An 865,056-nucleotide genomic window follows, 5' to 3' on the forward strand; every position below is an offset into this window, starting at 1 on the left:
CACGGCCGGCCGCTGCCGGTCCCAGGGCAGCACCAGCTCGTCCGGCAGATCCGCCAGACCCTCGCTCCAGTACCGGATCTGCTTGGAGATCAGCGAGTTCGGATCGTCCTCGGAACCGAGCACCTCGCGCTGCCACAGCGCGTAGTCCGCGTACTGCACCGGCAGTTCGGCCCACGCCGGGGCCTCCCAGGAGGTGCGGGCGGCGTAGGCGACCATGACGTCGCGGGCCAGCGGGCCCATGGACCAGCCGTCGGCGGAGATATGGTGCACCACCATGCCGAGCACGTACTCGGTCTCGCTGATCTCGAACAGCCGGGCGTGCAGCGGCACCTCGCCGGTGACGTCGAAGGCCATGGTGGCCAGCTCGATCAGGTGCTCGATGAGGTTGGCCTCGGTGACCGGCACCGGGGTCAGATCGGGCACGATCTGCGCGGCGTCCTGAACCCGCTGCACCGGTCCGTTCGGGGTCTCCGGGAAGACGGTGCGCAGCGACTCGTGCCGGTCGATGACATCGATGACGGCGACCTGCAGGGCCGCGATATCGAGCTCGCCGGACAGCCGGATGGCGACCGGGATGTTGTTGACCGCCGAGGCGGTGTCGAACCGGTTGAGGAACCACATGCGCTGCTGCGCAAGGGAAAGCGGGATATCGGCCGGACGCTCGCGGGCCACCAGCGCCTTGCGGCCGCCGTCGCCGACATGCGATTCCACCCGCGCGGCCAGCGCCGCCACGGTGGCGGCCTCGAACAGCATGCGCACCGGGACGCGGGTGTCCAGGGCGGTGCCGAGGCGGGTGGCGACCTGGGTGGCGATGAGCGAGTTGCCGCCGAGCTCGAAGAAGTCGTCGTCCACGCCGACGCGCGCGATGCCGAGCACCTCGCCGAAGATCTGGGCGACGATCTCCTCGATCGGCGTTGTCGGGGCGCGGAACTCGCGCACCTCGAAGCGCGGCGCGGGCAGCGCCTTGCGGTCCAGCTTGCCGGAGGCGTTGAGCGGGAAGGCATCCAGCACCACGAAGGCCGAGGGCACCATGTACGCGGGCAGCGTGCGGTGCAGCCAGGTCTTGACGCTGTCGAGGTCGACCGGGCCGCCGGTCACCAGGTAGGCGACCAGCTGATCGCCGGCGACGGTGTCCATGACCAGCACGACCGCCTGGCTGACCGCGGGGTGGTCGAGCAGGGCGGTCTCGATCTCGCCGAGCTCGATGCGCTGGCCGCGGAACTTCACCTGGAAGTCGGTGCGGCCGATGTACTCCACGACGCCGGGCTCGGTCTGGCTCCAGCGCACCAGGTCACCGGTGCGGTAGAGGCGGGAGCCGGGCGCGCCGAAGGGGTTGGCGACGAAGCGTTCCGCGCTCAGATCGGGGCGGCCGTAGTAGCCGCGCGCGACCTGCGCGCCGCCCAGGTACAGCTCACCCGGGACGCCGGCGGGCACCGGGCGCAGGCCGCCGTCGAGGACGTAGGTCTGCGCGTTCCACACCGGCCGGCCGATGGGCACCGAGGTGACGACCGGCTTGTCGATGGGCGCGTAGGTGGCGTGCACGGTGAACTCGGTCGGGCCGTACAGGTTGTGCACGGCCGCGGTGGAGAACTTCCGGAAGGCGGTCACGGTGGCGGGCGGCAGCGCCTCACCGGCGACCAGAACCGAACGCAGCGACAGGCATTCGGCCGCCGAGGCGCTGGAGGCGAAGACCGACAGCATGGACGGCACGAACGAGGTCATGGTGACCCGGTGCCGGCCGATGACCTCGGACAGGTACAGGGGATCGCGGTGACCGTCGGGGGCGGCGATGACCATCTGCGCGCCGACGGCGAGGGTGCCGAACAGCTCCCACACCGACACATCGAAGGTGACCGGCGTCTTCTGCAGGATCACATCGGTGTCGTCGATGCCGTATTCGGCGGTGATCCAGGCGATCTGGTTGAGCACCGCCGAATGCCGGATGGCCACGCCCTTGGGGCGGCCGGTGGAGCCGGAGGTGTAGAGCACGTAGGCGGCGTTCTCCGGGCGCAGCTCGCCCAGCCGCTCGGCCGGGGTGATGCGGGCGTCGTCGAACTCGGTCAGGTCCAGCCGATCCAGGTGCAGGACCGGGCAATCCGCGCTCTCCACGGCATCGTCGGTGGTGGTGAGCAGCACCACCGGCTTGGAGCTGGCCAGCACGTAATCGGTGCGCTCGGCCGGGTGATCGGGATCGACCGGCACATAGCCGCCGCCCGCCGCCAGAGTGGCGTAGATGGCGACCAGCATGTCCACCGAGCGGCGAATGCCGACCGCCACCAGCGATTCCGGGCCGACGCCCTCGGCGATGAGCTTGCGCGCCAGGCGGTTCACCCGGCTGGAGAACTCGGCATAGCTGAGTTCGGCGGCGGGGCCGAACATGCCGCCGCTGCGCTCGCCCGGATCGAAGATCAGCGCGGTGGCGTTCGGGCGGATGCGGACCTGCTCCTCGAACAGGTCCAGCACCGACACCGCCGCGGGCAGCGTGCGCGCGGTCTGGTTCCACTCGGTCAGGACGGTGGCGCGCTCGCCCTCGTCCAGGATGTCGATATCGCGCACCACCGTTTCCGGTGCGGCGACGGCGGTTTCGAGCACGCGCAGGTAGCGCCGGCCGAATTCGGTGACGGTGCGGGCGTCGAACAGATCGGTGGCGTAGGACAGCACCACCGACAGACCGTTGGCCTCGCCGTTGATGCCGCGCTGCTCGGTCAGCGTCCACTGCAGGTCGAACTTGGCGATGTCGACCTCGAGCTCGTCCGCGGAGACGGTGAGGTCGGGCAGCTCCATGGAGCCGTGCGACATCTCCTGGAACGACAGCATGACCTGGAACAGCGGATGCCGCGCCTGCGAACGGGTCGGGTTGAGCACCTCCACGAGGCGCTCGAAGGGCACGTCGGTATTGGCGAAGGCCGCCAGATCGGTTTCCCGGGTGCGGGACAGGAAGTCGGTGAAGCGTTCGGCCCCATCCACTTCCGAGCGCAGCACCAGGGTGTTGACGAACATGCCGATCAGATCGTCGAGGGCCTGCTCACCGCGTCCGGCGACCGGGGTGCCGATGGCGATATCGGTGGTGCCCGAGAGCCGGGCCAGCAGCACCGCGAGCGCGGAGTGCATGACCATGAACAGCGAAACGCCCTGGGCCCGCGCGAGTCCGGCGAGCTGCGTGTGCAGTTCGGCCGGAATGTCGAAGGTGACGCGGTTGCCGCGGAAGCTCTGCACCGGCGGGCGCGGGCGATCGGCGGGCAGGTCCAGCTGATCCGGCAGGCCCGCCAGCGCGGCACGCCAGTAAGCGATCTGGCGCGCGGCCATGGAGCCGGCATCGGATTCCGAGCCCAGCAGTTCGCGCTGCCAGATGCTGAAGTCCTGGTACTGCACCGGCAGCGGGGCCCAGCCGGGCTGCTCACCCGCCACCCGCGCCAGGTAGGCGGCGGTCATATCGCGCGAGAGCGGGCCGAACGAGAAGCCGTCCGCGGCGATGTGGTGCACCACGAACGCGACGGCGTAGTCGACGATGTCGCCGTCGGCCGCGCCGACCTGGAACACCCGCACGCGAATGGGCAGCTCGCGCGTGACATCGAAACCGCGCGAGGCGAATTCGGCCAGGGCCTGGTGCAGCCCGGCCTCGTCGATGGCGACGAGCTCGATGCCGAGGTCGACCTCGTCCATGGGCAGCACGCGCTGGAAGCCGCCGTCCCCGGACTCCGGGAAGACGGTGCGCAGCGATTCCTGCCGCGCCACCACATCGGTGAGCGCGAGCTGCAGCGCCTCGATGTCCACGCGCCCGCGCAACCGCACCACGAAGGGCAGGTTGTAGGTCGGGACGCTGGGATCGAACTGATTGAGGAACCACATGCGCTGCTGGGCCAGCGATAGCGGCACCCGGTCCGGGCGCTCCTGCGCGACCAGCGGCGGCCGCGAAACGTCGGACGGCCCGGCGGATTCCACGCGCGCGGCCAGGCCCGCCACGGTCGGCGTCTCGAACAGCGCGCGCACACCCAGGCGGGTGCCGAACGCGGCCGAGATGCGCGCCACCACCTGGGTGGCGACCAGCGAGTTGCCGCCCAGGTCGAAGAAGTTGTCGTCGATGCCGACCCGCTCGTGGCCGAGCACATCGGCGAACACGCCCGCCACGATCTCCTCGGCGGCGGTGCGCGGTGCGCGGTAACCGGCGGCGTCCGCGCTGAACACCGGCTCGGGCAGGGCCTTGCGGTCCAGCTTGCCGGAGGTGTTGAGCGGGAACGCGTCCAGCACCATGATCGAGGCCGGGACCATGTAGGACGGCAGCTTCTCGGCCACGAACCGGGTCAGCTCCGCCGGGTCCACGGTGTGACCGGGCGCGGGCACCACGTAGGCGACCAGCTGCTGGCCGGTGGCGGTGTCCATGACCAGCACCGCGGCCTGGCTGACGGCCGGATGCGCGAGCAGATCGGTCTCGATCTCGCCGAGCTCGATGCGCTGGCCGCGGAACTTCACCTGGAAGTCGGTGCGGCCGATGTATTCCAGCGCGCCGTTCTCCATCCAGCGCACCAGGTCGCCGGTGCGGTACATGCGTTCGCCGGTGCTGGAGAACGGATTCGCGACGAAGCGGTCCGAGGTCAGGTCCGGGCGGCCCTTGTAGCCGCGCGCCAGCTGCCGTCCGCCCAGGTACAGCTCGCCGAACGCGCCGACGGCGGCCGGGCGCAGGCGCGAATCCAGAACGTAGACTTCGACATTCCACTCGGGCACGCCGATCGGCACGTGGGTGGTGTCGGCGGCGGTGTTCTCCCAGTAGGTCACCGAGACCGCGGCCTCGGTGGGGCCGTACAGGTTGTGCAGTCCCGCACCGGTAATGGCGCGGAAGCCTGCGCCGGTCTCGGGCGGCAGCGCCTCACCGATCACGAAAACGTGCTTCAGCGTGGCGCATTGCGCAGCGGAAGCATGCGCCACGAAGACCGTCAGCATGGACGGCACGAAGTCGGTGACGGTGACGCCGTGGCGGTGGATCATGTCCGCCACGTAGAGCGGATCGCGATGCCCGTCCGGGGTGGCCACGATCAGCTTGGCGCCCACCATGAGCGGCAGGAAGTAACCCCACAGCGAGACGTCGAAGGTCTGCGCCGTTTTCTGCAGGTACACATCGTCGGCGGTGAGCTGGTACTCGTCCAGCATCCACAGCTCTTGGTTGACGATGGCGTGGTGGGTGACCGCGACGCCCTTGGGGCGGCCGGTGGAACCCGAGGTGTAGATGACGTAGGCGGTGTTGTCCGGGCGCAGCGGGGCGATGCGGTCGGCATCGGTGAGCGGTTCGGCGGAGTACTCCGACACGTCGAGGGTGTCGATCTCCAAGCGCCGCACGGACTCCGGGAGTTCCAGCTGGTCGCGCGCGGTGGTGAGCACGCAGACCGGGGCCGCGGATTCCAGGATGTAGGCGGTGCGATCGGCCGGGTGATCCGGGTCGATGGGCACGTACGCGCCACCGGCGCGCAGCACCGCGTGCATGCCGATCACCAGCTCGAGGGACCGCCGCATACCCAGGGCCACAAGCGATTCCGGGCCCACGCCATCGGCGACGAGGTGCCGCGCCAGGCGGTTCACCCGGGCGCCGAACTCGGCGTAGGTGAGCTGCTCGCCCTCGAACTCCAGGGCGATATTGTCCGGCGTCAGCGGGATCTGCGCGTCCAGCAGTTCCGGCAGCGTGGTGGTCGGCACCTCGTGGCCCGACTCGTTCCACTCCAGCAGGGTGCGGGTGCGCTCGGCCGCGGTGGTGATGGGCAGCCCCCACACGGGCTGACCCTCCCCCGCCGCCAGGAAGCGGTCGAAGAACTCCAGGAACCGGGCGTGGTGCTGCCGGGTCTCGTCCTCGGAGTACAGGTTCGGGTTGGTCTCGAAATCGATGTGATTCCGGGTGCCCTTGACCGACTGGTAGAAGTTGACGCCCAGGTCCTCGATGGAACCGGTCGACAGGACGCTGTACTCACCGGTTATGTCGCCGAGCACGACCTCGTTGTGGAACAGCATGATGTTGACCCACGGGCCGAAGAACTCCCGGGTCACCACGCCCTCGCCGGCGGAATCGCGGCGAATGTCCTCGTGGCGGTAGCGCTGGTGGCGCAGTGCGCCGGACACCTCGACCGCCACCTGCTTGAGCAGCTCGGTGACCGTGGTCTCGGGGCCGACGTGCAGGCGCAGCGGCACGATATTCGACACCGCACCGCCGGAGCGCCGCATGATGGCGGTGGTGCGCGCGGTCACCGGCAGGCTGAGAATGACGTCCGCGGAGCCGGTCCACTGCGCCAGGTAGGCGGCGAAACCGGCGATGAGCAGCGCCGCGGGCGACGAATCATGGCGGGCCACAGCCTCGTCCAGCAGGCTGGTCTGATCCTGACTGAGGGCGGCGGTGGCCACCCGGTTGACCGCGGCGGGCGGGGCGGAGCGGCCCGCGAGGCTGGTGCCGTCCTCGAGACCGGCGATGCGCTCGGCCCAGTGCTCCTTGTCGGCGGCGAATCGGGTGCTGTCGCGGTACGCGAATTCCTGCTCGACCAGCGTCTTCAGATCGGTCAGCTTGTGCGGCGCGGGTTCCTCGCCGCGCACGGAGGCGGTGTACAGCTCGGCGACGCGCTGCATATAGGTGACCGCGCCGAAACCGTCCAGCACGATGTGGTGGATGCGCGCGTACCAGTAGTAATGGCCGTCACCCAGCCGCAGCATGCAGGTCTTGATGAGACGGTCCGCGGTGAGGTTCAGCGGCGCGGAGTAGTCCGCGCGCATCCACTCGTGCGCCGCGGCGACCGGATCGGCGGCCTCGCTGAGATCGACGTGGTAGATGGTGCGGTCCAGCGTGGGATCGACCATCTGCATGGGCTCGCCGTCGCGTTCCACAATGCGCAGGAAGCCGGAGCCGAACTCCTCCGACCCCCGCACCATGGCCTGTTCGAGCAGCGGAATGTCCAGCTCACCGCGCAGCTCCACGAACTGGGCGATATTGATCGGCACCTGCGGGTCGACGTGCTGGGCGTACCAGATGCCGAGCTGCGCAGGCGACAGCGGGAAAAGCGCGCCCGAATCCGGTGCGATTTCGCTGCCAGCTTCGCCGTTGCCGCCGAAATCCAGCCGGTCCAACACTAACCTCGCTTCCGGAACACCACGCAGAGCGCTCCCCGCCGAAAAACCCGAACAGGACGCCACCGCTGCTTCAGCGTGGCGTCCGTGGTTCGGGAGTCACTTCACGTAATTTGTTGTTCTTGAGATCCTCTGGGGTACCGCCCAGCCGCGCGATCTTGTTACATGGGCGTGGTCACGCCCAGCGGCACGGAGCGAGCCGTTCTCGGAACCTTGTGGATGCACACCCGCTCCAATCTACCGCCAGGTTCGGCTCCGCAAACAGAAAGGGCCATAGCCCTTTGCTATCACCGCATTTCGCCCTTTCAGCGAGTGATGTGGGTCCTGTCACGGGCGGGGTCGTACAGATGTGATTGCGCACAATCCACCGATTTCGCCAGCGCCCGGCCGACCAGGATGACGGCGGCTTGCCGCAGGTCAGCGGCCTCGACCCGGTCCGCGATATCGGCGAGAGTGCCGCGCAGGACCCGTTGTTCGGGCTGACTGGCGCGATAGACCACGACAACCGGACAATCTTCGCCATATTCGGCAATCAGCTCGTCCGCGAGTGTCCGGATTCGAGTGATGGCCAGATGCAATGCCAGGGTGGCCCGGGTGCGGGCGAAGTTGCCCAGCGCCTCCGATTCCGGCATGGCCGTCGATCGCGCCTGTGTGCGGGTGAGCACCACCGACTGCACCAGCTCGGGAACCGTCAGCTCCGCGCCGACCAGCGCCGCGGCCGCCGCATAGGCTGGCACGCCGGGCGTCACATCCCAGGGAATCCTCGCGGCATCGAGCCTGCGGGTCTGCTCCGAGAGCGCTGAATATATGGAGGGATCACCCGAGCACAGCCGCGCCACGTCCGCGCCCGCGGCGTGCGCCCGCGCGCAGTGCGCGATGATCTGGTCGAGGTCCAGGCCCTGGGTGTCGATGAGCTCGGCCTCCGGCGCGCAGTGGCCGAGCACCTCCGGATCCAGATAGGTCCCCGCGTACAGGCACACCGGGGAGTTCCGCAGCAGCTCGACCGCGCGCACGGTCAGCAGATCCGCCGCTCCCGGCCCGGCCCCGATGAAGTGCACTGTCATGGGGCCGAGTCTGTCATGCGGTTCCGCCCGGACCGTCAGCCAGTGACGTCGAAGTGCGCGATCACCTTCGTCGGCTTCAGCCGCACCGCCAGCTCGCCCGGGACCCCGTTGCGCTTGCCGAATTCTTCGGCCCGGTCCGCGCCCATATAGCGGCCGCCGATGAGGGTGGCCGTGCGCACCAGCTCATCGGGGTCCTCGGAGACCTCGGCCACCCCTTGCACCTGCACGTAGGCATAGGGCGGCGCTTCCAGGTCCACGCACAGACTCAACCGCGGATCCTGCGCGATCCGTCTGCCCTTGGCGGAGGTCTTGCCGGTATTGAAGACCAGGTCGTCCCCATCGACGATGAACCAGACCGGGGTCACCAGCGGCCGGCCGTCGGCGGCGATCAGCGCCAACTTGCCGGTACGCGTGCCTTCGGACAGGAACTCCCGCACCCGCGGATCGGACAGTGAGAACATACCCCTCAACCTACGGTCGCCGACGCCCCGAGACCGTGCACCACACCGCGCAGGCTCACAATCGCATCATCGCGGGATCCAGCGGAGATCGCCTTCGGCCGCACCATCATTGCGGGTTGCACAGGTGAATTCCATTGCAGGCAGTAATAGCCGGTGGCCTTAAACGTGATCTTGCCTATTTCACGGCGTGACTGTGGGAGGCATCGGCGATGATTCGTCGGATTTATGTCTACATGTGTTCACAGGGGAGACTCTTGAAGAAGTTCATGGGTAAGGCCGTTGTCGCGGTCGCGGCGATGGGTCTTGCGGCCGGATCGGTGATCGGGGCGGGTTCGGCGAATGCCGCAGGGCTGTACGGCGCCATCGCGTTCAGCGATCGGAGCTGGACCTACGGTTCCAGTGTCAATGCACCCAGCCACGAGGCGTCGGTCGACGAGGCCGTGGCCAACTGCGCTTGGGACGGCGCCACCGACTGCACCGTCATGGTCGCCTGGGCGAACGGTTGCGGCGCCCTTGTCTACAGCGATGCGAACGACGGCATGTACCGGGCCGCCGCCGGCACCGGCCCAGACCGCGCCACCGCGCTCCGCAATGCCTACGCCAGGCTCGCCGAGCACTTCCCGCTGGCAACGCTGGCCAACACCGGTTCCGCGGGGCTGTCCCAGACCGGCGTCAGCGAAGTGGTCTGCACAGCCAACGCGCGGTAGCACCGAATTCCGGGCCCTCAGATCGCGCCGCGTTCTCGGGCCCGGGCCACGGCGGAGGTGCGGGATTTGACGCCCAGTATCGACTGCGTGCCCTGGCGAACCGACCGCACGTCAATGTGATCCAACAGTGCCGGTGAGATCGCCATCGAGTGGGACATGATGGCGGGAAGTCGGCGGGAATCCTTACGCCATGTCCCACTATTGGTTTCAGTGGCCACCGGGCAGGCGGCGGTGCCCGGTGCGCACTTCGGACGCCAAATCCTCATAGCCGATGGCCAATTCGGCCAGCCGCTCCCATACCGTCGTCAATTCCCGGCCGGAGGCGTCGGCCAACGCCGAGAACGCGTGGGCGGTCAGCTGTGCCAGCCGGTCGATGACCGCTCCGAGGGTTTCGGTGTGCACCCGGGCCGCGCCGTGCGAGGGCGGTAGTTGCGCGGTGACCCAGCGGTCGATCTCGTGCATCAAATCCATGCGGAGTAGCTCGAGTTCGGCCAGCTGTTCCGGGGCCGCTGCCAATCGGCGCTCATGGACCTCGGCCAGGTGATTGGCCGCCCGCAATAGTGGATGGCCCGGAAAGCCGGTTCCCCGGCAGGCCCGGAGGACTTCGTTTTTCGATGGCAGCGTGTCCCTCATCGCGACTACTCCTGTACCACGAACTGCGAATTCCGAGGAGATTAGCCAGCGCAGATGACGAGAACGTGTATTGCGGAGCAACAATCTGCGTGTTATCCACAATTCAATTGGCGCGCAGGTATTTCGGATCAGGCCGTTGCGCCGCCGTCCACGACCAGATCGTGACCCACCACGAAGCTCGATTCGGGCGAGGCCAGCCAGAGAACGGTGGCGGCGACTTCGGACGGAGAACTAACTCGACCGGCCGGTACGGTAGTGGCGACCCGAGCATCGCGATCGGCCCGGGTTTCCCCCGGGCGGAAAGACATCGGGGTATCACTGGCGCCGGGGCTGACGGCATTGATGCGAATGCCGTCGGCAATGTGGTCGCGGGCGGCGGTCTGGGTCAAAACGCTCACCGCGGCTTTGGACGCGGCATAGGCGGACAGCCCCGGGCGGCGTTCTCGTCCAAATCGGCCACCGGAGCGGCCTTTCCGAAAACGCCCGCGCTGTTGAAGGCGATATGCAGGCCGCCGTGGCGGCGCACCACCTCGGCGACCATATTCGCCGCCTGTGCGCTGTCGGTGACATCGGCTGTGAGCCAATCGATCCGGCCCGCCGGGGCATGGATCTTCGCGGCCGCCTCGGCGAGCTGTTCGGCGGTGCGGCCGGCCAGCACGACCGTGGCCCCCGCATCGGCGAAGGCTTGTGCGGTGGCGCCGGCGATCGCGCCGGCGCCTCCGGTGATCAGGACGACCTTGTCGTCGAAATGTGCGCTCATGGCGGTGATCAATGCCGCGAGCGCGCCGCGCTATTCCATCAGTCCAGTGAAGAACGACTGGATATCGGCGGTATGGGCCGCGGGCAGCTCCATGGCGACGAAATGATTGCCGGTATTGCCCTCGGGCCAGTGCGCGATGCGATTGCCGCGCTCGGCCAGGCGGCGCATGAGGGGCGAGCCGCCACCGTAAACACCCACGGGCACGAGCTTCTGGTCCGCGGGCCACACGAACCCGCCGTCGCCGAGACCGTTGTACATGGGCCACGAGGAGCTGGCGGCGGTATTGGTGAACCAGTAGAGGGAGATATTGGTCAGCAGGTGGTCGCGCTCGACCGCGTCTTCCAGATGTTCTGCCAGCGGCGAGAATTCATTGAACTTATGCACCAGCCAGGACAGCAGCCCGACCGGTGAATCGGTCCAGCCGTGCGCGAAAGTCTGTGCGGCCGAGGACAACAGCACATGATGGTTCACGCCCGTCTGCCATTTCTGCATGAGCTCCCATTCCGCCAGCTCCGCGGGCGTCATGGTGGGCACATCGGCGGCCGAGGGCATGCCGAGGCCGCCGTCGATGTGGACGCCGACAATGCGGGCCGGGCAGGCCAGCGCCATCTCCTGCACCACATAGGCCCCCAGATCGCCGCCCTGGACGCCGTAGCGGGCATAGCCGAGCCGGGACATGAGCTCGATCCACATCCGCGCCACATCACCGGTCGTGAAACCGAGCTCGCGCGGGCCCTCGGAGAACGCGAATCCGGGCACCGACGGGATCACCACATGGAACGCCTGCGCCGACTCCAGCCCGTGCGCCCGCGGATCGGTCAGCAGCGGAATGGATTTGCTGAACTCCACGAAGGTGTTCGGCCAGCCGTGGGTGAGGATCAGCGGCAGCGCGTCCGGCTCGGGCGAGCGCACATGCAGGAAATGCACATCCAGGCCGTCGATCTCGGTCACGAACTGCGGAAACTCATTGAGCGCCGCTTCCTGTGCCCGCCAATCGAATTCGGTGCGCCAGTACTCGGCCAGCTCGCGCAGGTAGCCCACCGGAACGCCCTGGCTCCAGTCCTCGCCCGGCAGCGCCGCCGCCCACCGGGCCCGGCCCAGGCGATCGTTCAGATCGTCGATATCGGCCTGCGGTACGTCGATGCGGAAGGGGCGAATCGCTTGGAATGTCATATGGGCTACGTTAGGAACCAAGTAGGACTGTTCTGGTCCTAATTGGAAAGGAGCCTTTCGGTATGACCGACACACCGGCACGACTCCTGCGCCTGCTGTCCTTGCTGCAAACCCCGCGCGAATGGCCCGGCCGCGAACTCGCCGACCGCCTGGGCGTCACCGACCGCACCGTCCGCCGCGATATCGACCGCCTGCGCGAACTCGGCTACCCGGTAGAAGCCACGCTCGGTGCCACGGGCGGCTACCGTCTGGTCGCCGGCGCCGCCATGCCGCCCCTGCTCGTCGACGACGACGAGGCCGTGGCCATAGCCGTCGGCCTGCGCGCGGCGGCGGGCTCCGCGATCTCGGGCATCGAGGAAGCCTCGGTGCGCGCGCTCGCCAAGCTGGAGCAGGTGCTGCCCACCAAGCTGCGCCGCCGCGTCCGCGTGCTGGGCGCGGCCACGGTGAGCTACAGCGCGCGGGACGCGGCGGTCGATCCCGAGATTCTCACCACCCTGGCCGCGGCCATCACCAACAAGGAACGCGTCCGCTTCGCCTACCTCTCCGCCTCCGGCACCGAATCCCGCCGCAATACCGAACCTCTCGGCGTCGTCCCGCTCCGCCACCGGTGGTACCTCGTGGCCTTCGATCTCGACCGCGACGACTGGCGCATCTTCCGGGTGGACCGAATCGAGCGCCCCCACCCCACCGGAGCCCGCTTCACCCCCCGTCCCCTCCCCGCCGCCGACCCCGCCGCCTATGTGGCGGGCGAGCGAACCGACTGGGGAGCCCCAACCCTGCACTACCGCATCACCATTCGGGCTCCCATCGATCAGATCGCCGGCCGGCTCGGCGAGGATCCGAGTGATCTCACCGCCGTCGACGACCGCACCTGCCTGCTGGAATCCACTCGGGAGGACTCCCCGGCCTGGCTGGCCCACCGCCTCCTCGAACTCGGATACGACTTCGAAATCGACAGTCCCCCAGAACTGATCACCGAACTGCGCGCCATTCACACTCGCCTCGAGCACCTCCTCACGGGTTAGCATCCGACTGGCTCACAAGAGCCGACGTCTCGGTGTGACTGCCGGATTCGGGTTCGACGGTTCGATGGGGGTGGGTATGCGGCAAGTGCTGTTCGCGGCGATGATCGCCTTGGCGGTGTCGATCACGGTGACGCCGGTATTGATCATGATCTTCGCCAGGAAGCGGTTCGGGCAGGAGATCCGGGTCGACGGGCCGGCGAGCCATCTGGCCAAGCGCGGGACGCCGACCATGGGCGGGATCGCGATCCTGATCGGGATGTGGGCCGGATATCTGGGCTCGCACCTGTTCGACGAGTCGGCGGGGATCTCGGTCTCGGGTCTGCTGGTGCTCGGGCTGGCCACGGCGCTGGGGGCGGTCGGGTTCACCGATGACTTCATCAAGATCCGCAAGCGGCGCAATCTGGGGCTCACCGCGGTGGGCAAATACATCGGGCAGCTGTCCGCCGCACTGGTTTTCGCGGTGCTGGTGCTGCGGTTCCCGGATTCGCGCGGGCGGACTCCGGGCAGCCGTCATCTATCGGATATGCGCGATATGACAATGGTGACGTTCAGCGTGCTCGCGTTCGTGGCCCTGGTGTGCCTGCTGGTGGTGGCCTGGTCCAATGCCGTGAACATCACCGACGGGCTGGACGGGCTGACGGCCGGATCGATGGGGATGGCGCTGGGGGCGTACACGCTGATCACCTTCTGGCAGTTCACCAAGGCGTGCGGGACCAAGCCCAGCGCGGGGTGCTACGACGTGCGCGATCCGCTGGATCTGGCCATAGTGTGCGCGGCGGGGGCGGCCGCGTGCATCGGATTCCTGTGGTGGAACGCGGCTCCGGCGAAGATCATCATGGGCGATACCGGGTCGCTGGCGCTGGGCGGGCTGCTGGCCGGGCTGTCCGTCACCACCCGCACCGAACTGCTCATGGTGGTCATCGGCGGGCTGTTCGTCGCCGAGATCCTCTCGGTGGTGCTGCAAGTGGCCGTCTACCGCACCACGCACAACCGCCTGTTCCGGATGGCCCCGTTCCATCATCATTTCGAGCTCGCCGGGTGGGCGGAAACCACGGTGGTGATCCGATTCTGGGTGCTGGCCGGGATCACCGCCGCCCTGGGGCTGCTGCTGTTCTACGGGGAGTACCTGGTCGCCTGAATTCAGGCGCTGGCGGCCAGTGCCGGGGTCTCCCGGGTGAGGATGCCGTCGACCATGCGGTACACCGAATCCATCTGGTGCAGATGGGATCTGTCGTGGGTGACCAGCAGGGTGGCGGCGTGGTGCTCGCGCACGATGTCGATGATCAACTCGATGATGGCCGCGCCGCGCTCCTGATCCAGGGCGCTGGTCGGCTCATCGATGACCAGCAGCGAAGGGTCGTTCATGAGCGCTCGCGCGATATTGACCCGCTGCCGCTGACCGCCCGACAGCTGGGCGGGCTGCTTGTGCTCCTGACCGGACAGGCCGACCGCCGAGAGCAGATCGCGTGCGCGGGAACGGGCTTCGCGACGCCGCGCGGGGGAGACGAACCAAGTCCGGCCCAGATGAACCATCGCCTCGAGCTGTTCCACAGCCGTCAGCGCGGGAATGAGATTGGACTGCTGGAACACGATCCCGATGTGGTCGCGCCGCAACGCCGTGGCCGCTTTCCGGCTCAGTCCCGTCAGATCGAGGACCCCGGAGGCGGTTTCGAGCTCGATGCGCCCCGAATCCGGCCGGATGAGCGTGGATACCGCGGCCAGCAGCGTGGATTTGCCGGAGCCGGACGGTCCGGTAATGGCCGCGATCTCACCGCCGCGCACCCGCAGCCCCACCTCGTTCAGCGCCGTGATGCGCTCGGCCCCATCGGGAAAGGTGAGGGTGAGGCCGGTGACGTCGAGCTGGTTGGTCATGGCGAAACTCCTGGGAGACATGGTGATCAGCGCGCCTGGTTGAGCGCGGTGAGCGGATCGGTGGTGGCGAGGAAGCGCAGCGCGAAGGCCGCGCCGAGCAGGCCGAGCAGGATCAGGGCGGCGGCCGGAACCAGGGTGGTCACGGCGCTGAGGACGAAAGGCACACTGTCGCCGAGGAATACACCGGCCACCGCGGTCGCGCCGACCCCGATTCCGACCCCGGCCAGCAGCACCACCAGCGCCTGGCTCAGTGCGTCCCGCACCAGTGAGCCGGTGGTCGCGCCGAGTGCCTTCAGGGTCGCGATATCGGGCTGCCGCTGCACCGTCCACACCGTGAAGAAGGCGCCGATCACCAGCGCCGAAATGGCGAACAGCATGACCGTCATGAGGGTGAGCGACCCGTTCTCGGCCTGATAGGAGGCCATGGCCGAGAGCGAGCCCGCGGTGCTGGTCGTGGTGGTGTGCGCCGCGGCGTTCACGGCCGCGAGATCGTCCACACCGGAGACGGCGAGAATGGTGGCGGCCCCCGAACGCGGGTTCAGCGCTTGCCAATCCGAAAGCGTCATCCACACCACCGGTGTGTGCGCGTACCAGTCGTCGCCGGTCACGCCCTGCACGGTGAAGTTCCCGGAACCGAGCGCGACCGTGTCACCGGCCGCGGCACCGAGCTCCTGCGCGGCGGCGCTGCTCAAGACGACCGAGCCGGATTCGGTAGCCGTGCGATTGCCGAAGGGTGTCCCGCTGACCCCGAACAGCGCGACCTGAGTGGCCGAGCCGCCGTCGTGCGTGGCCCGGGTCCGGCTGATGCCGATGGGGTCCACGGTGCCGCCGGTCTGCTGCCAGGCCCGCACCTGGTCGATGCCCAGCGTGGACGCGTCGAAGGACGGCTCCGATCCGGTATCGGCGAACACCACGGTGTCGGTCCGCAGCGACTGGATCGCCGAGATGCTCTGGTGCGCGAGCCCGGCGGTGAGGCCGCTGAGAAAGGTCACCAGCAGCGCGACCAGGGTCACCACCAGGGTGATGAGCAGGAAACGGCCGCGCGCGGCCCGCAGATCTCGGAGTGCGACGAACATGACTCCACTCTGTCGTTGATCTTCCCGGGCTCCATCGCGCCGCGGAACCATTCGCACACCAGCCAACGGACGGTCGGCGTTTCCTACTTTCGATGGATGCCGCTGGAATAGCCGGGCATAAGCTGGTCGGCGTGCACCGCTCGCCGCTCACCCCTGTCTTCTCCGCCCTGCAGTTGGGGCTGCACGCGCTGGTGACGGCGCTGACGGTGGTCGTGGCCGTGCGGGCGATCGTCTCCGCGGAGCGCCCGGCCGCGATCGTGGTGCTGGCGGGGGTCTTCCTCGGCGTCTACTTCCTGGGCGCTCGCTTCCGGCGGAATCTGACCGCGGCCCGGGTGTGGCTGCTCGTCCTCACCGCGCTGTGGCTGGGCCTGGTGGCCTTCGTCCCGGACGCGGTCTATCTGGTCTTCGGGCTGTTCTTCCTCTATCTCCATCTGCTGCCGCGCTACTGGGGTCTGCTGGCGGTCACCGTCGCGACGGCGGTGTCGGTGGCGGGCTTCGCGGCGCATCGCGGCTGGTCCCTGGGCGCGGTCATCGGGCCGGTGCTGGGCGCGCTGGTGGCCGTGGCCATCGGCCTCGGCTATGAGGCGCTGTTCCGGGAGGCCGGCGAACGCCAGCGCCTCATCGACGAATTGCTCGCCACCCGGAACACGCTCGCCGAACAGGAACGCACCGCGGGCAAACTGGCCGAGCGCGAGCGCTTGGCCCAGGAGATCCACGACACGGTCGCCCAGGGCCTGAGCAGCATTCAACTGCTGCTGCACGCGGTGGAGCGCGCCGCCCCGGATCACCCCGCCCTGAGTCAGATTCGGCTGGCCCGCGAGACCGCCGCCGACTCCCTCGTCGAAACCCGCCATGTCATCGCGGAACTCACCCCCGCCCCGCTGGACGGGCACTCCCTGAGCGAGGCGCTCAAGCGCGTCGCCCGCCGCGCCGCCGCGCCCGGCCTGGACGCCCAGGTGCTCGTCGAGGGCGATCCGCAGCGCCTGCCCATGCCGATCGAGGCCGCGCTGGTGCGCATCACCCAGGGCGCGGTCTCGAATGTGGTGCGCCACGCCAAGGCCGAGCGCATGCGCATCACCCTCACCTACGCCGACGACGCCGTCCACCTGGACGTGGTCGACGACGGCGTCGGCATCGATCCGGTCGTGCTGGCCCGGAACCCTTCCGGCAGTTTCGGTCTCAACGCCATGCGCAACCGGGTGGAGCAGCAGGGCGGCATCATGAACGTGGAATCCGAACCCGGCCACACCGCCGTCACCGTCTCGTTCCCCTTGGAGGACCAGGAATGATTCGCATCCTGCTCGCCGACGATCACGCCATCGTCCGCGCCGGACTGCGCGCCCTCCTGGATTCCGGTGTGGCCGAAAGCGATTCCGCCGCCGATATCGAGGTCATCGGCGAGGCCGCCACCGCCGAGGACGCCATAGCCTACTGCTCCACCACCCCGGTCGACCTGGTCCTCATGGATCTGCGCTTCGGCCCGGGCAAGTCCGGCGCGGACGCCACCTCCGCCCTGCGCGCCCTGCCCGACCCGCCCAATGTGCTGGTAGTCACCAACTACGACACCGACGCCGACATCCTCGGCGCCATCGAGGCCGGTGCGGTCGGCTACATCCTCAAGGACACCCCGCCCGCCGACCTCCTGGCCGCCGTGCGCTCGGCGGCCGAGGGCGAAAGCGTCCTCTCCCCCGCCATCGCCTCCAAACTCATGACCCGAGTCCGCAAACCCGACACCACCCTCAGCCCCCGCGAAATCGAAGTCCTCCGCCTGGTAGCCGACGGCCACTCCAACCGCGAGATCGGCAAACGCCTCTTCCTCAGCGAAACCACCGTGAAGTCCCATCTCGTTCACATCTATTCGAAACTCGGCGTCAAATCCCGCACTTCAGCAGTAGCCCGAGCCCGCGAACGCGGCGCCATCTGACCAACCAAAGGGGTTGCCCCAGTTGGTCACGCGATCACCGGGAACTGGTGGCGGCCTTCGTCGAGAGGGATCCGCCACCAATTCCCGGTCGACGGTGTTTCAAATGACTGGGTTATCGAGAGCGCTGCGCCGAGTACCATTCGAGGAGTTCGGGGGCGTCGACCGCGGTCGGCGCCACGACCTTCGACGCCTCCGCACCCTGGAAGATCTTCTTGATCGGGACTTCCAGTTTCTTGCCGGTGCGGGTGTGCGGAATACCCGGCGCTTCGATGATTTCATCCGGCACGTGCCGGGGCGAGACCTCGGTGCGAATGGTGGCGTTGATGCGGGTCTTCAGCTCCTCGGTGAGTTCCGCTCCCGGGCTGAGAACCACGAACAACGGCATCCAGTACCCGCCGTCGGGTTGTTCCGCACCGATGACCAAGGCCTCCGCGACTTCCGGCAGCCGCTCCACGGCTTGGTAGATATCGGCGCTGCCCATGCGAATGCCGTGGCGGTTCAGGGTGGAATCCGAGCGGCCGTGCACGATGATGCTGCCGTGCTCGGTCAGGGTGATCCAGTCGCCGTGCCGCCATACGCCGGGGAACATGTCGAAGTAGGCGTCGTGATAGCGGGAGCCGTCCGGATCGTTCCAGAAGCGCACCGGCATGGAGGGCATGGGCTTGGTGATGACCAGCTCGCCGACCTCGCCGCGGACCGGATGGCCCTGCTCGTCCCAGGCGTCGAGAGCGACGCCGAGGTAGGGGGCGGAGAGTTCGCCCGGCCAGACCGGCACGGTGCGGACGCCGCCGATGAAGGCGGAGACCACATCGGTGCCGCCGCTGATGGAGGCCACCGGAATGTGCTCGCCGACATTGTCGCGCAACCAGAGTGAGGATGACGGCGGCAGCGCGGACCCGGTGATCCCGACCAGCCGGACGGCCGAGAGGTCGTGGTCGGCGCGCGGCACCGAACCTGCCTTGGCACAGGCCAGGACGTATCCGGGGCTGGTGCCGACGACCGTCGCGCCGACGCGCGCGGCAATCGACCACAGGGCGTCGGTGGCGGGCGCCGAGGGGCTGCCGTCGTAGCAGACGACGGTGGCGCCGACCAGCAGCCCGGCGATCTGAAAGTTCCACATCATCCAGCTGGGGCTGGTGTACCAGAAGAAGGTGTCGCTCGGCCCGATATCCGATTGCAGAGCAACGGCTTTCAGGTGCTCGAGCAGTACGCCGCCGTGGCCGTGCACGATGCCCTTGGGCTTGCCGGTGGTGCCGGAGGAGTACAGCACCCACAGCGGATGATCGAAATCCACCTGTGCGGAATCGATGTCGGTGACGTCGAGGTCGGGACGCAGATCATCCCAGGACGAGACATTCGGCAGCGTTCCTCCGAAGCGCGACACCAGCACCGTGGCACGCAATGTCGGCAGCCCGGCCCGCAGCGCCTCGATATCGGCGGTCTTGTCGTGCACCTTCCCGCCGAAGCGGTAGCCGTCGGCGGCGACGAGCACCGTCGGCTCCAGCTGTCCGAGCCGGTCGAGCGCCGCCTGGGCGGAATAGTCCTGGCCGCAGGCGCTCCAGATGGCGCCCAGGCTCGCGGTGGCGAGGAAGGCGATCACGGCCTGCGGAATATTGGGCAGATATCCGGCGACGCGGTCGCCCGGCCCGACGCCCAGCTCCCGCAGCCGGTTGGCGAAAGCCACAGTGCTGCCGAGCAATTCGGCCCAGGACAGTTCACCGACGGTACCGTCCTCGTCGACGGCGACAAGGGCCGGTCGATCCGTGCGCGCCTGCCGCGCGACCTGGTCGACGTAATTCAGCCGAGCACCCGGAAACCACTGTGCTCCAGGCATTTCCGCCTTGGCCAATACCTGGTCCGGCCGCTCGCCGAGATCGAAGTAGTCCCACACCGCGCCCCAGAACCCGGCGAGGTCGTCGACCGACCACCGCCACAGCGCCTGATAATCCGGCAGGGACTCCCCGGTCCGCTTCTCGACGAACCGGGCAAAGCTGGTGACATCCGCCTCGACAATGTCGAGATCGGTCGGCGTCCACTGTGGTTCCAACGCGCTACCTCCTACGATGCCGGACTGCCGGCGCGCTGCGCCCGCGCCACGATCCGCTCGGCATGCCGGATGACCGGCATATCCACCATCCTGCCCTCGAAGGTGAACACGCCCGGCTGATTCGGCACCTCCGCCAGCAGCCGGCGCGCCCAGTCGACCTCCTCGGCGGCGGGCGCGTAGGCGCGGCGGATGACCGGAATCTGGCTGGGATGAATGGCGACCTTGGCGTCGAAGCCGATGGCGACCGCATCCTCGGATTCGGCGGCCAGCCCGTCGAGATCCGGAATATTCAGATACACCGAATCGAGCGCGAACTTGCCATATGCCTTGGCGGCCAGCAGGGATTGCGAGCGCACGTGCCGCGCCACATCCCGATAGCCGCCGTCGGCGTGCCGGCTGGAATTGCCGCCGAGCGCCGCCACCAGATCCTCCGCGCCCCACATGACGCCGATGGCATTGCGCACCATGACCGCGCGCCCCACCGCCATGGCGCCCAGCGGGGATTCCACGAGCGCGATCACCTCGTAGTCGGACAGGCGCGTGATCTGCTCGGCGGATTCGCATTTCGGCAGCATGATGCGCCGATATTCGGTGCGCACCAGGGCATCCACATCGAGCATGTGGTCGAGGGTGCCCGCGGCATTGATGCGCACCACGGTGCGTTCGGGATCCAGCGGATTGGCGATCAACGCCTCGCGGGCCGCGGCCTTGTCCGCCTCGGCGACTCCGTCCTCCAGATCGATGATCACCACATCGGCTGCCGCGAGGGCTTTTCCATAGCGTTCGGGGCGATCGGCGGGGCAGAACAACCAGGCGGGTCCGGGCATTTCCCAGCTCATGAAGGCTGCTTCCTGACGAGGGTTTTGCGAACGGCGGTGGCGACGATATCGCCATGCTGATTGCGTCCGGTATGCGCGAAGGACACGATGCCCTCGCCCGGACGGCTCTTGGATTCCCGCAGTTCCGTCACCACGGTTTCGGCGTACAGGGTGTCGCCGTGGAAAAGCGGTTTGGGGAAGGCGATTTCGGAGAAGCCGAGATTGGCGACGATGGTGCCCTGGGTCAGCTGCGCCACCGACAACCCGACCAGCGTGGAGAGCGTGAACATGGAATTCACCAGCCGTGCGTGGAACGGCGGCAGCGCGTCGGCGAACGCGGCATCCAGATGCAGCGCCTGGGTATTCATGGTCAGCGTCGTGAACAGCACATTGTCGGCCTCGGTAATGGTGCGGCCGGGTCGGTGCTCGTACACCACGCCGGTTTCGAATTCCTCGAACCAGAGGCCGCGCTGTACGACTCGGCGCGGGCTGTCGTCGGTCACAGCCCGAGCTCCCGCCCGATCAGCATCAACTGCACCTCCGTGGTGCCCTCACCGATTTCCAGGATCTTGCTGTCGCGATAGTGCCGCGCCACAGCATATTCGTTCATGAAGCCGTAGCCGCCGAAAATCTGGGTGGCGTCGCGGGCATTGTCCATGGCGGCCTCGGAAGCGACGAGTTTCGCGATGGCGGCCTGTTTCTTGAACGGTTTTCCGGTGAGCATGAGCGCGGCCGCGTCGTAGTAGGCGGCGCGGGCGGCGTGCGCGCGGGCCTCCATGCGCGCGATCTTGAAGGCAATGGCCTGATTGCTGCCGATGGGACGGCCGAAGGCCTCGCGCTCCTTGGCGTACCGCACGCTCTCGTCCACGCAGCCCTGCGCCGCGCCGACCGACAGCGCCGCGATGGCGATCCGGCCCTCGTCGAGAATGCGCAGGAAATTGGCGTAGCCGCGGCCGCGTTCGCCAAGCAGGTTCTCCGCGGGCACCCGCACATCGGTGAAGCTGAGCGGATGGGTGTCGGAGGCGTTCCAGCCGACCTTGTTGTAGGCGGGCTCGGCCACGAATCCCGGGGTGTCGGTGGGCACCAGGATGGTGGAGATCTCCTTCTTGCCATCCGTGGTCCCGGTGACGGCGGTGACGGTCACCAGGCGGGTGATATCGGTGCCGGAGTTGGTGATGAACTGCTTGGAGCCGTTGATGATCCAGCTGTCGCCGTCCAGCACGGCGGTGGTGCGGGTGCCGCCCGCGTCACTGCCCGCGCCCGGTTCGGTGAGCCCGAAGGCGGCCAGCGCCCGGCCGCTGGTCAGCTGCGGCAGCCACTCCTGCTTCTGCTTGTCGTCGCCGAACCGGTAGATCGGCATGGCGCCCAGCGAGACTCCGGCCTCGAGGGTGATGGCCACGCTCTGATCGACCTTGCCGAGCTCCTCGAGAGCCAGGCACAGCGCGAAATAGTCGCCGCCCATCCCGCCGAACTCCTCCGGGAACGGCAGGCCGAACAGCCCCATATCCGCCATGCCCTTGACCACCTCGTACGGGAAGGTGTGCTCGGCATCGTGCTTGGCGGCCACGGGAGCCACCACCTGATTGGCGAAATCCCGCACGGTGAGCGCGAGTTCGCGGTACTCATCCGGAAGTGTCCCGGTGGAGAGGAAGTCGGTCATCACATATCCCTGATCTGATCGGCGGTAGCTGAGGCGGGTGTATCGCCCCCGCGTCGAGTTGGTTCGGTGTCGGCGGGCTGAGCGGCGTCGGGCTCGGCAGTGTCGAGCTCAGCGGCGGCAGGCGTCTCGGCCGCACCCGGTGCGGGGTCGGTGATCACGCGGGCGAGCACCTGGTCCAGGCGCACCTGCGTACCGGGCGTGACGAGCAGCTCGACTCGACCGGCGACAGGGGCGGTCAGGGTGTGTTCCATCTTCATGGCCTCCACCACGACGATCGGTGCGCCCGCGGCCACATGAGCGCCGGACTCCACCGGGAGCGCGATGACCGAACCCGGCATGGGGCTGGTGATTTCGGCATCGCCGGAGTGATCGGCGGCGGTGCGCACATCGGCCTCGGCGACCTCGCGCAGCAGGGCGATCCCGGTGGCGTCGGCGATCCAGACCTGTCCGTCGTGCTGGGCAATGCGGAAGCGAGTGCGCACGCCGTCGACGGTCAGCGTCAGCTCACCACCACCCGTCATCCCGGCATGCTTTTGGCCGGGATCTCCTAAGCCGCTGTGGATTCCGGCCAAAGGCGCGCCGGAATGACGAGAAGAACCTTCGGCCGGGCTCTCCGTCCGAGTCACGCCGAATTGCGCCGTGAGCGTGTGCTTCTCGCCCGACTCCAGCCAGGCTTCGGCACGTGCGGGGGTGCCGGTGAGATAAACATGCTCGGTGCGGTCACCACCGTGCAGTCGCAAGACGGTCGGGGCCGGAGCGCCTATCCGCCAGCCGGTTGGTACCGCCCAGAGGTCTGTCGGCTCCACCGGCCAGCGCCGCAGCCACAGATAGGCTGCGGCGGCGAGGAATTGAGTATCCCGGATCGGCTCCGCCTCGAAATCGCGCACTCGGCGATCGAGCAGGCCGGTGTCCAGATTTCCGGCGCGGACGTCCGAATCCGCGAGCAGGAACCGCAGGAAGTCGGTATTGGTGCGCAGGCCGAGGATCTGCGTATCCCGCAGTGCTCCATCGAGTTTGGCGATGGCGGCAGCGCGGTCGGGCGCGTGGGCGATAACCTTGGACAGCATCGGGTCGTAGTCACTGCCGACGACGGTTCCGGCCCGGAGACCGGAATCGACTCGGACGCCGGGGCCTTCCGGCTCCGACAGCGCCAGCACGGTGCCGCCGGTGGGCAGGAAGTCGCGGCTCGGGTCCTCGGCGTAGACGCGGGCTTCGATGGCGTGGCCGGTGAGGCGGATGTCGTCCTGGCTCACCGACAGCTTCTGCCCGGCGGCAATGCGCACCTGGCATTCCACCAGGTCCACGCCGGTGACGAGCTCGGTCACCGGATGCTCGACCTGCAGGCGGGTGTTCATCTCCATGAAGAAGAACTCGTCGGGTCTATCGGCGGAGACGATGAATTCGACGGTGCCCGCGCCCATGTAGTCCACGCTGCGCGCGGTATTGCAGGCGGCCGCGCCGATCTCGGCGCGGGTCCTGGCATCCAGCAAGGGGGACGGGGCTTCCTCGATCACCTTCTGGTGGCGGCGCTGCAGACTGCATTCACGCTCGCCCAGATGCAGCACCTGGCCGAAGCCGTCGGCGAGGATCTGCACCTCGATGTGCCGGGGGCGGCTGACGAATCGCTCCAGGAACAGGGTGTCGTCGCCGAAGGCGGCGGCCGCCTCGCGGCGGGCGCTGACCAGGGCGTCCGGCAGCAGCGCCGGATCGTCCACCCGCCGCATGCCCTTGCCGCCGCCACCGGCCGATGGCTTCACCAGCACCGGATAGCCGATTTCCGTTGCGGCCTCGATGAGTTCGGCATCGGTCAGGCCCGGCCGCGCGATGCCGGGCACCACCGGCACGCCGTAGGCGGAAACCGCGTTCTTGGCGGCGATCTTGTCGCCCATGATCTCGATGGCCCGCGCGGGCGGGCCCAGGAAGACGATGCCCGCCTCGTCCAGCGCCGCCGCGAAGGCCGAATTCTCCGAGAGGAAGCCGTATCCCGGGTGTACGGCCTGCGCTCCGGAGCGGACGGCGGCGTCGACCACCTTGGCGATGTCCAGGTAGGACTCCCGTGCGGGGGCGGGACCCAGCCGCACGGCGGTATCGGCCTCGTGCACGTGCCGGGCATCGGCGTCCGCGTCGCTGTAGACCGCGACAGAGCGAATTCCCATGGCGCGCAGGGTGCGGATGACGCGCACCGCGATCTCGCCGCGATTGGCGACGAGCACGGTGTCGAAGGCAATGGGGTGCGCTTTGTTCATCATGGTGATCACATCCGGAAGACGCCGTAGGAGACGGGTTCGAGCGGCGCCTGCGCGCACGCCGAAAGCGCCAGGCCGACAACTGTTCTGGTATCGGCCGGATCGATGACGCCATCGTCCCAGAGCCGCGCGGTGGAGTAGTACGGATTGCCCTGCGCCTCGTACTGCTCGCGAATCGGGGCCTTGAACGCCTCCTGATCCGCCTCCGACCACGGTTGGCCATTGCCGTCCAGCTGATCGCCGCGCACGGTGGCCAGCACCGAGGCGGCCTGTTCGCCGCCCATGACGGAGATGCGGGCATTGGGCCACATCCACAGGAAGCGCGGCGAATACGCGCGCCCGCACATGGAGTAGTTGCCCGCGCCGTAGGAGCCGCCGATGACCACGGTCAGCTTCGGCACCCGCGCGCAGGCCACCGCGGTGACCATCTTCGCGCCGTGCTTGGCGATACCGCCGGCCTCGTAGTCGCGGCCCACCATGAACCCGGTGATGTTCTGCAGGAACAGCAGCGGAACCTTGCGCTTGTCGCACAGTTCGATGAAATGCGCGCCCTTCATGGCGGATTCGGCGAACAGCACGCCATTGTTGGCCACGATGCCCACCGGATGGCCGTGGATGTGCGCGAAGCCGGTGACCAGGGTGCGCCCGTATTCGGCCTTGAATTCCTGGAATTCGCCGCCGTCGACCATGCGGGTGATGACCTCGCGCACGTCGTAGGGCGTGCGCAGATCCACCGGCACCACGTCGTAGAGCTCGTCCTGCGGCGCGATCGGATCGACGGTGGGCCGCACCTCCCACGGCGTCGGCGTCCGCGGCCCCAGCGTGGCCACGATATTGCGCACGATGCGCAGCGCGTCCTGATCGCTCTCGGCCAGATGATCGGTGACACCGGAAGTGCGCGAATGCAAGTCGCCGCCGCCCAGCTCCTCGGCGGTGACCACCTCGCCGGTGGCGGCCTTCACCAGCGGCGGGCCGCCCAGGAAGATGGTGCCCTGATTGCGCACGATCACGGTCTCGTCGCTCATGGCGGGCACGTACGCGCCGCCCGCGGTGCACGACCCCATGACCGCGGAGATCTGCGCGATGCCCTTGGCGCTCAGATTCGCCTGGTTGTAGAAGATCCGCCCGAAGTGCTCGCGATCCGGGAAGACCTCGTCCTGCTTGGGCAGGAACGCGCCGCCGGAGTCCACCAGGTAGATGCACGGCAGATTGTTCTGCAGGGCCACTTCCTGCGCCCGCAGATGCTTCTTCACCGTCATCGGGTAGTAGGTGCCGCCCTTGACCGTGGCGTCATTGGCGACGATCACGCATTCGCGCCCGGACACCCGCCCGACCCCGCCGATGACCCCGGCCCCGGGGCACTCGTCCCCGTACATCCCATTGGCCGCCAGCGGCGACAGCTCCAGGAACGGCGAGCCCGGATCGAGCAGCCGATCCACCCGCTGCCGCGGCAGCAGCTTGCCCCGCGCCACATGCCGCTCCCGGGCCTTCTCCGGCCCACCCAGCGCACTGGCCGCCAGCCGCTCGCGCAGCTCCTCGACCAGCGCCAGATGTGCCTCCCGATTCCCGGTACGCACGTCCCCAGTCAGCGTCATCGCGCCATCCTGCCCGCTCGGTTAATCACCAATAACTGGAAAATAAGATAATCTTCACTAACTGAGTTGTCCAGGACCGGCGAAAGGAGCCACGGTGAGCAGCACCGATACCGTCACGCTCACGCGCCGCGAGCAGCTCAAGGCGCAACGTCGGCAGCAGCTGCTGGACGCCGGAGCCCGGCTCATCGCCGATCGCGGCTTCCTGGGCATGCGCCTGGACGATCTGGGCGCGGCGGCGGGCATCAGCGGCCCGGCCGTCTACCGCCACTTCCCCAATAAGGAAGCCCTGCTGGTCGAGTTGCTGGTCGGCATCAGTCAGCGACTGCTCGACGGCGGCAAGGCCGTGGCCGCGCGGGCCGCCACCCCCGCCCAGGCCCTCACCGATCTGGTCGACTTCCACCTCGACTTCGCCCTCGGCGAGCCCGAGCTCATTCGCATCCAGGATCGCGACCTGGAGAACCTGCCGGAGTCGGCCCGCCGCCAGGTGCGCCGCACCCAACGCCAGTACGTCGAGGTCTGGGTCGCCGTCCTGCGCGAACTCCATCCGGACCTGCCCGAGCCGACGGCCCGGGTCCAGGCGCACGCCACCTTCGGCCTGATCAACTCGACCCCGCACAGCGCCCCGGCCGCAACCGCGACCCGCGCCCGCCCGGTCCTACGGCGCATGGCGCTGGCGGCGCTCGGCGGCTAGATGCCTTTGAGTTCGCGCTCCGCGGTATTGAGGACCAGATGAACCCCTCCGACGATGATCGGCCGGAAGATGAGGGTACTGAGCCCGGACAGGATCGGCGTGGCCATCTCGAAGTCGGCGAACCAGCGCACGCGGGTGCCGCCGGGCACCTCGTCGAAGGAGATGCACCCGTCCTGATGCCGTAGCGGCGGAACCGATTTCAGCAATCGGTAGCGCATCAGCCGGGGCGGATCGTATTCGATGATCTCTTCGGTCAGGCGCAGCAGCGGGGTGACGATCAGGCGCACGGCCCCGGCCCCGTGCCCGGTGGTGTCGCCGGGGCGGACCAGGGTCACGCGGCGGACGAAGGGCACCCGCTGATAGTTGGTCGCATCGGTCAGCCAGTCGAATACATCGGAGCGGGGGGCCGCGATGGTGCGCTCAATATCGACCGTGCGCATGCCGGCTCCGTTCTGGTCTGGCTCGAACCTCCGGGAAGCCTACGAGATCGGGAAGCGGTCGGCGCGGGAACGACGCGGATCAAATAAGGGGCTTGTGCTTGCGGATGCGGCGGCGTACGTCGCGCATCATGACGTGGGTGGGCGCGAAGCGCAGGAACTTGGGGATGAAGCGATTGACGAAACCCACGAAGAGGAAAAGGTTTTCGAAGCGGCGCTGATCGGTGGCGGTCCAGGCGATGCCCATCTGCTCGCGGAAGTGCGGTGCGAGGAAACCGGCGGTGAGGAAGCGGAGCAGGCCGCCGAAGACGGCGCGCAGATACCAGTGGATCATGCGCAGGTGCAGCAGATCGTCGACGTAGGCATGGACCTTGTCGTCGAGGACGGCCTGTTCGCAGGCGAGGTTCCAGTAGACGTCGAACTCGGCGCGGGTGGCGGGCCACATGTCTTCCGGCACTTGCAGAGTCGTGCCGAGAGTCGATGAGGTCCGGTAGAACTCCTCGGCCTGTTCGGGACTCATCCTGCCGTGCAGCATCTGGTACGAGTCCTCGAAGCCGATGAACAGGCAGGCCGACACCCACAGTTGGAGATTGCGGTCGAAGGCGTTGTATTTCACCGCGGCGCCGGGCTCCGAACGCACTTGGCGGTGCGCCACATTCACCGCTTCCCGGAATTCGGCCTTCTCCTCCGGACTGCCGAGCAGGGCGACCGCGAGATAGGAAGCCGTGGTGCGCAAGCGTTTCCACGGATGCACCAGCAGCGCCCCGGATTCCACCTTGCTGTCGGCCACACCGTGCCCGACGCCGGGCCGGGCCATCTGCATGGCCACATTGGCGGCCGCGCCGGCGAACTGCCAGAAGTCCATGGCGTCCTGCACCCGCGGCGGGCGCTTGGTCTGCGAGCGATGGATGGCCGGAATGCGGATGCGGGTCCGCTCGGTGGTCAGGGGGACCGATTCGAAGGGCTGGGCCGCTGCTGAGGTCATCGCCGTCCTTTCCGAACACTGCGGAATGGTGCATAACTTAGAACCACAGCAGATCCAGGTCAATGCCTAAAACGAGTTTTCCGAAAGTCCTTTCCATATGAAGAATGCTGGGTAACATACCCGACCATGCTGCAACGGCTTGACCGCATCCTGAGCTATGAGATGAAGGTGTCGGAGTTCCTCGGCACGCTCATCCTCATCGGCATCCCCTACGGCCTGGTGGGCCTCATCTGGACGCTCACGCACACCTCGCACCTGAAGCAGACGAACGGCCTGGACGTGATCATCTCGTTCCTGGGCTCCATCGTCTGCTGGCCGGTGCTCACCTTCTCGAATGTGTGCATGACGTAATGATGGTTCTGGTCCGGCTCATCGACCTCCTCGTCATGGGGGTGAAGGTGCTCGGTGGGCGTACGCGGGTGAATCCGGTGTTCCGGTTCGGGCTGTGGGTGGCGGTGCTGAGCACCCTCGCCGCCGGTGTCGCGGTGGCGGGCTTCCTGCTCGTGCTGTTGCAGCAGTATCTCGACGACATGGCGTAAGGGGGCACGCCTTGACCACTACCGAATCCGCGCGAACGCGCAGCGCGCCGCCGGCGCCCGAGCACGGTGAGCTCGACCGGATCATCGAGAGCCTCACCCGGCTGTGGAAGCGGCATCCGCAGCAGTCATTGGAGACCCTGGGGCGGCAGGTCCTGCTGGGCCGGGAAGCGGTGCGGCAGTTGGTCGCCGCCCTGGCGCGCCGCCGCTTTCCGTATCAGGAGTTCATCAAGCAGTGCGCGTTCATGACCAGCGTGTCGGCGGCGCCGACGGTGCTGGTGGCCATTCCCATTGCCGTGGTGGTGTCGATTCAAGTGGGCGCGCTGGTGAATCAGGTCGGCGCGACCACGTTCATCGGCGCGGTGGCCGGGCTGGGCATCATTCGCCAGGGCGCCCCGCTGGTGACCTCGCTGATGATCGCCGGGGCGGTGGGGTCGGCCATCTGCGCCGATCTGGGCTCGCGCACCATTCGCGAGGAGATCGACGCCATGATGGTGATGGGCGTGGATCCGGTGCGGCGGCTGGTGGCCCCGCGGCTGCTGGCGGCGGTGCTGGTGAGCATGTTGCTGTGCGGGTTCATCGTCTTCGTCGGCTTCGCGACGGCCTACATGTTCAATGTGTACGCGCAGTCGGGGACGCCCGGATCGTTCATCGGGTCCTTCGCCTCCTTCGCGGTGGCCAATGACCTGGTCATCGCGCTCGTCAAGGCGGCGGTCTTCGGCGCGCTGACCGCCGTCATCGCCTGCGATATCGGATTGCACGCGCACGGCGGGCCCGGCGGGGTCGCCAATGCGGTGAACTCCGCGGTGGTCAGCTCGGCGCTGATGCTGTTCGCCACCAACATCATTCTCACCCAGGTGTACAACACCTTGTTCCCGACGAAGGTGATCTGAGGTGGGCAGTACCTACACTCCCCCGGCGCTGCGGCCGATCAAGCTGGCGGGCAATGCCATTGCCGCGCCGTATCAGGCCAATCAACGGCTGGGGCATCAGGCGATCACGTTCGTTCAGGCGCTCATCGCGATTCCGTTCGTGGTCAAGCACTATCGCAAAGAGGTGCTGCGGCTGACCGCCGATATCGGCTGGGGCAATGGTTCGCTCATTGTGGGCGGCGGGAGCATCGGCGTGGTCATCGTGCTGTGCGGGTTCGCCGGCATCACCGTGGGCATGGAGTCGTTCACGGCCTTGAACCTGCTCACCATGGGGCCGCTGACCGGGGCCATCTCCGGCTTCGCCACCACGCGCGAGCTCGCGCCGATCATCGCCACCCTGGCCTTCGCCATCCAGTCCGGCTGCCGGTTCACCGCGCAGCTGGGTTCCATGCGCATTTCGGAGGAGATCGACGCACTGGAATCCATTGCCATCCGGCCGCTTCCGTATCTGGTGAGCACGCGGATGATCGCGGCGACGGTGACCATCGTCCCGCTGTACAGCGTGGGGCTGGCGGTCGCGTATCTGACGACCAAACTGTCGGTGCTGGTGCTGGGCGGGACCACGGCGGGCACCTACGACCACTACTTCTTCCAGTTCCTGCTGGGACCCGACGTGTTCTGGTCGCTGCTGAAAGTCGTTGTGTTCGTCATGCTCTCGGCCTTCATCCAGTGCTACTACGGCTATGTGGCCACCGGCGGACCGGAGGGCGTCGGGGTGGCGGCCGGGCGGGCCATCAAGATGGTCATCGTCGTCATGGTCTTCGCCAATCTGTTTCTGACCCTTGCGATCTGGGGCATCGACCCCGGATTCCGGATTTCGGGGTAGGCGCCCATGCTGCTGGATCCGAGTGGCCGTGGACCGACGGCCCGGCACCTGTCCCTCGCGGGCCTGGCCATGCTGACGGCCGTCGCGCTGCTGCTGTATCTGCTGGCCCTGCGCTACACGGGGCGTTTCGAGGACAAGGTGGGTGTCGTCGCGGAGCTGACCAGCACCGGAGACGGGCTGCCCGGCCGCGCGGATGTGAAGTTCCGCGGCATGGTGGTCGGCCGCGTCGAAACCGTGGAGGTCGTGGCCAAGGGTGAGCGGCAGCGGGCCGAGATCGCCCTGAAACCGGCGGTGGCGGGGATGATTCCGGCGACCGTGGCGGCCCGCGTGATTCCGAACAATATCTTCGGCGTGACCGCCGTCGAACTGGTCGATACCGAGCCCGGCCAGCGCGCGCTGCGTGCCGGGGATGTCATTCCCGAGGACACCAGCGCCGCGACGGTGCAGTTGCAGACCACGCTCAATGTTCTGCGCAATGTGCTGAACAATATTCAGCCGGAGAAGCTGGGCCGGGTGCTCGGCACGCTGGCGGCGGCACTGGATCCGCAGTCTCGTGTCCCCGGTTCCACCATCGAGCGTCTCGACACCTGGCTGACCGAGGTGCACGCCATTCCCGGCATCGGTGATCTGCTCGGTGATCTCGGACAGGCGGCCACCGCGCTGAGCCGGTCCGCGCCCGAGCTGGTCGGCATGCTGTCGCGGTCGGTGACCACCGCGCGCACGCTGACCGAGCAGCGGGCGAATCTCATTGCCCTGCTCACCACCGGCGGTACGGCCGTGGACGCGGTGAACTCACTGTTCGCCCGCAATCCCGATTCCGGGAAGTTCCTGGTGGCCGGGCTGGACGAGCTGTTCGGCAGCCTCGCCAAGGATCCGCAGGCCATCCCCTACGCCGTCGCCAATCTCAATACCGCGCTGCAGCGGCTGGGCGGCGTGTTCAGCTTCGGCCCGGGCCGGCAGATGGTGTGGAAGATGGATGTGTCCTTCACGCCGTTCCAGCAGTACACGGCCGCGGACTGCCCGCGCTACGGCGAGCTGGCCGGGCCGCGCTGTGGCGGGCCGACGGTGCCGGATGCCGCACCGCCGCAGGAGTATCCGGCTTCGCTCCTGCCGCAGTGGCTGGGGGCTGCCGGTCCCGCGCCGGTGCAGCGGCCGCAGGCGAACGCTCCGATCATTCCGGGGCTGCCGAATCTGCCTGCGATTCCCGGACTTCCGGCGATTCCGGGGATCACCGCCCCGGCCTCGTACACCGGGACCGGCCCAGCCACCGCGCAACCCGCGGGGCTGCGTGGCGCCGAGGCGATTGCCGCGGTGGTCGGCGGTAGGCCGAATATGGCCCAGGTGCTGCTGCTCGGCCCCGTCCTGACCGGCGGCTATCTCACGGAGGCCACGGCATGAAATCGGCGAAATCCCTGGCGGGGTTCAGTCTCTTCGCGGTCATCGCGATCGTGCTGACCTACACCATCTGGTCCACGCTGCAACGCTCGGTACCCGGTGGCACGCACAGTTATTCGGCGGTCTTCTCCGATGTGCTCGGCCTGCGCATCGGTGATGACGTGCGCATGGCCGGGGTCCGGGTGGGGCGGGTCGACAAGATCGACTTCACCGGCGACTACCGGGCCCGGGTCGACTTCCGGATCGAGGACGACCAGCATCCGACCACCTCCACCAAAGCCCTGGTGCGGTATCAGAATCTGATCGGGCAGCGCTATATCGCGCTCATGCCGGGTGAGGCGGCGGGGCAGCCGCTCGCGCCCGGGGATCAGATCCCCCTGGAGCGCACCGAACCGTCCTTCGATGTCTCGGCGCTGCTGTCGGGCTTCGAGCCGCTGTTCAGCGTGCTGCAACCGGATCAGGTGAACTCGTTGTCCGAGACGCTCGTCCAGGCCCTGCAAGGCAATGGCGTCTCGCTGAGTTCGCTCGTCACCCAGGCCGCGCAGCTGGCGGCGACCTTCGGCCAGCGCGATCAGATCCTCGGCGATGTGATCGCCAACCTCAGCAGCGTCATCGCCGGGCTGTCGAACCGCAGTGGTGAGCTGGAAACCCTGATCACCCAGGCGCGTTCGCTCACCGAGGCGCTGTACTCGCAAGGCGAGGCACTGAAGACCTCGGTGGATCGGGTGGCCACGGCGACGGATTCGCTGGTGAACATCATCGCCACCGTGAAACCCGGTGTGGCCCAGGCCCAGAACGATGCCACCAGCGGTATCGCGCTGCTGCTGCTCAACGGCGCGTCGCTGGACCGGGCCGCCGTGGAACTGCCCGACATCCTGAATGCCCTGGCGCGCTTCACGTCCTACGGCACCTACGGCAATGCCTACATCTGCCGACTGGATGTCTCGCTGTGGGGCGTACTGCTGCCGCCCGGGCTCTTCTCCCAGGTCGGCGGACCGGCCCAATCGGAGGTGTGCCGATGAATCGGTATTTGCGGCTCGGCTTGCTGGCGGCCGGATTCGTGGTGCTGCTGCTGGTCGGCTCGACGGCCTTCAAACAAGCGCAGGTGGGCGACAAGACGATTCACGCCGAGTTCGCCCAAGCCGCGGGCTTGCGGCCGGGTGCGACGGTCGATGTCTCCGGTATCGAGGTCGGCACCGTCTCGGCGGTGAAGCTCGACGGTGACAAGGTCCTGGTGGATTTCAAGGTCCGTCGAGACCTGCGGTTGGGCTCGAATGCCCGTGCCGCCATCAAGATGTCGACCATCCTGGGCCGCCTGCACGTGGATCTGGTTCCCGGCAGCGGCGAGGCGCCGGCCGGGGATCGCATCACGATCGAGAACACCACCGTGCCCTACAACCTGGGCAAGGTCATTCAGGATCCCGAGTACAAGTCCTCCTTCGAGCACTTCGAGCGCATCGACCCGGTGAAGCTGCGCCAGGCCCTCGATACCGTCAACCAGCAGATGGGCGAGTCCCCCGAGCTGGCCGTGCAGGCGCTCGACAGCGTCGGCGCGCTGGCCAAGGTCATCAATGACCGCCGCGACGAGGTCGACACCCTGCTGAAGGGCATGGATGTGGTGGCGCAGCTGGCGGCCGACAACCAGAACAGCGTGCTGCTCCTGCTGACCCGCGGCGAGGCCATCGGCACCGCCGTGCGGCAGCGCCAGACCCTGCTGCGCAGCCTGCTCGACAATGTGGCCGCGCTGTCGCGGCTGCTGCAGGAGATGGGCCTGGAGAACAACGGGCAGCTGGGGCCGCTGATCGGCGATCTCAACACCATGTCCGAGGGCCTGGAGAAGAACAAGCAGAACCTCGACCGGCTCTACGAGATCATGCCGGTCGCCCTGCGGCAGTTCAACAATGTGGTCGGCAACGGGCCGTACGGCGAGGTGTACGCCCCGTGGCTGTTCCCGGACAACTGGCTGTGCTTCGCGCAGGCCATTCAGGGGTGTCAGTGATGAGGGCATGGACGAGACCGCGGGCGCTGCCGAAGCTGGCCGCGGTGTGCTGCGCGGCGGCGCTGGGATCGGGCTGCGGGGTGCTGCCGGACAGCGTGAGCTCACTGCCCGGGCAGTACCTCGGCGACCGGATGCGGGTCAGCGCCGACTTCGAGAACGTGGCCGGGCTGTACGCGGGCAATGAGGTCGCGGTACTGGGTGTTCCGATCGGATCCGTCGAATCCGTCACGCCCAAGGGCAGTTACGTCGAAGTCGTCATGTCGCTGGATCGCGATGTGAAGATTCCGGCCGATGCCATGGCGGCGCTGGTCAATCCACAGCTCATTACCAACCGCCATGTGGAATTGGCTCCCGCCTACACCGGCGACGGCCCCACCCTCGCCGATGGCGCGCATATTCCGTTGCCGCGCACCAGGGTTCCCGTCGAGCTCGACCGGATTCTGGCCAACTTCGATCAGCTCGGAGCGGCGCTGAAGGGTGACGATGAAACCGGCCCGATGGCGAGCCGCGTGCTGTTCCCGCTCCTGAACGGCAATGGCGACCGGCTCCGCGAGACCCTCGACGCGCTCTCCTCGGCCTTCGAGGTCACCTTCGCCAATAAGGACCAGATCGCCAATACGATCATCAAGCTCAATGAGATCACCCAGATCATCGCGTCCAATGATCAGACCGTCCGCGACTTCAGCGGCCGCCTCACCGAACTGGTGAGCCTCATGGGCGAACAGGCGCCCGGTCTGCAAGCCGTGCTGGCGCAACTCGACGACTTCGTTACCAATACCGCCACTCTCGTCGGCGAGAACAAGGATCAGCTGGCCGGGGCCCTGGCGCGCTTCGTGACCATTACCGAGCAGATGCGGCGCAATGCCCGCGGTCTCACCGAGATCGTGGATATCGCCCCGCTCATGTTCCAGAACCTGGCCAATGCCACCAGCACCGAACACCAGGCGCTGCGATTGCACGGCCTGCTGGACAAATCGGCGCTCGACAGCGAGGCGCTGTCGATTTTCTGCGAGCGTGTGATGATGCGCCTGGACGGCTGCCGGACCGGCAAGATCCAGGACTTCGGGCCGGATTTCGGGCTCACGGCCGCACTGCTCGGGATTGCGAGTATCGAATGAGCCGGGGAATTCGAGCCATTGCCGCCGTGCTCACCGCTGCAGCGCTCACCGGCGCGAGCGGTTGTGCGGTGACGGTCAGCAATGTGCCCATGCCCGAGCCGGGAATCGGCGGGCCGGGCTACACCATTCACGTCGCTTTCCGGGACGCGCTCAATCTCCCCGATCGCGCGCACGTGAAGATCGGCGGCACCGATATCGGCGTGGTCACCGATATCAGCACCACGAACTTCATCGCCGATGTGGAAATGCTGATTCGCGAGGACATTCGGCTGCCGCAGGGCACCACCGCGGAACTGCGGCAGGGCACTCCGCTCGGCGACATGTTCGTGGCCATGACACTGCCGTCCACGGCGGAGGCGGGCGAGCCGCTGCGGGACGGCGACACCATCGGGACCGACCGGACCTCGGCCGGGGCCTCGGTGGAACAGCTCATGATGTCGATTTCGCTCTTGCTCAATGGCGGCGGCATCAATCAGGCGGCGCGCATCACCACCGAGATGAACTCCATGTTCGCCGGGAAGGCGCCGCAGCTGCGACATCTGATCACCGAGATGACCAGTGTCATCACCGCATTGAATCAGCGCACCGGGGATATCGACAGCGTGCTCGGCGGCCTGGATGTGCTCGCCGGGGAACTCGCGCGGCGCAAGGCCGAACTGGGTACCGCCGCCGACACCTTCCCGCAGTTGATCGGACTGTTCACCGAGAACAACCAGCAGATCGTGGACCTGCTCACCAAGGTCTCGACCACCATGTCCGCGCTCGGCGATTTCAGCGACACCACCGGAACCGAATTCGTCAGCCTGTTCACCAGCATTCAGGCTCTGATGTCGGGCTTCTCGCAGATGGGCGGCAACCTCGCGGGGACCCTCGACGGCTTGCACAATCTCTACCCGTCACTCATGGCCAGCTTCGACGGCCCGGCGCTGGCGGTCGCCGCGACGGTGTCGTATCTGAGCATCGGCGCGCTCACCGATCCCTCGGGCAGCCGCTGGCCGGAACTCGGCGATGCCGGGCTGTTCATCGGCAGCCTGACGCAGGTGCTGGAGAAGGTCTTCGGGCGGCTCACCAGTCCCCCGCAACAGCCGGGCGCCCTTCCCGGAGTGACGCCGGAGCAGGACGGTGCGCGATGAATTCCCCGTTGTGGCAGTGGATCGTGCGGCGGCGCATCGGGATCGCCAATATCGGCCTGGTCGTCGTGCTCATCATCGGCAGCGGCTATATCGGCGGCTATGTGCTGCGGTTCAATCCGCTGCCGCACACCATGACCGTCACCGTCGAGCTCGCTTCCTCGGGCGGGCTGGCGGCGGGCAATGACGTCACCTTCCGCGGCAGCCGGGTGGGCCGGGTCATCGAGGTCCGGGTGTCCGGGGACGGCGTCGCCGCCATTGCCGAGATCGAGGATTCGGCGCGAATCCCGGTGGGCGGCACGGTCGCCGTGGGCCGGCTGTCGGCGGCCGGTGAGCAGTATCTCGACTTCCGGCCCGACTCCGATACCGGACCGTACCTGCGCGACGGCACGGTCGTGGAGCGCGCGCGCACCAGCGTGCCGGTCACCATTCAGTCGGTGTTCGCGAATATGAGCGACTTCATCGGCGGTATGAACCCGGACCGGCTGACCGTCATCATCGACGAGCTGGACAAGGCCCTGGCCGGCGGTCCGGATCGGCTGCGCAACATGATCTCCGGTATCAGCCGCGCCATGGCCGGGCTCACCGATCTGCTGCCGCAGACCCGGCAGCTGATCGAGAACCTCGAGGTCATCGCCGAGACCACCTCGCACGCGCAGCCGGATCTGGGCACGCTCACCGCCGCGGGCAGCGCGCTGTTCCGCCAATTCGCCGCGGCCGACCAGGAATTGCGCGATCTGCTGCAACGGGGCCCGGGGCAACTGGCCGCCCTGGGCGGATTCCTCGCCGAGACCGAGGATCCCATGACCAATCTGGTGACGAACTTCGTGGCCATCACCCGGGCGGCGAAGCTGCGGGCGCCGGCCATCGCGGCGTTGTTCCCGGCGCTGCGGGTGGGCTCGGAATCGCTCGGGGTGCCCGCGCACGATGGGGCGTATCACACGCTGGTCGATCCCTGGCCGCGCCCGACCTGCGAATACGACACCATCCCGGTCGTTCCCACGCAGGCCGTCGTGGATACCAGGGTGCGGCTCTACAACTACTGCGTCACCACCGATCCGGCATTGCAGATTCGCGGGTCGGCCAATGCGCCGCGGCCCGATGTGCCGGACAACGGCGCGACCGCGCCGCCCGGCGTGACCGGTGACGAACTCTCCCAGCCCATACCCCGATAGGAGCGAGCAGATGAGTGAGATCGACCTGAACAAGGACGCGCCTGTCGAGGACGAGGCCGAAACGACAGTGCCCGAACCAGCGGAGCCCGAACCAGCGGAGCCCGAAACGGCACAGCCCGAATCGGAACCCGAATCCATCGGCCCGAAGCACCGTTTCACGCTGCCCGCGCTCGGGGCGCGCGGCACGATCGCGCTGCGCGCCGCCGCGGCGCTGGTGGTCGGCGCGGCCGTCGGCTCGAGCGTGTTCCTCTTCGTGCAGAACAACGACAAGCAGGAACTTCTCGACGCCCGCGAGGCCGCCCGCACCGCCGCCTGCGAGTACGCCCCGAAGCTCGCCACCTACGACGCCAAGAATCTCGACGCCTACTTCACCGGCGTCCTCGCGGGCGCGACCGGCGACTGGCAGCAGCAGTTCGATTCCACCAGCAAGGATCTGCGCGAGGTCCTCACCCAGGGCGAGGTGGTCTCCACCGCCACCGACGTGCAATGCGCCATCCGCACCGGCGACAAGGACTCCGCCGAAGCCATTGTGGTGATCGGCCAGACCATCACCAGTCTGGGCACCCAGAACAAGCCCGCCCCCGGTCAGCTCTCGATGGTCATGCGGCTGGAGCGTTCCGGTGACCGCTGGCTGGTGAACAAGGTCAACTCCCCGCTCGCCCGGCAGACGCAGCCGTGACCCCTCGCCCTCAACCCGGCAGGGACGCAAAAGACCTGGTGACTACCATTGCTGATATGACCGTCGAGCCGCAGCGGGTGATCCGGCGCCGCCCGAAGAACCGGCGCGCCCAGATTGCCGCCACCTCCGCGGCTGCCTTCGGCTCGCTCGGCTATCACGGGGTGAGCATGGAAGACATTGCCGCTCGTCTCGGAATCTCCTCGGCCGCACTGTATCGGCACTATCCGAGCAAGTACGCGCTGTTCCGCGAGGAGCTGCTCCGGCTGGGGCAGCTGACCGTGGACGCGGCCGTTCCGCCGGACGCCGCCGAGGGGCTCACGCCGCGGCAGCGGCTGGACAGCGTGCTGGACAAGATGATCAGCGAGACCATCGCCAATCGCGCCACCGTCACGCTGGTGCGCTGGGAGCGGCGCTATCTCGACGACACCGATCGGCAGACCCTCGAGGACCAGTTCGCCGCGGCGCTGGCCACGCTGCGGCAGCTCATCAAGGATGTGCGGCCGGAGCTGGACGGGCACGATCGCGCGGTGCGGGCGGTGGCGCTGCTCAGCGTGATCAGCAGCGTGGGCGACCATCACGCCGCGCTGCCGGTGAAAACGCTGACCGCGCTGCTGCATTCGGCCTGCCGGTCGGTGATCGACACCGAACTGCCGCCGCCCGGGACCGAGGCCCGGCAGCCGCGCGCCGTCGAGATCCCGCAGTCGTTCAAACACGAACTGCTGCTGAAGAAGGCCGTGGAACTGTTCCACGAGCGCGGCTATCCCAATGTGAGCGTGGAGGACATCGCCGCCGCGGCGGATCTGTCGGCGGCCTCGGCGGTGTACCGGTACTACCGCAGCAAGGGCGATCTGCTCGCGGCGGCCTTCCGGCGGGCGGCGGATCGGGTGTCGGGGGCGATCGGCCCGGCGGTGGCCTCCTCGTCGAGTCCCGCCGAAGCCTTGACCAAGCTCATCGACCTCTATGTCGCCGGCTCGTTCGCCGAACGGGAACTGACTTTCGTCTATTACGCGGAATTCGGGCACGTGGCGCCGGAGGAACGCACCATGCTGCGCAATGTGCAGCGGCTCATCGTGGCCGAATGGGTGCGATTGCTGGTGGCGGTGCGGCCGGAGCTGTCCGAGGGTGAGGCGCGGATTCTGGTGCACGCCGCCTTCGGGCTGGTGGTGGATCTGGGCCGGGTATTCGGCGACGATCCGCGCATCTGCCCGCAGGAGCGGGTTATTCGATTGATGGAGGTCACCCTCTTCGGCGCCGGGGCCGGTCGCTGACCGGCACGGTTATCAGGCGACGGCGAATGAGACCACGGGCGTGAAGGGCGCGTAATCGCGGACGTGCCCGCTCTCCCATTCCCACAGCGAAATCGGATCCACCGAGACGCCGCTCTGCAGAATGAGTCGCCAGCCGGCGTCCTCGCGCTGCCAGATGTCGCCGTCCCGATCCCAATACAGGCCAGCGGATAGCGGTTCGATCGTGTCACTCCGGCTCATGCTGTTCCTCTCCAGTAATAGCGATCTGCGAGGGGACGAACTGTTTCGGGCGATTTATGCGATTCCTTGGAGCAAATATATTTGCCGAACATTCGCGAATGCAGGAAGCGGAGGGCGCGAGTCGAATTCGGGGCCGCCTATACGACAAGACGGCGCGGGCCGCTCAGGTGGCCCGCACCGTCTTGCTCGAGTGCGTATCAGGTTGTGCCGCAGTTAATTCCGCGGTCAGGCAGGCTGGTTCGCGATATCGACGAGCCAGTTGTGCAACCAGGTCGTGGCCGTGGTGCCATTGGCGTCGACCACATAGCGGGGATAGGACTGATGCGCGCCGGAGGTGATGAACTCCTGCACCTGCCGCGCCCACTGCTCGCTCGCCGGATCGTCCGGCGGCGCCGCCAGGATGGCATTGATGCCCGGGAAGAGGGCTTCGGCCATGATCGACTGCACGGTCAGCACATAGCTGCCGATCTGCAGGGGATCGGGCGCGGAGAGCTGGGTGAAGAATCCGGCAAAGCGCCCGGCGAGATCGTCATTGGGCACTGAACAGTACAAATCGCCCTCCGCGCAGAAGGTTCGCACCTTCGGGCTCAGGAAGCCGAACCCGCCGACGCGCGGCCCGCCCGCGCCCGCGCCCGGCACCGGCGGGCCGACCAGCGCATCGGTGCGCGAGCGCCGCGGATCCGCCAGCAGCCCGACCGCGGCCACCCGGTCCGGCGGCACCACGCCGAGTCCGGTGCCGATCTCGGCGGCCACGTCACCGGCCGCGTCCGCGCCCTGGCTGTAGCCGATCAGCGCGAAACGCGTCGCCGGACAGCGGCCGGCCATGGCGCTGATCATGCCGCGCAGATTGGTGATGGCCTCCCGCTTGGAATAGCCGTAGACCTCGCCCTCCCACGGCAGGGCAGTGGCCGGATAGCTGACGTAATCGGTGCGCACCGAGCCCGGTAGCCCGCGGGTCACCAGGGCGAGCATGCCCTGGCTCTTCTCCTCGCGCGAGGTCTCCCAGGTGCCGGGGACGGCGATGACGTTCAGATCCGCGCAATTATCGGGCGCCGCCTCGGCCCGTGGTGTGCCGGTGGTCGAAAGCATCCCCACCGCAACTGCCACGGCCGCCGTGGCGACCGAGACCGTCTTTCCGAATGACCGTGCCGTTCGAAATAACAAGCCCTCACTCCTTGCCAGGTCGGTTCAAACCGCAGCGAATGTTCGGCAATCCACGCGTGCCCGTCTGAAAATACCAAGCAACTAGCCAGTTCAGTATCGGTCTGCGAATCGGTTTGTGCTCGGACGCGCGCCGGGAGTGTTTGCTATTCGGTTTCCGTACCAATCGAGCTATCGCGACAAATCAGGCAAAGAGTGCGGCCGACGGGTCTCAGCGCGGCTCGGGGCGGGGTGCGGGCTGGAACAGCTCGACGACATTGCCGGAGGGATCCTGCAACAGGATCTGTTGCCCGCCAGGGCCGCTGACAATGTCATTGCGGAAGCCGACACCGGCGGCCCGGAGCCGGGCGACCTCGGCGGCCAGGTCGTCGACAATGAGCTGAATGCGATTCCAGCCGCCGGGCTCGGGGACCGCGCCGTCGGGCATGGGGCGGGCGCCGGAGCTGGCGGGGCCGGACAGCAGCAGTTGCAACGGGCCGCGCGCCACCGCGGCGACGGCCGGGGAGAAATCGAACTCGACGGTGAAGCCGAGATGGGTGGTGTAGAAGTCGACGGCCGTCGGCACATCGTCGATGAAATAGCGGACGTTGGCGAGTGCGGTGGGTGTCGTGGCGGTCATGACGATCTCCGATCCGAGGGGTTATGGCGGAAGGAACCCGATACGGGTGTCGAGTTCCCGTGCGACGCGCCGGAATTCCGGATAGGTCGCACGATTGGTCGTGCCGGCGTCGGACGGATTGGGCAGGCTCCAGTGCGCGGTGACGGCGGATCCGTGGTCGCGCGGGACTTCGCGGATCTTGTCGCACAGGGTGATCACGTAGTCGAACCGACGACCCGCCAGCGCCTCGAGGGATTGCGGCGGACGGGGTTCGAGATCGATGCCGTAGTCCGTGCGCAGGACCCGTACCGCATTCGGATGCACCTGCGCCGCAGGGTGACTGCCCGCGCTCGTGACGTCGATGTCACCGGCGCGGTGCCGGAGCAGGGCCTCGGCCATGGGCGAGCGGGCGCTGTTGCCGGTGCACAGGAACAGCACCGAGCTGCCGGAGGGCCAGTGGCGTTCCACGGGCCGCAGGGCCGGGTGCAGGGCGGTGGCCGCCGCGCCGAAAGCCGTTGCACAGCTCGCCAAGTCGAGGTGGTAGTAGCTGTCGCGCCCGTCGAAGCTGCTGCGGCGGGCGATGACCAGCCCGGCCGTGCGCAGCAGCCGCAGGTGGTAGGAGATCAGGTTCTGCGGCTCATCGAGGGCGGAGACCAGTTCCCCGACCCGGCGATCACCGGCGGCCAGTTCGGTCATCAGCGCCCAGCGCAGCGGGTGCGACGCCATGCGCATCAGCAAGGGGACCGGTGATCCGTCCAATGCCTTCACCCTTCCCAGAATACATCAAAATAGTTTGATACGTCTGAATTCGATGTAGTTCGGAAGTTCCTCAAGCTAAACGAATTTGTATCAACTTACTGCTGTTTACTTCGATGAAACTGCAGATATGACACAAGAATAATCATTAACATAGCTGCCAGTTGGAAGACCGGCGGGAGACTCTCATGGGGCCACAATCGCGACGACAATTCATCCGGACCGCAGCCAGGGCAGGGGGTATCGCGGCGGCGCTGACGCTCGCGCCGACCGGCGGGCGGGCCGCCGCGCAGCCCGGGCGCAGCGTGGCGGTGTTCGGGGCCGGACCGGCCGGGCTGACCGCCGCGCACGAGCTCGCCGAAAGGGGGTTCTCCGTCACGGTTTTCGAGAAGCTGGGCGACTTCGGCGGCAAGACGCGCAGCATCTACGCACCGGATGGGCTACCCGGTGAGCACGGGTTCCGGAGCTTCTTCGGCTTCTACCACAATCTGCCGGATACGCTGCGGCGCATACCATTTCCCGGCAATCCGCACGGGGTGTGGGACAACCTGGTGCGGTTGAACGCGGCCATGATCGCCGGGATGGACCGGCACAATCTCACGGTCCCGCTGCCGTTCCCTTTGCCGTTCAGCCAGTTCCCGATGACGCCCAAGGGTTTCATCGATTCGGTGGCATCGGTGTTCGAGACCTTGTTCCGGCTGCCATTGCACGAGGCGGTATTCGCGGCCGAACGCCTGGCGGTGTACGTATCCAGTTGCACCGAACGCAAACTCGGCCAATGGGAGCGCATGACCTGGACCGACTTCGCGCGCTTGGACGTGTCCTCCCCCGAGTACAACCGCTTCCTCGGTGACGGGTTCATTCGCGAGCTGGTGGCCACCAAGTCCGTCAATTGCAGTGCGCATTCGATCGGACTGGTCGGCGAGGAATACGTGTGGTCGCTGCTGAACCTCAACAATGACAGCGACAACAAGGGCAATGACCGAGTCCTCAATGGCCCCACCAGCGAAACCTGGATCAACCCGTGGATCGACTACCTGCGCTCCATCGGCGTCACCTTCCACCAGGGCTACCAGCTCACCGGCTTCACCACCGACGGCGCGCACATCACCTCGGCCACCGTCACCGACGCCGGCGGTTCCCGCCACGCCGTCGAATCCGACTACTACCTCTCCGCCATCCCCCTCGACAAGATCCCGCCCATCCTGTCCGAGGACCTGACCGCCGCCGATCCCACCCTGGACCGCATCCGAAACCTCCAGTCCGCCTGGATGGTCGGCATCCAATTCTTCCTCCGCAAGCGCGTGGACCTGGCCAACGGCCACGTCGGCTACAACGACGCCCCCTGGGGCCTGACCTCCATCAGCGAAGCGCAATTCTGGCACCGCTCCGTCTCCAGCTACGGCGACGGCAGCGTCCGAGAAGTCCTGTCCGCCATCATCTCCGAGTGGGAAGAACCCGGAACCTTCAACGGCAGACCCGCCGCCAAGTGCACCCCCGAGGAAATCGCCCTCGAGACCTGGTCCCAGATCAAGGCCCACGTCAACGACGACGGCGAAACCCAGCTGACCGACGACCTACTCCACTCCTGGCTCCTGGACCCCGCCCTCACCGGCGCGGGCACCCCCGACATCGCCTACGAAGACGCCATCTTCATCCAGAACCCCGGCTCCTGGTACGACCGCCCCGAAGCCTGGACCGCCATCGACAACCTCTTCCTGGCCGGCGACTGGATCAAAACCCAAATGAACGTGGCTTGCATGGAAGGCGCCAACGAAGGTGGGAGGCAAGCAGCCAATGCCATCCTGCACGCCTCCGGTTCCCCCCACCCCCAAGCTCAGATAACCCCCCGCTTCACCATGCCCCTGTGGGAGCCCCTGAAACTGATAGACCGCGAACTCTACAAAGCGGGCCAGCCCAACATGTTCGACATAATCGACCGCCGCTACCCCCTCCGCTGAGCCCTAGTCGCAACTGCTGCTCGAGCTGCTCGAACCACTGTCGCTGGAGCTCGAACTCGAGCTGGAACTGCTGCTGCCGCTGTCACAGGAGCCCCAGCTCGAACTGCTGCCGCTGTCGTAACCCGAATCGCTGTAGTAGTAGCCGGAACCCCCATACGACCCGTCGTACTGCGGTGCATAGCCCCCACCGCTGCTGTCGTAAGAACCGTTCCACTGCCGTTGCGGCGACCTTCCGGATCCGCGATAGGGTCCCGGCGGCCTCGGCGGTCGCCGGGACGAACTGGTTAGCGCCGCAACCAGCAGTGCAACGAACAGTGGACAACCGACGCTGAAAGCCACTGCGATAAGGAACATCTCCATGCCGGATTATTGCCGTATCACCCCGGTCCGGCGCGACCGAATTTTGTGACAGATAGCCAAGGTTTCCAACAGGTACCCAGCAGACGGCATCTCCCCCAACGGCTCACGAATCCACCACAGATGCGCCGCCCGCTCATCCGCAGGAGTCGGCAGCCGCACCTCTGTCCCAGGCTTGGCAATCAGAATCGACCGCTGCGCCATGAATTCCTGAGTATCGGCGGCGATTTCATGCGGCTGGATCAAAAAGGTCCACAGCCCCGAGTCATGGGCAATGGTCGGCGCGAACACATACATGTGCTGAAGATGCCTGTGCGCCTCGGTGCCGATCTCATCGAGCACAGTGATCGCACCGGCACTGCTCCCCGCCCACAACCAGATTCGATCAGCGTCGAACCAGGTTCTGAGCCCTGCGGCCCGGTAGGCATCCGAGCGGGCCCGGTTCTCATCAGGGTTGATCGTGAGGCTCATTCGTCCTCCTCCGGCTAGTGGTTGAGTGCGCCCGGCGGGCACATTCCGGGCGCACCACCAGCACACACCGGAACTCCCGCTCCGGACCTGCAATCTGGGAGGCCGAAATGATTGGTTCAAACTGCCTGCACACGTCCCACTTTCGGCGCACACTCGTTCCCGGAAAGGTCTTCAACCACGTCCCGGGATGGATTCCATGTCCGAGATCGAGAGCAGCACTCTGCCCCGCCGGCAGTTGGGCCGGTACCTGCGAGAAGCCCGCGAGGCGGCGAACCTAACCCTGGACGAGGCCGCGAAGCTGATGGAGTGGGGCAAGAGCACACTCGGCCGACTGGAAAAGGGCCAGACCGAACGTGTCCGCGTCCGCGAGATAGAGGACCTGTGCGAGCTCTACAGCGTCGACGACGACAGGACCGCAGTCCTGAAAGGGCTGGCTCAACAGGCATCGGTCCGATCGTGGTGGCACGCCTACGGCGATCTGATTCCGGCCAACTTCAATCTGTACGTGGGACTGGAAGCTTCGGCCCGGAATCTGACGATCTATCAGCCCTTGATCATTCCGGGCCTGTTGCAGACCGCTGATTACGCGCGCACCCTGGACCGGACCTACTTCGCCGCCGACACCGATTCCGAGTTGGATCGCCGAATCGAAATGCGAATGAAGCGGCAGGCGATCCTGTCGCGCGCACGCAAGCCTGCCGATGCCGCGATCGTCCTGCACGAGGCAGCAATCCGGACCCGCATCGGCCCACGCCGGGTCATGGCAGGCCAACTGCGTCACTTGGCCGACCTCAGCACAAGAGACAACGTCGAGATCCGAATACTGCCGTACCACGCCGGATGCCCGCTGGGTATGCCATTGCCGCCGTTCGTCATCCTCGATTTCGCCACCGACGCACTGGGCCGCCCCGCCGAACCAACCGTGATCTTCGCCGAAGGTTTCACCGGCGGCATGTATCTCGAACGGCAAACCGATGTCGACAAACACCGCAACGCCTTCACGACAATCCGACAGGCGGCACTGGACCTCGAGCCCAGCCGAGCCGTACTCCGTGAGCTAGCAAGGGAGATCGAAAGTGAACGCTGATCTGAGCAACGCACGGTGGTTCAAGTCGAGCCGCAGCTCAGGCGGACAGGAATGCGTCGAAGTGGCCTTCGTCCCCGGCGCGGTGGGCGTGCGGGACAGCAAGGACCCGACCGGTCCGGCGCTGGTGTTCGAGCCCGCGGCGTGGGATGACTTCACTGCGGGGTTGAGGGTCGGACGGTTCGATGGGGTTGGCGGCTAGGACCACTGGGCCGCTGAATGGTGCATCTGCGGCTGTGATGCCGCGGGCATTGCGGTTTCCGGTCTGCGGCCGGCTGCGAGTGCGCCGCCCGTCAGGACCAGACCACCGACGAAGAGGGCGGCGCCGATCAACACGACATTGCTGATGAGTTCGCCTGTGCGCTCTCGGACCGGCAGGGTGTCCTCACCGGGGGTAGATCTGGACCCGTCCCATCTGCCCCAGGTGCATTCTTCCATCGTGGGGATGTCCTTATCCGCCTGGCACATCCAACCTAGAGTCATCGCCGTTCGTGCGGAATCGTCACGCAAGTCCTTCTGAGCCATGAAGCCGAGGCACATCATCACTGCCCCGGCGATGGCGACGACCAGACCGAATATTCCTGCGGTGATTCTCATTTCCCGACCCCTCCTGACAACCAAGTACACGGCCGCAGCCGGACAGTGGTTCGGCTGCCTAACGAACCTAGCGCACGTCTCCGTGTTCGGCGGCGTAGCTTTCCAGGCGGTTGGCCAGGTCGTGGGGGTGGCTGAGGGCTACGCAGTGGCAGCCTGGGATTTCGTCGGGGGTGATGCCCAGGCGTTCGGGGACCAGGCGGCGGAAGAAGTCGGGTGGGAAGAAGCGGTCGTCTTGGGCCAGGACGAATTTGGTGGGGACGTGGGGCCAGGCGTCGAGTGGCCATGGGGAGTTGTAGGCGGTGGTGGATTCTTCGCGTTCCTTGCTGATCGCCTCTTCGGCGAGGGGGCGGGGGACGCCGTTGTAGAAGCTGATGAAGGGGTCGTCGTTGCCGGTCAGGCCGCCGTCGAGGTCGGCTTGTTTCTGGACGGCCTCGGCGTAGCCGGTGTTGGTCCACCAGTCCGCGGCGGTTTCGCCTGGTAGCGGAATCATGGCGGCTACCAGGACCAGGACGCGGACCGGGAGGCGGTCGGCTGCCAAGGCGGCGGTGAAGCCGCCGTAGGACTGGCCTACCAGGACCAGGTCTTCGCGGTCGCCGACCGCTTTGATCACCGTGTCCGCGTAGTCGTTCAGGCTCGCGGAGTTGTCTTCGCTGGGCAGGTCGGGGGCGATGGTCTCGTGGCCGCGGGCTCGGAGTTCGGCCTCGACCAGGTGCCAGTACCAGCCGACATCGCCGCCACCGTGGATCAATACGAATGTGGTCACGCGTATCCCCTTCCGCCGCCGGATCCCGGCCTGGGATCGAGATTAGGCGACGGGCCGCCAGGAGGGGAACGGTTCTGGCGGCCCGCCGCCTTCAGGAGCCCGCGGTGGGCGGGAAGGTGAACGAGGAGCCGGTGAGCAACATTTCGGCCAGGCGGCCGAGCAGGTTGTCGATGGCGCTGCCGCTGTCCATGGCGGGTCCTCAGGGGGTGGTGGGCGTGCCGGGGGTGACGGAAATGCCGGAGCCCGAACCGATCAGGTGGGCGATGGCCTGCAGGAGGCTGGTGAAGCCGGCGCTGCCGAGATCCATGTCTCGAGTCCTTTCAGAGCTGCCGTCGGGACCGATCAGGCGGCGTTCGGGTTGTAGTTGATGCTGGAGCCGGCGCTGAGGAAGTTCAGCACGGTGGTGAGGATGGCTCCGATGTCTACGCCTTCCATGGGGTTTCCTTTCTGGGTGGTTCGCGGAAAGACTGTGGTCCGCGGGGCTATTCGGCTTCGGCCATGGCGTCGATGAGCGATTTCGGGCGCATATCGGTCCAGTGCGATTCGACGTAGTCGAGGCAGTCGCGGCGCAGGGCGGGACCGTACGCGATGGTCCAGCCGCCGGGGATGGCGGCGAAAACAGGCCACAGGGAGTGCTGAGCCTCGTCATTGACCAGCACATAGAACTGAGCGTCTTCGTCGTCGAAGGGGTTGCTCATCGGATTACCTTTCTCAAAGTCCGCAGCCAATCCTGACGGAACCAAACTGTGAACAAGAGGCTTTTCACAATATTGATGACCTTGAATTTTCAGCTGCCCGCGCTGAGAACGCGGGCGATCTGAGCCAGGGCTGCAGGGGAGGTCATGCGCCAGTGCGTGACCGGCACGGCATGGTTGTGCAGCACGCCGTCGATGGCGTCGGTCCAGCCCGCGACATTCACCGTGCAGCTCGGATCGTCCAGGGCGGCGGTGAAGTACACCAGGTCGCCCTTGAACCGGCGGGGCCGGTACGAACCGATGAGCGCCAGTGAGCGCACACCGCTGTCGGTCATGCGCGCCAGCCGCTCCGGGCCGATATCGGCCGCCGCACCCAGCAAGCCGCCGAACAGTTCCGTCAGCGGAATATCCACGGGCTCGGTGGTATCCACGTGCAGCGCGCTGTCCAGCACGGCCAGAGTCGCCACCTGCTGCCCCTGCTCCTGCAACTGCACCGCCACGGCATGCGCCAGCACACCGCCCAGTGACCAGCCGAGCAGGTGATACGGCCCCTCCGGCTGGACCGCGCGAATCTCGTCGACATAGCGCCGCGCCCACTCCTCGATCGAATCCGGCTGTGCCGCCTCCGATCCGAGCGCCGGTGATTGCAGACCGTAGATCGGGCGATCGTCGTCCAGATGGGCCGCCAGTCCGGCGAAGGACCAGGAGATGCCGCCCGCCGGATGAATACAGAACAGCGGCGCTCCGGTCCCGGAGGGTCGCAGCGGCAACAGCACATCGAACGCACGATCCGCATCGATGCCCGCCGCGGCGTCCAGCCGCGCCGCCAGCCCGCCGGGCGTGGGCGCGGTGAACAACACCAGTACCGGAACCCGTCGCTCCAGAGCAGCACCGAGCGCCGCCGCCAACCGCACCGCGAGCAGCGAGTTGCCGCCCAGCTCGAAGAAGTTGTCGTCCAGCCCGATTCGATCCAACTCCAGGACCTCGGCGAAGACCGTGCACACGGTCCGCTCCAGTTCGGTAGCGGGAGCGCGGAATTCACGCGGCGCGAAAGCCGGTTCGGGCAGCGCCCGGCGATCCAGCTTGCCGTTGGCATTCAAGGGCAGCGCGTCCAGCACCACGAACGCCTCGGGCACCAGATACGACGGCAGCGTGGCCGCCAGCCGTGACGCCACCTGCGCCGCATCGATATTCGCACCGACCAGGTAGGCCACCAGCCGATCCCCGGCGGGTCCGGACTTGGCCAGCACCGCGGCCTGAGCGATCTCCGGCAACGCCAGCAGCGCCGTCTCGATCTCCCCCAGCTCGATCCGGAATCCGCGAATCTTCACCTGGAAGTCGGTGCGGCCCCGATGTTCCAGCTCCCCGCCCGCGGTCCACGCGACCAGGTCCCCGGTGCGATACATCCGCTCCCCCGGCTCGAACGGATTGGCCACGAACCGCTCCGCGGTCAGATCCGCCCGCCCGAAATAGCCACGAGCCAACTGCGCACCGGCTAGATACAGCTCCCCGGCCACCCCGACCGGCACCGGCCGCAACCGCGCGTCGAGCACATAGACCCGGCTGTTCCACTCCGGCACACCAATGGGCACCGTGACCCGATCGGCCGCACCCACCCGATGCGAGGTGATCGACACCGCCGCCTCGGTCGGCCCGTACAGGTTGAACAACCCGACCTCGGGGTAGGCCGTCCGGAACCGCTGCGCCAGCGCACCCGGCAACGCCTCACCAATGGCCAGCACCCGCCGCAGCGACCGCAACGGACGTTCCTGCCCGGCGGCGGTGAGCAGCGCATCGAGCATGGACGGCACCGCATGCAGCGTCGTCACCTGCTCCCGAGCCACCAGCTCGTTCAGATACCCCGCATCCCGATGCCCCTCGGCCGCGGCAATCAGCAGCCGCCCGCCACAGGCCGCCGCCGACCAGAACTCCCACACGGACAGATCGAACGTGGCAACAGTCTTGAGCAACACCGCATCGGCAGGCCCGAGCCCGAATTCCGCTGCCTTCCAGAGCAACTGATTCACCACCGCACCATGCGACACCGCCACGCCCTTGGGCCGCCCGGTCGAACCGGACGTGAAGACGACATACGCGGTATTGGCGGCCGTCAGCTCCCGCACCCGTTCCCCGGCGGAAACCGCCGCAGCCGAGTAGCCCGACAGGTCGAGCTCATCGATGCGTACCACCGCTCCCGGCATTTCGGCTCCGGTCACCCCGGCCGGCCCGACCCCGCTCCTTCCGGCTCGCCCGGCCTCGGCCATTCCGGCTTGCCCGGCCCCGCTCATTCCGGCGTGGGTTTGGCCGGAATCCACCCTGGTGACGACATCACCGGCGGCGTGTGGATCCCGGCCGACAAGCGCGCCGGGATGACCAGGGGATTCGCCCCGACGGTGGACTGGTTCGGCCCCGAAGCCATCGCGGGCCGTGGTGAGCACGCATGCGGGAGCGGCTGTCTCCAGGATGTACCGGGTGCGCTCGGCGGGTTGGTCGGGATCGACCGGCACGTAGATTCCACCGGCGACCGACACCGCGTACATGGCCACCACCAGGTCCACCGATCGCCGCAGCGCGAGCGCGACGCGAGTTTCGGGCCCTACGCCGAGTGAAATCAGGTGGCGTGCCAGCCTGTTCACCCGTTCGGCCAGCTCGGCATAGGTCAACTCGACCCGGCCCTCGGAACTGTCACCGATCAACGCCGGTGCCTGCGGGGCGGTGGCGATGGTCCGTTCGAGCAGCGAGGCCAGCGTTGCCGATTCGTCGATGGTGTGGCGGGTGTCGTTCCAGCTCACCAGGATTCGCTTGCGTTCGGCCGGAGTGAGCAGATCCAGGTCGCCCACCGGGGCGGTGGGTTGGGCGAGCACGGCGGCGAGCAGGCGCTGGAATCGGGCTGCGAATCCGGCGACGGTGGACTCGTCGAACAGGGCGGTCGCATAGGTGATGCTCGCCGCCAGTCCGGCGGGTGTGCCGTCGGGGTGGTAGCGGTCCGCGAGCACCAGGTGCAGGTCGAATTGCGAGATGGTGGTGTCGTATTCGCCCGCCGTGATGTGCAGGCCGTCGAGGGTGAAGGCCGCGCCGGACATATTGTTGAACGAGAAGCCGATCTGGAACAGCGGGTGCCGTGCGGTCGAGCGCATCGGGTTGAGCACCTCGACCAGGCGCTCGAACGGAACGTCGGCGTGCGAGAAGGCGGCCAGGTCGCCGGTTCGCACCTGCTGCAGCAGGGTGGTGAAGGCGGCGGCCGGATCGATCTCGGTGCGCAGCACCAGCGTATTGACGAACATGCCGACCAGGTCGTCGAGCATATCGTCGCCGCGACCGGCGACCGGGGTGCCCACCGCGATATCGGTGGTGCCGGACAGCCGGGACAGCAGCAGCGCGAAGGCGGTGTGCAGCACCATGAACAGCGTCGCGCCACTGTCGCGCCCGAGTTCGGCCAGCCGGGCGTGCAGCTCGGCGTCGATGGTGAACTCCAGCTCGCGGCCCACCGTGGACACCACCGCGGGACGCGGGCGGTCGGCGGGCAGCGTCAGCTGATCGGGCAGTCCGGCCAGGGTTTCGGTCCAGTACCGCAACTGCGCCGCCAGCAGCGAGGACGGCTCGTGTTCGGAGCCGAGCCGTTCCCGTTGCCACACCGCGTAATCCGCGTACTGCACCGGCAGCGGCGTCCAGCCGGGCGCCGTGCCGGCACGACGGGCGGCATAGGCGGTCATCATGTCGCGGGCCAGCGGTGTCAGCGATGATCCGTCGGCGGCGATGTGGTGCAGGACGACCACGAGTACCTGTTCCCCGTCCGCGCCGATCGGTGCGTAGAGGCGGGCGCGCAATGGGACAGCGGCGGTGACGTCGAAACCTTCCGCGACGAAATCGGTGACCGCCGAGCGCAATTCGTCCTCCGCTACCGGGAGCGGGTGCAATGGCGGCAGGGTCGCGGCGGGCAGGATCACCTGAACCGGTCCGGATTCGGTGAGCGGATACACCGTGCGCAGCACCTCGTGCCGATCCACCACATCCGCGATGGCGGCGTTCAGCGCCTCGAGATCGAGCGCACCGGACAATCGCAGCACCAGCGGAATATTGTAGGCCGCCGATTCACCGTCGAACCGGTTCAGGAACCACATCCGCTGCTGCGCCGGCGATAGCGGTGCGGGCCCGGTCTCGGTGCGGCGCACCAGCATCGGCCCCCGGACCGCGTCCCCGGAATCGACGACGGCGGCCAGGGCGGCGACGGTCGGATGCTCGAAGACGGTGCGCATGGCGACCTCAGCGCCCAGCCGCGCCGTCAGCCGCGCGGACAGTTTCGCCGCACTCAGCGAATTGCCGCCGCGAGCGAAGAAGTCATCGTCCACGCCGATCTCGCCGACCGCCAGACCGAGGGTCTCGGCGACGACGGCCGCGACCGTCCGTTCGGCCACGGTGACCGGCGCACGGAACTCCGCCGCCCGGAACACCGGCTCCGGCAGCGCCTTCCGATCCAGCTTGGCCGTCGGCGTGAGCGGCACCGCGTCGATCACCATGATGGCGGCGGGCACCATATAGGCGATGAGCGAGCGGCTCGCGTGGGCGCGCAGTTCCTCGATGTCGATGGTGCGCCCGGCGGCGGGCAGGACATACGACACCAGCGACAGATCACCGGAGGGCCCGGTATGGCCGATGGTGACGGCGAATTCCACGGCTTCGTGCGCGGCGAGCACCGCGTCGATCTCACCGAGTTCGATGCGCAGCCCGCGCAGTTTCACTTGATCATCGGATCGGCCCAGGTACTCCAGCACCGGATAGCCGATCCCGCCGACGGTGCGGGTCACCCAGCGCACCAGATCGCCGGTGCGGTAGAGCCGCCCACCGGGCTCCCCGTACGGATCGGCGACGAAGCGGTCGGCGCTCAGCGCGGGCCGCCCGTGATAGCCGCGCGCCAATCCCGGTCCGCGCAGGTACATCTCACCGACCACGCCATCCGGAACCGGCCGCAGCAGCGCATCCAGCACCACCGCCGACAGTCCGGGCGCGAGCCCGCCCAGCACCACGCCGTCACCGGGACGCAGCGCCGCGCTCATATGGGTGGTGATGGTGACCTCGGTAGGCCCGTAGGAGTTGTACAACTCCCGGCCGCTCCCCCAGCGCTCCACCAGATCGGGGCCGAATCCCTCACCGCCGACCGACAGATGACGCAGCCCGCGCAGCTTGTCCGGATCCAGGGTTTGCAGCACCGACGGCGTGATCAGCGCGTGCGTGACCCGCTCGGCCGCGATGAGCTCGCTCATCTCCGCACCGCCGAACACGTCCGCGGGCGCGATGACGAGCGCCGCGCCGGCGGGCAGCGCCATCAGCAGTTCCATCAGCGAGGCGTCGAAACTGGGCGAGGCCCGGTGCAGCACCCGATCGGACGACCCGGTGGGGCACTGCTGTTCGTGAATCGCCGCCACGCCACTGAGCCCCGCATGCGTGACCACCACGCCCTTGGGGCGGCCGGTGGAGCCGGAGGTGTACATCATCCAGGCCGCATTGCCGAGCCGCGCCGGGCGCGCCAGTTCGCCTGCGGTAACGGGTGCGCCGCTGGTGCGGTCCAGGACCGCGCCGGTGCCCGGGGCATCCAGCACGATCCATTCCGTCTGCGCCGGCAGCCTTTCCGCCACGGCGGCGACGGTGAGCCCGACCCGCGCCCCGGAGTCGTTCAGCATGTAGGCGATGCGCTCCGCCGGATAGGTGGGGTCCACCGGCAGGAAGGCCGCACCCGTCTTGGCCACCGCCCACAGCGCCACCATGGAGTCGATCGAGCGTGGAACGGCGACGGCGGCGAAATCCTCCGCCCCCAGCCCGCGCTCGATGAGCAGTCGCGCGAGCCGCGAGGACCGCTCGTCCAGCTCCCGATAGCTGAGGCTGCGGCCCCGGTACACCAGCGCGGTGCCGTGCGGATTCGCCGCCACGGCCGCGGCCATGATCTCGGCCAGGGTGCGCGCGGGCAAGGCGCGCGGCCCCCGCCGGGCCAGCAGGGCGGACCGTTCGGTGGGCGCCAGCACCTCGATGGCGCCGATCCGGATTTCCGGATTCTCGGTGACCGCGCCGAGCACCCGGCCGAAGCGGCGCAGCAGCTCGGCGACCGTGCACTCGTCGTACAGGTCGGTGGCGTAGGTGATCTCCACCGGCAGATGCCCGTCCGCGTCGAGTTCCTCGCCGATGGTGAAGGTCAGATCGAATTTCGCGGTGGTCTCGTCGAATTCGACATCCTCCAGCACCAGTCCGGGCACCCCGTGGGTACCGCGGGTCAGGTTCAGATAGCTCAGCGTCACGGTGAAGACCGGATGCCGGGTCCGGGTGGGCTCGATGCCGAGTTCGTTCACGATCCGCTCGAAGGGCACCGTGGCGTGCGCGAAGGCCGCCAGGTCCACCTCGCGGGTCTCGGCGAGCAGCTCGGCGAAGCTGCGTTCCAGACCGGGCCGGGTGCGCAACGCCAGGGTATTGACGAACATGCCGACCAGGTCGTCCAGGGCGCTGGCCGCTCGGGCGGCGGTGGGCGTGCCGATGGCGATATCGTCGGTGCCGGACATGCGCGCCAGCAGCACCGCCAGCGCCGCATGACAGACCATGAATGGTGTGGCGTTGTGCCGCTTGGCAATCGACCGCACCCGCGCGCCGACGCCGCCGCCGATCCGGCCGCGCACCACCGCGCCGCGGCGCGAGGATACGGCCGGACGCGGACGGTCGGCCGGCAGCGGCAGTTCGTCGGGAAGTCCGGCCAGGGTCGCCCGCCAGTACGCAAGCTCCTCGGCGGCAACCGCATCCAGCACCCGGTGCTGCCACACTGTGTAGTCGGCGTACTGCACCGGCAAGGGTGACCAAGCCGGTGGCGCGCCCTGGCACCGCGCCAGATAGGCGGTGATGAGATCGCGCACCAGCGGATCCACGGAGAAGCCGTCGCCCGCGATGTGGTGCAGCACCACCACCAGCACATGACTGCCGCCGGACTCGCGCAGCAGCACCGCCCGCACCGGGACCTCGGTGGTGACATCAAAACCGGCGGAGACGATCTCGGCGATGCGCCCCATCACTCGTGCGGCGCCCACCGTTTCCAGCTCGAGCCGCATGGCGGTGTGCGGCGGCAGGATCACCTGATGGCCGTCGCCGTCCCCATCGAGGGGGTACACGGTGCGCAGCGCCTCGTGGCGCACGACCACATCGGCGAAAGCCGCCCGCATGGCGTGCTCGTCGAGGTCGCCCAGAATGCGCACCGCCGCGGGCAGGTTGTAGGCGGGCGATTCCGGATCGAGGCGATTCACCAGCCACATGGGCTGCTGCAGCGGCGACAGCGGAATCCGTTGCGGGCGCGGACCGGTGGTGAGGGCGGGCAGCGCCTCGGCGGGCCGCTCGGCATCCAGGCGGGCGGCGAGCGCGCACACCACCGAGGTCTCGAACAGGGTGCGCACCGGAATGCGATGGCCCAGGCGCTCGTTCAGCCGGGCCAGGACCCGGGTGGCATTGAGCGAATTGCCGCCGAGGTCGAAGAAGTCGTCCGCGGCCCCGACTCGCGCCAGGCCCAGGACCTCGGCGAAGGCGGCGGCCACGGTGTGCTCGGTGGCGGTGCCGGGTGCGCGATAGGCGACCTGGTCGAACACCGGATCGGGCAGCGCCGCGCGATCCAGCTTGCCGGAGGCATTGAGCGGGAAGGCTTCCAGCACCACGAAGGCGGACGGGACCATATAGGACGGCAGGGCCGCGGCGGCCGCCGCACGCACCTCCGCTTCCGCGATCGGCGCCCCGGGCAGCGCGGTCAGATAGCCGACCAGGTGCTCACCGGCCGGGGTCACCACCACCCGGGCGGCGACCTGTGCGACCCCCGGCGCCGCGCCCAGCGCGGCCTCGATTTCGCCGAGTTCCACCCGCTGACCGCGGAACTTCACCTGGAAGTCGGTGCGGCCCAGGTACACCAGTTCCGCGTGCTCGCCGGTGTCGTCCCAGCGCACCAGGTCACCGGTGCGGTACATGCGATCCCCGGGCGCGCCGAAGGGGTCGGCGACGAAGCGGTCGGCGCTGATGTCCGGTCGGCCGTGATAGCCGCGGGCCAGTTGCGCGCCGGCCAGGTACAGCTCCCCCGCAACCCCGGGCAGCACCGGCCGCAGGCGCGAATCCAGCACGTAGACACGGCTGTTCCACTCCGGGCGGCCGATGGGCATGACGGTGCGCGCAACCTCGCCGGTGACATCGCGGTAGGTGATCGACACCGCCGCCTCGGTGGGTCCGTACAGGTTGTGCAGCCGCGCGGCGCTCACCGCGCCGAAGGCCCGCACGGTGTCCGCGGGCAGGGCTTCACCGATGACGAACACCTGCCGCAGTGAGGCCAGCGCGGTCCGCAGTTCGGCGGGATCCGCGTGACCGGCGAACACGCCCAGCATGGACGGTACGAAATCGGTGACGGTGACGCCGGTTTCGGCGATCACGCGGGTCAGATACGCCGGATCGCGGTGGCCGTCCGGGGTGGCCACCACCAGCGTCGCGCCCACCCGCAAGGGCAGGAACCAGCCCCACAGTGAGACGTCGAAGGTGGTGGCGGTCTTCTGGAGATACACATCGGCCGCGGTGAGCCGGTACTCGTGGCCCATCCAGTTCATCTGATTGACGATGGCGGCGTGAGACACGCTGACACCCTTGGGTTTTCCGGTCGACCCCGAGGTGAAGAGGACATATGCCGGATGCCGCGGGCGCAGCGGGGCGCGCCGCTCGGCGGCGGTGACGGCGACGATGGAGTAGCCGTCGAGCGCCACCGTGTCCACCTCGACGATCGGACCCCGGTAGCCGAGATCGGCCCGATCCGCGGCGGTGGTCAGCAGGGCCGCCGGGCGTGCGGTGTCGAGGATGTGGGCAATGCGCCGCACCGGATGATCCGGGTCGATCGGCACATACGCGCCGCCCGCCTCCAGGACGGCGTAGATGGCGATCACGAGATCCACCGAGCGCCGGATCGACAGGGCCACCAGTGATTCCGGTCCGATTCCCGTCGCGATGAGATGGCGGGCCAGCTGGTTGACGCGGCGGTGCAACTCGGCATAAGTCAGCTCCGCGGCGGGCTGGTCACCATCCGGTGCGTAACGCAGGGCCACCCGGTCGGGAGTGGCCGCGACCTGCGCCCGGAAGGCGTCGAGCAGGAGCTCCCCGGGGTCCGAGGCACAGCCGGAATCGTTCCATTCGCGCAGTACGCGTTCGCGCTCGCCGCGCTCGAACAGGTCGATATCGCCGACGAGCCGCCCGGGAGCGGCGGTCACCGCCGTCAAGAGGCGCTCGAACCGGCGGGCCAGGGCCGCAATGGTCTCCGCATCGAACAGATCGGTGGCATAGGTGAAGGCCAGGGCATCGTCCGTGACGGTCAGCTGCAGATCGAACCTGCTTGTCTGATAGTCGAATTCGCATTCGCGCACGCTGACGCCGGGCAGCTCGAGGCCGATCGGGTCGAGGTTCTGGAAGAACAGCGCCACCTGGAACAGCGGGTGCCGGGCCGGTGAGCGCGGCGGATCGAGCACCTCCACCAGGCGCTCGAACGGGACATCCGCATGCGCGAAGGCATCCAGATCGGTATCGCGCACCCGGGCCAGCAGCTCCGCGAACGATTCGCCCGGCCGCACCGCGGTGCGCAGCACCAGGGTGTTGACGAACATGCCGATCAGATCGTCCAGCGCGGCCTCGCCGCGGCCGGCGACGGGCGCGCCCACCGCAATGTCCTCGGTGCCGGACAGGCGGGCCAGCAGCACCGCCAGGGCCGCGTGCACCACCATGAACGGCGTGGCGTCCGACGCCGCGGCGAGGACGGCGACCGCCTCCCGCAGCGACGCGTCGAAGGGCGCCGTGACGACGGCCGCACGGTGTGAGGCCGCCAGCGGGCGGGGCCGGTCGGCGGGCAGGTCGAGTTGGGCGGGCAGCCCCTGCAAGGTCGTCCGCCAGTACGTCAGCTGCCGCGCCGCCAGGGATTCCGGATCGTCCTCGGCGCCGAGCAGCTCGCACTGCCACAGCGCGTAGTCGGCGTACTGCACCGGTAGCGGCACCCACCGCGGTGCGCCGCCGCCCGCCCGGGCCGCGTACGCGACGCCGAGATCGCGGGCCAGCGGCGTCAGCGAGAAGCCATCGGCGGCAATGTGATGCACGACCAGGACGAGCACCTGTTCATCGGCCGAGACCGCGGCGAGGCCGATCCGCAGCGGCACCGCCGCGGTCACGTCGAATGGTGTGCCCGCGAACGCGGCCAGCGCGGCGGGCAGATCCGTGCCGTCCAGCCGGGTCACCGCCGGTGCGCTGCCGGGCGGCAGAATGCGCTGGTAGCCGATGCCGTCGACATCCGGGTAGACGGTACGCAGCGACTCGTGCCGATCGGTGACGTCCTGCAAGGCCGCCGTCAGCGCGACGGAATCCACGGCGCCGACGAGGCGCAGGGCGACGGGGATGTTGTTGACCGTCTCCTGCGGGTCGAACCGATTCAGGAACCACATGCGCTGCTGTGCCGGAGACAGCGGAAGCAGTTCCGCCGCACCGGCGTCCGCGGGCCGGGCCAGCAGAACGGGCCGCTCGCCGGTACCGGCGAGGTGCGCCACCCGGGCGGCCAGACCGGCCACCGTCGGCGCCTCGAAGAGCAGTCGCACCGGTATATCGGCCGCCAGCGCCGCGCCCAGGCGAGCCACCAGGCGGGTGCCGGACAGCGAATTGCCGCCGAGCGCGAAGAAGTCGTCCTCCGCGCCGACCCGGTCCCGGCCGAGCAGTTCGGCGACGATCGCGGCAATGACGCGTTCGGTCGCGGTCGCCGGGGCGCGGTAGGCGACAGTCCGGAATTCCGGTTCCGGCAGCGCCCTTCGATCCAGTTTGCCGGAGGCATTGAGCGGGAAGGCGTCCAGGACCACGAAGGCCGCCGGAATCATGTACGACGGCAGCGTCGCGGCCAGTCGTTCCCGGACGGCGTCGACGTCCACCGCGGACTCGGCCGCGAGCAGGTAGGCGACCAGCTGATCGCCCAACTGGTCGTGAGGGCGCATCACCACCACGGCCTGTGCGATGGATTCCAGTGTGGTGAGCGCGGATTCGATCTCACCCAGCTCGATGCGCAGACCGCGCAACTTGACCTGGAAGTCGGTGCGGCCCAGGTATTCCAATTCGCCCGTACCGGCCCACTTCACGAGGTCACCGGTGCGGTACATGCGCGCACCCGGCTCGAACGGATTGGCCACGAACCGATCCGCGGACAGCCCGGGCCGGGTCAGGTAGCCCCGGGCAAGCTGATCACCGGCCAGGTAGAGCTCACCCGCGATACCCGGAGCGACCGGTCGCAGTCTCGAATCCAGCACGTAGACACGGGTATTCCACACCGGCCTGCCGATGGGCACCGACACGGTGTCGGTATAGGCGACCTCGTGATAGGTGACGTCGACCGCGGCTTCGGTGGGTCCGTACAGATTGTGCAGCCGGGCCCCGGTCAGCTCGCGCGTCCGCTGCGCGGTGGACGCGGGCAATGCCTCACCCGAGGCGAAGAGTTGCCGCAGGCGCATCCCCCCGCCGCGCACGGAAGTGGTTGTCTCCTCCAGGGCGCCGACGAATGCCGCCAGCATGGCGGGCACGAAGTGCGCGGTGGTGACGCCCTGCTCGCCGATGACCCGAACCAGGTACGCCGGATCGCGGTGCCCGTCGGGCCGGGCCACCACCAGCCGGGCCCCGGTGAGCAACGGCCAGAAGAACTCCCACACCGAGACGTCGAAGGTGGCCGGGGTCTTCTGCAGGACCACGTCCGCCGCGGTCAGGCGATACTCGGATTGCATCCACACCAGGCGGTTCACAATGGCCGCGTGGCTGACCGCCACACCCTTCGGGCGCCCCGTCGAACCGGAGGTGAAGATGACGTAGGCGGTGTTGTCGTGTCGCAAGGGCCGCCGCCGCTCGGCATCGGTCAGCGGTTCGCCGGGCCACCAGCCGGACAGGTCCAGCAGATCGATGCGCACCTGCGCGATATCGATCGGCAGGTCCATCCCCGACGTCAGCACGGCCACCGGATCGGCGGTGGCGAGAATGTATTCCAGGCGTTCGGCGGGCTGATCCGGATCCAGCGGCACATACGCCCCGCCCGCCGCGAGCACCGCGTACATGCCGACGACCAGGTCGATGGAACGCCGCATACCCAGGGCCACCAGCGATTCCGGGCCCACACCGTGCGCGAGCAGATGGCGCGCCAACCGGTTCACCCGCGCGGCGAGTTCGCCGTAGGTCAGGCTGGCGCCCTCGAAAGTCAGCGCCGTGCGGTGCGCGGATCGCAGCGCCTGCGCTTCGAACAGCGAGATGAGCGTCGGCGCACCGCCGTCCAGGCGCAGATCGGCCGCGGTGTCGTTCCAGTTCCGCAGCACCAGTTCGCGTTCGGCGGGATCGAGCAGGTCGATATCGCCCACCGGAATGGCGGGATCGGCCAGGGCGGCGGCCACGATGCGGCGGAATCGCGCGGCGAATCCGGCGATGGTGCCGACGTCGAACAGGTCGGTGGCATAGCGCAGTACACCGTGCAGGGCGGTGCGGCCCGCCGCGTCGGCGACCTCGGTGAACGCCAGCGACAGATCGAATTGCGCGGTGGTGTTCTCGATCGGATAGCCGGAGACCTCCAGGCCGGGCAACCGCAGCGTCGTATCGTCCCGGTGCTCGAAGGTGAGCAGCGCCTGCACGATGGGTGAATGCGCTTGGGAGCGCATCGGATCGAGCTCCTCGACCAGCCGCTCGAACGGCAGCTCGGCGTGCGCGAAGGCGCGTACGTCGGTTTCCCGCACGGTGCCGAGCAGGCTCGCGAACCGGGTGTCTCCGGTGACCGGCGTGCGCAGCACCAGGGTGTTGACGAACATGCCGACCAGATTGTCGAGGGCCTGTTCGGAGCGGCCCGCGATGGGCGTGCCGATGGCGATATCGGCGCTGCCGGTCAACCGCGCCAGCAGCGTGGCGTAGGCGGCGTGCACCACCATGAAGGTCGAGACCCCGTGCCGCCGCGCCAATTCCTCGATGGCGGCGGTCGTCTCGGCATCGATGCCGAACTGGTAGGCGGCGCCGCGACCGGACGCCACCGCTGGGCGGGGCCGATCGGCGGGTAGCTCCAGCAACGGGGGCAAGCCGGCCAGCTCGGTGCGCCAGTGCGAGATCTGCTCGGACAGAATCGAATCCGGGTCATCGGCGCTGCCGAGCACCGCGTGCTGCCACAGCGTGAAGTCGGCGTACTGCACCGGAAGCGGAGTCCATGCGGGCGCCGCACCTGCCGTGCGGGCCGCGTACGCGAATACCAGATCGCGTGCCAGCGGCGTGGTCGAAACACCGTCGGCCGCAATGTGATGGGTGACCACGACCAGCACGTGCTCACGGTCGGAGCCGATGCGCCGCAGGAGTTGCACCCGGATCGGCAATTCGGTGCGCAGGTCGAAGCCGCGACCGGCGACCTCGGCCACCGCGGCGGCCATATCGCCGGTTTCCACCGGATTCAGCGCGGGCATGGCGAGTTCCGCCGCCGGGACGACGACCTGCCTGGGACCGTCCGCGTCCTCGGGAAACACCGTGCGCAGCGATTCGTGGCGGACGATGACATCGGCGACGGCGGCCCGGAGCGCGGCCACGTCCAGCTCACCGGTGAGGCGGATGGCCGCCGGAATGTTGTAGACCGCGGATTCCGGCTCCAGCCGGTTGAGCACCCACATCCGGTTCTGCGCCAGCGACAGCGGGATTCGCTCCGGGCGAGGCCCGGCCGCCAGCCTCGGCCCGCTGCCCGCTCCCCGGGTGACGCGGGCGGCAAGAGCGGCAATGGTCGGGGCCTCGAAGATCTCCCGCACACCGATATCACTGCCGAGGGCGGCATTGGCGCGGGCGATCAAGCGCATGGCGAGCAGGGAGTTGCCGCCGCGCGCGAAGAAGTCGTCGTCCGCGCCCATGGGTGCGCCGCCGAGCAGATCGCCGGCGAGGGCGGCCAGCACGGCCTCCGCGCCTTCCTTCGGAGCGCGGAAAGCGACTGCGGAGGCGGTGAATTCGACTGCGGGCAGGGCTGTGCGGTCGAGCTTGCCGACGCTGGTGAGCGGCATCGCGTCCAGCACCACCAGATGGGCGGGCACCATATAGCCGGGCAACTGGGCGCGCGCATGGTCGAGCACGGCGTCCGCCGACAGGCCCGCACCGCTGACATAGCCGACCAGGCAATCGGCGCCGCCACTGTCCTTCGCGGCGAGCACCGCCGCATGGGCGACGCCCTCGGCGGACAGCAGCGCCGCCTCGATCTCGCCGAGTTCGATGCGCTGACCGCGCAGCTTCACCTGGAAGTCGTTGCGGCCCAGATATACCAGCGCGCCATCCCGGTTCCACCGCACCAGATCGCCGGTGCGGTACATGCGGGATCCGGGCACCCCGAACGGGTCGGATACGAAGCGTTCCGCCGTGAGCCCGCCCCGGCCCTGATAGCCGCGCGCCAGCTGAGCGCCCGCCAGGTACAGCTCGCCGGTGACGCCGGTCGGCACCGGCCGCAGCCGGGCATCCAGGACGTAGGCGCGGGTATTCCAGTTGGGCCGGCCGATGGCCACCTCGTATTCCGGGTCCGCATCGGAGAATTCGTGGTAGATGGTGGAAATCGCGGCCTCGGTCGGGCCGTACGCATTGTGCACCGCGCCGCCGACGTGCGCGCGCAGCGTGGTCAGCAGTTCGGCCGACAGCGCTTCGCCGCCGGTGTGCAGGTGCCGGAACGAGGCCAGCGCATCACCGTGGCCCTCCGCGATCAGCGCGGCCAGCACCGACGGCACATGCTCGGCGATGGTGACGCCGCAGTCCCGCATCAGCCCCGCCAGATAGTCCAGGTCCCGATGCCCGTCCGGCCGCGGGATCACCAGCGGCGCGCCGACCAGCGCGGGCAGGAAGCACTCCCACACCGATACGTCGAAGGTCAAGGGCGCGCGCTGCATGATCCGGTCGTCCCGGGTGACCCCGTAGCGGTGCTCGAGCCAGCGCAATTGGTTCATGATGGCGCGATGGCTGGTGGCGACACCCTTGGGCAGACCGGTGGAGCCCGAGGTGAACAGCACATACGCGAGGTTGTCCGGCCGCAGCACACCCCGCCGGTCGGCATCGGTGAGCGGCGCGGGCGACAGTGCGGACAGCTCGAGCGCGGCCACCTCCAGCACACGCACGCCATCCAGCGCGGGCAGTGTGGCACCGCCGACGGCCAGCGCCAGGGTGGCCTGCGATGCGGCGAGCACATGGGCGATCCGGTCGGCCGGGTGCTCCGGGTCAATGGGCAGATACGCCGCACCCGCCTGCACGATGGCGAACAGCGCGGTCACCGTGTCGAACGACCGCTGGGCGGTGACGCCGACAACGGTGTCCGGACCGACGCCCTCCGAAACCAGATGCCGGGCAAGACGATTCGCACGATCGGCGAGCTCGGCATAGGTGCGGGTAGCCCCGTCGAGGGCGAGCGCGACGGTCTCCGGGTCCGTCGCGGCTCGCCGATCGAGCAGATCGGCCAAGGTCTCGCGCGGCAACGCCCGCGCGGTGGCATTGCGGTCGGAGAGCAGTTCCCCGCGCTCGGCCACCGACATGATCTCCACCTCGCCCGCGGTGACGCGCGGATCGGCGAGCAGTGCGCGCAGCACCCGTTCGAAGGCGGCGAGGAAACCCGCCACGGTCTCCGAATCGAACAGGTCGCGGGCATAGACCAGATGGACCTCCATGCCCGCGGGCGCCCCCGCGGCGTCGGTGGTCTCCGACAGCGTCCAGTCCAGATCGAACTGGGTAGCGCCGACCTCCACCTCCAGCGCCTCGATGGCGAGCCGCTGCAACCGGATCTCCGGCCGTTCGTGGTTCTGCAGGGTCAGCGTCACTTGGCACAACGGTGCATGCGCCTGCGAGCGCACCGGATTCAGGGCGTCGACGAGCGTTTCGAAGGGCACCAGGGCGTGCTCGAAGGCCGCCAGATCGGTCTCTCGCACCGTGGCGAGCAGTTCACCGAGGGTGGCATCCGGCGAAACGGCGGTGCGCAGCACCAGCGTATTGACGAACATGCCGACCAGGTCGTCCAGCGCCTCGTCACCCCGTCCCGCCACCGGCGCGCCGATGACGATATCCGCCGCCCCCGACAGCCGGGACAGCACTACAGCCAGCGCCGTATGCAGCACCATGAACGGCGTCACCCGCTGCTCGGCCGCGAATGCACCGATAGCGGCGTGCAATTCGGCATCCAGGCGACCGCGCACCAGCCCGCCGCGATTCCCGGCCACCGCCGGCCTCGGCCGATCACCCGGCAGCGCGAGCACCTCGGGCACACCATCCAGGCGGCGCGTCCAGTACCGCAGCTGTCCCGCGAGCACCGAATCGTGGTCATCCGCGCTGCCGAGCGCGGCCCGCTGCCAGAGCGCGAAATCCGCGTACTGCACCGGCAGGGGCGTAGGACTCGGCGCGACTCCGGCGCAACGGGCCACATAGGCGTGCGCGAGGTCCCGGGTCAGCGGCGCGAACGACCACCCGTCGGCGGCGATGTGATGCACCACGAACAGCAGGACATGGGTATTCGGTTCATCCACAACGCGCAACAACTTCGCGCGGAACGGCACCTCGGCCGTGACGTCGAAGACGGTGTGCGCCAGCGCCTCCGCCCGCTCACCCAAATCCGCCGCGGAAACCCCCTCCGCCGCGAGCTCCACCAGCCGGGTACCCGCGGGCAGAACCAGCTGCGTAGGCGCGCCATCGCGCTCCGGATACAGCGTGCGCAGCGTTTCGTGACGGGCGATCACATCGGCGATGGCGGCCTCCAGCGCCTCCACATTGAGCGAACCGGTGAGCCGCAGTGCGAACGGAATGTTGTACCCGTCCCGCCCATCGAACCGATTCAGGAACCACATGCGCTGCTGGGCAATGGACAGCGGAATCTCCGCCCCCCTCTCCTGCACGGTCAACGGCGGAAGCACAGGGGAAACCGCACTGTCCGCCAACTGGATACGCAACGCCAGCCCGCGCACCGTGGAGTCCTCGAAAACAGCGCGCAGCGGCACCGCCGCACCGGTGGCCTTGCTCAGCCGCGCCGCCAGCTGCGTGGCGATGAGAGAGTTCCCGCCCAGCGCGAAGAAGTCGTCGTCGATCCCGATCCGATCCACGCCCAGCAGCGCGGAGAAGACATCGGCAACCAGAGTCTCACCGGACCCCACAGGCGCCCGGAACTCCGACCGCACCGGCGCGGGAGCAGGCAGCGCCCGGCGATCCAGCTTCCCGGAGGCATTGAGCGGGAACGCATCCAGCACCAGATAGGCCGACGGCACCATATATCCCGGCAGCCGCCGAGCCAGCGCCGCACGCACCTCCGCAACCACAACCTCGGCACCATTCGCCGGGATGAGATAGGCAACCAGCGCATCACCCGTGCCGTGATCGTCACGCACGAGCACAACGGCCCGAGCCACCGAATCCAGTGCAATGAGCGCGGATTCGATCTCACCCAGCTCGATCCGCAGACCGCGCAACTTCACCTGGAAATCGGTACGACCCAGGTACACGATCGAACCATCAGCAGCCCGCCGCACCAGGTCACCGGTGCGATACATCCGCTCGGACGTCCCGAACGGATTGGCCACGAACCGATCCGCGGTCAGATCCGCGCGGCCCACGTACCCACGCGCCAGCTGATCACCCGCCAGATACAGCTCACCCGCCACACCCTGCGGCACCGGGTGCAGACGCGAATCCAGCACGTACGCCTGGGCGTTCCACACCGGCAGACCGATGGGCACCGCGCCCTGCACATCCTCCGCGACCGGCGCGAACGTGGCGTGCACGGTGAATTCGGTGGGGCCGTACAGGTTGTGCAGCTTCGCCGGGCTGATACGCCGGAACGCCCACACCGCATCCGAGGTCAATGCCTCACCGGCCACCAATAGTGCCCGCAACGACACCAACTGCGCCGGCTCGGCAGCCTGGGCGAATACCGACAGCATGGACGGCACGAACGAGGTGATCGTGACCCGCTCAGCCGCAATCACATCCGCCAAATACCGCGGATCCCGATGCCCGTCCGCCGCTGCCACGACCATCCGACCACCGGTCGCCAACGGCCCGAACAACTCCCACACCGACACATCGAAGGTCTGCGGCGTCTTGAACAGCACCACATCGCCGGCATCGATGCCGTATTCGGTGGTGATCCAGCGGATCTGGTTCACGACCGCCGAGTGCGGCACCGCCACACCCTTCGGGCGACCGGTCGAACCGGACGTGAAGATCACATAGGCCGCGTTGGACGGCCGCAGCGGAGCGATCCGCTCGGCATCGCTGACCGGAACAGCCTGGTACTCCGACAGATCCAGCTCATCGACAACCAGCGTCACCACACCTGCGGCGGCCGAACCACCGCCGGTGGTGGTGAAGCCGTGACTCGCCGCGTTGGAACCGTCGCCCACGGTGGGCGAAGCTCCGCCGACGCGAATCGCAATGTCGCCCGCAGAATCGGAGCCATCGTCCGCAATGGTCCGGCCGTCACCCGGGGCAGTCGAGGGATCCCCGGTCGTGGTCGAGACGTCGCATCGGGCGGCAGCGCCCGCGCGCGCAATGGCGAAGCTGTCCTGCGTGGTGGTGAGTACGCAGACCGGGGCTGCGGTCGCGAGCACGTCGGCGATGCGTTCCGCGGGCTGGTCGAGGTCCAGGGGCACGTAGGCGCCACCGGCCTCGAGCACCGCGTAGGCGGCGGCGACGAAGTCGAGTGAGCGGCGCATGCCGAGGGCGACACGGGTTTCCGAGCCCACGCCGGCTGCGATGAGGCGGCGGGCCAGGCGGTGCACGCGGGAGGCGAACTCGGCGTAGGTCAGGACCTCGCGGGCCGCATCCTTGGGGACGTTCCCCATGGTGAGGGCGGGGGCGTCCGGAATGACCAGGGCGGGGGCGTCCGGAGTTCGGGCGGACTGGGCGAGGAACAGATCGACCAGTGTGTGTTCGGTGACCGGGTGGGTGGTGTCGTTCCACGTCCGCAGGGCGAGGTCTCGTTCAGCGGGATCGAGGAGGTCGATGTCGCCTACTCGTGCGGACGGGTTGGCGGCCGCCGCTCGCAGGATGCGCTGGAAGCGGGCGGTGAAGGCGGCTGCGGTGGCTGCGTCGAAGAGTTCGGTCGCGTAGCGGAGGCTCGCGGTCAGGTGGTCGCCCGCTGCTTCGGTGATCACCAGTTGCAGGTCGAATTTGGCTGTTGGGTCGGGTATTTCGATCGGGGTGACGGTGAGGCCCGGTAGCCGTAGTTCGGCGTCGGCATCGGGCGCTTCGCCGAAGCTGAGCATGACCTGGAAAAGGGGGTGCGCGCCGGTGGAGCGGTCCACCGCGAGTGCGTCGACGAGGCGCTCGAAGGGCAGTTCGGCATTCGCGAAGGCAGCCAGGTCGATATCGCGGACCTGGGCGAGGAGGTCGGTGAAGGAGGTGTTGCCGTCTACCTCGGTGCGTAGCACCAAGGTGTTGACGAACATGCCGATGAGAGGGTCGAGTTCGCGTTCGCCGCGGCCGCCGACCGGTGTGCCGATGGCGATGTCGGTGATGTTCGCCAAACGGGACAGGGTGGCGGCGAAGGCGGCGTGGACCACCATGAACAAGGTGGCGTTGCTTGCTGCCGCCAGGTCACGCAGGCCGGTGAGGACCTCGGTCGAGACGGTGAAGTCGACTGTGGCGCCGGTGTTCTGCGGATCTGCGGGGCGGGGGCGGTCGGTGGGGAGCGGTAGTTGGGCGGGGAGGCCGGTGAGGGTGTCGCGCCAGAATTCGAGTTGCTGGTGGGCTAGGTCGCCGGGGGTGGTTTCGGAGCCCAGGAGGGTGCGCTGCCAGAGGCTGTAGTCGGCGTATTGGATGGTCAGGGGGGACCAGTCGGGGGCGTGGCCGGTGTGGCGGGCGGTGTAGGCGCGCATGAGGTCGGCGACGAGGGGCGGCATGGACAGGGCGTCGCCGGCTATGTGGTGCAGGACCAGGACCAGGACGTACTCGTCGGCGTTCAGGGGGGCGTCGGGGCCGCGGTCCAATACCAGGAGCGCTATGCGAGAGGGGAGTTCGCGGGTCACGTCCATGGGAGCGGACACGATGGCGGTGACGGCCGTGATGACCTCGGATTCCGGGACCTGGACGCGGTTCAGGCTCAGGCCGACATCGGTGGCGTCGAGGGTTTTCTGGTACGGGCCGAATTCGGTGTCGGGGTAGTAGGTGCGCAGGGATTCGTGGCGGGCCAGCAGGTCGAGGACGGCCTGTTGCAGGGCGGTGAGGTCGAGGCGGCCGGACAGGCGCAGCACGACCGGGAGATGGTAGCGACCGGGGGCGTCCTGCTCGCTTTCCAGGCGGTTGAGGAACCATAGTCGCTGCTGCGCGGGCGAGAGCGGCACCCTGGCGGGCCGCTGCTGCGGTGTCGGTGCGGGACGTGTGGCAGTGCCCTTGAATTCGGCTACGGCGGCGGCGAAGGCTTCGACGGATCCGGCGTCGAAGAGCAGGCGGACCGGAATGCGTACGCCCAGTTCGGCTCCGGTGCGCGCGGTGACCTGGGTGGCGGAGAGCGAGCTGCCGCCGAGGGCGAAGAAGTCGTCGTCGAGGCCGATGCGCGGCAGGCCCAGCACTTCGCCGAAGATACGGGCGACCAGGCGTTGGGCGGCGTCGACGGGTGCGCGGAAGCGCTTGGCCGCCAGAACCGGTGCGGGCAGGGCCTTGCGGTCCAGCTTGCCGCTGGCGCCCAGGGGGAACTCGGTGAGTTCCACGATCGCGGTGGGCACCATATAGGGCGGCAGCAGCCGGGCCGCGCGGGCCGTGAGCGCCTCGATATCGAGATCGCCTCCGGGCGTGCGGATCACATAGCCGGCGAGATAGTCGCCGGTTTCGGCGGTGACCACCCGGACCGCGGCCTGCGCGACCTCCGGCGCGGTCAGCAGCGCCGTCTCGATATCGGCCAGTTCGATGCGCTGGCCCCGGAACTTGATCTGGAAGTCGAGCCGGTCCAGATAGACGAGTTCACCGTCGGCGGTCCACTTCACCAGGTCGCCGGTGCGGTACATGCGCGCTCCCGGCCGCCCGAACGGGTTGGCCACGAAGCGATCCGCGGTGAGGTCGACGCGGCCGTGATAGCCGCGCGCCAGCTGCACGCCTGCCAGATACAGCTCGCCGGGCACCCCGATGGGCACCGGGTGCAGCCGCGAATCCAGCACGTAGACCTGGGTGTTCCACTCCGGCTCGCCCATGGGCACCGCCGTGGTCTCGTCGCCCGCCTCGCGATAGGTGACCGTGACGGCCGCCTCGGTGGGCCCGTACAGATTGTGCAGCCCCGCATCGCACACCGCGCGGAAGGCCGCGGCCGTCTCGGCCGGGAAGGCTTCACCTGCCACGAAAACCTGGCGCAGCGAATCCAATTCGCCCGGCTGCGCGTGAGTGGCGAAGACCGCGAGCATGGACGGCACGAAATCGGTGAGCGTGACACCGTGCCGGGCCACGGTTTCGGCGAGATAGCGGGCGTCTCGGTGCCCGTCCGGATCGGCCAGCACCAGGGTGCCCCCGGCCCGCCATGGCAGAAAGTAGCCCCACAGCGAGACGTCGAAAGTCGTGACTGTCTTCTGCAGGTACACATCTCGCACGCCGATCCCGTATTCGGCCTGCATCCACGCCATTTGGTTGGCGATGGCGCGATGGCTGACGGCAACGCCCTTGGGCCTGCCGGTCGAGCCGGAGGTGAACAGCACGTAGGCGGGATGGTCCGGGTGCAGGGCGGCGAGCCGCTCGCGGTCGGTGATCTTGCGTTCGGAGTATTCGGCGAGCTCGAGCAGGTCCAGCAGGTACAGCGGCAGCCGCGAGTCCTCCGGCAGCGTGAAACCGTCGGCGGCGGTGGTGAGCACCAGTTCCGGGCGCGCGGTATCGAGAATATGGCCGATGCGCTCGGCCGGATGCGCGGGATCCACGGGCACATACGCGCCACCGGCCCGCAGGACGGCGTACATGGCGACCACCAGCTCCACCGAACGCGTCATGGCCAGCACGACCAGTGATTCCGGGCCCACACCGGAGTCGATGAGTGCGCGGGCCACGCGATTGATGCGCGCATCCAGCTCGGCGTAGGTGAACTCGTCCGTGCCCGAGATCAGGGCGCGCGCCTTGGGGGTGCGCTGGGCCTGGGCGTCGAAACCGGCGTGCAGGAACGCATCCGGCACCTTGTGACCGGTCGCGTTCCAGGAATCGACGACGTAGTCGAGTTCCCCGGCGTCCAGCAGTTCGATATCGCCGACCGGGCGATCGGCGGCGGCGGTGGCGGCGGTCAGCAGGCGAGTGAACTTGGCGGCGAACTCGTCCACCGTGGCGGCGTCGAACAGTTCGGTGGCGTAGGTGAATTCGGCGCGATATCCACCGGCGCGCTCGGAGATGGTGAGCTGTAGATCGAATTTGGCGAAGCCCGGATCGAAATCGACCGGCTCCACCTCGACTCCCGGCAGCTCCGGCAGGGTGACGCCGAGGTTCTGCATGAACAGCGCCACCTGGAACAGTGGATGCCGATTGCGGGCGCGGACCGGATTGAGCACCTCGACCAGGCGCTCGAACGGCACCTCACGATGGGCGAAGGCCCGCAGATCGCGCTCCCGCACCGCGGAAACCAGCTCGGCGAAGGACAATTCGCCGCGCACCTCGGTGCGCAGCACCAGGGTGTTGACGAACATGCCGATGAGATCGTCCAGAGCCCGTTCACCGCGACCCGCCACCGCGGTGCCGATGGCGACGTCGGTGGTGCCGGACAACCGCGCCAGCAAGGCCGCGAGCGCGGCGTGCAGCACCATGAACGGTGTCGCTCTGCACCGCGCGGCAAGTTGGTCGATCGCGGCGCGCAGTGCCGGATCGATATCGAATTCGACAGTGGCCCCGCGATATCCGGACACCGCCGGCCGGGGTCGGTCGGCGGGCACCTCCAGCTGCGCGGGCAGCCCGTCGAGTTCGGCGGTCCAGAAGGCGAGCTCGCGGGCGGCCAGGGCCTCCGGATCGGATTCCGCGCCGAGCCGCTCCCGCTGCCACAGGGTGTAGTCGGCGTACTGGACATGCAGTGCCGCCCATCCGGGCCGCTCCCCCGCCCGGCGGGCCGTGTATGCCGTGGCCAGGTCGCGCACCAGCGGATTCATGGAGACGCCGTCGGCGGCGATGTGATGCACCACCAGCACCAGCGTGTGGTCATCGGGGTCTGTGCGGAACAGCCGGATGCGGAGCGGAATCTGTTCGGCGATATCGAAACCCTGACCGGCCAGCGCCTCGATGGCGGGACGCACAGCGGTCCCGGCGATATCGACCGGATCCAGATCGAGCTCGACAGCGGCGCGCACGACCTGCACCGGCCCGTCCGGAGTCTGCGGATAGCAGGTGCGCAGCACCTCGTGCCGAGCCGTCAGATCACCGATCGCGGCGGCCAGCGCGGCGACGTCGAGCTCCCCGCGCAGCCGGAGCGCGACGGCCACATTGTCCACCGCCGCCGCATCGAATCCGGCCGCGGCGGACTCGGATTCGGTGTGGGCCAGGCGGTTGAGGAACCACATGCGCTGCTGGGCGGGCGACAGCGGCAACCGCTCCGGCCGGGGCTGCGCTCGCAGGGCGGGTACCGAGCCGGTGGTTTCCGCGAGCGCGGCCAGCGCCGCCGCGGTCGGCCGATCGAAGAAGTCGCGCACGTCGACGGTGATCCGCAGGGCCTCGACCACCCGGGCGATCGCACGGGTCGCAATGAGCGAATTGCCGCCCAAGGCGAAGAAATCGTCGTCCGCGCCGACCCGCTCCACCCCGAGCAGATCGGCGAAAACCGCCGCCACCGCGCGCTCGGCAGTGCTTTCGGGTTCCCGGTAGGCGGTCGCGCTCTCGGCGAATTCCGGCTCCGGCAGGGCCTTGCGATCCAGCTTGCCATTGGGGTTCAACGGCATTTCGGCCAGCGGCACCAGCAGTGACGGCACCATGTACTCGGGCAACCGCTCCCGCGCCGTCGCGAGCACGGCGGCGGCGTCCAGCTCGCCGGCGGGCGCCACATAGCCCACCAGGTGATCACCGGCGGGACCGTGCCACAGCAGCACCGCGGCCTGCGCGACCCGATCGTGGCGCAGCAGCGCCGCCTCCACCTCGCCCAGCTCGATCCGCAATCCCCGCAGCTTGACCTGGAAATCACTGCGCCCCAGGTATTCCAGCTCGGCCGGACCGCCATCGACCCCCGGCGTCCAGCGCACCAGGTCACCCGTGCGATACATCCGATCACCGGGCGCGCCTTCGGGATTGGCGACGAATCGCTCCGCCGTGAGCGCCGCGCGCGCCACATACCCGCGCGCCAATTGCACACCCGCCAGATACAGCTCACCGACCACGCCCACCGGCACCGGCCGCAGATGCTCGTCCAGCACCAGCAGTTCGGTATCGTCCGCGGCCGCGCCGATCGGCACCTGATCGGTATCGGCGCCGGTGACCTCGTGCGCGGTCACGTCGACCGCGGCCTCGGTGGGGCCGTACAGATTGTGCAGCGTCGCACCGCTCACATCGCGGAAGGCCGCCGCGGTGGCGGCGGGCAGCGCCTCACCGGAGGCGAACACCACGCGCAGCGCGTCCGGCACGCCGTCGCGCGCTGCGGCCACGAAGACCGCCAGCATGGACGGCACGAAATGCGCGACGGTAATGCCGTACTCGCTCATGGCGCGCAGCAGGTACGCCGGATCGCGATGGCCTTCCGGCTCGGCGATCACCAGCCGCGCGCCGACCTGCAAGGGCCAGAAGAACTCCCACACCGAGACATCGAAGGTGAACGGGGTCTTCTGCAGGACGGCATCATCCTCGTGCAGCCGGTACATGCGCTGCCGCCAGCGCAGATTCGCCACAATGGCGCGGTGCGAGACCGCGACGCCCTTGGGACGGCCGGTGGAGCCCGAGGTGAAGATGACGTAGGCGATATTGTCCGATAACGGTTGCGGCGCATAGAGATCCGCAGGCGTCGCGAGCCCGTCGCCGGAACTTTCGGAAACCGGTGCGGCAGACTCGAACTCGTCGATGCGCAGGACCGGCACCGCGGCATCGAATTCCGGCTGATCGGCGGTGGTGGTGAGCACCAGCGCCGGGGCGGCCACCGACAGCACATAGGACAACCGCTCGGCCGGATGATCCGGATCCAGCGGCACGTACGCGCCGCCCGCCTTGAGGATGGCGTACATGCCGACCAGCAATTCGACCGATCGCCGAACGGCCAGGCCCACCAGCACATCCGGGCCCACACCCGAGGACGCCAGCCGGCGCGCCAGCCGATCCGCCCGGGCGTCCAACTCGGCATAGGTCAGGCTCTCGTCACGGAACTGCACCGCCACCGCGTCCGGGGTGCGGCGCACCTGCTCCTCGAACAGCGTGGCCAGCGTCTCCACCGGCGCCAGCCGCGGGGTCAGCACCCCGGCCGCCGCCCCGACGGCATCGTCGAGCAGTTCCGCCAGCACCCGCGCCAGCGCGCCCTCCTCCCCCTCCATGAGCGCGGGCAGCGCACCCGACACCACCACTTGAACGAGCGCCTCGGGTTCCAGCGCACCGCCCATGGCCTCGGTCAGCACCTCCAGCTCCGTGGCGAGCGCCGCGTAGCACACGGCGGCGTCCGCGTGCCGCACCGCAATGCGCTCCGGTTCCAGCGCCGCCACCGTTTCGATCAAGAGCGGCAGATCCGCGATTCCATACGCGCTGCGTAGCGCCGCATTGTTTCCGTACCTGCCGAGGGCGACCGACTCCGCATTGGACATCAGAGGGCTCCTTCCGATTCGAGATCAGATCGAAGGACCACCGCCTGCGCCTCGCCGGACAGCGTGCGCAGGACTTCGGACAGGCCGCCCGCACCCAGGGCGGCCAGAATGCCGGGCACCAAACCGGCCAATGCGACATTCACCAGTGCTTCCGGTTTCGCCGCCGCGCCCATGGCCCGGGCAACGGTGGCGATCTTGGTGGCGAGATCGCGGTAACTGACGATGTGATCGCCGTGCCGGACGGCGATCGCATCGGGGGTGAGCTCCGCCGCGGCGGCAATGAGCGCCGGGAGCTCGGCCGGGGCGGCGTCGGCGGCGCCACCGGTCGCGGACCGTGCCGGGCCGGACTGCTCGGCCGCGGTACGAATATCGATGGCGCGCACCGTGATCGCCGGATCGGCGGCCACCGTCTCGAGCACCCGCACCAGTCGCTCCGCACAGCGGCGCACGGTGGCGGCGTCGAAAATATCGGTGGCATAGTCGAATTGCATGCGCAATCCGGTGACGCGCCCGTTTTCGCCGTACTGCTCGACGGCGGTGAGCTGCAGATCGAACTTGGCCTCGGCCGGCCGAGGCTCCAGCACCTCGACCGCGAGACCGGGCAGCGCGATCCTGCCGCCCGGCATGTTCTGGTAGGTGAACAGCACCTGGAACAGCGGTGTGTGCGCGCTGGACCGGGGACGGCCGGAATCGGATAGCACGGCCTCCACCACGCGCTCGAACGGCACGTCGGCGTGCGCGAACGCGGTCAGATCGCGGTCACGGACCTGCCGCAGCAGGTCGTGGAACGGTGCCCGTGCGTCGATATCCGTGCGCAGCACCACCGTGTTCACGAACATGCCGATCATGTCGTCCAGCGCCCGATCACCGCGACCGGCGACCGGGGTGCCGACGGCGATGTCGTACAGGCCCGACAGCTTCGAGAGCAGGACGGCGAAACCGGCGTGCAGCAGACCGAACAGCGTGGTCTCGTGCGCGCGGGCCACCGCGACCAGGCTCGCGGTGAGCTCGACGCCGATCTCGAAATCGACTGTCGCACCGCGCATATCCCGCCGTGCCGGGCGTGGACGATCAGTGGGCAGCGGCAAGTGCTCAGGGACACCGGCCAATTCGGTGGTCCAGAACGCCAGCTGCCGAGACAGCAGACTCTGCGAATCGCCGTCGTCGCCCAGCACGTGCCGCTGCCAGTCGCTGTAATCGGCGTACTGAATCGGCAGCGGCGCCCAGGCGGGCGCGGCGCCGCGCACTCGGCTGGTGTAGGCGTGTACCAGGTCCCGCGTCATGGGTCCGACCGAGTAACCGTCCGCCGCGATGTGGTGCAGGACCACGACCAGCACATGCGCCTCGGCACCATCGGCCAGCAGCCGCACCCGCACCGGCGGCTCGGCGGTGACATCGAATCCGGCGGAGACGATGTCGGCGATCCGCTGCTCGATATCCCGGCCGTCGTCCGGGACCGGCGTGAGATCGAGCCGGAGTTCGCTCACCGGAAGCACCTGCTGCACCGGCTCGTCGTTCACTTCCGGGAATCGGGTCCGCAGAATGTCGTGGCGGCCCAGCACATCCAGCAATGCGGCGTGCAAAGCGCCCCGGTCCAGCGCGCCCGTCAGGCGAATCGCGGCGGGCACGTTATAGGCCGCCGAATCCGGATGCAACCGGTTGACCACCCACATCCGCTGCTGCGCCAGCGACAGCGTCGCGGGCCCGGTTGCCTTGCGGCGCACCGGAGCCGGGCGCGCATCCCGCGCATCGGTGTCGGCCAACCGTTCGGCCAGCCCCGCCACGGTCGGCGCTTCGAAGACAGCCGCCACCGGCACGTGCACGCCCAGATCCGCGCCCAGCCGGGCGACAAGCCTCGTCGCCATGAGCGAATTGCCGCCCAGGGCGAAGAAGTCGGAATCCAACCCCGGAGCATCGGCCAATTCGGCGACTTCGGCGAACGCCGCCGCCACGAGCCGCTCCAGCCGCGTTACCGGTTCCCGGTGCATCGCTGCGGCAAACACAGGCTCGGGCAGCCGCGGGCGATCTACCTTGCCATTGGCATTGAGCGGCAACGCATCCAGCACCACGATGACAGCCGGAACCATGTACTGCGGCAGACCCGCGACCAGCGCAGCGCGCAATTCCGCGGCGACCTCGTCGTAGCGCTCCGGTTCGGCGTCCGGCACCACCGCATAGGCGACCAGCCGAGTGCCCGCAGCGCCGGTGCGAGCCACGGCGACGGCCGCCGTCACACCCTCCTGCCGGCGCAGCACGGTCTCGATCTCACCGAGCTCGATGCGATGCCCACCGACCTTCACCTGGAAGTCGGCGCGCTCCAGGTATTCCAGGCTGCCGTCCGCGCGCCAGCGCACGATATCGCCGGTGCGATACATGCGGCCGTCGCCTTCCGCTCCGGCGGTGTAGAAGGGATCGGCGACAAACCTTTCGGCGGTGCGGACCGGATGGGCATGGTACCCACGGGCCAACTGCGCGCCGGAAAGGTACAGCTCGCCAGGAACACCCACCGGTACCGGTTGCAAGCGAGCATCGAGGACGTAACACCGACTGTTCCACGCGGGGGTGCCGATCGCCACCGTATGCGCGGGCGGTTGCCGCACCTCGTATGCGGTAATGGACACCGCGGCCTCGGTCGGCCCGTACAGATTGAAAAGCCTTGCCGTGGAACCACTCCCAGACGGATGCTCATCGAGAAACTCCGTCGCGGTGGCGGCGGGCAGCGCCTCACCGATGGTCAGCACCGCCCGCACCGAGGCGGGCAGCGGCCCTGCGGTCAGCAACATGCCGAGCAGCGAGGGAACCGGCTGCAGCACCGTGACGCCGTACGCGCTCATGAGCTCGCGCAGCCGGTCCGGATCACGCTCGTCACCGGGCGCGGTGATCACCAGCCCGCCGCCGGTAACCAGCGACGACCAGAACTCCCACACCGACAGATCGAAGGTAGCGGGCGTCTTGAGCAGCGCCCGATCCGCCGGACCCAGCCCGAACGTGGTCCGCAGCCAATGCAATTGGTTGACGATGGCGGAATGCGGAACCGCGACGCCCTTCGGCGTACCGGTCGATCCCGAGGTGAAGATGACGTAAGCCGGATGAGCCGCCCGCAAGGGGCGCACCCGCTCGCCATCGGCGATCGGCGCACCCGAATACCCCGTCAGGTCGAGCTCGTCGACCCGCAACACCTCCCCCGCCGTGGCCTCGAACCCGTCTCGGCTCGTGGTCAGCACGCAGACCGGCGCGGCCGTCTCGAGCACGTACGCAATCCGGTCGGCGGGATGATCCGGATCGATCGGCACATACGCCCCACCGGCCTTGACCACCGCGTACATCGCAACAACCAGCTCGACGGACCGCCGCATGGCCAGCGCCACGGTCCGCTCCGGTCCGACTCCGCCCGCAATGAGATGCCGCGCCAGCCGGTTCACCCGGGCATCGAATTCGGCGTAGGTCAAAACCTCGCCGCGCGCCGCTTCGTCGCCCCCGCGGCTGCGCACCGCTTCGTCACCTCGGCGGCCGCTCGCCCCTGCGTCATCCCGGCGGCGGGTCACCCCTTCGTCATCCCGGCGTGCTTGTGGCCGGGATCCACCGTGAGATTCCGGCCGAGAGCCCGCCGGAATGACGAGGGCAGAGCCATCCGAGCCGACGAGATCGGGGCCGTCCGGTATGACGAGGGCGGCGGCAGCCGGTGTGCTCGCGACCTGGGCGTCCACCAGGTCCGCGAGGGTATGGCCGGGGACCGGGTGGGTGGTGTCGTTCCACTCGAGCAGCACCCGGTGTCGCAACTCCCGGCCCAGCAGATCGATTGCGCCGATCCGGATCTCCGGTTCGGCGGCAATGGCTTCCAGCACGCGTCGCAGCGCGTCGGCGAACCGGGTCGCGGTCGCGGCGGTGAACAGGTCGGTGGCGTAGCGGAGGGTGAGGTCGACGCCGGTGGGGGCTCCGGTGTCGGCGTAGTGGTCGACCGCGAACAGGTGCAGGTCGAATTGGGCTGTGTCGTTGTCGAATTCGATGTCGGAGATGTCCAGGCCGGGCAGGCGCAGTGTGGCGCGCTCGTGGTTCTGGAAGGAGAGGCCGACCTGGAACAGCGGGTGGCGGGCGGTGGAGCGCGCCGGGTTGAGGACCTCGACCAGGCGTTCGAACGGGACGTCGGCGTGGGCGAAGGCGGCGATATCGGCGGTGCGGACACGGTCGAGCAGGTTCGTGAACGGTTCGGCGGGGTCGATGCCGGTGCGGAGCACCAGTGTGTTGACGAACATGCCGATGAGGTCGTCGAGGGCGGCTTCGCCGCGGCCTGCTATCGGGGTGCCGACTGCGATATCGGCGCTACCCGAGAGGCGGGCCAGCAGTGCCGCGAAGGCCGCGTGCACCACCATGAACAGCGTTGCGCCCTGGCGACGGCCGACCTCCGCAAGACGGGCGTGCAGTTCCGCGTCGATCGAGAAGTCGACGTGGGTGCCGCGCAGGCTCTGCCGGGCGGGGCGCGGGTAGTCGGAGGGTAGGTCCAGCTGTTCCGGCAGCCCGGCGAGGGTCTTTCGCCAGTACGCAATCTGCTGTGCGGCAACGGATTCGGCATCGTCTTCGGAACCCAGCAATGTTCGCTGCCAGAGGGCGTAGTCCGCGTACTGCGCCGTCAGCGGCGACCAGAACGGCGCTACGCCCGCCAGCCGTGCGCCGTAGGCGTGCACCAGATCGCGGATGAAGGGCACGATCGAGGATCCGTCCGCCGAAATATGGTGCAGCGCACCGGCGAAGACGTGCTCGATCGACTCGGCGTCGGCGATGCGGAACAGTCGCAGCCGCACCGGAACCTCGGTGGTGACATCGAAACCGGCGCCGACCAGATCCAGCATCCGCTGTGGCAGTTCGGCTTCGGTGATATCCACCGGGGACAGCGGCTGCACGGCCTGCCCGGCGGGCAGGATCACCTGCGCCGGGCCGTCGGCCGTCTCTGGGTAGACGGTGCGCAGGGTCTCGTGTCGTTCGATCACATCCGCGACCGCGGCCCGCAAAGCCTCCACATCCAGCGCACCGGAGGCCGAGCGAAGCCGCAGTGCGAGGGGAATGGTGTACGCGGTGGAGGTGCGGTCGAAGCGGTTGAGGAACCACATGCGTTGCTGGGCAGGCGAGAGCGGCAGCCGGTCGGGACGCTCACCTGCGACCAACGGCGTGCGCGCCGCGGTCTCCGCGCCGTTTCCGATGCGCGCCGCGAGCTCACTCACCCGGGAGGATTCGAACAGCACCCGCACCCCGACGGTGGCGCCGAGCACCCCGCCGATCCGGGCGACCGCCTTGGCCGCCAGCAGCGAACTGCCGCCGAGGGCGAAGAAGTCGTCGTCCGAGCCGACCCGGTCCAAGCCGAGCAGTTCCGCGAAGACGCCCGCCACGATCTCCTCGGCCAAGGTGGCGGGCCGCCGGTAGACGGCGGTTTCGAACACCGGGTCCGGAAGTGCCGCGCGATCGAGCTTTCCATTGACGGTCAAAGGGATTCGGTCCAGCGGCACGAGCGCGGCGGGCACCATGTGCTCGGGCAGCCGCCGCGCCACCGCCTGCCGCAGCGCGGCGGTCTCGACATCGTCCGCGGCCACGACGTAGCCGACGATCCGGTCCTCGTCCACGGCCGCGTCCCGGCGCACCGCGACCGCGGCCTGCCGTACGCCCGGCTGCTCCAGCAGCGCCTGCTCGATCTCACCGAGTTCCACCCGGAAACCGCGCAGGTTCACCTGCTGATCGGCGCGGCCGAGGTATTCCAGCTCGCCGTCCGCGGTCCAGCGCGCCAGATCACCCGAGCGGTAGGCCCGCGATCCGGCCGGGCCGTACGGGTCGGCCACGAAGCGACCCGCCGACAGTGCGGGGCGAGCGAAGTAGCCGCGCGCCAATTGCCCGCCGGAGACATAGATTTCGCCGGGGACCCCGACCGGCACCGGCCGCAGCCGGGAATCCAGCAGTCGCAGGGTCAGGCCCGCGAGCGCACCGCCGATGGCGCTGGCCGAGCCGTCCGCCGGCCCGACGAGCCGGTACGACGCGTGCACCGTGGTCTCGGTGATGCCGTACATGTTCACCAGCACCGGGCGTTCCGGACGCCGGGCGAACCAGCCGCGCAACCGATTCGGCTCCAGCGCCTCACCGCCGAAAACGACGAACCGCAGCGCCAGCTCCGGCTCCGAATCCGCGACGGCGGTAATGAGCTGATAGAACGCCGACGGGGTCTGATTCAGCACCGTAACCCGCTCGGCGGCCAGCAATTCCAGGAACTGCTGCGGTGACCGCGAGGTGAAGTAGTCGACCACCACGATGCGCCCGCCGTACAGCAGCGCGCCCCACAACTCCCACACCGAGAAGTCGAAGGCATAGGAGTGGAACAGCGTCCACACATCCGACGGGCCGAAGCCGAATTCGCGGTGCGTATTGTCCAGCAGCCGAATCACATTGCCGTGCGGCACCATGACGCCCTTCGGGCGGCCGGTGGACCCGGAGGTGTAGATGACATACGCGGTGTGCTCCGGCCGCAGCGCGCTGCGCCGATCGGAATCGGTGATCGGGGCGCAGGAAAAGCCGGACAGCTCAGCGATATCCAGATCGATGATCGGTCCGCCGAACCAGCCCGCGGGCAGCTGCGCGGCGGCGCTGGTGACGGCGCACACCGGGCGCGCATCGTCCAGTACGTATTCGATGCGGTCGGCCGGGTAGTTCGGATCGATCGGCAGGTAGCCGCTCCCGGACTTGAGCACCGCCAGCAGCGCCACCACCACATCGGCGGTCCGCGGCAGCGCCACGCACACCAGCGCCTCCGGTCCCGCGCCGGCCGCGATGAGGCGGCGCGCCAGCCGGTTGGAACGGGCATCGAGCTCCGCGTAGGTCAGGGTGGTCTCCCCCGCCCGGACCGCCACGGCGTCCGGATCGATGCGGGCGGCAGCCGCGAAACGCGCTGTGATGGTGACGTTTTCGGCGATATCCACACCGCCGGACGGCCACTCGTAGAGCCCGCGCCGCTGCTCCTCCGCGCTCAGCAGCTGAATATCGCCGACCGCGACCGTGCGGTCGGCGGCCACCGCCGCCAGCACCTGCTCGAACCGCCGCGCCAGCACCGCAATGCTGCCCGCATCGAAAAGATCCCGGGCATAGGTGATTTCGATATCCATGCCACCGGCGCGGCCATCCGCGCCGACGGTCTCGGTGACGGTGAACTGCAGATCGAACGTGGCCACGCCCGCATCGATCTGCTCCGGCCGAATCCGCAGGCCGGGCAGTTCGAGGGCGGGCAGCGGGAAATTCTGGAAGGTCAGGGCCACCTGGAACAGCGGATGCCGATGCTGCGATCGCGCCGGGGCGAGCACCTCCACCAACCGCTCGAACGGCGCCTCCGCATGCGACAGCGCGGCGATATCGTCCTCCCGCACCGCGTCCAGGACGGTGTCGAAACCGGCCCGCGGATCCACCTCGGTGCGCAGCACCAGGGTGTTCACGAACATGCCGACCAGATCGTCGAGGGCCCGCTCACCACGCCCGGCGACCGGAGTGCCGATGGCGATATCGGTCTTGCCCGACAGGCGGGACAACAGCACCGCGAGCGCCGCATGGACCGTGCTGAACAGGGTGGTGTCCTGTTTACGCGCCAGCTCGGCGAGTTCGCCGTGCAGGTCGGAGTCCACCGCGAGCCGATGGGTGCCGCCGCGATGCGAGGACACCGCCGGGCGCGGGCGATCGGCGGGCAGGTCCAACTGCTCGGGCAGACCGGCCAGCCGGTCCCGCCAGTACGCCAGCTGACGGTGCGCCACCGCCTCCGGATCGTCGTCCGCGCCCAGGATTTCGGCCTGCCACAGCGTGTAATCGGCGTACTGCACGGGCAGCGGCTCCCAGTCCGGTGCCCGACCGGCGTGCCGGGCTGTATAGGCGGTCATCAGATCGCGAGCCAGCGGGCCGAGCGAATAGCCGTCGGCGCCGATGTGATGCAGCACCAGGACCAGCGCGTGCTCGGTCGGCGAGACCGTGAAAAGTGCCGCCCGCAGCGGTGTCTCGACGGTCAGGTCGAAGGCTTCGCCCGCGGCGGCGGCCAGCCGTGCGGGCAGGTCCGAGGCCGCGATCGGCTCGGCCGTCAGCGCCGGAACATGCTCGGCAGCAGGAAGAATCACCTGTTCCGGTCCGTCCGGACCATCCGGATGGACGGTGCGCAACGTCTCGTGCCGCGCCACCAGATCCGCCAGCGCCGCCCGCAGCGCCACCTCGTCCAGATTCCCGGAGAAGCGGATGACCAGCGGAATATTGTCGGCGGCCGCACCGGGCCCGGCGTTGTCCTCCGTGGCCCAGTATCGGTTGAGGAACCATATGCGCCGCTGCGCCGGAGCCAGCGGAATCCGTTGCGGGCGTGGATTCGTGGCCCGCAGCGGCACTCGCCCGCCCGCACCCGTCAGCGCGTGCGCGAAAGCCGCCAGCGCCGCTACGGTGCGGGCCTCGAAGAGGGCGCGCACCGGTAGGTCACAGTCGAGGGCCGCTCCGAGGCGCGCGGCCGCGCGGGCCGCCAGCAGCGAACTGCCGCCGAGTGCGAAGAAGTCGTCATCCAGCCCCACGCGCGAGACGCCGAGGAGTTCGGCGTACACCTCGGCCACCGCGATCTCGGCCGCGGTGCCGGGCGCTCGATAGGCCACCGTCTCGAAGACGGGTGCGGGCAGCGCCGCCCGATCGAGTTTGCCATTGACGGTCAAGGGGATTCGCTCGACCAGCACCATCGCGGCGGGCACCATGTGCTCCGGCAATCGGCCGGTCAGGGCCTGCCGCAGCGCCGCGGTATCGGGTGCGGCGTCCGGTTCCGCCGGAACCACGTACCCGACTATCCGGTCCTCGTCCACTCGATCGTCGCGCCGCACCACCACCGCGGCCTCCCGCACGGCGGGCTCCGCCAGCAGCGCCGCCTCGATCTCGCCGAGTTCGATGCGGAATCCGCGCAGGTTCACCTGCTGATCGGCGCGGCCCAGATATTCCAGCTCGCCGCCCGCGGTCCAGCGCGCCAGATCGCCGGAACGATAGGCGAGCGATCCGGCGGGCCCGTGCGGATCGGCCACGAACCGGCTCGCCGACAAGGCCGGACGCGCGAGATAGCCGCGCGCGAGCTGACCACCGGAGACATAGATCTCGCCGGGCACGCCGACCGGAACCGGCCGCAGCCGCGCATCCAGCACGCGCACGGTCAGACCCGGCAGCGGGCCGCCGATGACACTGGCCGCGCCCGTGCCGGGCGTAATGCTCCGATACGACACGTGCACCGTGGTCTCGGTGATGCCGTACATGTTCACCAGCGCCGGAGCCTGCGGATGCCGGGCGAACCAGCCGCGCAACCGCTGCGGTTCGAGCGCCTCCCCGCCGAAGATCACGTACCGCAGCGCGAGCTCGCCGTCCTCCTCGGCATCGGCGGCGATGAGCTGATAGAAGGCCGATGGCGTCTGATTGAGCACGGTCACCCGCTCGGCCGCGAGCAGTTCCCGGAACTGCCGTGGAGAGCGCGAGGTCAAGTAGTCGACCACCACCACGCGGCCGCCGTACAGCAGCGCGCCCCACAACTCCCACACCGAGAAGTCGAAGGCATAGGAGTGGAACAGCGTCCACACATCCGAGGCGCCGAAACCGAAGTGCTCGTGCGTATTGTCCAGCAGCCGGATCACATTGCGGTGCGGGATGACCACGCCCTTGGGGCGGCCGGTCGAACCGGAGGTGTAGATGACATAGGCGGTATGCGCCGGATCGAGCGGCGTCCCCCGGTCCCGATCGGTGATCGGTCCGTCCGGATATCCCCCCAGATCCACGGTGTCCAGATCGATGACGGTCCCGTCGAACCACCCCGCGGGCAACTGTGCCGCGGCATTGGTAATGGCGCACACCGGGCGCGCGTCGCCGAGGACGTACTCGATCCGGTCCGCCGGATAGTTCGGATCGATGGGCAGATATCCGCCACCGGCCTGCACGACCGCCAGCAAGGCGACCACCAGTTCGGCGGAGCGCGGAAGTGCCACGGCCACCAGCGATTCCGGGCCGACCCCGACCGCGATGAGTCGGCGGGCCAGCCGGTTGGCGCGCGCGCCGAGCTCGGCGTAGGTCAGCGTGACATCCCCCGCGCGCACCGCGATCGCCTGTGGATCGATCCCCGCGGCCCTAGCGAAACGCGCTGCGACAGTTGTGTTCTCGGCAATGTCGGCGCCGGTGACCGGCCACTCGTGCAGTACCCGCCGCCGCTCCCCGGCGGTGAGCACCTCGATATCGTCGACGGCGATCGCCGGGTCGGCCGTCACGGCCCGCAACACCCGCTCGAACCGCTCCGCCAGCATCGCAATGGTCTCGGCATCGAAAAGATCGGTGGCATAGGTGAATACCGCGTCGAGCGCGGCGGTATCCCCCGCCGCGCCGGGGCGCTCACGCACCGACAGCTGCAGATCGAACTTCGCCGTGTGAGTATCGATATCCAGTCGCGATACCGCCAGGCCATCCAGCTCGAGCTCGGCCTGCGCCGTGTTCTGGAAGTCCAGCACCACCTGGAACAACGGATGCAGTCCGGGCGACCGCACCGGCGCCAGCGCCTCCACCAGCCGCTCGAACGGCACATCCGCCTGCGCGAACGCCCGTAGATCCGCCTCCCGCACCGCCGCCACCAGGGCGGCGAACGACCGTCGCGGCATTACCCCGGTGCGCAGCACGAGGGTGTTCACGAACATCCCGACCAGCCCGTCGAGGGCCTGCTCCCCCCGGCCCGCGACCGGCGTTCCGATCGAAATATCATGCTGCCCCGAGAGTTTCGCGAGCAGGGCGGCGAAGGCGGCGTGCACCACCATGAACAGCGAGGCCTGGTTGCGCTCCGCGAGCTCCAGCAGACCCCGGTGCAGCGACGCGTCGAGGGTGAAGCCGTGGACCGCGCCCCGCCCGGACACGGAAGCCGGCCGCGGCCGATCCGCCGGCAAGGGCAATTCCGGTGCCAGTCCGGCCAATTCGTCGCGCCAGAACCCGAGCTGGCGGGAAAGCAGCGACTCTGGATCCTCAGCACTGCCCAGCAACTCCCGCTGCCACAGCGTGTAATCCGTGTACTGCACCGGCAGCGGCTCCCACCGCGGGGCGGCCCCGGCCCGGCGCGCCGCGTACGCGTTCATGAGATCCCGGGTCAGCGGCGCGATGGACCAGCCGTCCGCCGCGATGTGATGCACCGCGAAGACCAGGACGTGCTCCTCGCCGCTACGGTCGTCCGCGGCCGCCACGCGCAGCAGGGCCAGCCGCAGCGGCACCTCCTCGCTCACCGCGAAGGGCCGTGCGGCAAGAGCTCGAATGCGCTCATCGAGCGCGTCCGCGCCGATGTCCTCCGGGATCAGATCGAGCCCGGCCGCGGCGACCGGCAGGACGCGCTGGTAGCCGATGCCGTCCACGGCCGGGTACACGGTGCGCAGCGCCTCGTGCCGCTGCACCACATCGGTGAACGCGGCGGCCAGGGCGGCATGGTCGAGCGGACCGGTGAGCCGGATGGCTGCCACCAGATTGTCCGCCACCGAGGCGCTGTCGAAACGATTGAGGAACCACATGCGCTGCTGCGCGTAGGACAGCGGCACCGGATCCGGTCGCCGGTCCGCCCGCACCCGGGCCACCAGCGGTTTGCGGTACTCGGCCGCACCGCGCCGCAGGCGATCGGCCAGTCCGGCCACCGTCGGATATTCGAAGAGGGCGCGCACCGGCACCTCGGCTGCCAGGACGTCCGCGAGCCGCGCCGAGATCTGCGTCGCCACCAGGGAATTGCCGCCCAGGGCGAAGAAGTCGTCGTCGAGGCCGACCCGGCCCACGCCGAGCACCTCCGCGAAGACCCGTGCGACCGCGCGCTCGGCGCGCGTGGCCGGGGCGCGGAAGGCGCGGGCGCGCAATTCCGGTTCGGGCAAGGCCTTGCGGTCCAGCTTGCCGGAGGCGGTGAGGGGCATACGCTCCAGGCGCACGTAGGCGGTGGGCGCCATGTACGACGGGAGGGCCGCGCGCACCCGGTCGCCGAGGACGTCGGTGAGCTCCGCCTCGGGCAGATCGGTGACGACGTAGGCGACCAGGAGTTCACCGCTGTGGTGCTTGTGCACGGTCACGGCGGCGGCGCGCACATCGGCCGCGGCGGTCAGCGCGGCCTCGATATCGCCGAGTTCGATGCGCTGACCGCGCAGTTTCACCTGGAAGTCACTGCGGCCCAGGTATTCCAGCACGCCGCCGCGGGTGCGACGCACCAGATCACCGGTGCGATACATGCGCGAACCATCCGGTCCGTACGGATTCGCGACAAAGCGCTCGGCGGAGAGATCAGCGCGGCCGTGATAGCCGCGCGCCAGCTGCACGCCGGACAGATACAGCTCGCCGATCACGGTGTCGGGCACCGGCTGTAGCCGCTCGTCCAGCACGAACACCTGATTGCCCGCGACCGGGCGGCCGATCGGCACCGGGCCGATGCCATCCGGATCGACCGGTGCATGGGTGGCGTGCACGGTGAATTCCGTGGGCCCGTACAAATTGTGCAATTCGGCCGCGCTCACCGTCGCGAACGCGGCGGCGGCCTCGCTCGTCATGGCCTCACCGGCAACGAGCACCGTGCGCAGCGAAGCGAGTTCGTCCGCACGCGCCGCGCCGGCGAACACCGTCAGCATGGACGGGACGAACGAGGTCATGGTCACCCCGTACAGCGCAATGGTCTCCGCCAGATAGGCGGTATCGCGGTGTCCGTCGTGCTCGGCCACCACCAGGCGGCCGCCGCGGCACAGCGGGGCGAACAGCTCCCAGACCGAGACGTCGAAGGTGGCGGGCGTCTTGAACAGCACCACCTCGTCGCGATCGATCCCGTATTCGGCGGCAATCCAGTCGATCTGGTTGGCGACCGAACAATGGCGCACCGCAACGCCTTTGGGGCGTCCGGTGGATCCGGACGTGAAGATCACGTAGGCCAGCGCGTCCGGATGCAGCGGGCCGCCGCGTTCGTCGTCGGCGACCGGATCGGCGGCAAAGCCGGACAGTTCGGCGGTATCCACCGCGACCACGCGAATGCGCTCGCCGTCGCCGTCCGCGTCCGCCTGCCAGCCGTCGGCCGAGGTGGTCAAAATGCATACCGGCTGGGCGGTTTCAATAACGTGCCGGAGCCGGGCGGCGGGCTGATCCGGATCGACCGGGACATACGCCCCGCCCGCGGTGAGCGTCGCATACGCCGCGAGGACGAACTCCGTCGACCGGCGCATACCCAGCACCACCAGGGTGTCCGGGCCGACCCCGAGCGAAACGAGCAGCCGCGCAAGCCGGTTGACGTGCGCGGACATCTCCCCGTAGGTGAGCAGCCAGGGGCCGTCGATCATGGCCACCGCGCCGGGCGCGCGCCGCACCTGCTCCTCGAAGGCGGAGACCACGGTGCGCGCAGCCGTCGTGCGCCCCGCGAGTGCCGGAGCCACCGGGAGCGCCGGAGCCGCACCGGATTCCAGGACCCGGCGGCGCTCGCCGGCGGTCAGCAGCGGCAGTTCGGCAACCGGGGTTTGCGGGGCGGTGACGACGGCGTCGAGCAAACGCACGAACCAGGCGGCGTACTCGGCGATGGTGGCGCGGGAGAACAGATCCAGTGCGAAGCTGAACTCCGCCTGGATCCCCGCCGGTGCCGGACCTTCCCCGGGACCGGCACCGGCGAAGCTTTCGGTGACCGCGACCGAGAGGTCGAACTTGGTCACTCCGGTGTCCAGCGTACCTGCCGTGGCAAGCAATCCGGGCAGTTCGACACCGATATTCCCCGCGCCGGTAAAGGCGAGCATGACCTGGAACACCGGGTGACGGGCCTGTGACCGGGCCGGATTCAGTACTTCGACGAGTTGCTCGAACGGTGCGTCGGCATGTGCGAAGGCAGCGAGGTCGGCCTCCCGTACCTGTGCCAGCAACCGGCTGAACGGCGCCCGCGCATCGACCCGGGTGCGCAGCGGCAGCGTATTGACGAACATACCGATCAGTTCGTCCAATTCGCGCACACCCCGGCCGCCCACCGGCGTCCCGATCACCACATCAGCGGAACCCGACAATCGCGACAGCAGCACCGCCAATACCGCATGCACCAGCATGAATGTCGAAACACCTTGCGCCCGTGCGGTATCCGCTATCCGCGCATGCAATTCCGCAGAAATCTGGAGCGTGTGCACCCCGCCGCGCCCACTGGCCACCGGCGGCCGCGGCCGATCCGCCGGCAGATCGATCTGCTCCGGCGCCCCGAACAGCGCATCGGTCCAGAACTCCAGCTGCCGCGCCAGCAATGACTCCGGATCCTCCGCCGCCCCCAGTCTCTCCCGTTGCCACAGCGCATAATCCGCATACTGCACCGGCAACCCCGCCCACCCCGGCTCCCGCCCATCCCGCCGCGCCCCGTACGCCTTCCCCAGATCCCGCGCCAGCACCGGCAGCGATAGCCCGTCCGCCGCTATGTGATGCAACACAACCGCCAGCGCATACTCGTCATCGCCGAGCTGAAACAGCCTGGCGCGGAACGGAATCTCGGTCTCCAGATCGAACCCCGCCGCCGCGAACTCCCGCAGCTCGCCCTCCAGCGCCGCAGCCATCAGCGCGGCAGTGCCGTCCGCCACCCGCGCGGCGGAATCATCCCGCACGGCGGACGAGTCAGCGACGCAGTGGAAGGATGTCGGCAGTACGGACGCCGGTGGCTCGCTGCCGCTCAGCAATGTCGCTGCGGCGCTGAGCGATTCCACCGGACCGAGCGGGGAAACCTCGTCCGGGCGCAGAATGCGCTGGCGGGCGGTGCCGTCGGCGGACTGCGGGAAGACGGTGCGCAGCACCTCGTGGCGGGCGAGCACGTCCGTCAGGGCGGCGCGGAGCGCGTCGACTTCGAGTGCGCCGCGCAGGCGCAGCACGAACGGCATGTTGTAGCCGGCGCTGGAGCGTTCGAAGCGGTTCAGGAACCAGATGCGCTGCTGAGCCGGTGAGAGCGGCAGCACCTCCGGACGCGGCCGGATCTCCAGGGCCGGGCCGGTTCCGGCGTCCTCGTCGAGAAGGCGATCGCCGATGGACGCGGCCAGTTCGGCCACCGTGGTGGCGGCGAACAGCTCCCGCACACCGAGGCGGCAGCCCAGTTCCGCGCCGAGCCGGGCCGCGACCTGGGTGGCGATGAGGCTGTTGCCGCCCAGGGCGAAGAAGTCGTCGTCGAGGCCGATCCCATCGCGCTGCAGCACCTCGCCGAAGATGCGCGCCACGGCCCGCTCGACCACCGACTCCGGCTCCCGGTATTCCACCGCCACGCGCTGCGGCGCGGGCAACGCGGACCGATCCAGCTTGCCGGAAGCATTGAGCGGCAAGGCTTCCAGCAGGACATACGCCGACGGCACCATATAGGCGGGCAGCGCGGCGGCGGCCGCGGACCGCAGCCGGGCCGCGTCCAGCACAGCGGCCGTCGAATCCGGTATCGCGGTGTCTTGCGCTGCGGCGGCCTCGGCGGCGCGCGCGGTACCGTCCGGCACGGCGGGCACGACGTAGGCGACCAACTGGTCCTCGCGCACCACCACGACGGTCCGGCGCACGCCCTCGACCGCGCTCAGCACCGCCTCGATCTCGCCGAGTTCGATTCGCAGACCGCGAAGTTTCACCTGGAAGTCGGTGCGGTCGAGGTAGAGCAGTTCGCCTGTCGCGCTCCAGCAGACCAGGTCGCCGGTGCGGTACATCGTCGCACCCGGACGCCCGTGGCCCTCGGCGCCGGCGAACGGGTCGGCGACGAAGCGCTCCGCCGTCAGCGACGGGCGCGCCACATAGCCCCGGGCGAGCTGAACCCCCGACAGATACAGCTCACCCGGGGTCCCTATGGGAACCGGCCGCAGACGTGAATCGAGCACGTACAGCCGGGTGTTGGACACCGGTGCGCCGATCGGCACAGCCGCGATATCCAAGTCGGTGACCTCGTGGAAGGTGACGTCGACCGCCGCCTCCGTAGGACCGTACAGATTGTGCAGGGCGGCGCGGGTCAGCGCCCGCAACCGCTGCGCGGTGGCCGCGGGCAGCACCTCACCCGAGGCGAAGACCATCCGCAAAGCCATAGTTTCCATGGCTTTCGCGGCGGCGAGCTCATCGGCGAAGATCGACAGCATGGACGGTACGAAATGAGCGACCGTCACACCCGCGCGCGCCATGAGGTCCGCCAGGTACACAGGGTCGCGATGGCCCTCCGGCGTGGCCAGCACCAGCCGCGCCCCGACCTGCAAGGGCCAGAAGAACTCCCACACCGAGACGTCGAACGTGGACGGAGTCTTCTGCAGCACGACATCGTCCGAGGTCAGCCGGTATTCCTCCTGCATCCACCGCAGCCGGTTCACAATGGCCGCGTGGCTGACGGCCACACCCTTCGGCCGGCCGGTCGAACCGGACGTGAAGATCACGTACGCGGTATTCGCCGGGCGCAGCGGAGCGATCCGCTCGGCATCCCCGACCGGCGCCCCCGAGTAGCCCGACAAATCGAGCTCATCGACACACAGCACCGCACGATGCGAATCGGCCTCGAAAAGACCACGGGTGGTCAGCACGCAGACCGGGCGCGCGGTCGCCGTGATGTGCGCGGTGCGCTCGGCCGGATGATCGGGATCCAGCGGCACATACGCCGCCCCGGCGGCCTGCACCGCATAGATCGCCACCACCAGCTCGGGCGATCTCGGCAGATGCAGCGCGACCAGGTCCTCCGGCCCGATGCCGAGCGAAATCAGGTGGCGGGCAAGCCGATTCACGCGCTCGGACAGCTCCGCATAGGTGAATTCACACCCGCTGTCCGGGCTGCACAGCGCCGCCCGCTCCGGGGTGCGCACCGCCTGCTCGGCGAACATCGACACCAGCGTTCCGGCGCCGAGCTCCCGCCGGGTGTCGTTCCAGATCCGCAGGCTCACCTCGCGTTCCAGCTCGGTGGTGGCCCGCACCCCGGCCAGCGGCGTGCCCGGATCGGCCGCGAGCAACCGATCCAGAAAACCCACGAAACGGGCGTGGTGCCGGGCGATATCGTCGCCGCCGTACAGATTCGGATTGGCCTCCAGTTCGAGCACCACCTGCTCGGGGCCCGCGTAATACAGCTGCAGGCTCAGGTCTTCGACCGGCCCGGTGGTGAGCACGTGATAGCGGGCCTGCGCATCGGCCAGCGGCAGGCTGAGATCGAACAGCATGATGTTGACCAGCGGGCCGAACAGGGCCCGCCGGGTCTGCTGTCCGGCGCGATCGGCGTCGCGGCGAATGTCCTCGTGCCGGTAGCGCTGATGCCGCAGCGCGGCGGACAGTTCGGCGCCGGTCGCGGCCAGCAGCTCACCCCAGGTGAGGTCCGCGCCCACCGCGATGCGCAGCGGCACGATATTGGAGAGCATGCCCGCCGAGCGCCGCGTCAGCGCATCCGTGCGCGCGGTCACCGGCAGGCTGAGTACCACCTCGTCGCGATCGGTGAGCCGGGCCAGGTAACCGGCGAATGCCGCCAGCACCACCGTCGCCACCTTCGAATTCCCCTCGGCGGCAACCGCTTTCAATCGGTCCAGCAGTCGCTGCGGCAGCTGCCGCCCGAACCGCAGATTGGCCGGCGCGGCCCCGGCGACCCGCCGCACCAGGCTGGTGGCCTCCAGTCCGCGCACCCGCTCGGCCCAGTATTCGCGATCCTCGGCGAAGCGCGCGCTGTCGCGATACTCCCGCTCGGCCGCCACCAGTTCCCGCATGCTCCCGGGCGTGATGCCCGAAGGCGGCGTGCCGCGCATCCACGCGTTGTAGAGCTCGGCAATGCGCATGGTGTTGGTGAGCGCACCATAGCCGTCCAGCATCAGATGGTGGGTGCGCAGGTACCAGAACCAGCGCCGCTCGCCGACCCGCAGCACCGCGCCCGCGAAATGACGATCCCGCAGCAGGTCCACCGGCGCGGTGTAGTCGGCGCGCATCCAGTCCTGTGCGGCGGCAACCGGATCGGCGGCCGCGCGCAGATCGATCAGCGGAATCCGGACCGGCTGAGCCAGGTCCAGGAGCTGCCGCGGCCGGCCGTCGCATTCCACCAGCCGCATCTGCACGGCCTCGAATTCGCACAGCGCGTCCAGGTGCGCCCGCTCCAGCACCTCCGGGTCGAGGTCGCCGCGCACGTCCAGATACTGCGCGACATTGATGGGCACCTCCGGTTCCAGCAGCTGGGCGTACCAGAGCCCCAGCTGGGCCGGTGTGAGCGGCAACGCTCCATCGGTATCATGGTGCGGCCGTTGATCTTTCGCCCGGTCACCCACGCCGCCCGGTCCCATCCCACCCAACTCCGTACCTCGCACCAGAGCCTCCCTAGAACTCGCGAAATGCTTTGTGGCCGAACGCTTCAGGGCACGGCGAAATAGACCTGGGGTACCGCTTGCCACGGCCGCCAGGTCGCGGAATACCGCACCGCCCTGGGTGATTCGACGAAGGCGCGAGCGTCCGCACCGACGCCGCGCGTGATCCGACTACTGCTGGAACCGGCCGGTTTTGTTCGGTGTAAACCGACCGGGATGCGGGTGCCTCCGGGTCATCCGCATCGAGGATGTCCTGCTGTGGTTCGCCTCCAACTCGACCGACGAACGCGGCTGCCGGGCCGCGCTGTCACTTGCATTACATGGATGCCCTCCATGTATCGCGAAGACTAGGCGGTCGGTGAATAAAACGGAACTTTTTCCCAAAAAAAAGCTGGACGAGCGTCTAGTTGGTTGCCCGGCGAGGCCACGAATGTGGGTGCAACCACATGGGTGAATGGCGGTGTGACCGACCGCACTTTCGGATGCGAAGACTATGAGTCGAAACGTTGCATCTGCGTTGCATCGGCGCCCATCCGCCGATCCAGCACGCGGATCTTGGCTTCTATCTGCGCGTACAGCGGCGAATCCCGATCCACCGCAGCGCGATACACCGCCCAGGCGGCGGCATCGTCACGCCCTTCGGCGCCCGCGGTCCAGCGGCTGAGGACCGCCGCGTCACCCGAGCGCAACACCGCGGTGCGCAGCCGCACGCGCAATTCATCGCGAATGTCTATAACTCCAGGCGCGGTCGAGCGCGGCAGCGCCGGGCCGGTATAAAGCCGGACGGCGGCATGGACGTCCCCGGAATCGAGCGCCGCGCGCAGCGCCTCGACGTCCGTGGCGATCGGGACGCGCAGCCGATAGGGGCGCGAACCGAAGACATTCGACCCCACCACCGACCGCAATCGCGACATGGCCGCGCGGATGGTGGCATTGTCCAGATCGGCGTCATCGAGCAGCAGCGCCAGGTGATCGGCGGACAGCCCCTCCGGATGCTCGGCCAGCAGCAGCAGAATCTCGGCATGCCGCTGCGACAAGGGAACTCGCTCCCCGGCCACCGTCAATTGCGGCTGCCCCAGCCCGAGCACCTCCAGTCCGAGGCGCTCCGGCGCCGGCGCGTCGGCGCCCGCGCGGCGATCCTGCCCGGAGCGCACGGCGGCCAGCAGCAGATCCATCTCGGCCGCGGTGGCCGCGGCCTTCACCAGGGCCAGAATCTCCGGGCGCGCCACCCGCACCCCGCCCGCGATCATGAGCACGCCGGCCAGGCGACCGTCCGGATCATGAACGGGCGCAGCGGCTCCCGTGATCTGATGCATGCGATGCAGGAAATGCTCCGGCCCGTGGATCCAGGCCGCGCGGCCGGTGCGCACCACCAGGCCGACGGCATTGGTGCCGATCCGGCGCTCGCTCAGGTCGTTTCCCTCGCGCAGGCCCGCCGCCGCGACCGCCTGCACCCGATCCGCCGTGCCGTGCACCGAGAGCACCCGGCCGAACTGATCGGCCACCACCACGATGAGCCCGGTACTGGTGGCGTCCTGCAGCAGCAACTTGTCGACCAGCGGCATGACCGAGGCGATGGGATGGGCGTCGCGATAGCGCTCGAGGTCGGCGCCGCGCAGGCCGCGGCCGTCGCCGTCGTCCAGGGGATCGACGCCGCCGCGCAGGCTGCGCAGCCACGATTCCAGGACCATGGGACGCAGCAAACCGGGCAGCTGACCTAGTTGTTCGCCGCCCACACTGAGGTATCCGTGGGCTTGTGCGGCATAGGCCTCCAGCGCGCCGAGCTGGGCGCCGGACTCGGCGCCATGCTGCGGAGGGCTCCCACCTGCGATGTTGCTGACCATTTGCCTTTCTTTCCGACCCAAAGAGTACCGGCGGGAAAGCAATCGATAGGGCGAAGCCGATCGTTTGTCCGGCAGGTCACATGGCGACGGCCACTCACCAAAATGTGAGCTAGGCAGCACTTTGTTAAACACGGCTTAGTCAGTTGGCTCGCGGGTATACGAGAGGGGTTGGGAGACGCGCCGATTCGCGGGCAAGTATCTCTCGGCGCGGCGGCAGCGTCCATCTCAGCGCGGGGCAGCGTCCACCTCAGTGCGGCGGCAGGGTCGGCCGGAGCGCATCGGCGCTGCGCGCCCGGGCCGCACCCCGCCACAGACCGGCGCCGTAGGCGATATCGTCGAGCCGCTTGCAGGCCACGTACCGGGCCGGATCCAGACTGCCCGCCTCACGGTGAATGAACCAGTCCGCCAAGCCATCCGCCACCGCCACGGTCAGCGCGATATGCCGAATCCGGCGCGAGCACAGCATGCCCAGCAGCGTCACCGGCCAGTAGTCGCGGCACAGCGCCGAGGCCAATCTCCAGACGCCGCCGGTGAAACCGCGCGCCATATAGATCGCCGCGACCCGGGTCGGATTGTCGAGCTCGGCGAAGACCCGGCGTAGCCGGAACAAGGTGGCGACCAGCGTCAGCGCCCCGCCGAACAACCCCCAGCGGGTGAGCGTGCCCAGCAGCAGCGCCGTCACCGCCGTCCAGATCGGGATCGACAGCGGCGCCGCCATTCCGGCATGCCGCTGCCCCAGCGGCGCCACCCCGGTGCCGTGGGTCATCTTGTGCGCGAACCACTTTCGCAGGGTAACCGGATTGCTGTGCGCCACCCGGGCGGCCGGCTCGTAGCGCAGCCGCCAGCCGGCGCGGTCCAGCCGCCAGCACAGATCGATATCCCCGCCCGCCGCCATGGATTCGTCGAACCCGCCCTCGGCCAGCAACGCGAGCCGGCGCACCAGCAGCGCGGTGCTCGGCACATACGGCACCGGCCCGTGCGCCTGCACGGCCGACTCGCGCCGCCCCCGATGCAGCGAACCCCGAGTGTGCTCATAGCGGGCCAGCAGGGTGGAATCCGGATCCGCGGCCAGGATGCGCGGGGCCACCAGCGCCACCTTGGGATCGCTGAAATGGCCCAGCATGACCTCCAGCCAGCCGGTGCGCGGCACCACGTCCGGATCCAGGAAGGCCACGAATTCGGTTGCGGCGGCGCGCAGTCCGAAATTGCGGGCGGCCGCCGGGCCGTGCCGTCGATCGCGGCGCAGCACCGTCACCCGGCAGCGGGTGCCGCGCGAGGCCGGGACCCGCACCGGGCGATCGGAGCCGTCGTCGACCACGATCACGGTATGGCCGCGCAGGGCCGCGAGCAGCCGGCTCAGGCCCGCGCCGTCATTGTGCACCGGCACGATCACGGTGACGTCCTCGACCGCGGGCAGCAGCCGCGGCCGCGGATTCGCGACACCGGAATCGAGCAGTCGTCTGGCAACCCGAGCCGACGTAGGGCCGGTCACTTCGAGGTATCCGTCACCGATCATGGCCGCAGCTTCCGGCGCGAGTCGGAGCAACCGGGTCGGCGAACCGCCGACCAGGAACCGTCCACCGGAATAAGTGCGCACCCTGGGATCGATTCGCACCCCGAAACCATCGGGAAGTCGATCATGGCGCATTCCTGGAATGCTAGGGCAGCACACATCCAGCAATCATGATTGGCGCGCCGCCCGCTGCACGGATAACGGGACAAGCCGGGACGGTCCACCCGACCGGAACCCGCACCGCACCCGGCGCTCTAGACTGCTGGAGGAAAATCAGCAGTTGAACAGGCATGAGACGAATTTCCGCGGCACGCCCCCGGACAACCGCGATGCCTATCGAGCTGCGTCCACGGCGCTGCGCTCAGCAGCGCCGTGCCTATCAACGAGTGGCCGAGGTGGTATGGGAGTCGGGCGTATGCAGACAAGCGGGGGCGGCAACACCCTCTCGGAAGCAGAAATCGTCGAGGCCGCCCTGCGGGTGGTCCGCCAGGACGGCGTGGAGAAACTGTCCATGCGCCGGCTGTCTCGCGAACTCGGCGTTTCCCCGATGGCCCCCTATTACTACGTCGCGGACAAACGCGAGCTACTCGACCTCGTCGCCACCGCCGCGCTCACCGGAGTGCGCAAGCCGCCGGATGATTCCGGCCCGTGGCAAATGCGGCTGCGCGACCTCATCGATCAGATCGACGAGAAATTGCGCAAGCACCCGGGTCTCGGCGATGTACTCATCGAGCAGATGCTGGGCAAACAGCTCGATCTCATCGCGGCGGTGATGGAAATCCTGTTCGACGCCGGATTCAACGAACGCAATGTGCTCGCGGCGTATGCGACCATCCACACCTACCTGTTCGGCCGCTCCAAGGTGAATCCACGCGATCGCACCGGGCTGCACGATCGGGCGCTGCCCGAGGCGGTGGAGCGGGCCACCAAGCATATGGCGGACCTGCGCGGGAAATACTCCTACGACTTCTCCATGGACGTGCTGGTGGCCGGCTTGGAGGCCCAGCTTGTCCGGCAGCGCGACGGACACGTATAGTGAAACTAGAACACGTTCTAGTTTCGGTTCGAGAGGACACTATGACCACCGTCGACGTACCGCACAGCTCGCGATCGGCCGTGCTGCGGGTCTCCGCGGTCATCAACGAGACGGCCGACTCCTGCTCGCTGGTATTCGACGTCCCCGAGGACCTGCGCGAGCGCTTCACCTACCAGCCGGGCCAGTTCCTGACCCTGCGCATCCCCAGCGAGCTCACCGGGTCCGTGGCGCGCTGCTACTCGCTGGCCAGCTCGCCGCACACCGACGACAAGCCCAAGGTCACCGTCAAGCGCACCGCCGACGGGTACGCGTCGAACTGGGTGTGCGACAACGTGACCGCGGGCCACGAGCTCGAGGTGCTGCCGCCCTCGGGCGTCTTCACGCCCAAGAACCTGGACGAGGATCTGCTGCTGTTCGCGGCCGGCAGCGGCATCACGCCCGTCATGTCGATCCTGAAATCCGCGCTGGCGCGCGGCAATGGGCGCATCGTGCTGGTGTACGCCAATCGCGATCACGACAATGTGATTTTCGCGCGCGAGCTCCGCGAACTGGCCGACAAGCATCCGCAGCGGCTGGTGGTGATCCATTGGCTCGAACATCTGCAGGGGTTGCCCACCGCCGATTCGCTGGCCGCTCTCACCGCGCCGTATACCGCGTACGAGGCATTCATGTGCGGGCCCAAGCCGTTCATGGATCGCGTGCACGACGCCCTCGCGCAACTCGGCGTGCCGCGCAATCGCACCCACGCCGAGGTCTTCAATTCGCTGTCCGGCGATCCGTTCGCCGATGTCGCGCCCGCGGAAATCAGCGAGGAGGAAGCCGCCGACGCCGCGACCGTCGAAGTCGAACTCGACGGCGAAACCCATGAATTGAACTGGCCGCGCAAGCAGACGCTGGTCGACATCATGCTGGCCAAGGGCATCGACGTGCCCTACTCCTGCCTCGAAGGCGAATGCGGTTCGTGCGCCTGCACCGTGGTCGAGGGCACCGTGGAAATGGAGAACGCCGAAATCCTGGATCCCGAGGACATCGCCAACGGCTACATCCTCGGCTGCCAGGCGCGGCCGGTCACCGACCACCTCAAGATTCAGTTCTGAATCCACAGCGAGAACAAGAGGCCGCCGCGTCAGTAGACGCGGCGGCCTCACTCGTGCGGGGGTTCAGGGGCTCGGCCCCGAGCGGCGATCGGTTTCAGGGCGTGCCCTCGAGAACCGATCCGGGGTTTCAGGGGCTTGCCCCTGAGAGCCACGCGAGTTGCTAGTAGGCCCCGTAGACGTTGTCGATCGAGCCGTAGCGCTGTGCCGCGTAATTGCAGGCTGCGGTGATATTCGCGACCGGGTCGTAGACATCCCACGACGTACCTTCCACGTGATAGGCGTGGAAGGTGGGATCGATGGTCTGGAGCAATCCCTTGGACGGGATGCCCGCCGCGGCATTCGAGTCGTAGAGATTGATGGCCTGGGGGTTGCCGCCGGACTCGCGCATGATGTTGCGGTGAATGCCCTCGTAGCTCCCGGGAATTCCGCGCTTGCCCATGATGTAGAGCGATTCCTTGATCCAGCCGTCGAGATCATTGGTGAACACCGGCGGCAGCAGTTCGGAGAACGGCGCGGGCAGCGTCTGCACGAAACCCCGGGCCTGATCCTGCTGCGGCTCGGGCAGCGTCCGCACCAGGTCACCGGCCTGCTGCTGAACCTGCTGGGCGGGCTGCTGGAACTCCGGCGGCACACCCGCGATCGGCTCGCCGGCGGCGGCCTGACCGGTGGCGCAGAGCGCCAGGGCCAGGGAGGAAAGGCACAGGGGGAACAGTTTTTTCAAAGGCATAGCGATGGGGGCACAGCGCTATCCACGGCGAACGCCATTCCGGCGCACGCCGTTACGCTGTATGGGTTGTGATCGGCATTGGGGGAGAACGGGATTCGGGCACACAATCCGCGGGATCACCATTCCGGCCTGTCGACGGCTGATCACAGAATGGTTGCGCTAAGTTAACGTAAACTGAACTAGAGATGAACAATCAGTGCCGATGATCGGCAGGCAAATCCTCAGACAAGATCATCTGGCCATGACCGGGCGATTCTCCGCGCGAATCGAAGTTCCCGGCAATCGCTGAGCAGTGCGTCACAGCCCGATTGCCTCACCGTTGCGCGCGATAGTGCGCCCGCTGCTCCGGCGTCAGATGCTCGGTGGCGTAGCCGAGCGCCGTGCGGCCCATCGCGGCGGCGTGCGCGTCCAGGAAACCGGTCAGGATCGCGGCATCCACCCGCTTGCCGATCTCCCGCAGCATCCAGCCCACCGCCTTCTGGATCAGATCCCGCCGATCCACCAGCAGCCGCTCGCACAACTCCAGGGTGGTCGCCGGATCGCCGGCCTTGATGAAGGCGAAGGTGGTCAGCAGGGCCACCCGCCGCTCCCACAGCGACGCCCGCGCGGCCAGCTCGAACAGCGGATCGCGCGGGCGATCCAGATACCACGGCCCGAGCACGAACTCGGCCGAGGCGTCCACCAGATCCCAGTTGTTCACCCGCCCGCGCCGCACGGCCGCCAGATACAGCTCCACGATCCGCCGCTGCAGCTCCACATCCGCACCGCGCTTGCGCGAGGCCTTCGCCATCCGGTCGTTGAGCAGCACCAGCCCGGCCAGCCGATGCTCGTGCACCTCGCTGTCGAGCAGCTCGTCGATCTCCGGAAGCGCGATCCCCGCGAACGCTTTGGCGACCTTGCGGGCCTGCGGCACCCGCACGCCGATGAAGACGTCGCCCTCGCCGTACTCCCCCGGGCCGGTCTTGAAGAACCGCTGCAGATGAATCGCATCCGCGGCATCGGCCACCTTCGCCAGTTCCGCGCGCACCGCGGCCGCCGTCAGCTCGGACTCGCCCATCACCACTCCCGCCTCGCTCGGTCCCCGCCTCATGATCGGGCACCGGACCGACACGAATCAGGACCCACGCCGAATCGTCCGGTACGCCACGATTGATCCATGACCGAGAGCACGGCGGCCGCACCCTTCCGCATGACGATCGAGGGCGTCTTCACCATCACCGGGCGCGGCACAGTCGTCGCCGGAACGGTCGAGCAGGGCGCGGTGAGCGTCGGGGACGATGTCGAGATCATCGGGGCGGCGGACGTCCTGCTCACCCGGATCCGCGCCATCGACTTCGTCCGCTGTCCGCGCACCGATGCGCAGGCGCGGCCGAATACGCTCGGACTCTTGCTCGAGGGCGTGCACAAGGATCACATCGCGGTGGGCGATATTGTCGCCGCCCCGAATTCGGCCGACGGGCCCACCGGCGCGCGCTGAACCTCGTTTTCGATCAAGCGGTTTCAGCCGCGGCCTGTAACAGCACCTCGCCGAACTTGCGCATCTCCGCCGGACCGCCGTACCACGCGGCGATCAGATCCACTGCGGCCGAACGGGTGCGGCGGGCGGCACGAGCCAGTTCGGAGACCGTGATCTCCCCGGCCTCGGCCTTGAGCGCCGCCACATCGAGATCATGGCTGGTGACCAGCAGCCGCATGATCTGGTGCAGATCGATGGACGGGGTATCCGGCCGCGAGACGGGCTGGGCCGGTTCGGGTTCCGGTGCGGCGCGACGCCGGCCCGGCGCGGGTTCCGCGACGGCGCGGCGCGGCGCGGGCTCGCTGTCCAGGGCGGCGCGGCGCGGACCCGGCTCCGATTCCGCGAAGCGCGCGGCCGGCTCCGGTTCGGGATGGCGCGGGGCCGGTTCCGGCTCCGGGAGGCCGCGACGGGCGGGCGGCTCGCTCTCCTGGAAGGCGGGACGCGGCTCGCTGTCCAGCGGCGAACGCCACGGCGCCGGTTCGGGTTCGAGCACCGCGCGCCGCGGGGCCGGCTCACTCTCCGACAGAGCTCGGCGCGGCAGCGATTCGGGCTCGCCCAGCGGGCGCGACGCCGGCTCCGGGTCGGCGGTGTGCCGGGTGATCGGGGAGGACCACTGCACCGCCTGCTCGGCATGATCGATGCCATTGCGGCCGATGGTGGCGTGCGATCCGGTGTCGATGCCGGTCAGTGCACCGTTCTGGGAGCTGCCCGAAGCGAAGAGGTCCGGGTTGGTCAGACGCGGCTGACGCGCGTTCAGGGGCTCCCCGAGTTTGGCGGTGTATTCGGCATCCATGGGCGACATTCTTACCCTGCCCGGGAATCCGCGGCGACTCGGCCCGGTGAAAGCCATTACCAAGCAATGGTATTGGGGGATTTACACGGAATAGCAGCAAATTCCGGTCAACCGAGCTGCGTCATTCCGGCGGCCACCACCTGGGCCACGTTCAGGATTTCCTCGGCGGTCGGGAGGGTGAGGCCGTCGAGGGTGTGCAACCGGTCGGTGCTGGCAATGGCGAACATGGCCGAAACCCAGGCGGCGGCGCAGGCGCGCAGCGTACCGGGCCGCACCGGGGCCGGAGCGCTGGCCTGCAGTACCCGGGCGGTCACGTCCAGCAGCTGATCACGCATGTGGCGCAGTTGTTTCCGCACATCGGGATGAGTGTCGGCCTCGCGCCACATGATGACGCGCAGCACCGAGGAGTGATGATCACGAATATTGAGGGCGGCATCCAGGTTGATCAGGCTCCGCACCGGATCACCGGGGGCCACGACCGAGGCGATGTCGTCGATGGGATTGCGCGGGACGCGTTCGGCCATGAGCGCCGACAGAATGGCGTCCTTGGTGGGGAAATAGTAGAAGACCAGGCCCTTGGGGACGCCGGCCGCCGCCGCCAGGGCGGCGGTCGGAGTCGCATCGAATCCCTGTGCCGCGAACAGGTTCTCCGCGGCGTCCAGGATGAGCTGGCGGGCGTCGCCGTCAACCTTCTTGCTGCGGCGGCGCCCCGCTCCGGGTCGACGCATCTGCATGGGCGCTGAGTTCTCAGTGATGCGTCGCAGTATGCATCCGAGCCGACACGGCCGGCAATGCGGCGACCGCGACGACCACGGTCAGCACGCCCACGATCCACGCGGTCCACGAAGCACCGCTGTAGGCATCGAAATTCATCACCCACGGGGAGATGAACAACAGCACGCCGAGTGCGGCCATGGCGTAATCGGCGGTGGCGCTGACCATCTTCATGAGCTGGGCCAGGCCGGTGAGTGCGATGAGCACGCCGAGTACGACGAGAGTCCACGTGGCGCGATTGTTCGTGTCGACGAACAGGGGCGACAACGCGGCGATGGCGCCGAGTACGACGGCAACCATGTCCTGTGCGCGGCTCTCGGTGAACATGTAAGCCTCCTTAAGGCCGAAGGTATGTCCTACCACCCGGTATATTCCTGATTGACCGCCCGATCAATAAATGTCCGGCTACGATTCAGCGGCAGCTCGGGTGTGGTGCGGGACACATCGGCGTGGGCGCGATTCAACAGATATGGTTTGGCCTATGTCGGAGTCGGTAGAACACGTTCTAATAGTTGGTGCGGGGCTGGCGGGACTGCGCACCGCCGAGGAACTGCGCCGCGCAGGCTACGAGGGTGAACTGACGCTCATCGGGGACGAGGATCGCGCGCCCTACGACCGGCCGCCGCTGTCCAAACAGTTCGTGCGCGGCGAGACCGACGACACCACGCTGCGGCCCGCCGAATTCTTCGCCGAGCAACGCATCGGGCTGCGGCTCGGCGCGGCGGCCACCGGGGTCGACACCACCGCCCGGCGGGTCACCCTGAGCGATGGCAGCGAGGTCGGCTACGACCAGCTGGTCATTGCCACCGGTTTGCGGCCGCGCCGCATTCCCGGATTCCCGGAGGCGCGGGGCGTGCACGTGCTGCGCTCGCACGCCGACGCCGTCCGCCTGCGCGCGGCGCTCGGCGTCGCCCGGCGCGCCGTCGTCGTCGGCGCGGGCTTCATCGGCTGCGAACTCGCCGCGAGCTTCCGGGCCCGCGGCCTCGACGTGGCGCTCGTCGAACCCCAGCCCACTCCCCTGGCCGCCGCACTGGGCGCGGACATCGGGGCGCTGGTGGCCCGGCTGCACCTCGACGAAGGCGTCGACCTCCGGTGCGGCACCGGCGTCGAGGCGCTGCTGACCGAGAACGACACCGTGCGCGGAGTGCGCCTGAGCGATGGCGCCGACCTCGAAACCGACCTGGTGGTTATCGGCGTCGGCTCGATCCCCGTCACCGACTGGCTCGCCGGCTCCGGCATCCCGCTCGCCGCCCCCGCCGACGGCGGCGGCGTCCGCACCGACGAGACCGGCCGCACCTCGATCCCCGGCGTCTGGGCCGTGGGCGACGTCGCCGCCTGGCTGCTCGGCACCGGCCGTAACAAGCGCGTCGAGCACTGGACCAACGCCGGCGAACAGGCTCAACTGCTGGCCGCCGCCCTGCTCGGCACCGAACCCCCCGCCGCCGCCCAGGTCCCGTACGTCTGGAGCGACCAGTACGACCTGAAGATCCAGGTCCTCGGCACCCCGTCCCTCGCCGACGAGGTCCAGATCGTCGAGGACAAGGGCCGCAAGTTCCTCGCCCACTGCTACCGCGCCGGCGCCCTGGTCGCCGTGGTCGGTGCGGGCATGACCGGCAAGGTCATGAAGATGCGCGCCCAACTCGCCGGGGCGCGCGCCACGGTCTGAACCGGGTCGTGGCCCGCCCCGGTCAGCGGCCTGTTCCGGCCGGTAGGGCGACCACGGTTCGCGATTCCGGGCGGGGGTTCATTACCGTTGCGGGTGTGATCGTCGCGCTCATTGATTCCGGCCTGGGGATGCTGCCCACCGGGGCGTGGTTGCGGAAGCTGCGGCCCGATATCGATCTGCTGCTGCAAATGGATCCCGAGGGCGCGCCCTGGGGCCCCAAGCCCGAGCAGTGGGTGGTGGACCGCGTGCTCGACACCGCCCGCACCTCGCTGCGCGAGGGCGCGGAAGTCATTGTGCTGCCCTGCAATACGGCCAGCGTCACGGCCCTCGAGCACGTCCGCGCCGAAGTGGGCCCCGGGGTCCCCGTAATCGGCACCGTGCCCGCCATCAAACCCGCCGCGGCCGCCTGCCGGAAGGTGGCCGTCTGGGCGACGGCCGCCACCACCGCCAGCGCCTACCAGGCCGATCTCATCGCCCGCTTCGGCGGCGACGCCGAGGTCACCGGAGTGGCCTGCCACGGCCTGGCCGACGCCATCGACCGCGGCGACCTCCCGGCCATCACCGAGGCCATTGCCAGTGCCGCCGCCCGCACCCCCGCGGGCACCGAAGGGATAGTCCTGGGCTGCACCCACTACCCCCTGGTCCTCGACGCCATCCTCGCCGCGCTCCCCCAGGGCGTCCGCATCTTCGACAGCGCCGAAGCCGTTGCGGGACAGACCCTCCGGCGCATGGACGCGCTCGGCCGCCCCACCGCGGGCACCGGCGCCGTCCGCGTCCTCACCAGCGGGCGACCGGGTGAACTCCCGCCCGCCGCAGCCGCATTCGATTCCGGCCGGCTCCTGGGAGCGGTGCCCGCATCGGTTTGACCCGTCCGCGTGCGGGCAGGTCTCCTGCATGACCGAAGAGGAACAAAGGATTCACGCGGAATCCGCGAAACAAGATGAGCGGCCGATCATTCCCGAGCCGGAGGTCGAGGACAAACATCGGCGGCGCGCCGCGGAAATCGCGGAGTCCTACAACGAGGAACGGCCCGCGACAGTCATGCCGGGAACCGACGGCATGGTCTCGGGCACCGTGGTCGCCGACTGGGTCGACGAGGACGGGAATCCGATCGGCGACAAGGACGAGACCTAGAAACGCAAACGGCGCCGCTCCTTTCGGAGCGACGCCGTCCGTCAGCGATTCAGAGAATCACTTGATGATCTTGGTGACGCGACCGGCACCGACGGTGCGGCCACCCTCACGGATCGCGAAACGCAGGCCCTCGTCCATGGCGACCGGCTGGATGAGCTTGACGCTCATCTCGGTGTTGTCGCCCGGCATGACCATCTCGGTGCCCTCGGGGAGGGTCACGACGCCGGTCACGTCCGTGGTGCGGAAGTAGAACTGCGGGCGGTAGTTGTTGAAGAACGGGGTGTGGCGGCCGCCCTCGTCCTTCGACAGGATGTACGCCTGGCCCTCGAACTCGGTGTGCGGGGTGGTGGTGCCCGGCTTGATGACGACCTGGCCGCGCTCCACGTCCTCGCGCTTGATGCCACGGACCAGCAGACCGACGTTGTCGCCCGCCTGACCGAAGTCGAGCAGCTTGCGGAACATCTCGATGCCGGTGATGGTGGTCTTGGTGGTCTTCTCGCGGATGCCGACGATCTCGACTTCCTCGTTCACGTTGATCTGACCACGCTCGATACGACCGGTGACGACGGTGCCACGACCGGTGATCGTGAAGACGTCCTCGATCGGCATCAGGAACGGCTTGTCGGTCTCACGGACCGGGTCCGGGATCGACTCGTCGACGGCGTTCATCAGGTCGAGAACGGACTGCGCCCACTTCTCGTCACCCTCGAGGGCCTTCAGGCCGGACACGCGCACGACCGGGGCGTCCTCGTCGAACTCCTGCGAAGCCAGCAGCTCGCGGACCTCCATCTCGACGAGCTCGAGGATTTCCTCGTCGTCGACCATGTCGGCCTTGTTCAGGGCGACCAGGATGTAGGGCACGCCGACCTGGCGGGCGAGCAGCACGTGCTCACGGGTCTGCGGCATCGGGCCGTCGGTGGCGGCCACGACCAGGATCGCGCCGTCCATCTGGGCGGCACCGGTGATCATGTTCTTGATGTAGTCCGCGTGACCCGGGGCGTCGACGTGCGCGTAGTGGCGCTTCTCGGTCTGGTACTCGACGTGGGAGATGTTGATCGTGATACCACGAGCCTTCTCCTCCGGCGCCTTGTCGATCTGGTCGAACGCGAAGGCCGCGTTCAGGTCCGGGTACTTGTCAGCCAGCACCTTGGTGATCGCCGCGGTCAGCGTGGTCTTGCCGTGGTCGACGTGACCGATGGTGCCGATGTTGACGTGGGGCTTCGTCCGCTCGAACTTCGCCTTCGCCACTGTTGTCCTCCTGGACTAGTTAGTGCGTGCTTTTTTGCAGCAGTGCGATTTTTACTTACAGGGGGTCGTGCAGACTCCCGGCCGGGGGCAGGGTGTGAACCTGCCCCCGAGTAGTGGAACTACTCTCCGGTCGCCTTGGCGATGATCTCCTTCGACACGTTGGCCGGAACCTCCGCGTACGAATCGAACACCATGGAGTAGTTGGCCCGGCCCTGGGTCTTCGACCGCAGGTCACCGATGTAGCCGAACATCTCCGAGAGCGGAACCAGCGCCTTGACGACACGGGCACCACTGCGTTCCTCCATGGCCTGGATCTGGCCACGGCGGGAGTTCAGGTCGCCGATCACGTCGCCCATGTAGTCCTCGGGCGTGATGACCTCGACAGCCATGAGCGGCTCGAGGATCACCGGACCGGCCTTACGGGCCGCTTCCTTCAGGGCCATCGCGCCGGCGATCTTGAACGCCATTTCCGAGGAGTCGACCTCGTGGTAGGCGCCGTCGAGCAGCGAAGCCTTCAGGTTGACCAGCGGGTAGCCAGCAAGAACACCGTACTGCATGGCGTCCTGGATACCGGCGTCCACCGACGGGATGTACTCGCGCGGAACGCGGCCACCGGTGACCTTGTTCTCGAACTCGTAGGTCGCGCCGTCCTCGCCGGTGAAGGGCTCCAGACCGATGATGACGCGGGCGAACTGGCCCGAACCACCGGTCTGCTTCTTGTGGGTGTACTCGAGCTTCTCGACCGGCTTGGTGATGGTCTCGCGGTAGGCCACCTGCGGCTTGCCGACGTTGGCCTCGACCTTGAACTCGCGCTTCATGCGGTCGACCAGGATGTCGAGGTGCAGCTCGCCCATGCCGCCGATGACGGTCTGGCCGGTCTCCTCGTCCAGCTTCACCGAGAAGGTCGGATCCTCTTCGGCCAGCTTCTGGATCGCGGTGCCCAGCTTCTCCTGGTCGGACTTGGTCTTGGGCTCGATCGAGACCTGGATGACCGGATCCGGGAAGGTCATGGACTCCAGCACGACCTGGTTCTGCGGATCGCAGAGGGTGTCGCCGGTGGTGGTGTCCTTCAGGCCGATGACCGCGTAGATGTGGCCGGCCTGCACCTCGGAAACCGGGTTCTCCTTGTTGGAGTGCATCTGGAACAGCTTGCCCAGACGCTCCTTCTTGCCCTTGGTCGAGTTGATGACCTGAGCGCCGGAGTCGACCTTGCCGGAGTACACACGGACGTAGGTCAGCTTGCCGAAGAACGGGTGCGCCGCGATCTTGAACGCCAGGGCCGCGAACGGCTCGTTGACATCCGGGTTGCGGTGGATGACTTCGTCTTCCTTGCCCGGCACGTGGCCATCGGCGCCACCGTCGTCCAGCGGGGACGGCAGGTAGTCGATGACGGCGTCGAGCATGGGCTGCACGCCCTTGTTCTTGAACGCCGAACCACACAGGATCGGGTACAGCTCGGAGTTGACGGTCATCTTGCGGATGGCGCCCTTGATCTCCTCGATCGAGAGCTCCTCACCGCCGAAGAACTTCTCCAGCAGCGCCTCATCGGACTCGGCGACGGTCTCCAGCAGCTCCTGCCGGTAGATCTCGGCCTGGTCCTTCAGCTCCTCCGGGATCTCGATGACCTCGTAGGACTCACCGAGCTTGGTCTCGCCACGCCACACCTTGGCGTTGTTCTCGACCAGGTCGACGATGCCCTCGAAGGTGTCCTCGGCGCCGATCGGCAGCTGGATGACCAGCGGCTTCGCGCCCAGACGATCCTTGATGGTCTGCACGGTGAAGTAGAAGTCCGCGCCCAGCTTGTCCATCTTGTTGACGAAGCAGATGCGCGGCACGTCGTACTTGTCGGCCTGGCGCCACACCTGCTCGGACTGGGGCTCGACACCTTCCTTGCCGTCGAACACCGCGACGGCGCCATCGAGCACGCGCAGCGAGCGCTCCACCTCGACGGTGAAGTCGACGTGCCCGGGGGTGTCGATGATGTTGATCTGGTTGTCTTTCCAGAAGGTGGTGGTCGCGGCAGACGTGATCGTGATGCCGCGCTCCTGCTCCTGCTCCATCCAGTCCATGGTGGCGGCGCCATCGTGGACTTCACCGATCTTGTAAGTGATACCGGTGTAGAAGAGGATGCGTTCGGTGGTGGTCGTCTTACCGGCATCGATGTGGGCCATGATGCCGATGTTGCGGACCTTGTTGAGGTCGGTGAGCACGTCCTGTGCCACGGAAATCTTCCCCGCTCGTAGCTAGTTGGGATCTTCGGGAACGACCCTGGCTTCTCCAGCGGTCATCACTGTGTCAACGCCCGGTGCGGCAGGTGGGTGCCTGTCCGCACCGGACTGTGACTCGTCTCCCGGCACATCCGAACGGGGGTGCCGGGCGACCAATCACCAGCGGTAGTGCGCGAACGCCCGGTTCGACTCGGCCATCTTGTGGGTGTCCTCGCGACGCTTCACCGAAGCGCCCAGGCCGTTGCTGGCGTCCAGCAGCTCGTTCGCCAGACGCTCGACCATGGTCTTCTCACGACGCTGGCGGGAGAAGTTCACCAGCCAGCGCAGCGCGAGGGTGTTGGCGCGGCCGGGGCGAACCTCGACCGGCACCTGGTAGGTGGCGCCACCGACACGGCGGGGCTTGACCTCGAGGGAGGGCTTGACGTTGTCCAGCGCGCGCTTCAGCGTGACGACCGGATCGGTGCCGGTCTTCTCGCGAGCCTGCTCGAGGGCGCCGTAGACGATGCGCTCGGCGGTGGACTTCTTGCCGTCCAGCAGGATCTTGTTGACCAGCTGCGTCACCAGGGGCGAGCCGTAGACCGGGTCATTGATCAGGGGACGCTTGGGAGCGGGGCCCTTGCGCGGCATTAGCTCTTCTCCTTCTTGGCGCCGTAGCGGCTGCGGGCCTGCTTGCGGTTCTTGACACCCTGGGTGTCGAGGGAACCGCGGATGATCTTGTAACGCACACCCGGGAGGTCCTTCACACGACCGCCGCGGACGAGCACCATCGAGTGCTCCTGCAGGTTGTGACCCTCACCGGGGATGTAGGCCGTGACCTCGACCGCGCTGGTCAGGCGAACACGCGCGACCTTACGCAGCGCGGAGTTCGGCTTCTTCGGGGTCGTGGTGTACACGCGGGTGCACACGCCACGACGCTGCGGGCTCCCCTTGAGGGCCGCAGTCTTGGTCTTCGCGACCTTGTCGCGGCGACCCTTGCGGACCAGCTGGTTGATGGTTGGCATAGACCGGCTTTCCTTTTAGTAACCAGGTGTCTGGAACTTCATGTCTTTGTCATTCGAGCTTTCCGCCCAGTTCTCGTGGCATTTCCTTGCCACGAGGTCGGGCGTGTCGTGCTCAGCGCGTAGCCCGGAATCCGGGCACGCTGGAACGGTCAGCCGCTCTCGCTGGCCTACGTACTGCGCACAAACCTGCCCGCATGCTTCCGGGCACAGCGGTCCACGATACCCGGACCTTTTTCGGGGGGCAAAAAGGGGTCCCTCGAGCGCGGCTGGTAGAGGGGCTATCGGGCCAGGTTCAAGGTCAGCTCGACCAGCTTCCCGGCGGCCGCGCACGGGTCGCCGTGCGAGGAGCCGGAACGGTAATTCACCCACCAGCCAACGATTCCCGCGTCCGCGGCCGGTGCGAACACACCGCACGAATCGGCGTCGTTGGGGCGGCGCACCTCCAGTGAGCGCCGGCCTTGCACGTTTATGTCATTGGTCACATAGCCGAGCCGATCGTTATTGGTCTTCTCGTTGGCGAGCGAACCCTCCTCGTACCAACTGAGGGTCGCCATGCCGCTGCCGGCGGTGCCGCCCTCCAGATCCCACATGCACACCGCGCCGTTGAACGACGGGCTCACATAGGTGCCCTCGCCGACCACCTTGCCGATGTCCTCGAGCGAGACCACCTCGCACTCGCGCAGCAGCTTGTCGAAGTTGGTGTTGATGCGGCCGCCGCCGTCGGAGGTGGTGCCGCCGGCGGGCAGGGCGGTGCCGTCGACGGTCTTGCCGCAGCCGCCCAGCGCGGCCGTGACGGCCAGCACGGCGAGCACGACGGCGCTCTTTCGCATATCGCGCATCCCCCTCATCCGAGCCGCTGCACGGTCAGCTCGGCCATCTTGCGGGTGCGATCGCACGGATTGCCGAGATTGTCGCCGCCGAAGATGCCGTAGGACATGGACCACTCGAAGAAGTCGTCGTCGAGCTGGACGGCCAGATCGCACACCCGGTTGGACGGGTCCAGGGCCTGGAAGCCGGTGCGGCCGCCCACCTCGATGGTCTCCGGATCGCGGCCGACGCTGGCCACCCAGGCCTTCTCGCGATCGATGGGACTGCCCCGGTAGGAGGCGAAAGTGACGCTCGCCCCGCCGATTCCGCCGCCCTGCCAGTTGCAGCCGACCGAATTCTTGAACACCGCGCTCACGGTGCCGAGTCCGCCGATATCGCGTACCTCGTCGTCGGTGAGGTGACCGCATTCGCCGACGAACGGGCCCAGGGTCGCCACTTTCGGTGGCGGCCGCAGGCCCGGTGTGTCCCCCGAATCGTCCGTTCCCCCACACGCCGACAGCAGCAGCGCGAGGATCGACCCCGTGACAATCGCCGACGTCATCCGCATGCCGCCGAGCCTAGTGGATTTGCCGCATGCGGCTGGGGATGAGAGGCGGGGGCTAGGCCCCCGAATCCCCCTTGGGCTGGGATGAGAGGCGGAGGCTAGGCCCCCGAACCCCTTCAGGGCTGAGCCCCATCCCTTGCTCAGAGGTTTCCGCGCGCCTCCTGCTCGCGCTCGATGGCCTGGAACAGGGCCTTGAAGTTGCCCTTGCCGAAGCCGAGGGAGCCGTGGCGTTCGATGAGTTCGAAGAACACCGTGGGGCGATCGGTGATGGGCTTGCAGAAGATCTGCAGGAGATAGCCGTCCTCGTCGCGGTCGACCAGGATGCCGCGGCTCTGCAGTTCCTCCACCGGGACGCGGACGTGGCCGATGCGGGCGCGCAGTTCCGGATCCTCGTAGTAGGAGTCCGGGGTGTCGAGGAATTCGATGCCCTCCCGGCGCAGCACGTCCACCGCCGTGAGGATGTCGCCGGTCGCCAGGGCGATGTGCTGCACGCCCGGGCCCTGATAGAACTCCAGGTACTCGTCGATCTGCGAGCGCTTGCGGCTGGGGGCCGGCTCGTTGAGCGGGAACTTGACGCGGTGGTTGCCGCTGGCCACCACCTTGCTCATGAGGGCGGAGTACTCGGTGGCGATATCGTCGCCGACGAATTCGGCCATGTTCTCGAAACCCATGACGCGGCGGTAGAACTCGACCCATTCGTCCATCTGGCCCAGTTCCACATTGCCGACCACGTGGTCGATGGCCTGGAAGATGCGCTTGGGGGCGCCCTCGCGCGGGGTGAAGGCGGACTTGCGGGCGACGAAACCGGGCAGATAGGGGCCGTCGTAGCGGGAGCGGTCGACCAGGGTGTGCCGGGTCTCGCCGTAGGTGGCGATGGCGGCGGTGCGGACGGTGCCGAATTCGTCTGTCACATCATGGGGTTCGACCAGGACGGTGGCGCCGTGGGTGCGGGCCCATTCGATGCAGCGGTCCACGTCGGGCACCTCGAGGGCGATGTCGGTGACGCCGTCGCCGTGCCGATCGTGGTGCGCGACAAGCGGACTCGCCGGGTCCACCGCGCCGCACACCACGAAACGGGCCCCGCCGCTGCGCAATACGTACGCCTTGTGATCTCGATTGCCGGTCTCGGGACCGGAGTACGCCTCCAGGCGCATGCCGAAGGCGGATTCCAGGAAGTGGGCGGTCTGCACTGCATTGCCGACTGCCCAGACCAGGGCATCCCAGCCGATGACGGGGAAGGGGTCGGCGGTCTCGTCGTGATCGACGAGGCCGATCAGCCGTCGTAGTTCCTCGTTTTCCGGCAGGTCGATCGGCTGCCGGACCACGGTGTCATCGCTTCTCGAGCCGGTGATCTCGATACTCATGGATCCAGGAAATCGCCGCGGCAGGCATTGGGCAATATCGCCGAAATTCGTTAGACATCCTGGTGAATTACGCCACCTTATGCCCCGGAGTGCTGGACAATTTGAATAGAACAGAGCACCGCCGAGCGGAGGTACAGCCGTGGCCCGCACGCCCGCCAAACTGGATGAACTCGATCTAGCGATCCTGACCGCCATGCACGAGTTCCAGAAGGCCGGAATCCTGGAGTTGTCCCGGCGCACCCGGGTCGCCCGGGCGACCGTGCAATCGCGGATCGCGCGCATGGAGGAGGCGGGGGTCATCGCCTCCTATGATCCTCAGATCGATGTGACCGCAGCGGGATTCGATGTGGAAGCCTTCGTGACGCTGGAGATCTCCCAGGGTGCGCTGGAGGCGGTGGCCGCCGATCTGGAGGGCATCCCCGGCGTGCTCGAGGCGTATGCGACCACCGGTTCGGGCGACGTGCTGTGCCGGATCGGGGCCGATTCGCACGCGGGGCTGCAGACCGTGCTGCTCAGCATCGACCGCAGCGCCTCGGTGGTGCGGTCGCACAGCGTCATCGTGCTGTCCACCGTGGTGCCGCGCCGCACGCTGCCGCTGCTGCGCACGCTCACGCCCTCGGGGTCCAGCAAAGCTCCGGCGTACCGCAACGCGCACTGAGCCCGCCGGGCCGCGGGCGCGCCGGATCAGGGTCGCAGATCGGCGTCGGGATCCAGGATTTCGACGCTCGGCGTGCGGTCCGGCTCCAGGAAGCCGAGCAGGGCATGGGCTTCGGCCTCCACCGCCGCGCGGTCGGACCGGGTCCAGGCCGTGCGCGGGCTGATGCGCAGCCGCGCGGTGTCGCCCTTCGGGAAGACCTTGTAGACGCCGGAGAGATAGCCGTCGACCAGGATGGCCGAGACCTGGTTCGCGAAGGCGCGCAAGGGCGGCGCCGCGCCGTCGGCGATGATGCGGGAGCGGTCCTGGTGCGACAGCAGGGCATTGTCGTACCAGCCCAGCAGGCGCACCGGCGCCGGCTGATCCGGGTCGGCGAGTTCGGCGTCGGCGGCGTCGTAGAGGGTGCGGCCGCGGTCGTCGGTATAGGTGCGGACGCGGTCGCCGAGGCGGTCCACGGCGGGCTTCATGCCGGTCAGCTTGGACCAGGTCTGCATGTCCATGGTGGTGGCCGGGCCGAAAGCGCGCAGGTAGCGCAACAGCAGCTCTTCGAGGGGATAGTCCGGGTCCAGGGGTGCGCCGAGCCAGGGTTCGACGCGCGACCAGACCGGGCGGCTGCTGTCGCCCCAGCGGCCGCGGGGCGGGGTCTGCAGGACCGGCAGCTGGTAGAGCCAGGTTTGCAGGACCGCGCCCGGGTCGCGGTCGGGGTAGAGCGCGGCGGCGTGGGCGCGCAGTTCGGCCGCGGGGGTGGGGGTGTCGCCGAGGACCTTCTCGCCGTTGGCGCGCACCTCCTCCGGATCCAGGCCGACCATGGCGCCGTAGTTGAATCCCTTACGGAAGGGGACCTTTTCGAGCTCCGGCTGGATGTGCGGGGCGATGCGCAGCGCATCGGGCGGGGTGACCAGGTGAATGGTGCCGCGCATCAAGGTGATTCGCACCAGCGAGCGGTCGTCGAGTCCGGCGGAGACGGTCTCGGGATCGAAATCCGCGAGACGGCTCCACGCGGCGACGAACGGCGGCAGCATGTCCTGCGCCTGCAGGCCGATCAGGTGCTCGCACAGTTGCGGCACGGTGAGCGCGCAACGTTCCAGCAAGTGCTGCCGGGCGAGCAGGGTCCGGTTCAGGACCCGGTTGGACAGCTTCACGATTCACCCACCTCCGGGATCGGGCGCTCAGCGGAGGGTGACCACGACCTTGCCGGTGGCGGTGCGCTTGTCCAGCGCGGAGACGGCCTCGGCGGTGTGCGCGAGGGTGTAGAGGACGGGCTCCGGCGGGACGATCTTGCCGTCGGCGAGCAGCGGGGCCACCTCGGCCCACTGTTCCTGCAGGTAGCCGGGATGGGTCATGGCCCATTCGCCCCAGGCGGCGCCGATCACCTCGACGTTCTTGAGCAGCAGGCGATTGACCTTGACGGTGGGGATCTCGCCGGCGGTGAAGCCGACCACGAGCAGCCGCCCGCCCGAGGCCAGCGAGCGGATGCTGTCGGTGAAGCGGTCGCCGCCGACCGGATCGAGGACGATATCCACCCCGCGCCCGCCGGTGATCTCCTTGACCGCGTCCAGCCAGCCGTCGGTCAGCACCACATCGGTGGCCCCATTGGCCCGGGCGACCTCGGCCTTCTCCTCGGTGCTCACCACGGCGATCACCCGGGCCGCGCCCAGCGCCTGCGCCAGCCGCAGCGTGGAGGTGCCGATACCGCCGGCGGCGCCGTGCACCAGCACGGTCTCCCCCGGCGCCAGCCGGCCGCGCTCGGTCAGGCAGAAGTGCACGGTCAGATCGTTGAACAGCACGCCCGCACCGGATTCCAGCGAGACATTGTCGGGCAGCTTGAACACCATTTCGGCGGGCGTCACGGCGACGTCGGCGACCGCATTGCCGAGCAGGGTCAGCGCCACCACCCGGTCGCCCGCGCGCACGTGCGCGCCCTCGGGCGCCTCGCGCACGATGCCCGCGATCTCGCATCCGACGATGTAGGGCAGCTGCGGTTTCATCTGGTAGAGCCCGCGCGTCATGAGCACGTCGGGGAAGGCGATCCCGGCCGCGTGCACATCGATGACGACCCCGCCCGGATATCCGGCGGGCTCCGGCACATCGAGCACCTCGATGGCCTCGGGCCCTTCCAGCTTGCTCACAACCGCTGCACGCACACCAATACTCCGATCAATCCACAAATGGATACCAAGCGAACGTAACCGATCACCGGGTCACTGGCCAGCACTGATCAGGGAGGGCCCAACTCTCGGGGCTCTCAGGGGCTTCGCCCCCGAACCCCCAAAAGCAGAGTCGCTGCGCTCTCAGGGGCTTCGCCCCCGAACCCCCAAAAGCAGAGTCGCTGCGCTCTCAGGGGCTTCGCCCCCGAACCCCCAGAAACAGATCGCTGCGCTCTCGGGGGCTTCGCCCCCGAACCCCAACCCGGCCGTCGCGCGCGCTCAGCGGTAGGCGTACTCGATCATGGGTTCGTCGGCGAGGACATTGCCGCCCTTGGTGATGGTGAGGGCGGCGGCGGTGATGCGGTACTGGGTGCCGTCGGTGGGGTTGGTGACGGTGAAACCGCCGGTGCCGTCCGGAATCGGATCGTCGAGTTCTATGCCCGCGCCGTCGCTGATGCGGATGCCCTTGTAGTAGTAGCGGCCGACGCCGGTGCGGCAGACCACGATGCGGGAGGCGGAGCTGCGGCCGATGGCCATGGCCGGGTTGTCGGCGTTGCAGCGGGCGCCGGCGGCGCCGATGAAACCCTGTGCGTCCGTGCCGGTTACGGATCCGGTCAGCGGGGGCAGGGTGGTGACCGGGGGTGCGGTGGTCGCGGCGGTGGCGTTGGGGGTGGTGCGCGGCCCCGTGGTGATCGTCGGCTGGACGGTGATGGGCGAGGTGGTGCCGCCCGCATCGCCGCCGCCGGTCTCGTTGCCGGACACCAGAACCCAGCCGAGGACGGCGGCCAGCAAGACGACGACGCCGAGCAGCCCGCCGATCAGCAGGCCCACCGGGCCGCGGTCGCGCTGCGGCGGCAAGGGCAGTGGGGCGGAAGGGTGTTCGCGCCGCGGGCCACCGATATGGGTCGGCTGTGATTGCGAGTAGCCGGCCGCGCGGGGGTGCGGGGGCGGGGTGAAGTCGACGGGGCCGGAGGGATGTTCGGGGCGGGGCGGGCGGTCACCGGCCGGAAAACGCTGGGAAACCGGTGGATACACCACGGTCGGCGGGGCGGGCGGCACGGTGGTGCGGGTCTGCTCCCCGTGCTCGGCGCGCATGAGGGCGGCGCGCGCGGAGCGGGCCAGCTGGCCGGCGGAGGCGTAGCGACGCTGCGGATCCTTGGCCATGCCCACGGCCACCACCTGGTCGAGGGTGTGCGGGACGCCGGGCCGGGCGCTGGGGCGCGGCGGCGGGGTCATCATGTGGGCGCGGATGGTGGCCAGGTTGCTGTCGGTCCGGAACGGGACCTCGCCGGTGAGGCATTCGTAGAGCACGCAGGCCAGGGCGTAGATATCGGCGGAGGCGGAGGCGCCGGCGCTGTGCTCGAAACGTTCGGGAGCCATATAGGCGAACGAGCCGATGGCGCTGCCGGTGGAGGTCAGCTGCGCGTCCGAGGCGGTGTGCGCAATGCCGAAATCGACCAGGTAGGCGAACAATTCGCCGGTCAGCAGGATATTGGCGGGCTTGATATCGCGGTGCACCAGCCCGCTCTCGTGCGCGGCGTCCAGGGCGGCGGCGATCTGCTCCACCACGGTGACCGCGTGCGCGGGCGGCAGCGGGCCCTCGTCGTGCAGGTAGGCCTTGAGGTCGCGGCCCCGGACCAGGCGCATATCGATGAACAGGACGCCGTCCACCTCGCCCCAGTCGTGCACCGGGATGACGTGCGGCTCCTGCAGCCGTGCGGCGGTGCGGGATTCGCGGCGGAAGCGCTCCACATAGGCGGGTGAGCGGGCCAGTTCGACATCGAGCAGCTTCACCGCCACCACGCGGTCGCGGACGGTGTCGTAGGCCTCGTACACCTCGCCCATGCCGCCGACCCCGATCAGGCGGCGCAATTCGTATTGACCGAACCGCGTTCCGGCTCTCGCCCCTGCGGTCACTGGTGTCGCCTCCCCTGCGATGGTTTACATACCGAAAGGCTACGGGCCTGCGCGCACGACTGTCATGCCCCCGGAAGAAACTGCGTCGGTTCGGTAACGAGGAGAGGCGGGGCCGAGACATGTAGAGGCGGCGTCAACCATAAGTAGAGGTGACTCGACGCGAGTGCGTGACGTACGCACCGTAAAGTCATGTCACAGCAAGCACCGCACGAAACGCGGCACACCGTGCAGCGCGAGGAGCACCAGTGTCAGTCGATCAGCCACTCGCCCCGCTTCCCCAGGAGGGCATGGGCTTCGCTGCCGCGTGGCCCGTCCGGGCTGGCGATGTGGACCCCTACCACCGGCTGCGCTTCGACGCGATAGCCCGCTATTTGCAGGATATCGCCTGGGAGGAAATGCATTCCGGATTCTTCCACCGCACCGATCCCGCGTGGATCGTGCGCCGCACCGTGGTGGACGTGGTGCGGCCCATCCACTGGCCCGATCGGGTGGAGCTGCGGCGCTGGTGTTCGGCCATGTCCACGCGGTGGACGAATATGCGGGTGCGGATCACCAGTGAGAACGGCGGCCTGATCGAGACCGAGGGATTCTGGATCAATATCAACGAATCCACCAATATGCCGACCCGGATCAGCGATGAGGGGCTGGCCGAACTGGCCCGCACCACCGATGAGCACCGGCTGCGCTGGCGGCCCTGGCTGACCGACCACACGCCGCCGGAGAACGACACCGATCTGCCGTTTCCGGTGCGCGCCACCGATATCGACCAGTACAACCACGTCAACAATGCGGCCTACTGGCAGGCGGTGGAGCAGTACCTGGTGGATTATCCGAAGCTGGTGGCCGGACCGCACCGGGCGGTCATCGAGTACATCGCGCCGGTGTGGGCGCGCCAGCACATCAGCGTGCGCAGCCGCTACGAGCCGGGCGACCGGACCGGGCATCCCGCGCTGCGCCTGTGGTTCGTGGTCGGCGGCATCACCACCACGGCGGTGCGAATCGGCCCGCTGCCCGGCTGAACGGGCCCCGGCCGGACCGATCGAATTCGCCTGTTCCACCGACATTCCCGGCGAATATGACGTTCGCTGAAGATTTGCCTGGCAGACTCGACAGCGGGCCGATCACCAGGCGGTGATCGAGAACAGGAGATCGCCGGAATGAGACTCGCGCACCTCACCCTGATCGCGGCAACACCCGTGCTCATCGCCGGGCTGGTCGCCTGCGGCAATTCCTCGGATTCGGCCGGCAGCACGACCACCTCGGCCGCGCGCAGCTCCGCGCCCGTGACCGGCACCGGCGCCCCGGCGCCGGTGAGCACCAGCGCCCCGGCGCCCGCGCCGCCGCCCACCACCGCGCCACCCGTACCGCCGGCGCCGACCACCACCGCACCGCCACCTCCGCCGCCGACGACCACGCCCGCGCCGGAACCGATCGCGGACGTCAACTGCGGTCCGGTCACCGATGCCGGCGGCGGCACCCGCACCGTCATCGCGGTGGGCACACCGACCGGGCGGGTCGGATGCACCGAAGCCATCAATGTCGCAACGGAATACGTGCAGACCATCAGCGATACCGATGTGGCCACCATCGACGGGTGGTCGTGCAATGCGCAGCCCGATGCCGCGGTGCCGTCCATGTGCGCCAAGGACGGCCTGCTCATCAACCTGCTCGCCAACTGACCCGCGACGCGAAGCGGCCCCATCCGAATCCGGATGGGGCCGCTCGCTGTGACGCCGGCTCAGCCCTTGGCGGCCTTGAGCAGGTCCTCCAGGCTGGTGAACTTCACGCGCGGGCGGCCCGCGGCCTTGCCCGCGGTGCGCTCGGCCTGATCGATGGCCTTCCAGCCCTCGCGGCCGACCATCTCCGGCTGCCGCTCGGCGAGCAGGGCCTCCAGTGCCGCGCGATTGCCTTGCGGGGCAGTCAGCCTGCCCTGTACGAAGTCCTCGACGAGCTGGTCCACGGTCTCCTGCGAGTCGACCCGATTGGAGCCGATCACACCGCGCGGCCCGCGCTTGATCCAGCCCGAGACGTACACGCCCGGCACCGGAGCGCCCTCGGCGTCGACGACCCGGCCCTTGGCATTGGGGATGACGCCCCGATTCTCGTCGAACGGGATTCCGGCGAGCGCTTCGCCGCGATAGCCGATGGAACGCAGCACCAGCGAGGTCTCCAGCGTGCCGGTGCGGTCGGAGGCGCGGGCCACGCTGCGGCCGTTCTCCTCGACGAGCTCGTTGTGCACGTACTCGATGGCCTCCACCTTGCCGTCGCCGGTGAGCGCGGTCGGGGATACCAGGTAGCGGAAGACGATTCGCTTGTTGCCCGGGGTCGGGGTGGCGGCCGCGTACTCCTGTGCGAGGGTGTACTTGAGCCGCAGCGACGGCTCGATCTCGGGATCGTCGAGCTCGGCCCGGCTCGCCGGATCCAGTTCCAGCTCGGCGGGATCGATGATCACGTCCACGCCCTTCAGGTACGCCAGCGCCAGGAATTCCGGCGAGCTGTAGGCGGCCTGCAGCGGGCCGCGACGACCCAGCACCACGACCTCCCGGATATTGCTGGCGCGCAGCGCGTCCAGGGCGTGATCGGCGATATCGGTCTTGGCCAGCTCATCGGGATCGACGGTGAGCACGCGGGCCACGTCCAGGGCCACATTGCCGTTGCCGACGATGACGGCGCGCTCGCCGGAGAGGTCGAAGTGCCGGTCGGCGAAGTCCGGATGCCCGTTGTACCAGGCCACGAACTCGGTGGCGGACCAGCTGCCGGGCAGATCCGCACCGGGCACGTCGAGCTTGCGGTCGGTGGCGGCGCCGTGCGCGTAGAGCACCGCGTGGTGGTGAGCCAGCAGTTCCTCGTGCGAGATGTGCGTGCCGACCTCCACATTGAGCCGGTACTGCAGGGCCTCGCGCCGGAAGGCCGATTCGAACAGGCCCGCCACCGATTTGGTGCCCGGGTGGTCGGGGGCGACACCGGCGCGGACCAGGCCGTACGGGGTGGGCAGCCGGTCGAACAGCTCCACCTCCACATCGGCGCGGCGCAGCAGTTCCTCGGCCGCGTAGCAGGCGGCCGGGCCGGCGCCGACGATGGCGACGCGCAGGGTGCCCAGTTCCTTGGGCGCGCGGCTGGGCGCGACCAGCGGCTCGAAGTTGGATTCCAGCGGGTGGCGCTCGAAGTACTGCGCGTTGATGTCACGGAATCTCGCCAGGGACGCGGTCAGGTCGTCCTCGGAGAAGATGGCGTCCACCGGGCAGGCATCGACGCAGGCACCGCAGTCGATGCAGGTGTCCGGATCGATGTAGAGCATTTCGGTGGTCGCGAACTCCGGTTGCTCCGGGGTGGGACGAATGCAATCGACCGGACATTCGGGTACGCAGCTGGCGTCGTTGCAACAACGCTGCGTGATCACATAGGCCATATCTCGCAGATCCTCGAAACAGTCGCGTGGTGCTCACTCCGCTCGGGCATGAGTCGGGTGATTAGAACACGTTCTAATTTAGCGGTAGTCCCGCACTGGTGGTACTGCGGCGCCCCGCCCTCTTCAAGTGTGCCTCGAGTGTGAGGCCGGTCTCCTGTCGGCATCGATGTGACGCTTACCGTAATACCTATGGTGCGGACCCTCATCTTGATGCGGCACGGCAAATCCGGCTACCCGGAAGGCGTGGCGGACCATAACAGGCCGCTGGCGCCGCGCGGACAGCGCGAGGCCGGGCTGGCCGGCGACTGGCTGCGCGAGACCCAGCCGCGGATCGACGCCGTGCTCTGCTCCACCGCGACACGCACCCGCGAAACGCTCGCGGCCACCGGCATCACCGCACCGGCGACCTTCGAGAAGGGCATCTACGAGGCGTCGCCGCACACCCTCATCGAACTGGTCCAGCTCACCGATCCGGCCGTGGCGACGCTGCTGGTGATCGGCCACTCCCCCGGAATGCCGTGGACGGCATGGGAACTGGCGAGCAACCGCGGTTCCACGGCGGCCGAGGAGCTCAGCCGCAAATTCCCCACCTCGGCGCTGGCGGTGCTCGAATTCGACCGGCCGTGGGCCGACGCCGATCCGGGCACGGGCGACCTGGTGCGGTTCCACGTCCCGCGCTGAGCTACCTCAGCACCCGCCATGCGAGCACGCCGCCGCCCAGCAGGAGCAGCAGCAGGGCCCAGCCGAAACCGGCGACCGCCCACACGACCCCGAACACCACGAGAATCGGCAGCGCGGCGATGGCGGCGATGACCGGATTCTCCCTGACGGTCTCGAGTGCCGAGCGAGCCCGGACCCGATCGATGTCTTTTCCTGGCATGAACACCAGAGTAGGCGCGAAATGTGGATCCGAACCGGGCATTCCGGTCGGTGTCGAGTGGCAGGCTGGGGCGATGGACTGGAAAATCGAGCTCGTCGCCATCCCCGTCACCGATGTGGACCGTGCCAAGGATTTCTACACCAAGATCGGCTTCAATGCCGATCACGACCATTCCCCCAGCGCTGATGTCCGTTTCGTCCAGCTGACCCCGCCGGGTTCCGGCTGTTCCATCTGTATCGGCACCGGCATCACCCAGGCCGCCCCCGGCAGCGTGGAGGGCATGCAGATGGTCGTCGCCAGCGCCGAACAGGCCTACCAGCAGCTGGTCGCCGCCGGTGTCGACGCCACCCCGGTCAAGGACGAGGGCTGGGGCCTGTTCACCTACTTCTCCGACCCGGACGGCAACAAATGGGCCGTCCAGGAGCTGCCCGAGCACTTCTGAGCCCCGCGCACAACCGAAAACCGGCAGCTTCCGCCGTGGCGGCAGAATAAGTCTTGCTTGGAGTGCACTCCAGGTGGCTAGCGTCATTGCTGTTCCACGGAAAGGGCGAGATCGGTGAACGCACCAGTGCAGCGAGGGGCGGAGTACGAGCGGCCGCGGTATTCGATCGGGGAGGTCTCCGATCGGTGCGGGCTGACCCGCGACACGCTGCGCTGGTACGAGCGCATCGGGTTGATGGACTACGTCGGCCGGGATCATTCCGGGCAGCGGCGGTTCAGCGATCGGGATCTGGATTGGCTGGCGCTGATCGGGAAACTGCGCCGGACCGGCATGTCGGTGGCCGACATGGTGGTCTACGCGGAACTGGTCCGGGCCGGCGACCACACCTTCCCGCAGCGGCTGGAGATGTTCCGCAAGACCCGCGCCGAGGTGCTCGCCCAGATCGAGGAACTGCAGGAAACCGTGGCCGTACTCGACTGCAAGATCGCCAATTACGAGGGCAATCCGGCGGTGGATTGGCGGACCGTGGTGAAAAGACGTGTCGGCGAAGGGATTTAGACATGACGACCACGCAGGCCCTGCCCACCACCGCACTCGGCGCGGACGGCACCCGGGTCGGTGTGCAGGGTTTCGGGGCAATGGGGATCAGCGAGTTCTACGGGGCCAGCGATCTCGCCGAATGCCGGGCCACCCTGGACAAGGCGCTCGAACTGGGCGTCACGCTCTTCGACACCTCGGATATGTACGGCAGCGGGCACAATGAGGAATTCGTCGGCGAATTCGTCCGCGCCAACCGCGAGAACGTGGTGCTGGCAACGAAATTCGGGCTGGTGCGCAAGGCGGATGATCCGCGCTACCGGGGCATCGACAACTCGCCGGAGTACATCCGCCGCGCGGTCGACGCCAGTCTGCGGCGGCTCGGCATCGATGTCATCGACCTGTACTACATGCACCGCAAACAGGACGGCGTGCCGGTCGAGGAGACCGTCGGCGTCATGGCGGAACTGGTGGAGCAGGGCAAGGTCCGGCAGCTCGGACTGTCCGAGGTGACGGGCGCGGAGCTGCGGGCGGCGCACGCCGTGCACCCGATCGCGGCGGTGCAGTCGGAGTGGTCGCTGTTCTCCCGCGATGTGGAGCGCACCGCCGTCCCGGCGGCCGCGGACCTCGGCATCACCTTCGTGCCGTACTCCCCGCTCGGCCGCGGCTTCCTCACCGGAACCATCACCGTCGACAGCGTGCCGGCGGAAGGCGATGTGCGCCGGGGCTTTCCACGCCTGAGCGGTGAGAACGCCGTCCGCAACCTCGAGCTGCTGGCGCCGCTGCGCGCCATTGCCGAGGCGCGCGGCATCACCCTCGCCCAGGTCGCGCTGGCCTGGGTGCACGCCCGCGCCGGGGTGCACGGCCTGTCGGTGGCGCCGATTCCGGGCACCCGCAGCCGCACCCGGCTCGCGGAGAATGTCGCGGCGGCGACCGTGACCCTCACCGGCGACGAGCTCGCCGCCTTGGAGCCGATCGCCGCGCAGGTGAGCGGCGACCGCTACGTCGATATGAACTTCACCCAGGCCGGGCGCGAATAACGCTGGGCGCGAACGACAGCCCGCCGCAACGAAGCTAACCGGCCAGACTGATGGTGTGGCCGGTGTGCTCGGCCTTCGCCCGCAGGTAGCGCAGGTTGTCGGGCGTGGAATGCACTCCGGTGGGCACGATATCGCGCACGGTCAGGCCGAGCCCGGTCAGCTGGCGCGGCTTGTCCGGATTGTTGGTGAGCAGATCCAGCTCGGAAACGCCCAGGGCCGTGAGCATTTGGGCGGCCGCGGTGTAATCGCGGGCGTCCTCCGGCAGGCCCAGGGCGGTATTGGCCTGGTAGGTGTCCAGGCCGGAGTCCTGCAGTGCGTACGCGTCGAGCTTGTTGTAGAGCCCGATATCGCGGCCCTCCTGACGCAGGTAGAGCAGGATGCCGCCGACCTCGGCAATGCGCTCCACGGACTCGCGCAGCTGCGGGCCGCAGTCGCAGCGGGCGGAGCCGAAGACATCGCCGGTCAGGCATTCGGAGTGCAGCCGGACCAGCGGCGTCTCGCCGGGATCGCCGAGGATCAGGGCGAGGTGTTCACGGCCGTCGGCCAAGCCGTCGAAGGTGACCGCCTCGGCGGTGGTCGCGTAACCGTCGGCGAAGGTCAACGGGATCTGCACGCGGGTGCGCACACTCGCGTCGGCAGAAGAGAGGCTCATGGCTGCTCCGAATCGCAGGGAACCGTACTGATCAACACCGAACCAGGGGGTGCGAGCGGTTATTCCCCCGCGGCGCTGTGACCGGCGTCCCGGCGCGGGCGACTCAGGCCACCCGGAAGGTGCGGCGATACGAATTCGGCGAGGTGCCCAGGACCGCGCGCATGTGCTGGCGCAGCGAATTGCCGGTGCCGAAGCCGGAACGGTGTGCCACCAGGTCGATGCTCAGATCGGAGTTCTCCAGCAGATCGCGGGCGCGTTCCAGGCGCTGCGCGGTCAGCCAGCGGCCGGGGGTGGTGCCGACCTCGTCGCGGAAGCGCCGGGTGAAGGTGCGCACGCTCACCCGAGCGTGAGATGCCATGTCCTCCAAGGTGATCGGTTCCTCGAGGCGATCGAGCACCCAGGCCCGGGTGGGAGCGGTCGAGGCGGTGGAGGGCGCGGGGACGGGGCGTTCGATGAACTGCGCCTGACCGCCGTCGCGCCAGGGCGGGACCACCATACGGCGGGCGGCCCGATTGGCGACGGCCGTACCGTGATCGCGGCGCACCAGATAGAGACACAGATCCACGCCCGCCGCGACGCCGGCGGCGGTGAGCACGTCACCGCTGTCGACGAACAGGACATCCTCGTCCAGGCGCACGCGGGGATAGGCCCGGCGGAATTCCTCGGATCGCATCCAATGCGTGGTGGCCGGCAGACCGTCGAGCAGCCCCGCGGCGGCCAGCACATAGCTGCCGGTGCAGAAGGACACCAGGCGCGTGCCCGGCCGGATGCGGGCGAAGGCCGCGGCGAGGGGCGCGGGCAGCGGCCCGCCGGTCCGCAGGTCGCCGAGGTCCTCGACGGGCGGCACGATCACCGTGTCCGCGGTGGCCAGAATGTCCGGGCCGTGGTCGACGGCCAGCAGGATCCCGTCGTGGGTGCGCACCGGCCGCCCGTCGATGCTGCATACCTCGACCTCGTAGAGCGGGTCGTGCTCGTCGTCGGCGAATCCGAAAACCCGCTGCGGAATGCCGAGTTCGAAGACGGGGGAGGTTTCGAGCGCGAGCACGACGACGCGATGCGGCAGGACGGACATGGCCAGATCCTGTCATATGTTGTCCAAATGGTCAGTACCGGCGGGGTGCTCCGGACGGCAATCTGGTCTCCGCTCGCCCGATCGGGGCGATCAGCGGAGAAAGGAACCCACTGTGACCAGCGGAGAAACCATGCGCGCCATTGTCGTTCGGGAATGGGGCGGGCCGGAGGCGCTGACCCTCGCCGAGATCGATCGGCCCGAACCGGGTTTCGGCGAAATCCTGGTGCGGGTGCACGCGGCGGGTGTGAATCCGGTGGACTGGAAGACGCGCGCCAGCGGGCAGCTCATCGGCTGGGGCGAGATTCCGATCGTGGGCTGGGACGTCTCCGGCACCGTCGCCGCCGTCGGCCCGGGCGTCACCGTGTTCCGGCCCGGTGACGAGGTGTTCGGGATGCCGCGCTTCCCGCAGCAGGCGGGCGGTTACGCCGAGTACGTAGTCGCGCCGGCGCGGCACTTCGCGGCCAAGCCCGGGCGGATCGATCACGTGCGGGCGGCCGCGCTGCCGCTGGCGGCGCTCACCGCCTGGCAGGGCTTGATCGACACCGCGGGCCTGCGGCCCGGGCAGCGCGTGCTGATTCACGCCGCGGCGGGCGGCGTCGGGCATCTCGCGGTGCAGATCGCCAAGGCGCACGGGGCCCATGTGATCGGCACAGCGCGCGCCGAGAAGCACGATTTCCTGCGCAGCCTCGGCGCGGATGAGGTGATCGATTACAGCGCAGTCGATTTCGCCGCGGCCGTGGACGAGGTCGATGTGGTGCTGGACGCCTTCGGGGGCGATTACGGCACGCGCTCACTGCCGTTGGTGCGCCGCGGCGGCCATCTGGTGTCGCTGCCGGGTCCCGATGACGTGCCCGATGCCGAGGCGGCGGCGGCGCGGGGCGTGCACATCGGCTGGACGGTCGTCGAAGTCGATTCGGCGGGCCTGCGCGCCATCGCGGATCTGGTCGACAACGACAAGTTGCGGGTCGAGATCGACACCGTGCTGCCGCTGGCCGAGGCGGCGCAGGCGCACGCCTACGGTGAGACCGGCCGCGCCCGCGGGAAAATCGTATTGCAGGTCGTTTAGCAGCCGTTCCGCCCCGCTGTTCGCAATCCGGAGGGCACAGTTCGTTTTCTCGGCTTACGATGCCTCCACTATGCAGTCGACCGTAATGCACGACCGGATCTGGTTGGACAAGCAGACGCCCGAGGTCTTCCACGCGCTCAACAATGTCGCGCTGGCGGTACGCACTGCCGCCGCCGCGGTCGATTTGGGGCGGGCGGTGATGGAACTGGTGAATGTGCGCGTATCCCAGCTGAATGGCTGCGCCTTCTGCCTGGACGTGCACCACCGGGCCGCGCTCGATGCCGGAGTCACATCGCAGCAACTGGCCGTGCTGGCTGCGTGGCGGCGCAGCCCGAACCTGTATTCCGAACAGGAACAGGCGGCGCTGATCCTGGCCGAAGCCGTCACCGCGCTTCCCGATGAGGGAATCCTCGAGCATGAGTATGCTGCTGCGCGGCAACACTTGTCGGATGACCAGATGTCTGTCCTCATCTGGGCCGCGACCACGATCGGCGCGTTCAATCGCGTGTCGATTATGAGCAAACATCCGGTGCGGGTGCGGAAGGAGAATTGAACCATGAGCGAACAGGCCGTGGCGGCCGCCGTCGTTCGCAACGACGCGCAACACCGATACGAGGTGTGGTACGGAAACTCGCTCGCCGGCTTCGCCGAATATCGCGAGCGCGATGACGACGACACCGTGTTCGTCCATACCGAGGTGGACAATGCCTTCGGTGGAAAAGGGCTCGGTTCCCTGCTCGCCCACGACGCGATTACCGATGTGATCGCCCGCGGGCGCGCCATCGTGCCGCGCTGCCCGTTCATCAAGAGCTGGTTGGACAAGCATCCCGAATTCGACGAGCACGTCGTCGGCAAGGGCATCAAGCGGTGAGCGAGCGAACAGACGACACAGCGCGCGTCGCGCATGCCGGAGCCGCGCGCGGCGAGGCGCAGGCATGAGCGACCTGGAGCTGAAGCCGGAGGAGTCGCTGTGCGAGTCCTCCGGCCGGCCCGGGCCGCGCGCGGTGTTCTTCCCGTCCCGCGAGGTGCCGCTGGGCGGGGTGCGCGGAGTGACCGTGCACCGGTCGCTGCCGCAGCGGGATCTGCCCACGGTGGGCGCGTGGTGCTTCCTGGACGACTTCGGCTCCGGGTCTCCCGCCAAACCCGAAGGGCACGATATCGATCCGCATCCGCACATCGGATTGCAGACCGTCACATGGCCTTTGGACGGCCGCATCCGGCACCGCGACAGCGTCGGCTCGGATGTGGAGATCTGGCCCGGCCAGCTCAACATTATGACCTCCGGGCGTGGTATCGCGCATTCGGAGTACCGGGTCGAAGGGCACCAGTCCGGGCGCGGCCTGCAGCTGTGGATCGCACTGCCCGGTGAAAGCCGGGAGGTGGCACCGCATTTCGAGCAGCACCGGGATCTGCCCGCCTTCGAACTGCCCGGGCTGCACGGCACCGTACTCATCGGCGAACTCGCCGGAGCCAAGTCACCGGCCACCGCCTACACCCCCATTGTCGGCGCCGATCTGCGTCTCGAAGCCGGTGCGGCGGTATCGATTCCGCTGAACCCGGAGTTCGAGCACGCGCTGCTGGTCATCGACGGCGCGATCACCGCCGACGGCACCGCTGCCGAGCCCGAGTCCCTGCTCTACCTGGGCAGCGACCGGCCCGAGATCCATCTCACCAGCGCCGAGGGCGCGCACGTGCTGTTCCTGGGCGGCGAGCCGTTCGGCGAGGATCTGGTGATGTGGTGGAACTTCGTGGCCCGCAGCCACGAGGAGATCGAGGCGGCCCGCGATGCTTGGGAGAACCACGATCTCGATCGGTTCCCGGATATCGCCGGGCACACCCCCGAGCAGCGCATTCCCGCGCCGCCCTTGCCCGGCCTGCACCTGAAGCCGCGCAAGCGGCGCTGCTGAGCGCCGAAACCGCCGAACGGCCCCGGATCCATGGATCCGGGGCCGTTCGCGCTCACTGTGACGACAGCGATTGGGTGCCGATGACGCGCAGCAGGTCGAGCTTTTCCTGGGTGTCGGTGCCGGGCTTCGGGTAGTAGACCAGCAGATGGCGGGTGGCGCTCGCGGTGAGCAGCGGCTCGCAGATCAGTTCCAGCAGACCGACTTCCGGATGGAGCACGCGCTTGTGCAGTCCGGTGCGGTCGCCGACCTCGTGCCGCTGCCAGAGTTCGTCGAATTCCGGGCTGGCGGACCGCAATCGGGCGACGAGCTCGGTGATATCGGCATCGCCGGCGCGGCGGGCGGCGGTGGCGCGCAGGTCGGACACGTGCTTGTGGGCGAGCAGTTCCCGGTCGGATTCCGGGAAGCGCAGGCGCCCTTCGGGTCTGGTGAACCAGAGCCAGGGGATACAGCGGTCCAGGCCGCGGGCGTGGGTGAAATCGCCGGACAGCAGGATGTGCATGCGGTTCTGCACCAGCACCTCGCCCATATCGGAGATGACGCAGGCGGGGGTGTCGTCGAGTTTGGCCAGCACGTGCAGGATGCCGGGCCCGACATGGGTGTCGCCGTGGGCGGGCGGCTGCTGGCCGCTCAGGTGATAGAGGTGATCGCGTTCGGTGTCGGTCAGGCGCAGGGTGCGGGCCAGGGCGGCCAGCACCTGGGCCGACGGACGCGGCCCGCGGGCTTGCTCCAGGCGGGTGTAGTAGTCGGTCGACATGCCGGCGAGCATGGCCACCTCGTCGCGGCGCAGGCCCGGCGTGCGGCGGCGCAGCCCGGGCGGCAGGCCCACGGCGGCCGGTTGCAGGGCTTCGCGGCGGCGGCGTAGGAAGTCGGCTAGTTCGTCGCGGTTCACCGTTCCACTGTCCCGCAGCGTGGGCCCGCGATCCAGGGATTGGCGCTCCCCCGATAGGCCGTACCTGCTATTTCCCGCTGCGACGGCGCAGGGTGAATGCCATGACCAACTCCCTCACCACCGTCGCGCTCGGCACGACCGGGCCCGCGGTATCCCGTATCGGCCTCGGCGCGATGGGCATGTCCGGCATGTACGGCGACAGCGACGACGCCGTCTCGATCGCCACCGTGCACACCGCGCTCGACTCCGGGGCGACCCTGATCGACACCGGGGACTTCTACGGCACGGGCCACAACGAATGGCTGCTGCGACGGGCGCTGGCCCAGCGCGAGCGCGAGGATTACCAGCTCAGCGTGAAGTTCGGGGCGCTGCGCGGACCCGACAACAGCTTCGGCGGCGTGGACACCCGGCCGGAGGCGGTGCGCAACTTCCTCGCCTATTCGCTGCAGCGGCTCGGCGTGGACCACATCGACATCTACCGGCCCGCCCGGCTGGACCCCACGGTGCCGATCGAGGAGACCGTCGGCGCGATCGCCGAGATGGTGAAGGCCGGGTACGTGCGGCACATCGGGCTCTCCGAGGTCGGCGCGGAGACGCTGCGGCGGGCCGCCGCCGTGCATCCGATCGCCGATCTGCAGATCGAGTACTCGCTCATCTCCCGCGGTATCGAGGCCGAGATACTGCCCGCCGCACGGGAACTCGGTATCGGCATCACGGCCTACGGCGTGCTGTCGCGGGGTCTGCTGAGCGATTCGCTGCGCACCGGGGAGCCCTTGGCCGCCAACGACTTCCGCGCCCACAGCCCGCGCTTCCAGGGCGAGAACCTCACCGCCAACCTGCGTCTCGTCGACGCGCTCGCCGAGATCGCGGCCCGGCACGGGGTCAGCGTGGCGCAGCTGGCCATTGCCTGGGCGCTGTCACGGGGCGAGGACATCGTGCCGGTCATCGGCGCGCGACGTCCCGAACGCTGGACCGAAGCCGTTGGCGCACTGGATATCCGGCTCACCGAGGCGGAACTGGCCGCCATCGAGGCCGCCGCGCCCGCGGACCGGGTCGCCGGTGAGCGCTACGCCACCGAGCAGATGGCGATGCTCGACAGCGAGCGCTGAAATACCGCAGCCGGAAACGCGACGGCCCGAGGCACATCCCCATGCCTCGGGCCGCCCGGCTGTCCGGGCTACTTCCGACGGGGGCGGATCACGGCGGTGAAGGCGGCGGCCGCGACGGCCTTTCCGGTGTTGTCGGTAATGCGCACCGGCACCGCGAGTTCGATCTCGGCGCGGGACTCGATATCCGCACGCGTCTTGGCGATAGTCTCCGCCGTCAGCTCGGAGGTGGCCAGGAACGGCCCGTTCTCCCCCTTGGCGCGGGCCAGGTATTCGATCCTGCCGTCGCGGGCCACGATGAAGGTCTCGCCCATGAGGTCCACGATGCCGGAGATGGACGCGCCCATGGCGGCGGTCTCGGCGAGGCCGAAGAGCACCGCGGCGTGCAGGTCGCCATTGTGGTTGAGGTGCTCGGGCTTCGGGGCGATGTTCACCAGATTGCGGCCGCTGGCGAACTCCACCGCCTCGATGCCGGTGTACTGGATGAAGCCCAGCTTCTTGAAGCCGGCCATCACCAGATCACCCATGGTGGCGCTGTCCATCGCATCTCCTGTAACCGATAAATTGAAACGTGTTCTAAATTTCATACCGGCTGTGGGAGGGCTTTGTCCATGGTCAGCCGGAGACCGGCGCCGCCAGGCCGAGCGTCTCCGCGGTGCGGGTCATGGTGTAGCGCGCGAATTTGGGATCGGCGGACAGCGGGCGGCCGAAGGTCGGGATGAGCTCGCGCAGGATCGTCGTCCAGTAGTGCCAGCGGTGCGGGAAACTGCGTTCCAGCAGATCCAGCAGAATGGCCGGGGCGGTGGAAGCGCCGGGCGAGGCCCCGAGCACCGCCGCGATCGAACCATCCTGCGCGGTAATGACTTCGGTGCCGAATTGCAGCGCGCCCCGGCCGGTAGCCGGATCACGTTTGACGATCTGGGCGCGCTGCCCGGCGGTGATCATGGTCCAGTCGTCGAGGCTCGCGGTCGGCGCGAATTCGCGCAGGGTGGCCAGCTTCTTGTTGCGCGTGGCGGCCACCTGGGAGACCAGCAGCCAGAGGAGGTCGAGATTGTCCTTCATCATTCCGGCGAGCGGGCCCAGGTTGTGCGGGCGCAGCGAGGCCGGGGCATCGAGCAGCGAACCGTTCTTCAGGAATCGGGGATCGATACCGGCGTACGGGCCGAAGAGCACGGACCGCTTGCCGTCGACGATACGAGTATCCAAGTGCGGCATGGACATCGGCGGCGCGCCCACTGGGGCCTTGCCGTAGACCTTGGCATTGTGGCGTTCCACCACCTCCGGGGCGTCGCAACGCAGGAACCGCCCGCTGACCGGCAGCAGCCCGTAGCCGCGCGCCTCCGGAATCCCCGCCTTCTGCAACAACTTCAGCGCCCAGCCGCCGGTGCCCGCGAAGACGAAACGCGCATCCATCTTGTAGGTGAAGCGATCCCGATCGGTCCAATGATGGACCTTCAACAGCCAGGAGCCGTCATTGTTCTTGCGCATCCCCCACACCTCGTTGCGGCGATGCACCGCGACGCCGGATCGTTCGAGGTAGTGGATCATCTGATCGGTCAGCGTCCCGAAATCGATATCGCTGCCGGTGATGTCGTGCGTGGCGGCAATGGGCTCGCCGCCCGTGCGCTCCTCGGTCAGCAGCGGCGCCCAGTCCCCGATCCGCTCGACCTTGTCGCTGAACCGCATGGACGCGAACAAGGGGTGCGCGGACAGGGTTTCGTGCCGCTTGCGCAGGAAGTTCACATCCTCCGCGCCCTGTACGAAGGTCATATGCGGCACCGGATTGATGAAAGACTCCGGCTTGCGCAGGATTCCGGCCTCCACCAGCGTCGCCCACAGCTGCCGGCTCAACTGGAACTGCTCATTGACGGTGATCGCCTTCGCGATATCGATGGACCCGTCCGGCTTTTCCGGGGTGTAGTTGAGCTCACACAATCCGGCATGCCCGGTCCCCGCGTTGTGCCAGGCCGCCGAAGCCTCCTGCGCCACATCGGGCAGTCGTTCGAACACCGCGATCGACCAGGTCGGTTCGAGATGCCGGAGCAGAATCCCGAGCGTGGCACTCATAATCCCGCCGCCGACCAGCGCCACATCATAGGGACGCGCGGTCGGCTGCGTCTTGGTCGTCATGGTTCTTCAGACCCCCGTAGGACTCGTACAGCGTAGGGGCACGCTAACAGGATCCAGATACCCACGCCGCCCCGCCGATACACCGCGGGTCAGGCGAAGGCGAGGACGGCCAGGCCGAGCAGGGAGCCGCCGAAGACCAGGGTGTTGCGGGCGGTCTGCAGGGTCCAGGTCCAGTTGGGGAAGCCGGATTCGGCGACCTTGATCAGGGTGGGGACGTCGATGCGGGCGAGTTCCGGATCGTTCTTGCGGGCGAAGGCAGCGGTCACCGACTGCACGGCGGTGAGGTTGCTGTAGACGATCACGCAGTTGGCCAGGAACAGGGCGGCGAGCACGACCCAGTTGACCGGGCGCATCCAGTCGAAGCCGGCGAGGTTCAGGCCCGCCATGACGACCAGCAGGGTGGCGATGCCGCCGGGGGCCCACCACTCGTGGCCGCTGGCGTCGAAGCGCATGCCGTTCTCGCGCAGGGCGGTGGTGCGCACGCCCTGGCGGGCCAGTTCGCCCTCGGCCTTGGCCATCGCGGCGGCGCCGTAGCGGTTGCGGACGATCGGCATGCTCACGAAAGCGGCGGCGGCGACGAGCTGGACGGTGGCGACGATGGCGTTCATTGCGATCTCTTCTCTGCTGCGGACCGGGCTTCCCGGTCCGTCTTGAACTTTGTGCAAGTACCGTAACCGATGACTTGAACTTAGTACAAGACATTTCTTGAACTTTGTGAAAGCGCCTGGTGGGGGCCTAGGGTGGGGGCATGGCACGGGATACGCTGACCAAGGAACAGATCGTCCGCACCGCCATCGAACTGCTCGATGCGGAGGGGCTGGACGGGCTCAATATGCGCAGCCTGGGCAAGCGGCTCGACGCGGCCGCCACCGCCATGTACTGGCATGTGAAGAACAAGGACAATCTGGTCCGGCTGGCCACCGACGAGGTCTGGGGGGAGATCGAACTACCGGAGGTCGACTTCCTGGAATGGCGCACCGCCGCCGAAGCCGTCGCCCACGGCATGTACGGGATGATCATGCGGCACCCGTGGATCGTGCAGGCCATGTCCGGCTATCTGCTCTACGGCCCCAACAAATCCCGGCACGACGACCTGATGCTGAACCTCTTCGAGCGCGCCGGATTCACCGAGGACGAGGCCGATCAGGCGGCGGCGAGCGTATTCATGTTCGTGCTCGGCAATTCCGTCGGCGCGGCGGCCACCATCTCGCTCAACCGCAAGCTGAACCGCGACGGCGGCAATGCCGAAGCGCGCATGACCGAGGCCATGGCCGAGGCCACCGATCTCGCCATGGGGTTCCCGCGCCTGCGCACGCGCATCGAACGCGCGGCCGCGACGAAGTACAACGCCGCGCCCGACAGCAGCTTCGAATTCGGGCTGACGCTCCTGCTGGACGGACTGAGCGATCGGATCGAGGAGCGGAAATCGGTGTAGCGCAGTCTGGTTCGCGCTACTTCTTGCGGGCGCGATAGGCCGCGACGGCGTTGCGGTTACCGCAGGCGGTGCTGCAATAGCGGCGAGAACGGTTGCGGGACAAGTCCAGAACAATGCCCTCACAGGAACTGTCCGCACAGATGGACAGGCGGCTGAGCTCGTCGGCGCGAATCAAATCGATCATCGCCATGGCGGTTTCGACGGCGATGCGGACATCCAGCGGGGCTTCCGGCGGGACCGCGTGAATGTGGTAGTCGAGATCGTCGTGGCGCACCAGCCGCGGCACCGCGCGATGGCCGGCCAGGATGTCGTTCACCAACACGACCGCGGTATCCCGGTCGGCGGTGAGCAGTCGGCGCATGGGGGCGCGCTGGGCGCGCACGGCGGCCAGCTCCGCGGCATCGCCGGTACGGGCGCCGGTATAGCCGTGCCGGACGAAAAAGTCTTTCAGCTGGCCGGTTTCGGTCATGGTGTCCGGATCCTCGGCCGAGTTCACCAGCTCCACCGCGGCGGCCAGCGCCGCACCGGTGTCATGGGTAAAAGACATGTTGACATATTACACCCGGCGGCCTTAGCGTCATTAGTCATGACGACGATGACTCATGACACGCCAGTTCGGAACCACCTTCGAGCCGGGCTGCTCTTCGCCCTGCTGTCGGCGTCGTCGTTCGGACTGTCCGGTCCGCTGGCGCGCGGGCTCATGAACGCGGGCTGGAGTCCGGCGGCCGTGGTCACCGTGCGCGTCCTGCTCGGCGGCCTGGTGCTGCTGCCGATCGCCCTGTACCAGCTGCACGGCAACTGGAATCTGCTGCGCCGCAACGCATCCCTGCTGCTCGGCTACGGCCTGCTCGCGGTCGCGGGCGCCCAGCTCGCCTATTTCAACGCCGTCGCGCACATGGACGTCGGCGTCGCGCTGCTCGTCGAATACACCGCGCCCGTCGCGGTCATCGTCTGGTTGTGGCTGCGCCACCAGCAGCGGCCCGGCCGGGTCACCGTGCTCGGCGCGCTCATCGCCGTCGTCGGCCTGATCCTGGTGCTGGACCTCATCTCCGGCGTCGATACCAGCTGGATCGGCATCGCCTGGTCGCTGGGCGCCATGGTCGGGGCCTCCGCGTACTTCATCCTCTCCGCTCGCGGCGATACCGAGGTGCCCGGATCGGTGCTGGCCACCAGCGGTCTGCTCATCGGCGGCCTGGCCATCCTGATCGCCGGCCTGGCCGGGGTCGTGCCCATGCGCACCGCCACGGCGGAGGTCAGCTTCCAGGGCTTCACCACCCCCTGGTGGGCTCCGGTTATCGCGCTCGGCGTGGTGACGGCCTCGCTGTCCTACATGACCGGCATCGCCGGTGCGCGGCGACTCGGCTCCCGCCTGGCCTCCTTCGTCGCACTCACCGAGGTGCTGGCCGCCATCGTCTTCGCCTGGGCCCTGCTCGGCCAGACCCCCCGGCCCATCCAACTGCTCGGCGGCGCACTGATTCTCATCGGCGTCGTGGTCGTGAAGCTCGGCGAGCCCGCCGAAACCACCACCGCGACAGCGGAAGCCGCACCGATCAGCGACCCTGCCGCCGCGTGACCTGCGGCCGGTCCGCCCCGACCCGGGGTGGACCGGCCGTCTCGTGCGGGCCACCAGCGCTATCCGGCCGCTACCTCCGGGTGCGCATATGCGCCGCGCGACTTTCGATCTCCTTCCGATACGGGTACCTTCATCGGCAAACCACGGGTCCGCAGGCCCGCAACGGGAGAGAAACCAGCATGGGATTCACCAAAACGATTGCGCCCGCGCTCCTTTGCGTGATGGCCGCGGTCACCGCAGGCACCGCGACCGCCGCGCCCGCCCCGGAACAACCGGCCCTGAAGGTCGAGGGCACCGATCACGCAATCGCCTACCAGGTGGCGCTGACCGAGGACAAGCGCGCCGCCGTCAGCACGCTGCAGGCGGGCCGCTTCCTCGCCACCTGGGACGGCGAAGCGGTGCTCGTCACCGACGACGCCGGTCTCGAAGTCGCCACGCTGCCTTTGAAATACGAGGTAGCCGGCAAGACTCTCGACCTGGCCCCGGTCATCGAGGACGGCGGTCGCCGTCTCACCCTGACTCCCGCCAACCAGTCCGAGACCCCGCTGCGCGACATCAACGCCCAGCAGCAGTTCTTCGACGTCGTCCAGGCCAACCTGCCCGGCGTCCTCACCGGCGCGGCCATCGGCGGCGCCATCGGCTTCGTCCTCGGCTTCCCCGCGGGCCTGTTCGTCCTGGACTTCATCACCATCCCGATCACCACCACCGTGGGCGCGATCATCGGCGCGTTCGTGGGCCTCCAGCAGTCCGGCGGCCAGCCCGCCGTGGACGCCGCCCTCACCTACGCCGAATCCCTCGTCCCCGGCGCGGCCAACACCATCCGCCCGGCCTTCGAAGCCCTCCCGGAACCCCAGCCGCGCTAGCGCACGAACCCCAGCGAGTCGATCGCCATGGCGTTGTCGGAGTAATACCAATTCCCGTTCATCGCCATGGCGAGCTCGAACTGCAGCACATGCCCACTCCCCGGGCCGGAATAGATCTCCCACAACGTATTCGGCAGCCCGGTCACCAGACTCACGCTGCCATCCGACCAGTCGAACCGGCCCGACGTGTGCACCACATCGCCGCGCCAAGGCAATTCGGCATAGAACCGCCCCGAGACGATGCCGGGCAGCAGCGGACTGGAACACTCCCACACCTCGGCCGTCCGCCGAATACTCTGCCCCGCACTCCCGGTCCCCGGCACCCGCTCCGCGGTCATCACGCCACCGCGAAAGCACCCGCCGAGGTCATCATCCTCCACCGGAGCCGCACTCCCCACGCCAGCTGCCGCCACCGCCAGCAACACGCCACCGAGCGTGGCCACCGAGCCGAAGCGCTGTGTCGACACTTGAACCCCCTATAGAGGAATCACCAAGTTACTTCGGGCGATTCGATATCGACGGCAAAAGGCCGATCGACCTTCACCCGGGTCCGATGGACGCCGGTCGGCGCGTAACCACCTTCGGGAAGCAGCTCGAACGTGTAGACAACGATCGCGTCGTCCTCGTTCTCCACACGCCAGAAGCACTTGATCCCGGCCTCGGAATACTGCAATGGGCGCAGCTTCCGATCCTTCGTCCGAGTTCCCTGCGACACCACTTCGACGGCGAGATGAACATCCGCAGGTTCGAATACCAGGCTTTGAGAATGCACCGCGTCCCGCGAAACCACTAGCACGTCGGGCTCCGGCACGCTGGACCCGAGATTGATGCCCTGCTCCGTCGCGATCACGAACTCATGCGGCGCGATGGCGCGTAGCGAGTGCTTGAGAATATCGATGACCTCGTTGTGCCAGTGCGTGGCGGGCGCCATCATCATGACTTCACCGTCCAGCAGCTCGAAGCGGCCATCGACCACTTCTATCAGACGCGGAAGGTCCTCGGCGGTGAATCCACCTGACGGCGGTACCGGCAGCGACACCAACCGACTCCGGATCGGCTCATTGATGTGCTGGGCGGCAGTCATATCAGCAGGTTACTCCGGACCAAACGCATTCGGCCCCCGCTCCGTTCAGGAGCGGGGGCCGAGTGTTCGTTCTTGCCTAACTAGGGCTTAGCGGTAGTCGCTGAAGCCGTAGTCGTCCAGCGGCACGGCGGCGCCGGTGGTGGTGCCGAAGCCGTCCGGGGTGTAGTAGGTGTCGTCGTAGGACGGCACCGCGTACGCGGCCTGGCGGGCTTCCTCGGTGGGCTGGACCTGGATGTTGCGGTAGCGGTTGATACCGGTACCGGCCGGGATCAGCTTGCCGATGATCACGTTCTCCTTCAGGCCGATCAGCTTGTCGGAGCGGCAGTTGATCGCGGCGTCCGTGAGCACGCGGGTGGTCTCCTGGAAGGAGGCCGCCGACAGCCACGAATCGGTCGCGAGCGACGCCTTGGTGATACCCATGAGGACCGGGCGACCCGAGGCCGGCTCGCCGCCCTCGGACACCACGCGACGGTTCGAGCCCTCGAACTCGGCGCGCTCCACCAGCGAACCCGGGAGGAACTCGGTCGCACCCGAATCGATGATGGTGACGCGGCGCAGCATCTGGCGGACGATCACCTCGATGTGCTTGTCGTGGATGGACACACCCTGCGAGCGGTACACCTCCTGGACCTCGTGGACCAGGTGGATCTGCACCTGACGCGGGCCCATGACGCGCAGCACCTCGTGCGGATCGGCGGAGCCCTCCAGCAGCTGCTGGCCGACATCCACGTGATCGCCGTCGGCGAGCAGGCGCTCGGAACCGTCCTCGTGCTTGAACACCCGCAGACGCTGACGCTTCGACAGCTTGTCGTACACGACCTCGTCCGATCCGTCGTCCGGAATGATCGTGATCTTGTAGAAGCGGTCGTCGTCTTCCAGGCGCACCCGGCCCGACACCTCGGCAATGGGGGCCTTGCCCTTGGGCACACGAGCCTCGAAGAGCTCCTGCACGCGGGGCAGACCACCCGTGATGTCGTCACCGGCGACACCACCCTGGTGGAAGGTACGCATGGTCAGCTGGGTACCGGGCTCACCGATGGACTGCGCGGCGACGATACCGACGGCCTCGCCGATGTCGACCAGCTTGCCGGTCGCCATGGAGCGGCCGTAGCAGGTGGCGCAGACGCCGGTGCCGGTGGTGCAGGTCAGCACGGAGCGGACCTTCACCTCGGTGATGCCGGCCTCGAGCAGCGCCTCCAGGGCGGGATCGCCCAGGTCGTGGCCCTTCTCGACCACCACGTTGCCGTTGGCGTCGACCGCGTCGGCGGCCAAAGTCCGGGCGTAGGTGGAGGTTTCGACGTGCGCATCACGAATGATGGTGCCGTCGGCCAGCTTCTCCGCGATCGGGACGACAATGCCGCGCTCGGTGCCACAGTCGGTCTCGCGCACGATGACGTCCTGCGACACGTCCACCAGACGACGGGTCAGGTAACCCGAGTCGGCGGTGCGAAGCGCGGTGTCGGCCAGACCCTTTCGCGCACCGTGGGTGTTGATGAAGTACTCCAGCACCGTCAGGCCCTCACGGAAGGAGGACTTGATCGGCCGCGGGATGAACTCACCCTTCGGGTTGGTGACCAGACCCTTCATACCGGCGAGGGTACGAGTCTGGGTGAAGTTACCGGTCGCGCCCGAGTCGACGATCGTGATGATCGGGTTGTCGGCCGGGTAGTGCGCGCGCAGCGCCTTACCGACCTCTTCGGTCGCTTCCTGCCAGATCTTGACCAGGGCGTTGTTGCGCTCCTGGTGATCGAGCGCACCACGCTGGTACTTCTTCTCGATCTGATCCGACTGCGCCTCGTAGCGCTCCATGATCTCCGCCTTCTCCGGCGGAACGAGCACGTCCGACATGGAGACGGTGACGCCGGAACGGGTGGCCCAGTAGAAGCCCGCGTCCTTCAGCTTGTCGACGGTCTGCGCCACCACGATCATCGGGTAGCGCTCGGCGAGATCGTTGATGATCGCGGCCTGGCGCTTCTTCGGCATCGGCTCGTCGATGAACGCGTAGTCACCGGGGAGCAGATCGTTGAAGAGCACGCGACCCAGCGTGGTCTTGGTGGTCCACGCATCGCCGCGCTGCCAGCCGTTCGGGAACAGCTCGGCCTCGACGTCCTTGGGCGGGCGCTGATCGGTCAGGCGGACCTTGATCAGCGAACGCACGGTGAGCTCACCGCGGTCCACGGCCATCTGCGCCTCGGCGGGCGAGGAGTAGACGCCGAACTCGGCCTCGTCCTTGGTGGCGGCCCGGTACTCGCCCTTGGCGCCCTCTTCCAGGCGGGTCAGGTAGTAGAGACCGGTCACCATGTCCAGACGCGGCATGGCGAGCGGGCGGCCCGACGCCGGCGACAGGATGTTGTTCGAGGACAGCATGAGGATGCGGGCCTCGGCCTGCGCCTCCGCCGACAGCGGCAGGTGCACGGCCATCTGGTCACCGTCGAAGTCGGCGTTGAACGCCTCACAGACGAGCGGGTGCAGCTGGATGGCCTTGCCCTCGACCAGCAGCGGCTCGAAGGCCTGGATACCCAGGCGGTGCAGGGTGGGCGCACGGTTCAGCAGCACCGGGTGCTCGGCGATGACCTCTTCGAGGACATCCCACACCTGGGGACGCTGCCGCTCCACCATCCGCTTGGCGGACTTGATGTTCTGCGCGTGGTTCAGATCCACCAGGCGCTTCATGACGAACGGCTTGAACAGCTCGAGCGCCATCAGCTTGGGCAGACCGCACTGGTGCAGCTTCAGCTGCGGGCCGACCACGATGACCGAACGGCCGGAGTAGTCGACGCGCTTGCCGAGCAGGTTCTGACGGAAACGACCCTGCTTGCCCTTGAGCAGATCCGACAGCGACTTGAGCGGACGGTTACCGGGACCGGTGACCGGCCGGCCACGACGGCCGTTGTCGAACAGCGCGTCCACCGACTCCTGCAGCATGCGCTTCTCGTTGTTCACGATGATCTCGGGGGCGCCGAGATCGATGAGGCGCTTCAGGCGGTTGTTGCGGTTGATGACGCGGCGGTACAGGTCGTTCAGGTCGGAGGTCGCGAAGCGGCCACCGTCCAGCTGCACCATCGGGCGCAGCTCCGGCGGGATCACCGGCACGGCGTCGAGAACCATGCCCATCGGCGAGTTGCCGTTGGTCTGGAACGCGGCGACGACCTTCAGGCGCTTGAGGGCGCGCAGCTTCTTCTGGCCCTTGCCCGTGCGAATGGTCTCGCGCAGGTTCTCGGCCTCGGCCTCGATGTCGAAGTTCTCCATGAGCTTCTGGATGGCTTCGGCACCCATGGCGCCGGTGAAGTACTCGCCGTAGCGGTCCTGCAGCTCGCGGTAGAGCACCTCGTCGACGATGAGCTGCTTGACCGACAGCTTGGTGAAGGTGGTCCAGATCTCGTCGAGACGATCCAGCTCGCGCTGGGCGCGGTCGCGCAGCTGGCGCATTTCGCGCTCGCCGCCGTCCTTGACCTTGCGGCGCACGTCGGACTTGGCGCCCTCGGCCTCCAGCTCGGCCAGATCGGCTTCCAGCTTCTGGGCGCGCGCCTCCAGGTCGGCGTCGCGCTGGTCGGCGACCTGCTTCTTCTCGACCTCCATCTCGGCCTCGAGAGTGGAGAGCTCGTTGTGGCGCAGCTCCTCGTCGACGCCCACGATCACGTAGGCGGCGAAGTAGATGATCTTTTCCAGATCCTTGGGAGCCAGGTCGAGCAGGTAGCCCAGGCGCGACGGCACGCCCTTGAAGTACCAGATGTGGGTGACCGGCGCGGCCAGCTCGATGTGGCCCATCCGCTCACGGCGCACCTTGGCGCGGGTCACCTCGACGCCACAGCGCTCACAGATGATGCCCTTGAAGCGGACGCGCTTGTACTTACCGCAGTAGCACTCCCAGTCCCGGGTGGGACCGAAGATCTTCTCGCAGAAGAGGCCGTCCTTCTCCGGCTTCAGCGTGCGGTAGTTGATGGTCTCCGGCTTCTTGACCTCACCGAAAGACCAGTTGCGGATGTCTTCAGCGGTGGCCAGGCCGATCCGGAGTTCATCGAAGAAGTTGACGTCTAGCACGTAACTTCCTTTCCCCTGTTCGGGTTGAGTATGAGCAAAAGTTCGCTAAATCCGTTGCCCGGGAACACTTTTCGAATGCCGGAAAGTGTTCCCGGACCGATCGCTCTTACTGCGCCAGGTCGTCGACCGTCGCAGCCTCGTTGCGGGACAGGTTGATACCCAGGTTCGCCGCAGCACGCTCGAGGTCTTCGTCGTCGCCGTCGCGCATCTCGATGGCCGCGCCGTCCGAGGACAGCACCTCCACGTTGAGGCACAGCGACTGAAGCTCCTTCAAGAGCACCTTGAACGACTCCGGAATACCCGGCTCCGGAATGTTCTCGCCCTTGACGATGGCCTCGTAGACCTTCACGCGGCCGACCACGTCATCGGACTTGATGGTGAGCAGTTCCTGCAGCGTGTAGGCCGCGCCATAGGCCTGCATGGCCCAACATTCCATTTCACCGAAGCGCTGACCACCGAACTGCGCCTTACCACCCAGCGGCTGCTGCGTGATCATGGAGTACGGGCCGGTCGAACGCGCGTGGATCTTGTCGTCGACCAGGTGGTGCAGCTTCAGGATGTACATGTAGCCCACGGCCACCGGGTACGGGAACGGCTCGCCGGAGCGGCCGTCGAGCAGCACCGCCTTGCCGTCGTCGTTGATCATCCGCTCGCCGTCGCGGTTCGGCAGGGTGGAACCCAGCAGACCGGTCAGCTCGTCCTCACGCGCACCGTCGAACACCGGGGTGGCGATATTGGTGTCGGCTTCCTGGCCGAGCATCTCCTCGGGGAGGTTCTTGGCCCAGTCCGGAGCGCCCTCGACCTGCCAGCCGGTCTTGGCGATGTAACCCAGGTGGGTTTCCAGCACCTGGCCGATGTTCATACGACGCGGCACACCGTGGGTGTTGAGGATGATGTCGACCGGGGTGCCGTCGGGCATGAACGGCATGTCCTCGACGGGGAGGATCTTGCCGATGACGCCCTTGTTGCCGTGGCGACCGGCGAGCTTGTCGCCGTCCTGGATCTTGCGCTTCTGGGCCACGTACACGCGGACCAGCTCGTTGACGCCCGGGGGCAGATCGTCGTCGTCGTCGCGCGAGAACACGCGCACGCCGATGACCTTGCCGGACTCACCGTGGGGCACCTTCAGGGAGGTGTCGCGGACCTCGCGGGCCTTCTCACCGAAGATCGCGCGCAGCAGGCGCTCCTCGGGGGTCAGCTCGGTCTCGCCCTTCGGGGTGACCTTGCCGACCAGGATGTCGCCGTCACGGACCTCGGCGCCGATGCGCACGATGCCGCGCTCGTCGAGGTCGGCGAGGACCTCGTCGGAGACGTTCGGGATATCCCGGGTGATCTCCTCGGCACCGAGCTTGGTGTCGCGGGCGTCGATCTCGTGCTCCTCGATGTGGATCGAGGTGAGCACATCCTCTTCCACGAGGCGCTGCGACAGGATGATCGCGTCCTCGTAGTTGTGACCCTCCCACGGCATGATCGCCACGAGCAGGTTCTTACCGAGCGCCATTTCACCGTTCTCGGTGCAGGGGCCGTCGGCGAGCACGTGCCCGGCCTCCACCCGCATGCCCTCGTCCACGATCGGACGCTGGTTGGCGCAGGTGCCCTGGTTGGAGCGCTCGAACTTGCGCAGGCGGTACGAGCGGCGGGTGCCGTCGTCGTGCATGACGGTGATGAAGTCGGCCGAAACCTCTTCCACCACACCGGCCTTCTGGTTCACGACCACGTCACCGGCGTCGACGGCGGCGCGCAGCTCCATACCGGTGCCGACCAGCGGCGACTCGGAACGGATCAGCGGCACGGCCTGACGCTGCATGTTCGCGCCCATGAGGGCACGGTTGGCGTCGTCGTGCTCGAGGAACGGGATCATGGCGGTCGCCACCGACACCATCTGGCGCGGCGAGACGTCCATGTAGGTCACCTCGGTCGGGGCGACGTACTCCATCTCCTCGTTGCCGCGGCGCGCGAGGACCTTCTCCTCGAGGAAGTTGCCGTCGCGGTCGACCGGCGAGTTCGCCTGGGCGCGGACCTCGCGGTCCTCCTCGTCGGCGGTGAGGTACTTGACCTCATCGGTGACGCGGCCGTTCTCGACCTTGCGGTACGGGGTCTCGATGAAACCGAACGGGTTGACCCGCGCGTACACCGAGAGCGAGCCGATCAGGCCGATGTTCGGGCCTTCCGGGGTCTCGATCGGGCACATGCGGCCGTAGTGCGAGGGGTGGACGTCGCGGACTTCCAGGCCGGCGCGCTCACGGGACAGACCGCCCGGGCCCAGCGCCGACAGGCGGCGCTTGTGGGTCAGACCCGAGAGCGGGTTGTTCTGGTCCATGAACTGCGACAGCTGCGAGGTTCCGAAGAACTCCTTGATCGCGGCCACCACCGGGCGAATGTTGATCAGGGTCTGCGGCGTGATGGCCTCGACGTCCTGAGTGGTCATGCGCTCGCGGACGACGCGCTCCATACGGGACAGGCCGACCCGGATCTGGTTCTGGATCAGCTCGCCCACGGTGCGCAGACGACGGTTGCCGAAGTGGTCGATGTCATCGACCTCGACCGGCACCTCGGCCCCGCCCGGAGCGGTCATCAGGCGATCGCCCTGGTGCAGACGGACCAGGTACTCGATCGTCGAGACGATGTCTTCCTTGGTCAGCACCGAACCGGTGACCGGCTTGTCGAGGTTCAGGCCCAGCTTCTTATTGACCTTGTAGCGGCCGACGCGGGCCAGGTCGTAGCGCTTCTCCTTGAAGAACAGGTTCTCCAGCAGGGTCTGCGCGGACTCCTTGGTCGGCGGCTCGCCCGGACGCAGCTTGCGGTAGATGTCCAGCAGCGCCTCGTCCTGACCCGGAGTGCTGTCCTTCTCCAGGGTGGACATCATGATCTCGGAGAAGCCGAAGCGCTCGGTGATCTCCTCGGCGGTCATGCCCAGCGCCTTCAGCAGCACGGTGACCGGCTGGCGGCGCTTGCGGTCGATGCGCACGCCGACGGTGTCGCGCTTGTCGACGTCGAACTCCAGCCACGCGCCGCGGGACGGGATGACGCGCACGGAGTGCAGCGTCTTCTCGGTGGACTTGTCGATCGACTCGTCGAAGTACACGCCCGGCGAACGGACCAGCTGCGAGACGACGACGCGCTCGGTGCCGTTGATGATGAACGTGCCCTTGTCGGTCATCATCGGGAAATCGCCCATGAAGACCGTCTGAGACTTGATCTCACCGGTGTTGTTGTTGATGAACTCCGCGGTGACGAACAACGGCGCCGCGTAGGTCATGTCCTTGTCCTTGCACTCCTCGATGGAGGCCTTGACCTCTTCGAAGCGCGGGTCGGAGAAGGACAGGGACATGGAGCCGGAGAAGTCCTCGATCGGCGAGAGTTCCTCGAGCACCTCCTCGAGACCGCCGACCGGGTTGACGTCGCCGCGCGCCGTGGCGCGCTCCCGCCAATCCGATGCGCCGACGAGCCATGCGAATGATTCGGTTTGTAGATCGAGAAGGCCCGGAACCTCGAGAGGCTCACGAATCTTCGCGAAAGACACCCGCTTCGGGGCTCCGGGAATACCGGCCTTGGTCTGGGTGGAGACTGCCAAGATGCGTCCTTCCAGCACCTCACGCGCGTCGCGTGGTGGTCCGCGACCGTCGCTTGTCTGCTACGAATTCCGCTGGTTACGACCCGAACGAAACCCGAACAGCAAACAGCGGAAGTAACACCGGAAGGTGGAACTTTCGTCGATGCGATCAAGGTATGGACAGGAGGCAGCCAGCGCAACGTCCAAAACTACACCCAAACCTACGGGGGTGTCAAAGTACCACCCGCGGTGATCCCCGGAGGGCTAACGCGCCGAAGCGTGTCCGTGACGATGTCCACACCGTTCACAACGGTGATCCGAACCGTCTCGTGACGACGTCCGCGCCGTGGGCCGACCGGTCCCCGGCGTCCGCTGGCTGCGATGTGCCGGGCCTCGTCGGCGTCTGTTTCCCCTGTGACAGCCGCCGCTGTTGTGAATAGCGTGACGGCTCCGGCCAAACTCGTCAAGTGGCGGAGCGAGTTGACAATTGCGAGTTCCCCTGCCCCGCTACAAGATCACTTGTCGGCGATCTCCGAGGCCAGCCAGGCGCCGTCGCGCTTCTCCATGCGCAGCACGATCGGCCCCGAGGCCAGGGGCTGCGGGTTGCCGTCCTTGACCGCCTCGATATTGAGGTTCACCAGCAGTTCGGCGTGATCGCCGGTCAGCAGCGTCACACCGATGGGGTCGGCGGTGGCCTTGGTATCGGTCTGCGTCTGCTTGATCGCGTCGATGCCGGTGTCGAGGGTCTTGTCGGCATTGAACTCGTCGAGCATCTTGCCGGTCATGACCTTGCGGGCGCTGTCGCGGAAGCTGTCGATGTCCTTGGCGCTGTAGCCGTAGATGGTGGTGAGGGCGTGCTGGGCGGCGGCCTTCACCTCGTCGGTGGCGCCATTGTCGACATAGGCCAGATTGCTGTCGTCGGCGCCCGGGCGCAGGAAGCCGACCACGGCGACGAGCGCGAGGACGAGCGCCGCGCCGCCGCAGAGGGCGGCGGTGCGCCAGTTCCGCGCCGGGCCGCCCGGCTCGGGCTTCGGCTTCCGGTCGGTGACCTTTTTCATCCGGGCGGCCATGGCGGCACGGCCGGATTTCGGCGCGTGCCCCGCCGACGCGGCGGGCCGCTCGGCGGCCTGGACGTCGGCGGCGGTGACGCGGTTGCCGGTACTGCGCTGGGCGGCCGGGCGGCGCTTCGAGGTGACCCGGTTGACGGGGCGTTTGTTGGCCATGGTCACTCCCTGCTAGTTGCCCGGCGCGGGGGTCGGTGCGGTGGTCGGCGCCGGTGCGGGCGCCTCGGTGGCGGGCTGCTGCTGCAGGGCCGCGCCGCCGGAGTCGAGCTGGATGGGCTCGCCGAGGTTCTGCGCCTTCTCGGCCTTCCAGGTGTCGCCGACCTTGACCATGTCCAGGGACCAGGACTGCAGGAAGGTGGCGGGCTGGCCGCCGGGCCAGCTGCGGGTGATCTTCAGGACCACGAAGGCCCCGGCATGGTCGAGCTCGCTGTTCAAGGAGGTCAGCGAGGAGCCCTCGACGGTCGCCGACATACGCGTCTTGGCCTCGGTGACCTGCTGTTTCAGCGAATCGAGGTCCTTGGTCTGCTCATCGTGCAGCTGCCCGGTGGTGGACGAGATCATGGTCTTCAGGGAGCCGTCGACATCGTCCGGATCGAACGACATGAGGTTCACCGCCGCCTGCTGGGCATCGCTGAGGGCGGCCTCGCGGGCCTGGGCGCGCGGCCGGTCGTGCAGCAGCCCGTCCACGATCCAGGTGCCGCCGAACCAGGCGGCGGCCACCGCCGCGATGGCCAGCAGGCCGATCGCGGCCACGGTCACGGGATTGCGCGAACCGCCTGCCGAATCGGACGGGCGAGCGGGCTCGGCGACGGTGGGTTCCGTCGTTCTCTCGAGCTTCGCGCCCTGTTCGCTGTCCTTTTGCTGGCTCACGCCGCCACCATACTTTCCGCCCGGTGCGACGTGCCCTCGGCTCGGTACGTCACCGCTTCGGGGTGACGCCCATGAGCGTGGCCAGTTGGGTCGCCACCGGGTTCAGGTTGAGTTTGTCCGGGTCGTACTTCGGCTTGTCGTCCCACGGCTGCGGCACGCTGGGATCGGCCAGCTCGGCCCGCTCACCGCCGCGCACCGCGGTCTCGCTGCCTTGCGGGACAAGGCATTTCGCATTGGTGTTGAACGGAAAGTCGTCGCGGGAGTCGTCGAAGTTCGGGTTCTGGGCCTTCTGTTCGGCCAGGATCTGCTGGGTGCCTTCGTAACCCACGGTGCAGGCCGGCGGATTGTTGGTCTCCAGGACCAGGCCGAAGTGGGTGGTGCCGTCGCCGGGGGCGGTGGCCGAGGCGCCGATGGACAGCAGCGGCAGCATCTGCAGCACCGGGCCCAGGGCGTAGAACTTGGGTGAGATGGCGATCAGCAGGGTGCGCAGATTGGTCAGATCCGTGGTCAGCGCCGGGCCGCTCTCGGCCAGCAGCCGGCGGATCTGATCGCCGGAATCGGTGCCCGTGCCGATCAGGCGGCGGATATCGGGATCATTGGAACGCAGTTGCGCGGCAAGCTGATCCAGGCCGTCGGAGAACTGCCGGATGGCCGGGGACTGCTCCTCCTGGGTCTGCAGCACGGTCCGGGCCTGCCGGATCAGATCCAAGGTCTGCGGCAGGTTCTCGACGCCGGTCTGGCTGAACTTGTTGAGCGAGTCCACCAGGATCTGCAGATCGTCGCCCTTGCCGTCGAAGGCCTTGCCGAGCTCGGTGATGGTGGTCGACAACGCCACCAGATCGGTGGTGCTGGCGAAGTGGTCGACGCTGCCCAGCAGGGTCTCCACCCGGATGGGCAGCTGCGCGCCCACGATGACCGAGCCGTCCTTCAGGTACGGCGCCCCGGAGCTGGTGGGCTGCAGATCCACGTACTGCTCGCCGATGGCGGAGCGGTTGGCCACCACGGCCTGCGCGCTCAGCGGGATCTTCGGCTTGCCGGAATCCATTTCGAGGGTGACGACCACCCCGTCGGGGGTGATGTCCAGATCGCCGACCCGGCCGACCGGGACGCCGCGATAGGTGACCTCGGCGCCCTTGGACAGATTGCCGGTCTCCGGCATCTGCAGCGTCACCCGGTAGAGGCCGAAGCCGAGCATATTGTCCAGCCGCACGTACTTGGCGCCGACGAAGGCGACGCCGAGCACGGCGATGAGCCCGAAGGCGATCAGCTGATAGCGCACCAGTTTCGTCATCGCGGACCACCCACTCCCAGCTGCTCGAGAATCGTCCCCAGCGGATCGGTGGGACCGGGCTGCCCGGCCGGGCGCACCACGGTCGGCGGCAGCGGCAGCAGCGAGATGGTGGGCCAGCCGCCGCGCGGACCGTTGCCGTTGTAGTACGGGTTGGACGGATCCACGTTCACCTGCCGGCCGTTCGGCGGGAGGTATACCGGATCCGGTTTGCCCACGCCGAGATTCGACAGCAGGGTGCCGATCTCCAGGTCCACCGACAGCCAGGTGTTGACCTGACCGCCGAACGCGGACTTGATGGCCTCGTCCGGGAACGGATAGGTGGGGATGAGCGGGAACGCGGTGACCAGGTCACCGGCGGAGCTGCCGAGTTCCTGCAGCGTCGGGCGCAGCGAGGACAGGTCGGTGATGAGGTCGTCCTTGGACTTGTCCAGGATGTCGAATCCGGCCTGGCCCACCCGATCCAGCTGGGCCAGCAGCTGAATCAGCTGCGGCCGTTGTTCATTGAGGATCTGGATGCCCTGCGGCAGCTCGTCGAGGATCTTGGAGATCTGCTCGGTCTGAGTGCCCACGCGCGAGCTCAGCGTGGCCAGCCCGTCCAGGGCGCGGGTGATGTCGTCGACCTGCTGATTGAGCCCGTCGATGAGGGTGTTGGCCTGCTCCAGCAGGGAGCGCACCTTGCCCTCGCGGCCCTCCAGGGTCTTGTTCAGCTCCACCACGATGGGCTGCAGCTGCGCCACGCCGCCGCCATTGAGCAGCAGCGAGAGGGCGCCCAGCACCTGCTCCACCTCGGTGGCGGTGCGGGTGTTCTGGACCGGGATGGTGGCCCCGTCCTTCAGCTTGGCCGTCTCGGGATCATTGGCGGGCGCGGACAATTCGATGAACTTCTCGCCGAGCAGATTGGACTGGCGCACCTCGGCCCGGGCATTGGCGGGCAGGTTGACGTCGTTCTTCACGACGGTCTTCACGCTGGCCGTCCACCCGTCCGGGGCGAGCTCGATCTTGTCGACCCGCCCGACCGCGACGCCGTCCACCTTCACCGTCGACTGCGGTACCAGGTCCAGCACATCGGAGAAGTGGATGTCGATGTGCAGCGGATTCGAGCCCACATCCGCGCCGCCGGGCAGCGGAATGCTGGACACGCCGCCGCAGCCGGAGGCCAGCAGCGTCACCGCGCCGAGCGAAACGGCGGTCAGGGCAAGTCTTTTCGGGGCGAGGCGGGTCACCGCTGGCCACCTCCCTCGGACGGCGGCAGCGCATCGGACTCATTGCCCGGCACGGTGCCCGGAACCACATTGCGCTGTTCGTTGTCCCCGCTGAGGATGCCGAACGGGAGGATCAGCGTCGGCGTCTTCACGCCCGCGGTGAGCTGGTCGGTAATGATCTTGCAGTGGTCCAGGATGGGCTGCATCTGCCGCGTGATGGCATCGAACTTCGGATCGCCCGGCCGCAGTTTGCCCAGGTCCAGCATCTTGCACAGCACGCCGAACGGGTCCTGCAGATCGGTGAAGTTGGGCCGCATATCGAGGGTGCCGGTCTCACCGTTGTGCACATTGATGAGATTGCTCAGCGCGGTCGGAATGAGCGGCAGCGCGGTGGCCAGATCATCGCGCTGATCGGCGAGGGTCTGGGTGAGCTTGGTCAGCGCTTCGGCATTGGACTGCACCAGTTCCCGGTTGTCGTCGATGAACCGGGCCACATCGCCCAGGGCGATGGACAGCAGATTCAAAGCGTCGCCGAGGTTCTGGCGCTCACTGGCGAGGAACCCGGTCAGCGAGGCCAGCTGGGTATTGAAAGTCCGTACCTGCGCGTCGTTCTCGCCGAGCATCTGCACGAACTCCTGCAGATTCTTCACGGTGTCGAAGATGTCGGTGCGCGAATCTGACAGTGCGGCAGCGGCCTTCGACAGCTGGGTGAAGCTGTTGGCGAGCGCCTCGCCGTTGCCGGAGAGGTTCTGCGCGGTCGTGCGCACCAGTTCGTTCACCGCGCCGTCCTTGTTGGCGCCATTGGGGCCCAACGCATCCGACAGTTCGGTGATGCTCTTGTAGAGCCGGTCCACCTCGACCGGGGTCGCGGTGCGGTCCTTGGGGATGGTGGCATTGCGCCCCATCTTGGGCCCGTCCTTGTAGGCGGGGGCCAGCTGGATGTACCGGTCCGAGACGACCGACGGCGTGATCTGCGCGGCCTTGGCATCGGCGGGGACATCGAACTTACGATCCACCGACATGACGACCTTGACCTGCTCGCCCTCCGGGGTGACCGAGTCGACCTTGCCGACCGGCACGCCGAGGATGCGCACATCCGAGCCCTCGTAAATGCCCACGGAGCGATCGAAATACGCGGTGATGGTGGTGGTGTTGAGCTTGTCCCAGCCCCACCAGCCGACCGCGGCCAGCAGCACCGCCAGGGCCGCCACGCCCGCGATGAGCTTGCTCTTGGGACTGGCCGCCTGCAGGGCGGTGAGCGGATTCTTCGCCATGGCTAGCCTCCCATCTTCCGGATCGGCTCACGGTCGCCCGGAATCTCGGGCAGCGCCGGCGGGATCAGATTGGTGATCACCGCGTCGAACCAGCGGCCGGTGCCCAGCACGTTCGCGTACAGCCCGTAGAACGGCGCGGCGAGGGTCAGGGTCTTGGAGATATTGGCCTGGTTGGCATTGAGCAGATCGATGGAGGCATTGAGGTTGGTCAGCGCGGGACCGATCTGCTCCTCGTTGTCGTGCACCAGCGCGGTCAGTTCCGCCGCAACGGTTTTCGCGCCGGAGAGCAGCTGCCCGATGGCCTGCTGCCGCACGTTCAGCTCGGCGAGCAACTGGCCGCCATTGGCGAGCAGCCGCTCGAATTCGGCATTGCGGTCGGCCAGCACCCGGGTGGTCTGCTTGGTGGCGGCGAACAGCGTCTTGAGCTGATCGTCGCGCTTGGCCAGCGACTCCGACAGGCGGGCCACGCCGTCGATGGAACCGCGGATCTCCGGCGGGGTGGCCGAGAACGCCTCGGAGAGCACCTTCATGCTCTGCGCCAGCTGCGCGGTGTCGGTCTGCTCGATATCGGCGGCGGCATCGCTGAAGGCGTCCACCACGTCGTAGGGAGATACGGTGCGCGACAGCGGAATCGGATCGCTGGGATCGGCCGGGCCGGAGCCCTTGGGGTCCAGCGCCAGGTACTTCTGCCCGAGCAGCGTCTTGATCTGGATGGACGCGGAGGTCTCGTTGCCGATCCAGGCGTCCTGGGTGCGGAAGTCCACCAGCACCTTGTCACCGTCGAGGCGCACGTCCTGCACCGAGCCGACCTTCACGCCGGCGATGCGGACCTCATTGCCCTTCTTCAGGCCCGCGGCCTCGGAGAATTCGGCGGTGTACTTGGTGCCGGCGCCGATGATGGGCAGCTTGTCCAGGCTGAAGGCGGACATGGTCACCAGCAGCACCATGATCAGGCCCAGTCCGCCCATGAACGCCGGACTGCGCTTGCCGAGCACGGCACGGTCGTCCATCAGCGGCCTCCCTTCCCATGGCAGCGCGGGGCCGGGTTCGTATAGATCGGCTGGTTGATGGTCGGCATATGTTCCAGTGCGGCGGGCATGTTCAGCTGCTGGGCGTCCTGGAGACCGGGCCCGGCGACTATGTCGATACCGCACAGATAGAACTGGAACCAGGAGCCGTAACTCGCGGCGCGGCCCAGCTTCTCCATCTTGATGGGCAGATTGGCCAGGCCCTGGTTGACCTCGTCGGAACGCTCGTTGAGGGTGCCGGTGAGCTGGTTCAGCCCCGCGATGGCGCCCTGCAGATTCGGCCGCACCGGGACCAGCAGATCCGCGGTGGCGTCGGCCAGATTGCCCAGTGAGCTGATGGCCGAGCCGATGGTGCCGCGTTCGGCGTTGAGCCCGGTGATCAGCGCCTCGGTATTGACGATGAGCTGATCCAGTTGCCCGTCATGGGAATTCACCGCGGCCAGCACCTTGTTCAGGTTCTCCACCACAGCGCCGATCACCGCGTCCTTGTCGGCGATCTTATTGGTGAGGGCGGCGGTATTGGCCACCAGATCCCGGATGGTCCCGGCCTCGCCCTGGAAGACCTGGATGATCTCGTAGGACAGCTTGTTCACGTCATCGGGCGTGAGGGTCTGGAACAGCGGGCGGAAACCATTGAACAGCTCGGTCAGATTGAGCGCGGGCCTGGTGCGATCCAGCCCGATGGTGCCGTTCTTGTTGAGCTTGCGGCCCTGCTCCCCCGCACCCTGTTCCAGCGCGATGTAGCGCTGCCCCACCAGGTTCCGGTACTTGATGGTCGCGGTGGTGGAGGCGGGCAGCCAATCCCGGTCCGAGACTTCGAATTCCACATTCGCCAGGCGCTTGTCCACAATGGACACCTTGGTCACCTTGCCCACCCGCACGCCCGCGATGCGCACCTCGTCGCCCGGGTTCAGTGACGTCACATCGGTGAAGCGGGCATTGAACTTGGTGCCGCCACCGCCGTAGTTGGCAATGGTGAGCGCCAGCATGCCGGTGGCGAAGACGGTCACCGCGATGAAGATCGCGAGCTTGGTAATGGTCGGCCCGAGGCCGCGCAGCAGATCCTTCATCGGATGGTCACCTCACTCCCGCGGAAGGCCGGCGCCGAGATGCGAGAGATCCAGCCCGGCACCTGATCCGGCGAAACACCCTGCGCGGCGGCGCCGATGGCGTTCAGCGTCTGCTGTTCCCGCGGGGATCCCACGGTGGTCGGCGTGAACGGCCCGAACACCTTGTACTGCGGCTCCGGCACGATGCCGATGGCCTGATCGCCCGGGGTGCGGCTGGGCGGCTGATAGGAGCCGTCATTGGCCGAGCCATTGGTGTACTGGCCCGGATCCACGCCCAGCGGATACTCCGGAATGCACATGGGCCCGCGCGGATCGAACCAGCGCGGCTCGTCCTGATTGGGCACGTAGCGACCGCGCGGATTCACGATCTCGACGGTCACGCGCGAGCCCGGCATATCGGTGCCGATGCCGAAGATCTCGTCGATGCGCGGCTTCATCTGCGCGAAGTTGGCCAGCGCGCAGGAGTATCCCGGCGAGTACTTGGCCAGGGCCTCCAGCGCGGGCCGCGAATCGGCGGCCACATCGATGATGTTGTCGCGATTGGCCGCCAGGAAGTCGGCCAGATCCGAGGAGCTCGGAGTGAGCACCGCCATGAGGGTGTCGATATCCCAGCGCTTCTGCACGACGGTGGCATTGAGGGTGCGCAGATTGTTCAACGCGTCCACCAGCTGCGGCGCGGCATCGGCATAGGTGTCGGCCACCGCGGCGAAGCTGCGCAGATCCTCTTGCAGCGTGGGCAGTTCGGCATTCACCTGGGTGAAAATGGTGTCGAGCCGGTCGATGGTGTGGCCCAGCTCCTCGCCCTGGCCCTGCAGCGCCTGCGATACCGCGCCCAGCGTGGAGGCCAGGTACTGCGGCGGCACCGCCTGCAACAGCGGCAGGATGTGATCGAGCAGCTGGCTCACCTCGACGGCATCGCCGCTGGTGTCCTGGTGCAGGGTCATGCCCGCGGTAATGTGCTGCGCGCTCGGATCGGCCGGCCACACCAATTCGATGTAGCGCTCGCCGAACAGCGTCTTGGGCAGCAGCCGCGCGGAGACATTGGCCGGAATCTTGTCGGCCATATCGGGATTCAGCGCCAGTTGCAGCGTGACGTCCTTGCCGTTGAATTCGCTGCTGCGCACCTCGCCGACCGTCACGCCGCGGACCTTCACATCGGCATTGCGGGTCAGGGCATTGCCGACGGTATCGGTGATCAGGTCCACCTTCACCGTCTGCACGAACTGCTTGTTGTAGATGGCCACGGTGGTCCACAGGAACAGCGCCACCACCACGAAGAACAGCACGCCGAGGGTGCGCGAACGCAGCTTCTCGGTGGAGCGCCAGAACTGCACGCGCTTGGGGTTGCTCATCCGGCCACCCGCACCGTCGTGGTCGTGCCCCAAATCGCCAGGGACAGGAAGAAATCCAGAATATTGATGAGCACGATGGCGGCGCGCACCGCCCGGCCGACCGCCACGCCCACGCCCGCCGGACCGCCGGTGGCATTGAAGCCGTAGTAGCAGTGCACCAGGATGATGACGAAGGCGAAGACGAGCACTTTTATGAACGAATATATGACGTCTTCGGGTGGCAGGAAGAGACTGAAATAGTGGTCGTAGGAACCACTGGATTGGCCATTGAAATAGATGCTGATCAGCCGTGACGCGATGTACGTGCCGAGCAGGCCGACAATGTAGAGCGGAATGACCGCCAGGAATCCGGCGATCACGCGCGTGGTCACCAGGAACGGCACGCCCGGCACCGCCATGACCTCGAGCGCGTCGATCTCCTCCGAGATCCGCATGGCGCCCAGCTGCGCGGTGAAACCGCAGCCCACCGTCGCCGAAAGCGCCAGCGCCGCAACCAGGGGCGCGAGTTCACGGGTATTGATGTAGCCGGTCAGGAAGCCGGTGAGCACACCGGAACCCAGCGCGTCGAGGGCCTTGAAGCCCTGCAGGCCCACGACCACGCCGACCGAGGCCGACATGAACACGATGACGCCGATGGTGCCGCCGATGACCGCCAGCGCGCCCGAGCCGAAGGTCACCTCGGCCAGCAGCCGCATGACCTCCTTGCGATAGTGCACCGCGGTCTTCGGAATCCACGCGATGGCCCGCGTGTAGAACGACATCTGGTCCCCGGCCCGGTCGACCAGGTTCACCGGAGCCTTGAGCACACCGGTCACCCGGCGCGCCCCCCGGCTGAAAGCGGTGGTGCGCTGTGAAACAACCATGGGATCACGCGCCCTTGGCGGGGACGACCTGAAGGTAGATCAGGGTGAGGATCAGGTTCAGGAAGAACAGCACCAGGAAGGTGATCACCACGGATTGATTCACGGCGTCGCCTACTCCTTTCGGTCCCCCTTTTGGATGCAGTCCCTTGTAGGCGGCGATGACGCCCGCCACGAGTCCGAAGATCAGCGCCTTGATCTCACCGATCCAGAGGTCCGGGAGCTGGGCCAGCGCGGAGAACGAGGCCAGGTACGCGCCCGGCGTACCGCCCTGCAGCCCGACATTGAAGCCGTAGCCGCCGACAATGCCGACCACCGAGACCAGGCCGTTGAGCAGCAGGGCGACCAGCATCATGCCCAGCACGCGCGGCACCACCAGGCGGTGGATGGGATCGATGCCCAGCACCTCCATGGCATCGATCTCCTCGCGAATGGTGCGCGAGCCGAGATCGGCGGCGACGGCCGAGCCGGCCGCCCCGGCGATGATCAGCGCGGTCACCACCGGGGCGGCTTGCTGCACGGTTGCCAGCACACTGGTGGCGCCGGTGAATGCCTCCGCGCCCAGCTGCTTGATGAGCGAGCCGGTCTGCAGCGCCACCACCGCGCCGAACGGGATTGCCACCAGCGCCGCAGGAAGGATCGAGACACTCGCGATGAACCACGACTGCTCGAGGAACTCCCGCCACTGGAACGGCCGGCGGAACGTCTTGCGCATGACATCCAAGAGCAGCGCGAAGATGTTGCCGGCCTGGGCAAGACCCGACTCGACCGGGGTGCGCAGTCGCGTCAGGGTTTGGTTCACCCGGCGTATGTTACCCGTTAGTCAGGTTCTGTCGAACCGTAGTGTCGAACGAGCCCTGATAGGCGGGAAGGACCTGCGTGTCGGCATCGCCATTGGACTCCAGCGATTCCCGGATGGCCTCCTGCGCGGCCGGGGGCAGGGTGTGCAGGATCTGGCGCACCCGCTCGCGGCGGCGGTGCACCGCCTGCCGCACCGGCATACCCGGCTGGGCCTTCATCTGCGGGATGATGCCCTCGACCTCCTCGGCGCCGCCCGCGTGGTGACCGGCGTCGAACATGGCCTGCTCGCGGGCCATCTGCGACTCGTCCTTCTCCTCGGACATGCCGATCGGGCCGATCATGCGGCCGTTGAGGAACTGCTTGACCACCGGCTCGTCGGAGGTGAGCAGCACCTCGCGGGGGCCGAACATGACCAGATTGCGGCGGAACAGCATGCCGATGTTGTCCGGCACGGTGCGGGCCAGGTTGATGTTGTGCGTGACGATCAGAATCGTGGCGTCGATCTGGGCGTTGATATCGATCAGCAGCTGCGACAGATAGGTGGTGCGCACCGGATCCAGACCGGAGTCCGGCTCGTCGACGAGAATGATCTGCGGATCCAGCACCAGGGCGCGGGCCAGGCCCGCGCGCTTGCGCATACCGCCGGAGATCTCACCCGGGAGCTTGCCCTCCGCGCCCAGCAGACCGGTCAGCTCGAGCTTCTCCATGACGATCTTCTTGATCTCGGATTCGCTCTTCTTGGTGTGCTCGCGCAACGGGAAGGCCACATTGTCGAACAGGTTCATCGACCCGAACAGCGCGCCGTCCTGGAACAAGACGCCGAACAGTTTGCGGATCTCGTAGAGCTCCTTGTTGGAGCAGGTCGTGATATCGGTGCCATCGATGTAGATGGAGCCGCGCTCGGGGCGCAGCAGACCGATCAGCGACTTCAGAAAGACGGACTTACCGGTACCGGAGGGGCCGAGCAACGCACTGACTTCCCCCGGCGGCAGCGTCAGAGTGACATCCTGCCAAATTCGTTGCGAACCGAACGACTTGGTGATGCCCTCGGTCCTGACCTCGACGCCCACGCCAACCTCCACAATTTCTCCGACGAGCGCACTACGGTGGCTTCCCCGCGCGGTGGGGCGCATCACAGTAGGTTCGGCCACTGTATCGCATGCCGTCCGTCTCGGACACCGGGACCTGACTGACGAGTAAACAAATCACGGCGCAATCACGGTTCGCGACATGCGAAAAGGGCGGCCCCCACACGGGGACCGCCCTTTTCTGAAGCGGTGCGGAGTTACCGCGACCAAACCTCCGTCAATTACTTGACGGTGATCTTGGCGCCGGCCTCTTCCAGCTTGGCCTTGGCGGCGTCGGCGGCATCCTTGGCGACCTTCTCCAGGATCGGCTTCGGGGCGCCCTCGACCAGGTCCTTGGCTTCCTTCAGGCCCAGGCCGGAGACGATCTCGCGGACGACCTTGATGACCTGGATCTTCTTGTCACCGGCCGACTCGAGGATGACGTCGAACTCGTCCTGCTCGGACTCGGCCTCGGCAGCGGCGGCCGGGCCGGCAGCGGCGGCGACGGCGACCGGAGCGGCAGCGGTGACCTCGAACTTCTCCTCGAACGCCTTCAGGAACTCCGAGAGCTCCAGCAGGGTCATGTTGCCGATTTCCTCGAGCAGCTGCTCAACGTTGGCCATTGTGTTTCCTTTCGGGTGGGGTCATCTCCGCGGGGCGGCGATGAAATGCTTTGTGTTGGTGACTAATTCGTCGTCGCAAGGACTCGGAAGCACCGGCGAGCCGATTAAGCGGCTTCTTCGCCGCGCTTCTTCTCCTCGAGGGCCACGAGCAGGCGAGCGGCCTTGGTCGCCGGGGCGGCGAACAGACCGGCAGCCTTGGACAGGTTGCCCTTCATGGCGCCGGCCAGCTTGGCCAGCAGGACCTCGCGGGACTCCAGGTCGGCGATCCGCTCAACTTCGGACACGGACAGCGCGACGCCGTCCATGTAGCCGCCCTTGATGATCAGCGCCTTGTTGTCCTTGGCGAAAGCCTTGAGCGCCTTCGCGGCGTCGACCGGCTCACCCTTGATGAAGGTGATGGCGGTCGGACCGACGAACAAGTCATCCAGGCCTTCCACGCCGGCCTCTGCGGCAGCGCGCTTGACCAGGGTGTTCTTGGCGACGGAGTAGGTGGCGTTCGCGCCCAGGGCACGACGCAGCTCGGTGATCTTGCCGACCGACAGGCCACGGTATTCCGTGACAACGGTGGCCGTCGCGGTCGCGAACTGCTCCTTGATCTCCGCAACCGCGGTGACCTTTTCAGGCTTTGCCATACTTCGCCTCCTCTCTGGATGGTCGGTGTGTATATGAACTACCGACTTCCCGGTGGAGGCCCGGAGACAAAGCAAACGCCCCGGACGCAGAGTGGTCCCGGGGCGTGAAAGAAACAACGGCGAACAGCTGCTCGCAATATTGTTTCCCAACCTCGGCTCTCCCTGCGTGGGCCGCCGGCAATGTTGCCGGACCTTCGACTGCCCTGAGGCAGCAACCAACGGTCTTCGGTAGAACGATTGGGGTGATCACCGAACGGGTCGATGACCGTCGTCCACTATAGCGGACCCGCATCTATCTGCCAAAACGGGTCGCGACCACATCCCGGCAAGACAGTAAAACTATGGTGTTTCAGATTATTCGATTCCCGATAGAGTTCGCCCATGCTCACCAAAGCCTTTGCCACCGTGGCGGTTTCAGCCGCCTTCATCGGCCTGGCCGCCGCACCCGCCCAGGCCGCACCCGCTACCGTGCACCCCGTGGCCGATTCCGGATCGGCGTCCGGCTCCGCCGACGTGCTCCTCTTCCCCATCGGGGTGCTCAAGATCCTGATCTGCGGCATCTGGGGCGGCACGGAACCCGACCCGCGCCCGCTGTGCAACGGCACCGGAAGCTGGTGGGGCGGCGTCAATTGAGCCTGCGATCCGGATACGTGAAAGGCCGGTACGGAATTCCGTACCGGCCTTTCACGTATGTGCGTTGCTACGCAAGCCCTTCGGAGGACTCAGTCCTCTTCGGCGAAGTTGCGGGTGCGGTTCGGATCCACCGGGATGCCCGGTCCGGTGTTCGTGGAGAACGTCACCTTCTTGACGTAGCGGCCCTTCGCGGTGGAGGGCTTGACGCGCAGGATCTCGTCGAGGGCGGCGCCGTAGTTCTCGGCCAGCTTCTTCTCGTCGAAGGAAGCCTTGCCGATGACGAAGTGCAGGTTGGCCTGCTTGTCGACACGGAAGTTGATCTTGCCGCCCTTGATGTCGTTGACGGCCTTGGTCACATCGGGGGTGACGGTGCCGGTCTTCGGGTTCGGCATCAGGCCGCGCGGGCCCAGCACGCGCGCGATACGACCGACCTTGGCCATCTGATCCGGCGTGGCGATGGCGGCGTCGAACTCCAGCCAGCCGCCCTGGATGCGCTCGATCAGGTCCTCGGCGCCCACGGCGTCCGCACCGGCGGCCTCGGCCTCGGCGGCCTTGTCGCCGACGGCGAACACGATGACGCGGGCGGTCTTACCGGTGCCGTGCGGCAGGTTGACGGTGCCGCGGACCATCTGGTCGGCCTTGCGGGGATCGACACCCAGACGGACGGCGACCTCGACGGTGGCGTCGGTCTTGGTGGTGGCGGTCTCCTTCGCCAGCCGCGCGGCGGCCAGCGGAGCGTAGAGCGCGGAGCGGTCGACCTTGGCGGCCGCCTCGAGATAAGCCTTGCTTCGTTTTGCCATGTTTCTCTGTCCTTGTCTAAGTCAGAAGTGGTGCGGGACAGGCGGTCCCTTCCACGTGAGCTCTGTATCTATTTGCGGCGATCGCGGGCCCTACGTGGTTACGCAGGCTGCCGCCTCCGGGCCTGACGCGCCCGCCGCAGGAGCTCTACTCCGCGATGGTGATACCCATCGAGCGGGCGGTACCAGCGATGATCTTCGCGGCGGCGTCGATATCGTTGGCGTTGAGGTCTTCCTGCTTGGTCTTGGCGATCTCGCGGATCTGATCCATGGTGACCTGGGCGACCTTGTTGCGGTGCGGCTCGGCGGAGCCCTTCTGCACACCGGCGGCCTTCAGCAGCAGACGCGCGGCGGGCGGCGTCTTCAGCTTGAAGTCGAACGAGCGGTCTTCGTAGACCGTGATCTCGACCGGGATGACGTTGCCGCGCTGCGACTCGGTCGCGGCGTTGTACGCCTTGCAGAACTCCATGATGTTCACGCCGTGCTGACCCAGCGCCGGACCGACGGGCGGTGCGGGGTTGGCCTGGCCGGCCTGGATCTGGAGCTTGATAAGCCCAGAGACCTTCTTCTTCTTCGGGGGCATCTTTCTTCCTTGGTTAGGTTCCTTGCGGAATACCCGCAAGCCTTATCCGGGACATGCGCCCCCGCATGTTTGACGACAGTCAAGCTAAGCGCAGGCGCAACCCGGCAAGTGTAGTCGCAGGTCGATCGGAGGCCCAAAGCGCCCCCGAATCCAACTAGATCTTGGCGACCTGGGTGAAGGCCAGTTCGACCGGAGTCTCGCGGCCGAAGATCGAGACCAGCACCTTGAGCTTCTGCTGCTCGGCATTGACCTCGGAGATGCTGGCGGGCAGCGTCGCGAACGGGCCGTCCATGACGGTGACCGACTCGCCGACCTCGAAGTCGACCTCGATGGTGGGCTTCACGACCGGGGTCTCACCCGCGGTCTCGGCGCCGGTGGCGGCAGCGGCGGCGGCCGGGGCGGCCTTCTTCTGCTGCGCGGCCGGAACCAGGAACTTCACCACGTCGTCGATGGACAGCGGCGAGGGCCGCGAGGTGGCGCCGACGAAACCGGTGACGCCGGGGGTATTGCGCACCGCGCCCCAGGACTCGTCGTTGAGGTCCATGCGGACCAGGATGTAGCCCGGCAGCACCTTGCGGTTGACGTTCTTGCGCTGGCCGTTCTTGATCTCGGTGACCTCTTCGGTCGGCACCTCGACCTGGAAGATGTAGTCCTCGAGACCGAGGTTCTGCACGCGGGTCTCGAGATTGGTCTTCACCTTGTTCTCGTAGCCGGCGTAGGAGTGGATGACGTACCAGTCGCCGGGGGCGCGCCGCAGCGCGGCCTTCATCTCGGCAACGGGATCGGCGGGCTCGGCGTCGACCGGCGCGGCGGGCGCCGCGTCTTCGGCGTCAGCGGACCCAGCGGCGGCTTCCTCGTCGGCCGGCGCGGGGTCCACGGCGTCCTCGACGTCGATGATGGTCTCGTCCACCACGTCGTCGACCGGGAATTCCTCGGTTGTGCCGTTCTCCGGGGTGCTCACTGGGGCACTCGCTTCCTTGTCGTCACGTAATCCTCTGCGCGCCGGGGCTCTCACACCCGGCGGATGGTCCGGCCCCCGCCTCTGCTCGGGGTCCGGTTACCCGGCGCCGACGGTCCGCTAGCCGAAGAGCCAGTTGACACCCTTGATCAGTGCCACGTCCAAACCGCTGATGAACGCAACCATGAAGACCACGAACACCAGAACAACGGTCGTATAGGTGACCATCTGCTTGCGGTTGGGCCAGATCACCTTGCGAAGTTCGGAAATGACTTCCTTCAGGAACTTCACCAGGCGCTTGAACGGATTGCCCGTTCCGCCGCGACCGGCCTTGCCGGACTGCTTTGCCTTGGCCGGCACCGAGGGGCGATCGATCGTCGCGACACCGTTCGCAGACGACGACGCGGTACGCGATCGCCGGGCGGAACGCTTGCCGCTCGGACGAGCCACCGCGGCGGTGTCTTCGCCATCTTCGTGGCGAGGGTCCCGCTCGTCGCTCACGTCGATCCTCTCTCGTCGCTGGCATTCAGGGCAGGGGCGACAGGACTTGAACCTGCAACCTGCGGTTTTGGAGACCGCTGCTCTGCCAATTGAGCTACGCCCCTTCGGCTGAACATTGGGTCGCCCAGCCACCATTATCTATTCATTTGTACATGCCGGGTATTCACAAAGCACGCGCGCCGCTCCTCGGAGCAGCGCGCAGCGGCTGGTGACCCCAGATTCCCGAGTGTACGTTACCCCGATCGGCAATCGCCAATCGGGGCCGGGTGCTCGCTCAGGCCAGTTGCACGGTCGCGGTGGCGCGGCCGAAGATCTTGCGGCCCTCCGATTTCGCCACGATGGCGACCACCGCGGTGCGGGTTTCCGGATCCACCGACTTGACCTTGCCGGTGTACTCGATCTCCGCCGGACGCTCGGCGGGCACGTACACCGGGCTGGTGAATCGGACGTTGTACTCCTTGACCGCGCCCGGATCGCCGAGCCACGAGGTGACGAAACCGCCGCCCAGGCCCATGGTGAGCATGCCGTGCGCGACCACGTTCTCCAGGCCGGCCAGCTTCACCACATCGTCGCTCCAGTGGATCGGGTTGGCATCGCCGGAGACGCCGGCGTAGTTCACCAGATCACCGCGGGTGAGGCGCACCACGCGCGCGGGCAGTTCGTCGCCGGCGGTCACGTCCTCGAAGCGGATGGCGTGCTTGCTCGGCTTCACCTCGCCGCGCGCGGTCACCTCGATCGGCTGCGGCGGCTCCGGAATGGTCAGCGGCAGGCTGGGCGCGTGGTGTTCGACCCGCTCGTCCGGGCCGATGCCGTGCATGAGCACCTTGCGCACGGTCTCGTCGATATTGGGATCGATATCACCGCCGCTGCGGCCGATGAGGGTGGTGTAGGTGGTGAGCACCAGTTCGTCGTTCTGCGCGACGACGTCGTTCTTGGTGACGATGATGTCGCCGCCGAAGGCCTGCCGGAAGGAGTGCAGGTAGACGATGCAGGAGAGCTGATCGCCGGCCTTGATGGGCCGGTGGAATTCCAGGATCTGATCGGTCTGCATGATCTGGCTCAGGTCGTAACCCGTGACGATCTGCTCGAAGAGCTTGCGCTGGGCCAGAATTCCGACCAGGGAGATGAAGGTGAGCGGCGCCACCAGGCCGTCGTGCCCGTACTCCCGGGCGACGTCCTCGTCCCAGTGCACCGGGTGGTAGTCCTGCACGGCGCGGGCGTACTCGCGCACCTTCTCGCGGCCGACCTCGTAGTAGTCGTCCACGCGGTAGTGATGGCCGACCATGGCGGCGGCGTGCGCGGCCGGATCGAAAGCCTCGACGGTTTCGGCCTTCTCGGCCTCGGTGTTGATCGTCACGGTAGGAAGTTTCCTATCTGACCCGCATCCGGGCCGGCGGAGCGCTGACCAAACCGCTATATACACCAAGTGCCGGACCGGGGCCACTGTCCCCTTGTCTGGGGGACGGAGCAGCTTGCCGATCCGGCACTTCTTCCACGCGGTAGATCGCGCGGGGTTAAGTTAGCGAGATTCGCGGTGCGCCCGGTGGGTACCGCAGTTCGGGCAGAACTTCTTGAGCTCCAGCCGATCCGGGTCGTTACGCCGGTTCTTCTTGGTGATGTAGTTGCGGTGCTTGCACTGCTCGCAGGCCAAGGTGATCTTTGGCCGGATATCAGTGGACTTCGCGGCCACGATTTGCCTTCTTTCCGGTCAACCTGATGGTTAATCAGTATGGGGTAGCGATGGCCGGACTTGAACCGGCGACACAACGATTATGAGTCGTTTGCTCTACCGACTGAGCTACACCGCCATATGTGCGCTGTATTGCGGTGGCGGCTTCCCGGTCATCTCCTGGAGTTGCCAAGTCGGTCACCACCGGCAATCCGGCGAGCCCCCTAACGGAATCGAACCGTTGACCTTTTCCTTACCATGGAAACGCTCTGCCGACTGAGCTAAGGGGGCGTGTCTGCATTGCTCCGGGCTTTGCACCGGGGCGCTGAAGACTTGAACGAGGTTACACAACATCGGACCCAAGCTCCAAACCGGGTGGTCAGGGGCGTTTTTGAGGGGTAGATCAACCGGGCGCCCCGGGGGCTCGCCCGCGAGGTTCGCCCGCAGCGTGCCCGGCGCACGATCGCGGCGTGCCCGGAAACGACAGAACCCCCGCGAACATGAGTCCGCGGGGGTTCGTCAGGGAGTGGCAGATGTAGGATTCGAACCTACGTAGGCTTGCGCCGACAGATTTACAGTCTGCTCCCATTGGCCGCTCGGGCAATCTGCCGTGCACCTCAATCGGTGCGGTGAGCAGAATACCCCGAACCCCCGTCCGGAATGCAAACCGGCTGGATACCGCCATGGCAGACCGGCTAGCGTCGACGGTTGAAAACCAGATCTTTCCCTCTCGCGGACAGGAGCAGAGTGTGGCCGATTCATCGTTCGATGTCGTCAGCAAGGTCGACCGGCAGGAGGTCGACAACGCGCTGAATCAGGCCGGCAAGGAGCTCAGCCAGCGCTACGACTTCCGCGGGACGGGCGCGAGCATCGAATGGTCGGGCGAGGAGAAGATCATCATCAGCGCCGAGTCCGAGGATCGGGTGAAGGCGGCGCTGGAGGTGTTCAAGGAGAAGCTGATTCGCCGCGACATCTCGCTCAAGGCGTTCGAGGCCGGGGACCCGCAGGCCTCCGGAAAGGTGTACAAAATCACAGGCGAGCTCGTGCAGGGCATCTCCTCCGAGAACGCCAAGAAGATCGCCAAGAAGATCCGTGACGAGGGCCCCAAGAGCGTCAAGGCGCAGATCCAGGGCGAGGAGCTGCGCGTCAGCTCCAAGAGCCGTGACGACCTCCAGGCGGTCATCTCGCTGCTCAAGAACAGCGACTTCGACATCGCCCTGCAATTCGTGAACTACCGCTGACAGCAGGGGGTTTCGTGGGGGCTACGCCCCCACACCCCCGGGGAGAAGGGTGGGGGGTACCCCCAAACCCCCAGCGGGGGCTACGCCCCCACACTCCCAGCAACGAGTAGGGGCGGGCCAGCGAGGCCACGCCCCACCTATACAACGAGAAGGGCCGGGGCCAACGCCCCACCCACGCAACAAGAAGGGGCCTCACCCACACAACAGGGGCCCCACCCACACAACAAGAAGGGGCCGGGGCCAACGCCCCGGCCCCTTCTTTGTGGCCGTGATACCCGGTCAGTATTCGCGGGGGGCTCCGGACTGGCGGGGGCCGCCGGCCATCGCTTCCAGGCGGGCGATGCGATCCGCCATGGGCGGGTGGGTGGAGAACCAGCGGGCCATCTTGTCGCCGGCCCGGAAGGGGTTGGCGATCATCAGGTGGGACTGGGCCGTCAGCTGGGGTTCGGGGGGCAGGGGGGCGGCCTGGACGCCGCGTTCGAGTTTGCGCAGGGCCGAGGCCAGGGCGAGGGGGTCGCCGGTGAGGGCGGCGCCGTCTTCGTCGGCCTGGTATTCGCGGGAGCGGGAGACGGCCAGTTTGATGAGCGAGGCGGCTATCGGGCCGAGGAGCGAGACCAGCAGGACGCCAATGATATTCGGGCCTTCGCCATTGCGGCCGCCGAAGGCGCTGGCGAAGAAGGCGAGGTTGGCCAGGCCGGAGATGACCGCGGCGAGGGCGCCGGCGACCGAGGAGATCAGGATGTCGCGGTTGTAGACGTGGGACAGCTCGTGGCCCAGCACCGCGCGTAGCTCGCGCTCATCGAGGATCTGCAGGATGCCGGTGGTGCAGCAGACCGCGGCGTGGCGGGGATTGCGGCCGGTGGCGAAGGCATTGGGGGCATTGGTGGGGCTGATGTAGAGCCGCGGCATGGGCTGGCGGGCGGCCGTGGCCAGCTCGCGCACGATCCGGTACATGACCGGCGCCTCCAGCTCCGACACCGGCTGGGCGTGCATGGCCTTCAGGGCCAGTTTGTCGCTGTTGAAGTACGCGTAGGCGTTCATGCCCACGGCGAGCAGTATCGACAGAATGAGGATCGTCGGATTGCGGAACAGCGCTCCGGCAATGACGATCAGCGCCGACATTCCGACCAATAGCCCGAAGGTCTTCAGTCCGTTGGCATACCCGTGCCCGTGCACTCCTCCGCCTCTCCGCGACTTCAGCGCCCGGCTGAGAGCCGTAGCCAGTCCCATTCGCGTGGTCCCGTCGGGCGCGTTCTGAATTCTGGACGTACCCGGTGAGTTACCCGGACCTTACGAAATCAGTTGTCCAGTTGGCATGATCCCGCTACTGCGGCACGCTCTATCAGTTGCGTTACACCAGGTCAACGTAGGGGCGGGGGTGGAAGTTCCCGGCTACCCGACCCGCTCGATGGTGTAGCGGACCAGCCGCTCCAGGGCCTCGTTGGCCGGACCGGCTGGGAGCGCGGAGAGCTCGGCGTGTGCGATATCGGCGTAGCCCTGGAGTTTTTCCTTGGCCAGGACCATGCCGCGGGAGTGCGAGAGCAGTTCGAGGGCCTCGGCGACCTCGTCGTCGGATTCCAGCGGGTGGGCCAGCAGCTTGCGCAGGCGGTCGCCCTCGGCGCCCTCGTCGCGCAGGGCGTAGAGGACGGGCAGGGTGTGCACGCCCTCGCGGAGGTCGGTGCCGGGCGTCTTGCCGGACTGCTCGGAGACCGAGGAGATGTCGATGATGTCGTCGGAGATCTGGAAGGCGGTGCCGACGGCGTCGCCGAGGCGGGCCAGCCGTTCCACGTGCTCGGGGCCCGCGCCGGAGAAGGTGCCGCCGAAACGGCCGGCGGCGGCGATCAGCGAACCGGTCTTCTCCCACACCACGCGCAGGTAGTGCTCGACCGGATCCTGGGACTGTTTGGCGCCGATGGTCTCGCGCATCTGGCCGGTGACCAGCTCGGCGAAGGTTTCGGCGATGATCCGCACCGCGTCCGGGCCGAGGGTGGAGACCAGGCGGGAGGCGTGCGCGAACAGGTAGTCGCCGGCCAGGATGGCGACGCTGTTGCCCCAGCGCGAGTTCACGCTGGGCGCGCCGCGGCGCATGGAGGCCTCGTCCATGACGTCGTCGTGGTACAGGGTGGCCAGGTGCACCAGCTCCACCACGGTGCCGGCGGTGACCAGGTCCGGGCTGGTGGGCTCCGGGCCGAGCTGGCCGGTCAGGATGGTGAACAGCGGGCGGAAGCGCTTACCGCCGGCCTTGGCGAGATGCAGCGCCGCCTCCTGGAGGAACTCCTCGCCGTCGGACAGCTCCTTGATCAGCAGGTCCTCGACTTCGTCGAGGCCCTTGCGCACGGTCGCCGCGAGCTCGGGATCGCCCAGATCCACCCCCGCCACCACGGTGCTCTCATCGCTCACAGCCGATGCGCTCATTTCATCTCCCAGTGCCGCGTCCGACCCCACGCCAAAGAACCTATCGTGTGGACACTTATCCCCCTATGGACACCACCGTAGTGCGATCAAAGGAACACCGCTCGCCGCGCCGCGGGCGCCGTGGTGGCCGATCCGATACTGCGTCGATCGTGATGTGCTGCAAGTATTGACGCCATGGGTTCACCGGATACCGCGCCCGAGCAGGGGCCAACGTCGGATGTGCTGCCCGCGCACGCGGATGTGCTGGTGGTCGGGGCGGGACCGGCCGGGTCGGCCGCGGCGGCCTGGGCCGCCCGCGCCGGACGTGACGTATTGCTCACCGATGCGGCGGTATTTCCGCGCGACAAGACCTGTGGCGACGGGCTCACTCCGCGCGCCACGGCCGAACTCGAGCATCTGGGACTCGGCGACTGGCTGCGCGCCCACACCGTGAATCGCGGGCTGCGCATGGCGGGCTTCGGCCGGGAGGCGCTGCTGCCGTGGCCGGGCGGGTCCTTCCCGGCGTACGGAAGTGCCGTTCCGCGAACCGAACTCGACGACAAGCTGCGCGAGACCGCGGTGAAGTCGGGCGCGCGCATGGTGGACGGGGCCAAGGTCGTGGAGGTGGCGCGCGACGGTGACCGCGTCACCGGGGTGAGCATCAAGACCGATGCGGGTCTGCGGGCCGTGTCGTGCAAGACGCTGATCGTCGCCGACGGCGTGCGCTCGCCGGTCGGAAAGCTGTTGGGGCGCACCTGGCATCGGCAGTACGCGTACGGGACGGCGGCGCGGGCCTACATCAAGTCCGCGCGCAGCGACGATCCGTGGATCACCTCGCATCTGGAATTGCGGGACGCCGGCGGTGAATTGATTCCGGGTTACGGCTGGGTTTTCCCGCTGGGCAATGGCGAGGTCAATATCGGCGTCGGCTCGCTGGCCACCGAGCGGCGGCCCTCGCACATCGCATTGAAACCGCTGATCCAGCACTATATTTCGCTGCGCCGGGAGGAGTGGGGTTTCGAGGGCGAGGCGCGGGCGGTGGCGTCGGCGCTGCTGCCGATGGGCGGTGCGGTCTCGAATGTGGCCGGGCGCAACTGGGCCCTGGTGGGCGATGCCGCCGGCTGCGTGAACCCGCTGAACGGCGAGGGCATCGACTACGGCCTGGAGGGCGGGCACATGCTCGCCGGGATCCTGGACGAACCCGATCTGCGCCGGATCTGGCCGGACATGCTGCGCGCCCGCTACGGCCGCACCTATTCGGTGGCGCGGCGGCTGGCCGCGCTGGCCACCCATCCGCGCACGGTGCCGCTGGGCGGGCCGCCGGTCATGCGGTCGAAGCTGTTGCAGCGCACGGCGGTTCGCGTCATGGGCAATCTGGTGACCGATGAGGACGTGGATCTGACCGCCAAGCTGTGGCGGGGCGCGGGGCGCGCCTCCATGCGATTCGACAAGCTCGAACCGTTCGCATGAACACCCGGCCGGTTCCCGAGGACCTGCTGCCTCACTTGCGGCGGGCCCGGGATCTGGCCGATCGGAATTACGCCGAACCCCTCGATCTGGATGCGCTGGCCGCGGCGGCGGGGGTGTCGAAGTATCACTTCCTGCGGTGTTTCGCCGCGACCTACGGCAAGACGCCGGCGGTCTATCTGGCGGAGCGGCGCATCGAGCGGGCGCAGGATCTGCTGCGCGCCACCAATGTCACCGTCACCGAGGCGTGCATGCTGGTCGGCTACAGCAGTCTCGGCTCGTTCAGCCGCAAGTTCACCGAGCTGGTCGGCATGTCGCCGTCGGAGTACCAGGCCAAGTTCGCCGCCGAGGGCGTGCCGCACATTCCCGGCTGTTTCGTCTTCATGCACGGCCTGTCCGACCGGAAACTTCCGGACTGAGCAATTTCGGAGAAGCCCGGCGGGGTGGTCCGTCAATAGCCTGATGGCATGACCATCATCAGCAATGTTTCCCTCGTAACCGTGTACGTGCAGGACCAGACCGCCGCCAAACAGTGGTACATCGACAAGCTGGGCTTCGTGGAGACCACCGATGTGACCATGGGCGACAGCGGTTTCCGCTGGGTCACCGTGGCGCATCCGGATCATCCGGAGCTGGAGGTGACGCTCATGGTGCCCGGACCGCCGCTGGACGAGCACATGGCCGAGGCCATTCGCCGCTCGCTGGCCAATGGCACGCACGGCGGGCTGGGGCTGCGCACCGCCGACTGTCAGAAGGCGTTCGAGGAGCTCAGCGCCAAGGGCGTGGAATTCGTGCAGCCGCCGTCGGAGCGGCCGTACGGCGTGGAAGCCGTGTGCCGGGACAATTCCGGGAACTGGCTGGTGCTGGTCGAGCCGCGGGCATTCGATCCGAGCTCGATGCAGTGATACGCCCGTTCGCGGCCCGAGGCCGCGAACGGGGAGATTCGGAGAGGGGCAGCACGACCCGTGGATGCGCGGGGAACGCACCCACGGGTCCGGGCTGTTGTCAGGCCTTCTGCGCGGCGAACCAAGCCTCGACGGACTTGCGCTCGCTGTTCATCACGCGCTCGAGCAGGTTCTCCACCAGCGGCTCGATCGCGCCGCCGACCAGCGGGACCTTCACGGTCACGGTGCCGGCGGCCTCGATCTCGGAACCCTCGGCGGTGGGCCGCAATTCGAAGGTGCCCGCCATTTCGGTGGTGATGCCCTTGGATGCCCCGCTGAAGCCGCCCTTGGCGATCTCGCCCTCGAGCGGGCCCCAGGTGTCGGTGCGCTCGAGCACGAGATCGCTCTTGAGCACCTTCTTCACCAGGCCGGGAATCTTGTCTTCGGGAGCCTTTTCGGTCATATGGATGCGGATGGTGCCGGGCCCGTCCGGATGGGAGAGGTCCAGGGTCGCGGTGGCCGCGTCGGCGAAACGCGCCTGCCACATCTCGTCGTTGGTCAGTGCCCGGTGAAGCTCTTCTACCGGGACGCTGTACTGCACGGTGAAGCTGAATTTACGGGACATGGCGGCAACCGTAGCCCAGTCATGGAATAGCCTGGTGAAGTGTCGGAAACTAGCCAGTCTGTCAAGCGCGAAACGCGTTTGCGGCGCGCCAGAATCGCCGTGGTGATCACCGCGTCGGCGGTGAGCGTGCTGGCGCTGCTGCTGGTGCTGGCGGCCTGGCGCAACGACCATCTGATCAGCTCGAATATGGGGACGACCAGCGCGGAAGTGCTCTCGGCGGGACGACTCCGGTCGGCGATCATCTATGTGACCCCGGATGGCGAGACGCACAATCCGCGCGTCGGTGTGCTGTACCCGACCGAGCTCACCGTCGGGGAACGCATCAATGTCGAATACGACCGCAGCGATCCGGATCTGGTGCGCGTGGCCGGGCGCGATGCCCGGGTGGCGGTCATCCCGGCGCTGTCGGTGATCGTGGTCGCCTGGGCGCTGGCGGTGCCGCTGCTGTGGCTGCTCGGACTGCCCCCGGCGCAGTGGTTCGGCGCGGCGCGGCGGCGTGTGGCCGAATCGGCCCAGACACGCTCGTTGCGCGGCCGCGTCGACAGCTAGGGTGCGATTGTGGCGAAAAATGAGCGGCAGGAGTCTTTTCGGGCTTCGCTGGAGAAGCAACCGCACGAGGTTGCGTCCATGTTCGACGGGGTCGCGAAGCGGTACGACATCACCAATACGGTGATCTCGGGCGGGCAGGACATCTACTGGCGGAAGGCGACCCGCAAGGCGCTGGGCCTGCGGCCCGGGGAGCGGGTGCTGGATCTGGCTGCCGGGACCGGTGTTTCGACCGTCGAGTTCGGCAAGTCGGGCGCGTGGGTGGTGGCCACCGACTTCTCCAAGGGCATGCTCGCCGCGGGGCAGTGGCGGCAGGTGCCGATGGTGGCCGGGGACGCCATGGCGCTGCCGTTCGCCGACGAATCCTTCGACGCGGTGACCATCAACTACGGGCTGCGCAATGTGGCCGATCCGGATCTGGCGCTGCGCGAGATGCTGCGTGTCACCAAACCGGGCGGGCGGCTGGTGGTCGCGGAGTTCTCCACGCCGACCTTCGGGCCGTTCCGGACGGTGTACATGGAATACCTGATGAAGGCGCTGCCGAAGGTGGCGCGGGCGGTCTCCTCGAATCCGGACGCCTACGTGTATCTGGCCGAATCCATTCGGGCGTGGCCGACGCAGCCGCAGCTGGCGCTGCGGATCGCCGATGCCGGATGGTCGTCGGTGAAATGGCGCAACCTCTCCGGAGGGGCCGTCGCCCTGCACCGCGGGTACAAACTCGGCTGATCCGGAGCGGGCAGTGCTGTGTTGCGATTCACAGTATCGTCCCTGCATATAGGGGTTCGAGGGCGAAGCGCCTGAGAGTTCCGGGCGCTGTTTCCTCCCTCACACGCGGAAAATCCGGCTGTGAGGTGGAATGTCATCTGCCGATAACTTTCGGTAAATCGCCCGCAATCGGCGATGGCGAAGATCGGTGTCATGCCGGATTCGACCACTCCCCCGACGAGCACTCGGACGCAGTGCTCGTACTGCGGGGTGGGCTGCGGCATCACGGTGCGGACCACGGCCGATGCGACAGGCACGCCGGTCATCGCCAAGGTCAGCGGCGACAAGCTGCACCCGGTGAACGCCGGGCGGCTGTGCACCAAGGGCGCGACGCATGCGGATCTGATGCGGGCGCCGGGGCGGATGGAATCGGCGTACCGGCGGCCCGAACGCGGACAGCCGCCCGTGCCCGTGCCGGTCGATCAGGCCGTCGCCGAGGCCGCCGAGCGGCTGCGCGCGATCCTCGATACCCACGGTCCGGATGCCATCGCGCTGTACGTCTCCGGGCAGATGTCGATCGAGGCCCAGTACCTGGCAACCAAACTGGCCAAGGGCTATCTGCGGACCGTGCACATCGAGGCCAATTCGCGGCTGTGCATGGCCAGTGCCGCCACCGGCTACAAGCAGTCGCTGGGGGCCGACGGCCCGCCCGGCTCCTATGACGATCTCGACCACGCCGATCTGTTCTTCGTCATCGGCGCGAATATGGCCGACTGCCATCCGATCCTGTTCCTGCGCATGGCGGACCGGCTCAAAGCGGGCGCGAAGCTCATCGTGGTGGATCCGCGACGCACCGATACCGCGGCGCGCGCCGACCTGTTCCTGCAGCTGAAGCCGGGCACCGATCTCGCGCTGCTGAACGGGCTGCTGCACCTGCTGGTCGAGAACGGCGCGATCGACAAGGACTTCATCGCCGAGCACACCGACGGCTGGGACGCCATGCCGGAGTTCCTGGCGGACTACACGCCCGAACTGGTCGCCCAGCTCACCGGGCTGGCCGAGGCCGATATCCGCACCGCCGCCCAGTGGATCGGCGAGGCGGGCGAGTGGATGTCGCTGTGGACCATGGGCGTCAACCAGTCCACGCACGGCACCTGGGCCACCAATGCCATTGTCAACCTGCATCTCGCGACCGGGGCCATCTGCCGCACCGGCAGCGGGCCGCTCTCGCTCACCGGGCAGCCCAATGCCATGGGCGGACGCGAAATGGGTTATATGGGACCGGGATTGCCCGGCCAGCGCACCGTACTGTCCGAGACGGATCGGGCCTTCGTGGAGACGGCGTGGGGGCTGGAGCCCGGCGCCATTCGCTCCGAAGCCGGGCCCGGCACCATCGAGATGTTCCGCGGGCTCGCCGACGGCGCCATCAAGGCCTGCTGGGTCATCTGCTCCAATCCCGTTGCCTCGGTGGCCAATCGCAAGACCGTGATCGCCGGGCTGGAGGCCGCCGAGCTGGTCATCGCCCAGGACGTCTACACCGACACCGCCACCAATGCCTACGCCGACCTGCTGCTGCCCGCCACGCTGTGGGCCGAAACCGATGCGGTGATGGTGAATTCGGAGCGCACCCTGACCCTGCTTCCCCGGTCGGTGCCCCCGCTCGGCGACGCGCGCCCCGACTGGCTGCTCATCGCCCAGATCGCGACGGCCATGGGCTTCACCGGTTTCGACTACACCTCGAGTGAGCAGATCTTCGAGGAGATCCGCGGCTTCGCCAATCCGGCCACCGGCTACGACCTGCGCGGCATCAGCTACGACGCGCTCCGCGCGGGTCCCATGCAGTGGCCGTGCCCCGATCCGGCCCAGCGCCGCAACCCGATTCGCTATCGCAACGACGGCATCAGCCAGCACCTCCACACCGACGACACCGGCCACACCCCTCGCCTGGCCTTCGCCACCCCCACCCGCCGCGCCGTCTTCTGGCCCCGCCCGCATCTGCTCCCCGCCGAGATGCCCGACGACGACCACCCGTTCGTGCTCAATACCGGCCGCCTGCAACACCAGTGGCACACCATGACCAAGACCGGGAAGGTGGACAAGCTGAACAAGCTCAATGCCGAGCCCTTCCTGGAAATCCACCCCGACGACGCCGCGAAACTCGACGTCCGCGCAGGCGACCACCTCGAAATCGCCTCCCGCCGAGGCCGAGCCGTCCTCCCCGCTCTCATCAGCGACCGCGTCCTCCCCGGCAACTGCTTCGCCCCCTTCCACTGGAACGACGAACAGGGCGAATACCTCACCATCAACGCCGTCACCAATGACGCCGTCGACCCCGCCTCCCTCCAGCCCGAGTTCAAAGCCTGCGCCGTGCGACTACGCAAGGTAGCCGTCGTCTCCTCCGCCGATTCGGAACTCCCGATCGGCCGGACCGCGCAGTTCAGCGGCGCGCCGAGCGACCGAGCCGTGCCACTGGGCGAGGACATGAACGCCGGCGGCGGAGGACCGGGCGGCGGCGGAACCGGTGCGAGACCGACGGGGCCGCATCCGCTCGCGGTCATGCTCGGCCTCGACAGTGCGACCGCGCCGATGCTCAGCGAGGTCGAAAGCATCTATCTCGGCGGCTATCTGGCGGCGTTGCACACGCTTCCGGTGACCGGCGTGCCGGTATTGCCGGAGACCGCCCCGCTGTCGCGCGGCAGCCGCATGTGGATCGACGGCCTCCTCGCGGGCATGTACTCCCGCGGACAGCAGGCGGGACCGACGGCCGACTCGGACGGCATCCAGCCCGGCCGCGGCGAAAGCGACGCGGGCGCTCCGGCAGGTGCCGTGGGCGGCCCTGCCACTACGCGAACGGTGACTGTCCTCTGGGCTTCTCAGACCGGCACGGCTGAGGAGTTGGCGGCTGCCGTCGCGACCCGGCTCGCGGACCACGAGTTCGCGCCGCGCCTGCTGGATATGGACTCCGCCGAACTGACCGACCTCACCGGCGACGTGCTGGTCATCAGCAGCACCTTCGGGGACGGCGGTCCGCCCGACAACGGCGCGGACTTCTGGGAACGCCTCAGCGACAGCGCGATCCGCTTCCCCGGCCTGCGCTACGCCGTGTTCGCCCTCGGCGACTCCTCCTACGACGACTTCTGCGCCCACGGCCGCAAACTCGACGAACTGCTCACCAAGCGCGGAGCGACACGGCTGCTCCCTCGGGTCGACAGCGAACCCGATCACGAACCGCTCTCCGAGCAATGGCTCGACGATGTGACAGCGGCACTGACCATCCGTGATCCCGGCGCGCCGGCGGCCGAGATCCAGGCCGACAACCCATCCGCGAATGACGGATGGAGCGGCGCCGCGTCCTACCCGGGCAACCTCGGCCCCGAGCCCGGCGTCGGCTCGGGAAATGGTGTGGCCATTGGCCAAGGCGTGGCACCACGTGCCGGTACAACTGCGGAAGTCGGCGGGGCGCACACCGGCAGCGCGTCTCTCGGCAGCGGCATCGGGCAGAGCCGCGGCACAGCACCAGGAGTTGGAGCGACTCCGCGCATGAGCGCGGTTCAGGGGAGAGAGACCGCGCCCCGTGGAGTCGACTCCGGCATCGACGGCGGGCGCGACGCTGGAACGAGCCCGAGTCCGAGAAACGGTGCGGTCCTCGGGTATGGCGCGCCGTTCACTATGGACACGGGCATGGGTGGGGCGTCCGGCACCGGTACGGCTGCGGGTATGAGTGCGCCCGCGGGGATTGGCGGTGGCGGCCGTGCGAGCGCGGGGATGTCTCCGGTGCGGGGTGGGATGTCGCGGAACACGAGTGGGCGGGCTGGGGTTTCGACGCTGGCTCCGACGCCGTTCACGCGGAACTCGCCATTGCCGGCGAAGCTGGTGACGAATGATCTGCTGTCGCGGCCGGGGTGCGGGAAAGAGGTGCGGCAGTTCGGGTTCGCGTTGCCGGATCTAGAGGTGAGTTACGAGGTGGGGGATTCGCTGGGGATTCGGCCGGCCAATTGTGAAGCGCTGGTGGCGGAATGGCTGGAGGTCACCGGGCTGGATGGCGGCCGCATCATCGATGTGGATGATGCGGAGTTGACGCTCGGTGAGGCGCTGCGGACGCGGTACGACATCACCAAGGTGAGCGGTGATCTGCTGTCGTTCGTGAGCGAGCGGAATGGGAGTCCGCGGCTGGCGAAACTACTGCGTCGGGACAACCGCAATGAGCTGGACGGATATTTGTGGGATCGGCAGGCCGTGGACGTGCTGCGGGATTTCCCGGTGCACGCGGATCTCGTCGAATGGCTGGGGACGCTGAAAAAGCTGCAGCCGCGGCAGTATTCGATTTCGTCGAGTCCGCTGGTGAGCCCGCACGAAGTGCAATTGACGGTCAGCGTGGTGCGGTACGGGGATCCGGCGGGCATCGGGTCGGCGGCGCGGCGCGGGGGCGTGTGCTCGACATTCCTGGCGGATCGGGCGGTGGCCGATGTGCCGATCTATGTGCAGCGGGCGCCGCATTTCCGGCCGCCGCTGGATCCGAACGCGCCGATGATCATGGTGGGGCCGGGAACGGGAATCGCGCCGTTCCGCGGGTTCCTGCAGGAGCGGCGGGCACTGGGCTGCAAGGGACGGAACTGGCTGGTCTTCGGTGATCAGCATGCCAAGGACAATTTCTACTACCGGGCCGAGCTGGAGGACATGTTCCGCTCCGGGTTCCTGACCCGGCTGGACCTGGCGTTCTCGCGGGATCAGCGGGAGCGGATCTATGTGCAGCACCGCATGATCGAGCACGGCGCGGAACTGTGGGCCTGGTTGCAGGAAGGCGGGCATTTCTACGTGTGCGGCGATGCCGCCCGCATGGCCAAGGATGTGGACGACACGCTGCTGAAGATCGCCCGGATTCACGGCAAGTTGAGCGAAGACGGCGCGCTGGCCTTCAAGAAGCAGCTGGTCGCCGAAAAGCGGTACGTACGCGACGTGTACTGAACCGAGCGGCTTTCGAAGGCCGTGCGCGCTCGCCATCTAGACGACCGGCGGGTTGAGCCGGGTGAAATCCGGTAGCCGGTAGTACGGGTAGTAGGGGTACGGCGGCGTGACCGCGCTCGCCTTGTCCAGCCGGGCGATCTGCTCGGCGTCGAGATTCCAGCCGATGGCCCCGAGGTTCTGGCGCAGCTGGTCCTCATTGCGGGCGCCGATGATCACCGTCGCCACCGTCGGCCGGTTGAGCAGCCAGTTCAAGGCGATCTGCGGCACCGTGCGCCCGGTTTCGGCGGCGATGTCGTCGAGCACGTCCACCACGTCGTAGAGCAGCTCGTCGTCGACCGGCGGCCCGGCCTCGGCGGTCTTGTGCAGCCGGCTGCCTTCCGGAAGCGGCTGCCCGCGCCGGATCTTGCCGGTGAGCCGCCCCCAGCCGAGCGGGCTCCACACCACCGCGCCGACGCCCTGATCGAGGCCGAGCGGCATGAGCTCCCATTCGTAGTCGCGGCCCACCAGCGAGTAGTAGACCTGGTGTGCGACATAGCGCGGGAAGTTGTGCCGGTCCGCTGCCGCAAGCGATTTCATGAGCTGCCAGCCCGCGAAGTTGGAGGCCCCGATATAGCGGATCTTGCCCGCCCGCACCAGATCATCCAACGCCGCAAGGGTTTCCTCGACCGGCGTGCCCGCGTCGAAGGCGTGCAGCTGGAACAGGTCGATGCGGTCGGTGCCGAGTCGGCGCAGCGACGCCTCGACCGCGGTGATCAGCCGGGCCCGCCCGGAACCGGCGTCATGGGGGCCGGGACCGGTCGGCAGCGCCGCCTTGGTGGAGATGAGCAGCTGATCGCGCCGGCCCCGAATCGCCTCGCCCAGTACCTCTTCCGAGGCGCCGTCGGAGTAGACGTCGGCGGTGTCGAACATGGTGACGCCCGCATCCAGGCTGATGTCCACCATGCGCCGGGCCTGTTGGGCATCGGTGTCGCCCCAGGCGCTGAACAGTTCGCCGCGCCCACCGAAGGTGCCGGCGCCGAAGCTCAGGGCGGGAACCATCAGACCGGATGCGCCGAGTCGGCGGTACTCCATTGCTAACTCCTAACGGGACTACAGTTTCGTTAACACGACAGACGATACACTGCCGATGCGACAAATGGAACTGGAGGCCCGTTATGGAGCAGGACGCCGCACAACCCGGCTCGATTCGCCCAGGTGGGCGCACCGCACGCGTCCGCGAGGCGGTACTGCGCGCGGCGGGCGATCTGCTCGCCGAACGCGGTTTCGCCACCCTCGATCTGGCCGAGGTGGCCGCCCGCGCCGAGGTCGGCAAGACCACCGTCTACCGCCGCTGGCGCACCCCCGCCGGACTGGTCGCGGATCTGCTGGTGGAGATGGCGGAAACCTCACTGCCGCACAGCGATACCGGTTCACTGCTGGGCGATCTGCGGGCCAATGCCGAACTGGTCGCCAAGACGCTCACCGACCCCCGCCAGGGTCGCCTCTTCCGCGCCGTCATCGCCGCCGCCACCACCGACGACGGCACCGCCGCCGCCCTGCACCGCTTCTACGACATCCGCCTCACCGAATGGTCGCCGGTAATCGAGGCAGCCATCGCGCGGGGCGAGGTCCCGCCCGGCACCGATGCGCGGGCGGTCCTGTCGGCGGTCTCGGCCCCCCTCTACTACCGGCTGCTGGCCAGCGGCGACCCCATCGACGCGGCGGCGGTCACCGCCGCCGCGACGGCCGCCGCCCACGCCGCGCGGGCGGGCGTGTTCACCCGCGGCTGAGGTTCAGACGTGATTGGCGCTCCAGGCCGGATCACGGCCGGTGAGGCCGAGGACCTTGTCGAGGGTGGGCGCATTGTCGGGCACCGGGACGACCGGGCCGAAGAGTCCGGGAGTGCCCTCGACGGGCGTGTCCCGCAACATTTCGAGCAGTATGGCGAGATCGTCGCTGTCGGGCAGATAGGGCTGGGAGGTGGCGCGCGCCAGATCCCAGGCGTGCACGACCAATTCGTTGAGGGCGACGGTGGCCATCTCGGGTGCGGGCAGCAGCACGCCGCCGGCCTCGGTGTCGCCGGTCCAGGCGTCGGGTGCGCGCCAGGCTTCGACCAGCGATTTGAGCTGGGCCGGAATGCGATTGCGCCAATCGCCGAACTCCGGGGCGAGCGCGCCGGGCGGCTGGGACCGCCCGACCATTTCCTTGGTGGCCGCCTGCCGGAAGGCTTCGGTGAGGCCGATGACATGAAGGAGGAGATCGCGCACGGAGGTGTCGGCGCAGGGAGTGGGGTCGTCGAGTTGGGTATCGGAGATGCCGGCAACGACGCCTTCCATGGCGGTCGCGGCGGATTCCAGGTCGAAAGCCTGTTGGTTCATCGGTCCTCCCGAAGGCAGCAGAGGTCGCCAGGACAGCGGCCTGCTCACCCCTAGGGACTACCCCATCCGCCGGAATTCATCGCACACTCGCGGATGTAAGTGCACCGACCGGTCGACACCGACTCGTTAGCAGCGAAAACCGCTGGTGACGAGGAGAATTGGAAGATGAAGGGTGATCGGGTGGAGATCGTGGTCGATATGGGCGACGGCTCCCGCAACTATGACGTAACCGCTACCAGGGCCGGCCGGCGCGTGGATGTGCGCATCGCGCGCGGCGTGGTGGAGGTCAGCGAGGTGACCAGAACCGGAACCGCCGTGCGCACCGCGCGTTTCATGGCCGGGCGGGTGCTGGCGCTGGTGGAGCATCCCGCGGACCAGGGTCCGCTGCCCGGCGAGTGATCGCGGCGCGGTTGCGGCCTCGGCGATCACGGCGCATGCTCGACAGTGCCCCCACTCCAGCACATGCATGCCGACCCGGCGGAGAGGAGCTTCCGATGAATGATCCGGCCATCGATGCGGTACCCGAAGCCGACTATGTCGAGCAGAACATTCCGGCCTATCCCGATGACGGCGAGGACGACTCCGTGACGGCGGACGGCGAGAGCACCGGGGTGCCGCCCGGCGACAACGGCTGGACGGCCGACGAGGGCGACCTCGTCGAGCAGTCGATTCCGGTTCCCCTGGACGACGACTACGACGAGGCCGCCGACAGCGGGTACTGACCGCAACTCTCGGGCTCTCAAGGGCTTCGCCCCCGAACCCCCAGCCGCTCAGCGGCTTCGCCCTCGCCCCCGACGCGGAGTCGGAGGTCAGCCGGAGATGCCCGCGCGCACGGTCGCGTGCAGTTCTCGCAGGCTCGAGCGTTCGGTCGCGACCTCGAGCACGCGGATGCCGTGCGCGCTCGCAGCGAGTTCCGCCGCCAGCTCGGCGGGGTCGACCTGGCGGTGCGGCACCCGGTAGGCGGCGCACAGGGCGGCCAGGTCCATACCGTGCGGGGTGCCGAAGACGCGCTCGAAGACGCCCGCGTACTGCGGATCGCCCTGTTCCAGGAGTTCGAAGATGCCGCCGCCGTCGTCATTGGCGACCACGATGGTGAGGTCCTCCGGCCGCGGTTCACCTGGGCCGATGAGCAGTCCGGACGCATCGTGCAGGAAGGTCAGATCGCCCATGAGCGCGACCGTGCGGCCCGAATGCGTCAGCGCGGCACCGACCGCCGCCGAGACCGTGCCGTCGATCCCGGCCACGCCGCGATTGGACAGCACCCGGATGCCGGGCCGCGGATGCGAGACCAGCGCGGCGTCGCGGACCGGGTTCGAGGCGCCCAGCAGCAGCTGATCGCCGTCGTGCAGCGCGTCCATGACCACGGCGGCCACGTGCAGCCCGGTGGGCTTGGGATGCCCGGCCAGTTCGGCGCGCACCACGCTCATGGCCTTCTCGTTCAGGTCCCGGGCCAGTTCCAGCCATTCCGGGCGCGGCGCGCCGGTGGTGACCGCGCGGGTGCCGGTGCCCACCACATTGCCGGACACATCGGGCCAGCGCGGGCCGGTGGTCAGCGCGTACACGGTGACCTCGGGATCGGCGAGCACCTTCGCCACCTGCCGGTGCAGGGTGGGGCGGCCGGTGATGATGGCCTGCTTGGGCCGCAGCAGCGGCAGCGCGAGGGGGTGCAGGGCCGGACCGTGCATGGGCGCGGTGGGCTCGGCCACGGTGGGCAGGGCCGCGAGTTCCGGGCGGTGTCCCGCGCCGTGGCCGGAGATGACCACGGTGTCGGGGGTGAGGTCGATATCGAGGGGGACGTCCAGGGTGGCGTATTGCGTTGCCGTCCACGGGCGGTCGTCACAGCGGCCGGGCGGCAGCAGATCGCCGGCGAGGGCGTCCGGGGTGAGCGGTTCGCGCAGCGGGATGTCGAAGTGCACGGGTCCGGCATTGCCGGAGCGGGTGCCGCGGGCGGCGGCCAGCACCCGGCACACCGCCGAGCGCCACACGCTGTTCTGCTGGCCGTAGAGGCGGTCGCCCTCCTGTTCGGCCAGGCCCAGGCTGATGGTGGCGCGGGTCTGGGTGCCGAACAGGCCGAACTGCTCCACCGTCTGGTTGGCGCCGGTGCCCAGCATCTCGTAGGGCCGGTTGGCGCTGAGCACGATGAGCGGCAGGCGTGCGTAGTTGGCTTCGAGCACGGCCGGGCCGAGATTGGCCACGGCGGTGCCGGAGGTCATGACCACGGGCACCGGGCGGCGGCTGGCGGCGGCCAGGCCGATGGCGAGGAATCCCGCGGTGCGCTCGTCGATGCGCATGTGCAGGCGAATCCGCCCGGCAGCATCGGCGGCCTGCAATGCGAAGGCCAGCGGCGCATTTCGCGAACCGGGGCACAGGACCACATCTCGCACTCCACCGCGCGCGAGTTCGTCGACGACGACGTGCGCCTGTGCTGTCGAAGGATTCACACCCCCAGCCTCTCAGACAGTGGGATTTCGCGCTGCGTCACCCCGCTCACACCTGTTCTTGTATAGTTAGGGTTTGCTAACCTAAGCCCATGGCGAAGCGCACGAAATATGTCAAGCCCGAGCATCGGGAAGTCCTCAGCGTCGAAGTGCTGGCGAGCAAGAAGCTCAGCCCCAACTTCGTCCGCGTCACCCTCGGTGGCGACGGGCTCGCGGGCTTCACCGCCATGGGCTTCGACCAGTGGTTCCGGCTCTTCCTGCCGGGCCGCGACGGCGAACTGCGCCTGCCCACCTCCACCAGCAGCCTGGGCTGGTACGCCCAGTACCTGATGATGGGCAAGGACCACCGCCCCGTCGCGCGCAACTACACCGTGCGCGACTACCGTGCTGCCGGTTTCGGGGAGTTCGGCAGCACCGCTGAGCTCGATATCGACTTCTTCGTGCACGAGGGCGACAGCCCGGCCGGCACCTGGGCGAGCAATGCCACTCCCGGCGACAAGGCGGGGCTGCTCGACGAGGGCATCACCTACCAGGCGCCCGAGCACACCGATTTCGCCTTGCTGGTGGGCGATGAGAGCGCACTGCCTGCCATCGCCGGGATCCTGCGCTCGGCCTCGCGCGGCCTGAAGGGCGCGGCCTTCATCGAGATCTCGCACGCCGACGACGCCCAGAAACTGGACGAACCCGAAGGGGTCACGGTGAATTGGCTGGTGCGCACGGATCCGCACGGACCGGTCGGCGCCATCGCCGCCGATGCGGTGCGCCGGGCGGAGCTGCCGGCCCAGGGCATCTACGCCTGGGTGTCGGGCGAGCAGCAGCTGGCCTCGGGCGTGCGACGGCATCTCACGCAGGATCGGGGAATCCCCAAGGGGGACATCACGTTCACGGGCTACTGGCGTGTCGGCCGGGCCGCGGGCTGAGATCGGGGAGAAATTCTGCGGCGCAATTAGAAACATCCGCGATCCGGAAGTGATCGCGGGGCAAACGGATTCGCGGCCCGCTTCGCCGAACTGACGAAGCGGGCCGCAAACCGGTCGGTTGAATTAACCGGCGTGCTTCTGCACCAGGGCGCCGACGCGCGGAAGGGCCTCGGCGACATGCTTCTTGGCCGAGGAGCGCATGGAGTTGTAGACCTTGGTCAGCGCGGGACGCGAGGACGCGGCGGCGCGCTCGTCGGTGACCGCGAGCAGGGCCTCGGCGACCTCGTCCTGCTTGGCGACCAGCAGGTCGGCGAACGAGCCCGCGCCGGAAGCGGTGTACTCGGCCCAGAACGGCTCGAGCTGCGCGACGAACTTCGGCATGAAGGACGCCAGCGCATCGCCGACGATGGTCGGGCTGACCTTCTTGACCGCGGCGTATCCGCCCTTCACGGCGAGCCCCGACGCGCCGCCCTTGTCCGACACCTCCGCATCCAGAACCTCCTGGGCGTCGGCCAGGAAGGCCGGACGCTTGGCGTCGTCGAGCAGGGATTCAGACAGTGCTGCAACCACTTTCAGGTTCCTCCGGATCGTTTTTCGATGAACGAGCGCACGCAACTATACGCATCGTGGTCCCCGCACACACGATGCCGATGCGCAGTTGCTGACTAGCAGCAAACAGCACTGTAAGGCCTCCGCAATCGATTGGCAGCGTTTCAGATTCGCGACCGCCGGGTAACCCTTTGCTCCGATGCCCCGCCCCGGCAACGTTCCTGCGATCGCACGGCAACACATTCCGGCTGCGGGTGGAGCGCGAAATCACTGTGCGATCCATGGTGGCGAGTCCCCCGCACACGGCTCCGACCATTATGTTCGGACTCGTGACCTTCAATCCGGATTTGTGGAAAGCCGTGCCCGGCTTCGAGGACCTGACCGATATCACCTACCACCGCCACCTCACCCAGGGCACCGTCCGCATCGCCTTCGACCGCCCCGAAGTACGCAACGCCTTCCGCCCCCACACCGTCGACGAGCTCTACCGCACCCTCGACCACGCCCGCATGACCTCCGATGTCGGCGCCGTCCTGCTCACCGGCAACGGCCCCTCTCCCAAAGACGGCGGCTGGGCCTTCTGCTCCGGCGGCGACCAACGCATCCGCGGCCGCTCCGGCTACCAATACGCCACCGGCGACACCGCCGACACCGTCGACCCCGCCCGCGCCGGCCGCCTGCACATCCTCGAAGTCCAACGCCTCATCCGCTTCATGCCCAAAGTCGTCATCGCCCTGGTCAACGGCTGGGCCGCCGGCGGCGGCCACAGCCTGCACGTCACCTGCGACCTCACCCTCGCCTCCCGCGAACACGCCCGCTTCAAACAAACCGACGCCGACGTCGGCAGCTTCGACGCCGGCTACGGCAGCGCCTACCTGGCCAAAATGGTCGGCCAGAAATACGCCCGCGAGATCTTCTTCCTCGGCCGCCCCTACACCGCCGAAGAAATGCATCAGATGGGCGCGGTCAACGCCGTCATCGACCACGACCACCTCGAAGACGCCGCCCTGGAATGGACCGCCGAAATCCTCGGCAAATCCCCCCAAGCCATCCGCATGCTCAAATACGCCTTCAACCTCACCGACGACGGCCTCGTCGGCCAGCAACTCTTCGCCGGCGAAGCCACCCGCCTGGCCTACATGACCGACGAAGCCGTCGAAGGCCGCGACGCCTTCCTGCAAAAACGCGACCCCGACTGGAAGCCCTACCCCTGGTACTTCTGATTCCCGGATCTTCCGAGCGTTCCCGCCCCGCCCCCGGGGCGGGGCCTGGGAAGCTCACTGCATGGAGATACTGAGCAGTCGGCTGATCCTGCGCCCCTCCGACTACCAGCGCACGCTGGCGTTCTACCGGGACACGCTGGGCCTGGCCATCGCCCGCGAATACCCGGGCGGCACGGTGTTCTTCGCCGGCCAGTCCCTCCTCGAGGTCGCCGGGCACGGCCGCAACGACGACGCCCCGCCCGGCTTCGCAGGCGCGATCTGGCTACAGGTCCGCGACTGCTCCGACGCCGCCGCCGAACTCACCGTCCGCGGCGTCCGGATCGACCGCGCCCCGAAACAAGAGCCGTGGGGCCTCATCGAAATGTGGGTCCACGATCCCGACGGCGTCCCGATCGTGTTCGTCGAAATCCCACCCGACCATCCCCTGCGCCGCGACAACCGCCCGCCGCAAAGCTGAAGCCGGGCACAGCCTGCGGGCCCGGGAAAGCCGGGCAGCGCCTGCAGGTCCGACAAGCTGGACAGCGCCTGCAGGCGGGACGCTAGGCCGCACCTGCGGATCAGACAAGCCCAGCAGCGCCTGCGGACCCGACGAGCCCAGCAGCGCCTGCGGACCCGACGAGCCCAGCAGCGCCTGCGGACCCGACGAGCCCAGCAGCGCCTGCGGACCCGACGAGCCCAGCAGCGCCTGCGGACCCGACAAGTCCGGCAGCGCCTGCGGGTTCGACAAGCCCGGCAGCGCCTGCGGGTTCGACAAGCCCGGCAGCGCCTGCGGGTTCGACAAGCCCGGCAGCGCCTGCGGACCCGACAAGTCCGGCAGCGCCTGCGGGTTCGACAAGCCCGGCGGCAACCGGGAGACCTGGCGGCAACCGGGGTTCGGGAAGCCGGGCCGCATCCGGGGGTTCGGGGGGCGAAGCCCCCGGGAATCTCCCGGGGGTTCGGGGGCGAAGCCCCTGAGAGTCCCGAGAGTTGGCATTAGCACGCCGGTAACTGTGAACTGGATCGGGGGAGGTGGTTAACAGCTCGTAAAGGGCATATCGCACACTGAACGTCGTGTCTGCCGAACTGCTCGTTCTGCTGATCGTTGTTCTCACGGCCTTGGCGTTCGACTTCACCAACGGATTCCACGACACCGCGAACGCGATGGCCACCTCGATCGCGACCGGTGCGTTGCCTCCGCGTACCGCCGTACTCCTCTCCGGCGCGCTGAATCTCATCGGCGCCTTCCTCAGCGTCGCCGTCGCCGCGACGGTCGCCGAGGGCATCGTGGACCTGTCGGAGGTGAGCGGCCGAGCCCTGCTCGACATCGTCTTCGCGGGCCTGGTCGGCGGCATCCTGTGGAATCTGTTCACCTGGCTGCTGGGTTTGCCGTCGAGTTCCTCGCACGCCCTGTTCGGCGGTCTCATCGGCGCCACCATCGCGGCGCTGGGCTGGAGCGGCGTGGTGTGGGTGTCCGGCAACAAGGGCGTGCTCGGCAAGATCATCATCCCGGCGCTGCTGGCCCCGGTGGTGGCCGCGCTGGTCGCCTCCATCGCCTCCTGGCTGGTCTACCGGATCACCCAGGGCAGCAATGAGCGGACCGTGGAACGCGGCTTCCGCTGGGGGCAGATCGGTTCCGCCTCACTGGTCTCGCTGGCGCACGGCACCAATGACGCGCAGAAGACCATGGGCATCATCTTCCTGGCGCTCATCGCGCACGGTTCGGTGAACGCCAGCGATCCGCTGCCGCTGTGGGTGATCGTGTCCTGTGCGGTGGCCATTGCCGCGGGCACCTGCCTGGGCGGCTGGCGCATCATCCGCACGCTGGGCAAGGGCCTGGTGGACATCGCGCCGCCGCAGGGCTTCGCGGCCGAATCCACCAGTGCGGCGATCATTCTCACCTCGGCGCATTTCGGCCTGCCGCTGTCCACCACGCAGACCGTGACCGGCTCCATCCTCGGCTCCGGCCTGGGCCGCCCGGGCGCGGAGGTGCGCTGGGGCGTGCTGGGCCGCATGGTGGTGGCCTGGGTGCTGACCCTGCCGCTGGCCGGTGTGGTGGGCGCGATCTGCTGGGCCATCCTGCACGGCATCGGCGATACCGCGGGCACGCTGGTGGTGTTCGCGCTGCTGATCGGCATGGCCGCGCTGATCTGGATGCGGTCCCGCCGCAAGCCCGTGAACTCCAGCAATGTCAACGACGACTGGCAGGGCGCCCCGCCGGTCGACGCCAGCCGGTGAACGGCGGAAGGCACAGGCCATGAACACGTTTCTGAACACGTTCTCCGATCTGTGGCAGGTCACCGTGGCCGCGCTGGTGTTCGGCGCGGGCCTGCCCATGGTGTTCGCGGTGGGCATCCGCTACCGCGCACAGATCGACGACGGCGCGACCGGCACCGCCAGATATGTGGCGACCGCCGTCTCCGCGCTCTGCTTCGCCGTGGTGATGATCGCCGTAGTGGTCGGTGTGCTGTTCATCGCACGCGGTTTCCTGGCTTCCCGCCTCGGCATACATGTGCTCGGCGCGTGACGCCGCCGGACCGAAAGGCACGCTCGTGAGCAACCCCGAACAGCCCGGAACGCCGCTCGAACCCGATTCGCAGCCGCGCACCAATCTGCTGCAGAAGGTGCTGGCCTGGCTGAAAGCCGGATATCCGCAGGGCATTCCGCAGTCGGACTATGTGGCCCTGCTGGCCGTCCTGCATCGCCGGCTCACCGATTACGAGGTGCAGATCGTGGTCGAGGATCTGATCCACGATCATCGCGCCACCGCCGAGATCGCCCGCACCGATATCGCGCGCGAGGACATCGAGGCCGCCATTGCCCGAGTTGCCAAGGAGCAACCGGGCGAGGACGATATCGCACGGGTGGCCTCCCGGCTGGCAGCCGGCGGTTGGCCGCTGGCGACACCGACGTCCGACTGACCGACCGACCCATCGACCGGGCGTCGACCTTCCCAGGTGCGCCGCCACCCCTCGACATGACACGATCGCGAACGTGAGCAATACCCTCCGCATACTCCCCATGCCCACCGGCGCATCGGTGGGCGAAGTATTGCCGCATCTCCGGGAAGCCTTGGAGGGCAACGGCCCCGCCTGGCTACCCGTCCCCACCGCCGACCGCCGCGAGGCGCAGCGACTCGGCTCCAGCCTGCGCCCCGGCGAGGAGATCGACGAGGACGTGGCCCTGGTGGTCACCACCTCCGGCACCACCGGAACGCCCAAGGGCGCCATGCTCACCGCGGCCAACCTGCGCGCCAGCGGCGACGCCACTCACGAACGGCTGGGCGGTCCCGGCCAGTGGCTGCTGGCCCTGCCGACCCATCACATCGCGGGCATCCAGGTCCTGCTGCGCAGCATTCTGGCGGGCACCGAACCGGCCGTGGTGGATGTGTCGGACGGCTTTCTGCCGGAGGCGCTCGCGGGTGCGATCTCCGGTATGCGCGGCGAACGCCGGTACACCGCAATGGTGCCGACCCAGCTCATCAAGGCCCTCGACGAACCCGTCGCCACCGCGGCGCTGGCCTCGCTCGACGCGGTGCTGGTCGGCGGCGCGGCCACGCCCGCGCCGGTGCTGGAGCGCGCCCGCGCGGCGGGCATCACCGTCTTCCGCACCTACGGCATGAGCGAGACCTGCGGCGGCTGCGTCTACGAGGGAGTGCCGTTGACGGGTGCGAAGGTTCGCATCGAGGACGGCCGCGTGCTGCTCGGCGGCGACATGATCGCCAAGGGTTACCGCAATATGCCCGATCACCCCGCCTTCGCCGAACCCGGCTGGTTCCGCACCGAGGACGCCGGATTCGTGGAGAACGGCGTGCTCACCGTGACCGGACGCCTCGACGAGGCCATCATGACGGGCGGCCTGCTGGTCATTCCGCAGGTGGTGGAGGCCGTGCTCAGCACGCACCCGGCCATCGCCGAATGCGTGGTGCTCGGCCTGCCCGACGACCGCCTCGGCCAGCGCGTGGTCACCGCCATCGTGCCCGCGCCGGGAGCCACCCCGCCCACCCTGGACGAGCTGCGCGCACACGTCATCGCCGAACTCGACGCCATCGCCGCCCCGCGCGAACTGGCTGTGCTGGACGAGATCCCGCTGCGCGGCCCGGGCAAGCCGGACCGCAACAAGCTGCGGCAGCATCTGCTGGTCGACACCTCGCGCTGAGCCGCCGCGCAGGCCACCGCGCGCTCGTGGCCGCAACCACGCCATTCCGGCCGACCCTGTGCGGAATGACAGGGTTCGTTACGCCGCCACGATGGCCGGTGGCGCGAATATCGAGTGCAGCAGACCGGTGGCCGACGGCGGCAACGCGGCTGCCGGCTGCGGCGGCACCGATGGCGAAAGCGGTGGTGGCACAACCGGCCCGGGCTGTGGTGTGACCGCGGGCTCGGGTCGGGCGACCGCCACGGGCTCCGGTTGCGGCAGCGCCGGGGCGAGGGCGCCGGCCATCGACCGCAGGGATTCGCCCGCCTCGGCGAGCAGCGTGCCGACCTGGTTCGCGACGAGGGGTTGCACCGCATCGGGAATCGGGTTGCGGGCCACATCGCCCTGCAGTCGCAGCGTGTTGTAGGCGTTCACGCCGGACATGATGCCGACCGGGACGCCGAGCGCGAGGCTGCCGACGGTGCCGCCGATACTGCCGAGAATCGCGGCGCCCGTGAGGCATCCGGCCACGCCGCCGCCCGCGGCGCCCGCCAGCGCGGCCGACAGCTCGCCGCCCAGCGCGCCGCCGATGGCGCCCAGGATACAGCCGACGGCGAGGCCGGAGATGCCGCCGAGCAGCGCTCCGACGCTGACCGCCAGGCCGAACTGGGTGGCCACGGCGCTGTAGGCATCATTGATGTCCTTCTGCCGCTGCACCGGATCCTGTTGCACGCGGGGTTGACCCGGCTGGCTCGGCTGATCGGACGGCGGCGCGGGATCGTCGATATCGCGCACCGCGATCGGGACGCCGGCCGGGGCCTTGCAGACCGGATCCGGCAGATCGGCCGCCTGTTGGAACGTCTTCTCCTGCCAGTCCGGCGAGTTCTTCGGCGGCAGCTGGGAAATGGGCACGGTGCCCAGCGGGCAGGGCACGGCGGCATTGGGCCACAGCGCCATCGGTGAGCCGAGGGTGAGGGTATTGCCCATCACGTATCGGCCCTGATTGTCGAGGACCTGGAAGTTGTTGAGCGGCACCACCCGTCGTTCGCCGCCCGGGCCGGGTTGCAGCGGGTCGGGCCCGGTGCCGGGCGCCTGCACGACCAGGCTGCCGATGGGCGTGGTCAGGTAGGCGGACATATCGGTGAGGTCGCCGGTGTAGACGACGCCCTGCATGACGCCGACGGTCACGCGCGACAGCCCTTCCCGCAGCGCCTGCTCGTGCGGTGTCAGATCCTGCAGCTGTTCCGGATTCGGCGGCTGCACCTCGCGGCCGAAGGGCACATGGTGCAGGGTGCGGCGGTCCTCGCCGAGGATGAGCTCGCCGGTGCGGCGATCACGCAGCTGATAATGGTTGTTGCCGATCAGGCTCACCTCGACGTCCGGGCCGTAGATGGTGGACAGGTGGCGGTAGGCATTGCTGCGCAGATAGATAGTGGGGACCAGCTCCATATCGTCCTCGCCGCACAGCGGATCGCGTGGCGGAATCGGGCCGAGCGGGTCGTCGGCGTCCGGGAGCGGCGGGCAGCTGAGCAGTGCGGGTTCGGGCTCGTCGGAGCCCAGCACCACGGGCGGGCCGGGATCCGGGGTCTGGACATCCAGCGGCGTCGCGTAGGCGGTGACCGCGGTGGTGAGCGCGGTCGCGGCGGCGATGAGGACGGTCGCGGTGACAGAGGCGATTCTCAACGGAACCTCGCAATCCAAAACGCAACGGGCGATAGCGGACGGTGCGAACTGAGGGATTTCCGGAGCGCGATCTCGGGGTCAGGCTAGCAATCCGGCGGCGGAATCGGTCGCAGGCCACCGCCGTGGCGCGTGGCATCGACCCTGGTCAGGGCGCTTGCGCGGGCGTGCAACAGTGGTGCAAGGGGCGTGCAAGATCCAGAGCGCACAGTTCTCGGCATGACTTCTTACAACCCTGCTGAGCCCCTGGCCATCGAGGCGGACGGGCTGGTCAAGGTCTTCGGGGAGCAGCGGGCTGTCGACGGCGTCAGCCTCGCGGTGCCGCGGGGGGCCGTGTACGGCGTGCTCGGACCCAATGGCGCCGGCAAGACCACCACCATCCGCATGCTCGCCACGCTGCTGCGCCCCGACGGCGGCAGCGCCCGCATCTTCGGCCGCGACGTGGTCGCCGAGCCGACCGCGGTGCGCTCGCTGATCGGCGTGACCGGGCAGTACGCCTCGGTCGACGAGAAGCTCTCGGCCACCGAGAACCTGATCATCTTCTCGCGCCTGCTGGGCCTGTCCAAGGCCGATGCCCGGCGCAAGGCGGCCGAGCTCCTGGAGGAGTTCGGCCTGGCCGAGGCCGCCGACAAGGCCCTGGAGAACTTCTCCGGCGGTATGCGGCGGCGGCTGGATCTGGCCGCCAGCCTCATCGCGCACCCGCCGCTGCTGTTCCTGGACGAGCCCACCACCGGTCTGGATCCGCGCACCCGCGCCCAGATGTGGGAGACCATCCGGAGACTGGTGGGGGAGGGTTCGACGGTGCTGCTCACCACGCAATATCTGGACGAGGCCGATCAGCTGGCGGACCGGATCGCGGTCATCGATCACGGCAGGGTCATCGCCGACGGCACCTCCGACGAACTGAAGGGTTCGGTCGGGCTGTCGGCCCTGCAGCTGACCCTCGCCGATCGGGCGCGCATCGAGGAGGCGCGAACCCTGGTGGGCGAGTACCTGTCCCGCGCCGAGGGCAAGGTCGTCGAGGCGAGCATCAGCCCCGAGGCCGGCCGCATCACCGCTCCCCTGCCCGATCCGTCCATCACCACCGACATCCTGATCCGGTTGCGCGAGCACGATATCCGGGTCGACGAGATCAATGTCGCCAAGCCCAGCCTGGACGAGGTGTTCTTCGCCCTGACCGGCCACGGCGCGGACGACGAGAACGACAACACCGAAAGGAGCGCGGCATGACCACGACTGTCACCGCACCCGCGGCGGGGCGTCATGCGGCCGCCGCACCGATTCCCCAGGTCTCCAATCACATTCCGCTGCGCCAGACCGTCGCCAACTCGTTGACGATGGCCTATCGCGGCCTGCTGAAGATCAAGCACAATCCGGAACAGCTGTTCGACGTCACCATTCAGCCGATCCTGTTCACGGCCCTGTTCGCCTATATCTTCGGCGGCGCCATCGGCGGCAGCGTGCAGAACTATCTGCCGGTGCTCATCCCGGGCATTCTGGTGCAGACGGTGGTGCTCACCTCGATCGTCACCGGCACCCAGCTGCGCGAAGATATGGACAAGGGCGTCTTCGACCGCTTCAAATCCCTTCCCATCGCCCGTATTTCGGCACTGGCGGGAGCGCTCGTCGCCGATATGGTGCGCTACGCCATCGCGACCGTGCTGACCGTGATCGTCGGCCTCGCCATCGGCTACCGCCCCGAGGGCGGCGCGCTCGGCGTGCTGGCCGCCGGTCTGGTGGTCGTGGTGTGCTCCTTCGCCGTCAGCTGGATCTGGGCGCTGGTCGGCGTGACCGGCAAGAGCGCCGCCGGCGTGCAGGGCATCTCCATGATGGTGATGTTCCCGCTGACCTTCATGTCCGGCGCCTTCGCACTGGTGTCCACCATGCCGGGCTGGATGCAGGCGATCAATCACGTGAACCCGGTGTACTACATGGTCAATGCCTGCCGGGCGCTCATGAACGGCGTCGGCGTCACCGCCGACCTGGGCTGGTCGCTGATCGGCTCGGTCGTGGTGATCGCGATCTTCGCACCGCTCACGGTGCGGGCCTATATGCGCCGCGCCTGATCCCGCACGAGAATCGAGTCTGACCCGAAAAACGAAGCCCGCCCACCGAAACGGTGGGCGGGCTTCGTTTGCACGGACGATCCTCAGTACGTGGCGTTCATCGGTGGCGGTCAGCGCGTGGCATGGAATTCGCGGAGCAGCTCCATGATTCGTTCGGCTGCTGCCCGGCGGCCGAACGACGCGGCCGCATCCAGCGTCTCGGCGATGGCATCCGCCCCCACCGCGGGACTGTGCAGGTCGAGATGCCGTTGCAGGCGCATGGACGGATAGTCCTGGCGGGCGAACGCTCTCGGCGCGAGTGCCAGCAGTTCCAGTCCGAACTCGCGATCACCGCCGGTGGCCAGCAGGTACGAGCCGATCACGCAACCCACGCCGCCGATCTGCGGGAGATCCCAGAGCAGGACCAATCGGCGCATCGCGAGATCGACCAGCTCGCACACCAATTCGGAAACGGTATCCGCCCGGCCGTACAGCACGTGCGCACCGACGGCCGCCGCGGCCAGCATGATGTCCCCGGGGCCGGGGGCGACCGCCCCGTACGGCCAGCCCAGCAGCACCAGCGCGCTACGGTACCGGCGCAGGCCGACCTCGATATCGCCTTCGGCCAGTTCGATTTCCGCCAGTCCCGCCACCACCGCGGCCCGCCGGTGATGGGGTTCGGCGACCGAATAGTCCCGCGACGGTTCGATTCCGACCACGCCCATCGCGGGTTCGAGTTCGCGGCGCGCCTGCGCGGGCTCGCCCATTCCGGTCAGCGACAAGGCCAGCAGGCTGCGGAACTCGACGCTCTCCTCATAGGCTCGCAGCGTCAGCATCGTCTCGGCCGCGCGCCGGTAGTAGCCGACCGATTCAGCGTAGCGGGCCGACTGCCCGTACATGCTGCCCAGGTGCTGGCTCACCATGGCCGTGCCCCAGATGTCCTCCGCGATACCGGCTTCCAGCGCGTGCCGGGCGTCGCGGATGGATCCGTACACGTCACCCGCGTTCTCCCGCATATTGGCACGCAACAGCAGGGCCGCCACCCGGGTGTGCTGGTCGTCGGAGCGAGCTCCTTCCCCGAGCTTCCAGGCCGCCTGCCGGCCGCCGGCGGGGATGGGCAGGATCGCCAGCTCACCGAGGTACCGGAAGACCGGTAGTAGTGGCGCGTCAGAGCGCAGCAGCCGCCGGATCCGCGCACGCACGGCGGCAACGCCGCGGGTGCCCTCTTCCTCCATGTAGATCATGTGCAGGCCGAGGACCAGTTGACCGAACATCCACAGCTGCGCCTGCTCCCGGGTGGGCATGCTCCGGGGTAAGGGCACCGTCAGCAGGCGCGGTCCCCAGCTGATCAATTCCAGGTGTGCGCCGCGCATCACCCACAGGGCGGCCAGCACCGGGAAGACAGTGTGCACGGTGCCGGTATCGCGCCGGTCCAGGGCGTAGCGCAGCACCGCGACCAGATTGTCCATCTCCTCGCCGGTGGACAGAATGGCCGGCAGTTGTTCATCGGTCGGATATCGCCGGGCAGCGTCGAGTGCGAAGCTGTTGGCCCAGGCCGTCATCCGGTCCATCACCAGTTGTGCCTCGCCGGTGTGCGCGAGCTGTTCCTCACCGAATTCGCGCACCGTCTCCAGCATGCGGTAGCGCACGCCCTCACCCGCGTCGGTATCGACTTCCAGCACGGTCAACAGCGACTGCCCCACCAGGCCGTCCACCGCCGTCGCCACATCGCTGTCGGTGAAAGGTGTTGCGCTGTCGCCGCTCGCAACCGCTTCGGCCGCGGCGGCGGTGAACCCGGCGGGGAACCGGCACAAGCGGCGCAAGGCCACCCGCTGCTGTTCGTCGAGGAGATTCCAGCTCCATTCGATCACCGCGTGCAGGGTGCGATGCCGTTGCGGCGAACTGCGATCCCCGCTGCGCAACAAGGCGAACCGATGCTCGAGCCTGGTCTCGATCTCCTCCACGCTCATGGTCCGCACACGCGCCGCCGCCAATTCGATGGCCAGCGGCAGCCCGTCCAGGGTGTGACACAGCCGCGCCACCACGTCCGGATCCAGCCGCACCGAGGGTCGCACCGCGCGCGCCCGCGCCGCGAACAACTCGGTGGCGGGCGATCCAGCCGGATCAATGGTCAACGGCGGCAACGGATAAACGGCCTCCGCCGTGATCTCCAACGGCGCCCGGCTGGTGGTCAGCACGGTCAGCTGATCGGTGACCCCCACCAGATCCGCGACCACCTCCGCCACCGCCTCGATCACATGCTCACAGTTGTCCAGAATCAATAGCATCGGGCGCGAGGCCAGCACATCCCGCAACCGCCGCCGCGAATCGATCGCCCCGACCGGTCGCAGCACATTCGCATCCCGCCCCAGATCGCCGATCCCGAGCGTCACCCCGATGGCCGCCTCCACCTCACCCCGCGACCGCTCACCCCCACCCGGATCCGCCCGCACCGACGCCAACTCGACCAGCGCCACCGACTTCTCCCGCGCCAGCCTCGCCCCCAGTTCATTGGCCACGCGCGTCTTCCCGGTCCCGCCCGGCCCGAGCACGGTCGTCACCCGCGAATTCCGCAGCAACTCCTCCAGCGCATCCAGATCCCCCTCCCGCCCCAGCAGCGGATTCGGCGCCGCCCGCAACCCCACCGCCCACGCCGCCCCCTCGGCCGCCGATTGCGCCGTCCGCTCCGGCTCTCCCGAATAGCTCTGGGCCGCAGGATAGCTCCGATCCACGGCACCGACAGCCCACGCGCCGGTCCGGGACGCGCCCGCCGCGGACCCCGAATCACGTTCGCCTGGCAAGTGATTCGCCCCGGCCGCATCGACTTGCCCCGCCGCATAACCCGAGACGCGACCGGCCATCCCGGCTGCGGGCTCGCCGGATCCGGCCGCGTCGCCCGAACCGTACGAGTGGCCGACCTCCGCCCCACCGCCCGGGTAGGCCGAAGCGCCCCGGCCCGCCGGCCGGTCGATACCGGCCCGGGGGCCCGCCCCCGCCGCGGCGGGCGGTCCGGCGGTGTGCGGTGTGGCTCCCGGTGCTGTCGAATGCCCTTGTCCTGCCGGGTTGCTCGCGCTGATCGGAGTGCCCGGACCGGTTCGGGGGCGCGGCCGGGCGCCCGGCAGTGGCTCGCCGCGCAGGATGGCGGTATTCAGGGCGACGAGAGCGGGGCCCGGATCCGCGCCGAGCTGCTCCGAGAGGCGGGCGCGCAGGTGTGCGAATACTTCCAGGGCCTCGTTCGTGCGACCGGAGGCGGCGAGTACGCGCATGAGGGTGGCGTGGGCGGGCTCGTCCAGGGGGTTGGCGGCCACCGCGCGGCGGGCCAGGTCGAGGGCTCCGGGGAGGTCGCCGCAGGCTTCGCGGACGTTCAGTTCCAGAGCGTGCAGGGCGCGGCGGCGCGTTGCCGCGAGCCGGGTCAGTTCCTCGGCGACCGGACCCGGAGGCAGGTCGGCGGCCGGATCGCCGCGCCAGAGGGCATGGGCGGCGGCGATCAGGGCCAAGCAGGTGTCGTGGTCACCGGCGGTGTCGGCCTGGCGCGCGCCCTGTTCCAGTTGCTCGGCCAAGGTCACGTCGACCTGTTCCGGGGCGAGCTGCAGCCGGTAGCCTGCCGGGCCGATTTCCAGGGCGCCGTCCGGGAGCAGCGAGCGCAGCCGGGAGACCTGGGTGTGCAGGGCGTTCATCGGGGCGCGGGGCGGGTCCTCGCCCCAGATGTCGTCGATGAGGACCTGGGCGCTGCGGCTGCGGCCCGGATGGGTGGCGAGGGCGGCGAGCAGGAGGCGCGAGCGGGTTCCGGGTACGGGAGTGAGCGCGCCGTCGCGGCGCAGGGCGATCTCGCCGAGGAGGCCCACGAGGACCGGATCGCCAGCGGCGAGGCGGGCGCTACCGCTGCTGGAGCTGCCTGTTCGCGAATACATTCCTCGCCAATCGTAGGTGAGCGGTGCGAGCACTGCCGGATTCGCCGGTTCCGGCGGCCCGGTCGCATACGCTTTGTGCATGGCCGAATTCGACATCCACCGGGAAACGGTCATCAAGGCCGAACCGGAGCAGGTCCAAGCCCTCATCGACGACTTCCACCAGTGGCGGAAGTGGTCGCCGTGGGAGGACACGGACCCGAATATGGAGCGCGTCTACAGTGGGGCCGATCGGGGCATCGGCGCACGTTATTTTTGGAGCGGCAACCGCAAGGCCGGGCGCGGCGATATGGAGATCACCTCCGCCACGCACGACGCCATCGGGATCAAACTGCATTTCGAGAAGCCGTGGCGGGCCACCAACCAGGTCACCTTCGAGTTCCGACCGGATGCCGGCGGGACCGAGGTCACCTGGCGCATGACCGGGCAGCAGACCGGTGCCCAGGCCCTGTTCGGCAAGCTCGTTCCCATGGACAGGCTGGTGGGCAAGGACTTCGAGAAGGGCCTGGCGCAATTGAAGGCCGCCGCGGAATCCTGAGCCGGTGATCACGTCGGGGCGGGGCGCGGCTCCTGAGCGTGCCCCCGCACCGAACCGCGCACTAGGCTGCCGTCATGGCTACAGCTGCACAGTGGATCGAGGGCGCTCGGCCGCGCACACTTCCGAATGCGATCGCCCCGGTCCTGGTGGGGACGGGGGCGGCCGCATCGATCGATGGCGCGGTCTGGTGGAAAGCGGTGCTGTGCCTGCTGCTTTCGCTGTCCCTCATCATCGGCGTGAACTACGCCAACGACTACTCCGACGGTATTCGCGGCACCGATGACGAGCGGGTCGGCCCGCTGCGCCTGGTCGGTTCCAAACTGGCCAGTCCGGCCGCGGTGCGCAATGCCGCCATCGGCTGCCTGGCGCTGGGCGCGGTGATCGGGCTGGTGCTGACCGCCACCTCCGCCTGGTGGCTGCTGCTGGTGGGCGCGGCCTGCCTGGCCGGGGCCTGGTTCTACACCGGCGGCCGGAACCCGTACGGGTACAGCGGTTTCGGCGAGATCGCGGTATTCGTGTTCTTCGGCTTGGTGGCGGTGCTGGGCACCCAGTACGTGCAGGCCGGGACGGTCGATTGGGCGGGCCTGGTGTGCGCCGTTGCGGTCGGTTCGTTCTCCAGTGCGGTGCTGGTCACCAACAACCTGCGCGATATCCCGACCGACAGCGTGACCGGCAAGACGACCCTGGCCGTGCGCCTCGGCGACAGCCGCACGCGCACACTGCATCTGGCGCTGATCATGATCCCGTACGTGGCCACGCTGACCCTGGCGGCCCGCACCCCGTGGGCGCTGGCCGGGCTGGTGGCGCTGCCGCTCGCCGTCAAGGCGAACGAGCCGGTGCGCACCGGCAAGAACGGGCCTGGTCTGATTCCCGCCCTCGCCGGTACGGGCCTGGCGCTGCTGGTGTGGTCGATCGCCACGGGGGCAGCGCTCGCATTGGGCTGACGCCCGGTATGTGGGGGCTGAGCCCCCACACCCCCTTAGGCCTTCTCCGGAACGAGCACTCCCAGCACCCAGTTCACGATGGAGATGATGATGCCGCCGAACACGGCCGCCCAGAATCCGTCCACGTGCAACTGGTAGCTGGTGGTCTCGGTGATCACCGAGGTCAGCCACAGCATCAGGGCGTTGATCACCAGCAGGAACAGGCCGAGGGTGAGGATCACCAGCGGCAGTGAGAGCAGTTGCACGAGCGGCTTCACCAGGGCGTTGACAATGGTGAAGATCACCGCCGCGACCGCGATCACGATGATCTTGCCGGTGGTGCTGTCCTGATCCTCGGGAGCGACGATGGAGATCCCGTCGACCCATTCGGACGCCAGCCAGATGGCCACACCGGTGATGAGCAGACGAAGTATGAGCGTCATGAGCTCGATCGTAGGGTGAGATCAGGTTCGCGGCCGGGCAGCACACGCCCCGATCCGGCTCAGGCCGCGCGATCGAGATGCTTCCCGACCGCTGCGCGCAGGCCCTGCACCGCGGTCTCGTCGCCGAGCAGATTCCGGGTGACCGGATTCGGGGCGCGCAGGATGGCGAGCACGATGTGCCCGGCCTCGATGCGGTCGTCCTTGCGGGCGAGCGCCTCGCGCAGCGACAGCTCCAGGATCTTCTTGGCGTCCCGGGTGAACGGGATGTGCCCGAAGTTCATCCCCTTGCCGCCGCGGAAGAAGCCGCGCCGCGGTTCGCCGGCCGGGACGGCGCGGTCGAGGGCGTCCTCGCCGAAGGTGGCTTCCAGGCTTTCCCGCACGGCGTCCAGGTCGATGCCGATGGAGCGCAGCGCCTCCGCGTCCTCCTGCCCGAGAGGTTCGCCGGTCCGCTTGCGCGCCAGCGCTTCCCGCATGCCCGCGGCCGTGAGCCCGTGCTCGCCCAGCAGTGCCGTCAAGCCCGTGTCGGGCGCGGCCAGCACGCCCAGCAGCACGTGTTCGACGTCGATGGACGGCGCGCGCAGTTCGCGGGCCTCCTCCTGCGCGCCCACCACGGCGAATTTGGCTGCCTTGTCGAATCGTTCGAACATCAGCGGATACCGCCCTTCCGGTTGTACTTCTGGTGGACCGCCTGCCTGCTGACCTCGAGCGCGTCCGCGATGGCCTGCCAGGACCAGCCCTGTTGCCGGGCATTGGTGACCTGAATGGCCTCGAGCCGCTCGAGCAGCCGGCGTAGCGCCAGGACCGCGCGCAGTCCGACCTGCGGGTCGGGGCTGCCCGCGGCGGCCGCCAGAGTCGTTGCTTCACTCATGCATGTCAATTTACGTTGACATTCGGAGTGCGTCAACGAAAATTGACACGATCGGAAGGATGTTCGCCGTCGGCGGAAGGATCAGCCCAGGGGCACGAAGGGCGCGTAATCGCGGACGTGGCCATCGGCCCAGTCCCACAGCGTGTCCGGGTCGACCGGGACGCCGCCCTGCAACCGCAGCCGCCACCCGCCGGGTTCCTTCTCCCAGATATCCCCGTCGCGATCCCGGTACAGCCCGCAGGCCGCAGGCTCCCACGGGTTCGCGATCTCGCCCCGCTGCGTCCGCCGGGCCACGCCGCCGCCCGCGGGAATCACCCAGGGCCCCACCGTGACACTGACACCGACGACCGATCGCGGATGCTGACCCAACTCGACTCCTGATTCGTTGTTGTTTCAAACTATTGGAGCAGAACGAGTTACCGCGCACCTCCTCGTCGCACGACCGTGCGTGGGTCGGTGGGCAACCGCGCTTGTACTTAACAGCCATACAGGTAAGGTCACCCTAATAATGGATGGAGTTCCCACGTTCGGCGAGTACATTCGCCAGCGCCGCACGACCGCCAACCTCACCCGCCCGCAGCTCGCATGGCTCGCCAACCTCTCCGTCCCATACCTGACGAAGATCGAGGGCGGCGCGACCCCCTCCCGGCGCGTCATCGAATCCCTGAGCGACGCACTGAAACTGCAGCCCGCCGAATTCGAGTACGCGCTCATCCTGGCCGAGGGCCCGGCGCCGCGGGTCGAACTCGATCACCCCACCGCCGCCGACCTCGAGTACCTGGAACTGCTGAACCCCAAGCCGGCGACCTACGTCTCCGCACTGCTGGACATCCTGGCGGTCAATGCCTCTTTCATGGAGGTCTTCCCGCAACTGGATCCGGGCGTCAACGCCCTCGAGTGGATCTTCCTCAACCCGATCGCCCGCACGGTCCTGCTCGACTGGACCGGCGAGGCGAGCGTGGCCGTGAGCTGGTTCCGGCTCCAGATCGCGCGCACCGGCAAGCAGGAGCGGGCGCGGGAGATCATCGACGCCTGTCTGGTGAGTCCGGAATTCCGGGCGGCCTGGCAGAGCGATTCCGTGGCCTCCAGCCGGGACAACCCCACCGCGCTGGTGCGCGATCCGAAGACGCTGGCCATCCGGGAGCTGCGAGTGAACAACTGGCGTGCCTCGGGATTGCAGTCCTGGTCGCTGTATCTCGCCACGAGCGTCGATCAGCCGACGGCGATAACGCGCCCGGTGGTGCGGGAACGGCCCGCCATGTCAAGCCCCGTAAACACATCGGGAGATGCGCGCCGACGGCCGCGCAGCAACGCGGCGGCGGATGATCCGACGCCGACGAAACCACTTCAGCAAATTGATGGCAAACAATTGGGTGGGTGATCGATAGTTCTCACCCCATCGCCACGCCGTGCGGAAACTAGCCCGACCAAGTACCGGTAGCGATGAATTCGGCAATGATCGACTCGGGTTCCGCCAGGCTCAGCCCCTGACCGGCAACCCATTCGTCATTGAAATAGGTTCCGGCATAACGGTCCCCGCCGTCGCACAGCATGGTCACCACACTGCCCGTGCGACCCTCCGCAATCATGTCGGCAATCAGGGCAAATGCTCCCCACAGGTTGGTGCCGGTGGACCCGCCGACCCGGCGGCCCAGCACCCGCGAGGCATGCCGCGCGGCCGCGATGGAGGCGGCGTCGGGCACCTCGAGCATGCAGTCGACCACCTGGCCGACGAACGAGGGCTCCACCCGCGGGCGGCCGATTCCCTCGATCCGCGAAGGCATTCCGGTCTGATAGCCGGCATCGGCGAGCTCGTAACCGCCGTAGAAGGCCGAATTCTCCGGATCCACCACGGCCAGCCGGGTGGCGTGCCGCTTGTAGCGGATATAGCGGCCGATAGTGGCGCTGGTACCGCCCGTACCAGCGCCGACGACAATCCACTCCGGCACCGGATGGGTTTCCAAAGCCAGCTGCTGGAAGATGGATTCGGCGATATTGTTGTTGCCCCGCCAGTCGGTGGCCCGCTCGGCGTGGGTGAACTGGTCCATATAGTGGCCGCCGCATTCGGCCGCCAAACGCGCTGCCTCCGTATAGATGTCCGGCGCCTTGTCGACCAGATGACAGCGCCCGCCCTGCGCCTCGATGAGCGCGAGCTTCTCCGGGGAGGTCTTGGCCGGTACGACGGCCACGAAGTCCAGGCCCAGCAGTTTCGCGAAGTAGGCCTCGCTGATGGCGGTGGAACCGGACGAAGCCTCCACCACGGTGGTGCCTTCCGTGACCCAGCCGTTACAGATCGCGTACAGGAACAGTGATCTCGCCAGGCGGTGCTTGAGACTGCCTGTGATGTGGGTGGATTCGTCCTTGAGATAGAGCTGGATGCCCCACTCGTCGGGCAGCGGGTAGCGCAACAGGTGGGTATCGGCGCTGCGCTGGGTGTCGGCGTCGATCAGCCGGACCGCATTGTCGACCCAGTCGCGCGGAGTGGAGCGATCGCAGCGCTTCACGCGTCACCGCCCTGCAGACGTTTCCGCAGTTCCTCGCGGTCCGCGCGGCGCTTGGCGTCGACCACGGCGATGTCCTTGTTCACCTGCGTACGAAGCTTTTTGAACAGCACCAGCGACAGCGGCATGGCGATGAGCAGCGCGAACAGCAGCGCCACAATGAGCGGAACGGCCACGTTCACCGCTGCGGCCACGCCCATGATGACGGCCGCGATGACGGCGACCAAGGCGAGCCGGGCCAGGGTGTAGAGGGCCATATCGCGGGCCAGGCGGCGGCCCGCACCTTCGGGCCGGGGTGCGTCACTCACGCCGACAGCCTAGGTGACGGCGATTCGGGCATTCCCCGCACCCTCTCCGGAAAAGTCGCTGAATGTTCGCTACAGCGGCTGTTTTAGTGACGGTAAACACAGTACGGATATCCGTTTTGTCTATTACTTCCTCTTTACCAAATCGAGACTGTTCGAACACCAGGGGGTAGCAGTGCAACGATGTCGCTACTGATGAGGGATCTGTCGATACGGAAAGGTTTGCGAATGACTGCGTTCACCGCGGCGAGCCGCGTAATGGGTTCCGTCAACGGCCAGGACACCCTGCTCACCCCCGGCCAGGTGGCAGCCCTGTTCCATGTTGATCCGAAGACCGTGACCCGCTGGGCACACGCAGGACGCCTCGGCTCCCTGCGTACTCCGGGCGGGCACCGCCGATTCCGCGAATCCGAAGTCATGCAGTTGCTCAAGTCCCTCACCACCGAGGCGACCCGCGTGTAACCCCCATTTCAAGTTCTACGGTGCCGCGGGTACGGACACGGATTACCCTCGTTGGCAGGAGGTGAGCGACGTGACGTACCTGTTGGCACTCATCGCGATCGTGGCAGTCGCGGTGCTGTGCTGGAAGGCTTTCGGACCTCAGCGACCGACCGGCAGCGGGTCAGCATCCCCCCGCCGGAACCGCGTTATCGGTCCCGAGGACGATCCGGATTTCCTGCGCAAGCTCTCTCGTGAGCATCGCGACGGCGAATCCAGCCAGAACTGAATCGCTCGCCTACCGGCGGCAGATGTGAGACGTCCCCCTTACCCGCTCGACCGCGGGTGCAGGGGGACGTTCTCGTTTAAGAAACCGACCGGACTGGTTTTTCCAGGCGCATACTGAGATCGCCCATACGCGCGACCGAAAGGTACAGCTCGATGGAAAAGCCGAATCTCTCCCAGGACGCCCGCCGCAAGCAGGGCCATCAGCACGCCGCCGCCCGTCGCGACGACCGCCGCGAAACCGAAGCCGCCCGCCTCGCCTCCGGCACCGGCCCGCCACCGGACCCGGAAATCGAACCCATGCAGGCGCGAGTGGCCCAGGACAATGCCACCGACAACCGGAAGTGGGATCGCTCGCGCGCGACCCTGGAGACCCGGGAGGCGATCAAACTGGCCAATGCGGATCTCGGCATCGATCCGCTCTGAGCCCCTCCGGCTCCGACCCGAATCCCCGCGGACATGGGCCCGCGGGGATTCTTGTGCGGGCCGTCAGCGGATTCGGGTCGAGACCGATTCGTACCCGCCGCCGCCCCGCTCCCCCGGCGACCTTCCAGGTGCCGACCAGCCAGCCGCCGCGCAGATTCGAACCATATGCGGCATACCAGACATGGCTGAAGCGATCCACCATGCCAGTTCACCCCAGAAGGGGCTGGGCACGCTGTTACCGGTGCGGCATGTTGGCGATCCGCGCTTACGACGAGGACCCCGCTGACGATGAGCTGGGTGGCAAGGCCGATGACCGAACAGGAGGGGTTGCGTTGCGCTACAAGCCGACGGCATTGGGGTATCTGAACGTTGATGTGTCCGGGATTGGCCGGCTCTGGGACGAGAGCCGGATTCGGGAGCTTGCCGAGCGGCTCGGGTATGACTTCGCCGGGATGGTCGTCTTCGATCCGAAGGCGTTACGGCCGCCGTTGGCCAAGCTCAAGGCGTTAGCGACCAGGCTCGATGCGGAGGCGGTGATCGTGCCCGGGCCGGAGCATTTCGAAGGAGGGCAGGTGCCCGCGTCGTTGGTCGAGCAGCTCGAGGTGATCACGGTCGGTCCGGAACTGAGGTATGCCCGGCGGGTAATGCCGTTGTCCGGTGACAGCTTTCAGGTGTAGCGTGCGAATCGTGCAGCGCGCTCATGTCACTACGACGCCGGACGACGTCCCGGCGCGCTGAACTGTGTTCTGATCGAAGCCCCGGGCGAGTGCCCGGGGCTTTTTCGCGTGGTCACTCGCCCTCGTTTGGGAGGAGAGACTCGTGTACGACCATCGGAAGCTGGGGCGAGAGCTCGGGTTGTTCGATACCGATCCGCTGATCGGTGCGGGATTGCCGTATTGGCTGCCGGATGGGGCCGCGGTGCGGCACAGCTTGGAGGAGTACATCCGGACCGCGGAACGGCGGGCGGGGTATCGGCATGTGTATTCGCCGGTGCTGGGGAAACGGGAGCTGTACGAGATCTCCGGGCATTGGGGGCACTACCGGGATGACATGTATCCACCGATGGAGGTGGGGGCGGAGCAGGTGGTGTTGCGGCCCAGCCTGTGTCCGCATCATGCGGTGATGTATCGGTCTCGATCGCACAGTTATCGGGAGCTGCCGCTGCGGATGGCCGAGTTGGGAGCCATGTATCGGTCTGAATTGTCCGGGGCGCTGGGTGGTTTGACCCGGGTGCGGTGCATTCAGCTCAATGATGCGCACATCTTCTGCACCCCTGATCAGGTGGGTGACGAGGTGGCCGGGGCGCTGGCGATGATCGGTTCCGCGCACAGGGCGCTGGGTATCGAGGGAGCGCGGTACCGGCTTTCCTTGCCGGGGCCCGATGGGAAATATGTTGCGGCGCCGGAGATGTGGCAGCGGGCCGGCAAGTTGCTGAGCGAGGCGCTCGATCGTGCCGGGGTCGTCTACGAGGCGGTCGAGGGCGAGGCGGCCTTCTACGGGCCCAAGATCGATGTGCAGGTGCGCGATCATGCGGGCCGGGAATCCACCCTGTCCACCGTGCAGGTCGACTTCCATCAACCCGAGCAGTTCGATCTGCATTATGTCGGCGCCGACGGCGGGAAGCATCGTCCGGTCATGGTGCACCGCGCCATTATCGGCAGCGTCGAGCGGGCCGTCGCCCACCTGATCGAGCAGCACGGCGGGGCATTTCCCGCCTGGCTGGCGCCGGTTCAGGTGTCGGTGCTGCCGGTATCCGAGGCCGAGGACGCTGCCGCCGCCGAGCTGCGGGACCGGTGTCTCGCCGCGGATCTCCGGGTGCAGGTGATCGGAGCGGAGGAGGGCAGCCTCGGTGCGCGGGTCCGGTCCGCGCGCCTGGTGCCGTACCAGTTCGTCATAGGCCCGGCCGAGAGCGTGAACGGGGATGTGGCGGTGCGATTGCGGGACGGGCGGCGATTGCCCGCCCAACCTGCCGATCACGCGATCGCTCGGATCCGGGCGCTGATCGACGGTCACGAGACCCGATTGTGGACCGACTGACACCGCATCTCGACGGCGGCGGGAGCAGCCGCCGCCAGCGGACCGACTCGAATCTCATTCGGGCGAAAGAAGATTCGCTTCCACTCTGCGCAGCAGCCGCAGCAGTTCCGTGCGCTGCCGTTCGGAGAGCCCGCGGGTGGTGGCCTCCTCCAGCTCGCCCCAGAGCTGCTCCACGCGGGGACGCAGCCGCGCGCCGTCCGGGGTCAGCGACACGATCATGGCCCGGCGGTCGTTCGGGGCCGGGGTGCGGGTGATCAAGCCGTCGCGCTCGAGGGTCTTCACCTTGGCCGTGATGGTGGAGGGGTCGAGGCCGAGCGCCTTGCCGAGCTCGGCCTGCGATTGACCGTCCCGATCCCACAGCGCCATCAGCAGCAGCTCGGGTCCGGGCGTGAGCCCCTCCCCGCGCAACAGCCCGGCTGCGGTGGTCATGTGCGCTTTCGCGACGCGGGCGATCATATGACTGATCGGCCCGTGCTCCGCCGAGGTCGACGGCAGATCGGACGCGGCCACCGGGCTCCTTCCCTGTGCACATACTTGGCGGGCCAAATATTACCGGCCCCGATCCGCCCCCGGGGAATGCCGACGGGGGCAGCCCGGTTTGGGTAGTTGGCATACCAAGTAATACTCTTGGCACACCAACCAAATCGGAGGAATCATGTCCCAGTCCGAGATCGAAGCCCTGTTCGGCCCGCTCACCGTGGGTACGCTGGACCTGCCGAACCGCCTGGTCATGGCGCCCATGACCCGCAGCCGCGCCTATGGCGGGCTGGTCGGCGAACTCACCGCGGAGTACTACGCCCAGCGCGCCGGGGCGGGCCTGATCGTCACCGAAGGCATCCAGCCGAGCGTGCTCGGCCAGGGGTACATCCAGACCCCGGGCCTGCACGATGCCGAGCAGGTGGCGGCCTGGCGCAAGGTCACCGACGCGGTGCACGCGGCCGGCGGGCGGATCTTCGCTCAGCTCATGCACACCGGCCGGGTCGGCCATCCGGTGCTGTACCCGAATGGCGAACTGCCGCTGGCCCCTTCGCCACTCGCCACGGGAGGGAGCATGTTCACGCCGGAAGGCATGCTGGAGCACCCGGTTCCGCGTGAAATGACCCGCGACGAGATCGCCGAGGTGATCCGCGAGCATGTCGATGCGGCGCGCAATGCCATCGACGCGGGCTTCGACGGCGTCGAAATGCACGGCGCCAATGGCTATCTCATCCACCAGTTCCTGGCCGACGGCAGCAATGTGCGCACCGACGAATACGGCGGGCCGATCGGCAACCGCATCCGGTTCGCCGTGGAGATCGTCTCCGCCGTCGCGGACGCCATCGGCGCGGAGCGCACGGGCGTGCGCATCTCACCCGCGGTCACCTTCAATGGCATTACCGAAAGCGATTCGGCGGAACTGTATCCCGCGCTGCTGCGCGCTCTCGCACCGCTGCCGCTCGCCTATGTGCACGTCATGGAAATGGGCACCCGCGACCTGACCCGCCTCGTCCGCGCCGCCTGGCCGGGCATCCTGATCCTCAACCCGCACCCGGTCGACCCGAACGCTCCGGCCACGCCCGAACTCGGCGCACAGGACCTCGATTCCGGTATTGCCGACGCGATCTCGCTCGGCTCCTACTGGCTGGCCAATCCGGACTTGCCGGCCCGCATCCGAGCCGGCGGCCCCTACAACGCCGCGGATCGCGCCACCTTCTACGGCGGCGACGAGCACGGCTACACCGATTACCCGACGCTGACCGAAGCGCCGGCCTGATCAGGCCGCGGCGATCGCCTCGATCTCGACCAGCCAATCGCTCACCAGCGTCTGGGCGACGATCGTCGTGGTCGGAATGACGCGGCCGTTCAGCGCGGCCACCCGCGCCTTCATATTGGTCTCGGCATAGGCGGGATCACGCAGGTACGCGGTGGTCCGGACGATATTGTCGACGGTCATATCCGCCGCGGCGAGAATACGGCGGATATTCGACCAGATCAGATCGAGCTGTTCTTCCAGCGTCGCACCGGGCTTGCCGTCGTGGTCGAGCCCCATGGTGCCCGAGATGAACAGCAGTCGTTCGGCGCCGCGCACCTCGTGCGCATGGATGTAGTCATCGGTGGCGGGGTAGATCCCGTCGGCGGGGTTGCGTGGCACGAGCTCCATCCCTCCGATCCTGCCACCCCTTGAAGAACCTTGGGCAGGAAAGCGTTTCGATGACTACGCCGGATCCGGCAGCCGCATCGCCGCGAGCCTGCCCGGATCCGCCACGATCTCGATGGCGGCGATCCGGTCATCGGCGACCCGGAAAGCCATGACGGACAACGGAGTTCCGTCCGCGCGCCAGGAGATGTGCCCGGGCAGGCCATTGGCGAGCACGGCCTGATGCCGCGCGACCACACCGGCGAACAACTTCGCACCGGCGGCCACCTCGGTAGCGCCGATGGTGACGACCACGCCGCCGGGGGTATCGACGGTCAACCGCACGTTCGGGTCGAGCACGCGCAACAGCGCCGCGAAGTCGCCTTCGGACACTGCCGCGCGAAATGCCTGAAGCACTTCTCGCTGCTCATGCCCGGCGACTGGCTGCCGCTCGGTCGACTGCACCTTCCGGCGAGCCCGGCTGGCGATCATTTTGGCGGCGTCGGCGGATTTCCCGAGGATCTGCCCGATCTCGTGAAACGGCACCGCGAACATATCGTGCAGCACGAAGGCCAGCCGCTCGCTGGGCCCGAGTGAATCCAGCACGACGAGCAAGGCGAATCCAACCGAATCAGCCAGCGCCGCGTACTCTTCCGGCTCCGGTTCGTCATCGATCAGCACGAGCGCCAGCCGATCGTCACCGTAGGACTGTTCCGGCCGAATCTGCCGCGACCGCAACACATCCACGCTGATCCGCCCGACCACCGTCGTCAGCCACCCCGCCAGATTCTGGATGGCGCCCGCGTCCTGCCGGGCCAGTCGCATCCACGCCTCCTGAACGACGTCCTCGGCGTCGGCATGCGATCCGAGCACGCGATAGGCGATCGCCCGCAACCGATCCCGCTCGCCCTCGAACTCCGCGGCAACAAGCTCCGCCGCGCCGCGCTCGACACTAGCCACGACGCCGCTCCCGCAACGAGATCCGATTCCCATCCGGATCCACCGCCTCGATCCGCACCCCGAATGGATAGTCCTCCGGTTCGCCCTGTTCGAAAGTCACGCCCCGCTCCCGGAATTCCTCGACATCCTTCCGCAGATCCTCCGACTCCAGAATGACCGGCCCCGGCGCCAACCCGGGGCCCACGCCGATCGGCTGCCCGGCCCCCGGAGCATGCGCCCAGAGAATGATCTCCACGGGTCCGCCCACAACACCCACGGTCAGAAACCGCCCGTCCGGCCCCGGATAGTCGATCCGCTTCTCCAGTCCCAGCCCTTCGGTATAGAACTTCAGCGCCCGGTCCTGATCGGTCACATAGATCGTCACGTACATAACGTCGGTCAACATCGCCTTCTCCACTCCAAGTGCCGGTCCGACGACCGCAACCCGGCCGTCATCCCTACGACGAGCAGCCGCCCGAGAAGGTAACGAATGCGACCTGTCCCACCCCACGCTGACCACTCGACATTCCCGCGCGTGCCGACCCCCCGCGATTTGAAACATCACCGACCGGGCTGGACGCTGGTCGAGAACCGCCCGGCGCCGCTGGTGCTCGGCCCGGTCTCCACCCTGATCACCATCGGGACGTTCGTGTTGTTTCTGGTGTGGCAGGAAGATTCGCCGGAGAACCGCCGCTAGGTGAGGCCGACCCGTACTCCCACGGGCTCGACTCAGTGGTGAGTTCCGTGGTCGGCACGGATGTGGCCGAGGCGGCGCGCACCTAGCGTTATGAGCATGGAAATCAACGCGAACATCAGCACCGACATCAACATTCAGCTCGAGGTGGCTGATCCCCAGGCCGCCGCCGCGATCTACGATGCCGCGTTCGGACTGGGTGACCGGCTCGGGTTCCGGGCCTCGCAGGCGCCGACGACCGGATTCCGTGGATACATCCTGTCGCTGGTGGTATCGCAGCCTTCGACCGTCGACAGCCTCGTCGGCACCGCGGTCGACGCCGGGTTCACCGTCCTGAAGCCCGCGAAGAAGAGCCTGTGGGGTTACAGCGCGGTGGTGCAGGCGCCGGAGGGGACGATCTGGAAGATCGCCACTTCGAAGAAGAAGGACGTGGGCCCGTTCACCCGGGAGATCGACGACCTGGTGTTGCTGATGGGCGTGGCGGATGTGAAGGCCAGCAAGCAGTTCTATGCCGATCGCGGCTTGACCGCGTCGAAGAGCTTCGGCGGCAAGTACGCCGAGTTCGCGAACCCGGGGTCGCCGGTCACCTTGGCGCTGTACCCCCGCAAGGCTGCCGCCAAGGAGGCGGGGGTCTCTCAGGAAGGCAGCGGCTCGCACCGCATAGTCATGGGCAGCGGCATCGGTTCGTTCACCGATCCGGACGGATTCGTTTGGCAGGCAACGGCCTGAGCTTTCAGTCGGCAGACCAACAGGAGGCAGGTCATGAAGTTCCGAACCCACGTCGAGCCACCCGAGCCCATGCGGGGCCTGGAAGTCCCGCCCGAGGTGGTGGCGGCACTCGGCGAGGGCGCGCGCCCGCCGGTGACGATCACGATCAACGGTCATTCCTGGAAGAGCCGGGTCGCCCTCATGCGCGGCCGTTATCTGCTCGGTCTCAGCAACGCCAACCGGCAGGCCGCCGGCGTCGCGATCGGCGACGAGGTCGAAGTCGAGCTCGAGCTCGACACCCAGCCCCGCGTCATCGTCGAGCCCCCGGACTTCGCCCGAGCCCTGGACGCGGACCCCGCCGCCCGCGCCGCCTACGACAACCTGTCCTACAGCCGCAAACGCGAACACGTACACGCCATCGAAAGCGCGAAGCGCCCCGACACCCGCCAACGGCGCATCGAGAAGGCCATCGCCGCCCTGCACAACTGAAACGACGTCGACCGGGAACTGGTGGCGGCAAAGCCCGAGAAGGCCCCGCCACCAGTTCCCGGTCGACGATGTTTCACATCAAGATGCGGTCGGCGGGCTGGGGTCAGCCGATCGGTGGTGCGAGGTATTCCAGCGCATAGCCCTCCCCGGAGGGGGTGACGCGGGCGATGCCGGGCGAATCGAGGTGGGCCCCGGCGACGAAGTGATGTCGCCGGGTGAGTTGTTCGAGGAGTGCCGATCGCGCGGCGCGGGCCTGGGACTGATTGCCGTCGAGCTCCCAGGACACGTTCGGCTGATCGAATTGGAGCGTGGGGACGTGCACGGTGTCGCCCCACACGAGAAGGTGACCGCCGCCGCTGCTGATGTTGTAGACGGTGTGGCCGGGCGTGTGGCCCGGTGTCGGGACCGCGGTGGCCCAGTCGTTGATCGCGATCTGCTCCGACACGGGGACGACCCGGTCGCGGATCGGCTCGAGCCGACCGGTGAACACCGAGGTGTCGCCCGCGCCGATCCACACGCGCTCGAGTCCGGTGAACGCCTCCGAACCGTCGGGCGCGATCAGGCCGCTCACGTGGTCTTCGTGGTTGTGGGTGATGGCGACATCGGTGATCCGCGCGGGGTCGATACCCGCTTCGTCGAGTGCGTCGTAGATCAATCCCATGGTGGGGTCGTGCCAATTGTCGGACGCGCCGGTGTCGATGAGAACCGACCGCGTGCCGTCGGTGACGAAGAAGGCGTTGACCGACAGCCGCAAGTTGCCGCCGGCCAGCGGCACGGCGGCCGGCAGCACATCGAGCGTGCACCCGTCCTCGTCGCGGAGCCGCGTCGGCGGCATGTCGATGTACCCGTCGCGCAACGAAATCACTTGTAGTTCACCGAATTCGAACGCGGCATGGTGCCGGCCACTCGAGATCAAGCGCATGAAAACTCCATCGGGTCGAGCGCTTATTGCATGTCTTCGATAGTAGAGTCTGTCTTCTTTAGTAGAACCCTACACTGTGGGCGGCGAGGTATCCATCGATCGAGGAGCACGGTGACCGAGCGGGACGAAACAGCGGGCGAACCACAGCACGGAGACGACCTGGCCGGCGCGTTCGGCGCCAATGTGCGGCGACGCCGCGAAGAGGCGGGGATGACGCTGGAGCAGCTGTCCACCCGGTCGTCGGTCAGCCGGGCGATGCTGTCCAAGGTCGAACGCGGTGAGAAGAGCCCGACCATCGGCGTCGCTTCCAAGATCGCCCACGCCCTCGACGCGTCGCTCTCGGACCTGATCGGCGGGGCAGCCGCAGCCGCCTCCGGCGTGGCCGTTGTCATGCGCAAGAACGATCGCCCCGTTTTTCGTGATCCGGAAACCGGATTCGAACGGCACATGGTGTCGGCGGCCCCGGGCGTGGGAGGAGGCGAGATGGTTGCCCACTACCTCCCCGCGCAGGTCACCACCGGACTGCTGCCCGCGTATCCACCGGGTACGGAGAAACAACTCGTGGTGCTCGACGGCGCCCTCACCGTCTTGATCGGCGGCGCCAGCGAGACCCTGAACACCGGCGACTCGCTGTTCTTCCAGGCCGATGTGGACCACGGCTTCGCCAACCGAACGAATGCTCCCTGCGAATACATCATGGTCATCTCGCGCAGAATCTGATCGGCCCCGATCCGAATCTTCGCGGGCGGCGATGAATCTCGAGACCGCGCTCCGTCCTATCCGGTGAACGCGCTACCAACCCGGCGCGACCGACCAGAAGGACCCGACATGACCACCGCGAACCCCACCGCCAACTTCTCCACCGACCTCACCCACCGCCCCGGCAAGACCCGCAACCGGGTGCTGTGGACCCTGCAGATCGTGCTCGGCCTGTTCTTCATCATCGCCTCCGGCGGGCCCAAGCTCGTCATCCCGAACATGCTGATGGACAACGCCCCCGAGAATCTCACCATCCCGCTCGGGCTGCTCGTCTTCATCGGCGTGGTGGAGGTCGCCGGCGGTATCGGCCTGATGGTGCCGCGACTGAGCGCCCTGGCTGCGGCGGGGCTGTCGGTGCTGACCGTGCTCGCCGCGGGGACGCAGGCCTTCATCGCCGACAAGCCGTCGATGGCGATCTTCCCGCTGGTGCTGGCCGCGATCTTCGGCTGGATCGCCTACGAGCGGCGCGCCACCGTCACCGATCTGCGGAACTCGCTGTCGCGGTGACAGATCCATCCGAACGACCGGTGATCGGTGGCCTGGCCCACCGGTCGCCGGTAACGCGTGTCTCGATCGCCTGTCGGGTTGGCGGGCGATCGAGGCACGCGGGCAGGGGGTGTCAGTTGAGGCCCGCGTAGCTGTGCAACCCGCTCACCACGATGTTGATGATGAAGAGGTTGAAGAGCATTGCCACGAAGCCGGCGATATTGATCCAGGCGGCCTTGGTGTCGCGCCAGCCGGAGGTGGCGCGGGCGTGGAGGTAGGCGGCGTAGAGGACCCAGGCGATGAAGGAGACGGTTTCCTTGGGGTCCCAGCCCCAGAAGCGGCCCCAGGCGGCTTCGGCCCAGATGGCGCCGAGGATGACGCCGGCGCCGAAGAGGGGGAAGCCGATGATGGTGGTGCGGTAGGCCAGGCGGTCCAGGGTTTGGGCGTCGGGGAGGCGGCGAGCCAGGTTGCCGAGGAAGTTCGCGGATTCGGAGCCGGCGGGCTGGCGGAGACGGTAGAGGAACAGCATGCTGGCCACGCCGGAGACCAGGAAGACGCCGCTGCCCACCGAGACGATGGTGACGTGGACGGGGAGCCAGAAGGACTTCAGGGCGGGGACCACCGGGGCGGCGTCCGCGTACAGGACCGTGCCGGCCAGGAACATCAGGATCAGGACCGGGACCAGCAGGAAGGCCCACATGCCGCGGTAGCGCTGGTCACGGAGCAGGACGAGGCCGAGGACCACCGCGGCCGCGCAGGCCATGGAAACGAACTCGTACATGTTGCCGAGCGGGAAGCGGTGGGTTGCGAAGCCGCGCAGGACGATCGAGACGAGGTGCAGGCCCGCGGCGACGAAGAGGGTCGAGAAGGCCATATTGCCCAGGCGCTCGGGGAACGGGCGCCGGGGGCGGGCGGCGACCTTGCCGGGGGCGGCGGCATCGGTCGACGGAGCGGGACCGCCGCCGGCCGTGACCAGCTCGCGCTCGTTCACGGTGCGGGTGGCGAATTGCCAGATCAGCATGATGGTGACCAGTGCGTACACCACCATGGCCGACTTGAAGGCGAGATCGCTGTAGGCGGCGATGGTCTCGTCGATCGGCATTACTTCTCTCCCGGGTTCTCGGTCAGCAGCCGCTCACGCAAACGGTCGAACTCGCCGCCCCAACCCGCCTGGTCGGTGCGGGCCAGTCCGCCCATTTCTACTACGGTACGTCGTTTTCCTTCGGCGGCAACCTCGGGGTCCGGGTAGGCGCGCAGCCAGATGCGGCGGCGCTTCACCAGCAGCGACACCAGCAGGCCGGCCATCATGGTGAGGGCGCTGATCAGGACCCATTGCTGTGCCGGATCGTGGGAGACCTGGAGGTTGACGAATTCCTCGGCGCCGTCGAAGGTCACCTTGGTGCCATCGGAGAGGGTCGCGGATTCGCCGGGCTTCAGATTGACGCGCTGTTCCTTCACGAGCCGCCCCTGCTTGATCATCTCCTGATCGAGGGAGAACAGCGACTGCGCGCGACCGGTGTCGAGACCGGTGTCGCCGACATAGATGTCCACGGCCACCGCCGGATCGGTCATGGACGGGAACGCCGAGGTGAGCAGCGAACCGTGCAGCAGCGCGGTCGGCGCGAACAGGCCCTGGATGGCGATCTGATGCTTGCGGCGCTCGTCCTCGTTCGGATACATGCCGCCCGGCGGATCGATGCGCAGCACACCCGAGGACAGGAAGGTGGTGGCGTCGTCGGGCCGCCACTGGATGGCCTCGGTGCGGGTCTGCCCATCGGGGAAGGTCACTGTGAACTTCGGCGCGAAACCGTGGCCCTGCAAGTAGATCCGGTCACCGGCGACGCGCAGCGGATGATTCACCTTGATGGTGGTGTCCCGCCAGGTGCCCGACGCCAGATCCTCGCCCGACTGATACGAGATGTCGGAGGTGAACATCTCGGCCTGGCCATTGGGCAGATAGTCGGCCTTGAAGTTCTCGACCCGCACACACAATGGCGTCAGCCCGGTGCCATCGTTCACATTGCCCGCGCGGAAGGAGTCGAAGACGGCGGGCGAGGTCGTGCAGAATCCGGGACCGTCATTGGCGATCACGACCACATTGCCCTCGTAGCCGAACAGCTTGCCCGCGGCCACGGCGGCCAGCAGGCCGACCAGCGCCAGGTGGAAGACCAGGTTGCCGGCCTCGCGGGTGTAGCCCTTCTCGGCGGACAGCGTCACCTCGCCGTCGCGAGTTCCCTTGTGCACCACCGTCCGCCAGCCGCGCAATTCCTTGCGGGCCCGCTCGATGACCTCCTCCGCGCTCTCCGCGTCCGCGCCCGAATAGTGGTGCGGCAGCCGGGAGAGGTTGCGCGGCGCCTTCACCGGCGGCGTGCGCAGCGCCTTGTAGTGGTCGTAGCAGCGCGGCAGGATGCAGCCCACCAGCGAGACGAACAGCAGCACGTAGACGGCGGTGAACCAGAAGCTGGAGAACACGTCGAACAGCTCGAAGCGATCCATCCACGGGCCCAAAGTCGGCCGGTTGCGGATGTATTCGTCGACCTTCGACTGATTCAGGCTGCGCTGCGGCAGCAGCGCGCCCGGGATGGCCGCCAGCGCCAGCAGGAACAACAGCATGAGCGCGGTGCGCATGCTGGTGAGCCCCCGCCAGGTATTGCGCAGCACGGCGAAGACCTTGCGCGGCAGCGACTGACGCGGCGGGCGGGCGGGGGCGGCGGGGATTTCGGTGGTCACGGTCATCAGATCGGGAGGGTCACATTCGAGACGAAGGCGTCGCGGACCCAGGAGACGAACTGGTCCCACGCTCCGGTCACCAGGGCGAAGCCGACGGCCACCAGCAGGATGCCGCCGACCACCTGAATGGTGCGGGAATTGCGGCGCAGCCAGCCGACGCCGCGCAGCGCGGTCGCCGAACCGAAGGCCAGGATGACGAACGGCAGGCCCAGGCCGAGGCAGTAGGCCACGATGAGAGCGACACCGCGCGCGGCGGTGGTGCCCTCGGTGCCCGCGGACACCGCCATCACGCCGGAGAGGGTCGGGCCGAGGCAGGGCGTCCAGCCGAGCGCGAACACCGCGCCCAGCAGCGGCGCGCCGATGAGGCCGCTCAGCCGCTTGGGCTCCATGCGGGTATCCCGCTGCAAGGCCGGGATCAAGCCGATGAAGGCCAGGCCCATGATGATGGTGACGATGCCGCCGACCCGTTGCAGCAGTTCACGATTGACGTTCAGCACCTGGATGGCGCCGAACACGGTGGCCGAAGCCAGGGTGAACACGACGGTGAACCCGGCGACGAACAATCCGGCCGCGCCCGCGACACGCAGACGGCCCCGGTTCTTCTCGATCACGGTGGTGCGCTGAGCCTCGGCCACCGTCACCGGCGGCGCCTCCGCGCCCACGACACCCGCCAGATACGACAGGTATCCGGGCACCAGCGGCACCACACACGGCGAGGCGAACGACACCAGCCCCGCCAGCACGCACGCGCCGAGCGCGAGCAGCAGCGGCCCGGTGGCGGCGGTCTGCTGGAACGACTCCCCTACGCCCGCAAGCACTGTCACGTCGTTCACGGCTGCTCCAGGACCAGCTTGTCGAGGGTCGGCTTCAGGTCCTCGGCGAGCAGTGCGCGCAGGAAGACCGCCGCCACCCGATGCTGCTTGTCGAGCACGATGGTGGTGGGAATGACGCTGGTGGGGAACTTCCCGCCGAGCGCGAGCAGGGTGCGCATGGACGGGTCGTAGATGGAGGGGTAGCCGACCTTGTTGTCGGTGACGAAATCCTGCGCCTTGTCCTGCTGGTTGTCCCGGACGTTGATGCCCAGGAAGGCCACGCCCTTGTCCCGGTACGCCTCGTAGACCTCTTCCAGCGCAGGCGCTTCCGCACGGCATGGCCCGCACCACTGGCCCCACAGATTGAGGACGACGATCCTGCCGGGGAAGTCCTCGACCGAGGTGGTCTTGCCCGCGGTCATCAGATCCGGGCCGGACAGCTTCCCGATGGTCCCGCGCGACTCCGGCGGATCGTAGGAGATGTCGGTCTTGCCGCCCGGAGACACGAAATCGAAGGTCCCGCCCTGCGCCACCGCGTCCTTGCCCGCGGTCGTGCACCCGGCGAGCGCCGCCGCCAGGCAGACGCTCGCCAGCAGTGCCGAAACCGTGCGCCGGATCCGCGATTCGCGCGATACGGGAGCACCGGGCCGGGACGCGGTCGCTCTCATGCTCCGTGCACCGTGGGGTCCGAAGCGCCTGCCGGTTCCGAGTACACGATGTCGATCAACGTATCGCCCTGGTAGACAAGGGAAGTCAGCGACGCTAGCGAGCACTGCCGCGCCCGCGGGTCGTGCCACAGCCGCTGCCCCTGCAGGAAGCGCCGCAGCGTCCACACCGGCAGCTGGTGCGAGACCAGCACGGCCTCGCGCCCCGCGGCCTCCACCCGGGCCTTGTTGACCGCGGCCAGCATGCGATGCGCGATCTGCAGGTACGGCTCACCCCAGGACGGGGTGAACGGATCGCGCAGCTTCCACCAGTGCCGGGGCTTGCGCAGCGCGCCGTCGCCCACCGAAACCCGCAGCCCCTCGAAGGTATTGCCGGCCTCGATGAGATTGTCATCGGTCCGGATCAGCACACCGTGCTGCAGCGCAATGGGTTCCGCGGTTTCCTGCGCCCGCTGCAGGGGCGAGGCCACCACCAGCGCGATATCGTGATCGGCCAGCGAACGCGAAACCGCCTGCGCCTGCGCCCGGCCCGTCACCGACAGCTGGAATCCAGGCAGCCGCCCGTACAGGATCCCCTTGGGATTGTGCACTTCACCGTGCCGCATGACGTGCACGATGGTCTCGACATCGTCGGCCACGGTCCCGGGCAGCAGCACACCGCTGGTCGCGAGTGCGGCATCGCCCGCATCCTCCGCGGATGCGGCGGCCGACCCGTCCACCGCCGCAGCGGAATCGGCTTCCGCCGACTCATCCTGCGCGGATCCGGCGTCCTCCGCCGCAGAGCGCTCGATCTCGACCGCCACGGTCCGCCAGGCGTCCGCCACAGGCTCCTCAGCGTCGACGACCACGGACTCCACAGCCTCGACTGCCACAGGCGCCTCGGCCTCGACGGCCGCAGACTGCTCAACGTCGACGGCCGCAGACTGCTCAACGTCGACGGCCGCGGACTGCCCAGCCTCGACGGCCGCGGGCTGCTCGGCCGCATCGGCAGCAGGCTGCTCGGCATCCGCCACAGGCAGCTCGGTGGCGACCACCGCTCGCTGCTCGGCCTCGTCCGCCGCAGACTCGGCCTCGTCCACCACAAGCCGCTCGGCGACGGCCACCGCGCCCTGCGCCGCAGCGGCGGCCTCAGCCGTTTCCGGCTGGCGGTCGTCCACCGAATCCGCGGCAGCGGAACCGCTTTCGCTGGGCGCAACGGTCGCTGATTCCACCTTGGTAGCCGATTCGTCTGCGGCGGAGCCGGTTTCGGCTGTATCCGAGACGGCGATCAGCTCACCGGTTTCGGCGAGTTCCTCTTCGGCCTGGCGGATCGATTCCAGGAGGCGGACGGCTTCGGCGGGCGAGATGGCGGCCGGGTTCGGTGCGGGGTGACCGTGGTCGGGCTGAGTGGAGCTCACGCGGCGGATCCTTCGGGGGTGGCGGCCGCCGCGGCGCGCGCGGCGGCGGGGAGGGCGGCGGCGATGCGATCGAAAGCGTCCTCGTCGAGTGCCGCGGAGACGAACCATGCCTCGAAGGCGCTGGGCGGGGCGTAGACGCCGTGCTCCAGCAGCGCGTGGAAGAAGGCCGGGAAACGCCAGGTTTCACTGGCCTTGGCGGCGGCATAGTCGGTGACGGGGTTCTCGGCGAAGAACACGCTCACCATATTGCCTGCGAATTGCACCTGGTGCGGGACGCCTTCGGCGGTCAGCGCCGCGGTGAACAGCGCGCCGAGGCGTTCGGCATTGCGATCCAGGGCCGCGTACACCGAGGCGTCGGCGGCGCGCAGCGTGGCCAGGCCCGCGGCGACGGCCACCGGATTCCCGGACAGGGTGCCCGCCTGATACACCGGGCCGATGGGCGCCAGGTGGTTCATGACGTCGGCCCGCCCGCCGAACGCCGCGGCGGGCAGGCCGCCGCTCATGACCTTGCCGAAGGTGTAGAGGTCCCCGGCCACGCCGTCGAGCCCGTACCAGCCCGCGGCGCTGACCCGGAATCCGGTCATGACCTCGTCCATGATGAGCAGCGCGCCATTGTCGCGGGTGAGCTGTCGCAGCCCCTGGTTGAACCCGGGCAGCGTGCCCTCCGGCGGCAGCGGCGCGACCGCGCCCATATTGCCGGCGGCGGCCTCGGTGATGACGCACGCGATCTGCCCCGGATTGGCGGCGAAGGCGGCGGCCACGGCCTCGAGGTCGTTGTACGGCAGCACGATGGTGTCGCCCGCCTGCGCGCCGGTCACGCCGGGCGAGGTCGGCAGGCCGAGGGTCGCCACACCGGAGCCGGCGTCGGCGAGCAGCGCGTCCACGTGCCCGTGGTAGCAGCCGCTGAACTTGATGATCTTGGAGCGTCCGGTGAAGCCGCGCGCCAGCCGGACCGCGCTCATGGTGGCCTCGGTACCCGAGTTCACCAGGCGCACCCGCTCCACGGGTGCGACCCGCGCCGCGATGGCCTCGGCGAGTTCGATCTCCGCCTCGGTCGGCGCGCCGAAGGACAGCCCGCCGGTGGCGGCGCGCTGCACGGCCTCGACGACCGCCGGATGCGCGTGCCCGAGAATCATCGGGCCCCACGAGCACACCAGGTCCACGTAGTCGTTGCCGTCGGCATCGGTGAGCGTGCACCCCTGCGCGGACGCGATGAACCGCGGCGTGCCGCCCACGGAATTGAAGGCTCGCACGGGTGAATTCACGCCACCCGGAATGACCGCCGCGGCACGTTCGAAGAGTTGGGCTGAGACCGGCACCGACGCCTGGGTCACACGCGGAGAAGAAGCCACGGACCCCAGTCTCTCAGCCGCCCGAACCCCCGTCGACGACAGGGTGTAGTCGAGGTGGGGCACCCCACAGCGAAACCGGTCATTCTCGCACCTCGTGCGCGGCCACGCGCCCGCGCGCACGAAGGTGGCTGCCGGGATTCGCGCCCGCGCCCCGGCCCACCCGCGCGCTGCTTTCACACACCCGCGCTGCCACCCGCGCACGGGTGCGGCCGCCGGGATGCGCGGCCGGGCCGCCGCACCGCGCTCGACTGCCGCGCGCGCTTCCCGCGGCCGGGGAGGCAACACGCCGGAACTCATTGCCGCGACATTGGTCGCTAAATGATTGCTGGTGCGTAATCTCGGCGCAGAAGGCGGCAACGGACGGACAGTGGGAGGGACGGAATGCGGGTGGCAGGGTTCGGCGTGGGGATGTGCGCGGTGGCGGCGGGGATCGCCGGCGCGATAACGGCGGGGGCGGGAGAGGCGGCGGCGGGTGTGCCGATTCCGCAGTTCGATCAGGGACGGATCGGGGTGCACCTGTCGCACGAGGAAACCGCGGCCATTGCGAGCGGGCCGATTCCGGCGCTGGTGAGCATGGTTGTGCCATTGAATCGGATGGGGGCGGGGCTGCATCCGGAGACGCAGATCTACAAGGACGAGAACGGCGGGGTGCACGCCTCGCTGCGGCAGGTGGTGATGGAGGCGGCGACCCATCCGGATGGCAGCGTCGTCGTCTTCTTCAATTTCCCGGGCACCCGCGGCGGGCGAGTGCTGGATGTTTACCAGAACTGGCGCTGACCGCTCAGGACAGTGGTAGTCCCAGGCAGAAGACGGCCCACCCGGTCGAGAGCAGGCAATTCAACTGCGGCGGGAGCAGATCCAGCCAGGAGAGTGCTTGCTTCATGCACCCATTGTCCCGCGCCCGGAGTGCGGGGTCCGCGAATCAGCGGCCCCGGTGCAACGCGCGGGCGATCAGATCGATGAACACCAGCCCGGCCACCGTCACCAGAATGGCGGCCCCGGCCAGCCAGGGCCCGGAATAACGGGTGGCGGTGAATCCGGGCGACTCCCCCACGGGCGCGAACCATCCGGTGTGAACCCCATTGCGCCAGCACCACACCGCGGCGCCCGCCAGCAATGCGGCGAGCACGAATTCGGCGAGCACGGCGAGCCATCGCATCACCGCGCCTCCTTCTCCTCGTCACCGCTGAGCCGTTCCAGGGCCGCGGTCAGTTCGGCCCGCAGCGTCCGGTGGTCGCGCGCCCAGGCCTGGACGAGACCGCCGTCGCGCAGCTTCAGTCCGATGCCCTTGCGCCGCCGCGGGACTCCGCTGAGTTCGCCCAGCGCACGCGCCGATTCCCAGTCCTCATCATCCCAGGACTCCTCGTCGACTTCCGGGAGCACCTCGGCGATGTTGCGCAATGGCAGCACTTCGGTGCCCTCGCGCAGCGTGTCGGCGGTGAGTTCGACGCTGATGTGCCGCTTTCCGGCAATGACCTGCAGCCAGACGAAGCCGGCCAGCAAGGCGGCGCAGAAGACGAGCCCGAACCAGTGCACATCGCCGCCGCGAATCAGCTCCAGCACGAGAATGAACCCGCACAGCGCGGGACCGTAGGCGATGGTCCGCCAGCGGGCCCCGGGCTCGGAGAACAGCACCGCCGGAGCGGATCCGCCCGCATCGGCGGCAGCGGCCGCACTCATAGGCCGGACGCAAAGCTCATGGGGCTCAGCCGACGAGACCCGGAATCAGCAGCACGGCGAGGGTGAGCAGTCCGAACAGAATCAGCAGACCGAGCACCAGCACATCGCGCCGCAGGCTGTGCGGCTGCTGGATCACCACTCGCATCGTTGCCTCCGCTCCACCGGAGCCGAACCGCCCATGACACAACGCATGGGGTACGGCTTCCGGTTCCCGAAATCCCTGTGACAGCCCTCACCTTACCCGGTAGTACGCCCGTAACAAACTCAGGAGTACTCATTGCGCTCCGGGGCGGAAGAACGGCTCGGATTCCTTTCGGTAGCACAGGAATACGGCCCCGCCGGCCAGCACCGCCTGCACGATACCCGCACCGCCCGCGATCAATGCCGCCGGTCCCGCGGTGGCGCCGGATCCGAACAGCGTGCCGATCGCGCCCAGCCCCAGGAAGATGGCCAGACCGGTGAGCAGCGTTCGCGCCCACTGCTTTCCACGCCCCAGCTGATAGACGATGGCGACCCCGGCCCCGAGCAGCACCAGCCAGAACAGAGCGACCAGGCCGAACACCACCAGCACCCACAGCTCCACCTGCTCGAGGGTGATCTCCGGCTGTTTGGCGTGCAGATCCTCGAACTGCCGCTGCGCCAGCTCCTTCCGCTGCCCGAGCTGCGCCAGCATGGACGAGATCACCTGCACCACACCGACCGCCAGCGCCGCGTACCAGAGCTGCGCGGCGGTGCGCACGTCCTGCGGGACCGGCCGCGCGCCCGCCGGTGGAACCATCGAATTCACGATCGGCGTTGCTCGCTCACGCCAGCCAGTGCGCGGCTTCGGTGGCCCAGTAGGTGAGCACGAAATCCGCGCCCGCCCGCCGGATGCCCAGCAGCGACTCCAGCACGGCGGCACGGCGATCGATCCAGCCGTTCTGCGCCGCGGCGGTGATCATCGCGTACTCACCGGAGATCTGATAGGCGGCCACCGGCACCGGCGACCGATCCGCCACCTCGCGCAGGATGTCCAGATACGCCATGGCCGGTTTCACCATGACGATGTCGGCGCCCTCGGCCAGATCCAGTTCCAGCTCGCGCAGGGCCTCGCGGCGATTGGCCGCATCCTGCTGATACGTGCGCCGATCGCCCTGCAGCGACGAGGCCACCGCCTCGCGGAAGGGGCCGTAGAACGCCGAGGCGTACTTGGCGGCGTAGGCGAGGATCCCGGTGTCGGCGTATCCGGCCGCGTCCAGCCCCGCGCGGATGGCGCCGACCTGACCGTCCATCATGCCGCTGGTGCCGAGCAGATCGGCCCCGGTCGCGGCCTGCGCCAGCGCCATATCCACATAGCGCTGCAGGGTCGCGTCATTGTCGACGGCGCCCTCGGCGTTCAGCACGCCGCAGTGCCCGTGCGAGGTGAACTCGTCCAGACAGGTGTCGGCCATGACCACCGTCGATCCGCCGACCTCGCTGACCAGCGCGCGCAGCCCGCGGTTGAGGATCCCCTCCGGATCCGAGGCCTGGCTCCCGTCCGGGTCCTTGTCCTCCGGCCGCGGCACGCCGAACAGCATGAGCCCGCCGACCCCGGCCGTCACGGCCGCCACGGCCGCCTTGCGCAGCGAATCCATCGAATGCTGGAAAACGCCGGGCATCGAGGAGATCTCACGCGGTTCGTCGAGCCCGTCGGCGACGAACATGGGAAGTACCAAGTGCCGCGGCTCCAGCGAGGTCTCGGCAACCAGCCGACGCATGGCAGGAGTGCGGCGCAACCGCCGTGGGCGGTCCATTCCGGTCATGTTCGCATGATATGCCCGCGCCGAACGGCCGGTGCGTGGGGTTCGCCACCACCCGCGCACACGGGGCCGGGCCGTGGCCGGCGACCCGGATGCAACCCCAGCAGGGCCGCCCCGAGCGGGGTGAGGTTGTGATGCACGCTGTTTCGCACCCGGATGCTGGCCACCAGCCCGGCTGCGCGCAACACGGCGGCATGTTCGCTGGCGGTGGCGGGTGAGACGCCGAGCCGCTGGGCCACCAGGCTGGTGCTGCCGCCGTCGGCGATCGCCTCCAGGACGGCGGCGCGGGTGCGGCCCAGGAGAGCGGACAGGTCGCGGCTGAGCATGGTCGGCACGGGCACTCCTCTCTTTCGGAGACCGGCCGCGTCGTACACCCCTCCGGTACGACGAGGCCGGTCGCAGTGATGAACCGGTCCGGGCCGTGAAAGGTTGGGTGCGAATCCCATTGCTCCGCGCGCGGCGGCGTCGCTCCGTGCGACGCAGCGGTTTCGCCCACCACCGAAAAGGGTGGACGCGGCGGGTGCGATCGGTGAGGCTGCGACCATCAGCCGAGTGAAACGAGGGGGTACGGCCATGAGGAGTGAGGGGGCGGCGCTGCGCGACGCGGCATTCGAGGCGCTGCTGGGTGAGGTGCTGCACGAGTGTGCCCGCGATCCGTTGTTGCTGGTCGAGGCGGTGGAAGCCGGGAACGCTCTGCTCCGGATCGCGCGGGTGCCGTCGCCGGCGCCGCCGGGGCTGCGGTCGATCGATGCCGCCGCCGTCCCGCAGCGGGACACCTTCGACGAAATACTGGTGGAGGCCTTCGAATCCGGCAGTGAACGCCTGATGGGGTGGACGACCAAACAGGTCGGTGATCGCGGCGATGCGGAGGACATTCTGCAGACCGCGCTCATGCGCATCTATGCCCGGCATCCGGATATCTCCGACGTCGAGGAAATGCGCAGCTATCTGTGGGCGACCGTCAAGAATCTGGTTCGCGATTCCTGGCGGCGCGCGGCCGCGGACCGGGATCGCCTGGACCCGGACGGCGACGAGCGCATAGCCGAACTCGCCGAGCGGGCCGAACTGCCCTTCGACGATCTGATCACCCTGCGGCACTTGCTGATCGCGGCGCTCGACCAGCTGCCGCGGCGCGAGCGCGAGGCGGTCGTGCTGCGCACCTACGAGGGCAATACCTATGCGGAGACGGCCGAGATCATGGGTTTGTCCTCGGGCACGGTGAAGGCGTACGTGCACAGTGCGTTGGCGAAGGTGCGGGCCGGGCTGAACGAGGTCGCATGATCACCGGCACGGGCGGCCCCGATCGGCTCCGGGCGGCAGCAGTTCGTATTCGGCGGCGGTGAATTCGCGATCGCTGATGGCGCACAGGCGCGCCAGTATGTTCTCGCGATCCAGATTCAAGGTGAACAAGCCGTTTCCGGTGATCACCAGGCCGGTGACGCCGACTCGCGCCACCCAGGCCCGCAGATCGGAGCCCGGCAGTTTGCCGCTCACCAGGGTGCCGCGTCCGGCGTCCATGATCTGGATCTTGCCGTTCGCGTGGCCGACCACCACCAGTCCGCTCGGGGTGCGTTCGATCAGCGAAGCCCAGGGAATGGGGACCGGGGCGGGCACGATTTCACCGGTTGCCGTATTCCAGAGCTCGACGCGGCGCTTGGCGGTCCAGATGTAGACGTAGGGAATGTCGAGGGTTTTGAAGGCGGCGTCGATCCAGCCCGTGGTGCCGCCGGACATGCGCCGGATCGGGCGCGCCGCCGCGCTGTCCCACACCGTGATCTCGCGCGGGCTGAAGATGGCGAGATCGTCAGGGGCGGTGCCGTTCTGCCAGGCCCAGGCTTGTTCGACGACGACGGCGAACTCGTCGCGGTCGCGCCAGACCTGTTGCGGCGCACCGCCGGCCTGCCCGGTGCCCGCGTGCCAGCGGGTCACGTATCCGGCGTGCAGGACGGCGACCAGATCGTCGCGCAGCGCCGTCACGGACACATTGGGGAGCGGGACCGTCGAATCCCGGTACTCCTGCGGCAGCGGCAGCGGAATCCGGGTGACGAGGCGCAGCTCCGGAATCGAATACACCAGCAGCTCATGGGAATCCAGACCGGCGACCACATAGCGGTCGTCGGCGGTGATGGTCATCTCCGAGACGCTCGCCTCCGGCGGTATCGGCAACTGCACGGTGGCGGGCGGCCCCACTCGCGGATGGACCTCGCGCACCTCCAGCCGCCCGGCGCCGGAATAGTATTCGGCCACATAACGGCTGTCCGCACTCCACGTGAGCAGGGTCGGCGGCCCGCCGAATCCGGCGCGCGGATCCAGTTCGGCCGCGGACGCGTGCCGGGTGAGATCGTCCGCGCCGATGACGAAGAGTTCCGGACCCGACGTGCCCGGCCGCACGATCCAGGCGGGCTTACCGGTGGACTGGTAGCGCGCCTGTACCGCATAACGCTGCCGAGTAATGGTGTCCACCAAGTGGATCAGCTGGAACAGCGTGCTCTCGGGGGCATAGGAGACGATCACGTAGCGGCCCGTCTCGTCGCGGTCGACCGTCGCCCCGGCGGGCGCGGAAACGCAGGCCGCGCCCGCTCCCCACGATGTCGGCCCGGACGGTCCGCGGATCACCACATCGCCGAGTTGCCCGTCCGGACAGTTCACTATGACGCCGCGCGCGTCGTCGCCGGGTCCGAGTTCGACGACTTTACCGGTGGCCGAGCGCAATTGGTACCGCTGCGCGCCGCGCTCGTCCACGGTCAGCATCCAGGTCTCGCCGGTCTCCGAATCGACGTGCAGCGGAAGCAGATCCGCCGGTGCGCTCGCCGTATACCCGGCGATCCGCGCGGGCGGGTCCGCCTTGGTGTCGAAGGTCTCGACCGTATCCGGATCACCCTGATCGGTCACCGGCCGGTGCCGATGCCCGACCGGCCGCGGCGATCGGTGCGCATCGTACGAGACGACCAGGTACACACCATCATCGGAGAACTTCACCGCGATCGCGGTCGGCACCCCGGGCTCCTCGTCCTGGCGCACGACCACCGGACCCTCCCGGCGTGCCACATTCCACAGCTGAATCCCGCCCCGGCTGTTCACCGTCGCCAGCTCGGCCCCGTCGCCGCTCAGCTCCAGCGACACCACATCCCGCGCCGGCAGCCGCCACGGCTGGTCACCGCCGTCGAGCAGCCCGGGCCACACCGTCACCGTGCCGTCGATATCGCCGGTCGCCACCACCGATGCGGTGTCGTCGGCGGCCACCAGCCGCACATCCCGGCCCAGTCCGGTCCGCACCGAGACCGCCGAGGCCATCCGGATCTGCTGGGTGAACAGCGCCGATTCGACGGTGTGATCGTCGGGTGCGAGCCGGGCGGCCGCCTGCGCGAATTGCAGCGCCAGGGCCGGCTGCGAATCCGCCAGCTGCAGTGACTGTTCCGCGAGCGCGATGCCCGCGAGCGCACGCAACGCCGCACCGCGCTGAGCGCCGGTGCGATAGGCCAGTACCGCCGTGCTCGCGGCGACCAGGGTCACCACGGTGAGCACGGCGGTGATCACCCGCCAGCGCCGCACCTCGCGCCGCCGGACGCGGATTCCGGTGGAAATGTAGTCGCGCAAGGGATCCGGGATATCGTCCGGCCGCCGGGCCAGCCACTCCTCGGCATCGGAGAGCGCGCCGCCGCGCAGCAGGCCGCCGTCGTCGCGGTCCCGCGCCACCCAGGTGCGGCGCGCACGCTCGGCGCGCCGCTGCCAATCCAGGAAATCGCGGTCGGCTTCCAGCCATTCGCGCAGTCGCGGCCAGTTGTCGATGAGCGACTGGTGCGCCAGCTCCACCAGGTCGGCGTCATCGGTGCCGCGGCCGGTGACCACCAGTCGCTCACGCGCCAAACGGCCTGCGACAGGCCGTAATTCGGGTTGGTCCCGCATGGACACCGGCACCCGGACGAAGCCGTCGCCGCGCGGCGCGGCCAGCGCGGTCAGCAATCGGCGCACGGCCGGAGCGCCATCGGCATCGGTGAACTGCCCGTACACCCGCTCCGCGCGGCGCGCGATGGATCCCGCCGCGCGCCCCACCCGCTCGTAGTCGGTGAGCGTGAGCCGCCCGCCCTCGCGTAGCTCCCACAATTCGGTGAGCACCGATTCCAGCAGCGGCAGGCCGCCTGGTTCGCCGGCGGTGTCGTCGACCAGGCGTTCCACCAGGTCATCGTCGATATCCACACCGGGCGCGTGGGTGGCCGGGCCCCGGATAGCCTGGCGCAGCTGCTCGCGGCCCATGGGCGGCAGGCCGATGGCGGCGCGGTCCAGCGCGTGCCCGAGGTCATCCCCGGACAGTGCCTCCATCACCTCCCAGCGCAGCGTGAGCAGCACCCGGACCGCCGGATCCTCGGCGCGTTTCAGCAAGTCCCGGAAGCGATTCCGCGCTCGCTCCGGTTCGGCGGCCACCAGCTCCTCGAATTGGTCGGCCACCAGCACCACCTTCTCCCCCGGCGGCAGTTCCGGTGCGGCCCAGCCGGTGTCGGCGCTCAGATATTCGACGCGCACCCCGGCGGCCCGCAGCCGCGGCGCCACACCCGCCATCACCAGCGAGGATTTCCCGACGCCCGAGCGGCCGACCACCGCCACCAGCGGCAGATCGCGCAGCGCGTCCACTACCCGCGTGACCTCCGCGGCGCGGCCGTAGAACAGGTGGGAGTCGTTCTCCCCGAACGGTTCCAGCCCGCGATAGGGATTGGGCAGCAGCGCCGGATCCAGGCCGAGCACCTCGTTGACCGGAATCATGAAAGCGGTGCGGGTCAGTCGCCGCCGGTCCACGGCGACGGCCATGCCGACCACCGCCTCACTGCCCGCATCCCAGACCGGCGATCCGCTGAAGCCGCCGGTGATCGGCTGGCTACCGCTCGCGCCGTGCAACTGCATCCAGCCGATGCCCTGCGGCGCACGGAATTCGCCCCAGACCCAGACGCCGTCGGCCAATTCACTGGGAAAACCGACAGTTCGGAACTCTCTGCCCCACGGCCGATCGGCCCGCCACAGCGGCGGCGGCGCGACCTCCCCGAGCGCCTCGCCGTCCATCTCCAGCACCGCGATATCGCCGCGCCCGTCCGGCCGCACCGGTTCCCACCGATGCACACGCGCGGTGATCCGCGGCGCGCCCGGCAGCAGCGGAAAGTCCACCGCCACGTGCGCCGTCCGCACGTCCGCGCCCGCCTCCACGGCCGCCGCCACCACATGCGCACAGGTCGCGATGTGTCCGGGCCCGATCACGAATCCGGTTCCGACCGTCTCCCCCGACCGATCCATCACCCGGGCCACCGCGGCGCTCAATCGCCCAGCGCCGGGAAACACCCCAGACATACCGGACAGAATCTCAACTCCCGCGACAGCGCGCAGCGGAACCTCTCGAAAGTGATTGTGAGCAGCGGATTTTGTCGGTGGTCGCCGGTACAATCGAAGATGTGTTCGATGGGCTCGCATCGATATCGGAGTGATGGGAGCCCTGGTGACGACAGGAGGATTGGTCGTGCTCGCAGCCGTAGCAAATATTTCCGATCGAGCGGCAGCCGTGCCCAAGAAGGGGGACCTGATCGATCACGCGTGGCGGCCGCTGGCCAAGCAGCCACTGCCCGCGGGCCGGCCGCGGACCTGGTACATCGCGCACAACCGGCGACTCAAGGCCATGCGCCTGGCCATCGCCCTGCTCGATGCCGGCGCCTTCAGCCCGGACCAGGCCAGCAATGAAAAGATCCGCGACACCGCCGATTTCATCGGCGTGCACTGGCCTTCGGACGCCACCTGCCGCATGGTCCGCCGCATGATGGCGGCCCAGCGCTGAGCCGCGCCCGGCGGCCCGCGGAGGCGGATGCGTGAGGGGCACATGCACCTCGGCGGCTCCCGCCAGGGCGAAAACAGGCCGTGCCCCGCACCTTCGGGTGCGGGGCACGGTCGCGTCGGCTGTCGCGGCCTCGGCCGGAGTTGTCGCAGCCGGAACGAATCCGGCGTCAGCGGCTGCGGCGGCTCTTCTTGCGCGGCGGCGGCAGCAGGCCCTCGGCGCGCAGGTGGGCGGCATGCTCGGCCAGCGCCTCGACGAGCGGGCCGACCTGCGCGACCTCGGGCTGCACATCCACGCGCAGGCCGAATTCGATTGCCGTCTCGGCGGTCTTGGGGCCGATGCACGCCACAATCGTGCGGGCATGCGGCTTGCCGGCAATGCCGACCAGATTGCGCACGGTGGAGGACGAGGTGAACAGCACCGCGTCGAACCCACCGGTCTTGATCATCTCGCGGGTCTCCGCCGGCGGCGGCGAGGCCCGCACGGTGCGGTACGCGGTGACATCGTCGATCTCCCAGCCGCGGTCGCGCAGACCTTCGGCGAGGGTCTCGGTGGCGATGTCCGCGCGCGGCAGCAGCACCCGGTTGACCGGATCGAAAACATCGTCGTAGGGCGGGAAGTCGGCCAGCAGGCCCTCGGAGGACTGCTCACCGCTGGGCACCAGCTCCGGATTGATGCCGAAGGAGCGCACCTTCTCCGCGGTCGCCTCACCCACGCACGCGATCTTCACACCGCTGAAAGCGCGGGCGTCCAGGCCGAATTCGCCGAACTTCTCCCACACCGCGCGCACGGCATTGGTGGAGGTGAACACGACCCACTGGTAGCGGCCGTCGACCAGGCCCTTGACCGCGCGCTCCATCTGCGCGGGGCTGCGCGGCGGCTCCACCGCGATGGTCGGCACCTCCATCGGAATGGCGCCGTGCATGACGAGCTTCTCGCTCATCTCGCCGGCCTGCTCCTTGGTGCGCGGCACCAGGACCGTCCAGCCGTAGAGGGCGCGGGACTCCCACCACGAGGTCTTGGAGCGCTTCTCCACCTCCTTGCCGACGGTGACCACGAGCGGGCCGACCATTTCGGAGGCGGCATTGTTGAGCGTCGCCAGGGTGGCGTCGATGGTGCGCTGCTGGCGGGTGGTGCCGCGCACGGTGACCGCGACCGGAGTCTGCGGGGCCATGCCGTGCTCCACCAGCGCGCTGGCGGTCTCGGCCAGATGGCCGGAGGTGGCGTGCAGCACCAGCGGGCCGGGGGCGGCGGCGACGGCGGCCCAGTCGACCTCGCCGCGCACATCCACCTCGGTGTGGCTGGAGCCCAGTTCGATACCGGCGTAGGCCGGCACCGTGGTGCCCGCCGACAGACCCGGCAGCACCTCGAACATCATGTGCGAGCGGGTGACCGCATTGACCTCCGCGATAACCGAGTCCGTGGTCAGCGGGTCGCCGGAGACCAGGCGCACCACATCGCTGCCATTGCGGGCCTCGGTGATCAGGGTTTTCGCGACCTCGGCCGGATCACCCAGGGCCGGACGGACATCGACGGGACGCTCGCCGTCGGGGCCCGGCTCCACCGCGGTGCCGATCAGGGCGAGCACGCCCTTGTCGACATCGGGATCGGTGAACGCCAGCGTCGCCCGGCCGAGCACCTCGCGGGCCCGCACGGTGAGGAGCGCCGGATCACCCGGTCCGGACCCCACGAAAAGGATCCGACCGGGGTGCTTCTTCGCGGAGCTGCGGCTCATCGGTGATTCTCCATTGGGCTGGGATTGCTGCTGGTCTCGGTGTGCTCTCCGGTGTCCGTGACCCCTGATGACGGGTCTTCCTCTGTGACACTGAGCAAGTCGCGCGCCCCCAGCTCCAAGAGCTCGCGCGCCAATGCGCGGCCCAGCTCCTCGGCATGCTCGAGCGAGCCGACCGCACTGGCCCGGATCACATCCGAGCCGTCGATCGCCGCCGCGCAACCGCGCAGCGACAACTCCTCCACCACCCGGCCGTCATCATCGAGCGATTCGACGACCTCGGCCAGCGCACCGATCGGCGCGGTGCAGCCGGCCTCCAGTTCGGCCAGCAGCGCCCGCTCCGCGGTGATCGCGGCACGGCTGCCGGCATCGTCGAGAGCGGACAGGATGGTCACGAGTTCGGTATCCACGCTGCGGCATTCCACCGCCAGCGCGCCCTGCGAGGGAGCGGGCAGCATCTGCACCGGCTCCAGCGCCTCGGTCACCGCGTCCAGGCGATCGATGCGGGCCAGCCCGGCGCGGGCCACCACCACGGCATCGAGTTCGCCCTTGGCGACCTTGGAAAGTCTGGTGTCGAGATTGCCGCGCAGCGGGACGATTTCGACGCCGAGGCCGAGGGCCTTCAACTGCGCGGAACGGCGCGGGGCGGAGGTGCCGATGCGCGAACCCGGCGGGAGCTCACCGAGCACCAGGCCGTCGCGGGCCACCAGCGCGTCGCGCGGATCCTGCCGCGGCGGAATGGCGGCGATGGTGAAGCGCTCGTCCTGCGCGGTCGGCAGATCCTTGTAGGAGTGCACGGCGATATCGACATTGCCCGCGGCCAGCTCATCGCGCAGGGCGGCGGTGAACACGCCCACGCCGATCTTCTGCACCGGATCCATGGACTGGTCGCCGGCGGTCTTCACGATCACCAGCTCGGCCTGCTGGCCGTGGGCGATCAGCGCGTCGCGCACATGCCCGGCCTGGGTGAGAGCCAGCAGTGAGCCGCGGGTGCCGATCCGCCAGGGGGCGTCAGTCGTTCCGCGCACTCTCGTCGTCTCCAGCTGTTCGTCGTGCACCATCGCTCCGGTCATGCGGTCGGCCCCTCATCCCCTGGGTGGGCGGCGGTGAAATCGTCGGCCAGGTCCCTGGCGATCTCCATCGGAGCGGCAACCGCCTGCGCCGCACCCGGTTTCAGCTCGAAAAGCTCCCGCAGCGCCTCGGCGTAGCTGTCGCCGCCGGGCGTCGAGGCCAGCTGTTTGACCCGCACCGTCGGCGCGTGCAGCAGCTTGTCCACCACCCGGCGCACCGTCTTGGCGACCTCGTCGCGCTGACCCGCGTCCAGGCCCGGTAGTCGGGAATCCAGGCGCAGCATTTCCGCCTCGACCACATCGGCGGCCATCTGCCGCAGCGCCGCCACGGTCGGCGTCACCTCGGCCATGCGCTGTCCGGCAAGGTATTTGGCGAGTTCGTCGGCGACGATGGTGCGCGCGGCGGCGGTGTCGTCGGCGGCCGCGCCGGCCGACGGATCGCGCTGCAGCGTCTCCATGTCGATGACGGTGACCCCGGGCAGCCCGGCCACCGCATGATCCACATCGCGGGGCAGGCCCAGATCGCAGATGACCAGCTGGCGGCTCGCGCCCGGAGTGGCCAGCGCGCGATGCACATCGGCGATGCTCACCACGGTGCCGACCGCGCCGGTACAGGTGACCACGACCTCGGCGGCCGCCATGGCCTCCACCAGCTGATCCATGGCCATGGCCTCGGCCGCCACCCCGTGCATGGCGGTGGCCGTATTGGCCAGGCGCTGTGCGCGTTCCAGCGTCCGGTTCACCACGATGATGCGCTCGACCCCGGCCCGCGCCAGCTGCGCCACCGCGAGACCACCCATGGCGCCCGCGCCCAGCACCAGTGCGGTGCGCCCGGCCAGCGGGCCCAGCACCAGCTGCGCCCGATCCAGCGCCACGGATACGACCGAGGCGCCCGCGCGGTCGATGCCGGTCTCCGAATGCACCCGCTTGCCGACCCGCAGCGAATGCTGGGCAAGCTCGTGCAGCGTGCGACCGGAGGCCTGCTGCGAATCCGAGGCGGCGTAGGCGGCGCGAATCTGGCTCAGCACCTGCTGCTCGCCGACGACCATGGAATCCAGGCCCGACGCCACCGCGAAGAGGTGCTCGGCGGCGGCCTCGGCGTAGCGGACGTAGGCGTGCTTGGTGAGCTCGGGCAGCGGCAGCCCGGAATGCTTGGTCAGCAGTTCGCTGATCTCACCCAGCGCGGGGTGGAAGGCGTCGACCACGGCGTAGATCTCGACGCGGTTGCAGGTGGAGACGATCATCGCCTCGGACACGTGGCTGGAGGCCAGCATCTTCTCGGTCAGCTTCGGGCGGTCGTGCTCGGTGATGGCGACCTTCTCCAGCACCGCGACGGGCGCGCTGCGATGCGAGATCCCGACGAGAAGCACACTCATGGCTGGACCACCGCTCCCTTGCTGGTTGTCTCCGGGTGAAACGCGATCACACCCACGGGATCACCCGAGGCCGCCGCGTTCATCTCCTCCGCGGCTTCCGCACTGCGGGCCCGCTCGAAGGACAGCAACTGCATCTCCACGGCCAGATCCACCCGCCGCACCTCGACGTGCGCCGGCGCGTCCAATGCGACCGGGGAGAAACTCAGAATGTGGTGCACACCCGCGGCGACCAGGCGATCGCAGACGCCCTGCGCGGCCGCGTCCGGGGTGGTGATGACCGCGATGGTCGGCTCCAGCGCCGCCACCGCACCTGGCAATTCGGCTACGTCGCGCACCAGCAGCCCGCCCACCGAGGTGCCGATAATGTCGGGATCGTTGTCGAACAGGCCGACCATGGCGAAACCGCGGCGGCGGAAACCGCCGTAGCCGACCAACGCGCGGCCCAGGTTTCCGGCTCCGACCAGCACCACCCGGTGCCCTTCGGACAGGCCGAGCACGTCCTCGATGCGGTCGCGCAGCTTGATGACGTCATAGCCGACGCCGCGAACTCCATTGGGCCCGAGGAAGGAAAGATCCTTGCGCAACTTGGCGGAACCGACACCCGCCGCGACAGCCAGTTCCTCACTCGATACGATGGCTACACCGTCGTCGGCGAGTACGGCGAGGACGCGGAGATAGGTGGCCAATCGGGCCACCGTGGCCTGCGGGATGTCCTTCTGCAGAGCCCTGCCGGAGACGCCACTCGGCGGCGTCTCATGCTGCTCTGTCACGTCGCTTGCGCTCCTCGTCCGGCCGGGTAGGTGTCCGGGTTCTTTTCTCGACCCGACGCCGGGAGACCGTCGCGGGGCGGTCCTGCAGGCGAGGTCGAGTCAGGTTCAGGGGGTCGCTTCCGCTGCCCGAGAAGGCGGGTTGCGTGCCACCACCGTAACCGCTTGTGAACCCATGCACAAAGTCGGTGAATTCAGTCACTTTGCAGCGGGCTCCGGCGCCAGCCTCATTCAACCCTTTGCGGGCTTAACCCGCTACGCAACGCGCCGGTAACTCCCCCGAGGGGGAAGGGAGCAGATTCTTGGGGGCTACGCCCCCAAACCCCGGGAGAAAGAAGAGATATTGGGGGCACGGCCCCCAAACCCCCGGCTGGGGCGGAGCCCCCCAAACCTCACGGGGCGGCGCCCCCGCCAGGCCGAGGGGTCGGCCCCGATCCTCTTCACCCTGGCAGGCCGGAGGCTTGGCCCCGATCCTCCTCACCCCGGCAGGCCGGAGGCTTGGCCCCGATCCTCCTCACCCCGGCAGGCCGGAGGCTTGGCCCCGGCTCGCCCCCGGAGGGTAAGGGGTTTGGGGGCTTAGCCCCCGCTCCCTCTTTCACCTCGCCAAATCGGCGCGCAATCGGGGTTCGTCGACGTCGAAATAGCTGTGTTCGCGGCCGTCCAGCAGGACCACCGGGAGGCGGTCGCCGTATTCGGCGCGGAGGGCGGGGTTGGTGGCGGCGGCTTCGTCCACGTCCAGGGTGGCGACCTCGATACCGAATTCGGCGCAGATCGGGCGCAATTGGTCGAGGGCTGTGGTGCAGAGCCCGCAACCGTTGCGGGTCAGCAGGGTCACCTGGTGTGTGGCTTCGCTCATAACCGACATTTAACTCCCCGTTATGTCGATCGCCGTCTACGTTCCGGCCACCGACGGGCGTTACTGTTGAGGATGCCGGTGCATGCACCAACCGGATTGGACTCGGGCTACTGAATGTGTCGGCCAAGAACAGGCGGAGGTACTGGTGCCGGAACGATCGAAAGAGGCGAGGACGGGTTTGATCGCGGGCCGATTCGGTGAATTCGCGCCCCGGTGGGCGGAGGGTCTGCAGGACCAGTTCACCCGGATCACTCGCAGTCCGTTCGGTCCGAGCGAGGAAGAGGTCCGCGCCAATCTGGCCGGTGAGGCCAGCGCCGACGCCGCCCTCGCCCTGCACGATGTCGAACTCGCGCTGCACGAGCACGACGAGCCCCCGGTCCCGCGCGATCTCACCGCGGCCGCGTTCTTCGACGTGGACAACACCATGGTGCAGGGCGCGTCCATCGTGCACTTCGCCCGCGGCCTGGCCGCCCGCAAATACTTCAAGACCTCCGACCTGGTCGACGTCGCCTGGAAGCAGGTGAAATTCCGGGTCACCGGCAAGGAGAGCCGCGCCGATATGGCCAGCGGCAAGGAAAAGGCGCTGTCCTTCATCGCCGGCCGCTCCACCGCCGAACTCGCCGCCCTCGGCGAGGAGATCTACGACGAGATCATCGCCGACAAGATCTGGCCCGGCACCCGCGCCCTGGCGCAGATGCATCTCGATGCCGGACAACAGGTTTGGCTGGTCACCGCCACCCCCGTCGAACTGGCCCAGGTCATCGCCAAACGACTAGGCCTCACCGGCGCGCTCGGCACGGTCGCCGAAAGCCGCGACGGCGTCTTCACCGGCCGCCTCGTCGGCGACATCCTGCACGGCCTCGGCAAGGCGCACGCCGTCCGCACCCTCGCCATCCGCGAGGGCCTGAACCTCAAGCGCTGCACCGCATACTCCGACAGCCACAACGACGTCCCCATGCTCTCCCTGGTCGGCACCGCCGTGGCCATCAACCCCGACGCCGACCTCCGCGAGGTCGCCAAGAACCGCGGCTGGGAAATCCGCGACTTCCGCACCGGCCGCAAGGCCGCGAAAGTCGGCGTACCCACCGCCCTGGCCCTCGGCGCCGCCGGAGGCGCGGCCGCCGCCGTCCTCTCCCGAAAACGGGACGCCAAAGCAAGCTGAAACAAGAAGAGGGTTCGGGGGCCACGCCCCCGAACCCCCGACAGACTTGGGGCGAGACACCCGACCGGGTTGAGCCGAAACACCCGACCGGGTTGAGCCGAAACACCCGACCAGGTTGGGCGAAGCACCCGACCGGGTTGAGCTGAAGCACCCGATCGGGTTGAGCCGAAGCACCCGACCAGGTTGGGCGAAGCACCCGACCGGGTTGAGCTGAAGCACCCGATCGGGTTTGGGCGAGGCGCCCGACGGGGTTGGGCGAAGCGCCCGACGGGGTTTGGGGCGGAGCGCCCGACGGGGTTTGGGGCGGAGCCCCAATAGGGGGGTCTGGGGGCTTAGCCCCCATTCCCCTCCTCACCTAGCCGGTGAATGGATTTCGGCGCTTGGTCAGGTTCTTGTAGAGCGTCCCCTGAATGGTTTCCCGGACCTGGTCGGTGATTTCGAACAATGTCATCGGATCGTCGGCGGCCTCGGGTTCGTACCCGCCGGTGGAGATGGGCTCACCGAATTCGATGTACCACTTGGACGGCAGCGGAATCGCGCCGAGCGGACCCAGATGCGGGAACATCGGCGTCACCGGGAAATACGGGATACCGAGCAGTCGCGCCAGCGGCTTGAGATCGGCCAGCTTCGGGTAGATCTCCTCCGAGCCCACGATCGAGCAGGGAATGATCGGCACCCCGGTCCGCACCGCCGCCGACACGAACCCGCCGCGCCCGAACCGCTGCAGCTTGTAGCGATCACCGAACGGTTTGCCGATGCCCTTGTACCCCTCGGGGAACACACCCGCGACTTCCCCTGCGCGCAACAGCCTTTCGGCATCCGCCGGGCAGGCCAGGGTATGCCCGGCCTTGCGCGCCAGTCCGCCGACGATCGGCATCTCGAACAGCAGATCGGCGGCCAGCAGGCGCAGCGCGCGCTGCTTGGGATGCCGATCGTGCACCGCGAGCTGCAGCATGAGCCCGTCCAGCGGCACCGTCCCGGCATGATTGGACACGATCAGCGCCCCGCCCACTTCCGGAATGTTCTCGATTCCGGAGACCTGCACCCGGAACCACAGCTCCGACAGCGGCCGCAGCATCGGCAGAATCACCGATTCCAGAAGATGCTCGTCCAACCCGAATTCATCGACCTGGTAATCACCGGTGATCCGGCGGCGCGCGAAATCCGCGGTGCGGCCGACCCCCTCGGCCAGCGTGCCGCGAATGAGTTCGCCCAGCGATTTGGGCCGCCGCTCTTCGGCGTCGGCGAGCCGATCGGTCAGCGAGGTCACCGGCGTCAGCGCTTGTTCGCCGGGCCAGACGCGCGCCGGGCGGTGCCGCGCCTCGAAATCCACGTCGTGAAGACGAATCACCTTCGCTACATCACTCATTGGTGTGCTCCCGTCCCGGCCCCGAGCAGGCCGAGAAGTCTGTTCTCTGCGGCGTCGATCCAGCGGGGATCGATCACGGGCCGCAACGCTGCGCCCCCTATGAAATCGTCGAAGGCCTGCACCGTGGTCCAGCGCGGCTGAAATCCGAGTTCGGTGCGCATCCGGGTGGTGTCCAGACCGCAGCCGAAATGGAAGTAATCGATTTGTTCGGCGGTGAACTCCCGCATCACCGGGCCCATGAGTGTGCGCCCGGCGGTGCGGAAAATCGAGTACGGGACCGGTAATTCGATCCGGCCGGCCCGCCGGATGGCCTGCGACAACGCCATGGCGCCGTCACCGGCCACGTTGAAGGTACCGCCCGGTGCGCCCAGGGCGGCGTGGGTGAGCACGGCGATGGCGTCCTCTTCGTGCAGCAGCTGCATCCGCGGATCCCGGCCCAGGATGGTGGGGGTCACCGGCGAACGGAAATACTGCACACCGCGATTCGCCAGCTGCGGCCCCACGATCGGCGGGAAACGCAGAATCGCCGTGGAGATATCGGGCCGCCGCCGCGCCAGGCCGCGGACGAAGCCCTCCACCTCGATCATGTCCCGCGCGAACCAGCCGCGCGGCGGGGTGCGCGCGCTCATCTCCTCGGTGAATTTCACCGGATCCTTGGCACTGCACCCGTAGACGGCGGACGAGGACCGCACCACCACCCGGCGCACGCTGGAAGCCTTGCGGCACACCGCGAACAGCTGCATGGCACCGAGCACGTTCATATCCTTCATGGCGGCTCGGCCACCGCCGGACGGCGGGCGCGACAGCGCCGCGGGATGCACCACCGTGTCCACCTGATGCCCATCGATCACCTTGCGGATCAACGGATTTCGAATATCGGCGCGCACGAATTCGGCGCGGCCCATGCGGCGCAGCAGCTCGCGGCTGGGCTGTTTGGCGTCCACGGCGATGACCGTCTCGATGGCAGGATCGGCCGCCAGCCGGGCCACCACATTGCCGCCGAAGAACCGGCTCGCACCGGTCACCATCACAACCTTGGGCGCCTGCCCGTCCCGAGTGCCCGAACCCACCGCACCGGATGCCAACTCGCAGCCCCCATTTCTGTTATTCCCGCGCTCCAAGGGTAACCGCGTCGATGGGGCTCACCGAAGAGTATTAACCAGGATCTAACGATGAGTTCGGTCACCCGCAAAAAAGCGAAAGCCCGTCACCGAGGTGACGGGCTTCCAGCTACCGCTGTGCTTACTTGCCGAGTTTACGACGCTGAACACGCGTGCGGCGAAGCAGCTTGCGATGCTTCTTCTTCGACATGCGCTTGCGGCGCTTCTTGATCACAGAACCCATAGGGTTGTTCCTCGCGTTCTACTCGGGTCATCCCCGCGTCCGCGGGGTGCACACTTCCGACCCTGCACAGTCCTTACCCGATACGGGCCGATATGGACCCGACGGCACCACCGGCACGTACAGGATGCCGGTCCATGTTACCGGGCCACTATCCGGCGAACGAAACGGGTCTGGACTGGGCCACCTGGCCCTGTCGTCTCACCCCGCGTCGAAGTAGGACGTCTCCAGGTAGTCGTGCACCGCCTTGGCGTGCACCCGGAAGGAACGCCCCACCCGCACCGCGGGCAGCTCTCCCGAATGCACCAGCCGGTACACCGTCATTTTGGATACCCGCATCAGATTTGCCACTTCGGCGACGGTGAGGAACTGCGTTCCTCCGCCTATGACAGATCCTGCGGTGATTGGGCTGTTTCCGGACCTCGCTTGGCTGTTTCCAGACATCATTGCGCCACTGACCTCCGGCACGTCCGCGCCGCCGGCTTCCCCACCGGCGGAACAGACACGCACGTGCTCCTTGAAGCTTAGCGGGACCAGTGGGATTGCTGCGACGGGTGTGAGAAATCAGCCTTTGCTGTGGGCGAGTCGGCCTCGGCAGCAAACTAGCAACCGAGCGGTACGCCGCCGTCCGCATAGCCGCTGGCAGCGCGACCGCCGTACCGAATAACGTTAGTCCGCGGCAGCGCCCTGTTCGGCGGAACGGCGTTTTGCGGCATTGAGGGCCTCGTGGAAGGCCGAGCGCACCGCGCCCCGCTCGAGTTCACGCAAGGCGGCGGCGGTGGTGCCGGCGGGCGAGGTGACCGCCGCGCGCAATTCCACGGCGGACTGGCCGGACTCCTCGAGCAGCGCGGCCGAGCCGAGCATGGTCTGCACGACCAGCTGGGTGGCCACATCGCGGGTCAGGCCCAGGCCCACCGACGCGTCGATCATGGCCTCGACGACCAGGAAGAAGTACGCCGGGCCGGAACCGGACACCGCGGTCACCGCGTCCATCTGCGATTCGCTGACGGTCACCACCTTGCCGACCGACTCCAGCACCTCGGTCACCAGCGCCAGCTGCTCCGGGCGGGTGTAGCGGCCGGGGGCGATGGCGCTCATGCCCTGGCCGACCAGCATCGGGGTATTGGGCATGACCCGCACCACCGGGAAGCCGGCGGGCAGTTTGGCCTCGAACCGGGTGGTGGGCACGCCCGCCGCCAGCGACATGAGCACCGCCTCGCGCTCCTGTTCGCCGATTTCGGCCTTCTGCAATTCGGTGAGCACGCCGTCCACATCGTGCGGTTTCACCGCGATCACGATGAGATCGGCGCCGATCGCGGCATCGGCGATTTCATCGGCGACCCGAATCCCGAATCGCTCCGCCAGCAATTCCGCGCGCGCCTTCATCGGCTCCACCGCGACCAAATCCTTGCTGGCCCGCCCGGATTCGAGCAGCCCCGCGATCAACGCCTCGCCGATCCGGCCGCCGCCGATCACCGCAATCCTCGTCATAGGCTTCTAGGCTAGTCCGCGCGCGCCGGGGAACTCGCACGGGATTGCACCACACTCATCGATGGTCCGGCCACGTGCGGCCGCTCCGGGAATGCGCCGCGATCACCACGATCACCAATGCCGCCAGCCCGCCCGCGAACACCAGCACCGCCGAGGGCGAACCGCGGTCCACGATGACGCCGCCGGTGAGCGCGCCGAGGGAGAAGGTGGCCTGGAAGGACGCCGTGAACAGCACCGCCGCCGCTTCGGGCGTCTCGGGTGCGGCCTTGACGAACCACGTCTGCGTCGCGACCGGGACCGCGCCGTAGCCGATTCCCCAGACGATGAGCAGGGCCGATGCGCCGATTTCCGAGCGGCCGAGAATCGGAAGCAGCAGCATGGCGGCGGCGAGCAGGGCGGCGACCACGCCGAAGGCCAGGCGCGGCCGCTGTGCGACCGCCGTGCCGCCGAAGAAGTTTCCGGCCAGACCGGCCACGCCGTAGACCAGCAGCAGGACCGTGACGGCGCCGGAATCCACGCGGGTGACCTGTTCGAGAAACGGTGTCACATATGTGTAGGCGCCGAAATGCGCGAGCACGATGAGAAATGTCAGCAATAGGGCATAACGGATATTCACGCCACGAAACAGGCCGCGCAGCACGGTGACTCGGGTCGCCCGGCCGCCGGGCAGCGACGGCAGGAATACCAGCAGCATGCCGAGCATCGCGGCCGACAGCACCGCGAGCACCACGAAGGTCATCCGCCAGCCCGCGAGCTCACCCACGAAGGTGCCCGCGGGAACACCGACGACCGATCCCAGCGGCACCGCGGCGAAGATCGCCGAATTGGCCCGCGCCACCGCGGATTCCGGCACCAGCCGTGCGGCCAGCCCCGCCGCGATCGACCAGAAGCCGCCGATCGTGATGCCGACGAGCACCCGCGACGCCAGCACCACCCAATACGCGGCCGCCACCGCCACCAGCACATTCGCCAGCACCAGCAGAAATATGAACAGCCCCAGCATGAGTCGGCGATCGATGCGCGCCGTCGCCACCGTCACCACCGGCGCGGCCACCGCCGCCACCAACCCGGGCATGGTCATCATCAACCCGGCCATGCCGTCGGAAATCGTGAAATCACTGGCGATCGACGTGAGCAGGCCGATGGGCAGAATCTCGGTGGTGATGATCGCGAACAGCGCGATGGTCACCGCGGCGACCGCGAGCCACCCCCGCCGTGATCGCGCGGGTACGAGAGTCTGGGGAGAGATCAGAACCGTGGGCACGCAGCCCAGTCCACCAACACTCGCGGCGCAGGTCCGGCGGGTTTCCGACACCACCGTGACGCCCGAATCCCCACGCGGCGAAGCGATTCGACCCGCACGTTCACATCACCCTCCGTGCACGAAGCCGCCATCACCGCGGCGGACCGCCGAGCGTCACCCCGGCGAACCGCCGAGCGTCACCCCGGTGAACCGCCGAGCGTCACCCCGGTGAACCGCCGAGCGTCACCCCGGTGAACCGCCGAGCGTCACCCCGGCGGACTGCCCAGCGTCATCCCGGCGGGCTGCCCGTCGTCATCCCGGCGCGTCTTTCGCCGGGATCCATACGCCCAGTGCGCCAACACATGCGGTGGATTCCGGCCAAAAGCATGACGGAATGACGACTGGCGGGCGACGCCGCGACCGCTGGCCTTGTCCAGCGCAATTGCTGGCCTTGTCCGGCGCGATGGGCGGCCTTGTCCGACGCGATGGGCGGGCCATGTCCGACGCGATGGGCGGGCCATGTCCGACGCGATGGGCGGGCCATGTCCGACGCGATGGGCGGGCCTTGTCCGGCGCGATGGGCGGCAAGGGCCCGCGAGTACGGCTATTGCGCTTGCGGAACCAGGGCGAGCTGGCGGCTCTGGGCGACCAGCGCGCCGGTGGAGTCGATGACGAGTTGGTCCTCGTCGAACATGCGGCCGCCGACTTCGCGGCTGTGGGCGATGACGCGGAGCCAGCCGGGGGCCGGGCGGCGGCGGAGGTAGGTGGTGAGCTGAACGGTTGGGGCCCAGCCGAAGTGACCCAGGTTCATGGGGACCGGCGGGGACATGTCGGCGGCCATCATGGCGAAGTAGGCGGCGACATCCGGGTCCTGTTCGTCACCGGGGCGGGGGCGGATCCACAGGCGCAGCCGGGGTTCGGACTGCTCGCCGGTGAGGAAGCGCGCCCACTTGGTGTCGATGGCGGCCGCAGAGCCCTGTGCCACATGGACGATCTTGCCCATGGGGTTGTTCTCGTCGTAGGCGAGTGCGTCGGCCGGGGGCTCGGCGGGCATATCGCCGGCGTGGTCGGCGGTGTAGGCCGGGGTGGTGTCGTCGAGGTGGCTGAAGGTGAACGCGGTGTGCACGAGGGTGCGGTCGTTCTGGATGAGGCTCGCGTCGATCAGGCAGATCTGGCGGCCGATCTTGCGGGTGCGGACCTCGTACTCGACCACGCCCGGATCGGGGGCGCCCAGGAAATCGGTGCTGGCGGCGATCGGGAACATGGCGGCATGGTCGGGGGCGGTGCGGCGCAGCCATGCGGTGGCCGCCGCCGCGCTGCCCGCGACCATGGTGCCGCCGTGCAGCTTCGTGCCGATGGTCCAGGTGGGTTCGATGACACCGGCGAATCGGCCGATGCCCGGATCATCCGAGGACAGCGCCTCCAGCGCGCACACCCGGCTGAAGGGTGCGTCGTCCACGCCGCTGGCCTGCTCGAGGTCGACGGTCAACTCCGCTGTCATCCCGCTCGGTCCTTCCAACTCTCGGTGCTCTCCGGGGCTTCGCCCCCGAACTCCCCGCTCGCGGGGTGTCCGGGGTTCGGTCCGACCCCGGTGGCTGATCCGGGGTTTATACAGCGTACAAGCGGAGCATGCCGGATGGTCCGTGGGATGAATCACTCAGCGGCTACACCGGGTAGCGCCGCAACCCCTCCTCGCCGGAGACATTGCGGATCATCTGGCGGAGCACCTTCACGGTGGTGACGTAGTCGGCATCGTCGATGCCCGCATGGATCGCGGCGCGGATGGCCGGCAGGTCCGCCTTGACCGCGTCGTGGGCACGGCGGCCGGGGTCCGCCAGTCGCAGGCGGCCGTCCGCGTCGCGGGCGAGCAGGCCACGGGCGACGAGATCCTCGGCGTCGGGTTCCGGGCGGTCCTGCGGGAGCAGATAGGTGCTCATGCGCTCGGTCAATTCGGCCAGGGTGAGGCCGGATTCGGCCTCGGCGGCCGTGGCCAGATCCTCCGGGTGCAGGTTGCGGATGATCCAGTACTGCGGCTGAGTGAGGCCGAGGTCGGCCAGCCGGCCGCGGATGAAGGCGATGACTTCGGTGTGGGCGGCATCGGTCCACATGCCGATGGGGAGACGGGCCAGCGTGGCGTCGTCGAGGTCGGTCGTCTGTGTCATGACAACCACTGTGCACCCTCAACCATTGTTGAGGTCAACCGCGGTGTGCGCCAGAGGGTTCCGGTTCGGGCGCCGCGGCCGGTTCGACGTCGTTGAGGTGCTTGCGGGCGAATTGGAGGGCGCGGTTGAGCATGGCGGCGCGGTCCATGGTGGTGCGGGCCGTCTGGGTGTTGACCTCGATGACGGCCTGGCCGTCGAAACCCTTGTGCACCAGCATTTCGCAGAGTTCGGCGACCGGCTGGGTGCCCTCGCCGGGGATGAGGTGCTCGTCGGTGGCGGCACCGCGGCCGTCGGCCAGGTGCAGGTGGGTGAGGCCGTCGCCCATGCGGTTCGCCAGGGCGATCGGGTCCATTCCGGCGGTCGCGGTGTGCGAGGTGTCCAGGGTGTAGTGCCGGAAGCCGCGGTCCGTCGGGTCGTAGGAGGGGCTGAAGGTGGTGATGGACGGCCCCGGGCCGCCGCGGCGCTCCAGGCGGCGGATGGAGGTGGAGCCGCGGCCGAACAGGGTGTCGGCGCGCATGGGGAACATGTTCTCCACGGCCACCGCCACCGGGCTCGCGCTCTCCAGTTCGGCGACCTGTTTCGCGAAGCCCTCGGCGTAGCGGCGCTGCCAGCGGAACGGCGGATGCACGACAACCGTTGCGGCGCCGAGCGCTTCGGCGGTGTGCACACTGCGGGTGAGTTTGGCGACCGGATCCGAGCCCCAGACCCGTTGCGAGATCAACAGGCAGGGTGCGTGAATCGCCAATACCGGCACCGAATACTTGTGCACGAAGGACTGCACGGTCGAGATGGACTGACTGGCCGGTTCCGCCCACACCATGAGTTCGACGCCGTCATAACCCAGTTCGGCCGCATAACGGAATGCGGCCTCGGTGTTTTCCGGATACACCGATGCGGTCGACAATCCGATCCGGACTTCCCCACGGCCCGGATTTCCGGTGTTCGCCCCCTGCGCGTTATTCCCCACTGCCCGCTCCCTGCTCAGTTCGTACTGAGTAGAAAGGCTAGCGGTCCCAGCGTCACGAAGACGCCTACGACAACAGCAATCACAGTGCTGAAAATGTCATCGGTCCGCCGCAGCACGCGCACGAGTGCGACCAGGCCCAGGATCACGATCATGGCGAGCATGAGGGCAACCCACGGGAGCACCTCCCACATGCGCTCGAAACCCTTGAACAGCAACATACCCGCTACCGCTGCGCCGGTGCTCTGCCCGGCCAGCACCAGCCACTGGCGGCGGTTCTCGTCCTCCTCGGAACGGCCCGACGGGCGGGCAGGTGCGCCGGCGCGGGCGGTGAACCGCGCGGTGAGCGCCGACAAGCGCCCGGCCAGGGAGGTATCGGGCTCGTCGTCGTAGTCGTCGTGCTCGTCGAGCGGCTCGTACACATCGGTGTACCGATCGTCGTGCTCCGGTTCGGCGACGGCCGGGCCGCCCTTGCCGCGGCGGCGCGAACCCGCGGCCCGCCGGGCGCCGCCGCGTCGCGACTCGCGTTCGGCGCGCTCGTCCTCGCGGTCGGCGGCATCGCGTAGCAGATCACCGGCAACCGTCTCGCCGGAGAGCAGCTGCTGATCCTGTTCGGCGAGCGACCAGCCCGACTCCGGATCGTGATCGTGCTCGTCGTGTGCGGCGGGTTCGGGCGCTTGACGTCTTCGCGCCGACCACGCGGGCAACCCGTTCGGGGCCCCGTTGCGGCCGCCGCGCTCGGCCCGGTCGTCGGGTGCGGACCACTCCTGGCGCGCGGCGCGCTCGTCCCGCCACGGCTCGTCGAGCCGCCCACGCGGATCCTGACGGTCGTGCGGGTCCTGCTGCCACGACCGATCCTGTTGCCACGGCTGATCCCGCTGCCACGGCTCCTGCTGATGCCAGGCCTCCGGCTCGCGCACTTCCGCCTGACGCTGCTCGTCGGCATGCCGGCGGGCCGAGCGCGACAGCGGCGGCGCGACGGGCGCCTGGGCCTGCACGGGATCGAATCCCGGGGCGCGGCCCGGAGTGCGCGGTAGCGGTCCGGGTTCCGGCACCGGCGACCAGGCGGGTGCGCTGTCGCGGCGGGCCTGGGCGGCGGCGTCGGGGCGGAACGGCCGCACCTCGGTGGTCTCGTCGTCGGGATCGAAGCGGCGGCGGCGACCGCCCTCGCCGCGCGGTGCGGGTGCGGGCGGCTCCGCCTCGTCGAGCCCGGGCAGCGCGAAGTCCGCATCCAGCGGATCGGGCTTGCGCCGGCGACCGCTGCGCGGCTGGTCCAGGCCAGGTCCGGAATGTCCGTTGGCGGACGGTGTTTCGAGGGGCGCCCAGTCCGATCCACCGGACCAGTTGTAACCGGCCGGCTCGGGTAGGGACGGCGGTTCGGGCACGGATTGCTCGCCGGGGGCGAGCGGGTCGTAGTACGAGATCGGCCCGGAGAGCGGGGAATACACCGGCTCCGGATCGGGTACCGAGTAGGAGGAGTAGTCCGGTTGGGGCGCTGCGGGAGCGGAAAAGTCTTGATATTCCGGAAAGTTCGAGTAATCAGAAAAATTCGAGAAGTTCGAATAGCTTGAATTGTCCGATTCAATCGGCGCAGGGTCGGCCCCGACCGGCGCATCGTCCGGCGCGGCATGAGCGGACGAGCCCGTCCGTATCTCCGGCATGTCACCGGTCAGATCCTGGACGGAAATTCCTCGCCCGCTCCGGCGTCTGCGCCCGCCGCTGCCGGAGGACGCCGCACCCTGCTGCCCATTGCGCGCCAATAGTTCGGCGACGGACAGCTGACTTTCATCGGTCATCGAGACACCGTTTCGATCGTGCCCGACAAGCCGTCGTTGGGGCTGTCGGCTATCGGTTCGCTATCCAGGTCGGTATCAAGTTTTCGCAGGATCAATCCCTCCCGCAGTGCCCAGGGACAGATTTCGAGCGTATCCAATGACAATGCCCGCATACTCGCCTCCGCGACCAGCGCGCCGGCCACCAACTGCTGGGACCGATCGGAACTCACGCCTTCCAATTCTGCCCGGTCTGCCGCGGTCATTCTCGATATGAAGGCGATCAGCTGCCGCAGGCCGGAACTGGTGAGGGTACGCCGCACCCGCGGGCCCGCCGTCGAGGGGGCCGCGCCGGTGAGCCTGGCCAGCGATCGGAAGGTCTTGGAGGTGCCCACCGCCAGATCCGGGCGGCCCACCTCGAGCAGCTGCTTGGCGGGCAGCACCAGCTCGGCGTCGAGCCAGTCCCGCAGCACCGCCACCCGCCGCTTGCCCGGTGGATCGTGGCGCAGCCAGTCCCGGGTCAACCGGCCCGCGCCCAGCTGCAGCGACAGCGCGATATCGGGTTCCTCGTCCGCGCCGTTGCTCAACTCCAGTGAGCCGCCGCCGATATCGAGATTCAGGATGCGCCCGGCGCTCCACCCGTACCAGCGGCGCACCGCGAGAAAGGTGTGCCGGGCCTCGTCCTGGCCGGTCAGGACCTGCAGGTTCACGCCCGTCGCGGCGCGCACCTGGGCCAGCACCTCCTCGGAGTTGGTGGCCTCGCGCACCGCGGAGGTGGCGAAGGCCATCAGCTCCACACAGCCGGAAGTCTTTGCGATGCTGGCGAATTCGCCGACCGTACGGGTCAGCCTGGCCGCGCCCTCGCGGGTGATGCGCCCGTGATCGTCCATGCTCTCGGAAAGCCGCAGGGTGGCCTTCGTCGAACTCATGGGCATCGGGTGGCCACCGCGATGCGCGTCCACCACGAGCAGGTGGACGGTATTACTTCCCACATCGAGTACACCGAGCCGCACAAGAACACGGTACTGGGTGCGTCACGTCTTCAGGCCAGGCGACTGAGCTGTTAGCGTTCCGCGGTGTGACGGCAGGTGCATCCGCGAGTGGTCCGACCGGGCTGCGACCAGCGGCGAAGATCGACCCGGCTCCCGAAGTCGAACTCGATTTCCCCCGGGAATGGGTCGAGTTCGTGGATCCAGCTAATGACGAGCACCTGATCGCGGCCGACCTGACGTGGTTGTTGTCGCGCTGGACCTGCGTCTTCGGCACGCCCGCGTGCCAGGGCATCATCGACGGCCGGGAGAACGACGGCTGCTGCTCACACGGGGCATTCCTCTCCGATGAGGAGGACGGCAAGAAGCTGCACCAGGCTGTGAAAATGCTCACACCCGAGGACTGGCAGCTCATGGACCAGGCCATGGACGACAAGGGCAAGGTCCGCAAGAAGCTCTATCTCGAAGAGGACGAGCTCGACGACGAGCCCGCGCTGCGCACCCGCCGGTTCGACGGCGCGTGCATCTTCCTGAACCGGCCCGGGTTCGCCGGCGGCATCGGCTGCTCGCTGCACACCATGGCGCTGCGCAAGGGCCTGGAGCCGCTGACGGTGAAGCCGGAAGTGTGCTGGCAGCTGCCCATCCGGCGCACCCAGGAGTGGGTGGACCGGCCGGACGGGGTGGAAATCCTGCGCACGGTGATCACCGAATACGACCGGCGCGGCTGGGGGCCGGGCGGTCTGGACCTGAATTGGTATTGCACCGGGTCCCCCGACGCGCATGTCGGGACGCGTCCCGTCTGGGAGGCTTACGCACCCGAACTGATCGAACTGATCGGCAAGCCCGCCTACGACGAGCTGGCGCAGCACTGCAAGCGGCGGCAGGGGCTGGGCATCGTCGCGGTGCATCCGGCGACGGTCATCGCCGAGGAGAAGGCCGCCGAGGAGGCCGCGCAGGCCGCGCCCGCGAAAAAGGCCCCCGCCAAGAAGCGGGCGGCCAAGGCGACCGGCAAGGCCACCGCCAAGAAGGCGACCACCGCGAAAAAGGCGTAGCGACCTGGCGCTAGTTTTCTGAAAACTAAGTATTTCAGAACATGTTTCACTTACTGTGCACAGACCCACCCCGCGTGGGCCGCAGCACAGGAGAACTCATGCACATCACCACCTCCGGGCGCCGGATCGGCGCCGGGCTGGCCGGTCTCACCCTGGCGACCGCCACGGCCGTGGTCGTCGCCGTCTCGCCCACCGCGAACGCCAACGTGGACGCCATCACCGTCTCCAGCGCCATCCCGCAGGTCGGCGGCACCTACACGCTGCACGCCGCACTGAGCGGGGCGTCGGTCGGCCTGCTCGTCTACTGGAGCGACAACGGCGAAAGCCTCACGCCCGCGGGCAAAGTGCCCTGGCCGCCGGGCGAGGCCAGCCTGGACTGGACGCCGCGCACCCCGGGCCAGCACATCATCACCGCCTCGCAGGGCAGCAGCACCCAGACCCTGGTCGTGACGGTCACCGACGGCTCCACCACGCCGCCCGCCACCACGCCGCCGGCCACGACCCCGCCGGTCACCACTCCCCCGGCGACGCAGCCGCCCACGACCACCACACCGGCGGAGGAGACCAAGCCGAACAGCGGCAGTTCCGGCAGCGGCACCGGCAGCGCGAGCCGGATTCTGCGCGGCCTGTTCAGCGGCAGCGGCTCCGGCAGCAACTGAACCGCGCGGACGACACAGGAGAGCGAACAGCCATGCGCAATACACCTCAGCGGATCGCCGCGCGCCGGGCCGGCGTGGGCGTCACCGGATTCGCCGCCCTGGCGGCGGCCGCCGTGCTGACGGCCCCCTCGGCCTTCGCCACCGTCGACTCGGTGACCGTGGACGGCTCCGACCACCGGGTGGGCACCGAGTACACCATCTCCGCCACCCTCAGCGGGGCGGCGGCCGGACTGCTCGTCTACTTCAGCGACAACGGGAACTTCATCGGCGGTGCGAAGGTGCCGTGGCCGCCCGGGCACTCGAGCATCGAGTGGACGCCGGATACCAAGGGGCAGCACATCATCACCGTCGAGCAGGGCGGTTACACCAAGTCGATCATCGTCGACGTCAAGGACGCGCCGCTCGGATCGGGCAGTTCCAGCACCGGCAGCGGCTTCGGGCCGGGCGGGCCGCTGGGCAGCGGCAGCAGCGGCACCACCCCGGGCAATTAGGCCGATCGAGCAGCAGGACAAGGAAACCCATGAGCACCACCATCTCCCGCCGGATCGGCGCCGGGATCGCCGGACTGGCCGCCGCCGCGGCGGTCGCCGTATTCGCCGCGCCGCAGGCCCATGCCACCGTGGACGCGGTGAGCATCTCGGGCACCGCGCCGTACAAGATCGGTACCGAGTACACCCTGACGGCGGACCTCAGCGGCGCGGGCATCGGCCTGCTCGTCTACTGGTCCGACAATGGCGAGAACCTCACCCCCGCCGGCAAGGTGCCGTGGCCGATCGGGAAGTCCAGCATCACCTGGAAGCCCAGTACCGAGGGCCAGCACCTGATCACCGCGTCGCAGGGTGGCAGCACCAAGACCATCGCGATTACCGTCGTGGATCCGTCCAAGCCCACCGAACCGGGCAACCCGGGCGGAGGCGGCGGCGGGAGCGTGGACAAAGTGCTGGGCGGGCTACTCGGAACTCTCACCGGCAGCGCGAGCTGACCTCGGCGGATGTCCGGTGAGTGAGTAGCCGGAAGTGTGCGCGCTACACGTAGGTCAACACTTATTCACCAATACGTGTTAGACATCGTGGCCATGATCAAGAAAACCCTCGCCGTGGCCGCGCTGGCCGCCGGCGCCGTGCTCGCCCTGGCGCCGGCCGCCGGCGCCGATGCTGTCGATCCCGCCAAGTTCTCCGACGTCACCGCCGAATTCGTGCCCTACAACGATCTGAACGTGCTCAGCGCCAAGGAGAACGGCAAGCTGATCATCGTCAGCCCCTACGGCACCTCGGCGACCATCGCCTGCCGCGGCAACGGCAAGGACGTGGCCTACTACGACTGCAAGCAGCAGGATTCGCTGGGCTGGATCAACCTGCAGGAACAGGAGATCCCGGCGCTCGGCAAGGGCTGGGTCTACACCGGCCAGGCGGACCCGAACGCGTAAGCAGGACGCATCGAACGCAATTCGCGCCCGCTTCGGATCACCGAAGCGGGCGCAATGCGTTTCGAAGGTCTACGCCTCGAGCTTGTAGCCGAGGCCGCGGACCGTCACCAGGTGTTCCGGCTTGGCGGGATCGGCCTCGATCTTGGAGCGCAGGCGCTTGACGTGCACGTCGAGGGTCTTGGTGTCGCCGACGTAGTCGGCGCCCCAGACGCGGTCGATGAGCTGGCCGCGGGTCAGCACGCGACCGGAGTTGCGCAGCAGGTACTCGAGCAGGTCGAACTCCTTGAGCGGCAGGGTCACCGCCTTGCCGTTCACCTGCACGGTGTGGCGGTCCACGTCCATGCGGACCGGGCCTGCCTCCAGCACGCTGGTCTCGCCGCCGTTGTCGGTCTCCTCACCCGCGCCGCGGCGCAGCACCGCGCGGATGCGGGCGATGAGCTCGCGCGAGGAATACGGCTTGGTGACATAGTCGTCGGCGCCCAGTTCCAGGCCGACCACCTTGTCGATCTCGCTGTCGCGCGCGGTCACCATGATGACCGGGACGCTGCCGCGGGCGCGCAGTTGTTTGCACACGTCGGTGCCGCTCATGCCCGGGAGCATGAGGTCGAGCAGCACGATGTCTGCGCCGGACCGGTCGAACTCGGCCAGGGCGGAGGGCCCGTCGCCCACGACGGTGACCTCGAAACCCTCCTTGCGCAGCAGGAACGCGAGCGGATCGGCCAGCGACTCCTCGTCCTCGACGATCAGCACACTCGTCATCGGGTTGCCTCCACACCGTTGGTTCTGGCCCGCCCGAGGGAGCGCGGGCCGGTTTCCTTCTTCGCCGCCGGATTCCCGGCGGAAAGTCTCTTGTCGCCGTGTTCGGGATCGGCGGGGTGGGCCGGGATGCGCAACGTGAACGTGGATCCCGTGCCCAGCTTGCTCCACAGCGTGATCTCACCGTTGTGGTTGGCGGCCACGTGCTTGACGATAGCCAGCCCCAGCCCGGTACCGCCGGTGGCGCGCGAGCGCGCCTTGTCGGCCCGGAAGAAGCGCTCGAACACGCGCTCCTGGTCTTCCTTCGCGATGCCGATGCCGCGATCGGTCACCGCGATGTTCACGCAGCCGCCGCGCAGCGATCGGCTCACCGAGACGTGCGAACCGCGCGGGGAGTACGCGATGGCGTTCTCCACCAGGTTCGACAGCGCGGTGACGAGCAGCGTCTGATCGCCGAGCACTTCCAGGCCCCCGGGCGAATCGGTGCTCACCGTGATGCCCGCGGCCTCGGCGGCGGTGCGGGACCGCTCGATGGCCTGGGTGACCACGGTGTCGACGTCGACGGCCTCGAGCTCGGGCAGCTTCTCCGCGCCCTGTAGGCGGGACAGCGCGATCAGCTCGGTGACCATCTTGCCCATGCGGCGGGCCTCGCCGTGCAGGCGCTCACCGAAATGCCGGACCGAATCGGGATCGTCGGCCGACTCCAGCAATGCCTCGGCCAACAGGCTCATGGCGCCCACCGGAGTCTTGAGCTCGTGGCTCACATTGGCGACGAAGTCGCGGCGGGTGGCCTCCATGCGCGCCTGCTCGGAATCGTCGTCGGCGAAGAGCACCACGAAATTGAGGTTCTCCTGCGACAGCGGCCGGGCGACGCCGCGGACGGCCAAACGGGCGCGGCCGGGCAGCGGAATCTTGGCGGTGAGCTCGAATTCGACATCGTTCCCGGTGGCCAGCACCGTCTGCACGGCGGCCCAGGCCCGCTCGTCGAGCAGCCGGTCGTGCACCACGCCCAATTCCTCGGCGCGCGGGTTCACCAGCACCACGTCCCGGTACTGGTCGACCACCGCGATACCGCTCTCGGAGGCGAGCACGATCAGGTCCAGCACCTGCGACATGGTCAGGCCCGGATCCGCGGCGGCGCGCCGCTGCTCTTGGCGGGCGTTCACATACGGGATGAGCAATCCACCGACAGCCAGTCCGACGACGGCCGCCAGGACTGCCAACAGCACGGCCTGTGGAACGCTCACACTTTGAATCGTACGGTCGCCGACCAGTGGTCAAACCCCGGGTGGGGGAAGTTTCACGCAGGTCACGGGCACTTCCTTGCTTGTTAGCCCGTCGTTTACGCAATGTTCGGACTGTACGGGGCGGGATTTCGGCAGATTTCGGGCAACCGCGGTCGGCGCGTCGGCCTCAGTCCCCGGGATCCCCGTACAGGGCCGCGCGCACGGCGTCGCCATGCCGGTCCGCCCAGACGCCGAGCGCGAAAATCGGTGTCAGCAGGTCGATTCCGGCCGGCGTGAGGGCGTACTCCACCCGCGGCGGAGCCTCCGCGTAGCGGCGACGTTCCAGCAACCCCATCCGCTCCATGCGCCGCAAAGTCTGGGTGAGCATCTTCTGACTGATGCCGCCGATGGCGCGCCGCAGCTCCACCGGGCGCAGGGGCCCGTCCCGCAGTGTGTAGACGATCACAGTCAGCCAGGAGTTCCCGAAGATGTCCACGGCCAGCCGGGCCGGGCAATCGGATTCGTAGTCGCCGTAGGCCGGGAATTCCACCCGCCCGATATCCGTCTCGACCGTCACCGTTCCAGCATGTCAGCGCCGATGCGCACCCGCGGGTGCGCATCGGGATTCGTAGCGTCCGATTCGTAGGCACGAACTAGGAGTTCACATGCGAATCGGAATCATCGGCGCCGGGCAGATGGCGCGGGCGCTCGGCGGCGGCTGGGCGGCGGCCGGGCACGAGATCGTGATCGGGGCGCGCGATATCGCGCGGGCGGAGCAGACGGCGGCGGCCGCCGGCCACGGGGCGCGCGGGGCCACCATCGCCGCGGCCGCGGCCTGCGGCGAGGCGACACTGCTGGCACTGCCGGTGAGCGCGTTGACCGACGTGCTGTCCGAGGTCGGCGTCGTGTTCACCGGGCACACCCTCATCGACTGCACCAATGCGTTCGCTCCCGACAGCGGCGGCTTCACCCTCGCCGAGGACGCCGTGGCCGAACGCATTGCGGCGACCGTGCCGGGGGCGCACGTGGTGAAGGCGTTCAATCTGTGCGCCGCCGAGGTCTGGGAATCGCCCCGGCGGGAATTCGAGGGCCGCACGCTCATGGTTCCGCTGTGCGGCGACGACGCGGCGGCCGTGGCGCGGGTGGCGGCGCTCGCGGAGGATCTGAAGCTGCGGCCGGTGCACGCGGGCGGACTGCGGCAGGCCCGATACCTCGAAGCCGCATCGGTATTCGCCGTTGGCCTGTGGTTCGCCGGTCAGGACGCGCGTGCCATGTTCCCGCCCCTGGAAGCGGCCTTCGCCGTGCCGGACGGCGACTAGGCCGCCGGCGGGTGCGGCCGGGACCGGGCGCGCACAACGCTGTGCTCGCCCGGGCGGCGGCGGCAGTCACCAACCGGGATTGCCGCGGACCGGGATGTTCACGTAGCTGGGGTCGTCCGGATCGAGCAGCAGGTGCTGCGGCCGGAAGCCGGTGTCCATCAGGATCGCGGTCGGCGGCAGGCCCTTCGGGAAGTTCCCGGCGTAGACGTCCACGCGCAGGCGGTGGCCGGGTTGCAGGACGGCGTCCACGCCGGGAATCGAGATGTCCAGGGCCACCGGCACTCCGGGCACGGTGAGCTGCCGGGTGTCGAGGGACAGGTCCGGGACCGGGTCGGTGAAGTCGCCATTGGCGAGGCGGATGCTGCGGGATTCGTCGATGGTGCGCAGGGAGGCGACGAGCTGGCCGGAGGACAGCGTCACCGAGGCGCCGTCGGGCGCGACGTCGTTGACGGTGGCGACCCAGTAGCCGTCGGCGGCGTCGTGCACGGTGTTGAGGTGCACGGCGATCGGGCCGGAGACGGTCGTCGCCGCCGCGACCGGCGCGCTGGTGAAGGTCAGGCCATTGGATTCCCAGATGCGGGAATCCTTTCCGCAGGCGTCGAAGACCGACAGCACGCCGATGGTCTGCTGCGCCGCGTCCCGCGAGCACAGTCCGGTCAGGCCCGGCGCGACGGTGAGGCGGGCGAGGTCGCCGGGCTCGGTCAGCAGCGAACCGTCGTGCACGCTGTGGCCGCCGGTGCCGCTGGGCGCGGCGGACAGGTACATGCGCTGGTATTCGGCGCCCTCCTGCGGGAAGTCCGAGGCGGTGATCCAGCCTCCGCCTTGCTCTTTCATGGTGATCGGCCCGAATTCGTCGATGCCGTTGTCGATCCCCTTGAGCCACTTGTCGAACCAGGCCCGTTGCAGCACATCCATGCGCGGCGGCTGACCGGGCCGGCCGGATTCATTGCCATTGGAGACGTGGTAGCCGTCGCCGATCAGGATCTGTTTCGCACCGGGGGCCAAGGGCATTCGCCGGTACACGTCGGCCTGGGAGGCGACGAAGACGTCGTGCCAGCCGCCGGTGATGAAGGCCGGTGCGGTGATGTTCTCGGGAGCCGTCTCCCAGGAGAGCCGGGTGGGGCTGTCGGCGTCGAGCAGTTGGCGCACTTTGGGGCTCAACTGATCGATGTCGGGTTGCAGGAACACTTCCAGCAGGGCGTCGACGAAGGTGAACGGATCGGCGAGACGGTCGGACAGCCAGGTCATATCGAAGCGGCCCTGCAACAGCGAGACCATATCCGGCACCAGCTTGCCGCCATTGACCGCCGCCAGCCACATGGGCATGAAGGTGACGCCGATGGCGCCGCCGGGCGCGACCAGATCGCGGAAGGGGTTGCGGCTGGGCACGACCGGGAAGATGGCCTGCAGCGCGGGCGGTTGCTTCGCCGCCGCCTGCAACTGGTTGAGCCCGGAGTAGGAGACGCCGGTCATGCCGATATCCCCGGTGGACCAGGGCTGCCGCGAAGCCCAGTCGATGGTTTCGATGGTGTCCTGTTGTTCCCGCTCCCCCAGCAGATCCCAGATGCCTTGGGAGAAGCCGGTTCCGCGCACGTCCACCACGACCTGGGTGTACCCGGACTTGATGAGCTGGCGGTCCACGGTGAAGGTGCGCATGAGCCCGCCGCCGAGCGCCTTGGTGAGATCGGTGAGCCCCGAGAACGGCGTGCCGGTGAGATCGATATTCCGCGACAGTTGTTCGATCAGGCTCCACAGCACCGGCACCGACATGGCCGAATCGGCGATCATGGAGCCGAGTTTCGTATAGGGCGTGAAATTCACGATGGTCGGCGTGGGCTCGGTGATGGGCCGTCCCGAGGCGTCGGCCGGGTGATACACATTGGACTTCAGCACGGTGCCGTCGCTCATGGTGATCGGCACATCCCATTCGATGTACACATTGGGATAAAGCTGTGGACCGTCGTGCGCCGCAGCCCATTCCAGGCCCGCCGGACCGCCGTCCGGTCCGCTCACCGCGGGCGTCGCGGCCGCTGCCGGCGCGAGCAGAGCGACCGCCGCGGTCATCGCGACCAGGGATTTCAGTAACAAGCGCATAGTGCCCCAACCACCTCTATGCCGATCAAAACCTACCCAAAAGTAGGGTGCGGCGGGGACCTCGGAGGCGGATCGCCGAAAAATGGTGTAACTGCACAAAATAGAAAAACCCCGGGTGTGCACGCCGTTGTGCACGCCCGGGGAGTTCATCCCCGAAGGGACGGAATCACCAGCCGGTGTTCCCGCGGACCGGGATGTTCACGAAGCTCGGCCGGTTCGGATCCAGTTGGATGTGCTGCGGTTTCAGGCCCGTGTCGATCAGCATGGGCAGGATGGGCAGGCCCTTCGGGAAGTTGCCCGCGAAGACGTCCACGCGCAGCCGGTGCCCCGGCTGCAGGATCGCCTCGGTGCCGCTGAGCGGAATGTCGAGGGTGGTGGCCTCGCCCGGCACCACCGGCAGCTGCTTGTCCAACGAGGTGAACAGGCGCGGATCGGTGTAGTCGCCGTTCTCCGAGCGGGCGCTGCTGTCCTCGTCGACGGCCCGCAGCGAGGCCACGACCTGGCCCGAGGTCAGCACCGTGGAGGTGCCGTCGGGGGCGACGTCGTTGACAGTGACGGTCCAGTAGCCGTCCTCGGCGTCCTGAACGGTATTGAGGCGCACCGCGATCGGGCCCGAGATGGTGGTGGCCTCGAGCACCGGGGCGCTGGTGAAGGTCAGCCCGTTGGTCTCGGCGATGCGAGAGTCCTTGGCGCAGGCGTCGATCAGCGACAGGAAGCCGGCGGTGGCCTGGGCGGCGTCATTGGAGCACAGGGTGCTCAGGCCCGGGGCGACCGACAGGCGCGCGGTGTCGCCATTGGCGTCGGCGGTGAGCGAACCGTCGTAGAGGCTGTTGGCGGTGCCGCTCCGCTGCCCGGACAGGTACATGCGGCGGTAGCGGGCCGCCTCGTCGACGGCCGCGGATTCCCCGAAGCCGTGCTGGGTGATCCAGCCGCCGCCCTGCTGGCGCAGGGTCACCGGGCCGTAGGTCTCGATGCCGTTGTCGATGCCCTTGAGGTGCTTGTCGAACCAGGCGCGCTGCAGCACGTCCAGCCGCGGCGGCAGGCCGGGCTTACCGGCCTCGGCGCCGGAGGTGATGTGGTAGCCGTTGCCCATGAGCAGCTGCTTCTGCGACCCGGCCGCGAGCGGCATCTCGTTGTAGATCTTGGATTCCGAGTAGGTGAACAGGTCGTGCCAGCCGCCGACGACGAAGGTCGCGGCCCGGATCCGGCTGGGATCGCCGAGCCAGCCCTGGCGCGCCACCGAGAGGTCGTTGAGCAGGCCCTCCACCCGCGGGTCCAGGCGGGCCATCTCGGTGCTGGTGTAGGCCGACATCAGCACGTCCAGGTAGGTGAACGGGTCGCCGACGCGATCATTGAGCCACTGGAAGTCGAACTTGCCCTGGGCGATGGCGGCCAGATCCGGCACCCACTTGAGGCCGTTGATGGCGCTCAGCCACAGCGGAATGAAATTGAAGCCGAAGCCGCCGCCGGGCGCGAGCACGTCATTGACGAGGTCGCTGCCGGGGACGACCGGGAAGATCGCCTGCAGCGCGGGCGGCTGCTGCTCGGCGGCCTGCACCTGATTGATGGCCGAGTAGGACAGGCCGTTCATGCCGACCTTGCCGTTGGACCAGCCCTGCCGCGACGCCCAGTCGATGACCTCGACGGTGTCGGCCTGCTCGCGCTGGCGCAGCATGTCCCACTCGCCCTGCGAGAAGCCGGTGCCGCGCACGTCCACGACGACCTGCGTGTAGCCGGACTTGATGAGCTGGCGGTCGACGCTGAAGTTGCGCAGCTGGCCGTTGCCCGCCGCGTTCAGCAGTTCGCCGAAGCCGGAGATGGGGGTGCCGGTCAGGTTGATGGACCGGAACAGGTTGACCAGCGCATCGGACAGCCCCGGGATGGCGAAGGCGCTGTCGGCGACGTTCGACACCAGCTTGGTGTAGGGCGTCATGTTCACGATGGTCGGCATGGGCGCGTCGATGGCGCGACCGGAGGCGTCGGCGGGACGGTAGACATTGCCCTTGAGCACGGTGCCGTCACTCATGGTGATGGGCACGTCCCATTCGATGGCGACGTTCGGATACTGCTGCGGACCGTCCTCGGTCGCGGTCCAGGCCGCGCCCGCGGCGCCGCCGTCGGGGCCGATGGCATCGACTGCCGCATCCGCCGCGGTCATGGCGGTCATCGGGAGGAGCAGAGCGGCCGCGGCGGTGAAAACCGTGGCCCGTAGCGCGTGCTTCATCGAACGTGATCTACCTCTCGCAAATGGTCGAACGACCAGAGCATAGCTACTCAAAAGTAAGTTGCAAAGCGCGGTTACTGTTACCAGCTTTTGACGGGCAATACTTCGGCAAATTGAGTGCAGGCAGATGCCCTCGGTTCAGTGAATCATCCATCGGCGCACTGTGATCCCCATCGCATTACGGAACCGTAGGGTATTTCAGACAATTCGAGCGGGAAATGAAAAACGCGCCGCAGCCGAGAAATTCGGCTGCGGCGCGTCCCGCGTTACAGGGTTACTTGCCGCCCTGGTTGGCCACGGCGGCGGCGCCGGCGGCGGCCGCCTCCGGGTCGAGGTATTCACCCTTGCCCAGCGGGCGCAGGTTCTCGTCCAGCTCGTACTTGAGCGGAATGCCGGTGGGGATGTTCAGCCCGGCGATGTCCTCGTCGGAGATGCCCTCCAGGTGCTTCACCAGCGCGCGCAGCGAATTCCCGTGCGCGGCAATGAGAACCGTCTTACCTGCGCGGACATCCGCGGAGATGGTGTCCTCCCAGTACGGCACCATGCGGGCCACGACGTCCTTCAGGCATTCGGTCAGCGGGACCTCGATGCCGTCGTAGCGCGGATCGCCGGTCTGGCTGTACTCATTGGCCGGATCGATGGGCGGCGGCGGGGTGTCGTAGCTGCGGCGCCACAGCATGAACTGCTCGTCGCCGTACTCGGCCTTGATCTCGGCCTTGTTCTTGCCCTGCAGCGCACCGTAGTGCCGCTCGTTCAGGCGCCAGTCCCGCACCACCGGAATCCAATGCCGGTCACAGGCATCGAGGGCATTGTTGGCGGTGCTGATGGCACGGCGCAGCAGCGAGGTGTAGACGATATCCGGGAGAATGCCGTGCTCGGCCAGCAATTCACCGGCACGCTTGCCTTCGGCAATGCCCTTCTCGGTAAGACGGACGTCCACCCAACCGGTGAACAGGTTCAGGGCATTCCATTCGCTCTCGCCGTGGCGCAGCAAAACGAGGGTGTACGTCATGGGGTCATCCTGCCACGGGCGGATGAACCGGCGACCTGCACCCTCTCCCGGTTGGCGGCGGCCGCTAGGGCCACTCCACCTCGTGGAATCCGACCGTCATGCCCACCGTCTGACGATGCCTGCCGCCGCCGGGCTCGCGCACGACCAATTCCAGGCGTAGCTCCGAGCGAACGGCGTCCACACCCCAGACCACACCGCACGCGCCGCTGAACGGCCCGTCCGAGAGGTAGACGACATCACCATGAGCGAACTCGGTTATCCCCACGCCGCCCCAGGGTAGCGGCGGAATTCACGGTTGCACCGCAAGCAGGGCCGCGCCCGCGAGTGTCGCCTGATCGGTGAGTTCGGAAGGGACCACTCGCAGTTCGCGCAGGAAAGTGAGGCGCGCGTGCTTCGCAGCCGATTCGCGCAATGGCCCCCAGAGCAACTCCCCGGACTGCGCGAAACCACCGCCGACCACGACCAGGTCGGTGTCCAGCAGCGCCGCCGCGGAGGCGATGGCCATGCCCAGCGCATTCCCCGCACGGGCCAGGGCGGCCACCGCGATCCCATCGCCGGACCGCGCGGCCTGCGCCAATTCCACGCCGGTGTGCCCGGTCCAGCCCTGGCGGCGCGCCCAGCGCACCGCGGACTTCCCGCTCGCGACGGCTTCCACGCAGCCGAATCCCCCACAGGCGCAAGGTTCTTCACTGCCCGCCACGACAATATGGCCGACGTGGCCCCCGTTTCCGGTGCGGCCCATGACGACCCGGCCATCGGACATGACCCCGCCGCCGATGCCCGAGGACACGGTCATGGCGAGAAAGTCCGGCACCCCCTTCGCCGCGCCCCAGCGCTGTTCGGCCAGCGCCAGGCAGACGCCGTCCATGGCGAAGCGGATCTCGGCCTGCGGGAACAACTTCCGCACCGAGTCCACGAGAGCGAAGCCGTCCGCCCACTCCGGGATGTTCAGCGGACCGGTCGATCCGGCGCGCACATCGATCGGCCCGGCCGAGCCGATGCCGACCGCGGTCACCTCGGACGCCCCGGCGACGGTGGTCAGCAATGCCCGGCAGGCGTCCCACACATCGGACTCCGGCACCGCCACTCGCCGCACATTCTGTACGGCGTCCTTGGAATTCACCGTGCCCGCAGCGAATTTCGTAGCGCCGATATCGAGTGCGAGCGCGACCATATCCACCGTCTCCGTTTCGCCGATTGCGAGCGGTCAGCCTACTGCCGGTCGGCCGCGTCCACCAGATGTTCGAAGGCGCGCAGATTCTTCAGGGATTCTCCGCGCGAGACCCGCCATTTCCATTCCCGCCGAATGGATTCGGCGAAGCCGAGTTCGAGCAGGGTATTGAAGTCGGCGTCCACGGCCTCCAGGATCGAGCCGAACCAGCGGTCGAGCTCATCGGCCGTGACGGCGTGATTGGACAGGCGGCCGACCAGGTAGATGTCGCCGACCCGGTCCAGGGTGTAGGCCACGCCGTAGAGGCGGCGATTGCGGCGCAGCAGGAATTTGTAGACGCCCTCGAAGTTCTCGTCGGGCTTGCGGCAGACGAAGGATTCCATCCGCACGCCGTGCTTGCCGACGGTCACGCCGATGACGGTCTTGAGCTTGCGCTCACCCGGCAGCACCACCACGAACAGATCGGGGGCGTCGCGGGTGAATTCGATCTCGCGATCCCGCAGGGTCTCCTCGATGAGCTGCGCGGTGGCGCGGGCGGTGTCGTCGTTGAGCTGCCCGGTGCTCTCGTGCGGGCGCGGCGCGACGGGCGCGGTCGGGTCCGAGTGCTCGTCGGTCATCGGCGTACGGCTCCCATCCGCCGCCGCCAGAGCGCCAGCGATCGCGCTTGATAGCTGTCCGAGTGCACGCTACCGCTGCGACCACGCACCCCCTTCGACTGGGACAGGGCAGCGGCATAGCTGTCCAGCAGCCCCTCGGCGGTATGCGCCCAGGAGAAGTTCGCGGCATGCTCCACCGCGGCCACGCCCATGCGCTCGAGCCGGGCCGGATCGTCGAAGAGCGACCGCAGCGCCGCCGCCCAATCGGGGGTGCGATGCCCGGGGACCAGCAGACCGGAGACCTTGTCCCGGACCGCCGTGCCCAGCCCGCCCACATCGGCGGCGAGCACCGGGGTGCCGCTGGCCTGCGCCTCGATGGCGACCAGGCCGAAGGATTCGTTGTAGCTGGGCACCGCCACCAGGTCCGCGGCCCGGTACACCTGCACCAGGCGGTGCGGGGGCTGCGGCGGCAGGAAGGTGACGCGATCGGAAATGCCCAGGGCCGCGGCCAATTCGATGAGCGCCTCCGGGCGCTTGAGGCCGCTGCCGGACGGGCCGCCGACAATGAGCACGCGCAGCGGCCGCTCGGGGCGGCGCGGTTGCACGGCCTCGTCGGCCAGCATCTGCGCGGCCGCGCGGACCAGCACGTCGGGGGCCTTGAGCGGCTGGATGCGGCCGATGAAGGCGACGATCCGCTCCTCGGCGGACAGGCCCAGCTCGGCGCGGGCCGCGGCCTTGTCGCCGGGGTGGTAGCGGGTGAGGTCCGCGCCGGGCAGCACCACGTCGATGCGGTCCGGGTCGGCGCCGTAGAGCTCGACCAGTTGCCGGGCTTCCTCGCCGGTGTTGGCGACCAGCCGGTCGGCCTCGGCCACGATCTGCTTCTCGCCGATCTCGCGGGCGGCGGGTTCCGGGCAGTCGCCCTCGGCCAGGTAGGCGTTCTTCACCGCGGCCAGGGTGTGCGCGGTGTGCACCATGGGCGTGCGCCAGCGGTCCCGGGCCAGCCAGCCCACCTGGCCGGACATCCAGTAGTGCGAGTGGATGAGGTCGTAGTGGCCGGGCAGATTGCGGGCCTCGGTGCGCAGCACCTCGGCCGCGAAGGGACACAGCTGCGTCGGCAGGTCGTTCTTGTCCAGGCCCTCGAACGGCCCGGCCACCACATTGCGCACCAGGACGCCGGGCGCGGCCTCGACGACGGGTTCGTCATTGGAGGAGGTGGCGCGGGTGAAGATCTCGACCTGGGTGCCGCGCTTGGCCAGCTCGATGGCCGTCTGCAGCACGTAGACGTTCATGCCGCCGGCATCGCCGGTGCCCGGCTGCGCCAGTGGGGAGGTGTGTACCGACAAGACGGCGATGCGGTCAGGCCGCAGGTCGGTACGTTGACTCACCACTCCAGTGTGCATGGCTGACATAACGTCACATACCCGCACTACCTTCCCAAGTGACCTGAGTCACAAGCCGTTTCGGGCGTGATCAGGACAGCGCGGCGGCGAAATCGGTGAGCTCGGCCACGAATCGGACCGGATCCTCGATGAACAGGCCGTGCAGGGAGTCCTCCCAGTAGGAGGTGCGGGCGTGCGGGGCCGTCTCGGCGATGTAGCGGCCGTTCTCCACGGGCACCACCGGGTCGGCGGTGCCGTGCATGACCAGCACCGGAATATCCAGTGCGCGAAGCGTTTCGGTGTTGTCGACGGTGCGATAGAACAGCGCCTTGCGCACCCGCGGGAGGGTGGAGACGCTGCCGCCGAACAGGCGCTGGGCATCGGGCCCCTTGTCCGGGCCCTTGCCGGTATTGGCATTGCCGAAGGCGGCGAAACCGCGCATGGCGCGCGCGGAGCTCTCCTCGAAGACGTCCGGGATGGCCTTGACCATGGCCGGGCCGGTGGCGGCGCCGGGGACATCGCGGCCGATGCTCGCCATGGAACCGGTGTAAACCACCCCTGCCACCGCGCCGGTGCCGTAGGTGGCGAGGTAGTCGGTGAGGACGATGCCGCCGTAGGACCAGCCGAGCAGGATGGCGCCGGCGGTGATGCTCTCGTTGGCGAGCACGGCGGCGATATCGGCGGCCCAGTTCTTCGGATCGTCGTAGCCGGTCTCCGGGGCGTCGGAGTAGCCGTGGCCGCGCAGGTCCACCGCGAGCACGCGGAAATGCTCGGCCAGCAGGTCGGCGGCCTGTCCCCAGTTGCGCAGATTCCCGGCCCAGCCGTGCAGCAGCACCAGCGGGCGTGCGTCCTCCGGCCCGGTCACCCGGTAAACGATGCTGGTTCCGTCCGCACTCACCGCTTCGCGTATCGCCATAGCGCAAGGTTAATCCGGGGTTCTCCGGGCTCTCGCGGGAAGAGGTAGCGGACAGGGGGACGCGCTTCGCCCGATATGCCGTGCTTAAGCTCAGGGCATGAGCACTCGTACCGCCGTTGTGACCGGAGCCAGTTCGGGGATCGGGGAGGCCACAGCCCGTGAGCTCGCCAAGCAGGGGTACCACGTGTACGTGGGCGCGCGGCGGGCCGACCGGCTGGAGGCGCTCGCCAAGGAGATCGGCGGGACCGCGCTGCCGCTGGACGTGACCGACGAGGAGTCGGTGCGCGCCTTCACCGCGGCCGTCGAGCGCTGTGATGTGCTGGTCAACAATGCCGGTGGCGCAAAGGGTCTGGCGCCGGTGGCCGAGGCCGATCTGGACGACTGGCGGTGGATGTGGGAGACGAATGTGCTCGGCACGCTGCGGGTCACCAAGGCGCTGCTGCCCAAGCTGATCGCCTCCGGGGACGGGCTGATCGTCACCATCACCTCGGTGGCCGCCTTCGTGGCCTACGACAACGGGTCCGGGTACACCACGGCCAAGCACGCCCAGGCGGTGCTGCACCGCACGCTGCGCGGTGAGCTGCTGGGGCAGCCGGTGCGGCTGACCGAGATCGCGCCGGGCGCGGTGGAGACCGAGTTCTCGCTGGTGCGCTTCGGCGGGGACGCCGAGCGAGCCGCGAATGTGTACAAGGGCATCGATCCGCTGTACGCCCAGGACATCGCCGAGATCGTCGGATTCGTGGCCTCGCGGCCGGCGCACGTCAATCTCGACACCATTGTGGTGAAGCCCCGGGATCAGGCCGATGCCGGCCGCTTCGCGCGGCGCGACTGATCCGTACGGAGTAGTGCATGGCACTCACGGAAAAGCCCGGCGGCCGTACCCATTCCGCGCTGGCGGCGGTGCCGCCGCCGGCGCTGGTGCTGTTCGGCATCGTCTCGGTGCAGGCCGGTGCGGGCATTGCCAAGCACCTGTTCGATCAGCTGCCGCCGAATGCGGTGGTCATGCTGCGGCTGCTCACCTCGGCGCTGGTGCTGGGGTTCCTGGCGCGCAAGGCATTACGCACGGTGTGGCGGGACCACTCGATGCGCGAGCTGGCGCTGGTGACCGGGTTCGGACTATCGCTGGCCTTGATGAATTTCTCCATCTACCAGTCGTTTTCGCGGATCCCGCTGGGCGTGGCGGTGACGATCGAGTTCCTGGGCCCGTTGACGGTGGCGGTGCTCGCCTCGCGGCGGGCGCGCGATCTGATCTGGGTGGCGCTGGCCGCGGCGGGCGTGGTGCTGCTGGCCGAGGGCGGCGGTGAGCTGAATACCGCCGGTATCGCGTTCGCGCTGCTGGCCGGTGCGGGCTGGGGCGCGTACATCCTGCTCAGTTCGGCCACCGGGCAACGCTTTCCGGGTCAGACCGGGTTGGCGCTGGCCAGCATTGTGGGCACCGTCGTCATGCTGCCGGCCGGCGTCACCGCGGGCGGTGCGGCGCTGCTGGATCCGAAGCTGCTGCTGCTCGGCCTGGCCGTCGGCCTGCTCTCCTCGCTGATCCCGTACTCGCTGGAGCTGGAAGCCTTGCGGCGCATGCCCGCTCGGGTATTCGGGATTCTGATGAGCCTGGAACCGGCGGTGGCGGCCCTGGTCGGGCTGATCGTGCTGCGCGAGATGCTGTCCGGATATCAGTGGCTCGCCATCGGCTGCGTCATCGTGGCGTGCGTGGGGGCCACCCGGGATCAGCAGAATCCGCCCGAGGCGCCCGAGGGCTGATCCGGTTCCCGCCCACCGGCTTCAGCCCTTGCCCACGGCGCGATCGACGGCGATGTCGACCAGTTTGCGGCTCTGCTCCTCGCTGAAAATGCCCGGCAGCGTGAGGCGATCGAGAATGAGCCAGTTCAATGCCAGGTACAGCAGTATTACCGTCTCCTCGTCGCCGGGCATGCCGTTGTCGAGGTGATTGCGGATATTGAAGTCGAGATCGGCGCGCACCCGCTGGGTGAGCAGGGTCTGCAGCTCCGGGCGGCGGGTGGCCTCCAGCCGCAGTTCCAGCTGGGCCAGGTAGCCGGTGCGGAAGGTGGCGACCCGGTCGACCACCTCGGTCATGAGTTCGGCGATCCGCTCGCGGCTGCGCTCGCCGACGGCGACCTGGGCCATGGTCTCTTCGCTGGGGATCAGGCGCTCGTAGTAGCGATTGCCCACCTGCACCATGAGGTCGTCGCGATTGGCGAAATAGTTCGAGGCCGTGCCCGCGGGGACGGCGGCCTCCTTGTCCACCGCGCGGAAGGTGAGGCCGCGCGCGCCGTCGCGGGCCAGGACCTCGATCGCGCCGTCGAGTAGGGCGTTCCGGCGTTCGGGATTCGTGCGAACCACTTGACACCACTCCGTTCGTAGTACTATGTTGAGACCACTTCAAACAGAGTACAACAAAGAAGGCGGCTCACCAATGCGAAAGCTCAGCTACTTCGTCGGAATGTCGCTCGACGGCTACATCGCCGGTCCGGGCCACAACATCGACTTCATGCCCCTGAGCGAGGAATTCGTGGCCTGGCTCGGCAGCGAATACCCGGAGACGCTGCCGACCGCGGCGCGCCCGCACTTCGGCATTCCCGCGGACGCGCCGAACCGGCACTACGACACCATCGTCATGGGCCGCGGCACCTACGAGCCCGGCCTGCTGGCCGGACTGGCCAACCCGTACGAGCATCTGACGACCTACATCGTGTCGAGCACGCTGGGCGAGGTCCCCGAGCCGGTCCGGCTGGTCGAGAGCGATCCGGTCGCGCTCGTGCAGCGGCTCAAGAAGGAGGACGGTCTCGATATCTGGCTGGGCGGCGGCAAGCTCGGCGCGCAGCTCATCGACGAGATCGACGAGCTGGTCATCAAGAGCTATCCGGTCATCGCCGGCGCCGGCACGCAGGCGCTGGCCGGGAACTTCCGCCCGACCGATTTCCGGCTCCAGCGGCGGCGGGAGTTCGAGAACGGCACCCAGGTCAGCTGGTTCACCCGCGCCTGATCAGCGCAGGCGAATCCGGAGGGTTTCGTAGGTCGGGATGAAAACCTTGCGGCGGTAACGACGTTCGACGATCTCCCAGGGGCGGCCATTGGCGGTCAGCGCCTCCAGCAGGGATTCCAGCTCGGAGTGCACGAGCTGCGCGCCCAGACAGAGGTGCCGGCCACCGCCGAACCAGAGCTGGCGGGTCTCGGGGACGTAGTCGCGGTGCACCCGGAAGTCGCCGACCGCATTGTTGATCGACCAGGTGAGGATCTTGACGTGCTCACCGGCGCGCAACCGGCGGCCCGCGACCTCGACGTCCGCGGTGACGGACCGGCCGACCAGGTAGGCCGGGCTGGTGACGCGCAGGGTCTCGCGCACCGCGTCGGGGGTGCGCTCGGGGGCGGCCAGCAGGGTGTGCTGCTCACCGCTGTCGTGCAGGATGGCGACCATCCGGGTCATGGCGCTGGCCAGCGTGTCGGTCCCGGCGACCGCCATGAGAATGGCCAGGCCCGAGGCGTGTTCGAGGCGCAGGCCGAGTTCGCGGCAGCGGCCCAGCGTGGTGTCGCCGTCGGCGCGGGCGTAGGCGGCGGGGACCGAACTGGCGAGCTTGGTCGCGAGGGTGCGGGCGCGGTCGACCGCCACCGGATCGAGAGTGGTGGAGGCCATGGTGCCGATGCCGAGATTCACCAGTTCCTCGACGTGGTCGAACAGGATGCGGAACGGCTCGTCCGGATCATCGGGTGCGCCCGGACGGTGACCGGTCACCAGGCGGCCGTCGGCGAAGAGGGCGGAGATATCGGCGGGTTCCATGCCGACCAGATCGGAAACGCTGCGGCCCACCAGGACTCGCGCCCGCTCGGCGATGTCCACGGTGCGCCCGGCGGACAGATCGGCGGCGATCTGCCGCAGCGCGGGCCCGATGACCCGCTGCACCAGGGCGTCGGTGTGCTTGGCGATGAACAGGTCTCGCACCTGATTGCGCAGTTCGGTGTGCCCCGGACCTTCGAACAGGTTCTCCACCCAGTCGCCGATGACCTGCGCCCACCAGTGCCCGGCGGCGCCCTCGGACACAATGCTGAAGTGCGCGCTGTCGTTGTAGATCTGCCGGGCCACCAGCGGGTCGACAACGAACCAGCCGAGTTTGGGCACCTTGCGGAGGGGTCTGGCGGCCCGGCCGGCCAGCAGCAGGGCCGGCAGCCAGGGCTGTCCGGCGGCGAGCAGGGCGAGTTCGTGGCGGACGGCGGCTTTCGGCATGGGTGCTCCGTACTGCGTTATGCGAATCGGCATCGCACGGCGGTGTTGTTCACTTCACACGATCTGAACTAGAGATTTTTCAATAAGGAAATCTGCACGCTGCTAGCGTCGCCCGCAACTCAGTTCGGTTTGGAAGTGAACACATGGCGAGAACTCGTATCGAGGCGATCGGGTCATATCTGCCCACCGCGGAGGTGTCGACCGCGGAGTTGCTGGCGCAACTGGCCGTCGAATCGCCCATCGACCTGGAAAAAGTCAGCGGGGTCCGGGCGCGGCGGCGCTGCGGCACCGATAGCGAAGGCCGGGCGGAGGATTCATTCACCGTCGCTCTGGCGGCCGCGCGCGGTGCATTGGCCAATTCCGGCTACCGCGCCGCCGATCTCGACATCGTCATCTCCTGCTCGATTACCCGCATTCGCGGAGACGAGTTCTGCGTGGAACCGTCCTTCGCGCTCATGCTGCGCAATGAACTGGGTGCGGCGGGCGCCGTCCACTTCGACGTGTCCAATGCCTGCGCGGGCATGCTGACCGGAGTTCTGGTGCTGGACCGCATGATTCGTGCGGGTATGGTGCGGCGCGGGCTGGTGGTGTCCGGGGAGTACATCACGCCCATCTCCGATACCGCGGTGCGCGAGATGTCGGAGAAATACGATCCGCAATTCGCCTCGCTGACCGTGGGCGACGGGGCGGCGGCGGTGATCCTCGACGATCGGGGCGGCGCGGACGAGGGCATCGACTACATCGAGCTGAATACCAGCGCCGCCTTCGCGCAGCTGTGCCTGGGCATGCCCTCGGATCGCACGCCGGGAATCGCGCTCTACACCGACAATCGGGCCATGCACAATGAGTCGCGGTATCTGCTGTGGACGACGCGGCAACGCGATTTCCTCACCGCGCGCGGCACCGATTTCGCCTCGGAGAACTACGATTACGTGATTCATCATCAATTCAGCGGTCCCGCCGTGGAATTGATCAACAAGATCGCCGAACGCGAATTCGACGCGCCCGTTCCGCCCGGTCCGGCCGTGCTGGACCGCTACGGCAACACCGCGTCCACCTCGCATTTCGTGGTTTTGCACGACGCGTTGAAACAGGACCGGATAGCGTCCGGTGCGAAAGTACTGATGGTGCCCGCCGCCTCCGGTGTCGTAGCCGGGTTCCTATCGGTGACTCTCGGCGAACTACGGGTGTGATGAAGATGGCTATCGTGATGTCCTCCGTTGCCGTGGAAATGGGCGGCGGCAGCTCCATCGAACAGGCCGCGGCGGCCGCCCGCCGCGCGATCTCGGAGGCGGGCAGCACTCCGGAACGGATCGACGCCCTGATCAATACCGGCGTGTACCGCGACTCGAACATGGTGGAACCGGCCATGTCCGCGCTCATCCAGCAGCAGGCCGGAATCGGGCTGGAGTACCGGAGCGGGGATGTGCCCTGTCTGTCGTTCGACCTCATGAACGGCGCGTGCGGGGTGCTCAATGCCATTCAGGTGAGCCAGGCGCTGCTGGCGGCGCCGACCGTGGAACGGGTGGTCATCGTGTCGGGGGACGCCCACCCGTCGAAATCGCCGGAACCGCAGCCCGGGTTCCCGATCAAACCGGTCGGCGCCGCGCTCATGCTCGAAAAGGGTGACGGGTCAGCTGGTTTCGGCGCGCTGCACATCAGCTCCGGCGACGGCTTCCCGGCTGCGGCCGGATTCGTGCGGCTCTCCGAGATGGGCTCGGAGGGACGGTCCACCATTACCGTCGACCGGTCGGCGCACAGCACCGCGGAGCTGCTGCACCATGCGGTGTCGGCGGCCGGTGAAGCGCTCGAGGTGGCCGATTCCGCCATGGAGCGGACCGTGCTGCTGTGCAATCGGCCCACGCCCGAGTTCCCGGCGCTGCTGGCCGGCCGTCTCGGACTGCCCGAGGACGCCGTGTGCACCGATGCCATCGAAGGCTGGGCCGATCACCACACCGGCGACGCCCACACCTCCGCCCTGCCCACCGCCTATGTGGCGGCCCGCGACGCGGGACGGTTGGATGGAGCCGACGTGGCGCTGTTCGTGGCGGCCGGCGCGGGACCCGCCGCGGCGGCCATCGCCTACCGGCTGCCGAAAGTTTGATCCGGGAGGACCATCGGTGAGCAGACTCTGGGTGATCGTGCCCGCCTACAACGAGGAATACGGCATCACCGCCACCCTGGACGCGCTCGCCGCCCAGCAGGATCGGGACTTCACGCTGGTCGTGGTGGACAACAACTCCACCGATCGGACGGTGGACGTCGTCGAGGCGTTCGCCGCCGTGCATCCGGAAATGACCATCGAGATCGTGCACGAGGAGCAGAAGGGCACCGGCGCGGCCTCGGATACCGGGATGCGGCATGCCATCGCGGCCGGGGCGCGGCGGCTGGCGCGCACCGACGCCGACTGCCTGCCCGCACCCGACTGGACGGCGCGCATCCACGCGGCCTTCGACTCCGGGCTGCGATTGATCAGCGGGCAGCTGATTCCGCGCACGGACGAGGGCGTGCGCCGGCGGGATCGGACGATCATCCGCGTGGTGCTCGAGGTGGCGTCCACCTTCGGCAAGTTCCGGCCCGGCAATCAGGACCCGCGCTATCTCGGGCCCTATGTCATGACGCCCGGCTGCAATATGGCCATCACGGCAGAACTGTACGAAGCCGCAGGCGGATTCCCGCGCACGGCCATCGAGGATCTGCACGAGGACCGGGCTCTGGTGAACGCCGTGCGCATGCTCACCACCGATTACGGCCTGCGCCGGGACGTCCGGGTGCTGGCCTCCAACCGCCGGGTCCGCGCGTGGGGCGTGCGCCGCACGCTGGAGTGGTACGCCGATCACCGCTACAAGCCGGAGTTGGTGGATATCCGGTGACCGCGCCGGGTCCCGCCGCCCACACGGACTTCGTCGCGCTGTTGCGGGAACAGGCGCGACGGCATCCGGACGCCCCCGCGCTCGGCATGATCGGCGCACCGCCGCTCACCTTCGCCGAACTCGAGGCCAGGATCGCGACCACCGCGAAACGGCTGCACGACAATGGTTTCCGGCCCGGGGATCGGATGCTGTTCTCGATTCGGCCGTGCGCCGACGCGGTGGTGCTGGTCTTCGGGACCATCGCCGCGGGCGGCACCATCGTCTTCGTGGATCCGGGCGTGGGGCCGGAATTGTTCGTGCGCCGCATTGATCTCGTCCAACCGGCTTGGGCAGCAACGGAATCGCTGCTCTATCTGCTCAGCGGGCCGGCGAACCGGCTCGGCCGCGCACTGGGGCTGTCGCTGCCGGCGTTCGGGCGCCTGCCGGTCCGGCACATTCACAGCGGGCCGCGCCTGCCGGGCACGCCGTCCGCGTCGATTCCGCTGCGCACGCTGCTCGGCTCCGCGGCCGGCGCGGCCGGGGCGGCGGTCGCCAATCCGGAGGCCGAGGCGCTGATCGTCTTCACCTCCGGGACCACCGCCGCGCCGAAAGCCGTTGTGCACACCCGTGGTTCGCTCGGCGCGGGCCTGGCGGCCATGGCGGGGCGCAGCACGCTCGGTCCGGGCGCGCATCTGCACACCGAGCAGTTGATGATGGGCCTGCCCGCGCTCATGGCCGGTGCGCGCTGGTCCATGCCGCGGTACCCGCGTTTCGGGACCCACATCGACCCGATCGGCTTCGCGCGCACCCTGGACGGCGCGACGCATGCGTTCTTCACGCCCGCGGATCTGGCGGTGGTGCTCAACGCCATCGAATCCGGCCGGCTGACCGCGCCCGCCGCGCTGCGCGAAGTCTCGCTCGGCGGGGCGCCGGTGACCACGGCGCTCCTGCGCCGCGCGCGTGCGGCCCTGCCGGACTGTGAATTCCTCGCCATCTACGGCATGACCGAGATCCTGCCGGTGGCAATCACTTCCGGAACAGCCAAGCTGGCCTTCGAGGGTGCGGGCGATCCACTCGGGGCGCCTGTCACCGGTGTCGATGCCCGCATCGCCGACGACGGCGAGCTGATCCTGTCCGGCCCGAACCTGTGCCGCGGCTATCTCGGCGAACCGGCGCTGACGGAGATCCACACCGGCGATCTGGCGCGCGTCGACGGGGACACCGTGATTCTCATGGGCCGCAAGAAGGACATGATGATCCGCGGCAAGACCAATATCTATCCCGGACTGTACGAACCGGCCATCACGGCGGTCGAGGGCGTGCGCCAGGCCATCATGGTCGGGATTCCTGACGAGATCGGCGATGAGCGCATCGTCCTGGCCGTGGTCGCCGATCCCGGCGCGGCCGATGTCGCGGACCGGCTGCGCCGCGAATTGCCCTTGCTCATCGATACTTCCGCGCTGCCCGATGACATCGTGGTGGTCGCGGAGATTCCCGTGAGCGGCCGCACCCGCAAACCCGACCGCGCCGCCCTGCGCGCGCGGCTGGCCGCCGCTACCGCGCCCTGACCTGCTCCACCAGCGAATCCGGGCGCGCGGTCAGCTCATCGAGCACCCGGTCCGCGAAGGCCTCCGCCTCACGGCTGGTCAGCATGCCGTCCACGTAGCAGAATCCGAACTGCATCTCCCGGTGTGCGGTCACGATCGCGACGGTCAGCGCGCTCACACAGGAATTCGAGGCCGCCAGCAGTAGCCCGGACAGCTCCCACTCCCCCACCCGGTCCGGGAACTCGGCCCGGCCCAGATTGGTGACCGACACATTCCACGGTGCGCGCCGATCGATCAACTCGACTATGCGCCAACCGGATTGCACCGATCGCGGGGTACCGAACCGCATGCCCGCCACCGTCGCCAGATGCCGCCGCTGCCGCACGCCGCGCGCCACCTGGCGGTTCACCGATCGCGCCATATCCCACAGCGACATTCCCGGCCCGTAGCGCACAAACCCGGACAGCACCGGCGCGTAGATTCCCAGTTCGTCCCGATCCGGCTGCGGCACCAGCGCATCCCGGAAATCCACGGGGGACCCGATACCCACGACCCCCGCTGCCTCCGGTCCCGCCCGCTCGGCCACCGCCCGCGCCACCGCGGCCGCCAGTGCGCCGTGCACCGTCACGCCCGCGCGGCGGCAATCGGCGGTGAGGCCGGCCACGGCCTCCGCCTCCAGCACCCGGTGCACGATTCGGGTCCGCCGGTGCCCCAGGGGGACCGGTCGCGTACCGCGCAACCGCCGCGGCCGCAGGGCCAGGGCCGCCAGCTGGTCGTACAGCGTCGTGTACGCGTAGCGCCAGAACCCGCGCGCCCCAACCGGAATGAGCTCGTCCGACGGCGGGATCGGCAACCGTCCGGGCGAGACCGTGACGTTCTCCCGTCCCTCGACCGCATCGGGAGGATCAGCGAATTCGATCAGCTTGCGCAGCGCGGCCACGAGCGAGCGGCCGTCCACGATGATGTGCGAGATCGTGAGAATGATGTCGTGCTGTTCGGCGGGCGTATCCGGATGCCGGACCACATCCACCACCCGCGCCAGGCCCGCCCCGACCTCGAAGCCCTCGACCATCTCCGCGTCGAGTTCCCGCAGCCACGCCTCCGGGTCGGCGGAAACCACCCGGCGCACCGGTAGCCGCGGCTCGGCCAACCCACCGAAGCGCGGCCCGCCCACCGCCGCATCCCGCACGCCCACCCGCAGCAGCGGATATTCCGCCACCAGGGCGGCAGCGGCGCGTTCCAGCCGTTCCAGCGGCAGCCGTCCGTACAACCGCACCCGCCCACTGCAATTGGCGGGCGAGATCTGATCGACGATCCAGAACCATCGCTCCGAGGGACTCAGCGGTCGCGCGAAAGTCATTGCCGCCGTTGCCACTCTCGCAACCACTGCCCGACCTCTCCGCTGCGCTCCCCTGCGCGAAACGATAGTGGGCACACGTCCGGATCGCGACCCGGATCAGCAGACCGCCGCAGCGCTCGGAGACGCCGCCCGATGGCGCATCGTCAATCACCGCGCACGGTAAACACGTCGAACTGCCGCTCCAACGATTCGGGAATCCGCCCACCGTCGAAATGCTCGGGCCCCGCCACGACAACGGCCTCGGCATCCAGCCGCTTGGCCTGAGCCTTCAACCGGGCCAGCGGCGCCCGACCGCTACCGGGGTCGTAAACCACCACACCGGCGAAGTCGTACCCGAGCCGTTCGGCGAGCTCACGAATCCGCGACTCGTCCCAGAGCTGCGCGATCCCGGACACATCCGTCCGCAGATACCCCAATGCCGTTGGCCTGTACCGCATCCGCACCCCTTCATCCGAGTCCTCATCGGCTTCGTCTTCGTAGACGCGGGTCTCCAGGACGCCGCCGGGAAACGCCACAAGTTGTGTACGCCAAACCATCTCGACTCCAGCCAGATCCGTGGTCTGTTGCGTCGACGCTAAGTTCCCGTACGACAGCGACTCCAGAAGTTTGCACGACTTTGATTGATTTTCTTCATGCGGTCGTGGCTCCGAGCAGGGCGGAGGATCATTGAACGCAGCATGGAAAGTCCGTGCACAGCACACGACGGGGGTCGAATCATGTGCTTGAAATTCCTCGGCAAGGGCGGATCAGACGTCACCGGATGCCCCAGCCTCTATGCCACCGGCAATGGCTATCTCGCACAAGGCTGGAAGACCGACCGGCCTGAAACCATTGAAATTCCCCATCTACTGCTCGGGTTCCTGGAGCCGGACACCTACATCGGGACCACACTGACCGACACGGGCCGTGGGACGTTCACGCTGACCGGCAGGCCGATCACCGACCCTGAAACACTGAGCCAGTTGGATCTGGCCGATGACGAGACGGCCATTGCCGTGCCGATGACGCGGAGGACGGTTTACGGTGCAGTACTTGCAGAATGACCCGGCGGTATGGGCGGAGCTCTTTCGCGGATGCAAGGAGCAGGCGTTTCATTTCGAGGTCAGAGATGTCTACGGTGTTCCACAGGAGTCCGAACCGCTGCGCCGGTTCTTGAGCGGTGAGCCCCCGCTGGTGGACGACTACAAGAGCGATTGGCTCGAGCTGGTGCGGGAAACGACCGGGCGCGGTATCGCAATGGGCCGCATACGGGTGGTCACGGTCCCGCACAGCGACTATCAGCGGTGGCTGTTGTCGGTGACCGACAGCAATGTCGCGGCCGGCGAGGATATCCGTTATGTTCCCAGACATCTGGCCGGGGAGGTGCCGCCGGATGACTGGTGGATGTTCGACAGCGAGCGGGTGGTGTTCAACCTGGCCGCCGAGAACGGTGCTTCGGCACCGGCAATGGCCGCCAGCACCGATCCACGGATAATCGAGTACTGCCAGGGTGTGCGGCAACGGCTCTGGGAGCTTGCCGTTCCCTATTCGGAGTACGTCGAGAGCGACTACGCACGGCAGTGACTTCGGGATTCGATGAGGCACAGGAAGCTCTCGGGGCGCGGCTCCGAGAGCTTCGCCGACGGGCAGGGCTCAGCGGCCGCAAGCTGGCAGCGCTGTCCGGGTGGCACGAATCCAAGGTCTCCAAGATCGAGTACGGGCGAATCAGGCCATCGGATGCGGACATTCGGGCCTATTGCGAACATTCCGCCGCGGCGGATCAGCTACCCGACCTGCTGGCGACGCTGCACACCATCGACACCGCCTATCTGGAGTGGCGGCGGATTCTCAGCACGGGACTGAAGCGCCGCCAGCAGAAGTCACTGAAGATCGAAGCGACCGCGACATTCCTGCGCGGCTACCAGACACAGGTCGTGCCCGGCCTGCTGCAGACAGCGGAGTACGCGACCGCGCTGCTGAAACGGTCCATCGAATTCCACCGGATCCCCGATGATCTGGACGAGAGCGTGTCGACCCGCATGGAACGACAGCGCATCCTCTACCAGCGCGATCATCGATTCCACTTCCTCCTCGCGGAACAGGCGCTCTATTCGACCGTGGGCTCCGACGATGTGATGGCCGGACAGCTCGATCGCCTGGCGTCGATGATCGGAATGCCCCGCGTGACACTCGGAGTCATCCCCGCGGTTGCCGAAGTACTCGTCGTGTCAACGAGTTTCGTCCTGTTCGACAACCGCATGGTCATGGTCGAGGGAACCGCGGCCGAGCTGACCATTACGCAGCCGCGCGAAGTCGCCCTCTACGGCCGCGCCTTCGATACGCTCGCGCGCCAAGCCGCGACCGGCAAGGCGGCGCGCGAGCTGATCATGAGTGCTCTCGGCACGCGGCGCTGAAGGTCAGTTGCCGGCCGGGGGCTGGGGAGCCAGCGGGGTGGCGCTGACGCCGGAGGAGTTGTCGTTGTCCAGGGCGGACATGGACTTCCAGGTGTTCCAGTCGATGGTCCAGTCGTAGATGTCGCCGTCGGCCGCGGAGAGGGGGATGCGGGTGCCGGTCACCTCGACGGGGTCGCCGTAGAGGGCGGTGGGGAAGTACTGCTGGGCGTCACCGGGGCTGAGGTTGATGCAGCCGTTGGTGACGTTGGTATTGCCCTGGGCGGAGAGGGATTCGGGGTTGGCGTGGATGAACTCGCCATTGTTGGAGATGCGCACGGCCCAGCGTTCGCGGACGTTCTCGTAGTAGGGCGGGTTGGACATCATGAAGTCCTCGTACTTCTCGGTGACCACGTGAATGCCGGAGCGGGTGACATTGCGGTCCTCGTTGCCCTCGCCGTAGGAGACGGGGAAGTCGAAGATGACCTGGCCGTCGCGGACCACCTGCATGCGGTGGCTGGGAGCGTCGCCCTTGACGATCTGGGCGCGGCCGATGCGGAAGTCGGAGGTGAGGTCGGCCGCGCCGTAGGAGCCGTCGCCCATCTTCTGGCCGTAGAGCTTCAGATCCACGTGCACGGTGGTGCCGGGCACCCAGTATTCGCGCGGCCGCCAGTGGGCGCGGGAGCCGCCGTTGTCGTCGGGCAGCCAGGCCCAGGAGCCCTCGGCGCCGGGGGTGGTGGTGACGGTCATGCGGCGTTCGACGGCGGCCTTGTCGTCGATGTGCTTGTTGAACTGCACGATGATCGGGGCCGCGATGCCGACCTCTTGGTTGTCGGCGATATTGATGGTCGCCGAGATCTGATTCTTCGGCGTCAGGGTGGTGAACGTGGAGTCGATGGCCACCGGCTTGTTGTCGGTGCCCACGGCGGTGCCGGACCAGGTGTAGGTCACGTTGTAGCCGAGCGGCTCGGTGATCGTGAACTTGGTGTGGTCGGCATTGAACTCGCCGGTGACCTGCTTGCCATTGGGATTGGTCAGCGCCACCTGATCGATGCGGCCGCCGCTCACCGAGACCGAGACGGGCGCGGTGGGGTCGACGTCCCGGGCGCCGTCGCCGGGTTCCAGGGCGACCTGCGCGGCGGGCTCGGCGGGCTCGGCGGGACCGCCGCCCTTATCGGAACTACAACCGGCCACGACCACGACCAGCGCCAGCAGCGCGGCCAGCACGGCGGTCACCCGGCGCACGGACACTCCTCCTCGATTGCTCACTTTCTCGACGATACCGCCGCAAACCGAGTCGGCCGGACGCGGAGAAGTGGTCCGAGACACGTTCTACAGGGCAACACCCACTGTGACAGGTTCCGGTTCGAGGCGGATCCGGAAACGTTCAGCTACTCCTTGGCGAACTGTGCGCGCGAGCGTCACCAGATCCTCGGCGGTGGCCGTCCCCCGATTGGTCAGGGCCAGCGTGTGTTTGGTGGACAGCCGCGCCGGCGCATCCTCGCCCGGGAAGCCCTTGGCGAATCCCGCGCGTTCGATGAGCCATCCCGCGGAGAACTTCACCCCGCCCGCGACGGGCCAGGTGGGCACGGCCACATCCGCCCCGACATGTGTGGCGATCGCCGCCCGCACCGCATCCACCTGGGTGTCCGGTACGACCGGATTGGTGAAGAAGGAACCCGCACTCCAGGTGTCGTGATCGGCCGGATCGAGCACCATCCCCTTGCCCGCGCGCAATCGCAGCACCTCCGCGCGCACCTGCGCGGCCGGCCGCGATTCGCCCTCCTCGGCCCCCAGCGCGGCCGCCAGCTCGCGATACCGCAGCGGCTCGCTCGCACCATCGGGGCGCAGCGCGAACTCCACCGCCAGCACCACCGCGTGATCGCTGTGCTTGAGCACCGAGGTGCGATATCCGAATCCCAGCTCCCCCGGCTCGACCCAGCGGATCGCGCCGCTGGCCCGATCCAGCAGCTGCACCCGGCGCAGCAGCGTCGCCACCTCCACGCCGTACGCGCCGACATTCTGCACCGGCGTGGCGCCCGCGGAACCCGGGATGCCCGAAAGGCATTCGAGCCCGCCGAAGCCGGCCTCGACGGTCGCGGCCACCACCGCATCCCAATTCGCGCCCGCCTCCGCGCGCACCGAGTCGCCGGAGATGGTCACGCCCGCGGTGGCGATCCGCACCGCGACGCCCGCGAAACCCGCATCGGCGATGAGCAGATTCGAGCCGCCCGCGATGAGCAGCACCGGAATCCCGGCCGCGTCCAGCTCCCGCACCGTCGCCACCAGCGCTTCAGTGCTCGCGCAATCGGCCACGATGGCCGGCCCGCCGACCCGCAGCGTGGTCAGCTCCGCCAGCGGGACGGCGGCGCGCAGCCGCGCACCGGTCGCCGCGAGCCGATCCGCCACGTCGTCGAAGGACACCACCCCAGTAGTACGCACAGCCACAGACGGTAGCCTGTCCGACCATGGCGACACCTCTGGCCTTCACTGCGCACTCGACCCATTCCACCGCCGCCGTGCGCGCGGCCCTCGCCAATGAGCAGTACTGGAAAGACCGCATCGAGGCGGTCGGCGGCCCGAATGCGCGCATCGACTCCATCCGGATCGACGGCGGCAATGTGCGAGTCGAGATGGTGCAGGCCATTCCGGCCGAGGAACTGCCCGCCCAGCTGACCGCGGTCCGCCCCGGCGATCTGATCATTCCGCGCACCGAGACCTGGACCGGCAGCGGCGGCAGCGTCGACGCCTATGTGGAGGGCGCGCCCGCCACGGTCAAGGGCACCCTCGACATGTCCGATGACGGCGCCGGCTCCAAGTTCGTCGTGGACGCCGCCATCGAGGTGAAGGTGCCGCTGTTCGGCAAGAAGATCGAGGCCGCCATCCAGGAGCACCTGCTGGAACTGCTGCAGCGCGAAGCCGAGTTCACCGACAATTGGCTGAGTTCGCACTGACGGAGTCTTTCCGGCAGTAGTCTGAGCGATCGTGCCTCGCCGACTCGACTACTCCGCACGCTATCCGCTGCACACCACCGAGGAGGTGTACGCAGCGCTCAGGAACCGCGACCACTGGGAGGCGCGGATGGATGAGCTGCGGAAGTACTCGCCCAATGATCTGGTGCGCCTGGAAGCCGACGATCACGGCATCACCATCGAGCTGCGCCACGTGCTGCCGCGCGAGAGCCTGCCGGATATGGCGCAGGCGATCATGGGCAAGGACATGGTGATCAGCCGCACCGAGACCTACGGACCGTTCGGACCCGAGGTGACCGGCACGTATACCGCCGAGATCCCGCGCGGTCCGGGCACTCTCGGCGGCAGCACGCACCTGTTCCCGACCGAGACCGGGTGCACTCTGCGCACCTCGTCGCGGGCCGAGGTGCTCATCCCGTTCCTGGGTCGCAAGCTCGAGCAGATGATGCTGGTGAACCTGATCGACCTGTTCCGCGCCGAGGCGAAGGTGACCCAGCAGTGGCTGGACGAGCGACACCCGGTCGGCTGAGCAAACCCCTCGGAACGATCACCCGCGGCACCACCGGCATCAATCGACTGCGCCGCGGGGACCGCTGGCTCGTACACGATCCGCTGATCGCCAAGAGATTGCTGACCCCCGTCGAGCCGCCGCTCGTCGTCGATCTGGGCTACGGAGCGAGCCCGGTGACCACCCTGGAGCTGGCGGCGCGACTGCGCACGCTGCGCCCCGACCTTCGCGTGACCGGACTCGAAATCGATCCCGAGCGCGTGGTCCCCGGCCGCGACGGCGTCGTCTTCGCCCGCGGCGGTTTCGAATTGGCGGGCCTGCGGCCGAACCTGGTGCGGGCCTTCAATGTGCTGCGGCAGTATCCGGAGGAGGCGGTCCCGGACGCCTGGGGCGCCATCCTGTCCGGTCTGGCGCCCGATGGGCTGCTCATGGACGGCACCTGCGACGAATTGGGCCGCCGCTGCGCCTGGATCATTCTGGATCGTGACGGGCCGCTCTCGCTCACCCTGGCCTGGGATCCGTTCACCGTCGACAAGCCCTCCGATATCGCCGAGCGCCTGCCGAAAGCCTTGATCCACCGCAATATTCCGGGCGAAGCCGTTCACGCGCTGCTCACCGCCGCCGACCGCGCGTGGACGCATGCCGCGCCGCTGGCGCCCTACGGCCCGCGCATCCGCTGGCGGCAGGCCGCGAACCTGCTGCGCGAGCAGGGCTTTCCGCTGCGCGTCTATCGACGCCCGACGCGCGACAATATCTTGACCGTGCCGTGGAAGGCGGTCGCGCCGCTCTCCTGAGCCAGATCGCGCAGCGCCTGCACCGATCCGGAGACCGCGGCGGGCGCGAGCAGTGAGCGCGGGGCGAAGGGCTGCCGCCACAGCCCGCCGTGCGCGGCGCCGCTGCTGAACAGGGCCTCCGGATTGCGGTCCGGCCCGCGGACCGGGTCCATCACATCGGCGACCAGCTTGGCCGCCAGCAGCGCCCGCGCCGTCCCCGGATCGAAGATCTCGATACCGAAGCGCGCGGCCGCCCGGTAGGCGGCCGTCCGCCAGACACTCTCGTCGGTACCGGTCGCCCAGGTGGGCGGGGCCACGGTATAGGACACGGCGTGCCCCGCCGAGCGCGCCAGCACCGCCCGCCAGCGCGGGAGGCGCTGCGCCAGGGCGTAATCCGGCCCCGCCAGATAGGGCAGATTGTCGAACAGGCTCCACTGCGCGCCCTCGGCATCGCGAACCGGATCGGTGTAATTGAGCCGGTACAGCGAGCTCGGCGCCAGGCGGTGCAGCAGATCCTGGGCGGCGCCGCGAATCCCGCGCCGCGCCAGCTGTTCTCGCGCGGCGGCGACCACCGACTCGGGGACCGCGTAGCAGTCGGTGGGCGAGCCCAGCCAGGCCAGCGCGGCATCCGGATGCCGGCGCAGCACCGACTCGGCCAGCACATCCGAGGCCGCGGCGATCCGCAGCCCGGCCGCGCCGGGCGAGCCCGCGTACAGGCCGAGCACCGGCCGCGCATCGGTGTGGGTGGCGATCCAGTGCGCCAGCGCCGGAAAGCTTCTGGCGATATCGGCGCCCGGTCCGGTGGCGGTCACCGGGAAACTCATGCGGCCCGCGCCGGCGCGGGCCAGGGCGCACAGCCGGTCCCAGCGCCCGCGGCCGGGCAGATCCAGCGCGAGCGCATCCGCGCCCCAGGTCAGCAGTGGTTGCAGCGGGCTCAATTCCGCGCCCGCGCCGACGACTACCACGCGGAAACCGGGTAGCCGCAACCATTCCGGATGATCGACCACCCGCCGGACCGCGGCGGCGAATCCGGGTTCGAGAACCCCGTGCCGCTCCCAGGCGTCGAGCCGATCGCGTAATGCGTCCTCGGCCAGCAGTTTTCCCTGCCACGGCAGCTCGAGCCGCTCGGCCGGTGCGGCGGTCCCGGCGACCTCGCGGGTTTCGAGGGGCGTCGCCGCGGCCGCGGCCTCCACATCGACCGCCTCCAGCGAGGTGACGGTGCGGCCGGTCGCGAAGCGCAGCATGGTGCGCATCGAATGCAGTCCGGCCCGGGCGACGCCGAGTGAGATCAGCGGTGCGCTCACCGCCAGCGCGGTCATCCCGCGGAAGCCGTATCGATGGTCGTGCCGCCAGTTCCGGCTGGTCTCCACCGATTGCGCCAGATCCGCGTCATAGGGCCGCACCGCGTCGGCGACCACCGCCGCGGAGAACATCTCCGCGATCTGATCGGGCGGGCCGGGCGGAAAAGCCAGATCCCACATGCCAGTGCCGACCGTCCCCATGCTCGATCACATTGCCACGTCAACAGCCCGCGCGAAACTCGAGACGAGTACGCGATACCCGCCACGCGGCGCCCGCGCCGGGCCGCGGCGATCCGGGGCGTAGCTCAGACACGGATCAGGGCGCGATGCAGGCGAGCGGCGGTCGGCGGCGGGAGAGCGCTACTGGCGGAACGTATCTCGGCGCGCGCACAGCGGTGGATGGCCACCGCGTCGGCCACCACCTCGTCCAGCGCGGACTGCCCGATCCCGGCCTCGGCCAGATCCAGGACCGTGCGCAGCGGCGTCGTCACCAGGAAGGCGCCCGCCGACTCCACATCCGTGCGGGCGAAGGCGCGGCGCAGCACCACCAGGCGCGGGGAGAGCGGGAACCGGCCGATGCGGGCGGACATGTGCACGAACCGCGGCCGCAACCGGCCCAGACCGTGCAGTTCGGCGGCGCTGTGATGGGAGACGGCGGCGGCCCCGTCGAACCAGGCCGACCACATGGCGTACTCGTCCAGCGGCCCCTCCGGCCAATCGCCCAGGCGCAGCAGGCCGACCCCGGCGCGCACCACCGACCCGTCCCGCAGGGCGTCGCGAATGCGGTTCTCACAGCCCGTGTGCAGCACCTGCCGCGTGGTGAAGTACCCGGCGTGCTGCCCGGCCAACTCCCGTAGTAGTCGCCAACTGTCTTCCGGATCCTGCTCCGCCGCGGGCTGCCCAGCCATGGGAACCAGGCTACGCCGACCGCTGTGTGTTATGTCACAATCCGGCGGGACCCTAGCGACACCTCACCGGAAGCACAGAGCCCGCACAGAAACTTTCGGAAGAATCGGCCGCATGAGTTCGAACCCGACCTCGGACGACGCAGGCAAGAACAACTCGGGCGATCAGACCGAGCAGCTCGGCGCGCGGCCGCCGGTCAGCGATACGCGGGAAACCGACGTGCTGGGCCGGCACGACACCAAGGCGCTGCATCCGGGTGAGGCGGCGTACGCGGCGGAGGCCGGGGCGCTACCGAGCGATTCCTACGGCCCGGTCACCGGCGGCTACCAGCAGCCGCCGCTCACACCCCCGCCGCCGGCGAATCCGGCTGGTGGACAAGGAGGCCCCTCCGGTATGCGCCGCAAGCGGACCCTGCTCATCATCGGCCTGGTGGTGGCCCTGCTCGCCGTGGCCGGGCTGGCCGGCGGCGAGGCCTATGCCCGCCGCTCGGTGGAGAACTGCATCGCCTCGGGCTTCGAGGCGGAGATGGGCTCGCAGATCGATGTGTCCTTCGGCTGGAAGCCCTTGCTGATCACCATGTTCGACGGGAAGGTCGGCAAGGTGACGGTGGACAGCGACGACACCAAGTTCGGCCCCGCGGTCGGCATGGTCGTGCACGCCACCTTCCATGACATCGAGGTGAAAGACCAAGGGCGCCAAGGCGGCACCATCGGCAGCTCCTCGGCCGACGTGACCTGGAGCAACGACGGCATCACGAAGACTCTCGGCGGGCTGGTGTCCGACACCACCTCCGACCCCGCGGCCGGGACGCTGAAGTTCGCGGTGCTGGGCGGTCTCGCCGAGCTGCAGGTGCAGCCGAAGGTGGTCGGGGACAAGGTCGAGGTGGAGACCATGTCCGCCAGCCTGCTCGGCTTCGGGCTGCCCACGGATCTGGTCTCGGGCATCGTGGATCTGCTCTCGCAGAGCCTGCAGAGCTACCCGTTCGATATGAAGCCGACCAGTGTGAAGGTCACCCAGAACGGCCTGGCGGTCACCCTGGACGGCGGGCGCAGTGAACTGCCCGCCCCGGACAGCAGCCGGACCTCGCAGCGGAGCGCCGACTACCGCTGCTGAGCGCGTTCAGGCCGGAAACCCTTCCAGCACTTCACGAGAGCGCGACAGTCCCAACCGCGTGGCGCCGGCGGCAATGAGTTCGGCCGCCGCGTCCGCGGTGCGGATGCCGCCGCTGGCCTTCACCCCGAGACGGCCGCCGACCGTCTCCGCCATCAACCGCACCGCGTGCGCGCTGGCGCCGCCGGCGGGATGGAATCCGGTGGAGGTCTTCACGAAATCGGCCCCGGCCTGTTCGGCCGCCCGGCACACCTCGACGATCTGCTCATCGGTCAGCGCTGCCGATTCGATGATCACCTTCAGCAGGGCGCGATCGCCGATGGCCTCGCGCACCGCGACGATATCGGCGAGTACGGCGTTGTAGTCGCCGGCGCGGGCCGCGCCCACGTCGATGACCATATCCACTTCTGCCGCACCCTGATCCACCGCGAGCCGCGCCTCGGCGCCCTTCACCAGCGAATGATGTTTGCCGGAGGGGAATCCCGCGACGGTGGCCAGCACCAGACCGGGTGCGCGCACCGGCAGCATGGACGGTGAGACGCAGATTGCCAACACGCCTAGCTCGCGGGCCTCCTTGATCAGCGCGTCGACATCCGAAGCGGTCGCTTCGGGGGCGAGCAGGGTGTGATCGATCATCGCGGCCACGTCCGCACGGGAAATCCGGTCCATGAGCACCGAGTTTGGCATATCGGTAGCGAATTTCGTTGCGGGCCGCCGCCGCCGTCGCGCACACTCGTAGGGTGCTGATCCGTCGTGAACGACCCGGCGATGCCGCCGCGATCGACGCGGTGCACCGCAGCGCATTCGCCGCCCACTACGCACCCGCCAACGGCGACCGGCCCGAGACCGCCGCCCGCCTGCCCGTGGACCCGCCCGAAGTGGCCCTGGTCCGGCAGCTCCGCGACAACTCCGCCTGGATGCCCACCCTGTCCATGGTGGCCGTCCAGCACGACGACGTCGTCGGCCACGTCTGTCTCACCCGCGCCGGAATCGGGCCGTTTCCGGTGCTGGCGCTCGGGCCCATCGGAGTCCGCACCGACCATCAGGGCGGCGGGGTCGGCTCCTCGCTCATGCATGCCGTCCTCGGCGCGGCCGACGCCCTCGACGAGCCGTTGATCGGGTTGCTCGGCAGCCTCGACTACTACCCCCGCTTCGGCTTCGTGCCGGGCGTGCGGCTGGGGATCGTCCCGGACCAGGCCGACTGGACCTCGCACTTCCAGGTGCGGCCATTGAGCGCCTACGAAGCCGAGATCACCGGCGAGTTCCGCTACGCGGACCCTTTCTACGAGCTGTGAGGGCCGGATGAGTCCCAAGGTGACGACTGATTTCGTACGAGCCGGGTAACTCGTCGGGTACGACCAAAATCGTCTGCGTGTTCGACCGCACCACGCGTGCGTGATCGGCGACGGCACCCGAGCCGGGCGCTGAAGTCCCGGAGAGGCGGAATAGGCTTGCCGGTATGAGTTCCGCCCCCGGCAACCCTGATGATCGTCGTTATGTGCTGACCCTGGGCTGCCCGGACCGTCCGGGCATCATCGCCCGCATCACGTCCTTCATCGCCGATTTCGGCGGCTCGATCGTCGAGGCCGGATACCACTCCGACCTGGAGACCGGGTGGTTCTTCACTCGTCAGGCCGTCAAGGCCGCCACCGTCCCGTTCCCGCTCGAGGAACTGCGCGACCGCTTCCTCGCCGTCGCCGCCGAGCTGGGCCCGGAGACCGAGTGGCAGGTGCACGACTCCGGCGAGAAGCGCCGCGCCGTGCTGCTGGTCAGCAAGGACGGCCACTGCCTGCACGATCTCCTCGGCCGGGCGTCGAGCGGCGAACTGCCCGCGACCATCGAAGCCGTCATCGGCAACCATCCGGACCTGGCCCCCATGGCCGAGGCGCACGGCGTGAAATTCCACTACGTGCCCTTCCCCAAGGATCCCGCCGAACGCGGCCCGGCCTTCGAACAGGTCCGCGCCCTGGTCGACGCCCATGACCCCCACGCTGTCGTCCTGGCCCGCTTCATGCAGGTCCTCCCCGAGAGCCTCTGCGAGCACTGGACCGGCCGCGCCATCAATATCCACCACAGCTTCCTGCCGTCCTTCGTCGGCGCCCGCCCCTACCACCAGGCCTTCGCCCGCGGCGTGAAACTGATCGGCGCCACCTGCCACTACGTGACCGCCGAACTGGACGCCGGCCCCATCATCGAGCAGGACGTCTCCCGCATCGACCACGCCGACACCGTCCACGACATGGTCCGCCAGGGCCGCGATATCGAACGCGTGGTCCTCGCCCGCGGCCTGCGCTGGCACCTGGAAGGCCGCGTCCTCGTCCACGGCCGCCGCACCGTCGTCTTCAACTGACCCTCATCGCTCGTGCGCCGGTCATGATCCGGTCAGCAGGCGATCACTTTCGGCTCCGGACGCGGTTTTCCGGCGCGCTCGCACGCCCATCGGTCAGCGCGGCGGGCGCCCTCGGCGCGGACACGCCGGCCCGGCCGCGTGACATCGAACGCGACCGCGACCCGAAAGGCGTTTTCCGCAGCAACTTCCCGGTCCTCACCTGAGGGAATCACCGGCGGCGCGGTCGGCTTGGATCCGCTCCCACTGGTCCAGAGCCCTGCCGAGGTGCTCGCTGACGAGTGCCACGAATTCGGCGGTGGCGGCGAAGCGGGCGCCGGCGGGGGTTGCGGGGCCGAGGATTTCGGCGCCGCGCTGAGACGCGGCGGCGAGGATGTCGTTCATCTGGCGGGCCGCGACGGTGGAGCGGAACCAGATCCGGTCGTCGATGACGTAGCGTTCGCGGCGTTCGCCGGGCGGGCGTTCGCGCGTGATCATGCCCTGCTGTTCGAGGTAGGTGACGGCGTGTGAGACCGAGGCGGGGCTGATGCGCAGGCGCTCGACCAGGTCGGCGGCGGTGAGGGCGCCGGAGTCGGTGACGAGCAGACAGGCCATCACCCTGGCCATCATCTGCGGCAGGCCCGATCCGATGAGGAGTTCGATGTAGGAGTCGGTGAAGTCCTGGACCGCGCCCGGATCGCGGCCGTGGCCGGGCTCGGGGATCGGCCGGGGCGCGGGGCGGGCCTGTTTGCGCCGGCGCGCGCGTTCCTTCGTGGCCTCGTCCGCGCGGTCGGCCCGGTAGCCGCCGAGGCCGCCGTTGCGGGTGACCTCTCGCATGATGGTCGACGCCGGGCGGCCCAGGCGCTGACCGATTTCCGTATATCCGAGCCCCTCGGCCAGTCCCGCAGCGATCTGCTGCCGGTCCTCGCCGGTCAGCCTGCCTCCAGGCATCGGCATCCACCTCCTCGTTCGCGAGCACCAGTATGCGACCGAATGAACCTCATTGCAAAATTTGGCACGGTTCAGTTCTTGCATTCACTTCCATAATCATTGCAAAATCATCAGACTCCGTCGTAGATGGCAGATTTTTCTTGAGAAATGTGTTGACGGATCTGTAAACGCAATCTAGTCTTTGGTCATTGCTTCAGAGAGAAGCGAACGAAACTTGGAGGACACCATGACCCGCTCGACCACCACCACCGCGACCGCCGCCCCCTGGACCGGCATGGTGGCGACCGAGGACACCGCGCTGGCGGTGACCGACACCCGCGGTCCCGGCATCGCGGTCGTCTACCTGAACGGCTGCTACGCCGACCAGAAGCACTGGCAGAAGACGATCACCGAACTCGGCCCGGATTTCCGGCACATCACCTTCGACGCCCGGGCCCGCGGCAAGTCGAAGACCTCGTCCGACTACTCCTTCGCCGCATGCCTGCGGGATATCGACGCGGTGCTCGATGCCACCGGCGTCGAGCGGGCGATCCTGGTGGGCTGGTCCTACGGCGCCTCGCTGGCCGTGCACTACGCCGAGCAGAACCCCGGCCGCGTCCTGGGCGTGGTGTCGGCCGACGGCGCCATGCCCTACGGCCTGGACGGCGAAGAGGGCCGCGAGCAGATCCGGAAGATCTTCCGCCGCATGCGTTACCTGCTGCCGCTGGCCCGTCCGCTGGGCATGGCCGCCCGCATGAGCGCCGACGAGCACGCCGAGATCAATATCGAGATCAATGCGATCTCCGCTACCACCATGGCCGGGGTGCTCGAAAACGTCACGCGCCCCGTGCGTTACGTGCTGGCCACCGGCTCCAACCTCGGCGGCAGCGAGGAGGATATGGCCGCCGCCCGCGCCTCACTCGATCCGATCCTGGCCGCCAACCCCAACATCACCATCAGCACCCAGGTCCCGAGCAACCACTCGCAGATCCTGCGCAAGGACTTCCGCGCCATCGCCGACGCCGTCCGCGCCACCGCCCGCCAGGAACCGGCCGGCCGATGACCGCCCGCCCGTCCGCGGCCCTCCGCCCGTTCACCACCCTCCGCCCGTTCACGGCCCTGCGCCTGCCAAAGCTGAAGGAGCACACCATCATGTCCCTCACCCTCACCGACCAGGACAAGTCCACCCTGCGCACCGCGGCCTTCGGCGCCGTGTCGCTCATGGCCGCCGCCGGCGGCTCGCCCCACCGGGCCGCCGTCACCGGTTCCACCGCCCTGTACTCCGCGACCGGCCCGATCGGCCATGTGCTGGCGGCGAGATCGAAGGACATCGACCTGCGGGGCAAGACCGTCGCCGAACTGGCCGACCAGGTGCTGCCTGCCCTCACCGCGGCCATGGGCCTGCTCGGGCAGCAGGATCCGGCCGAGGCGAGCAACTTCCGCGACACGGTGCTGGTCGCCGTTCAGGCGACCGCCGACGGCGGCGCGCCCGGCCCCACGGCAACCGAGATGGCCCGCAAGATCACCGCCGCCCTCGACGCCGCGTGAAGAGATGGCGCCGTCATGCCTGAAAGTCGGCCACGATCTTCTCGACCCGGTCGGCGGCGTACCGGGCCCAGCTCGGGTGAGTGGTGACGTAGAGACGATCGGATTCGATGGCCGCCAGGATGATTTCGGCGGCTTCGGCGGCGGGCATGATGTCATCGGACAAGTGGTCGGCGAACGAGCCGAGGGCGCGGGCGAGGCGTTCCCACTGGTCGGGGGTGAGCCGGGCGTACCAGCCTTCGGCGGGTTGGGGCGGGACGGAATCGCCGTCGCCCAGCAGGGATTGGATACCCTCGGTGGCGCCGCGCAGCAGCTGGGTGTCGACCGGGCCCGGGCAGACCACTGTGACGCCGATGCCGGGCGCCAGCATGGCCAGTTCGCCCTGCAGGGCCTCGCTGAGCGAGACGACCGCGTGCTTGCTGGCGGTGTAGGGAGCATTGAGCGGACCGATGGTGACGCCCGCCAGCGAGGCGGTGTTGACGATGTGCCCCCGCCCGGCCGCGATCAGATGCGGAACGAAGGCGCGCATGCCATTGACGACGCCCTGCACATTGACCGACCAGAGTCGTTGCCAGTCCTCGGGTTCCACCAGCCAAATGGGCCCGCCCACGCCCATTCCGGCATTGTTGAAGACCAGGTCGACCCGGCCGAAGCGCTCCAGGGTGGTGTCGGCCAGCTGCTGGACCTGCGCCGGATCGGCGACATCGGTGGTCACCGCCAGGGCATCGGAGCCGATCTCGCCGGCGGTCTTCGCGACCGCGGCGCTGTCGATATCGGCGAGCACGACGTGAATCTCGCGGGCGTGCAAGGCTTCCGCGACCGCGCGGCCGATGCCGTTGGCGCCACCGGTCACCACCGCGACCTGTCCGGCTTGCAGTTTCATCTCGACTCCCTCGATCGACCATCGGCGGAACTTCTCGAATCACACGACGTGGGCGCGATCCCCCGATATCCACTCTGCCGCAACGGAACCAACCCCGCCCGTGCATTGCACGAGCGGGGCGAGTATCGAATGTCGTTGCGGCGTCAGCCCGCGACGGCGATGGAGCCGCGGCGCGCCTTGGCCATCAGGCGATGCACCTCGGTGTTGAAGGCTTCCTCGGCCTCGATGTTCACCAGGTGACCGGTGGGGAGGATGAGGTACCGGTCCAGGTAGCCGGAATCGGCCAGGGTGTCGGCGATTTCGCGGGAGTGCAGCTCGGGGAGCAGGCGGTCGTGGGCGCCGGCTATGACGCTGGTGGGGACCGTCAGGTTGGCGGCGGCGCCGTGCATGTCCAGGCGGAGCAGGCCGCGCGCCACCGCGGCGCGCGCCGAGGGACGGCAGGAGCGAACGATGGCGGTGCCGAAGGCGACCTGATCGGCCGTCGCGGCCGGATTGCACAGGCGCGACTTGGCGACCAGGTGCACGGCCCGGCCGCCGGGCAGCGGCAGCGGGGTGCCGAACATGACCTTGGCCAGCCATTCGGGGGCCGGGATCACATCGTTGAACAGCGGCAGCACGGTGGCGCGCTGCGGGATCTGCCGGGCGGCGGTGGTGGCCAGCACGACGGCCGAAGCACGCGCGGTGACCTGCTCCGGATAGCGCCGCGCCCACGCCTGAATGGTCATGCCGCCCATGGAGTGCCCGACCAGCGTCGCGCGCTGGCCGGGACGCAGCACCGCGTCGAGCACGTCGGAGAGATCGTCGGCGAGCTGATCGGCCTCGAAAAGCCGGGAACCCATGGTGGATTCGCCGTGGCCGCGCTGATCGTAGGCGACCACGCGATAGTCGCCGGCGAAGGCGTTGATCTGCGGGTTCCAGTATTCGATGGCGCAGGACCAGCCGTGGATGAAGACGATGACCTCGCCGTCGGCGGGGCCGTAGGTCTGCACGCGCAGGGTCGCGCCGTCGGCGGTGGTGACGGGGATGACCTCGGCGGGCGCCAGGGTGTTCAGCGACTCGGTCGCGTAGGTGCGGGACCGCAATGCGGTACGGAAGGGGGCGGTCACCATATCCGCGCCCGCCTCGGGCAGCTTCACCAGCATGAGCACTCCTTTGTGTTCCAGGCCACACTACCGCGTTAGCAGCAGCGCTTGCTAGAGCAAGCGGCAAAAATCTCTCGACCCTGCCGCATGCGGCCCGCCTTCCTTGGTTACCCGTTCGCCCGCAACGGCATTCGCTTCCCGAGGCGGAGAAGACGGGAATCGCTGTTATCTACAACACAGTGTGCGGCCCCGGTATGCCCGCGATAAGGGCCCCTGGGGTGAGGAAAAGGCCCCCTTCACGCACCGACGGCCGTCGCCGGAATCCCGAACGCGGACTTGGCGACTCGCGCCAGCTCACCGTTGAACTCCCGGTATGCCTCGACATTCCCGAGGTGGCCGGTGGGCAGAATCAGATAACCGTCGAGACTGCCCGCCTCCCTGAGCATGTCGGCGATCCGATCGGTGTGCACCACGGGCGTCATATCGTCCGCGGACCCGGCGACCAGGCTCGTCGGCACGGTCAGATTGACCGCGCCCCGGCCCACATCCAGATACGACAGCAGCGTGCCGAACTTGCCGCGCACCTCCGCCGGGCAGGACCGCACGATATTCATGCCGAAATCGGCGATATCGCCGACCGAATCCAGGCTCATGATCTGCCGCCGGAACAGCCATCGCACCGGCGCGATGGGCGGGAACACCAGGCGCGCGCTCAGACCGAGCAGCCCGACCACGAACGGCAGGCGCAGCAGCCCGCGATTGAGCAACGGCACCACGGTGGTCTCGGCAATGAGATCCCCGGCGGCCGTATTCGTCATGAGCACCGCGAGCGCACGCTGCTCGACCTGGTCGGGATACCGCCCCGCCCAGGCCTGAATGGTCATGCCGCCCAGGCTGTGTCCCACCAGCACGGCCCGCTGCCCCGGCTTCAGCGCCGCGGCCAGCACGGCCGAGAGATCGTCGGCGAGCTGATCGGTGCTGAGCGGGGCGGCGCCCAACTCGCTCTCGCCGTGGCCGCGCACGTCGTAGGCGACCACGCGGTACTCGCCGGCGAAGGCGTTGATCTGCGGATTCCAGTATTCGAGGCAGCAGGTCCAGCCGTGCACCAGCACGATGACATCGCCGTCGGCGGGACCGTAGGAATGCACCCGCAGCCGGGCGCCATCGGTCGCGGTCACCGGGACGACCTCGTACGGCCCGGCGGGCGGATTCAGATCCGCATTGCCGTAGGTCCGGGTGCGCAGGTTCGCCCGGTGCGATCGCAGCATTGCCCGCATAGGACACTCCTTTGTGTTACTGGTCGATACAGTAACCCACCGGCGGGTGCGCTAGCTAGAGCTAGCACTCAGGGAGTGTGGGGGCTCGGCCCCCGCACCCCCTCCGAACAGCAAAAAGGCCGCCGCCCCGATACCGGGTGCGGCGGCCTCAGGAGTAGGCGCTACCAGCGCGGACCGCGCTGGATCTCGTCCACCTTGGGCCGCACATCGGCCAGGTAGACGCCGGTCGCGACAATGGCCGCGATGCCCAGCAGCCCCACCGGGGTCCGGGCCAGCAGCAGACCGCCCAGCGCGGCCGCCAGAATGGCGATCCAGATCGGCTTGCTCAGCTTGTCGACGGCGGTGAAGGCGTCCGGACGCTGCCGGATGGCATGAATCAGCGCGAACACCGTCATGGCGATCGCGCCGAGCTGAATCACGGTCAGAATGATTCCGGGAATTCCCATCACCCGATCCATCATATGCGGGCGGCGCGCCGGTCACCCGCTGAAAACGCGAGCGGCGCGCGCCGCCGCACACGACCGCGGCCCTCGCACACGGAATGTGCGAGGGCCGCAGCTATTTTCGCGCCCGAGCGGAATTACTTCTTGGCGGCGGGCGCGGCCTTCTTGGCCGGGGCCTTCTTGGCGGGCGCCTTCTTGGCCGGGGCGGCCTTCTTGGCGGCCGGGGCCGGCGCGGGCTCGGACTCGGTGGTCACGCCGACGACCTCGGCGTCCACGGCCTCCTCCTCGGCCTCTTCCTTGGCCTGGCGGCCCAGCAGCGGGGCGACCTGGTCGGAGACCTTCTCCACGACGTCCTGGGTCTGCGCGACCAGGTCCTTGTAGAGGGACTCGACCTGCTCGAAGCGCTCCTCGAAGGTCGGGTTGGCGCGCAGCTTCTCCACGGTCTCCTCACCGCGGGCGGCGAGATCGGCGTAGAGGTCGAGCAGCGAGTGGTAGTACTGGTCGACCAGCCGGCGCAGCTCCTCGGGGGTGGCCTTCTCGCGCAGCTCGGCCAGGTCCTCGGGCAGTTCGGACGGCAGCGCGGCGACGCGCTGGCGAATGACCTCGACCTGCTCCTGGACATCGGCCGGCAGGTTGGCGAAGCGCTCGCGGGCCTCTTCGACGCGGCCGCTGACATCGGCGGACTGGGCGCGGGTGCGCAGCTTCTCGACAATGTCGAGGAAGGAGGCGTAGATGGCGTCACCGGCGCCGATGCCGGCGTAGAGCGGCTTGGTCACGGTGGCGGTGCTGATCCTGGGTTCGGTCATGATTCGTTCTCCTGGCGTGGCGGAACTTCGGTGCGGTGCGGAACCTCGTTGTCCCTGAGGGCGTCACGGCCCTCTTTTCCCCCTGGGACGCCCCCCTTCGGGTCCGTCGCGTCCCCTCGGTCCTCGTTCGCCTGGTTTTCCCGGCGGAACGATTCGTAGATATCCAGGAGCACCTGTTTCTGGCGTTCGGTCAGATGCGTATCGGCCAGCAGTGCGTCCCGGACCGGGCCGTGCGGCCTCTGTTCGAGGTACCCGGCCCGCATGTACAAGACCTCCGAGGACACCCGCAGACCCTTCGCGATCTGCGCGAGCACCTCGGCGGACGGGTTTCGCAGTCCGCGCTCGATCTGACTCAGGTACGGATTGCTCACCCCCGCCAGCTGTGCGAGCTGACGCAAGGAGACCTGGGCGGCCTCGCGTTGCGCCCGGATGAAGCCCCCGATGTCGTGTGCCGCGCTGGCGACGCGGCCCGTCAGGTCTTCGGCGTCGGCGGACGTCTCCGCCTTATCGCCGTCGGCCGGTTCGGGAACCTCGGGATCGTGTTTCATCACTCACCTTCCGGCGGTTGTACGGTCAATTCTAGAACGGGGTGCTAGCTCTTGCAAGCAGTCTGCTAGCACTTGATGGGCAAACGCCCGGCGGCCACGTCGGAGGCCATTTCTGGACAAACGATCAGCCATTGAAGAGCACGTGGGAAACCGTATAAATGGCCAGGCCCGCAAGCGAACCGACCACCGTGCCGTTGATGCGAATGAATTGCAGATCCTTGCCCGCCGCCAATTCGATCTTGCGACTGGCCTCCTCGCCATCCCAGCGAGCAACCGTATCGCTGACCAGCGTCGCGAACTCGTCGCCGTAGTTGGCGACCAGATACCGGACGCCGCGCTCCAGCCACCCGTCCACCTTGTCGCGCATCTCCGGATCTGTCGAGAGCCGCTCGCCGAGGGTCTGCACGTTCTCCTGCACCTTGCGGCGCAGCGTGGAATGGGGGTCCTCGGCCGATTCCAGGATCATCCGCTTGGCCGCGCGCCAGGTCGCGTGCGCCAGGCCGGTGATCTCCTCGCGGCCCATCAGCTCGGATTTGATCCGTTCCGCCTTCTTGATCATGGCGTCGTCGAATTGCAGATCGTGCGCGAAATCCTCGAGGAAGCGATTGGCCGCCAGCCGCACCTCGTGATCGGGCTGGGTGCGCACCTTCCAGGTGAATTCCACCAGCTCCCGGTAAATCCGCTCGGCCAGCAGCGAGTTCACGAATTTCGGCGCCCAGCCCGGCGCGTCGCGATTCACGATGCGGTCGATGGTCTCCTGCGAATCGAGAGCCCACTGGTGGGCGCGCTCGGCCAGCAGATCCAGCAGCGGGGCCTGCCGGTTCTCGGAGATGAGCTCGTCGAGCACCTTGCCGATGGGCGGGCCCCACAGCGGTTCGGCAATGCGTTTGACGATGGTCTGGTCGATGATCTGCTCGACGTCCTCGTCGCGCAGCACGCCGACCACCGCACGCAGAATGGTGGCGCTCTCGTCGGAGACCCGCGCGGCATGCTCGGGATCGGCCATCCAGCGGCCCAGCCGCAGCGAGATCTGCGCGGAATTCACCTTCTCCGCGACGGCGTCGGGAGACAGGAAATTGGTGCGGACGAAATCACCGAGGCCCGCACCGAGCTGATCCTTCTTCTTCCGGATGATGGCGGTGTGCGGGATGGGCAGGCCCAGCGGATGCCGGAACAGCGCCGTCACGGCGAACCAGTCGGCCAGCGCGCCGACCATGCCCGCCTCCGACGCGGCCCGCACATAACCCACCCACTCCCCGCCCGCGCCGCGTGATTCGGTCCAGCGGCAGAACAGGTAGATCACCGTCGCCACCAGGAGGAATCCAGTGGCGATGGCCTTCATACGCCAGAGTTCGCGCTTCTTGCCCTCCTCGTCCATGAGGTCGGCGAATGCTCCGCCCGGCGGGGCGGTCGGCTTCGGCGCTCGCCCGCTCTTCTCGAGTACCCCGGCGCTGCCGGCAGGTTGCTCCATATGTTCCATTCTGCTGCTTGCTGTGACCTACTCCCTCGTACCGGGCCGGTCCCGAACAACGGCGTACCCGAGCATGCGAGGCTTAAGCTGAATAGGCCCAGCACAACACGCGAACAAGGAGCCCACGCTGTCTACCCACACAGTCGTCGACGCCGATAGCCGCGCGGGGTTCGCAGGAGGTACGGAAGCGTGAGCACCAAGGGCACCGTGAGCGCCGCCCTCGACGCCGCCGGCAGCACCCGCACGGCGGGCCGGGTGGACGGCCGGAAGCGGCGCTGGCAGCAACACAAGATCGACCGTCGCGAGGAACTGGTGGACGGCACCCTCGCCGCCATCCGCAAGCGCGGCGGGGATGTGGGCATGGACGAGATCGCCGCCGAGATCGGCGTCTCGAAAACCGTGCTGTACCGGTATTTCTCCGATAAGCAGGATCTGACCCGCGCCACCATGGAGCGGTTCATCGAGACCACGCTGATGCCGCGCATCTACGAGGCCATCAGCGATGATCTCGACGAATACCAGCTGGTGCGCAATACGCTCGCCGCGTACGTGCACACCGTGGACGCCGATACCGACGTCTACCGCTTCATCATGGGCAATGGCGCGTCCACCGACACCTCCACCCTCGCCGATTTCGAGAAGCTGTTCGCGCAGGTGGTGTCGGCCGTCATCATCGACAAGGCCTTCGACCGCAAGGTGCAGACCGAAGGCGCCATGCTGTGGGCCTACGTGCTGGTCGGCGGCGTGCAGCTGGCGACGGACTGGTGGATCACCAACCGCACCATGTCCAGCGAGGAAATGCTCGACTACCTGACCATGATGGCGTGGAGCGCCATCGAGGGCATGGTGCGCGCGGGCGGAGATCGCGTGTGGTTCAACTCCCGGCAGCACGTGCTGCCGGATCCGGAGAACGTGGACTGATCCGGACTCCGGAAAGCCTGGCCGTTTCGACGCTGGGCTCGATGATCGTCATGTGGTTAGGCTGAACCGAGGCGGGCACACCGGGGTGATCCGCCGCGCCGGCTCCGAAGGGGGCGCCGGCTCCTATGGAGGGTCACTGATGGCGAAAGAGCTGCCCACATCCAGGCTCGCGCGGGGGACGAAGCTGGGAATGGCCGTGGCCGGCAATGCCATACGCGCGCAGCGCACCCGGCGTTCCATGCGGGGACGGTCGGAGGCGGTGCGGGCGCGCATGGCCGAGGAATCCATGATCCGGGCGACCGAGCAGATGGTCATGGTGCTGGGCACCATGAAGGGCGTAGCCATGAAGCTCGGGCAGATGCTGTCGGTGCTGGATCTGGATCTGGTGCCGCCGCAGCATCGGGAGCGGTTCCAGCGGCGGCTGGCGGTGCTGCGCGACAGCGCGCCGTCGGTGTCGTTCGAGGTCATGCAGGCCGTGATCGAGGAGGATTACGGCAAGTCCATCAAGGAAGTCTTCGCGGAATTCGATCCGGAGCCCATTGCGGCCGCCTCCATCGGGCAGGTCTACAAGGCGAAGCTGCACGACGGCCGGGAGGTCGCGGTCAAGGTGCAGTACCCGGGCATCGACGCGGCCGTGCGCGCGGACCTGAAGAACCTGGCCATGTTCCGGCGGATCCTGCAGCAGGCCATGCCGTGGGTGACGCCCGCGGTGCTGGACGAGCTGCGGCTGAACCTGGAGAGCGAACTCGACTACGTCGCCGAGGCCACCACCCAGAAGCAGATCGCCGAACTGTTCACCGGGCATCCGTTCATCTTCGTGCCCAGCACCATGCCGGAGCTGTCCACCACCAGGGTGCTGGTGAGCGAATACTTCTCGGGCAAGGGTTTCGAGGAGATCCGGGAACTGCCCGCCGCGGAACGCAATCGGATCGGCGAGATCATCTACCGGTTCTATGTGGGTTCGCTGTTCACCTTCAATGAATTCTGCGGTGATCCGCACCCGGGCAATCTGCTGCTCGGGCCGGACGGGCGCGTGGCCTTCCTGGATTTCGGGCTCTACAACCGGATGGATCCCGAGCACGTGCAGTTCGAGGCCATCTGCATTCGCGCGGCCGCCGAGGAGCGGGCCGAAGATCTGCGCAATCTCATGGTCGAACGCGGGATCATCGAATCGCCGGAGGAGATCACGCCGGAGGAGTGCCTCGAATACGTGCTGGCGGCCTGCGAATGGGCGCTGGTGGACGAGGAGCTCACCATCACCCCCGAACTGGCCTCGGGCGCGTTCGTGCTGGCGGTGGACCCGCGCGCGAGCGAGTTCGCGGGCATGAAGCAGCAGAATCTGCCGCCGGAGCACCTGTTCTCACGCCGCGCCGACTTCCTCACCTTCGGCATGCTCGGCCAACTGGAGGCCACCGGCAATTGGCATCGCATTGCCCGCGAATGGCTCTACGGCGACGATCCGGTCACCGAACTCGGCCGCGCCCATCACGAATGGCTGGCCGGCCGCCCGGCTGCCACACCCACCACCGCGCCCGCCAAGAAGACCAAGAAGCGCGCCGCAAAGGCTTGACCCAACTCTCGGGACTCTCAGGGGCTTCGCCCCCGAACCTCCAGGGCGGCGCATCGGGATTACCCCGAACTCGAGAAACGGACGGAACATCATGGCAGAACGCGAATTCGACATCGTGCTATTCGGCGCGACCGGTTTCGTCGGCAAACTGACCGCGGAGTATCTGCGGGAGGCCGCCCCCGCCGGGGCGCGCATCGCCCTGGCCGGCCGGTCGCCGCAGAAACTCGCCGCCGTGCGCGCCGAACTCGGGCCGGCGGCCGCGGAATGGCAGCTGGTACAGGCCAATTCCACCGATCAGGCCAGCTTGGACGCGCTCGCGGCGCGCACCGAGGTCGTCGTCACCACCGTCGGCCCCTACCTGCGCTACGGTCTGCCGCTGGTGCAGGCCTGCGCCGAGAACGGCACCCACTACGCCGATCTGACCGGTGAGCCGCTGTTCATCCGCGAATGCATCGACCGCTTCGGCGACAAGGCCGCCGAGACCGGCGCGAAGATCGTGAATTCCTGCGGCTACGACTCGATTCCGTCGGATCTGAGCGTGTACCAGCTCTACAAGCGCAGTGTCGCGGACAATACCGGCGAGCTCACCGACACCACCCTGGTGGCCGCGCTCAAGGGCGGGGTCAGCGGCGGCACCGTCGATTCCGGTCGCGCCATGATGGAAGCCATTGCGGCCGACCCGAAGAAGGCCTCGATCATGTCGCATCCGTACTCGCTGAGCCCGGACAAGACCATGGATCCGGATGTGGGCCGCCAGACCGATCAGGCCCTGGAGCGCGCCGAGAACATCGATCCGAGCCTGCGCGGCTGGGTGGCGACCTTCGTCATGGCCGCGCACAACACCAAGATCGTGCGCCGCACCAATGGGCTGCTGGGCTGGCCGTACGGCAAGAACTTCCGCTACCGCGAGGTCATGTCGGCCGGATCCTCGCCCGCGGCCCCGCTGGTGGCGGCCGGTATCAGCGGCGGCATCGTGGCGACCATGGCGGCCGGCGCGGTCCTGTCGCGCGTGGGCTTCGGCCGCAAGCTGCTCGACCGCGTGGTCCCCAAGCCCGGCACCGGACCGGACGAAAAGGCCCGCCGCAGTGGCTGGTTCACCATGCGCACCTTCGCCCACACCACCTCGGGCGCGAAGTACCTGTGCACCTTCGCCGCTCAGGGCGATCCGGGCTATCAGGCCACCTCGGTCCTGCTCGGCCAGTCCGGGTTGGCGCTGGCCTTCGACAAGCTCCCCGAGATCGCGGGCATCCTCACCCCCGCCTCGGCCATGGGCGACGCGCTCACCGACCGGCTGCGCAAGGCGGGCATGACCATCGAGGTCACCACCATCTGAGCCGGGGTGTTCGCTACGACGGGCCGCCGTCGCGCACGGTGATCAAACCGCCGAGCGTCCCCAGATAGGCGGCTCCGTCGGGACCGAGGGCCAGGCCCGCGTAATTGTTGTTGAACAGCGGGCCCGATCCGGAATGCCGCTGCCACACCAGATTTCCGGTGTGGAAGTCCAGGGCGGTCCAGTACCACGGGTCGGTGATCTCCGCGCCCTTGGCGTAGGTGTAGATCAGGCCCGTGGCCAGGGACAGCTTGGGAACGACGCTGGGCGCGGCCACCGTGGTGCTGGTCCACACCAGACGGCAGCCGGCGCCGCCGGGCTCGATGTCCACGCGGGCGAATCCGGGCGTGGTGGTCCCGCCGCCCATGGTGGCTTCCGGGCCGGTGTAGCCGTAGTTGTTCTCGACGATCAGGGAATTGCCCGCGCCGATGAGCGAATTCTCGGTACTGCTCGCGCCTTTCGAGAAGACGGGGACCGAGCAGACCTCGCGCTGGGCGGCCGGGGCGGTGCGGTAGACGACCACGTTCATGGGGTCGGCATTGTCGGTGATGGCGACGTAGCCGCCGGGCAGCAGCGTGGGCGTGGTGCCGGTGCCGTCGTCCACCTGGCCGGGTTTGCGCTGCCCGCTGTTGGCGTAGGTGACGCGCCAGGTGATGTCCGGCGCGCCGTCGGGCCCGGCGTCGAAGCGCAGCAGTTCACGGTTGGTGGCGATGTAGACATCGCCCTCGGCGCCGACCGCGAAGGAGTTCTGGATCTGCCCGTCCGCGCCATTGCCGAGCCGGATGACCCGCACCGCACCGGTTTCCGGATCGATGGTGCCGACCACGCCATTGGTCTTGGCGACGAACCAGAGCAGGCCGTCGGCATCGGGCAGGACCGAGTTGAGGGTTTCGCCCTCGCGCAGCGCACCCGTCAGGTCGTAATCGCGTTCGAGGGTGAAGCCGTCCGCGGCCGGGTTCTCGGCGAGCACCAGCACATGGCCGTTGCTCGCGCCGACCACCGCGCGATCCCGGTTGTCGAGCGAGAAGTACGCGCCGCCCCCGAAATTCGTGAACGCGCCCGGCCGCAGGAATTCTCCGGCGCCGCGTCCCGGCAGCGGGTACTTGCCGAGCACCCGCAGCTGGGCCGGATCGATCAGATACAGACCGGGATTCAGTCCCGGGCAGGTGGCCACGATCCGGCCCGCACGATCGAAGGCGATGGAGCCGCATTCGCTGCCGAGCAGCAGGGAGTCCACCCGGGTGTCGATGCCGAGCGGCCCGGGCCGGGTGTAGGTGTCGGTCATCCAGCCGTCGTTGTGAATGCCCGCATTGCCATTGGCCGCCAATCCCGGGTGCTGCGGTACCGCGGGCACGTCGGGAATCGGTCGCGGCCGCGCGGGCTCCCCGAGGAATTCCGTCTCGGCGCCGGGGAGCGAGGGAATCGGCAGGGCGGTCGCGATACCGGCGCCGAACACGCTCGCCGTGATCAGCACGGCCGTCAGCAGCACGGATTTCATCTCCACCTCCGGCTATTCGCTTGCGGCGCAGCGCCGTCGATCTTCTAGGCAGCCGACCGACACGCATGATCGCATATCGCGGCACGGAAACATACCGTGCGCCACGTCACAGTAAGGGGCGTTGACGGACCGGTCCCCACCGCGAATTCCCTCGGGTAGGGTCGCGAACGGGACGGAGGTCGTACCGCAGGAAGGGGGGTCGGCCACGTGAAATGGATGCTGACCCCGGATGAGTTCGCCCTGGTCTGGACCCGCGAAACCGATCTGGAGCGCCGCCCCTACCCGCTCGACACGCTGCCGATCCCGGCCGAGAGCAGCGCCGCCGCACCGCGATTGCGCAATCATCTGCTGCGCCGTATCGATCCGGAGCTGACGGCCGCGCTCATGCTCTGCGCCCGCACCGACACCACCACCGTCACGCTGTACGGCGAGCGCACCAGCGGGCCGGATCCGCGCCGGATACTCGCCTTCGCGGCGGTGGCCCAGCAGCGGGCGGGCATTCTGGTCGCGCTGCCGGAGACCGTGACGGTGCTGATGTGCCCGGCCGAGCAGCTCGGGCAGGAACTGGTGGAGATCATCGGTTCGGCGCCGGCGGGGCGGCTCGACGTCATGCGCGAATCGCAGCAGACGGTGCTGGGTCCCGCACCGGCCGTCGACCAGGGTGAACGATTCCGCCGCAAATTGCGGGAACCGGTGGACGCGCGCGGATTCATCACCGTCACCGTGGAACCCGCGAATCCGCTGTCCCCGCCGACCCGGCATCGCACCTGGCTGGATTTCTCCGGGGACGGCCGCTACCTGCTCACCACCGCCACGGATCTGACGCTCACCCCGGTCACCGATGCCGAATTGGCCGAACAGCTCATGTATCTGGCGCGGATCTGAGCGAGTTTGCGCGCGGCTGAACTTTTCGGCGCGCTTGCCTGCACGATCGGACACCCCGTGTTAACCATGTGGGATGGCTAAAGCTTCGAAGAAGAAGGCAGCGAAGTCCGGGAAATCGGCGAAGTCGGACAAGGCACTGAAGTCGGAGAAGACGCCGAAGTGGTCGCAACCGGTCACCACCGTCCTGCAGGCCGACGGTGTGAAGGTGCGCGATCTCGATACCTCCGCCACGCCGGGTTTCCAGGGCGGCAAGCGCGCCGGTGAGCAACTGCTCGCCGAACGCTCGCTGCTGCTGTCGGATCTGCAGGAGAAGCTCTACGCCAACGGCCGTTCCGGCGACACCCGCAATGTGCTGCTGGTGCTGCAGGGCATGGACACCGCGGGCAAGGGCGGCATCGTCCGGCACGTGATCGGCTCGGTCGATCCGCAGGGCGTGGATCACGCGGCCTTCGGCGTGCCCACCGCCGAGGAGAAGAAGCATCACTTCCTGTGGCGCATTCGCCGGCAGCTGCCGCGCGCTGGGCAGATCGGCGTCTTCGACCGCTCGCACTACGAGGACGTGCTGGTGGTGCGGGTGCACGATCTGGTGGCGCCCGAGGTGTGGGAGAAGCGCTACGACGAGATCAACAAGTTCGAGGCCAAGCTGGTGGACAGCGGCACCACCGTGGTGAAGGTGGCCATGTTCGTCTCGCTCGAGGAGCAGAAGCGCCGGCTCATGGAGCGGCTGGAGCGCACCGACAAATACTGGAAATTCAATCCGAACGATATCGATGAGCGCGCCTACTGGCCCGCGTATCAGGATGCGTACCAAGCTGTCCTGGATCGCACCAGCACCGAGTACGCGCCCTGGCACGTGCTGCCCTGCGATCACAAGTGGTACTCGCGGCTGGCCGTCACCGAACTACTGATCGACGCCCTGCAAGGGCTGAAGCTGGACTGGCCGCCCGCGAACTTCGATGTGGAAGAGCAGAAGGCGCGGCTGGCCTCGGCGTGATCCGGACCGCACCGCGCCGTTCCCCAGACCTGCTTCAAAAGGAATCTCTCAGGTTCACGGGCGAAGATGGGGCCCGCACGATTCGTGACGACGAAAGGCGTGGTGAGCGCACAGGTGAGCAGCAAGCCGGGTGATCGCAAGAATCCGCTCGCGAAGGCGGCGCGGGCCGATCGCAATCGAAAGATCTTCATTCAGGTGGGCGTGGCCGCCGTACTGGTCGGCCTCGTCGCTGCGATCGGCATCGGTCTGGCCATGCGCAAGTCCGACAGCAAGGACGCATCGGGGGCCTTCGCACCGGTCGTCTCGAGCTCCAGCACGAAGCCGGCGAACGTCACCGAGGGCGGGGCCGTCGTCGTCGGCAAGTCCGACGCCAAGGTCCGGGTGCAGGTCGTGGCCGATATGCAGTGCCCCGCCTGCAAGATGTTCGAGCAGGCCAACTCCAAGGCCCTCGAGGAGGCGGTCGCCAATGGCACCGCCAAGGTCGAGTACAACATCATCTCGTTCCTGGACCGGGCCTCCGGCAACAACATGTTCTCCACCCGCGCCGCCAATGCGGCCTACGTGGTGGCGGCCAGCGACCCGTCGAAGTTCCAGAACTGGCTGTCGCTCATGTTCGACAAGCAGCCCGAGGAGGGCGGTTCGGGCATGACCGACGATCAGCTCATCGCCATCGCCGCCGAGGCCGGCTACACCGATCCGTCGGTGGCGCAGGGCATCAAGGATCAGACCTACGCCGCCTATGTGAAGGACGAGACCAAGGCGGTCTTCGACACCGGCATCAAGTCCACCCCGTCGGTGTACGTCAATGGTGAGCAGGTGCAGGACAGCAAGTCGCTGATGAGCCCGAATGGCCTGAAATCGGTCATCGAGGCCGCGGCCAAGTGATGATCGCGGCTCCGCCCAGATCCGCCTGGCCCTTGCTGCTGGGCGGATTGATCGGCTGGGGCGCGTCGGTGACGCTCCTGGTCGACAAGTTCAAGCTCTTCACCGATCCGGGTTTCCAGCCGCTGTGCAATATCGACCAGGTGGTCGCGTGCACCACGGTCATGCAGTCGGATCAGGCCGCCGCGTTCGGCTTCCCGAATCCGATCATCGGCGTGGTCGGGTTCTCGGTGGTGGTGACGCTCGGGGTGCTCGCGGTGGCGGGCATCGGTTTCCCGCGCTGGATCTGGGGCGGGCTGTGGTTCGGCCTGCTGCTGGGTGTGGCGTTCATCTGCTGGCTGATCTACGAGGCGGTCTTCAATATCCGCGCGCTGTGCCCGTGGTGCATGGTGGTGTGGGCGGTGGTGCCGCCGCTGCTGGCCATAGTGACCGGGCAGCTGTGGGGCAAGTCCCGCGGCTTCCTGCAGATCGTGGTGGAGTGGCGGTGGACCGTGGTCGCCGTGTACTACGCGGTGGTCATCCTCATCGTGTACATCCAGTTCCAGGATCACTGGCGGTCGCTGGCCATGCCGGCGGTGACCGCCTTCTAATTCGGCGGGCCCACGGTGAGCGTCACGCTCACCGTGCGCCGGCCGCCGCCGGGCACGGCGATCTGCAACTCCACCACGTCATCTGGTTTGTGCAGGTTGAGCGCGGCCTTCAGATTCTGGGCGGTGCGGATCTCGCGGCCGTCGAGGGCGGTGATCACCTCGCCTTCGACGAGCCCCGCCGCATACGCGGGCTGTCCGTAGACGGCGACGTCGATGCGCGCGCCGGCGGGCTGCTGCGCATCGGAGGTGACGATGCCGAGGGTCGCGGTGGGACCCACGTGCACGGTGTCGGTGGGTGTGCCGGAACGGATCTGGTGCACCACTTCCATGGCGGTGTCGATCGGCACCGCATATCCGTTGGGGCCGTTGCCCAAAGCCTTCGACAGTTCCCCTGACGCGGCGGTGACCACGCCCACGATGGCCCCGTACCGGTCCACCAGCGCCCCGCCGGATTGCCCGGCGCTGACCGGGGCCGCGACTTCGATCAGGCCGTGCAAGGTCTTCCGGCTCAGATCGGCCGAATTACGGGCCACGATATCGCTGTTCAATCCGGTGATCGCGCCGCCGACCGCGGTGGGCGTGCCGGTGCCCCCGGCATTGCCGATGGCCAGCACCTGGTCGCCGAGCCGCAGCGGTGCGGAACTGCCGATGCGGGCGATGGGAAGGCCGTCCGCCCCGGACAATTCGATGAGCGCGATATCCGCGCCCGAGTCGTAGCCGAGCACCACGGCCTGCCGGGTGGCGCCGGTGCGGACATCCGACACGGTCACGGTATCCGCGCCCTTGATGACGTGATGGCTGGTGAGCACCTGTCCCTCGGCGGTGAGCACGATGCCCGAACCGGCCGCGCCCAGACCGTAGGGGCGGATGCCGGCGGTGATATTGACCAGCGCGGGTTCCACCACGCCGGAGAGGCGTTCGGTGTCCAGGGGCGGCAGCGGCGGCCCGACCAGGGTGGCGGTGACGGAGTCCTCGCGGAAGGGCCAGCCGGTGAGATCGCCGCGGTAGCCGAGGAAGGCCGTCACCGCGACGACGGCGGTGAGCAGGAGTGCGAGGATGCGGCCGTACATGAACCCTCCCGACTGCCGTTCGCCCGTCGGTCGTGGGCGTGTCTGTACCTACTGGTGTACCAGTTTCAGTGGCTGAGTGCGGTCACAGCGAGCATGAAACACACGCCCGCCAGGGTGCACAACAGCGGCCACTTGGACGGCTTGCCCGCGTGCGCTTCCGGCAGGATATCGGCGGTGGCGAGGTAGAGCAGGAATCCGGCGAAGTATCCGAGGTACATACCGACCAGCTGTTCCGGGACCTTGACCAGCGTGCCCACGAGGGCGCCGAGCACCGGGGCCACGGCATCGGCGATGAGCAGGATGATGCCGCGCCTGCGGGCATTGCCGTAGAGCGTGGTGATGGTGAAGGTATTGAAGCCGTCGGCGAAATCGTGGCTGATCACCGCCAGCGCCACCGCGAAGCCGACCGCCGACCCGGCCTGGAAGCCGAAGCCGATGCCCAGGCCGTCGAGGAAACTGTGGAACACCAGACCCGAGGCGGCCAGCAGGCCGACGGTGGCGAAATCGTGGTGGTGGGCGCCGAATTCGTCCTCGTGACCGCTGTGCAGCGCCACCCCCTTCTCCAGGATGTGCACGGTGAAGAAGCCGACCACCGCGCCCAGGATCGGCACGGGAACGCCGAGCGCGACGCGGGTGTCCTGCTCGAGGGCCTCCGGCAGCAGATCGAAGGCCACCACGCCGAGCATGAGCCCGGCGGCCAGGCCGAGGACGAGGCGTTTGCGCTCGCCGATGCGGACGGCCACGAGCCCACCGATGAGCGTCGAGCACATCGACACCAGTGCCAGCAGAATCGCCATTGCCACAGCATGCCGACCGGTCGGCAGACGCCGAGCGCGCCGCGCCGGGCGCGCGAGCGACAATGGAGCCCATGAGCACTGCTGCCGCCTATGGCGTCTCCGCACCGGATGGCCGATTCGAGAAGCTCACCATCGAGCGTCGCGAGCTCGGCCCCCACGACGTGCTGATCGATGTGAAGTACGCGGGCATCTGCCACTCCGATATCCACACCGCCCGGGACGAATGGGGCGGGGCCAAATATCCGTGCGTGCCGGGCCACGAGATCGCGGGCCTGGTGGCGGCGGTCGGCTCCGCGGTCACCAAGCACAAGGTGGGCGATCGGGTCGGTGTGGGCTGCATGGTCGATTCGTGCGCGAAATGCGAACCGTGCCTGGCCGGGGAGGAGCAGTACTGCCTCCCCGGCGCGACCATGACCTACAACACGACGGTCCCGCCCGAGGTGCAGCCCGGCGGCTACACCATGGGCGGCTACTCCACCCAGGTCGTCGTGACCGAGAGCTTCGTGGTCGGCATTCCCGAGGGCATCGGCCTGGATGTGGCCGCGCCGCTGCTGTGCGCGGGCATCACGCTGTTCTCGCCGCTGCGGCACTGGAATGCCGGGCCGGGCAAGAAGATCGCCATTATCGGCATGGGCGGGCTCGGGCATGTGGGCGTGAAGATCGCCGCCGCCCTGGGCGCGGAGGTGACGGTGCTGTCGCATTCGCTGAGCAAGCAGGAGGACGGCAAGCGCTTCGGCGCGCACCACTACTACGCAACCAGCGACCGGCAGACCTTCCGCGAGCTGCGCGGGCATTTCGATCTGATCCTGAACACGGTGTCGGCCGAGCTGCCCATCGACGACTATCTGAAGCTGCTGCGCCTGGACGGCACGCTGGTGATCCTCGGACTGCCCGAGAACCCGCTCGCGGTAAAGCCTTTCACCATTGCCGGCTACCGGCGCTCGCTGGCCGGATCCATGATCGGCGGCATCGCGCAGACCCAGGAGATGCTCAACTTCTGCGCCGAGCACGGGATCGGGGCGGAGATCGAGACCATTTCCGCCGACCGCATCGACGAGGCGTACGACCGGGTGGTCGCCAGCGATGTGCGGTACCGCTTCGTCATCGACGCCGCGACCATCTAGCAACACGCACCGCGGCGGCCCTCCCACCGGGCGGGCCGCCGCGCTATTACCTTGGCCAGTGTGTCCGAGCGCGAGGAAGAAGACGCCCAGCCCGAACCCAGATCCATCTCGTCGGTGATTCCGGCCTGGTTGCCGCGGGCCTATCTGCTGGCGGCGGTCACGGTCGCGGGCATCGTCATCACCTTCTGGGGATTGCAGAAGCTGCAGGGACTGATCACCGTGCTGGTGGTCTCGCTGTTCCTGGCCTTCGCCATCGAACCGGCGGTGAACTGGCTGGCGGCGCGCGGCTGGCGGCGGGGTCCGGCCACCGGGGCGGTCTTCCTGATCGTGCTGGTGGTGCTGGTCGGATTCGTCTGGACCATGGGCGAATTGGTGGTCGATCAGGTGACCGCGCTGGTGCAGAACGCGCCACAGTACGCCGAGGACGGCGTCGAGTGGATCAACTCGACGTTCCACGCCGAGCTGTCCGGCGACGACATCACCAAATGGGCCACCGAGGCCAGTTCCACGCTGGAGTCCTATGTGGTGGGGCTGGCCGGGGATGTGTGGGGCATCGGCACCACCGCCATCGGCGTGCTCTTCCAAGGGCTCGGCGTGCTGCTGTTCACCTACTACTTCGCCGCCGACGGGCCGCGGTTCCGCAATGCGGTGTGCTCGGTGCTGCCGCCCAAGCGGCAGGAGCATGTGCTGCGGGCCTGGGATATCGCGGTGGAGAAGACCGGCGGATATCTGTATTCCCGTGCGCTGCTGGCGCTCTGCTCGACCATCGCGCACTACGCGGCCATGCGGGTGCTCGATATTCCGTCGGCGTTCGCGCTGGCGCTGTGGGTCGGCGTGGTCTCGCAGTTCATTCCGACGGTCGGCACCTATCTGGCGGGGGCGCTGCCGGTGCTGGTGGCGCTGGCGCAGAGTCCGCGCACGGCGCTGTGGATTCTCGGATTCATCGTGCTGTATCAGCAGTTCGAGAACTATGTACTGCAACCGCGGATCACGGCGACCACCCTGGACATGCATCCGGCGGTGGCCTTCGGGGCGGTGCTGGCGGGTGCGGCGCTGTTCGGGGCGACGGGGGCGCTGCTGGCCATTCCGGTGACGGCCAGCGGGCAGGCGTTCATCGGGGCCTATATCCGGCGGTACGAGGTGAAGGCGCCGACCGATTCCATGAAATCGCAACCGCGCCAACGGAAACCGCTCAAGGAGCGATTCCAGCGAGGCTGAATCGAAGTGTCGGGGCGAACACACTGTGAGTGTGTAGCGGCATACGGAACGAAAAGCCCGCGACCAGCACTATTGCTTGCAAGGGAAACACCTCCCGGACACACGGAAAGCAATAGGAACCTTCACATGTCGAACACCCTGAAGCGCACCCTCGTCGTTCTGGCCGCCGCGGCCTTCGCGCTCCCGGCGGGCGCGGGGATCGCCTCCGCCGACAATCACAACAATGACCGGGGCTACCACTACTACTGCGATCGGGACAGCCGTGGTTACGACTGGGACTACTGCTGGAAGCACTACAGGGACGAGTGGAAGCGCGATCACAACAGCGGCAACGGTTACGGCGGCGGCAATGGCGGCGGCAACGGTTACTGAGGGCGTTGATACCCGTGATCCGGCCGACGACGGTCCGAGTCACGCCGCGAACGGCGGTACGGCGATAGCGCAAACGGCGGCAGCGTAGCCGCCGGTCGCTCGATGGCCGAGCACTCCGCTACCGCCCCGCCGGTTCGCGGACGAGTCACTGCCCGGTTTCTGAGTCACTGCCCGGTTTTCCAGGGCGGTCCGGGATGCACCTGGTCGCCTTTGTCCCCATTGGCCTGATTGCCCGGCTTGGGGCCCTGCGGGTCCTGCGGCTGGTCACCTTTTTCGCTCGGGTTCATGATTACCTCCTGTTATCGAAACACCGTGCGCCAGACGATAAACGGGCATTCGTGACCGAATCGTGAGTGGTCACGGCGTACTGTTGCGTCACGGCGCACGGGTTGCGGGGAGGTGATGCCCGATGCGGTTACAACCTGGAACGATGTTCGCGGGCTACGCCATCGAACGGCAGCTGGGTGCCGGGGGCATGGGCGTGGTGTACCTGGCGCGCCATCCCCGTTTGGACCGACTGGTCGCCTTGAAGGTTTTGAACGACGCCTTCGCCAAGGACGACAAGGCCCGCGCCCGCTTCGAACGCGAAGCCGCCCTCATCACCGCCCTCGACCATCCGAATATCGTCCCCATCTACGACCGCAACTCCCCCGGCGACGATGTCCTCTGGATCTCCATGAAGTACGTCGAGGGCGGCGACGCCGCCGCCCTGCTCGCCCGCGAAGGGGGCCGCCTCTCCGCCGAACAGGCCGTGCGCATGATCACCGACGCCGGCCAGGCCCTCGACCACGCCCACGGCTACGGCGTGGTCCACCGCGACGTGAAGCCCGCCAACCTCCTGGTGGAAAAGGGAATCCGCGGCCCGCTGCGCACCGTCGTCAGCGACTTCGGCATCGCCCGCAGCCTGGAGGACTCCGAAACCGGTTCGCGGGTCAGCGCCACCCTCGCCTACGCCGCCCCCGAACGGTTCGGCGGCGGCCCCGTCGACCACCGCGCCGACATCTACTCCCTCGGTTGCACCCTTTTCAAACTTCTCACCGGCGAGCCGCCCTACCCCCGCTCCGACGACGCCGCGGTCATCGCCGCCCACCTGCACTCCCCACCCCCACGCCCCCGCGACTTCCGCGCCGACCTCCCCAGCGGCCTGGACGTCGTCCTCGCCACGGTCCTCGCCAAACGCCCCGACGCCCGCTATCCGGACTGCGCCACCTTCTCCGCCGCCGCCCGCGACGCCGTCGAACGCTCCGGCGAAACCGTGGCGGGCCTCCCGATCACAGCAGACCCGGACGAACTCTCCGAAACCCGGGATTCCCCGGTCTGGTTCGGCCACGAAGCCGAAACCGCCCCCTCCCCCCACGGCCGCCGCGAACCACCCGCCCCGCTGTATCCCAGCCGCTCGGATCTCCCCTTCGCCCAACCGAGCCGCACCCCGGCCCCCGGGCAGCCCGTCACCCCGGCACATCCCTTCACGCCCGCGTCCGGGCAACCGTTCACGCCCGCACCGTCCGGCCGACAGGATGTCCGATCGCCGTACGCGGGCCGATCAGGACCGCCGTCACCGCAGGCAGGCCAGTCGAGCGCACCGTCGCCGCACGCGGGCCGCCCCGGCACGCCGCCCCCGTACCCTCTCGGCCCGCGAGGCACGCCGGCGCCTGCAGAACCCCCTGCGCCACAGTTGATCACGCGCCGCAGGCTGCTGATCGGCGGCGCGGCCGCCCTCGCGCTGGGCGCCGCCACCGCCACCACCCTCGCCCTCACCTCCCGCGACGCCAAGGACTCGGGCGATTCCACTGGCGGAGGCACCGCAACGGCCACACCGACCGAACTGGCTCTCGGCACCCAGATCATGGCCCTGGCCTTCAGCCCCGACGCCACCCTGGCGGTCGGCGGCAAGGACAACACCACCCAGTTCTGGAACGTCCACACCGGCGAGCAAACCTCCGATCCCCTCACCGGCCACACCAATTCGATCCGCGCCGTAGCCTTCAATCCCGACGGCACCCTCCTGGCCACCGCCAGCGAAGACAGCACCGCCCGCCTCTGGGACCTCGCCACCCACGCCCCCATCGGCAACCCACTCACCGCCCACACCAACATGATCCGATCGGTCGCCTTCAGCCCCGACGGCACTCTCCTCGCCACCGGCAGCGAGGACACCACCGCCCAACTCTGGACCGTGGCCACCCGCCAGCCTTATGTCGCCGCGCTCACCGGCCACACCGGCGCGGTCCGCACCCTCGCCTTCCATCCCGACGGTGCCCTCCTCGCCACCGGAAGCGCCGACGCCACCGCCCGCCTCTGGCACACCGCCTCCGGAGCCTCCTCCGGCTTCCCCCTCGCCGGCCACAACGGCTCCATCCGCACCCTCGCCTTCACCCCCGACGGCTCCCTGCTCGCCACCGGCGGCGACGACGCCACAATCCACCTGTGGGACATGACAACCCACAAACTCTCCGGCACCCCCTTGAGCGGCCACAGCGAACCCATCCTCGCGGTAGCCTTCTCCCCCGACAGCGGTGTGATGGCAACCGGCAGCCGCGACGGCACAATCCGCCTGTGGGACATGGCAACCCGCGTCGCCATCGGCAACCCCCTGACCGGCCACACCGCCGCCGTCCACGCCGTGGCCTTCACCCCCGACGGCACCCTCCTCGCCACCGGCAGCGCCGACCAAACCCTCCGCCTCTGGACAATCGCCGACTACCGCTGACCCCAGCGACGTTGCGAGTACCGGCGTTCCACCTGCTAGCGGTGCCACTCCGTCAAGTCAGGCGATGTGGTCAGCCTCTTCGTCGTCGAGATCAGGCAATTGGACGGCGGTGATATCAGTGCGCGGGAAGTCATCACCCTTGAACAGGAGAGGCTCCCCGCTGACCTTGGACAGCGCGTAAGAGAAGCAGTCCCCGTAGTTCAGTCCCGCGGGGTGGCGCCCCTTGCCGTATTCCCGGTAGGCGAGTCGAGCCCGGTGAGCATGCTCAGGGTGGACGGCGATCAGCTCCACGCCGGCGCGGTGTAGCCACAGATCCAGCTCGCGTCCGCCGGGTTCGCCGAAGCGGGCTTCGATGACGATCGATGCCTCGAGGTAGGTCGCGGTTGACATCAGGCGCACCGGATCGGACTCGATCGCAGCCTCGTAGCGCTCAGCGCCGGGCTCGTTGTTCAGCATGGCGACAACCGCTGACGTGTCGATCACCATCAGCTGGGCAGGCCGTGCTCGTCATAGCCGAGGATCTCCTCGGCGGCGCGACTGTCGACGACCGGCAGCGCGGCACATCGCTGACGGATCGCCGCCAACTCCTTGCGCAACGGCACGGACGTAGAGCGACCCGTTTCGCGTGCGAGCCGCTCACGCAGCGCGATAACGACTGCGTCGGTAATGGTCTCTCCGGTTCGAGCGGCCAGTTCCCGCGCGAGCCGGTCGGCTTCCGGATGCTTGATACTCAACGCCATGTATAGATTATAGACAATTAGGTAGAATATATATAGCCCCGCGTCCTCGATGGCATCGCACCTACCTCGACTGGATCGGCAAGTGACAATAAAACGGCGGCACGGGGATTTCGATCCCGTGCCGCCGTTTGTCGTGATGTACCGAGCGCTACTTGCCGGACGCCTCGGCGCGCCGGCGCACGCGGCGGGCGGCCGCGACCATATTGCGCAGGGAGGGGTCCAGCTGCCAGTGGTGGCGGGTCTTCAGACCGCCGTCCGGGTTGGCCCACAGGCGCTCGGGGGTGACGGCTTCCGCTGCGGCCGTGAGCAATTCGTCCAGCTCGTCGATGTCCGGGATGCGGGCCGAGCGGCTCTCGTACACACCCGGGCCGACGCCGTGGGTCAGGCCGTGGCCTTCGGCGCAGTCGTCGGTCAGCGCCTTGAGGACCCATTCGATGGAGCGGGTAGCCACGATGGCGGTGACGTCGCAGTCGAGTTCGTCGATGGCCTGGACCACGTCCTCGCGGCTGGAATAGCCGATGTGGGTGTGGATCTGGGTTTCGGCCTTGACGCCGGAGGTGGCCAGTTTGAAGGCGCCGACGGCCCAGCGCAGGTACTCGGCGCGGCCCTTGGCGCGCAGCGGTAGCAGCTCCCGGATGGAGGGCTCGTCCACCTGGATGATGGCGATGCCGGCCTTCTCCAGATCCACCACTTCGTCCCGAATGGCAAGGGCCACTTGGTCGGCCGTCTCGTAGAGCGGCTGGTCCTGTCGGACGAAGGAGCGCGCCAGCATGGTGACCGGACCGGTGACCATGCCCTTGACCGGCTTGTCGGTGAGGGATTGGGCGTAGGTGATCCACTCGATCGACATGGGCTTCGGCCGCGACACGTCGCCGTAGAGGATCGGCGGGCGGACGCAGCGGGAGCCGTAGACCTGCACCCAGCCGAAGTGGGTGGTGGCGAAACCATCCATGAGTTCGGCGAAGTACTGGATCATGTCGTTGCGCTCGTGCTCGCCGTGCACGAGGACGTCGAGGCCGATGTCCTCCTGCAGGCGGATGGTCGACTCGATCTCGGCTTCGATGCGCTTGCGGTAGTCGTCGTAGGACAGCCGGCCCTGGCCCAGGTCGTAGCGGGCCTGGCGGATGGCATTGGTCTGCGGGAACGAGCCCAGCGTGGTGGTGGGAACCAGTGGCAGCCGAAGCCTGGCCTGCTGCGCGATCTTTCGCGTCTCGTAGGGTTCGCGCTCGCGCATCTGCGGGGTCACGTTGTAGACGCGCTGGCGCACGGCGTGCTTCTGCTTGAAGTGCACCTCGCGGGGACGCTTGCGCCACTTCTCGTTCGGGCCCTCGGTGAGCGCCTTGGCGAGCGAAACCACCTCCAGGACCTTCTGTTTGGCGAAGGCCAGGCGGTCGGCGACGTGATCCTCGAGCTCGTATTCGACCAGCAGGTCGTAGGGCACGTGCAGCAGCGTCGACCCGGTGGACACCACCATGTCGGGGCAGACCTGGGCGAGCTGGTTCAGGTAGTCGAGGGTGACGTAGCGGTCGGCGCGCCACACATTGGTGCCGCTGATGACGCCCGCGTACAGCCGCTTGCGCTTGATGCCCGGAATCTTGGCCAGCTCATCGGGCCGGATCCGGTGGCTGGCCAGGTCCAGGCCGATGGCCTCGACATTGCTGCGCGCCAGGATCTCCAGCGCCTCGCCGAAATCGCCGTACTGGCCGGTGACCAGCATGCGCGGGCGCAGCGGCGCCTTCGACAGCCGCTGGTAGGTCTTCTCGAACAGTTCGAGGGTGGACGGCGAGCGGTCGCTGGTGAAGCAGGGCTCGTCCAGCTGCACACAGGTGGCGCCGCGCTTGGCGAGGATCTCGAACAGCTCCTCGTAGACCGGCAGCAGCTTGTCCAGCAGCACCAGCTTGTCGAATTCGGTCTCACCGGGCACGTGCCCGGTCTTCGACAGCAGCAGCAGCGACAGCGGGCCGAGCACCACCGGGCGCAGTTCGATGCCGGCGGCCTTGGCGCGATCGAACTCGTCGAGCAGAGCCTCGGGGTGCAGCGAGAATTCGGTATCGGTGTCGAGTTCGGGCTGACGGTAGTGGTACGGCGTGTTGAAGAACCGCACCAGCTCCAGCGGCGGCAGATCCGGCCGTCCGCGAGCCATCAGGAAGTAGAAATCGAGCGGGTGCAAGCCTTCTCGATACGGCTCGAACCGCTTCGGCACCGCGCCGAACAGCAGCGCATTGTCGAGCACGTGGTCGTAGAAGGAGAAGGTGTTGCCCGGGACCTGCGTGAGGCCGGTGGCGGCCAGCTCCAGGTACTGAGTTTCCTGAATCTCCCGCCCGACCGCGAGCAGCGCGTCCCGATCCAGCGTCCCGTGCCAATAAGACTCCAGGGCACGCTTGAGTTCGCGATGCGGTCCGATGCGGGGATAGCCCAGGATGCTCGATCCGAAGCCATCGGTGACGTTGGCCATGAGCGCGCCACTCCTCCTTAAGTCACCTGTGCGGCGCTCACCACGAGGGGTGCGCGCCGCACAGTTCTGCGCCCTGAAACCGGGTGGACTCTGTCGAACCCGGGGCGGGTCGGCCGGTGACACCGACCCTTTATTTGCAGCTTATGCCCCGACGGGGCGGGAAAATCCGGTACCCGAGTGCCGATCGCTACCGGTTGTACTGGTAGAAACCCGCGCCCGTCTTCTTGCCCAGCAGGCCGGCTTCGACCATGCGCATGAGCAGCGGCGGGGCGGAGTACAGCGGCTCCTTGAACTCGGCGTACATGGAGTCGGCGATGGACTTCACGGTGTCGAGGCCGACCAGGTCGGTGAGGGCGAGCGGGCCCATCGGGTGGGCACAGCCCAGCACCATGGCCTTGTCGACGTCTTCCTTGGTGGCGAAACCGGATTCGACCATGCGGATGGCCGAGAGCAGGTAGGGCACCAGCAGCGCGTTGACCACGAAGCCGGAGCGGTCGGCGGAGCGCACGACCTGCTTGCCGAGAATGTCGGAGGCGAACTGCTCGGCGCGCTGGGTGACGGCGTCGGAGGTCTTGAGGGTGGTGATGAGCTCGACGAGCGGCAGCACCGGCACCGGGTTGAAGAAGTGCATGCCGACCACCCGCTCCGGGTTGTTGGTGGCGACGGCGATCTTCATGATCGGGATGGAGGAGGTGTTGGAGGCCAGCACCGCGTTCGGATCGGTGACGACCTTGTCGAGTTCGGCGAAGATCGCGGTCTTCACTTCCTCGTTCTCCAGCACGGCCTCGACGACCAGCTGGCGGTCGGCGAAGTCACCCAGGTCGGAGGTGAAGCGCAGCCGCCAGGCCGCCTGCTCCCGCTCCCGCTCGGTGATCTTGCCGCTGGACACCCCGCGGTCCAGCGACCGCAGGATGCGGGCACGGCCGGCGGCGGCCAGCTCACGGGTCTGTTCGAACACGAGCACATCGACGTGTGCCCGGGCGCAGACCTCTGCGATGCCCGCGCCCATCTGTCCGGCGCCGATAATGCCGACGCGCTGAATCTTTTCGCTGCTCACGTCCCGCTCCTGCTGTGTTTGGCCGTCGTGGCTATGGGTGAAGGCGTCGGACTAACGGTGCGACCCTGCGCCTTCTTAAGGTCTTGATTTCAAAAGCTATAGGAAAATGCCCTCCCCGCCGGGGCTGTCGACGGGAAGGGCGGATGAACACCGTCGAAGGGGACTGACGTCCCCCTCGACGGGTTCGAGGGTCCGGGGCGGCGGAAGGTGTGATGCGACTACCGCCCCGGATCAGGTCCTCGAAACCGGTTCCAACTCAGTGGAACTGGCCCTCCTCGGTGGAGCCCTTCAGCGCCGCGGTCGAGGTGTTGGGGTCGACCGTGGTGGCGATGGTGTCGAAGTAGCCGGCGCCGACCTCACGCTGGTGCTTGATGGCGGTGAAGCCGCGATCGGCGGCGGCCTTGAACTCGCGCTCCTGCAGGTCGACGAAGGCGGTCATGCCCTCGCGGGCGTAGCCGTAGGCCAGGTCGAACATGCCGTAGTTCAGCGAGTGGAAGCCGGCCAGGGTGATGAACTGGAACTTGAAGCCCATGGCGCCCAGCTCGCGCTGGAACTTCGCGATGGTGGCGTCGTCCAGGTGCGCCTTCCAGTTGAAGGACGGCGAGCAGTTGTAGGCCAGCAGCTGGTCCGGGAACTCGCCGCGGACGGCCTCGGCGAACTTGCGCGCGACCTCGAGGTCCGGCACGCCGGTCTCCATCCAGATCAGGTCGGCGTAGGGGGCGTAGGCCTTGGCACGCGCGATGCAGGGCTCGATGCCGTTCTTCACACCGAAGAAGCCCTCGGGGGTGCGGGTGCCGTCCAGGAACTCGCGGTCGCGCTCGTCCACATCGGAGGTGATGAGGGTGGCGGCCTCGGCGTCGGTGCGGGCGATGATGACCGACGGCACGTCGGCGACGTCGGCGGCCAGACGCGCGGAGGTCAGGGTGCGGATGTGCTGCTGGGTGGGGATGAGCACCTTGCCGCCCAGGTGGCCGCACTTCTTCTCGGAGGCCAGCTGGTCCTCCCAGTGCACGCCCGCGGCGCCGGCCGCGATCATGGCCTTCTGCAGCTCGTAGGCGTTCAGCGCACCACCGAAGCCGGCCTCGGCGTCGGCGACGATCGGGGCCAGCCAGTTGGCGACCGAGGTGTCACCCTCGACCTTGGCGATCTCGTCGGCGCGCAGCAGCGCGTTGTTGATGCGGCGCACGACGGACGGAACCGAGTTGGCCGGGTACAGCGACTGGTCCGGGTAGGTGTGGCCGGACAGGTTGGCGTCACCGGCGACCTGCCAACCGGACAGGTAGATGGCCTTCAGGCCGGCGCGGACCTGCTGCACGGCCTGGTTGCCGGTGAGGGCGCCCAGGGAGTTGATGTAGTCCTCGTTGTTGACCAGATCCCAGAGGATCTCGGCACCACGGCGGGCGAGGGTGTGCTCCTCGACGACGGTGCCCTGCAGCTTCACAACCTGCTCGGCGGTGTAGTTGCGGGTGATGCCCTTCCAGCGCGGGTTGGTGTCCCAGTCCTTCTGGATCTCCGCAGCGGTCTTCGGGGTGCCGACAGTCGACATCTCTGACTCCACTTCTTCGTTCGGTCTCGGTTGCCCCGCTCGCCGGACTCTCGCGAATCCGATCTCTGCTGGAGCGGCAATTTGCAGGCTTGCTAGGCCCGCGGGGTGTACTTCCACACGATGGCACAGGAAAAAATGTGCGTCTACCTGTTGCAAGTGTGAATCCCCGCTAGGTTTCGCCTGCTCATTGCTAACTCTGCGAAATTTGCCTGTTAATTGCAGCGGGGGAATCTACTCGCCGGTAGGCCTGACGTGCAGTTTTGCATAACGCTCGTACTGTTAGCGTGATCGCGGCCACCGGAACCCGACTCGCCGGGAACCGACGACTTGTGAGCACCTTCACAGTCGATTGTGATCTTGATGGTTGTGGGGCAGGCCACCCGGGGTCCGAAACACGGCCTAATCTGATCGCATGTCCAGGGCTGCCGCGCCGTCACAGCGGTATGAGGAGGAACCCATGCGGAATCGATGGCTGTGCACGGCCGCTCTCGCGGTCACTTCGATCGCCGCGCTGGTCAGCGGCTCGCCGACGCTCGCGACCCCGGTCCCCGGCACCGGCGCGGTCACTGCGGTCGAGCCCCTCGCGGAGGCCGCGATCCTGCCCGGATCGGTGCGTTCGGAACGGATCCTCTACACCAGTACGACCGTGGGTGAGGCGTATACAACCGCGAGCGCGGCCGTCTACTTCCCGCCCGGGTCAGCGCCGGCCGGTGGCTGGCCGGTCATAGCCTGGGCGCACGGAACGGTCGGGCTCGGCGACGACTGCGCCTATTCCATTGCCGGACCCGCGGCCCGCGAACGCGACTGGGCCTATCTGGGGACCTGGCTGCGGCAGGGTTACGCGATTGTCGCCGCCGACTACGCGGGCCTCGGAACACCCGGCGACCATCCGTACCTGAACGGGATCGTGGAGGCGCACAACGTGGTCGACGCCGTCAAGGCCGCCACCCGCCACTACCCGTCGCTGGCGAGCAAATGGGTGGTCGTCGGGCAGTCGCAGGGCGGCGGCGCGGCCGTCACCACCGCCCGTTACGCCACCGAATTCGGCGGCCCGGAACTGGATTACCGCGGTGCGGTCGGCACCGGCGTTCCCGCGTACATCGAGAACGCCATGCTCCCGCTGGGCCCGAACGTGCCGCCCATCAAACTGGGCAACCACATCACCGCGTACATCCTCTACATCCTCAACGGCCTGCGCACCACCTACCCGGACCTGAATATCGAGTCCTACCTGACCGATTCGGGCCGCTATTGGCTCGACCGCTCCAGCCAGTCCTGCCTGGACCCCATCGGTGACGAACTCGGCGCGCAGCGCGTGATCCTGGGCGATCTGTTCGCCCGCCCCTTCGCCCAGATCCCGAATCTGCCCGGCCTGCTCGCCGGCTACCTGGGCCTGCCCGAAACCGGTTACGACAAGCCGGTATTCATGGGCCAGGGTCTGCAGGACACCGACGTGATCACCCCGGCGACGCTGGCCTTCGCGGCGAAGGTGCAGGCCAACGGCCAGCCCTTCACTCTGCGCACCTACGCCGCGGACCACAGCGGAGCGGTCAATGCCTCCCTGGTCGATTCACTCCCGTTCGTGCGCGACCTCTTCGCTTGAGCGAATGGCCTGGCGTGCAACGGGCCGTCCGCCAGCAGTTCCACCGCGGGGAAATCCCGTGCCGCCGCTTTATTCTCACTTGCCGATCCGAGCGAGGGCGGTGCGATACCGTCACGCGCGGGCCAGTTCCTCCGCCATGCGGGCGGTGATGGTGGCGAGGACGCGGGCCGCGGTGGCCAGGTCCTCGGGCGCGACCGCGCCGTAGGCGGCTTGCACGATCGCGCCGGATTCGGCGCGCACCTTGGCGGCGAGGGCCGTGCCGGTGTCGGTCGGCTCGATCAGCTCGCCGGAAGCGGTTCGCAGCAGGGCGGCGTCGAGTAGCGCAGCCACCGCGGTCTCGACGTCCGCGGGATTCCATTGGGTCAGTCCGGCGATGCGGGTGATGTGGGCGGCCCGCTCGACCGGCGCACCCGCGGCCAAGGCCTGGTTCAGCACGATCCACTGCTTCTCGTCGAGTGTGGTGCCGGCCAGTGCGCGGGTCAGGACGGCGGTGTGATGCTTCTCGGCCCGGCCGATGATCGACGGGTTCAGAGTGGCGGGGGCGGTGGTGCTCATTGCGATCTCCTCGGTGAGGGTGGTGCTCGGTGACGAGTTAAATTCTGACACTCAGTTCCATACGTGCGCAAGTATCAATTTTGGCTGAGTTTCATTCGTGACTGAGGCTCGTCTCGCGTTAGGATGCCGGTATGGCCATCGACGACCGCGCCCTGCCACTGCGCGAACGCAAGCGGATCCGCACCCGCCGCGCCCTCGCCGACGCAGCACTGCGGCTGTTCACCGAAAAAGGTTTCGCCGCAACGACTGTCGAAGAACTGGTCGATGCGGCGGAGGTCTCGCGCAGCACCTTCTTCCGGGCGTTCCCGACCAAGGAGGCCGTCGCCATCGAGGCCGAGAACGAGCTGTGGACGGGCTATCTCGACGCGCTGGCCGACCGGGAGCTGGCCGGGCCACTGCTCACCGCACTGCGCGACACCCTCATCGATACCGCCACCGCACTACCGGAGGACTGGGACGAGCGCTATATCGCCACCCGGCGCCTGATCCTCACCGCGCCCAGCCTGCTCGGCCACGTGGACTACACCCGTTCCGGCGTGGAGCAGCAGGTCGTCGAGCGGCTGCGCGACAAGCTCGCCCTGCCCGACGGCGATCTGCGGCCGCGCATCCTCGCCGAGCTGACCACCACCTGCTGGAGCATCGCCGGCCGCGGCTGGGTTGCCGCCAATGGGGCCGGTGGCCGCACCGACCTGCTCGCGCGCCTTCACGAAGCCTTCGCCGCCGTCACCGACGCCCTGCACCTGTCGGCGTAACGGCGATCCGCCCTCAGGAGCAGGACGCCGTGGCCTACTCCTCCTCGGGTGAAATCGCCTGGCCGGGAGGCGACGTCGCGCCGAGCGGTAACGTCCCGCAGAACGGGTGGCAGTCACCCGCCACCCGTGTCTGCGGAACGCCCTCCTCCCCCGGGTGCGTGGCGGTCGGGCCGCCGCAGCTGGTCGCCACGACGAGCATCACCATGACCGCGAAAACAATGACGGCCGTGAACAATCCGGCGAACCAGCCGGCGTGCAAGCGCGGCAGCGGCATGACGAAGACGAAGGGTCCGAGATCGAGGATCATCGGGTGGCTCCGCTGCCGTCGCGGTGCCGATCGCGGCGAGCGGCGTCGCAGCGGCCCTGCGGGCGGCGCCAGGATCCGGTGGATCCTGACGCCTCCCCCTCCCGGTCGTCGCCGCGCAAAGCGAGCAGGCACATGACATCGGTGAGGGTGACGCCGAGGATGCCCGCGTTGAGTGTCGCCATCTCGCCGTCGAATTCGCCGCCCGGGTCGAGCAGTCCGGCAATGACCATTTCGGCCAGCACCACGCCGGCCATGGCCTGTTCGCGGGTGAGGCGCATGGAGGTGGGCAGGTAGGACAGCACCCAGCGGCCGCGTCGCGGTTCGGGCACGTCCACCCGGAAGGCGACCTCCTGCGCCACATCGCTGGTGATGAGCCAGTTGGAAGCGTTGATTGCCATTGACCCGATCCTTTCCGCCCGGTCGGACCGCCCCCTGTTTCGCCGGTCCTGGTGGTGGCTCCATGGTCGCGAGATCGCGAGTCACTTCGAATCCCAGCGCCGCCCGGAATTTCTTGGCGTATCACCTGACCTTGACCAGCTGAAATCGGCGCGGTACCAAGGAAATATTCACAGCGGCCGCGGTGGATTCCGCGCGGCCGCCGAGGCGGGGAGGCACACCGTGCCCCAGAACGGTGAATCCGATGTCGTCGGCGCCGAGGCGCGGAAGGAACTGCGCCGGATTCTGCTCGGCATCGGGCTGCGCGAGCATGAACTGCTGGAGCATCTGGCGGCGGAATTGCGGCATCGGGGGTGCCGGCCGCGCAAGGCGTGGCGGCTGGCGAACGAGCTGACCCAGGAGGCGGTGGCCGCGGAGTACAACCGGCTCACCGGGAAGCCCACGGCGCCGATGAAGGCCGCGCGGATTTCGGAGTACGAATCCTGGCCCGGGCCCAAGGACGGGCGCAACCGGCCGCGGCCGACGGTGGAGGCGCTGAAGAATCTGGCCGCGATCTATCGCACCAGCTGGGATCAGCTGGTGGACACGACGGATCTGCTGAATATGCCCGCCGCGGATGTGGGGGCGTTCCGGGAAGCGGTCGCACGGCGCTGCACGGCCTTGCCCACCTGGCGCGGGATTCCCGAGGAGACAATGCTTTTCGTCGGCCGCGAGGAGCAACGCGCCGAATTGTTCCGCCGGGTGCGGGAGCATCTGGCGGCGAATCGGCCCGCGGTGCACGTGATCAACGGCCTGGCGGGCATGGGCAAGACCGCGCTGGCGCGCAATGTGGTGACCGAGCATTCCGGCTGCTATCCGGACGGCTGGATCTGGGAGGACCTGCGCGGTCACACCGAGGGCCGGACGCCGCGCACCCCGGCGGGGGTGCTGGAGCAGTTGCTGCTGCGCATCGGGGTGCCGCCGGAGACCATCGAACCGGACCAGGCGCGGCGGGCGGAGCGCTGGCGGTTCGAGATGCGGGATCGGCGCATGCTCATCGTGTTCGACAATGTGCTCGACTCCAAGCAGGTGCGGGATCTGCTGCCGCACGCGCCGGGCTGTTTCGTGCTGATCACCAGTCGCCGCAAGCTGACCGGACTGGTGGGGGCCGCGCCGCTGCAATTGAATGCCATGCCGCGCGCGGAGGCCGAGGAGCTGCTGGTGACCCTGAGCCAGCTGCCGCCCGGCTACGACGTCGGGGCGGTGCGCCGGATTCTCGAGACGGCGGGCCGGCTGCCCTTGGCGCTGCGCCTGATCGCCGGTCAGCTCGCGCACGGCGGTCCGGATATGCTCGCCGCCGCCGACCGGGAGTTCCAGCAGCTGCGCGATCGGCTCGAGCACGGCCCCGCCGCCGAGGAGTCGCCCGCCGCCGATATCCTCGCCCGCTTCTCGGCCGAGGGTGAAACCCTGCGCGCCGCTTTCGAATTGTCGTACCAGCGCTTGTCCGAGCCGGATCTGCGGCGCGCGGTGCGGCTGCTGGGCTGGTTCCCGGGCTCGGAGATCAGCGCCGAAACCCTGGCCGCCATGGCGGATCTGTCGCAGGAGGCGGCGCATGCGCTGATTCGCCGCATCTTCGAGGTGGGCCTGCTGGACGCGGCGGGCAGCGGTCCGCGCGGGCAGCGCTATCGCATTCACGATGTGACCCGGTTGTTCGCCCGCGCCCAGGCGGCGCAGGAGGATCTGCCCAGCGAGCACACGGCGGCGGTCGGGCGGCTCATCCGCTACAGCGTGAAGATCGCGCAACCGGTCGGTGCGCCACGGCCTTTCGATGTGGCGGGCAGTTTCCCGAATCCGCCCAGCCCGGATCCGCCGGAGGAGATCGCACAGGCCCGGGAATGGCTCACCCGGGAACGGGAGATGCTGCTGGGCTGTATCCAGGCCTCGGGGTCGGGCGCGGACACCGGCGAGCTGGCCCGGCTGCTCGCCTCGCACCTGTCCGGGCTGGGCCATTGGTCGGATGCGAAGCGAATGTTCGTGCGCGCCTTGGATATAACCCGCGGCAATGGCGACCGGATCGCCGAGTGCGACGTGCTCTACGGACTCGGCACCGTGCACCGCCTGGCCTGCGATTACGACGTCGCCTCGAAATGCTTCAACGAGGCGCACGCCATTGCCGAAGCGGTCGAGGATCCGCCGCGCAAGGCCGCCGCGCTCTGGGGTTACGCCGAAGTCACCAGGCACATAGGCGATTACGACCGGGCCCGGCAGGCCTACGCCGATGTGCTCGGCATCGCCCGCCAGCTCCAGAACCCCAAATTCGAAGGCGATACGCTGCGCGGGCTGGGCCACATCGAGCGCTTGGGCGGCGACCCCGTCACCGCGCGCCGCTTCTACAGCGCCGCCCTCGCCATCGCCGAGCAGATCGACGACAACTACAGCCGCGGCTGGTCATTGTGGGGTCTGGGCAATGTGAATCGCGTCGGCGGCGATTTCGCCACCGCCCGTGACCAATTCGACGAGGCGAACCGCATCGGCCTGCAGATCGGCGACACCCTGCTGCGGGTGGACGCGCTCCGCGGTCACGGGCACATCGAACGCGATTCCAATGACCTCGACGCCGCGCAGGGCTGCTACTCCGATTCCCTCGATATCGCCCGCCGCGGCGGCGACGTGCACGGCGAGGCCGACGCCTGGCACGCCCTGGCCGATATCGCCGCCCGCGCCGGAAAGACCGCGCGCGCCTGCGAATTCCTCCGCAAGGCCCTCACCCTCTACGAGAGTATGGGCGTCAAACGCGCCGATCAGGTCCGGGCCGATCTGGCCCGCCTCTCGGCCGACGACCCTTAGCCCGTGGCGGTCAACTGCCCCGATAGGTCGAGAACGCGAAGGGGGACAGCAGCAAGGGCACGTGATAGTGCCGCTCACCGGTCACGGTGAACGCGATGGTCACCTCCGGATAGAAGGTCTCGACGGCCCGGGCCGCGAAATAGTCCCCGGTGCCGAAGGACAGCCGATAGGTCCCGGCGGGCAGGTCGCCCGCCAGCGCTGCGATCCGCCCGTCGGCATCGGTGACGCCGGTCGTCAATTCCGCCCCGCTCGCCTCGAACAGCGTCACCGAAATCCCGGCGGCGGGCGTTCCGCGCACCGCGTCCAGCACGTGCGTACTCAGTGAGCTCACCGCTCCTCCTCGTTCAGCAGTCGCCCTCGTTCAGCAATCGCCGCAGCCGGATCCGATTGATCTTCGCCAATTCCGCCCGCACGATGCGCCTTTCGGCGCCGGTTTCGTTCCCGAGCCGATCGGTGAGTATGCGCAGCATTTCCTCCGGTGATCTGCCGGTGGCGCACACCAGATACACGTGCCCGAATTGTGCCTCGTACTTCCGGTTTCCCTCGGCAATGGCGGCCCGCACGGCGTCGCCCGCGGTGGCCATGCCCGCCTGCTCGCGTGCCGAGTTCGCGCTGTCGGGGCGGTCGCCGATGCGCGGATGCCCGGCCAGTGCGCGGTCGATCTCGGTTTCGCCGAGCTCGCCCAGCGCCGCGTCGGCGGCCTCGAGCAGCTGATCGACGCTCACATACGGCCGCCCCGCCGCCACCGCCTGCGCCCACGCGGGTGACGAGCAGCATGTCAGCAACAGCTCCACGGCGGCCCGGTGCGGCAGCCCGGCGAAACCCTCGAGGTCGATCTTGTCGTCCGTCATCGTCCTCCCAGGATCGACCATGCCGATCGTCCGTGCCACTCGGGGAGCGAACATCACCGGGCAGCGCTACCCTGCCCGCATGACCCCCGAACCTTTGCCCGCATGACCCTCGCGCGCTGCGACGGCATCGTCCTGGCCGCGGGTGCGGGGACCCGCTACGGCATGCCGAAAGTCCTGGCCGGGGACGGTGACTGGCTGCGTGCGGCCGTCGCGGCGCTGCGTGAGGGCGGCTGCGCCCGCGTCGTCGTGGTGCTCGGCGCGACGGGGCCCGCGCTGCGCGAGGCCGGTCCGGGCGGGGGCTCGTCATGGTTGGTCTCGCAAACTCCTCGCATCGCTGTGCCCCCGGGTGCGCGACCGGTGTGGGCGGCCGACTGGGCGGCCGGGGTGAGCGCTTCGCTGCGGGCCGGGCTCGCGGCGGTTGCGGGTGGACCGGCACTCCAGCACGATCTTGCGGCGCGGATGACTGCGGGCGGGACTGTTGCGGCGGGGACTACTGCGAATGGGAATGCCGCCGATGGGAACACCGGCTCGGCCGCCGGGCCGCCGGAATTCGCGGCGATCATGCCGGTGGATACGCCGGATGTCGGCGGCGAGGCGGTGGCCAGAGTCATAGCCGCCGCATATGAAAGTGCGAGCGGTGTGGCGCGTGCGGTATTTCGCGAGGAGCCCGGGCACCCGGTGGTGCTGGGGCGTGCGCACTGGCCAGCGGCCGTATCGAACGCGGCGGGAAATTCGGGGGCGGGCACTTATTTAAAGCAACGAGCGGATATGGTGTGCGTCACGTGTGACGACTTGGCGACGGGGATCGATCGGGACTATCCGCGCGACAGCACACGGTGATCGGGAGCAAAGTTAGAGATGCGGGATATCGTCGACGATCTATTGCGGGTGTGGCACAGCGGGCGAACGGGCGGATTGGCGACTCTGGTGCGGACCCAAGGGTCGACGCCCATGCCGATCGGGGCGGCGATGGTCGTCGACGCCGAGGGGCGGGCGTTCGGATCGATCTCGGCGGGCTGCGCGGAGGCCGCGGCCTACGAGGCGGCGCGGGAGTCCGCGCGGACCGGGCACCGGGGACTGCACCGGTTCGGGCCGGGCAGCGGAATCGATGCCGGCATGGATTGCCCCGGCAGCCTGGATGTGTTCACCGAACCGTTCTCGCGCAGGCATTTTCCCGAGTTCCCGGATGTGGCGGCGGATATCGCGGCGCAGCGGCAGGTCACCGTGTTCACGGTGGTGTGGCATTCGGATCCGGATGTGATCGGCCAGCATCTGGTCACCGATCGCCGGCATGCCACCGAGCTGGTGTCGCTGCCGGATTCGGATGTGTTCGTGTCCTCGTTCGTGCGGCCGCCGCGGCTGATCCTGTTCGGGGCCAATGCCTTCACCGCCGCGCTGGCCGTCCAGGGCAAGCTGCTGGGCTACCGGGTGACCGTCTGCGACGCCCGGCCCACCTTCGCCAGTTCGGAGGCCTATCCCGGCTGCGAGGTGGTCGTGGACTGGCCGCACCGATACCTGAACACCCTCGCGGCGGCCGGCGAAATCGATTCCAGCACCGCGATTGTCGTGCTCTCGCACGATGCCAAGTTCGAGATCCCGCTGCTCACCATCGCATTGCGACTACCCGAGGTGGGATTCCTGGCAGCACTGGGTTCGCACACCGCGCACGACCGCCGCATCGAAGCGCTGCGGGCGGGCGGCTTCACCGATCAGACGCTGTCTCGCCTGCATTCGCCCGCCGGTCTGGACATCGGCGCCCGCACGCCCGCCGAGACCGCCATCGCCATTGCCGCGGAAATGCTGGCCGTGCGCAACAGCCGGACCGCGGAACCGCTTTCGGCGCACAGCGGGGAGATTCCGCTGCGGCCCAGCCTGGCGCGGTAGCGGTCCGGCCCGTCACCCCGGCGGGCGCGCCGGAATGACGGGCGAGCTCCCGTTCGAGCGCTCAGGGCGCCTTCAGCTCCGGATGCTCGGCGTAGAGCTCCCGCAGGACGGACATGTCGAACAGCTTGTCCGCGGCGATGTCGATCTTCGCTTTACCCAGGGCGGCAATGTTCTTGGCGATCAGCTCCTCGCTCATGGTGAACAGCCCGTTGGCCTTGGTCTCGGCCGAGACGACCAGATCGTTCTGCGCCCCGGCCTCCATGGTCTGCTCGGCGAGGTCCAGGCGCTGATCCTTGCCGTACACCTCGACGGCCAGGCGCGCGGATTCGGACGGGCTCGCCACCGCGTCCCGCCAGCCCTTGATATCGGCCAGCAACCACGCCTTGAGCTTCTCGCGCTCGTTGTCGATGGTCTCCTGCTTCACGGTGAGAGTCTCGGCCACCAGCGGCAGGCCGTAATCGGCGAACAAGAAGTTGTAATTGGGGAAACCCTTGCTGCTCAGCGTGATCGGTTCATTGGTGACATAGCTGACCCAGCCGTCGACCTCGCCGTTGGCGAGCGGGGTCGGATCGAACTGCGCGGGCACGATGGTGACATCGGCGGCCGTCATGCCGTTGGCGGTGAGCAGGGCGTTGAAGATGAGCTGATTGGTGTCCTGCACACCGATCTTGCGGCCCTTCATATCCTGTGGGGAGCGAATCGGCTTGCCCATTGCGCTGACGATGCAGAAGGGGTTCTTCTGGTAGGTCGCGCCGACGATCTTGGCATTCAAGCCCTCCAGGATGGCGGGGGCCGTGGTCTGCGGTGCGGACATGCCGATCCACACCTTGCCGGTGCCGAGGCCGGCCTCCACCGAGGTGCTGGCCGCACCGCCGGCGATGAGATCGACGGAGCCGAAACCGGCGTCCTTGAAATACCCCTTGGAATCGGCGAAGTACTCGCCCGCGAATTCGATGTTCTTCAACCAGGACAGCTGCACCGCCACGGTTCCGTATTTCGATCCGTCGGCGATGGTGCCATTGCCCGTCCCGGACGAGTCGTCACCGCAGGCGGCGAGCAGTCCGGCTCCACCCAGCACGGCGCCGGTGAGGCCGGCGTAGCGGAGGAAGGATCGCCGATCCAAGGACAACTGAGAGACCGGACTCGGCCGGGACATACGACTCATGCGGCGAATCTAGGGGTTCTCGATTTCGAATATTTTGCCTTTACCCCGCTCTTTGTGTGCGCCAGGTTAACTCGTGTTCTCAGTCCTTTCCCGGCTGCGGCGCGAACCGCGCCAGCACCAGGTTTTCCAGCACGCCGACGACGGCATAGGCGAACACCGACACCAGCGTCACCACCGCGACCGACGCCCACAGCCGGTTGTATTGGAAGGTCGGAATGGCACGGATCAGGCCCGCGCCCAGTCCGGTGCCGCTGCCGAGCCATTCACCCAGCAGTGCGCCGATGAGAGCGCCGGGCACCGACACGCGGGCCGCCGCGAACACCGACGGCAGGGCCGCCGGAACGGCGACCGTGCGCAGCGCCGTCCACCGCGAACCACCGTATACGGCAACCAGTTCCATGGCCTGCTTCGGTGCGGAGCGCAAGCCGGTCATGATCATGACCAAGGCGGGGAAGAACACCACGATGGCGGCCATGACGGTGACGCCGAGCAGGCCGCGGCCGAAGATCAGCACGATGATCGGGGTGAGCGCCACCAGCGGAACCGAGCGCAGCAGCATGGCGACCGGCAGGAACGCCTGCGCGACCGCGGGCACGCCGACGAACAGGGCGGCCACCAGCAGGGCCCCGCCCATGCCCAGACCGAAGCCGATCGCCGCGTCGCGCAGGGTGATCCGCAATTCGCCGAGAATGGACCGGCGGACGGTACCGGAGGTCGGGCCGGTCACCAGATAGGCCCAGACCTCCGCCGGCGTCTTGCCGACCAGCCCGACCTGTGGATAGAGCTGCAGGAAACCCCACCACAGCGCGACCAGCAGCACTAGCGAAACCAGCAGCGGCAGCAGGAATTTCCCGATCGGCCGCAATACGCCGAGAGTCCTCATCACGCCTCCGCCCGCATCCACGGCACCGCCACCCGGGCCACCAGCGCCACCGCCGCGTAGCCGAGTCCGGCGAGCGCGGCCGCCGCGAGGGCCATGCCCCAGGTGCGCGGCACCTCGTAGGCGTTCTGCGCGGCGGTGAGCGCGACGCCGATTCCGCTGTCCACCCCGCCCAGATATTCGCCGATGATCGCGCCCAGCACCGCCGACGGCGCGGCGATCTTCAAGGCGGCCAGGGTGTTCGGCAGCGCCGCGATCACCTGCACGCGGCGCAGCTGCTGCCAGCGGCCGCCGCCGTAGGCGCGAATCAGATCGAGGCTGGTGCGATCGGCCGAGCGCAATCCGGAGACGGTGCCGACCATGGTGGTGAAGAAGCAGTACATGGCGGCCAGGAACACCGTCGGCGTGCGCCCGCCGAACACCACCAGGATGATCGGGCCGAGCGCGAGCAGCGGGGTGCAGTAGCTCAGGATGGCCAGCTGGGTGACCAGCATTTCGATGGGCGGGATCAGCACCACCAGCACCGCGAGCGCGATGGCGAGCAGATTGCCCCACAGGAAACCTTGCAGCGCACCGCGAGCCGTGACGCCGAAGTTGGGGCCGTACAGCGCCCAGCCGTCGGTGTATATGGCGTGCAGCACCTGCCAGGGTCCGGGCACGGTATTGCCGGCCACCCGCAGCGCGGCCAGGATCGACCAGACCGCGAGCAGGGCGACGATACCCGCGAGCCCGCCCAGGCCCTGCCAGTGGAACCGGAGTTGTTCGCCGCGTTCTTCGCTGCCTCGGCTCATTCCGCCGTCACCCCGCCGCGCCCGCCGCGGCCGAACAGCAGCTCGGACAGATAGTCGTGCAGTTTGTGGAATTCCGGGCTGCGCATCATCTCCGGGGTGCGGGGCCGGGGCAGGTCGATATCGACGACCTCCACCACCCGGCCGGGCCGCGGGCTCATGACCGCGACCACATCGGAGAGGAACACCGCTTCGGCGATGCCGTGCGTGACCATGAGCGTGGTGGCGGGCTTTTCGGTCCAGATGCGCAGCAGTTCCAGATTGAGCCGCTGCCGGGTCATATCGTCGAGTGCGCCGAAGGGCTCGTCGAGCAGCAGTACGGTGGGTTTCACCACCAGTGCGCGGGCAATCGAAACCCGTTGCCGCATACCGCCGGACAGCTGTGCCGGTTTCGACTTCTCGAAACCCTCCAGGCCGACGAGGTGAATCAAGTCGGCGATCAGCCGCGGTTCGACCGGGAGCCCGGCCACCTGCAAGGGCAGTTTGATATTGGATTCCACACTGCGCCACGGCAGTAGCGCCGAATCCTGGAAGGCGATACCGAACTCGTGGCGGCGGCGCAGCTCGGCCGGCGTCTCGCCATTGATGCGCGCCGTGCCGGCGCTCGGGGTGTCGAGTCCGGCGAGAATTCGCAGAATCGTGGACTTTCCGCATCCGGAGGGCCCCAGCAGCGACAGGAACGCGCCCTGTTCGGTATGCAGGTCCACCGCCTCCAGCGCCGGAACGGTGCGCCGCCCCGACCGGAACGTCTTACTCAACCCGCTGAGGTGAATACCCGTGCTGAGGTGAATACCCGTGCCACCAGCGGTCACTTCCGAACTCATGGCGTCACAGTAGGAGCCGGGAATTGCACGCAGATTGCGAATCCACGGACGAGATTTCCGTGCTGTTACTTCCGGCCGCCGGTTCCGGTCATCGGCGCGGGCTCACCAAGAGGACGGTTCGAACCAGTCCCGGGCCTCCCGCCGGAACAGCAGCACGATCACCACCAGCGAGACGAGCGGTCCCAGTGGGCCCGGCGGCCGCCCGTCGGTGATCGACGGCACCGTCCACAGCATGTTCAGGACCGCGAGCAGGATCGCCCCGATACGCACCGACTGGCCTTCGGCATTGAAGGTCAGGGCCACCAGGCCGAGCAGCCAGGCGGGCAGGAACGGCAGGGCCGTCATCATGGCCGACTTGCTGCCGAGCAGCCATCCGGCCGAGGCCGCGCACACCACCCCGATCAGTGCCAGCCCCACCGCGAACAGCTGTGCCACGCGCACCACGCGGGGCATGCGATAGCTGTCGTCCACGCCCGACCCTTGATCGTGCGGGTATCCGAGGTCCGACACCCGCACGACAGTACCAATCCGACCGGCCCGCATGCCCAAACCACGCCGCTCACCGGGCGCACGGACGGCATCGGACAGCCGGGCCCCCGGGAGTCCCGGGCGCTCGCTGTGGGATTGTGATCAGGGGCGGGCGGCGACCGGCTCCAGTTCGCGGACGCGGACGGTGGGGAGCAGACGATCGCGCAGTACACGGTCGATCTCGCCCGCGACGGGAATGACCACGGCCGCAGCGGAAGTGGCGACGGCATCGGCCAGCAGGGCGGGCCAGTCGGGGGCCGGATCGGCGGCGAGGGCGGCGATGATGGCGGCCACCGCGGCATCCCCGGCGCCCGTCGGATTTCCCGCGAGAGGTTGCGGGAGGGCGGCGGACCAGGCATGGGTCCGGGTGACCGCGACCATGCCCGCGCCGCCGCGGGTGACGATGACCGCGCCTGCGCCCTCGGCGATGAGCGGTTCGACGGCGGCCAGGATCTCCGGGACGGTGGTGGCGGGCTGCCCGGTGAGGCGTTCCAGTTCCTCGGTATTGGGCGTGAGGGTGATGCCCGGGACGGTGGCGGCGAGTTCGAGTGCCGGACCGTCGAAATCGCAGATGGTGGGCACGCCCGCGGCAATGGCCAGGCGCGCCAGTTCGGCGGGCAGGCCCGGGTCCACGCCGCCGGGCTGGGAGCCCGCGATGACCAGGCCGGTCATATCGGAGAGCAGTCCGGCCACCCGCACCCGTAGTTGATCGACGGCGCGCGGTTCGGAGATGCGCGGCCCGGGTTCCCACAGGGCGGTGGCGGTCCCGTCATCGGATTCGCTGATCACCACCGTGCGCCGCACCCAGGGCAGGGCGTGCACGAAGTCCACCGGCATCTCCAGCGAGGCCGCCGCGGCGAACGAGTGATCCGCGAACCCGGTGGCGCGCGCGTACTTCCCGAGCTGGTTGAGCACCCGCGTCACATTGATGCCACGTCCGCCGAGCCGCTGATCCACCGATCGCACCCGGTGTGCTCGCCCCCGCTCGAAATGCTCGACCCGGTAGGTCATGTCATAGGCCGGGTTCATGGTCACGGTGAGGATCACCAGTACCACTCTGCACGCTGGATATCCGGACGCAAGCTTTCGTTCGCACTATGGCACTCAATGTCCGTGCCGTCTCATCTGCGCCGCGACCCGCACCCGGTCATACGTTCAGCACCCGCAAATGGTTCATCACATCCTGCTGAATCCCGAAGCGGCCGGGCCCCAGATACTTTCGCGGATCCGAACCGGAGTCCCCGGCCAGCGCGGCCCGCACCGCCGCGGTGAGGGCGATATTCAGGCGGGTTCCGATATTGACTTTCACCATGCCGTTTCGTACCGCCGACCGCAGACCCTCGTCCGGGACGCCGGAGGACCCGTGCAGCACCAGCGGCACCGGCAGCCGCGCGGCCAGCCGCGCGATCAATCCGTCGTCGAGCGTCGCCGCCCGGTCCTGCATGGCGTGCACCGACCCGACCGCCACCGCCAGCGCCCCCACCCCCGTCGCGGCCACGAACTCGGCCGCCTCGTCCGGATCGGTCCGCACACCGGGCGCGTGCGCGCCGTCCTTCCCGCCGATCTCCCCGAGTTCGGCCTCCACGAACACCTCTCGCGCCGCACACCATCGCGCGATGTCCGCGGTGGCCGCGACATTCGCGCCGTAGTCGAGCCGCGCCCCGTCGTACATGACGGAGTTCAGCCCGACCCCCACCGCCTCCTCGATCAGCCCGCGCTCGGTGGCGTGATCCAAATGCACCGCCAGCGCCGCCGAACTGTCCGCCGCGATCTGTAAGCACGCCCGCGCCAGCGGCTTCAACCCGCCGTGATACTTCACCGTGTTCTCCGAGATCTGCAGGATCGCGGGCCTGCCCGCCGCTTCTGCCGCCGCCGCGATCCCTTCAGCATGCTCGAGCGTGATCACATTGAAAGCCCCCAACCCACCCGGCCGCGCCAGTGCGATGAGTTCGGGCACGGGCGTCAAAGGCATGGAAACTCCTGAAGACCCGGTACGGTCACCGGCTCCACTAGAACGGTCTCGAACAGCCGATCACGAAGCCCCAGATCGACCTCCCCCGCCACGGGCATGGCGACCGCCGCGGCCGATGTGGCCACCGCCCCCGCCAAGGCCCCGCGCCAACTCCTCGCGTCCATGTGTGCCGGGTCGGCGGCCAGCGCGATGATCAGGGCGGCTGCGGCGGCGTCGCCCGCGCCTGTCGGATTTCCCGTCAGGGGCTGCGGTGAACGGGCGGACCAGACGCCGATTCTCGTGACCGCGACCATGCCGGCCGCACCGCGCGTGGCGATGATCGCGGCGACGCCTTCGGCCAGCAGCGGCAGGGCCGCCGCCGCCACCTCCTCCGGGGTACTCGCGACGACCCCGGTGAGCGCCTGTAGCTCATCGGAATTGGGCATGAGCAGCACACCCGGAACTCGCGTAGCGTGCCGCAATGCCTCGCCGTCCACATCGCAGATGACGGGCACCCCGGCCGCGACGGCCAACCGCGCCAGCTCGGCGGGAAGGCTCTGGTCCGCGCCCTTCGGCAACGATCCCGAGATCACCAGGCCCCGCGCTCGTTCCAGCAGTCCGCCGACGCGGGCCAGCAGCCGCTCCGCATCCGCCGGATCCGCCAGTGGCGCACCGGGTTCCCACAGTCCGGTCGTCGTGCCGTTGGCCTCGCTGATTACAACGGTTCGCCGCACCCATGGCAGACATGTCACGAAGTCGACCGGCAGCTCGCGCCCCGCTGCCGCGGCAAAGCCCGCATCCGCGAAACCGGTTGCGACACAGTCACGCCCCAAGGCCCGGATAACCCGCGCGACATTGATCCCCTTACCCCCGACTCGCTGCTCCACCTGCGGGACCCGCTGCACCGCCCCGTATTCGAACCGCTCCAGCCGATAAGTCAGGTCGTACGCGGGATTCGCCGTCACAGTGATGATCACGCCGCCGACCATCCACGCCGCACTGCCGGCGACAGCCGCTGCCGCTCGCCCACGGTCGATTCGGCGGGGATCACGGCAACCACCGCCCACGGTGCAGCACTCGGCGCAGTCGCAGATCGTCGTCGACGACGATGAGGTCCGCGTATGCGCCGGCTCGCAGCTCACCGACGTCTGCCAACCCGGCCGTGGTGGCGGGAGTCAGCGTGGCCGCCCGGACCGCATCCCGCAGCGGCACACCGCATTCCCGCACCACCCAGGCCACACAGCGCAGCAGGTCCGCGGTACCGCCGGCAATGGATCCGCCGGCCACCCGTGCCACGCCATCGCGCACCCGCACTTCCTGCGGGCCGAGCCGGTAGACGCCGTCCGGCATTCCCGCCGCGGCCATGGCATCGGTGACAAGTACGACCCGATCGCGGGCTGTCGCGAACACCATTGCCGCGAAACCCGAATCAACGTGCACTCCATCGCCGATCAGTTCCACCGCCGCCTGCCTCTGCGCGGCGGCGGTCAGGGCAGCGGCCACCGGCCCAGCAGACCGATGGTGCATCGGCGGCATGCCATTGCCCAGGTGAGTGACCGAGCTACCCGGACCGCTGGGACGCAGACCGTTGCGGAATTCCTCGAATCCGGCGTCGCTGTGGCCCAGCGACACCGTCACGCTCTGCTCGGTCAGCAGTCGTGCGACATCGGCGAATCCCGGCCGCTCCGGCGCGATGGTCATGACCCGCAGGTGGCCGCCCGCCGCCGCGAGCAGCCGACGGGCCAGCGCCGGGTCCGGATCGAGCAGCAATCGCGGATCGTGTGCCCCGCACCGGGACCCGGAAAGAAACGGCCCCTCGACGTGAATCCCGCCGATCACCCCGTCCGCAGCGAGCTCCCGCAGCGCCGCGACCTGGTCGACCATCACGCCGGGCGCGGCCGTCACGATCCCGGCCAGGACGGTCGTGGTTCCCCGGCTGTGATGAAACGCCGCAGCAGCAGCCGCTTCCTCTTGATCGACCGTGTCGAACCGATGCCCCGCCCCGCCGTGGTCATGAATATCCACCAGCCCTGGCAGCAACGTGCCCAAGTGCGGCAACCTCACCCAATCCGGGTGTGCCGCCGGCCATTCCGACGCGGTCCGCACGCCGGTGATCCGCTCGCCCTCCACCGATACCACACCGTCGTCGATATCGTGCGCGGCGGAAACGATCCGCCCCCGAACGTGCACCCCGGCACCTCCCCCGGCACCCCATCCGCTCACCGCTGCTCACCCCCCACGAACGCCGGCGCCGGCGAGCCTCGCTCGGCACCGCTTCCGGCACAGCGATACCCGAGTTGGCCGTCCTCGACTGCCCGTGCGCCGGAGACCGGACCGTCGCCTACTCCAGCAATTCGTCGTCGCGTCGCGCCGCACCGCCGGGGCACCGAGGCCGCCGCGCTGCGGCCGAAACAACTGTCGGCCGAAGCATCGGCCCCGTCGATCGGGTTCGCCATGCGGCCACACGCTTTCGCGCGTGCCCACGCGTTTCGGGCGCTCGGACCCGCAGCTGGATCCACCGTCCTGGCGAGACTCCGGTGACGAGTACGCCGGCCCGTTCCTGCCGCGGCCGCGACCTGATTTCCGGCACCGTCGTCAACGATCGAGCTGACATCCGGCTCACCTCGGTGGGGTAACTGTCCGGGGGCGACCAATGGATGGGGGCCGACAGCGGGCGGGCCGTCCATCACGTCAGGGCTCCCTGGCGGGCAAGCAGGGCCGCGCCGGTCAATCCGGCTCGGGCGCCGAAGGTTCCGATGACGACCTCGGGGCTGGGGGCGACGCGGAGGCGGGTGCCGAGAGCTCGGTGGAGGGGGTGGGCGAGGGCATCGCCTGCGCCGGCGAGGCCGCCACCGAGGACGATGAGTTCGGGGCAGACGGCGTGGACTATGCCGATCAGGCCGTCCGCCAGGGCTTCCACGGCGTCGGCGACTACCGCCTGAGCCGCCGTATCTTCCGGGAGGCGCGCGAAAATATCTGCTGCGCTGTTGTATTCGCGGCCGGTGTGGCGGGTGTAGGCGCGGGTTATGGCGGCGGCGGAGGCCACGGTTTCTACACAGCCGATGTTGCCGCAGGGGCAGGGGAGGCCGTTCTTGCGGACCGGGATGTGGCCGTATTCGCCTGCTTGGCCGAGGCCGCCGCGTACGAATCGGCCTCCTACGGAGAGGGTTCCGCTGATTCCGGTGCCTATGACGACGACCAGGACGGTGCCGCGGGATTTGCCCGCGCCGAAGCGCCATTCGGCCCAGCCGGCGGCGGTGACGTCGTGTTCGAGGAGGACGGGCATGGACCAGCGGTCGGTGAAGCGGGGGCCCACGTGGATGTCGCGCCAGCCGATGTTGGCGCTGAAGACGGCGATGGAGTTGGCGGTGTCGACCACGCCGGGGAGCAGGACCGCGGCGCGGTGGACGCGGGAGCGGTCGGCGGGTGTGAGTTTGGCGAGCAGTAGGTCGCCCAGGTCGAGCATGGCGTCGAAGGCGTCCGGGCCGCGCGGCGTCGCAATGGCGTCGGCGGCCAGGACTTCGCCTGCGGCGTCGGTGATCTCGCCCTTGATGGTGGTGCCACCCACGTCGAGGCCGAGCACCAGCGCATCGGGAGCCAGTGCCGGATTCGGTGCGACGGGCGGTTCGGGCTGCGTGGCGGGGTCGTGCTGCACTGCCGGGCTCCAGCTCAGTCGAGGACCACCGAGCGGGTGAGGCTGCGCGGGTGGTCGGGGTCCAGGCCCAGGTCGGTGGCGCGGAGGGCGCAGAGGCGGTGCACGCGAACGAGTTCGGCCAGGGGGTCGAGGGGGCGGTGTTCGTAATGGGCGCCGGTGGCGGTCACCGCGGCGGGGAGGCCGCCGGGCTGGGGGCCGAGGGCCCAGACGGCGCGGCCGGGGGCGGCAATGCTGATGGGGCCGTGGCGGTATTCGGTGGAGAGGTAGGACTCGGTCCAGGATTGGCAGGCCTCGCGGAGTTTGAGGGCGGCCTCGTCGGCGAGGGCGGCGGCGAAACCCATTCCGGTGAAGGTGATCTGGTCGGCGTAGCGGACGGCGGCGAGGGAGACGGCGGGATCCTCGGCGAGGACCTCGCGGGCTTGGGCGATCACGGGGGTCAGGTCTTCGCCCAGGTGGCTGCGCAGGATCGCCAGAGTGGTGGTGGCGAAGCGGGTTTGGACGACCGAACGCTCGTCGACCTCGTCGATGAGCAGGGGCGCGGCCAATTCCAGCACGGGTGTGCCGGGGCTGGAGCTGATCACGGTGCGCGGCACGGCTTCCGGCAGTGCGCGCAGGGCGTCGATGACCTCGGTGGTCGTCCCGGAGCGGCAGATCACCAGATAGCGGTCGTAGTCCCTGCCGTGCGGGAGCTGCCCGGCCGGCCAGGCGTCGGTGCGGCCCTGCCCGGCCGATTCGCGCAGCGCGGCAATGGCTCTCGCCATGTAGTAGGACGTCCCACAGCCGATCACCGCCACGCGCTCACCGTCCGCGGGCAGCAGGTCGCGATGGTCGGCGGCGATGGCCGCGGCGCGGGCCCAGCAATCCGGCTGAGACTCGACCTCGGCGGCTAGATACGTCAGCACGAGAACAGCGTGCGCCCAGTGATCGTTCATGTCAAATTTACAGCCAAAGTAGTCAATATCAATCATGTAGTGCGTTAGATTCGACACCGATCACCCGATCGAGTTCATCATCCGCGATTCCGGCCGGGTGTGTGTATCGAAAGGCTCCATTCGTGAATAGACGACTTCACCGCGTAGTGGCAGGCGTCGCGATGCTCACCGCGGCCACGCTCGCAATCACCTCCTGCGGTTTCGGTTCCGATGACGACTCCGCCAAGGATCCGAACACCATCAACCTGCTGGTGCCGTCCTACAGCGACGGCGCGAACGGCACGAAAGCCCTGTGGGACAAGATCATCGCTGGTTTCCAGGGCCAGAACTCCGACATCGAGGTCAACTTGCAGATCGAGTCCTGGAACTCGATCAACGATGTGGTGCGCACCAAGCTGCAGTCGCAGGACAGCACCCCGGACATCCTGAACATCGACGCCTACTCCAGCTTCGCCACCGACGGAATGCTCTACCCGGCAACCGATATCGTCTCCCCCTCGGTGATCGCCGATATCCAGCCCGCCTTCGCGAAGAACGCCAGCATCAACGGAACCCAGTGGGCGCTACCGCTGTTCGCCTCCACCCGCACGCTGTTCTACAACACCGAGCTGTTCGAGAAGGCCGGCATCGCGGCCCCGCCCAAGACCTGGGCCGAGCTCACCGACGCCGCCACGAAGATCCAGGCCCTCGGCGGCGGCGTCTCCGGCTACGGCCTGCCGCTCGGCAAGGAAGAAGCCCAGGCGGAGTCCTCCATCTGGATTTTCGGCGCGGGCGGCAAGTGGTCCGACGGCGACAAGCTCACCATCGACACCCCGGACAACCTGGACGGCGTGCGCGCCATGAAGGCCCTGGCCGATGCCAATGTGACCCAGCCGAATCCGGGCGCCACCGATCGCAAGGACGTGATCAACTCCTTCATTCAGGGCAAGATCGGCATGATCGAGGGCCTGCCGCCCACCATCGGCCAGATCGCCGAGAAGAACCCGGGCCTGAAGTACGCGACCGCGCCGACGCCGACCGAGACCGGCCAGCCGGTGACCCTCGGCGTGGCCGATCATCTGATGGCCTTCAAGAAGGACGGCTCCAAGCAGGCCGCCATCAAGAAGTTCCTCGACTACTTCTACTCCGCGCCCGTCTACGCCGACTTCGTGAAGAACGAGCACTTCATTCCGATCACCGCCAGCGCCGTGACCGCGCTCGCCGACGATCCGGTGACCAAGATCTTCGGCGCCACCCTGCCGGTCGCCCAGTTCTATCCGAGCAACAACCCGAACTGGGCCGCGGTGCAGGGCTCCATCCAGCAGAACATGGGCACCATCGCCCAGGGCGCGGACCCGGCCGAGGTGCTGAAGAAGATCCAGGCAGCGGCGAATTGAGCAAGGGCGGACAGCGATTCACGGCGGGGCTGGCCGCCCTGCCGTGGATCGGCCCGGTACTGCTGCTGATCGCGGCCATCGTGGTCTTCCCGGCCGGGTACATGATCTGGACCAGCACCCGTGATCTCAGCCAGTACGGCCAGGACCGCGGTCCGGCCGGTCTGGCGAATTACCGTGCGCTGTTCGACATTCCGGAGCTGGGCTCGATTCTGTGGCACACCATCGTGTGGGTGCTGGCGGTCGTGCTGATCACCCTGGTGCTGTCGGCGGCGCTGGCGCAGTTCCTGAACAAGGACTTCCCGGGCCGGACGGCGGTGCGGCTGGCGGTGCTGGTGCCGTGGGCGGCCTCGGTGGTGATGACCACGACCATCTTCTATTACCTGCTGGATCCGGATGTCGGCCTCGCCAACCGCTTCCTGGTGGATATCGGGCTGCTGGATCGCGGCTACGGGTTCACCAAACAGCCCACCCAGGCTTTCGTGGTGGCCATCGGGGTGGCGGTATTCGTCTCCATCCCTTTCACCACATATACGATTTTGGCTGGGCTGCAATCGATTCCGGCGGAAATGGATGAGGCGGGCCGGGTGGACGGCGCGAACTCCTGGCAGCGCTACCGCTATCTGACCCTGCCGCAGCTGCGCCCGGCCATTGCGGTGGCCACCATCATCAACATCATCAATGTGTTCAACTCGCTGCCGATCCTGCAGGTGCTCACCGGCAGCATCGCCGGATTCGACGCCGACACCACCACCACGCTGACCTTCAAGCTGATCCAGCAGAACCGGCAGGTGGATACCGCGGCGGCCATGAGCGTGCTGAACTTCGTCCTGATCATCAGCATTATCGCGATCTATGTGAAGGTGATCAGGCCCGCCGATCGGGTGGACTCATGACGACGACGATTGCCGCACCGCTGCCGGTCGAACCGGCGGAAGGCGCGGCGCCCCGGCCGAAACGGCGGCGCTGGGGGCTCACCGCGGTGGGCGTGCTGCTCGCCGCGCTGTTCCTGATCCCGTATATCGCCATGCTGCTCGGCTCGCTGAAATCGCGCGCCGAGATCCTGCGGATCCCGCCCACCTATCTGCCGCAGCAGTGGCATCCGGGCAACTACGCCACCATGTGGGACACCCCGGAGACGCCGCTGCCCTACAACCTGGCGAGCACCATCATCATCTCCACGGTGGCGACCGCGCTGGTGCTGCTGGTGGCGGTGCCCGCCGCGTATTACACCGCGCGACGGCGCTTTCCGGGCCGCGCGGCCTTCCTGGGCCTGGTGCTGATCACCCAGATGCTGCAGCCGACGGTCCTGGTGGCGGGCCTCATGCGCGAGTTCTTCACCCTCGGCATCGACGACACGCTGCTGGCCATGATCCTGGTGAACGCCGCCTTCAATCTGTCGTTCGCGGTGTGGATCCTGCACAGCTTCTTCGCCTCGGTGCCGGTGGAGATCGAGGAGGCCGCCCAGCTGGACGGGCTGTCGCGCTGGCAGATCCTCACCCGGGTGAGCCTGCCGCTGGTCTGGCCCGGCATCGTGACCGCCACCATCTTCACCGTGGTCGCCTGCTGGAACGAGTTCGCCGCCAGCCTGGTGATCCTGACCACCGACAAGAATCAGCCGCTGTCGGTGGCCCTGACCAAGTTCATCGGCCAATACGACACGGCTTGGCAATACGTCTTCGCCATCTCTACGGTCGGTATCGTGCCGGTCGTCATCCTCTTCGCCGTGATCGAGAAACGCCTGGTATCGGGCCTGACAGCCGGCAGTGTGAAGTGACGAGCGCGAAGTAACGAGGAGGGTTCAGGTGACGGCTGCGGCCGACCGGTCCACGCGATGGAACCGCCTGCTGGAACTGCTGGCCGAGACCGGGCGGCTGTCGGTGGAGGAGGCCGCCGAGCGCCTCGGCGTCTCCGCCGCCACCGTACGCCGCGATTTCACCGCCCTGGCCGATCAGCAGCTGGCCACCCGCACGCACGGCGGCATCGTGGCCACCTCGGTCGCCTACGATCTGCCCGCCCGCTACCGGCAGGGCGACGGCGCCAAACAGCGGATTGCCGAACACGCTGCCGCACTGGTGGATTCGGATGCCGTGGTGGGCTTCAACGGCGGCACCACGACGACCGCGGCCGCACGCGCCCTGGCCGGGCGCACCGAGACGGGCAGCGATCTCGTCGTCATCACCAACGCGCTGAACATCGCGGCCGAGATGGTGCTGCGGCCGCAGCTGCGCACCATCTGCCTGGGCGGCATGGCGCGGCGGGAATCCTATGAGCTGCACGGCCCGCTGGCGGAGCGGTCCCTGGCCGAATTGCGGTTGGACACCGTGATTCTCGGCGTGAATGCTCTCTCGGTCGAGGGCGGAGCGCAGTGCACGCACGTGGGCGAGGCGGGGGTGAACGCGGAGATGGTGCGCCGGTCGCAGCAGGTGATCGTGGCGGCCACCTCGGACAAGCTGGGGCGCGCGGCCCTGGCGCGGATCTGCCCGATCGATCAGGTGCACGTACTGGTCACCGACACCGAGGCCGATCCGGACACGGTCGCGCGGATCCGGGAAGCGGGTGTCCGTGTCGACCTCGTCTGATCGTTCCTGATCACTTCCTCTACGGACAGGGTGGCCCCTGCGACACGAATTGATTCGGATGCTGGGCCGGGCCGCCGTGAGCCTGTGCGTGCTGTCGCTGCTGCCCGCGCCGCCCGCCGCCGCGGACGGGGTTTCCGTGCTGCCGGTGTCCGTGCCCGACGTTCGGCAATTCGACGCTCGCCCGGGCGAGTTCACGCTGGCCGCACAGCCGCGCATCGTGGCCTCGGGAGCCGCCGGAGCGGCCGCGCGACGTCTGGCCGACGAGATGGCGCGCACCGGCCACCCCGCGACCGTGGCATCCGGCGCGGCGGATGCGGGTGATTTTCGTCAACGGCACCCGGCTGCGACCCGATCAGCGCTCCCGGCTGCTCGGCTCGAAGGTCTTCGTCTGGTGCGACGACCCGAATGCCACGACCGAGCGGGAGATGGTCGCGCCTGTCCGCGCCCGCCTGCCGATCATGGCGCAGCACCTCTGGCGGGGCGCCGACACGCCCTATGCGGACTTCGCCCGGCGCGTCGGGATGGTCGGGCTGCCCTGAGCCGAGTGCCAACCGGCAGTTGCGCTTTGGGCACAATGCCGGGTTTCCCGGAACGCTGACCGGGCGAACTACCGCCGTGCAAAGGCCATAATGAATTTTGTTGCCAATCGGAGATATTGGCGGGGCAGTATGGCCGCCGTGCACTCGCTTCCACCCAAACACCTGCTGTTGCAGGCCTGCCGCGGACTGCCGCCCGACGACCACCCGGTGTTGCGCTGCGCCGGGCTACTCGCGGATCTGCACGAGCGGCGTTTAACCGCGGCGGCGGGCGCCACCGGTCCCATCGACCACGAGCGCGCCCGGCTGGTGCACGATATCGACCGCTGGGTGGCAGCGGAGCTGCCCAAGGCGGAGCGGGACGCGCACCTGCACACCGAGACCGTGGGCACGGTGGTGGACCGCCTCGCCCAGTTCTCGGCGCTGGCCTACCTCACCCTGGCCACCTCGCCGGACGACGCGGTGGACGAAGCCGCCCAGCGCCTCACCGAATTGGCCATCGCCTACGAGCATCTGGCGCACGAGCTGGCCGCGGGACGGCGGCGACTGCCCAATCTCACCGGGAATCGGGAGTACGAGTACTGAGCGCGGCCTGCGGCAGCAACGCCCGGATGGCGTCGATGGTGTCGGCCTGGTCCGGTTCCTTGTCGGGGCGGTACCGCACCACCCGGGCGAAGCGCAGTGCCACGCCGCCCGGGTAGCGGGGGCTGACCTGCACGCCGTCGATGGCGATCTCGACCACCAGTTCCGGGCGCAGGTAGACGGTGGTGGCGTCGCGGTCGCGTTCGTGGCGCGGGAACTCCGCCGTCTGCCACTGCAGCAGGGCGTCGGTCAGGCCCTTGAAGGTCTTGCCGACCATGACCGGTTCGCCGCCGTCCGGATCCCGCGCGCCCAGGTGCAGATTGGACAGATAGCCGGTGCGGCGGCCGTAGCCCCACTCCGCGCCCAGGACGACCAGGTCGAGAGTGTGCGTGGGTTTGATCTTCTGCCAGGCCCGGCCGCGCCGCCCGGCGGCATAGGGCGCGTCCAGCGATTTGATCATGATGCCCTCGTGCCCGGCCGCCAGCGCACCGTCGAAGTATTCGGCGGCCGCCTCCGGATCCGGTGTGATGAGCGCCGGAATGCTCAGCCCGCCCGCCACTTTCGTCAGCGCCGCGCGCCGTTCCCGCAGCGGGGCGTCGAGCAGGTCCACGCCGTCGAGGTGCAGGCAGTCGAAGAAGTACGGATGCAGCAGCAGTTCCTGGGCGCTGGTCGCGCCGAACCGGCTCATGGTCTCCTGGAACGGCCGCGGCCGCCCGGAATCGTTGAGCGCCAGCGTTTCTCCGTCCAGCACGACGCTCGCGCAGTCGAGCCTGCGCACCAGCCCCACCAATTCGGGCACGCTCGCGGTGATGTCCCGCAGCGTGCGGGTGAAGACCCACACCTGCTCGCCCCGGCGATGCACCTGGATGCGCGCGCCGTCCATCTTGTGCTCGACGCTGACCGCACCCTCGAATTCCGCCATGGCCGCATCCAGCGCGGCGCCCGGCGAGGCCAGCATGGGCTGCAGGGGCCGCCCCACCTCCAGCCGGAACGCGGCCAGCGCCGCCGCACCGCCGGCGCGCGCCGCCACCGCGGTCACCGGTAGCCGCCCGGACAGCATGTGCGCCCGCCGCACCGCTTCGATCGGCACCTCGAAGGCCACCGCCACCGCCTCGGCCACGATGGCGGTCAGCGCGCCCTGCCGCATTTCCCCGGTGAGCAGGCGCAGCAGGAAGTCGTGCTCGTCCCGGGTGGCGGCGGTGAACAGGGTCGCCAGCAATTCCCGCCGCCGGGCCGTCGAACCATTGCCGCTCACCGCGGCCAGTTCGGTGAAGACCGCGTCCACAGCCCCGACGGTGAGGGTCGCGGCCGTCGCCGCGGGCGCCGCCATGGCGGTCAGCGTCCGCCAGCCGGTGCCGATCCGGCCCTGCGGCAATTCACCGGAAAGCCAGGCGACGACCTGCGCCAATTCATCGGGCGCGGTCGCATCCAGCAGCTCGGCAAAAACTTTGATCTTGTTCTTCCGCGACGAGGTGGCCCGCACCGCCGCCGACGCTTCCACCACATCCGACAAGAGCACGATTCGACGGTATCCCCAAGCCCCGACAGGTGGCGTGACTTCGCCCGCGCGCCCGGGATCCCGAGCCGCGAGCAGTACTGCTAATTTCCCGATTGGCACGGCTGCGAAACCGCCCATAAACTGGGCACATGGCCAAGACTTACGTCGGCGCGCGGCTCCGCCAGCTGCGTACCGAACGCGGGCTGAGCCAGGTCTCCCTGGCCAAGAAGCTGGAGATTTCGGCGAGCTACCTGAATCAGATCGAACACGACGTCCGCCCGCTCACGGTACCGGTCCTGCTGCGCATCAGCGAGGTCTTCGGGGTGGACGCCGGCTTCTTCTCCTCCCAGGACGACACCCGCCTCATCGCGGAACTGCAGGAAGTCGTCATGGATCAGGAATTGGGCATCGAGGCCGATGCCCAGGAAATCGCCGAAATGGTTTCCGCGCACCCGGGCCTGGCCCGCGCCATGGTCAATATGCACCGGCGCTACCGCAATACGACCGCGCAGCTGGCGGCCGCCACCGAGGACCGTTTCGCCCCCGACGGCTCCGGTTCCGGCGCCATCTCCAAACCGCACGAGGAAGTGCGCGACTACTTCTATCAGCGCCAGAACTACATCCACGAACTCGATACCGCCGCCGAAGAGCTGACCAATCGCATGCGCTTCCACGGCGGCGACCTCAAACGCGAGATCCCGCGCCGCCTGACCACCGCGCACGGCGTGCAGATCGTCGAGCGCATCGACCTGGGCGACGGCGTGCTGCACCGCTACGATCCGGAGCAGCGCCGCCTGGAGATCGCCCCGCATCTCTCCGGCGGCCAGCGGGTCTTCAAACTGGCCGCGGAACTGGCCTATCTGGAATGCGGCGACCTCATCGAAAAGCTGGTCGAGGAGGGCAATTTCTCCAGCCACGAATCCCGGGTGCTGGCGAAACTGGGCCTGGCCAACTATTTCGCCGCCGCCACCGTCCTGCCCTACACCCATTTCCACGAAGTGGCCGAGGACTTCCGCTACGACATCGAACGCCTGTCGGCCTTCTTCACCCAGAGCTACGAGACGATCTGCCACCGCCTCTCCACCCTGCAACGCCCGAAACTACGCGGCGTCCCCTTCTCCTTCGTGCGCGTCGACCGCGCGGGCAATATGTCGAAACGCCAGTCCGCCACCGGTTTCCACTTCTCCTCCTCCGGCGGCACCTGCCCGCTGTGGAATGTGTACGAGACCTTCGCCTACCCCGCGAAGATCATGACCCAGATCGCCCAGATGCCCGACGGCCGCAAATACCTCTGGGTGGCCCGCACCGTCGAACGCCGCGCCACCCGCTACGGCGAACCCAGCAAGATCTTCGCCATCGGCCTCGGCTGCGAACTCCGCCACGCCGGCCGCGTCGTCTACGCCGACGGCCTCGACCTCAACGACCCCAAAGCCACCCCCATCGGCGCCGGCTGCCGCGTCTGCGAACGCACCAAATGCCCCCAGCGCGCCTTCCCGCCCCTCGGCAAAACCCTCGATATCAGCGAACACCGAAGCTCCATCTCCCCCTACGTCATTCACTGACGCCCGCTTCTCACCTGCGCCGACACCGCACCTGCCGATTCGAACCGGAGTGCGGTGAGCGGAAATTCACGCCGCGGAAACATCGGCAATCGGAGTGTCACCGAGAGTCATTCCGGCGCAATACTTCCCGTTTACCGTTCTGCGCACGAATACACCGCTGTATACGCGGCGGTATTCGGAAGGTTCGGTGCTGCCGGACATCGTGAAGTGAGAAGGGTCCGCCCCATGCAAGATTCCATTCGCCGAGATCGCTCGCGGCGCCTGATCAAGGCGATCACCATTCCTACCGCGCTGGCGCTGTCCGCGGTGCTGATCACCGGATGCGGGTCGCGCGACGGCGACTCCGCGACCGGATCCGGCGCCGAGTCGTGCGTCGACACCTCGAAGGACACCATCAAGATCGGGTCGCTGCACTCGCTGACCGGCACCATGGCCATCTCCGAGGTCACCGTCGCCAACTCCACCAAGCTCGCCGTGGACCAGATCAACGCGGCCGGGGGCGTGCTGGGCAAGAAGATCGAAATCGTCACCGAGGACGGCGCGTCCGACCCGAAGACCTTCGCCGAGAAGGCCGAGAAGCTCATCTCCTCCGACTGCGTGGCCGCGGTGTTCGGCGGCTGGACCTCCGCGTCCCGCAAGGCCATGAAGCCCAAGTTCGAATCGCTGAACTCGCTGCTCTACTACCCGGTCCAGTACGAGGGACTGGAGGACAGCAAGAACATCTTCTACACCGGCGCGACCACCAATCAGCAGATCATTCCGGCGCTGGACTACCTGAAGCAGAAGGGCGTCACCTCCCTCTACCTGGTGGGCTCGGACTACGTCTTCCCGCAGACCGCCAACCGCGAGATCAAGGCCTGGGCCTCCGCCAACGGCATGGAGATCAAGGGCGAGGACTACGCGCCGCTGGGCTCCACCGACTTCTCCACCATCGTCAACAAGGTGCGTTCCGCCAAGGCGGGCGCGGTGTTCAACACCCTCAACGGCGATTCCAATGTCGCCTTCTTCCGCGAGTACGCCAACGCGGGCCTGAAAGCCGCTGATATGCCGGTGGTTTCGGTGTCCATCGCCGAGGAGGAGGTCGCGGGCATCGGCGTGCAGAACATCGTCGGCCAGCTGACCGCGTGGAACTACTACCAGACCGTCGAATCCCCCGCCAACAAGGCGTTCGTCGACGCGTACAAGGCCGCCTTCGGCGCCGGCAAGCCCACCTCCGATCCGATGGAAGCCGCCTACGCCTCGGTCTTCCTGTGGAAGAACACCGTCGAGAAGGCGAAGTCCTTCGCCGTGGCCGACATTCAGGCCAATGCCGACGGCGTCAGCTTCGACGCCCCCGAGGGCACGGTCGTGATCGACGGCTCCAACCACCACATCACCAAGACCGCGCGCATCGGCGAGATCCGCGCCGACGGCCTCATCTACACGGTCTGGGACTCCGGCAAGGCCGTGCAGCCCGACCCGTACCTGAAGTCCTACGAGTGGGCCAAGGGCCTCAAGTAATCCGGTAGCCGCCGATGAGGGGCGGCCGGTGCGGATGCCGCACCGGCCGTTCGGCGGTTCCGCCCACCGAGAGAACTCACGAGGTACACATCATGGAAGTCGCTGTCGGACAGCTCTTCACGGGCTTGAGTCTGGGCTCGATTCTGCTGCTCGCCGCGCTCGGCCTATCGCTGACCTTCGGTCAGATGGGCGTGATCAATATGGCGCACGGCGAATTCATCATGGCCGGCTGCTACACCACCTTCGTTGTGCAGCAGGTGGTCTCGTCCACCGGCGTGGCGCTGATCATCTCCCTGTTCGCCGGCTTCCTGGTCGGCGGCCTGCTGGGCACGGCTCTGGAAATGGGACTCATCCGCTGGATGTACGACCGCCCGCTGGACACCCTGCTGGTCACCTTCGGCGTCGGGCTGATCCTGCAACAGGCCGCTCGCAATATCTTCGACGCGCAGGCCAAGAACGTGTCCATCCCGGACTTCCTGACCGGCGGCATCGACATTCTCGGCACCGTGGTCCCCAAGACCCGCATCTTCATCATGGTGCTGGCCGTCATCGCGGTGATCGCGCTGGCCGCCGCGCTCAAGGCCACTCCGCTGGGCCGCCGCATCCGCGCCGTGGTCCAGAACCGCAACCTCGCCGAAACCTCCGGCATCTCCAGCCGTTTCACCGATGTGAGCACCTTCTTCATCGGATCCGGTCTGGCCGCCGTGGCCGGGGTGGCGCTCACCCTCATCGGCTCCACCAGCCCCACCATCGGCCAGTCCTATCTCGTCGACGCCTTCCTGGTGGTGGTCATCGGCGGCCTGGGCCAGATCAAGGGCACCGTCATCGCGGCCTTCGGCATGGGCCTGCTGAATTCGTTCGTCGAGTACTCGACCACCGCATCGGTCGCCAAGGTGATCGTCTTCGTGGTGATCGTGATCTTCCTGCAGGTGCGCCCGCAGGGTCTGTTCACCGTCCGCACGAGGAGCCTGGCATGACCATCGTCCAGCGTCTCAGCGCACAATCGCCGATCCGGGTCTGGGGCGGTTTCGCGCTCGCGGCCGTTCTGCTGTTCGGCCTGGCGCCCGCCGTGCTCAGCGATTTCCGGCTGAGCCTGCTCGCGAAATTCCTCTGCTTCGCCATCGTCGCCGTCGGCATCGGCCTGGCCTGGGGGCGCGGCGGCATGCTCACCCTGGGCCAGGGCGTGTTCTTCGGCATCGGCGCCTACATCATGGCCATGCACATGCAGATGGCCGACGCCGCCAAGACCAGCGAGGGCCTGCCGGAGTTCATGGTGATCGCGGGCATCGCCGAATTGCCCTCGTACTGGCAGCCTTTCGAATCACCGCTGGTGGCGATTCTCGGCATTCTGGTGCTGCCCGCCGCCATTGCCGCGGTACTCGGATACGGGGTGTTCAAGCGCCGCGTCAAGGGCGCGTACTTCGCCATCCTGAGCCAGGCGCTCGCGGCCGCGCTGGCCATCCTGCTCACCGGGCAGCAGACCATCGGCGGATTCACCGGCCTCAGCGACTTCCGCACCTTCTTCGGATTCCGCCTCAGCGATCCGGTGAACCGGCAGATGCTGTTCTTCATCGCCGCGGGCACGCTGCTCGCGGTGGTGGCCATCGCCCGCCAGCTCATGCACAGCCGCTACGGCGAATTGCTCGTGGCCGTGCGCGATCAGGAGGAGCGGGTCCGCTTCCTGGGCTACGACCCGGCCAATATCAAGATCGTCGCGTATGTGGTGGCCGCCTTTTTCGCGGGCATCGCGGGCGCGCTGTTCACCCCCATCGTCGGCATCATCTCTCCCGCCGATATCGGTGTGGTGCCCTCCATCGCCTTCCTGATCGGCGTCGCCATCGGCGGCCGCACCACCCTGCTGGGCCCGGTGCTGGGCGCCATCGGCGTGGCGTGGGCGCAGACCTCCTTCTCCGAGAACTTCCCGTCGGCCTGGACCTATCTGCAGGGCGCGCTGTTCATCGTGGTGGTCGGCTTCCTGCCCGCCGGGCTCGCCGGATTCGGTTCGCTGGCACAGCGATTGCTGGAGAAGGTGCGCGGGGCCGGGACCGCTGAGCCCGCATCTCCGGTGAACGAAGCGGAGGCGATCGTCGCCGCAGCCGAGAATCCGGAACCGGAAGCACCCGCGGCGGAAGAAAAGGTGGAAGCGCGATGACCGCCCCCGTGCACGAACCCAAGATCGGCGGCAATGCCGGCATGGACAGCGACTACCTCGAAATCCGGGGGCTGTCGGTCAGCTTCGATGGATTCAAGGCCGTCTCGGAGGTGGATCTCACTGTCCTGCAAGGCGATCTGCGCTTCCTCATCGGACCCAATGGCGCGGGCAAGACCACCCTCATCGACGCCATCACCGGCCTGGTCCCCGCCACCGGCTCCGCGCAGAAGTCCGGCACCGAGCTCATCGGCAAGAAGGTGCACCAGATCGCCCGCCTCGGCGTGGGCCGCACCTTCCAGACCGCGAGCGTCTTCGAGCAGCTCACCGTGCTGCAGAATCTCGATATCGCCGCCGGCGCCGGGCGTTCCGCGCTGACCCTGCTGCGCCGGCGCAAATCGGTGCTGCCCGCCATCGAGGAAGCGCTCGAGACCATCGGCCTCACCGCGCTGCGCGACAAGCCCGCCGGCATTCTCGCGCACGGCCAGAAACAGTGGCTGGAGATCGGCATGCTGCTGGTCCAGAACGCCTCGGTGCTGCTGCTCGACGAACCCGTCGCCGGCATGAGCGCCGAGGAGCGTGAGGAGACCGGAAACCTGTTGCACCGCATCGGCGGCGACCGCGTGGTGATCGTCGTCGAGCACGATATGGACTTCATGCGCGCCTTCGCCACCTCGGTCACCGTGCTGGCCGGCGGCCGGGTGCTCAGCGAGGGCACCGTCGAACAGGTGCAGGCCGATCCGAAGGTGCAGGAGGTCTACCTCGGCACCGCGGCCGCCGGTGAACTCCCGCCCGCCGCCGCACCGACCACTCGCACCGAGTCCGACCCGGACTCCCCCGACGAACAGGAGGCCGCCGATGCTGGAGATCGCTGACCTGCACACGGCTTACGGTCACACCGAGGTGATTCACGGTGTCTCGCTGACGGTTCCCGCCGATGGCGTGGTCGCCGTCATGGGCCACAACGGCGCCGGCAAGACCTCCCTGCTGCGCGCGGCCGTCGGCCTGCTGCCCGCCAGGTCCGGGCGGATCCGCTTCGACGGCGACGACATCACCAAGATGTCGCCGTCGCGACGGGTCAAGCGCGGCATCGCCTATGTGCCGCAGGGACAGCAGTCCTTCCCGCAGTTGTCCACCATGGAGAACCTGCAAGTGGTCGCGGACGGCCGCAAACGCGGCAGGGAGCTGATCGCCGAATCCCTGGATCTGTTCCCGGCACTGCGGGAACTGTTGTCCCGCAAGGCCGGTCTGCTCTCCGGCGGTCAGCGCCAGCAGCTGGCCATCGCCCGCGCCCTCATCACCGAACCGAAGCTGCTCATCCTCGACGAGCCGACCGAGGGCATCCAGCCCTCGGTGGTGGCCGAGATCGAGCGCACCATCATCGATCTCACCCATCGCGGCGGCCTGAGCGTGCTGCTGGTGGAGCAACACATCGGTTTCGCCCTGCAGGCCGCGAACCAGTACTACGTCCTGCAATCGGGCCGCGTCACCTCCTCCGGGGCGGGTGGTGCGGGCGCGGAGTCCGCGGTTCGCCTGGCCATGGCGATCTGATCGGACGCGGAGATGGCGCGCAGGGGGCGTATCCCGCTGTCCGAACGGGTCTACCGGGCCCTGCAACGAGATCTCGCGGCGGGGGTGCTGGTGCCCACCGAACGGCTCGGCGAGGAACGGCTCGCCGAGAACTACGGTGTGTCACGCACTCCCGTCCGCGAGGCCCTCGCCCGCCTCTACGCCGACGGGCTGCTGGAACGACATCCCGACGGTCTCTACCCCTATCGGCCGCGCGTGGACGAACTCGGCGACCTGTACGAACTCCGGATCATCTTGGAGTCCAGAGGAATTCAGCGCCAGCTCGAACCGTACGCCCGGCGCCACGATATCGCCGCCATCGAGAAGGAACTCGACACCTGGCAGCGGTTCCGCGACCAGCCGCCCGAACCCGGCGCCGAACTCACCGCCGCCGACGAGCAGTTCCACCTCACCCTGCTCGCCGCCTCCGGCAATGCGGCCCTCACCGACGCCCTGACCACGGTCTATGCCCGCGTGCGGCCGGTGCGCGCGCTGGACACGCCCACCCCCGAGCGCATTGCCGCCATGACCGAGGACCATATCGGCATTGCCACGAGCCTGGTCTCCGGCGACCTGGACGCCGCCCTGCGCACCCTGCACGCCCACCTCACCAGTTCCCGGGCGCACGTGCTGACCCGCGCCCGCCGCGCCCTGGAACTCACCAAACTCGCACAGGCCGTGCGGGAGTAACCCCTATCGCGCCCGCACCTGGCCGATCATGCGGTAGCCGCTGACTGGGACACCCTGTTAGCGTGAGGCATGGTGTCGAAGGAGCCACGTATCGCCCCCGGCCGATTCCGGGAGCTCGGACCGATCAATTGGGTCGTCTGGCAGGTACTTTCCCGTGCGGCGGGCACCGAGGACGCCCACCTGTTCAGCACGCTGGGCCGCACCCGCGGGCTGTTCCGCGGCTGGCTGCACTACTCCGGGCGGCTCATGCCCGGCGGCCGCCTGCGCCGCTACGACACCGAACTGGTGATCCTGCGCGTCGCCCATCTGCGGCAGTGCGAATACGAGATGGAGCATCACATCCGGCTCGGCAAGCGCGCCGGGGTCACCCAGGAGATCCTCGATCGCCTGCGCGTCGGCCCCGCCGCCCCGGGCTGGTCGGATCGGGAACGCGCGCTGCTGTCGGCCGTCGACCAACTGGTCACCACCCGCGACCTCGACGACGAGGGCTGGAAGGCGCTGACCGCGCACTACGACGAGCGTCGGCTGATCGAAATCGTGCTGCTGACAAACCAATACGAGGGCCTGGCCAGCACCATCACGGCGCTGCGCATCCAGACCGACCACTAGATTCGGGTCAGTGCCGCCGCCGGGTACGCGGAATCGGCCTGGTCACCACCCGCGACTGATCGTCGTAGCCGTCGCGCTCCGCGCCGATCGGATCGCCGCACACCCGGGCGTGCAGATGCATGTCGTGCCAGCCGTCCACATGCAGCCAGCTGCTGCGATTCACGCCCTCGAGGGTGAATCCGGCCTTCGCCGCCACCCGGCAGGATTGCCGATTGTGCACCGAATGCCGGAGTTCCAGCCGATGGAATCCGGCCTCCTCGAAGGCCCATTCGGAGAGCGCCAGCACCGCGCGCGGTGCGATCCCCCGCCCGCGCGCCGCCGCCGTGGTCCAGTACGCCACCGCCGCCTGACCGTGCGCCAGCACCATGTGCTGCAACGAGACCCGCCCCAGCACCCGGCCCGAACGACTGTCCGCCACAGCCCAATTGGCGTCCGCGCACCCGGTCCACGCGCGCGCCCAGGTCTCCACCCACTCCTGCGCCTCGGCCACCGAATCGGCCGTGCGCACATGCCAGCGCCGGATCGCCGGATCCTGGAAGGCCGCGTACACCTCCGGCCCGTCCCGGCGCAGCCACGGCCGCAACACCAGGCCCTCGCCCACCGGCAGCACCGGCTGCGCTGCCTTGGTGAAGATCTCGGCGGCGACGATTGCCGGCATGGAATGCGGCATAGCTGGAATTCTGCCCGCGCGTCGCGCGCGATTCACCGGTTTTCGATGAGGGCGGCCAAACCGTCCAGCACGCGCGCCAATCCGAACCGGTAAGCGTGCTCGGCGCTGTACGCGCTGTCGTGCGCCCGGCCCGCGGTCGCGCCCACCCGGGCCGCCAGCGGATAGCGGCCGGCGTCGAACACCCGCTCCAGCAACGGCGCGGCACGCTCCCACCACTCGTGATCGCTCTCCCCGCTGTCGGCGGCCGCCCGCGCGGAGTCGATGGCGATGCGCGCGACCGAGTTCACGAAGCCGAGCACATGGGTGAGCGCCGAATCCATATCCAGATCGCTGAGCCCGAGACCGTCGAAGGCCTGGAGCTCATGGTCGTACTTGACGGTCACGCCCGGACCGAGCGGCGGCCGCGTGGTGGGCAGGTACGCCACCCACGGATGCTCGGCCAGCATGGCGCGATTCTCGGCGGCAATCGCGGAAACCCGTTCCCGCCAGGGCATTCCAGTGAGATCTGTGCGTTCCATCCGCTGGTACACGGTATCGAGCATGAGGTCGAGGAGTTCGGCCTTGCCCGGCACATAGGTGTAGGTGGCCATAGGCGTCACCCCGAGCTTGGCCGCCACCGACCGCATGGTGAGCGCGTTCAGCCCCTCGGCATCGGCGATCTCGATGGCGGCCGCGATAACGGCGTCCAGCGTCGTGCGCTGCTTCGGCCCGCGCGTCGGACCGCCCTGTCCGGGTTCGCGCCACAGCAGTTCCAGCGTGCGCACCGGATCGCCGGCACCGCTTCGCTCACGTGCGCCCATGCCTCACCTCCACCCGCGATCGTATCGGCGTGAGGCGCATCACAGTGCACCCCGGCGGGAATTTCCGTACAAAGTATAGCGTACTTAGTACAGATATTATCGACGCCGAGGAGGACCTCCATGAAAATCACCGAAACCGCCATCTCCCTGAATGTGGCCGATCCGACCGCTTCGGCGAAGTTCCTCATCGACCACTTCGGGTTCGCCGAGAAGATGTCGGCCGAGGGTTTCGTTTCCCTGGGCCGGGACGACGCGGGCTTCAACGTCATCTATCTGCGCACCGGACTGCCGACCTTCAAGCCCGCGAGCATTGCGAGCGCGGCCGGTCAGGGGCTGCTCGTGGTGTTCGTGGTCGAGGACATCGACGCCGAATACGAACGGGTGCGCGCCGAGGGCGTCCCGATCGTGACGCCGATCGAGACCGAGCCGTGGGGTGAGCGCTACTTCCAGGCGCAGGATCCCAACGGCATCATCATCCAGCTGGTGCAGTGGATGTAACCGGTCGCCGGACCAGTGTGAAACGGATGCGACTCGCCGCGCCGACCGGCGCGGCGAGTTAGCAACTGGACGGTCCCGTCAGCTCTTAAATACTCTTCGTCCTGATTTTCGTGATCGCGTGACCAGCACCAATGCCGTCAAACACGAAAGGACAGGACATGCCGGGTCGCCTCGGAATGCTCATGGCCGCCCTCGCGGCCGTGGCGATCGCGGCCGCCCCGCCCGCGCGGGCCGATAACCCTGTCGACCCCGAACTCCTCGCGGCCCTGTCCGGGATGACGCCCGAGGTCGCCGCGGTCCTGTCCGAATTCCATCCCGGACTGGGCGACGCCCTGGCGGAGGCGACCACCGAGGCCGGATCCGCCGCGACGACACTCAACCTGCTGCTGGCCGAGCCGCTCGTCGGGCGGGGCATGGCCGCGATCCTCACCTCGGTGGGCAGCGCTCTCGAGCCCACCTTCGACTACCCGCGGCCGGCGCTGCAGGCCATGGCCGCCACCATCGTCCCGGCCGATCAGTGGTGGTCGTTCAACCAGATCATCACCCGCGAAAGCGGTTGGCGGGTCTTCGCGGTCAACCCGCACTCCGGCGCCTACGGGCTGCCGCAGGCCCTGCCCGCGCACAAGATGACCGTCGAGGGACCGGACTGGCTGTTCAATCCGCACACCCAGCTCCGCTGGGCCTACCGGTACATGAACGAGCGCTACGGCAGCCCGAACGCCGCGTGGGCGTTCTGGCAGGCGCACCACTGGTACTGAGCCGCTGCCGGGCTCAGCTCAGCACGGCGCGGAAGACCTCGGTCGCGGGCGTCGCCGGGCGGCCGAGCAACTGCTCGAGATGAGCCTTGTCGATATCGAGTGCTCCCTTCGCGATCCCGGCGTCGGCATCGGCCAGCACACCGGCGTAATCGGCGGGCAGACCGGCCTTTTCGAGTGCGGCCGCGTAATCCGACTGCGGCAGATCCTGATAGCGAACCGGCTTGCCCGCCACCTCCGAAACAGCCTGCGCCAGTTCGTCATAGGTGCGCGGCGCACCGCCGAGCTCGTACACCTTCCCGGCATGGCCGTCGGTGGTCAGCACCTTGGCCGCCGCCTCGGCGTAATCGGCGCGCGCCGCACCCGACACCCGGCCGGCGCCGGCCGCGCCGTAGAGCACGCCGCCCTGCGCCGCCTGCTGCACGCCGCTGGCGAAGTTCTCCCAGTACCAGTCGTTGCGCAGCAGCACGGTCGGCACGCTCGCCTCGGCCAGCACGGCCTCGGTGCCGCGATGCTCCCGGGCCAGGATCATCGGGTTGGTCTCGGCCTTGGGAATGCTGGTGTAGGCCAGCAGTTCCACCCCGGCCCGTTCGGCGGCGCGCACCACATTGGTGTGCTGGGCGACGCGGCTGCCGAACTCGTTGCCGGAGACCAGCAGCACCCGGTCGACGCCCGCGAACGCCCGATCCAGCGCGGCCGGATCGTCATAGCTCGCCTGCCGCACGTCCACGCCGCGCTCGGCGAGATCGGCGACCTTCGCGGGATCGCGGACCACCGCCACGACGGTCGCCCCCTCCTTCAACAGCGCCTCGACGACGAGACGACCCAGCTGACCACTGGCTCCGGTGACTGCGACGGTCATGACTTCCTCCAGGTGAGTATGGGAATGAACTGCACTCTCAGCATGTACTAACTAATAGTTAGCACATGCTATTCCTGAACCGCTACCCGGAAGTTAGGTAATCTCGGATGATGAGCACGGATCCGGCCGAGATGTCCGACCCCACCCTGGAGGCCGACGTCTTCGCTCGTAACTGCGCCTCCCGCCCCGTCCTGCAGGAGGTCGCCAGCCGCTGGGGCGTCCTCGCCCTGGCCGCCCTGCGCGACGGGCCGTACCGCTTCAGCGCCCTGCGCCGGCGGGTGGACGGCATCAGCGAGCGCATGCTGTCGCAGACCCTGCAAACCCTGGAACGCGACGGCATGGTGCATCGCGAAGTGCAACAGTCCATCCCGCCGCACGTCGAATACACCCTCACCGACCTGGGCGCACAGGTCGCCGATCAGCTCATCGGCCTGATCGAGATCCTGGAGTCCAATATCGGCGCCATCACGGCCGCCCAGGAGCGATACCACCGCGAGTAGCCACACGATAGCCTGAGCGTGTTTCGCATTACCCCGGCTGGCCGTTATCCATTCTCTAACCATTGCTTAGTCATCCCTGAACAGTCGCACTCCTATCGTTAGCCGACCGGCGGTTCGAGCAGCATCAGGAGGCAGGGGCACTGGATATGGCGAACAATGTGGTGCTCGTCGTGGACGACGACGCCCGCGTGCTGGCCTCGGTGGCCCGCGGCCTGCGGCTGTCCGGATTCACCGTCGACACCGCCAAGGACGGCGCGATGGCCCTGCAACACATCGCCACGCACCCGCCCGCGGCCATGGTGCTCGATCTCGAGATGCCCGGCCTGGACGGGGTCCAGGTGGTGACCGCCTTGCGTTCCCTGGGCAATGACATCCCCATTTGCGTGCTCAGCGCCCGCTCCGAAGTAGGTGATCGCATCGACGCGCTCACCGCGGGCGCGGACGACTATCTGACCAAACCGTTCGATCTCGGGGAACTGGTGGCGCGATTGCACGCGCTGCTGCGGCGCACCGGGGTGGCCGCGGCGGCCGGCGATCCCGAGGAGATCACCGTCGGCGGGCTCACCGTGCAGATGGGAGCGCGCCGCGCCTATGCCAATGACATCCTGCTCGATCTCACCAAACGCGAATTCGATCTGCTCGCCGCGCTGGCGTCGGCTCCCGGGCAGGTTTTCTCCCGGGCTCAATTACTGGGCGACGTCTGGGGTTACACGTTCGAGACGCAGACCAAGGTGGTCGACGTCTTCGTCTCGTATCTGCGCGGCAAGATCGAGGCGACCGGGTGCCCGCGGGTGCTGCACACCGTGCGCGGGGTCGGCTACGTATTGAGGACCGAACCATGAAACGCCCGATCTCATTACAGACCCGCGTCGCGGTGGCCAGCGCCTCCGTCGCGGCGCTCGTCATCGGAGCCATGGCCGCGGTGTTCCTCGCTGTGGTGCAAGCGGATACCGGGCGTCAGCTCGACAAGGTGGTGCGCTCCCTGGAGGTGACCTCCGACGACGAGGGCGTGCGCCCGGCGACCCCCGGGCCGGAGCGTACGGTGGTGCTGGAGAACGGATCCGGATACGTCTGGCAGCTGCCCTCCTCGGGCAATGAGGTCGTGGTCACCACGACGGTGCCGAAATCCTTTGTGGAACAGATGATCACGCAGCGCACCCAGCGCATCCTGGTGGTCACGGTGGTGTCCATGCTGCTGGCGGGCTGGCTCGGCTGGTTCGTGGCCCGGCGCGCGGTGCTGCCGCTGCGCGAGCTGACCGCCGCCACCCGGGATGTGGGATCCAAACTGCGCCTGGACGTCTCACCGCAGGGCGGCACCACCGAGACCGATGAGCTGGCCGCCGCCATGAACGACATGCTGGCCCATATCGCCGAGGAGCGCCGGCACACCGCCGACGCCCTGGCCGCCGCCCGCGATTTCGCCGCCACCTCCGCCCATGAACTGCGCACCCCGCTGACCGCCATGCGCACCGATCTGGAAGTGCTGCACTCGCTGCCGCTGCCGGAGGCCGACCGTACCGAGATCCTCGGCGAGGTGCTGGCCACCCAGCGCCAGATGGAGGCCACGCTGTTCGCGCTGGAACGCCTGGCCCAGGGCGAGCTCACCACCGAATCCGATTGGGAGGACCTCGATCTCGACGAGCTGATCGATCTGGTCACCGAGGACGCGCGGCGCACCCATCCGGGCGCGCGGGTGGTCTCCCTCGTCACCGCGCCGGTCCGCACCCGCGGCCTGAGCGCCGGCCTGCGCCTGATCCTGGAGAACGCCGTCACCAACTCGGTCCGCCACGGCGGCGCCACCCGCATCGAGATCGATGCCCGCCCCACCGCGGACGGAACCATCGTGCTCACCGTCGACGACAACGGCAGCGGCGTGCCCGACGCCGACCGCGAACGCGTCTTCGACCGCTTCGCCCGCGCCACCACCGAAACTCCGGGCAGCGGATTGGGCCTCGCCCTGGTGGCCCAGCAGGCCCGCCTGCACGGCGGCGGCGTCCGCCTCACCGACAGCCCCTTGGGCGGCGCGCGACTCGAGGTCGAGCTCGCGGGCCATGCCGCGCCCGTATCCGATCCCCAACCCCCGGCGCCGCCACGTTCTAACCGATCTCTATCCAATGGCTAGCCGTCCCTGAACAGCACCGTTCCTAGGCTGGAAGCAACCGATCAACCAGGCGATATCGCCCTTCCGACCAGGAGAATCATGCCGCTGTTCACCGTCCGCCGCGCCCTCGCCACCGGCCTCGCCGGCGCCTGCGCCGCTGTCGTCCTGGCCGCCCCGGCCCACGCCTTCCTCCCCACCGGATCGGCGGGCTCCTCCAACCCGGTGGTCCCCGACCGCGGCGGTATGACGGGCGGACAACCCGACGGCGGCGGCATGACCGGCGGCCAGCCCGACCGCGGCGGCATGACCGGCGGACAACCCGACGGCGGCGGCATGACCGGCGGACAACCCGACGGCGGCGGCATGACCGGCGGCCAGCCCGACCGCGGCGGCATGACCGGCGGCCAGCCCGACTGGAATAGGGGCGGCATGACCGGCGGGCAGCCGGAATGGGATCGCGACGGCGGCATGCGGGGCGGTCAGCCCGATCAGATGCGCGTGGAGGTGCGGCCATGACCGAGCAGCTCATCGATCGGCCGACCGATAGCGCGCTGCGGGCGCTATCCAGCGAATCCATGGCCGGACTGCGCCCGCTGCACCGCACCGTGCTGTTCCTGCGAGTCGGCCTGGGCTGGAACGTGAACCGCACGGCCGCGGCCATGGGCACCAGCCCGGACGCCATCCGCCTGATGCAGCATCGGGCGCTGGACCGGCTGCGCGAAGAGCTCGGCCGGTCGCCGCTCGCTGTCTGAGCGCCCGGTCGAAATTTCTCCCCGGGACGTCCGTCAACCGCTCAGCGCGTTCGCGCGCCGGGCCCGATCCACGCCGGCCGACAACCCGCCGATCTCGACCGCACGCCACCCGACCCTCCGGCTCTCTGTCCGTCGTCGGCACTGGCCACCGCACACCCGGCGCTGTTCTTCGGCGACACTGATCGGATGACGAACGACCTGAGCTACCTCGAACGCTGCGTCGAACTGGCCGAAGAGGCGCTCGATGCGGGCGACGAACCCTTCGGCTCCCTGCTGGTCGCGGCGGATGGCAGCGTCCTCGCCGAGGATCGCAATCGTGTGGCCGGGGGTGATCACACCCAGCATCCCGAATTCGCGCTGGCACGTTGGGCCGCACAGCATCTGGCCCCTGCCGAGCGCGCCGCGGCGACCGTCTACACCTCCGGCGAGCACTGCGCCATGTGCTCGGCCGCGCATGCCTGGGTCGGTCTGGGCCGCATCGTCTATTCCGCCTCCACCGAGCAACTCGTCGGCTGGCTGACCGAACTCGGCGCACCACCCGCCCCGGTGGCGCCGCTGGCCATCAACGAGGTGGCCCCGAATGTGCCTGTCGCCGGACCGTTCCCGGAACTGACCGAACGGGTGCGGGCCCTGCACCGTCGCTTTCACGCTGGGCGCTGAGCCTTTCCCGCAGACCCGCCGAGAACCGCCCGGCGTATCGCTCTGCCAACGAAAACGGCCCGGCACCAGCGTGTTCCACTGGCACCGGGCCGATGTCGTCGTCCCCGGGGAGCTCGATCAGAAGTTGATCATGTGGCCCGCGAGGCCGTGGATGGCCTCCTGCAGCGCCTCGCTCAGGGTCGGGTGGGTGTGCACATTGCGGGCCAGCTCGTTGACCGTGAGGTCCCACTTCTGGGCCAGGGTCAGCTCGGGCAGCAGCTCCGAGACGTCCGGGCCGATGAGGTGCCCGCCGAGCAGTTCGCCGTACTTGGTGTCGGAGATCAGCTTCACGAAGCCCTGCGCGTCGCCGAGGCCGTGCGCCTTGCCGTTCGCGGTGAACGGGAAGGTGGCGACCTTGACGTCGTAGCCCTCGTCCTTGGCCTGCTGCTCGGTGAGGCCGAAGGAGGCGACCTGCGGCTGGCAGAAGGTGGCGCGCGGCATCATGCGGTAGTCGCCCAGGGTCAGGGTCTCCGCGCCGGCGATGGTCTCGGCGGCGACCACGCCCTGCGCCTCGGCCACGTGCGCCAGCTGCAGCTTGGCGGTGACGTCGCCGATGGCGTAGATGCCCGGCACATTGGTGCGCATATTGTCGTCGATGGCGATGGCGCCGCGATCGGTCAGCTGCACGCCGGTGTTCTCCAGGCCGTAGCCCTCCACCCGCGGCGCGAAGCCGACGGCCTGCAGCACCTTGTCGACGGTGACCGTCTCGATAGTGCCGGTCTTGTTGTCCTTGATGGCGACGGTGACCTTGGCGCCGTCGTCGTCGATGGACTGCACGGCCGCACCGGTGGTGATGGTGATGCCGAGCTTCTTGTACGCCTTGGTGATCTCCTTGGAGACGTCGGCGTCCTCATTGGGCAGGGCGCGGTCGAGGAATTCGACGATGCGCACATCCACGCCGTAGTTCTTGAGGACGTAGCCGAACTCCATGCCGATGGCGCCCGCGCCCACGATGAGGATCGAGCCCGGCAGGTCGCGGGTGAGGATCTGCTCCTCGTAGGTGACGACGTTGGCCGACAGCGAGGTGCCCGGCAGCAATTTGGTGACGGTGCCGGTCGCGATGATCACGTTGTCGAACGTGATCTCCTCGGAGCCGCCCTTGCTCAGCTCGACCGAGAGCGACTTGGGACCGGTGAAGGTGCCCTTGCCGTCGAACTCGTCGATCTTGTTCTTCTTCATCAGGAAGTGGACGCCCTTGACGCGGCCGTCCGCCACCTTGCGACTGCGATCGAAAGCCACACCGAAGTCGAAGCTCGCCTGGCCGTTGATGCCGAAGGTCTTCGCTTCCTTGGTGAAGATATGGGCCAGCTCAGCATTGCGCAGCAGTGCCTTGGACGGAATGCAGCCCACGTTCAGGCACACGCCACCCCAGTATTTCTGCTCGACGATTGCTGTTCGCAGGCCGAGTTGAGCGGCACGAATCGCGGCGACATAACCGCCGGGACCAGCGCCGAGAACGACGACATCGTAGTGGGAAGTCACGCTGTCGAGCGTAACCCTGCTGTCCAGATCGCACTCAGCCATCCCCCGGCTCGGTGAGATCCAGACCACGGGGGATCGCTCACCGGGATTGCCGGGGCGTGGCTCGCGGCCCGAATCAGGCTTGGCCGGTCTCGAATCGGCTGATCAGGCCGTCGCGGACGGTGAACCGCCAGGCGGTGCGCATCGACCCCCAGCGGTCGTTGCTGTAGTCGGCGACGAATTCGGTGGGCCCGCCGACCGATTCGACCTTCATGCGGCCATTGGTGGCGAAGATCTCCGAATCGGTCCACTGGGCCAGATTCCGCTCGGCCCCGTCATCGGACATGCTGGCGTCGGCGGTCAGCGTCTCGAAGAAGGCGTCCACATCGTGGGTATTGACGGCGTCCACGAACTTCTGCACGGTCGGATCCAGCTGCGCGGTCATGCGTTCCTCCGTCTCGATCGGTGAGCAGAACACAACAGCGAACAACCCGCAACGAGTCTAGCGCCAGACCTGCCGGGCGACCCGGGCGAAGTTCTCGCCGAAGACGGCGGCGCGGTCCGCGGCGGAGAAGCCGCGCGCGGCCAGGACCTCGTGCAGTCCGGGCACCTCGGATTCGCCGAGCAGATCCTCCGGCGGCGTCCATTGCAGCGGCCCCCAGCGGCTGTAGTCCTCGGAGAACTGCTCCGGATTCGCGGCCACCATATCGTTGAAATCGTCCGCGTCGAAGGAGTAGTCCGAGCTGACCCCGATGTGCTCGATGCCGACCAGCTCGGCGCCGTAGACGATGTGGTCCGCCATGGCCGCCACGCGCTCCGCCCGCTCGGCGGGTTTATTGCGGCCCAAGAAGATTCCGACGCCATTGATGCCGATCACGCCGCCGGTGGCGGCGCAGGCGCGTGCCTGATCGTCGGTGATATTGCGCGGATGTTCCCACAGCGCAGCGAAATTCGAATGGCTGTAGATCATCGGAACGCTGCTGATCTCGGCCATGTCCAGCCCGCTGCGGCGCGAGCAGTGCGAGCCGTCGGCGAAGACGCCGACCTCGTTCAGCTTCCGGATCAGGTCGCGGCCGTAGCCGGTGAGCCCGGTGTCCTCGGTATCGAGGCAACCGCATCCCGCCGCATTGGCGTAGTTGTAGGTGGGCAGCAGCGAGCGCAGGCCCAGGTCGTGGAAGAGCTCGACATTGTCCAGCTCACCGTCGAGCGGATTGGAGTCCTCCAGATCGAAGGCGAGGGCGATGGCATCGCCCGGGTCCGCGTCCGGCGCGGGCCAGGCGTCCTCGATCGTCTGCACCAGCCGGAATCGCCCGTCCGCCAGCGCATCCCGGCGAAAGTTCTCCGCCAGCTCCACCGCATCCCGGGTGGACTGCGGCGCATACCCGATATTCACCGACAGATACGACCCGAGCGGATACCGGGCCAGCTCCTTGATATCGGCCGACAGCAGCAGCGGCAGGCAGCAGTGCTGCTCCCACAGCCGCGGCCGGAGCTGTTCGGAAACCTGGCGCGGCAATCCGGACCTCCTGAGCGGATCGGCATCGAAACAGCAATCCTACTGAGCGCGCCCCTCCGGCGCCGTTCACTACAGTTGGCCGGGTGGACCCGCTCGACCGCACGGTATCGACCCAGCTCATCCGGCTGGTGCGCGATGCGGCCCGGCGCGCGGGCGCGGATCCGGCCCAGCTGTCCGCCGTCCACGGCGTCGACGACGCCACCTTGTCCGGCGAGCTGAACCGCGTTCCGCTGGATTCCCTGATCCGCCTGTGGGAGTCGATCGCCCATGCGCGACCGGAGCCGGGGGCCGGGGTGGCCGTCGCCGCGAGCGCACCGCTGGGCACCCTCACCACCTGGGACTATCTGGTGACCACCGGATCCACGCTGGCCGAGTCGCTGCGCGCGGCCCAGCCCTATCACCGGGTGGTCACCGCCGCCGGTGAATGCTTCGAACTGCACGCCGATGGCGATCTCACCGTCGGCTACCGCACCACCGCGGGCGATCCGGCCGTCGCGGCCGTGGTCAACGAGTACGTGCTCGCCTACTACCTGCGCCGCGCCCGCGAGGCCACCGGCCGCCCGGTTCGCGCCCAGCGCGTCACCTTCGGTCATCCAGCGCCGCGGGATCATTCGGCGCTGATCGAGGCCTTCGGCACCGACCGCATCGAATTCGGCGCTCCCGACGACAGCATCACCTTCGCCGCCGCCGACGCCACCGCGCCCCTGCACCGCGCCGATCCGGTCCTCGGGGATCTGCTGCGCAGCCACGCCGACTTGGTGCTGGCCAGTTCCCGCCCGATCCCCGACGCCCTGGAGTCCTTCCGCACCGCGCTGACCCACGCCCTGGCCGACGGCGACCTCACCCTGGACACCGTGGCCCGTCGCCTGCTCACCAGCCGCCGCACCTTGCAGCGCCAGCTCGCGGAACACGGCACCACCTGGCGTGCAGAGGTCGACCACGCCCGCTACGAACAGGCCAAAACCCTACTGGCCGAAGGCCGCCCCACCGCGACCATCGCCACCCGTCTCGGCTTCGCCGACGACCGCGCCCTGCGCAAGGCCTTCCACCGCTGGAGCGGAACCTCCCCAACACAACATCCGCACAGTCACAGCGCCTGAGCCCTCATCGCGCCAGCCCTCACCACCGCGCCGGCCCTCACCACCGCGCCAGCCCTCACCACCGCGCCGGCCCTCACCCTCGCGCCGGCCCTCACCACCGCGGCAGCCCTCACCCTCGCGGCACTCCCCTGTCATCCCGGCGTGCTTTGGCCGGGATCTCGCTTCGTCGTGTGGATTCCGGCCAAAGCACGCCGGAATGACGAGGGCGGCGAGCTGACAAAGGCGGCACGCTGACGAGGACGGAGCGCTGGCGAAGGCGGAGCGCTTCGGCCGGAGCCCCCGGGTCACGGTGGCGCGGCAGGACCGGGTCGTGGCGTCGCGGGACCTGGGAGTGGCGGGTGGGCGGCCATAGCGTTGAGGGCAGCAGATCGGAGAGGCCGATCTCGGTACGAAAAGGTTTGTGCGACATGGCAACTCAGGTGACTACCGGCCGCGAGATCCAGCTGGCGGCGCGCCCCGGCGGGGTGCCGACCGCCGCCGACTTCGCGCTCGTGGCGCGGCAGGTTCCGGAACTCGGCGCGGAGCAGGTCCTGGTGCGCAACACCTGGATGTCGGTGGATCCGTACATGCGCGGGCGGATGGACGACAAGCCGTCCTACATCCCGCCGTTCCGGGTGGGCGAGGCGCTCGAGGGTTCGGCGGTCGGTGAGGTGATCGAATCCCGCTCGGCCGCACTACCGGTCGGCGCGATGGTCTCGCATTTCGCGGGCTGGCGGGAGTACGCCGTGCTCGACGCGGCCGCCGCCACGCCGATCGACACCGCCCTCGCCGCGCCGCAGCACTATCTGGGCGCGCTGGGGACCACCGGGCTCACCGCGTGGGCGGCGCTCACCGAGGTGGCTCCGGTGCGGCCCGGCGACACCGTGTTCATCTCGGCGGCGGCGGGCGCGGTCGGCAGTGTGGCCGGGCAGATCGCGAAGGCGCTCGGGGCGGGCCGGGTGATCGGGTCGGCGGGCGGGCCGGTCAAGACCGCGCTGCTGCGCGACGAATTCGGGTTCGACGCGGCCATCGACTACCGGGCCGGGGATCTGGCCGGGCAACTGCGGGCGGCCGCGCCGGAGGGCATCGACGTCTATCTCGACAGCGTCGGCGGAGAACAGTTGCGGGTCGCGGTGGAGGCGATGCGGCAGCACGGGCGGATCGCGCTCGTCGGCGCGATCAGCGGATACAACGGCGCGCAGAACGCGCAGGCGCCGGATCTGTATCTGGCCGCCACCAAGGAGGTCACCCTGCGCGGCATGCTCGTCAGCAGCTATTTCCCGCGGTTCGGCGAGTACATCGGCACGGCCGCCGGCTGGCTGGCGGACGGGACCGTGCGCACCCGCGAAACCGTGTACGAGGGCCTCGAGCAGGCGCCCGCCGCCTTCCTCGGCGTGCTGTCGGGAGCCAATACCGGCAAGATGCTGGTTCGCCTCGGGTGAACGCCGGTCCCCGCCCCGGCACTGTTTCGGCAACAATGTGGGCATGACCGGTGTCGGGGAGAACGAAGACCAGTACCTGTGGCTGGAAGAAGTCACCAGTGACCGCGCCCTGGATTGGGCGCGGGCGCACAACGAGGTGGTGATCGAGCGATTCGCCTCCTCGGACCGGTTCACCGAGCTGGAATCGCGCATTCTGGCCATGCTCGACACCGATACCCGCATCGCCTATCCGGGCCGCCGCGGCCGCTGGCTCTACAACTTCTGGCGCGACGGCGAGCATGCCAAGGGCCTGTGGCGGCGCACCACCTTCACCGAGTACGCCAAGGACGATCCGGAGTGGGAGGTGCTGATCGATCTGGACGCCCTCGCCGCCGCGGAGGACGAGAACTGGGTGTGGGGCGGCGCGGCCGTACTGCGGCCCGAGCAGTCGCGGGCGCTCATCAGCCTCTCGCGCGGCGGCGCGGACGCCAAGGTGGTGCGCGAATTCGATATCGCCGCCAAGACTTTCATCGCACCGGAGGACGGCGGCTTCTACCTTCCCGAGGCCAAATCGGAGATTCGCTGGATCGACCTCGACTCGGTCTATGTGGGAACCGATTTCGGGCCGGGATCGCTCACCGATTCCGGCTATCCGCGCATTGCCAAGCGCTGGCGGCGCGGCACCCCGCTGACCGAGGCGGAGATCGTGTTCGAGGGCGAGCCCTCGGATGTGGCCGTCTCGGCGGGGTACGACCGGACTCCGGGCTACGAACGGCATTTCGTCGGCCGCGCCACCGACTTCTTCAACGAGGAGGTCTTCCTCCTCGAATCCGATGGCACGCTGCGGCATATCGACGTCCCCACCGACGCCTCCGAATCCTGGTACAAGGATTGGCTGCTGGTCCGGCTCAAGCAGCCGTGGGAGGTCGGCGGCGCCACCTATCCGGCGGGTGCGCTGCTGGGCATGAATTTCGAGCGATTCCTTTCCGGTGCACGCGATTTCGATATCCTGTTCACCCCGGACGAACACACCGCGCTGCACGGGTACGGCTGGACCGAGAACCACCTGCTGCTCATCACCCTCGAGGACGTGCAGACCAAACTGCACGTCCTCACCCCCGGTCCGGACGGCTGGACGCGCGAGCCCCTCGCCGATGCGCCGCCCATGGCCACCACCAGCGTCATGAACCTCGACCCGCTCGAGGGCGGCGACGAATTCATGCTCTCCACAAGCGGTTTCACCAGCCCGACCACGCTCATGTCGGCGTCGGTGGGCGGCGCCACCGCGGTGCTCAAGAAGGAACCCGAATTCTTCGACGCCGCGGGCGTGGAAACCGAGCAATTCTTCGCCACCTCCGACGACGGCACCCGGATCCCGTATTTCGTTATCCGCCACCGCGACAGCAAGAACACGCCCGGCCCCACCGTCATGTCCGGCTACGGCGGCTTCGAGGTCTCCCGCACCCCGGCCTACAGCGGGGCGTCGGGCATGGGCTGGCTGGAGCGCGGCGGCACCTGGGTCATGACCAATATCCGCGGCGGCGGCGAATACGGCCCGGAATGGCATACCGCCGTGCAGAAGGCCAACCGGCACAAGGTGTACGAGGATTTCGCCGCGGTCGCGAAGGATCTCGTCGCCCGCGGCATCACCACCCACGATCAGCTGGGCGCGGTCGGCGGCAGCAATGGCGGACTGCTCATGGGCGTCATGCTCACCCGCTATCCGGAATTGTTCGGCGCCATTGTCTGCCAGGTGCCGCTGCTGGATATGAAGCGCTATCACCTGCTGCTCGCGGGCGCATCCTGGATCGCCGAATACGGTGACCCGGACAAGCCGGAGGAATGGGAGTACATCTCGAAGTACTCGCCGTACCAGAACACCGATCCGGCACGGACCTACCCGCCGATCCTGCTCACCACCTCCACCCGCGACGACCGCGTGCACCCGGGCCACGCCCGGAAGATGGCCGCGCTCTTGGAATCCCAGGGCCGCGACATCTGGTACTACGAGAACATCGAAGGCGGCCACGGCGGCGCGGCGGACAACAAGCAGTCCGCGTTCCAGGCCGCGCTCATCTACGAGTTCTTCGCCAACACCCTCATCAAGTAGCCCGGCGGAGCCGGATCAGCGGTCGCGCAGCCACTTCTCGACGCAGTCCACCGTCGAGGCGGGATCGCTGATCCAGCCGTTGTGGCCGAGCGGGGCCGGGTTGTGCCAGGTGGTGATGTCGGCCTTGGGAAGTTTGTCGAGCAGGTGCCGGGCCGACCCGGGCGGAGTGAGATCGTCACCGGCCAGGGTGATGGACAGCACCGGCAGTTTCAGCCGCGCAATGCGCTCCTCGTAGTCGATATCCGCTCCGGCGGGCTCGAATCGGCCCGAGCGGGCCAGCCGCGCCCAATCGGCGATGAGGACCTTCGACTGCCGCCCGAACCCGCCGGCGGTGATCGTGTCGCCGGGCCAGAACCCGGCAAGGTTGGCGGTCAACGAGATCGCGGCGCTGCCCAGCAGGAATCCGGGCGCGGCCAGCCCCCGATAGCCGCGGTGGTACGGCGTCCCGGAGGCGACCAGGATCAGCCCGCCGAGCCGCCCGCGAATGCGGGAGGCGTACATGACGCCCAGCTGCCCGCCCATGCTGTGGCCGAGCAGATACGGCGTGCTGTCCGGAAATCGGTCGCGCACTACGGAGAACATCGCCGGGAAATCCACCGACACCAATTCCTGATACCCGTAGCTGCTCGACGGCCCCGGTTTCGGCTCACTGTCGCCGTTTCCACGCAACTCCAGCAACGCCACATCGAAGCCCCGTGCTGCCAAAGGCATTCCGAACAGCGAATAGAATTCCCCCGGCACTCCCAGCCCGGGCACGATCACCACCACGGGCCGCGGCGCATCCGGCGTGATGGCATGCCGATGCGCACCTTTCGCCGGAATCAAGCGCACCGGGACGGTCGTTCCGTCCGGCATCCGAATCGGCACAGTCTCCATGCGCCGCACGCTACCCCCGCATATGAGGCCGCCGTCGGCGCGACACCACGAAGTGGATGCCGGTGCGGCCGACGGCGGTTGGCGGGTGGGGGAAGGAATCAGGCGCTGACGGCGCCCATGATGATGCGGCGGAGTACGCGGATGACATCGTCGAGCGGCGGACGCGGCTCCGAGCCGCTCCAGGCGTCGACGACGTAGTTGACCGCGCCGATAATGGCCAGCACGCGCATTTCGTAGTCACCGGGCGGGATTTCGCCGTGCATGGCGGCATCCTCGGCGGCGCTGGCGAGTAGCGCGCCCCAGGCGCGGCGCAGTTCCAGGCGGAACTTCTCGACCTTCGGCCCCGCGCCGACGACCTCGACGAGCGCGACCCGCGCCTTGCGGGGATCGCGCCCGATCGACTCGATATAGGCGCGCACGGCCGCGTCGATGATGTCGATCGCACTGGCGTCGGAATGCTGGGCGATGGTGGCGGCCACGGCTTCCCGCGATTCGCGGTCGATCTGTTCGTACAGCTCGAGTAGCAGCGATTCGCGCCCGGTGAACTCCTCGTAGAACTGCCGCGAGGAGAGTCCGGCGTCCTTGCAGATGGCGCCGACGCTGCTGTTGGCGTAACCGTCTCGCGCGAACACCGTCAGCCCCGACTCCAGAAAACGCGCACGACGCTGCCGTTGCCGGTCTTCTACGGGCTGCCCGGCGTACATTCTTCCCGCGTTCGTTTCCTGTGACATTGCGCCAGACAATACCGAAGGGCCCGATCCCCTCGTCATGGATCGGGCCCTTCGTTTGCACCTCCGGCATACCGCGCGATAGCCGAAAGTTGGCTCAGCGCCTCGAGCAGCTACGACGCATCCACGGGCGGCCGGTTTTGGCAGGGGTACCGCCCGGGATCGGAACGCGGGACGGGGGGAGACCCTGGGTCCGTTGTCGCATTAGCCCGAAAGTCACTGATCATTTGCCATTCAACACGATACAGAGCGGGCGAACCGGACGGAATACTTTTGCAGGATAATTTTAGAACTTATTTTTCCGCCCGCGCGCGACATCCTGGTGACCTGCCCCGGCGCCGAGCCCGAAGGCGGGGAGCAGCCCGGTTGGCGAGAAGTGCGTGAGCGCGGCGATACGGTCGCCGGACAGGGTGAGCACCAGCAATCCGGACAGCTCGAACACCTCCGTACCGTCACGCATCGAGTAGATGGCGAGGGCGGGCTGGGTATTTGCGCGAATCCGCGCGAGCCGCACCGGATATCCATAGCGAACAATCGGAATGTATTGCAGGAAAACGGCAATCGCATCCCGGCCGCGATAAGCGTGCGGATAAGGCGGCATGGTGAGCCAGGCGTCATCGGTCAGCAACTCGACCATGCCGTCCACATCGCGATTGGTGAACGCCTCCGAGAAACGCTGGGTGAGCGCGCGTTCGGCGGCCGAGCCCGAAGCCGGCGGCCGCTCGCCCGGCGCGCGCAGCGCGTCCAGGGTCGCGCGGGCGCGCTGCAGCGCCGCCTTCACCGCCGCCGGGCTGGTGCCGAGCAACTCGGCGGCCTCCGCCCCGGAGAACTCCAGCACCTCGCGCAGCACCAGCACGGCCGCCTGCCGCGGCGGTAACTGCTGCAATGCCACAATGAAGGCCAGCTCCACCGATTCCCGGTCCTGATACCGCTTTTCGGGGTCGGCATCGAGCAGCTCATCCGGATACGGCTGCAACCACTGCATCTCGTCGCGCGCGGTGGGCTCGGGCACCTCGAAGGGGATGGGCTGCACCGGGTGGCGCCGCGAGCTGCGCATGACATTCAGCGCGCGATTGGTCGCGATCCGGTACAGCCAGGTCCGCACCGAGGACCGCCCCTCGAACTCCGCCAGCCCGCGCCAGGCCGCCAGCAGCGTCTCCTGCACCACGTCCTCGGCATCCTGCAGTGAGCCGAGCAGGCGGTAGCAGTGCAGCTGCAATTCCCGCCGGTACGGATCGGTGAGTTCGCGGAACGCCTGCTCATCCCCCGCACAGGCCGCCGTGAGCGCCTCGGTCATGGCCCCATCCTCACACCTGCCACCGACAACGGCGCGGCGTGCACCGGTCCGTTTCCGCCCGCGCCGGTGTCTATCCCTGTGTTCCCCATTCCCAACGGAGGTATCGACATGACCGTGCACACCACCCCCGCCACCCGGGTCGCCCTCGCCTACTTCGACGCCTGGACCGGCCACGATGTGGACAAGGCCATGACCTACATCGCCCCGGACATCGTCTGCGACGCCCCCTACGGCCGCATGGAGGGCGCGGACGCCTACCGCGCCTTCATCGCCCCCTACGCGGAGATCCTGCGCAGCGCCCACATCCTGGCCGTCTTCGGCGACGAACGCACCGCGCTCGTCATGTACGACACCGCCACGGACACGGTGCCGAGCGCGCCCGGCGCCGAACTCGTGACGGTCGAGAACGGGCTCATCGCCAAGAGTCGCTTCATCTTCGACCGCCTGCCCTTCCAGGAGGCGCGGGCGGCGCGCGCCGCCGGGTGATAGTCCGCGACCGGGCGTAGCCTGAATGGCCATGCCGGCCATTCAGGTAGCGGTCTGTGGGCCGCGCGACTGCACTCAGCTCGAGACCGCGCACGCCGCCGAGGTCGGGCGACTACTCGCCGAGGCCGGGGCCACCGTGCTGTGCGGCGGCGGCACCGGGGTGATGGCGGCCGTCGCCGAAGGCGCTTCCCGCGCAGGCGGTCTCGTCATCGGCGTGCGGCCCGACAGCGACCGCGCCGGGGCCTGCGCGGGATTGTCCGCGGTGCTCTACACGAATATGGGCGAGGCCCGCAATGCCATCCTGGTGGCCTCCGCCGACGCCGTCATCGTCATCGGCGGCTCCTGGGGCACGCTGTCCGAACTCGCGCTCGCCAATCATCGCCGCCGGATACCCATTGTGTCCCTGCGGGGTTGGCGGATACTCGACGCCGAGGGCCGCCCGGTTCCCGCGGCCCTCGCCGCCAAGGATCCGCTCGAAGCCGTGACGCTGGCGCTGGATCCGCTACCCCTCTAGGTGCCGCGCGAACCAGGCCGGGAATTCGGTGAGATCGGCGAGCACCACATCCGCGCCCTCGGCCGACAATTCCTCCGCCGCATAGGGACCGGTCGTCACCGCCACCGAGAACGCGCCCGCCGCCTGCGCGCCGCGGACGTCGCCGAGATGGTCGCCGACGAAAATGGACGCCCCGTGCTCGCGCAGCACCGCGCCCTTCTCCTCCGCCCACACCCCGCCGACCAGATCGTCCACGTCCAGGCCGAGATGATCGACGTGCAGCCGGGCCTGCGGGCCGTTCTTGGCGGTGATCACCAGCACCCGGCCACCGGCCTTGTGCACGGCCGCGATGGCGTCGACCACGCCCGGCAGCAGACCGGACGGGTGTATCGCGAGGTCGGGGTACAGCTCGCGATAGCGCGCCACCACCCCGGGCACCTGGTCCTGCGGAAACCACTCCGCGGCCTCGTGCGCCAGCGGCGGGCCCAGGCGCGACACCACCAGTGCGGAGTCGATCGGCACGCCGGTCTCGGCGGCGACCGCATCCCACACCGCGGCAATGCCCGGGCGGGAATCGATGAGCGTCATATCCAGGTCGAACCCGACAACGGGTCCGTTCGCGCCGTCCACCGGTTGATCATGAGCCACCCACCGACCATACGTTCGGCGCACCGGTCGCCGCGACGCGCCTCCCGCCGCATATTCGCTGGCTGCGGGCCATCGCCCGGCATACCCTCGGATAAATGAGCGACGCCCGCCGATCCCTGTTCTGCAGCACCGAACTCGCCGCCCGCCTCGAAGGCGTCGAAACCGAATTGATCATCGCCGGTAGCGCCGCCGCCGCGGCCCGGCGGCCGGGCGCAGGCGGGTTCACCATCCCGATCGCGGGCGGTGTCGCGGCCTTCGCGGAGGAAGGGTCGCCCCTGGACAAGGTGGCCGGGCTCGGTTTCGCGGGCGTTCCCGAACCGGCCGAACTCGACGCCATCGAGGCGCGTTACGCCGAGCGCAAGACCCCCGTCCAGGTCGAGCTGGCCCACCTCGCTGATCCGGCCCTCGCCGAACTCTTCACCGGTCGCGGCTATCGGCTCGTCAACTTCGAGAACGTCCTCGGCCGCGCCCTGGACGACGATCCGGAGGCCGTCCGCCCCGCGGGCATCGAGATCCGCCCCAGCGCCGACAGCGAATTCGACCTCTGGATCGATATCGCCGCCGAGGGCTTCGCCAATCCGGACACCCAGGGCGTGGCCTCGCACGAGGAATTCCCCCGCGACATCCTCGCCAATGCCATGCGCGACATCACCGCGGCCGCCGGCGTCCAGCGCTTCCTCGCCCGCCGCGACGGCGAGACGGCCGGTTGCGCCAGCATGCGCATCTCCCGGGGCGTAGCCCAGCTCACCGGCGCCACCACCCGCCCCGCCCACCGCCGCCACGGCATCCAATCCGCCCTGCTCGCAAGCCGTCTCGGCCTTGCGAAGGCGGCGGGCTGCGATATCGCGGTCATCACCACCCAGCCCGGTTCCAAATCCCAGCAGAACGCCCAGCGCAGCGGCTTCGACCTGCTCTACACCCGCGCCATCCTCGTCAAGGACTGAATCGCCGCATCCCGCGGTGAAGCCGGTGGCGAAGCCGATCGAAGGATCGACCCGCCACCGGCGTTCGGCCGGCCGAGTGCTCACCCAGCTGACCGAGTACTCACGTGTCGACGAGTACTCACGTGCCGACGAGGGCTCACCGTGCAGGTGCGAGGGCATAGCCCTGCGGCCTCGTGGTGAAGGTGCCGCGGCCTTGGGTGCGGCTGCGCAAACGTGTTGCGTAGCCGAACAATTCGGCGAGCGGCACCGCGGCCGTCACCACCACGGACCCGGTGCGGGTGACCGAACCGGTGACGCGTCCGCGCCGGGCGGCGAGATCACCCAGTACCGCACCGGCGAACTCTTCCGGCGCGGTGACCGTCAGCTCCGCGATCGGCTCCAGCAGTCCGATCACACTGGCGCGCAGCGCTTCTCGGACACCGAAGCGGGCCGCGGCCCGGAACGCCAACTCCGAGGAGTCCTTCGAGTGCGTGGCCCCGTCGGTCAGCGTGATCCGCACACCAGTCACCGGATAGCCGTCGAGCGGACCCGCCGCCAGGGCATCCCGGCAGCCGGCCTCGACCGCCCGCACGAACTCGGCGGGTACGCGGCCGCCGACCACGGTGGAGCGGAACTCCATCCCCGTGGTCCCCGGCTCGCCCAGCGGTTCCACATCGAACACGATGTGCGCCCACTGCCCCGCACCGCCGTCCTGCTTGACATGCCGGTACACCATCCCGGACACGCCCCGCAGCACGGTCTCCCGGTACGCGACCTGCGGCCGGCCCACGCTCACCGCGATCCCGCGATCCCGGCGGATCTTCTCCACCGCGACCTCCAGATGCAGCTCACCCAGCCCGGACAGCAGCGTCTGCCCGGTCTCGGGATCGGTGCGCACCACCAGCGAAGAATCCTCCTCGGCCAGGCGAGCCAATGCCGCGGCCAGCCGTTCGGCCTCGGCATTGTCGCGAGCCTCCACCGCGACCGACACCACCGGTTCCGCCACCGTGGGCGGTTCCAGCAGCACCGGCGCCCCGGCCGCGCACAGGGTCGCACCCACGCGCGCCGCCTTCGGGCCGACCAGCGCGACAATGTCACCGGCCACGGCCGATTCCACCTCCTCGTGCCGGTCGGCCTGCACCCGCAGAATCCGCGACACCCGTTCGCGCCGACGGGTTCCCGCATCCAGCACGGTGTCACCCTTGCGCAGCGCGCCGGAGTACAGGCGCACGAAGGTGAGCCTGCCGGTATTCGTGACATGCACCTTGAACACCAGCGCCGCAAGCGATTCCGCGGGATCGACGGCGAGCTCGACAGCACCGCCGCGCACCGGCGGCCGGTCCAGCGGCGACGGCAGATACGCCACCACCGCGTCCAGCACCGGCTCGACCCCGATATCCCGATAGGCCGCACCGCACAGCACCGGCACGATCTCACCCCGCAGGGTCAGCTCGCGCAGCGCCGCGCCCAGTACGGCGTCCGATAGCGCCGAGGCCGTGACGAACTCCTCCAGCGCGGCCGAATGCCGTTCCGCCACTGCCTCTTCCAGCTCCTTCCTGGCGAGTCGAGCAGCTCCGGCGAGATCAGCCGGGATCGGTACCACCGCCGGCGTCCCGGCTTCCCAGACCAGAGCGCGCATCCGCACCAGATCCACCACGCCGGTGAATCCGCCCTCGGCGCCGATCGGCAGCTGCACCGGCACCGCCGCCGCATGCAACCGCTCCCGGATGGAGGCCACCGCACCACCGAAATCGGCTCCGGCACGGTCCATCTTGTTCACGAACGCAATCCGCGGAACGCCGTACCCATCGGCCCGCCGCCACACGGATTCACTCTGCGGCTCGACCCCCGCCACCGCATCGAACACGGCAACGGCCCCATCGAGCACCCGCAGCGACCGCTCCACCTCATCGGAGAAGTCCACATGCCCCGGGGTATCGATCACCGTGAGCCGGTGCGCATCCCATTCACACGCGACAGCCGCCGCGAAGATCGTGATGCCCCGTTCCCGCTCCTGCGCATCGAAATCGGTCACGGTGGTCCCGTCGTGCACCTCCCCGTGCTTGTGAATAACCCCGGCCAGGTACAGCATTCGCTCGGTGACGGTGGTCTTCCCCGCATCCACGTGCGCGAGGATTCCGAGATTGCGAACAGCAGCCAGATTCTCACGAGAAACATTGGTACGCACAGTCTTCAGCCCTTCGTGCTGATCCAGAACAGAACAGCGCGATTCCCCGGACGACGCCGCACGAGCGGCGCCCACCCACTCAGGGGTCAGGAATAACGAATCGCCCGGGTACTCAGTACCGGCCGCGCAGCCGGCACCGAACCGGCGAAGACACCAGGATCACCTCGAACCGCGAACGGGCGGCCACGATGGCGGAACGATCACGCATCACCGGCTCCCTCCTTGTTCGAGTCACAGATCGCGAGCCCCGGTGGTCGGAGCCCGCGATCGCAACCGTAACAGCGGGATCCGGCAGTCGCACCGCATTTTCCGTCGGCCCCCGATGTCAGCGGTGGTGTCAGCACGGTGGCAGCGGGCTGTCAGCGCCGCAGGCGAATCTTCTTTCCGTCACCAAGACAGACACCAAGACAGACCAGATTCGAAGGAGCCCATCATGACCACCATCGCCCTCACCGACCAGCACAAGGCCACCCTCCGCACCGCCGCCTACGGCGCCGTCTCCCTGATCTCCGCCACCGGAGCAGCGCACCGGGCCTCCACCGCCGGCAGCATCGCCCTCACCTCCGCGACCGGACTGGTCGGACATGTCCTCAACGCGAAGGCCAAGGACATCAAGCTCAGCGGCAAGAATGTCGCCGAACTCGCCGACCAGGTGCTCCCGGCCCTGACCGCCGCCATGAGCCTGCTGGGGCAGCAGGATCCCGCTGAGGCCGAGAACTTCCGCAATACGGTCCTGGTCGCCATCGACGCCGCCACCCAGGCGGGCAAGGGCGCGCCCAGCCCCGTCACGGCCGAGATGATCCGGAAGATCACCGCGGCCCTCGACGCCGCGTGACGGGAGCGAGCTACGGCGCCGCTCTGAACCCAGCGGGCGACGGCCCGGAAGCCACGGCGACTTCCGGGCCGTCCACGTGCTTCGAGTGCGCGGGCAGCGCCAGTGCGACGGCCGCGCCGAGCACGGACAGTGCCGCGCCGACCGCGACCGCGGGAACGAAACCGGCCACGAAATCGGCGGACGAACCGTAACTGCCGAAACCGGCGAAAACAGCTACAACCACGGCGATTCCGAAGACGCCGCCGAGTTCGCGCATCATGCTGTTGGCGCCGGCGGCCTTGCCGATGGCGCCGTGCTCGACCGCGCCGACGACTGCGCTCTGGGCGGTCGGAATAGCCATCGACACACCGATTCCCGACAGCACCAGCGGCGGCACCAGTGCGGCGTACGACATTCCGGTCTCGGCGATCAAGGCGATCCAGGCCATGCCCGCCGCCTGCAACAGCAGGCCGAGCGCCATGATCGGCCGCTCGCCGATCCGATCCGCCAGCGCCCCGGCGATCGGCGCACACACGAAGAGGGTCAGGGTCCAGGGGAGCAGGCGCAGGCCCGCGCCCAGCGGGCCGTAATCGAAGACGAGCTGCATGAACTGCGCGTAGAAGAAGACCGCGCCGAACAGGGCCGCGAAGGTCAGGAAGATCGCGGTATTGCCCGCCGCGAAGCCGCGGGAGGTGAACATGCGGATCGGGAACATCGGTGTGGGCGTGCGGGATTCCCAGAGCGCGAAGACGGCCAGCAAAGTGATGCCGCCACCGAGGGTCAGCAGGATCTCGGGGGACGACCAACCCGCGATATTGCCGCGGACCAGGCCCCAGACGATACCCAGTGCGCCGGCGGTCACCAGGAGCAGGCCCGTGGCGTCGATATCAGTGTCGGTGCCGTGGCTCTCCAGGATGCGGGTCAGCGCCAAGGGGATTGCGATCAATCCGAGGGGCACGTTGATCCAGAAGATCCACTGCCAGGACAAGCCCTCCGCGATCGCGCCGCCGACGAGGGGACCGCAGGCGACCGCCAAACCGGTTACGCCCTCCAGGATTCCGATCGCCATACCGCGGCGCTCGGCGGGGAAGGCCGCGCTGACCAGCGCCAGCGCCAGGCTCATGATGAGGGCCGCGCCAACGCCCTGGAGCACGCGCGCCGCGATCAGGAGGGCGACCGAATCCGATACCGCGCAGGCGGCCGAGCCCACGACGAAAATGCCGAGACCGGTGGCGAACATACGGCGGCGGCCGAAGCGGTCGCCGAGCACCGCGGCGGTGATCAGGAGTACCGCGAAGCTGAGGTTGTAGCCGTTGACCGTCCATTCCAGGGTGGCCAGGGAGGCATTCAGGTCCTCCCGGATGGTGCCGAGGGCGGTCGCGACGACCAGGGTGTCCAGGGCCGCCATCATGGACGCGATGGCGGCGAGGGCGAGCACCCAGCGCTGCGTCGCCCGCGAAACTGTCGGTGTACTCACGAGGTTCCTTCCGATCGGGACTTCGCAGATACCGACCGGCGGGCGGCGGAAAGTCATCGGGCGCGCACCGATGACTTCCGGGTGCGCGGGCGGTCGATACAGGAGGGGCCCCTCACGTGCCCGGCCGAAAGGACTGCGGATGATCGATACCGAAGAGTTCGCCGCGCGCACCATGCCGTACCGGCGGGAGCTGCTCGCGCACTGCTACCGCATGCTCGGATCGGTCGACGATGCCGAGGACCTGGTGCAGGAGACCATGCTGCGGGCCTGGCGCGGCTACCGCGAATTCGAGGAACGGGCGTCGATGCGCACCTGGCTGTACCGCATCGCCACCAATGCCTGCCTCAATGCGCTCGAGCACAGCAGCCGGCGGGTGCTGCCGTCGGGGCTCACCGGGCCCTCCGCGCATCCCGAGCGAATCGGCACCGACGCGGATACCGTGCCCTGGCTGCAACCCATGCCGGATGTGCTGATCGAACCCGAGACCACCGATCCCGCCGCCATCATTGCCGCCCGGCACGATATGCGGCTGGCCCTCATCGCCGTCTGGCAGCACCTGCCGCCCCGGCAGCGCGCCGTGCTCCTCCTGCGCGATGTGCTGCGCTGGAAGGCCGGTGAGGTCGCCGAGCTGCTCGGCACCACCCCCGCGGCGGTCAACAGCACCTTGCAGCGCGCGCACGCCACCCTCGCCGATCGGAAGACCGAGGAGGAGCTGATCACCGAACCCGACGACCCGGCTGTCCGCGTGGTGCTGGACCGCTGGGCGGCGGCCTTCGAATCCTTCGACACCGAGACCTTGGCGAATCTGCTGAAGACAGAGGCGGTCTGGGAGATGCCGCCGATCCGGGAATGGTTCACCGGGAGGGACATGATCATCGAGCTGATCACCACCCAATGCCCGTCCCAGGCCGGTGGTGCGCGCATGATTGCGACGACGGCCAATGGCCAGCCCGCGTTCGCGCTGTACCAGAACGGCGAAGCGCATTCGATCCAGGTGCTGACCGTGACGCCCTCGGGCATCGAAAGGGTTGTGGCATTTCATGGTTCCGCACGGTTCGAGCCGTTCGGATTGCCGAAAACCCTGTAGATACGCAGAAACCCCCTGACCGAAGTCAGGGGGTTTCGCGAATGATGTTCCGGCGGTGTCCTACTCTCCCACACCCTGTCGAGTGCAGTACCATCGGCGCAGGTGGCCTTAGCTTCCGGGTTCGGAATGGGACCGGGCGTTTCCCCACCGCTATAGCCGCCGTAACTCTATGAAACTATCCACGCGGCGCAACCGTGGTTGCAGCACATGGCGTGTGTTGTTTCAGATACCGCACAGTGGACGCGTAGCTTCTTTGTTGGTAAGTCCTCGGCCTATTAGTACCGGTCACCTGCACCCGTTACCGGGCTTCCAGTTCCGGCCTATCAACCCAATGGTCTGTTGGGGGCCTTACCCCCTCGAGGGGGTGAGAAACCTCATCTTGGAACAGGCTTCCCGCTTAGATGCTTTCAGCGGTTATCCCTTCCGAACGTGGCCAACCAGCCGTGCCCCTGGCGGGACAACTGGCACACCAGAGGTTCGTCCGTCCCGGTCCTCTCGTACTAGGGACAGCCTTCCTCAAGTTTCTGACGCGCGCGGCGGATAGAGACCGAACTGTCTCACGACGTTCTAAACCCAGCTCGCGTGCCGCTTTAATGGGCGAACAGCCCAACCCTTGGGACCTACTCCAGCCCCAGGATGCGACGAGCCGACATCGAGGTGCCAAACCATCCCGTCGATATGGACTCTTGGGGAAGATCAGCCTGTTATCCCCGGGGTACCTTTTATCCGTTGAGCGACACCGCTTCCACTTGCCGGTGCCGGATCACTAGTCCCGACTTTCGTCCCTGCTCGACCTGTCGGTCTCACAGTCAAGCTCCCTTGTGCACTTGCACTCGACACCTGATTGCCAACCAGGCTGAGGGAACCTTTGGGCGCCTCCGTTACATTTTGGGAGGCAACCGCCCCAGTTAAACTACCCACCAGGCACTGTCCCTGAACCCGATCAGGGTCCGAGGTTAGAGGTCCAATACGATCAGAGTGGTATTTCAACGACGACTCCCACCACACTGGCGTGTGGCTTTCACAGTCTCCCACCTATCCTACACAAACCGTACCGAACACCAATACCAAGCTATAGTGAAGGTCCCGGGGTCTTTTCGTCCTGCCGCGCGTAACGAGCATCTTTACTCGTAATGCAATTTCGCCGAGTCTGTGGTTGAGACAGCAGAGAAGTCGTTACGCCATTCGTGCAGGTCGGAACTTACCCGACAAGGAATTTCGCTACCTTAGGATGGTTATAGTTACCACCGCCGTTTACCGGGGCTTAAATTCTCAGCTTCGCGCCGAAGCGCTAACCGGTCCTCTTAACCTTCCGGCACCGGGCAGGCGTCAGTCCGTATACATCGTCTTACGACTTCGCACGGACCTGTGTTTTTAGTAAACAGTCGCTTCTCTCTGGTCTCTGCGACCCAACCCAGCTCCAGGAGCAAGTCCTATCACCAGATCGGGTCCCCCTTCTCCCGAAGTTACGGGGGCATTTTGCCGAGTTCCTTAACCACAGTTATCTCGATCGCCTTAGTATTCTCTACCTGACCACCTGTGTCGGTTTGGGGTACGGGCCGTGTACCAACTCACTAGAGGCTTTTCTCGGCAGCATAGGATCACTGAATTCGCCTCAATCGGCTACGCATCACGTCTCAGCCTGTATGAGTGACGGATTTGCCTATCACTCGGCCTACACGCTTACACCAGGTATTCCATCACCTGGCCCAGCTACCTTCCTGCGTCACCCCATCGCTTGACTACTACGGTCTGGGTCCTGTGCAGCCCCCTCCAGCTTCCCGAAGGAAGTCTTTTGGGTTTTGGACAGTTAGCAAAACCGGCTCGCCATTGGGCGCGGGTACACGGGTACGGGAATATCAACCCGTTGTCCATCGGCTACGCCTGTCGGCCTCGTCTTAGGTCCCGACTCACCCTGGGCGGATTAACCTGGCCCAGGAACCCTTGGTCATTCGGCGGACGAGTTTCTCACTCGTCTTTCGCTACTCATGCCTGCATTCTCACTCGCGCAGCCTCCACAGCTGGTTCACACCGCTGCTTCCCTGGCTACACGACGCTCCCCTACCCACCCAGTCGACTGGCCCGAAGGCGATCTGTATGACTGAGTGCCGCGGCTTCGGCGGTGTACTTGAGCCCCGCTACATTGTCGGCGCAGGATCACTTGACCAGTGAGCTATTACGCACTCTTTCAAGGGTGGCTGCTTCTAAGCCAACCTCCTGGTTGTCTTCGCGACCCCACATCCTTTTCCACTTAGTACACGCTTAGGGGCCTTAGCCGGCGATCTGGGCTGTTTCCCTCTCGACTACGAAGCTTATCCCCCGCAGTCTCACTGCCACGCTCTCACACACCGGCATTCGGAGTTTGGCTGACTTCGGTAAGCTTGTGGGCCCCCTAGGCCATCCAGTAGCTCTACCTCCGGCGTGAAACACGTGACGCTGCACCTAAATGCATTTCGGGGAGAACCAGCTATCACGGAGTTTGATTGGCCTTTCACCCCTACCCACAGCTCATCCCCTCAGTTTTCAACCTAAGTGGGTTCGGGCCTCCACGACGTCTTACCGTCGCTTCACCCTGGCCATGGGTAGATCACTCCGCTTCGGGTCCATAGTGTGCGACTGCGGCGCCCTATTCGGACTCGCTTTCGCTACGGCTCCCCCACACGGGTTAACCTCGCCACACACCGATGACTCGCAGGCTCATTCTTCAAAAGGCACGCCATCACCCCACGTCGAAACGAAGGCTCTGACGGATTGTAAGCGCACGGTTTCAGGTACTATTTCACTCCCCTCCCGGGGTACTTTTCACCTTTCCCTCACGGTACTAGTCCGCTATCGGTCACCAGGTAGTATTCAGGCTTATCGGGTGGTCCCGACAGATTCACAGCAGATTTCACGGGCCCGCTGCTACTCGGGTGCCTACTACGAAAGAGAACACGTTTTCGTCTACCGGACTCTCACCGTCTACGGTTGGCCGTCCCAGACCAATTCGACTAACGCGATCTTTTCTGACTTTCGCTCACTGCGGCAGCAGTGAGAAAGTAGGTCCCACAACCCCAAGAACGCAACGCCTGCCGGCTATCACACGCTCCTGGTTTAGCCTCTTCCGCTTTCGCTCGCCACTACTCACGGAATCACTGTTGTTTTCTCTTCCTGTGGGTACTGAGATGTTTCACTTCCCCACGTTCCCTCCACACGCCCTATATATTCAGGCGCGGGTAACACGACATCACTCGTGCTGGGTTTCCCCATTCGGACATCCTCGGATCTCAGCTCGGTTGACAGCTCCCCGAGGCTTATCGCAGCCTCCTACGTCCTTCATCGGCTCCTGGTGCCAAGGCATCCACCGTACGCTCTTACACACTTACTAACAAAGATGCTCGCGTCCACTGTGCAGTTCTCAAACAACACACAAGACCAACCCTTGACTCAGCACCAGCCGGAACCAATGTCCCGCGGTATGACTGAAAGCCAGTCTCGTCGTTTTTTGCCTGGAAAGAACGTCTGTTCTTTCAGGACCCAACAGTGTGTCGATATATCAACCGCGAAGAAAGACTTGGCTTCCTCCATGTGCGGGAGAGATTGTCAGCGTTCCACCCATGAGCGTCCGCAGTCCTACGAGTGAGGACTAAACGGTCTCTGGCACACCAGCGCTCACCTGTGTGAGGCGGTAGTGCAGAAGTGCTCCTTAGAAAGGAGGTGATCCAGCCGCACCTTCCGGTACGGCTACCTTGTTACGACTTCGTCCCAATCGCCGATCCCACCTTCGACGGCTCCCTCCCACGAGGGGTTAGGCCACCGGCTTCGGGTGTTACCGACTTTCATGACGTGACGGGCGGTGTGTACAAGGCCCGGGAACGTATTCACCGCAGCGTTGCTGATCTGCGATTACTAGCGACTCCAACTTCACGGGGTCGAGTTGCAGACCCCGATCCGAACTGAGACCGGCTTTAAGGGATTCGCTCCACCTCACGGTATCGCAGCCCTCTGTACCGGCCATTGTAGCATGTGTGAAGCCCTGGACATAAGGGGCATGATGACTTGACGTCGTCCCCACCTTCCTCCGAGTTGACCCCGGCAGTCTCTCACGAGTCCCCGCCATGACGCGCTGGCAACATAAGATAAGGGTTGCGCTCGTTGCGGGACTTAACCCAACATCTCACGACACGAGCTGACGACAGCCATGCACCACCTGTACACCGACCACAAGGGGGGCCGTATCTCTACGGCTTTCCGGTGTATGTCAAACCCAGGTAAGGTTCTTCGCGTTGCATCGAATTAATCCACATGCTCCGCCGCTTGTGCGGGCCCCCGTCAATTCCTTTGAGTTTTAGCCTTGCGGCCGTACTCCCCAGGCGGGGCGCTTAATGCGTTAGCTACGGCACGGATCCCGTGGAAGGAAACCCACACCTAGCGCCCACCGTTTACGGCGTGGACTACCAGGGTATCTAATCCTGTTCGCTACCCACGCTTTCGCTTCTCAGCGTCAGTTACTGCCCAGAGACCCGCCTTCGCCACCGGTGTTCCTCCTGATATCTGCGCATTTCACCGCTACACCAGGAATTCCAGTCTCCCCTGCAGTACTCTAGTCCGCCCGTATCGACCGCAAGCTCGCAGTTGAGCTGCAAGTTTTCACGATCGACGCGACGAACCGCCTACAAGCTCTTTACGCCCAGTAATTCCGGACAACGCTCGCACCCTACGTATTACCGCGGCTGCTGGCACGTAGTTGGCCGGTGCTTCTTCTACAGGTACCGTCACTTGCGCTTCGTCCCTGTCGAAAGAGGTTTACAACCCGAAGGCCGTCATCCCTCACGCGGCGTCGCTGCATCAGGCTTTCGCCCATTGTGCAATATTCCCCACTGCTGCCTCCCGTAGGAGTCTGGGCCGTGTCTCAGTCCCAGTGTGGCCGGTCGCCCTCTCAGGCCGGCTACCCGTCGTCGCCTTGGTAGGCCGTTACCCCACCAACAAGCTGATAGGCCGCGGGCCCATCTCGCACCGATAAATCTTTCCACCACACACCATGCAGTGCGTGGTCATATCCGGTATTAGACCCAGTTTCCCAGGCTTATCCCAGAGTACGAGGCAGATCACCCACGTGTTACTCACCCGTTCGCCGCTCGTGTACCCCGAAGGGCCTTACCGCTCGACTTGCATGTGTTAAGCACGCCGCCAGCGTTCGTCCTGAGCCAGGATCAAACTCTCCGTTGAAGACTCTCAATCGATCCCGAAGGACCAATCAGAAAAATCACGTGAGTCCGAAAACCCAGCAAGATAACGCCAGCCGGAAATTAGCTGACTAAATGTCCGACCCTCACACGGGGGGCGAGAGCCGGAACCAAATTAAATATTTGGCACTGACATTCATCGACACACTATTGAGTTCTCAAAGAACACACGCACAAACGATCTCCCGGGCTCTTTGTCCCGCTCGATCGTGAGGCAACTTTTACAGCTTAGCTCGCCTGTCGCAGCAGAACCAAATCCGCTGGTCAAGTGGAGCTAGTGTGATCATCAGGCGCTCCTCGTCCAACCTCGTTTCCCAGGCCCTCGGGGCTCCGGGTCGGTGTCCGTGTCGCTCTGACCTGGAATAAGTTACGTGTTGCCCCGAAGTGATGTCAAATCGCCTGGTCAGAGGCCCGAATTGCGCGTTTAGTACCAAGTGGTCTCGTAGCTGGCGGATCAAACTCTTGAAAGCGGACGCCCGGAGTACGACCTTGGTTGTGTGTACGTCTGCGATTGGTCGATCACGAGCGCCCTCGTCGACGAGTTCGCGGAACGACTACCCGGCCCGCACGACACCTGGCGCGTCAGCTGGCTCCCCGGCCGCCTGCTCACCAAGGCCGAAGCCATGGCCGCCATCGAATTGGTGGAACTCCTCTACGACCCCACCCACCCCAATGACGCCGACACCCAGGCGACCATTGCCGAATCCGCGGCCCGCCTCGGCATCCGCCCCATCGATGCCGCGGTCACCCTGTCCGAACGCCACCCCCACCCCTGAGGCGCGGCCGGCGACTAGCCCTCCAGATGTCCCAGCACCGCGAACATGGTGACGGACATATGGAAGTCGCCGGAGCGCACACCGGCTTCGAGATCCGCGAACAGCTGCGCGGCCTGCGCGGCGGTAATGACGCCCTCGGCGACGGCGGTCTCGGTGAACATCCGCTCCATCGGCAGCACGGCCTCCGGATCCCAGATCAGGGCCTGCGAACCGATGTCGTCGATGACGAATCCGGCCCGCACCAGCAGACCGCGCAACAACCGTCCCGACCCGGGATTGGTACTGCGCGCCAGGGCGTCCGCGTCCAGGGCGGCCACCACCTCCGGATCCCCGGGATGGGTGATGGCGGTGTACCAGTCACTGTCGATCAGCACCACCCGCCCGCCCGGGCGCAGAATGCGGGCTATCTCCGCGGTCGCCGCCGCCGGATCATCCAGGTGCTGATAGACGCGTTCACAGCGCACCGCGTCGAAACTGTTGTCCTCGAACGGCATCCGGTACACGCTCGCCTCGGTGAACTCGGCGTCCGCCCCGATCTCGGCGGCCCGGGCCCGCGCGACCGCGAGCATGGCGGGATTCGGGTCCACGCCGACCGCCGATCCGGCCGCGCCCACCCGGTGCGCGAATTCGAATACCTCCGACCCGGTTCCGGACCCGATATCCAGCGCCCGCTCCCCCGCGCGCACCGCCAGCGCCTGCTGCGCCCACTCCCGCAGCCGCCGGATACCGGGCAAGGCGGCCTGCATATCGAGCACCTCGACCAACTGGTCGATGGCCGTCGACCCGATCTGGTCGGAACGGAAGGAGGGCATATGGTTCGAATCCGTCATCGGTTTCCTCTCTGCTCACTCTCGTCGAGGTCGGCGAGCTTGCGGCGCAACAGCCCGCGCTCGCGCTCGTTTCCGCAGCTGTCGATCGCGCGCTTCCATTCGTCGCGGGCCTCGGCGGTCCGGCCGAGCCGGACGAGCAGTTCGCCGCGCACGGTCGGAAGCAGATGCGACTTCGCCAGCGCGCCCGTCGCGACCAGATCGTCGGCGATGGCCAAGCCGGCGGCCGGGCCCCGCGCCATGGCGACCGCGGCGGCGCGATTGAGATCCACGATCGGGGACGGCGCGAGCCGGCCCAGCGCCTCGTAGATGAGGACTACGCGCTCCCAGTTCGTATCCGCCACCGAGCGCGCCACCGCATGGCATTCGGCGATCGCCGCCTGTAACCCGTAGGCGCCCAGCCCGCGGCCCAATCGCTCGGCGCGCGCGAGAGCGGCGCGGCCACGGCGGATCTCGGCGTGATTCCAGCGGCGGCGGTCCTGGTCCTCCAGCAGGACCGCGTCGCCGTTCGGGGCGGTGCGCGCGGGAAAGCGCGCGGCGGTGAGATCGAGCAGCGCCGAAAGTCCGTGCGCCTCGGGCTCGTTCGGGGCGAGATGGGTGAGCACCCGCGCCAGGCGCTGGGCTTCCCCCGCGAGGTCGAAGCGGATCAGCTCATCGCCGGAGCTGGCGGAGGAGCCCTCGGTGAAGATCAAGTAGATGACGCTCAAGACCGAACCCAGGCGTTCGGTGCGTTCCGCCGCCGACGGCAGTTCGAACCGGACCCGGGCGGCGGCGAGGGTCTTCTTCGCGCGGGTGATGCGGGCTTGGACGGTGGCGGTCGGAACCAGGAACGCCTTGGCGATCTCGTCACTGGTGAGGCCGCCCACCACGCGCAGGGTCAGCGCCACCCGGGCTTCGCGGGACAGCACCGGGTGGCAGGCGATGAACATCAGGGCGAGCACGTCGTCGTCGATCCGATCGGGATCCCAGAGCACGTCGCCGGACGGTTCGGCGGGCGCGCCGCCCGCCACGGCGCCGCCCTCGCCCAAGTCGCGGGCGAGGGCGGCATAGCGCTCGTCGAGCGCGGAGCGGCGGCGGAAGGCGTCGATGGCGCGGCGGCGGCCGACCGTCAGCAACCAGCCGGCCGGATTGCGCGGCACGCCTTCGCGCGGCCACGTCACCAATGCCTCCGCCAGCGCTTCCTGGGCGAGATCCTCGGCCAGCGCGAAATCGCCGGTATAGCGCGCCAGCGCACCGACGATGCGCGCGGATTCGATCCGCCAGATGGCGGCTACGGCCTCACGCCCGGTGGGATCGCCCATCGGCCGGCTCAGAGCTGACCGGTCTGCTCACGCCACGTGCGTTCCTTCTGAACCCACTCGTTGTCCTGCGGAAATTCGTCGATGGTGGGGACGCGGCGAATCTCGGTCTTGATGCCGGGCCGGGTCATGGGCAGGCGTTTGGCCCACTCCACGGCCTCCTCCTTCGAGGCCAGATTCAGCAGGTAGAAGCCGCCGAACAACTCCTTCGTCTCGCCGTACGGCCCGTCGGTGACAATCGGCGGCTCGGCGGAGTAGTCGACGACCACGCCCTCGCTCGCATCATCGAGACCCTCCGCGGCGAGCAGCACGCCCGCCCGCATCAGCTCGTCGTTGAACTGTCCCATCGCGTTCAACATCTCCTCGAAGTCGATGTCCTGCATCGCCTTCATCGCCTCATCGGTCGCGCGGAAGATCAGCATGTATTTCACGGCGGTGTCTCCTCGGTTGTCCGGGTCCCTCTCGACCCTCTCACCACTGGGTCGAACGGGGAGCGGCATCGATCGACACGACCGTCAGAATTTTCTTCCGGTTTTCCGAAGAGCTCGAACGGACCGATTAGTTTCTGCGGTACCGGGCGTCTGCACCGATGTTCCCGGCGGCACCAACCAGAGAGATCAGCCATGAGCAATGACTTCACCCTCACCCACGTCTCGATCCTGGTCGACGACCAGGACAAGGCGGTCGAGTTCTACCGCGACATCATCGGCTTCGAGGTCCGGCAGGACATGCCGTTCCTCCCCGAGGCCCGCTGGCTGACCGTCGGCCCGGCCGCGCAGCCCGGCCTGGAGATCCTGCTGGAGACCCCGGCCATGAATCCCTCCACCGAGGCGAGCGCGGCGGCCCGGACCCGCCTCGACAGCCGCGCCCAGGGCACCCTGATCTTCAGCGTCCCCGATGTGACCGCCCTGTTCGAGCGCCTCCAGAGCGCCGGCGCCGAGGTCGAGCAGCCGCTCATCGACCAGCCCTACGGCATGCGCGACTGCGGCTTCGCCGACCCCTGGGGCAACCACCTGCGCTTCGCTCAGCCCTTGGGCTGACCGGCGCGGCGGTCCTGCACCATGGCCAGGACCGCCTGTTCGGTCGGGGTGGGCTCGATACCGAAATGCGCGGTGGCCGCGGTGGAATCGAGCACGAAGGGCCGGTCGAACTGATAGCGCAGCTCGCGGATCTCCTTCGCGTCCGCATTGAACAGGCCCGCCACCCACAGCAGGGCATAGGGCATCCGGCTCACCCGCGCCGGCGGTGCGCCCGCGACGGACGCGACCAGTTCGGCCAAGGCGCGCATCGACATCGGCGGCGGCGTCGGCACATGCCACGGCCTGCCCCACGCGGTGTCATCGGCGGCGGCCGCGACCAGGGTGCGCGCCACATCGTCGATGGCGGTCCAGCTGTGCGCCGCATCCGGATCGGCGGGCACCATGGCCGTCTTCCCGGCGAGCAGCGCGGGCAACGCCATGGCGGTGAACGTCGAATTCGCGCCCGCCCCCAGGTAATCCGAGCCGCGCACCTCGACGGTGCGAATACGGCCCGCCCGATGCGCCGCCAGGGCCGAATTCCACATCTCGGCCCGCACCCGCCCCTTCACCGAATTGGGTCGCAGCGGATGCGATTCGTCGACCGGTCCATCGAATTCGCCGTAGCCGTAGAGGTTTCCGACGGTTGCCAGCACCGCGCCGGTCTTCTCCGCCGCCGTCACGCAGGCCGCGGCCAGCGGCGGGAAGTCCGTGGCCCAGTTCTTGTAGGGCATCCCCGCGCACTGGTAGAGCGCGGTCGCGCCATCGGCGTGACCGATCAGCGTGGGCGCGTCCGTCGCGTCGGCGGCGATCAATTCGATGGCGGGATGCTCGGGACCGGCGCCGCGGCGGGTCAGCAGGCGAACCCGCTCGCCCCGGTCGGCCAGCAGGCGGGCGGCGGCCGTGCCGACCGGGCCGGCTCCGATAACGATATGCAGGGACATGGCGTCCTCGATCCTGTGTTGTGCTCCGATGCGAGAACACTGTTCTCGCGATGGATTCGAAGGTAGACCAGACACCGTCGCACCCGCGCGACCGTCGTACCGCTGCTGTCATGGCCGACCTCACCGCCCTGCCCACCCGGCCCTGAAAACGCCGCGGCCCGGCCCACCGCGGAGGTAGGCCGGGCCGCGATCGGCCGACGCTCAGCTCGCGTAGCCGCTGCACTCCGAATCCAGCAGCTTGGCCTCGCTGGCCGCCGCGCTCATGGTCGCCGGCCGCGGCGGGCCGAAGGCGGCGATCGCCGCGCGCTCCGCATCGGCCCGGGTCGGGCCCACCGCCGTGGCATAGCGGCCGTCACGCTTCGCCAGCGCCACGCACTCGTCCACGAAACGGGCGATGACCGAGCAGTTCGAGTAACCGCACTCGTCGACCGCGTCCCGATCGGCTTCCTCCTGCGACGGGTAGTTCCAGGTGACGCCCCACACGGCCCCCTCCGGAGTGTTCGTCGCGAGGGCGAGCGAGCCGTAGTAGCGACCGTCCGGCCCGGGTTCGGCCGCAGCCGTTCCCGCCCCGCCGGTAACCGCCACCGCCGAGACGACCGCGAGCCCCAATACCACCTTGCGCAGTGCAAACATCTGAATTTCTCCCCATCAGAACGGTTCCGGATCCGAAACCGGTTCCGATCTTGTCGGAACCCACCGACAAGATCCACCAGAAATACTGCGCCCCACCGGCATCGACCGATTCACCGACCGATCCGCCCCCGGAAACGCCGAAGACCGGCCCACCCGAAGGTGAGCCGGTCCCCGGTTCGAAACTGGTTGCCGGAAGGCAGGACTCAGAAGTCCATGCCGCCCATGCCGCCGGTCGGGTCGCCCGCGGGGGCGGCCTTCTCCGGCTTGTCGGCGACGACGGCCTCGGTGGTGAGGAACAGCGCCGCGATGGAGGCGGCGTTCTGCAGCGCCGAGCGGGTCACCTTGACCGGGTCGGCAACGCCGGCGGCCAGCAGGTCGACGTACTCGCCCGAGTCGGCGTTCAGGCCGTGGCCGGCCGGAAGGTTCGAGACCTTCTCGGCGACGACGCCCGGCTCCAGGCCGGCGTTGAAGGCGATCTGCTTCAGCGGAGCCGACAGCGCGACGCGGACGATGTTCGCGCCGGTGGCCTCGTCACCGGTGAGGGACAGCTCGTCCAGAGCCGGAGCCGACTGCAGCAGGGCCACGCCGCCACCGGCGACGATGCCCTCTTCGACGGCGGCCTTGGCGTTGCGCACGGCATCCTCGATGCGGTGCTTGCGCTCCTTGAGCTCGACCTCGGTCGCGGCGCCGGCCTTGATGACCGCAACACCGCCGGCCAGCTTGGCCAGGCGCTCCTGCAGCTTCTCGCGGTCGTAGTCCGAATCCGAGTTCTCGATCTCGGTGCGGATCTGCGCGACGCGGCCCTTGATGGCCTCGGCGTCGCCCGCGCCCTCGACGATGGTGGTCTCGTCCTTGGTGACGACGACCTTGCGGGCCTGGCCCAGCAGCTCCAGACCGGCGGTCTCCAGGGAGAGGCCGACCTCTTCGCTGATGACCTCGCCACCGGTCAGGATGGCGATATCGGCCAGCATGGCCTTGCGACGGTCACCGAAGCCCGGGGCCTTCACGGCGATGGACTTGAAGGTGCCGCGGATCTTGTTCACGACCAGGGTCGACAGGGCCTCGCCCTCGACGTCCTCGGCGATGATCAGCAGCGGCTTGCCGGCCTGGATGACCTTCTCCAGCAGCGGCAGCAGGTCCTTGACGGTCGAGATCTTCGAGCCGACCAGCAGGATGTACGGATCCTCGAGGACCGCTTCCTGACGCTCCGGGTCGGTGACGAAGTAACCGGAGATGTAGCCCTTGTCGAAGCGCATGCCCTCGGTGAGCTCCAGCTGGAGGCCGAAGGTGTTGCTCTCCTCGACGGTGATGACGCCTTCCTTGCCGACCTTGTCCATGGCCTCGGCGATGAGCTCACCGATGGACGAGTCGCCGGCCGAGATGCCCGCGGTAGCAGCGATCTGCTCCTTGGTCTCGACCTCCTTGGCGGTGGCGAGGAGCTTGGTGGTGACGGCCTCGACGGCCTTCTCGATGCCGCGCTTCAGGCCCAGCGGGTTGGCGCCGGCCGCGACGTTGCGCAGGCCCTCGCGAACCAGAGCCTGGGCGAGCACGGTGGCGGTGGTGGTGCCGTCACCCGCGACGTCGTCGGTCTTCTTCGCAACTTCCTTGACGAGCTCCGCGCCGATCTTCTCGTACGGGTCCTCGAGCTCGATTTCCTTGGCGATGGAGACGCCGTCGTTGGTGATGGTGGGGGCGCCCCACTTCTTCTCCAGCACGACATTGCGGCCCTTGGGGCCCAGGGTCACCTTGACAGCGTCGGCGAGGCTGTTCAGACCGCGCTCGAGACCGCGGCGAGCCTCTTCGTCGTACGCAATTGTCTTGGCCATTGCGTTGAGATCCTCCAGATCAGGGGATTGACACGATCTGGCCAGGCTCGGTGCCCGCGACGGACGACCTTGATTGGCCTCACCGTCCCGACCTAGCACTCACGGGTATGGAGTGCCAAAGCCATTTCTAGCACTCAGCACTCCCGAGTGCAAGGTTGGGGGCTCCGCCCCCAAACCCCCGAAAGAGGAAAACGGGGGCTAAGCCCCCGAACCCCCTTAGGGCTGCGCCCGCCACACCCCCGGCTGCACCCGCCGAACCTCCAGGCTGTGCCCACCGAACCTCCAGGCTGTGCCCACCGAACCTCCAGGCTGTGCCCACCGACCTCCAAGCTGCGCCCGCCGGACCCCCGGCTGCACCCGCCGGACCCCCGGCTGCACCCGCCGGACCCCGGCTGCACCCGCCAAACCTCCAAGCTGCGCCCGCCAGACCTCCGGGCTGTACCCGCCAGCCTTTCGGGCTGACCTGCCAGACCTCCGAGCTGTGCCCGCTGAACCGACGAGCTGCGCCCGCCGAATCTCGGGGCTGTGTCTGCCGAATCCTCGGTTGTTGCCATCGGGGTTCTTGGACAGCGCCCATGACCCGGGTGGGGTTTCAGGGGCTTGCCCCGGAGAGTTTCTAGAGTTGCGGGATTTACATGACCAGGCGGTCGTCTACGCGGAGGAGGAGGGCTATGAGGGCGTCGGTGCGGCGTTCTTCGGGGGTGCGGGGTTCGCCGTGGTCTATGTCGACCAGGGCGGCGTCCTGGAGGAGGAGTTCGGCTTCTATGCGCATGATGGCGCGGATGAACGGCGGCGCCAGGTCGGGCGGTAGGTCGCCGTTCACTATGTAGCCGCCGTCCGGGGTGTCTTCGGTTGAGACATAGGAGAGGGCACGCAGCAGGTCGGCGCGTCTTTCCCCCGCAACTAGGTCGGAACCCTCGTCGTCCGCCATTGCTCCATGGTATCCGGCGCGGGGGCCGAAGCTGGGGAACTGGACGGCCGGTATTACTTCGCGTCGGATGCGCCGGGGGTGATCGAGGCCAGGAGGGCTTCCACATCGGCGGAGATGGTGTCCTTGTCGAGGCCCAGGCCGGAGAGGACGCCGGCGCCGTTCTCCTGGTCGAGGAGGGCGAGCAGGAGGTGCTCGGTGCCGATGTAGTTGTGGCCGAGGCGCAGCGCCTCACGGAAGGTGAGTTCGAGGGCCTTCTTGGCTTCGGCGTCGAAGGGGATCATGGCGGGGAGTTCGCCGTCGGCGGCGGCGGGCAGGGCGGCGGTGGCGACGCGGCGGACGGCGTCGATGCCGATGCCCTTGGCGGTGACGATGTGCACCGCGAGGGAGTCCGGGTCGCGCAGCATCCCGAGAATCAGGTGGGCGGTGGTGATTTCGGCATTCCCGGCATCGCGGGCCTCCTCCTGCGCGGCCACCACGGCGGCGCGGGCCCGGGGAGTGAAGCGGGCGAAACCGGCATTCGGGTCGAGTGCGGCGGCGTCACCGGCATCGACGGGCGACTTGGGGACGAAGCGCTTCTGGGCGGCCTGCTTGGTGACGCCCATGCTGCCGCCGATCTCGGTCCAGGAGGCGCCGGAGCGGCGGGCCTGGTCGACGAAGTGGCCGATCAGGTGGTCGGCGAGTTCGCCGAGATGGTTGGCGGCGACCACGGCGTCGGAGAGTTGTTCCAGGACATTGTCGGGGCGGGCCTTCTTGATGCCGTTGATCAGATCATCGAGGCGGAAAGGGTTTGTCATGCGTCAACGTTAGGTTGACTATCTGTCGATAGTCAACCATTCGTTGACGATTTCGCTATGAGCTGACCGGGCACTCGGCGGCCCGCCGCTCAGGGGCGCGCCGCCATACCCGCGCCACGCACGACCAGCTCCTTGAACCTGGCCGCGGTGCGACCGGTCAAGACCGTGCGAGCCGGGGCGTCATCGGCGCGCACGAACTGGATGACCCCATCGGCGCGGCCGAGGCTGATGCACTGGATGACATAGCGGAACCGCCGCGGCGCGGGCTGCTTGCCGCGCAGCCGGGCGGCGATCGCGGTGGCCGCGTACGTGCCCGCGGGCAGCGCGGTCGCGCAGGCCATGCGCAGCTCGCGATCGCCGGGGCCGGCCATGGTCGCCGCGTCGCCGACCGCATAGATCTCCGGATGCGAGCGGGACCGCAGTTCGTCGTCGACGAGAACGCGACCGTGCGCGTTCACGGCCAGGCCGGACTCGGCGGCCACCGGCGAGACCGCGAAACCGGTTGTCCACAGCACGATGTCGGCCGGGATCCGGTCGCCGCCGGCCAATTCGACGCCGTCGGCCCGGACTTCGACGACCTTCGCACCGGAGTGCACCTCGACGCCCAGCCGATCGAGGACAGCGCGTATGTGACCGCGCGCCTTGTCCGAGAGCCAGGCGCCCGGCTCCTCCGCACTCAGCAGCAGCACGGTGAGATCCGGTCGGGCCTCGGCCAATTCGGTGGCGGTCTCGATTCCGGTGGCGCCGCCGCCCACCACGGCCACCCGGCCGGAGAGCCGCGGCAGGCCGCGCACATCCTCGGGGGTCGCCACTGTGCAGGCGAATTCGGCCGCGCCGGGCACACCGTCGGCCTGACCGAAACTGCCGAGCGCGTAGATCAGCGAATCGTAGGAGACGGATCGTTCCCCCTCCAGTTCCACGCGCCGCGCCGCCGGATCGATCCGGCCCACTCGCGCCCGCACGAATTCGATTCCCTTGCGCTCCAGCAATTCCCGCAGATCCCAGCGCGGAATCCGCTGCCCGGCCAGGGCCTGGTGCAACCGCACCCGCTCGACCAACTCGGTCCGCGCGTCGATCACCGTGACCCGTGCCCCGCGCACGCGCGCCGCCCGCTTCGCTGCCGACAGTCCGGCGTATCCGGCGCCCAGGACGACGATCCGATGTTCTCCGGTCATGAGGGTGACTTCCTTTCGGTGGTCCGACACCCTCTAGACGGGATGACCTCCGGGTCCATGACAGATCCCGAGGTGTGCTGTGTCACAACCGGTTCAGCGGCTGGCGGCCTTGTCCGCCTTGCCGAAGAAGGCCAGCTTGTCCGGGTTCAGGACCAGATGGACGCCCGCGACCTTGTCGCCGATGAAATCGACGGTGGCGATGCCGAAGACGGCGCCGAAGGTCCGGACCACCAGGGACACGGCCCCGTTCACCTCCTCGACGGCGAGCTCCAGGCCGGGCACCTCCTGCGCGAACAACCCGGCCACGTAGCGGGCCACCCGAGCCGGGCCCACGATCGGGCGGCGCGCCGCGGTGACCTTGCCGCCGCCGTCGGCCGTGGACACGATATCGGCGGTGAACATGGCCTCGAGCGAGGCCAGATCGCCGGAAGCCGCGGCGGCCAGGAACTTTTCGAACAGCTCGCGGGCATGTGCCGGGGCCGGGTCGAACCGCGGGCGATCCTCCCGGACCCGCTGGGTGGCGCGGCGGTAGAGCTGCTGGGAATTCGCCTCGGTGAGATCGAGCATGTCGGCGATCTCGCGGTGGGCGTACCCGAAGGCCTCGCGCAGCACGAATACCGCGCGTTCGGCGGGAGTCAGCCGCTCCAGCAGCGTGAGGAAGGCCAGCGACACCATTTCGCGCTGTTCGGCCGATTCCAGCGGGCCGAGCTCCCCGGCGCCCGTGGGCACCGGCTCGGGCAGCCACGGTCCCACATAGGTCTCCCGCCGGACGCGAGCCGAATCCAGCCAGGTACGGCACAGATTCACCAGAATGGTGGTCAACCACGCTTCCGCGGACCGGATTTCGCCGCGCGATGTCGCGTCCCAGCGCAGGTACGTCTCCTGCACCGCGTCCTCGGCCTCCCCGGCGGACCCGAGCATGCGATACGCGAGCGCGAACAGCCGAGGGCGATGCCGCTGGAATTCGATCAGCCCGTCGGCGTCCATCCGTCCACCCGTCCTCGCACTACGCAACCGTTTTCCGACGATACGCCTGCGCGACGCGCGGACAGCCGTGACTATCCACACGCGCATTACGGTGCGCGCCACCCCTTATGGGGTGCCAACAACTCTCTAACGGAGATCGGGAGTGAAGTGTTTCGGGGATTACTTGGGGGCGACGCGGATCGCCACCGCGACCGGGGTTTCGGTGTAGGCGTCGGCGAGGCAGGCCAGTTTGGCGGTGCCGAGGGCCACATTGGGGCTGCCGTCGAGAATGGAGCCCGGGTTGGCGGCGAGGATCTGGTCGATCACGGTCTTCTCGGTGGCGTCGTCGAGATCCCGGAATTCGCCACAGGTGGTCTGCGCGCCATTGGGCGCGGTGGTCTTCTTGGTCACCGGCGACACCGGCGCCTCGGCGGGCGGCTCGATCGGCGCGGCAGCCGTGGTGGTGGGGCGGGGGTCGGTTAGTCGGGCCGTCGTCGCGGTGTTCGAGTTCTGTCCGGTCGTGGTGGTGGAACCGTCCTGCCCGCATCCGGCGAGCGCCAACGCCATCGCGCCTGCCGTGAGGGCGACGATCGAAATCCTCTTCATACCCTGCTTTCCGAGCTTCCCGGGAGTGCCTGCGCGCCGAGCCGCCCGGCGCTCGCAGCAGCGTACCCGGACTCGATGGTTTGCGTAGATAACTGGCGCCAGTCTCGCGGCCGCATGCCGTAAGCAGCGCGGAAGCGGCGTGCGAAGTGCGAGGGATCCTGGAATCCCCACCTACCCGCGATTGCCGCGATGGACCGGCGGCTGTTCTCGGGGCGGGCCAGCTCGCGGCGCACCTGCTCCAGGCGTTCGTGGATGATCCACTGCTCCAGCCGGAGATCGGCGCTGCCGCAGAGTTTGTACAGGTACCGCACCGACACATTGTGCGCCCGTGCGATCATCGGCGCGCCCAGCCGCGGGTCCGCCAGGTTGTCGCGAATGAACTGCCGAATCCGGGTCAGCAGGATCTCCCTCGGCACGGCGGCACCATCGCACTTGTCCGAACCGGCGGCCGATGCCATCAGCGCACGCACCAGCTCGACACTCGCGCTGCCGATCTCCCGCGCCGCGGGATCGATTACGATCTGGTCGGCCAGCTCCGCCAACTCGGCCACATGACTGGTCGCCAACCGATACAGGGGGCTGGCCTGCGGTCTGGCCGCGCCGAGGCGGATCGTCTGTGAAGGCATTGCCAATTGATCCAGCGGCACCATGAGCAGAGCGTGCTCGCCCACTCCATTCCAATCGAGCTCATACGGCACGTTGAAGTCCAGGACGAACAATGCCCCTTGGGGGATGATCTCCCGCACGTCGCCGCACTGGCGACGCAGCGTACCCTTTGGGCGCACCGCCACCGCCAAGATCGGCGACGGCGCCCGGCGCACCTGCCGCATGGTGCGCATGAGTTGCAGTCCGGTACTGCGAATCCGGTAGATCCCGGCGGTACCGAGATCCCACAGGTCGACACGCGCATCAACCCGGTCCGTCTCGTGCACGACGCACTGGGGCACGGAGACTGTTCGCACCGCGTCCTCCACCGCATCGGCGCGCAGATCGGGGTCGAGGACGTCGGTATCGAGGACTACTGCCATGCCACGCCTCCGCGGGTATCCGGCACGACCGCCTCGAGGGATCGATGCACTGCAGAGCCGAAGTCGTGCACGCAGAGTCCATTGTGCGCGTATCCGGTCGCCTATGTTATCGAAACCGGCTCTCTCGCAGACCAATCCGAATACCGGGTACCTGTCCGCACGCTGGCAGCGGCACTGGGATACCCGAGTCTGCCCGCCGCTCGGGCCGGCAACGACGCCGAGCCCGTGCGGCGGGTGGCTCGGCCATCGCGCGACTCAATGAAGGTGGCTCTGCCAATCCGCGGGCACCCGGTCGCATGGACCGGGGACCGTCTGGTCCAGCGGATGGTGGCGGGGCGGCTCGAGCTCCGGCCCCCCGTCGTACATCTCATCGGTCTCGTAGTTCCAGAACCAGTCCTCACCGGGTTCGAAGCTCTGTACGAACGGGTGACCGGTGTTCTTGAAGTGCATGGTGGCGTGCTGCGACGGCGAGGTGTCGCAGCAGCCGACGTGACCGCACTGCGCGCACCGGCGCAGGTGCACCCACCACCCCTGGGCCGCTTCGCATTCCACACAGCCCGGACCGCTGGGCGCGATGGTGGTGTCGATTCCCGGAATCTGCTGCGACATCGGATGCCTCCCGTATCAGCTTGCGGTGCTTGTGGTTTGCAGTTCCTCGGCGAGCTCCGGACTCTCCAGCGGCAGCCGGACGATGAAACGGGTGTTGCCCGGCTCGGACTCGACCCGGATATCGCCGTGGTGCTTGTTCACCACGATGCGGAAGGAGATGTCCAGGCCCAGCCCGGTGCCCTCGCCCACCGGTTTGGTGGTGAAGAACGGCTCGAAGATGCGGTGCCGCAACTCGTCCGGCACACCCGGCCCGGTATCGCCGATCTCCACGGCGGCGCAACCGTTCTCCCGATAGGTGCGGACGGTGAGGGTGCCGCGCCCGTCCATGGCCGCGATGGCATTGTCGATCAGATTGGTCCACACCTGATTCAGCTCCGCCGCGAAGCACGGCACCGGCGGCAGCGCGTGGTCGTACTCCTTGACCACCTCCACCTCGTCGCCGATCTTGCGGCCCAGCATGACCAGCGTGCTGTCCAGCAACTCGTGAATGTCGACCACCTGGAACGGCGCCCGATCCATCTGCGAGTACTGCTTGGCCGCGTTCACCAGCGAGGAGATGCGCGTGGTGGAATCGGCGATCTCGTTCATCAGCAGCTCGGTCTCGACCGTGTAGTTGAGCCAGCGGATCGCGCCCTCGAAAACGCCCTGGCCGCAACCGGACAGCGTGCCGTGAATCCGCTCCAGCCAGTCGATGTCGAATCCGGCCTGCACGAAATTCGGCGCCAGATCCCAGCCGTTGGCGATGTCGTGGCTCTCCAGCCAGTCGCCGAACTCGTCCTCCCGGTCGGCGGCCTCGAGCGAGGTCAGCGTCGGCGCCTTGCCGACCTGTTCGGCGGCCTCCTCCTGCAGGGCCACCAGCTTCTCGAGCGTCTTGGAGTCGAATTTGCCGTGCGCCATCATCTTCAGCTTGTGCCGCATGCCGGCCACCCGCTCGCGCAGCGCGTCGGTGGCGCGCACCGCGGCGGCGGCCGGATTGTTGAGCTCGTGGGTGAGCCCCGCCGACAGCGAGCCCAGCGCCACCAGCCGCTCACGCTGCCCGATGATCTCGTTGGCATTGCGGTTGCCGAAGAACACGCCTTCGAGCAGGTGCAGCGCCATCGGGAACCAGGTCTGCACCATGCGCGCGAAAGTCCCGGCGTCCAGCACGAAGAACTTCGACGGCCGGGTCACGTAGAACGATCCGGTGTAGTTCTGGTCGACCTTGTCGCCCATATAGGCCGTCCAGGCGCCCGCGTACGACCCGTGATGGTCGGTGCGGACGAGTTCGATCTCCTCGCCGCCGGACATCTTGGTCAGCCGGACCTCGCCGTCCATGAGCACGTAGAAGCAGGTGGCCGGATCGCCCTCGCGGAAGACCAGTCCCGGCTCGAAGTTCTCGACCCGCCCGTCGCGGCACAGCCAGGCCAGCTGTTCGTCGTCGAGCTTCTCGAACAGGAACAGCTCGCGCAGCTCCTCGGGGTTGCAGATCAATTGGGTACCCACAGCACTCCTACTGTTTCGCCAGATAGCGATGAACGAGCATGACGGCCATCGCGCCTTCGCCGACCGCGGACGCCACCCGCTTCGCCGATTCCGACCGTACGTCGCCGGCCACGAAAACACCGGGAACGCTGGTCTCCAGATGCTGCGGCGGCCGCGGCAGCTCCCAGCCCGCGGGCCGCTCGCCGTCCACCATGAGGTCCGGCCCGGCCAGCACGTATCCGGCGTCGTCGCGTTTCACCAGGCCGTCGAGCCACTCGGTTTCCGGCGCGGCGCCGATGAACAGGAACAGCCGTTCCGCGTCCACCTTCTCCTCGACGCCGGTGTCATTGTTGCGCAGCACGATCCGCTCCAGATGATCGTCGCCGTCGACGGCGATCACCTCGGTGCGGGTGTGCAGCTTGATATTCGGAATCTGCTCGATCTGCTGAATCAGATAGTGCGACATGGAATCTTCCAGCGAGCCCGCCCGCACCAGAATGTGCACGGTGCGCGCGTGCCGCGACAGGTACACCGCCGCCTGCCCCGCCGAATTCGCGCCGCCCACAATGTAGACGTCGCGATCCGAGCAGTCGGCGGCCTCGGTCATGGCCGAGCCGTAATACACGCCCCGGCCGGTGAAATCGTCCACGCCCGGCGCGGGATGACGCCGGTAGTTGACGCCGGTGGCGATCAGCACCGAATGCGCCGCAATGGATCCGCCGTCGGCGAACTTCACCACGCGCGCCGAGCCGCACGCCTCCAGCGCCACGACTTCCCGCGCCGTGATCAACTCCGCGCCGAATTTCACGGCCTGCCGCCGCGCCCGGTCCGCCAACTGCGCACCGGACAAGCCGTCCGGGAAGCCCAGGTAGTTCTCGATGCGCGAACTCTGCCCGGCCTGGCCGCCGGTGGCGGTGCGCTCCACCAGCACGGTCCGCAAGCCCTCCGACGCGCCGTAAACCGCCGCGCCGAGACCGGCCGGGCCGCCGCCCACCACGATCAGATCGTAGAAATCGCCGGACGGAGCGGTGGACAGCCCCACCGCGGTGGCCAGCTCCGCGTCCGAGGGCCCGATCAGCACCTCACCCGACGGATTGATGATCACCGGGCACTGGTCCTCGGTGGCGCCCGCGGCCGTCAGCAGCCGCGCGCCCTCCGGCTCGTCGAATTGATACCAGCGGTACGGCAGCTGATTGCGCGCCAGGAATTCCCGGACCTCCGAACAGCGCGCCGACCAGCGATGCCCGACCACCTTGGTCTCGGTCACCGGCCGCTGCGGATCACTGCGCCAGGCATCGAGCAGCGCGTCGATCACCGGATACAGCTTCTCCTCCGGCGGATCCCACGGCTTGAGCAGGTAGTGGTCCAGATCGACCACATTGATCGCCTCGATGGCGGCATTGGTGTCGGCGTAGGCGGTGAGCAGCACCCGCCGGGCATGGGGATGCAGGTCCATGGCCTGCTCCAGGAATTCGACGCCGTTCATATTCGGCATCCGGTAGTCCGCGATGAGCACCGCCACCGGCTGACCACGCAATTTCATCTCGCGCAGGGTGTCCAGCGCGTCCGCGCCCGATTCGGCCCGCAGGATCCGGTAATCCGCGCCGTAGCGGCGGCGCAGGTCGCGGACCACGGCGCGGGAGACGCCGGGATCGTCATCGACACTGAGGATGGCCGGCTTGGCGGCGGTTGCTGAGGTCACCCAAGAAGTATGCGGGGGGCCGTCAAACCCGCTGAAGAGCAGTTCACCACCGGCTAAATCCGATGATGCTGAACCAGATCCAGCTCGTTCGGAGTGAGCAGTCGTTCCAATCGTTCCTCGAGCGCGCCATTGGCCTTGCGTTTGGCCCCCTTGGCCGGCCCCGGCGCGACGGTCTCCTCGGCGGGGAGGAGCGGGACCGGTTTGGTCCTACGATGCAGGAGCGAGCGCAGTTTCACGGCCGATCACCTCACGTTTCCCATTCGGAAGCTCGTGGCTGTGTCGTTGCTTCGTCTATCCCATATTGTGCGCCGCCCATTACATTCGCCGGTCTTGCAACACCGGAATGTGATCTAGTTGATTTTCAGTGTTCGAACTAGGATTCGTGGTACCGATCGTCACACCCTTGGAGGGGCAGCGTTGCCGAAGAATCTCGAAGCCACCATCGATATCGCCGCGGCGCCGGACCAGGTCTGGAAGGTGGTCTCCGACCTCAAGCGGATGCCCGAATTCAGCCCGCAGTGCATTCGCATGCAGCCGCTCGGCGCCGTGAAGACCGGTACCTGGACCATCAACTTCAACCGGGACGGCCGCAAGGTCTGGCCGACCACCTCGCGCGTGGTGCGGTTCGAGCCGAATACCGCGATCGCCTTCCGCGTCAATGACAACCGGACCATCTGGAGCTTCACCCTCGAACCCACCGAGGGCGGCACCCGGCTCATCCAGCGCCGCGACTGCCCCAATGGCACCAGCTGGATCTCGCGCAAGGCGATCGAGGCCGCGCTCGGCGGCGAGGAGCCGTTCGAGGAAGCCCTGCTGCGGGGCATGAACGAAACCCTCGGCAAGATCAAGGCCACCGTCGAGCGTTGATCTGCGTGTTTCCCGGTGGCCGGGCGGCCGGGGCCGTAGGTTCGCAGCATGCGACGACTTACAGGTATCTGCGCCGCGGCCGCCGGGACCGCGCTGCTGTTGACCGGTTGCGGTAGCTCCGATTCCGAGGGCGGCGCCCGCACGGTCACCGTGGTCGGCACCGGCAAGGTGCAGGGCGCGCCCGATGTGCTCAATGCCGACCTCAGCGCGGAGGTGACCGCGCCCGATGTGTCCGCCGCCGTGGACGGCGCGAATGCCAAGGCCAAGGCCATGACCGACGCCATGGTCGGGGCCGGGGCCAAGCGGGAGGACATTCGCACCAGCGATCTGTCGGTGCAGCCCGAGTACGGGCCCGAAGGGCGGACCATCACCGGTTACCGGGCCACCAACTCCGTGCACGTCGCCATCCGGGAGCTGCCGAAGGCCTCGGCGGTGCTGGACGCGGCCGTCAAGGCGGGCGGCAATGAAACCCGCATCAGCTCGGTGTCGTTCGGGCTCGAGGACAATACGAAGCTGCTCTCCGATGCGCGCGCCCGCGCATTCGAGGACGCCAAATCCCGGGCCCAGCAATACGCCGACCTGTCCGGGCTCGGGCTGAAGAGCGTCCAGACCATCTCCGAGGACAGCAGCGGCGACTGGCCGTCACCGCTGGCGCGCGAGAACGCACCCAGCGGCGCGGCCGATTTCAGCCTCGAACCCGGGCAGCAGACGGTGACCTTCACCGTCACCGTGGTCTGGGAGATCGGCTGATTCCGCCTACTTCCAGTTCGGCAGGGTCACCACCTGCGCCGCATAGGACAACCCGGCGCCGAAGGCGATGAGCAGCGCGGCGCCGCCGGGTTTGGCATCGCCCTTGCGCAGCAGCGCTTCCATGGCCAAGGGGATCGAGGCGGCCGAGGTATTGCCGGTCTCCTCGATGTCATTGGCGAGCGCGCAGTTCTCGGGCAGCTTCAGCACCCGGGCCATGATCTCGATGATCCGGCCATTGGCCTGATGCGGGACCATGGCGTCCAGGTCGCCGGGGGTGAGACCGGCGCGCTCGATGGCGTCGCGGCACACCTTCTCCAGCGAGTGTGCGGCCCAGCGGAATACGGCCGTGCCCTCCATGGCGAGATACGGGCGCACGGCGTCCGGGCCCTTGTCGTCGATCTCGCGGAAGAAGTCCATCCAGTCCTTGTCCTGGCGGATGGCGTGATGCTGGGTGCCGTCCGAACCCCAGACCGTGGGACCGATTCCGGGCTCCTCGGAGGGGCCGACCACCACCGCGCCCGCGCCGTCGGCGAACAGGAAGGCGGTGCCGCGGTCCTTGGGATTGACCGCGTCGGTGAGCTTTTCGACCCCGATGACCAGCACGTGCCGGGCGGTGCTGCCCTTCACCAGGTCCGAGGCCAGCGCCAGGGCGTGGCAGAAACCGGCGCATCCGGCGGAGATATCGAAGGCGGCCGGATGGTTCAGGCCGAGTTCGCTGGCGACCTGGGGCGCGGCGGCCGGGGTGAGCAGCAGCCAGGTGGAGGTGGCGACGATGACGCAGTCGATCTCACCGGGTTCCAGTTCGGCGGCCTCGATGGCGTCGCGGGCGGCCGCGACGCTCATGCTCAGGATGGTCTCCTCGTCCGAGGCGAAGCGGCGAGTGTGAATTCCGGACCGGGTGCGAATCCACTCGTCGCTGGACTCGATCGGTCCGGCCACCTCCTCATTGGTGACTATGCGGGCCGGGCGGTACACGCCGAGCCCGAGGATTGCGGTGTGCTCTACCCCGCTGATCGAGGCAATTCGAGCAGCCATGGTGCTTCTCCTATGTACTGCGCGTCGAACGTGACCTTCATCGGGCCCTCACCCCCCGCGGAACAGCCGACACCGCAGACATGAGGCCCCCTCATATTAATTGAGCCAGCCTCTCATGTGTGTGCGTATGCTCACAATCGAGGGGTATTGCCAGGCCGATCACCCTCATTTCATATGCCGAGAACGCGAGCGCCGCACCACGTTCCCGTATCGTTTGAACGCGGTCCCCCCGGTTCACTCGAACAAGGTCTCGACCGCACCTATCCGCGCATGAAAGAGGAGCTTGTGGCCCGCCGTCCCACCCCGCCCGGCACTCCCGAAGCCACCGGACTCGCCCACGTGGCCGATCTGGTTCGCACCGCCATCCCGCCACTGCACCCGGCCGGCCTGCCGTTCGTGGCGGCGCCGCTGGCCGTCGCCGTGGTCGGCGTCCGGCACAAGTGGATCCGCCGCGCGGGGCTGTTCGCGGCCGCGGCCTGCGCCGCGTTCTTCCGGCATCCGCACCGGGTGCCGCCGAACCGGCCGGGCGTGGTGGTCTCCCCCGCCGACGGCGAGGTCGCGCTGGTGGACACCGCGGTGCCGCCGGCCGAACTGGGCCTGGGCGAGGCGCCGCTGCCGCGGGTGAGCATCTTCCTGTCGGTGCTGGACGTGCACGTGCAGAGGGTGCCGGTGAGCGGCGCGGTGACGGAGATCGTCTACAAGAAGGGCGAATTCCTCTCCGCCGACCTGCCCGAGGCCAGCGCGGCCAACGAGCGCAACACCATGGTGCTGGAGACCGAGTCCGGGCAGCGGCTCGCGGTCGTGCAGATCGCCGGGCTGCTGGCGCGCCGGATCGTGTGCGAGGCCAAGGTGGGCGACAAGCTCACCATCGGCGACACCTACGGCCTGATCCGGTTCGGCTCCCGCGTGGACACCTACTTCCCGGCCGGGACCAAGCCGCTGGTGTATCCGGGCCAGCGCACCATCGGCGGGGAAACGGTGCTGGCCGAACTGGATTCATGATGGAACAACTCGCGCCCGCACCGGTGGTGCGCCGCCGGCACCGCACGGTCCGGCTGCTGCCCAGCATGGTCACCATTCTCGGGCTGTGCTCCGGGCTGTCGGCGGTCAAGTTCGCCATGGAGGGCAAGCTCGGGGTGGCGCTGGCCCTGGTGGGCGCGGCCGCCATCTTCGACATGCTGGACGGTCGCATCGCCCGCATGCTGGATGCCACCACCAAGATGGGCGCGGAACTGGATTCGCTCTCCGACGCCATTGCCTTCGGCGTCGCGCCCGCCCTGGTGCTGTACGTGACCTACCTGCACGCCGACAGCGTCGGCTGGATCGTCGCGCTCATGTTCGCGGTGTGCATGGTGCTGCGGCTGGCCCGGTTCAACACGCTGCTGGACGACGACAATGTGCCGGACTGGCAACGGGAGTACTTCGTCGGCGTGCCCGCGCCCGCCGGGGCGCTGATCGTGCTGTTGCCGATCGCGCTGGGCGAGCAGTTCGGCGACGGCTGGTGGGTGAGCGTGGCGGCGGTGTCGGTGTGGACGGTGTTCACCGGACTGCTGTGCGTGAGCACGCTGCCGACACAGGCCATCAAGGCCGTCTCGGTGGCCCCGCGGACCGCGCCGGTGCTGCTGGTGCTGGTGGCGCTGGCCGCCGCGCTGCTGGTCACCTACCCGCTCATCCTGATGATGGCGCTGGTCGCGCTGTACCTGGGGCACATCCCGTTCGCGGTGCGGTCGGCCCGCTGGGTCGCGGCGCGGCCGGAGACCTGGCATCACAAGCCCGCCGAGCGGCGGGCCCAGCGCCGGGCCCAGCGGCAGCGGCGGCTGCCCCGGCCGATGGGCCGCGTGGGACGGGTTTCCTCGGCCCGGCTGCGGCTGCGCCGCCCGGGTAGCAAGGTCTGACTCGCACATCCGCTCCATCTCCCGCACCCCCGGCGCCGGTCCAGAACCGGCGCCGGGGGTGCGAGGTTTTGAAGGCCGGGTCAGCACTGCGCGACAGACGGCAGAATTGAACGCGTGCCTGAACTCGCGCTGACAGCTCGCCTCAATACGTCGGCCGCCGATGCCCGCAGAGGGCTGGTGCGGTTGCATCCGGAGGCGCTGACCGCGCTCGGGCTGCGCGAGTGGGATGGGATCGCGCTCATCGGGGCGCGGCGGACCGCCGCGGTCGTGGCCGTCGCTCCGCTGGGCACCCCGGCCGGCGTGGCCCTGCTCGACGATGTGACGCTGTCCAATGCCGGGGTGCGGGAGAACGCCGGCGTGGTGGTCATGCCCGCGACCGTCTATGGCGCCCGCCAGATTTCGGTGACCGGATCCTCCCTGGCCACCGGGACGATCCCGGAGACCACCCTGCGCCAGGCCCTGCTGGGGAAGGTCGTCACGGTCGGCGACACGGTCTCGCTACTACCGCGCGACCTCGGGCCCGGAACCAGCACTTCGGCTGCCACGCAAGCGCTTTCCAAGACCTTCGGCATCGCGTGGACGACGGAGCTGCTCACCGTCACCGCCACCGATCCCACACCGGGCCCGGTGAGCGTGCAGCCCAATAGCGCCGTGGTGTGGGGACCGGGCATCGCCGCCACCGACAGTCCACGCCTGCTCATGGGCGATACGGCCGCGCAGGCCCCCGACCGGCTCGACCGGCCGTCCGCACCCGCACCCATGTCGGCGGTGGCGGTGGCCGATCTGGCGGGTGTGCAAGCGCAGGCCGCGAAGCTCACCGAATGGCTGAACCTGGCCCTGGACGAGCCGGAGCTGTTGAAAACCCTTGGCGCGCCCTCACATCTGGGCGTGCTCATCACCGGCCCCGCGGGCGTCGGCAAGGCCACGCTGGCGCGGGCGGTGATCGGCTCGCGGCGCATGGTCGAACTGGACGGGCCCTCGGTCGGCGCCGCCGAGAGCGGCTCCCGCCTGCGTGAAGTCGGCATGGCGGTGTCCGAGATCTGTTCGGGGGCGGGCGGAATCCTGCTCATTACCGATATCGACGCCCTGCTGCCCGCGGACGCCGAACCGGTGGCCACCCTGATTCTCGATCAGCTGCGCGCCGCCGTGGCGGCGCCGGCGGTCGCGGTCCTGGCCACCACCGCCCATCCCGCCTCGGTGGACGCCCGGCTCCGGGCTCCGGATCTGTGCGATCGCGAAGTGTCGCTGCCGCTCCCGACGGCCGGTGTCCGTGCCGCGCTGCTGGAGCAGCTCTTGCGCAAGGCCCCGGCGGACGGCTTGAAGCTGGACGAGATAGCCGCGCGCACACCCGGATTCGTGGTCTCCGATCTGGCCGCCCTGGTGCGCGAGGCCGCGCTGCGCGCCGCGTCGCGGGCCAGCCGGGAGCACACCGAGCCCGTGCTCACCCAGCCCGACCTGCTGGGAGCGCTGGAGGTGATCCGTCCGCTGTCCCGTTCCGGCTCGGAGGAACTGGCCATCGGCAGCCTGGGCCTGGACGACGTCGGCGATATGAAGGAGACCAAGCAGGCCCTGACCGAAGCCGTGCTGTGGCCGCTGCGCCATCCGGATTCGTTCGCCCGTTTGGGCATCGACCCGCCCCGGGGCGTTCTGCTGTACGGGCCACCCGGCTGCGGTAAGACTTTCCTGGTGCGCGCTCTGGCCGGCACCGGTCAATTGAGCGTGCACGCCGTGAAGGGCGCCGAGCTCATGGACAAATGGGTCGGCTCCTCCGAACGGGCCGTGCGCGAGCTCTTTCAGCGAGCCCGGGACTCCGCCCCTTCCCTGATCTTCCTGGACGAGATCGATGCGCTCGCTCCCCGTCGCGGCCAATCCAGCGATTCCGGCGTGAGCGACCGGGTGGTGGCGGCGCTGCTCACCGAACTCGACGGAGTGGAGCCGCTGCGGGACGTCGTCGTGGTCGGCGCCACCAACCGGCCCGACCTCATCGACCCGGCCCTGACCCGGCCGGGCCGCCTCGAACGACTGGTCTTCGTGCCGCCGCCGGACGCGGCCGCCCGCGCGGAAATCCTGCGTACCGCCGCCAAATCCGTCCCCCTGGCGAAGAGCGTGAACCTGCGCAAGCTGGCCGCGGAACTGGACGGCTACTCCGCTGCCGACTGCGCCGCCCTGCTCCGCGAGGCCGCCCTGGCGGCCATGCGCCGCGATGTGGACGCCGCCACCGTGACCGCCCAGGACATGGCCGCCGCCCGCGGCACGGTGCGCGCCTCGCTGGACCCCCTGCAGGTCGAATCCCTCCGCCTGTACGCGGCCCAGCGCGCCGCCTCGAACTGACCGGTCCCACGCCGCCCGGTCCCGAAACCCACCCGACCAGCATTTTCAGACCATTAGGTCTGTTTGCTGGATTGGGTTAGCAAACCTCGCAACTCAGGCGAGTCGGACCGACCAGTCCGGGTTTGGACGGTAGTTTCACCCAGGTGAGGGCGTATCAGGTAGCCATTGAAACCGTGACGGCGCTGGTCGCAACGACGGTTGCTGGGCTCTCGCTGGCGCTGCCGATCAACTTCGGGTGGACATCGCAAACGTCCGCACTGCAATTGGACCTGCTGGCCTACAGCCTGCCGCGTGCCGTGGGCGCCGGGGTACTGACCGCGATGATCATCGCCGTCCTGATCACCACGCTGGGCAGCATCGTGGCCGCGTGGGGCACCGCCCTGGCGGGGCTGCTGGTCCTGACGGCCAATCACGTCTTCGGCCAGACGGCAGGGCCGCAAGCCGCCCTGACCACCATGAACTTCATCGATTCGCTGGCCGGCGGCGTCGTACTCGGCGCGCTCGGCGCGGCGGTCCTGCATCACAGGCTGCCCGCCTTCGGCTGGACGCTGGGCGTGCTGATCAGCATCCTGCTGGGCTCGGTGAGCCCGCTGCCGCACCTCGGCGGCCTGCTGAGCCAGGATGTTTCGGACCAGCTGGGCGACGCCGACATGCCGCCCCTCTGGATGATCGAACTGGCTCTGGTCCTGGTCATCATCGGCACACTGGCCAACCGTCACCGCCGCCCGGCCGAACGCCCGTCCATCGAACTCCCCCTCGCGCCGATCCTGGCCGGCGTCGTGCTCGTCCTGATCACCCTGGCCAGCGCGGAATGGCTGGCGCGCCACGGCGACAGCCTCGCCGGCATCGGCCTGGCGGTGGTCAGCGCGGTGGCCACGGGCATCATCGCCGCCATGCTGCTCCCCGGCCGCGACGGCGAACTGGTGCTGGTCGCGGTGGCCATCAGCGCCGTCGGGTCCTCGGCCCTGGCGGCGGAGGTTCCCGCCTGGTCGATCCCCATCGCGGTGGCGGTCGCGGTCCTCGGCATGTGGTACGGCAGCCGCCGCGGCGCCCCGATCGCCTGCCTGCTCCTGCTGCTGGTCCTCGGCCTGTTCACCGCCGCGACCGCGAACACCGACCGCGCGATCCTGATCATGGGCGGCACGGCCGCGCTGGTCTGGCTGACCGGTTACGGCCTGTACTCCGCCGCTCCCCGCTATGTGCCCAACCGGGTCCTGGGCAGCATGGTCCTGTTCATTCCCTCGGCCACACTCGGCCTGCGCGACTACGTCGCCCGCGGCCACTACGCCATTCAGGACACCACCCAGGCCGCCGTGTGCACCGTGTCGGCCCAGGATGCCTCCGCGCCCGCCTGGACGGCGGTGCTGATCACCATCGGCTGTATCGCGGGCCTTCAGGTACTGCGCAGCTGCCGCCCGCCCTCGACCCCGGCCGCCGCAGCGCCGGACGGTCCCGGACCCGAATCCGACGGCGGCGCAGCACAAGAGGCGTAGCCGGTCTCAGGCCCGCGCCGTCTCCTCGATGCGCGCCGGTTCCCGATCGGCGGCGAACCAGGTGCGGTAGAAGGCCGTGATGTAGGCCGTCAGCAGCGTCATGATGATGAGCGCCGCCGTCACCGGGTATTCGGCGTACGCCAGCGACAGATACCGGTAGGACAGCAGCAGCGCCGCCAGCAGCACGGCCCCGGCCGCGACGAGCCGAACGCGCACCCGATCCCAGCCGCGCTCCGGTTCCCGCAGCGCCGATTCGATGGCCAGCAGCAGCACCACGCCGGCCACCAGATCCGCGCCGTAGTGGTAACCGAATCCGAGGGTCGCCGCCAAGGTGGCGACGAGCCAGAAGGTCCCGCCCCACCGCAGCCAGCGCGGTGCGGGCGCACCGGAGGCATCCCGGCGCGAGTGCACGAAGATCGACAATGCCCATGCGGTGTGCAGCGACGGCATGCAGTTGCGCGGCGCGAAATCGCCGAACGGCAGCGCGCCGGGCGTGAAGTCGATGGGCGGCACCACATTCGGCCAGAAGTCGCCGACCTGGAAACCGAGCCCCGCCGACCCGTAGGCGAACATGGGCCCGACCACCGGGAAGATGACGTAGAAGATGGGCCCGATCAGCCCGACCACGAGGAAGGTCCGCACCAGGTAGTGGCTCGGCCAGGCGCCGGTCTTCACCACATTGCGCAGCTGCCAGATGGTCACGATCATCGCGCCCACGGGTAGTTCGATGTAGACCCAGTGCAGTACGTGATACAGCACCGGCCCGAAGAACTCGACGACCTGCCCCATCAGCCACGAGGGGTCGCCGAGCGCGTGATCGACCAGCACCAGATGCTCGTCGAGCACCTGCGGTCCCGCGAGCACGGTGACGAACAGCCAGACCTCGGCCACCTTGCTGGACAGCACGAGCAGAATTCCCAGCGCCGCGGCATGCAGCGCATTGCTGCGCTCCTTGTCCTGCCACCGCCACGCCGCGATGATCACGATGCCGGTCAGCACGATGACGGGACCATTGCCCAGCGCCAGCGGCCCGCCCAGCAGCGTCCGCACCACCTGGTAGGCGATATCGATGCCCGCGGCCGCACCCACCGCGATGAACCGCCGCCGCCAGCTCAAGCCGATGAGCGCGAGCCCCAGCCCGGCCCACGGCACGGTCACCGATCGCGGTGTGCCCGTGTAATCGAGCCAGAGACTCTCGACCGGTCCCAGGAATCCATTGCGGGAGGCGACTATCTGCAGGGCAATGAGCAGCACCGGAACCGCGGCCAGCACGGCGGTGATTCGAATGCGCCTCGACGGCATCCGACCCCCGCGTGCCCCACCGCTGAGTTCGGAACGCGGACCGTCGAGCAACACCCAGCCATAGTAAACGTCATGTGAACGCAACCCCCGCAGCCAGGCAAACACGGGGTCGGCATCCAGATGAACAGGCCCCGGTCAGGGCATGGTCATCGCTGGCCAGGGCATTGCCACCGTCGGCCGGCACACGGACCACGGACCCGGCCGTAGTCAAGATCACACCCGGTGCGCGGCGGCCCGGCGGCGGTCTATTGATCGAGTTCCTTGACCAGCGAGTCGACCACCGCGACGAGATCACCCTGGGCGGCCGCGGCGACCTTGCGCTGCCGCTGATAGCTCGCGCCCTTCTTCGGAATCTCCGCGACCAGCGCCAGTTCGGCTTCACAGCCCAGGCTCTTGGCGGTCGGCTCCAGCCGGTTCAGCAGATCATTCAGATCGTCGGTGACCAGGCGCTCATTGCTGTCGGCATCGGTGATGATGATGGCGTCCAGGCCGTAGCGTGCGGCGCGCCATTTGTTCTCCTGGACATGCCAGGGCGGGATCGAGGGCATGGCCTCGCCCGCCTCCACGCGCCGGTCCAGGTCGACGATCAAGCAGTGGATCAGGGCCACCAGCGCCGAGAGCTCGGTGCGGGTGGGCGTCCCGTCGCAGACGCGGACCTCGATGGTGCCCCATTTGGGCGCGGGCCGGATGTCCCAGTGCATGCCGCCGAGCTGTTCGAACACACCGGTTTTCATCTGGTCGTGTGCGAAAGACTCGAACTGGGACCAGTTTTCGAACTGGAACGGCAGTCCGGCGGTGGGCAGCTGCTGGAACATGAGCGCGCGATTGCTGGCGTACCCGGTGTCCACCCCGGCCCACATGGGCGAGGACGCGGACAGCGCCAGCAGGTGAGGATACGACAGCAGCAGCGTGTTCAGGATCGGGAAGACCTTCTCCGGATGCGAAATCCCCACGTGCACATGCACGCCCCAGATCAGCATCTGCCGGCCCCACCACTGGGTGCGCTCGATGAGTTCGTCGTAATGCGCACTGCGCGTGAGCTGCTGGGTGGACCACTGCGCGAACGGATGCGTGCCGGCGCAGAACAGGTCGACCCCGAGCGGGTCGGCGGCGCGGCGCACCAGGTCCATGGTGCCGTGCAGTTCGTCCACCACTTCGCCGACGGTGTCGTGCTTGCCGGAGACGATCTCCACGGTATTGCGCAGCAATTCCTTGGTGATCTGCGGTGTCCCGTCCCAGGCCCGCAGGTCGCCGCAGGCCTCGAAAACCGCTGCCGCCGTGTTGGACAGATCGCGCGTGTGCTTGTCGACGAGCGCGACTTCCCATTCCACGCCGAGCGTGGGCCGGGGCGAACTATTGAAGGGTACCTTCAGCTTGCCTGCCCCGGCCATGGTTCACCTCGGGTTATGCGACGACGCCGCAGGCAACCCGCGCGCCCGCGTCGCCGGTCGCCTTGGTGTCGGCGTCCGGCCCGGTGGCGCCGCCGGGCTGGGTGTAGCGGCTGGGGATATTGCCGAAGTTGTCCGCACCCGCGTGGATCATCAGGGCCTTGCCCTTGATGTCGTCCAGGGTGACCTTGTCGGTGGTGGTGGTCAGCTTGGCGGTGCCGTCGGAGCGGACCTCGAGGGAGGTCAGGTCGCCGCTGGCCGGATGGGCGTTCTGATCGCCGACCTGCAGGTGGCCGCCGGCGGAGAGGAAGTCGCCGGGCGCGCCGCCGCTGGGGGCGGTGGAGTTGGGCTCGCACTTGCCGAACTGGTGGAAGTGCAGGCCGTGGAAGCCGGGGGTGAGGCCGTGGGCCTCGATGGAGATCTCCAGGTGGTCGCCGACCTTGCCGATGGTGGCGGTGCCGACCGTCTCGCCATTGGAGTTCTTCAGCGTCGCGCTGGTGGATTCGGTGGGCGGGTTCTGCATACCGCCGCCACCGCCGCCGCCATGGCCGCCGCCGTGTCCGGTCTCCAGGCCGGCCGGTGCGGGCGAGCTGGTGAACACCGGCGGGGTCGTCCCCTTGACGTCGCTCGATTCCTGGCTGTTGGTGCAGCCGGCGAGGCCGAGGACCGCGACCGCAAGCACCGGGGTCACAGTCCGCCAGGACGGGCGACGAGTTGTGGACGGGGCCATCGGGGAACTCCTTTACGAGTACCGAGTTTACGGGTACGACTAGGGGCACATGGTTGGTACCGGACAAGATGATGCCAGAGGCAGCACCTCGTCTCGTGCAGGGGCTGTCCGAGTTGTTCAGTTACCGGTGACGATGACGATGACGCCGGCGGGCGAGTCCGCGATTCCCTGGAAACGCGGTTCCGCGCTGACGCCCAGCTCTGCGGCGATGGCCAGGGCCGCCGCCTTCTCGCTTGCCGAACTGCCGTAGTACACAGTTGTTTTGGGAATCACACCGGCGGCGTAGTTGCCGGTTTCGGCAATGGTCCAGCCGCTGGCGCTGAGCTCACCGGCGGTCTTGGCCGCCAGGCCCGCGACGGTGCTGTTGTTGTAAACCCTTACGGGGACCGATTTGTCGGCTTCGGCCGCGGCCGTGGTGGTGGGCGGCGCGGTGGTGACCGGCGGGGTCGTGGTGACCGGCGGGGTGATCGCGACCGGCGGCAGTGATGATGAAAGTCCCGGCGCCAGAGTGACACCCGGCACAGTGCTGCTCACGGCGGCGGTATCGGTCTCGGCGCCCTCGGAGTCCGAACTCGACAGCGACATGGTGCCGATGCCGGCGAACACGATGGCCAGGGCGATCAGCACCATGGCCAGGGCCCGCAGCGGCGGGCCACCGGACGGCGAATTCGGGTTGCTCACAGCGCCGAGCCTAGTAGTTGAACGCTGCTCACACCTGGAACCCGAGACGGCGTGCGGCTCTGGTCTTCTGCCGGCTGGCGCGCAGCCGGCGCAGCCGCTTCACCAGCATGGGGTCGGCGGCCAGCGCTTCGGGCTTGTCGACGACGGCATTGAGGACCTGGTAGTAGCGGGTGGGCGACAGGTCGAACAGCTCCCGGATGGCTTCTTCCTTGGCGCCGGCGTACTTCCACCATTTGCGCTCGAAGTCCAGAATGTCGAGTTCCCGCCGGGAAAGTCCGTGCGCGCCATCCTCGTCGGGGGCGGCTGGGTTTTCCTCGCTTGCGGAAATGTTCCGTGCCGCTGCGCTGTCCATAGTGCTCCCTCGCCGAGTGGTCACCAGACGAATATGGTGCTTGTGCGTCGCCGATCATTCAACCACGCGGCGGAGACTTCCGAATGCGTACCTCTCGGCGTGTTTCTGTGATCGACACCCGGCGTGTCGCGTCTCGCTCGGGCAGCGAGCCGGGTCCGGCAACCACCCAGTAGGCTCTTCGACATGGCTATTCTCCCGATCGTCATCGTCGGCGACCCGGTTCTGCACAATCCGACCGAGAAGGTCACGCAGACACCCGAGGAACTGGCCGAGCTGATCGCGGACATGTACGAAACCCTCGACAAGGCCAATGGCGTGGGCCTGGCCGCCAATCAGGTCGGCGTGCCGCTGCGCCTGTTCGTCTACGACTGCCCCGACGAGGGCCCGGACGGCACCATGGTGCGCCGCCGCGGCGCGGTCATCAATCCGGTGCTGGAGACCTCGCCGATCCCGGAGACCATGCCGGATCCGGACGATGACGAGGAGGGCTGCCTGTCGGTGCCCGGCGAGCAGTTCCCCACCGGCCGCGCCGACTGGGCCAAGGTCACCGGCACCGATGAGCAGGGCAATCCGGTCGAGATCGAGGGCAAGGGCTTCTTCGCCCGCATGCTCCAGCACGAGGTCGGGCATCTGGACGGCTTCCTGTACGTGGACGTGCTGATCGGGCGCAATGCCCGCGCCGCCAAGAAGGCCATCAAGCGCAACGGCTGGGGACAGCCCGGGCTGAGCTGGGTGCCGGGCACGGTGCCGGATCCCTTCGGGCACGACGACTGAACCGAGCCGAACCGACGCCAGATTGGATGCTGCCCGCGGCATGCCGCCCAACTCCGGAGACTTCCCGCCACTCGGCCGCCGGGTGGTGGTGCGCTATCGCCTGCCCGAGGGCTATCCGCAGCCGCTCACCGATGTGATCGGCGAACTCGTCGACACCGATCCGCTCACGGTGCGCACCGCCGACGGCCAGGTGGTGTCGATCGCCCTGGACCGGGTGCTGGCGTGGAAGGAGCTGGGCCCCCGGCCGATTCGCACCAGCGAGATCCGCGCCCTGGAGGCCGCGGCCGCCGACGCCTGGCCCGGTCTGCAGCGCTCCTGGATCGACGGCTGGCTGCTGCGCGCCGGGAACGGCTACACCAATCGCGCGAATTCCGCGGTGCCGCTGGGCGGTTCGGACGGTCCGGCGCTGGCCGCCGCGGAGACGCTGCACCGCATCGGCGAGTGGTACACCGCGCACGGCCTGCCGCTGCGCCTGCTGCTGCCCGACCGCTTGGCCCCGATTCCCGGCGGCTGGCAGACCTGGAGCGAAACCCTGGTCCTGGCAGTCGATCTCGAGAATGTGACGCTGCCGCAGGGCCCGCCCATGGTGCGTTTCGCCGACACTCCCGACGGCGGCTGGCTGTCGGTGCACCGGCATCGCGGCGGCGATTCGGATGTGGCGCCCATGCCGGACGTGGAGGTCCTCACCGCCGTGCGCGACGGCGAAGTAGCCTTCGCCGCACTGGGATTGCCCACTCCCCTGGCCGTCGGCCGGGTCGCGGTCACCACGGCCCCCGACGGGCGCATCTGGGCGGGCCTGACCTGTGTCGCGGTCACGTCCGGTCATCGCCGCCGCGGCCTGGGCGCGCTGGTGTGCGCGGAAATGCTGCGCTGGGGACAGGCACGCGGCGCGACCCACGCCTACGTCCAGGTGGAGGACGGCAATGAGGCGGCCCTGGCGTTGTATCGGGAGATGGGCTTCGTGGACCATCACCGGTACCGCTACGCGGCCCCCTGATCATCGACATCAATAGTCCCGAAAGGTTTACCGTGCGGCTCGCGACCTGGAACGTGAATTCGATTCGCTCCCGGCTGGATCGGGTGATCTCCTGGCTGGACCGATCCGATATCGACGTGCTGGCCATGCAGGAAACCAAGTGCAAGGACGAGCAGTTCCCGTTCGAAGCCTTCGAAGCCGCAGGTTACGAGGTCGCCCATGTGGGCCACAGCCAATGGAACGGCGTGGCCATTGCCTCACGCGTGGGCCTGGAGGATGTCGAGATCGGCTTCCCGCACCAGCCCGGCTTCGACAAGGACGCCGGTGAAGCGCTGCTGAGCACCCCCGTCGTGGAGGCGCGGGCGCTGGGCGCAACATGCGGCGGCGTGCGGGTATGGAGCCTGTACGTGCCGAACGGCCGCGCCCTGGACGACCCGCACTACACCTACAAGCTGGAATGGCTTGCCGCCCTGCGCAATGCGGGCAACGAATGGCTGACCGCAGATCCGCACGCGCAGATCGCGCTGGTGGGCGACTGGAATATCGCGCCCACCGATGTGGACGTGTGGTCACCGGAATTCTTCAAGGGCAAGACGCACACCTCCGACAAGGAGCGCGCCACCTTCGATTTCATCAATGCGGCCGGCTTCTCCGACGTGATGCGCCCCTTCCACCCCGGCCCCGGCGTCTACACCTACTGGGACTACACCCAACTGCGCTTCCCCCGCAAAGAAGGCATGCGCATCGACTTCATCCTCGCCTCCCCCGCCCTAGCAACCCGCGTCACCGACGCAAACGTGGACCGCGAGGAACGAAAAGGCAAGGGCGCCAGCGACCACGCCCCCGTAATCGCAGACCTGGCCCCCTAACCCCCTCCCCCCTAACCCCCTCCCCCTCCCAAATGTCCGCCGCAGGCGAACCGTCAATTAACGGCAGGGAAGACAGTTGGTGCACTCGCTGTGTGGGTTCGGGGCCGTCTCGATTTTGGACTGAGCGGAGCGTGCGTCGGAGCGGGGGAGCGAAGCGGAGGAGCTCCGGCGTGCGCGGAGGGAGGGAAAAATCGAGACCTCCAGGCCCCGAACCCCGCCGGAGCGAAGCGGAGGCAAATTAAACACAGCCACGAGCGTTTCTAGCGCAGACCCACCCGTCCCCCCTCCACTCAAACCGGCCGCGTCTTTATAGCGTCCCGAGATATGAACACGTCATACCTCCCCGGCGTAGCAATCACCGCATTCCCATACGCCGAGCGCACGAACGGTTTGGTGAACCAGGTCTCCTTCTTCATATCGTCGAAGAACTCCCCATCCCCGCCATTGAGAAAGATGTGGTTCTGCGTGGTAGCGACCCCGTCCAGCCGCTGCCCGTAAATCCTGGTGATCTTGTACCCCGAGTTGAACCCGAGCGCGTTCACCCACGGCTCCAATTCCACGATATTGGCCTGCAACACCCACATATCACCCTGGATCTGATACTTCAGATGCTGTTCGTCGTGCTCCTTGTCCCCGAACAGGGTGAGCTCCACATCCATCATGTGCTCCTGCCCCGCAACAGGAGTCGCCACGATATGCGCCGCCTTCACCTCCCCCGTCAGCCCGAGAAAGGTCTGCAACAGCGTCGTGACCCAGAGGATCACCACCGCAACCAGAATCAGCGAGATAGCGCCCGCGCCCCGCCCGGCGAGCACCTTGAATCCCACCTTGCGCGCTTTGAAGATCGCGGTCACCAGCAGTGCCACCGCCGCGACGGCCAGCACCACCAATAAGACCTGGATCCAGCCGAAAGTCACCGGGAAGACCATGCGGTAGTTGTACCCGCAACTGCCGACACAACACAGCAGGTCAACCCCGAAAAGCGCGTGTCCCGCCGGACGTGCCGCAACACGCCGGGCGGGACACGCGCTGAACCCGTGTCAGTTCCGCGTCAGAACGCGGCCTCCTCCAGCTTCATGATGTCGTTGTCGATGTTCTCCACCACGGCGCGCACGCCGGTGATGAGCGGCAGCTTGTTCTTGGCGAACCAGGAGGCCACCGCGACCTTGCCGGTGTAGAAGTTCTTGTCCTTCTCCGCCGCGCCCGCGTCCAGCGCGTTCTGGGCGATGACGGCCTGCTCCAGCAATCGCCAGGAGATGACGAGATCGCCCACGGCGTACAGGAATCGGACCGAGCCCAGCCCGACCTTGTAGATCTCCTCCGCGTTCTGCTGCGAGGCCATCAGGTAGCCGGTGAGCGCGGCGGCCATGGCCTGCACATCGGCGAGCGCGGTGCCGAGCAGGCCCCGCTCCACCTTGAAGGCGTCCGGGCCGCTCTCCACGAAGGTGTTGATGAGCCCGGCGACGTGGCCGAGCGCCACGCCCTTGTCGCGAATGATCTTGCGGAAGAAGAAGTCCTGCGCCTGGATGGCGGTGGTGCCCTCGTACAGCGAGTCGATCTTGCAGTCGCGGATGTACTGCTCGATCGGGTAGTCCTGCAGGTAGCCCGAACCACCCAGGGTCTGCAGCGATTCGGTCAGGTTCTCGTACGCGCGATCCGAGCCGCAGCCCTTGACGATCGGCAGCAGCAGATCGTTGACCCGCTCGGCCAGCTCGGCGTCCACCCCGAAGTTGGCCGCGGCCACATCGGCGTTCTGGTAGGCCGCGCAGTACATGTACAGCGCGCGCAGGCCCTCCGAGTACGCCTTCTGCTGCGCCAGCGAGCGGCGCACGTCCGGGTGGTGAGTGATGGTGACGCGCGGCGCGGTCTTGTCGGTCATCTGGGTCAGGTCCGCGCCCTGCACGCGCTGCTTGGCGTATTCCAGGGCGTTCAGGTAGCCGGTGGACAGCGCGCCGGCGGCCTTGGTGCCCACCATCATTCGCGCGTTCTCGATGACCCGGAACATCTGCGCGATGCCATTGTGCACCTCGCCGACCAGGTAGCCGATGGCCGGCTTCTCGCCGCCGAAGGTGATCTCACAGGTGGGCGAGGACTTGATGCCCATCTTGTGCTCGACGCCGGTCACGTAGGCGCCGTTGCGCTCGCCGATGGCCATGGTCTCGGGATCGAACAGGTACTTCGGCACGGCGAACAGCGACAGGCCCTTGGTGCCCGGTCCCGCGCCCTCGGGGCGGGCCAGCACCAGGTGGATGATGTTCTCGGCGGTGTCGCCGACATCGCCGCCGGAGATGAAGCGCTTCACGCCGTCGATGTGCCAGTCGCCATTGGGCTGCTGGGTGGCCTTGGTACGGCCCATGCCGACATCGGAGCCGGCGTCGGGCTCGGTGAGCACCATGGTGCCGCCCCAGCGGTTCTCCCAGGCGTGCGCGGCCCAGCGCTTCTGCTCATCGGTGCCCTGCTCGAACAGCACCTTGTGCATGAGCGGGCCCATATTGAAGAACGAGGCCGAGTTGTTGGCGGCCACGATCATTTCCTGGATGGCCCAGATGAGCGCGTTGGGGGCGGAGACGCCGCCCATCTCCTCCGGCATGCCGAGGCCGGAGTAGCCGGCCTCGTTGACCGCGGCGACGGTCTTCTTCAGCAGCGGCGGCACGCTGATGCTGTAGGTGGCCGGGTCGAATTCCACGGGAGTGCGGTCGCCTTCGACGAACGAGGCGGCGATCGGTCCCTCGGCGAGGCGCAGCGCCTCGGTGAGCATGTCACGTGCGGTCTCGGAGTCGAGATCGCCGTAGGCGCCCTGATCGAGCAGCGCGTCGATTCCCAGTACTTCGAACAAGTTGAACTCGATGTCACGCAGGTTCGCCTTGTAATGGGACACGGACTGGCCTCCTAGCCGAAGTTGTGGTGATCAAACTGAAGGCTGCCGTACGCTTGTCCGGCTACGCAACCGTAGGCGAAGGTGCGCCCGGTCACGCGCAGGGTTTATGTGCCTTCGCAGCGCGAACAGCGGAATTCCGAGTGCATGCGGACATACCAACTCTCGGGGGCTCTCAGGGGCTTCGCCCCTGAAACCCCAACCGCGAGGAGCGGGGGCGAGCCCCCGGACCCCCACCCTGGGAGCAGGGCACGGCCCCCGACCTCACCTGGGGAGCAGGGCACGGCCCCCCGACCCCATCAGGGGGCAGGGCACGGCCCCCCGACCCACCTGGCCCCGGACCCCATCAGGGGAGCAGAGCACGGCCCCCGAACCCCATCAGGGGAGCAGGGCACGGCCCTTGGATCCCATCAGCTGCTCGGCCGAGGCCGGGCAGCCATCAGGTGATTGGGCAAGCCGGGCAGCCATCAGGTGATTGGGCAAGCCGGGCAGCCATCAGGTGATTGGGCGAGCCGGGCAGCCGTCAGGCGCTCGGGCGGGCGGCGCGGCCGTAGAGTTCGCGAGCCTGTCGTGGTGTGACCGTCACCGGGTTGTCGGGGATTCCGGCGTCGAGGTGTTCGCGCAGTAGTCGTCCGGTCATGGGGCCGATGGCGTTTCTGGCGACGAGGGCCAGGCGGCGGTCACTCTTCAAGGTGGCCATGGCGATTCGCATGGCGGGGCGGTAGGCGGCGTCGAGCAGGGCGGGCTGGTCGAAGCCGCCGGTTTCGCGCATCCATTGTGGCAGGGTGGCGATGGCGGCGGGGGCGACGAGGCGGCTGCCCGCCCAGAGGCGCGGGCCCTTCTCCCTGGGGGTGAAGAGGAGGTAGTGCATGCCGCGGTGGGCGCGCTCGGAGGAGGAGAGTTTGGGGCGCATGCGCGCGAAGTATTCGCGGACCTCGGTGCGGGAGGTGGGGACGTCGGCGGGTTTGCAGGTCTGGAGTTCCGCGGCGATGACGCACTCGGCCCAGTACCGCTTCTCCTCGGCCGGGGTCAGCGGTCCGGGGCCGTACATCTCGTAGCACTTGAGGACCGAGTGCCAGCCGGTGACGTGGATCCACAGCTGGGATTCGGGATTGTTGGCGCTGTAGCGCTTTCCGCTGATCGGCTCGATGCCGGTGGCCTTGGCGTGCACCTGCATCAGATGCTCGGACGCCTCGATGGCCATGCGGCTGTCGGCGACGGCCGCGATGAGGAAGTAGGCGAAGGTGTGGTCGAGCCGCCCGCGCGGATCGGTGTAGATCCCGCCGACGTCGGCGACGGCGGCGGTGAGCGCGGGATCGAAGTGCTCGAGCACCACCGCGCGCTGGAACCCGATGAGCGCGGTGGGCGAGGTCCAGACCTTCCAGGTGGGCGAGTCCGGCCCGAAGAAGCCGTAGTCGAGCTGGCGGATGGTGCGCGCGGGTGCGTCGAACTGGGGACGCGTGGACGCATTTGTCATCGTGCTGCTCCTTTGCAGTGTCGATGGCATAGGTGTTTCGTACGGTTTCACCTATTCATTCACGAATGTAGCATTTGTCAGTCGTTCATGGCGTAAGCCCCGGACAAGCCCCTGACCTGCGCCAATACTCTGTCGAAGCGGGTCTGGTCGGCGACCGGGCGGCGGACCAGATCGAGCGCGCGGGTCTGCTGCGCCCTGGTGGCGGACGGCTTGCCGTGCAGGGTGACCGCGTGGCCGGAGACCTCGCGGACGAACAGGTCGAAGATCTGGTCCAGCACCGGGGCATCGACGCCCTCGATCTCGGCCTGCTCGAGAATGAGCTGGGCGTAGGGGATCACCGTGAACAGTTCGCCGATGCCGAAGAGGAAGTCGACATCGCGCTGTTGCTCGGCGGTCGGGGTGGCGACGGCGAGCAGGGTCTGCAGCGCCTGCGCCTGTTCGAGGAAGACCGCCACGTTCGGGATGTGCGCGAACCGCTCGAACACCGGCCGCCAGTCTTGGAAGCGAATCCGGCCGAGGCCGCTGCTGGGACCTTGACGGAACAGGAATTCGTCATCGGCGGTATCACGGCGCACCGGCACGGGAGCGTATGCGGCGCTGGCGAATTCGCTCTTCAGCTTGGGCACGGCCCGGCTCGCGGGCTTGGCGGCGCGGCGGCTGGTCCAGCTCAGCGCATCGGAGACGGCGCGCACGGCGGGCTCGGGTGCGACGCCCGCGCCGGGCAGGTAGCGCAGCGCGGCCAGACCGGCATCCGCGGGATGGAACATGTAGTTGGGCATGAACTTCAGCGACAGCGCCATGTTCACGTGCACCGTGCCCTCCAGGCGCGGCAGGCCGAACATGGGCGGCAGCGCCATGGCGAAGTAGGTGTCGTTCTCGAAGCCGCGCGCGGCGATCACATCGGCGAGGTCCTCGAACAGCTGCTGGCCGTTGCGGGTGACCGACATCTTCTCGATGGCGTTGAAAAGCAGGTAGCGGCGGTCGTTCTCGCCGGCCGAGCGCATGTAGTCGATGGCCCGCTCGCTGTAGAGCTTCATGGCCAGCAGGCGCGCGTAGCAGTCCACCAGCAGCGATTTCACCTGCGGGAACTCGGTGACGCGGTGCCCGAACAGCTTCCGGTTCTCGGCATGGGTGACCGATTCGTACATGGCGTGCTCGCAGGCTCCGATGGCGCCGAAGCCGAGATTGAACTTGCCGACGTTCACGGTGTTCATGGCGGCGTCGAAGGCGGCGCGCCCGGTGTGCAGGATGTCGGCGGCCGCGACCGGGTACTTGTCGAGATCGAAAGCGGCGACGTACATCTGGGAGTCGATGACGTTCTTGCGCAGCTTGTAGTTCTTGTGCCGGGAGTCGGCGGCGAAGAACAGGTAGCCGGAGTACTCCTCCTCGGTCATCTTGCGCAGGAAGTCGGAGCTGTCGATGATCGGCTTGTCGGCGCGGCGGCCGAAGACCGAGACCATGGCGGCCGCATTGCCATTGCCGATGTAGTACTTGCCGCCGGTGGCGGTGAAGCCGCCGCGCGCCCCACCTCTGGCTTGTGATGAATTCGGCTCGAGGACCATGTCGGTGGAGTAGACGTCCGCGCCGTGCTCTTGTTCGGACAGCCCGAAGGCGAAGATCTCTCCGGAGTCCAGCAGCGCCGCGGCCCGCGCTTTGGCCTCGGCATTGGGGCTCTGCCAGATGGGGCCCAAGCCGAGAATCGTGACTTGCCAGACGTACCAGTACTGCATCCCGTAGAAGCCCAGGATCTTGCTCATCATGGCGATGCGCGCGGTGTCCCAGCGCTTGTTCGGATCGCCATTGGCCTCGGCCGCCGGGGTCAGGAAGGTGGCGAAGACCCGCTCGCTCTTCACGAAGTCGAGGAATTCCGAGTACCAGATCCGGTCGCGGGCATCGGCCAGCAGGCGCTGCTTGCCGCGGGATTCGAACCAGTGGACGGTGGCGCGCAGCAGGCGACGGGTCTCGGCGTCGAACTCGGCGAATTCACAGGTCTTCGGATTGAAGAGGGTCTCGGTCATCTCGTCTTCCTCGGGCCGGGCGGTCAGTGCGCCGGAGCATTTCCTTCGTGAATGTAGCATTTTTGTTCGCGAATGTAGGAAATGATCTCGCAACCGCCCCGGACCTGCTGTTCCGGCTTCCGCCCGCGCTGCTATCGTCGGTGCCCATGGCTTCCGATTCGGCTGTACGACCCCGCCAGCGCGCGCGGCATCTCGGGCCGGAACGCCGCCGTCCGCAGGTGCTCGACACCGCGCTCACCATTGCCGCCGAGGACGGGATCGCGGCGGTCACCATCGCGGCCGTCGCGGATCGGATGAAGGTGACCCGGCCGGTGGTCTACGCCTGTTTCGCCGATCGGGTGGAGCTCATCGACGCGCTGATCCAGCGCGAAGAAGCCTTCATGATCACCGGGATTCTGGAGGCGCTGCCGCGGCGGCGGGTCGAGGCCGATGAAGCCGTCTTCGTGGAGGGCTTCCGCGCGCTGCTGCACACCGCCACCGCGCGCCCCGACTCCTGGCGGCTGCTGTACGGGAATCCCGATCCGGCCGTGGCGAAGTCGTTCGGCCGCGGGCGCGAACTGGCGGTGGAACGCTGCACCCGGCGGTTGCGGCCGACCCTGCGCGCGTGGGGCACCGAGGATGCCGAGCGCAAACTGCCGGTCCTGGTCGAACTGTGGGTTTCGGCGGGCGAGGGCGCGGTCCGCATGCTGCTCAATGATCCGGGCGACTGGACCCCCGACACCCTGGGCGAATTCGTGGGCGCGGCCGTGTATCGCGCGCTGCGGCACGCCTGACATGCGATCTGCTCAGCAAAACCGCCGTCTTCTCGGCAACTTGATGATTACCATGGGCCCCGGGACCATCCTTATCCCGCGAGAGGCCTGCGATGACGTTTTATCGACAAGTTGGGTCCGTGCCGCCAAAGCGGCATACCCAGCACCGCACTGAGCAAGGACAGCTCTACTACGAGGAGCTGATGGGGGAGGAGGGGTTCTCCGGGGACTCCTCGCTGCTGTATCACCGCGCACTGCCGCCCGCCATTGTGGATTCCTCGGTGTGGGTGCTGCCGGAACAGCGGCTGTATCCGAATCATCCGCTGCGGCACCGGCATTTGAAGCTGCACGAACTGTTCCTGGGCGACAAGCCCACCGAGAGCGATGTGGTGAACGGGCGGCGGCTGCTGCTGGGCAATGCCGATGTGCGCATCTCCTATGTGGCGGCGCTGCAGGCATCACCCTTGTACCGCAATGCCATCGGCGACGAGCTGGTGTACATCGAATCCGGCAGCGGCACGGTGGAAACGGTCTTCGGCGCGCTGAGCGTGCACCAGGGCCATCAGGTGCTGCTGCCGCGCGCCACCACCCACCGGTGGATTCCGGACGGGCCGGAACCCTTGCGCGCCTACATTATCGAGGGCTCGGGGCATATCACCCCGCCCAAGCGCTACCTGTCCAAGTACGGGCAGCTGCTGGAGCACGCGCCCTACTGCGAGCGCGATCTGCACGGCCCCGCCGAGCCGCTGCTGGCCGAGGGCGAGCAGGTGGAGGTGCTGGTCAAGCACCGCCCCGCCGGTGAGATCGTCGGCACCAGCATGGTTTACGCCACGCACCCGTTCGATGTGGTCGGCTGGGACGGCTGCCTGTATCCGTTCGCCTTCGATATCGCCGACTTCGAGCCGATCACCGGGCGCGTGCACCAGCCGCCGCCGGTGCATCAGGCCTTCGAGGGCCAGAACTTCGTGATCTGCAATTTCGTGCCGCGCAAGGTGGATTACCACCCGCTGTCGATTCCGGTGCCCTACTACCACTCCAATGTGGACTCCGACGAGATCATGTTCTACTGCGGCGGAAACTACGAGGCGCGCAAGGGATCCGGCATCGGCCAAGGTTCGGTGTCGGTGCATCCGGGCGGGTACGCGCACGGCCCGCAGCCGGGGGCGTACGAGCGCAGTATCGGTATCGACTTCTTCGACGAGCTGGCGGTCATGGTTGATACCTTCCATCCGTTGCAGCTCGGCGAGGGCGCGCTGGCCTGTGAGGATCCCGGTTATGCGTGGACCTGGTCGGGGCAGGGGCCCGAGTAGTGGAGAGTTCGGGTGCGGAGGAGAGGCGTGGGGTGGATATGAGCAGCCGGGTGCGGATCGAGGTCCCGGACGATTCCGGATTCGGCCCCGCGCATCTGCCCTATTGCGTGTTCCGCCCGCGCGGCGGGCAGCCGCGGGTGGGTGCGCGGCTGGGCGATTCGATCATCGATCTGGCGGTGGCCCTGGACGATCCGATGTTCGCCCAGCCCAGCCTGAACGCCTTCATGACCCAGGGCCCGCAGTGCTGGCGGGAGGTGCGCGAGCGGGTGCGCACGGCGGCGGATTCGGAATTGCCCGCCGCCGCGGTGCATTCGGTCGCGGCGGTGACCCTGGATCTGCCGGTGGAGATCGCCGATTACGTCGACTTCTACGCCAGCATCGACCACGCCACCGCCATGGGCCGCATCTTCCGGCCCGACGGTGATGCGCTGCTGCCGAACTGGCGGCATCTGCCGGTGGGGTATCACGGCCGCGCGGGCACGGTGGTGGTGTCCGGCACGGAGATCGCCCGCCCGCAGGGGCAGCGCCGGACCGACTCCGGCGCACCGGATTTCGGCCCCAGCCGCCGCCTGGACATCGAGGCGGAGCTGGGCTTCCTGGTCGGCGCCGGTTCACCGCTGGGGCGCCCCATCGGAACCGGCGAGTTCGCCGAGCACGTCTTCGGGGTGGCGCTGGTGAACGATTGGTCGGCGCGCGATATCCAGGGCTGGGAGGCGCAGCCGCTGGGCCCGTTCCTCGGCAAGTCCTTCGCCACCACGCTGTCGGCCTGGGTGACGCCGCTGGAAGCCTTGGCCGAGGCCAGGATTCCGCTGCCGGAACAGCAGCCCGCACCGCTGCCCTATCTGCGTGACAGCGCGCCGTGGGGGCTGGACATCGAGCTGGCCGTGGAGTGGAACGGGCACCGGATCTCCACTCCCCCGTACGGCCGCATGTACTGGTCCCCCGCGCAGATGCTGGCGCACATGACCGCCAATGGCGCGTCCACCCGCACCGGCGATCTGTTCGCCTCCGGCACCATCTCCGGTCCGGAGCGGCACCAGCGCGGTTCCTTCATGGAAATGAGCTGGGGCGGCGCCGAGCCGATCGATATCGGCGGCGACAAGCGCACCTTCCTCGAGGACGGCGACGAGGTGGTGATCACCGCCTCGGCGCCGGCGGCCGGGGGCGGGCGCTTGACGCTGGGCGAGGTCCGGGGCCGTATTACCGGGTGATTGCGGGCGCACCGGCCGGTGCGCGATCGGCTGCGCGATAGCCGATTTACATGATCATGAGCATGGTCACTGGCCGGTACCTGCGCTGGTTCGGGAACGCTACCGTTCCGAAGTCAAGGGACCTTCGGAGGTGCGCGTCGATGTTGACCACTCTTGCCCGGTTCGCCATGACGCGTCCGCGCGCCGTACTGGTGACCGCGCTGTTGCTGATGATCATCTGCGGTGGCTTCGGGGCCACGGCCAAATCCCACATGGTGGGCGGCGGCTACCTGACCGATGAGCTGGAGGCCGTGCAGGCCAATGACTTCATCGAGGACAACTTCCCGGGCGGCAATCCGAATCTGGTGGTGCTGCTGACCGCCCCGGACGGCGGGGTGAACAGCCCGGCGGCGCGCACCGAGGCCGAGCGCATCACCGGCCTGCTCACCGCCGACCCGAGTGTGACCGGCGTGCGGTCGTATTGGAACACCGTGACCGTGCGGTCCGATCTCGCGACGGCGCTGCGCAGCAAGGATAGTCAGCGCGGTCTCATCCTGGCCACCATTACCGGCACCGATACCGAGGTGCAGAACCGGGCCAATGTGCTGAGCGCCGAACTCAATGGCGACCGCAACGGTGTCGAGGTGCGGGTGGGCGGTATGGCCGGCACCTTCGCCGATATCAATCACCAGGTCGAGAAGGACCTGATCCTGGCCGAGGCCATCGCGGTGCCGATCTCCGGCATTCTGCTGGTGCTGGTGTTCGGCAGCGTGGTCGCGGCCGCGCTGCCGCTGGGCGTCGGATTCTTCGCCATCGCGGCGACGCTGGGCATTCTGCGCCTGCTCACCACGGTCATGGACGTGTCCATCTTCGCGCTGAACATGACCAGCGCCCTGGGCCTGGCGCTGGCCATCGACTACAGCCTCTTCATTGTCAGCCGCTACCGCGAGGAGCTGGGCGCGGGTCGCGATACCCGCGCCGCCATCCTGCGCTCGGTGCAGACGGCGGGCCGCACGGTGGTGTTCTCCGGTCTCACCGTGGCGCTGGCCCTCGCGGCGCTGGCGGTGTTCCCGCAGCCGTTCTTCAAATCGTTCGCCTTCGCCGGCGTGGCGGTGGTGGCGGCGGCCGTGGGCGCGTCGATCCTGCTGCTGCCCGCGGCGCTGATCCTGCTGGGCGATCGGGTGAACGCCTGGGATCTGCGGAAACCACTACGCCGCTTGTTCGGTCGCGGTGAGCCGACGCCGAAGCCGGTGGAGCAGAGCTTCTGGTACCGCCTGGTGACCGCGGTCATGCGGCGCGCGCTGCCGGTCGCCATCGTGGCCGGTGCGGCGCTGCTGGCGCTCGGAACCCCGTTCCTGTCCGCGCATTTCGCCAGCCCGGACGATCGGGTGATCGGCGATTTCGCCTCCAGCCGCCAGGTCGGCGACGCCCTGCGCGAGGACTTCGATGCCGATATGGCCAATAGCGCGGTCGTGGTGCTGCCCGGATTCCACGGTGCGCCCAATGAACTCGGCGCCTACGCGGCGGCGCTGTCGAAGGTGCCGGATGTGCCGGCGGTGCTCTCCAGCGACGGCGTCTACGTGAACGGCGTCAAGATGGCGGCGGGCATTCCGGAGATGACCGGACCCGAGGGCGCGTACCTGTCCGTGGGCGCCAAGGCCGCACCCGGCTCCGAAGCGGGTGAGCGGCAGCTGGCGGCCCTGCGGGCGGTGCCCGCGCCGGGCGAGACGCTCTTCGGCGGCGCGGCGGCGCTCAACGAGGACACCATGGATTCGGTCATCGAGCGACTTCCCTTGGCGGGTGCGCTGATCGCCGTCATCACCCTCATCCTGCTGTTCCTGTTCACCGGCAGCGTGGTGCTGCCGGTGAAGGCGCTGCTGCTGAACATCCTGTCGCTGACGGCCACCTTCGGCGCCATGATCTGGGTGTTCCAGGAGGGCCACCTGTCCGGCCTGCTCGGTTTCACCTCGACCGGCAGCATCGACCTGTTCATGCCGATCCTCATGTTCTGCCTGGCCTTCGGCATGTCCATGGACTACGAGGTGTTCCTGCTGTCCCGGATCCGGGAGGAGTGGCTGGCCTCGGATCGCAGCAAGGCGGCCAACACCACCTCGGTGGCGCTGGGCGTGGCGCGCACCGGCCGGATCTTCACGGCCGCAGCGGGTTTGATGGCGGTGGTACTGCTCGCCGTCGCGACGTCGGCGGTGGCCGCCATGAAGCTGTTCGGCATCGGGCTGGCCCTCGCGGTCATCGCCGACGCGACCGTCATCCGCGGCCTGCTGGCCCCCGCCCTCATGCGCCTGATGAGCACCGGCAACTGGTGGGCCCCGAAACCGCTCGCGGCCCTGCACAAGCGGATCGGCCTGGAGGAGGCACCGAGCCCACCGCAGGGCGCGAAAGACGCGGACCCCGAAAGCGAGGTCTTCGCACCGAAGCTTCCGCTCAGTAGTGTTTCGGATCGACTGTAGGTCGAAACCGTTTGAGTAGAAGAGGGATTCATGAAGAAGCGTATGGCCGGCGTCGCCCTGGCGGGCGCCCTGTTGTTCCCCGTCCAGGCCGCTGTCGCCGGAGCGGCTCCGGTGAGCCCCATTGTCGGCTCCTCGGGCTCGGGCGACACCGGTTCCGGGTGCACCTCGTCCCAGCCGCCGACCTGCTCCTCGCCGCTGGCGAAGGTGATCATCGAACTGCTCACCACCGGCTCCGCCACCGCGTCCGCCGACGGCGGCAAGGCGAACTGAGCTATTCCGCCGTCCGCCTGCCCATCTCGACGACGGTGACGAACCGCGTCAGATCCTCGACCAGCGTCTCGACCACATCGGGGGCGCCACCGTCGTCGTGATGGTGCAGCCAGTCCGCCACCAGTTCGAACATTCCGCCGATGGTCGCCAGGCTCAGCGCCAGACTCTGCCGTTCGTCGAGCGAAACCCGTTCCGGCCACAGCTGATTCAAGAAGGCCGCCGACCAGCGCCGGTTGCTCCGCCGCTGCCGCTCCACCGCCGGTGAGATGCCACCCGCCTCACCGAAGGTCACCTTGGCCAGTCGCGGGTCGTCCGCGATGGCGTGCACGAAGGCCGCCATCACCGCCCGCTTGCGCTCCGGCCACGCCATTCCGGCCGTCTCCGCCGCGACTTCCCCCACGCGTTGCTGGATGCCCACCGTGATCTGTTCCAGCAGTGCGGTATAGCAGGCTTCCTTACTGTCGAAGTGATCGTAGAAGCCCTTGGTGCCGACATAGGCGGCCTGGCAGATCTGCTCGATGGAGGTCCCCGAATAGCTTTGCCGGGCAAACAGTTCGGTGGCGGCGGCCAGGAGTTGCCGACGGCGCTGCGCGCTGCGCTCTTCGGCGTCGAGGCCGCGGATGCGACGCCGCGCGGGTGTCCGGTCTGGCGCCGCGGCTGGTTTGCTGCGGGTCATGCAACGACCTTAGCGGCGCAGGTTTGAGAAAGACATCTTGTTGATAACAGGATGTCATGTTGTAATCGCTGTCACGTCGATGAGGAAGGGAACGGACGTGGCAATCAATGGGGATCGCCCGCGGCGGGGATGGCGGCGGTGGACCGCGGCCGCGCTCGCGACGGCAGTGGCGGCGGCGGGGGCGGTGCTGGCGGTGGGGACCGCGGCCGCACCGGCGGCCGCGCAACCCGGGCCCTTGAACGTGGACTCGTTCTATCGGGCGCCCGACGGCTTCGAAGCGGCCGCGCCGGGCGAGATTCTGAAGACCCGCGAGGTGCAGCTGGCGGTGCTGACCGTGCTGCCGGTGCGGGTCCGGGCCTGGCAGTTGCTCTATCGCACCACCGACCTGTTCGACCAGCCGACGGTGGCGGCCACCACGGTGGCGGTGCCCATGGGCGCCAACACTTCTCGCAGCCGCCCGCTGGTGTCGCACCAATTCTTCTACGACAGCACCGCGCCGCACTGCGCGCCGTCCTATGTCCTGCAGCAGGGGGCCGGGCTCCAGGCCCTGGAGGGCATCCACTCCACGGTCGAGTATCTGGAGCTGGCGGCCTCGATCAGCCAGGGCTATGCGGTGAACGTGCCCGACTACGAGGGCATGAACGGGAATCTGGCCGTGGCCAAGGAACCCGGCTACATGATTCTCGACAGCATTCGCGCCGCGCAGAACTTCGAACCCCTGGGCCTGGACCCCGCCTCGCCGGTGGCCCTGTGGGGCTACTCCGGCGGCGGCATGGCCACCGGCTGGGCGGCGGAAATGCAGCCGACCTACGCCCCCGAGCTGAACATCAAGGGCGCGGCCATGGGCGCGCCGGTCTCGGACGTGCAGTCGCTGCTGCATGTGAACGGCTCCATGTTCGCCAGCCTGATCGGCATCGGCATCTCCTCGCTGCGCAATGCCTATCCGGAGTTCGCGGCCACCACCGAGCGCTATCTGACGCCGGAGGGCCGGGCCATCATGGACCGCACCGAGGGCCAGTGCCTGGTGCGCAATGTGATCACCCTGATGTTCACCGATTACCAACGGCTGCTGACGATTCCGATCCAGGAGTATCTGGCGCTGCCGGAGATCCGCGCGGTGTTCGACGCCACCGTGCTCGGCAAGAACCCGCCGACCGTGCCGGTCATGGTGTACCAGGGCATCTTCGACGAGGCCGTGCCGTACACCACCAATGACAAGCTCGTCGGGGAATGGTGCGCGGGCGGCTCCTCGGTGCTCTACAAGCGCGACCACTTGTCCGAGCATCTGACGCTCACCACTCTCGGCATGGGCGACGCCTTCAACTGGGTCAAGTCCCGGCTCACTCCCGGTGCGCCGGATCCGGTCGGCTGCCAGACCGAGAACCACCTGTCGCTGTTGCTGGACATCAACGACATCCTCACCATGACCGAGATCAACCTGAACGCCACCTTCGGCGCCCTGGGTTGGCCGATCGGACCGCAGGAGCGCTAGTCACCTTCTCCTGGCCCTCCTGTGCCTCGTGCCCTCGACCGAAACCGGATCGGTCGGGGGCACGGGCGTTCGTATCACCATCCAGGAGTCGCGGGGTGCGGTCGCCGGGTAAGGTCGCGGGCGTACAAATTCACACGCCAACGGGGGCTCGCACCAGCGGGCTGAGAGGACGGCTAGCCCATTCGGGCGGACAGGGCCGTCGACCGTATGAACCTGACCGGGTAATGCCGGCGTAGGGAGGATTCACCATGTCATCGAACCGTGCCGCGTCCACTGGGACTCCGGTCGACACCGTGACAACCGGCCCCATTCAGGGCAGCGTCAAGCACTACGAGCAGGTCGAGGCCGACGGCACGACATTGCGGATCCCGGTGCGGCGCATCAACCTCACCAATGGCGAACACTTCGACGTGTACGACACCTCCGGGCCGTACACCGACGACAGCGCGGTCATCGATCTGGAGGGCGGGCTGCCCAAGCTGCGCGACTCCTGGGCCAAGCCCGAGGTGCCGGGTCCGCGCACCCAGCTGGCCTGGGCGCGGCAGGGCATCATCACCCACGAGATGCGCTACATCGCCGCGCGCGAGGGGGTCGCGCCGGAGCTGGTGCGCGATGAGGTGGCCGCCGGGCGGGCCGTCATTCCGGCCAACCACAACCATCCCGAATCCGAGCCGATGATCATCGGCAAGAAGTTCGCGGTGAAGATCAACGCCAATATCGGCAACTCGGCGGTGAGCTCCTCCATCGCGGAGGAGGTGGAGAAGATGGTGTGGGCGACCCGCTGGGGCGCGGACACCATCATGGACCTGTCCACCGGCAAGAACATTCACGAGACCCGCGAGTGGATCCTGCGGAACTCGCCGGTCCCGGTCGGCACGGTGCCGATCTACCAGGCGCTGGAGAAGGTGAACGGCGATCCCACCAAGCTGACCTGGGAGATCTACCGCGACACCGTGATCGAGCAGGCCGAGCAGGGCGTGGACTACATGACCGTGCACGCGGGCGTGCTGCTGCGCTACGTGCCGCTGACCGCCAAGCGCGTCACCGGCATCGTCTCGCGCGGCGGGTCCATCATGGCGGCCTGGTGTCTGGCGCATCATCAGGAATCGTTCCTGTACACCAATTTCGCCGAGCTGTGCGAGATCCTGGCGAAGTACGACATCACCTTCTCCCTCGGCGACGGCCTGCGGCCGGGTTCCATCGCCGATGCCAATGACGAGGCCCAGTTCGCCGAGCTGCGCACCCTGGGCGAGCTCACCAAGATCGCGAAATCGCATGGCGTGCAGGTGATGATCGAGGGCCCGGGCCACGTGCCCATGCACAAGATCGTGGAGAACGTGCGGCTGGAGGAGGAGCTCTGCGAGGAGGCCCCCTTCTACACCCTCGGCCCCCTCGCGACCGATATCGCGCCCGCCTACGACCACATCACCTCGGCCATCGGCGCGGCCATCATCGCCCAGGCGGGCACGGCCATGCTCTGCTACGTCACGCCCAAGGAGCACCTGGGCCTGCCCAACCGCGATGACGTGAAGGTCGGCGTCATCACCTACAAGATCGCCGCGCACTCCGCCGATCTGGCCAAGGGGCATCCGGGCGCGCAGGCGCGCGACGACGCGCTGTCCAAGGCGCGCTTCGAATTCCGCTGGAACGACCAGTTCAACCTGTCGCTGGATCCCGACACCGCCCGGGAGTACCACGACGAGACCCTCCCGGCGGAGCCGGCCAAGACGGCGCACTTCTGCTCCATGTGCGGCCCGAAGTTCTGCTCCATGCGCATCTCGCAGGATGTGCGCGATTACGCCGAGAAGCAGGGCCTCACCGATGTGGAGGCCATCGAGGCCGGGATGGCCGCGAAGTCGGAGGAGTTCGCGGAAGCGGGCGGCAAGGTCTACCTGCCCGTCGTCTCGTAGCGCGAGACACTCGCAACCCGTTCCGGGCGTGCGCTTTTCGCGATTCGCGACAGGTGCGCGCCCGGCGCGTTCTCAGGCCCGCGAGGAAATCTGCTGCACGCCCCAGGCATTGCCGTCCGGATCCTCGAAGAACAGGAACCCGACATTGTCCAGCGGGTGCGGTGTGGGGCGCGGGTTCTTTCCGAGCACCTGCACCTCGCCTACTTCGAGCCCGCGTTCGAGCAGTTCGGCGCGGGCCTTCTCGATGTCCGGCACCACCAGTTGCAGGCCCTTCACGCTTCCCGGCGCCATATCCGGGACCGCGCCCTGCGTGCCGATCTGGATCGAGCAGCCGGATCCGGGCGGCGTCAGCTGCACCACCCGCCTGCCCTCACCGAATTCCGAGTCGAAATCGACGTGGAATCCCAGTGGCCCACTGTAGAAGTCCTTGGCGCGATCGACATCCGACACCGGCACGATCACGACCTCGAGCGTCCAGTTCATAGCGCTTCCTTCCGGAGACGTGGTTCCCCATGAGCACAGACGGTCGAACTCGGCGAAACTCATCACTGGCCGCGCGGTTGCCATCGATGCGCGAATTCGTCCGGGGCCGGCGGAGGGCCCGGCAGCTCCCCGGGGGTGGCGAGGCCGTCGATGAGCAGGGCCAGCACGCGGCGGCGCAATTGCGCGGTCCGGGCCGCGTCCGGCAAGGTCAGGGCGGCGCAGGCCTCCAGCAGCAGGCCCAGGTCTTGCGCGGTGAAACTCGCCCGCAAGCGGCCGGATCGGTGGGCGCGGGCAATGATCGACTCGCTCAGTTCCCCGGCGCGCAGCACCTCCGGCAGGATCGAATCATCAGGGGTGAAGGTGCCCGCCAGATGCACGGTCAGCGAGTGGACGTCGGCGTCCACCACGCGCACCAGGAACTCCACCAGCACCTGCCAGTCGTCCGGATTCGCCAGGGCGGCTTCGGCTTCGGCGTTGTAGCGGCGCAGGCCGTCATAGCAGAGGGTGCGCAGCAGTTCCTCCTTGCCGGCGTAGCGCCGGTACAGCGCGCTGATGCCGACCCCGGCGCGTTCGGCCACCGCGGAGATGGGAGCCTTCGGATCGGCGAGGAAGACCTCGCGGGCGGCGGCGAGGATCAGTTCGTCATTGCGGGCGGCCTGCGCCTTGCGGCCGGGCAGGGGGCGCTGAGCTGTGGCTTCGGCGGGTTTCGGCATGACTCCAGCATAGCACCTGAACGGAATGATCCGTTCCGTTGCGCGCCTGCGGTATGGCTGAGACCTTGCCGCATGTCCGCGAGACTCACGACGATGGTTCCGGCCCGCTCCCGCTGATGTACTGAATTCACCTTCGGAACAACGAAATTCACCGAACATCAGCAAGGAGAAAGACAATGCGAATCGCCATCTTCGGAGCCACCGGGACCATCGGCCGCCAGGTCGTGCAGCAGGCGCTCGCGGCGGGCCACGAGGTCACCGCGCTCACCCGGAATCCGGCCAATATGACCGAATCCCATGAGCGGCTGCACGTCATCGCGGGCGATGTCACCGATCCGATCGCGGTGGACCGCGCGGTGGCCGGGCAGGACGCCTGCATCGTCACCCTCGGCGACGGCCGCAAGGGCGTGGTCCGGGCCGCCGGCACCCGCACCGTCATCGACGCCATGGAACGGCAGGGCGTGAAGCGGCTGATCGTGCAGTCCACCCTGGGCGCGGGCGACAGCCACGGCAACCTGAACTTCCTGTGGAAGTACATTCTGTTCGGGATGCTGCTGCGCAAGGCCATGGCCGACCACAACACCCAGGAGGGCCATGTGCGCGCCAGCGATCTGGATTGGACCATCGTGCGGCCCAGCGCCTTCACCGACGGTCCGCGCACCGATGCCTACAAGCGCGATTTCGGGCCGGACGCAAAGGATCTCACGCTGAAGATCTCGCGCGCCGATATCGCCGCCTTTCTGCTCGAGCAGCTCGGCAGCGACACCTACCTGCATCGCACCCCGGGCATCTCGAACTGAGCGGCTCCGCCGAATCGAGCCTCCGGACCCGCATTTCGCCATACGGCGGAGTGCGGGTCCGGTCGTTTCAGGCGTGCTCGTGCAGTTCCCAATGCGGGAAGGGATCGGCATAGGTGGCCCAGACCTCCGGTCCCGCAGCCAATTCCGCATCGGTCAGCAAGGCGGAATTCAGCAGATCCTGCACATGCGGGCGATCCAGTTTCACGCCGATGAACACGATCTCCTGCCCCCGCGGCATATCCAGCGCCGACCAGTACGCGCCCGCCTCGAAGGTCAGATTCGGGCCCGCCTGCGACCAGATGGCGCACAGGTCGGGGCGGCTCGCCAGCCAGAAGAAGCCCTTGCTGCGCAACAGCCGGTGCAACTGCTCCAGGGCCGAGTCCAGCCGTTGCGGATGGAAGGGGCGATCGGCGGTGAAGGTCAGGCTGCTGATGCCGTATTCCTCGGTCTCCGGGGTGTGGCCGCCCGCGAGTTCGTCCTCCCAGCCTTCGAATTGAGCCGCGAGGTCCGGGTTGTAGCGGCCGGTGCCGAGCACCTCGGACAGCTCCACCACACCGTGCGCGGCATGCACGATGCGCGCCGCCGGGTTCAGCCGCCGGATGGTGGCCTCCACCGTCCCGACGGCATTGGCGCTCACCAGGTCGGTCTTGTTCAGGATCAGTACGTTGGCGAATTCCACCTGATCCACCAGCAGATCGGCGATGGTGCGCGCATCCCCTTCGCCCGCTTGCATGTTCCGTTCCGCCAGCGCCTGCCCCTTGACCACCTCGGCCAGGAAGGTGGAGGCGTCGACGACGGTCACCATGGTGTCGAGGCGGGCGATCTCGCCGAGCCGGAAGCCGTCCTCGAATTCCCATTCGAAGGTGGCCGCCACCGGCATGGGTTCGGAAATGCCGGTGGATTCGATGACCAGGTGATCGAAGCGCCCCTCGCGCGCCAGCTTGCCCACCGATTCGATGAGGTCCTCGCGCAGCGTGCAGCAGATGCAGCCATTGGTGAGCTCGACCAGCTTCTCCTCGGTCCGGTCCAGGTGGCCCTGTCCGGCCACCAGGGCCGCGTCGATGTTCACCTCGCTCATGTCATTGACGATGACCGCGACCCGGCGGCCCTCGCGATTGGCCAGGATGTGGTTGAGCAGGGTGGTCTTGCCCGCCCCCAGGAAGCCGGACAGCACGGTCACGGGGAGCGGAGCGGTGGGCTGGGCTGTAGTCATATCTTGATGATAATGGTTTTCATTAACAGCGGCGGCCGGGGGTCGCCGCTCGCACTGTGCGTTCCTCCAACCGCGTAGGGTCTGCAGCTGTGAAACTCCTGCCGCTTACACCCAACGGGCAGACCCCCGTCCGCGCGCTCACCATTGCGGGCACCGACTCCGGAGGCGGGGCCGGAATTCAAGCAGATTCGCGGACCATGGCCATGTGCGGCGTGCACGCCTGCGTGGCCGTCGCGGCGGTGACGGTGCAGAACACGCTGGGGGTCAACGGTTTCCACGAGATTCCGCCGCAGATCGTGGCCGATCAGGTGCGGACCGTGGTCGGGGATATCGGCATCGGGGCGGCGAAGACGGGCATGCTGGCCTCCACCGCCATCATCGAAGCCGTGGCGGCGGTGTGCCGGGAAGTCGGAATCGGACGGAACGGGAGCATTCCGCTCGTCGTCGACCCGGTGGCGGCCTCCATGCACGGCGATCCGCTGCTGCACGCCTCGGCGCTGCACGCCCTGCGCGACACCCTCATTCCGCAGGCCACCGTCATCACGCCGAATCTCGATGAGGTGCGGCTGCTCACCGGCATCGAGGTCGTGGACGAGCAGACCGCGCGCAAGGCCGCCGAGGCGCTGCACGCGCTCGGACCGCAGTGGGCCATCGTCAAGGGCGGGCACCTACGCTCCTCGGCCTTCAGCACCGATCTGCTGTTCGACGGGGAGACCTTCCACGAACTCACCGCGCCCCGCATTGCCACCGGCAACGACCACGGCGGCGGCGACACCCTGGCCGCGGCCATGACCTGTGCGCTCGCACACGGCTATTCGGTGCCCGAGGCCTTCGCCTTCGCCAAGGAGTGGACCCGGCGCTGCCTGGAGGCCGCCTACGATCTCGGCGCGGGGCACGGTCCGGTGTCGCCGCTGTGGCGACTGCGGCTCCCCGCCGAATAGCAGCGCCTACCCGGCCCCCAGGATCCGGTCGAGGAGCCGATCGACAAGGCCGAGAGCCACATCCGGGGTGTAGCGCGCGGGCTGTTGCACCATGGCCCCCGACAGGCCCGCGACCGTGCCCGCGATCAACTCCCCGTCCAGCTCCGGCGAGACCGTGCTCGCCGGATCCAGCTCCAGCTGCCGGCGCAACTGGTCGGCACAGGCGTGCACCAGCCACAGCGCCGCACCCGCATTGTCGTCCCCGGTGATCGGGGAACCGGTCAGCGAGGCCGCGTGATAGGCCGCGAAGATGACGGTCTCGTCCCGCCGCGCCGCATCCAAGGGGAGCAGCTGAGTGATGAGGGTGCGCAGCACATCCCGGGGCGCGGCGCCCTCCCCCAGCGCGAACAGGGCCCCCGCCATGCGCTTGCCCGCGTCCTCGACCACGGCCAGATGCGTGGCCAGCAGGAATTCGCGCTTGTTCCCGAAGTAGTACTGCACCAGGCGCACCGAGATCCCCGCCTCGGCAGCGACGGTCTGGAAGGTGGCGGCCTCCAGCCCGCCGCGCGCGATCACCCGCCGGATGGCATCGGTGATCTCGCGTCGCCGCTGCGTATGGTCGACCAGCTTCGGCACGGGACCGCCTCTTCCTTTCGATCGTTCGGGCGAAAGTCAGGATGGTACGCGCATATCAGGCATGGGCCGGGTACCGAAGCGGCGAGGTGTCCGAAATACGTCACGATCTCTCGCCGAATTAGGACCGCAACTGTCCTATCTCCGCGACATACTCGAATTATGAGCGAAACCGAATCGACTGCGGGACAGCCGGATCAGACCGACATCACCGACTACAACGATCCCGATGCGCCCTGGAACCAGGCCTGGGACGGCGAGGGCGGCATCGCCAACTGGAACGATGACGTGATCAAGGAGTTCCGGGAGAACTCGGGCAAGGTCGGCGGGGCCTACGAGGGCGGGGACCTCATTCTGCTGACCACCACGGGCGCCAAGAGCGGCAAGCGGCACACCACCCCGCTGGGACCGCTGTTCCGGGGCGACACCATGTACGTGAGCTCGTTCATCGAGGACAAGTACCCGGCCTGGTGGTACAACATCAAGGCGAATCCGCGGGTCACCGTCGAGCTGCGGGACAAGACCTACACAGCGACCGGCAAGGTCCTCGAAGGCGCGGACTACGACGAGTTCGCGGCCTGGGTGCTGGCGAACAATCCGCTGCTCGCGGACTTCCAGTCCAAGATCGACCGGCCGATGCCGCTGGTGGTGCTGAGCCTCGACCGCGAGGGCTGAGCGCTCCCAGGAACCTCCCAGCCACGGCGCAGGGACGGCCCAGCGTGATCGCCGAGCGTGGTGATCATGAGCGATACAGCGACCGCCGTCCGGGCGGCGGAATCAGCGGAGGCCGCGACCGCGCCCGTGGTGGACGTGGTCGTTCCGGTGTACAACGAGGAACGCGATCTCGGGCCGTGCCTGCGACGACTGCACGCCTTCCTGAACGGAGGGTTCCCGTTCACGGCCCGAATCACGGTCGCGGACAACGCATCCACCGACGACACCCTCGCGGTGGCGCGGCGGCTGGCCGCCGAACTGGGCGGGGTGCGGGTGGTCCACCTGGACCGGAAGGGGCGCGGGCGCGCGCTGCGGGAGGTGTGGCAGGGGTCGGACGCGCAGATCGTGGCGTATATGGACGTCGATCTGTCGACCGACCTCAATGCGCTGCTGCCGCTGGTCGCGCCGCTGGTGTCCGGGCATTCGGATGTGGCCATCGGGACACGGCTGGCGTCCTCGTCACGGGTGGTGCGCGGGCGCAAACGGGAATTCATCTCCCGCTGCTACAACCTGATCCTGCGAACGTCGTTGCAGGCCAAGTTCTCCGATGCGCAATGCGGGTTCAAGGCCATGCGCACCGAGGTGGCGCAGGCGGTGCTGCCGCTGGTCGAGGACGGCGAATGGTTCTTCGACACCGAGCTGCTGGTGCTGGCCGAGCGCATCGGGCTGCGGATTCACGAAGTGCCGGTCGACTGGATCGACGATCCGGACAGCCGGGTGGACATCGTCGATACGGCACGCAAAGACCTGCAGGGGATTTGGCGAGTAGGACGGGCGCTGACCACCGGGCGGCTGCCCATCAATGAGCTGCGGGCCGCCATCGGGCGCGAGCCGCTGGTAGAGGGCGTTCCGCTGGGCATGGTCGGACAACTCGTGCGATTCGGCATTGTCGGTGTCGCGTCCACTCTTGCCTACCTGCTGCTCTACCTGCTGCTGCAACCCCTGGCGGGCGCGCAGATCGCGAACTTCGCGGCCCTGTTGATCACCGCCATCGGCAATACCGCCGCCAACCGGGCCTTCACCTTCGGGGTGCGCGGATCCACCGAAGCGGTCTCGCATCACTTCCAGGGCCTGCTCATCTTCGGATTCGGGCTGCTGGTCACCAGCGGATCGCTGTTCGCCCTGCACCACTGGACGCCCGGCGCGCCCGTGCATCTCGAACTACTGGTGCTCGTCCTCGCCAATCTGATCGCCACCCTCATGCGATTCGTCGGACTGCGCTGGGTCTTCCGGCAGGCCGGTTCGCGCGCGCACCGCGCGGCGGAAGGAGTCGGCCGATGACCGCGATTCCGACCGGGCCACAGCCGGTTTCACCGGCTTCGCACCGGAAACCCGCCCGCAGCGGGCGCTGGGAATACCCCGCGCTGGCGGCGCTGCTGATCGGCACCGCCGCCGCCTATCTGTGGAACCTGTCCGCCAACGGCTGGGCCAATTCGTTCTATGCCGCCGCGGTACAAGCGGGTTCGGTGTCGTGGAAGGCGTTCTTCTTCGGCTCCTCCGATGCGGCGAACTCCATCACCGTCGACAAGACGCCGCTGTCGCTGTGGCCGATGGAGTTGTCCGTCCGTATCTTCGGCCTGCACAGCTGGAGCATGCTGCTGCCGCAGGTGCTGATGGGCGTCGCCACGGTGGCGCTGCTGTGGGCGACCGTCCGGCGGCCTTTCGGCGCGACCGCCGGACTACTGGCGGGCCTCGCCCTGGCCGTGACACCCGTTGCGGCGCTGATGTTCCGGTTCGACAACCCGGATGCGGCCCTGGTCCTGCTCATGGCCGCGGCGGCCTGGGCCATGACCCGGGCCGTGGCGGACGGCCGCTGGCGGTGGCTGCTGCTCACCGGGCTGTGCATCGGCCTCGGCTTCCTGGCCAAACAACTGCAGGTCCTGCTGGTCGTCCCGGCACTGGCGCTGACCTACCTGATCGCCGGACCGCCCCGCCTGGGCACGCGGATCGCGCAGCTGTTCGCCGCCGGGGCGGCCATGGTCGCGGGCGCGGGCTGGTGGGTGCTCACCGCCCAGCTGTGGCCGGCCTCCGACCGGCCGTACTTCGGTGGCTCCCAGAACAATTCGATTGTCGAACTCACCCTCGGCTACAACGGCCTCGGCCGGCTCAGCGGCAATGAGACCGGCAGCGTCGGGCCCGGCGGCGAACTCCCCCCTGGCGGCAATGGCATGTGGGGCGGCACCGGCATCACGCGACTGTTCGAACCGGCCCAGGGCGGGCAGATCGCCTGGCTCCTCCCCGCCGCCCTCGTCCTGCTCGTTGCGGGACTGCTGCTGCGCGGCAAGGCGAATCGCACCGATCCACAGCGGGCATCCCTCATCCTCTGGGGCGGCTGGCTGATGGTGACCGGCCTGGTATTCAGCTTCATGCAGGGCATCTTCCACTCGTATTACACCGTGGCCCTCGCTCCCGCCGTGGCCGCGCTCACCGGCGCTGGGGCCGTGCAATTGTGGCGGCAACGCGAAAAGCCGTGGGTACGTGCCGCGCTCGCACTCGCGGTGGGTCTCACCACCGCGACGGCGTGGCTGCTGCTGTCCCGCAGTGCATCGTTCCTGCCGTGGTTGCGCTGGACAGTGCTCGCGGCGGGAGTCGCCGCCACCCTGGCAACGCTCCTGCCCGCCTCCCGAAAATCGCTGGTCGCGGCCATTGCGGCGGTCCTGGTCGCCCTGGCAGGACCAACGGCCTACACGGTGCACACCCTCGCCACCGCGCACACCGGATCCATCCCCTCCGCGGGCCCGAACACCGGGGGCTTCGGCGTGGGCGGTCCCCGCGCCGATGACGGCGAACAGCGGTTCACCGTCGGCATGCCCGGCAATCCGGGCGCGGACGGCGGACCCGCCGGTCCCGATCCGGGCGACGGTGAAACGCGACGCGGCGCGGCAGGCGGACTGGTCGACGCGAGCACGCCCAGCGCCCGGGTAACAGCACTGCTCACCGCCGACAGCGACGCCTATACCTGGGTGGCCGCCGCCATCGGCTCCCAGAGCGCGGCCGGATACCAACTGGCCACCGAACTCCCCGTCATGCCGCTCGGCGGCTTCAACGGCAGCGACCCCTCCCCCACCCTGGAACAGTTCGAACAGTATGTGGCCGAAGGCAAGATCCACTACTTCATCGGCGGCGACACCGGCCCCGGCGGCCACTCCGGCAGCCAGAGCGCCGCGATCTCCCAGTGGGTGTCGGAGAACTTCACCGCCCAGGAGGTCGACGGCGTCACCCTCTACGACCTGACTTCGCCCCGCACCTGGTAGCGCGCGAGCCGCGACTTCCTATGATGGCGTGGTTCTTTGCTTCGAGTTCGTGACGAGAGACCGCAGTGACCAACCACCCCACGGGACCGGATTCCGTTCCGCCGCAACCGCCGAAACTCCCAACCAGGGCGCGTTCGGGACTGGTTCGCGGTGTGGTCGGGGCACTCGTCGTCGCGGTGGGTGCGGGCCTGTATTTCGGTGTCGCACGGGACAGCGGTGGATCATCGTCCGACAGCCTGGACGGTGGCGGGTTCGACAATTTGCTGACTCTCGATCCGTGCTCGTATCTGGATCCGGATTCGTTCGCCGGGTTCGCCGACAAGGGCGTCGGGGACGCCCCCGCGGTGCGCATCGAGCCGACCGGGTTCGACTCGTGTGCCGTGGAACTGGAGCGCTCGGAGAAAGGAGGTCCGCGGTACACGGTCACCGTGCGCACGGAAACCGGGTACATCGTCCCGAGCGATGTGCCCGATGACCTCGAGGTGACGGAACGCGGTGCGGTGAAGGTGACCACGGCCGACGGGGCGCTCGATTGCGCCCAGCTCATCTTCCGCCCGGATGGCACCACGGTCGCCGTGTCCACGAACGCGTCCGTGACCGGTGCCGAGGGCGGCGCCAGTCGCGAAACCCTGTGCCGGATACAGGACATCGCCACGGACGCCGCGGTGGCGGCGCTCGGTGAGAACACCGCGGACAGGATGGCGTATCCGGCGGATTCGCTGGGCGGGACCCGTGCGTGCAGTCGGCTCGAGGACTCGGAGATCATGTCCGCGACGGGTGCCGTGGAGGTCAGCAGGCGCGAGCGCGACTATGACTATTTGTGCGTTTGGTCTGCGGGACCAGCCGCTGTCACGCTCGCCGCCAAGCTCGTACCGACCGCGGCCGACCGGCCGGGCGGGGCGAGGGAGATCATCGCGGGCCGCCAGTCCACGATCGTGGACAACTACTTCTTCAGCAATGCGGAGAGCTGCGATATCACGCTGTACGGCCGGACCTGGGCGCCGTGGCCGGGCAAGCATTACGACTACACCGGAGCAGGCCACGACGGCTCGTCCGAATTCACCGAAATGACGGAGCTGAGTGTCTCGTTTTTCTCCGAGGGGTCGAGGGAGGAGGCCTGCCGCATGGCGCGGGAGCTGGCCGAGCAGGCTTGGCCGAGATTGCCCGGGTCGTAGTCGAAAGCGCGGTGATCATGGGGTGCCGGGATCTACCCTGATGGCATTCCCCACCAGCACTTTTCAGGGATGGTCGGTATGTGCGATCCCTTCAGGTCAGGACCGTTGAGCGACGAGCACCGCGAAGCCTTCTGGCGCAGAGTGGGCTGGTCTCCGGACCTCCCGGAACCCGAACGCGAGGTCATCGAGCAACGCTGGGATGACGAATCCATCGAGATGGCAGAGGTTTTCGGCTGGTAGTCAGTGCGGTGCGTTCAGTGCCGCATGCAGCGTCGCCGCCCATTGCTGGACGATTTCCTTGCGGCGCAGGGAGTCGTCGGTGAGGACGTCGGCTAGGCCGAGGCCGCGGGCCAGGTCGAGGGTGGCCTGGACCAGGTGGTGGGCTACGGGGTCGGTGTCGTCCACACCCAGCGCCTCCACGGCCATGTGGTGGGAGATGCGGCCGAAGCGGGCTTCGAGAGGCACGATGCGTTCGCGGAGGGCGGGGTCGGCGGCGGCGTGGGTCCAGACCTGCAGGGCCGCTTTGAAGAGGGTGGTGGTGTAGGACTCGACGAGGCCGGCGACCACCGCCTCGGTGCGGGCCTGGCCCTGGGCGATCTCGGCCATGGCCAGGGCATCGGCCTTGGCCTGCGCCATCCGCGTGTCGAACATGTACTCCAGGGCGGCGGTGATCAGGTCTTCCCTGGTGGGGAAGTGGTGCTGGGCCGCGCCTCGTGACACCCCGGCGCGCTCGGCGACCACGGCCACGGTGGCTGCCGCCCAGCCCATTTCGGCCAGGCAGTCGATGGTCGCCTCCAGCAGCCGCTGCCGGGTGGCCCGGCTGCGGTCCTGCTTGGGTTCGTGGGGTGTCGCCATGGTTGCCTATTGTGCCGAGTCGGCTATTCGGCCCAGTTGGGTGGGCGGCGCTGGAAGAAGGCCGTCATGCCCTCGATCACCTCGGGGGTGCCGAAGAAGCTCGCGGATCGTTTGGCCAAGTCCTCGGCGGAGCGGTCGAAGGCGGCGAGCAGGTCGGCGTTGACCAGCCGTTTGCTCTCGGCCAGTCCTTGCGGGGAGCCCTTGCGCAGTTCGGCGCACAATCGGTCCGTCTCGGCCGCCGGATCGTCGGCGGCCACGGTGATGAGCCCGATGCGCTCGGCCTCGGCGGCGTCGAAGGTCTCCCCGGTCGAGAAGTACCGGGCCGCCGCGCGGGCGGACACGCGCGGCAGCAATGGCAGCGAGATCATGAACGGGGCCAGGCCGATGCGCACCTCGGTGAGCCCGAAACTGCTGTTGCGCCCGGCCACGGCGATATCGCAGGCGGCCAGGATGCCCATCCCGCCCGCGCGCACATTGCCGTCGACCCGCGCCACCACGGGTTTGGGCATCTCAAGGATGCCGCGCAGCACCGAGATCATCCAGCGGGTGCGGATATCGGCGGCGGCCGCCGGATCGGCGTCCACCGCCTCCTTCAGATCCGCGCCCGCGCAGAAGGTATTGCCGGTGTGGGTGAGCACGACGCCGCGCACCGCCGCATCGGTCCCCGCCCGCTCCAGGCCCGCGAGCAACTCGGTGATCAGCCGCGCGGACAGTGCGTTGCGGTTGTGCGGGGAATCCAGGGTGAGCGTGGCGAATCCGCCCGCCACCTCGTACCGGACGTAGGGCCCCTCGGGAGCGTCGCTCATCAGTACGACCTCGGCAGACCCAGCGAATGCTGTGCGACGAAGTTGAGGATCATCTCCCGGCTGACCGGGGCCACGCGGGCGATCCGGCTGGCCGCCAGCATGCCCGCCAGGCCCACATCGGCGGTGAGGCCGGAGCCGCCGTGCGTCTGGATGGCCTGGTCCAGAGCCTTGATACTGGCCTCGGCCGCAGCGTATTTCGACATATTGGCGGCCTCGGCGGCGCCGAAGTCGTCACCGGAGTCGTAGAGGAACGCGGCCTTCTGCATCATGAGCTTGGCCAGTTCCAGTTCGATCTTCACCTGGGCGAGGGGATGCGAGATGCCCTGGTGCGAGCCGATCGGCGCGCCCTTCCACACCGCGCGCTCCTTGGCGTAGGCGACCGCCCGGTCGATGGCGTAGCGGCCCATGCCCACCGCCATGGCCGCGCCCATGATGCGCTCCGGATTGAGGCCCGCGAACAGCTGAGCGATGGCCGCGTCCTCCTGGCCCACCAGCGCGGTGGACGGCAGCCGCACATCATCGAGGAAGAGCGTGAACTGGTTGTCCGGTTCGATAATGTCCATCTCCTGCTTCGTCTTCACGAAGCCGGGCGCATCGGTCGGCACGATGAACAGCGCGGGCTGCAGATTGCCGGTCTTGGCGTTCTCGGTGCGCGCCACGATGAGCACCGCCTCGGCCTGGTCCACACCGGAGATGAAGATCTTGCGGCCGTTGAGGATCCAGTCGTCGCCGTCGCGGCGGGCGGTGGTGGTGATCTTGTGCGAGTTGGAGCCGGCATCCGGTTCGGTAATGCCGAAGACCATTTTCGACGATCCGTCGGCCAGCCGGGTCAGCCAGTACTGCTTCTGCTCCTCGGTGCCGTACTTGGTGATGATGGTGCCGCAGATGGCCGGGGACACCACCATGAGCAGCAGGCCGCAGCCCTGGGCTGCGAGTTCCTCCTGCACCAGCGCCAGCTCGTAGATGCCCGCGCCGCCACCGCCGTACTCCTCCGGCAGGTTCACGCCCAGGAAGCCGAGTTTGCCCGCCTCGTCCCAGAGTTCACTGAGCGGTTCGCCCTGGCGCGCCTTCGGCCCGGCGTAGTCGCGCAGGTTGTACTTGGCGGCCAGCTTGGCGACGGCGGCCCGCAGCGCCTTCTGCTCGTCGGTTTCGATGAAGCTCATCGTCTACTCCTGGTTGTCGCTGTCATCGGTCTGGACCACGGCGAGGACTGCACCCACTTCGACCTGCTGGCCGGCCGTGACATTGAGTTCGGTGAGCAGGCCCGCGGCGGGGGCCGCGATGGTGTGCTCCATCTTCATGGCCTCCAGCCAGAGAATCGGCTGGCCCTTCGCCACCCGCGTGCCGACCTCGGCGCCGAGCCGGATGACCGAGCCGGGCATGGGAGCCAGCAGCGAGCCCTCGGCCACCTGATCGGCCGGATCCTCGAAGCGGGGCAGGCGGCGCAGGGTCACCGGGCCGAGCGGGGAATCCACCGCCACGAGGTCGCCGTAGCGGGCGATCTCGAAGCGGCGGCGCACCGTGCCGCGCTCCCCGGGGACCAGCAGGGTCACCGCATCCGGTGTGGCTTCGAGCAATTCGAGGCCGTCGAAGCCGTCCACGTCCAATCCGGCGCGGGTGATCCGATAGCGCACCTCGTGCTTGCCGGTGACCCGGCTCTCGTAGGACTTGGACTGCGGCTGCGACGGAAGGTTCCGCCAGCCGCTGGGCAGGCCCGCGCCGACCCGTGCCTTCGCCCGGTTGGCCGCGGCGTCCGCGAGCGCGGCGGCCACCACGGACAGCTGCTCGTCGGACTCGGAAACCAGTGGGGCGGAAAGGTTCTCCAGGCCGTGCGTGGTGAAGAACGCCGTATCCGTGTCACCGGCCAGGAACGCCGGATGCCGCAGGACGCGCACCAGCAGATCCCGGTTGGTGACCAGGCCGTGGATCTTCGCGCGTTGCAGCGCGGAGGCAAGCAGATGCGCTGCCTCGTCCCGTGTTTCGGCGAAGGAGATGACCTTGGACAGCATGGGGTCGTAGTGCACGCCGACCACGGAACCGTCCACCACGCCGGTGTCCAGGCGCACGCCCGGCTGCTCCAGCACCACGAATTCGCCAATGGTGCCGGGGATGTCGATCCGATGCACGGTGCCGCTCTGCGGCTGCCAGTCGTGCGCCGGATCCTCGGCATAGAGCCGGACCTCGATGGAATGACCGCGCATGGCGGGTGGCTGCGCGGGCAACGTGCGGCCCGCGGCCACCTGCAGCTGGGTACGCACGAGATCCAGGCCGGTGACGTTCTCGGTGACCGGATGCTCCACTTGCAGACGGGTGTTCATCTCCAGGAAGAAGAACTCGCCGCGTTCGTCGGCCAGGAATTCGACGGTGCCCGCGCCCTCGTAGCCAATGGCCTCGGTCGCCAGCCGGGCGGCCTCGAACAGTCGCGCCCGCATTCCGTCGACCCGCTCCACCAGCGGTGACGGCGCTTCCTCCACAACTTTCTGATGCCGTCGCTGGATCGAGCACTCGCGCTCGCCGACCGCCCATACGGTGCCGTGTGTGTCGGCCATGACCTGGACCTCGATATGGCGGCCGGTCTCCAGGTAGCGCTCGCAGAAGACGGTGGGATCGCCGAAGGCCGATTCCGCTTCGCGCCGTGCGGCTTCCAGTTGCTCGGGCAGGTCGGCCAGATCGCGCACCACGCGCATGCCCCGGCCGCCGCCACCGGCGGACGCCTTGATGAGCACCGGCAGCATGTCCGCGGTGACCTCGGCCGGATCGAGTTCGGCCAGTACCGGGACTCCGGCGGCGTCCATCATCTTCTTGGACTCGACCTTGGAGCCCATTTGCTCGATGGCGCTCACCGGCGGCCCGATCCACACCAGCCCGGCGGCCTGCACGGCACGCGCGAAATCGGCGTTCTCGGAGAGGAATCCGTAGCCCGGATGAACCGCGTCGGCACCGGCCGCGAGGGCCGCTTCGATAATCAGCTCCGCGCGCAGATAGGTCTCGCCGGGCGTATTGCCGGGCAGCCGGATGGCGGCATCCGCCTCGGCCACGTGCGGCGCGTGCGCGTCGGCGTCCGAATACACCGCGACCGTGCCGATTCCCATGCGCCGGCAGGTGGCGAACACCCGCCGCGCGATCTCGCCACGGTTGGCGACCAGAACGTTCGTGATCTCCATACCTGGCCTCACATCCGGAAGACGCCGAAGCCCTCGGCGCCCTTGATCGGGGCATTGTGGATGGCGGACAAGGCCATTCCCAATACCGTGCGGGTATCACGGGGATCGATGACGCCGTCGTCGTAGAGGCGGCCCGACATGAACATGGGCAGCGATTCGGCCTCGATCTGCGCCTCGATCATGGCGCGCAGCCCGGCGTCGGCGGCCTCGTCGAACGGCTGGCCCTTCGATTCGGCGGCGGCGCGGGCCACGATCGAGATGACGCCCGCCAGCTGCGCACCGCCCATGACGGCGGATTTCGCACTGGGCCAGGCGAAGACGAAGCGCGGATCGTAGGCCCGCCCGCACATGCCGTAATGCCCCGCGCCGTAGGACGCGCCCATGAGCAGCGAGATGTGCGGCACCTTCGAATTGGAGACCGCGTTGATCATCATCGCGCCGTGCTTGATGATGCCCTTCTGCTCGTACTCCTTGCCGACCATGTAGCCGGTGGTGTTGTGCAGGAACAACAGTGGCGTGTTCGACTGATTGGCCAGCTGGATGAACTGGGTGGCCTTCTGGGATTCCTCGGAGAACAGCACGCCCCGCGCATTGGCGAGAATGCCGACCGGATACCCGTGCAGCTCCGCCCATCCGGTGACGAGGCTGGAGCCGTAGAGCGGTTTGAACTCGTCGAAATCGGAGCCGTCCACCACGCGGGCGATGACCTCGCGCGGATCGAACGGGATCTTGAGGTCGCCGGGCACGATGCCGAGCAGTTCCTCCTGGTCGTACAGCGGCTCGATGACCTCGGTCAGCGGACGCGGGGCCGGGCCCTGCTTCTTCCAGTTCAGCCGCTTCACGATGGCGCGGCCGAGGCGGATGGCGTCCTGCTCGTCCACGGCGAGGTAGTCCGCCAAACCCGAGACGCGCGCGTGCATTTCGGCGCCGCCCAGGGATTCGTCGTCGGACTCCTCACCGGTGGCCATCTTCACCAGCGGCGGGCCGCCCAGGAACACCTTGGAGCGCTCCTTGATCATGACCGTGTAGTCGGACATGCCCGGGATGTACGCGCCGCCGGCGGTCGAGTTGCCGAAAACCAATGCGATGGTGGGAATTCCGGCCGCCGAGGCCCGGGTCAGGTCGCGGAACATGCGCCCGCCCGGCACGAATACTTCCTTCTGCGTCGGCAGATCCGCACCGCCGGATTCCACCAGCCCGATGACCGGCAGGCGGTTCTCCATGACGATGTCGTTCATGCGCAGGTTCTTGCGCAGCGTCCACGGATTCGAGGTGCCGCCGCGCACCGTCGGATCCGGCGCCACGATCATGCATTCGACGCCCTCGACAATGCCGATGCCCGCGATCACGCTGCCGCCGACGTGGAAGTCACTGCCCCACGCGGCCAGCGGGCACAGTTCCAGGAATGGCGAATCCTCGTCGATGAGCAGTTCGATGCGCTCGCGCGCGGTCAGCTTGCCGCGCTTGCGATGCCGCGCCATCTTGTCCGGGCCGCCGCCGGCGATGTTCTTGGCGTACTCCGCCTCCACCTCGGCCAGCTTGGTGGTCATCGCCTCGGCGGCGGCCCGATACTCCGCCGAGCTCGAATCCAGGGATGTGCGCAGAATGGTCAAGACTGGAACCCCAATCGCTTTGCCGCCAGGGCGGTCAGGATCTCGTTGGTGCCGCCGCCGATGCCGAGGATGCGGACATCCCGGTAGTGGCGTTCCACTTCGGACTCGCGCATATAGCCGAGCCCGCCGAACAGCTGCACGGCCTGATGGGCGACCCATTCGGCCGTTTCCACCGCGGTGTTCTTGGCGAAGCACACCTCGGCGATCAGATCGGTGTCGCCGTGCGCGGCGCGCTCCACCACATGGTGGGTGTAGACGCGGGCGATATCGATGCGGCGCGCCATCTCGGACAAGGTGTTCTGCACCGACTGCCGGGAGATGAGCGGACGGCCGAAGGTCTCGCGATCGCGGCACCATCGCAGGGTCAGGTCCAGGCAGCGCTGGGCATGCCCGTACGCCTGCGCGGCCAGGCCCACGCGTTCGCTCACGAAGGCCATGGCGATCTGCGAGAAACCGGTGTTCTCCGGGCCGACCAGGTTCGACACCGGCACGCGCACATCGACATACGACAGCTCGGCGGTATCGGAGGCCAGCCAGCCCATCTTCTCCAGCTTGCGGCTGACCGTGAAACCGGGCGTGCCCTTCTCCACCACCAGCAGCGATACACCGGCCGCGCCCGGACCGCCCGTGCGGACCGCCGTCACCACGTAGTCGGCGCGCACGCCGGAGGTGATGAAGGTCTTGGCGCCATTGACGATGTACTCGTCGCCATCGCGCACCGCGCTGGTGGTGAGGTGCCCGACATCGGAGCCGCCGCCGGGTTCGGTAATGGCCAGCGAGCCGATCTTCTCCCCCGCCAGGGTCGGCTTCACCCAGCGGTCGATGTGCTCGGCATTGCCGGAGGCGATAATGTGCGGCACCGCGATACCGCAGGTGAACAGGGAGGCGAACAGGCCGCCAGAGCAGCCCGCGTAATGCATCTCCTCGCACACGATGGCGGCGTCGATGCCGTCGCCGCCGGAACCTCCGACCGCTTCGGGGAATTGGATGCCGAGCAGGCCCAGCGCACCGGCCTTCTTGTGCAGCTCGCGCGGGATCTCACCGGCGCGCTCCCAGGCGTCCAGGTACGGCAGCACCTCGCGCTCGGCGAAACCGCGCACGGTGGCGCGCAATTCGCGGCGCTCGGCCGTCTCCCAGAGGTTCACGTATCCGCTCATGACAGCAGCTCCACGGGAATGTCGATATAGCGGGAGCGCAGCCATTCGCCGAGTCCCTTGGCTTGTGGATCGAATCGGGCCTGATAGGCCACGCCCTCGCCGAGCAGTCCCTCGACGATGAAGTTCACGGCCCGCAGATTCGGCAGCACGTGCCGGGTAATGGGCAGCTTGGCGGTTTCGGGCAGCAGCAGCCGCAGTTCGTCGGTGGTCAGCGCGTGTACCAGCCAGCGCCACTGTTCGTCGGTGCGCACCCAGACGCCGATATTGGCATTGCCGCCCTTGTCGCCGCTGCGGGCCAGCGCGATGGTCCCCAGCGGGACGCGCTCGGTCTCCCCGCGCGGAAGCGGCTGCGGGAGTTCCGGTTCCGGCACGTCGGCGAGCTCGAGCGTGTCGGCGGCCGGTGCGATCTCGACCGTGCTGTCATCCGGCAGCACGGCGATGTGCGGAACATCGGCCGCGGCCACATAGCCCGGCTTGAACACGCCGTAGGGCCCGCCGTTTCCGGGCGGAGCGGTCAGCGCGAAGCCCGCGTAGCTGGCCAGCGCCAATTCCACCGCCACACTGGAGAATCCGCGCCCCACCTTGCCGGGATCCGGATCGCGCACCACGCAGCGCAGCAGCGCGCTGGCCTGCTCCTCGGTCTCGGCGTCGGGCCGATCCAGCCGCGCCAGCGACCAATCCAGCTCGGCCGGACGGACTTTCAGCCACGACTCCAGCTGCTGTCGCGCCAGCCGCGCCTTGGCCTCGATATCCAGGCCGGTGAGAATGAACTCCACCTCGTTGCGGAATCCGCCGATGGTGTTGAGCGACACCTTGGTTCGCGGCGGCGGCGCCTCACCGGTGACGCCGCTGATGAGCACCCGGTCCGGCCCCTGCTGCGCGAGGCGGATGGTGTCCAGGCGCGTGGTCACATCGGGCCCGGCGTAGCGCGCGCCCTGGATCTCGTACATGAGCTGCGCTGCCACCGTGTCCACGGTGACCGCGCCGCCGGTGCCCGCATGCTTGGTGATCACGCTGCTGCCGTCACGGCGCACCTCCGCAATGGGGAAGCCGGGCCGGTTCAGATCCGCGATCTCGGTGAAGAACGCGTAGTTGCCGCCGGTGGCCTGGGTGCCGCACTCGATGACATGCCCCGCGACCACGGCCCCGGCGAGCGCGTCGTAATCGGCACGCTCCCAGCCGAAGTGCGCGGCGGCCGGTCCGACCACCAGCGCGGCGTCGGTGACCCGCCCGGTCACCACCACATCCGCGCCCGCGTTCAGGCATTCGGCGATACCCCAGGCCCCGAGGTAGGCATTGGCGGTGAGCGGCGTCCCGAGCCCGAGCTCCGCGGCGCGCGGCAGCAGATCGTCACCGGTCACATAGGCGACCTGCGCGGCGAGGCCGAGCTTGTCCGATACCTCCCGCACCCGTTGCGCCAGCCCGGCGGGATTGAGCCCGCCGGCATTGGCGACGATCCGCACCCCCGATTCGAGAGCCAGCCCCAGGCAGTCCTCCAGTTGCCGCACAAAGGTTTTCGCGTACCCCAGGTTGGCGTCCTTCATACGATCCCGCCCCAGGATCAACATGGTGAGTTCGGCGAGATAGTCGCCGGTGAGCACATCGAGCCGCCCGCCCTCGAGCATCTCCCGCATAGCGCTCAACCGGTCGCCGTAGAAGCCGGAACAGTTGCCGATCCGGAGGAGTTCCGGGTCTTCGGCGAGCTGACTCATAACTGGGCCTCCCTGTGCACCCGAGTCCGGGCGCAGCGTCATCGCTGCGGTCGGTTACAGGGTCACATCGGGCCGCAAGAAAATCAAGCCTGCGCGCTTGTTTTTTCGATGAAACGGGCGCGACCTGGGGATTTACAGGTGAACTGCCCAGTCACCGCGCGCCCGGGGATTCGGGGGCGAAGCCCCCGAGAGTCCCGGGAGCTGGGTCAAGGCACACTTGTGCGGTGTCCTCCGACGTCATCGTGGTCCTACTGCTCGCCCTCGCCGGTTTCCTGTTGGGCGGCGCCTACAGCCTGTGGAAATCCACCCGCCCGCTCGCCATCGGCATTGGAGTTTGCGGAGTGTTAGCTCTCGCGGGTGCGATCCTCTATTTGGTCGGCTGACAGGAGTCGCCGCGGCTTCTGGGGGTTCGGGGGCGAAGCCCCTGAGAGTCGGGTGGAGTCATTCGGCTTCGAGCCGGAAGATGCGCAGGTCCTCCGGCACCCCGCTCAGCGGCGCGGCGAAGAAGCTGCGCCGATACGGCCGCACCCCGAAACCCAACTCCTCCAAGGTTTCCGGATCCAGCGCGTCGAGGGTGGCCGCCGACAGCATGGTGTTGCCATTGCCGCCCGCCTCCATGACGCGCGCCGCGATGGTCACATCCACCCCCAGCCAGTCCCCGCCGATCTCGCGCGGGCTGCCGGTGTGCAGGCCCATCCGCATCTGCGGCTTGTAGCCGTCGACGGCGACGGCGGTGAGATTCTCCTTGGCCGCCACCGCGGCCCGGACCGCCCGGTCGGCGGACGGAAACACGGCCATGACGCCATCGCCCATGCGCTTCACGACCGATCCGCCCCGATCCACGATGGGCGGTTCGATGGCCTTGGCGACCCGGCGCAGCAGTTCCAGGGTGGCCTCGTCGCCGGCGGCCAGGGACCAGCTGGAGAACGCCACCAGATCAGTGAACATGATGGTGATGTCCTGCGGGCCGCGTCCCTTGCCCACCCGCTCCAGCATGGCCTGCCAGACCTGGAGCGCGCCGAGCCCCAATTCGCGAGCGGCGCTGGGGGTATCGCCGACGATCTTGTCCGCGGCGCGGGCGACCGCCCGCGCACTGCCCGGCCCCGACACCGACAGCGGATCACCGAAGGCGGGATCGCCGGGCAGGTTCTCGCGGGCCTTGCGGATCACCCCGATGAGGTCCCCGCGCTGGTTCGCGGCCGACATCAGGGCCGACAGCTGGCCGGGCAACCGGCCGCGGCGCGGCCGCACCGGCTCGGCATCGATATCGGACGGCGTCAGCGGTATGACGACCTCGGGTTCGATGCCGGGCTCCTCGGACTCGGCCGCAGCACCGTCGGAGGGTCGTTCGCTCACGCCCAGAGCGTATCTCAGCGCTTGTTCGTCGGATGGATGAATGATTGCCACCTGGACACCTCCCGATCGGAACGAGCGGCCACACCATTGGACCCGCCGATGTTCGAGTGCTTTGGTTGCTGAGGCGATGCTACTCACGGTTCAGGACCGCGGCTAGATGCTTCCGGCCGGAAGCGAAACTTTTCACAGACAGTTAAACAAGGCCCTGGTCACGACATCGGCCCGATACGGAAGAACCGTATCGGGCCGATGCACACCGTCGATCGGGCAGTGACCGACGGCCCCGGGCAGGGCTTGTTACGCGTCGCGCTCGTTCACCACGAACAGCGCGGCGCCGAACACGAGGGCGCAGAAGACGGCGAAGTACACCAGGCTGCCCCACGGGCCCCAATGCCAGTTCGCGCTGGAGGACTCCTGCATGCTGAAGAACCGCTGGCCGTTCTGGAAGGGCAGCCACGGGCCCACATTGCGGCCGAAGCTGCCGAAGGCGCTCAGCAGCGGCTCGATGACCAGCGGCCACAGCACGATGATGGAGATGGCCGCGGCCGACTGCCGCACCAGCACGCCGATGCCGATGGCGAACAGAATGCCGAGCAGGGCATAGACCGGCACGCCCCACAGCGCTCGCTGCTCCTCGCCGGTGGCCAGCTCCAGACCGGGCACACTGCCGTAGATGCCCCGGGTCAGGAAGAGCGCGGCCACGGCCAGCACCGCGGTCAGCACGGTCGCGTACACGGCCAGCAGGGCCGTCTTCACCGCGATCACCGTGGTGCGCTGCGGCGTCGCCAGGAAGGTGGTGCGGATGATGCCGAAGCGGTACTCGCTGGTCACCGACAAGGTCGCCATGATCATGAGCACCAGGACGCCGAAACCGCTCACGCCCGCCACCGCGGAGGCCACGTTCAGCGGCGGCACCTCCGGATTGTCCTTGGTGGAGCTCGACACCGCGGCGATCAGCGCCGCGAAGCCCAGTCCCAACACCACCACCACGGCCGAGCACCACCAGGGCGAGCGCGTCGAGGTGAGCTTGATCCGTTCCGCTGCCAGCACGCCCATCAGAGCGCACCTCCCATCACCTGGTCGAAACCTTCGGCGTGGTATTCCACCGCGCCTCCGGTCATCCGCATGAACGCCTCCTCCAGCGAGGCCCGCTGCGGGGACAGCTCGAAGAGCGTGATGTCGTTGGCGCCGGCCAGTTTTCCGACCACGTCACTGGTCACCCCGGCCACCACCAGCGCCGGTCCGTCCTGATCCGCGCCGTCCTCCCGGACGGTCATGCCATTGGAGGTGAGCAGGCTGCGCAGCTGATCCAGCTGCGGACTGCGCACGCGCACCGACGATTCCGACGCCTTCTCGATGAAATCCTTGGTGGTGGTGTCGGCAATGAGCTTGCCGCGGCCGATCACGATGAGATGGTCGGCGGTCTGCGCCATCTCCGAGAGCAGGTGGCTCGACACCAGCACGGTGCGGCCCTCGGCGGCCAGGCGCTGCATGAAGCGGCGGATCCACAGAATGCCCTCGGGATCGAGGCCGTTGACCGGCTCGTCGAACAACAGCACCTGCGGATCGCCCAGCAGCGCGCCCGCCAGGCCGAGCCGCTGCGACATGCCGAGCGAGAAACCGCCCGCGTTCTTATTGGCCACCTCGGCGAGGCCGACCAGGCGCAGCACCTCCTCGACCCGCGAGTTCGGGATGTTGTTGGAGGCGGCCAGCCAGGCCAGATGCGCGCGCGCCGAACGATTCGGGTGCACCCACTTGGCGTCCAGCAGCGCGCCCACCGATTCGAGCGGGTTCCGCAGCTCCTTGTAGGGCTTGCCGTCGATGAGCGCGGTACCGGAGGTCGGCTTGTCCAGGCCCAGGATCATGCGCATGGTGGTCGACTTGCCGGCGCCGTTCGGGCCGAGGAAGCCGGTCACCTGGCCGGGACGGACGGTGAACGTCAGATCCGACACCGCGACGGTCTGGCCGTAGTGTTTGGTCAGGCCTCTCAGTTCGATCATGGGGACCAGTCTTCCTCGAGATCCGCCGGCCGACCATCGATCGCAGGTCGCGCGTCGAATACCTCTTTCGGATTACCTGGTCCCGGTATACGCCAGGGGGCTTACCCCGAGGTGGCCCCCGGCGCTCCGATCGAGGTCAGAACCCCGGCGACGAGGCCTGTGCCCAGAACCGCTTCGGAATCCGGCCCGCTTCGCGAGCCAGGTATCCGGCCTGCACCGCCGCGGCCATGGCCGCCGCCATGGTGGCGGGCTTGCGGGCGCGGGTGACCGCCGTGGCCAGCAGCACCGCGGAGCAGCCCAGTTCCATGGCCAGGGCCGCGTCGCTGGCGGTGCCGATGCCCGCGTCCAGGATCACCGGGACCCCCGCGTCGGCGACGATCATCTCGATATTGTGCGGATTACCGATGCCCAGACCGGTGCCGATGGGCGAGCCCAGCGGCATGACAGCCGCGCAGCCGGCGTCCTCGAGGCGGCGGGCCAGCACCGGATCGTCGGTGGTGTAGGGCAGCACGGTGAAACCGTCGTCCACCAACTGCTCTGCGGCGCTGACCAATTCGATGGCGTCCGGGAGCAGGGTGCGCTCGTCGGCGATGACTTCCAGCTTGACCCAATCGGTTTCGAGGGCCTCGCGGGCCAGCTGGGCGGTGAGCACGGCCTCGGCGGCGGTGCGGCAGCCCGCGGTATTGGGCAGCGGCGCGATCTCCAGGCGCTTGAGCAGATCCAGCACGCCGGTGCCGCCGGCGGCGTCCACCCGGCGCATGGCGACCGTGGTGAGCTCGGTGCCCGAGGCCACCAGGGCCTCCTCCAGCACCGCCAGGTTCTCCGCGCCGCCGGTGCCCATGATCAGCCGGGAGCCGAAGCTGCGGCCCGCGATCACCAGGGGTTCCATACCGTTATCCACCCTGCACCGCCGTGAGCACCTCGATCTCCCAGCCGCGCCCGACCCGCTCGTCCCAGCGGGACTTGGGGAACAGCGCGCCGTCGACCGCCACCGCGACGCCTTGACACGGCAGGTTCAGGGTCTCCAGCAGCTCGCGCACCGTCGGAGGTTCGGCGAACTGGTGATCCGCACCGTTGACGGTGACGCCGATGGGGATTGCTGTCATCGAAACTCCTCCTCAGGACAAACGTGTGGCAGCGTGCGAACGCTGCGAGTCGGCGGCGGTCTCGCGCCCGGCGGCGAAGCGGCCGGGGGCGGCGGCTCGGGCCTCGGGCAGCTCGGTGTCCGCCAGCAGAGCGAGCACGGCGTCAGCAGTAACCGGGACGCCGAGAATTCCATTCCGGCCGTGCCCGGTCGCGGCGATGACGCGCTCGTCGAGATGGCCGATCAGCGGCAGATTGTCCGGGGTGCCGGGCCGGGAACCCGCCGTGGCCTCCGCGAATTCGTATTCGCCGATACCCGGGAAGACGGTTTCGGCATCGGTGATCAGATCGCGCACGCCGGCGACGGTGACCGCGGTGTCGAAGCCCGCCTCGTATTGGGTTGCGCCCAGCACGATTCCATCGTGCCGCGGGACCAGATAGATGGGACGGCCGTGCACGCGGGCGCGAATGACGCGCCGCGGCGGCACGGGCGCGCTCGGGCGGCGGCGCAGGCGCAGGATCTCGCCCTTCACCGGGCGGACGGGCAACCTCGGCCACAGCTCGGCGGCCGCCGCGCCGGCGGCGAGCACGATCCGGTCCTGCGGCAGATCGTCCAGGGCGTGGACCTTTTCCGGTCGCAGGCTCACCCCGGCCGCCACACAGGCGTCCCGCAGCGCCGCCACGAGCGCGCGATTGTCGACCGCGGGTTCGGCAGGAGACAGCAGACCGGCTCTGACGCCGCGCCCCAGACTCGGCTCGGCCGCGCGGACTCCCGCCCGATCCAGCAGGCGAAGGCCGCGCACCGCATCCGGCCCGGCCCGATCCTGCGATCCGAGCGCGGACTCGGCGGGAACGGCCGTAAGCGTCGAGTTGGACCGTTCGGCGGCAGTGACGGCGTGCGCGGAGGACAGATCGGTGGCAGCGGCAGCGCTTGCCGGGACGGGCAGATCGTGGGCGTTGACCCAGTCGGCAATGGTGCGCAGATCCGCCGCGTCGGCGGCGTCGAGCGCCACCGTCAGCGTCTCGTCGGCCGTGATGACGTCCACGCCCGTGGCGGACTTCAGGCGGGCCGCGAAGTCCGGCCAGCGCGCGAGGGAGGCGCCGCCGAATTCCAGTGCGGCGTCCTCACCGGGCCAGCCTTCCGAGAGCGGGGCGAGCATGCCGCCCGCCACCCAGGAGGCTCCGGTTCCGATCGCCGGGTCGTACAGCGTGACCGTCCAGCCCGATTCGGCGGCGCGCCAGGCCGCCGACAGCCCGATGACGCCGCCGCCGACGACGGCCAGAGTCCGCATAATTCAACCTCACTAGCCCGGAACCTCCGGGACCTGCACTTATGTCGCGCGCAGACGCTGTGTTCTGCTCCGGAGCCTTGCGCGTCCGGCGGGCGCGGTGCACAACGTCGCGCGGACTGCGCGGACGCGGCTCGTTTCCCGTACCCACGTTAGCGCGACTACCGTCATGGAGGTGCAACCCTCCCACCCGAACCGGCCAGTACCACCGCGGGAGCGCCTGGCCAGCGCCCGGCTGTACCTGTGCACCGACGCCCGCCGGGAGAAGGGCGACCTGGCCCGATTCGCCGAAGCGGCGCTGGCCGGCGGCGTCGACATCATCCAGCTGCGCGACAAGGGTTCCGCCGGGGAGAAGAAGTTCGGCCCGCTCGAGGCCAAGGCCGAACTCGGCGCCCTGGCCGAATTGAAGGCCGCCGCCCGCCGCCACGGCGCCCTGGTCGCGGTGAACGACCGCGCCGATGTCGCCTTCGCGGCCGGCGCCGATGTGCTGCATCTGGGGCAGAACGATCTGCCGCCCTGGTACGCCCGCCGCCTGCTCGGTCCGGATGTGGTGATCGGCCGCTCCACCAACAACCGCGCCCAGGCCGGGCTGGCGGCCGTCGACGAGCACCTCGATTACTTCTGCACCGGGCCCGTCTACGCGACGCCCACCAAGCCCGGTCGCCAGCCCTCGGGGCTGGAGCTGGTGCGCTCCACCGCCGAATCCCACCCGCACCGCCCGTGGTTCGCCATCGGCGGCATCGACGACGAGCACCTGCAGGAAGTGCTGTCGGCCGGGGCGACTCGCGTCGTGGTGGTCCGCGCCATCACCGAGGCCCGGGATCCCGAGGCCGCGGCGCGCGCCCTCAAGCAGCGCCTCCTCGACAACGTCGCCCCCTAGGCCCGGGCAGTGCCGGACCGAGGCCATCGGGTCGAGGTCAAGCCGAGGCCACCGGGTCGAGCCGGATGGGCACGCCATTGAGGTTCGACATGCCCGCCAGGCGTTCGACATCGCTGGTGTCCGTGGACATGAGGTCGTTGACATTGGCGCCGCCGGCGGCATTGGCCCGCCGCCAGCCGCCGCGGTGCCCCCAGCCGTGCGGAATGGCCACCGTGCCCTCGGTCATGTCCTCGGTCAGCCGGGCGGTCACCTCGATCGAGCCATGGGGTGAGCTGACGCGGCAGCGGTCGCCGTCGGAGATGCCCGATGCGGCTGCGTCTTTGGGGTGGATGCGGGCGCTGTGGTCGCGGTCGCCGCGCATGAGCAGTTCGGAGTTGTGCATCCAGGAGTTGTGGGATTTCAACTCACGCAGGCCGATTACCCGCAGTGGGTAGGTGGGATCCTGCGGCGGCGCGGTCAGCGACTCCAGTTCGGCGATGATCTCCGGCGGGGCCAGCTGGACGCGGCCGCCCTTGTGCTGCACCACTTCCCGCAGCACGCCGGTGGCGATCCTGTCGGCCAGCACGATGCCGTGCGGGTGGCGGCGCAGCATGCGCAGGCTCAGGCCGCCGCGGCGCAGCCCGAACCAGTCGCCGTACGGGCCGGTGCGCAGTGCCAGATCAGCGAGCAGCGGCGGGGTGGGGCGGGCCGCGGATCCGCCGGGCAGGCGGCGCAGGCCGCTCAGGACGCGACCGGCCGCACGGGCGGGACCGAGGACGAAGGGCTGGATGCCGATTCGCGTGGCGATGGCGTCGATGATCTGCCATTCCTCCCGCGCCTCGCCGTACGGTTCCAGGACCCGCTCGGTGTATTGCGTGTACGGGGTCGTGGACAGCGCGGTGAAGGGCAGCGGGAGATCGTCGCGTTCCAGGAATGTGGTGGCGGGGAGGATGTAGTCGGCCAGCCGGTTGGTGTCGTTGATGTACAGGTCTATCGACACGAAGAGATCGAGTTGGGACAGGGCTGTGGACAATTCGCGCGTATTGGGGACCGAGGAGGCCGGGTTGCCCGCCGAGGTGAACAGGGCGCGCAGCCGGCCCGGACCGGGGGTGGTGATCTCCTTGGCCATGACGGCCGCCGGGAAGGTGCCCAGCACATCCGGGAAATCGCCTACGCGGGAACGTGTCCTGCCGTAGCCGATCAGGCCCAGGCGGGCATTGAGTTTGGAGACGGCCACCAGCTCCTTGCCGAACACACAGCCGCCGGGACGGTCCAGATTGCCGGTCACCAAGGCGAGCGCATCGATCAGGAACGCGACCAGGGTGGCGTGCCTGCCCAGGCAGGTGCCGGTGCGGCCGTAGACGGCGGCGGATTCGGCGCGGGCAAGGTCACGGGCCATGGTGCGCACCCGATCCGGTTCGAGACCGGTGCTCGCGGCGGTGGCTTCGGGCGTGAAACCGGCTACGGCCCGCCGCAATTCGCGCACGCCCGCGGCGTAACGTTGCAGCGCCGGGCGATCCTCGAGGCCCTCGGCGAAGATCACCTGCAAGAGCGCGGCGAGCAGCCAGGCATCACCGTCCGCCCGGATGCCGACATGCTCGAAGAGACGGGCGGTTTCGGTGCGGCGCGGATCCACGACCACCACCCGGCCGCCGCGCTTGGGGATGGCGGTGAGCTTCTCGCGAATTCGCGGGGCGCTGATCGCACTGCCGTGCGACACCAGCGGATTGGCGCCGAGCATGAGCAGGAAATCGGTGCGGTCCAGGTCGGGGACGGGCACCGAGGTGAGCGAGCCGTAGAGCAGGTGGCTGGCGACGAAGCGATTGTTGATGTCCTGGGACCCTGCGGAATACACATGGCGCAGGCCCGCGGCGAGCTGGAAGCCGACTATCCACAGGGTGTGTGAATAGGAGAACGTGGCCGGATTGCCGAAATACCAGCCGAGACTTTCCCGGCCGTGCGCACCGATGAGGGTGCGCAGGCGGGCGCCGATCTCGTCCAGGGCGGTATCCCAGGAGACGCGCTCGAATTCGCCGTCGGGCCGGCGGCGCAGCGGGTAGAGCACGCGATCCGGATCGTTCTGGATATCGGTGAAGGCAATGCCCTTCGGGCAGGCCGTGCCCTGGGACAGCGGATGCGTCTTGTCCGGGCGCAGGCGCACCAGCTTGCCGTCCTCGACGGTGGCGATCAGTCCGCAGAGCGGTTCGCAGATCCGGCAGTACGTGGGGACTTCACGGATGCTCACGCATCTAAGACAACACTTGGGCCAAGGTGAGCAACAACACATTTCCGGCCAAATCGGTCGGCCCCGCGGGTGGATCGGCGGCCGCGATCCGGGCGGTGCGGCCGTTCCCATTGGCCGCGGCCCGCAACCAGAGGAAGCCCTCCCCGGGCAGATCCAGCGTCCGTGGCAATGCGGCCGCCACCGCCGCCGGATCGGCCAGGCCGTCCAGGCTGACGCCGATCGGGGTGGCGCGCAGCGTGGGCCAGGCGGCGGCGAAGCCCGGATGCAGTTCGCGGGCGTCCACCTCGTCCTCGGGAATCCACGCCAGTTCGCGGCTCTCCATATTGCCGCGGGTGCGCAGTGGGGCGGCGGCATCGGCGATGACCGTGGTGTACGTCCAGCCGCTGGGCGCGGTGGTGGTCACCCGGGAGCCGCGCACCCGGATGGCGTCGGGGGTGATGCCCGCTTCCTCGCCGGCCTCGCGGACGGCGGCGTGCACGGTGGTCTCATGGCTGTCGCGGGCGCCGCCGGGCAGGGCCCAGGTGCCGCCCTGATGGCTCCACGCGGCGCGGTGCTGGAGCAGCACGGCCGAACCGCCGTCCGCGAGCGGGGCGCGCAGCAACAGTCCAGCAGCTCCGAATCGGCCCCAGTGCCGACTCCCATCGGGACTTTTCGACCAGCCGTCGCCGTCACCACGCATACTCGATCCCATCCCTCGAATCCACCGTGCGGACCGGCGGGTGTTCCCGCGTCACGGCATCGGTACGTCCACAATAAGCTCAATCGACAGAAACCAGTCGGGCGATCGTTTTCGGTAAGTGGGAGGTGAGCATGGCTCGCACCGAGCAGTTGCGGCTCGACGAGCTGTCACCGCGGGCCGCTGCCGCCGCCGTCCGCGAACGTCTCGCGACCACCGAACTGCGGATCTTCGCGCAATCCTCACCGGCCAAATTGATTGCGGTCGGTTTGATTCTGCTGAGTATGTGCGTGGCGGCCGGCGCGGTCACCGCCATGGCGGTCAACGATCGGCAACACGCCCTGGACGTGCTGCTGGTGCAGGCCGAACCGGATGCCTTCTCGGCGCAGCGGCTCTACACCGCGCTGTCGGTGGCCGACGCCTCCGCGGGCACCGCGTTCATCTCCGGCGGGCTGGAACCGAAAACCGTGCGCGACCGCTACAACCAGGCCGTCGGCGAGGCGGCGGCCGAACTGGTGACCCAGTCCAATCGGACCGGCGGGGACTCCGACACCCATCTGCGCACCGGCATCGCCACCGGGATCCCGGTGTACTGCGGCCTGGTGGAGACCGCGCGCGCCAATAATCGCAGCGGCTTCCCGGTCGGGGCGGCCTATCTCAGCGAGGCCTCCAATCTCATGCAGGCCACCATGCTGCCGATGGCGCAGGAATTGCAGGAGCATCGCTCCGAGGCCATTACCGCCACCCAGCGCAATCATGTGCGGCCGCCGTGGCCGGCCATCGTGCTGCCGCTGCTGGCGGTAGGCGCGCTGGTGGCCGCGCAGTGGTTCCTGTTCCGGCGCTGGCATCGCGTGCTGAACGCGGGGTTGCTGCTGGCCACCGGGACCATGGTGGTGCTGTTGTCCTGGACGGTGATCGCGGGGGTCATCTCGGCGGTGTCGACCACGCATTCGCGGGATTACGGCAGCATTCCCGCCGCCGCGCTCACCGAGAGCCGGATCCTGGCGCAGCAGGCGCGCACCGCGGAGACGCTGAAACTGGTGCGCCGCGATACCAGCGCCGAATACGACCGCACCTACGACGCGGCCACCGGCAAGCTGAAGGCGATCCTGCTCGGCTATCCGGGCGACGCGCCCGGCGCGAAGGATGTCGGCAGCGCCGGCGCGGCGCTGGATCGCTGGCTGGCCGCGCATCAGCGCATGAACGAGGCGCTCTCGCGCGGCGATTTCATCGGCGCGGGCGCGGTGGCCACCGGGCCCGGGGCCAATGAGGCCACCGCGCAGGTGGACGCCCTCGACAAGGCCCTCGCCGACGGCATTTCCGACAGCCGGAACATGTTGCGCACCAATACCTCCCATGCCGCCCGCACGCTCGATCTGCTGGCGCCGGGAGCGCTGGTGCTGAGCACCGCGGCGGCGGTGTTCATTGCCGCCGGGCTGTGGCCGCGACTACGGGAGTACCGATGACGAGCCGAAGACGCATCCTGGCCGCGGCGCTGGCCGCGCTGTCGCTGACCATGGCCGTCGGCTGTAGCACCGAGGACCCGCCGCCCGCGCCGTCGACCCGGGTACCGAGTTATGTGGAGCCGCCGCTGCCCTCGGGAGCCGTTGCGGCGCAGACCCACGCACCGCTGCCGCCGGACACCCAGACCTGTGACGATCCGACCGCCAGCCTGCGGCCCACCAGCAAGGACGGGCCCACCATCCAGGCGATCCGGGCGCGCGGGCGACTATTGGTGGGGCTGGATCCGGGCAGTAACCTCTTCAGCTTCCGCGATCCGACCACCGGCGCGCTCGCCGGTTTCGACGTGGACATCGCCCGCGAGCTGGCGCGCGATCTGCTCGGCAATCCGGAGCTCATCGAATACCGCATTCTCGGCTCGGCCGATCGCGAACGCGCGCTGCAGGAGAAGTCCGTCGACGTCGTGGTGAAGACCATGACCATCACGTGTGATCGGCGCCAGCGCGTTTCGTTCTCCACGCCCTATCTGCAAGCGCACCAGCGGGTGCTGACGGTCCGCAATTCCGGGATAGGCGGTCTCGGGGATCTGGCGGGCAAGCGCGTGTGCGTGGTCCGCGGCACCACCTCCCTGGACCGCATCCGCCGCGAGCAGCCCGCCGCCTCCATCCTCACCGTCCCCAGCTGGGCCGACTGTCTGGTGGTGCTGCAGCAGCGCCAGGTGGACGCCATCAGCACCGATGACGCCATTCTCGCCGGCCTCGCCGTGCAGGACCCGCTCACCGAGGTCGTCGGCCCCGACCTGAGCACCGAGAACTACGGCATCGGCATGCCCAAGGACGCCGATGATCTGGTCCGTTACGTGAACGGCACCCTGGAACGGATTCGCGGCGACGGCACGTGGAATCGCCTCTACAGGCAGTGGCTCGCCACCGTGCTCGGCGACGCCGCGGTACCGCCGCTTCCGAGGTACCAGGACTGATATGACCGAACCCGCCGAACCCGAGAATCCCGCCCCCGCCGGCCAACCCGCCGACGGCGGGGAACCCACGCGCGCCACCGGCCGCCCGGACGCGGCCGGGCACGCAGGCGGTCAACCGGCCCACGGCACGGAGCGCGCGATCGGCGACACGGATGGGCCGTCCGCCACCCCAGGCGGGAACAACGACGCGGCGACGCGAACCACCGCAGGCGACGACGGCGGCGGGGCGACCCGAGCGACCTTGCGGGGTGGAGGCGGTGCGCAAGGGGCGCCCGCTGCGGGCGAGGGCGGTGATGCGACGCGAGCGGGTGCGCGCGGCGGAGACTCGGGGGAGGCGACTCGCGCCACCACACGGGGCGATGACGACGGCGCCGCGACCGCTGCCACCGTCCGCGGCGGTGAATTCGGCGAGGAGACCCGCGCTCACCTGCGTGAAGCCGAGGACTCCGAAGGTACGACGGGCAATGGGGTGCAGGAGGTTTCGGGAGCCGCGGGTAGCGGGCGGCCGGAGCCCGGGACCGGGTCCGAGGGCGATGGGCGGACGCCGACGCGGCCGTCGCAGCGCACGCAGCGGCTGACGCGGCCGCGGCCGCCGGTGCGGCGGCTGGGAGCCGGGCTGGTGCCGATTCCGGCAGTGGAGCCGGTGGATCCGGAGCGGGCGGTGCTGGCGGATCCGGAGGTCAAGGAGGGGCGGCGGTTCTGCTGGCGGTGCGGGAAGCCGGTGGGGCGGGCGAGCGCGACCAAGCCCGCCACGACCACCGGGACCTGTGAGACGTGCGGGGCGCCTTATGATTTCCGGCCCTCGCTCATGCCGGGCGATCGGGTGGCCGGGCAGTACGAGATCCAAGGGTGCATCGCGCACGGCGGGCTGGGCTGGATCTATCTCGCCATCGATCGGAATGTGAGCGACCGGTGGGTGGTGCTCAAGGGCCTCTTGCATGCCGGTGACGCGGAGGCGCAGGCTGTTGCCGTGGCGGAGCGGCAGTTCCTCGCGGAGGTCGTGCATCCCGGCATCGTGAAGATCCACAATTTCGTGGAGCATCCCGGACCCGACGGGGAGCCGATCGGGTACATCGTCATGGAGTACGTGGGCGGGCATTCGCTGCGCGACATGCTCGACAAGTACGCCAAACCCGAGCGGATGCCGGTCACCGAGGCCATCGCCTATGTGCTGGAAGTGCTTCCGGCGCTGGACTATCTGCATTCGGTGGGGCTGGCCTACAACGATCTCAAGCCGGACAACATCATGGTCACCAGCGATCGGGTGGAGCTCATCGACCTGGGCGCGGTCGCGCAGTTCGAGGCGTACGGAAACCTGTACGGCACCAGGGGTTTCCAGGCTCCCGAGATCGCCCGGACCGGGCCGACCGTGGCCTCGGACATCTACACGGTGGGCCGCACCCTGGCCGTGCTGACCCTCGACATGCCCATGGAGAAGGGCGCTTACGTCGAGGGCATTCCGGACGCGGCAACGCAGCCGGTGCTGGCGCGGCACGAGTTCTATCACCGTCTGCTGCTGCGCGCCACCGATCCGGATCCGGAGCGCCGCTTCCCCACCGCCCGATTGTTCGCCGGCCAGCTCACCGGCGTGCTGCGCGAGATCCTGGCGGCTGAGACCGGCACCGAACATCCGCAGCTGTCAACGCTTTTCAGCCCGCCGCGCACCAGCTTCGGCACCGCGGAGTACGTGGCCCAGACCGACGGGCTGATCGACGGCATCGCGCGCAGCACGCTGCTGCGTCCGCGCGAGGTGATGGCGGCGCTGCCGGTGCCGATCGTCGATCCGGCCGACCCCTCCGCCCCGCTGCTGGCCGGTGCGGCGCATCCGGAGCCCGAGCACGCCCTGGACGAACTGCGCCATGCCCGGCAGCGGGCCGCGGCCGAACCCGGCGGCGCGCCCGATACTTTCGAGCTCGAGGTCACCTTGGCCGAGGCGCGCGCCCACCTCGATCTGGAGGAGCCCGCTGCCGCCCGGCTGCTGTTGCAGCGCCTGCTCGAGGAAGCCGCGCCCGCGGTCGGGGACTGGCGCATCGACTGGTACCTGGGCATGACCGAACTGCTGGAACAGGATTACGAGAGCGCCTTCCAGCGCTTCGATGCCGTGCTGCAGGCGCTGCCGGGCGAGATCGCGCCCAAGCTGGCGCTGGCGGCGACCGCGGAACTCATTCTGCAGCAATGGGACTCCGCCGATCCGGAGCAGTGGCGCGCCTACGCCGAGAAGTATTACGCCACCGTCTGGCGCACCGATCGCGGCGTGGTGAGCGCGGCCTTCGGGCTGGCCCGGCAGCTGGCCGCGAGCGGGAACGTCACCGCCGCCGTGCACGCGCTGGACGAGGTGCCGCCCGCGTCCCGGCACTATGCGGAGGCGCGCATGACGGCGGTGCTGATGCTGCTGACCTCCGCGCCCGTGCACGAACTCGACGAATCGATCCTGCACGTGGCCGCCGCCCGGGTGCAGGCGCTGCCGCCCGGGGAGAGCCGCACGGCGCAGCTGCGGGTGCTGGTGCTGGGCACCGCGCTGGGCTGGCTGCAGGCCGGGAAGATCCCGAAAACCATGGACACCAGGATCTTCCGCGCACCGTTCACCGAACGCGAGCTGCGCCGCGGCATCGAATCCGGTCTGCGCGGGCTGGCGCGCTCGGCGCCGGGCCGGACCCACCGCTACGCCCTGGTCGATCTCGCCAATGCGGTGCGGGCCAAATCCTGGTTCTGACTCCCCCGCGTACCGCACAGCCCCGATCCGGCCCCGCCCGAGCCAACGGTGGCGGGACCGGATCGGGTCCGGCATCCGGGGATCCCTGATGTCCACGACTGCGGCGGCCTGCGGGGGCAGCCGCAGGCCGGTAGGGGCAGGCGAGGGAGAGTTCAACCCCGACCGCAGGTGCGTCTCGTGGCACGGATTCCGGTGGACCGGAGGAACCGGATCCGGGAACCACTGTGCCAAAGCGATCATGATGTTTTCGTGAAGGTGGTTTATCCCCGGAACGCGACAACTGATCTCGCAAGGTCCGGGTAACTCACCGGGTACGGCCAAAATCGGGTCGGCTCCCAACCGCGTGCACGCGTGGCCGAGTGTGCACGGCTCTCAGCCGGGCGCTAAATACGCGGAGAGGCGGGGGAGACCAGGCGGGCGGAGGCGCGGGCGATGGCGAGCTCCTCGTTGGTGGGCACGACCAGCACGGCCACCTCCGCCCCCGCGGGCGAGATGTAGCGGGCGGAGCGGTCTTTCGCGGTATTGCGGGCCGCGTCGACCCGAATGCCGAAGTGCTCCAGCCCGGCCAGTGCCGCCGCCCGCACCGCGGCGTCGTTCTCGCCGACCCCGGCGGTGAAGGTGATGGCATCCACCCGGCCCAGCTCCACCAGGTACGCGCCGATATAGCGCCGCAGCCGGTGGATGTAGACCTCGAAGGCGAGTCGCGCTGCCGCATCGCCGGTTTCGATGAGCTGCCCGAGTTCGCGGAAGTCGTTCACGCCGGACAGGCCCTTGATGCCGGAGCGGCGATTGAGCAGTGCGTCCACATCGTCCACGTCCATGCCCGCGGTGCGGATGAGGTGGAAGATGATGCCCGGATCGAGATCACCGGAGCGGGTGCCCATCACCAGGCCCTCGAGCGGCGTCAGGCCCATGGTGGTGTCGACGGCCTTGCCGCCGCGCACGGCCGAGGCGGAGGCGCCGTTGCCCAGGTGCAGCACGATCTGGTTCAGCTCGCCGCGGTCCCGGCCCAGGAATTCCGCGACCTGCCCGGAGACGTATTCGTGCGAGGTGCCGTGGAAGCCGTAGCGCCGGACGCCGTGCGCGGCGGCGACTTCCGCGTCGATGGCGTAGGTCTTGGCGGCGGCGGGCAGCCCGTGGAAGAAGGCGGTGTCGAAGACCGCCACCTGCGGCACGTCCGGCAGCAGCGCGCGGGCGCCCTCGATGCCGACCACATTGGCCGGATTGTGCAGCGGCGCGAGCGCGGACAGATCCGAGATGGCCTCCACGACCTTGTCGTCGATCAGCGTGGGCTCGTAGAACACCTCGCCGCCGTGCACCACCCGGTGCCCGACCGCGCCCAGTCCCTCCTCGGCCAGATCGTGCCCGCTCGCGGCGAACAGCTCGAACACCAGCCGCAGCCCGGCGGCGTGGTCGGGCACCTCGCCGTCGTGGGTGAAAGTCTCTCCGTCGGTTTTGTGTTCGATGGTCGGCGACCCGTCGGCGACGGGTTCCCCGATGCGCTGCACCACGCCGGAGGCCACCACGGCCGCCGAATCCGCGTCCAGCAGCTGGTATTTGATGGACGACGACCCGGAATTGATCACCAGGACCTTCACTGCGCCTCCTGCTGGGCCTGAATGGCGGTGATCGCCACGGTGTTCACGATGTCGGCGACCAGCGCGCCGCGCGACAGGTCGTTGACCGGCTTGCGCAGACCCTGCAGCACCGGGCCGATGGCGACCGCGCCGGCGCTGCGCTGCACGGCCTTGTAGGTGTTGTTACCCGTATTGAGGTCCGGGAAAATGAACACCGTCGCCTGCCCGGCCACCGCCGAATCCGGCAGCTTGGTGCGCGCCACCGCGGGCTCGATGGCGGCGTCGTACTGAATCGGGCCCTCCACCAGCAGTTCCGGCGCGCGATCGTGCACCAGCTTGGTGGCGGCGCGCACCTTGTCCACATCCGCGCCGGACCCGGATTCGCCGGTCGAGTAGGACAGCATGGCCACCCGCGGCGAAATGCCGAACTGGTTCGCGGTGGTCGCCGAGGAGATGGCGATATCGGCCAGCTGATCCGAGGTCGGATCGGGCACCACCGCGCAGTCGCCGTAGACCAGCACCCGGTCGGCCAGGCACATGAGGAAGACGCTCGACACCGTGGAAACGCCCGGCGTGGTCTTGATGATCTCGAAGGACGGGCGGATGGTGTGCGCGGTGGTGTGCGCCGCACCGGAGACCATGCCGTCGGCCACGCCCATGTGCACCATCATGGTGCCGAAATACGAGATGTCGCTCATGAATTCGCGGGCGCGATCCACCGTCATGCCCTTGTGGGCGCGCAGCCGCGCGTACTCCTCGGCGAATTCGTCGCGCAGCGGGCAGGTCTTGGGATCGAGCACCTCGGCGGCGTCGATGTCCACGCCGAGCTCGGCGGCGCGGCCGCGCACGGCGGCCTCCTCGCCCAGAATGGTCAGATCGGCGATCTTGCGCTGCAGCACCCGGCCGGCGGCGCGCAGAATGCGGTCGTCGTCGCCCTCGGGCAGCACGATGCGCTTGCGGTCGCCGCGGGCCCGCTCGATGAGCTGGTACTCGAACATCTGCGGGGTCACCACGCTCGGGATGGGAACCTCGATCTGCTGCAAGAGTTCCCGCACATCCACCCGCTCCTCCATGAGCGCCAGCGCGGTGTCCACCTTGCGGATGCTGGACAGCGACACCCGGCCGCGGGTGTTGGCGGCGGCCTTGGCGGTCTCGAAGGTGCCCAGGTCGGTGGCCAGGATGGGCAGCTTGGGCTTGAGGCCCTCGATAAGCCGGGCGATGGACGGCGCGGGCTTCATACCGCCGTTCATGATGATCCCGGACAGCGACGGAAACCCTTCCGCCTCATGGGCGTTCACCAGCGCCAGCAGCACGTCGGAGCGATCGCCGGGGGCGATGACGGCCACGCTGTCGGTGAGCCGCTCCAGAATGTGCTCGGTGGTCATGCCGCCGATGATCACGTCGAGGGCTTCGCGCTGCATGAGTTCCGGGTCGCCGCTGTAGATTTCGCCGCCGATGGCCTCGCGCAGCTCCTCCATGGTGGGCGCGGTGAGCAGCGGCACCTCGGGCAGCGTCCAGGACGGCACCAGGGCGGCCTGCGCCAGCGCGGCGCTGTCGGCGTCGATCTGCTCGGGAGCGCAGCGGTTGGCGATGACGGCGACCAGTTTGGCGTGCTCGCCCACCAGCTCGCCGCGGCACAGCTCGACCAGCTGGATGAGCTCCTCGGGCCGGCGGTCCGCGCCCTTGACCACCAGCAGCACCGGCGCGCCCAGGTTCACCGCGATGCGGGCGTTGTAGCGCAGCTCGCTGGGGCTGGCCACATCGGTGTAGTCGCTGCCCACGATGAGCACGGCATCGCAGTGCTTGGCCATGGCGTGATAGCGCATGACGATCTCGCTGATGGCGGCGTCCGGATCGGCGTGCACCTGCTCGTAGGTGACGCCGACGGCGTCGTCGTAGTCCACATCCGCGGTGGAGTGCTCGAGCAGCAGTTCCAGGATGTAGTCGCGGCCGGTGGCCGACCGCGTGATGGGCCGGAACACGCCCACCCGCGGCGTGGTGGCGGCCAGTGCCTGGAGCACGCCGAGCGCCACCGTCGACTTGCCGGTGTCACCCTCGGGGGACGCGATGTACACACTGGAAACCGTGTGGGCAGCCATAGCCGCAAAGCCTACCGACCGTTATGTGCCGATTCGCTGTGGACCAGGCGACACGTGCGCTGTGCCACAGCGCGCTGATCGTTTGCCGATAGGCTCCGCGGCATGGTCGGCGCTTCCGGTCTCGACTGGGGACACGAAACGTTTCACAGCCTGTTCTGGATCGCGAAAGCCTTCGTCATCACCGCGATCGTCTTCCTTCTCGGCGCCGCCGCCATCGTGCGGTTCACCGAGTGGGGACGCATGTTCTGGCGGATCGGCGGCGGGTACTTCACCGGGCGGCAGAGCTGGCCGGCCTGGGGACTGTTCGCGGTGGTGCTGCTGCTCGCGGTCTACAGCGTGCGGATGACGGTGCTGGTCACCTACTTCTACAACGACCTGTACACCTCGCTGCAGCGCGGCGTGCAGGCGTACGCGGAAGGCACATCGACCGACCACGCGCAATCGCTGTTCTGGCAGAGCCTCGCGGTGTTCGGCGTGCTGGCCGCCATCATCGTCACCATGGGCATGGTCGCCTACTACCTGCAGCAGGCCTTCCAAATCCATTGGTGGCAATGGCTGAACACGCGCTATCTCGACGACTGGACGAGCGGGAAGGCGTACTACCGCAGCCGGTTCATCGACAAGACCATCGACAATGCCGACCAGCGCATCCAGCAGGACGTGAAGGACTTCGTGGACGGGTCCTACGCGCTGTGCTTCGGCGGCAATGTCGGGCCGTACTCGATCAGCGGCAACGGCGTCATCGGCAGCGGGCTCACACTGGTGTCCTTCACGCCCATCCTGTGGCGGCTGTCCGGACCGATCACGGTCCTCGGCACGACCATTCCCAAGGCGCTGGTGTTCGCGGCCTTCCTGTGGATCGCCTTCGCCACCGTCGTCGCGTTCTGGATCGCGAATCCGCTCATCAAACTGAACTTCTGGTTCCAGCGGCGCACCGCCGATTACCGTTTCGCGCTGGTGCGGTTGCGCGAGAACGCCGAGAACGTGGCCTTCTACCACGGTGAACGCGAGGAGCGGGAGGAGCTGGACAACCGGTTCGGCGCGGTCATCGACAATGCCTGGGCGCGGGTGTACCGGTTGCTGAAGTTCTACGGCTGGAATCTGGTGACCCAGCAGGCCGCCAATGTGTTCACCGTGGTGCTGCTGGGCCCCCGCGTCTTCGCCGGCACCACCACGCTGGGCGATCTCCAGCAGGCGGCCAGCGCATTCGGTCAGGTGCAGAGCGCGCTGTCCATGCCGCAGACCTCCTACGACGCGTTCACCTACTACCGCGCCACCCTCATTCGTCTCGACGGGCTGCGCGAGGCCGACCGCAAGGGGCGGGAGCTGCCGGTCATCGAAACCGCCGATACGCCAACCGGATTGGAGCTGGAGGAGGTGTGGGTGAGCAAGCCGGACGGCACCGAGCTCATCGCCGATCTCTCGCTGCGGCTGCGGTCGGGCGACGCGCTGGTGGTGAAAGGCCCGTCCGGCGTGGGGAAGACGACGCTGCTGCGCAGTATCGGCGAACTGTGGCCCTACACCGAAGGCCGGGTGAAACGACCGCTCGGCAATGACACATTGTTCCTGTCGCAGCGGCCCTACATTCCGCTCGGGGATCTGCGCGGCGCCCTCACCTACCCGGCCGGTCCCGGCGGGATCGGCGAGGCGCGGCTGCGCGAGGTGCTGGTCAAGGTCAACCTCGGGCATCTGAGCGACCGCCTGGACGAGGTGATCGACTGGGCGTCAACGCTTTCCCCCGGTGAGCAGCAGCGGGTCGCGTTCGCGCGCATCCTGCTGCTGCAGCCGAAACTGGCCTTCCTCGACGAGGCCACCTCGGCGGTCGACGAGGGCCTCGAATTCACGCTCTACCACCTGGTGCGGACCGAGGCGCCGGACACCGTGCTGGTGAGCGTGGCGCATCGCAGCACGGTGGACCGGCACCACACTCAGCGCCTCGAACTCGCCGGCGGCGGGCGGTGGAAGCTGTCGCCGGTCGAGCTCGCCGAGGTCTGAGCCAGGCGGAAATCCGCAGCGGCCTACGCGAGGGCGCGCAGGCGCGGCGCGAGATCGCGCTTGAACAGGTCGAGGAACCGCATCTGGTCGTGACCCGGGGCGTGGAAGACCAGGTGGTTCAGGCCCGCGTCCAGGTACGGCTTGATCAGCTCCACCGCCTGATCCGGATCGCTGGCCACGATCCAGCGCTTGGCGATCTGCTCGATGGGCAGCGCGTCGGCGGCGGCCTCCATCTCGATGGGATCGGTAATGGAGTGCTTCTGCTCGGCGGTCAGCGACAGCGGCGCCCAGAAACGCGTATTCTCCAGCGCCAGTTCGGGATCGGTGTCGTAGGAGATCTTGATCTCGATCATCCGATCGATGTCCTCCACCGTCCGCCCGGCCTTGGCCGCGCCCTCGGCCACCGCCGGCATGAGCTTCTCGGTGTAGAGGTCCATACCCTTGCCGGAGGTGCAGATGAAACCGTCGCCCGCGCGCCCCGCGTACCGGGCCACCAGCGGGCCGCCCGCCGCGATGTAGACCGGGATGCCGCCCTTGGGCACGTCGTAGATGGAAGCGCCGACGGTCTTGTAGTACTGCCCGTCGAAGTCCACCCGGTCGCCGGTCCACAGCGCCCGCATGAGCTCCACCGACTCCCGCAGCCGCGCGAAACGCTCCTTGAATTCCGGCCATTCGCCCTGGAAGCCGGTGGCGATCTCGTTCAGCGCCTCACCGCTGCCCACACCCAGCATGATGCGATCCGGGTACAGGCAGCCCATGGTGGCGAAGGCCTGCGCGATGACCGCCGGGTTGTAGCGGAAGGTCGGCGTCAGCACCGAGGTGCCGAGCTGAATGCGCTCGGTGCGCTCGCCCACCGCCGCCATCCACGCCAGCGAGAAGGGCGCGTGCCCGCCATTGTGCCGCCAGGGCTGGAAGTGATCGCTCACGGTCGCGCTGTCCAGGCCGTGCTCCTCGGCCGCCACCGCGATCTCCACCAGTTCGCGGGGACCGAACTGTTCCGCCGACGCCTTGTATCCGAGCTTGAGGTTCTTCACCTGCGCCACTCCTGTCGCCTTGCTGCGCTAGTTGTCCGGGCTGATCTCCCGGGGGTCGCGCGCGGCAGGTCGCCCGGCGCGCGGCTCGCACTCGACGATAGTCAGCTCCGGGCGCGGGTGTGTCAGGGGTCGCACCGGCAGCTGGGCCATCCGAGCCCGGGCAAACCGGACGCTAATTAGACTCGGCGGTGTGACCTCCACCGATGAACCGATCCTCTCGTACCTGACCGACATGGACGGCGTCCTGGTGCACGAGAACCACATGATCCCGGGAGCCGATCAGTTCCTGGCCGAGCTCCGCGACAACGAGATTCCGTTCTTGGTGCTCACCAACAACTCGATCTACACCGCGCGCGATCTGCAGGCGCGGCTGCGGCACACCGGCCTCGACATCCCGGTCGAGTCCATCTGGACCTCCGCACTGGCCACCGCGACCTTCCTCAAGGAACAGCGGCCCCATGGAACCGCTTACGTGGTGGGCGAATCCGGCCTCACCACGGCCCTGCACGAGGTCGGCTACGTGCTCACCGACAGCGATCCGGACTATGTGGTGCTCGGCGAGACCCGCACCTACTCCTTCGAGGCCATCACCACCGCCATCCGCCTCATCTCGGCGGGCGCGCGCTTCATCGCCACCAATCCCGATGTCACCGGGCCCTCCCGCGAGGGCATCCTGCCCGCCACGGGTTCGGTGGCCGCGCTCATCACCCGGGCCACCGGCAGGGAGCCGTACTACGTGGGCAAGCCGAACCCGCTCATGATGCGGTCGGCGCTGCGGCGCATCGGCGCGCACTCGCAGTCCAGCGTCATGATCGGCGACCGCATGGACACCGATGTGATCTCCGGCCTGGAAGCCGGAATGCGCACCATCCTGGTGACCACCGGCATCTCCACCCAGTCCACGGTCGAGCAGTACCCGTACCGCCCGACCAGCATCCTGAAGTCGGTCGCCGACCTGGTCGGCCACACCAAGGACCCGTTCGCGGCCTGAACACTTCGCGGCCGGGCGCGGATTCGACCCGCCCGGGCGCGGATTCGGCTTGTTCGAGCGCGGACTACTCGCTCGGGCGCGGGCTCTCTCCCCTTGGCGCGGGCTCACTCATTCCGGCGCGGACTCCAGCGCGTCGAGCGCAGCGGACAGCTCGGTCAGACCGTCGACGATCCGCGCCAGCCGTTCGGCGCCGAGTTCGGCCGTCAACCGGGCCGCCATCTTCGCGTGCTGCGGCTCGATCCGCCGCAGCGCCTCGTGACCGTCCTCGGTAATGGCCACGAGCTTGGCGCGCCGATGCGCCGGATTCGGCCGGTACTCGGCCAAACCCTTGTCCACCAGCAGATCCGCGATGCGCTGCACACTCTGCCGGGTAATGCCCATCGCCCGCGCGACCCCGGCCACCGGCAGCGGCTCGTGCAGCACCGCGCCGAGCACCTGCCACCAGGCCGCGGTAATGCCGGCCGGCTTGGCCAATTCCTCGGCGATGGCGAGGAATTGGCCATTGAGCCGGAACGACGTGATCGCCGCCGTACTGAACAGTTCCTGTTCGGCGTTCACCGCGCCGCCTGCTCGGCCGACCGCTTCTCCTCGTACTCGGCGAGGGCGAAGAATCCGGCCGGATCGCTGTCGGCGTAGAGCTTGGTCCACGCGTCGAGAATGTGCGGCTCGTAGACGCCGAGCCGCGCGAAGATGGCCCGGGCGAAATCGACCGGCTTGGTGCCGCTGGCGGTGATCAGATCGCCGTCGCGCACAGCGGGTTCGTACACGAAGTGATCACCGCCCGAATATCCGCTGAAGGCAAGGTATTCCGCCGCATTGCTGGTGTGCGGGCGATTATCGAGCAGGCCCGCCGCCGCGAGACCGAAGGTCGACCCGCAGATGGCGGCCACCGGCACGCCCGCCGCGAGGAATTCGGCCGCCTTGGCCGCGAATGCCGCGAGTTCGCCGCTCTCCCAGGTATCTGCGCCGGGCAGGATCAGCATGGCGCTGTCCGCCGGGGAGAGATCGGCGAGGACGACGTCCGGCACGACCCGCATGCCGCCCGCCGAGACGACCGGCTCCGCGGTCGGCCCGACCGTCTTGACCTGCCAGGTTCCCGGTTCCCGCTGCCACATCGCGCGGTTGATGTGCGCGGTGGCGTGGCCGGTCTCCCAGTCGGAGAAGGTGTCGTAGATGGCCAGGTGCACTGTCTTCATCGTCATGACAGTATCCTGTCATATTTGACAGCACACTGTCAATGAGTCGGTCCCGGAAAACGACGAAGGCCGGAACCGTCGACAGACGGTTCCGGCCTCACGGCGAAAACTCTCAGCTCAGTGCGTGATCCAGATCGCCGAGCAGATCCTCGACATCCTCCAGGCCGATCGAGATGCGCACCACGCCATCCGAAAGCCCGATGCTCGCACGGCCTTCCGGCCCCATCGCACGATGGGTGGTGGTGGCCGGATGCGTGATCAGCGTCTTCGCATCACCGAGATTGTTGGAGATATCGATGATGCGCAGGCGGTTGAGCACCTCGAAGGCGCGCTTCTTGGCCTCGTCCGCGGGCGCCGCCAGTTCGAAGGTGACCACGGTGCCGCCGCCCGACATCTGGCTCTTGGCCAGCTCGTACTGCGGATGCGAGGGCAGGAACGGGTATTTCACCCAGGAGACCGCCGGATGCCGCTCCAGGAATTCGGCGATGCGCAGAGCGGAGGCATTGGACTGCCGCACCCGCAGCGGCATGGTCTCCAGGCCCTTGAGCAGCGTCCAGGCATTGAACGGGCTCAGCGCCGGACCGGTGTGGCGCATGAGGTTCTTCACCGGGCCGTCGATGTAGTCGTGCGGGCCCAGAATGGCGCCGCCGAGCACCCGGCCCTGGCCGTCGATGTGCTTGGTGCCGGAGTAGACGAGCACATCCGCGCCGAGGTCGAAGCCGCGCTGCAGCAGCGGGGTGGCGAAGACATTGTCCAGCACCACCTTCGCGCCCGCGGCGTGCGCGAGCTCGGTGACGCGGCGGACGTCCACCAGGGTCTGCATGGGGTTCGAGGGGGTCTCGAAGAACACGGCCTGGGTGGGCACGGACAGCGCCCGCTCCCACTGCTCCAGATCCTCACCGTCGACGAAGACGGTCTCCACGCCCCAGCGCGGCAGGATCTCATTGGCCACCACGAAACACGAGCCGAACAGGCTGCGCGCGGCGACCAGGCGGTCACCCGCGCCGAGCAGTGCGCCCAGGGCGGTGAACACGGCCGACATGCCCGACGCCGTGGCGAAGGCCGCCTCGGCGCCGTCGATCAGCCGCAGTCGCTCCTCGAACATGGCGACGGTGGGATTGCCGTAGCGGGAGTAGACGAAATGCTCGATATCGCCGGTGAAGGAGGCCTCCGCCGCCTCGGCGCTCTCATAGACGAAACCCGAGTTCAGGAACAGCGCCTCGGACGTCTCGTCGTAACCGGACCGCCGGATGCCGCCGCGCACGCCCAGGGTGGCGGGGCCGACGCCCTCGGGCAGCGGCTTGTCGAACGAGCCACCGGTGATCATGACTGCCTCCAATCGACAGAGCACCATCGGCCCGCCGCCAACGCCGGAACCGCCGCCCGACAACGGGACTCGGCCCGAGAGATTGCCCTGATCATGACTGCCTCCAATCGACAGAGCACCATCGGCCCGCCGCCAACGCCGGAACCGCCGCCCGACAACGGGACTCGGCCCGAGAGATTGCCCTGATCATGACTGCCTCCACGGAAGACCATCGGCCCGCCAGCCGGTCTGGCCGCGATGCCCGCGCGCGTCCAGCGCGCCTTCGAAACCCTCGACCACATTGAACGCCGGCGCGAAGCCGACGGCGGTGGCGGCGGTGGCCGCGCCGATGGACCGCTGACCGGACCGGCAGATGAAGATGACCGGCGCGTCCGAGTCGGCGGCGCGATCGGCCAGCGCCTGCTTCAGCTGATCCACGAACCGGGCATTCGGCGTGCCGCTGGTGTCCACCCACTCGATGAGCGCGGTCGGCCGGCCGATACCGCTGGTGTCGGGCACGCCGACGAATCGCCATTCGGCTTCGGTGCGCACATCCACCAGCACCGCATCCGGATTGTCCCGCAACAGTTCCCACGCCTGTTTCGGCGTGATGTCACCCGCGTAGCTCACTTCGAACCTCCTGTGAATCCGCACTTGCCGCACCATTTTCCGGTGCGCGGCCAGGTCGTCACCCGGAGCACCCCACCGCGGAGGAGGGTTGCCGACCAGCCAGCCGGGGCTTGACGCTGGTACTCATGACCTGGGATGAGAGTGCCTGGGCCGGAGCCCGGCTGTCAAACCTTTCAGTCGCAGACCAGCCAGCGGCTGCCGGACCTGGTGAAGGTCCAGGTCGCGGTCCGTTCCGCGCCATCGGCCCGGTAGGTGACCTGCGCGGTGGCGCGATCACCGGTGATCACCGGATCGTCGAGGCGCACGAATTCGAACTGGACGCCCTCGTCACGAGGGTTGCTCAAGGGTGAGCGGTTCTCGTCGAAGCCCTGGCACACCGTATTCGGATCCAGGACGTCGGTGCCGCTGCGGGATTGGGTGAAGGCGCTGGCGGCCACCGCGAGCCGGTCGCGGTCTGTGACATTCTTCTCAACCGGCGACACCAGGGCAGCGACCACAATGCCGATGATGACGACCAGGATTACGCCCGCAGCCAGCAGGAACGGCCACAGTGAACGAGTTTCGCTCTGGCTGATTTTAATTGGCTGATCGGATTGGCCGTCATCGCTCATGACTAGATCATGCCTGGTCGGAATGGGTGCAATGACCGCGACACCGGGTACTCACAAGCAGGAGGGGCCGCCGGTGGCCGGCACACCGACGCGGGGGACAATCCAGACGCACGATTAGAATCGGCACAATTCCCGCAAAAATGCGGGAATTACCAGAACCACGCAGCAACGCCGCAGCGTCGGGGGTTCCGATCCAGGCACCACCCGCAGCCAGGCCATCAACTTAGCCTAAGCTAAGAACGAAGGCCGCAGGCCGACGACACGTAGCTCCAACCAGAGGGTGCGCATAAGAATGACCGAACAGAGTGCAGCGACCCGCCCGCTCCGCATTGCGATCGTGGGCGCCGGCCCCGCGGGCATCTATGCCGCCGACGCGTTGATGAAATCCGACGCCGAGGTGAGCATCGACCTGTACGAGCGGATGCCCGCTCCGTTCGGTCTCATCCGCTACGGCGTCGCACCCGACCACCCGCGCATCAAGGGCATCATCACCGCCCTGCACAAGGTGCTCGACAAGCCGCAGGTCCGCCTGCTCGGCAATATCGACTACGGCGTCGACATCACCCTCGAGGACCTGCAGGGCTTCTACGACGCGGTCATCTTCTCCACCGGCGCCAATGCCGACCGCGCCCTGGAGATCCCGGGCATCGACCTGGACGGCTCCTACGGCGCCGCCGACTTCGTGTCCTGGTACGACGGGCACCCGGACGTGCCGCGCACCTGGCCGCTCGAGGCCGAGAAGGTCGCCGTGCTCGGCGTCGGCAATGTCGCCCTGGACGTGGCGCGCGTGCTCGCCAAGACCGGCGACGAACTGCTGCCGACCGAGATCCCGCCGAACGTCTACGAGGGCCTCAAGGCCAACAAGGCCCTGGAAGTGCACGTCTTCGGCCGCCGCGGTCCCGCGCAGGCCAAGTTCACCCCCCTCGAACTGCGCGAGCTCGACCACTCGCCGACCATCGAGGTCATCGTCGATCCCGAGGACATCGACTACGACGAGGGCTCGGAAGCGGCCCGCCGCCATTCCAAGCAGGTCGACATGATCTGCAACACCTTGGAGCAGTGGGCCATTCGCGATGTCGGCGCCCGCCCGCACAAGCTGTTCCTGCACTTCTTCGAATCCCCCGCCGAAATCCTCGGCGCGGACGGCAAGGTGGTGGGCCTGCGCACCGAGCGCACCCAGCTCGATGGCACCGGCAACTGCAAGGGCACCGGCGAGTTCAAGGACTGGGACATCCAGGCCGTGTACCGCGCGGTCGGCTACCTGTCGCAGAACATTCCGTCGCTGCCGTTCGACGACCAGGCCGGCACCGTGCCCAATGAGGCCGGTCGCGTGCTGATCGACGAGGATGCCGACGGCGCGGCGCGGTACCTGCCGCAGACCTATGTCACCGGCTGGATCAAGCGCGGCCCGGTCGGTCTCATCGGCCACACCAAGGGCGACGCCAACGAGACCATCGCCTGCCTGCTCGACGACGCCCCGACCTTCACCCCGGCCGCCAAGCCGGAGCCGGAGGCCGTGACCGAGTTCCTGGAGGCCAAGGGCATTCCGTTCACCACCTGGGCCGGCTGGTACCGCCTGGACGCGCACGAGCGCGCCCTCGGCGAGCCGGAGGGCCGCGAGCGGGTGAAGGTCGTGGAGCGCGAGGACATGCTGCGCGCCAGCGAGCCGGACAAGGTCGGCAACTAGTCCACCCCACCCCTGACCTGGCCCAATAAGCCAGGTGGACAAGGGCTTCGGCACTTGTCACCGTTCTGAGGCATGCTGATCACGTGTTCGATGCCCATGTCCATATCATCGATCCGCGGTTCCCGCTGATCGAAAACGAAGGCTACCTGCCCGACCCGTACACCATCGGCGACTATCGCGCGCGCATGGCGCGGTTCGATATCGACGGCGGGGCCGTGGTCAGCGGGTCCTTCCAGGGCACCGATCAGAGCTATCTGCGCGCGGCCCTCGCCGAACTGGGCGAGGGCTGGGTGGGCGTCACCAACCTGCACGTGGACGCCTCCGACGCGGAGATCATCGAACTGGACCGGGCGGGCGTGCGCGCGGTCCGGTTCAACCTCAAGCGCGCGGCCCTCGACATCGTCGGGCTCACCATGCTCGCGTTGCGCGCCTACGACCTGGTCGGCTGGCATGTGGAGCTCTATATCGACGGGTCCATGCTCGGCTCGCTGGAGCCGGTCATCTCCAAACTGCCCACCCTGGCCATCGATCACATGGGCATGAGCGACGACTGCCTGCCATACCTGCTGAACCTGGTGGACCGCGGCTCCAAGGTGAAGGCCTCCGGCTTCGGGCGGGTGTCGATGAATGTGGGGCAGGCGCTGCGCAAGATTCACGCGGTGAATCCGGAGGCGCTCATGTTCGGCTCCGATCTGCCCGGCACCCGCGCCGGGCGGCCGTTCCGCGATACCGATATCGAGATCATCGCCGACGCCGTCGGCACGGATCTGCACAAGGTCCTGGAGGACAATGCGCGGGCGTTCTACCGGCTGCCCGCCAAGGAACGGCCCTTCGAGGATCCGGCGCCGACCCGGCCGCTGTTCGCCGCGGACTCGCCGACGCTGCGGCTGCACCGCTCGGAACTGCCGAAACCGCCTCCGCCGCTGCCGGATACGATTCCGCTGCCGATCATCGAGAACTAGACGACCACCGCGCCGGACGCCCACACGGCGGTGGCGATGAGGGCGCCGAGCAGTTCGATGAGCATCGACAGGCCGACGCCCTTCAAGGCGTGCTTGGTGGACTCCCAGGCCGGCTGCTGGACGCGCAGCCGCTGGAATTCCGAAAGATAAACGCCCAGTACGAATCCCAGGAACAGGCCGACGATCGGGACGACGAAGAACCCGATGATGCCGAGCACCGCGCCCAGGAACAGCGAGCGATTGGCGACCCCGGCCTCGCGCAGTTTCGCGCCCGGCCAGGTGTACTTGATGACGCCGCTGATCACGAGAAGCGTTGTGCAGAGGGCGAATATCGCCCAGGCGGTGGTGCCGCCGGTCAGGATCGCCCAGACCAGGATCGCGGCGAAGATCAGGATCACGCCGGGCAGGATGGGCACCACGATGCCGATCAGCCCGACCAGGATCGCGAGGCCGACCAGGACCTCACCCCATGCGCTCACTTCGATGCCTTCCGCTGGTAGCTGCTCTCGCATTCTCACTCACCGGGGGCCGACACGCGTCGCCCGCCGGGCGCATGGCCACCCGCAATTCACCCCGACGCCACCCCGAGGCCGGTCCGGAGCGGCAGGGTGGCCGCGCGCCCGCGCGCGCCCTATTGTCACAATGTCAACACCGGCGCGTGCTGCCGGTCACAGGATCGACGATGAACCGAGGTAGGGCGTGAGCACTCCATCCACCGCCACCAAACAGGGCCCGCTCGCGGGCGTCCGGGTTGTTGAACTGGCCGGAATCGGACCGGGTCCGCATGCGGCGCTGCTGCTCGCCGATCTCGGCGCGGACGTGGTGCGGGTGCAGCGGCCGAATCAGCTGCCCGGCTTCATGGAACGGCCGCAGTGGCGCGGGCGCACCATTGTCGAGGCGAACCTCAAGGATCCGGCGGACATCGAGAAGGTCCTGGGCCTGATCGAGAAGGCCGATGTGCTGCTCGAGGGCTTCCGCCCCGGCGTCACCGAGCGCATGGGCCTGGGTCCCGAGACCGCGCTGGAACGCAATCCGCGGCTGATCTACGGCCGCATGACCGGCTGGGGCCAGTACGGCCCGCTCGCCGACCGCGCCGGGCACGACATCAACTACATCTCCCTCACCGGCGTGCTGAATGCCATCGGCCGCAAGGGCGAACGGCCCGTGCCGCCGCTGAACATGGTCGGCGATTTCGGCGGCGGCTCCATGTTCCTGGTCTTCGGCATTCTGGCCGCCCTGGTCGAGCGGCAGTCCTCCGGCAAGGGCCAGGTCATCGACGCCGCCATGATCGATGGGGCGCTGGCCCTCTCGCACATGATCTGGGGCATGAAGGGCATGGGCCTGTGGTCCGATGAGCGCGGCACCAACCTGCTCGACACCGGCATGGCCTTCTACGACACCTATGAGACCGCCGACGGCAAGTACATGGCGGTCGGCTGCATCGAGCCGCAGTTCTACGCCGAACTGCTGAAGGGTCTGGAGATCGATCCCGAGGGGCTCCCCCACCAGATCGATCCGGCGGGCCAGGACCAGCTGCGCAAGCTGTTCGCCGACAAGTTCAAGACCAGGACCCGCGACGAGTGGTGGGCCATCTTCGAGCACACCGACGCCTGCACCACCCCGGTGCTGACTTTCACCGAGGCGGAACAGAATCCGCACATCCAGGCGCGCACCGGCCTCATCGAGATCGACGGCGTGGTGCAGCACGCCCCGGCCCCGCGGTTCTCCCGCACCCCGGCCGGGACGCCCACCCCGCCGCCGACCGAGGGCACCCCGATCGAGCAGGTCTGGGCGGACTGAGTTCGCCCGGCTCGCAAATGCCGAGCGGCGGCGTCCCTTCGGACGCCGCAGCTTCGTAATCCGTTATCAGGCAGTCGGTTCCACGAGCTGGATGTCGAGCTCGATGGCGATCTTGTCGCCGAGCATGGCGGTGGGCAGGCCGGGCGCGACATCGAAGTCGCTGCGCTTGAAGGTGCCGGTGGCGGTGAAGCCGGCGTGCTGCTTCTGATCGCCGGGGAAGACCTGGACGCCGCCCCACTCCACATCGAGGGTGATGGGCTTGGTGACCTCGCCGAGGGTGACCTCGCCGGTGACCTCGAATTCGGCGGCCAGGGCGACCGGCTCGACGACGCGGAAGTGCAGCTTGTCGAGCTTGGCGGTGTCGAGGATCTCGGCCGAGCGGACGTGGTTGTCGCGCATCTCGTTGCCGGTGTCGAAGGAGTCCAGGTCGATGGTGGCCTCGATGGCGGCCTTGCCGGACTCGTCGGCGACGAAGCTGGTCTCGAAGTTGTTGAAACGGCCGCGAACCTTGGAAATGCCCAGGTGGCGGACGGTGAAGTTGACCGAGGAGTGGTTGGCGTCCAGTGTCCAGGAGCCGGGGGCGATCACGGTCTGTTCGGAAGTCGTCATGCCGACAATTCAAGGGGACCCTGGTCCGGTTAGCCACACCGTCTTGATCCTGGACCTGACAGGGCGGGGATAACGGAGCTGGGATCGGGCACCATGGTGGGGTGTCCAGATCCGAATTCGCCGAGTTCCTGATTGCCCGGCGCGCCCAGCTGCAACCCGAGGACGTCGGGCTGCCCGCGGGGCGGCGGCGCCGGACGCCCGGACTGCGCCGCGAGGAGGTCGCCGCGCTGGCCGGGGTGAGCGCCGACTATCTGGCCCGCCTGGAGCAGGGCCGGGATACCAATCCCTCCACCGCGGTCCTGGGCGCGCTCGCGGATGCGTTGCGGCTCAACGAGGTCGAGCGGCATCACCTCGGCACACTGGCCATCCACATGGAACAGCGCAACAACTGCCCCTCCGCCGGGCAGGCCCGCGAACAGGTCAGCGAGACCATGCAGGCGGTCATCGACGCCCTGCACCCCACCCCGGCCTACCTGCTCGGGCGGGGCATGGACATGCTGGCCTGGAATCCGTCCTGGCGGGACTTCGCCGAACCGCTCGGCATGTTCGACGAGGCGGTGCACGGCAACTTCGCGCTCTACCTGTTCGCGCATCCGGAGGCGATCCGCCGGTTCACCAACTGGGCCGAGGCCGCCGACCTGATCACCTCCGCCCTGCGCGCCTCCTATGCCCGGTTCTCCGACGACCAGGGCCTGGACGCGCGCATCCGGCAGCTGCAGCGGTTCCCCGAGTTCGAATGCCGCTGGCGCGAGCACCGCGTGACGCTCACCCGCTCGGTGGTCCTGCACATCGATCATCCGGTGCGCGGGACGGTCGAGGTGGAGGTCGAGACCCTCGATCCGGCCGCCGACCAGAGCATCATGGTGTGGCTGGTGGACCGCCGGCAGGCGCGCAGCCCCGGATTGCGGCTGGTCAACGAATAAGACCCAGGTTTGTGGGACTTTCGTTCACGCTGCTCACTAACGGTCCTGGAACTACAGTTGACACATGGCTCGGAATTGGCCGATGGTCGAACGCGAGAGCGAACTCGATCTCATCCGGTCGGCGCTGCAGGGGGACGACTTCGTCGGCGCTGTTCTCACCGGTGACGCGGGGGTAGGCAAAACGACGCTGGCACGACTGGCCACGGCCGGTGTGGGCGGGAATATCCGCTGGGTGGCGGGCACCGAATCCGCCCGCAGCATCCCGCTGGGGGTGTTCGCGCACATGGTGGGGGTGTACACCGCCCACGACCCGGTGACCTTCATGGCCGCGGCGCGCGAGGCGCTGCTGGCGGACGGGCACACCATTATCGGCGTCGACGACGCGCATCTGCTCGATCAGCTGTCGGCGACCCTGCTGCTGCAGCTGGCCATCGACAAGGCGGCGCACATCGTGTGCACCGTGCGCAGCGGGGTGCCGGTGCCGGATGCGGTGACCTCGCTGTGGAAGGACGGGCATCTGCTGCGGATCGACCTGTCGCCGTTCACCCAGCGGCAGAGCGTCGAGCTGGTGGAGTCCATGCTGGGCGGGCAGTTGGAGGGCTTCACCGCCAACCTCATGTGGGAATCCTCCGGGGGGAACGCGCTTTTCCTGCGGCACCTGGTGGAAGGAGCGCTGGAAGCCGGGACGCTGCGGCAGGTCAAGGGTGTGTGGCAATTGCGCGGCCGGGCCGCGGTCACCTCGGAATTGGCTGCGCTGCTGGAGGATCGGGTGGAGCAGCTGCCCGAACCGGTGCTGCGGGTGCTGGAGCTGCTCACCTTCTGCGAGCCCATCGATCTGGACGTGCTGGCCGAACTGGCCGGTGAAGAGGCCGTGGAAACCGCCGAATCACGCAGTCTCATACGGATTGTGGAGAACAGTCACCAGCTGCTGGTGCGATACAACCATCCGCTGTTCGGCGAGGTGATCCGGCGGCGGCTGGGGATCGCGTCGGCACGGCGACTGCGCGGACGGCTGTACTCCTCGTTGAAGGAACGGCCGATCAACTCGTCCTCGGATCGCATCCGATTGGCCGAATTGGCTTTGGACAGCGATAAATCCGCGGATCTGGAGCTGTTCGAGGCGGCCGCGGCCGATGCCATCGGGTTGGCGAATCTGCCACTGGGCGAACGGTTCGCGCGGGCGGCCGTGGAGCGCCGGGGCGGTGTCGAGTCGGCGGATCTGCTGGCGCGGGCGCTGCTGTGGCAGGGGCATCGCATCGAGGCCGAGCGGACGCTCGCCGGGTTCGATCCGGACCGGCTGAATCAGGCGCAGCTGGCGCGCTGGGGCGGCACCCGGGTCGCGAATCTATTGTGGTCCATGGGCGATGCCGATCGCGCCGACGAGGTGCTGCACTCCGTGCGCAGCCGCGCCAAGCATCCCAAGGTCGTCGCCATACTGGACGGGCTCGCCTCCGCCTGCGCGGTCAACGAGAACAAACTCGACGAGGCCTTCGCCCTCGCCGAACCCGTCATGAATACCGAGGGCGCGCCGCCGTGGGCGGTGTGGTGGGCGGCCTTCGGCGGCGGGCTCGCCCTGGCTCTCATGGGTAAGGGCGACGCGGCACGGCAGTACGCGGCGCGCAGCCATCAGGTCGAGCACGAGATCGACGGGCTCAACCGGTTCATGTCCACTCATGCGGAAGTCCTGGCACTCACCTTCACCGGTGATCTGCAGGCCGCACAGCGTTGTGCCAGTAGCCCTTACGCGTATTCCGCGCCCGGGCAGTACCTCGCCTGGGGCATGTCGAAGATCCTGCAGGGCACCGTCGACGTCGCCCAGGGCAATTTCCCGGTGGCCATCGACAATCTGGAACAGGCGCTGGCCGCGCTCACCACCGAGGGCGCGGCCGCCTGGATGTTCCCCGCGAGACTCCGTCTGGCCGAAGCGTATTCGGCGCTGGGGCGGGCCGCCGAGGCCGCCGAATCCATTGCCGCCGCGGTGGAGCGCGGCGGGCGGCACAGCGCCGTCTACGAACCGCAGCTGGAGATCGCCAAGGCCTGGCAGGCGGCCGCCGAGGGTACCGCCACCCCTGCCATCCGCCTGGCCCTGGGCGCCGCCGACGCCGCGGCGCGCTCGCACCAGCACGCCATCGAGGCCATGGCCCTGCACACCGCCGCCCGCTTCGGCGATCACAGCGTCGCGGGCCGCCTCGCCGATCTGGCCGCCCGCGTCGACGGCCGCCTGGTCCAGGTCCAGGCCCGGCACGCGGTGGCCGTAGCCGCCCACGACGGACCCGGATTGGACGCCGCCGCAGCCGAATTCGAATCCATCGGCGTCCTGCTCTCCGCCGCCGACTCCGCCGCCCAGGCCGCCTCCGCGCACGAGCGCGCCGGTGACCGCCGCCGCCTGCTGGAATCCGCCGCCACCGCCAACCGCCTGGCCGCCGCCTGCGGCGGCGCCTCCACGCCCGCGCTGCGCCAATCCGCCCAGCCCCTCCCCCTCACCGCCCGCGAACGCGAAATCGCCAATCTGGTCGCCGCGGGCCTGTCCAACCGCCAGATCGCCGACCGCCTGACCGTCTCCGTCCGCACCGTCGAGGGCCACCTCTACCGGGCCTGCATCAAACTCGACGTCACCGACCGCGAGGCCCTGGCCGAACTCATGCGCGGCGGGTCAACTCCCGGCAAATCCGAACCCTGACGGGCCGAACCTCAAAGAATCCCATTTGACCAGCGATTGTGTCACTTATCTCGCTCGTCAACGTCAATCCACAGTTCCGACCGGTCGCGACTGGAACCGCCAGTTTCTCATCAGCTAACATCCCCGCCGAGGCGGCCGAATCGCAGGCCGCGGGGGCAGTTCCCATCTGATCCAACCTGATGAGGGTGGTGTATTCGGCGTGAGTCGGCATCGAGAATTGAAGACCGGCGCGGCCCGCCGCGCACTCTTCGTTGGCGCAATCCCGCTGGCCCTCGCCGTGGCCTGCGCCAACACCAGCAACCCGCAATCCGCGGCCCCGTCCAGCGCGGCCCAGCCGACCCCGGGCGCACCCAACACCGCCACCCCGCCCACCGGCCCTCGGACCGGCACCGGCGACGCCGCGGCTCCCCAGCCCGCCGAGCGGCCGGCCACCGGCGAACGCTGGATCGGCCAGCAGCCCCTCCTCACCGACAACCCGCATCAGCCCGGCGTCACGGCCCCCGCCGCCGACCGCCCGTCCCGGCCCGGCCCCCAGCAGCCCGGCGTGACCACCCCGCCCCGCCCGCAGGCGGACTACCCGGTGCCCGCCAACTACCGTCCGATTCCGAATGCGGAACCGGCCCCGCCGGTCGACATCCAGGCCCTGCACGCCCCCGTGGCGGTCCAGCCGGTCGCCCCGATCGCTCCCCCGCCGCGCACGCTGCGCCTGGGCAACTTCACCTCCCCGGTCCCGGACGACGTCCCGAACAACGTCCTCGACGGCGTGAACACCACTGCCGCCAATGGTGAAGCGGCCCTGGCCACCACACTCAACTCCGTGGGCATCAACCCGAGCCGCTCCGACAAGATCGCCGCGGGCACCATTGCCGGCGCTGCCGCCGGTGCGGTCGCCGGCGCCGCGCTGGCCGGTATCCCGGCCGCGGCCCTCGGCGGCGTGGCCGGCGCGATCGTCGGAGCTCCCATCGGCGCGGGAATCGGCCTGGGCGTCGGTATCGCGACGAGCGCCGCCGCCGGCGGCATCGCGGCCGCCGCCACTGCCGTGCCCACCGGCGGCCTCGGTGCGGCCATCGCACTCGGCTCAGCCGTGGTCGCCGCACTTCCGCTGGGTGCAGCAGGTGCTGGAGCCGGCGCACTGATCGGCCTCGGCGTCGGCGCCGCCGCTGGCGCCGCGATCGCGGGCATCCCGGCCGCAGCCGTCGGTGGTGTCGTCGGCGGCATCGCCGGTGGCGCGGCGGGCGCTTTCCTCGGCGGCGCGCTCTAGTCCCGAACGGCGACCGCCGGGCCCACCCCTCCCAGGTCCGGCGGTCGTCGCTGTGGAGTGTGCCGGGCGGGCTGCGGGGTGCGCATCTCCTTTCGGACAGGGCCGAAGGGTGCGGGAGCGCGGGTTAGAAGAGGGTGGGTTCGCCGAAACCGGGGGTGCGTTCGATTTCCAGGAGGCGCTGTTTGGTGGTGATGCCGCCGGGGGCGGAGAAGCCGTGCAGGGCGTGGTCGGCGGCCAGGACACGGTGGCAGGGGATGATCAGGGGGATCGGGTTGCGGCCCAGGGATTGGCCGACCGCTTGGGCTCCGCCGGGGGCGCCTATGCGGTTGGCCACGGCGCCGTAGTTGAGGGTGTGGCCGGGCGGGATGGCGCGGGTGACCTCGTAGACGGCGCGGTCGAAATCGTTGAGGGCCTTGGTGTCCAAGGGAATCCAGTGCAGGTCGTCCAGGTCGCCCTCCAGGTGGGCGCGGATTCTCGTGATGGCTGCGGCGATTTCGGGGGAGGGGTCGGCTTCGCGGAGGGTCACCAGGCGGTGGCGGCGCAGGATGTAGGAGCGGGTCGCGTCCGGATCTGGTTCGGGGAGGGCGAAGCGCAGCACCCCGGCGGCGCTCCAGGCGATGGCGCAGGCGCCGATCGCGGTGTCGAAGAGCGCCGCCGAGGCGAGCGGGCGGTCACGGTCGGACATAGGGCCAGTGTGCACCGGGATACCGACAGAACCTTATTTTCAGGCCAGTTTCTCAGAACTGGACTGTCTCCTGACGGCACGGGATATCCGCGAGATCCGCGAGCGCGGATCTGCGGGTGCGCACCCGATGCGCGGGGTTGAGGGTGACGTCCAGTTCGTGCCGGGCGTGGATGGCGGCCAGGTCGGCGTGCTGACGGGCATAGTCATAGTCGCCGACCGACCAGTCCGACATGGGAGCATGCGGGCGGTAGCGCTCGAGCATCGCGCCCCAGCGCTCGCCGGGCGTGGGTGCGAACCGGTACACGAGACCGGCGAACACGGCGACAATCAGCAGGGAGGCGAGCAGAGCGATCATGAATCCATAGTGGCCTGCCGCTGGACTTGAAGAAAATATCCAGTACCCTGATACTGGCCTTTATGGCGACACGAGTTATCGGCGCGGCCAGTCTCACGCGCGACCTGGGACGGTGGCGGCAGGAAGAGCCCGGCGCACCCGCCGGCGACAATGCCAAGCGGTCCACCCGGCCCGCGTATGTGGCCTTGGCGGAGAGCATCCGGCTGCTCATCCACGACGGGCGCGCGCCACTGGGCGTGGCACTGCCGAGCGAACGCGATCTGGCCACCAGCCTGAATGTCAGCCGCACCACCGTCACCTCGGCGTATTCGCTGCTGCGCGAACACGGTTACCTCATCAGCCGGCAGGGCTCGCGCAGTACGGTCGCGCTGCCGCCCACGGTCGTGCACGACGGCACCAAACCGGCCCGCAGCCTGCTCGCCATGATGGCGCAGCCGGAGGTGCACACCATCGATATGACCTACGCCGCCATGTCCGCGCCCGCGCAGATGACCGACGCGTATGCCGCGGCGCTGCAAGGACTTCCGACCTACCTGGGCACGCACGGCATGGATCCGGTCGGCATGCTCATGCTGCGCGAGGCGCTGGCCCGGCGCTACACCGAACGCGGGCTGCCCACCGATCCGGACCAGATCCTGGTCACCCTCGGCGCCCAGCACGGTCTCCGGCTGCTGCTCAATGTGCTCACCACGCCCGCCGAGCGGGTGCTCATCGATCATCCGAGCTATCCCAATGCCATCGAGGCCATTCGCGATGTGGGCGCCCGCCCGGTGCCGGTCCCCTTGCGTCCGGACGGCTGGGATCTGGACGGAATCCGCAGCGCCGCACGGCAAACCGCGGCCAGCGTCGCCTATCTCGTGCCGGATTACAACAATCCGACGGGCCTGCTCATGGACGCCGAAGGCCGCGCCGCTCTGGCCGCCACCGCCCGCGAGACCCGCATGACCGTCATCGTCGACGAATCCATGGTCGACCTGCACCTCAGCGACGGCGAAATCCCGCCGCCCGCAGCGGCATTCGCTCGCAACTCGGAGATCGTAACGATCGGCTCCGCGTCGAAATCCTTCTGGGGCGGCCTGCGCGTCGGCTGGGTCCGCGCCAACCAGGCCCTGATCACCAAACTCCTGGGCACCCGCTCCACCATGGACCTCGGCACCCCCGTCATGGACCAGCTGGCCACCGTCCACCTGCTCCAGCACGCCGACGAAATCCTCACCGTCCGCAGGGAACAGCTCCGCTCCCGCCGCGCCACCCTGCTCGACGCCCTGGCCGAGGACCTGCCCGACTGGCGCGTCACCCCCGGCGAAGGCGGCATGTCCCTGTGGGCCCAACTCCCCACCCCGGTCTCCACCGCCCTGGCCGCCACCGCCCCCAACCACGGCGTAATCCTCGCCGCCGGACCGCGTTTCGGCGTCCAGGGCGCCTTCGAACGCTTCATCCGCATCCCGTTCACCCACGAGGAGTCCGACATCCGCCTCGGCATCAAATCCCTGGCCGCGGCCTACTCCTCGCTGAGCCCGCACGCCGCGGACCCGCTGGCGCCGCTCATCACCTATTAGCCGGCCCGCCCGGCGCTCCGGCGGCGTTCGGCGCGGTGGGCGAGCGCGGCCACGATGCGCTGCCACACCGGCGACGCCTCGGCGATAGTGGACGTGACCAGCGGCTGTGCTCCCGGCCCGCCGCCGTTTCGTGCGCGTGCGATCTCCCAGGCGTCCAGGTCGTCGATGAGCCGATCCAGGCGCGGATCGCGGGGATCCCAGTCGACCGCTCGATCGCAGGCCAGCATCAAGCGTGTCGTCTCCGGGTCGCCGAGTTCGGCATTCTTCTCGCGTATCCGCTGCGGCACGGCCTGCGGATCCAATGCCTGCAGCAGGATCCACGAATCGCGCTCGAGGCGGATCCGCAGGCCGCTGATGGCAGCGTCGAGGTCAACCCCGAACTCGAGCTTCACCCGAAGACCCCGCGCGTGCTGGTCGAGCGATCACCGGGACCTGGTGGCGGCATCGTGCGAGAAGCCACCGCCACCAGTTCCCGGTCGGCGTCGTTTCAGATCACCATCCCTTGTGCGCGAGCGGCTTCGGGGGCTCAGCTCAGGATGTCGTGGCGGACGATGGTCTGGTCGCGGCCGGGGCCGACGCCGATGCAGGAGACGCGGGCGCCGGATAGTTCCTCGAGGCGCTTCACGTAGGCCTGGGCATTGGCGGGCAGTTCCTCGAAGGTGCGGGCGCCGGAGATGTCCTCCCACCAGCCGGGCATCTCCTCGTAGATCGGCTTGGCATGGTGGAAATCGGTCTGGGTGGTGGGCATCTGCTCGACGCGTTCGCCGTCGATCTCGTAGGCGACGCAGATCGGGACGGTATCCAGGCTGGACAGGACGTCCAGCTTGGTGAGGAAGTAGTCGGTGATGCCGTTGACGCGGGTGGCGTAGCGGGCGATCACGGCGTCGAACCAGCCGGTGCGGCGGGCGCGGCCGGTGGTGACGCCGACCTCGCCGCCGGTCTTGGCCAGGTAGGCGCCGGACTCGTCGAAGAGTTCGGTCGGGAACGGGCCGGAGCCGACGCGGGTGGTGTAGGCCTTGAGGATGCCCAGCACCGTGGTGATCTTGTTGGGGCCGACGCCGGCGCCCACGGCCGCGCCGCCGGAGGTCGGGTTGGAGGAGGTCACGTACGGGTAGGTGCCGTGGTCGACATCCAGCAGGGTGCCCTGCGAACCCTCCAGCAGGACGGTCTCGCCCGCTTCCAGGGCCTGGTTGAGCAGCAGGCGGGTGTCGGAGATGCGGTGCTTGAAGCCCTCGGCCTTGGTGAGCACCTCGTCGACGACCTGCGCCGGGTCCAGGGCGCGGCGGTTGTAGATCTTCACCAGCACCTGGTTCTTGAATTCCAGGGCGGCCTCGACCTTCTGGGTGAGGATCTTCTCGTCCAGCACATCGGCCACGCGCACGCCGACGCGGGCGACCTTGTCCTGGTAGCAGGGGCCGATACCGCGGCCGGTGGTGCCGATCTTCTTGTTGCCGAGGAATCGCTCGGTGACCTTATCGATGGCCACGTGGTACGGCATGATCAGGTGCGCATCGGCCGAGAGCAGCAGGCGGGTGGTGTCCACGCCGCGCTCCTCCAGGCCGGCGAGCTCGGCCAGCAGCACGCCCGGATCGACCACCACGCCATTGCCGATGACGTTGGTCACATCGGGGGTGAGGATGCCGGAGGGGATCAGGTGCAGGGCGAAGCTCTCACCGTTCGGCAGCACCACGGTGTGACCCGCGTTGTTGCCGCCCTGGTAGCGAACTACCCACTGGACCCGGTCACCGAGCAGATCGGTTGCTTTGCCTTTGCCCTCGTCGCCCCACTGGGCGCCGATCAGCACGATTGCCGGCATCTTGGAGTCTCCTACGGGTTCGACGCGCAACATCGGTGATGCTGCAGCTACCCGCCGTCAGAAGGCGGTGGCCGGAGGCACAGTCTAATAGATGCCCGAATACCTCCTGGTTTACGGCCCGGCACCGGACGAACGCGACGTAACGGATGGGTCGCGCGCAGGGCGCGGCAAATCCAACGGGGCTATGGTGACACGGGGAGACGGACCGGCAAGGGGGTCCGGCACGGAGCGCAGCGAGGCGATGAAGTTGGCCCAGAGGAGGGTGTTCGGCAGTTGAGTACCCATGTTCTCCGCTGCGACGGCGCGCCGGTACCGATCGCCCTGGCCTCCCTCCCGCTCACGCAGACTTCGGCGATCCCCGACACCGACGATCTGGACGAGCTGCTGCCCGTCATGGCCGCCGACAGCCTGCCCCGATTGATCGTGCTCGGCGAGGACGCCGGACTGGCCGCGGTGCTCACCCATCTCATGCGCACCGAACGGCTCGGCGTGGAGATCGGCTTCGTGCCGGTGGACCGCACCTACGGCTCGCGCGCCTACCAGACCGGCACCGGCAATGCCGCCGCCAAGCGCGCGCTCGAGGGCAGGGCCATGGAAACCCCCCTGATCCGCGATGACACCGGCAAGGTGCTCATCGGCCGCGCCACCATTGTCGGCCCGCGCGGGGAGAAGCTCGAGGGCGAGGCCTACGTCGACGACACGCGGTTGTTCACCGGGAAGGTCGCGGCCCTGCACGTCTCACCCATGCTGGAGATGCCCGGCCTGCACGCCACCGTGCAGCGCGGCCTGCGCAAGAAGCGCTGGATCGAGGGCCGCGCCATGCAGCTCGGCACCAGCGGCGGCGTGGTGACCCGCGACGGCATCACCACCGAACGGATCGTGCCGCGCTCCACCTTCTACCGGCACCACGAGCCGTGGCTGCTGGTCCGTTGACATACTGCGAGTACACCCGGCTCGACGGACCGGGTTCCACTCGAGGAGTCCGATGAACTCTCCACGCGCGATCGGCCGCGCCGGTGCGGTGCGGCCCAGTCCCGTCTTCCTGCTCGTCGTCGCGATCACGGTCGCGGGCGGCGCGCTCGCCTGGAATGCCGACTTGTTCTCGCGCTGGGCGCAATTCGGCGTCTTCGTCATGGTGGTGGCGGGCTGGATCCTGTCGGTCTGCCTGCACGAGTTCGCGCACGCGTACGTGGCGTGGCGGGCCGGGGACCGTGAGGTGGAGATGCGCGGGTACCTCTCCTTGAACCCGCTCAAGTACAGCCATCCGCTGCTGTCGATCGTGCTGCCGGTGGTCTTCATCGCGCTCGGCGGGTTCGGCCTGCCCGGCGGGGCGGTGTACGTGCACTCGCACAATTTCAGCCCCCGCACGCAGCGGATTCTCAGCGGTGCGGGACCGGCGGTGAACGCGGTGTGCGCCATCGTGCTGCTGGTCATCGTGCAGCTGTTCGGCAGTGACGAGTCCCATGCCGCGTTCTGGTTCGGGCTGAGTTTCCTTGCCTTCCTGCAGATCACGGCGACCATCCTGAATCTGATCCCGATTCCGGGCACCGACGGCTACGGGATCCTGGAGCCGTCGCTGAGCTATCAGACGCGACGGTCGCTGGATCAGATCAAGCCGTACGGGATTCTGCTGCTGGTGGCGCTGCTGTTCGTGCCGGAGCTGAATCAGTTGTTCTTCAACGCGATTCACGCCCTGTTCGACCTGTCGGGCGTGCCGTCGCGGTGGCCTGGCTACGGCGGATCGCTGACCCGGTTCTGGCTCTGAGCGGACCCTCCGGACAGGGCAAAAGCCGGACCACCCCTCCGGGCCCGGCTTTGATTCGAACGTTATAGGCGCACAAGCGCGTACACCCGAGTAGACGACTACTCGAAGATCAACATCAGCGCGCGCGGATCACTCGACCGGCGTCACGTAGGGGTTCGGGACGGTGGGCGGCAGCAGGGCCATCGCCGACAGCCGGCGCATACCGCATACCTGCATGAGATCCACCACGATGGAACGAATCTGCGCGAACACCACGTGCGCGGAGATGCCCGCGCCCTTGACCAGATCCTTGGTGGCGCCCTTGCCGACCGAACGCAGCACGCGGGTGGCCTCGGCGGCATCGGGCTGCTCGCCCGGATCGGCGAGCACGTAACTGCGCACCACGTCCACGGCCTGGGCGAGCTTGCGCACCTCCTCGATGAGGCGCGGGTCGAGAATCTCGTCGTCCTGCACGGCGCTCAGCGCGCGGCGCAGCAGCACGCGGGTATTGCGGACGGCATTGTCGACCGGGTCCGCGGTGGCGCGCAGCGTCTCCAGGCGTTTACGGGAATTCCAGTACATCGGGGAGATCCGGCTGATCTCCGCGCCGCCCTCGAGGGTGTTGCGCAGCGCGTCGATGGGCGCCTGGGTCTTGCGCGCCGCGTCCAGGGCCGCCTTGATCTTGGCGGCATCGTGTTCGAGCAGGCCGTCGGCGCATTCGGCCAGGGACTTGCTCACGACCGAGAGAATGTCGCCTTCCTGCTGCCGGGCGCGGCGCACCGGATGCAGCGGGATGGCCGCCACCACCACGATGCCGACCAGGCCGCCGACCAGGGCGTCGATCATGCGCAGCCCGGACCCGGCGGTGTGCGGCGGGATGAGCGTCGCCACCAGCACCGCGGAACTGGCCGCCTGCATGGTGATGACCGGGCCGCCGTCCATGAACACCGCGGTGCTCATGGCGACCAGCACCAGCAGGCCGATCTGCCATACGCCGGTGCCGAACTGGGAGACGAACAGGTCGCCGATGCCGATGCCGACCGCCACGCCGACGATCAGCTCCACCGCCCGGCGCAGCCGCGCACCATAGGACACGCCGATGGAGATCATGGCGGCCATGGGCGCGAAGAACGGCTGCGGATGGCCGATCACATTGTGGGCGATGAACCAGGCCAGGCCCGCGCCGATCGCGCACTGCACGATCGGCAGCAGGGAGGTGCGCACGCGTTTGGCAGCATTGCGCAGCCGCGCCGCGGTGGACTCCTTCGCGGCGTCGAAGGTTTCGGTTAGGCCACTGGTCAAGTCGGCGGGCTCAGTCCAGGCCGAGCTCGGCGGCCGCGCGCGGATCGCAGTCCTCGAGCAGATCCAGGCAGCGCGCGTACTCGTCGTTCTCGCCGATGGCGCGCGCGGCCTTCGCCAGCGCGCCGACGCTGCGCAGGAAACCCTGGTTCGGCTCGTGCGACCACGGCACCGGGCCGAAGCCCTTCCAGCCGTTGCGGCGCAACAGATCCAGCCCGCGGTGGTAGCCGGTCCGGGCGAACGCGTAGGCGGCGATGATGTCGTGATTCACCTCGCCCTCGGCGGCCTCGCCCCGCGCCAGCGCGGCCTCCGCCAGATACGCCCAGGCGATCGAGGCCGTCGGATGCGCGGCGGCGACCTGCACCGGATCTTGTTTCTCCAGCAGCGCGTCCTCCGCATCGGAGTTTTCGGGCAGGAGTACCGGCTGCGGTCCGAGCAGATCACCGAAGGAGGTCATGCCGATCATTCTGCACCGACCGCCCGATTGCTCAGTAGGCTGACCACCGAATCACAGTTCCGCCGAAGCGAGGGGTAGCGCGTGTCCGACTCGAACGACGACCAGCAGCCGCAAGGCTCTGCCAACCCGACCCCGGGCCCGGCCGCCGAGGACACCGCAGCACCCACCGACGCCACCCCCGCCGACGCGTCCCCCACGGCCGCCACCGAAGCCATCCCGGCCCCCAAGCCGAACCCCTCCGCCACCGCGGCCACCGAGGTGATCCGCCCCGGCGCGGCCGAACCGGCCCCGAAACCCGCCGGCTCCGGCACCCCGGGCTTCGCCACCATCCAGTACGAGGCCCCGAAACCGGCCGGCCCCGCCGCCAGGCTCCGCCCCTCCGGCTCCAGCCGGGTCCAGCCGCCGGCATCCGGCCAATCCGGGCCGACAGCGGCCCCGACCGCCGCGACGGACGCCGACACCGCCCGCGTCGACACCGCGCAGGGCGGTGGGCAACAGGCCGCACCGAGTGGCGGACAACGGCCCGGCGGCACCGCGGGAACAGGCCCCGGAGGCCAGGCGGCGGGCCAAAGGCCAGGTGCCGCAGCCGATGCCAACACCGCGCGTATCGACACCGCGCAAGGCGGCCGGCAGCAGGCCGCGCCGGGCAGCGGTGAACAGCCCGGAACTGCCGGGGCGCCGGGCGGTTCCGGGAACCCGTCCGACGCCCCGGGCGAACCGGCCCGGAATGTCGATGTGACGCAACAGGGCGGCGGACAGCGGCCCGCTGGCCCGGCCGGAGGCGGCCCAGAGACGCAGGCGGCGGGCTACAAGCCGAGCGCTGCGGCCGATGCCAACACCGCGCGTATCGGCGCCGCACAAGCGGGCCGGCCGCAGGCCGGGCCGGGCGGTAGCGGACAGCCCGGAACTACCGGTGCGCCAGAGGGTTCCGTAAATCAGTACGACGCCTCCGGCCCGGCCCGGATTGTCGATGCGCCGCAGCAAGGCGGCGGACGGCGGCCCGCGACCGGCGGTAGCGGTCAGCCCGGAATAGCCTCTGCGGCAAGCAGTTCCGGGAACCCGCCCGATGCCTCCGGCCAACCGGCGCGGAACGCCGATGCGGCGCAGCCGGGCGGCGGGCCGCAGTCCGGCGGCCAGTCCGGCGCGGCGGGGAGGCCCGGCGGTTCCGCGGAGAGTGGAACCGGGCAATCCGGACCGGCCGACTCCGCCACGACGCAGATCATCAAGGTTCCGAACCAAGGTGTGAGCCGGAACGACCGCGAGTCGAGCACCGGCGGTGTGACCGGGAGCGGGCAACCGGGCAATCGGGGCGAGGCCGGTCGGCCCACCGACGCGTCCGGTGCGGGCGCGCAGCAGTCGGCCGCTCCGGGTGATCGCGGGCCGACAGGCGCGTGGAAGCCCGGTGCCGCGGCCCAGTCCGGCGCCGCGGGAACAGGTTCCGGGGCGACGGGCGCGGGGGCCGCGCAGTCGGCTGCGGCGGCCGGTGCGCGGAGCGGATCCGGGAAGTCGGCGGACGCCGATGAGCGCGGTGATGCGCCGCAGGGCGGCGAGGACAGCCGGGAGTCCGCTGCATCCGACGCTGAAACCATTGCCATGCAGCAGGTTCCGGGAGCGGATGCGCCGACTACCGTGTTCCCGGTGGTCTCGGGTGAGCAAGCTACCGAGAAGATGCGGGTGCAGGGGCCGCAGGGTCGAGCGGTCAGCAAGCCGCCGCAGACGCCGCGGGGGAATGCGGGGCCGCGAAACGCCGCGCCGCGCGGCGGTTCGCCGCAAGCACCGCAGGGGCCGGAAGGCCCGCGGGGCAAGGCCGGAGGCGTCGAGGAGACTCGGCCGTCGCCGCCGCCCGCGCGGCCGCCGATGGGCCCGCGGCGACCGGCCAGTGCGCCGTCGCCCGCCGACATGCAGCCGACCATGCCCGCGAATCCGATTGGGGGCGCGCGGGTTATCGGTCCGAAGAAGGCCGGGCCGCAGCAGGTCGGGCCCGGCGCACAGCAGGGACCCGGGCAAGGCGGAGCGCAAGGACCGGGCCAGGCTGGGCCGCAGCAGGTTGGCCCCGGAGCTCCCCAGGGGCCCGGCGGACCGCAGGCTCCCGGCAAAGTCGGACCGCAGAAGGTCGGGCCGGGTGCGCCGCAGGGACCCGGACCGGCCGGACCGCAGAAGGTGGGGCCGGGTGCGCCGCAGGCTGGACCGGCCGGACCGCAGAAGGTCGGTGCGGGTGCGCCGCAGGGACCGGGCGGGCTCCAGAAGGCCGGAGCCGGTCAGGGCGCTGGGCCGCAGGGGCCGGGGCAGGACGGACCGCAGGGCCGGAGCGGGCAGCAAGGGCAAGGCGGGCAACAGGGTTCGGCTGGTGGGGCACAGCCGCGGCCGGTTGCGGCGCCGCAGCGGGTTCCGGCTACCGGTGAGGTGCCGGTCGATGCCGGGGCGCAGGCGGCGAGTGCCGCCGGTGGGTCGAAGAAGAAACTGGGCATTCTTGCCGCGGCCGCGGTGGCAGTGCTGGTGATCGTGGGTGTGGTGGTCGCGGTGGTGGCCAATCGGACCGACAATTCGCCTGAGGGACAGGTGAAGCGGGCCATTTCGACCTACACCGATGCGCTGGCTTCCGGTGATCTGGAGCAGTTGCGCGCGATCACGTGCGGGGCGCAGCACGACTTCTATCAGAATATTTCGGCGGAGCAGTTCGCCGGGGTTTACCAGACCTCCAAGGAGCAGAAGAGCATTCCGGTCGTGAAGAGCGTGGATGCCATTCGGATCACCGGCGAGACCGCCATGGCGCAGGCGACGGTCTACACCGAAGCCGACCCGTCGAAGCAGTCGGCGCGCACGTTCGACCTGCAGAACACCGACGGTGGCTGGAAGGTGTGCGATCCGGCCAATTCGGCCGGCTAGGACGGAGTCGGGCGCGAGCCCGCGGCGGCGGCCCCGGCGAGCGATGTCTCGCCGGGGCCGCCGCATGGTGGCCGGGCATTTGCGCGGGTCGTTTTGCCCGGATTCGGGCCGAGCCACATTCGAACCGGGGTCGCGATGAAGGTCACAGAGACCTGGTCAACGGACCGGTCCGCCGGTAGCATGGCCCGGATTGTCTGGGCCAGCCACGACGGCACGTCCGCGCCATGGCGGCTCCCCTGCCGTTGTTGTGTGGACACGGAAGTGGCGTGGGCCCACCAGATTTCGAATGCAGGGAGCAGAACACCATGCCGGAGACGGCAGCGGCGGTCGCCGCCACCACCGCCACCGAACTGGTCGGCCGGCACTTTCGAGTCCGTGATCACTACGACGTCGGCCGCGAGAAGATCCGGGAATTCGCTCGCGCCGTGCGCTGCGATCACCCCGCCCATCACCAGGAGGCCGCCGCGGCCGAACTCGGCTATGACGCGCTACTGGCGTCGCCGACCTTCGCCTCCGTCATCGGGGCCGCCACCACGCGCGCGCTGATCGGCACCGTGCTCACCGAGTACGACGTCTCGCAGATCCTGCAGACCGATCAGATCTTCGAGTACTACCGCCCGGTGCTGGCCGGTGATCATCTGTCGGTGGATGTGGTCGTGGAGAACATCCGCAGCTACGGCGACAACGACTTCATCACCATCAAGGTGACCCTGGCCGATGCCGAGCGGCTGCCGGTGCTGGTCTCGACCACCACCATCGTGGCCCGCAAGGGCGTGGAGATCGACCCGGACACCGTGCAGACGGTGGCGGGCGTGGTCATGCACGGCCACGTCTCCGACGGCCTGACCGACGCCCCGAGCGATCTCATCCTGCTCGCCCCGGACGAGGTCGCCGACTTCCCGGCCCCGGCCGCGGCCCGCCCGGTCCACACCGTCCCGACGGCCGCCGCCGTCGCGCCCGGCACCGAGCTGCCCGCCGCCAAGGTGCCCGTCACCCGCGGCGACCTGGTCAACTACGCCGGCGTCTCGGGCGATCCGAACCCCATCCACTTCAGCGATACCGCGGCGAAACTGGTCGGCCTGCCCACCGTGGTCGCCCACGGCATGCTGACCATGGGCCTCACCGCCGGCTACCTGACCTCCTGGCTGGGCGACCCGACGGCGCTCACCAAGTTCAGCGTCCGCATGTCCGGCTTCGTCCCGGTCGAGCCCACCAGCCCGACCATTGTCGAATTCACCGGCAAGGTGAAGGCGGTCGACGCCGAATCCGGCGCCGCCACCGTCGTTCTCGGCGCCACCTCCGACGGCAAGAAGCTCTTCGGCCGCGCCGTCGCCGAGGTCCGCCTGTCCTGACGGGGCAGCCCGGGCGCAGCCAAGTGGCCACCGCGGCACAGGACGACACCGTCACCCGGGGACCGGCGGCCGGCGCATCGCGTACCGCACGGTACTCGGCCGGCACCGGCCGCTCGGGCGCTAATCCACCTTGGCGTGCATCAGGTAGACGTTGTAGTCGCTCCAGGTGGACATGGTGAAGTACAGGTCGTTGCCGGTGGACCAGGGGTGGATGAAACCGCCGTAGAGTTCCGGGAATTGGAGGGCGCTCACCGTGACGGCACTGGGAGACCAGACGCCCTGCGGCGAATCCGCTTCGCGGATAACGAGACCCGCCTTCGCGGTGTCGAGATAGCTCATCTGCCAGATATCGCGGGCCTCGTCGTAGCGGACCGAGAGTTCGGCGGCGGGAGCCTCGGCGATCGGGGTGGCGACGTGCTGGCCGCCGACCGGGGTCCAGTTGCCGTTCACCCAGTACTGGTAGGCGGTCTTGTTGAGGACCTGATCCTTCGGCACGCGCGCCAGGCCGACCGAGCCCAGCCGGGTATTGGCGGTGCCGAACATGTAGACGTGGTCGCCCTGCGGCACCATCGAGGTGACCTGGAAGTTGGCCACGCCGAAGATATTGTCCCACTGGGCGTGCGGGTCCTTGGTCCAGGTTTCGCCGTGGTCGTCGGAGTAGGCGATGCCGCCGTAGTTGGTGAACCAGGTGCCCGGAATGCTGTTCCAGGTGCGGATGGACATGTAGCTCATGTACTGGCGGTCACCGATGGCGAAACCCGAGGTGGGAATCGTGGTGATCTCGATATTGTCCAGCTTCTTGCTGCTCAGCAGTTCCACCGCATGGCAGCGGCTGTCGGTGACCATGCGGTCGAAGGTGACGCCGTCGGTCAGGTCGCGGTCGGTGCTGAAGGCGAGCAGGTTCGAGCGCCAGTCGTCGCCGAAACCGCCGGGCGGATGGAAGTTGGCGCCGACGGTGTCGCCGAAGGCGATGGCCACCTCGCCGGGCTTGCTCTCCCAGAAGATGCCCAGGTCGGTGCCCATGACCTGCCAGCGCTTATCGGTGCGGTTGATGGAGTTGGCGCCGGTCAGCTTGGCCACCTCGCGCACCTGGGAGACCTGCGGCAGCGCGCGGGCCGGGGCCTGCGGGGCGCTTTCGATGGGCGGATCCGCCGGTTCCGGGGCCGGCGGCTTCTCCGGCTCGTTCGGATTGGGGAAGGCGAAGTGGAAGGGCTGCGGCCGCAGGATGAGCTGCGGGATCCCCAGCTGCTCGAAGACGCTCGGCGGGCGCGGCGGCCCGTCGGTGAGGTCCGGGCAGGGGTTGACGCAGGGGTCGGCGGGCAGCTCCATCTTCACCCGGGTCCGGTTCTCCGGCGGCGGGCCGGGATCCACGGTGACGACCGGGTAGTTGATGGGCACCTCGAGCGTCCTGGGCACGATGGACTCGTGCACCGGCGCCGGATCGGATTTACACGGGCCCACCCCGGGAATCGCTGCTGTCGCATCGGATTCCGGCGGTAGCGCGGTGGCGATCGGACGGTTCGCGGACACCAGCATGCCTGCCCCGAACACGACCGCTCCCACAGCGGCCACGAGCCGCTTGGCCATGCATTCAACCTCTCGATATTTCGGGTCGAACCGGACACATCCGGCCCACGACCCTACCCTCGGCTGCGGGCGAACCCCCGGCACTCGCCCAAGATCAACCGAATCGAGACCTAGCAGACGACAGCAAGCTCACTGCGAACCGAATTCAACAGGGCAGCAGCCTAATACAGCGTGAGCAGCCCCGCAGGGAAGGCGTAGCCCCGCCGACCGACCGCGGCGGCGCGCCGGGCTAGTCGAGCGCTTCGAAGATCAGCACCGTCGCGCCGATCCGGATGGCGACCCGATCGGCCAGCACCGCGGCCGTGTCGATGGGCTCCTCGTCGATGTACACGCCATTGGCCGAATGCAGGTCCTTGATGAGCAGACCGGCCCGGCTGGGGGTGATATGGGCGTGATAGCGACTGGCCTTGGGATCGTCGAGCACCAGATCGTTATCGGTCATGCGGCCGATCTTCATCCCGCCCACGCCGATCGGCACGATCCGCCCATCGGGCAGCCGCAGCTGGCCCCGCCGCACGGCGCGCGGCATCTCGGTGACGGTCTCGGTCATGGCCTTGGCAATGCGGTCCACCTCGGCCAACTGGCCGGTGGCCAGCGATTCCTGCCGCAGCACCCGCTGTTCCAGCTCGATGAGCGCCGGACCGGGATCGATGCCCAGTTCGTCGTCCAGCACCGAGCGCACCCGCCGGCACGCCTCCAGCGCGTCGGCCTGCCGCCCCGACAGGTACAGCGCGGTGATCAGCTGCACCCACAGCGGCTCCCGCAGCGGATGGGCATTGGTCATGGTGACCAGCTCGCCAACCACCGACGAGGCACGCCCGCAAGCGATTTCGGAGTCGATGCGCGCGGAGGCGACCAGCAGCCGCTCCTCGTCCATGGCGGTCGCGAAGCTCTCGGCGAAGGACAGCCCGGACAGATCGTCGAGGGCGCGCCCGCTCCACTCCGCCAGCGCCGCGCCGTACAACTGGGCGGCGGCCTCGTGGTCACCGGCTCCGGCGGCATCGCGGCCGGAGCGGCGGACCGCCTCGAACCGGCCCAGATCGCATTCGTCGTCCTCGATTTCCAGCCGGTACCCGGAGGATTCGGTGCGCAGCAGCGCCGCCGGATCCACCCCGGCGGTGCGCAGCGTCTTGCGGATGTTCGATACGAACACCTGCAGACTGGCCTGATACGAGTCCGGCGGATCGTCGTTCCAGACGATATCCGCGAGCGCCTGCGAGGACACCGCCCGCCGCCGGTTGACGGTGAGGGCGGCGAGCAGGGCGCGCGGCTTGGGGCCGCCGACGGCCACGGGCCGTCCGGCGACCAGTAATTGCACGGGGCCGAGGACCCGCACATCCACAGGCCCACCCGTCGCCCGACCACCACCCCTCATCGGATCGCTCCGCGATGCTGCATTACCACCTCAGGTGAAGCCCGCGCCGCCCCCGAACATTCCGGGCACGACACTCGCCGCTCTCATTGCATGCGGGATTCCACCGCGCGCGGCGGTGAAATCCCGACTGCACGAGCTTACTTGGCGCTGATGGAACGACCAGCCGACTTCAGGTCGTTGCAAGCTTCGACGACGCGGGCGGCCATATTGGTCTCCGCCTTCTTCAGGTAGGAGCGCGGGTCGTAGACCTTCTTGTTGCCGACCTCGCCGTCCACCTTGAGCACGCCGTCGTAGTTCGAGAACATGTGCGCGGCGACGGGGCGGGTGAAGGCGTACTGGGTGTCGGTGTCGACGTTCATCTTCACCACGCCGTAGCGCAGCGAATCCTCGATCTCGGACTTCAGCGAGCCGGAACCGCCGTGGAAGACGAAGTCGAACGGCTGCGCGTCGGCGCCCAGGCCCAGCTTGGCGGCGGCCACGCGCTGGCCCTCGGCCAGCACCTCGGGCTTGAGCTTCACATTGCCCGGCTTGTAGACGCCGTGCACATTGCCGAAGGTGGCGGCCAGCAAGTACTTGCCGTTCTCACCGGCGCCGAGCGCGTCGATGGTCTTCTCGAAATCCTCGGGCGAGGTGTAGAGCTTGTCGTTGATGGCGTTCTCGACGCCGTCCTCTTCACCGCCGACGACGCCGATCTCGGCCTCCAGGATGATGTTCGCGGCATGGCACTGCTTGAGCAGTTCCTTGGCGATCTCCAGGTTCTCGTCGATCGGAATGGCGGAGCCGTCCCACATGTGCGACTGGAACAGCGGGTTCTGCCCGGCCTTCACGCGCTCGGCCGAGATGGCCAGCAGCGGGCGCACGAAGGTGTCGAGCTTGTCCTTCGGGCAGTGGTCGGTGTGCAGCGCGATGGTGATGTCGTACTTGGCCGCGACGACGTGGGCGAACTCGGCCAGCGCGACCGCGCCGGTGACCATGTCCTTCACACCCAGGCCGGAGCCGAATTCAGCGCCGCCGGTGGAGAACTGGATGATGCCGTCGCTGCCCGCATCCGCGAAGCCCTTGATGGCCGCGTTGATCGTCTCGGACGAGGTGCAGTTGATCGCGGGGAACGCGAAGGAGTTCTCCTTGGCCCGAGCAATCATCTCGGCGTAGATCTCCGGAGTCGCGATGGGCACAATGACCTCCGTTGTGTGTGCTGCGTACAACAAATTCTGTCAGGCCACACCATAGGCCAGTCCGGTTTTCCACCGGCAATGGCCTCGGAATACCCGACAAGTTTGTGAGGTTGGTTCAGGGTTCGGTGTGATGTGCGAATCACCGGTACTGTGGTGGCCGTGACCTTGCTGGCCGCTTCCGAGACCGTGACGACCACTCTGGCGACGCCCCAGATTCTCGATCCCATGTACCTCCTGACGGAGTCGTGGCTGAAGAACGCGGTGTTGCCGGCCATCCTGGTGATCGTTTTCATCGAAACGGGGCTGCTGTTCCCGCTACTGCCGGGCGACTCGCTGTTGTTCACCGGCGGTCTGCTTGCGGCGCAGCCGAGTCCGCCGGTCTCGATCTGGATCCTCGCGCCCGCCGTGGCGCTGACGGCCTTCCTCGGCGACCAGTGCGCGTACTGGATCGGCCGCAAAGGCTTCGGGCCCGCTCTCTATCACCGTGAGGACGGCCGTTTCCTGAAGAAGAAGTACATCACCGAGGCGCACGAGTTCTTCGAGAAGTGGGGCCCGGTTGCCATCATCCTGGCCCGATTCGTCCCGATTGCCCGCACCTTCGTGCCGGTGCTGGCGGGCGTCTCGGCCATGAGCTACCGCAAGTATGTGGCCTTCGACATCGTCGGCGCCATCCTGTGGGGCGGTGGTGTGACCGTGCTCGGCTACTTCCTGGGCAACGTACCCTTCATCCGGGACAACATCGAGGCCATCTTCTTGGTCATCGTGTTCGTCTCGGTGCTGCCGATGGTCGGCTCCGTCGCGAAGGCGTTGCTGGGCCGTCGCTCGGACACCGTGGCCGATACCGCCGCTGAATCACCCGCACGCACCAACGAACACACCCACTGAGAAATTGACCGCCACCCCGCTGAACCTCGCGATGGGCGGTTTCAACCCGCTCGACACAGCCGGGCCCGCGCTCGTCTGGACGGTCGTACTGACCTTCGTCTTCCTGGAGTGCGCGCTCATTATCGGGCTGTTCCTGCCCGGTGACTCCATGCTCATCACCGCCGGCGTGGTGCTGGCCGCGCACGCCACCGGCGAGGCGCAGGTGTGGGCGCTGTCGGTGGGCGCCATGATCGCGGCCATCGCGGGCAATCAGGTCGGGTACGTGATCGGCCAGCGCACCGGGCACCACCTGGTGGCGCGCAAGAACGGCAAATACATCAATACCCGCAACCTCACGCGGGTGGCCGAACTGCTACACCGGCACGGGTTCCTGGCGGTCCTGGTGGCGCGCTGGATTCCGTGGGTGCGCACGCTGTGCCCGCTGGTGGCGGGGGCCGCGGGGATGGATCACCGCAAATACACCATCGCCTCCACCATCGGGGCGATCATCTGGGCGCCGGTGCTGCTGCTCATCGGTTATTACGCGGGCAGTTTCATCGAGGACATGTCCTGGCTCATGCCCGCGGTCATCGGCACGCTCGTGGTCGGCCTGATTCTGGGCACCATTGTCGGGATTCGGCAGTACCGCCTGGAAATGGCGCGCCCCGCCGAGGATTTCGACCTCGACACCGAAACGGTGCCGCTCCCCAAGGTCCACCGGCACAACGCCTGAGCGTTCGCCGACAACCCGGGCGGCTGTTTCAGAGCCCGGCGGCGGTCACCGTGTGCGCCGCCTCCATGAGCTTCCAGCCGGAAAGCTGCACCGACAGATCGCGTTCCGGGTTGCGCGAGGACTTCACCGAACCGCCCGGGGTGCTGTGGCCCGCGCCCTTGATGCCCGGCAATTGGGCGGGTTGCCGCCAATCGTGGCCGAACAGCGGTTCGCCCTCCACATCGAGCCGGTTCTCCCACGCGGCCTTGGCCGAATTGCGGACAATGGCGGCGGCCGAGCGGCGGGCGGTGCCGTGCTCGGGCTCCTCGCCGGGCAGCATGACCGCCGTCAGCGCCAGATAGCGGATGAGGATCCCGTTGAACAGGCCGCCGTCGCCACCCCCGCCGCCGACCACGACGCCACCGGCGACCAGGCGTTCCTCGACGGCGGACAGTAGTCGCAGCGCGCGCTCGACATGCCGGGGATCGCCGGTGTGCACGGCCAGTTCGGTCTCCAGTCCCAGCACCACGCCCTGGCAATAGCTGTAGACGGGCGTTTCCAGCTCACCCGAGGGCAGGTGGATGCCGTCGAAGATGAGACCGCTCTCCTTGTCCCGCAAGGTGTTGTCGATGAAGTCGGAGATCTCCTGGGCGCGGGCGTAGCGGCCGAGCCGCGCCATCGCGATGCCCACCGGGCCATTGGCGGGGGCATTGAAGAAGTCGGATCCCTTGCGCCACGGCACCGCACCGAATCGGGGGTCGAATCCGTCGAAGAGCTCTTTGTCCAGGATGGCCAGCGCGCGCCGCACCTCCTCGATGCCCTGCGTGCGCTCGGCCCGCTCCAAAGATATTGCCAGCCAGGCCATATCGTCGTAGTAGTTATTGGTCCAGCCGCGCATATTGCGTATCCGCATGCCCTTCGCGATCGCCGGGATGCGGCGCTGCCGCGCGGGCGTGGGGTGGCGATTGGCGGCGTCGACCGCGCAGTCGATGAGGTGCGCCTGCCACCAGTAGTGCCAGGAGGCGAAGGTCCGGTCCCGCTTCGTCGGCGGCCAGCCCACCACCCCGAGCGAGGTGCCCGGAATGCCCCATAGCGATCTCAGATGCCGGGATACGATCGCGGACTCCGCCAGATCGGCACGCTCCGCCCAGAGCGCGGCGGTCGGCTCGGTATTGCGCCCGGTCCGCGATGTCATAGGACATATGGTGCCAGTCGGGCAGCCCCCCTCGTGGCTGATTTGTTACCGAACCCCCATACCGCGCGGTTACCAGGCAGTAGTCAGGTCGGCGTGCTGGCGAATCCAGGCGTGCATGGCAATGCCGGCGGCGACGCCCGCATTGATACTGCGGGTGGAGCCGAATTGCGCGATGGAGACGGTCAGGGTCGCGGCGTTCTTGGCCGCGTCGGTCACGCCCGGCCCCTCCTGACCGAAGAGCAGAAGGCAATTACGAGGCAACCGGGCGGTTTCCAGCGGTACCGAGCCCGGCACATTGTCCACCGCCACCACCGCGAGATCCGCGGCCGCCGCATAGCCCAGCAGCTCGTCGATATCGGTGTGGTGCCGGATGTGCTGATAGCGGTCGGTCACCATGGCGCCCCGCCGATTCCAGCGCTTGCGTCCCACGATGTGGACGGCCGCCGCGGCGAAGGCATTCGCGGTGCGGACCACGGTGCCGATATTGGCGTCGTGGCCGAAGTTCTCGATGGCCACGTGGAAGGGGTGGCGGCGGCGATCGATATCGGCGACGATCGCCTCGCGGGTCCAGTAGCGGTAGGCGTCCACCACATTGCGGCGGTCCCCGTGCGCGAGCAGTTCCGGATCCAGGCGCGGATCCGCGGGCGGCTCGGTGCCGAACTCGTCACGCCACGGCCCGACACCGTGCGGATGTTCACCCCATTCGGTGGGACCGGGGGCGAGCGATTCGTCGGAGGTCGGGAGGGGACTCACCCGGACCAGCCTAATGGGCTGGTCAGTAGCTGCTCGAGCTGCTGTCCAGGATGGCGATCAGGATGGCCGCGCCGTAGAACAGCCCCAGCGCGATCATCAGGCAGGTGCCGACGATCCCGCAGACATATCCCGCCGTCACATTGCCGCGCCCGCCCAGCATGCCCCCGGACCGGTCGATCTCTCGGCGCGCCTTGTGGCCCATGATCCAGGCCACCGGGCCCAGCAGCTGGCAGCAGGTCAGGCTCAGGATGCCCAGCACCAGAATGGTGGTGGCCTGCGGATGGTCCGCCGGCGGCCGGTAACCCGGAAACGGCTGCTCCGGGTACGGGTTGTACTGGTATTCGGGATAGCTCACGGCCGCATCGTATTTGGATGCGGGCGTGCGCGGCGAGCCAGACGGCCCGTCAGGTCGAGGAGGTACCGACCAAGCCACCCAGGACGAGGGCGGCGAGCACGACCAGCACGCCCAGCACGAGCAGCGCGGTCGCGATGATCCCGCAGATGTATCCGGCCTGCACCATGCCGCGTCCGCCGATCCGGCCCTGCGCGGCATCGATCTCGGTGAGCGCCCGGCGGCCCATCACCCAGGCCACCGGACCCAGGAACTGGCACAGCACCAGACTCAGAATGCCGAGAATGAGAATGATGGTGGCCTGTGGATGATCCTGCGGCGGCATACCGTAGTAGCCGGGCGGCGGCGCGTTGTAGCCCGGCGGCGGCGAGTCATACGTCATAGGCATGATGCTAGGTGGTGGTGGTAGCACCACCGGGGATTTCCGAGTCTGCTCCCTCGCGCTCGCAACCCCTGGCAAACAACGATGGGGACCATGAGCGAAACCGCCGACCAACCCACAGTCGTGCTCGAGATGACCGAACCGGTACCCGACTCCACCGTGCGCACCGGCCCGGCCGCCGTGTTGCGCGCGATCCTGACGGCCCCCTTCCAGGCTCGCACCTGGAAGGAATTCGCTTATCTGGTGGTCGCTTTCGTGCTCGGCTGCCTGGCGATCTGCTACCTGTTCTTCGGTGTCGGCGGCGGCCTGTACCTCTCGATCTTCGTCGTCGGCCTGCCGATTCTGGCGGTGATCATCCTGGGCGGGCGGATCTGGGGCGGGGTCTACCGCGCGATTGCCCGCGGCTTACTGGACACCGAGGTGGCCGCGCCGGCGGACTTCCGTCCGGAACCGGGCTTCCTCGGCTGGTTCAAGAGCGTGTTCACCGACCGCACCAGTTGGCGGGCGCTGCTGTTCCTGCTCACCCAAGCGGTCGTGGGCGTGCTGCTGGGCTACTTCGTGCTGGTCACCATTGCGATGGCGGTGTTCACGGCCATCTCCCCCATCCCCTGGGTGCTCATCCATCCGATCAATGTCGACGAGAACGGCGTCGAGCACCACTCGCTGTTCCAGTTCAACGACACCTATATCGAAACCTGGCCGCAGGTCCTCGGCGTCGCCGCCATCGGCATCGTGCTCTGTCTGTTCCTGCCGTGGCTGATCCGCGGCGTCTGCTGGGTGCAGCGGTGGCTGACGGTGCTGCTGCTGAGCCCCACCGCCCGTGATCGGCGGATCGCGGAACTGCAGGAGAGCCGTCGCGCCGCCGTCGACGACGCCGCCGCCACGCTGCGGCAATTGGAACGCGATCTGCACGATGGCACGCAGGCGCGCCTGGTCACCATTGCCATGACGCTGGCCCGCGCCGAGGAGCGGCTGGCCGCCGGCGGGGATGCCGGGGCCCTCATCGCCGATGCCCGCGCCGGCTCCAAGGAAGCGCTGACCGAATTGCGGGAATTGGTGCGCGGTATCCATCCGCCCGCCCTGGACCTCGGGCTCGAGCCCGCACTGCAGACCCTCGCCGCGCGCTGCGCCATTCCGGTGGAGCTGCGCGTCATGCTGCCGCAGCGGCCCAGCCAGGCCATCGAGGCCATCGCCTACTTCTCGGTCGCGGAGCTGCTCACCAATGTGGTGAAACACGCGGGCGCCGATCGCATCTGGGTGTCGGTGCTGCCCACCGGCACGGACATGATCGCGGTGAGCGTGCGCGACAACGGCACCGGCGGGGCGCTGCAACCCCTGGACAGCACCGCGGAGCGCGCTGTCGGCGGCGGGCTTTCGGGGCTGGCGGCGCGGGCCCGCGCGGTGGACGGCTATCTGCTGGTCGACAGTCCGATCGGCGGGCCTACCGTGGTCACCATGACCCTCCCCCTGGCGGGACCGCAATGAACGCCCCGCTCCGGGTGATCGTCGCGGAGGACAATGCCATCCTCCGCGACGGCTTGACCGCACTGCTGGCCGAGCGCGGCTACCAGGTACAGGCCGCGGTGGGCGATGCCGCGGCGCTGCGCGCGGCGGTGGCCGAGCATCGGCCGGATGTGGCCGTGGTGGATGTGCGCATGCCGCCCAGTTTCACCGATGAGGGGCTGCTGGCGGCCCTGGAACTGCGGCGCAGCCATCCCGAAACAGGCGTACTGGTCTTTTCGCAATGGATCGAAACCCGGTACGCCACCGAACTTCTCGCCGCCGGGGCCGGCGGCGTCGGCTATCTGCTCAAGGACCGGGTCGCCGATATCGGCGATTTCACCGATGCCCTGCACCGCGTCGCCACCGGCGGCACCGCCCTCGATCCGGAAGTGGTGAGCCAGCTCATGGGCGCTGCCCGGCAACAGGATTCGCTCGCCCGGCTCACCCCGCGCGAGCGCGAGGTGCTCGAACGCATGGCACAGGGGCTGTCCAATGCCGCCATCGCGGAGGCGCTCACGGTGACCGAACGCGCGGTGGAAAAACACATCGGCAACATCTTCACCAAACTGGAACTGCCGCCCTCGGATATGCATCACCGGCGCGTGCTGGCGGTTCTCCGGTTGAAGGGGTGAAACGTCGCTGCGCGGTTGCGGACCGTGGAAGACTGGCGGCATGAACGGTCAGGCCCGGAGGCGGCAGCGGAGCGTAACCACGCAGGGCCCCGCTCATGCCGGAAAGGACACCGCATGACCCGGTCGAGTTCCGCGGAATTGCTGAAAGCTGTTGCGTACTGGCCTGATCACCTATTGACCCTCGCGGAGTGGTCGGCGCTACCGGAGCTGCAGCGCGGGCAGGCCCGCGAATTGGTGGACGGAGTGCTGGTCCTGGCCCCGCAGCCGCCGCGGCATCAGCTGGCGGTATGGCGGCTGGCCGCCCAGCTGGAGCGGGCGCTGCCGCGGCGCGTCGCGGCCCTGGCGCGCATCGAACTGGTGGTGGACGAGGGGACGCCGCCGACGGTGCGGGTGCCGGATGTGCTGGTGGTGGGCGGTGCGGCCGGGGCCGCGCATGCGACCCGGGTGCGGCCCGCGGACGTGCTGACGGCCATCGAGATCCTCTCGCCCGGATCGCGGCGGGTGGACCGGGTCATGAAGTTCGCCGAGTACGCCGAATGCGGGATCGCGCACTACTGGCTGCTGGACATCCAGGGGTCGGTGCGGCTGACCGCGCACAAGCTGCAGGGCACCCGGTACGAGATGACCGGTCAATACTCCGGGCAGGTGACCCTCGACCTCGACGGCATTGCCCTGCCACTCGATCTGGATGCACTGATCGCCCTCCGTTCGCCCGCCTGACCTCGTGTGATCCGCCACCGGGCGGGGTATACCGGACTATCCTGGAATTCCGGAAGCCGTGGTTTGGAGGTCGTCATGGACCACGCGCGCATGCTCCGCACAGTGCTCGGCGTGACCGTCGCCTACGTCATCGCCCTCGCGGTCTGGCTCGGCTGGCTGATGCCGCTGACACCGCCCGGCACGCTGCCCGTCCAGGTGATCACACTGGTCGGCCTGTTCGGATCCTTCCTCGGCATCGGAATGCTCCTCGCCCAGCGCCCCACCCGGGCGGACCGCCGGTTGCTGCGGCACGGGCTGGAGGGCTGGGCGACCATCGAGGGCGTGCACCCGCTGCTGCCGACCGACCACTGCACCGAGCTCACCGAACTCGATCTGGAACTGGTCGTACCGGGCTCGGAGACCTATCACGGCACGGTCGTCTTCGATGTGGAACCGGTGGTGCGGCCGAAAATCACTGTGGGCGGGACGATCTCGATCCGCGTGGATCCGCGCAATCGCGACCGGATCATGATCTGCCTCTGAACACAGCGAAACCCGACGGTCCGGGGGGACGAGGCACGTCGGCTAGCTGCCCGTTTTGCCCGGCGCGGCCCGTAGCATCACAGCCCATGACCACCGCTACGCCCGAGAGTCGCAAGGACGCGGACCAGGAAGCGCCGCTGCTGCTCGACACCGAGCCGCCGCGCACGCTCAGCTTCGCCGATCAGGCGGCCTTCTGGTTCAACCTGGGCGTCAGCCTCATCGGCTTCAGCGGCGCGGCCTATGTGCTGTTCCCGACCGGCCATCCGCCGCTGCCGATCGCCGGGGCATTGCTGGCCACCCTGCTGGGCACCCTGGTCGGCACCGCCATGGTCGCCGGCACCGGCATGGTGGGCACCCGCACCGGGGCGCCGGCCATGGCGGTGCTGCGCGGGCTGTTCGGCACCAAGCTGTCGTATCTGCCGACGCTCGCCAATATCGTGCAGTGCATCGGGTGGGGCGTGTACGAGCTGACCGTCATCGCGCTGGGCGTCTCCGCGCTGGCCGACGACCGGGTGCCGCACGGACTGGTCATCGTGGCGGCCGGCGTGCTCTCGACCGTCATGGCCATCTGGCCGCTGCGGGTGCTGCACATCCTGCGCAAGTACATCACGGTCGCGGTGGGCATCGCGCTCGTCTACTTCTCGGTTCAGCTACTGCGGCAACCGATTCCGGCGCCGGAAGACACCGACTGGAGCGGATTCTTCCCCGCCGTGGACACCACCCTCGCCGTCGCGGTGTCGTTCGTGCCGCTGGCCGCCGACTACACCCGGCACTCGCTGCGGGCGCGCACCGCCGCCGGGGCCACCATCATCGGCTACTCCACGGCCCAGATCTGGTGCTACTTCCTGGGCATTCTGGCCATCCTGCAGGCGGGCGGGGACGCCACCAGGATCTTCGACACCTTCCTCGGCGTGACCGCGGGCTGGGCGTTCTTCGCGGTGCTGGTGCTGCGCGAGGCGGATCAGTCCTTCGCCAATGTGTACTCGACGGTGATGTCCATCCAGAACCTGCTGCCGCGCATCGACCGCCGCGTGCTGGCCCTGGGCGTGGGCACGGTCGTGACCCTGCTGGCGCTGCCGGTGCGCGACTTCAGCGGATACGCCAACTTCCTGTACCTGATCGGCTCGGTCTTCGTGCCGCTGTGCGCGGTGCTCATCGTGGACTACTTCTTCGGCAGCGGGCGGCACGGCTGGAACCTCACCCAGGACGCGCCCGCCCGGCCGCTCATGCTGCTGCCGTGGGCCTGCGGATTCATGACGTATCAGCTGCTCAATCCGGGGTCCATCAGCTGGTGGGCGGACTTCTGGACGAAGGTGCAGGACGCCACCGGGATGCGCGCGCAGTGGTGGACGTCGGCGTCGCTGTTCTCGTTCCTGGTGGCCGCGGCGGTCACCGGCATCATCGTGTTCGTCGAGCGGCGGAGGGGTTGAATGAGGCGCCGCATCGCGCAGCGATCCGATGAGGGGCGGTGGTCGGGCGACGGGTGGGCGACGGGGGACCGGGTTTTCGGGATGGGCTCGGATCCGCTGGTCGAACCCGACTGGCCGCCGCTGTCCGCGGCGGAGGTCGGGGCGCTGCTCGGCGGCGACGCCGTCATCGAATGGCGCAGTCCCCGTCCGCTTTCCGCCACCGCGCGGGTGCGGGCGGGCGACGGCGAAACGGTGATCGTCAAACGCCTGCCGTGCACGCTGCGGGACGCGGCGGCGCTGGGCGAGGAACACGGTTTCATGAATCACCTGCGCGAGCGCGGAATTCCGGTCCCGGAGGTGCTGCGCACCCGCGAGGACGGCGAATTCGTCTACGAGGTGCAGGAACTCGGCAGCGGCGAGGATCTCTATCGCGGCGCCTTCTCCTGGTCGCCGTATCTCTCCCGCGCCCAAGCCGAGGCAGCCGGCCGCATGCTCGCCCGATTGCACCTGGCCGCAACCGGTTACGACGCTCCCCCGCGCCCGCCGCGCCCGCTGCTGGCCAGCTTCACCGTCTTCGCCTCCCTGGACCCGATCGGCGCCATCGAACGGCTCGCCGCGACCCGCCCCGATCTCGGCATCTTCCTCACCTCACAACGCTGGCGCGCCGATGTCGAGCGCCTGCAACTGCCCTTCCATGCCCGCCTCTACCCCTGGCTCGACGAGCTCGAACCACTGTGGACGCACAATGACTGGCACGGCACCAACCTGCTGTGGGCCGGCGAAACCCCGTCGACGGTCATCGATTTCGGCCTCTGCGACCGCACCACCGCCGTCCACGACATCGCCCTCGCCCTCGAACGCAGTGCCGTGGACTGGATCTCACTGCGCGACGGCGGCCCCGCGCACGTGCAGTTCGAGCAGGTGGAAGACTTCCTGAACGGCTACGAATCCCTCCGCCCGCTCAGCGTCATCGAATCCCTGGCCCTGCCCGAACTCGTCCCGCTGGTGCACGCCGAATACGAGCTGTCGGAAATCGACTACTTCCTCAGCGTGGTCCCCGGCGGCAATCCCGACAATGCCGAAATCGCCTACCGGGACTACTTTCTCGGCCACACCGCCTGGTGGGCCGGAGCGGACGGCGACGCCCTGCTGTCGGCGCTCCGCGCCCGCTGAGGTCCTCCCCGTCATTCCGGCGTGCTTTCACCCCCTCGTTCCGGGATGACTAGGGGCGGTGCGCGCGCGGGTCGGCGAGGAGGTATTGCGCCGCGGCGTAGGTGCCGAGGATGACGCCCTCGGTGACGCGGCGCGACTTCTCGCTGCGCGCGAAGATCTTGCGCAGCACGATGAGGCCATCGGAGAGGGTGAACAACAGCGCGCCCAGGCCGAGTCGGCTGCGCGCGTCGCTGTTCGGGATATTCAGTCCCGCAATGTTTTTCGCCTCGGGCGCGAGACCGGGGTCGGAGGCCAGGGTGGCGGCGGTCCCCAGCGTCGCGCCATAGGCGGTGAGCGGCGCGGCGACCGCCGGGGCCTTGGCCCGCATGAGGGCGGCCGCACCCAGCCAGGCCGCCAGCCGCTGGCCCGCGATCCGCGGCCGCGGGCGGGCGCCACGGCGCCACCACAGCCACGAGTAGCCCGACTGCATGACCGCGAAAGACGATGCGCCCGCGACCAATCGGCGATCATTGTCCGGTTCGATGAGCAGCACGTCGCCGACCGTCGCGGCGGCCAGCGAGCCGAGCAGCACGGCCCGGTCGGCGGGGTCCATCTCCGAGCCGTTGACCGCCACATCGGCCGCCAGCAACGGCATCAGGAGCGGCTTGGCGAGCCATTGCAGCTTGTCGCGGCCGGTGACGGCGCCGAACACCGTCACCGCCGCGGCGCCGGCGAAGGCGGCGCGAAACGGTCGGGCCATGACTAGAAGCTGGGCTCCGCCGGAGCCGGCGGCAGCACCGCGACCTGACCGGCGTAGGACAGCCCGGCGCCGAAGCCCAGCAGCAGGGCCAGCTGGCCGCCCTTGGCCTTGCCGGTGACCAGCATCTCCTCCATGGCCAGCGGGATCGAGGCCGCCGAGGTATTGCCGGTGTTCTCGATGTCATTGGCCATGGGGATGTCGTCGGCCAGGCCCAGGTTCTTCTTCATCAGCTCGTTGATGCGGGCATTGGCCTGATGCGGGATGAACACCTCGATGTCCTCCTTGGCCACGCCCGACACCTCGATGGCGCTGGACAGGGCGCGCGGCAGGGTGACCGCGGCCCAGCGGAAGACCTTGGGGCCCTCCATGTGCAGCGACATGCGGCCGACGGGCTCGACCGCCGGATCGGTGCCCTGCAGCCGCTGCGCCTTGTTCATGAATTCCAGGAAGTCGACGTCCTGGGCGATGGCCTCGGCGTTCTCGCCGTCGCTGCCCCACACCGTCGGGGAGATGCCGTTCTCCTCGGCGGGCCCGACCACGACCGCGCCGGCGCCGTCACCGAAGATCATGGCGGTGCCGCGGTCGGTCGGGTCGAGGCCGACGGTCATGGTCTCGGCGCCGATGACCAGGATGTATTCGGCCGAGCCGGAGCGGATCATATCCGCCGCCACGCCGAGGCCGTAGCCGAAGCCGCCGCAGCCGGAGGTCAGATCGAAGGCCGGGATGCCATTGATGCCGAGATCCGAGGCGATGGTGGGCGCGCCGTGCGGGGTGAGCTTGAGCCAGCTGGAGGTGCACAGGATCAGCGCGCCGATCTTGGCGCGATCGAGGCCGGTGTTCCGCAGCGCGCGATCGCCCGCCGCCACCGCCATGGTGCGCAGCGTCTCGTCACCGCTGATCCAGCGCCGGTTGCTGATCCCGGTGCGGTCGAAGATCCACTCGGGAGTGGAGTCGAGCACCTCGCACACCTCGGCGTTGCTGACGAGGCGCTGGGGGCGGTATGCCCCGATGCCGAGCATCGCGACATTCTGATGACCCTTGTTGACCGCAATGCTCACCACAGGTGACTCAACCCTTCACAACAGCGTGTCGACTTCGTTGTCGGACAGAAGACCAGGACCAGGCTAACTCAGAACAAATGGTTAACCCAGGGCAAGATCTTTGAGGCCGAGAATCGAACGGTATTCGAGGCCCTCGGCCGCGATGACGCCGTCCGCGCCGGTCTCCCGATCCACCACCGTGGCCACCCCGACCACGATTGCTCCGGCGTCGCGGAGCGCGCGCACAGCGGTCAGCGGCGAGTTGCCGGTGGTCGTGGTGTCCTCCACCACCAGCACCCGCTTGCCCACGATGTCCGGGCCCTCGATCTGCCGCTGCATACCGTGTGACTTGGCCGCCTTGCGCACCACGAAGGCGTCGATGGGCCGGCCCGGCGCGTGCATGACCGCGGCCGCCACCGGGTCCGCGCCCATGGTGAGCCCGCCGACCGAGTCGAAGTCCCAGTCCGCCACCAGCTCGCGCAGCAGCTTGCCGATCAGCGGCGCCGCCTCGTGATGCAGGGTGGCGCGGCGCAGATCCACGTAGTAGTCGGCTTCCTTGCCCGAGGACAGGGTCACCTTGCCGTGCACGACAGCGAGCTCGCGCACCAGGTCCGCCAATCTATCTCGATCGGTCGTCGTTACCGGCATTTCTGTGTCTATGTCCTTCCGCGTGCGTTGAACAGGCCCCGATTCAGGCGGGTCACCAGCGACCGGGGGATCAGTCCGGCGACCGCAGCGATCGCTTTGTACTGCATTCCGGGCACGCTGATCACCCGGTTCTTCTCCAGATCAGCGAGCGACCCGGCCACTACCTCGTCCACGGTCAACCACAGCTGTCGCGGCAGCGAACCCGTATCGATTCCGGCTCGCTCATGGAATTCGGTGCGGACGAGTCCCGGGCACAATGCCTGCACCCGGACGCCGGTCCCGGCCAGCCCGCCCGCCAGCCCTTGCGAAAAGGATACGACGTACGCCTTGGAGGCCGAGTAGGTCGAGCCCCTCCCGGGTATCAGGCCGGCCATGCTGGCCACATTGACCACCGTGCCATTGGCCGCGTGCAGCATGGGCGGCACCGCCGCCCGGGTCAGCTGCACGACAGCGGTCACGTTCACGTCCAGCTGGCGTTGCAGCAGCTCCGGATCCACAGTCCAGAACTCGCCCGAATTCCCGAATCCCGCATTGTTGACCAGGAATTCGACACCTTCGGCGAGCCGCGCCGCGACCCGCTCACGGTCCTCGGCGCGCGCCAGGTCCGCGGGCAGCACCTGCGCCCGCGCCCCGAAGCGCACCTCGCAATCGTGCGCCAGCGCGGCGAGCCGCTGCTCGTCGCGCGCCACCAGCACCAGGTCGTAGCCGAGCGAGGCGAGGCGGATGGCGTACGCCGCGCCGATACCCGAGGTCGGCCCGGTGACCACGGCCACCGGCCGGTGCGCGCCGGGCAGGCGCGATACGGGAGAGCTCTCGGTCATCGATTACCCATCGCTCGACAGACAGGGGCACGGTCGCCGGTGACCGAGACTGCGCACCCATTCTTGTCCCTCGCCCCCTCTGGCGCGGGAACAACGCGCTAGGACACTCGAGGTGACGGTCTCGGTCAGCGGGGAGCTGGGCCCTGGTAGGGGCGGAAGCCGGGGTGGAAGGGGCCGCCGGGTGGGGCGCTGCGGCCCTGGTCCTTGCGCCAGCCTTCTTCGGGTTCGCGGTCGTCCTCGGGTTCCTCGTCGGGCCAGTCCTCGGGGTCGGCGTATTCGTCGTCCGGGTATTCGGCGGCGCGGCGGGCGTCCTCGGCGGCCCAGTCCTCTTCCTCTTCCGGGGCGGGCGGCCAGTTGCGGCGCGGGCGGTTGCGCGGGTCGGGCACGACTTTTAGTGCGGGACGCCAGGATTCGGGCTCGGAATCGGAGCCGGCATCGGATTCGTCGCCGGCGATATCGTGCACCAGCGGGCTGTAGTCGTCCTCGTCCTCGGGTTCGGGGCGGCGGGCCGGCTGGGTGCGGGCGGTCGGGCGCTCGGCCTCGTAGTCGCCGTCCTCGTCGTAGCCGTCGTAGTCGTCGTCCTCCGGAACCGGGTGCGAGCGGCCGGGTTCGGGCAGATCGTCGCGGGCGCGCTCGGAGCTGATGACCGGCGGCAGCACGTGCAGCAGACCGGACAGCCGCAGCACCGCGTCGATGGCGGTCTCCCAGTCCTTGGAGGTGGAGCCGACCGGCAGCATGCCGAGGGTCCAGTTGCCCTCGCTCCACAGCTGCTGCACGGTGTCGGGCAGCGATTCGATGAACGCCACCATGCGCTGGTCCACGGCGTGCCGGGCGATATCCGGATTGGTGGCGAACACCACCCGATCGCCGATGGCGCCGAGCAGTTCCAGATCGTGGTCCTTGGGCGGCGCGGCGGTCTTGAGCCGCAGGTCGATATCGATGTCCGAGCCGATCTGCCGGCGCACCGCGACCAGGGTGGCGGCGTCCTCCAGATCGAAGAGCACGAACTTCTCGCCCTTGCGGTTGCCGGACACCACGTCCACCGCCGACAGATAGCCGAGCTTGGCCAGCGCGCCGCGCCGCCAGGTGGAAGCCAGCGCCGGTTCCACCGAAACATAGGTGTAGCCCTGGGATTTCGCCCAGACCTGCCGCACATGCCCGGTGCGCTGCCGTTGCAGCCGATCGAAATAGAGCAGCACGATCGCACCCACGAGCGCGATCGCCGCCAACCCGAACCATATAGCCGTCATCGCCGCCTACCCTATCCAGCCGGGACGTGAAATGCCCGGTACGCTGTGCCGATTTTGCCCTGCGCTTCGCTCCGGGCGGGTTCGCGGCCCCGGGGTTCCGATTCTTCCCTCCCTCCGCTTCCCTCCCCCGCTCCGCTCAGTCCAGAATCGGGACGGCCGCGAACCATGAGGGGGGCTCATCGGGGCGCGCTCGGCAGCGAGGTGCTGATGATGATCTTGGCCTGAATGGATCCGTCGGCCGCCTTGTCCCCCTCCACCATCACCATCTCGCCGACCTTCAGGTCCGCGACGGTGGTGCTGGACAGCGAGATCACCTGGGTGCTCGCATCCGTTTTCACGGTGACGGTATCGCCGGCCAGAGTGGTCATGGTGAGCGTCTTGCCGTCATTGCTGGCGATGGTGCCCATGTCCGCGCCCAGGCCCTCGATATCGCCGAAGCCGGGAATCTGCGGAATGCCGCTGGGTAGTGGCACCGCCGAGGTGCCGGTGTCGAGGGGAATCGGGAAGGCGTTGCCGGTGGTGGTCCGCGTCGAGGACGCCGTGTCGGAGGACGAATCCTTGTTCGCCAGTAGCACTCCCACGCTCACACCGGCCAGCGCGACCAGCACGAAGGCCGCGATGCCGAGGACGACCCACAGGTTCTTGTTGCGCTTGGGCGGTTGCGGACCGGCCGGGGGCGGATAGCCGCCGGACTGATGACCGCCGGGGCCGCCGGGGGCGACCGGGTAGCCGGGATATCCGCCCGCGCCGGGCGGCGCGTACGCGCCCGGCTGCAGGTACTGGGTTTCGTAGCTGCTCGTCGGCGCGTACCCGCCGCCGCTCTCGTAGGCGCCCCAGGCGGCGTCGGGCGGCGGCATCACGCGGGTGGCGTCCGGCCCGGGCGGCTGCGCGAAATAGTCGGTGGGCGCCGCGTAGTTCTCGGTGGGCCCGCACGCCGCACCTGCCTCCGCGGTGTGCCCGGCCGGCCCGCCGGCCCGACCGACCTTCTCGGTCGGCCCGTCCACCGGATCGGGGTCCGGCCGCCGCGACCACGGATCGCTGGGGTTGGTCATGGCCTCCAGGGTAGGCGGCGGCACACCGCGCGGCGCAGAACTACACCGCGCGGTGTGCGATTCGCCCGATTCAGCGGCCGACGATGAGGTGGTCGCCGTCTCCGCTCACATTGACCTTCACCGTGTCGCCGTCCTGGACCTCGCCGGCCAGCAGTTCCTTGGCGAGGGTGTCGCCGATGGACTGCTGGATGAGCCGGCGCAGCGGGCGGGCGCCGTAGGCCGGGTCGTAGCCGCGCACGGCCAGCCAGAAGCGGGCCGAGTCGGAGACGTCCAGCTTCAGCCGGCGCTGGGACAGCCGCTTCTGCAACTGGTCCAGCTGGATGTCGACAATGGTCTCCAGCTGCTCCTCGTCGAGGGCGTGGAACATGACCACATCGTCGAGCCGGTTGAGGAATTCCGGCTTGAACGCGGCGCGCACCGAGTTCATGACGAAATCCTTGTCGCCGCCCGCACCCAGATTGGAGGTCAGGATGAGGATGGTGTTGCGGAAATCGACCGTGCGGCCCTGACTGTCGGTCAACCGGCCTTCGTCGAGCACCTGCAGCAGGATGTCGAACACGTCCGGGTGGGCCTTCTCGATCTCGTCGAACAGCACCACCGTGTACGGCCGCCGGCGCACCGCCTCGGTGAGCTGGCCACCCTGGTCGTAGCCGACGTAGCCCGGGGGCGCGCCGACCAGGCGGGCCACCGAGTGCTTCTCGCTGTACTCGCTCATATCGATGCGGACCATGGCGCGCTCGTCGTCGAACAGGAAGTCCGCCAACGCCTTCGCGAGCTCGGTCTTGCCCACGCCGGTGGGGCCCACGAACATGAACGAGCCGGTCGGCCGGTTCGGATCGGCGACGCCGGCGCGGGCGCGGCGCACCGCGTCCGAGACCGCCTGCACCGCTTCGGCCTGCCCGACGACGCGCTTGCCCAGTTCCTCCTCCATGCGGAGCAGCTTCTGGGTCTCGCCCTCCATCATCTTGCCCACGGGCACACCGGTCCACGCCGACACCACCTCGGCGATATCGTCCGGTCCGACCTCCTCCTTGAGCATGACGTCGCCGTCGGCCGCGCCCTTGGCCTTGGCCTCGGCCTCGGTGAGTTCCTTCTCCAGCTTGGGGATTCGCCCGTACCGGAGTTCGGCGGCCTTGCCCAGGTCGCCGTCGCGCTCGGCGCGATCGGATTCGCCCTTGAGCGTCTCCAGTTCCTCCTTGATGACGCGCACCGAGTCGATGGCGGTCTTCTCGTTCTGCCAGCGGGTGGTCAGCTGGTTGAGCTTCTCCCGGTCGTCGGCGAGCTCGGAGCGCAACTTCTCCAGGCGCTGCTTGGAGGCCTCGTCGGTCTCCTTGGCCAGCGCCATCTCCTCGATCTCCAGGCGGCGCACGGCGCGCTCCACCTGATCGATCTCGACCGGGCGGGAGTCGATTTCCATGCGCAGCCGCGAGGCGGACTCGTCCACCAGGTCGATGGCCTTGTCCGGCAGGAAGCGCGAGGTGATGTAGCGATCCGACAGGGTGGCGGCGGCGACCAGCGCGGAGTCGGTGATGCGCACGCCGTGATGCACCTCGTAACGCTCCTTGAGCCCGCGCAGGATGCCGACGGTGTCCTCCACCGACGGTTCGCCCACCAGGACCTGCTGGAAGCGGCGCTCCAGGGCCGGGTCCTTCTCGATGTGCTGGCGGTACTCGTCGAGCGTGGTGGCGCCGACCAGGCGCAGCTCGCCGCGCGCCAGCATGGGCTTGATCATGTTCCCGGCGTCCATGGCGGATTCGCCGGTCGCGCCCGCGCCGACAATGGTGTGCAGCTCGTCGATGAAGGTGATGATCTGTCCCGCACTGGATTTGATCTCCTCCAGCACCGCCTTGAGCCGCTCCTCGAATTCACCGCGGTACTTCGCGCCCGCGACCATGGCGCCCAGGTCGAGCGAGATGAGCTTCTTGCCGCGCAGCGATTCCGGGACGTCGCCGGCGATGATGCGCTGCGCCAGCCCCTCCACGATGGCGGTCTTGCCCACGCCCGGCTCGCCGATGAGCACCGGATTGTTCTTGGTGCGCCGCGACAGCACCTGCACCACGCGCCGGATCTCGGCGTCGCGCCCGATGACCGGATCCAGCTTGCCCTCGCGGGCGGCGGCGGTGAGATCGGTGGAGTACTTCTCCAGGGCTTGATAGCTGCCCTCGGGATCGGGGGTGGTGACGCGGGTGTTGCCGCGCACGGCGGTGAACGCCTCGCGCAGATTGTCCGCGGTGGCGCCGTACTTCAGCAGCAGCTGCGAGATGTCCGAGTCGCCGGCGGCCAGGCCGACCATGAGGTGCTCGGTGGAGACGTATTCGTCGCCCATCTCGGTGGCGAGCCGCTGGGCCGCGGTGACGGCGGCCAGGGCCTCGCGCCCGAGCTGCGGGGTGGTGGTCGCGCCGCTGGCGCGGGGCAGGCGGTCGACGATGTCCTGGGCCTCGCGCCGGACCGTCGCCGGGTCGACTGCGACGGCCTTCAGCAGCGGGGCGGCGATGCCGTCGGTCTGATCCAGCAACGCCACCAGCAAGTGCGCCGGACGGATCTCCGGATTGCCGGCGGCGGAGGCCGCTTGCAATGCGGCGGTCAGGGCCGCCTGAGTCTTGGTGGTGGGATTGAACGAGTCCACTGTCACCTTCCTACTAGTCGTTTACTCGATCCAACGCGGCAGAAGTTGAGTCTGTTCCGCTCAAGTCTGACGAGTTTTCGACAACGGCACCAGAGGGACGTAAGTCACACACAACGCTACGCTGGAACCAGTTCGTCGACGCATCACCTCAGCCCGTTCCGTCCCGGTAGTTCCGAACGAATGGAGCCTCATGCGCGCGATCGTGATTCGAGAATTCGGCGGCACTCCCGAACCGGCGGATATGCCGGTCCCCGCGCCCGGACCGGGGCAGATTCAGATCCAGCTGGAGGCGGCCGGGGTCAATCCGTTCGACAAACGGGTGATCGACGGCTTCCTGGACGGCAAGCTGCCGCACGACTTTCCGCTCATACCGGGCGTCGACGGCGCGGGCAGCGTGTCGGCGGTGGGGCCCGACGTGACGGATTTCGAGATCGGCGAGCGAGTGGTCGGCAAGTTCCTCATACCGCCGGTCGGGCACGGCACCTTCGCCGAGTACATCGTGGTCCCGCGAGTCAGCAGCATTGCCAAGATCCCCGACGAGATCACCGCCATCCAGGCCGCGGCGCTGCCCACCGCGGGCATCACCGCGCTCGACCTGGTGCACGCCGCCGGGGTGGGGACCGGGCAGACGGTGCTGGTGGTCGGGGCGACCGGCGGGGTCGGGTCGTATCTGGTGCAGTTGGCGACCCTGGCGGGCGCGCACGTCATCGCCACCGCGCGGCCCGACGCCACCGATCGGATGCTGCGACTGGGCGCGGCCGAGGTGGTCAACTACGGGCGGATCCCGGTCGGCGATTCCCCCACCCGGCAGCAGACGGCCGAACTGTCGATCGCCGATTCGGTGCGCATCACCGTGCCGGGCGGGGTCGACGTGCTCTTCGATCTGGTCAGCCCGCCGGAGGTCTTCGCCCGGCACCTGGAGCTCGTCAAGGCGGGCGGCGCGGCCTACACCACCGTCCGGTCCGCCGACGAGGACGAGCTGAAGCGGCGCGGGATAACCGGCGGCAACTTCGAATCCCACGGCGGCGCACCCGAGTTGCGGGAGCTGCTGCGCGATGTCGGCAATGGCGATCTGGTGGTCCCCATCGACGCCACCCCGCCGCTCGCCGACGCCCCGGAAGTTATCGGCGCATCCGGCGCACGCGGCAAGACGGTGCTGGTCATCTGAACCTTCGGTTACACAAATGACCCCAGCTTGGCTATATCCGTGCGACCACCGTTTTTTCAGGGATACTTGACGCGGAGGGCGGCCCGGAACCGGGCTCGTCCGGGGTAGCAGCACAGGAAGGAAAGCTCGACGTCGTGGATGCGCGTTCGGCAGCGCTGGTCCGCGCAAACTTTCGGACAGTCGTCGAGGCCCAGCACGGGCCCGAACGACTGATCAGCGCGTTCTACGGTCACCTTTTCGCGGAGATACCCGCCCTGCGGGAGCTGTTCCCCTCCGCCATGGACATGCAGGCGAAACGCCTCGTCACCGCCATCCAGTTCGTCCTCGACAATCTGGAGGACTGGGATCGCGCCCAGCGCTTCCTGGAGCAGCTGGCGCGCGATCACCGCAAGTACGGCGTGGAGGCGGCGCACTACGACATCGCGGGTCGTGCGCTGCTCTCGGCCTTCCGCAGTTACAACGGGGTCGGGCACTGGAACCGGCAATTGGAGGCCGGGTGGCGCGATGTCACCATCCTGATCTCGGCGTCCATGGCCATCGGCGCCAATTCCGACAAATCGCAACCCTATTGGGAGGCGACGGTGGTCGGGCACCGGCGGGTGGTGGACGATCTGGCCATTGTGCGGCTGCAGTCGGATACGCCGATACCGTACGGGGCCGGGCAGTACGTTCCGGTGGCCATTCCGCAGCGGCCCAAGATGTGGCGGTACCTGTCGCCGGCCATCCCCACCAATCCCTACGGGGAGATCGAATTCCATGTGCGCAAGGTCCGCACCGGCTGGGTGAGCCCGGCCATCGTGAACGAGACCAAGGTCGGCGACCGCTGGATGATCGCCGCGCCGCTGGGCGGCCTGCACGTGGATCTGAGCAGCCGCAAGGATGTGCTGATGATCAGCTCGGGCACCGGCATCGCGCCGATTCGCGCCCAGCTGATCGAGATGGGCCGGCGCGGCATCAATCCGCGCGTGCACCTGTTCATGGGCGGGCGCTATCCCTGCGATCTCTACGATGTGGAGAACATGTGGCAGCTCTCGCAGAGCAATCCGTGGCTGACCGTGATTCCGGTGTGCGAGAACGAGACCAACCCGTGGTGGCATCCGTATCCGCCGGCCGAGACGCCGTTCGGCATGCACCGCCGGCTCATCGGTAACCTGGGCGCGGTGGTGGCCAGTTTCGGCGCCTGGGCGGACCGGCAGATCCAGATCGCCGGGTCGGCCCGCATGATCGCCGATACCAAGCGGGCGCTGCTCGCGGTGGGCACCCCGGAGCGGAACATCATGTCCGATCCCGTCTAGATTCGGGATTCGGTGTAGCACAACATATTTCGATGATCAGGAGTTTGCCTTGACGCGCGGCCCGGACGATACCGACGAGTTCCCGATCATCAAGGCGGTGCCGTCCTACGCCGATACCGACGAACTACCCATCGTCACACCGGATACCCCGCCGCCGGACGGGTATCCGGCGGCCGGTCGGGCCGCGGCCCCGTCCGCGCCCGGGCCCGGCACCGGGGACGGGGAATGGTCGGCGACGGTGGTGGGCGCGCACCGGCTGCGCGAGGACCTCACGGTGATCCGGCTGATCGGCGAGTTCGTGCCGTTCGCGGCCGGGCAGTCGATGGAGGTGCGCACGCCGCAGCATCCGAATATCGCGCGGCGCTTGTATTCCGCCCTGCCGCCCTCGCTGGACGGCAAGCTGGAATTCCATGTGCGCACCGTGCCCGGCGGCTGGTGCAGCGGCTCGCTGGTCTCGGACACCCGCGCCGGGGACGAATGGCGGATCAGCAATCCGGGCGGCTGGCTCACGGTGGACGAGGATGCCACCGAGATCGTCATGATCGCCGATGGCATCGGCCTGGCCCCGCTGCGCGCGCTGCTGCTGGACCTGTCCCGCCGCGCCACTCCGCCGAACCTCACCCTGTTCTTCGGCGGGCGGTATCCGCGCGATCTCTACGCCGCCGACATGCTCTACCTGCTGACCGAGCAATTCCCTTGGCTCACAGTGCTTCCGGTGGTGCAGGACGAACACGATCCCAGCCGCGCCGATGCCTGGTACGAGGCGTGCAAGGTGGATGTCGGCTTCCAGCCGGAGGAAATGCTGCCGGGGACCCTCGCCGAGGCCGTCGCGCGATTCGCGCCCTTCGATCACCAGCAGATTCTGGTGTGCGGCAATTCCGGCCAGGTGCAGGCCGTGGTGGATCGCCTCATCGCGACCGGGACGCCGCGCGAAAACATTCGCTACGAAGGGTTTTGAGAGCGGGGGTTCGGGGGGCGAAGCCCCCCGAGAGCCCCTGAGAGTTGGGGAAATTCAGAACAGCGGGTCGTGGCGAATGTTCTGGGTCGGGGTCCCCGCGGCCATGAGCCGGAACTTGGTGGTCTGCACCATCGAAGGTGAACCGACGATCTGCACGTCACGATCCGCCCACGGCCCGAATCCCGCCACGATCTTGCCGATCTGACCGACCCGGCGCGGTTGTAAGCCCGGAAGCTCCTTGGGCTCATCGGAATCCGCGAAATGCCACCAGGGGTTCTCATTGCTCTCGGTGACCGGATTGACGGTGAGCCACTTATTGGCGCGCGCCAGCTGGCTCAGGATCTCCAGATCGTAGAGATCGCACGGGTAATGCCCGCCGACGAACAGATCCACCTTGGGATTGGAGCGCCGCGCGGTCATGGCCATGAGCTGGGCGCGCAGCGGGGCGATCCCGGTGCCGCAGCCGATCATGAGCATCTTGCGGCGGGTATTGCGCGGCACGCCGAGCCCGCCCAGCGGCGAGCCGATCAGCCATTGCTCGCCGATCCGGGTGTGCCCGACCATGGCCGGGCTGACCCAGCCGCCGGTGACGCCGCGGATATGGAATTCCAGTTCACCGCTGGCATTGGCCGGTATGGCCGGGGACAGATAGCGCCACATGCGCGGCCGGGACGGGATCTGCACGCTCATGTACTGCCCGGCCGCGTACTGCATGGGCTGGTCCAGCTTCAAGCGCACGACGGCGAGATTGCGCAACACCTCGCGGTGTTCGATGACGGTGCCGGTCCAGACCGGCGGGGTGCCCTCCTGTTCGGCCGCGCCGATCATGGTGTCGGCGATGACGCCGAGCCCCTCGTCCCAGGCCCGGTCCACCTCATCGGTCCACATCTCGGTGCCGGCATAGGCCTGCATGGCGGTCTTCAGCGTTTTCACCACGGCCGCATAGTGTTCGGCCACCACGCCGTACTTGCGATGGTCGCGCCCGAGCTGGGCCAGGAAGGGCAGCAGCTTGTCCGGTTCCTCCAGCCGGTCCACCACATAGGCGATGGCCCGGACCAGCCGATCGCGCTGAGCGTCGAGCGCGGCCGGGAAGAAGTCGCGAACCTGTGGATGCTCGGTGAACAGAATGGCGTAGAACGATCGTGCGAGTTTCTCGGGGCCGCCTTCCTCCGCAGCAACCGCCTTGAACGTCGTTCTAATCAATGCGACGGTCCGCGAATCCATTTGTGTCACAACCCCATTTCGCACTCGAACACGGGCGAGGCCGGCGAGTGCAGTGCTGCGGGACACTCGACAGCAGCCGTTGCCAAGCAAGTGTAGGTGAGGTTTGCCAGCAACGGAACGGGACGTTTCAACAACACGCCTGTAATTCCCCTAAATTGAGGACAGTGCAGGGTTATTCGCCTGAAAACAGACTGTTCACCTGGAACACGCCGACAGACACAGGGTTTTACTCGTCGATCTTGCGAGATCCGTTTTGCAAGACTCAGAAACTCAGCGACCGCACCGCAACCTCGCTCGCAAACAAATTGCTTTGCCACACAAGGCAAAACTCACAAATGGAATAATTCCATAACCGTCCGGTCTGTATCTATTTCCGCCCCATCCCGACTCGGGAAAATAAGGTGCGGGAGCCGAAGCCCCCGCACCTTTTCCGCTACCCGCCGGTGCGCACCGGCTACTGGGAGCGCCGCCGATTGCGCGGCTGCCACACCACGAGCGCGGTGCTCCGCGGGGCGGGAGTCAGGTCGGGGCGGTACCCCGACCGGAGTCTCTCCACCTCGGCGGTCAACTCCGCGACCCGGTGCTGCAGCTCCTCGACCTGGTTGGTGAGTTCGATGATCCGTTTGATGCCCGCCAGGTTGACGCCCTCGTCCTGGGACAGGCGCTGCACCTCGCGGAGCAGTTCCACATCCCGGTTCGAATAGCGCCGGCCGCCACCGGAAGTGCGCTGCGGCGACACCAGGCCCAGCCGGTCATAGGTACGCAGCGTCTGAGCGTGCATGCCCGCCAGCTGCGCGGCCACCGAGATCAGGAAGTACTGCGCCTCGGTCTTTTTCGGATCGGAACTCATTACGCACCTGCCCATCCGGCACGCGGATCGAAGCCACTTTCCTTCTCCGCCTCCGCATAGCGCCGCAGCGCCTCGGTGGCATTGTCGTCCAGTTTCTGCGGGATCGCGACCTTCACCGTGACCAGCAGATCGCCCGCACCGCCGCCGCCCCGCTTGGGCACACCGCGGCCGCGCACCCGCAGGGTACGGCCGTCCGCGGTGCCCGGCGGCACCTTGACGCCGACGCGGCCGTCCAGGGTCGGCACCGAAACCGTTGTGCCCAGCACCAATTCGCTGTAGCTCACCGGCAGCACCAGGGTCAGGTCGTCACCATTGCGGCCGAACACCTTGTCCTGGCTGACATGCACGGTGACATACAGATCGCCCGGAGGCGCACCGCGCAGGCCCGCCTCGCCCTGACCGGCCAGCCGGATCCGCTGCCCGTCGCGCACACCCGGGGGAATGCGGACGGTAATGGTGCGGGTCCGGTTCTGGATGCCGGTGCCGCGGCAATCGCCGCACGGATCGTCGATGATCGACCCGGTGCCCCGGCAGTCCTCGCACGGCTCGCTGAATCCGAACGCACCCTGATTGCGGCTGATCACGCCGGAACCGTTGCAGTGCGGGCAGACTCGCGGGCTGGTGCCCGGCTTGGCGCCGCTGCCGTGACAGGTGGTGCACGCCGCAGGGCTGGTCATCCGCAGCGGGACCGTCACGCCCTGGGCGGCCTCGCGGAAGCCCAGGGTCGTCTCGGTCTCCACATCGCTGCCGCGCCGCGGGCGCGACGAGGTGCGGGCGCCGCCGCGATTGAACAGGCCGCCGAGGATATCGCCGAGACCGCCGTCCCCGGCGGTCGCACCGGCGCCGCCGAAGATATCGCCCAGGTTGAACTCACCGGAGAACCCGCCGGGCTGGCCATAGCCGCCGCCGGGCGAGAAGCCGCCGCGGCCGAAACCGCCGCTCGCGAAGAGCCGGCGGGCCTCGTCGTACTCCTTGCGCTTCTCCGGATCCGACAGCACGGCGTGCGCCTCGCTGACGGCCTTGAAACGCTCCTCCGCCTTGGCATCTCCCGGATTCTTGTCCGGATGCAGATCCCGGGCGAGCTTGCGGTAGGCCTTCTTGACCTCATCCTGGGTGGCGCTGGAGGAAACACCCAGCTCCTTGTAGAAGTCCTTCTCGAGCCACTCCCGATTCACCGGGCATCTCCTCCTCTCGGATTACTCGTATTACTCGGTAGCAGCGGCATCGGAGCCGGCGTTCGTCGAATCCGATGCGCTGCCGGTCTGTTCCGCTACGCCGTCGGTGACGCCGACCAGCGCGTGGCGCAGGACGCGATCGCCGAACTTGTAGCCCTTGCGCATGACCATGCCGATCACCGGATCGTGTCCGGAGCCCTCGTGCTGGACGGCCTCGTGCAGGGTCGGGTCGAAAGGCTCACCCTCCGAACCGAAGTCGACGAGGCCCTGCTTCTGCAGGGCGGTGACCAGTTTGTCCGCGACCGACTTGAGCGGTCCGGTCTCCAGGTCGCCGTGCGCGCGGGCGCGGTCGAGATCGTCGAGCACGCCGAGCAATTCGCTGACCACCGACGCCTTGGCGGTCTCGATGGTGGCCTGGCGGTCACGCTCGACGCGGCGGCGGTAGTTGGCGTATTCGGCGGTCAGCCGCTGCAGGTCGGAGGTGCGCTCGGCGAGTTCGGCGCTGATCGCATCGGCGAGCGAATCCTCGCTCGTGGCAATGTCGTCCGCGGCCGAAGCCGCGGCGGAGGACTCCGCCGCGGCCTCGCCAACCTGACCCGCGAGCGGATCAACGACGTCGTCGATGATGACCGGCTCTTCTTCCGGGTTCGGCTTGGTCACTTCTTCTCCGGCTCCTCGACGACCTCGGCGTCGACCACGGTGTCATCGGACTCGGGCGCGGCCGCGCCATTGCCCTGGGCGGCCTGCTCGGCGCCCGCGGCCTCGTAGATGGCCTGGCCCAGCGCCTGCGACTCGGTCGCGAGCTTCTCCACCGCGGTCTTGATGACCGCGATATCGGTGCCCTTGAGCGCCTCGTTGGCCTCCGCGATGGCCGCCTCGACCTTGGTCTTGACCTCGGCCGGGACCTTGTCCTCGTTGTCCTTGATGAACTTCTCGGTCTGGTGCACCAGCGACTCGGCCTGGTTGCGGGTCTCCGCCTCCTCGCGACGCGCCTTGTCCTCGGCCGCGTGCGCCTCGGCGTCCTTCACCATGCGGTCGATCTCCTCCTTGGACAGGCCGGAGCCGTCCTGGATCTTGATCGTGTTCTCCTTGCCGGTGCCCTTGTCCTTGGCGGTGACGTGCACGATGCCATTGGCGTCGATGTCGAAGGTGACCTCGATCTGCGGCACGCCGCGCGGGGCCGGCGGGATGCCGGTCAGCTCGAAGGAGCCGAGCAGCTTGTTGTGCGAGGCGATCTCGCGCTCACCCTGGTAGACCTGGATCTGCACGGACGGCTGGTTGTCGTCGGCCGTGGTGAAGGTCTCCGACCGCTTGGTCGGAATGGTGGTGTTGCGCTCGATCAGCTTGGTCATCACGCCGCCCTTGGTCTCGATGCCCAGCGACAGCGGGGTGACATCGAGCAGCAGGACGTCCTTGACCTCACCCTTGAGCACACCGGCCTGCAGGGCGGCGCCGATGGCGACGACCTCGTCCGGGTTCACGCCCTTGTTGGGCTCCTTGCCGCCGGTCAGCTCCTTGACGAGCTCGGAGACGGCGGGCATGCGGGTCGAGCCGCCGACCAGCACCACGTGGTCGATATCGCTCACCGAGATGCCGGCGTCCTTGATGACCGACTGGAACGGCTTGCGGGTGCGGTCCAGCAGATCGGAGGTGATCTTCTGGAACTCGGCGCGGGTCAGCTGCTCGTCCAGGAACAGCGGGTTCTTGTCCGCGTCGACCGTGATGTAGGGCAGGTTGATCGAGGTCGACTGCGAGGACGACAGCTCGATCTTGGCCTTCTCCGCGGCCTCGCGCAGGCGCTGCATGGCCATCTTGTCCTTGGTCAGGTCGATGCCCGAGGTGCCCTTGAACTTGTCGACCAGCCACTGCACGATGCGCTCGTCCCAGTCGTCGCCACCGAGGTGGTTGTCACCGGAGGTGGCGCGGACCTCGACGACGCCCTCGCCGATCTCCAGCAGCGAGACGTCGAAGGTGCCGCCGCCGAGGTCGAAGACCAGGATGGTCTGTTCCTTGTCGCCCTTGTCCAGGCCATACGCCAGCGCGGCGGCGGTGGGCTCGTTGACGATGCGGAGCACGTTCAGGCCCGCGATCTGGCCGGCCTCCTTGGTGGCCTGGCGCTGCGCGTCCTCGAAGTAGGCGGGGACGGTGATCACCGCGTCGGTGATCTCTTCACCCAGGTAGGCCTCGGCATCGCGCTTCAGCTTCATGAGCGTGCGCGCGGAGATCTCCTGCGGGGTGTACTTCTTGCCGTCGATCTCGACCGACCAGTCCTCGCCCATGTGGCGCTTGACGGACCGGATGGTGCGGTCGACATTGGTGACGGCCTGGTTCTTGGCGGGCTGACCGACGAGCACCTCGCCGTTCTTCGCGAACGCGACAACGGACGGGGTGGTGCGCGATCCTTCCGAGTTGGCCACGACGACCGGCTCACCGCCTTCGAGAACAGCGATGACCGAGTTCGTGGTCCCGAGGTCGATACCGACCGCACGAGCCATGGTGATTCCTCCTGGTTGACGTACTTACACAGTCCTCAGCAAGTAACGCTGAGCGTGGTCGGCTCAATCCTGCCTCCGGATTGCTCCGAGTGCAAGCTGAACTTGAGTCGAACCCGCTCAACCTTGTCTGAACAGCTCCAACGGGTGATGCACGTCGCCTATTCCCAGGCGTGCGAAAAATTCTCCCCGGAACCCGGAGGTCACTTCTCGGCGGGATACACCGAGAGGGGCTCACCGGCCAGAGTCAGCGTCAGATGCCCGGACCGCCGGCCGTCCTTGGCGTCGATGGCGACGGTCGGCTCGGTGACCTTCGAGTTCGGATCGGCGAGGTTCGCACCCGGCGCGCGATCGATGAGGACGTGGGTGATCTCGCCGCCGGGCACACCCAGGGTCTGCGGCGCTCCGGCAATCAGGCGCGCCAGCGGCGCATCGGCCAGATTGCGCGGAATCTGCAAGTCGTGGGTCAGCGCCTCCGGATCGCCCAGAGTCCGCGCCTCCGCGGCCAATTCGACCATCGTCCGATGATCGTCCGCCGACAACTCCCTCTCGTCATCCCAGCGTGAGCCCCTTCGGCATCCCGACCGGCGCGCAGTACCGGGTTGCGTCCGCCGCGCGGTGGCAGCCGGGTCGCGCTCAGCGGACGGCGGCGAGGACCTCCTCCGCGAGGTCGCGGTCGAGGGTGACGCGGACCAGGGCGGCGGCGAGGTCGGCGGTGCGGCCTTCGGGGCACAGGTCGTGGAGGGATTGCGGGTCGGCGGGGAGGTCGAGTTCGGCGGCGCCCTCGAGGGCGCGTTCGTCGAAGTGCGGGCGGATCCAGGTCCAGGTGTCCTGGACTTCGCGGAGGAAGATCTCGGCGCCGGTCGGGCCGATGCCCTGGAACTGCTGGAGGAGCTGGGCCAGGCGGCAGGGCCGGTGGTCGGCTTCGGCCGCCAGACGGCGCAGGTCGCCATGGTATTCGTCCAGCAGGAAGGCGACATTGGCGCCGAGGCGGGTGGCGGTGGATTCGTCGTAGCGGCGGTAGCGGGCGCGGCCGAGGACGTCGACCAGTTCCTGCCATTCGGCGTCGGCGACGCGGTGGGTGGTGTTGTAGCCGCTGCCGATGAGCTCGCGGGCGGCGGCCACGGCGATGTCGGCGGAGATCCGGGTGCTGAGCAGTTGGGAGAGGATCAGCAGCTGGAACAGCGGGGCTGGCTTGTCGGCCAGTTTGATGCCGGCTTCCCGGGCGTAGCTGGTTCCGGCTCGGTCGAGTAGCGCGCGGACGATATCTGGTGAATGCATGGTGCACCTGCCCTTCCACCGGGTGCGTACCCACTGGCGGGCCGGGAATGCAGGGGGCGGCGGTTCATTCCAGCAGGGGAAACCGGCCGGAGCGGAGCAGACCGCCGATCGCCTCCATACGCGCCCGCGGCGCCGCGTAATCCGGATGCGCGCCGATGACGGCGGCCGCATCGTGCAACCGCACCATCTGCCGTTCCGCCTCCGCGACGCTGCGCCCGCCGGGCGTGATCGGATGCGCCGCGAAGGCAGGCCGGCGCGGGTCCACGCGGCCGAGTTCGAGAGCCTTGCCCACCCGCCGTGAGCACTTGCAGAAGGCATCCGGATTCGCCAGCCCGCAGGTCCGGGTGAGGAAGTTCCCGAGCCGTTTCTTGGCTCGCTCCAACCGCTTTCGATACGCGGCGGGAGTGGTGTCGGCGATCCAGGCGGCCTCGGTGGAATTCAGTTCGAACACATCCGAGAGCACGAAGGCGACGCGTTCCTCGCGGGCCAGGCATTGCAGCATGGCCTGGCTGCAGTTGAGCCGCACCTCATGGGTGAGCAGCGTGGATTCGGGACCGCGATAATCCTCGTCCGCCAGACCGTCTTTCAGGCCCTCGCTGAACTCGTCCAGGCTGAGCTGCCGCGCCTCCTGCGGCGTCCGCCGGTTCAGGTTGATCAGATAGTTGACGCCGATCCGGTACGCCCAGGTGAGCAGTTTCGCCTCACCCCGCCAGGTGCCGAGCTTGCCGACCGCCCGCAGCAGGATCTCCTGGGTGGCGTCCTCGGCGTCGGCGGGCCGCCACACCATGCGCAATGCGAGCCGATAGATGGGGTCCTGCAACTGCCGGACGATTTCGCCGACGGCGGTGGAATCCCCGGCGACGGCGCGGGCGACCAGTTCCCGTTCGGCGCCGTCCGGGCCGCGATCGCCGTCCGCTTCGATCTGCATACGGCCAGCCTCGATGCGCGAATCCGACTCCGCAACCCCCCGGTTCGAATGCCGCGCGATCACACCGGAAAGGGATCGCGGGGCGCACCCCGAGGTTCGCCCCGCGATCAGCCCTGCCACGGCGATTTCAGGCTACAACGCGAGCCGTGGTGAGCGCGTGCCGCCGGATCCATTCCGCCACTGCGGTCCCGATGGCGTCGGGCTGGTCCTCGGGGCAGTGGTGTCCCGCCGGGCCGATATTCGCGAGCTCGGTGGACGCGAAGGTCCGCGCCGCCCAGTCGATCACTTCCCCGGACCCGAGGCCGACGCCGTGCTCGACGGCCATGAGCAGCTTGGGGACCTCCGGGGACCGCGCCATCCAGCGGCCGTAGTTCTCGACGATGGCGACCACGTCGGCCGGTTCGCCGCCGAGCGGGAATTCGCGCGGCCACACCAGCATCGGCTTGCGCGATTCCGGGGTCGGGTAGGGCTTGCGGTAGGCCGCGAGGGCTTCCTGCGGCAGGTTGCGGGTGGAGGCGGGCAGGTTGAACTCGATGAACATATTGCGTTCCAGCACCATCTCCTCGCCTTCGGGAGAACGGAAGCGGCGGAACAGCTCCGCGCCCTGCGGCGGCATATCCGACCATTCCAGCGGGCGGAGGAAGGTCTCCACCACCGCGATGCCGCGCACTCGTTCGGGATGCCGCGCCGCCCAGTGCATTCCGAGCGCACCACCCCAGTCGTGGCCGACGATGACCACCCGCTCCAGGCCGAGCGCGTCGAACCAGGCGTCGAGATAGCGGGCGTGGTCGACGAACCGGTAGTCGCTGTCGGGCTTGCCGGAGTCGCCCATGCCGATGAGATCCGGTGCCAGCGCCCGGGTTTCACCGCTGACGTGCGGAATCACATTGCGCCAGATATAGGACGAGGTGGGGTTGCCGTGCAGGAAGACGACGGGAATGTCACCGCCGCCGACGTCGGCGTAGTTGATGAACGAGTCGAGGATGTCGATGGTGGCCATGGGAGGCGTTCCTTCCGGGTGAATTGTCTGCACCTGGTTGGACACACCGAATCCGCGGCTGTGACTCGGCTCTTCAGTGACGCTCGTCACACGGCGGCCGAGACCGCTCGGCGGTCAGGCCGGGATGGATGCCGGGCGTGAGCCCATTGCCGACGGCGACCCGCTGTAGCAGTTCGACCAGCGTGGCCCGCTCGGCCGGATCCAGCGGTGCGAGCAGTTCCGCGTCCAGCCCGGTGACCGATTCCGCCGCGCGGGCCAGGAGCGCATCGGCGGCGGGGAGCAGATGCACTGCGTGCGCGCGCCGGTCGGACGGGTGCTTGCGCCGTTCCACGAGTCCGCGTTTCTCCAGGTCGTCGACGAGCCCGACCATCACATTGCGATGGATGCCGAGCGCCTCGCACAACTGCTGCTGCGAGAGGCCGTCATTGGCCTTCAGGATCCGTAGCGTGCCGAACTGCGGCGGTTTGATGCCGAGCGGGGCGAGCAGGTCGGTGAAGCGGTAGGAGGCGTGACTGCCCAACTGCCCGAACAGGAATGCGGCGTGCTTGTACAGCGGCGGATAGCTGGGCGCGGGATCGGTCACCGGCCCAGCGTACCTGAATGCACCGTTCATGATTGCCATATTGCAGGATAATCACTTCAGGTGCATAGTTTGAGGCGTCGCCCACCCGCACCGAATCGAAGAGAGACCGCCGTGGACACCGACACCGATACCGATACCGACACCTCAACACTCGACCCCCGCCGCTGGATCGCCTTCGCCGTGGTCCTGGCCGCCGGGTTCATGGACCTGCTCGACGTCACCATCGTCAATGTGGCGATACCGAGCATTCAGAACGATCTGAAAGCCGAGTACTCACAGATCGAATGGATCATCGCCGCCTATGTGCTGTCCTTCGCGGCGGTGCTGATCACCGGCGGCCGGCTCGGCGACAGCTACGGCCGCAAGCGGCTGTTCTTGCTCGGCATGGCCGGATTCACCCTCGCCTCGGCGGCCTGCGGGCTCAGTACCGATCCCGCCATGCTCATCGCCTCCCGGTTCGCGCAGGGCGCCATGGCCGGGCTCATGGTGCCGCAGATTCTGGCCATCATCCGGGTCACCTTCCCGAAGGGCGAGCGCGCCAAGGCCATTGCCATCTACAGCGGCGTCGGCGGTTCCGCGTCCGCGGTCGGCCTGGCCCTGGGCGGGCTGCTGGTGCAGTGGGATCTGTTCGGCCTGGGGTGGCGGCCGATCTTTCTGGTGAACATTCCGATCGGCATTCTCGGACTCGTCGCAGCGGCCGTGGTCATGCGGGATTCGCGGTCCGCGCAGCCGCCGCGGCTGGACATCATCGGCATGGCGCTGGCCGTCTCCGCCGTGCTGCTGCTGGTGTACCCGCTCACCGAGGGCCGCCGATTGGATTGGCCCGCCTGGACTTTCGTCATGATCGCGGCCTCGCTGGCGGTCTTCGCCGTGTTCGGCGTCTACGAGCGGTGGCGGGCGCGCACCATCGGCTCCCCGCTCATCGATGTCGATCTGTTCCGCTCCCGGCCGTTCACCGTGGGCCTGGCGAGCTGGCTGCTGTTCTGGATCGGCTTCGGCGGATTCTTCCTGGTCTGGAGTCTGTTCATGCAGGCCGGCCTGGGCTGGTCGCCCATGCGCGCCGGATTGACCTCGGTGCTGTTCGCGGTCGGCGCGGGCATCGGCGCCGGCGTCTCGGTGAGCGTGCTGGCGCCGAAGTTCGGCCGCTGGGTGCTGCTGGGCGGCGGGCTGGTGACCATCGCGGGCTTCGGGCTCTACGGCTGGCTGGCGGCGCGCTACGAATCCGATTTCAACTCGTGGCAGATGGCCTTGCCGCTCATCGTGACCGGCATCGGCTTCGGCTTCGTGGTGGCGCCGACCATCGACATGCTGCTGGGCCAGATTCCCGGTCGCGAGGCGGGGGCGGCGTCCGGGCTGCTCAATACCGGACAGCAGATGGGCATGGCGCTCGGTGTGGCGCTGGTCGGCATTGTGTTCTTCACGCAGCTGGATCACGATTCCGGGCGCGGCGCGGACGCCGTGGCGGCGCAGACGCGGACCGAGCTGGCGGCCGCCGGATTGCCCACGCCGGTGCAGGACGAGATTCTCGCCAATTTCCGTGCCTGCGTGCGGGATCGGTCCGCCGAGGTGGATCCGTCCGCGGTTCCCGCCAGCTGCCGGACCGGCGACGGCGATCCCGCCCTCGCCCGCACCCTCGCCGAGGCGGGCCTGGAGGCCAATGCCGTGAACTTCGCCCACACTTTCGATTTCACGCTGAAATGGGGTATCGCCCTGATGGCCCTGATGTGCCTGGGCTTCCTCGCGCTGCCCCGGGACGCCCGCTTCGAACTGCACGAAGCCGAACTCGCCGATGCGGAGCCCCAGCTGGTCTGACTCCGGCAGAATCCAGCCTTGTCACCGTCTTTCGACAGGAGCGAGTCATGCGCGCAGTCACGTGTACCAAGGGTGAATTCCAGGTGGAGGAGCTGCCGGCCCCCACCCCGGGCCCGGGCCAAGTGCTGATCAACGTGCTGCGCTGCGGTATCTGCGGATCCGACCTGCACGCCCGCAGGCACTGCGACGAACTCGCCGACCTCGCCGCCGCCACCGGCTACGACCACTTCATGCGCTCGGATCAGAGCGTGGTCATGGGTCACGAATTCGTCGGCGAGGTGGTCGATTACGGGCCGAAGACGCGCCGCCGCTGGTCCTCCGGCACACCGGTGGTGGCGCTGCCCATCGTTCGCCACGGCCGCCAGCCGCAGCTGACCGGATTGTCGGCGGCGGCCTCCGGCGGCTATGCCGAACAGGTCCTGGTGCAGGAGTCCATGGCCTTCGCCGTCCCCAATGGGCTGTCCGCCGACCATGCCGCCCTCACCGAGCCGATGGCCGTGGCCTGGCACGCGATCCGCAAGGCGCGGGTCGACAAGCGTCGGCCCGCCTTCGTGATCGGCTGCGGCCCCATCGGTTTAGCGGTCATCGCCCTGTTGAAGGCCTCCGGCGTGCGGACGGTCATCGCCAGCGACCTCTCACCCCGCCGGCGCGAGCTGGCCACCCGCTGCGGCGCGGATATCGTCGTGGACCCGGTCACCGACTCGCCGTGGACCGCTTCCCCCAAGAAGTCCCGGATCAGCGGTGCCACCGATGTGCTCAATCTCGGCTTCGACGCCATGGAACGCCTGCGCAGCCTGCCCGGCATCCCGTGGTGGTATCTGTTCCGTGCCGCCCACACCTTCAACCAAGGTCCGTCCGGCCCGGCCATTTTCGAATGCGTGGGGGTTCCCGGCATCATCGATCAGATCCTCGCGGGCGCGCCGCCGATGTCGCGTGTGATCGTGGTCGGCGTCTGCATGCAGCCCGACACCTTCCGCCCGGCGCTGGCCATCAACAAGGAGATCGAACTCCGCTTCGCCTTCGGCTACGACCCGGGCGAATTCCGCGACACCCTGCACATGCTCGCCGACGGCAAGGTGGACCCGTCCCCGCTCATCACCGGGACCGTCGGCCTCGACGGCGTGGACGCCGCCTACGCCGCCCTGGCCTCCCCGGAACAGCACGCCAAGATCCTGATCGATCCGCGCAGCAGCGTCGCGACCGTATGAGGACGCCTCAGCGATAGGGGCGCAGGCTCGGGAAGGGCGTGGTCGGCAGCTCGTGCAGGATGTCGAGCAGGCCCTCGGCGCTGCGGGCGGCGATCGAGCAGGCGGAGGCCATCATCTGATCGGCCAGCGGGTGCCGGGCGCGAGACCGCCACTTGTGCACAGCGGCAAGGGCTTCCTCGCGCTGGGTCGCCAGGTCGGTGTGGGCGGACAGGCCCAAGCGCAGATGCGGGGCGACGCCCGCACCGCCGATGAGCCGGTGCAACTCGGCCAGATCCGCCGCGGGCAGCGGTAATTCGTCGGCGCGCAGATGTCCGAGCAGGCGGAGTTCGGCGAAGCCGTGCACATCGGCGAGCAGGGTGCGCACGCGCGGGAGCAGCGCGTCGGCCGGAGTGCCCGGGTTGGCGGTGAGAATCCGGGCGAGCGCGGTCAGGGCGGAGTGGGCCTTCAATTCCTCGGCGCGCTGGGCGAATTGGACGTCCAGGACGGTGCGGAGCTCGTCGAGACCGGAGCGCGCGGTGAGCTCGGCGGCCAGCGCCTGGGAATCGCGCACCCCCAGGCGGATGAGGGTGACGGCCAGGCGGATGCCGAACAGGCCGAAGCGGGCGGCCAGGTGGGCGCGCAACTCCGGCGGGACGGGGAGCGGCAGGTCGGGGCGCGCGAAGCGATCGGCGGAGAGCAGGGCCGCGCTCAACTCGTCGACGGGCAGCGCGGCGAGCTCCTCGAAGGCCGCGTATTCGCGTTGCCGCAGGGTGGCGGCGGCGAAGGCGAGCAGGCCCGCGACCGGGATCACGGACTGGCACAGGCCGGTCCGCTCCAGCTCACCCGCGAACCGCGAGGCCACGTCGCGGGCGGAATGCAGCGCGTCGATGCGGCCCGCACCGATCTCGTCGGCCCGGGACACGACGCCGATCACACCCAGCGGGCCGGAGGATCCGCCGGAAAACCCGTGCACCGCAGCCGATCCCAATGCATTCGGCATTCCCCGCGCCGCGCCGTGGCTGCCGCCGCCCGCGCCGATCTGTTCGAGGAAGTCCACATCGGCGGCATCGAGCCTGCGCAGCAGATAGAGCACCGCGTCCGCACTGGGTAGCGCCGCACCCCCGCCCGGGGTGAGCAGCCGCGAGGTGCGCGCCGACACGTCACGCGAGAGGGAGGAGATGCCGGGCGTGTCGATGATGGTGGTCTGTTCCAGCTCGGCGGAGGGCCATTCCACCGCGAGATGGTCCACCTCCCGGGGCCGCGCCGAATTCCAGCGCAGCGCCGACAGATCGAACGTGAGCCCGTGCGCCCCCGGCAGCCCCTCGGCCCCGCGACCGCGCCGGACCACCACATCGGCGCGGGCGCCGTCCATCGAGTACGCGGTGACCCGCGGCGCCGCGCCATGGCGATACCAGGTGACCAGCCGGGTGCACTCGGTCGCGTCGGTGGGCGCGATGTCCTGTCCCACCAGCGCATTCAACAGCGTCGACTTACCCGCCTTGAGCTGTCCGGCCAGCGCCACCCGCAAGGGCTGATCCAGGCGGCGCGCGCATTCCTCCAGGTGCGCGCGCACGCCCGGCTGCTGCGCGAACGCGCGCCGCGCCGCCGCCACGAGCCCGCGGGTCTCGGGTCCCAGCCCGAATCCCGGTCCCGCTTCGTCCCTCATCGGCTCCCGATTCCGAAGCACGCCTCACCTCCACACATCGCCCCTCATTCGCGCGCACTCCGTCCGGCGTTAGCAATGCCCGATCTGAAATGACGGCGACCGGGACATGGTGGCGGCGACACACGGCGAAATCCCGCCACCATGTCCCGGTCGGCGATGTTTCACACCGCGCCGCCCTCGGGCAGCGCCCGCGGTGCGGGGGCGGGGGTGAGAATGGCGTCGGCCTGGCGGCGGAGTTCGGCCACCACACGCAGGCGGCGCTCGAGTTCGGCGCAGCGTTCGGTGCGGCGGGTGGATTCGACGGTAGCGGCCTGCTGGGCGGCGCGCAGGGATTCGTCGAGGGAGCGCAGGGTGCGGTCGGCGATGGCGGTGAAATGGTCGCGCAAGAGCCGGTGGATGCGGTGCAGGCGGTCCTTGGTCTCCTTGGCGGTGTGGAAGGCGACGTCGTCGAGGTAGCGGCGGACCGCGATCTTGGCGTCATTGCGGCGCTTGGCCAGGCGGGCCTGTTTGTCGTCGCGGAAGGCCTTGCCGCCGAGGATGGCTCCCGCGCCCAGCGACAGCGGGTTGATGAGGGCCATGCCCGCGAGCGTGCCGACGAGACCGACCATGACCACGCCGCCGTAGGAGCCCTTGACGCCCACCAGCAGCTTGTGGGTGAAGCCGAGGTCCGGTTCCAGATCCGCGAGGGTGCAGGATCCGGCCCGGGACGCCTTGTCCTCCAGGTTCTCCCGGACGTCGGGGAGGTCGACGGCACCGAGTTCGGTGAAATGGGTCGCCACCTTTTCGGCGAGGCGGACGGTGCGGGTGCTGGTCCACAGCAGGTTGTCGCCCACGGCGGTGCCGACGGTGGTGGTCAGCCATTCGTCCATGCTGTCCCAGTGCCGGCCCGGATCGTGGTCGTCGATCCAGTCCTCGGCGGTGCGGGCGATATTCCGGAGGCGATTGCGCAGGTCGTGGTCGATATCGCCGGCCAGGTCGGTAATGCCGTCGGCGAGAGTCTGCTGCCAGGCCGCGGTGCGGCGCTGCAACTGCTCGGCGGCGGATTTGGCGGAGTGCAGTTCGCGGATGGCGGCCGCGCCGCGTTCCGGATCGCGCAGCGCGACCAGCTCGCTGCCCAGCGCCAGGGCCAAATGCTCCGCCGCCGAGCCGATATCGAGGGCGACGGTGCGCCGCATGGCGGATTGATCACGCGCCACCACCTGGTCGCGCAGGAATTGGAAGACCGCACCGAACCCGGATTCGCGGCCGAGCTGCTCGTCCTGCAGGCGCAGCGCGTGGGTGCGCAGCACGGACGACACCGGCAGCATCGGCACCTCCAGACCGGCGGTGCGCAGATGCCGCTCGTTCGCCTCGAACACCTGCCGCCAGTGCGGATACAGGTCGATCTTGGTGAGCAGCACCGCGACCGCCGGGCACAGCTCCCGCACCTGGCGCAGGAAGTCCATTTCCGGATCGGTGAGCTCGGTGGAGGCGTCGGTGAGCACCAGCACCGCGTCGGCGGCCGGGGCCTGGGCGAGCACCGCCGCCCCGCCGCCGCTGCCGTGCGTGCCCAGCCCCGGGGTGTCGGCGACGACGATCCCGTCGGCGAGCAGCCGGTTCGGGGTCTCGATCTCCACCCGCAGCACCGGCCGCCCCTGGGCCTGCGGGGCGCGGGCGGTGCCGGCGCCGATCTGTTCGACCGGCACCGGCACCCGGGTGGTCTCGCCGCCCTCGTTCCCGGCGAGCACCAACTCCGCCCGCGCCTGCGCGCCGTGTGACAGCTGCGCCGTCACCGTCGTGGTGGTGTCATCTCCCACCGGGCAGATCTCCAGGTTGAGCAGCGCGTTCACGAACTGGCTCTTGCCCTGGTTCCCCAGCCCGGCCACCACGATCCGCCGCCGCGGATCGCGCACCCGCCCGGCGAGCGTCTCCAGTCGCCCGACCAGATCCCCGCGTTGCGCGTCCCGCGCCACCGCAATGGTTTCCGACAGTATCGACAGCAGCGGATGCGCGGCCACAGTCCCCGACACAGCGATATTCACCGATCCTTCAACAACTTTCAGCGGACGTCAGGAATGCAGCATGTCGCCGACGACATCCCCGCCGGCCCCGCCGCCGAACTCCACCCCGCCCTGCGCCCCGCCGTCCGCGAACAGCCCGCCATCCAGCCCGCCGCCTTCCACCCCGGCCCCGAACGCCTGCGAAACATCCACCCCCGCCCAAGGATTCGCCCCCACCGAAACCCCGGCCTCCACCGCACCCCCGCCGCCCACGCCGACCTCGACCCCATTCCCCACCGAGGTCTCCACCCCCGCAACGGCATTCCCCACACCGGTCAACCCGGTCTCCACACCGCTACCCAGCTCGGCCCCCGCCCCGCCGACTCCGTTCAGCCCAGCCTCGAGCCCGGTGCCCACCGCACCACCCGCGTTCGCGGCAGCATCGAGCCCACCGGAGATTCCGGCGTCGAGCCCCGAACCGAGCTGCGCCCCAGCGCCCACGGTGGTATCCACGGCACCCGAAAGACCGGTCTCCAGTCCGGCCCCGACCTGCGAGCCCAGTCCCAGCCCCGCGTCGACCCCGCCCGAAAGCCCAGCGTCCAGCCCCGAACCGAGCTGCGCGCCGGCACCCGCCGCGACATCGACGGCACCGGAAAGCCCCGTCTCCAAACCACTTCCGAGCTCTGCACCGGCCCCGACGGCGCCGGACAGACCGGCGTCCAGCCCGGTGCCCAGCGCGCCGCCCGCGTTCGCGGCCGCATCGAGCCCGCCGGAGATTCCGGCATCGAGCCCCGAGCCGAGCTGCGCTCCAGCACCGACGGTGGTGTCCACCGCACCCGAAAGCCCGGTCTCCAAACCACTTCCGAGCTGCCCGCCCGCTCCGACAACCGCGTCGACCGCTCCACCCAGCCCCGTTTCCAGGCCCGCACCCACCTGCCCACCGGCATCCACGACCGCGCCGAGACCGGTTTCCAGTCCGGCGCCCACCTGCGCACCAGCGTTCACGGCCGCGCCGAGGCCCGCACCGAGACCGGTTTCGAGACCGGCGCCGACCTGTCCACCGGCATTCACAGCCCCATCGACAGCTGTGGACAAACCCGCACCGAGGCCCGCACCGAGCTGCGCGCCCAAACCCGTTGCCGCGTCGATGCTTCCACCGAGACCCGCTCCTACCTCGAGGCCGGTGTCGATCCCGGTGTTCAGGGCCGTCTCGAGGCCAGCCCCCGCTTGCGCACCGGCGTTCACGGCCGCGCCGAGGCCCGCACCGAGACCGGTTTCGAGACCGGCGCCGACCTGTCCACCGGCATTCACAGCCCCATCGACAGCTGTGGACAAACCCGCGCCGAGGCCCGCACCGAGCTGCGCGCCCAAACCCGTTGCCGCGTCGATGGCTCCGGCGAGGCCGGTTTCGAGGCCGGCTCCTGCCTGGAGGCCGGTGTTCAAGGCGGTCTCCAGGCTTGCGCCAGCTTGTGCACCGGCGTTCACGGCCGCACCGATTCCGGCGGACAGGCCGGTTTCGAGGCCGGCGCCGAGTTGAGCGGCCGCGTCGATCGCGCCGCCGAGGCCGGTTTCCAGGCCGCCGGTGAGGGCGGCGCCCGCGCCGAGAGCCGCGCCGAGACCGGCTTCCAGACCGGCGGCGGCGTCGGCGGCCGCGGAGACGGCGGTGCCGAGGCCCGCCGACAGGTCCGCGCCGATGGTGGTGGCCGCGCCGACGACGCCGCCCAGGCCGGTGGCCAGGCCGAGGTCGAGGCCCGCGGCGAGGTCGGCGCCCAGGCCGACCTCGGCGCCGGCGCCGATATTCACGGCGGCTCCGGTCGTCCCCGCCGCGACCGTGCCGAGGTTCGCTCCGGTCGCGCCGTTCACGCCGAGCGCTCCGTTGAGGCCCGCGGCGCCATTGAGACCGGCGGCGCCGTTGAGGCCCGCGGCGGCCCCGGCCTCGGCGGCCGCACCGGCGCCCGCGGCAATGATGGCGGACAGCTGCGAACCTCCCGCTACCAGCGCGGATTCGGCGACCATGGGTGCGACGGCGGCAATGTCCTCGGGGGTGACGGCGCCCAGGCCGGCGGCGGCGAGGGCTTCGCCGGGTGCGGTGCAGTAGGCGGCGGCCGCGTCCTGATCCCGCAGCAGGTTGAGGATGAACTCGAGAATTGCGTTGGGGCTCATGGTTAATCGTCTCCTGGATGGGCGGGTCCGGTTGACCCGCGCTGCTCGAATTGCCTTTCACGCTAGGAAGCCGACGCGTTACGCCGAAACGGGGTGAAACCCCCGGGTTTCCTGTTGGTCCGGATTGGGGGGTTGGCGGCCATTAGGGGAATTTCCCCGAACCTGGGGGGTGAACAGTAACGACAGTCCCCCAGCAACCGACAGGAACGGTGGGCCGCCCGGCCTACCCACGGTTTTCGTACTTATCGGACTGAAGAGCTTTCGAGCCGCACGCGATTCACCCGACGCGTGTCTGGAAATGTGACAGGGGAACTCGAATGAGTCAGGGTCTGGCGCTCGGCATCACGGTCGGGTCGTCGAACACGGTCGCCGTGACGGCTTCGGGGGGACAGCGCACCGTACATCCGCTGCCGAACGCACTCGGCGGCGAACCGGAACTTCCGGAGAGCTTCCTGTCCCGGGTGGGGGACCCGGTGGACATCCGCACCAGAGACGGATCCGCTGTTCGCGCAGCGGATCTCGTGGCGCGCGCGATCGGCCGCGCCATCGACGCCACCGGGCCGGCCGCGGCCACGGTCGCCTGCTATCCGGCCTGGTGGCCGCAGCACACGGTGGAGGTGCAGCGGGCCGCGCTCGGCGCCGCCGGACTCGACGGCGTGGCGCTCGTCCCCGAGCCCGCGGCGGCCATGCGGTGGCTACAGGAAGTCCACGAATCCAGCCATGACGGCGCCATGGTGGTGTACGACCTGGGGGCGACGGGTTTGACCGTTTCCGTCGCCCGCACCGGCAGTATGTCCGGTTTGCTCGGTGAACCGGTGCGCGCCACCACGGTGGCCGGTGCGGAATTCGATCTGCTGACCATGCGCCACGTGCTCGCATTCGCGGTGGGCGAAAAGGATTTCGACCCGTTCGATCCTTTGCTGGAGCAAGAATTGTCGGCCCTGCGCGACCGCTGCAGAATTGCGAAAGAAACGCTCTCCAAAAAGACGGCGACCATGGTTCCCGTCCGTTTGCCCGCCCTCGGCATGGACGTCCGCCTGGTCCGCGACGAAGTCGAAGACCTCTATCGCTCCCGCCTGGTCACCTCCCTCGACCTGGTGCGCGAGGCCATCCGCCGCGCCGGCCTGACCAGCGGCGAGCTCGACGGCATCCTGCTCACCGGCGGCGGCTCCGCCATTCCGCTGGTCACCGAACTGCTCTCCACCGAATTCGGCATCCCGGTCGCGACCGCCGCCGACCCGGCCCACCTCAGCACCCACGGCGCCGCGCTGCTGGCCGCCGACCTGCTGGCCGACACCACCCCCACCGAACCGCACGCGGCATTGTCGGCACTGCCGGCCACCCGCGCCCGCCACCCCGAGGACCGCCCGGCCCGTCCCGGCGAGACCCGCAACGCCCCGGCCCGGATCGGCGAGTCCGGCCCCGCCGACGACCGCACCGGGCAGATCGCGGCGGTTCCCGCCGTCCGCGACGCACGCCCCGGCTCCGCCGAGAACGGTCGCACCACCGATGCGGACCCCGCCGCGGACCGGGCACTCCCGGCGCTACCGCGCGAGGCGGACCGCCGGGGCGGTTTCACGCACTGGCGGCGCGCGGCCGTCCTCGGCGCGGCCGCGATCGCGGTGGCCGCCCTGGCCACGGGCACGCTCGCCATGGGCACCGGCACGCAGTCCGCTCCCTCGGAACCCGCTGCCCCGCAACCCGCTTCGACCACGGCCGCCGCACTGGACAATCCGGAGACCCCGCAGTCCACCGGTCAGGCCGCCCCCGTCGGCAACCCGGTCGTCACGGCCGCGCCGCCGGGCGCCGCGGCCCCGGGTTCGGCGCCGGCCGCCGCCACCGGGCCCACCCCCGGTCAGCCCACCACCGACCCGTCCACCCAGCCCGTCGCCGCGGGTCCCTCGTCACCGCAACAGGATCCGGCCGCCCCCGCGCAGCTACCCGCGCAACCGCAGCCCGATGTGCCGCATGCGCCGTCCCTTCCATCGCTCCCCACCGGGGCCCTCACCGATGCCGTCGACCAGCTCGGCAGCGCGGTTCCCCCGGTGCCGGGCCAGATCCTTCCGCGTTCCGGCGGCTGAGAGTTGGTTTTTCGTGATAGGCAATTCCCCGGTCGCGCTCGAATCTCTCCCGTGCGCGCGAGAACTGTTGCGGGAGCTGGACTCCGATGATCCGGCTCCCCCGCTCTACCTGATCCGCGGCCGCTCCGGCACCGGCAAGTCCACGCTGCTGGCCGCCGCCCGCACCAGACTCCGCCAGCGCGGCCTCACCCTCACCGACAATCCGCGCGATGCGCTCCCCGCCGACGGTTCCGGCATCGCCGGCGCGCCCGCACCGTCGCACACGCCCGCCGGGACCGGCGCTCCGGTCGATCGGACGCGCCTGGCGCTGGTGCTGGACGACGCGCACACGCTGGATCGGTCCACCTTCGACGCGCTGTGCACCGCGGTCGAATCCGCCCGCTGCACGGTGATCATCACACTGCGCCCCCGGCCGCACGACGCCCGGCTGCGGGAGCTGGCGGATCTGGTGGCGCGCCGCGGCCGGGTGCTCGATCTGCGGGCGCTCGGCGTGGCCGAGATCGCACCCTTCGCACGTGAACTCGGCATGATGGTGCCGCGCGGCCTGGCACAGCACATCCACAGCCGGACGGCGGGAATTCACGGCGGCGTGGTGGCCGCGCTCACCGCCGCCTGCGCGACCCGCTTGGACGCCGGTGTGGCCGCCGTGGACGACGCCGTCGCCGCCTGGGCGCGCACGCGCCTCGACGAGGCGGACCCGGATCTGCTCGATACCTTCGTGGTGGCGGCCATCGGCGCGGGCCTGGACACCAGTGAGATCACCGAAGTGCTCGACGTCTCGCTCACCGCGGCGCAGTCTCTGGTGGATCGCGCCCGCGGCAGCGCCCTGATCACCGATGCGGACCTCCTGCTCGAACCGGCCGTCGCCGCCCTGCGCACCCTGGTCGGCGATCGCCGCTATCTCGCGGTCCAGCGCCGCCTGCTGCACGCCCGCCTGGATGCCGGACTCTTGCGCGAGCACACCGCCCTGCTGCTCGCCGAGTCCGGGGTGCGCGACCCGCAACTGGCCGAATTCCTCTGCACGACAGCCGAGAAGGCCGGAGACGAGGCCGTCCGCCACTACGCGGCCGCGGCGGCGGCCGGCGCCGACCGCGACGCCATCGCCGTCCGGTGGGCCGATGCGGCGGCGCGCACCGGCGATTGCGAGACCGCGCTGCGACTGGCCGAACCCGTCCTGGCCCGTGCGGACGTCGCACCGTCCGAATTGGCCGCCGCCGTTCGCATCTGCGCCGGCGTCTGGACCCGCCGCGGCCTGACCGCCCGCGCCGCGCAGCTCTACACCTGGCTCGGCCCGCACCGCATCGGCGCGGACTGGGCGGTCGGCGCTACCGTTCTGTCCCTCGCCGGTGACGCCGCGGGCGCCCGCACCCTGACAGCCTTCTCGTCGCACTGGCCGCCGACCGAGGCCACGGCCCGCGCCGGTTTGATCGCCGATGCGCTGTCGGGCACGACCACCACCGAGTTCTCGGTCCGGCCACCCGGTTCCGGCCCCGTGATATCCGACTCCGGTCGGCTGCCACACGATTCCGCTCCCGATCGGACCGGCACAGTGCACACGCCGCGCATCCGGGGCGCCTCCGACGCCGGGTATGCGACCGGCGCGGTCCCGGTCGCGCGGCGGGATGGTCCCGGCCCCGACACCACCCCTTCCGGCCGCACGCGCGCGGATTCCGCAACGGACGCCGCAGCGCGGCCGGCGTCCGCGGGCGACGGTGGCCTGCTCCCGGCAGCCCCGATCGTTCCGGGGGCGGGTACGCCTTCCGTGCGGCATGCGGGTTCCGCACCCGGTGCGCGTGGCGCCGCCATGGCGGCGGCCGCGGCGCTGATTCACGCCGCGAATTCCGGGGTGGCGCCCGCGGACAACGGCGGGGATCGGTTCCTGCCCTGCTCTGCCGTGTCGATCGCGACGCTGCTGTGCCTGAGCATGGGCGATCCGGGCCGGGCGGCGGATGCGCTGCGGGGCGGGGCGCGCGATCCCCAGCAGCGGGTGCTGGCCGCGTGGGTCGCCATGCTCGGCGGCAATGAGCAATCGGCCGCGGACGGGCTCGCCGAGGTCGACCTCGCGGCGCTGGATCCGCGGGATCGGCTGCTCGCCCACGGTGCGCTGGTGGGACTGGCGCGGCGGAGCGGCGACCACACCGCGCTGACCGTGGCGTGGCGGGCCGCGTGCCCGCTGTTCGACGAGGTGGGCGCGGATCTGCTGGCGCTGTTGCCGATCGGGGAACTGTGGCTGGCGGGTGTGCGGCTGCGGGACGAGGCGCGGGTGTTGCCGCTGGTGGACGCGGCGCTGGATCTGCTGCGGCGCCTGGGCGATCCGCCCGCGTGGGCGAATGCCTTCCACTGGTACGCGATTCAGGCCGCCATCGCGCACGAGAGCCCGGGCGATCTGCTGCCGCACGCCCATCGGCTGAAGACCGCCGCCGCGGCGGGCGATCCGCAGGCGGCCGCCCTGGCCGATGCGGGCCGCACCTGGGTGCTGGTGCTGCGCGGTGAGGTGGAGCGGGAGTCGGTGGAGGCGGCGGTGCAGCGGCTGGCGGCGCTCGGCGCCAGCTGGGATGCGGCGCGGCTGGCGAGCGAGGCCGCGCTGGCGGCCGATGACGCGACCACCGCGACGGCGCTGCTGAAGCTGGCCCGGACGGTGCGCGCGCAGTCGCGGCCGCCGGAGACCCCGGTGCGGCCGGGCGCGCCGGCGGCCCCGGTCCCGCGCCCGCAACCGGTGGTCGACGCCGTGCTCAGTGATCGCGAGCGGGAGGTCGCCGAATTGGTGCTACTGGGCTTGACCTATCGTGAGATCGGCGCTCGCCTCTATATCTCCGCGAAAACCGTGGAGCATCACGTGGCCCGGATCCGGCGCCGGATCGGTGCGAGCAGCCGATCGGAGTTATTGTCGATGCTCCGCGCCATGGGTCACGGATCACTCCTCGTATGATCACGGCGCGGGGAGGACCCGGACGCACCGAGTGAGGTAACGAGGATGGCCACAGGGGTGGGCCTGCGGATCGCGGACGACGAATGCGTCGTGGCGGTCGTCACCGGTGACGACTCCACACTTCCGGTGCACTACATCGTGCGCGAGTCGGTCCTGCACATGTCCGACGACGGCGATGCCGCGCTGGGCGGACCGCAGCCGGACGGGCATACGCATTCCATCAGCGGTTTCGTGACGGCGGTCGGCGATCCGGCGGGCATCCCGGTCGACGACGGCGAGGCGTACCGCGCCGAGGACCTGATGGCCACGGCCGCCTTCTGCCTCATCCAGTTGGCGGCCGATCACCTGAACGGCCCGGCCGAGTTCTACGCCACCCATCCGACCGACTGGTCCGAGGCGCATATCCGCGCCCTGCGCGAGGCGCTGGACTACCTGGGCCTGAAGTCGGTGGTGCTGGTCAGCGAGCGCGATCTGCCCCAGCCGGAGGGCGAGCCCGGAAAATCGCTCGCCTACAACGCCGCCCGCGCGGCCCTGGCCGCGGTGCTCTCCACACCGGCGGGCCTCACCCCGCCCGATCCCACCGCGAGCACCGAGAATGCCGCCGAGGTCACCGAGGTGCTGCCGGCACTGAAGTTCCCGGAACCGGTGGCGCAGGCGTATTCCGCGGCGCTGTCGATCTCCACCACCGCCGAGCCCGCCGTGCGGACCGATACCGCCGAATCCGCGGCGGTCAAGATCAAGCCGCGGGCCCATCGCGGCCCCTACGTGATCGCCGCGGTCACCGCGGTGATCGGTTTGCTCCTGGGTGGCCTCGGGGTGGCGGCGATGTTGCGCGCCGACGAGGAGAAGGCGGGCCCGCCGCGCGGCGAGGTGGTCTCCGATCCGGGGACCGCCGGTGCGGTGCCGCCGCTGCTACCGCCGCCGACGAGTTCCGAGGAACCGGCCCCGATCGCCCCGCCGATCGCCGAGCAGCTGGAAGTGGAGCCGACGACGGAACCGCCGAGCACCGCCAGCGAGACCACCACCGTCACCACGCCGCCGTCCACGACGCCGCCGAGTTCGACCACCACGACCCGTCCGGTGCCGCCGATCTACCGTTACCCGCCGGTACCCACCTTCGACTTGCCGATGCCGCCGGGGTGGGAGGATCCCTGGGCGCAGAATCCGCGATAGTTCACTGCGACCTTCTGTGGTTTGTGCCCTAAAGTGATGCGCTGACCGATGTTCCGCAATGTAACCGGATCGTCGGTCTGCTGGGTGCACTACGAAGGGACTCCATGCGCAAGTTCATGGCGCGCCGCGCCACGGTCATCGGGTTCGCTGCGGCCGTCCTCGCCGGTCCCCTGCTCACCGCCGCACCCGCCACCGCGGAATCGCCGAATCAGCTTGCGGCCGACAACCTTCCCGCCGAACTGGCGCAGGCGATCGAGCGCGATCTGCGGATGACGCCGGCCGAGTACCTGGACCGCGCCGCCAAGGCCCAGCAATTGCAGGACTACGCAAAGGAATTCCGCGCCGAGCGCCCCGAGGAATTCGCCGGCGCCTGGATGGGCGCCGACGGTAAGCCGGTGCTCGCCGTGACGTCTCTCGACGCCGCCCGGGTGGTGGCCGAGGACGGTTATCAGACCCGGCTGGCCCCCATCAATGCCGACGGCCTCGAGGGTTCCCTCGATCAGCTGAACAAGTGGATCAGCGGCCTGCCGCGCGAAATCTCCGGCGCCATCAATTCGGTCGCCATCGATTTCCTCAACAGCCAGCTGGTGGTGAATGTCGCCAACACCCCGGGCGGACATCTGCTGAATCTGCCCACCCTGATCGCGAATATCAAGGTGATCCTGTCCCCCGACGCCGGCGGCCCGATCGAGCGCCGGCCCATGGGCGGCGACACCTACATCAGCGCCCCCACCTCGCTCGGGGATTCCTCGCTGCAGAGCGTGGATGTGTGCTCCTTCGGCTTCAATGCCACCGACGCCTCCGGCAATGCGCTGAATATCAGTGCCGGGCACTGCAATCCGAATCTGGGCAAGGCGAACGACCAGGCCTCGGTCTACCTGCCCGACGTCAAGAATCTGACCGCCAGCCCGCAGGTCGGCACCTTCGTGCACTCGCAGGTGGGCGGCGGCGCGGCCCTGGACTACTCGGTCATCAAGCTCAATGCCGATGCCGTGGCCGCCGGCATGGACCAGCCCAGCGTGCGCGGCGCCAACGGCACCACGCTCGCCATTACCGGCATCGCCAACCCGATCACCGGCGCGCCGGTCTGCAAGTCGGGCCAATCCTCCACGTTCACTTGTGGTTTCGTGATCGCCGACCGGGTGGAGACGCAGCTCTACACCTCCGAGGGCCAATCCAAGACGGTCCGCGGTTTCGCCTCCAGCGCCTGCACCCTGGGCGGCGACAGCGGCGGCGCCATCGTGTCCGGCACCCTGGCGCTGGGCATCACCAGCGGATCGAATGCGGCCGACGCGCCGAACTGCAACGAGGCCAATGCGGCCATGGCGCAGTACGGTGGTACCGCGACCCTGGGTATTCCGATCCGCGCCATCCTGGCCGATATCGAGGCCAATTCCGGTGGTGGACTGGGCAGCGGAATTCAGGTGCGGACCAAGCCCAACGCGGGCTAGTGGGCGACACGCCCCGATCTTGAATCCGACACGCCGTTCGTTTGCCCTGCGAATACCGAATCGTCACCCGGCAATAAGTAGGCATAACGGGCCCGACACCATATAGTCGGCTCATGCTCCTGCCACGTATGCGCTTTTCCTCGCCTGCCGTGGGCACCGGCCCACGCTCCCTTGTCCGCAGAACAGCCATCGCGGCCTCCGCATTGCTGATCACCGGAACATTGGCGGCGAGCGCGCACGCGGAGCCCGCGACCCCCGATCTGCCCGCGGAACTGATCACCGCCATCACCCGCGATCTGAAGATCTCGCCGAAGGACTACCTGCAGCGCGCGGATCTCGCCCAGCAGGTGGCCGCCTTCGCCGCCACCGCGCAGCGCCAGTACCCGCAGGTGTTCGCCGGCGCCTGGCTCGACGAGACCGGCAAGGCCGTCATCGGCCTGGCCCCCGGCACCGGCCTGGAGGACGCCCGCAAGGCGGCGCAGGACGCCGGCTTCTCGGTCAAGGACGTCAGCAAGAGCGAATCGGTCCTGCGCAGCGAGAAGAACGCCTTCCAGAAGTGGCTGGAGGATCAGCCCGCCGATGTGTCGAAGGCCGTGCTCGGCGTCGCCATCGACACCGTGAACAACTCCATCGCGGTGCGCGCGGCCGAGCCCGGCCTGCCGCTGCCCGGTTTCGTCGACCCGGCCCGCGTCATCGTCATGCCGGTCCCGCCGACCGGCAGCGAGGAGCTCGACGTCCAGCAAGCCGCCGCCATCGCCGGTGAGGCCCCGGGCGTGAAGGCCGCCGGCGACGGCTACGCCTCGGTGGCGGGGCGCATGTCGCTGCGCTGCTCGCTCGGCTTCAACGGCACCGACGGCGCCGGCAATGTCGTGAACATCACCGCGGGACACTGCAACCCGAACATTCCGGCCACCGGCGGCGCGAATTCGCCCTCGGTGCACGAGATCCTGGCCGGGGACCGGGTCGGCCCGCAGATCGGCACCTTCCAGAAGTCGGTGCTGGGCAACCAGGACTACTCCATCGTGTCGGTCAACGACAATGCCCGTGACGCGTTCTCCAACAACCTGGTTCGCGTCCCGAACGCCGCGCCCATCGCGGTCACCGGCGTGGCCATCCCGGTGGTCGGCGCCCCGGTCTGCAAGTCGGGCTCCCGCACCGGCTTCAGCTGCGGCGTGGTGAATGCCATCGATCAGACCGTCCAGGTCGGCGACCGGCTGCTGACCCAGTCGTTCTCCGCCAATATCTGCGCGCTGCCCGGCGACTCCGGCGGCCCGATCGTGACCGGCACCCTGGCCCTGGGCATCTCCAGCGCCTCCTCGGTCGCCGACTACCCGATCTGCGAGATCCCCAACCTGATCGGCCTGCTGACCGGCAACACCCCGCAGCTGTTCGCCCAGCCGGTGAGCGTGGTGCTCTCCGACAACCCGGGCCTGCGGGTGCGCACCTAGAGCGAAACGGCAAGAGCCGCAAAGGCCGGTAGTCCCTTCGGGGGCTACCGGCCTTCTGCTGTCCACGGGAGTCCGTGAAACGAGGGGCAACCTCACAGCGGCGGCGTTCGGGCGGCACAGGGGCATTGGGCGGGCATTGCCGAGGGCATGGGCGGCGCCGCCGGAGGCATCGGGTGGGCACCGCCGGGCCTGCACGGGTATTCGGCTGATCCGGCATGCTGGAGGCATGTGTTTGGTGTTGGCCGGATGGCGGGCGCATCCGGAGTATCGGCTCATCATCGCCGCGAATCGCGATGAGTTCTTCACGCGGCCAACCGAATCGCTGCGCCGCTGGGAGGAGGTCCCGGGTCTGCTCGCCGGGCGTGACCTGGGCGCGAGCGGCGACCTCCCGGGCACCTGGCTCGGGCTGGCGGCCGAACAGCGCCGCTTCACGACCGTCACCAATGTGCGCGGCCGCGGCGTGGAGCGCAGGGGCGCCCCCTCCCGCGGCGCACTGCTACTCGATTTCCTGCGCGGCGATGCGGGTCCGGAGAAGTTCGTCCGCGGCGTCGCGGCGGCCCCCGACGACTACAACGGATTCAACCTGCTGGTCTCGGATCTGGAAACGCTGTGGTGGCACAGCAACCGCAGCGCACTCGCACCGCGCGAACTGGCGCCGGGCTTCCACGGCGTCTCCAACGGCTACCTGGTCGGCTCCCTGGAACCCGACGGCCAGGTCGTCACCGGCACCGACACCCCCGCCTGGCCCAAGGTCCGCGACGGCGTGCTGGCACTGCGCTCGGTCGTCGAGTCCAATCCCGCGAATGTGGCGGGCTACCTGGAAGTCCTGGCAGATCGCAAACGTGCCCCCGACGCCGAACTCCCCGACACCGGCATCGGCAAACACGCCGAGCGCGCCGCCTCCTCCCGCTTCGTCAACAGCCCCCTGCACGGAACCCGTTGCAGCACGGTCCTGCTGGTCCGCGAGGACGGCGCCTTCGAAATGACCGAACGCACCTTCGCCCGCTTCGGCCGCCGCAAGGGCACTGTCTCCCTCACCGGCCAACTCGAAATCCCAGCCTAGAAACCTCCCCGCAAGCACAGAACCGGCCCGCCCCGACGAGGGAGGCGAGCCGGTTGTGCAGAGCAGGACCCCCGGAGGCTCAGGGGCGAAGCCCTGAGAACTCCTGGGGTTTCAGGGGCGAAGCCCCAACAGCTCTTGGTTTCAGGGGCGAAGCCCCAACAGCTCTTGGTTTCAGGGGCGAAGCCCCAACAGCTCTTGGTTTCAGGGGCGAAGCCCCAACAGCTCTTGGTTTCAGGGGCGAAGCCCCAACAGCTCTTGGGGTTCAGGGGCGAAGCCCCGAGGTGCTCCTGGGGTTTCAGGGGTGAAACCCCTGAGAGCCCAGAGAGTTCAGTTAGCCCACTTGGTGGTGCCGTCCGGCGCCTGGATGACCTGGATGAGCTCCAGGCCGGCGGCGATCAGCGTCGGGCCGCCCACGGCGATGGTGCCCAGGATGCCGCCGATGCCGGCGCCCGCGACCAGACCCGGCACGCAGCCCGCGACGAAGGTCACGATGCAGCCGATGATGGCGCCGACCGCGGTGCCCACGAAGCCGCCGATGGCGGTCGAGATGCCGAACTGGCTGGAGAACTGGCTCATGGCGCGCTGGTTCTCCACCGGCGAGGCGATCTCGGTGGCGATGATCGGCCGCGCGGCGACGGGCTCGGCGCTCGGCTGGAAGCCGGCCGGCTTCTCGGGGGTGACCTCGAGAACCTTGCCGTCTTCCTTGACCTCGGCCGTGGTCGGGATCTCGACGCCGGCGTTGACGAACTGCAGCGGGAAGGTGATGACGGTGGCCCCGTCCTTGTCCTTCACATTGACCAGGGTCGTCTTCGGGTCCTCAGGAGTCGCACCCTCCTGCTCGGAAAGCTCGAACGTCCCGTTCTTCAGCGTGGAGACAACGGTCTTGACGTCCTTCTCGTCGATCTTCTGATCGATGAGCTTGGTGGAGTAGGAGATGTCCGCGGACTGCGCGGGCTGCGCAGGTTCGGCATCGGCGTGGGAGACCGTGGTGCCCATGGTCATTGCGCCGATGACCAAAGCAGCCGCCGCGGTGGTGCTGCGAAACTTCATTCGGTTTTTTCCAATCCGTCATCAGGTAGAGCCGCTGTGAGCATCTCCGACACGCGAGACCCAGGCTTCCCTCAGGCCTAGTCGCGCGCGAAACGAAACCTCCCCGAGCATGTGAAGATGCGCACAGCAATCGGACAGCGCGAGCCTACTCGAACACCCCGCTAGATGCGACATTCCTGCCAACCCCAACTGATCGGTAACCCAGAGCTTTTCGCAAGTAAGCCTGACCTTTGTTGGGTTTCGGAAATGCCGGGATTTACGGTGTCGGTACACCCTGGACAGATAAGTTACCGGCGGGTAACTTACTGTTCGTTAGGATACGAGCCAACCGGGCGTACCAGGACGTCCTCGGAAACTCGTAGGAAAGGTCGCGACATGAATGCCCTGACAGTGACGCTGGGCACGATTGGAGCAGTGCTCACAATCTTTTGCTGGGCATCGCTCATCGGTGGCGTACGCACGATCGTGCGCACCATCATGGTCGGTCAGTCCGCCCCCGACCGCTGGCGGCCGTTCTTCCCCCGCCTGAAGACGATGCTCATCGAATTCCTGGCGCACACGCGGATGAACAAGTTCCGCACCGTGGGCTGGGCGCACTGGCTCGTCATGATCGGCTTCCTCGCCGGGTTCATCCTCTGGTTCGAGGCGTACGGCCAGGTCTTCGACCCCGAATTCCATTGGCCGATCATCGGTTCCTGGGGCATCTACCACCTCATGGACGAGATCCTCGGCATCGGAACGGTTGTCGGCATCGTGACGCTGATCGCGATTCGCCAGCTGAACCATCCCCGTGTGCCGGAGCGCCTTTCCCGTTTCAGCGGTTCGAAGTTCGGCCCGGCCTATGTGATCGAAAGCATTGTCCTGGTCGAGGGCCTGGGCATGATCTTCGTGAAGGCCGGGAAGATCGCGACCTATCACCACTCCGCGACCTGGTCCGACTTTTTCACCGAGCAGGTCGCCAAGCTACTGCCCGAGAGCCCGATCATGGTGTCGATCTTCGCGCTGATCAAGCTGCTCTCCGGCGCGCTCTTCCTGCTGCTCGTCGGGCGAAATGTCACCTGGGGCGTTGCCTGGCACCGCTTCTCGGCGTTCCCGAACATCTACTTCAAGCGTGAGAACGACGGCGGCGTCGCGCTCGGCGCCGCCAAGCCCATGATGTCCAAGGGCAAGGCGATCGATATGGAGACCGCCGATCCCGACAACGACACCTTCGGCGTCGGCAAGTTCGAGGATTTCTCCTGGAAGGGCATCCTCGACGTCACCACCTGTACCGAGTGCGGTCGCTGCCAGTCCCAGTGCCCGGCCTGGAACACCGGTAAGCCGCTCTCGCCCAAGCTGCTGATCATGTCGCTGCGCGACCACGGTTACGCCAAGGCCCCGTATCTGCTGGCCGGCGGCCGCAAGGATATGGCCGGTGAGGAAATCGGCCTGGTCGATGCCGAGGGCAAGCCGAACGAGCGTGCGCTGGCGAAGATCTCGGAAGAGGCCCGCGCCGAGGCCGAGCGACCGCTGGTCGGCGGCGAGGATGTCAACGGCATCATCGATCCCGAGGTGCTGTGGTCCTGCACCACCTGCGGCGCCTGCGTCGAGCAGTGCCCGGTGGACATCGAGCACGTCGACCACATTATCGATATGCGCCGCTACCAGGTGCTCATCGAATCGGAGTTCCCCTCCGAGCTGGCGGGCCTGTTCAAGAACCTGGAGAACAAGGGCAATCCGTGGGGCCAGAACGCCAAGGATCGCCTGAACTGGATTTCCGAGCTGGACTTCGATATTCCGGTCTTCGGACAGGATGCGGAATCCTTCGACGGCTACGAATACCTGTTCTGGGTGGGCTGCGCCGGCGCCTATGAGGACCGCGCCAAGAAGACCACCAAGGCCGTGGCGGAACTGCTCGCCACCGCCGGCGTGAAGTTCATGGTGCTCGGCCAGGAGGAAACCTGCACCGGCGACTCGGCCCGCCGCGCGGGTAACGAATTCCTGTTCCAGCAGCTGGCCATGCAGAACATCGAATTGCTGAATTCGGTGTTCGAGGGCGTCGAGGATTCGAAGAAGAAGATCGTCGTCACCTGTGCGCACTGCTTCAATGCGCTCAACAACGAGTACCCGCAGGTGGGCGGCACCTATGAGGTCGTGCACCACACGCAGCTGCTGAACCGCCTGGTGCGCACCAAGAAGCTGATCCCGGTGTCGCCGGTGGCGCAGAACGTCACCTACCACGACCCCTGCTACCTGGGCCGGCACAACAAGATCTACAACGCGCCGCGTGAGCTGATGGCGGCCTCGGGCTCGACCCTGGTCGAAATGCCCCGCCACGGTGAGCGTTCCATGTGCTGTGGCGCCGGCGGCGCGCGCATGTGGATGGAGGAACAGCTCGGCAAGCGCATCAATGTCGACCGTGTCGACGAGGCGCTGAGCACCCTCAATGGCGGCAATGAGCCGTCCATGATCGCGACCGGCTGCCCGTTCTGCCGGGTCATGCTCACCGACGGCGTCACCGCCCGCAAGGACGGCGGCGAGGTCGGCCAGGGCGTGGAGGTCGTCGACGTCGCGCAGCTCATGCTGAACTCGATCGACCGCATCGAGGCCGCGCAGCTGAGCGAGAACCTGAAGGTCGTCCAGGAGCCCAAGGCCGCTGAGCCCGAACAGGTCTCGGCGCCCGAGCCCGCGACCGCCTCCGCGGCTGTCGCCGAACCGGAGGCTCCGGCCGCGCCGAAGGCCGCACCGGCCGGTGGCGGCCTGGGGATGAAGGGCGGCCTGAAGCCGCCCGGCGGCGGCAAGGGCCTGGCCATGAAGGGCGGGCTCAAGGCTCCGGGCGCGAAGGCGGACGCGGCTCCGGCCGCCGAGGCCGCCCCGGCTGCCGAGGCTCCGGCCGCACCCGCCAAGGGCCTGGCTATGAAGGGCCCGGCCAAGGCGCCCGGCAAGGGTCTCGCAATGAAGGGCGGCCTGAAGGCCCCCGGCGCCAAGGCTCCGAGCGCCGCTCCGGCCGAATCCGCCAGCGCCGCTTCGGCTCCGGCCGAGTCCGCTCCGGCGGCCGAATCGGGTGCGGCTCCGGCGACCCCGGCCGCCAAGCCCGGCGGCTTGGCCATGAAGGGCGGGCTGAAGGCTCCCGGCGCCAAGCCGGGCGGTCTGGCCATGAAGGGCGCCGCCAAGGCGCCGGGCGCCCAGCCCGCCGCCCCGGCCCAGCCCGCCGCCCCGGCCCAGCCCGCGGAAACCGCTGCGGCGGAGACCGCTTCGGCCCCGGCCGACACCGCTGCCGCCCCGGCTCCGGCACCGGCCGAGGCCACCGAGGCCAAGCCGACCGTCGCCGCCAAGGGACTGGCCATGAAGTCCGGGCTCAAGCGTCCGGGACCGAAGGCTCCCGGCGCCGCCGCTCCGGCTCCGGCACCGGCCGCCGAAGCGCCTGCCGCCCCGGCTGATCCGGCCCCGGCCGCCGAGCCCGCGACTCCGGCCGCGACCGAGGCCAATGGCACCCAGAGCAGCAGCCCCGAGGGCAATGGCGCGGCCAAGCCGCCGACCGCCAAGCCCGGCGGTCTGGGCTTCAAGTCGGGCATGAAGGCTCCGGGCAAGAAGAACTAGCCCGCGCATTCCGCGAAGGCGCGCTACCGATTCGGTAGCGCGCCTTCGTCGTTCCGGGGGCCGGGTCGTGCGGGGGCCCGGGTCGTTCCGGGCACCTGGCCAGGTTGTGCCATCCCGGATCGGAGACTGTAGCAATCTCCAAGCTGCCGGACGCTGGTTATAACCGCAGGCAGGCATGGCCGCGGGCCCGTGCGGCGGCGCAGAAGCGCCGCGCGCCGAACCGCGCACCGCTCACTCGACTGGGGAGACGTCCCTTGACTGGAATGTTGCTGAACCCCTAATTTCTGGAACGCCTTACTTTCAATTGTGATCCGCGTCTCAGACGCGGATCAGCGGGACACACGCCGGCCCCTGCGTCCCAGCCGTTTTCGAGGGAGTTTCAATAATGATCGGTAGAAAACTGCTGTCCACGGCCGGGGCCGCCGCCGGTATCGCACCGTTGCTGGTGGCACTGCTGCCCGCGGCCACCGCCAATGCGCACGGCTACGTCACCGGACCGGCGAGCCGCCAGGCGCAGTGCGCCGCGGGCACGGTCTCCTGCGGGGCCATCCGCTATGAGCCGCAGAGCGTGGAAGGCCCACAGGGCCAGCGCAATTGCAGTGCGGGCGACCCGAGATGGGCCGAACTGGACGATGACAGCAAGGGCTGGCAGGTGCACTCGGTCGGCACCACGGTCGATTTCACCTGGAAGTTCACCGCCAATCACCGCACGAAGGACTGGGAATACTTCATCGGCGGCACCCGTGTCGGCTACGTCGCCGGGAACGGCGAGAACCCGCCCATGTCGGTGACGCACAGCATCGACCTGTCGGGATTCTCGGGCAAGCAGAAGCTGCTCGCCGTCTGGAATATCGGCGATACGACCAACGCCTTCTACAACTGCATCGATCTGAACATAGGCGGCGGCGAAACCCCGCCCACCACAACGCCGCCCACCACGACCGCGCCGACCACCACGGCGCCGCCGACCACCACCGCGCCGAGCACGACTCCGCCGAGCACCACCACGGCTCCGGGCACCACCACCGATCAGCCCGCCGGCGGCGAATGGCGCACACACGCCTCCTACGAGATCGGTGACGTCGTCACCTATCAGGGCACGCGGTACCGCTGCCTGCAGGCGCACACCGTGCACGATCCGACCTGGACCCCGGACGCGACGCCCGCGCTCTGGCAGGCGCTCTGATCGAGCTCCCGAGGTGGCTGCCCGGTGATGCGAATGCCGTATATCGCCAGGCAGTCACCTCGCATGATCAATTCTGCTAATCCCGGGCAATCGAACCCGGCGCCGTTCGCCCATACTGCAAGGTATGACGGATGCGCGCACGGTTCGGGTCGAGATCGGGGTGGAGTCGGTGGCCGGGGTCCGCATTGCGGAAGCCGCGGGCGCGACACGGGTCGAACTCTGCACCGGACTATCCGCCGGCGGCCTGACCCCCGGGGCCGCGCTGGTCGAGGCGGCGGTGGCCGCGGCCGCCAGGACCGAGATCCACGTGCTCGTCCGCCCGCGCCCCGGCGACTTCCGCTACAACGACGACGAGGTGGCGCTCATGCGCGCCGATGTCGCGCGCATGCGGGAGCTGGGCGCGCACGGTGTGGTGGTCGGCGTGCTCGGCGAGGACGGGAACGTCGACGCCGGGGCGAATACCGAATTGCTGGCGGCCGCCGAAGATATGGAGGTCACCTTCCATCGCGCCTTCGATGTGTGCGCGGATCCGTACGGCGGCTTCGATCGGCTGCTGGAATTGGGTTTCACCCGGCTGCTCACCTCCGGCCGGCAGGTATCGGTGCTCGACGGCGCCTCGCTCATCGCCCGCCTGGTCGCGCTCGCCGACGACCGCATCGATGTGATGGCCTGCGGCGGCCTGCGCGCCGACAATGCCCGCCGCGTCATCGAGCTGACCAATGTGCGCGATCTGCATGCCGCCGTGCGCATTCCGGTGCCGGGCCTGGCGCTGGGGGACACCGAGGTCGACTTCGCCGAATTCGGCGTGCCGCGCGGTTTCGACCACTTCGAGACGGATGCGGCCGGGGTGGCCGCGCTCTGCGACGCCGTCCGCTGAAACCGGGTGTGGCGCAAGTGAGCTAGGCGGTTGACCAAACCATTGCTGGGACATATCTTTTAGAGCACGATTTTGCTTCAAAGTGATCCGGATCACCTTTCCGATCCGTCACGGGACAGCATGCCGGCCCCCGCTGCCCCACTCTCACAAGGAGTTTCAGGTGGTATGCAGCAGAAGTCTGTCCATTGCCGGGGCCGCCATGGTGATCACACCATTGCTGTTCGCTCTGATGCCCGCCGGTTTCGCGCACGCCCACGGCTATGTCTCATCGCCGATGAGCAGACAGGCGCAGTGCGCCCAGGGCGTGGTCGCCTGCGGCGAGATCAAATACGAACCACAGAGCGTGGAAGGGCCCAAGGGCCTGCGTAATTGCAGTGCGAACCTATCCAAGTTCGCCGAGCTCGATGATGACGGCAAGGGCTGGAAAGTCCATTCGGTCGGCGGCACAGTGGATTTCACCTGGACCTTCACCGCCCTGCACCGGACTCAGAACTGGGAGTACTACATCGGCGGCACCCGCCTGCACGCCGTCGACGGCAATAATCAGGCGCCGCCGCAGAGCGTCACCCATACCATCGACCTCGGCGGTTTCACCGGCAGGCAGAAGCTGCTGGCCATCTGGAATATCGGCGATACCGCCAATGCCTTCTACTCCTGCGTCGATCTGAATATCGGCGGCAACGGCGGAACCCCGCCCACCACAACGGTTCCCACCACACCGCCCACGACGACCCGGCCGACCACCGCTCCCCCGGTCACCACGACGCCGCCGACCACGACCCGGCCGACCACCGAACCGCCGATCACCACCCGGCCGCCCGCCTCCGGTGAGTGGACGGTCGGCGCGCGGTACGAGATCGGCGATGTGGTCACCTATCAGGGCCAGCGCTATCGATGCCGGCAAGCCCACACCGTTCACGACCCGGGCTGGACGCCGACCGCCGCGCCCGCGCTGTGGGAACGCGCCTGAGCTGACGAGTGCGGGTGGAGTACCACTCGGCAACACCACCCGCACACCGGGTTCCGCGGCCTACAGCCCCGACGGAGACGAGTTCGGCACGCACGGAACGACCAGCGGCGCTTCCGGATCCAGGCCCTGTACCGCCAGCGTCGCCGCCACGGGATCGCTGGTCAGGAACAGATGCCCGGTCATATCCTGCGGGCAGACCCGCTGCAGAATCACATTCGTGGCATTGGGCGCGTCCTTCAGCCCATTGGTGTACGGCACGACCTGGTTGTCGGCCTCGGTGAGGACCGAGTAGTAGCGGACCTTCGGCGAGTAGACGCCGCTCTCCTGCAGCTGCTGGATGAATCCGGAGCCGGTCAGCATGTCCACGCAGGCGGCGCACGGCGGATTCATGGCCGCGTAGACCTGGTTGTAGATGCCCAGCGCCCGAGCGGTATCGGACAGGCTCTGGGCGACTCGCGTGCCCTTCCAGATCGGCGCCAGCGACACCTGGGTGTCGACCAGTTCGTCCCCGCCCAGGAACTGGATGTAGGCCGCGGCCACCAGCGTGCCCTCCGACCAGGTCAGCAGCTTCACCTTCGGCGCTCCGGTCGCGGTCAGCACGCGATCCACGTACCGGGACAGTTCCGGCGCCGAATTCATGATCGGAATGCGCCCGCCGACGCCCTCCAGCAGCCCGCCGTCTCCCGGATACGTGCCATAAGTGAGCGCGAAGACGCAGTAGCCCAGGTTCTTCAGCAGCGGTGACACCGCCTGCCAGCTGTTCTCGCCATTGCCGGCGAGCCCGTGCACCAGGATCACCGGCAGCGGATGGGCCGCATCGGGTGTGCAGCTCCAGTCGTTGCCGCCCGGTGGATCGTAGGGGGCCTTGGCATTCACCGAGGCTTCGATGAACGGCCCCATGCCCCACACCACCGGCAGTTCCGCCGCCGCCGCGGTGCCCGGCGCCGCACCCGTCGCGGCGGCGATCCCGATGATCCCGGCGGCCACGATCATCTTGAATTTCGTGAGCATCAGGACAGCGCTCCTAACCGAAACGTGACGACGCTACGAACCAGGAAAACTGCTACCCCACAGCGATCTCGGGATGTGGGTCACCGTACTCGATCTGGTGATCAGGGCCTGGAATGCCGGCCACCGCCGCGCGGCGGGTTGGGCGGATTCGGCGGCTCCTGCGGCGGCCAGACGGGCAGATCCTCGGTATCCGGGTCGTACGGCTCGGGCGCCGGGTTCGGATTCAGCCGCACCACACCGGTATACGGATTCGGCGGCGCGGGCTCGGCCGGGGCGGTGGTGCGCGGCTCGTCGGCGGCCGCCGCCTTGCGCATCGACCCGGTCCGGGCCGCCGCGCGCGGCGTACCGGCCGACGCGGGCCGCTTGGCCGCGGTCCGGCTGCGCTTGGCCGGACGCTCCGGCTCCGGTTTGTGGCCGAACGGCCGCGCCAGCATGACCGCGATACCGGTGGTCAGCGGCACCGACAGCGCGAGCGCGATACCGCCGACCGCGGACCGGGCGATCTCGATGCCGACGGCGTCGCCGGTGAGCACATCGGTGATATTGCGGCCCGCCACGCTGAAGATCAGCAGCAGCGGCAGCGCGCCACCGGCGTAGGCGAGCACCAGGGTGTAGACGGTACTGGCGATATGGTCGCGGCCCACCCGCATGGCCGCGCCGAAAATACTGCGGCGATTGGCCTTTTCGTCCAGCGCCGCCAGTTCGAAGGCGGCCGAGGCCTGGGTGATGGTGACATCGTTGAGCACGCCGAGGGTGCCGATGATGAAGCCGGCCAGCAGCAGTCCGGTAATGCTGACGTGCTCCAGATAGGTGGCGACGTTGGTGTTCTGCTCCTCCGACAATCCGGTCAGATGCGTGACCTTCAGGGTCAGCCAGGACAGGAACGCGGCCAGGCCCATCGAGGTCAGCGTGCCCAGCAGGGCGGAACTGGTGCGCAGGTTCAGCCCGTGCGCGAGGTAGAGCACCACATAGAGAATGAGCGCGCCCGCCACCAGGGCGACCGGTATGGCGGGCTTCCCGTCCAGCAGGGCGGGCAGCAGGAATTTGACCAGCACGGCGAAGGCGAAGACCAGTCCGATCAGCGCCCGCAGCCCGCGCCAGCGCGCCACCGCGACAATGACCACCGCGAAGGCGATGACGATGACGGTCAGCGGCAGTCCGCGCGAATAGTCGTCGAACCCGTAGATGGGCGCGCCGGTCGGATCCGTGGAGCGCACGATGCGGATCTCGTCGCCCACCCGCAGATCGGGTTGCCCGGGGCCGGGCGCGATTTCGAACAGCGTCCGCTTGCCCTCGTCCGGCCCGGATTCGATGGCGACGATACTGCGCTGGCACTCATAGGCATTGGTGCGCGGCGCCTGCGGCTCGTCCGCGAACGGCTTGCCCAGCGACGCGCTGCCGCACGCCCCGAGGTCCTGGCGGATGACGGTGCCCGCCTCGGTCTGGAAGGCCCCGCCGCCCGCGCTCTGCATCGGCAGGGGAATGTCGACCCGCTGAGCGCTCGGCCACAGCCACACCAGCCCGGCCACCACCGCGATTCCGATGAGTACGAGGAGCCCGATGACAACGCGGGCGGCCTTGGCGCCGACCGGGACCGGGCCCGAATGATCGTGGTGGTGATGGTGGTGATCGCTCACTCGGGCGAGCCTAAACGAAAATCGTTCTCTGTTCCGCCTCCCCGGGACTTTTGCGCCCGGCCGAGAGCCGTCGACGTCGAGCACGCGTGGTGCGGTCGGGTGCCGAGCCGATTTTGGACGTACCCGATGAGTTACCCGGACCTCACGAGATCAGTTGTCACCTACCGTGCGGCCGGAATTCGGCATGAGGTCGGGATTTCCTGGAGGGGGCGGCGGAGAGCAGGGGGATGTCTCCGCCGCCCGGGATCGGCGGCCCAGGGGGGGTAGGCCGGCCCAATCCAGGGCCGGACGGCCCAGGGGGGGTAGGCGGTCCGGCCGGGCACTCGAGGTGCCGAAGACCACTGTACACAAAAGGCGGTTCTTTGCGCTAGCTAAGTCTCTAAAAACCCAACTTTTTCGAACCAGCGGTTTGTTTTAACCGGAAGTGATGCGGGGGTTCAACTCTCAGATCCCCTATCACTGCCGGTAAGAGGCGAGGAAGTTGCCGAACCGCTCGATGGCCACCGACAGGTCCCGCGCCCACGGCAGCGTCACGATGCGCAGATGGTCGTGATGCGGCCAGTTGAAGCCGGTGCCCTGCACCATCAAGATCTTCTCTTGCAGCAGCAGATCCAGCACCAGTTTCGAATCATCGTGGATCTCATGGACTTCCGGATCCAGCCGCGGGAACGCGTAGAGCGCGCCCTTGGGCTTGACGCACGAGACGCCCGGAATGGTGTTGAGCTTCTCCCACGCCACATCGCGCTGCTCGAGCAGCCGCCCGCCGGGCAGCACCAGATCCTCGATGCTCTGATGCCCGCCCAGGGCCACCTGAATCGCGTGCTGCGCGGGCACATTCGGGCACAGGCGGGTGGAGGCCAGCAGATCGATGCCCTCGATGAAACCGGCCGCGTGATCCTTGGGACCGGTGATCACCAGCCACCCGGAGCGGTACCCGGCCACCCGGTACGCCTTGGACAGGCCGTTGAAGGTCAGGCACAGCAGATCCGGCGCGAGCGTGGCCAGCGACACATGCTTGGCATCGTCGTAGAGGATCTTGTCGTAGATCTCGTCGGCCAGCAGCAGCAGCTGATGCTTGCGCGCCAGGTCCACGACCTGCTGCAGCACCTCGGCGGAGTACACCGCGCCGGTCGGGTTGTTGGGGTTGATCACGACAATGGCCTTGGTCTTGTCGGTGATCTTGGATTCCATATCGGCGATATCCGGCTGCCAGTCATTGGACTCGTCGCACAGATAGTGCACCGGCGTGCCGCCCGCCAGCGAGGTCATGGCCGTCCACAGCGGATAGTCCGGCGCCGGGATCAGCACCTCGTCGCCATTGTCCAGCAGCGCCTGCATGGTCATGGTGATCAGCTCGGAGACGCCGTTGCCCAGGTACACGTCGTCGACATCGAACTCCGGGAAGCCCGGGACCAGCTCGTAGCGGGTGAAGATGGCGCGCCGCGCGGGCAGGATGCCCTTCGACTCGGAGTAGCCCTGCGCGTACGGCAGCGCCGCGATGATGTCGCGCATGATCACGTCCGGCGCGTCGAATCCGAATGGCGCCGGGTTGCCGATATTGAGCTTGAGGATGCGGTGACCCTCGGATTCCAGCCGTGCCGCGTGTGCGTGTACCGGCCCCCGGATTTCGTACAGGACGTTCTGAAGCTTGGTCGACTGCTCCAGGGTGCGCGGGGACCGATGCGGTAGGTGACTGGAAGGGCTCACCCGAACAATGGTGCCATCCGCCCGCATGCCGGCTCGTCCACCGCCCGTTTTGGTCGCGGGCCTCGAAATGTGGACGTTGTTCTCACCGCGAGGTATCGGGCGGCAACATGCCCGTGGCGGCGGTGTTCCCGCAGAACTCCTCGATTCGCTCGTCCAGATACCGCGCCTCGACCGCATCCCGGAACTCCGGCCGGGTCAGCCGCTGCCGCAGCCCCGTGAGCCGTTCCTCCAGCTGCGCGATGCGCTTGTCCTCGTCCAGCCGCAGCACCGGCTGCAGCGCCTCGGCCGCCCCGTCCAGGCTGCCGTTGATCAGGTGCGCGGCCGCGCTGTCCACCCGGGCCAGCGACTCCGCGCCGTAGGAGCGCTGCTCGGTGGGGCCGTTGGCGTACAGGTCGATGGCGCGGCGGGTGTGCTCCAGCGCGGGCTCGGCCTGGCCGAGATGGATATAGGTGGCTCCCGCGTAGTAGTGGCTCTTGGGCTGGTTGAAACCGAATACGCCGCCGACCTCGTCGTGCAGGGTGTCGCTGGTCTCACCCTCGCGGGCGCCGTCGGCCTCCCGGATACACCGTTCGGTATCGGCATTGCTGCCCAGCTTGGACCAGATGCGGGCCTCGATATTGTGCAGCCGCACCCGCGAGGTGGCCGATTCGGCGTACTGCTGGCCGGACTGCGCGAGCAGCACCGCCCGGCGCGGGCGCTCCGACCAGTATTCGATGAGCGCCTGCATACCGCGGGTCCAGGCGCGCAATCCGTTGTGCCCGCACAATTCCGCGTAAGCCCATGCCGCCCTTGCCTGTTCGCCGGCGGCATCGACATAGCCGAGATCGGTGCTGGCATTGGCGAGCAAACCGGACAGCGTGCCGGCCAGCAGATACAGATGCCCGGTGTCGGCGGGCCGCTGATGGCCTTCGAGCAGGCGGTAGACGCGGCGGCGCACCCGCAGCATCTCCACCATCATGGGTACCGGCGGTACGTGCACATAGTCGTTGGCGATGCGTGTGACATCCGCATCGAGCTGTTCCAGCGTGGTCGCGCCGACATTGGAGCTCTCGGCCCTCCCTGCGTGCTCGCTGGCTTCGTGGGCTGCCGCCATGATCAGATCCCTCTCCGAAATCGCTGCTAACGCATCGCCTCTCATCGCACCCGTGTCGACGAGTGCCAGCAGTTCCGCGTCGCTGGAATAACTGGCTTGCACCGGATTGCCCAGACCCAACGGGGAACCGGGCCGGCGCACATCGAAACCGGGTACGGCGGGGCGGTCGATCAGAGGCTGGTCGATCAAGGCCGCGAACCGTGCCCGCACAACATCGTCGGACCTGGCCAGAGAGGTATCGAGGGCGGCCTGATTCACGGGACGGGGATGGACCCGATCCCCCCCGGCTTCCCACTTCGAAACCAAGCGTTCGTGCACGCCCAAGTGCGCCGCGAACTCTCGGATACTCATCCGCTTGGCATCGCGGAGGGCGCGGGCCTCTTTGCCTGACCACTGCCGGACCACGACGTCATCCTTCCGAACGAACTCCATGTCCAGGGTACGAGCGTGCGGTGCCTGCGGCTACCAGCGAAACCTACCTGGTACCAGGCTTTATACGGGTTGGTAATAGTGGCGGCGGAAGGGCAGCGCAAGGAGGGCATGCGGGCGTTTTCACAATGCCCCGGCAGCCGCGACCCTGTAACCGGGAGGCGAAGAGGAGCGGGGATCGTGAACGCGGACAGGCTGAGAACCATCGATGACTGGGTGGCGTACTACCGCCACGAGTTCGGGCTCCCGGTCACCGAGCGCGGCGGCTTCGTCATGCTTCCCGTCACCGGAAAGATCGGCGTGGTGCATTTGCCCGTCGCGCGCGCCGAAAAGGTCCGCACCGCACTGGAACAGCGCAAACGCGCCGGGCCCATGCTGGCGCGGCAGATCCGCTGGAGCTTTCTGACCGAACCCGATTCCACTCCCGGCGAGCAGATCATGGATGTCCTCAACCGCCTCGACATCGGCATACCCGCCATTGGCAGCGCCGTCATGCTCCCCACCGGTCTGGGCCGGTGGACTCGTGAAGGCTGCCACTGGGTTTCACCGCCCACCCGCGACCTTCGTCTCCCACCCCTGTCCGTGGTCATCACGACAGCTCTGGCGGTGGGAACCGGAAGCGAGGACTGAACGCAGCAGGTCCTCGCACCGGCGCGGCACCGCAAACTCCGCGGATGCGCGCCGGACCCACCGAGTCCGCCCCTTTCTGGCAGTCGACGGGGCGGACTCGGCGTGTGTGGTCAGGGTGCGGGAGCCGGGAAGAGCGGCGGAATGGTGGGAACCACCACCGGCGGCAGGCCCGGAATGATGGTGATGGTGTTGGGCCCCGGCGGCGGGGTGGTCTCCTCGGTGGTGGTCGGCGCCCAGCGCGGCGGCGGCGCGGCCAGGGACTCATTGGTGGCGTCCGTGGTGACCGGGACCTGGGTGGCCGGTGCGCTCGCGGCGGGGGTGGTGGTGGCCGGGGCCGAGGTGGTGGCGTCGGTGCTCTGCGAATCGTGTTCCAGCACTTGCGGACCCCAGCCCAGCGAGACGCCGATGGCGGCCACCACGACCAGAGCGCCCACCGCTACGCCGGCCACGCTGATCTCGCGGCGCCGGGTGAACTTCTCCCCGGAACCGGAGCTCGATAGCCAGGACGTCCCCGTCTGCGCGGGCGCCGGAGCGGCGTCCTCGGGCAGCAGGGCCGCCGGGAACGGCGCGGGCGCGGAGCGCTGCCGCACCGGGCGGGCCACCATGGCCGCGCCGCGGGCGGCGACGGTGTCCGGGCCCGGGGCCACGATCACCGGCACGCCCAGCCAGCGCCGCAAAACCCGTGCGACGAGCGGAATCCGGGCGCAGCCGCCGATCACGGCGACGGCCTGCACCGGCTGTTCGGAGCGCAGGATGACATCGCGGGTCATGCGCGCGGAGGACTCCACGGCCAGCATGATCAGCGCTTCGAAGTTCTCCTGGGACAACAGCACCAGGCCCTCGGTGGACGGCAGCGCCACCGCGCTGTTGGCGGACAGCTGCTCCTTGGCCTGCCGGCACAGCGCGTCCAGCTCGGCCAGACCCGCGGCGTCCGGCGGATGCGCGATGCGCCCCGAGGCGATCTGCTGCTCGCGGATCAGCGAATCCAGGTAGTCGCCGCTGATATCGCTGGTGCGCTCACTGATATTGATCTGCCGGGTGCCGGTGTCCACCACGGTCACCGACAAACCGGACGCGCCGAGATCGTAGAGCGCGACGGTACCGAAACCCTGCAGCTCACCGGAGTTCTCCAGGAACTCCAGGGCGGTGATCACATCGGGCACCAGCTCGTAATTGGTGAACTGCCGGCGCGCCAGCTCCGCCCGGACGGCCCGCGCGTGCTGTTCGTCGCGGTAGGCAATGGCGGTGGCGCTGATCTGCGGGTCCGCCGCCAGCACCGCGCCGACGGCATCGGCGACCAGCACCTCCACCGGACGGTCGCCCACCGGGACGGTCTGCACGTCGAAGGCGCGCTCGGCGGAATTCCCGGCAACGGGCCGTGCGACGCGAACCGCGCCCGCCCCCACCGAAACTCCCAGTACCGAACTCATCTGCAGCCCATCTCGTTTCCACATTCACCGAATCGAGCGGATGCCGTCGAACGGCCGACCGGCGTCGCGTCACGGTGCGGTGATCACACTTGCGGTGGGGTCACTGTACCTGTCGCGATCACCCTACGATGCCGAGAGTCCCGAGTACACCGCTACAGCTGTGGTTGGCCGTTGTTGGCCGGTGCCGGGGTAACGGTTGCCCGGCCCGGTAGTCGCGTACGTGCCCGGCGGGGTGGGCGAGATTCGGTTCCTCGCATCCCTGGCCGGTGGCGGCTACCGGTCGCCGCAGGCGCACTGGTCCCGGTCTGGTCGGTAGCTCTCACGACACGATCCTCTGGTCGTGTGCGTGTCACACCTTCCCGACGCCGGGCCTTGTGGCCTTGGGCGCGACGCCCGATCACGGTGGCGGCTGCCTCGTGCCGGGTGACGTTCTGGTACGGCTTGCGCCAGTGCTGGTCTCCCCACCTGCTCGTGTAGGCGGGGTTGACGGCGAGCAGGCGGATGCCGTGGTGGTGAGTCATGGCTTGGAGCCGGTGACGGAAGACAGCCGTGGGGATTCCGGCGACGGTGCGTCGAAATCGTTTGCCGCGCTGTCCTCGTCCCATGGTTTCCCGGCCGTGCTGGCGGGCATCGGCAAAGTCGAGGTCTTCGATGGCGATGGTGTCGACGCCGTGGGTGAGCGTGTAGTTGACGAGTCGGCTGATCGCGTGCCGGACTTGCGCGTCCCTGCGGGTGCCGAGACCGGTGAGGGAGAACTCGATCCGCACCGACGCACCGACCGGGTTTCCGTGGCTGTCGAGGCGGCGCACGGCGAGGTGACCGTCGTTGAGGTCTACAGCCACCACCGGCCCGGCAGCGCGCACGTCGCAGTCCTGGCCGGTCGTTGCGGGCGACGACCAGGCGGCAGTGAGGTAGATCCCGGCACGGTCGAGATGGCGGGTGAAGGTGTAGGAGACGGACTTGCCACCGGTGATCCGGGCCAGCCACTCGTCCTCGCGATAGGAGAACCGGGCTCGGTCGGACAAGACGTACCTGCCTTGCTTGGTATTGGCCAAGTGCTCCAACGGTTTCGGCAACCGCAGTGAAACCTCCCCTTCCGGAGTGACGGTGATGGTGAGGTTGCCAAATGGTTCATCGCCGGAACCATTGGCTTCGATCCGCCACCGGGCACACTCCCAGCGCTGCCGCCACCCGGCCTCACTCAGCCCGGCAGCGTCGAGATTGTGGCGGGCCTTGGCGAGCCGCTTCCCCCCGACCACCACCCGCACCAGTTTGTCGTCGCGCTTGCAGGTGGCCCGCGCGAGTTCGGCTCGAAGTGACTGCACACGGCGCTGTTTGGCGAACCGTTCGGACTGGGTTGAGTAGCCCGTCGGCAGACCGGCTTTCCGGCGGGCCGCTTGTTCCTGCTTCGTCAGCGTGTCCCAAGTCGGTGCCGCCAGCCGTTTCTCGATGGTCGGGATCGCTGCCCGCAATCCGGTGATGTGACGACGTTGCGCGTCACGGGCGAACCGGTACTGGTCATCATTGGCCCGGATGATCGTGCCCGCCCACCGCGAGGAAGACTGCGCCGTCAGTGTTGTTTTCCGATTGTTGAGCCGGTTACGGCGGGCCTGGCGCTTACCGTCGTCGTCCAGGCCCGGATCCAACCGGGCAGGCCGAGACATCTGAGCCAGATCAGCCCTGCGCAGACGACCCAGATGCTCGGCCACCAGATCGAGCACCCCCTTATCGGCAGGTGACAGCCGCAGCCGGGTCATGATCGCCGCACCAGCAGGAGCAGGCACCGAGGTGACCCCGCGCCACTCCCGCAACCTCTCCCCGCGAATACGGCATCACCCCCGTCTTTGCCAGCCCGTATCCCCATCGTCGTTCTGCTGCGGCGACGCTCTCACATGGGTCCGACAACAACCGCTGTGACCGACAACAACAAACCGAACACCCACCGTCAGAAATCCGGAGTTCGCACTGGGTTCATTTGCCTCCACTTCGCTCGGGTACGGCGCAGAGAGGTGGAGCCGGTCGCGCCACTTGTTCCGGGACCGAGGACCGAGGCGGAGCACCTGGCACGGACGTAGGTCCGATGATCTGTCGCAGAGCACTGGAGTCCCTGTGGCGCAGCAGAATTCAACTGTCATGCACTCGTCGAACCCCGGAGGCCATCCCCTTTGCACTTATCATGCTCGCATTGCTGTGGATACTGCGATCCGCGCACGAGCACTTCTGCAAACAACCCGCGCCCCGGGATTCGAAAATCAGGAGCCGACCGGGAAATTCAGGTAGGCGCGCGAGGGGGTCGGACCGCGCTGGCCCTGGTACTTGGATCCGGCGGCCGCGCTGCCGTAGGGGTTCTCGGCCGGACTGGTCAGCCGGAACAGGCAGAGCTGGCCGATCTTCATACCGGGCCACAGCGTAATGGGCAGGTTCGCGACATTCGACAGTTCCAGGGTGATGTGGCCGCTGAAACCCGGGTCGATGAAGCCCGCGGTGGAATGGGTGAGCAGGCCGAGCCGGCCCAGGCTGGACTTGCCCTCCAGGCGTCCGGCCAGATCATCGGGCAGGCTGCACACCTCGAGGGTGGAGCCGAGCACGAACTCGCCCGGATGCAACACGAACGGCTCGCCCTCGGCGGGTTCGACCAGCGTGGTCAGCTCGTCCTGCCGCTGCGCGGGATCGATATGGGTGTAGCGGGTGTTGTTGAACACCCGGAACAAACTGTCCAGCCGCACATCGATACTCGACGGTTGCACCAGTTTGTCGTCGAACGGGTCGACCCCGAGACGACCGGCGTCGATTTCCTTGCGGATGTCGCGATCGGAAAGCAGCACGCCGAACAGGGTAGTTGCTGCCGGGTGCGGCGCCGCGCCCGGTGCGGTCAGGGCTTGGTCGGGTCCGGGCCCTCCGGTGGTTTCGGCGGTAGTTCGGCGGGTGCGCCCGCCGCTTCGGTGACCTGCTGCGGTTTGCGCAGGCCGAAGGTGGAGTACGCCTCGGCGCGCATGCGCTCGATCATGTGCGGATAGTGCAGTTCGAAGGCCGGCCGCTCGGACCGCACCCGCGGCAGCTCGTAGAAATTGTGCCGCGGCGGCGGGCAGGTGGTCGCCCATTCCAGGGAGTTGCCGTAGCCCCACGGATCGTCCACGGTCACCAGTTCGCCGTAGCGGTAGCTCTTGAAGACGTTCCAGACGAAGGTCAGCATCGAGAAGCCGAGCACGAACGAGCCGATGGTCGAGATGGTGTTCAGCATGGTGAACCCGTCCATGGGCAGATAGTCCGAGTACCGCCGCGGCATGCCCTCGTTCCCCAGCCAGTGCTGCACCAGGAAGGTGAGGTGGAAGCCGAGGAACGTGGTCCAGAAGTGCAATTTCCCGATCCGCTCGTCCAGCAGCCGCCCGGTCATCTTGGGGAACCAGAAGTAGATGCCCGCGAAGGTGGCGAACACGATGGTGCCGAACAGCACGTAGTGGAAGTGCGCCACCACGAAATAGGTGTCGGAGACGTGGAAGTCCAGCGGCGGGGAGGCCAGCACCACGCCGGACAGGCCGCCGAACAGGAAGGTCACCAGGAAGCCGAGGGAGAACAGCATGGGCGTCTCGAAGGTCAGCTGACCGCGCCACATGGTGCCGATCCAGTTGAAGAACTTCACGCCCGTGGGCACCGCGATGAGGAAGGTCATGAGCGAGAAGAAGGGCAGCAGCACCGCGCCCGTGGCGTACATGTGATGCGCCCACACCGCCACCGACAGCGCGCCGATGGCGAGGGTGGCGTACACCAGGGTCGAATACCCGAACAGCGGTTTGCGGCTGAACACCGGGAAGATCTCGGTCACGATGCCGAAGAACGGCAGCGCCACGATGTACACCTCGGGGTGCCCGAAGAACCAGAACAGGTGCTGCCACAGCATGGCCCCGCCATTGGAGGCGTCATAGATGTGCGCACCCAGGTGCCGGTCGATGCCGAGCGCGAACAGCGCCGCGGTGAGAATCGGGAACGCCAGCAGCACAAGCACACTCGTCACCAGGATGTTCCATACGAAGATGGGCATCCGGAACATGGTCATACCCGGGCAGCGCAGGCAGATCACCGTGGTGATCATATTGACCGCGCCCAGGATGGTGCCCAGGCCGGAGACGATCAGCCCCATGATCCACAGGTCCGCGCCCACCCCCACCGAGTGCGTCATATTGCTGAGCGGCGTGTACCCGGTCCAGCCGAAGTCCGCCGCCCCGCCCGGCGTGATGAACCCGGCCGTGGCCATGGTGGCCCCGAACAGATACAGCCAGTAGCTGAAGGCGTTCAACCGCGGGAACGCCACATCCGGGGCCCCGATCTGCAAGGGCAGCACCGCATTGGCGAATCCGAACACGATCGGCGTGGCATAGAACAGCAGCATGATCGTGCCGTGCATGGTGAACAGCTGGTTGAACTGCTCGGGCGAGAGCATCTGCAGTCCGGGCCGCGCCAACTCCACCCGCATCAGCAGCGCCATCAGCCCGCCGATCAGGAAGAACGTCATGGCCGTGAACAAGTACATGTTCCCGAGCATCTTGGGATCGGTGGTGGTGATGGCCTTCCACAGATAGGACCCCTTGGGACCCATCCGCGCCGGAAACGGCCGCACGGGCTCGAGACGGGAGACTTCACGCGCAGGTGTCGCGGTCATACGTCCTCCTCGACCGCCGAGCAGGAGACGCCGCACGTCTCAGCAAACGTCCAGCATATCCAAACTACTTGTGGTGGACGGGTTTTCGATCTGCGAGGACAGTCTACGACCGGCCGTAGCTGAAACTCCGTGCTTCGGCGAAACAACCCGCAAGATCACCGGCGCGCCGCCCCCGGCCCGCCGCGGACGCCACCCCGACCAGGCACAACACCTAAAGAGTTGCGTCCCGTCAGCCCCCGTCTGATAGAGTCGCGAACGCACCTCGACCCCCCGGGGCCGAGCAAATGCCGATGTAGTTTAGTGGTAGAACATCAGCTTCCCAAGCTGAGAGTGCGGGTTCGATTCCCGTCATCGGCTCTTTCGAACCAGCCCCCTGACCAGCAGCAATGCGGTAGGGGGCTGATTCGTTCTCAGCGCAGCAGCGAGCGGGCGGTCGGGGCGAGGAACAGCTGCTCGGCCGGGGCGCACGACCGTTCGCGCAGCTCCGGCAGGACCCGCTCGGTCCACTCCCGCGATTCCCCGAGCGCGTCGAGGGCCGCGGCGCGCGCGTCCGCATCGGGGAACAGCGCGAACCAGGCGAACACCGTTTCCGCCCGCACCGGGAGCCGGGTGAAATCGTTCGGGGTGGGATCGGTGCGATAGCAGCCGATGGGGGTCACGCCCAGCGCCGGGCGCACCCGGCGGTCGAAGAACTCGGCGAAGTCCTCCGGAGCACATCCCGGGTAGTAGATCGTCGCCAGCGCACGGGATTTCGGGAGTTCGACGGCTCCGGCGGGTGGCCGCTGCCCGGACAGCTCGAAGGCGGAGTCCGGCCGCGCCGGGCGCAGTAGCAGCGCGTTGTCGGTGTCCACCATGGTCGCCCGCGCGGCGGGGGCGTGCTCGCGCCAGACCGCGCCGTCGACGTAGAACGCCGTCAGCGACGCCGTGCGGGCGGAGATGTCCGGAAAGGCCCGCATCCATACGAAGCGATCCGGATTCGATTCGTCGCGGAACTGCGCGACGACGCGGATGCCGACCTCCTCCTGCGTCTCCACGAGCTCGCGGTCGAACAGCTCGATCATGACGTCCCGCGTGCCCGGACGCAGCGTGTACTGCCGCAATTCGACTACCGGCCAAGGATTTTCCACCATGCGCCGACCTTGCCAGCGGCGGCGCCGGCCTTCGAGTGGCCGAGAGGCCGATATTCGTCAATATCTGGCCAGCGGCGCCGGATCGTCCGCGCCATAAGATCGTTCACATGGGAATCCAGCGCGCCACGGCCCGGGTCATCCTCGTCGACCCGGACGACCGCGTTCTGCTCTTCCGATTCAAGCCGCCGCCGCCCTTCGAACCCGATCCGGGCTGGCTCACCCCGGGCGGCGGGCTCGACCCCGGGGAGAGCCTCGAGGACGGCGCGGTGCGAGAACTGTTCGAGGAGACCGGATATCGCATCGAGCGCGCACAGCTGAGCTCGGTGGTCGCGGTCAGCGCCGGACAGTGGTCGGCCGAGGACGGCACGGTTTACGACGCGACCGATTCCTACTTCTTCGTGCGGGCCGCGGCCTTCGAGGTGGACATCTCCGGCCACGAGGAGATCGAGCGCAGGGCGCTGTCCGGCCACCGCTGGTGGGCGCTGCCGGACCTGCGCGAAACATCCGATCACGTCTTCCCGCTCGGCCTGGCCGGACTAGTGGAACGACTGCTCGCCGGCGACATTCCCGGCGAACCGCTGCGCCTGCCCTGGCGCCGCGACTGATCGCTCAGGCGCATTCCGAGACAACGCGACTGGTCGCCTTGCTGACCTTGCGGAAGTCATCGCTGGACAGGCCCAGCGTGGCCGGGTTGATGGTGATCGAACCGGAGCTGTAGCCCTCGTCGATGATCTTGCCCAGACCGCTGTGCGAAATGCCTTCCTCGATATAGATGTCGGCAATGCAATTCGCCGTCTGCTGATTCAGTTTCGCCTTGTCCTGCAACGACTTCGAGATCTGCTCGGAGGTCAGGACGCCGGACGCGACCGCACCGCCCGAGGCGGTCGTGACGCCGCCCGGCGCGGTCGTGGTGGGCGGCACGACGGCAGCCGGTGCGCCCGAGGTCGTGGTGACCGGCGCGGAGGTCACCCCCGCCGAGGTCGAGGGCGCGGCGACCGGTCCCGCCGGCGTCGACGACTCCTCGGTGCTACAGGCCGCCAGCACCGGCAGCGCCAGCAATGCCACGGCGGCAACGGTTTTCTTCATCGCAGTCCCTCGGATCTCCTGGGTGACGGCTCGTCACATCACCCAAGAGAGTGGGCGCGACCGCTTGGGATCGGGCAATGGATCGCTAAAACCGCAGGCCCCCAGGGCCGTACCGCGCGATCAGCTCACTTCTTCAGGCATTCCCCGACGATCTTGTTGGTGGCCGCGCGCGCCTTGTCCGCGTCCTCGCCGGTCATGCCGAGCTCCTCCATATTGGTGGCGGTGGCGGCCTTCTGATCATTCTTGATCATCAACCGCAGCCCGTCCTGCGAAATCCCCTGCTCCACATAGATGCGTGCCGCGCAGTCGGCCAGCGCCGCATCCTTGAGACCACCCGCCTGCAGCGCCTTCGACACCTCCGCCGGGGTGATGTCCGGCGCCTTGTCGTCACTGCCGCACGCGGCCAGCAACGGCAATGCGACGAGCGCGGCGGCGAGCAGGGAAATACGCACGGGTTCCTCGTTTCTCACGGAACTGGATATGCCGGAGAGACGATCTCACAGATCCATGGCCGCGCGCAGCGCTGTGTCGATCCGATCCGCGGTCTCGGCGTCGACGGCATCGATGCGCCGGGCCAGCCAGCCGCGATAGATGCGGCCCAGATTCCCGGCGTGCACCCAGCCGTGGCCGGGAATGGGCACGGCCAGGATGTCCTGCGGATCCTCGGCCTCCACCTCGGCGGCGATCAGCCAGGGACGCGGTGACTCGTTGATGCCGTCACTGCTGATGAGAATGATGTTGCGTGTCTTGCGAGTGCCGTGTGGGTGATAGACCCAGAGTTCACCCCTGCGCACGCAGCTCCTTCTCCGCGGCGGCGCGCTCTTGCTCGTCGGCTTCCGCGATGTCGACCGGGTCGGGGCCGGGGAGGCAGCCCGTGCGCACGGCTTCGCGCCGGGCGGCGCGGGAAATCCACGCCGAGGGCGACATGCCCGCACGAGCGGCTGCTTGCTCCGCATACGACCAGGCCGCCGCGTCCAGCGACAAGGTCACTTTCCGGGTTGCCATACCTTTTATCGTACCGCCGGACGGCCCTTTCCGGAGCTCTCGAAAGGGGTGGCATGTGGGGCCGAAAACCTCAATTGGCCGTGCGTAAACCGCTGTTAGGGTCAGACCGCAGGGACCATTTCCGGGGAGTCGACGATGACGACATTGAACTACTTCCGCGCGGGCAGCGGCGAACCGCTCGTGCTCGTGCACGGGGTCGGCAGCCGCTGGCAGGTCTGGGAGCCCATTGTCGGCGCGCTCGCCGAATCCTTCGATGTCATCGCGGTCGATCTGCCCGGCTTCGGCGGCAGCGAACCGCTGCCGCACACCACGGTGTCCACCCTCGCCGACGCCCTGGTCGGCTTTCTGGACGAGCAGGGCATCGAAAGACCGCATCTGGGCGGCAATTCCATGGGCGGCGGCATCGCGCTGGATCTGGCCGCGCGCGGGCTGGCCCGCTCCGTCACCGCGTACTCGCCGATCGGATTCTGGGACAAGCCCGGCCGCATCTGGTGCCAGCAGGCCCTGGGCCGCGCCAAGGACCTCAGCAAGGTGCTGCGCCCGGCGGTCCCCGGCCTGCTCGGCACCCTCGCCGGGCGGACGACCTTCATGGGCCTGGTGCTCGGCAAGCCGTGGGCGGTCGATGCGGACGTCGCGGTCGCCACCGTCGAGGCCCTGCTCGCCTCCGAAGGCTTCGAGCCCGCGCTGGCCTCCTTCACCGATTTCCGGCTGCCCGATCGCAGCGCCGTCGCCGATATCCCGGTAACCATCGCCTGGGGCAACCGTGACATTCTGCTCACCTACGCCACGCAAGCCCGGCGCGCCCGCGAAGTGCTGCCCGGCGCACGGCATGTCACGCTGCCCGGCAGCGGCCACACGCCGTTCTACGACGATCCGGCCGGCTGCGCCCGGCTGCTACTGGACCAGCTCTGACCCGGAGGAACGACCGTGAGCACCAATGTCACCCTCACCGTGGACGGCGATCGCGCCTACGTCGCGCTGGACCGGCCGGACAAGCACAATGGCCTCACCATCGAGATGCTGCGCGAACTGGTGCGCCTCGCCGGAGTCATCGCGCGGCGCAGCGATATTCGCGTGGTCATCCTGTCCGGCAACGGCCCCAGCTTCTCCTCCGGCCTGGATATCGCCAAGGCCATGGGCAATCCGCTCGACGTGCTGCGCGCCTTCGTCCCGCTGCCGTGGCGCGGCACCAATGTGTTCCAGGAGGCGTGCTGGGCGTGGCGGCGGCTGCCGCAGCCGGTCATCGCGGTGGTGCACGGACGTTGCTACGGCGGCGGCCTGCAGCTGGCGCTGGCCGCCGATTTCCGGTTCGTCACACCGGATTCGGAATTCTCGGTGATGGAGGCCAAGCACGGTCTCATTCCGGACATGACCGGCGCGGCGACCCTTTCGCGCCTGGTCGGCATTGATCAGGCCCTGTTGCTGACCATGACCGCCGATCCGGTGGATGCCGGCTATGCGGAGCGAATCGGCCTGGTCACCGAGGTTTCCGCGGATCCACGGGCGGCCGCGGAGAAGCTCGCCGACCGGATCGCCGCGCGTCCGGCGCATGCCGTGGCGGCCGCCAAGAAGCTCTTCGATCGCACGTGGCAGGCGTCGGTTCGCCGTACGCTGTCGATCGAACGTGCGACACAGCTGCCTCTGATCGTCCGGCAAGCCCTGAACCGAGGATCGAATTCGCACTGAGCAGGACTCGAATTCGCAAAAGTAAGCGAACTCACTGCAAACAATCCGGTTTGGAACCCCAACCTCCGGGGTAACGCTGTTAGCATTTTCACACTTTGCCAGCGAGTCGAACACTTTGTGCGGCCCGTCACATACGGTCCGGTCCGCGCACACCATTCGGCGAGACTCGGAGGAAGCACCGCATTGACCAAGACCGCCCCCCTGCTGCTGTCCGCGATAGCAGGTGCCACGGCCTTGCTCCTTACCGTGACCACCCCGGCCGCAGCCAACCCCAATGCCATCAATCCGATCCCGGTGCTCAACGGCACCAATGGTTTGCCGCAATTGCCCGGACGTTCCAAGGCGGTCTTCCAGGTCACCGGAATGGCCAGCCCCAACAACACCCAGAACTACAATGTGCTCGGCACCGACCTCGGCATCATGTGGGACAACGGGCACGGCGAAATGCTCACCGCCTTCGGTGACACCGCCGGTCTCGGCTTCCCGAATCTGCTGGTCGGCAGCACCTGGGCGTGGCGCTCGAACATTCTGGTGCGCTCGCACACCCAGAACCCCGCCAATGGCATCTACTTCGACAGCGTCGTGCGCGATATCTTCGGCCAGGCGCGCGATCTCATTCCCAGCCCCAAGATTCCGTGGCTGGAGATCAGCCGCATTCCCACCGCCGGCATCTCGGTGGGCGGCGTCCAGTACATGAGCCTCATGTCGGTCAAGACCTGGGACGACGTCGGCGAATGGACCACCAATTTCTCCGGCCTCGCCGTCTCCGGCGACAACGGCGAGAACTGGATGGAACTGCCCGCCACCCGGCGCCCGGACGACGGCGGCAACAGCAACTTCCAGATGAACGCCTTCCTCAAGGCCGACGGCTTCGTCTACGAATACGGCACCGCCTCCGGGCGCAACAATCCCGCGTTCGTGGCGCGTGTTCCGGAGGCCGCCATCGGCGATCTGGCCGCCTACGAATACTGGAACGGCGACAAGTGGGTGAAGGACGATGTGAACGCGGCCGCGCCCGTCATCGGCGGCGGCGTCTCCGAGATGTCGGTCATGTGGAACGACTACCTCGGCGAATACATCATGCTCACCACCGATCCGTGGAATTCGGTGGTCATGTACCGCGCCCCGCACCCGGAAGGCCCGTGGGGCGGCCCGGAGGTGCTCATCGACACCCGCGAACTGCCCAGCGCCTACGCGCCGTCGATCTTCCCGTACCAGACCGGGCGTGACCTGTACTTCCTCACCACCGTGCACAGCCAGTACAACGTCATCCTCATGCGCACCACGCTCTGAGTCCCATCGATCCGGCCGCGAACACCCCGCGTGTTCGCGGCCGAATCGTGTGCGGGCCCAGCCCATAGACTCGGGGCATGGACGCCGCCGAGTGGGACGAGCACTACGCCCGCACCGAATTGGTCTGGGGCGCACCGCCCAGCGACACCGTCGTGGAGCAGGTCTTCGGCCTCGAACGCCGGCTGCCGGCGGGCCCCTTCACCGTCGGCGAGCCGCGCCCCGAACTCCCCCGCGCACTGGACCTCGGCTGCGGCGACGGCCGCAACACGCTCTGGCTGGCCACCCACGGCTGGCAGGTCGACGCCGTCGACTTCTCCCAGACCGGCATCGACAAGGGCCGCACCGTGGCCTCGCGGCTGTCCCGGTCGGTGCGCGGCCGCATCAGCTGGCATTGCGCCGACGTCACCGAGCTCGACGGCACCGATCTCACCGGGCCCTACGAGCTCATCCTCATGGTGTTCCTGCAACTTCCCGGCGCCGACCGCCGCACCCTGCTGCTGCGCGCGGTCGAGATGCTCTCCCCCGAGGGCACACTGCTGATCCTCGGCAACGACACCCTCAACCGCACCGAAGGCTATGGCGGCGAACAGGATCCCGACCGGCTGTTCACCCCGAACGACATCGTCGACGAGTTGAGCGTGGCCGGCGACGAGATCCGCATTCGCGTGGCCGAACGCATCGCCCGGCCCACCGAGCACCGCGACGCCATCGACGCCCTGGTCGTCGCCACCAAACCGGGTCCCGTCCCGCCCGAAGATCCCCTGGCGCTGGAGGACTAGGCGTACCTCCGCCTTCGGCCTTCGCTCCGGCCGTGCGCGGGCTGGGAACGGCTGCGCCGACAGCGCCGCTCAGGGCGCGGCCCAGCGCTCCAGCCACGGCGCGACGGCCGCGGCGATCTCGTCGAATCCCGCGCGATAGGAATGCGCCTGGCCCGCGATCACCCGCACCTCGGCGGCATCGGCGGCCTCCGGAATCCCGAACGGATCGCGCGCGCCATTGACCACGACCACCTCGATATCGCCCGGCGCCAGCAGCTCCTCCCGCCGCGACTTCTCCGGTTTGCCCGGCGGATGCAGCGGGAAGGACAACGCGACGACTCCCCGCGCCCCGGCCTCCCGCGCGGTGCGGCAGGCAACCCGCGCGCCATTGCTGCGCCCGCCCTGGATCAAGGGCAGCGCGGCGAGTTTGGTCTTCAGCACCGTCTTCTTGCGCAGCGCCGCGACGATCTCCAGCCACGCCGTGTCCTGCGCCTCGGCATTGCCGGGGGCGCGCCGTCCCGCCACCCGGTACGGCTGCGTCACCAGCGCCACCACGCCGCCCCGCGCCACGGCCGAATCCCGCACTGCCAGAATGTCTTTCGCATCGTTGCCGCCCCCTGCGCCGTGCGTGAGCAGCAACAGGAACCGCGGCGTCCCGCCCGCGGGCCGGTCGATCTCCACCTCGGCCGGTCCGGCACTCGTTTCGATGCGCATAGCGCACGGTAACCGGGCCTGTCGGTGATCTCACAACGGCGCGCGCGGCCCGGCGAGAACCGCCCCTACCTGCGGTTCCGGGATCGCCTCGGGCTCAACGGAAACGCGCCGCCGAGCAACGCGCGTGCTTCTCGTCACAATCGCCCGTGATCACCTTGGCGACGGTTCTACCCGTCGGTAACATGGCGCATAAGTTACCCGCCAGTAGCGCTGCTTTACGGTGTCTACCCGGTGGAGACCTAACGGGCGGGAACGGCACCAACCGAACCGCACCCATCTCAATGGAGAGTGAGTACGACCATGGGTCACTACAAGGCAAACGTCCGCGACCTCGAGTTCAACCTCTTCGAGGTCCTCGGCATTCAGAAGCTGCTGGACGAGGGCGCGTACGGCGACCTGGACGCCGACACCGTCAAGGAAATGCTGAACGAGGTCCGCCGCTTGGCCGAGGGCCCGCTCGCCGACTCCTTCGTCGACGGCGACCGCAACCCGCCGACCTTCGACCCGGAGACCCACACGGTCACGCTCCCCGAATCCTTCAAGAAGTCCTACAAGGCCCTCGAGGACGCCGGCTGGTCCAAGGTTCCCGTCCGCGAGGAGCTCGGCGGCCTCGGCGCCCCGTCCGTCGTCGGCTGGGCCCTGGGCGAAATGATCCTCGGCGCCAACCCGCCGGCCCAGATGTACGCCGCCGGCGCCGGTTTCGCGCAGGTCTTCTACAACAACGGCACCGATGAGCAGAAGAAGTGGGCTCAGATCATCGCCGACCGCAACTGGGGCGCCACCATGGTGCTGACCGAGCCGGACGCCGGCTCCGACGTCGGCGCCGGCCGCACCAAGGCCATCCAGCAGGAGGACGGCTCCTGGCACATCGAGGGCGTCAAGCGGTTCATCACCTCCGGTGACTCCGACGACCTGTTCGAGAACATCATGCACCTGGTGCTGGCCCGCCCCGAGGGCGCCGGCCCGGGCACCAAGGGGCTGTCGCTGTTCTACGTGCCGAAGTACCACTTCGACTTCGAGACCCAGACCCTGGGTGAGCGCAACGGCGTGTTCGTCACCAATGTCGAGCACAAGATGGGCATCAAGGTCTCGGCCACCTGTGAGGTCACCTTCGGCGGCCACGGCGTGCCCGCCAAGGGCTGGCTGGTCGGCGAGGTGCACAACGGCATCGCGCAGATGTTCGACGTCATCGAGAACGCTCGAATGATGGTGGGCACCAAGGCCATCGCCACCCTGTCCACCGGTTACCTGAACGCGCTGGAGTACGCCAAGACCCGCGTGCAGGGCGCCGACCTGACCCAGATGACCGACAAGACCGCGCCGCGCGTCACCATCACCCACCACCCGGACGTGCGCCGCTCGCTGGCCATGCAGAAGGCCTACGCCGAGGGCCTGCGCGCCATCTACCTCTACACCGCCGCCCACCAGAACGAGGACATCGCGAACCTCGTCTCGGGTGCGGACAAGGATGTCGCCTTCCGCGTGAACGATCTGCTGCTGCCGATCGTCAAGGGCGTCGGCTCCGAGCGCGCCTACCAGTACCTGACCGAATCGCTGCAGACCTTCGGCGGCTCCGGCTTCCTGCAGGACTACCCGATCGAGCAGTACATCCGCGACGCCAAGATCGACTCGCTGTACGAGGGCACCACCGCCATCCAGGCGCAGGACTTCTTCTTCCGCAAGATCGCCCGCGACCGCGGCGTGGCGCTGGCCCACGTGGCCGGCCAGGTGCAGGCGTTCATCGAGCGCGAGGGTGGCAACGGCCGCCTGAAGGCCGAGCGCAAGCTGCTGGCCACCGCCCTCGAGGATGTGCAGGCCATGGCCGCCACCCTGACCGGGCACCTGATGGCCGCCCAGCAGGATCCGAAGGAGCTCTACAAGGTCGGCCTGGGTTCGGTGCGCTTCCTGCTCGCCGTGGGCGACCTGCTCATCGGCTGGCAGCTGCTGGTGCAGGCCGAGGTCGCCATCAAGGCGCTCGACAACGGTTCCACCGAGCCGTTCTACACCGGCAAGGTCGCCACCGCGCAGTTCTTCGCCCGCAATGTGCTGCCCGAGCTGACCTCGATCCGCACCGTGCTGTCGAACCTCGACAACGACATCATGGAGCTCGACGAAGCCGCCTTCTGAGGTTGAGCAATACCTGAAAAGAACTGCGGCCCGGATGCATCCGGGCCGCAGTTCTTTTTGCTTCCTATGACAACTCGGCGCCGGCCATGATCACGGCGTTGCCGCCCAGGCTTTTCGCTTGGTACATGGCGGAATCCGCGGCTCGGAGGAGTTGGTCGGGGGTGAGGCGGGGTTCGGGGGTGTCGTTGACGGCTATGCCGATGCTGGCGGTGATGGCGGTGCGGGTTCCGGTGGCGGTGGCTATGGCGCGGCGGATGCGTTCGGCGGCTGTGCGGGCGTCAGCGCGGTTGAGGTGGGTGATGATGACGAATTCCTCGCCGCCGCTGCGGGCTACGAGGGCGCCGGGGTCCACCGAGGAGCGGAGGCAGCGGGCGGCGCGGACGAGGACCTCGTCGCCGGCGGAGTGGCCGTAGGTGTCGTTGACCGCTTTGAAGCGGTCCAGGTCGACGATCATGACGCCGATGGGGTCGTCCGCGCCGGAGTCGAACCACTGGGTCAGGTAGTAGTCCAGGCCGCGGCGGTTGAGGAGCATGGTCAGCGGGTCGGACAGGGCGTCGGTGCGCAGCAGCCAGTAGAGGAATTGCAGGGCGGGCAGGACCAGGACGGTGGCGGCCGCCATGATCAGGATGATGGACAGGGCCAGAGCCAGGTCACCGGTATCGGTGATCACCATGAGCGTGCTGAGGGTCAGCACCGACAGCAGTGACCAGATGGTGTGCGCGGCCAGCACCCGCGGGCCGTGGAAGAAGGTCAGGTAGCCGCCGGTGACCACCAGCAGGATGGCGCCGAGTGAGCCGTAGACGCGGTTGCGGTCCATCAGGCAGGCGGCCGTCACGAGCACATCGGCGCCGCCCAGTAGCAATAGCGAGGTGTTCGCGCTCGGCCACGGCGCGATCCACCAGTACAGCGTCCACAGCCCGGCCCCGGCAGCCACACAGCCGAATACCACCTGACCGGTGAGACCGGACGGGCCGGCGGGCGATATCCAGGTCAATATGGAGATCACGAACATCATCGCGCCACCGGTCGCGACCACGATCTTGAAGCTGCCCAGTGCACCGCGGGCCTCCAGCCGATGCACCAGCCAGGTGTAGTCGACCGGATCTCGCCACCAGGTTCGCACCATCGCGCACCTGTCCGCCCGCGAGATGTGCACCGCCGACAACATCAACCCCTTCCCCTGATCCCCGGCCCGCCCGATGGGGCGAGCGCCGGAATCCCCAGTGTAAGTACGTTCAGCCCGGGCCGCTGCCCCCGAAACCGCAGGCCGGGGCGCTGTCCGGGCCTACTCGCACTTGACCACCGGAATGGGGTCGTACTTCACTGTGCGGGTGGTCCGGGAGATCTCCTTGCCGGTGCGGATGTCCTTGATGACGCGGGTGTCGGATGTGGTGAATCCGGGCGCGCCCTCGGTGGCGATGCATTCCTTCCCCTTGGGAAGGGTAATGGTCTGCGGCTCCGTCGGTTTCGTGCGGTCCCCCGTAATAGATTCCACCTCAACGGTTTTGGTGCTCCACAGCCGGACAGTCACCTCGGAATCGGTGGTGGCCGTCTCGATGAAGACACCGTAGGGGGTGTTGTTCTTGAACTTCAGATCGATGGCGCCGTCGAAGACGGTGGCCTCGCGGGCGGCCGGATACCGCGAGATGTAGTAGCTGTGCTCGGTGTGGCCCGCGTCCTCCATGCCCGCGAAATAGGCGGCGTTGTAGAGGGTGGTGGCGAACTGGCTGATGCCGCCGCCCACCGCGGTGCTGGGGCGGCCCTTGTCGATGATGCCGGACTCGACATAGCCCTGTTCGACTCCGCGCGGGCCGGTGAAGTCGTTGAGCGAGAAGGTTTCTCCGGGTTTCACCACCGCGCCGTTGACCTGGCGGGCCACCACCTTGATGTTCACGCCGGAGGGGCCGCTGAATCCGCTGGTGGTGAAGGTGCCGACCATCTGGACCACGCCGAGCTTCTCGGCGTCCTCGGTGGTGAGCTTGGGCTTCACCTGTTCGTAGACCACGGCCCGGGAGCGGTCGCCGGCGGAAACCACCAGGGTGTCAAAGGATTCCAGCGTCTTGTCCCAGGTGATGGTGTCGCCCACGACGGCGGGGACCACGGTCGGGCGGCCGCCGCTGAGGTTGAAGGTGGCGTCCTTGGGTTCCACCTCGGTGGGCTTCAGCTGGGGTTCGAGGGCGGCGATGAGCGCCTCGGAGTTGTACGAAAGTTTCAGTCCGCCTTCGCCGTCCGGCTGGAAGGACAGCGCGCCGGCGATCTGCGCGGGCTCCAGGACGGCATTGCCGCCCTTGCCGGTGAAGGTGATGGGCGCGGCGACCGCGGGGGCGGCCTTCTCGCGCAGCGCGCGGTCCACCGCCTCGGCGCGGACCGTCGCGAGGGTTTCGACGGCCGGCAGCTCCAGCACCGGTCCGTCGGCCCAGTGTTCCGCCAGCGCAACGCGGGCCGCGGGGACGTCGAGTACTCGACCGGGCACCGGCTGCACCGGCACGGGTCTGGCGTCCTCGAACACCACGCCGCCCTCCACCGGTTGCCGGTCGTGCGCTCGCAGCGTCTCCAATTGCGTGCTCATGGCGGCGTCGTCGATGACTGCGGCGGGTTGCACCGTGCGCGTGGTGAAGAACGACGCCAGGCGGGTGAGGGGATTCACGGGCTGGCTGCCGATGCGCTCCCAGGTGCCGTCCCAGTCCACCGACAGTCCGGCCGCGCGCGGCACCAATTCGGTTCGCACATCACCGATCTGGACCGTGAGCGGCTGCGCGGCGCGCTGATTCAGCACGGTCTCCAGCCGGGACTGCGCCAATTCCCGGTCCATACCGCCGATATCGATGCCCGCGACCTGCACCCCGCGCGGCACCTCGCCGGACGATAGCGACCAATCCACCGCGAAGGCCAGCCCGCCCGCCGCCATCAGCACACCCGCCGCGATTCCGGCGCGGCGTACGGCCGCGGAGTTCAGGATCTGCCGTCCGGACGCTGGTTCCTCGGCGGCGCTGCGCACACGCGAATGCCGCCCGGGACTACCGCTGGTCACGAACCATCCTCCCAATGGTTGAATGCCGACTCACACAGCGCGAGTTCACCGCCCACCATAATGGGCAACACCGACATGCGCGTCTCGGCCAGGCCGACAGCAAACTCTGTGCAACTGCTCACCCGGATACGAAGAGAGCTCCGTGCGGTTGCCGGGTCGGGGGTCTGGCAACAGCACGGAGCCACCCCGTCTATCGATGCCCGCTCGAGCGCGTTACACACCTTCTCGACGAGACCGGAAAAATCTTCCGCCCGGCGAACCTGGGACAATCGGACAAGTTGCCGCAACCAGGCAGTGAGACCGACACGAGGAGATGAGTCATGCAGCTCGGAATGATCGGGCTCGGCCGGATGGGCGCCAATATCGTGCGGCGCATCGTCGCGGACGGGCACACCGCGGTCGGCTACGAGCGCCAGCGACCGCATATCGACGAACTCACCGGCGAGCTGGGCGACAGCTTCGCCGGGACCACCGATCTGCCCAAGTTCGTGGCCATGCTCGAGACGCCCCGGGTGGTCTGGGTGATGATCCCGGCCGGCGCAACCGGCGCGGTCATCGACGAACTATCCGGTCTGCTCGAACCCGGCGACATCATCATCGACGGCGGCAACAGCCGCTACCACGAGGACATCAAGCGCGCGAAGGCGCTCGGCCCCAAGGGTATTCACTATGTCGACATCGGCACCTCGGGCGGCGTGTTCGGCCGCACCCGCGGGTACTGCCTGATGATCGGCGGCGAGGCCGACACCGTCGCCTACCTGGAACCGCTGCTGAAATCCATCGCCCCCGGCGTCGACGCCGCCGAGCGCACCCCCGGCCGCACCGGCGAGCCCAGTCCGGCCGAGCAGGGCTATCTGCACTGCGGCCCGGCCGGTGCGGGCCACTTCGTGAAGATGGTGCACAACGGCATCGAGTACGGCGCCATGGCCGCCTACGCCGAGGGCATGAACATCCTGCACAACGCCAATGTCGGCAAACAGCAGGATCAGGAGCACTCCGCCGAGGTCACCCCCTTGGAGAACCCGGAGTACTACCAGTACGACATCGATGTGCCCGAGGTCACCGAGGTGTGGCGGCGCGGTTCGGTGGTCGCCTCCTGGCTGCTCGACCTGACCGCCGCCGCGCTGCACGCCGATCCCGGCCTGGACTCCTTCGGCGGCCGCGTCTCCGACTCCGGTGAAGGCCGCTGGACCGTCGACGCCGCCATCGACGAGGGCGTGCCCGCGCCGGTGCTGTCGGCGGCGCTGTTCCAGCGTTTCTCCTCGCGCGGCAATGCCCTCTACGCCGACAAGGTGCTGTCCGCCATGCGCCAGGCCTTCGGCGGCCACCACGAGCTGCCCAAGCAGTAAGCGGCCCTTGGCACCCCGCGGCGCGCACGGCCAGCTACCGTCGGGGGCATGCGCATTGTCCCGGGGATCGTCCTCGCAATGACCGCGGTCATGCTGACCGCCTGCTCGGGCGGCGGCTCCGCCCCCTCCAACGAATCGGCAACCGGCAGTACCGAATCCGACAGCAGCACGGCGCCCACGACCACGACCGGGCAGCAGGACTGCGCGGCCGGCTATCTGGCGCAGTTCACGCTGCGGCAGAAGCTGGCCCAGCTGCTCACCGTGGGCGTGACCGGGGCCGCGGACGCGGAGAACGTGATCTCGACCGAGCAGGTCGGCGGCATCTTCATCGGCGGCTGGACCGATAAGTCCATGCTGTCCGGCGGGCAGATGGAGCAGGTCAAGGCCGCGGCGCGCACCCCGCTCATGGTGACCATCGACGAGGAGGGCGGCCGGGTCTCGCGAGTCAAGGATCTGATCGGCCCGGCGCCCGCCGCGCGGGAGATCCCGCCGACCATGAGCGCGGACGAGTTCTACCAGTTCAGCCTGGACCGGGGCCGGAAGTTGAAAGCCCTCGGCATCACCGTCGACTTCGCGCCCGATGTGGATGTCAGCAGCCAGCCCGCCGATTCGGTGATCGGCGATCGCTCCTTCTCCGACGATCCGGCCGTGGTGGTGGAGTACGCGGGCGCCTATATCCGCGCCATGACCGAGGCGGGCGTGGGCACGGTCATGAAGCATTTCCCGGGCCACGGCTCCGGCTCCGGCGATTCGCACACCGGCGCGGTGCGCACGCCGCCGCTGGCGGAACTGCAGGACAAGGATCTGGTGCCCTATCGGGAGCTGATCGGCTCGGGCGCGGGTGTCATGGTCGGGCATCTGGATGTGCCGGGACTCACCGAGCCGAATATCCCGGCGAGCATCAGCCCGCAGGCGATGGCGCTGCTGCGGCAGGGCGCGGGATACGGTGCGGCGCCCTTCGACGGTGTGATCTTCACCGATGACCTGAGCGGCATGGCGGCCATCACCAGCCGCATGGGCATTGCCGACGCGGTGGAAGCCGCCCTGGTCGCGGGGGCCGACAATGCCCTGTGGATCACCACGGACGCGGTGTCGAGCGTGCTCGACCAGCTCGAGCAGGCCGTCGCCGCGGGCCGGCTGCCGGGACACCAAGTGGATGCTTCGGTGCTTCGCATGGCAAAGTTCAAAGGCACCGCCCCGCAGTGCTGAGGGCCCAGTCGGCGAATCACCGGCAATTCACACTCACGGAACTTACCTTGGAGTAAGATAGGGGCTTCATCCCTGCTTTGAACAAGCACGGTCTAGGAGAGTGAATGGCAGGCGGAACGAAACGGCTTCCTCGCGCTGTGCGCGAGCAGCAGATGCTCGATGCCGCCGTGGAGGTCTTCTCGCGCAAGGGGTATCACGACACCTCCATGGACGCGATCGCCGCCGAGGCGAAGATCTCCAAGCCCATGCTCTACCTGTACTACGGCTCCAAGGACGAACTCTTCCGGGCCTGTATCCACCGGGAGAGCATGCGCTTCATCGAGGCCGTCGCGGTCGCGGGCAACCCCAAACTCACCCCGCACGAGCAACTCCGCGCCGGCCTCGAGGCGTTCCTGTCCTATGTCGATCAGAACCGGCTGTCCTGGCAGGTGCTCTACCGGCAGGCCCTCGGCCAGCAGTCCTTCGCCTCCGAGATCATGAACAGCCGCGACCGCATTATCGAGCTGACCGCCAAACTGCTCGAATCCAGCGCCAAATACGCCGAGCCCGGCACCAATTTCGAAGTGGTGGCGGTCGCGGTCATCGGCGCGGGCGAGGCCATCGCCGACCGGGTCGCCGCCGGGCAGGTCGATATGGCCGAGGCCGTGGATCTCATCGACAACCTCGCCTGGCGCGGTCTGGCAGGCAAGAAGAAGGACGTTTGACGTCCACTCCGGCCCGAGGCCGAAGATTCCTGCCAGCGCCCTCGCGGACGCTCTCGGTGGGTTCCTGTTTCACAGGGACTTGCCTTCCGCTACACGGAAAGACTGACGGTCCCTCCGCAGGCGTTTAGCCACTCCGCCCGTCCGGCGGCGTGAATGTTTCTGGCGGCATTCACATCCCGGTCATGGGTTGCGCCACACGCGGTGCATGTCCACTCCCGCACCGACAGTGGTTTCGGCCCGTCGATCGCCCCGCACCGCGAACACAGCCGACTCGACGGGAAGAACCGATCCACTTTTCCGAAATGTCGACCAGATCGGGCAGCTTTCTCTTCCAACATGCTGATGAACATCGCCCACCCGGCGTCGTACACCGACTTCGCCAACCTTGTACGAGCAAGACCTCGCACGCACAAGTCCTCGACGAACACCGCTTGGTTGTCGCGGATGATCGTCGTGGAGTGTTTGTGCGCCCAATCCCGGCGTGTGTCGGCCACCTTCGCATGACGACACCTCGCACAGCCACGCCCGCTCGGATGTCTTCTTCGCCTCGGTGAGTCGCTTCGACAGCTCCGAATCCGACACATACGGCAGTCCCGACAGATGCGCAGCCATCCGCGCGGCGAGCGCGTCGTTGAACGCGACCCGCGCGCACCCGAAAGCCTTCGCCAACAACTGCTGCTGTCCCACCGTGGGATAGAGGCGGAAGTTATAGCGAAGTTGCACCACCACAACGTAGCCCAGGCCACCGACACAAACTCGAACATCTCACCGCAGCAACACCTGGTTCAGGTCACCTGGCGATCGATTCCGGAAACGTCAGAGCCGCGCGCCGATTCGCGGTCCGGATGTCGAAACCCCTGCGTGGCGACATACGGTGGCGATTCGGAGCGCGGCTCTTGTCCCGCCCCTGAGGGGCCGACGAGGTCGGCTGCCCGACCCTACCTGGGGTCGGAGAGCCTTGTCGTGGTTAGCCGACTACTCGTCCCTAGTCGGCCCCGGCTCTGGTGAGCGTGTGGCGCATCTGCGCCACGGCCCCCGGGGTTCAGGGGCCTGCCCGAGATCCTCGGCTCCCGGGGTTTCAGGGGCTTGCCCCTGAGAGTCCCCGAGAGTTGGCCTTTGGCCTGCTCAGCGGATGGTGGCGGTGAGGTGCGGGTAGCCCTTCTTGGGGTGCTTCAGGGCGAGGTCCCAGCCGTCGGCGACCTTGTCGGCGTACACGTTGACCGTGGACGGCAGGAAGATCGGCTTGCCGAATTTCACGGCGTAGGTGGCCTTTTCGGGGATCCGGCCCTCGATGGCGCCGAGAATGGCCGCCGCCGACCACATGCCGTGCGCAATGGGCTTGGGGAAGCCCAGCGCCTTCGCGCCCAGCGCGGACATGTGGATGGGATTGCGGTCACCGGAGGCGGCCGCGTACCGGTGGATCATGCCCTGATCCACACGCAGCTGACGCAGCGGCCGCGGCGGCTCCTCATCCGGCTTGGGTTCCGGCTTGGGCCCGCCCGACAGCGAGGTCTTCTGCTGGTGCAGGAAGGTGGTAACCTGCCGCCACACCTGCTCGCGACCCACGCTGACCTCGCTGATGGCGTCCACCAGCAGACCCTTGGGGTGCTCGCGCAGGTTCTCGATGTGGGTCTTGATATCGAGCGGCTCGGAGACCGAGATGTCGCGAGTGCGCTCGATCAGGTTCTCCGCGTGCACCGCGCCGACCGCCACGAACGGGAAGTCGCGCTGCACCACCAGCGCCATGGCGAGCGGGAAGGTGAGCACGAACGGGTAGGTCAGTGGCAGCGCGTCGCCGAACCGCAGCCCGGTGGCGTGGCAGTAGGCGGCCAGGTGGTCGGGATCGACCTTGAACCCTTCGAGGGTCAGCGACCGGTCGGGGATCTCCTGCTTGCGGTTGGCGAGCCCCGGCACCGGCAGCGCGCCCAGGGCGGCCTTCAGGTACAGGCCACCCGCCTTGGGCACCTCGGTGAGCGTGTGGTTCTGGCTCATCATGCTCCGATCAGGCTCTGACCGCAGACGCGAACGATATTGCCGCTCACCGCATTCGAGGCCGGGGAGGCGAAGTAGGCGATGGTCTCGGCGACATCGATGGTCTGGCCGCCCTGCAGCAGCGAGGACATCAGGCGGCCGGCTTCGCGGGTGGCCAGCGGAATGGCGGCGGTCATGGCGGTCTCGATAAAGCCGGGCGCCACGGCATTGATGGTGATGCCCTTCTCGGCCAGATTGGGGGCCTCGGCATTGACCATGCCGATGACGCCGGCCTTGGAGGCGCCGTAGTTGGTCTGGCCGCGGTTGCCCGCGATGCCGGCGATGGAGGACACGTCGATGACGCGGCCGCCGGACTTCAGCGCGCCCGCGGCGACCAGGCCCTCGGTAATGCGGTGCGGCGCGGCCAGGTTCACATTGATGACCGAGTTCCAGCGGCCCTCGTCCATGTTCGCGAGCAGCTTGTCGCGGGTGATGCCGGCATTGTGCACGACGATGTCGATGCCGCCGAAGCGCTCGGTGGCGAAGGCGGCCAGCTTCTCCGCGGCGTCGGCGGCGGTGACGTCCAGCGCGAGGGCGGTGGCGCCGACCTTGTTGGCGGTGGCGGACAGCGCCTCCCCGGCGGCCGGGATATCGGCGACGATGACGGTGGCGCCGTCGCGGGCGAAGACCTCGGCAATGGTGGCGCCGATGCCGCGGGCGGCGCCGGTGACCACGGCGACCTTGCCCTCCAGGGGCTTGTCCCAGCTGGCCGGGGCGGTGGCGTCGTCCTTGCCGACCCGGAAGACCTGGCCGTCGACGAAGGCCGACTTGCCGGAAAGCAGGAAGCGCAGGGTGGATTCGAGGCCGGTGGCCGCGGCGGCGGCCTCGGGGTGCAGGTAGACCAGGTTGGCGGTGGCGCCCTTGAGCAGTTCCTTGGCGACCGAGCGGCTGAAGCCCTCCAGGGCGCGCTGGGCGATCTGCTCGTCCACGGACGCGGCCAGCTCCGGCGTGGTGCCGATGACCACGATGCGGCCGGAGGCGGCGATGCTGCGCATGGCCGGCTGGAAGAAGTCGAACAGCTGCTGCAGTTCCTCGACGGTGCGGATGCCGGTGGCGTCGAAGACCAGGCCGCCGAACTTCACGCCGGGGGTGATGGAGTCCACAAAGGTGTAGTCCGACAGCAGGTTTCGCACGGCGTCGGCGACGCGGCCCTTACCGCCGACCAGCACCGGGCCGGGCAGCGGCGGCTGGCCGGCGACGTAGCGGCGCAGGTTCTCCGGCTGGGGCAGGCCGAGCTTGCTGGCCAGGAACGCGCCCGGAGCGGAGTGGATGAAGGATCCGTACAGGTTGGGAGCGCCCTTGCTCTTGCTGGCAGCCACTTTTCCTACCTTCTCTGTCTCGGTTGACGGGTACCCGGTGTCGACAATGAACTTACTCCAGAGTAAGTTTAATGTAAACCGACCGACGCCGGTCCCGCGGGATCGGCCGTGACGGACATCCCCGACGAGATCTGGAGACTCGAGTGACCACCAAAGCCCGTTCGGCGAAGACCGCGGCCAAGAGCAGCAAGCAGGCCCGCCCCGTTGCGATCCTGGGCGGCAACCGGATTCCGTTCGCCCGCTCGGACGGCAAGTACGCGCACGCCTCCAACCAGGACATGTTCACCGCCGCACTGAACGGCCTGGTCAGCCGCTTCGGCCTGCAGGGCGAGCGGCTGGGCATGGTCGTCGGCGGCGCGGTGCTCAAGCGCGTCGGCGAGCACGGCATGATCCGCGAGAGCGTCCTCGGCTCCACCCTGTCGCCCTACACCCCCGCCCACGATCTGCAGCTGGCCTGCGGCACCGGCCTGCAGTCCATCGTGACCGTGGCCGACGGCATCGCGCTGGGCCGGCTGGAGAACGGCATCGGCGGCGGCACCGACACCACCTCGGACGCGCCGATCGGCGTCAGCGAATCCATGCGCGAGTGGATGCTGGACGCCAACCGCGCCCGCAACAACAAGGATTACGTCAAGCTGGTCGGCCGGCTGCGCCCGTCCATGGTGGGCATCGAGATCCCGCGCAATGCCGAACCGCGCACCGGGCTGTCGATGGGCGAGCACGCCGCCATCACCGCCAAGGAATTCGGCATCGCCCGCGAGGCCCAGGACGAGCTGGCCTACCTGTCGCACAAGAACATGGCCGCCGCCTACGACCGCGGGTTCATGGACGACCTCATCACCCCGTTCCTGGGCCTGACCCGCGACGACAACCTGCGTCCCGGCTCCACCCTGGAGAAGCTGGCCACCCTCAAGCCGGTCTTCGGCACCAAGCTGGGCGACGCCACCATGACCGCCGGCAACTCCACCCCGCTCACCGACGGCGCCTCCGCGGTGCTGCTGGGCAGCGAGGAGTGGGCGGCCTCGCGCAATCTGTCGCCGCTGGCCTACCTGGTCGACTCCGAGGTGGCCGCCGTCGATTACATCCACGGTCCGGACGGGCTGCTCATGGCCCCGACCTACGCGGTGCCGCGCCTGCTCGCGCGTAACGGCCTGACGCTGCAGGACTTCGACTACTACGAGATCCACGAGGCCTTCGCCTCCGTGGTGCTCGCGACCCTGCAGGCGTGGGAGTCGGACGAGTACTGCAAGGGGCGGCTGGGCCTGGACGGCGCGCTGGGGCCGATCGACCGCAGCAAGCTGAATGTCAACGGGTCCTCGCTCGCCGCGGGTCACCCGTTCGCCGCCACGGGCGGGCGCATCATCGCCCAGACCGCCAAGCAGCTGGCGGAAAAGGGCGGCGGGCGCGCGCTGGTTTCCATTTGTGCCGCCGGAGGTCAGGGTGTTGTCGCTATTGTTGAGCGCTGACAGCCAAGGACTTTCGCGTCGGTAGGTAGGCGCGGGGGATAAGAGGGCGGCATCGGGTCCCGGACGACGACCCGATGCCGCCCTTTCAACTCTCGTGGCTCTCAGGGGCTTCCCCTGAAACCCCTTACCAGCTCTCAGGGGGCTTCCTCCGAAACCCCTTGCCAGCCCTCAGAGGGCTTCCCCCGAAACCCCTTACCAGCTCTCATGGGGCTTCCCCCGAAACCCCTTACCAGCCCTCAGAGGGCCTCCCCCGAAACCCCTTTACCCACCAGTCGCACAGTGCGGGCGGCCAATTCGGAGATGCTGCTGCCGTCATAACCGGCTACCGCACTGCGGAGGCGGTCGTGCAGGGGGTCGGTCCAGTGGGCGGGGATGGCGGCGGCTCCGGTGTGGATGCCCGCGACCGAACCGGCGGTGGCCGTATTGGAGTCGGTGTCCCAGCCGCCTTGCACGGTGAGGGCGATGGTTTTCGTGAAATCGCCTTCGCCCCAGAGCAGTCCGGCCGCGATGACGCAGGCGTTGCCGATGGCGTGCACCCAGTTGTAGCGGGAGTGGCGGGCGCGGATCTGGGCGATGGCCTCCTCCCAGCTGCGGCCGTCGCCGTGGTCGAGCACCACTTCCGTGAGGGCGATGCCGAGGCGGGACTGGGCGGGGATCACCGCGTGCGCGGCGAGCAGGGCCTGTTCGGGGCCGGGGGCGGTGAAGGACGCGGAGATCAGCGCCGCCGCCCACATGGCGGCCCATAGTCCATTGCCCACATGGGAAACCGAGGCATCGCGGGCGGCGAGGGCCGCCGCGCGGGAGGGATTGCCCGGATTCGTGTAGCCATGGATATCGGCGCGGATGAGGGCGCCGATCCACTCCCGGTAGGGATTGCGATAGGTGGCGGTATCGGGCGGGGCGTAGCCGTCGATCAGATTGCGGTAGGCGACGCGTTCGGCGGTGTAGGTCTGCAGGAACGGCAGCCGCTCCAGCCACAGCGCGGCGACATCGTCGGCGGTGAAGGCCGGACCGTGCTGTTCGAGCAGGTGCAGGCCGAGCACGGTGTAGTCGAGATCGTCGTCGCGCGGGCAGCCGTCGATATTGCCCAGCGTGGATTCCGGCCAGGTCCAATGCAATTCGACATCCGGCGGCATGGGGTCGCGGACCGGCACGTAGTCCCGCAGCGGATACGCGCCGAGGGGGTCGAGGTAGCCGCGGATGCGCCGCGGCGTCCACACGAACCCGTTCTCCAGCGGCTTGCCCAGGGTGCATCCCACGCAGCGGCCCAGCCAGCCGCCGTGCACCCTGTCCGGCAATTCCGCCGAATGACGCAGCGCGGCAGCCGGACTCGCCACCGGGGTGGTCACGGTCCCGGCCGCCGGATCGAATTCCGCGGCGGCGTCCACCCATTCGGTGTACGGCCACTCGGGCAGCCGCGGTGCGGACTCGATGCGGTCCAGCAGCCGCCAGCAGGCCGCCTCGATGGGCAGGTCGGTATTGGTGAGCTCGCGCACCTCCTCCACGAAATCATCCACCGCATAACCGGATTCGCGGCGCTGACACCATTCGTAGTACAGCAGCGCCCGCGGATCGGCCTCGTGATGGCCGAAGAACGCCGATTCCACCGTGTTCGACGTCGCGTCCACCGGCATCAGAGCACCGCTCGGGTGGCGGCGACCACCTCCGAGAGCAGGGGCAGAGACTCGTCGCGCTGGGGTGCGCGCGCCCACCAGCGCCCCTCATGGGTATGCCTGCCGAAACCGGTGGGCAGGATGACATTGCTGCGATGTGGTCCGATGTCCACGCTGTTCCGCTCCAGTAGTTCGAGACATTCCTCCGAGGGGTATCCATCGAACACCGCGAGAAACGTTCGGCGCGGCGGTTTCTCCCGGACCAGCACGGGTCCGGGCGTGCCGCGCACGGTGAGCTCGCCGAGTATCAAGGCGCCCAAGGGTTCCGGCGTATTCAGGGCCGCGACGGTGTCCACCAGAGGTAAGACCACGAAGCCGGGTGTGGTCACGTGCACATGGGGTAACCCGAACAGTGAGCGGTATACCCGTGCCCACTGCTGCGGGGTCGTCAGCTCGTCCAACCGCACATTCCACCCCTCGTTCGGGCCCTGCTCCAACGACGGCGATGTCGATCGTCGGCACGAGAAGCCGACGTTTCCAGTGAAAACCGGACCGAGCCCCGGCACCACTGAAATGGGTGAATCGTTCGCAAACTGTGGAGAGACTGTGGTGCTTTCGTTCGGAGTGGCTACAAGTCCCGGCCGGGACCTGCCGCGTAGCGCGGGGTCCGTGCATCGCACTCTTTCCGGAGTAGTCTCGAACCGGAGACATGCGTTCCTATCAGGAGGTTCGTCATGCCGTGCGATTTGATGCTCATCGCCTACGACGGGTCCGAGAATGCGCGGCGGGCCGTCGAATACGCGGGCCGTTTCCTGTCCGCGAACAGAGCGGTCGTGCTCACGGCCTGGGAGCCGATGGTGCGCCAGGCGGCGCGCCTGTCCGGGCTGTCCGGGGTGATGCAACCGGAATGGGTGCCCGACGACGAGATCGAGGACGTCGCCTTCGTCGACGCCAAGAACATCAATGCCGAAGGGGTGCGGCTGGCCAAACTGGCCGGCCTGAACGCCGAGGCGCGCACCGCCGAATGCACCACCACCATCTGGAACGCCATTGTCGAGGTGGCGGACGAACTGGATGTGGACATCATCGTGGCGGGCACCCGCGGGGCCACCGGAATCCGGGCGCTGCTGCACTCCAGCGTGGCCGACGCGGTGGTCAAACACAGTCACCGCCCGGTGCTCATGGTGCCGCCCGGCAAGGAACCCGCGCCGAAACACTGAGCAAGTGGTGTACGCCACTCTTACTCGTTCGATTGCTGTTGTGCACCATCAAGAGTCCGCAACCAATACCGGTGGAGGACGAGCCGGCATGCTCCACGGTTTCACCGGCGCGCGGGCGGACTAGTGTCGAGCACATCATGGACGGATTCCTGCTCGCGACGCCCGACGGCGTCGTACGCGCCACCGGCGTCCGCACCGCGTTCGACAGCGCGAGTGCCGCCGCCGCGGCGCTGCGCATCGGATCCGCCGACCTCATTGTCGGCGCCCTCCCCTTCGATCCCGGCCGTCCCGCCGCGCTCTGCGCACCCGCCGAGGCGGCGCACACCGTGGGGCCGTGGCGGCCCGCCGCGCTGCCGGACCTGCCGCCGGTGCGGGTCGTCTCCGAAATGCCCAGTCCCGCAGAGCATGTGGCGCGCGTGACGAAACTGGTCGAACAGCTCGGCGATCCGGGACAGCCCCTGCGCAAGGTGGTGGCGGCCCGCTCCCTGCTGGCCGCGGCCGGCGCGCCGCTGGAGCCGGAGGTCATCGCGGCCCACCTGGTCACCCGGCATCCGCGCGCCAATGTGTACGCCGTCGATCTCACGCCCGCCGGACGCCCCGGCGAGGTGCTGCTCGGCGCGACGCCCGAGGTCCTGGTCGCCCGGCACGGCCGCACCGTCACGCTGCGCCCGCTGGCCGGGACCCTGCCGCGCCTGGCCGATTCCGGCGCGGACGCGGCGCAGGCCCGGGCGCTGCTGGCGAGCACGAAGAACCGCGAGGAGCACGCCTACGTCATCGAGTGGATCCGGCAGCAGCTCGCGCCCGTCTGCGTCGAGCTCACCGTCCCCGACGGCCCGGAACTGCTGAGCACCCCCGAGGTCTGGCATCTGGCCACCCCCATCACCGGCCGGCTCCGCGATCCGGAGATCACCGCCCTGGACCTGGCGATCCTGCTGCACCCCACCCCGGCCGTCTGCGGCACCCCCACCGACCTGGCCCTCGACGCCATCCGCGACCTGGAGGGCGACCGTGGCTTCTACGGCGGCGCGGTCGGCTGGTGCGACGACCGCGGCGACGGCGAATGGGTCGTGGCCATCCGCTGCGCCGAACTCGCCGCCGACGGCCGCTCGCTGCGCGCCTTCGGCGGCGGCGGCATTGTCGCGGCCTCGGATCCGCAGGTCGAACTGGTGGAGACCACCGCCAAACTGCGCACCTTCCTGGGTGGTCTGCACTGTGCCGTCCCGGAGTAAATGCCAGACGGTACGGACCTCGCTGCTTACTGGAGATCAACCTGCTAGGTTTGCTCGAGTTACGCATGCGTCGATGTATGGGAGTACCGCGATGAAGTTTGCCGTTCCTGGTGTAGCGAGCGCTGCCGGCGGAGCCCTCCTCGGCCTGGCCGCGGTGCTGGTCATCACGATGGCTGCGTCGCAGGACAAGCGTCCCGATGTCGACCGCAGCGGCGACGCGTCCTCGTCGCTGCTCAACAACGTTGAGTACGGCGCCCGCTGACAACCGGCTGACCTCCGTTCCACACGCGCCGACCGGTCCGGCCGAGGACCGGTCGCCGACTACCGCACCGCTGGGCCGCCGCTGGCTGCTCGGCACCGTCATCGCCGCATTCCTGCTGACCTTTCTGCAGGCGCCCGGCCGCACTGTCGCCGATACCAAATACGATCTGGCGCAGAATCCGCTCGGCTTTCTCGAGCGCGCCTCCCATCTGTGGAGCAGCCAGGCGCCCATGGGTCAGGTGCAGAACCAGGCGTACGGGTACTTCTTCCCGCACGGGGCGTTCTTCTCCCTCGGCAATCTCCTCGGCCTGCCCGCCTGGGTGACCCAGCGCATCTGGTGGGCACTGCTGTTGCTCGCCGGATTCTGGGGCATCATCCGGCTCTGCGAAATCCTCGGGATCGGCAGCAGGGGATCGCGTGTCATCGCCGCGATCGCCTTCGCGCTGTCCCCACGCGTGCTCACCACGCTCGGCTCCATCTCCTCCGAGACGCTGCCCATGATGCTCGCGCCCTGGGTGCTGCTGGCGCCCGCCGCACTCGGGGTGACGTTGCGGAAGCGCCGCGACGCGGAAGGCACCGCCGCACCACCCGACTCCGGCGACGGGCCGTCGGCCGACTTCGGGCAGAAGCGCCTGCGCGACCGAATGGGCGCAGCTACTCCGGCCGGCAGTGCACTCGCCTTGGCTCTCATGGGTGCTGTGAATGCCGTCGCGACGGCCGCGGCGTTCCTGCCCGCTGCCCTGTTCTGGATGTCGTATCGGCCCAATCGGCAGTGGTGGCGATTCACCAGGGCCTGGATCCCTTTGCTGGTGCTCGCCACCTTCTGGTGGGTCGTGCCATTGCTGTTGCTGGGCAAGGTGAGTCCGCCGTTCCTGGACTACATCGAATCCTCGGGGGTGACCACGCAGTGGGCCTCGCTCGGGGAGGTGCTGCGCGGCACCGATAGCTGGACGCCGTTCGTCTCCCCGGAGCGAATCGCCGGGGCGGTGCTGGTGACCCAGCCCGCCGCCGTGCTCGCGACCGGCATGCTGGCGGCGGCCGGTATGGCGGGGCTGGCCATGCGCGGCATGCCCGGCCGCGGGCGGCTCACGCTGGTGCTGTGCGTCGGCTTGGTGGGCATCTGCGCGGGTTACGTGGGCGAGTTGAGCGGGCCGTTCGCGGAGCAGGTGCGGGTGTTCCTCGACTCCGGGGGCGCGCCGCTGCGCAATGTGCACAAGCTGGAACCGCTCATCCGGCTGCCGCTGGTGCTGGGCCTGGCGCATCTGCTGAGCCGGGTGCCCCTGCCCGCGTCGGTGCGAATGCCGGAGTGGCGCACGGCCTTCGCGCATCCGGAGCGGGATCGGATGGTGGCGGTCGGCGCGCTCATTCTCACCGCGCTGGCGCTGTCCACCTCGCTGGCGTGGACGGGGAAGCTCGCGCCGCGCGGCGACTACGACAAGGTGCCGGATTATTGGCATCGAACCGCGGAGTGGCTGGCGGACAACGCCTCCGACACCCGCGCGCTGATCGTGCCGGGAGCGCCGTTCGGCAGTCAGGTGTGGGGACTGACCCGCGACGAGCCGATCCAGGCGCTGGCCAGTACGCCGTGGGCGGTGCGGGACGCGGTGCCGCTCAATCCGCCCGGCGCCATCCGGGCCATGGATTCCGTACAGCGATTGCTCGCCGACGGGCGGCCCTCCGCCGGGCTGGCGGCCACCCTCGCCGATCAGGGCATCGGAATCCTGGTGCTGCGCAATGACCTCGACCCGGAGACCTCGCGGTCCACCCGGCCCATGCTGGCCCATCGCGCCATCGAAGGATCGCCCGGGCTGAGCAAGGTGGCGGAATTCGGGGATCCGGTGGAGAGCGGGCAGGTCGAAGGACTCACCGCCGATGAGGATCTGCGGCCCGCCTATCCGGCCATCGAGATCTACCGGGTCGACGTCCGGGCGCCCGGCACGCCCGCCGAGGTGCGCAGCGGAACCGGTGCGCCCGGTTCGTTCCCCGGGGCGTACACGGTGCCGCTCGACGGCGTGCCCGTGGTGCAGGGCGGACCCGAGGTGGTGGAGCGGCTGCGCCGCGATCCGGCCACGCCCGGCGGACCCGCCCTGCTCGCCGCCGATGCCGCGGCGGCCGGGCTGCCCATCGAGAACCTCACGGTCACCGACACACCCATGGATCGGGAAACCGACTTCGGGCGGGTGGACAACCACAATTCGGCCCTGCGCGCACCCGGGGAGGCGCGCCGCACCCACAATCTGGTCCCCGACTACGCGGTGCCCGGCGCGCCGCTGGTGGAGGGCGAATGGTCCGGGGCCACCCTCACCGCCTCCAGCGCGGCCGGTGACGCCACCCAATTGGGCGGTGCCGCGCCCGCCAGCTCCACCGCCGCCGTGGTGGACGGCGATCCGGCGACGGCGTGGATCAGCAATGGCACCGAATACGCGGTGGGGCAATGGCTCCGGCTCGATCTCGACAAGCCGGTCAGCGCAGCCGCGCTGCGGCTGACCACCAGCGGGGCCACCATCGGCAGCCCGGTGAAATGGCTGGAGGTCGAGACCGCCAAGGGCACGGTGGCCGCCCGCGTCACCGAACCGGGTGCGCCGGTGTCGATCTCGCTGCCGCCCGGCGCCACCGACTGGATCAGGATCACCGCCAAGCGCACCGAGAACGGCAGCCGCGGCGGGCAATTCGGCATCAGCGAACTCAGCCTGTTCGACTACGCCGACCGCGACAACCCGGTGCGAGTGGACATCCGGCATCGCACGGTGCTGCCGCCCGTGCCCGCCGGAGCGCAGGTGCGGGGCTGGGCGATCGGACAGGAATTCCCCGGCCGCAGCGCCTGTTTCGACTCCCCCGACCGGGTGCGGTGCAGTAAGGCGCTCGCCCTCGCCGCCGAGGAACCCGGACTGTTCGAGCGAACCCTGCAAGTGCCCCAGCCGGTCACCGTGACACCGGAGCTCCTCGTTCGCACCCGGCCCGGGCCCGCGCTGGAGAATCTGCTCGCCGATCCGGATCGGCCGATCGCCCGCGGCCAGGCCGATGTCGCCGATCCGCGCGGCGCCGCGCTCGCCGCCACCGACGGCGATCCGCGCACCACCTGGACCGCGCCGGAAACCACGGTCCGCAGTCCGGCGGGCGCCAAACCCACGCTGACCATCGATCTGCCCGAACCGGCCCTGGTGACCGGCCTCGAACTGACGCCTTCCCTGGGCGATCTGCCCGCCCACCCCACCTCGGTCTCGGTCAATCTGGGCGACGGACCGCAGGTGCGCGAGATGGATCCCGCCGCGGGCGTCCCGACCCGCGTCGACCTGCATCCGCGCGTCACCGACCGCATCGAGCTCAGCCTCCAGACCTGGGACGGCGTACTCGACCGCACCGCACTGGGTTTCGCCCAGGAACAGCCGCCCGGCATTGCCGAGGTCCAGGTCCTCGGCCCCGACTACCCGGCCCCCGCCCCCGCGGACCGCCCCATCACCATCGGCTGCGCCGACGGACCCACCATCGCGGCGGCCGGGAAGATCCTGCACACGACGATCACCGGGACCGCCGCCGAACTGCGTTCCGGCGCACCGCTGCCCGCGCGGGTCTGCGCGGTGGAGGACGCCGCCGCACCGGGCGTGGACGGCGACACCGGCGCGGGCGATTCTCCGGCGACAGCCACCGACTCCGGCGATTCTTCTCGAACTGTCGTGGATACCGGGGCATTCGAGCTGCCGACCGGGCGCGTCGACGTCACTGTCGCGCCGAACGAGTTGTTCACCGTCGATGAGCTGCGTCTCGACCGGGTCGAACCGGGCACCTCCCCGGTGAGCAACGATCAGAACGCGCCGGACGCCGACCAGGCCGTGCCGGGTACCGAGCCGACCGTGCCGGGTACCGAGCCGACCGTGCCCGATGAATCAGCCGCCCCCGCAAGTGATCCGGCGACCTCCGGTGTGGAACCCGTACAGTCGCCGGCCGGTGCGGCAGCGCCCGCGGGTATCCGCGCCGCGCCCGGTACTCGGCTGCTGGTCCTCCCCCTCAGCACGAATGTCGGCTGGCGGGCGCAGACCGCCGACGGCACGCGGCTGGAGCCCGTGGTGATCGACGGCTGGCAGCAGGCGTGGCTACTGCCGCCCGGCACGGACGGACCGATCACCGTCTCGTTCCCGGCGGACCGCTGGTACCGGTTGTCCATCTTCGGCGGGTTGCTGCTGCTCATTCCCCTTGCGGTCCTTGCCTTCCGGGGTGCGCGCACACCGGTTCGGGATGCGGGTCCCGCGCCGCGCACCTGGCGCAGCCGCACCGTCGGCGCCGCCGGGCTGGCCGCCGCCACCGGCGTGATCGCCGGTCCGGTCGGAATCGGCCTCACCGCGGTGGGACTCGTCGCCGCGCGATTCCGGCCGCGCGGCTGGTCGCGCATCCTCGTCGGCATCGCCGGTGCGGGGACGGCGATCTCCATGGCCGCGCTGTCCACCGGACCGTGGCGGTCGCCCGAGGGCTATCTGGGCGGTTCGCTGTGGGTGCAGCTGCCCGCGCTGGCGGCGATCGTCGCGGTCGGTTTGGCCGCGCTGCCCACGCGGCGCGACTGATCGAGATCCTGCGGGGGCTTCAGCCGAAGCGGCGGCGGGTCCACACCCGCACCGGCTCCTCGATCAGCGCGTAGCTGGCGGCGGCCAGCGGCAGCGTGAAGAGCACGGTCAGCAGGTAGACCACCGCGAAATCGCCCCGGAACGGCACGATGCCGAAAACCGGGAACACGATGGACAACACGGCCAGATGCCAGATGAAGATGCCGTAGGACCAGCGGCCCAGGGCGGCGGCGGTGCGGCTCTGCAGCCAGCGGTGCGGAATATCCGGGCGCAGCACCAACGGCGCCAGCAGGCCGAAGCCGATGACAGTGCCCAGCGCCATCTTCCCGACGTACTGCCACGGCTGGCCGTGCGTGAGCCCCGGCGGCCCGGCCAGATCGGTGGTCGCCAGCAGCACGGCGGTCAGCGCGAGCGGCCACATGAGCCATCGATTGCCCGCGATCCGGCGCCACCGCGGCGCATCCTGATCCGCCAGCTCGGCCAGCAGCATCCCCGCGGCGAACCAGGGCAGATAGCCCGGCAGCCAGTTGTCGGCATTGGTGCCCTCGGGGGTGGGCACGGGCAGCAGATTCCAGCCCAGGCACAGCACGGCCAGCGTCAGCACCGCGGGCACCCGCCAGCGCGCCCGCTGCCCGCGCAACCACGCCAAGCCGAAGGCCAGCAGTGGAAGCACCAGGTAGAACGCGACTTCCACGGACAGGCTCCACATCTGGGTGAGGCCGTCGGTCAGCGTGTAGGGGACGAACACCTGCAGCAGACCGAGATTCGCCAGCCACACCCGCAATCCGGCGGTATGCGCGGCATTCGGCAGCAGGATCAGCACCGCGAACACCACGGCCCAATAGGCGGGCAGGATGCGCGCCGCGCGATGCAGCAAATACCGCCCCGCCTTCGGCGCGGCGCCGAGGCCGCGCGCCGCCTTGGCGTGCGGGCGCCACAGCAGGAATCCGGAGAGCGCGAAGAACACCGCGACGGCCATATCGAATCGCTCCCACACCCGACCGAGCACCGGGTGCGCGGTGGCGCCTGTCTGGAATGCGACATGGGTCAGGACCACGCCGAGGGCCGCCAGGGCGCGCATGCCCTCCAGCGCCGGGACGAAACTGCCCAGCCGGGGGCGTGCGGAGGTGGTCGTCGCGGCATCCGATGCCGCCGTCACCTGCGCTTCGGGATTCGCGACGCCCTCCCGCTCACCCGGTGGTGAGTCGTCCGCCCGAACCGGGCGGGCCGGATCGGAGGAGGGGTGCAGCGTCGAAGTCATAGGGGTCCAGTTTGCATTGTCCCGCCCGTATCTGAGCACCCTGTGTTTGACTTAGGCGCGTTTCGCCAGGTTTTCCTGCCTCGGGGAGACGCATACCACGCCCGGACTGTTAGTGTCGGGGCTCACGAGTGCTGCGCGGCGACCGCAACGCTCACAAGAACGACCTGTTCGGATGACGAGGAGAACCTGCATGGCACTGAGTGCCGGTACCAGAAGGACGGTGGCCTGCCTGCTCGTAGGGCTGGGTGCGATGCTGCTCGTCGCCGCGATCATGATCCCCACCTATACGGTGAGCCGGCTCGCGAAGACCCCGCTGGACCTGGAGATCACGACCGTCGCGACCAATGTCCCGGGGACTCCCAGCGAGGTGCTGGACTCCAAGTCCCTGACTTCGGCAGAGGGCTCGGCGAAGGTGGACACCAACGTCCCCCTGGTCTCGCAGCGCTTCGTCACCGTCGAAGACCCGGCGAACGCGGAGGAGCTGACCATCCAGGCCGGTCAGACCCTGCGCCGCACCGACAAGCAGGGCGACACCGGCCTGCTCACCGCCACCATCGACCGCGTCACCGTGGACCGCAAGAGCGGTGAGCCGGTCAGCGAGGTCGACGGCGGACCCAATGGCGCCATCGCGGTGACCGTGGACAAGCAGGGCCAGTCCGTCATGGACCCGGTCCAGCACATCGGCCTGCAGTACCGTTTCCCGATCGGCACCGAGAAGAAGACCTACCCCTACTTCGATCTCAACGCGCGCAAGACCTTCGACATCAACTTCGTCGAAGAGACCGAGATCAACAGCATGAAGGTCTACCACTTCCAGCAGACCATCCCGGTCACCGACCTGTCGACGGTCGCCAACGCCCCCACCAACAAGATCAGCGGCCTCACCGCCGCCAAGTGGGGCGTGGAAGGCGGGGACACCCCCATCACCATGACCCGCTTCTACACCAACACCCGCGACCTGTGGGTGGAGCCGGAGACCGGCACCGTGGTCAAGGGCGGTGAGCAGCTGCACCTCTACTACGCGCGCAGCGGTGACAAGCCCGAGGTGACCGCGCTCAAGGGCACCATCGTCTTCGACGAGAACACCGTCGAGTCGCAGATCGCCGTGGCCAAGGAGAACATCGACAAGCTGTCGCTCTACGGCCGCACCATGCCGATCATCCTCGGCATCATCGGCGCCATCGCCCTGATCGCCGGCGCCGTCATCGGCTTCCTCGGCGGCTCGGGCAGCGGCCCGGCCCCCGTGCGCCGCGTCGCCCCCGCGGGCGGCCCGGCACCGGCCCGGGGCGGCAATTTCGCCGATGCTCCGACCGAGCAGATCGACATCAGCAAGACCCAGCAGATCAATACGGACAAGAAACCCTGATCCGCTGACCTGATCGAGCGGCCCCGCACCCGACGGTGCGGGGCCGCTCCACATTCACCCCCGATTCCACTACGAAGGCTCCGCGCAGCACCGGCCCGCCGACCGCGGCACACGGCCCTCCCGTAGTACCCCCGACACCAGGTGGGAGCATGGCACCGTGTCCGTTGTACGCCGTCTGCCCGTAGTAGCGGACCTGACCCTGGTGACAGCAGGCGCGATGACGGCCAATATCGCGGGCTATCTGCTGCAACTGCTCGCCAGTCGCTGGCTCGGCGTCACCGGCTACAGCCCCTTCGCCAGCCTGCTGGCCGTCCAGCTCCTCTGCGCCGTCCCCGCCCTGGCCCTGCAGAATGTCGTGGCCCGCGAAATCGTCCGCGGCGCACCCCTTGCCGCCGCCCGCGGGCTGGCCCTGCGCTGCGCCGGATTGGTCGCGATCCTCGCACTGGTGCTCGTCCCCGTCGTGAGCGCGATCCTGAACGTCGGCCTGGCCGCCTCGGCCGCCGCCCTGTGCGCCGCGCCCGTACTGGTCCTGCTCTCCGGCGAACAAGGTGTCCTGCAGGGCCGCAGCCGCTTCCGCGAGCTGGCCACGGTGCTCGGCGGCGCGGGCATCGCGCGGGTCACCCCCGCACTGATAGTGCTCGCCGCAGGAGGCGGCACCGCTCCTGCCCTATGGGCGGCCGCCGCCGGTATCGCGATCGCCGCTGCCGCTGCCCGGCGCGCGGCGGACCTCACCGGTGCGCCCTCGGATTCGCAAGGCGCCGATGAGAAGTCCGCGTCGAGTCCGTCCGGCAGAGCGCGCGAGTATGCCGGGGACGTCGGCGTGCTGCCGGTGTTCCGCGCGGCGCAGGTGCAGGCGGCGCTGATGGCGTTGTCGTCGGCGGATCTGCTGGTGTCGCGCATTGTGCTCGGTGAGGACGAGGCGGGGCGGTATGCCCTCGGCGCCATCGCGGCCAAGATCGCCTTCTGGCTGCCGCAGGCGGTCGGGGTGGTGCTGTATCCGAAGATGGCGCAGCCGCAGCACTCCGCGCGCGCCATGCGGTCGGCGCTGGCCGTGCTGGTCGGTGTCGGCGCCCTCGGAGTCCTCGGCGCGGCTGTCGCGGCGCCGCTCGCACCGCTGCTCGCCGGGCAGGACTACGCGCCGGTGCAGGGCTACCTGTGGCTGTTCGCCCTGCAGGGCGCACTGCTCGCGGTCCTGCAGGGCGCGCTGCTCTCCGCAATCGCCGCGGACCGCACCGCCCCGGCCGCCATCACCTGGATCGGGCTGGCGATAGGCGTCGCCGTCATGCTGACCTGCGCCCACTCGGTGCCGACCCTGATCACCATCGCCACGGCGACAGCGGCCCTCACCACCCTGGTCATCTCGGTCATAGCCCTGCGCGCCGCCCGCACCGGCGATGAAAGCGCCTCGACCGTCCCCGATTCCGGATCGAACGGCACGTAGGGTGCCCGTGTGAGCGAGGAGCCGAAGCCGCCGCGAACCCGCCTGCTGCCCACCCCGGCCACCTGGGTCCCCGCGGCCTACAGCCTGCTGCTGGCCGCCCTCGTCCTCGGCCCCCTCCTGGGCTCCGGCTACCTGCTCCTCCGCGACGCCGTCAGCACCCCCCGCTCCTACCTCACCGACTCCGCCCTCGGCCTGGGCGACGCCGCCCCCCGAGCTGTCCCCCAAGACGCCCTGATCGCCACCCTCTCCACCGTGATCGACGGCGGCCTCCTCGTGAAAGCGATCCTCCTGTCGGCCATCTGGCTGGCAGGCTGGGGCGCGGCAGTCCTGTCCCGCGAACTCCTCCGAGCCCCCCTCGCCCCCCAACTGGTCGCCGCCACCCTCGCCATCTGGAACCCCTACGTCGCCGAACGCCTCCTCCAAGGCCACTGGAGCCTCCTCACCGGCTACGCCGCCCTCCCCTGGATCGCCGTGCTCGCCACCCGGCTTCGGATAACCACCACTTCAAAGCTCGGCGCAGGCCGCGTCCGCACGAGCACCGGCCTGGGCAAATCAGCGCGGTCCGCGCAGGACGACCCGGCACCACGCACCTCCACGGGCACGTCGGGCGACACACAAGACACCACTGGTTCGGCGTCGCACACCGCCTCGCACGGCTATAGCGCCGAGCGCGAGAGTGCTACCCATAGGCTCACATTCACTCCAACAAGCACCATGCGACTCGGCCTGACCTGGGCTGCGCTCGGCGGATGCCTGGCCGCGGCGGGGCTGACGCCAACCGGCTCACTGCTGGCGGCCTGTACCGCCCTACTACTGGTGGGGCGACGGAATCTGCTTGGCACGCTGGCACTCTGGATCGCCGCGTCCGCCCCCTGGCTGATGGCCACCGCCCTCTCGGGTGCAGGCGCCGAACCCTCCGATCCCGCCGGTGTCGCCGCCTTCGCCGCACGCGCCGAACCCTGGCTCGGGACACTCGGCAGCCTGGCCGGATTGGGCGGCATCTGGAACAGCACCGCGGTACCCGAATCGCGCACAACGTTTTTCGCGGCGATCGGCACACTCCTCCTGCTCGGCTTGGTCGCCACCGGCATACGCACCGTCATCGGCCGCACCCTGGCGCCCGCTGCTCTATCTCCCGGGTGCCCGAGCCCCGGCGGCGAACACGGCACTCGCGCAGGCGCATTCGATGCCGAAGGAACCGAGCCATCCGCCGCGCAGGCAGGCGAGGCGCGCACCGAGACCGCTAGCGCGGATCGGGCCGGGCACAGCACTCACGAGCGCCCGAGCGCGGATCGGGCCAAGCACAGCGCTCATCCGCCGAGCGCGAATCCAGCCGGACGCAACACCCATCCGCCGAGTGCCGAAGCTGAGCAGCGGCGCGCTCACCAACCTGGCGCGAGCGCTGCTGGGCAGAACCTCGATACGTCAGGTGCCGACCCGGGGCGGCTGGGCGCTCATGCACCGGGTGCGGGGGCTGCCAGGGCGGATGCCCAGGGAATTATCCGGTCGGCGCGGCGCAGGCTGGTGGGGCTCGCGGTGGTGGCGATCGTGTTGCCGGGGCTGGGGGCAACCGGGTGGGGGCTTTCGGTTGGGGAGTTCTTGGTGACGACGGTGCCGGGGGCGGGGCTGTTGCGGGATACGCAGAAGTTCGTGGCGTTGGCCATGCCCGCGTACGCGCTGTGTGCGGCGGCGGGGTGTCTGGCGGTCGCACAGTGGATTTCGGCGGCTCGCGCGCGGTCGTTCGCGGATTCTACGGAGGGCGGGGAGCGAGCCGAGGGCGTGAGCGAAGGGGCGGACTCGGTCGGGCAGGCGGCTGCGCTCGACCGGAGCGCTGTGCCCGGCAACGCGGGCGAGGACGGCAAGGCGGGTCGCCGTCGATCAGGCGGGGTGGCAGCGCTTTTCATCGTCTTGCTGCTCATCGCGCTGCCGGATTCGGCGTGGGGGGTGGGCGGAGCATTGCGGCCGGTGCACTACCCCGCCGGGTGGGAGCGAGTGGCGGCTCTGGTCGATGCACCCGGGACCGGGGATGTGGCGGTGTTGCCGGGTGGGATGTTCCGGAAGTTCTCGTATTCCGGGGCGGCGCCGGTGCTGGATCCGGCGCCTCGGATGTTGCCGCGGGATGTGTTGCAGACCGGGGAGTTACCGGTGAAGGGGGCGACGGTTTCCGGGGAGGGGGGCCGGGCTCGGGAGGTGGAGCGGGTGTTGTTGCGGGGTGGGTCGGCGGCGGAGCTGGCGCGGCTCGGGGTGGGGTGGGTGCTGGTGGAGGGTGGGACGCCGGGGCCGATGGGGGAGTCGAAAGACACGCTGGCGCAGTTGACTTCGGTGTACGCGGATCGGGATTTGCAGTTGTATCGGGCGCGGGGGGATTACTTTGCGGCGGAGGGGTTTCCGGGGGCACGGGTGATTTCCGGTGCGGCGCACCTGCTCTGGGCCGGGCTGCTGGTCACCGGAATCCTGGCGGCGGCGGCCGGGCGGATGCTGGTGCGGCGGGCGGGGGCCGGGTCAGTCTTCGGGGAAGCCGAGCCAGAATCCGATGGCGATCAGGATGGCGCTCACCACGGCGATCACCGGAATGATCCACATGATTAGAGACTACGTAGCGTAGTAGAGATTTGTCAGCGGTTCCGGCTGCTACGAGAGTTGTTCCGCGGGAGCGCTATTGACAAGACCCGCGACGCGGCCGCCGCGCGCGACCGCGGACAGCACCTGGTGCACGCCGTTTCCGGTTTGCTCCCAGGAGAATTCGCGGGCGCGGGCGCGCGCCTTCTCCCCCAGCACGGAGCGCGCCTCGTGGTCGTCGAGCAGATCGCCCACGGCGGCGGTGAGCTGGGCGACGTCATCGACGAGCATGCCGGTCACGCCGTCGACGACGGAATCGGTGAGTCCGCGGGAGCTGCGGTAGCCGACGGTGGGCACCCCGTGCTGCGCCGCCTCGATGACGGCCAGGCCCCAGCCCTCCTTGCGGGAGGGCAGCACGTGCACCCAGGCGCGGGACAGCAGCTCGTGTTTGCGGTCCTCGTCCACGTGCCCGTGGAAGGTGACGGCGTCGGCAATGCCGAGCTCGCGGGCGTGGGCGCGCAGGTTGTCGGCCCACCAGCCGTCGCCGATGACATCCAGGTGCAGGTCGGGAATGCGCGCGCGCAGGCCGGCGACGGCCGCCATGGCGTCCTCGATCTGCTTGTGCGGGACGAGGCGGGACAGCACCACGACGCTGGGGTGCGCGGTGCGGGTGGAGTCGTCCCCGGCGGGCAGGTGCGCGGGCACGGGCTCGGCGCCATTGCGCACCACCGCGATGCGGGCGGCTTCCACGCCCAGCGCGGTCAATTCCTCGGCCGAGGGCAGCGACACGGTCAGGTACTGATTGCCGCGATGCACGCGCGGCGACAGTGTGGATTCGATCCACCAGCCGATCCGCCCGATCAGTTTGCCGGCGACCGGCCACTGCTCGCGATGCCCGTGATGCACCAGCACCACGGTCGGCGCCTGGGTCGCGGTCCGGGCGAAGAAGGGAATCCCGTTCTGGGTGTCGATGACCGCGTCCGGGCGGATTCCGGCCAGCGGCCCGATCCCGAATCGCCCCAGCGCGATGGCCGCGAGCGCGCGCGGGTACACCGTGTACCGCCCGCCCGCCCGGCTGATGTCGATGCCGTCGATCCGCTCCCGCTTGGCGGCCCCCGGATACCGCGCGGTCCGCAGCGTGACCTTCACACCTCGCGCGGCCAGCTGCGCCCCCACCTGCTCCAGATACCGCTCGCTCCCGCCGCCCTGCGGATGCCCGGTGTCGCGCCAGCAGAGCAGCAGCACTTCACGCACGGGTTGATCTCCAGGGTCACGGACAGGAATTGCGGACAATGGGCTACACCCTATCGCCCGATGTCAATATCCGAGCCCTCAGTGGTCAAACGACCTGTTGATTCCGGCCGGACCCAGCGCGGGGTCCCGGGCCGCGATACCCGGGCAGCGGATGTCGCCGGCCGGTCGCTGTGCGAGACTGGCCGCCATGCTCCGCGCCGAAGACACCGGATCACGCCGCGCCGGACGACGTCCGCGTTTCGCCCGCCGGGCGACGCTGCGCCGGTCGCTACGGCTGCTCGGCAGCTTCCGCTTCGAGCAGACCGATCCGGCGCTGTTCTACGGCGGCGTGGCGACCGATACCGCCCATTTGGTCGGCGACTTCTACCGCGATCTGACCGGGCATTCGCTGCGTGGCGCCATCGTGCTGGATGTGGGCGGCGGTCCCGGCTATTTCGCCGACGAGTTCGGCAAGTCGGGCGCGCGGTATCTGCCGGTGGAACCGGACCCGTCGGAAATGCATGCGGCCGGGCTGCGGGTGGCCGGAGCCGTGCGCGGATCGGGCATGGCGCTGCCGTTCCGGGACGATGCCGTGGACGTCTGCATCTCGTCGAATGTGGCCGAGCACGTGCCGCACCCGTGGGTCATGGCCGAGGAGATGCTGCGGGTCACCAAACCGGGCGGCCTGATGGTGTTCTCGTACACCGTGTGGCTGGGCCCGTTCGGCGGGCACGAGACCGGGCCGTGGCATTACCTGGGCGGGGAGTACGCCGCGCGGCGGTATCGGCGCAAGCATGGCCGGGAGCCGAAGAATCGATTCGGGAAATCCTTGTTCGCGGTGCGCGCCTCGGATGGCCTGCGCTGGGCGCGGGAGACGCCGGACGAGGTGGAGATCCTGACGGTCTTTCCGCGGTATCACCCGCGCTGGGCCTGGTGGATGGTGCGTGTACCCGGATTGCGGGAATTGCTGGTCAGCAATCTCGTCGTGGTCGCCACCAAGAAGGCGGCGGCGAATCCGGCCGCGGCCGCGGTGAAACCCGTGGCGGGCGAACGGGATTCAGCGGTCCGCGCGACCGCGGCGCCAGAATCGGCGTAAACCGCCGTCGCATTCGGGTTCGCCCCAGGGTGCCTCCTGGGTTGCGAGCCCGACGGTCTCCATGGCGGTGAGCCCGACCCGGCCGGCCAGAACATTCACGGCAGCAACCGCTTCGGCCGCTTGCAGCGCGGCGGTGGCCTGTTCGGTGGTGAGGGTCCGCCCCGGCAGGAATGACACCACCCAGCCGCCGGCGCCCACGCTTTTCGCCTGATGAGGGGTCAGATCACTGGTCATCAGCGACTGACCGACCACTTGCACCGCCATGACTCGGACTCCCCTGTGCGGTAACGGTTCATGTGTCGAGCGAGCTATCCACGGTAGCTATAAAGCATGCTCGCTACGGGTGCCGAATGCAATAGTGCGTTCAGCGAAAAGCGAACCGACAGGTTGGGTTTGGCCCGATATGTGATGCTCGAAGTTAACCGCTGATTTGCGAGATCGCCTGCGCGCCCGCACTTCCGGCGGCACTCACAGATCCGGCACGACCAACCGCAGCACCGGCTGACCGTTCCGCGGCAACCGCGGCGTGGCCTCGACGACCTCCACGCTCCACCCCGGCGGCAAGACCTTCTGCAACTGGCTCGCAGCCCGATGCATGGGCGTGCTGGCGGGCGCGGCAGCCGGGCCGGTTAACTCCGGGAGAACGAAATCGTCGATGTTCACATTGGTCATGCCACTCGCCCACCTTTCGCGCAACGAACCAGCGGATCTCAACAGCTAATTTGAAGCAACCGACCAGATTGGCGGCAAAACCAGAATTACGCCGAGCATAAGCCACCGCGGGGCAAACCGAATTGCGATCCGCGATTCGAGCACGCGTGTCTGCTTGCCGCGGTTACAAACCGAGAAGTCGAATTTCATCGCGGTCCCACTGAGCGGGACGGAATCGAGGCTGATGCGGGGACGGTTCAGAGCCCAAAACTGTAACGTGTTCTCATGGATTACCAGAGTCTGTTCATCGGCGGCCGCTGGACCGCACCCGCCGGCGCCGAGACCCTCGAGGTGGTCTCGCCGGCCACCCTGGAAACCGTCGGCAGCGTCCCCGTGGTCACCCGCGCGGACGTCGACGCCGCCGTCACCGCGGCTCGGCAGGCCTTCGACCACGGACCCTGGCCGTCCACCCCGCCCGAGGAACGCGCCGCCCTGCTGGCTCGCGTCTCCCAGCTCCTGGACCAGAAGGCCGGCGATCTCACCGCCGCCCTCTCCGCCGAAATGGGCGCCCCCGCCCTGGCCGCCACCACCCTCAACTACGTCCCCGGCAAGGCCACCCTCGACTTCTTCGCCGGCCTCGGCAAGGAATTCCCGTGGACCGAGACCCGCACCGGCATGTTCGGCACCACCCGCGTCTCCCGCGAACCGGTCGGCGTGGTCGCCGCCGTCATCGCCTGGAACGTGCCGATCTTCCTGGCCATCAACAAGCTGGCCCCCGCCCTGCTCGCCGGCTGCACCATCGTCCTCAAGCCCGCGCCGCTGACGCCCCTGGCCGCCAACCTGCTGGCCGACATTTTCACCGAAGCCGGACTCCCCGAAGGCGTGCTGTCCGTACTGCCCGCCGACGCCGAGGTCTCCGAATACCTGGTCTCCCACCCCGCCGTCGACAAGGTCACCTTCACCGGCAGCACCGCCGTGGGCCGCAAGATCGCCGCGCTGGCCGGTAGCCAGCTCAAGCGCTGCTCCCTCGAACTGGGCGGCAAGTCGGCCGCGATCCTGTTGCCCGACATGGATATCGCCGATATGCCGAAGCTCGCCTTCGCCGGCCTGATGAACAGCGGCCAGGCCTGCGTGGCCCAAACCCGCATCCTCGCCCCCCGCACCCGCTACGACGAAATCCTCGAAGCCCTCACCGAATCCACCAAAGCCTTCCCCCTCGGCCTCCCCACCGATCCCGCCGCCCAACTCGGCCCGCTGATCTCGGCCGCCCAGCGCGACCGCGTCGAGGGCTACATCGCCGCAGGCAAATCCGAAGGCGCCCGCCTCATCCAGGGCGGCGCCCGCCCCGCCGACCTCCCCGGCTACTACCTCGAACCCACCGTCTTCGCAGACGTCGCAAACACCATGACCATCGCCCGCGAAGAAATTTTCGGCCCCGTCCTCTCCGTCCTCCCCTACGACACCGAAGAAGAAGCGATCTCGATCGCCAACGACAGCGACTACGGCCTAGCCGGCTCGGTCTGGACCACCGACATCGACCACGGCGCCACCATCGCGGCGAAGATCCGCACCGGCACCTACGCCATCAACTGGTACGCCTTCGACCCCTGCGCCCCCTTCGGCGGCTACAAAACCTCCGGCATAGGCCGCGAAAACGGCCCCGAGGGCCTGGACGCCTACTGCGAACAGAAGTCCCTGCTCATGCCCATGGGCTCCTAGCGCACTCAAAAACGGCCCGCCGCACCAAGAATGGTGCGGCGGCCGTTCATTTGTCAGTGGCGCGGCAGGCCGCTCGGCGATAGGGCGCGACAGGCCGCTAGTCGGTGGGGTGCGTACGGCCGCCCCGTCCGGGGACCGCGGGCCGCGCGTCTCGCGGCGCGGCAGCCCGCCCATCCGGGGGCGCGGCAGCTCGCCCATCCGGGGGCGCGGCAGGCCGCCCATCCGGGGGCGCGGCAGCTCGCCCGTCCAGGGGCGCGGCAGGCCGCCCATCCGGGGGCGCGGCAGCTCGCCCGTCCAGGGGCGCGGCAGGCCGCCCATCCGGGGGCGCGGCAGCTCGCCCGTCCAGGGGCGCGGCAGGCCGCCCGTCCGGGGGTGCGGGGGCTTGCCCCCGCATTTCCCCTTTTCCGGGGGTGTGGGGGCGGAGCCCCCACGACCGTCCGTCAGGCCAAACGCTGCTTCAGCGCCTCGAACTCGTCGCGCAGCCCCGAGGGCAGCTTGTCGCCGATGAACTCGAACCACTCCTCGATGGAGGGGATCTCCCGCTTCCATTCCTCGATGTTGACCGCGAGCGCCTCGTCGACGTCGGCGACGTTCACGTCCAGGCCCTCGAGGTCGAGGTCGGCGGCGTGCGGGACGTGGCCGATCGGAGTGGCCTCGGCGTTCGCGGTGCCCTCGATGCGGTTGACGATCCACTCCAGCACGCGGGAGTTCTCGCCGAATCCGGGCCACAGGAAGCGGCCGTCCGCGCCGCGGCGGAACCAGTTGACGTAGAAGATCTTCGGCAGCGCCTGGGCGTCGGCGTTCTTGCCGAGGGTGATCCAGTGGTTCAGGTAGTCACCGACGTGGTAGCCCATGAACGGCAGCATGGCCATCGGATCGCGGCGCACGGTGCCGACCTTGCCCTCGGCGGCGGCGGTCTGCTCGGAGCCGACGGTGGCGCCCATGAACACGCCGTGCTGCCAGTCGAAGGACTCGGTCACCAGCGGGATGGTGGTCTTGCGGCGGCCGCCGAAGAGGATGGCCGAGATCGGCACGCCCTGCGGGTCGTCCCATTCCGGAGCCAGGGTCGGGCACTGCGACATCGGCGTGCAGTAGCGCGAGTTCGGGTGCGCGGCCAGGGTTTCCGACTCGCGCTCGTACCAGTCGTTGCCCTTCCAGTCGATGAGGTGGTCGGGGGTGCCTTCCAGGCCCTCCCACCACACATCGTTGTCGTCGGTGAGCGCGACATTGGTGTAGACGGTGTTGCCGGCCTCCATGGTGGCCATGGCGTTCGGGTTCGAGCTGTGGTTGGTGCCCGGGGCGACGCCGAAGAAGCCGTATTCCGGGTTGACCGCGTAGAGGCGGCCGTCCTCGCCGAAGCGCATCCACGCGATGTCGTCGCCGAGGGTTTCGGCGCGCCAGCCCGGAATGGTCGGCTGGATCATGGCGAGGTTGGTCTTACCGCAGGCCGACGGGAAGGCGGCGGCGATGTAGTACGCCTTGTTCTCCGGCGAGATGAGCTTGAGGATGAGCATGTGCTCGGCCAGCCAGCCCTCGTCGTGCGCCATGGCCGAGGCGATGCGCAGCGAGTAGCACTTCTTGCCCAGCAGCGCGTTGCCGCCGTAACCCGAACCGTAGGACCAGATCTCGCGGTCCTCGGGGAAGTGGGTGATGTACTTGGTGTCGTTGCACGGCCACGGCACGTCGGCCTGGCCCTCGGCCAGCGGGGCGCCCACGGAGTGCAGGGCCTTCACGAACGGCTTGTCGGTGCCCAGCTTCTCGAGCGCGGCCTTGCCCATGCGGGTCATGACGCGCATGGAGACGACCACGTACTCGGAGTCGGTGATCTCCACGCCGAGCTTGGGGTCGGCGGCGCCGAGCGGGCCCATGCAGAAGGGCACCACGTACAGGGTGCGGCCCTTCATGCAGCCGCGGTACAGCTCGGTCATGGTGGCGCGCATCTCGGCCGGATCGACCCAGTTGTTGGTGGGGCCGGCGTCGGCCTCGTCGCGCGAACAGATGTAGGTGCGAGATTCGACGCGGGCGACGTCGGAGGGATCGGAGAGCGCCAGGTAGGAGTTCGGCTTCTTGGCCTCGTTCAGCTTCTTGAAGGTGCCGGCGGCGACCAGCTGCTCGGATAGTCGGACCGCTTCTTCCTCGGACCCATCCGCCCAGACCACGCGGTCGGGCTGGGTGAGTTCTGCGACCTCCTGTACCCAGGCAAGCAGTTCCTTGTGCTCGGTGGGCGCGGTGCCATCGTGAAGACCAGGAATGGTCGCTGAGGTCATGAAACAACTCTCCTGAGATGGGTGGCTCACGGCGCTCGCGACACCGCGTGCCACCAAATGCGGCAAGGCACCCACCTGACTTGCCAGATGCACGTCCTGGCTGGACGGCGTGTACAAGGACCAAGCGGACGCCCAGGTTCCTGCCATAGAGGTTAACGCCATATATCCCGGCGTATGGAATCGGGTTGTCCAGTCGGTACCGGGTCGAAACCTCGGACCTGCGGCTATGCGAATCCGAGTACGGCGAGGTCACGTTCGCATGCCGTGGTGAGACCCGGTCTGCGGTGCGCCGCCTGCCGCAACTGCGCCTCCAATTCCCCGACCCGAAGGTCTGTTTCGACCATGCGCGCGGTGGCCGCCCCGACCACCTGCTCGGTGAGCCGTTCCTCCGCCGCCACCAGCGCCGCGGTCACCCGCTGTTCCAGCTGCGCCTTCACGTTCACCAGCGCCTCGGAGACCCATTGCTGCAGGTGAGCGCGTTCGGCGAGGTGCCGGCGGGCGCGCACCACCCAGCCGGCGACCGCGACACCGAGAACCAGACTGACCGGCACGATCGCGTAGTCGAGTGCCTCCCACCACGCCAGCGGAGCCACCACGAACCGCCCGAAACCGAAGCCCGCGGACGCGCCGAACGCGATCACCAGATGGTCTTCCACACCCCGCCAGCGCGGCTGGGGATCCGGTCCCGCACCGGGGGCGCGCGGGCTCTCGCCGGTACCGATCTCCCATCCGGAAACGTCCAGCGACTGCTCGATTTGCCGCGTCAATTCGCGTATTCGACGGCGAACGAGGCGGTCTATCTCATATGTGAGTTTTTCCACTGTTTCCGCCACGCGCAATGGGAAACTCTTATGTCCGCCCCGCGGCAAACGTTCGACCTCACCGCGCAGCCCCGCATTCACCGCCCGAATTCGCGCACCCACTTCGTGCACCAAATCCACCCGCGCCAAATGCGTTCGATTCCGCACCATGGCCAGCGCCGCGCCGCGCCCGCCGTCCCCCGCCGCCAGCAATCTGGCCCGCTCCTCCCGCAGCGCCGCCACATCCCCGCCGTCCCGCAATTTCTCCAGCTGATGCGCGATCCGCTCCCGCGTCTCCGCGAGCACCCGCTCCCGCACCATGGCCACCTGATCCCCGGCCGCCCCCGCCCCGGCCGCCGCCACCAGCCGCGCATGCAACACCCCCACCCCGGACCGATCCACCAGCGCCCCGTCCCCCGCCGCCCGCCCCGCCGCCGCCAGCCGCGCCGACACCGGAACGATCTCGACCCCCGATTCACCTACTCCGGCTCCCGCCGCTCCGGGTATCTCCGCTCCCAGCAGGGCGATATCCCGCGCCTGCACCTCCTCCCACTCCTCGTGGGCATGAATCCCGTTCAACGCGAACACGATCCGCGTCCCATCGGCCCACAGCCCGCGCACGGTGCCCAGCATCTCCGCACCGATGGGCGACCCACCGTCGAGCACGACGAGCGCCACCGCCGGCGGCGGCACCTCGCCATCGCCAGAAGATGCCGGCCGAGTCGAATCACTCCCCACCTCGAACAAGTCGATCCGCGGCGTGAACCGCGCCAACTCGGACCGCAGCAGCATGATGTTCACATCGCCCCCGCCGATCAGCGCAACCGATCCACCGCCCGCCCGGGCAGCACTCCGCATCGCCCGCCACAACGCCAGCCCGTGCGGATTCCACCGCGCCACCACGGCCTCGACTCGCGCGGCGAGCTGCGCCGATCCGGAGTCCGGATCCTTCTCCAGCAGAACATCTTCCGCTGGTGCGGAGCGCCCATCGAGCTGCGACGCCGTGCCGCCACCCGAGCCATTGGGCGACCGCGCCCCACCGGGCGGCAGCGACTCGGAGCTCGGCGCCACCGACTCCACCGGCGGCAGCGACAGCGATGCGAACAATGCCGATATCGGCTCTGCCGTATGCGATTCCGGCTCGAGCGACCGCGCCCTCGCCCCGCCCAACGGCCCGGCGGGTGCCGGATCTACCGAATTCCGAGCCTGATCGGGCAACGACAACCCCGCCGAATGTCGCTCCCGCACCGGCTGGAGCGGCGCCTCACGCGGCCCGAACGACCGATCGTAGGGCAGCGCACCGGGCACCACGGTCGGCCCGGGAAGCTCCGTGCGCTCGGGCGGTTTCGGGTGGGCGTTCGCAGCGTCATGGTCCACCGTTGGTAGTTCGTTCCCGCCGCGGCGACGGCTTGCTCAGGCGGGCCCGAGCAACTCCGAGCGGCCTGCCGAAGGCTGCTTCCGCTCAGCCGGAAATCGCGATTCCCGGCTGCCCGGACCCCTCCCTCGTGCGATGACGCGCTCAGCACCGCTAGCGGTTCGAGCACCCGCCGACCGACTCGGGGGCCGCCCGGACCACTCCCACGTACGGCGACACGCTCAGCACCGCTAGCGGTTCGAGCACCCGCCGACCGACTCGGGGGCCGCCCGGACCACTCCCACGTACGGCGACACGCTCAGCACCGCTAGCGGTTCGAGCACCCGCCGACCGACTCGGGGGCCGCCCGGACCACTCCCACGTACGGCGACACGCTCAGCACCGCTGGCGGTTCGAGCACCCCGCCAAACAGCTCGGGGGCCGTCGGGTGGATCGGGGCCTTCAGCGGGGGGCAAGGGCCGGTTCGCGGCCCGGCGGTGGTGGATTGTTCCCGCGCCGGGACCAGCGCGTCCGGTGGCACGGACGAGCTGCGTAGAAAGTGCTTCATGCCGGGGTGATTCAGGATCGGCAGGGTGTCGATGTCAGCTCGTAGCGGCGGTGGAGTTCGTGGTGGACGGGGTCGATTCCGCTGGCGGAGTGGAGGATTTGCAGGAGGGAGCAGGGCGACAGGGAGGGGTCGTGGTGGAGGGCGGCCAGGGCGCAGGCAACGCCGTGCAGGGCCCAGCGGGCCAGGAGCAGTTGCCGGTTGGCGACGTCGGCACCCGCGTCGGGGGTGGTGAAGAGGTCCGGGGTGAGGGTGAAGGCCGGGTCGGTGCGGTGCCGGTGCAGGCGCAAGGTTCGTAGGTCGGCGTCGGTGAGGGTACCGGCGCGGGTGTGGGCGGCCAGGGAGGCGACCACTGGGAAGACCGGCAGGCCGAGGGCGGCGCTGTGGGATTCGGCGGCGGTCGCGGCATCGGACCAGCGGGTGCCTATGGTGTCGGCCTTGTTCAGGAGGACGAGCGCTCGGTCGGAGGGCACGGTGGCGAGGGCGCGACGGTCGGCCGGGCGGACGGTGCCGGCGAGGATATAGAGGACCAGGTCGGCGTCGAGTACCGGATCGGGTTGCCCGGGTTCGTCGATCGGCGCGGTTTCCTCGGCGGACTGCAGCGCCAAGGCATTTCGTACCGTGGTCTTTCCGGCGCGGGCGCGGCCGGTCACCTGGATGCGCAGAAGTCGCCCGGGCGGCACGCGGGCAGCCTAGTTCAGCGGTGTTGCGCGCGTGGGCGGTTCGGCCGGACGGGCGCGGATTGTCCGCTCACCGGGACTCGGCTCACCATGTGAATCGGGTCTACCTGTGCGGCAGCACAATTCGGTGCGACTACTCTTCACAGACCCCCGCGATTCCCCTAATGTTGCCTTTTCGTCGGCTGTTACGCCGATCACGGCTTCGGCGATATTCCTCTCGCGTCCGGCAGCCGGGACACGAGGAGGAGGTTGCGATGACGCTCAGTGCCGAGGCCCTCGGGGGGACCGACACTCCCGGCAGACCCACGGCTGGACGGCCGCTGCCGCCCAGCCGGGACCCGTTCTTCCGCGCGCCGCGGGGCTTCAATCTGCAAGCGCCGGGCACGATCCTGCGCAGCCGGCCGGTGGAGCTGGCGCTGCTGGGCGTCGTGCCCCAGCAGGTGACGGCGTGGCAGCTGCTCTATCGCAGCAGTGACCTGCACGGCCGGCCGGAGGTCGCGGTCACCACTGTGCTGCTGCCCAAGGGCGCCGCGCCGGATGCGGAGCGGCCGCTGCTGGCCTTTCAATCGGCGCAGGATGCCGTGACCGATCGGTGCGCGCCCTCCTATGCCCTGCAACGCGGCGCGCTGGCGCCGGGGTCCATCACGCAGTTGGAGTGGATGCTGGTCGCCGGTGCGCTGCGCCGCGGCTGGGCGGTGACCATTGCCGATCACGAAGGCCCGGACGGCAATTTCGGCGCGGCCCGCGAACCCGGGTATCGCACGCTCGACGGCGTGCGCGCCGCGCTGCGGTTCGCGCCGCTGGGCCTGCGGTCCGAGACCAAGGTCGCGGTGTGGGGATATTCGGGCGGCGGGATGGCCAGTTCGTGGGCCATCGAGATGGCTCCGGAGTACGCGCCGGAACTGCATATCGTCGGCGCGGTGCTGGGCGCGCCGGTCGGCGATCCCCGGAATGTGTTCCTGCGGTTGAACGGCAGCATGTACGCCGGTTTCCCGGCCATTGTGATCGCGGCCCTGCACCGGGTGTATCCGGCGCTGGCGGAGGTGGTGGCCAGGGATTTCACGCCCGAGGGCCGCCGCATCCTGGAGCGCGTGCAGAGCCTGGGGCCGATCGCGGCGCTGCCGCTGCTGATCGGCCGCCGCATGGAGGACTACCTGCGACGGCCGCTGGAAGAAGTGCTCCCGGACCTGGAGCCCATGTTCGACGACATGCGCCTGGGCAATTCGACGCCGGTCTGCCCGGTGCTGGTGGTGCAGCCGATGAACGATCAGATCATTCATGTGACGGGCATCGACGGCCAGGTGCAGCGGTACCGGGAGGGCGGCGCGGCGGTCTGGTACGTGCGGGACCGTCTCAGTGAGCATTTCTCGCTGCTGCCGCTGTCGACGCCGCTGAGCCTGGATTGGCTGGCCGATCGGCTCGCGGGCGAGCCGCTGCAACCCCCCACGACAAGAACCGTCTGGTCGGTAGCATTGGCTCCGTCGCGCTGGCGCGGCATGCTGGAAATGGCCACTACCGCAATGCGTGTCACGTTCGGCCTGGCCCTGGCGCCGGAGCCGGCGCCGCCGACCGCCGAGGTGTCGGGCCTGGCAGCCTGAGTGAGGGCACATGCCCGAACTCGTGGTCGATTGCTGCGCTAATCATCCAATACTGGACAATGGGCCCCGTGAACGACGCCGCGAACCACACTGCCGAGTCAGTCCCCGGGCCGCGGTCCGCCGACCGAGCCGGTGACGCCGATCACCGCACCGGCAACCGCCTCTACCCCCGGGTCACCAGTTTCCGCTCCCGCCGCGGCGCGCTGACGCCGTCGCAGCAGCAATCCTGGGAACGGATGTGGCCGCGCATCGGCCGGGACGTCTCCGACGAATCCCTCGACGCCGACGCCTGGTTCGGCCGTTCCGCGCCGCTGATCATCGAGATCGGCTGCGGCACCGGCACCGCCACCGCGGCCATGGCGCAGGCCGAGCCGCAGTTCAACCTGATCGGCGTGGAGGTCTACAAGCCGGGCCTGGCGCAGCTGGTGCAGCGGGTCGAGCGCGAAAACATCGACAACATCCGGTTGTTGCGCGGAGATGCGGTCGATGTTCTGGAACACATGATTGCTCCGCAGTCGCTGACGGGCGTTCGGGTGTTCTTCCCGGACCCGTGGCCCAAGGCGCGCCATCACAAGCGACGGCTGCTCCAGCCGGCCACCATGACACTCATCGCGAGTCGCCTGAAGACCGGCGGCGTGTTGCATGTCGCCACCGACCACGCCGATTACGCCGAGTGGATTGCCGAGGTCGGAGCGGGAGAATCCCAGCTCATCGGCATGAATGAGACCACCGGAGGGGATCCGGAGGCGTATCGTGAAAAGGCACCAATCGGTTTTGAACGCCCGATTACCAAGTTCGAAAGCAAAGGACTCCGCGCGGGTAGCGCCATCAGCGAGTTCATCTGGGGGAAGATCGAATCATGAGCGTCAGTGAGATGGCCCCGGAGGTCGCGGATGTTGCCGAAATAATGCACGGCACTGCCTCGGGGGAACTAACGGGCGGCCCGGGAATCACCGGCGGCCCCGCGGATGTGCGCCGCGTGCTGCTCGTCTGGGACGCGCCGAACCTCGATATGGGGCTGGGCGCGATTCTCGGCGGCCGGCCCACGGCCGCCTATCGCCCCCGCTTCGACGCGCTCGGCCGGTGGCTGCTGGCCCGCACCGCGGAACTATCCGTGGGCAGCCCGACCCGGGTCGAACCCGAGGCCACCGTCTTCACCAATATCGCCCCCGGCACCGCCGATGTGGTGCGACCGTGGGTGGAGGCGCTGCGCAATGTCGGCTATGCCGTCTTCGCCAAACCCAAGATCGACGAAGATTCCGATGTCGACTCCGACATGCTGGCCCATATCGAACTGCGCCGCCGCGGTGCGGGTTTGGCCGGCATCATGGTCGCCTCCGCCGACGGCCAGGCCTTCCGCGCACCGCTGGAGGAGATCGCCGCCACCGGCGTGCCGGTTCAGGTGCTCGGATTCCGCGAGCACGCGAGTTGGGCGGTCACGTCGGATATTCTCGAGTTCATCGATCTCGAGGACATCCCGGGCGTGTTCCGTGAACCGCTGCCCCGGGTCAGCCTCGACTCGCTGCCCGACGAGGGAGCCTGGCTGCAGCCGTTCCGGCCGCTGTCGGCGCTGCTCACCTCCCGTCCCGCACAAGGAGTCGCTTAGTGTTCACCCGCTGGGGCGACCTGGTCTACAAGCTGCGCTTCACTGTCCTGGGCGTAACCGTCGCCGGCTTCCTCGCCCTCGGCGTGTTCGGGTTGGGCTTGGAAAACCATCTCAGCTCCAGCGGATGGTTCGATCCCACCTCGCAGTCGACGAAGGCTGCGGAATTGAAGGATTCGGTCTACGGGCGCGATCACAGCGCGGACATCCTGCTGCTGTTCACCGCGCCCGATGGCAAGACCATCGACGATCCGGATTTCAGCAAGAAGGTCGTCGACAAGCTCAACAGCCTCCCCAAGGAATACCCGCTCATCACCAAGGTCAACGGCGCCTACTGGCAGACCGAGACCGGCGAGTGGATCCCGAATGTCGCGGGCAGCAAGGACAAGAAGTACGCCTTCGCCGCCCTGTCCCTCGAGGGCAATAACGACACCGAGATGCTGCGGAACTACAACAAGGTCAAGAACGCCTTCGAGATTCCCGGCGTCAAGGTCGAGGTGGCCGGTCTGCAGCCGATCGCGTTCACCCTCAACGACACCATCGCCAGCGACGTGAAACGCATGGAGCTGCTGGCGCTTCCGGCCGTCGCGGTGCTGCTGTTCTTCATCTTCGGCGGTATCGTCGCCGCCTCGCTGCCGCTGATCATCGGCGGGCTCACCATTCTGGCCTCCAACGGCATCATCATGGGGCTGACCAAGTTCACCGAGGTGAACTCGTTCGTCTCCGCCGTGGTGTCGATGATCGGCCTGGGCCTGGCCATCGACTACGGCCTGTTCATCGTGAGCCGGTTCCGCGAGGAGCTGGCCGAGGGCTACGACACCAAGGCCGCGGTGCGCCGTGCGGTCATGACGGCCGGCCGCACCGTGACCTCCTCGGCGACCATGATCATCGCCGCCAGCGCGGGCATGCTGCTGTTCCCGCAGGGCTTCCTCAAGTCGGTCGCCTACGGCACCATCGCCGCGGTGCTGCTGGCCATGGTCTCCGCGCTCACCGTGCTGCCCGCCCTGCTGAGCATCCTCGGTCCGCGCGTGGACATGCTGGGCCTCAAGTGGATTCGCCGCACCAAGACCGCCGACGAGGTGGAGAACAGCTTCTGGGGGCGGATGACCGCGTGGGTCATGAAGCACCCGCTCAAGGTCGCCATCCCGCTCACCATCGTGCTGCTGCTGCTCATTATTCCGGTGAAGAACCTGCAGTTCGGCGGTATCTCGGAAACCTATCTGCCGCCGGACAATCCGACGCGCCTGGCGCAGGAGCACTTCGACGAGGCCTTCCCGCTGCGCAAGTCCGATCCGGTGCAGCTGATCATCATCACCGACAGCTCGCGCGATATCGGCCCGATCCTCAGCCAGGCCAACCAGGCGCCCGGGCTGGTGAAGAACGCCCAGTTCCAGGTTCCGAAGAAGCCACCGAACGATTCGAACGTGTGGGTCACCGAGGCCACTGTCGTGGACAGTGCGCATCCGGAGGAGACCGTCGACTATCTGCGGTCGATGGAAGTCCCCGAGGGCGCGCAGGTCATGGTCACCGGTCAGCCGGTCATGATGATGGACTCCATCAACTCACTGCTCGATCTCATGCCCTTGATGATCGCGCTGGTGCTGCTGGTCACCACGGTCCTGATGTTCCTGACCTTCGGCTCGCTGGTGCTGCCGCTCAAGGCGGCGCTCATGAGCGCGCTCGGCCTCGGGTCCACCCTGGGCATCCTGACCTGGATCTTCATCGACGGCCACGGCGCGAGCCTGCTCAACTTCACGCCGCAGCCGATCATGTCGCCGGTGCTGGTGCTGATCATCGCGATCATCTACGGCCTATCCGTGGACTACGAGGTATTCCTGTTGTCCCGCATGGTGGAAGCGCGCACCCAGGGCGCGAGCACCACCGAGGCGGTCCGCATCGGCACCGCGCAGACCGGCCGCATCATCACCGCGGCGGCGCTCATCCTGCTGGTCGTGACGGGCGCGTTCGCCTTCTCCGAACTGGTGATGATGCAGTACATCGCCTACGGCATGGTGGCCGCGCTGTTCATCGACGCCACCGTGCTGCGCATGCTGCTGGTGCCCGCCACCATGAAGCTGCTCGGCGACGACTGCTGGTGGGCGCCCGCCTGGATGAAGAAGATCCAGCAGAAGATCGGCCTGGGCGAACCCATCCTCGACGATGAGCGCCCCGGCGGCGGTGAAGTGATCGACCTGGTCAAGACCACCCCGGTCACCGACCCGGTCACCATGCAGATGCCCGCCCTCACCCCGAGCGGCGCCCTCCCCCGCATCGGCCGCTTCAAGCCCAAGCCCCGCACCGTCGACGTCGACAGCGAGGCCCCGACCCAGAAACTGGGCGACGCCGCCCCAACGACTCCGGTCGCCAAACAGGCTCCCGCCCAAGGTGTTACGCCGCGATCGAGCGGCGGCGCCCCGGCGCGGCCCGGCAGCGCCGGACCCGCCGCATCCGGCAGCGGAGGCCCCCACCCGCCCGGCAGCACCGGCTCCCCCGGATCCGGCAATGCCGGTCCCGGCCTGTCCGGCAGCACCGGTTCCACGTCCTCCGGCAGTGCTGGTTCCGCCGCTTCCGGTGGTGCCGGTTCGGCAATGCCCGGCGGTGGGGACCCGGCCGCGTCCAGCGGAGGCGGCTCCGGATCGTCGAACGGCGCGTCCGCACCATTCGGCAGCGGGCTGCCCGGCCGCCCGGGCGGCGATGCGTCGCCACAACCGGGCGGCGGAATACCCGCTCCGCGACCGGCTCTCGGCGCCCAGTCCGGCGGTGCGCAGCCCGGCGGTGGCGCGCCCGCGGCCGGTGGTCGGCCCGACCGTGCCCCCGATGTGGGCTTCACGCTCTCCGGTTCCGGTGCGCCCGCGGCGAATTCCGGTCCCGCCGGAATGCCCCGCCCGGCAGGCGATCAGCCCGCCTCGCGCGGCCAGGACGGTTCCTTCGCCCAGCAGTCCGGCTTCGCCGCGCAGCCCGCGCAACCGGCCATGCCGTCGATCTCGCAGCCCGCGCCGCAACCGGCCTCCCCCGCGCCGCAGCCGGCTTCGCCTGCCCCGCAACCGGAATCGCAGTCGCAGGATTCGGCCGCCGGGGCGGACCGGGTGCTGCCGCCGCCCGGTGTGCCGAAGCTCCCCCCGCATCCGGCCACCCGCGCCCAGCTGTACCAGCCGCACGAGCCCGAGGCGGCCCAGCCCGCGGATGCGGCCGAACAGCCACATCCGACCCACCATTCGGTGGATGATCAGCCCCAGGCGGGCGGCGGCCGCAGCAGCATCGAGCAGTGGATGTCGGACCTCCGCTCCGCCAAGCGCCGCCCGGGCAAGGCGGATGACGAGGGCAAGCATCGCGGTGGCGAAGGCCGCACCGTGAGCGTCAACGAACTGCTCCGCCGCCAGAACCGCGACTGAGCCCAGACAGCGAACGCCCGGCCCGGACTTCGCGTCCGGGCCGGGCGCTTTCGTATCCGGTCACCCGCCATCCCGCCGGAGTGGCGAGGCGCGCGGAGCACCGCCGCCCGCGCGGCTAGTGTGACGGCGCTCCGTTATTGCCGGCCTCGGCGAAGGCACGGGCGTAGCGGGTACCGGCCAGCAGCAACAGGACGCCGACCACCAGGAAGGCCCCGGCACGAACCAGACCGTCCAGCGTGGCCAGGTCGAACAGGAACAGCTTGGCCAAAGCGGCCGCTGTGACCAGAAGCCCCGCGGCCAGAGCCACTTTCGCCTGTTGCGGGGTGCGCGACAGGCGGCGCAGGCCGAACAGCAGCGCCGTGGTCGCGGTCGCCATCCAGACGACGGTGGCAATGCCGTGCCCGGCGAGGAAGCCGTCCGGGTTGCCGGTGGCGACACCCACCGACACCGCCAGCGCGGTGACCGCGTACAGCCCCGCGATACCGCTGATCACCGCGAGCGCCGTGGTCTCGGATTCATTGGCCGCCAAGCCCAACCGGCGCACGCACCAGAACACCGCGGCCAGCACCGCGAGCGCCGCGATGGCGGCCAGCGCGGTCGAAATCCCCAGGCGTTCTTCGGCATACCGCTGCTCGGCGAGCATTTCCGGGGTGGCATTGGCGAGGAACGCCAGCGTGCCGAGCACGGTGAAGGCGGCACCGATACCCGCCGCCACCCGCGAGCGCTGCTGACCGGCAACCGCCAGGACGGCGAGCGCGACCAGGTACAGCGCGATCGGGAGGGTCTGCACCCGGGTCGCGCCCAGGCACGCCTCCAGCACGGCACACGCCCCGGCCACCGCGGCGACCGCCGCCAGGTGGCCCGGAATACGCACGCGGTCGGCCACTTTCGGCAACCACGGCAGCACCGCGACCAGCAGCAGCGCCACGGCGAAAGCGGCGGAGACGATGACGGCGGTCCTCCGCTCGAACATGGTGGGCGCGGCCAGCAGCGGCACGGTCGCCGCCGCGAAGGTCAGGCTCGCGGTGACATCCCCGGCACGGCGACGAACGACGAGGACCGCACCGGCCAATCCCACCACCGCCACCGCGACGGCGGCGGCGAGCACCTCGTACCGATGCCCGCGCGGTTCGTCACCGAGGCTCGCCATGGCGACCGCGATCAAGGTCGCCAGCACGGCGGGAACGGTGCGAACAATGTGCAGATACGGCCAGTCCCGCACCAATTGCACCGGCAGCGCCGCGATCTGGAGCACGATCAGGAAGGCCAGCAGCGCCAGCTCGGTGGTCACCGCGGGCGACAGCAGCGCCGCGCCGAGCACCACGAGCACCGCCAGCGCCTGGGAACGCCACTGCAAGGCGAGCCCCACACCACCCGCGGCAATCCCCAATGCCACCGCATAGCCGAGCACTGGATGCAGCCACCCGTAAACAGCCGTCACCGCGACGACATCCAGATATCCCCCGGCGATACCCGTAGCCGCCAGCGCGACGGCCCCCACCCGTCCCCCGGCCCTTCCGTGCACCCGCATCCCGACAGCCACCAGTGCTGCCGAGAACACCGCCCCCGCAACAACTCTCGGCACCGGCCCGAAGAACCCCGCCTGCGCCGCCAGCACCAGCAGCATCACCACACCGATCAGCGTCACCCCCACACCCGCGACCGCGAGCACCCGGCTGATCACCCCCTCCCGCTGCCACCACGGCGTCCGCGGCTCCCGCGCGGGTAGTCGGCGCGGCGGCTGCGCAGCCGGATACGGCTGATACATCGGCTGCCCGCCACCCATCCAGCCCGGCCGAGCACCTCCGAATCCCGGCCCGACCGGAGCCCCCGGCTGTGCCTGCCCGGGCAGCTGCCCCACAGCAGGCGGGATCGGTGCGCCCGCCGGGAAAGTCGCCCCGGACTCGGCGGGCTGCTCGGGCACGAAGGAGCCGCTCGCCGAACTGGCCTCGGCACCAGCGCGCCCACGCGCTGCGGCCTCGGTGGGCGAAGGCGGTCGACTCCAGTGCGCGAAGGCCGGATGCGACTGATCGGCGGGCTGCGGGGCGCCGGCTGCCTCAGAGGTGTTCCGCCCGCTGGACGGCGGCACGACCGATTGGCTCGGTGTGGCCCGGCGACCTGCTGCGGGCGTCCCGGTCTCCGTGGCGGTTTCGCTCTCCGAACCGGGTCGCGGCTCGCCGCGGAGGGCGGGCGGTGGCATGGTGCCGCCCGCAGTCCGGGGTGCGGCAGCGGGCGGGGTGTGGGGGTGGGGATCGGATGAGGTGTGGCGGTTGTATTCGGCGAGGACCTGGTGGTGGAGTGCCTCGAGGTCGCGGCCGAGCAGTCCCATGTGGGTGCTGAGCGAGGTGAATTCGGTCGACAACCGGGCGAGCAGTCGCGGATCGATGGCGGTATTCATGGCAGCAATGCTCGCGAGCTGCGGGTTTGGGCGCATGAGTAGAAACACGCGGGGGTGCGGCGATTACTACCCGAACATGGCGGGGCGGGGATCAGGCTGATTGAGGGGCGGTTGCCGCGCGGGCGGCGGTGGCGCGGATGTGGGCGGTGATGGAGTCCGGGTCCTCGAGCATGGGGACGTGGCCCACGCCGGGGAGGGGGCGGACGGTCAGGAGCGGTGTGTCGGTGAGGGGGGCGTAGACGTGTGGGGGGAGGACGCGGTCGTGTTCGGGGAGCAGGATGGTGGTGGGGGTGTCGAGGGTGTTCAATCCGGTGAAACCGAAAGGGAGAGCCGGATCTTCGGCCAGGTCGGCGAGGATGGTGCAGTTGGCGGGGGCGGCGGCCATGGCGGTGGCGAGGCGGTTGGGGACGGCCGCGGGGCGGTGGGCCAGGAGCGGGACCAGGAGGCTGCGGATCATGGACGGCATGGCCGGGGGGCGGTCGGTATCGAGGCCGATGAGGGGGCCCAGGGCGCGGTAGCGGCGGAGCAGGGAGGCCGCGGCGGAGGGGCCGGCCCACAGGCCCGCGGGGGCGACTGCGGTGACCGAGCGGGCGCGGCCGCGGGCGGCCAGTTCCAGGGCCAGCCAGCCGCCTACCGAGTTGCCGGCAATGTGGGCGGTGGCCCAGCCGGCCTCGTCGAGCAGTGTCTCCATGGCGTCGACCAGCGAGGAGAAGGTGGCGGGGCGGGTGGGCGCGGGGCCGCCCCAGTGGCCGGGCAGGGTGGGGGCGAGGATGTCGAATCCGTCGCGGCCGGCGGAACCGGCGAGGTCGTCGATGACCGGAGCCCAGGACTGCCAGGTGAGGACCAGCCCGTGCAGCAGGAGCAGTGGTTCGCCGCGGCCGATGCGGATGCAGGGTTCCGGAACCGAATCTGTCACGCCGCCTTCCACCATGTGCGTGACGATACCCGCCGTAAATTGTTGCTGCCCGGTCTGTTTCGTTGAGTGGAGTCAAGCGCCGTTGAAGAAGCGCTTCCACTGGGTGGCGAACGGATGCTTGGCGGTCGCCGATCCGAAGCGCAACCGGCCGTGCACCACCAGGTGCAGCGGGCCCATGGGCGGTCCGGTGCGCACCTTGTTGTTGATGCTGCCGCCGAGGACGTCGAGCCCGTTCAGATCGACGGTGGCCTCCGCGGGGACGATCAGCTCGATGGAGGTCATGAAGTCGTCCACCTGGATCTCCACCACCTGCGTGGACATGACGGCCTGGGTGAAGTCCAGGGTCACGCTGCCCATGAAGTCGTTGAGCACCAGCACCGGCGGCACCTGCCAGGTGCCCTTGCGGGTCAGGCCGGACAGCCGGGCCCGGATCACATTGCCGCCGACCTGCTGCGACCCGCCCTGCACCGGCGCGAAGCGCTGCTGGATGTGCGCGAACCGCTGCTGTGCGTGCGCCATCCGCGCCTGCGCGTGGGCGTAGCGCGCCTGCGCCGGCCCGAACGGCGGCCGCGCCGGGTACGGCTGGGCCGCGGGCGCGGGCTGCCCGGCCAGCCGGATGCCGGGCAGATCGACGAGCACGGCGTTCAATTCGCCGCGCGTCTTGGCGGCGAGGGCCGTGTCCATGCGTTCGGTGAATTCCCCCAGCGACAGCATGCCGAGCCCGACCGCGCGTTGCAGCAGCCGCCCGACATGTTCGCGTTCGACATCCGACACCCGCAGATCCCGGTCGCCGACCACGGGGGTCTCGACGCCGGAAACAGATTCAGGACCACCCATGGATTCGAGGCTAGCGAGCGGGCGGGCGCGCGCGCATCAGGGCAATCCCTGAATCCGGTCCCTACTCGAGGCCCTGTTCGATGGCATAGCGGGTGAGCTCCACCCGATTCCCGAGCTGCAGCTTGCGCAGCGTGGATTGCACATGGTTCTCCACGGTGCGATGGCTGAGACTGAGCCGGGTGGCGATCTGCTTGGCGGACAAGCCCTTCGCGACCATGCGCAGCACCTCGGTCTCCCGGTCGGTGAGCGCGGGCCGGTGCGGTTCGTCGCGATCGGGCGGGGTGTTGGCGATGCGCCGGTATTCGCCGAGCACCAGCCCGGCCAGGCCGGGGGTGAACACGGCCTGCCCGGCGGCGGTGGCGCGCACCGCGTCCTCGAGTTCGGCGGCGGAGGCGCTCTTCACCAGATAGCCGATGGCCCCGGCCTTGATGGCGTCGAGCACGTCGTCGCGTTCGGCCGAGGCCGACAGCACCAGCACCCGGGTGCGCGGGGAGACCCGCAGCACTTCGGCGGTGGCGTCCGCGCCATTGCCGTCGGGCAGCTGCATATCCATGAGGACGACATCGGGGGTGACCGCCGCCGCGCGCCGGCCGGCGGCCCCGACGCCGTCGGCGGTGGCGACCACCTCGAATCCGGCCTCGGCGAGGTCGCGGGCGACCCCGTCGCGCCAGATCGGGTGATCGTCGACCACCATGATCGTGATCCGCTGTTCGTCATCCGCTGCTGACATTCGTGCCTCCCGGCTCCTCATGCTCGTTTGGGTATCCGGAATTCCCACTCGGCTCCATCGTCCTCGCCGGCGGCGGCTTCGAAGAGCAGGTGCGCCGTCCCGCCGATGGCCGCGATCCGGCCGATGATCGACCGGGAAACACCCATGCGCCCTTGCCCTTCGGCCTCGGCGAGCCGTCCGGCCGGAATACCGGGCCCGTCGTCGCGCACGCTGACGATCAGTTCGCCGCCGGTATCCTCCAGCAGCACATAGGCTTTCGCGCCCGCGCCGGCGTGCTGGACGACATTGGCCAGGGCCGCGGCCACGGCGGCGGCGATCTCGCGGGCCTCCCAGCGGCCGATCAGCACCGGATCGCCGGGGGTGGACACGAAGACCGATGGCGTGGCCTGGGCGGTCAGCAGCGGGCGCAGGTCCTCCTCGGCGGCCCCGAGGTCGGCGCGTTCGCCCTGTTCGGAGAGCAGCACCCGCAGCGCCACCTCCTGCTCGCCCGCGCGTTGCGCCAGATCCGCAGTGGGCCCGCCGATTTCGGCGCCGCGCCGTTTGATGTAGCTGAGCACCTGGAGCACGCCGTCGTGCACTTCCCGGGCCAGCCGTTCGCGTTCCTGCGCGGCGGCGGTGAGCCGCACCGCACGTTGCAGCTGCTGCTGGGCCCGGCGCGCGGTATTGGCGGCCAGCCCGATGGCCAGGCCCACCGACACCAGGACCGGCAGCGTCGCATCGCGCCAGACATCCAGTTCCCATTGGGATCTGGCGGTGATGATGGCCCCCGAGACCAGCAGTCCGGAGCCGATGCCGCCGATCGGGCCCCACAGAATGGCCGAGGACATGACCGCATTGGCGGTCCACAGCGTGGTGGGCAGGGTCTGGTGGTTGTGATACCAGTCGTAGTCGGCCACCAGCCGGGTGGCGAAGATGAGCACGATGATGACCAGGTGGTCGCCGATGACGACCGCGGTGCGGGCCCGCTTCAGGTTCCGGAAGTGCGTCTGCGACAACAGCACCGCCGAGACGCCGGACCAGACGGCCATGGCGGCGATGAGCACCCAGCTCAGCCGCTGATCGGTGTAGTGCGGCACCGAGGCGATCTGCTGGCCGACCGCGTACAGCAGGGTGACCAGCCGGAAGGCCTGCGCCGCCCGCCACAGTGGGCCGGTGGCCGCGTCGTCGGGGTCGGGTTCAGTCCTTGCCGTCACCGCTGGAACTCCCGGCGCCACTGGGACTCTCGGTGGTGCGGTCGGCCGCGGCGGTACGGTCCTGGGCCTTGCCGTCGCGGCCGAGCGGCGGCAGCTTGTACCGGTTCGGGTCGGGCTTATCCGGTTCGGCGCTGTACATGCGCTGATGCGGGTCGGCAGTGGTCAGCTCCTGGTACAGCTCTTCCGGCGAATCCGCCAGCAGCGACCGGATGGCGGTATTGAGCAGCGCCACCAGCGGCACGGCCAGCAAACCGCCCGCGATACCGGCCAGCACCACGCCCGCGGCAATGGCGAGCACCACCGCCAGCGGGTGGATGCGCACCGCGCGGCCCATCAGCAGCGGTTGCAGCACATGACCTTCCAGCTGCATGACCGCGATGGTGATGCCGAGCACGATCAGGGCGGTGACCAGGCCCTTGGTCATGAGCGCGATGAACACCGCCACCGCGCCCGCCATGAACGAACCGATGATCGGGATGAACGCGCCGATGAACACCAGCGAGGCCAGCGGCAGCGCCAGCGGCACGCTCAGAATGGCCAGGCCCGCGCCGATGCCGATGGCGTCGACCAGGGCCACCAGCACGGTGGCGCGCACGAATCCGGTCAGCGTGCCGAATCCGAGCCGCCCCGCGGTGCGCACCCGCTCCCGGTTCCGCTTGGGAATGATGCGCGTGCAGAACTCCCAGATCTGATCCCCGCCGTAGAGGAAGAAGATGAGGATGAACAGGGTCAGGAAGGTCCCGGTGAACAGGTGCCCGATGACCGTGGCGGTGGTGAGCGCCCCGCTGGTCAGCGTGTCCTGATTCGATTCGATGGTGTTGACGATGGTGTTGCCCGCATTGCGGATCTGATCGTCGCTCATGTGCAGCGGCCCGTTGATGAGCCAGTCCTGGATCTGCTTGACGCTGTTCTTGAACTCGTCCGACAGCTGCGGCACACCCACGACGAACTGCTCCACGACGAAGGTCATGATCCCGGCGAGCAGCCCGAGCGACCCCACCAGCACCACGAACACGCCCAGCGAGCGCGGCACCCCGAACCGCTGCATCATGTCCACCAGCGGCGACATCAGCGCCGCCGCCAGCAGCGCGATGGCCAGCGGAATGGTGACGGTGGACAGCCGCTGCGCGATCCAGGCGACGGTGATGACGGCGGTGAAGATGAGCAGCAGCCGCCAGGACCACTCGGCGGCTTCCCGCACGATCGGATGGACGGCCTCGGCATCCCGGCGGCGGACCGATTTCGGCGTGCCGGAATCCTGGCCGGAATCTAGGGACCCTGCCTGCGCCTCGCTCACCCCAGCGAGCCTACTGTGCACAACCCCCTGCCGCCCCGACCCGCGCCTGGACATCCGCCGAGTTCGCGGGCGCTGAAGATTCGCGCGGGCGGGACCGCCGCTAGATTAGTGGGCGTGTCAGCGCCCTTGGAAGCGGTCAAACAGACCATGCGAACCCGCTGGCCGCTGTACCTCGTTTCGATGCTCGCGGCCAATGCGTTCGGTGCTGTCCTGGTGTGGGCGTTCATCCAGTACGGGCTGCCGGTGCCGGAGGGCGAGACGAGCGCGACCCGGGAGACCGGGCTGCTGATTCCGGGCCTGATCTTCGTGATCGGCGGGGTGCTGAGCCTGACGGCATCGGCGCTCATGCTGCGGCCGGTCATGCGCTGGCAGATGCGGGGCGGGCCGCCGAGCCGGCAGGAGCAGATGGCCGCACTGCACGCGCCGTTGCGGCAGTCCATCCTGCATCTGGTGCTGTGGCTGATCGGCGGCGCGATCATGGCCTCCCTCATTATCGTGCGGGCCCCGGAGCTGGCGGCCGCGGTGATCGTGACCGAATGCATGGCCGCCACCATTGTTTTCGGCTTCACCTACATGCTGGGCGAGCGGATTCTGCGGCCGGTGGCGGCCGAGGCGCTGACGGTGGGCGCCTTCGATCACACGCTGACCCCGGGTGTCGGCACCCGGATGGCCATGACCTGGGGCATGGGCACCTTCGCCCCGGTGATCGCCATCGTGCTGCTGTGCGTCACGCAGATTTCTTCTCGCGTTCAGTTTTCCGCGCAGTCGCTGGCGGTCTCCATCCTGCTGTTGTGCGGAGTGGTGATCATGCAGGCGCTGGCGCTTTCCATGCTCACCGCCTCGAGTATTTCCGATCCGATCCGGCAGCTCAGCCAGGCGATCGATCGCGTACAAGAAGGCGCGCGGGATGTACAGGTGGAAGTCTTCGACGGTTCGGAAATCGGTCTGCTGCAAGTTGGCTTCAACCGGATGATGGATGAAGCGGCCAAACGCCGGGAACTTCAGGAATTGTTCGGTCAGCATGTCGGCGAGGATGTGGCGCGGCGCGCATTGGAGTACGGCACCGAACTCGGCGGTGAAACCCGATTCGTCGCGGTGCTGTTCGTGGATATGGTCGGATCCACCGCGACGGCCGCGGAACGACCGCCCACCGAAGTGGTCAGCCTGCTCAACGAGTTCTTCCGCATCGTGGTCGATGTGATCGACCGCCACCACGGTTTGATCAACAAATTCGTGGGCGATGCCGCGCTGGCGATCTTCGGTGCGCCCCTGGACCGCCCGGACGCGCCCACCGCGGCCCTGGCCGCCGCCCGCGAGCTGCGCGAAGCCCTGCGCGAGGTGCCCGGACTGGATATTGGAATCGGGGTTTCCGCTGGTCTGGCGGTCGCCGGAAATATCGGTGCGGCAAATCGATTCGAGTACACGGTGATCGGCGATCCGGTCAATGAGGCGGCCCGGCTCACCGAACTCGCCAAGGAACGCCCGGAACGGGTGCTCACCTCACGCAGCGCACTCTATTTCGCCGACGAGAACGAACAGCGGCGGTGGCAGACCGGGGAGGAGGTGCAACTGCGCGGCCGCCGGCGGAAAACCCGGCTGGCCTGGCCCGGGGAAACCAGCGACCAGGTGGATGCAGACGTGGCCGCGGCCAGTTCGTTAGGCTGACGACGTGACGGCCCATGGTGACTTGGCCGGCGAACCAGCGCCGCCCGCGGAGAACTCCCGCCGTGGCAGGTTCTGGTGGGCCAAATGGATTGTCGGGGCCGGGCTGCTCGCACTGCTGATTTCCGAAGGCGTTTATCTATATCCGCGCCTGACCGATTCCTGGAAGAACCTCACCGAAATCCATTGGGGCTGGGTCGCGGCCTGTATCTGGATGCAGGCGATTTCCATGGCCGGATACGGGCGCATCCAGAAACAGCTGCTGCACGCCGGCGGCGTGGAGGTGAGCCAGCGCAAATCGGTGTCGGTGGTGTACGGCTCCACCGGGATGGCGCTGACCCTGCCCGCGGGGCAGGTGTTCTCCACCGCCTTCACCTATCGCCAGACCCGGCGCTGGGGGGCCAGCCCGATCGTGGCGTCCTGGCAACTGGTCATCTCGGGTGTGGTGGCGGCCGCGGGGCTGACCCTGCTGGGCGTGTTCGGCGCGCTGCTGGTCGGCAATCGGATCGGGCCGGGCAAGGTGATCCTCTCGCTCGGCGCGGTGGCGCTGCTGGTGTGGGGGTTCAACTACGTCTCCGCGCACCCCGGCGCCCTGGAATCGTCGCTGCGGCGAATCCTGCACCTGGTCAACCGGATTCGGCGCAAGCCCGCCGACGAGGGCATGGACAAGGTGGGCGAGATCCTGGATCAGCTGGAACTGGTGGATCTCGGCAAGCGCGACGGGGCGCTGGTGACGTTCTGGGCGATCGTGCACCGGCTCGCCGATGTGGCGTGCCTGGGCGCGGCCTGTTACGCGGTGGGCGCGGATCCCAGACTCGCCGGGCTCATGCTGGCGTTCGCGGCCGGAAAGGCCGTCGGCACCATTCCGTTCGCGCCGGGCGGCATCGTGTACGTGGACGCCACCCTCATCTACTCGCTCACCGTGGCCGCGAGCCTGCCCGCCTCCCAGGCGGTGGCCGCGGCCTTCCTGTATCGGCTGATCAGCTTCATTCTGGTGGCGATCGTGGGCTGGATCGTGTTCCTTTTCCTGTTCCGCAAGCCGCAGGCCGGGGATGCCGAATACGAGCGGGAATTCGAGCATCACCGCGCGGGCGGGCCGCTGGTCGCCGACCGGCGGCGGCCCAACCCGCCGCCCGCCCAGGAGAATCCGGGCGCCTGAGCCGGATGCGGCCGCGACCGTAGTGTGTGTCCCTGCAAAGCCCGCCGCGCGCCGCCCGTTAACCTGTGGCCCGTGAAGAAACTGGTGCCTTTCGCGGTCGATGCAGTGCTCGTCGTCGTGTTCTGCGCGATCGGCCGCAGCAGTCACGACGAGGCCGTCCTCGCCGGGCTGGTGCGCACCGTGTGGCCGTTCCTCACCGGCCTATTACTCGGCTGGGTCATCGCCGTCGCGGTGGCCGCGGGACGCGAAGGCATGACCGCCGCAAAGCGTTTCGACGGCGGCGCGGTCTGGCCCACCGGCGTCATCGTCTGGCTCAGCACCCTCATCGGCGGCATGCTGCTCCGCGTCGTCAGCGGCCAGGGCACCGCCTTCAGCTTCGTCCTCGTCGCCGCCACCGCCCTAGCCCTCTTCCTGCTCGGCTGGCGCGCCGCCATGAAAGCGCTCCGCTGAACCCAACTCTCGAAGCTCTCAGGGGCTCCGTCCCCGAACCCCCAACAGCGACCAAGGGCGGAGGGCCACTGAAACCAACTCTCGGAACACTCAGGGGCTCCGCCCCCCGAACCCCCAACAGCGACCACGGGCGGCGGGCCACCGAAACCAACTCTCGGAACACTCAGGGGCTCCGCCCCTGAATCCCCAAGAGCGACCGGGAGCTGTCCACCCGCACCGGACGCTCAGGGGCTTCGCCCCCGAACCCCCAAGAGCGACCAAGGTCGGTCCGCCGCGCCAGGGCTATTGGCTTCGCCCTCCAGCAACCGGGGCCCGTCCACCTCTCCCTCACCATGCAACCGGGCCCCGTCCGTTAGGACGGGGCCCGGTTTCTGTTTTCAGTCGTCGGGTGAAGCCAGTGCTTGGAGGAGTCTGGCCGCCATGCGGGCGGGCGCGTCCCCGCTGTCCACGTCGTCGATGTGGATGGCGAAGGCCAGGTCGCCCATGGTGGCGATGAGCCAGCCGCCGGAGCCGGCGGTGGCGCTGATGGCTTGGACGCCGGCGTAGCGGCCGAGGGCGGCGTTCTCGGGGGCGGCGGTGCCTTCGGCGAGCATGGCGCGGACGCGGTCGGTGACGTTGGCGGGCAGGGGCTGGATGTCGGCTTCGGTGGTGGCGGGGCTGCCGATGGCGATCATGGGGCGGGGCAGCTGGCCGTTGGCGATGGCCGCGGCCGCGATGGCCATGCCCCAGGGGCTGGCCAGCAGGGAGTCGGCCGCGCCGCCGCGGCTGATGGTTTCGGCGCCCTTGCCGGTGGGGAGCCGGCCGGTGGTCTCGTCGAGGCCGGGGACCTGGAAGTCCAGGCCGACGCCGAGCATGGTGGCGGCCTCGGCGGCATCGCTCACCGAGACGTCCTGCGGCGCTTTGTTCTTGGCGACCGCGGCCACGTTCTTGAAGATCTCGATCAGCCCGCCGACCGGGTACAGGCCGGTGAAGGCCACCGAACCGTGCGCGCTGGCGTAACTGTTCTGGGCCGCCGCGACCACCGCGCCCGAGGAGGGCTGGATGGCCACGATGGAGGCGGGCGTGCCCGCGCTCACCACGGCGTCCTCGGTGGCGCGCTGCAGGCGCTGGTCCATGGTGGCCGGGATATCCGGTCCGGGCGGGCCCTGCGCGCCGGCCAGCTGGGTGACGAAGGCGCCGTCGGGCTCGAACAGCTGCACGCCCCAGCCCGCGGTCTGATCGCGCGAGTCCTGCCAGACCTTGCGCAGCGAGTCCAGCAGCGGCGACCACACCCGGCGGTCCACGGAGATGAGCTTGGGCTGCTTCTCCAGCACCACACCGGGAATCACGGCCATCCGCGGTTCGAGAATGGCGAAGTCGCCGTCGCGCAGGTTCACCGCCACGATGGGTTTGCCCTGCGAGGCCGCCAGCTGCTGCAGGAGGCTGTCGCCGGTGATGAGCGGCGCGACCGGTTCGATGGCGGCGGCCAGCGCGTTGGCGGTGCCCACCTGATCGCCGGTCTTGGCCGGGTCGATCTTGACGACATTGATGGTCTGCTCGGTCATCAGCGGCGCGCCGACGATGTCGTTCACCCGCGGCGCGGGCACGGCGTAGGTGCGGACCAGCTTGACGGTCCGCTTGCTGTCCAGCTGCGGCATGATGAGCGCCGGATCCCACGAGATGCGCCAGCCGACACTGAGTTTGCGGACCTGGCCCTGCAGATCGAACTTCCAGTCCTTGTGCTCGCCGAAATTCCAGGCGCCGGTCATGGAGAACATGCCGGTACTGCCGTCGAGGCCGATGTACTGGGTGAGTTCGTAGTCGGGTTTACCCGGCTCCAGGCCGCTGAAGACCTGCTTCAGCGTGGTGGACGCGCCATTGGGGTAGGACGTCAGCCGTGCCGCGCCCTCGTAGTCCTTCTCGTCGAGCAGGGTGGCGAACCGTTCGACGACGGTCTCCGGGCCCATGGCCCGTTGTTCCCGAAAAGCACATGACCCCATCGCAATCGCGAGGGCAGCCACCCCCGCGAGCGCGATTGCGCCCCGTATACGGAAGCGGCGGGATCCCCACACATCCATATCGCCCACTCTTCACTCTTGCCACATCAGCAACAGGACCACGGTACCTCGAACTCTGTGTTCGAGGTTCCACCTTTCCACCAGGCGTACACCTACTACGGACCACCTTAGTGCCGATTTCAGCCGGGAGGGACCAGATACATGATCACCGGTCGGTTACAGACCCTGGCGTATTCGAGACGTCGCGGACCGCGCGGTTCGCACAGGTGACACGCGGTTCCCGATCTTCGCGGCCGCCCCGGTGAACCCCGTTCTCCCAGAGCGCAATCCATCCGCCGGGAAAGCACGTAATGTTGTAATCAGCATTACAACTCCATCCAGTAAGTGAGTGTGACCGCCATGAGACACGGACATCGCGGACGCGAATTCGGCCGCCCCGGCGGCTGGCAGCAGGCCGACCTTCCCGACGCCGCGGATGCCGAGGACTGGTTCGCTGGAAGATTGCCAGCCGACTGGTTCACCGGCCCGGTAACCCTCGAGATCGATCGCGACGAGATCGTCGTGATCGGTGAACTCCCCCTTCCCGCACCCGAGAACGGCGCGGCCGACGCCCCGGCCGCGGACGCCCCGGTCGATACGGCCAAGCCGGAGGCCCCCGCCGGAATCCCCAAGGCCACCGTCGAGGGCCTGATCTCCCGCTTCCGGGAATCCACCCGCCCCGCCCGCATGCAGATCGCGCAGGAGGCCCAGCACCGCTACCACCGCAGCGTGGCCTGGGGCATCACGGTCGGCGGCGAGCGAATCATGTTCACCCACCTGTCCGTTCCGGTCATGACCCGGCTGCGGCAGCCCGAACGCAAGGTGCTCGACACCCTCGTCGACGCCGGCGTGGCCCGCTCCCGCTCCGACGCCCTGGCCTGGACGGTGAAGCTGGCGGGCAAGCACGCCGAGCAGTGGTTGGCGGAATTGCGCACGGCCATGCGGCAGGTCGACGACCTGCGCGCGGAAGGACCGCAGGGTCTCTAATACAGTCGGCCCTATGGCTGACACCGGTCCGATCCTCGTGCTCAACGGTCCGAACCTGAACATGCTCGGCACCCGCCAGCCCGAGGTGTACGGCGCCGACACCCTCGACGACGTGGTGGAGCTGTGCCGACGCACCGCGGCGCGGTTCCACCGCGAGATCGTGGCCTTCCAGTCCAATCACGAAGGGGCGCTGATCGACCGCATTCACGCCGCGCGCGGCGTGGAATCCGGGATCGTCATCAACCCCGGCGGCCTCACGCACACCTCGGTGGCGCTGCGCGACGCCCTGGTGATCCCGGAGGTCCCGATCGTCGAGGTCCACATCAGCAATGTGCATGCCCGCGAGGAATTCCGGCATCACTCCTACGTGTCACCAATCGCCACAGCCGTCGTGGCGGGCATGGGCGTCCACGGCTACGCCGCGGCCATCGAGTTCCTCTGCACACGCTGATCCGCTGACGCGAAGACAAGGAAACAGCCCCGCGACCTAACGGTCGCGGGGCTGCCGCGTTGAGGGGGTTCGAGGGCCTGGCCCCGCGAACGTTGGGCCTGGCCCCGCGAACGTTGAGCCTGGCCCCGCGAACGTTGAGCCTGGCCCCGCGAACGTTGAGCCTGGCCCCGCGAACGTTGAGCCTGGCCCCGCGAAGGTTGGGCGTGGCCCCGCGAGGGGTTCGGGGGGCGGGAGCCCCATGGGGGTTGGGGTTCGGGGGCGGAGCCCCTGAGAGCCACGAGAGTTGTAAATAGCTTGTTCGCGGCGAAATGTAGTAGGTATGCTACATCTGATCCAATACCCACTACGGAGGGGTGGACGGCTATGACCGTCGGCGAAGGCGTCGTTCTCGACGTCCGAGAACTGCGAATGCGATATGGCACCCGGGATGTGTTGCAGGACGTCACATTCCAAGCGCATCGGGGCGAGGTGCTGGTACTGCTCGGGCCGAATGGTGCGGGTAAGACGACGACCATCGAAATCCTCGAGGGCTTCCGGATGCGTTCCGCCGGCCAGGTCGAGGTGCTGGGCACCGATCCCGCGCACGGCGACGAGGCCTGGCGGGCGCGACTGGGCGTGGTGCTCCAGTCCTGGCGTGACCACGGCAAGTGGCGGGTGCGGGAACTGCTCGACTACCTGGGCATGTTCTACGCGCCGTATGCCACGGACACCATCAAGAGACCGTGGGATATCGACGAACTCATCGCGGCGGTCGGCCTCACCGAGCACGCCGACGCGAAGATCATGACCCTCTCCGGCGGCCAGCGCCGCCGCCTGGATGTCGCCATCGGCATTGTCGGCCGCCCCGAACTGCTGTTCCTGGACGAGCCCACCGCCGGTTTCGACCCGCAGGCCCGGCGCGAATTCCACGATCTGGTGCACCGGCTGGCCGATGACCAGAACACCACCATCCTGCTCACCACCCATGATCTGGACGAGGCGGAGAAGCTGGCCGACCGGATTCTCATCCTGGCCGGCGGCCGCATCATCGCCGACGGCTCGGCCGATCAGCTCTCCCGCCGCATCGCCGGCGAGGCCGAGGTGAAGTGGACCCGCGACAACCAGCGCTTCGTGCACACCACCACCGAGTCCACCAAGTTCGTCTACGAGCTGTTCCAGCAGTACGGCGAGGACATCGGCGAGCTGGAGGTGCGGCGCGCCTCGCTGGAGGACACGTACATGACCCTGGTGCAGCGGTTCGAGTCCGGGCAGGGCGAGACCGATCTGCGCAGTCTGGAGGAGGTGCACCGATGAACCCGATGACGGTGGCCGTCAAGGCCGGATTCCGCCGCGGCGCAATCGAACTGCGGCAGTCGTTCAGCAATGGCATGGAGCTGTTCACCCAGTTCTTCTGGCCGCTGCTGACCCTGGTGGCCCTGTTCTTCATGCGCAACGGCACCTTCGAGACCAGCGGCCTGAACCTGGGCGCGCTGGCCCTGCCGGGCGTGCTCGGCATGCTGGTCGCGTTCACCGGCATGTTCGGCATCGCGCAGTACCTGACGCTGGATCGCGAGGACGGCACGCTGTTGCGCGCCAAGGCGACTCCCCATGGCATGGTCGGCTATCTGCTCGGCAAGATCGTGACCACCTCCGGGCTGGCGCTGTCCCAGGTGGTGATCGTGCTGGCGTTCGGCATGATCGTGGTCGGCGGGGTGGAGCTGAACAGCCTCGGCCGCTGGCTCACCCTGATCTGGGTGCTGGCGCTGGGCCTGCTGGCCACGCTGCCGCTGGGCGCGATCATCGGCTCGGTGTTCGAGAGCCCGCGTGCGATGGGTTTCGTCTCGTTCCCGATCATGGGTCTCGTGGCGATCTCCGGTGTCTTCTATCCGATCACCTCCCTGCCCGGCTGGCTGCAGGACGTGGGTCAGGTGTTCCCCATCTACTGGCTCGGGCTGGGCATGCGCTCGGCCATGCTGCCCGGTGACGCGGTGGCGGTGGAGCTCGGCGGATCGTGGCGGCATCTGGAGACGGCGGCGGTGCTGGGCGCCTGGGCGGTGGCCGGTCTGCTGATCGCACCGATCGTGCTGCGCCGCATGGCGCGCCGGGAGTCCGGCGCGAATCTGGCGGCCCGCCGCGAGAAGGCCCTGCAGCGTGCCTACTGAGGTCATCTACAACCGGATCGCCATGTTGCGCGCCGAGCGCGGTATCTCGCGCCGGGAGCTGGCCGAGGCGCTCGGTGTGCACTATCAGACGATCGGGTATCTGGAGCGCGGCGAGTACAGCCCGAGTCTGCATCTGGCCCTGCAGATCTCGCGGTATTTCGAGGTGCCGGTGGAGGTGGTCTTCTCGACCACCCCCTTCCCGCGGCTCGGCTCCGAAACCGCTTGAGCGGCACCGGGATCAGCCGGTGACGGGCGCGCCACGCAGGATGGCGTAGGTCGAAGCCCGCTGATCCCCTTGCTCATTGGCGCGCAGCGCCTTGCTCCCGAAGACGCGGGCCGCGTGCAGCAGGGTGGCGTCGACGCCGAGAGCTTCGCTGGTCTCGACGACGTGCCGGGCGCCCGCGTCCATCATGCGCAGATGCGCCGGATCGGTGAACCCGCCGGCGGCGGCCAGCGCCGCGACCCCGGCATAGAACGGCGCGGTATCGCCCATGGCGCGCTGGGCGTACGGCACGAACCGGTCGATCGGCTCGCCGGAGCGGTCGATCATGGCCAGCGCCTGCTCGTAGGCGAGCAGGTTGGGCAGAAACATGGCGTAGACCGCCTGGTAGTACAGCTGCGCGAGACCTTCGTCCGCACCGAGGTATTCGGGGGCGGACAGGTGGGCGAGCCGCTCCGCGTGCGCGTCGTAGGCCTGTTGCGGACCGCTGTAGAAAATGAAGGCCGCCGGCCCGCCGAGCCCTTCGGGCTGAGCCATGATGCCGCCCGCGAGGAACTGCGCGCCGTGGGCGCGCACCCAGGCCGCGCCCCGGCGGGTGTTGTCCGGCGTGTCCGAGGACAGGTTCACGATCACCCGCCCGGACAACCGGTGCGGGGCCTGACCCAGGACGTCGTACATCGCCCCGTACTGGGTCAGGCTCAGCACCACCAGCTCATTGGCGTCCAGCGCCTCCGCCACGGTGGCGGCGGACCGTGCCCCGAGTTCGACCATGGCAGTGGTTTTTTCGGGGCTGCGGTTCCAGACCGTCACCTCCAGGCCCGCCGCCAGGAGGCGGCGCACCATGGCCTGACCCATCGGGCCGAGACCTATCACTGTCACACCGTATTGCCGGGGCATGCTGTACTCCACCATGATTCAGTTCGCGCCGTCGCGAAGCAGTTCGTAGGTGGAGACGGCCCGGCCCGCCTTCTCGCTGGCGGCGACCGCCTTGCGCCACAGATTCTGCGCGGTGTGCGAGAAGACCGCGTCCACGCCGACCTCTTCGCTGGCGTCGATGATGTGCTGCGCGCCGGCGTCCATCATCTTCAGGCTGGCCACATCGGCCCAGCCGCCGTTCTGGTTGGCGACCGAGAACTCCTCCATGAAGTAGGGGAACGCGGCCGCGGAACGCACCGCGAACGGCACGAACTGGGCGATGTCGTGGCCGGAGCGGGAGATCATGGCGGTCGCCTGATCGAAGGCCAGCAGCCAGGGGTGGAAGATGGTGAGCAGACCCTGGTAGAAGATCTGCGCCAGACCGTCGTCCAGGCCCAGGTACTCCTGCGGGCTGAGCGGCAGCAACAGCTCGGAGACCTTGTCGAAGGTCTCGCGCGGCCCGCTGTAGAAGATGTACGAGGCCGGGTGCTCGATATTGTCGCCGGCCGACATGACGCCGCCGGAGATGAATTCCGCACCATGCTCGCGCACCCAGGCCGCGCCGGCGCGGGCCTTCTCCGGGGAATCGGAGGACAGGTTGGCGATCACCTTGCCCCGCAGGCGATCCTGGGCCTGGCCGAGCACGTCGTACATGGCGGCGTAGTGGGTCAGGCTGACCACGGTCACCTCGTTGGCGTCGATCGCCTCGGCGACGGTGGCGGCGCGCTTGGCGCCCAGTTCGACCATGGCCTCGGCCTTCTCGGGGCTGCGGTTCCAGACGGTCACCTCGACGCCGGCCTTCAGGAACGCCTTGACCATCGACTGGCCCATCGGGCCCAGGCCGATGACGGAGACGGAACGGTTCTGCTCAGACATGGTGTGTCCTTTTCGAAGATCGCGGTGATTGTGTCGGCGCCGGTATCGATACTGCGCGGAGTCGGTAATCTCGGGAAGACCGCACGTTCGAGTGGGGTTGCTTACCTGAAGGTTCGAAATACGGTCAGGAGTAGCGCGGTGAGCCAATACGGTGACGCGGATCACGATGTGTGCGGCATGTCCCTCGCCATCGATGTGGTCGGCGGGAAGTGGAAGCTGCACCTGATGTGGGTGCTCGGTGAGGGGCCGCAGCGGTTCGGCCAGATTCGCCGCATGCTGACGGGCGTGAGCGAGAAGGTGCTCGCGGAGAACCTGCGGCAGCTGGAGGCCGGCGGCGTGGTGCACCGCGAGATCTATCCGGAAATCCCGCCGCGCGTGGAGTATTCGCTCACGCCGCTGGGCGAGGAATTGAATCTCGCGCTGAAGCCCCTGGAGCAGTGGGGCGACCGCAATCGCGGCCGCATCCTCCAGGAGCTCAGCACCGCCGTGTAATACCGGCGGGTGGCGTCAGCGCGCCAGCCGCTCGCCGATCCGTTCCAGCAGGGCGGCGGCCTCGGCCATGGAACGGGCCGGATCGGGTTCCAGGTCCGACAGCGCGTAGGCGGCGCTGAATCCGGCGGATCGCACCTGGTCGGGAGTGAGCTGGACGCGGCCCGCGACGGCCACGACCGGGACACCGGCGTGCAGGGCGGCGCCCGCGACGCCGATGGGCGCCTTGCCGTGCAGGCTCTGCGCGTCCAGCGATCCTTCACCGGTGACCACGAGATCGGCCCCGGCGAGTTGCGCGTCGAAGTCCACCAGCCCGAGCACCACGTCGATGCCGGGCCGCGCGACCGCGCCGAGCACCGCGATGGCCCCGAATCCGGTGCCGCCCGCCGCGCCCGCGCCGGGCTTGCCCGCGAATTCCGGGCCGATGAGTTCGGCCCAATGGGTCAGCGCCACTTCGAGAACCGCGACCTCATCGGGTCCGGCGCCCTTCTGCGGTCCGTAGACCGCGGCCGCGCCGGTGGGCCCGAGCAGGGGATTGTCCACATCGCTGGCGAGAATGACGCGCGCCTGCGCCAAGCCGGGATGCAGGCCGGTCCGGTCCACCCGCACGGCCTGTGCGAGTTTCGCGCCGCCGCAGGCCAATTCCCGTCCGTCGGCGGTGAGGATCCGCAGGCCCAGCGCTTGCAGCAGGCCCGCGCCGCCATCGGTGGAGGCGCTGCCGCCCAGCCCGAGCACGATCTCGCGGGCACCGCGGTCCAGGGCGTGCGCCATGACCACGCCCAGGCCGTAGGTGCTGGCGTAGAGCGGATCCGGTATTCCGCCCGGTAGTTTCGCGAGTCCGCAGACGGCGGCCAATTCGATGACGGCGGTGTCGTCCCGCATGGCGTAGGCGGTGGCGAGCGGTTTGAGGGTGGGCCCGGGGGCTTCCAGGGGCACCCGCTCCCAGCCCGCCGCCAGGAAGGCGTCGACGGTCCCGTCGCCGCCGTCGGCGACCGGTAATTGCCGGACCCGGGTCTGCGGTGCGGCGCGTTCGATGCCCGCGGCGAGGGCGGCGGCGACTTGGGCCGCGGTCAGCGAGCCCTTGAACTTGTCCGGGGCGAGGATCACCCGGCGCGAGTGCGTGTCGGTCACTTCCACAGTGTGCGCAATATCGGCGATAACGACACGCCAGTCACAACCGTCTCGCAATACGGACAAATTGCAGCAAGCAAACGTTAGCGTCGTGGCTATGTCGAGTGAGTCGGACGCATCGATCGAGGTTCGCAAAAACACCGAGCTGGATCGCTTCGAGCTGTACGTCGACGGAAACCTCGCCGGTGTCACCTCCTACCAGGACACCGCCAACGAACGCGCTTTCGTGCACACCGAGATCTACCCCCGATACGAGGGTCAGGGCTTCGGGCGCAAGCTGGTGCAGGGCGCGCTCGAGCGGACCCGGGACGAGACGTACGGCATCATGCCGCTGTGCCCGATGGTGCACCACTTCGTGGAATCGCGCCCGGAGTACCTGGCGCTGGTGCCGCAGTGGTCGAGACAGCGACTAGGGCTGCCGCAGTGACAGGAATGAGCCAACTCTCGTAGCTCTCAGGGGCAAGCCCCTGAAACCCCGGCGGCCTCGGGGGTCCGGGCAAGCCCCCTGAAACGGTCCTCTAGTACGCCTTGACCGCGCCGTCGAGTGCGGTCTGCAGTTCGTCGCGCACTACCCGCGTGATCTCGGCCGGTTTGGTCGGCAGCTCCGCCACCGGCGCCCCGAAGTAGAAGCTGGCCGACGTGGCCTCCTCCTTGCTGGGCTCCACCTTCGGATCCCGCGGACCATAGCTGAGCCCCAGGCTCACCAGCACCGGATTCGCCCCGAGCTTCTTGGCCCGGAATGCGATGTGGCCGATGCCCGTACCCACCGTCTGTATCCGGGTGTGGTCGACGTCGTTGCAGGTCCCCTCCGGGAACACCGCCACCCCGTCCCCGCGCGCCATGCGCTCGGCGCACACATCGATCATGCGCTGCCCGGCGGCATTCACGGCGCGAATGCCGTGGTCCTTGCCGCGGAAGACGGGGATGCCGCCCATCATGTCGATGCGGCCGCGCTGCTTGGCCTCCAGGAACAGTTCGTCCTTGGCCAGCACCCGGGTGTGCCCGATGGCGGGCCGCAGGGCGCTGCGCCAGGCCGCCGCGGCCACGGTGTAGGGGTCCAGCTGGGAGAGATGGTTGATGGCGATGAGCAGCGGCCGGCCCTGGGAGATGAACGCCCGCAGCTGTTCCCGCGCGCCCGGCGCATAGGAGATGCGCGGCCGGTAGCGCCGACCGAGCAGCCAATAGGCGGCCCGCGCCTTCAGGAGTTGCTGCTGGTGATCCCGATAGAAGTCGTACACCGCGTCACTGTTCTCGAGGACCACCTCGGGACGTTCCATGCCGCCACCCTAGCGAGCAACCGCCGTCCGCGCCGCCCGGAGATTCGGCCCGCTCGGGCGGTGCGCGCGCCGTCCCCGGGGGCGTCGCGATGCGGCGCAATTGGGCACTCGAGAATTAAGGGCCGCAATTGCGCTGTGCCGGTGCGATGATGGGCTCTGTGGCACGCGCAGAGGAACACGGTGATCGTTCTCGACGCGAATTCCGGCATGAGGACCAGGTCGTCAGGCCCGGGACTCTGCTGGTGTCCGCAACCGACCTGGTGGAGCCCGCCTTCCGGCGGACGGTCGTGTACATCATCGAGCACAATGACGCCGGCAGCCTGGGTGTGGTACTGAACCGGCCGAGTGAGACCGCCATCCACGATGTCCTGCCGAATTGGGCCGAGCTGGCGGCGGCGCCGCGGGCGCTGTTCCTCGGCGGCCCGGTGAAACGCGATGCCGCCCTATGCCTGGCCACCGTGAAAGTCGGCGCCTCCTTCGCCGGCATTCCGGGCCTGCGCCGGGTGGACGGCCGGGTGGCGCTGGTGGATCTGGACGCCGATCCGGACGCCATCGGCCCGCTGGTCGAGGGCATCCGCATCTTCGCGGGCTATGCCGGGTGGACCTTCGGTCAGCTGGAGGGCGAACTGGATCGCGGCGACTGGATCGTGCTGTCGGCCCTGCCCACCGATCCGCTCGCGGGCCGGGTGGATCTCTGGGCGCGGGTGCTGCGCCGCCAGCCGCTGCCGCTGTCGCTGCTGGCGACCCATCCCATCGAGCTGGAGCGGAATTGAACTGAATCCACCGGCTGTGTCGTGGACGGGTGCGGAGGTGACCGATGCCCGACGATCAAGCGGCGCTGCTCCGCGCGCTCTACGACGAGCACGCGGCCGCGCTGTGGCGCTATACGTTCGGGCTGGTCGGAGATCCGGGGCGGGCCGAGGACATTGTGCAGGAGACCCTGCTGCGCGCCTGGCAGCGACCGGCGGTGCTCGACCAGTCCACATCCTCGGCCCGCGCGTGGCTGTTCACGGTGGCCCGTAACCTGGCCGTGGACGAACATCGCAGCGCGCGCAGCCGCCGGGAGTTCCGCACCGATCACCCGCCGGAGCAACCGGTGGCCGATCAATCGGATCGGGCCCTGGACGGCTGGCTGGTCGCCGACGCGCTGGCACGGCTGACCGTCGATCACCGCGATGTCATCGTCCGCGCCTACTACCGCGGCCTGTCCACCAATCAGATCGCCGCGGAACTGGAGATACCGGAGGGAACGGTGAAATCCCGCATGCACTACGGCATGCGGGCGCTGCGCCTGGTGTTGCAGGAGATGGGGGTGACGAGATGACCGAGAGCCACGAACTCTGCGATGGCTACACCACCTGGGACGGTGCGTATGTGCTCGGCGCCCTGGCCCGCGACGAGCGCCGCGAATACGAGGATCATCTGGCCGGCTGCGAATACTGCCGGGCTGCCGTCGGGAAGCTGGCCGGACTGCCCGGGCTGCTGGCCCTGGTCGACGAGGAGACCGCGGTTTCCATTGCAGCGCAGGAGAATCCGCCCGATTCAGTACCCCCGCCGCCGGAGCGCATGCTGCCGGGGCTGTCCGCACGGGCCGAGCGGCAGCGCAGGCTGCGACGGTGGCGCACCCTCGGCACGGCCGTGGCGGCGGCCGCGGCGGCGGTGCTCATCTCGGTGCCGGTGACCGCGGAGCTCGCCGGGCGGGACCGGCCCGCGACGCAGCAGGTGGTCGCCGAGGGCGAGTTGCGACCGCAGGTGGAGACGCCGATCATCGCGACCTTCAAAGTGCTGCTGGTGGACGGGCAGACCCGGGTGGACATGACGTGCAGCTATCCGCCGTCGGATCAGATCTACGCCTGGCAGCTGTCGCTGTGGGTGGTGCGGCAGGACGGGACGCAGTCGAAACTCTCGGAGTGGACGGCGAAACCGGGCGAGGTGTACACCCCCGACGGGACCACCTCGGTCGAGCCCGGCCAGTTGCAGACCGTGGAGATTCGCAATGCCGCCGGCAAGGTGCTGCTCGCCGCGGCGTTGTAAGTCCTTGGCGTAGAAGCGTTTCCCGGAACAGACGGAGGCGGCGCACCCCTCATCGGGTGCGCCGCCTCCGCTCCCGCGCCATTGCGGGGCCGGCTGGACTCAGGCGTCGGTCTTGCGCTTGAACGCCGACGCGGACCACAGGTAGCCGCCCACCCCGATGACCAGGATCCAGGCCAGGGCGATCCAGCCGTTCTTGCCGATCTCGGTGCCCATGAGCAGGCCGCGAATGGTCTCGGCAATGGGGCTGAAGGGCTGGTACTCGGCGAACTGCTTCACGCCGGTGGGCATGGTGTCGGTGGGCACCAGGCCGCTGCCGAGGAAGGGCAGCATGATGATCGGCATCGGCAGGTTGGAGGCGCTCTCCGGGTTCTGGGCGATCAGGCCGAAGGCCACGCCCAGCCAGTTGAGCGCGAAGATGGTCACGCCGACCAGGCCGAAGGCGGCCAGCCATTCCAGCACATTGGCGTCGTGCGAGCGGAAGCCGATGAGCACGGCCACCAGCGTCATGACGCCGACGCCCAGCATGCCCTGGATCCAAGTGCCGGCGACCTGGCCGGTCAGCATGGAGGTCTGCGAGATGTGCATGGTGCGGAACCGGTTGACCAGGCCCTGGGTCATATCCATGGCGACCGAGACCGAGATGCCCGCGACCAGATACGCCGGAATCATGAGCATCATGCCGGGGGCGAGGTAGTTGATGTACTTGTCACCGCCGGTGGAGGATTCGAGCGCGCCGCCGAAGATGTAGTTGAACAGCAGCAGCAGGAAGACCGGCATGACGATCAGGCTGATGGTCATGGAGGGATACCGCTTGGCGCGCAAGAGGTTCCGTCGGAGCATGGTGGTCGAATCAGCGAGTGCGGTGGACATTACGCGTTCTCCTTGGCGTAGCCGCCGGTGAGGGCGAGGAAGACATCGTCGAGGTCGGGGGTGTGCACGGACAGGCCTTCGGCTTCGACCCGGATCTCGTCGAGGCGATCGAGCACCGCGCGCACGGACTTCACCGCGCCGTCGCTGGGGATGGCCAGGGTGAGGTCGCCGTTGATCTGCGCGCTGTCGCCGAAAGCCTGTGCGGCGATGGCGAGTTGATCGGTATCGGCGAAGTCGAGCTTGATGTAGCCGCCGGGGACCAGCCGCTTGAGCTGATCGGCGGTGCCCTGGGCGACGATGCGGCCCTGGTACAGCACGGCGATCTGGTCGGCCAGCTGATCGGCCTCTTCCAGGTACTGGGTGGTGAGGAAGATGGTGACGCCGCCCGCGACCAGATCGCGGATGATGTCCCACATGACGCGGCGGCTGCGCGGGTCCAGGCCCACGGTCGGCTCGTCGAGGAAGATGATGCGCGGATCCCCGACCAGGGTCATGGCCAGGTCGAGTCGCCGGGTCATGCCGCCGGAGAAGGTGTTCGCGATCTTGTTGGCGGCCTCCGCCAGATCGAAGCGCTCCAGCAGTTCGTCCGCGATGCGCACGCTCTCGCTGCGCGGCATATGGTGCAGATCGCCCATGAGGATGAGGTTCTCGCGGGCGGTGAGCAGTTCGTCGACCGCGGAGAACTGCCCGGTCACGCCGATGGCCGAGCGGACGCCCGCCGGCTGGGTGGCGAGATCGTAACCGCCGACATTGATTTCGCCGCCGTCGGCGCGCAGCAGGGTGGACAGGATCTGCACGGTGGTGGTCTTGCCGGCGCCGTTCGGGCCGAGCAACGAGAAGATGCTGCCCTCGGCGACCTTGAAGTCGATGCAGTCGAGCACGATGTGCTCGCCGAAGGATTTGCACAGGCCGGAGACCGCGATGGCCGCCGGTTGCTCGTTGTACAACATGGGTCCCTCTCATAAATAGGTAGGCATGAATGCATGCGTCAGCTGGGCCGTGTCCGCTCGAGGCGGCGGACAAAGCGTTTTACCTGTTCAGTTGTGCGACAGCTGTGTTCGGATCAGATGCCGGGAACCCGGATCAGATGTCGAGATCCTCGACGCGATTGTGATCGGCGGCGTCGGCCACTCGGATGTACAGCTTTTCCGGGATCTTGCCCTTCAGGTCCTCGATCTTGTCGAAGACCTCCAGGTCGAAGTCGCCCCAGTCCTGTTCGCCGATGCCCAGGAAGCGACGCCAGTTCTGCCAGTTCTTGAGATCCTTGAGAAGCCCGGTGTCGACCGGGAAGTCGTCCCAGTTCGAGAAGTGGCTGTGCACCGCGAACGCGCCTTTGCGAGTGCGGTACACCCGGATGTTCTCGACGCGGGCGTCGGTAACCTGGTGCCACTCGGCCAGCAAGGCGCCGGAGAAGCGGACCTGCCGCACTCCGTCCTTGCCGACCTTGAGGATTACCTCGTCGTAACCCTCCAGGCGGCCTTCCTCGAGCTCGATGAAACGCCGCAGCGCCGTTACGATCGCGCCCGAAAGGTTGCCGCCGACCAGCTCTTGGGCCCGCTGGAACAGCTTGGTGTCCTCATCGGAAACGTAAATCGTCTTGTTCGGCATGAACCCACTATACGTAGACGTATACATACATGGCAAGAGGATTGGGCCAACTCTCGGGAACTCTCCGGGGCAAGCCCCTGAAACCCCAGGTGGGAGAGGGTTGCAGACGGCCCGGCAACCCGCGCGGGACAAGCCCCCGAGCCCCGGAGTAGGGCTGGTTGAGGACTCGGGGACCTCCCCCTGGAGCCCGGATGGGTTGGATCGACGCTCTCGGAAATTCCCGGGCCGAGCGCTCGGAGGAGCCGGAGCGACCCGGCCGGGCACGGCACTCATTGAACCGTCAGCTATCCGCGTTCGTATCCCGATATGAGACTCGGGCATCCGGTGCCAGCCACCGAAGGGAGCGCCGATGCACAGCGGAACACGGGTCGTGGACCACCTTGTGAAGGCCATCTCCCGGCTTGGCGTGCGACACGTCTTCGGGGTGGACGGGGCCAATATCGAGGATCTCTACGATGCCGCGTTCGACCATCGGGAGCTGATCACGGCGGTGGTGGCCAAGCACGAGTTCTCGGCGGCGACCATGGCCGACGGGTATGCGCGGTCGACCTCGGGGCTGGGAGTGGCGGCGGCCACCTCGGGCGGGGGCGCCGTGAATCTGGTGGCCGGGCTGGCCGAATCCTTCGCCTCGCGGGTGCCGGTGCTGGCGCTCGTCGGGCAGCCGCCGACCGTCCTGGAAGGCAAGGGCGCCTTCCAGGATTCGAGCGGGCGGGCCGGCGCGTTCGACGCGGTGCGGCTGTTCACGCCGATCACGCGGTACTGCGCCCGGGTCGGCGCACCAGCCGACCTGCCCGCTCACCTTGCCCGGGCCGTCGCCGCGGCGCGGGCGGGCGGGCCCGCGGTGCTGTTGCTGCCCAAGGATGTTCAGCAGGCCGATCTGGTCGCGCCCCCGTTCACGCCGCCGGCGCGCGGCTACCGCCGCGATATCGAGGGGTTGTGGCGGGTCCTGCACGCGGTGCGGGCGGCGCGGTCCACCGGGAAGGTGGTGATCATCGCCGGGGATCAGGTGGCCCGCGATGACGCGCGGGCGCAACTGGCCGAGGTCGCCGCGCTGCTGGATGCCGCGGTGGGCGTGGCTCCGGAGGCCAAGGATGTGTACTACCACGGCGATCCCGGATTCTGCGGTGTCGCGGGAAGTATGGGGCATCCGGAGCTGACGGACGCGCTGCACAATGCGGCGCTGTGCCTGCTGATCGGCACCCGCATGCCGATTACCGCGCGGGCCGGGCTGGACGAGGTGCTCGCGCACGTGTCCCTCGCCAGCATCGGGACCGCCGCACCGTTTCTGCCGTCGGCTCATGTGCGCAGCACCGATCTGGCCATCACCCTCGCCGAGCTGGGCGCCGAATTGTCGCGTCCGGCAACCACTTCCGGCGCATCGGCATGGCCACCGCCGACCGCGGCGGATTCGCGGCGCGGGCGGACGCTCACCGCCATCACCGTCCCGCCCTCGGATGGGCCGGGCCTGCGGTACCGGGAGGTCGTGGAGACCATCAATGCGGCGCTGCCCGACGGCGCGGACGTATTCGCGGACGCCGGGAACACGGGGGCCGCGGTGGTGCATCACCTGCGGTTGCCGCGCGGCGGCCGGTTCACCGTCGCGCTGGGCATGGGCGGAATGGGCTATGCGTTCGGCGCGGGGATCGGATCGGCGTTCGCGCGCGCACAGCGCCGGGACGGGACGCCGCGGCGGACCTTCGTCATCGCCGGGGACGGCGCGTTCTTCATGCACGGCATGGAAATCCACACCGCCGTCGAGCATCGGCTGCCGATCACCTTCGTGGTCCTCAACAACAACGCACACGCCATGTGCATTACTCGCGAACAGCTGTTCTACGGGGATCGCTACAGCTTCAACAGGTTCCGGCCGGCGTATCCGGGCGCCGGCATGGCCGCCATGTTCCCGGATCTGTGCACGCACGCACCCACCACCCCGGCCGGGCTCGCCGCCGCGCTGCGGCACTGCGGCCGCTCCGGACCATCGTTCATCGCCGTGGACTGCGATCCCGACGAAATACCGCCCTTCACGCCATTTCTGGCGGCCTCGAGGAGTTGACCGTGACCACCAGCGCTCTGCCCGCCCTCAGCGATATCCCCGAACAGGCAATCCCCGGAGTCCTGCGCATCGAGAACTCCGACCGCGAGGCCACCACTCCGATCATTCTCGACATGCTGCGATCGGTGTACCCGCACGAGCAGATATTCGGCGAATACTGCACGGTCCAGGGCTATATCGACGCGCCACCGCGCGAGCTGTACGACTACCTGGCCGACACCCGGTGCCTGGAGGAGTGGACCTACAGCCTGCGCGGGTTCACCGAAACCGAGGAACCAGGGCTGTGGATTTCCTATGACAGGCTGGGCGACAACACCCGCATCTACACGCGGACGGTCAGCAATCCACAGGCCATGACCGTGGATTACCACTGCGCCTGGGATCAGGGCGAGCACCTGTGGATGATTTACCTGATGCGGGTGGTGGACGCGCAGGTGGTGTTCGACAAGCCCGGGTCGGTGGTGCTGTGGACGAACTGTCACCACCCGTTCTACGAGCGGAATCCCTACGCCGACACCGCGCCCGAGAAACGCAAGGTGTGGGTCGGGGACTTCTGGGAGATGTTCTCCGCCGGGCATCAGCTGGAGCTGGACAACCTCAAGGCCATTGCCGAGTACCGGGTCGCACACGGACTGCCCGTGACACCCGCCTGGATGAAATGAGCCGGGCGCCATGGACTTCACCGATCCCGATCTGAGGACGCCGCCGGTCAGCCTGGTCGATGTGGCCGGCTATCTGCCGGGAGAACCGGTCGGCACCGAATATTTCACGCAGTTCTCCCGCTCCGAGCGAATGGCCAAGAACGTCATGTTCCGCGCGCCCAAGGCGCGGCACCACGTACGGCGCGACGAGACCGCCGTGGACATGGTGGAGCGCGCGGTCGCGCCGTTGATCGAACGCCATGGCGCGGCGGAGATCTCGACGATCGACGTGCTGCTGACCCACACCCAGCTGCCCGACAATCCGGCGCTGGGACCGGGCCCGGAGGTGGCGCGACGGCTCGGCATGCGGCCGGGCTGGGTATTCGATGTGCACAATGGCGGCTGTGCGGCCTTCGTGCACATGATGTGGCTGGCGCGCACCATTCTGCAGACCACCGGTGCGCGCACGGCTCTCATCGCCGCCACCCAGAACTGCGCGGGCACCGTGTTCACCCAGCCCGATATCCGCAAGCTGGCGCAGGCGCCGGTGCCCGGTGACGGCTGCGGGGTCGGCCTGCTGGTGAAGAACAACAGTGCGCCCATCCTCGATATCGAATGCCGCACCTACCCGGAGTTCGCCGGGGACATGGATTTCAGCACCGGCTCCGAGCGCAAGTACTGGGAGCCGGGCGAGGGTCAAGGGTGCGTCACCTTCACCGAGTCCAAGGTCGCCAAGGTGTTCACCCGGGGTAACCGGTTGGTGCCCGAAGTCGCTCTGGCGGTGTGCGAGCGCATCGGGGTGAAGGGCCGCGATATCGATACCTTCGTCACCAATCAGCCCAATCGGCTGTTCCTGCGCAACTGGACCGAGGCGCTGGAGCTGCCCGCCGAACGCCATCCCGACACCTTCGATCGGTGCGGAAACCTTTTCGCCGCAGGCATTCCCGTCACCCTGGACGCGGAGAACGCGGCCGGGCGGCTGCGCAATGGCTCGGTGGTGCTGCTGGCGGCCTTCGCGCACGCCGGGGATTTCGCGGGCGCCGCGGCCGTGCGCTGGGGCGCGGCGCGATGAACGCGCCGTGGCTGGACACCGCCGCGTACGACTTGAGTTTGAGCGAGAACCCTTTCCCGCCACTGCCTTCGGTGCGGGATGCGCTCGAGGACTGCATGCTGCGGGCGAATCGGTATCCGGAATTCCTGCCCCGGCGATTGCCGCAGCTGATCGCCGATCATCTCGGCGTGCGGGCCGATCAGGTGGTGGTCGGATCCGGTGCGACCGGCGTGGCCATGCAGATCATGCAGACGCTGCCCGCTCCCGGATCCCCTTTCGTCTATGCCGCACCGACATTCGACGGGTACCCGATCATGGCCGGGATGATCGGATTGCGCCCGGCGCCGGTGCCCCTCGACGCGAGCGGACGCCAGGATCTGTGGGCCATGGTGCGGGCGGTGGACGAGCGCACCGGACTGGTGGCGGTGTGCCGGCCGCACAATCCGACCGGGACCGTCGTGCCGGCCAGTGAGCTGAAGGCCTTCCTGTGCGCGATACCGCTGCGCGTGCCGGTCATCCTGGACGAGGCCTATGTCGAATTCCTCAGCGCGGCGGCGGTTCTCGACACCGTGGAGTTGGTGCACAGGCATCCGAATGTGCTCGTGCTGCGCACCTTCTCCAAGGCGTACGGGCTGGCCGGGCTGCGCATCGGATACGCCTTCGGATCGCCGGAGCTCGTGGCGCGGGTGCACCGGCTGCAACTGCCCTTCGGCGTGCCCGGCAGCGCCGTGGCGGCGGTGGCCGCCTCCTACGCGGCGCGGGCCGAGCTGGGCGAGCGCATCCTGCGCATCACCACCGAGCGGGAGTTGCTGCGGACGGCATTGCGGCGCAGCGGTATCCGGGTGCCGCGCAGCAGCGCGAACTTCCTGTACCTGCCGGGCCGCGATACCGGGGCGGCCCTGGCCCGGGCCGGAATCCGCGCGAAGCGCTATCCCGACGGCAGCGCCCGCATCGCGGTCGGCGATCCGGCGGCGGGCCGCGCGGTGCTGCGCGCGCTCGGTGCGCGACCGGCGCCGAATGTGCATCCGCTGCGCCGCGACGACAGCCGCGCGTCGGCGCTCACGGTGCGGTCCGAGCCCAGCGTTGTGCGAGCGCCGCACAGGTGATCAGCTGGATTTGATGGAAGAGCATGAGCGGCAGCACGATCAGGCCGACCGGTGACGCCGCGAACAGCACGGTGGCCATGGGCAGTCCGGTGGCCAGGCTCTTCTTGGAACCGCAGAACACCACCACGATCCGATCGCCCCGGTCGAATCCGGCCAGCCGCCCGGCGACCACGGTCGCGGTGATCACCAGCGCCAGCAGCACGGCGCACACCCCGGCCAGCAGCAGAATCCGCCATGGCGACAAGGTGTGCCAGATGCCTTCGACCATGCCCGCGCTGAAGGCGCTGTAGACGACCAGCAGGATCGAGCCGCGATCGACCAGCTTCGTCGGTTCCGCGTACCGGGCCAGCCAGCCCTCGATCTTCGGCCGGATGAGCTGGCCGAGGAAGAACGGGACCAGCAGCTGCAGCACGATATCGACGATCGCGGACGGATCCACCCGCGCCTGCCCGGTGGTGTTCATCAACAGGATCACCAAGGCCGGTGTCAGGAACACGCCCAGCAGGTTGGACAGTGTGGCGCTGACGATCGCCCCCGCCACATTGCCCTTGGCGATGGAGGTGAACGCGATGGACGACTGCACCGTGGACGGCACCAGGCACAGGAACAACAGCCCCGTATACAGATCATCGGTGAGCACCGACGGCACCAGTACGTGCGCGGCCAGCCCGAGCAGCGGGAAGAGCACGAAGGTGCAGGCCAGCACCACCAGATGCAGCCGCCAATGCCTGAGACCGGCGAGCGCCTCCCGTGGATGCAGCCGCGCGCCGTACAGCAGGAACAGCAATGCGATGGCGATCTTCGTCAGCCAGTCCACCACCGCCGCGGCGTCGCCGCGCGCCGGAAAGACGCTGGCCACAACCACGGTGGCGAGAATCGACAGAATGAACCCGTCGATGTAGAACTTGCCGAGGAATCGCACTTACCCAGGCTAATCACCTGGAAAACTCGCTTGTTCACAGCCCGCTCGCACGCGCGATACTCATGGTGATCGACTTTCCTGACGACTCCCGAGGGGGGAATCGCCGTGATCACCTGGACCACTCCGGCCGGGGCCGAACTCCTTGCCGCCGAATTCATTGCCGCCGATACCTGGGGAATCCCGTCGCAAGCCTTCCTCTGGGCCTACATCCTGGCCGGCTTCGCCGCCGTGAGCTACGGATTGATCCAGCGCGCCAGGATCATTCGCGCGAGCGGCGGCCCGGATCGTCCCGATCAGCCGCTGTATCCGATCGAGACGGCCATGCTGGTCGACGATCGCCGCCCGCTCCTGGTCGGGCTCGCCCAGCTGCGTGAACACCGGCTCATCGGACCCTCCGGCGCGCCCACCGGCCCCCGCACCCTGGATCAGCGGACCCTCGACCAGCTGTCACGGGACTTGTACGCACGCTTGTACTCCTCGAGCGATCGGAAGGTGACCGAGCTGACCAGCGCGGTGAAGGGACCGGTGGACGCGCTGCGCATCACGCTGCGAGAACGCGGCTATCTGTTCACCGGTGCCGAGCGAAAAGCCTTGTATCTCGCGGCCGTTCCGATCTTCGCACTACTGCTGATCGGTGGCCTGCGCGTCTACGCGGGCCTGGAGAGCGAGCGCGCCGTCGTCTGGCTCATTCTCGCCATGGTCGCCCTGCTCATCTTCACCCGCGTGGTGGTGCACGCCCCCCGCTTGACTCCGCGCGGTCGCGCCTCGCTGGACGATGCCCAGCAGCGCTACAGCTACCTCCAGCCCAACAACTCCCCCGCGTACAGCGCCTACGGCCCGGGTACCGTGCCGCTGGCCGTCGCCCTCTTCGGCGCGCAGGTGCTGTGGGCGGTCGATCCCGAACTCGCCGATGCCACCAACACCGTGGCCGGCAGCGACGGCGGCAGCTCCGGCAGCAGCTGCTCCTCCGGCGGCGGCGACGGTGGTGGCAGCAGCTGCGGCGGTGGCGGATGCGGCGGAGGCTGCGGCGGATGACCTGGAGGGAATACGGCCGCCGGGCACCAGGATTCGGCAGCAGCGACGCGCAACCGAGAAGCCGGGCGACAGCGCCGGGCAGGGAGCTACGGCCGGCGGTGCTGCCGATGCCGGGCGACACCGGATCCAAGCCGGATCGGCGGTCGACGGCACTCGGCCGTGCCGGCTCGGATATCGAAGCGCGGCCGGAACCGGCGAGCAGCGCCGGGCCGGCGGCAGTGCAGCCGACGGCGCCCGTGGACAGCACCGGGCCGTTGCCGGGTACGGCGCTGGGGATCGGGTGGCGGCCGGAGATCTGCGGGATCATCGGGGCGCTCGAAGGGATCGGGTTCTGCGAGGTGATCGCGGAATCGCTGGTCGCGCCGCAGCGCAAGCGGTGGCGGATCGGGGCCGGGGCGGCTGACGGCGTCACGATGCCCGACGAGCTCGCGGCATTGATCGCACAGGGAATACCCGCTGTGCCGCATGGCATTTCACTGTCCCTCGGCGGTGCCGATCCAGTGGACGGCGGTCGGGTCGCACATCTGGCCGATTGTGCGCGGGCGCTGGGGTCGCCGCTGGTGAGCGAGCACATCGCCTTCGTACGGGCGGGCGGTGTGGAGGCCGGGCATCTGCTGCCGGTGCCGCGCACCCGGGAGGCGCTGGATGCGCTGGTGCGCAATATCTCCCGGACACAGCGCGCGCTGGAGGTGCCGCTGGCGGTGGAGAACATCGCGGCGTTGTTCGAATGGCCGGATGCGGAATTCACCGAGGCGGAGTTTCTCCAGGAGCTGGTGGAGCGCACCGGCGTTCATCTGCTGATCGATATCGCGAACGTTTATGCCAATGCCCGCAACAGGTCTCGTGATCCGCTGACCGAATTGCTGCGGTTGCCCGCCGAGCGGATCGCCTACTGTCATGTGGCGGGCGGGTGGGAATCCGGCGGCCGCTATCACGATACGCACGTCCATCCCGTGCCGCCGGAGGTGCTGGCGCTGGTCGGCGAATTCACCGCGCGCCATGCGGTTCCGCTCATGCTGGAGCGCGACGGCAACTATCCGCTCGCGGCGGAACTGCTCGCCGAGTTGAACGCCATCGCGGACGTCTCGCATCGTCCGCCGATCACCCTCCGCGCCGGAACGCTGTCATCATGAGCGATTCCCCCGCGAGCCCACTGGCACAGCAGCAGGAGGCGCTGGTCCGGGCGCTGGTCGCCGGGGCGGAGGTCCCGCCGGGTTTCGATACCGCCGATCTCGCCGCCACCGCGCATGCCTTGTTGCACAAGCGCGCCGGGGAGGTGGCCCGCCGCTTCCCGCTGCTGGCGCACCGCTGCGGCCCGGACTTCACCGCCCGCTACGTCGACTGGGCGCGCACCCGCCCCAAGATCACCACCGCCGCCGATGCCGCCGCCTTCGCCGCGCATCTCGGCCTGCCCGACCCGCGCCCGCCGCGCGGCGCGCGGGCCGCACTGCGGCGGTTCCTGCCCAACCGGTGAATTCATGCACAAGTGCTAATGTCGGAACTAGTTTGCTGGAGATGTCCTTACCACCCGGAAAGGAAGTTCCATGACTACCGCACATGCCGCTCACACCGACCACGCCCATGAGCACGGTGCGAGTTGCGGCCACGTCGCCGTCCCGCACGGCGACCACGTCGACTATGTCCACGACGGCCATCTGCACCGCTCCCACGACGGTCACTACGACGAATGCGAGCCCTCGGGTCACGTCGCCCACGACAGTCACGACCATCGGCACGGCGAGGGCTGCGGCCACGTCGCCGTCCCGCACGGCGACCATGTCGACTACATCCATGACGGTCACCGCCACGCCGCCCACGACGGCCACTACGACGAGCACTGACCGCTCGCTCCCCCGGCCGCTACGCGATGATGCGGATCATGCCCGTGTTCCACCGCGATCCGCGTAGCGGCTTCCGGCCCAATCCGGCCCCCGCCAGCGGTACGGCCAGCCGCGAACTGGCCCGATTCACCCTCGCCGGCCGCGAATTCGTCCTGCGGCAGACCCTGGTCGACCCCGGCGGGCACACCGGCTGGCACTTCCACGACGGAACGCTGCTGGTCCTGGTCACCGGCAGCCCTCTCGACCACCCGGGCACCGACTGCGTGCCGGTCACCAAGCGCCCGTGGCGCATCTTCCGCGAACCCAGCGGCCCCGGCCACGCCCACCTGGCCCGCAACACCGGCACCAAGCCCCTGCGCCTGACCGTCCTCTATATCAACCCACCCGGCAGCCCGCTGTCCCGCAGCATTCCCCCGCCACCCTGCGCCGCCGAGCCGCCCACGGCCGATCCGGCCCGGTGAGGCATGCTGACCTCATGATCGAGGTCGTCACCGTCTCCACCGAACAGGAACTAGCCGACGCCTACGCCATCCGCGTCGAAGTCTTCGTCACCGAACAGGGCGTGCCCGAGGACCTCGAACTCGACGAACTCGACGCCACCGCCGACCACTTCCTCGCCCGCCTCGACGGCAAACCGGCAGGCGCCGGACGACTGCTCGTCCGCGAAAACACCGGCGTACTGGGCCGTTTGGCCGTCCTGAAGGAAACCCGCGGCACCGGCCTGGGCGTCGCGCTGGTCCGCGCCATCGAGGACCGCGCCCGCCAGCGCGGCTTGACCGCAATCGAATTGCACTCGCAGACCCAGGCTCGAGGCTTCTACGAACGTCTCGGTTACTCGGCCTACGGCGATATCGACGACGATGCCGGTATCCCGCACATCTGGATGCGTAAACCCCTGGAAAGCTAGGGCAGAAGTTGTCCTAGGCGGCTTCTACGGTGGATGTCATGAGCGCAGAGATCACTCCCTTCCGCATCGAGATCCCCCAAGAGCAGCTCGAGGATTTGCACCGGCGGCTGGATGCCACCCGCTGGCCGGACGAGGATCCCCGGGCGGGTTGGGGGCAGGGCATTCCGCTCGGGTACACCAGGGAACTGGCCGACTACTGGCGGCATACCTACGATTGGCGGGCGCAGGAGGCGCGGCTCAACTCGTTTCCGCAGTTCCGCACCGAAATCGATGGTCACAACCTGCATTTCGTCCATGTCCGCTCGGCGGAGCCGGAGGCCTTGCCGCTGATTCTCACGCACGGCTGGCCGGGATCGATCGTGGAATTCCTCGAGGTGATCGGACCGCTGACCGATCCGGTGGCGCACGGCGGCAAGGCGGAGGACGCGTTCCACGTTGTGGTGCCGACCATTCCGGGCTACGGGTTCTCCGGGCCCGCCGTCGGCTGGTCGACGGCGCGGGCCGCGCGGGCGTGGGCGGAGTTGATGCGCCGGCTCGGCTACGACCGGTATGCCGCGCACGGTGAGGACACCGGGGCGGCCATCACCCGTCAGCTCGCGGTCATCGATGCCGAGCACCTGGTCGCGATGCATCTGACGGATATCGCGTCGGCCACCGTCACCGCCGAGACCGCCGATCCGGACGATCCGATCGAACAGCGCGCCGTCGAGCGGGCACAGCGCTACCAGTACGAATTCGGGGCGTACGCAATGCTGCAGGCCAGCCGTCCGCAGACGCTGTCCTACGGTCTCGCCGATTCGCCGGTGGGCCAATTGGCGTGGATCGTCGAGCGATTCAAGGACTGGACCGACTCGACGAATGCGCCCGAGGATGCCGTCGACCGGGACGCCATGCTGACCAATGTCATGGTCTATTGGCTCAATGGCACCGCCGGTTCGTCGGCGCGCTATTACTACGAAGGCGCCGCCACCTGGGGCGCTCCCGAACCGGACACCAGCGTGCCGACCGCGGTGGCGGTCATGCCCGAGGACATCGGCGTCCTGATCCGCCGCGTGGCTGAGCAGAACCACAACATCGTGCGCTGGACCGAGTTCGAGCGGGGCGGGCACTTCGCCGCCATGGAGGAACCCGACCTCATCATCGACGACCTGCGCGCCTCGTTCCACGACTACCGCAAGTAGCGAACAGGTCTCGGCGATCGGCCGGTGGCGCGGGTCAGCTGCTACCCGCGCTGCCGGTGCCGCTGCCGGAGAACGGCATATTCGCGAATTGCGCGAAATCGCCCTGGGCGCCGCTGTAGACATTGATGTCCGTGCCGCCGGCGATACCCGGGACATCGCCGGAATCGGTGTACTGCCAGAAGGTCCAGGTGGGCCAGCCGCCGGGGACCTCGGGTTGCTCGTTCCCCCGATAGTCGGCGATCCAGAGCGGGTAGCGGGTGAACTGGTTGGAATTGGCCATGGCCGTCTTCCAGAAGTTCGGATAGGTGTAGATGACGGGCACGCGGCCGGTGAGGGCCTGCACAGTATTCAGATAGCGATGGGTCCAGTCGATCAGCGCGTCGGGCGCCAGCCCGCCGGAATCCTCCAGATCGAGCACGGGCGGCAGGTCCAGGGGTCCGTTCTGGCCCAGCACGATGGTCGCGTAGAGGGCGGCCTGCGGTTCCGGCGGCAGCGCGGGCCGCGCGTAGTGATAGGTGCCGCGGGCCACCCCGGCCGTGCGCATGAGCAGGCTGTCCTGCACGAAGTACGGGTTGACGTAGTTCAGGCCCTCGGTGGCCTTGACCATGGCGAACTGGTGACCGGCCCCGCGGACGGCGAACCAGTTGATCATGCGGCCGTCGATGTGCTGCCAGGACGAGACGTCCGGGCCGTTCTCGGCGGTTGCGGGTGCAGCGGAGATTGCCGCGAGGATGCCGGCCGCCGCGAGACTGAGCAGAACCAAGCGGTTTCGTCGGACCATGCAGACGCACGGTATGGGGGATTACCTGCTTTGACCACCGGACTCGGCCGCGTGTCGCCCGAATGTTAGCTAGTTCATTGCCAACATCAGCCCAACCAGTCGAGAACCGATGCGGCCGTCCAGGACTGCTGCATGCTGCCCAGCGGTGCGCCGGTGAACGGCTCGTAGTACTCGGCGAAGCTGCCGTCGCTGGCCTGGCGCAGGCCCTCGGCGCGCAGCATGAACGACCGCTCGGCCCAGCCGCGGCGGGCGAAGACCCAGGAGAACAGCCAGCTCATGACCGGCCAGACCGGTCCGCGCCAGTATTCGCGGGAACGGAAGTCCTTGGACACCGGCGAGGTCGACGGCGGCAGGGCGTAGCGCAGATCCGGATGACCGCACCAGCGCGGGCCCTCGAACAGGCGCAGCAGCCGGCGTTCGGCGTCGCGGGACAGGCCGCCGGACAGCAGGGGCGCGAAGATCGCCAGGGTTTCGGTGTCGATCCAGCGGTCCGCGCGAATATCGAAATCGCGGGCCGCGCCGGTGCGGGCATCGGTGGTAGCGATGACGCCGGCGCGGAAGTAGTCCGACCATTCGTAGAGCTCGCGCACATCGGCGCGCGGCTGCTTGTAGTCCTCGCCGATATTGGCCAGCACATCGCAGGCCAGGGCGAAGATGGCCGTTACGAAGACGTCCTCGACGGCGAAGCTCATGGTCGAGGCGAGCTGATAGTCGTCGTACCCCGCCCGGCGCATCTGCTCGACCAGCCACATGTACCGGTCGTATTCGCGGTCGCTGGGCCGCTGCGTCGGATCGCCGACCACATGCAGGTCCTCGCGCACATACGGCGGCAGGTCCGGGCCCGGAATCACGTTCTCGTAGGCGCGATCCCAGCGCGGCGAGTTGTCCATGCCGGATTCCCAGCCGTGGTACAGCGTGATGCGCCCGTGCTGCTTGGGATCGCGGGCATAGGCCAGCCAGCGATGCCAGCGCATCAGATCCGGCCAGCGCCGTTGCAGGAATTCCTCCGCGACCGCCCGGGTGCTGCGCCCGTGCCGGCGGGAGTGATCCAGAATCCGTTGCACCGCAATGGCATGCACCGGCGGCTGGGTGATGCCGGAGGTGTCCGGCCCGTCCGGCGCGTCGGCGGCCAGGCGGCGGCATTCCCAGCGGGACGGCCCGGGGAAGTACCCGTCCACCCCATTGGCGAACACGATGTGCGGGATCATGCCGTTGCGCCATTGCGCGGACAGCAGCGTGTCGAGCTCCAGGGCCGCGCGCTCCACGCTCAGCGGGGCCAGGCCGACCGCCACGAAGGCGGCGTCCCAGCTCCACATGTGCGGATACAGCTTGGGTGCGGCGCTGGTCATGGTGCCCAGGTCGTTGCCGCGCAGCAGATAGGCGGCGCGGGCCGCGAGCTGAGTCGGGGTGAAACCCGGGTGTGTCATCGCCCTATTCTGCGACGGAACTCGCAGGTATGCGCGCTGGGTGTACGGCGCGGGGTGGCGGGGGGACAGCGCCTGATCGCCAGATTGCACTCTGTTCGCCTTTTCGTGAATCCGCTGCTTCGATTCCACTCGTGCACCGCTGCCGCATCGATCCGGGCGCGCCGCGACTGCCACGCCCGGAGCATCGTCACCGTCCGGCCCCCAGTTACCGTGATCGCATGGCGAATTCCGTAAAGAACGGCGACACTCGGCCGGCCGCGCTGATCACCGGCGCCAGCCGGGGCCTGGGCGCCGCGATCGCGCGGGAACTCGCGCCGACGCACACGCTGCTGCTGGGCGCCCGCACGGCGGAGTCGCTGAAACCGATCCTGAGTGAATTGCCCGATTCCGCCGGTTGGCCGGTCGAGCTGACCGACTATCCGGCGGTTGCCCGCGCGGCGGAGCCGATCGAACGGCTGGAGGTCTTGGTGCACAATGCCGGGATCGCCGACCTGGGAACAATAGCCGATTCGTCCGTTGCACAGTGGCGGAATACGTTGGAAGCCAACCTGATCGCCGTCGCCGAGCTGACCAGGCTGCTGCTGCCCGCGCTGCGCGCCGGGAACGGGCATGTGGTGCTGATCAATTCGGGTGCGGGGCTGCGCGCCAATGCGGGCTGGGGTGTGTACGCGGCCAGCAAGTTCGGCCTGCGCGCCTTCGCCGACGCGCTGCGGCTGGAGGAACCCGGGCTGCGGGTCACCTCGATTCATCCCGGACGCATCGACACCGATATGCAGCGCGCCATCGTGGCGGACGAAGGGCGCGAGTACCGCCCGGAGGAATTCCTCACCGCCGAAACCGTGGCGCGGGCCGTGCGCCAGGCGGTCGAGACCCCGCCCGACGCCCATCCCACCGAGGTCGTGCTGCGCCCCATTGCGCGGTAGCGCACAAGGCCCACTGCGCGGTAGCGCACAAGGCCCACTGCGCGGTAGCACGTCAGGCCCGTCGCGCCGGACCCGGTCCCGCCCAGTGGGATTCCCGCCCGATTCGCGACGAATTCCGGGAAAACGTTGCGGAATAAGAGGTATCGCCTATGCCGGAGAGCAAGGTCATCGCTATCCTCATGGGCGGGTCGGGCCAAGAACAGGAGAGTTATTCATGGGCCATCGTTTCGCACTGGGCGTCGGTGTGGCGTCCGCACTGCTCACGGCAACCGTCGGGCTCACCGCTCCCGCGGCCGGCGCTTTCCCGCTGGGTGGCGGTGGCGGGATGACCCCGGGCCTGAAGTGCTCGGGCATCACCTGCACCAATAACACCGACCGCGTCTACCTGGTGAGTGGCACCGTGACCTGCCAGGACGAGTTCGGCACCAACTTCGGCACCGTCAGCGCCCGCATCGAGCCGCGCCAGACCGTGGATCTGCAGTACGTCTGCGCCGCCGCCAGCGTGCCGGTCGGCGAGCCCAACGTCATCGGCACCTTCGAGGGCTGATACCCGCTGCGCGACTCGGGCCGGTACGCATGGCGTACCGGCCCGAAAGCATGGCGGCGGTCAGGGATCCGCCGTCAGGCGACGATGTTCACCAGGCGGCCGGGCACCACGATGATCTTGCGGGGATCCTTGCCGCCCAGCAGTTCCGCGATCTTCTCGTCCGCCAGGGCGGCGGCATGCACCGCGGCCTGATCGGCGTCGGCGGGGACGCTGACCCGGCTGCGGACCTTGCCGTTGACCTGGATCGGGTACTCCACCGAATCCGCCACCAGCAGCGCCGGATCCGCGATCGGGAACGGGCCGTGGGCCAGAGATTCGGTGTGGCCCAGGCGCTCCCACAGCTCCTCCGCGATATGCGGGGACATGGGGGCCAGCATGAGCACCAGCGGCTCCACCACCGAGCGCGGCGCACCGTCCGGATAGGTCTTGGTCAGGTGGTTGGTCAGCTCGATCAGCTTGGCGCCGGCGGTATTGTCGCGCAGGTTGGCCAGATCGTCGTCCACGCCGGCGATCGTCTTGTGCAGCAGGCGCAGGGTTTCCGGGGCCGGCTCGGCCTCGGTGGCCTTGACCGCGCCGGTCTCCTCGTCCACCACCAGGCGCCAGACGCGCTGCAGGAAGCGGTGCGCGCCGACGACATCCTTGGTGGCCCAGGGGCGGGAGGTGTCCAGCGGGCCCATCGACATCTCGTAGAAGCGGAAGGTGTCCGCGCCGTACAGATCGCACATCTCGTCGGGGGAGATGGCGTTCTTCAGCGACTTGCCGATCTTGCCGTACTCCTGGAACACCTCGATCTCGGCGCCGGATTCATTGGTCCAGAAGAACTTTCCGTCGCGCTCCACCACCTCGGCGGCCGGAATGTACGCGCCGCGCTCGTCGGTGTAGGCGTAGGCCTGGATGTAGCCCTGGTTGAACAGGCGGCGATACGGCTCGTAGCCGGTGACATCCCCCAGATCGAACAGGACCTTCTGCCAGAAGCGGGCGTACAGCAGGTGCAGCACCGCGTGCTCGACGCCGCCGACGTACAGATCGACGCCGCCCGGATCCTTGGGGCCGTGGATGGCGGGCTTGGGGCCCAGCCAGTACTCCTCGTTCTCCTTGGCGCAGAACGCTTCGGTATTGGTCGGATCCGCGTAGCGCAGCTGATACCAGGAGCTGCCCGCCCAGTTGGGCATGACATTGGTGTCGCGGCGGTACCGCTTGGGGCCGTCGCCCAGATCCAGGGTCACGTTCACCCAGTCGGCGGCCTTGGCCAGCGGCGGGGAGGGCTCGGAGTTCGCGTCGTCCGGATCGAAGGTGACCGGGGCGAAGTCCTCCATCTCCGGCAGCGTCACCGGCAGCATGGATTCCGGCAGCGCGTGCGGTGCGCCGTTCTCGTCGTAGACGATGGGGAAGGGCTCACCCCAGTAGCGCTGGCGGGCGAACAGCCAGTCGCGCAGCTTGTACTGGATCTTGCCGTGCCCGTGGCCGCTGGCCTCCAGTTCGGCGATGACCTTGGCCTTGGCGGCCTCGATATCCAGGCCGTCCAGGTAGCCGGAATTCACCAGCGGGCCCTCGCCGGTGTAGGCGGCCTCCGAAACATCGCCGCCCGCAACGACTTCCAGGATGGGCAGGCCGAAGGCGGTGGCGAAGTCCCAGTCGCGCGCGTCGTGGCCGGGGACGGCCATGATGGCGCCGGTGCCGTAGCCGCTCAGCACGTAGTCGGCGATGAAGACGGGCATGCGCGCGCCGTTCACCGGGTTGGTGGCGTAGGAGCCCAGGAAGACGCCGGTCTTCTCCTTGTTCTCCTGGCGCTCCAGATCCGACTTGGCGGCAATCGACTTGCGGTAGGCGGCAACGGCTTCGGCCGGAGTGTCGGCATCGCCGAAGGTCCAGCGGGCATCGGTGCCCGCGGGCCAGGCGGCCTCGGTCAGCCGGTCCACCAGCTCGTGTTCGGGGGCCAGCACCACATAGGTCGCGCCGAACAGGGTGTCGGGGCGGGTGGTGAAGACCTCGATCAGCTCGGAGCCGGCCTCGAACTTCACCTGCGCGCCGCGCGAACGCCCGATCCAGTTGCGCTGCATGGACTTGACGTTCTCCGGCCAGTCCAGCTCGTCCAGGTCGTCGACCAGGCGATCGGAGTAGGCGGTGATGCGCATCATCCACTGCCACAGGCGCTTGCGGAACACCGGGAAGTTGCCGCGCTCGGAGCGGCCGTCCGCGGTGACCTCCTCATTGGACAGCACCGTGCCCAGGCCCGGGCACCAGTTGACCATCGAATCGGTCTGGTAGACCAGGCGATGGGAGTCGATCAGGGCATTGCGCTCGGCCGGGCTCATATCCGACCAGTCGCGGCCGTTGTCGGAGCGCTTCCCGGCCTCGAACTCCTCGATCAGCTCGCCGATCGGGCGGGCCTTGCCCAGCGCCTCGTCGTACCAGGCGTTGTAGATGCGCAGGAAGATCCACTGCGTCCACTTGTAGTACTCGGGATCGGTGGTCGCGAAGGAGCGGCGGCGATCGTGGCCCAGGCCCAGGCGATCCAGCTGCCGCTGCATGGTGGCGATATTCGACTCGGTGGTCACCCGCGGGTGCGCGCCGGTCTGCACCGCGTACTGCTCGGCCGGCAGGCCGAAGGCGTCGTAACCCAGGGCGTGCAGCACGTTCCGGCCGTGCATGCGGTGATACCGCGCGAACACGTCGGTGGCGATATAGCCCAGCGGATGCCCGACGTGCAGGCCCGCGCCCGACGGGTACGGGAACATGTCCTGGATGAACAGCTTGTCGGCCGGGCTCTCACCGGCCAGCGGGCCGACCGGATTAGGGGCGTAGAACGTTCCCCGTTCCTGCCAGTTCTGCTGCCACTTCTTCTCCACCTGCCCGGCGAGGTCGGCGTTGTAACGGTGTGCAGGAACGTCGCTGGTCCCCGCCGCGGCCGCGGTGGGCGTATCGGTCACACGTGAGTCCTGCACGGTCCTGCCTTCTTGTTCCTAGCCGATCCCCGATAAGGTCGCTCACCAGGGTAAAGCGTGCGTACCTTCACACCCAAAAGAGGTCTGTGTCCCATTCGCCCTCCGCTTCGCTCCGGGCAGGGTTCGGGCCCCTTGGTCCCGATTCTTCCCTCCCTCCGCTCCCCCGCTTCGCTCCTCCGCTCCACTCAGTCCAGAATCGGGACGGCCCGAACCTCGAGCGTGGTCGAAACTGGCGACGATGTAGCCTGACGTGGTGTTCGTGGTGGCGCTCATCCTCTTCGCTCTGTCGGCGGTGGCCGTTGTCACCGGACTCCTCGGCCTGACCGGGACCCTTCCCGGCAACCGCTACTTCGGAGTCCACTCCGAAGCGGCCTTGAAAACCGAGGAGAACTTCAAGCTGGCCAATCGCGTGGCCGCCCCCACCACCATCATGGCCGGCGTCCTGCTCGCCGCCAGCGGCGCCGTGGCCCTCGTCGGCTCCGGCATTCCGGGCCTCCTCATCCCGGCCGTGGCCGTGGTCATCGCCGTCTTCACCCTCGGCGCCGGCGCGGCCGCCGCCGAGAAGGCCATGGCCGCCAACGCCCCCGCCGAGGAAATCGGCGGCTGCGGCAGCTCCTGCGGCGCCTGCTCGCTGCGCGACGCCTGCCAGCCCGCCGGCTGAGTCCTGTCCCGTCCATGACCTCCGCGGTCATGGACGGCCCGGCTCGGTGACAGCACAGTGGGACCTGCCCAGTCACCTAGACCCGGAGGACCCCCCATGGCGCAGTCCGCCCTTGCGACCGAACTCGGCGTCGTCGAAGGAACACTCGGGCACGGCCTGCCCTACCTGGCATCGGGATCCGGGCGCCCACTGGTGTTCCTGCGCTGGTTCACCCCGAATTTCGCCAATCCCACCGGCTGGATGCGGGATTCGGAGCTCAAAACCCTGCGCCCGTTCGCCGAGCGATTCCGCGTCTACGCGGTGAACCGCGCGCCCGGCACCCCGGCGGGCACCACCATGGCCGACGTCGCCGCCCAGCACGCCGCCGCCCTGCACGCGGAATTCGGCGAACCGGTCGACGTGATCGGTGTCAGCTCCGGCGGCTCGATCGCCCTGCAACTGGCCGCCGACCACCCCGAGGCCGTGCGGAAACTGGTGACCGTCTCCTCGGGATACCGGCTCGAGCCGCACGCCCGGGCCGCACAGCTGAACTACGCGGAAGCGGTCGCAGCAGGCCGTCGCGGACTCCACCACGGCGCGGCGATCACCATCAAGAATCCGGCGTTCGCCCGCCTGGCCGCACCACTCATGTGGCTGGTGGATCCGTTCGTGCGCCCCGAGGACCCCGCCGCCATGCTGAACTTCATCCGCGCCGAAGACGGCTTCGACCTGACCGACCGTCTGAGTGAAATCACCATGCCGACACTGATTCTCGGCGGTGACAGCGACGCCTGCTATCCGATCGCGAACTTCCATCACACCGCCGACGGCATCCCGGACGCACGCGCGATCGTCTACCCCGGAGCATCGCACCTCAGTGCCATCAAGGATCCCCGCCTGATCGCCGACGTCCTGAATTTCCTCAGGTGTGACAGTCGATGGACGTGATCAGTGTGTCTTCCGGCAAGTGTGCGATTTGTTCGGTAACGAACGTCGTCCACTCCGCTGCCCGCACGTCGCTGACATCGGCCCGCAGACCGAGGTCGCCGCGTTCGTGCCACAGACCGTCGACGACGAGGTAGGCGGGATGCCACGTATTGCGGGCCAGGTACTCACCAGGACCTAACGACACACCGCGCCGCAGTTGGTCATGCGATCACCGGGAACTGGTGGCGGCATTCCGCGAGAAGGGTCCGCCACCAGTTCCCGGTCGACGGTGTTTCAGATCGAGTGACGGTGCGCGAACTGGGCGATTCGATCGGCATGCCCGAGCAGCCGCTCGAGTTCGGGACTGTACAGGTCGGTATCGATCATGAGGCCGTGCTCCGTTCGGCGTCGACGCCGGTCGTGCGGGCGTGCACGGTCTCCGGCGACAATGTGACCACAGCGGCCACGGCTACGAGTTCGGGCGGGATTTCGCCGCCAGCGAAGTGGGCGGCGCTGGGAACGAAGACGGCGTCGACGCCGAGCCGGTCCACGCTGACCCGCAACCGGTGGATGGGCCGGTCGGTGTGCGGACCGAACACAATTGTCTTGCGCAGATCGAAGCCGAGTTTGGCTGCGCTACCGCGGATCTCGTTTTCGTCCCACTGTTGCCGCGCCCCAGAGACATCCGAGCGCAGGTAGCCGGTAGCACTGGGCTGCTTGAACATGTTCAGCACCCCCGCCCGAGCGGTACGTAGGTGCGTGACGACTCGGCAGCTATCCGCGCCTGGATCTGCGCGACGGTCGGCCCATGATGGTGGCGTGTGGTGCCTGTCTGGATCGACGTTGCCACCGCCGAAACCAGAACGAGCGCAAGAAGTGCGGCGGTGAGGATGATTTCCATGTCGGGACCTCCGGCTCGGTGCAACGGATGGAGTGCACCCGGCCACAAGGATGAAAGGGACAAGCTGGCTTCGAGTGCTGAGATCAGCTTCACCTCAGCGGGATTCGGCCACAATGGCACTTTCCGCGATGACCGTGCGGAAGTGCCACTGGCAGCGCGTGGGCAACCTTCGATCGGAACCCGAGAAGAATTGAGACTCAGTATTCGAGCTTGATGAGGTCGGCCAGCTCTCGCATGTCGTCGGTGAGGGTTCGCCGTTTGGTTATCAACCGGCCGAGCAGATCGCGCGCGAGTCGCTGCTCCACCAGCCAAGGTCGTGCTTCACGCGAAAGTTGCTGCAGGACTTCGAACACGGTGTCATAGCGGCGCAACTCCAGGTGAGCGGAGGCCACGTCGAGCAGATGTCTGTTCCGGTTGTCCGATGTAGGCCGGAGCCCAGGCGGTACGTCACGAGCCAGACGCAGCGCCAGATCCGGTCGGTCGTCGACCACGGCGTTCTCGACCCGCTTCATGGCGACCGTCGCCGGACCGAATGTTGTCCAGTACTGGTGATAGCCGCCGGACTCGCGGCGTATCGCGATCGCTCCAGCTTGTGCCAGCCGCATCATGTCGTCGGCTTCGTCTGAGCGGTTGTCTCGTATCGCTGCAGCCGATCCACGCAACAGCAGCCACCCCCACGTGGAGATCTCCTGCTCTGTGGCCACCGACAGCCGCGGCTCCACACGGTCCGCCCACTGTGCGGCCAGGTTGCGCACCTGCTCGAACTGTCGCTCGACGAGCAGCAACCAGCACAACGTGATCACTGCCGATCCAGCATCCAACACGTTTCCGGTCGTCTCGGCCTCGGCGAGAGATCGTTCGAGCGCCACCCGGGCAGGCTGAAGTTGCCGGGTCTGCACCATCACCGATCCGGCCAGTTGCAGAATGCGAGAGCGCATCAGGGGGGATGCGCCTTCGCCTTCGTTGACCAGTCCGGGCAGGATTCGAGATAGATGGTCGTATTCGTTGTCGTGGTACAGCTTCACCGCTGCGATGAGTGATTCGCCGAGACCGCGTTCCTCGGCCGGGTCCAAGGGTTCCGCCGGACCTGGTGTCGTAATGGCATGACAGGCGGCCTGCCAGATCTGGCCTGCGCGGCTCTCCGGCGGTGCTGGATTGGGGCCGAGAAGCGTCGAAAGCGGACATTGCAGCGCGACAGACAAGCGGCGAAGCTTGTCCATCCGAATGTCGTCGCGCTCGCCTTGCTCGATCTTCCGAACGAAGGACAGGGAGACACCCGAGATCTCAGCAAGTTCGCGCTGACTGAGTCCCTTCCGTTTCCGCACAGACCGGAGGCGCTCCCCCAGATCCCCGCTCATGGGCTCCAGGCTAGGACGGTCGGCCAGTTTCTGCACCGTGTTGGCAAAGCCCAGGTGGGATCAGGCGATGCGTCCCTATGCACCCCGTGTCAGCCGCTCTGTCAGGCCGGTGACTGCCCGGTGTCAGGACGGCAGGCGAATGTTGCTCCCGTGATCAGGTCCCGCCCGGGGACAGCGGATTCGAAGGAGCGCAACGCCATGACCATCAACCTCACCGACCAGGATCGTCCGGAACTGCGAAAGGTCCTGCGGGACATGATCGAAGCCGGATTCACCGGCGTGTCGCTGCGGGTGTGCGACGAGCAGGGCGAGTGGGCCGCCAGCGCCGGGGTGGCCGAGCTGGGCGGGCACACCGAGCCGCCGATCGACGGGCACGTGCGGATCGGCAGCAATACCAAGACCTTCACCGCGACCGTGGTGCTGCAGCTGGTGGCCGAGGGCAGCATCGAACTGGATGCCCCGGTGGCCGGGTACCTGCCGGAGCTCGGGTTGGACGAGCGGATCACGGTGCGAATGGTGTTGCAGCACACCAGCGGGATCTTCAACTTCACCGGCGAGTACTTCGAGGACGGGACCGTGGTGCCCGGCATTCCCGCCACCACCGCGGGCAAGGAGTGGGTGGACAACCGGTTCCAGACCTACACCGCGGAGGAGCTGGTGCGGTTCGCGCTGGCCAAGCCGGCGCGCTTCGAGCCGGGCGCGGACTGGAGCTACTCCAACACCAACTACGCCCTCGCCAAGCTGCTGATCGAGAAGGTCACCGGCCGTTCGTTCGCCGCGGAGGCGCAGCGGCTGATCATCGGGCCGCTCGGGCTGTCGGGCACCGTGGTGCCGGGCACGGATACCGAGGTCCCCGAACCGCACGCCCACGCCTACTACCGCTACGACGATCAGACCGTCGATGTCACCAGCCAGAACCCGTCGTGGATCTCCAATGGCGGCGACATGATCTCGACCACCGCGGATCTGCGCACCTTCATCGCCGCGCTGGTGGGCGGCAAGCTGCTGCCGGCTGCGCTGCTGGCCGAGATGCTCACCCCGGAAGCCAAGGTCGGCTACGGCCTGGGCGTGTTCGTGCAGCCGCTCGCCGGAGGCGGCACCGTCATCACCCACAATGGCGGGGCCGCGGGGCACGGCGCGCTGATGTACAGCACGCCGGACGGCGGCACCATCCTGACCGCGGCGCTGAACTACATCGACGACGCCGACCTGTCGCTGGCCCCGGCGTTCCAGGCCGCGACGCAGCAGCTCGTCGACGCGGTGTTCGGGGGCGAGCAGGACTGAGATCTCGACAGCAGCGAGGGTGGACCGGCTCCGAGCCGGTCCACCCTCGTCATGCGTTGTGCCCCTGGGGACTACACGCCGATCTCGCCGCCCTTCTTCCAGACCGCGACCACGGACGGACGCGGCTGGTTGGCGCCGCCGTCGGGCCAGTGCGAGGAGGGCTTGTCGGCCGAGGCGCCGTCGGTCTCGCCCGGGTGCTGCACGCAGACCAGGACGCGGTCCTTGGTGATGATGGGACCGCAGGTCTCGGCGCCGATCGGCACGGTGAGGAACTGCTTGGTCTCACCGCGCTTGGCGCCCTCGAGGGCGACCGAGAACAGGCCGTCATTGGACTTCAGCGCATTGCCGTCGGTGGAGATCCACAGGTTGCCGTGCGGGTCGAAGGCCAGGTTGTCCGGGCAGGAGATGGGGCTGACCTTGGTCTTGTCGAAGCCGGCGAAGTAGGTGTCGGCCTCCTTCGGGTCACCGCAGACCAGCAGCAGGGACCAGGTGAACGAGGTGCCCTTGTGATCGTCGACGAGCTCGAGGACCTGGCCGTTCTTGTTCTGCTTGCGCGGGTTGGCCTCGTCCACGCCGGCCTTGCCCTCATCGCCGCGGTTCTTGTTGTTGGTCAGCGCGACATAGACCTTGCCGGTCTTGGGGTTGGCCTCGAAGTCCTCGGGGCGGTCCATCTTGGTGGCGCCCACCTTGTCGCCGGCCAGGCGGGTGAAGACCGCGACCTCCTCGGCGGTCATGCCGTCGACCAGCGACTTGCCCTTGCCGTCGGCGCCGGTCTCCAGCAGCGGAATCCACTGGCCCTTACCGGTGAAGCCCTGGTCCGACGGGACCTTGCCGCTGCCGTCGATCTGATCCGGGTGATCGCCGGTCAGCTTGGCGACGTACAGGGTGCCCTGATCGAGGATGGTCATGTTCGCCTTGCGGGCGGCGGCGGTGTCGCCCTTCTCGATCTTCTTGGACGATACGAACTTGTACATGTAGTCGAAGCGCTCGTCGTCGCCGGAGTAGGCGACCACGGTGCCGTCCTCGGTGACGTAGATATTGGCGGCCTCGTGCTTGAACCGGCCCATGGCGGTGTGCTTGATCGGGGCGGAGGAGGGGTCCCACGGATCCACCTCGACCACATAGCCGAAGCGGTTGGACTCGTTCGGCTCCTGCGCCACATCGAAGCGCTTGTCGAAAGTCTCCCAGCGCCGGGGCATTTCGCCCTGACCCGCACCCGGGTGGCCGAGGCCGTAGCGCTTGCCGCGGGCCTGCGCGGCCGGGTCGGCCAGCACGCCGGCGAAGTACTGGTTGAAGTTCTCCTCGCCGGAAAGCACGGTGCCCCACGGGGTCACGCCGCCGGAGCAGTTGTTGAGGGTGCCGAGCACCTTGGTGCCGGTCGGGTCGGCGGAGGTCTTGAGCAGATCGCTGCCCGCGGCCGGGCCGGTGAGGGTGAACTCGGTGGTGCCGGTGATGCGGCGGTTGTACTCGCCGATGACGGGGGTGAGCTTGCCCGAGCCGGCTTCGCCCTTGACGCCGACCACCGAGAGCCCGTGCGCGGCAAGGGAGATCTCGAACTGCTCGCGGGTGGGCGCGTCGGGGTTGTAGCCGGCGAACATGAACGGCTCGGTGGTGTATTCGTGGTTCACCACCAGCAGGAATTCATTGTCCTTGCCGGGGACCGGCAGCAGCGCCGCGAAGTCGTTGTTGAAACCGAACTGCTTGGCCTGGGCGGCGGCGGTCTGCTTGCCGAAGTCGAACTGCGGCGCGTCCTTCAGCACCGGATCGCCCCAGCGAATGACCACGCCCTGCTCGTAGCCCTCGGGGATGACGACCGCATCCTCCTTGTTGGGGGCGACCGCGGTGAAGTCGGTGCCGGTCCCGGTGCCCGCCTCGGCGGCGGTATTGGTGGTGGTGTCGTCGCCACAGGCGGCCAGCACGCTGCCCGCGCCGACCGCGAGCACTACGGCCGCGCCGCCCTGCAGTACGCGGCGACGCGACATGGCGGCCACGATATCGCCGAAGTACTCGTTCTTCGAGTCGTTGGGGACCTCGTGGAAGCACGCGTTGCCACACTTGTACTGGCAGGTGACCGACGCACGCGAGGACGCGCCGTCGTGCTTCACGAAGAGGGCCAGGGGTTTCAGAGTCACTGCATGCTCCCAAGTTCGGTCGTTCGGGCGCACGGTAACCAGGTTAGGAGAGCCGGAGGAGACGGCCAGGTGAACAACCGACCAATTAGGTTGCCCTTAGTTAGCCGGGGGGATGCGGCAGGCCGCCGCATCCCGCCTCCGGTTCAGAGCACCTGGGAGAGGAACTGCCGCAGGCGCGGCGTCTCCGCATTGTCGAACAGTGCGTCCGGGGTACCGGTTTCGACCACCCGACCATGATCCATGAAGACCACCTGATCGGAAACCGAACGGGCGAAACCCATTTCGTGCGTCACCACGACCATGGACATACCGCCCCGCGCCAGCTCCGCCATGAGCGCGAGCACGCCCTTCACCAATTCCGGATCCAGCGCCGAGGTGGCCTCGTCGAAAAACATGAGCTGCGGTTTCATGGCCAGCGCCCGCGCGATGGCCACGCGCTGCTGCTGTCCGCCGGACAGATTGGCGGGCCGCACATCGGCCTTGCCCGCCAGCCCCACGGCCTCCAGCTGCTCCAGCGCCAGGGCGCGCGCCTGCTCCTTGGACAAGCCGTGCAGCTTGCGCGGTCCCAGCGCGATGTTCTCCGCGACGGTCATGTGCGGGAACAGATTGAAATGCTGGAACACCATGCCGATCTTGCGGCGCAACTCGTCCGGGTTATCCCGCAGCACTGACTTCCCGTCCAGCAGGATGTCACCCTTGCTGGGCTCGTACAGCCGGTTGAGCACCCGCAGCAGCGTCGACTTGCCCGAGCCCGAGGGCCCGATGACCGTGGTGGTCTTCCCCGCGTCGACGTGAATGTCCACGCCGCGCAACACCTCGTTGCCGCCCAGCGTCACATGCAGCCCGGTTCCGGTGAGGGAGGCACTCATGCGGCAGTGTCCTTTCGAGCATGAGCGGGGCGCGCCCACCCGTCGCCCGACCGCCACCCCCCATCGAATCGCTTCGCGATGCGGTCGCTGACGGTTACGCTCCGCTGCCTCCTCCGCGCCTGACCGCTCATGCTCCACGCCCTTCCGTGATCACGGCCTGCTCGACCGGGTCGATGGTCTTCTCGTCGCGGCCCGTGCGCATCCGGTTGTCGATGTAGTTGACCAGATGCGTGAGCGGGATCGTCAGCACCAGATACACCAGGCCCGCCGCCACCAGCGGCGACAGATTCCCGGTCTGCGCGTTGAGATCCCGGCCCACCGCGAACAGCTCGCGCTGGGTCGCCAGCAGACCCAGGAAGTAGATGAGCGAGGAATCCTTGATGAGCGCGATGAACTGGTTCATCAGCGCGGGCAGCACCCGGCGCACGCCCTGCGGAATCACCACCAGGGTCATGGCCTGCCGGTAGCCGAAGCCGATGGCGCGCGCCGCCTCCAGCTGACCGGCCTCCACGGACTGGATGCCGGAGCGGAAGATCTCGCCGATATAGGCCGAGGCCAGCAGGCCCAGCGCCACCGCGCCCAGCCAGTACGGATTATTGCCGGTGAGGTTCTTGACCACCGGGCCCACGCCCAGGCCGATCAACAGGATGATGACCACCGCGGGCAGGCCGCGGAAGATATCGGTGTAGACCCGGGCCGGCCAGCGCAGCCAGCGCGTGCGGGAGATGCCCGCGACCGCCAGCAGCATGCCGATCACCGTGCCGAGCACGCCCGAGACCACCGCCAGGATCAGGGTATTGGGCAGACCGGTCTTGATCAGGTCCGGGAAGGCCTTCTTGTAGAGCTCCCACTCGAAGAAGGTGTCCTTCAGCTGCGCCAGCGTCGACTTCGGCTGCACCGCGGAGTTGTCCGGCTTGCCGTCGGCATTCTGGGCCGCGATGGCGGCGAAGTCCGGAAGCTGCGGCGCGGGAGCGGCTTTCGAGCCCGGCTTCCAGCCCGGCGGCAGCTCGCGCGGCACCCAGTCCTCGTAGAGCCGGCTGTAGGTGCCGTCGGCGATGACCGCGTCCAGCCCGGCATTGAGCGCGTCGATGAGCGGCTGGTTGTCCTTGCGCACCGCGTAGCCGACGAAGTTGTTGAGGCTGAAGGTGTTCTGCACGATCGAGGTCGGATCGCCCGGCTTGATGGCGCCCACCGCCTGCGCCGACGGAGCCACCCAGGCGTCGATCTGCCCGGTCTTCAGATTCGCGTAGGCGGTGTTGTAGTCCGGGAACTTCACCGGGTCCAGGCGCAGCTCGTTGACCACGTACTCGTCCTGCACGGTGCCCTGCACCACGCCGATCCGGGTGCCGCTGTTCAGGTCCGAGAAGCCTCGGATGGCACTGCCGTTCGGCACCACCAGGGAGAAGTAGCCGAAGTCGTAGCCATTGGTGAAGCCGACGGTATTCCGGCGCGCGTCGGTGGTGGTGATATTGGACGAGCCGACATCGAAACGCCCATTGGCCACCTGCGCCAGCAGGCCGGCGAACTCGGTGCCGGTGAACTCCACCTGCAGGCCGATTTTCGCGCCGATGGCCCGCAGCAGCTCATTGTCGAAGCCGGTGAAGGCGCCCTTGGAGTTCACGCAGATGCTCGGCGGCGCGTCCGAGAGCGTGCCGACGCTGAGCTTGCCCGGCGTAATGAGGCCGAGCTTGCTCACGTCGACGCGATCGAGCGATTCGGTGCGCGCCGTCGTGTACTTGTCCGAGGACGGCGTCTGCGGCCCGGTCGCGAGATTGGTGGGCGCCGCGCTGGCGGCCGACAGTCCGGGTGGCGAACAGAGGTCGGTGTTCTGGGCCACTGCGGGCCCGGCTCCGGCCGCCGCCAGTCCGAGAGTGACCAGCAACACCCCCGCGACCGCCAGTACGCGAGGTCGCCGACCTGTATGCCGGGACCTGGACGTGCGCAAGCAAACCATGACAAACCACCCTAGTGGGGGTGGTGGACATGTCCAGAGTTGCGGTCAGTCAGAGTTCTGGTCGCGCCAGCGAATGGCTTCCTCGACCCCGCTCAGGTCGTACTTCGGGCCACTGGAACCGATCGTGAACAGCGACACTCCCTGTTCCACGTACGCCGCCGCCTGCTCCGGACCCGGCCAGCTCACCGACTTCTCGATGGCCGCGGCATCGGCGCCGACCTCCGCGCAGTGCTCGGCCAGGATGCCGGTCTTGCGCCGCAGCACCTCCAGATCGGCGAAGCTGTGCCAGATATCGGCGTACTGGGCGACCAGGCGCAGCGTCTTCCGCTCACCGCCGCCGCCGATGAGGAGGGGGATATCGCGGGTCGGCTGCGGGTTCAGCTTGGCCAGGCGGTCGGTAATGCGGGCCAGGTAGTCCTTCAGCAGCGCCAATCGCGTTCCGGGCGTACCGAAGTCGTAGCCGTACCGGTCGTAGTCCTTCTGGAACCAGCCCGCGCCGATGCCGAGGATCAGGCGGCCGTTGCTGATGTGGTCGACCGTGCGCGCCATATCCGCGAGCAGATCCGGATTGCGGTAGCCGCCGCCGGTGACCAGCGCACCGAGCTCGACCCGTTCGGTCTGTTCGGCGATGGCGCCCAGCATGGTCCAGCATTCGAAGTGCGCGCCCTCGGGATCGCCGGTCAGCGGATAGAAGTGGTCCCAGTTGAAGACGATGTCGACGCCGGCGTCCTCGGCCCGGCGCACCGCATCGCGAATCAATCCGTAATCGGGCGCGTGCTGCGGCTGTAGTTGAACTCCGATACGAACCGGTCGGCTCATGTACATCCTCTTTTCAGGGATCCGGCATCGCGAGACCCATTCGAGGCTACTGCGTTCACATCCACTCCGCCCGGACTGTTCGCCCGCCGCGAACTACCATCGTGGCCGGAACCGGCACGCCGCCGGGCCCATCCCTCTACAACGGATCGTCCGGCACGTTCCTGCCGGTGAAGGGTTGCACCACCATGGCAACAGTGACTTTCGACCAGGCCACCCGGCTGTACCCGGGCTCGGCCAAACCCGCCGTCGACCAGCTGAATCTGGAGATCGCCGATGGCGAATTCCTGGTTCTGGTCGGCCCCTCCGGCTGCGGCAAATCCACCTCGCTGCGCATGCTCGCCGGGCTCGAGGAGGTGAGCGACGGCCGGATCCTCATCGGGGACAAGGACGTCACGCACGCCGAGCCCAAGGAACGCGATATCGCCATGGTGTTCCAGAACTACGCGCTCTACCCGCATATGAGCGTGGCCGAGAACATGGGCTTCGCCCTCAAGATGGCCAAGGTCGCCAAGGCCGAACGCGATCAGCGGGTGCGCGAGGCCGCCAAGCTCCTCGACCTGGAGCAGTACCTGGACCGCAAGCCCAAGGCGCTCTCCGGAGGTCAGCGCCAGCGCGTCGCCATGGGCCGGGCCATCGTGCGCCAGCCCCAGGTGTTCCTCATGGACGAGCCGCTGTCCAACCTGGACGCCAAACTGCGCGTGCAGACCCGCACCCAGATCGCCCAGCTGCAGCGCCGTCTCGGCACCACCACCGTCTACGTCACCCACGACCAGGTCGAGGCCATGACCATGGGCGACCGCGTGGCCGTGCTCAAGGACGGCCTGCTGCAGCAGTGCGCCTCCCCGCGCGACCTGTACCGCAATCCCGCCAACCTGTTCGTGGCCGGTTTCATGGGCTCCCCCGCCATGAACCTGTTCACCCTGCCGATCGAGCAGGGCGTCCTCATGCTGGGCGGCTGCCCGCTGCCGCTGCCCCGCTCGGTCGCCGATGCCACCGGCGGCACCGTGGTGGTCGGCATCCGGCCCGAGCACCTCGAGCCCACCGGCAATGGCACCGGCATCGCCATGGAGGTGGACGTGGTGGAGGAGCTCGGCTCCGACGCCTACATCTACGGCCGCACCCTGGGCGCGGTCGGCGGCGACGAAACCATTGTGGCGCGCGCGGATTGGCGCAACCCGCCCGCCAAGGGCACCCGCCTCAATCTCGGGGCCGGGGCGGAGCACATCTACTTCTTCGATCCCGCCGACGGCCGCCGGCTCAACTGATCCATCGCATCGGCTGGCGTCGCCCTCACGTGCGGGGGCGGCGCCAGTTCTTGTTCACGCGGACGCGCAGATTCTCCAGCGGCACTTCGTGTCCGGCGGCGCTGCGCAGTTCGACGCGCACCGGTTCGCCGGTCGAATCCTCGAGCCGCTCCAGCGGCGGGGTGCCGTCCTGCAGGTATTCGTCGCCCCATTGCCACAGCGCGACCACCGCGGGGAGCAGATCCGAACCCATTCTGGTGAGCACGTATTCGTGCCGGGTGCGCTTGCCCTCTTCCCGATAGGGCCGCTTCTCCAGCAGCCCGGCCTCGGTCAGCTTGCGCAGCGCGCTCGACGCGGCCGCATCGGTGATGCCCAGCCGGCTCGCGAAACCGTCGAACCTGCTGGTGCCGTAGTAGGCCTCGCGCAGGATGAGCATGGCCGACCGGGTCCCCACGATGTCCAGCGCTTTGGCGATGGAGCATGCGTCGGGCTTCCACGCGCTCAGGTCTTTGAGCGGTCCTTCGAGTACCAGCGGCATGGTGCACATCATACCCAAGCTGACTTGCCTCCAGTATTGTCAGCTCCTACGCTGGCTTTAGAGCAACGAAGCCAGCCGGGGCTTCGGGGGCTGCGCCCCCGACTCCCCCACCCTTCTGAAAGGGATCTCCATGAGAGACGCAGTCATCGTCGAGGCGGTACGCACTCCGATCGGCAAGGGCAAGGCCACTGGGGCCCTGCACGGCGTGCATCCGTCCGATCTGTTCGCGCACAGCCTGCGGGAAGTGGTGCGCCGCAGCGAGATCGATCCGGCCCTCATCGACGATGTGATCGGCGGCGTGGTGACCGCCGTCGGCGAACAGGGCTCCAACCTCACCCGCCGCGCCGCCCTGGCCGCGGGCTATCCCGAATCCGTCCCCGCCACCACCGTGGACCGCCAGTGCGGCAGCAGCCAGCAGGCCATTCACTTCGCCGCACAGGGCGTCATCGCCGGGGCCTACGACATCGTGGTCGCCGGCGGCGTGGAATCCATGAGCCGAGTTCCCATGGGCGCCAATCTCCTCGGCGCGGAGGACGTCAGCGGCGTCGGCTTCGCCGAGCGGTACCCCGAGGGCCTGGTCCCCCAGGGCATCAGCGCCGAGCTCATTGCCGCCAAATGGGGCCTGACCCGCACCCAGCTCGACGAGTTCGCCCTCGCCAGCCACGAGAAGGCCGCCGCCGCAACCAAGAACGGCTCCTTCGAATCCCAGCTGCTCCCGCTCGCCGGACTCACCGCCGATGAGGGCATCCGGGTGGGCAGCACCCTGGAAACCCTCGCCGGCCTGCGGCCCGCCTACTACAGCGAGGAGATGGCAGCCCGCTTCCCGCAGATCGGCTGGAACATCACCGCCGCCAATGCCAGCCAGATCAACGACGGCAGCTCGGCCGTCCTGATCATGACCAGTGAGCGCGCCGCCCAGCTGGGCTTCCGCCCGCTGGCCCGGCTGCACAGCTTCGCCGTGGCCGGCGACGATCCCCTGCTCATGCTGACCGCCGTCATCCCCGCCACCCGAAAGGTGCTGCGCCGCAGCGGACTCGACCTCTCCGACATCGACCTCTTCGAGGTGAACGAGGCCTTCTCCTCGGTGGTCCTGGCCTGGGCCGAGGAAACCGGCGCGGATATGTCCAAGGTCAATGTGAATGGCGGCGCCATCGCCCTGGGCCACCCCCTCGGCGCCTCCGGCTCCCGCCTGGCCACCACCCTCGTGCACGCCATGCACGAGCGCGGCGCCCGCTACGGCCTGCAAACCATGTGCGAGGCAGGCGGTCTGGCCAACGCCACCATCTACGAACGCCTCTGACCCGCACCCGGCCCGCCGCTCGCCTCGGCACAGCGGCGGGCCAACCGCGCGAAGGCCTCCCGCAGGAGAGGCGGCCCGACGACCTCGATATCGGCGTCGAACCGGCCGAACGCGGCGGCCAGCGCGGGCCATGACCACGAGCCCAGCACGACCCGGCAGCGGTCCAGTCCGAGCGCCTCCACCAGGCCCTCGCGGGTGAATTCGAGAACGACCGCGGCGGGGAGGTCGAGAATCACCTCACCGCGGCACGGCCAGCCGCCGGTGCCCTCGGAGCCCTGGAACCTGCTCGCCACGAACGCGGCCACGTCCCCGCCCGGCAGCGCACGCGGATCGAAACGCGGGCCCGTGGGAATGCGCGGGGTGATCCGGTCCGCGCGGAAGATGCGCCAATCCTCGCGATCGAGGTCCCAGCCGACGAGATACCAACGCCCGCTCCAGGTTACGAGGTGGTGCGGCTCCACCCGGCGGGGCGGTACGAGGGAGCCGTCCGTCTCGGCTCCCGCCCCCTGGGCATAGTCGAACCGCAGTACCTCGCACGCGTGCACGGCCGCGCCGAGTGCCATGAGCACCGCGCTGCCGACCTGCGGGTCCGGCAGAACCTCGGGGCCCGGCACGGCGGTGACCTCGAGCATGTCGATCCGGCGCCGCAAGCGCGCGGGCATGACCTGTCGGACCGTGGTCAGCGCCCGCGCCGCGGCCTCCTCGATTCCCGCCCCCGAGGTAGTGGCCAGCTGTAATGCCACCGCGAGCGCGACGGCCTGATCGTCATCGAACAGCAAGGGCGGCAATTCTTTTCCGGCATCCAGCCGGTATCCCCCGTCCAGACCCTTGATCGCCGCGATCGGATACCCGAGCTCACGCAGGCGATCGACATCGCGGCGCACCGTGCGCGGGCTGATGCCCAGCCGATCGGCGAGCAATGCTCCCGGCCAGTCACGGCGGGACTGGAGCAAGGAGAGCAGCGCTCGCGTGAAAGCCGTTATCTCACACCGATATCGCGACCATCGCAGCCAGTAGACCCAGCACCCACGAAAAGGCCAGCAGCGGGAAGGCCACCAGCGCCGTCGGCCACGCCCGCTGCCCCGATCTGCGCGCCTGAAGCATCCAGAGCGGAACGACCATGAGGGTCACCACAATCCCGAACCAGGCGATCGCGTACGCGACGGGCAGGTACCGGGCCTGCCCCGGCTCTCGGACCAGGCCCTCGTACTCCGGGACGAAGGCCGCCAGCACCCAACCCGCGGCGCACGCGAACAGGTAGATCAGCGCCGCGGCAACAAGATCGGCCCAGCCCCATGGCGGCCGCCACCACTCCGCCATACCTCCAGCATCCCCGGTCTCCGGGGGATGCGCCATTATCCGCGGGACTCACACGAGGAAGAATCCGATCGCACCGCACACGAGGATGATCGGGAGCGCGAGGGCGGACCAGATCCAGGCTTTGCGGCCGGTCATGGCGGCGACGGCGGTGACGACGAGCGCTCCCATCAACGCGAGGGACATGCCGCCGCCGGCAATGAGCAGGCCCAGCAGAGCCGAACTCGGCGGACGCTGCACCACGCAGTCGACCGAGAAGTCCCGCGCCACCACGGTGCACTTGTTGTGGACCAGGTCGAAGACCTTGCCGAACAGGGCATAGGACCAGCCCGCGACCGCGATGATGTCCACCACGAACAGCAGTGCGCCCAACAGCACGTCCTTGCGGCGCAGCGATGCGGACGCGCCCCGCGGCGCGGCTTCCGCGGCGGAATCTTCTGGGCCGCTGTCCATTCGGGCAATCGGCGCGCGCTGGGTGGGGCCGTCGGCATCGAAGGATTCACCGATGGTCACCGGATACTGCTGCGGCAGTTCACCACTCGTATTCGGCCCGAAAGCCGGCGCACCCGGAGCGCGCTGCACGGGCAGGCCACCCGTTCCCGGTCCGCGCTGCACAGGCAGACCACCCGTCCCCGGTCCGCCCGGATGTGACGGCGGGCCACCGGGACCCGGCGCCCGCGAGCGGTCACCCGGCCCCTGAGGAGGTGCGCCACCCGGACCATGCCCCGGACCGCCCGGACCTCGTGCAGGTCCATTCGGACCTCCCGCGGGTCCGCCCGGACCTCCTGCGGGGCCGTCCGGACTCTGCGGGCGCTGCGGGCCACCGGGCATCGGATGCCCAGGGCCGCCCGGGCCCTGCGGACCGCCCGGCCCCCGCGGATGTGCGGGAGCGCCCTGATCCTGCGGACCACCCGGCCCCCGCCCATGTGGGGGAGCACCTTGATCCTGCGGACCGCCCGGCCCTCGCGGATGTGCCGGAGCACCCTGATCCTGCGGGTGCCTGGGGCCCTGCGGAGGCGGACCACCCGGGCCCTGCGCTCCTTGTGGACCACCCGGGACCTGTGGACCACCCGCACCCTGCGGTCCCTGATGACCACCCGGCCCCTGTTGCCCCTGTTGCCCGCCCGGGCCTCGAGAGCCTTGCGGACCGCCCGGTCCCTGCGGACGGCTCGGCCCTTGCGGATTGCGTGGTCCGCCCGGCGGCTGTGGTTGACCCTGCCCGCCCGGATGCCGGGCCTGGGCCGGATCACCCTGCTGCGGTGGCAGATCCGGACCGCCCGAGATGCGGATCTGGCCCGGGTCGCCGAGGCCGCGCGGGTAGGGCGCATCGCCCGGGCCGGGTACGGAATTCGACCGGGGATTGTCCGCACCGGGACGCCGCGGTTCATTGGGCGGGTACATATCGCTGGGCTCCCCCGGTGTCGATGGTCGGTCTCTCGCATTCTGTCCTCGCCACGGGCCCGCCGCCACCCCGTTACCCGCTACCTGGCCGAAGTCCGCCGGATACCCGCCGCGAGTAGGCTCCCCGGCAATGACCGAGAGCGCCTCCGCACCCGATTACGACGCCGCGATCGTCTACGCCATTCCCTTGCGAACCCGGTTCCGCGGGATCATGGTTCGCGAGGGCATGCTCATTCCCGGGCCGAACGGCTGGGGCGAATTCTGTCCCTTCCCCGAATACGACGACCGCGAGGCCGTCGCCTGGCTGGCCACCGCCGTAGAGCAGGCGACGATCGGCTGGCCGGAACCGGTCCGCGATCGGGTGCCGGTCAACTGCATCGTGCCCGCCGTCGGCCCCGAACGCGCCCGTGAGATCGTCGCCGCCTCGGGCTGCCGCACCGCCAAGGTGAAGGTCGCCGACCACCCGGACTCGCTGTCCGAGGACCTCGACCGGGTGGCCGCGGTACGCGACGCCCTCGGCCCCGGCGGCGCGGTCCGCGTCGACGCCAACGCGGTGTGGGATGTGGACACCGCCGTCGAACGGATCAAGCAGATCGACAGGGCGGCAGGCGGTTTGGAATACGTCGAACAACCCTGCCGCACCGTCGAGGAACTCGCCGCCGTCCGCCGCCGCGTGGACGTGCGCATCGCCGCCGATGAATCCATCCGGCGTGCGGAGGATCCCCTGCGCGTGGCAGTGGCGGGCGCGGCCGACGTCGCCGTCCTGAAATGCACTCCCCTCGGTGGCGTCCGCCGCGCACTTCAGGTCGCCGAGGCCGCCGGCCTGCCCTGCCTCGTCTCCTCCGCGCTGGAAACCAGCCTCGGCCTCGCCGCCCAGATCGCCCTGGCCGGAACACTTCCCGACCTCGATTTCGCCTGCGGCCTGGACACTTTGTCGCTGTTCACCGGCGACCTGGTGACCGACTCGGTGCGCCCGGTGGACGGATACCTGCCCGTCCCCCGGCACGCACCGGTCCCCGACCCGGAACTGCTGAACCGATATCAGCACCCCGACCCCGAACGCGTCACTTGGTGGCGTGACCGTCTGACCCGTGTCCGCGCACTGCTGGCCACCTGAGCGCGTACACAGAAGCCTCACCCGTCATCCGGCACGCGCCCTCACCCGTCATCCCGGCATGCTTTTGGCCGGGATCTCCTACGGTGCTGCGGATTCCGGCCAAGAGCACGCCGGAATGACGAGGAACTCAGTCCGCGATGAGGGCGGTGCGCCGGTGACCCCTGGCCCCGGAGGTGCTCTCGCGCTGGCGACGGATCAGGTAGTGGCCGGGAGCGATGCCGCTGCCGCCGTGCTCCGGGTGGAGGAGGTAGGCGATGTCCTTGGTGTCCAGGCAGCCGAGGGCGAGCCCCTCACTGTCATGGACACGGGTCGTCCAGCGGCAGCTGCCCGGATCCGCCACCAGGACATGCGGGTTCGCGCAGCTGCCGCCGCGGATGATCTCGACCCCGGCCGGGGGCACTTCGGTCCAGCGCACGCTGGGTACGCGCACCTGCGGGAGCAGATCGAGCGGAATGACGATCAGATCGCCTTGAGCTTGGATACCGGCGAGGACCGGGATGCCGGCTTCGCGGTCCACGTGGTCCAGAACCTCCACGCCGGTGCGGGCGGTGAGATCGGCGAGGGTTGGCGCGGTACTGGTTGAAGTCACGGTAATCACCTCGGGTATAGGAAGGTTCGTATTCAGGTGCGGCGCAGCAGCTCTGCGTACTGCGCACCGGAGAGCCCGTAGGTCCATCCGGCGGCCGCCAGCGCATCGTCGAAGCCGCCGGGCACGTTGAGGCCGTAGCGGCGACGGGTGCCGTCGCGTTCGCGGGAACCGTTGACCACCAGCAGCAATCGGGTAGTGCCGCGCCAGCCACGGTCGGGTGATTCGTAAAGTCGCAATTCGGCACCCGGATTCCCGGGATCGGGCGCGTGCGACAGCAAGGTGAGCCCGGTCTGTTCGATATAGGGATCCCAGCCGATGCGTTCGATCGCGGCGCGGCGCACCTCGATACTCGGCGTCTCCCGGATCCGTTCGATAGTCGGCGCGGTCATCACCCACTCCGGCACCGGCGTCCCGTGCAGCACGAAAATTCCTGCACCATCGGCGAATTCGACCGCACGGCACTGATCGTGGTGCAGCCTCACCTCACCTGACAGCGCCCCCGCCTGCGGTTCGGTATACACCGCGATCGGGCGTTCGGCCATGACGCATCGACGCGGTCCAGGCCACCACCAACCCGTCGACCGGCCCAGCTCCGCCCAGTGCGCCAGCTGCTGCGCGGCATCGCGGCGATAGCCGAAAAGCCCAGCCGTCTGGCAGATATCGAAGAACGCGGTCTCCCACAGGTCATACCGCTCGTATCCGGCAATGCCGCCGCTGTTCCCCGCTTCGCCGAGCAATGCGGTCCGCAGCGGCCGATACACGCTGTCGGCCAAGGTTTCCCGCAATGGCTGGTGCACCACCGCCTCCAATACGCGACGGACCGAGACGCCCGCGTCGAGCATTTCCCGGGGCGTCATGGTGGTGAGCTCACCCAGAGAGACAGCGGCGCCGAACATCATCCACCCGTCCGTGGGCTCGATGCGCGCCATTATCCGATGCCGCATTTCGGATCTCAGGACGATCAGTCGCTGCAGGAGCGGCCATTGCCGAATGGGTTTGCCGTGGTCCGGGCGACCCAGTCCATCCGGCAGCCTGCTCGGATCCGACCGGAGTACTTCGGCTGCTGCCGTGGGCGAGGGCACCCACACGAATTCCGGTGGTGGTTCACCCAATAGCCGGTACAACTCGGTGACGGCATGCTCGGCCGCATCCCGATCGGCTGGTTCTGTGGATAGTCCGATGCGCAGCCATTCATCCCGCAGTCGACATGCGGTCTCGACTCGATCGGCCAGGGGAATCCCGCGGGCATTGCGCCGCTGCGGGGATGACACGGGGGTCACCGCTTCGAGGCGGTGGCCGCCTTTCCGTAGAAGGAGATCATGTTTTCGATCATGACATCGGATTCCGGATCACGCAATCAGGCGATGCGCACGCCACAGGAGTACATAGTGGTGCGCAGCAGCAGCGCGGCCTCGGGGCCGATGATGCCGTCCACCAGATCCAGGTAGCGGGCGCAGAATTCGGGGCCGTGCGCGGCGGTCTCGGACCGGGCGGGTTCGAGATGGTGGGCGAGTTCGTGCAGGATCACCAATTCTCTGAGCGCCCAGGCATTTCGGCGGTGCACCAGGCTGTCGGCGCGGTTGACGCTGCGCAGCGGGACGGCCAGCACGGCGCCCTCGACCTCGTAGTGCGCGGCCTCGGCCCCGGCGCGCGCCCGGACGGTCACCGGTTCGGCGGCCCGATCCCATTGCGCGCGTACCCAATTCAGCGCCAGCACGCGATCGACGTAGGTCTGCACCGATGCCACCGAGCCGAACCGCCGCTCGATCGGCAGGGTCAGGTTCGACCCGTGCATCTCGATGGTGCGCGTCCCGAACTCGTCGGCCCGGTCGAACATGCGCCGCACCAGCTGTTCGGCGTCGTAGACCCGCGACCGCTGCGCATCCCGGACGCTCACCCCGCGCCCCGGGGGAGTTGCCCGCGCGCCCCGCCCAATTCGGCGGATTCGCTCAATCGGGCGGCGCGTCCGGCGCGATCCCCCGCCCGCCGGGCCGCCGCCGAATACCCGGCGGACTCCTGCGGCCCGCGCCAGGTGCCGCGCGCCTCGGAGGTGCTGGTGTAGAAGTCGACGAGTTCGAGCTCCTTGTTGCGCAAGGCCAATGCCGTGCCCGTGCTCGTGCCGGTATCGGTGCGCACGGCCTCGGCTTCCACCTCCGCCTTCACCTCGGCGAGGCGGCGGCCGATGCGCTCGGCGAAGGCCATCTGGAAGTTCAGCCGGGCGGTGACCGCCGCGACCGGCGCCTGCACCTTGCGCTGGACCTTCCGGCCGAAGCGGGATTCGACCACGATCTTCTCGGTGGTGGCGCTCCGGTAGGACCCCGATTTGATGTAGTGGTCCGAGGCCCGCACCATCTGCACCAGCAGGCTCGTGTACAGCGATTCGCAGGTGTCGATATCGGAGTCGAATCCGTAGGCGTACACCGTGGTCGAGGTGCGGGTCACATCACAGCGCACGTCATTGGCCGTGGCGATGGCCACGAACAGCTGCACATAGGTGCGCAGCCCGCGCTTGCCCGCCGCGCCGATGGGGATGACCCGCTGTACCGGGACCGGCCGCCGCTCCCGGCTCGCGATGTGCGCCCGCGCCACCGTCAGATCGATGGCCGAGCGAGTCGCCAGCCTCTGCGCCGCCGCGAGGAAGGCCTCGGCTTCGTGTTCGTTGTCGGTGGATTCGGCCTGGCGCAGCAATCCGCCGATTCGGGTGAGGAGTTTGTCCTGGGAAGCCATCGGCACCCAGCCTAGCTGGGCCTATACGCGCCGCGGGTGGTGCGAAGTCCGAGGTAGTCCCGGCGCGGGGAACCTCCACCATGTATCTTCCCTTGTGCAACCGGCTGAGTGTGCTGCCGCTCACGTCTCGATCTGGAGTATCCGCGATGGTGTTGAAAAAGGTGTCGTCCCTACGATCGTCGCTCGTGCCGCGTGCTGCCATAGCGGTCACGTCGGCGGCGCTGCTAGCGGCGACTTTCGCCGCAGGCTGCTCCAGCGACAGTGGTAGCAACCCCACCTCGCAGAACCTCACCGGCCGCGGCCCGATCACCTATGTCGAGGGCAAGGACACCACCGAGACCGGTGCGGTCAAGCAGCTCATCGAGCGCTGGAACGCCACCCACCCGGATGAGAAGGTGACGTTCAAGGAGCAGTCCAACGACGCCTCCCAGCAGTACGACGATCTGGTGCAGCATCTGCAGGCCAAGTCGGCGGACTACGACGTCATCGCCATGGACGTGCCGTGGACCGCGGAGTTCGCCGCCAAGGGCTGGATCCAGCCGCTGAAGGACTCCTTCGCCATCGACACCTCGACGCTGCTGTCGCCGCCGGTCGCCTCGGCCACCTACAACGGCACCCTCTACGCCGCGCCGCGCAATACCAATGGCGGCCTGCTGTTCTACCGCAAGGATCTGGTGCCCGAGCCGCCGAAGACCTGGGCGGAGATGCTGTCGCACTGCCCGCAGGCCAAGGCCGAGAACATCGGCTGCTACGCCGGGCAGTTCGCCCCCTACGAGGGTCTGACCGTGAACGCGGCCGAGGTCATCAATGCCTTCGGCGGCAGCTTCGTGGGCCCGGACGGCAAGTCCCCCACCGTGAACAGCCCGCAGGCCCGCGCCGGCCTGCAGACCCTGGTCGACTCCTACAAGAACGGCGACATCCCGAAGGAGGCCATCTCCTTCAAGGAGCCGGAGAGCCAGCAGGCCTTCGTCAGCGGCAAGCTCATGTTCATGCGCGGCTGGCCGTCCTCCTACGGTGACGCCGGCTCGGACGCCTCGGCGGTGAAGGACAAGTTCGGCGTCGCCCCGCTGCCCGGCAAGGACGGCATCGGCGCCTCGACCCTGGGTGGCTACAACGCCGCCATCAGCTCCTTCTCCAAGAACAAGGCCACCGCGCTGGATTTCCTGCGCTTCCTGATCTCCGAGGACGCCCAGCACATCGTGGCCTCGGGCGCGCTGCCGTCGGTGCGGGCCTCGGTCTACGACGACCCGGCGCTGATCGCCAAGATGCCGTACCTGCCCGCGCTCAAGGAGTCCATCGCCTCCGCCGTGCCGCGGCCGGTCACCCCGTTCTACACCGCGGTGTCGAAGGCCGTGCAGGACAACGCCTATGCTGCCCTGACTGGAACCAAGTCCGTCGACGACGCGATCATCGGTATGCAGAAGGGCATCGAGACCGCCGGGTCGTAGGCCCCGCCTGCCGAGTCTTGTCGCCCGCAGGAGAAGAGAAAAGGTGTCACGTCCTTCGGGAGCGGCCGATGTCGAGCCGCCCGGCATGACCAAGTCGTCCGCGAAACCCGAACCGTCACAGCGCAAGCGCCGAGCCGCCCTGAGCGACTCGGCCAAGGCGTGGCTGTTCGTCACCCCGGTGCTCATCGCACTGGCCGTGGTCATCGGCTATCCGGTCGCCCGCGCCCTGTACATGTCCTTCCAGAAGGACTCCGGGCTGGATCCCGCGACCGGCATGTTCGTGGAGGGCGGCAGCGCCGGCTTCAGCAACTACACGCACTGGCTGCTGCAGCAGTGCACCAACAGCCTCGGTGAGACGGTCAGCTGCCCGACCGGCAATCTCGGCTCGCAGTTCTGGCTGGCCATCGGCGTCACACTGTTCTTCACCGTGGTGACGGTCACGCTGGAGGCCACCATCGGCCTGGGCATGGCCGTCATCATGGGCAAGACCTTCAAGGGCCGCGCCCTGCTGCGCGCCGCCGTGCTGATTCCGTGGGCCATCCCGACCGCCGTCACCGCGCGGTTGTGGGAGTTCATGTTCCAGTACGACGGCGTGGTGAACCGGGTGCTCGGCACCCACATCCTGTGGACCGCCGATGCCTGGCCGGCGCGGTTCGCGGTCATCATCGCAGACGTGTGGAAGACCACGCCGTTCATGGCGCTGCTGATTCTGGCGGGCCTGCAGGTCATTCCGGAGGACGTGTACGAGGCGGCCCGGGTGGACGGCGCCTCGGCCTGGCAGCGGTTCGTGCACATCACGCTGCCGCTGCTCAAGCCCGCGCTGCTGGTGGCCATCCTGTTCCGCACCATGGACGGGCTGCGGTTGTACGACCTGCCGGCCATCATGACGCAGAACAATCCGGCCACCCGGCCGATCTCCGCGCTGGTGGTCGATCAGGTGCGGGTGGGCGCGAACAGCGCCTCGGCCTTGTCGGTGATCACCTTCCTGTTGATCTTCGCCGTGGCTTTCATGCTGGTGAAGGTGCTGGGCGCCAATGCGGTTCGCACCCAGGAAGCACAGCGGGAGGCGCACTGATGAACTCGGCATCGCGAAGCGATTCGGCGGGGGGCGGCGGTCGGGTGACGGCTGGGCGTATCGATATGGCGAAAGGTCCTGCGGGAGCGCCGGTGCCGGTCGCGAGAACCACTGTCCGGCAGTCGGTTCCGTGGACGAAGAGGCTGGCTTCGGGCCGGGTGTACCTGGGCGCGCTGATCGTGCTGATCTGGGGTCTGGGGCCGTTCTACTGGATGGTCGTGACCGCCCTGCGCGATCCGGTCTACCAGTTCGACAACACGCCGTGGCCGACCCACCTCACGCTGGAGAACTTCCGCAACGCCTTCGACACCAGTCGCGGCAACGATTTCGGGCGGGCGCTGGGCAACAGCGTCATCATCGGATCCATCACCACGGTGGTCGCGTTGCTGATCGGCGTCATGGCGGCGTACGCGCTGGCGCGGCTCACCTTCAAGGGCAAGTACCTGGTGTCCGGGCTCATCCTGAGCGCGTCCATGTTCCCGGTGGTGGTGCTGGTGACGCCGCTGTTCCAGCTGTTCACCAATATCGGCTGGATCGGCCAGTACCAGGCCATGATCATTCCGAACATCTCGTTCGTGCTGCCCATGACGGTGTACATCCTGGCGTCGTTCTTCACCGAGCTGCCGTGGGAGCTGGAGGAGGCCGCGCGCATCGACGGCGCGTCGCGGTTCCAGGCCTTCCGGTTGATCATGCTGCCGCTGGCCGCGCCCGCGGTGTTCACCACGGCCATCCTGGCGTTCATCGCGGCGGTCAACGAATACCTGCTGGCGCGACTGCTCTCCAGTGACGCCACCGAGCCGGTGACGGTGGCCGTCGCCCGGTTCTCGGGCAACAATCCGCAGGTCCAGCCGTACGCGGCGATCATGGCGGCGGGCACCATCGTCACCATTCCCCTGGTGATCATGGTGCTGCTGTTCCAGCGCCGCATCATCTCCGGTCTGACCGCCGGTGGTGTGAAGAGCTGACGCCCTAGGCGTGCAGGGGGTCCGGGGGTTAAGCCCCCGAACCCCCTTAGGCCTGCGGCCCGCGGCCCGGCCCCCGGGTCCCTATTCCCGTCGCCAATTCCCCGGACACCGTCGGTGTGTCGTCTAGCATGGGTCGCGCCGCACGCTGATTCGCGGCGTCCTGAAGCAAAGCAAGCTTTTTCGACGCTCCGAAAGGGGATGCTCGTGAGCTCGTCCCGCAAGCGGCGCCGCGGCGAACCGGCGCCGTACGCCACCATGGCCGGGTGGAACGAGCTGGCGACCCAGGCCTCCCGGCGGCCGCCGACACACAGCAAGCCGCGCCGCCGCCCCAAACCTCCCAAACTGCCCGCGTCCAAGATCGCGCCGGGAAAGACGCGCGGACAGCGCATACGACGGGTCCTGCTGGCGCTGTTCTGCATTTTCTTCGTGGTGCCGGCGCTGCTGCTCGGACTGGCCTACTGGAGCGCGGAGATTCCGGATCCGGAAGCGGTGCAGACCAATCAGATCGCCACCATTCTCACCTCGGACGGGCAGTCGGTCATCGCCAAAGTCGTTCCGCCGGACGGCAATCGCACACCGGTTCCGCTGGACGACGTCCCGGAGCACATGCGGCTGGCCATGCTCTCGGCCGAGGATCGCAACTTCTACACCAATCCGGGCTATTCCACTTCCGCCTTCGTTCGCGCGGCGCGGGACAATTTCCTGGGCAAGGAGGACGCCGGCGGCGGCTCCACGATCACCCAGCAGTACGTCAAGAACGCGTTCCTCAGTTCCGAGCGGACCCTGAGCCGCAAGATGCGCGAACTCATCATCTCCGCCAAGATGGCGCGGCAGTGGTCCAAGGACGACATTCTCGCCGCGTATCTCAACACCATCTACTACGGGCGCGGCGCGTACGGCATCGCGGCCGCCGCCAAGGCGTACTTCGCCAAACCGGTCCCGGAACTCACCCTCGCCGAGAGCGCGATCCTGGCCGCGGTGGTGCGCACGCCGTCCATCCTGGATCCGGAGACCCACCTCGATCAGCTGCGCGCCCGCTGGGTGTACGTGCTCGACGGCATGGTGGAGATGGGCGTGCTCAACCGGAACGAGCGCGCCGCCACCCAGTTCCCGGACATCGTCCCGGTCACCGAGCTCAACGACAGCATTCCGCGCGGGCCCGAGGGCCTGATCCGCGCCCAGGTGCTGCGCGAGCTGCGCGACTCCGGCATTTCCGAGTACGAGCTGAATACCGGTGCGCTGCAGATCATCACGACCATCGACGCGCGCGCCCAGCAGGCCGCGCTGGATGCCGTGGGCGGGGTGCTGGGCGGGCAGCCGGGTGAGCTGCGCACCGCCGTGGTGTCCATCGATCCGCGCACCGGCGCGGTGCGCGCCTACTACGGCGGGCCGGACGGCATCGGCTTCGATTTCGCGCAAGCCCCCTTGCAAACCGGTTCCGCGTTCAAGACCTTCGCCGTGCTGGCCGCGCTGCAACAGGGCATCTCGCTCTCGTACAAGATCGATAGCGAACCGCTCACCGTGAACGGCCAGAAGATCCAGAACGTACACGGCGAGTCCTGCGGCACCTGCTCGCTGGGCGAGGCCTTCAAGCGCTCGCTGAACACCAGCTTCTACCGGCTCACCCAGGCGCTGTTCGAAGGCCCCAAAGCCATTGCCAATGCCGCTCACCAGGCCGGCATTCCGGAGCAGATTCCCGGCGTGCCGGGCAAAACGCTGACCGAGGAGGACGGTCCGCCGCTGCCGTCCATCGTGCTCGGCGCGTATTCGGTGCGCCCCATCGATATGGCCTCGGCCTACGCGACACTCGCGGCCTCCGGCGCCTACCGCGCCCCGTACTTCGTGCAGAAGGTGATCACCGGCGACGGCCGCGTACTGCTCGACCGCGAGGCCGACCCGCAGCCCTCCGAACAGCGCATCACCCCCGCCGTGGCCGACACCGTCGCACAGGCCATGCTGCCGATCGCCGCCTACTCCGGCAAACCGCTGGGCGGCGGCCGCGCGTCGGCGGCCAAGACCGGCACCACCCAACTCGGCGAGACCGGCGACAACAAAGACGCCTGGATGGTCGGCTTCACCCCGTCGCTGTCCACCGCGGTGTGGGTGGGAACCGAACAGTCCCAGCCGATTCGGACCGCCCGCGGCGGCGCGATCTACGGATCCGGTCTGCCCGCCGACATTTGGAAGCAGACCATGGACGGGGCCCTGGAAGGCACTCCCGCCGAAGCGTTCCCGAATCCGGAACCCATTCCGGGCTCGCCGCCCAGCAATGCCAATTGGGACATCCTCAATCCCGGTCCCGGCGGCCAGCAGGAGCCGATCGTCATCATCCCGCCGGCGCCCCCGCCGCGTCAGGTGGAAATCTTCCCTGGCCTCAGCATCCCGGTCCCGGGTTAGATGTATTCGCCCACCCCGATTCGGGGGGTGCGGGCCAACGCCCGCGCAGTTGATCATGAAATACAACAACGCGCCCCCACGCGCGCAACGGCGGATATTGTGGAAACCGGCCACCGGTGCCATCGACTCCGGACGACGGTGGCAGGATGCGGGTTGGGAGCAGGGTGGGGTCGGAGACAGCACGAGACATAGGGGCGACGCCGGTGGATTTCAATGTCGTTGAACGCCACGAGACGCTGGTGGCCGGAACGGTGCTACGCAGCCCGGCGCTCGCGGTCGAAGGACCGCGCCGCGCCAAGGTCGAGGAGGCGTGGAAGCGCAACCTCGCCCGCAGCCTGCCCGGACCCCCCGCCACCGCGTATGTCGATCACGCACCCGAGATCGGCTCCTATCTGACCCACATCGTCGGCTACCGGCTGCGCACCCTGGACGACCTGCAGCCCGGCGATGTGCTGGCCCGCATTCCGGCGGGAAAATTCGCCCGCTTCACCCGCAGTGGTGACAATCTGGGCGACACCATCGCCTCCATCTGGCGCATGGTCTGGGATCTCGAGGCGTCGGGCACGCTGGTGCGCGCCTACACCGGGGATTTCGAGCGCTATCCGGACGTCCGGACGGTGGAGGTTTTCGTGGCGCTCGATCCGAGCGCGGAGGGGTAGGGGCCGTGGATTTCGAAATCGTCACCCTGGAGGCGTTCCTGGTCGGCGGGCTCACCATTCCGCTGGCCGGGCGCGAGGTGACCGCGCGCGATCTGGATCTGGTGAACTTCACCTGGGACCGCTATCTGGCCCGTGAGAAGAAGGCCGAACGCGTCGCGGCCTACGTCGGCCAGAACGATCACGCCGTGGCGGTGCTGGGCTACGAGCTCGCCGACCTCGACGGCCTCGACATCGGCGATGTCATGACCCGCATCCCCGCGGGCCGCTACGCCAAATTCGTTGTCTCCGACAAGCCGTACGACCTCCTCCGCACCGCCTGGGCGAAGGTCGCCAAGGCCGAGAACGCGGGCACCATCACCCGCTCCCACGCCGCCGAAATCGAGCGCTACACCGGACCGACGAGCGTCGAGGTCTACGTCTCCCTCGACTGAGGTAGGGAGGTCCTTGAGGGCAAGCCCCCAAACCCCCGAAAAACCAAGGGCGGCCCCGCGATTGAATCGCGGGGCCGCCTTCGAGGTTCGCGGGGCATGCCCACGGCCCCGTGTCTCCGGGGTTCGGGCGCTTGCCCTCGGCTCTCCAGCCTCCTCGGAGGTGTCCGGGGCCGAGCTCCTACCCTTCAGAGTTTCAGGGGCCTGCCCCTGAGCTTCCACCCTTCGGGGTTTCAGGGGCTTGCCCCTGAGCTCCACACCTTCCCGGGGTTTCAGGGGTTTACCCCTGAGAGTTACGAGAGTTGTTATTCGGCCCCGATGATGAAGGCCTCGAGCTGCTCGCGGGCCACGTCGTCGGCGAGCTGCTTCGGCGGGGACTTCATGAGGTACGCGGAGGCCGGGATGACCGGTCCGCCGATGCCGCGATCCTTGGCGATCTTGGCGGCGCGCACGGCGTCGATGATGATGCCGGCCGAGTTCGGGGAGTCCCACACCTCGAGCTTGTATTCGAGGTTCAGCGGCACGTCACCGAAGGCGCGGCCCTCCAGGCGCACGTACGCCCACTTGCGGTCGTCGAGCCAGCCCACGTGATCGGACGGGCCGATGTGCACGTCGTTGGCGCCCAGTTCCTTCTTCAGATTGCTGGTGACGGCCTGGGTCTTGGAGATCTTCTTGGACTCCAGCCGCTCACGCTCGAGCATGTTCTTGAAGTCCATATTGCCGCCCACGTTGAGCTGCATGGTGCGGTCCAGCTGCACGCCGCGGTCCTCGAACAGCTTGGCCATGACGCGGTGCGTGATGGTGGCGCCGACCTGCGACTTGATGTCGTCGCCGACGATCGGCACACCGGCGTCGACGAACTTCTGCGCCCACACCGGATCGGAGGCGATGAACACCGGCAGCGCGTTGACGAAGGCCACGCCCGCGTCGATGGCGCACTGCGCGTAGAACTTGTCGGCCTCCTCCGAACCCACCGGCAGGTAGGAAACCAGCACGTCGACCTTGGCGTCCTTCAGCGCCTTGACCACGTCCACCGGCTCGGCGTCGGACAGCTCGATGGTCTGGGCGTAGTACTTGCCGATGCCGTCGAGGGTCGGGCCGCGCAGCACGGGGACGCCGGACGGGGGCACATCGGAGATCTTGATGGTGTTGTTCTCGCTGGCGAAGATCGCATCGGAGAGATCGAAGCCGACCTTCTTCGCATCCACGTCGAACGCGGCGACGAACTTCACATCGCGCACGTGGTAGGGACCGAACTTGACGTGCATGAGGCCGGGAACGGTGGAGTTCTCGTCCGCGTCCTTGTAGTACTGCACGCCCTGCACCAGCGACGAGGCGCAGTTGCCCACGCCGACAATGGCCACGCGAACTTCGGTGGCGCCCTCAGCCGTGTTGATTTCACTCATGGCCGATATTTCCCTCTTTCTGTGGTGCCGCCTTCGTCGATTGCTCCGCAGCAATCAACTCGTTGAGCCAGCGCACTTCGCGCTCGCTTGATTCGAGACCGAGTTGATGGAGCTGGCGGGTGTAGCGATCCAGTTGCCCGCTGGCTCGTTTGATCGCCTCCCGCAGTCCTTCTCGGCGCTCCTCGACCTGCCTCCGCCGCCCCTCCAGGATCCGCATCCTCGCTTCCGCGGGAGTGCGGCTGAAGAAGGCCAGATGAACGCCGAAGCCGTCGTCGGTGTAGTTCTGTGGTCCGGTATCGGCGAGCAGTTCGTTGAACCGCTCCCGGCCGGTGTCAGTCAGCTGGTAAACCCGCCGCGCACGGCGGGTGGCCAAACCCAGTGGTGTCTCCTCAGCGATGAGGCCGTCCGTCTGCATGCGCCGCAGGGTCGGATACAGCGACCCGTAGGAGAAGGCTCGGAACGGACCTAGCAGGCCGGTGAGCCGCTTGCGCAACTCGTAGCCGTGCATCGGTGATTCGAGGAGCAGCCCGAGGATTGCCAACTCGAGCACCGGGCCTCACCTCCCTGACTGTTCTTCTCAGATCTAACCGATGGATGCAGTTCCAAACTATATCGCGCCGATATAGTTACGCCACTCATGTGGCGGGAGAGGGCCGCGGGGGCCGAAGCCCCCGCACCCCCGAAAGTGAGCGTGCGCTGACTCCGTGAGAACCCTGAGAGTCGATCGGGGGCGTGCGGCGGGCATAGGCCCGCAAGTACTCTGGGTCGCGTGCGAATACAGCGGCAGGTAGTGGACTATGCGCTTCGGCGCCGGTCGCTGCTGGCCGACGTCTATGCGGGGCGGGTCGCGGTCGCGGAAGTGTGCGATGCGAATCCCTATCTGTTGCGTGCGGCCAAATTCCATGGGCGGGGGAGCGAGGTCACATGCCCCATCTGCAGGAAAGAGCAGCTCACCCTCGTAAGCTGGGTCTACGGCGACGGGCTGGGACCGGTCGCCGGCTCTGCCCGCACACCGGAGGAACTGGTGCGGCTGGCCGAGACTCGCGAGGAGTTCTCGGTGCATGTCGTGGAGGTGTGCCGGACCTGCAGTTGGAATCATCTGGTGCAGTCCTATGTGCTGGGCGTGGCCCCGGCGCCGACGGGACGCCGCCGGACCGGCACGCGCCGCACGGCCGCCGAATGAAAGGCCACGTCGACTGCTGATCCGCGGGCACGGAGCACGTGCCCGCCGCGGTGCACGTGACCGCATCGAGCCAACAGGACCGTATTTTCGAGTAGTTATTGGAGATCCAGGCTGTGACATCGCCCTATGACGACGGACCGCACGGCGGCCGCCCCCAGCGCGGCGGTTCGCACTCCGGCCCCGGCGGCTACCCGCCGCCTCGACCGGCAGGTCCGCCCCCCGGGGCACGGCAGCCGATGGGTCGTCCAGGGCAGGGTCCGGGCGCGCCCGGGCGCGGTCCGGTCCCGGGTCCCGGCGGCGTGCCGCCGCGCGGACCCAATGGCCAGCCGCCGCGCGGCCCGGTGCCGCCACAGGGCGGTCAGCCGCGCCGGCCGGTGCCGCCGCCGCAGCAGCGTCCCGGCAATCCGGATGCGACGCGCAAGCTACCCCACCCCAATTCCGATGCCACGCAGAAGGTGAACACGGGAGCGCGACAGGCTGTGCCGGACCACATTCAGCGCGCCGCCGCCTCCGATCGCAATCAGCGCGTGTCCGATCGCAGTGTGCGCGCGGCCGGTACCGGTACCCGCCCGCGCCCGGCCGATGATCGCACCCGTCCGCCGACCGGGCCCAATACGGCCGCGCGCCGGGCACAGGCCGCGGCGCCCGGCGGTCCGCCGCCGCGGCGGCCCGGCGGCGGCAATGGTTCCGGCGGTTCCGGCGGCCGGGGCGGCCGTCCCGCGGGAGCACCGAAGAAGCGTTCGGTGTGGCGGATTCTCCGGCGCATCTGTTACGTGGGCCTGGCGCTGTTCATCGTGGTGCCCAGCACCGCGTTCCTGATCGCGTACTCGACGGCGAGCGTGCCGCAGCCCGGCGACCTGAAGACCAATCAGGTGGCCACCATCTTCATGTCCGACGGCACCTCGGTGCTGTCCAAAGTCGTTCCGCCGGAAGGCAACCGGACCGATGTCTCGATCGACCAGATTCCGCCGGCGGTGCGCCAGGCGGTGATCGCGGCCGAGGACCGGGACTTCTACACCAATCCGGGCTTCTCCATCTCCGGCTTCGCGCGCGCCCTGCGCGACAATGTGATGGGCAAGGCCAGCGCCGGTGGTGGTTCCACCATTACCCAGCAGTATGTGAAGAACGCGCTGGTCGGCAATGAGCGCTCGCTGACGCGAAAGCTGAAGGAGCTGGTGATCTCCGCCAAAATGGCGCGCGAGTGGTCCAAGGACGACATTCTCACCGCGTACCTGAACACCATCTACTTCGGTCGCGGCGCCTACGGCATCGACGCGGCGGCCAAGGCGTACTTCGGCAAGCCGGTGGGCGAGCTGAGCGTGACCGAGGGCGCGGTGCTGGCGGCCACCATTCAGCAGCCGTCCAATCTGGATCCGGAGAAGAATCCGACCGGCGCCAAGACGCGCTGGGAGTACGTGCTCGACGGCATGGTGAAGGCGGGCGACATCTCCGCCGCCGACCGCGCGGGCATGCAGTACCCCGAGGTCATTCCGGCCTCGCAGGCCCAGGGTGACAAGACGCTGGACAGCGGGCCCGAGGGCCTGATCAAGACGCAGGTGCTCAATGAGCTGTCGGCGGCCGGTATCAGCGAGCACGAGCTGAACACCGAGGGTCTGCAGATCACCACGACCATCGACCCCAAGGCGCAGGCGGCGGCGGTCGACGCGGCCACCAGCAATATGCAGGGCGAGCCGGACAACCTGCGCACCGCGGTGGTTTCGGTGGATCCGCGCTCGGGCGCGGTGATGGCGTACTACGGCGGCACCGACGGCCAGGGCTTCGACTTCGCCAATGCCGGTCTGCCCGCGGGCTCCTCGTTCAAGGTGTTCGGTCTGGCCGAGAACCTGGAACTGGGCAAGCCGCTGTCCACGCTGTACGACTCCTCGCCGGTCACGGTGAACGGCATCAAGATCACCAACGTCGAGGGCGAGCAGTGCGGCAACTGCACCATCGCCGAGGCGCTCAAGCGGTCGCTGAACACCAGCTTCTACCGCATGATGCTGGACATGCCGGGCAACGGCCCGCAGAAGATCGCCGATATGGCGCACAAGCTCGGCATCCCGGAATCCATTCCGGGCGTGGGCAAGACGCTCACCGAACCGGACGGCAACGGCCCCAACAACGGTGTCGTGCTGGGTCAGTACCAGGTGCGGCCGCTCGATATGGCCTCCGCGTACGCGACGCTGGCGGCTTCGGGCGTCTATCACGCGCCGCACTTCGTGCAGAAGGTCGTGACCTCCGACGGCACCGTGCTGCTGGACCGCGGCGAGGTCGCCGGTGAGCAGCGCGTCTCGGCCGCGGTCGCGGACAATGTGACCGCCGCCATGAAGCCGATCGCCGCCTGGTCGCGCAACCACCAGCTGGCCGGCGGCCGAGAATCCGCCGCCAAGACCGGTACCCACCAGCTCGGCGACACCGGCCAGAACCGCGACGCCTGGATGGTCGGCTACACGCCGTCGCTGTCCACCGCGGTGTGGGTCGGCACCGAACAGGGCGATCCGCTGCGCGGCACCAGCGGCATGATCTACGGCTCCGGCCTGCCGTCCGACATCTGGAAGGACACCATGGACGGCGCGCTGCAGGGCACGCCGAAGGAAGAATTCCCGAAGCCGGGCGCCATTGCCGGCCAGGCGGGTGTGCCGTCCTGGTCCGCGCCGTACACGCCGAACTCGACCAGCAACGCGCCGCTGGCGCCGCCGGTGATCACGCAGTCGCAGGTGGAAATCCTGCCGGGGATCACGATTCCGGTGCCGGGGCTGGCGCCGAATCCGCAGAACCAGCGGACCCAGGAGCCGCAGCAGGATACGCAGGACAGCGGCCCGCTGCCCGGACAGCCGGTGCAGCCGTCCGACGGGGCGCCGCTGACCACGGTGCCCACCACACCGAACGGGAACGGGGGAACCGGTAATGGGAACGGCACCGGAAACGGCAACGGGCGCAATCGATAGCCTGGCTCTGTGATCGAGCAGGAACTGGTGAACCGGCCGGCGGCCCGCGGGGCGTCGGCCGGTCGCGCACCGGAGGCGGGCGGTGACGGTGTTGCGGAACTGTATGTTTCGCCCGCGCCGCCGGCGGCCGATCTGCGCTCCGCCGACGATCGGGACAAGCCCAGCCGCACCGATGCGCTCACCTCGCAACTGGCCGATGTGATCGGCGGGCCGGTCGGCGACCACGCGGTCATCGGGCGCGTCCGGTTCTGGACGCCCCTGCGGGTGATGATGGCCTTCGCGGTGGTGTTCCTGGCCTTCAGCTGGTTCGGCAAGGCCGCGTGCATCCAGCAGACCGATGTGGACGGCGCGCTCGGGCTGGACTGGAACAACGGCCGGCAGTACACGGCCATGTGCTACTCGGACACGGTGCCGCTCTACGGCGCCGAACGCCTGAACGAGGGCGCGTTCCCGTACAAGAAGAAGTGGACCGAATTCGACGGCAATGGCCGGCCGCAGGTGCGGTACATGGAGTACCCGGTGCTGTCGGGCCTGTTCCAATACGGGGCCATGGGAATCGCCAAGGCGTGGAAGCAGTCTCCGCTGCCGAGCGCGCTGGAAGTGGTCATCTACTTCAATGTGGTGGCGGTGCTGCTGTCCATGGCCTGGCTGGTCACCATCTGGGCCTCGGCGCTGCTCGCGGGCGGGCGGCGGGTGTGGGATGCCGCGCTGATCGCGCTGTCCCCGCTGGTGCTGGTGCATGCCTTCACCAATTTCGACGCGCTCGCAACGGCTTTCGCGGCCGGCGGGCTGCTGGCGTGGGCGCGGCGGCGGCCGGTGCTGGCGGGCATCCTGCTCGGGTTGGGCGGGGCCGCCAAGCTGTATCCGCTGCTGCTGCTCGGCCCGATCCTGATCCTGTGCCTGCGCGCCGAACGCCGGAGCGAGGATTCGCAGACCTTCGGGCCGCTCGGCCCGCTGCGCGTGGGCGGCGCGACCGCGGCGGCGGCGGTCATCACCTGGCTGACGGTCAACGCGCCGATCGCCGTGCTCTACCCGAACGGCTGGCGAGAGTTCTTCCGGCTCAATACCGAACGCCACGCCGACCCGGATTCCATCTACAACGTGATCACCTCGTTCACCGGCTGGACCGGTTTCGACGGCGTTCTCGATCCCGGCGAGACCCCCGCCGTCCTGAACGCGGTCTCCCTGCTGCTGTTCGCCGCCGCCTGCGCCGGCATCGGCTGGATCGGCCTCACCGCCGCCCGCCGCCCCCGCCTGGCACAACTGGCCTTCCTGGTGGTCGCCGCCTTCCTCCTCACCAACAAGGTCTGGAGCCCCCAGTACTCCCTGTGGCTGGTCCCCTTGGCCGTCCTGGCCCTCCCCCAGCGCCGAATCCTCTTGGCGTGGATGACAATCGACGCCCTCGTCTGGGTCCCCCGCATGTACTACTACCTCGGCACCGACAAAAAGGGCCTCCCCGAGCAGTGGTTCACCGGCACCGTAATCCTCCGCGACCTAGCGGTAATCGCCCTCTGCATCCTGGTAGTCCGCCACATCTACCGCCCCGCCGAAGACCCGGTCCGCCGCGACGGCATAGACGACCCCTCCGGCGGCATCCTCAACCACGCCCCAGATCCCGTGCACCCGTGGCTCCCGCCGCTCCTGCGCCCACGCACCCCAACCACGGTGAGTTGAAACAACTCTCGTAACTCTCAGGGGCAAGCCCCTGAAACCCCAGGGAGAGGAAAGCGGGGGCTAAGCCCCCGAACCCCCTTAGGGCTCCGCCCAGGAACCCCACAGGCAGCAGCAACTGCCGCCCCTCGGGCCAGCAGCACCTGCCCCTCGAGCCAGCAGCACCTGCCCCTCGAGCGAGAGCACCTGCCCCTCGAGCGAGAGCACCTGCCCAACCAGCGGAACCCCATCGGGCTCCAGCCACCGAGCCCCCGTACCTCGCGATTGAAGAGACCCCGCGCCTCGGGCGCGGGGTCTCTTGTGTTCGGGGGTTCGGGGGCGGAGCCCCTGAGAGTTGCGAGAGTTGTTTTCTACACCCCGATGAAGCGGCCTAGTTGGGGGACGGCTTCGCCGGGGTGTTTGGCTTGGAAGCCTTCGCCTATGGCTTCCATTTTCCAGTCGTTGGTGCCGCCGGCGCGGTAGACCTTGGCCATGGCCATGGCGGTGAAGGGCATGCCGCCGGCGAGGGTGTAGCGGGCGAGTTCGGCGTTGTTGGTGCCGTCTATCAAGCGGCAGAAGGCGTTTGCGACCTGTTCGAAGGTGTGGCCTTTGTAGGAGGTCACGATGAACAGGAGGGTGGTGATGTGCTGGGGTATGCGGGTGAGGTCGACATGGATGACCTCGTCGTCGCCGGCGCCTTCGCCGGTGAGGTTGTCGCCGGAGTGGCGGACCGAGCCGTCCTTGGAGGACAGGGCGCCGTAGTAGACGACGTCGGCGGGGTTCATGTCGGCGAACATGATGACCGAGGCGTCGAGGTCGATGTCGACGGCGCGGCTGCCGAACATGCCGCTGCGCTTCACCGGGTCCCAGCCGAGGCCCATTTTCACGAAGGTGAGCTCGGCGCCGCCCTCCTTGCGGAGGTTGACGCGCTGGCCCTTGACCAGGCTGACCGGGCGGTCCTTGGACAGGTTGATATCGCCGGAGGGCGGGGACTGCTGGCCGGGGCCGGACGGCGCATAGCCGCCGCCCTGCGGGGGCGGGTAACCCTGACCGGGAGGCGGATAGCCCTGGCCGGGCTGCGGGAAGCCCTGGCCTTGCGGCGGGATTCCCTGGCCCTGCGGTGGAAAGCCCTGTGCTGGAGGCGGATAGCCACCGCTTTGCGGCGGGTAGCCCTGGCCCGGTGGGGGATAGCCGCCGGTCGGAGCGAACTGCTCGGTGGGCGGGGGATACGCGCCGGTGGGGGCTTGCTGGGCAGGCGGGGGATAGCCCGCGGGAGCGGGAGGCGGCGGGGGAGCCTGCTGGGTCTGCGGGGCTTCGTTCACCGTGACGCCGTGATCGGTGACCAGGGCGGCGAATCCGCCCGCGTAGCCCTGCCCGACGGCGCGCACCTTCCAGCCGCCCTGGCGCCGATACAGTTCCAGCGCGATCACGATGGATTCGCTGCTGAGTCCTTCGATCCGGTACTCGTACAACCGGTTCCCGCCCGCGTCGGAGACGAAAACGCTGGGCGCGCTGATGCGCCCGAAGCTGTTGCCGGGATCGTCGAGGGTGATGACGGCGCGGACCTGCGCGATATCGGCGGGCACCGCGCCCAGCGACACCTGCAGGGCGGCGGGCTGTCCGCCCGGCCCGGGTTGCAGGTTCACACCCGGTCCGCTGGGCTGGTTGAAGAACACGAAATCGGCGTCCGATCGGACCTTGCCGCTCTCGGTGACCAGCAGCGCGGACAGATCGGCGGGCGCGGCGATCTGCATGCTGATCACCACGTCATTGACGTTCACAGGGCCGTTCTGGCCCTTCACCAGTGTTGCGGACAAGGTCGACCCTTCGCTTGTCGGTGCGTTCGTTGCCACTCTACGAGAAATCGGCAGTACCAGCCGCCGACCGATCGGTTAGGGTGGCGGCACAGTTCGGATTACGGGGCGGTCGATGGCGCAGCTGTTCGAAAAATCGAAGAAGGTGATCGAGGCTCATCTCGCCGGAACCAGTATCCGCGCGATCTCCGGGTCGATGGTCGCCTATGAGGGCAATGTCCAGTTCAAGAGCGCCGGTTTCGGCGGGGGCGACGGTGTGATCGCGGGCCTGAAGCGCCGCGCCACCGGCGAATCCCTCTCCCTCATGGAGTGCACCGGCAACGGCCGGGTGTTCTTCGCGGTGAACGGCCAGCACGTCACCGTGGTGAACCTGAACAACGAGACATTGCAGGTGGAATCGCAGCAGTTGCTGGCCTTCGCCGGAAACCTGCGCACCGATGTGTCTTTCGCCGGCCTGCGCGGCGCGTCGACCGGGCAGGGCCTGTTCACCACCACGGTGAGCGGTGTCGGTCAGGTGGCCTTGCTGTCGGCGGGCGGTCCGCTCATCCATCTGGAGGTGTCGCCGCAGTATCCGCTGGTGGTGGATCCGGATGCGTTCGTGGCCGCGCGCGGGCAGCTGAATCAGTCGTTCATCACCGATGTCGGCTGGCGGTCCGTAATGGGGCAGGGCGGCGGAGAGGCCTTCTCGCTGCGCTGGGACGGGCAGGGCGTGGTGTTGATCCAGCCCGCCGAGCGGTGAGGTAGAGCGAATGTTCGAGCAGGTCAACGGAAAAGTCGTCAAGGTCGACGTGGGTCGGGCCGGGGGCGTGGTGGCCCGCACCGGCGCCATGCTGTTCTACACCGGCGATGTGTCCTTCGCCCCGCATCAGGTTCCCGGCGCCGGCCAGATGGGCGGCATGGGCGGGCTGATGGGCATGGCCGGGCGCATGATGGCCGGCGAGCACGAGCGCACCATGCTGGCGCAGGGGCACGGCGAAGTGCATTACGGCTTCGCGGGTCTGGAGACCCATATCGTGCACATGCAGCCGGGTGCGGTGCTGCGGGTGGAAGCCTCACGGCTGCTTGCCAATACCGCCGCCCTGCAGAGTTCGGTTGTGTCCGTGGCGAGTTCGGGCGGCGGCCAGGGCGGCGGCCGCGGCGGCGGCCTGATGGGCGCGCTGCGCGGCGCGGCGGCCGGCGTGCTCACCGGCCAGGGCATGTTCACCACGCAGATCTCCGGTCAGGGCAGCGCGGTGCTGCTGGCGCACGGCGGGTTCATCGAATTGCCGGTGGGCGGCCAGTATCCGGTGGTGGTGGATCCGCAGGCGTTCGTGGCCGCGTACGGGAATGTGCAGACCGAATTGAAGTCGGCCATGAGCTGGCGGGACGCGGTGGGCCGCGGCGCGGGTGAGGCCATGCAGCTGCACTGCATCGGTCAGGGCGTCGTGTATGTGCAAGCCTCGGAACAGAAGCTGTGAGTGTGCGATGAGCCAGATCCTGAACCCGATGACGCTCGGCGAGAGCGACAATATCCCGGGCAACGACTACGCCTACTGCATCGATCTGCGCAAGCCGTGGTTCATGCGCAAGGGCGCCATGATCGCCTACTACGGGCAGATGGAGTTCCGGGCGCTGACGCACGGCCTGCAGGGCGGGCTGATGCACATGGTGTCGCAGCAGTTCTCGGCGCCGTTGTTCACCAATGACTACGTGGTTGCCGAAGGGCACGGCAAGCTGGTGATCGGCGATCGCGGCTACAACATCAACTCCTTCGACCTGGACGACGGCAATCTGACCGTGCGCGCGGCCAACCTGCTGGCCTTCGAGCCGGAGCTGTCGCTGAACCAGTCCATCGTGCCGGGCTTCCTGACCCTCATCGGCACCGGCAAATTCCTGGCCTCGTCCAATGGCCCGGTCATGTTCGCCGAGCCGCCGCTGCGGGTGGATCCGGAGTCGCTGGTCGGCTGGGCGGACTGCCCGTCGCCGAGTCATCATTACGACCAGCGCTGGGTGTCGAGTTTCCTGGCGGCCGGGGCGGCTCGGTTCGGGGTGAGCTCGGGGGAGGAACGGCAGTTCGACTTCACCGGCGCGGGCACGGTGCTGATCCAGTCCAGTGAGAAGGTCATGGACGATTCGCATCTGGTGCGGTCCATCGAGGGCCAGCTGCAGAGCGGGATCACCCCCAGCGGCCTGCAGCGCTTGCAGGCCACCATCGTGCAGCAGCTGGGCGGCCAGCAGTACTGAGGGCCGTCGCCGGTACCGGGAGCCACTGCCGACCAGGGCACGCTGGGTATTTGCTGTACTTACGCTGGTCGGTCGCTTACCCGTGGCAGTATCGAGCGAGTGAGCGACGGTGAACCCGTGGACACGCACGAACAGTACCTCCGGGCCTTCCGGCATCCGGCCGTGTCCCGCGCACAGCTCGAGGATCTGCTGGACGCGGTGAACGGCTTCCTGGACACGGTCACCCCCAAGGACGGCGAGTTCGTCCCGCAGGGCGGCTGGGCGCCGGAATCCACCGCCATGGCCTTCCAGATCGGCCGCGCGGTCGAACAGGTGCTCTCCGAACGCGAGGACGCCGAACGGGAAGTGGTGCGCCGCCGCGATATTCGCGACCGGCTGGTGGCCGCGCTGGACGCGGTGCTGGACTGCCTGCGCACCCTGCCCGATCTGGCCGAGACCGAGGTCTCGCTGGGCACGACGGCGGTCAACGAGGGCTTCCAGGTGTACGAGGACGGCTCGGTGCGCACCACGCCCGCCCAGGAGGTCCTCGCCGACCTGGGCGCGCTGGAATCGCGCCGCGCCGAACTCGACGAGCAGATGACCACCGCGGTGTCGCGCCGCACCGGATTGATCGACGACACCCTCGACCTGGTGCGCGAACGCCTGGGCGTCGCCGATGTCGGCATTCCGTGGGTCATTCTGGCCGCTACCCAGGGCGGCCTCGACGTCTCCGAGCCGTTCGAGTTCGCCGCCCACCATCTGCCCGATTGCGAGCTACGCGATCTGATGGTGCAACTGGTGACCGATATCGAACTGGCCCGATCGCTGGAGGAGGGCGCTCCCGAATAGCCCGAAACCGGCACCACGCCCGCGCCCGGAGTGCCAATCTGACCGGAGGGGATCCGAACCGGCCTTCGCAGAGGAGAATTCGGTGAAGAAGCTGATCAACGACCCGGCCGAGGTGGTCGACGCCGCGCTGGCCGGAATGGCCTCCGCACACCCCGAGCTGCGCGTGGACGCCAAGGCGCGGATCGTGGTGCGCGCCGACGCGCCGATCGCGGGCAAGGTGGGCCTGGTCTCCGGCGGCGGCTCCGGTCACGAACCCCTGCACGCCGGTTTCGTCGGCCACGGCATGCTCGACGCCGCCTGTCCGGGCGAGATATTCACCTCCCCGGTGCCGGATCAGATTCTGGCCGCCACCACCGCCGTGGACGCCGGGGCCGGGGTGCTGCACATCGTGAAGAACTACACCGGCGATGTCATGAACTTCGATATGGCCGCCGAACTGGCCGCCGCCGAAACCGGATCGCCGGTGCTGTCGGTGGTGGTGAACGACGATGTGGCGGTGGAGAACAGCACGTACACGGCCGGGCGGCGCGGGGTCGGGGCGACGGTGATCCTGGAGAAGATGGCCGGTGCCGCCGCCGAGGCGGGCCGCCCGCTGGCCGAGGTGGCCCGCATCGCGACCGCAGTGAACGACAATTCGCGCAGCATGGGCATGGCGCTCACCTCGTGCACGGTCCCCGCGGCCGGGCGGCCCACCTTCGATCTGGGGGAGGGCGAGATGGAGATCGGCATCGGCATTCACGGTGAACCGGGCCGCCTGCGCGTTCCCCTGGCGCCGGCCAAGGACATTGCCGAGATGCTGGTCGAACCGATCCTCGCCGATCTGCCGTTCGCCGCCGGTGATCGCGTGCTCTGCTTCGTCAACGGCATGGGCGGGACGCCGTTGCTCGAGCTGTATCTCATGTTCGACGAGGTGGCGCGAATCCTGCGCGGCCACCGGGTGGAGATCGCGCGCTCCCTGGTCGGCCCGTACATCACTTCCCTGGAGATGGCGGGCTGCTCGGTCACGCTGACCAGGCTCGACGACGAGCTGACCGGGCTGTGGGACGCACCCGTCCGCACCCCGTCGCTACGGTGGGGAATCTGATGACGGGCGTCGACGTCGCCGCCTGGGTCCGTGCCTTCGCCGCCCTCGTCGACGCCAACGCCGAGGAACTCACCGACCTCGATGCCGCCATCGGCGACGCCGACCACGGGACGAATATGCGGCGCGGTCTGACCGCGGCCGTTGCCGCCCTGGATGATTCGGCCACCGCCGCCGACGCGGCCAAGCAGACCGCCATGACGCTCATCCGCAGCATCGGCGGCGCCAGCGGCCCGCTCTACGGCACGTTCTTCCTGCGCTTCGCGGGCGCCGTCGACACCGGTTCGGATATCGCCGATTTCGCCCGCGCCTTCCGCGCCGGCCTGGACGGCGTCATCGCCCGCGGCAAGGCGGATCCGGGTGACAAGACCATGGTCGACGCCCTCGCCCCCGCCGCCGACGCCCTCGACAAGCACGCCGCCGCAGGCGATTCCGCCGCCGCGGCCCTCGATGCCGCCGTCCACGCCGCGGACGCGGGCCGAGACGCCACGATTCCGCTCATCGCCCGTAAGGGCCGCGCCTCGTACCTCGGCGAACGCAGTGCGGGCCACCAGGATCCGGGCGCGACCAGCGCCGCCCTGCTGGTCCGCGCGGCGCGCGAGGCGCTGCGGTGATCGGCCTGGTGATCGTCTCGCACAGCCGCGCCCTGGCCCGCGCCGCCGTCGATCTCGCCACCGAAATCCTGCCCGACCAGCGGGTCCGCATCGAAATCGCCGCCGGGCTCGACGAGCACACCTTCGGCACCGATGCGGTGGCCGTCGCCGATGCCATTACCGCCGCCGATACCGGCGACGGCGTCCTGGTCCTCATGGATCTCGGCAGCGCCGTCCTGTCCGCCGAAACCGCCCTCGAATTCGTCCCCTCCCCCGACCAGGTCCGATTAAGCGGCGCGCCGCTGGTAGAAGGCCTGGTCACCGCGGTGGCCGCGGCCGGCGGCGGCGCCACCCTCGATTCGGTCGCCTGGGAAGCCGACCACGCCCTGGCCGGCAAGCTTCTGCAACTCGGCCAAACCCCCTCCCCCACAGCGCAATCCGGCAGTCCGGACACCACCTCATCCGCCATGCGCCGCGAAGCCGTCATCGAGGTGACGAACAAGGACGGCCTGCACGCCCGCCCCGCCGCCGCCCTGGTGGCCGCCCTGCGGGCGCTCGACGCCGAAGTGGACCTCCGCAATGCCACCACCGGCGCCGGCCCGGTCCCCGCCGACAGCCTCACCCGCGTCATGACCCTCGGCCTGCTACCGGGCCACCGACTCGGCGTCACCGCCTCGGGCCCGCAAGCGGCCCAGGCCATTCAACTGATTCGCGACCTGGCCACCGGCGAGGCGCCCGCCTAGCCGAGACGAACTCCTTTCGCACCGTGCGCCGATAGAGCAGGATCGGCGTATGACGTTGAAGGAGAAGGCCGCAACATTTCTGGGACTACACAAGCCGGGCGATCCGGTGATCCTGCCGACCGTATGGGACGCATGGTCGGCGAAACTGGTGGAGGAGGCCGGGTTCTCGGCGCTCACGGTGGGCAGTCACCCGCTGGCGGATTCGCTGGGAAAGGGTGACGGCGAGGGGATGACCTTCGCCGATGTGACCGGTCGCGTCCGGGAGATCACCACGGCCGTGAGCATTCCGGTGTCGGTGGATCTCGAATCCGGGTACGGGCTCGAGCCGTCCCGCCTCATCGAGGGCCTATTGGAGGCGGGCGCGGTCGGCTTCAATATCGAGGACACCGTGCACGGCGAGGGCAAGCGGTTGCGCGAGCCGAAGGAGCATGCCGATCTCATCGCGGAACTGCGCCGGGCGGCGGATGCCACCGATGTGCACGTCGTGATCAACGCCCGCACCGACGTGATCATGCGGCCGGATGTCACCGGCGACAAGATCGAGGAGGCGCTCTCCCGGCTGCGCCTGTGCGCCGAGGCGGGCGCCGATGTGCTCTACCCGGTCGGCGTCCACGACGCCGAGACCCAGCGCCGCCTGTGCGCGGAACTCCCGCTGCCGGTCAATGCGATCGACTTCCCGGAGAAGGCGACTCGCGCCCAGTACGCCGAACTGGGCGCCGCCCGAATCAGTTTCGGCCCCTTCCTGCAGCGCGCCCTGGCCGCCGAGGCCAACCGCCTCTTCGAGGCCTGGCGCTGAACTGAAACGACGCCGACCGGGAACTGGTGGCGGGGGCTACTCGCGAAATGCCGCCACCAGTTCCCGGTCGATGCAGTTTCACTCCTCGGGGGGCGCGGATTTGATGAACCAGTTGATGATTTCCTCGCCGGCGAGAATGCCGGTCGCGCGGGTGATGGTGAGGTTGGGGTGGGTCCAGTCGAGTTGTTCGAGTTCGCCGTGGCGGGGGCGGATGGCGGAGTCGGCGGCGCGCAGCATTTCGGCGTCCAGGGCGCCGTCGCCGGCGGCCAGCAGGCGGGCGTCGGGGGAGAGTTCGCCGGAATCGGTGAGGCGGCGGCGGACTTCGGCCACCGCGCGGCTCTTGCAGACCGCCAGGGGCATGGTGTAGATCTTGCGGCCCTGCTGGGAGGCGGACCAGCCGCGGGGGCGGCACCAGGCGTCCCATTCGGCGAGGAAGCCGTCGGGGACGTGCTTGGGTTTGACCACCAGGTAGCAGAACAGGTGGTCGGCGACGCGGAATTTGGTGACGAAGGAATCGTCTATGCGGGAGCGGAGTTCGGCATTGACCTCGGAGAGGGTGGCGCTGGTGGCGCGGACCTCGGCGTCGAGGTCGATGCGCCAGCGCATATCCGGAATGCCGTTGACCAGGATATTGCCGCCATTGGTGGTGATGGCGTAGCGCCAGGGGGCGCCGGGCAGGCGAATGCGGTTGAACTGCTTGATGGTTCGGGTGGTGGTGGGGATGACCGCGGCGGGCCGGGTGAGGGTGCGCATGCGGTCGGCGGCGGTGATGGTCATGAAGGACAGCGGTGCGCCCTCCAGGTGTTCCACGCAGACGGTGGACAGCTCGGGCGTGGCGTCGAAAGCGTTGCGGGAGTAGATCATGGTGCGATCAAGATCGGTCGCGACCAGGGTTCTTCTGCGGGATAGTCGTCTTCGGTCCACGATTACTTCTTTACATCCTTGATCAGGCCCATGCAGGCGTAGGCGAGGTCGGGCACGACCTCGACGGGAACGCCGCGGGCCGCGGCGAGCATGCGGATGTGCGCGTGCTCGGGGGCGTCGGGCTCGCGCACCAGCACCCGCCACGGGACGCGGCGCAGCAGCACCCGAGTCGTCTCGCCCACACCGGGTTTCACGAAGTTCACGCTGGCGATGCCATAGGCCTCGCGCACCTTCTCGACCGACGCCCAGCCCGCCCAGGTGGGCGTGCGATCGGCGGCCCGGACCGCGGCGAGGTGCTCGGCGACCCGGGGGCGCACGGTGTCGAAGGCGGCGGACACCGTATCGAGCAGGCGACCGGAGACATCGTCACCGGCGAGTTCCCGATAGAACTTCGCCCCGTGGAACTCACGCGGCCCGATCAGCTCGTCGTTCAGGACGGTGCGCGAAACCAGGCCGGACACAGTGGAATTCAGGCACGCCGAGGCAATGAGGAAATCATCGCGGGTGCCGTACACGCGCACACAGCTGCCGGGATCGGCCAGCACCGCGAGCTCGTCGTTGAACCGCGCCCCGCCCGCCGCGTGGTAGGCGTCGAGCGCCTCGGTGAGTTCCCGGGTGATCGCGCCCTTGCCGGTCCAGCCGTCCACGAACACCACGTTCGCCGGATCATGATGGCGGGCAAGGTAGTCCAGTGCCACCGCGTCGATACCGCGATCACGCACGATGGACACCGCGTAGTGCGGCGCCTCCACCCCCCGCGCCGCCAGCCACCGCCGCATGAGAATCCCCACCGGCGTCCCAGCCCGCGCCAGCGACACCAGCACGATGTCCTCGCCCCGCTCGGCCACCACCAGCTCCGACACCGTGGCCACGGCCAGCGCCAGCCGCTCCGCGCTCTCGGCCAGCACCTTGTCGAACAGCTCCCGATAGGCCGCGTCCGGCTGATACTCCACCGGCAGCGATTCCGCATAGTGCGCGACCCCGGCCTGAATGCGCTGCTCGCGCTCGGCCACATCGGCTTCCAGATCCACGTCGGAGAGATCCTTCAGCAACCAGGTCACCTCGTCGGCCGCATACGACCCGAACCCCGGTCCCTGCAAGGGCTCCGGCAGAGCGTGCTGCCCGGCCGCCGCAGGGCCTCGATCACCGCCCTCGGACGACGCGGACACGGGGCTTCCCAGCACGGCACCCTCGCCCGCCGAGGGCTGCGACATGCGCAATACACCTTCCCCCGCGTCCATATTGTCCTCTGCCGCATGCGGATCCCGCCCGCGAGGGGTGGCCATCTCCGAGGCCGCGGGCCGTCGTCGCCGGTCAGCCACTTCGTCGAATCGCGCCGCCCCCTCGCGGGCCGCGACCGATAGTGCCGGATCAGGTGCGTCGACGTCGCCTGTCTCGTCAATGTGGCGCGCTGCCGCCTCTCGGGTGGCTGCCAGGGCTCGCGGGTCGGCCGCGGGCAGGACCGCGAGGGCGACGTCGGCGCCGGAGGCGGTCAGGACGTCGATGACGCCCCCCGGAGCGGTGAGCTGGTCGGTGTCGGCCGGGTCGTCGACGACGACGAGCAGGATCGGGTCGGCGGGGGCGGGCTCGGGCCAGTGCGCGTTGTAGAGGTAGCGCGGGGCCTCGGTGTCGGGTTCCGGTGCGGTGAAACGGAATCCGCGGCGCAGCGGGTATCCGGGTTCGTCCAGCACGTAGGCGGGGGAGCGGGTGGTGGTCTGGTAGCGGACCGGGACGCCGTCATCGGCCAGGGCCGCGGCCAGGCGCAGCGGCAGGTACATGAGTTCTTCGTGGCCGAGCACGATGACGGGGCGCAGACCGGCCGCTCGGTCGGGGGCGGCATCGGGGGCGGTGGCCCAGGGCAGGGCGTCGAGTTCGCGCCACAGCACCTCGGCGGCGTGGGACAGCGCCGCTTCGAACGGTTTCGCATCGGAGGCGAGAATCCCGTGCCGTCCGCCCTCGGGAACGGCACTCGGCCAGGGGAGTTCGATGCGGGCGAACTCGCCGCGTACGGCGGCGACCGGGTTGAGTTGCGGGTCCGGCAGGGCGGCAACGGAATCGACCAGGTCGGCGGGGAGCAGGGTGGCGCCCGAGGCGAGGCAGACGGTGTCGATGCGTACGCCCAGGTCGGCGGCGGCCTTGTCGAAGGCCGTCTTGTCGGCGTCGGTCCGCATGTCCACCAGCGAGGCCAGGATGTAGTGCGGGCGCGGGGTGAACTCGTGCAGGGCGCGGATGGCGTCGATCGCCGTTGCGCCGGTGGAGATCTCGTCGTCCACCAGCACCATGGGGAGCTGGTTCATGAAGATCGCGGCGGGGGCGGGCTGGAGCAGGTGCGAGGTGGCGTGTGAGTGGCCCTCTTCGAATCCGGTCAGCGTCTCGGCGGTCGGCACGTCGCGCCGGGTGGAGTGCAGGTAGCAGTCGGCCTGGATGCGGGCGGCCACGCAGTGGCCGAGACCCGTTGCGGTTTCGGCGAATCCGAGGACCACGGCCGGTTGGGTGCCGAGCACCTCGCGGACCAGGTCGCCGAGCCGGTTGCCCGCGTCGATGACGCGGTGCGGATCGGTCGGCAGGTGCTTGCCGAGCACGGTGGAGACCAGCAGGTGCGCCCGGCGCGGATTGCGCCGCAGCCCGGGTTCGATGAGCGCGGGAATCTCCCAGCGGTCGGGCACGTAGGAGTTCTCGTGCCGCAGTCCGAGTCCGAGTTCCCGGGTAGCCCAGGGCGCGGAGTTCACCGCGCCGCCCGCCGAATTCACGAGGCCACCAGCGCTTTCAGCAGATCCACGAACGACACTCCCTTATTGGTCACCCCGAACACCCGCGCCCGCAGCATGGTCTGATGCGCCCAGCTGCGATGCGGTTTCATCTCGTTCATCTTGTTGCGGTACTCCGAGGCCGCGACACCGCCGGAGTCCCGGCCCAGAATGTCGAGGGCGTCGGAGTACTCCTCGTGCGTCACCACCGCCAGCGCGTGCACCACGGCCACGTGCGAGGGGTGGATGACGGTCTTGCCCTGGATGCCGTTGGTCCGGTCGAGCACGATCTCGCGCAGCAGGCCGTCCAGATCCCGGCTGACCAGGTACTCCCGGAACAGCACCGCGTCCACCTCGGCGAAGGGCGAGGTGCGCAGCAGCGGCCGGAACATGCGGGCGTGGTCGGCGAAGTACTCCCAGACCGGCCCGGTGATGATGAAGCCGGTGCCGTCGGTGCGCCCCAGATAGTTGACGATATCGGCGATGACGTCGGCCACCACGCGCACGTCGTAGATGGTCAGATCGCGATCGCGGCGAATGCCGAAGGTGGAGCACATGTCCGTGGCCCCGATGCGCACCGCGAGCACCCGTTCCCGGTGTTCGGTGAGCATGGCCTGGATGCGGTGCAGTTCGCTGTCGCGGGTCTGGCGATGCACCAGCGACGGCGATTCCAGCACCGGCATGCCGAAGACGGTGCGGCCCAGCCGCTGCGACGCCGCGGCGATGGCGTCGAGGTATTCGGCCCCGGTGCTGCTGTCGAATTTCGGGAACACGAAGCCGGTGAGCACGCGCGCGCCCGGTCCGAGCCGGTCGACGATCTCGCCGATGGTCTCGGCGTCGCGCACCCGCACGAACAGCAGCGGGTACAGGTCGGTGCCCGCGCCGAGCTCGTCGAGGGTGGCGGCGGCCTGTTTCTTGCCGAACTCCAGATCGTGGTCGGCGACGGCGTCCTCCAGGTCGATGACCATGGAGATGACGCCGCGCTCGGCGCGGCGCACGATGGTGGCGGTGAGGTCGGCCCGGGTGGCGGGCACGTACAAGGTCGCGCCCAGCGCCATGGCGAGCAGTTCGCGGTCGGTGGAGTCGCCGAAGGGCTCGGGCAGCTGATGGAACAGCAGCCGTAGCTCGGGCCCGGGTACCTGCCGGAAGTGCCGCATGGGCTGGCGCTTGTGCAGGGATACGGGGGCGACGTCCGGGCAGGTGGTGATAATCGCGGTCATCGGCCCCCAATTCCTCCTACTAGTCGGTCGGTTCAGCTATCGGTTTTTCTCATTCGATCGACAACACCCGCGATGAACGCCGAGATGGCATCGAGTTCGGACACATACGCCCAATAGTCGGGATGCCGCCCGGTGAGGCTGCCGGAGACCCGCTCCAGCCGATCGGACTGGGCATCCAGCACGGTCCCCCACTGGGCGACCAGGCCGTTGTTCACCGCCAGCATCTGCGCGTCACGCAGTTTGAACCGGACGGCCTTGGCCTTGTCTTGCGGTTGGGCGCGCACCTCACGTAGTAGTGCCAACCGGTCGGTGACGGCGTCGGCCTGTTCCTCGGCAGCGGCGAGATGCGCGCGGGCGGATGTGGTCAGCTCAAGGGTTTGCTCCGGGTCGTTGTTCTGCAATGCGGCCCGGGCTCGCGACAAGTCCGCGTCCGCGGCGTCGATGGCTCGGTGGGCTTCCCGTTCATTGTTGGCCAAATCCGCCGAACTCGCAGCATGGAACTCCCGGAGCAGCGCGGACATGGCCGGCGGAATGCGCTCGGCGCGATGCCGGGCCGCGGCCAGCCGGGTCCCCGCCGAGGCGAGCGCGGTGGTCGCCGAATGCTGTTTGCCCGGTGCGTCTTCCAGGGCCCTTGACAGGGTTCGGGTCGCCGCCTCCAACTGCGTCGCGGCCTCACGCGCCACACCCGCACCGGCGCCGACCGCCGCCTCGAGTGTGACCAGACCCTCATCCACCGCGGCCGCGGCGCGGCGCACCGACGGGTACCCGGCATACGGCGAGGCCTCCGCCGCCTGCCGCGCCTGCTGGGCGGCGGCCCGCACCTGGTTCACCAATTGCGGCACCGCGCCGTAGACGGCGACGGCATGCTCGAGGTGCGCCTGATTGGCCACATAGAACTCGTCGACCCCGCGGGCGGCCTCGGCCAGTTTGCGCACCTGCGCGTCGAGTTCGGGCTGCGGTATGACGGCGCCGTCGCGTTCGGCCTGGTCGAGGCGTTCGCTCAGAGCCAAATAGCTGCCCGCGGCGTCGTAGCAGCGCGCCCGCACCGGTTCCCACCGCTCGATCAGCCCGCGTTCCGGGAACATCTGCGCCGAGGCCGCCACGCCGGCGTCGGCAATGCTCTGGCGGCGATCCATGTCCAGGAAGGCGGCCGTGAGCGCCTGCCGGGCCTGTTGAACCCATTCATTGTCCCGAGAGGTGCGGAACCATCCCCGCCTACGGCCTGCCACGCCCCGATGGTAGGCAACCGTTCACACCATCGGCGAGTATCACGATCTGTACAGGGACATGTCACGCGACAGGGTTGTCACGCATGATGTCCTCGGTTTGTTCATGCGCAGACCCGCCGAAAGCTACTACTGTCGTACTGGCGGACACCGGCAATTCGGACATTCCGCGATACAAACAACGCTAGAAACGCATTCCAACGGAAGGGATTCCCCGCATGGGTGTCAGTTTGTCCAAGGGCGGCAATGTTTCGCTGACGAAGCAGGCTCCGAATCTGACCGCCGTGTCGGTCGGCCTGGGCTGGGATGTGCGAACCACCACCGGGACCGACTTCGACCTGGACGCGAGCGCCATCGCGACCGGTGCCGACAAGAAGGTCGTTTCGGACAAGCACTTCATTTTCTTCAACAACCTGTCCTCCCCGGAGGGCGCCATCGTGCACGCCGGTGACAACCGCACCGGTGAGGGCGAAGGCGACGACGAGGTCATCAACGTCGACCTGCAGGCGACCCCGCCGACCATCGAGTCCATCTTCTTCCCGGTCTCGATCTACGAAGCCGAATCGCGCAGCCAGTCCTTCGGCCAGGTCCGCAACGCCTACATCCGCGTCGTCGACCGCGCCAACGGCACCGAGCTGGCCCGCTACGACCTGAGCGAGGACGCCTCGACCGAGACCGCCATGGTCTTCGGCGAGCTGTACCGCAATGGCGCCGAGTGGAAGTTCCGGGCCATCGGCCAGGGCTACGCCTCCGGCCTGGCGGGCATCGCCCGCGACTACGGCGTCAACGTCTAGACCGAGTAATCCGACGCACCAGGGGGGCTCGGGCGTACGGGCCCTCCCTCGTGCGACGATCCTCGGCGCAAGCCGACGATAGAACCCGAGCCTCGAACGAACTCGCGGCACAACCCGAAAGGCCCCCTAGCGGTGCGCATATTTGGCCTCTCCATCATTGTCACGGTGCTGTCCCTCGTGGTCGCATTCGTGTACGGCGGACCGACAGCGCTGGCACTGTGCGCCATCCTGGGCATCCTCGAGGTGTCGCTGTCGTTCGACAACGCCGTCATCAACGCCACCGTGCTACAGCGGATGAGCGAATTCTGGCAGAAGATCTTCCTGACCGTCGGCATTCTCATCGCCGTCTTCGGTATGCGCCTGGTGTTCCCGCTGGCGATCGTGTGGATCACCGCCGGCCTGAACCCGGTGCAGGCCTTCGACCTGGCGCTGAACCCGCCGCCGGGCGATGCGCTCACCTTCCCGGACGGCAGCCCCAGCTACGAGAAGCTGCTGACCGACGCGCACCCGCAGATCGCCTCCTTCGGCGGCGCCTTCCTGCTGCTGCTGTTCCTGAACTTCATTCTCGAAGAGCGTGAGATCACCTGGCTCGGCTGGCTGGAGCGGCCGCTGGCCAAACTCGGCAAGCTGGATATGCTCGCGGTGGTCGTGGCCCTGGTCGGCGTGGTGCTGGCCGCGGAGTTCGTCGCCGATGAGGCGCACCGCTCCACCGTGCTGCTGGGCGGCATCCTCGGCATCGTGACCTACATCGTGGTGGACGGCCTCGGCTCCATGTTCCACACCGAGGAGATGGTCGAGGAGGCCGAGCACGCCGGACCGTCGGAACTGGCCAAGGCCACCGGCAAGGCGGGCTTCTTCCTGTTCCTCTACCTGGAGGTCCTCGACGCCTCGTTCTCCTTCGACGGTGTCATCGGCGCCTTCGCCATCACCTCCGACCCGATCCTGATCGCGCTGGGCCTGGGCCTGATCGGCGCCATGTTCGTCCGGTCCATCACCGTGTACCTGGTGCGCAAGGGCACGCTGTCGGAGTACGTGTACCTCGAGCACGGTGCGCACTGGGCCATCGGCGCGCTGGCGGTCATCCTGCTGATCTCGATCGGCGTGCACGTCAACGAGCTCTTCACCGGCCTGATCGGCGTCGGCTTCATCGGCGCGGCGTTCATCACCAGCATCGTGCGCAACCGCCGCGAGGGCGGGGACGAGCCGGAAAGTGTCAGTGACAAGGAAGCCACCCCGGTAGGCTGAGCGGACAACTCCGCGAACTCCCGCGCCCGTCACGCGAATTCGCGTGACGGGCGCGGTTCGTTTCATGAGAATCCCTGAGGGGGGATGGTATTCATGACGTCTCAGCAGCCCGGTTCCGGCGGCGTCAACCTCGGTAAAGTCACCCTGTCCAAGACCACCCCATCGGTGACGCTCACCAAACCCGGTGACAGTCACGGGGTCATGCGGGTCAATCTGAACTGGTCGCAGGGCAAGAAGCGGGGGTTGTTCAAACGTTCCGGCGCCATCGATCTCGATCTGGCCTGCCTCTACGAGCTGTCCGACGGGCGCAAGGGCGTGGTGCAGGCGCTGGGCAATAATTTCGGTTCGCTGCACCAGCCGCCGTTCATCCACCTCGACGGCGACGATCGCAGCGGCCAGGCCGCCGGCGGCGAGAACATGCACGTGAATCTGGAGCGGCCCGAGATCTTCAAGCGCGTGCTGATCTTCGCCTATATCTATGAGGGCGTGGCCAACTGGGCGGCGGCGGACGGCGTGGTCACGCTGTTCCCGACCGTCGGACCGCAGATCGAGGTGCGCCTGGACTCACCGGTGGACGGGGCGCGGTCCTGCGCCATCGCGCTGCTGCGGCACACCCGCGGCGGGCTGACGGTGCAGCGGGAAGTGCGCTACATCAACGGCAATCAGCGCGCCATCGACGAGGCGTACGGGTGGGGCATGAACTGGTCGCCGGCGCGCAAATAGCTCACAGCATGCGGCGGGGCAGCGCCATGTGCTTGGCCCGCCGCACCGAGATCCGGGACCAGACGGCCTGCTGGAACGACAGCGTCGCCCAGCCCGCCGCGGCCATGCCCGCAATGTTCACGACCAGCTGCAGGGTGCTGCCCCATACCGCCGAACCGACGCCGAATGCCGTTCCGAGCGCGATATTTCCGGCCGCCGGAATGGTGGTGACCGAGATGAAGACGCCGGACAGGCCACCGGCCTTCTCCGAGGTGAGCGCGAGCACGCCCGCCGCACCGGCCACCACCGCCACGATGAACGACCACTTGTCCGGGGTGTAGATGAACGCGGTGCTCGGGCGCTCACCGGTCACGTCGTCGATGGTGATCCAGCCCAGCCCGCGGCCGATGAGGACCAGCCCGATGGTGATCGCGATGGCGGCGATGAAGCCCAGCAGCAGGGTGCGAATCGCCAACCGCCCCAGGACCCAGCGCCGCCGCACCAGGGCCACGCCCAAGGCGGCGATGGCGCCGAATTCGGGGCCGAGGACCATGGCGCCGATCACCAGGATCTGCGAATCCAGCACAATGGCGATGGTCGCGATAATGGTCGCCAGCGTCATGAAACTCAAGTAGGTCCAGTTGAGTTCGCTCTCCTCGTAGGAGCGCTGCGCCACCTGCGACCACACCACGGCATCGGCACTGCTGCCGGGTGTGCGAATGTCCGCTTCGAACCCCTTGCGCGACAACCAGGTTCCCACCGGCTCCAATTCGATGGAGCCGGCGTGGTGCACCCGCATCAGGCGCAGGTTCTGCACGATGTCGTTGGCGCCCTCGCGGGCCACCTGGGCCATGATCAGATCGCCGGCCGGGCGGACGGCGGCGCCGCGCAGGACGGCCAAGCCGCTGACGGCCTCGTCCTTGTCCAGCAGTCCGACGATCTCGTCGGTCATAGTGTCGGGAGCCATGACACGCAGGTGCAGCATGCCGAACAGTTTGCCCTGCCAGCGGCTTTACGGCTTCTTATCGATGTGAAACCGGCAGTGGTGTCGCGGGTTCCGGGACGGGCGTGGGTGGTGTCGCGCGGCGGGAGGCCAGCACCATGCCGACCAGGCCCGCACTCAATCCGACAATGGTCAGCGGCCCGACCCGCTGATCGACCAGCCACCAGGCCAGCACGGTGGTCGCGGCGGGCGTGGCGAACAGGAAGCGGCCGACCCGGGTGTTGTCCCAGCGCAGCAGCATATGGTTGAACAGCAGGAACGCTGCCATGGAGTTGATCAGCACGATCCAGGTCATGGCGGCGGCGAAGCGGCCGGGGTCCGAGACGTGGAAGTCGTGGCCCAGCGCGGCGATCACGCCCGCGAACGGGGCGCTGACGGCGACGTGCAGGGCGGTGGCGGCGCGCGGGTCGATGCCGGGGGTGAAGCGTTTCTGATAGACGGTACCCAGGCTCAGGCCGGCCAGGCCGATGACGCACAGCAGCAGGCCGATCAGGGAGAACGCGGATTGGTCGACGACCGCCAATCCGACTCCGAGACCGCCGATTCCGAAGCCGAGCCATTGCCGCGGGGTCACGGTTTCGCCGAGGACGCCGGCGAAGACCGCGATCACTACGGGGCTGAGGCCCTGCACGAGCGAGATGACGGCGGCGCTGACGTGCTGGCTCATGGCGGTGTAGAAGCCGCCGAACTGGACCATCTGCATGAGCAGGCCCGCGATCAGGGTGTGGGCGAGCAGTCGGCCGCGCGGCCACACCGCGCCGGCGAGGAGGGCGTAGACGAGCAGGAGGGCGCCCGCGACGGCGAAGCGGGTGCACAGCACCAGCATGGGCGGGGCGGATCCGACGCCGATGATGCCGGCGATGAAAGCGCTGCTCCACATGAGGATCAGGGCCGGAGGGGCCGCGAGTTCGAACAACCGATTGTCCACAAAGCCTCCCACCACGTAACCACCTAAGACGGTTATCACCGTGGCATCGCCCTCGGTAACCTGTCAAGGCGGTTACTATGGAGGGGTGTTCGGCTTCGTCAGTGGCAACCTCGCGCTCGACTTCATCGGCACGGTGAAGGGGCGGCGCAGCTATGCCGCGGAACTGCTACCGACGCCCGCCGACTTCGGGACCTGGACGGTCGCGGCGGGACTGCTCGACACCGCGCCGGAGTGCGATGCGGACACGCTGGCGCAGGCCGTGGCGCTACGGGAGGCGGCGTATCGGATGGCCCTGGCGGCCATGGCCGGCGAACCGCTCGCGCTGCCCGATCGCAAGGTCGTCAACGCCCTCGCGCACGGGGCGCTGCCGGAGATCACGCTGCGGGCCGACGGGACCGTGCGCCGTGTGGGCACCGCGGATCGTGCGCTGACCGAAATCGCCCGCAGCGCAATCGAATTGTTCGGCGGGCCGGATCGGAATCGAATCAAGGAATGCGGGCGGTCGGAATGCACCCGGCTCTATGTCGACACCTCACGCGGCGGTTCGCGTCGCTGGTGCGATATGACCGTATGCGGAAACCGAGCCAAGAGCGCGGCCTTTCGCGCCCGGCATACCGAACATTCCTAGCGTGCGCGACGGGGCCGAGACGAAGGCGAAGAAGAACACCACCAGCAGTACCGCCCGGCCCCAGACCCCGAATTGCACTATGTGCTCTTCGAATTCGGCCGGATAACCGGAACCGAGTTTGTAGAAGTAGCGGAAAACGCCGATGCCGATGGCCGCATCGGCCAGCAGATACACGCCGATCAGCGACCAGCGCACTTCCAGGAGCACCAGGAACGGGATCAGCCACAGGGTGTACTGCGGTGAATGCACCTTGTGGAACAACAGGAATCCACACAGCATGGCGCCGCTGACCCCGACCCACGGGAACACGCCGGTGAGCACGTGGCGGCGCATACCCAGCCAGACCGCCAGCCCGAACGAGGCCAGCACCAGCAGCGGCGAGGCCGTCGACACCACATCCTGGAAGGTGGCCTCGGAGTCGGCGCCGGCGCCGAACATGGGCCGCAGACCCCAGTACCAGATGGAGTTCGTGGTGATGTCGGCCTGACGCAGCTGCTGGAAGGTGATGGACGCGCGCCAGCCCTCGTAACCGGCCAGCGCGAACGGCAGATTCACCAGCACCACCGTGCCGATGGCCGCCGCGGCCACGGCGATGGCGCCGCGCACGTCGTACCGCCGCACCTGCCAGTAGTCGGCGCGGTCCGGCTCGCCGAGCAGCACGTGAATCAGCAACGGCAGCACGAAGATTCCCGGATACAACTTCAGGCAGAAGCCGATGGCCAGCAGTACCGCGGCCGCGATTCCCCGGGCCCGCAACGAATACCGGGTCATTGTCGTCACCACATAGATCGCGGCGACCGCGGTGAACACCACCGGCAGTTCCCAGTTGTGGAACGCGTACAGCACCAGCGGCGGCCCGGCCGCCCACAGCAGCGCCGCCCGACCCGCCAGTTTGGTCAGCATATAGGCGGTGAGCAGCGCGAACGGCGCCAGAATCAGCGCCGTGTGCAGCAGGAACGCGGCATCGTCGTGCGCGCCGATGGCGCCGAGCCACATGAGCAGCCCGCTCAGTACCGGATATTCGACGACCCCACCGGTGAGCGCCCCGTCCGCGGTGATGCCGCCGGACACGTACGGGAAGACGTGCTCGTTGATATCCCGTCCCAGCCACAGCAGCTGGATATCGGAATAACAGACGTTCGCGTCCTTGTAGATATCGAAGATCGTGCTGCGCCCCGAGCCGTCGAACGGCGGGCCCGCGCACCGCGCCTTGTTGAAATAGGCCAGCAGCAGCGTGAACGCGCACACCAGCACCGAGGTGAGCGCGATCACCGAACCCGCCGCACGGCCGGTGACCGGAGCGCTGGTGGCGGGTCGGTTCGACATGGGGACCACCCTAGGCGGCAACACCCCGCCCACGCCCGTTCTACTCGGCGAGTATGTGCGAAGTTCGCCCGCTCGGCACCCGATTTCGCTGCTCAATGGGGGTTCATGTAGCCTTGGCGGGTTGCTGACGCAACGAACCCTCCTGCCACGGAAAGTCCGTGGCCGTTCACAGTCCACAGGAGGTGATGAGGTCCGTGCGTCATTATGAAGTGATGGTTATTCTCGATCCGAGCCTGGACGAGCGCACCGTTGGCCCGAACCTGAACACGATGCTCGGTGTCGTGGGTCAGGAAGGTGGCAAGGTCGACAACGTCGATATCTGGGGCCGCCGTCGTCTGGCTTACGAAATCGGTAAGCAGAGCGAAGGCATTTACGCGGTCGTCACCCTGACCGCCGAATCCGCCACCGTGAGCGAGCTCGACCGCCAGCTGGGGCTGAACGAGTCGGTGCTGCGCACCAAGGTGCTGCGCCTCGACAAGAAGTAGCCCGTCCTCCCGCACGTGCACTCGTAACCGTCGGTGCCTGTCTCTAGGCTGACTGGCAACAGCGCGAGTGCAATTGCGGACTGCACCGGAAAGCAGGAGGAACCATGGCAGCAGGCGACACGGTCATTACCGTCATCGGAAACCTGACGGCTGACCCCGAGCTTCGATTCACGCCCGCGGGCGCGGCCGTCGCGAACTTCACCGTCGCGTCGACTCCCCGTGTGTTCGACCGTAATACCAATGAATGGAAAGACGGCGAAGCGCTTTTCCTGCGCTGCAACATCTGGCGTGAAGCTGCGGAGAATGTCGCCGAGAGCCTGACCCGGGGCTCGCGAGTGATCGTGAGCGGACGACTCAAGCAGCGCTCCTACGAAACCCGCGAGGGTGAGAAGCGCACGGTCGTCGAACTCGAGGTCGACGAGGTCGGTCCTTCGCTCAAGTATGCGACCGCGAAGATCAACAAGACCACCCGCGGCGGTGGTGGCGGTGGTTTCAGCGGCGGCGGCCAGGGCGGCGGCGGAGGCTTCTCCGGCGGTGGCAGTGGCGGAGGTCGTGGCGGGCAGCAGAGCGCCGGCGACGACCCGTGGGGCAGTGCGCCCGCGGCCGGCTCCTTCGGGGGCGGCCAGATGGATGACGAACCGCCGTTCTAAGAGAACGGCTCTCAGACTTGGAGTAAAGACAATGGCCAAAGCACCGGCACGCGAAAAGGTGCTCAAGAAGAAGGCCTGCACCTTCTGCAAGGAAGACAAGGCAGGCAAGAAGAACAGCACCGCCGGCGCCAAGATCGATTACAAGGACACCGCGCTGCTGCGCAAGTACGTGTCCGATCGCGGCAAGATCCGCGCGCGCCGGGTGACCGGCAACTGCGTGCAGCATCAGCGCGATATCGCTGTCGCCGTCAAGAACTCTCGTGAGGTGGCGCTGCTGCCTTACGTGTCCACGGCTCGCTGAGAAGGGAAGACACAGCAATGAAGTTGATTCTGACTGCTGATGTGGATCACCTCGGTGCGCCCGGCGACACCGTGGAGGTCAAGGACGGTTACGGCCGTAACTACCTGCTCCCCCGCGGCCTGGCGATTGTCGCCACCCGCGGTGCGGAGAAGCAGGTCGAGGGCATCCGCCGGGCGCAGGACGCCCGCAAGGTGCGCGACCTGGACCACGCCAACGAGCTGAAGCAGGCCATCGAGGGCCTGGCCGCCGTGACGCTGTCGGTGAAGACCGCCGGCACCGGCAAGCTCTTCGGTTCGGTCACCGCCGCCGACGTCGCCGCCGCCATCAAGGCCGCCGGTGGCCCGGTTGTGGACAAGCGCAGCATCGAGCTGCCGAAGGCTCACATCAAGAGCACCGGCAAGCACAACGTCGTGGTGCACCTGCACCCGAGCGTTGCCGCCAAGTTCGACCTGCAGGTCAACGCCGCCGAATAACTCGGCTTCGATTCGGAGGCCGCCCTTCGTACTTCACCGTGCGTGGGCGGTCTCCGATTCTCGTTTGCCAGGTAGTGCTCCCGGTTTGCCCGGGAGTCGCTTTTTCGCGCCCCGGGCAGCGGTGGCGGGCTTTCGCCGTGCATGACCCGTAGCGTTTGCCCAGGGTGTGGATTACGAAGCAAACCAACCATTCTCGTTGTGCGCCAGGTCACAAGCTGGGCATATGCTGTTCACCCAACACGCCCGGACGGCGTCGTCCAGCGACACGCCGCACAGTTTTGATCCACAGTTGCGAACAGCGAGAAATAGGTCACTACCTGCGCGTTGACCAGTCGAACCCACTGTTGTCCCCAAGTAATACACAGGGGGTGCACAACAGCGGGTGAACAACCCCCACCTTGTCCACAGTTGTGTGCACAGCTCGGTTTGGCAGCTGCCCATCCGGTCGCCTAGGTTCGCATCCATTGTCGTGACCACAGCCCCGGGGACGGCACGATTCCTCCACCACCACCCGGCACCAAGGGTTTGCCGACGCGCGCCCGCGACTCGCCAGAGCCGCCCGCGTGCCTGACCGAACCTGTCGGTGCACAGGCGTACAACGGGTGATCGAGGGATATCGAATCCGGGCCGAGGAGAGAGGACGGTCGATCTGATGGCAGTCATCGACGATCGCGGCCACGATGATCACGGGCCCTCCGAATACCAGGACACCCCCGGCGAGGACTTCGGCCGCCAGCCACCCCACGACATGGCCGCCGAACAGTCCGTCCTCGGCGGCATGCTCCTCTCCAAAGACGCCATCGCCGACGTAGTCGAGGTAATCCGCCCCGGCGACTTCTACCGTCCCGCACACCAAGCCGTCTATGACGCCGTCCTCGACCTCTACGGCCGCGGCGAACCCGCCGACCCCGTCACCGTGGCCGCCACCCTCGACCGCCGCGGCGACCTGAAGCGCATCGGCGGCGCCCCCTACCTCGTCACCCTGACCCAAACGGTCCCCACCGCCGCCAACGCCGGCTACTACGCCGAAATCGTTGCGGAGAAGGCCATCCTGCGCCGCCTCGTCGAAGCCGGCACCCGCATCGTCCAATACGGCTACGCCGGCGCCGACGGCCAAGACGTAGCCGAAGTAGTGGACCGAGCCCAAGCCGAGCTCTACGACGTCACCGAACGCCGCTCCAGCGAAGACTTCATGCCCCTGGAGGAACTCCTCCAGCCCACCATGGACGAAATCGACTCCATCGCCAGCCGCGGCGGCATCTCCCTCGGCGTCCCCACCGGCTTCACCGAGCTCGACGAACTGACCAACGGCCTGCACCCCGGCCAGATGATCATCGTCGCGGCTCGACCCGGCGTTGGTAAGGCGCTGGCCCTGGACACTCCGCTGCCGACTCCGACCGGCTGGACCACCATGGGCGAGGTCGAGGTCGGCGACGAACTGATCGACGCGCACGGTCGCCCGACCCGTGTCGTGGCCGCTACCGAGGTCATGACCGGACGCCCTTGCTATGAGGTCGAATTTTCAGACGGCACAGTCATAGTCGCGGACGAGCAGCACCAGTGGCTGACGGAAACGCGGGCATCGCGCCGCTCGGCCCAGCAGGCCGCGACCGGATACCATCGCTACCGCAATCAGCGCACCTTCGCCGAAGTCCGCACAACCGCGGAAATCGCCGCGACTGTTCGCTGCGCCACCGCGGACCGCCGAATCAACCACTCGATCACCAATGCCGAGCCGCTGCAGCTGCCCGAGCGCGAGCTGCTCGTCCCGCCGTACACTCTGGGCGCCTGGCTGGGCGATGGAAGCTCTGCTTGCGCTCAGCTGACCACAGCCGATCCCGAAATCCTCAGTCGCATAGAGAATGAGGGCATCGTGACGGTGCCGTCGGAGACGGTCGCACTGCGCTACAGGCTGCAGCTTCCTGCCGAGGACGCGATCCGGCCGCGCAACTGCGTGGTCTGCGGTTCCGAATTCGTCCCCTTCACCAGCGAAGTCCGCACCTGCGGACGCTCGTGCGGTGGCAAGGCACGCTTCGTCTCCGCCGCGGTGCCCGCTCCGACCTGCCCGCACTGCGGGGGTCCGTCGATCGGGCTGCGTATGTGCCAAACCTGCCGCAACAGCATCGGATCCGTACAGGCCCGGCTGCGCACCATCGGTGTCCTCGACAACAAGCACATACCGGTCGACTACCTCCGTGCGTCCGAACGGCAGCGGCGGGCGCTGCTCGCGGGCCTGCTCGATACCGACGGCACTGTCACCAATGGCGGATCGGTGCAATTCAGTGTCACCAACGAGCGCTTGGCCCGGGATGCCGAGGAACTGATCGTCAGCCTCGGTTACCGCTGCCAGCTGTCCACGAAGCGTGTAGCGGGCCGCACCGAGGCTTCGTCGACCGCCTACACCTTGACTTTCGCGACCGAGGACGAGGTCTTCGGCCTGAGCCGAAAAGAGCTGCTGCACAAGAAACGTCGTGGCGCCACGAATACCGCGCGCTCCGGCTCCCGTTTCATAGTCGACGTCCGCCCCATCGACAGCGTCCCCGTCCGCTGCGTAGAGGTCGATAACCATGGCCACCTCTATCTGGCTGGCCGCTCGATGATTCCGACCCACAATTCGACCCTGGGCATGGACTTCATGCGCAGCTGCTCTATCAAACACGGCCTCGCCAGCGTCATTTTCTCATTGGAAATGAGTCGCACCGAAATCGTCATGCGCCTCCTATCCGCCGAAGCAAAAATCAAACTCGGCGATATGCGCTCCGGCCGCATGAGCGACGACGACTGGACGAAACTCGCCCGCCGCATGAGTGAAATCAGCGAAGCCCCGCTGTTCGTGGACGATTCGCCCAACCTCACCATGATGGAGATCCGCGCCAAGGCCCGACGCCTCAAGCAACGCCACGATCTCCGACTAGTCGTGGTCGACTACCTCCAGCTGATGACGTCCGGCAAGAAGGTCGAGTCCCGCCAGCAGGAAGTCTCCGAATTCTCCCGTAGCCTCAAGCTCTTGGCCAAGGAGCTCGAGGTCCCGGTAATCGCCATCAGCCAGCTGAACCGCGGCCCTGAACAGCGAACGGACAAGCGCCCAATGGTGTCCGATTTGCGCGAATCGGGAAGTTTGGAACAAGATGCCGATATGGTCATTTTGTTACATAGGCCCGATGCCTTCGAACGAGATGACCCGCGCGGCGGCGAAGCCGACTTGATTGTGGGTAAGCACCGAAATGGCCCGACTGCAACGATTACCGTTGCACACCAGCTGCATCTGAGCCGATTCGTCGACATGGCTCGCGGATAGGCCGCGAGTTCAGACCAGATGGTGGGGGCAGCTTCTTACCCGATCAGATTCATCCATTCATTGGCGCCGGCGCGATAGCCGAACCGGGTGTTGAGGCGGCTGCTCGGCGAGCGCGGGTCGATGGCCGTCGAGCACACGCCAAGCACGCCTACTTCGATGAATCACCCCGCAAAGCCCCACGAGCTCGAGCGGTGGATCCTCGGCCCTTCGAGGGAGGGAACCAGGGGTGGCCGCGAGGGATGGTGGCTGGTTAGTCGCTGGGGCGGGTGGAGAGGGAGTGGATGATGCGGCGTTCTACGGCATAGCGGGACCGCACGTAGGCGGAGACTAGTTGCCGGAACATTGCTAAACCCTTCGTCGTCGTCATTGCGGAGAGAAGGCTAGCAGGGGGTGGTGGGGGGTGAAAGGGATTATTCGGGGTGGGTCGGGGGCTTCAGGGGTCCCGCGCGGGACGGCTGGCCGGGCCGGCCTCAGCGGTTGGAGCCGGTGGAGGAGCCGGAGACGAGCATGGACATGATCCAGGTGAAGGCTTGGCCGAGGTTGGTCATCCAGTCGCCCGCATTGAATGAGCCCATGGGAAGTGCCTTTCGTCGTGGGCGTCAGTGGCCTGCACCGGGGTGGATCGTGTCGCCGGTGGCGATGAGATCGCAGGAGCTGTCGTCGCTCAGGTTGCCGCCGGTCGAGATGATCTGGGCGAAGACCGTTTTGCAGTTCTGATCACCGAGCGTGGAGGTATTGGCGGTAATGGTGGTGCCGCGCAGGATGAGCGTGCCCATGGCGGGGTTGACGGCGTCGGTCAGTTGGTACGGGAGGGTGTCCAGATAGGCGGGGGCGATATTGATTCCGCCGCCGCCGTCGGTGGCCGAATTGCGGGTGACCAGCGAATCGATGAGGACCACCTGCCCGATGCCGCGAATATCGAGGCCGCCGCCGCGCCCGGCGAAACCGCCGGGGCGGTACCAGCGCACGGGGTTGGTGACCCGATTGTCGGAGATGACGGTGCGGGTGAAGGTGCAGGTGTTGTCGCAGCGCACGCCGCCCGCTTCGCCGGAGGCATTGTGGGTGACGAGGCTGTCGGTCATGGTGAGGTCGGCGACCGGAATATTGAAGATGCCGCCGCCGTAGTCGGCGGCATTGCCGGTGACCGTGACGCGATCGAGTCGCAGCTTTCCGGAGTTGGCGATGCCGCCGCCTCCGGTGTCGTAGAAGGGGATTTCGCGCTGGGCGGTATTGCCGCCGGTGATGGTGAGGTCCGCGAGGGAGATGCGGGCGGTGGTGAGCATGACGCGGTCGATGTGGCCGGCGTCGATGATCGTTTCGTCCTGCCCCGCCCCGATGACGGTGGTGTCGGCGGTGAGATCCAGGTCGCCGGTGGTGGGGTCGATGAAGGGGCCGTTGATGTTCAGCGGGTTCGGGGGAATGGTCAGCCGGTAGCGCCCGGGCGGGATGACGATGGTGCTGCCCGGGCGGGCATTGGCCGCCTGCACGGCCGCGCGCAGCGTGCATTCACCGGTGTGGGTGCGGCATCGGCCGTCGAAGGGGTCGGCCGCCCGGCCGTCCGCGGTGGTGGTCACGGTGAACGTGGCCGCGATCGGATCCGGTTCCGCCGCAGCGGGACTCGTGGTCAGGAAGAGTCCGCTCAGCAGGACGGTGCCGAGTACGGCCAAGGATGAGTTCCTCATCGACGTGCTCCCACGCAGAACAACGCTTGTACACCGGTCGTTCTACCCGCTCCGGCCAGCGGTTCGGAGCGGAATCGTGGAATGTCGTCACTGTTCCCAAAGCGGTTGTGCACCAAGCACAACCGCCGGGCGAATGGGCCTCAGAGCGCGCGGGCCAGGGTGCGGGCCAGGCGCTCGATGGTGTCCCCGGGCACCGGGTCGGCGTCGGGACCCGCCGCGTAATAGCGCAGAAACGCCTGATGGAAGCAGGTGCCGTCGAGCAGGGTGGCGACGGCCTCCAGATCGGCGTCGGCGGAGACGCGACCCAGTTCCTTTTCGGCGCCGAGATATTCGGCAATGCGCCCGATAGCGCGTCCCGGACCCGCCCCGTGGCGATTCATCTGCTCGCGATGGGCCGCGATGCGCGTGTGCTCGGCGAGCAGGCCGCCGAACAGGGGCAGAGCGCGTTGATAGAAGGCCGAGGTGGCGCGGGCCATGCCGGCGAGATTGGCTTCGACGGTGGCCGAGCCGGGCGTCGGCTGCAGTCCGTCGAGAGCGGGCATGCGCTCGCGCAGCACCTGCACGATCAGGTCTTCCTTATCGGCGAAGTTCTTGTACAGGGTGGCCTCGGAATAGCCTGCCGCCCTGGCGATTTCACGCGTGGTAGCGCGCGCCACGCCGCGCTCGCGCATGATGTCGGCCGCGGCGTCGAGGATGCGGTCGCGTGCACTCATCCGAATCTCCCTGTTGACAAGTGAGCAAGTACTTACTCACTATAGGTGAGTAAACACTTACTCACCTCAGAGGGGTACGAAATGCGAATCACGATCTTCGGCGCGACCGGCGGAACGGGCAGCCGGCTGGTGCGGACAGCACTGGCGGACGGCCACGAAGTGACGGCCGTCGTGCGCGGGCGGCACACGCTCACCGCACACCGGAACCTGCACGTCGTCACGGCCGATGTGATGAACCCGGGCGAGATCGAGGCGGTGGTGGCCGAGGCGGACGCGGTGCTCGACGCGGTGGGCTCCCGTGACAAGGGCCCGACGTCGGTGGTGGCGGATGCCGCCGAATCCATCTGCAAGGCAATGGAGACCACCGGCTCCAAGCGGCTGATCATCACCAGCAACAGCGCGCGCATCGCCGGACCGGGTGACGAACCCTTCACCCGTTTCGTGGTGAAGCCCCTGATCCTGCGCCCGCTGCTGCGGCACAGCCTGAACGATATGGCCCGGGCGGAGGAAGTCGTACGGCGCAGCCGCCTGAATTGGACGATCGTGCGGGCGCCGCAACTGACCGACAACAAGGCCAAGGGCAGCTACCGCACCGCCGTCGAACGCAATGTCGTGTTCGGAATCCGCATCACCCGCGACGATCTGGCTCGCTGCATGCTCGATCTGATCGATGCGCCGCAAGCGATCCGGGCGCACGTCAACGTCGCCAATTGATCGATGCGACAACGGCGTACGGGGATGGCCGCAACCGGGGCGGCCATCCCCGTTCAGGCCGCGGCGGGGCGGTAGGCGAGGACGACGGCTCCCGAGCCGAAGGTCTGGGTGGTGGACAAACGCCAGGTGGTGGGGCTGATGCCGGTGTGGAACAGCCGACGGCCGACGCCCAGCACGGCTGGGTGGATGCACAGCCGGAGTTCGTCCACCAGGCGGTGTGCGATGAGCTGGTTGACCAGCGCGATGCCACCGTAGACGAGCAGGTCCTGCCCCGGTTCGGATTTGAGTTTGGTGATCTCGGCGGTGAGCTCGCCGTCCAGGACGATCGTGTTCCAGCCCGGCCGGTCGAGCGTTCGCGACACCACGTACTTGGGAATCTTGTCGAGGCGGTTGGTGAACGCCTCGGATTCGGTGCGGGCGTGCCACATTCGGGGCAGCTGCTGATAGGTGACGCGGCCGAGGAGCAGCGCCCGGCTCGTCATGAGCTGCCCGAGCTGATATCCGGCATGGTCGTCGTTCCAGAACGGAGCAGTCCAGGAAGGGTTTTCGACGACCCCGTCCACGGACATGTCCATCAGGACGACGATCCTGCTCACCGGCGCGCCTCTCTGTTGCCGTCCATTGCGTTCAGTTCCATTACAGTGCAATGCCTTCCAGGGTGGGCGGCGCGCGTGCGGCGGACAAGATCGGAATCTGGCACGCTGTATTGAGCGGTGCTTCACGATGCGAGGATGGAAATGCTGGAACGGATGGAGTTGGAGGCGTTCCTGACCCTCGCCGAGGAATTGCACTTCGGGCGCACCGCCGAGCGGTTGCATGTGACGACCAGCCGCATCAGCCAGACCATCCGCCAGCTCGAAAGGCGGATCGGCGCACCGCTGTTCGAGCGCAACAGCCGGACGGTGGCCCTCACTCCGGTGGGCAAGCAGCTGCGCGACGATCTACGGCCGGCCTATGAGCAGATCGCGGCGGGCGTCACGGCGGCCAGTCGCGGCAACAATGTCCAACGGGAGATCACGGTCGGATTCTCGGCGCCCTGGTGCGGGAACCTCATTGTGCGGGCCACCGATCTGTTCCGGATCCGGTATCCCGACAGCGTCGTCACCGTGGAGGAGATCCAGCTGGCCGACCCGCTCGGCCGGATGCGCTCGGGTGCGGTGGATCTACAGCTCACCGAGTTCCCGATCGCCGAACCGGACATCACCACCGGACCGATCATGTTCTCCGAACCGCGGTCGCTCATGGTCCCCGCGGGGCATCCGTTCGCGAGCAGGGACTCGGTCTCGATGGAGGACCTGGCCGATGCCACGCTCATCACCATGGCCGCGGACAATATCCCCCGCTACTGGATGGACTACTACTTCCCGCGCCGCACCCCGTCCGGCCGCCCGATCCCGCAGGGCCCTGCCACCACCTTCTGGATGGAGGTGCTGGTGCACGTCAGCAATGGCATGGGCGTCAGCACGGTCTCCGCGCGCGCCGAGCGTTTCCATTCCCGTCCCGGCCTGGTCTTCGTCCCCTTCCACGACGCGCCGCCGATCGACTACGGCCTGATGTGGCCCACCGCCGGCCGCAACCCGCTCGTGCAGCCGTTCATCGAGACGGTCCAGGAGGCGGCCGCCGGCGAGTGATCGTTGATCCTCGCTTCACGATCCGTTCCGAAAGCGCTTCTTGTCGAAGGGCTTCCATACCAGCGATGCTCTGGTGGTCGACTTGGACGACCTCCGGCCACGAATCACACAGTGCGCTGGATCACACCTCCCGGTGCGACGGCGGCGATGAGTTTCGCGGGCTGCCGCCGTCCTAGTTCTCGACCGCGCATTCGGACGAAAGAGATCGGATCATGGAATCCATTACCACCCTTGCGGGTATCACGCTGGCATTCGATCGTTATGTGGGCGGAGATGCCGGCACGGTGATTCTGATCGGCGGCGCGTTCAGTTATCGGAAGTTCCCGAAAATGGTCGAGCTGGCGCAGAAGTTGGCCGACGAGTATCGGCTCACCGTGATCAATTACGATCGGCGCGGGCGCGGTGACAGCGGTGATTCGCCGGGCGTTTACGACGTCGAGAACGAAATAGACGATATCGCCGCGCTGGTGGAGGCGGTAGGCGGTTCGGCCGCATTGTTCGGCTGGTCGTCGGGCGCCGGTTTGGCCCTGCTGGCGGCGGCCTCGGGCCGGGTCCCGGGCATCACCCGGGTGATCGCATTCGAGCCTCCCTTCGTGGTGAACAGCGAGAACTTCGTTCCGCCGGCTGATCTGCACGTCACGTTGCACGAGCTGATCGCCGCGGATCGACGCGCCGAAGTGGTGCGCTTCTATATGACCAGCGGGATGGGCATGCCGCGCGCCCTGGTCGCGATGATGCGATTCACGCCGTTCTGGAAGAGTTTGCTGGCGACTGCGCCTGCTACCGCCCACGATTGGGCGATCATGGGCTCGTATATGCGCGGTGAAGCGCTGCGCGCGGAGGACTGGAACAGCGTCAAAGTGCCGACCCTGGTCATTTCCGGCGGCAAGAGCGGCGATCTGCTGCGCACCGCGGCGCGGGCCATTGCCGACGCGCTGCCCGATGCCCGGCATATCGAGCTGCCGAAGCTGAGCCACAATCCGAATATCGGGCTGCTGACCCCGCCCGCCGGTGAATTCCTCACCGAATCCGCCTGATTCACCCTTCCAATACACGATTATCAGGAGTAATCCCATGCGCAAAATCACCGCGGGCCTGTTCATCTCGCTCGACGGCGTCATCGGCGAGCCGCAGGACTGGCACTTCCCCTACTTCAACGACGAGATGGGCGCGGCCGTCGGCGCGCAGCTCGGCTCGGCCGACACCTTGCTGCTCGGCCGCATCACCTACGACAGCTTCGCCGGCGCCTGGCCCGAGCGGGAAGCGGCGGGCGAGGAGGACGCGGCCATGGCCAAGTCCCTCGGCGATGCCCGCAAGATCGTTGTCTCGCACCAGGATCTCTCCTTCACCTGGCGCAATTCCGAGCAGCTCCGAGGCGACCTGATCGAAGCCGTCACCGCCCTGAAGCAGGAGCCGGGCGACACCGATATCGCCATGAGCGGATCCCCGTCCATCGTCCGGCAGCTGCTGGCCGCCGGCCTGCTCGATGAACTGCACCTGCTGGTGCACCCCATCGCCGTGCGCCACGGCCTGCGGCTGTTCGACGAGGGCGCCCCGATGCCTTTGCGCCTGATCTCCGCGCAACCGTTCACGACCGGCGTCCTGCATCTGGTCTACGGCCCGGCCGAAACCACTGCGGAAGGCGGCTACGACGAGGCCAAAACCCATCTGCCCCAGGCGGATCAGCTCACCGGCGAGTCCTCCGCCGAGGATCGGAAGTGAAGCCGTGCGCGCTTTCTCGACCAGAACGCTCTATACCGCTGCCGCCGTCTCGCTTTCGGCGATCCTGCTGACCGGCTGCGGCACCGCCGACAACAATGCCGCGACGACCCCCACCTCGGCGGTCAGCCGGCCGGACCAGCCGAGCGCCGACGGCAAGGGCTACTACGCACCGGTCAACGGATTGCGGCTCTACTACGAGGTCCACGGCTCCGGCCGGCCGCTCATCCTGGTGCACGGTGGTCTCGGCACCGTCGACTCCACCTTCGGCGCCCTGCTGCCGGAACTGGCCAAGACCAGAAAGGTCATCGCCGTCGAATTGCAGGCGCACGGCCACACCGCCGATATCGACCGCCCGCTGCGCTACCAGTCGATGGCCGACGACCTCGCGGGCCTCATCGGCCACCTGGAACTCGGCAAGGCCGATGTGCTCGGCTACTCCCTCGGCGGCGGCGTCGCACTCCAGCTCGCCGCCCGCAATCCTGATCTGGTGCACAAGCTGATCGTCACCTCGGCCCCGTACCGCAGCGACGGCTGGCTCCCGGAAACCAGAGCGGGAATGGCGGGCATGAACCCCGAGCCCATGCTCGGCACCCCCATCCACGCCGTCTACGCACGGAGCGCCCCCAACCCGTCGGATTGGCCGGCCCTGGTCACCAAGACCAGGCAACTGCTCGGCGAGGACTACGACTGGACAACCGATCTCGCCGCCATCGAAGCGCCGACGCTACTCGTCACCGCCGAATCCGATGCCCTGTCTCGCGCGCACGCCGAGGAGATGGTCACCAGGCTCACCGGCGCCGATAAGGGTACGTCCACCCTGGCCGTGGTCCCGGGCACCACCCACTACGACATCATGTACCGCGCCGACCTGCTGCTACCACTGTTCGAGCCGTTCCTCGGCACGTCGTCGAGCTAGCGCCGCCGTCCGCGGCGGGCGAGGGCGGCGCGCACGGCGGCTTTCACGCCCGACGCAGCGAGGATGGCGGTCAAGGGGATGAGGAGATCGATCCAGTGGCTGTGGATGGGCCGATATCTGGTTGTCCCACCGGTGATCTCGATATAGCCGAGGGGCCGGGCGCCGACTCCGCCACCGCCGCCCCCGCCGCCCGCGAGTTTCTCCACGCCGGAATCGCTGCCGGCGCCGCCGCCGAAGCCGTAACCCACGCTGGCGACCGGGACGACCGTGACGCCGTCGTGCGTGATCGGCTCCCCGAAAACGGCCTCCACCGAGGCTCTCCCGCCGAGCCCGTGGGTCAGCCGTTCCAGTAACCGGGCGGCGGCATCGGCCGCGTCACTGGTGAATCGATGCTGTTCGAGGTTCTCCGGAATGGTCATGACGACCCCCACTCTCCGTAGTGCCCTCCACGATAGTCCGGTGGCACAACGTCATTGGGCCGTTCAACCGTTCGCCGCGGCGGTCAACCGCGCTCGGCGATCTCGGCGAGCCTGTCGATGGATGCCAGCAACCGGTCGGAGGTGGTGGCACGGGCCCGCACGATGCGCTTCTCGTCGGTGAGGTTGGTCCAGTCATAGGTGTGGGTCACCCGGGTGCGGCCGTCGTCGAGCGGCTCGAGCTCCCACGCCCACCGATGCCCCGGAGGCCGGCTGCCGGGTTCGGCGGGCAGCCAGGCGATCCGCCGTCCTTCCTCGAATTCCACGACGTGGTTCTCCCGAATCTGCCCCTGGGTGAGGGTCATGGCGAAGACCTCGCCGACACCCTGAACGCGCTGACCGGCCGCGGCCGCGGCGAGATTGTCGTTCCCGTCCCAGCGGGGTTGCCGGGACGGATCGGCGATGAGTTCGAAGATCTCCTTCGGCCCGGCCGCGATATCGCGGGTGGCGCTGACAATGCGGGCGACGGTGTCATCGGTCATGGACCGATCGAAGCACTCGGTACGGGCGGCGCGCCAGCGGGCGGGGGCGGACGGAGTTAGTGTCGCTGGGTGGGCTTCGAAGTTCGGGTGGACACTGCGGGGGCGGTCGAGATCGTCAGGGCTGCCCTGGAGTTCAAGTGGAAATGGAATTCGCGGGATATCGCCGGATTCGCGCGGCAGGTGGGGTGGAGTGCGCCCGAACCGGTGGGGACCATGCGGCGGGGAGCGGTGTTCTCGCGGACCGGGCTGGGGGTGTGGTGGGATTCGGCCATGTTCTGGGGGAGTCCGCGGGTGCTGGGGTATGTGCGGGCGACGGTGTCGGATTGTCCGGCTCGCAGTGGGTTCGGTAGTTCGGAGCTGCTGAGCGACGCGTTGGGGCGGTTGCGGGAGACGTTCACCGAGCGGTGGGGGGAGCCGGAGAACGGCGCCGGGCCGGAGGAGGGGCCGGGGTGGGTGTTCCCGAATCTGGTTGTGGGGCTGGCGATTGGGGACAATACGGTCGATGTGCTGTTGGTGAATCCGGCCGAGCAGTTGTTCTGGATGGAGCGCAGGCACGAGGGCGCGCGCCGACGCGCCGAACTCGGCGGGTGGGGGCGGCTGGCCGAGGATCTGGCCGGGTTCCTGGAGACATTGCCGGCGGGGGCGCGGCTCGTGATCAGTGCGCCGGGCGGTCGGTATGTGCAGGTCAATGTGTCGGGGGAGGAGCTATACGCGGAATTGAGCCGCAGTGAATTCGTCGATCCCACATGGCGATACGGGGCCGAGGTGGAGCAGCGGCTGATCGCCGGCGGGTGGGCGGCGCCGGGGGATGCGAACTGGTGGCGGCGATTGCCGCGGAAGGCGGGCACGCTGGCGGTGAGCCGGTTCGCGACCCGGCTGGTGGAGGGGTTGCGGGCGCTGTCGGTGCGGGCGACCACCGATCTCGTCGCCGATGCCTGGGTGGAGGGCGGGGCGGATCTGGATATCGCGCCGCTGGGGATTCCACTGCATCCGACATCGCGGTCACAGCGTGCCGAATTCCTGCGGCAGCACGCCATTTCCGCATTCGACACCGGGCCGCTGGCGGTGGACGTGCCGGGCGGCATCGAGATCGCGGCAGCGGCGCGGGCCTTCGATTGGACCTGGAAGCGCGGGGACCTGCAACGCTTCAGCGAGCGGGCCGGGTGGACTCCGCAGGGCACCGCGGCCGCCGCCGACCGCACGGCGTGGGCGGGCACCCCGCTGCACATCGACGAGGCCCGCGCCCGCTTCACCTTCGACGGCGATCGCCTCGAATCGATCCGCGTCACCCTCAGCGACAGCATCGAATCCCACCTGTTCGACGAGGGCCTCCCCGCCGAGGTCGGCGAACAGCTGACCGCGGCGTTCACCCGCGCCCTCGAGGGTTTCCGCGCCGAACTCGGCACCCCGGTGCACGGCGTCATCGGGCAGGCGCACGGCCCGGTATGGGCCACCCCGGGGCTGACCCTGGGCCTGGTGGCCGAGCACGACACCGTCGACCTGTACCTGGTGAATCCGGCCGAACGCGCCCGCCGGCTCGTGCTCGAACAACAGCACACCGGTCAGCGCGCGGCCGGGCGCGAATGGCGGCAGTTCTTCGACGATCTGGCCGGCCTGGTTCTCGAAACCCCCGAGGACCAGGAGGTGATCGTCGATGCCGGAACCCGCGGCTCCACCCATCTGGTCCGCACCCCGGACGCCCTGCTGGTGCACCTGGACACCGAAGCCGCCCTGGGCCTGGCGCCGCGCGTCACCGATCTCATGCTCGGCAACGGCTGGCAGCGCCCCGGCGTCGACCGCGCCTGCTGGCGGCACAGCATGCGCCTGCCCGCCCTGTTCCGCGATCACCGCCATTTCGTGGAGTTCGCGCTGTGGCCGCTGCGCACCCGCATGACCCCCGATACCACCTGGTCCGTCCGCATCGACGGCATGGACCAGGGCCTGCGCTCACCGTCGACGGGTGCGACCGGCTCCTGAGTACCGTTGTGGCGTGACCGAAGTCGACGATGTGCGAGCCACCCGGGACGCGTATGACGCCGTGGCCGAGCTGTACACCACCCTGTTCCGGGACCATCTGGCGACGAGCCCCTTCGATCGGGCCCTGCTCGAGGTGTTCGCCGCCCATGTGCGCGAGGGCACCCCCGGCCCGGTCGCCGATCTCGGCTGCGGCCCCGGCCGGCTCACCACCCACCTGCGCGACCTCGGCCTCGACGTCTTCGGCCTCGACCTGTCCCCGGAGATGATCCGCCTGGCCCGCATCGAGCACCCCGGCATCCGCTTCGAGGTGGGCTCGATGGAGGAGCTGGCCCTCGACGACGCCGCCCTGAGCGGAATCGTGGCCTGGTACTCCATCATTCACACACCCCCGGAGCGCATACCCGCCATCCTCACCGAATTCGCCCGCGTCCTGCGCCCCGGCGGCCACGCCCTCTTCGGCTTCTTCGCCGCCGAAGACGGCGTCCGGCAGTTCGACCACAAGGTCACCCCCGGCTACCGCTGGTCCCCGGACACCCTCGCGGAAACCCTGAACCGCAATGGCTTCCGCACCATCGCCCGCCTGATCCGGGAACCCCGCCCGGACGAACGCTTCCAGCAGGCCTGCGTCCTGGCCGTCAAGGAGTGATCGGTTCCGCCGCCCGCGCCGCCCGCTCGTCGAACCGGGTTCGCGCGGCGGTGATCTCGTCGACATTGCGCAGCGCCCACTGCCCCATGGCATGGGTGAGCCGCCCCAGATCCGCCCCGAGCGGCGTCAGCGAGTATTCGACGCGCGGCGGGACCGTCGGGTAGACGGCCCGGCGCACCAGGCCGTCGCGTTCCAACTCGCGCAGTGTCCGGGTGAGCATCTTCTGCGTGATCCCGTCGAGCCGGCGGCGCAGTTCATTGAAGCGAACCGGCCCCTCGCTCGCCCGGAGCACGCCCATGACCAGCAGCACCCATTTGTCGGCGAGTACCGCGAGCACATCGCGGGCCGGGCACCGTTGCAGGTAGTCCTCCACCAAGTTGGCGGATTGCCGGACGTCGGAGACGGTATCCATCGGGAACCTCGGGATCGTGAAAGTGCCTTCTTTCCAACAGATACCACTACTGCGAAGAATCGTGGGCATGAAGGCGATCAGTCAGCGAACCCTGGGCGGACCCGACGTGCTGGAGACCGTGGAGGTGGACATCCCGCGCCCCGGCCCCGGCGAGGTGCTGGTGCGGATCGCCGCCACGTCGGTGAACGCCGCGGATCGGAAACTGCGCTCCGGTGCGATCGACAAGCTGGGCCCGCCGCCGTTCACCCTGGGCCTGGACGTCTCCGGGGTGGTCGCCGCGGTCGGCCGGCAGGTCACGCGATTCCGGCCGGGCGACGCGGTCTTCGGCATGGTGGTGAGCAGCGCCGGCGCGTATGCCGAATACACCGTCACCCCGGCCGATTTCCTCGCCGCCAAGCCCGCGGGCATCGATCATGTGCACGCCGCCGCCCTGCCGAGTGCCGCGCTGACGGCCTGGCAGGCACTGGCCGGGGTGCGCCCGGGGCAGCGGGTCCTGGTGCATGCCGCGGCGGGCGGGGTGGGGCATCTCGCGGTGCAGATCGCCAAGGCTCGCGGGGCATTCGTGGTCGGCACCGCCCGCGCGGCCAATCACGAATTCCTGCGCGGCCTGGGCATCGACGAGCTGATCGACTACTCCACCACCGATTTCACCGGCGTTCTCACCGGCATGGACGTGGTCCTGGATCTCGTCGGCGGCGACTACACCGCACGATCGCTGACCGTTCTGCATCCCGGCGGCCGGCTCATCGATGCCCAGGGCGAGCGGCCTTTGGCCGATCCCCGCTATCACCGTCACTATGTGGAGCCCTCGAGCCGGGACCTGCGCGAACTGACCGATGCGGTCGAACGCGGACGACTGCGAGTCGAGGTACAGCGGGTCATGCCGCTGGCCGAGGCGGCCGAGGCGCACAAGCTGAGCGAAGCCGGGCGGGTGCGCGGCAAGATCGTGCTCGTGCCGTGGGCGGAGGTGTAGCGGCGGGCAGCCTACAGTCGAAGGCATGACTGAGGCACCGGCACGGGCTCGGTATGACGCGGTGGTGGTCGGCGGTGGGCACAATGGCCTGGTCGCGGCCGCGTATCTGGCTCGGGCGGGACGCTCGGTGCTGGTGCTGGAGAAGCAGGACCACACCGGCGGCGCGGCGGTCTCCGAGCGAGTGTTCGCCGGGGTCGACGCCCGGCTGTCGCGGTTCTCGTATCTGGTGAGTTTGCTGCCGCGGCAGATCGTGGACGATCTCGGGCTGCGCTTCCAGACCCGCCGGCGGCGCATCTCGTCGTACACGCCGGTCGGGGAGCACGGGCTGCTGGTGGACAACGGCTCCGAGGCGGGCACGCGGGAGAGCTTCGTCCGGGTCACCGGGTCGGATCGGGACTTCGTCGCGTGGCAACAGTTCTACGAGACGACGGGCCGCCTCGCGCAGCGCGTGTTCCCGACCCTCACCCGGCCCTTGCCGTCTCGTGACGAAATGCGCGGCATAGTAGGCGATTCCGCGACCTGGGAGGCGATTTTCGAACGCCCCCTGGGCGAAACGATCGATGCGACCTTCACCGATGACACCGTGCGCGGCGTCGTCCTCACCGATGCCCTGATCGGGACCTTCACCCACGCCCACGATCCGAGCCTGCGGCAGAATCGCTGCTTCCTGTACCACGTGATCGGCGGCGGCACCGGCGACTGGGATGTGCCGGTCGGCGGCATGGGTGCGCTCACCGACGCCCTGGCGGGGGCGGCCCGCGCCGCGGGGGCGGAAATCCTGACCGGTCGGGAGGTCACCGGAATCGACACCGACGGCGATACCGCCGAAGTGCGGTTCACCGGCGGCACGGTGGCGGCCCGCCACGTCCTGGTCAACGCCGCACCCTACGAACTGGCACACCTGCTGGGCGAGCAGGCGACCAAACCCGAAGGCGCACAACTCAAAATCAATATGCTGCTGCGCCGTCTGCCCCGGCTGCGGGATGCCTCGGTGGATCCGCGCACGGCCTTCGCCGGAACCTTCCACATCGCCGAGTCCGCGACCCAGCTCGAACGGGCCTACCGGGAGGCGGCCGACGGCCGCCTCCCCTCCGCACCGCCCTCGGAGATCTACTGCCACACCCTGACCGACCCGTCGATTCTCGCGCCCGACCTGATCGCCCAGGGCATGCACACCCTCACGCTGTTCGGATTGCACACTCCCGCACGCCTTTTCACCGACGATCCGCACGGCGTGAAGAAGCAGCTGGTGGATGCCACTGTGGCCCAACTGGATTCGGTCCTCGCCGAGCCCATTCGCGACTGCCTCGCCGTGGACGGCAATGGCGAACCCTGTATCGAAGCGAAGTCCCCGGTCGACCTGGAGCAGGAGATCGGCCTGCCCGGCGGCAATATCTTCCATGCGGACCTGGCTTTTCCCTTCCGCACCGCGCCCGCGGACACCCCGGCGGCGCGGTGGGGCGTCGCCACCGGCCACCGCAATATCCTGCTGTGCGGCGCGGGCGCGGTCCGCGGCGGCGGGGTCAGCGGTATCGGCGGGCACAATGCCGCCATGGCGGTCCTCGACCGCTAATTCCGTTCGGCGGCCCCGCGCGAACACACCTGCACACAGCAGCGAATGAACTCGCGCACCACCGGATCGGCATCCGAGGCGCCGGGCCAGGCGATGGCGACCCGGCTCGGGCCGATGCCCCGCACCGGGCGGTAGACGATGCCCGGACGCGGGTAGTAGCGGGCCGAGGCGGCGGGCGTGAAGCTGAGGCCGAACCCATTGGCGATGGCGGTGAGCCATTCATCGGTGTTGTGCCCGATGGCGCCGATGACGGCGGTCTCGGCGGGGCGGGCGTCCAGCCCCATCCAGAAGTCCCGCCACCCACCGGCTTCCGGCGGGGCGGCCACGAACGGCTCGTCCCACAGGTCGCGGAATTCGATCTCCGCCGCCGCGGCCAGCCGATGCGTGGCGGGCAGGGCGATCCAGCGCGGCTCGGTGAACAGCTCCCGGGCGTGATAGGCGCCCTCGCCCGGAAACGGCAGCCGCACCAGCGCCGCGTCGACCTCGCCGTCCGCGAGCCCGGCGGTGGGATCGAGCCAGCCGAACTCCCGCATGTCCACCCGCCAGTCCGGATGGGCGCGCCGGAAGGCCGCGATGATCTCGGGCGTGAACTCGTTCGCCGCGCTGGCGACGAACCCGATGCGCAGCACCTTGCCGGCCTGGCTCGCACCGCTTTTCGTCACCCGCAGCAGATGATCCCAGCCCGCCAGCACGGCGGGCGCGTGCGCGGCGAAGACGCGGCCGGGTTCGGTCAGCGCCATTCCGCTGCGCGAACGCACGAACAGTTCCACGCCCAGCTGCTGTTCGAGCTGTTTGATCTGCTTGGTCAGCGCGGGCTGGGAGATGTAGAGCCGCCGCGCCGCCCGGGTCAGATGTCCTTCCTCGGCGACGGCGACGAAGTACCGCAGCAGGCGGGTGTCGATATCCATCAGGAAGTCCTCCGCCCGTCCTGCCGGCTCATGATGTCGGTGCAGCACCGGATGAAGTACCGCACCACCGGATCCGCCTCCGAGGCGTCCGGCCACACCAGCGCCACCCGGGTGGGCCCGATGCCGTGCACGGGCCGGAACACCACGCCCGGATGGGCATTGGTGCGCGCGGTGGACGCGGGCGTGAAGCTCACCCCGAAATCATTGGCGATGGCATTGAGCCATTCCTCGGTGCTGCGCGCGATGGCCCCGATGATGGCGGTGTCCGCGGGCCGGGAGTCCAGGCCCATCCAATAGTCGCGCCACCACCCGGTTTCCGCGGGGGAGGCGACATAGGGCTCGTCCCACAGTTCCCGGAACGCGATGTCCTCGCGGTCGGCGAGGGGATGATTCTCCGGCAGCGCGATCCAGCGCGGCTCGGAGAACAGCTCGCGCACGTGATAGCCGTCCTGGCCGGGAAACGGTAGTCGCAGCAGCGCGACGTCCACATCGCCCTCGTCGAGTCCCGCGGTCGGATCGGTCCAGCCGCCGGAGTGGATGTCGACCTGCCAGTCCGGGTGCAGCCGGTGGAAGACCCGGATGATCTCGGGGATATAGCCTTCGGCCGCGCTGTGCACCAGGCCCAGCCGCAGCACCCGCGCCGCCCGGCTGGCATCGCTCTTGGTGTCGCGCAGAATGCGATCCCATCCGGCCAGCAGGCCCGGCACCTGCGCGGCGAGCACCTTCCCGGCGGCGGTGAGCGTCCAGCCGGCCCGGGACCGGATGAACAGTTCCACCCCCAGTTGCTGTTCCAGCTGTTTGATCTGGGTGGCGAGGGTGGGCTGGGCCACGTGTAGCCGTTGCGCGGCCCGCGCCGGGTTCTCGGTATCGGCGACCGCCAGGAAGTAACGCAGCAGTCGCGTATCGATATCCATGCCACCAGGTTATGGACGGACCGCCCCGTAGGCATAGCCCGCCGGAGTGCACACGTTAGAGTCTATTTGCCATGAAGTTGCTGTATCGGTGAACCGGAGCCACCCCAAGTTCGCGGCCCGGCTCGGTCTGGACTGACGGAGCGGGGGAGCGAAGCGGAGGAGCGGAGGAGGGAAGACCGAGCTTGCAGGGCCGCGAACAGCCGGAGCGAAGCGGAGGCAAAAGGGTACGGCCACGGCCCGCGCCCGGCGCCGTTCCGGTCGGCAGGCGGCTGACCGGCATGGCCCGCAGAGCCGGTGGGGTATTCGACGATTGGCTGGTGCGCCGGGTGGTCACCCGCGCCGGCGCGCACGAACCGCACGATCCGCCGCCGCCGGAGGAGCCGCCGGTCTCCGCGGATCTGCTCAACCTGCTGCGCCTGCTGGGCGTCATGCTCATCGGATCGGGCGAGACCACCGATCGAGTGCAGCAGATTCTGGACGACACCGCCAGCCGCTACGGCGCCGGCGAGGTGCAGTTCTTCGTGCTGCCCACGGGCGTTTTCGTGCGGGTGCAGGATTCCCGGGGCTCGGCGGTCGATCTGCAGACCGCCTCCGCCGACACGCTGCGGCTGGATCAGATCGCGGCGATGTACCGGCTGCTCGACACCATGAAACACGAACTGCCCCCGCCGACCGAGGTCACCGAGCAGCTCGAGGCCATCCTCGCGTCGCGGCGCCCGACCGCGGTCTGGCTCATGCTGGTCGGCAATGTGGTGCTCACCGTCGGCCTGGGCCTCATGCTCAACCCCACCGTGCACGCGCTGACCGGGTACGCGGTGCTCGGCCTGGTGGTGCAGCTGCTGGTGCTGCTGGCCGACCGCTTCACGCTGCTGTCGCTGGCCCTGCCGGTCACGGCCGGTGCGCTGGTGACCTTGCTGGCCTTCGGTTTTCCGCACGCCATCGGCGGCGGCACGCCCTCGCAGCTGCTCATTCCGGCCGTCGCGGGCCTGCTGCCCGGCGCCACCCTCACCAATGGCGCGATCGAGCTGGCGACCGGATCCATGGTGGCGGGCGCGAGTCGCACCATCGCCGGAATGAACAAGCTGCTGCTGCTCGCCTTCGGCATCTACATCGGCCTGCAGTTCCTCGGCCCGCAGCCGCCGGACAGCCCGTTCGGCTCGCAATTGGGCTGGTGGGCACCGATTCTCGGCGTGCTGCTGATCGGGATCGGCCATTCCTGGCGCTCCAGCGCGCCGCCGAGATCACTGTTCTGGCTGCTGCTGGTGCTGTACGTGACCTTCCTCGCCCAGCAGTTCGGCATCCGCACCGGCGGTGCGCTGCTGGGCGCGTTCCTGGGCGGGCTGATCGCGGTGCCGACCGCATATCTGGTGCAGCGCAATCGCAATGCCCCGCCCTCGCAGGTGGCGTTCCTGCCCGCGTTCTGGATGCTGGTGCCCGGCGGCATGGGCCTGACCGCCGTCTCCGAGCTGGTCACCAATGCCGGCGCCAATGGCCTGCAGGTGCTGGTGAACGTGCTGCTGTCGGTGCTGGCCATCGCGCTCGGCGTGCTGGTCGGCTCCGGCCTGATCAACACCAAGAAGCCGGGCACGGCGTCGATGGTGGACTGGTTGTTGCCGCCCGCGCAGCGCAAGGCGGTGCCGGCGATCGATCGCGCGGTGGTCCCGCCCGCGGACCCGAAACCGGTCTCAGCGGACGACGGGCAGCCCTGAGGTCGGTTCGGTCAGCCACAGCAGCCAGTGCGGGGCGAGCAGTTCGGCGAATTCGTCGTAACCGGCGGCGCTCGGGTGATAGCCGTCCCCGGCGGCCACATCCCCCATCCAGGTCCGGTTGGCCCGCAGCGGCTGATGCACCTGCACATAGGGCACGCCGACGCTCTCGCAGTGCGCGGCGAAACGTTCATCGAGATCGAGCAGCCGATCGTTGTGCTGCTCGTCGATATTCGGCGGCGGCGCGACCACCAGGGTGGTCCAGCCCTTGTCCGCGGCGCCCGCCAGGATGGCCGCCAGATTCCGCACCGACCGCTCGGATTCGACCCGGGGACGGCCGTTTTCGTGGACGCTGTCGTTCACTCCGGTCGACACCACCAACCGGCAGTCACTGCCCTCGGGTAGTCGCGGTGTGCATTCGGCCGACCAGCGCGCCCGTAGCTCGTCGGAGGTCTCCCGGCGGACGCCCAGGTTGTAATAGGTCATCGGCTGCCCCGCGGCCATGGCCCGGGCCGCCAGCCGGCCCGCCCAGCCCAGAGCTTTCTGATCACCGACCCCCGCGACGAACGATTCACCAACGAAACACACACGGAGATCGAGCACCACCCGTCGATCCTTGCACGCGGGCCCGGTGATCATCGAAAGTCCCGAATAAGCAGGATAAACAGACACGCCGCGCGGCGTGGCGGGCCGGGGCGTCTCACCGGCGTGGCCGCCACGGGTTACGGTAGCGACGTGGATGGACGGTGATCCCGGCCGCCGCCGCAGACCTCAGACCGACCGACCATGGGACCGAAGCAGTTCCCACGATCCGAAAGCGCCTATAGGACATGCGAGTCGACGGACGGGAGATTCCCGTCTCCGGCAGCCTGCTGCAGCCGCGGATCCGGCGGACCAGCGACATTCTGCGTGTCGTGCTGTCCGTAGCCGCGGTCGCCATCGTCATCGTCGGCTCGCTCATCACCCGCGCGCAGTGGGAGAACCTGGAGAAGTCGGTCTCCGAGATCGTCGGCTTCCTCACGCCGCAGCAATCGGATCTGGTCTACATCCTCTACGGCATCGCCATCCTGGCCCTGCCGTTCGCCATCCTGGTGCGCCTGGCCTGGGGACGGCAATGGAAACTGCTGGGCGGCTTCCTGTCCGCGGGCCTCATCGCGGTCTTGCTGTTCTCCTTCACCGGCACCGGTTTCAATGCCCCGCGCTGGCATCTGTCGCAACCGCAGCAGGTCAATACCTTCCTGTCGCAGTTCCTCGACGATCCGCGCTGGATCGCCATGCTGGCGGCGGTGCTGACGGTCGCCAGCCCGTGGCTGCCGCCCACCTGGCGGCGCTGGTGGTGGACGCTGCTGCTGGCCTTCGTGCCCATTCACCTGGTGGTCAGTCTCGTCGTCCCGGCCCGCGCGCTGCTCGGGCTGACCGTGGGCTGGTTCGTGGGCGCGGTCATCGTGCTGCTGGTCGGCACGCCCGCCCTCGAGGTGCCGCTCGACGCGGCGGTCCGGGTGCTGGCACAGCGCGGATTTCAGGTGATGGCGTTCAAGGTGGTGCGGCCCGGCGGCCGCGGACCGCTGGTGCTGTCGGCGACCACCGACGCGGATCTGCTCACGGTGGAGATGTACGGCCAGAATCAGCGCAGCCGCCGCGCGCTGCGGCAGCTGCGGCGCTGGCTGACCCTGCGCAGCAGCGAGGCCCCGGCCATGTTCGCCTCCATGCGCCGCGCGGTGGAGCATCGCGCGCTCATGGGCATCGCCATCGGGGATCTCGGGCTGGGCAGCAACAAACCGCTCACCGTGGCGGCGCTGGATCGCGGCTGGATGCTGTACGCGCACACCGTGCCCCAGGGCCGCCCGCTGGCCGCCGACGACGGCGAGAAGATGCTCACCAAGGTGTGGCAGGCGCTGCACACCATGCATCAGGCGCAGATCTCGCACGGCGAACTGCGCGCCGAGGACATCCGGATCGTGGACGGGGAGGTGCGTTTCGGCGGTTTCATGTCCTCGGAGTTCGGCGCCTACCAGGTGCGCTTCGAATCCGATACCGCCCAGCTGCTGCTGTCCACGGCGGCGCTGTTCGGCATCGAGCCGGCGGTGCGCACCGCCATCGAGGTGATGGGCACCCAGCCGGTGCTGGACGCCTCGCGGCGGCTCACCAAGACCGCCATCCCGGAGACGGTGCGCAAGGCCGTCGCCGCCGATGCGGGCCGGCTCATGAAGGACACCCGCGAGGAGGTGGCGCGCCAGACCGGTGAGGACCGGATCGAGGCCGCCAAGATCACCCGCTTCTCCCGCAACCAGTTCATCCAGCTGGTGCTGCTCATCGGCCTGGTCTACGTGGCCTACCCGTACATCAGCTCGGCGCCGACCTTCTTCACCGAATTGCGCACCGCGAATTGGGCCTGGGCCGCACTGGGTCTCGCGGTCTCGGCGCTGACCTACGTGGGCGCGGCCATGGCGCTGTGGGCATGTGCGAACGAGGGCGTGAAGTGGCGGGATCTGCTGCTCATGCAGGTGGCCAATACCTTCGCCGCCACCACCACCCCGGCCGGTGTCGGCGGCCTCGCGCTGAGCGTGCGATTCCTGCAGAAGAACGGGCTGGGCGCGGTGCGCGCCACCGCAGCGGTGGCGCTGCAGCAGACCCTGCAGGTGCTCACCCATCTGGTGCTGCTGCTGTTCTTCAGTGTGGCGGCGGGTGTTTCGACCAATCTGGAGCATTTCGTCCCGAGCGCGACGGTGCTGTACCTGGTGGCGGGCGCGCTGCTCGGGCTGCTGGGCGTGACCATGTTCGTGCCCACGGTGCGGCGCTGGATTCGCACCGAGGTGCGGCCGCAGCTGGCCGAGGTGGTGGAGCAGCTGCGCGATCTGGCCACCCGGCCCGCGCGCCTGGCCATGATCGTGGGCGGCTGCGCCACCACCACCCTGGGCATGGCGCTGGCGCTGTGGGCGAGCATCGAAGCCTTCGGCGGCAGTACCGGATTCGTGACCGTCACCATTGTCACCATGATCGGCGGCACGCTGGCCTCGGCCGCGCCGACACCGGGTGGTGTCGGCGCGGTGGAGGCGGCGCTCATCGGCGGTCTGGCGGCCTTCGGGGTGCCGGCCACCATCGCGGTGCCCGCGGTGCTGCTCTACCGCGTGCTCACCTGCTGGCTGCCGGTGTTCTGCGGCTGGCCGATCATGCGCTGGCTCACCTCCAACGACATGATCTAGAGCCGCAGCCGCTCCTCGGCCTGCTTGGCGAGAAGGCAACCGTCGGTGGTCAATTCGAGGCTTGCCAAGGCCGCCTCGTGGGCGGCGTCGTGCATCGAGACCATGAGGTCGGCGATGGGGTGCACGAAGAATCCGAGATCGGTGGCGTGGCGGGCGGTCTGCTCGACCGTGAGATTGGTTGCCACACCGGTGATCAGCAGCGTGTCGATATCGTGGGCGACCAGCCAGTCCGGCAGCGCCGAGCCGGCCAGCCCGGACAGCTTCTGATTGTCGAAGACCACACCGGCCGCCGCCTGCTCGGCCATCTCCGGAATGATCTGCGTCCCGGGCGAATCCGGCCGGAACTCGGTCTGCGCCGCGGCGACCGAGCGCATGAACCCGGTATTGCGCACCAGCTCGCCCTCCCCGACCGGAATGGTGAATCGGGTGAATATCAGCGGTAATCCGGCCGCCAGGGCCTGCTGGTGAAAGGCCACCGCCCGGTCGACGACGCCGCTGTCGGCGACCGGTGCGGCGAGCATGGGCCCGAAGAACCCCTCGGGTTTGATGACATTGACCTGCCAGTGCAGGGCGAGCACGGCGGTGCCGCGGCGATCCAGATCCATCCCTCGATGCTGCCGTACCGCCGGATCCGACGCGAGCTTTCGTGATCAGGCCAAGAATTGCTTGCGCAGTTCGAATTTCACGACCTTGCCGCTGGGGTTGCGCGGGAGCTCGGCGACGACCACCAGATCCTTGGGGTGCTTGTAGCGCGCCAGGGACTCGTTGAGGAACGGCTCGAGCTCGGCGAGGGTGAGCTCCTCGACGCCGGGCGCCAGCGCCACCACCGCGACCGGCACCTCGCCCCACTTCTCGTGCGCCTTGCCGATGACGGCGGCCTCGTGGATCTTCGGATGCGCGAACAACACGTTCTCCACCTCGGCGCAGTAGATGTTCTCACCGCCGGAGATGATCATGTCCTTCTTGCGGTCCACCACCCAGACGAAGCCCTCCTCGTCCTGCTTGACCAGATCGCCGGAGTGGAACCAGCCGCCCGCGAAGGCTTCCGCGGTGGCCTCGGGCTTGTTCCAGTAACCCGACATCATGGTCGGACCGCGGTAGACGATCTCGCCGACCTCGCCGGGGGCGACATCGTTCATGTCCTCGTCGACCACGCGGGCCTGAACGGTCGGGATGGGCTTGCCGACCGAGCCGAGCTTGCGCAGCGCGTCCTTGCCCTCGAGCACACAGGTGATGGGCGACATCTCGGTCTGCCCGAACACCGCCACATTGAAGGCGTTCGGGAAGCAGTCGGCCATGGCCCGCAGCACCGTGTCCGAGGCCGGGGCCGCGCCCCAGCACAGCGCCTGCAGCGCCAGCTTGCGCTCCTTGACCGTGGGCTCCTCGCAGATCATCTGCCATTGCGCGGGCACGCAGAAGGCGGTGGTGGCCTGTTCGGCCTCGACGGCGTCGAGGAATTCGGTGGCATTGAACGCGCCCAGCGGATGCAGCACGGTCTTGCCGCCCAGCACGAAGTACGGGGTGAGGCTGCCCAGGCCGGCGATGTGGAACAGCGGCGAGGTGCAGAAGGCCACCGACTCCGGGGTGATCTCCATGGCCCGGATACAGGTGAGCGCCTGGGCGTTCATGTTCGCGTAGGACAGCACCGCGCCCTTGGGGCTGCCGGTGGTGCCCGAGGTGTACATGATCAGGCACGGGGTGTCTTCCGGAATGTCCAGCGGCGCATGCGGTTCGCCCGGCTCGGCCAGGAAGTCCTCGTAGCCGATGACGCCGTCGCCGCTCTGGCCGTTGATCACCACGCAGGTGGCCAGTTCCGGCGCCTGCGCCCGCACGGCGGCGGCCAGCGGCTGCAGCACCGCGTCGGTGACGATGGCCTTCGCGCCGGAATCGCTCACGATGTAGGCGACCTCGGGCGGGGTGAGCCGGAAGTTCACCGGCACCGCGATGGCCCCGAGGGCGTTGATGCCGAATACCGCTTCGATGTACTCGACGTAGTTGAGCGCCAGAATCAGCACCCGATCGCCGAACCCGACCCCTCGACGGGCGAGCGCATCGGCGAAGCGTTCCGACCGCTCGTGCAGCTGCGACCACGTGGTGTCCGTGCCCTGGAAGCGGAAGGCCACCTGGTCCGGGCGCATGGCCGCGTGGGTGGCGACCTGGTTGACCCAGTGATTGCGCCGCGACCGGATCGGCTCGTCAAGCGGCTGGAAACCCGCGCTCATGTGCAGAACTCCTCTCGGACCGTCGGCCTGTGTGCACCGGCTGCTCCGGCGGCGTCGACGGGTGATCGAGCGCGAGAATACCGCCTAACTTCTTGGCGTGACAAGGGTTACAGAGAAGGTTTGGGCCGAAAATTATCATTCGTTCAACTCCCAGCTCAGAGCCGGTAATACGATCTTGACACCGAGATCTTGCGCGCACGGTTATCCCCAGGTCGGGCGGCACAGCGCTGTTTCGAGTGCAAACTTCGACTCACATCGGGGTTGAACCGCATATGCAACTATGCGAGTATCAGGCCAGTTGCGAGAGGTAGGAGAGGACACCGTGACGCTGCGTACCAGGTTCACCGAGACCTTCGGGGTCGAGCACCCGATCGTGCAGGGCGGCATGATGTGGGTCGGCCGCGCCGAACTCGCCGCCGCCGTCTCCGAGGCCGGCGGCCTCGGCATCATCACCGCGCTCACCCAGCCCACGCCCGACGATCTGCTGCAGGAGATCGAGAAGGCGCGCGCGCTGACCGACAAGCCCATCGGCGTGAACGTCACCATCCTGCCGTCGATCAACCCGCCGCCGTACCAGGACTACGTCAAGGCGATCATCGAGTCCGGCGTGAAGATCGTGGAGACCGCCGGTTCCAATCCGGAGCCCTTCCTGCCGTACTACAAGGAAGCCGGGATCAAGGTGCTGCACAAGTGCACCAGCGTCCGGCACGCCCTCAAGGCGCAGAAGATCGGCGTCGACGGCGTCAGCATCGACGGTTTCGAATGCGCCGGCCACCCGGGTGAGGACGATGTTCCGGGCCTGATCCTGATTCCGGCCGCCACCAAGGCCCTCGACATTCCGGTCATCGCCTCCGGCGGTATCGCCGACGCCCGCGGCCTGGTCGCCGCACTGGCGCTGGGCGCGGACGGCGTGAACATGGGCACCCGCTTCATGTGCACCCAGGAGTCGGCCATCCACCAGACGGTCAAGGAGCAGATCGTCGCCAACTCCGAGCGTGCCACCCAGCTCATCTTCCGCACCATGCACAACACCGCGCGCGTGGCCGACAACGAGATCTCCCGCAAGGTCGTCGAAATCGAGAAGGCGGGCGGAAAGTTCGAGGACGTCCGCGATCTGGTCGCCGGCGCCCGCGGCCGCCGCGTGTTCGAAGAGGGCGATCTGGACGCCGGCATCTGGTCCGCCGGTCAGGTGCAGGGCCTCATCGAGGACATCCCGACCTGTGGCGAACTGGTCTCGCGCATGGTCGCCGAGGCCGAGGAGCTCATCAAGGCCCGCCTCGCAGGCATGCTCGCCTGACCCGGCGTCCCCGAAACACGCGAAGGCCCCGCGGCGATTCATTCGCCGCGGGGCTTTCACCGTTCGGACTGGTCGAAAGCCCGTACGTCCCAGACAATTCCGGTGAAGATCGCTTAGCAAAATCTGCGAAGACTCCCGCCAATCGGGTGACTGCGGCCCGCCGATCCGTCATGCTTTCCTTACCGACGGACGTGCGGAGGTGCCGAAATGGCAATCACTCGTATCTATCTCGACGACGATGCGCTGCGCCGGACCATGGCCATCTCGGGGGTACGCACCGAACAGGACGCGGTGAACCTGGCATTACGGTTCTTCAGCTCGTACGCCTCCACGGAGGACCTCGAGCATCCCTTTCCGACCGCCTCGTAGTCACTGACCCCGCCCGCAATGGCGGGTGACAAGCACGTACCCGAAAGCTCTTCTGGGCTCGCCGAAATCTTGGCAGAATCGCGGGGGTACCCCGGCGAGCCCGCCGGACGCGGGAGGGAATTCCTGTGCGGCAGAGTACGAGAGCATCCGATTCGGCACCGCGGGCGGTGTCCGTCGTCGGGGTCGGCTGCCGGGCGCCGGGGATGGATTTCGATCACGACTGGTTCGGGATCGGCGATATCGAAGCCGCCGGGCTCGGACCGCGCCAGCGCGTGATCCTGGAAGTCGCGGTGGAGGCCCTGGACGATGCCGGACTCGGCTGCCTGGCCCCCGGCTCGCGCGCGGGGGTGGTGTTCGGGACCGCGGGCACCTCCCGGCGGACGGTCAATAGCGCACATCAACTCTCGAAGGCCCTCGACCTGCACGGGCCCAGTCTCATGGTGGACAGCGACCGAGCTTCGCCCTTGGTGGCGGTGGATACCGCCATGCGGCTGCTGGCCGATGAATCGGTGCCGTTCGTGATTGCGGGCGGCACGAATCTCATCCTGCTTCCCGACATTTCAGGCATCGAGATACCCGGAGACCGGGATCTGTGCACGGTGCTGGTGCTCCAGCGCAGCACCGATACCGCACACCGCAGAACCCGGCAATACGCCCAAATCGCCGATAGCGGAATAGGTTTCCCCGCTCCGTCGGATCTCGAGGCCCGGATCGCACTGTCTCGCCGCACCACCCTCGGCTCCCGCGCCCGGCGCGATCCCGCGCCACCGCGACCCGATGACGAGCAGGCGATACTCATACCGCTGTCCGGGCGCGATCCGGCGGCCGTGCACGAGCTCGCCCAGCGGTGGGCCGACACGGTGGGCTCGGCGCGCAGCCTGCACGAATTCGCCGCGGCCACAGCGCGACTCACGCCCGAGCCGGTGCGCGCCGCCGTGCTCGCCCACGACCGCGCCGAGGCGAAGGCGCTCCTGCACGCCCTGACACAGCACATCGACCCCACCGCGCGCACGACCGCGGGTTCGCTCGGGCACTCCGCCGCGCTCTCGGCCGGAATCCTCCCGGCCGCCGTGAATCCCGGCCAACAGCACGCCGGGATGACGAAGGCTCCAACACGGGAGGCAGCAGCGCGAGAAGCACCGGCACGAGAAACGACGGCGCAAGAAACGGCGGCGCAGAAACCTCCAGCGCGCGAAGAGTCGACGCCGAGAGAGGCGACCCGAGAAGCAGCGACGCGGGGGGAGGCGGCGCACTCAGCTCCCACTCGCAAGGAACCAGCACATACAACTCCCGCGCGAGGGGAACCAGCACATACAACTCCCGCGCGAGGGGAACCAAAACACACAACTCCTGCGCGAGGGGACGCGGCACACGCAACTCCTGCGCGAGGGGACGCGGCGCACACAACTCCCGCGCGAGGGGACGTGGCGCACACAACTCCTGCGCGAGGGGACGCGGCGCACACAACTCCCGCGCGAGGGGAGGCGGCACAAGCGACTCCCGCGCGAGGAGGCTCCTTCTTTCCAGCCGGCCGGGAAAGTTCCCGCAGACCCGGCGGCGGCGACGTTATCGGAGTATCCGCGAGCCGGCGCGGGGGTGGAGTGCTGTTCCTGTTCTCCGGCGGCGGCGCGCACCCGCGAATGGGCCGGGTGCTGGCCGCGCGTTATCCGGTATTCGCCGCTGCGCTCGCCGCGGCCGCCGACGCGATTGCCGCGGCGGGTGGAAGGCGAGTGTGGTATCCGCACAGTGGTTTCGAGGTCGGCGAGGCCGGGGTGGACAACACCCAGCCCGCGGTGTTCGCCTTCGAGCTGGCGCTGGCCGAACTGCTGGCCGCCTGGGGCGTGCGGCCGGACGCGGTCGCCGGGCACGGTGTCGGCGAGATCGCCGCCGCGGTGACGGGCGGTGCGCTGTCGCTGGCGGACGCGGCCCGCATCGTGGTGGCGCGCGGCCGCATACTGACCCTCGTCGGCAACCACGCCGCGGCGGCGGTGCTGGAGGCCACGCCCGCGGAGGCCATGCGCCTGGTGGAGCCCATGCGCGAGGTCATCGGCGTCGCGGCGGTCGACGGTCCGAGCTCGATCACCGTCTCGGGCGAACCGCGCTATATCGACGCCCTCGTCCGGCGCGCACACCGGCGCGCGATCTTCGCCCAGCGCATCAGCCCCGACGGCCCGGCCGCCGCCGTGCACATTCCGCGTATGAGAAATATTGCCCCGCAACTGATCATGGACCTCGCGGGGATCGAAGCACTGACTCCGGCACTACCCATCTACTCGACGACCCGGCGCGGCGCGCTGATCGGCGAGCAGGACACCGCACCCACACACGACGTGCGGGCGAGCGGCCTCGCCGGTCATGGGCCCGGCGCGAACAGCGGCCTGGCCGGCTACGAACCCGGCACCGACAACGGCCTCGCCCGCACGGCGACAACCGGCGCGGCGGCCGAGGGGGCCATCGGGGTGCGATCGGCGCTGCGCATGGACGCGAACTACTGGGGCGAGCATGCGGCGGGCCCGGTGGAACTGGCCGCCGCGTTGGAACGAGCTGCGGCAGAGGGTATCTCGACCGTGCTGGAGATCGCTCCGCACCCGATCCTGGCGCCTGTGCTGCGCGAGCACCCGGTGTTCCGGGAGGCGAGCTATCCGGTGGCCTCGCGCACCGACGAGTGCGGCGACTTCCTGCGTGCGATCGCACGACTGTATCTCGACGGGCGGCCCATCGATTGGACCGCGCTCGGCCCGCACACCGCCGCGCCGCCGCAGCGGCATTGGCGGAGCCGGACGATTCCCGATCCGCCGGGCCCGCGCTTCCCGTCGGTCACCATCCGGCCGGAGGGGACCTACGTGGTGGCGGGCGGACTCGGCGAGCTGGGCGCGGCGGCAGTGGGCTGGCTGCTGGACTCCGGCGCCCGCGATGTGGTCGTGCTGGCCCGGGTGCCCCGGGCGCTGCCTCCGCCATTGGAGGGGTTGGAGGATCGAATCGTGGTGGTGCGCTGCGATACCGGCGACCGCAACGATCTGGCGATCGCCCTGCAGGACATCCGCGAATTCGGCGTCCCCATCCGCGGCGTCGTGCACGCCATCCGGGAACCGCAACCGGTCGCCGCCTCGAACCTGGTCGAACTGACCGACGGCGACCCGACCGACTTCACCGTGGTCTGCGCCCCCGCGGGTGCGGCGCTGGTGCGGGCGCTCACCGACGCGCATCCACGCCGGCGGATCATGACGGCCGGCTGACCGCGCGCCCCATCCGCCGCTGGACGGGAGAGAGAACCGGATCGTCGGGGGCGAGCGGGGATACCGGTGGCCGCCTTGCATCTCGTCGAGCCGGCCGACGGCGATCCGGCCGACTTCACCCGTGGACTTCGGGGGTGCGGGCGCTCGCCGCCATCCACGTCGCCGGATCATCCTGACCAGGTGAGTTCGCGTGGCGTGTCGGGCCGGGGTGGCCGGGCGGCGCGGGAATGATGGCGGGATGTCATCGGAGCCGACGGTCGCAGTGAAATGGAAGAGCACGCCGGACGAGCACGACTATCCGGCGGCGGCGGACTATCTGGAAATGCTCGCCGAGCCGAGCGTGGTGAAGACCGTGGTGGAGGAGTTGCGGGCGGTCGAGCTGTCGCACAAGAAGGCCAAGGATCTGCTGCGGGCGGCGCAGCTGGAGCTGCTGCCCATGTACAACCTGCACGTGCGCAAGGACATGGAGAAGATCGTGGCCGGGAAGGCGCTGTCGCCGATCTTGATGGTGCGCGGCGACTTCCGCAAAGGCGTACCGGCGCAGATCGTGGACGGGTACCACCGCACGTGCGCCATCTACTACGCCGACGAGAACATCGCCATCCCGGTGAAGATCGCCTCCATGCCGTGAGCCGAGGCGCTCAGTTCTCCGGGGTGCGGCCGAGCAGCCGATCCGTTTCGCGGCGTTCGCGTTTGGTCGGGCGGCCGGAGCCGCGATCGCGGCGGGGCAGGGCGGCCACGAGTTGCGGATCGGGCGGCGGCGGGCTCTTGTCGATCATGCACTGCACCGCCACGGCCGCGCCGACGCGTTTGGTGATGAGGCGCTCGACGATCACGATGCGCTCCAATCCGCCTACGCGGACCCGGATTTCGTCACCGTGCTTCACAGTGTGGGCGGGCTTCACGGCGACGCCGTTCACGCGCACATGCCCGGCGCGGCAGGCCGTGGCGGCCGCGGAGCGGGTCTTGAACAGCCTGACGGCCCAAACCCAGGAATCGACACGGGCTTGGGCCGCTTCGCTCGGTAGAGCTGAGGTCACGGGTTAGACATTACCCACTGCGCGCAAGCCGTTTACGGCCGCGCCAGGCGCCGGTGATTACGCGACGCGGCGCGCGGTCACCACCATGTCGGGGCGCAGAGGGGTGTAGGAGACGGGAGTGCCGGACTGGACGGCATTGAGAAGCTTGTTGTCGCCGGCGTAGATGCCGACGTGGCCGCCGCCATTGGTGATGACGATATCGCCGGGCTGCAGGTTCTCGTAGGCGACCGGAGCGCCGACGTGGGACTGCTCGAAGCTGGTGCGGGGCAGTTCGACTCCGGCCTGCTTGTAGGCCCACTGGACCAGACCGGAGCAGTCGAAGCTGTAGGGGCCCGAGGCGCCCCAGGAGTACTGCGCACCAACCTTGGTCTGCGCGGCCTCGAGGGCGATGTTCGCGGGGGAGCTGGGCTTCATCATCTCCGGCAGGCCGAAGAAGCCGGAGTTATTGTTGACGCCCGGATTGTCGATATTGGCCTGCGGGACATTGGCCGCGAAGTCCTTGACCGCCTGGTTGAACTGCTGCACCTGGGGCGTGAACTCGTCCGGCACATCGAAATTGCCGATACCCGGAATCTCGACGGTGGCGGCCTGGGCGGTGATCGCCGGGAACGCGCCGGTCGTCGTGGCCGCGAGAGCGCCCATCACAACGGCGCCCTTGACGGAATTCGGCAGCCGAGATTCTCGCTGCAAGCTGTGCTTACCCACCGACCCGTGTCTCCGATCTTCCTTGCTCTGACCACCGACCGGGTTAGCTGACGGGTTCGGGCCAGCAAGTAGGCCCTACTCCGACGGCTTGCGGCCGAAGGAGATTCACCCCAACACGAGTGGGTCCCCGGCTCGAGGACGAATTTGAGGCTCGTCTCCGATTAGGCGGTAACGTCGCGGGCTGCCTCTCCGATGAAGCAACAGACTCCGCTAAGTCACGAAGAGATTACGACTAGGCGGCTGCGTTGTCCACCCAAACGGCCGCGCGTGTTGCGTGTCGCGGCAAAACGCCCGGCAGACACGCGATTTCCGATCCCATTCAGCGGGTCACGACTCGGCATAGCGGACTGTTAACGACCGTTACCGCGGCCCGTCCACCGCGCGCTCCAGCTCCTCGATGCGCCGCCGCGCGTCGGCCAGCTCCACTTCCAGTTTCCCGAGCGCCATGACCAGCGGGCCGACCGCCAGATCCGCCACCAGCTGCGGGTCGTCGTACCCGCGCTCGATGGCCACCAGGATGTTGTTGCGAATGCGCGCGGCCACGGTCGCCTCGGCGGGCACGTTCCAGGATTCGACCACCTCCGCGACGGTGGGCACTGCTTCCTCCGACATGAACCCTCCTGCGCTGGATCGACCGCGACTCGGTCATAAGAGTAGAGACCGGAAGCGACTCCGGGAGTGCGAAAGCCCGGCGCGGGGCGGCCGGACCCGCGCGGTGTCGCAGGGGCGGCCGCGCGGGGTGCATGCCGATCGATAGTCGCCTCTAGGGTCTTCGATAGATGCCCGGATAATCCGGGATTCTCGCGCTACGGTTGACCGGCATGGACCCCGTGCGCAATCCGTACGCCCCCGGAGCCGGCCAGCGCCCACCCGAATTGGCGGGTCGTGACCGCCAGCTCGACGCCTTCGACATCGTGCTGGAACGCGTCGCGCGCGGCCGCCCGGAACGCAGCGTCATGCTCACCGGCCTGCGCGGGGTCGGGAAGACGGTGCTGCTCAACCAGCTTCGCTCGGCGGCCCGGGCGCGCGGCTGGGGCACCGGCAAGCTGGAGGCCCGCCCGGATCAGGAGCTGCGCCGCCCGCTGTCCTCGGCGCTGCACATGGCCGTGCGCTCGATTGCGGCGGCACACCGCAATCCGGAGCAAATGGACGATTTCCTCGGCATTCTCAAGGCTTTCGCACTGCGCTCCACCGCCGACAAGGGCATGCGCGAACGCTGGAATCCGGGCATCGACGTTCCGGCGGTCACCGGCCGCGCCGATTCCGGGGATATCGAGATCGATCTGGTCGAGCTGCTGCTGGAGGCCGCGCAGCTGACCCGCGACACCGGCGTCGGCATCGCGCTGTTCATCGATGAGCTCCAGGACCTCGGCCCCGCCGATATCTCCGCGCTGTGCGGCGCCTGCCACGAATTGAGCCAGGACGCCGCGCCTTTGATCGTGGTCGGCGCGGGACTGCCGCATCTGCCCGCGGTGCTGTCCGCGTCCAAGAGCTACTCCGAGCGCCTGTTCTCCTACCACCGCATCGACCGCCTGGATCGCGACGCGGCCGATCGGGCGCTCATCGCCCCGGCCGAGCGCGAGGACGTGAAGTACAGCGGGGAGGCCCTGGAAGCGCTCTACCGCAAGGCCGACGGCTACCCGTATTTCGTCCAGGCGTATGGAAAAGCGACCTGGGATGCCGCCGCCCAGTCGCCGATCACGGCCGAGGACGTGGCGGTGGCCGCGCCGACGGCCGAGGAGGAGCTGGCGGTCGGCTTCTTCGGCTCCCGCTACGAGCGCGCCACTCCCGCCGAGCGGGAGTACATGCGCGCCATGGCCGATTTGTCGGGAGACGACGGCCCGGTCGCGACGGCGGCGGTGGCCAAGCAGCTCGACCGCAAACCCGCCTCGCTGTCACCCGCCCGTGACGGTCTGATCAAGAAGGGCCTCATCTATTCGGCCGAGCGCGGCACCATCGGTTTCACGGTGCCGCATTTCGGCCGCTATTTGCGCGGGGTGCAGTAACCAGGAATTCGCCAGTCAACCAAGATCATTGCGTAACAAGGGTTTTTGATCTTTGCCAATGACTACCGGTGGGTAACAAAGGCTCCTACACTCGAATGTGATTCTCATCACCTCCGAGGAGGAGAAAAATGGCGACCACAGCGAAAGTCGACGCCACCGAAGAGCAGGCCCGGGCACTGGTCGAGGAATCCCGCGAAACCACTTGGGCCAAGCCGTCCTTCGCGAAGGAGATGTTTCTCGGGCGGTTCCGGCTCGACCTCATCCACCCGTTCCCCCAACCCGGCGCCGAGGACGCCGCCAAGAGCGCGGCGTATCTGGCCCGGCTGGAGGATTTCTGCAAGACCATCGATGGCGCGCGGATCGAGGCCGAGGGACGCATTCCGGACGAATATGTCAGCGGGCTGGCCGAATTGGGCTGCTTCGGACTGAAGATTCCCGAGGAATACGGCGGTGTCGGACTGTCGCAGGTCGGCTACAACAAGGCGCTCATGCTGGTCGGCTCGGCGCACGCCAGCCTCGGCGTGCTGCTGTCGGCGCACCAGTCCATCGGCGTGCCCGAGCCGCTCAAACTGGCCGGTACGCCCGAGCAGAAGCGAGAGTTCCTGCCGCGCTGCGCGAAAGGGGCGGTGAGCGCCTTCCTGCTCACCGAGCCGGATGTGGGCTCGGACCCGGCGCGCATGGCCTCCACCGCCACCCCGACCGCCGACGGGGAGGCCTACGAACTCAATGGCGTGAAACTGTGGACCACCAATGGCGTGGTCGCCGAACTGCTCGTCGTCATGGCCCGGGTGCCCAAGAGCGAAGGGCATCGCGGCGGCATCTCCGCCTTCATCGTGGAAGCCGACAGCCCGGGCATCACGGTGGAGCGGCGCAATGCGTTCATGGGCCTGCGCGGTATCGAGAACGGCGTCACCCGCATGCACAATGTGCGCGTCCCCGCACGCAATCTGGTGGGTCGCGAAGGCGACGGCCTGAAGATAGCGCTCACCACCTTGAACGCGGGCCGCCTCGCCATTCCGGCCATGTGCACCGCGGCTGCCAAATGGTCGCTCAAGATCGGCCGGGAATGGAGCGCCACCCGCGTGCAGTGGGGCCGCCCGGTCGGCGAGCACGCCGCCGTCGGCGCCAAGCTGTCCTTCATCGCCGCAACGACTTTCGCGCTGGAATCGGTGCTCGACCTGTCCGGCACCATGTGCGACGAGAACCGCAACGACATTCGCATCGAGGCGGCGCTGGCCAAACTGTGGGCCTCGGAAATGGCCTGCTCGATCGCGGACGAACTGGTGCAGATCCGCGGCGGGCGCGGCTACGAGACCGCCGCCTCGCTGGCGGCCCGCGGCGAACGCGCCGTCGGCGCCGAGCAACTCGTGCGGGACCTGCGCATCAACCGCATCTTCGAGGGCTCCAGCGAGATCATGCGGCTGCTCATCGCCCGCGAGATGGCCGATGCCCATATGGCGGCGGCCGGCGCGCTGGTCGACCGCAATGCCGCGCCCAAGGACAAGGCCAAGGCGGCGGTGGGGGCGAGCGGCTTCTACGCCAAATGGTTCCCGCAGCTGACCGTCGGCTCGGGCACCGCGCCGGTGAGCTTCGGCGAATTCGGCCCGCTGGCCCGGCACCTGCGCTTCGTCGAGCGGATGTCGCGCAAACAGGCCCGGGCGCTCATGTACGGCATGGCGCGCTGGCAGGCGAAACTCGAATACAAGCAAGGGTTCCTGGGCCGCATCGTGGATATCGGCGCGGAGCTGTTCGCCATGGCGGCCGCCTGCGTGAAGGCCCAGTCCCTGCGGGTGGCGGGCGATCCGGACGGAGTGGCGGCCGAGGAACTGGCCGAGGTCTTCTGCCGGCAGGCGCGGGTCCGGGTGCGGCAGCTGTTCGAATCGCTCTGGGACAACACCGATGCGGCGGATACCGAGCTGACCCGCGGCATCCTCGAGGGTCGCTACAAGTTCATCGAGGGCGGCGCGCTCGATCCGAGCGAGGGCACCGGGCCGTGGATCGCCGAATGGCAGTTCGGGCCGTCGACCGAGCAGAACCTGCTGCGCACGTTCCTGCCGTCGACCAAGGCCCCGGCGGCCACCTAGGTCGCGGTCTCGAGGAAAATCTGCCCCTGTCTAGCTTCATGGCTAGACAGGGGCAGATTGCTATCGCGAGCGGGCTTTCGTCAATATCTACAGGTTTCTAGCATGATCACTAGATTTATTTAGATTTCCCATGAGACTCCGGGGGACGGCCGGGGAGATCGGGAGTCCGCACGCCGCGCTCCGCTTGTCGATCATCGGCGGCAGTTGGACAACTTGTACATAACGCCTGGTGTAGGCGGTTAACGGCGCGGCAATGACTATCGACAACCGGGCAAGATGCGGACTCGTCAGGAGCACGTCATGTCCACCCACTTCATCGTCAGCGCTGACGACGGCGTGCCGATCGCGGTACGCGAATTCGGTTCGCCCGCGGCCGAAGTCACCGTGGTGTTCCTGCACGGCCACTGCCTGCGCACCGAATCCTGGGCGCTGCTGCGCGAGCATCTGGCGCCGCGCTGGGGCGAGGGCATCCACATGGTCTTCTACGACCATCGCGGACACGGGGATTCGGGCGATGCGGATCCGGCCACCTACACCATCGAGCAGCTGGGCCGGGACCTCGACGCCGTGCTGCGGGCCGTCGCCCCCACCGGACCCGTTGTGCTGGTCGGCCATTCGATGGGCGCCATGACGATTCTGGCCTACGCCCGGCTGTTCCCGGAGGCCATCGGCTGCCGGATCATCGGCGTCGGGCTGATCGCGGGCGCGGCCTCCAGCGTCACCCGGGTCGGCGTGGGGCGACTGCTGAACGGACCGGCCGTGGCCTCGCTGCAGGCGGCGGTGCGGCGCGCGCCGCGGGCCATGCAGGCCTCCAAGCATTGGAGCCGGCGCATTTTCGAGCCGATCATGCGGGAGGCGGCGCTGGGCACCCGCAGGGTGAGCCCGCGGGTGCTGGCGGTGGCGACGGCCATGCTCAACGAGACCTCGCTGCTGACCATGTCGAGCTTCCTGGATTCGCTCATGCGCTTCGACGAGAACGAATCCCTGCACCGGCTGGGGCGGATTCCCGCGCTGGTGCTGGCCGGCTCGGCCGACATCGTCATTCCGTTCGCGCATTCGGTGGTGCTGGCCTCCCAGCTCGGCGACGCCGAACTGGTGCGGCTGGACGGGGCCGGGCACAGCGTGATCCTGGAGCGCGCCGAGGAGGTGGCGGCGGCCATCGCGGGGCTGGTGGATCGGGCGGTGGCGGCCATGCGCGGGCGGGAGCCGGAGTGCGGGACGGAGTACGCCATCGCGGGCTGAATCGCGGGTCGGCCACAGCTCGGGACAGGCCCCCCACCTGCGGTTATGTCATCGTCGCGAGACGGATTCACTATCGTCGCGTACTGTGTTGTAGATCATAATGTGTGGTCTGTCACACGGCTCGAGGAGGTTTCGATGACACGCAGCGAGATTGCGGAACTCCGCTACGCGGTCGGCCAGCTCCGGCAGTGCGTCAGCGCATTGCGCTCGCAGTACGGCGAGGCCAATATGGTGCGCCGGTTGGAGAACGACCTGGAACGACTCGTCATCGATGCCGAGGAATTCGAGCAGGCGCCCCCGCCTCAGGTCACCCGCAGCGGACAACAGGAAGTCATCTACGTCCCCGACAGCAAGTCGGACGAAGCCGCCTGGATGGGCGCTCAGGACGAGGGACTCGGCTTCCACTCCCGTCCGCGGACGAAATAACTCTCATAGCTCCCAGGGGCTTCCCCTGAAACCCCTTTCCCCCAGGACCCCGGGGGACCCTCCCTCGCGCGCACCCAGGGAAAGCCTCCCTCATAGGCCACCCGGAAGCCCTCTTCCACCCATGGGGTTTCAGGGGCTTGCCCCTGAGAGAGTTACGAGAGTTGTTCTCTCCTAGGCGCGGTGGCGGCCTGAGCGGCCTCTGCGCCCGCCGCCGTGGAAGCGTGCGCCGCGTGGGGTCGGCGCGATCGGGAGGGCGTGGGCGGATTCGAAGACGGCGGCCAGGGCGTGGGATGGGCCGGTCGGGGTGGCGGACAGGCCGTATCCGCCTTCGCGGCGAGCCAGTTCATGCAGGAGGGTGGTCACCATGCGCAGGCCGGCGGCGCCGCCCGGGTCGCCGAGGGCGATGGCGGCGCCGTGGACGTTGAGGCGTTCGGCGGTGTCGAAGGCCCAGCCGTCGCGTTCCCAGAGTCTGGTGAGGGCCAGGACTTCGACGGCGCTGGTCTCGTCGATCTCGGCGAGGTCCATATCGGGGAGGGCGAAACCGGTGCGGGACAGGGCTTTGCCCACCGCCGCGCCGACGGCGGGGACGATGGCGTCGGTGTCGCCGGTGCTGCCGGCGGACCAGCCGATCAGATAGCCCATGGGTTCGAGGCCGAGGTCGACCAGGCGCTCCTCGGCCACCACCAGGCAGGCCGAGGCGGCGAGGGTGCGGGTGCTGCTGTTGCCGACCGTGGTCACGCCGCCGGGCCGGAACGGGGAGAGCATGGCGAAGGCGCGGTGCGAGACATCGTCGCGCAGGCCCTCGTCGCGATCGACCAGTTGCACCACGCCGGAATCCGGGTCCCCGGGAACGGCGTTCACCACCACCGGCGCGGTCTCGGCGCCGAAGACGCCCTGCCGCCGGGCGCGGGCGGCGCGGCGGTGGCTGGTGGCGGCGAATTCGTCGGCGGCGGCGCGGGTGATGCCGTAGTGCTGGGCGAGGAGTTCGGTGTACTGGGATTCCAGCGGGCCGCGGGCGGTTTCGGCGGCGGCCCAGACCGCGAGGTGCTCATCGGTGGTCGCTTCCGGTTCGGAGTCCGCGGGCGCGGCGCCGATCATGGCGGTGAAGATCGCGCGGGGCGCGGCTGCGGGCTTCGGGATGAGTGACTCGGATATTCCTGTGCCCGTGGGGTATTCGGCGCCGAGTGCCAGCACGACGTCGGCGGAGCCGGTTTGCACCATCATTGCCGCGGTAATGAGGGCGCGCAGTCCGGCGCCGGGACCGCCGCCGAGGGGGAACTCGCCGATACTCGGCGACAGTCCGGCCAGCGGCGCCGCGGCGCGCACGGCATTGGGTTCGGGAACCGCCGCGACGAGTTGTTCGACGCGGTGCGGATCGATTCCCGCGCGGCCCATCACGGCGCTCAGCACCGTGGAGATCAAGCGCGGCGGCGCCACCGCCGCCAGCGCGCCACCCGGCAGGCCGACGGGCGTGCGCATCGGCATTACGATCGCGGCTCTCCTCATCAACCGGCTCCCTTCACCCTCATCACCGGCGTCCCCCTTGCGAGGGTTGTCCTACTTCCGGGACAGGGCACCACAGAGTTGTTGCCCCCGTGTGACGCCGCGCGAATCGCAAATCGAGCCCTGCACGACGCCGCCACCCCCGCTATTCGAATCTCACTGGGATGCTGCCACGTTCGTGAGATAGCCGTTTGTTCACTCAGCGAACGATAAACCGCAGAATTCCTAAAATGTGGCGCAAATCACGGGATCACGAATTCGCAGTACCGAACGCGGTTGATAGCTGCCCTGTCGTAAGGTGCTCACCATCACATTCGATGCCGGAGGTAACGATGACGTTCCACGGGATAGAGCAGCGAGGCATCCAGCAGTGAGCGCAGCGCCTATCAAGGCTCCCGAATCGGGCACAACCGGAGTTTTCAGCAAGAGCCGCGCCGCCATCGCCGCGCGCACGCTGCGCACCGACCGCTGGTGGGTGCCGCCGGCCGCGACGGTGGCCGGGCTGGCCGCGTTCGTGATCTACGCGACCATCAGATCCTTTGTGCGCGACGCCTATTGGGTCGCGGACTATCACTACCTGACACCGTTCTACTCACCGTGCATCAGCGATTCCTGCGTCGCGGGATCCGCGCACTTCGGCACGCCGGTGGGTGAGCTGCCGGGGTGGATCCCGCTCGGCTTCCTGGTGCTGCCGTTCCTGCTGCTGTTCCGGCTCACCTGCTACTACTACCGCAAGGCCTACTACCGGTCGGTGTGGTTCTCGCCGCCGGCCTGCGCGGTGGCCGAGCCGCACGCGAAATACACCGGCGAGACCAAGCTTCCGCTCATCATCCAGAATTCGCACCGGTACTTCTTCTATATCGCCGGCATTGTCGCGGTCATCAATACCTATGACGCGATCCTGTCCTTCCACGCCAAGGACGGCGGCTTCGGCATGGGCCTGGGCTCGCTCATCATCACCGGCAATGCGCTGCTGCTGTGGGCGTACACGCTGTCCTGCCACTCCTGCCGGCACATCGCCGGCGGGCGGCTCAAGCACTTCTCGGCGCATCCGGTGCGCTACCGGTTCTGGACCGCGGTGTCGGCGCTCAATACCCGGCACATGCTGCTGGCCTGGACGACGCTCGGCACCCTGGTGCTGACCGACTTCTACGTCATGCTCGTCGCCAGCGGCACCATCAGCGATCTCCGATTCATCGGCTGACCACCATTCCCTTGTCTGTCAGGAGTATTCGGTTCCATGCCTGAAGTCGAACGGCACAAGTACGACGTCGTCGTGATCGGTGCCGGTGGCGCCGGCCTGCGTGCGGTCATCGAGGCCCGCGAGCACGGGCTCTCGGTGGCGGTGGTGTGCAAATCACTGTTCGGCAAGGCGCACACCGTCATGGCCGAGGGCGGCTGCGCGGCCGCCATGGGCAATGCCAATGAAAAGGACAGTTGGCAAACCCATTTCAAGGACACCATGCGCGGCGGCAAGTTCCTCAACAACTGGCGCATGGCCGAACTGCACGCCCAGGAGGCGCCCGACCGGGTGTGGGAGCTGGAGACCTACGGCGCGCTGTTCGACCGCACCAAGGACGGGCGGATCAGCCAGCGCAACTTCGGCGGGCACACCTATCCGCGGCTCGCGCACGTCGGCGACCGCACCGGCCTGGAGATCATCCGCACCATGCAGCAGAAGATCGTCTCGCTGCAACAGGAGGATTTCGCGCAGACCGGGGATTACGAGGCGCGTATCAAGATCTTCCAGGAATGCACCGTCACCGAACTGCTCAAGGACGGCGACCGCATCTCCGGGGCCTTCGGCTACTGGCGGGAATCGGGGCGCTTCATCCTCTTCGAGACGCCGGCGGTGGTGCTGGCGACCGGCGGTATCGGCAAGTCCTACAAGGTGACCTCCAACTCCTGGGAGTACACCGGCGACGGGCACGCCCTCGCCATGCGGGCCGGGGCGACGCTGATCAATATGGAGTTCCTGCAATTCCATCCAACCGGCATGGTCTGGCCGCCCAGTGTGAAGGGCATCCTCGTCACCGAGGGGGTGCGCGGCGACGGCGGCGTGCTCAAGAACACCGACGGCAAGCGGTTCATGTTCGACTACATCCCCGCGGTGTTCAAGGGCCAGTACGCCGAGACCGAGGAGGAGGCGGATCAATGGCTGAAGGACAACGACTCCGCCCGCCGCACTCCGGACCTGCTGCCGCGTGACGAGGTCGCCCGCGCCATCAACGAAGAGGTCAAGGCCGGGCGCGGCACCCCGCACGGCGGGGTGTACCTGGATATCGCCTCCCGCATGCCCGCCGCCGAGATCGTGAAGCGGCTGCCGTCCATGCACCACCAGTTCAAGGAGCTGGCGGATGTGGACATCACCAAGGAGCCCATGGAGGTCGGGCCGACCTGCCATTACGTCATGGGCGGCATCGAGGTGAACCCGGATACCGGTGCGGCCACCGTGGCCGGATTGTTCGCCGCCGGTGAGTGTTCCGGCGGGATGCACGGTTCCAACCGGCTCGGCGGCAATTCGCTGTCGGACCTGCTGGTGTTCGGCCGTCGCGCCGGGCTGGGCGCCGCCACCTATGTGGAGGGCCTGGCCGCGCGGCCCAAGATCTCCGACACCGATCTGGCGGCCGCGGCCAAAGCCGCTGTGGCGCCGTTCAATCCGCCGAGCAACGGGGCGGGGGAGAACCCGTACACGCTGCACATGGACCTGCAGCAGATCATGAACGATCTGGTCGGCATCATCCGCAAGGAACACGAGCTGAAACAGGCCGTCGAGAAGCTGTCCGAACTGCGCGACCGCTACGACAATGTCACCGTGGAGGGCCACCGGCAGTTCAATCCGGGCTGGCATCTGGCCCTGGACCTGCGCAATATGCTGCTCATCAGCGAATGCGTGGCGCAGGCCGCGCTGCTGCGCACCGAGAGCCGCGGCGGCCACACCCGCGACGACCATCCGGGCATGGACCCGGCCTGGCGCAGCAAACTGCTGGTCTGCCGGGTCGATCCGGACGAGGTCGGCTTCTCGGTGCCGTCGGTCACGGTGACGCCCGAGGACCAGGAACCCATGCGGACCGATCTGCTCCAGCTCTTCGATCCGTCGGAACTCGAAAAGTACTACAGCCCAGCCGAACTCGCTGCCGTGCGGGACGGCGCCGGAAAGGCGGAATAGCCATGGGTTACGACGCGAAGTTCAAGGTGTGGCGCGGCGACACTGACGGCGGCGAACTGCAGGACTTCACCGTGGAGGTGAACGAGGGCGAGGTGGTGCTCGACATCATCCACCGGCTGCAGGCCACCCAGGCGCCCGATCTGGCGGTGCGCTGGAACTGCAAGGCCGGCAAGTGCGGATCCTGCTCGGCCGAGGTGAACGGGCGGCCGCGGCTGCTGTGCATGACCCGCATGTCCACCTTCACCCAGGACGAAGTGGTGACGGTGACGCCCATGCGCACCTTCCCGATCATCCGAGATCTGGTCACGGATGTGTCGTTCAACTACGAGAAGGCCCGGGAGGTCCCGTCCTTCACGCCGCCGGTGGATCTGAAACCGGGGCAATACCGCATGCAGCAGCAGGATGTGGAGCGGTCCCAGGAATTCCGCAAGTGCATCGAATGCTTCCTGTGCCAGAACACCTGCCACGTGGTGCGCGATCACGAGGAGAACAAGCAGGCGTTCTCCGGGCCTCGATATCTGATGCGCATAGCGGAGCTGGAAATGCATCCGCTCGATGTGGCGGACCGGCGTGAACTCGCGCAGGAGGATGCCGGGCTGGGGCTGTGCAATATCACCAAATGCTGTACGGAGGTGTGCCCGGAGCACATCAAGATCACCGACAATGCGCTGATCCCGCTCAAGGAGCGGGTGGTGGACCGGCGCTACGACCCCATCGTGTGGCTGGGCAACAAACTGTTCCGGCGCTGAGACGAAAAAGTGGCCCGCAGGTCTCGCACCTGCGGGCCATTTTCTTGTTCACAAGGTGACGCGAAACCTCACAACATCGCAACTACGCCCAGTGCGACGGCGCCGACGAGAACACCTACGGCGAGCGCCGACATCAATGCTCCGGTGAGTATATAAACGCCTACGGCCGATACCGCGAAGAGCAGTCCGACGATCAGTCGTTCCACCCAATCGTCCGGACCAATTTTCCGGTACCGGGGACGGTGATAATTCTTGAGTCCTCGGTCCACGCATAGAGTGATACCCATGCTTAGCCCGGGCAAACATGTTTTCGTTGTGTAACAGCCGCCGATTCGTGATCTTCCCGCGGATCACTCCTCGAAGCGGCCGTTCGCAATGCCCGCGGTGAACGAATCCCAGTCCCGCGCGCCGAAGACCAGTGCCGGGCCCGCAGGATTCTTGCTGTCCCGCACGCCGACCCGCTCCCCGGCCAGGAATGCCACCTCGACGCACTCCTTGCCGGCCCCGCTCCGGCTGCTCTTGAACCACCGGGCCGCCGCCAGATCCTTGCTCATGCCGAATACTCCTTCGCCACCTGCCGCAGCAGGTTTCTGCTGTCCTGGATGTCCAGCGCGCAGCGTTCCAGGCATTCCTGCGCCCGGCGATAACGCCGGACATCGCCCTGTCTTTCGAGATACAGATCGCCGGTGAACCCCTCCACATAGACGACCGCGGGCTCCACCGGTTGCCCCTTGCCGTCGGTTCCGAACTCCAGAATCACGAACGGACCGGTCGAAAGCCCCAGTGGGACACCGGCAGTGAAGGGCAGGATGCGCAGCGCGACATTCGATCGAGTACTCAGCTCGGCCAAGTGCCGGATTTGCGCCGCCATCACCCTTGCATCTCCCACCGCACGGCGCAATACCGATTCGTGCAACACCATGGCGACCGACGCCGGATGCATGCGCCGGGTGATCAGCGCCTGCCGCTGCAACCGCAGCTGAACACGCCGATCCAGTTCCGCCGCACTGTCGTTGGGATAGCCGAGCCGGTTCAGGGCCCTTGCGTACTCGGCGGTCTGCAGCAGCCCGGGCACCAATTCCGATTGGTAGCAGGACAACTGCTGCGCGGATGCCTCCAGTCCGACGTACACGTCGAAGTTCTCCGGAATGAGATCGCCGTAGGAGTGCCACCAGCTCTTGACGGCCGCCTGCTGCGCCAAACCCTTGAGGCCCTCGGTGATTTCGTCGGGGATGCCGTAGATCCGGCACAGCTCCTGGATGTCGATGGTGCGGATGCGATCGGCATTGCCCTTCTCCAGCCGCTGTAGCGTGCTGGCGCCCCATTCCATGAGCTTGGCGGCCTCGGCGATGGTCAGGCCCGCCTGGATGCGCCAGTCCCGTAAATAGCGCCCGAGCTGGCGGCGGGGCAAGGTCGATGACGCGGGGCTATCCGACACAGCACACTCCGTTCTCATCGCGAGCGTGAGCCGCCTGCGCCCCCACAGGTCCCCCTGACCAGGTGCGATAGTGTTGCGGTACAACGGCTCCCGCCCGGCGCACGTCCTCGGATGTCACTCGTAGAACCGGCGGGGGGCTTCGTCCACTATGGAGAATCTTCCTCCCCCAAGTGGATCCGGTGCTGGGAATTCGCGCAATTTTGCGTTCTCCGCACCGATTTTCGCCCGCCGGGCGTCTGCTCATGGTGTGCTGGATATGTGCCCGGAGCGGTAGTCGCTAGGCCCCTTTCCTTTCCTGAAATGCTCCGGGCACTTCAGGAACCACGTAGGAACGAGGAGTCATGCAGCTGACCGCCCTGAACATGCATGTCGCCGGATTGCTGCGCTGCCGCAGGGATCCGGGCGTCATGAGCGCCGACGAAGCCCACTCAGCAATGCAACTGCATCTCGATTGCACCGTCGAAACCTGCAAGGTGCGACGGCGGGCCCGCGCGACGCTGGTGGAGGAAGGGCGGTGCGTGCTCGATGAGCGCGCCCTGCCGTGACTCCCGCGGGCGAACCGCCGCCGACCCGGTATTTCGCCACACCCGCTACGACCGGGCGCTACACCGCCTGCTGTGGTGGGTCATGGATGCCCGGCGCGCGCTCCGCGCGCCGTTGACTTCGCGACCGGGGACGACCGGGGAAGGCCCCCTGCCGCGATAGACGCTGCCGCACCGCATCTCCAGACGCCTCGCACCTCCCCTCCGGGTGCCGGTGGCGTATTTCCGCCGCGTGCCGCAGCGCGGTTCGGCCCGGCCGCTCACAGACGGCGGCGGGCCGAACCGCACCCACCTACTCCCTCCGCCGCCTACTCTGGATCTCATCGCATCCGCGCCGGTGAAGGGGAACACCGTTGTTGGCCTTCGAACAATCGCCAGTTCCATTGTTCCGGGGCGCGCGCGTGTCCGATCTGCCCGCCATCCAGGCCATCGAAACCGCCGAGTTCGATCGGCTCGCCTACCCCTATTTCGTTCTGCGCCAGCTCTTCGAGCTGCACGGATCGGAATGGATCGTCGCCGAGGACGACGGCAGCGTCTGCGGTTACGTCCTCACCGCCATCGCCACCACGGGCCTGGCCTGGTTCATGGGCTTCGCCGTGGCCGGCTCCTGCAAGGGCCGGGGCTACGGCCGGGCCCTGCTGGAATCGGCCCTCGCGCACTGCCGCACGGCTCGCGTGGACCAGGTCTTCGTGACCGTCCGCCCGGGCAACCGGACGGCCTACCACCTCTACAAAGAGGTCGGCTTCGTCTGGGCCGAGCACGAGATCGACTATTTCGGGTCCGATGAGCCCCGAGATGTCCTGGTACGCAAGCTTTACCATTGATCATGCTGGAAAAGGCAGCGCCGTCGTCGCCCTTCGTCGCGGCCATGAGCACGCGCATCGAACGGCATGCCGACGCCTATGCCGCCGAGATCGCCGCCTTCCTCGATCAACCGCACCGGCTGCGGCGGCGGGCCACCGAACAACCGCTGCTGGACACCTTCACCCGCCATGTGGAGGCCGTGGTGGCCACCTACGACCCGCCCGGCATCCGGCGGGTCGGGGACAGCCTGGTGTTCGGGCACCTGTACGCGGTGGCTCTGCGGCAAACCACCACCGGCGCACCGGAAGTCGTGCCGGTGCCGACACTGCTCGCCGCGCTGGTGGCGGCCGAGGTGGAGTTCCGGGGACCGCTGCGCTTGAGCCGCACCCAGCAGCGGCAGCTGGCGGAGAACTATGAACGACTGGGGCGGCGATTGGTCCCGGCCGGGTTGCCCGCCCATGCGGCGCTGGCGTTTCAGCGGGCGAGCGGGCTGTACCGGATCGACGAGGATACCGACGCGGAGGACCGGTGCGGGCTGGCCCTGGCGCGGGCGCGGCGGAAAGCGCAGCCGGTGGCGTGGCGGCGCGTCGGGGGCTGGTTCCCGGATCTGGTGTGCGGGTATGGATATCGGCCGTTCCGCATGCTGTGGTGGATCACCTTGCAGCTGGCGGTGTTCGTGTTCGCGATCTCGTTCGCATCGGACCAGCGGTTCACCACCGATGTGTACGAAGTGCTGGTGAACTATCTGAATCCGCTGGGCCCCGGCGATACAGAGAAGTTCGGGCCCGGCGGGCGCATCATTCTGATCATCGAGTCGTATCTGGCCACGGTGACGACCTCGGTGTTCTTCGCCCTGCTGGTCCGGCGGTGGTTCCGGCTGTGATCACCACTCCGCCGTGCTGATCTTGGAACTGCGCAGGGCCGCCAGTGTCGCCACCGCGAGCCGGTCGCGCAGCTGACCGACCTGCGCGGTCCACTGGCGGGAGAAGCCGGGGTCGGATTCCAGGCGGGTCCACAGTTCGCGCAGGCGCGGCGGGGTGTGGGCGCCCGGCATCCACAGGTGCACCAGCTCCTCGAGCATGGGCGCCAGGAATTGCACGGTATCGCGGTGGGGTCCGGCCTGGGCGGCGTCGTTGAGCAGGGTGTCGAGGGTGGTGAGCAACCAGTCGTGGGCGGCCAGATCCTCGCAGAAGCGTTGCACCCCGGCGAGATCCCGGACCGTCGGCACCATGATGCGGACGGTGCGGGTGGTCTCGTCCTCCAGCCGGAAGGCGAACAGGGTCCGGTTGCGCGGCCCGCCGCCCACCGGCGGCGCCACCCGCGCGGCCCAGCGCAGCCGGGTGGTGGTGGCGCGCACCGGGGGCTGCTGGTCGAGGCGCGGGTCGATGCGCACCCTGGTGAGCAGCCGGTCGCTGATGGAGCCCAGGTCCAACGTGGTGCCGCTGGACGCCTCCAGGAAACCCTCGGTGAGATCGACCGCGGCGGCGGTGTCGTCGCCGAGGCGCGGGATCAGCTCCATAGAGCCGACCTGGGTCAGATAGTGCGACCACGGCCGCCGATTGGAATTCGCGGCCCGCACCACCCGGGTCCCCGCGGAGCTCTGCACGATCCTGCCGCCGACCAGCACCGCGTGCGCGGCCACGGTGCCGATGGCACGCGATTGCGACCGGGAGACCGTCGCCAGCTGACAGTCCACCCCGACCGCCGAACTCGGCGAAATCGCCAGTGCCAGCGGACGTTCCCGCATGAGCACCCGTTGACCGGGCAGCAGCGCCAGCAGTTCGGCGACCTCGCGCGGCGGCAGCGCGTCGGCGGTGGGCAGCAGTCCGGTGCGCACCTCGCCGAGCAGAACCAGCGGATCGGTCATGGCGGGCTCACGCGTCGCCGAGGAAGACGTGATTCAGCCGCTGCGTGACCGCGCGCGGCACCGTCACCGGAACCCGTTCGGCCGCACCGCGTTCCGCCAGCTTGGCGTAGACCTCCTCATCCAGTTGCAGATGGTCGAGGATGACCCGCACCGCGTGCTCGATGCCCAGATAGCTGTGCGGCAGCAGCGATACCGCGCGATAGGCCGCGAACGGCGCCGCCTGCGGGTTCAGCTTCACCACCGCGGGCAGCTTCCACCAGTCCTCCGGCCACGGCTCGGTCCAGGCCAGCGGCGCGGCCACCACCGCGCCCTCGTGCCGGATCATGCCCAGCCGCAGCAACTGCCAGATGGCGGCCAGGAACGGACACGACCAGCGGGTGCGCTCCACCGGTTCGCCGCCGATCTCCTCGGTGTAGCGATCCCACAGCTGCACATCCAGGAAGATCGAATGATTGCGCGCCCCGAACTCCTCCGGCGGCCGGTAGGGCCGCACTTGGGTGGCCTGGCGCGGATCGTATTCCGAGGACCGCCGGCCATTGCACAGCCAGCCGTTCTCGGCCGTGGGCGGGCGCCGGCCGGTGGAGTTCTCCTCCGGTTCGGCCACGATGCGGGCGGCCATCATCTCGGCCAGCCGGATCGGATCGCCGATGGGTTCGCTGTCGATGAAGACCGGCACCTCGGCGCACCCGGCCTCGCGCGCCAGATAGTCGATGCGCACCCCGCATTCCTCAGCGGCACCCAACAGTTTGGTGAGGATCTCGGTCGGATCGGTGTCGTGCTTGAAGTAGTCGTCCACCAGGAAACAGGTGCTCACCCGTGCGCTCGGCCCGAACTCGGCGCGGGCCACCTGGGTATAGGCCGCCACCAGCGGCGCGACCCGCTTCAGCTGCGCCTTGATGCGCTCCTCGCCATTGAGCAGATCGTCCATGTAGAAATGCCCGGCCTCGATGGACAGATGCGACAGCGGCTGGCCCGCAACGCGATGGCGTTCACCGGCCTCGCTGTAGTCGGTCGCGGAACTCACTATTCTCCCAGCCTTTCCCAGATGGCCGGATTGGTGAGCCCGGCGGCGAGCTTCCGGAAAGCGAGGACGGTCTTCTCGTTCGCGATCCGCGCGGACACATCGGCGTCCAGGATCACCTGCTCGCGCCATTGCAGCATGGGTTCGACGGGCGTCTCGCCCAGAACCACGGTGGTGCCCAACTGATATCGGGTGGCGGCCCGGTTGAGGGTGGCGTTCTGCTCCTGCAACCAGGCTGCCTGCGCGGGCCGCAGGCCGGCCGGTTCGTTCAATTCCGGCACCGCCGTCCGCACGTACCGTATCGATTCCAGCAGCAGCTCCGGATCGTGTCTACATGCCGCGCCGGTTTCCAGCAGCCCGTGCGGGCCGTGCACCAGGCCATTGGCGGCCACGATGTGCTGGCGGGTCCAGCGATGGAACACCAGCCAGCGCACCACGGCCGCGGACAGCTGCGGCATGCCGGTGGCGCGCAGCGCCAGCATGAGGGCGATGGAGCGGCCTGCGCTCAGATCGACCAGGGTGACATCGAATTCCTGTTCGCAGGTGACCAGCAGCTCGGTGCAGCGGCGCACGGCGGCCTCGTCGATATTGGCGAATTCGCCGCCGCCGCGATCGCCCGGGAACAGCACCAGGCGACCGGACGGGTGCCGGGAATGCCGCAGTTCGGTGCGATCGGTCTCCGAGCGGACGCTCAGACGCCCGGCGGGCGCGGTATCGCCGAGCAGATACGAGTGCAGGCCGTCGTCATCCGGTGTGCCGCGGTCGATCCGGCTGATCTCGAAGATGGCGCCCACGGTCGGGGAGCCGAAATCGAAGTCCAGGTAGGCGACCTTCAACCCGTCCATGCTGAGTTGATAGGCGATATTGACGCTGGTGACGGAGCGGCCGGTGCCGCCCTTGTCCGACGCCGAGAAGACCAGCACCTCACACGCTCCGGGTGGCGTCGAAGCGGGCGTAGGCGAGCTCGTCCAATTCCAGCAGGGCCTGGGTGGCCAGGCTCAGGGCGGTGCCGGGTCGCTCGTCGATGAGCCGCCGGGCGCGTTCGAGCCGGCGTTCGGCCAGGGCCAGCGCGGCGCGATTGGAGGAGATGTCCTTATCGCTGAGTTCCAGGAGTTCGCGATTGAGCAGGTGCTCGGCCTCGGTGAGCAGTTCCATGGCGCGCAGCACCAGGATGGGCGAGCGCAGCGGCGGATCGCGGAACATGCGGGCCGCGGTCACCAGGCATTCGATCACGCGCTCGGTGAGATACCAGGAGGGCTCGTGGATTTCGTCGCCGCCGAACAGGCGGCTGGGATCGTCCCACAGACCGGTGATGCGGCCCTCGCGGAAGGCGCGGCGGTCCAGATGCTCCATGGTGTCCTGGGCCAGCTCCATCAACCTATCGCGGGTCTCCATGGTGCCGGAGAGCCGGGCGGCCTGCAGTGTCCGCTTCAAAAGCACGGTGGCGTAGTCGGATACGGTCCACACCAGCAGATGCCCGCCATTGACGTCCTCGGAGCCGTGCAGCCGCAAGCGCACGCCCGGGGTGTGCATGGCGCGGGCCGGATCGTTCTCGGTCATGCGGCTGACAATGCGGCCGCGGCGCGCCAGCTCGTCGAGAACCGGTGCGGCCCTGTTCAAATCGTCGTCGCTGGCCTCGCGATTGAGCAGATCCTGCATGAGCACGGCGGTCACGATGAGGGAGAAGTAGTCGGATTCCTCGCCGTCGGAGGTGCGCCACGGAATGTCCTGCAGCGGCCAGCGCCCCGCGCCGAAGCGCGCCACCGCGGACCAGTAGCGCTGCGCCAGATCCCAGCGCAATTGCAGCGCCTCGGCCAGGCGGCGCTGCTCGCCGTCGAGCAGATCGAGTTCGCGGGTGCGAGCGGAGGTGAGGTCGTTGATGCCGTCCAGGGCCACCACCGTGAAATGCAGGTACGGGCGTGCGACGGCATAGCCGGCCTCGGTGGCGATGGGCATGTCGATGAAGTCGATGGGCGCGGCCTCGCGCACCAGGCTCCAGCTCCAGCCGCATTCGAACAGCAGGCCCTCGTCGAAGAGGTCCACGCCCGGCGTCTGGCTGAGGGTGACGTCATTGCGTAGTCGGACGCGCACGCGCTCCAGGCGGCGCGCGACGGATTCGACCACCGTGGAGGTCGGGGCGCCGGTCTGATTCAGCATGGAGAGCATGGCCGCGCCCTCCTTGGACTCCGGCGCGACGGTGTTCACCACGAAACTGCGCACCAGGCCGACCATGGCGGCGGTGAGGCGGGTATTGATGCGCTCGTCGAGGATGGTGATGCGGGCCGCCAGTTCGCGGCCCTCCCGCCGGGTCTGCCCGGCGACGAACAGTTGAAAACCGCGCAGGAACTTCAGCGCGGCCAGGCACAGGGTCAGCGACATGGAATAGGAGTCGACGACATCGAGGGCGCGCTGCTCCGGTGTGGGATCGTGCGCTTCGGCCGAGGCCAGATAGCTGCCGGCGGCGAAGACCGGAACGTCCTTCTTCGCGCCCGCGTCGGTCTCGACCACGGTGGTGTAGCGGTCGATGTACTGCTCCAGCACGTGCACCAGGGTGGCGCCGATACGCGGGCCATTGCCCATGGGCGCGAGCACGGCGCGGATGTCGTCGGCGATATCGTCGGGCTTGTCCAGCTCGAAGCCCTCGATCTCGGTGGCCGGGTACAGCAGGCACAGCAGCTGTTCGGCATCGCTGATGGAATTGGCGCCGTCCCTACCGCCCCACACCCACTCGCCATCGCGGTAGCAGGCGGTCAGCAGCGACCGCCACACACCGAGAATCTGCTGCCGTGGCTGAATTCTCATCGACGCCGTCCCCTGCCGTCTCGTGGGGCCCCGCCTCGCCGGGGCGAAAACTATCATGCGCCAACCGGGTGTGGGCTCGCATGCGAAGTGCGGGTCCACCGGTAGTTTCGCGATCATGAACCGGGTGGTTCCGCGGGACCGGAGAACACTGGCGCAGATCGCCACGAGCTACGCCCTGCTGCTGCCGAGCCTCATCGGAGTCGGCGTCTTCCTGCTGGTGCCGATCGCGGTGGTGCTGTGGTTGAGCCTACACAGCTGGAATCTGTTGGGGCCCATCGAATTCACTGGGCTGGATAACTGGCGTTCGGTACTGACAGACCGGCAATTCGGGCATTCGGTACTGGTGACGCTGGCCTTGACCGCACTGGTGGTTCCGGCGCAGACGGTACTCGGGTTCGCCGTCGCCGCCCTGCTGGCGCGGCGCGGGCGTGGCGGCACGGTGCTGCGGGTGGTGTACGCGCTGCCGTGGATGTGCGCGCCGGTGGCGGTCGGCGTGGTGTGGCAGTGGATCTTCGCGCCCACTGATGGGGCGCTGAATGCGCTGCTGGGGAGGCGGATCGAATGGCTCAGCGATACGGCCCTGGCCTTGCCCGCGGTGGCGGTGGTGATCGTCTGGATGAATGTCGGATATGTGGCCTTGTTCTTTGTTGCCGGGATTCGGGCGATTCCTGGAGAGATTCTCGACGCGGGCGCGCTGGACGGAGCCACCGGATGGCGGCGCATCCGCTGGCTGATTCTGCCGCTGCTGCGGCCGACCATGTTCTTCGTGCTCGCCACCGGCGTCCTGAGCGCCTTCCAGACCTTCGACACCGTGTACGCGCTAACCAAGGGCGGGCCCGATCATCACACGGATGTCGTTGCCATGCGCATGTATTCGGAGGCCTTCCAGGCGGCGCAGCCGGGGCGCGCGGCGGTCATGGCGGTGGTGGTGTTCGCGGTCATGGTGGTGATCACTGTGGCGCAGCATCGATACTTCCAGCATCGGACCAGCGATGAGTACTGAAGTGCGCGCGGCGGTGTCGCGGTCGGGAATCGCCTACGCCGTACTGGTGGCGGGCGCGCTGCTGACGGTCGCGCCACTGGTGCTGAGCGCTTTCGCCGCGATGAAGACCACCGAGCAGTTCACGAGCGAAACCACGCTGACGCCACCACACCCGGTGACGCTCGACAATTTCCGGACGGTGCTGGACCAGGGTCTCGGACGCGCGGTCGTGGTCACGGCGCTCATGACGGTCTGTATCACCGGCGGGCAGTTGATCACCTCCGTGCTCGCCGCGTATGCGTTCGCGCGCACCAGCTTTCCCGGCCGCGATGTGCTGTTCTGGGGATATCTCGCGACCATGATGGTCCCCAGCGTCGTCACGCTCATCCCGCTCTACCTGATGTTCGCGAAGTCCGGCTGGCTGAACACCTTCTGGGCGCTGGTGCTGCCGTTCGTCTTCGGCTCGCCGTACGCCATATTCCTGCTGCGGCAGTACTTCCGGGGCATACCCGGTGAGCTCATCGACGCGGCCCGCATGGACGGGGCCGGCACCCTCGACATCCTCTGGAATGTCGTGGTGCCGATGAGCCGGCCGATTCTGGCCACGCTGACGATCATCACCGTGGTCTCGCAGTGGAACAACTTCATGTGGCCTCTGGTCGCGGCCAGTGGGCCGAAATGGCAGGTGCTGACCGTGGCCACCGCGAATCTGCAGACCCAGTACAACGCGCAGTGGACGCTCGTCATGGCGGCCACCACCCTGGCGATCGCACCGCTGGTGGTGCTGTTCGTGGTGTTCCAGCGGCAGGTGCTGCGATCCATCGCCTGGACGGGACTCAAATGAGGATCAAGGATTCGACGCGGGCCGTGCTCGGCATCGCCCTGGCCGCCGCGCTGCTCATTGCCGCGGCGTTGTGGCTGGGCCACGATACCGACGGCTCGGGGCGCACGGTGGTGCGAATGCGGATCTGGGATCAGGGTTTCGTCACCGCGTACCGGGCCTCGCTGGACGAGTTCGAGCGAGCGAATCCGGATATCGAGGTGCGAATCACGCTGGTGCCGTGGGCTTCTTATGCGCAGAAGCTGCGGCTGGATGTGGCGGGCGGCATCGCGGACGATCTGTTCTGGACCAGCCTGTACGAGGACTACGCCGACAGCGGGCATCTCGTGGACATCGGTCGGGCCCTGGGTCCCGAGGCCGCGCGGGCGTGGGATCGGTTCGCGGTCGAACAGTTCACCAGGAACGGAACACTCTGGGCAGTACCGCAATTCGTCGACGGCGGCAGCGCGGTGTTCTACAACCGGGACCTGCTCGCGGCGGCCGGTATCGATCCCGCCGAGCTGAACGCGGCCCGCTGGAGCCCGGACGAGGCGGCCGATACCTTCCGGCCCTTGCTACACCGCTTGCGGCCGGTCGCACCGTGGCCGTACAACGCCGCCAATGACTTCCAGTCCATTACGCTGCCCTATCTCGGCTCAGCCGGTGGCAGTTTCCAGCGGGACGGGCAGTTTGCATTCTCCAGCCCGCAGGGGCAACAGGCCTTCGGCTACACCGTGCGGCTGGTCGCCGATGGGCTCTCGCCCTCGGCGGCCGACACCAACACCAGCGGCGACTTCGCCAAGAACGCCTTCCTGCAAGGCAGGATGCCGCTGTTCCAATCCGGCAGCTTCAATCTCGCGACCGTTCACGAGAACGCCGGATTCCGGTGGGGATTGGCGATGATTCCCGCGGGCTCGCGCGGCCGGATCAGCGCGAACAACTCGATCGGCGTGGCGGGAAACGCCGCGAGCGAGCATCCGGACGCGGTACGGCGCGTGCTCGCGTGGCTGGGCAGTGCGGCGGGCAACCGCTACCTCGGCCTGGATGGGGCCACCATTCCCGCCGTCACCTCCGAACAGCAGGTCTACCGGGACTATTGGGCTCGCCTGGGCGTGGACGTGTCCCCGTTCTTCGAGGTCCTGCGCGACGGGTGGATCGCCGCCGGCGGCGGGCCCGGATTCCCGGCCGCACTCGAAACCATCGATCCGATCCTCGACGAAATGTTCCTGGGCCGGATCCCCGTGCCACGCGCCCTGGACCGTGCGCAGCAAGCGGCAACCGAGGCAGCCGATCAGCGATGACGACACACCGCGCCGCAGTTGGTCATGCGATCACCGGGAACTGGTGGCGGCATTCGCCGAGAAGGGCCCGCCACCAGTTCCCGGTCGGCGGCGTTTCAGATCACCACAGGCGATCCGCAGCAGGAGGAGCCAACTGCTCGGCAAGACGAAAGTGCTGCTCCATGCTCAACCCATCGAGCGGCACGATGTCGCTCGCGCAGTACCCGGTCAGCCGGATCCTTTGCGACTGCAGCCGCGGGGAGTGGGATGCATTCACCGCTGGAGTCGCAGCAGACGAACTCGGCAGGAACGGGTAGCGGCAGTCTCAGATCCGGCTGTGGTCGGTGTAGGGCGTGCGCGGGCCGAACTTGGGTTTGCGGGCGAAGCCGGCCAGGCCGAGCAGGCGCACGGCGCGATAGCGGTGCGGGCGCAGGGGTTCCAGGTATTCGACCATGGCGTCGTCGTCGATGGGGCGGCCCAGCAGGGTCCAGCCGACGATCGAGGCGAGGTGGAAATCGCCCACCGACAAAGCATCCGAATCGCCGAAGGCGCGCTGGGCGATCTCGGCGGCGGTCCAGACGCCGATGCCGGGCACCGTTTGCAGTCGATGCGCGGCCTCGGCATGACCGAGGTGCGCTGCCTCCTCCAGCTTCGCGGCCATGCGGGACGCCAGCACAATGGTTTTCGAACGCTGGGGGCACACATTGGCGCGGTGGTAGACCCAGGACGGGATATGCCGCCAGGTCTCGGCGTCGGGCATGACCCGCAGGCCCTGCGGGGCCGGGCCCGGCGCGGGAGTGCCGTAGCGCCACACCAGTTTCCGCCAGGAGTCGTGTGCGGTCCTGGTGTGCACCTTCTGTTCCAGCACCGAGGGGACGAGCGCTTCGAACACCAGATTGGTGCGCAGCATCCGCAATCCCGGATTGCGGCGGTGCGCCTCGGCGACCTTCGGATGCTCGGGGGCGAAGTCGGTGACGTCCTCGTCGAGGCACAGCATGACCGGGAGCTGCTCGAGGAACTCCTCCGCGCCCGGGCCCCACGCCTTGGCTTCGATGGAGTTCCGGTCGGCTTGCCGCAGTCGGTAGGTGACCGGGCCGCTCGCCATTCGGGAGGCATGCCAGTGCGCGCCGTCCGGCGTTTCGCGATGGCACGGATCACCGAACCCGCGTCTCAGCGGGGTGATGGTGGCCGCGAGATCGATGGGGCGCTCCGACCGCACCATACGGGTGCGTGCAGTGGCGGTCGGCGCTGAAGTCACCGGGACATGCTAATCCGCCTCCCCGGCACTTCAGCGCCCAGCAAAGTGCCGTTGACGGACACACAGGCGTGCCGGCGATAAGTGCCGAACCAATTCTGGGCGTACCCCGGGAGTTACCCGGACCGCACGAAATCAGTTGTTACGTCCGTCACGCAAAAACTGGGCCAGATGTTGTGCGGACCAGCCGGCGAGTTGACCGGCCTGCGTGCGGCAGGAGAAACCGTCCGCGAGCAGGATGGCGTCCGGGGGTGCGGAGCGCAGGGCGGGCAGCAGGCTGTTCTCGGCCACGGCCACCGATACCTCGTAGTGGCCGCGCTGCATGCCGAAGTTTCCCGCCAGTCCGCAGCATCCGCTGAGCTCGGTCACGGTCGCACCGGTGCGTTCGAGAATGCGGCTGTCGGCCGCGAAGCCGGAGACGGCGTGCTCGTGGCAGTGCGGTTGCACGATGACCGTCGATCCGGTGCGGTCGGGCGGCTGCCAGCCGGGCTGCGCTTCGAGGAATTCGGCGAGGGTGCGCACCGCGGCGGCGACGGCCGCGGCCCGTTCGTCGCCGGGCAGCAGACGCGGCAGGTCCTCGCGCAGGGCCGCGGTGCACGACGGCTCCAGGCCCACCACCACGCCGCCCGCCAGGACATGGTCGGCCAGCGCGGCCACGGTGGCGCGCAAGCGTTTCCGGGCGCCGTCCAGCTGGCCGGTGCTGATCCAGGTGAGTCCGCAGCACACGCGACGGTCCGGGATCCGGACCGAGTGGCCGAGGGATTCGATCAATTCGACGGCTGCCCAGGCGATCTCGGGGTCGAAGGCATCGGTGAAGGTGTCCGCCCACAACATGACGCCCGTGGTCGGCCCGGCCTCTGTCATCCCGGCGTGTATTGGTCCGGGATCCACCCTGCGCCGCTGTGGATTCCGGCCAAAAGCACGCCGGAATGACGAAGGGGCGAGTGCGGGGACAGGTCGGCGCGAGTCGATCCCGGCCGCCCGCAAGCCGATTCGGCGGAGCGGGCCGGCGGCCGTGAGGGCATTGAGCGCACGAGGCATGCGGGAGGCGGCGGAGAGCCATTGCGGGAGGCGGCCGAGGGTGTAGTGGTCGGCGGGGCGCGGGCGGCCCTGATAGCGGCGGTACAGGGTCTCGGATTTGTAGGTGGCCATATCCACGCCGGCCGGGCAGTCGGAATGACATGCCTTGCAGGACAAGCACAGATCGAGAGATTCGGCGACGGCGTCGTCGCGCCAGTCGAGCGCACCGCGCACCACCTCCTGCAGGACGCGGGCGCGGCCGCGGGTGCTGTCCTTCTCATCGGCGGTGGCCAGGTAGGACGGGCACATGAAGCCGCCGGAGGCGCGGGTGTCGGCTCGGCATTTGCCGACGCCCACGCAGCGGTGCACGGCATTGGCGATATCGCCGTCCTCCGGATAGGCGAAACCATCGGACAGGGGCAGCGGAGGCAGGCCCGCCAGTCGCAGGTCCGTGTCGATGGGGCCGGGGTCGACCAGCACGCCCGGATTCAGCACATTATCGGGATCGAACAGCGCCTTGAATCCGGCGAAGGCGCGCAACGCCTCCTCGGAGTACATGTAGCGCAACAGTTCCGAGCGGGCGCGGCCGTCGCCGTGCTCACCGGAGAGCGAGCCGCCGAACTTCACCACCTGCTGCGCGGCATCCTCCAGGAAGGCCCGGAAGCGTTGCGGCGCATCGGCTATCGGCAGATCCAGGCGGACGTGGATGCAGCCGTCGCCGAAATGGCCGTACAGCAGGCCGTCGACGCCGTGCTCGCGGGTCAGCTGCCCGAACTCGCGCAGATAGTCGCCCAGCCGATCGGGCGGGACGGCGGCGTCCTCCCAGCCCGGCCAGGCCGGATGCCCATCGGGCGTGCGGCCCGCCAGGCCCGCCCCGTCGGCGCGAATGCCCCAGAGTGCCTGCGCCTCGGCCTTGTCCACGACCACGCGGGAGTCGACCGCGTGTACCGAGCGGCGCAGCTGTTCGGCGGTGTGGCGGGCCGCCCCGGCGGTCTCGGCCGCGAGCTCGACCAGCAGCCAGCCGCCGCCGCGCGGCAGGTCCGGCACCGCGCCGCGATGGGTGCGCACGACATCCACCAGGCGCGCGTCCATTCCCTCCACCGCGATCGGCCCGACGGCCATGACGGCGGCGATATCGTCGGCGGCCTTGGGCATATCGGGATAGCCCAGCACCACCAGCACGGTGGCGGCGGGTACCGGCACCAGTTCGACCGTCGCCTCCAGCAGCAGACCGCAGGTGCCCTCGGTGCCGACGAAGGCCTTCGCGACCGACGAACCCCGTTCCGGCAGCAGGTGTTCCAGGCCGTAGCCGGAGGCCTGCCGTTCGAAGCGGCCGAGTTCGGTGCGGATCACCGCGAGATTCGCGCGGGTGAACGCGTCCAGCCCGGGTACCGCCGACAGCTCTGCGCCGAGCCGCCGCTCCACCCCGCCGCCATCGAGAATCCGCAGCTCGCGCACGGTGTCGGAGGTGCGCCCCCAGGCCACGGCGCGCGGACCGCAGGCATTGTTGCCGATCATCCCGCCGAGCGTGCACCGATTCTGCGTCGAGGGGTCCGGCCCGAAACGCAGCCCGTGCGGTGCGGCCCGGCGTTGCAGCGCCGCCAGCACGACGCCGGGTTGCACCCGTGCGAGGCGCTGCTCGGCGTCCACGTCCAGAATCGCGGTCATATGCCTGCTGAAGTCCAGCACCAGTCCGGGCCCGATGGCATTGCCCGCCACCGAGGTTCCGCCGCCGCGCGCGGTGACCGCCAGTCCCTCGGCGCGCGCGAAGGCCAGGGTTTCGGCCACATCGGCCGCATCGCGCGGAAATACCACCGCGGTGGGCGGCACCCGATAGTTCGAGGCGTCCGAGGAGTACTCCGCGCGACGGCGCGGCGAGGCGTCGACCTCGCCCGCGATCCTGCCGCGCAATGCCTGCTCCACTCGCGCAGCACCGGCCCGCTCCACCGAATCGGTCACTCGGCCAGCCTATGACGCCGGCATCCGGCCCAATGCATTCCCCGCGATTCGGCTCTCATCGAATGCACCGCACGGCGGCGGCCGGGCGAGGACAATGGATCGATCACCCGTCCGAGGGGGCCAGATGAGTCTCAGCGCCGACGATGTCCGCGGTGTGGCGTTCCGCAAGCCGCCGTTCGGGGTGCGCGGCTATCGCGAGAGCGATGTGGACGCCTTCCTCGACCGGGTCGAGGCCACCCTGCGCGGCGCCGACCATCTCACCGCCGACGATGTGCGCGAGGCCGCTTTCCGCCGGCCGCGCCTCGGGCAGCGCGGCTACGACGAGCGCGAGGTGGACGCGTTCCTGGACGTGGTCGAACGGACCCTCGCCGGATAGCGGTTCGCTCTGGGCGAACTCCGCCGCCCGCCGGAAGCACTTGATCTGAACCATTGTTGAGGTCTTAGTGTCGGTGGCCTGGGGTTCGATGGAACTCCGACGGTGAGGAGTGCGGGATGAGTATGGAATCCGTGGCGTGGAATCAGCTGTACCGGCAGATGAACGCGCCGACCGAGCAGCGGCCGCTGCGGCTGGTGACCGCCCGGCGGATTCTGGCGTTCGCGAAGCCGCACCATCGGCGGCTGGCGGCCTTCCTGGTGTTCAGCATCGCCTCGGCGCTGCTGGCGGTGGCCACCCCGGTGCTGGCCGGCGAGGTGGTCGACGCCATCGTCGGCGGCGGCGCCGCGCGCACGGTGATCATGCTGGCGGTGATCATCGCGGTGGTCGCGGTGCTGGACGCCGGGCTCGGACTCGTCATCCGGTGGCTGTCGTCCCGCATCGGGGAAGGACTGATCTTCGATCTGCGGACCGCCGTCTTCGATCACGTGCAGAAGATGCCGATCGCCTTCTTCACGCGCACCCGGACCGGCGCACTGGTGAGCCGGCTCAACAATGACGTTATCGGGGCGCAGCGGGCCTTCAGCTCCACACTGTCGGGGGTGGTCACCAATGTGGTCACGCTGCTGCTCACCCTGGTCGTGATGCTGCGCCTGTCCTGGCAGATCACCCTGCTGGCGCTGGTGCTGCTCCCGGTGTTCATCCTGCCCGCGCGGCGCATGGGTGAGCGGCTGGCCACCATTCAGCGCGAGGCGAGCGGGCTGAACGCGGCGATGAGCACGCAGATGACCGAGCGCTTCTCCGCCCCGGGCGCCACCCTGGTGAAGCTGTTCGGCCGGCCGCACCAGGAGTCCGCGGAATTCGCGGTGCGGGCCGGGCGGGTGCGCGATATCGGGGTGCGCACCGCCATGCTGCAGACCATGTTCGTCACCGCGCTCACGCTGGTGTCGGCGCTGGCCCTGGCGCTGGTGTACGGGCTCGGCGGCTACCTGGCGCTGCGGGGCCGGCTGGAACCCGGTGCGGTGGTGGCGCTTTCGCTGCTGCTGACCCGGCTGTACTCGCCGCTCACCGCACTGGCCAGCGCCCGGGTGGACATCATGTCGGCCATGGTGAGCTTCGAGCGGGTCTTCGAGGTGCTGGACCTGAAGCCGCTCATCCAGGACGCGCCCGATGCGAAACCCGTTCCGGACGGGCCGGTGTCGGTGGAACTGGATCGGGTGAGCTTCGGCTACCCGTCCGCGGACAAGGTGTCGCTGGCCTCGCTGGAGGATGTGGCGACCCTCGACACCCGCGGCGGTGAGGAAGTGCTGCACGAGGTCTCGCTGCGCGCCGAACCCGGCCAGATGGTGGCGCTGGTCGGCTCCTCCGGGGCCGGGAAATCCACCATCGCCCAACTGGTTTCGCGGCTCTACGATATCGACTCCGGGGCGGTGCGCCTGGGCGGCGCGGATGTGCGGACCCTGACCGGCCGCTCCATCCAGGACACCGTCGGCCTGGTCACCCAGGACGGGCATCTGTTCCACGACACCATTCGCGCCAACCTGCTGCTGGCCCGGCCCGAGGCCACCGAGGCGGAGCTGTGGGATGCCTTGCAGCGGGCCCGGTTGCGCGATCTCATCGCCGCCCTGCCCGATGGGCTGGACACCGTGGTCGGCGAGCGCGGCTACCGGCTCTCCGGCGGCGAACGGCAGCGGCTGACCATTGCCCGGCTGCTGCTCAAGCAGCCACGCGTGGTGATCCTCGACGAGGCCACCGCCTCCCTGGACTCCACCTCCGAGGCGGCCGTGCAGGAGGCGCTGGGCGAAGCCCTCGCCGGACGGACCGCGCTGGTGATCGCGCACCGGCTGTCCACCATCCGCAATGCCGACCAGATCGTGGTGCTCGAGCAGGGGCGCATCGTGGAACGCGGCACCCACACCCAGTTGCTGGCCGCGGGCGGCCGCTACACCGAGCTGTACCGCACCCAGTTCGCCGACGTCAGCGAACCGGCCGCCGCTTAGGCCGCACAGCCGGACCGGCGGGCAACGCGTCGCGCACTCCGCGCGGCGCGTTTGCCGAACCGGCAAAAGAAGTAGTCCGCCGCGGACTCTCGCGGATAGCGTCGAGAGCATGGGCGCACATACTCACGGGCATTCGCATGGGCACGGGCACTCGCACGGACACGGGCACGGGCCTACCCAGGACGGCATCGACTGGGCCGCGAAGATCGCCCACCTGCAACAGGACGACGCGATGGGAGCGACCGCCGCGGCGCGCATCGCGGAACGGCTGATCGGACTGCCGCGCGTGGACGGCGAGCGGCCCACGATCGTGGATATCGGCGCCGGCGCCGGGGGACAGAGCGCGGCCTTCGCGCGCGAGCTCGCCGGGCGCGGCGGCGGACGGCTGATCATTGCCGACGCCGTACCGGAATTGCTCGAGGTGGCCCGCCGGGCGGCGGAGACCACGCTCGGCGACGACGACCGGGTACAGGTCGAAACCCTGCTCGTGGACGCCACCTCCGACGAGGTGGTGCACACCGTGCCCGCGGCCGATGTGGTGTGGGCCTCGCGCATGGTGCATCACCTGCCCGATCAGCAGGACGGGGTGGACCGGCTGGCGAAGCTGGTGCGGCCCGGCGGGTGGCTGGCCCTGGTCGAGGGCGGGCTGCCGACCCGTTGCCTGCCTTGGGATCTCGGGGTCGGCGCGCCGGGCCTGGAGGACCGGCTGCTGGCGCTGCGCGATGAGCGTTTCGGCCGCATGCGCGCCGAGATCCCGGAGGCGGTGCCGATGCCCTACGGCTGGGGCACCGCCCTGGCCAAGGCGGGTCTCGGCGAGGTGACCTCGTTCAGCGTGCTCACCGATCATCCGGCCCCCGCCACCCCCGCGATTCGCGAAACCGTCACGGCCCGGCTGGATTCCATGCGCGAGCACGTGGGCGAGGAACTCGGCGCGGCGGATCGCGCGGCCCTCGAGGCGCTGCTCGATCCGGCGGCCGACACCTATATCGGCAAGCGCGAGGACGTCTACCTGCTCGGCGCGGTCACCGTGCACCTGGGCCGCCGCTGAATCCGCACGCGCCGCCGCGGCGTTCGCGGCCGGAGCGACATCGGGATGTGACCGTACTGTTAGACACCGGCAGGTCCGAAAAGTCCAGCTATACGGAATAATTCGACTTCCCTGGCATCGCCAAGATCATCGTTTCACATGCCGGGGAAGGAGTTTCGGTGAGCCGTACCACAGCACAGTCACGCCCTGAGGCGCTCTGGCGCATGCCCGTCGCCGGGCGTCCCCGGCAGCCGGTGGAGGAACCACCGCTGCGGCTGCGGGTCGACGGCGGGACGGCGCGCACCGACGACCAGTGGACCGTACCGAAAACTCTTCTCGCCGAGTCGGTTTCCGGCAAACTGGTGATCGACTTCACGCGGGCGCACTGTGTGCGGCGCGAAATCGACGTGCACGTGCGCGCCGGAGCGGGGGCGATCGTCATGATCGTGCCGCGCGGCTGGCGCATCGACCTGGACGGCGTGCAACGCGGCGCCGGCACCGTGACGAACAAGGTGACGCTGCCGCGCTTCCCGGGCGCTCCGTTGATCCGGGTGCAGGGGCAGGTGGACACCGGAACGGTCAAGGCGCGCTACGCGTATCGCTCCCCGCTGAACTGGTTCCGCCGTTCCCGTTGAGCTCTCGTTCCACACTGCGGGCGGTGCCCTGCGCGACGGCGCAGAGCGCCGTCTCGCCCTCGTCGCTGTCGGCGAATATCTCGCAGCGGCAGACGGCCTGGCGGCGAGTGGCATCGATGACGGTGGCCTCGGCGCGCAATCGCACCCCCGCGGCCGGACGCAGATAGGTGATGGTGAAACCACCGGTCAGCACATTCGCACCGAGCACCGTGCCCGCCGCATAGGTGAGGGCATTGTCGGCCGCGTAGGCCAGGACGCCGCCGTGCACATACCCGAACTGCTGGCCGAGCTCCGGCCGAATGGGAATCTCCAGGGTGGCGCGGCCATTGCCGAACGCGGTCAGCTCCGCGCCGACCAACTGGCTGAACGGCTGGGCCGCAAGGACTTTCCGTCCCAGGTCGAGATCCAGTTCTACAGTCATCACGTCACTTTCCGCTCGGTTCGGGAGTTCGGAGCACCTGCCAGGCGGCGTCGGCCAGTTGCGGGGCCACCTCGATCGGCGCGGTGACGAATTCACCGCCGAGCCAGTGCCGCGAGTACACCTGCGCCGGGCCCAGCCACAGCGCGTAGAGCAGATCGAAGTCGAGTTCACGCACCGCGCCGTAGCCGGCGTGCGTACGCCACCAGCGGGCGACGCCGCGCATGAACTCCCGATTGCCGTCGCTGTCGCGCATGCCCGGCGGCCGGGCGGAGGTGAGCACCTTGGCGCGGTACTGGTTCTCGCTCACCCAGCGCAGATGCTCGGTGACGCCGGCGCGCACCCCGCCCTCGGCGTCGGCGCTGTCGCGCACCGCCTCCCAGAAATGGCGCTGATAGTCCTCCAGCGCGAAGGCCCACACCTGCCGGTACAGCTCGGCCTTGTCCGGGAAGTGGTGATACAGCGCGCCGACGCTGGCTCCGGCCGCGGCCCGAATCTGGGTGAGCGTGGCATCGAGAGTCCCCTGTTCGGCGAACTGGCGCTCGGCCGCCAGCAACAACCGATCTCGAATCTTCATGACCAGAATTTAGTTCTGTCTCGGCGAGCAGCACAACCCCCTTTCCCGATATTTCGGCAGACCATGCGGTATGACGGAGGGGTGGCGCGCTGGCTGTTGCACGTCGACCTCGACCAATTCCAGGCCGCGGTCGAATTCCGGCGGCATCCGGAACTGCGCGGGCAGCCGGTCATCGTGGGCGGGAACGGCGATCCGGCCGAACCGCGGAAGGTGGTGTCCTGCGCGTCCTATCCGGCGCGGGCCTTCGGGGTGCGGGCCGGGATGCCCCTGCGGACAGCCCTGCGGATCTGCCCGGACGGGGTGTTCCTGCCGCAGGATCTCGCCACCTACGCGGAGGCGTCCGAGGAGATCATGGCGCTGCTGCGGACCTTTCCGGGGCGGGTGGAGGTGCTCGGATTCGACGAGGCCTTCCTGGCGGCCGATACCGATGATCCCGAACAGCTGGCGCGCGAGATTCGCACGGCCATCGAGGAATTGGGGCTGACCTGTGCGGTCGGCATCGGGGACAACAAGACCCGGGCCAAGCTCGCCACCGGGTTCGCCAAGGCGGTGGGCAAATCCGGCGACGCCGCGGCGGAGGCCGCGGGCGGAGCGGGCGTCTTCCGGCTCACCGCCGACAACTGGGTCGAGCTCATGGCGCACCGCCCGACCACGGCGCTGTGGGGAATCGGGGCGCGCATCGCCAAACGCATGCGCGCACTGGGCATCGAGACGGTCGCCGATCTGGCGGCGGCGGACCGGGACCGGCTGGCGGCGGAATTCGGGCCCAATACCGGACCGTATCTATGGGTACTCGGACACGGTGCGGGTGACACCGATATCGCCGAACCCCGGGAACCGGTGGGACACAGCAGGTCCGAGACGTTTCCCGAGGATCTCACCGAGATCGCCGACCTCGAGGCCGCCATTGCCCGGCTGGCCGCCCAGGTCGCGGAGGACACCTTCGCCGACGGGCGCGCCATCGGCCGGGTCGGGGTGACGGTGCGGACCAAGACGTTCTTCACCCGCACCAAACAACGCAAACTGCCGCAGGCCACCACCGATGTGGACGAGGTCGTGCGGACCGCGCTCGAGGTCCTGCACCGGTTCGAGCTGGACCGGCCCATCCGATTGCTCGGCGTGCGCGTCGAATTCGCCCCGGGCATGCGGTGATCGACGCGTTTGACATGCTGTGGTCAGGCATCCGACGGAAGGCACCCATTCGATGACCCACGTGTACGAGAACATTCTGTTCGAGCTGGACGGGCCCATTGCCCGCATCACGCTCAATCGGCCCAATGCCGCCAATGGAATCGATCAGGCCCTGGCCGATGAGCTGGCGCAGGCCGCCGCCTACTGCTCCGACGATCCGGCCGTCAAGGTGGTGGTGCTGACCGGCGCCGGGAAGTTCTTCTCCGCCGGCGGTGACGTGCGGGCCATGGCGGCCGCCGACGACACCGGCGCGTTCATCGACAAGCTGGCCGAGACCCTGCACCACGCCGTGTCCTCGTTCGCGCGCATGGACGCCCTGCTCATCACCGCCGTCAACGGCACCGCCGCCGGGGCGGGCCTGAGCCTGGCCATTGCCGGCGATCTGGTGGTCGCGGCCGAATCCGCGTCGTTCACCATGTCCTACACCAAGGTCGGGCTCAGCCCCGACGGCGGTGCCTCCTACTACCTGCCGCGCCTGATCGGCGTGCGCCGCACCCAGGACCTCATGCTCACCAACCGGGTGCTCACCGCACACGAGGCGCTCGACTGGCAGCTGCTGCACCGGGTGGTGCCCGATGCCGAACTCGCCGGGGCCGTCGAGGAACTCGCGCGGCAGTTCGCGAGCGGCCCCAAGCTGTCCAATGCCAATGTGAAGAAGCTGCTGCTGGTGTCCTCCCAGCACACCCTCGAAGAACAGCTCGGCACCGAGGCCGCGTTCATCACGCACTGCGCGGAATCGGCCGACGGCGCAGAGGGAATCGCCGCATTCCTCGGTAAACGAGCACCCAAGTTCGCCTGAGCGATACCCGACCGGCATTGCCGGTCTTATGCTCGGTCAATGGAGTTCCAGGCGATGGTGGCCCACGAAACGGACAGCGGTATCGCACTCATTCGCGAAACGGTGAACGACGACTTCCATGGGCCCGGCGATGTGACGATCAAGGTTCATTACTCGGGCGCGAACTACAAAGACGGTCTGGCCATCACCCCCAAAGGCGGCGTGATTCGGGAGTATCCACTCATCCCGGGCATCGATCTCACCGGCGAGGTGGTCAGTTCCGGGAATCCGGACTTCGCCCCGGGTGATCTGGTCATTGCCCACGGCTACGAGCTGGGCGTCTCGCATCACGGCGGCTACTCCGAATACGCCAAGGTCCCGGCCGAATGGGTGGTGAAGCTCGAAGGCCTGACACCCCGCGAGGCCGCCGCCATCGGCACGGGGGGGTTCACGGCGGCCATGAGCGTACAAGCCCTGCTCGACCACGGACTCACACCGGCCGCCGGTCCCGTTCTCGTCACCGGCGCCACCGGCGGCGTGGGCAGTGTGGCGGTGGACATTCTGTCCGGTCTCGGCTTCGAAGTGGTCGCCTCCACCGGCAAGATCGGCGCCGGTGAACTCCTCGAAACCCTGGGCGCCGCTGCGGTGATCGGCCGCCTGCCCGCCGAGGGCGAGAAGCTGCGCCCGCTCGGCAAGGCGCAGTGGGCGGCGGCGGTGGACAGCGTCGGCGGCCAGTCGCTCGCCCACATTCTCAGCACGATCAAGTACGGCGGCGCCGCCGCGGTCAGCGGTCTCACCGGTGGTCCGGAGCTCCCGACCACCGTCATGCCGTTCATCCTGCGCGGGGTTTCGCTGCTCGGCATCGACTCGGCCCATATGCCCATCGCGGCTCGCCGCGAACTGTGGGCCCGCCTCGGCAAGGACCTGAAACCGGCGCATCTGAGCCTGCTCGAGAACTACGCGCCCATTACCGAGGCCGAATCCGTGCTCCGCTCCATCCTGGAGGGCACCCACTCCGGGCGCACCGTGCTCGGCGTGGCCGGGGAGTTCTGAGGCGGCCACGAAATACGAACGGACCGCGCGGGTTTCGGTTTCATGTGAAACAAGCGCGGTCCGTTGCTATTCGGTTGTGCTATCGCGTCCCGCCGGTCAGGCGGTGGCGCTCAGCGCCGGACGGTCGAGGTCGGACTCGATGACAGGTTCGATGGCGTAGGCCAGGATGTCGGCCACGTCGGCGACGGGGCGCACATCCAGGGCGGCCAGCACCTCGCCCGGGACCTCGTCGAGATCCGGTTCATTGCGTGCCGGGATGAAGACGGTCTTCAGTCCGGCGCGCTGCGCGGCCAGCAGCTTCTGCTTCACGCCGCCGATGGGCAGGACGCGGCCGTTCAGCGTGACCTCGCCGGTCATGCCGACATCGGCGCGGACCTGCCGGCCCAGGGCCAGCGACACCAGGGCGGTGACCATGGTGACGCCCGCGGACGGACCGTCCTTCGGGACCGCGCCCGCCGGGAAGTGGATGTGGATATTGCGATCCAGCACCTTCGGCTCGATGCCGATCTCCTCCAGGTGGGAGCGGACGTAGGTCAGGGCGATCTGCGCCGACTCCTTCATGACGTCGCCGAGCTGGCCGGTCAGGGTCAGCGAGCGATCGCCCTCGGCCGCATTGGCCTCGATGTAGAGGACGTCGCCGCCGGCGCCCGTCACCGCCAGACCGGTCGCCACACCGGGGACCGCGGTGCGTTCCACCGAGTCCGGGGTGAAGCGGGGACGGCCCAGGAACTCCGTCAGATTGTCCAGGCCGATGGCGATGGAACCGGTGTCGTACCCCAGCTCCTTGTCGTAGCCCAGGCTTTCGGAGCCGGCGGGGTCCGCCGATTCCGACAGCTTGGTCGCCGCCTTGCGCAGCGCCTTGGCGATCAGGCGCTCCATCTGCCGCACACCGGCTTCCCGGGTGTAGTTGGCGGCGATCTCGCGCAGCGCCTCCTCGGTGATGGAAACCTCCTCGGCGGTCAGGGCATTGCGCTCCAACTGCCGCGGAATGAGGAAGTCGCGGGCGATGGCGACCTTGTCCGCCTCGGTGTAACCGTCCACGGTGATCAGTTCCATGCGGTCCAGCAGCGGGCCGGGGATGGTCTCCATGACATTCGCGGTGGCGATGAACAGGACGTCGGACAGATCCAGGTCCAGATCCAGGTAGTGATCGCGGAAGGTGTGGTTCTGCGCCGGATCCAGGACCTCGAGCAGGGCCGCCGCGGGATCGCCGCGGAAGTCCGAGCCGACCTTGTCGATCTCGTCCAGCAGGACGACCGGATTCATGGAGCCGGCCTCCTTCATGGCGCGCACGATGCGGCCGGGCAGGGCGCCGACATAGGTGCGGCGGTGACCGCGGATCTCGGCCTCGTCGCGGACGCCACCCAGGGCGACGCGCACGAACTTGCGGCCCAGCGCGCGGGCGACCGACTCACCCAGCGAGGTCTTGCCCACACCGGGCGGGCCGACCAGCACCAGCACCGCGCCGGAGCCACGGCCGCCGACCACCTCCAGATTGCGGGCGGCGCGGCGGGCCCGCACGGCCAGGTACTCGACCATGCGGTCCTTGACCTCGTCCAGCCCGTGGTGATCCGCGTCCAGCACCGCGCGAGCGGCCGAGACATCGGCGCTGTCGGTGGTTTTCACGGTCCAGGGCAGGTCCAGGACGGTGTCCAGCCAGGTGCGGATCCAGCCCGATTCCGGGCTCTGATCGCTGGCCCGCTCCAACCGGCCCACCTCGCGCAGCGCGGCCTCGCGAATGTCCTCGGGCAGGTCGGCGTTCTCGATGCGGGTGCGGTAGTCGTCGGCGCCGTCCGGCTCGTCCTCGCCCAGCTCCTTGCGAATCGCATTGAGCTGCTGGCGGAGCAGGAATTCGCGCTGGCTCTTCTCGACGCCCTCGCGCACATCCTCACTGATCTTCTCGCTGACCTCGGTCTCGGCGATGTGCTGCTTGGTCCACTCGATGAGCTTGGTCAGCCGGACCGTGGTGTCGACGGTCTCGAGCAGTTCCCGCTTCTGCTCATTGCTCAGGTAGGGCGCCCAGCCGGCGGTGTCGGCAATGGCGGACGGCTCGGTGAGCTGGTTCACCGCGTCGATGACCTGCCAGGCCTCGCGACGCTGCAGGACGGCGACGACCAGCTTCTTGTATTCGGCCGCGAGTTCGGTGGTGCGGCCGTCGGCGGCGGGCGCCTCGACGGGCTCGGCCTCCACCCACAACGCGGCGCCCGGGCCGGTCACCCCGTGCCCGATCTTGGCGCGGCCCTCGGCCTTCAGCACCGCGGCGGGCGCGCCACCGCGCATGCGCCCCACCTGTTCGATGGTGGCGACCACGCCATAGCTGGCGTAGCCCTCGTCCAGCCGCGGCGCGACCAGCACCTGGTTGACCTTGCCCGCCCGCGCGGCATCGATAGCGGCCTGCGCGGATTCGTCCAACTCGATCGGCACGATCATGCCGGGCAGCACGATCGGATCGGTCAGGAACAGGACCGGCAGGTTCTGTGGTGTAGTCACGACTTCGACCCCTTCCAAGGTTGAGCGATACCTACTCAACCCCGGCCCCGGTGGTCTTGTTCCATCCGGTTGTTCGCCCCGGGCGAACAACCGGAAGTGCATGTTCTATCGAATTAAAAACGATCATTTCATAGACGATCATTTCTGATACGATCGACACCATGCTTCGCAGGACCTGGTTACTCCGGTTGTCGATCGCCGCCGGCTGCGTTATCGCGCTGGCACTGTCCGCGGGGGCCTGGGTCGTCGTCGCGAACGACTTCGCCTTCACCGAGCAACGGGTCACCATCCCGGGGCCGGAACAGGACCTGCGGGGCACCTTGGTGCTGCCGGAGGATCAGCGCGGACCCGCCGGACTCGTCGTGTTCGTGCACGGTGACGGGCCCGCCGACGCCGATCGCGACGACTTCTACCGGCCGCTCTGGGAATCGTTCGCGCGCGCCGGATACGCGTCGCTGGCCTGGGACAAGCCCGGGATCAATGGCGCGCCGGGGAATTGGCTCGAGCAGTCCATGCACGATCGGGCCGCGGAGACCGAGGCCGCCATTGCCTGGGCGGCGGCACGTGCGGATATCGATCCGCGGCGCATCGGGGTGTGGGGGATCAGCCAGGCGGGCTGGGTGCTGCCCGAGGTGGCGGTGCGGCATCCGGAATTGCAGTTCATGATCGTGGCCGGGCCCGCGATCAACTGGCTGCGCCAGGGTGAGTACAACACGAATGCCGAACTGCGGCACCGGAACGCGACCGAGTCCGAGATCGCGGCGGCGAACGATCGGCGCCGGGCCGTGCTGGAGTTGCTGCGCGCGGGCGCATCCCATGAGCAGTACCTCGCCGCGGGAATCGACGATGACCCGATGTCCGCCGACCGCTGGCGGTTCGCGAGCAGGAACTACCTCGCCGATGTGAGCGAGTACCTGCCGCGACTGCGGATTCCGGTGCTGCTCGCACTCGGCGAACAGGACCTGAACGTGGATGTCGCCGAAACCGCCCGCGTCTACCGGGAATTGGTGCCGGCCGGACTGCTCACCGTCCGGATGTATCCGGACGCCTCGCACAACATCGTCAAGGCGGATCTGGACAACGACCGGGGGGTGCGGTCGGTGCTGGTCGCGGTGTTCGCGCCACGCTCGCTGTACGCGCCCGGATATCTGGACGACCTGCGGGAATTCGCCGAACAGCAAGAGCCATCGATCGTCAGGAGCACGAAATGAAAGTTCTCGCACTGGGTGGGCCGGGCGCCATGGGCGCCGTCGCGGTGCGGATCGCGGCCGGGCTGGCGGGTCTCGAGGAGATCGTCATCGCCGATCGCGATCTCGGGGCCGCCCAACGGCTGGCGCGGGAACTGGCGCATTCGCCGGTTCCGGTGCGCGCGCTCGAAGTCGACGTCACCGCTGACTCCGCGCTGCGGAACGCGCTGTCCGGCGCGGATCTGGTGCTCAATACCGTTGGGCCGTATTACCGTTTCGGCCTGACCGTGTTGCGCGCCGCCATCGAGACCGGAACCCACTACCTCGATATCTGCGACGACTGGGAACCCACGCTGCAGATGCTCGATCTGGATGCGGCGGCACGGGAGCAGGGCGTGTGCGCGGTGATCGGCATGGGGGCCAGCCCGGGCATGAGCAATCTGCTCGCCGCTCTGGCCGCCGCCGAACTCGACACCGTGCGCGACGCGTACACCGCCTGGGCCGTCGACGCGGGCGAGACGCCGGTGGATATGGAGGAACAGCTCCTGCGCCCGGACGGCGGCCCCACCGCGGCGGCCGTGCACTGGATGCAGCAGGCCAGCGGCATCATCACCGTCGTGCGCGACGGTGCGCCGGCCGAAGTCCGCCCGCTGCATCCGATTCCGCTGGAACTGCCCGGCGGGCGGCGCGGCACCGGCTACTCCATCGGCCATCCGGAGCCGATCACCTTGCGGCGCAGTCTGAAACTCAGCGGTGACGCCATGAATCTCATGGTCATCAGGCCCTGGACCCTCGCCTATCTCGACATCCTGCGCCGCGATATCGACAGCGGCCGGCTGACCAACGAGACGGCCGCCGCACTGCTCACCACACCGAATATCGCGCGCACCCTGCGATCGATCCCGGCGGCGCTGCGCACCGCGGGCCCCGGCGATCTGCCGCCGTTCTTCGCGCTCGTCTCCGGGACCAGACAGGGACGCGACCACCGGGTGCTGGCCCACCCGAACCTGACCGGCCCGAGCTCGGATCCGCTGCACGGCCTGCTGACCGATATGGCGCGCGCGACCGGAATCCCCTTGGCGCTGGGCCTGTATCAGGTCGCCGACGGCAGCGTGCGCACGCCCGGCGTGCACGCCCCCGAGGAAGTCATCGATCCGGCGCGGTTCTTCACCGACCTCGGCCGCACGCTCGGGCGGGATCCGGGCACTCCGATCTACCTGGTAGAACAGGAACCCTCCGCAACCGCCGGGAGGTGAACGCATGGACAGCGCACAGCACAATGACACCGAGATCTCCACCCGGACCCTGGTCGAGAGCATGATCCGCGCCGACGCGACCATCGACGCGGGCGAGCTGTACGACGTCGCCGCCGCCCTCGGCATGAGCGATCAACAGGTCCGGCTCTGCATCAAGCGGCTCGTCGCGGAGGGGCGGTTCACCCAGGACGGACGCGGCCGCAAGGCGGTCCTGCGCGCCACCGACACGACGCGCGGGCTCATCGAACCCGACCTGGAATTCGTCCGCTACATGTACGCGCAGGATCGCGGGCAGGCGCCGTGGGACGGAACATGGCATCTGGTCGCCTTCGGGGTGCCGGAATCGGCGCGGCAGGCGCGCGACGCCATGCGCGATGCCATCCTGCGGCTGGGCGGGGCCGCCATCCAGGGCGGGCTGTACGTGGCGGCGAACCCCTGGGAGGAGCTGATCCGTTCCGCCGCCGCGCGATTCGGGGTCAACGACCATGTCACCACCTTCACCAGCACCGATCTCACGGTCGGCGGGCACAGTGCCGCCCGCGATCTCGCCGAGCACCTGTGGCCGATCGAGCGGATCGCGGACGGGCACCGGCGGCTGCTCGCCACCGCCGAGCGCATCGGGCCGCGACTGCCGGACGCCTCGCACATCGAGCGCCTGACCATGGCCATCACCCTCGCCACCGAGTTCAACCGGGCCAACGAACCGGATCCGCTGCTGCCGCCGCAACTGCTGCCGCAGCCGTGGATCGGCGCCGCCGCGCGGGCGGCCACGGCGGCCTGCTGGGCCGAACTGCTCACCTCTGCCTCGGCACGACCGCTTCAACTGTTCCGCTGGTATTCCGATGTGCTCGAAGAGGTTTCGGCGCCGGCGCCGATTTCCTGAACCGAATCCCGTCCCCTCGCCACCGCCATGACAGACCATGGAAGGGGGCCTAGCGGGAGGCGGGCAGCGTCATGGAGCAGTTCCGGTTCGAAGGCATCCGGGTCGCCTACATCCAGCGGGGCGAGAGCGGGCCACCGGTGGTACTGCTGCATCAAGCGGGCGGATCGCATCTCATCTGGACGCCCCAGATCACCGCGCTCGCCCGGAAATACCACGTCTACGCCCTCGATCTGCCCGGGTACGGCGCCTCGGACAAACCCGCCGGCGGCTACGGGCTCGAACTGTATGTGAACACCGTCCGGCAGTTCCTGCGCTGGAACGAGCTCACCGATGTCGCGCTGGTGGGAAACTGCGTCGGCGCCGCCACCAGCCTGACCTTGGCGCGCCGCTACCCGGCCCTGGTGCGCGCGGTCGTCGCGGTCAACCCGCTGACCGAATCCACCGCCATGCAAGGCGAACAGGGCCTGCCCGCACGGCTGACCCGCGGCATGCCCGCCCTCGGCGTCCGGGCCGTGCAGCGGGTGCACACGCCGAGATGGCTGGCGCGCACCGCGATGCGGTACTGGTTCAGCAGCCGGCGCGCCTTCCGCGAAAGCCCGTACGTGGCGGCGCTGTCCGCGGGCTTCCCCGTGCGCGCGCTCACCGGGCTGGTGCGGGACCTGGATTCCTTCGCCGCACTGGATGAGTGGCCCGACCGCGCCGCGCTGCCGCCGGTCTGCACCATCTGGGGCACCGGCAATCGCGTGCTCTCCGCGGCGGCCGGGCGCGCCCTCAACGAGAAGCTGCGACCCGAGCGCGCGGAATGGCTCGACGGCTGCGGGCATGTGCCGATGCTGGAGCGCCACGCCGAGGTCACCGCCATCATCGACGAATTCCTCACCGCGCATCCGGTCCCGGCCCATCCCGCCGGGCACGGCTCCGACCGGGAAAGCTAGTCCGGCACACCCGGCTTCGGCCTACCATGGCGCCGGAAAGCACTGCCGCACGATCGTTCTGAGGAGTCCATGACCATGCTGGCCGCACGACTGCATCTGGGACCGAACCGCAGCCTCGAACTCGACGAGGTGCCGGTGCCCGAGCCCGGAGCCGATCACGTGCTGATCAAGGTCGAGGCGGCGGGCGTGTGCCTGTCGGACGTGCACCTCATCGACGGGACGCTGACCCCGCTGTTCCTCACAGGGGACGTCGTGACCCTCGGGCACGAGGTCGCCGGGACCGTGCACGCGCTCGGACCGGGCGTCACCACCGCCAAGGTGGGAGACCGCGTCGTGCTGCAGGCCGGGGAATCGCGCGACGGCGCGACCTACACCCGCGGCGTGGACTACGACGGCGGCTGGGCCGAATACACCCTGGCCCGCGTCGACACCCTGGTGCCCATTCCCGACGATCTGCCGTTCGAGCAGGCGTGCTTCATTCCGGACGCGGTGTCCACGCCGTGGGGCGCCATTACGGCCACCGGCGAGGTGAAACCGGGTGAGCCGGTGGGCGTCTGGGGTGTCGGCGGCCTCGGCGCGCACGGCGTGCAGCTGCTGCGCATGATCGGCGCGGCGCCCATCATCGCGGTGGATCCGCTGCCGGCCGCGCGCGAACGCGCCCTGGAGTTCGGCGCCGACCTCGCCTTCGATCCGGCCGATCCGGATCTGCGATCCAAGATCTTCGCCGCCACCGGGACCGGGCTCGCGGCCGCCTTCGACTTCGCGGGTGTGGCGGCGGTGCGCGAGCAGGCCGTCATCTGCCTGGCCCCGCACGGTCGTCTGGTGCTGGTCGGGCTCACCGACAAGCCGATCACCATCACCCACGGCACCGCGTTCAGCTTCTTCCAGCAACAGCTGCGCGGGCACTACGGCTCCGCGCCCGAGGATGTCGCCAAACTCGTGAAGTTGCAGGGCCTGCACCGGGTCGAGTTCTCCCGTTCGGTCAGCGCGGTCATGCCGCTGGCCGACGCGGCCAAGGCCGTGCACGCCTTGGAATCCAAGGAGGGCAACCCGATCCGGATCGTGCTCAAGCCCTAGCACGCACTCCCCGAACACATTTCGCCCCGGAACCGCTGTGCGGTTCCGGGCCCGGAGTCGTTCTTAAGCCAAACGACGCTGGAAGGCGTTGGTGGCCTGCGCGGTCGACGGATCGACGGTGAACACGCCGATATCGGCCGAGGAGGGCGTCAGGTCCAGGGTCATGAAGCCGACGTCACCGAAGTTCTGGAACAGCGCCGGATTGTCGCCGTGCGCGGACGTGGTCTTGGCGGCCGCGCCGGAGACGATCTGACGCGTGCCCTTGCAGGCGGCATTCGGTTCGAGCACCTGCAGGCAGTGATCGTGCCCGGACAGAATGAACTGGGCGCGACCCAGCACGTGCGCCTCGAAGAACTCCTTCACCCAGAGGCCGTTGGCGGGCTCGAACGGAAGGCCGTCGTATTCACCGGCATTGCCGTGGCTGCCATTGCTCAGATACGGGTGATGGGTGCAGACGATCTTCCATGTGGCGGTGGACTCGTCCAGCGCGCGATCGAGCCACGCGGCCTGTTCGGTCATGAACTGGCCGCCCTTCGACCAGTAGGCGTTGAACACCGGCGGCAGCAGCGCGGCAATGGGATTCAGGTCCAGCACGAAGAATTCGACCACGGGCTGCTCCTGCGGGACGCGCACCGAGTAGTAGCGCGCCGGCATCCACCAGCGCCGCGACCGCGCGTGATAGGCCACCTCGTGATCGCCGCGCAGCAGCCAGCCGCCGTCGCCGGGCAGGACCGCGGTGTTGTCGTGATTGCCCTGCACCATGATCCAGGGGAAGTCGAGATCGTGATTGGGGTCTTCGAACTTGGCCGCGAACTGGGCGTCGTCATCGGACCACGGGCCCTGTTCGTAGACGTTGTCGCCGAGGCCGAGGCCGAAGGAGAACGGCGTGCTCGCGTGCTGGGCGCGAATGGCGTCGGCCACCGCCCACTGCGGGCGGGATCCGGTGCCGGCGTCGCCGGTGACGAGAATGCGGAGATCGCGGGCGGCGGGGAAGGGGAACTTGTCCACGGTCGGCGCGGGTGCGGGCTGCGCCCAGGCCGGTGCGGCGGTGGCGACGGCGGCCAGACCGGCGGCGGTGGCCGCACCGGTCAGGAAGCCACGGCGGTCCACGGTCATCAGAAGATCTCCCTTGAGTTCCATCCTGGTCGGCTGACCAGTATTCCTGGTCACCGGGGAATGCGCTCGCGATGCGCACAACGGGCTCACCCTAGCGGCCCGACACGCCGCGTTCTTCGAGGCCACACCCCTTTTGACAGCACTCCGAACCGGTGAGACTGTTGGATGTCCGTTTTCTCACCAACCGGCTCGGCCTCAGGGGGACGCTGCAATGACGACACTGGCCTCAGGGTTGTTCCTGGACTGGGAACAGCTGACCGGCCAGTCCCGTTTCGTCGTCGATCTCGTCAGCTTCCCGCTCTTCAGCGCCATCGCCGGCTGGCTGACCAACTGGACCGGCGTGCTCATGCTGTTCTGGCCGATCTACTTCCGCGGCATCCGAATTCCGGGACTCGACATCCTCTATCCGTATCTGCCGCGGCGGGTGCAGGTGCTGCCGACCTTCTCCGGCGACGGCAAGCGGCTCGGCTTTCAGGGCTTCATTCCCGCGCGCGCCGAGAAGATGGCCAGCATCTGCGTGGACGTCGCCATCATGCGAATCGGCAGTCCCAAGGACTTCATCCACGAACTCGACCTCGACGGCATTGCCGACTACATCGCCGAGGTCGGGCGCAAACAGGTGCCGTCCATGGTCAACGAGATCATGTACCGGGAGAACCCGGACCTGTGGGGCGCCGTCCCGCGCGCCGTGCGCAATGTGCTCTACCAGCGTGTCGAACGCGAGCTGCCCACGCTGGCGCGCCGCGCCTTCGAACAGCTCGGCGACAATGTCGACCAGCTCATCGACATCAAGAGCTTCGTCATCCGGTATCTGCGGGAGAACCCGGAGATCCTCAAGGACCTCACCACCACCATCGCCGCGCCCGAACTCAAGTTCATGGTGCGCATCGGCCTGCTCGGCGCGCCCTTCGGTGTGCTGCTGGCGCTGTACATGCATGTGCACCACAGCATTCCGATCCTCGGCTGGCTGCCGGGCTGGGTGGTCATCCTGACGGCGGCGGCCGCCATCGGCGTCATCGTGAACGTCATCGCGGTGAAGATGGTGTTCGAACCCGGCGATCCGCAGCCGCGCTACAAGTACCTGTGGAAGCAGGCGCTGCTGGCCAAGCGGCAGCCCGAGGCCGCGGCCGATCTCGCGCGCATCCTGGCCTACCAGGTGCTGACTCTGCCGAATCTGGCCAAGGAACTGCTCGAGGGCCCCAATGGCGACAAGACTCGGCAGCTGCTGGAACGCCTCATCGCCGATGAGATCCACCGCCAGCTGGGACCCACCCACACCGTGGTGCGCACCGTATTCGGCAAGCGGCAGTTCGACAATCTGAAGGTCGGCGCGGCCGGCGCGGCGGCCGGGCTCGCGCCCAGCCTGGTCGAGGACGCGGAATTCGCGGCGACCCAGGCCAAGAAGATCGACGATTTCGCGGCGCGCAAGCTCAAACAGCTCACGCCCGGCGAGTTCATGGAGATGTTCTACGCCTCGGTGGAACAGGACGCCTGGCTGCTCTACCTGCACGGCGCCGCGCTCGGACTGGTGGTCGGCGCGGTTCACCTGGTGCTTTTCGGCTGGTAGCACACCCCTTTCCAAATACAAGCATGCGTGCTTGGATTACCCCTATGGCCGACCTCGAGGCGCTGCTCGCCGATCTCACCGCCGAATGCGACGACCTGGATCGGCTCATCGCGGATCTCGATGCCGCCGAATGGCAGCGCGACACCCCCGCCGCGGGCTGGACCATCGCCCATCAGATCGGGCATCTCACCTGGACCGACCGGATCGCGGTCATCGCCGCCACCGATGCCGAGGCGTTCGACGAGGCGGTGCAGGCGGCGCTGCCGAAGGCGCTGACCTTCGTCGACGAGGCCGCCGAGGAGGAAGCGCGCACTCCCGCACCGGAATTGCTGGCCACCTGGCGGCGGGACCGGCGGGCGCTGGTCGAGGCGCTGCGCGCGGTGCCCGCAGGGGTCAAACTGCCCTGGTTCGGCCCGCCCATGAGCGCCGCCTCCATGGCCACCGCACGCCTGATGGAGACCTGGGCGCACGGACAGGACGTGGCCGATGCGCTGGGCATCGCGCGCACGCCGACGGCCCGGCTGAAGCACATTGCGCACCTGGGCATCCGGACCCGCGACTTCTCGTACCTGACACACGGGCGCACCGTGCCTGGCGAGGAATTCCGGGTCGAACTGACCGCCCCGGACGGCACCGTCTGGACCTGGGGACCCGAGGCTGCGGCGCAGCGGGTCAGCGGTCCCGCCCTGGATTTCTGCCTCCTGGTGACGCAGCGCCGGCACCTCGACGATCTGGCGCTCGCGGTACAGGGTGCGGATGCGGCCGAATGGCTCGGCCTGGCACAGGCTTTCGCGGGTCCGCCCGGAACGGGAAGAGCGGCGGGTCAATTCGCCTGACCCGCCGCCCGTCTCCGGCCTCCGGCCGAATCCCCGATTCCCACTTCGAGCTCAATTCAATGCCCTGACGAGGGCTTGCCTCGATGAAGGGAGCGAGCGAGCGCCTACCGTGGGTGCGCCGTGCCTGGTGCCGACCGGACGCCGTTGGCCGGAGGTCCTCGATGGCAGTCGAGTCGGCGCTCGCCGCTATGCCCTTTTTACCCAGCTGTCAGATGGCGGAAACCTGTGTATCTTGTGGTGGCCGAGATGTGATCCCAGTCTCTCGTGAACACATGTAACCCGCCGTTACTGAAGTTCGCGATCTTGCGGGAGTAATCTGGACGGGCGTACGGCTTTCAATGGTGCGGGTCGTTGCGTCGAAAGACGCAGGGGGACCAGGGGAGAGGGAAAGGAACGCACCAATGTCGCAGCACACGGCGACGACTGCTGCCCGGACACCCCGGCGCACCAGGCAGGCGCTCCGCTTCAGCGCCATCATCACCGCGGGCATGGCCAGCATCGGGCTGACCGTCGCCGCGGGTTCCTATATCGCCAATCAGATGCCCGAAGCCCAGAAGTCCGGCGGCATCCTCGCCGCGCCCGCCGGACCGCGCGGGCCGATGCCGTTCCCGGACGACGCCGGTACGGAGCCGGCGCCCGCGGATTATCCGGCGGTCGCCGAGAACATCGGGCTCACATCATTTTTCACCAGCTATCCGGCGCGGTCGCACGAATTGTCCGTGCCGCCCGCACTGGCCGCCGGGGCGGCGCGCGAACCGGTGGTAGCGCAGCGCCCCGCCGGGATCACCGGACAGGTCCGGCTCGGCAATGCGTACGTGGGCGCGCAAGTGGCCCCGGCGCAGCGCAATTCGGTGACCCTCACACTCGACACCAATGTCTTCGCCGCCGTGGCAGATCTGGTGTTGCGCGGAGAACTGGGCGACACGCTGGGCCTGCAGGCCGATCCCACCGCCAACACCCAGCTGCGCACCGAATTCGACACCCGGCGCGGGGAATTCACGATCACCGTGACCGATCCGGCCATCGGCCAGCACGGTGTCCAGGTGGCGCGGCGCAATGCGCCCGCCGCGGCCGAGCAGCCGGAGGTCACGGCCGAGGACACCGCGGGGCAGAGTTTCGCGGTCGACGGCGCGCCGGTGCGGCCGCTCGCCCATGGCGAGGACGGCACGGTCACCGCTGTGTGAGACTGCGTGTTGTGTACGACTACTGCGTGATCGGCGGCGGCATCGTCGGGGTGGCCACGGCGCATCGCCTGCTCGAGCGGCATCCGGGCGCGAGCCTGCTGCTGCTCGAGAAGGCCGATGAGTTCGCCGTGCACCAGACCGGGCACAACAGCGGGGTCATCCACTCGGGCATCTACTACGCGCCCGGCAGCCTCAAGGCGCGGCTGTGCCGACAGGGTGCGGCGTGGACCAAAGAATTCGCGGCCGCCCACGACATTCCTTTCCAGGAGTGCGGAAAACTGCTGGTGGCCACCGATTCCGCCGAATACGACCGTATGCTGGCGCTCTATGAGCGGTCGGTGACCAATGAGGTCGAGGTGGAGTTGCTCGACGCCGCCGAACTGATGCGCCGTGAACCGCGGGTGACCGGTGTGGGGGCGCTGTTCGTGCCGAGCACCGGAATCATCGACTACACGCGAGTGACGCGGGTGCTGGCACAGCAGGTGCAGGCGGGCGGGGGAGAGCTCGTGCTCGGCGCCGAAATCACCGCCATCAGCGAAAACAGTGACGCGGTCACGGTTTCCGGGCCCACCGGCAGCTGGCGGGCGGCCCGGCTGGTGGTGTGCGCGGGCCTGCAGGCCGATCGGCTGGCGCGGCTGGCCGGGCTGCGGATCGACCTGCGCATCGTTCCGTTCCGGGGTGAGTACTACCAGCTGCCGCCGCACCGCAAGGATCTGGTGCGCACCCTGATCTATCCGATTCCAGATCCCGAATTGCCGTTCCTGGGCGTGCATTTGAGCCCCACCATCGACGGGGAGCTGACGGTCGGGCCGAATGCGGTGCTGGGCCTGGCGCGCGAGGGTTACCGCAAGGGCAGCGTCAATGTCCGGGATGCCCGGGAGATCCTGGGGTTCCGCGGTTTCCACCGGGTGGCGGCGGCCAATGTGCGCACCGGATTGCGGGAAATGCGCAATTCGCTGTTCAAACGCGGCTATCTGGCCGAATGCCGGCGCTACTGTCCGGAGCTGGCCGTGGCCGATCTGCTGCCGCGCGAGGCGGGCATTCGCGCACAGGCGGTGCTGCGGGACGGGACCCTGGTGCACGATTTCCTGCTGGAACGGACGCCGCGCTCGGTGCACGTGCTCAATGCCCCCTCGCCCGCCGCCACCTCCGCGCTCCCGATCGCCGCGCATATCGCCGCGCAATTCGACGATTGACCGGCAGGAATTCTGCTGCGGACTTGCTGGGAATCGCGGGTCCGCACCATTAAAGAGGATTTCTGTAGTACTTTTGGTGGCAGCCGTGGGAACGGGAGCACCTATGGGCCACTTCAAATACGCGAGCGACGTCGGGGCGCCGGTGGAAGTCGCGTTCACCTACACGGACAACCATCAGTTCGTGCCGGATTGGGCCTTCGCCGTCGCCGCCTTCGAACCGATCGGGGACCTCGATCACGGGGCGGGAGCCGTCTTCGCAGCAACCCTGCGCGCCGGCCTCTGGCATCCCACGGTCGACTGTGAGATCACCGACTACCGCCGCAATGCGGTCATCGAATACACCCTGCGCAGGCGCCGGAAGGGGAAGCCGGCGCCCGCGCAGGGTGCAGCGGGTCACACTCCGCCCCTGTGTGTCATCACCCTGCGGTTCGACCCGCTCGGGTACGGTCGCGCCGTGCTGACCTCGGAAACCGAGTACTGGGCGCCCCGGCACTGGACCGGACGCCTGCTCTCCCGAATGCTCGCCGCCGCCGTACAATCGGCGGTGCGGCGAACCGAGTCGCAATTGCGTAGGGAGATAGAGGAATTCCACGGAACGGATCTTGTCGGCCGGATTGCGTAGGGTGGCGAGCATGATCATCGTGAGCACCGACGGATCGTGCCTGCGTAACCCGGGCGGAGCCATCGGCTGGGCTTGGGTCAATCACGCCGGCGGATCGGCCAGCGGCGGTGCGCCTTCGGGCACCAATCAGATCGCGGAGCTACGCGCGCTGCTGGAAGCGGTACGCGCCCATCCCGGCTCCGAACCGATGCTCATCGAAAGCGATTCCCTCTACGCCATCAAGTGCGCCTCCGAGTGGATCAACGGCTGGCGCAACAACGGGTGGAAGACCTCCACCGGTGGAGCGGTCAAGAACCTCGAGCTGATTCAGCAGATCGACCGCGCCATTGCCACCCGCCCGGGGCCGGTGCGCTTCCGCTGGGTCCGCGGGCACGTCGGCAACTACTTCAACGAACAGGCCGACGCCCTCGCCGGACAAGCCGCACGCCAGGTCGCCGCGACCGGAATCGGGACCGACCCGGAACCGGATCCGGTCACCGAACCCATTCCGGTCGAGCCGAGCACCGAGCCGATTCCGGTCATCCCACCGAGCGAGAAACCCGCTCCCACCGCCGAGAAAATCGCGGTCGGCCAGACTCACCCGGCGCCACAAACCCCGCGCCGCCGCGCGGCGGCCGCGAAAGCACCCGCGCCCGAAGCACTCACGCTTTTCTGACGAGAAGAGGTAAGGGGAATGGGGGTTAAACCCCCAGACCCCCTTAGGGCTGCGCCCGGCCAACCCCCGTTCTGCGCCCAGCCAACCCCACGCGACACGCCCAGCCAAACCCACGGCGCTTGGCCAAACCCACGCGACGCGCCCGGCCAACCCGCGCCGCAGCCGACCGACCCACGCTACGGCCGACCGACCCACGCTACGGCGGACCGACCCACGCTACGGCCGACCGCCCACGCTGCAGCGGACCGACCCACGCTACGGCGGGCGGCCCGCGCTGCGGCCGGCGCTTGGGTCTGGACCTCGCCGCCGCACCGACCGGGCCGGGGTTGCGGGTGATCGTCTGCTGGGCGGCAGGCCGTGTGCCCATGAAAGAGGCCGCCGCCGATGAATTCTCATCGGCGGCGGCCTTTGTCTTGTGGTTGTCAGTTACCGGGCGCGGGGGCCGGGGCCTGGGTTGTCGGGGCCGGGGCTTCGGTGGTGGGGGCGGGGGTGCCGCCGCCTCCGCCGGTGAGGCCCTTCATGGCGGGGGAGTCGAAGTTGGCGACTTTCCACTTGCCGTTTTCTTTGACCATGTCGGCTACGCCGGGGACGGTGAGCATGTCGGAGCCGGCGGCTACACCGTTGGAGCGGACCTGGGTGAGGATGAGGACGACCTTGGCCTTGTCGTCGCTGCCGGATTCCCAGGCGCAGTGGATCTCGTCGAGGGTGGACTTGGCCTGGACGCTGGCCATGGCTTCTTTGAGGGCGTCGGAGGCGCCGCCGAAGAATTCCAGCCATTGGCCGGTGGAGAGGTCCTTGACGCGAGTGAAGTAGTCGTCGAGGTTCTTGGCGTCGTAGTTGGAGACGGCCTTGCCGAAATCGCAGGCGGCGGCGGTGGCGCCGTCGCGGGCGTCGAGTTCCTTCTGGTTGTCGGAACCCTTCTTCCAGAGCACGACTCCGGTGGCCACGGCGGCGACCAGGAGCACGCCGGCGGCGAAGGCGGCGATCACCGGGACCAGCGGGAAACCGGGCTTGGAGTCCGAGGATGCGGACGTGGCGGCCGCCTTGGCGGCCTTGGCGGTAGCGGCCTTGGGCTTGTCCGCCTTCGGCGCATCGGATTTCTTGCTGAAGTCCGGCTTGGCGGCGGACTTGGCGTCCTCCGCGGGCTCGGCTTTCTCGGCCTTCGCCAGGACCTCGGTCTCGGCGTCCTCGGTCTTGCTGTCCTCGGCGGGGGCTTCCGCCTTCTTGCTCAGGTCCGTCGTGGCGGACTCGTCGGCAGCGCCCCCAGGCTGTGTCGCGTCGGCCTTGCCGGCCTCGTCTTCAGTTTTCTTGGTGGCGTCATCCGACATGAATCAGTCCCCACACTTTCTGGCGCGCTGCGGACGCGCCTGTTCGTTTCGGTCTGCGAGTATGCCGACCCGGAGATCACTGCTCCGGGACCGGGTTTGTTTTCACCCTCTTCACTTGATGGGCGGCAGCGTCCGCTCGTTCGGATCGGCATCCGCCGGCGGCAGTGCGCCATTGTTCGGCACATCCGGGCGCGGCGCATTGCCCGAACCACGAATCTGCTGATCGAACGGCGGATTCGTGCAGTAGCTGGCCCACCGCGGCATGGTCGACTCGGTGGCCGCCTCGTTGCGCACCTTCTTGGTCGGGTAATCGCACCAGGTACGCGGCCAGATATCGACGATGGTGTAGAACTCGCCATCGTGCGCCGGGGCGCCCATGGCCTCGGTACCCACCACCAGCGCCGGGAACAGCGCCCGCAGCGCCGGGACACGCAGTTGCGCGGCCTTGGTGATGGCCACGAAATTGGTGACCAGGCTGGTCATCGGATCGGCGGTCTTGTCGAGCACCGCGCCGAGGGTCTGCATCTGCCCGGGTGCCTGCTCCAGGATCCGCTGGAGTTCGGCATTGGCATCGTTGAACTGTTGGAACAGAACGGACGAGTTGGCCGTCAGCGTACCCAGATCCGGCTGCGCGAGCGAGGTCGTCGCATTGATGGTCTGCAGATTCCGGATCAGATTGGTGGTCTGCGGCAGCAGATTGTCCAGACCGGTGGTGGCGATGCTGATGCCGTCGATGAGCGAGCGCAGCTGGTCCTGGCCGCCGGAGAGCGCGACATCCAGCTCGGACAGGATGACCTGGAACTTGTCCGGATCGATCTGGGCGATGAGCTCCACCGAGTTGTCGAGCACCGACCACACCGGAGTCGGCGTCCGCACCTTCTCCTTGTCGAACTGCACCACCGAGCCGTCGTGCAGATACGGCCCCTGATCGGTATTCGGCCGGAAGTCGATGTACTGCTCGCCCGCGCCGGAGAGCGCGCCCACATGGATCTGGGTGTCGGCCGGAATCCGGTACTTGGCGTCGATCTGCGCGGTGGCCGCGATGGCCGCGCCGCCGTCGACCAGCTTGATCTCGGTGACCTTGCCGACGCGATAGCCGCGCAGCGTCACGTCATTGCCGGACTGCAGACCGCCGGAGCGATCCAGATTGACCGTCACCGAATAGGTTTCGCGCAGCGGGTTCACCCGCATCACGCTCACCGCCAGATAGGCCGCGCCCACGATCAGGATCAGCGCCAGCGCCGTGTTCGACACCAGGTTCCTGTGCCGCTTCACCCAGTTCATCTGTGGCCCCCGTTGATCCGGCTGTACACGATCTGCAGCACCTGGATGAGGCTGCCCGCGAAGTCGGCGAAATCGTGACCGTCCGGGAACTTGCTATTGGCCGGATCGGTGATCAGGCCGATATCGAGCATGGTCAGCGTCGCCGCCACGGCGAGGGTATTGCCCTTGAACGAGGCGTCCACCGCGGGCCGCAGCTCGCTCAGCGCGTCCAGCGCCGGTCCGAGGTTGGCCTCGGTCTGCGAGAGCGCGTTCATGAGCTGGTGCACATTGTCCAGCAGGCTGGCCAGGTCCTCGGAGGTGGTGTTGGCGTAATCGCCCAGTGCCGCACTGGTGGTCGAGACCCGGGTGAGCAGATCGCCGATGGCCTGGTTGTTCTCGGCAATGGCGCCGATCATGGAGGGCAGGCTGTCGGCCACCTGGCCGAGCTGATCGTGATTGCCCTCGATGGTGGTCGCCAGCGTGCTGAACTGGGTGAGCACGGCGTCGATGTTCTGGCTGTTGTTGTTGAGACTGCCCACCACGCCGGTCATCTCGGTGAGCAGATGCGCCAGCTGCGGCCCGCGGCCGCCGACAATGGAATCCATTTCGGCGGTGAGCTTGGACAGCGCCGCGATGCCGCCGCCGTTGAACAGCAGCGAGATGGACAGCAGCAGTTCCTCGACGGTGGCGCCGGCCGAGGTATTGGTCAGCGTGTCACCGTCTTTCAGCAGCTGCTGGCCGGGCGCGTCCTTGGGTTTGGACACCGCCACGAAGACGTCGCCGAGCGGAGTCGCCTGGCGCAGTTCGGCGGTCGAGTTGGCCGGCAGTTCGATGTCATCGCGGATCTCCAGATCCACCACGGCCTGGAAGTTCTTGGTCTCGATCTTGGTGACCACGCCGACATCGGAGCCGCCGATCTTGACCTTGGCCTGATCGGGCAGGTTGAGCGCGTTCTCGAACACCGCGTGCACGGTGTAGGTGTCGTCGCCCGCACCGGGTTTGGGCAGCGGCAGGCTCTCCACGGTCATCCCGCAGCCCGAGGCCGCCAGGGTCGCGGTGACGGCCAGCGCCAGGGTGGCGCGCCGGGCTCGCCGGGTGATGCGCAGGTCGCGGCGGAATCGATTGCTCATCGCGTCAGTCCCAACATGGCCGCGGTCAGACCGAAGTCCGGACCCATATCTTCGATCTTTCCGGTCCGGCAGCCGTCGGCCTTCATCTGGATGCGCTCGCAGAACAAGCTGATGAGCTCACCCGACAGCGCGGTGCCGATAATGCCGTGCAGGCGGACGAAGCCCTTCTCCTTGTTGACCGATCGATCCAGGTTCTGCATGAGCAGCGGCGCCACATCGACGATCTCGATCACCCCGGCCGCATTGGCGCGCAGCTGGTTGGTGACATTGGTGAGACCGGTGAGCGTGCCGTTGAGCTGCTCGGAGTACTGCGAGAACGCGCCGGAGGTATTGCCCAGGAAGGCATTCAGCTGATCCAGCGTGGCCTGCAGGCCCGGGGCTTGTTCGGCGAGCAGGGTACTCATCTGGGTGAGCTTGTTGCTGAAGTCGCGCACCGACTGGTCGTTCTCGGCCAGCATGGTGGTGAGCTCGTTCAGCTTGATGATGATGGTGGCGACGGCATCCTTGTTGTCCACGCCCACCTTCAGCGCACCGGACAGCGAGTTCAGCACCTCGCGCATCTTCTCGCCATTGCCGTCCATCATCGGGTACAGCACCCGGCCGGACAGCGGGCCGATGCCCTCCTGTCCCTCTTGCGGTTTCAGCGCCGCGGCGAAGGCGTCGATGGTCTTGATCATCGTGTCCAGCTCGACCGGGGTCTTGGTCTGGCTGGTGGTGAGGTGCGCATTCTCCTTCAGCGTCTCCCCGCCGGTGTAGACGGGGCTGAGCTCGATGTGCCGGTCGGTCACGATGGACGGCGAAATCAGCGCCGCCACCACGTCCTTGGGGATCTTGATGCCCTTGTCCACGGTCATGTGGACCTCGACGTACTCACCCTTGGGGATGATCTTGTCGACCTTGCCGACCTCGAGCCCGAGCACGGTGATCGGATTGCCCTCGAACATGCCCGCGATATTGCGGAAGTCGGCGGTGAAGTGCTGAGTCTGCCCGGCAGCGTCCTTCACCCCGATCGGCACGATGGAGCAACTGCCCACTGCCAGCGCCGCCGCACCGATGAACGCGCCCTTGGCGATTCGGGCCAGTGTCGTCTTCGTGATCGCTCGCATTACTGGCACCCCTCGTTCACCTGCGCGAAGCACAGCCAGTTGTCCGGGAACAGCCACGGCAGGGCGACCTCGCCGTAGTTGCCGTTGCCGAAGACATTGTTGAAGGTCCGCACGGACACCGGCATGATCGACAGCATTCGATCCAGGTTGTCCTTGTTCTTCTGCAAGCCCTCGGCCATGGTCTGCAGCTGAATCAGGGTCGGGCCGAACTGATCGTTGTTCTCGGCGCCGATGGCCTGCAGCTGACCGCTCAGCGTGGCGATATTGTCCAGCAGCGAGCGCAGCAGGGCCTGCCGCTCCATCACCCGGTTGGCGATGGCCTCGCCCTGGGTGATCACCAGCAGCACGCTGTTGCGGTTGTCGCCCAGAATGGTGGTGACCCGGTCCAGGTCCTTGAGCAGCTGATCCACCGCGTCCTTGCGATCGTTCATGGTCTTGGCCAGCGCGCCGATGGAATCGAGGGCCTGCACGGTCAGCTGCGGGGTGTCGCCCAGCTGCTGATTGATCAGGTCGAGCGACTGCGCCAGCTTCTGCGTGTCGAGGGCCTCGAACTTGGGCGTGCCCTCCTGCACCACATCGGCCAGGTTGTAGGGAACGGCGGTATTGGACTTGGGGATTCGATCGCCCGGCAGCCCGGAGCCGTCGCCCGGCTCCAGGTCGACGAAGCGGGCGCCCAGTAGCGTCGCCATCTTGATGGCGGCGCGCGCGTCCGGGCCCAGCTTCACGTCATTGCTGACCGAGAGCGTGAGCAGGACGTGGTCGCCCTCGAGTTCGGCGCCGGAGACCCGGCCCACCGGGACGCCGGAGACGTCCACCTTGTCGCCGACCTTCACGCCGGCGGTCTGGGCGAATTCGGCCTTGATGGTCTGCTCACCGACCCCGAGCATGCGGAAGGTGCTGGAGAAGATGAGCAGGGCGACGACGAACGCGGCGCCGAGCACGCCGAGCCAGAAGTTGCGGTTGGAATCGAAGCGGGACTTGAGTTTCGCGATCATGGCCGGCACACCGCCGAGTGGGAGTTGCCGCCGATCTGGCTGAACAGACCGCGCGGGAAGAGGACACCGTAGAGCGAGACATCCAGGGAGCAGACATACGCATTGGCGTAGGTGCCGTTCTGGGTGAACTTGCCGATATCGGCGAGGATGGCGGGCAGGTCCACCGCGACCCGATCGAGCTTCTCGCCATTGGCGATCAACAGCGTCAGCGCATCGCGGGTGGCGTTCTGCGCCAGCGCCAGCTTCGGCTGGATCTGCCCGATCATGCCCACCAGCGCCGTGGTCGCGTCGGCGATCTGCACCGTCGAGGCCTGCAACGACTGACCCTGCGCATACAGCCCGCCGATCAAAGCGCGAGTCTGGGTCACCAACGTCTCCAACTCGTCACTGCGCCGCGCCAACCCCGACATCACACCGGACAAATTGGTGATCACCGACGACAGGATCGCATCGCGCCGCTGGAAGTCACCGGCCAGCGCCGCCGCCTGGGTGATGAACCCGCTCAACGACACCCCGTCACCCTGCAACGCCTGGATGAACGTATTCGACAGACTGTTCACCTGTTCGGGCTGCAGCACCTCGAACAACGGCTGGAACCCATTGAGCAGACCCGAGATGTCGAACGACGGCTCGGTCCGCTCCAACGGAATCGACGCATTGTTGCGCAGCGGCGTGTGATCGCCGCCCTTCTTGTCCGGGGCCAGCGCGATATAACGCTGCCCGATCAGATTCTGGTAGCGCACCAGCGCCTTGGTGTCGCCGAACAACGTCTGATCACGCTGCACGATGAAGGTCACCTTGGCATTGTTCTGCTTGTCCAGCTCGATGGACTCGACCTTGCCGACCCGCACACCCGCCATGCGCACGTCATCACCCTCGCGCAGGCCCAGCACATCGGAGAAAGTGGCCGAATAGGTATTGGTCGACCCTTCCACGGTGCGGGCCAAGGTATTCCAGATGACCGTGGTCACCAGAACCGCCACCACCGCGAAGAGACTGAAGCCGATCAGCGGTTTGCGATAGCTCACTTGGCCGCCCCGCTTTCGGTCACTTGCAACGTTCCACCCCTCAGAATCGAGCTCAGCAGCAGGTATTCACCCGCGGTGGGCTTGCGACCCAGCATCGCGATGATGGCCTGCTCGGTATTGAGCGAGATCGGCCCGGCCGCCGCGGGCACCGTGCCCTCCGGATTCGGCTTGGTCTCCGGCTGCGCCCCCGGCACCGTCGGCACGCCGAACAGGTTCGGGAACAGATCCTCGAGCGGGGTGCCCGAGAGCGGATTGCCCGGCTGCGCGCCCGGCACGGTGGGCTCGCCGGCATTGAGCCCCGGAATGACCGGGAAGCCGTCCGGCACCGGCAGATTCGGCAGTCCGGCCGCCGACTCCAGGGCCCGGGGCCGCAGCGATTCGGGCAGCACGCCCGGATCCGATTCCAGCGGCGCGGTGAAGCAGCTGGGGGCGGCCAGCTCGCCGTAGCGCGGGCAGTCGGCCCGCGTGTACGGCTTGTACGGGGTGAAGGTGAGGCCCATGTTCCACACCATCTGCTTCTGCGGACCCCAGTGGAAGGTGGTGGCCAGCGCGCGCACCGACTTGTTGAGGTTCTCGATGGCCTTCGGGATGGCGCTCGGATCGTCGGACATGGCGCCGAACAGCGCGCTGGTGCCGGTGGTGACTTCCTTGCCCACATCCGGATTCCGTGCGAACAGGGCGTTGACCTTGTCCACGGTGCCGGAGGTGCCCGCGATGAGCGAGATCAGCTCGGCGCGGCGATCGGAGATGGTCTGCGCGGTGCGCACCGAATCCGCCAGCACGCCCATGAGTTCCGGCGCGGACTGGTTCAGCGCCTGGAAGGCGGTGGAGAAATCGGTCAGCATGACGCCGAGATCCGGAATGGACTCGTCCACCGCCAGCAGCCACCGGTCCACCCGCTCGATGGTGGAGCCGGGCATGCGGCCGCTGCCGTCGAGCGCGTAGGACAGCGTGCCCAGCACCCGGCCGAACTGCACCGGATCGATCTTGCTGAGGATATTGCGCACCGTGGTGAGCGTGTCCTGCAGTGCGATGGTGCCTTTCGAGGTGTCCTCGGGGATCTGCGAGCCCTCTTTCAGGTGCGCGCCGTCGGGCCCGTTGTAGACCAGCTCGACCGAGGTGACGGCGAACAGGTTGGACGGCACCACGCGGGCGGTCACATTGGCCGGGATGCTGCCGGTGTACTCCGGCTTCATCTCGATGTGCACTTCCTGCTTCTCGCCCTTGGCGGCGACCGAGACGTCCTTGACCGCGCCCACCAGCACGCCGCGGAACTTCACATCCGCCTTCTCGGGCAGACCGTCACCGGTGGTGGTGAGATTCGCGGTGACATTGACCTTGTCGACGAACTTGCCCTGATAGCGCGCCATCAGGAAGCCCAGCACCAGGGCCATGACCGCGAGGCCGCAGATACCGGCAATGATCAGCTGCCGCATCGTCGGGCCGCGCCCGCTCGGATCGATGATCATCGTGTACGCCCCCTATCCCGAGATCCGGATGCCGGGGTCCACACCCCAGATGGCCAAGGTCATGAACAGGTCCGCGAAGACCACCGCGATGATGCTGAGCTTGATCGCGCGGCCCGCCGCGACGCCGACGCCTTCCGGGCCACCCGAGGCGAAAAAGCCGTAGTAGCACTGGATGAACGTGGTGATCGCAACGAACAAGATCGCTTTCAGCAAGGAGTACAGCACATCCTGGGGCACCAGGAACTGATAGAAGTAGTGCTGGAAGGTGCCTGTCGCGGTGCCGCCGATGAGCGCCACGGTCAGCGAGCAGGAGATGTAGGCCAGCGGCAGCGCGATGCAGTACAGCGGCACGATGGCGATCATGGCCGCGATCATGCGGGTGCTCACCAGATACGGAAGCGGGCGGATGGCAACCGATTCCAGCGCGTCGATCTCCTCGGAGATGCGCATGGCGCCCAATTGCGCGGTGAACCGGCACCCCGCCTGTGCCGCGAAGGCCAGGGTGGCCAGCATCGGGCCGAACTCGCGCGTGGTGGCGAAGGCGGAGATGGCGCCGGTGAGCGGGCTCAGGCCGAGCAGATTCAGCGAGGTGTGGCCCTGGATCGCCACGGTCATGCCGCCGAACGCCGACAGGATCAGCACCACGCCGATGGTGCCGCCACCGACAATGAGATTGCCGTTGCCCCAGGTCACATCGGACAGCAGCCGCCAGACCTCTTTGGGGTAGTGCTTGGCGGCCATCGGCATGGAGCCGACGGACCGCAGGAAGAAGAAGACCTGGTGGCCGACGCGCGCGATGAAGTCCACCGGCGACTGCGCGACACCCTTGATGCGCTGGAACGGCCGCAGCAGCGGCGGAACATACGTTGCTGACACGACTCAGACCATCTGTGGGGGGAAGAAGGAGTTGTAGAGCTGGGTGATGATCAGGTTGACGCCGAAGAGCATGACGGCGGACATGACCACCGCGGTGTTCACCGCGTTCGCGACGCCGCCCGGGCCGCCCTTGGCATTGAGCCCGGCGTCGCAGGCGATGATCGCGGCGAGCAGCCCGAAGATCAGCGATTTCAGCAGTGCCACAAACAGATCGAAGGTCACGGCGAACGAGGAGAAGGTTCCGACGTAGGAGCCCGGGGTGCCGCCCTGGGCGAAGATATTGAAGATGTAGCCGGTCAGGAAGCCGACGAAAACCACGAAGCCGCACAGCAGTACGGAGACCAGCATGGCCGCCCCGAGGCGCGGGGCGACCAGCCGGCGCATGGGATCGACGCCCATGACCTTCATGGCGTCGATCTCCTCGCGGATGGTGCGGGAACCGAGATCGGCGGTAATGGCCGAGCCGACCGCGCCCGCGATCATGAGCGAGGTGACCAGGGGCGCGCCCTGCTGGATGATGCCGAGGCCATTGGCCGCGCCAATGAACGAGGTGGCGCCGACCTGCCCGGCCACCGAGCCGACCTGGATCGAGACGATGACGCCGATCGGAATGGCCACCAGCAGGGTGGGGGCCGCGGCGACGCTGGACATGAACGCGCACTGCCGGATGAACTCGCCGAACGGGAAGCGCTTACGAAAGATGGCGATGAACAGCTCGGCCACCGCCGACACGCCCATGCCCATCATCCGGCCGCCGGTTTCGAGGGACCGCTTGGGATGGTCCTGCCAGTACTCCTTGGCCCAGTTCACGGCCGTATTCATCCGTGATTCCGTTGGGCTCCCCTGCCCACCCAGGCTTTTGGTCAACTGCACTGGCTACCCCTCTCGACGCCGGGAACCCGCCGCCGGCGACTGTTTGCTTGACGCACCTTACTACGGAGTTAGGAAAAACACATCACGCCCATGTGGTTCCGGTCATAGAGCCGGATCACTTTCGGCGTTCTGTTGTGAACAGCCACATCACAGTTGGTTTACAGCCCAAAGAACCGATCAACGATCTAGAACTCGTTCTAGTTTCTTCACCGAGCCATAGCAATCCGGTGTTGTGAACAACCGCCGGGTAAGAATTAATAGGAAATAATTTATCGGAAATCCGCCCGGCTCGAGGAATGTTCCGATAACTCCCTATCCAACTAGGTGAGCGAGCCCGGGAGCGGGAGGACACGGCTCGGCAACATGTGGCAGTACAACCAGCACCCGGGGACGAATACTGACAGGATGAGTGCAGCAACAGGTCGATTCGAGCGGCTTCCGACGTCTGGAGGGTCATGATCAGGAAACTTGCCGGGGTGGCCGGCGCCTTCGCCCTTGCGCTGAGCACCGTGCTGCTCAGCGCCGGAACCGCGAACGCCGAACCTTCGGCAGTCATCGGTGGTGGATCGGGGATCATCATCGACGATATGTACGAGTGCACCGTGACCACCATCGGTCACGACAATGCGGGCCGGCTCGTGGGTCTCACTGCGGGACACTGCGGCGATCCGGGCGCACAGGTCTACGCGGAGGCCGCGCGCGGCGCCGGGGAGATCGGCAAGTTCGTCTATTCCAACCACGAACTCGATTACGCGGTCATCCAGTTCGATCCGGACAAGGTCGTCCCGGTCAACCGCATCGGCAATGTGACCATCACCGGACTCGGCGGTCCGCCCGGATTCCCGATGATCGTCTGCAAGGAGGGCCGCACCACCGGCAATACCTGCGGGCTGTCCTGGGGTGACGTCTTCGGCTCCGGCATCGAGACCTGGAGCCAGATGTGCGTGGTGGAAGGCGATTCCGGCGCGCCGGTGGTCGTCGGCACCACGCTGGTCGGCATGGTGAACGCCTACCTGGCCATCGCCTGCTTCGGGCCCGAGGTGGGGACGAACATGTCCACCATCATGGAGAACATCAATGCGCGCGGCGGGATCGGTGCGGGGTACTACCCCATCTGATCGGGCCGAAAGCGCCGGAAAGGGGCGGTGATCCGAGGATCGCCGCCCCTTTCCCGTTGCCCCTAGAGCGTATTGACGCAGACGACGAACTTCCGTTCGTCGTAGGTGCGGCCCTGCTCGCCCAGAGTGCAGTCGTCGACGCTGGTGGTGTTCTTGACGATCTCCAGCACCTTCACGCCGTCGATGGCGGTGGCGCTGGTGCACTCGATCCGCTTCGGCATGGTGTCGCGGTCGCCCATATCGATGCAATCGCCGATCACCCAGTCGATATCCAGGCAGATCGCGCCGGTCTCGACGCCGGCGAGGGTCTCGTAGTACGCCTGGTCGACATCGGCCGGGCACTGATCATTGGTGCGGGCCTTGGCCACCACCTTGTAATTCGACTCCTTGCTGCCGCAGGTGGCCTTGGTGATGGTGGCGTCCTCGCTGGTGCCGCCCAGCTTCACGCAATCGCCGATGGTGGCCTGGAAATCGGTGTCCCCGCCCTTGTCGGCATTGGTGGTGGTGGGCGCGGCCTTGGTGGTGGGCCGGGATTTGGTGGTGGACGGGGTGGTCGCCGAGACCACGGCGGCCGAGTCGTTCGAGGCGATGGCGGTGCCGTCGACGGTGGTCCCGCAGCCCGCGAGCAGCAGGGCGACGGCGGAGATCACCGGAACGGCGATCCGGGCGGAGATCTGCTGACGCAACACAAGCAGTCCTATTTTTGATCTTCGGGTTTACGCGGACATGCTTACACGCCCTCACCGACAGCGTCGACCCGGTACTTCCACCGAACCGGGGGCCCGGCGACCTCGTATAGGAGGGCATGAGCACCGCTGCGGACGCCCGGCCCGCGCTCCGGGAACCACGGCTGGTCCCGCTGCACGCGCTGGCCGCCGGGATCGATTTCGGCCGCTACTTCCGGTGGCGGCACGAGCGCGACGGCGACCCGTTCCTGGTGCGGTTCCCGGGTTTCGGATCGGTGGTGTTCACCGGAACGCCGGAGGGGGCGCGCGAGCTGTTCCGGGCGCCCGCGGAGCTGCTGCGGCCGCCGCTGCCCAATCCCATCGAGCCCATGGTGGGCCCGGCCTCGCTCATCCTCTCGCGCGGGACCAAGCACCGGCAGGACCGGGCGCTGTTGGCTCCCGCATTTCATCGGAGCCGAATCAGCGCGTACGGCAACGTTATTCGCACGGCGGCGCGGGCGGAACTGGCCGGGGAACGCACGGGCGCGGCCTGGCGGCCCGGGACCAGAATCGATGCGAGGGCCGCTGCGCGCGCAATGACACTGCGCGTGATTCTGGCCGCGGTGTTCGGAATCGAAGAATCGCGACGGCGGGACGAATATACAACGGCAACAACGGAATTCTTGAACTCGTTCGGCGGGGCGCTGTTCCTGGTTCCGGCATTGCGGCGCAATTTGTACGGATTGTCCGGATGGCAGCGGTTCACCGCCGCGCGTGATCGTTTCGACGAACTGATCGACGGCGAAATCCGGCGCCGCCGCGCGAACGGCGACAACGGGACGGACATTCTCGGCCTCCTCCTGGATACGCGGTACGACGACGGCAGCCCCATCACCGAGTGCGACCTGCGCGAACAGCTGCGCACCCTGCTGGTGGCCGGGCACGAGACCACGGCAACGGCGCTGGTCTGGGCGCTGTACCGGCTGCACCGCACCCCGGAGACACTGGCGCGGTTGCGCGCGGAACTGGACACGGCCGGACCCGACCCGGATCCACTGGACCTTGTGAAACTTCCCAATCTGGATGCGGTATGCCAGGAGACGCTGCGCCTGCACCCGCCGGTGCCGATCGTATTGCGCAGGCTCACCGGCGATTTCGAGCTACGCGGCATCCGGCTGCGGGCGGGGGACACCATGGGCGTGGCCCTGCCGCTGCTGCACGCCGATCCGGCGGTATGGCCCGAGCCGGGGCGGTTCCGGCCCGAACGCTTCCTCGAACGCCGGTACGGCCCATTCGAATTCGCGCCCTACGGCGGCGGGCACCGGCGCTGCGTCGGGGCGACGCTGGCGGACTACGAGCTGCGGATCGTCCTGGCCGGCATTATCGGCACGGTGCGGCTGCGGCTTTCGCCGCGCTTCGCGCGCGGGCGGATACCGCTGACCGTGCCGCACAATATTGCGACCGGTCCGCGTGCGGCCATCACCTTCGATGTCCTCGAACCTTGATGCGTCCTCGAACCCCGATGCGCCATCAGTGATTTCGATCACAAGCAGGTTTGACCGGGGGTGCGCCCGGCGATCTGGCACGGTCCGGGACCACATTCCGACTCGCCGACCTGAACGGCGCATACGCATCACATGAAAGGCGTGCACCCGGTGATGTGACGCGTCGCACACCCGCAGGTCTGTATGCATAACTGCCAGAACGCGATTGGCACACCCCGCATCGCACTGTAGGAATGAGTGCGGGGTTGGGGCCTACCGCGGACCTTCGTGCGTCCGCACTCTGCGTGTGAACGAGGATCGGAAGGACCAAGCTGTGCGCATTACCCGCTACCGGAAGACGGGACTGATCGCCCTCGCCGCCATCGCGGCGACCGGAGCCGTGGTGGCAGCGCCGGCATCAGCGGCCCCCCTGTGGCCGGGTGGCCCGGAGGTCCCCGGCGTGCCCTCCGCCGTCATGCCGCAGCCCACTCCGGGCGATCTGCCCACCGCCCCCGGCGCGAACTCCCCGCTGCCGCCCGCCAACTTCACCGCGCCCAACATCACCCCCGGCGACGGCGAGGTGGTCGGCGTGGCGCAGCCGGTGATCATCAGCTTCAAGGAGCCGGTGACCGATCACGCCGCCGCCGAGAAGGCCATCCGCATCACCTCCACCAACAAGGTGGACGGCCATTTCTACTGGATGGGCGACAAGCAGGTGCGCTGGCGGCCCGAGTCGTTCTGGCCGGCCGGCTCGCAGATCACCGTCGAGGCGGGCGGCACCAAGGTCGCCTACGAGATCGGCGACGAGTTCATCGCCACCGCCGACGACACCACCCACCAGATCACCGTGACCCGTAATGGCGAGGTCGTGCGGGTCATGCCCACCTCCATGGGCAAGGTCGGGCACGAGACCCCGAACGGGACCTACATCGTCAGCGAGCGCAATCGCAAGATGATCATGGATTCCTCCACCTACGGCGTGCCGGTGACCGCGCCCGAGGGCTACAAGCTCGAGGTCGAGTACGCGACCCGCATGTCCAACAGCGGCATCTTCGTGCACGCGGCCCCGTGGTCGGTGGCGCAGCAGGGCAAGTCCAACTCCTCGCACGGCTGCCTCAATGTGAGCACCGAGGACGCCAAGTGGTTCCAGGAGAACGTGAAGCGCGGCGACCCGGTCATCGTCATCAACACCAATGGCGGAACCCTGAACCCCGCCGACGGCTACGGCGACTGGAACTGAGTCACCTGCGGTAATACTCGATGAGCCCCACCCTGAAACGGGTGGGGCTCATTTGCGTTGGCTATATCGACCGTGAAACAGACTGGGCGGATTTACCATTCGTCCCATGTCCGCGCCGTCCGCGGATGCACCCGGTGAACATACGGTTGCGCCCGCGCGCCGACTATTCAACCGCCAGGCATCCCACCGTTACCGGCTATTCGCCCGCAACCGACACAGTGCGCGGGTGAGATCGAGTCCCGAACGAGTACTGCCGCAGCCCCGCGGGCGCGGTTGGCGCGGCAGGCCCTGGCAGGATTACGCACTGTTCTTCGTGCTCGTCGCCCCGAATCTCGTACTGCTGTCGGTATTTGTCTATCGGCCGCTCATCGACAATATTCGGCTGTCGTTCTTCGACTGGAACATCTCCGATACCAACGCCACCTTCGTCGGCTTCGACAACTACACCGAGTGGTGGGGCCGCGACGACTCGTGGCAAGTTGTCAGCAATACCGTGGTCTTCACCATTGCCGCCGTCATCGGCAGTATGGTGCTGGGTTTGGCCCTCGCGCTGCTGCTGGACCGGAAGCTGTTCGGGCGCAATGTGGTCCGCTCCGCCATCTTCGCGCCGTTCGTCATCTCCGGCGCCGCCATCGGCGTGGCCTTCCAGTTCATCTTCGAACCCGGCTTCGGGCTGGTGCAGGACGTGCTGCACAAGCTCGGGGTGGAGAAGGTTCCGGACTTCTATCAGGACCCCACCTGGGCCATGGTCATGGTGACCATCACCTACCTGTGGAAGAACCTCGGGTACACCTTCGTCATCTATCTGGCCGCGCTGCAGGGCATTCGGCAGGATCTCATGGAAGCCGCCGAGATCGACGGCGCGAGCCGGTGGACCAGCTTCACCCGGGTGCTGCTGCCGCAGCTGCGGCCGACCACGTTCTTCCTGTCCATCACCGTGTTGCTGAACTCGTTGCAGGTGTTCGACATCATCTACACCATGACCCGCGGCGGTCCGCTGGGCACCGGCACCACCACCATGGTGGTGCAGGTCTATCGCGAATCCTTCGTCAACTTCCGGGCCGGATACGGCGCGACGGTGGCCACCATCATGTTCCTGGTGCTGCTCATCGTGACGCTGTTCCAGGTGCGCGTCATGGATCGGGGCGAACAGTGAAACTCGGTGCGGCCCGGCTCGATCGGGAAACCTGGGCGAAGATCTTCGGCTACGCGGCCATGGCGTGCGTGCTCGTCATCGTCGGCGTCCCGCTGTTCTGGATCGTGATCACCTCGTTCAAGGACCGGCCCGACATCTACGTGCAGCCGGCGGTGTACTGGCCCCGCGTCTGGCATCCGGAGAACTATGCCGACGCCACCACCACGCTGCCGTTCTGGACCTTCCTGCGGAACTCGATCATCGTCACCGGCGTCGTCTCGGCGGTGAAGTTCGTGCTCGGCGTGTTCAGCGCGTACGGCCTGGTCTTCCTGCGCTTCCCGGGCAAGACCGTGCTGTTCGTGGTGATCATCGCCGCCCTCATGGTGCCCAACCAGATCACCGTCATCTCCAACTACGCGCTCATCGCCCAGCTGGGCTGGCGAAACACCCTGCAGGGCATCATCGTTCCGCTGTGCGGCGTCGCCTTCGGCACCTTCCTCATGCGCAATCACTTCCTGTCGCTGCCCAGTGAGGTCATCGAGGCCGCCCGCATGGACGGCGCGGGCTGGTGGCGGCTGCTGACCCGGGTGGTGCTGCCCATGTCCGGGCCCACCATGGTCGCCTTCGCGGTGGTCACGCTGGTCAACGAATGGAACGAGTACCTGTGGCCGTTCCTCATGGCGGACGGTCCCGAGGTCGCCACCCTGCCGGTGGGCCTCACCCTGCTGCAGAACACCGAGAATCCCAGCGTCACCAACTGGGGACCGGTCATGGCCGGAACCATCCTCACCATGCTGCCGATTCTCGTCGTCTTCCTGGCACTTCAGCGTCACATGATCAAAGGCCTCACCTCCGGTGCGGTCAAGGGTTAACCCGGAAAGAGAGAATCCCGTGTCCGAATCACCATCACTCAACGGGCACCGCCCCGCTCTGTCGCGACGTGGGTTCCTCGGCCTGGCCGGGGCCACCGCGGCCGGGCTGGCGCTGACCGCCTGCGCGGGCACCGGCGGCGGGGACAAGCAGGGCGGCGATGCCAACACCATTACCTTCTGGTCCAATCACCCGGGCACCTCGAAGGATCTGGAACTGGAGCTGATCAACCGCTTCCAGGCCAAGTACCCGGACCTGAAGGTCAACCTGGTCGACGCCGGCAAGAACTACGAGGAGGTGTCGCAGAAGTTCAATGCGGCGCTCTCCGGCGGTGAACTGCCCGATGTGGTGGTGCTGTCCGACGTCTGGTGGTTCAACTACGCGCTCAATGGCACCATCGAACCGCTGGACAGCCACTTCGGTTCCGCCGGAGTGCAACTCGACGACTATGTGGACTCCCTCGCCGCCGACTATCTGTTCAATGGCAAGCACTACGCGCTGCCGTACGCGCGCTCGACGCAGATCTTCTACTACAACAAGGACGTCTGGGCCAAGGCCGGACTGCCCGACCGCGGCCCGGAGAGCTGGGCCGAATTCGACGAGTGGGGACCCAAGATCCAGTCCGTGGTGGGCGCCGACAAGTGGGCGCACGGCTGGGGCGATGCCAAGAACTACCTGGCCTGGACCTTCCAGGGCCCGACCTGGACCTTCGGCGGCCGCTACTCCGACCAGTGGACGCTGAAGTTCAACGACGCCAACACCATTGCGGCCGGGAACTATCTGCGCGACAGCATCAATGTCAAGAAGTACGCCAGCATCCGGCCGCAGATCGCCACCGACTTCGGCACCGGCATCATCGCCTCCACCATCGCCTCCACCGGCGATCTGAAGGGCATCCAGAAGAATGCCGAGGGCAAGCTGGAATTCGGCACCGCCTTCCTGCCGCGCCCGAACGGGCCGGGCGCCACCACCGGCGGCGCGGGCCTGGCCATTCCGTCGCGCATCTCCGATCAGCGCAAGGCGAATGCGCTGAAGTTCATCGAGTTCATTACCAATGCCGCCAATACCGCGTACTTCACGCAGGGCACCGGCTACATGCCGGTGCGCAAGTCGGCGCTGCAGGATCCCAGCGAGCTGGAATTCCTGGCCAAGAACCCGAAGTCCAAGACCGCCATCGACCAGCTGGCGCTGACCCGCTCGCAGGATTACGCGCGGGTGTTCGTGCCGGGCGCGGACCAGATCATCGGCACCGGCATGGAGCAGATCGGACTGCAGAACCGGGATGTGGCACAGGCTTTCGCCGATGTGACCACCCAGCTGCAGAACATTATCGACCGGCAGATCACGCCCAAGCTGCCCAAGTAAGAGCAACCACTCGCGCCGACGTCAGGGGCCGGAGGCGGCAGCCTGCGTAACCACGCAGGCCCCGGGCGGCGCGAAAATCGAGCAGGGAGACCCGCCGGCATGGCGACTGTGCAGTTCGAGGGCGCGACCCTCACCTACCCGGGTGCGCCCGCCCCCGCGGTCGACACCTTGAACCTGGAGATCGCCGACGGCGAATTCCTGGTCCTGGTGGGCCCGTCCGGATGCGGCAAATCCACCAGTCTGCGCATGCTGGCGGGCCTCGAGGCGGTGACCGGCGGGAGCATTCACATCGGCGACCGCGATGTCACCGGGCTCCCGCCCCGTGCCCGCGATGTGGCCATGGTCTTCCAGAGCTATGCCCTGTACCCGAACATGACCGTGGCCGAGAATATGGGCTTCGCCCTGCGCAATGCCGGAATGTCCAAGGCGGACACCCTGGTCCGGGTCAAGGAGGCCGCCGCCATGCTGGAGCTGGAGGACCTGCTCGAGCGCAAGCCCGCCAAGCTCTCCGGCGGCCAGCGCCAGCGCGTCGCCATGGGCCGCGCCATCGTGCGCCGCCCGCAGGTCTTCTGCATGGACGAACCGCTGTCCAATCTGGACGCCAAACTGCGCGTCTCCACCCGCTCCCAGATCGCCGCGCTGCAGAAGCGACTCGGCACCACGACCGTTTACGTCACGCACGACCAGGTCGAGGCCATGACCATGGGCCACCGCGTCGCGGTGCTGCGGGACGGCAAGCTCCAGCAGATCGCCGCGCCGCGCGAGCTCTACGACGATCCGGTCAATACCTTCGTCGCGGGCTTCATCGGCTCACCCGGTATGAATCTGCTGACCGCCCCGGTCGAGGACGGCCACGCGGTGCTCAACAGCCTGCGAATCCCGGTGCCGCGCACTATGACCGGCAAACGGGTGATCGTCGGCATCCGCCCCGAATCGTGGGAGGTCACCACCGACGCCACCAATGCGCTGGCCGTCGAGGTCGAGCTGCTGGAGGAATTGGGCGCCGAATCCTTCCTCTACTCGCACGGCGTCACCGGCCAGTGGTCCAGCCGCTCCGGACGCGTCGTCGCGCGGGTGGACCGGCGCTTCCAGGTGGCCCTGGGCGACCGCCTGCTGCTCACGCCGAAACCGGACGAGCTCTTCTTCTTCGACGCCGAGACCGAGTTGCGCATCCGCTAGCGAATCGGCTGGGTCGGTCCTCAGAGGAGGGGCTCGGCCTTCGCCAGGATCGCGTCCACGGTCTCCTCGACCGTGAGATCCGAAGTGTCCAGCCATAATCCGATCCGCGGCGTGGTGGTGCGCAGTCCCACGTCGAGGTCCTCGACGGTGAAGTTCTCGTCGTAGGCGTTCTTGTTCCGCCCCGCCTCCCGGGCCGCGACGACCTCCCGCCGCGGCGCCAGCACCACCACGTAGCGCGGCCGGGTCTCGATCTGCTCGGCGAACCAGGGCAGGAACTCGCCGAGCACCACATCCTGGACGACTGCCGAAAAACCCTGCGCCGCATATGCGTCGGCCGTGCGCGCGGCCAGCCGGTAGCGCAGCCGCAACTGCTCGAGGGCCTCCTCCGGGGGTTCCGGCCGCATTTCCTCGCGCCCGTTCACCACGAACCGGCGGAAGACGTCGCCGCGCACATGGGCCGAGCGCGGCAGGCGCTCGGCCAAGGCCTGGGCGACGGTCGACTTCCCGGCCGCCTGAATCCCCGTGATCAGATACACCGCGCTCGTCATGATGATCATGATCGTCGCGGCGCGCTCCGGAGGCCAGCGAGTTTCGGGCCCGGCGCACGCCACCGCGGGCGAACTACCAGATCTTCACGCGCTCGGCCGGATCCAGATACAGCGCATCGCCCGGCTCGACGTCGAACGCCTCGTGGAAGGTGTCGAGATTGCGGACCACGCCATTGCAGCGGAACTCCGGCGGGGAGTGCGGATCGGTGGCGAGACGGCGGATGGCCTCCTCCTTGCGGGCCTTGGTGCGCCACACCTGGGCCCAGCCGAAGAAGACGCGCTGCAGACCGGTGAGACCGTCCAGAACGGGCGCCTCGTCGCCATTGCGGCTGATCTTGTACGCCTCCAGGGCGATGGACAGGCCGCCCAGATCGCCGATGTTCTCACCAATGGTGAACTCGCCGTTGACCTTGTGATCGTCGGAGAGGTCCTTGGGGGAGAACTGGTTGTACTGGTCGATGAGCGCCTTGGTGCGCTTACCGAACTCGGTGCGATCGGACTCGGTCCACCAGTCGACCATATTGCCGTCGCCGTCGTACTTGGAGCCCTGATCGTCGAAGCCGTGCCCGATCTCGTGGCCGATGACCGCGCCGATACCGCCGTAGTTGGCGGCGTCGTCGGCGGTCATATCGAAGAACGGGGGCTGCAGAATGGCGGCCGGGAAGACGATCTCGTTCATGCCCGGGTTGTAGTAGGCATTGACCGTCTGCGGGGTCATGAACCATTCGCCGCGGTCCACCGGGCCGCCGAGCTTGTTCAGATCGCGGTCGTGCTCGGCGGCGTAGCCGCGCCGGAAGTTGCCGACCAGATCGGAGGGATCGATCGCGACCGCGGAGTAGTCGCGCCACTCGTCCGGGTAGCCGATCTTGGGGGTGAACTTCTCCAGCTTGGCCAGTGCCGCCTGCCGGGTGTCCGGGCCCATCCACTCCAGCTCGGAGATATTGCGGCGGTAGGCCTCCTGCAGGTTCTCGACCAGCTCGAGCATGCGGGCCTTGGCCTCCGGCGGGAAGTGCCGCGCCACATAGAGCTTGCCGACCGCCTCGCCCAGCAGATCCTGGACCAGGGAGACGCCGCGCTTCCAGCGTTCGCGATTTTCCGGAGCGCCGGTGAGGGTGCGGCCGTAGAAGTCGAAGTTCTGCTCCACCAGGTCGGCGGTCAGATAGGGCGCGCGGGCCTTGAGGACGCGCCAGGTGGCCCAGGCCTTCCAGTCCTCCAGCGATTCCGCGGCCCACACCCGGGCGAAGGTGCGGACGTAATCGGGCTGGCGCACGACCAGTTCGGCGAACAGCTCCGGGCCCGGGCGGTCCAGGCTCTCCGCGAGCGCCGACGTCCAGGCGTTCCAGTCGAATTCCGGATTCTCGGCGGCCAGGGCGGCGAAGGTGGTGAGGTTGTAGCTCTTCTCGGCGTCGCGGCGGCGCACCACATCCCAGTGGCCGGCGGCCAGCTTGGCCTCCAGATCGAATACCCGCTGCGCGTCGTAGTCGATATCGGCCAGCGCGAACATGCGGCGGATGTGCGCGATGTACTTCTCGCGGATCTCCGCGTACTCGTCCTTGTGGTAGTAGGACTCGTCGGGCAGGCCGATACCGGACTGGGTGGCGTGCACCAGGTAGCGCGCGGAGTTCTTGTCGTCGGTGTCGACGTACACGGCCAGCGCGCCGCCCACGCCGGTGCGCTGCAAGCCGCCCAGCAGGGCCGCGAAGCCGCCGCGATCGGTGATCTGGCGGATGGCCGCCAATTCGCCCACGATCGGAGCCAGGCCGTGTTCCTCGACCTGGGCCTCGTTCATGTAGCTGTTGTACAGATCGCCGATCTTGCGTTCTTCGCTGCCGAGCGGGGCATTCGCCGCGGCCGCCTCCTGGATGATCCGCTGGACATCCTTCTCCGCCTGGTCGTAGAGGGTGCGGAAGGCACCGTCCACGGCCCGGTCCGCCGGTATCTCGTACGTGTCCAGCCACTTGCCGTTGACGTGCGCGAACAGGTCGTCCTGCACTCGCACGTCCGCGTTCTGGAAGGACAGGTCGATTCCCGAGGGAGGCGTCAGCTGCGAAGTCACGATCCCCAGTATGCCGACTCCGCGGGCACCTGGCCGGACTCCGCTCAGCCGGACACGGGAATCCGATCGAACTCCCCGTCCCTCGCTCCGGCCAGGAACGCCGACCATTCGCCAGGGGTGTAGACCAGGGTGATCTCACGGTGGCGCAGGGCGGTGTGACCGTCGGGGGCGGTGTGTGTGGTCAGGTCGCCGGTGGGGGCGGCCGCGTCGTTGCGGCCCAGCACCAGAGCGAGGAACGACATCCATTCGCTCGCGCTGACGGTGATGATGGGCTCGGCCTCTGGGCGATGTTCCGGGTTACGCCGGTACTTGCTGTCTCGGATGAGCACCGCATCACCGTCGAAACGAACCTCCACACACTGATTTCCATTGTTGGTGCGAGTCGACGTGAACCAGCCGGTGGATTCCGGTTGGTGTTTCGCGGTGGTAAGCATGGGCAGCATTTTACGCGCGCACATGTGTCTCCTACCCTTGCGAATAATTCCTGATCAACTCCAAAGACTCTGAACGGCTGAGGGATTGGTCGAGTGCACGCACGAATGCGAACCCCAAATCGCGAACCTGCTCGGAATCGTCCACGGCACCACCGAAAACCGCGCTCTCGGCCCACGCGAAGGTGGGCAATGATTCCCCGGCGAAATCCAGCAGGTGAAAACTGGAACCACCGAGAATCGCACCGGCGGTGGCGGTGAACGGAATCACCCGCACCGTGACCGAATCCTGTTCCGCCAGCAGGCTCGCCAAATGCTCGAGCTGCCCGCGCAGCACCTTCGGGCCGCCGATCTGCTGTAACAGCGTGGCCTCGCCGACCACGGCGGTGAATTCCAGGCGATCGTCGCCGCGCAGCCGTTCTTGTCTTCGCATGCGCACGGCCACAAGTTGTTCCACTTGCACCGGCCGGATCATGACATCGGCGCTGATGAGCGCCCGCGCATACTCTTCCGTCTGCAACAAGCCGGGGATCACCAAGCTGTCGTAGCTGCGGATACTCTCCGCACCGAATTCCATACCGTAATAACGCTGCAACTCCGTGCCGATGAGTGCGGAGGATTTGACCCACCAGCCGCGCTCCTTGCTCGCCGCGAGGAGTTCCTGCAGCTCGGCGCGTTCCTCATCGTCCACCTCGAGCAGTTCCAGCACCGGACCGAGCGTATTGACGGTGAGCACCCGGCGGCCCTTTTCGACATGCGACCAATTCGCCGGCGTGAAGCCGACGCGTTTGGCGAAGGTCGCCGAATCGAAGCCGCGCTGCTCCCGCAGTTCGCGCAGGCGCAACACCAGCTCCCACCGGGCGACAGTGGGCGAGACGGGTGCCATGCCTGCTGACTCTACGCCCATAATTCGCTGGCGTGTGACTATTGTCATACCGATTGCCGGCGAATAGGGTCGGTAGCAGGAGGTTCGCCATGAGCGCGCTGGACCCATCCTCGTACACCGAAACCCAGGAAGCGCTGGCCCGCTGCCGCCGCTACCGCAAGGAGCACGGCCTGTACGGGGTCGTGGATTCCCAGCTCGGGCGGATCATGCTCGAGGTCGGCGCGGTCGGAGCGGTGACCATGCCCGCCGATATCGGAGCGCGCGTGCGCGACCACCTGAAGGCAGTGCACCGCTGCGGTCCGGTGATCGTTCACCCGCGCTCGCACCGCTGGACCTTCCTGACCGGGCCGACCGACGGGTCCTATCTCGATATGGCGTTGTTCTCCGACCTCTTCCGCGACTGCGCCGCGGTGGCGCTGCCCGGTAGCCACATCGTGCTGCCGTCACCGACCGATGAGCACAGCGGCTACCGACTGTGGATCTGCCCGCCGGAAGGGGACTTCCGGCCCGAACTCGCGGAGGTGGTGGCGGCCACCCGGGAATGCCGGGGCGTGCCGCACTAGAGCTCTAGGGGGCACCGCCCAACCCCCGAAGAGAAGGGCGTGGGGGCTTCCCAATCAGCCGGCCCCCACGTCCGCTACCGCTCAGTTGGTGGGCTGGGGCGTCAGCGTGATGCTGAACTTGTCCTCCACGCGCTGATTCCAGTCGCGCTCGCACTGATCGAGCTTGGCCTGATCGTTGCCGGCATTGCTGACGCATTCGATGAAGTCCTTGCCGCCGGTCTCCTCGAACACCGTCCAGCCGACGATCAGGAAGACGACCGAGCCGGCCAGGCCGAGCAGGCCGAGGATGAGACCGGTGAGCGCCATGCCGAAACCACCGGCCCGGCCGGACTTGGACTTGACCATGGCGATGATGCCGAAGATGAGGGCGAACAGGCCGAACAGGATGCCGCCGAGAATGCTCCAGAAACTCAGCAGCGCCAGAATGCCGAGCACCAGGGCGGTGATGGCCAGGCCCTTGCCCTTGGGGGACTCCTGCCAGTACTGCTGGCCGCCGGGCGCTCCGGGCGGGGGATAGCCGCCGGGCGGTGGGGTCGGGTATTCGCCGTAGGGACCGGAGGGGGGTGGCGGATACTGCGACATGAGGGGTCCTTCCGTCGGTGGTGCTCCCGGTATCGCGAACGTGCGAGCGAACCGTTAACGTGCCCGATTCGTCCCAAATGCTGCGTTCATCACGAGCCGCTGTCGATGCTATTGCCCACCCAGTCGGGCATGCATCTCCCACACCAGGATTTCCGACGGCAGATTCGCGGTGATGCGCTGCCCGCCGCTGCGGGCCATCCGCACCGCATCGCCCTCGTAGAGCGGGCCGACGCCCTCCATCTCGACCTCGCCGTGCGCGACGAACAGATGCAGGTAGGGCGCCTCGGGTAGGCGCACCTCCACCGGTTCGGACGGACCCGCCATCCGCGCCACGTGCAGCGCCGAATGACTGCTGTTGATGGCGATGGCCGTCCGGTCGCGATAGCGGGGCAGCCCGGAGGCCACCGTCACCAGCCCGCCGCCGGCCAGCTCGTCGTCGATCTCCAGCTGCTGATAGCCCGGGGTCAGGCCGGGTTCGTCCGGCACCACCCACATCTGGACGAAATGCACCGGCTCCTCGTGCTCGGGTGCCGTGCTGATCCGCCAGGAATCGTTCTTCTCCGAATGCAGAATGCCGGTGCCCGCGCTCATGCGCTGCGCCAGGCCCGGATAGATGACCCCGCTGTGGCCCAGCGAATCCTGATGAACCAGGCTGCCGCTCAGGACCCAGGTGACGATCTCCATATCCCGATGCGGGTGGGTTTCGAATCCCTCACCCGGCAGCACGATGTCCTCGTTGTTCACCAGGAGCAGGCCGTGATGGGTGTTGTCGGGATCGTAATGTTCCCCGAAGGAGAACGAATGCTTCGAATCCAGCCACGCCACACGGGTTTTCATGCGGTCGCCGCCACGATGGACATCGATGTGTGGTGTCGTGAGCGTGGACACCGCCGTACTCCTCTCACCGGCGAGCACCGATCAGAATCCAGGGTAGGGGCACTATCCATGGGTCAACCTGAATTCCCGGTAAATTCTAACGTGCGGGCAGCACCGCCCCGCACCCCGCCGACCAGGCAGTTCGCTACCGTCCTCGCAGGCGGGCAATCACCCGGCGACCGGAACCGGCGCGTGTCGCTACCCCGGCGACGACCGGGCGGCGACCGTATCATGATGGGCCGCAAGTGAAACCGGAGGAGGGCAGGGGGATGCGACCCGAGGTACTCGCGGGCATCGAACGCGAACTCCGGCAGCAGGCCAGCAGCGAGGGGATCAGCCACTTCGTGGTGGGGGTAGCCGTGTTCCGCGGTGGGAAACTCCTGGTCGTGCGGCGTGTCGCCGACGACTGGCACGGGGGCATGTACGAACTGCCCGGCGGCGGCGTGGAATCCGGCGAGAGTTTCGCCGAGTGCGTGGCCCGGGAACTGCACGAGGAGACCGGGCTGCGGGTGCGCCGCATCACCGATGTGCTCGGCGGCTTCGACTACGCCACCCGCACCAAGTCGCGGGTGCGCAAATACAGCTTCGTCGTCGAGGTCGAGCCCGGGGAGGTCTCCCTGGCCCCCGGCGAGCACGACGAGTTCCAATGGATCGACGCCGACGGCCTGGACAGCCTGCCCATGGCCGAGGATATGCGCGCGGCGGTCTTCGCCCTGGTGACCACCCACCCGACGCGGTGAACACACCCACACCGGAACCACTTCCCGAACCGGATACCCGGCCCGTGCCCACCGGATCCCGACTGCGAGCCGCACTCGCCACACTGCGGACCGGGCTGCGCGAGAACCCCGGCGCGCTGCGGCTGAGCACCGTGCGCTTCGCCGGCCAGTTCGGTGACGGCATGTTCCAGGCCGCGCTGTCCGGGGCCATCCTGTTCAATCCGGAACGCGAGACCGATCCGCTGGCCATCGCGGGCGGATTCGCGGCGCTGCTGCTGCCGTATTCCCTCATCGGGCCGTACGCCGGGGCGCTGCTGGACCGCTGGGACCGGCGCATGGTGCTGCTGCTGGCGAATCTGCTGCGCGCCCTGCTCATCGGCGTGGCGGCGGTGGGCCTGCTGGCCGGCGTCCCCTCCGGGCCCCTGCTGGTGCTGGCCCTCGCCGTCGTCGGCATCTCGCGGTTCGTCGGCGCGGGAGTCTCGGCGGCATTGCCGAAAGTGATCGCGCAGCGCTGGCTGGTGCCCATGAACTCGATCCTGGCGACGGTGGCCTCGGGCTGCGCCATCGTGGGCGCGAGCCTGTCCTTCGGGATCATCGGGCTGATCGGCGCCGGTGATCTCGGCTCGGCGGTCGCCGTGGCGGCCAGTGCGTCCGGCTCGCTGCTGGGCGGCTGCGCCGCCGCCGGATTCCGGCCGCGAGCGCTGGGCCCCGACATAGCCGAGCGCACCCGCAGCTCGGTGCGCGCGGTGGCCGCCGGGCTGCGGGAGGGCGCCACGGCGGCCTGGCACTCGCGCGAGGTGACCACGGCCATGCTCGGAATCGGCGCGCATCGCATGGTTTTCGGGGCCGACACGCTGCTGATGGTGCTGGTGCTGCGCCGCGGCGACGGAGCGGACAGCATTGCCCGCTTCGGCGTCGCCATCACCGCCACCGGGGCGGGCATGCTCGCCGCGGCGGTGGTGGCGCCCTTCCTGATCCCGCGCCTGGGCCGCTCCCGGACCGTGGTGACCGGACTGATCACCGCGACCGTGGTGCAGCTGGCCCTGGTCACCCCGGTCACCATCGCGACCGGTGCGGCCGAGCCGCGCGCGGAACTGCTGCTGCTCGCGGCCGCCTTCCTGCTCGGGCTGGCGGGGCAGACCATCAAGCTCACCGGCGACGCGGCCATGCAGATCGATATCGACGACGGGCATCGCGGGCAGGTCTTCGCCCTGCAGGACACCGTCTTCAACATCACCTACGTGCTGGCGCTGGCCGGCACCGCCCTGTGGATTCCGGCGGACGGGCGGGCGCCGGGGGTGGTGGTCGCGGCGGCCGGAATTTACTGGATCGGTATCGCCGCCATCGCGCTCAACACCCGGCGGCACGCCGGCCGCTGATACGGTGAGGGCGATGATCGCCGACATGTCGCGCCCCGGAATCCGTGCCGCACTGGCCATCTCCGGTGTCCTCACGGTCGGGGCCGTCCTGCTGCCCGCCGTGCGCGGCGGCGCCGAGGAGCCGGCCTGGGTCCCGCCCGTGAACGAGTGCGGCGAATTCGGATTCGATCCGCTCTTCCGCGGCACCAGACCGGTACAGGCCCAGCCGCAACCGGATCCGACCATTCGAATCCCTTATCCCGTACCGGATTTCGTGCCCGTCGAGGTGCCGGGTCCGCTACCGGACAACACCCGCATCGATCCCGAGGCGCTACCCGCCGATCCGTGCCGCAACCCCTGCCCGGATATTCGGGACATCCCCAAGCCGATCGCCGAAACCACACTGCCGGAAGGCGATCCGTCCGCCGCGCCGATCACCGGAACCAGCGCGCCGACGACCGTCACCGAACCGCCGTTCCCCACCTCCGAGCCCAGCGGCGCCGGCGCGGACGGCCCGCTGCCGCCGCGCACCGCCGAACTCGTCCCGCAGACCGAGATCGTCCCGGTCCCGGTCCCGGGCGGCCAGGCCCCCGAACCGCAGCCCGCGCCCGCCCCGGCCATCCAGCCGCCCGAACTCGCGCCCGCCGCGCCGCCGCCGGTCCCACCGGCCGTCGAATCGGTGCGGCTGGTCAATCAGGTCACCGGGCACGGCTCCACCAATCGCACCGATATGCGCTGGTCCGTGGACGGCACCGACCTCGGCCTGTTCTGGGAGAACCAGCCCGGCGAGGTGGCCGTGGTCTTCGGCGACACCTTCGGCAAGGGCTGGGAATTCCCGGGCGCCGGCAATGGCGATCAGGACTGGCGCAGCAACACCATCGCCTACAGCACCGACCGCGACCTGTCCGACGGCCTCACCCTCGACACGTTCGTGCAGAACAGCCGCTGCCACGCCGCCGAGATCCTGGACAGCCGCAAGGTCGACAACTTCGAGATCACCACCATCCCGACCTCCGGGTTCACCCTCGGCGGGCGCCAGTACCTCAGCTATATGTCCATCAACCGGTGGAGCCGGTATCAGCCCGGCATGTGGTGGACCAATCTCGGCGGGATCGCCTGGTCCGACGACAATGGCCGCACCTGGACCAAATCCCAGTGGGCGACCTGGGAGAACCTCTTCGGCCTCAGCCGTTTCCAGGTGACGAGCATGGTCCCGCACGACGGGTACGTCTACATGTTCGGCACCCCGAACGGCCGCTTCGGCACCATCGGCCTGGCCCGGGTTCCCGCCGATCAGGTGCTGAACAAGTCCGCGTACCAGTACTGGATCTCCGGCGCCTGGATTCCGGCGGTCGGTCCCGCCGAATTGTTCGCCACCCCACTGATTTCCGGCACCGCTAGTGAGCTCTCGGTCCGCTTCGACCAGTCCAGCGGGCTGTGGCAGATGGTCTATCTGGACTTGCAGCGCAATGAATTCGTGCTGCGCACCGCCACGTCACCGCAGGGCACGTGGACCGAGCCGGTCGCACTCATCGACACCGCCGACTACCCCTCGTCCTACGGCGGGTTCATCCACCCGTGGTCGACCGGCACCGACCTGTACTTCACCATGTCGCACTGGGCCACCTACAACGTCTATCTCATGCACGCGGTGGTGAACCCCGGCCGCTGATTCAGCGATACGGGCGGAAGCGCAGCGCCTGGCCCGGCCGGGCCTGTGCCACCAGGTCCACATCGGCGTCGACCACCACCCCGATCACCGGATAGCCGCCGGTAATGGGGTGATCGGCCAGGAAGACCACCGGCTGACCGCTGGGCGGAACCTGGATGGAGCCCAAAGCCATGCCCTCCGTGGGCAATTCACCGGTATCACGGCGGCGCAGGGGCGGGCCGTCGCGGCGGTCCAGGCGGGCGCCGATGCGGTCGGTATCGGAGGAGATCAGCCACTCGCCCTCGAACAGGGCCCCGGTGTTCGCGAACCAGTCGTCGCGCGGGCCCGGAATCACCCGTACGGTGAGCCGCTCATTGACGGGCGCGGCCACCGGGGCGACATCCACGATCGGATAATCGCGCGGCGGCGTGCCCACCGGCAGCACATCGCCCGGTCGCAGCGGCTCCGGGCCGATCCCGGACAGGGTGTCGCGACTGCGCGATCCCAGCACCGGCGGTACGTCGATGCCGCCGCGGACCGCCACGTAGACGCGCAGGCCGGAGGTGGCCATACCGAGCCGAAGCCGTTGGCCCGGTTCGAGTTCCAGGACGCTGGCCGCGCCGACCGGACAGCCGTCGACGGTGGCGGGGGCGGTGGCGCCGGTGACGGCCAGGGTGAGATGCCGTTCGGCGAGCAGCTCGACGCCGCCGAGCAGCGCCTCGATGGCCGCCGCGCCCTCCGGATTCCCGACCAGGCGATTGGCCAGGCGGAGCGAGGCGCGGTCCGCCGCACCCGCCGTGCCGACCCCGGAGTCGAACCAGCCGGGGCGGCCCAGATCCTGGATGGTGGCCAGCGGCCCCACGTGTTCCACGCGCATCACGATCGGCTCACCCTCCGGCTTTCACGAAGCGGACGCGAGTCCCCACTCGCACCAGAGCGGGCGGATCGCGATCGACGTCCCACATGGGCAGATCGGTGGTGCCGATGAGCTGCCAGCCACCCGGGCTACGGCGGGGATAGACGGCGGAATAGCCACCGGCCAGCGCGACCGCGCCCGGCGGTATGGCGGTGCGGGACTGGGTGCGGCGGGGGACCGTCAAGCGGCCGTCGGCGGATTCCAGATAGCCGAATCCCGGCGCGAAACCCACGAAGGCGCAACGCCATACGGTGCCGGTGTGCTGGGCGATCACCTCATCGGCCGTCAGGCCGAGGTGGCGGGCGACCTCGGGCAGGTCCGCACCGTCGTAGCGCACGGGGATGAGCACCGGTTCGCCGCGGGAATCGTTGCCGTCCACCCGATCCCCGGACGACGGCCGCGAGCCGGATACGCGGGCGCCCGCGGCGACCCGGGCTTCCGAATCCAGGCGGGCCAGCAGGGCGGCCAGCTGCTTGCGCACCGGATCGGCCGCGGCGGAGGAAGCCAGGGTGATCAGGACGGTTTCGGCCGCGGGCAGCACATCCACCACGCCGGTGGGGTGCGGATGCAAGGCCGCCACGAGCTCGGGCAGCAGCGCGTGCCGCGGCGGGATCACCAGCAGGGCGCGGTCACCCGCCGGGCGGATGTCGCCGATCGCGGGGGAGGTTCCGGTATCGCTCATCTCGTACCCGTCAGATGAAGGGCCGCACCGGGATTCGCGACTCGTCCAGGGCGGTGCGAATACGGCGGGCCATCTCGACGGCCGCGGGGGAATCGCCGTGCACGCAGAGGCTGGCGGCGGTGACCGCCACCGTGCCGTCGTCGACGGTGACCGCCTTACCGGAGCGGGCGATCGACAGCGCCTGCGCCACGGCCGCATCCGCGTCCAGCACCGCGCCCGCCAGACCGCGTGGCGCCAGCAGGCCCTCCGCGGTGTAGGCCCGATCGGCGAAACCCTCGGCGAAGAAGCGGATTCCGGCCTCCCGGGCGGCGGCCTCCAATTCGGTGCGGGCCGGGCCGAGCAGCACCAGGCGCTTGTCGAATTCACGCAGCGCGACCAGCAGGGCATCGGCGAGCGTCCGGTCGGCGGCGGCCGCGTGATACAGCGCGCCGTGCGGTTTCACATAGCGCACCCGGTCGCCGGCGGCGCGGGCGAAGGCATCCAGACTGCCGATCTGATACAGGGTCTCGTCCCGCAGATCCGACGGCGACACCGCCATCGCCCGCCGGCCGAAGCCCGGCAGATCGCGATAACCGACATGCGCACCGATCCGGACGCCCTTCTCCACCGCCAGCGCACAGGTGCGGCGCATGATCGACGGATCGCCGGCATGGAAGCCGCAGGCGATATTGGCGCTGGTCACCAGGTCCAGCATGGCGGCGTCATCGCCCATGGCGTACGCGCCGAAACCCTCGCCCAGGTCGCTGTTCAGATCCACGCTCATCGTCCCTCCCAGCTCCTGTCCTGCATTGTGGCACGCGTCATACGGTGTGGTGTCACGTCCGGCGGGCATTACCTGTCCCATGGATATGACCGATACGAAAAAGGTACTGCTGGCCGGGGCGCGCGGCGTCCTGGGCCGCCACATCGCCCATGCCCTGCGGCAGCACGGCTACACCGTCCTGACCCTGGGCCGCGGCGCGGACGCCGACATCACCGCCGACATCATGAATCGCGATCAGCTGCTGCGCGCGGTGGAAGGGCAGCGGATCGACACCGTGATCCACGCGGCCACGGCGCTGGCCGAGGCGCCCATGAAGCACCGAGACATGTACGCCACCAACGCATTGCGCATTACCGGCACCGCCAATCTGGTGGAGGCCGCGAAACTCGTCGGCGCCCGGCGGATGATCGCCGAATCCATGGTGTTCGGCTACGGCTACCGCGACTTCGGCGACCACGTCATCACCGAGAGCGACCGGTACGGCGCGGACGGCGACAAGGCGGTGGCGCCGCATCTGGAAGGCATGCGCGTCAAGGAGGAGCTCATGCTCGGTACGCCCGGAATCGAGGGGATCTCGCTGCGCTACGGCCTGTTCTACGGCGCGGGCGGCACCGAGAGCCTGGTCGGCATGCTGCGCAAACGCCGGCTGCCGGCGGTGAACGACCACGGCCGGGTACTGCCCTGGGTGAACCTCGCCGACGCCGGTACGGCCGCCGCGCTCGCCGTCGAAGGCGGTACGCCCGGCGCGGCCTACAACATCGTCGACGACAGCCCGCTCGGCTTCGGCGCCCACATCCGGCTGCTGTCCGAAGCCTTCGGCACGCCCGCGCCGTTCACCGCACCCCGCTGGCTGCTGCGGCCGATGTCCTACATCCACACCGTCACCGGCGTCAGCATGCGCGTCACCAATGCCAAGGCCAAGGCCGAACTCGGCTGGAAGCCGCGGTACCCCGCCTGCACCGACGGCGTGCGCGCGCTCGTGCAGGCCTGAACCCCGCACCCGCACAATTCAATACGAATAGACCTCGACCTCGGTCGCCTTCACCGCGAAGTACACCCGCAGACCGGGGGCCAGGCCCAGCTGCGCCACCGCCGCCGGAGTCAGATCCGCGGCCAGGCCCGCCGCCGCCCCGGGACCGTCGGCGCCGCGCACCCGCACGATGCCGCCGCGATCCTCCAGATCCTCGACCCGCACCCGGAAGACATTGCGGGGACTGCCCTCCGGATGCTCCCGGTGCACCGCGACGGCGGCGGGGGAGAAGACCGCCGCGGCCCGGCCCGCACCGGTCCACGCCGCTTCGCTGCGCCCGAACACCGTGGCCTCGCCATCGGTGACCGCGCCCAGCCCCGCGGTGCCGCCGCTCACCGCCGTGCCCTCGATCAGGTTCACCCCGGCAATGCGCGCCGCGAATCGGCTGCGCGGGCGGGCCAATACCTCGGCGACCGGACCGAATTCGACGATTCGCCCGGATTCCACCACCGCCACCCGGTCGGCCAGCGTGACCGCGTCGATAATGTCGTGCGTGACCAGGATCGTGCAGTCGGGCCGCGCCGCGGGCGATCCGGATGCACCGGGGGCCTCACGCAGGACGCGGCGCAGCAGCGTGCGCATGGCGGGGGCGGCGGTCACATCCAGCGCGGCCATCGGCTCGTCCAGCAGCAGCACCCGGGGATCGACGGCGAGAGCGCGCGCGAGCGCCACCCGCTGCGCCTGACCGCCCGACAGCGAACCGGGCGATCGGTCCGCCAATTCCACCGCGTCCACTTCGCGCAACCAATGCCGCGCGACCTCGTGCCCGGCCCGGGCGCGCAGGCCGCGACTGCGCGGCCCGAAGGCCACATTCGCCGCGACCGACAGGTGCGGGAACAACAGGGCGTCCTGGGCCAGCAGTGAAACATCGCGCCGATGCGGCGGCACCGCAATGCCCGCCGCCGTATCCGTCAGCACCCGGCCGCCCGACCGGACCGACCCGGTATCGGGCACGACCAGACCGGCCACCACGTCCAGCAGGGTCGACTTGCCCGCGCCATTGGGGCCGAGCACGGCGAGCACCTCACCCGGCGCCATGGTCAGTTCCACGTGAAACCCGCGGTCCGCCAAGCTCGCCGAGACCAGCAGTCCGTGATCGGTCGTCACCGTGGTGCGGACCGCCGCGGCCGAATCGCTCATGCCGTCACCTCACGCCGGCCGCCGGCGGGACGAATCGGGTTCGCGGCGCGCGCACCGCGGTAGGCGACGAGCACCACCGCCGTCGCCGCCAGCACCAGCAGCAGGGAAAGCGCCACGGCGGCATCGGGATCGGCCTCGCGCTGCAGATAGATCTCCAGCGGCAGGGTGCGGGTACGGCCCTGCAGACTGCCCGCGAAGGTGAGGGTCGCGCCGAATTCCCCCAGCGCCCGGGCGAAGGCGAGCACGGTGCCCGAGATCAGCGCCGGGCGCAGCAGCGGCAGGGTCACCCGCCACCACACGGTGCCGGGCCGCGCGCCCAGCGTCGCGGCAATGCGCTCGAAGCGATCGCCCGCCGTGCGCATCGCTCCTTCCAGCGTGATGACCAAGAAGGGGAGCGCCACGAAGGTCTGCGCCAGCACGACCGCCGTTGTGCTGAAAGCGATCCGGATGCCGACGGCCTCCAGCTCACGACCCAGCAGGCCCTGGCGGCCGAACAGATACAGCAGGGCCAGACCACCCACCACCGGCGGCAGCACCAGGGGCAGCAGCACCAGGGCGCGCAGCACCGGCAGGGCCCGCCACTGCGACCGGGCGAGCACCGCGGCCATCGGGACGCCGAGCAGGACGCACAGTGCGGCGGCGGCCAGCGACGTGCGCAGGCTCAGCTCCAGGGCCTCCCGGGAGGCGGGGGAGGTGATCAGCGCCAGGAAGTTCGACCAGTCCACCGCCCCGGTCAAGGCCACCAAAGGTCCTGCCACCAGCACGAATCCGAGTGCGGCGGGGAGCAGGAGCCAGCGGGGCAGACCGGTGCGCGGCATCAGGGCGCGCCGAATCCGGCCTCGGTCAACGCCTTCCGGCCCTCCGGACCGGTGACCAGTCGCAGGAATTCCCGCGCCGCGGCGGAAGCGGGCGAATCAGCCACCACCGCAATGGGATAGGTGTTCACCGCACTCATGGACTCCGGGAACGGCACGGTCGTCACCTTCGCGCCCGCGCCCGCGGCATCGGTGACATAGACCAGTCCGGCATCGGCCTGGCCCGCGGTCACCTTGGCGAGCACATCGCTCACCGAGGACTCCTCGCTCACCGGCGCGATGGTGACGCCGGCGGCGGCGGTCACCGTGCGGGTGGCCGTACCGCACGGCACCTGCGGCGCGCACACCACCAGTTGCACACCGGGCTTCGACAGATCGGCCAGCGACGCAATGCGCTTCGGATTGCCGGGCGGGGTCACGATGGTCAGGGTGTTGGTGGCGAAGGTGGTCGGCGTATCGGTGATCCGGCCGGTCTTCACCACCTTGTCCATATTCGCGTTGTCCGCCGAGGCGAACACATCGGCGGGCGCGCCCTGATTCAGCTGCGCGGCCAGATCCGAGGAACCGGCGAAGGAGAATTGCACTGTCGTCCCCGGATGCGCGGCCTCGTAGTCGGCGCCGAGCCGGGTGAACACCTGCTTCAGCGACGCCGCCGCGAAAACCGTCACCGTCTTCGTATCGGTCCCGGAATCCGGGGAACCGCAACCGGACAGCACGCCACCGCCGAGCACCGCGGCCGCGGCCAGCGCCGCCGCCGAGCGGAAACCTACTCGCCGCCACCGCTTTCCGTGGCGGTCTCCACGACCACATTGGTCGCCTTCACGCTCGCCACCGCGATGCTGCCCGGCCGCAGACCGAGTTCGCGCACCGCCTCGCTGCTCATCAAGGACACCACCGTGAACGGTCCGCATTGCATCTCCACCTGTGCCATCACCGTATCGGCCACCACACGGGTGACCAGTCCGGGAAATCGATTGCGCGCCGAACTGGCGCTGCCCAGCCGGGTCAATGGCGGCCTGGCCTGCTCGACGGCCAATTCCGCGAGCTCGGCCCCGTCCACCACCAGGCGACCGGATTCGTTCTTGTGCGCCCGCAGCAAGCCGGTGTCGACCCACCGGCGGACGGTGTCATCGCTGACTCCCAGCAGCAGAGCGGCGTCGCGAATCCGAATTTCGGGCATGAAGGGGAGAATAGATCCGCATCTGCGGAACTACCAATAGGATGAATCCGCAAATGCGGAGCCTTGCCGCTATACCGGTTTGGGAGAGATCGACAAGGATTGAATTGGAGTGGCCCAGGTCACTCCGGAGTATCCGGAGATGTCACTACCGGCCAGTACCCTCGAAGAAATCATGGCCACGTATTTCGATCCGAAGGCCTGGTCACCATTGCGGGCGGTGGACCTGGGCATGGACCTGGGTAAACGCCTGTTCGATCAGAGCTGGGTGGAGCAGTGGACCAGCTTCACCACCGCGTGGCTGGATCCGGTGGCCGATTTCGGGGCCGGGACGGTCACCGCCCTCATGCCCGACGTGCTCATGACCCTGCTGTCGGAGGGGATCCTCAGCCAGTTCGGCGGGCAGGAAGTCAACGCCACCTTCCTCGGCCATGAGCTGCGCGCCACCCTGCACACCCTCAAGGTGCGGCGGCGGGGCGCCCACTTCCAGACCAAAACCGTGCTCACCCAGCTGCATTGGAACCGGCATCCGATCGAGGAGCTCACCGTCATCGCCCACGGGGTGCGGCTGATCCCCGGCGTGCCCACCAAGATCCGCGCCGCGCAACTGGATCTCACCGGAGTCATCTCCGTTGCCGCGCTGGTGGATTGGATCAATACCTGGCAGCCGGACTGGAAGCTGGAACCCGCCGAGGACGGCCTCATCCTGGCGCAACATCGCCGCCGACGCATTCGCGCCCTCGCCGCGGCCGAAATCACCGACAACGTGCTCACCATCACGGTGCACAGCGCCCACTGGCGCAAAGTTCGCGCCCCACGCCGGATGACCAGGCTGGACTCGATTCCCTTGACGGACATGCCGAATCAGGCCCGCATCCTGCGCGCCGAACGCCGCGGCGACTACATCCACTTCGCCGCCGACCTCCCCGGCCTGACCGGCTCCTTCGACCTGGCCCAAATCCGCTCGGCCATAGTCGCCGGAACGACGCTGATCGTCTTCTGAAAGAAGGGGTACTTGGGGGCTACGCCCCCAAACCCCCAGAGATCGAGGGGGTTCGAGGCCGAAACCCCAGGGTTCCGAGAGGTTCGAGGGCGAAGCCTCCCGGATTCCGAGGGGCTCGGGGCGGAGCCCCAGAGATCGAGGGGATTCGAAGGCGAAGCCACAGAGATCGAGGGGATTCGAAGGCGAAGCCACAGAACTCCGAGGGGATTCGAAGGCGAAGCCCCTGAAAGTTACGAAGGGGTTCGGGGGCGAAGCCCCTGAGAGTTACGAGAGTTGTTCTCTCCACCACTCGAGCAGCGCTGCCTCGGCCTCGTCGCGGTCCATCGGGCCGCGGTCCAGGCGCAGTTCCTTCAGGAACTTCCAGGCCTTGCCCACGTCCGGGCCGGGGCGTAGGTCGAGGAGTTCCATGATGGCGTTGCCGTCGAGGTCCGGACGTACTCGCGCCAGATCCTCTTGCTCCTGGATCTTCGCGATGCGTGTTTCCAGGTCGTCGTAGGTGGAGCGCAGCAGCGCGGCTCGGCGCTTGTTGCGGGTGGTGCAGTCGGCGCGGACGAGTTTGTGCAGGCGGGGGAGGAGGTCACCAGCGTCGGTGACGTAGCGCCGAACGGCCGAATCCGTCCACTGGCCCTTGCCGTAGCCGTGGAAGCGCAGGTGCAGGTAGACCAGCCGCGCCACGTCCTCGGTGAACTGCTTCGGATACTTCAAGGCGCGCATGCGCTTTCGCACCATTTTCGCGCCGACCACCTCGTGGTGGTGGAAGCTCACGCCGCCGCCGGGCTCATTGCGCTTGGTGGGCGGCTTGCCGATGTCGTGCAGCAGCGCGGCCCAGCGCAGCACCAGGTCCGGATCGCCCTCCTCCTGGTCGATGGCCTGCCGCAGCACGGTCAGCGAATGCTGGTAGACGTCCTTGTGCTGGTGGTGCTCGTCGATCTCCAGCTGCATGGCCGGCACCTCGGGCAGCACCCGCTCGGCCAGCCCGGTCTCGACCATGACATCGATACCGTCGGTGGGGTATTCGCCGCCGATCAGCTTGTCCAATTCGGCGCGCACCCGCTCGGCGGTGATGCGATCGATCTCCGGGGCCATATCGATGATGGCCGCCCGCACCCGCGGGGCCAGCCGGAAACCCAGCTGCGAGACGAAACGCGCACCGCGCAGCATGCGCAGCGGATCGTCCTGGAACGAATCCTGCGGCAGCGCGGGCGTATCCAGCACGCCCGCGAGCAGGGCTTCCATCCCATTGAGCGGGTCGACGAACTCCAGCTCACCGAGCCCGCCGATCCGCACCGCCATGGCATTGACGGTGAAATCGCGGCGCACCAGATCGGCCTCCAGGGTGTCGCCGAAGGTGACCTCCGGATTGCGCGACACCCGGTCGTAGCTGTCGCTGCGGAAGGTGGTGATCTCCAGCTGCTGCCCGTCCTTGGACGCGCTCACCGTGCCGAACGCCAGCCCGCCGGTATCCCACAGATGATCGGCCCAGCCGCGCATCATCTCCTGCACGACCTCCGGCCGCGCATCGGTGGTGAAGTCCAGATCGGTGCCGAGCCGGCCCAGGATGGCATCGCGCACGGTGCCGCCCACCAGGTACAGCTCATGCCCGCGGGCGGCGAACAACTCCCCGAGCGGGGTCAGCACCTCCGAGAGCCGGCCGACGGTTATCGCCGCCGCGGCCAGCAATCGGGTACGGCGATCCACGCTTGCTTCCTCGGACTTCGGCGAAACCACGAAAATGCAGCTTAGTTGAGTAGGGCAAATCGTTTCCGCACCCGTGCCGTTCAACCCCCTTATAAAGCGGAACGAACGGCACCGGCCCGCATGGGGCGGTCCGGGGCAACCTGCCCTATAGACTGGCGCAGTGTCCCCGGCCGATCGCGCGAACAGTCGACGTCGCCAGCCCCGGCGCCGTGGTGGTTCGGCCGGTGGTGCTGCGAAGAGTGGTGCCGCGAAACAGCCGCGCATGCGCACGGTCCGCGAGACCTCCGCGGGCGGGCTGGTGGTCGACGGGCTGGACGGGCCGCGGGAAAAACGCTGTGCCGCGCTGATCGGCCGCACCGACCGGCGCGGGCGACTGCTGTGGTCGCTGCCCAAGGGACACATCGAAGAGGGGGAGACCGCCGAGCAGACCGCCATCCGGGAGGTCCAGGAGGAGACCGGCATCCACGGCACCGTGGTCGCCGAGCTCGGCAGCATCGACTACTGGTTCGTCACCGAGGGCCGCCGCGTGCACAAGACCGTGCACCACTATCTGATGCGGTCGCTGGGCGGGGAACTGTCCGACGCGGACGTGGAGGTCACCAAGGTGGCCTGGGTTCCCTTGAGCGAGCTCGATTCCCGCCTCGCCTACGCGGACGAACGGAGGCTGGCCGAAGTCGCGAACCGGCTGATCGACCGGATGGAGAACGGCAGACAATGACGCGTGCGGGGTCTGGGTATCCGGACAGGGACACCGCGGCGGCACACTCGACTCGAACCGAGGGGGTTCTGCACCGCTGGATGCTGTCGCTGGTCGCGGTGGCGCTGACCGTGCTGTCACTCGCCGCGGCCGGGCCGGTCGCGTGCCCGCCGCTCGCGGCGGCGCAACCGACCGGCAATGGCTCCGGCAACGGCAACGGCCAGCAGACGGACTCGAAGTTCCTGAAGATGTCGCTGGATTCGGTGACGCCGTCGACCATTACCGCCACCAGCGATCCGTACTTCGTGGTCTCCGGCACCGTCACCAATATCGGCGATCGCCCGGTCTCCGATATCAGCGTCCGGATCCAGCGCGCCGCCGCCGTCAGCACGCCGAGCGGGCTGCGCTCCACCCTGCGGCTGGACCAGATCAACTACGACATCACCGGCGAATTCCAGGACATCGCCGAGAAATTGACGCCGGGCCAGCGAAAACAGTTCAGCCTCACCGTCGCCCTGCACTCCTCCGCCGCACTGCCCAGCGAGATCTCCGCGCTCGACATCACCGAGCCGGGCATCTATCCGCTGCTGCTCAATGTGAACGGCGAACCCGCCTACGGCAGTCAGGCCCGCCTCGACGACGCCCGCTTCCTGCTTCCGGTGCTCGGGGTGCCCGCGCCCGCCACCGACCCGGGAGAACCTGCGACGCAGTCCGTTCCGGCCGCACCCGCGCCGGCCGCGCCGGTGGCCACCACCATGCTGTGGCCGCTGGCCGACCGGCCGCGCCTGGTGGCGGGGCGGCCCGGATCCGCCGACGGTCAGGCGCTGCTCACCGATGACGATCTGGCCGCCTCGCTCACTTCGGGCGGACGCCTCGATCAGCTGCTCTCGGCCCTGGAGACCGCGCTCGAACCGGGCGGCGGGCGCGAGAAGACGCTGAGCGGCGCGCTGTGCCTGGCCATCGACCCGGATCTGCTGATCACCGTGTCCGACATGGTGAACGGCTACCGGGTGCTGGCCAGCCCCTCGGATCCGGACGGCCCCACCCGCGCGGGCGGCGGCGCGCACGCCGCCACCGAATGGCTGGAGCGGCTGCGCACCCTGGCCGCCCGAATGTGCGTGGTGGCCTTGCCGTTCGCGCAGGTCGACCCGACCGCGCTGGCCGCGGTCGGCGATGTGACCCTCGCCGACCGGGCGCTCAACGGCCCCGCCGACCTGGTGGATTCGCTGCTGTCGGTGAAATCCGTGCGCGGCGTGGCCATTCCCGATGCCGGGACCATCGACGACGAGGCGGCCGCGCTGTTCGCCCACCACGGGTTCACCACCACCGTGCTGGCCGGCAATGCGGTCGAGCAGGCCGGCGGCCAATCCAATCTCACCGCCGCCCGGACCCCCGAGGAGCCCGCCGAGCCGCTGAACCCGGATGTGGTGCGGCTGGCGGGCATTACCGGACCGGCGCCCGCCACCGACGGCACCCCGCCCCCGGCCGCCCCGGAACTGCGGGCCGCCACCTTCGACATCTGGTCGGCCACCGCGCTGGCCGCGGTCGGCTCGCATCCGCCCACCCCGCCCTTCACCCCGGAGGCGGTGCGCTACGACGTCACCAACGACTCCCGCGCCGCCCGCCTGCAGGACGCGCTGGGCGCCATCTCCTGGACCGCGCTCAATCCACAGCCGGAGCGGGCGCGTTCGGCGCTGCTCATGCCGCCGCAGCAGTGGGGCGCCAACCGGGACGAGGCCACCGCCCTGCTCGGCCAGCTCGAACTGCTCTTCCGCAACAATCTCGCCACGCCCCGCGCCTTCGCCGATCTGCTGGCGCAGCCGGCGGACCCGCAGTCCTATGTGCTGGACTACCTGCCGCAGGCGGCCGACGAGGCGGTGCCCGCGCACTTCGCCGAACCCGTACGGCAGCAGGCGCATCGGATCACCGAGCTGATGAACGCGCTCGCCGAGGTGCCGCAGCAGGAGCTCGGCCCGCGCGCCTTCCTGAATCCGCTGCGCGACGACCTGATCCGGGTGCTCACCCTCTCCGACCGCCGCGCCGCCTCCAGCGGCCCGGACACCACCGCGCAACGCCGCATCGACCAGACCACCCGCACCCTGACCGAACTGTTCGGCTCGGTGACGGTGCTGCCGCCCGGCGGCGTGTACACCCTCGCCTCCGAGCAGAGCCCGCTGCTGCTGGTGGCGCGCAACGACCTGCCGGTCGCCATCCGGGTGAAATTCCGGATCGACGCGCCCGCCGAGACGAACATCACCGATATCGGCGAACAGGTATTACCCGCCAAGGGCACCCGGTCCTTCCAGATCCCGACCGAAGTGTCCGACAGCCGGAACCTGGTGATCCCCATCGCACTTACCACGCCGGACGGCGTGCCGCTCGGCAACGAGGTTTCGGTATCGGTGCGATCCAACGCCTACGGTCGTGTGTTGGCAATAATTACCGCGTGCGCCGGGGCACTGCTGCTCCTGCTGGCCGGCCGGCGACTGTGGCACCGCTTCCGGGGTCAATCCGACCCGGCCGATGAGGGCTTCGACCCGGAAACCCGACGTCGGGTGAACCGGTTCCGGCGCGCGCGGAAACGCGAGCTGCGAAAGGAGGCGTGATGAGCGAATACGGCGATGGCCCACGCTCATCCGGCCGACCCGAAGGCAGCGACGGGCCACCACCGCGCCGGGCGCCCTCCGCGCCCTGGGAGCGCGGCGTGCCACCGCAACGCGGGCCCCGGCAGGGTCCGCCGCCCGGTCGGCGACCCCAGCCCGTACCGCGTCCACTGCAACCAGGGGAGGAACCACTGCAACCCGGAGAGGGCCGACCGCAGCCAGGACCGGGTGGTCCGCAACCGGGACCGCGTGCGGGCAGGCCGGTTCCGGGCGTCTCCCGGCCCGGACCGCAGGGACCCGGCCCGCGCGGGAACGTTCCCCCCGCGGCGCCCGGAAATCCGTACGGGGCGCCGGGGCGCCCGCCATCGGGTCAACCGTCCGGTCCGCCACCGGTGCGGGGACCGCGACCCTCCGAATCCGGGCCCATCATGCAACGCCCCGGACCGCCGCAACGGCCCTTGCCACCACAGCGCCCGGCCCGCCCGGCCCCGCCGGAACCCGAAGAGCGCTACCACTGGGGCCATCGGGATCCGCAGGACCGAAACCGAGCGCCCGGACCGCAGCGCTATCCGACGCCGCCGATGTCGAACCCGCAGCGACAGCCGTTGCCGCGCAAACTGCCCGGCGCGACGGCCACCGCCCAGCACGCGAAAGCGCCCGCGAAGACCGAGAATTCGAAGTCCAAGCTGGTCCGCGACACCGGGTCCATCGCCATCGCGACGCTGATCAGCCGCATCACCGGCTTCGGCAAACAGCTGCTGCTGCTGGCGGTACTCGGCCCTGCCATCGCCTCCGCCTTCACGGTCGCCAACACCATTCCGATGATGATCTCGGAATTCCTGCTCGGCGCGGTGCTCACGGCGATCGTCGTCCCGACCCTGGTTCGAGCGGAAAAGGAAGACGCCGACGGCGGTGCGGCCTTCGTGCGGCGGCTGTTCACCGTCGCATTCACCGTGCTCGCGATCGGCACCGTCCTGGCGACCGCTGCGGCGCCTGTGCTGACCACACACATATTCCTGTCCGAAGACGGCCAGGTCAGCACACAGCTGACCACCGCGCTGACCTTCCTGCTGCTGCCGGCCATCGTCTTCTACGGCATGTCGGCGCTGCTGATGGCCATCCTCAACACGCACGGCGTATTCAAGCCCGGCGCGTGGGCTCCGGTGCTGAACAACGTCGTGGTGCTGACCGTCCTGGTGTTCTATGCGCTGACCCCGGGTGAGATCACTCTCGATCCGGTTCGCATGAGTGAACCCAAACTGCTGGTGCTCGGGATCGGCGTAACTCTCGGCGTGATCGTCCAGGCGGTCAGCTTGGTGCCGGCCATCCGCCGCGAGGGCATCGACCTGCGGCCGCTGTGGGGGATCGACGCGCGGCTCAAGCAGTTCGCCGGCATGGCCGCGGCAATCATCCTGTACGTCCTGATCAGCCAGATCGGGTTCATCGTGGCTACCAATGTGTCGTCCAGCCACGACCTCGCCGGACCGGCCATCTACCAAAATGCCTGGCTACTGCTGCAATTGCCGTATGGCGTGCTGGGCGTGACATTGCTGACCGCCATCATGCCGCGGCTGAGCCGCAATGCCGCCGCTGACGACACACCGGCGGTGGTCGACGATCTCGGCACCGCCACCCGTCTCACCATGATCGCGCTCGTCCCGGTGGTCACCTTCCTGACCTTCGCCGGACCGCAGGTCGGTGAAGCCCTGCTCGGCTACGGCCGATTCACCGACAGCGCTGGACGGCTCGGCGAGGCGGTGTCATGGTCGGCATTCACGTTGATTCCGTACTCGCTGGTGCTGATTCATCTGCGGGTGTTCTACGCACGCGAACAAGCGTGGACGCCCACCTGGATCGTCCTCGGCATCACTTCCGTCAAGATCCTGCTCTCGGTACTGGCGCCTGCGTTCGTGTCCGCCGACCATGTGGTGATCGCGCTCGGCGTTGCCAACGGCCTCGGCTACGTAACCGGTGCGGTGATCGGAGGCTGGTTGCTGCACCGCAGTCTCGGTGATCTGCACATGGCCAATGTCGGCAAGACGATCACGCGCGTCGTCCTGGCTGCCGTGGCGGGTGGCGCGGTCATGCTCATCGCCGACACCGTGATCGGGCTGGATCGCCTGTCGGAATCCTTCGGTGGCATCGGCTCATTCATCCGGGTCGGCATCGACGCCATCGTCATGTTCACCGTCGCCTTCGGGCTCATGCGCCTGGCCGGCATTCCGGAGATCGTGGCCATTACCGTCGCCCTCTCGCGCCGCCTCGGCATCAGCCCGCCCAAGCCGGATCTCGGCCTCGACGGCGAGCCGATCGAGGACCTGCACGACACCACACTGCTGCCGAAGCCGGATCTGCGTGCGGCGCCGTACTACTACCGCTTCGATCCGTATCTCGACGCGCAGACCATGGTGCTGCCGGTTATCCGACCCGATGCGGTTGACATCACCGGCACGGGCGAGTTCCCGTACCCTGTTCCGCAGAGAAGCGCAACCGCCGGATCCGGCGCCTCCGGCACCCGCGCGGATGCCGGTGCCCGCACCCCTTCGGATGCCGGCGAACCGGTTGCGGCCCCGAATTATCGGTCTTCGACACACCAGGGCGAAGGAGGAGCGAGGGTGAGCGACGACGCGGCGGGCGGTGTCCCGGCCGCCGAATCTTCAGCGACCGCGGGCGGCGGGCTCTCCACGGATACGCCTCCGACAGCCGGGAAGCCGGGCGGTCCGCCCGCCTCCGCCGGCCGGACCGCGGACGGCTCCGCCGAGCACGCGCACGAGGAGCCGGAACACCTACCGGAGGACGACGAGCCCGAGACCGGTGGTCCGGAAACCGGCGTCTACGAGGCGGTTTCGCCGCAGATGCCGCCCATGCGGGTGGAATCGACCAAGCGAATCCAGCGCGGCCCAAAGCTGATTCCGGGCGCTTCGGTGGCCGGTGGCCGCTACCGGCTGCTCGCCGGTCACGGTGGTGCGCGCGGGCTGAGGTTCTGGCAGGCCCTGGATGTGAAACTCGACCGCGAGGTCGCTCTCACCTTCGTCGACGCCGATCAGAAGGCCGCCGACAACTCCGGACACGATGGGCCGCAGGCGATCCTGTCCCGCACCCTGCGTCTGGGCCGGATCAACTCGCCCGGCCTGGCTCGCGTGCTCGATGTGGTGCGCGGCTCCTCCGGCGGCATCGTGGTGGCCGAATGGACACCCGGCCGCTCGCTCAAGGAGATGGCCGATACGGTGCCCTCGCCCATCGGCGCGGCGCGCGCCATCCGGGCGCTGGCCGCGGCGGCCGAAATGGCGCACCGCGGCGGCGGATCGCTGTCCATCGACCATCCGGACCGGGTGCGCATCAGCGCCACCGGTGACGCGGTGCTGGCCTTCCCCGGCACGCTGTCCGATTCCGACGCGCAATCGGATGTGCGCGGCCTGGGCGCCATGCTCTACGCGCTCATCACCGCGCACTGGCCGATCCGCACCGGTGGCCTCACCGGCAGCGCGGCCACCGTCGGCGGGCTGCCGCTGGCCGATTTCGGCCCGGACGGAACTCCGGTGGAGCCCAGGACGATCCGGCCCGAGGTGCCCTTCGAGATCTCCGCGGTGGCGGTGCGCTCGCTGGAGTCCAACAAGGGCGTGCGCACCGCCGCCACCGTCCAGCACGTGCTGGAACAGGCCTCGGTGGTGGATCAGAAGACCGATTTCATTCCGGTGCTGCGACTGGGCCAGCGGCCGCCGAGCGCACCGGACGAGACCCTGGCCGATCCGGAACTGCTCGCCGCCGAGAAGGAACGCTCGCAGCGGATGATGTGGATCCTGGTCGGGCTCGGCGTGCTGGCCGCGCTGGTGGTGGGCGTCATCATCTGGTGGCTGCTGAGCGTGTTCGCGCCCGGCACCTCCAGCGAACCGCTCAACGAACAGCGCAATATCGGCCTGACCACCTCCAGTTCGGCCCCGGCCGTACCCGGTGCGAGCCCGGCCGAGACCTCCCCGGCCGAGGCGGCCACGGGCGGCGTGCCGGTGCCGGTCACCGGGGCCATGGTGTTCTCGCCGGAGGGCACGCCCGACAATGTCGGCAGCATCGGCGCCGTGCTGGACAACAACCCCAGCACGGTGTGGCGCACCGACGCGTACTTCCAGCAGTTCCCCGCGCTCAAGAAGGGCGTGGGGGTGCTGGCCACGCTGGGCAGCCCCTCCAAGCTCACCAAGGTGATCATCGACTCGCCGTCGCCCGGCACCCAGGTCGAGATCCGCACCTCGCCGACCGCCTCGCCGACCCTCGATCAGACACAGCTGATCGGGTCGGCGACCCTCGGCGACGGGGTCACCGAGATCCCGGTGAAGGCCGATCAGCCGGCCCGCTACGTTCTGGTTTGGATCACCGCTCTGGGTAACAACGGGGGGCAGTTCCAGTCGGCCATTGCCGAAGTGCGTTTCGAAGCCGCGCCCTAGGAGCGCCCTAGTCGTCCGGTTCGCCCGATGCAGCGCCGCTAGCTGCACTTTTCTGGGCCAATCCATTGCTACCGAATCGTTATCTTCGATATGATCTTGCCGATTTCTTCGGTAGGGGATCTACCCAGGATCCGATTCTCGGTCCTGGTCGACGCATGTAGCAGCGCCCGTCTTAGGGGTCGTATGTCGGCAGCGAACGAATACAGGACAGCGACGGTCGAAGCCTCCGACCGCGAACTGCTGGCCGCGCACGCCATCGGCGAGCGGCACGCATTCGCCGAACTATTGCGGCGCCACCGCGATCACCTCTACCAAACCGCGCTGCGGGTGTGCCGCACGCCCGAGGACGCCGCCGACTCGCTGCAGGACGCCATGCTGTCCGCGCATCGCGGCGCGGCCTCCTACCGGGGCGATGCCGAGGTCCGAACCTGGTTGCACCGCATCGTGGTCAACGCGTGCCTGGATCGGATACGCCGCAACAAGACCCGCCACACGGTAACGTTGCCCGCAGAGTCGCTAGCCGAACACCCTTATGCCCGCGACGATTTCGCGGACCTGGAAACCACGCTTGTGGTCGACGCCGCGTTGTTCACGCTGCCCGCCGAACAACGCAGCGCGCTGGTCGCCGTCGAGCTGGAGGGTTATTCGGTCGCGGATGCCGCTGCGCTGCTGGGAGTTCCGGTCGGAACCATCAAGAGCCGGTGCGCCCGCGGCCGCCAGCGCCTCGAAGCACACCTGAATTCCATGGACATTTGAATGCCATATATCGGACCCGATCTGGAGGGGCGATGGATGCGAACGTAGGAGGAGCAATGGCGGCCGGGACGATCTCCGGCCCGCCGTTCTCCCCCGAACTGCTCGCCGATCTGCACGCCGGCAATGTGCCGGCCGAACTGTCCGAGCAGCTGTGGTCCGCGGTCCGCCGCGATCCGGCCGCCATGCGCTATCTGGCCTCGCTCGACCAGGTGAACTCCCGCCTGCACGACCTGGCCCGCGACGAGAACATCGCCCACCCCATGCCCCCCGCGGTGGCGGCCAAACTGGAACGCATGATCGACGATCTGGTGACCGCCGACCTCACCGACACCGGCGAACAGCAGATCGGCACCGTGCACCACTTCCGCGCCCCCAACCGCTCCACCCATCCGGCTCCGCCCGCCACCGCCCCCATGCCCGCCCTGCGCACCCCCGACTTCGATACCGGCCAACTCGACCTCAGCGACCTCGACGAGGACGCCGACACCCCCGAATTCGCCCCCCACCCCTCACGATTCGACGAACCCACCTCCCGCCGCCTGCGCTGGCTCACCGCCGCCGCGGCCGCCATCGCCCTCCTGGCGGGCGCCGTAGTGGCCGTGGACGCCGTCCGCAGCCGCAGCGCCACCCCGAACCCACAGCCCGCCACCGAATTCCAGCTGGCGGCCGATCTGCCCGCCACGGACGTCCTCACCGCCATGGGGCGCCACGACATCACAGGCCCGCTCGCCACCGGCAACGCCCTCACCGAATGCCTGCGCGCCGCCGCCCTCGACCGCCCCGTCCTAGGCTCCCGCAATGTCACCTTCTCCGGCCAGAAGGCCGTCCTCGTCCTCCTGGCAGGCCCCGAAGCACCCCAAATCACCGCAGCAGTCCTCGGCACAAGCTGCACCGCAACCAACCCCCAGGTCCTCGCAAGCTCCGACATCGGCTAGCGCACAGGGGCGGTAGCCCAAAGGCCGGGCGCAGCCCTAAGGGGGTCCGGGGGCTTAGCCCCCGCCCTAATCCCCTTCTCTTGGGGGGTGTGGGGGCGCAGCCCCCACCTACCAGCCGCGAAGGCACCCCGGGAACAACGCCGTTTAGGCTGTTGTTGACCGACACGCTTGTTTCACAACTTCCCCGGAGGGCCCTTTGAGTACGCCTGTTCGCGACCTGATCATCGTCGGTTCCGGACCTGCCGGCTACACGGCAGCTGTCTACGCGGCACGTGCGGAACTCGAACCCCTGCTGTTCGAAGGCACCCAGTTCGGCGGCGCCCTCATGACCACCACCGAGGTGGAGAACTTCCCGGGCTTCCGGGAGGGCATCATGGGCCCCGACCTGATGGAGGAGATGCGCGAGCAGGCCAAGCGCTTCGGCGCGGACATCCGCACCGAGGACGTCGAGGCCCTCGACCTGTCCGGCACCATCAAGAAGGTCACCGTCGGCGGCGAGACCTTCGAGGCCTACGCCGTGATCCTGGCCATGGGCTCGGCCGCCCGCTACCTGAACGTCCCCGGTGAGCAGAAGCTGCTCGGCCGCGGCGTCAGCGCCTGCGCCACCTGCGACGGCTTCTTCTTCAAGGGCCAGGACATCGTGGTGGTCGGCGGTGGCGACTCCGCCATGGAGGAGGCCATCTTCCTGACCAAGTTCGCCTCCAGCGTCACCGTGGTGCACCGCCGCGAGGAGTTCCGCGCGTCCCGCATCATGCTCGACCGCGCCAAGAACAACGACAAGATCCGCTTCGTGCTGAACGCGGAAGTCACCGAGGTGCACGGTGATTCGAGTGTCACCAGCCTGACTCTGCGCGACACCCGCACCGGCGAGACCTCGGAGCTGGCCGCCACCGGCCTGTTCGTCGCCATCGGCCACGATCCGCGCAGCGAGCTGGTCGCCGGCCAGGTCGACCTGGATCCGGACGGCTATGTGAAGGTGCAGGATCCGACCACCTACACCTCCGTCCCGGGCGTGTTCGCCGCCGGTGATCTGGTCGACCACACCTACCGGCAGGCCATCACCGCCGCCGGCACCGGCTGCCGCGCCGCCATCGACGCCGAACGCTGGCTGGCCGAGCAGGGCGACATCACCAGCAATACTCTCGAACACGCCGGTCAGCCGGTCGAAGTGAACAACTAAGAGGAGTCCCCATGTCCGACGCCAAGACCACCGCCACGAAGACCGTCACCGACGCCACCTTCGCCGACGATGTGCTGTTGAGCGAGAAGCCGGTCCTGGTCGACTTCTGGGCGGCCTGGTGCGGTCCGTGCAAGATGGTCGCCCCCGTGCTGGAGGAGATCGCCGCCGCCAATTCCGACAAGATCACCATCGCGAAGGTGGACGCCGACGCCAATCCGGAGACCTCGAAGCACTACGGCATCCTGTCGTTGCCTACCATGGTGCTGTTCCAAGGGGGCAAGGAAATCAAGCGGATCGTCGGCGCGAAGGGCAAAGCGGCCCTCTTGCGCGAACTCGAAGGTGTTCTCTAACGACGCGCCGTAGGATGCCTGCACTCGACAGTTGCCGATAATCCGTCCGGGTCTGCGACAATCGACCGACGCTCCGGTCGTGCGCAGGTGTGAACCTGCGCATGAGTGGGTACCCGGGTTGGCGGAAGGAAAGGGCTCTTACGCATGCACCGACTTCGTCACGGCGATACTGGACCAGCCGTAGCTGAGGTTCGGAGCACCCTGGCAAGCCTCGGATTCCTGCACACCCACCCCCATTCCGATCCGGTCGGCGGCAACGGGGAGTACTGGAAGGACGCCGACGCCACCTTCGATCACGATCTCGATTCCGCGGTACGCGCTTTCCAGCAGCATCGCGGCCTGCTCGTGGACGGCGTGGTCGGCCCGGCGACCTACCGGGCGCTGAAGGAGGCGTCCTACCGCCTCGGCGCCCGCACCCTCATCTATCAGCTGTCGGCGCCGCTGTACGGCGACGATGTCGCCACCCTGCAGCGGCGCCTGCAGGACCTCGGGTTCTACGTGCACCGGGTGGACGGCTATTTCGGCCCGCACACCCATGACGCGCTCACCTCGTTCCAGCGCGAGATCGGCCTGTCCTCCGACGGCATCTGCGGTCCGGACACGCTGCGCTCACTGGACCTGCTGGGCGCGCGCGTGACCGGCGGCAATCCGCACCGCATCGCCGAGGAAGAGGTGGTGCACCGGGCCGGGCCGCAGCTCACCGGCAAGCGCATCGTCATCGATCCGGGCCTGGGCGGTCCGGACAAGGGCGCGGCCGTGCCCACCGAATTCGGTGACGTGTACGAGTCGGAGATCCTGTGGGATCTGGCCAGCCGGTTGGAGGGCCGCATGGCCGCCACCGGCATGGAGACCTTCCTGTCCCGGCCGTGGGGCGCCAACCCCTCCGATGCCGAACGCGCCGAGACCTCCAATACCTTCGACGCCGATCTGATGATCTCGCTGCGCTGCGCGGGCAATCCGAGCGGCGCGGCCAGCGGTGTGGCCAGCTTCCATTTCGGCAATTCGCACGGCTCCACCTCGATGATCGGCCAGGTGCTGGCCGGCTTCATCCAGCGCGAGATCGTGGCGCGAACCTCCCTGCAGGACTGCCGCACCCACGCCCGCACCTGGGATCTGCTGCGCCTCACCAAGATGCCCACCGTCCAGGTCGACATCGGTTATCTCACCAGCGAATACGACGCCTCGGTCCTCACCAACCCGCGCATGCGCGATGTGATCGCCGAAGCCATCCTGATCTCGGTCAAGCGCCTGTACCTGCTCGGCCAGGACGATCAGCCCACGGGGACATACACTTTCGCCGAGCTGCTGGCCGAGGAATTGGCTGCGGCAGACAGGATGTGAGAAGAGGGTGAGAGCTTCCGCTCTCACCCTCTTTTTCAGAGCGTCACCATGCGGGTCGGCATCGTCAGCTCCGCCGCCGCCAGCAGCTGATCCAACGCCCGCTCGACGTCTTCCTTCCACAGATGGTCACTGTCCAACTCCAGCCGCAACCGCGGGAACCGGTGATGTGACGCAACAACTTTGAACCCGACATCCTCGAGGAAGTCGGCATCGATCATGCACGCCTCGGGCGAGCAGCCATCCGCATGCGACGGGCTGCGCGGCGCCCGCAGGGGAGTGGGCGCGATGCGCTCCAGGAACATCATGGACCCGCCCCGCTCCGACATGGCGGTGGTCGGCGGATCCCAGCGGATCCCGAACGCCTCGATGGCCCGCACACCGCGACGCATCAGATCGCCCACCACGGCCTGAATCAGCTGATGGGCTACATCGGTCTGCTGATATGGTTTTTCGGCCCGCAGCGTGGTCAGCAGGACCGCATCCGGGCTCACGGGGGAGGTGGGGAACAGCCCGGCCCGCGGCACCACCCGCGGCGGCGCGTACAGCGCACATCCGGCCGACTGCCCGTCGACCAAGGCCACCTGCCCGCAGGATCCCCATTCGAGCATGACGGTGGAGAGCCAGGCCTCCTTCTCGAAGACCGGGTCGCTGAAACCGCGGGAGTCCGCCGCCACGGCCGGATCCATTTCCCAGAACACGCAACGGCGCGCGTGGCCCGGGAGTTTGTCGAGCCCGCCGAGGGTAAGTGCGGTAACGCTGGTCGACACCGCTCTGCTCAGCCTCCAGCTGTCCGATTCATCCACACTCACGCCGCATCAATATCTACTCGCCAGCAAGAATAAGCGATCAAAGCAATCACGCCTCTTCCATAGTGTCAGGACCTGACGTCGAGGGCATCAGGCCCCGCGTCACAGTGACGTTTCGGCCCCGACCCTCTGGGTGGGGCTCCGCTACAGCTTCGACTGCTCCATCAGGCTTACGATTCGTTCCAAATCGTCGATCGAACCGAATTCGACGGTGATCTTGCCCTTGCGCTTGCCGAGGCTCACCGTGACGCGCGTATCGAACGACTCCGACAGCCGCTCCGCCACATCCTGCAGACCCGGCATCTGAATCGGCTTGCGCTTGGGCGCCGGGGGAGTGACCGCGGCATCCGGATTCCGGTTGGACAGCGTCACGGCTTCCTCGGTCGAGCGAACCGACAAGCCTTCCTTCACGATCCGTTCCGCGAGGGCTTCCTGCACCTCGGCTCCACCCTCCAGGCCGAGCAGTGCGCGGGCATGTCCGGCGGAGAGCACGCCCGCCGCCACCCGGCGCTGCACCGGAATCGGAAGCTTCAGCAGGCGAATCATATTCGTCACGACCGGACGGGAACGGCCGATTCGGGAAGCCAGTTCCTCATGGGTGACGCCGAACTCCTCCAGCAGCTGCTGATAGGCGGCCGCCTCTTCGAGGGGGTTCAGCTGGACGCGATGAATGTTCTCCAGCAACGCATCCCGGAGTAGCGACTCGTCGGCGGTCTCGCGCACGATGGCCGGAATGGCGGACAGGCCCGCCTCCTGGCTCGCGCGCCACCGCCGCTCGCCCATGATGAGCTGATACTTCGGCTCCGGCCCGGACTCGACCTGGCGCACCACGATCGGCTGCATGAGGCCGAATTCCTTGATGGAGTGCACCAGTTCGGCGAGCGCCTCGTCATCGAAGACCTGACGCGGCTGCTTCGGATTGGGCTCGATATCGCCCGGCGGGATCTCCCGGTACACCGCGCCCGCATCCACGCCGTCCGCCACATCGGCGGGATCCGGAACCCGGTGCAGGAAGGCCGAAGCCGGCTGCGGCCCGATCGGATCGAGACCGATGACGACGTTCGCGGCGGCGCTGCCCAACCCCTGGGTGGCCGCGGGCCCGGTCGGGATCAGTGCGGCCAGACCGCGTCCGAGTCCACCCTTCTTCGCCTGACTCATCGGTCTACCGACCCCTTTCATCGTCACCTGCACCCGATTGCGCACCGCACCGGATTTCACTGCACCGGAAATTCACTACATATCGGATTCTGCGTCGGGCGGCGTCCCCGCCGCGGTCCGACTCGCCGAGCGAGCCGCCATCTCTCGTCCGGCATCGAGATAGCTCATCGCACCACGCGAACCCGGATCGTAATCGAGCACCGTCATTCCATAGCCGGGCGCCTCGGAAACCTTGACGCTGCGGGGGATGACCGAGCGCAGCACCGCATCGCCGAAGTGGGTGCGCACTTCCTCCGCCACCTGATCGGCGAGCTTGGTGCGGCCGTCGTACATGGTGAGAACGACGGTGGAGACATGCAATTCGGGATTCAGGTGCGACTGCACCAGACCGATATTGCGCAGCAGCTGACCCACGCCCTCCAGGGCGTAGTACTCGCACTGAATAGGGATGAGGACTTCCTTGGCGGCGACCATGGCGTTCACCGTGAGCAGGCCCAGCGACGGCGGGCAATCGATCATGACGTAGTCGATGTCGTACCCGGCGAGGTTGGCCTCCTGGATGGCCTGCTTCAGCCGGCCCTCGCGGGCGACCATGGAGACGAGTTCGATCTCCGCGCCGGCGAGATCGATGGTGGCCGGAATACACAGCAGCCGTTCACTGTGCGGGCTCTGCTGGATCGCCTCCTGCACGGTGCACTCGCCGATGAGCAGTTCATAGCTCGACGGAATTCCGGAGTGGTGCTCGATGCCGAGCGCGGTGCTGGCATTGCCCTGCGGATCGAGATCGATGACCAGCACCCGCATCCCCTGGATGGCAAGCGCGGCGGCCAGATTCACGGCGGTCGTGGTCTTGCCCACGCCGCCCTTCTGATTGGCGATGGTAATGATGCGCTGTTCCCGCGGCCGGGGCAGCGACACATTGCCGGGATGCAGCACCTGGCTGGCGCGCTGGGCTTCGGCGGCAATGGGAGTCTCGTTGGCGGAGATGTTCCCGAACGGAGTGCGGCTGAACTCCTCCACGTCGAAGGCTCCGGTATCGAGCATGCCGGGAACCCGGGACGTTGTTTCCCGTGAAACATTCGCCGGACCGTTGGACATACAGGCTCCTAACCCCGAGAACTCAAAGACACGTGGCCGAGCTGATTTCTTCCGCACCTGGCAGCAGCCGCGACAGCGTACGTGATGGGGGAGCGGAGTTGCCATCCCAGCACGCAGCGCTGCGTTGGAACCGAGGAGGTACGAGGTGCGCGATCGATACCCATTCCGGACGCCGTTCCCAACTGACGTGCAGTCGATTTCGAGCCTGCCGGGCATCGCAGGTGTGCGCTCACGCTCGACGATCACTAGCTTGCCAGTAGGAGACACAATACGGAAGTTGAACGGAGACGAACTTGGTGCGACACGCAAAATCGCCGAGCTCGTACGAAATTTCGGTCGATGTTTCACATGAAACAAGGCGATCGATCGATCCCGAAGGGTAGCCCAGCTTCGTCACCGTGACGATGTTTCCCGTGAAACATGGCCACCGGGCGGCGAGACTCAGTGCCGCTTGGCTCGGTCCGCGCGCTTGGCGGCACGGTGCGCGCCGCGGCGTTCGCTGCGGGGGAGTCGCTCGGCGCTGATGACGAAGGTGGGGGTCTCCAGCACGCCCGCACCGCACTCGATGACTTCGGCACGGCCCGCGCCCGCCTTGGTCAGCTCGGCGCGATCGCGTTCCAGTTCCTCGGCGGCGCTGATGCCCTTGAGGGCGATCATCCGACCGTGCTCGTGCACCAGCGGCATGGACCAGCCCGCCAGCTTCGCCAGCGGAGCGACCGCGCGAGAGGTGACGATATCCGCGCCGCCGGCTTCCTTCTTCACGCCCGCTTGCTCCGCGCGCCCGCGAACCACCGTCACATTGTCCAGACCCACCTCATTGATGAACTCGGCGAGGAAGACGGTGCGGCGCAGCAAGGGCTCCACCAAGGTGATCCGGAGATCGGGCCGGGCAATGGCGAGGGGGATGCCGGGCAGTCCCGCGCCGCTGCCGATATCGACCACCGACGCACCCTGCGGGATGAGCTCACCGATCACGGCGCAATTGAGGATGTGCCGATCCCAGAGCCGGGGCACCTCGCGCGGACCGATCAGGCCGCGCTCCACACCCACGCCCGCGAGCGCGTCGTAGTAGCGCCGGGCCATATCCAGCCGGTCCCCGAAGACCACCGCGGCCACGGCGGGCGGTTCGACCGGACCACTCGGCTCGGTCACCTCGGTGCCAGGTTCCACGTGAAACATCCTTCCGACTTTGCTCAACTCTCGAGGCTCTCAGGGGCTTCGCCCCCCGAACCCCCGGGGCAGAAGTCGCAGCGCCTGCTTCGACTCTCCGAATCCGGGGGAGACGGCTGCGGGCGGGGGAGGGGCCGACTCGGTACAAGCGTAGGGCCCCCGGTCGGTTCGACGCGGGGGCCCTGGCTCGAGGCGGGGTGCGTGTCAGGCGGGGAGAACCACCACGCGGCGGTTCGGCTCCACGCCTTCGCTCTCGCTGACGACGCCGTCGAGGGCGGCGACGGCATCGTGCACGATCTTGCGCTCGAACGGGGTCATGGGGGAGAGCGCCTCGCGCTCACCGGTTTCCAGCACCCGCTTGCCGGCCTCGGTGCCGAGCGCGCTCAGCTCCGAGCGGCGCTTGGCGCGCCAGCCGGCCACATCGAGCATGAGGCGGCTGCGCACACCGGTGGCCTGCTGCACGGCCAGCCGGGTGAGCTCCTGGAGCGCGTCCAGGACCTCACCGCGACGGCCGACCAGCTTCGTCAGATCCTTGCCGCCGTCAATGCTCACCACGGCGCGATCGCCCTCGACATCGAGGTCGATATCGCCGTCGAAGTCGAGCACGTCGAGCAACTGCTCCAGGTAGTCGCCCGCGATCTCACCCTCTTCGATGAGCGCTTCCTCGGCGTCGTTCACGGCGTCCGTTGCGGTATCCGATGCCGCGGTCGCAGCCGTCACTGTGGGGTCCCCTCCGTCGGTTTCAACAGTCATGGTTGTTTCCTTCATCTGGAGTTGTCGGCGCACTGCGCCGTCGAAGCTTTCGAGGCAGGCTCAGCGGCGGCGCTTCTGATTGGCGCGCCCGCGATTACCGGACCGCTTCTTGCCGCCCGCGGGCTTGGCGCCGGCCGCCGGCTTGGCGCCGTTCTGCGCGGCCTTCGGCGTCTCGCCGTCGACGGCATCGGAGACGGCATCGGTCTTGGCGGCGTCCTGCTTCTTCCGAGTATCGACCGGCTTGGCGCCGGGCTTCGGGGCATTCGCGGCGCGGCGCTCCAGCGCGGCTGCCTTCTTCTCCTCTTCTTCCTTCTCCATGCGGCCGAAGACGAGGTGCTGCTGACCGTAGGTCCAGATGTTGTTGGAGACCCAGTAGATCAGGATGGCGATCATCAGGAACGGGCCGCCGACGAGCACGCCGAGCGGGAACACCCACAGCGCCAGCTTGTTCATCAGCGCGGCCTGCGGGTTGGCCGCGGCCTCCGCGCTCTGCCGGGCCACCGAGGCGCGGGCATTGAAATGCGTTGCCAGACCGGCGATCACCATGAGCGGGATGGACACCAGCGCGATGTTCAGCTTGTCCGGGATGCCGCCGTAATCGGCGAAGGACTGCAGCACGCTATTGGGCTCGGTAATGAACGAGGACAGCGGAGCGCCGAAAATACGCGCCCGCAAGAAGGACTGGACGTCATCCGCGTTGAAGAGATAGTTCGCGGTGTGCGCGTTGTCGTAGGGGCTCATGCCCAGCTGGCCGAAGCCGTGCCCGGTGCGGTTGAACGAGCGCAGCACATGGAACAGGCCCAGGAACACCGGAACCTGCAGCAGCACCGGCAGGCAGCCCATGAGCGGGTTGAAGCCGTGGTCCTTCTGCAGCTTCTGCATCTCGATCGTCATCTGCTGACGATCGTTCTTGTACTTCTTCTGCAGTTCCTTGATCTGCGGCTGCAACTCCTGCATCTGCCGGGTGGTGCGGACCTGCTTCACGAACGGCTTGTAGAGCACCAGCCGCAGCGTGAACACCAGGAACACCACGGCCAGCGCCCAGGCGAGACCATTGTCCTTGCCCAGGGCGAACCCGAAGACCCTGTGCCAGAACCACAGAATGGCCGACACCGGGTAATAAATGAAGTCGAGCACGGCTCTATGCACTCCCGTCGTTCGTATCGCCGGTCACCGCGGGCGATGACCCTTCACAAGCTTGTGCCGGGTGCCGGTGACGTCGTTGCGGACGCTCCGGTACCGGGTCCCACCCACCAGGGTGCCAGGGCGCGCATTTGGCCAGACGCACGGCCGCCAGTCCGAGGCCGACGAACAGCCCACGCGTGCGCAACGCCGTCACCGCGTACTCGCTACAGGTGGGGGTGAACCGGCACACCGGCATACGAGTGGGGGAGATATAGGTCCGATACAGCTCGATGAGAAATATCAGAGCTTTGGCCGGGAATCGGGCAGCGGCGCGCAGGGCGTTCATGCCGGCCCTGATTCACGGGTGAGAGTGCCGAGTTTGCGCAATCCGCTCTGCACCTGCCGCGCCAATTCGGCGGAGGGAGCATCGGCCGCGCCCGGCAGCGCGCGAAGAACGACATCGGCGCCGTCCGGCAACTCGGCCGCCAGGCTCGCGCAGATATGACGCAGGCGGCGGGCCACCCGGTGGCGCACCACCGCCGGACCCACCGCCTTGCTGACGATCAGGCCGAAACGCGGACCGCCCACCCGGATGACCGGGTCGGAACCGTGCGCCTGATCGTCGTTGTGTAGCAGTACGTGCACAACGAGATCCCGCCTCCCGATCCGCCGGCCCTGGCGCACCGTCCGGGAGAAGTCGGTACGCCGATGCAGCCGATACGGCTCAGGAAGCACCTGAGCGTCCGGTGTGCGGGCGGGTAGGGGACCAGAGACCGTACGGCGAACAAGACGTGATACGCCGCATCGGGTGATTACCGAATCAGGCCGTCAGCTTGGCGCGGCCCTTGGCACGGCGCGCCGAGACGATGGCGCGGCCCGCACGGGTGCGCATCCGGAGGCGGAAGCCGTGGACCCGCGCCCGACGACGGTTGTTCGGCTGGAACGTCCGCTTGCCCTTGGCCACGGTCAACACTCCTCTAGGTGGTGGGCGTCCGGTGACGCCCGAAGCTTTTCGGTGGAACTGCCGCATCGCGTGGAATCGGGATGATTCCTCGGTGCAATACCCTTGTCGGCACGGGCAGCAGGCAGCCGCCACCGCACCATAGGGTGACTGTAGAAGGGTACTGATCTGCTGGACGAGGGTCAAACTCGGGGTCAACCGGCCCTTTCCCGGTCCGCCCGGGCGGTTGGGCGCGCCGTCTCCTGCGGGTTCGTGTCGCCGGGGGTGGTTCGTGTACGGTCCTTAACCGGCGTGCCGGAGGTTCGACACCAGGCATTCGAGTGACCGCGGGAATCTTTGCCGAAAGTTTGCTGAAGAACCGCAGGTCCGCGCCCGATTCGGGGGATTCGACGCGATGCGACGCGTATCCCCAGGTTTTCCACATCTGTGGATAATTGTGTGGAAAGACCCCTGGAGTGGCATATTCGTAGGGCCGACGGTGCCTCGCCGACGCCCGGTTTCCTGGTCTCCAGTCATCATTCCCGGGGGAGCCGAGCAGTGCCGACCGTCTGCTCCTATCGACCTAGCTCCGGGGAGGACGACGTTC

773 protein-coding genes, 5 tRNA genes, 3 rRNA genes, 5 pseudogenes and 2 riboswitches (1 of these 788 only partly in view) are annotated in these 865,056 nt (G+C 68.3%); of the genes and pseudogenes, 367 read left to right on the forward strand and 419 right to left on the reverse strand.

Annotated elements, in window-relative coordinates:
• From ACYQ5L_RS35010 to ACYQ5L_RS35020, 3 genes are all read right to left on the reverse strand, one after another.
• A protein-coding gene (locus ACYQ5L_RS35010) for a non-ribosomal peptide synthase/polyketide synthase (RefSeq protein ID WP_459962485.1) crosses the window boundary here: on the reverse strand, positions 1–7,095 show its 5' portion. Its footprint begins 37,239 nt before the window's first position; the window shows 7,095 of its 44,334 coding nt (coding positions 1–7,095); its start codon is at positions 7,093–7,095; the stop codon falls past the left edge of the window.
• 305 nt (positions 7,096–7,400) lie between these two features.
• Entirely contained in the window at positions 7,401–8,159 is a 759-nt protein-coding gene (gene cobM / locus ACYQ5L_RS35015; protein WP_459962486.1) for a precorrin-4 C(11)-methyltransferase, read from the reverse strand.
• A 35-nt stretch (positions 8,160–8,194) separates the two neighbouring features.
• A complete protein-coding gene (locus ACYQ5L_RS35020; RefSeq protein ID WP_459962487.1) occupies positions 8,195–8,620 on the reverse strand; it encodes a PPOX class F420-dependent oxidoreductase in 426 nt (141 codons plus the stop codon).
• A 254-nt stretch (positions 8,621–8,874) separates the two neighbouring features.
• On the opposite strand from ACYQ5L_RS35020, the gene ACYQ5L_RS35025 reads away from it, so the two are divergent.
• Entirely contained in the window at positions 8,875–9,327 is a 453-nt protein-coding gene (locus tag ACYQ5L_RS35025; protein ID WP_459962488.1) for a DUF4189 domain-containing protein, read from the forward strand.
• 207 nt (positions 9,328–9,534) lie between these two features.
• On the opposite strand, the gene ACYQ5L_RS35030 is transcribed toward ACYQ5L_RS35025, so the two are convergent.
• From ACYQ5L_RS35030 to ACYQ5L_RS35040, 3 genes and pseudogenes are all read right to left on the reverse strand, one after another.
• Complete coding sequence (locus ACYQ5L_RS35030; RefSeq protein WP_459962489.1) at positions 9,535–9,960, reverse strand: DUF4254 domain-containing protein; 426 nt, start codon at positions 9,958–9,960, stop codon at positions 9,535–9,537.
• A gap of 128 nt (positions 9,961–10,088) precedes the next feature.
• A pseudogene (locus ACYQ5L_RS35035) lies at positions 10,089–10,720 on the reverse strand (SDR family NAD(P)-dependent oxidoreductase).
• Positions 10,721–10,750: 30 nt separating this feature from the next.
• Positions 10,751–11,893, reverse strand: a complete 1,143-nt coding sequence (locus ACYQ5L_RS35040) for an epoxide hydrolase family protein (RefSeq protein ID WP_459962490.1) — start codon at positions 11,891–11,893, stop codon at positions 10,751–10,753.
• Between the two features lie 62 nt (positions 11,894–11,955).
• Between ACYQ5L_RS35040 and ACYQ5L_RS35045 the strand changes: the two genes are divergently transcribed.
• Both ACYQ5L_RS35045 and mraY read left to right on the forward strand, forming a co-directional pair.
• Entirely contained in the window at positions 11,956–12,918 is a 963-nt protein-coding gene (locus tag ACYQ5L_RS35045; protein ID WP_459962492.1) for a helix-turn-helix transcriptional regulator, read from the forward strand.
• Between the two features lie 76 nt (positions 12,919–12,994).
• Positions 12,995–14,056 carry a phospho-N-acetylmuramoyl-pentapeptide-transferase gene (gene mraY, locus ACYQ5L_RS35050; protein WP_379196699.1) on the forward strand — a complete coding sequence of 354 codons (1,062 nt, stop codon included), beginning with the start codon at positions 12,995–12,997 and terminating at the stop codon, positions 14,054–14,056.
• Positions 14,057–14,058: 2 nt separating this feature from the next.
• Here mraY and ACYQ5L_RS35055 read toward each other — a convergent pair whose 3' ends face one another.
• The gene (locus ACYQ5L_RS35055; protein ID WP_459962494.1) at positions 14,059–14,790 is read right to left on the reverse strand and encodes an ABC transporter ATP-binding protein; all 732 of its coding nucleotides are present in this window, start codon (positions 14,788–14,790) and stop codon (positions 14,059–14,061) included.
• Positions 14,791–14,816: 26 nt separating this feature from the next.
• Positions 14,817–15,866, reverse strand: coding sequence for an ABC transporter permease (locus ACYQ5L_RS35060; protein WP_459962495.1), 1,050 nt, complete (start codon positions 15,864–15,866; stop codon positions 14,817–14,819).
• 92 nt (positions 15,867–15,958) lie between these two features.
• Between ACYQ5L_RS35060 and ACYQ5L_RS35065 the strand changes: the two genes are divergently transcribed.
• Both ACYQ5L_RS35065 and ACYQ5L_RS35070 read left to right on the forward strand, forming a co-directional pair.
• Positions 15,959–17,155, forward strand: coding sequence for a sensor histidine kinase (locus ACYQ5L_RS35065; protein WP_459962496.1), 1,197 nt, complete (start codon positions 15,959–15,961; stop codon positions 17,153–17,155).
• Positions 17,152–17,790: a LuxR C-terminal-related transcriptional regulator gene (locus tag ACYQ5L_RS35070; RefSeq protein ID WP_459962497.1), complete on the forward strand. Its 639-nt coding sequence runs from the start codon at positions 17,152–17,154 to the stop codon at positions 17,788–17,790. Before ACYQ5L_RS35065 ends, ACYQ5L_RS35070 begins: the two co-directional genes overlap by 4 nt.
• Positions 17,791–17,902: 112 nt before the next feature.
• Here ACYQ5L_RS35070 and ACYQ5L_RS35075 read toward each other — a convergent pair whose 3' ends face one another.
• From ACYQ5L_RS35075 to ACYQ5L_RS35100, 6 genes are read right to left on the reverse strand one after another with little or no spacing between them, the layout of a single operon-like run.
• Positions 17,903–19,837, reverse strand: coding sequence for an acetoacetate--CoA ligase (locus tag ACYQ5L_RS35075; RefSeq protein WP_459962498.1), 1,935 nt, complete (start codon positions 19,835–19,837; stop codon positions 17,903–17,905).
• Positions 19,838–19,848: 11 nt separating this feature from the next.
• The gene (locus tag ACYQ5L_RS35080; RefSeq protein WP_459962499.1) at positions 19,849–20,676 is read right to left on the reverse strand and encodes an HpcH/HpaI aldolase/citrate lyase family protein; all 828 of its coding nucleotides are present in this window, start codon (positions 20,674–20,676) and stop codon (positions 19,849–19,851) included.
• The gene (locus tag ACYQ5L_RS35085; RefSeq protein WP_379196713.1) at positions 20,673–21,158 is read right to left on the reverse strand and encodes a MaoC family dehydratase; all 486 of its coding nucleotides are present in this window, start codon (positions 21,156–21,158) and stop codon (positions 20,673–20,675) included. Before ACYQ5L_RS35085 ends, ACYQ5L_RS35080 begins: the two co-directional genes overlap by 4 nt.
• Entirely contained in the window at positions 21,155–22,315 is a 1,161-nt protein-coding gene (locus tag ACYQ5L_RS35090; protein WP_459962500.1) for an acyl-CoA dehydrogenase family protein, read from the reverse strand. The genes ACYQ5L_RS35085 and ACYQ5L_RS35090 overlap by 4 nt, the downstream gene beginning before the upstream one ends.
• The gene (locus ACYQ5L_RS35095; RefSeq protein WP_459962501.1) at positions 22,315–24,564 is read right to left on the reverse strand and encodes an acetyl/propionyl/methylcrotonyl-CoA carboxylase subunit alpha; all 2,250 of its coding nucleotides are present in this window, start codon (positions 24,562–24,564) and stop codon (positions 22,315–22,317) included. Before ACYQ5L_RS35095 ends, ACYQ5L_RS35090 begins: the two co-directional genes overlap by 1 nt.
• 5 nt (positions 24,565–24,569) lie before the next feature.
• Entirely contained in the window at positions 24,570–26,156 is a 1,587-nt protein-coding gene (locus tag ACYQ5L_RS35100) for a carboxyl transferase domain-containing protein (RefSeq protein WP_459962502.1), read from the reverse strand.
• A gap of 94 nt (positions 26,157–26,250) precedes the next feature.
• Between ACYQ5L_RS35100 and ACYQ5L_RS35105 the strand changes: the two genes are divergently transcribed.
• The gene (locus tag ACYQ5L_RS35105; protein WP_459962503.1) at positions 26,251–26,847 is read left to right on the forward strand and encodes an SACE_7040 family transcriptional regulator; all 597 of its coding nucleotides are present in this window, start codon (positions 26,251–26,253) and stop codon (positions 26,845–26,847) included.
• Here ACYQ5L_RS35105 and ACYQ5L_RS35110 read toward each other — a convergent pair.
• On the reverse strand, positions 26,844–27,287 hold the full coding sequence (locus ACYQ5L_RS35110; RefSeq protein ID WP_459962504.1) for an SRPBCC family protein: 444 nt from the start codon (positions 27,285–27,287) through the stop codon (positions 26,844–26,846). The genes ACYQ5L_RS35105 and ACYQ5L_RS35110 overlap by 4 nt on opposite strands.
• 79 nt (positions 27,288–27,366) lie before the next feature.
• The gene (locus ACYQ5L_RS35115) at positions 27,367–28,269 is read right to left on the reverse strand and encodes an oxygenase MpaB family protein (protein ID WP_459962505.1); all 903 of its coding nucleotides are present in this window, start codon (positions 28,267–28,269) and stop codon (positions 27,367–27,369) included.
• Positions 28,270–28,395: 126 nt separating this feature from the next.
• On the opposite strand from ACYQ5L_RS35115, the gene ACYQ5L_RS35120 reads away from it, so the two are divergent.
• The 12 genes from ACYQ5L_RS35120 to ACYQ5L_RS35175 are packed head-to-tail and all read left to right on the forward strand — an operon-like array spanning position 28,396 to position 39,327.
• Entirely contained in the window at positions 28,396–28,620 is a 225-nt protein-coding gene (locus ACYQ5L_RS35120) for a hypothetical protein (RefSeq protein WP_459962506.1), read from the forward strand.
• Complete coding sequence (locus ACYQ5L_RS35125) at positions 28,620–28,808, forward strand: hypothetical protein (RefSeq protein ID WP_459962507.1); 189 nt, start codon at positions 28,620–28,622, stop codon at positions 28,806–28,808. Before ACYQ5L_RS35120 ends, ACYQ5L_RS35125 begins: the two co-directional genes overlap by 1 nt.
• Positions 28,809–28,819: 11 nt before the next feature.
• Positions 28,820–29,698, forward strand: a complete 879-nt coding sequence (locus tag ACYQ5L_RS35130) for an MlaE family ABC transporter permease (protein ID WP_459962508.1) — start codon at positions 28,820–28,822, stop codon at positions 29,696–29,698.
• Between the two features lies 1 nt (position 29,699).
• The gene (locus ACYQ5L_RS35135; protein WP_459962509.1) at positions 29,700–30,563 is read left to right on the forward strand and encodes an ABC transporter permease; all 864 of its coding nucleotides are present in this window, start codon (positions 29,700–29,702) and stop codon (positions 30,561–30,563) included.
• Between the two features lie 6 nt (positions 30,564–30,569).
• The gene (locus ACYQ5L_RS35140; RefSeq protein ID WP_459962510.1) at positions 30,570–31,961 is read left to right on the forward strand and encodes an MlaD family protein; all 1,392 of its coding nucleotides are present in this window, start codon (positions 30,570–30,572) and stop codon (positions 31,959–31,961) included.
• Entirely contained in the window at positions 31,958–32,980 is a 1,023-nt protein-coding gene (locus ACYQ5L_RS35145) for an MlaD family protein (RefSeq protein WP_459962511.1), read from the forward strand. The genes ACYQ5L_RS35140 and ACYQ5L_RS35145 overlap by 4 nt, the downstream gene beginning before the upstream one ends.
• Positions 32,977–33,957, forward strand: a complete 981-nt coding sequence (locus ACYQ5L_RS35150; RefSeq protein ID WP_459962513.1) for an MCE family protein — start codon at positions 32,977–32,979, stop codon at positions 33,955–33,957. Before ACYQ5L_RS35145 ends, ACYQ5L_RS35150 begins: the two co-directional genes overlap by 4 nt.
• Positions 33,957–35,075, forward strand: a complete 1,119-nt coding sequence (locus ACYQ5L_RS35155) for an MCE family protein (RefSeq protein WP_459962514.1) — start codon at positions 33,957–33,959, stop codon at positions 35,073–35,075. The genes ACYQ5L_RS35150 and ACYQ5L_RS35155 overlap by 1 nt, the downstream gene beginning before the upstream one ends.
• On the forward strand, positions 35,072–36,208 hold the full coding sequence (locus tag ACYQ5L_RS35160; RefSeq protein WP_459962515.1) for an MCE family protein: 1,137 nt from the start codon (positions 35,072–35,074) through the stop codon (positions 36,206–36,208). The genes ACYQ5L_RS35155 and ACYQ5L_RS35160 overlap by 4 nt, the downstream gene beginning before the upstream one ends.
• Positions 36,205–37,380 (forward strand): MCE family protein, encoded by a 1,176-nt coding sequence (locus ACYQ5L_RS35165; RefSeq protein WP_459962516.1) that lies wholly within the window; start codon positions 36,205–36,207, stop codon positions 37,378–37,380. The genes ACYQ5L_RS35160 and ACYQ5L_RS35165 overlap by 4 nt, the downstream gene beginning before the upstream one ends.
• Positions 37,381–37,390: 10 nt before the next feature.
• Positions 37,391–38,059: a hypothetical protein gene (locus ACYQ5L_RS35170; RefSeq protein ID WP_459962517.1), complete on the forward strand. Its 669-nt coding sequence runs from the start codon at positions 37,391–37,393 to the stop codon at positions 38,057–38,059.
• A 56-nt stretch (positions 38,060–38,115) separates the two neighbouring features.
• Positions 38,116–39,327: a TetR/AcrR family transcriptional regulator gene (locus ACYQ5L_RS35175; protein WP_459962518.1), complete on the forward strand. Its 1,212-nt coding sequence runs from the start codon at positions 38,116–38,118 to the stop codon at positions 39,325–39,327.
• A gap of 12 nt (positions 39,328–39,339) precedes the next feature.
• Here the strand turns inward: ACYQ5L_RS35175 and ACYQ5L_RS35180 are convergent, their stop codons facing one another.
• From ACYQ5L_RS35180 to ACYQ5L_RS35195, 4 genes are all read right to left on the reverse strand, one after another.
• Positions 39,340–39,546, reverse strand: coding sequence for a hypothetical protein (locus ACYQ5L_RS35180; protein WP_379196745.1), 207 nt, complete (start codon positions 39,544–39,546; stop codon positions 39,340–39,342).
• A gap of 225 nt (positions 39,547–39,771) precedes the next feature.
• The gene (locus ACYQ5L_RS35185) at positions 39,772–40,635 is read right to left on the reverse strand and encodes a cutinase family protein (RefSeq protein WP_459962520.1); all 864 of its coding nucleotides are present in this window, start codon (positions 40,633–40,635) and stop codon (positions 39,772–39,774) included.
• Between the two features lie 283 nt (positions 40,636–40,918).
• Positions 40,919–41,326 (reverse strand): VOC family protein, encoded by a 408-nt coding sequence (locus ACYQ5L_RS35190; RefSeq protein WP_459962521.1) that lies wholly within the window; start codon positions 41,324–41,326, stop codon positions 40,919–40,921.
• A 21-nt stretch (positions 41,327–41,347) separates the two neighbouring features.
• Positions 41,348–42,073 (reverse strand): arsenate reductase/protein-tyrosine-phosphatase family protein, encoded by a 726-nt coding sequence (locus ACYQ5L_RS35195; RefSeq protein ID WP_459962522.1) that lies wholly within the window; start codon positions 42,071–42,073, stop codon positions 41,348–41,350.
• 176 nt (positions 42,074–42,249) lie between these two features.
• Here ACYQ5L_RS35195 and ACYQ5L_RS35200 point away from each other — a divergent pair, with 176 nt between their 5' ends.
• Positions 42,250–44,022 carry a hydroxysqualene dehydroxylase gene (locus ACYQ5L_RS35200; RefSeq protein ID WP_459962523.1) on the forward strand — a complete coding sequence of 591 codons (1,773 nt, stop codon included), beginning with the start codon at positions 42,250–42,252 and terminating at the stop codon, positions 44,020–44,022.
• 366 nt (positions 44,023–44,388) lie between these two features.
• Here ACYQ5L_RS35200 and ACYQ5L_RS35205 read toward each other — a convergent pair whose 3' ends face one another.
• Positions 44,389–44,850 (reverse strand): hypothetical protein, encoded by a 462-nt coding sequence (locus tag ACYQ5L_RS35205; protein ID WP_459962525.1) that lies wholly within the window; start codon positions 44,848–44,850, stop codon positions 44,389–44,391.
• Positions 44,851–45,046: 196 nt separating this feature from the next.
• Here ACYQ5L_RS35205 and ACYQ5L_RS35210 point away from each other — a divergent pair, with 196 nt between their 5' ends.
• Together ACYQ5L_RS35210 and ACYQ5L_RS35215 are read left to right on the forward strand one after the other, a co-directional pair.
• Positions 45,047–45,937: a helix-turn-helix domain-containing protein gene (locus ACYQ5L_RS35210; protein WP_459962526.1), complete on the forward strand. Its 891-nt coding sequence runs from the start codon at positions 45,047–45,049 to the stop codon at positions 45,935–45,937.
• Complete coding sequence (locus tag ACYQ5L_RS35215; protein ID WP_459962527.1) at positions 45,927–46,136, forward strand: DUF397 domain-containing protein; 210 nt, start codon at positions 45,927–45,929, stop codon at positions 46,134–46,136. The genes ACYQ5L_RS35210 and ACYQ5L_RS35215 overlap by 11 nt, the downstream gene beginning before the upstream one ends.
• On the opposite strand, the gene ACYQ5L_RS35220 is transcribed toward ACYQ5L_RS35215, so the two are convergent.
• From ACYQ5L_RS35220 to mftF, 7 genes are all read right to left on the reverse strand, one after another.
• Entirely contained in the window at positions 46,133–46,531 is a 399-nt protein-coding gene (locus tag ACYQ5L_RS35220; RefSeq protein ID WP_459962529.1) for a hypothetical protein, read from the reverse strand. The two genes, ACYQ5L_RS35215 and ACYQ5L_RS35220, sit on opposite strands and share 4 nt — an antisense overlap.
• Positions 46,532–46,598: 67 nt before the next feature.
• Entirely contained in the window at positions 46,599–47,294 is a 696-nt protein-coding gene (locus ACYQ5L_RS35225; RefSeq protein ID WP_459962530.1) for an alpha/beta fold hydrolase, read from the reverse strand.
• Between the two features lie 482 nt (positions 47,295–47,776).
• Positions 47,777–47,992 (reverse strand): MbtH family protein, encoded by a 216-nt coding sequence (locus tag ACYQ5L_RS35230; protein WP_379196757.1) that lies wholly within the window; start codon positions 47,990–47,992, stop codon positions 47,777–47,779.
• An 89-nt stretch (positions 47,993–48,081) separates the two neighbouring features.
• Positions 48,082–73,713, reverse strand: coding sequence for a non-ribosomal peptide synthase/polyketide synthase (locus tag ACYQ5L_RS35235; RefSeq protein ID WP_459962531.1), 25,632 nt, complete (start codon positions 73,711–73,713; stop codon positions 48,082–48,084).
• On the reverse strand, positions 73,713–91,991 hold the full coding sequence (locus tag ACYQ5L_RS35240; RefSeq protein ID WP_459962532.1) for a non-ribosomal peptide synthase/polyketide synthase: 18,279 nt from the start codon (positions 91,989–91,991) through the stop codon (positions 73,713–73,715). The genes ACYQ5L_RS35235 and ACYQ5L_RS35240 overlap by 1 nt, the downstream gene beginning before the upstream one ends.
• Before the next feature lie 488 nt (positions 91,992–92,479).
• Entirely contained in the window at positions 92,480–93,832 is a 1,353-nt protein-coding gene (locus ACYQ5L_RS35245) for a GAF domain-containing protein (protein WP_459962534.1), read from the reverse strand.
• A 247-nt stretch (positions 93,833–94,079) separates the two neighbouring features.
• A complete protein-coding gene (gene mftF / locus ACYQ5L_RS35250; protein ID WP_459962535.1) occupies positions 94,080–95,480 on the reverse strand; it encodes a mycofactocin biosynthesis glycosyltransferase MftF in 1,401 nt (466 codons plus the stop codon).
• Between the two features lie 280 nt (positions 95,481–95,760).
• On the opposite strand from mftF, the gene mftR2 reads away from it, so the two are divergent.
• Together mftR2 and ACYQ5L_RS35260 are read left to right on the forward strand one after the other, a co-directional pair.
• Positions 95,761–96,381 (forward strand): mycofactocin system transcriptional regulator MftR2, encoded by a 621-nt coding sequence (mftR2, locus tag ACYQ5L_RS35255; RefSeq protein ID WP_459962536.1) that lies wholly within the window; start codon positions 95,761–95,763, stop codon positions 96,379–96,381.
• Positions 96,382–96,422: 41 nt separating this feature from the next.
• Positions 96,423–97,478 (forward strand): 2Fe-2S iron-sulfur cluster-binding protein, encoded by a 1,056-nt coding sequence (locus tag ACYQ5L_RS35260; protein WP_459962537.1) that lies wholly within the window; start codon positions 96,423–96,425, stop codon positions 97,476–97,478.
• A 160-nt stretch (positions 97,479–97,638) separates the two neighbouring features.
• Here ACYQ5L_RS35260 and ACYQ5L_RS35265 read toward each other — a convergent pair whose 3' ends face one another.
• Positions 97,639–98,205 carry a transglycosylase SLT domain-containing protein gene (locus ACYQ5L_RS35265; RefSeq protein ID WP_459962538.1) on the reverse strand — a complete coding sequence of 189 codons (567 nt, stop codon included), beginning with the start codon at positions 98,203–98,205 and terminating at the stop codon, positions 97,639–97,641.
• Between the two features lie 313 nt (positions 98,206–98,518).
• Positions 98,519–99,262, reverse strand: coding sequence for a DNA alkylation repair protein (locus tag ACYQ5L_RS35270; protein WP_459962539.1), 744 nt, complete (start codon positions 99,260–99,262; stop codon positions 98,519–98,521).
• 99 nt (positions 99,263–99,361) lie between these two features.
• On the opposite strand from ACYQ5L_RS35270, the gene ACYQ5L_RS35275 reads away from it, so the two are divergent.
• Complete coding sequence (locus ACYQ5L_RS35275; protein WP_459962540.1) at positions 99,362–99,682, forward strand: EF-Tu/IF-2/RF-3 family GTPase; 321 nt, start codon at positions 99,362–99,364, stop codon at positions 99,680–99,682.
• Positions 99,683–99,695: 13 nt separating this feature from the next.
• On the opposite strand, the gene ACYQ5L_RS35280 is transcribed toward ACYQ5L_RS35275, so the two are convergent.
• From ACYQ5L_RS35280 to ACYQ5L_RS35290, 3 genes are all read right to left on the reverse strand, one after another.
• Positions 99,696–100,514, reverse strand: coding sequence for a hypothetical protein (locus ACYQ5L_RS35280; RefSeq protein WP_459962541.1), 819 nt, complete (start codon positions 100,512–100,514; stop codon positions 99,696–99,698).
• A 107-nt stretch (positions 100,515–100,621) separates the two neighbouring features.
• The gene (locus tag ACYQ5L_RS35285; protein ID WP_459963639.1) at positions 100,622–101,242 is read right to left on the reverse strand and encodes a TetR/AcrR family transcriptional regulator; all 621 of its coding nucleotides are present in this window, start codon (positions 101,240–101,242) and stop codon (positions 100,622–100,624) included.
• 19 nt (positions 101,243–101,261) lie between these two features.
• On the reverse strand, positions 101,262–101,615 hold the full coding sequence (locus ACYQ5L_RS35290) for an SPW repeat domain-containing protein (RefSeq protein WP_459962542.1): 354 nt from the start codon (positions 101,613–101,615) through the stop codon (positions 101,262–101,264).
• A 154-nt stretch (positions 101,616–101,769) separates the two neighbouring features.
• Here ACYQ5L_RS35290 and ACYQ5L_RS35295 point away from each other — a divergent pair, with 154 nt between their 5' ends.
• The 3 genes from ACYQ5L_RS35295 (at position 101,770) to ACYQ5L_RS35305 (ending at position 104,088) form a co-directional block, all read left to right on the forward strand.
• Positions 101,770–102,954, forward strand: a complete 1,185-nt coding sequence (locus ACYQ5L_RS35295; RefSeq protein ID WP_459962543.1) for an NAD(P)/FAD-dependent oxidoreductase — start codon at positions 101,770–101,772, stop codon at positions 102,952–102,954.
• A 95-nt stretch (positions 102,955–103,049) separates the two neighbouring features.
• Positions 103,050–103,820, forward strand: coding sequence for a glutamate racemase (locus ACYQ5L_RS35300; RefSeq protein WP_459962544.1), 771 nt, complete (start codon positions 103,050–103,052; stop codon positions 103,818–103,820).
• A 28-nt stretch (positions 103,821–103,848) separates the two neighbouring features.
• A complete protein-coding gene (locus ACYQ5L_RS35305) occupies positions 103,849–104,088 on the forward strand; it encodes a hypothetical protein (RefSeq protein ID WP_459962545.1) in 240 nt (79 codons plus the stop codon).
• Between the two features lie 57 nt (positions 104,089–104,145).
• Here the strand turns inward: ACYQ5L_RS35305 and tuf are convergent, their stop codons facing one another.
• The 7 genes from tuf to hppD all read right to left on the reverse strand — a co-directional run bounded on the left by tuf (position 104,146) and on the right by hppD (position 111,301).
• On the reverse strand, positions 104,146–105,336 hold the full coding sequence (gene tuf / locus ACYQ5L_RS35310; protein WP_459962546.1) for an elongation factor Tu: 1,191 nt from the start codon (positions 105,334–105,336) through the stop codon (positions 104,146–104,148).
• A 119-nt stretch (positions 105,337–105,455) separates the two neighbouring features.
• A complete protein-coding gene (fusA, locus tag ACYQ5L_RS35315) occupies positions 105,456–107,558 on the reverse strand; it encodes an elongation factor G (RefSeq protein WP_459962547.1) in 2,103 nt (700 codons plus the stop codon).
• A gap of 162 nt (positions 107,559–107,720) precedes the next feature.
• Positions 107,721–108,191 (reverse strand): 30S ribosomal protein S7, encoded by a 471-nt coding sequence (rpsG, locus tag ACYQ5L_RS35320; protein ID WP_040722238.1) that lies wholly within the window; start codon positions 108,189–108,191, stop codon positions 107,721–107,723.
• Positions 108,191–108,565, reverse strand: a complete 375-nt coding sequence (rpsL, locus tag ACYQ5L_RS35325) for a 30S ribosomal protein S12 (protein ID WP_014353064.1) — start codon at positions 108,563–108,565, stop codon at positions 108,191–108,193. The genes rpsG and rpsL overlap by 1 nt, the downstream gene beginning before the upstream one ends.
• Before the next feature lie 278 nt (positions 108,566–108,843).
• A complete protein-coding gene (locus tag ACYQ5L_RS35330; RefSeq protein ID WP_459962548.1) occupies positions 108,844–109,404 on the reverse strand; it encodes a DUF3558 domain-containing protein in 561 nt (186 codons plus the stop codon).
• A 5-nt stretch (positions 109,405–109,409) separates the two neighbouring features.
• Positions 109,410–109,940 carry a DUF3558 domain-containing protein gene (locus ACYQ5L_RS35335; protein ID WP_459962549.1) on the reverse strand — a complete coding sequence of 177 codons (531 nt, stop codon included), beginning with the start codon at positions 109,938–109,940 and terminating at the stop codon, positions 109,410–109,412.
• 137 nt (positions 109,941–110,077) lie between these two features.
• Positions 110,078–111,301 (reverse strand): 4-hydroxyphenylpyruvate dioxygenase, encoded by a 1,224-nt coding sequence (gene hppD, locus ACYQ5L_RS35340; protein WP_459962550.1) that lies wholly within the window; start codon positions 111,299–111,301, stop codon positions 110,078–110,080.
• Positions 111,302–111,440: 139 nt separating this feature from the next.
• Between hppD and ACYQ5L_RS35345 the strand changes: the two genes are divergently transcribed.
• Complete coding sequence (locus tag ACYQ5L_RS35345; protein WP_379196797.1) at positions 111,441–111,959, forward strand: Lrp/AsnC family transcriptional regulator; 519 nt, start codon at positions 111,441–111,443, stop codon at positions 111,957–111,959.
• A gap of 26 nt (positions 111,960–111,985) precedes the next feature.
• On the opposite strand, the gene ACYQ5L_RS35350 is transcribed toward ACYQ5L_RS35345, so the two are convergent.
• From ACYQ5L_RS35350 to ACYQ5L_RS35360, 3 genes are all read right to left on the reverse strand, one after another.
• Positions 111,986–113,098 (reverse strand): winged helix DNA-binding domain-containing protein, encoded by a 1,113-nt coding sequence (locus ACYQ5L_RS35350; RefSeq protein ID WP_459962551.1) that lies wholly within the window; start codon positions 113,096–113,098, stop codon positions 111,986–111,988.
• Between the two features lie 27 nt (positions 113,099–113,125).
• Positions 113,126–114,100 carry an NADPH:quinone oxidoreductase family protein gene (locus ACYQ5L_RS35355; RefSeq protein WP_459962552.1) on the reverse strand — a complete coding sequence of 325 codons (975 nt, stop codon included), beginning with the start codon at positions 114,098–114,100 and terminating at the stop codon, positions 113,126–113,128.
• A 282-nt stretch (positions 114,101–114,382) separates the two neighbouring features.
• Positions 114,383–116,020 carry a serine/threonine-protein kinase gene (locus ACYQ5L_RS35360; protein WP_459962553.1) on the reverse strand — a complete coding sequence of 546 codons (1,638 nt, stop codon included), beginning with the start codon at positions 116,018–116,020 and terminating at the stop codon, positions 114,383–114,385.
• A 245-nt stretch (positions 116,021–116,265) separates the two neighbouring features.
• Between ACYQ5L_RS35360 and ACYQ5L_RS35365 the strand changes: the two genes are divergently transcribed.
• Together ACYQ5L_RS35365 and ACYQ5L_RS35370 are read left to right on the forward strand one after the other, a co-directional pair.
• Positions 116,266–117,039: an acyl-[acyl-carrier-protein] thioesterase gene (locus ACYQ5L_RS35365; RefSeq protein WP_459962554.1), complete on the forward strand. Its 774-nt coding sequence runs from the start codon at positions 116,266–116,268 to the stop codon at positions 117,037–117,039.
• A gap of 138 nt (positions 117,040–117,177) precedes the next feature.
• The gene (locus ACYQ5L_RS35370; RefSeq protein ID WP_459962555.1) at positions 117,178–117,699 is read left to right on the forward strand and encodes a hypothetical protein; all 522 of its coding nucleotides are present in this window, start codon (positions 117,178–117,180) and stop codon (positions 117,697–117,699) included.
• A gap of 59 nt (positions 117,700–117,758) precedes the next feature.
• Here the strand turns inward: ACYQ5L_RS35370 and ACYQ5L_RS35375 are convergent, their stop codons facing one another.
• Positions 117,759–119,429, reverse strand: a complete 1,671-nt coding sequence (locus ACYQ5L_RS35375) for an FAD-dependent oxidoreductase (RefSeq protein WP_459962556.1) — start codon at positions 119,427–119,429, stop codon at positions 117,759–117,761.
• 189 nt (positions 119,430–119,618) lie between these two features.
• Between ACYQ5L_RS35375 and ACYQ5L_RS35380 the strand changes: the two genes are divergently transcribed.
• Positions 119,619–120,110, forward strand: coding sequence for a SixA phosphatase family protein (locus tag ACYQ5L_RS35380; RefSeq protein WP_459962557.1), 492 nt, complete (start codon positions 119,619–119,621; stop codon positions 120,108–120,110).
• 1 nt (position 120,111) lies between these two features.
• Here the strand turns inward: ACYQ5L_RS35380 and ACYQ5L_RS35385 are convergent, their stop codons facing one another.
• Positions 120,112–120,309 (reverse strand): hypothetical protein, encoded by a 198-nt coding sequence (locus ACYQ5L_RS35385; protein WP_459962558.1) that lies wholly within the window; start codon positions 120,307–120,309, stop codon positions 120,112–120,114.
• Between the two features lie 73 nt (positions 120,310–120,382).
• Here ACYQ5L_RS35385 and ACYQ5L_RS35390 point away from each other — a divergent pair, with 73 nt between their 5' ends.
• The 3 genes from ACYQ5L_RS35390 (at position 120,383) to ACYQ5L_RS35400 (ending at position 122,328) form a co-directional block, all read left to right on the forward strand.
• The gene (locus ACYQ5L_RS35390) at positions 120,383–120,751 is read left to right on the forward strand and encodes a VOC family protein (protein WP_459962559.1); all 369 of its coding nucleotides are present in this window, start codon (positions 120,383–120,385) and stop codon (positions 120,749–120,751) included.
• A 114-nt stretch (positions 120,752–120,865) separates the two neighbouring features.
• Positions 120,866–121,309 (forward strand): MerR family transcriptional regulator, encoded by a 444-nt coding sequence (locus ACYQ5L_RS35395; RefSeq protein WP_459962560.1) that lies wholly within the window; start codon positions 120,866–120,868, stop codon positions 121,307–121,309.
• 2 nt (positions 121,310–121,311) lie between these two features.
• Entirely contained in the window at positions 121,312–122,328 is a 1,017-nt protein-coding gene (locus tag ACYQ5L_RS35400; RefSeq protein WP_459962561.1) for an aldo/keto reductase, read from the forward strand.
• A gap of 34 nt (positions 122,329–122,362) precedes the next feature.
• Here the strand turns inward: ACYQ5L_RS35400 and ACYQ5L_RS35405 are convergent, their stop codons facing one another.
• Together ACYQ5L_RS35405 and ACYQ5L_RS35410 are read right to left on the reverse strand one after the other, a co-directional pair.
• A complete protein-coding gene (locus tag ACYQ5L_RS35405) occupies positions 122,363–122,980 on the reverse strand; it encodes a GTP cyclohydrolase II (RefSeq protein WP_459962562.1) in 618 nt (205 codons plus the stop codon).
• Between the two features lie 103 nt (positions 122,981–123,083).
• A complete protein-coding gene (locus ACYQ5L_RS35410) occupies positions 123,084–124,052 on the reverse strand; it encodes a GlxA family transcriptional regulator (RefSeq protein ID WP_459962563.1) in 969 nt (322 codons plus the stop codon).
• A 112-nt stretch (positions 124,053–124,164) separates the two neighbouring features.
• Between ACYQ5L_RS35410 and ACYQ5L_RS35415 the strand changes: the two genes are divergently transcribed.
• The 4 genes from ACYQ5L_RS35415 to ACYQ5L_RS35430 all read left to right on the forward strand — a co-directional run bounded on the left by ACYQ5L_RS35415 (position 124,165) and on the right by ACYQ5L_RS35430 (position 127,025).
• Positions 124,165–125,118: an NADP-dependent oxidoreductase gene (locus tag ACYQ5L_RS35415; protein WP_459962564.1), complete on the forward strand. Its 954-nt coding sequence runs from the start codon at positions 124,165–124,167 to the stop codon at positions 125,116–125,118.
• A gap of 70 nt (positions 125,119–125,188) precedes the next feature.
• Positions 125,189–125,671 carry a carboxymuconolactone decarboxylase family protein gene (locus tag ACYQ5L_RS35420; protein ID WP_459962565.1) on the forward strand — a complete coding sequence of 161 codons (483 nt, stop codon included), beginning with the start codon at positions 125,189–125,191 and terminating at the stop codon, positions 125,669–125,671.
• Positions 125,672–125,674: 3 nt separating this feature from the next.
• Entirely contained in the window at positions 125,675–125,989 is a 315-nt protein-coding gene (locus ACYQ5L_RS35425) for a GNAT family N-acetyltransferase (RefSeq protein WP_379196827.1), read from the forward strand.
• Positions 125,990–126,053: 64 nt separating this feature from the next.
• Positions 126,054–127,025: a pirin family protein gene (locus ACYQ5L_RS35430; protein ID WP_459962566.1), complete on the forward strand. Its 972-nt coding sequence runs from the start codon at positions 126,054–126,056 to the stop codon at positions 127,023–127,025.
• Positions 127,026–127,077: 52 nt separating this feature from the next.
• Here the strand turns inward: ACYQ5L_RS35430 and ACYQ5L_RS35435 are convergent, their stop codons facing one another.
• On the reverse strand, positions 127,078–127,914 hold the full coding sequence (locus ACYQ5L_RS35435) for a helix-turn-helix transcriptional regulator (protein ID WP_459962567.1): 837 nt from the start codon (positions 127,912–127,914) through the stop codon (positions 127,078–127,080).
• Positions 127,915–128,015: 101 nt separating this feature from the next.
• On the opposite strand from ACYQ5L_RS35435, the gene ACYQ5L_RS35440 reads away from it, so the two are divergent.
• The gene (locus ACYQ5L_RS35440) at positions 128,016–129,023 is read left to right on the forward strand and encodes an aldo/keto reductase (protein ID WP_459962568.1); all 1,008 of its coding nucleotides are present in this window, start codon (positions 128,016–128,018) and stop codon (positions 129,021–129,023) included.
• A 68-nt stretch (positions 129,024–129,091) separates the two neighbouring features.
• On the opposite strand, the gene ACYQ5L_RS35445 is transcribed toward ACYQ5L_RS35440, so the two are convergent.
• The 3 genes from ACYQ5L_RS35445 to ACYQ5L_RS35455 form a co-directional block, all read right to left on the reverse strand.
• The gene (locus tag ACYQ5L_RS35445; RefSeq protein ID WP_459962569.1) at positions 129,092–129,562 is read right to left on the reverse strand and encodes a PaaI family thioesterase; all 471 of its coding nucleotides are present in this window, start codon (positions 129,560–129,562) and stop codon (positions 129,092–129,094) included.
• A 73-nt stretch (positions 129,563–129,635) separates the two neighbouring features.
• Entirely contained in the window at positions 129,636–131,150 is a 1,515-nt protein-coding gene (gene mqo / locus ACYQ5L_RS35450; protein WP_459962570.1) for a malate dehydrogenase (quinone), read from the reverse strand.
• 89 nt (positions 131,151–131,239) lie between these two features.
• A complete protein-coding gene (locus tag ACYQ5L_RS35455) occupies positions 131,240–131,758 on the reverse strand; it encodes a hypothetical protein (RefSeq protein WP_459962571.1) in 519 nt (172 codons plus the stop codon).
• Between the two features lie 140 nt (positions 131,759–131,898).
• Here ACYQ5L_RS35455 and ACYQ5L_RS35460 point away from each other — a divergent pair, with 140 nt between their 5' ends.
• Complete coding sequence (locus ACYQ5L_RS35460) at positions 131,899–132,585, forward strand: TetR/AcrR family transcriptional regulator (protein ID WP_459962572.1); 687 nt, start codon at positions 131,899–131,901, stop codon at positions 132,583–132,585.
• A 16-nt stretch (positions 132,586–132,601) separates the two neighbouring features.
• Here ACYQ5L_RS35460 and ACYQ5L_RS35465 read toward each other — a convergent pair whose 3' ends face one another.
• Positions 132,602–133,132, reverse strand: a complete 531-nt coding sequence (locus ACYQ5L_RS35465) for a CGNR zinc finger domain-containing protein (RefSeq protein ID WP_459962573.1) — start codon at positions 133,130–133,132, stop codon at positions 132,602–132,604.
• Positions 133,133–133,171: 39 nt separating this feature from the next.
• Between ACYQ5L_RS35465 and ACYQ5L_RS35470 the strand changes: the two genes are divergently transcribed.
• The gene (locus ACYQ5L_RS35470) at positions 133,172–134,158 is read left to right on the forward strand and encodes an EamA family transporter (protein ID WP_459962574.1); all 987 of its coding nucleotides are present in this window, start codon (positions 133,172–133,174) and stop codon (positions 134,156–134,158) included.
• 179 nt (positions 134,159–134,337) lie between these two features.
• Complete coding sequence (locus tag ACYQ5L_RS35475) at positions 134,338–135,021, forward strand: DUF8020 domain-containing protein (RefSeq protein ID WP_459962575.1); 684 nt, start codon at positions 134,338–134,340, stop codon at positions 135,019–135,021.
• Here the strand turns inward: ACYQ5L_RS35475 and ACYQ5L_RS35480 are convergent.
• The 17 genes from ACYQ5L_RS35480 to rplJ form a co-directional block, all read right to left on the reverse strand.
• Entirely contained in the window at positions 135,018–135,488 is a 471-nt protein-coding gene (locus ACYQ5L_RS35480) for a hypothetical protein (RefSeq protein ID WP_459962576.1), read from the reverse strand. The genes ACYQ5L_RS35475 and ACYQ5L_RS35480 overlap by 4 nt on opposite strands.
• 20 nt (positions 135,489–135,508) lie before the next feature.
• Positions 135,509–136,105, reverse strand: a complete 597-nt coding sequence (locus ACYQ5L_RS35485; protein WP_459962577.1) for a Uma2 family endonuclease — start codon at positions 136,103–136,105, stop codon at positions 135,509–135,511.
• An 87-nt stretch (positions 136,106–136,192) separates the two neighbouring features.
• Positions 136,193–140,146 carry a DNA-directed RNA polymerase subunit beta' gene (locus ACYQ5L_RS35490; protein WP_459962579.1) on the reverse strand — a complete coding sequence of 1,318 codons (3,954 nt, stop codon included), beginning with the start codon at positions 140,144–140,146 and terminating at the stop codon, positions 136,193–136,195.
• A gap of 106 nt (positions 140,147–140,252) precedes the next feature.
• Positions 140,253–143,738: a DNA-directed RNA polymerase subunit beta gene (gene rpoB, locus ACYQ5L_RS35495; protein ID WP_459962580.1), complete on the reverse strand. Its 3,486-nt coding sequence runs from the start codon at positions 143,736–143,738 to the stop codon at positions 140,253–140,255.
• Positions 143,739–144,214: 476 nt separating this feature from the next.
• The gene (locus tag ACYQ5L_RS35500; protein ID WP_459962581.1) at positions 144,215–144,922 is read right to left on the reverse strand and encodes a hypothetical protein; all 708 of its coding nucleotides are present in this window, start codon (positions 144,920–144,922) and stop codon (positions 144,215–144,217) included.
• 12 nt (positions 144,923–144,934) lie between these two features.
• Complete coding sequence (locus ACYQ5L_RS35505) at positions 144,935–145,633, reverse strand: hypothetical protein (protein WP_459962582.1); 699 nt, start codon at positions 145,631–145,633, stop codon at positions 144,935–144,937.
• Positions 145,634–145,682: 49 nt separating this feature from the next.
• On the reverse strand, positions 145,683–146,924 hold the full coding sequence (locus ACYQ5L_RS35510; protein ID WP_459962583.1) for an MCE family protein: 1,242 nt from the start codon (positions 146,922–146,924) through the stop codon (positions 145,683–145,685).
• A complete protein-coding gene (locus tag ACYQ5L_RS35515; protein ID WP_459962584.1) occupies positions 146,921–148,147 on the reverse strand; it encodes an MCE family protein in 1,227 nt (408 codons plus the stop codon). The genes ACYQ5L_RS35510 and ACYQ5L_RS35515 overlap by 4 nt, the downstream gene beginning before the upstream one ends.
• Positions 148,144–149,400: an MCE family protein gene (locus ACYQ5L_RS35520; RefSeq protein WP_459962585.1), complete on the reverse strand. Its 1,257-nt coding sequence runs from the start codon at positions 149,398–149,400 to the stop codon at positions 148,144–148,146. Before ACYQ5L_RS35520 ends, ACYQ5L_RS35515 begins: the two co-directional genes overlap by 4 nt.
• A 2-nt stretch (positions 149,401–149,402) precedes the next feature.
• The gene (locus ACYQ5L_RS35525; RefSeq protein WP_459962586.1) at positions 149,403–150,410 is read right to left on the reverse strand and encodes an MCE family protein; all 1,008 of its coding nucleotides are present in this window, start codon (positions 150,408–150,410) and stop codon (positions 149,403–149,405) included.
• Positions 150,410–151,498, reverse strand: coding sequence for an MCE family protein (locus ACYQ5L_RS35530; RefSeq protein ID WP_459962587.1), 1,089 nt, complete (start codon positions 151,496–151,498; stop codon positions 150,410–150,412). The genes ACYQ5L_RS35525 and ACYQ5L_RS35530 overlap by 1 nt, the downstream gene beginning before the upstream one ends.
• Complete coding sequence (locus tag ACYQ5L_RS35535; RefSeq protein WP_459962588.1) at positions 151,495–152,850, reverse strand: MCE family protein; 1,356 nt, start codon at positions 152,848–152,850, stop codon at positions 151,495–151,497. The genes ACYQ5L_RS35530 and ACYQ5L_RS35535 overlap by 4 nt, the downstream gene beginning before the upstream one ends.
• Positions 152,847–153,713, reverse strand: a complete 867-nt coding sequence (locus ACYQ5L_RS35540) for an MlaE family ABC transporter permease (RefSeq protein WP_459962590.1) — start codon at positions 153,711–153,713, stop codon at positions 152,847–152,849. The genes ACYQ5L_RS35535 and ACYQ5L_RS35540 overlap by 4 nt, the downstream gene beginning before the upstream one ends.
• Positions 153,714–153,717: 4 nt before the next feature.
• Positions 153,718–154,425, reverse strand: coding sequence for an MlaE family ABC transporter permease (locus ACYQ5L_RS35545; RefSeq protein WP_245721933.1), 708 nt, complete (start codon positions 154,423–154,425; stop codon positions 153,718–153,720).
• Between the two features lie 97 nt (positions 154,426–154,522).
• On the reverse strand, positions 154,523–155,581 hold the full coding sequence (locus tag ACYQ5L_RS35550; RefSeq protein WP_459962591.1) for an ABC transporter ATP-binding protein: 1,059 nt from the start codon (positions 155,579–155,581) through the stop codon (positions 154,523–154,525).
• A gap of 239 nt (positions 155,582–155,820) precedes the next feature.
• The gene (gene rplL, locus ACYQ5L_RS35555) at positions 155,821–156,201 is read right to left on the reverse strand and encodes a 50S ribosomal protein L7/L12 (protein ID WP_459962592.1); all 381 of its coding nucleotides are present in this window, start codon (positions 156,199–156,201) and stop codon (positions 155,821–155,823) included.
• 104 nt (positions 156,202–156,305) lie between these two features.
• Positions 156,306–156,833, reverse strand: coding sequence for a 50S ribosomal protein L10 (gene rplJ / locus ACYQ5L_RS35560; RefSeq protein WP_459962593.1), 528 nt, complete (start codon positions 156,831–156,833; stop codon positions 156,306–156,308).
• A 381-nt stretch (positions 156,834–157,214) separates the two neighbouring features.
• Here rplJ and ACYQ5L_RS35565 point away from each other — a divergent pair, with 381 nt between their 5' ends.
• Positions 157,215–157,466 carry a hypothetical protein gene (locus tag ACYQ5L_RS35565; RefSeq protein WP_459962595.1) on the forward strand — a complete coding sequence of 84 codons (252 nt, stop codon included), beginning with the start codon at positions 157,215–157,217 and terminating at the stop codon, positions 157,464–157,466.
• 89 nt (positions 157,467–157,555) lie between these two features.
• Here the strand turns inward: ACYQ5L_RS35565 and rplA are convergent, their stop codons facing one another.
• The 10 genes from rplA to ACYQ5L_RS35615 form a co-directional block, all read right to left on the reverse strand.
• The gene (gene rplA / locus ACYQ5L_RS35570; RefSeq protein ID WP_379205186.1) at positions 157,556–158,266 is read right to left on the reverse strand and encodes a 50S ribosomal protein L1; all 711 of its coding nucleotides are present in this window, start codon (positions 158,264–158,266) and stop codon (positions 157,556–157,558) included.
• A 145-nt stretch (positions 158,267–158,411) separates the two neighbouring features.
• On the reverse strand, positions 158,412–158,846 hold the full coding sequence (gene rplK, locus ACYQ5L_RS35575; RefSeq protein ID WP_379205188.1) for a 50S ribosomal protein L11: 435 nt from the start codon (positions 158,844–158,846) through the stop codon (positions 158,412–158,414).
• A gap of 154 nt (positions 158,847–159,000) precedes the next feature.
• The gene (gene nusG / locus ACYQ5L_RS35580) at positions 159,001–159,807 is read right to left on the reverse strand and encodes a transcription termination/antitermination protein NusG (protein WP_459962596.1); all 807 of its coding nucleotides are present in this window, start codon (positions 159,805–159,807) and stop codon (positions 159,001–159,003) included.
• Positions 159,808–159,924: 117 nt separating this feature from the next.
• A complete protein-coding gene (secE, locus tag ACYQ5L_RS35585) occupies positions 159,925–160,305 on the reverse strand; it encodes a preprotein translocase subunit SecE (RefSeq protein WP_459962597.1) in 381 nt (126 codons plus the stop codon).
• Between the two features lie 31 nt (positions 160,306–160,336).
• Positions 160,337–160,409: transfer RNA gene (locus tag ACYQ5L_RS35590), tRNA-Trp, on the reverse strand.
• 170 nt (positions 160,410–160,579) lie between these two features.
• Positions 160,580–161,662, reverse strand: coding sequence for a fused (3R)-hydroxyacyl-ACP dehydratase subunits HadA/HadB (locus ACYQ5L_RS35595; protein WP_459962598.1), 1,083 nt, complete (start codon positions 161,660–161,662; stop codon positions 160,580–160,582).
• 162 nt (positions 161,663–161,824) lie between these two features.
• Entirely contained in the window at positions 161,825–161,995 is a 171-nt protein-coding gene (gene rpmG / locus ACYQ5L_RS35600; RefSeq protein WP_029925945.1) for a 50S ribosomal protein L33, read from the reverse strand.
• A gap of 45 nt (positions 161,996–162,040) precedes the next feature.
• A tRNA-Met gene (locus ACYQ5L_RS35605) sits at positions 162,041–162,113 on the reverse strand.
• A gap of 79 nt (positions 162,114–162,192) precedes the next feature.
• Positions 162,193–162,265, reverse strand: a tRNA-Thr gene (locus ACYQ5L_RS35610).
• Between the two features lie 236 nt (positions 162,266–162,501).
• A tRNA-Tyr gene (locus ACYQ5L_RS35615) sits at positions 162,502–162,584 on the reverse strand.
• A gap of 139 nt (positions 162,585–162,723) precedes the next feature.
• Here ACYQ5L_RS35615 and ACYQ5L_RS35620 point away from each other — a divergent pair.
• Positions 162,724–163,215: a YajQ family cyclic di-GMP-binding protein gene (locus ACYQ5L_RS35620; RefSeq protein ID WP_459962599.1), complete on the forward strand. Its 492-nt coding sequence runs from the start codon at positions 162,724–162,726 to the stop codon at positions 163,213–163,215.
• Between the two features lie 279 nt (positions 163,216–163,494).
• Here ACYQ5L_RS35620 and htpX read toward each other — a convergent pair whose 3' ends face one another.
• Together htpX and ACYQ5L_RS35630 are read right to left on the reverse strand one after the other, a co-directional pair.
• A complete protein-coding gene (gene htpX, locus ACYQ5L_RS35625) occupies positions 163,495–164,391 on the reverse strand; it encodes a zinc metalloprotease HtpX (protein WP_459962600.1) in 897 nt (298 codons plus the stop codon).
• A 216-nt stretch (positions 164,392–164,607) separates the two neighbouring features.
• Positions 164,608–165,630, reverse strand: a complete 1,023-nt coding sequence (locus tag ACYQ5L_RS35630; RefSeq protein ID WP_379205255.1) for a polyprenyl synthetase family protein — start codon at positions 165,628–165,630, stop codon at positions 164,608–164,610.
• 174 nt (positions 165,631–165,804) lie between these two features.
• On the opposite strand from ACYQ5L_RS35630, the gene ACYQ5L_RS35635 reads away from it, so the two are divergent.
• The 3 genes from ACYQ5L_RS35635 to ACYQ5L_RS35645 are packed head-to-tail and all read left to right on the forward strand — an operon-like array spanning position 165,805 to position 167,981.
• On the forward strand, positions 165,805–167,079 hold the full coding sequence (locus ACYQ5L_RS35635; protein WP_459962601.1) for a geranylgeranyl reductase family protein: 1,275 nt from the start codon (positions 165,805–165,807) through the stop codon (positions 167,077–167,079).
• Positions 167,076–167,495: a helix-turn-helix transcriptional regulator gene (locus ACYQ5L_RS35640; RefSeq protein WP_459962602.1), complete on the forward strand. Its 420-nt coding sequence runs from the start codon at positions 167,076–167,078 to the stop codon at positions 167,493–167,495. Before ACYQ5L_RS35635 ends, ACYQ5L_RS35640 begins: the two co-directional genes overlap by 4 nt.
• A gap of 54 nt (positions 167,496–167,549) precedes the next feature.
• Positions 167,550–167,981, forward strand: coding sequence for a VOC family protein (locus ACYQ5L_RS35645; protein ID WP_459963640.1), 432 nt, complete (start codon positions 167,550–167,552; stop codon positions 167,979–167,981).
• Positions 167,982–168,081: 100 nt separating this feature from the next.
• Here ACYQ5L_RS35645 and ACYQ5L_RS35650 read toward each other — a convergent pair whose 3' ends face one another.
• Positions 168,082–168,585: a DUF2505 domain-containing protein gene (locus tag ACYQ5L_RS35650; RefSeq protein WP_459962603.1), complete on the reverse strand. Its 504-nt coding sequence runs from the start codon at positions 168,583–168,585 to the stop codon at positions 168,082–168,084.
• Positions 168,586–168,624: 39 nt separating this feature from the next.
• Here ACYQ5L_RS35650 and ACYQ5L_RS35655 point away from each other — a divergent pair, with 39 nt between their 5' ends.
• The 3 genes from ACYQ5L_RS35655 (at position 168,625) to ACYQ5L_RS35665 (ending at position 174,801) form a co-directional block, all read left to right on the forward strand.
• Positions 168,625–169,134, forward strand: a complete 510-nt coding sequence (locus tag ACYQ5L_RS35655; RefSeq protein WP_459962605.1) for a DUF3592 domain-containing protein — start codon at positions 168,625–168,627, stop codon at positions 169,132–169,134.
• A 9-nt stretch (positions 169,135–169,143) separates the two neighbouring features.
• Positions 169,144–169,857, forward strand: a complete 714-nt coding sequence (locus ACYQ5L_RS35660; RefSeq protein WP_459962606.1) for a demethylmenaquinone methyltransferase — start codon at positions 169,144–169,146, stop codon at positions 169,855–169,857.
• A 192-nt stretch (positions 169,858–170,049) separates the two neighbouring features.
• Positions 170,050–174,801, forward strand: a complete 4,752-nt coding sequence (locus ACYQ5L_RS35665; protein ID WP_459962607.1) for a bifunctional nitrate reductase/sulfite reductase flavoprotein subunit alpha — start codon at positions 170,050–170,052, stop codon at positions 174,799–174,801.
• A 36-nt stretch (positions 174,802–174,837) separates the two neighbouring features.
• Here the strand turns inward: ACYQ5L_RS35665 and ACYQ5L_RS35670 are convergent, their stop codons facing one another.
• A complete protein-coding gene (locus ACYQ5L_RS35670) occupies positions 174,838–175,872 on the reverse strand; it encodes an aldo/keto reductase (protein ID WP_459962608.1) in 1,035 nt (344 codons plus the stop codon).
• Between the two features lie 83 nt (positions 175,873–175,955).
• Here ACYQ5L_RS35670 and ACYQ5L_RS35675 point away from each other — a divergent pair, with 83 nt between their 5' ends.
• Positions 175,956–176,570 (forward strand): TetR/AcrR family transcriptional regulator, encoded by a 615-nt coding sequence (locus ACYQ5L_RS35675; protein WP_459962609.1) that lies wholly within the window; start codon positions 175,956–175,958, stop codon positions 176,568–176,570.
• Between the two features lie 3 nt (positions 176,571–176,573).
• On the opposite strand, the gene ACYQ5L_RS35680 is transcribed toward ACYQ5L_RS35675, so the two are convergent.
• Positions 176,574–177,158: a TIGR03086 family metal-binding protein gene (locus ACYQ5L_RS35680; RefSeq protein WP_459962610.1), complete on the reverse strand. Its 585-nt coding sequence runs from the start codon at positions 177,156–177,158 to the stop codon at positions 176,574–176,576.
• A 165-nt stretch (positions 177,159–177,323) separates the two neighbouring features.
• On the opposite strand from ACYQ5L_RS35680, the gene ACYQ5L_RS35685 reads away from it, so the two are divergent.
• Both ACYQ5L_RS35685 and ACYQ5L_RS35690 read left to right on the forward strand, forming a co-directional pair.
• A complete protein-coding gene (locus ACYQ5L_RS35685) occupies positions 177,324–177,557 on the forward strand; it encodes a hypothetical protein (RefSeq protein ID WP_379205237.1) in 234 nt (77 codons plus the stop codon).
• Positions 177,558–177,652: 95 nt separating this feature from the next.
• A complete protein-coding gene (locus tag ACYQ5L_RS35690) occupies positions 177,653–177,880 on the forward strand; it encodes a hypothetical protein (protein ID WP_459962611.1) in 228 nt (75 codons plus the stop codon).
• A gap of 87 nt (positions 177,881–177,967) precedes the next feature.
• Here ACYQ5L_RS35690 and menD read toward each other — a convergent pair whose 3' ends face one another.
• The gene (gene menD, locus ACYQ5L_RS35695; RefSeq protein WP_459962612.1) at positions 177,968–179,599 is read right to left on the reverse strand and encodes a 2-succinyl-5-enolpyruvyl-6-hydroxy-3-cyclohexene-1-carboxylic-acid synthase; all 1,632 of its coding nucleotides are present in this window, start codon (positions 179,597–179,599) and stop codon (positions 177,968–177,970) included.
• A gap of 89 nt (positions 179,600–179,688) precedes the next feature.
• On the opposite strand from menD, the gene ACYQ5L_RS35700 reads away from it, so the two are divergent.
• Complete coding sequence (locus tag ACYQ5L_RS35700; RefSeq protein ID WP_459962614.1) at positions 179,689–180,516, forward strand: siderophore-interacting protein; 828 nt, start codon at positions 179,689–179,691, stop codon at positions 180,514–180,516.
• Between the two features lie 123 nt (positions 180,517–180,639).
• Here the strand turns inward: ACYQ5L_RS35700 and ACYQ5L_RS35705 are convergent, their stop codons facing one another.
• A complete protein-coding gene (locus ACYQ5L_RS35705) occupies positions 180,640–181,086 on the reverse strand; it encodes a DUF6918 family protein (RefSeq protein WP_459962615.1) in 447 nt (148 codons plus the stop codon).
• A gap of 308 nt (positions 181,087–181,394) precedes the next feature.
• On the opposite strand from ACYQ5L_RS35705, the gene ACYQ5L_RS35710 reads away from it, so the two are divergent.
• The 6 genes from ACYQ5L_RS35710 (at position 181,395) to menE (ending at position 186,422) form a co-directional block, all read left to right on the forward strand.
• Positions 181,395–182,288: a 1,4-dihydroxy-2-naphthoyl-CoA synthase gene (locus ACYQ5L_RS35710; protein ID WP_459962616.1), complete on the forward strand. Its 894-nt coding sequence runs from the start codon at positions 181,395–181,397 to the stop codon at positions 182,286–182,288.
• 61 nt (positions 182,289–182,349) lie between these two features.
• Positions 182,350–182,745: a VOC family protein gene (locus tag ACYQ5L_RS35715; protein ID WP_459962617.1), complete on the forward strand. Its 396-nt coding sequence runs from the start codon at positions 182,350–182,352 to the stop codon at positions 182,743–182,745.
• A gap of 593 nt (positions 182,746–183,338) precedes the next feature.
• A complete protein-coding gene (locus ACYQ5L_RS35720) occupies positions 183,339–184,502 on the forward strand; it encodes an inorganic phosphate transporter (RefSeq protein WP_459962618.1) in 1,164 nt (387 codons plus the stop codon).
• A 19-nt stretch (positions 184,503–184,521) separates the two neighbouring features.
• Positions 184,522–184,791, forward strand: coding sequence for a hypothetical protein (locus tag ACYQ5L_RS35725; protein ID WP_459962619.1), 270 nt, complete (start codon positions 184,522–184,524; stop codon positions 184,789–184,791).
• Between the two features lie 25 nt (positions 184,792–184,816).
• Positions 184,817–185,185 (forward strand): DUF3349 domain-containing protein, encoded by a 369-nt coding sequence (locus ACYQ5L_RS35730; RefSeq protein ID WP_459962620.1) that lies wholly within the window; start codon positions 184,817–184,819, stop codon positions 185,183–185,185.
• Positions 185,186–185,285: 100 nt separating this feature from the next.
• Positions 185,286–186,422 carry an o-succinylbenzoate--CoA ligase gene (gene menE / locus ACYQ5L_RS35735; protein ID WP_459963641.1) on the forward strand — a complete coding sequence of 379 codons (1,137 nt, stop codon included), beginning with the start codon at positions 185,286–185,288 and terminating at the stop codon, positions 186,420–186,422.
• Positions 186,423–186,500: 78 nt separating this feature from the next.
• Here the strand turns inward: menE and ACYQ5L_RS35740 are convergent, their stop codons facing one another.
• Positions 186,501–188,084 carry a hypothetical protein gene (locus tag ACYQ5L_RS35740; RefSeq protein ID WP_459962621.1) on the reverse strand — a complete coding sequence of 528 codons (1,584 nt, stop codon included), beginning with the start codon at positions 188,082–188,084 and terminating at the stop codon, positions 186,501–186,503.
• 216 nt (positions 188,085–188,300) lie between these two features.
• Between ACYQ5L_RS35740 and ACYQ5L_RS35745 the strand changes: the two genes are divergently transcribed.
• On the forward strand, positions 188,301–189,311 hold the full coding sequence (locus ACYQ5L_RS35745) for an ATP-binding cassette domain-containing protein (RefSeq protein WP_459962623.1): 1,011 nt from the start codon (positions 188,301–188,303) through the stop codon (positions 189,309–189,311).
• Positions 189,308–190,147: an ABC transporter permease gene (locus tag ACYQ5L_RS35750; protein ID WP_459962624.1), complete on the forward strand. Its 840-nt coding sequence runs from the start codon at positions 189,308–189,310 to the stop codon at positions 190,145–190,147. Before ACYQ5L_RS35745 ends, ACYQ5L_RS35750 begins: the two co-directional genes overlap by 4 nt.
• A 110-nt stretch (positions 190,148–190,257) precedes the next feature.
• Here the strand turns inward: ACYQ5L_RS35750 and ACYQ5L_RS35755 are convergent, their stop codons facing one another.
• Positions 190,258–194,037 (reverse strand): AfsR/SARP family transcriptional regulator, encoded by a 3,780-nt coding sequence (locus ACYQ5L_RS35755; RefSeq protein WP_459962625.1) that lies wholly within the window; start codon positions 194,035–194,037, stop codon positions 190,258–190,260.
• A gap of 79 nt (positions 194,038–194,116) precedes the next feature.
• Between ACYQ5L_RS35755 and ACYQ5L_RS35760 the strand changes: the two genes are divergently transcribed.
• Together ACYQ5L_RS35760 and ACYQ5L_RS35765 are read left to right on the forward strand one after the other, a co-directional pair.
• A complete protein-coding gene (locus tag ACYQ5L_RS35760) occupies positions 194,117–194,572 on the forward strand; it encodes an SRPBCC family protein (RefSeq protein WP_459962627.1) in 456 nt (151 codons plus the stop codon).
• A gap of 74 nt (positions 194,573–194,646) precedes the next feature.
• Positions 194,647–195,516, forward strand: a complete 870-nt coding sequence (locus ACYQ5L_RS35765; protein WP_459962628.1) for a 1,4-dihydroxy-2-naphthoate polyprenyltransferase — start codon at positions 194,647–194,649, stop codon at positions 195,514–195,516.
• Between the two features lie 35 nt (positions 195,517–195,551).
• Here the strand turns inward: ACYQ5L_RS35765 and ACYQ5L_RS35770 are convergent, their stop codons facing one another.
• The 4 genes from ACYQ5L_RS35770 to ACYQ5L_RS35785 form a co-directional block, all read right to left on the reverse strand.
• Positions 195,552–195,938: a phage holin family protein gene (locus ACYQ5L_RS35770; RefSeq protein WP_459962629.1), complete on the reverse strand. Its 387-nt coding sequence runs from the start codon at positions 195,936–195,938 to the stop codon at positions 195,552–195,554.
• Positions 195,939–195,997: 59 nt separating this feature from the next.
• Positions 195,998–196,585, reverse strand: coding sequence for a Clp protease N-terminal domain-containing protein (locus tag ACYQ5L_RS35775; RefSeq protein ID WP_459962630.1), 588 nt, complete (start codon positions 196,583–196,585; stop codon positions 195,998–196,000).
• Complete coding sequence (locus tag ACYQ5L_RS35780) at positions 196,585–196,806, reverse strand: helix-turn-helix domain-containing protein (RefSeq protein ID WP_459962632.1); 222 nt, start codon at positions 196,804–196,806, stop codon at positions 196,585–196,587. The genes ACYQ5L_RS35775 and ACYQ5L_RS35780 overlap by 1 nt, the downstream gene beginning before the upstream one ends.
• Before the next feature lie 81 nt (positions 196,807–196,887).
• A complete protein-coding gene (locus tag ACYQ5L_RS35785) occupies positions 196,888–197,175 on the reverse strand; it encodes a hypothetical protein (protein WP_459962633.1) in 288 nt (95 codons plus the stop codon).
• A gap of 139 nt (positions 197,176–197,314) precedes the next feature.
• On the opposite strand from ACYQ5L_RS35785, the gene ACYQ5L_RS35790 reads away from it, so the two are divergent.
• Positions 197,315–198,187, forward strand: coding sequence for a helix-turn-helix domain-containing protein (locus ACYQ5L_RS35790; protein WP_459962634.1), 873 nt, complete (start codon positions 197,315–197,317; stop codon positions 198,185–198,187).
• Between the two features lie 37 nt (positions 198,188–198,224).
• Here ACYQ5L_RS35790 and cds1 read toward each other — a convergent pair whose 3' ends face one another.
• Both cds1 and ACYQ5L_RS35800 read right to left on the reverse strand, forming a co-directional pair.
• Positions 198,225–199,310 (reverse strand): L-cysteine desulfhydrase Cds1, encoded by a 1,086-nt coding sequence (gene cds1 / locus ACYQ5L_RS35795; RefSeq protein WP_379204588.1) that lies wholly within the window; start codon positions 199,308–199,310, stop codon positions 198,225–198,227.
• Positions 199,307–199,615 (reverse strand): DUF4229 domain-containing protein, encoded by a 309-nt coding sequence (locus ACYQ5L_RS35800; RefSeq protein WP_459962635.1) that lies wholly within the window; start codon positions 199,613–199,615, stop codon positions 199,307–199,309. Before ACYQ5L_RS35800 ends, cds1 begins: the two co-directional genes overlap by 4 nt.
• A 225-nt stretch (positions 199,616–199,840) precedes the next feature.
• Between ACYQ5L_RS35800 and ACYQ5L_RS35805 the strand changes: the two genes are divergently transcribed.
• The 5 genes from ACYQ5L_RS35805 (at position 199,841) to thrS (ending at position 202,798) form a co-directional block, all read left to right on the forward strand.
• On the forward strand, positions 199,841–200,074 hold the full coding sequence (locus tag ACYQ5L_RS35805; protein WP_397014559.1) for a BldC family transcriptional regulator: 234 nt from the start codon (positions 199,841–199,843) through the stop codon (positions 200,072–200,074).
• A gap of 61 nt (positions 200,075–200,135) precedes the next feature.
• Complete coding sequence (locus tag ACYQ5L_RS35810; protein WP_459962636.1) at positions 200,136–200,339, forward strand: hypothetical protein; 204 nt, start codon at positions 200,136–200,138, stop codon at positions 200,337–200,339.
• 152 nt (positions 200,340–200,491) lie between these two features.
• Positions 200,492–200,761 (forward strand): hypothetical protein, encoded by a 270-nt coding sequence (locus tag ACYQ5L_RS35815; RefSeq protein ID WP_459962637.1) that lies wholly within the window; start codon positions 200,492–200,494, stop codon positions 200,759–200,761.
• A gap of 248 nt (positions 200,762–201,009) precedes the next feature.
• Complete coding sequence (locus tag ACYQ5L_RS35820) at positions 201,010–201,438, forward strand: hypothetical protein (RefSeq protein WP_459962639.1); 429 nt, start codon at positions 201,010–201,012, stop codon at positions 201,436–201,438.
• Between the two features lie 142 nt (positions 201,439–201,580).
• Complete coding sequence (thrS, locus tag ACYQ5L_RS35825; RefSeq protein WP_459962640.1) at positions 201,581–202,798, forward strand: threonine--tRNA ligase; 1,218 nt, start codon at positions 201,581–201,583, stop codon at positions 202,796–202,798.
• Between the two features lie 54 nt (positions 202,799–202,852).
• Here thrS and ACYQ5L_RS35830 read toward each other — a convergent pair whose 3' ends face one another.
• Positions 202,853–203,308, reverse strand: coding sequence for a MarR family winged helix-turn-helix transcriptional regulator (locus ACYQ5L_RS35830; RefSeq protein WP_459962641.1), 456 nt, complete (start codon positions 203,306–203,308; stop codon positions 202,853–202,855).
• 145 nt (positions 203,309–203,453) lie between these two features.
• Here ACYQ5L_RS35830 and ACYQ5L_RS35835 point away from each other — a divergent pair, with 145 nt between their 5' ends.
• Positions 203,454–204,551, forward strand: a complete 1,098-nt coding sequence (locus ACYQ5L_RS35835) for an alkene reductase (RefSeq protein WP_459962642.1) — start codon at positions 203,454–203,456, stop codon at positions 204,549–204,551.
• On the opposite strand, the gene ACYQ5L_RS35840 is transcribed toward ACYQ5L_RS35835, so the two are convergent.
• From ACYQ5L_RS35840 to ACYQ5L_RS35850, 3 genes are read right to left on the reverse strand one after another with little or no spacing between them, the layout of a single operon-like run.
• A complete protein-coding gene (locus ACYQ5L_RS35840; protein ID WP_459962643.1) occupies positions 204,552–204,938 on the reverse strand; it encodes a RidA family protein in 387 nt (128 codons plus the stop codon).
• 54 nt (positions 204,939–204,992) lie between these two features.
• Positions 204,993–205,874, reverse strand: a complete 882-nt coding sequence (locus ACYQ5L_RS35845) for a sigma-70 family RNA polymerase sigma factor (RefSeq protein ID WP_459962644.1) — start codon at positions 205,872–205,874, stop codon at positions 204,993–204,995.
• On the reverse strand, positions 205,867–206,259 hold the full coding sequence (locus ACYQ5L_RS35850; protein WP_459962645.1) for a VOC family protein: 393 nt from the start codon (positions 206,257–206,259) through the stop codon (positions 205,867–205,869). The genes ACYQ5L_RS35845 and ACYQ5L_RS35850 overlap by 8 nt, the downstream gene beginning before the upstream one ends.
• Positions 206,260–206,388: 129 nt before the next feature.
• Here ACYQ5L_RS35850 and ACYQ5L_RS35855 point away from each other — a divergent pair, with 129 nt between their 5' ends.
• The 3 genes from ACYQ5L_RS35855 to ACYQ5L_RS35865 all read left to right on the forward strand — a co-directional run bounded on the left by ACYQ5L_RS35855 (position 206,389) and on the right by ACYQ5L_RS35865 (position 207,744).
• A complete protein-coding gene (locus ACYQ5L_RS35855; protein ID WP_459962647.1) occupies positions 206,389–206,550 on the forward strand; it encodes a hypothetical protein in 162 nt (53 codons plus the stop codon).
• Between the two features lie 96 nt (positions 206,551–206,646).
• Entirely contained in the window at positions 206,647–207,276 is a 630-nt protein-coding gene (locus ACYQ5L_RS35860; RefSeq protein ID WP_459962648.1) for a VOC family protein, read from the forward strand.
• A 33-nt stretch (positions 207,277–207,309) separates the two neighbouring features.
• On the forward strand, positions 207,310–207,744 hold the full coding sequence (locus ACYQ5L_RS35865; RefSeq protein ID WP_459962649.1) for a YdeI/OmpD-associated family protein: 435 nt from the start codon (positions 207,310–207,312) through the stop codon (positions 207,742–207,744).
• Between the two features lie 103 nt (positions 207,745–207,847).
• Here ACYQ5L_RS35865 and ACYQ5L_RS35870 read toward each other — a convergent pair whose 3' ends face one another.
• Positions 207,848–208,666, reverse strand: a complete 819-nt coding sequence (locus ACYQ5L_RS35870; RefSeq protein ID WP_459962650.1) for an MBL fold metallo-hydrolase — start codon at positions 208,664–208,666, stop codon at positions 207,848–207,850.
• A gap of 111 nt (positions 208,667–208,777) precedes the next feature.
• On the opposite strand from ACYQ5L_RS35870, the gene ACYQ5L_RS35875 reads away from it, so the two are divergent.
• A complete protein-coding gene (locus ACYQ5L_RS35875) occupies positions 208,778–209,386 on the forward strand; it encodes a helix-turn-helix domain-containing protein (protein WP_459962651.1) in 609 nt (202 codons plus the stop codon).
• 108 nt (positions 209,387–209,494) lie between these two features.
• Positions 209,495–209,932: a DoxX family protein gene (locus tag ACYQ5L_RS35880; RefSeq protein WP_459962653.1), complete on the forward strand. Its 438-nt coding sequence runs from the start codon at positions 209,495–209,497 to the stop codon at positions 209,930–209,932.
• Between the two features lie 112 nt (positions 209,933–210,044).
• Here ACYQ5L_RS35880 and ccsB read toward each other — a convergent pair whose 3' ends face one another.
• The 6 genes from ccsB to hemL form a co-directional block, all read right to left on the reverse strand.
• On the reverse strand, positions 210,045–211,013 hold the full coding sequence (ccsB, locus tag ACYQ5L_RS35885) for a c-type cytochrome biogenesis protein CcsB (protein ID WP_459962654.1): 969 nt from the start codon (positions 211,011–211,013) through the stop codon (positions 210,045–210,047).
• Positions 211,013–212,647, reverse strand: a complete 1,635-nt coding sequence (gene resB / locus ACYQ5L_RS35890) for a cytochrome c biogenesis protein ResB (RefSeq protein WP_459962655.1) — start codon at positions 212,645–212,647, stop codon at positions 211,013–211,015. Before resB ends, ccsB begins: the two co-directional genes overlap by 1 nt.
• The gene (locus ACYQ5L_RS35895) at positions 212,647–213,465 is read right to left on the reverse strand and encodes a cytochrome c biogenesis CcdA family protein (protein ID WP_459963642.1); all 819 of its coding nucleotides are present in this window, start codon (positions 213,463–213,465) and stop codon (positions 212,647–212,649) included. The genes resB and ACYQ5L_RS35895 overlap by 1 nt, the downstream gene beginning before the upstream one ends.
• A gap of 5 nt (positions 213,466–213,470) precedes the next feature.
• Positions 213,471–214,121 (reverse strand): TlpA disulfide reductase family protein, encoded by a 651-nt coding sequence (locus ACYQ5L_RS35900; RefSeq protein ID WP_459962656.1) that lies wholly within the window; start codon positions 214,119–214,121, stop codon positions 213,471–213,473.
• Positions 214,118–214,723 carry a histidine phosphatase family protein gene (locus tag ACYQ5L_RS35905; protein ID WP_459963643.1) on the reverse strand — a complete coding sequence of 202 codons (606 nt, stop codon included), beginning with the start codon at positions 214,721–214,723 and terminating at the stop codon, positions 214,118–214,120. Before ACYQ5L_RS35905 ends, ACYQ5L_RS35900 begins: the two co-directional genes overlap by 4 nt.
• 788 nt (positions 214,724–215,511) lie before the next feature.
• Entirely contained in the window at positions 215,512–216,867 is a 1,356-nt protein-coding gene (hemL, locus tag ACYQ5L_RS35910) for a glutamate-1-semialdehyde 2,1-aminomutase (protein WP_459962657.1), read from the reverse strand.
• 381 nt (positions 216,868–217,248) lie between these two features.
• Between hemL and ACYQ5L_RS35915 the strand changes: the two genes are divergently transcribed.
• Positions 217,249–217,644, forward strand: coding sequence for a hypothetical protein (locus tag ACYQ5L_RS35915; protein ID WP_459962658.1), 396 nt, complete (start codon positions 217,249–217,251; stop codon positions 217,642–217,644).
• Between the two features lie 145 nt (positions 217,645–217,789).
• Here the strand turns inward: ACYQ5L_RS35915 and ACYQ5L_RS35920 are convergent, their stop codons facing one another.
• The 5 genes from ACYQ5L_RS35920 to ACYQ5L_RS35940 all read right to left on the reverse strand — a co-directional run bounded on the left by ACYQ5L_RS35920 (position 217,790) and on the right by ACYQ5L_RS35940 (position 220,660).
• Positions 217,790–218,026 carry a hypothetical protein gene (locus ACYQ5L_RS35920; RefSeq protein ID WP_459962659.1) on the reverse strand — a complete coding sequence of 79 codons (237 nt, stop codon included), beginning with the start codon at positions 218,024–218,026 and terminating at the stop codon, positions 217,790–217,792.
• Positions 218,026–218,547, reverse strand: a complete 522-nt coding sequence (locus ACYQ5L_RS35925; RefSeq protein WP_459962660.1) for a hypothetical protein — start codon at positions 218,545–218,547, stop codon at positions 218,026–218,028. Before ACYQ5L_RS35925 ends, ACYQ5L_RS35920 begins: the two co-directional genes overlap by 1 nt.
• A gap of 274 nt (positions 218,548–218,821) precedes the next feature.
• Positions 218,822–219,325, reverse strand: coding sequence for a hypothetical protein (locus tag ACYQ5L_RS35930; protein WP_459962661.1), 504 nt, complete (start codon positions 219,323–219,325; stop codon positions 218,822–218,824).
• Positions 219,326–219,350: 25 nt separating this feature from the next.
• Positions 219,351–220,328, reverse strand: a complete 978-nt coding sequence (gene hemB / locus ACYQ5L_RS35935) for a porphobilinogen synthase (RefSeq protein ID WP_459962662.1) — start codon at positions 220,326–220,328, stop codon at positions 219,351–219,353.
• Entirely contained in the window at positions 220,325–220,660 is a 336-nt protein-coding gene (locus ACYQ5L_RS35940; protein ID WP_459962663.1) for a winged helix-turn-helix domain-containing protein, read from the reverse strand. Before ACYQ5L_RS35940 ends, hemB begins: the two co-directional genes overlap by 4 nt.
• Before the next feature lie 238 nt (positions 220,661–220,898).
• On the opposite strand from ACYQ5L_RS35940, the gene ACYQ5L_RS35945 reads away from it, so the two are divergent.
• On the forward strand, positions 220,899–221,606 hold the full coding sequence (locus ACYQ5L_RS35945; RefSeq protein WP_459962666.1) for an RNA polymerase sigma factor: 708 nt from the start codon (positions 220,899–220,901) through the stop codon (positions 221,604–221,606).
• On the opposite strand, the gene ACYQ5L_RS35950 is transcribed toward ACYQ5L_RS35945, so the two are convergent.
• On the reverse strand, positions 221,607–225,659 hold the full coding sequence (locus ACYQ5L_RS35950) for an nSTAND1 domain-containing NTPase (RefSeq protein WP_459962667.1): 4,053 nt from the start codon (positions 225,657–225,659) through the stop codon (positions 221,607–221,609).
• 166 nt (positions 225,660–225,825) lie between these two features.
• Here ACYQ5L_RS35950 and ACYQ5L_RS35955 point away from each other — a divergent pair, with 166 nt between their 5' ends.
• Complete coding sequence (locus tag ACYQ5L_RS35955) at positions 225,826–226,137, forward strand: hypothetical protein (protein ID WP_459962668.1); 312 nt, start codon at positions 225,826–225,828, stop codon at positions 226,135–226,137.
• A 166-nt stretch (positions 226,138–226,303) separates the two neighbouring features.
• On the opposite strand, the gene ACYQ5L_RS35960 is transcribed toward ACYQ5L_RS35955, so the two are convergent.
• From ACYQ5L_RS35960 to ACYQ5L_RS35980, 5 genes are all read right to left on the reverse strand, one after another.
• Positions 226,304–227,869, reverse strand: coding sequence for a bifunctional uroporphyrinogen-III C-methyltransferase/uroporphyrinogen-III synthase (locus tag ACYQ5L_RS35960; RefSeq protein ID WP_459962669.1), 1,566 nt, complete (start codon positions 227,867–227,869; stop codon positions 226,304–226,306).
• Complete coding sequence (gene hemC, locus ACYQ5L_RS35965; protein ID WP_459963644.1) at positions 227,866–228,927, reverse strand: hydroxymethylbilane synthase; 1,062 nt, start codon at positions 228,925–228,927, stop codon at positions 227,866–227,868. Before hemC ends, ACYQ5L_RS35960 begins: the two co-directional genes overlap by 4 nt.
• Positions 228,928–228,935: 8 nt before the next feature.
• Positions 228,936–230,312 (reverse strand): glutamyl-tRNA reductase, encoded by a 1,377-nt coding sequence (locus tag ACYQ5L_RS35970; RefSeq protein WP_459962670.1) that lies wholly within the window; start codon positions 230,310–230,312, stop codon positions 228,936–228,938.
• A complete protein-coding gene (locus ACYQ5L_RS35975; protein ID WP_459962671.1) occupies positions 230,309–231,082 on the reverse strand; it encodes a redox-sensing transcriptional repressor Rex in 774 nt (257 codons plus the stop codon). Before ACYQ5L_RS35975 ends, ACYQ5L_RS35970 begins: the two co-directional genes overlap by 4 nt.
• Positions 231,083–231,674: 592 nt before the next feature.
• Positions 231,675–231,935 (reverse strand): glutaredoxin family protein, encoded by a 261-nt coding sequence (locus ACYQ5L_RS35980; protein ID WP_459962672.1) that lies wholly within the window; start codon positions 231,933–231,935, stop codon positions 231,675–231,677.
• A gap of 145 nt (positions 231,936–232,080) precedes the next feature.
• On the opposite strand from ACYQ5L_RS35980, the gene ACYQ5L_RS35985 reads away from it, so the two are divergent.
• On the forward strand, positions 232,081–233,097 hold the full coding sequence (locus tag ACYQ5L_RS35985; protein WP_459962673.1) for an HAD family hydrolase: 1,017 nt from the start codon (positions 232,081–232,083) through the stop codon (positions 233,095–233,097).
• Between the two features lie 355 nt (positions 233,098–233,452).
• Here the strand turns inward: ACYQ5L_RS35985 and ACYQ5L_RS35990 are convergent, their stop codons facing one another.
• The 11 genes from ACYQ5L_RS35990 to ACYQ5L_RS36040 form a co-directional block, all read right to left on the reverse strand.
• Positions 233,453–234,466 carry a lysophospholipid acyltransferase family protein gene (locus ACYQ5L_RS35990; protein WP_379201065.1) on the reverse strand — a complete coding sequence of 338 codons (1,014 nt, stop codon included), beginning with the start codon at positions 234,464–234,466 and terminating at the stop codon, positions 233,453–233,455.
• A complete protein-coding gene (locus tag ACYQ5L_RS35995) occupies positions 234,463–235,587 on the reverse strand; it encodes an NAD-dependent epimerase/dehydratase family protein (protein WP_459962674.1) in 1,125 nt (374 codons plus the stop codon). The genes ACYQ5L_RS35990 and ACYQ5L_RS35995 overlap by 4 nt, the downstream gene beginning before the upstream one ends.
• A gap of 121 nt (positions 235,588–235,708) precedes the next feature.
• Positions 235,709–235,810 carry a 30S ribosomal protein bS22 gene (locus ACYQ5L_RS36000; protein ID WP_003402602.1) on the reverse strand — a complete coding sequence of 34 codons (102 nt, stop codon included), beginning with the start codon at positions 235,808–235,810 and terminating at the stop codon, positions 235,709–235,711.
• Between the two features lie 198 nt (positions 235,811–236,008).
• Entirely contained in the window at positions 236,009–236,254 is a 246-nt protein-coding gene (locus ACYQ5L_RS36005; protein WP_154790969.1) for a helix-turn-helix domain-containing protein, read from the reverse strand.
• Positions 236,255–236,476: 222 nt separating this feature from the next.
• Positions 236,477–237,298: a pyrroline-5-carboxylate reductase gene (gene proC / locus ACYQ5L_RS36010; protein ID WP_459962675.1), complete on the reverse strand. Its 822-nt coding sequence runs from the start codon at positions 237,296–237,298 to the stop codon at positions 236,477–236,479.
• A 55-nt stretch (positions 237,299–237,353) separates the two neighbouring features.
• Positions 237,354–238,562: an MFS transporter gene (locus ACYQ5L_RS36015; protein WP_459962676.1), complete on the reverse strand. Its 1,209-nt coding sequence runs from the start codon at positions 238,560–238,562 to the stop codon at positions 237,354–237,356.
• Between the two features lie 583 nt (positions 238,563–239,145).
• The gene (locus tag ACYQ5L_RS36020) at positions 239,146–240,042 is read right to left on the reverse strand and encodes a thioesterase family protein (protein WP_459962677.1); all 897 of its coding nucleotides are present in this window, start codon (positions 240,040–240,042) and stop codon (positions 239,146–239,148) included.
• 163 nt (positions 240,043–240,205) lie between these two features.
• The gene (locus tag ACYQ5L_RS36025; RefSeq protein WP_459962679.1) at positions 240,206–240,703 is read right to left on the reverse strand and encodes a MarR family transcriptional regulator; all 498 of its coding nucleotides are present in this window, start codon (positions 240,701–240,703) and stop codon (positions 240,206–240,208) included.
• Between the two features lie 34 nt (positions 240,704–240,737).
• Positions 240,738–241,613, reverse strand: a complete 876-nt coding sequence (locus tag ACYQ5L_RS36030) for a sugar phosphate isomerase/epimerase family protein (RefSeq protein WP_459963645.1) — start codon at positions 241,611–241,613, stop codon at positions 240,738–240,740.
• 71 nt (positions 241,614–241,684) lie between these two features.
• Positions 241,685–243,115 carry a hypothetical protein gene (locus ACYQ5L_RS36035; RefSeq protein WP_459962681.1) on the reverse strand — a complete coding sequence of 477 codons (1,431 nt, stop codon included), beginning with the start codon at positions 243,113–243,115 and terminating at the stop codon, positions 241,685–241,687.
• A 344-nt stretch (positions 243,116–243,459) separates the two neighbouring features.
• Positions 243,460–244,452: a Ppx/GppA family phosphatase gene (locus tag ACYQ5L_RS36040; RefSeq protein WP_459962682.1), complete on the reverse strand. Its 993-nt coding sequence runs from the start codon at positions 244,450–244,452 to the stop codon at positions 243,460–243,462.
• 65 nt (positions 244,453–244,517) lie between these two features.
• Between ACYQ5L_RS36040 and ACYQ5L_RS36045 the strand changes: the two genes are divergently transcribed.
• The 5 genes from ACYQ5L_RS36045 (at position 244,518) to ACYQ5L_RS36065 (ending at position 247,565) form a co-directional block, all read left to right on the forward strand.
• Positions 244,518–245,480 carry a DUF3109 family protein gene (locus ACYQ5L_RS36045; protein WP_459962684.1) on the forward strand — a complete coding sequence of 321 codons (963 nt, stop codon included), beginning with the start codon at positions 244,518–244,520 and terminating at the stop codon, positions 245,478–245,480.
• A gap of 98 nt (positions 245,481–245,578) precedes the next feature.
• The gene (locus ACYQ5L_RS36050; protein ID WP_459962686.1) at positions 245,579–246,139 is read left to right on the forward strand and encodes a hypothetical protein; all 561 of its coding nucleotides are present in this window, start codon (positions 245,579–245,581) and stop codon (positions 246,137–246,139) included.
• Positions 246,140–246,171: 32 nt separating this feature from the next.
• Entirely contained in the window at positions 246,172–246,630 is a 459-nt protein-coding gene (locus ACYQ5L_RS36055; protein ID WP_459962687.1) for a hypothetical protein, read from the forward strand.
• 29 nt (positions 246,631–246,659) lie between these two features.
• Entirely contained in the window at positions 246,660–247,121 is a 462-nt protein-coding gene (locus ACYQ5L_RS36060; RefSeq protein WP_459962688.1) for a hypothetical protein, read from the forward strand.
• Between the two features lie 75 nt (positions 247,122–247,196).
• Positions 247,197–247,565, forward strand: coding sequence for a hypothetical protein (locus tag ACYQ5L_RS36065; RefSeq protein WP_459962689.1), 369 nt, complete (start codon positions 247,197–247,199; stop codon positions 247,563–247,565).
• A gap of 69 nt (positions 247,566–247,634) precedes the next feature.
• Here the strand turns inward: ACYQ5L_RS36065 and ACYQ5L_RS36070 are convergent, their stop codons facing one another.
• The 3 genes from ACYQ5L_RS36070 to ACYQ5L_RS36080 all read right to left on the reverse strand — a co-directional run bounded on the left by ACYQ5L_RS36070 (position 247,635) and on the right by ACYQ5L_RS36080 (position 250,124).
• Positions 247,635–248,324, reverse strand: a complete 690-nt coding sequence (locus tag ACYQ5L_RS36070; protein ID WP_379201042.1) for a response regulator — start codon at positions 248,322–248,324, stop codon at positions 247,635–247,637.
• Positions 248,321–249,568 (reverse strand): sensor histidine kinase, encoded by a 1,248-nt coding sequence (locus ACYQ5L_RS36075; protein WP_459962690.1) that lies wholly within the window; start codon positions 249,566–249,568, stop codon positions 248,321–248,323. The genes ACYQ5L_RS36070 and ACYQ5L_RS36075 overlap by 4 nt, the downstream gene beginning before the upstream one ends.
• A gap of 166 nt (positions 249,569–249,734) precedes the next feature.
• Positions 249,735–250,124: a winged helix-turn-helix transcriptional regulator gene (locus tag ACYQ5L_RS36080; protein WP_459962691.1), complete on the reverse strand. Its 390-nt coding sequence runs from the start codon at positions 250,122–250,124 to the stop codon at positions 249,735–249,737.
• Between the two features lie 88 nt (positions 250,125–250,212).
• On the opposite strand from ACYQ5L_RS36080, the gene ACYQ5L_RS36085 reads away from it, so the two are divergent.
• Positions 250,213–250,866, forward strand: a complete 654-nt coding sequence (locus ACYQ5L_RS36085; RefSeq protein WP_459962692.1) for an NADPH-dependent F420 reductase — start codon at positions 250,213–250,215, stop codon at positions 250,864–250,866.
• Positions 250,867–250,932: 66 nt separating this feature from the next.
• Here the strand turns inward: ACYQ5L_RS36085 and ACYQ5L_RS36090 are convergent, their stop codons facing one another.
• From ACYQ5L_RS36090 to ACYQ5L_RS36125, 8 genes are all read right to left on the reverse strand, one after another.
• A complete protein-coding gene (locus ACYQ5L_RS36090) occupies positions 250,933–252,960 on the reverse strand; it encodes a CocE/NonD family hydrolase (protein ID WP_459962693.1) in 2,028 nt (675 codons plus the stop codon).
• Positions 252,961–253,126: 166 nt separating this feature from the next.
• Positions 253,127–255,184 carry a CocE/NonD family hydrolase gene (locus tag ACYQ5L_RS36095; RefSeq protein ID WP_459962694.1) on the reverse strand — a complete coding sequence of 686 codons (2,058 nt, stop codon included), beginning with the start codon at positions 255,182–255,184 and terminating at the stop codon, positions 253,127–253,129.
• A gap of 274 nt (positions 255,185–255,458) precedes the next feature.
• Complete coding sequence (locus ACYQ5L_RS36100) at positions 255,459–256,196, reverse strand: phosphoglyceromutase (RefSeq protein ID WP_379201031.1); 738 nt, start codon at positions 256,194–256,196, stop codon at positions 255,459–255,461.
• Positions 256,197–256,260: 64 nt separating this feature from the next.
• A complete protein-coding gene (locus ACYQ5L_RS36105) occupies positions 256,261–256,461 on the reverse strand; it encodes a hypothetical protein (RefSeq protein WP_459962695.1) in 201 nt (66 codons plus the stop codon).
• Positions 256,462–256,485: 24 nt separating this feature from the next.
• On the reverse strand, positions 256,486–257,370 hold the full coding sequence (locus tag ACYQ5L_RS36110) for an ROK family protein (RefSeq protein ID WP_459962696.1): 885 nt from the start codon (positions 257,368–257,370) through the stop codon (positions 256,486–256,488).
• Between the two features lie 38 nt (positions 257,371–257,408).
• Positions 257,409–257,984 carry a type III secretion system chaperone family protein gene (locus tag ACYQ5L_RS36115; protein ID WP_459962697.1) on the reverse strand — a complete coding sequence of 192 codons (576 nt, stop codon included), beginning with the start codon at positions 257,982–257,984 and terminating at the stop codon, positions 257,409–257,411.
• Positions 257,981–259,372, reverse strand: a complete 1,392-nt coding sequence (gene mshA / locus ACYQ5L_RS36120) for a D-inositol-3-phosphate glycosyltransferase (protein ID WP_459962698.1) — start codon at positions 259,370–259,372, stop codon at positions 257,981–257,983. The genes ACYQ5L_RS36115 and mshA overlap by 4 nt, the downstream gene beginning before the upstream one ends.
• A gap of 61 nt (positions 259,373–259,433) precedes the next feature.
• Positions 259,434–260,258 carry an alpha/beta fold hydrolase gene (locus ACYQ5L_RS36125; RefSeq protein WP_459962699.1) on the reverse strand — a complete coding sequence of 275 codons (825 nt, stop codon included), beginning with the start codon at positions 260,256–260,258 and terminating at the stop codon, positions 259,434–259,436.
• Between the two features lie 97 nt (positions 260,259–260,355).
• On the opposite strand from ACYQ5L_RS36125, the gene ACYQ5L_RS36130 reads away from it, so the two are divergent.
• Entirely contained in the window at positions 260,356–261,090 is a 735-nt protein-coding gene (locus tag ACYQ5L_RS36130; RefSeq protein ID WP_459962700.1) for an SDR family NAD(P)-dependent oxidoreductase, read from the forward strand.
• Between the two features lie 17 nt (positions 261,091–261,107).
• Entirely contained in the window at positions 261,108–262,013 is a 906-nt protein-coding gene (locus ACYQ5L_RS36135; RefSeq protein ID WP_459962701.1) for an EamA family transporter, read from the forward strand.
• A 21-nt stretch (positions 262,014–262,034) separates the two neighbouring features.
• On the opposite strand, the gene ACYQ5L_RS36140 is transcribed toward ACYQ5L_RS36135, so the two are convergent.
• On the reverse strand, positions 262,035–262,613 hold the full coding sequence (locus ACYQ5L_RS36140; protein ID WP_459962702.1) for a TetR/AcrR family transcriptional regulator: 579 nt from the start codon (positions 262,611–262,613) through the stop codon (positions 262,035–262,037).
• Positions 262,614–262,686: 73 nt separating this feature from the next.
• Between ACYQ5L_RS36140 and ACYQ5L_RS36145 the strand changes: the two genes are divergently transcribed.
• Complete coding sequence (locus ACYQ5L_RS36145; RefSeq protein WP_459962704.1) at positions 262,687–263,256, forward strand: dihydrofolate reductase family protein; 570 nt, start codon at positions 262,687–262,689, stop codon at positions 263,254–263,256.
• On the opposite strand, the gene ACYQ5L_RS36150 is transcribed toward ACYQ5L_RS36145, so the two are convergent.
• Complete coding sequence (locus ACYQ5L_RS36150; RefSeq protein WP_459962705.1) at positions 263,257–264,492, reverse strand: cytochrome P450; 1,236 nt, start codon at positions 264,490–264,492, stop codon at positions 263,257–263,259. It lies immediately after the preceding gene.
• Between the two features lie 143 nt (positions 264,493–264,635).
• Between ACYQ5L_RS36150 and ACYQ5L_RS36155 the strand changes: the two genes are divergently transcribed.
• From ACYQ5L_RS36155 to ACYQ5L_RS36170, 4 genes are read left to right on the forward strand one after another with little or no spacing between them, the layout of a single operon-like run.
• Entirely contained in the window at positions 264,636–265,685 is a 1,050-nt protein-coding gene (locus tag ACYQ5L_RS36155; RefSeq protein ID WP_459962706.1) for a 3-oxoacyl-ACP synthase III family protein, read from the forward strand.
• Positions 265,686–265,699: 14 nt separating this feature from the next.
• Positions 265,700–266,596 carry a hypothetical protein gene (locus ACYQ5L_RS36160; protein ID WP_459962707.1) on the forward strand — a complete coding sequence of 299 codons (897 nt, stop codon included), beginning with the start codon at positions 265,700–265,702 and terminating at the stop codon, positions 266,594–266,596.
• Between the two features lie 16 nt (positions 266,597–266,612).
• Entirely contained in the window at positions 266,613–267,365 is a 753-nt protein-coding gene (locus ACYQ5L_RS36165; protein WP_459962708.1) for a glycosyltransferase family 2 protein, read from the forward strand.
• Complete coding sequence (locus ACYQ5L_RS36170; RefSeq protein ID WP_459962709.1) at positions 267,362–268,912, forward strand: class I adenylate-forming enzyme family protein; 1,551 nt, start codon at positions 267,362–267,364, stop codon at positions 268,910–268,912. Before ACYQ5L_RS36165 ends, ACYQ5L_RS36170 begins: the two co-directional genes overlap by 4 nt.
• On the opposite strand, the gene ACYQ5L_RS36175 is transcribed toward ACYQ5L_RS36170, so the two are convergent.
• Together ACYQ5L_RS36175 and ACYQ5L_RS36180 are read right to left on the reverse strand one after the other, a co-directional pair.
• Entirely contained in the window at positions 268,899–270,251 is a 1,353-nt protein-coding gene (locus tag ACYQ5L_RS36175; protein WP_459962710.1) for a phthiocerol/phthiodiolone dimycocerosyl transferase family protein, read from the reverse strand. The two genes, ACYQ5L_RS36170 and ACYQ5L_RS36175, sit on opposite strands and share 14 nt — an antisense overlap.
• Positions 270,252–270,394: 143 nt before the next feature.
• Positions 270,395–270,787 carry a hypothetical protein gene (locus ACYQ5L_RS36180; RefSeq protein ID WP_459962711.1) on the reverse strand — a complete coding sequence of 131 codons (393 nt, stop codon included), beginning with the start codon at positions 270,785–270,787 and terminating at the stop codon, positions 270,395–270,397.
• A gap of 180 nt (positions 270,788–270,967) precedes the next feature.
• On the opposite strand from ACYQ5L_RS36180, the gene ACYQ5L_RS36185 reads away from it, so the two are divergent.
• From ACYQ5L_RS36185 to ACYQ5L_RS36195, 3 genes are read left to right on the forward strand one after another with little or no spacing between them, the layout of a single operon-like run.
• Positions 270,968–271,294, forward strand: a complete 327-nt coding sequence (locus ACYQ5L_RS36185) for a hypothetical protein (RefSeq protein WP_379200993.1) — start codon at positions 270,968–270,970, stop codon at positions 271,292–271,294.
• The gene (locus tag ACYQ5L_RS36190) at positions 271,275–271,814 is read left to right on the forward strand and encodes a DUF6879 family protein (RefSeq protein WP_459962712.1); all 540 of its coding nucleotides are present in this window, start codon (positions 271,275–271,277) and stop codon (positions 271,812–271,814) included. The genes ACYQ5L_RS36185 and ACYQ5L_RS36190 overlap by 20 nt, the downstream gene beginning before the upstream one ends.
• On the forward strand, positions 271,811–272,644 hold the full coding sequence (locus tag ACYQ5L_RS36195; protein WP_459962713.1) for a DUF5753 domain-containing protein: 834 nt from the start codon (positions 271,811–271,813) through the stop codon (positions 272,642–272,644). The genes ACYQ5L_RS36190 and ACYQ5L_RS36195 overlap by 4 nt, the downstream gene beginning before the upstream one ends.
• 3 nt (positions 272,645–272,647) lie before the next feature.
• On the opposite strand, the gene ACYQ5L_RS36200 is transcribed toward ACYQ5L_RS36195, so the two are convergent.
• Both ACYQ5L_RS36200 and ACYQ5L_RS36205 read right to left on the reverse strand, forming a co-directional pair.
• Positions 272,648–273,889: a L,D-transpeptidase gene (locus ACYQ5L_RS36200; protein WP_459962714.1), complete on the reverse strand. Its 1,242-nt coding sequence runs from the start codon at positions 273,887–273,889 to the stop codon at positions 272,648–272,650.
• A gap of 63 nt (positions 273,890–273,952) precedes the next feature.
• Complete coding sequence (locus ACYQ5L_RS36205; protein ID WP_459963646.1) at positions 273,953–275,044, reverse strand: UDP-N-acetylmuramate dehydrogenase; 1,092 nt, start codon at positions 275,042–275,044, stop codon at positions 273,953–273,955.
• Positions 275,045–275,088: 44 nt separating this feature from the next.
• On the opposite strand from ACYQ5L_RS36205, the gene ACYQ5L_RS36210 reads away from it, so the two are divergent.
• Genes ACYQ5L_RS36210 through ACYQ5L_RS36220 form a run of 3 tightly spaced genes read left to right on the forward strand, consistent with a single transcriptional unit; the run spans position 275,089 to position 276,894 of the window.
• Complete coding sequence (locus ACYQ5L_RS36210; RefSeq protein WP_459962716.1) at positions 275,089–275,574, forward strand: DUF2505 domain-containing protein; 486 nt, start codon at positions 275,089–275,091, stop codon at positions 275,572–275,574.
• A gap of 31 nt (positions 275,575–275,605) precedes the next feature.
• Positions 275,606–276,121, forward strand: coding sequence for a DUF2505 domain-containing protein (locus ACYQ5L_RS36215; protein ID WP_459962717.1), 516 nt, complete (start codon positions 275,606–275,608; stop codon positions 276,119–276,121).
• Positions 276,091–276,894 carry a class I SAM-dependent methyltransferase gene (locus tag ACYQ5L_RS36220; protein ID WP_459962719.1) on the forward strand — a complete coding sequence of 268 codons (804 nt, stop codon included), beginning with the start codon at positions 276,091–276,093 and terminating at the stop codon, positions 276,892–276,894. Before ACYQ5L_RS36215 ends, ACYQ5L_RS36220 begins: the two co-directional genes overlap by 31 nt.
• On the opposite strand, the gene ACYQ5L_RS36225 is transcribed toward ACYQ5L_RS36220, so the two are convergent.
• Positions 276,828–278,375 carry a hypothetical protein gene (locus tag ACYQ5L_RS36225; RefSeq protein ID WP_459962720.1) on the reverse strand — a complete coding sequence of 516 codons (1,548 nt, stop codon included), beginning with the start codon at positions 278,373–278,375 and terminating at the stop codon, positions 276,828–276,830. The two genes, ACYQ5L_RS36220 and ACYQ5L_RS36225, sit on opposite strands and share 67 nt — an antisense overlap.
• A gap of 104 nt (positions 278,376–278,479) precedes the next feature.
• On the reverse strand, positions 278,480–279,082 hold the full coding sequence (locus ACYQ5L_RS36230; protein WP_379200980.1) for a type IV toxin-antitoxin system AbiEi family antitoxin domain-containing protein: 603 nt from the start codon (positions 279,080–279,082) through the stop codon (positions 278,480–278,482).
• A gap of 112 nt (positions 279,083–279,194) precedes the next feature.
• On the opposite strand from ACYQ5L_RS36230, the gene ACYQ5L_RS36235 reads away from it, so the two are divergent.
• The gene (locus ACYQ5L_RS36235) at positions 279,195–280,193 is read left to right on the forward strand and encodes an LmeA family phospholipid-binding protein (protein WP_459962721.1); all 999 of its coding nucleotides are present in this window, start codon (positions 279,195–279,197) and stop codon (positions 280,191–280,193) included.
• A gap of 6 nt (positions 280,194–280,199) precedes the next feature.
• Here ACYQ5L_RS36235 and deoC read toward each other — a convergent pair whose 3' ends face one another.
• A complete protein-coding gene (gene deoC, locus ACYQ5L_RS36240) occupies positions 280,200–280,877 on the reverse strand; it encodes a deoxyribose-phosphate aldolase (protein ID WP_459962722.1) in 678 nt (225 codons plus the stop codon).
• Positions 280,878–280,930: 53 nt separating this feature from the next.
• Here deoC and ACYQ5L_RS36245 point away from each other — a divergent pair, with 53 nt between their 5' ends.
• Both ACYQ5L_RS36245 and purU read left to right on the forward strand, forming a co-directional pair.
• On the forward strand, positions 280,931–281,485 hold the full coding sequence (locus ACYQ5L_RS36245) for a GNAT family N-acetyltransferase (RefSeq protein WP_459962723.1): 555 nt from the start codon (positions 280,931–280,933) through the stop codon (positions 281,483–281,485).
• 164 nt (positions 281,486–281,649) lie between these two features.
• Positions 281,650–282,540, forward strand: a complete 891-nt coding sequence (gene purU / locus ACYQ5L_RS36250; protein ID WP_459962724.1) for a formyltetrahydrofolate deformylase — start codon at positions 281,650–281,652, stop codon at positions 282,538–282,540.
• A gap of 195 nt (positions 282,541–282,735) precedes the next feature.
• On the opposite strand, the gene ACYQ5L_RS36255 is transcribed toward purU, so the two are convergent.
• Complete coding sequence (locus tag ACYQ5L_RS36255) at positions 282,736–283,467, reverse strand: GbsR/MarR family transcriptional regulator (RefSeq protein WP_459962725.1); 732 nt, start codon at positions 283,465–283,467, stop codon at positions 282,736–282,738.
• 226 nt (positions 283,468–283,693) lie between these two features.
• Here ACYQ5L_RS36255 and ACYQ5L_RS36260 point away from each other — a divergent pair, with 226 nt between their 5' ends.
• Together ACYQ5L_RS36260 and ACYQ5L_RS36265 are read left to right on the forward strand one after the other, a co-directional pair.
• Entirely contained in the window at positions 283,694–284,509 is an 816-nt protein-coding gene (locus tag ACYQ5L_RS36260; protein WP_459962726.1) for an alpha/beta fold hydrolase, read from the forward strand.
• Complete coding sequence (locus tag ACYQ5L_RS36265; RefSeq protein ID WP_459962727.1) at positions 284,506–284,994, forward strand: hypothetical protein; 489 nt, start codon at positions 284,506–284,508, stop codon at positions 284,992–284,994. The genes ACYQ5L_RS36260 and ACYQ5L_RS36265 overlap by 4 nt, the downstream gene beginning before the upstream one ends.
• A gap of 13 nt (positions 284,995–285,007) precedes the next feature.
• Here ACYQ5L_RS36265 and ACYQ5L_RS36270 read toward each other — a convergent pair whose 3' ends face one another.
• The 7 genes from ACYQ5L_RS36270 to ACYQ5L_RS36300 all read right to left on the reverse strand — a co-directional run bounded on the left by ACYQ5L_RS36270 (position 285,008) and on the right by ACYQ5L_RS36300 (position 291,501).
• Positions 285,008–285,874 (reverse strand): SDR family oxidoreductase, encoded by an 867-nt coding sequence (locus ACYQ5L_RS36270; protein ID WP_459962728.1) that lies wholly within the window; start codon positions 285,872–285,874, stop codon positions 285,008–285,010.
• 143 nt (positions 285,875–286,017) lie between these two features.
• Complete coding sequence (locus tag ACYQ5L_RS36275) at positions 286,018–287,016, reverse strand: alpha/beta fold hydrolase (RefSeq protein ID WP_459962729.1); 999 nt, start codon at positions 287,014–287,016, stop codon at positions 286,018–286,020.
• A 236-nt stretch (positions 287,017–287,252) separates the two neighbouring features.
• The gene (locus ACYQ5L_RS36280) at positions 287,253–288,233 is read right to left on the reverse strand and encodes an alpha/beta fold hydrolase (RefSeq protein ID WP_459962730.1); all 981 of its coding nucleotides are present in this window, start codon (positions 288,231–288,233) and stop codon (positions 287,253–287,255) included.
• A gap of 161 nt (positions 288,234–288,394) precedes the next feature.
• Positions 288,395–288,691 (reverse strand): DUF2516 family protein, encoded by a 297-nt coding sequence (locus ACYQ5L_RS36285; RefSeq protein ID WP_379201087.1) that lies wholly within the window; start codon positions 288,689–288,691, stop codon positions 288,395–288,397.
• A gap of 122 nt (positions 288,692–288,813) precedes the next feature.
• Positions 288,814–289,482, reverse strand: coding sequence for a heparin-binding hemagglutinin (locus ACYQ5L_RS36290; RefSeq protein WP_459962731.1), 669 nt, complete (start codon positions 289,480–289,482; stop codon positions 288,814–288,816).
• Entirely contained in the window at positions 289,479–290,030 is a 552-nt protein-coding gene (locus ACYQ5L_RS36295) for a helix-turn-helix domain-containing protein (RefSeq protein ID WP_459962732.1), read from the reverse strand. The genes ACYQ5L_RS36290 and ACYQ5L_RS36295 overlap by 4 nt, the downstream gene beginning before the upstream one ends.
• A 124-nt stretch (positions 290,031–290,154) precedes the next feature.
• Positions 290,155–291,501 carry a DUF445 domain-containing protein gene (locus ACYQ5L_RS36300; protein WP_459962733.1) on the reverse strand — a complete coding sequence of 449 codons (1,347 nt, stop codon included), beginning with the start codon at positions 291,499–291,501 and terminating at the stop codon, positions 290,155–290,157.
• Positions 291,502–291,690: 189 nt separating this feature from the next.
• On the opposite strand from ACYQ5L_RS36300, the gene ACYQ5L_RS36305 reads away from it, so the two are divergent.
• The 3 genes from ACYQ5L_RS36305 to ACYQ5L_RS36315 all read left to right on the forward strand — a co-directional run bounded on the left by ACYQ5L_RS36305 (position 291,691) and on the right by ACYQ5L_RS36315 (position 295,325).
• Positions 291,691–292,422: a TetR/AcrR family transcriptional regulator gene (locus tag ACYQ5L_RS36305; protein WP_379200958.1), complete on the forward strand. Its 732-nt coding sequence runs from the start codon at positions 291,691–291,693 to the stop codon at positions 292,420–292,422.
• Between the two features lie 139 nt (positions 292,423–292,561).
• The gene (locus ACYQ5L_RS36310) at positions 292,562–293,992 is read left to right on the forward strand and encodes an ABC1 kinase family protein (RefSeq protein WP_459962734.1); all 1,431 of its coding nucleotides are present in this window, start codon (positions 292,562–292,564) and stop codon (positions 293,990–293,992) included.
• Positions 293,993–294,083: 91 nt separating this feature from the next.
• Entirely contained in the window at positions 294,084–295,325 is a 1,242-nt protein-coding gene (locus tag ACYQ5L_RS36315; protein WP_459962735.1) for a saccharopine dehydrogenase family protein, read from the forward strand.
• Between the two features lie 13 nt (positions 295,326–295,338).
• On the opposite strand, the gene ACYQ5L_RS36320 is transcribed toward ACYQ5L_RS36315, so the two are convergent.
• A complete protein-coding gene (locus ACYQ5L_RS36320) occupies positions 295,339–296,820 on the reverse strand; it encodes an NHL repeat-containing protein (RefSeq protein WP_459962736.1) in 1,482 nt (493 codons plus the stop codon).
• 216 nt (positions 296,821–297,036) lie between these two features.
• Between ACYQ5L_RS36320 and ACYQ5L_RS36325 the strand changes: the two genes are divergently transcribed.
• The 4 genes from ACYQ5L_RS36325 to ACYQ5L_RS36340 all read left to right on the forward strand — a co-directional run bounded on the left by ACYQ5L_RS36325 (position 297,037) and on the right by ACYQ5L_RS36340 (position 300,171).
• Complete coding sequence (locus ACYQ5L_RS36325; protein ID WP_459963647.1) at positions 297,037–297,705, forward strand: ESX secretion-associated protein EspG; 669 nt, start codon at positions 297,037–297,039, stop codon at positions 297,703–297,705.
• A gap of 136 nt (positions 297,706–297,841) precedes the next feature.
• Positions 297,842–298,699 carry a polyphosphate kinase 2 family protein gene (locus tag ACYQ5L_RS36330; RefSeq protein WP_459963648.1) on the forward strand — a complete coding sequence of 286 codons (858 nt, stop codon included), beginning with the start codon at positions 297,842–297,844 and terminating at the stop codon, positions 298,697–298,699.
• An 84-nt stretch (positions 298,700–298,783) separates the two neighbouring features.
• Positions 298,784–299,584, forward strand: coding sequence for a DsbA family protein (locus ACYQ5L_RS36335; RefSeq protein ID WP_459962737.1), 801 nt, complete (start codon positions 298,784–298,786; stop codon positions 299,582–299,584).
• Entirely contained in the window at positions 299,584–300,171 is a 588-nt protein-coding gene (locus tag ACYQ5L_RS36340; RefSeq protein WP_459963649.1) for a vitamin K epoxide reductase family protein, read from the forward strand. Before ACYQ5L_RS36335 ends, ACYQ5L_RS36340 begins: the two co-directional genes overlap by 1 nt.
• Here the strand turns inward: ACYQ5L_RS36340 and ACYQ5L_RS36345 are convergent.
• Both ACYQ5L_RS36345 and ACYQ5L_RS36350 read right to left on the reverse strand, forming a co-directional pair.
• Positions 300,168–301,241 (reverse strand): S1C family serine protease, encoded by a 1,074-nt coding sequence (locus ACYQ5L_RS36345; RefSeq protein WP_459962738.1) that lies wholly within the window; start codon positions 301,239–301,241, stop codon positions 300,168–300,170. The two genes, ACYQ5L_RS36340 and ACYQ5L_RS36345, sit on opposite strands and share 4 nt — an antisense overlap.
• Positions 301,242–301,306: 65 nt before the next feature.
• Positions 301,307–302,038: a ZIP family metal transporter gene (locus tag ACYQ5L_RS36350; protein ID WP_459962739.1), complete on the reverse strand. Its 732-nt coding sequence runs from the start codon at positions 302,036–302,038 to the stop codon at positions 301,307–301,309.
• Positions 302,039–302,109: 71 nt separating this feature from the next.
• Between ACYQ5L_RS36350 and ACYQ5L_RS36355 the strand changes: the two genes are divergently transcribed.
• From ACYQ5L_RS36355 to ACYQ5L_RS36365, 3 genes are all read left to right on the forward strand, one after another.
• A complete protein-coding gene (locus ACYQ5L_RS36355) occupies positions 302,110–303,162 on the forward strand; it encodes an NAD(P)-dependent alcohol dehydrogenase (protein WP_459962740.1) in 1,053 nt (350 codons plus the stop codon).
• 60 nt (positions 303,163–303,222) lie between these two features.
• Positions 303,223–304,380, forward strand: coding sequence for an AI-2E family transporter (locus ACYQ5L_RS36360; protein ID WP_459962741.1), 1,158 nt, complete (start codon positions 303,223–303,225; stop codon positions 304,378–304,380).
• A 126-nt stretch (positions 304,381–304,506) separates the two neighbouring features.
• The gene (locus ACYQ5L_RS36365) at positions 304,507–304,752 is read left to right on the forward strand and encodes a hypothetical protein (protein WP_459962743.1); all 246 of its coding nucleotides are present in this window, start codon (positions 304,507–304,509) and stop codon (positions 304,750–304,752) included.
• Positions 304,753–304,916: 164 nt separating this feature from the next.
• Here the strand turns inward: ACYQ5L_RS36365 and ACYQ5L_RS36370 are convergent, their stop codons facing one another.
• Positions 304,917–305,039 (reverse strand): hypothetical protein, encoded by a 123-nt coding sequence (locus tag ACYQ5L_RS36370; RefSeq protein ID WP_379200939.1) that lies wholly within the window; start codon positions 305,037–305,039, stop codon positions 304,917–304,919.
• 122 nt (positions 305,040–305,161) lie between these two features.
• Between ACYQ5L_RS36370 and ACYQ5L_RS36375 the strand changes: the two genes are divergently transcribed.
• Positions 305,162–307,462: a WD40 repeat domain-containing serine/threonine protein kinase gene (locus ACYQ5L_RS36375; protein WP_459962744.1), complete on the forward strand. Its 2,301-nt coding sequence runs from the start codon at positions 305,162–305,164 to the stop codon at positions 307,460–307,462.
• A 57-nt stretch (positions 307,463–307,519) separates the two neighbouring features.
• On the opposite strand, the gene ACYQ5L_RS36380 is transcribed toward ACYQ5L_RS36375, so the two are convergent.
• The 5 genes from ACYQ5L_RS36380 to aceA form a co-directional block, all read right to left on the reverse strand.
• On the reverse strand, positions 307,520–307,948 hold the full coding sequence (locus tag ACYQ5L_RS36380) for a type II toxin-antitoxin system VapC family toxin (protein WP_459962745.1): 429 nt from the start codon (positions 307,946–307,948) through the stop codon (positions 307,520–307,522).
• Positions 307,948–308,202: a type II toxin-antitoxin system VapB family antitoxin gene (locus ACYQ5L_RS36385; RefSeq protein ID WP_459962746.1), complete on the reverse strand. Its 255-nt coding sequence runs from the start codon at positions 308,200–308,202 to the stop codon at positions 307,948–307,950. The genes ACYQ5L_RS36380 and ACYQ5L_RS36385 overlap by 1 nt, the downstream gene beginning before the upstream one ends.
• A 148-nt stretch (positions 308,203–308,350) precedes the next feature.
• The gene (gene metE, locus ACYQ5L_RS36390; RefSeq protein WP_459962747.1) at positions 308,351–310,657 is read right to left on the reverse strand and encodes a 5-methyltetrahydropteroyltriglutamate--homocysteine S-methyltransferase; all 2,307 of its coding nucleotides are present in this window, start codon (positions 310,655–310,657) and stop codon (positions 308,351–308,353) included.
• Between the two features lie 187 nt (positions 310,658–310,844).
• Positions 310,845–311,714 (reverse strand): 3-hydroxybutyryl-CoA dehydrogenase, encoded by an 870-nt coding sequence (locus ACYQ5L_RS36395; RefSeq protein WP_459962748.1) that lies wholly within the window; start codon positions 311,712–311,714, stop codon positions 310,845–310,847.
• Positions 311,715–311,970: 256 nt separating this feature from the next.
• Positions 311,971–313,260: an isocitrate lyase gene (gene aceA / locus ACYQ5L_RS36400; protein ID WP_459962749.1), complete on the reverse strand. Its 1,290-nt coding sequence runs from the start codon at positions 313,258–313,260 to the stop codon at positions 311,971–311,973.
• Between the two features lie 457 nt (positions 313,261–313,717).
• On the opposite strand from aceA, the gene ACYQ5L_RS36405 reads away from it, so the two are divergent.
• Complete coding sequence (locus tag ACYQ5L_RS36405) at positions 313,718–314,863, forward strand: lipase family protein (RefSeq protein WP_459962751.1); 1,146 nt, start codon at positions 313,718–313,720, stop codon at positions 314,861–314,863.
• Between the two features lie 111 nt (positions 314,864–314,974).
• Here the strand turns inward: ACYQ5L_RS36405 and ACYQ5L_RS36410 are convergent, their stop codons facing one another.
• Complete coding sequence (locus ACYQ5L_RS36410) at positions 314,975–315,418, reverse strand: hypothetical protein (protein ID WP_459962752.1); 444 nt, start codon at positions 315,416–315,418, stop codon at positions 314,975–314,977.
• 131 nt (positions 315,419–315,549) lie between these two features.
• Here ACYQ5L_RS36410 and ACYQ5L_RS36415 point away from each other — a divergent pair, with 131 nt between their 5' ends.
• The gene (locus ACYQ5L_RS36415; RefSeq protein ID WP_459962753.1) at positions 315,550–316,170 is read left to right on the forward strand and encodes a TetR/AcrR family transcriptional regulator; all 621 of its coding nucleotides are present in this window, start codon (positions 315,550–315,552) and stop codon (positions 316,168–316,170) included.
• 34 nt (positions 316,171–316,204) lie between these two features.
• Here ACYQ5L_RS36415 and ACYQ5L_RS36420 read toward each other — a convergent pair whose 3' ends face one another.
• Both ACYQ5L_RS36420 and ACYQ5L_RS36425 read right to left on the reverse strand, forming a co-directional pair.
• Positions 316,205–316,477 (reverse strand): hypothetical protein, encoded by a 273-nt coding sequence (locus ACYQ5L_RS36420; RefSeq protein WP_459962754.1) that lies wholly within the window; start codon positions 316,475–316,477, stop codon positions 316,205–316,207.
• The gene (locus tag ACYQ5L_RS36425) at positions 316,474–316,875 is read right to left on the reverse strand and encodes a hypothetical protein (RefSeq protein WP_459962755.1); all 402 of its coding nucleotides are present in this window, start codon (positions 316,873–316,875) and stop codon (positions 316,474–316,476) included. Before ACYQ5L_RS36425 ends, ACYQ5L_RS36420 begins: the two co-directional genes overlap by 4 nt.
• A gap of 220 nt (positions 316,876–317,095) precedes the next feature.
• Here ACYQ5L_RS36425 and ACYQ5L_RS36430 point away from each other — a divergent pair, with 220 nt between their 5' ends.
• Positions 317,096–319,699 (forward strand): tetratricopeptide repeat protein, encoded by a 2,604-nt coding sequence (locus ACYQ5L_RS36430; protein WP_459962756.1) that lies wholly within the window; start codon positions 317,096–317,098, stop codon positions 319,697–319,699.
• Positions 319,700–319,709: 10 nt separating this feature from the next.
• Here the strand turns inward: ACYQ5L_RS36430 and uraH are convergent, their stop codons facing one another.
• Positions 319,710–320,030 (reverse strand): hydroxyisourate hydrolase, encoded by a 321-nt coding sequence (gene uraH, locus ACYQ5L_RS36435; protein ID WP_459962757.1) that lies wholly within the window; start codon positions 320,028–320,030, stop codon positions 319,710–319,712.
• A 13-nt stretch (positions 320,031–320,043) separates the two neighbouring features.
• Positions 320,044–320,550, reverse strand: a complete 507-nt coding sequence (gene uraD / locus ACYQ5L_RS36440) for a 2-oxo-4-hydroxy-4-carboxy-5-ureidoimidazoline decarboxylase (protein ID WP_459962758.1) — start codon at positions 320,548–320,550, stop codon at positions 320,044–320,046.
• 102 nt (positions 320,551–320,652) lie between these two features.
• Here uraD and ACYQ5L_RS36445 point away from each other — a divergent pair, with 102 nt between their 5' ends.
• A complete protein-coding gene (locus tag ACYQ5L_RS36445; RefSeq protein WP_459962759.1) occupies positions 320,653–321,390 on the forward strand; it encodes a nucleotidyltransferase family protein in 738 nt (245 codons plus the stop codon).
• A gap of 18 nt (positions 321,391–321,408) precedes the next feature.
• Positions 321,409–322,434, forward strand: a complete 1,026-nt coding sequence (locus ACYQ5L_RS36450) for an XdhC family protein (RefSeq protein ID WP_459962760.1) — start codon at positions 321,409–321,411, stop codon at positions 322,432–322,434.
• 61 nt (positions 322,435–322,495) lie between these two features.
• On the opposite strand, the gene ACYQ5L_RS36455 is transcribed toward ACYQ5L_RS36450, so the two are convergent.
• The 11 genes from ACYQ5L_RS36455 to ACYQ5L_RS36505 all read right to left on the reverse strand — a co-directional run bounded on the left by ACYQ5L_RS36455 (position 322,496) and on the right by ACYQ5L_RS36505 (position 333,127).
• Entirely contained in the window at positions 322,496–323,599 is a 1,104-nt protein-coding gene (locus ACYQ5L_RS36455; protein ID WP_459962762.1) for an ABC transporter substrate-binding protein, read from the reverse strand.
• Between the two features lie 79 nt (positions 323,600–323,678).
• The gene (locus ACYQ5L_RS36460; protein WP_459962763.1) at positions 323,679–324,482 is read right to left on the reverse strand and encodes an ABC transporter permease; all 804 of its coding nucleotides are present in this window, start codon (positions 324,480–324,482) and stop codon (positions 323,679–323,681) included.
• Positions 324,482–325,270 (reverse strand): ABC transporter permease, encoded by a 789-nt coding sequence (locus ACYQ5L_RS36465; protein WP_459962764.1) that lies wholly within the window; start codon positions 325,268–325,270, stop codon positions 324,482–324,484. Before ACYQ5L_RS36465 ends, ACYQ5L_RS36460 begins: the two co-directional genes overlap by 1 nt.
• On the reverse strand, positions 325,267–326,091 hold the full coding sequence (locus ACYQ5L_RS36470; RefSeq protein ID WP_459962765.1) for an ABC transporter ATP-binding protein: 825 nt from the start codon (positions 326,089–326,091) through the stop codon (positions 325,267–325,269). The genes ACYQ5L_RS36465 and ACYQ5L_RS36470 overlap by 4 nt, the downstream gene beginning before the upstream one ends.
• 102 nt (positions 326,092–326,193) lie before the next feature.
• The gene (locus tag ACYQ5L_RS36475; protein ID WP_459962767.1) at positions 326,194–326,601 is read right to left on the reverse strand and encodes a hypothetical protein; all 408 of its coding nucleotides are present in this window, start codon (positions 326,599–326,601) and stop codon (positions 326,194–326,196) included.
• Positions 326,602–326,721: 120 nt separating this feature from the next.
• Positions 326,722–327,666, reverse strand: a complete 945-nt coding sequence (locus ACYQ5L_RS36480; RefSeq protein WP_459962769.1) for a hexose kinase — start codon at positions 327,664–327,666, stop codon at positions 326,722–326,724.
• Between the two features lie 100 nt (positions 327,667–327,766).
• Positions 327,767–328,591, reverse strand: coding sequence for a class II fructose-bisphosphate aldolase (locus ACYQ5L_RS36485; protein WP_459962770.1), 825 nt, complete (start codon positions 328,589–328,591; stop codon positions 327,767–327,769).
• A complete protein-coding gene (locus ACYQ5L_RS36490; protein ID WP_459962771.1) occupies positions 328,582–329,547 on the reverse strand; it encodes a hexose kinase in 966 nt (321 codons plus the stop codon). Before ACYQ5L_RS36490 ends, ACYQ5L_RS36485 begins: the two co-directional genes overlap by 10 nt.
• Before the next feature lie 70 nt (positions 329,548–329,617).
• The gene (locus ACYQ5L_RS36495; protein ID WP_459962772.1) at positions 329,618–330,760 is read right to left on the reverse strand and encodes an N-acetylglucosamine-6-phosphate deacetylase; all 1,143 of its coding nucleotides are present in this window, start codon (positions 330,758–330,760) and stop codon (positions 329,618–329,620) included.
• Positions 330,761–331,256: 496 nt separating this feature from the next.
• Positions 331,257–332,225, reverse strand: a complete 969-nt coding sequence (locus tag ACYQ5L_RS36500) for an ROK family protein (RefSeq protein WP_459962773.1) — start codon at positions 332,223–332,225, stop codon at positions 331,257–331,259.
• Between the two features lie 14 nt (positions 332,226–332,239).
• A complete protein-coding gene (locus ACYQ5L_RS36505; RefSeq protein WP_459962774.1) occupies positions 332,240–333,127 on the reverse strand; it encodes an SIS domain-containing protein in 888 nt (295 codons plus the stop codon).
• A gap of 152 nt (positions 333,128–333,279) precedes the next feature.
• On the opposite strand from ACYQ5L_RS36505, the gene ACYQ5L_RS36510 reads away from it, so the two are divergent.
• The 6 genes from ACYQ5L_RS36510 (at position 333,280) to ACYQ5L_RS36535 (ending at position 338,233) form a co-directional block, all read left to right on the forward strand.
• The gene (locus tag ACYQ5L_RS36510) at positions 333,280–334,533 is read left to right on the forward strand and encodes an extracellular solute-binding protein (protein WP_459962775.1); all 1,254 of its coding nucleotides are present in this window, start codon (positions 333,280–333,282) and stop codon (positions 334,531–334,533) included.
• A complete protein-coding gene (locus ACYQ5L_RS36515; protein WP_459962776.1) occupies positions 334,530–335,426 on the forward strand; it encodes a carbohydrate ABC transporter permease in 897 nt (298 codons plus the stop codon). Before ACYQ5L_RS36510 ends, ACYQ5L_RS36515 begins: the two co-directional genes overlap by 4 nt.
• A complete protein-coding gene (locus ACYQ5L_RS36520; protein WP_459962777.1) occupies positions 335,423–336,307 on the forward strand; it encodes a carbohydrate ABC transporter permease in 885 nt (294 codons plus the stop codon). The genes ACYQ5L_RS36515 and ACYQ5L_RS36520 overlap by 4 nt, the downstream gene beginning before the upstream one ends.
• 28 nt (positions 336,308–336,335) lie before the next feature.
• Complete coding sequence (locus ACYQ5L_RS36525) at positions 336,336–337,112, forward strand: DeoR/GlpR family DNA-binding transcription regulator (protein ID WP_459962778.1); 777 nt, start codon at positions 336,336–336,338, stop codon at positions 337,110–337,112.
• A gap of 311 nt (positions 337,113–337,423) precedes the next feature.
• Entirely contained in the window at positions 337,424–337,651 is a 228-nt protein-coding gene (locus tag ACYQ5L_RS36530) for a hypothetical protein (RefSeq protein ID WP_459962779.1), read from the forward strand.
• 138 nt (positions 337,652–337,789) lie between these two features.
• Positions 337,790–338,233: a DUF4254 domain-containing protein gene (locus ACYQ5L_RS36535; RefSeq protein ID WP_459962780.1), complete on the forward strand. Its 444-nt coding sequence runs from the start codon at positions 337,790–337,792 to the stop codon at positions 338,231–338,233.
• Here the strand turns inward: ACYQ5L_RS36535 and ACYQ5L_RS36540 are convergent.
• Positions 338,205–339,749 (reverse strand): ATP-dependent DNA ligase, encoded by a 1,545-nt coding sequence (locus ACYQ5L_RS36540; RefSeq protein ID WP_459962781.1) that lies wholly within the window; start codon positions 339,747–339,749, stop codon positions 338,205–338,207. The genes ACYQ5L_RS36535 and ACYQ5L_RS36540 overlap by 29 nt on opposite strands.
• A 128-nt stretch (positions 339,750–339,877) precedes the next feature.
• On the opposite strand from ACYQ5L_RS36540, the gene ramB reads away from it, so the two are divergent.
• The 8 genes from ramB (at position 339,878) to ACYQ5L_RS36580 (ending at position 347,807) form a co-directional block, all read left to right on the forward strand.
• The gene (ramB, locus tag ACYQ5L_RS36545; protein ID WP_459962782.1) at positions 339,878–341,290 is read left to right on the forward strand and encodes an acetate metabolism transcriptional regulator RamB; all 1,413 of its coding nucleotides are present in this window, start codon (positions 339,878–339,880) and stop codon (positions 341,288–341,290) included.
• A gap of 225 nt (positions 341,291–341,515) precedes the next feature.
• Complete coding sequence (gene urtA / locus ACYQ5L_RS36550) at positions 341,516–342,790, forward strand: urea ABC transporter substrate-binding protein (protein WP_459962783.1); 1,275 nt, start codon at positions 341,516–341,518, stop codon at positions 342,788–342,790.
• 92 nt (positions 342,791–342,882) lie between these two features.
• A complete protein-coding gene (gene urtB, locus ACYQ5L_RS36555) occupies positions 342,883–343,767 on the forward strand; it encodes an urea ABC transporter permease subunit UrtB (RefSeq protein ID WP_459962784.1) in 885 nt (294 codons plus the stop codon).
• Entirely contained in the window at positions 343,764–344,942 is a 1,179-nt protein-coding gene (gene urtC, locus ACYQ5L_RS36560; protein ID WP_459962785.1) for an urea ABC transporter permease subunit UrtC, read from the forward strand. The genes urtB and urtC overlap by 4 nt, the downstream gene beginning before the upstream one ends.
• Complete coding sequence (urtD, locus tag ACYQ5L_RS36565) at positions 344,939–345,814, forward strand: urea ABC transporter ATP-binding protein UrtD (RefSeq protein ID WP_459962786.1); 876 nt, start codon at positions 344,939–344,941, stop codon at positions 345,812–345,814. The genes urtC and urtD overlap by 4 nt, the downstream gene beginning before the upstream one ends.
• On the forward strand, positions 345,798–346,490 hold the full coding sequence (gene urtE / locus ACYQ5L_RS36570) for an urea ABC transporter ATP-binding subunit UrtE (RefSeq protein ID WP_459962787.1): 693 nt from the start codon (positions 345,798–345,800) through the stop codon (positions 346,488–346,490). The genes urtD and urtE overlap by 17 nt, the downstream gene beginning before the upstream one ends.
• Before the next feature lie 12 nt (positions 346,491–346,502).
• Positions 346,503–347,198 (forward strand): GntR family transcriptional regulator, encoded by a 696-nt coding sequence (locus tag ACYQ5L_RS36575; protein ID WP_459962789.1) that lies wholly within the window; start codon positions 346,503–346,505, stop codon positions 347,196–347,198.
• Between the two features lie 69 nt (positions 347,199–347,267).
• Positions 347,268–347,807, forward strand: a complete 540-nt coding sequence (locus ACYQ5L_RS36580; protein ID WP_459962790.1) for a carboxymuconolactone decarboxylase family protein — start codon at positions 347,268–347,270, stop codon at positions 347,805–347,807.
• A gap of 7 nt (positions 347,808–347,814) precedes the next feature.
• Here ACYQ5L_RS36580 and ACYQ5L_RS36585 read toward each other — a convergent pair whose 3' ends face one another.
• Both ACYQ5L_RS36585 and ACYQ5L_RS36590 read right to left on the reverse strand, forming a co-directional pair.
• Positions 347,815–348,477, reverse strand: coding sequence for a GNAT family N-acetyltransferase (locus tag ACYQ5L_RS36585; RefSeq protein ID WP_459962792.1), 663 nt, complete (start codon positions 348,475–348,477; stop codon positions 347,815–347,817).
• Between the two features lie 32 nt (positions 348,478–348,509).
• Complete coding sequence (locus ACYQ5L_RS36590) at positions 348,510–349,277, reverse strand: TetR/AcrR family transcriptional regulator (protein ID WP_459962793.1); 768 nt, start codon at positions 349,275–349,277, stop codon at positions 348,510–348,512.
• A 120-nt stretch (positions 349,278–349,397) separates the two neighbouring features.
• Between ACYQ5L_RS36590 and ACYQ5L_RS36595 the strand changes: the two genes are divergently transcribed.
• Together ACYQ5L_RS36595 and ACYQ5L_RS36600 are read left to right on the forward strand one after the other, a co-directional pair.
• Positions 349,398–349,775 carry a VOC family protein gene (locus tag ACYQ5L_RS36595; protein ID WP_459962794.1) on the forward strand — a complete coding sequence of 126 codons (378 nt, stop codon included), beginning with the start codon at positions 349,398–349,400 and terminating at the stop codon, positions 349,773–349,775.
• Positions 349,776–349,933: 158 nt separating this feature from the next.
• Positions 349,934–350,533 (forward strand): aggregation-promoting factor C-terminal-like domain-containing protein, encoded by a 600-nt coding sequence (locus tag ACYQ5L_RS36600; RefSeq protein WP_459962795.1) that lies wholly within the window; start codon positions 349,934–349,936, stop codon positions 350,531–350,533.
• A gap of 13 nt (positions 350,534–350,546) precedes the next feature.
• Here ACYQ5L_RS36600 and ACYQ5L_RS36605 read toward each other — a convergent pair whose 3' ends face one another.
• Positions 350,547–351,392: an SDR family oxidoreductase gene (locus tag ACYQ5L_RS36605; protein ID WP_459962796.1), complete on the reverse strand. Its 846-nt coding sequence runs from the start codon at positions 351,390–351,392 to the stop codon at positions 350,547–350,549.
• Positions 351,393–351,502: 110 nt separating this feature from the next.
• On the opposite strand from ACYQ5L_RS36605, the gene ACYQ5L_RS36610 reads away from it, so the two are divergent.
• From ACYQ5L_RS36610 to ACYQ5L_RS36635, 6 genes are all read left to right on the forward strand, one after another.
• On the forward strand, positions 351,503–351,892 hold the full coding sequence (locus tag ACYQ5L_RS36610) for a winged helix-turn-helix transcriptional regulator (RefSeq protein WP_459962797.1): 390 nt from the start codon (positions 351,503–351,505) through the stop codon (positions 351,890–351,892).
• A gap of 146 nt (positions 351,893–352,038) precedes the next feature.
• On the forward strand, positions 352,039–352,734 hold the full coding sequence (locus tag ACYQ5L_RS36615; protein ID WP_459962798.1) for a response regulator transcription factor: 696 nt from the start codon (positions 352,039–352,041) through the stop codon (positions 352,732–352,734).
• Complete coding sequence (locus tag ACYQ5L_RS36620) at positions 352,731–354,014, forward strand: HAMP domain-containing sensor histidine kinase (RefSeq protein WP_459962799.1); 1,284 nt, start codon at positions 352,731–352,733, stop codon at positions 354,012–354,014. Before ACYQ5L_RS36615 ends, ACYQ5L_RS36620 begins: the two co-directional genes overlap by 4 nt.
• A gap of 78 nt (positions 354,015–354,092) precedes the next feature.
• Positions 354,093–354,509, forward strand: a complete 417-nt coding sequence (locus ACYQ5L_RS36625) for a hypothetical protein (protein ID WP_459962800.1) — start codon at positions 354,093–354,095, stop codon at positions 354,507–354,509.
• Positions 354,506–354,745: a sigma factor-like helix-turn-helix DNA-binding protein gene (locus ACYQ5L_RS36630; protein ID WP_459962801.1), complete on the forward strand. Its 240-nt coding sequence runs from the start codon at positions 354,506–354,508 to the stop codon at positions 354,743–354,745. The genes ACYQ5L_RS36625 and ACYQ5L_RS36630 overlap by 4 nt, the downstream gene beginning before the upstream one ends.
• A gap of 186 nt (positions 354,746–354,931) precedes the next feature.
• On the forward strand, positions 354,932–355,405 hold the full coding sequence (locus tag ACYQ5L_RS36635) for a nucleoside deaminase (RefSeq protein WP_459962802.1): 474 nt from the start codon (positions 354,932–354,934) through the stop codon (positions 355,403–355,405).
• A 117-nt stretch (positions 355,406–355,522) separates the two neighbouring features.
• On the opposite strand, the gene lpdA is transcribed toward ACYQ5L_RS36635, so the two are convergent.
• From lpdA to ACYQ5L_RS36650, 3 genes are all read right to left on the reverse strand, one after another.
• Positions 355,523–356,926: a dihydrolipoyl dehydrogenase gene (gene lpdA, locus ACYQ5L_RS36640; RefSeq protein WP_459962803.1), complete on the reverse strand. Its 1,404-nt coding sequence runs from the start codon at positions 356,924–356,926 to the stop codon at positions 355,523–355,525.
• Between the two features lie 115 nt (positions 356,927–357,041).
• On the reverse strand, positions 357,042–357,350 hold the full coding sequence (locus ACYQ5L_RS36645) for a nuclear transport factor 2 family protein (protein ID WP_459962804.1): 309 nt from the start codon (positions 357,348–357,350) through the stop codon (positions 357,042–357,044).
• A 57-nt stretch (positions 357,351–357,407) separates the two neighbouring features.
• Positions 357,408–358,421: a dipeptidase gene (locus ACYQ5L_RS36650; RefSeq protein WP_459962806.1), complete on the reverse strand. Its 1,014-nt coding sequence runs from the start codon at positions 358,419–358,421 to the stop codon at positions 357,408–357,410.
• An 83-nt stretch (positions 358,422–358,504) separates the two neighbouring features.
• On the opposite strand from ACYQ5L_RS36650, the gene ACYQ5L_RS36655 reads away from it, so the two are divergent.
• The 3 genes from ACYQ5L_RS36655 to ACYQ5L_RS36665 all read left to right on the forward strand — a co-directional run bounded on the left by ACYQ5L_RS36655 (position 358,505) and on the right by ACYQ5L_RS36665 (position 363,031).
• A complete protein-coding gene (locus tag ACYQ5L_RS36655) occupies positions 358,505–359,521 on the forward strand; it encodes an AraC family transcriptional regulator (RefSeq protein WP_459962807.1) in 1,017 nt (338 codons plus the stop codon).
• A gap of 407 nt (positions 359,522–359,928) precedes the next feature.
• Positions 359,929–360,942 carry an NADP-dependent oxidoreductase gene (locus tag ACYQ5L_RS36660; protein WP_459962808.1) on the forward strand — a complete coding sequence of 338 codons (1,014 nt, stop codon included), beginning with the start codon at positions 359,929–359,931 and terminating at the stop codon, positions 360,940–360,942.
• 43 nt (positions 360,943–360,985) lie between these two features.
• Entirely contained in the window at positions 360,986–363,031 is a 2,046-nt protein-coding gene (locus tag ACYQ5L_RS36665; RefSeq protein WP_459962809.1) for a prolyl oligopeptidase family serine peptidase, read from the forward strand.
• A 15-nt stretch (positions 363,032–363,046) separates the two neighbouring features.
• On the opposite strand, the gene ACYQ5L_RS36670 is transcribed toward ACYQ5L_RS36665, so the two are convergent.
• The 3 genes from ACYQ5L_RS36670 to ACYQ5L_RS36680 all read right to left on the reverse strand — a co-directional run bounded on the left by ACYQ5L_RS36670 (position 363,047) and on the right by ACYQ5L_RS36680 (position 365,932).
• Complete coding sequence (locus ACYQ5L_RS36670; RefSeq protein WP_459962810.1) at positions 363,047–363,907, reverse strand: alpha/beta hydrolase family protein; 861 nt, start codon at positions 363,905–363,907, stop codon at positions 363,047–363,049.
• Between the two features lie 98 nt (positions 363,908–364,005).
• Complete coding sequence (locus ACYQ5L_RS36675) at positions 364,006–364,638, reverse strand: TetR/AcrR family transcriptional regulator (protein ID WP_459962812.1); 633 nt, start codon at positions 364,636–364,638, stop codon at positions 364,006–364,008.
• A gap of 283 nt (positions 364,639–364,921) precedes the next feature.
• Positions 364,922–365,932: an RNA polymerase subunit sigma-70 gene (locus ACYQ5L_RS36680; RefSeq protein WP_459962813.1), complete on the reverse strand. Its 1,011-nt coding sequence runs from the start codon at positions 365,930–365,932 to the stop codon at positions 364,922–364,924.
• 108 nt (positions 365,933–366,040) lie between these two features.
• Here ACYQ5L_RS36680 and ACYQ5L_RS36685 point away from each other — a divergent pair, with 108 nt between their 5' ends.
• A complete protein-coding gene (locus tag ACYQ5L_RS36685) occupies positions 366,041–366,418 on the forward strand; it encodes a nuclear transport factor 2 family protein (RefSeq protein ID WP_459962814.1) in 378 nt (125 codons plus the stop codon).
• Between the two features lie 31 nt (positions 366,419–366,449).
• Complete coding sequence (locus ACYQ5L_RS36690) at positions 366,450–366,932, forward strand: SLOG cluster 4 domain-containing protein (protein WP_459962815.1); 483 nt, start codon at positions 366,450–366,452, stop codon at positions 366,930–366,932.
• Here the strand turns inward: ACYQ5L_RS36690 and ACYQ5L_RS36695 are convergent.
• On the reverse strand, positions 366,921–367,559 hold the full coding sequence (locus tag ACYQ5L_RS36695) for an HAD family hydrolase (protein WP_459962816.1): 639 nt from the start codon (positions 367,557–367,559) through the stop codon (positions 366,921–366,923). The genes ACYQ5L_RS36690 and ACYQ5L_RS36695 overlap by 12 nt on opposite strands.
• A gap of 116 nt (positions 367,560–367,675) precedes the next feature.
• On the opposite strand from ACYQ5L_RS36695, the gene ACYQ5L_RS36700 reads away from it, so the two are divergent.
• Positions 367,676–368,503 (forward strand): GNAT family N-acetyltransferase, encoded by an 828-nt coding sequence (locus ACYQ5L_RS36700; protein WP_459963650.1) that lies wholly within the window; start codon positions 367,676–367,678, stop codon positions 368,501–368,503.
• 136 nt (positions 368,504–368,639) lie between these two features.
• Here ACYQ5L_RS36700 and fusA (ACYQ5L_RS36705) read toward each other — a convergent pair whose 3' ends face one another.
• Positions 368,640–370,670 (reverse strand): elongation factor G, encoded by a 2,031-nt coding sequence (gene fusA, locus ACYQ5L_RS36705; protein WP_459962817.1) that lies wholly within the window; start codon positions 370,668–370,670, stop codon positions 368,640–368,642.
• Positions 370,671–371,103: 433 nt separating this feature from the next.
• Between fusA (ACYQ5L_RS36705) and ACYQ5L_RS36710 the strand changes: the two genes are divergently transcribed.
• Positions 371,104–371,505 (forward strand): hypothetical protein, encoded by a 402-nt coding sequence (locus tag ACYQ5L_RS36710; protein WP_459962819.1) that lies wholly within the window; start codon positions 371,104–371,106, stop codon positions 371,503–371,505.
• A 10-nt stretch (positions 371,506–371,515) separates the two neighbouring features.
• On the opposite strand, the gene ACYQ5L_RS36715 is transcribed toward ACYQ5L_RS36710, so the two are convergent.
• On the reverse strand, positions 371,516–372,961 hold the full coding sequence (locus ACYQ5L_RS36715; RefSeq protein ID WP_459962820.1) for an MFS transporter: 1,446 nt from the start codon (positions 372,959–372,961) through the stop codon (positions 371,516–371,518).
• Between the two features lie 139 nt (positions 372,962–373,100).
• Between ACYQ5L_RS36715 and ACYQ5L_RS36720 the strand changes: the two genes are divergently transcribed.
• Entirely contained in the window at positions 373,101–374,048 is a 948-nt protein-coding gene (locus tag ACYQ5L_RS36720; RefSeq protein WP_459962821.1) for a sigma-70 family RNA polymerase sigma factor, read from the forward strand.
• A gap of 47 nt (positions 374,049–374,095) precedes the next feature.
• On the opposite strand, the gene rrf is transcribed toward ACYQ5L_RS36720, so the two are convergent.
• The 3 genes from rrf to ACYQ5L_RS36735 all read right to left on the reverse strand — a co-directional run bounded on the left by rrf (position 374,096) and on the right by ACYQ5L_RS36735 (position 379,256).
• Positions 374,096–374,212: ribosomal RNA gene (gene rrf, locus ACYQ5L_RS36725) — 5S ribosomal RNA — on the reverse strand.
• Positions 374,213–374,303: 91 nt separating this feature from the next.
• Positions 374,304–377,415 (reverse strand): 23S ribosomal RNA (locus ACYQ5L_RS36730).
• A gap of 322 nt (positions 377,416–377,737) precedes the next feature.
• Positions 377,738–379,256, reverse strand: a 16S ribosomal RNA gene (locus tag ACYQ5L_RS36735).
• The 16S, 23S and 5S rRNA genes sit together here, the layout of an rRNA operon.
• Before the next feature lie 514 nt (positions 379,257–379,770).
• On the opposite strand from ACYQ5L_RS36735, the gene ACYQ5L_RS36740 reads away from it, so the two are divergent.
• Positions 379,771–380,049: a hypothetical protein gene (locus ACYQ5L_RS36740; RefSeq protein ID WP_459962822.1), complete on the forward strand. Its 279-nt coding sequence runs from the start codon at positions 379,771–379,773 to the stop codon at positions 380,047–380,049.
• Positions 380,050–380,063: 14 nt separating this feature from the next.
• Here the strand turns inward: ACYQ5L_RS36740 and ACYQ5L_RS36745 are convergent, their stop codons facing one another.
• From ACYQ5L_RS36745 to ACYQ5L_RS36755, 3 genes are read right to left on the reverse strand one after another with little or no spacing between them, the layout of a single operon-like run.
• Positions 380,064–380,879, reverse strand: a complete 816-nt coding sequence (locus ACYQ5L_RS36745; RefSeq protein WP_459962823.1) for a methyltransferase domain-containing protein — start codon at positions 380,877–380,879, stop codon at positions 380,064–380,066.
• Positions 380,876–382,177, reverse strand: a complete 1,302-nt coding sequence (locus tag ACYQ5L_RS36750) for an RNA polymerase sigma factor (RefSeq protein WP_459962825.1) — start codon at positions 382,175–382,177, stop codon at positions 380,876–380,878. The genes ACYQ5L_RS36745 and ACYQ5L_RS36750 overlap by 4 nt, the downstream gene beginning before the upstream one ends.
• Positions 382,178–382,185: 8 nt before the next feature.
• Positions 382,186–382,605, reverse strand: a complete 420-nt coding sequence (locus ACYQ5L_RS36755; protein WP_459962826.1) for a YciI family protein — start codon at positions 382,603–382,605, stop codon at positions 382,186–382,188.
• Between the two features lie 192 nt (positions 382,606–382,797).
• Between ACYQ5L_RS36755 and ACYQ5L_RS36760 the strand changes: the two genes are divergently transcribed.
• Positions 382,798–383,214 carry a VOC family protein gene (locus ACYQ5L_RS36760; protein WP_459962828.1) on the forward strand — a complete coding sequence of 139 codons (417 nt, stop codon included), beginning with the start codon at positions 382,798–382,800 and terminating at the stop codon, positions 383,212–383,214.
• Here ACYQ5L_RS36760 and ACYQ5L_RS36765 read toward each other — a convergent pair.
• The 13 genes from ACYQ5L_RS36765 to ACYQ5L_RS36825 form a co-directional block, all read right to left on the reverse strand.
• Positions 383,199–384,134 (reverse strand): NAD-dependent epimerase/dehydratase family protein, encoded by a 936-nt coding sequence (locus tag ACYQ5L_RS36765; RefSeq protein WP_459962829.1) that lies wholly within the window; start codon positions 384,132–384,134, stop codon positions 383,199–383,201. The two genes, ACYQ5L_RS36760 and ACYQ5L_RS36765, sit on opposite strands and share 16 nt — an antisense overlap.
• Positions 384,135–384,335: 201 nt before the next feature.
• Entirely contained in the window at positions 384,336–384,767 is a 432-nt protein-coding gene (locus tag ACYQ5L_RS36770; RefSeq protein ID WP_459962830.1) for a DUF4189 domain-containing protein, read from the reverse strand.
• A gap of 203 nt (positions 384,768–384,970) precedes the next feature.
• On the reverse strand, positions 384,971–386,593 hold the full coding sequence (gene groL / locus ACYQ5L_RS36775) for a chaperonin GroEL (protein ID WP_379196903.1): 1,623 nt from the start codon (positions 386,591–386,593) through the stop codon (positions 384,971–384,973).
• A 631-nt stretch (positions 386,594–387,224) separates the two neighbouring features.
• Entirely contained in the window at positions 387,225–387,524 is a 300-nt protein-coding gene (locus tag ACYQ5L_RS36780) for a hypothetical protein (protein ID WP_379196905.1), read from the reverse strand.
• A gap of 53 nt (positions 387,525–387,577) precedes the next feature.
• A complete protein-coding gene (locus ACYQ5L_RS36785; RefSeq protein ID WP_459962832.1) occupies positions 387,578–388,318 on the reverse strand; it encodes a Clp protease N-terminal domain-containing protein in 741 nt (246 codons plus the stop codon).
• Positions 388,319–388,407: 89 nt separating this feature from the next.
• Positions 388,408–389,493, reverse strand: coding sequence for an NAD(P)/FAD-dependent oxidoreductase (locus tag ACYQ5L_RS36790; RefSeq protein WP_459962833.1), 1,086 nt, complete (start codon positions 389,491–389,493; stop codon positions 388,408–388,410).
• Positions 389,494–389,586: 93 nt separating this feature from the next.
• Complete coding sequence (locus ACYQ5L_RS36795) at positions 389,587–390,480, reverse strand: RNA polymerase sigma-70 factor (protein WP_459962834.1); 894 nt, start codon at positions 390,478–390,480, stop codon at positions 389,587–389,589.
• 159 nt (positions 390,481–390,639) lie between these two features.
• Positions 390,640–391,065 (reverse strand): hypothetical protein, encoded by a 426-nt coding sequence (locus ACYQ5L_RS36800; RefSeq protein WP_459962835.1) that lies wholly within the window; start codon positions 391,063–391,065, stop codon positions 390,640–390,642.
• Positions 391,062–392,093 carry a helix-turn-helix domain-containing protein gene (locus tag ACYQ5L_RS36805; RefSeq protein WP_459962836.1) on the reverse strand — a complete coding sequence of 344 codons (1,032 nt, stop codon included), beginning with the start codon at positions 392,091–392,093 and terminating at the stop codon, positions 391,062–391,064. Before ACYQ5L_RS36805 ends, ACYQ5L_RS36800 begins: the two co-directional genes overlap by 4 nt.
• Positions 392,094–392,348: 255 nt before the next feature.
• Positions 392,349–392,702 carry a UBP-type zinc finger domain-containing protein gene (locus ACYQ5L_RS36810; protein WP_459962838.1) on the reverse strand — a complete coding sequence of 118 codons (354 nt, stop codon included), beginning with the start codon at positions 392,700–392,702 and terminating at the stop codon, positions 392,349–392,351.
• A gap of 15 nt (positions 392,703–392,717) precedes the next feature.
• Positions 392,718–394,184, reverse strand: coding sequence for an ATP-binding protein (locus ACYQ5L_RS36815; protein ID WP_459962839.1), 1,467 nt, complete (start codon positions 394,182–394,184; stop codon positions 392,718–392,720).
• A gap of 7 nt (positions 394,185–394,191) precedes the next feature.
• Positions 394,192–395,865, reverse strand: a complete 1,674-nt coding sequence (locus ACYQ5L_RS36820) for an NAD(P)/FAD-dependent oxidoreductase (RefSeq protein ID WP_459962840.1) — start codon at positions 395,863–395,865, stop codon at positions 394,192–394,194.
• 53 nt (positions 395,866–395,918) lie between these two features.
• Positions 395,919–396,101 (reverse strand): hypothetical protein, encoded by a 183-nt coding sequence (locus tag ACYQ5L_RS36825; protein WP_459962841.1) that lies wholly within the window; start codon positions 396,099–396,101, stop codon positions 395,919–395,921.
• Between the two features lie 181 nt (positions 396,102–396,282).
• Between ACYQ5L_RS36825 and ACYQ5L_RS36830 the strand changes: the two genes are divergently transcribed.
• Together ACYQ5L_RS36830 and ACYQ5L_RS36835 are read left to right on the forward strand one after the other, a co-directional pair.
• A complete protein-coding gene (locus tag ACYQ5L_RS36830; RefSeq protein ID WP_459962842.1) occupies positions 396,283–396,732 on the forward strand; it encodes an SRPBCC family protein in 450 nt (149 codons plus the stop codon).
• Between the two features lie 48 nt (positions 396,733–396,780).
• Positions 396,781–397,482, forward strand: a complete 702-nt coding sequence (locus tag ACYQ5L_RS36835) for an SIMPL domain-containing protein (RefSeq protein WP_459962843.1) — start codon at positions 396,781–396,783, stop codon at positions 397,480–397,482.
• Between the two features lie 6 nt (positions 397,483–397,488).
• Here ACYQ5L_RS36835 and ACYQ5L_RS36840 read toward each other — a convergent pair whose 3' ends face one another.
• A complete protein-coding gene (locus ACYQ5L_RS36840; protein WP_459962844.1) occupies positions 397,489–398,517 on the reverse strand; it encodes a beta-ketoacyl-ACP synthase III in 1,029 nt (342 codons plus the stop codon).
• 285 nt (positions 398,518–398,802) lie between these two features.
• Here ACYQ5L_RS36840 and ACYQ5L_RS36845 point away from each other — a divergent pair, with 285 nt between their 5' ends.
• The 4 genes from ACYQ5L_RS36845 to ACYQ5L_RS36860 all read left to right on the forward strand — a co-directional run bounded on the left by ACYQ5L_RS36845 (position 398,803) and on the right by ACYQ5L_RS36860 (position 404,236).
• Complete coding sequence (locus ACYQ5L_RS36845) at positions 398,803–399,519, forward strand: phosphatidylserine decarboxylase (protein ID WP_459963651.1); 717 nt, start codon at positions 398,803–398,805, stop codon at positions 399,517–399,519.
• Positions 399,516–400,412: a CDP-diacylglycerol--serine O-phosphatidyltransferase gene (gene pssA, locus ACYQ5L_RS36850; RefSeq protein ID WP_459962845.1), complete on the forward strand. Its 897-nt coding sequence runs from the start codon at positions 399,516–399,518 to the stop codon at positions 400,410–400,412. Before ACYQ5L_RS36845 ends, pssA begins: the two co-directional genes overlap by 4 nt.
• Positions 400,413–400,526: 114 nt before the next feature.
• Complete coding sequence (locus tag ACYQ5L_RS36855; RefSeq protein ID WP_459962847.1) at positions 400,527–402,743, forward strand: AAA family ATPase; 2,217 nt, start codon at positions 400,527–400,529, stop codon at positions 402,741–402,743.
• A 143-nt stretch (positions 402,744–402,886) separates the two neighbouring features.
• On the forward strand, positions 402,887–404,236 hold the full coding sequence (locus ACYQ5L_RS36860; RefSeq protein ID WP_459962848.1) for a hypothetical protein: 1,350 nt from the start codon (positions 402,887–402,889) through the stop codon (positions 404,234–404,236).
• 6 nt (positions 404,237–404,242) lie between these two features.
• Here ACYQ5L_RS36860 and ACYQ5L_RS36865 read toward each other — a convergent pair whose 3' ends face one another.
• The 5 genes from ACYQ5L_RS36865 to ACYQ5L_RS36885 form a co-directional block, all read right to left on the reverse strand.
• A complete protein-coding gene (locus ACYQ5L_RS36865) occupies positions 404,243–405,538 on the reverse strand; it encodes a phosphatase PAP2 family protein (protein ID WP_459962849.1) in 1,296 nt (431 codons plus the stop codon).
• A gap of 245 nt (positions 405,539–405,783) precedes the next feature.
• Positions 405,784–406,911, reverse strand: coding sequence for a glutamate--cysteine ligase (locus ACYQ5L_RS36870; protein WP_459963652.1), 1,128 nt, complete (start codon positions 406,909–406,911; stop codon positions 405,784–405,786).
• Positions 406,912–406,942: 31 nt separating this feature from the next.
• Positions 406,943–407,656, reverse strand: a complete 714-nt coding sequence (gene sodC / locus ACYQ5L_RS36875) for a superoxide dismutase[Cu-Zn] (RefSeq protein WP_459962850.1) — start codon at positions 407,654–407,656, stop codon at positions 406,943–406,945.
• A 117-nt stretch (positions 407,657–407,773) separates the two neighbouring features.
• Entirely contained in the window at positions 407,774–408,337 is a 564-nt protein-coding gene (locus tag ACYQ5L_RS36880; RefSeq protein ID WP_459962851.1) for a LytR C-terminal domain-containing protein, read from the reverse strand.
• A gap of 28 nt (positions 408,338–408,365) precedes the next feature.
• Complete coding sequence (locus tag ACYQ5L_RS36885) at positions 408,366–408,689, reverse strand: DUF3263 domain-containing protein (protein ID WP_379196945.1); 324 nt, start codon at positions 408,687–408,689, stop codon at positions 408,366–408,368.
• Positions 408,690–408,872: 183 nt separating this feature from the next.
• On the opposite strand from ACYQ5L_RS36885, the gene ACYQ5L_RS36890 reads away from it, so the two are divergent.
• From ACYQ5L_RS36890 to ACYQ5L_RS36900, 3 genes are read left to right on the forward strand one after another with little or no spacing between them, the layout of a single operon-like run.
• Positions 408,873–409,463, forward strand: coding sequence for a peptide deformylase (locus tag ACYQ5L_RS36890; RefSeq protein ID WP_459962853.1), 591 nt, complete (start codon positions 408,873–408,875; stop codon positions 409,461–409,463).
• Positions 409,464–409,503: 40 nt separating this feature from the next.
• On the forward strand, positions 409,504–410,460 hold the full coding sequence (locus tag ACYQ5L_RS36895; protein WP_459962854.1) for an N-acetylglutamate synthase, CG3035 family: 957 nt from the start codon (positions 409,504–409,506) through the stop codon (positions 410,458–410,460).
• A gap of 32 nt (positions 410,461–410,492) precedes the next feature.
• Positions 410,493–411,308 carry an exodeoxyribonuclease III gene (locus ACYQ5L_RS36900; RefSeq protein WP_459962855.1) on the forward strand — a complete coding sequence of 272 codons (816 nt, stop codon included), beginning with the start codon at positions 410,493–410,495 and terminating at the stop codon, positions 411,306–411,308.
• 290 nt (positions 411,309–411,598) lie between these two features.
• On the opposite strand, the gene ACYQ5L_RS36905 is transcribed toward ACYQ5L_RS36900, so the two are convergent.
• The 4 genes from ACYQ5L_RS36905 to ACYQ5L_RS36920 all read right to left on the reverse strand — a co-directional run bounded on the left by ACYQ5L_RS36905 (position 411,599) and on the right by ACYQ5L_RS36920 (position 417,678).
• Complete coding sequence (locus ACYQ5L_RS36905) at positions 411,599–412,237, reverse strand: hypothetical protein (RefSeq protein WP_459962856.1); 639 nt, start codon at positions 412,235–412,237, stop codon at positions 411,599–411,601.
• A 122-nt stretch (positions 412,238–412,359) separates the two neighbouring features.
• Complete coding sequence (locus tag ACYQ5L_RS36910; RefSeq protein WP_459962857.1) at positions 412,360–414,186, reverse strand: acyl-CoA dehydrogenase; 1,827 nt, start codon at positions 414,184–414,186, stop codon at positions 412,360–412,362.
• A 520-nt stretch (positions 414,187–414,706) separates the two neighbouring features.
• Complete coding sequence (locus tag ACYQ5L_RS36915) at positions 414,707–415,660, reverse strand: oxygenase MpaB family protein (RefSeq protein ID WP_459962858.1); 954 nt, start codon at positions 415,658–415,660, stop codon at positions 414,707–414,709.
• 77 nt (positions 415,661–415,737) lie between these two features.
• Positions 415,738–417,678 (reverse strand): acyl-CoA dehydrogenase family protein, encoded by a 1,941-nt coding sequence (locus ACYQ5L_RS36920; protein ID WP_459962859.1) that lies wholly within the window; start codon positions 417,676–417,678, stop codon positions 415,738–415,740.
• 146 nt (positions 417,679–417,824) lie between these two features.
• Between ACYQ5L_RS36920 and ACYQ5L_RS36925 the strand changes: the two genes are divergently transcribed.
• The 5 genes from ACYQ5L_RS36925 (at position 417,825) to ACYQ5L_RS36945 (ending at position 423,668) form a co-directional block, all read left to right on the forward strand.
• On the forward strand, positions 417,825–418,451 hold the full coding sequence (locus ACYQ5L_RS36925; RefSeq protein ID WP_459962860.1) for a TetR/AcrR family transcriptional regulator: 627 nt from the start codon (positions 417,825–417,827) through the stop codon (positions 418,449–418,451).
• Between the two features lie 92 nt (positions 418,452–418,543).
• Positions 418,544–419,740 (forward strand): homogentisate 1,2-dioxygenase, encoded by a 1,197-nt coding sequence (locus ACYQ5L_RS36930; protein ID WP_459962861.1) that lies wholly within the window; start codon positions 418,544–418,546, stop codon positions 419,738–419,740.
• A gap of 38 nt (positions 419,741–419,778) precedes the next feature.
• Entirely contained in the window at positions 419,779–420,951 is a 1,173-nt protein-coding gene (gene fahA / locus ACYQ5L_RS36935; RefSeq protein WP_459963653.1) for a fumarylacetoacetase, read from the forward strand.
• 140 nt (positions 420,952–421,091) lie between these two features.
• Complete coding sequence (locus ACYQ5L_RS36940) at positions 421,092–423,398, forward strand: MMPL family transporter (protein WP_459962862.1); 2,307 nt, start codon at positions 421,092–421,094, stop codon at positions 423,396–423,398.
• Between the two features lie 30 nt (positions 423,399–423,428).
• A complete protein-coding gene (locus ACYQ5L_RS36945; RefSeq protein WP_459962863.1) occupies positions 423,429–423,668 on the forward strand; it encodes a hypothetical protein in 240 nt (79 codons plus the stop codon).
• 1 nt (position 423,669) lies between these two features.
• Here the strand turns inward: ACYQ5L_RS36945 and ACYQ5L_RS36950 are convergent, their stop codons facing one another.
• Positions 423,670–424,344 (reverse strand): TetR/AcrR family transcriptional regulator, encoded by a 675-nt coding sequence (locus ACYQ5L_RS36950; RefSeq protein WP_459962864.1) that lies wholly within the window; start codon positions 424,342–424,344, stop codon positions 423,670–423,672.
• 97 nt (positions 424,345–424,441) lie between these two features.
• Here ACYQ5L_RS36950 and ACYQ5L_RS36955 point away from each other — a divergent pair, with 97 nt between their 5' ends.
• The gene (locus tag ACYQ5L_RS36955; protein WP_459962865.1) at positions 424,442–425,836 is read left to right on the forward strand and encodes a lipase family protein; all 1,395 of its coding nucleotides are present in this window, start codon (positions 424,442–424,444) and stop codon (positions 425,834–425,836) included.
• 248 nt (positions 425,837–426,084) lie between these two features.
• Positions 426,085–427,746, forward strand: coding sequence for a phosphomethylpyrimidine synthase ThiC (thiC, locus tag ACYQ5L_RS36960; RefSeq protein WP_459962866.1), 1,662 nt, complete (start codon positions 426,085–426,087; stop codon positions 427,744–427,746).
• A gap of 72 nt (positions 427,747–427,818) precedes the next feature.
• Here thiC and ACYQ5L_RS36965 read toward each other — a convergent pair whose 3' ends face one another.
• Together ACYQ5L_RS36965 and ACYQ5L_RS36970 are read right to left on the reverse strand one after the other, a co-directional pair.
• On the reverse strand, positions 427,819–428,229 hold the full coding sequence (locus ACYQ5L_RS36965) for a VOC family protein (RefSeq protein WP_379196975.1): 411 nt from the start codon (positions 428,227–428,229) through the stop codon (positions 427,819–427,821).
• 62 nt (positions 428,230–428,291) lie between these two features.
• Positions 428,292–428,942 carry a TetR/AcrR family transcriptional regulator gene (locus tag ACYQ5L_RS36970; protein WP_459962867.1) on the reverse strand — a complete coding sequence of 217 codons (651 nt, stop codon included), beginning with the start codon at positions 428,940–428,942 and terminating at the stop codon, positions 428,292–428,294.
• Between the two features lie 176 nt (positions 428,943–429,118).
• Here ACYQ5L_RS36970 and ACYQ5L_RS36975 point away from each other — a divergent pair, with 176 nt between their 5' ends.
• On the forward strand, positions 429,119–429,742 hold the full coding sequence (locus ACYQ5L_RS36975) for an NAD(P)-dependent oxidoreductase (RefSeq protein WP_459962868.1): 624 nt from the start codon (positions 429,119–429,121) through the stop codon (positions 429,740–429,742).
• A 67-nt stretch (positions 429,743–429,809) separates the two neighbouring features.
• Here the strand turns inward: ACYQ5L_RS36975 and ACYQ5L_RS36980 are convergent, their stop codons facing one another.
• Positions 429,810–430,955 carry a GTP-binding protein gene (locus ACYQ5L_RS36980; protein WP_459962869.1) on the reverse strand — a complete coding sequence of 382 codons (1,146 nt, stop codon included), beginning with the start codon at positions 430,953–430,955 and terminating at the stop codon, positions 429,810–429,812.
• An 89-nt stretch (positions 430,956–431,044) separates the two neighbouring features.
• On the opposite strand from ACYQ5L_RS36980, the gene thiD reads away from it, so the two are divergent.
• Positions 431,045–431,896: a bifunctional hydroxymethylpyrimidine kinase/phosphomethylpyrimidine kinase gene (gene thiD, locus ACYQ5L_RS36985; RefSeq protein ID WP_459962870.1), complete on the forward strand. Its 852-nt coding sequence runs from the start codon at positions 431,045–431,047 to the stop codon at positions 431,894–431,896.
• Positions 431,897–431,902: 6 nt separating this feature from the next.
• On the opposite strand, the gene ACYQ5L_RS36990 is transcribed toward thiD, so the two are convergent.
• Positions 431,903–432,511 carry a TetR/AcrR family transcriptional regulator gene (locus ACYQ5L_RS36990; RefSeq protein ID WP_459962871.1) on the reverse strand — a complete coding sequence of 203 codons (609 nt, stop codon included), beginning with the start codon at positions 432,509–432,511 and terminating at the stop codon, positions 431,903–431,905.
• A gap of 159 nt (positions 432,512–432,670) precedes the next feature.
• On the opposite strand from ACYQ5L_RS36990, the gene ACYQ5L_RS36995 reads away from it, so the two are divergent.
• From ACYQ5L_RS36995 to ACYQ5L_RS37015, 5 genes are all read left to right on the forward strand, one after another.
• Positions 432,671–433,183 carry a nitroreductase/quinone reductase family protein gene (locus ACYQ5L_RS36995; protein WP_459962872.1) on the forward strand — a complete coding sequence of 171 codons (513 nt, stop codon included), beginning with the start codon at positions 432,671–432,673 and terminating at the stop codon, positions 433,181–433,183.
• A gap of 66 nt (positions 433,184–433,249) precedes the next feature.
• Positions 433,250–434,503: a bifunctional glycosyltransferase family 2/GtrA family protein gene (locus ACYQ5L_RS37000; protein WP_459962873.1), complete on the forward strand. Its 1,254-nt coding sequence runs from the start codon at positions 433,250–433,252 to the stop codon at positions 434,501–434,503.
• A complete protein-coding gene (locus tag ACYQ5L_RS37005) occupies positions 434,500–436,476 on the forward strand; it encodes a glycosyltransferase family 39 protein (RefSeq protein ID WP_459962874.1) in 1,977 nt (658 codons plus the stop codon). The genes ACYQ5L_RS37000 and ACYQ5L_RS37005 overlap by 4 nt, the downstream gene beginning before the upstream one ends.
• A 152-nt stretch (positions 436,477–436,628) precedes the next feature.
• Complete coding sequence (locus ACYQ5L_RS37010) at positions 436,629–437,651, forward strand: hypothetical protein (protein ID WP_459962875.1); 1,023 nt, start codon at positions 436,629–436,631, stop codon at positions 437,649–437,651.
• Positions 437,652–437,756: 105 nt separating this feature from the next.
• Positions 437,757–437,891: a hypothetical protein gene (locus tag ACYQ5L_RS37015; RefSeq protein ID WP_379196991.1), complete on the forward strand. Its 135-nt coding sequence runs from the start codon at positions 437,757–437,759 to the stop codon at positions 437,889–437,891.
• On the opposite strand, the gene ACYQ5L_RS37020 is transcribed toward ACYQ5L_RS37015, so the two are convergent.
• The 7 genes from ACYQ5L_RS37020 to ACYQ5L_RS37050 are packed head-to-tail and all read right to left on the reverse strand — an operon-like array spanning position 437,892 to position 446,958.
• Positions 437,892–438,506, reverse strand: coding sequence for a TetR/AcrR family transcriptional regulator (locus ACYQ5L_RS37020; RefSeq protein WP_459962876.1), 615 nt, complete (start codon positions 438,504–438,506; stop codon positions 437,892–437,894).
• Positions 438,507–438,529: 23 nt separating this feature from the next.
• Positions 438,530–439,312 carry an enoyl-CoA hydratase family protein gene (locus ACYQ5L_RS37025; RefSeq protein ID WP_459962877.1) on the reverse strand — a complete coding sequence of 261 codons (783 nt, stop codon included), beginning with the start codon at positions 439,310–439,312 and terminating at the stop codon, positions 438,530–438,532.
• The gene (locus tag ACYQ5L_RS37030) at positions 439,312–440,475 is read right to left on the reverse strand and encodes an acyl-CoA dehydrogenase family protein (protein WP_459962878.1); all 1,164 of its coding nucleotides are present in this window, start codon (positions 440,473–440,475) and stop codon (positions 439,312–439,314) included. The genes ACYQ5L_RS37025 and ACYQ5L_RS37030 overlap by 1 nt, the downstream gene beginning before the upstream one ends.
• 3 nt (positions 440,476–440,478) lie before the next feature.
• Complete coding sequence (locus ACYQ5L_RS37035; RefSeq protein ID WP_459962879.1) at positions 440,479–442,476, reverse strand: acetyl/propionyl/methylcrotonyl-CoA carboxylase subunit alpha; 1,998 nt, start codon at positions 442,474–442,476, stop codon at positions 440,479–440,481.
• A gap of 8 nt (positions 442,477–442,484) precedes the next feature.
• Entirely contained in the window at positions 442,485–444,089 is a 1,605-nt protein-coding gene (locus ACYQ5L_RS37040; protein WP_459962881.1) for an acyl-CoA carboxylase subunit beta, read from the reverse strand.
• Positions 444,086–445,234 (reverse strand): acyl-CoA dehydrogenase family protein, encoded by a 1,149-nt coding sequence (locus ACYQ5L_RS37045; RefSeq protein WP_459963654.1) that lies wholly within the window; start codon positions 445,232–445,234, stop codon positions 444,086–444,088. The genes ACYQ5L_RS37040 and ACYQ5L_RS37045 overlap by 4 nt, the downstream gene beginning before the upstream one ends.
• 8 nt (positions 445,235–445,242) lie before the next feature.
• A complete protein-coding gene (locus ACYQ5L_RS37050; protein WP_459962882.1) occupies positions 445,243–446,958 on the reverse strand; it encodes an acyclic terpene utilization AtuA family protein in 1,716 nt (571 codons plus the stop codon).
• A gap of 224 nt (positions 446,959–447,182) precedes the next feature.
• Here ACYQ5L_RS37050 and ACYQ5L_RS37055 point away from each other — a divergent pair, with 224 nt between their 5' ends.
• Positions 447,183–447,341, forward strand: coding sequence for a hypothetical protein (locus ACYQ5L_RS37055; protein ID WP_379197005.1), 159 nt, complete (start codon positions 447,183–447,185; stop codon positions 447,339–447,341).
• 58 nt (positions 447,342–447,399) lie between these two features.
• Here ACYQ5L_RS37055 and ACYQ5L_RS37060 read toward each other — a convergent pair whose 3' ends face one another.
• From ACYQ5L_RS37060 to ACYQ5L_RS37085, 6 genes are all read right to left on the reverse strand, one after another.
• Positions 447,400–448,314, reverse strand: a complete 915-nt coding sequence (locus ACYQ5L_RS37060; RefSeq protein WP_459962883.1) for an adenylate/guanylate cyclase domain-containing protein — start codon at positions 448,312–448,314, stop codon at positions 447,400–447,402.
• Between the two features lie 297 nt (positions 448,315–448,611).
• A complete protein-coding gene (locus ACYQ5L_RS37065; RefSeq protein ID WP_459962884.1) occupies positions 448,612–449,370 on the reverse strand; it encodes an ABC transporter permease in 759 nt (252 codons plus the stop codon).
• Complete coding sequence (locus ACYQ5L_RS37070; protein ID WP_459962885.1) at positions 449,370–450,314, reverse strand: ABC transporter ATP-binding protein; 945 nt, start codon at positions 450,312–450,314, stop codon at positions 449,370–449,372. Before ACYQ5L_RS37070 ends, ACYQ5L_RS37065 begins: the two co-directional genes overlap by 1 nt.
• Positions 450,315–450,450: 136 nt before the next feature.
• Positions 450,451–451,203, reverse strand: coding sequence for a thiazole synthase (gene thiG, locus ACYQ5L_RS37075; RefSeq protein WP_459962886.1), 753 nt, complete (start codon positions 451,201–451,203; stop codon positions 450,451–450,453).
• 4 nt (positions 451,204–451,207) lie between these two features.
• Positions 451,208–451,420, reverse strand: coding sequence for a sulfur carrier protein ThiS (gene thiS / locus ACYQ5L_RS37080; protein WP_067546934.1), 213 nt, complete (start codon positions 451,418–451,420; stop codon positions 451,208–451,210).
• Between the two features lie 12 nt (positions 451,421–451,432).
• Positions 451,433–452,689 carry an FAD-dependent oxidoreductase gene (locus ACYQ5L_RS37085; protein ID WP_459962887.1) on the reverse strand — a complete coding sequence of 419 codons (1,257 nt, stop codon included), beginning with the start codon at positions 452,687–452,689 and terminating at the stop codon, positions 451,433–451,435.
• Positions 452,690–452,861: 172 nt separating this feature from the next.
• Between ACYQ5L_RS37085 and thiE the strand changes: the two genes are divergently transcribed.
• Entirely contained in the window at positions 452,862–453,566 is a 705-nt protein-coding gene (thiE, locus tag ACYQ5L_RS37090; protein ID WP_459962888.1) for a thiamine phosphate synthase, read from the forward strand.
• Between the two features lie 37 nt (positions 453,567–453,603).
• On the opposite strand, the gene ACYQ5L_RS37095 is transcribed toward thiE, so the two are convergent.
• Positions 453,604–455,790 carry a molybdopterin-containing oxidoreductase family protein gene (locus ACYQ5L_RS37095; RefSeq protein WP_459962890.1) on the reverse strand — a complete coding sequence of 729 codons (2,187 nt, stop codon included), beginning with the start codon at positions 455,788–455,790 and terminating at the stop codon, positions 453,604–453,606.
• A gap of 4 nt (positions 455,791–455,794) precedes the next feature.
• A complete protein-coding gene (locus ACYQ5L_RS37100; RefSeq protein WP_459963655.1) occupies positions 455,795–456,469 on the reverse strand; it encodes an NUDIX hydrolase in 675 nt (224 codons plus the stop codon).
• A 131-nt stretch (positions 456,470–456,600) separates the two neighbouring features.
• On the opposite strand from ACYQ5L_RS37100, the gene ACYQ5L_RS37105 reads away from it, so the two are divergent.
• From ACYQ5L_RS37105 to ACYQ5L_RS37115, 3 genes are read left to right on the forward strand one after another with little or no spacing between them, the layout of a single operon-like run.
• Positions 456,601–457,932, forward strand: a complete 1,332-nt coding sequence (locus tag ACYQ5L_RS37105; RefSeq protein WP_459962891.1) for a hypothetical protein — start codon at positions 456,601–456,603, stop codon at positions 457,930–457,932.
• Positions 457,929–458,906: a glutamate ABC transporter substrate-binding protein gene (locus ACYQ5L_RS37110; protein WP_459962892.1), complete on the forward strand. Its 978-nt coding sequence runs from the start codon at positions 457,929–457,931 to the stop codon at positions 458,904–458,906. Before ACYQ5L_RS37105 ends, ACYQ5L_RS37110 begins: the two co-directional genes overlap by 4 nt.
• Position 458,907: 1 nt before the next feature.
• The gene (locus tag ACYQ5L_RS37115) at positions 458,908–461,619 is read left to right on the forward strand and encodes a tetratricopeptide repeat protein (protein WP_459962893.1); all 2,712 of its coding nucleotides are present in this window, start codon (positions 458,908–458,910) and stop codon (positions 461,617–461,619) included.
• A gap of 383 nt (positions 461,620–462,002) precedes the next feature.
• On the opposite strand, the gene ACYQ5L_RS37120 is transcribed toward ACYQ5L_RS37115, so the two are convergent.
• Both ACYQ5L_RS37120 and pta read right to left on the reverse strand, forming a co-directional pair.
• On the reverse strand, positions 462,003–463,217 hold the full coding sequence (locus ACYQ5L_RS37120; protein WP_459962894.1) for an acetate kinase: 1,215 nt from the start codon (positions 463,215–463,217) through the stop codon (positions 462,003–462,005).
• Complete coding sequence (gene pta, locus ACYQ5L_RS37125) at positions 463,214–465,295, reverse strand: phosphate acetyltransferase (protein WP_459962895.1); 2,082 nt, start codon at positions 465,293–465,295, stop codon at positions 463,214–463,216. Before pta ends, ACYQ5L_RS37120 begins: the two co-directional genes overlap by 4 nt.
• Before the next feature lie 102 nt (positions 465,296–465,397).
• Between pta and ACYQ5L_RS37130 the strand changes: the two genes are divergently transcribed.
• Positions 465,398–467,290: an ABC transporter ATP-binding protein/permease gene (locus ACYQ5L_RS37130; RefSeq protein ID WP_459962896.1), complete on the forward strand. Its 1,893-nt coding sequence runs from the start codon at positions 465,398–465,400 to the stop codon at positions 467,288–467,290.
• A gap of 23 nt (positions 467,291–467,313) precedes the next feature.
• Here the strand turns inward: ACYQ5L_RS37130 and fgd are convergent, their stop codons facing one another.
• On the reverse strand, positions 467,314–468,324 hold the full coding sequence (fgd, locus tag ACYQ5L_RS37135; protein ID WP_379197033.1) for a glucose-6-phosphate dehydrogenase (coenzyme-F420): 1,011 nt from the start codon (positions 468,322–468,324) through the stop codon (positions 467,314–467,316).
• 190 nt (positions 468,325–468,514) lie between these two features.
• On the opposite strand from fgd, the gene ACYQ5L_RS37140 reads away from it, so the two are divergent.
• Positions 468,515–469,315, forward strand: coding sequence for an HAD-IIA family hydrolase (locus ACYQ5L_RS37140; RefSeq protein WP_459962898.1), 801 nt, complete (start codon positions 468,515–468,517; stop codon positions 469,313–469,315).
• Between the two features lie 108 nt (positions 469,316–469,423).
• On the opposite strand, the gene ACYQ5L_RS37145 is transcribed toward ACYQ5L_RS37140, so the two are convergent.
• The 5 genes from ACYQ5L_RS37145 to ACYQ5L_RS37165 all read right to left on the reverse strand — a co-directional run bounded on the left by ACYQ5L_RS37145 (position 469,424) and on the right by ACYQ5L_RS37165 (position 473,058).
• Positions 469,424–469,873 carry a MarR family winged helix-turn-helix transcriptional regulator gene (locus ACYQ5L_RS37145; protein ID WP_459962899.1) on the reverse strand — a complete coding sequence of 150 codons (450 nt, stop codon included), beginning with the start codon at positions 469,871–469,873 and terminating at the stop codon, positions 469,424–469,426.
• Positions 469,870–470,511, reverse strand: a complete 642-nt coding sequence (locus tag ACYQ5L_RS37150) for a DJ-1/PfpI family protein (protein ID WP_459963656.1) — start codon at positions 470,509–470,511, stop codon at positions 469,870–469,872. The genes ACYQ5L_RS37145 and ACYQ5L_RS37150 overlap by 4 nt, the downstream gene beginning before the upstream one ends.
• A 112-nt stretch (positions 470,512–470,623) precedes the next feature.
• Positions 470,624–471,838: an O-succinylhomoserine sulfhydrylase gene (locus ACYQ5L_RS37155; protein WP_459962900.1), complete on the reverse strand. Its 1,215-nt coding sequence runs from the start codon at positions 471,836–471,838 to the stop codon at positions 470,624–470,626.
• A 186-nt stretch (positions 471,839–472,024) separates the two neighbouring features.
• Positions 472,025–472,447 (reverse strand): rhodanese-like domain-containing protein, encoded by a 423-nt coding sequence (locus tag ACYQ5L_RS37160; RefSeq protein WP_459962901.1) that lies wholly within the window; start codon positions 472,445–472,447, stop codon positions 472,025–472,027.
• 15 nt (positions 472,448–472,462) lie between these two features.
• Positions 472,463–472,578, reverse strand: a riboswitch (SAM riboswitch).
• Between the two features lie 42 nt (positions 472,579–472,620).
• Positions 472,621–473,058 carry an Rv0361 family membrane protein gene (locus ACYQ5L_RS37165; RefSeq protein ID WP_459962902.1) on the reverse strand — a complete coding sequence of 146 codons (438 nt, stop codon included), beginning with the start codon at positions 473,056–473,058 and terminating at the stop codon, positions 472,621–472,623.
• 292 nt (positions 473,059–473,350) lie between these two features.
• Between ACYQ5L_RS37165 and ACYQ5L_RS37170 the strand changes: the two genes are divergently transcribed.
• Both ACYQ5L_RS37170 and ACYQ5L_RS37175 read left to right on the forward strand, forming a co-directional pair.
• Entirely contained in the window at positions 473,351–474,745 is a 1,395-nt protein-coding gene (locus ACYQ5L_RS37170; RefSeq protein ID WP_459962903.1) for an FAD-dependent oxidoreductase, read from the forward strand.
• A gap of 83 nt (positions 474,746–474,828) precedes the next feature.
• Positions 474,829–475,707, forward strand: coding sequence for an amidohydrolase family protein (locus tag ACYQ5L_RS37175; RefSeq protein WP_459962904.1), 879 nt, complete (start codon positions 474,829–474,831; stop codon positions 475,705–475,707).
• On the opposite strand, the gene ACYQ5L_RS37180 is transcribed toward ACYQ5L_RS37175, so the two are convergent.
• Positions 475,704–476,186, reverse strand: a complete 483-nt coding sequence (locus ACYQ5L_RS37180) for a DUF456 domain-containing protein (RefSeq protein ID WP_459962905.1) — start codon at positions 476,184–476,186, stop codon at positions 475,704–475,706. The genes ACYQ5L_RS37175 and ACYQ5L_RS37180 overlap by 4 nt on opposite strands.
• Positions 476,187–476,406: 220 nt before the next feature.
• Here ACYQ5L_RS37180 and ACYQ5L_RS37185 point away from each other — a divergent pair, with 220 nt between their 5' ends.
• Positions 476,407–477,507, forward strand: a complete 1,101-nt coding sequence (locus ACYQ5L_RS37185; protein ID WP_459962906.1) for a CaiB/BaiF CoA transferase family protein — start codon at positions 476,407–476,409, stop codon at positions 477,505–477,507.
• Between the two features lie 66 nt (positions 477,508–477,573).
• Here ACYQ5L_RS37185 and ACYQ5L_RS37190 read toward each other — a convergent pair whose 3' ends face one another.
• Positions 477,574–478,116: a YceI family protein gene (locus tag ACYQ5L_RS37190; RefSeq protein ID WP_459962907.1), complete on the reverse strand. Its 543-nt coding sequence runs from the start codon at positions 478,114–478,116 to the stop codon at positions 477,574–477,576.
• 101 nt (positions 478,117–478,217) lie between these two features.
• On the opposite strand from ACYQ5L_RS37190, the gene ACYQ5L_RS37195 reads away from it, so the two are divergent.
• The 3 genes from ACYQ5L_RS37195 (at position 478,218) to ACYQ5L_RS37205 (ending at position 482,980) form a co-directional block, all read left to right on the forward strand.
• Positions 478,218–479,039, forward strand: coding sequence for a helix-turn-helix transcriptional regulator (locus ACYQ5L_RS37195; protein ID WP_459962909.1), 822 nt, complete (start codon positions 478,218–478,220; stop codon positions 479,037–479,039).
• A gap of 64 nt (positions 479,040–479,103) precedes the next feature.
• Entirely contained in the window at positions 479,104–481,719 is a 2,616-nt protein-coding gene (locus ACYQ5L_RS37200; RefSeq protein WP_459962910.1) for a helix-turn-helix transcriptional regulator, read from the forward strand.
• Positions 481,720–481,918: 199 nt separating this feature from the next.
• Positions 481,919–482,980, forward strand: a complete 1,062-nt coding sequence (locus ACYQ5L_RS37205; protein ID WP_459962911.1) for a hypothetical protein — start codon at positions 481,919–481,921, stop codon at positions 482,978–482,980.
• Positions 482,981–483,104: 124 nt separating this feature from the next.
• Here ACYQ5L_RS37205 and ACYQ5L_RS37210 read toward each other — a convergent pair whose 3' ends face one another.
• Together ACYQ5L_RS37210 and ACYQ5L_RS37215 are read right to left on the reverse strand one after the other, a co-directional pair.
• Positions 483,105–483,665, reverse strand: coding sequence for a methylated-DNA--[protein]-cysteine S-methyltransferase (locus tag ACYQ5L_RS37210; protein ID WP_459962912.1), 561 nt, complete (start codon positions 483,663–483,665; stop codon positions 483,105–483,107).
• 52 nt (positions 483,666–483,717) lie between these two features.
• Entirely contained in the window at positions 483,718–484,020 is a 303-nt protein-coding gene (locus tag ACYQ5L_RS37215) for a hypothetical protein (RefSeq protein ID WP_459962913.1), read from the reverse strand.
• Between the two features lie 62 nt (positions 484,021–484,082).
• On the opposite strand from ACYQ5L_RS37215, the gene yczR reads away from it, so the two are divergent.
• The gene (gene yczR, locus ACYQ5L_RS37220) at positions 484,083–485,579 is read left to right on the forward strand and encodes a MocR-like transcription factor YczR (RefSeq protein ID WP_379197064.1); all 1,497 of its coding nucleotides are present in this window, start codon (positions 484,083–484,085) and stop codon (positions 485,577–485,579) included.
• Here the strand turns inward: yczR and ACYQ5L_RS37225 are convergent.
• Positions 485,576–485,971, reverse strand: a complete 396-nt coding sequence (locus ACYQ5L_RS37225; protein WP_459962915.1) for a hypothetical protein — start codon at positions 485,969–485,971, stop codon at positions 485,576–485,578. The two genes, yczR and ACYQ5L_RS37225, sit on opposite strands and share 4 nt — an antisense overlap.
• A 134-nt stretch (positions 485,972–486,105) precedes the next feature.
• Positions 486,106–487,395, reverse strand: coding sequence for an adenylosuccinate synthase (locus ACYQ5L_RS37230; protein ID WP_459962917.1), 1,290 nt, complete (start codon positions 487,393–487,395; stop codon positions 486,106–486,108).
• Between the two features lie 273 nt (positions 487,396–487,668).
• Here ACYQ5L_RS37230 and ACYQ5L_RS37235 point away from each other — a divergent pair, with 273 nt between their 5' ends.
• On the forward strand, positions 487,669–488,328 hold the full coding sequence (locus ACYQ5L_RS37235) for a hypothetical protein (protein WP_459962918.1): 660 nt from the start codon (positions 487,669–487,671) through the stop codon (positions 488,326–488,328).
• 52 nt (positions 488,329–488,380) lie between these two features.
• The gene (locus ACYQ5L_RS37240) at positions 488,381–489,160 is read left to right on the forward strand and encodes a site-2 protease family protein (RefSeq protein WP_459962919.1); all 780 of its coding nucleotides are present in this window, start codon (positions 488,381–488,383) and stop codon (positions 489,158–489,160) included.
• Positions 489,161–489,289: 129 nt separating this feature from the next.
• Here the strand turns inward: ACYQ5L_RS37240 and ACYQ5L_RS37245 are convergent, their stop codons facing one another.
• Both ACYQ5L_RS37245 and ACYQ5L_RS37250 read right to left on the reverse strand, forming a co-directional pair.
• Positions 489,290–490,441 carry an FUSC family protein gene (locus ACYQ5L_RS37245; RefSeq protein ID WP_459962920.1) on the reverse strand — a complete coding sequence of 384 codons (1,152 nt, stop codon included), beginning with the start codon at positions 490,439–490,441 and terminating at the stop codon, positions 489,290–489,292.
• Positions 490,442–490,451: 10 nt separating this feature from the next.
• Positions 490,452–490,895 (reverse strand): DUF3151 domain-containing protein, encoded by a 444-nt coding sequence (locus ACYQ5L_RS37250; RefSeq protein WP_379197071.1) that lies wholly within the window; start codon positions 490,893–490,895, stop codon positions 490,452–490,454.
• An 81-nt stretch (positions 490,896–490,976) separates the two neighbouring features.
• Here ACYQ5L_RS37250 and ACYQ5L_RS37255 point away from each other — a divergent pair, with 81 nt between their 5' ends.
• On the forward strand, positions 490,977–493,781 hold the full coding sequence (locus ACYQ5L_RS37255) for an Rv0361 family membrane protein (RefSeq protein ID WP_459962921.1): 2,805 nt from the start codon (positions 490,977–490,979) through the stop codon (positions 493,779–493,781).
• A 305-nt stretch (positions 493,782–494,086) separates the two neighbouring features.
• A complete protein-coding gene (locus tag ACYQ5L_RS37260; RefSeq protein ID WP_459962922.1) occupies positions 494,087–495,133 on the forward strand; it encodes a fused (3R)-hydroxyacyl-ACP dehydratase subunits HadA/HadB in 1,047 nt (348 codons plus the stop codon).
• A gap of 120 nt (positions 495,134–495,253) precedes the next feature.
• Here the strand turns inward: ACYQ5L_RS37260 and ACYQ5L_RS37265 are convergent, their stop codons facing one another.
• From ACYQ5L_RS37265 to fbaA, 3 genes are all read right to left on the reverse strand, one after another.
• The gene (locus ACYQ5L_RS37265) at positions 495,254–496,720 is read right to left on the reverse strand and encodes a DUF4185 domain-containing protein (RefSeq protein ID WP_459962923.1); all 1,467 of its coding nucleotides are present in this window, start codon (positions 496,718–496,720) and stop codon (positions 495,254–495,256) included.
• Between the two features lie 229 nt (positions 496,721–496,949).
• The gene (locus ACYQ5L_RS37270) at positions 496,950–498,095 is read right to left on the reverse strand and encodes a BTAD domain-containing putative transcriptional regulator (RefSeq protein ID WP_459962924.1); all 1,146 of its coding nucleotides are present in this window, start codon (positions 498,093–498,095) and stop codon (positions 496,950–496,952) included.
• 137 nt (positions 498,096–498,232) lie between these two features.
• Positions 498,233–499,270, reverse strand: coding sequence for a class II fructose-bisphosphate aldolase (gene fbaA, locus ACYQ5L_RS37275; RefSeq protein WP_459962925.1), 1,038 nt, complete (start codon positions 499,268–499,270; stop codon positions 498,233–498,235).
• Between the two features lie 225 nt (positions 499,271–499,495).
• Here fbaA and ACYQ5L_RS37280 point away from each other — a divergent pair, with 225 nt between their 5' ends.
• Complete coding sequence (locus ACYQ5L_RS37280; protein ID WP_459963657.1) at positions 499,496–500,155, forward strand: DedA family protein; 660 nt, start codon at positions 499,496–499,498, stop codon at positions 500,153–500,155.
• A 31-nt stretch (positions 500,156–500,186) separates the two neighbouring features.
• Positions 500,187–500,867, forward strand: a complete 681-nt coding sequence (locus ACYQ5L_RS37285; protein ID WP_459963658.1) for a DedA family protein — start codon at positions 500,187–500,189, stop codon at positions 500,865–500,867.
• Positions 500,868–500,895: 28 nt separating this feature from the next.
• Here ACYQ5L_RS37285 and ACYQ5L_RS37290 read toward each other — a convergent pair whose 3' ends face one another.
• The 4 genes from ACYQ5L_RS37290 to ACYQ5L_RS37305 form a co-directional block, all read right to left on the reverse strand.
• On the reverse strand, positions 500,896–502,041 hold the full coding sequence (locus ACYQ5L_RS37290; protein WP_459962926.1) for a glycoside hydrolase family 76 protein: 1,146 nt from the start codon (positions 502,039–502,041) through the stop codon (positions 500,896–500,898).
• 69 nt (positions 502,042–502,110) lie between these two features.
• Positions 502,111–502,794: a TrmH family RNA methyltransferase gene (locus ACYQ5L_RS37295; RefSeq protein ID WP_459962927.1), complete on the reverse strand. Its 684-nt coding sequence runs from the start codon at positions 502,792–502,794 to the stop codon at positions 502,111–502,113.
• 22 nt (positions 502,795–502,816) lie between these two features.
• Positions 502,817–503,149, reverse strand: coding sequence for a DUF4190 domain-containing protein (locus ACYQ5L_RS37300; protein ID WP_459962928.1), 333 nt, complete (start codon positions 503,147–503,149; stop codon positions 502,817–502,819).
• Between the two features lie 49 nt (positions 503,150–503,198).
• Complete coding sequence (locus tag ACYQ5L_RS37305) at positions 503,199–503,528, reverse strand: DUF4190 domain-containing protein (protein ID WP_459962929.1); 330 nt, start codon at positions 503,526–503,528, stop codon at positions 503,199–503,201.
• 93 nt (positions 503,529–503,621) lie between these two features.
• Between ACYQ5L_RS37305 and ACYQ5L_RS37310 the strand changes: the two genes are divergently transcribed.
• From ACYQ5L_RS37310 to ACYQ5L_RS37335, 6 genes are all read left to right on the forward strand, one after another.
• On the forward strand, positions 503,622–505,013 hold the full coding sequence (locus tag ACYQ5L_RS37310) for a sensor histidine kinase (RefSeq protein ID WP_459962930.1): 1,392 nt from the start codon (positions 503,622–503,624) through the stop codon (positions 505,011–505,013).
• Positions 505,010–505,663 carry a response regulator gene (locus tag ACYQ5L_RS37315; RefSeq protein ID WP_459962931.1) on the forward strand — a complete coding sequence of 218 codons (654 nt, stop codon included), beginning with the start codon at positions 505,010–505,012 and terminating at the stop codon, positions 505,661–505,663. The genes ACYQ5L_RS37310 and ACYQ5L_RS37315 overlap by 4 nt, the downstream gene beginning before the upstream one ends.
• Positions 505,664–505,777: 114 nt before the next feature.
• The gene (locus tag ACYQ5L_RS37320) at positions 505,778–506,383 is read left to right on the forward strand and encodes a Uma2 family endonuclease (protein ID WP_459962932.1); all 606 of its coding nucleotides are present in this window, start codon (positions 505,778–505,780) and stop codon (positions 506,381–506,383) included.
• Positions 506,384–506,458: 75 nt separating this feature from the next.
• The gene (locus ACYQ5L_RS37325; RefSeq protein ID WP_379197111.1) at positions 506,459–506,905 is read left to right on the forward strand and encodes a hypothetical protein; all 447 of its coding nucleotides are present in this window, start codon (positions 506,459–506,461) and stop codon (positions 506,903–506,905) included.
• An 86-nt stretch (positions 506,906–506,991) separates the two neighbouring features.
• Positions 506,992–508,335 (forward strand): purine-cytosine permease family protein, encoded by a 1,344-nt coding sequence (locus tag ACYQ5L_RS37330; RefSeq protein ID WP_459962933.1) that lies wholly within the window; start codon positions 506,992–506,994, stop codon positions 508,333–508,335.
• A complete protein-coding gene (locus ACYQ5L_RS37335) occupies positions 508,336–509,487 on the forward strand; it encodes a phosphotransferase enzyme family protein (RefSeq protein ID WP_459962934.1) in 1,152 nt (383 codons plus the stop codon). It abuts the gene before it with no gap.
• A gap of 49 nt (positions 509,488–509,536) precedes the next feature.
• On the opposite strand, the gene ACYQ5L_RS37340 is transcribed toward ACYQ5L_RS37335, so the two are convergent.
• The 7 genes from ACYQ5L_RS37340 to clpB form a co-directional block, all read right to left on the reverse strand.
• The gene (locus tag ACYQ5L_RS37340; RefSeq protein ID WP_459962935.1) at positions 509,537–510,226 is read right to left on the reverse strand and encodes a lysoplasmalogenase; all 690 of its coding nucleotides are present in this window, start codon (positions 510,224–510,226) and stop codon (positions 509,537–509,539) included.
• 2 nt (positions 510,227–510,228) lie between these two features.
• A complete protein-coding gene (locus ACYQ5L_RS37345; protein WP_459962936.1) occupies positions 510,229–511,287 on the reverse strand; it encodes a beta-ketoacyl-ACP synthase 3 in 1,059 nt (352 codons plus the stop codon).
• Between the two features lie 81 nt (positions 511,288–511,368).
• Positions 511,369–511,914 carry an orotate phosphoribosyltransferase gene (gene pyrE / locus ACYQ5L_RS37350; RefSeq protein ID WP_459962937.1) on the reverse strand — a complete coding sequence of 182 codons (546 nt, stop codon included), beginning with the start codon at positions 511,912–511,914 and terminating at the stop codon, positions 511,369–511,371.
• Positions 511,915–511,922: 8 nt separating this feature from the next.
• A complete protein-coding gene (locus ACYQ5L_RS37355) occupies positions 511,923–512,735 on the reverse strand; it encodes an SDR family NAD(P)-dependent oxidoreductase (RefSeq protein WP_459962938.1) in 813 nt (270 codons plus the stop codon).
• A 125-nt stretch (positions 512,736–512,860) separates the two neighbouring features.
• Positions 512,861–513,985 (reverse strand): type III secretion system chaperone family protein, encoded by a 1,125-nt coding sequence (locus ACYQ5L_RS37360; protein WP_459962939.1) that lies wholly within the window; start codon positions 513,983–513,985, stop codon positions 512,861–512,863.
• Between the two features lie 176 nt (positions 513,986–514,161).
• Entirely contained in the window at positions 514,162–515,037 is an 876-nt protein-coding gene (locus tag ACYQ5L_RS37365) for a DUF5666 domain-containing protein (RefSeq protein ID WP_459962940.1), read from the reverse strand.
• A 70-nt stretch (positions 515,038–515,107) separates the two neighbouring features.
• Positions 515,108–517,663: an ATP-dependent chaperone ClpB gene (clpB, locus tag ACYQ5L_RS37370; protein WP_459962941.1), complete on the reverse strand. Its 2,556-nt coding sequence runs from the start codon at positions 517,661–517,663 to the stop codon at positions 515,108–515,110.
• Between the two features lie 190 nt (positions 517,664–517,853).
• On the opposite strand from clpB, the gene ACYQ5L_RS37375 reads away from it, so the two are divergent.
• The 3 genes from ACYQ5L_RS37375 to ACYQ5L_RS37385 all read left to right on the forward strand — a co-directional run bounded on the left by ACYQ5L_RS37375 (position 517,854) and on the right by ACYQ5L_RS37385 (position 521,084).
• Positions 517,854–518,831 (forward strand): NADP-dependent oxidoreductase, encoded by a 978-nt coding sequence (locus ACYQ5L_RS37375; protein WP_459962942.1) that lies wholly within the window; start codon positions 517,854–517,856, stop codon positions 518,829–518,831.
• Between the two features lie 134 nt (positions 518,832–518,965).
• The gene (locus ACYQ5L_RS37380; protein WP_379197155.1) at positions 518,966–520,126 is read left to right on the forward strand and encodes a globin domain-containing protein; all 1,161 of its coding nucleotides are present in this window, start codon (positions 518,966–518,968) and stop codon (positions 520,124–520,126) included.
• 238 nt (positions 520,127–520,364) lie between these two features.
• Complete coding sequence (locus ACYQ5L_RS37385; RefSeq protein WP_459963659.1) at positions 520,365–521,084, forward strand: FAD-binding oxidoreductase; 720 nt, start codon at positions 520,365–520,367, stop codon at positions 521,082–521,084.
• Positions 521,085–521,138: 54 nt separating this feature from the next.
• Here ACYQ5L_RS37385 and ACYQ5L_RS37390 read toward each other — a convergent pair whose 3' ends face one another.
• The 10 genes from ACYQ5L_RS37390 to ACYQ5L_RS37435 all read right to left on the reverse strand — a co-directional run bounded on the left by ACYQ5L_RS37390 (position 521,139) and on the right by ACYQ5L_RS37435 (position 530,617).
• Positions 521,139–522,308 carry a globin domain-containing protein gene (locus tag ACYQ5L_RS37390; RefSeq protein WP_459962943.1) on the reverse strand — a complete coding sequence of 390 codons (1,170 nt, stop codon included), beginning with the start codon at positions 522,306–522,308 and terminating at the stop codon, positions 521,139–521,141.
• A 454-nt stretch (positions 522,309–522,762) separates the two neighbouring features.
• Positions 522,763–523,158, reverse strand: a complete 396-nt coding sequence (locus ACYQ5L_RS37395) for a heat shock protein transcriptional repressor HspR (RefSeq protein ID WP_459962944.1) — start codon at positions 523,156–523,158, stop codon at positions 522,763–522,765.
• A complete protein-coding gene (dnaJ, locus tag ACYQ5L_RS37400; RefSeq protein ID WP_459962945.1) occupies positions 523,158–524,333 on the reverse strand; it encodes a molecular chaperone DnaJ in 1,176 nt (391 codons plus the stop codon). Before dnaJ ends, ACYQ5L_RS37395 begins: the two co-directional genes overlap by 1 nt.
• A gap of 30 nt (positions 524,334–524,363) precedes the next feature.
• Complete coding sequence (gene grpE, locus ACYQ5L_RS37405; RefSeq protein ID WP_379197163.1) at positions 524,364–524,993, reverse strand: nucleotide exchange factor GrpE; 630 nt, start codon at positions 524,991–524,993, stop codon at positions 524,364–524,366.
• Positions 524,990–526,828, reverse strand: coding sequence for a molecular chaperone DnaK (dnaK, locus tag ACYQ5L_RS37410; RefSeq protein WP_379197165.1), 1,839 nt, complete (start codon positions 526,826–526,828; stop codon positions 524,990–524,992). The genes grpE and dnaK overlap by 4 nt, the downstream gene beginning before the upstream one ends.
• Before the next feature lie 200 nt (positions 526,829–527,028).
• On the reverse strand, positions 527,029–527,343 hold the full coding sequence (locus tag ACYQ5L_RS37415) for a DEAD/DEAH box helicase family protein (protein WP_459962946.1): 315 nt from the start codon (positions 527,341–527,343) through the stop codon (positions 527,029–527,031).
• 118 nt (positions 527,344–527,461) lie between these two features.
• Positions 527,462–528,106: an endonuclease gene (locus ACYQ5L_RS37420; protein WP_459962948.1), complete on the reverse strand. Its 645-nt coding sequence runs from the start codon at positions 528,104–528,106 to the stop codon at positions 527,462–527,464.
• A gap of 64 nt (positions 528,107–528,170) precedes the next feature.
• Positions 528,171–529,034, reverse strand: coding sequence for an RNA polymerase sigma factor (locus tag ACYQ5L_RS37425; protein WP_459962949.1), 864 nt, complete (start codon positions 529,032–529,034; stop codon positions 528,171–528,173).
• A gap of 127 nt (positions 529,035–529,161) precedes the next feature.
• Complete coding sequence (locus ACYQ5L_RS37430; protein WP_459962950.1) at positions 529,162–530,034, reverse strand: haloalkane dehalogenase; 873 nt, start codon at positions 530,032–530,034, stop codon at positions 529,162–529,164.
• Between the two features lie 73 nt (positions 530,035–530,107).
• Positions 530,108–530,617: a MarR family winged helix-turn-helix transcriptional regulator gene (locus tag ACYQ5L_RS37435; protein WP_459962951.1), complete on the reverse strand. Its 510-nt coding sequence runs from the start codon at positions 530,615–530,617 to the stop codon at positions 530,108–530,110.
• A gap of 111 nt (positions 530,618–530,728) precedes the next feature.
• Here ACYQ5L_RS37435 and ACYQ5L_RS37440 point away from each other — a divergent pair, with 111 nt between their 5' ends.
• Positions 530,729–532,429 (forward strand): MFS transporter, encoded by a 1,701-nt coding sequence (locus ACYQ5L_RS37440; protein WP_459962953.1) that lies wholly within the window; start codon positions 530,729–530,731, stop codon positions 532,427–532,429.
• A 47-nt stretch (positions 532,430–532,476) separates the two neighbouring features.
• Positions 532,477–533,637: a zinc-binding dehydrogenase gene (locus ACYQ5L_RS37445; protein ID WP_459962954.1), complete on the forward strand. Its 1,161-nt coding sequence runs from the start codon at positions 532,477–532,479 to the stop codon at positions 533,635–533,637.
• A 7-nt stretch (positions 533,638–533,644) separates the two neighbouring features.
• On the opposite strand, the gene ACYQ5L_RS37450 is transcribed toward ACYQ5L_RS37445, so the two are convergent.
• From ACYQ5L_RS37450 to ACYQ5L_RS37460, 3 genes are all read right to left on the reverse strand, one after another.
• The gene (locus ACYQ5L_RS37450) at positions 533,645–535,282 is read right to left on the reverse strand and encodes a dynamin family protein (protein WP_459962955.1); all 1,638 of its coding nucleotides are present in this window, start codon (positions 535,280–535,282) and stop codon (positions 533,645–533,647) included.
• Positions 535,283–535,443: 161 nt separating this feature from the next.
• Positions 535,444–537,303: a dynamin family protein gene (locus tag ACYQ5L_RS37455; RefSeq protein ID WP_459962956.1), complete on the reverse strand. Its 1,860-nt coding sequence runs from the start codon at positions 537,301–537,303 to the stop codon at positions 535,444–535,446.
• A 27-nt stretch (positions 537,304–537,330) separates the two neighbouring features.
• The gene (locus ACYQ5L_RS37460) at positions 537,331–539,424 is read right to left on the reverse strand and encodes an IniB N-terminal domain-containing protein (protein ID WP_459962957.1); all 2,094 of its coding nucleotides are present in this window, start codon (positions 539,422–539,424) and stop codon (positions 537,331–537,333) included.
• A gap of 317 nt (positions 539,425–539,741) precedes the next feature.
• On the opposite strand from ACYQ5L_RS37460, the gene ACYQ5L_RS37465 reads away from it, so the two are divergent.
• The 6 genes from ACYQ5L_RS37465 (at position 539,742) to ACYQ5L_RS37490 (ending at position 549,569) form a co-directional block, all read left to right on the forward strand.
• Positions 539,742–541,505, forward strand: a complete 1,764-nt coding sequence (locus tag ACYQ5L_RS37465) for an Hsp70 family protein (RefSeq protein ID WP_459962958.1) — start codon at positions 539,742–539,744, stop codon at positions 541,503–541,505.
• A 13-nt stretch (positions 541,506–541,518) separates the two neighbouring features.
• Positions 541,519–544,434 carry a LuxR C-terminal-related transcriptional regulator gene (locus ACYQ5L_RS37470; protein WP_459962959.1) on the forward strand — a complete coding sequence of 972 codons (2,916 nt, stop codon included), beginning with the start codon at positions 541,519–541,521 and terminating at the stop codon, positions 544,432–544,434.
• 45 nt (positions 544,435–544,479) lie between these two features.
• A complete protein-coding gene (locus tag ACYQ5L_RS37475) occupies positions 544,480–545,607 on the forward strand; it encodes a hypothetical protein (protein WP_459962960.1) in 1,128 nt (375 codons plus the stop codon).
• A 104-nt stretch (positions 545,608–545,711) separates the two neighbouring features.
• Positions 545,712–547,058 carry a S1 family peptidase gene (locus tag ACYQ5L_RS37480; RefSeq protein WP_459962961.1) on the forward strand — a complete coding sequence of 449 codons (1,347 nt, stop codon included), beginning with the start codon at positions 545,712–545,714 and terminating at the stop codon, positions 547,056–547,058.
• Positions 547,059–547,171: 113 nt separating this feature from the next.
• On the forward strand, positions 547,172–548,506 hold the full coding sequence (locus ACYQ5L_RS37485) for a S1 family peptidase (RefSeq protein WP_459962962.1): 1,335 nt from the start codon (positions 547,172–547,174) through the stop codon (positions 548,504–548,506).
• Positions 548,507–548,732: 226 nt separating this feature from the next.
• The gene (locus ACYQ5L_RS37490) at positions 548,733–549,569 is read left to right on the forward strand and encodes an NRDE family protein (protein ID WP_459962963.1); all 837 of its coding nucleotides are present in this window, start codon (positions 548,733–548,735) and stop codon (positions 549,567–549,569) included.
• A gap of 327 nt (positions 549,570–549,896) precedes the next feature.
• Here ACYQ5L_RS37490 and ACYQ5L_RS37495 read toward each other — a convergent pair whose 3' ends face one another.
• The gene (locus ACYQ5L_RS37495) at positions 549,897–550,619 is read right to left on the reverse strand and encodes a DUF8020 domain-containing protein (protein ID WP_379197187.1); all 723 of its coding nucleotides are present in this window, start codon (positions 550,617–550,619) and stop codon (positions 549,897–549,899) included.
• A gap of 375 nt (positions 550,620–550,994) precedes the next feature.
• Between ACYQ5L_RS37495 and ACYQ5L_RS37500 the strand changes: the two genes are divergently transcribed.
• From ACYQ5L_RS37500 to ACYQ5L_RS37515, 4 genes are all read left to right on the forward strand, one after another.
• Positions 550,995–554,198 (forward strand): (Fe-S)-binding protein, encoded by a 3,204-nt coding sequence (locus ACYQ5L_RS37500; RefSeq protein ID WP_459962964.1) that lies wholly within the window; start codon positions 550,995–550,997, stop codon positions 554,196–554,198.
• A 385-nt stretch (positions 554,199–554,583) separates the two neighbouring features.
• The gene (locus tag ACYQ5L_RS37505; RefSeq protein WP_459962965.1) at positions 554,584–555,384 is read left to right on the forward strand and encodes a lytic polysaccharide monooxygenase; all 801 of its coding nucleotides are present in this window, start codon (positions 554,584–554,586) and stop codon (positions 555,382–555,384) included.
• A gap of 124 nt (positions 555,385–555,508) precedes the next feature.
• Positions 555,509–556,261 (forward strand): copper homeostasis protein CutC, encoded by a 753-nt coding sequence (locus tag ACYQ5L_RS37510; protein WP_459962967.1) that lies wholly within the window; start codon positions 555,509–555,511, stop codon positions 556,259–556,261.
• Between the two features lie 160 nt (positions 556,262–556,421).
• Entirely contained in the window at positions 556,422–557,231 is an 810-nt protein-coding gene (locus tag ACYQ5L_RS37515) for a lytic polysaccharide monooxygenase (RefSeq protein ID WP_459962968.1), read from the forward strand.
• A 60-nt stretch (positions 557,232–557,291) separates the two neighbouring features.
• Here the strand turns inward: ACYQ5L_RS37515 and ACYQ5L_RS37520 are convergent, their stop codons facing one another.
• The 4 genes and pseudogenes from ACYQ5L_RS37520 to ACYQ5L_RS37535 all read right to left on the reverse strand — a co-directional run bounded on the left by ACYQ5L_RS37520 (position 557,292) and on the right by ACYQ5L_RS37535 (position 563,111).
• Positions 557,292–558,242, reverse strand: a complete 951-nt coding sequence (locus ACYQ5L_RS37520; RefSeq protein WP_459962969.1) for an esterase/lipase family protein — start codon at positions 558,240–558,242, stop codon at positions 557,292–557,294.
• Positions 558,243–558,616: 374 nt separating this feature from the next.
• Positions 558,617–559,879, reverse strand: a pseudogene (locus ACYQ5L_RS37525) (YibE/F family protein); the annotation flags it as partial.
• Positions 559,880–560,335: 456 nt separating this feature from the next.
• Positions 560,336–561,613 carry a pyridoxal phosphate-dependent aminotransferase gene (locus tag ACYQ5L_RS37530; protein WP_379197197.1) on the reverse strand — a complete coding sequence of 426 codons (1,278 nt, stop codon included), beginning with the start codon at positions 561,611–561,613 and terminating at the stop codon, positions 560,336–560,338.
• Positions 561,614–561,668: 55 nt separating this feature from the next.
• Positions 561,669–563,111: a helix-turn-helix domain-containing protein gene (locus ACYQ5L_RS37535; RefSeq protein ID WP_459962970.1), complete on the reverse strand. Its 1,443-nt coding sequence runs from the start codon at positions 563,109–563,111 to the stop codon at positions 561,669–561,671.
• A 177-nt stretch (positions 563,112–563,288) separates the two neighbouring features.
• Here ACYQ5L_RS37535 and ACYQ5L_RS37540 point away from each other — a divergent pair, with 177 nt between their 5' ends.
• Positions 563,289–563,738, forward strand: coding sequence for a hypothetical protein (locus ACYQ5L_RS37540; protein WP_379197201.1), 450 nt, complete (start codon positions 563,289–563,291; stop codon positions 563,736–563,738).
• 110 nt (positions 563,739–563,848) lie between these two features.
• On the opposite strand, the gene ACYQ5L_RS37545 is transcribed toward ACYQ5L_RS37540, so the two are convergent.
• From ACYQ5L_RS37545 to ctaD, 4 genes are all read right to left on the reverse strand, one after another.
• Positions 563,849–565,168 carry an Hsp70 family protein gene (locus ACYQ5L_RS37545; protein ID WP_459962971.1) on the reverse strand — a complete coding sequence of 440 codons (1,320 nt, stop codon included), beginning with the start codon at positions 565,166–565,168 and terminating at the stop codon, positions 563,849–563,851.
• A 152-nt stretch (positions 565,169–565,320) separates the two neighbouring features.
• Complete coding sequence (locus tag ACYQ5L_RS37550; protein ID WP_459962972.1) at positions 565,321–566,925, reverse strand: hypothetical protein; 1,605 nt, start codon at positions 566,923–566,925, stop codon at positions 565,321–565,323.
• Positions 566,926–567,420: 495 nt separating this feature from the next.
• Positions 567,421–567,993, reverse strand: coding sequence for a dCTP deaminase (gene dcd, locus ACYQ5L_RS37555; protein WP_459962973.1), 573 nt, complete (start codon positions 567,991–567,993; stop codon positions 567,421–567,423).
• 47 nt (positions 567,994–568,040) lie between these two features.
• Positions 568,041–569,825, reverse strand: a complete 1,785-nt coding sequence (ctaD, locus tag ACYQ5L_RS37560) for an aa3-type cytochrome oxidase subunit I (RefSeq protein ID WP_459962974.1) — start codon at positions 569,823–569,825, stop codon at positions 568,041–568,043.
• Between the two features lie 286 nt (positions 569,826–570,111).
• Here ctaD and ACYQ5L_RS37565 point away from each other — a divergent pair.
• Positions 570,112–570,182, forward strand: a tRNA-Gly gene (locus tag ACYQ5L_RS37565).
• 53 nt (positions 570,183–570,235) lie between these two features.
• Here the strand turns inward: ACYQ5L_RS37565 and ACYQ5L_RS37570 are convergent.
• Positions 570,236–570,955, reverse strand: coding sequence for an NIPSNAP family protein (locus ACYQ5L_RS37570; protein ID WP_459962975.1), 720 nt, complete (start codon positions 570,953–570,955; stop codon positions 570,236–570,238).
• Between the two features lie 107 nt (positions 570,956–571,062).
• On the opposite strand from ACYQ5L_RS37570, the gene ACYQ5L_RS37575 reads away from it, so the two are divergent.
• A complete protein-coding gene (locus ACYQ5L_RS37575) occupies positions 571,063–571,560 on the forward strand; it encodes an NUDIX hydrolase (protein WP_459962976.1) in 498 nt (165 codons plus the stop codon).
• A 4-nt stretch (positions 571,561–571,564) separates the two neighbouring features.
• Here ACYQ5L_RS37575 and ACYQ5L_RS37580 read toward each other — a convergent pair whose 3' ends face one another.
• The 4 genes from ACYQ5L_RS37580 to ACYQ5L_RS37595 all read right to left on the reverse strand — a co-directional run bounded on the left by ACYQ5L_RS37580 (position 571,565) and on the right by ACYQ5L_RS37595 (position 573,046).
• The gene (locus ACYQ5L_RS37580) at positions 571,565–572,041 is read right to left on the reverse strand and encodes a hypothetical protein (protein WP_459962977.1); all 477 of its coding nucleotides are present in this window, start codon (positions 572,039–572,041) and stop codon (positions 571,565–571,567) included.
• 125 nt (positions 572,042–572,166) lie between these two features.
• Entirely contained in the window at positions 572,167–572,493 is a 327-nt protein-coding gene (locus tag ACYQ5L_RS37585) for a hypothetical protein (protein ID WP_459962978.1), read from the reverse strand.
• A gap of 45 nt (positions 572,494–572,538) precedes the next feature.
• Complete coding sequence (locus ACYQ5L_RS37590) at positions 572,539–572,835, reverse strand: hypothetical protein (protein WP_459962979.1); 297 nt, start codon at positions 572,833–572,835, stop codon at positions 572,539–572,541.
• Complete coding sequence (locus tag ACYQ5L_RS37595; RefSeq protein ID WP_459962980.1) at positions 572,822–573,046, reverse strand: hypothetical protein; 225 nt, start codon at positions 573,044–573,046, stop codon at positions 572,822–572,824. Before ACYQ5L_RS37595 ends, ACYQ5L_RS37590 begins: the two co-directional genes overlap by 14 nt.
• 135 nt (positions 573,047–573,181) lie before the next feature.
• Here ACYQ5L_RS37595 and ACYQ5L_RS37600 point away from each other — a divergent pair, with 135 nt between their 5' ends.
• From ACYQ5L_RS37600 to ACYQ5L_RS37615, 4 genes are all read left to right on the forward strand, one after another.
• Positions 573,182–573,958: an alpha/beta fold hydrolase gene (locus tag ACYQ5L_RS37600; protein ID WP_459962981.1), complete on the forward strand. Its 777-nt coding sequence runs from the start codon at positions 573,182–573,184 to the stop codon at positions 573,956–573,958.
• Positions 573,959–573,973: 15 nt separating this feature from the next.
• Complete coding sequence (locus ACYQ5L_RS37605) at positions 573,974–574,732, forward strand: crotonase/enoyl-CoA hydratase family protein (RefSeq protein WP_459962983.1); 759 nt, start codon at positions 573,974–573,976, stop codon at positions 574,730–574,732.
• A gap of 183 nt (positions 574,733–574,915) precedes the next feature.
• Positions 574,916–576,025: a DUF4185 domain-containing protein gene (locus tag ACYQ5L_RS37610; RefSeq protein ID WP_459962984.1), complete on the forward strand. Its 1,110-nt coding sequence runs from the start codon at positions 574,916–574,918 to the stop codon at positions 576,023–576,025.
• A 77-nt stretch (positions 576,026–576,102) separates the two neighbouring features.
• On the forward strand, positions 576,103–576,804 hold the full coding sequence (locus ACYQ5L_RS37615) for a methyltransferase domain-containing protein (RefSeq protein WP_459962985.1): 702 nt from the start codon (positions 576,103–576,105) through the stop codon (positions 576,802–576,804).
• A gap of 69 nt (positions 576,805–576,873) precedes the next feature.
• Here ACYQ5L_RS37615 and ACYQ5L_RS37620 read toward each other — a convergent pair whose 3' ends face one another.
• The gene (locus tag ACYQ5L_RS37620) at positions 576,874–577,497 is read right to left on the reverse strand and encodes an alpha/beta hydrolase family protein (protein WP_459962986.1); all 624 of its coding nucleotides are present in this window, start codon (positions 577,495–577,497) and stop codon (positions 576,874–576,876) included.
• Positions 577,498–577,797: 300 nt separating this feature from the next.
• On the opposite strand from ACYQ5L_RS37620, the gene ACYQ5L_RS37625 reads away from it, so the two are divergent.
• Positions 577,798–579,624 carry an acyl-CoA dehydrogenase gene (locus ACYQ5L_RS37625; RefSeq protein WP_459963660.1) on the forward strand — a complete coding sequence of 609 codons (1,827 nt, stop codon included), beginning with the start codon at positions 577,798–577,800 and terminating at the stop codon, positions 579,622–579,624.
• A gap of 64 nt (positions 579,625–579,688) precedes the next feature.
• Here the strand turns inward: ACYQ5L_RS37625 and ACYQ5L_RS37630 are convergent, their stop codons facing one another.
• Complete coding sequence (locus tag ACYQ5L_RS37630) at positions 579,689–580,750, reverse strand: GGDEF domain-containing protein (protein WP_459962987.1); 1,062 nt, start codon at positions 580,748–580,750, stop codon at positions 579,689–579,691.
• 159 nt (positions 580,751–580,909) lie between these two features.
• A complete protein-coding gene (locus ACYQ5L_RS37635) occupies positions 580,910–582,655 on the reverse strand; it encodes a VanW family protein (protein ID WP_459962988.1) in 1,746 nt (581 codons plus the stop codon).
• Positions 582,656–582,975: 320 nt separating this feature from the next.
• On the opposite strand from ACYQ5L_RS37635, the gene gnd reads away from it, so the two are divergent.
• The 3 genes from gnd to ACYQ5L_RS37650 all read left to right on the forward strand — a co-directional run bounded on the left by gnd (position 582,976) and on the right by ACYQ5L_RS37650 (position 585,917).
• Positions 582,976–584,004 (forward strand): phosphogluconate dehydrogenase (NAD(+)-dependent, decarboxylating), encoded by a 1,029-nt coding sequence (gene gnd, locus ACYQ5L_RS37640; protein ID WP_459962989.1) that lies wholly within the window; start codon positions 582,976–582,978, stop codon positions 584,002–584,004.
• A gap of 48 nt (positions 584,005–584,052) precedes the next feature.
• Positions 584,053–585,213 (forward strand): glycoside hydrolase family 3 N-terminal domain-containing protein, encoded by a 1,161-nt coding sequence (locus tag ACYQ5L_RS37645; protein WP_459962990.1) that lies wholly within the window; start codon positions 584,053–584,055, stop codon positions 585,211–585,213.
• A 104-nt stretch (positions 585,214–585,317) separates the two neighbouring features.
• Positions 585,318–585,917, forward strand: a complete 600-nt coding sequence (locus ACYQ5L_RS37650; protein ID WP_459962991.1) for a TetR/AcrR family transcriptional regulator — start codon at positions 585,318–585,320, stop codon at positions 585,915–585,917.
• Positions 585,918–586,006: 89 nt separating this feature from the next.
• Here ACYQ5L_RS37650 and ACYQ5L_RS37655 read toward each other — a convergent pair whose 3' ends face one another.
• From ACYQ5L_RS37655 to ACYQ5L_RS37670, 4 genes and pseudogenes are all read right to left on the reverse strand, one after another.
• The gene (locus ACYQ5L_RS37655) at positions 586,007–586,501 is read right to left on the reverse strand and encodes an RNA-guided endonuclease InsQ/TnpB family protein (RefSeq protein WP_459963661.1); all 495 of its coding nucleotides are present in this window, start codon (positions 586,499–586,501) and stop codon (positions 586,007–586,009) included.
• Between the two features lie 73 nt (positions 586,502–586,574).
• Positions 586,575–586,646: pseudogene (locus ACYQ5L_RS37660) on the reverse strand (helix-turn-helix domain-containing protein); the annotation flags it as partial.
• A 396-nt stretch (positions 586,647–587,042) separates the two neighbouring features.
• Positions 587,043–587,912, reverse strand: a complete 870-nt coding sequence (locus ACYQ5L_RS37665; RefSeq protein WP_459962992.1) for a MaoC family dehydratase — start codon at positions 587,910–587,912, stop codon at positions 587,043–587,045.
• On the reverse strand, positions 587,909–589,267 hold the full coding sequence (locus tag ACYQ5L_RS37670; protein WP_459962993.1) for a 3-oxoacyl-ACP reductase: 1,359 nt from the start codon (positions 589,265–589,267) through the stop codon (positions 587,909–587,911). The genes ACYQ5L_RS37665 and ACYQ5L_RS37670 overlap by 4 nt, the downstream gene beginning before the upstream one ends.
• A 143-nt stretch (positions 589,268–589,410) precedes the next feature.
• On the opposite strand from ACYQ5L_RS37670, the gene ACYQ5L_RS37675 reads away from it, so the two are divergent.
• Entirely contained in the window at positions 589,411–590,733 is a 1,323-nt protein-coding gene (locus ACYQ5L_RS37675) for an acetyl-CoA C-acetyltransferase (protein WP_379197244.1), read from the forward strand.
• Positions 590,734–590,969: 236 nt separating this feature from the next.
• Here the strand turns inward: ACYQ5L_RS37675 and ACYQ5L_RS37680 are convergent, their stop codons facing one another.
• Positions 590,970–592,367 carry an ADP-ribosylglycohydrolase family protein gene (locus ACYQ5L_RS37680; protein ID WP_459962994.1) on the reverse strand — a complete coding sequence of 466 codons (1,398 nt, stop codon included), beginning with the start codon at positions 592,365–592,367 and terminating at the stop codon, positions 590,970–590,972.
• Entirely contained in the window at positions 592,367–592,807 is a 441-nt protein-coding gene (locus ACYQ5L_RS37685) for a hypothetical protein (protein WP_459962995.1), read from the reverse strand. The genes ACYQ5L_RS37680 and ACYQ5L_RS37685 overlap by 1 nt, the downstream gene beginning before the upstream one ends.
• A gap of 273 nt (positions 592,808–593,080) precedes the next feature.
• On the opposite strand from ACYQ5L_RS37685, the gene ACYQ5L_RS37690 reads away from it, so the two are divergent.
• The 4 genes from ACYQ5L_RS37690 (at position 593,081) to ACYQ5L_RS37705 (ending at position 599,612) form a co-directional block, all read left to right on the forward strand.
• A complete protein-coding gene (locus ACYQ5L_RS37690; protein ID WP_459962996.1) occupies positions 593,081–593,566 on the forward strand; it encodes a universal stress protein in 486 nt (161 codons plus the stop codon).
• A gap of 137 nt (positions 593,567–593,703) precedes the next feature.
• Positions 593,704–594,795, forward strand: coding sequence for an isochorismate synthase (locus tag ACYQ5L_RS37695; RefSeq protein WP_459962997.1), 1,092 nt, complete (start codon positions 593,704–593,706; stop codon positions 594,793–594,795).
• A 91-nt stretch (positions 594,796–594,886) separates the two neighbouring features.
• Positions 594,887–595,057 (forward strand): DUF2613 domain-containing protein, encoded by a 171-nt coding sequence (locus tag ACYQ5L_RS37700; protein ID WP_084528554.1) that lies wholly within the window; start codon positions 594,887–594,889, stop codon positions 595,055–595,057.
• Positions 595,038–599,612: an alpha-(1->3)-arabinofuranosyltransferase gene (locus ACYQ5L_RS37705; RefSeq protein WP_459962999.1), complete on the forward strand. Its 4,575-nt coding sequence runs from the start codon at positions 595,038–595,040 to the stop codon at positions 599,610–599,612. The genes ACYQ5L_RS37700 and ACYQ5L_RS37705 overlap by 20 nt, the downstream gene beginning before the upstream one ends.
• A 19-nt stretch (positions 599,613–599,631) precedes the next feature.
• Here ACYQ5L_RS37705 and ACYQ5L_RS37710 read toward each other — a convergent pair whose 3' ends face one another.
• Complete coding sequence (locus ACYQ5L_RS37710) at positions 599,632–600,873, reverse strand: acyltransferase family protein (protein WP_459963000.1); 1,242 nt, start codon at positions 600,871–600,873, stop codon at positions 599,632–599,634.
• A 190-nt stretch (positions 600,874–601,063) separates the two neighbouring features.
• Here ACYQ5L_RS37710 and pgfA point away from each other — a divergent pair, with 190 nt between their 5' ends.
• From pgfA to ACYQ5L_RS37725, 3 genes and pseudogenes are all read left to right on the forward strand, one after another.
• A complete protein-coding gene (gene pgfA / locus ACYQ5L_RS37715; protein ID WP_459963002.1) occupies positions 601,064–602,239 on the forward strand; it encodes a cell envelope lipid trafficking protein PgfA in 1,176 nt (391 codons plus the stop codon).
• Between the two features lie 217 nt (positions 602,240–602,456).
• A complete protein-coding gene (locus ACYQ5L_RS37720; RefSeq protein ID WP_459963662.1) occupies positions 602,457–603,680 on the forward strand; it encodes a polysaccharide biosynthesis protein in 1,224 nt (407 codons plus the stop codon).
• A gap of 42 nt (positions 603,681–603,722) precedes the next feature.
• Positions 603,723–606,143, forward strand: a pseudogene (locus ACYQ5L_RS37725) (hypothetical protein); the annotation flags it as partial.
• 168 nt (positions 606,144–606,311) lie between these two features.
• Here ACYQ5L_RS37725 and ACYQ5L_RS37730 read toward each other — a convergent pair.
• Positions 606,312–607,493, reverse strand: a complete 1,182-nt coding sequence (locus ACYQ5L_RS37730) for a glycosyltransferase family 4 protein (RefSeq protein ID WP_459963003.1) — start codon at positions 607,491–607,493, stop codon at positions 606,312–606,314.
• A 187-nt stretch (positions 607,494–607,680) separates the two neighbouring features.
• Here ACYQ5L_RS37730 and ACYQ5L_RS37735 point away from each other — a divergent pair, with 187 nt between their 5' ends.
• Positions 607,681–608,568, forward strand: coding sequence for a class I SAM-dependent methyltransferase (locus tag ACYQ5L_RS37735; RefSeq protein ID WP_459963004.1), 888 nt, complete (start codon positions 607,681–607,683; stop codon positions 608,566–608,568).
• On the opposite strand, the gene ACYQ5L_RS37740 is transcribed toward ACYQ5L_RS37735, so the two are convergent.
• Both ACYQ5L_RS37740 and ACYQ5L_RS37745 read right to left on the reverse strand, forming a co-directional pair.
• Positions 608,530–608,832: a hypothetical protein gene (locus ACYQ5L_RS37740; RefSeq protein ID WP_459963006.1), complete on the reverse strand. Its 303-nt coding sequence runs from the start codon at positions 608,830–608,832 to the stop codon at positions 608,530–608,532. The genes ACYQ5L_RS37735 and ACYQ5L_RS37740 overlap by 39 nt on opposite strands.
• Before the next feature lie 204 nt (positions 608,833–609,036).
• Positions 609,037–609,240 carry a hypothetical protein gene (locus ACYQ5L_RS37745; RefSeq protein ID WP_459963007.1) on the reverse strand — a complete coding sequence of 68 codons (204 nt, stop codon included), beginning with the start codon at positions 609,238–609,240 and terminating at the stop codon, positions 609,037–609,039.
• A 264-nt stretch (positions 609,241–609,504) separates the two neighbouring features.
• On the opposite strand from ACYQ5L_RS37745, the gene ACYQ5L_RS37750 reads away from it, so the two are divergent.
• Positions 609,505–610,938: an aldehyde dehydrogenase gene (locus ACYQ5L_RS37750; RefSeq protein WP_459963008.1), complete on the forward strand. Its 1,434-nt coding sequence runs from the start codon at positions 609,505–609,507 to the stop codon at positions 610,936–610,938.
• 440 nt (positions 610,939–611,378) lie between these two features.
• Here ACYQ5L_RS37750 and ACYQ5L_RS37755 read toward each other — a convergent pair whose 3' ends face one another.
• From ACYQ5L_RS37755 to ACYQ5L_RS37765, 3 genes are all read right to left on the reverse strand, one after another.
• Positions 611,379–613,205, reverse strand: coding sequence for a phosphoenolpyruvate carboxykinase (GTP) (locus ACYQ5L_RS37755; RefSeq protein WP_459963009.1), 1,827 nt, complete (start codon positions 613,203–613,205; stop codon positions 611,379–611,381).
• Between the two features lie 224 nt (positions 613,206–613,429).
• Entirely contained in the window at positions 613,430–615,112 is a 1,683-nt protein-coding gene (locus tag ACYQ5L_RS37760) for a hypothetical protein (protein WP_459963011.1), read from the reverse strand.
• A gap of 826 nt (positions 615,113–615,938) precedes the next feature.
• Positions 615,939–616,607: a GTPase domain-containing protein gene (locus ACYQ5L_RS37765; protein ID WP_459963012.1), complete on the reverse strand. Its 669-nt coding sequence runs from the start codon at positions 616,605–616,607 to the stop codon at positions 615,939–615,941.
• A 251-nt stretch (positions 616,608–616,858) separates the two neighbouring features.
• Here ACYQ5L_RS37765 and ACYQ5L_RS37770 point away from each other — a divergent pair, with 251 nt between their 5' ends.
• The 4 genes from ACYQ5L_RS37770 to ACYQ5L_RS37785 are packed head-to-tail and all read left to right on the forward strand — an operon-like array spanning position 616,859 to position 623,197.
• Complete coding sequence (locus ACYQ5L_RS37770; protein WP_459963013.1) at positions 616,859–618,202, forward strand: lipase family protein; 1,344 nt, start codon at positions 616,859–616,861, stop codon at positions 618,200–618,202.
• Positions 618,203–618,261: 59 nt separating this feature from the next.
• Positions 618,262–619,065 carry a tRNA (guanosine(46)-N7)-methyltransferase TrmB gene (gene trmB, locus ACYQ5L_RS37775; RefSeq protein ID WP_459963014.1) on the forward strand — a complete coding sequence of 268 codons (804 nt, stop codon included), beginning with the start codon at positions 618,262–618,264 and terminating at the stop codon, positions 619,063–619,065.
• Complete coding sequence (locus ACYQ5L_RS37780; RefSeq protein ID WP_379197283.1) at positions 619,062–619,808, forward strand: NYN domain-containing protein; 747 nt, start codon at positions 619,062–619,064, stop codon at positions 619,806–619,808. The genes trmB and ACYQ5L_RS37780 overlap by 4 nt, the downstream gene beginning before the upstream one ends.
• Positions 619,808–623,197, forward strand: coding sequence for an MMPL family transporter (locus ACYQ5L_RS37785; protein ID WP_459963015.1), 3,390 nt, complete (start codon positions 619,808–619,810; stop codon positions 623,195–623,197). The genes ACYQ5L_RS37780 and ACYQ5L_RS37785 overlap by 1 nt, the downstream gene beginning before the upstream one ends.
• 115 nt (positions 623,198–623,312) lie before the next feature.
• Here the strand turns inward: ACYQ5L_RS37785 and ACYQ5L_RS37790 are convergent, their stop codons facing one another.
• From ACYQ5L_RS37790 to ACYQ5L_RS37815, 6 genes are all read right to left on the reverse strand, one after another.
• Entirely contained in the window at positions 623,313–625,595 is a 2,283-nt protein-coding gene (locus ACYQ5L_RS37790) for a DUF2339 domain-containing protein (protein ID WP_459963016.1), read from the reverse strand.
• Positions 625,596–625,686: 91 nt separating this feature from the next.
• Complete coding sequence (locus ACYQ5L_RS37795; RefSeq protein WP_459963018.1) at positions 625,687–626,511, reverse strand: alpha/beta fold hydrolase; 825 nt, start codon at positions 626,509–626,511, stop codon at positions 625,687–625,689.
• A 72-nt stretch (positions 626,512–626,583) separates the two neighbouring features.
• A complete protein-coding gene (locus ACYQ5L_RS37800) occupies positions 626,584–627,348 on the reverse strand; it encodes a DUF1707 SHOCT-like domain-containing protein (protein WP_459963019.1) in 765 nt (254 codons plus the stop codon).
• A gap of 61 nt (positions 627,349–627,409) precedes the next feature.
• Complete coding sequence (locus ACYQ5L_RS37805) at positions 627,410–628,078, reverse strand: response regulator (protein ID WP_459963020.1); 669 nt, start codon at positions 628,076–628,078, stop codon at positions 627,410–627,412.
• Positions 628,079–628,095: 17 nt separating this feature from the next.
• Positions 628,096–629,271 carry a MacS family sensor histidine kinase gene (macS, locus tag ACYQ5L_RS37810; protein ID WP_459963021.1) on the reverse strand — a complete coding sequence of 392 codons (1,176 nt, stop codon included), beginning with the start codon at positions 629,269–629,271 and terminating at the stop codon, positions 628,096–628,098.
• A complete protein-coding gene (locus ACYQ5L_RS37815) occupies positions 629,255–630,568 on the reverse strand; it encodes an AI-2E family transporter (RefSeq protein WP_459963022.1) in 1,314 nt (437 codons plus the stop codon). Before ACYQ5L_RS37815 ends, macS begins: the two co-directional genes overlap by 17 nt.
• Positions 630,569–630,715: 147 nt before the next feature.
• On the opposite strand from ACYQ5L_RS37815, the gene ACYQ5L_RS37820 reads away from it, so the two are divergent.
• The 3 genes from ACYQ5L_RS37820 to ACYQ5L_RS37830 all read left to right on the forward strand — a co-directional run bounded on the left by ACYQ5L_RS37820 (position 630,716) and on the right by ACYQ5L_RS37830 (position 633,839).
• Positions 630,716–632,233 carry an adenylate/guanylate cyclase domain-containing protein gene (locus tag ACYQ5L_RS37820; RefSeq protein WP_459963663.1) on the forward strand — a complete coding sequence of 506 codons (1,518 nt, stop codon included), beginning with the start codon at positions 630,716–630,718 and terminating at the stop codon, positions 632,231–632,233.
• 4 nt (positions 632,234–632,237) lie between these two features.
• Entirely contained in the window at positions 632,238–633,389 is a 1,152-nt protein-coding gene (locus ACYQ5L_RS37825) for a lysylphosphatidylglycerol synthase transmembrane domain-containing protein (RefSeq protein ID WP_459963023.1), read from the forward strand.
• A gap of 72 nt (positions 633,390–633,461) precedes the next feature.
• On the forward strand, positions 633,462–633,839 hold the full coding sequence (locus tag ACYQ5L_RS37830) for a DUF3054 domain-containing protein (RefSeq protein ID WP_459963024.1): 378 nt from the start codon (positions 633,462–633,464) through the stop codon (positions 633,837–633,839).
• Between the two features lie 377 nt (positions 633,840–634,216).
• Here the strand turns inward: ACYQ5L_RS37830 and ACYQ5L_RS37835 are convergent, their stop codons facing one another.
• Positions 634,217–635,785 (reverse strand): NTF2-like N-terminal transpeptidase domain-containing protein, encoded by a 1,569-nt coding sequence (locus tag ACYQ5L_RS37835; protein ID WP_459963025.1) that lies wholly within the window; start codon positions 635,783–635,785, stop codon positions 634,217–634,219.
• Positions 635,786–636,235: 450 nt separating this feature from the next.
• On the opposite strand from ACYQ5L_RS37835, the gene ACYQ5L_RS37840 reads away from it, so the two are divergent.
• The 5 genes from ACYQ5L_RS37840 (at position 636,236) to ACYQ5L_RS37860 (ending at position 639,680) form a co-directional block, all read left to right on the forward strand.
• Complete coding sequence (locus ACYQ5L_RS37840; protein ID WP_459963026.1) at positions 636,236–636,862, forward strand: hypothetical protein; 627 nt, start codon at positions 636,236–636,238, stop codon at positions 636,860–636,862.
• A 13-nt stretch (positions 636,863–636,875) separates the two neighbouring features.
• A complete protein-coding gene (aroQ, locus tag ACYQ5L_RS37845) occupies positions 636,876–637,313 on the forward strand; it encodes a type II 3-dehydroquinate dehydratase (protein ID WP_459963027.1) in 438 nt (145 codons plus the stop codon).
• Between the two features lie 363 nt (positions 637,314–637,676).
• Positions 637,677–638,606 (forward strand): ABC transporter ATP-binding protein, encoded by a 930-nt coding sequence (locus ACYQ5L_RS37850; RefSeq protein ID WP_459963028.1) that lies wholly within the window; start codon positions 637,677–637,679, stop codon positions 638,604–638,606.
• Positions 638,603–639,454, forward strand: coding sequence for an ABC transporter permease (locus tag ACYQ5L_RS37855; protein WP_459963030.1), 852 nt, complete (start codon positions 638,603–638,605; stop codon positions 639,452–639,454). The genes ACYQ5L_RS37850 and ACYQ5L_RS37855 overlap by 4 nt, the downstream gene beginning before the upstream one ends.
• Complete coding sequence (locus ACYQ5L_RS37860; RefSeq protein WP_459963031.1) at positions 639,444–639,680, forward strand: helix-turn-helix transcriptional regulator; 237 nt, start codon at positions 639,444–639,446, stop codon at positions 639,678–639,680. Before ACYQ5L_RS37855 ends, ACYQ5L_RS37860 begins: the two co-directional genes overlap by 11 nt.
• A gap of 12 nt (positions 639,681–639,692) precedes the next feature.
• Here ACYQ5L_RS37860 and ACYQ5L_RS37865 read toward each other — a convergent pair whose 3' ends face one another.
• Together ACYQ5L_RS37865 and ACYQ5L_RS37870 are read right to left on the reverse strand one after the other, a co-directional pair.
• Positions 639,693–640,586 carry an NAD(P)-dependent oxidoreductase gene (locus ACYQ5L_RS37865; protein WP_459963033.1) on the reverse strand — a complete coding sequence of 298 codons (894 nt, stop codon included), beginning with the start codon at positions 640,584–640,586 and terminating at the stop codon, positions 639,693–639,695.
• A gap of 3 nt (positions 640,587–640,589) precedes the next feature.
• Positions 640,590–641,465, reverse strand: a complete 876-nt coding sequence (locus ACYQ5L_RS37870) for an NAD(P)-dependent oxidoreductase (protein WP_459963034.1) — start codon at positions 641,463–641,465, stop codon at positions 640,590–640,592.
• A 177-nt stretch (positions 641,466–641,642) separates the two neighbouring features.
• Here ACYQ5L_RS37870 and ACYQ5L_RS37875 point away from each other — a divergent pair, with 177 nt between their 5' ends.
• Positions 641,643–641,957, forward strand: coding sequence for a winged helix-turn-helix transcriptional regulator (locus ACYQ5L_RS37875; RefSeq protein ID WP_459963664.1), 315 nt, complete (start codon positions 641,643–641,645; stop codon positions 641,955–641,957).
• Positions 641,958–641,972: 15 nt separating this feature from the next.
• Here the strand turns inward: ACYQ5L_RS37875 and ACYQ5L_RS37880 are convergent, their stop codons facing one another.
• Positions 641,973–643,085, reverse strand: a complete 1,113-nt coding sequence (locus ACYQ5L_RS37880; protein ID WP_459963035.1) for a glycerate kinase — start codon at positions 643,083–643,085, stop codon at positions 641,973–641,975.
• 97 nt (positions 643,086–643,182) lie between these two features.
• Here ACYQ5L_RS37880 and ACYQ5L_RS37885 point away from each other — a divergent pair, with 97 nt between their 5' ends.
• Positions 643,183–643,512 carry a GNAT family N-acetyltransferase gene (locus ACYQ5L_RS37885; protein WP_459963037.1) on the forward strand — a complete coding sequence of 110 codons (330 nt, stop codon included), beginning with the start codon at positions 643,183–643,185 and terminating at the stop codon, positions 643,510–643,512.
• Between the two features lie 91 nt (positions 643,513–643,603).
• Here ACYQ5L_RS37885 and ACYQ5L_RS37890 read toward each other — a convergent pair whose 3' ends face one another.
• A complete protein-coding gene (locus ACYQ5L_RS37890; protein ID WP_459963038.1) occupies positions 643,604–644,362 on the reverse strand; it encodes a lysophospholipid acyltransferase family protein in 759 nt (252 codons plus the stop codon).
• A 158-nt stretch (positions 644,363–644,520) separates the two neighbouring features.
• On the opposite strand from ACYQ5L_RS37890, the gene ACYQ5L_RS37895 reads away from it, so the two are divergent.
• Genes ACYQ5L_RS37895 through ACYQ5L_RS37905 form a run of 3 tightly spaced genes read left to right on the forward strand, consistent with a single transcriptional unit; the run spans position 644,521 to position 646,396 of the window.
• Positions 644,521–645,135, forward strand: coding sequence for a YqgE/AlgH family protein (locus ACYQ5L_RS37895; protein ID WP_459963039.1), 615 nt, complete (start codon positions 644,521–644,523; stop codon positions 645,133–645,135).
• 44 nt (positions 645,136–645,179) lie between these two features.
• On the forward strand, positions 645,180–645,686 hold the full coding sequence (locus ACYQ5L_RS37900) for a sigma-70 family RNA polymerase sigma factor (RefSeq protein ID WP_379197323.1): 507 nt from the start codon (positions 645,180–645,182) through the stop codon (positions 645,684–645,686).
• Positions 645,683–646,396: an anti-sigma factor family protein gene (locus ACYQ5L_RS37905; protein WP_459963040.1), complete on the forward strand. Its 714-nt coding sequence runs from the start codon at positions 645,683–645,685 to the stop codon at positions 646,394–646,396. The genes ACYQ5L_RS37900 and ACYQ5L_RS37905 overlap by 4 nt, the downstream gene beginning before the upstream one ends.
• Before the next feature lie 99 nt (positions 646,397–646,495).
• Here the strand turns inward: ACYQ5L_RS37905 and ACYQ5L_RS37910 are convergent, their stop codons facing one another.
• The 3 genes from ACYQ5L_RS37910 to ACYQ5L_RS37920 form a co-directional block, all read right to left on the reverse strand.
• Entirely contained in the window at positions 646,496–647,266 is a 771-nt protein-coding gene (locus tag ACYQ5L_RS37910; protein ID WP_459963041.1) for an ABC transporter permease, read from the reverse strand.
• Positions 647,266–648,216, reverse strand: a complete 951-nt coding sequence (locus ACYQ5L_RS37915; protein ID WP_459963042.1) for an ATP-binding cassette domain-containing protein — start codon at positions 648,214–648,216, stop codon at positions 647,266–647,268. The genes ACYQ5L_RS37910 and ACYQ5L_RS37915 overlap by 1 nt, the downstream gene beginning before the upstream one ends.
• A gap of 133 nt (positions 648,217–648,349) precedes the next feature.
• On the reverse strand, positions 648,350–648,874 hold the full coding sequence (locus tag ACYQ5L_RS37920) for an EXLDI protein (RefSeq protein ID WP_459963043.1): 525 nt from the start codon (positions 648,872–648,874) through the stop codon (positions 648,350–648,352).
• Between the two features lie 349 nt (positions 648,875–649,223).
• Here ACYQ5L_RS37920 and ACYQ5L_RS37925 point away from each other — a divergent pair, with 349 nt between their 5' ends.
• The 4 genes from ACYQ5L_RS37925 to ACYQ5L_RS37940 are packed head-to-tail and all read left to right on the forward strand — an operon-like array spanning position 649,224 to position 653,728.
• Positions 649,224–650,930, forward strand: a complete 1,707-nt coding sequence (locus ACYQ5L_RS37925) for a thiamine pyrophosphate-binding protein (RefSeq protein WP_459963044.1) — start codon at positions 649,224–649,226, stop codon at positions 650,928–650,930.
• 2 nt (positions 650,931–650,932) lie between these two features.
• Positions 650,933–651,592, forward strand: coding sequence for an SRPBCC family protein (locus ACYQ5L_RS37930; protein WP_459963046.1), 660 nt, complete (start codon positions 650,933–650,935; stop codon positions 651,590–651,592).
• A 10-nt stretch (positions 651,593–651,602) separates the two neighbouring features.
• A complete protein-coding gene (locus ACYQ5L_RS37935) occupies positions 651,603–652,643 on the forward strand; it encodes a 3-oxoacyl-ACP synthase III family protein (protein WP_459963047.1) in 1,041 nt (346 codons plus the stop codon).
• A complete protein-coding gene (locus ACYQ5L_RS37940) occupies positions 652,640–653,728 on the forward strand; it encodes an aminotransferase class I/II-fold pyridoxal phosphate-dependent enzyme (RefSeq protein ID WP_459963048.1) in 1,089 nt (362 codons plus the stop codon). Before ACYQ5L_RS37935 ends, ACYQ5L_RS37940 begins: the two co-directional genes overlap by 4 nt.
• Here the strand turns inward: ACYQ5L_RS37940 and ACYQ5L_RS37945 are convergent.
• Positions 653,682–654,650, reverse strand: a complete 969-nt coding sequence (locus tag ACYQ5L_RS37945; RefSeq protein ID WP_459963050.1) for a bile acid:sodium symporter family protein — start codon at positions 654,648–654,650, stop codon at positions 653,682–653,684. The genes ACYQ5L_RS37940 and ACYQ5L_RS37945 overlap by 47 nt on opposite strands.
• 105 nt (positions 654,651–654,755) lie before the next feature.
• Here ACYQ5L_RS37945 and ACYQ5L_RS37950 point away from each other — a divergent pair, with 105 nt between their 5' ends.
• From ACYQ5L_RS37950 to ACYQ5L_RS37980, 7 genes are all read left to right on the forward strand, one after another.
• Positions 654,756–655,685 carry a TIGR04222 domain-containing membrane protein gene (locus ACYQ5L_RS37950; RefSeq protein WP_459963051.1) on the forward strand — a complete coding sequence of 310 codons (930 nt, stop codon included), beginning with the start codon at positions 654,756–654,758 and terminating at the stop codon, positions 655,683–655,685.
• Between the two features lie 107 nt (positions 655,686–655,792).
• A complete protein-coding gene (locus tag ACYQ5L_RS37955) occupies positions 655,793–656,818 on the forward strand; it encodes an MbnB/TglH/ChrH family RiPP precursor modification enzyme (RefSeq protein ID WP_459963052.1) in 1,026 nt (341 codons plus the stop codon).
• Positions 656,815–657,159, forward strand: a complete 345-nt coding sequence (locus ACYQ5L_RS37960) for an SCO6045 C-terminal-like domain-containing protein (protein WP_459963053.1) — start codon at positions 656,815–656,817, stop codon at positions 657,157–657,159. Before ACYQ5L_RS37955 ends, ACYQ5L_RS37960 begins: the two co-directional genes overlap by 4 nt.
• Positions 657,160–657,229: 70 nt before the next feature.
• Positions 657,230–657,526: a hypothetical protein gene (locus ACYQ5L_RS37965; protein ID WP_459963054.1), complete on the forward strand. Its 297-nt coding sequence runs from the start codon at positions 657,230–657,232 to the stop codon at positions 657,524–657,526.
• A 38-nt stretch (positions 657,527–657,564) separates the two neighbouring features.
• Positions 657,565–657,987 carry a cupin domain-containing protein gene (locus tag ACYQ5L_RS37970; protein WP_459963055.1) on the forward strand — a complete coding sequence of 141 codons (423 nt, stop codon included), beginning with the start codon at positions 657,565–657,567 and terminating at the stop codon, positions 657,985–657,987.
• Positions 657,988–658,001: 14 nt separating this feature from the next.
• On the forward strand, positions 658,002–658,433 hold the full coding sequence (locus tag ACYQ5L_RS37975) for a GNAT family N-acetyltransferase (protein ID WP_459963057.1): 432 nt from the start codon (positions 658,002–658,004) through the stop codon (positions 658,431–658,433).
• 38 nt (positions 658,434–658,471) lie between these two features.
• Complete coding sequence (locus ACYQ5L_RS37980) at positions 658,472–659,614, forward strand: epoxide hydrolase family protein (RefSeq protein WP_459963058.1); 1,143 nt, start codon at positions 658,472–658,474, stop codon at positions 659,612–659,614.
• 34 nt (positions 659,615–659,648) lie between these two features.
• On the opposite strand, the gene ACYQ5L_RS37985 is transcribed toward ACYQ5L_RS37980, so the two are convergent.
• Positions 659,649–660,395 (reverse strand): glycoside hydrolase family 25 protein, encoded by a 747-nt coding sequence (locus ACYQ5L_RS37985; protein ID WP_379197356.1) that lies wholly within the window; start codon positions 660,393–660,395, stop codon positions 659,649–659,651.
• 86 nt (positions 660,396–660,481) lie between these two features.
• Positions 660,482–661,822, reverse strand: coding sequence for a glucosylglycerate hydrolase (gene ggh / locus ACYQ5L_RS37990; RefSeq protein ID WP_459963059.1), 1,341 nt, complete (start codon positions 661,820–661,822; stop codon positions 660,482–660,484).
• Positions 661,823–662,040: 218 nt separating this feature from the next.
• On the opposite strand from ggh, the gene ACYQ5L_RS37995 reads away from it, so the two are divergent.
• Both ACYQ5L_RS37995 and ACYQ5L_RS38000 read left to right on the forward strand, forming a co-directional pair.
• Positions 662,041–662,745, forward strand: a complete 705-nt coding sequence (locus ACYQ5L_RS37995; protein ID WP_459963060.1) for an SDR family oxidoreductase — start codon at positions 662,041–662,043, stop codon at positions 662,743–662,745.
• Between the two features lie 214 nt (positions 662,746–662,959).
• Positions 662,960–663,292, forward strand: a complete 333-nt coding sequence (locus tag ACYQ5L_RS38000) for a hypothetical protein (RefSeq protein ID WP_459963061.1) — start codon at positions 662,960–662,962, stop codon at positions 663,290–663,292.
• A gap of 74 nt (positions 663,293–663,366) precedes the next feature.
• On the opposite strand, the gene leuS is transcribed toward ACYQ5L_RS38000, so the two are convergent.
• Entirely contained in the window at positions 663,367–666,237 is a 2,871-nt protein-coding gene (leuS, locus tag ACYQ5L_RS38005; RefSeq protein ID WP_459963062.1) for a leucine--tRNA ligase, read from the reverse strand.
• A 253-nt stretch (positions 666,238–666,490) separates the two neighbouring features.
• Here leuS and ACYQ5L_RS38010 point away from each other — a divergent pair, with 253 nt between their 5' ends.
• Complete coding sequence (locus ACYQ5L_RS38010; RefSeq protein ID WP_459963063.1) at positions 666,491–666,898, forward strand: SdpI family protein; 408 nt, start codon at positions 666,491–666,493, stop codon at positions 666,896–666,898.
• A gap of 96 nt (positions 666,899–666,994) precedes the next feature.
• On the forward strand, positions 666,995–667,825 hold the full coding sequence (locus ACYQ5L_RS38015; protein ID WP_459963065.1) for an alpha/beta fold hydrolase: 831 nt from the start codon (positions 666,995–666,997) through the stop codon (positions 667,823–667,825).
• A gap of 362 nt (positions 667,826–668,187) precedes the next feature.
• On the opposite strand, the gene ACYQ5L_RS38020 is transcribed toward ACYQ5L_RS38015, so the two are convergent.
• The 3 genes from ACYQ5L_RS38020 to ACYQ5L_RS38030 all read right to left on the reverse strand — a co-directional run bounded on the left by ACYQ5L_RS38020 (position 668,188) and on the right by ACYQ5L_RS38030 (position 670,063).
• Complete coding sequence (locus ACYQ5L_RS38020; protein WP_459963066.1) at positions 668,188–668,529, reverse strand: hypothetical protein; 342 nt, start codon at positions 668,527–668,529, stop codon at positions 668,188–668,190.
• Positions 668,530–668,531: 2 nt separating this feature from the next.
• Positions 668,532–668,705, reverse strand: a complete 174-nt coding sequence (locus ACYQ5L_RS38025) for a hypothetical protein (RefSeq protein ID WP_459963067.1) — start codon at positions 668,703–668,705, stop codon at positions 668,532–668,534.
• 197 nt (positions 668,706–668,902) lie between these two features.
• The gene (locus ACYQ5L_RS38030) at positions 668,903–670,063 is read right to left on the reverse strand and encodes a helix-turn-helix domain-containing protein (RefSeq protein WP_459963068.1); all 1,161 of its coding nucleotides are present in this window, start codon (positions 670,061–670,063) and stop codon (positions 668,903–668,905) included.
• 198 nt (positions 670,064–670,261) lie between these two features.
• On the opposite strand from ACYQ5L_RS38030, the gene ACYQ5L_RS38035 reads away from it, so the two are divergent.
• Positions 670,262–671,347, forward strand: a complete 1,086-nt coding sequence (locus tag ACYQ5L_RS38035) for a serine hydrolase domain-containing protein (RefSeq protein ID WP_459963070.1) — start codon at positions 670,262–670,264, stop codon at positions 671,345–671,347.
• A 71-nt stretch (positions 671,348–671,418) separates the two neighbouring features.
• Here ACYQ5L_RS38035 and ACYQ5L_RS38040 read toward each other — a convergent pair whose 3' ends face one another.
• The 4 genes from ACYQ5L_RS38040 to ACYQ5L_RS38055 all read right to left on the reverse strand — a co-directional run bounded on the left by ACYQ5L_RS38040 (position 671,419) and on the right by ACYQ5L_RS38055 (position 677,121).
• Positions 671,419–673,479 carry a PhoX family protein gene (locus tag ACYQ5L_RS38040; protein ID WP_459963071.1) on the reverse strand — a complete coding sequence of 687 codons (2,061 nt, stop codon included), beginning with the start codon at positions 673,477–673,479 and terminating at the stop codon, positions 671,419–671,421.
• Positions 673,480–673,622: 143 nt separating this feature from the next.
• A complete protein-coding gene (locus tag ACYQ5L_RS38045) occupies positions 673,623–674,348 on the reverse strand; it encodes an amino acid ABC transporter ATP-binding protein (RefSeq protein WP_459963072.1) in 726 nt (241 codons plus the stop codon).
• A gap of 127 nt (positions 674,349–674,475) precedes the next feature.
• The gene (locus tag ACYQ5L_RS38050) at positions 674,476–676,302 is read right to left on the reverse strand and encodes an ABC transporter substrate-binding protein/permease (protein WP_459963073.1); all 1,827 of its coding nucleotides are present in this window, start codon (positions 676,300–676,302) and stop codon (positions 674,476–674,478) included.
• Positions 676,303–676,347: 45 nt separating this feature from the next.
• Positions 676,348–677,121 (reverse strand): LLM class F420-dependent oxidoreductase, encoded by a 774-nt coding sequence (locus ACYQ5L_RS38055; RefSeq protein ID WP_459963074.1) that lies wholly within the window; start codon positions 677,119–677,121, stop codon positions 676,348–676,350.
• Between the two features lie 185 nt (positions 677,122–677,306).
• On the opposite strand from ACYQ5L_RS38055, the gene ACYQ5L_RS38060 reads away from it, so the two are divergent.
• Entirely contained in the window at positions 677,307–678,386 is a 1,080-nt protein-coding gene (locus tag ACYQ5L_RS38060; RefSeq protein WP_459963075.1) for an ABC transporter ATP-binding protein, read from the forward strand.
• Positions 678,387–678,411: 25 nt separating this feature from the next.
• On the opposite strand, the gene ACYQ5L_RS38065 is transcribed toward ACYQ5L_RS38060, so the two are convergent.
• Positions 678,412–678,903, reverse strand: a complete 492-nt coding sequence (locus tag ACYQ5L_RS38065; protein WP_459963076.1) for a winged helix-turn-helix transcriptional regulator — start codon at positions 678,901–678,903, stop codon at positions 678,412–678,414.
• 130 nt (positions 678,904–679,033) lie between these two features.
• Here ACYQ5L_RS38065 and ACYQ5L_RS38070 point away from each other — a divergent pair, with 130 nt between their 5' ends.
• Complete coding sequence (locus ACYQ5L_RS38070) at positions 679,034–680,203, forward strand: thiolase family protein (RefSeq protein ID WP_459963077.1); 1,170 nt, start codon at positions 679,034–679,036, stop codon at positions 680,201–680,203.
• On the opposite strand, the gene ACYQ5L_RS38075 is transcribed toward ACYQ5L_RS38070, so the two are convergent.
• Genes ACYQ5L_RS38075 through ACYQ5L_RS38085 form a run of 3 tightly spaced genes read right to left on the reverse strand, consistent with a single transcriptional unit; the run spans position 680,188 to position 682,102 of the window.
• Positions 680,188–681,186, reverse strand: a complete 999-nt coding sequence (locus ACYQ5L_RS38075; protein ID WP_459963665.1) for a helix-turn-helix transcriptional regulator — start codon at positions 681,184–681,186, stop codon at positions 680,188–680,190. The two genes, ACYQ5L_RS38070 and ACYQ5L_RS38075, sit on opposite strands and share 16 nt — an antisense overlap.
• A gap of 1 nt (position 681,187) precedes the next feature.
• Positions 681,188–681,523, reverse strand: a complete 336-nt coding sequence (locus ACYQ5L_RS38080; protein ID WP_459963078.1) for a hypothetical protein — start codon at positions 681,521–681,523, stop codon at positions 681,188–681,190.
• A 48-nt stretch (positions 681,524–681,571) separates the two neighbouring features.
• Positions 681,572–682,102, reverse strand: a complete 531-nt coding sequence (locus tag ACYQ5L_RS38085) for a hypothetical protein (RefSeq protein ID WP_459963080.1) — start codon at positions 682,100–682,102, stop codon at positions 681,572–681,574.
• 949 nt (positions 682,103–683,051) lie between these two features.
• Between ACYQ5L_RS38085 and ACYQ5L_RS38090 the strand changes: the two genes are divergently transcribed.
• Complete coding sequence (locus tag ACYQ5L_RS38090; protein ID WP_459963081.1) at positions 683,052–684,038, forward strand: o-succinylbenzoate synthase; 987 nt, start codon at positions 683,052–683,054, stop codon at positions 684,036–684,038.
• A 127-nt stretch (positions 684,039–684,165) separates the two neighbouring features.
• Here the strand turns inward: ACYQ5L_RS38090 and ACYQ5L_RS38095 are convergent, their stop codons facing one another.
• From ACYQ5L_RS38095 to ACYQ5L_RS38110, 4 genes are all read right to left on the reverse strand, one after another.
• Positions 684,166–684,627 (reverse strand): hypothetical protein, encoded by a 462-nt coding sequence (locus ACYQ5L_RS38095; protein WP_459963082.1) that lies wholly within the window; start codon positions 684,625–684,627, stop codon positions 684,166–684,168.
• Between the two features lie 32 nt (positions 684,628–684,659).
• Positions 684,660–685,898, reverse strand: a complete 1,239-nt coding sequence (locus ACYQ5L_RS38100; protein WP_459963083.1) for a DUF6745 domain-containing protein — start codon at positions 685,896–685,898, stop codon at positions 684,660–684,662.
• 86 nt (positions 685,899–685,984) lie between these two features.
• Entirely contained in the window at positions 685,985–686,524 is a 540-nt protein-coding gene (locus ACYQ5L_RS38105; RefSeq protein ID WP_459963084.1) for a TIGR04338 family metallohydrolase, read from the reverse strand.
• Complete coding sequence (locus tag ACYQ5L_RS38110; RefSeq protein ID WP_459963086.1) at positions 686,521–687,354, reverse strand: DUF2786 domain-containing protein; 834 nt, start codon at positions 687,352–687,354, stop codon at positions 686,521–686,523. The genes ACYQ5L_RS38105 and ACYQ5L_RS38110 overlap by 4 nt, the downstream gene beginning before the upstream one ends.
• Before the next feature lie 146 nt (positions 687,355–687,500).
• Between ACYQ5L_RS38110 and ACYQ5L_RS38115 the strand changes: the two genes are divergently transcribed.
• From ACYQ5L_RS38115 to ACYQ5L_RS38140, 6 genes are all read left to right on the forward strand, one after another.
• The gene (locus tag ACYQ5L_RS38115) at positions 687,501–688,802 is read left to right on the forward strand and encodes an ABC transporter substrate-binding protein (protein ID WP_459963087.1); all 1,302 of its coding nucleotides are present in this window, start codon (positions 687,501–687,503) and stop codon (positions 688,800–688,802) included.
• A gap of 85 nt (positions 688,803–688,887) precedes the next feature.
• Complete coding sequence (locus tag ACYQ5L_RS38120) at positions 688,888–689,877, forward strand: carbohydrate ABC transporter permease (RefSeq protein WP_459963666.1); 990 nt, start codon at positions 688,888–688,890, stop codon at positions 689,875–689,877.
• A gap of 65 nt (positions 689,878–689,942) precedes the next feature.
• Positions 689,943–690,842 (forward strand): carbohydrate ABC transporter permease, encoded by a 900-nt coding sequence (locus ACYQ5L_RS38125; protein ID WP_459963088.1) that lies wholly within the window; start codon positions 689,943–689,945, stop codon positions 690,840–690,842.
• A gap of 198 nt (positions 690,843–691,040) precedes the next feature.
• On the forward strand, positions 691,041–693,239 hold the full coding sequence (locus tag ACYQ5L_RS38130; RefSeq protein WP_459963089.1) for a transglycosylase domain-containing protein: 2,199 nt from the start codon (positions 691,041–691,043) through the stop codon (positions 693,237–693,239).
• Positions 693,240–693,442: 203 nt separating this feature from the next.
• A complete protein-coding gene (locus ACYQ5L_RS38135; RefSeq protein WP_379197415.1) occupies positions 693,443–693,898 on the forward strand; it encodes a GyrI-like domain-containing protein in 456 nt (151 codons plus the stop codon).
• Between the two features lie 5 nt (positions 693,899–693,903).
• Positions 693,904–694,329: a GyrI-like domain-containing protein gene (locus ACYQ5L_RS38140; RefSeq protein WP_459963091.1), complete on the forward strand. Its 426-nt coding sequence runs from the start codon at positions 693,904–693,906 to the stop codon at positions 694,327–694,329.
• Between the two features lie 302 nt (positions 694,330–694,631).
• Here ACYQ5L_RS38140 and ACYQ5L_RS38145 read toward each other — a convergent pair whose 3' ends face one another.
• Together ACYQ5L_RS38145 and ACYQ5L_RS38150 are read right to left on the reverse strand one after the other, a co-directional pair.
• Positions 694,632–695,732, reverse strand: coding sequence for an inositol-3-phosphate synthase (locus ACYQ5L_RS38145; protein WP_459963092.1), 1,101 nt, complete (start codon positions 695,730–695,732; stop codon positions 694,632–694,634).
• Entirely contained in the window at positions 695,725–696,282 is a 558-nt protein-coding gene (locus ACYQ5L_RS38150; RefSeq protein ID WP_379197421.1) for a PadR family transcriptional regulator, read from the reverse strand. Before ACYQ5L_RS38150 ends, ACYQ5L_RS38145 begins: the two co-directional genes overlap by 8 nt.
• Before the next feature lie 219 nt (positions 696,283–696,501).
• Between ACYQ5L_RS38150 and ACYQ5L_RS38155 the strand changes: the two genes are divergently transcribed.
• The 3 genes from ACYQ5L_RS38155 (at position 696,502) to ACYQ5L_RS38165 (ending at position 701,537) form a co-directional block, all read left to right on the forward strand.
• Complete coding sequence (locus ACYQ5L_RS38155; RefSeq protein WP_459963093.1) at positions 696,502–696,915, forward strand: DUF5318 domain-containing protein; 414 nt, start codon at positions 696,502–696,504, stop codon at positions 696,913–696,915.
• Positions 696,916–697,151: 236 nt separating this feature from the next.
• Positions 697,152–699,863 (forward strand): transglycosylase domain-containing protein, encoded by a 2,712-nt coding sequence (locus ACYQ5L_RS38160; protein ID WP_459963094.1) that lies wholly within the window; start codon positions 697,152–697,154, stop codon positions 699,861–699,863.
• A 99-nt stretch (positions 699,864–699,962) separates the two neighbouring features.
• The gene (locus ACYQ5L_RS38165; protein WP_459963667.1) at positions 699,963–701,537 is read left to right on the forward strand and encodes a glycosyltransferase family 87 protein; all 1,575 of its coding nucleotides are present in this window, start codon (positions 699,963–699,965) and stop codon (positions 701,535–701,537) included.
• Positions 701,538–701,884: 347 nt separating this feature from the next.
• Here ACYQ5L_RS38165 and ACYQ5L_RS38170 read toward each other — a convergent pair whose 3' ends face one another.
• Positions 701,885–703,330 (reverse strand): TerD family protein, encoded by a 1,446-nt coding sequence (locus ACYQ5L_RS38170; RefSeq protein ID WP_459963095.1) that lies wholly within the window; start codon positions 703,328–703,330, stop codon positions 701,885–701,887.
• Between the two features lie 112 nt (positions 703,331–703,442).
• Here ACYQ5L_RS38170 and ACYQ5L_RS38175 point away from each other — a divergent pair, with 112 nt between their 5' ends.
• The 8 genes from ACYQ5L_RS38175 to ACYQ5L_RS38210 all read left to right on the forward strand — a co-directional run bounded on the left by ACYQ5L_RS38175 (position 703,443) and on the right by ACYQ5L_RS38210 (position 709,591).
• The gene (locus ACYQ5L_RS38175; protein ID WP_459963097.1) at positions 703,443–704,066 is read left to right on the forward strand and encodes an AIM24 family protein; all 624 of its coding nucleotides are present in this window, start codon (positions 703,443–703,445) and stop codon (positions 704,064–704,066) included.
• 10 nt (positions 704,067–704,076) lie between these two features.
• The gene (locus ACYQ5L_RS38180; RefSeq protein ID WP_459963098.1) at positions 704,077–704,784 is read left to right on the forward strand and encodes an AIM24 family protein; all 708 of its coding nucleotides are present in this window, start codon (positions 704,077–704,079) and stop codon (positions 704,782–704,784) included.
• Positions 704,785–704,791: 7 nt separating this feature from the next.
• Positions 704,792–705,550, forward strand: a complete 759-nt coding sequence (locus ACYQ5L_RS38185) for an AIM24 family protein (RefSeq protein ID WP_459963099.1) — start codon at positions 704,792–704,794, stop codon at positions 705,548–705,550.
• 99 nt (positions 705,551–705,649) lie between these two features.
• Positions 705,650–706,378, forward strand: a complete 729-nt coding sequence (locus ACYQ5L_RS38190; RefSeq protein WP_459963100.1) for a hypothetical protein — start codon at positions 705,650–705,652, stop codon at positions 706,376–706,378.
• An 82-nt stretch (positions 706,379–706,460) separates the two neighbouring features.
• Positions 706,461–707,462, forward strand: coding sequence for a dihydroxyacetone kinase subunit DhaK (gene dhaK, locus ACYQ5L_RS38195; protein WP_459963101.1), 1,002 nt, complete (start codon positions 706,461–706,463; stop codon positions 707,460–707,462).
• The gene (gene dhaL, locus ACYQ5L_RS38200) at positions 707,462–708,073 is read left to right on the forward strand and encodes a dihydroxyacetone kinase subunit DhaL (protein ID WP_459963102.1); all 612 of its coding nucleotides are present in this window, start codon (positions 707,462–707,464) and stop codon (positions 708,071–708,073) included. Before dhaK ends, dhaL begins: the two co-directional genes overlap by 1 nt.
• Positions 708,070–708,795, forward strand: a complete 726-nt coding sequence (gene dhaM / locus ACYQ5L_RS38205; RefSeq protein ID WP_459963103.1) for a dihydroxyacetone kinase phosphoryl donor subunit DhaM — start codon at positions 708,070–708,072, stop codon at positions 708,793–708,795. The genes dhaL and dhaM overlap by 4 nt, the downstream gene beginning before the upstream one ends.
• Before the next feature lie 49 nt (positions 708,796–708,844).
• Positions 708,845–709,591 carry an isocitrate lyase/PEP mutase family protein gene (locus ACYQ5L_RS38210; RefSeq protein WP_459963104.1) on the forward strand — a complete coding sequence of 249 codons (747 nt, stop codon included), beginning with the start codon at positions 708,845–708,847 and terminating at the stop codon, positions 709,589–709,591.
• Positions 709,592–709,669: 78 nt separating this feature from the next.
• On the opposite strand, the gene ACYQ5L_RS38215 is transcribed toward ACYQ5L_RS38210, so the two are convergent.
• The 4 genes from ACYQ5L_RS38215 to ACYQ5L_RS38230 all read right to left on the reverse strand — a co-directional run bounded on the left by ACYQ5L_RS38215 (position 709,670) and on the right by ACYQ5L_RS38230 (position 715,711).
• A complete protein-coding gene (locus ACYQ5L_RS38215) occupies positions 709,670–710,455 on the reverse strand; it encodes an HAD family hydrolase (protein ID WP_459963105.1) in 786 nt (261 codons plus the stop codon).
• A gap of 62 nt (positions 710,456–710,517) precedes the next feature.
• Positions 710,518–713,265, reverse strand: coding sequence for a phosphoribosyltransferase (locus tag ACYQ5L_RS38220; protein WP_459963106.1), 2,748 nt, complete (start codon positions 713,263–713,265; stop codon positions 710,518–710,520).
• Positions 713,262–714,419: an HpcH/HpaI aldolase/citrate lyase family protein gene (locus ACYQ5L_RS38225; RefSeq protein WP_459963668.1), complete on the reverse strand. Its 1,158-nt coding sequence runs from the start codon at positions 714,417–714,419 to the stop codon at positions 713,262–713,264. Before ACYQ5L_RS38225 ends, ACYQ5L_RS38220 begins: the two co-directional genes overlap by 4 nt.
• 95 nt (positions 714,420–714,514) lie before the next feature.
• Complete coding sequence (locus tag ACYQ5L_RS38230) at positions 714,515–715,711, reverse strand: hypothetical protein (RefSeq protein ID WP_459963107.1); 1,197 nt, start codon at positions 715,709–715,711, stop codon at positions 714,515–714,517.
• Positions 715,712–715,926: 215 nt separating this feature from the next.
• Here ACYQ5L_RS38230 and ACYQ5L_RS38235 point away from each other — a divergent pair, with 215 nt between their 5' ends.
• From ACYQ5L_RS38235 to ACYQ5L_RS38245, 3 genes are all read left to right on the forward strand, one after another.
• On the forward strand, positions 715,927–716,502 hold the full coding sequence (locus tag ACYQ5L_RS38235; RefSeq protein ID WP_379193716.1) for a TerD family protein: 576 nt from the start codon (positions 715,927–715,929) through the stop codon (positions 716,500–716,502).
• A 78-nt stretch (positions 716,503–716,580) separates the two neighbouring features.
• Positions 716,581–717,747, forward strand: a complete 1,167-nt coding sequence (locus ACYQ5L_RS38240) for a DUF475 domain-containing protein (protein ID WP_459963669.1) — start codon at positions 716,581–716,583, stop codon at positions 717,745–717,747.
• A gap of 93 nt (positions 717,748–717,840) precedes the next feature.
• Positions 717,841–718,470, forward strand: a complete 630-nt coding sequence (locus ACYQ5L_RS38245; RefSeq protein ID WP_459963109.1) for a TerD family protein — start codon at positions 717,841–717,843, stop codon at positions 718,468–718,470.
• 1 nt (position 718,471) lies between these two features.
• Here ACYQ5L_RS38245 and ACYQ5L_RS38250 read toward each other — a convergent pair whose 3' ends face one another.
• On the reverse strand, positions 718,472–719,434 hold the full coding sequence (locus tag ACYQ5L_RS38250; protein ID WP_459963110.1) for a DUF389 domain-containing protein: 963 nt from the start codon (positions 719,432–719,434) through the stop codon (positions 718,472–718,474).
• 37 nt (positions 719,435–719,471) lie between these two features.
• Positions 719,472–720,395 carry a DMT family transporter gene (locus ACYQ5L_RS38255; protein ID WP_459963111.1) on the reverse strand — a complete coding sequence of 308 codons (924 nt, stop codon included), beginning with the start codon at positions 720,393–720,395 and terminating at the stop codon, positions 719,472–719,474.
• A 70-nt stretch (positions 720,396–720,465) separates the two neighbouring features.
• Here ACYQ5L_RS38255 and ACYQ5L_RS38260 point away from each other — a divergent pair, with 70 nt between their 5' ends.
• Positions 720,466–721,008, forward strand: a complete 543-nt coding sequence (locus ACYQ5L_RS38260; RefSeq protein ID WP_459963112.1) for a CGNR zinc finger domain-containing protein — start codon at positions 720,466–720,468, stop codon at positions 721,006–721,008.
• On the opposite strand, the gene ACYQ5L_RS38265 is transcribed toward ACYQ5L_RS38260, so the two are convergent.
• The gene (locus ACYQ5L_RS38265; RefSeq protein ID WP_459963113.1) at positions 720,913–722,334 is read right to left on the reverse strand and encodes a glycosyltransferase family 87 protein; all 1,422 of its coding nucleotides are present in this window, start codon (positions 722,332–722,334) and stop codon (positions 720,913–720,915) included. The genes ACYQ5L_RS38260 and ACYQ5L_RS38265 overlap by 96 nt on opposite strands.
• A gap of 194 nt (positions 722,335–722,528) precedes the next feature.
• Between ACYQ5L_RS38265 and rpsF the strand changes: the two genes are divergently transcribed.
• The 5 genes from rpsF to dnaB all read left to right on the forward strand — a co-directional run bounded on the left by rpsF (position 722,529) and on the right by dnaB (position 727,541).
• The gene (gene rpsF / locus ACYQ5L_RS38270; protein WP_067533214.1) at positions 722,529–722,819 is read left to right on the forward strand and encodes a 30S ribosomal protein S6; all 291 of its coding nucleotides are present in this window, start codon (positions 722,529–722,531) and stop codon (positions 722,817–722,819) included.
• A 104-nt stretch (positions 722,820–722,923) separates the two neighbouring features.
• A complete protein-coding gene (locus ACYQ5L_RS38275) occupies positions 722,924–723,469 on the forward strand; it encodes a single-stranded DNA-binding protein (protein ID WP_379193723.1) in 546 nt (181 codons plus the stop codon).
• A gap of 31 nt (positions 723,470–723,500) precedes the next feature.
• The gene (rpsR, locus tag ACYQ5L_RS38280; RefSeq protein WP_379193724.1) at positions 723,501–723,770 is read left to right on the forward strand and encodes a 30S ribosomal protein S18; all 270 of its coding nucleotides are present in this window, start codon (positions 723,501–723,503) and stop codon (positions 723,768–723,770) included.
• A gap of 17 nt (positions 723,771–723,787) precedes the next feature.
• Positions 723,788–724,243, forward strand: a complete 456-nt coding sequence (gene rplI / locus ACYQ5L_RS38285; RefSeq protein WP_379193725.1) for a 50S ribosomal protein L9 — start codon at positions 723,788–723,790, stop codon at positions 724,241–724,243.
• A 652-nt stretch (positions 724,244–724,895) separates the two neighbouring features.
• Positions 724,896–727,541: a replicative DNA helicase gene (gene dnaB, locus ACYQ5L_RS38290; RefSeq protein WP_459963115.1), complete on the forward strand. Its 2,646-nt coding sequence runs from the start codon at positions 724,896–724,898 to the stop codon at positions 727,539–727,541.
• Positions 727,542–728,140: 599 nt separating this feature from the next.
• Here the strand turns inward: dnaB and ACYQ5L_RS38295 are convergent.
• Both ACYQ5L_RS38295 and ACYQ5L_RS38300 read right to left on the reverse strand, forming a co-directional pair.
• Positions 728,141–729,223 carry a CSLREA domain-containing protein gene (locus tag ACYQ5L_RS38295; RefSeq protein WP_459963116.1) on the reverse strand — a complete coding sequence of 361 codons (1,083 nt, stop codon included), beginning with the start codon at positions 729,221–729,223 and terminating at the stop codon, positions 728,141–728,143.
• 140 nt (positions 729,224–729,363) lie between these two features.
• Positions 729,364–729,936 carry a TetR/AcrR family transcriptional regulator gene (locus ACYQ5L_RS38300; protein WP_459963117.1) on the reverse strand — a complete coding sequence of 191 codons (573 nt, stop codon included), beginning with the start codon at positions 729,934–729,936 and terminating at the stop codon, positions 729,364–729,366.
• An 81-nt stretch (positions 729,937–730,017) separates the two neighbouring features.
• Here ACYQ5L_RS38300 and ACYQ5L_RS38305 point away from each other — a divergent pair, with 81 nt between their 5' ends.
• The gene (locus ACYQ5L_RS38305; RefSeq protein ID WP_459963118.1) at positions 730,018–730,650 is read left to right on the forward strand and encodes an NAD(P)-dependent oxidoreductase; all 633 of its coding nucleotides are present in this window, start codon (positions 730,018–730,020) and stop codon (positions 730,648–730,650) included.
• Between the two features lie 53 nt (positions 730,651–730,703).
• On the opposite strand, the gene ACYQ5L_RS38310 is transcribed toward ACYQ5L_RS38305, so the two are convergent.
• Positions 730,704–731,246 carry a dihydrofolate reductase family protein gene (locus tag ACYQ5L_RS38310; protein ID WP_459963119.1) on the reverse strand — a complete coding sequence of 181 codons (543 nt, stop codon included), beginning with the start codon at positions 731,244–731,246 and terminating at the stop codon, positions 730,704–730,706.
• A 135-nt stretch (positions 731,247–731,381) separates the two neighbouring features.
• On the opposite strand from ACYQ5L_RS38310, the gene ACYQ5L_RS38315 reads away from it, so the two are divergent.
• The 4 genes from ACYQ5L_RS38315 to ACYQ5L_RS38330 all read left to right on the forward strand — a co-directional run bounded on the left by ACYQ5L_RS38315 (position 731,382) and on the right by ACYQ5L_RS38330 (position 734,919).
• Positions 731,382–732,281, forward strand: a complete 900-nt coding sequence (locus ACYQ5L_RS38315) for a LysR family transcriptional regulator (RefSeq protein ID WP_459963121.1) — start codon at positions 731,382–731,384, stop codon at positions 732,279–732,281.
• Positions 732,282–732,493: 212 nt separating this feature from the next.
• A complete protein-coding gene (locus ACYQ5L_RS38320; RefSeq protein ID WP_459963122.1) occupies positions 732,494–733,318 on the forward strand; it encodes an alpha/beta fold hydrolase in 825 nt (274 codons plus the stop codon).
• A 37-nt stretch (positions 733,319–733,355) separates the two neighbouring features.
• On the forward strand, positions 733,356–734,003 hold the full coding sequence (locus tag ACYQ5L_RS38325) for a dihydrofolate reductase family protein (protein ID WP_459963124.1): 648 nt from the start codon (positions 733,356–733,358) through the stop codon (positions 734,001–734,003).
• Positions 734,004–734,007: 4 nt separating this feature from the next.
• Positions 734,008–734,919: an alpha/beta fold hydrolase gene (locus ACYQ5L_RS38330; protein ID WP_459963126.1), complete on the forward strand. Its 912-nt coding sequence runs from the start codon at positions 734,008–734,010 to the stop codon at positions 734,917–734,919.
• On the opposite strand, the gene ACYQ5L_RS38335 is transcribed toward ACYQ5L_RS38330, so the two are convergent.
• The gene (locus ACYQ5L_RS38335; RefSeq protein WP_459963127.1) at positions 734,916–735,338 is read right to left on the reverse strand and encodes a spore germination protein GerW family protein; all 423 of its coding nucleotides are present in this window, start codon (positions 735,336–735,338) and stop codon (positions 734,916–734,918) included. The genes ACYQ5L_RS38330 and ACYQ5L_RS38335 overlap by 4 nt on opposite strands.
• An 83-nt stretch (positions 735,339–735,421) precedes the next feature.
• The gene (locus tag ACYQ5L_RS38340) at positions 735,422–735,877 is read right to left on the reverse strand and encodes an SRPBCC family protein (RefSeq protein WP_459963129.1); all 456 of its coding nucleotides are present in this window, start codon (positions 735,875–735,877) and stop codon (positions 735,422–735,424) included.
• A gap of 69 nt (positions 735,878–735,946) precedes the next feature.
• Between ACYQ5L_RS38340 and ACYQ5L_RS38345 the strand changes: the two genes are divergently transcribed.
• Complete coding sequence (locus ACYQ5L_RS38345; protein WP_459963131.1) at positions 735,947–737,854, forward strand: DUF6301 family protein; 1,908 nt, start codon at positions 735,947–735,949, stop codon at positions 737,852–737,854.
• Positions 737,855–737,867: 13 nt separating this feature from the next.
• Positions 737,868–738,500 (forward strand): class I SAM-dependent methyltransferase, encoded by a 633-nt coding sequence (locus ACYQ5L_RS38350; protein WP_459963132.1) that lies wholly within the window; start codon positions 737,868–737,870, stop codon positions 738,498–738,500.
• Here the strand turns inward: ACYQ5L_RS38350 and ACYQ5L_RS38355 are convergent.
• On the reverse strand, positions 738,490–738,912 hold the full coding sequence (locus tag ACYQ5L_RS38355; protein WP_459963133.1) for a winged helix-turn-helix transcriptional regulator: 423 nt from the start codon (positions 738,910–738,912) through the stop codon (positions 738,490–738,492). The genes ACYQ5L_RS38350 and ACYQ5L_RS38355 overlap by 11 nt on opposite strands.
• 67 nt (positions 738,913–738,979) lie before the next feature.
• Between ACYQ5L_RS38355 and ACYQ5L_RS38360 the strand changes: the two genes are divergently transcribed.
• Together ACYQ5L_RS38360 and ACYQ5L_RS38365 are read left to right on the forward strand one after the other, a co-directional pair.
• Positions 738,980–739,885 (forward strand): NADP-dependent oxidoreductase, encoded by a 906-nt coding sequence (locus ACYQ5L_RS38360; RefSeq protein WP_459963134.1) that lies wholly within the window; start codon positions 738,980–738,982, stop codon positions 739,883–739,885.
• A 25-nt stretch (positions 739,886–739,910) separates the two neighbouring features.
• Positions 739,911–741,458, forward strand: a complete 1,548-nt coding sequence (locus ACYQ5L_RS38365) for a phytoene desaturase family protein (protein WP_459963135.1) — start codon at positions 739,911–739,913, stop codon at positions 741,456–741,458.
• On the opposite strand, the gene ACYQ5L_RS38370 is transcribed toward ACYQ5L_RS38365, so the two are convergent.
• The gene (locus ACYQ5L_RS38370) at positions 741,455–742,366 is read right to left on the reverse strand and encodes a LysR family transcriptional regulator (protein WP_459963137.1); all 912 of its coding nucleotides are present in this window, start codon (positions 742,364–742,366) and stop codon (positions 741,455–741,457) included. The two genes, ACYQ5L_RS38365 and ACYQ5L_RS38370, sit on opposite strands and share 4 nt — an antisense overlap.
• Positions 742,366–743,280: a LysR family transcriptional regulator gene (locus ACYQ5L_RS38375; protein WP_459963138.1), complete on the reverse strand. Its 915-nt coding sequence runs from the start codon at positions 743,278–743,280 to the stop codon at positions 742,366–742,368. The genes ACYQ5L_RS38370 and ACYQ5L_RS38375 overlap by 1 nt, the downstream gene beginning before the upstream one ends.
• 278 nt (positions 743,281–743,558) lie before the next feature.
• Between ACYQ5L_RS38375 and ACYQ5L_RS38380 the strand changes: the two genes are divergently transcribed.
• A complete protein-coding gene (locus tag ACYQ5L_RS38380) occupies positions 743,559–744,989 on the forward strand; it encodes a threonine/serine exporter family protein (protein ID WP_459963139.1) in 1,431 nt (476 codons plus the stop codon).
• Here ACYQ5L_RS38380 and ACYQ5L_RS38385 read toward each other — a convergent pair.
• Positions 744,966–745,592, reverse strand: coding sequence for a GDSL-type esterase/lipase family protein (locus ACYQ5L_RS38385; protein WP_459963140.1), 627 nt, complete (start codon positions 745,590–745,592; stop codon positions 744,966–744,968). The two genes, ACYQ5L_RS38380 and ACYQ5L_RS38385, sit on opposite strands and share 24 nt — an antisense overlap.
• 224 nt (positions 745,593–745,816) lie before the next feature.
• Here ACYQ5L_RS38385 and ACYQ5L_RS38390 point away from each other — a divergent pair, with 224 nt between their 5' ends.
• Entirely contained in the window at positions 745,817–748,189 is a 2,373-nt protein-coding gene (locus tag ACYQ5L_RS38390; protein WP_459963141.1) for a lysylphosphatidylglycerol synthase transmembrane domain-containing protein, read from the forward strand.
• On the opposite strand, the gene ACYQ5L_RS38395 is transcribed toward ACYQ5L_RS38390, so the two are convergent.
• A complete protein-coding gene (locus tag ACYQ5L_RS38395; protein ID WP_459963143.1) occupies positions 748,186–748,794 on the reverse strand; it encodes a cysteine hydrolase family protein in 609 nt (202 codons plus the stop codon). The two genes, ACYQ5L_RS38390 and ACYQ5L_RS38395, sit on opposite strands and share 4 nt — an antisense overlap.
• A 45-nt stretch (positions 748,795–748,839) precedes the next feature.
• Positions 748,840–750,411 (reverse strand): fatty-acid--CoA ligase FadD5, encoded by a 1,572-nt coding sequence (gene fadD5, locus ACYQ5L_RS38400; protein WP_459963145.1) that lies wholly within the window; start codon positions 750,409–750,411, stop codon positions 748,840–748,842.
• Between the two features lie 328 nt (positions 750,412–750,739).
• Here fadD5 and ACYQ5L_RS38405 point away from each other — a divergent pair, with 328 nt between their 5' ends.
• From ACYQ5L_RS38405 to ACYQ5L_RS38415, 3 genes and pseudogenes are all read left to right on the forward strand, one after another.
• On the forward strand, positions 750,740–751,708 hold the full coding sequence (locus tag ACYQ5L_RS38405; protein WP_459963670.1) for an NAD(P)H-dependent flavin oxidoreductase: 969 nt from the start codon (positions 750,740–750,742) through the stop codon (positions 751,706–751,708).
• A 207-nt stretch (positions 751,709–751,915) separates the two neighbouring features.
• Complete coding sequence (locus tag ACYQ5L_RS38410; protein WP_459963146.1) at positions 751,916–752,077, forward strand: type II toxin-antitoxin system VapB family antitoxin; 162 nt, start codon at positions 751,916–751,918, stop codon at positions 752,075–752,077.
• A 203-nt stretch (positions 752,078–752,280) separates the two neighbouring features.
• Positions 752,281–752,622 (forward strand): annotated as a pseudogene (locus ACYQ5L_RS38415) (beta-ketoacyl synthase N-terminal-like domain-containing protein); the annotation flags it as partial.
• Between the two features lie 15 nt (positions 752,623–752,637).
• Here the strand turns inward: ACYQ5L_RS38415 and ACYQ5L_RS38420 are convergent.
• A complete protein-coding gene (locus tag ACYQ5L_RS38420) occupies positions 752,638–753,024 on the reverse strand; it encodes a hypothetical protein (RefSeq protein WP_459963693.1) in 387 nt (128 codons plus the stop codon).
• 654 nt (positions 753,025–753,678) lie between these two features.
• Between ACYQ5L_RS38420 and ACYQ5L_RS38425 the strand changes: the two genes are divergently transcribed.
• Positions 753,679–755,313 carry an acyltransferase domain-containing protein gene (locus ACYQ5L_RS38425; RefSeq protein WP_459963671.1) on the forward strand — a complete coding sequence of 545 codons (1,635 nt, stop codon included), beginning with the start codon at positions 753,679–753,681 and terminating at the stop codon, positions 755,311–755,313.
• 238 nt (positions 755,314–755,551) lie between these two features.
• Positions 755,552–755,944, forward strand: a complete 393-nt coding sequence (locus ACYQ5L_RS38430; RefSeq protein ID WP_379193755.1) for a hypothetical protein — start codon at positions 755,552–755,554, stop codon at positions 755,942–755,944.
• Positions 755,945–755,954: 10 nt separating this feature from the next.
• Here ACYQ5L_RS38430 and ACYQ5L_RS38435 read toward each other — a convergent pair whose 3' ends face one another.
• The 3 genes from ACYQ5L_RS38435 to ACYQ5L_RS38445 all read right to left on the reverse strand — a co-directional run bounded on the left by ACYQ5L_RS38435 (position 755,955) and on the right by ACYQ5L_RS38445 (position 757,670).
• Complete coding sequence (locus ACYQ5L_RS38435) at positions 755,955–756,353, reverse strand: RNA-binding S4 domain-containing protein (protein WP_459963147.1); 399 nt, start codon at positions 756,351–756,353, stop codon at positions 755,955–755,957.
• A gap of 57 nt (positions 756,354–756,410) precedes the next feature.
• On the reverse strand, positions 756,411–757,058 hold the full coding sequence (locus ACYQ5L_RS38440; RefSeq protein ID WP_459963149.1) for a C40 family peptidase: 648 nt from the start codon (positions 757,056–757,058) through the stop codon (positions 756,411–756,413).
• Between the two features lie 16 nt (positions 757,059–757,074).
• Positions 757,075–757,236: riboswitch (cyclic di-AMP (ydaO/yuaA leader) on the reverse strand.
• A 182-nt stretch (positions 757,237–757,418) separates the two neighbouring features.
• Positions 757,419–757,670, reverse strand: coding sequence for a hypothetical protein (locus tag ACYQ5L_RS38445; protein ID WP_459963151.1), 252 nt, complete (start codon positions 757,668–757,670; stop codon positions 757,419–757,421).
• A 209-nt stretch (positions 757,671–757,879) separates the two neighbouring features.
• On the opposite strand from ACYQ5L_RS38445, the gene ACYQ5L_RS38450 reads away from it, so the two are divergent.
• The 4 genes from ACYQ5L_RS38450 (at position 757,880) to ACYQ5L_RS38465 (ending at position 762,816) form a co-directional block, all read left to right on the forward strand.
• Positions 757,880–759,064, forward strand: a complete 1,185-nt coding sequence (locus ACYQ5L_RS38450) for an AAA family ATPase (RefSeq protein WP_459963152.1) — start codon at positions 757,880–757,882, stop codon at positions 759,062–759,064.
• Positions 759,065–759,192: 128 nt separating this feature from the next.
• On the forward strand, positions 759,193–761,148 hold the full coding sequence (locus tag ACYQ5L_RS38455; protein WP_459963154.1) for an acyl-CoA dehydrogenase family protein: 1,956 nt from the start codon (positions 759,193–759,195) through the stop codon (positions 761,146–761,148).
• 300 nt (positions 761,149–761,448) lie between these two features.
• On the forward strand, positions 761,449–762,390 hold the full coding sequence (locus tag ACYQ5L_RS38460) for an alpha/beta fold hydrolase (protein ID WP_459963155.1): 942 nt from the start codon (positions 761,449–761,451) through the stop codon (positions 762,388–762,390).
• Between the two features lie 135 nt (positions 762,391–762,525).
• Positions 762,526–762,816 carry a hypothetical protein gene (locus ACYQ5L_RS38465; protein WP_379193762.1) on the forward strand — a complete coding sequence of 97 codons (291 nt, stop codon included), beginning with the start codon at positions 762,526–762,528 and terminating at the stop codon, positions 762,814–762,816.
• A 171-nt stretch (positions 762,817–762,987) separates the two neighbouring features.
• Here the strand turns inward: ACYQ5L_RS38465 and ACYQ5L_RS38470 are convergent, their stop codons facing one another.
• A complete protein-coding gene (locus tag ACYQ5L_RS38470) occupies positions 762,988–764,322 on the reverse strand; it encodes a thiolase family protein (protein WP_459963156.1) in 1,335 nt (444 codons plus the stop codon).
• 367 nt (positions 764,323–764,689) lie between these two features.
• On the opposite strand from ACYQ5L_RS38470, the gene ACYQ5L_RS38475 reads away from it, so the two are divergent.
• Genes ACYQ5L_RS38475 through ACYQ5L_RS38485 form a run of 3 tightly spaced genes read left to right on the forward strand, consistent with a single transcriptional unit; the run spans position 764,690 to position 768,237 of the window.
• Positions 764,690–765,523 (forward strand): hypothetical protein, encoded by an 834-nt coding sequence (locus ACYQ5L_RS38475; RefSeq protein WP_459963157.1) that lies wholly within the window; start codon positions 764,690–764,692, stop codon positions 765,521–765,523.
• A gap of 36 nt (positions 765,524–765,559) precedes the next feature.
• Positions 765,560–767,488 (forward strand): fumarate reductase/succinate dehydrogenase flavoprotein subunit, encoded by a 1,929-nt coding sequence (locus ACYQ5L_RS38480; RefSeq protein WP_459963158.1) that lies wholly within the window; start codon positions 765,560–765,562, stop codon positions 767,486–767,488.
• A 2-nt stretch (positions 767,489–767,490) separates the two neighbouring features.
• Positions 767,491–768,237 carry a succinate dehydrogenase/fumarate reductase iron-sulfur subunit gene (locus ACYQ5L_RS38485; RefSeq protein ID WP_379193766.1) on the forward strand — a complete coding sequence of 249 codons (747 nt, stop codon included), beginning with the start codon at positions 767,491–767,493 and terminating at the stop codon, positions 768,235–768,237.
• A 350-nt stretch (positions 768,238–768,587) separates the two neighbouring features.
• Here ACYQ5L_RS38485 and ACYQ5L_RS38490 read toward each other — a convergent pair whose 3' ends face one another.
• Together ACYQ5L_RS38490 and ACYQ5L_RS38495 are read right to left on the reverse strand one after the other, a co-directional pair.
• Positions 768,588–768,791 carry a DUF397 domain-containing protein gene (locus ACYQ5L_RS38490; RefSeq protein ID WP_459963159.1) on the reverse strand — a complete coding sequence of 68 codons (204 nt, stop codon included), beginning with the start codon at positions 768,789–768,791 and terminating at the stop codon, positions 768,588–768,590.
• The gene (locus tag ACYQ5L_RS38495; RefSeq protein ID WP_459963160.1) at positions 768,788–769,675 is read right to left on the reverse strand and encodes a helix-turn-helix domain-containing protein; all 888 of its coding nucleotides are present in this window, start codon (positions 769,673–769,675) and stop codon (positions 768,788–768,790) included. The genes ACYQ5L_RS38490 and ACYQ5L_RS38495 overlap by 4 nt, the downstream gene beginning before the upstream one ends.
• 341 nt (positions 769,676–770,016) lie before the next feature.
• On the opposite strand from ACYQ5L_RS38495, the gene ACYQ5L_RS38500 reads away from it, so the two are divergent.
• From ACYQ5L_RS38500 to ACYQ5L_RS38510, 3 genes are all read left to right on the forward strand, one after another.
• A complete protein-coding gene (locus ACYQ5L_RS38500; protein ID WP_379193769.1) occupies positions 770,017–770,220 on the forward strand; it encodes a hypothetical protein in 204 nt (67 codons plus the stop codon).
• Between the two features lie 398 nt (positions 770,221–770,618).
• Positions 770,619–771,041, forward strand: coding sequence for a GNAT family N-acetyltransferase (locus ACYQ5L_RS38505; protein WP_459963161.1), 423 nt, complete (start codon positions 770,619–770,621; stop codon positions 771,039–771,041).
• Positions 771,042–771,043: 2 nt separating this feature from the next.
• Positions 771,044–771,904 (forward strand): hypothetical protein, encoded by an 861-nt coding sequence (locus ACYQ5L_RS38510; protein ID WP_459963162.1) that lies wholly within the window; start codon positions 771,044–771,046, stop codon positions 771,902–771,904.
• Here the strand turns inward: ACYQ5L_RS38510 and ACYQ5L_RS38515 are convergent, their stop codons facing one another.
• The 4 genes from ACYQ5L_RS38515 to ACYQ5L_RS38530 are packed head-to-tail and all read right to left on the reverse strand — an operon-like array spanning position 771,905 to position 776,711.
• The gene (locus ACYQ5L_RS38515; RefSeq protein WP_459963163.1) at positions 771,905–772,888 is read right to left on the reverse strand and encodes an SCO2521 family protein; all 984 of its coding nucleotides are present in this window, start codon (positions 772,886–772,888) and stop codon (positions 771,905–771,907) included. It abuts the gene before it with no gap.
• 7 nt (positions 772,889–772,895) lie between these two features.
• Positions 772,896–773,912, reverse strand: coding sequence for an SCO2522 family protein (locus tag ACYQ5L_RS38520; protein WP_459963164.1), 1,017 nt, complete (start codon positions 773,910–773,912; stop codon positions 772,896–772,898).
• Positions 773,912–774,832: an SCO2523 family variant P-loop protein gene (locus ACYQ5L_RS38525; protein WP_459963165.1), complete on the reverse strand. Its 921-nt coding sequence runs from the start codon at positions 774,830–774,832 to the stop codon at positions 773,912–773,914. The genes ACYQ5L_RS38520 and ACYQ5L_RS38525 overlap by 1 nt, the downstream gene beginning before the upstream one ends.
• 1 nt (position 774,833) lies before the next feature.
• Positions 774,834–776,711, reverse strand: coding sequence for an SCO2524 family protein (locus ACYQ5L_RS38530; protein WP_459963167.1), 1,878 nt, complete (start codon positions 776,709–776,711; stop codon positions 774,834–774,836).
• Positions 776,712–776,826: 115 nt separating this feature from the next.
• On the opposite strand from ACYQ5L_RS38530, the gene ACYQ5L_RS38535 reads away from it, so the two are divergent.
• From ACYQ5L_RS38535 to ACYQ5L_RS38545, 3 genes are read left to right on the forward strand one after another with little or no spacing between them, the layout of a single operon-like run.
• Entirely contained in the window at positions 776,827–777,714 is an 888-nt protein-coding gene (locus ACYQ5L_RS38535; protein WP_459963168.1) for a carbohydrate ABC transporter permease, read from the forward strand.
• Positions 777,704–778,537, forward strand: coding sequence for a carbohydrate ABC transporter permease (locus tag ACYQ5L_RS38540; RefSeq protein WP_459963170.1), 834 nt, complete (start codon positions 777,704–777,706; stop codon positions 778,535–778,537). The genes ACYQ5L_RS38535 and ACYQ5L_RS38540 overlap by 11 nt, the downstream gene beginning before the upstream one ends.
• Positions 778,538–778,539: 2 nt before the next feature.
• Positions 778,540–779,814: an ABC transporter substrate-binding protein gene (locus ACYQ5L_RS38545; RefSeq protein ID WP_459963672.1), complete on the forward strand. Its 1,275-nt coding sequence runs from the start codon at positions 778,540–778,542 to the stop codon at positions 779,812–779,814.
• Between the two features lie 304 nt (positions 779,815–780,118).
• Here ACYQ5L_RS38545 and ACYQ5L_RS38550 read toward each other — a convergent pair whose 3' ends face one another.
• Together ACYQ5L_RS38550 and ACYQ5L_RS38555 are read right to left on the reverse strand one after the other, a co-directional pair.
• A complete protein-coding gene (locus tag ACYQ5L_RS38550; RefSeq protein ID WP_459963673.1) occupies positions 780,119–781,015 on the reverse strand; it encodes a DNA-3-methyladenine glycosylase family protein in 897 nt (298 codons plus the stop codon).
• A 168-nt stretch (positions 781,016–781,183) separates the two neighbouring features.
• Entirely contained in the window at positions 781,184–784,027 is a 2,844-nt protein-coding gene (locus ACYQ5L_RS38555; protein ID WP_459963171.1) for an FAD-binding and (Fe-S)-binding domain-containing protein, read from the reverse strand.
• Between the two features lie 124 nt (positions 784,028–784,151).
• On the opposite strand from ACYQ5L_RS38555, the gene ACYQ5L_RS38560 reads away from it, so the two are divergent.
• The 4 genes from ACYQ5L_RS38560 to ACYQ5L_RS38575 all read left to right on the forward strand — a co-directional run bounded on the left by ACYQ5L_RS38560 (position 784,152) and on the right by ACYQ5L_RS38575 (position 788,062).
• Positions 784,152–784,403 carry a DivIVA domain-containing protein gene (locus ACYQ5L_RS38560; RefSeq protein WP_459963173.1) on the forward strand — a complete coding sequence of 84 codons (252 nt, stop codon included), beginning with the start codon at positions 784,152–784,154 and terminating at the stop codon, positions 784,401–784,403.
• A gap of 116 nt (positions 784,404–784,519) precedes the next feature.
• Positions 784,520–786,400 carry an ABC transporter ATP-binding protein gene (locus tag ACYQ5L_RS38565; protein WP_459963175.1) on the forward strand — a complete coding sequence of 627 codons (1,881 nt, stop codon included), beginning with the start codon at positions 784,520–784,522 and terminating at the stop codon, positions 786,398–786,400.
• A 109-nt stretch (positions 786,401–786,509) separates the two neighbouring features.
• Positions 786,510–787,448: a class I SAM-dependent methyltransferase gene (locus ACYQ5L_RS38570; RefSeq protein WP_459963176.1), complete on the forward strand. Its 939-nt coding sequence runs from the start codon at positions 786,510–786,512 to the stop codon at positions 787,446–787,448.
• 158 nt (positions 787,449–787,606) lie between these two features.
• Positions 787,607–788,062 carry a hypothetical protein gene (locus tag ACYQ5L_RS38575; RefSeq protein WP_459963177.1) on the forward strand — a complete coding sequence of 152 codons (456 nt, stop codon included), beginning with the start codon at positions 787,607–787,609 and terminating at the stop codon, positions 788,060–788,062.
• On the opposite strand, the gene ACYQ5L_RS38580 is transcribed toward ACYQ5L_RS38575, so the two are convergent.
• Positions 788,007–788,483, reverse strand: a complete 477-nt coding sequence (locus tag ACYQ5L_RS38580) for a PaaI family thioesterase (protein ID WP_459963179.1) — start codon at positions 788,481–788,483, stop codon at positions 788,007–788,009. The genes ACYQ5L_RS38575 and ACYQ5L_RS38580 overlap by 56 nt on opposite strands.
• Positions 788,484–788,487: 4 nt before the next feature.
• A complete protein-coding gene (locus ACYQ5L_RS38585) occupies positions 788,488–789,057 on the reverse strand; it encodes a TetR/AcrR family transcriptional regulator (RefSeq protein WP_459963182.1) in 570 nt (189 codons plus the stop codon).
• Positions 789,058–789,120: 63 nt separating this feature from the next.
• On the opposite strand from ACYQ5L_RS38585, the gene ACYQ5L_RS38590 reads away from it, so the two are divergent.
• Genes ACYQ5L_RS38590 through ACYQ5L_RS38600 form a run of 3 tightly spaced genes read left to right on the forward strand, consistent with a single transcriptional unit; the run spans position 789,121 to position 792,079 of the window.
• On the forward strand, positions 789,121–790,209 hold the full coding sequence (locus ACYQ5L_RS38590) for a DNA polymerase IV (RefSeq protein WP_459963184.1): 1,089 nt from the start codon (positions 789,121–789,123) through the stop codon (positions 790,207–790,209).
• Between the two features lie 52 nt (positions 790,210–790,261).
• Positions 790,262–791,047: an enoyl-CoA hydratase/isomerase family protein gene (locus ACYQ5L_RS38595; protein WP_459963186.1), complete on the forward strand. Its 786-nt coding sequence runs from the start codon at positions 790,262–790,264 to the stop codon at positions 791,045–791,047.
• Between the two features lie 39 nt (positions 791,048–791,086).
• On the forward strand, positions 791,087–792,079 hold the full coding sequence (locus tag ACYQ5L_RS38600; protein ID WP_459963187.1) for an oxidoreductase: 993 nt from the start codon (positions 791,087–791,089) through the stop codon (positions 792,077–792,079).
• A gap of 96 nt (positions 792,080–792,175) precedes the next feature.
• Here ACYQ5L_RS38600 and lon read toward each other — a convergent pair whose 3' ends face one another.
• Positions 792,176–794,509, reverse strand: a complete 2,334-nt coding sequence (lon, locus tag ACYQ5L_RS38605) for an endopeptidase La (protein WP_459963674.1) — start codon at positions 794,507–794,509, stop codon at positions 792,176–792,178.
• Between the two features lie 221 nt (positions 794,510–794,730).
• On the opposite strand from lon, the gene ACYQ5L_RS38610 reads away from it, so the two are divergent.
• The 5 genes from ACYQ5L_RS38610 to ACYQ5L_RS38630 all read left to right on the forward strand — a co-directional run bounded on the left by ACYQ5L_RS38610 (position 794,731) and on the right by ACYQ5L_RS38630 (position 799,907).
• A complete protein-coding gene (locus ACYQ5L_RS38610; protein WP_459963188.1) occupies positions 794,731–795,780 on the forward strand; it encodes an alpha/beta hydrolase family protein in 1,050 nt (349 codons plus the stop codon).
• Complete coding sequence (locus ACYQ5L_RS38615; protein WP_459963189.1) at positions 795,777–797,012, forward strand: saccharopine dehydrogenase family protein; 1,236 nt, start codon at positions 795,777–795,779, stop codon at positions 797,010–797,012. Before ACYQ5L_RS38610 ends, ACYQ5L_RS38615 begins: the two co-directional genes overlap by 4 nt.
• A 4-nt stretch (positions 797,013–797,016) precedes the next feature.
• Entirely contained in the window at positions 797,017–797,895 is an 879-nt protein-coding gene (locus ACYQ5L_RS38620) for a PaaX family transcriptional regulator C-terminal domain-containing protein (RefSeq protein WP_459963190.1), read from the forward strand.
• Between the two features lie 71 nt (positions 797,896–797,966).
• Positions 797,967–798,830 (forward strand): alpha/beta fold hydrolase, encoded by an 864-nt coding sequence (locus ACYQ5L_RS38625; RefSeq protein WP_459963192.1) that lies wholly within the window; start codon positions 797,967–797,969, stop codon positions 798,828–798,830.
• Positions 798,831–798,899: 69 nt separating this feature from the next.
• On the forward strand, positions 798,900–799,907 hold the full coding sequence (locus ACYQ5L_RS38630) for a zinc-binding dehydrogenase (RefSeq protein WP_459963194.1): 1,008 nt from the start codon (positions 798,900–798,902) through the stop codon (positions 799,905–799,907).
• Positions 799,908–799,970: 63 nt separating this feature from the next.
• Here ACYQ5L_RS38630 and ACYQ5L_RS38635 read toward each other — a convergent pair whose 3' ends face one another.
• Positions 799,971–801,023 carry a metallophosphoesterase gene (locus ACYQ5L_RS38635; protein ID WP_459963195.1) on the reverse strand — a complete coding sequence of 351 codons (1,053 nt, stop codon included), beginning with the start codon at positions 801,021–801,023 and terminating at the stop codon, positions 799,971–799,973.
• Positions 801,024–801,234: 211 nt separating this feature from the next.
• Here ACYQ5L_RS38635 and ACYQ5L_RS38640 point away from each other — a divergent pair, with 211 nt between their 5' ends.
• The 6 genes from ACYQ5L_RS38640 to ACYQ5L_RS38665 all read left to right on the forward strand — a co-directional run bounded on the left by ACYQ5L_RS38640 (position 801,235) and on the right by ACYQ5L_RS38665 (position 807,083).
• Positions 801,235–802,590, forward strand: coding sequence for a DUF445 domain-containing protein (locus ACYQ5L_RS38640; protein ID WP_379193797.1), 1,356 nt, complete (start codon positions 801,235–801,237; stop codon positions 802,588–802,590).
• A gap of 44 nt (positions 802,591–802,634) precedes the next feature.
• Complete coding sequence (locus ACYQ5L_RS38645) at positions 802,635–803,426, forward strand: TIGR03084 family metal-binding protein (protein ID WP_459963196.1); 792 nt, start codon at positions 802,635–802,637, stop codon at positions 803,424–803,426.
• A gap of 401 nt (positions 803,427–803,827) precedes the next feature.
• Positions 803,828–804,610, forward strand: a complete 783-nt coding sequence (locus ACYQ5L_RS38650) for a hypothetical protein (protein ID WP_459963198.1) — start codon at positions 803,828–803,830, stop codon at positions 804,608–804,610.
• Between the two features lie 2 nt (positions 804,611–804,612).
• A complete protein-coding gene (lhgO, locus tag ACYQ5L_RS38655; RefSeq protein WP_459963675.1) occupies positions 804,613–805,806 on the forward strand; it encodes an L-2-hydroxyglutarate oxidase in 1,194 nt (397 codons plus the stop codon).
• A 103-nt stretch (positions 805,807–805,909) separates the two neighbouring features.
• Positions 805,910–806,428, forward strand: a complete 519-nt coding sequence (locus tag ACYQ5L_RS38660; protein ID WP_459963200.1) for an SRPBCC family protein — start codon at positions 805,910–805,912, stop codon at positions 806,426–806,428.
• A gap of 10 nt (positions 806,429–806,438) precedes the next feature.
• Positions 806,439–807,083 (forward strand): ribonuclease H family protein, encoded by a 645-nt coding sequence (locus ACYQ5L_RS38665; protein ID WP_379193802.1) that lies wholly within the window; start codon positions 806,439–806,441, stop codon positions 807,081–807,083.
• A gap of 422 nt (positions 807,084–807,505) precedes the next feature.
• Here the strand turns inward: ACYQ5L_RS38665 and ACYQ5L_RS38670 are convergent, their stop codons facing one another.
• The 9 genes from ACYQ5L_RS38670 to ACYQ5L_RS38710 form a co-directional block, all read right to left on the reverse strand.
• The gene (locus ACYQ5L_RS38670; protein ID WP_459963201.1) at positions 807,506–808,411 is read right to left on the reverse strand and encodes a hypothetical protein; all 906 of its coding nucleotides are present in this window, start codon (positions 808,409–808,411) and stop codon (positions 807,506–807,508) included.
• A 111-nt stretch (positions 808,412–808,522) separates the two neighbouring features.
• On the reverse strand, positions 808,523–809,665 hold the full coding sequence (locus ACYQ5L_RS38675) for an MlaD family protein (RefSeq protein WP_459963203.1): 1,143 nt from the start codon (positions 809,663–809,665) through the stop codon (positions 808,523–808,525).
• Between the two features lie 26 nt (positions 809,666–809,691).
• Positions 809,692–810,804: an MCE family protein gene (locus ACYQ5L_RS38680; RefSeq protein WP_459963204.1), complete on the reverse strand. Its 1,113-nt coding sequence runs from the start codon at positions 810,802–810,804 to the stop codon at positions 809,692–809,694.
• Positions 810,801–811,910, reverse strand: a complete 1,110-nt coding sequence (locus ACYQ5L_RS38685) for an MlaD family protein (protein ID WP_459963206.1) — start codon at positions 811,908–811,910, stop codon at positions 810,801–810,803. The genes ACYQ5L_RS38680 and ACYQ5L_RS38685 overlap by 4 nt, the downstream gene beginning before the upstream one ends.
• Complete coding sequence (locus tag ACYQ5L_RS38690) at positions 811,910–812,905, reverse strand: MCE family protein (RefSeq protein ID WP_459963207.1); 996 nt, start codon at positions 812,903–812,905, stop codon at positions 811,910–811,912. Before ACYQ5L_RS38690 ends, ACYQ5L_RS38685 begins: the two co-directional genes overlap by 1 nt.
• Positions 812,902–813,933 (reverse strand): MCE family protein, encoded by a 1,032-nt coding sequence (locus ACYQ5L_RS38695; RefSeq protein ID WP_459963209.1) that lies wholly within the window; start codon positions 813,931–813,933, stop codon positions 812,902–812,904. Before ACYQ5L_RS38695 ends, ACYQ5L_RS38690 begins: the two co-directional genes overlap by 4 nt.
• Positions 813,930–815,402: an MlaD family protein gene (locus tag ACYQ5L_RS38700; protein WP_459963210.1), complete on the reverse strand. Its 1,473-nt coding sequence runs from the start codon at positions 815,400–815,402 to the stop codon at positions 813,930–813,932. Before ACYQ5L_RS38700 ends, ACYQ5L_RS38695 begins: the two co-directional genes overlap by 4 nt.
• A gap of 12 nt (positions 815,403–815,414) precedes the next feature.
• The gene (locus ACYQ5L_RS38705) at positions 815,415–816,278 is read right to left on the reverse strand and encodes an ABC transporter permease (protein WP_459963212.1); all 864 of its coding nucleotides are present in this window, start codon (positions 816,276–816,278) and stop codon (positions 815,415–815,417) included.
• 3 nt (positions 816,279–816,281) lie between these two features.
• Positions 816,282–817,100, reverse strand: coding sequence for an MlaE family ABC transporter permease (locus tag ACYQ5L_RS38710; RefSeq protein WP_379193811.1), 819 nt, complete (start codon positions 817,098–817,100; stop codon positions 816,282–816,284).
• 506 nt (positions 817,101–817,606) lie between these two features.
• Between ACYQ5L_RS38710 and ACYQ5L_RS38715 the strand changes: the two genes are divergently transcribed.
• Positions 817,607–818,269, forward strand: coding sequence for a S1 family peptidase (locus ACYQ5L_RS38715; protein ID WP_459963215.1), 663 nt, complete (start codon positions 817,607–817,609; stop codon positions 818,267–818,269).
• A 62-nt stretch (positions 818,270–818,331) separates the two neighbouring features.
• Here ACYQ5L_RS38715 and lppU read toward each other — a convergent pair whose 3' ends face one another.
• Positions 818,332–818,958: an LppU family putative lipoprotein gene (lppU, locus tag ACYQ5L_RS38720; protein WP_459963217.1), complete on the reverse strand. Its 627-nt coding sequence runs from the start codon at positions 818,956–818,958 to the stop codon at positions 818,332–818,334.
• 116 nt (positions 818,959–819,074) lie between these two features.
• On the opposite strand from lppU, the gene ACYQ5L_RS38725 reads away from it, so the two are divergent.
• From ACYQ5L_RS38725 to ACYQ5L_RS38750, 6 genes are all read left to right on the forward strand, one after another.
• The gene (locus ACYQ5L_RS38725) at positions 819,075–820,439 is read left to right on the forward strand and encodes a cytochrome P450 (RefSeq protein ID WP_459963219.1); all 1,365 of its coding nucleotides are present in this window, start codon (positions 819,075–819,077) and stop codon (positions 820,437–820,439) included.
• A 313-nt stretch (positions 820,440–820,752) separates the two neighbouring features.
• Positions 820,753–821,658, forward strand: a complete 906-nt coding sequence (locus tag ACYQ5L_RS38730; RefSeq protein ID WP_459963676.1) for a L,D-transpeptidase — start codon at positions 820,753–820,755, stop codon at positions 821,656–821,658.
• Positions 821,659–821,884: 226 nt separating this feature from the next.
• Positions 821,885–822,814, forward strand: a complete 930-nt coding sequence (locus ACYQ5L_RS38735; RefSeq protein WP_459963220.1) for a carbohydrate ABC transporter permease — start codon at positions 821,885–821,887, stop codon at positions 822,812–822,814.
• 59 nt (positions 822,815–822,873) lie between these two features.
• Positions 822,874–823,665: a carbohydrate ABC transporter permease gene (locus tag ACYQ5L_RS38740; RefSeq protein ID WP_459963677.1), complete on the forward strand. Its 792-nt coding sequence runs from the start codon at positions 822,874–822,876 to the stop codon at positions 823,663–823,665.
• Positions 823,666–823,684: 19 nt separating this feature from the next.
• The gene (locus ACYQ5L_RS38745; RefSeq protein WP_459963222.1) at positions 823,685–825,028 is read left to right on the forward strand and encodes an ABC transporter substrate-binding protein; all 1,344 of its coding nucleotides are present in this window, start codon (positions 823,685–823,687) and stop codon (positions 825,026–825,028) included.
• Between the two features lie 99 nt (positions 825,029–825,127).
• The gene (locus ACYQ5L_RS38750) at positions 825,128–826,207 is read left to right on the forward strand and encodes an ABC transporter ATP-binding protein (RefSeq protein WP_459963223.1); all 1,080 of its coding nucleotides are present in this window, start codon (positions 825,128–825,130) and stop codon (positions 826,205–826,207) included.
• A gap of 20 nt (positions 826,208–826,227) precedes the next feature.
• Here the strand turns inward: ACYQ5L_RS38750 and ACYQ5L_RS38755 are convergent, their stop codons facing one another.
• From ACYQ5L_RS38755 to ACYQ5L_RS38770, 4 genes are all read right to left on the reverse strand, one after another.
• The gene (locus ACYQ5L_RS38755) at positions 826,228–826,755 is read right to left on the reverse strand and encodes an AAA family ATPase (protein ID WP_459963225.1); all 528 of its coding nucleotides are present in this window, start codon (positions 826,753–826,755) and stop codon (positions 826,228–826,230) included.
• Between the two features lie 73 nt (positions 826,756–826,828).
• The gene (locus ACYQ5L_RS38760) at positions 826,829–828,811 is read right to left on the reverse strand and encodes a M13 family metallopeptidase (protein WP_459963227.1); all 1,983 of its coding nucleotides are present in this window, start codon (positions 828,809–828,811) and stop codon (positions 826,829–826,831) included.
• A 44-nt stretch (positions 828,812–828,855) separates the two neighbouring features.
• On the reverse strand, positions 828,856–829,245 hold the full coding sequence (locus ACYQ5L_RS38765; RefSeq protein WP_459963228.1) for a DUF397 domain-containing protein: 390 nt from the start codon (positions 829,243–829,245) through the stop codon (positions 828,856–828,858).
• A gap of 31 nt (positions 829,246–829,276) precedes the next feature.
• Positions 829,277–830,236: a helix-turn-helix domain-containing protein gene (locus ACYQ5L_RS38770; RefSeq protein ID WP_459963231.1), complete on the reverse strand. Its 960-nt coding sequence runs from the start codon at positions 830,234–830,236 to the stop codon at positions 829,277–829,279.
• Between ACYQ5L_RS38770 and ACYQ5L_RS38775 the strand changes: the two genes are divergently transcribed.
• On the forward strand, positions 830,218–830,691 hold the full coding sequence (locus ACYQ5L_RS38775; protein ID WP_459963233.1) for a hypothetical protein: 474 nt from the start codon (positions 830,218–830,220) through the stop codon (positions 830,689–830,691). The two genes, ACYQ5L_RS38770 and ACYQ5L_RS38775, sit on opposite strands and share 19 nt — an antisense overlap.
• 81 nt (positions 830,692–830,772) lie before the next feature.
• Here the strand turns inward: ACYQ5L_RS38775 and ACYQ5L_RS38780 are convergent, their stop codons facing one another.
• Positions 830,773–831,273 carry a DUF4190 domain-containing protein gene (locus tag ACYQ5L_RS38780; RefSeq protein ID WP_459963234.1) on the reverse strand — a complete coding sequence of 167 codons (501 nt, stop codon included), beginning with the start codon at positions 831,271–831,273 and terminating at the stop codon, positions 830,773–830,775.
• A gap of 108 nt (positions 831,274–831,381) precedes the next feature.
• Positions 831,382–832,161, reverse strand: a complete 780-nt coding sequence (locus ACYQ5L_RS38785; protein WP_379193825.1) for a pirin family protein — start codon at positions 832,159–832,161, stop codon at positions 831,382–831,384.
• A gap of 257 nt (positions 832,162–832,418) precedes the next feature.
• On the opposite strand from ACYQ5L_RS38785, the gene ACYQ5L_RS38790 reads away from it, so the two are divergent.
• From ACYQ5L_RS38790 to ACYQ5L_RS38800, 3 genes are read left to right on the forward strand one after another with little or no spacing between them, the layout of a single operon-like run.
• On the forward strand, positions 832,419–832,889 hold the full coding sequence (locus ACYQ5L_RS38790) for an NUDIX hydrolase (RefSeq protein WP_459963236.1): 471 nt from the start codon (positions 832,419–832,421) through the stop codon (positions 832,887–832,889).
• Between the two features lie 44 nt (positions 832,890–832,933).
• Complete coding sequence (locus tag ACYQ5L_RS38795) at positions 832,934–834,247, forward strand: MFS transporter (RefSeq protein ID WP_459963237.1); 1,314 nt, start codon at positions 832,934–832,936, stop codon at positions 834,245–834,247.
• Between the two features lie 13 nt (positions 834,248–834,260).
• Complete coding sequence (locus ACYQ5L_RS38800; protein WP_459963239.1) at positions 834,261–835,898, forward strand: DUF4185 domain-containing protein; 1,638 nt, start codon at positions 834,261–834,263, stop codon at positions 835,896–835,898.
• A gap of 1 nt (position 835,899) precedes the next feature.
• On the opposite strand, the gene ACYQ5L_RS38805 is transcribed toward ACYQ5L_RS38800, so the two are convergent.
• The 3 genes from ACYQ5L_RS38805 to ACYQ5L_RS38815 are packed head-to-tail and all read right to left on the reverse strand — an operon-like array spanning position 835,900 to position 838,238.
• Positions 835,900–836,754 (reverse strand): 5-oxoprolinase subunit C family protein, encoded by an 855-nt coding sequence (locus ACYQ5L_RS38805; protein WP_459963678.1) that lies wholly within the window; start codon positions 836,752–836,754, stop codon positions 835,900–835,902.
• A 10-nt stretch (positions 836,755–836,764) separates the two neighbouring features.
• Complete coding sequence (locus tag ACYQ5L_RS38810; RefSeq protein WP_459963241.1) at positions 836,765–837,475, reverse strand: 5-oxoprolinase subunit B family protein; 711 nt, start codon at positions 837,473–837,475, stop codon at positions 836,765–836,767.
• Between the two features lie 10 nt (positions 837,476–837,485).
• Complete coding sequence (locus ACYQ5L_RS38815; protein ID WP_459963243.1) at positions 837,486–838,238, reverse strand: LamB/YcsF family protein; 753 nt, start codon at positions 838,236–838,238, stop codon at positions 837,486–837,488.
• Between the two features lie 85 nt (positions 838,239–838,323).
• Between ACYQ5L_RS38815 and ACYQ5L_RS38820 the strand changes: the two genes are divergently transcribed.
• A complete protein-coding gene (locus ACYQ5L_RS38820) occupies positions 838,324–839,229 on the forward strand; it encodes an NAD-dependent epimerase/dehydratase family protein (protein WP_459963245.1) in 906 nt (301 codons plus the stop codon).
• A gap of 18 nt (positions 839,230–839,247) precedes the next feature.
• Here the strand turns inward: ACYQ5L_RS38820 and ACYQ5L_RS38825 are convergent, their stop codons facing one another.
• Genes ACYQ5L_RS38825 through ACYQ5L_RS38840 form a run of 4 tightly spaced genes read right to left on the reverse strand, consistent with a single transcriptional unit; the run spans position 839,248 to position 842,403 of the window.
• Positions 839,248–840,408, reverse strand: a complete 1,161-nt coding sequence (locus ACYQ5L_RS38825) for a sulfate/molybdate ABC transporter ATP-binding protein (RefSeq protein ID WP_459963248.1) — start codon at positions 840,406–840,408, stop codon at positions 839,248–839,250.
• The gene (locus ACYQ5L_RS38830) at positions 840,405–841,229 is read right to left on the reverse strand and encodes an ABC transporter permease (protein WP_459963679.1); all 825 of its coding nucleotides are present in this window, start codon (positions 841,227–841,229) and stop codon (positions 840,405–840,407) included. Before ACYQ5L_RS38830 ends, ACYQ5L_RS38825 begins: the two co-directional genes overlap by 4 nt.
• A complete protein-coding gene (modA, locus tag ACYQ5L_RS38835) occupies positions 841,226–841,969 on the reverse strand; it encodes a molybdate ABC transporter substrate-binding protein (protein WP_459963680.1) in 744 nt (247 codons plus the stop codon). The genes ACYQ5L_RS38830 and modA overlap by 4 nt, the downstream gene beginning before the upstream one ends.
• Positions 841,970–841,989: 20 nt before the next feature.
• The gene (locus ACYQ5L_RS38840) at positions 841,990–842,403 is read right to left on the reverse strand and encodes a TOBE domain-containing protein (RefSeq protein WP_459963250.1); all 414 of its coding nucleotides are present in this window, start codon (positions 842,401–842,403) and stop codon (positions 841,990–841,992) included.
• A 109-nt stretch (positions 842,404–842,512) separates the two neighbouring features.
• On the opposite strand from ACYQ5L_RS38840, the gene ACYQ5L_RS38845 reads away from it, so the two are divergent.
• A complete protein-coding gene (locus ACYQ5L_RS38845) occupies positions 842,513–843,403 on the forward strand; it encodes a hypothetical protein (RefSeq protein ID WP_459963252.1) in 891 nt (296 codons plus the stop codon).
• A 264-nt stretch (positions 843,404–843,667) separates the two neighbouring features.
• Here the strand turns inward: ACYQ5L_RS38845 and ACYQ5L_RS38850 are convergent, their stop codons facing one another.
• On the reverse strand, positions 843,668–845,101 hold the full coding sequence (locus ACYQ5L_RS38850) for a CCA tRNA nucleotidyltransferase (protein WP_459963254.1): 1,434 nt from the start codon (positions 845,099–845,101) through the stop codon (positions 843,668–843,670).
• Between the two features lie 160 nt (positions 845,102–845,261).
• Between ACYQ5L_RS38850 and ACYQ5L_RS38855 the strand changes: the two genes are divergently transcribed.
• The 8 genes from ACYQ5L_RS38855 (at position 845,262) to ACYQ5L_RS38890 (ending at position 857,399) form a co-directional block, all read left to right on the forward strand.
• On the forward strand, positions 845,262–845,819 hold the full coding sequence (locus ACYQ5L_RS38855) for an NUDIX hydrolase (RefSeq protein WP_379193837.1): 558 nt from the start codon (positions 845,262–845,264) through the stop codon (positions 845,817–845,819).
• A gap of 80 nt (positions 845,820–845,899) precedes the next feature.
• Positions 845,900–848,404, forward strand: a complete 2,505-nt coding sequence (locus ACYQ5L_RS38860; RefSeq protein WP_459963257.1) for a DUF6049 family protein — start codon at positions 845,900–845,902, stop codon at positions 848,402–848,404.
• Positions 848,405–848,982: 578 nt separating this feature from the next.
• Complete coding sequence (locus ACYQ5L_RS38865) at positions 848,983–852,837, forward strand: murein biosynthesis integral membrane protein MurJ (protein WP_459963259.1); 3,855 nt, start codon at positions 848,983–848,985, stop codon at positions 852,835–852,837.
• 183 nt (positions 852,838–853,020) lie between these two features.
• Positions 853,021–853,593: an RNA polymerase sigma factor SigM gene (gene sigM, locus ACYQ5L_RS38870; RefSeq protein WP_459963261.1), complete on the forward strand. Its 573-nt coding sequence runs from the start codon at positions 853,021–853,023 to the stop codon at positions 853,591–853,593.
• Between the two features lie 56 nt (positions 853,594–853,649).
• Positions 853,650–854,528, forward strand: coding sequence for a hypothetical protein (locus ACYQ5L_RS38875; RefSeq protein ID WP_459963265.1), 879 nt, complete (start codon positions 853,650–853,652; stop codon positions 854,526–854,528).
• Positions 854,529–854,724: 196 nt separating this feature from the next.
• The gene (trxB, locus tag ACYQ5L_RS38880) at positions 854,725–855,708 is read left to right on the forward strand and encodes a thioredoxin-disulfide reductase (RefSeq protein ID WP_459963266.1); all 984 of its coding nucleotides are present in this window, start codon (positions 854,725–854,727) and stop codon (positions 855,706–855,708) included.
• A gap of 11 nt (positions 855,709–855,719) precedes the next feature.
• Positions 855,720–856,058: a thioredoxin gene (gene trxA, locus ACYQ5L_RS38885; protein WP_459963267.1), complete on the forward strand. Its 339-nt coding sequence runs from the start codon at positions 855,720–855,722 to the stop codon at positions 856,056–856,058.
• 144 nt (positions 856,059–856,202) lie between these two features.
• Positions 856,203–857,399, forward strand: coding sequence for an N-acetylmuramoyl-L-alanine amidase (locus tag ACYQ5L_RS38890; RefSeq protein ID WP_459963268.1), 1,197 nt, complete (start codon positions 856,203–856,205; stop codon positions 857,397–857,399).
• Positions 857,400–857,434: 35 nt separating this feature from the next.
• On the opposite strand, the gene ACYQ5L_RS38895 is transcribed toward ACYQ5L_RS38890, so the two are convergent.
• From ACYQ5L_RS38895 to rpmH, 9 genes are all read right to left on the reverse strand, one after another.
• Positions 857,435–858,166 carry a GNAT family N-acetyltransferase gene (locus tag ACYQ5L_RS38895; RefSeq protein WP_459963269.1) on the reverse strand — a complete coding sequence of 244 codons (732 nt, stop codon included), beginning with the start codon at positions 858,164–858,166 and terminating at the stop codon, positions 857,435–857,437.
• 183 nt (positions 858,167–858,349) lie between these two features.
• Positions 858,350–859,363, reverse strand: a complete 1,014-nt coding sequence (locus ACYQ5L_RS38900) for a ParB/RepB/Spo0J family partition protein (RefSeq protein WP_459963270.1) — start codon at positions 859,361–859,363, stop codon at positions 858,350–858,352.
• Between the two features lie 75 nt (positions 859,364–859,438).
• Positions 859,439–860,407: a ParA family protein gene (locus ACYQ5L_RS38905; RefSeq protein WP_459963271.1), complete on the reverse strand. Its 969-nt coding sequence runs from the start codon at positions 860,405–860,407 to the stop codon at positions 859,439–859,441.
• Between the two features lie 495 nt (positions 860,408–860,902).
• Positions 860,903–861,640, reverse strand: coding sequence for a 16S rRNA (guanine(527)-N(7))-methyltransferase RsmG (gene rsmG, locus ACYQ5L_RS38910; protein ID WP_459963272.1), 738 nt, complete (start codon positions 861,638–861,640; stop codon positions 860,903–860,905).
• Between the two features lie 195 nt (positions 861,641–861,835).
• Positions 861,836–862,384: a Jag family protein gene (locus ACYQ5L_RS38915; protein WP_379193847.1), complete on the reverse strand. Its 549-nt coding sequence runs from the start codon at positions 862,382–862,384 to the stop codon at positions 861,836–861,838.
• 60 nt (positions 862,385–862,444) lie between these two features.
• Positions 862,445–863,521, reverse strand: coding sequence for a membrane protein insertase YidC (gene yidC / locus ACYQ5L_RS38920; RefSeq protein ID WP_459963273.1), 1,077 nt, complete (start codon positions 863,519–863,521; stop codon positions 862,445–862,447).
• 4 nt (positions 863,522–863,525) lie between these two features.
• Positions 863,526–863,855, reverse strand: coding sequence for a membrane protein insertion efficiency factor YidD (gene yidD / locus ACYQ5L_RS38925; protein ID WP_459963274.1), 330 nt, complete (start codon positions 863,853–863,855; stop codon positions 863,526–863,528).
• Positions 863,852–864,244 carry a ribonuclease P protein component gene (gene rnpA, locus ACYQ5L_RS38930; RefSeq protein ID WP_459963275.1) on the reverse strand — a complete coding sequence of 131 codons (393 nt, stop codon included), beginning with the start codon at positions 864,242–864,244 and terminating at the stop codon, positions 863,852–863,854. Before rnpA ends, yidD begins: the two co-directional genes overlap by 4 nt.
• 85 nt (positions 864,245–864,329) lie before the next feature.
• Entirely contained in the window at positions 864,330–864,473 is a 144-nt protein-coding gene (gene rpmH / locus ACYQ5L_RS38935) for a 50S ribosomal protein L34 (RefSeq protein ID WP_459963276.1), read from the reverse strand.
• Between the last annotated feature and the right edge of the window lie 583 nt (positions 864,474–865,056).

The organism is Nocardia sp. IFM 10818 (assembly GCF_054655275.1).

Bases quoted from the DNA above. Each gene is read 5' to 3' on its own strand.
- lon (WP_459963674.1), bottom strand. From the start codon at position 794,509: ATGATCGTGCCGATCGAGTTGGACGAATCCGCGCAGGCCGCTATCGAT.
- ACYQ5L_RS38600 (WP_459963187.1), top strand. From the start codon at position 791,087: ATGGAGTTCCAGGCGATGGTGGCCCACGAAACGGACAGCGGTATCGCA.
- ACYQ5L_RS36275 (WP_459962729.1), bottom strand. From the start codon at position 287,016: ATGCTGGTGAAGCTGCCCGAGGCGGGCGCGGATATGGTGACCGCCCCC.
- ACYQ5L_RS35665 (WP_459962607.1), top strand. From the start codon at position 170,050: ATGCCGGATTCGACCACTCCCCCGACGAGCACTCGGACGCAGTGCTCG.
- ACYQ5L_RS36710 (WP_459962819.1), top strand. From the start codon at position 371,104: ATGACCACCATCGCCCTCACCGACCAGCACAAGGCCACCCTCCGCACC.
- ACYQ5L_RS35980 (WP_459962672.1), bottom strand. From the start codon at position 231,935: ATGAGCGAAGCCACACACCAGGTGACCCTGCTGACCCGCAACGGTTGC.
- ACYQ5L_RS37150 (WP_459963656.1), bottom strand. From the start codon at position 470,511: ATGAAGACAGTGCACCTGGCCATCTACGACACCTTCTCCGACTGGGAG.
- ACYQ5L_RS37290 (WP_459962926.1), bottom strand. From the start codon at position 502,041: ATGACATCGCGGACCGGGCGCAATACCGAGCCGACCGCCGCGCTCTGG.
- ACYQ5L_RS36885 (WP_379196945.1), bottom strand. From the start codon at position 408,689: ATGGACAGCGCAGCGGCACGGAACATTTCCGCAAGCGAGGAAAACCCA.
- pta (WP_459962895.1), bottom strand. From the start codon at position 465,295: ATGGCTGCCCACACGGTTTCCAGTGTGTACATCGCGTCCCCCGAGGGT.
- ACYQ5L_RS38585 (WP_459963182.1), bottom strand. From the start codon at position 789,057: ATGAAGATTCGAGATCGGTTGTTGCTGGCGGCCGAGCGCCAGTTCGCC.
- ACYQ5L_RS35835 (WP_459962642.1), top strand. From the start codon at position 203,454: ATGTCCCAGTCCGAGATCGAAGCCCTGTTCGGCCCGCTCACCGTGGGT.
- urtD (WP_459962786.1), top strand. From the start codon at position 344,939: ATGACCGCCCCCGTGCACGAACCCAAGATCGGCGGCAATGCCGGCATG.
- deoC (WP_459962722.1), bottom strand. From the start codon at position 280,877: ATGCCAAACTCGGTGCTCATGGACCGGATTTCCCGTGCGGACGTGGCC.
- ACYQ5L_RS36460 (WP_459962763.1), bottom strand. From the start codon at position 324,482: ATGAGGACTCTCGGCGTATTGCGGCCGATCGGGAAATTCCTGCTGCCG.
- ACYQ5L_RS35860 (WP_459962648.1), top strand. From the start codon at position 206,647: ATGGAAATCAACGCGAACATCAGCACCGACATCAACATTCAGCTCGAG.
- ACYQ5L_RS37745 (WP_459963007.1), bottom strand. From the start codon at position 609,240: ATGACCAATGTGAACATCGACGATTTCGTTCTCCCGGAGTTAACCGGC.
- ACYQ5L_RS38820 (WP_459963245.1), top strand. From the start codon at position 838,324: ATGACCGATACGAAAAAGGTACTGCTGGCCGGGGCGCGCGGCGTCCTG.
- mftF (WP_459962535.1), bottom strand. From the start codon at position 95,480: ATGCGCCATGATCGACTTCCCGATGGTTTCGGGGTGCGAATCGATCCC.
- ACYQ5L_RS36930 (WP_459962861.1), top strand. From the start codon at position 418,544: ATGACGTTTTATCGACAAGTTGGGTCCGTGCCGCCAAAGCGGCATACC.
- ACYQ5L_RS36175 (WP_459962710.1), bottom strand. From the start codon at position 270,251: ATGACTTTCGCGCGACCGCTGAGTCCCTCGGAGCGATGGTTCTGGATC.
- ACYQ5L_RS38115 (WP_459963087.1), top strand. From the start codon at position 687,501: ATGGTGTTGAAAAAGGTGTCGTCCCTACGATCGTCGCTCGTGCCGCGT.
- ACYQ5L_RS38750 (WP_459963223.1), top strand. From the start codon at position 825,128: ATGGCGACTGTGCAGTTCGAGGGCGCGACCCTCACCTACCCGGGTGCG.
- ACYQ5L_RS38355 (WP_459963133.1), bottom strand. From the start codon at position 738,912: ATGGATACCGTCTCCGACGTCCGGCAATCCGCCAACTTGGTGGAGGAC.
- ACYQ5L_RS36905 (WP_459962856.1), bottom strand. From the start codon at position 412,237: ATGGTCTTCCCGGTGACTTTCGGCTGGATCCAGGTCTTATTGGTGGTG.
- ACYQ5L_RS35150 (WP_459962513.1), top strand. From the start codon at position 32,977: ATGAATCGGTATTTGCGGCTCGGCTTGCTGGCGGCCGGATTCGTGGTG.
- ACYQ5L_RS37510 (WP_459962967.1), top strand. From the start codon at position 555,509: ATGACGGATGCGCGCACGGTTCGGGTCGAGATCGGGGTGGAGTCGGTG.
- ACYQ5L_RS38905 (WP_459963271.1), bottom strand. From the start codon at position 860,407: ATGCTCGATACCGGAGCCTTCGACGTGGAGGAGTTCAGCCGCACTCCG.
- fahA (WP_459963653.1), top strand. From the start codon at position 419,779: ATGAGCAGCCGGGTGCGGATCGAGGTCCCGGACGATTCCGGATTCGGC.
- ACYQ5L_RS36125 (WP_459962699.1), bottom strand. From the start codon at position 260,258: ATGGCGATACGCGAAGCGGTGAGTGCGGACGGAACCAGCATCGTTTAC.
- ACYQ5L_RS35525 (WP_459962586.1), bottom strand. From the start codon at position 150,410: ATGGACGACCGTGCCGTGCTCGGCAAGCGCAGTCCGGCGTTCATGGGC.
- ACYQ5L_RS35960 (WP_459962669.1), bottom strand. From the start codon at position 227,869: ATGAGCCGCAGCTCCGCGAAGAAGCACCCCGGTCGGATCCTTTTCGTG.
- ACYQ5L_RS37650 (WP_459962991.1), top strand. From the start codon at position 585,318: ATGGCAGGCGGAACGAAACGGCTTCCTCGCGCTGTGCGCGAGCAGCAG.
- ACYQ5L_RS37335 (WP_459962934.1), top strand. From the start codon at position 508,336: ATGAGGCGCCGCATCGCGCAGCGATCCGATGAGGGGCGGTGGTCGGGC.
- ACYQ5L_RS37535 (WP_459962970.1), bottom strand. From the start codon at position 563,111: ATGGAGTTCGTTCGGAAGGATGACGTCGTGGTCCGGCAGTGGTCAGGC.
- ACYQ5L_RS38335 (WP_459963127.1), bottom strand. From the start codon at position 735,338: ATGACCATTCCGGAGAACCTCGAACAGCATCGATTCACCAGTGACGCG.
- ACYQ5L_RS36625 (WP_459962800.1), top strand. From the start codon at position 354,093: ATGCCGCTGTTCACCGTCCGCCGCGCCCTCGCCACCGGCCTCGCCGGC.
- ACYQ5L_RS35040 (WP_459962490.1), bottom strand. From the start codon at position 11,893: ATGACATTCCAAGCGATTCGCCCCTTCCGCATCGACGTACCGCAGGCC.
- ACYQ5L_RS36210 (WP_459962716.1), top strand. From the start codon at position 275,089: ATGGCGACACCTCTGGCCTTCACTGCGCACTCGACCCATTCCACCGCC.
- ACYQ5L_RS38000 (WP_459963061.1), top strand. From the start codon at position 662,960: ATGGGCCATCGTTTCGCACTGGGCGTCGGTGTGGCGTCCGCACTGCTC.
- ACYQ5L_RS37100 (WP_459963655.1), bottom strand. From the start codon at position 456,469: ATGCGTGGTGACGGCGACGGCTGGTCGAAAAGTCCCGATGGGAGTCGG.
- ACYQ5L_RS37430 (WP_459962950.1), bottom strand. From the start codon at position 530,034: ATGGCCACCATCGACATCCTCGACTCGTTCATCAACTACGCCGACGTC.
- ACYQ5L_RS35200 (WP_459962523.1), top strand. From the start codon at position 42,250: ATGGGGCCACAATCGCGACGACAATTCATCCGGACCGCAGCCAGGGCA.
- ACYQ5L_RS37690 (WP_459962996.1), top strand. From the start codon at position 593,081: ATGCCGTGCGATTTGATGCTCATCGCCTACGACGGGTCCGAGAATGCG.
- ACYQ5L_RS36630 (WP_459962801.1), top strand. From the start codon at position 354,506: ATGACCGAGCAGCTCATCGATCGGCCGACCGATAGCGCGCTGCGGGCG.
- ACYQ5L_RS36600 (WP_459962795.1), top strand. From the start codon at position 349,934: ATGCCGGGTCGCCTCGGAATGCTCATGGCCGCCCTCGCGGCCGTGGCG.
- ACYQ5L_RS38530 (WP_459963167.1), bottom strand. From the start codon at position 776,711: ATGAGAATTCAGCCACGGCAGCAGATTCTCGGTGTGTGGCGGTCGCTG.
- ACYQ5L_RS35160 (WP_459962515.1), top strand. From the start codon at position 35,072: ATGAGCCGGGGAATTCGAGCCATTGCCGCCGTGCTCACCGCTGCAGCG.
- ACYQ5L_RS35125 (WP_459962507.1), top strand. From the start codon at position 28,620: ATGATGGTTCTGGTCCGGCTCATCGACCTCCTCGTCATGGGGGTGAAG.
- ACYQ5L_RS37900 (WP_379197323.1), top strand. From the start codon at position 645,180: ATGCCCGACGATCAAGCGGCGCTGCTCCGCGCGCTCTACGACGAGCAC.
- ACYQ5L_RS35880 (WP_459962653.1), top strand. From the start codon at position 209,495: ATGACCACCGCGAACCCCACCGCCAACTTCTCCACCGACCTCACCCAC.
- ACYQ5L_RS36315 (WP_459962735.1), top strand. From the start codon at position 294,084: ATGGCAGAACGCGAATTCGACATCGTGCTATTCGGCGCGACCGGTTTC.
- ACYQ5L_RS36455 (WP_459962762.1), bottom strand. From the start codon at position 323,599: ATGAGTCGTATGTCCCGGCCGAGTCCGGTCTCTCAGTTGTCCTTGGAT.
- ACYQ5L_RS36520 (WP_459962777.1), top strand. From the start codon at position 335,423: ATGACGACGACGATTGCCGCACCGCTGCCGGTCGAACCGGCGGAAGGC.
- ACYQ5L_RS38650 (WP_459963198.1), top strand. From the start codon at position 803,828: ATGTCGCAGCACACGGCGACGACTGCTGCCCGGACACCCCGGCGCACC.
- ACYQ5L_RS37215 (WP_459962913.1), bottom strand. From the start codon at position 484,020: ATGATCGCTCTGCTCGCCTCCCTGCTGATTGTCGCCGTGTTCGCCGGT.
- ACYQ5L_RS36100 (WP_379201031.1), bottom strand. From the start codon at position 256,196: ATGACGTACACCCTCGTTTTGCTGCGCCACGGCGAGAGCGAATGGAAT.
- ACYQ5L_RS36420 (WP_459962754.1), bottom strand. From the start codon at position 316,477: ATGATCCTCGATCTCGGACCCTTCGTCTTCGTCATGCCGCTGCCGCGC.
- ACYQ5L_RS35540 (WP_459962590.1), bottom strand. From the start codon at position 153,713: ATGGTTGTTTCACAGCGCACCACCGCTTTCAGCCGGGGGGCGCGCCGG.
- ACYQ5L_RS36410 (WP_459962752.1), bottom strand. From the start codon at position 315,418: ATGAGCACCACCGCCCCCGCCACTCTGAACCCGTCGATCATCGGCCGG.
- ACYQ5L_RS35170 (WP_459962517.1), top strand. From the start codon at position 37,391: ATGAGTGAGATCGACCTGAACAAGGACGCGCCTGTCGAGGACGAGGCC.
- ACYQ5L_RS35865 (WP_459962649.1), top strand. From the start codon at position 207,310: ATGAAGTTCCGAACCCACGTCGAGCCACCCGAGCCCATGCGGGGCCTG.
- ACYQ5L_RS37115 (WP_459962893.1), top strand. From the start codon at position 458,908: ATGACCGAACCCGCCGAACCCGAGAATCCCGCCCCCGCCGGCCAACCC.
- ACYQ5L_RS38665 (WP_379193802.1), top strand. From the start codon at position 806,439: ATGATCATCGTGAGCACCGACGGATCGTGCCTGCGTAACCCGGGCGGA.
- ACYQ5L_RS37575 (WP_459962976.1), top strand. From the start codon at position 571,063: ATGGGAATCCAGCGCGCCACGGCCCGGGTCATCCTCGTCGACCCGGAC.
- ACYQ5L_RS35260 (WP_459962537.1), top strand. From the start codon at position 96,423: ATGACCACCGTCGACGTACCGCACAGCTCGCGATCGGCCGTGCTGCGG.
- ramB (WP_459962782.1), top strand. From the start codon at position 339,878: ATGGCCAAGACTTACGTCGGCGCGCGGCTCCGCCAGCTGCGTACCGAA.
- ACYQ5L_RS35425 (WP_379196827.1), top strand. From the start codon at position 125,675: ATGAGCGAACAGGCCGTGGCGGCCGCCGTCGTTCGCAACGACGCGCAA.
- ACYQ5L_RS37310 (WP_459962930.1), top strand. From the start codon at position 503,622: ATGAGCGAAACCGCCGACCAACCCACAGTCGTGCTCGAGATGACCGAA.
- sigM (WP_459963261.1), top strand. From the start codon at position 853,021: ATGTCGGCAGCGAACGAATACAGGACAGCGACGGTCGAAGCCTCCGAC.
- ACYQ5L_RS38740 (WP_459963677.1), top strand. From the start codon at position 822,874: ATGGCGTGCGTGCTCGTCATCGTCGGCGTCCCGCTGTTCTGGATCGTG.
- ACYQ5L_RS35220 (WP_459962529.1), bottom strand. From the start codon at position 46,531: ATGAGAATCACCGCAGGAATATTCGGTCTGGTCGTCGCCATCGCCGGG.
- ACYQ5L_RS36795 (WP_459962834.1), bottom strand. From the start codon at position 390,480: ATGGACGCCGACGGGCTGATCGAATTCCAGCGGCATCGCCCTCGGCTG.
- ACYQ5L_RS37750 (WP_459963008.1), top strand. From the start codon at position 609,505: ATGGATTACCAGAGTCTGTTCATCGGCGGCCGCTGGACCGCACCCGCC.
- ACYQ5L_RS35465 (WP_459962573.1), bottom strand. From the start codon at position 133,132: ATGTCTTTTACCCATGACACCGGTGCGGCGCTGGCCGCCGCGGTGGAG.
- ACYQ5L_RS36780 (WP_379196905.1), bottom strand. From the start codon at position 387,524: ATGGCGGACGACGAGGGTTCCGACCTAGTTGCGGGGGAAAGACGCGCC.
- ACYQ5L_RS35245 (WP_459962534.1), bottom strand. From the start codon at position 93,832: ATGGTCAGCAACATCGCAGGTGGGAGCCCTCCGCAGCATGGCGCCGAG.
- ACYQ5L_RS35535 (WP_459962588.1), bottom strand. From the start codon at position 152,850: ATGAGCAACCCCAAGCGCGTGCAGTTCTGGCGCTCCACCGAGAAGCTG.
- ACYQ5L_RS38025 (WP_459963067.1), bottom strand. From the start codon at position 668,705: ATGGAAATCATCCTCACCGCCGCACTTCTTGCGCTCGTTCTGGTTTCG.
- ACYQ5L_RS35375 (WP_459962556.1), bottom strand. From the start codon at position 119,429: ATGGCCTATGTGATCACGCAGCGTTGTTGCAACGACGCCAGCTGCGTA.
- ACYQ5L_RS36810 (WP_459962838.1), bottom strand. From the start codon at position 392,702: ATGTCGCAGCAGATTCCGGGAATCGACACCACCATCGCGCCCAGCGGT.
- ACYQ5L_RS35370 (WP_459962555.1), top strand. From the start codon at position 117,178: ATGAGACTCGCGCACCTCACCCTGATCGCGGCAACACCCGTGCTCATC.
- ACYQ5L_RS38595 (WP_459963186.1), top strand. From the start codon at position 790,262: ATGACCCACGTGTACGAGAACATTCTGTTCGAGCTGGACGGGCCCATT.
- ACYQ5L_RS36450 (WP_459962760.1), top strand. From the start codon at position 321,409: ATGCGGGATATCGTCGACGATCTATTGCGGGTGTGGCACAGCGGGCGA.
- ACYQ5L_RS36595 (WP_459962794.1), top strand. From the start codon at position 349,398: ATGAAAATCACCGAAACCGCCATCTCCCTGAATGTGGCCGATCCGACC.
- ACYQ5L_RS35970 (WP_459962670.1), bottom strand. From the start codon at position 230,312: ATGAGTGTGCTTCTCGTCGGGATCTCGCATCGCAGCGCGCCCGTCGCG.
- ACYQ5L_RS36280 (WP_459962730.1), bottom strand. From the start codon at position 288,233: ATGCGGGCAATGCTGCGATCGCACCGGGCGAACCTGCGCACCCGGACC.
- dnaK (WP_379197165.1), bottom strand. From the start codon at position 526,828: ATGGCTCGTGCGGTCGGTATCGACCTCGGGACCACGAACTCGGTCATC.
- ACYQ5L_RS37890 (WP_459963038.1), bottom strand. From the start codon at position 644,362: ATGGAACGTCCCGAGGTGGTCCTCGAGAACAGTGACGCGGTGTACGAC.
- ACYQ5L_RS38360 (WP_459963134.1), top strand. From the start codon at position 738,980: ATGAAGGCGATCAGTCAGCGAACCCTGGGCGGACCCGACGTGCTGGAG.
- ACYQ5L_RS36405 (WP_459962751.1), top strand. From the start codon at position 313,718: ATGCGGAATCGATGGCTGTGCACGGCCGCTCTCGCGGTCACTTCGATC.
- ACYQ5L_RS35420 (WP_459962565.1), top strand. From the start codon at position 125,189: ATGCAGTCGACCGTAATGCACGACCGGATCTGGTTGGACAAGCAGACG.
- ACYQ5L_RS36745 (WP_459962823.1), bottom strand. From the start codon at position 380,879: ATGACGGATTCGAACCATATGCCCTCCTTCCGTTCCGACCAGATCGGG.
- ACYQ5L_RS37210 (WP_459962912.1), bottom strand. From the start codon at position 483,665: ATGTCCGACCGTGACCGCCCGCTCGCCTCGGCGGCGCTCTTCGACACC.
- ACYQ5L_RS37915 (WP_459963042.1), bottom strand. From the start codon at position 648,216: ATGTTGTACAACGAGCAACCGGCGGCCATCGCGGTCTCCGGCCTGTGC.
- ACYQ5L_RS36340 (WP_459963649.1), top strand. From the start codon at position 299,584: ATGATCGCGGCTCCGCCCAGATCCGCCTGGCCCTTGCTGCTGGGCGGA.
- ACYQ5L_RS38790 (WP_459963236.1), top strand. From the start codon at position 832,419: ATGCGACCCGAGGTACTCGCGGGCATCGAACGCGAACTCCGGCAGCAG.
- ACYQ5L_RS35760 (WP_459962627.1), top strand. From the start codon at position 194,117: ATGGCCGAATTCGACATCCACCGGGAAACGGTCATCAAGGCCGAACCG.
- ACYQ5L_RS36975 (WP_459962868.1), top strand. From the start codon at position 429,119: ATGCGAATCGCCATCTTCGGAGCCACCGGGACCATCGGCCGCCAGGTC.
- ACYQ5L_RS38070 (WP_459963077.1), top strand. From the start codon at position 679,034: ATGAGAGACGCAGTCATCGTCGAGGCGGTACGCACTCCGATCGGCAAG.
- ACYQ5L_RS38590 (WP_459963184.1), top strand. From the start codon at position 789,121: ATGCGGTATGACGGAGGGGTGGCGCGCTGGCTGTTGCACGTCGACCTC.
- ACYQ5L_RS37615 (WP_459962985.1), top strand. From the start codon at position 576,103: ATGGACGCCGCCGAGTGGGACGAGCACTACGCCCGCACCGAATTGGTC.
- ACYQ5L_RS36130 (WP_459962700.1), top strand. From the start codon at position 260,356: ATGAGCACTCGTACCGCCGTTGTGACCGGAGCCAGTTCGGGGATCGGG.
- ACYQ5L_RS37595 (WP_459962980.1), bottom strand. From the start codon at position 573,046: ATGGCAACCCGGAAAGTGACCTTGTCGCTGGACGCGGCGGCCTGGTCG.
- ACYQ5L_RS38810 (WP_459963241.1), bottom strand. From the start codon at position 837,475: ATGAGCGATACCGGAACCTCCCCCGCGATCGGCGACATCCGCCCGGCG.
- ACYQ5L_RS37390 (WP_459962943.1), bottom strand. From the start codon at position 522,308: ATGGATTCGCGGACCGTCGCATTGATTAGAACGACGTTCAAGGCGGTT.
- ACYQ5L_RS38755 (WP_459963225.1), bottom strand. From the start codon at position 826,755: ATGACGAGCGCGGTGTATCTGATCACGGGGATTCAGGCGGCCGGGAAG.
- ACYQ5L_RS35410 (WP_459962563.1), bottom strand. From the start codon at position 124,052: ATGTCCGTCCTGCCGCATCGCGTCGTCGTGCTCGCGCTCGAAACCTCC.
- hemB (WP_459962662.1), bottom strand. From the start codon at position 220,328: ATGACCGGAATGGACCGCCCACGGCGGTTGCGCCGCACTCCTGCCATG.
- ACYQ5L_RS36635 (WP_459962802.1), top strand. From the start codon at position 354,932: ATGACGAACGACCTGAGCTACCTCGAACGCTGCGTCGAACTGGCCGAA.
- ACYQ5L_RS35210 (WP_459962526.1), top strand. From the start codon at position 45,047: ATGTCCGAGATCGAGAGCAGCACTCTGCCCCGCCGGCAGTTGGGCCGG.
- ACYQ5L_RS37625 (WP_459963660.1), top strand. From the start codon at position 577,798: ATGGGTCACTACAAGGCAAACGTCCGCGACCTCGAGTTCAACCTCTTC.
- ACYQ5L_RS38775 (WP_459963233.1), top strand. From the start codon at position 830,218: ATGAGCGCGCTGGACCCATCCTCGTACACCGAAACCCAGGAAGCGCTG.
- ACYQ5L_RS38340 (WP_459963129.1), bottom strand. From the start codon at position 735,877: ATGACCGATGACACCGTCGCCCGCATTGTCAGCGCCACCCGCGATATC.
- ACYQ5L_RS38865 (WP_459963259.1), top strand. From the start codon at position 848,983: ATGTCGAACCCGCAGCGACAGCCGTTGCCGCGCAAACTGCCCGGCGCG.
- ACYQ5L_RS36585 (WP_459962792.1), bottom strand. From the start codon at position 348,477: ATGCCGCATTCCATGCCGGCAATCGTCGCCGCCGAGATCTTCACCAAG.
- ACYQ5L_RS35635 (WP_459962601.1), top strand. From the start codon at position 165,805: ATGGGTTCACCGGATACCGCGCCCGAGCAGGGGCCAACGTCGGATGTG.
- ACYQ5L_RS35790 (WP_459962634.1), top strand. From the start codon at position 197,315: ATGGATGGAGTTCCCACGTTCGGCGAGTACATTCGCCAGCGCCGCACG.
- ACYQ5L_RS38615 (WP_459963189.1), top strand. From the start codon at position 795,777: ATGAAAGTTCTCGCACTGGGTGGGCCGGGCGCCATGGGCGCCGTCGCG.
- ACYQ5L_RS35850 (WP_459962645.1), bottom strand. From the start codon at position 206,259: ATGTTGACCGACGTTATGTACGTGACGATCTATGTGACCGATCAGGAC.
- ACYQ5L_RS38180 (WP_459963098.1), top strand. From the start codon at position 704,077: ATGTTCGAGCAGGTCAACGGAAAAGTCGTCAAGGTCGACGTGGGTCGG.
- ACYQ5L_RS37840 (WP_459963026.1), top strand. From the start codon at position 636,236: ATGAGACACGGACATCGCGGACGCGAATTCGGCCGCCCCGGCGGCTGG.
- ACYQ5L_RS38210 (WP_459963104.1), top strand. From the start codon at position 708,845: ATGACGTTGAAGGAGAAGGCCGCAACATTTCTGGGACTACACAAGCCG.
- ACYQ5L_RS37500 (WP_459962964.1), top strand. From the start codon at position 550,995: ATGAATGCCCTGACAGTGACGCTGGGCACGATTGGAGCAGTGCTCACA.
- ACYQ5L_RS35745 (WP_459962623.1), top strand. From the start codon at position 188,301: ATGACTTCTTACAACCCTGCTGAGCCCCTGGCCATCGAGGCGGACGGG.
- ACYQ5L_RS36005 (WP_154790969.1), bottom strand. From the start codon at position 236,254: ATGATGTCTGGAAACAGCCAAGCGAGGTCCGGAAACAGCCCAATCACC.
- ACYQ5L_RS38900 (WP_459963270.1), bottom strand. From the start codon at position 859,363: ATGAGTCAGGCGAAGAAGGGTGGACTCGGACGCGGTCTGGCCGCACTG.
- trmB (WP_459963014.1), top strand. From the start codon at position 618,262: ATGGGCCCCGTGAACGACGCCGCGAACCACACTGCCGAGTCAGTCCCC.
- aceA (WP_459962749.1), bottom strand. From the start codon at position 313,260: ATGTCGACTGTCGGCACCCCGAAGACCGCTGCGGAGATCCAGAAGGAC.
- ACYQ5L_RS37960 (WP_459963053.1), top strand. From the start codon at position 656,815: ATGAGCGATTCCCCCGCGAGCCCACTGGCACAGCAGCAGGAGGCGCTG.
- ctaD (WP_459962974.1), bottom strand. From the start codon at position 569,825: ATGACCGCGACACCTGCGCGTGAAGTCTCCCGTCTCGAGCCCGTGCGG.
- ACYQ5L_RS38295 (WP_459963116.1), bottom strand. From the start codon at position 729,223: ATGAGGAACTCATCCTTGGCCGTACTCGGCACCGTCCTGCTGAGCGGA.
- ACYQ5L_RS37445 (WP_459962954.1), top strand. From the start codon at position 532,477: ATGCGCGCAGTCACGTGTACCAAGGGTGAATTCCAGGTGGAGGAGCTG.
- ACYQ5L_RS37325 (WP_379197111.1), top strand. From the start codon at position 506,459: ATGGACCACGCGCGCATGCTCCGCACAGTGCTCGGCGTGACCGTCGCC.
- ACYQ5L_RS37905 (WP_459963040.1), top strand. From the start codon at position 645,683: ATGACCGAGAGCCACGAACTCTGCGATGGCTACACCACCTGGGACGGT.
- ACYQ5L_RS38630 (WP_459963194.1), top strand. From the start codon at position 798,900: ATGACCATGCTGGCCGCACGACTGCATCTGGGACCGAACCGCAGCCTC.
- ACYQ5L_RS38460 (WP_459963155.1), top strand. From the start codon at position 761,449: ATGTCCACCCACTTCATCGTCAGCGCTGACGACGGCGTGCCGATCGCG.
- ACYQ5L_RS38465 (WP_379193762.1), top strand. From the start codon at position 762,526: ATGACACGCAGCGAGATTGCGGAACTCCGCTACGCGGTCGGCCAGCTC.
- ACYQ5L_RS38020 (WP_459963066.1), bottom strand. From the start codon at position 668,529: ATGTTCAAGCAGCCCAGTGCTACCGGCTACCTGCGCTCGGATGTCTCT.
- mshA (WP_459962698.1), bottom strand. From the start codon at position 259,372: ATGTCAGCCATGCACACTGGAGTGGTGAGTCAACGTACCGACCTGCGG.
- ACYQ5L_RS35775 (WP_459962630.1), bottom strand. From the start codon at position 196,585: ATGTTCGAACGATTCGACAAGGCAGCCAAATTCGCCGTGGTGGGCGCG.
- ACYQ5L_RS35175 (WP_459962518.1), top strand. From the start codon at position 38,116: ATGACCGTCGAGCCGCAGCGGGTGATCCGGCGCCGCCCGAAGAACCGG.
- ACYQ5L_RS37065 (WP_459962884.1), bottom strand. From the start codon at position 449,370: ATGGGCGTGCTGGCAGCGGAACGGATCAAGCTCACCTCGACGCGCTCG.
- ACYQ5L_RS35820 (WP_459962639.1), top strand. From the start codon at position 201,010: ATGTTGGCGATCCGCGCTTACGACGAGGACCCCGCTGACGATGAGCTG.
- ACYQ5L_RS35065 (WP_459962496.1), top strand. From the start codon at position 15,959: ATGGATGCCGCTGGAATAGCCGGGCATAAGCTGGTCGGCGTGCACCGC.
- ACYQ5L_RS35500 (WP_459962581.1), bottom strand. From the start codon at position 144,922: ATGGCCAACAAACGCCCCGTCAACCGGGTCACCTCGAAGCGCCGCCCG.
- ACYQ5L_RS38445 (WP_459963151.1), bottom strand. From the start codon at position 757,670: ATGTCGGAGGAAGCAGTGCCCACCGTCGCGGAGGTGGTCGAATCCTGG.
- ACYQ5L_RS35380 (WP_459962557.1), top strand. From the start codon at position 119,619: ATGGTGCGGACCCTCATCTTGATGCGGCACGGCAAATCCGGCTACCCG.
- ACYQ5L_RS38690 (WP_459963207.1), bottom strand. From the start codon at position 812,905: ATGATCGCGAAACTCAAGTCCCGCTTCGATTCCAACCGCAACTTCTGG.
- ACYQ5L_RS37920 (WP_459963043.1), bottom strand. From the start codon at position 648,874: ATGCCGAACAAGACGATTTACGTTTCCGATGAGGACACCAAGCTGTTC.
- ACYQ5L_RS36255 (WP_459962725.1), bottom strand. From the start codon at position 283,467: ATGCCTGGAGGCAGGCTGACCGGCGAGGACCGGCAGCAGATCGCTGCG.
- ACYQ5L_RS37130 (WP_459962896.1), top strand. From the start codon at position 465,398: ATGGTCGGCGCTTCCGGTCTCGACTGGGGACACGAAACGTTTCACAGC.
- ACYQ5L_RS36530 (WP_459962779.1), top strand. From the start codon at position 337,424: ATGCGGGTGATTTTCGTCAACGGCACCCGGCTGCGACCCGATCAGCGC.
- ACYQ5L_RS37995 (WP_459963060.1), top strand. From the start codon at position 662,041: ATGGCGAATTCCGTAAAGAACGGCGACACTCGGCCGGCCGCGCTGATC.
- ACYQ5L_RS35680 (WP_459962610.1), bottom strand. From the start codon at position 177,158: ATGAACCAACAGGCTTTCGACCTGGAATCCGCCGCGACCGCCATGGAA.
- ACYQ5L_RS37280 (WP_459963657.1), top strand. From the start codon at position 499,496: ATGTACCTCCTGACGGAGTCGTGGCTGAAGAACGCGGTGTTGCCGGCC.
- ACYQ5L_RS37665 (WP_459962992.1), bottom strand. From the start codon at position 587,912: ATGATGAGCCAGAACCACACGCTCACCGAGGTGCCCAAGGCGGGTGGC.
- ACYQ5L_RS35095 (WP_459962501.1), bottom strand. From the start codon at position 24,564: ATGATGAACAAAGCGCACCCCATTGCCTTCGACACCGTGCTCGTCGCC.
- ACYQ5L_RS36590 (WP_459962793.1), bottom strand. From the start codon at position 349,277: ATGGGCGCACGTGAGCGAAGCGGTGCCGGCGATCCGGTGCGCACGCTG.
- thiG (WP_459962886.1), bottom strand. From the start codon at position 451,203: ATGGAACCCCTGGTGATCGCGGGCCGCAGCTTCGGCTCCCGGCTGATC.
- ACYQ5L_RS36485 (WP_459962770.1), bottom strand. From the start codon at position 328,591: ATGCCTTTGACGCCCGTGCCCGAACTCATCGCACTGGCGCGGCCGGGT.
- ACYQ5L_RS35755 (WP_459962625.1), bottom strand. From the start codon at position 194,037: ATGTATTCGCGAACAGGCAGCTCCAGCAGCGGTAGCGCCCGCCTCGCC.
- ACYQ5L_RS38670 (WP_459963201.1), bottom strand. From the start codon at position 808,411: ATGTCGGATGACGCCACCAAGAAAACTGAAGACGAGGCCGGCAAGGCC.
- ACYQ5L_RS38395 (WP_459963143.1), bottom strand. From the start codon at position 748,794: ATGGATCTGGATCGCCGCGGCACCGCCGTGCTCGCCCTGCACTGGCAG.
- ACYQ5L_RS36620 (WP_459962799.1), top strand. From the start codon at position 352,731: ATGAAACGCCCGATCTCATTACAGACCCGCGTCGCGGTGGCCAGCGCC.
- ACYQ5L_RS36890 (WP_459962853.1), top strand. From the start codon at position 408,873: ATGGCTATTCTCCCGATCGTCATCGTCGGCGACCCGGTTCTGCACAAT.
- ACYQ5L_RS38490 (WP_459963159.1), bottom strand. From the start codon at position 768,791: ATGAGCAAGGATCTGGCGGCGGCCCGGTGGTTCAAGAGCAGCCGGAGC.
- ACYQ5L_RS38550 (WP_459963673.1), bottom strand. From the start codon at position 781,015: ATGGTGCGGTCGGAGCGCCCCATCGATCTCGCGGCCACCATCACCCCG.
- thiC (WP_459962866.1), top strand. From the start codon at position 426,085: ATGTCATCGAACCGTGCCGCGTCCACTGGGACTCCGGTCGACACCGTG.
- ACYQ5L_RS35115 (WP_459962505.1), bottom strand. From the start codon at position 28,269: ATGACCTCAGCAGCGGCCCAGCCCTTCGAATCGGTCCCCCTGACCACC.
- ACYQ5L_RS37110 (WP_459962892.1), top strand. From the start codon at position 457,929: ATGACGAGCCGAAGACGCATCCTGGCCGCGGCGCTGGCCGCGCTGTCG.
- ACYQ5L_RS36790 (WP_459962833.1), bottom strand. From the start codon at position 389,493: ATGACCGGAGAACATCGGATCGTCGTCCTGGGCGCCGGATACGCCGGA.
- ACYQ5L_RS37005 (WP_459962874.1), top strand. From the start codon at position 434,500: ATGACCGCGATTCCGACCGGGCCACAGCCGGTTTCACCGGCTTCGCAC.
- ACYQ5L_RS37170 (WP_459962903.1), top strand. From the start codon at position 473,351: ATGACCGAACAGAGTGCAGCGACCCGCCCGCTCCGCATTGCGATCGTG.
- ggh (WP_459963059.1), bottom strand. From the start codon at position 661,822: ATGACACACCCGGGTTTCACCCCGACTCAGCTCGCGGCCCGCGCCGCC.
- menE (WP_459963641.1), top strand. From the start codon at position 185,286: ATGCCCACCGGCGCATCGGTGGGCGAAGTATTGCCGCATCTCCGGGAA.
- ACYQ5L_RS35925 (WP_459962660.1), bottom strand. From the start codon at position 218,547: ATGAGTGCGGCCGCTGCCGCCGATGCGGGCGGATCCGCTCCGGCGGTG.
- ACYQ5L_RS35460 (WP_459962572.1), top strand. From the start codon at position 131,899: ATGGCACGGGATACGCTGACCAAGGAACAGATCGTCCGCACCGCCATC.
- ACYQ5L_RS35545 (WP_245721933.1), bottom strand. From the start codon at position 154,425: ATGCGCAAGACGTTCCGCCGGCCGTTCCAGTGGCGGGAGTTCCTCGAG.
- ACYQ5L_RS35185 (WP_459962520.1), bottom strand. From the start codon at position 40,635: ATGCTTTCGACCACCGGCACACCACGGGCCGAGGCGGCGCCCGATAAT.
- ACYQ5L_RS37530 (WP_379197197.1), bottom strand. From the start codon at position 561,613: ATGCGGGCGGATGGCACCATTGTTCGGGTGAGCCCTTCCAGTCACCTA.
- thiS (WP_067546934.1), bottom strand. From the start codon at position 451,420: ATGACAGCAATCCCCATCGGCGTCACCGTCAACGGTGCGGATCACCAG.
- ACYQ5L_RS35475 (WP_459962575.1), top strand. From the start codon at position 134,338: ATGGGATTCACCAAAACGATTGCGCCCGCGCTCCTTTGCGTGATGGCC.
- ACYQ5L_RS36380 (WP_459962745.1), bottom strand. From the start codon at position 307,948: ATGGTGATCGACACGTCAGCGGTTGTCGCCATGCTGAACAACGAGCCC.
- ACYQ5L_RS36310 (WP_459962734.1), top strand. From the start codon at position 292,562: ATGGCGAAAGAGCTGCCCACATCCAGGCTCGCGCGGGGGACGAAGCTG.
- metE (WP_459962747.1), bottom strand. From the start codon at position 310,657: ATGGCCAACGTCACCGATGGCTTCGGATCGAGCATCCTGGGCTATCCC.
- ACYQ5L_RS38015 (WP_459963065.1), top strand. From the start codon at position 666,995: ATGGCGCAGTCCGCCCTTGCGACCGAACTCGGCGTCGTCGAAGGAACA.
- ACYQ5L_RS35190 (WP_459962521.1), bottom strand. From the start codon at position 41,326: ATGACCGCCACGACACCCACCGCACTCGCCAACGTCCGCTATTTCATC.
- ACYQ5L_RS35520 (WP_459962585.1), bottom strand. From the start codon at position 149,400: ATGGCGAAGAATCCGCTCACCGCCCTGCAGGCGGCCAGTCCCAAGAGC.
- ACYQ5L_RS37330 (WP_459962933.1), top strand. From the start codon at position 506,992: ATGACCACCGCTACGCCCGAGAGTCGCAAGGACGCGGACCAGGAAGCG.
- ACYQ5L_RS36925 (WP_459962860.1), top strand. From the start codon at position 417,825: ATGGCTTCCGATTCGGCTGTACGACCCCGCCAGCGCGCGCGGCATCTC.
- ACYQ5L_RS35630 (WP_379205255.1), bottom strand. From the start codon at position 165,630: ATGAGCGCATCGGCTGTGAGCGATGAGAGCACCGTGGTGGCGGGGGTG.
- ACYQ5L_RS36970 (WP_459962867.1), bottom strand. From the start codon at position 428,942: ATGCCGAAACCCGCCGAAGCCACAGCTCAGCGCCCCCTGCCCGGCCGC.
- ACYQ5L_RS36095 (WP_459962694.1), bottom strand. From the start codon at position 255,184: ATGAAGCACGCGCTACGGGCCACGGTTTTCACCGCCGCGGCCGCTCTG.
- pssA (WP_459962845.1), top strand. From the start codon at position 399,516: ATGATGGAACAACTCGCGCCCGCACCGGTGGTGCGCCGCCGGCACCGC.
- aroQ (WP_459963027.1), top strand. From the start codon at position 636,876: ATGGCTGACACCGGTCCGATCCTCGTGCTCAACGGTCCGAACCTGAAC.
- ACYQ5L_RS36235 (WP_459962721.1), top strand. From the start codon at position 279,195: ATGAGTTCGAACCCGACCTCGGACGACGCAGGCAAGAACAACTCGGGC.
- rpsR (WP_379193724.1), top strand. From the start codon at position 723,501: ATGGCCAAAGCACCGGCACGCGAAAAGGTGCTCAAGAAGAAGGCCTGC.
- ACYQ5L_RS38080 (WP_459963078.1), bottom strand. From the start codon at position 681,523: ATGGCGGAGTGGTGGCGGCCGCCATGGGGCTGGGCCGATCTTGTTGCC.
- ACYQ5L_RS36675 (WP_459962812.1), bottom strand. From the start codon at position 364,638: ATGTCACAGGAAACGAACGCGGGAAGAATGTACGCCGGGCAGCCCGTA.
- ACYQ5L_RS37425 (WP_459962949.1), bottom strand. From the start codon at position 529,034: ATGCAGATCGAAGCGGACGGCGATCGCGGCCCGGACGGCGCCGAACGG.
- ACYQ5L_RS35440 (WP_459962568.1), top strand. From the start codon at position 128,016: ATGACCAACTCCCTCACCACCGTCGCGCTCGGCACGACCGGGCCCGCG.
- ACYQ5L_RS36260 (WP_459962726.1), top strand. From the start codon at position 283,694: ATGACCCGCTCGACCACCACCACCGCGACCGCCGCCCCCTGGACCGGC.
- pyrE (WP_459962937.1), bottom strand. From the start codon at position 511,914: ATGCCGGTAACGACGACCGATCGAGATAGATTGGCGGACCTGGTGCGC.
- ACYQ5L_RS37870 (WP_459963034.1), bottom strand. From the start codon at position 641,465: ATGTCTGAGCAGAACCGTTCCGTCTCCGTCATCGGCCTGGGCCCGATG.
- ACYQ5L_RS35280 (WP_459962541.1), bottom strand. From the start codon at position 100,514: ATGGATGCCGAATACACCGCCAAACTCGGGGAGCCCCTGAACGCGCGT.
- ACYQ5L_RS36920 (WP_459962859.1), bottom strand. From the start codon at position 417,678: ATGACCGAGACCCTCTTCAATCCGAAGACCTGTGAATTCGCCGAGTTC.
- ACYQ5L_RS37155 (WP_459962900.1), bottom strand. From the start codon at position 471,838: ATGATCACCGGTGGCTCGTTCGACAAGCCGCTGCCCGAGGGCGTCGGC.
- ACYQ5L_RS36135 (WP_459962701.1), top strand. From the start codon at position 261,108: ATGGCACTCACGGAAAAGCCCGGCGGCCGTACCCATTCCGCGCTGGCG.
- ACYQ5L_RS37940 (WP_459963048.1), top strand. From the start codon at position 652,640: ATGAACGCGCCGTGGCTGGACACCGCCGCGTACGACTTGAGTTTGAGC.
- ACYQ5L_RS35295 (WP_459962543.1), top strand. From the start codon at position 101,770: ATGTCGGAGTCGGTAGAACACGTTCTAATAGTTGGTGCGGGGCTGGCG.
- ACYQ5L_RS35650 (WP_459962603.1), bottom strand. From the start codon at position 168,585: ATGTCCCGTAAATTCAGCTTCACCGTGCAGTACAGCGTCCCGGTAGAA.
- ACYQ5L_RS37550 (WP_459962972.1), bottom strand. From the start codon at position 566,925: ATGACCCGGCTGCGGCTGTCACCTGCCGATAAGGGGGTGCTCGATCTG.
- ACYQ5L_RS37505 (WP_459962965.1), top strand. From the start codon at position 554,584: ATGATCGGTAGAAAACTGCTGTCCACGGCCGGGGCCGCCGCCGGTATC.
- ACYQ5L_RS37375 (WP_459962942.1), top strand. From the start codon at position 517,854: ATGCGCGCGATCGTGATTCGAGAATTCGGCGGCACTCCCGAACCGGCG.
- dhaL (WP_459963102.1), top strand. From the start codon at position 707,462: ATGACGGGCGTCGACGTCGCCGCCTGGGTCCGTGCCTTCGCCGCCCTC.
- ACYQ5L_RS37925 (WP_459963044.1), top strand. From the start codon at position 649,224: ATGCACAGCGGAACACGGGTCGTGGACCACCTTGTGAAGGCCATCTCC.
- ACYQ5L_RS37250 (WP_379197071.1), bottom strand. From the start codon at position 490,895: ATGACCTCCTTCGGTGATCTGCTCGGACCGCAGCCGGTACTCCTGCCC.
- ACYQ5L_RS35840 (WP_459962643.1), bottom strand. From the start codon at position 204,938: ATGGAGCTCGTGCCACGCAACCCCGCCGACGGGATCTACCCCGCCACC.
- ACYQ5L_RS37935 (WP_459963047.1), top strand. From the start codon at position 651,603: ATGGACTTCACCGATCCCGATCTGAGGACGCCGCCGGTCAGCCTGGTC.
- ACYQ5L_RS35270 (WP_459962539.1), bottom strand. From the start codon at position 99,262: ATGGGCGAGTCCGAGCTGACGGCGGCCGCGGTGCGCGCGGAACTGGCG.
- ACYQ5L_RS38515 (WP_459963163.1), bottom strand. From the start codon at position 772,888: ATGACCGATCCGCTGGTTCTGCTCGGCGAGGTGCGCACCGGACTGCTG.
- mftR2 (WP_459962536.1), top strand. From the start codon at position 95,761: ATGCAGACAAGCGGGGGCGGCAACACCCTCTCGGAAGCAGAAATCGTC.
- ACYQ5L_RS38130 (WP_459963089.1), top strand. From the start codon at position 691,041: ATGCTCGTGAGCTCGTCCCGCAAGCGGCGCCGCGGCGAACCGGCGCCG.
- ACYQ5L_RS37460 (WP_459962957.1), bottom strand. From the start codon at position 539,424: ATGAGCCCCAACGCAATTCTCGAGTTCATCCTCAACCTGCTGCGGGAT.
- ACYQ5L_RS37035 (WP_459962879.1), bottom strand. From the start codon at position 442,476: ATGGAGATCACGAACGTTCTGGTCGCCAACCGTGGCGAGATCGCGCGG.
- ACYQ5L_RS38485 (WP_379193766.1), top strand. From the start codon at position 767,491: ATGGGTTACGACGCGAAGTTCAAGGTGTGGCGCGGCGACACTGACGGC.
- ACYQ5L_RS38035 (WP_459963070.1), top strand. From the start codon at position 670,262: ATGACCATCAACCTCACCGACCAGGATCGTCCGGAACTGCGAAAGGTC.
- ACYQ5L_RS37630 (WP_459962987.1), bottom strand. From the start codon at position 580,750: ATGGTGCGAACCTGGTGGCGAGATCCGGTCGACTACACCTGGCTGGTG.
- ACYQ5L_RS37395 (WP_459962944.1), bottom strand. From the start codon at position 523,158: ATGAGTTCCGATCCGAAAAAGACCGAGGCGCAGTACTTCCTGATCTCG.
- ACYQ5L_RS38715 (WP_459963215.1), top strand. From the start codon at position 817,607: ATGATCAGGAAACTTGCCGGGGTGGCCGGCGCCTTCGCCCTTGCGCTG.
- ACYQ5L_RS37265 (WP_459962923.1), bottom strand. From the start codon at position 496,720: ATGGCCAAGCGGCTCGTGGCCGCTGTGGGAGCGGTCGTGTTCGGGGCA.
- ACYQ5L_RS35305 (WP_459962545.1), top strand. From the start codon at position 103,849: ATGACCGAAGAGGAACAAAGGATTCACGCGGAATCCGCGAAACAAGAT.
- ACYQ5L_RS36615 (WP_459962798.1), top strand. From the start codon at position 352,039: ATGGCGAACAATGTGGTGCTCGTCGTGGACGACGACGCCCGCGTGCTG.
- ACYQ5L_RS36415 (WP_459962753.1), top strand. From the start codon at position 315,550: ATGGCCATCGACGACCGCGCCCTGCCACTGCGCGAACGCAAGCGGATC.
- ACYQ5L_RS36915 (WP_459962858.1), bottom strand. From the start codon at position 415,660: ATGACAAATGCGTCCACGCGTCCCCAGTTCGACGCACCCGCGCGCACC.
- ACYQ5L_RS37315 (WP_459962931.1), top strand. From the start codon at position 505,010: ATGAACGCCCCGCTCCGGGTGATCGTCGCGGAGGACAATGCCATCCTC.
- ACYQ5L_RS36265 (WP_459962727.1), top strand. From the start codon at position 284,506: ATGACCGCCCGCCCGTCCGCGGCCCTCCGCCCGTTCACCACCCTCCGC.
- ACYQ5L_RS38640 (WP_379193797.1), top strand. From the start codon at position 801,235: ATGACGACACTGGCCTCAGGGTTGTTCCTGGACTGGGAACAGCTGACC.
- ACYQ5L_RS36225 (WP_459962720.1), bottom strand. From the start codon at position 278,375: ATGGGGACGGTCGGCACTGGCATGTGGGATCTGGCTTTTCCGCCCGGC.
- ACYQ5L_RS38700 (WP_459963210.1), bottom strand. From the start codon at position 815,402: ATGATCATCGATCCGAGCGGGCGCGGCCCGACGATGCGGCAGCTGATC.
- ACYQ5L_RS37570 (WP_459962975.1), bottom strand. From the start codon at position 570,955: ATGGTGGAAAATCCTTGGCCGGTAGTCGAATTGCGGCAGTACACGCTG.
- ACYQ5L_RS36660 (WP_459962808.1), top strand. From the start codon at position 359,929: ATGGCAACTCAGGTGACTACCGGCCGCGAGATCCAGCTGGCGGCGCGC.
- ACYQ5L_RS36290 (WP_459962731.1), bottom strand. From the start codon at position 289,482: ATGACCGAACCCAGGATCAGCACCGCCACCGTGACCAAGCCGCTCTAC.
- ACYQ5L_RS38685 (WP_459963206.1), bottom strand. From the start codon at position 811,910: ATGCGAGCGATCACGAAGACGACACTGGCCCGAATCGCCAAGGGCGCG.
- ACYQ5L_RS38275 (WP_379193723.1), top strand. From the start codon at position 722,924: ATGGCAGCAGGCGACACGGTCATTACCGTCATCGGAAACCTGACGGCT.
- ACYQ5L_RS35765 (WP_459962628.1), top strand. From the start codon at position 194,647: ATGGCTACAGCTGCACAGTGGATCGAGGGCGCTCGGCCGCGCACACTT.
- ACYQ5L_RS37270 (WP_459962924.1), bottom strand. From the start codon at position 498,095: ATGAGGGGTGGTGGTCGGGCGACGGGTGGGCCTGTGGATGTGCGGGTC.
- ACYQ5L_RS38580 (WP_459963179.1), bottom strand. From the start codon at position 788,483: ATGACTGTAGAACTGGATCTCGACCTGGGACGGAAAGTCCTTGCGGCC.
- ACYQ5L_RS36365 (WP_459962743.1), top strand. From the start codon at position 304,507: ATGTCGAACACCCTGAAGCGCACCCTCGTCGTTCTGGCCGCCGCGGCC.
- ACYQ5L_RS35045 (WP_459962492.1), top strand. From the start codon at position 11,956: ATGACCGACACACCGGCACGACTCCTGCGCCTGCTGTCCTTGCTGCAA.
- ACYQ5L_RS36950 (WP_459962864.1), bottom strand. From the start codon at position 424,344: ATGACCCGCAGCAAACCAGCCGCGGCGCCAGACCGGACACCCGCGCGG.
- ACYQ5L_RS37680 (WP_459962994.1), bottom strand. From the start codon at position 592,367: ATGCCGGTGGACGCGACGTCGAACACGGTGGAATCGGCGTTCTTCGGC.
- ACYQ5L_RS37105 (WP_459962891.1), top strand. From the start codon at position 456,601: ATGGCTCGCACCGAGCAGTTGCGGCTCGACGAGCTGTCACCGCGGGCC.
- ACYQ5L_RS35905 (WP_459963643.1), bottom strand. From the start codon at position 214,723: ATGCGGCACGGTGAAGTGCACAATCCCAAGGGGATCCTGTACGGGCGG.
- ACYQ5L_RS37465 (WP_459962958.1), top strand. From the start codon at position 539,742: ATGAGTCAGGGTCTGGCGCTCGGCATCACGGTCGGGTCGTCGAACACG.
- ACYQ5L_RS37495 (WP_379197187.1), bottom strand. From the start codon at position 550,619: ATGAAGTTTCGCAGCACCACCGCGGCGGCTGCTTTGGTCATCGGCGCA.
- ACYQ5L_RS35700 (WP_459962614.1), top strand. From the start codon at position 179,689: ATGGCGAAGCGCACGAAATATGTCAAGCCCGAGCATCGGGAAGTCCTC.
- ACYQ5L_RS37285 (WP_459963658.1), top strand. From the start codon at position 500,187: ATGGGCGGTTTCAACCCGCTCGACACAGCCGGGCCCGCGCTCGTCTGG.
- ACYQ5L_RS36270 (WP_459962728.1), bottom strand. From the start codon at position 285,874: ATGAAACTGCAAGCCGGACAGGTCGCGGTGGTGACCGGTGGCGCCAAC.
- ACYQ5L_RS37780 (WP_379197283.1), top strand. From the start codon at position 619,062: ATGAGCGTCAGTGAGATGGCCCCGGAGGTCGCGGATGTTGCCGAAATA.
- hppD (WP_459962550.1), bottom strand. From the start codon at position 111,301: ATGAGTATCGAGATCACCGGCTCGAGAAGCGATGACACCGTGGTCCGG.
- ACYQ5L_RS35915 (WP_459962658.1), top strand. From the start codon at position 217,249: ATGCGGGTGGCAGGGTTCGGCGTGGGGATGTGCGCGGTGGCGGCGGGG.
- ACYQ5L_RS38365 (WP_459963135.1), top strand. From the start codon at position 739,911: ATGACTGAGGCACCGGCACGGGCTCGGTATGACGCGGTGGTGGTCGGC.
- ACYQ5L_RS36785 (WP_459962832.1), bottom strand. From the start codon at position 388,318: ATGACAAACCCTTTCCGCCTCGATGATCTGATCAACGGCATCAAGAAG.
- ACYQ5L_RS36115 (WP_459962697.1), bottom strand. From the start codon at position 257,984: ATGACCGACGAGCACTCGGACCCGACCGCGCCCGTCGCGCCGCGCCCG.
- ACYQ5L_RS37025 (WP_459962877.1), bottom strand. From the start codon at position 439,312: ATGAGCGACGCTCCCGAGGGGCCCTACGTCCGGTACGAGGTGGCGGGC.
- ACYQ5L_RS37190 (WP_459962907.1), bottom strand. From the start codon at position 478,116: ATGACGACTTCCGAACAGACCGTGATCGCCCCCGGCTCCTGGACACTG.
- ACYQ5L_RS37835 (WP_459963025.1), bottom strand. From the start codon at position 635,785: ATGGGCCCGGAGACCGTCGTCGAACGGTTCGCCACCCTGCTCGACGAG.
- ACYQ5L_RS38185 (WP_459963099.1), top strand. From the start codon at position 704,792: ATGAGCCAGATCCTGAACCCGATGACGCTCGGCGAGAGCGACAATATC.
- ACYQ5L_RS38250 (WP_459963110.1), bottom strand. From the start codon at position 719,434: ATGCTGCACCTGCGTGTCATGGCTCCCGACACTATGACCGACGAGATC.
- ACYQ5L_RS38380 (WP_459963139.1), top strand. From the start codon at position 743,559: ATGGCCCGCAGAGCCGGTGGGGTATTCGACGATTGGCTGGTGCGCCGG.
- ACYQ5L_RS36805 (WP_459962836.1), bottom strand. From the start codon at position 392,093: ATGGCAGTAGTCCTCGATACCGACGTCCTCGACCCCGATCTGCGCGCC.
- ACYQ5L_RS35155 (WP_459962514.1), top strand. From the start codon at position 33,957: ATGAGGGCATGGACGAGACCGCGGGCGCTGCCGAAGCTGGCCGCGGTG.
- ACYQ5L_RS37910 (WP_459963041.1), bottom strand. From the start codon at position 647,266: ATGTCCACCGCACTCGCTGATTCGACCACCATGCTCCGACGGAACCTC.
- ACYQ5L_RS37085 (WP_459962887.1), bottom strand. From the start codon at position 452,689: ATGCGGACTCTGGCCGTCGTCGGCGGCGGCGTCATCGGGCTGTCGGCG.
- ACYQ5L_RS38050 (WP_459963073.1), bottom strand. From the start codon at position 676,302: ATGGTTTGCTTGCGCACGTCCAGGTCCCGGCATACAGGTCGGCGACCT.
- ACYQ5L_RS36465 (WP_459962764.1), bottom strand. From the start codon at position 325,270: ATGAGCCGAGGCAGCGAAGAACGCGGCGAACAACTCCGGTTCCACTGG.
- ACYQ5L_RS36155 (WP_459962706.1), top strand. From the start codon at position 264,636: ATGGCGAGAACTCGTATCGAGGCGATCGGGTCATATCTGCCCACCGCG.
- ACYQ5L_RS38430 (WP_379193755.1), top strand. From the start codon at position 755,552: ATGTCATCGGAGCCGACGGTCGCAGTGAAATGGAAGAGCACGCCGGAC.
- ACYQ5L_RS37770 (WP_459963013.1), top strand. From the start codon at position 616,859: ATGACGCTCAGTGCCGAGGCCCTCGGGGGGACCGACACTCCCGGCAGA.
- ACYQ5L_RS37965 (WP_459963054.1), top strand. From the start codon at position 657,230: ATGACTACCGCACATGCCGCTCACACCGACCACGCCCATGAGCACGGT.
- rpsG (WP_040722238.1), bottom strand. From the start codon at position 108,191: ATGCCGCGCAAGGGCCCCGCTCCCAAGCGTCCCCTGATCAATGACCCG.
- ACYQ5L_RS37975 (WP_459963057.1), top strand. From the start codon at position 658,002: ATGATCGAGGTCGTCACCGTCTCCACCGAACAGGAACTAGCCGACGCC.
- ACYQ5L_RS36090 (WP_459962693.1), bottom strand. From the start codon at position 252,960: ATGCGCTTGTTACTGAAATCCCTGGTCGCGATGACCGCGGCGGTCGCT.
- ACYQ5L_RS37240 (WP_459962919.1), top strand. From the start codon at position 488,381: ATGAACTCTCCACGCGCGATCGGCCGCGCCGGTGCGGTGCGGCCCAGT.
- ACYQ5L_RS35725 (WP_459962619.1), top strand. From the start codon at position 184,522: ATGAACACGTTTCTGAACACGTTCTCCGATCTGTGGCAGGTCACCGTG.
- ACYQ5L_RS35470 (WP_459962574.1), top strand. From the start codon at position 133,172: ATGACGACGATGACTCATGACACGCCAGTTCGGAACCACCTTCGAGCC.
- ACYQ5L_RS36050 (WP_459962686.1), top strand. From the start codon at position 245,579: ATGCACATCACCACCTCCGGGCGCCGGATCGGCGCCGGGCTGGCCGGT.
- ACYQ5L_RS35565 (WP_459962595.1), top strand. From the start codon at position 157,215: ATGCTCACCAAAGCCTTTGCCACCGTGGCGGTTTCAGCCGCCTTCATC.
- ACYQ5L_RS37365 (WP_459962940.1), bottom strand. From the start codon at position 515,037: ATGACCAACCCCAGCGATCCGTGGTCGCGGCGGCCGGACCCCGATCCG.
- ACYQ5L_RS35715 (WP_459962617.1), top strand. From the start codon at position 182,350: ATGGAGATACTGAGCAGTCGGCTGATCCTGCGCCCCTCCGACTACCAG.
- ACYQ5L_RS36980 (WP_459962869.1), bottom strand. From the start codon at position 430,955: ATGACTACAGCCCAGCCCACCGCTCCGCTCCCCGTGACCGTGCTGTCC.
- ACYQ5L_RS35485 (WP_459962577.1), bottom strand. From the start codon at position 136,105: ATGACTGCCGCCCAGCACATCAATGAGCCGATCCGGAGTCGGTTGGTG.
- resB (WP_459962655.1), bottom strand. From the start codon at position 212,647: ATGACCGTGACCACCGAAATCCCCGCCGCCCCCGCCCGCCCGCCGCGT.
- ACYQ5L_RS35685 (WP_379205237.1), top strand. From the start codon at position 177,324: ATGAAGGGTGATCGGGTGGAGATCGTGGTCGATATGGGCGACGGCTCC.
- ACYQ5L_RS37740 (WP_459963006.1), bottom strand. From the start codon at position 608,832: ATGGCGGTGCAAGTGGTCGGTCAGTCGCTGATGACCAGTGATCTGACC.
- ACYQ5L_RS35780 (WP_459962632.1), bottom strand. From the start codon at position 196,806: ATGAGTGAAGCAACGACTCTGGCGGCCGCCGCGGGCAGCCCCGACCCG.
- ACYQ5L_RS38840 (WP_459963250.1), bottom strand. From the start codon at position 842,403: ATGCCCGAAATTCGGATTCGCGACGCCGCTCTGCTGCTGGGAGTCAGC.
- ACYQ5L_RS35430 (WP_459962566.1), top strand. From the start codon at position 126,054: ATGAGCGACCTGGAGCTGAAGCCGGAGGAGTCGCTGTGCGAGTCCTCC.
- ACYQ5L_RS35990 (WP_379201065.1), bottom strand. From the start codon at position 234,466: ATGAGTGATGTAGCGAAGGTGATTCGTCTTCACGACGTGGATTTCGAG.
- ACYQ5L_RS38410 (WP_459963146.1), top strand. From the start codon at position 751,916: ATGGCAATCACTCGTATCTATCTCGACGACGATGCGCTGCGCCGGACC.
- rsmG (WP_459963272.1), bottom strand. From the start codon at position 861,640: ATGTTTCACGTGGAACCTGGCACCGAGGTGACCGAGCCGAGTGGTCCG.
- ACYQ5L_RS35275 (WP_459962540.1), top strand. From the start codon at position 99,362: ATGACCGAGAGCACGGCGGCCGCACCCTTCCGCATGACGATCGAGGGC.
- ACYQ5L_RS36110 (WP_459962696.1), bottom strand. From the start codon at position 257,370: ATGGTCGCGCTCGCACTCGATATCGGCGCTACGAAATTCGCTGCGGGC.
- ACYQ5L_RS38055 (WP_459963074.1), bottom strand. From the start codon at position 677,121: ATGAGCCGACCGGTTCGTATCGGAGTTCAACTACAGCCGCAGCACGCG.
- ACYQ5L_RS35070 (WP_459962497.1), top strand. From the start codon at position 17,152: ATGATTCGCATCCTGCTCGCCGACGATCACGCCATCGTCCGCGCCGGA.
- ACYQ5L_RS38245 (WP_459963109.1), top strand. From the start codon at position 717,841: ATGACGTCTCAGCAGCCCGGTTCCGGCGGCGTCAACCTCGGTAAAGTC.
- ACYQ5L_RS37820 (WP_459963663.1), top strand. From the start codon at position 630,716: ATGCGAACCCGCTGGCCGCTGTACCTCGTTTCGATGCTCGCGGCCAAT.
- ACYQ5L_RS35290 (WP_459962542.1), bottom strand. From the start codon at position 101,615: ATGTTCACCGAGAGCCGCGCACAGGACATGGTTGCCGTCGTACTCGGC.
- ACYQ5L_RS38215 (WP_459963105.1), bottom strand. From the start codon at position 710,455: ATGATCTACTCCCGCAACGCTTTCGACGCCACGCCCGAGCTGTCCACC.
- ACYQ5L_RS38480 (WP_459963158.1), top strand. From the start codon at position 765,560: ATGCCTGAAGTCGAACGGCACAAGTACGACGTCGTCGTGATCGGTGCC.
- ACYQ5L_RS38565 (WP_459963175.1), top strand. From the start codon at position 784,520: ATGAGTATGGAATCCGTGGCGTGGAATCAGCTGTACCGGCAGATGAAC.
- ACYQ5L_RS36325 (WP_459963647.1), top strand. From the start codon at position 297,037: ATGCTGACCCCGGATGAGTTCGCCCTGGTCTGGACCCGCGAAACCGAT.
- ACYQ5L_RS36765 (WP_459962829.1), bottom strand. From the start codon at position 384,134: ATGTCCCTGCATATCGTTATCGGAGCCGGCCCGGTCGGCACGGCCGCC.
- ACYQ5L_RS36940 (WP_459962862.1), top strand. From the start codon at position 421,092: ATGTTGACCACTCTTGCCCGGTTCGCCATGACGCGTCCGCGCGCCGTA.
- ACYQ5L_RS38500 (WP_379193769.1), top strand. From the start codon at position 770,017: ATGCAGCTGACCGCCCTGAACATGCATGTCGCCGGATTGCTGCGCTGC.
- ACYQ5L_RS37805 (WP_459963020.1), bottom strand. From the start codon at position 628,078: ATGTCAGCAGCGGATGACGAACAGCGGATCACGATCATGGTGGTCGAC.
- ACYQ5L_RS37030 (WP_459962878.1), bottom strand. From the start codon at position 440,475: ATGAGCTTCATCGAAACCGACGAGCAGAAGGCGCTGCGGGCCGCCGTC.
- ACYQ5L_RS36085 (WP_459962692.1), top strand. From the start codon at position 250,213: ATGCGAATCGGAATCATCGGCGCCGGGCAGATGGCGCGGGCGCTCGGC.
- ACYQ5L_RS38045 (WP_459963072.1), bottom strand. From the start codon at position 674,348: ATGAGTGCCTCCCTCACCGGAACCGGGCTGCATGTGACGCTGGGCGGC.
- ACYQ5L_RS38510 (WP_459963162.1), top strand. From the start codon at position 771,044: ATGCTGGAAAAGGCAGCGCCGTCGTCGCCCTTCGTCGCGGCCATGAGC.
- rplK (WP_379205188.1), bottom strand. From the start codon at position 158,846: ATGCCCCCGAAGAAGAAGAAGGTCTCTGGGCTTATCAAGCTCCAGATC.
- cobM (WP_459962486.1), bottom strand. From the start codon at position 8,159: ATGACAGTGCACTTCATCGGGGCCGGGCCGGGAGCGGCGGATCTGCTG.
- ACYQ5L_RS35180 (WP_379196745.1), bottom strand. From the start codon at position 39,546: ATGAGCCGGAGTGACACGATCGAACCGCTATCCGCTGGCCTGTATTGG.
- ACYQ5L_RS37475 (WP_459962960.1), top strand. From the start codon at position 544,480: ATGGCCACAGGGGTGGGCCTGCGGATCGCGGACGACGAATGCGTCGTG.
- ACYQ5L_RS35060 (WP_459962495.1), bottom strand. From the start codon at position 15,866: ATGTTCGTCGCACTCCGAGATCTGCGGGCCGCGCGCGGCCGTTTCCTG.
- ACYQ5L_RS36610 (WP_459962797.1), top strand. From the start codon at position 351,503: ATGAGCACGGATCCGGCCGAGATGTCCGACCCCACCCTGGAGGCCGAC.
- ACYQ5L_RS37200 (WP_459962910.1), top strand. From the start codon at position 479,104: ATGGCTCGGAATTGGCCGATGGTCGAACGCGAGAGCGAACTCGATCTC.
- ACYQ5L_RS38120 (WP_459963666.1), top strand. From the start codon at position 688,888: ATGACCAAGTCGTCCGCGAAACCCGAACCGTCACAGCGCAAGCGCCGA.
- rplI (WP_379193725.1), top strand. From the start codon at position 723,788: ATGAAGTTGATTCTGACTGCTGATGTGGATCACCTCGGTGCGCCCGGC.
- ACYQ5L_RS37000 (WP_459962873.1), top strand. From the start codon at position 433,250: ATGAGCGATACAGCGACCGCCGTCCGGGCGGCGGAATCAGCGGAGGCC.
- fadD5 (WP_459963145.1), bottom strand. From the start codon at position 750,411: ATGAGCGCGGGTTTCCAGCCGCTTGACGAGCCGATCCGGTCGCGGCGC.
- ACYQ5L_RS36835 (WP_459962843.1), top strand. From the start codon at position 396,781: ATGCGACGACTTACAGGTATCTGCGCCGCGGCCGCCGGGACCGCGCTG.
- groL (WP_379196903.1), bottom strand. From the start codon at position 386,593: ATGGCCAAGACAATTGCGTACGACGAAGAGGCTCGCCGCGGTCTCGAG.
- ACYQ5L_RS35390 (WP_459962559.1), top strand. From the start codon at position 120,383: ATGGACTGGAAAATCGAGCTCGTCGCCATCCCCGTCACCGATGTGGAC.
- ACYQ5L_RS36965 (WP_379196975.1), bottom strand. From the start codon at position 428,229: ATGAACTGGACGCTCGAGGTCGTGATCGTGCCGGTGTCGGATGTCGAT.
- ACYQ5L_RS35165 (WP_459962516.1), top strand. From the start codon at position 36,205: ATGAATTCCCCGTTGTGGCAGTGGATCGTGCGGCGGCGCATCGGGATC.
- ACYQ5L_RS38235 (WP_379193716.1), top strand. From the start codon at position 715,927: ATGGGTGTCAGTTTGTCCAAGGGCGGCAATGTTTCGCTGACGAAGCAG.
- ACYQ5L_RS37050 (WP_459962882.1), bottom strand. From the start codon at position 446,958: ATGAGTCAGCTCGCCGAAGACCCGGAACTCCTCCGGATCGGCAACTGT.
- ACYQ5L_RS35510 (WP_459962583.1), bottom strand. From the start codon at position 146,924: ATGACGAAACTGGTGCGCTATCAGCTGATCGCCTTCGGGCTCATCGCC.
- ACYQ5L_RS37340 (WP_459962935.1), bottom strand. From the start codon at position 510,226: ATGGCCCGACCGTTTCGCGCCGCCTTCGCCGGCGCCGCGGCGGTGACG.
- hemC (WP_459963644.1), bottom strand. From the start codon at position 228,927: ATGGTGCACGACGAACAGCTGGAGACGACGAGAGTGCGCGGAACGACT.
- ACYQ5L_RS36020 (WP_459962677.1), bottom strand. From the start codon at position 240,042: ATGACAGCGGAGTTGACCGTCGACCTCGAGCAGGCCAGCGGCGTGGAC.
- ACYQ5L_RS37700 (WP_084528554.1), top strand. From the start codon at position 594,887: ATGAAGTTTGCCGTTCCTGGTGTAGCGAGCGCTGCCGGCGGAGCCCTC.
- ACYQ5L_RS35265 (WP_459962538.1), bottom strand. From the start codon at position 98,205: ATGCCTTTGAAAAAACTGTTCCCCCTGTGCCTTTCCTCCCTGGCCCTG.
- ACYQ5L_RS36425 (WP_459962755.1), bottom strand. From the start codon at position 316,875: ATGGCAATCAACGCTTCCAACTGGCTCATCACCAGCGATGTGGCGCAG.
- ACYQ5L_RS35120 (WP_459962506.1), top strand. From the start codon at position 28,396: ATGCTGCAACGGCTTGACCGCATCCTGAGCTATGAGATGAAGGTGTCG.
- ACYQ5L_RS35140 (WP_459962510.1), top strand. From the start codon at position 30,570: ATGCTGCTGGATCCGAGTGGCCGTGGACCGACGGCCCGGCACCTGTCC.
- ACYQ5L_RS35335 (WP_459962549.1), bottom strand. From the start codon at position 109,940: ATGCGGATGACGTCGGCGATTGTCACGGGGTCGATCCTCGCGCTGCTG.
- pgfA (WP_459963002.1), top strand. From the start codon at position 601,064: ATGGCACTGAGTGCCGGTACCAGAAGGACGGTGGCCTGCCTGCTCGTA.
- ACYQ5L_RS38875 (WP_459963265.1), top strand. From the start codon at position 853,650: ATGGCGGCCGGGACGATCTCCGGCCCGCCGTTCTCCCCCGAACTGCTC.
- ACYQ5L_RS36070 (WP_379201042.1), bottom strand. From the start codon at position 248,324: ATGACGAGTGTGCTGATCGTCGAGGACGAGGAGTCGCTGGCCGATCCG.
- ACYQ5L_RS35900 (WP_459962656.1), bottom strand. From the start codon at position 214,121: ATGAGAGCGACCGCGTCCCGGCCCGGTGCTCCCGTATCGCGCGAATCG.
- ACYQ5L_RS35805 (WP_397014559.1), top strand. From the start codon at position 199,841: ATGACTGCGTTCACCGCGGCGAGCCGCGTAATGGGTTCCGTCAACGGC.
- ACYQ5L_RS37620 (WP_459962986.1), bottom strand. From the start codon at position 577,497: ATGCGCATCGAAACGAGTGCCGGACCGGCCGAGGTGGAGATCGACCGG.
- ACYQ5L_RS36770 (WP_459962830.1), bottom strand. From the start codon at position 384,767: ATGTTTGCACTGCGCAAGGTGGTATTGGGGCTCGCGGTCGTCTCGGCG.
- ACYQ5L_RS36840 (WP_459962844.1), bottom strand. From the start codon at position 398,517: ATGGCTGCTCGAATTGCCTCGATCAGCGGGGTAGAGCACACCGCAATC.
- ACYQ5L_RS36445 (WP_459962759.1), top strand. From the start codon at position 320,653: ATGACCCTCGCGCGCTGCGACGGCATCGTCCTGGCCGCGGGTGCGGGG.
- ACYQ5L_RS36385 (WP_459962746.1), bottom strand. From the start codon at position 308,202: ATGGCGTTGAGTATCAAGCATCCGGAAGCCGACCGGCTCGCGCGGGAA.
- ACYQ5L_RS35815 (WP_459962637.1), top strand. From the start codon at position 200,492: ATGGAAAAGCCGAATCTCTCCCAGGACGCCCGCCGCAAGCAGGGCCAT.
- ACYQ5L_RS35445 (WP_459962569.1), bottom strand. From the start codon at position 129,562: ATGGACAGCGCCACCATGGGTGATCTGGTGATGGCCGGCTTCAAGAAG.
- ACYQ5L_RS37720 (WP_459963662.1), top strand. From the start codon at position 602,457: ATGACGGCCAATATCGCGGGCTATCTGCTGCAACTGCTCGCCAGTCGC.
- ACYQ5L_RS36180 (WP_459962711.1), bottom strand. From the start codon at position 270,787: ATGGTTTGGCGTACACAACTTGTGGCGTTTCCCGGCGGCGTCCTGGAG.
- ACYQ5L_RS38450 (WP_459963152.1), top strand. From the start codon at position 757,880: ATGGACCCCGTGCGCAATCCGTACGCCCCCGGAGCCGGCCAGCGCCCA.
- ACYQ5L_RS38030 (WP_459963068.1), bottom strand. From the start codon at position 670,063: ATGAGCGGGGATCTGGGGGAGCGCCTCCGGTCTGTGCGGAAACGGAAG.
- ACYQ5L_RS37490 (WP_459962963.1), top strand. From the start codon at position 548,733: ATGTGTTTGGTGTTGGCCGGATGGCGGGCGCATCCGGAGTATCGGCTC.
- ACYQ5L_RS35080 (WP_459962499.1), bottom strand. From the start codon at position 20,676: ATGAGCTGGGAAATGCCCGGACCCGCCTGGTTGTTCTGCCCCGCCGAT.
- ACYQ5L_RS35530 (WP_459962587.1), bottom strand. From the start codon at position 151,498: ATGAAGGATCTGCTGCGCGGCCTCGGGCCGACCATTACCAAGCTCGCG.
- ACYQ5L_RS35945 (WP_459962666.1), top strand. From the start codon at position 220,899: ATGAGGAGTGAGGGGGCGGCGCTGCGCGACGCGGCATTCGAGGCGCTG.
- mraY (WP_379196699.1), top strand. From the start codon at position 12,995: ATGCGGCAAGTGCTGTTCGCGGCGATGATCGCCTTGGCGGTGTCGATC.
- ACYQ5L_RS37850 (WP_459963028.1), top strand. From the start codon at position 637,677: ATGACCGTCGGCGAAGGCGTCGTTCTCGACGTCCGAGAACTGCGAATG.
- ACYQ5L_RS36000 (WP_003402602.1), bottom strand. From the start codon at position 235,810: ATGGGTTCTGTGATCAAGAAGCGCCGCAAGCGCATGTCGAAGAAGAAG.
- ACYQ5L_RS37865 (WP_459963033.1), bottom strand. From the start codon at position 640,586: ATGGTGGAGTACAGCATGCCCCGGCAATACGGTGTGACAGTGATAGGT.
- ACYQ5L_RS35930 (WP_459962661.1), bottom strand. From the start codon at position 219,325: ATGGTTCCACCGGCGGGCGCGCGGCCGGTCCCGCAGGACGTGCGCACC.
- trxA (WP_459963267.1), top strand. From the start codon at position 855,720: ATGTCCGACGCCAAGACCACCGCCACGAAGACCGTCACCGACGCCACC.
- ACYQ5L_RS37230 (WP_459962917.1), bottom strand. From the start codon at position 487,395: ATGCCGGCAATCGTGCTGATCGGCGCCCAGTGGGGCGACGAGGGCAAA.
- ACYQ5L_RS38645 (WP_459963196.1), top strand. From the start codon at position 802,635: ATGGCCGACCTCGAGGCGCTGCTCGCCGATCTCACCGCCGAATGCGAC.
- ACYQ5L_RS38680 (WP_459963204.1), bottom strand. From the start codon at position 810,804: ATGAGCAATCGATTCCGCCGCGACCTGCGCATCACCCGGCGAGCCCGG.
- ccsB (WP_459962654.1), bottom strand. From the start codon at position 211,013: ATGCCGATCGACGAGACCATCGCCGCCTACAGCGATCTCGCCTTCAAG.
- urtC (WP_459962785.1), top strand. From the start codon at position 343,764: ATGACCATCGTCCAGCGTCTCAGCGCACAATCGCCGATCCGGGTCTGG.
- ACYQ5L_RS38375 (WP_459963138.1), bottom strand. From the start codon at position 743,280: ATGGATATCGATACGCGACTGCTGCGTTACTTCCTGGCGGTCGCCGAT.
- ACYQ5L_RS36580 (WP_459962790.1), top strand. From the start codon at position 347,268: ATGGTGTCGAAGGAGCCACGTATCGCCCCCGGCCGATTCCGGGAGCTC.
- urtE (WP_459962787.1), top strand. From the start codon at position 345,798: ATGCTGGAGATCGCTGACCTGCACACGGCTTACGGTCACACCGAGGTG.
- ACYQ5L_RS37320 (WP_459962932.1), top strand. From the start codon at position 505,778: ATGACCCGGTCGAGTTCCGCGGAATTGCTGAAAGCTGTTGCGTACTGG.
- ACYQ5L_RS35870 (WP_459962650.1), bottom strand. From the start codon at position 208,666: ATGCGCTTGATCTCGAGTGGCCGGCACCATGCCGCGTTCGAATTCGGT.
- ACYQ5L_RS37545 (WP_459962971.1), bottom strand. From the start codon at position 565,168: ATGAGTTCGGTACTGGGAGTTTCGGTGGGGGCGGGCGCGGTTCGCGTC.
- ACYQ5L_RS37985 (WP_379197356.1), bottom strand. From the start codon at position 660,395: ATGGTCCGACGAAACCGCTTGGTTCTGCTCAGTCTCGCGGCGGCCGGC.
- ACYQ5L_RS38890 (WP_459963268.1), top strand. From the start codon at position 856,203: ATGCACCGACTTCGTCACGGCGATACTGGACCAGCCGTAGCTGAGGTT.
- ACYQ5L_RS37735 (WP_459963004.1), top strand. From the start codon at position 607,681: ATGCTCCGCGCCGAAGACACCGGATCACGCCGCGCCGGACGACGTCCG.
- yczR (WP_379197064.1), top strand. From the start codon at position 484,083: ATGGCGACACGAGTTATCGGCGCGGCCAGTCTCACGCGCGACCTGGGA.
- ACYQ5L_RS35400 (WP_459962561.1), top strand. From the start codon at position 121,312: ATGACGACCACGCAGGCCCTGCCCACCACCGCACTCGGCGCGGACGGC.
- ACYQ5L_RS36895 (WP_459962854.1), top strand. From the start codon at position 409,504: ATGCCGCCCAACTCCGGAGACTTCCCGCCACTCGGCCGCCGGGTGGTG.
- ACYQ5L_RS38805 (WP_459963678.1), bottom strand. From the start codon at position 836,754: ATGCGCGTGGAACACGTGGGGCCGCTGGCCACCATCCAGGATCTGGGC.
- ACYQ5L_RS36320 (WP_459962736.1), bottom strand. From the start codon at position 296,820: ATGAAATCCGTGCTGCTGACGGCCGTGCTGATCACGGCGAGCGTGTTC.
- ACYQ5L_RS38825 (WP_459963248.1), bottom strand. From the start codon at position 840,408: ATGAGCGATTCGGCCGCGGCGGTCCGCACCACGGTGACGACCGATCAC.
- ACYQ5L_RS36760 (WP_459962828.1), top strand. From the start codon at position 382,798: ATGAGCAATGACTTCACCCTCACCCACGTCTCGATCCTGGTCGACGAC.
- ACYQ5L_RS35055 (WP_459962494.1), bottom strand. From the start codon at position 14,790: ATGACCAACCAGCTCGACGTCACCGGCCTCACCCTCACCTTTCCCGAT.
- ACYQ5L_RS38325 (WP_459963124.1), top strand. From the start codon at position 733,356: ATGCGCAAAATCACCGCGGGCCTGTTCATCTCGCTCGACGGCGTCATC.
- ACYQ5L_RS37260 (WP_459962922.1), top strand. From the start codon at position 494,087: ATGCCGGAGACGGCAGCGGCGGTCGCCGCCACCACCGCCACCGAACTG.
- ACYQ5L_RS35235 (WP_459962531.1), bottom strand. From the start codon at position 73,713: ATGTCCAATGCGGAGTCGGTCGCCCTCGGCAGGTACGGAAACAATGCG.
- ACYQ5L_RS37020 (WP_459962876.1), bottom strand. From the start codon at position 438,506: ATGGCGACACCCCACGAACCCAAGCAGGACCGCAGCCGGGCCACCCGG.
- ACYQ5L_RS36185 (WP_379200993.1), top strand. From the start codon at position 270,968: ATGTGCTTGAAATTCCTCGGCAAGGGCGGATCAGACGTCACCGGATGC.
- ACYQ5L_RS36865 (WP_459962849.1), bottom strand. From the start codon at position 405,538: ATGCCGTCGAGGCGCATTCGAATCACCGCCGTGCTGGCCGCGGTTCCG.
- mqo (WP_459962570.1), bottom strand. From the start codon at position 131,150: ATGACGACCAAGACGCAGCCGACCGCGCGTCCCTATGATGTGGCGCTG.
- ACYQ5L_RS36300 (WP_459962733.1), bottom strand. From the start codon at position 291,501: ATGGAGCAACCTGCCGGCAGCGCCGGGGTACTCGAGAAGAGCGGGCGA.
- ACYQ5L_RS35020 (WP_459962487.1), bottom strand. From the start codon at position 8,620: ATGTTCTCACTGTCCGATCCGCGGGTGCGGGAGTTCCTGTCCGAAGGC.
- ACYQ5L_RS38560 (WP_459963173.1), top strand. From the start codon at position 784,152: ATGAGTCTCAGCGCCGACGATGTCCGCGGTGTGGCGTTCCGCAAGCCG.
- ACYQ5L_RS37885 (WP_459963037.1), top strand. From the start codon at position 643,183: ATGTCGAGTGAGTCGGACGCATCGATCGAGGTTCGCAAAAACACCGAG.
- ACYQ5L_RS35145 (WP_459962511.1), top strand. From the start codon at position 31,958: ATGAAATCGGCGAAATCCCTGGCGGGGTTCAGTCTCTTCGCGGTCATC.
- ACYQ5L_RS35675 (WP_459962609.1), top strand. From the start codon at position 175,956: ATGGAGCAGGACGCCGCACAACCCGGCTCGATTCGCCCAGGTGGGCGC.
- ACYQ5L_RS35030 (WP_459962489.1), bottom strand. From the start codon at position 9,960: ATGAGGGACACGCTGCCATCGAAAAACGAAGTCCTCCGGGCCTGCCGG.
- purU (WP_459962724.1), top strand. From the start codon at position 281,650: ATGAGTTCCGCCCCCGGCAACCCTGATGATCGTCGTTATGTGCTGACC.
- ACYQ5L_RS35750 (WP_459962624.1), top strand. From the start codon at position 189,308: ATGACCACGACTGTCACCGCACCCGCGGCGGGGCGTCATGCGGCCGCC.
- urtB (WP_459962784.1), top strand. From the start codon at position 342,883: ATGGAAGTCGCTGTCGGACAGCTCTTCACGGGCTTGAGTCTGGGCTCG.
- ACYQ5L_RS38300 (WP_459963117.1), bottom strand. From the start codon at position 729,936: ATGAGTGCACGCGACCGCATCCTCGACGCCGCGGCCGACATCATGCGC.
- ACYQ5L_RS35285 (WP_459963639.1), bottom strand. From the start codon at position 101,242: ATGCGTCGACCCGGAGCGGGGCGCCGCCGCAGCAAGAAGGTTGACGGC.
- ACYQ5L_RS38370 (WP_459963137.1), bottom strand. From the start codon at position 742,366: ATGGATATCGACACCCGCCTGCTGCGGTACTTCGTCGCCGTCGCCGAG.
- ACYQ5L_RS35770 (WP_459962629.1), bottom strand. From the start codon at position 195,938: ATGACGCTCATACTTCGTCTGCTCATCACCGGTGTGGCCATCTGGCTG.
- ACYQ5L_RS35090 (WP_459962500.1), bottom strand. From the start codon at position 22,315: ATGACCGACTTCCTCTCCACCGGGACACTTCCGGATGAGTACCGCGAA.
- ACYQ5L_RS36145 (WP_459962704.1), top strand. From the start codon at position 262,687: ATGCGAAAGCTCAGCTACTTCGTCGGAATGTCGCTCGACGGCTACATC.
- ACYQ5L_RS38060 (WP_459963075.1), top strand. From the start codon at position 677,307: ATGGCAACAGTGACTTTCGACCAGGCCACCCGGCTGTACCCGGGCTCG.
- uraD (WP_459962758.1), bottom strand. From the start codon at position 320,550: ATGACGGACGACAAGATCGACCTCGAGGGTTTCGCCGGGCTGCCGCAC.
- ACYQ5L_RS37415 (WP_459962946.1), bottom strand. From the start codon at position 527,343: ATGGTCGAATTGGCCGCGGAGGCGCGGACTCTGGGCGATCCGGAGGCG.
- ACYQ5L_RS37520 (WP_459962969.1), bottom strand. From the start codon at position 558,242: ATGCTCACGAAATTCAAGATGATCGTGGCCGCCGGGATCATCGGGATC.
- ACYQ5L_RS37710 (WP_459963000.1), bottom strand. From the start codon at position 600,873: ATGACTTCGACGCTGCACCCCTCCTCCGATCCGGCCCGCCCGGTTCGG.
- ACYQ5L_RS35100 (WP_459962502.1), bottom strand. From the start codon at position 26,156: ATGACGCTGACTGGGGACGTGCGTACCGGGAATCGGGAGGCACATCTG.
- ACYQ5L_RS36995 (WP_459962872.1), top strand. From the start codon at position 432,671: ATGAGCGAAACCGAATCGACTGCGGGACAGCCGGATCAGACCGACATC.
- ACYQ5L_RS38725 (WP_459963219.1), top strand. From the start codon at position 819,075: ATGAGCACCGCTGCGGACGCCCGGCCCGCGCTCCGGGAACCACGGCTG.
- ACYQ5L_RS38065 (WP_459963076.1), bottom strand. From the start codon at position 678,903: ATGCCGCTGGTACTCGAAGGACCGCTCAAAGACCTGAGCGCGTGGAAG.
- ACYQ5L_RS37755 (WP_459963009.1), bottom strand. From the start codon at position 613,205: ATGACCTCAGCGACCATTCCTGGTCTTCACGATGGCACCGCGCCCACC.
- ACYQ5L_RS37355 (WP_459962938.1), bottom strand. From the start codon at position 512,735: ATGACCGAGAGCTCTCCCGTATCGCGCCTGCCCGGCGCGCACCGGCCG.
- ACYQ5L_RS36575 (WP_459962789.1), top strand. From the start codon at position 346,503: ATGGCGCGCAGGGGGCGTATCCCGCTGTCCGAACGGGTCTACCGGGCC.
- ACYQ5L_RS35670 (WP_459962608.1), bottom strand. From the start codon at position 175,872: ATGGAGTACCGCCGACTCGGCGCATCCGGTCTGATGGTTCCCGCCCTG.
- ACYQ5L_RS38625 (WP_459963192.1), top strand. From the start codon at position 797,967: ATGGAGCAGTTCCGGTTCGAAGGCATCCGGGTCGCCTACATCCAGCGG.
- ACYQ5L_RS38145 (WP_459963092.1), bottom strand. From the start codon at position 695,732: ATGAGTGAAATCAACACGGCTGAGGGCGCCACCGAAGTTCGCGTGGCC.
- ACYQ5L_RS38390 (WP_459963141.1), top strand. From the start codon at position 745,817: ATGCGAGTCGACGGACGGGAGATTCCCGTCTCCGGCAGCCTGCTGCAG.
- ACYQ5L_RS38570 (WP_459963176.1), top strand. From the start codon at position 786,510: ATGGGCGCACATACTCACGGGCATTCGCATGGGCACGGGCACTCGCAC.
- dnaB (WP_459963115.1), top strand. From the start codon at position 724,896: ATGGCAGTCATCGACGATCGCGGCCACGATGATCACGGGCCCTCCGAA.
- ACYQ5L_RS37800 (WP_459963019.1), bottom strand. From the start codon at position 627,348: ATGGGTGGTCCTGAATCTGTTTCCGGCGTCGAGACCCCCGTGGTCGGC.
- ACYQ5L_RS37580 (WP_459962977.1), bottom strand. From the start codon at position 572,041: ATGAAGAAAACCGTTGCCGCCGTGGCATTGCTGGCGCTGCCGGTGCTG.
- ACYQ5L_RS37855 (WP_459963030.1), top strand. From the start codon at position 638,603: ATGAACCCGATGACGGTGGCCGTCAAGGCCGGATTCCGCCGCGGCGCA.
- ACYQ5L_RS36685 (WP_459962814.1), top strand. From the start codon at position 366,041: ATGACCGTGCACACCACCCCCGCCACCCGGGTCGCCCTCGCCTACTTC.
- ACYQ5L_RS37645 (WP_459962990.1), top strand. From the start codon at position 584,053: ATGCGCATTGTCCCGGGGATCGTCCTCGCAATGACCGCGGTCATGCTG.
- ACYQ5L_RS35205 (WP_459962525.1), bottom strand. From the start codon at position 44,850: ATGAGCCTCACGATCAACCCTGATGAGAACCGGGCCCGCTCGGATGCC.
- ACYQ5L_RS36355 (WP_459962740.1), top strand. From the start codon at position 302,110: ATGAGCACTGCTGCCGCCTATGGCGTCTCCGCACCGGATGGCCGATTC.
- ACYQ5L_RS36345 (WP_459962738.1), bottom strand. From the start codon at position 301,241: ATGTACGGCCGCATCCTCGCACTCCTGCTCACCGCCGTCGTCGCGGTG.
- ACYQ5L_RS38860 (WP_459963257.1), top strand. From the start codon at position 845,900: ATGCTGTCGCTGGTCGCGGTGGCGCTGACCGTGCTGTCACTCGCCGCG.
- ACYQ5L_RS38320 (WP_459963122.1), top strand. From the start codon at position 732,494: ATGGAATCCATTACCACCCTTGCGGGTATCACGCTGGCATTCGATCGT.
- ACYQ5L_RS36800 (WP_459962835.1), bottom strand. From the start codon at position 391,065: ATGAAGAGGATTTCGATCGTCGCCCTCACGGCAGGCGCGATGGCGTTG.
- ACYQ5L_RS35110 (WP_459962504.1), bottom strand. From the start codon at position 27,287: ATGCGCACGGTCGATATTGAGCGCACCATCGCGGCCCCCCGCTCCGAT.
- rplA (WP_379205186.1), bottom strand. From the start codon at position 158,266: ATGGCAAAACGAAGCAAGGCTTATCTCGAGGCGGCCGCCAAGGTCGAC.
- ACYQ5L_RS38305 (WP_459963118.1), top strand. From the start codon at position 730,018: ATGCGAATCACGATCTTCGGCGCGACCGGCGGAACGGGCAGCCGGCTG.
- rplL (WP_459962592.1), bottom strand. From the start codon at position 156,201: ATGGCCAACGTTGAGCAGCTGCTCGAGGAAATCGGCAACATGACCCTG.
- ACYQ5L_RS36945 (WP_459962863.1), top strand. From the start codon at position 423,429: ATGAAGAAGCGTATGGCCGGCGTCGCCCTGGCGGGCGCCCTGTTGTTC.
- ACYQ5L_RS35455 (WP_459962571.1), bottom strand. From the start codon at position 131,758: ATGAACGCCATCGTCGCCACCGTCCAGCTCGTCGCCGCCGCCGCTTTC.
- ACYQ5L_RS36230 (WP_379200980.1), bottom strand. From the start codon at position 279,082: ATGGCTGGGCAGCCCGCGGCGGAGCAGGATCCGGAAGACAGTTGGCGA.
- ACYQ5L_RS38315 (WP_459963121.1), top strand. From the start codon at position 731,382: ATGGAAATGCTGGAACGGATGGAGTTGGAGGCGTTCCTGACCCTCGCC.
- ACYQ5L_RS37360 (WP_459962939.1), bottom strand. From the start codon at position 513,985: ATGACGGCTATATGGTTCGGGTTGGCGGCGATCGCGCTCGTGGGTGCG.
- ACYQ5L_RS35230 (WP_379196757.1), bottom strand. From the start codon at position 47,992: ATGAGCAACCCCTTCGACGACGAAGACGCTCAGTTCTATGTGCTGGTC.
- ACYQ5L_RS35690 (WP_459962611.1), top strand. From the start codon at position 177,653: ATGAATGATCCGGCCATCGATGCGGTACCCGAAGCCGACTATGTCGAG.
- yidD (WP_459963274.1), bottom strand. From the start codon at position 863,855: ATGAACGCCCTGCGCGCCGCTGCCCGATTCCCGGCCAAAGCTCTGATA.
- gnd (WP_459962989.1), top strand. From the start codon at position 582,976: ATGCAGCTCGGAATGATCGGGCTCGGCCGGATGGGCGCCAATATCGTG.
- ACYQ5L_RS36665 (WP_459962809.1), top strand. From the start codon at position 360,986: ATGACCGGTGTCGGGGAGAACGAAGACCAGTACCTGTGGCTGGAAGAA.
- ACYQ5L_RS38455 (WP_459963154.1), top strand. From the start codon at position 759,193: ATGGCGACCACAGCGAAAGTCGACGCCACCGAAGAGCAGGCCCGGGCA.
- ACYQ5L_RS38780 (WP_459963234.1), bottom strand. From the start codon at position 831,273: ATGTCGCAGTATCCGCCACCCCCCTCCGGTCCCTACGGCGAATACCCG.
- ACYQ5L_RS38225 (WP_459963668.1), bottom strand. From the start codon at position 714,419: ATGCGGCACTTCCGGCAGGTACCCGGGCCCGAGCTACGGCTGCTGTTC.
- ACYQ5L_RS38160 (WP_459963094.1), top strand. From the start codon at position 697,152: ATGGGTCGTCCAGGGCAGGGTCCGGGCGCGCCCGGGCGCGGTCCGGTC.
- proC (WP_459962675.1), bottom strand. From the start codon at position 237,298: ATGACGAGGATTGCGGTGATCGGCGGCGGCCGGATCGGCGAGGCGTTG.
- ACYQ5L_RS37485 (WP_459962962.1), top strand. From the start codon at position 547,172: ATGCTCCTGCCACGTATGCGCTTTTCCTCGCCTGCCGTGGGCACCGGC.
- ACYQ5L_RS36025 (WP_459962679.1), bottom strand. From the start codon at position 240,703: ATGACACAGACGACCGACCTCGACGACGCCACGCTGGCCCGTCTCCCC.
- ACYQ5L_RS36350 (WP_459962739.1), bottom strand. From the start codon at position 302,038: ATGGCGATTCTGCTGGCACTGGTGTCGATGTGCTCGACGCTCATCGGT.
- ACYQ5L_RS37450 (WP_459962955.1), bottom strand. From the start codon at position 535,282: ATGAGGGACGAAGCGGGACCGGGATTCGGGCTGGGACCCGAGACCCGC.
- ACYQ5L_RS35950 (WP_459962667.1), bottom strand. From the start codon at position 225,659: ATGTCTGGGGTGTTTCCCGGCGCTGGGCGATTGAGCGCCGCGGTGGCC.
- sodC (WP_459962850.1), bottom strand. From the start codon at position 407,656: ATGGCCCCGTCCACAACTCGTCGCCCGTCCTGGCGGACTGTGACCCCG.
- ACYQ5L_RS37305 (WP_459962929.1), bottom strand. From the start codon at position 503,528: ATGACGTATGACTCGCCGCCGCCGGGCTACAACGCGCCGCCGCCCGGC.
- ACYQ5L_RS38125 (WP_459963088.1), top strand. From the start codon at position 689,943: ATGGCGAAAGGTCCTGCGGGAGCGCCGGTGCCGGTCGCGAGAACCACT.
- ACYQ5L_RS37070 (WP_459962885.1), bottom strand. From the start codon at position 450,314: ATGATCGAACTGAGAGGCCTGACCAAACACTACGGCCAGACCGTCGCG.
- ACYQ5L_RS36670 (WP_459962810.1), bottom strand. From the start codon at position 363,907: ATGGAGACTGTGCCGATTCGGATGCCGGACGGAACGACCGTCCCGGTG.
- ACYQ5L_RS36060 (WP_459962688.1), top strand. From the start codon at position 246,660: ATGAGCACCACCATCTCCCGCCGGATCGGCGCCGGGATCGCCGGACTG.
- ACYQ5L_RS35405 (WP_459962562.1), bottom strand. From the start codon at position 122,980: ATGAGCCTCTCTTCTGCCGACGCGAGTGTGCGCACCCGCGTGCAGATC.
- ACYQ5L_RS36055 (WP_459962687.1), top strand. From the start codon at position 246,172: ATGCGCAATACACCTCAGCGGATCGCCGCGCGCCGGGCCGGCGTGGGC.
- ACYQ5L_RS38635 (WP_459963195.1), bottom strand. From the start codon at position 801,023: ATGACCGTGGACCGCCGTGGCTTCCTGACCGGTGCGGCCACCGCCGCC.
- ACYQ5L_RS35920 (WP_459962659.1), bottom strand. From the start codon at position 218,026: ATGCGATGGCTCGCCGTGCTCGCCGAATTCGTGCTCGCCGCATTGCTG.
- ACYQ5L_RS36680 (WP_459962813.1), bottom strand. From the start codon at position 365,932: ATGACCGAGGCGCTCACGGCGGCCTGTGCGGGGGATGAGCAGGCGTTC.
- ACYQ5L_RS37875 (WP_459963664.1), top strand. From the start codon at position 641,643: ATGTCCCTCGCCATCGATGTGGTCGGCGGGAAGTGGAAGCTGCACCTG.
- ACYQ5L_RS38620 (WP_459963190.1), top strand. From the start codon at position 797,017: ATGGACAGCGCACAGCACAATGACACCGAGATCTCCACCCGGACCCTG.
- ACYQ5L_RS38765 (WP_459963228.1), bottom strand. From the start codon at position 829,245: ATGCTTACCACCGCGAAACACCAACCGGAATCCACCGGCTGGTTCACG.
- ACYQ5L_RS36470 (WP_459962765.1), bottom strand. From the start codon at position 326,091: ATGAGTTCGGAAGTGACCGCTGGTGGCACGGGTATTCACCTCAGCACG.
- ACYQ5L_RS36720 (WP_459962821.1), top strand. From the start codon at position 373,101: ATGATCGATACCGAAGAGTTCGCCGCGCGCACCATGCCGTACCGGCGG.
- urtA (WP_459962783.1), top strand. From the start codon at position 341,516: ATGCAAGATTCCATTCGCCGAGATCGCTCGCGGCGCCTGATCAAGGCG.
- ACYQ5L_RS37420 (WP_459962948.1), bottom strand. From the start codon at position 528,106: ATGCATTCACCAGATATCGTCCGCGCGCTACTCGACCGAGCCGGAACC.
- ACYQ5L_RS37165 (WP_459962902.1), bottom strand. From the start codon at position 473,058: ATGAGCGATGACGGCCAATCCGATCAGCCAATTAAAATCAGCCAGAGC.
- ACYQ5L_RS38660 (WP_459963200.1), top strand. From the start codon at position 805,910: ATGGGCCACTTCAAATACGCGAGCGACGTCGGGGCGCCGGTGGAAGTC.
- ACYQ5L_RS36690 (WP_459962815.1), top strand. From the start codon at position 366,450: ATGCCGGCCATTCAGGTAGCGGTCTGTGGGCCGCGCGACTGCACTCAG.
- ACYQ5L_RS36375 (WP_459962744.1), top strand. From the start codon at position 305,162: ATGCGGTTACAACCTGGAACGATGTTCGCGGGCTACGCCATCGAACGG.
- ACYQ5L_RS35640 (WP_459962602.1), top strand. From the start codon at position 167,076: ATGAACACCCGGCCGGTTCCCGAGGACCTGCTGCCTCACTTGCGGCGG.
- ACYQ5L_RS38610 (WP_459963188.1), top strand. From the start codon at position 794,731: ATGCTTCGCAGGACCTGGTTACTCCGGTTGTCGATCGCCGCCGGCTGC.
- ACYQ5L_RS38915 (WP_379193847.1), bottom strand. From the start codon at position 862,384: ATGACTGTTGAAACCGACGGAGGGGACCCCACAGTGACGGCTGCGACC.
- ACYQ5L_RS36285 (WP_379201087.1), bottom strand. From the start codon at position 288,691: ATGGATCGGGTGATGGGAATTCCCGGAATCATTCTGACCGTGATTCAG.
- ACYQ5L_RS36645 (WP_459962804.1), bottom strand. From the start codon at position 357,350: ATGACCGCGCAGCTGGATCCGACCGTGCAGAAGTTCGTGGACGCCGTC.
- ACYQ5L_RS38800 (WP_459963239.1), top strand. From the start codon at position 834,261: ATGATCGCCGACATGTCGCGCCCCGGAATCCGTGCCGCACTGGCCATC.
- ACYQ5L_RS37980 (WP_459963058.1), top strand. From the start codon at position 658,472: ATGAGCGCAGAGATCACTCCCTTCCGCATCGAGATCCCCCAAGAGCAG.
- ACYQ5L_RS37655 (WP_459963661.1), bottom strand. From the start codon at position 586,501: ATGTGTCGGATTCGGAGCTGTCGAAGCGACTCACCGAGGCGAAGAAGA.
- ACYQ5L_RS38175 (WP_459963097.1), top strand. From the start codon at position 703,443: ATGGCGCAGCTGTTCGAAAAATCGAAGAAGGTGATCGAGGCTCATCTC.
- ACYQ5L_RS37600 (WP_459962981.1), top strand. From the start codon at position 573,182: ATGACGACATTGAACTACTTCCGCGCGGGCAGCGGCGAACCGCTCGTG.
- ACYQ5L_RS37695 (WP_459962997.1), top strand. From the start codon at position 593,704: ATGGACGGATTCCTGCTCGCGACGCCCGACGGCGTCGTACGCGCCACC.
- rplJ (WP_459962593.1), bottom strand. From the start codon at position 156,833: ATGGCAAAGCCTGAAAAGGTCACCGCGGTTGCGGAGATCAAGGAGCAG.
- ACYQ5L_RS38265 (WP_459963113.1), bottom strand. From the start codon at position 722,334: ATGTCGAACCGACCCGCCACCAGCGCTCCGGTCACCGGCCGTGCGGCG.
- ACYQ5L_RS38540 (WP_459963170.1), top strand. From the start codon at position 777,704: ATGAGTACTGAAGTGCGCGCGGCGGTGTCGCGGTCGGGAATCGCCTAC.
- ACYQ5L_RS37970 (WP_459963055.1), top strand. From the start codon at position 657,565: ATGCCCGTGTTCCACCGCGATCCGCGTAGCGGCTTCCGGCCCAATCCG.
- ACYQ5L_RS38470 (WP_459963156.1), bottom strand. From the start codon at position 764,322: ATGAGGAGAGCCGCGATCGTAATGCCGATGCGCACGCCCGTCGGCCTG.
- ACYQ5L_RS35385 (WP_459962558.1), bottom strand. From the start codon at position 120,309: ATGCCAGGAAAAGACATCGATCGGGTCCGGGCTCGCTCGGCACTCGAG.
- ACYQ5L_RS38535 (WP_459963168.1), top strand. From the start codon at position 776,827: ATGAACCGGGTGGTTCCGCGGGACCGGAGAACACTGGCGCAGATCGCC.
- ACYQ5L_RS38770 (WP_459963231.1), bottom strand. From the start codon at position 830,236: ATGGGTCCAGCGCGCTCATGGCGAACCTCCTGCTACCGACCCTATTCG.
- ACYQ5L_RS35330 (WP_459962548.1), bottom strand. From the start codon at position 109,404: ATGCGCGATATGCGAAAGAGCGCCGTCGTGCTCGCCGTGCTGGCCGTC.
- ACYQ5L_RS36295 (WP_459962732.1), bottom strand. From the start codon at position 290,030: ATGAAACACGATCCCGAGGTTCCCGAACCGGCCGACGGCGATAAGGCG.
- ACYQ5L_RS36150 (WP_459962705.1), bottom strand. From the start codon at position 264,492: ATGCCGAAAGCCGCCGTCCGCCACGAACTCGCCCTGCTCGCCGCCGGA.
- ACYQ5L_RS37790 (WP_459963016.1), bottom strand. From the start codon at position 625,595: ATGAATACCGCCATCGATCCGCGACTGCTCGCCCGGTTGTCGACCGAA.
- ACYQ5L_RS38110 (WP_459963086.1), bottom strand. From the start codon at position 687,354: ATGGCTTCCCAGGACAAACTCCTCACCCGAATCGGCGGATTGCTGCGC.
- ACYQ5L_RS37955 (WP_459963052.1), top strand. From the start codon at position 655,793: ATGCCGGGCGACACCGGATCCAAGCCGGATCGGCGGTCGACGGCACTC.
- ACYQ5L_RS38815 (WP_459963243.1), bottom strand. From the start codon at position 838,238: ATGAGCGTGGATCTGAACAGCGACCTGGGCGAGGGTTTCGGCGCGTAC.
- ACYQ5L_RS36370 (WP_379200939.1), bottom strand. From the start codon at position 305,039: ATGAACCCGAGCGAAAAAGGTGACCAGCCGCAGGACCCGCAGGGCCCC.
- rpsL (WP_014353064.1), bottom strand. From the start codon at position 108,565: ATGCCAACCATCAACCAGCTGGTCCGCAAGGGTCGCCGCGACAAGGTC.
- ACYQ5L_RS38710 (WP_379193811.1), bottom strand. From the start codon at position 817,100: ATGAATACGGCCGTGAACTGGGCCAAGGAGTACTGGCAGGACCATCCC.
- ACYQ5L_RS38090 (WP_459963081.1), top strand. From the start codon at position 683,052: ATGACCGAGAGCGCCTCCGCACCCGATTACGACGCCGCGATCGTCTAC.
- ACYQ5L_RS36750 (WP_459962825.1), bottom strand. From the start codon at position 382,177: ATGGGCGATCCCACCGGGCGTGAGGCCGTAGCCGCCATCTGGCGGATC.
- ACYQ5L_RS37480 (WP_459962961.1), top strand. From the start codon at position 545,712: ATGCGCAAGTTCATGGCGCGCCGCGCCACGGTCATCGGGTTCGCTGCG.
- ACYQ5L_RS36605 (WP_459962796.1), bottom strand. From the start codon at position 351,392: ATGACCGTCGCAGTCACCGGAGCCAGTGGTCAGCTGGGTCGTCTCGTC.